This is a genomic window from Mesorhizobium sp. C416B, from assembly GCF_030323165.1.
Lineage (GTDB): Bacteria > Pseudomonadota > Alphaproteobacteria > Rhizobiales > Rhizobiaceae > Mesorhizobium.
The window spans coordinates 3,468,052-4,356,387 of the sequence record NZ_CP100471.1 but is presented as its reverse complement, the minus strand read 5'-3'; the positions used below and the strand labels follow the sequence as shown (position 1 = coordinate 4,356,387).

The following is an 888,336-nucleotide window of genomic DNA, read 5'->3' as shown; positions in this document are numbered from 1 at the left end:
CCAGCTCGATGCCGGCAAAGCCATCGGCCTGACGCCCTGGCAGCGGCTGGTTCATGTGCGCCTGCCGACCATGCTGCGCATCACGCTGCCGGCGCTGTCCAACACCTTCATCTCGCTGTTCAAGGACACGTCGATCGCCTCGGTGATCTCGGTGCCCGAGCTCACCTTCGGCGCCCAGTGGATCAACTTCAACACCTTCCGCATCGTCGAGGTCTATCTGGTGACGACGGCGATGTATCTGGTGACCGGTTACACCCTGCTGTTCGGACTGCGGCTGGTCGAACGCCGGTTCAGGGCTGCGCGCTGACATGCTGAGCCAGATCCTCTACGCCGTACCGTTCCTCGCCCAGGGCTTCGCCATCACTTTGTGGGTGTCGCTGCTGGTCGTGGTGCTGTCGCTGATTGCCGGCGTCGCGCTCGGCGTCGGCCTGGTCTACGGCCCGGCGCCGCTGCGCTGGGCCGTGCGCATCTTCTCCGACACCATCCGCGGCATCCCGATCCTGGTGCTGATGTTCTTCGTCTATTACGGCCTGCCGGCCATCGGCCTGCATCTGCAATCCTTCTCGGCGGCGGTGCTGGCGCTGACCTTGTTCAAGACGGCGCAGGTCATTGAGTATCTCCGGGGCGCCGTCGGCTCTATTCCCAAGGGCCAGTCAGAAGCGGCGATGGCCATTGGGCTGACTTTTCGCCAGCGGCTCACCTACGTCATCTTTCCGCAGGCCTTCCGGCGCTTCCTGCCGCCCTGGATCAACGGCGTCACCGATGCGGTCAAGGGCAGCGCCCTGGTCTCGCTGCTCGGCATCACCGACCTGATGCAGGCGATCAACCAGGTCATCGGCCGCACCTATGAGGCGATGCCGCTCTACATCCTCGGCGCCTTGATCTATTTCGCCGTCAACTATGCGCTTTCCTACGCCAGCCGGCGGCTGGAACGGCGCTTTGCCTTCATCCGGGACTAGCACGATGGCCACAAGCTCGAACGACAATGCTGCCCTTCTCGACATTGCCGGGGTCTCGAAAGCCTTTGGTTCGGTCGAGGTGCTTCGCTCGGTCAGCCTCAAGGTGGACAGGGGCGAGGTGGTCACCGTCATCGGCCCTTCCGGCAGCGGCAAGACCACCCTGCTGCGCTGCGTCAACTTTCTCGAAAGCTACGACTCAGGCTCGATCCGAATCGACGGCAAGGAGGTCGGTTTTCGTGAGGCCGGCGCGCGCCAGCGGCGCAGCGAGCGCGACCTTGCCAATATGCGCGCCGAAACCGGCATGGTGTTCCAGAGCTTCAACCTGTTTCCGCACCTCACCGCCGCCGGCAACATCATGCTCGGCCTCACCAAGGTGCGCGGCAAGAGCAAGGCCGAGGCGCGCCAGATCGCCGAGCATTGGCTGAGCCGCGTCGGCCTGGCCCACAAGGCCGACAGCCTGCCGGCGGAACTCTCCGGGGGCCAGCAGCAGCGCGTCGGCATAGCGCGGGCAGTCGGCATGGAGCCGAAGATCCTGCTGCTCGACGAGATCACCTCCGCGCTCGATCCCGAATTGGTCGGCGAGGTGCTGGCCGTTGTGCGCAGCCTGGCCGAAGACGGCATGACCATGGTGATGGTCACGCACGAGATGGCCTTCGCCCGCGACGCTTCGAGCCGCATTGTCTTCATGGCCGATGGCGTTGTCAGCGCTGTTGGCCCGCCGAAGGAGATCCTTGCCGAAGAGACCACCAATGAGCGCCTCCGCTCTTTCCTGGCGCGCTTCCGCGCCTCCCATTTCTGACATGGGCGGCCCAAAGCAATTCCAGGAGAAGTGTAAGCGGTTTTCCCGGGAAAAGCGCGAAGCGCTTTCCCCTGGGAATTGCGTAAAACAACAGGCCGGCCCAAGGAGAATTCTTCCATGACGCCTTACATCCGGCTCGCCGAACTCGGCCTGACGCTGCCCGAGCCGCCGACACCGATCGCCAATTTCGTCACCCATGCGGAAAGCGGCCGGCTGATCTTTCTTTCGGGTCAAGGGCCGCTGCGCGCCGACGGCACGCTGTGCACCGGCAAGGTCGGCGAGGACGTCACCGTCGAGCAGGCCTATGAGCATGCCCGCCTCACCGGCCTCAACCTGCTCGCCGTCATGCACGCCGCCGCCGGCGATCTCGGCCGCATCGTGCGCGTCGTCAAATTGCTCGGCTTCGTCAATGCGACGCCGACCTTCAGCGACCACCCGAAAGTGGTCAATGGCTGCTCGGACCTGTTCGCCAGCGTCTTCGACAAGATCGGCGGCCATGCCCGCTCGGCGATCGGGGTCGGCTCGCTGCCTGGAAACATCACCGTCGAAATCGAAGCGGTCGTCGAGATCGCCGCCTGACAGTCAAGGGATTGCTGAACATGAAAACCTATTCCGACACCGGCTCCAACACCACGATCCGCGAACGACTGGGACTGAGGCCGATCATCAACGTCTCCGGCACGATGACGACGCTCGGCGCCTCGATCATCGTTCCCGAGGCGATCAGCGCCATGGCCGAGATCGCCTCGCAGTGGGTGGAGATGGACGATCTGCAGCGCGCCGCAAGCGTGATCACCGCCCGCCTCACCGGCGGCGAGGCCGGCTTCATCACCGCCTGCTGCGCCTCAGGCATCACAATGGCGATCGCCGGGGCGATGACCGGCACCAATTTGCTGGCGATCGAACGGCTGCCCGACGACACCGAAGGCCTGAAGTCCGAAGTCGTCATCCAGCTTGGCCATATCGTCAATTACGGCGCGCCGATCGACCAGTCGATCCGCGTCGCCGGCGCCAAGGTCATTTCAGCCGGTACCGTCAGCGTCACCCAGGATTATCACGTGCGCGAGGCGATCAATGAGCGCACGGCGGCGGCGCTCTACGTCGTGGCGCACCACACCGTGCAATACGGCATGCTTTCCCTGGAGGAATTCTGCGATATCTGCCACGCCAGGGGCGTGCCGGTGATCGTCGATGCGGCTTCCGAATATGACCTGCGCAGCTTCCTGGCGCGCGGCGCCGACATCGTCGTCTACAGCGGCCACAAATTCCTTTCGGGGCCGACCAGCGGAATCGTCGCCGGCCGCAGGGATCTCGTCCGCGCCGCCTATCTGCAAAACCGCGGCGTCGCCCGCGCCATGAAGGTCGGCAAGGAAAGCATCGCCGGCACCATGGCGGCGCTCGAAGCCTGGGAAAAGCGCGACCATGCCGGCATCCGCCGACGCGAGGAAGCGGCGCTCAATCTATGGAGGGATTCGCTGCAGGGAATACCCGGCATCGTCGCAAACATCATTCCCGACCCGACCGCCAATCCGCTCGACCGGCTGCAGATCTTCGTCTCCCCCGAAAGCCGCTTCAGTGCCGCCGGCCTCGCCTCGGCATTGGCGGCCGGATCGCCGCCCATCATCGTGCGCAATCACGAGGTCGAGCGTGGCCATTTCTTCCTCGACCCCTGCAATCTGCACCCAGGCGAGGCCGAGATCGTCGCCGAACGCCTCCGCGCCGTGCTCACCGCGGCCGACAGGCCGGCGGATGCGATGAGACAGCCGCGAAAGGATTCATCCGGCGCCCTGCGCTGGCCGGACTAGGCTGCGGCAGCCGCCATCCTTGCGGGCCAGCCCGAATTCCGCTAAGGCGCGCCTTTACCGCCGGGAGCATGCGCTTGACCGACCACCGCGCCGACGTCGCCATCATCATGGGCAGCCAGTCCGACTGGGCGACGATGCGCCACGCCGCCGAAACGCTGGAGGCGCTGGGCATTCCGCACAAGCGGCTGATCGTCTCCGCCCACCGCACCCCGGACCGCCTCTATGATTTCGCCAAGGGCGCCAAGGCGGCCGGCTTCAAGGTGATCATCGCCGGCGCCGGCGGCGCCGCCCACCTGCCCGGCATGACGGCGGCGATGACGCCGCTGCCGGTGTTCGGCGTACCGGTCGAATCGAAGGCGCTGTCAGGCCAGGATTCGCTGCTCTCCATCGTTCAGATGCCGGCCGGCATTCCGGTCGGCACGCTTGCCATCGGCAAGGCGGGTGCGGCCAACGCCGCCCTTCTGGCGGCCGCCGTGCTGGCGCTGAACGACGAAGAACTTGCCGCCCGCCTGGATGCCTGGCGCACCGCCCAAACCGCCAGGGTCGCCACCGAACCGACGGATGCGCCGTGAGCCTGCCCGCGGGATCGAGCATCGGCATCATCGGCGGCGGCCAGCTCGGCCGCATGCTGGCTGTTGCCGCAGCGCGCCTCGGCTACCGCACAATTATCCTCGAACCGCAGGCCGATTGCCCGGCGGCTCAAGTCGCCAACCGCCAGATCACCGCCGCCTATGACGATGCGGACGCCCTTGCCGAACTGGCGGCAGTCAGCGCCGTCGTCACCTACGAATTCGAGAATGTGCCGGTGGCGGCCGCCGGCGCTCTTGCTTCCAAGGTCCCGGTTTATCCGCCGCCGCGAGCGCTGGAAGTTGCCCAGGATAGGGTGGCGGAGAAGCTATTCCTGAACGGCATCGGCATCAGGACAGCGGATTTCCGCTCCGTCGACAATGACGACGAGCTGACGGCGGCGCTGAGAGAGTTCGGTGGCAGCGGCATCTTGAAAACCCGCCGCATGGGCTATGACGGCAAGGGCCAGCGCGTCTTCCGCAACATGGAGACGGGCGGCTTTGCCGGCACATGCGAGACCATGGGCAATGTGCCGCTGATCCTCGAATCCTTCGTCGCTTTCGAGCGCGAAATCTCGGTCATCGCCGCGCGCGGGTTGGACGGCGCGGTCGCCGCCTACGATCCGGCTGAGAACGTCCACCGCGACGGCATCCTGCATACCTCGACCCTGCCGGCCCAGATCAGGCTGGAGACGGCGGCGACGGCACAGGGGTCGGCAGCGAAAATCCTGGCGGCCCTCGACTATGTCGGCGTCATCGGCGTCGAGTTCTTCGTTCTTGCCGATGGCACGCTGCTGGCCAACGAAATGGCGCCGCGCGTGCACAATTCCGGCCACTGGACGGAAGCCGCCGGCATCGTTTCGCAGTTCGAGCAGCATATCCGCGCCATTGCCGGCCTGCCGCTGGGCAACCCTGGCCGGCATTCAAACTGCATCATGGAAAACCTGATCGGCGACGATGTGCTGCGCGTACCCGCTTTGCTCGCCGAGCCCGATCTGATGCTGCATCTCTACGGCAAGGCGGAAGCGCGCCCAGGCCGCAAGATGGGCCATTTCACGCGCATCAGCCGCCGTAGCTAAGCCATTCCGGCACTTTGCGCGAGGGCGTGGCTCGAGCCCTATTGCAGCTCGTCGTTCAGATCCCCGTCTTCGTCGGGGCTGGCGCAACTCGCATCGCCTTCCCTACAATTGGCGCCCGCGGTGAGCTGTTTGATGCGCTGGTCCGTCAGTTCGGTCAGGCATTGTGAAACCTCCATCGGATGGATGGAGCCGCCCTCGCTGTCTGTCGTCGTGTAGGCGCATTCGGCGTCGCGGAAGGCGATCCAGGCGCGTTGCGCGACCTGCAGCAGCTTCCTGCCCTTGTCGTCGTTGCGACCGACGAGATCCTTGTAGGCCTGGTTGAGCTTGGCATCGGCGGCCCGATAGTCCTCGCCGGCGCAGATGTTCATCATCTGCTGGCTGTCGTCGTTGCGGTCGCATTCCTGCGCCTGCGCGATGGAGGCGGCTGCCATAACGGCAAGGCTCGCGGACACAAACAACAGGCGCATAGAGGTCTCCAAATCGGCTTGCGGGTGCCGCACCATTCCAGCCCGCCTTCGGCCGCGCAATGGCGTGGAGCCGAGATGGCGGATATTTGATGGCCAAAGCCATTCTCGGCCTCTATCCAGCACGCTTGCGGTTGACACGGGCAAGGCTCCTCGTTTATGAGCCACCGCAAGTTCAAAGGCGCGCTTTTCAGGCGCGCCTTAATAATTCGGCCCGGACAGGGCCCAGACCGACGGGCAAGACCATGAAGATCAAGAATTCGCTCAAGGCGCTGAAGGCGCGTCACCGCGACAACCAGCTGGTTCGCCGCAAGGGCCGCGTCTACATCATCAACAAGACCGCTCCACGCTACAAGGCGCGCCAGGGCTGAGTGTTCGGCCGGAGGCTCGTTGCCTCCGTCCATACGATGGTAATTGCCTGGTTTCAGGCACTTTCACGCTAATTTCAGTTTGACGATCCGCCGTCCGGGGTTAGATTCCGGCGATGCGGATTCTTTTTGCATTTTTGGCGACCCTGTTTCTTTTCGGCGTCGCTCCGGCGTCGGCGGACGATCCGCCGGCAAAGCCGCCGGTTGCCCTGACCAGGGAAGCCAGGCTCGACCAACTGTTTGCCGAGCTGAAGCGCGAGCGCAACGAAAAGGCGGCCGAGCGCATCGCCGGGCGCATCTGGGGCGAATGGTTCCAGTCCGGCAGCGCCTCGATCGACCTGATGATGCAATGGTCGCAAAAGGCGATGGACGACCAGAAGTTCGACGTCGCCCTCGACTTCCTCGACCAGGTCGTCGTCCTGCAGCCAAAATATGCCGAAGGCTGGAACCGGCGCGCCACCGTGCATTACATGATGAAGAATTTCGGGAAGTCGATGTCCGACATCGACCAGACGCTGCAGCTGGAACCACGCCATTTCGGCGCGCTTTCCGGCCTGGCCCAGATCATGGCCGCCACCGGCCACAAGCAATCGGCGCTGGAAGCCTGGCAGAAGGTGCTTACCATCTATCCGATGATGCGCAGCGCCCAGGACCAGGTCGCGGCAATTTCGGAAGAGCTTGCCGGCGAAGGAATTTGATTAGGCAGTAGGAATTAGGGATTAGGGATTAGTGAGTAGTCAGTAGAGAAGATTGGTCGAGACGCCACCTCCCTACTCCCTAGAACTTATCCCCCTCCACCCCCGTATCTCCGCGCATGAACCTCATTTACGCCGCCTGTGCTTTGCTCCTCGCGCTCGTCTTTGCCCTGGCCGGTGTCACCCGGGCCGGCGCGTGGCTGATCGAGTGGCGCAACCCGCCGGCCGGCGAATTTGCCGACATCGACGGCACCCGCATCCACTATGTCCACGTGCCGGCTCCGCAAAATGCAGAGCTGCCGGCCATCGTCTTCATCCACGGCGCCAGCGCCAATCTCAGGGATCAGATGCTGCCGATCAGGCCTTTGCTCGAAGGCCGCGCCGAGATGGTTTTCCTCGACCGGCCGGGCTTCGGCTGGTCGGCACGCGGCCCCGGCAACAATGAGAGCCCGTCGGCGCAGGCCGACACCATCGCCAGCCTGATGGACCGTCTCGGCATCCACAATGCGATCATCGTCGGCCATTCGTTTGGCGGCGTGATCACCGCCGCCTTTGGCCGCGAACACCCGGAGAAGACGCTCGGGCTGGTCTTTCTGTCGCCGGTCAGCCACCCCTGGCCGGGCGGCGCGACCGCCTGGTACTACAAGCTGACCGCCACCCCCATCATCGGCTGGCTGTTCTCGGAGACATTGACCTATCCGGCAGGCACGCTGCAGATGGACGGCGCCACGGCCTGCGTGTTTTCTCCCAACAAGGTGCCGGAAGGCTATGTCGGCAATGCCTCGATTCCGCTGGTGCTGCGTCCCGGCGCTTTCCGCGCCAACGCCATCGATGTCGCCGGCCTCTACGACTATACGCTGAAGGCCGCGCCGCATTACCGCGACATCACAGCGCCGACCATCGTCATCTCGGGCGACCGCGACAAGGTGGTCTATGCCTCGATCCATTCGGTCGGCCTGGTCAGGGACATCCCCGGCGCCGAACTGATCTGGGTCCACAATCTCGGCCACAAGCCGGATTGGATCGCCTCCGACCTCGTCGTCGGCGCGATCGAGAAAGTCGCCGGCAAGGTCGTCGACCTGCAGGCAATGGCAAAAACCGTGGAAGCACGCATCGCCGGCGATGCGTACAACGATGCACAGTGCCCCGACATTACGGTGCCCGACGCGCAACTCGCCCCGACGTGACGGCCGCATGTATGTCCTGAAGCACGGAATCAAGAAAAACCCCGAAGCGTTCTGGGCGCTACCGGATAGCATCTTCTTCGGCTACGGCGCCTGCCACATCCTTGCGGGCACCTTCCTCAGCCATCCTCCCCTGGACGGATTCTACGGCGAACGGATCATTCCGGGCGAGGATTTCTACGGCAACCATATCTACATGACGAACGGCGTGATCGCCTTCGACTATCACGGCTATTCCAGCCGAGAGCGGCTTCTGCAGCACCACGGAAGGGGATGGGCTTCGCATAGCGCAGGCTGGCACTGCACGCTGGAAAGGGTCGATTTCGACCTGCTCGACACCGCCGACCTCAACCGGCGAAAGATGCGCGGCCCGGATCAGTATCTCTATGACCCACTCCCTCGCGCACACCGCTTCCTTCAGCGTATCGATCACGCCGAAGGTGCGGCAAGAGCGCTGCGAACTGTGATGAGTTGAAGCCTCTGTCAACCTATGTTGCGGGTGGCCTGCACGTCCGATCCGACATAGGCGATGCGCAGCATGTTGGTCGAACCCGGCGTCCTCAGCGGCACGCCCGCCGTGATGATGACACGGTCGCCCGGCTGGCCGAACCCCTCTTCGAAAGCGATGCGGCAGGCGCGGTCGACCATGTCGTCGAGGTCGCTGGCGTCGGGCGAGACGACGCAATGCGTGCCCCACAAAAGCGACAGCCGCCGCGCCGTGTTGAGGATCGGCGACAGCGCGATGATCGGCACTTGCGGCCGCTCGCGCGCGGCGCGCAGGCCGGTGGTGCCCGACGCCGTATAGGTTATGATCGCCGACAGTTTCAGAGTCTCGGCAATCTCGCGGGCGGCGAGCGAAATGGCGTCGGCGCCGGTTGCTTCCGGTTCCGAGCGCTGCGCGTTGATGATGCCGGCATAGGTCGGGTCGGTTTCGACCTTGGTGGCGATGCGGTTCATCATCGCCACCGCCTCGACCGGATAGGCGCCGGCAGCGGATTCGGCTGAAAGCATGATGGCGTCGGCGCCCTCGAACACGGCGATCGACACGTCGGACACCTCGGCGCGGGTCGGCACCGGCGCGGTGATCATCGATTCCAGCATCTGCGTGGCGACCACCACCGGCTTGCCGGCGCGGCGCGCGGCGCGCGTGATCTGCTTCTGGATGCCAGGCACGGCTTCCAGCGGCATTTCCACACCGAGATCGCCGCGGGCGACCATCAGCGCGTCGGAGAGTTCGATGATTTCGGCCAGCCGGGCGACGGCCTGCGGCTTTTCAATCTTGGCCATGATCAGCGCCCGGCCGCGCGCGATCTTGCGGGCTTCCGCCAAATCCTCCGGCCGCTGCACGAACGACAGCGCCACCCAGTCGACGCTTTCCGCCAGCACCGCATCGAGGTCCTTGCGGTCTTTTTCGGTCAGCGCACCGACCGGCAGGTCGGTGTCGGGCAGGCTGACGCCCTTCTTGTCGGAAATGGTGGTGCCGGCGACGACGGTGCAGGTGATCGATTTGCCGTCGCTCTTCACCGCCCTGAGCTCCAGCTTGCCGTCGTCGATCAACAGACGGTGGCCGGCCTCGACCGAACTCAGGATTTCGGGATGCGGCAGGTAGACCCGGGTCGACGTGCCGGGCTCGGGATTGTTGTCGAGGGTGAAGGTCTGGCCCGGCGTCAGAACCTCCTTGCCGTTGGCGAACTTGCCGACGCGCAGCTTCGGTCCCTGCAAATCGGCCAGGATGCCGATCGGACGGCCGACCTTTTCCTCGACCGCGCGGATGCGGCCGACCAGCGTGCGCATCAGCTCGTGATCGGTGTGGCTCATATTGATGCGGAAGACATCGGCGCCGGCTTCGAACAGCTTCTGCAGCATCTCCTCGGACGAGGAGGCAGGACCGATGGTGGCGAGGATCTTGACCTTGCGGCTACGTCTCATTGACTGTTTGTTCCCGGGGCGGCTGGAGCGCCTCCCGTTGTGGACTCATCGGTCAGCTGGACCATCCAGCTTGCCTGCTCGCCCGTGTCATATTCCTGGAATCCGGCGCGCTGGAAGCCCCGGGCGACGCAATCGGTAACGCCTGCGATCTTGAACTCTTTTTCGGCCACGCACATGTTGATCGGGCCATCCCAGCGCCCGCCGCGCTCGGCGTCTTCTGCATAAAGATAGTAAAACCTCGATGACAGCGGACCTTCGATCAGCGTCTTGCAGCTCGATCCTTCGATGTGCCACCACCCCTCGGTGATCCAGCCTGCCTTGGCGCGGTAGCCGATGCCAACGCCGACCAGGTTCTGCGTGGCGTTGCAGACGCGGAAATCGGCGCGGGCAGGCGAAGCCGCGACCAGCGCGGTGAGCCCTAGCGTCAGGGTCAGGAGCGGCACGGCAAAGGCGGTGCGCGCACGCGGCCTGCCGGCGGAACCCATCCCGAAACCCCTCAATAACGTCATCTGCATCTCTCAACGCCCCTTTTCGGAAAAGTCCGGGCGCATGTCAACGCGCCGTTCTGTCCAATTCCAATCGATTTAGAAAGGCCCCGACACGCGATACGCCGCGCGTCACAGGATTTTCGCAGAAACCGTGGCCAAACAACGGCATTGCGCAACAGTCCTCTTCGTGGGAATGACGATACCACCCTCCCCGGAAGCCAGCGAACAGACCTTTCCAGCCAATGACCCGATCCACAGTTTTCGCGCCTTTCGATATCGTCGAAGGCGACCGCAAGCGAGGCATCGTGCTTGTCGCCGACCATGCCCGCCGCGACCTGCCGGAGGAGTATGGCAGTCTCGGCTTGCCGGCGGCGGAACTCGATCGCCATATCGCCTACGACATCGGTGTCGAGACGGTGACGCGCGAACTGGCGGCGGCGCTCGACGTGCCGGCGGTGATCGCCAATTTTTCGCGGCTGCTGATCGATCCCAATCGCGGCGAGGACGACCCGACGTTGATCCGCCAGCTCTATGACGGCACTGTCGTGCCGGGAAACTACCCTATGGCGCCGCAAGAACGCGAAAGGCGGCTCGACGGCTTCTACCGGCCTTATCAGGACGCGGTCGGCGCCATGATCGCGTCGGTGGCGCACGCCTCAGGCAAAGCGCCGTTCATCTTCTCCGTACACTCCTTCACCCCTGTCATGCAGGGCTTCATCCGCCCTTGGCATGTCGGCATATTGTGGGACCTCGACGACCGCGTGGCGCGGCCGCTGATCGACATGCTGGCGCAGGATAAAAACCTCGTCGTCGGCGACAATGAACCCTATGACGGCGCGTTGCGCGGCGACACCATGTTCAAGCACGCCATCGTCAACGGCTTTGCCCATGCGCTGATCGAGATCCGCCAGGACCTGATATCAGACCGCAAGGGGGCGCTGGCCTGGGCGCAACGGCTGGCGCCGATCGTTGACGCCATCGACCGCCGTCCCGATATGCATCAGGTGAAGATGTTCGGCTCGCGCACCGGGCCGCTGTGAGGATCCAAGGCAATGACCGAACTCAGCGATGACCAGAAACGCGATTTCGAGGCCGCGGCCTTCCGCCGGCTGGTCGAGCATCTGCGCGAGCGCAGCGATGTGCAAAACATCGACCTGATGAACCTCGCCGGCTTCTGCCGCAACTGCCTGTCGAACTGGTACCGCGAAGCGGCCGAGGCTGAGGGCGTCGATCTCGGCAAGGACCAGTCGCGCGAAATCGTCTACGGCATGCCCTATGCGCAATGGCAGGCGCTGAACCAGACCGAGGCTTCGGACGCCAAGAAGGCGGAATTCGAGGCGAGGCGGCCGAGGGATCATTGAAGTAGCGCGCGGTTCACAGGATTGACGTCGGCGGGACAGCGCCCCCCTCTGTCCTGCCGGACATCTCCCCCACTTGGGGGGAGATTGGCCGTCACGCAGGCTCTAGCCAATCGCCAGCGGTGCAAGAATAAGCGAGGCGCCGAAGCCGCCAATCTCCCCACTTGTGGGGGAGATGTCCGGCAGGACAGAGGGGGGCGCGAAGGAACGCTGCCTAACGGTTTCCCCTTAGATGTGGCCCACAAGCTTTTCGCAGCCCAGCGCTTGACGAGAAATTGAATCGATCTAATTTGCCGCGCAAAGCCATTCTTTGACCGGATTCAGGCCATGAACGCGCAAGACACCATGCAGAGCGCCATTCGCGGGCGATGGGCCGTAGCAGCGATCTTCCTCGCCAACGGCTTCCTGACCGGCAGCTGGGCGCCGCAGATTCCGGTGTTCCTGACCCGGCTCGACATCTCGAAATTCACCCTCGGCCTGCTGATCCTTCTGTTCGGCGTCGGCGCGGTCGCGGCCATGAGCTGGTGCGGCCATCTGATCTCCAGGCATGGCTCGCGCACCGTGTTGCGCTGGTTCGGCCTGTGCGGCAGCCTCGGCCTGCTGATCGTGGCGCTGGCGCCCAACGTCCCGCTGGCGGCGATCGCCATGATCATCTTCGGCGGCTCGATCGGCGGCATGGATGTCGCCATGAACGCCAATGCGGTGGTGGTCGAGCGCCGGCTGTCCCGCGCCATCATGTCGTCCTCGCACGGCTTCTGGAGCCTCGGCGGTTTCGCCGGTGGCGGTCTGGGCGGTTACGCCATCCAGACTTACGGCCACCTCGCCCATGCGGCTGTAGTCACGATCATTGCTTTTGCCGTCATTGCCGTGGCGGTCGGCTACCTCATCGCCGAGGACAAGCCGCAGGCCGCCGAGCATCACAGATTAACGCTGCCGGCCAACCCGCTGGTCTATCTTGTCGGGCTGATGGCGCTGCTGACGATGATTTCCGAGGGCGCCGTGCTCGACTGGGCAGCGCTTTATCTCCGGCAGGAGCTCGGCGCCGACCTCGCCATCGCCGGCCTTGCCTACGCCGCCTTCTCCGGCGTCATGGCTGTCATGCGCTTTTTCGGTGACGGCGTGCGCAACCGCTTCGGCGCGGTGGCGACGCTGCGCGGCTCGGCGGTGGTCGCCGCCGCCGGCATGCTGGTCGCCGGCCTGTCGCCTTCGCCCTGGATCGCCATCGCGGCTTTTGCTCTCTGCGGCTTCGGCATCGCCAATATGGTGCCGATCATCTTCTCGGCCGGCGGCAACCAGGAAGGCATGTCGTCGGGCACCGGCATGAGCGTCGTCACCACCATGGGCTATTCCGGCATATTGGTAGCGCCGTCGGCGATCGGCTTCGTCGCCGAGCATTCCAGCTTCGGGCCGATCTTCGTCGCCATGTCGGCGCTGCTGGTCGTCGTGCTTTTGATGGCCGGGCTCGCTCACCGCGCCGAATTCGCGGCCGCCCCCGCCGAATAGCGCTTCAGCTCCTCATAGAGGAAATCCGCGACGCGGCGGATGCGCACGCTGGTGCGCACGTCGCGATGCATGGCCAGCCACACCGGTAGGCTGGGCAGTGGCAGGCCGGGCAGCAGTTTCTCCAGCGACGGGTCGCTGTCGGCCAGCGGCTCCTGGCCGAGACCGATGCCGTTTCCCGCCCGCAGCGCTTCCCACAAAACGATCTGGTTGTCGGTCCTGAAGCGGAAGCTGCTGCGGGTGACGGGGATGCCGGCCTGGGTAAAGCCCCGGATCATCTCATCGCTGCGGTCGAAGCCGATCAGCGGATGGTCGAGAAGATCGGCGGGCTTGAGCGGGCGGCCGTGCCTGCCGAGATAGGATTTCGCCGCGCAGCAGCAGAGCTTGATATCGCAGACCTTGCGCGCCGTCAGCTCGTTCTGCGCCGGCTTGACCATGCGGATGGCGATATCGGCATCCCTTCGCAGCAGGTTCTCGACCTGGTTCGAGGCGACGATCTCGACCTCGATGCCGGGTTCCTCGATGCCGAGCCGCGCCGTCATCCTCGGCAGCACATAGGCCGCCACCACCTCGCTGGCGGCAATACGCACCGTGCCTTCGATCGCCTCGACCGAGCCCAATGCCAATAGCGAAAACGCGCTCGCCTGCTCGCTCACCGCTCTGCCGCGTTCGAACAGCGTGGCGCCTGCTTCCGTCAGAGCATAGCCGCGCCGCCCGCGCCGGAACAGCGTGACGCCGAGCGCCTGTTCGAGCTCACCGATGTGACGCCCGAGCGTCGGTTGGCTGGCCGACAGTTTGCGCGCCGCGGCCGACAGGCTGCCGGTCTCCGCCACGGTGACGAAACTCTTGATCAGGTTCCAGTCGATATCTTCCATTCATTTATGAATAACAAATCTGCATTCATAGTCAATTTTCATTCGCGTATGAACGCATCATATTCGCCGTGCAAACACAGACACGGAGAAGAAAAATGACCAAGATCGCAATTCTAGGCGCCAATGGCCGGCTCGGCCGCGTGGTTGGCAAGGCCTTCATCGACGCCGGTTTCGACGTCCGCGCCGTCACCCGCAGCGGCAAGGTCCCAGCCGAACTCAAGGGCGCCACCGCCGTCGCCGGCGATGCGCTCGACCGCGAGGCGCTGATCCGCGCCACGCAGGGTGTCGACATCATCTTCAACGGTCTCAACCCGATCTACACCGATTGGAGCAAATGCCTGCCGATGGCGGAGAACGTCATGGCCGCCTGCCATGCCAATGGCGCGCTGCATCTCTTCCCCGGCACTGTCTACAATTACGGCTCGCCGATGCCTGAGGTGGTCACCGAAGACACGCCATTCCGTCCGACCACCGAGAAGGGCCGCATCCGCTGCGCCATGGAAGCGCTGTTTCGCCGCGAGGCCGATGCCGGCCGCGTCCGCACCATCATCCTGCGCGCCGGCGATTTCTTCGGCGGCACCGGCAGCGGATCATGGTTCGACCTCGTCGTCGCCGCCAAAATGAACAAGGGCGTCTACACAGCGCCTGGCCCTGCCAACCTCGTGCACGAATGGGCCTATTTGCCGGACTTCGCCATCGGCTTCGTCGGCCTGGCGCGCAATCAGGGCAAGCTCGGCTTCTTTGAGGCGCTCAACTTCCCCGGCCACGCCGTCACCGACATGGACATCAAGGCCGCGGCCGAGAAGGCGCTTGGCCGTCCGCTGAAACTGACCTTCATGCCGTGGTGGGTGCTGCGCGCCGGCAGCCCGTTCGTGGCGATGTGGCGCGAGATCGTCTCGATGTCCTATCTGCGCTTCGAACCGCACCGGCTCGTGTCCGACCGGCTAGAAGGCATCATCGGCGAAGTCCCGCACACCCCGCTGGACGAGGCCGTGGCCGAGGCCTTGAAGGACATCGGCATCAGCCTCGACCGTGCAAAAGACGCCGCTTCAATGCATGTCGCCCAGAAGTGTGCGCGGTTCTGGGACAACGACATGCATCAAAACAAAGACTTTAGACAAAAATCTCTCTCGCGGTGCTGGCCCAATCGCTGGAAATCAGCAACCGGATGGTCATTATGAGGAGACTGTTTATAACGGTCGGCGAGATCACCATCACCAAGGGGAGACGATGCGTTACATACGTCCGCTTTCAATCGAAGACGCCGTTGGCCTGCTGGCCGACGCTTCCGGCACATCAGCCATTCTCGCTGGAGGCAGTGACCTCCTCGTTCGGATGAAGGGCGGGTTTGTCGATCCCGACCTGATCGTCGACATCAAGGCGATCGAGGGCTTGAGCGAGATCAGGGAGACGGCCGACGGCTTCAGCATCGGCGCCACCGTCCCCTGCGCCGTCCTGGGCGAGAGCGCGGTTCTGAAGAAGGCCTGGCCCGGTGTCGTCGAAGCGGCGAAGCTGATCGGCTCCAAGCAGGTCCAGGGCCGCTGCACCATCGTTGGCAATCTGTGCAACGCCTCGCCGGCCGCCGACAGCGTCCCGGCCTTGGTGGCCGCCGGTGCCAGGGCAGTGATTGTCGGCCCCTCGGGCAAGCGCACCATTCCCGTCGGGTCCGTGCCGATCGGGCCAGGCAAGACATCGCTCGCCAAGGGCGAGATCATCGAGGCGATCCTGCTCGACAAGCGCGCACCGCGCTCGGGCGACGCGTATCTGCGTTTCATTCCGCGCACCGAGATGGACATCGCGGTGGTCAGCGCCGGCGTGAACCTGACGCTCGACGAGCATGGCGTCATAACAGCCGCCCGCGTCGCGCTGGGCGCCGCGGCCCCGACCGTGCTTCTGGTGGAAGAAGCAGCCGAGGCTCTCATCGGCAGGAAGCTGGATGAGGCGGCACTTGAGCGGCTCGCCAAGGTCTGCGCCGGGGCCTGCCGCCCCATCGACGACAAGCGCGGCACCATCGAGTTCAGACGAAAAGTTGCGGGCGTGCTGGCCGGACGGGCCGCGACGACCGCCTACGCACGCGCAGGAGGCAAATGATGGCCGGTGTAGCAGTTTCAACGACAATCAACGGCGACAGCGTCGAATACCTTTGCCAACCCGACGAGACGTTGCTCGACGTCCTGCGCGACCGGCTCGGGCTGACCGGCGCCAAGGAAGGCTGCGGCACCGGCGATTGCGGCGCCTGCTCGATCATACTCGACGACCGTCTGGTCTGCTCGTGCCTGGTGCTCGGCGCGGAAGCCGAGGGGCGGCATATCGAAACCGTCGAGGGCATGGCGCATGGCGATCAATTGCATCCGCTGCAGCAGAAGTTCCTCGAGCATGCGGCCCTGCAATGCGGCATCTGCACGCCGGGCTTCCTCATCGCGGCGAAGGACCTTTTGGCCAAGAACCCCGATCCGACCGAGGAAGAAATCCGCTTCGGCCTCGCCGGCAACCTCTGCCGCTGCACCGGCTACGACAAGATCGTGCGCGCGGTCCAGGATGCGGCCAATGTGATGAAGGGAGCGCACGCATGAACTTCGATCCACGCTTTTCGGGCCGCAAATTCTCCTCCGTCGGCACGCGGCCCATCCGTCCCGACGGCGTCGACAAGGTGACCGGACGCGCCCGCTACGGCGCCGACTTCAACATGGCGGGACAGCTGGTCGGGCGTGTCCTGCGCAGCCCGCATGCGCATGCCAGGATCCTCAAGATCGACACTTCGAAAGCGGAAAAGCTCGCCGGCGTGAAAGCGGTGATCACCGCCGCCGACCTGCCCGATCTCACCGATGGCGATGCCGCCATGTACGACGTCCTCGACAATTGCATGGCGCGCGGCAAGGCGCTCTATGACGGCCACGCCGTGGCCGCGGTCGCCGCCGTCGATGCCCGCACGGCCAGGCAGGCGCTGAAGCTCATCGAGGTCGAGTACGAGCTGTTGCCGCATGTCACCGATGTCGACGAGGCGATGAAGCACACCGCGCCGTTGATCAACGACACGATCTTCACCGAGGGTCTCGAGGAAAAGCCGGTAAAGCCGTCCAACGTCACCAAGCGCAGCCAGTTCGGCCATGGCGATGTCCATCAGGGCTTTGGGCACGCCGATGTCATCGTCGAGCGCTCCTTCAAGACCGAACAGACGCATCAGGGCTATATCGAGCCGCACGCCTGCGTGGCGAGCGTCTCGTCCGACGGCACCGCCGACCTCTGGGTCTGCACGCAGGGCCATTTCGTCTACCGCCAGCATTGTGCGCAACTGCTCGGGCTGGAAGCCTCGAAGCTGCGCGTCACCTCCTCGGAGATCGGCGGCGGCTTCGGCGGCAAGACCCATGTCTGGGCCGAGCCGGTGGCACTCGCTCTGTCGCGCAAGGCAGGACGGCCGGTGAAGCTGGTGATGACTCGCGACGAGGTGTTCCGCGCCTCAGGCCCGACCAGCGCCACCTCGATCGACGTGAAGATCGGCGCTCGCAAAGACGGCACCATCACTGCCGCCGAAGCGACGCTGCGCTACACCAGCGGTCCCTATGCCGGCACATGGGCCGAGATCGGCGCCATGACGGCATTCGCCTGCTACAAGCTCGACAACGTCAAGACGGTCGGCTTCGAAGTGCTGGTCAACCGGCCGAAGACCGCGGCCTACCGCGCGCCCTCCGCACCGATGGCGGCTTTCGCGGTGGAAAGTGCCGTCGACGAGCTGGCCAAGGAGCTCGGCATGGATCCGGTCGAGTTCCGCATCAAGAACGCCGCGCAGGAAGGCACAAGGTCGTCCTACGGCCCGGTCTACGGCCCGATCGGCATCGGCCCGACGCTGGAGGCGGCGAAGACCCATCCGCACATGAAGGCGCCGCTGGGCAAAAACCAGGGCCGCGGCATGGCCTGCGGCTTCTGGTTCAACTTTGGCGGCCAGACCTGCGTCGACCTCAACATCGGCATGGACGGCTCGGTCTCGCTCGCCGTCGGCACGGTGGACGTCGGCGGTTCGCGCGCGTCGCTGTCGCTGGTGGCGGCGGAGGAGCTCGGCATCGACTATGCCCAGCTCAAGGCGGTGGTCGCCGACACGTCCTCGCTCGGCTACAACGACATGACCGACGGCAGCCGCGGCACCTTCTCGTCCTCGATGGCGACCATCTCGGCCGCCCGCAACGCCATCAAGATCCTGCGTGAGCGCGCCGCCCAGACGTGGGACATCCCCGTCGACGACGTGGTCTGGGAAAACGGCCACGCCATCGCCAAGGGCGAAAAATACGGCAATCTTGCAGCCCTGTCGCTGAAGGAGATCGCCGCCGCTTCCGGCAAGACCGGCGGGCCGATCGCCGGCCACAGCGAGCTCGTCGCCGACGGCGCCGGCGTCTCCTTCGCCACCCATATATGCGACATCGAGGTCGACCCCGATACCGGCTCGACCAGGGTGATCCGCTACACGGTGATCCAGGATGCCGGCAAGGCGGTGCACCCGACCTATGTCGAGGGCCAGTACCAGGGCGGTGCGGCGCAAGGCATCGGCTGGGCGCTCAACGAGGAGTATATCTACGGCAAGGACGGGCGCCTCCAGAATGCCGGCTTCCTCGACTATCGCATCCCGGTCTGCTCGGACCTGCCGATGATCGACACGCAGATCCTCGAGATCCCCAACCCCAACCACCCCTATGGCGTGCGCGGCGTCGGCGAAACCTCGATCGTGCCGCCGCTGGCGGCGATCGCCAATGCCGTCTCCAACGCTGCCGGCGTGCGCATGACCCACATCCCGATGTCGCCGCCAAGGGTTCTCGCCGCGATCGAGGCGGAACGGGGAGGCTAGGGCAAAAATGAGGTTCTTGCCCTAATGGTCGAAGTGACGCTCTGGGGCGCGCTGGGCCAGCTCGCCGGCGGCCAGAGCAAGGTCGAGGTCGAGGCCAAGGACATAAGGGAGCTGTTCAGGAAACTGGCTGAACAGTATCCCGGCATCGAGCCCTGGATCGAGAAGGGCATCGCGGTGGCGATCGATGGCACGATCTACCGCGATACGTGGTCGAAGGAGCTGCCACAGGGGGCGGAGATTTTTCTGCTGCCGCGGCTGGCTGGGGGGTGAGTCCATTAGCGGCTCAGATGCATAAGTGATCCGAGGCCGAGCGCAGCGTTCGGTATCCACTCCGATCTTCCAAGGCTGACAGGTAGGCGTGAAGTCGATTGACTTTTGCACAGTCGCCTTTGTGAAAAAGATAATCTCGGCTAGATCAGTTACGTCGAAGCGTTAGGGGCGATAATGTGATTCTAGAAGGCAAGAGATTTGACGTCGAGCACGCGCTGACACTCTACGCGCTGAGCTATGTCACCATACCAGCTGAAGGGTTGTATGATAGCAATGGTGTAAAGCAATTCTCTGACGTTACGAAGAAGTGTCACATTTATATCGTGGGCTTTGTACCGAAGATGGAGCTACTCGATATCACACTCGAAGGCCAAAGCCTTCGTATGTTCTTCAGGGCCCTTGGCAAAGTATATGAACTACCTTGGAAAATGGATGAGGGCGTCGGCTTAGTCCGGAAAGACGAGCAGTGGTTCCTCTCCAAAGACGGAATGCTTGCCAGTCCGCCTCCTTTGGACCGTTGCACAGTGCGGCTGAACAGAAAGTTCGGTACGGGAAAGTTCCTGGTTAAATATATTGGTCAAGCGTACGGCAAAGATGGTTCTCGCAGCGCGCTTGACCGGTTGATGAAACATGAAAAACTACAGGAAATTGCCATCAAAGGCGTCCCTGAAGGTTACCGCTTTCAAGTGCTGATGCTGGCAATTGCGCCCGTTAATCAGGTCGTTACGATTTTTAACCCACGCGCTGAGGACGACTCGCAAAGCGAAAAACGCATCGGCCAGGGGCTCGACAAACTCTTCGGAACTTCCGAAAAAGAGCGTGTTGCTCTATATGAAGCTGCGCTCATTCGCTATTTCCTTCCAACCTTCAACCGCGAATTCTCGGACAGTTTCGCATCGACAAATCTCAAGATTCTCCAGGATTGTTACGAGAAGGATTTTTCGGCCGTAAGTGCGGAGATTAACTTCGATGACTTTCCTTTTTCCCTTTACTCGGAGTCGGTAATCCCCAAGGAGGCACACTTAGCGTTCTTCGACCTTCATGAAGATCAGGCACGCAAAGTCTTTTTTGCTGGAGCATGAAACGGCGCGCCAGAGTGGCTCCTTTAGCCTAATTTGCATACACTGGATGGCTATTAGCTCTACTCGATCCTTTGCAGGGTTGTTTTTCCCCCGGAAATATTCGGTGCAGCAATAGATAAATTTTACCGTCCAGTACTTATTTCAAGATTCAAAATAATGTCAGTCTAATTTGTCGAGGGGGCGATGAGGGGAGACGAAGAACCTAACGGGCAGCTACGGCGCTATTGGAAATTTCTATGGGACGATCTAAGGGCTCTGCCAGCTTTGGGCACCGTCGACTATCAACCGAAAGGTGGCGCATTCAGGTCATTCGCCCAGGGCAGCTTCAACGGCGAATATCTGGAAATTATTCCCGCCGTCAGGAAGAGAACATTGCTGCCAAAGCTAGGACGATGCGCCTATTGTGGGCAGGTCGCGGATAGCTCAGGTAACTTGCTTCCTCTGTCCAGTGAACATGTCGTTCCAGATTTTCTCGGCGCCGGTCTGGAACTGCCGTCGAGTTCTTGTGCCAAGTGCGCGAAGGCTACCTCTGTCGTGGAATACACGATCTCCCGCGAAATGTTTGGACCGGTTCGAAAGGTATTTGGGCTGACAGGCAAGAAGGGAGCGGTGCCACACGTTCACTTCCCACTCGACATCGGCCGGCTGACCAGCCAATGGGCTATGATACCAATCGTGGACTATCCGACTGTGTTGGTTTTGCCGGTGTTGTTTCCCGCTTCTAGCTACAGCCGGCGCCCAGCGAGCGCTGCAGATCCCTTTAATTTTCGGCTCTACAACATCAATGCTGATCGCGCTCTGATCGAGCGATACGCTTTGGATACTCTGTCCACTCAGACGGTTGATTTGGTACGATTTGCGCAAATGATCGCAAAGATCGCTCACGCCTATGCTTCACACTATTGGCGTGACAATCCATTCGTATCAACGGTATCGCAGTTGGTGCGACAGGTGTATCCGCCAAGACGACCGGCAATCGGATATCTCGAACACGTTGGCTGCCTGCTCGGCACACCTGATCCCGCTTCCACTGCGCTGCACGAAATCGAAGTCGGCCGGATATCATGGTCTGGAGTTACGAGGCGCGCCGTGCGTGTTAGGCTTTTCGCCGGCTACGGGATGCCATCTTACTATGTTACTATCAGCGACCCTGAGTGAACCCATCAGAGTCACCTCGAAAATACGACGGAAGTCTGTGGCCCAGATGGGCTCTTGTCGTGGTCACAGCAATCGCCCCGGGCGTGCTTGCCATACGCGCCTCCGTACCACAGACGCCGGTTGCGCTCTGCTGCCCTCAAGCCCCCAGCGTCGGCTCCGTATTCACCTCCAGCGCCTCTTCCGCTTCATCCTCTTCACCCAGCACCTCGCCATGAACCCCCAGCGGCCGCCCGATCCAGATCGGATCGACCAGATGGTCGCGCTTGGGGTTGGTGGTGTTGGGGTGGATGAGGATGCTCAGGCCGCCATGGTTCAGCATCAGCCATGGGACCAGCGTGGCGAAGATCTCGGTGGCGAAGGAGACCTGGTACATGGCCTGCTCGTGCGGGCCGACCGGCTCGTCGCGCCAGTTGCCCAGTCGCACGCGGAAGCGTTCGCCGATGCGCAGGCGCAGCCATTCGGCGTGTTGCCGCTCGGCTTGCCCGTCATAGTAGATGTGGGCGTGATAGCTGGCGATCTCGGCGAGAGGCCTTGGCGGGCTGGCGGTGTTCACCTTGATGGCTCCCTCGGTGATTGTTGTGCGGGCAGCGTATACGCAAGGGAGCGGGGCGGCCAAGGGGGAACAGCGTGTGCTCGTCATCTCAATTTCAGGCCAATCGCATAGGCGTTCCCCCACTCCGTCTCGGCTTCGCCGAGCCACCTCTACCCCCACATTCGTGGGGGAGAGGAAATGCTAACCGCCGAGGTCGTGGCCTTTGAAGACTTGGGATTTCCTCTCCCCCATGGACATGGGGGAGAGGTGGCCGCGCAGCGGCCGGAGTGGGGGCTGGCACCGCCGTGTGCTTATTGCCAGCGCTTCATCGGGAGAGGAAACGCTAATCTCCGATATCTCAGCCCCGATCAAACCCTGCCCATCAGCACCAGGATCAGCAGCACCACAAGCACAACGCCGACTATTCCGGACGGCCCATAGCCCCAGGAGCGCGAATGCGGCCAGGCCGGTACGGCGCCGATCAGGATCAGGATCAAGACAATGATGAGGATGGTGCTGACGGTCATTAAGAGTCCCTCGCCTTGCTGGTCAGATACGAGGGGACAATGCAAAAGGCCGCCCGGTTGTTCCGGGCGGCCTTTTGTCCGACTGGTCGAATGCAGCTATTCCGCGGCTTTCGGGAAGGCGATTGCCGGCTCATCGAGCGGACCCGGCTTCGGCCCCGTGGACGCATCCCGTTTCTTGTCGCGGCCGAACAGCCGGCGGAAGAAGGCGTAGAAGCGGCTGTTCTTGCTGCGCGTGAAGATCATCAGCATGGACGGCGTCACCACCAGCGTCAGCAGGGTGGCGAAGGACAGGCCGAAGACGATTGCCGAGGACAGCGAAATCCACCATTGCGTCGACGGCGCGTTGATCGTCGTCTCGTGATGGAAGATTTCCAACCCAAGACCAAAGGCGATCGGCAGCACGCCGAGAATGGCCGAGACCGCCGTCAGCACCACCGGGCGGGCGCGCTCGCGGCAGGTCTGCAGCACCGCTTCCATCTTGTCCCAGCCTTCTTCGCGCAGCCGGTCATAGGTGTCGATCAAGACGATGTTGTTGTTCACCACCACGCCGGCCAGCGCGATGACGCCGATGCCCGACATGACGATGCCGAAGGCTTCGCCTGTCAGCAGCAGCCCGAGGAACACGCCGATCGTCGCCATGACCACGCAGGACAGCACCAGAAGCACGCTGGTGAACTTGTTGAACTGCATCAAGAGCACCAGGAAGATCAGGAAGATCGCCGCACCGAAGGCCTTGCCGAGGAAGGCGCTGGCTTCGGCGCTGTCCTCGTTGGAGCCCGCGAGCTTCCAGCGTATGCCGCTGTCGAGCTTCATGTCGGTGACCGCCTTGGTCACCTCGGCCTGCACCGCCGCAACCTGGCTACCGGCGGCGACGTTGGCCTGAACGACCACGGTGCGGGCGCCGTCGATGCGGTTGAGGATGCCGACGGTCGGCTCCGGCTTGCGCACGACGAAGTTCGAGATCGGCACCGAGCCTTGCGCGGTCTGCACCCTGAGCTCGTCGAGCGTCGACAGCGTGCGCCGATCTTCGGGCAGGCGCAGCCTGATGTCGACGGCATCGTCGGCGCCGGCCGGCCGGTATTCCGACAGCTTCAACCCATTGGTCACCAATTGCACCACCGTGCCGACGGCCGTCGGGCTGATGCCATACTGCGCCGCCTTGGCGCGGTCGACCTCGAGCGCCCAGTCCACGCCGGGCGGCGGCAGACCGTCGGAAACGTCGATGACGCCGGGCACCTTGGCGATGCGCGCCGCAACCGCACGGGCCTGGTCGTCGAGCCCTTTGGGATCGATGGCCGAAAGCCGGAGCTGCACCGCCTTGCCTGTCGGAGGACCGGCCTCCGGCACGCGCACCTCGACATCGACGCCGGGAATGCCGGCCATGACAGTGCGCAACTCATCCAGGATGTGGTTCGCCGATTTGCGCTCGCGCCAGTCGATGAACTCATACTGGATGACGCCGACGACGTCCTCCGGCACATCCTGGCCGCCGCCTTGCGTCTTGCCGACGCGGGTGTAGACCGATTTCACGCCGGGCCAGCCGAGCAGCCGGTTTTCGGCGATCTTGGTTGCCGTATCCATTTCGGCCAGCGAGAGATTGCCGCGGGCATGCACATAGAGCAGGCCGTAATCGGGCTCGACGCTGGGGAAGAACTCGACGCCGGCGCCATATTTCGAATAGGCGAAGCCGACGCCGGTCAGCAAGACGGCGGTGAGCACCAGCACGGTGATCGGGAAGCGCACCGCCTGCTTGACCAGCGCCATGTACCAGCCGTCGCGATTTTGTTCCTCGTGATGCTTCGGCGCCTTGGCGAAGAGCGCGCCCAGCGTCGGCGCGAACACCAGCGCATAAAGCATCGAGGCCGACAGCGTGACGATCAGCGTGATCGGCATGTATTTCATGAAGTCGCCGATAATGCCGGGCCAGAACAGCAGCGGCGAGAACGCTGCGATGCGCGTCATGGTCGCGGCGATGACCGGACCGGCCATGCGCTTGGCGGCAAGCGTGAAGGCTTCCGCCTTCGGCATGCCTTCGCCCATGCGCCGTTCGGCGAATTCGGTGACGATGATGGCGTCGTCGACCAGCATGCCGACCGCCAGGATAAGGCTGAACAGCACGATCATGTTGATGGTGTAGCCCATCATCGCCAAGAGCAGGATGCCGATCAGGAAGGATGACGGAATGGCAAGCCCGATCAGCAGCGAGGCGCGGCCGGACAGCGCATAGAGGATGACGATGAACACCAGGATGACGGCGATCATCACGTGGTTCTGCAGGTCGCCCAGCAACTGGTTGACGAAGACAGACTTGTCCTGCGTGTAGGTGATGTTCATGCCTTCCGGCATGGTCTTGACATAGGCGTCGGACACTTCCCGCACCTTGGCCAGCGTGTCGATCAGATTGGCGCCGATGCGCTTCTTGACTTCGATGGCGATGGCCGGCTTACCGTTGAGGCGGGTGATGGTCTCGGCGTCGGCGAAGGTCGAACGCACCGTGGCGATGTCCTTCGCCTGCACCACGGCATTAGGCCCGGCGACCACCGGAAGCGAAGCCACATCCTCGGGTGTCTCGATCAGCGACGGCACCTTGACCGCGTATTTGCCTTCCGAACCCTCGATGTTGCCGGCGGCGACCAGGCTGTTGGAAGCGCCGACGGCGCCGATCAGCTGGTCGAGCTGCAGCCCGTAGGAGGACAGCTTCATCGGGTCGATGACGACCTCGACAAGATCGTCGCGCGCGCCCTGCAGCGAGCCTTCGAGAACGCCGGGCACTTCCTCGATGCGGTCGCGCAATTCGCGCGCGGCAGCCGTCAGCACGCGCTCGGGCAATTCGCCCGACAACGTCACCACCAGCACGGGGAATTCGGAGATGTTGACCTCGGTGACGACGGGTTCTTCGGCCGCCTGCGGCAGGTCGGCCTTGCCGTCCTGCACCTTGGAGCGCGTGTCCTGAAGTGCTGTCGCCAGATTGGTCTGCGGCTGGAACTCGACCAGCACATAGCCGCCGCCCTGGAAGGCGGCCGAGCGCATTTCCTTGAGGCCCTTGAGGCTCTTCAGCTTGCTTTCCATCGGCCGCAGCAGAAGGCGCTCGGAATCCTCAGGCGAAATGCCCTGATAGATCAGGCTGACATACATCATCGGAATCGGAACGTCGGGTTCCGCTTCCTTCGGCGTCGACTGATAGGCGACCCAGCCCGCCAGCAGCAGGAACACCAGCACCGCAATGGTCAGCCGGGCATTGTTGATCGCGAGTTTGACGATATCCATGGCCTGTTCTCAAGATTTCAGGAGCCGCATTGCCGCCGGTTGTCCCCGCCCCGGCTGTCCCCGGCCGGGGCCGCTCCGGCGCTACTGCGTTGTCGCTTCGCCCAACAGCTTCTGGATGGTCGCCTGGTCGGCCTCGACCGGCTTGACGACGTCGCCTTCCTTGACGAGTTCCTGGCCTGCGACGATGACGCGGGCATCGGCTGGAATGCCGCCAAGCACCAGGCCCTTCGGCGAGTCGTCAACGAGGTCGATCGGGAAGAACACCACCTTGTTGTCCTTGTCGACGGCACGGATGCCAAGGTCGCCCTTGTCGCCCAGCGTCACCACGGAGCGCGGCAACATGACGGCATCGGTCGGCTGCGCGCTGAGCGAAATCTCGGCCGTCATGCCCGCCGGCACGGAGCCATCGGCATTGGGCACGGCAATCTCGACGCGGAAGGTGCGGGTCGCCGACGAGGCGTCGCGGCTGATGTAGCGCACCGTGCCTTCGACGGTCTGGCCGCTGACCAGCCGCACAGCAGCCTTGTCGCCGAGCTTGAGATAGCCGAGGTCGCGTTCGCTGACTTCGCCGCGCGCAATCACCGGATCGAGCTTGAGGATGGTTGCCACCTCGCCGCCCTGCATGATGGAACTGCCGAGCTCCACCGGCACCCGGTCGATGACGCCGTCGAAGGGCGCCTTGACCAGATTGCGCTCGAGTTCGGCCTGCGCCGTTTCCAGCTGCGACTGCGCAGCGGTCAGGTTCGAACGCGCCGTGTCGAGCTGCAGCTTGGGCAGATTGCCGGTCTTCATGAGCCGCAGCGATGCGTCGAGTTCAGCCTGGCGCTGCGCGACGAGCTGCCTGGCACTGTCGACCATCGAGATCTTTTCTTCCGCCGCAAGCATCAGCACCAGGTCGCCGGTCTTGACGTGATCGCCCTGCTTGACCGGCAGCTTTTCGATGACGCCGGCGACGCGCGTCGCCAGCACGGCGCGCTTGTCGGCCTCGGTCAGCCCGGAAATGCGGATGGCGCGGGCATAGGTCTTGCGCGGCGGCGTCACCACAGCGACGGTGCGCAGCGGCGCCTTCGGTTCGGCCTCGGCGGTCTTGGTTGCATCCGGTGCCTTGGCCTGATCGCCCGGCTTGGCCTGATCGCCTGCCTTGCCAGCACCTTCGACAGCGGCGCTGCCGACGGACGAGAACGCGCCTGTTCCCATCCAGGCGGCGAAGCCGATGAGCACGACAATAGCGGCAAGCTTGTGAAACCTGATCTTCGGCATCATTGTTTTTCCACTGCGGGGTTCGGCCAAGTCGTTATCCAACAGGAGTCCGTCGTCTAACAGCTACCGTGTCTTCCAACTCGGGCGCGTCGCCGATATGGGTGCGCGCCAGGCCGTGTTCAATTTGCCGTGAACGGCGAAGCCGCGCTTCTACATCAAAGTTGCATCGCAATACAGTCGAAAAGTTGCAGGAACATTGTGCCAGGCGATGTAGTGTGGCCAACGGGAAACGGTTTTGTCAGCGCCCCGTCAGGCGGCGGAACCACAGTCTCGGAACCATACGGATGTTGAAGGCGCTTTGTTTTCAAGGCGTTTTGAGCACCGACACCCCCCTGTGCCCGCACTAGTTTTTGACGCTCAAATGTGGGCGCGACCTGCGTAGCCACTCAGTGAATGGCAGCAGGCGTCAGTATGATTTTGTATACCGTCACACGCAACGGTTGTTCCGGGACGGAAAGTCATCGGCGCTACTCCGATTTTCCGAACACTTCGCTGATCGTCTTGATCGATCCGGGCGGACTCAGGCCCGCCGGCGTTCCGCGTCCGGCTTCTTGCGGGCGGCGAGAAATTCCTTCACCCGCCGTCCCGGTGCCGGCCCGCGCACCGGTTTGAAGCCGTCATCGAGTTCGCCGGAAAGATCGAGCGTCGGCCGCTTGCCGACGGCGTCGTAATTCTCCTCCAGCCAGTCGCTCGCCGCTATGCGGCCAAGGTCGCGCAAATAGGTCAAAAAAGCCCATTCGGCGTTGACCTTGGATGACGCCGACAGATCCTTGAACGCTTCGTCGGCATCGATGCGGTGCATGCAGATGTCGCGGTATTCGCCAGGCGGCAGCCGGCCGGCGGCGATCAGCTCCTTGACGAAGGCGATCGAGCGGAATTCGTTCAGCAGCCCGGCATTGAAGGTGATCTCGTCGATGCGGTTCTGGATTTCGTTGGCGCTTTTCGGCGTGCCTTCGCGCACCACAGGATTGATCTGCACCAAAAGCACATCCTCCGTCGCCGCCGTCTTGAAGAACGGAAACAGCGCCGGATTGCCGCCATAGCCGCCATCCCAATAGGGCACGCCCTTGATCTCGACGGCGCGGAACAATTGCGGCAGGCAGGCCGAGGCCATCACCGTGTCGAGGTCGATCTCGCCATCGGAAAAGACGCGCAGCTGGCCGGTCTCGACATTGGTCGCCGAAATGAACAGCTCCATCGACTTGCAGGCGTGCACATTTTTGAAATCGATCTCCTGCTCGACCACGTCACGCAGCGGGTTCAAGCCCAGCGGATTGGCGACATAGGGCGAAAACACTCGGGACATGGTGTCGAAGAAGAAATAGCCGGGCGTGTTCTCGATCGACCAGTTGCCCCAGGCGACGTCCCACGGCATGCGCTGCACCGGGCTGAAGCGGCCCTTGGCCGCCACCGCGCGCCAGAAGTCGTCGAGCGTTTGCCGTGCACCCTCGACGCCGCCGCGCACAAAACCATCGGCCAGCGCCACCGCATTCATCGCGCCGGCGCTGGTGCCGGACACCGCCGCGATCTCCAGCCTGCCATCCTCCAGCAGCCGGTCGAGTACACCCCAGGAGAAGGCCCCGTGCGAGCCGCCGCCCTGCAGCGCGATGTTGATCTTCTTCGTTTCCTCCGCCTTGCCGTTTTTGGTCATGGCGTTCCTGTTCGGTTTGGTCGCTGCTGCCTCATTCCGCCCGGAAATCGGGCGGGTTCGAGGGCAGCGGACTTATATTGCAGTGCAGCATATAAGGGATGACCAAGGCAAGAACACGAACACGGTCGCGTGATCACATGAAATTTTGGTCATGGGGAATGGTCCTCCACGCCGAGGTCTTCGCCCTACGAATACCCCCACCCTTGATCCCTCCCCACAAGGGGGAGGGAGACTTGGTAGACGCTGATCTCAGCAAACCACCGACGTTTCGGCGGCGCGCGGCAGCTTCCCTCCCCCCTTGTGGGGTCCGAAGGACGGGCGAGACCCGTGGCTCGCCTCGGCAAGCTAGGGTGGGGTCATCTTCGCAAAAAACTCAAGCGACAAGCTTCGGCACCGGCCCGACATAGCGCGACTGTGGACGGATCAGCCGCCCTGTCGTCTGCTGTTCGCGCGCATGCGCGATCCAGCCGGCGACACGTCCGGCAGCAAAGACATTGCTGAACGCCTGTGGCGGAAAGCCCGCCGCCTCAAGCACAAGCGCTGTGTAGAACTCGACATTGGTCTGCAACGAGCGCTGCGGCTTGGCGATCCGCAGCACTTCGAGCGCCGTCTGCTCGACCTGTTCGGCGAAGGCCAGCCGGCGGCCGGTTTCGCCTTCGCTGCCGAGCTGCCGCACGACGGCTTTCAGTACATCGGCGCGCGGATCGCGCACGCGGTAGATACGGTGGCCGAAACCCATGATGCGCTCGTCATGCGCGACCTTCTCGCGCAGCCAACCGGCCGCGTCGCCATGCGCCTGGATTGCATCGAGCATCTCGATCACCGGGCCGGGCGCGCCGCCGTGCAGCGGCCCCTTGAGCGCGCCGAGCCCAGCCAGCACCGACGATGTCAGCTCTGCCAGCGTCGATGCGACGACGCGGGTGGCGAAAGTCGAAGCGTTGAGGCCGTGATCGCAGACGGTCACCAGATAGGTGTCGAGTGCCCTTGCCAGCGCCGGCGACGGGACGGATCCCTCGAGCATCCTCAACATGTCGGCGGCATGATCGGCCTTCGCGTCAGGTGCGATCGGCTGCTCGCCACGCGCCAGGCGCAGCAGAGCCGGCGTCAGCACAGCGGGCGCCGCGATCAGCCGCAAGGCGTCCGTCAGCGTCTCGCCATCCGGCAGCAGCGCCATGCCGGCGCGCATGGCGCCATAGATCTCAATCGGTGCGAGCAGCGGCAGAAAGGGTGCAAGCCGCTCGAACACCTCGACGCGAGCCTTGCCCAGCCTCGCTGCCAGTTCGGCATCGCCGGGAAGGCCGTCGAAGAAGCCGTCGAGCAACAGGCGAACCACTTGCGCATAGCGCCAGCGTCCCGCCAATTCCGGCAGCGAATGACCGCGGATCGTCAGGCGGCCGCCAAGGCCATCGACATCGGAGAGCACGGTCTCCGCCGCCACCACATCATCGAGCCCGTTCGCCATATCTCATCTCCTTGCAGCTTTTCTGCATGGGAGATAAGGGTTGGGCTGCGCCTCGATCAATCTTGATCAATATAATCAATATGTGAGCTCAAATGTCCGAATGGCTGTCGCGGGAAGAGGCGCTGGAAAGGCTCAAGGTCCGGCCGCAGACGCTCTACGCCTATGTCAGCCGTGGCCGCATCGGCATGCGGCCGGATGAGAGCGACCCGCGCCGCAGCCAGTACCGCGCCGACGACATCGCGGCATTGGCGACCCGCCGGGCGCGGGGCCGCAGTCCCTCGGCCATCGCCGAGAGTGCGATCGCCTGGGGCGAACCCTCGATTGTCACCGCGATTTCGACTGTGCTGCACGGCCGACTGATCTATCGAGGGCAAGACGCCGTTGCGCTCTCCAAAGCGGCGACGCTGGAGGAAACCGCTGCTGTGCTCTGGGCCTCGACTGAACCGGTGGCTTTCAAAGCTCCGTCATCTGAAGCGCCTCATCCAGTCGGCCGCGCCTCGGCCTTTGCGCAGCTTGCCATGCTTGCCGGCCAGGGGCGGCCTTCGCTCGGGCGCAGCGCCGCCTCGCTGTGCACCGAGGCCGCGCGCACAGTCGGAGCGCTGGCGCAGTCGCTGGGCGCTGAAGCCGGCACAGCGCCCGTCCATAAGCGCCTGGCGCAGGGCTGGTCGGTGAATGATGCCGGCGCGGAAGCGATCCGCTGCGCCCTCGTCCTGCTCGCCGATCATGAACTCAACGCATCGACCTTCGCCGCCCGCGTCGCAGCGTCCACAGGCGCCTCGCCTGCCGCATGCCTGCTGGCCGGCCTGGCAACGCTGTCCGGCCCGCGCCACGGTGGCGCCGGCGAAGCGGCGATGCAACTGGCTGAAGATGCAGCAGCCCACGGCGCGGATGCGGCGATCCGGCGCTGGCTCGGCCATGATCGGCCCTTGCCGGCGTTCGGCCATCCGCTCTATCCCGACGGCGATCCCCGTGCCACCGCACTTCTGGAAGTCATCCCTGTCGACGAGACGCTGCAACAGCTGCAAAAAGCCGCCATGGCGGCGGTCGGTGCCCAGCCCAACATCGACTTCGCCCTGGCCGCACTAACGCGCGGCCTTGGCTTGCCGCGCGATGCACCGTTCCAGCTGTTTGCGCTCGGACGCAGTGTCGGCTGGGCCGCGCATATGGTCGAACAGATCATTAGCGGCAGCATCATCAGGCCGCGTGGCCGCTATGAGGGACGCGTGACTTAAGCCGACCTGGCCGTGTTCCCGAACCGCGCACGGTACGCGACGGGCGTCGTGGCGAACTGCTGACGAAAATGATGCCGCAGCGTGCCTGCCGCGCCAAAGCCGGCGGTCTCGGCAATCCGTTCGATCGGCATGGCGGTGTCTTCCAGCAGCGTGCGCGCCCGCGAAAGCCGTTCCGACAGCAGCCAGCGCGCCGGCGTGACACCGGTCGCGGCCGCGAACCGGCGCAGGAACGTCCGCTCGCTCATCCCGGCAAGCTCGGCCAAGATGGCGACGGGATAGTCGGCGGAAATATTGGCGCGCATCCTGTCGATCAACGGTCCAAGCCGGCTGCGCTCATGGAGCTCGGGAACGGAACTCTCGACATACTGCGCCTGACCGCCGTCGCGATGCGGCGGCACCACCAGACGCCGTGCCACCATGTTTGCCGCCTTGGTGCCGAAGTCGCGCCGAACCAGATGCAGGCAGAGGTCGATGCCCGCGGCACTGCCTGCCGATGTCAGCACATTGCCCTCATCGATGTACAAAACGTCCGGAATCACGGTGATGTCGGGGTACATCTCCGTCAGCTTCTCGCTGTAGCGCCAATGCGTGGTCGCTCTTTTGCCCGCAAGCAGGCCGGCGGCGGCAAGCACGAACACGCCCGAACAGATCGAAAGAATGCGAGAGCCGCGCTCGCTCGCCTTCCGCAGCGCCACGATCAGCGCCGGCGGCACCGGCGCCTCCGTTCCGCGCCATCCCGGTACGATCACCGTGCCGGCCTGGCCGATCAGATCGATCCCGCCGTCGGCAACAATACGCACGCCGCCCAGCGCGCGCATTTCACCGGTATCAACACCGGCAACCGCAAAACGGTACCAATCCTCACCCATTTCCGGCCTGGGCAAGGCGAAGATCTCAACCGCCACGCCAAACTCGAACGTGCACAGCCCGTCATAGGCAACGGCAACGACAAGAGGGTTGGCAGGGCGCGGATTCGCAGAGGATGGCATGATCTTGACGATATATGGCAAAGCTGCCAGCTGCAATCGCCCTGCTTCCTGTCTTATCTCTCCGTCGCATCAGCAATGGAGATACGAGGATGAGCCACGTGACAGACATTCCGGCGGCATCGCCGGATATCGCCCGCGACCATTTTCTACGCCGGCTTTCCGTCGAGACCGACTGTTCCGACGTCGCCGCCGCACTGCGTGCCGGAGAGCCGGACTTTGTTCTCCTGCATGTGGTCGGTTCGCCGGAAGCCTATGGACGCCGCCATGTGCCGGGCGCGCGGCATCTGCCCCACCGCGAAATATCGGCCGGGCGGATGGTGCAATGGCCCGAAAGGACGCTGTTCGTCGTCTATTGCGCGGGACCGCATTGCAATGGCGCGGATCAGGCGGCCTTCAAGCTGGCCAGCCTCGGTCGTCCCGTGAAGATCATGATCGGCGGCATAACCGGTTGGCAGGACGAGGACCTTCCTTTCGCTTCAGGCAAGGAGCCCGGTGTCTTGCACGCGTGAGGCCACGCGATATGGTCGGCCTTGAAGACTGAGCAAGCATGCAGAAGGCGATGGTTAGAATTCGTCCATTCGAGCGCCAGGATGTCGGTGCGGTGCTCGCCCTCATGCGGGCGCTAGCCGTCTTCGAGGGTTATGACGACAAGCTTCGCGTCACCGAAGCGAACCTCATCGAGCACGGGCTGGGGCCATCGCCCCGGTTCGGCGTGTTGGTGGCGGAGCGAGAGTGCGTGATCGTCGGCATCGCCGTCCACTACCTCATCCCCTGGACCTACGACCTGAAGCCGGTTGTCTGGCTGAAGGAACTCTACGTCACTGAAGCGACGCGCGGCATGGGGGTCGGCCATGCGCTTGTTGAACAGCTTCGCCAACACGCTTTGAGCATTGGCGCCTCCGCCATCAAATGGACGGTGCTGAAATCCAACTCGCCGGCCAAAGCCTTCTACCGCTCGCTCGACGGCCAGCCCGATGATATCTGGGAACCGTGGCAGCTGAAAATCGACCCGTGACGGCCGCCTCGACCAACTGAGGGCGGTCGACCATGCGGCGGTCGCTTACGACATCGTATCGAGCTTGCGCTGCATGGCGGCGATCTGTTGCTTCAGTTCCTGAAGGTCGTCGCCGCTCTTTTCCGGGACGTCCTTGCGGGCCGGCTCGGGTGCAGCCGCGGCCGCAGCATTTGTGGCGGCGGTCGGGAACGGCGTGAACAGGCGCATCGCGTTCTGGAACATTTCCATGTTGCGGCGTGTCTGCTCTTCCAGCGCCTTGATCGGCGTGGCGATCTTCATCACATCCAGCGGCGACTTGCCGATCGCGCCCTTCATCTGTTCGCGGAACCGCTCCTGCTCCTTGGAGAAGGCCATCATAGACTGTTCGAGGAAGCTCGGCACGATCTGCTGCATCTGGTCGCCATAGAAAGCGATCAGCTGGCGCAGGAACGGGATCGGCAGCATGTTCTGCCCATCCTTGTTCTCCAGTTCGAAGATGATCTGCGTCAGCACCGGATGGGTAATGTCGTCACCGGTCTTGGCGTCCTGGACGGTGAACTCCTCGCCCTTCTTGACCATCTCGGCCAGATCCTCGAGCGTCACATAGGTGCTGGTGCCGGTATTGTAGAGCCGGCGATTGGCATATTTCTTGATAATGATAGGGTCGTCTTTCGCGGCCATCAGCATCCTCCCGGGACACCGGCGCGCCTGAGTAAGCCGCCGGTAACGATTGCGCCATTTTTAAGGATATGCGCAAAAGCTCTATAATTCCAAGCGCTTTGTGCAGTGCGGCATCATTTATTGCTGCATGGCCGGCCAATTATGCTGCGCAGCAAAGGTTGGGCGATCCCGCCGGCCGCTCACGCCCTGCTTGCGGCGCTTGGCCGGCATGCCCATTTCCGGTTTGACTTGGGGTGTGGAACGGGCAAGAAAAGTCCCAACAAGCCCCCAAGAACACGACACCTCGAAGTCTGGAGAGAAAAATGTCCGCTTCCAATTCAATCGTCGTTGCCAGCGCCGCACGCACGGCTGTCGGCTCCTTCAACGGCGCCTTCGCCGCCACCCCGGCGCATGAACTTGGCGCCGTCGTGATCAGGGAGCTTTTGGCGCGCGCCGACGTCGAGCCGGGCGAAGTCGACGAGGTCATTCTCGGCCAGGTGCTGACCGCCGCGCAGGGCCAGAACCCCGCCCGCCAGGCGTCGATCAATGCCGGCCTGCCCAAGGAGACCACCGCCTGGGGGCTCAACCAGGTTTGCGGCTCTGGCCTGCGCGCCATCGCGCTCGGCATGCAGCAGATCGCCGCCGGCGACGCCACGGTGATCATCGCCGGCGGCCAGGAATCGATGTCGCTGTCGCCGCATGCCGAGCACCTGCGCGCCGGCGTCAAGATGGGCGACTACAAGATGATCGACACCATGATCAAGGACGGGTTGTGGGACGCCTTCAACGGCTACCACATGGGCAACACCGCCGAGAACGTCGCCCGCCAGTTCCAGATCACCCGCGACGACCAGGACCAGTTTGCGCTGGCCTCGCAAAACAAGGCCGAGGCCGCGCAGAAGGCCGGCAAGTTCAAGGACGAGATCGTCGCCTTCACGATCAAGGGCAGGAAGGGCGACACTGTCGTCGACCAGGACGAGTACATCCGCCACGGCGCCACCATCGACGCCATGTCCAAGCTGAAGCCGGCTTTCGACAAGGACGGCACCGTGACCGCCGCGAACGCGTCGGGCATCAATGACGGCGCCGCCGGCGCGCTGCTGATGAGCGAGGCTGAAGCCACAAGGCGCGGCATCACCCCGCTGGTGCGCATCGCATCCTGGGCGACGGCCGGCGTCGATCCGGCGATCATGGGAACCGGACCTATTCCCGCCTCGAAGCGGGCGCTCGAGAAGGCCGGCTGGTCGGTCAAGGACCTCGACCTTGTCGAGGCCAATGAAGCCTTCGCCGCGCAGGCCTGCGCCGTCAACAAGGGCATGGGCTGGGATACGTCGATCGTCAACGTCAATGGCGGCGCCATCGCCATCGGCCATCCGATCGGCGCGTCGGGCGCCCGCGTCTTCAACACGCTGGTTTTCGAGATGCGCCGCCGCGGCGCCAAGAAGGGCCTCGCCACGCTCTGCATCGGCGGCGGCATGGGCGTCGCTCTGTGCGTGGAAGCGCTGTGAAAGAGAAGTGAGTAGTGAATAGGGAGTAGTGAATGGGGAAGAAGGAGCAGCGCGGCTGGATATCGATCCCTACTCGCTATTCCCTACTCCCTATTCCCTTCTTCCGACCAAAGGGAGGAAGAACTTTCAATGACCAAAGTAGCGCTCGTCACCGGTGGATCGCGCGGCATCGGCGCCGCCATATCGATCGGCCTGAAGAATGCCGGTTACACCGTTGCAGCCAACTATGCCGGCAATGACGAGGCAGCGGGGAAGTTCAGCGCACAAACCGGCATCAAGGCCTACAAATGGTCGGTCGCCGACTACGACGCCTGTGCCGCCGGAATCAAACAGGTCGAGGCCGATCTCGGCCCGGTCTCGGTGCTGGTCAACAATGCCGGCATTACCCGCGACGCCATGTTCCACAAGCTGACGCGCGAGCAGTGGAAGGAAGTCATCGACACCAATCTGTCTGGGGTCTTCAACATGACGCATCCGCTGTGGGGCGGCATGCGCGACCGCAAATTCGGCCGCGTCATCACCATTTCCTCCATCAACGGCCAGAAAGGCCAGGCCGGCCAGGTCAACTATTCCGCCGCAAAGGCCGGCGACATCGGCTTCTCGAAGGCGCTGGCGCAGGAGGGCGCGCGCGCGGGCATCACAGTCAATGTCATCTGCCCCGGCTACATCGCCACCGAGATGGTCAAGGCGATCGACGAGAAGGTGCTGAATGAACGCATCATTCCGCAGATCCCGGTCGGCCGCCTCGGCGAACCGGAAGAGATCGCGCGTTGCGTCGTCTTCCTCGCCTCTGAGGACGCCGGTTTCATCACCGGCTCGACCATCACAGCCAATGGCGGCCAGTATTTCGCCTGAACGACAGCATTTCGCCCGGTAGGACGGGCCGGCTTATGGCCCGTTTTTTCATCGCCGGCCGGCGATGTTCCGGGCTGCGCGCTAGACATCCCGTTCCGGCACGCAAAGATTAACGATTTCCAGGCGCCCTGTGCAAAACCCGGTTCGCAAGCTGTGAATTCTCGGTGGACAAGCTGTGGACAACACAACATGTTGGGGTGAACAAACCAGGAAAATCCCGCCATCGCTGATTGATCGCCGATTCGTTCCGGCTTTGAGCGCAACGTTAACGACCAACGCCGAAAATCACCGGCAAATGGTTAAGGCCGATTAAGAAAATTCAACAATTTCATAATGTTGGCCGAGGCGTATCGGATCACGACGATGCCCCGCCGGCAAAGGTTAACGCCAATGGTCGCCTTGCAGGAATCGGGCCAGTTTCCGCGATTCAGCATATGGTGAGACTCAGCCTCGCAAAATCCACATGTAGCCGTGAACAAAAGCTGAATCTGCCGGAGTCACTGATTCGTCGCCGATTCGTTCCAGACTCGTTCCAACTGTTAATTGAGACCTCAAAGACGAACCGTGGGATTGCCGGCCGGAACATTCCGCTTTCGCTTCGCGCCTGAAATCCCTATGTGTCGCCTGTCATACGCGCCACGCGAGGCGCGCTCCCGACAACACGATGCAGAAAGCCTCATCTCCAGGCCGATGAACATCCAGCCGAAACACACCGAGCCGCTGATCCTGTCGGGCCGCGACGTGACTGCCGTGCTGGGTCCGACCAACACTGGCAAGACCCATCTCGCCATCGAGCGCATGGTGGCGCATGAGAGCGGCATTATCGGCCTGCCGCTCCGCCTTCTGGCGCGCGAGGTCTATGCCCGCGTCTGCGAAAAGGTCGGCGCCCACAAGGTGGCGCTCATCACCGGCGAGGAAAAAATCCAGCCGCCCGGCGCGAAATATTCGGTCTGCACCGTCGAAGCCATGCCGCGCGAGACCGACGTTGCCTTCGTCGCCATCGACGAGGTGCAGCTCGCCGGCGACCTCGAGCGCGGCCATATCTTCACCGACCGAATCCTGCACCTGCGCGGGCGCCAGGAAACGCTGCTGCTCGGCGCGGCCACCATGCATGGCATCCTGCAAAAGCTGCTGAGAGGCGTCTCGGTGGTGACGCGCCCTCGCCTGTCGCACCTGGCCTACGCCGGTTCGAAGAAATTGACCCGCCTGCCGCGGCGTACGGCGATCGTCGCTTTCTCCGCCGACGAGGTCTATGCCATCGCTGAGCTGATCCGCCGCCAGCAAGGAGGAGCGGCGGTCGTGCTCGGCGCACTGTCGCCCCGCACCCGCAACGCCCAGGTGGCAATGTTCCAGGCAGGCGACGTCGACTATCTCGTCGCCACCGACGCCATCGGCATGGGGCTCAACCTTGATCTCGATCATGTCGCCTTCGCCCAGAACCGCAAATTCGACGGCTACCAGTACCGCAACCTGACGGCGGCCGAGCTCGGCCAGATCGCCGGCCGCGCCGGCCGGCATCTGCGCGACGGCACCTTCGGCGTCACCGGCCAGGTCGATCCGCTGGACGAGGAGTTGGTCAAGCGCATCGAGGGGCACGAGTTCGATCCGGTGAAGGTGCTGCAATGGCGCACCGCGCATTTCGACTTCGCCAGCCTCGACGCGCTGAAGCGCTCGATCGAAACCAACGCGCCGGTCGAAGGCCTGACGCGCGCGCTGCCGGCGGTCGATGCGCAGGCGCTCGAACATCTCTCCCGCGACGAGGACATCCGCGCGCTGGCTACCAATGCCAAGCGCGTCGCGCTGCTGTGGGAAGCCTGCGCGCTGCCCGACTACCGCAAGATCGCGCCTGCCCAGCACTCCGACCTGATCGCCTCGATCTACACCGACCTCGCCAAACACGGCCATGTCGACGAGAACTACATGGCCGAGCAGGTGCGCCGCGCCGATACGACCGAGGGGGACATCGACACGCTGTCGCACCGCATTGCGCAGATCCGCACCTGGACATTCGTGTCCAACCGGCCGGGCTGGCTGGCCGATCAGGCACACTGGCGGGAAAAGACGCGCGAAATCGAAGACAGATTGTCGGATGCGCTGCATGAGCGGTTGACGAAACGGTTTGTAGACCGCAGGACTTCCGTCCTCATGCGGCGCCTTAGAGAAAATACAATGCCTGAAGCCGAAATCAGTCCTACCGGAACCGTCCTTGTCGAAGGCCATCATGTCGGCGAGTTGCAAGGGTTCCGCTTCACCGCCGACCAGAGCGCCGGCGGCGAAGACGCCAAGGCCGTGCGTACGGCAGCGCAAAAAGCGCTGGCCGCCGAGTTCGAGGCGCGTGCCGAACGCTTCGGCGCCTGCGCCAATGGCGAGCTTGCGCTCGGCTCCGACGGCACGCTGCGCTGGATCGGCGCGCCGATCGGCACGCTGGTTGCCGGCGAGGACGCGCTGAAGCCGCGCCTGGTGCTTTTGGCCGACGAGCAGTTGACCGGCCCCGCCCGAGACAAGGTCGCCGCGCGCGCCGAGCGTTTCGTCAATTTCCAGATCGAGTCGCTGCTGAAGCCGCTGGTCGATTTGAAGAATGCCGAGCAGATCGCCGGCATCGGCCGTGGCATCGCCTTCCAGCTCGTCGAGCATTTCGGCCTCATCAACCGCCGCGACATCGCCGAGGAAATGAAGTCGCTCGACCAGGAGGGTCGCGCCGCCTTGCGCCGGCTCGGTGTGCGCTTCGGCGCCTACCACGTCTTCGTGCCGGCGCTGATCAAGCCGGCGCCCGCCGGACTGATTACGCTGTTGTGGGCGCTGAAGAACGACGGCAAGGACAAGCCGGGCTTTGGCGACGTGGTGCACGCCCTGGCTTCCGGCCGCACCTCGGTGGTCATCGATCCTGCTTTCGACAAGAGCTTCTACAAGCTTGCCGGATACCGCAATCTCGGCCGCCGAGCCGTGCGCATCGACATTCTGGAACGGCTGGCCGACCTGATCCGGCCTGCGACCAACTGGAAGCCCGGTCTGGGACAGCGCCCGGACGGCGCCTATGACGGCCAGTCCTTCATGGTGACGCCGCCGATGATGTCCATCCTCGGCGCCACCGCCGACGACATGGAAGAGATCCTGAAAGGTCTCGGCTATCGCGCCGAGCCGAAGCCGCCGGCAGAGGTCAAGGCGCGGCTGGAAGCACAGGACAACGCGGCGCGGGAAGCGGCGGCGGCAAAGCTGGCGGAAGCGGCAGCCAAGGCCGAGCAGGCCCAGACGGCGGAAGCCGCTGCAGGCGAAGCTGTCGCTGAAGCGCCGACCGACAGTTCGGAACCGGATGCGGTTGCCGCCGCTGAGCCTGCGGCTGAGGAGCCCGTCGCCGAAGTCGCAGCGGCCGTTGCTGCGGACGCTCAGCCGGGCGCGCCTGCCGAGGGTTCGGAGCCAACTGCGGCCGTTGAAGCCACCGCCGAAGCTCCAGCCATCGAGGAAGCAACGGCGGAGCCCGTCGCGAAAGAACAGGTCGAAGCTCCCATAGAAATCGCGGAAGAAGCTCCGGCTGTTGCAGAAGCTGACGCCACCGTCCCCGAAAGCGCCGACGCCACCGTCGCCGAAAACGCCGACGCCCTTACCTCCCCCTCGATGGGGGAGGTCGCGGCGCGAAGCGACGCGGGTGGGGGTGACAGCGTTAACGAAGCAGGTGCAGACACAGCAGACACTTCAGGCGCAACCGCCGACGCCGGCGCTGCCCCCACCCCGGCGCTGCGCGCCGACCCTCCCCACGAGGGGGAGGGTGGAAGCGCTGAGCCTGTCCCCGAGGCCGAAGCGCCAAAGCCCATCTTGCTGTGGCGGCAGGGTCGTTTCGAGCAGCGCCCGCGCCATCGGCAAGACAACCGCAGAGACAATCGCCCGCGTAACGGCCAGGCTAGCCGCGCCGATGCGCCGGCCGACGCTGCCGGCGGACAGCCGGCACCGGGCGAACGGCCGGCCTATCAGGGCCGGCGCGACCAGCGCGACGGTGCCGCCAAGCCACGCTTCGACCGTTCGAAGTTCAAGCCCAAGCCGCAGGCCGAGGGCGAACAGCGCCGCGACGGCAAGCCGCAAGGCGAGCGTCCGCGCGAGGGCCGGCCTGACTGGAAAGGCGGCAGGCCGGAAGGCAAAGGCGGACCGCAAGGCGCCAAGCCGGCTTTCCAGGCCAAGCCACGCGAGGAACGCCCGGCGCGCTTCGATCCGGACTCGCCCTTCGCCAAGCTCGCCGCCTTGCGCGACCAGTTGAAGAAATAAGCCCCAGGTTCGCTGCGATGGTTGCTGAAGGTCGTCAGCGCATCGACAAGTGGCTGTTCTTTTCGCGCGCGATAAAATCGCGCTCGCTGGCGGCCAAGCTGGTTGTCGCCGGACGCGTCCGCATTAATAGCGACAAAGCAGCGCAGGCCTCCGATCTGGTCAAGCCTGGCGACGTTTTGACCATTACGCACGAGCGCCGCATCTTCGTTTGGAAGGTGCTTGGCACCGGCGTGCGGCGCGGTCCGGCCGAGGAAGCGCGCACGCTCTACGAGGACATGTCCCCGCCGCCGGCCCCAAAAGGCGAGGCTGTTGCCGATGCCATTCCGGCGCTGCGCGACGCCGGCAGCGGCCGGCCGACCAAGAAAGAGCGCAGGCAAACCGACCGGCTGTTCGGCGAAGACTGAAGCCTTGGCCGTCTGCGCCATGCCGGCGGTCTGGAATTTCATTCCGGACACGCGGGCCCCGCCTGCAATGGCTGCCCTTGCAAGCGGCAGGCAAAGGCGTTACCTCACCAAAAAAGCCGCCGCATCGGCCCGAAAATCGGAAATCGATTTTTCGGAAGGCACGATGCGCAGATTCAAAGTGTCAGAGCGTACTTTATGCGTCCAAGTGGACGCACGTCGCTCTAGCAAGAACGGGACGTCCCGGAGCCGACCAATGACCTATGTCGTGACCGACAACTGCATCAAATGCAAGTACATGGACTGCATCGAGGTCTGTCCGGTCGACTGCTTCTACGAGGGCGAGAACATGCTTGTCATACATCCCGACGAGTGCATCGACTGCGGCGTCTGCGAACCGGAATGCCCGGCCGATGCAATCAAGCCCGACACCGAGCCGGGCCTCGACAAATGGCTGCAGGTCAACACCGAATACGCCGAGAAATGGCCCAACATCACCGCCAAGAAGGAGCCTCCGGCAGATGCCAAGAGCTTCGACGGCGAAGCCGGCAAGTTCGAGAAATATTTCTCCGCCGAGCCCGGCGAAGGCGACTGAGCACATGACGCTGAAATCGGAATCGATTTCGGAAAGGGTGATGCGCAAAGCAAAAAAGTGCGGCCTATTGGATCGTCATAACGCTGCGTAACGCGCCTCATACATTAACTGCCTTGACAGGCGGCGATGGCGCTCGACCTTCGCGTTTGCAGCAAAACCTTGATTCTTCCGACTTTTTGTGCTACACCAGTTGAAACATGCCGGTGACACAACGTCGATTTATGGCGCAAGCGCCCCAAATCACTGAAAGGTGAAATCCCCAATCGGACCAGAGCGATCTGGGCCAGGCAGTCGCTATGTATGCGGTTTGCCGGTCCCGGCTTTTTCCGATGGGTTCATCTGTTGTGCGGCTAACGATCGGTGTCCCCGGTCGCATGCGTTCGGACCGGCAGGCCGCCGGTGCCACAACAAGGAGTTCAGGGCGTAATGGCAACGATCACCCCGCAGAAGAAGTCCACCTCGGCACGCCACGGTTTCAAGACCGGCGAGTACATCGTCTATCCGGCGCACGGCGTCGGCCAGATCGTCTCGATCGACGAGCAGGAAGTTGCGGGCCACAAGCTGGAACTGTTCGTCATCGACTTCCAGAAGGACAAGATGCGCCTGAAGGTTCCGGTCGCCAAGGCGACCTCCATCGGCATGCGCAAGCTGTCGGAAGAGGATTATGTCGAGCGCGCGCTGAAGGTCGTCCAGGGCCGCGCCCGCGTCAAGCGCACCATGTGGTCTCGCCGTGCGCAGGAATATGATGCCAAGATCAATTCGGGCGACCTGATCTCGATCTCGGAAGTCGTGCGCGACCTCTACCGTGCCGACAACCAGCCGGAACAGTCCTATTCCGAGCGTCAGCTCTATGAGGCGGCACTCGACCGCATGGCGCGCGAGATCGCGGCAGTCAACCGCATGTCGGAAACCGAAGCCGTGCGCCTGATCGAGGTCAACCTCAACAAGGGCCCGAAGCGCGGCGCCAAGGCCGACAATGAGGAAGCCGAGCAGGAAGAAGCTGCCTAATCGCTTTCACCGTCGAATTCATGAAAAACCCGGCCTTGTGCCGGGTTTTTGTTTTTACCCCCTTGTGGGGTTCCAAGGACGGGCGGGACCCGTGGCTCGCCCAGGCAGGTGGCTGCGAAGCAGAGAGGATGGGGACGACACCAGACCGCACCCGGACCTTCCGTCCGACCTCTTCACAAGGGGAACGTAGAAGGCTCAGCCGCCGGCTTCCTTCTCCGCCTCCTGCTTCAGCGTCGCAATAAAACGCTTGGTCCGTTCACGCTCCGGGTTGGAGAACACCACGGCGGACGGCCCCTTCTCGACGATGACGCCGGCGTCGAGGAACACCACCTCCTGCGCAATCTTGGAGGCAAGGCGAAGGTCGTGCGTGGCCATCACCATGGTCGTGCCTTCGCTGGCGAGTTTTCCCAGCACGTCGACCACTTCCTGCGCCAGTTCCGGATCGAGCGCCGAGGTCGGCTCGTCGCAAAGCAGCACTTTCGGCGACGGCGCCAGGGCGCGGGCGATCGCCACACGCTGCTGCTGGCCGCCCGACAGCGTTGCCGGCCAATCGTCCGCCTTGTGCGCCATGCCGACCTTCTCGAGCAGCGCCAGTGCCCGCTCGCGCGCCTTTGCCGTCGGCCATTTCAGCACCGTCACCAAGCCTTCCATGACGTTCTCGATCGCGGTGCGATGCGGGAACAGCTGGAAGTTCTGGAACACCATGCCGGTCTGCAGCCGCAGGCGCTGGATGTCGCGGCTGGGGATCTTGATGCCGGGACGGAATTCCAGCGTCTCGTCGCCGATGCGCACCATGCCCGAGGTCGGGATCTCCAACAGGTTGATGCAGCGCAGCAGTGTGCTCTTGCCTCCGCCGGAGGGGCCGACGAGCGCGGTGACGCTGCCTTCGGCAATGGTGACCGTCACGCCCTTCAGCACCAGATTGTCGCCGAAGCGCTTTTCGATGTCGGTGAGGCCGATCATGAGCGCGCCTCCAGGAAGCCGCCATAGCGGTTGAGCCGCTCCTCCAGCCGCGTCTGCAAGGCCGAAAGCACCGAGCTCATCGCCAGATAAAGGATCGCCGCCTCGACATAGAGGATCAGCGGTTCATAGGTGGTGGCGACGATGCGCTGCGCCGCCTGGAACATCTCCGGCACAGTGATGGCGGCGGCCAGCGACGTATCCTTGACCAGCGAGATGAAGGTGTTGGACAGCGGCGGCACGGCGACGCGGCCGGCTTGCGGCAGGACGGTGCGCCGCATCGCCTGGCTCCAGGTCATGCCGATCGAATAGGCCGCCTCCCACTGGCCCTTCGGCACCGAGCCGATCACGGCGCGGATAATTTCCGAACTGTAGGCGCCTATGTTGAGGGTGAAGCCAATCAGCGCCGCCGGAAAAGCGTCCAGCAATATGCCGACCGAAGGCAGGCCGTAAAAGATCAGGAACAGCTGCACCAGAAGCGGCGTGCCGCGAAAGATCCAGACATAGAAGCGGACCACGGCAACCAGAGGCTTGGGACCGAACAGCCGCACCAGGGCGACAACCAGGCCGACGAACAGGCCGAGTGCGAACGATAGCAATGTCAGCGGTACGGTGAAGATCAACGCCGCCCACAGCAGTGTCGGCAACGAGTCCAGCATCAGGTGTAGCCAGTGCGGCACGAACGGCTCCTCCTTCACAGACCGCCGCGGTGACGGCAGTGCGATTGTGTGCTTCTCATATCATGCGAAAAACGGCGAGCCGTCAAAGACGGCCCGCCGCTATTGGTCATTGCCGGCAAACCGCCGGGAGATGGTCTTTACTGCGAGACATCCTGGCCGAAATAGGTATCGGCGATCCTCTTGTAGGTGCCGTCGGCCTTGATGTCGGCCAGCGCCTTATTGATCGCCGCGACCAGCTCCGGATCACCCTTGCGCACGATGACGCCGGAATAGTCGGCGTTCTCTTCCTGCGCGGCGATCTTCACATTGGCGTCCGGCTTGTGCTTCTTGAAGTCGAGGAAAGACAGGCTGTCATTGATGGTGGCGTCGGCGCGGCCGGTGAGCAGCAGCTGGATCGACTGGTCGAAGCCGTCGGTGCCGACAAGTTCGGCGCCGTTGGTCTCGGCGAGCTTGCCGAAATTCGATGTCAACGACTGTGCCGACTTCTTGCCCTTGAGGTCGGCGAAGGTCTTGATGTCGGTGTTGTCGCCGCGCACGATCAGCACGGCCTTGGAGGCGATGTAAGGATCGGAGAAATCGTACTTGGCCTTGCGCGCGTCGGTGATGCCGACCTCGTTGATCACGGCGTCGTAGCGGTTGGCGTCGAGGCCGGCGATCAGCCCGTCCCATTTGCCTTCGAGGAACTCGACCTTGACGCCGAGCTTGTCGCCGATCGCCTTGGCGATCTCGACGTCGAAGCCGACCAGCGCGCCGGAAGCATCATGATAGGTGAAGGGCGCATAGGTGCCTTCGGTGCCGACCTTGAGTGTGCCGGCCTGCTTGATCTGGTCGAGATTGGCGCCGGCGTGGCCTGATGTAACAGCCAGAACCTGAAGCGTTCCGGCGACGATGAGCGACTTGAGCCATTTCATTTCTGTGTGATCCCGTCCTTGGCCGGTGTCCGGCGCTTGTGAGAGCCGGAAACTGACAGATACAGCGCAGCAAAATAAGGAACCAGATTTCAAAAAAACGACGATCCAGAAATCAGATTCTCAAAGCAGCTCGGATCGGTGCCAATAGTCCCGATCTGCGGTGTCGATGCGCCCTGTCGGACCGCACAAAACAACCGCCATCGGCGGCGGAACCAATCCCCGGTGTGGCACGTTCATGGCTTGTTGTAGGGCGCCGCGTTTCCATTTCAAGAACCCTTGGCTGCGCTAGGCCCGAAGCAATTCCAGGAAAGTGGGAAAGCGGTTTCCCTCGGAATTGCGTCAAACAGAGATAACGGCCGCCAGGCCGTCCGAAAATGTCCGGGAGCAGGAGCGCGGCATGATCGAAGACACGGCAGGACGGACCATGGTCCGCACGGCAATGAAAGCCCCTTACCTCGAGCGCGATGAGGAACATGTTCTCGCCTTGCGCTGGAAGGAAGACCAGGATCAGCAGGCGCTGCATCAGATTACCGTCGCCCATATGCGGCTGGTCATCTCCATGGCTTCGAAATTCCGACATTACGGCCTGCCGCTCGGCGATCTGGTCCAGGAGGGCCATGTCGGGCTGCTGGAAGCAGCCGCGCGTTTCGAGCCGGAGCGCGAGGTGCGCTTCTCGACCTATGCGACATGGTGGATCCGCGCTTCGATGCAGGACTACATCCTGCGCAACTGGTCGATCGTTCGCGGCGGCACCTCTTCGGCGCAAAAGGCGCTGTTCTTCAACCTGCGGCGCCTGCGCGCCCGTCTTGCCAACGGCGCCGAGCCGATCTCTAACGCCACGCTCTACCGCGAAGTCTCGGTAGCCCTCGGCGTCTCCGAGGCCGATGTCGAGAAGATGGATTCCAGGCTTTCAGCACCTGACTCTTCGCTCAACGCACCCCTCGCCGATGAGGCCGGTACCACCGAGCGGATGGACTTCCTGATTTCGGACGATCCATTGCCTGACGAGGTCGCCGGCGACACCATCGACGTCGAACGGCGCCTGATGTGGCTGAAGACGGCGCTCCGCGCGCTCAATGCCCGCGAACTCAGGATCATCGAGGAGCGTCGGCTGACCGACGAAGGTGCGACGCTTGAGGCGCTCGGCGAGACGCTCGGCATTTCCAAAGAGCGTGTCCGCCAGATCGAGGCCCGCGCCATGGAAAAGCTCAAGCTCGCGCTGGTCAAGCAGAACCCCGAATTCATGGCAGCGTGAGATTGCCAGGAACAGGGGTACCGCCCCGAGTTATCTCAGAAAAGTTATCTCAGAAAAAAGCACTACGAAGGCTGGGGTTTCTGACGAAGACCGGCGCTATCTGTCCGTGACGATCTTGACCTTGTCGCCGGCCGAAACCGAGGCGCCCGGCGACATCGCGTTGAGCACGCGGAACAGATCGAGCTTGCGGTCGACGCCGACCATCTGCGCCGAAAGTGTGCCCATCGTCTGCCCGGCCTGTACCGTGACGACGCGGATATGCAGCGGCTTCAGTGCCGCTTTCTCGGCGGGGCTGAGCACGCGGAACGAACCGCTGACCGAGCGTGCCACCGGATCGAGTGTCGTGCTGGCCGAGGGGGCCGCTGTCAAAAGCCGGTAGACTTGGCCGCCGGCGCGGATCACCGCAATGTCGAACTGCCAGCCATCGGCGCCGGCGTGCGCTGTCGCCGCCTCGTTGCCGTCGATCGTCTCCTGGCGCACACTGGTCTCGTCGAGACCGGCCACCCAGCCGCTTCTGATGTAGTCGGTCAGCGCACGATCCTTGTCGATCGACACACCGTCGAAGCGGATCGCCATGTCGCCGGGACCGGTCGCCGTCACCGCCGCCGCCGAATTGTCGATGATGAAGCCGTCGGGCACCGTGAACGAAACGCCGAGGCCCGGATGCAGGAAGGTCTGGCCGCGCACATAGCCCTCTTCCGGCGTGTCGCCATAGAGCAGGCCGTCTATCCCGGCCAGGAAGGAATCGCGGTCGCGGGTGCCGATGCCCGGCGCGCCGAACTGGCGGGCGTGGCGCTGCGCCAGATCAATTCGCTGCGGCGTGTTGGGGTGCGTAGCCAGGAAGTCGAGGCTGGCGTCGGTGGCGCCGCTGATCGAGCGGAAATCGGTATAGGCCGACATCGACTGCAGGAAACGCCCGGCGGCATAGGGATCGTAACCCGCCTCGCCGATCGATTTGATGCCGATCGCGTCTGCCTCCAGCTCCTGGTTGCGCGAGAACTGCGCCAGCCTCAGCTTGCCGCGGATCAATGCCTGCTTGGCGGTCGGACTGTCGCCCAGCACATCGGAGACCACCTTGGTCGCCAGGCCTTCCTCGGCCTCGAGCTGCTGTCGCTGCAGACCGTGATTGGCGGTGACGTGGCCCATCTCATGCGCGATGACGGCGGCGAGTTCGGCCGAATCATTGGCCAGCGCCAGCAGGCCGCGGGTGACGTAGAGATAGCCGCCCGGCAGCGCGAAAGCGTTGACGTTTGGCGAATTGAGGATGGTGATGCGATAGGTCTGGGTCGGATTGGCCGACACCACGGTCAGGCTGCCGACAACCTTGGCCACCATGCGCTCGAGCTTGGGATCGGAATATTCGCCGCCATAGGTGGCAAGGATGCGCGGATGCTGTGCCTTCGCCAGTTCGGCAAGCTTGCTGTTGGCGGCGACATTGTCGACCGTGATCGGCTTGTCGGAAGGCTGGAAGCCGGATTCCTGCACTTCGGGAGGCGTGAACATCTGGCAGCTGGCCAGCGCCACGGCAAGGCCGGCCAGCGCGAGGAAGCGCACCAGCGGTCTGCGTTTCAAAGTGTCAGTGCCGGTCGGCAGCACGGCGTTCCTTCAGCTCTCGGCGCATGATTTGGAACCGGGGTCCGCGCCAGCGAAAAATCGGTTTCGTTGGCAATCCTGCACACATCAAAAAACCTACAGCGTTTACGCATCCGGCCGGGTGCGGCGCTGTAGGGGCAAATCACGGCTCGTGCCGGACCAGTACTAAGCGGACCTAGCCACATCGACTGGACCATGGCAAGCAAGCGCCACATCACCTGTAGCCGGTTTGGTCGTAAATTATGTCCGCTTCCGGGCAATATCGCGTGATCCGCCCGAACTTGCGCCGATATAGCGCCGAAACGCTTCAGGGCCAGTGCCGTCGAAAAAATCGCCGGCAGGTCCCGTCGCGGCAACCCTGCCATTGTCCAGAAAAACCATCTGCTCGCCGATACGGCGAGCGTCTTCCGGCTGATGCGTGACGAACAGCACCGTCATCGCCCGCTCGGCATGAACGCCGGCCACCAGGTCGAGCATGTCGTCGCGCAGTGCTGGCCCGAGCGAAGCGAACGGCTCGTCGAGCAGCAGCACTGGCCGGTCGCGCACCAGAACGCGGGCGAGCGCCACGCGCTGCCTTTCGCCGCCGGAGAGTTCGCGCGGCAGGCGCATTTCCTTGCCGGCCAGGCCGACGCGGTCAAGCGCCTCGGCGATTGCGGCGCGATCGGCGTCGGTCAGGTTGAGCGATGGCGAGCGGCCGAGCCCGACATTCTTCTCCACCGAGAGATGAGCAAACAGATTGTTTTCCTGGAATACCATCGACACCGGCCGCGCCGAAGGCGGCTCGGCGCCGACATCGGCGGCGCCGATCAGCACACGACCGGACTCCGGCGTCTCGAAACCGGCCACCAGATTGAGCAAGGTCGATTTGCCCGAACCGCTTGCCCCCATGATGGCGGTGATCTTAGATGTATCGAATTCGACATCGAACAGGAATGGCGTTTCGCCATAGCTGAACGAGACCTTGTCCAGCCGGACAGTCGTGCCTTTCTCCACAGCGGACGTCACGATCTCTCTCCCCGTCCCAGCCAGTCTGCCGCGACCACCAATGCAAGGCAGACCGCCCCGAGCAGCAAAGCCAGCCCGGCAGCATCGGCCGTGCGATAGCTGCCCATGCGCGCCAGCAGGAGATAGGGCAAGGTCTGCACCGAATCGCTGCCGAACAGCGCGATGACGCCGAGATCGCCGAGCGACAGTGCCATGGCGAAGGCAAAGCCGGTGGCCAGCGGCCGCCGGAGCGATGGCCAGTCGACCAGAAGCAGCCGGTTCCAGCCCGCAATGCCGAGCTGCGCGCACAGCTTTTCATGGCGCTCGCTCGCCGCATCATAGGCCGGGCGCATCGCGCGGATGGCAAAGGGCATCGCCATCACCGCATTGACGGTGACGACCATGACCGGCGCGATGGCAAAGACATCGCTGACCGTGCGCAGCAGGAGAAACCAGCCGGCGCCGATGACGATGGGCGGCACGACGAGGACGAAGCCGGCGCCGGTGTCGGTGGCATGTTCGAGCAATGAACGGTCACTGGACCGGCGGCGCAGCGACAATGCCCGCCGAGCCATGATCAGCGACAGCGACAGCGACACCGAAAGTAGCGCCGCAGAGAAGGCGAGACCGGCGCTGGTCAGCGTCGCCTGACGCACGGCACTCTCGCCCGCCAACCGGCCGAGATCGGCGTCGAGGCCGGACGCGACGGTGGCCGCCATTGGTCCGGCGACGAACAGCAAGGCGAGCACGATCAGGACGGCGTTGAACGCTGTTTCTGCTTTGCCGGCCAAGTGATAGCGGCGCGGCGCGACAGGCAAATTGGCGTCGCCGGTCACATTGGCGCCGAGCCGCGTCAGCGCCAGCATGACGGCAAAAGTCAGCGCGATCTGCAGCACCGTCAGCGTCACCGCTCGCGCCGGATCGAAGTCGAAACGCAGCGCCTGATAGATGGCGACTTCCAGCGTCGTCGCCGCCGGCCCGCCGCCGAGGATCAGCACGATGGTGAAGGAGGTGATGCAAAGCATGAAGACAAGCCCGGCGACGCCCGGCAGCGCGGCGCGCAGCACCGGCCACTCGATCAGCCGGAAGGCTGGCCTCGCCCCCATGCCGAGCTGGCTCGCCAGCCGCCATTGATCGGCCGGCACCGTTCCCAGCGCTTCGAGGAACAGCCGGGTGGCCAGCGGCAGGTTGAAGAAGACGTGGGCGACGAGGATGCCTGGCAGCCCATAGATGTCGGGCCAGCTCTGGCCACCGATCGCGGCGAAATAACCGGCGCGGCCATAGAGCGCCAGTATGCCCAGCGCTGCGACAATCGCCGGCAAGGCAAGGGGCACAGTAAACAGCTGCAGGATGAAGCCGCGTCCGAAGAAGCGCGGATGCCGCGACAGCGCGCGGGCGACGAACAGCGCCGGTACGACGGAAAGCAGAGTCGAGAGCGCAGCCTGCCAGAGCGTGAAGCGGACAACGCGCACGAGATAGAGGTCAAAGGCGGACGCGGCGCCGGAAAGGTCGTGCGCGCCTTCCCGGATAAGGCCGGCGAAGGCGCCACCGATCAGCAGCGCGATTGCCGCAAGCGCGACAATGCCGGCCGTGATGCGGGGGTCAGAGCGTTGCACTCTTTACCGGGCGTCGCGTTCCTTCGCGCCCCCCTCTGTCCTGCCGGACATCTCCCCCACAAGGGGGGAGATCAGCTATTTCCGCGCCCCGCTTATTCCTGCAACCTTGGCGACTGGCGAAATCGCCGACGATAGCCAATCTCCCCCCTCGTGGGGGAGATGTCCGGCAGGACAGAGGGGGGCGCCGTAGGGCACTCATCTTTCGATCATACAGCCAAAGCTACTTGCTCATCACCGCCAGCCATTCATCCACCCAGGCCTTGCGATTTGCCGCGACCTGTTCCGGGCTGAACAGCAAGGTCTTCGCCGGCTTGACCAGCCTATCAAAAGCCGGATTGAGCGGCTTGTCGGTTTTCCCGGCCGGGAACATCCAGTTGGTCTCCGGAATGACATCCTGGAATTTCGGCCCGGTCATGAAGGCCAGGAACTTCGCCGCCAGCGGGTTCTTCGCGCCCGTGGTGGTGATGCCGGCGACCTCGACCTGCAGATACTCGCCCTCCTCGAACGACGCCGCCTGGAAGCGCCCGGTGTTCTCGGCCACCATGTGGTAGGCCGGCGACGTCGTATAGGAAAGCACCATCGGCGCCTCGCCCTTGGTGAACAGGCCGTAGGCCTCGCTCCAGCCCGGCGTCACCGTCAGCACTTTGCCCTTGAGTTTCGCCCAGGCTTCCGGCGCCTTGTCGCCATAGACCGACTTGACCCACAGCAGCAGGCCGAGGCCCGGCGTCGACGTCCTCGGATCCTGGATGACGATCTTGTCGGCGGCATCGCCCTCGACCAGTTCCTTCAGGCTCTTCGGTGGGTTCTTCAGCTTCTCGGTGTCGTAGACGACGGCGAAATAACCATAATCATAGGGCACGAAAGTGTCGTCGCTCCAGCCGCCCGGCACGTTGTTTTCAGCCACCGGGCCATGTCGGACAAACAGGCCGGAAGCCTTGGCTTCCGCGGTGAGGTTGGTGTCGAGGCCAAGCACGATATCTGCTTTGGTCGAGGCTCCTTCCAGCTTGACGCGGTTGAGAAGTGCGACGCCGTCGGCCGCCGAGACGAAGTCGACGCTGCAGCCGCACTCGGCTTCGAATTCCTTCTTCACCTGGGGGCCCGGACCCCAGTCGGCAGTGAAACTCTCATAGGTATAGATCGTGAGTTTTTCCTGCGCGCACGCAGGGCTTGCCAGTAGCGAAACAGCAAGCCCAAGCGCTGGGACAAGACGGGACAAAAAAATGCGCATCGGCGCCTCCTTCATTCGTGTTGAAAGGAATTGAGGCGTCGGGCTGTCCGAAGCGTCTAATCCCTCCGCCGGTACAAACCGGATCAGGTTCAGCGGGTTGGCGAGACTGCCTCTCAGCCGGTCCGCGAAGATCGCGTCCGGCACCCCGTTAGAGCGTTTCGACACATAGGCCCGGCCAAGGTGCCACGCAAGTGGAAGTTTGCCCGAGCGTGATCCCGGAAAGTGGAATCCGTTTCCGGAAAAAGATCATGCTCCAACAAAGAGTGACGGTGCCGCTCGGCCTTCCGTTTCGTCGGCGGGGCTGGTAAGGGCCAGCGGATATGAGCACATTCACCATCCTGCTTGGCGGCGATCTCGTCCGCACGCCGCGGCTCGACCGCCAGGTCGCGGGCACGCGCGTCATCGCCGCCGACGCCGGCATCGATCATGCCCGCCTGCTCGGCGTGATGCCGGAGCTGTGGGTCGGCGATTTCGATTCCGTGCCGGCGGACCTGCCTGCCGATCTCGCCGCCGTGCCGCGGGAGGTGTTTCCTCCCGAAAAGGACAAGACCGATGGCGAACTGGCGATCGCGGCGGCATTGGAACGCGGCGCCACCAGCCTGGTGCTGGCCGGCGCTTTCGGCGGCAAGCGCGCCGACCACGCCTTCCTCCATCTGGCGCTCAGCCTGCGGCTGGCCGAGGCCGGCACAAAATTGCTGTTGACCAGCGGAGCGCAGGAAGGCGCCCCTCTGCTGCCTGGCAAGGCCGGCTTCGACTATGCCGACGGAACGCTGTTTTCGGTGCTCGGCTTTTCCGATCTTTCGGGCCTCACCGTGTCCGGCGCGAAGTGGCCGCTCGACCATGTCGAGGTCGTGTTCGGCTCGTCGCTGACCATCTCGAACGAGGTCAAGTCCAACACGACCGGGGGCGGCCTCGAAATCGCGCTCGGCCATGGCCGCGCGCTGCTGCTCGCCCACCCCTACCCCTTGCCTGAAAGCTGACATGGCCCCGCCCCTTCTCAACCTCGACGGCATAAGACTGACCTTTGGCGGCACGCCGCTGCTCGATGGCGCCGAACTGACGGCGTCCGCCGGTGACAAGATCGCGCTCGTCGGCCGCAACGGCTCCGGCAAGTCGACGCTCCTGAAGATTGCTGCTGGTCTGATCGAGCCGCAAGACGGCGAGGTCTTCCGCCAGCCTTCGGCAACGGTGCGCTATCTCCCGCAAATGCCCGACATGGACGGCTTTGCCAATGTGCGCGCCTATGTCGAGGCCGGGCTTGGGCCTGCCGACGATCCCTACCGCGCCACATATCTGATGGAGCATCTCGGCCTCGCCGGCACGGAGAACCCCAACGATCTCTCCGGCGGCGAGGCGCGCCGCGCAGCACTTGCCCGCGTCATGGCGCCCGAACCCGATATTCTGCTGCTTGATGAGCCGACGAACCATCTCGATTTGTCGGTCATCGAATGGCTGGAAGAAGAGCTTGTCCGGACGTCTTCGGCGCTGATCGTCATCTCGCACGACCGTCGCTTCCTCGAACGCGTCTCGCGCGCCACTGTCTGGCTCGACCGTGGCCAGACCCGCCGCCTCGACAAGGGCTTTGGCCATTTCGAGGAATGGCGCGACCTTGTGCTGGAAGAGGAAGAGCGCGAACAGCACAAGCTCGGCCGCCAGATCGTGCGCGAGGAGCATTGGCTGCGCTATGGCGTGACGGCTCGCCGCAAACGCAACATGCGCCGCCTGGGCGAACTGCAGACCATGCGCCAGCGTTTTCGCGGCCATCGCGGCGCCGAGGGCTCGGCGACCATGGTGGCCAGCGACGCCGCCGAATCCGGCAAGCTGGTGATCGAGGCCAAGAACATCGAGAAGAGTTTTGGCGACCTGACCGTGGTCAAGGGCTTCTCGACCCGCATCCAGCGCGGCGATCGCGTCGGCCTTGTCGGGCCGAACGGCGCCGGCAAGACGACGCTGTTGAAGATGCTCACCGGCGAGATGAAGCCCGATGCCGGCTCGGTGCGGCTCGGCACCAATCTGGAAATCGCCACGCTCGACCAGAAGCGCGAGGCGGTCGATCCGGCCGAGACCCTGGCGCAGTATCTCACGGACGGGCGCGGCGAAAACCTCGTCATCAATGGCGAGCAGCGCCATGTCGTGTCCTACATGAAGGATTTCCTGTTCAAGCCGGAACAGGCGCGCACCCCGGTGCGCGAGCTGTCCGGCGGCGAACGGGCGCGGCTGCTCCTGGCGCGTGTTCTGGCGCGGCCGGCCAACCTTCTGGTGCTCGACGAGCCGACCAACGATCTCGACATGGAGACGCTGGAACTGTTGCAGGAACTTGTCGCCGGCTTTGCCGGCACGGTCATCCTGGTCAGCCACGACCGCGACTTCCTCGACCGCACCGTCACCAGCATCATCGCCCCGGACGGAGGCGGCCGCTGGATCGAATATGCCGGTGGCTATTCCGACATGCTGGCGCAGCGCGGCGGCACCCGGCTCGACGACCGCAAGGCGCGCGCCAAGGCCGAAGCCAGCGATGCGCCGGCGCCGGGCAAGAGCGAGCCGGCAGCGCCAAAAGGGCCGTCGAAGAAACTGTCGTTCAAGCAGAAATTCGCCCTGGAATCGCTGCCCAAGAAGATCGAGGCGGTAATGGCCTCGATCTCGCGTTTGGAAAACAACATCGCCGATCCCGCCTATTACGAGCGCGACCCGGCCTCGTTCCAAAAGACCATCGCCGCCCTCGACAAGGAACGCGCCACGCTGGCCGCACTCGAGGAAGAGTGGCTGGAACTGGAAATGCTGCGTGAGGAGATGGAGGGGTAGCATTGCCTGCGGTCTTTTATGCGCGTATATTGTGCGCATGAAAGGAGGCATCTCCGTGCTTCAATCGACGCCAAAAACTCAGCGGACCTCTGTCAACACGTCCATTGACTCTCAGTTGATCAAGGACGCCAAAGCGTTGGGCATCAACATCTCCCGCGCTGCCGAAGCAGGGATCGCGAAAGCGATTGCGGCGGAGAAAACGCGTCGATGGCAAGAAGAAAACAGGGAAGCCATCGAAAGCTCCAACGAATATGTCCGAAAGAACGGACTGCCATTGGCTAAACACCGGCCGTTCTGATGGCGCGTTACGATTTCTATCGGAGTACCGAGAGCGACGGTTATCTTCTCGACGTGCAGTCAGATATGCTTGAAGGGCTGAGCACGAGGGTGGTCGTTCCTTTGATGCCGCCCGAGATTGCCCCGCTTCCTGGCCGCCGCCTGAACCCGACCTTCGCTATAAACGGCAAAGATCTTGTGATGGTCACACAGTTTGTGTCGGCCTTCAGCGCGTCCGAATTGCGGATGCCAGAGGGAAACCTTTCTAGACATCACGACGACATCGTCGCCGCCCTCGACATGCTGTTCCAGGGCTTCTGAGCGAAGGCAGCCGCTACTGCCGCCCGTCAACCTGCCGTCTTGGCCTGCCAGGCCTTCAGCGCCTCGTCGAACACCTTCTCGCCCGGAATGCCCTTTTCCATGGTCAGCAGCGCCCGGCGTCCGGTCTTGTAGACCACCGGCACGTCGATCCAGTCCTGGCCTCGAAGCAAGGTCATATTGGCGTCCTCGTCGGCCTTGGTGTCGTTGAGCGCCACCAGGAAGAAGCCGTCGGCGATCTTGGCCGGAATGCCGATCAGCGGGCTGCCGGCATCCTGTTCCGAACTCTTCATGGCGACGCGCAGGATGTTGTCGACGCCACCGCCGTCAAAGCCCTCGGGCGTCAGGAAGATCATCTCGATGATGTGGCTGGCCGGCAGCGTCTGGTCGGTATTGCGGCGGATGGTCATGCGCAGCTGGATGTCCTTGCCGGGAATGGTCGCCTCGGCGCGGATCGCCGGCTCGGGCGGCAGGTCGCCGCCGGGCGATTCCTGCACCAGCGACCAGACGATGCTGCCGGGTTCGGCCGAACCTTGCGCGGTCGAGGTGCGTTCCTCGTAGAAGATCGCCTTCTGGCCGACCGCAACGGTCGGCGCGGGAGCGGCGGCCGCCGGCGCAGCGGGCGGCGTGGCGGCGGCATCAGCCGGTGCTGCCCCATTGGCCGGCGGAGCGACGCCATCGGCGGGCGGCGTTGCCGGTGGCGTGGCGGAAGCGTCGGGCGCCGGCGTGGCGGGCGCGCCCGTGGCTGCGGCGTCGCCGGCCGGCGGGGTCGCAGGCGCTGGAGCCGCAGGTGGCGCTGGAGCCGGGGGGGCGGTGTGGTCAGCGCGGCGACGGACTCGCCCTCGCCGATGCCGCTTTGACCGGCCGCGGGACCGGGGTCGGTTTCACCGCCTTCGGGCGACAGGCGCTGGGTGAACTTCGTTCCCTCGCCGGCAGCGGCCGGTGCCGGTGCATCGGCCGCGGGCTTGGCCGGCGCCGGCTTTACCAGCGGTTCGGTCGAGACCGTCTTGGTGTCGCCGCCGAGGCCCAGCATCGAGCCAAAGGCATCCTTGTTCAGCCAGATGCCATAGCCGCCGCCGGCGACCACCAGAAGCGCGACGACAGCCGCGATCAACCCGCCATAGCTGCGCCTGCGCTCGGCTGGGCGCAGGCGCTGGAACGTGTCCGCGACCGGCTGCTCGTCATTGGCGAACACATCGGCGCTGTCGTCGTCGGCGTCCAGCTCCACGGCTTGCTTGTCGATGGTTTCTGCACGCGCCGCAGGCGACGGCGGTGTCGGCGCGGGCCTCTGCCAGCTCGGCTCTGTCCTGGCGGTCGGCGCCGGCTGCACGGGTTTCGCCGGCTGCCAGGCCGGCGCAGGCGTGGCGGAAGGCTTTACATGACTGGACTGGTTCTTGTTGCGGTCTATGGAGGAGAAGATGTGCTCCAGCTCCGCCAGCGGATCGGATGCCGGCACCGCCCTGGCATAGTCGCGCTCGACGCTCGAGATGGCATCTTCCAGGGATCGCTTCTGCGTGCTTATGGCTTCGGCGGCCAGCGGCGGCGAATACTCCGCAAGCTTCTTCGCCAGCATGGTACGAACGCTTTCATAGATCCGCGTACGCTTTTCGGGCGTTTCGTCGCCGTGCTTGTCGAGCGCCTTTTTCAGAATAGCAACGAAATCTGCCATGCTTCAGTCGACCTGTATTTTGTTTCCGCGCCGGCCCCCGCAAATCGGCCGCGATGCCCGGAAAGGCTTCAGAAAACTAGTCTTGAAACGGATCGGTCACAAGTATCGTGTCGTCCCGTTCCGGGCTGGTGGAAAGGAGCGCGACGGGTGCCCCGATCAGCTCCTCGATGTAACGGACATATTTGACGGCCTGCGCCGGAAGGTCGTTCCAGCTGCGCGCGCCGGCTGTGGTGCCTTTCCAGCCTTCGAGCGTCTCGTAGACCGGCTCGACACGCGCCTGCGCGCCCTGGCTGGCCGGCAGATAGTCGATCGTTTCGCCGTCGAGACGGTAGCCGGTGCAGACCTTGATCTCATCCAGCCCGTCGAGCACGTCGAGTTTGGTCAGGGCGATGCCCTTGATGCCGTTGACGGCGACGGCCTGGCGCACCAGCACGGCGTCGAACCAGCCGCAACGGCGTTTGCGCCCGGTGACGACGCCGAATTCGTGGCCACGCGTACCGAGAAATTCGCCGATCTCGTTCTTCTGCTCGGTCGGGAACGGGCCTTCGCCGACACGCGTCGTATAGGCCTTGGTGATGCCCAGGACATAGCCGATGGCGCCGGGGCCCACCCCCGAGCCGGCGGCTGCCTGGCCGGCAACGGTGTTGGACGAGGTGACGAACGGATATGTGCCGTGGTCGATGTCGAGCAGCGTGCCTTGCGCGCCCTCGAACAGGATGCGTTCGCCGGCGCGGCGCTTGTCGTCGAGGATTTTCCAGACGCGGTCCATATAGGGCAGGATCTCATCGGCGACCGAGGTCAGCTCGGTCATGATCGCCTCATGCGTGACTTCGCCATGGCCAAGCCCGCGACGCAGCGCATTGTGATGCGTCAGCAGCCTGTCGACCTTGAGGGGCAGCGTTTCCAAATCCGCCAGATCCATCACCCGAACCGCGCGCCGGCCCACCTTGTCCTCATAGGCGGGGCCGATGCCACGACGCGTCGTGCCAATTTTCGTCCCGGAATTGGAGGCGGCGTCCTCGCGGAATCCGTCCAGCTCCCGGTGCAGCGACAGGATAAGCGCGGTGTTTTCGGCTATTTTCAGGCGGTCCGGCGTGACCTCGACGCCTTGCGCCTTGAGTTTTGCCACTTCCGCGACAAAGGCGTGCGGGTCGAAGACGACGCCATTGCCGATGATCGACAGCTTGCCTTGCCGCACCACGCCCGACGGCAGCAGCGACAGTTTGTAGACCTTGCCGTCGACGACCAGCGTATGGCCGGCATTGTGGCCGCCCTGGAAGCGCACGACCACGTCGGCGCGCTCCGACAACCAGTCGACAATCTTGCCCTTGCCTTCGTCGCCCCATTGCGAGCCGACGACCACCACATTGGCCATGTTTCTTTTCCCTTGAGATGCCGCCCTGGCGGCCTGGATATGGTTCGAAACGACAGGCCTCTATAGCGTCAAGACCTCGCAAGCGCGACCTTTCTTTGCCGTCGAAAATGCCCTGAGGCACAACAATTTTCGGCTTTGACATCATTTACTTGCGTCGGCGGGGGCAATAGGCCGGCAAACACAACTTCCCAGGCGGCCGGAATCCCGCATGCATCGACGCGCCTACCTGTTCCTGCTGCTGACCACCTTGCTGTGGGGCGGCAATTCCGTCGCCGGCAAGCTGGCGGTCGGTCACGTCTCGCCGATGACGCTGGTCTTCCTGCGCTGGGTGCTGGCCGTCGCGATCCTGCTGCCGATCGGCTGGCGCACGATCAGGGAGGACTGGCCGGTGGTGCGCAAACACTGGTTCGTCCTGGCTGCACTTGGCGCCAGCGGCTTCACTCTGTTCAACACCATTTTCTACACCGCGCTCAACTACACGACGGCGATCAATGTCTCGATCGAACAGGCGGCGATGCCGGTCTTGATCATCATTGCCAATTTCTTCTTCTTCCGCCTGCGCGTGAGCTGGGCGCAGATTGCGGGCGTGGTGCTGACCATCTTCGGTGTCATCTTGACTGCCTGCCACGGCGATCCGCGCCGGCTGCTCACATTGGAACTCAATTTCGGCGACGCCATCATGCTGGTCGCGGTCGTCCTCTACAGCGGTTATTCGGTCGGGCTGCGGCTGAAGCCGGTGATGCGCTGGCAGAGCCTGATGTTGTCCCTGGCGATCGCTGCCCTCATCACCTCGCTGCCGTTCTTCCTGTGGGAGGTCGCCGCCGGCAAGGTTATCGTCCCCGATATCAGCGGCTGGGTGGTCATCGTCTATACCGCGATCGGCGCTTCGGTCATTTCGCAGATCACTTACATCAGGGGCAACGAACTGATCGGCGCCAACCGTGCCGGGCTGTTCATCAATCTGGTGCCGATCTTCGGCACGCTGCTGTCAGTGCTGATCGTCGGCGAGACATTCCAGCTCTACCAGGCGCTGGCGCTCGTCCTGGTGCTGGGCGGCATTTCGCTCGCCGAATACAGCGGGCGCAAGATGGCGGCACCGAACCGCCGCGGATAACATTTGGCTGCTGCCGCGCTACGCCGCCGTCGCGATAACTGCTGCCGCGCGCCGACCTGGAACATTTTACCTCTGGCGGAGTTTGCTTGCGTGGGAGGCAACAAGATGAGCCATAACCCTCGCAGCACGGCAAGCATTGCCGGTCACCCCATTCATCCAATGCTGATTCCGTTTCCGATCGCCTTCTTTGTCGGCACCTTCGTTTGCGATCTGATTTTCTGGCAGACAGCCGATCCCGGGTGGGTCACCGGATCGCTTTGGCTTCTCGGCGCCGGCCTGATCATGGGCGCCTTGGCCGCTCTTACCGGCCTGACGGATGTCCTCGGCGATGTTCAGATCCGCAATCTCACGACGGCATGGCTCCATGCCGGCGGCAACGTTCTCGTCGTGCTGATCGAGCTTTACAACTGGTACTCGCGTTATGTCGCTGGAGCGGCGGCCGTGATTCCGACCGGCTTTATCTTGTCGCTGATCGTGGTTCTGGTCCTGCTGTTTACAGGCTGGAAGGGCTGGGAATTGGTCTATCGGCATCGCGTGGGCGTCTCCGACGGCTCAGACGAATTGACCTGAACCGGCCTGTGCGGCGGCCGCCCCAATGATGGGGGAGGACCGCCGCGTCCGCCACGCCGTCAACTACATCGCGTTGACGTCGAACTGCAGCCGCTTGGCCGAGTCTATCGACTTGTGCGCCTTGACCTGTTCCAGCACTTTTTCCGGGAACGGCGCGTCGAGATAGAGCAGCGCAATCGCGTCGCCGCCCGGCCGGTTGCGGCCGAGCTGGAAGTTGGCGATGTTGACGCCGTTCTCGCCGCACACCGTGCCGAGCAGGCCGATAATGCCGGGCGCATCGGCATTGGTTGTGTAGAGCATGTGCTGGCCGACCTCGGCGTCGAGATTGATGCCCTTGATCTGGATGAAGCGCGGCTTGCCGTCGGAGAAGCAGGTGCCGGCGATCGAGCGCGTCATGTGCTCGGTCTTCACCGTCAGCTTGATGTAGCCGTCGAACACGCCCGACTTGTCGCGCTTGACCTCGGCGACGATGATGCCGCGCTCCTTCACCATGATCGGCGCCGACACCATATTGACGTCGGCGACCTGCGGCCGGATCAGTCCGGCAAGCGCGGCACTGATCAGGGCACGCGTGTTCATCGTCGCGGTCGAGCCGTCGAACAGGATCTCGACCTCGTTGATCGGGTCCTCGGTGACTTGGCCGACAAAGGCGCCGAGCACTTCGGCGAGCTTGACGAACGGCTTCAGCCGCGGTGCTTCCTCGGCCGTGATCGAGGGCATGTTGATGGCATTCGAAACCGCGCCCTTGATCAGATAGTCGGCCATCTGCTCGGCCACCTGGAGCGCGACATTTTCCTGCGCTTCCGCTGTCGAGGCGCCGAGATGCGGCGTTGCCACCACATTCTCCATGCCGAACAGCGCGTTGTTCTCCGCCGGTTCGACCTCGAACACATCGACGCCGGCGCCCGCCACCTTGCCGCTCTTCAGCGCCGCGACCAGGTCGGCTTCGACGATGAGCCCGCCACGCGCGCAATTGATGATGCGCACGCCGTTCTTCATTTTGGCGATCGCCGCCGCGTCGATGATGTTGCGCGTCTTGTCGGTCAGCGGCGTGTGCAGCGTGATGAAATCGGCGCGGGCGAAAAGCTCGTCCAGCTCGACCTTGTCGACGCCGAGTTCCTCGGCGCGCTTGTCCGACAGGAACGGGTCGAAGGCAACGACATGCATCTTCAGGCCGACGCCGCGCGTGGCGACGATCGAGCCGATATTGCCGCAGCCGATGACACCCAGCGTCTTGCCGGTGATCTCGACGCCCATGAAACGGTTCTTTTCCCATTTGCCGGCATGGGTCGAGGCATTGGCCTCCGGGATCTGCCGTGCGAGTGCAAAGATCATCGCCACCGCATGTTCGGCCGTGGTGATCGAATTGCCGAAAGGCGTGTTCATCACGATGATGCCCTTGCGGCTCGCCGCGGGGATGTCGACATTGTCGACACCGATGCCGGCGCGGCCGACGACCTTGAGTCTTGTCGCGGCGTTGATCAGTTTTTCCGTGACCTTGGTCGCCGAGCGGATGGCAAGGCCATCATACTGGCCGATGACTTCGAGCAGCTTTTCCTTGTCCTTGCCGAGATCGGGCAAATAGTCGACCTCGATACCGCGGTCCTTGAATATCTGGACGGCGGTGGTGGAGAGTTTGTCAGAGACGAGAACGCGGGGCGCCATGGCGGCCTCCTTGAACTGGATTGTCGGGAAAGGGCGGCCCGCAGGCCACCACGAAATCTCAGGCTGCGGCCTTCAGCGAAGCCTTCTGCGCGGCGAAGGCCCAGTCGAGCCAGGGCAGCAGCGCCTCGAGATCGGAGGTCTCGACGGTGGCGCCGCACCAGATGCGCAGACCGGAAGGTGCGTCACGATAGGAGCCGATGTCGTAGGCGACGCCTTCCTTGTCGAGCACAGAGACGATCGCCTTGGCGAAGGCCGCCTGCCCGTCGGCGTCGAGCGCCGCGACATCGGCGTCGGTGAAGGACAGACATACGGACGTGTTGGACCGTGTCGCCGCATCGACCGCGAGATGGCCGAGCCAGGACGACTTGTCGACAAAGCCATCGAGCACGGCGGCATTGGCATCGGCTCTGGCAATCAACGCATCGAGACCGCCGATCGACTTCGCCCAATGAAGCGCATCGAGATAGTCCTCGACGCACAGCATCGACGGCGTGTTGATGGTCTCGCCCTTGAAGATGCCTTCGATCAGCTTGCCGCCCGAGGTCAGGCGGAAGATTTTCGGCAGCGGCCACGCCGGCTTGTAGGTTTCCAGTCGCTCGACGGCGCGAGGCGACAGGATCAGCATGCCGTGTGCGCCCTCGCCGCCCAGCACTTTCTGCCAGGAGAAGGTGACGACATCGAGCTTCTGGAAATCGAGCTTTTGCGCGAATGCCGCTGAGGTGGCATCGCAGATGGTCAGGCCCTTGCGATCCGCCGGGATGAAATCGCCATTCGGCACGCGCACGCCTGAGGTCGTGCCGTTCCAGGTGAAGACCACATCGCGGTCGAAATCGATCTTGGTGAGATCCGGCAGTTCGCCATAGCCTGCCTCGATCCTTCTGATACCGGCGAGCTTCAGCTGCTTGACGACATCGGTCACCCAGCCCGAGCCAAAGCTTTCCCATGCCACCATGTCGACACCGCGTTCACCGAGCAGCGACCACAGCGCCATCTCGACAGCACCCGTGTCCGACGCCGGCACGATGCCGATACGGTAATCCGCCGGAACCTGGAGAATTTCGCGCGTCAGCTCGATCGCCTGCTCGAGCTTGGTCTTGCCGATCTTGGCGCGGTGGGAACGGCCGAGCGCGGCATTCTTCAGCGCCTCGACCGACCAGCCGGGGCGTTTTGCGCAGGGACCTGAGGAGAAATTGGGATTTGCCGGACGGAGTCCGGGCTTCGTATGCGTCGTCATCGTGGTCTATCCTTCCAGATAGTGGCCCCTCGTTGGGGAGGGGTGGCCCACGGACGGCGATATGCGTTCAACCCTCAGGCGTCAAGAGGAAAGTTTCTGTCGCTGGCGGGATACTGGCGATACGGGATCAGTATGTCGTGAACTCAAACGCAAACGGCGGATCGAAGAGATCCGCCGTCGGGTTTCGTATCTGCAGCCAGCCTACCAGAGGTCGTAGCGCAGCCCGAGCTTGACCGTCTGATAATTGATGCCCTTGTGGATGTTGAAGGCGCCGCTGTCATAGGCGACGTATTTGCCCTCCGGCACCGAGAAATATTCGTAGCCAAGGTCAACCGACACGTTCTTGGCCACCTGATAGGAAAGGCCGGCACCGATCGAATAGGCAAGGTTGAATTTGCCCTCCTTATCCGTTGCACCCTCGTAACCGGCCGGATCGTCACAAGAGAACCCGCCCGTACCGGACGAATTGGGGGCCACTTCCACGCAATCCTTCGCCCCAATGCTCCTGTAATATTTATTGTATGCGACACCGATCCCTCCGCCAAGATATGGAGTGATCCCAACATAGGTGCCGAGATCGACATAGCCATTGGCCATGATGCTGTAGCCTTTGTTGGAAGCATTGTCGGAAAGATCGCATGCCTGCGTAGCCGCGACGGAATTGATGGTGCCAAAACCGTCGTCCACAAGCGTATGGCCGTCGCAAGTGGCTGCCAACTTGGCGTGTTCCCCGAATTTGTCGGTCGGAAGAATCCCGCCGTTCAGCTCGACCCGAAGATAGTCGTTGACATGATACCCCATACCGAAACTGCCTGTGAAAAGGCTGCTCTCATCGGTAAAGCTGTTAAGCGGGCCGGTTGTCGCTTCCTCATGCTCGAAGGGATGGCTGAACGCGTAGCCGACATCGCCGCGCAGATACCAGCCCGAGCCGACCTCGACCGGTTGATAGTCCGGCGCCTGATCGACATAGATCGGCGGATCGTAGTCCGCGGCTTGCGCCGGCGTCAGCAGCGCAAGTGCGAGTGCGGCAAGTGCCGGCGCTGTCAGCAATTTTAAATTCATGGGTCCCCGGCTCCTGAAATTGGCGCTCTTCATTTTGATCGCAAGCGCCGTTTCAGTGGGCATTGTTAACCATAGTGGTTAAGTGCGGGTTAAGGATAACGCGACGTTACCGATTTGATTTCGATAGGCTTTCTCTCCGCACGCCGCGGCCTGGAAGTGCACCGCAATCGGCAAACAAAAACCGCCCGGCATGGCCGGGCGGTTCGCAAATTCCTGGATTTCGAAGCGACTACTTGGTGTAGACCGGCTCCGGTTCGGGAACGTAGGGCTCCGGCGGCGGGGCGCAGTCCGACCGGCCGAACTGGTAGCGCAGGCCGCCGCGCACTTCGTGCACGTTGATGCCGCGATCGAAGCCCGGGCCGACATCGCTGTCGGAGGCGTAGTTGAACATCTTGCCACCATTGATGTGGCTGTAGCGATAGCCGAGATCGAGCTTGACCCGGTCGGTCAGGCAGTAGGAGGCGCCGGCCATGAGGGCATAGGCAAAGCGCCAGCCCTTGCCGCCGCTGTGCTCGAAGGAGCCATCGAGATCGGTATTGTGCAGCGTATCCCACTTGACCCAGGCACCACCGATGCCGGCGCCGACATAGGGCGTCACGCCGTGCCAGGTGCCGATATCGACATAGGCATTGGCCAGGAGCAGCATCGCCGAATAGGACGATGTGTCGACGGAGGTACAAGCTATGCCGCCGCCGCAGAAACCATTGGTCGAGCCGCGGAAATTGGACTTGCCCATCCAGTCGAAGGTCAGATCGGTGCGGAAGTACCGGTTGACCTGGTAACCGACACCGGCGCCGGCCGAAAAGGAACTCTTCAACTTGCCGGAGGCGAACGAACCGGGGAGTTGGGGCGGTGCCGGGCTGTAGGTGGTGTAGTCACCACCGCGGAACTTCGACCAGTGATAGTCGATATCGCCGCGGATGTACCAGCCGCCGAAATCGGCCGGCTGTTCATAGGCGATCGGCGCCGGCGCCTCTTCGACCACTGGCGGCTCCGCCAGATCGGCGGCGAATACTGGCCCGGCCACGCCTGCGAACAGCGCGGCAAGGAAAGCCCTTTTTGCTGTATTGAACATGTTTGTCACCCCTGAGAACCCGTCGGAACTTTGAATCCGCTCGAATGTGTTTGACCTCAGTTGTGGATAATGAATTGCAAAAGTTAAAAGGCGTTTAACCCTGTCAATTAACCACGAATTCTCGACATTTTACCAAACGGCCTCCGCCGGCATGACGCTGGGACCAACCCTGGCCGAAACAAAAAGCCCGCCTGCAGGCGGGCTTGAAGTCTTGAGCCGGCAGTTCGCCCCTGCCCGTCGGAGGCAGCGCAATCAGGCGGCGCTGCGCGTTTCCGAGATGATGTCGACGATGTCGTTGACCACGGCCTCGACCAGCTGTGGGTCGTCGCCCTCGGCCATGACGCGGATCAGCGGCTCGGTGCCCGAGGGCCGGATAACCAGGCGGCCGGCCTTGCCTAGACGGTTGCGCGCATCTTCGATCGCCGCCTTGACTAAGGCTTCTTCAAGCGGCTTGCCGCCGGCGATGCGGACATTCTTCAACAGTTGCGGCACCGGCTCGAATTTCTTCGACAATTCGCTGACCGGCCGGTTCTGCCGCTTGATGCAGGCCAGCACCTGCAGAGCCGAGACCAGCCCGTCGCCAGTGGTCGAGAAATCGGACAGCACAATGTGGCCCGACTGCTCGCCGCCGACATTCAACCCGTGCGCGCGCATATGCTCAACGACATAGCGGTCGCCGACCTTGGTGCGATGCAGCTGCAGCTTCATGTCGCCAAGGAAGCGTTCGAGGCCGAGATTGGACATCACCGTCGAGACGACGCCGCCGCCGGCCAGTCGCCCGCTCTGGTGCCAGGACTCGGCGATCAGCGCCATGATCTGGTCACCGTCGACGATGGCGCCGTTCTCGTCGACGATGACGACACGGTCGGCATCGCCGTCGAGTGCGATGCCGATATCGGCGCGCACTTCATGCACCTTCTTCTGCAGGCCGGCCGGATGGGTCGACCCGCATTCCTTGTTGATGTTGAAACCGTTCGGATCGACATTGATGGCAATGACCTCGGCGCCCAGTTCCCAAAGTGCGGCGGGCGCCACCTTGTAGGCTGCGCCATTGGCGCAATCGACGACGATCCTGAGACCCGACAGCGACATCGAGCGCGGCAGCGTGCGCTTGGCGAATTCGATGTAGCGGTCATGCACGCCGTCGACGCGCTTGGCGCGGCCGAGCCCGTCGGAATCGGCGAGCGCCAGTTCGATATCCTTGTCGAGCATGCTCTCGATGCGCTCCTCGATCTCGTCGGAGAGCTTGTAGCCATCGGGACCGAACAGCTTGATGCCGTTGTCGTAATAAGGGTTGTGCGAGGCCGAGATCATGACGCCGATATCGGCGCGCAGCGAGCGCACCAGCATGGCGACCGCCGGTGTCGGGATCGGGCCGAGCAGGAACACATCCATGCCGGCCGCGCACAGGCCGGACACCATGGCGTTTTCGATCATGTAGCCGGACAGCCTGGTGTCCTTGCCGAGCACGACGCGGTGGCGATGGCTGCCGCGCTGGAACGACAGGCCGGCGGCCATGCCGACCCGCATCGCGATCTCAGCCGTCATCGGAAACTTGTTGGCGCGCCCGCGAATGCCGTCGGTGCCAAAATAACGTCCTGCCATGCTTGCCAGAATCCCCGTCGGTTTTTCAGCCGGCTCGTAATGCCACAATTGGTCCGAGCCCGACTATCACATTGTGTGATTGTATATTACCAATTCTTAGAAAATCATTGTAGCAGGCTGTTCGGAGCGTTGGGCAGCGTATCATGACACGGTGTTGCCGCAATATAGCATTCACACTGGGCCACACTGCGCAGATTGGGCCGGTAAGCCGGGACTGTTGGAGGGGCAGATCGCAAGGGTCCATCACCTTATCGGGAGAACGCCGTTTAGCATCTGGCGCAGCCTAGCGTTGAGAGCTATTGATTGACACAGATACAACCTATGGCGCAGCAACGGGAGAACGCCATGCTCATCCACCGACTTGCAACTTTGACGGGTCTTGCCGTCGCAACCTTGTTCATGGCGGCGCCCGCCAGCGCGCTGACCATGGCCCAGTGTAGTACCAAGTATAATGCCGCCAAGGACGCCGGCACGCTGAACGGGCAGACCTGGAATCAGTATCGGAAGGCCGAGTGCGGCACCGACGCGGCGGCCACCACCGAGACCGCAAAGCCGGCAGCCAAGAAGGCCGCTGCGGCCAAGACGGACACGACCAAGGCCGCCGCCGCTGCTGATGACGGCGCCAAAGGTCTGACGGCCAAGGAATGCAGCGCTAAATACCAGGCTGCCAAGGCCGCCGGTACGCTCAATGGCGCAAAGTGGAACGACTTCCGCAAGACCGAATGCGCCGCCGGCGCATCCGCCGCGGCAGAACCCGCCAAGGCCACGACCAAGGCCGCAGCCACAACCGACGATGGCGCCAAGGGCCTGACGGCCAAGGAATGCAGCACCAAGTACCAGGCGGCAAAGGCCGCCGGCACACTGAACGGCGTGAAGTGGAACGACTTCCGCAAGACCGAATGCGCCGCCGGGGCCTCGGCCGCGGCAGCACCCGCCAAGGCAACCACCAAGGCAGCTGCCGACAGCAGCGGCAAGGGCCTGAGCATGGCCGATTGCAGCGCCAAGTACCAGGCTGCCAAGTCTGCCAATACTCTGGGCGGCAAGAAGTGGAACGACTTCCGCAAGGCCGAATGCCGCGCAGGCGCAGATGACGACGACACCGTGCCCGCTCCGAGCGAGGCGACCTATACCAGCGAGCCCGAGAAGCCCTCGGTCACCGCTCCCAAGGGCGTGAAGTTCCCGGCCGCGATCTCGAAGAAATACGCCGGCGAGACGCCGGCCAAGGGCCGCATGCACACCTGCCTCGAGGTGTATTATGCCAACAAGGACGCCAACACGCTGAATGGCCTGCGCTGGATCCAGAAGGGCGGCGGCTTCTACAGCCTCTGCAATGCCAAGCTGAAGAGCTGATCGCGTAGCCATATTCTCCAGACAGAGGCCCGCGCATCGCAGCATGCGCGGGCCTTTTTGTTGCGCTCGAACACACCCGGCGTTGCCCGCGTCTACATACCGCGGAAGCTGTCGGCATCATCTATTCGCCCACCCTGCCAACCGCCAGACATATCGGTGGTTCGCAAAGATTCCAATTGAACATATGTAGAACAAATGGTATACAAAAGGACATCGAACTTTTGTCAACCAGGAGAGTCTTATGTCCAGATTGAAATTGGCGGCATTGGCTGTGACGGCATGGATTGCGTGGAGCGTCGCCCCTGCAAGCGCACTGACGATGAAGGAATGCGGCGAGGCCTATCGCACAGCCAAGGAAGGCGGCACTCTGAACGGCATGGATTGGACCGCTTTCCGCACCGAGAAATGCGCGACGTCAGCTGCGGAGAGTGCCAATGCGGATGCGGTCAAAACCGAGCCGCAGTCGCAGAAGGAAACCAGCGCGGCGGTCGCCCCCGCTGTAGCGCCGACGGGCGTGACATTCCCGACCACCCTCGCCGCCGAATTCAAGACCGAGAAGCCCTCGAAGGCGCGTATGAAGACCTGCCTGCAGGGCTACCACGGCAACAAGGACGCGGGTACGTTGAACGGCCTTCGCTGGATCCAGAAGGGCGGCGGCTATTACAGCCTCTGCAACGCCAAGCTGAAGAGCTGATCGACCAGCAGCGTTTGAAGATCGAAGGCCCCCAACCGCAAGGTTGGCGGGCCTTCTCTTGGGTCTTGCCCCGTCAAGCGCCTTGTTTCGAGAGCTGGAGCAGTGCGACCAGGCTTGTAAGATCGGCATTGGCCTGGCCGGCAGCCACCCCGCGCTTCATCAGGCTTTGCATCGGCAAGACGAGTTCGGTGCTGACATCAGCCGACCTGCTGGCATCGATGAGATTGACGTAGGCATCAGCCTGCATGCCCAGGTTGGAAACGACATTGCTGGTGTGATCGCCACTGTCGATCTGTTCCGCCCACTTCGGCAGCAGGCCTTGCATCGACTGAAGCCAGGAGGCCAGCAGCGGCATGAACTCGCCGGCCGGGATCCCTGCTGCGCCCGTCAATGCCAACGCCTGCAGAACGCCCGCGAACATGCCGTACATGCCGCTCAGAAGCGAGATATCATAGAGCGGCGCGAGGCAAGCATCCTCACCGAGGAATTTGCTGGTGCCGAGCGCTCCGAGCTGCCCCGAACAGGCATCGAACGCCTGGCGCGAACCGCTGTAGAGAATCAAGGCGTGCGGCCCGCCGATCATCGGCGGCACCGCCATGATGCCGCCGTCGATGTAGCTGGCGCCCTGGCTCACCGCCCAGGCCGACATCGCCCGCGCCTGCTCGGGCGTGCCGTTGGTGAGATTGACGAATGTGCGGCCCGACAGCGCGTCTCGGCTTGGGCCGAGCACCTCACGAACGGTGTCATAGACAAGCAGGCACGCCACGATCAGTGGACTCGATCTGACGGCTTCCTCGACACTCTTGGCCACAGTGGCGCCCTTGGCTGCCAAAGCCTCAGCCTTTGCCGGAGAACGGTTCCACACCGTCACCGCATGTCCCTGGTTCAGAAAGGCTTCGGCAAGCGCCGTGCCCATGGCGCCGAGACCGATCACTGTTATGTCGCTCATTCTGCTTCTCCTTGGTTTGGTTGCGCGGTTACGCCGGTGTCGGGCTCAGGTCCTGGCCAAGGCCACCGTCCACGGTCAGCCGCGCGCCCGTGGTGAAGGTCGCGTCGAACGCCAGGAACAGCACTGCGCGCGCCACCTCCTCCATCGTGCCGTGGCGCTTCATCGGCGTGACCGCGTCGCCGATCGCCATGAAGGCGGCCCGCTCCTCGGCCGAGGCGTCGGCCACACCCATCGTCGGCGTATCGATGAAACCAGGGCTGACCACATTCACGCGGATGCGGCGCGGCAGAAGCTCGGCGGCCAGGACCTTGGCGAAGGCGCGCAGTGCCGCCTTCGATCCGGAATAGACGCTCATGCCGCCGGTGCCGGATTCGTCGGCGATCGACGAGGTGAAGACTATGGCGCCACCATCCCTGATGAGGGGCAGCAGGCGCTGCGCGGTGAAGAAAGCGCCTTTGGTGTTGATGTCGAAGGTGCGATCGTAACTGTCCTCGGTGACCCGCTCCACGGGTTCGAGATTGGCCACCCCGGCATTGACGTGAAGGAAGTCGATGTGGCCAAGCTTCTGCCCCACTTCGGCACCGAGCGTGACGATATCGGCCATGTCTGAGATATCGGACCGCACGACATGAGCTCGCGAAAGCAGCTTGGCTCGCGCGGCCTCGATGTTGCGCTGGTCGCGGCCGGTGACCAGGACCTCGGCGCCGCTTTCGATCAGGGCTTCGGCAACGGCGAGCCCCATGCCGTGCGTCCCGCCGATGACAACGGCCTTCTTGTTTGCGTATCGTGTCATGATCCATCCCTTTTTGACAAAATCCGGCCGCCGACGGCCTTTGCAGGTCGAAGCGGGGTACCGATATGATGTTGTGGTGTTCGCCGATGCCGGCGAGCTGGTTTGAAGCTATGGACCGGCTTGGTTTTTCTCAAGTACCGACAAAAATGTAAGCTACCCACCGATTGCTCAGAATTGGATGAAACATGGGAAAGAAACAGCCAGATAGTTGCGGATTGGGGCCGGCGCTGGAGGTCATCAGCGGCAAATGGAAGGCGCTACTGCTCTGGCAGATTCACAAGGCGCCGGCACGATTCGGTGAGCTGAAGCGGCTGGTGCCTGACATCAGCGAAAAGATGCTGATCCAACAGCTGCGCGAAATGGAGGCCGACGGCATCGTCCATCGCGAAATCTTTCCCGAGGTGCCGCCGAGGGTCGAATACTCGATTACCGAATTCGGCATCGAGCTGGACAATGCCCTGATCCCGCTGGCCAGATGGGGCAAGCAACATGCTGGCCGGACTGACGGTGTGCGCCCCGGCAAAGCAAATGCATCCGTCCCGCATGCTCTTTGAGAGACCCTGAATAGCAAAACGCCGCGGATTGAGCCGCGGCGTTTTCTTGCATCAAGTGATGTCAGCTCAGCTCGATGGCTGAGGCTCCATGCCGCCTTCGGGCTCGGGACCCTTCTTGCGGCGGCCGGACTTCGGCACAGCCGAGCCGCGGCTTGTGGGGGTGTCATCCCCCAAATCTCGCGCGGGCTTCTGCCCGGCGATCAGCTGCTTGATCTCTTCGCCCGAAAGCGTCTCGTATTCGAGCAAGCCCTGCGCCAGAGCGATCCATTCCTTCTTCTTCTTGGTCAGAATGGATTTGGCCGTGACATAGGCCTCGTCGATCAGGCGGCGTACTTCGGCGTCGATGATCTGCGCAGTCTCTTCCGAGACGTTCTGCGTGCGCGCCACAGAATGGCCGAGGAAAACCTCTTCCTGGTTGTCGCCATAGGCGACGTGGCCGAGCTTGTCGGAGAAGCCCCAGCGCGTGACCATGGCGCGCGCCAGCTTTGTCGCCTGCTCGATGTCCGAGGACGCGCCGGAGGTGATGTTCTCCTTGCCGAACTTGAACTCCTCTGCGACGCGGCCGCCCATCATGATGGCAAGCCGCGAGATCATGTATTTGTAGCTCATCGAATAGCGATCGCCTTCCGGCAGCTGCATGACCATGCCGAGCGCGCGACCGCGCGGGATGATGGTCGCCTTGTGCAGCGGATCGGCCGACGGCACGTTGAGCGCCAGGATGGCGTGGCCGGCCTCGTGATAGGCCGTGAGTTCCTTTTCGGCCTGGGTCATGGCCGACGAGCGGCGCTCGGCGCCCATCATGATCTTGTCCTTGGCGTCCTCGAACTCGGCCATGGTGACAAGGCGCTTATTGCGGCGCGCCGCCATCAGAGCGGATTCATTGACAAGGTTCATCAGGTCGGCGCCCGAGAAGCCCGGCGTGCCGCGTGCGATCACCTTGAGGTCGACATTCGGTGCCAGCGGCACGTTGCGCACATGCACCTTGAGGATCTTCTCTCGGCCGACGATGTCGGGGTTCGGCACCACCACCTGGCGGTCAAAGCGACCCGGACGCAGCAGCGCCGGATCGAGCACGTCGGGCCGGTTGGTGGCGGCGATCAGGATGATGCTCTCGTTGGACTCGAAGCCGTCCATCTCGACCAGAAGCTGGTTCAGCGTCTGTTCGCGCTCGTCATTGCCGCCGCCGAGGCCGGCGCCGCGATGGCGGCCGACCGCGTCGATTTCATCAATGAAGATGATGCAGGGAGCATTCTTCTTGGCCTGGTCGAACATGTCGCGGACACGGCTTGCGCCGACGCCGACGAACATCTCGACGAAGTCGGAGCCCGAAATGGTAAAGAACGGCACATTGGCCTCGCCGGCGACCGAGCGCGCAAGCAGCGTCTTGCCGGTGCCGGGAGGGCCGACCAGAAGCACGCCGCGCGGGATCTTGCCGCCGAGGCGCTGGAACTTCTGCGGATCGCGCAGGAACTCGACGATCTCTTCCAGATCTTCCTTGGCCTCGTCGACGCCGGCGACATCCTGGAAGGTGACGCGGCCATGCGCCTCAGTGAGAAGCTTGGCCTTCGACTTGCCGAAACCCATGGCGCGGCCGGAGCCGGACTGCATCTGGCGCATGAAGAATATCCACACGCCAAGGATCAGGATCATCGGCAGGTAGGAGATCAGATAGCTGAACAGCGAGTTGGAACCGTCCGACTCAGGCCGCGCATTGATGGTGACGTTCTTGTCCTGCAGCCGCGAGACCAGCTGCGGATCGCCAGGCGAATAGGTCTGGAAGCCATTGGCGTTGTCGGCGTAGGTGCCCGTGATGCGGGCGCCGGCGATGACCACCGTCTTGACCCGGCCGGCCGCAACCTCTTGCAGGAACTGCGAATAGGGAACGTCGGTCGAGGCCCCGCGAGTCTGCGGCGTCTGGAACAGATTGAAGAGAGCAATGAGCAGGACCGCTATGATCGCCCAGAGCGCGAGATTGCGATAATTCGGATTCATCAATTGTCCCGTTGGTGCCCGCTGGGACACGCGTCATGAGAGGAAACTTGCGCCTAACATAGGGAGAGCGCCCCCCCTTGCCAAGCATAACAGCACGTCTGGGTTAAGCTTTCGCGCCATGATCAACCGGCACTGTGGCGGCCAAAGGGCAAGCCGGGACAGGCGGTGCGCCGATCAACTCGGCGACGGCCTGCGCCAACACCAGATCGAAGCACGGCAGAAAACGGGCAAAGGGCGCAACGGCGGGACTGACGGCGATTGCCGCCGCCGCCGCTACATCCCCTGCAAAACCAAGGCATTCGCCGCCGCGCCATAGCGCCGGTTCCGCAGCCAGGGCGGCGCGCACAAGGCTTGGCAGCGCGCCATCCCCGGCAATCGGCGTTTTGGCGGCGGCAGCAGCGCCAAGCGGCGCGATCAACCATGCACCCGAACTGTCGCCCAATGTGATCGCCCCGGCTTCGATGTCTGGCGTGATCCGCCGGCGACCGTCCCAAAGCAGAGTGCCAGCTATCGGCGCGGAACGCGGCAGGTCGCGCGATTCACGGCGCAGGAAGATGCCGTTTCGCCTGATATCGACGACCGCCCGCGACAATGTGGCGCAAAGCCGACCGGCCCGCATTTGCTCGAACAGCGCTTCGCCGCGCGCCTGGTCCGGCAACAAGGCGGTGCCGCCCGTCGCCGCCAGCAGGACACGCAGCGCATATACCGCGGCTCGCGTGTCGTCAGCTTCGGCAAGACCGGGATCGAGACGGATGAGACCCCTCGCCGGCCGGCTGGCAAATTCACCGATCAGGGCGGCGGCGCGGCGACCGAGTTCCTCGCGATCGCCGGCAGCCCGCCCAGCCAGGCCGATTGCCTCGGCAAAACGCTGCCCGCTCCGGTCTTCGCCGAGCACGGCCCGGATGCGCGGGCGTTCGAAATTCGTGTCGATGTTGGTCGGATCCTCCGCCCAGCCGACATGTTCGCGCTGCAGGAAGGCGCGCAACGCCGCGCGCCGTACGCCGAGCAGCGGCCGCGCGATCCAGATCCGCCAGTCATAGAGGGTGGCAGGCGCCATGCCGGCGAGACCTCGGCCTGCAAGCTCTCGCCCGTCATTCCGCGCGACTCGCATCAGGACGGTCTCGGCCTGGTCGTCGGCGGTGTGGCCGGTCACGATCACACCGATGCCTTGCGCCTGCGCTGCCTCGGCCAGCAACCGGTAGCGCGCCTCGCGCGCCGCCGCGGGCAGGCCGGCCGACGGCTTGGCGCCGGACCAGTTGAGCGTCCGGTGCGCGATGCCGCGCTCGGCACAAAGCTTTGCCACGCTGCGCGCTTCGACTGCTGCTTCCGGACGCAGGCCGTGGTCGATCGTCACCGCCAGCAGCCGGGCTGTCGGGGCGCTGCGGTCGAGGTGAGCCTTGAGGAGAAGAAGGAGGGCGGTCGAGTCGCTGCCGCCGGACACGGCCGCAAGCGCGCCGTTGGTAAAGTCGATCTGCGAAAAATTCGAAAGGTCAGGCTCGGTATCGAGCATCAATGCATGTCGCGCAAAAGTGGTCCCGGTTCAGGGACGACACGGCAAAGACTAGCACGCCGCCAGCGCCCTCTCCTGCTTGACGCGTTCCTTGAGCGCGGCCGAAATATCGGGATAGCGCTTGCCGATCTCGCCGAAGGTGGCGCAGGCGACATCCTTCTGCTTGAGGCCGACCAGCGACACGCCAAGCTTCAGGAGCATGTCAGGCGCCTTCTTGGCCTTCGGATAGTCCTTGCTGGCGGAGAGGAAAACCTCGGCAGCGTCATGATACTTCTGCTGGCCAAGCAGCGATTCGCCAAGCCAGTAATGCGCGTCCGCCGCCTTGGCGTCCTTCGGGAAGCGGGCGATGTGGTCGCGAAAACCCTGCTCGGCGGTGCTGTAGTCGCCCGACAGGATGAACTGGTAGGAGTTGCGGTAGATCTCTTCCGGGTTGTTGGTGGCAGGCAGCGCCGCCACCACCGTGCCGTCCGACTTGCCGGTCTTAGCCCCGGCAGCCGGCGCCTCGGCGGCGGGAGCCGCACCTTCCGCCGGCGCCGCTGCCTGCGTGTTGCCGCTGGCGTCGATTACATTGCCGTTCTTGTCGACGGTGATGGTGCCGAAGGTCTTGGGCGGCGTGCCGTTGATCACCTTGCCGGGATCGCCGGTCTGCGATTCGACGATGACCTCGCCGACGCTCTGGCCGCCATCCGACTGCGCGCCGGCATCGGCCGGCGCCTGGTCTGCCGGGGCCTCGGCGACGCCGGTGCCCGCGCCACCGTCCTGCGGCGCGGCCTCCGATTTCTTCTGGGCCGGCGGCTGCCCGCTGGAGCCGCCTTCCAACTGCTGGAAGCGGAACTCGTTGTCTTCCTGCTGCTTGCGCATCTGCTCCTGCATCTGCAGGATCTGGAAGTTGAGTTCCTCGAGCTTGCCGTTCATCTGCCGGAGTTGATCTTCCAGCCCCGCGGCGGCGGTGCCGTCCTGCTGCTGCGCGATCTGTTGCTGCTCCGGCTTCTCCTTCTTGCCGAAAATGCCGAGCGTCGGCAGATGGAAGGAAAAGCCGCTATCCGCGGGTTGTCCGGTGCCGCTCGCAGAAGCCGCGAAGCCTGATACGAGCAGCAGCGCAAGCGTGCCGCTCAAGACCGATCTGAAATGCATGTGCCTCTCGCCGTGAATATCGTGAGCCTGTTCGCGCCTTCCGATCACAGTGGGACCGGCACGACGCCCTCGGCTCTTAGCAGGAGGCGAGACTTCGGCCAAATTTTGTTTCCGGGTTTGTTTCCGGGGCCGAAACTGAAAAAGGCGGCCACAAGGCCGCCTTTCGCATGGAGGTGTTGCAATTATGCGACACAAGCAATTCCAGGAAAAGTGTGAAACGGTTTTCCGTCCGGAATTGCGGAAGAAGAAGGCGCGCCGCCGTCTTACTCATCAGGAGCCGGCGCCGGAGAGCGTGGTGACGGCGCGGCGATTCTGCGACCAGCAGGAGATGTCGTCGCAGACCGCGACCGGACGTTCCTTGCCGTAGGAAATCGTCTTCAATCGGCTCGCCGAGACGCCCCTGGCGACCAGGAAGTCGCGAGTGGCGGCGGCGCGGCGGGCGCCGAGAGCCAGATTGTATTCACGTGTGCCGCGTTCGTCAGCATGGCCTTCGACGACGATGGCGTACTGCTTGTACTGGTTGAGCCACTGTGCCTGCCGCGACAGCGTCGTCTGCGCATCGGCGCGGATCGCGGTCGAGTCCGTGTCAAAGAAGATGCGGTCGCCAATGTTGACGGTGAAGTCCTGCGCCGAGCCCGGCGTTGCGGCACCCGCGCCATTGAGACCGAGATCGGCAGCGTTGTTCGGGGTTTTCTTCGAGGCGCAACCGGTGATGGCGAGCATCGCGATCAGGGCGATCATCGCCGGGTTTCTGGTAAGTGCTGCGATACGGCCCATGCCGCCTCTCCTTCGTATTCGAGTGATCGTATTTCGAGTGATTTCGTTGATCACCCAGTAACCACGTTTGGGTTAACCGGCATTCAAGAAATACGGTTAATGTTTGGTTTCGATCGTCCGTCCACGACCTTCAAATCCACGGTCACAGTTGGCGCGGACCCTAGGCGGAAATGCGGCCGAAACGCGACTAATGAATGGAAAAGGGGCCAAACGGGCCCCTTTTTAGCAGGTGTGGCAATTCGGCCGAACCTACTCCAGCAGCGGCGACCAGGCGGGATCCGACGCGAAATTCGCGGTCGGGATCGACTGTTCGTTGCGGCCGGTGAGATCGACGGAAACCAGTTTTGGGCCGCCGGCGGAGTCGCGGAAGAACATCAGCACGCGGCCGTTGGGCGCCCAGGTCGGTCCCTCCTGCTGGAAGCCCGAGGAAAGGATGCGCTCGCCCGAACCGTCGGTCTTCATGACGCCGATCTGGAATTCGCCGCCGGTCTGCTTGGTGAAGGCGACGAGGTCGCCGCGCGGCGACCATACCGGCGTCGAATAGACGCCGTCGCCGAACGAAATGCGGGTCTGGCCCGAGCCGTCGGCGCCCATCACATAAATCTGCGCACGGCCGCCACGATCGGAAGTGAATACCACCTTGCTGCCGTCGGGCGAATAAGAGGGCGAGGTGTCGATGGCGGTCGAGTTGGTCAGCCGGGTGGTCGAGCGGCTTCGCAGGTCCATGGCGAAGATGTTGGAATTGCCGTCATCGCGCAGCAGGCTCATGATCACCTTCTGGCCGTCGGGCGAGAAGCGCGGCGCAAAGGTCATGCCGGGAAAGTTGCCGACCAGTTCGCGCTGTCCGGTCTCGATCTGCAGCAGATAGACCCGCGGCTGGCCGCTTTCATACGACATGTAAGTGATTTCCTGCCGATTCGGCGAGAAACGCGGCGTCAGCACGATCGAGCGGCCATCGGAGAGATAGCGCACATTGGCGCCGTCCTGGTCCATGATGGCGAGCCGCTTCTTACGCGCATTCTTGGCGCCGGATTCGTCGATGAAGACGACGCGTGTGTCGAAATAGCCCTTCTCGCCGGTGAGCTTCTCATAGATCGCATCGGCGATGATGTGGGCGACACGGCGTTGATTTGCGTCGTTGGCGAAAAACTGCTCCCCGGCTATCTGCTGGTTGCCAAAAATATCCCATAGTCGGTACTGGGCGCGGATTCGGCCGTCCGCCTCCTTGCTCACGCTGCCGGTGACCAGCGCCTGCGCATTGATCACCTTCCAGTCGTCGAAACGGGGCTGCGCATCCGGATTGGCGATCTTCTCGATGAAGGCGTTCTTGTCTATCGGTGCGAAGAGACCGGAGCGCTTCAGGTCGGCGGTGACGATCTCGGAAATCTGCGCGCCGAGCCCTCCCTGGAAATCTGGGATGGCGATCGGCATCGGTTCGACATTGCCTTTGTTGACGTTGAGCTCGAGGGTTGCTCGAGCAGGCAAGGTGACGACGGCGTTCATGCCCATCGCCATCGCGGCGACCATCAGGAGCGGCTTGAGGATGGATTTCATGTCTTCTCGCTTCTCTTGCTGATTTCTGGGTGCTCAGGCTACAGGCCAAGCATCGCTCTGGGATCGAAGTTGACGCGAACGTCGGACCAAATGTCATGCTTTCCGGCGGGCACCTGCAGGCCGGCGACATCGCATTTCTGCACAGCGCGAACCGCGCTGCTGTCGAATTGGGGGTTGCCGCTGGACTTCTCGACGGTCGGACGGCCCTCCAGCTTGCCGGAGGCATCCAGGCTGAAACGGATCACCACGGTGAAATCCTCAGAACCCTCAAGCCCAACCGGGAGGGTCCAGCAGCCACCGAGCTGTTCTTCCAATGCCCCTTGCTCGGACTTCGACAGCTTCTGGCCTTGATCCTTGTCGCCGCCTAGCGATGCCTGCTGGGTCGAGCGCTTGGCGCCGCCGCCGGATGGCTTCTGCTTGTCGAGCAAAGCCTTGATGTCAGCCTCATTGAACTGCTTGTCATCCGACTTCGGCTTCGACGAGGCTTCCTTGACCGGCTTGTCGGTGTCCTTGCGGTCCGGAGCCTTCGCGCTTTCGGCCTGCGCCGGCTGCGGCTTCGGCCGTGCTTCGGGAGCAGGAGCGGAAGTCGGAAGCTGCGCTTCTTCCAGAGGCTGCTGATCCGATATGGCTTCGGCGACCGCATCGGGCTTCACGCGTGGCTTCGGCTCTATGGCGGCGGTCGTGTCCGGCTGCGGTGTTGGTGCAGGCTCCTTCACCGGGGTCGGCTTCGGTTCAACCTGCTTCACCGGCTCGGGCTTGACCTCTTCCTTCGGCTGCGGCTCCGGCGCCACCTCCGTCGCAGGTGTCGGCTTCGGCGCTTCCTTCGGCTTCGGCGTGTCCTCGGTCTTCGGCTTTTCGGTCGGGGTCGGCGCCGGAGCAGCCGTCGCTGTTTTCTCCACCGGCTTCGGCTTGGGCTCGTCCGTCACCGGCTTGTCGGTATCAACGCTGTTCTCGCCGATTTTCTGTGCATCTGGCACGATGTCGGGACGCTTGGTCGGCATCGGCGCCGATTTTTCGTGCATCACCGCCTTCTTGTCGCCCTGCAGCGTCTGCGCAATGGCTTCCATGGGAACGATGTCGACCGCTATCGACTCGACATCCGTAGACGGCAGCGCGGCCGGCGCCGACAGGGTGAACAGGCCGAAAGCCAGTGCCACCGTATGCAGTATCACCGATGTGGTGAGGCCGGTCTTCATCGTGCGTCTACTGATCCTGTTGCTGCAGTGAAATCAGGCCGATATTCTTGTAGCCGGCGGCCTGGATGAGGGCCATGACCTCCATCGCGGCGCCATAGTTGGTCGCCTTGTCGCCGCGGATGAAGATGCGCTCTTCGTAGCCGGTCTTGGAAATCGCCTGCAGCTTGGCGACCAGCTCTTCCCTTGGGATTTCGGTCTCCTGCAGGAAAATCTTGCCGGCCGCGTCGATCGAAACGGTGATCGGCTGGGTGTCGGCGTTCATAGCCTTGGCCTTCGTCTCCGGCAGGTCGACCGGCACTCCGACCGTCAACATAGGTGCGGCGACCATGAAGATAATCAAGAGCACCAGCATCACGTCGACCATCGGCGTGACGTTGATTTCCGACATCAATGCATGGTGGCGGCCGCGCCGCCTGTGTCCGCGCCCGCCGCGTCCTGCCATGCCAACCGACATACCCATCTTCTTACCTCAGCCCTTAGGCGCTACTTTTTCATCGATTTGGCGCGAGAGTATGGCGGAGAACTCATCCGAGAACCCTTCCATCCGCACCGCGATCTTGTTCGCGTCGGATGACAGCTTGTTGTAGGCGATAACCGCCGGTATGGCGGCGAGAAGACCGATGGCCGTCGCCAGCAGCGCTTCGGCAATGCCGGGTGCAACAACCGCGAGACTGGTGTTCTTCGAACCGGCAATCGCCTGGAACGAGGTCATGATGCCGATGACGGTGCCGAACAGGCCGATGAAGGGTGCAGCCGAACCGGTGGTGGCGAGAAAGCCGAGACGGCCCTCCAGCTTCTCCATCTCGCGCGTCAACGCCAGGTCCATCGCCTTGTCGATGCGGGTCTGCAGGCCGAGCGGCGATTTGGCCCCCTTCTCGAAGCTCTTCTTCCATTCGCGCATGGCGGCGACGAAGATCGCACCCATGCCCGTGGTCTTCCGGTCGGCAAGCGTGCGATAGAGCTCTTCCAGCGACTGCCCCGACCAGAACACCTGTTCGAAGCGATTGAGCGACAGACGCATGCGGGCATAGCTGACCAGCTTGTCGACGATGATCGCCCAGGTCCAGACCGAGGCGCAGAGCAGACCGATCATGACCAGCTTGACCACCCAGCTGGCCTGTGTGAACAGCGCCCAAATCGACAATTGCGCTGCCGGATCGGCGAGTGCGGTAGTTTCCATGCTTCAGTCCTTAAGATTTTCCGGGCATCGCTGGCGGCTGGCCCATGGGCATCCCTTGTGGTCCGTTCGCGCTTGGCTTCCGGATTAACCCCAAAATGCACCGTTGGCGGCCTTTTCAGGGCAAATATTGGTGAAAGGAAGGCGCGCGGATTCTTCCAATCTTCACCGATCTCTTCATGAACCGTTATGGTTAAGGATGGGTTAGGAAATATGGCGCGGCGCATTGCCGCGCCCAGCGACGCCGCAGGCCGTCCATCCACAATCGAATGCGCTGCCGATTGGCCGCTCGTTGCCGGCCGCCAGACCTTGATATCAGCTTGCTCTCGGTAGAAAGGCCGCGATCCATTCTTTCGGAAAGCGTTTCGGCCTGCCGTTCTCGCCGATGATCGCTGCCTCGACCTTTGCCTCGACCAGCACCTCTGTCCCGCGTTTCAATTGCTGCGCCATGACGATGCGGGCGCCGGAAATATCCTGCGTTGATGTGTCGATGGTCAGGATATCGTCCATGCGGGCAGGTGCACGGAAGTCGATCTCCATGCGCCGCACCACCCAGACGATCCTCTCGCCGTGCTTACCTTGGTGAAGTTCGGTGTGGTGGACGCCGGCCAGCCTGAGATAGTCCGAGCGGCCGCGCTCGAAGAATTCCAGATAGCGGGCGTGATAGACCACGCCGGAGAAATCGGTGTCGGCATAATAGACCCGCGCCATCAGCCGATGGCCGAATTCCATCAGCGCGCCCGAAAGCCCGGCAGCGAGTGCCGCCGATTCACCATGATCGTCCATCGCGCTTTCCTTTTTGCCCCCGGCGGGGCACCTGTCTTGCCAAAATCACCAGCGCAGCAAACCGGATGGCACTGTTGACGGCGATGATCAAGACCGTGATGGCAGCGCTGCTGGTGCTGGCGGCGTCTGCGCTGCCCGGCCATGCCGCGAGCTTTTCGATCAAGCGCGGCCTCAACCTCGACCAGTGGACGACCTGGGTCGGGGAAGACAAATGGAACGACCGACAAGCCATCCTGCCCTATCCGGAATGGCGCAAGTTTCTCCACGAGGATGACCTCAAGGCGCTGAAGGCCGCCGGTTTCGACTTCCTGCGCATGCCAGTCGATCCCTCGCCGTTCATGTCGGACCAGACGCTGGCGCTGCGCGACGATCTTTACGCCAGCGTGCGGGACTCGGCCCGCATGATCAACCGCGCCGGTCTGAAAGTGATCGTCGACATGCACCTGATCCCCGCCGGCGGCGGCCGCGAGATCGGCATGGGCCAGGTCATGGACGATCCCGCCACCTTCGACGCCTATGTCGAGGTCATCCGCAAAATTGCGCGCACGCTGGCCTCCGAGGACCCGGCGCAGGTCGCCTTCGAGCCGATGAACGAGCCGATCGTCGACTGCGACAGCGATGGCACCAGCCTCTGGCCGGAGCGTCAGCAGAAGCTGTTCGCGGCCGCGCGCGCCTCGGCTACCAGGCTGACGCTGATCCTGACCGGCGCCTGCTATTCCAACGCGGCCTCGCTGGTCAGGATCGATCCGAAGACCATCCCCGACGACAACATCATCTGGACCTTCCACTCCTACGACCCGTTCGTGCTGACCCATCAGGGCGCGACCTGGGCCGGCGATTTCATTCCCTATGTCACCGGCCTGCCCTATCCGCTGACCGCGGTGCCGCGCGCCGAGCTCGATGCGACGCTGGATGCGATCCGCGCCAAGATAAAAGCCGAGGCGCCGTGGACCAGACGGAACGGCCTGCTCGCCTATCTCGATGAACAAGTCGCCAGCATGGACACGGGCGAAAAGCTGCTCGGCGTCATGGATGCGCCGTTCGAAAAGGTCGAGGCCTGGGCGAAGGCCAACGCCATCAAGCCGGAAAACATCACGCTGGGCGAGTTCGGCATGGTCCGCCAGGAGTATGGCAATGCCTATGTGATGCCGCCCAAATACCGCGCCGCCTATGTCAAGGACATGATCGCGCGCGCCGAGGCGCATGGTTTCTCATGGTCGGTGTGGAGTTTTGGCGGCGCCTTCGGCATCGTCGACGCTTTCAACGGCGAAAAGGCCGAACCCGCCGTGATGGATGCGATCCGCTCGCTCCATTAGCCCTAGGGCATGTCGAGATTCAGGTCAGGCCGAGTCGAAAATGAGGGGTCCGAAAACCGGAACGGAGCGGACTTTGGTCCGTGACTACCGGAAGCGCAGGAACACCTCATTTGCAGGCCGGCATCACCTGAATACCGGCATGCTCTAACCGAGGTCGATCTGTAGTATTTCCGGCCGCATGCCGAAGCGCACCGGTGCGATGCTGAAGCCGAGCCCGCCTGACACGATCAAATTGCGGTCATTCTCGACGACATGGCCATAGGCGAAACGGTTGCCGAAGCGGGACGGAACCACCGGTGAATAGCCGAACAGCCTGACCTGCCCGCCATGTGTGTGGCCCGACAGCGTCAGCGAAACCCGCCCCGGCACTTTCGGGAAAATATCCGGCTCATGCGCGAGCAGGATGACGGGCGCCTGGTCGATGATCTTGGCCAGCGTGCCGTCGAGATCGTCCAGGCCTTCAAATCTGTCGCGGCCTGCGGCCTTGTTCGGTAACAGGGCCAGCTGGTCGGCGAGTCCGGCGATCCAGAAGCCGTATCCATTCTTTTCCAGACGCACGGCGTCGTTCTCCAGAACCGAGATGCCGGCCCTTGCGCGCCACAGTCGGCCCCGCTCCGGCCTGCTGCGCGAAAGGATCGTGCCACCAATCGTGATTGCCGAGGATCGACAGGACACCAAGCGGCGCCTTCAGTCCTGACAAGGCCGTCGCCCATTCATGGGCTTCCATCCGGTGCATCAGCAGGGACATGCCTGAGATATAGTCGCCGAGCAGTACGATCAGATCGGGCTGCAGCACGTTCGCACCCTCGACGAGCGAAGCGATCCGCTCAGGCGTCATCCAGGGGCGGCAGGCGTGAATATCGGCAAGTGCTACAACGCGCAGCTTCAAGCCCGCCGGCCAATGCGGCGGCGTCAGCTGGTAGCGCTTCACATGCGTCAACAGCATCGGCTCTATGCCGACCGCATAGGCACTGAGCGACGCCAGCGAGAGGAACGAACCCCCGACGAATTTCAGGAACCCGCGTCTGGTGATCACTTTTCTGGCTCCGACGCTTGATCGGAGCAGTTCGCGCCGACACTACGACGCCCGATAGCATCCAGGAATGCGCCTTCACGCTGGCAGGCTTGAGGAAATTCTGCGCAGACAGCCCGTTCCGGAGGACAAATCTCCGTTACTCTTCCTGGAACAGGTTGATCTGCTGCTGCGCCAGATCCTTCGGTGCGTCGAGGCCGAGATGGCGCCAGGCATTGGCGGTCAGCACGCGGCCGCGTGGCGTGCGTTGGATGAAACCCTGCTGGATCAGATAGGGCTCGATAATGTCCTCGATGGCGTCGCGCGGCTCGGACAGGCCGGCGGCGATGGTTTCGATGCCGACCGGCCCACCACCGAAATTGCGCGCGATCATCGAGAGATAGCGGCGGTCGAGCGCGTCGAGGCCGAGCGCGTCGACCTCCAGCCGCGTCAGGGCTTCGTCGGCAACCTGCTTGTCGACGTGACCGTCGCCGGCAACGGAGGCGAAGTCGCGCACCCGGCGCAGCAGCCGGCCGGCGATGCGCGGCGTGCCGCGGGCGCGACGTGCGATCTCCAGCGCGCCATCGTCGCCAAGCGGCATTTGCAGGATGCGGGCGCCGCGCCGCACGATCTGCTCCAGTTCCTCGACAGAATAGAAATTGAGCCGCACCGGAATGCCGAAACGGTCGCGCAGCGGGTTGGTCAAAAGGCCGAGCCTGGTGGTGGCGGCGACGAGCGTGAAGCGGGCAAGATCGATCTTGACCGAGCGTGCCGCCGGACCTTCGCCGATGATCAGGTCGAGCTGGAAATCCTCCATCGCCGGATAGAGGATTTCCTCGACTGCCGGATTGAGCCGGTGGATCTCGTCGATGAACAGTACATCGCGGTCTTCCAGATTGGTGAGAAGTGCGGCGAGATCGCCGGCCTTGGCGATCACCGGACCGGAGGTCGAGCGGAAATTGACGCCGAGCTCGCGCGCCATGATCTGCGCCAGCGTTGTCTTGCCAAGCCCCGGCGGCCCGACGAACAGCACATGGTCAAGCGCCTCGCTGCGGCCCTTGGCGGCCTCGATGAAGACTTTGAGGTTGGCCCGCACCGCGGCCTGGCCGACGAAATCGGCGAGCGTCTGCGGCCGCAAGGTCTGCTCAGCATCCTCGCCGCGCTTTTCCGGGGCAATGAGGCGGGGTGAAAGGCTCATGCGGCCTTCCTCGCACAGGGCAAAGGACCGGACAAGCAATCACTCACCGCGCCAGTTCCTTCAGCCCGAAACGAATGAGCTTCGAGGCATCGGCGTCCTCGCCGGCCGTCTTCAGCGCCGCCGCGACAGCATTGGCTGCGGTGTCGCGCGAATAGCCGAGATTGACCAGCGCCGAGACGGCGTCGGTGATCGGCGCCGGCGCCACGCCTTCCCCGAGTTCCTGCTTAAGGCCGATGGCGCCGGAGGCGGTTCCGGCATAGGCCGGCGCCTTGTTCTTCAATTCGGTGACGATGCGCTCGGCCACCTTCTTGCCGACGCCGGGCGCGCGGCTGACCATGGCGATGTCGCGCAGCGCGATCGCATTGGCGAGGTCGGCCGGCGCCAGCGTCGACAGGATGGCCAGCGCCACCTTGGCGCCGACGCCTTGCACATTGCTCATCAACAGCCGGAACCATTCGCGCTCAAGCACCGATTGGAAACCGTAGAGCCGGATCATGTCCTCGCGCACATAGGTCTCGATGAACAGCACCACCGCCTCGCCGGGCGAAGGCAGCGCGGCCAGCGTGCGCGCCGAGCAATAGGCGACATAGCCGACGCCGTGCACATCGACGAGGCAGAAATCCTCGTCGATCTCGTCCAGCGTGCCTTTCAATTTGCCGATCATGCGTGATCCCTCATGCCAGCGCCATCCTGTAGGCGACGCTTTGCCGGTGATGCGCGTGGCAGATGGCGATAGCTAGCGCGTCGGCGGCATGTTCGGTGTCGAAAACGGCTTTCGGCAACAGCACCTTGACCATCATGTGGATTTGCTTCTTGTCGCCATGGCCAACGCCGATCACCGCCTTTTTGACGGCATTGGGGGCATATTCGGCGACGACAAGGCCGGCGAGCGCCGGCACCAGCATGGCTATGCCGCGCGCCTGGCCGAGCTTCAGTGTCGCCACCGCATCCTTGTTGACGAAGGTTTGCTCGACGGCCGCTTCCTGCGGCATGGCCGCATGCAGGATCTCGGCCAGCCCGTCATGCAATTGGCAGAGCCGTGTCGCCAGCGCCGCCTTGTCGTCGGAGCGTACAGTGCCGGAGCTGATAAAGCGCAGCGAGTTGCCGAGGCTCTCGACGATGCCCCATCCGGTGCGCCTCAGCCCCGGATCGATACCGATAATGCGAATCGCTTCCCTCATGCGCGAAGTCTACCTCCGGCGCACAGCGATGTCAGGGAAATGTGAACAAACCGGAAACGGGAAGCGTTTAACCTCGAGCGAAAGCCGTATTCAGCAGCGTGATCTGGTCGGAAACCGGATTGGCGCGGCGGCCTGTTACCGGCGTCTCGGCAAACGCGCCGCCATAGATCTCTTCGTCCATGCGGCGCACCAGCGCCTGCAGGCGCAGCGAGCGGGTGACGAGGTCGAGGAAATCCTTCGGCAGTTCGCCCCAGCCGACCGCTTCGTCATGCGCCGAGGCGGTGTCGAGACGCACCTTGGATTTTTCCGAGGCGACCTGGTCGCGGGTCATCTCGCCGGAATTTGCCGCCCGCTGCAAAAGCAGCCAGGAGGCGACCTGCATCAGCCTTGTGGTCAGCCGCATCGATTCGGCCGCATAGAGCGTCGCCGCCAGTCTGGACAGCTTCTTGGCCTCGGCCCGGCCCTTGCCGTCGAGATATTCCGCTGCTTGCTCAACCAGGCCCATGCCTTCCTGGTAGAGCGGTTTGAAGGATTGGGAGAAAACCCGGCGTTCCGCCAGCTTGATGGTTTTCGCGCTGCCCTTCGAAGGCTCGTTCATCGATACGCCCCTGCACTGCCCCGTCGGCTGATTCGGCTTCATCGCCGTCACGCCGGCACCCTAGATGACTGAAGCTTGAAAATGCGCTTCGCCGCCGGCGAAGGCAAGCACATGTTTAACAAACGGTTAACGCCTGCGCAGGGGCGCCAAGCGGACCAAAAGCAGACAAAAAAAGAGCCGCGGATAAGGCGGCTCTCAGGAGTTTAACAGGGAGGCGTCAAACGAAGTGGCTCCAACCACTCGGTAAGAATCCAGATCACTGGATGGACATAGTAAACACCTGTAAAGCTTAATGAACCCTTAACGCGCGGATATTTCTTGTTCGACCGCTGCCCTTCTGTGCCGTGTCAGCACAACGGCCCCCGAAGCCTGGTCGTCAGCTTGTTCATGCCTTCTTCCATACAGCCGGCAAGGAAATGAAGGCGAACAGCAGCATTGCCGCATAAAAGCCCATCGAGGAGGAAGCCAGCACCGGCTCGATCTCCGGATGGCCGGCAAGTTCAAAGTAAAGCCCGATCATCAGTGCGATTCCGCAGATTGCTGTCAGCCAGAAATGCACGACGGCAATCGTCTTTTGCCCGACCGCTGGAAACAGGTGGTAGAAGAAAGCAAACACCGCCGACATCAGCCAGCCCGCCACCATGGTGTGCGCGTGGGTCGGCATCTGCCCATGGTCATTGGAGATCGCCATATGCAGGCCGAGCGCCATGCCGCACAGGGAATAGATGACGGCCAGGGTGAAGAAATTTCGTGCTACGCCTTGCATGGGATACCCTCGTTGGTTGTTGCAGACTTGGTCCGACCGCGCGCGGCCAAAATGGAGCGTCGGTCGCGAGCGGCTTAGTCCCCGCAGGTTTCAGGATCATGCCGCGAACCAGCCAATGCCGACACGGCGTCTATCCGGCAAATGCCGGGTATTGTGCGGGCTGGCGGTAAAATCCGGCGACGGCGCCACCGCAACAAGCCGGCACCCACGCGGCATCTTCTGGATACATGTACGGAGATAATCCGCCCTCCTTCGGAAGCAGACGCGCGAAAGCAGCGTTTACCCCCGGAACGATGCACAAGGAGCGGCAATGGACTGGTATTCTCTCTTCAAATTCCTGCATGTCATGGCAGCGATCCTCTGGCTCGGCGGCGGTTTCGCCATGCTGCTGGTTTCGATACTCGCCGATCGCGACGGCGACGACGAGACGCTGATGGTCATGCTGAGAACGACGGACAAACTCGGCTTGCGTCTGTTCGTGCCGGCGTCTATCGCGACCCTCGCTTCTGGTCTGGTGCTGACTTCGCTATGGACCGGCTTCTCCGACCTTTGGGTCGTCATCGGCCTTTGCGGCTACGCCGCCGCGTTTCTGACCGGTATCCTCGTGCTGAAGCCTTCGTTCGAAAAGCTTGCCACAATGCTTGCCGCGGACGGCATGACCCCGGCTGCCATATCGTTTGGGCGCCGCATGATACGGATCGTCAAGTTCGATTTCGTCATCATGATCGTCGTCGTCGCCGACATGGTGCTGAAGCCGACCGCGCACGACATCGCCACTCTCGGCGCCATGGCGGTCGTGGTCGTTGGTGGTGCATCGCTGACCTTTGCGAGCGCCCCGCGAACCAAACCGGCAGCCGCCTGAGCGGGATTTAGAGCAGGCCGGCGATCCCGTCCCAAAGCAGCTTGACCGCGACCACGGCCACGGTCGCGTAGGTGAAGGGATAAAAAATCTCCGGCCGCATGCGCCGCACCAGCCAGGCGCCGGCGATGGTGGCCAGCGGCGCCAGCGGCATCAGCACGGCCGACGCCGTCAGGTTGGCGGTGTCGAACTGGCCAAGCGCGAAGTAGGGGATCAGCTTCAGCGCGTTGGTGGCGGCAAAGAAGATCGCCGATGTCCCCGACAGCACCTTCGGATCGAGCCGGATCGGCAGCGCATAGACCTGGAAGGGGGGCCCGCCGACATGGGCGACGAAGCTTGTGAAGCCGGCGACGGTGCCCCAGAAGGCGGCGGCGATGCGGTTGGGCGCCGCCGCATGGTCGGAACCGTGGCGGAACTGGAGATAGAGCCAGCGCAGCACGAAGATCAGCGCGACAGCGCCGACGATCAGCCGCACCATCTCTTCGGTTACGAGCGCTGCCGTCAGCCAGCCGAGCCCAATGCCGATCACCGCGCCCGGCATCATGTCGACCAGCATCTTTCTGTCGTAGACGCCCCACCACGTCCACACCGAAACGATGTCCATCAGGCACAGGATCGGCAGCAGGATGGCCGCCGCCTGCACCGGCGGCATGGCCAGCGCCATCAAAGGCACGCCAACGAAGCCGACAGCGCCGCCGAAGCCGCCTTTCGACAGCCCGACAAGTATCACCGCCGGAATGGCGGCGGCATAAAACCACGGATCGGCGAGCAGACCTGACATGAACTGGAAATGCTGGAGGGAAGACGGTTGCCCTGCAATAGCCCAGAAACCCTTGCGCCGCGACCGGGAAAATGCCGGCCGTGTCGATCAACTGTGCGTAAAGCGACGGTTCCGGATTTACGGCAAGATCGCCGCCGATGCATAAGGGCGCCGTCCGATGCATCAGGTTTTGACCCCAGGTTTTGGCCCCAGGTTTTGACCCCAGGTTTTTGACCCCAGGTTTTTGACAATGAGCGAACCCCACATCCGCCGCGCCGAAGCGGCCGACCTGCCTGCCATCGTAGCCATGCTCGCCGACGATCCGCTTGGCCGCAGCCGCGAGGATGCGACCGAGCCACTCGCCAAGGCCTATCGCGACGCCTTTGCCGCCATCGACGCCGACCCCAACCAGTTTCTTGCCGTGATGACGGATATTGGCCGCGTCATCGGCACGTTGCAGATCAGCTATCTCGCCGGGCTGTCGCTGCAGGGCGCCTTGCGCGGCCAGATCGAGGCTGTGCGCGTCGTCGCAGACCGCCGCGGCGAACGGCTGGGACAGCGTCTGCTGGAATGGGCGATCGAACAGTGCCGTGAACGCGGCTGCAAGATTATCCAGCTGACCACCAACAAGAGCCGCCAGGACGCGCATCGCTTCTATGACCGGCTCGGCTTCAAGGCCAGCCACATCGGTTACAAATTGGAGCTTTAGTTCAGCGGTGGAGGACGGCGCCGGATCGGCTGCGCCTTGATGATGGCGGTGCTGGTTTCCGCCTTGTCGGCGATGCGGTCGAGAAGCTTGTCGAGCTCGCCGATGGAGCGCACGTAGAGCCGGGCCACGAAACAGTCGTCGCCGGTGACCTTGTCGCATTCGCCGAATTCCGGGATCTCCTCGATCAGCTTCTGCACGATATGCAGCTTGCCCGGCAGTGGCCGCACCCGCACGATCGCCTGCAACGGAAACCCCAGCGCCTCCGGGTCAATCTCGATGGTGAAGGCGCGGATGACGCCGCGTTCCTCGAGCCGCCGCAGCCGTTCCGAGACGCTCGGCGACGACAGCCCGACCTGCTGCGCCAGCTCCTTCAACGAAGTCCGCGAATCCAGGATCAGGATGTGGAGAAGCTTTCTGTCCAACTCGTCCAGCATTTTCATCTCCTCGCAAAAGGGCAGCGCGCGCCTTATTAAATAAGGTGTTGTCCCCTTATCACCTTTCATAGGGCATATAAACCCTCAAGACGGCATGAGATTATGGCCTCAACGGATAGAGGTATTGTCATGGAAAGCACGGTACGCGGCACGATCGAGATGACGGCGGCGATGACGATCGTCGGCACGATCGGCTGGTTTGTCGTCATGTCGGGCCAGCCCGTCATGGACGTGGTGTTCTGGCGCTGCGCCTTCGGCGCGGTGGCGCTGCTGATCACCTGCGCGGCACTCGGGTTGCTGCGCGGCAGGCTGACGCTGCGCATTGTTGCCATCGCCGCTCTTGGCGGCGCGGCCATTGTCATCAACTGGCTGTTGCTGTTCAGCGCCTTCTCCCGCGCCTCGATCTCGATTGCCACGGCGGTCTACAACACGCAGCCCTTCATGCTGGTCGGCTTCGGCGCGCTGTTCTTCGGCGAGCGGCTGACCCTGGCCAAGCTGACCTGGCTCGGCATCGCCTTCGCCGGCATGCTGCTGATCGTGCAGACAGGGCCCGATGCGGGTGTCGGTTCCGGCATAACCGGCACAGATTATGTCATCGGCATCGTCATGGCGCTCGGAGCGGCCTTCTTCTGGGCTGTCGCGGCAATCGTCGCCAAGAAGCTCAAGGGCACCCCGCCGCATCTGATCGCGCTGATCCAGGTCTGCGTCGGCGTCGTCATGCTGGCGCCCTTCGCCAACCTCTCGCATTTGCCCGCCGATGCCTGGAGCTGGGCCATGCTGGCCACGCTTGGCGTCGTTCACACCGGCCTGGTGTACATATTGATGTACGCCGCCATCCAGAAACTGCCGACGCATCTGCAGGGGTCGCTGTCCTTCATCTATCCTGTCGTGGCGATCCTGGTCGATGTCATGGCTTTCGGCCACCGGCTGCATCCGGCCCAGCTCGTCGGCGCCGCCGCGATCCTGGTCGCCGCCGCCGGCATGAACCTCGGCTGGACTTTGTGGAAAGCCAAACCAACGGTCGAAAGCCCGCAAGCCGTCAAATGAGCGGCAGACCGTCTTCTTGCGGGCTATCGTAAACCAAAGCCATCTCATCGATCCCCGCCCGCCTGTTCAAGGCGGGCGCTTTGTTCTATGCCGCAATGCAACCATCTTCGCCCGGCATAGGCGAAACCCGGGATCGAAAGCCATGAACGACGCAACACCCCCCAACCGCTGCCGCATCGTGCTGATCGCACCCAAGGACGCTCCGGCGCGCCGCATTGCGGCTGCCTTCGACGGCGGTGATATCGCTTCGCTGATCCTGCCTGAAAACGGCATGGACGAGGCTGCCTTCCAGGCTTTTGCAGAACAGATCGTACCGGCCGCGCAAGCGGCCGGCATCGCCGTCATCATCGCCGGCGATACCCGCATTGCCGGCCGTGTCCAGGCCGACGGCATTCATGTCGAGGTTTCCAAGGACGCGCTCGCTGAGACCATCGAACACTTCCAGGGCAAGATGATGGTCGGCGCCGGTGGCGCCAAGACGCGCGACGACGCGCTGGAACTCGGCGAAACCAGGCCCGACTACATCTTCTTCGGCCGCTTCGGCTACGACAACAAGCCCGAGCCGCACCCGCGCAACCTGTCGCTTGGGCAATGGTGGGCGGACGTGATCGAGATCCCTTGCGTCGTTATGGCCGGTTCCGCCATCAATTCGGTAGAAGCGGTGGCCGCCACTGGCGCCGAGTTCGTGGCGCTGTCCAGCGCCGTCTTTGCCGAAGGCGCCGATCCGAAGGCGGCGATTGCCGCCGCCAATGCGCTGCTCGACCAAACCGCGCCGCGCTTCGAGGGCTGACGTGCGCCGACATGGACTTCCTCTCGCGGTTCTCGTTGCGGCCTTGATGAGCGGGGCAGCGATCGCGGCGGAGACCGTTCCGCTGCCGCAGCCGAGGCCGGACACCAGCGCGCCCGCCCTCAGCGTGCCGGATGCGATCGCTCCCGATGCGGGTGCTCCAAAAGCCGGTGCCACGGATTCCGGCGTCCATATCGACAAGCCGATCGACACCCCGCTGCCGCAGCCGGCGACAACCGCGCCGCTGCCGTCGGCCGACGCGATCAACCCCGAACGTTTCGGCGCCAAGCCGGCGGACCCCGCCTATGGCGCTTTCCAGCGCGGCCTTTACAAGACGGCCTACAATCTGGCGTTGGTGCGGGCTCAGAATGGCGACCCGGCGGCGCAAACGCTCGTGGCCGAGATTCTGTCGCGCGGGCTGGGCGTGCCGCTCAACCCGGCTGAGGCCGCCAAATGGTATGCGCAGGCCGCCGAGCAGGGGATTCCTGAATCGCAGTTCCAGTATGCGCTGATGCTGCTCGACGGCCGCTACGTCAAGAAGGACGAGAAGGGAGCCTATGCGCTGATGCAGGCCGCCGCCGAGGCCGGCAACCGGCTGGCGCAGTTCAACTTCGCGCAATTGCTCGTGCAGCAGGATCCGGGCGATGCCGGCATCGCCCGGGCTGTGCCCTATTATGAGCGTGCCGCGGCGACAGGGCTTGCCGACGCCCAGTATGCGATGGCGCAGGTCTATGCCAATGGCGTCGGCGGCAAGACGCGGGACGATGCAAAGGCGCGCAGCTTGCTGGCACAGGCTGCCAGGCAGAACTACGACACCGCGCAGATCGATCTTGCCGCCTGGATGATCGAGGGCCGGGGCGGTGTTCGCGACCTGAAATCCGGCTTCAACTGGATGAAGCAGGCAGCTGAAGGCGGCAATGTCGCTGCCCAGAACCGGTTGGCAAAGCTCTATATGGGCGGCATCGGCACCGACCCCGACCTGATCCTGGCCGGGGCCTGGTATGTGGTCGCCCGGCGCGCCGGCCTTATCGATCCGGAGATGGACGATTTCCTGCAAGGGCTGACCGACGACCAGACAAAGCAAGCCTTGCAGAAGGCCAACCGCCTGCCCTGACACGCAACGTCACTGTGTATGATCCAGCACGACCTTGCCGAAGGGAGAGCCGTGTTCGAGATGGCGAAGGGCCTGTGCTGCCTCTGCCCAGGGGAAGACCCGGTCGATCACCGGCCGCAGCCGATGGACGGCGAGCGCCCGGTTCATCGCTTCGAAGGACTCGCGCGAGCCGACCGGTATGCCGCGTGCTTTCACCTGGCGGCGGAAGATGTCGAGCGGATTGATCACCCCTTCGCTGCCGCCGAGATAACCGATGACGTTGATCTGGGCGCCGCGCGCCGACGCCTTGAGCGACTGCGCGAAACTTTGGGGACCACCGACTTCGATGATGTGATCGGCGCCGCGGCCATCGGTCAGCGCCAGCACGGCCGACGACCAATCCGGATCGTCGCGGTAGTTGACGCCATCATGCGCGCCAAGCCCCTTCGCCCAGGCAAGCTTCTCATCGCTGCTCGACGTAACAATGACGCGCGCTCCGGCCGCCCTTGCGAACTGCACGGCAAACAGCGACACGCCGCCGGTGCCGAGGCTGAGCACGGTTTCGCCTGGCTTGAGCTTGCCCTCGGTGAACAACGCATGCCAGGCAGTGACGGCGGCGCAAGGCAATGTCGCCGCCTCTACGTCGCTGAGATGCGCCGGCGCGATGACAGCCGCCTGTTCGTCCAGCCGGGCGAATTCGCTCAGCAAACCGTCGATCGGGCCGCCGCGCTGGTAGGAAGGTTCGGCCATGGCGAAGCTGCCGCCGACCCATCGCTGCCAGAACGTGCCGCAGACCCGGTCGCCAACCTTGAAGCGGCTGACCTCGGGGCCAAGCGCGACGACCTCGCCGACGCCGTCGGAAAGCGGCACCAGCGGCAAGGGGAATGTCGTGTGATAGCTGCCGCGCGCGATCTCGACATCGCGATAGTTGAGCGCCGTCGCCTTGACGCGGACGATCATCTCCTGACGGCCGGGCTCCGGCATTGGTCGTTCGACCATCTTGAGATTGTCGATGCCGCCCGGCTTCTGCAGTTCGATTGCCTTCATTGTCGTCGTCCTTTCGTTTGAAAGGAAAATTGCTTGACAGGCGATGGATTTCAAATTCATAATGTTTACAATGATTATGCTTACGAGACATAGTTCTAGCTATGCTTGAGGAATTGCGCACGCTCGCCCTGTTTGCCGAGGAGGGCTCGATCCAGAAGGTCGCCCGGCGCCTGCCGCTGACGCAGCCGGCTGTGACCCGGCAAATCCAGCGGCTGGAGGACATGCTTGGCACGACGCTGCTCGACCGCCGGCAAAAGCCGCCGCGACTGACGCCGACGGGGCTGGAAGTGCTGGCGCGCGGACGCGATATCATCGCTTCCGTAGAAGCGCTGAAATCCTTCGCCGGAAAGACCGAGCCGGAAGGACTGTTCCGCCTGGGTCTCGCCCATGGCCTCTCGGACCGCGACATCGCCGGGGCCATCGCCAACGCCGCGGCGGCGTTCCCGAAAGTGTCGCTACGGCTCAAGACGGGCTGGAGCGCCGAACTAATCGATAAATTCGAACGCGGCGAGCTCGATGTGACGATTGTTCTGCGATCGTCGGATAAGCCAGGCCCGGAAGCGCTTGGCACTGAACGTCTTGGCGTCATAGCTGCGTCCACCGTCCCCGATCCGGAAGACGGTGGCCGGACACCCATGCCGTGGGTGCTTAGTCCGGCCCCTTGCGACGCGCGCCAGAAACTCATGTCCGTTCTGGTCGGCGGAAGGCGTTATTTCGAGATCGCGGCGGAGATACAGGATCCGGCCTTGCAGATGGAATGGGTCCGTCGGGGGCACGGCCTTGGGCTAGTGCCGTTGCGTCTTGCAAGGCGCGGACTTCCCGACGGCCTCATGCTGGTCAACACGGAAGATGTCGACCTTTCCTTGCAGGTCGCCGCACTTCGTTCGCCTCATCTTAACCGGCTGACTGAGGCTGCGGACGCCATCGTCGAGGCTGTCGGCAGAGTCATTGCGGCCCAGGTTTGAGGCTACCAGCCCTTGTCGGGCGATCTGGCATCCCCTTGCCTCTCCTGCCGATTTGTGGTCTTGGGAGCCCGAAATCGCTTGTCCAGCGACCATCCCCATACCAACGGCCAAGCCGTTGGTAGCATCCCGGATCAATCTCATCATGGCCAAGATCAATGGCAACGAAATCCGTCCCGGCTATGTCATCGAGCACGATGGCGGCCTTTGGGTGGCGGTCAGGACCAACACCGTCAAGCCCGGCAAGGGCGGTGCCTATAACCAGGTCGAACTGAAGAACCTGATCAACGGCACCAAGCTCAACGAGCGCTTCCGCTCGGCCGAGACCGTCGAGCAGATCCGGCTCGACCTGAAGGATTTTTCCTTCCTCTACGCCCAGGACGACGCACTGGTGTTCATGGACACGCAGAGCTACGAGCAGCTCGAGCTGGCGAAGGATTTCGTCGGCGACCGCGCCGCCTTCCTGCAGGACGGCATGATGGTGACGGTCCAGCTCTATGAGGACAGGCCGATCGGCATTTCGCTGCCCGACCAGGTGACGCTGACCATCACCGAGGCCGACCCGGTGGTGAAGGGCCAGACGGCCGCGTCCTCGTACAAGCCGGCGGTGCTGGAAAACGGCATCCGCGTGCTGGTGCCGCCATTCATCGGCGCTGGCGAACGCATCGTCGTCGACACCAACGAACTCACCTACATGCGCCGCGCAGACTGACGCGTAGGCAGGAACAGATACGATGGCACGCTCCGCACTTCTCAATGTCATGGTCCAGGCCGCCATGAAGGCCGGCCGCTCGCTGTCGCGCGACTTCGGCGAGGTGCAGAACCTGCAGGTGTCGATGAAGGGACCGGGCGACTATGTCAGCCAAGCCGACCGCAAGGCCGAGGACATTCTGTTTGCCGAACTGTCGAAGGCACGGCCGGGCTATGCCTTCCTGATGGAAGAGCGCGGCATGATCGCAGGGGACGACGACCAGCACCGTTGGATCGTCGACCCGCTCGACGGCACCACCAATTTCCTGCACGGCATTCCGATCTTTTCCATCTCGATCGCGCTGGAGCGACAGGGCCAGTTGGTCGCCGCCGTCATCTACAATCCGGCAATGGATGAGCTCTACACCGCCGAGCGCGGCGGCGGCGCCTTCATGAACGATCGCCGGCTGCGCGTTGCCGGCCGCAGCAAGCTCACCGACTGCGTCATCGGCTGCGGCGTGCCGCATCTCGGCCGCGGCCAGCACGGCAATTTCCTCGTCGAGTTGCGCAATGTGATGGCCGAGGTCTCGGGCGTGCGCCGCCTGGGTTCCGCCGCGCTCGATCTCGCTTATGTCGCCGCCGGCCGCATGGACGGCTTTTGGGAAACCGGCCTTTCGGCCTGGGACATTGCCGCCGGCCTGCTGCTGATCCGCGAGGCCGGTGGCTTCGTCTCCGACATGGATGGCGGCCAGGATATGCTCGAAGCGGGTTCGCTCGTCGCCGGCAACGAGGTCATACAGCGCGCGCTGCTCAAGGCGGTGAAGAAGCCGCTTTCGGCGCGCTGATCACTTGGCATGCCGGCGCGGCGTGCTGAAGCGCCGCAGTCGCAAAACCGCAATCAAAGCTTGAAATACTGCCCGGCGGCCGCCCAGATAAGGGTGACGCAGGATTTTTTATGACGAGCATACCTTCACTATCCTCGCGAGAAGCGCAGCCAGACCAGCCAGTTGAAATCCCTTATGTCGGGCGTTGGCACTACTCGCGTGCGGAGATGATCGCCGATGGCATCGTCCATGCGGTCGGCATCGTGCTGGCGATAGCCGCCGGCTCGGCGTTGCTGGCGCTGGCCGCCTTCCATGCCGGTCCCGGCGAATACATCGCCGCCGCCTTCTTCGTGGTGTCGCTGCTGACTGTGCTGTCGATTTCGCTGACCTACAATCTGTGGCCGGTGACGTCGCCGGCGAAGTGGATCTTGCGGCGCTTCGATCATGCGGCGATCTATCTCCTGATCGCCGCGACCTACACGCCCTTTCTGGCCCAGCTCGACGGCTCGCCGCTGGCGCTGCCGATGATTGTCCTTGTCTGGACCGCTGCTTTGACCGGCATTGCCATGAAAGTGTTCCTGCCCGGCCGCTTCGATCGTCTGGCCATTGTCTTCTATCTCGCCATCGGCTGGAGCGGCGTCGTCCTGGTCAAGCCGCTGGTGGCGACGTTGCCGACGACCTCGATCGCGCTGATTGTCGCCGGCGGCATCGTGTACTCCTGCGGCGTCATCTTCTTCGCCTGGAAACGCCTGCGCTTTCACAATGCCCTCTGGCACGGCTTTGTCGTCACCGGCGCCGGGCTGCATCTTGCCGCCATGGTCGACTGCCTGGTCGTCAACCGCCTCTGAACGGCGTGGTGCGGCCCGACAGTCGGGCAATATTGCCAAGCGCCATTCAATTTGGTCACAATTCCGTTTAGAGTCGCGAATTACGTGATCGGCGGCACTGGAGCGGTTCCAGGGAAGTATGAGCGGCTTCCCGTTCGGAATTGCGTCAAGGCAAATAGAGCATCGGAAACGGGGCACGGATGGCTTTTCTCAGATCCTTCGGCGTGGGCAGGCGTTCTGATGTCCTGATGTACGATCCGCACAAACTGTCGAGCCCGCAGGTCTTCCTCCTGACCATGGTCATCTTCCTGGTCATCGTCGCCTTCATCGCCGCCATCCTCACCCGCCAGATCTCGACCGCTTTCGGGAGCAATCCCGGCCTCAACGGCCTGATCGTCGGCGTCCTTGTGGTCGGCATCCTGCTTGCCTTCGCCCAGGTCGGACGACTGTTTCGCGAAGTGCGCTGGGTCAATTCCTTCCGCGCCGGTTCCGAAACCACCGAGCCGGTGCTGCTGGCGCCGATGAAGGCGATGATCGGCCGCTCCTCGACGGTCGCCTTCTCGACGTCTTCGATGCGCACCATGCTGGATTCGATCGCCACCCGCCTCGACGAAAGCCGCGACACCTCGCGCTATCTCGTCGGGTTGCTGGTGTTCCTCGGTCTGCTCGGCACCTTCTGGGGCCTGCTCAACACCATCGGCTCGATCCGCGAAACCATCGAATCGCTCGATCCCGGCACCGGCGACGCCGCCGCCGTGCTCGATTCGCTGAAGCAGGGGCTGTCGGCGCCGCTGGCCGGCATGGGTACGGCCTTTTCGTCCTCGCTGTTCGGCCTTTCCGGGTCGCTGGTGCTAGGCTTCCTCGACCTGCAGGCCGGCCGCGCGCAGACCCGCTTCTATACCGAGCTGGAAAACTGGCTCTCCTCGGTCACCGATCTCTCCTCCGACATCGCCGTCGCCGACCCGGCCAAGACTGAATCCTCCGACGAGATCCGGGTCCTGTCGGAACGGCTGCGCAGCATGCAGGAAAGCGGCGGCGGCTCCAATCCGCGCGTCGCCACCGCCATGGCCAATCTCGCCGACGGCATTTCCGGCCTGGTCAAGAACATGCGCTCCGAGCAGCAGATCATGCGCGACTGGGTCGAGGCCCAGTCGGACGAGCAGAAGGCGATGCGCAACACGCTGGAAAAGATCGCCGACGCGCTGAAGAAACCCGGGGTCCACTAGCATGGCTCTCGCCAGGGGCCGGCGCACCGATCGCCGGATCGACTATTGGCCGGGCTTCGTCGACGCGCTGTCGACGCTGCTGCTCGCCATCATGTTCCTGCTCACCGTTTTCGTGCTGGCGCAGTTCCTGCTCGGACGCGAACTCTCCGGCAAGGATACGGCGCTCACGCGCCTCAACTCGCAGATCAACGAACTGACGCAGTTGCTGGCGCTGGAGCGCTCGAGCGCGCAGGACAAGGACGATTCGCTGGCCAATCTGCAGGCGTCGCTGTCGGCCGCCGAAGCTGAGAAGAGCCGGCTCGAGCAGCTGCTGGCGCAAGGTGCCGGCGCCGGCGACGCCGCCACCCAGCGCGCCGCGGAACTCGGCGGCGAACTCGACAGCCAGCGCCAGATCAGCCAGCAGGCGCTGAGCCAGGTCGAGATCCTCAACCAGCAGATCGCGGCGCTGCGCAAGCAGATCGGCGCGCTCGAGGATGCCCTCAACGTCTCTGAAACGCGCGACCGCGATTCCAACACCAAGATCGCCGATCTCGGCCGTCGGCTCAACGTCGCGCTGGCGCAGCGCGTGCAGGAGCTGAACCGCTATCGCTCCGACTTCTTCGGCCGCCTGCGCGAAATCCTCGCCGACCGCGAGAACATCCGCATCGTCGGCGACCGCTTCGTCTTCCAGTCGGAAGTTCTGTTCCCGACCGGGTCGGAAGTGATCAACGATGCCGGCAAAGTCGAGATGAAGAAGCTCGCCGATGCCATCATCGAGTTGCAAAAGGAAATCCCGCCCGAGATCAACTGGGTGCTGCGCGTCGACGGCCACACCGACAACAAGCCGCTGTCCGGCGCCGGCCGCTATCGCGACAATTGGGAATTGTCGACGGCGCGTTCGACCTCGGTGGTCAAGTTCCTGATCGAGAACGGCGTCCCCGCCAACCGGCTGGTTGCGGCTGGCTTCGGCGAATTCCAGCCGCTCGACCCCGCCGACACCGAAGACGCCCGCAACAAGAACCGACGCATTGAACTGAAGCTCACCGAACGGTGATTTTCAGTCACGCGAAATTGTTTGCCGGATCAACTCTAGGGCGCAACGCCAGGTCGGCAAGGCCTGAAAACATTATCTTTCTTTAATTACACTTCGCGTTTCCGGGCTCCTACTTTGACGCGCAGGGCCGAGAACCGCCGGCGATGCCTCCCATCGCGACGCGACGGAACCGGACGGCCCGCTTCCGGAAGGCGGAGCGAAAGCGCTTGCCCCTTCCACAGCAGGAGGAGACGCACATCGTGCGCTCTTTGAAGACTCTCAGGACCGCAACCCTCACGACACTTCTGATCACTGTTCCACTCGCCGGCGCCTATGCCGCCGGACATCACAAGGGCGCCCTCGACGCCAGCGACCCGACCGACATGACCGCTCCGCGCGTGACCGGCCTGATCGAGCAGGTGCGGGGCGTCGAACAGGGCATCACGGATGCACGCGAAACGAAGGGCATCTCGACCTCGGAAGCGCAGCGGCTGCATCTGCGTGCGGCGCATATCGGCCAGGCCGCCGAACGGGTCGCCGCTTCGGACCATGGCCGGATCCCGGCCGCGCAATATCACGATCTGCTGCGCCGCCTCGACAATGTCGATCAGAGGCTGATGTCCGACACCGGCAGCGGCTTCATGATCGGTGATGGCTCCGACGGCGGAAATTATCCGAACGGCTGAGATCCGCTCTGATATCTCCAGGAATGAGGAAGGGACTGTCTGACGCCCCCGGATCTGGCTCCGAGGGCGTCTTTTTTGTCACCAGCCCAGCCACAGCGCAGCGAGGGCCAGCACCGCCGGCACGGTCTGAACATACAGGATCTTCCGGCTGGCAGTCGCCGCGCCATAGAGCCCGGCGACGGCGATGCAAAGCAGGAAGAACACCTTGATCTGGAATCCCGCCGCGCCGAGATAGAGGCCCCAGATCAGCCCGGCGGCAAGGAAGGCGTTGTAGAGCCCCTGATTGGCGGCGAGCACCTTCGATGCGCTGGCGAAGTCCGGCTTGAGGTTGAACGCCCTGTGCCCGCGCGGTGTGTCCCACGCCACCATCTCCAGATAGACGATATAGAGGTGGATCAGGGCCACCAGCCCGACCAGGATATTGCCGATCATCTTAGTCTCCCCTCCATGGCGGTGTTCCACCGTCAGCCAGCATTCCACGCACAAGCTCATCGGCGCAAGCTGCATAGCCACCTTTGAGGGTTGCCAATCCTGGCGCGTTGGTATCTTTTCCCGCGGTCCAAAACGCGGAACCTGCCATGTCTTTTCAGAAGCTCGATGATCTCGGCCACAAGCTCGAAGCGCTGGAACATGCGCTCGCTATCCTCGGCGCCGACGAGGCGACCCACATGGCCGTCGGCGGCGGCGAGAAGCGCGCCGAAGCGATGGCTTCCCTTGCCGGCATGCTGCATATCAGGGCAACGGCGCCGGAGATCGCCGACTGGCTCGCCGCTGCAGAAGCTGAAGCGCTCAACGAGGAGCAGCAAGCGGCGGTCCGGGAGTTGCGCCGGCAATACACCAACCTGACCTGCCTGCCGGTCGAATTCGTCGAGCGCCAGACGGTAGCGCGCATGCGCTCGGAGCAACTCTGGCGCGACCTGCGCGGCAAGAACGACTGGGCCGGATTCCTGCCGGCGCTCGAAGGTGTCATCGCGCTGGTGCGCGAGGAAGCCGCCCTGCGCGCCGACGCGCTCGGCCTCGATCCCTACGACGCGCTGATGGAGCAATACGATCCTGGCAACCGCGCCGCCGACATCACGCCGGTCTTCACCGAGCTGAAGACATTCCTGAAGGGCTTCGTGCCGGAAGCCCTGGCCGCGCAGGAAGCGCGCCTGGCCAAGCATCCCGTGAAGCCGCTCTCCGGCAGCTATGCGATCGACCGGCAGCGCGAGCTTGGTCTCGCCATGATGGCTTCGGTCGGCTTCGACCTCACCCACGGTTCTCTGTCCGTATCGCACCATCCCTTCTGCGGCGGCGTGCCGAGCGACGTGCGCATCACCACCCGCTACAAAACGTCCGACTTCCTGTCGGCCTTGATGGGCGTGCTGCACGAGACCGGCCATGCGCTCTACGAGCAGAACCTGCCGAAGGCCTGGGCGCACTGGCCGCTCGGCAAGGCGCGCGGCATGGCGGTGCATGAAAGCCAGAGCCTGTTCGTCGAGAAACAGGTCGGCCGCAACCCCGAATTCTGGCGCTGGGCGCTGCCCGTGGTCGAAAAGCATCTCGGCGAAGCCTGGTCGCTCGACGACATCCTGCCGCATGTGCACCGGGTCGAGCGCGGCCTGATCCGCGTCGACGCGGACGAGGTAAGCTACCCGCTGCATGTCATCCTGCGCTACGAGTTGGAGCAGGAGCTGGTCTCGGGGCGGCTGCAGGCGGCCGACCTGCCCGAAGCCTGGGACGCTAAGATGCGGGAGTATCTTGGCCTTTCGACCATCGACAACCCAGCCGACGGACCGATGCAGGACGTGCATTGGCCAGGCGCCGCCTTCGGCTATTTCCCGTCCTATACGCTGGGCGCCATGATGGCGGCGCAGCAATGGGCTGCGCTGACGCGCGACCATCCTTCAGCCGACAGCGATCTCGCCAGGGGCAATTTCGCCGCCATCAATGACTGGCGCCGCGACAAGATCTGGTCGCAGGGATCGCGCTGGTCGACGCCCGAACTGCTTGAGCGCGCCACCGGCGAGAAACTGAATGCCGCGCATTTCACCGAGCATCTCCGCAAGCGGTATGGTCCCGCCTGATTGCGGGTTGCTACTCCGCGGCACCCCTGAAGGCGCTTGCTCCGGTTTCGAACTGCAGCTTGGCCAGCCTTGCATAGATTCCGCCCTTGGCGACCAGGCTCTGGTGCGTGCCTTCCTCGACGATGCGGCCGCCATCCATGACCAGGATGCGGTCGGCCTTCAGCACGGTCGCCAGCCGGTGGGCGATGACGATGGTGGTGCGGCCCTGCATCAGCCGTTCCAGCGCCGTCTGCACCAGCGTTTCGCTTTCGGCGTCGAGCGCCGACGTGGCCTCGTCGAGCAGCAGGATCGGCGCGTCGCGCAGGATGGCGCGGGCGATCGCCACGCGCTGGCGCTGGCCGCCGGACAAGGTCACACCGCGCTCGCCGACCTGGCTGTCGTAGCCCTTGTCGAGCCTGAGGATGAACTCGTCGGCCAGCGCGTCCCTGGCGGCGGCCTCGATCTCGGCATTCGTCGCGCCCGGCCGGCCAAAGCCGATATTGTCGCGCGCGCTTGCCGCAAAGATGGTGACATCCTGCGGCACGATCGCAATGCGCTCCCGCACTTCAGCCGGATCGGCTTCGCGCACGTCGACGCCGTCAATGGCGATGCGGCCGGTTTCGGGATCGTAGAAGCGCAGGATCAGCGAAAAGACGGTGCTCTTTCCGGCGCCCGACGGGCCGACGATCGCCACCGTCTCGCCGGGCTTGACCTGAAAACTCAAGCCGTGGACGGCGGCACGGTCCGGCCTTGCCGGGTAGGAGAAGGAGACGTCGTCGAAACTGATCGCGCCTGTCGCTTTGGCGGGCAGCGGCAGCGGATTGGCCGGCGGTTGAATCGCCGGCGTCTCGTCGAGTATCTCGGTCAGCCTTTCGGCCGCACCCGCCGCCTGGGCAAGCTCGCCCCAGACTTCCGACAGTGCGCCCAGCGCGCCTGCGGCAAACACGGAGTAAAGCAGGAACTGGCCGAGCGTGCCGGGCGACATCGTGCCGGCAAGCACGTCACGCGAGCCGAACCACAACACCGCCACGACCGAGGAAAAGATCATGAAGATGGCAAAGAAGGTGAGCAGCGAGCGGGAGAAGATCGACGAGCGCGCCGCCTGGAAGGCGGCTTCCACCGCGGCCGAGAACCGCCCGGTGACCAGCGTCTCGTTGGTGAACGCCTGCAACGTACGCACCGCGCCGATCTGCTCGCTGGCATAGGCGGTCGCTTGCGCCAGCGTGTCCTGCGCCTGCCGTGACCGGCGCCTCACCGAACGGCCGAACGCGACCAGCGGCAGCACGATGAGCGGAATGGCCGCGATCACCAGGCCCGACAGTTTCGGGCTGGTGACGACCATCATCGCCACCGCGCCAAGGCCGAGGATGACGTTGCGCAGCGCCACCGAGGCGGTGGCGCCGACGGCGGATTTCACCTGCGTCGTGTCGGCGGCAAGCCGCGAGACGATCTCGCCCGATTGCGCGGTGTCGAAGAAGGACGGCGAAAGCGTCGTGACATGCGAAAACACGTCGCTGCGGATGTCGGCGACGACCCGCTCGCCGAGCGTGATGACGAAGTAGTAGCGTCCGGCCGACGCCGCCGCCAGAATGGCTGCCATCGCAACCAGGGCGGCGAAATATTCGGCGATGAAGACGGTGCCGGAAGCACTGAAACCGTGGTCGATCATGCGCCGCACGGCCAGCGGCAGCGCCAGCGTCGTCGCCGCGGCGATGGCGAGCGAAATGAGGGCGCCTATGACCAGTTTGCGGTAGCGGAATATATAGGGATACAGGCGCCTGAGCGGCCCGAGCGAGCGCCTGCGCCCGTCTTGCTCGCCGCTGATGTCCGCCATGACCGTTTCCTCTGGCCGCTTCCAGGTGGGCGCGTTCAATATGCGCCTGCCGTGGCCTTGTGATTCAATTCCGGCTGATGTATAGGCTCGCCGACCGTTTTAGAAGCCGTGGCTTTTCAATAGCTGCGGCTTCGAGTTTTAAAAAGGGGCGCATCGACGCAGGCCGCGGGCCCGTCTGTAGCGCCACAAGCCAGGAAGCACGACAATGAAGGCCGATATCCATCCCGACTACCACACCATCAAGGTCGTCATGACCGATGGCACAGAATACTCGACCCGTTCGACCTGGGGCAAGGAAGGCGATACGATGAACCTCGATATCGACCCGACCACGCACCCGGCCTGGACCGGCGGCCAGCAGACCCTGCTCGACCGCGGCGGTCGCCTGTCGAAGTTCAAGAAGCGCTTCGAAGGCTTCGGCCTCTAAAGTTTACCTGTATCGCTGAATCAAGAACCCGCCTTTGTGGCGGGTTTTTTGTCGCCGCCAAAGTCAGTCGCTTCAAGCTAACGCGCCGATACCTCCCGCTTGTGGGGAGGTCGGCCCAAGGGTCGGGTGGTCCGACGCCTCCACCCTGCTGCTTCGAAGCGACCCTTCCCAGGGTGGTGCGAGCCTACCCGTCCACCAATTCCCGCAGCGCCATGCGCTTGTAGGCGGCGACCAGCCTGTCGCCCTCCTGCCGGTCGACCGAGATCGCCAGCCGCACGGCAGCCTCGCCCATCTGCCAGACGAGGAAGGCCGTCGTCTCCAGCGCCACCGGATCGGCACCGGGATGCAGCCGCTTCAGCACCGTGGTCAGGAATTCGGCATTCGCCCGGCTGTCGGCAAGTTCGAGCTGGCGCAGCGCCTTGTCGGCCTGGGTGCCCGACCAGATGTCGCGCATCACCGGCTCGGCCAGGAACAGCTGATAGTAGATATCCACCAGCTCCGAAAACGCCTGCCGCAGGCCCTCGGCGTCGACGACATCCTTGAGCGCCGAGGAGATGCAGGCCTGGCTTTCGGCGGTGTAGCGCTCGGCCAGCGCCCAGACGATCGCCCGCTTGTCGGGAAAGAACTGGTAGAGCGAGCCGATCGACACCGCGGCCCGTTCCGCCACCTCGCCCATGCGCATGGCGTCGCTGCCTTGCTCGGCAATCAGCGCCGAGGCTGCGGCCAGCATGCGCTCGACCCGCTCGCGGCTGCGCTGCTGGGTGGGCGCCCGTCGCGGCGATGCGACCTGCTCCTGGGCAGATGCGGGCGTTGCTGTGTCTTCCATGACGGCCTCCGGTCTCGACAAAATCTGCCAACAGACGGCTTGACTCCCAAAATACGAGGGTTTATCACGTTTTGCAAATGTGAGGATTACTCATATTTATAAACAGAGGAAAACCACAATGACCGACACCAAACCAGTCCTGATCCTCGGTGGCACTGGCAAGGCCGGCCGTCGCCTCGCCGAGCGGCTGACCTCACAGGGCATTCCCGTGCGCATCGGCTCGCGTTCCGGCAGCCCCCGCTTCGACTGGGAGGTTCCGGCGACCTGGGAGCCTGCCATGCAGGGCGTGGGCGCCGTCTACATCAGTTACTATCCCGACATCGCCGTGCCGGGCGCCGCCGAGACCGTCGGCGCCTTCGCCAGGCTTGCGGTGGCAAATGGCGTCACCCGCATGGTGCTGCTCTCCGGCCGCGGCGAGACCGAAGCCCAGCGCGCCGAAGAGATGGTCAAAGCCTCGGGCGCTGACTGGACGATCCTGCGTTGCGCTTGGTTTTCGCAGAATTTCAGTGAAGGTTTTCTCGTCGAGTCCTTGCGGCAAGGCGAAGTGGCTTTGCCTGTCGGCCCTGTTGGCGAGCCCTTCGTCGATGTCGACGACATCGCCGATGCTGCCTTCGTTGCGCTGACCGAACCGGGTCATGTCGGCCAGCTCTATGAGTTGACCGGGCCGCGGCTGCTAAGCTTCGCCGACGCGGTTGCCGAGATCGCCAAGGCGACCGGCCGCGACATCCGCTATATCAAGATCTCGCATGACGAATTCACCGCCGCGACGGCGGCATACGAACTGCCGCCCGAAATCGCCTGGCTGCTCAACGAGCTGTTCACCGAAGTGCTTGACGGCCGCAACGAGACGCTGACCGACGGCGTCCAGCGTGTGCTCGGCCGCGCGCCGAAAGACTTTTCCGCCTACGCAAATGAAACCGCTGCAACCGGCATCTGGAGCAACTGAGATGATCAAGCTTCTTCCCACCCTCACCATCATCGCCGCCATCGGCTCGGGCGTCGTCGGCGGCGTGTTCTTCGCCTTTTCCAACTTTATCATGGCGGCGCTTGCCCGGCTGCCGGTCCCCCAAGGCATCGCAGCGATGAATTCGATCAACATCACGGTGATCACGCCCACCTTCATGACGGCGCTGTTCGGCACCGGCCTGCTCTGTCTGGTGCTTATCGCCGCCGTTATCATGGGCTGGAGCCAGTCCGGTTCATACTGGCTGCTTGCCGGCGCCGTGATCTATTTGATCGGCAACCCGATCGTGACCATGGTCTTCAATGTGCCGCTCAACGATGCGCTCGCCGCCGTCGACCCGGCCAGCGCCAATGGCGCAGCCGTGTGGGCGAACCATCTAAATCAATGGGTGATGTGGAACCACATCCGCACCATCACCGCCATCGTGTCGATGGCCTGCTTCATCTTCGCATTGCTCTGAAAAATGACACTTCGCAAACGCAAGGACCTCGCCTCAAGCGGGGTCCTTTTGCGTGTGACCCTTGCGGTCGGAATGACCGAGATCGCGGCCCGGATCGATGACGTCGCGCACCAGCTGCTTGAGCTTGGCGGCATCGGGAAAGCCGCCGTCGCGCTTGCGGTCCCAGACCAGCACATCGTTGCAGGAAACGGTGAAGATGCCGCCTGTGCCCGGCACCAGCGTCACTTCACCAAGATCCGTGCCGAAGGTGGAGAGCAGTTCCTGCGCCATCCAGCCGGCCCGCAACAGCCACTGGCACTGCGTGCAATAGGTGATGACCACGCGGGGCCTCTCCGGCACACTCATGTCTGGGCCTCCTGTATGCGCACCGTGGTATTTGCGAATCGATCGTGTATCGGGTCGTCGCCCAGAGCTATGGATATCGCAATCCAGACCGGCCAGATCAGCACCAAAACGAGGGCAGCGGATGCAACCACTATTTCCAGGCTGGAGTAATCCTGCACGCCACCGGGAGCGGTGCCCCAAGCCTGAAAAGCATACCAGCTTCCCGTCAGGACGATCGGTAATGCGCCGAGAAACTTGATAAGTTGCCGCCGAACAGCCTTTCTCGCCGGCAGGCCGACCCTATGTCTGTCGTCCTCATCATGTACAGTGAGCTCCGTGAGCCGCTTGCCGATTGATTGGCCGGACTTCAACTCCATAATGAGGAGATAAGACGCCAGAGCGATCTGCTCGAGGAAACCCAGGTCCAATGCTGCAGGCCTGAAATTCCCTTGCGAATCCAGATCGATCGAGATGGAGGAGGTTTCTCCAGGCTTTGAGCCCGGCGCCGTACCCACGCTCCATATGGCGACCGGCAAACCGAGTACTGATGTTCTACACACCTGCCAATCATAACGGGCAAGTGTCGGGGCACCGTGAACCGTACCCTCCTGGCATAGTTTCCAGTTCAGCCAAAAGCTGCCTTTTACGCCACCGTTGGTCAGCAGAAATAGAGCCCCTACGAGCAAATAGAGGGCGATCAGGATTACAAGGTAGTCGATGAGTGCAGCGAGAAACCGTCGCCATATGCCGGGCCGGCGAGGCCAGGCCACCGCATCGGCAAAACTTGCCTCTTTATAGTCGGTCATCGGCCCCCCCTGAAAACTGACTAATCTATAGGCAGGCCGCCGTCATACAGCAATATTCGCATCCGACTGTATTGCACGGACCTACGCCGCGCTGAGCTTGGCCATGGTCTCGTCGTCGACCTCGAAATTGGCGTAGACGCTCTGCACGTCGTCATCGTCCTCGAGCGTTGCCACCAGTTTCATCAGCGATTGCGCCCGCTCTTCGTCGACCGGGACATTGTTCTGCGGCTGCCAGATCGGCTTCACCGATTCGGCCTCGCCAAGCGAGGCTTCCAGCGCCTTAGACACTTCGCCCATACTCTCGAACGCACAGTAGATGGTGTGGCCTTCCTCGTCGGACTCGACGTCATCGGCGCCGGCCTCGATCGCCGCGTCCATCACCTTGTCGGCGCTGCCGGCGGAGGCCGGATAGTAAATCTCGCCGGCGCGGTTCCACATGAACGACACCGAGCCGGTTTCACCAAGCGCACCCCCGGCTTTGGTGAAGGCGGCGCGCACGCTCGAGGCCGAGCGGTTGCGGTTGTCGGTCAGCGCCTCGACGATCAGCGCCACGCCGCCTGGCCCATAGCCTTCATAGCGCACCGCTTCGTAATTCTCGGCATCGCCCATCGATGCCTTGTTGATGGCGCGCTGGATGTTGTCCTTCGGCATCGACACCGCCTTGGCGTTCTGAATGGCCAGGCGCAAACGCGGGTTCATCGACGGATCCGGTGTTCCGCTCTTGGCGGCGACGGTGATTTCGCGCGCCAGCTTGGAAAACATTTTCGACCGCACCGCGTCCTGCCGGCCCTTGCGGTGCATGATGTTCTTGAACTGTGAATGGCCGGCCATGGCACCCCTGTCGTCTTCGGCTAGAGCATCCCGAAGCGAGGTGGTCTCACCTCGTCCTCCCGGGTACTCGAATTCAAATTTTCAGAGCCGTCCAAGGTGCAACGCGATGGATGCACGGCGTTCTCTGTCGGAATGGCCGGCTTATAGATAAATCGGCTCAATTCGTCCAGCCGCGCCGGTTCAGTCCTCCAGATCGGACTTCAGCCGGTCGATAATGCTGAGCGCATGGCCGGCATACTGGCTGATCCAGCGGTCGTGGATGTGCTTGATCGGCAGCGCGTTGAGATGGTTCCAGCGCTCTCGCCCTTGGCGCTTTGCCACCACCAGTTCGGCTTCTTCCAGCACCTTGAGATGCAGCATGACGGTGCAGCGATCGATGTCGGGAAACGCCTCGCACAACATGCCGGTCGTCTGCGGCGCATCCTTCAGCCGATCCAGCAATTCGCGACGGCGCGGATGCGCCAACGCCTTGAAAACGTGATCGTCTGCGGTTTGGCTTGACATGTTATGTTTCTATAACATATCGTCGAGCCAATCAAGGAGGAGCTGTGGATATGTCTCTTGGATTCAGAGTTTCCGGGCGCATCGGCAAACCGGTCGCCGAAGTCTTCGACGCCGTCGTCAATCCCAAAAAGCTGAGTGGCTATTTCACCACCATCGGCGGCGCCAGCGCGCCGCTGAAGGCCGGCACCGGGGTGGTCTGGTGGGGCAAGGTGCCCGTCGAAGTCGATGAGGTGATCAAGGACCGCCATATCGTGCTGCGCTGGGATGCCACCGATGCCGAAGGCAAGCCCGCCTACAAGACACGCATCGAGATGAACTTCGAGCCGCTGGACGATGGCGGCACCCTTGTGACCATTGCTGAATCCGGCTGGCCGGAAGGCGTGGTCGGCCTGCAGAAATCCTACCTCAATTGCGAGGGCTGGTCGCAGATGCTGGCCTGCATGAAGGCCTATGTCGAATACGGCATCAATCTGCGCGACGGCTACTACCGCGGCGAGATGAGGGGCGAGCCGGCCAACGAGACAAACAGATGAACAGCGCAACGGAGCCCGCAATGACCGCGAAAATGACAGGTGGAATCAACATCGCCATGAAAGTCCCGTCACATCAGTACGAGGCGACGATCGCCTTCTATCGCGACGTCGTCGGCTTGAATCCATTCACCGCCAAGACGCCGGCCATCGGCTTCGAGCTTGGCCCAAACCGTCTGTGGATCGACGAGGCGCCGATGCTGAGCCAGGCCGAAGTCTGGCTTGAGCTTTTCACCGACAATTCTGCAGCCATTGCGGATCATCTCGCCAAGGCCGGCGTCGTCCGTTGCGACGCGGTCGAGCCCCTGGGCGAAGGCTTTCGCGGCTTCTGGATCGCCAACCCGGCCAGCATCGTTCACATGGTGCGCGAGCCTGACGCCTGGTGAGCGCAAACCGGACAAGGAAAGGAGCATCGATGGAAATTCACAAAACGCCGACTGCCGAAGCCGGCATGCTGATCAGGCGGCCGGTCGCCGAGGTCTTCGAGGCGATCGTCGACCCGGCCATCACCACGAAATTCTGGTTTACCCACAGTAGCGGCCGGCTGGATAGCCGCAAAGAGGTTCGCTGGGAGTGGCGCATGTACGGGGCCTCGGCGATGGTCAATGTCAGCGAGATCGTCGAGAACAAGAAGATCGTCATGCAATGGAGCGATCCGCCGACCACCGTGGTCTGGACCTTCACGGAGATGCCCGGTGCCGAAACGCCTGACGGGGCTACCTTTCTTGAGGTCAGCAATTTCGACTTCGCCGGCACCGTCGACGAGCAGGTCAAGCAAGCGATCGGCTCGACCGACGGCTTCGCACTGGTGTTGGCTGGTGCCAAAGCATGGCTGGAACAGGGCCTGTCGCTTGGCCTGATCGGCGACCGTTATCCGAAGGGCGTGCCGGGGCGTTGAACCGGCTCAGATTCGCGCTTCTTCTTCCCGCGGTGAGCTCGTATCCAATTCCCCTTTGGGGCTTCAGGAATGTCCGAAGTATCGATCTCGCCGTCGGGCAAGCCAGCCAGACTGGCTAACTGATCTCGCTGGTCCTAGCTGAGCTCTTTGATGGTCAATGCCCGCCGCCGGATTTCTTCTTCCGCCGCGTCAGCATGTTGAGGCCTTCGACCAAGGCCGAAAAGCCCATGGCGGCGTAGATGTAGCCCTTCGGCACATGAAAACCCATGCCGTCGGCGATCAGCGTCATGCCGATCATCAGCAGGAAGCCCAGCGCCAGCATGACGATGCTCGGGTTCTTGGCGATGAAATTGGCGAGCGGCCCGGCCGCCAGCATCATCACGCTCACCGCCACGATCACGGCGATGTACATGATGGCTATCTCGTCGGTCATGCCGACGGCGGTGATGATCGAATCGATCGAGAAGACGAGATCGAGCAGCAGTATCTGGAAGATGGCGCCGGCAAGCGAGATCTGCAGCGTCTCGCCCATCATCGTATCCTTGTGGTCTTCAGGGTCGACCGTGTGATGGATTTCCTTGGTCGCCTTCCAGACCAGGAACAGGCCGCCGGCGATCAGGATCAGGTCGCGCCAGGAAAAGCCGTGGCCGAAAGCGGTGAATACCGGTGTCGTCAGCTGCACGATGATGGAAATGGTCGCAAGCAGCACCAGCCGCATGATCAGCGCCGCCGAGATGCCGAGGCGGCGGGCACGCGCCCGTTGCGCTTCCGGCAATTTGTTGGTCAGGATCGAGATGAAGATCAGATTGTCGATGCCGAGCACGACCTCAAGCACGATCAGCGTCAGCAACGCGACCCACGCGGTGGGGTCGGCAACGAATTGAAAATGCGGCGCGAAGAACTCGATCAGCTGCATGGAGGTCGTCCCCTCTTTAACGATCTAGAGCAGTTTCGTCGCCAGTTAGGTACTTTACTCGACTATATCAATGTCATGACCAGAAGGATGGCGCGGTTTCTTCGAGCCGCGGCCCGCGACGAAACGGCGCGATCTTCTCGGTCAGGCCCGTACGGTCGGAAATAGTGACGCCGACGCCGCACAATGTCGCCGGTCCGGTTGCAGCCTCGAAGCGGCCTTTCGGCACTTTCGACAGGAAGCGGTTGAGCGGCTCTTCCTTGTCCATGCCGAGCGAGGAATCATAGTCGCCGCACATGCCGGCGTCGGACATGTAGCCGGTGCCGCCATTGAGGATCTGGTGGTCGGCCGTCGGCTGGTGCGTATGGGTGCCGATGACGAGGCTGGCGCGGCCGTCGACGAAATGCGCGAAGCACATTTTCTCCGAGGTCGCCTCGGCGTGGAAATCGATGACCACGGCGTCGGCCTGCTCGCCCAGCGGACAGGCGGCAAGCTCGCGCTCGCCGGCCTGGAACGGATCGTCGAGCTCGGGATGCATGAACACCCGGCCCATAATGTTGGCGACCAGCACGCGCGCGCCGTTTTTGGCAATGTAGACGCCGGAGCCGCGCCCCGGCGTGCCCTTGGGGAAATTGGACGGGCGCAGGAAACGCTCCTCGCGCGGCGCGAAGACCAGTGCGTCGCGCTGGTCCCAGACATGGTTGCCGGTGGTGACGACATCGGCGCCGGCCGCGATGGTGTCGCGAAAAATGTCTTCGGTGATGCCGAAACCGCCGGCGGCGTTCTCGCCATTGACGATGACGAAGTCGAGTTTGAAATCGGAGATCAGGCCGGGCAGTTGTTCCCACACCGCCGTACGTCCCGATTTACCCACCATGTCGCCGAGGAAGAGAAGTCTCATGCCCACTTCTATCCAGAGGCACGGACGCTAGGCAAGCGCTACCCAGGCGATTGGCGCTAACGCCGGCCGAAAGTACCACGCTGCCGTTGAGACGGCTTTGCGCTCGCGCCCGCGACGCGAACTGCCGAAGGCATCATCGGTGACGCCGGCGGTGCGGTGCGTCCGCGCAGCCAGAAGAACCACACGTAAAAAACAGTGAACCCACCAGTAGCGGCCAGGAGCAACAGCCCGCCGCGCCAGCCCTTCATCGCCGCGGTATCGAGGATCGATGGATTGGCAGGGTTGTAATACAACTTCACCGCGTCGCCTTTGGACGCCGTGTAGAGGCCGATGTCCTTTCCCTTGCCGGACCACGTCATCGGTGCATCGTTCGCGACATAGGTGACAGCGACGTTGATGCCTTTCGCGGTGAGGCCATTACCCTGGGCTTCGCTGTAGGAACTGACATCCGTCACTGTGGCAACCGTCTGATGCCAGGCGAACTGGTGGTGCAGGGCCGTTCCGGAAATGTGCAATGCCATCGCGAACAGCGTTACCGCGATGAGGACGAACGGCATCAGCAGGAAGCGTGCGAAGACAAACATGATGGCCGCCATCGGCTCGGACTGTGTTGCCGGAATACTATCCGGCACGTCTTGGAAACGCGTTAAGCGGGATCGCGGTCGTTTAAGCGATATCGAAGCGGCGCAAACCGCTCTCGGTGAGTATTTCCGGGATGATGACGTCGTGCGCCTCATCCGGCACCAGACCCACCTCCTGGCAATCGAAGGCGATGCCGATCAGTCGTGGCGGCTGGCCCTTGTCGATCAGCCTGGCGATGGCGCGGTCGTAATAGCCGGCGCCATACCCGATGCGATGACCGCGGCTGTCGAAGGCCGCGAGCGGCACCAGCATCACCGCGGGATCGAGAACCTCGGCCTCCGCATGCGGACCGACCGTGCCAAAACCCATCTCGACCATCGGCGCGCCGCGCACCAGTTCGCGAAAGACTATGGTGGTCTTGTCGAGGATGGCCGGCAGGCAAAGCCTGGCCCCCTTCTCGCGCAAGGCGAACATCAGCGGCCTGACGTCGACTTCCGATCGCATCGGCCAGAAAGCTGAAACGATCTGACCCGGCTCGATGGCGAGGTGGTCGCGCGCCGTCTCGGCCATTTCAAGCGCGATCTCCACCCGCCACAGCGGATCGAGCGCATCGCGGCGGCCGAGTGCCTCGAGGCGCAGCTGCTTTTTCAGGGCTTTGGGAGATGTCATCCGCGGACGATAGAAAAGGTCGGATCTGGGTGACGTTTCATGAGCGACGTTTTCTACCACATCATCCGCCAAACTGGGCGGATACAGGTAAGTGACGATCCACACAACCGGTGGAGAGAGCGATCCCGGGAACCTACAAAGTAGGTGGGCGCCGTATGAGAAAACCCACGGGTCTTCCCAGGGACAGCTCCCTAAGGATCGTTAAGGCCCCGGGGAAAATGTTCTCCTGCCGGGAAGCGCAGACCGCCAAGCCCAATATAGGCGGCTGGTCGGTCAAGCGCTAGTGACATGAGCCGATGTTTCCATTTCGATCTCACACGCTTTGGTCGCAGCCGGCTCGCCCTTGCACAGGTCAAGCAGCGTCCTTACGCTCGCGCTGACCAACCGAGGAGCAAGTATGCGTTTCGAAGGCACGGCGGCCTATGTCGCCGACAAGGATCTGATGGTGGCGGTGAACGCCGCGATCGCGCTGGAGCGGCCATTGCTGGTCAAGGGCGAGCCGGGCACCGGCAAGACCGAGCTTGCCCGCCAGGTGGCATCGGCGCTCGGCCTCGACCTGATCGAATGGCACGTCAAGTCGACCACCCGTGCGCAGCAGGGACTGTATGAATATGATGCTGTCTCGCGGCTGCGCGACAGCCAGCTCGGCGATGCCAGGTTCAACGACATCAAAAACTACATCAAGCGCGGCAAGCTCTGGCACGCCTTCGCGGCCGGTAAGAAGGTCGTGCTGTTGATCGACGAGATCGACAAGGCCGATATCGAATTCCCCAACGACCTGCTGCAGGAACTCGATCGGATGGAGTTCTTCGTCTACGAAACCGGCGAAACGATCCGCGCCGCTGTGCGCCCCATCGTCATCATCACTTCCAACAATGAGAAGGAACTGCCCGACGCCTTCCTGCGCCGCTGCTTCTTCCACTACATCCGCTTTCCCGATGTCGACACGCTGCACAAAATCGTCGACGTGCACTATCCCGGCATAAAGCAGAATTTGGTGCGTGCTGCCCTGACCCAGTTCTACGAGATCCGCGATGTGCAGGGGTTGAAGAAGAAGCCGTCGACCTCCGAGGCGCTCGACTGGATCCGCCTGCTGGTCGCCGACGACATCGCACCCGAGGATCTGCGCGCCGACCCCAAGAACGCGCTGCCGAAACTGCACGGCGCGCTGCTCAAGAACGAGCAGGACGTGCATCTGTTTGAGCGCCTGGCCTTCATGGCCAGACGGCAGGGGTGAGGATCGAGGGTTGGCTGACAGCTACGGGCGGCTTTGGCCGCTTACTCCGCGGGAGCAAACCCTCTCTCCTGCGGCGCGACGCGCTTCGGCCCGAAGATGACGAAGCCGATGACCGACAGGGCGAGAACGCCGATCCCGCAATAGAGCATGACCCAGCCGAAACCATTGACCAGCGCGGCATGCACGATGGCGCCGGATGGGTCGAGGGCTGCGAGCTTCGGCGTCCCCTGCGCAAGGCCCTCCAGATTGCCGGTGGCGGCCCTTTCCGCCAGTGCCCGCAACTCATCCGGCTCCAAAGCCGCGCCGAGTGTGGCCCGCAGGTGGGAAACGATACCTTGCGTCAGCAGCAGGCCGAGCATCGCGATGTTGATAGCGAGCGTGATCAGGCGTGCGCTGATGTCGATGCCGGACGCCATGCCGGCACGATCCGGCGATACCGCGCCGGTCGTGGTGTTTGTGGTCGGCGAATTGGTGAGACCGATGCCGATGCCGGCAATCAGCGTGCCGGGCAGCATGGTCAGCCAGGTGGCGCCCTCGAGCCTGGAGCCGATCCACATGGCGATGAAACCGATCCCTAGCGTCAGCAGACCGAGCGGGATGGCAATTCGTGCCTGATAGCGCGCGCGAATGCGCTCGGCGATCGGCGGCATCACCATGAAGGGCAGCGTGTAGACGAGCAATAGCAGGCCGGTCGTCGTGCTGTCATAGCCGAGAACGCCGGAATAATAGATCGGCAGATAGATGATGAACGGCCAGTAGCTGAAATTCATGCCGATGGCGCCCATGATCGCGCCGGAAAACTGCCGGATGCGGAACACGGAGAAATCGAACATCGGATAGGGATTGACCCTCTCGGCGACAAGGAAAGCGATGAACGCAGCCACGGAGGCTGATATCACGCCGATGCGGGCGCTGGTCCCGAGATCCGCACCCTGCGTAATCAGATAGGAGAAGCCGAACACAGAAGCCGACAGCGTCAGCATGCCGGCCCAGTCGAGCTTCTGGGCGTTGTGATCGCGCGATTGCGTGACACCGGCGCCGATAAAGGCGAGCGCCAGGAGCGCCAGCGGCACGTGGATGAGGAACACCCATTGCCAGTTCGACAGCGCCACGATCAAGCCACCGATGGCGGGCCCGAAACCGAGCCCGATGCCTGAGACGACGCTCCAGGCGACGAAAGCCTTGCCGCGTTCGCGGCCGTCCTGGAACTGATGCGAGAGCACGGCGACGCTGCAGGTCAGCATCGCGCCGCCGGCGAGACCTTGCAGGAAGCGGGCGGCGATCAGCAGCGCCGCACTCGGCGCCAGGCCGCACAGCAGCGAGGCGAGGCCGAAGGCGACGGTGGTGATCACCATCACGCTCTTGCGGCCGAAACGGTCGGCCAATGTCCCTGTCGCCATCAGCACTGTCGTGCAGGCGATGGTGTAGGCATTCATGATCCACTGCAAATCCCTGAAATTGGCGGCGAGCACGCTTTCCAGTTTCGGCAGGATCACCGGCACGCTGGAGATTTCGAGCCCGAATAAGAGCGACGCCAGGCACACGCCGGTGAGCGCGATGGTGTTTCGTTGAATCGGCATATCGATCTCTTTCCATCCGAGCATGAGGCGCTCTTCAAACCGCGATTAAGTTGAGATAGAGGAGACTTAATCATGAAAAAAGGCTATGCTAGGCTATATCAGAAATGACAAAACGGAATGATTGGCGCAATGGAGTGCTGCGATGACCAGTCTTGATGTGGACGCCGTACGAACCTTTGTGATGGTGGCCGATCTGCAGAGCTTCACCCAGGCGGCCACGGCGCTGGGCAGCACCCAGGCGACAATCAGCGTCAAGCTGCGCCGTCTTGAGGAAAAGCTCGGCGCGCGATTGATCGAAAGAACGCCGCGCCGCGTCAGCCTGTCGGCACGAGGCGCCGTCTTCCTTCCCGCCGCGCGCGACTTCCTTGCCGCGCACGAGCGCGCCATGGCGGAGTTTGCGTCAGCACCGTGCCGGCTTGCGCTCGGCTTTGTCGATCATGCCGCCGGTCCGGCGCTGTCCATTCTGATTGCCCAGCTCCATGCGCACGATCCATCGCTGACGCTCAGTTTGAGGATCGATACCAGCACGGTGCTCAAGGAAGCTTTCGATCACGGCGAGCTCGACGCGGTTATCGTGCACCGCGAAGGCGACAGCCGTCCTGGCCGGACCTTGTCGCGCAACCACTATGGCTGGTTCGCCGCACCTTCCTTCGAGTGGCAGCGCGGAACGCCGTTGCGCCTCGCGCTCTTAAGCACCGTGTGCAACTGTCCGGATCGTGTGCGGGCGATCGAGGCGCTGGACAAAGCAGGCATCGCCTGGGAGGAGGCCTTCGTCGGCGGCGGCGGCGCGGCCGTCAACATTGCGATATCGGCGGGCTTTGCCGTTTCGGCGCTGGCTCACTGCGTCGCTCCGCCCGGCCTGATCGAGGTTGGCCGCAAACTTGGTCTTCCATCGCTTCACCCTTCCGAAGTGGTGCTGCATTCGCACAATCTGGCGCCGCGCGCGCGTGACGCGCTGCAGATGCTGGCAACCGCATTTCGCGAGTACAATTCGCCGGTGGATTAGGCGATGGTGTTTCCGATCTGATTCCGCCGGAATCCGATAAGGCTTTGGAGGAACCGAAATGACCGAGATCACCGTCCGCCCGCTGGCGCTGGCCGACCATGCCGACTGGCGGCGGCTGTGGACTGCCTACCTCACCTTCTACGAGACCAAGCTGCCGGACGAGGCCTACGACATCACCTGGAAACGACTGTTCACGGAAGGTGAATTCGAACCGAAGGGGTTTATCGCCACGCTCGACGGCAAGGCGGTCGGCCTGACCCATTATCTCTATCATCGCTCCGGCTGGTCGGAGAAAAACAACTGCTACCTGCAGGACCTGTTCGCCGACCCTGATGTGCGCGGCAAGGGCATCGGTGCGGCCCTCATTGAAGCGGTCAAGCAGGAAGCCGGCAAGATCGGCGTCAAGAACGTCTATTGGATGACCCACGAAACCAACGCCACAGCGCGCAAGCTCTACGACCATGTCGCGCGGCGGACAGGGTTTATCGAGTATGATCTGCTATGATGCGAGCGCGATCGAAATAACGCGGAAGGAGCCGAATGATCCGCTATGTCGGAATCCTGGATGGCAGTGACGGCGTTTGGGGAGTGCGGATGCCCGATCTCGCCGGCTGCCACGGGGCCGGCGCAAACCCGGCTGAAGCGATAGCCGATGCCGCGTCGGCTATGCGCGAATGGGCGGAAGCCCGCATCGCAAAGCACTTGCCCATGCCCAACCCACGTACTGTGGCAAATCTTCTGCAATCCGGCGAAATCGACAGTGCCGGTGGCGACTCCGCCGTGACCGTTCGGCATAGATAACGGCCAACCATGTTCCTCCCCTTCTTTCTCGAACTGAAGGCCGCGCGGATTCCCGTTTCGCTGCGGGAATATCTGTCGCTGCTGGAAGGTCTGGAAGCCGGGCTGGTCGACTATGACGTCCAGGGTTTTTACTACCTCGCCCGCGCCGCGCTTGTGAAGGACGAGCGCCATATCGACCGCTTCGACCAGGTGTTTGCGCATGTCTTCAAGGGGATCGAGGCGCTCACCGGCCCCGATGCCGTCGGTGTCGCCAACATCCCTGAGGAATGGCTGCGCCGGCTCGCCGAAAAGCACCTGACCGAGGAAGAGAAGAAACTGATCGAGGCGCTCGGCGGTTTCGACAAGCTGATGGAGACACTGAAGCAGCGGCTGGAGGAGCAGAAAGGCCGCCACCAGGGCGGCTCGAAATGGATCGGCACCGGCGGCACTTCGCCTTTCAGCGCCTATGGCTACAATCCCGAAGGCGTGCGCATCGGCCAGCATGAAAGCCGCAATCGCCGTGCGGTGAAAGTCTGGGACAAGCGCGAGTTCAAAAACTTCGACGACGCCGTCGAGCTCGGCACCCGCAACATCAAGGTGGCGCTGAAGCGCCTGCGTCGCTGGGTGCGCGAGGGTGCGGAGGAAGAGTTCGACCTGCCCGGCACCATCCATGCCACCGCCGAGCACGGCTATCTCGATGTGCAGACGCGCCCCGAACGGCGCAACGCCGTGAAGCTCTTGATGTTCTTCGATGTCGGCGGCTCGATGGACGACCACATCAAAAGCGTCGAGGAGCTGTTTTCGGCCGCCCGCGCCGAATTCCGCCAGCTCGAATATTTTTACTTCCACAACTGCCTTTACGAGGGAGTCTGGAAGGACAACCGGCGCAGGCATGCCGAGACCATCCCGACCTTCGATCTGCTTCACAAATACGGCCCCGACAACAAGGTGATCGTCGTCGGCGATGCCTCGATGAGCCCTTACGAGATCGCGCATCCCGGCGGTTCGGTCGAGCATTGGAACCCGGAAGCCGGCAGTGTCTGGCTTGACCGCCTCATCCAGCAATGGCCGAATGCGGTCTGGCTGAACCCCGAAAATCAGAAAAACTGGGGCTTCACCCATTCGATCGCGATGATCCGCGATCTCTTCGGCGGCCGCATGTTCCCACTGACGCTGGCCGGGTTGGAAGCCGCGACGAAGCAGCTCTCACGCAAGCGTTGATATGAGAGGAAAACCGATGACCTGCTTTCTTTGCCCGCAATGCGGCGTCCAGTTCGCGGCAACGCAGACCCCTCCAGAAAATTGCCCGATCTGCGAGGACGAGCGGCAATATGTGCGCTGGGAAGGCCAGGCCTGGACCACTGGGGAAGAACTCTCTGCCGGGCATAGGCTTGTGATGAAGGACGATGCCGGCGTTCTCGCTTTCGGCATCGAGCCGCGCTTTGCTATCGGCCAGCGGGCGCTGCTGGCGCAGACGCCGCACGGCAATGTGCTGTGGGATTGCATCTCGATGGTGAGCGACGAGGCGGTAGCCGAAATCAACCGTCGCGGCGGCCTGGCCGCGATCGCCATTTCGCACTGCCACTATTATTCGGTGATGGTCGAGTGGAGCGAGGCGTTTGGCGGCGTGCCGATCTATCTCCATGCCGACGACCGCCAGTGGATCATGCGGCCGCACAACGCCATCGTCAGCTGGGCGGGCGAGACGCTGGCCATAAACCCGTCGCTGACACTCGTGCGTTGCGGTGGCCATTTTGCCGGCGGCCAGGTGCTGCATTGGAAACGCGATGACGGTAACGCCCTGCTGTCCGGCGACATATTGCAGGTGACGCCGACGCGTCGCCATGTCAGCTTCATGTACAGCTATCCGAACTACATTCCGCTCAATGCGCCGGCCGTGCGACGCATCGCGGCGGCACTTGAGCCTTTCGAATTCGACGACATCTACGGCGCGTGGTGGCAGCAGAACATCATCGGCGGCGCAAGAACGGCATTTCATGCGTCGATCGCCCGCTATCTTCAGGCGATTGGGTAGGAGCTCGGCTGAAAATGCGAGCAAAACACGTAACAAACGCCTATCTCTAAGCGAATATAGCTTGCAACCAACAACAAGCCGCCAAGGCTGAGGAGATCAAATGGACACCCACACCTACCCTATCACCCGCACCGACGCCGAATGGCGCGCCCGCCTGACGCCCGAGCAATATGCGGTCATGCGCGGCCATGGCACCGAACGGCCCGGAAGCTGCGCGCTGCTCTACGAAAAGCGCGCCGGCACCTTTTCCTGCGTCGGCTGCGACCAGCCGCTGTTCGAATCCAAGCTCAAGTTCGAGAGCGGCACCGGCTGGCCGAGCTTCAATGATCCGGTGCCCGGTTCGGTCGAAAACACCGTCGACCGCAGCTACGGCATGGTCCGCACCGAATGTCACTGCGCCCGCTGCGGCAGCCATCTCGGCCATGTCTTCGAGGACGGCCCGCCGCCGACCGGCCTGCGCTATTGCATCAACGGCGTGGCGCTGAAATTCGAGCCGGCGGCTTAAGCCGCGGCTTGACCACCATCTTCAAAGGGCGGCTTCGGCCGCCCTTTTTCGTGTCAATCTTCTCAGACAACCACCACCAGGATCAGCCAAAGCGTAGCCCCGAGCGTCATCAACGAAGCCTTGGCGCCACTGGATTTTTCCGTGGTTCGCCAGACGGCAAAGGTCAGAAAGATGTTGTAGGGCACGGGCGCGAAATGCACCGCCAGGACGACGGCGAGCGGCAGCTTCAAGCCGAGCAGAATGAGCGCGGCCACCGACGAGGCGATGTTGATCGCCGTGCCGACAAGGACTAGATCGCGCCAGAACAACCGCTCGACCGGCACCGCGCCTTGCCAGCGCGAGCCGAAGAAGGATCCGATGCTTTGCACCAACACCTGATAGCTATCCCTCTCCCAGCACGTCGGTGACGGCGCGCTCGAAGCGCGAGCATTCCGTCACCAGCCAGTCGGCCATGGCCGGCCAGTTGTCCTCGGCATAGCAGTTCACCCGCCACATCGAATTGATGCCGAGGCCCTCGCAGCTCTGCTCCGGCCTGAGCTTCAGCCTGTCTTCGATTGCCGGTTGGAACGGCTTCAGCCGCGACCAGACCCCGGTCGCGCCGAACTTCCCGTTACGGCCGAAAAAGACGCCAACTTGGCTTTGCGCCGGCGCGACATACATGGACAGGACCAGAGCGACGTCAGGCAGCCCGCGCTGCCAGAACCAGGGTCCGCGCCGCGCCATGGAAGCGCGTTCCTCCGGATGCCGTTCGGCGAACAGCGCCCAGAAGCTGCGTTGGCGGAATTCAGAGGCGCGGCGGGCGCCGAAGTCGAATTCGCTCATGGTTCGATGCCCGTTCCAGCATCATTCCTTGGCCCGAGACTGTTTCGAAATTCGCTCCGGCGATATCAGCCGGAGTAGAATTTCCAGACAGCCTTACACGATGCCGAGCGCGGCCTTGTAGAGATCGAGGATGGTTTCCTCTTCCTGGCGCTCGGCCTGGTCCTTCTTGCGCAGCCGGATGATCGACCGCATCGCCTTGGTGTCGAAGCCGGTGCCCTTGGCCTCGGCGAACACTTCCTTGATGTCGTCGGCGATGGTCTTCTTTTCTTCCTCGAGCCGCTCGATGCGCTCGATGAAGGCGCGCAACTGGCCGGCGGCAACAGTCTGGCTGGTATCTGTGATGTCGTCGGCCATGTTTTTTCTCCGCTACTTTTTAAGCACCGCGATTCTGGCGCGGTAAATTGGGAGCGGGTTCGATGCCCGAGCGGGCGCGGCGGGTCAAGCCATTATCGGCGCTTCGTGAACGGCTGCTGCCAGCCGTCCCCAGTGTGATGGATCCGCGCGTCAGCCAAACGCGATCAACAGATCCTTCGCATCGATCTGATCGCCGGCCTTGACCAGCACTTCGGCCACTGTGCCGTCGCGCTCGGCATGAAGGGCCGTCTCCATCTTCATGGCTTCGATCGACAACAGCACGTCGCCGGCCTTGACCGCTTGGCCGGCGGCAACCGAAAGGGCGGAGACCACGCCCGGCATCGGCGCGCCGACATGCGCCTCGTTGCCGGGCTCGGCCTTGCGCCGTGCCTTGGCTGCCGAGGCGCCATGCGCCCTGTCCGGCACCCTGACGCGGCGCGGCTGGCCGTTGAGCTCGAAGAACACGGTGACCATGCCCTTCTCATCGACATCGCCGATCGCAAGGCAGCGCACCACAAGCGTCTTGCCTTTCTCGATGTCCAGGAAGATCTCGTCTTCGGACTTCATGCCGTAGAAATAGGTCGGCGTCGGCAGCACACTGACCGGCCCGTAGGTTTCCTGCGCGGCGGCGAAGTCGGTGAACACCTTCGGATACATCAGCCAGGACGCGAATTCGTACTCCGAAAGCTTGCGCTCCAGCTTCGCCTCGATCTCCTTGCGGCTGGCCTTGAGGTCGGCCGGTTTGAGCAGCGAGCCCGGCCGCACGGTGATCGGCTTGTTTTCCTTCAGCGCCTTCTTCTGCAGCTTCTCAGGCCAGCCGCCGGGCGACTGGCCGAGATCGCCGCGCAGCATCGAGACGACCGAGTCCGGGAAGGCGATGTCCTTGGCCGGGTTTTCGACGTCGGCAACGGTCAGGTCCTGGCTCACCATCATCAGCGCCATGTCGCCGACCACCTTGGATGACGGCGTCACCTTGACGATGTCACCGAACATCAAATTGACGTCGTGATAGGCTTGGGCCACCTCGTGCCAGCGCGTTTCCAACCCGAGCGAACGCGCCTGCTCCTTGAGGTTGGTGAACTGGCCGCCCGGCATTTCGTGCAGATAGACTTCCGAGGCTGGCCCCTTGAGATCGCTTTCGAAGGCCGCATACTGGTTGCGCACCGCTTCCCAGTAGAAGGAGATGTTGCGGATCCATTGCGGATCGAGGCCGGGATCGCGCTCGGTTCCCTTCAGCGCCTCGACGATCGAGCCCAGGCAAGGCTGCGAGGTGTTGCCGGAGAAGGAATCCATCGCCGCGTCGATGGCGTCGACGCCACTTTCCACGCCCGCCAGCACCGTCGCCGCCGACAGGCCTGACGTGTCGTGGGTGTGGAAATGGATCGGCAGGTCGGTGGCTTCGCGCAGCGCCTTGAACAGCACGCGGGCGGCGGCAGGCTTCAAAAGCCCGGCCATGTCCTTGACGGCGATGATATGGGCGCCGGCGGCCTGCAATTCCTTCGCCAGCCCGACATAATATTTGAGATCGTATTTGGCGCGCGCCGGATCGAGGATGTCGCCGGTGTAGCAGATCGCTGCTTCGACCAGCTTGCCCTCGGCGCCCACCGCGTCCATGGCGACGCGCATATTCTCGACCCAGTTCAGGCAGTCGAAGACGCGGAACAGGTCGACGCCGCCAGCAGCGGCCTGGCTGACGAAATGTTGCACGACATTGTCGGGATAGTTGGTGTAGCCGACGCCGTTGGCGCCGCGCAGAAGCATCTGCAGCAAAAGGTTGGGGGCTGCTTCGCGCACTTTGCTCAGCCGCTCCCACGGATCCTCGGTGAGGAAGCGCATGGCGACGTCGAAAGTGGCGCCGCCCCAGCATTCCAGCGACAGCAGCCGCGGCAGCGCCCGCGCGTAGGTGCCGGCAATGCCGGCAATGTCATGCGTGCGCATGCGGGTGGCGAGCAGCGACTGGTGGCCGTCGCGCATCGTCGTGTCGGTGACAAGCACCTCTTTTTGCTCACGCATCCAGGCAGCGAATTTCTCCGGCCCCAACGCGTCTAGCTTCTGCTTGCTGCCATCAGGCACATTGCCGTTGAGATAGGGCACGACAGGCGCTGCCGCATCGGTCTTGGGCATCGGTCGGCCGCGGGTTTCGGGATGGCCGTTGACGCTGACGTCGGCCAGATAGTTGAGCAGCTTGGTGGCGCGGTCCTGCCGCTTCACCTGCGCGAACAGCTCCGGCGTCGTGTCGATGAACCTGGTCGTATAGGAATTGTCGGCGAAGCGCGGGTGGTTGATGATTGCCTCGAGGAAGGTGAGGTTGGTCGCCACGCCGCGGATGCGGAACTCGCGCAGGGCCCGATTCATGCGGGCGATCGCCTCGGCCGGTGTCGGCGCCCAGGCAGTCACCTTCTCCAGCAGCGGATCGTAGAAGCGGGTGATGACCGCGCCCGAATAGGCGGTGCCGCCGTCGAGGCGGATGCCGAAACCGGCGGCTTCGCGATAAGCGGTGATGCGGCCGTAGTCCGGAATGAAACTATGCTCCGGATCCTCGGTCGTGATGCGGCACTGCAGCGCGTGACCGTTCAGCCTGATGTCGGCCTGCGCCGGCACGCCCGACTCTTTCGTGCCGATGGCAAAGCCGTCCAGTATGTGGATCTGCGCCTTGACGATGTCGATGCCGGTCACCTGCTCGGTGACGGTGTGCTCGACCTGGATGCGCGGATTGACCTCGATGAAGTAGAATTTGCCGGTGTCGGCGTCCTGCAGGAATTCCACCGTACCGGCGCCGATATAGCTGGTCTCGCGCGCGATCTTGAGCGCATAGCCGCAAAGCTCCTGGCGCAATGCCTCGCTGAGATAGGGCGCCGGCGCCCGTTCGACGACCTTCTGGTTGCGGCGCTGGATCGAGCAGTCGCGCTCGAACAGATGCACCGCGTTGCCATGCGTGTCGCCGAGCACCTGGACCTCGACATGGCGGGCGCGCTCGATCAGCTTTTCGAGATAGACCTCGTCCTTGCCGAAGGCGGCCTTGGCCTCGCGCTTGCCTTCCATCACCTCGCGGGAGAGGTCGGCTTCCGCGCGGATGGCGCGCATGCCGCGCCCGCCGCCGCCCCATGATGCCTTGAGCATCACAGGATAGCCGACTGTCTTGGCGAGCTGCTTGACTGCTTCCATGTCGTCCGGCAGCGGTTCGGTTGCCGGCACCACCGGCACGCCGACCTCGATGGCCAGATTGCGCGCGGCGACCTTGTTGCCGAGCCGGCGCATCGTGTCGGGCTTCGGCCCTATGAAAGTGATGCCGGCCTCGGCGCAGGCATCTGCGAATTCAGGGCTTTCCGACAGGAGGCCATAGCCCGGGTGGATGGCGTCGGCGCCGGACAGTCTGGCGACCCGGATCACTTCCTCGATCGACAGATAGCTTTCGATCGGCCCCATGTCCCTGGCCAGATGCGGCCCGCGCCCGACCTGGTAGCTTTCATCGGCCTTGAACCGATGAAGCGAATATTTGTCCTCCTCGGCCCAGATCGCCACGGTTTTGAGGCCGAGCTCGTTGGCCGCGCGAAAGACGCGGATGGCAATTTCGGACCTGTTGGCGACGAGGATCTTCGTGATGGCCAAGGAAGGAGGCTCCGGACAGGGAGGGATGGGGCAGAGGCATGATTAACGCGAAAATGCTGCAGTGCAACCAAAATCGGGGAGAGATTAAACCGATTTAAATGGGATTCTAGCACCTCTGCTCGAAAAGCTGCGTGCGATTGGCGTCGCGAGGTGACGCTAATTGTCGTGCCCGCACAAATTCGACCCCGGCTAGCGGCTTATCCAGCCACCCTCGCTGCGCCCTGTCACCAAAGAAAAATGCCCGGCGCGAGCGCCGGGCATTCCATAGAGCTGTGTCCCGAATTACGACTTCGGGAACCAGGAGATCTTGCCGTCCGGACCCTTCTTCCATTCGTACATGATGTAGCCCGGGAGCTTCGGATCGCCCTTCGCGTCATAGGCGAGATCGCCCAGAACGGTCTTGAACGGACCCTTCTCGTGCAGCGCCTTGGCCACTTCCACGGGGTCGTTCGACTTGGCCACGGCAGCGGCCTCGGCGATCACCTGCATGGCGGCGTAGGAGTAGAGAGTGTAGGCTTCCGGCTCGAAGCCCTGGGCGCGGAACTTCTCGACCAGTGCCTTGTTCTCGGGGATCAGACGCGGATCTGGACCGAACGTGTTGAGCGTACCGATAACCGCATCGCCGGCGATCGCAGCCAGCTCGTCGGTCACGATGCCGTCGCCCGACATCAATGTAGCCTTGAGGCCCTGGTCAGCCGACTGGCGGATGATCAGGCCGGCTTCGGTGTGCAGGCCGCCCCAATAGATCAGGGTGACGCCGGCGTCCTTCATCTTGGCGATCAGCGCCGAGAAGTCCTTGTCGCCGACATTGACGCCTTCATACATGACTTCGGTCAGGCCGGCTGCGTTCATCGCCTTCTTGGTCTCGTCGGCAAGGCCCTGACCATAGGGGGTCTTGTCGTGGATGACGGCAACCTTGGCGTCCTTGAAGTTGGTCGCGATATAGCCGCCGGCGATGCCGCCCTGCTGGTCATCGCGTCCGCAGGTGCGGAACACGTTCCACAGGCCGCGCTCGGTGAATTTCGGGTTGGTCGCCGCAGGCGTCACTTCGACGATGTTGTTGTCGACGTAGACTTCCTGCGAAACCGGGATCGAGACGCCCGAGTTGAAGTGGCCGATCACGAATTTCACGCCGTCGCCGACGAACTTGTTGCCGACCGAAATGCCCTGCTTCGGATCCGAGACGTCGTCGCCGACTTCGAGCTTGATCTGCTCGCCGTTCATGCCGCCTGCTGCGTTGATGTCGGCAACGGCCGCTTCCGCACCCTTCTGCAGCTGCGCACCGAAGGCCGCATTCGGACCGGTGATCGGACCTGCGACGCCGACGATAACGTCAGCCCATGCATTGCCACCGAACGCGACAAGCGCGGTCAGGGCAACGGCGGACAAAAGTGATTTCTTCATTTAAACGCTCCCATTTACGAGGTGGGCGTGGATGAAACTTTCATGCGATGCCCACCCTTATCGCAGAAAGCGTACTTTGCCGATTTTCAGGCCCTTGTCACGCCGATTCATCCCCGGAACGGCGTTAATGATGAACGTCAACCTTTCGGTTTCCAGCTTAAGATCGAAGCCCGTTCGTAAAGCCAATTATACTGCGTCACCATCTGGTTCGTACGCGTGTATTGATAGCCGACAAATCCCAATATCATGAGCACGATTGTGTCCACGACATAGTATTGCAGCGAAAACATCGTGCCGCCGAACAAGGCATGATGGATGAACCTGATGCCTATGCCGAGACCCAGCAGATAGGCGAACAGCGCCGGCAGGCTGCGCCATGTCTGGGCGCTGGCCTTGCCGGTCATCCATGCCGCCCAGCCGCCGAGCAGACAGGTGACGAAGAAGAACTGCCAGATGGAAGGTTCCTCGTGAAGAATGCCTTGCATGATGAAGACTCCCTAGCATGATCCCGAAAAGTTGCAGACTTTTCGGACAAAGGTCATGCGACAAACAAACAAGTTGGAGCGGAATACCGTATGCATACATTCCGCTCCAAAATCAGTGATGGCCGCCTTCGAGATAGGCCGCCCGCACTTCCGGATTGGCGAGCAATTCCTTGCCTGTGCCGCTCATGGTCACGTTGCCGTTGACCATGACATAGCCGCGCGTGGCGAGTTTGAGCGCGCCGAAGGCGTTCTGCTCGACCAGGAACACGGTCAGCCCTTGCGTGCGGTTCAGCTCGCGGATGGCATCGAAGATCTGCTTGACGATCAGCGGCGCCAGACCCAGCGACGGCTCGTCGAGCAACAGCAGCTTAGGCCGCGCCATCAGCGCACGTCCGATCGACAGCATCTGCTGCTCACCGCCCGACAGCGTGCCGCCGCGCTGGGCAATGCGCTCCTTGAGGCGCGGGAACAGCGCGAACACCTTCTCAGCATCTTCGTCATAGTGCTTGAGATTGTCGAGACCGGCGCCCATCTGCAGGTTTTCCATCACCGTCATGCGCGGGAAAATGCGCCTGCCTTCCGGCGACTGCGCAATGCGCATGCGGGCGATCTCGTGCGTCGGCATCTGGGTGATGTCGGTGCCGGCGAAAGTGATTGAGCCGGCACGAGCGCGCGGCGCACCGAAGATGGTCATCATCAGCGTCGACTTGCCGGCGCCGTTGGCGCCGATCAGCGCGACGATCTCGCCCTGGTTGACGTGGACATCGACGCCGTTCAGCGCCTTGATGTTGCCGTAGTAGGTCTCGACGCCCTTGATGTCGAGCAGCGTTGTCTCGGCCATCACTTACGCCCTCCGCGCGGCTTGCCTGTCGGGGATTTGGTGGGCGCCGGCTTGGACTTGGCCGTTAGACGCTCGGACGGTGCTCTTGGCGCGGAGTTGGCTCTTGTATCGTATTGGGTGGCCTTTGAAGCTCCCTTCGACACTGTGACCCGCTCGCCCTGGCTGTGGCCGATCGTGTCGCTTACCGGGCCGGCGAGATAGGAAGACGATGTGCCTGGTCCGTGAGCCGAATCCGGCCCGATGTCCAGCTGCTCGATGACGTCTTCATCGCCGACCTCGGTCAGCACCGTCTCGACCTCCTCGTCGTCGACGCCGAGATAGGCGGCGATGACGCGCGGGTCGGTACGCACCGATTGCGGGCTGCCGTCGGAAATCTTGCGGCCATATTCAAGCACCACGACATGGTCGGAAATCTGCATGACCACCGACATGTCATGTTCGATCAGCAGGATCGAGGTACTGCTCTTGATGTCCATCAGCAGCGAATTCAGCGCAGCCGACTCCTTCGGATTGAGACCGGCCGCAGGCTCGTCGAGGCACAGAAGTTCGGGCCCTGTGCACATGGCGCGCGCAATCTCGAGGCGCCGCTGCGCGCCATAGGGCAGGTCGCCGGCCGGATCGTCGGCGCGATCGACAAGGTCGGCCTTCTCCAGCCAGTGCTTGGCAAGCTCCACCGATTCAGCCGAGGCCCTGCGGTAGCCGCCGATCCCGAATAGGCCCAGGATCGTATAGCCGGATGCCTTCATCAGCTTGTTGTGCTGCGCAACCAGCAGATTCTCCAGCAGCGTCATGCCCGAGAACAGGCGGATGTTCTGGAAGGTGCGCGCCACCTTGGCGCGCGCCGGGATCTCATGATTGGGCAGCCGTTCGAGCAGGAAGCTCGAGCCGTCGGCCCGGTTGAGCGTAATCATGCCTTCCGACGGCTTGTAGAAGCCGGTGATGCAATTGAAGACGGTGGTCTTGCCGGCGCCATTGGGTCCGATCAGAGCGGTGATCTCGCCGCGCTTGGCCTGGAACGACAGATCGCCGATGGCGATCAGGCCGCCGAACTTCATCGAAAGATGCTCGACCTGGAGGATGGCGTCTTTCATACCCGGATTGGTCTTCTGAATGGAGGTCGCGCTCATCAGCCGTGCCCTTCCTTGGTGAAGGAGGAGGAGACCGCTTTTCGTTCACTGAGGAAGGCCGTCGGTTCACGGCTGCCGACAAAGCCGCGCGGCTTCCACAGCATTACGATGACCATCGCCATGCCGAACAAAAGCATGCGGTAAAGCTCCGGCGTGAAATCTTTTCCGAAGACACTTTTCAGGAAATCGAGTTCGCGCAGTGCCTCGGTGCCGCCGATCATCACCAGCGCGGCGACCGCGATGCCGACCAGCGAGCCCATGCCGCCGAGCACCACGATGGCCAGGATGATCGCCGATTCCAGGAAGACGAAGGATTCAGGGCTGACGAAGCCTTGCCGTGCGGCGAAGAAGGCGCCGGCAAAACCGCCGAACATGGCGCCGGTGGCAAAGGCGGTGAGCTTGGTGGTGGTGGTGTTGATGCCAAGCGAGCGGCAGGCAATCTCGTCCTCGCGCAGCGCCTCCCAGGCGCGGCCGACAGGCATGCGCCTGAGCCTGATGGTGACGAAGGCGGTCAGCAGCGCCAGCCCGAGAATGAGATAGTAGAGGAAGATCTTGTAGTAGGCGCTTGACTGGGCGATGTGCAGCACCTTGCCGATATAGTTCGGGTCGGTCGAATTAAACGTCATCAGGCCGAAGAAGGTGACCTTCGGGATGCCGGAGATGCCGGCCGAGCCGTTGGTGACTTCACGCCAGTTGATCAGCACCAGGCGGATGATCTCGCCGAAGGCCAGCGTCACGATCGCCAGGTAATCGCCACGAAGCCTGAGCACCGGAAAGCCGAGCATAACGCCCCAGAAGGCGGCCATGGCGCCGGCGGCGGGCAGCAGGATCCAGAACGACAGGCCGTATTGCGAACCGAGCAACGCATAGGCATAGGCACCGACCGCGTAAAAGGCGACGTAGCCGAGATCGAGCAGGCCGGCGAGGCCGACGACGATGTTCAGCCCCCAGGCCAGCATCACATAGATCAGGATCTGGATGCCGAAATTGTCGACCCACTTCAACGAGCCCTGCAGGCCGCCGGTTATCGACCACGCGTAGATCGACAGCACCACGACGACGAGGATCGGGTATAGCACCAGCGCCGCAATCCCGAGCTTGGTGAAATTGGCGTGGATGAAGGAGCGGAAATAGAAGATCACGCAAGCGAGCGCGTAAATGACGGCCAATGCGCGCAGGAACTGAAGGTAGCCGGCCAGATCGGGTCCCACCAACACCGGCAGGGCGCTGCCGAACGCAACCAGGACAACCGCCAGCACAACGGCGACGATGAAGGCCGGAAGCAGGAAGAAGCGCGACGCGACGCTCGCCGGCAACAGGCCGGTGGCGACATTGGTGATCTTCTGATTGGCCATGAACGGCTGGCCATATGCAATGTAGAAGAAGCGGCCAAGCATGGTCAGCACGACCACGGTGATGAGCAGCAACCAGCGCTGCACCAGGATCAGCTGGTTGCTTATGTTCTGGTCGGTCTTCAGGCCGATGAAGAGAATGAACAACCCCAGCGAGATGGCGCCGGCATAGAACGCTTCGCGCAATGCACGCTGCACGGGGGAGGCGACGGTGTCGCGCTCCGAGGATACGGAAACCGCCATTGTCTCAGACCTTTTCGACTTCTGGCCGGCCCAAAATGCCGGAAGGCAGGAAGATCAGCACGATCGCCAGGATCGAGAACGCCGCGACGTCCTTGTAGTCGATCGAGAAATACGCCGACCACATGCTCTCGATGAAGCCGATCAAAAGCCCGCCAAGCACCGCGCCCGGCAGAGACCCGATGCCGCCGAGAACGGCCGCAGTGAAGGCCTTGACCCCCGGCACAAAGCCGTCGGAAAAGGCGATGACGCCGTAATACATCAGGAATAACGTGCCCGCGACGGCCGCAAGCGCTGCACCCATGATGAAGGTGATCGAGATCGTACGGTCGACATCGACGCCGAGCAGCGCCGCCATCTTGCGGTCCTGCTCGCACGCCCTTTGCGCCCGGCCGAGGGAAGTCCTGTTGACCAGGTACCAGAACAGCGCCAGCAGCAGGGCGGTGACGACGACGATGATGATCTGCTTCAGCGACACGCTGATGCCGTTGATGTTGTAGACTTGGCTGACCATCGGCGGGATCGGCTTGTTGCGCGGACCTTGCGTCACCTGGATGAAGTTCGACAGCGCGATCGACATGCCGATGGCGGTGATCAGCGGCGCCAGCCGGAACGAACCGCGCAGCGGCCGGTAGGCCACCTTCTCGATCGTCCAGTTGTAGAGGCTGGTGAGCAGCATCGCCACGATCATCATGATCAGCAGCGCCAGGACGACCGGGACCGAATAGAACAAGGAGCCGAGGATGAGGAAGACAACGAGGGCGGCGAATGCCCCGACCATGAAAATGTCGCCGTGGGCGAAGTTGATCATGCCGATGATGCCGTAGACCATCGTGTAGCCGATTGCGATCAGCCCATAGATCGATCCCAGCGTCAGCCCATTGATAAGCTGCTGGACAAAGTACTGCATGTGTACATGGCTCCCCTGGAATGTCGCCCATGCAGACGCATTCCTTTTCGTATTTCCCCTAGTCGTAAAGTTTCGAGCCCGGATTGCAACGTGATTTTTCAAACGTCGAGCGTGTTTTGCCGGCACGCCTTCCGATTGCCCGTTTTTTTGCTCCCGACCCCTGGACTATCGCGGACCCTATCATTGGCATAACGCAATGTCTTTGACGATTCAGCCGGGCCAGCGACCTCATTTCGAAGAAATCCCGGTCAAAATTCGGCGATGAGACGAATCCTTGCGTTGTTGGCGGGCTTCGTTTTTTAGCCACATTCCGTACTGACCAGCTGCAACATGGGTTCCTTCCCGACTTATGGCGGTGGATGCCTCGCCCAACGCGCTAACCTTTCGCTGACTGGTTTCGCCAAGAGGTCCCGCTCTGGGTCCAAGTCTTGGTCTCGGTGGATGATCGACAGCCTACCGTATCACTTAACCACAAAACCGTGCGCGAACGGATCGCGGTCGTCGATGAAGATGGTGTTCAGGCCGGTCATCCGCGCCCAGCCGCCGATCGAGGGAATGATGGCCGGCTTGCCGGCAACAGTGACGTCCTTCTCGACCTTGCCCTTGAACAGCGAGCCGATGATCGATTCGTGGACAAAACTGTCGCCGGCCTTGAGCTTGCCCTTGGCATGGAGCTGCGCCATGCGCGCCGAGGTGCCGGTGCCGCAAGGTGAGCGGTCGATCGCCTTGTCGCCATAGAAGACGGCGTTGCGTGCGTCGGCCCCCTCCACCGTCGGCTCGCCGGTCCACAGCATGTGGGACAGCCGGTTGATGCCGGGGTTTTCCGGATGCACGAACGAGTACTTCTCGTTGAGCCGCTGCCGCACCACAGGGCTCCAGGCGACGAAATCGCCGGCGGAATAATCAGCCATGTCGCGAAAATTCGCCTGCGGCTCGACTATTGCGTAGAAATTGCCGCCATAGGCGACATCGACGGTGATCTCGCCAAGCTGCGGGCAGTCGACCGTCAGTCCCTCGGCATAAAGGAAGGACGGTACATTCGTGATGCGCACCTCCTCGACATAGTCGCCGACTTGCTTGTATTCGGCGATGACCAGCCCGGCCGGTGTGTCGAGCCGGAGCACGCCGGGTGTCTTCGGCTTGATCAGCCCATGTTCGATGGCCATCGTCACCGTGCCGATCGTGCCGTGGCCGCACATCGGCAGGCAGCCCGACGTCTCGATGAACAGGATGGCTATGTCGCAATCCTCGCGCGTCGGCGGATAGAGGATCGAGCCCGACATGACGTCGTGGCCGCGCGGCTCGAACATCAGCCCGGTGCGGATCCAGTCATACTCCGCCAGGAAATGCGCCCGCCGCTCCATCATCGTCGACCCCTCGAGCAAGGGACCGCCGCCGGCGACCAGCCGCACCGGATTGCCGCAGGTATGGCCGTCGATGCAAAAGAAGGATTTTTTGGCCATGATTTCCTCGAACTCAAAACCGTTGCGGGCTGAAGGGAGCAAGATCGATCCGCGAAGTTTGCCCGAGAACAAGATCGCGGATCAAGCGGCCGCTGGCCGCCGCCTGGGTCAGGCCGAGATGGCCATGGCCAAAGGCGTAGACGACGTTGGACGCGGTGCGCGCCGTGCCGATGACGGGCAACGAATCCGGCAGCGACGGGCGACACCCCATCCACTCGCGGCCACCTGACGCGTCCAGCCCCGGAAGGAATTGTCTGGCTTTTTCCAGCATGGCCTTCGAACGCGCAAAATTCGGCGGCCGGTCGAGACCGCCCAACTCGACGGCGCCGCCGACGCGCAAGCCCGTCTCGAGTGGCGTGATGACGAAGCCATGGCCGGAAAAGATCAGCATCCGCTGCACGTCGAAAGCGGTCTTCGGCAGTGTCGTGTTGTAGCCGCGCTCGGTTTCGAGCGGGATGGTGTCGCCAAGCGCCTTCGTCAGCAGATGCGACCATGCCCCGGCGGCCACGACAAGATGTCTTGCCTGCCTGGTCGTGCCGTCCGTCAGCGTCAGCGTCGCGCCATCAGGATTGGCGGCGACGCGCTCTATGCGCGCCTTTTCGAAACGCGCGCCCAGCCTTTCGGCATAGGCCCACACCCCCTTGCCGAGCAGTTTCGGATCGGCGACGGTCTTCCAGCCCGGCACGAAGGCGCCCTTGATGAAGCGCGGCGACAGTCCCGGCTGCAGCCGCGCCAGTTCGTCGCCTTCGACATGGCGAAAGCCGATGCCGAAGCGCTCGCGCGCCGCCCAGCCCGGCAGCCCGGCCTGAAATTCGGCCTCGCTTTCATAAAGCTCCAGCGAGCCGTCCTCGCGCAGCATCAGCCGCGTGCCGGAACGGTCGAGCAGGCCCATCCATTCAGCCTCGGCGAGCTTCATCATGCCTGCCTGAGCAGCAAGGCTCGCCTCATATTTTTCTGGTGCGCCAGCGCGCCAGAAGCGCAACAGCCAAGGCAACAGCTTCGGCAAGTAGGCCGGCGGGATGCTGAGTGGCCCGAGCGGATCGGCAAGCCATTTCGGCAAGTGCCGCATCATGCCCTTATGCGCCAGCGGCAGCACGTCGGAGAAGGCGAAGGCGGCGGCATTGCCGGAGCTCGTCTCCTCGCAGATGCCGGTGCGGTCGAAGACCGTGACGCTGCGCCCGGCCTCGGCCAGCATGGCCGCCGCGCAGATGCCGACAATGCCGCCACCGACAATGGCGATATCTACCCCTTCTCCCCGTTCACGGGGGTGAGGAGTGGTCCGCGAAGCGGTGGAAAAGCCGACTGCTTGGCTTTCCGAACGACGAACGCCCGGAGCGCCAGCGAAGGGCTGCGGGGCCCGAAGGGCGGATGAGGGGCGGCGGCCCTCCTCTGTGTCCCTGGAATTTCCTTGCACGTCGGCGCTGCCCCTCATCTGGCTGCCGCCATCTTCTCCCCGTGCACGTGCACGGGGAGAAGAAAGCCTTCAGAACTGCGGCAGCTTCGGCCGTACCGCCAGCGCGTCCTTGACGATCTTCTCGACCGCTTTGCGGCGCTCGCCCGACAGCGGCTGGCGCGGCATGCGCACGCGGTCATTTGTGTCGATCGCGAGCACTTCGGCAAGCTTGATGTTTTGGACCAGATAGGTCGAGACATCGAGATCGAGCAGCGGCCGGAACCAGCGGTAGATCGAAAGCGCCTCCTCGCGGCGGCCCTGCTTCATCAGCTGGTAGATGGCGACGGTCTCGCGCGGGAAGGCGACGACCAGACCCGCCACCCAGCCGATGGCGCCCACCGACAGCGCCTCGAAGGCGAGATTGTCGACGCCGGTGAACAAATCGTAGCGGTCGCCGAAGCGGTTGATGATCTCTGTCGAGCGGCGGATGTCGTCGGAGGACTCCTTGATGGCGACGAAGCGCTTGTCGGCGGTCAGTTCCTCCATCTGGTCGACGGTGACGTCGACGCGGTAGGCGAGGCGGTTGGAGTAGATCATCACCGGCAGGTCGCCGGCCTGAGCGACGGCGCGCAAGGCGGCGACCGTCTCTTCCGGGTTGGTGTGATAGATCGGGCTCGGTACCACCATCAGCCCGTTGGCGCCTTCCCGGCTCGCGCGCTTTGCGATGCTCGCCGCCTCGCGGGTGCCCGCCTCGTTGACCGTCAGCAGCACCGGCTTGTTGCCTGCAACTTTCTGGGCAGTCTTCAGCACCTCGATCTTCTCGTCATGCGACAGCATCGGCCCTTCGCCGAGCGAACCGCAGACGATGATACCGTCGCAGCCTGCCTCCATCTGCAAAGCAAAGCAGCGCTCCATCTCGGCATGATCGAGGCGGTCGTCATCAGTAAACTTGGTCGTGACGGCGGGGAAAACTCCGGTCCACATGATCGTCTCTCCATCTGATATATCAGCCGTATATCTATTTGAAAACCGGCTGTCAACGCGGAATTCGTTATGATATATGTGAGATATATCAGGAGCCCACCTTTGATATCCAGTGAGACAGCATACCCCGAGCCGGCCGCCGCCAAGGCCTACCATGTACTCGAGCATATGATCGTGACGTTGGAACTGGCGCCGGCGAGCTTTGTCACCGAAGGCGCCCTCATCGAGAAGCTGGCGCTAGGACGCACGCCGGTGCGCGAAGCGATCCAGCGCCTCGCCTGGGAAGGACTGCTGGATGTCAGGCCACGCGCCGGCATCGCCATTGCCCCGCTTCATCCCGGCGACTGGCTGCGCGTGCTGGATGCCAGGCGCGGCGTCGAGGTGGTGCTGGCGCGCTCGGCCGCCCGCTTCGTCACCCGTGAGGCCGCCGACCTGTTTCATGAGGCAGCCCTTGCCATGCAGAAGGCCGTCATCTCGGGCAATGTGCTGGCCTTCATCCAGGCCGACAAGGCGCTCGACGAGGCCTTGGCGATGGCCGCCGACAACCCGTTTGCGGCCCGTCTGGCCGCGCCCCTGCAGACCCACAGCCGCCGCTTCTGGTTCCGCTACAGGGCCGACACAGGACTGGCCGAATCGGCTGAGCACCACGTCGCGCTAATCCGCTCGATCCTGGCTGGTGACGAAGAGGCTGCCGCCAAGGACGCCAAACGCCTTATGGCACTGCTGCGCGGCCATGCCGAAGTGGCCGCCACACGCTGAACTCCGTCTCTGCTCCAGACTTCCGACCGGTCTTTATCAGGTGCCCGGCAAGACTGCGGCCATGGTCGCCCCGTCCCAGCCTTCGCCAGCCGTGATGATGCAGCTTTGGCCGTGTGTGTCGGTGGCCAGGATGGTCCAGGTGCCCTGGTCGGAGACGAATATCTCAAGCACCACATTCGGGTTCACCAGGCCACGAGCGGCTTGGTTTTCGTGGAACTTCTCGCCGAGCGCCTTGACCAAGTCGGTCCGCGCCGCGCATTGATCGGCTTTGGCCTCGGCGATGCCGGACATCGCGAACACCGCAAAGAATATCGCCGCCACAAGACGTCGTGTCATCTGACACCTCCTTGCGCCAGACGAGAACCCCGGCTGCAACCGGCGCTATTTTGATGGCCTGCACACGGCAGGAATGCAATTTAAGGCAGATGACAGGCTCTTGGTTCCATCGCTTGAACGTGATCGCCAATGTCGGTTTCGTACAAAGAAAGGCCCGGGACGTTGAACCCGGGCCTTCTTGCCGATCTTCGAAATCGTCCGGTCAGTTCATCGTCGGGATGACGAACTCGGCACCGTCCTTGACGCCGGAGGGCCAGCGCGAGGTCACCGTCTTGGTCTTGGTGTAGAAGCGGAACGCGTCCGGACCATGCTGGTTGAGGTCGCCGAAGGACGACGCCTTCCAGCCGCCGAACGTGTAGTAAGCGATCGGAACTGGGATCGGCACGTTGATGCCGACCATGCCGACCTGGACGCGCGAAGCAAAATCACGAGCAGCATCCCCGTCACGGGTGAAGATGGCCACGCCATTGCCCATCTCATGATCGTTGGCGAGCTTGATGGCGCTCTCATAGGTCGGCGCACGCACCACCGACAGCACCGGACCAAAGATCTCTTCCTTGTAGATGCGCATGTCAGCGGTCACATTGTCGAACAGGCAGCCGCCCATATAGTAGCCATCCTCGTAGCCCTGCATGGAGAAGCCGCGGCCATCGACGACCAGCTTGGCGCCTTCCTTGACGCCGGTGTCGACATAACCCTTGACGCGTTCCAATGCCTGCGCCGTCACCAGCGGGCCGAAATCGGCGGACGAATCCGTCGACGGGCCGACCTTGAGGCTTTCGACACGCGGGATCAGCTTTTCCATCAGCCGGTTGGCGGTGTCGTTGCCGACGGGAACGGCAACCGAGATCGCCATGCAGCGCTCGCCGGCCGAGCCGTAGCCCGCGCCGATCAGCGCGTCGACGGTCTGGTCCATGTCGGCATCGGGCATGATGATCATGTGGTTCTTGGCGCCGCCGAAGCACTGCACGCGTTTTCCCGCGGCCGTGCCGCGCGAGTAGATGTAATGCGCGATCGGCGTCGAGCCGACAAAGCCGATAGCCTTGATATCAGGATCGTCGAGGATGGCGTCGACGACATCCTTGTCGCCATTGACGACGTTGAGAACGCCAGCCGGCAGGCCAGCCTCGAGGAACAGTTCGGCGATGCGCATCGGCACGCCAGGGTCACGCTCGGAAGGCTTCAGGATAAAGGCGTTGCCGCAGGCCAGCGCCGGGGCAATCTTCCACAACGGGATCATCGCCGGGAAATTGAACGGGGTGATGCCGGCAACGACGCCAAGCGGCTGGCGCATCGAATAGACATCGATGCCGGGGCCGGCGCCGTCGGTGAACTCGCCCTTCATCATGTGAGGCGCACCGATGCAGACTTCGACCACTTCGAGGCCGCGCTGGATGTCGCCCTTGGCGTCGGCGATGGTCTTGCCGTGCTCGCGCGCCAGGAGATCGGCCAGTTCGTCATAGTCGCGAGCAACCAGTTCAAGAAACTTCATCAGCACGCGCACACGCCGCTGCGGGTTGGTCGCAGCCCATTTGATCTGTGCTTCCTTGGCGTTCAGCACAGCCGCACGCAGTTCCGCCGGCGACGCCAGCGCCACCGTGCCGCGCACCGAGCCGTCCATGGGCTGCATGACGTCCTGCTTGCGCCCGCTGGTCCCGGCGACATGCTTGCCGCCGATGAAATGACCGTATTCGATCATGGTTTCTCTCCCTGAGTTTGTGATGAAGCATTCAACGCCTTTGCAGGCGCGAAGGCAACGCGAGGGGAAACGCAACCGTTGTGCAAGAAATAGACAACGAAGGACGAGTGTGCATTAATTGCCGCAAATTACAGATTGCTGAAAGGCCCGAAGGTTGCGCTCCGTCACACCCCCCTCTGTCCTGCCGGACATCTCCCCCGCAAGGGGGGAGATCAGATGTGGCCGCCGCCTTCGCAAATCTTCAACGCAGCAAAAGAGACGCAGGTGGCGGAGCTGCCAATCTCCCTCCTTGCGGGGGAGATGGCCGGCAGGCCAGAGGGGGGTGGGCGGGAACGCCGCGTTCGCCGCTAGCCCGGACCACCCCCATGAACTGGGATGACGTCCGCATCTTCCTCGCCGTGGCCCGCGCCGGGCAGATCCTTGGCGCCGCCAAGCGGCTGGAACTCAATCACGCCACCGTCTCGCGCCGCATCGCAGCGCTTGAGGATGCGTTACGGACAAAACTGTTTCGCCGGCTTACCACCGGCAGCGAGCTGACGCCGGCCGGCCAGCGCTTTCTCGACATTGCCGAGCGCATGGAAGCCGACATGATCGCCGCGCGCTCCGCCGTGTCGGGCGAAGGCGACGATATCTCAGGCACCGTGCGCATCGGCGCGCCCGACGGGTTTGGCGTCGCATTCCTCGCCACGCGTCTTGGCGCGCTGACCGCGCTGCACCGCGAACTCACCATCCAACTGGTGCCGGTGCCGCGCTCCTTCTCGCTGTCGCGGCGCGAGGCCGACATCGCCATCACCGTCGAGCGGCCGAGCGAAGGCAGGCTGGTGGCGGGAAAGCTGGTCGACTACACACTCGGCCTGTTTGCCTCGCGCGCCTATGCGCAGGCGCACGGCTTACCCGAAACCGCTGCCGAACTCGGCCAGCATACGCTGATCGGCTATGTCCCAGACCTGATCGTCAGCCCGTCGCTCGACTATGCGGCAGAGTTCAGCCCGGACTGGCGCACCAGCTTCGCCATCTCCTCAGCGCTGGGCCAGGCCGAAGCGGTGCGGTCGGGCGCTGGCATCGGCATCTTGCACACCTTTGTCGCCCGCTCGATGCCGGAGCTGATCCCCGTCGACATCGTGACGCCGATCCGCCGCGCCTACTGGCTGGTCTATCATGAATCGGTCCGGCCGCTGCGCCGCGTGCAGATCGTCGCCAACTTCATCACCAAGGCGGTCGAGAGAGAGCGCGGGCTGTTTGTCTGATGGCCGCGCCGCCTTGCCTTCGCCACAAAATCGGCCAGTGTGGCAACAAGCGCGATGTCGCCTATCATTAGGGATTGGCTGCGCCGGGTGGGACACTTTTTTGCAAAGCTGGTGCGGATCAAAATGCGAGCGGTGCTCGCCATCTTGCCGCTTGTCGCGCTTTCCGCCTGCGCCAATCCATGGACCGCAGTTCCGGAAGCCGAACTGCCCAAGCCGGTCCGCATCGCAATGGCCCGCCCGTCGCCTTTCGTCTTCGGCAATTACTGCGGTCCCGGCACCCGCACCGGCGACCTCTCGGCTCGCCCTGTCAATCGCCTCGACAGCGCCTGCCAAATCCATGACGCCTGCTACATCGCGCGCCATAATCATTGCGACTGCGACGGCGCGCTCGTCGCCTCGGCAAAGGCGATCCGTGATGACAAGACAGCGCCGAAAAAGGTGCGCGGCGAGGCCGAGCTTTTGATCGCCACTTTCGCACTTCCCGTCTGCAAGGTCTTTCCGCAAGGCTTTATGCCGCCGCGCGACCCGGCTGAGCTGAAGACGATGAACGGGGCCACGGGATGAACCGCGCCATCTGCCTGGCTCTGGCCGGGCTGGGGCTGGCGGCCCTTGTCGGTTGCGCCGCCCCGATCCGGCACAGCTGCGATTTCTTCCCCGATGCGAAGGATTGCGGCCGGCCGTCGGTATCGGCCGGCACGCCCGGACCGCAGACTGCAGCAGCAGCGTTTTTCGGCGATGCCGGTGCCAGCGACTATGAAAGGCAGTTCCTGGCGCTGCTCGCCCACAACCAGATCGGCGCCATCGACAGGGCGAACGGCACCGGTCCGTTCGGCCATGACCGCCACGCCATCGCCAACCGCGATTTCCAGGCCACCTACCGGACGCTGGAACAGCTGGCGAAGCCGGTTAGCGCCGAACAGATGCCGGCAGGTAGGGGCACCGGCGAAGGCCATTTCAACGGCCGTTGGCGCGTGTCGCGGCAGACGCTCTATGTCAACGCCGCCGCGCGGCCCTCCGCGCCAAAGACGTTCAGCTTTTCCGGCCTGCAGGCGCGCTCGATCGAGATCGTGATGCGCCAGGCGGGAAAGCAGCCGGTTGAGATATCTGGCGCCTGCGACGGGGCGCTGGCGATTCGCGCCGGCGGTGGCTCGCGCAGCGTGGCGAGCGGTGCCGCCTTCCGCCTCCGCCTGTCGGCCGGGCAAACCGCCAGCCTGTTCCCCAGCGATGGTTTGAACCGTTGCAGCCTCAAGCTCAGCTCCAGTCTGGCGCCGGCAGGCGCCCCGCTCACCATCCTGCGCGAAGAGGTTGCCTATCCGGCGATAGCCGCGCTCGACAGCCGCTACGAGCGTTGTCCAGTGCCCGATCCATCCCGCCTGGATAAGCTTGCCAGCGTCTTTTACGCCGGCCGCTGGCTGTCGCAGAGCTGTTCGCTGCCGCTCGGGTCACCGCGCCTGTTACGCAAGTCGCGCGACGGCTTTAACGCCAAGGTCGAAGCGCTGCTCGGCGCGCCTTTACCCGACAGCGCCTTCGACAAGGCCGACCCCGAACTGCCGCTCGATTTCTCGCGCGCGCCGAAACTCAAGCTGGTCTATCTGTCGTCGCTGGAGTTCAAGGCCGATTTTTCCGGCCGCGTCATCGAGCGGCTGATCCGCCATCACGCAGGCCTCGGCACCAAAGTGCGCATCATGGTCACAGACGTGCTGGAGCGCGACAAGGACGACGCGCTGCTGCACCGGCTGGCGGCCGATTATCCCAATGTCGAGTTGCAGGAATATCGCTGGCGGGCCGACCACGGCGCGCCGGTCGACGAGCAACTGTCACAGCTGCACAAGACCCATCACGTCAAGATGCTGGCGACACTTGCCGAGGATCCCGCCCGCTCGCGCGTCATCATCGGCGGCCGCAACATTCATGACGGCTTCCTGTTCCACAAGCCGATCGACCTGTCGCGCTATCCGAACCTCGAGCAATACGGCAAGACCGACGGCCTCTCGCTCAACTACTATTCGAACTGGAGCGATTTCGACATCGAGTTTGCCGACCCGGCCACGGTCGAGACGCTGGCCGCGCATCTCTCGACATTGTGGCTGCGCGACGCCGACACCAACATCGCAAGACCCTTCTCCATTCCGGTGCGCTCCGACAGCCGGCGCCCGCCGGGCACGGTGCGCCATTTCATTTCCGTGCCCTACGAGGACAACCATGCGCTCGAGACCTATTTCGTCGAGCTGATCGACACTGCCCGGCACCATATCGAGATCGTCAATCCCTACCTTAATCTGACGCCGAAGCTCAGCCTGGCCATCGAGCGGGCGCTGGCGCGCGGCGTCAGGATCGACATTGTCGGCCGCATCGACCTCAAGGGCGATATTGGCGGCAAGCTGCTGACCGCGCTCAACAAGCTGTTCGTGGAGAAATATTGCGACCGCATCAACATCCGCGAATTCAAGGCGCCCGATGTCGTGCTGCACTCCAAGATCATGATGATCGACGAAAGGCTGGTGACGATCTCGTCGGTCAATCTCAACAACCGCAGTTTCTTCCACGATCTGGAGAACGGCATGACGGTGCTCGACCCTGCCTTCTACGCCAGGATGCAGCCGGTCTATGACGACTATGTCGCCCATTCGAACCCGGTATCGACCAAGGTGACGATACCGTGGGCCTACCGATGGCTGTTCTCGAAGGGTTGGGTGAAAGAGGCGTTTTGAGGGGCTGGCGACGCTGAAGGAATGCCGTTCTGTAGCGATCCTTTACACCCCCTCTGTCCGGTAGGACAGAGGGGGTGCTGGCCCGCCAGCTTTAAAAAGCACCCCTACCTCAAATACCGCTCCGGCCCCAGCTCCCGCACATCGATATCAGGCACCTTGCTGGAGATGATGTCGGACAGCACCTTGGCCGAGCCGCAGGCCATGGTCCAGCCAAGCGTGCCGTGCCCGGTGTTGAGATAGAGGTTGGAGAACTCGGTGCGGCCGACCAGCGGCGGCCCGTCCGGCGTCATCGGCCGCAGCCCGCACCAGAAGGACGCCGCCTTGAGGTCGCCGCCATCCGGGAACAGATCGCCGACCGAATGTTCGAGGGTGCGCCGGCGCGATTCATGCAGCCTGAGATCGAAGCCGGAAATCTCCGCCGTGCCGCCGACGCGGATGCGGTCGCCGAGCCTGGTGATCGCCACCTTGTAGGTTTCGTCCATTACCGTCGACACCGGGGCGGCGACCGCGTCCTTGATCGGAACGGTGATCGAATAGCCCTTGACCGGATAGACCGGGATCGGGCGCCTGAGCAGGCGCATGAAGCGCGCCGAATAGCTGCCCAGCGCCAGCACATAAGCGTCGGCCGCGCGCGAGCGCTGGTCGGTGCCGACGCTGACGATGCGATTGCGGTTCTTGGAGAAGCGCCGGATCTGCGTACCGTACTCGAACGTGACGCCGCGCGCCACGCAGAGCTCGGCCAGCCGATCGGTGAACATCTTGCAGTCGCCAGTTTCGTCGCCGGGCAATCTCAGCCCGCCGACAAACTTTTCCCGCACGCCGGCCAGCGCAGGTTCGGCGCCAATGCAGCCTTCGGGATCGAGCAACTCGTAGGGAACGCCATATTTCTTCAGCACCTCTACATCGCCGCCGGTGCCGTCGAGCTGCTTTTGCGTGCGAAACAGCTGCAGCGTGCCCTTGGTCCGCTCATCATAAGCGATGCCGGTCGCCTCGCGCAGCGCCTTCAGCGTGTCGCGGCTGTATTCGGCGAGCGGCACCATGCGCGCCTTGTTGATGGCATAGCGATCCGCGGTGCAATTGCGCAGCATCTTGATGAGCCATGTCCACATATACGGATCGAAGGCCGGCCGCACCACCAGCGGGCCGTGCTTCATCAACAGCCACTTGATTGCCTTCAGCGGAATGCCGGGGCCGGCCCAGGGCGAAGCATAGCCCGGCGAGATCTCGCCGGCATTGGCGAAGCTGGTTTCCAGCGCCGGCCCTTTCTGGCGGTCGAACACCGTCACCTCGTGGCCGGCCTCAGCGAGATAATAGGCAGTGGTGACCCCGATAACGCCGCCGCCCAACACGAAGATCTTCATCGCATCACTCTCCACGACGACTTCCGTCAGAGGGCCGCCGCCTCCTGTCTGCCGGATTCTGCGGCGTCCGCCAAGGGGCGGCGTGTCGCGGCTCTATTCGTTGATATAGCGGCGGTGGAAGCGGGGGCCGAGACTGGTCAGGATTTCATAACCGATCGTGCCGGCATGACCGGCGGCGTCATCGACGCTCTGCGAGGGGCCTAGGAGTTCGACAAGGTCGCCCTCGCGCAGCCGGCCGGCCGGCAGGGCCGAGATGTCGAGTATGATCGAATCCATCGACACCCGCCCGACAAAGGGCAGTCGCACGCCGTCGAGCCAGGCAGCCGAAGCCGCGCGCCGGTGCCAGCCATCGGCATAGCCGAGCGAGATCGTGGCCGCGCGCAAGGGACCGCTGGCCAGAAACGCATGTCCGTAGCCGACGCCCGCGCCCTTATCGATGCCGCGTGTCTGGATGATCTTTGCCTCGAGCCGCACCACCGGCAGCATCGGGTTCGCCTCATCAGGCGTCGGATTGATGCCGTAGAGCGCAGCGCCCGGACGCGCGAGGTCGTACTGATAGCGCGGCCCAAGAAAGATGCCGGAGGAATTGTCCAGCGACGCCGGCGCCTTGGGCAGCATTTTGCGCAGCCGTTCGAACTCCCTGAGTTGCGCGTCATTGGCCGCATTGGTCGGTTCGTCCGCACGGGCCAGATGGCTCATGACGAGAACGACATCGACGCCGGCGAAAGCATCGGCCGTAAGCGCCTCGACCTCTGCCGGCGCCATGCCCAGCCGCGACATGCCGCTGTCGACCTGGATGGCGGCCTTGAGCTTGCGGCCGGCCTTCTGGCCGGCTTTGCTCCACGCCTTCAATTGTCCGCCACTGTTGATGACGGGAACAAGGTCGGCAGCCACCGCTTCGGGTTCCGAGCCCGGCGGCAGCCCGTTCAGCACATGGATTTCCAGCTTCGGTCCGAGTGCGTCGCGCAGCGCGACACCCTCGGTGAGATGCGCGACAAAGAAGCTGTCGCAGCCTTCGGCAACCAGTGCCGCCGCCACTTGCCGCGCGCCGAGCCCGTAACCGTCGGCCTTGACGACGCCGGCGCAACGCACGCCGCCGAGCTTTGCCTTGAGCCGCCGGTAATTCTCTCGGATAGCGCCGAGATCGATGGTGAGAATGGCGCCGGCCGCCGCTTCGCTGATCGTATCTTTGGCTTTATGCATCGCAGACCCGCTGAAGTCGGCGCTGCCCCTCATTGTCCTGCCGGATATTTCTCCCCGGCCCTATACGGGGAGTTGAGGAGCGGTCGGCGTAAAGCGGACGAAAAGCCAACTGCTTGGCTTTTCGAGTGACGAAAGCCGGCAGGCGGGTGAGGGGCAGCCCAGACGCTGCGCTAAGAGGCCATTGCCCGGCGTCGTTCATATGGGTCTCGTGGCTGCGGGTGTCCCGATCAATAAAGCACGAATCAGGTGCCGTGCGAACCGTCACATCCAGCTAGGCAAGATGACGGAACGCCGCCACCACATCCTCATAGACCTTGCGTTTGAACGGCACTATCAGATCGGGCAGGTCCTGCATCGGCCGCCATGCCCATTCATCGAATTCGGCGGTGTGGCCGCCCGGCGGCGGATTGATCTGGATCTCTCTGGTCTCGCCGTGAAAGCGGTAGGCGAACCATTTCTGCGTCTGGCCGCGATAGCGGCCCTTGAGGGCGATGCCGACCAGATCGGGCGGCAGGTCGTAGTTGATCCAATGCGGCGCCTCGGCCAGCAGCGTGACCGAGCGCATGCCGGTCTCTTCATAGAGCTCGCGCCCGGCCGCCTGCAGCGGCTCCTCGCCCTCGTCGATGCCGCCTTGCGGCATCTGCCAGAGCTGCGTGGTCCCGGCAAATTCGCTGTCCGGTTCGGCGATGCGGTGCCCAACCCAGACCAGCCCGTCGCCATTGAGGATCATCAGCCCGACACAGGGGCGGTATGGCAGCGTCTCGGGATCGATCTTTTTAGCCATCGGAGTTTAAAGCCGTTCTGAGATTCGCTCCGGCGAGGCAGTGGCGAATGATTTCGAGAACCGGAGCGGAGCGTACTCAAAGTAGGCTTGCCCCGGAAGCGGAAAACGTGGGTTCGTTCCAGTCACTGCCACCCGGCCCCGTTGCCGCCGTTGCGGTCGAATGGCAGAGTAATCCCATGAAAAATATTCAAATCATCGACGGCGCCTTGAACGCAACCTTCAGCGTGTTCGAGGCAACAGAGGAGGAGTACGCCGCCATCTTCCCGGATGGAAGAGACATGGAACTGGCCGAAGATTTATTTGAGCGGCTTGGTGAAGACGAGGCAGGTCGCGTGCTGGCGCCGCTTTGGGGTCGTCCCATCCTGAAACGCGATGTGCTCGGAATCCACGGCACCCTGTTCTACAACAACGAATATCGGCGGAGACACATCCCGCAATCAAAGCGCGAGGTCGACTGGGATGATGGTTCAATCAATCAGGCCCAGAGAGAGCTCTTTTCTCGGCATCGTTGAAAATCGCCACAAGCGCCGATCAGCCTTTTTCCGGGTCGATGGCCACCGCCGAGATCGGCACGATCTCGATGCCGCGCTTTTTTGCTTCGACCGCCCAGGACGCCACGGTGTCGACGGTGAGGTCGAAGGCCGAGCCGATGCCGACGGCGGAGCCTTTGGCACGCGCGGTCGCTTCCAGCGCGTCGAGCTTTTTCAGGATGGCGCCGCGGTCCTGCACGGCGTCGATTGCCGTATCGCCGGCGACGAACGGCACACCGTCCTTCAAGGCGAGATCGGACGCCAGGCTCCGCGCGGACGAGCCGTCATCGATATAGGCAAGGCCGCGCTTGCCAAGCTCGGCCATGAACGGCCCCATCGCTGTCGCGTCGGCCGAAAAGCGCGCCCCCATATAGTTTATGACGCCGGTATAGTTGGTGGTCCGCGACAGCGCCCAGCGCAGATTCTTCAGATTGTCGTCCTGGCTTGCCGCCACTGTCAGCGTGTTGCGGCCGGGATTGACGTTGGGATAGTCGAACGGTTCGAGCGGCACCTGCATGACCACCTCATGCCCGCTCTGCCGTGCCGCCTGCATCCAGCGGCCGATGCTGTTGCCTTGCGGCGCAAAAGCCAGCGTCACTTCGGCCGGCAGCTTGGCGATCGCGGCCTGCGTGCCGGTCTGCGACACGGCAAGCCCGCCGATGACGATTGCCACTCGAGCGCCACGCGAACCCGACCACGGCCGCGCATAGACATCGAACGGCCGCCGGCCGTCAGCGGCGCGAACCGGCAACGGGCCGGTGTCGCTGGCCTCGATCAGCGCCCTGTCGGGGATATGCGCGATCTTCAGGTTCTGGCCGATCGTCGACGGGTCGTGGATGACGATGGCTGCATTGGGCGGGCCATCACCCTCCTGGGACTGCACATGGATGATCTGCGGACCGCTGGCCTTGGGCGTTTCCGCCTTCGGCGCTGCCGCCGTCGCTTGAGCAGTGGGCGCTGCGGCCGCGGGCTCGGCCGCCGCCGTCACCTTCGGCGTCGAGACCGCGATTGCTTCCGGTTTGCGGAACGGCTTCTCGCGCAGCGCGATCGCGCCGGAGATGCCGACCGCGGCCAGCACGACCAGCGTCGCCGCGACGGCGCCAGCGCTGATCCCGCGCGACGCGGCACGCGGTCGGACGGTCTGTCCGAGCGGGCGTTCGATGTCCTTGCCGACGTCAGCCAAGCCGCATCCCCCGGCGCGTGATCAGCGAAATCTTCGCCATGCGCAGATCCAAAACTGACGGCGCGTCCCCTGCGCCTTTGAGGCACAGCGCCCAGCTGCCCCCGAATCAAACTGCCGGAACCTCACGGTCCCGGCAGCATTGCATCGCTTCGATTGGGCAGCCAGAGCTACCAGTCGATTTCACTGGTTAAGCACTGCCTTCTCCGGATTCGGCGGGAATGCCGGATCGGTCTTTTGGCCGCGCAGCAGCTGTTCGGCATAGATCAGCTGCAGATCGTCCTTCGGATCCGGCGGCACATAAGCAGCCGAGCCCGAGCCGGTATCGCTCTCGTCGGCGCCCTTGATGTGGCCCTTGAGGTCAGATTCACCGCGCGTCAGGTCCCTGCCCTGCAGTTCGGGCGGCAGCGGCTGGTCGACCTTGATGTCGGGCGTGATGCCCTTGCCCTGGATCGACTTGCCGGACGGCGTGTAATAGAGCGCCGTCGTCAGGCGCAGCGCGCCGTTCTCGCCAAGCGGGATGATGGTCTGAACCGAGCCCTTGCCGAAGGACTGCGTGCCGACCACTGTCGCGCGGCGCAGGTCCTGCAGCGCGCCGGCGACGATCTCGGAGGCGCTGGCCGAACCGCCATTGACGAGCACGATCAGCGGCTTGGCGCCGATGTCGTCGCCTGCCTTGGCGTCGAAGCGTGTGACGTCCTTCGGGTCGCGGCCGCGGGTCGAGACGATCTCGCCACGGTCGAGGAAGGCGTCGGACACGCTCACCGCCTGGTCGAGCAGGCCGCCCGGGTTGAGGCGCAGATCGAGCACATAGCCCTTGAGCTTGTCGTTCGGCACCTGCTTCTTGATGGTGTCGATGGCGTTCTCGAGGTCGTCATAGGTCTTTTCGGTGAAGGAGGTGATCTTCATGTAGCCGATGTCGTTCTCGACCCGGAACTTGACCGCCTTGACCTTGATGATATCGCGCACCACCGTCAACTCGATCGGCTTGTCGGCGCCCTGGCGCAGGATGGTCAGCTTGATCGGCGTGTTTACCAGGCCGCGCATCTTTTCGACCGCATCGTTGAGCGTCAGGCCGCGAACCTCTTGGCCGTCGATCTTGGCGATATAGTCGCCGGCCAGCACGCCTGCCTTGGCAGCCGGGGTGTCGTCGATCGGCGTGATCACCTTGACCAGGTCGTTCTCCATGGTGACCTCGATGCCAAGGCCGCCGAACTCACCCTTGGTCTGCACACGCATGTCCTGCGCCTGCTCGGCATTCATGTAGGAGGAGTGCGGGTCGAGCGAGGTGAGCATGCCGTTGATGGCGTTTTCGACCAGCGACTTGTCGTCCGGCGGCGTCACATACTGCGCCCGCACGCGCTCGAAGATGTCGCCGAAGATCGCCAGTTGCTTATAGGTCTCGGAGCCTGCAGCGTTCGCCGTTGAGCCGGGCGCCCCATAGACCAGGCTCATCGCTGACGCGCCCATCAGCGCACCGGCAATAAGAAGCGACAGTTTCCGCATCATTTCACGTCCTTCCAGAGAAGCGGTCCGCCCACCATGGGGTCGGATCGACGGGTTTTCCATCCTTGCGGAACTCGACATAGAGTTCCGGCGTGGCATTTCCATTCTTCGAGGCCGAGGTGCTTGCCACCCGGGCCTCTCCCATCGCGCCGACCGGCTCTCCTGCGAGCACCGACTGGCCAGACGCGACGCTGATTCTGCTCATCCCCGCCAGGACGACATGATAGCCGTCTCCCGCATTGAGGATCAAGAGTTGACCATAGGAGCGAAAAGGCCCCGCATAAAGCACATTTCCGTCCGCCGGTGCCGTGACGATGGCTCCCGATTGTGTCGCAACCATGTCGCCGAGCATCACCGCGCCGTTACCGTCATCGGCCCCGAAACGCAGCTTGATCTTGCCGGTGACCGGCAGCGAGACTTGTCCCTGAAGTGCCGAAAACGGCGCGGCGGCGGTGAGGCGGTTGCCTTCCGGCACGGGCAGCGAAGCCAGCTCCGTCGACGCGGTTGTGCCGGCATCGGCGTTATCGGCGTCCGGCTTATCGCTGTCGGCCGCTTTCTGTTCGCCTGCCTTGACGGCATCCGCCGCCTTGCGGCTCTTGTCGGCTTCAAGCGAAGCGATCAGCTCTTTCAGGCTGCCGGCCTTGGCCGCAAGCGCCTGGGACCGCTGCTTTTCAGCGGCCATCGCCGTCCAGGTGTCCGCCTCGAGCTTCTGCTTGGCTTCGAGCAGCATGGAGAGGCGTTTCTTTTCCGCCGTCTGCTCGCCGACCGCCGCCGTCAGCCGCGTCCGCTCGGCCTCGATCGAGGCCGTCACCCGGGTCTGTTCCCTGAGGTCGGCCAGCAATTTGTCGGTCTGCTGGCGCAGTTCCGGCACCACTGCGCCGAGCAGGATGGCGCTGCGCACCGACGACAGCGCGTCTTCCGGCTTGACCAGGATCGCCGGCGGCGGATTGAGCCCCATGCGCTGCAGCGCGCCCAGCACCTCGGCCAGCACGTCGCGCCGCGCCGCCAGCGAGACACGGATCTTCTGTTCCTCGCCCTTCAGTCCTTCGAGCCTGGCGCCGATATCCTCGATGTCCTGGCCGAGCTTCTGCTCGGTCATCGCCGACTGGATAAGCGCCGCGGTGATCGAGGCATGGTCCTTCTTGACCGAAGCAATGTCGGCGGCGAGCTTGGCCAGCCGTTCGGACGACAGCGTGATCTCGGCCGACACCTTCTCATATTCGGCACGGCTCAAATCGGGGTCGGGCGCCACGTCCAGCGTATTTTCGGCTCGCGCAAGCCCGAGCGACAGCAAAACCACCGCTGCAGCGATGCCGCAGCGCGCGTGCCGGAAGCCCGTTCGTGATTTCCCGTTGTCAGCCATTGAAGCCCGACTCTATGCGTGGCTTCGTTAACGAACCATCAACCATGATCGAACCGAAGCCTAGCACAAAACAGCCGCGCATTGGGGCGGAAATCCGGACGATTGATCCTCGACCCCTGATTTACGAACGGTGGTAGGGATGTCCCGAAAGAATCGTTGCCGCCCGATAGAGCTGCTCGCCCAGCATGACGCGCACCAGTTGGTGCGGCCAGGTCGCCGCGCCGAACGAGACCATCAGCTCAGCCTGATCGCGAATCGACTGGTCGTGCCCGTCGGCGCCGCCAATGGCGATGACCAACGCCTTGCGTCCGCCATCGCGCAGCTGGCCGATACGGCTGGCGAAATCGTCTGAGGACAGGTTTTTGCCGCGTTCGTCGAGCAGGAACAGCGCCGTGCCCGGCTGCAGCTGTGCCTGCAGCTTCTGGCCTTCCTCGCGGCGGCGCTCATTGGCGTTCTGGGCTCGTCCCTCGGCGATCTCGGCGACACCAGAGAATTCGAACCCGATCGCCGGGCCGCTCTTGGCGAAACGCTCGAAATAGCGGTCGGCGAGCTCTCTCTCGGGGCCGGCCTTCATCCGGCCCACGGCATGAACTGCTATCTTCATCCCTGCCTCGGCGAGCTTTCAATCCATGTCGCACCCAGGATGGTTACGACATGAGACGAAGCTCAGTGCAAGGTCTCTTCCTCGAGGTCCGGCGCCTGCCACATCTTTTCAAGATTGTAGAATTCGCGGACTTCTGGGCGGAAGACATGGACGATGATGTCGCCTGAATCGATCAGGACCCAGTCGGCGCCGGACAGCCCCTCGACGCGCGCCGTGCCGAGACCGGCATCCTTGAGCGCCTTGAGGAGGTGGTCGGCGACAGCCGAGACATGACGGTGCGACCGGCCCGACGCGATGACCATATAGTCGCCGAGGCTCGATTTCCGCTGAATGTCGATTGAGACAATATTTTCGGCCTTGGAGTCTTCCAGACTGGCAAGGACTGTCTTGATGGCACGGGACACGGCGTCATCTACGCTGATCCTGGCCGGCGAAGGCATGATGTCAGCCTTCTTCCGCAATGCTGTTCTCAGTGTATTTCCTTTCGCAGCAAGAACAACCAAATCACCCACGAAATCAGGTGACACCCTATAGATAGGCAGAGTTCCCTTGCAGTTTCAAGACGGGAGGCCCTGCCAGCGCGAACGCAGTGCACGACTTCCGGTTCCGGAGCCTTGAGAAAAATCGGAACCCATGGCCGCGGCAGGGGTTATCGACACACCCCCCAAACGGATTTTCCTGATGCCAATCGACCCCCAGAACACGCTGCTCACCGTGCAGGCTGGCCTTGCGCAACTCAGCACACTGATCGTTTCCTATTCCTTCTCCGCCATCGGCGCCATCATCCTGCTGGTCGTCGGCTATCTCGTCGCCGGGCTCGCAGAACGATCGATCTCAGCCGGCCTCGGCCATATCCATGGTTTCGACGCGACGCTGCGCCATTTCTTCTCGAAGATCGTGCGCTACGCCATCCTGATCCTGGTGGTCATCATGGTGCTCGGCCAGTTCGGCGTTCAGACGGCCTCGATCATCGCCGCCATCGGCGCCATCGGGCTGGCAATCGGCCTGGCGCTGCAAGGCACGCTGCAGAACATCGCCGCAGGCATCATGCTTCTGGCGCTCAGGCCATTCCGTATCGGCGAATATGTCGAGGTCGGCGCCATTTCCGGCACCGTCGAGGAAATCGGCCTGTTCGCCACCAAGCTCCGCACGACAGACGGCGTCTATGTGCTGGCGCCCAATTCGACGCTATGGAACCAGCCGGTGCGCAATTTTACCCGTAATGGTGTGCGCCGCGGCGATATCACGCTGAGCATCGGCTCCTGGAACGACATCGACTTGGCGCAGAAAACCATGCTGGGCGTTGCCGGCAGCGAGCGCCGCGTCAAGCGAGAGCCGGCGCCGATCGCCTTCGTTGCCACCGTGGGCGATGCCAGCGTCGCCATCACCTTGCGCTACTGGACCACGGCGGCGGATTTCTTCGCCACCCAGATCGATCTCACCAAACGCGTCAAGCAGGCGTTCGACGCCGAGGCCATCTCGGTACCGGCGCCGCCGCCAGGGGTGCGGCAGGAGCCTTCCGCGACCAGGCAATAGCGAAGCAACGTCAGCGCTGATCTTCCGGCGCGTAGGCGAGCTCCACCGGCAGCGGCGCCTGCGCCGACATCGGCGCGAAACTGCTGGTCTCGGTAGCGGGGACGGCGCGCGTGGTGGCCACTCGCCACAGCACGAACAGGCAGAAGACGGTGGCGATGACGATAGCCACATAGATGAAGGCCTGCGTGCCATAGACAGCCGACAGGGCCGTCACGATACCCGGCACGATGAACCCCGACAGCGACCAGGCAAACAGCAGCGAACTCGACAGCGCCACCATGTCGTCCTTGCCGGCGCGATCGGCGGCGTGTGCGCTGGCCAGCGAATAGATCGATTCCGAAGCGCCGTCCCAGATCACATAGATCACCACCAGCACCGCCAGAGCGCCACCGTCAAAGCCGATAGCCAGAATACCGGCAACGATGGCCAGTGCCGCAGCGCCGGCCAGCACGTAACGGCGATCGGTACGATCCGAAATCCAGCCGAGCGGGATCTGCAGGATCAGCGTGCCGACGGGCATGGCCGACAAAAGCAGCGCCACATCGGCCTGGCTGTAGCCCTTGGCCGTGGCATGGATCGGTGCGAACCCGGCGATCGCCATCGACAGGCCGCCGACGGCCAGCATGCCGGCCACGCCGACCGGCGAGATCCGCCAGGCGCGGCCAAGCGCCACGGAGGCTGCGCGAGGTGGCGGCGGTTGAGCCAACCGCGTCATGCCGACCGGCAGGATCGACACCGCGGTGAAGGCAATGCCGATCAGCGGCGCCTGCGCCGTCGCGATGTCGACCGCCGCCAGCAGGGCATAGCCGACGCCAAGTCCGGCGACATAGGCGACGTAAAACACCGCCATCACCCGGCCGCGAATGGCGTTTGCGACGGCATCGTTGAGCCAGCTCTGGGCGACGATGAACAGGCCGCATATTGCAAAACCGTAAAGCGCGCGCGCCGCGATCCACAGCAGCGGGTAGGTGCCGGCGCCAATGGCAGCATTCGACAGCGCTATCAGCGCCGACAGCACCATGAAGGCGCGGGCGTGCCCGACGCGGCGCACCAGCGGCCCGGTCAGGATACAGCCGGCAAGTCCGCCGGCAGACAGGCCGGTGATGATCAGCCCGGCCCAGGTCGGATCGAAGCGCTCGACGCCAAGCCGGACCGGGATATAGGCGAACATCAACCCGTTGCCGACCGCGATCAGCGCCATCGACACGATTACGCTGGCAATGGCGATCACGGGCGCCGGCGGGGCGCCATGATTGGGGTCGATGTCGGTCTGGTTCACTGAAGTGGCCATATCCAGCGCAGCATCGCCCAGCCAATCGCGAAAGGCCGCCGTAAAAGCGACATCGGCGATCTGGTCTTACGGAGTTACCCCTTGGCTTGCTGGCGAATAGCACTCGATGACAGCGACGAGCGTGGGCCGTGGATGAAGGTCCAGGCCGGCGCCTTCATGCGGGCGAGCCGGGGCGCGTCACCCTCGTCGACGCGGGCATAGTCGAAGGTCTTGGCTACGACCGAGGACAGGAAGGACAGCGTCGCGCCCGGGCGGTCGATGACGGCGATGGGGAAGGTCATGACGATCTGGCGCCAGCGCTGCCAACGGTGGAAATCGCGGAGTGAGTCGGCGCCCATGATCCAGACGAAGTCGACGCCGGGATTGCGTGCCTTGACCAGCGCCAGCGTGTCGGCGGTGAAGCGAATATGATACGCCGCCTCGAAGGCGGTGACCTTGATCTTCGGGTTCTTGGCGATCTGCTCCGACTGGAGCAGCCGGTCGCTCAGCGGCGCCAGTTCCCTGGTGCTCTTCAGCGGATTGCCAGGCGTCACTATCCACCACAATTGGTCGAGCGCGAGGCGCCGCAAGGCAATTTCCGCCACCAGCGCATGGCCGGCATGCGGCGGGTTGAACGATCCGCCGAACAGACCGACGGCGAGGCCTTTCTCGGCATGCGGCATACGGAGGTAGTGCGAGGGGATGGCGGGCTGAAGGGACGACAGCATGGTGCTAGGCACCCCCCTCTGCCCCACCGGGCATCTCCCCCGCAAGGGGGGAGATCAGCAGCTTCGGCAAAGGCACTTTTCTTGCAACGTTAGTGATTGGCGAAAGCGGAAGAAAAACCTGATCTCCCCCCTTGCGGGGGAGATGTCCGGCAGGACAGAGGGGGGTGTCTGGGCTCAATGCCTCAAGCCCTGACGCGAATGATTCAAGGCCTCACCTGTCCCGACCCGCGCACGCGGTATTTGAACGAGGTCAGCTGCTCGACACCAACCGGTCCGCGCGCGTGCATCTTGCCGGTGGCGATGCCGATCTCGGCGCCCATGCCGAATTCGCCGCCATCGGCGAACTGCGTCGAGGCATTGTGCAAAAGGATCGCCGAGTCGATCTCGTTGAAGAACCGCTCGACCGCTTTGGTATCCTCGGCGATGATCGCCTCTGTGTGGTGTGAGGAGAACGTCTCGATATGGTCGATGGCGCCGGCAATCCCGTCGACCAGTTTTACCGCGATGACGGCGTCGAGATATTCGGTCACCCAGTCGGCATCGGTCGCCGGCTTGGCGTCGAAGAACAGCTTCATCACTTCCTGATCGGCATGGATCTCGCAGCCGGCGGCGCGTAGCGCGTCGAGGATCGGCACCAGATGTGTGGAGGCCACCGCGCGGTCGACCAGCAAAGTCTCTGCAGCGCCACAGACACCGGTGCGCCGCATCTTGGCGTTGACGGCGATCCTGACCGCCATGTCGAGATCGGCCGAGCGGTCGATGTAGAGATGGCAGATGCCTTCAAGATGGGCAAAGACCGGCACCCGCGCCTCGCTCTGCACGCGCCCGACCAGGCTCTTGCCGCCCCGCGGAATGATGACGTCGAGATTGCCGCCAAGCCCTTTCAGCATCTCGCCGACGGCGGCGCGGTCGGTGGTCGGCACCAGCTGAATGGCGTCTTCCGGCAGGCCGGCGGCCTTCAGCCCCTCGACCAGGCAGGCATGAATGGCGGCGGACGAATTGAGCGAGTCCGAGCCGCCGCGCAGGATCACCGGATTGCCGGCCTTGAGGCAGAGCGCGCCGGCATCCGCCGTCACATTCGGCCGGCTTTCATAAATGACGCCGACAACGCCGAGCGGCGTGCGCACGCGCTCGATCTGCAGGCCGTTGGGGCGATCCCAGGCGGCAATCACATCGCCGACCGGGTCCCTGAGCTCGGCGATTTCACGGATGCCATCCGCCATGGCACGGGTGCGCGCCGGATCGAGCTTCAACCGGTCCATGAAGGAGCCGGACAAGCCCGATTCGTGTCCGTTAGAGACATCGATGGCGTTGGCATCGAGAATCTGCTGCTGGCGCGCGATGATCGCGTCGGCCATGGCGAGAAGTGCGGCATCCTTGGCGGCGGCGGTCGCAATCGCCAACGGTCGGGCGGCCGCGCGGGCGCGGCGGCCGATATCAGCCATCAGCGCGACGGTGTCATCCCCGGATTGTTCATGCAACTTCAGCATGTCTCATCCTCCGCTTACCTCGCCCCCGGCCCATACCTGGCCGGCAGCCCGTATCTGGTCACCCGGATCGCTCACCACCAGATCGTCGCGGTGGATCATCGCCGAGCGCGCCTCGTAGCCGAGCACGGTTTCGATCTCCGCTGTCTTCAGGCCTGCGATCCTTACGGCATCGGCGGCATCGTAGGCAACAAGCCCGCGCGCGATCTCGCGCCCTTCCGGCGACAGGATGGCCACCGTGTCACCGCGCGAGAAATTGCCGCTGACCAGCCTGACGCCGGCCGGCAGCAAAGATTTGCCGGACAGCAGCGCACCGATGGCGCCGGCGTCGACGGTGAGCCGCCCGGCCGGTTCGAGCTGGCCGGCGATCCAGGTCTTGTAGCCTTTCACCGGATTGGCGCTCGGCCTGAAGAAGGTGGCGCGCTCGCCACGCTCGATCGCCATCAGTGGCGACAGCCTGGTGCCCGAGGTGATGATCATGGCGGTGCCGGCGGCGGTGGCGATCTTGCCGGCATCGAGCTTGGTGCGCATGCCGCCGCGCGACAGTTCTGATGCGGCCGCCCCGGCCATAGCCTCGATATCGGGCGTGATGCGGTCGACCACCGGAATGAATTTCGCAGCGGGATCGCGCGCCGGCGGCGCCGTATAGAGCCCGTCAATGTCGGAGAGCAGCACCAGCAGGTCGGCGCCCATCATGGTCGCCACGCGTGCCGCCAGCCGGTCATTGTCGCCATAGCGGATTTCGGACGTCGCCACCGTGTCGTTCTCATTGATGACCGGCACCGCCTTCATCTTGAGCAGTGTCGAGATCGTCGCCCGCGCATTCAGATAGCGTCGGCGCTCCTCGGTGTCGCCGAGCGTCAGCAGGATCTGGCCCGATTTCAGCGAGCCCTTGCCCAGCGCATCCGACCACGCGCCGGCCAGCGCGATCTGGCCGACGGCCGCAGCCGCCTGGCTTTCTTCCAGCTTCAATGCCCGTTTGCCGAGACCGAGAATGGTCCGGCCGAGCGCAATGGCGCCGGACGACACGACCAGGATCTCGGCGCCGCCATTGGCCAGCACTGCAATATCCTCGGCAAGCGAAGCCAGCCAGTCGCGCTTCAGGCCGCTGGTGCGGTCGACCAGCAAGGCCGAACCGATCTTGACCGTGATGCGCCGGTATTTTGTCAGCGACTGCGCCGTCATCGCTATCGGTCCCAGCGGGTCTCGACGGGAGCGGCAGCCCTGTCGCGCGCTTCGCCGACAACCGCCATCAGCGCCCGCAGCACCGCTTCGACGCCCTCGCCGGTGGCCGCCGACAGCAGCATCGGCGCGCGGCCGGCAGCGCGTTTGAGCGACGCAACCTTCTTCTTGCGCTCATCGGCGTCGAGGATATCGACCTGGCTCAGCGCCACGATCTCGACCTTCTCGATCAGCCCATTGCCATAGGCATCCAGCTCGGCGCGCACGGTCTTGTAGGCCTTTCCAGGATTTTCCTCCTGCGCCGAGACCAGGTGCAAAAGCACACGCGTGCGCTCGACATGGCCGAGGAACCGGTCGCCGATGCCGACACCCTCATGCGCGCCCTCGATGAGGCCCGGAATGTCGGCGATGACGAATTCGCGCGCATCGATGCGGGCAACGCCGAGACCTGGATGCAGCGTGGTGAAGGGGTAGTCGGCGATCTTTGGCTTGGCTGCGGTGACGGTTGCCAGAAAAGTCGACTTGCCGGCATTTGGCAGCCCGACCAGGCCGGCGTCGGCAATCAGCTTCAGCCGCAGCCAGACATTCATCTCTTCGCCGGGCTGGCCCGGATTGGCGCGGCGAGGCGCCTGGTTGGTCGAGGTCTTGAAATGCTGGTTGCCGAAACCGCCATTGCCGCCCTTGGCCAGCAGGAAGCGCTGGCCGACCACGGTCAGGTCGCAGATCAGCGTCTCATTGTCCTCGGCAAACACCTGGGTTCCGGCCGGCACCTTGAGCGTCACATCGGCGCCCTTGGCGCCGGTCATGTTGCGGCCCATGCCGTGGACACCGGTCTTGGCCTTGAAGTGCTGCTGGTAGCGATAGTCGATCAGCGTGTTCAGCCCATTGACCGCTTCCAGCCAGACATCGCCGCCGCGGCCACCGTCGCCGCCATCCGGGCCGCCGAACTCGATGAATTTTTCGCGCCGGAACGACACAGAGCCAGCGCCACCGTCGCCGGAGCGGATATAAACCTTGGCTTGATCGAGAAATTTCATTGGACTACGCAGTTTCTGTTGGCCTTGCGGCTTTGCTTTAGATCTTGCGCCTTGCTCTAAACCAAGGCGCGGCCAAGGGCGAGGCCGTTTTGCGACTAAAGCGCCGGAAGCCCTTTTGCCGGGGACGCGGTAGCAGTGTTCGCGGACGGAGCTTGAGGGGCGCGGGAATGAAGGTTGTAAGCTACAACATCCAGTACGGTATCGGTCTGGATGGCCGCTACGATCTCGGCCGCATCACCGCGGCGGTTCGCGGCGCCGACGTGATCGCGCTGCAGGAAGTGACCCGCAACAATCCGAGGAACGGCAACCGCGACATGGTCGCCGAGATCGGCGAGGCGCTGCCCGAATATTTTGCCGCCTACGGCAGCAATTTCGAGGTCAATGTCGGCTCGCGCCTGGAGGCCGGCCGCGCCATCACCACCACTTTCCAGCTCGGCAACATGGTGCTGTCGAAGACGCCGATCCATCTGTCGCGCAATCTGCTTTTGCCGCGCAGCCGCAGCCTTGAGGCGATGAACTTCCAGCGCGGCGCGCTCGAGGCGCTGGTCGAGACCCCGCTCGGCTTCATCCGCTTCTATTCCACGCATCTCGACCATCGCAGTCCGGTTGAACGCGCCAGCCAGATCCGTTTCCTGCGCCAGCGCCTGTTGAACTATGCCTTCGAGGGCGGCGGCCTCTCCGGCATTCCCGAGATCGGCCTGCCGGACCTGCCCTATCCCGAAGCCTTCATCGTCATGGGCGACTTCAACATGCTGCCCGGCTCGCCCGAATATGTCGAACTCGTCGGCCGCCCGGACCATGAATTCGGCATGCCGCTGACCGCCGATCTCGCCGTCGACGTCGCCCAGCGCCTGAACACACCAGACGTCGTCACCTGGGTCGATCCCACGCGACCCGAAGACACAAGCCGCCACAAGCGCATAGACTACATCTTCACCTCGGCCTCGCTCGCCGGATCGCTGAAGCGCCTGTGGGTCGACCCGCAAGCGGTCGGTTCGGACCATCTCCCGATTTGGGTCGAGATGGGCTGAGTTGAGCCCGATCCACCACCAACGTTTCCAAACCTGTCGTTTGGAGGCACGCGCCTAGGTGTGTTGAGATTCAGGTCAGGCCGAGCCGAAAACACTGGTTTTCGAGAACCGGAGCGGAGTGTACTTAAGTACGTGCACCGGAAGCGTATAAAACCCGCGTTTGCAGGCCGGCCTCACCTGAATATCAAAACACCTAGAAATGCACCCAGTTGCGCAGGCTGATCCAGGTCTTTCTGTCCAGCCGGTACCGCTCGACCGGCACCTGGCCGGCGACGATCGAGTTCAGCATGCCCTGGCCGGCATACTGGAAGCCGCATTTGTGGATGACCCGGCGCGAGGCCGGATTGATCACCCGCGTCGAAGCCTGCAGCACCTGGATCGACGTCCGTTGGAAGGCGAGGTCGACCAACGCGTGCGCGGCCTCCGTCGCATAGCCGCGCTTCCAATAGGGCTCGCCGATCCAGTAGCCGAGTTCCAGCCCGCGATCGGTCATGTTGAGGCCGGCGCAGCCGACGAAAATGTCGGTGCCGGCGAGCGTCAGGGCGTAGGCGATGCCGGCCCGGCGCGACCGGGTCATGGCCAGGAAGGCGCGTGCCTCGGCCTCGCCATAGGGGTGCGGCATGCGGGCCAGCATCTCGGCGACGTGACGGTTGTCGGCAAGCTCGACCAGTTGCGCGATGTCGGCTTCGCACGGGGCGCGCATCACCAGCCGCTCCGTGGCCAGCACCGGGCGATCTATCGCGTAACTTTCGTCTTCGGTGTCTTCCGCTTCGGCAACCATTCGACGTCCTCCAGGCAAGAAAAAAGGGGAGATGGAAAACCCATCTCCCCTGATCCTTTTCCTGGCTCCATTCAATGGTTTGGCCAGACACCGGTTCCCGAGATGGGCGCCGGTTTTATAGTGCGGAACCGGCTACTCCGCGGCTTTGGTAATCGGGTTGACCGATACGTAGGTTCGGCCGTTGGCTTTTTTGTTGAAGGTGACTGCGCCGGTCTCGAGCGCAAAAAGGGTGTGGTCCGTGCCCATGCCGACATTGACGCCGGGATGCCAGGTGGTGCCGCGTTGACGGATGATGATGTTGCCCGGGATGACGGCTTCGCCGCCGAACTTCTTCACGCCCAGACGCTTGGAATGCGAGTCGCGACCGTTGCGCGACGAGCCGCCAGCTTTCTTGTGTGCCATCTAACTAACTCCGATGCGCCCTGGGGCGCTTGAATGGTCTTATGAACGCGTTCGCGTTCCGTTTCAAGTCCGATCCGGCAACCTTGTCGCCGGTTCGTTTTACTTCTTCGCCAGTTCCTTGGCCTGCTCGCGCCAGTCGTTGATCTGGTCGGTGCTGAAGGGCATGTGCGCGTCGATCTTGGCCACGTCCTTGTCCGACAGCTTGGCAAGCTGGGCGAAGGTGGTGATGCCCTGCTCGTGCAGCTGGCCGGCGGCAACCGGGCCGATGCCCTTGATCACGGCCAAATCGTCCGGCTCGCCCTTCGGCGCCTTGAACAGCGGCGCGGCGACGGCGGTCTCCGTCTTGGCTTCATCCTTCGGAGCAGCCTCGGCTTTGGCTTCCTTCTTCGCCTTGGCTTCCTTCGGCGCGGCCTCAGCCTTCGCCTCGGGCGCTACGTCAGCCTTGACTTCCTTGGCTTCCACCTTGGCTGCGGCCTTCTTGGAAGGCTTGGCGCCACCCAGCAGGATCTCGGCGATCCGCACGGTGGTCAGAAGCTGGCGGTGGCCGATCTTGCGGCGCGAATTCTGCCGGCGGCGCTTCTTGAAAGCGATGACGGTGCGGTTCTTGCCCTGCTCGACGACTTCCGCCGTGACCAGAGCGCCATCGACGAACGGGGCGCCGAAGGTGACATTTTCGCCTTCGCCATGGGCGAGGACGCTGCCGATTTCGACGATATCGCCGACATTGGCTTCGAGCTTCTCGATCTTCAGGAGATCGTTGGCGGCAACGCGATACTGCTTACCGCCCGTTTTAATGACTGCGAACATTTTTTGCCTTTCGCTGTTCGGTCGGCCTCGATGAGCCGCGTCACGCGGTTCGGCCGTCTTTTTGTCAGTCTGCGGGTTCGAAAAACAAGCGGCGTGGAAGAACCCTCCACGCCGATTGCGCGCTTCCCCTAACCGAAGGTTCGGTACGAGTCAAGGCAAACGGGCGGAATCCTTGGCCACGCCGCCTCCTTGCCGCCCCCGATCTCTCCGGTCGAGGACCGGTTGGCCCCATCTGCCGACGTGGCCGCAACGCAGCCCTCCAGACAGAGCCCGCACAGGAAGCTGAATTCCCCCGCGGATTTGGCCTTGTAACCTGCCCGCCCAGCCGTTATCTAGTGCGCCGCGCCGGCAACGGCCGACCATGACCGCGGAGAGGTGGCAGAGTGGTCGAATGCACCGCACTCGAAATGCGGCATGGGTGCAAGCCCATCGGGGGTTCGAATCCCTCCCTCTCCGCCACCCTACGCCCTGCGGGCTTCGGGTGGCAGGCCACCCGGAACCGCATCTGGGCGTAGGAGTGTCGCCCGAAGCTACGAAGTAGCGTAGGGGGACCGGAACGAAGCAGGATGCCCTCCGAAGCTTCAGCGAAGGGGCTGCCGCTAGGCAACAAGGCCTTGCCTCATTTGGTTTACCTCTTCGATCGGGACTGGATGCCCGGTGAGGAAGCCCTGCATCAAATTTACCCCCAGGCGCTGCAGCAATATGTACTGCTCCTCCGTTTCAACGCCCTCGGCGAGCACGACATGGCCGAGATTGCGAAGCAGTCCGACCATGTCCCGCAACAGGCTCAAGCCACGAGACGTCTGGCAATCGTGGAGGAAGCTGCGATCGATCTTGACCACGTCGAATTTGAAGCGGCGGAGCCATGTCAGGCCGGCAAATCCCGTTCCGAAGTCGTCCAGCCAGATCTGAACGCCGAGTTTTCGCAACCGCTCCACGTTTCTTACCGCTTGCGCCTCCAGAAAGATGTCACTGCCTTCGGTGATTTCGATGGCCAGTTTCTGGGGCGCAAGACCGTGCCTGCCAAGGATTTCGGTGATCCGGAGCGAAAAGTTGGGAGCCTTGAGCTGAAGAACGGAGACGTTCACCGTCACGACCGAGCCCAATCCGTATTCCGTCATGTCACCGCAGGCTCGATCGATCAGCCACGTACCCAGTTCCACGATCGCTCCGGTCTGCTCGGCAACGGGTATGAATACGGACGGACTGATCATGGTGCCGTCGAAGTCGCATACCCGCATCAGACTCTCGTGGCCCAGCACGCGTCCCGACGCCAGCTCGCGAATTGGCTGGTAGGCGACAGAAACGAGCTGGTTGGAAACTGCCACCTTCAGCAGTTCTGAAAGATTTTCGCCCGAGCGATCCTGGCTGGTGGCGTGTGGGTCGTAAATCGTGAACGTAGCCCGACCGGCAAACTTGGACGCGTAGAGTGCGCGGTCAGCTTCCTGCAGCAGGATTCTAAGCTCTATGCTCTGATCGGCGCGCGTCAACGACGCTCCGGCACTGATCGTGACGATGTTGAGCTTGTCGCCCCGGTCAGGGTGATAGATATCCAAATCCTCTACAGCGCGACAGAATTTCTTCGTTATCTCATGAAGGTGAGCCCGCCCGGTGACCTTGCAGAGAATGACGAATTCTTCTCCGCCATAGCGGGCCGCGATGGCGTTGTTGGCAGCCGCCATCTCGGAGAGGACATGGGCGAGTTTGATCAGGCAATCGTCGCCGGCCTGATGACCAAGTCCGTCATTGAACCTTTTGAAGTAGTCGACGTCGATCAGAATGAGCCCTATCTCGTCGTCGTCCGCGGCCCAGTCTTCGCGCAGCTCCGAGAATTCTCGAATGATCGCCCTGCGGTTCTTCATTCCCGTGAGCGGATCGGTGTCGGCGATTTCGGTTAGCTTTTGCCCCTTCTTGATAGCAGCCTGCTCCTGGAATTGTGCCCGAAGCGCGTGCAGGAAGGTCTGGTAACGCTCCAGGCTCAGCCGCCACGAAAGATAAAGCGACAAGACGAGGCAGTTCACGAAATAGGCCGACAACACGACCCGACCGGCGATCTCGGCCTGAAGGGAGAACATCGCGGCGTACACAAAGCTTGCGGCGACCGTCGCGGAGGCAAGGGCTGAAAGCCAAAAACGGAAGTTGAAGAACAGATTCGCACCCAGGATGAACACGGTGCCAAAAACCATGAAATGGGAGAGGGCATCCTGATGCTCTGTTCCAACAGCGGAGACGAGCCACCCAAGGGCACCGGATACAATCGCCAGCGCTGCTACAAGGTGCAAGGTGGCAAGGGCAAAGCCCCGTCGGGCGACAAATTCGACAAGCGCCAGGGAAGTGATCCCTAGCGTAACGCGCGTCAAAACAAGCCGGCCGGCGATATCCGGAAAAAGAAACCAATCGAAAAGGCCATAGGCCACATAGCTGAATACAGCAGCCGCAATACCCCATCGCACAAGGCTGCGATTCTCATCGGCATCCTTCTGCAGGAACAGTGTCAGGAGTTCCGGATCGGCGGAATGCCACCGCGGACGTCCAATCGCTGCCGCCACCTTCTGGGCAACGTCCTCGCTCAGTTGCATCGCAACGCTCCTCCGCGATCTGCAGTAGCGAATGCAACAGCCGACGTCGCCTGCGGTCGGGGAATGAAGACGTCCCTGTCCGCAAGAAAAGTCAGATGTCGCTAACCGAGGGTAAACGGGCGGTTCGGATTTAGCCAGTTTGCAGGATTGATGGCCGTTCCGTTGATTAAAATTTTACTAAAATTTTATTAAAATTGTTAGCATTGGTTGGCGGCGCACCTATGCTGCTGGCCGGGGACCGGGGCGGTAAACCGGAGAGTAAACGGCATGCCTATCAAGCCAAAACTGCAGCTCGACCAATACAGCCTGGTCACCACCAGGCTGATGAAGAAACATGTTGCGACCTCCGAAGAGGCGGCTGACTCCGACGAGTTGAGGGACAGCACGGCCCAGCTCGCCCTGATACTGGACCTTGCTCATCAAGCCTTTGCGCGAAACAAACCGGCCGCCCCCGTCGTCCATCGTTTGGCGGGGCGACTCCACAAGCTCCGCCGGCAGGTTGCTACCGCGGTTTGGCAGAAACTCGTTCCTTTGGCTCAGCAGCATCGGGTCGCGGAATATTTGCTCCAGGACCCGTTCACGCGGTGGTCGGTCGAAAAACCGCGCGGGTATTCGGGCGATGCAGGCCTGCTGGATATTTACTACAAGCATCCGATCGCCGACGAGATCGTGGCCTCGTCGACCTTACTTGGTCGGCAAATCTATGCGTACACCAGTGAAGCTGCCAGTTCGGTGGCGGGGCGCGAGCGGCGGGATATTCTGGCCAGGACCGTGGACGAGACGGCCAGCAGTGTGGAAAAGGCTGAGGTGCTGGCGATTGCCTGCGGCCACCTCAGGGAAGCCGAACGCTCCGACGCGTTGGCCAGGCATAAACTGCAACGTTGGATCGGCCTGGATCAGGACCCCGTCAGCGTAGCCACGGTGAACCACGACTTTGCCGGCACGGCAGTCGAGGCAGTCCAGGGTTCCGTACGCGGCATCCTACGCCGCGCCTACGCCCTTGGCACATTCGATCTCGTCTACGCATCGGGGCTTTACGATTACCTGCCGCGTGCCATCGGCGTCCGCCTGCTTCAAAGAGCCATGGAACTCGTCAAGCCCGGTGGCGAATTCCTGTTTGCCAATTTCAGCGACGAGATAACGACGGATGGTTACATGGAGACTTTCATGGATTGGCCGCTCATCCTACGTTCGGCCGACGATATGTGGGACATCATCAATGCCGCCCTCGGCGGGAGTCCTTTCGACGCGAAAGTCTACTATGGCTCGAACCGGAATATCGTTTACGGCAAGGTGAGGAAGGGCGATCTCTAACTAGGCGCGGGAATCGCGCGCGCATCCCCGTAACAAGGTAGGTCTGCCATGACGAGGCCATGCCTTCGCCGGCTTTCCGGCGACGGGCGAGCAGGTCGTCCGGGCTGCGGGCGGCCTACGCCGTGTTCGTTCTGCTTGCCGCCATACAGATGTGGCGGCGGTTCCAGCAGCACGACGGTGCTGCCCGCTCGGCGGGCTGCGTCTGGCCGTGTTGCTGGCACTGCCGCTGATCGCCAGGCTGTCGGTCGTGCAATGCAACGCGACTGGCCGGCCTGATCAGGCCTCGAAATAGCGGGCACGATCGAGATCGGCGATGAGCCCCGGCCCGGTCGGCTGCCATCCCAGCGCAGTGCGGGTCTGCTCACTTGACGCCGACAAGTCCCTGCCGATGAAATGCCCGAGAAAGCCGAAATGCGCAGCCGCGTCCTCGGGGCCTATGGAAGCGACCGGCAGGCCGAGCCGGCGGCCGATGATCTCGGCGATCTCTTTGCTCGCCACGCCCTGTTCGGCAACCGCATGATAGCTGACGCCGCCCGCCCCCTTCTCCACCGCCAGCCTGTACAGGGTGGCGGCGTCGAACCGGTGCACCGCCGCCCAGCGATTTGCGCCGTCGCCAACATAGGCCGAGACGCCCTTTTCACGCGCAATGGCAATCAGCATCGGCACGAAACCGTGATCGCCCTCGCCATGGACCGTCGGCGCCAGCCGCACCGTCGATGCGCGCACCCCGCGCGCGGCGAACGCCACGGCCGTTGCCTCCGAAGCGCGCGGCATGGAGGCCGACGGCGGCGCGGGTTTGTCGTCTTCGGTTGCCGGCCTTCCCTGCGCAAAACCGGCGAGGCCGGAGGTGACAAGCAGCGGCCGCTCGGAACCCTCGAGCGCCGCGCCGAGCGTTTCGATGGCGCGCTGGTCAACTGCGCAACTGGCGGCGAATCTCGAAAAGTCGTGGTTGAAGGCCGTGTGGATGACGCCATCCGATTGGGCAGCGCCGCTGCGCAGGCTGTCGAAATCCTCGATATCGCCGCGATGCGCCTCGGCACCCGCTGCCACGATCGACTTCGCACCTGCTCCCGACCGTGCGAGGCCAAGCACCTGATGGCCCGCCCCGAGCAATTCCCGCACAACCGCCGAACCGACAAAACCGGTGGCGCCCGTAACGAACACACGCATGATCATTTCTCCTTGGTTTTTGTCGAACGCCGTAAAGGCAGCCCGTTGCGAAGGAGATAGAAGTTTGAGATCATACGATCTATACTGTAAAATCCGAGATATCTTCGCAATCGTCCGAGAACGCTCATGGATCCGCTGTCAGACGTGCTGTCGCTACTGAAGCCGCGCAATTACCTGTCGGCTGGGCTGGAAACCGGTGGCGACTGGGCGATCCAGTTTCCTGACCAGCAGGCCGCCATCAAATGCGGCGCCGTGGTGTCCGGCCGATGCTGGCTGTCGGTCGAGGGCGTCCCTGACGCGGTGCGGCTGGACGTGGGCGACTGCTTCCTGTTGCCGCGCGGCCGGCCTTTCCGCCTTGCCAGCGATCTCGGCCTGCCGACGGTCGATGCGCGAACGATCTTTTCACCGGCGCGGACCGGCGGCATCACCGTCCATAATGGCGGCGGCGATTTCCTCCTGGTCAGCAGTCGCTTCACGCTGTCCGGCGACCATGCCGGCATCCTCTTGCGGATGCTGCCGCCCATCGTCCACATCCGCGGCGAGAGCGACCATTCGGCGCTTCGCTGGCCGGTGGAGCGGATGATGCAGGAATTGCGCCAGCGGCGTCCCGGCGGCTTTCTCATCGTCGAGCACCTCGCCCACATGATCCTGATCGAGGCCTTGCGCCTGCATATGACCGCGCAAGGCAATGTCGGCTGGCTGTTCGCACTGACCGACAGGCAGATCGGCGCGGCGATCGGCGCCATGCACGAGGACCCGGCGCATGGCTGGACATTGCAGCAACTGGCGGAGCGCGCGGGCATGTCGCGATCGACTTTTGCGCTCAGATTCAAGCAGACGGTCGGGGCCTCACCCCTGGATTATCTGACGCGCTGGCGCATGATGCTGGCCGGCGACAGGCTGATGCATTCCGGCGATCCGGTTTCCGTCATCGCGCTGGCGCTCGGCTACGAATCCGAAAGCGCCTTCAGCACGGCATTCAAGCGCGTCATGGGCTGTTCGCCGCGGCAGTACAGCCGCCGGGAGCCGGACCTGACTGCGCAGGCCGAACGCGAAGCCGCCTGAGGCGGCGATCCGATCGCCTTGATCACCTTGCCCTTAAAGGCTGAAGCGCGAACGAAACTCGGTGAACGACATCGCCAGATGGTTCTCGTCCACATGGCCGGTGATTCCGTCCACACTGCGCGAGTCGAGTTGTAGCGGGCGAGCCAGAGCGGACAATTGCCGAAGCCGCTCGGATTTCCCAGCGCGCTTCGACCGCTGCGGCCCTTCTGCTCAGATCGATCCCTTGCTTGCTCCATGGCATGCGCTTGACAATCGACTGATTCGCAACCCTTCGGGAATATAAGTATTTCAGTTAACTTAGGGATAATCGGCAGCAGGAACTAGATTTCAGACGCTCAATTGACACGAGCAAAATCGCGTTTTTCATGCTTTCAGAATGACTTGCTCGCGTGCTGGCGGTTAACCGGCACCAACTTCTCCGATTTCCTTGCCTCTACGGCTGGGTAGCGCAATAGGGTTAATTGCGCGATTGCTAATATGCCTATATCTTAGGCGGCGCGGGGGGCCTCATATCTTCCCGCAGTGGCCGGTGCGGTGAAGCCCCACAAGCATGCCCAACCTGCACCGGCCATTCCCTATGGCTGGGTATGGTGTTCCCGCTCGGCAATCTTTTCCAAGAGCTTCCGTGAAGCCTCTAGGACGCGTCGCGTTTCGGCGATGGTCGATTGCAGGGAGTCCAGTTGGCTCTCCGCTCGGAGCTGGCTACGGCGGGCGCTTTCAATGAACTGGTGGTCAGGTTCCCACCGGTCTTTCATCGGGCTTAGCCTCTCTACAGACGAACGAACTTGTCGAGAAGCAGGCGTATCCGCTGGCCCTCAGCATAGGACAGCGCAAACGGTTCAATCACGAATGATCGGGTAATTTCCTGGTCTTCCTTGGCCACAGGAACGGACCATTCGCCGCCGGCTTCGACCACTTCCACGCAAGGCAATGCTTTGCGGATTGGACCCACGTTTCCACCACAGCCTCTATACGAAAAGCAATGGTAACCTCAAGTTTTATACTCCCGTCGAAAGCGGGTTTTCAACAACAAAGATGGTCTGAATCATACCATTCGGGTCAGGGATAGCGGCTGCCGACGTAGCGTCTCCAAGGCCGAGAAAACCGCCATCCGCGCGCAACAGCGGGTTTCCATAGTCACGGCTACATCCGAAGAATCGACCGCATAGATTCAGGAATGTGTGTTGTCGTCACGGTTCCATACAATTTGGAAGGCCATTCCCCTACGGCAGGGTAGCGCCAAAATGAAAGGATAAGCGGGCGGGCAAGTTGAAGGCGTACTGATGCCGGATCGGGCTTTGGTCCAGCAAAACCCCTTTCAGCCTGGCGTCTCGGAAAGGTGCGCGGCAATGGCGCTGACAAAAATCGCGCCGAACTCCTTGAGCTTGGCCGCACCTACGCCGTTGACCCCGGCAAAATCGTCGAGGTCTTGCGGACGACGCTCGGCCATGTCGATCAGTGTACGATCCGAAAACACCACATAGGCCGGCACCTGGCGTTCCTTGGCCAGACGCAGCCGCAGCGTCTTCAGCGTCGCGAGCAGCGACGCATCTACATTTTCGCTCTGGGGGCTCTGCCCGGCACGAGCCGCGCGGCGCGCGGCGCGCGTGCGCATCTCGACCCGATACTGGAACGGCACCTCGCCCCGGCCGAGTGCGTGGCCCTTGTCCGCGATGGCCAACCCGCCATGGCCGGCCGGGTCCGGCATCAGGAAACCGTTCGCGACCAGCTGGCGAATCATAGATTGCCAAAAATCCTTCTTGTGCGCGGCGCCATTGCCGAAGGCTGCCAGCCTGTGATGCCCCCTTGCCGCGATCTTTTCAGTCTCGTGGCCGATCAGGATGTCGATGACATGGCCGGCGCCGAAGCGCTCGCCGCTCTGCGCCACCGCCGCCAGGATGAGGCGCGCCTCGGCGGTGCCGTCGGCGCGCGGCGCCTGTTCCAGGCAATTGTCGCAATTGCCGCAAGGGACCGCCTCTTCACCGAAATAACCGAGCAGCACCTGGCGGCGGCACTCGGCCGTCTCGCAATAGCCGATCAGCGTATCGAGCCGGCCATGCGAGCGGCGCTTGTGTTCGACAGCGGCGTCCTCGTCGTCGATGAACATGCGGCGCATGCGGATATCGCCGAGGCCGTAAAGCATATGCGCCTCAGCCGCCCGCCCGTCACGACCGGCACGGCCGATCTCCTGGTAATAGGCTTCCAGGCTGCCGGGCAGATCGGTGTGGAAGACATAGGCGACATCAGGCTTGTCGATCCCCATGCCGAAGGCGATGGTCGCCACCATGACGACGCCCGACAGGGTCATGAAGGCGTTTTGATTCGCATCGCGCGCCTCCTTGCTCATCCCGGCGTGATAGGCGAGCGCGGTCACGCCGTTCTTTTCGAGAAACGCCGCCATCTCTTCGGTCTTCTTGCGCGACAGGCAGTAGACGATGCCGCTGCGCCCCTGATGGCGCTCGATGAAGTTGAGCAACTGCCGCTTGCTGTCCTGCTTGGGCTCGATGGCAAGCTTGATGTTGGGCCGGTCGAAGCCAAGCACCTGCGTTTCGACACGCCCGCCAAACAGCCGTCTCTCGATGTCTGCCCGCGTCGTCTCGTCCGCCGTCGCCGTCACCGCAATGATCGGTACGTCGGGAAAGATGCCACGCAGCTGCGACAGGTCATCATATTCGCGCCGGAACGCCGGCCCCCACTGCGAAATGCAATGCGCCTCGTCGATGGCGATCAGGCTGACATCGAGCCTGGCAAGCGCATCCAGCATCCGCTCGGTCATCAGCCGTTCCGGCGCGAGGTAGAGCAGCCGCGTCTGGCCCGACGCGACGCGGCGCCATGCCGCGACATTGGCATCACGGTCTATCGAGGAATTGATCGTATCGGCGGCGACGCCGGCGAGGCGCAGTGCCGCGACCTGATCCTGCATCAGCGCCACCAGCGGCGAAACGACAATGGTCAGCCCACCCTTGACCAGCGCCGGAACCTGGTAGCACAGCGATTTGCCGGCACCCGTTGGCATGACGGCCAGCACATGGCGGCCGCCAAGCAGCGCCTCCATCACCGCGGCCTGTCCGGGACGGAAATCGTCGAAGCCGAACACGTCCTTGAGGACGCGCCGTTTGCGATCGTGCGTCGGCACGCTTGTCGTCGATATCTGCATCACTGATGTTTTTGCGATCGGCCGCCCGAAGCAGCGGCGTGGCCAGAACGATTAGCGCAGCCCCTGCGTGACCACAACAAGCAGCAGCAACACCCCACCGGCGATCGACCTGATTGGCATCGTTAAACCTATCTTCACCATGTTGCGGCACCGTCCAACCCTGCGGCGATGTTTCGAGTACCGCTGCGCCACGAGCGCACAGGCAACAGCCCGCGCCTCCCCAGGAGGCGCGGGTTTCCTGTTTCTGGAATTGCCGAAAAAGGTTCAGGCCAGGAAATCGGCGCGGTGCGGGGTAAAGCTGTCGACCAGGCGCCCGGCCTCCAGCGCCTTGACGCCGTGCACCAGATTGGACGGCACGATGAAGCTGCCGCCGGTCTCGATGGTCGCGGTGCGGCCGTCGATGGTCACCTCGAAGCGACCTTCGGCGACATAGCTGGCCTGGACATGCGGGTGCGAATGCAGTGCGCCGACGCCGCCCTTGTCGAAACCGAACTCGACCATCATCAGTTCGTCGGTGTGCAGGAGAACGCGCCGCCTGTTGCCGTCCGGCGTCGGCGTCCAGGCGCTCTCGCCGGGCTGCGCGAAGATCTTTGCCTCGGTCATTGTCCTCTCCTCATCGCGCCAGCCAGCCGCCGTCGACCGGAACCACGGCGCCATGCATATAGTCGGACGCCGGCGCCAGCAGGAAGACGGCGGCGTCGCCTATGTCTTCCGGCCCGCCCCAACGGCCGGCCGGGATGCGCGCCAGTATGGCGGCGCTGCGGTCGGGATCGGCGCGCAGCGCCTGCGTGTTGTTGGTTTCGATATAGCCGGGCGCAATCGCATTGACGTTGATGCCTTTCGCCGCCCATTCGCAGGCGAGCAGCCTTGTGACGCCGAGCGCGCCATGTTTCGACGCGGTGTAGGAGGCGACACGAATGCCGCCCTGGAAACTCAGCACCGAGGCGATGTTGACGATCTTGCCGCGCCGGCCCGGATCGGCCAGCACGCGCCTGGCAAAACCCTGGCTCAAAAAGAACAGCGTCTTCAGATTGACGTCGATGACGTCGTCCCAGTCGGTTTCCGAGAAATCGACCGCATCGGCGCGGCGGATGACGCCGGCATTGTTGACCAGGCCGTCGAGCGGTCCGGTCTTTTCCCACACCTGGTCGAGCATGGCCTTGGCGGCTACGTGATCGGCGAGATCGCACTGCACGGCCTCAAATGGCCCGCCCAGTTCGCTGACCCTCTTTTGCGTATCGTCCATCGCCGAGCGGCCGACGCCGATCACCGTACCGCCGGCGCGCGCGATCGAGACGGCGATGCCTTGGCCGATGCCGGTGTTCGCGCCGGTGACCAGGATACGCTTGCCGGCCAGGCTGAAGGAGGAAGGGCCGCTCAACGCAATTCACCCAGCGGCACCGGATCGACATCGGTGTAGTCGACATTGTCGCCGGCCATCGCCCAGATGAAGGCATAGTTCGAGGTGCCGGCCCCCGAATGGATCGACCAGCCCGGCGACAGCACCGCCTCCTCGTTGGCCATCACCAGATGCCGCGTTTCGTCCGGCTCGCCCATGAAATGGAAGACGCGCGCCGTCTCCGGCAGGTCGAAATAGAGATAGGCCTCCATGCGCCGGTCATGCACATGGCAAGGCATGGTGTTCCACACCGAGCCCGGCGCCAGCTGCGTCATGCCGACCACCAGCTGGCAGGTCTTGACGCCATCGGCATGAATGAACTGGAAGATCGAGCGTTCGTTGCAGGTTTCCTTGCTGCCGAGATCGAGGCGCTTGGCATCGCCAATGCGGATCAGCCGGTTGGGATGGGTGTGATGCGCAGGCGCGCTGAGCAGATAGAACTTGGCCAGTGCGCCCTCTTCGGCCGATGCGAACGAAACGTCGGTGCTGCCCATGCCGAGATAGAGCATGTCGCGCGCCTGCAACTGGTGGGTCTCGCCATTTGCCGTCACCGAGCCGGCGCCGCCGATATTGACGATGATCAGTTCGCGGCGGTCGAGAAAATTCTTGGTCCCCGTCGGCTTGATCGCTTCCAGCGGCAGCGCTGTCCCTTCCGGCACGGCGCCGCCGACGATCATGCGGTCATAATGGGCATAGGTCAGGCTGACGCGTCCCGGCTGGAACAGGTCGTCAATATGGAAGTTGTGCCGCAGTTCGTCGGTGCCCATGGAAGCCGCGGCGACCGGGTCGATGGCGAAACGCGAGGTGAAATCGGTATGCGGGTGACTTTGAGTCATTGCTGCTCCAGCTGAATGAATGGCTATTTGGTTGCCGACGCCTTGACCGAGTCGGCGTAGTAGACCTGGCGGGCGTGCAGCCGCTCGCGGTAGCGCTCTTGGCTGGCGGTGAGATGAGCGCGCATCGCCTCGCGCGCAGCTTCGGCGTCGCCCGAGGTGATCGCATTCAGGATCACCAGATGCTCGCGCTGCAGCCCGCGCTGATAGCTGTCGGATTGCACAAGTTCCGTCGACCAGGGCGAGGTCACGTCGCAGGGAATGGCGCGGCGTCCGAGCACATCGAGCATCTCGACATAGAACGGGTTGTTGGTGGCGCTGGCGATTGCCCGGTGGAAGGCGAGATCGGCCGGACCGGTCGGCTCGCTGTTGAGAAGCAGCCGTTCGAATTCGAAGAACGCTTCCTGGATCGCTGCTTCCTGCGCGGCGTTGCGGCGAATGGCGGCGAGCCCGGCCGATTCGATTTCGACGGCCAGGCGCACTTCGAGCACATTGAGCGCGATGGAATCCTTGCTGCCCATGTCGGCGGCGAGCGCGCCGAACATCGTTGAGATGTGCTCGGTGACGAACACGCCTGCGCCCTGGCGCGCCTCGACCAGCCCGTCGGCGGCGAGCTTGGCCAGCGCTTCGCGGATGACGGTGCGGCTGACGCCGAAGGTCTCGGTCAGCTGGCCCTCGGTCGGCAATTTGTGGCCGGGCAGGATCTCGCCCGCCTGCAACTGCTTGCGGATCGCCGCAACGACGGTCTCCGACAGTTTGGGTTTTCTCTCGACCCTGAGATCAACAGCGCTATCCGATGCCATATCGCACCCCTGTTTGAAGACGCCTATTTGAACACGCTCGGCAACCAGAGCGAAATCGCCGGAATATAGGTCACCAGCCCCAGAACCACGATGCCCGCGCCATAGAACGGCCAGATCGAGCGCATCGCTTCCCAGACCGTAATCTTGCCGACGGCACAGGCGACGAACTGCACCGTGCCGACCGGTGGCGTGTTGAGGCCAATGCCGAGATTGAGGATGGTGATGACGCCGAAATGCACGGGGTCGACGCCGTAATGGGTGACCAGCGGCAGGAAGATCGGCGTGCAGATGATGATCATCGGCCCCATGTCCATGAAGGTGCCGAGCAGCAGCATCAAGACGTTGAGCAGAAGCAGCACCACCAGCGGATCGGTGGAGATGGCGTTCATGCCTGCGATCAGCAACACCGGCACTTTGAGATAGGCCATCAGCCAGCTGAACGAGGCCGCCGTGCCGATGATCAGCAGCACCATTGAGGTCGTGCGCACCGCGCCCTTTGTGGCATGGACGAAATCGCCCCAGGCCATCGACCGGTAGACGAAGACGGTGACCAGCAAAGCGTAGATGATGGCGATGCAGGAGCTTTCCGTCGCCGTGAAAATGCCCGAGCGAACGCCGCCGAAGATGATCCCGATGAGCAGAAGTCCGGGGATGGCGATGACCGCCAGCTGGCCGACACGCGAGAAGCCGGGAAAAGCCTCGACCGGGTAGCCGCGGCTGCGGGCGACGAAATAGGCGGTGACCATCAGCGAAGCGGCGAACAGCAGACCCGGCAGGATACCGGCGGTGAACAGGTCGGCGATCGAAATCTTGCCGCCGCCGGCGATCGAATAGATGATCATGTTCTGCGACGGCGGCAGAAGCAGCGCGATCAGCGCCGCCATCGAGGTGACGTTGACGGCATAGTCGGCTCCGTAGCCGCGCGCTTTCATCTGCGGGATCATCAGCCCGCCGACGGCAGCGGCTTCCGCCACCGCCGAGCCGGAAATGCCGCCGAACAACGTCGCGGCGATGATGTTGACCTGACCGAGCCCACCGCGGACATGACCGACCAGCGAGCCGGCAAAGGAAACGATGCGCTGCGCGATGCCGCCGCGCACCATCAGGTCGCCGGCAAAGATGAAGAACGGGATCGCCATCAGCGAGAACGCCGACATGCCCGACTTCAATTGCTGGAACACCACCAGGGGCGGCAGGCCGAGATAAAGCACGGTGGCGAAGGACGCCGCACCCAGGCAAAAGGCGATCGGCGTGCCGGCAAACATCAAAAGCGTGAAGACGCCAAACAGGATCCAGAGTTCCATCTAGGCCTCCTGCACGGCCGGCATTTCCGGCACTTCTTCGAGATTGATATCCTTGTCGATGTCGGCGCCGGACCAGCGCAGCGCGATGCGTTCGGCCGAGAACAGGCAGATCAGAAAGCCGCCGGCAACCAGCGGCAGATAGTCGAAACCGCCGGGAAGTTCGAGCGCCGGGATGACAGTGTGCCAGGTCAGCCCGACCAGCTTGCAGCCGTACCAGACCATGCCGAAGCCGAAGCCGAACGCGATCAGGTCGGACAGGGTGCGCAGCGCCCATTTGCTGCCCTTGGGCAGGATATAGAGCAGCACGTCGAAGCCCATATGGTAATTCTCGCGCACGCCGACGGCAGCGCCCAGGAAGATGAACCAGTTCATCAGCATGATGGCGGTGACTTCGGTCCAGCTCGGTGACGCGTTGAGCACGAAGCGGGAAAACACCTGGTAGGCAACAAGCGCGGTCATGGCGACCATCCCGATGCCCGCGAGATAGAGCGCACCGTCGCAAATCTTCGAAAGCACCGCGCTGAAGCGCGGTGGCGCTCCGCTCCTGGCCGTTCCCGCAGTCATCCGATCCTCCCGGTCTTTCCGTCCCCTAAAAGCGATTGGCGGGGCGGCGCCATGCCGCCCCGCCAGAAAATCACTTGGTCGCCTGGATGCGCGTCGCGAGGTCCTTGAGCTCCGGCGTCTTCAGATACTTGTCGTAGACCGGCTTCATCGCATCGATCAGCGGCTGCTTGTCGATCTCGCTGACCTTGACGCCGGCCTTCTCGACGATCTCTCGCGACTTCTTCTCCTGCGCGTCCCACAATTCGCGCATCTTGACGACGCTATCCTTGGCCGCCTGCTTGACGATCGCCTGGTCTTCCGGCGTCAGTCTGTCCCAGCTCGATTTCGACATCACCAGCACTTCCGGCACGATCTGGTGCTGGTCGACGGTATAGTGCTTGGCGACTTCGTAGTGCTTGGCGGATTCGAAGCTGGGCCAGTTGTTCTCGGCGCCGTCGATGACGCCGGTTTCGAGCGCCGAATAGACCTCGCCATAGGCCATCGGCGTGGCGTTTGCGCCAAGCGCGTTGACCATGTCGACGAACACGTCGGACTGGATGACGCGGAACTTCATGCCTTTCAGATCGGCGATCGAGGTGATGTCCTTCTTGGTGTTGTAGAAGGAACGGGCGCCGGAATCGTAGAAGGCAAGGCCGACCAGATCATGCGTCTCGAAGGCCTTGAGGATCTCGTCGCCGATCGGCCCGTCCATGACATGGCGCATGTGCTCGACCGAACGGAACATGTAGGGCAGCGACGGCACCGCGGTTTCCGGCACGATGCCGTTGAACGGACCCATCGAGACGCGGTTCAGATCGATTACACCGGTCTGCGTCTGCTCGATCGTGTCTTTTTCCTCGCCGAGCTGCGCCGAATGATAGACCTCGACCGAATAGCGGCCGGCGGTGCGCTCCTTGATGAGCTCGCCGAGATATTTGACCGCCTCGACGGTCGGATACCCGTCCGGATGGGTGTCGGCCGAGCGCAGTACGGTCTGGGCGCCGGCAACGCCGATCATCAGCGAGCCGAAGGCGAATGTGGCTGCCATCAGTTTTGAAAAATGCAACATGACTGTCTTCCTCCCTTTTAAAATTCCACGCGCCCGGCTCACAGCCGGTACGCCTTCTTGGCAAGCGTGTAGGCAAGCTCCCGCGCCAGCTCATGCGCCTCGTCCTCACGCAGCCGGTGCTCGGCGACGAGACGGGCGAGAAAGGCGCAGTCAACCCGGCGCGCCACATCGTGACGGGCGGGAATCGACGGAAAGGCACGGGTGTCATCGTTGAAGCCGACGGTGTTGTAGAAGCCGGCGGTCTCGGTGGTCATCTCGCGGAACCGGCGCATGCCTTCCGGACTGTCGTGGAACCACCAGGCCGGCCCGAGCTTCAACGCCGGATAGACGCCGGCCAGCGGCGCCAGTTCGCGCGCGTAGCTGGTCTCGTCGAGCGTGAACAGAATGATGGAGAGGTCGCGCTCCAGCCCGACGCAGTCGAGCAAGGGTTTGAGCGCCGCGGCATAGTCGGTGCGGGTCGGAATATCGAAGCCTTTGTCGCGGCCGAATTTTTGGAAAACACCAGGCGAGTGGTTGCGCCAGGAGCCGGGATGGATCTGCATGACCAGCCCGTCGTCGCGGCTCATCTTGGCCATTTCGGTCAGCATCTGGGCGCGAAACAGCTTGCGCTCGCGCTCGTCGTCCGAGCCGCGGCGGATGCGGTTGAACAGCTCTTCCGCCGCCGCATCGGAAAGATTGGCGGTCTCGGCCGTCGGATGGCCGTGGTCCGACGAGGTTGCGCCGAAGCTTTTGAAGAAGGCGCGGCGCTGGCGATGGGCGTCGAGATAGCCGACCCATGTGCCGGTGTCGCAGCCGGCGATCTCGCCCAGACGATCGAGATTGGCCGAAAATCCTTCGAAGTCGGGATCGACGACGGCATCCGGCCTGTAGGCAGTGATGACGCGGCCCTGCCAGCCGCTGTCGCGGATCGTCTTGTGCCATTGGAGATCGTCGAGTGCGCCCTCGGTCGTCGCGATGACCTCGATGTTGAAGCGCTCGAACAGCGCGCGTGGGCGATAATCGTCGCGCTGCAAAAGCGCCGCGATGGTGTCGTAATGGCGGCTAGCGGTGCTGGCGTTGAGCGGCTCTTCGATGCCGAACAGATGCTCGAGCACATGGTCGAGCCACAACCGCGTCGGCGTGCCGCGGAAGAGGTAATAGTGCTCGGCGAAGCGCCGCCAGATCGCCCTGGGATCGGTCTCGACCGGCGAGCCGTCGAGGGTCGGGATGCCGAGATCTTCCAGCCGCACGCCCTGGCTGAACAGCATACGGAAAATGTAGTGGTCGGGCACCACCAGCAATTGCGCGGGATCGGGGAATGGCTCGTTGAGCGCATACCAACGCGGATCGGTGTGGCCGTGCGGGCTGATGATCGGCAGGTCCTTGATGCCGGCATGGAGATCGCGCGCGATCGACAGCGCGCGCCCTTCGGCGGCAAAAAGCAGATCCGGATCGGTCAGTCCCGCCACGTCGTTCCTCCCAGGGGCGATATCGGTAGGATTGGAAAGAAATAATGTCAACATACAAAAACTAGATTGTTGTATGATGACTTTTAACCGGCGTCAGGTCATTGTGCGGCGGAAGAGCGGATGTTACGCCGCTAGCAGATCCCGCCCCGCACACCATCCAGCGACAAGCCGCGCCATGACCAGCAGACGCCTTTCCAACGCAACAGTGCAATCCTTGCCGGCCTCGGTCGCGGTCCCCCCCTATGATCGCGCCAGTGTCGCCCCAGGCATCGTCCATCTCGGCGTTGGAGCCTTCCACCGTGCCCATCAGGCCGCCTATGTCGATGACTGCCTGGCGGCCGGCGAGACCGGCTGGGGCATTGTCGGCGTCTCGCTGCGCAGCCCCGACACGCGCGATGCGCTGACGCCACAGGACGGGCTCTACACGCTGGCGGTGCGCGGCAGCGATGGCGAAGCGCTGCACATTATCGGCTCGATCCAGTCGATGCTGGTCGCGCCGGAAGACCCCGGCGCGGTGCTGGCCGCGCTGACCGACCGGCGCACCCGCATCGTCACCCTGACCATCACCGAAAAGGCCTATCTCAGGGCCGCCGACGGCAGCCTCGACGAAAACCATCCCGATATCGTCCACGATCTGGGCAATCCCGGATCTCCCAGGACAGCGCATGGATTCCTGGCGGAAGCGCTGGTGCGACGCCGGGCCGCCGGCACGCCGCCCTTCACCGTGCTTTGCTGCGACAACCTGCCGGCCAATGGCGCCACGCTGCACCGGCTGCTGGTCGGGTTTGCAAAACTGCGCGATGCCGGCGCTGCTGCTTCAGGCGACGCTGCCCTCGCCGGTCATATAGCCGATGACGTTGCATTCCCATCGAGCATGGTCGACCGCATCGTGCCGGCAACCACCGATGCCGACCGGGCGCGCATCGCGGTCGAACTCGGCCTCGAGGACGCCTGGCCGGTGATGACCGAACCGTTCCGGCAATGGGTGATCGAAAACAGGTTTCCAGCCGGCCGCCCGGCCTGGGAGAAATTCGGCGTCACCATGGTCGAGGATGTCCGGCCGTTCGAGGACATGAAGCTTCGGCTGCTCAACGGCGCCCATTCGGGCATCGCCTATATCGGCCTGCTCAGCGGCCACGTCACCGTCGACCGCGCCTTCGCGGATCCCGCGATCCGCGCGTTCGTCGACCGGCTCTGGGCCGAGGCCATCCCGACATTGCCTGCGGATGCCGGGCTCGACACGTCAGCCTATACGGCCGAACTTGCCGAACGTTTCTCCAACACCGCGCTGGCCCACCGCACCGCGCAGATCGCCAATGACGGCAGCCAGAAATTGCCGCAGCGCATTGTCGCTACCGCCATCGAGTGCATCCAGGCCGGCCTGGTCCCGGAGCATCTGACGCTGGTGATCGCCGCCTGGATCGCCGCCTGCGAGGCGCGCGGCAAGGACCTGCCGGAAGCCCACTTTACCGATCCGCTCGACGCCGCGTTGGCGGCGCTCGGAGCGCAGCCGACGCTGGAACGGGTGGTGACGGTGTTTGACCTCGCCGGCTTCGCCAGCGGCAGCCCCGAGCGCCAGACGCTGATCGAACTGGTTGCCGCCCATCGCGAGCATATCCTGCAAGGCGGGGTGGCGCTCGCGCTCGCGGCACTGGGTGTACCGGGAAAGACCAGGTGACCTGACGTCGCCTGGATACAAAAAGCCGGGCTTAAGCCCGGCCTGTTTCATACCTTTGCCCGACCATGACCCCTCGGATCACGTCCAATCATTCTGCGGCTTACGCCGGCAGCAGCGCGCCTTCGAGCGTGGTAAGCTGGCTAAGGAACTGCTCCGCCTTGCTGCGGCTCTGGTCGTCCTTGGCGTCGGCGGCGTCTTCCTTGGCTTCCTGGATGCGGCGGGCGAGATCGGCGCGGTCGATATCGCCGACGGCGACCGCCGATTCGGCGAGCAGCGTGCAGCCGGCAGGGACGATGTCGGCAAAGCCGCCGAACACCACATAGCGTTCTTCCTTGCCGCCGGCGGTCTTCAGCGTGACGACGCCCGGCTTGATCGTGGTCATGACTGGCGCATGGTGCGCCATGACTGTCATTTCACCTTCGGCGCCTGGAATGACGACGGACTCGACCTGCTCGGAAACCAGGAGGCGCTCCGGCGAGACCAGTTCGAACTTGAAAGCTTCAGCCATGTCAATTTAGTGAGTAGGGAATAGTGAGTAGGGAGTAAGGAGAGGACAGCTGTCCTGATCACCCGGCCGCTATTCACTACTGACTACTGACTACTCCCTATTGCCTTGATTACGCTGCTTCAGCCGCCAGGCGCTGAGCCTTCTCGACCGCTTCGTCGATGCCGCCGACCATGTAGAAGGCGGCTTCCGGCAGGTGATCGTAGTCGCCGTTGCAGAGGCCCTTGAAGCCCTTGATTGTGTCGGCGAGGTCGACCAGCTTGCCCGGCGCACCCGTAAACACTTCGGCGACGAAGAACGGCTGCGACAGGAAGCGCTCGATCTTGCGGGCGCGGGCCACCGTCTGCTTGTCCTCTTCCGACAGCTCATCCATGCCAAGGATGGCGATAATGTCCTGCAGCGACTTATAGCGCTGGAGGATCGACTGCACCTGGCGGGCGACGGCATAGTGCTCCTCGCCGACGACCAGCGGATCGAGCATGCGCGAGGTCGAGTCGAGCGGATCGACGGCGGGGTAGATGCCCTTTTCCGAGATCGCGCGGTTGAGCACGGTCGTCGCGTCCAGGTGGGCGAACGAGGTCGCAGGCGCCGGGTCGGTCAAATCGTCGGCCGGCACGTAGATCGCCTGCACCGAAGTGATCGAACCCTTGGTCGTTGTGGTGATGCGTTCCTGCAGCGCACCCATGTCGGTGGCCAGCGTTGGCTGGTAACCCACGGCCGAAGGAATACGGCCGAGCAGCGCCGACACTTCAGAACCGGCCTGCGTGAAGCGGAAGATGTTGTCGACGAAGAACAGCACGTCCTGGCCCTGGTCGCGGAAATATTCGGCGACCGTCAGGCCGGTCAGGCCGACGCGGGCACGCGCGCCCGGCGGCTCGTTCATCTGGCCATAGACCAGTGCCGCCTTGGAGCCTTCGCCGCCGCCCTTCTTGTTGACGCCGGACTCGATGAACTCGTGATAAAGATCGTTGCCCTCGCGGGTGCGCTCGCCGACGCCGGCGAAGACCGAGAAGCCGCCATGCGCCTTGGCGACGTTGTTGATCAGCTCCTGGATCAGAACCGTCTTGCCGACGCCGGCGCCGCCGAACAGGCCGATCTTGCCTCCGCGGGCGTAGGGCGCCAGAAGGTCGAGCACCTTGATGCCGGTGATCAGGATCTGCGCTTCCGTCGACTGTTCGACATAGGTAGGCGCCGGCTGGTGGATGGCGCGCATCTCGATGCCGTCGACCGGGCCTTCTTCGTCGACCGGCTCGCCGATGACGTTGATGATGCGGCCGAGCATGCCCGGGCCGACCGGAACGGTGATCGGCGCGCCGGTGTCATAGACGTCCTGGCCGCGAACCAGGCCTTCGGTGGAATCCATGGCGATACAGCGCACGGTGTTTTCGCCCAGATGCTGGGCAACTTCGAGCACCAGGCGGTTGCCGACATTGGAGGTTTCGATGGCGTTCAAAATGGCCGGCAGATGATCGCCGAACTGCACGTCGACGACGGCGCCGATGACCTGGCGAACCTTGCCGATGGCGCCGGTCTTCTTGACGGCAACGCTCGTCGTCTTCACTGCCGGAGCCGCGGCCTTGGCGGGCGCGGCCGCCTTCTTGGCCGGAGCGGCCTTCGCCGCTGCTGCCGGAGCCTTTGCGGCCGCCTTGGGGGCCGTCTTCGCGGGGGTCGCTGCTTTCGCCATCGTCTTTACCCTTCTCGTCCTTTGTTTCTCACGCTCCATCAGAAGGTCGATGACCTCCTGGCGGTCGCGCCTAGAGCGCTTCGGCGCCCGAAATGATTTCGATCAGTTCCTTGGTGATCTGCGCCTGCCGCTGGCGGTTATAGGTGATCGACAGTTTGTTGATCATGTCGCCGGCATTGCGCGTTGCATTGTCCATGGCGCTCATTTTGGCGCCCATCTCGCCGGCTGCGTTTTCGAGCAGCGCGCGGAAGACCTGGACCGAGATGTTGCGCGGAATGAGGTCGGTGAGGATCTCGCCCGGCTCCGGCTCGTATTCGTAGACGGCATTGCCACCCGCGGTCGCTTCGGCGGGAGCGGAGGCCACGCCGGCAGGAATGATCTGCTGCGCGGTCGGAATCTGGCTGATCACCGACTTGAACTGCGAATAAAACAGCGTGCAGATATCGAAGCCGCCTTCGCCGAACAGATGGATGATCTTACGGGCGATGGCATCGGCATTGACGAAGCCGAGCTTCTTGACATCGCGCAGGTCGACGCGGTCGATAATGAGCGAGGCATAGTCTCGGCGCAGAATGTCGAAACCCTTCTTGCCGACGCAGATGATCTTGACCTGCTTGCCGTCGGCCAGCAGCCGGCGGATATGGTCGCGGGCCAGACGTGCAATCTGCGAGTTGAAGCCGCCGCAAAGGCCGCGCTCGGCGGTGCAGACGACGAGCAGATGCACATCGTCCTTGCCGGTGCCGGTCATCAGTGCCGGGGCATCGCCGCCGCCGCCGATCGCCTGCGTGATATTGGCCAGCACCGCACCCATCCGCTCGGAATAGGGACGCGCCGCTTCCGCCGCTTCCTGCGCGCGGCGCAGCTTCGCCGCGGCGACCATCTGCATCGCCTTGGTGATCTTCTGCGTCGCCTTGACCGAGGCGATACGGTTACGAAGGTCTTTTAATGAAGGCATGCTTCAAACCTGATCCCGAGCGTCCGGCTTCTTCTCAAGCGAAGGTCTTGGCGAAGGCGTCGATCTCGGCCTTCAGCTTGGCGCGCAGATCGTCCGACAGCGCCTTTTCCTTGCGGATGCCGTCCAGCACGTCCTTGCCGGCCGAGCGCATATGGCTGAGCAGACCATGCTCGAACTTGCCGACCTGGTTCAGCGCCAGCTTGTCGAGATAGCCGTTGACGCCGGCGAAGATCACCGTGACCTGCTCCTCGACCTTGAGCGGCGAGAACTGCGGCTGCTTCAACAGTTCGGTCAGGCGCGAGCCGCGGTTGAGCAGGCGCTGCGTGGCGGCGTCGAGATCGGAGCCGAACTGCGCGAACGCAGCCATTTCGCGGTACTGCGCCAGCTCTCCCTTGATCGAGCCGGCGACCTGCTTCATCGCCTTGATCTGCGCCGACGAACCGACGCGCGACACCGACAGGCCTACGTTGACCGCCGGACGGATGCCTTGGAAGAACAGGTTGGTTTCGAGGAAGATCTGGCCGTCGGTGATCGAGATCACGTTGGTCGGGATGTAGGCCGACACGTCGTTGGCCTGCGTCTCGATGATCGGCAGCGCGGTCAGCGAACCGCCACCCAGATCGTCGTTGAGCTTGGCGGCGCGCTCGAGCAGGCGCGAATGCAGGTAGAACACGTCGCCCGGATAGGCTTCGCGACCCGGCGGGCGGCGCAGCAAGAGCGACATCTGGCGATAGGCGACGGCCTGCTTCGACAGATCGTCATAGCTGATCAGCGCATGCATGCCGTTGTCGCGGAAATATTCGCCCATGGTGGCGCCGGTGAACGGCGCCAGGAACTGCATCGGCGCCGGATCGGAAGCTGTGGCGGCGACGATGATCGAATATTCAAGGGCGCCGCGCTCTTCGAGAACCTTCACGAACTGCGCGACCGTCGAGCGCTTCTGCCCGATGGCGACGTAGACGCAGTAGAGCTTTTCCTTTTCCGGCCCGTTGTCGTGCACGGCCTTCTGGTTGAGCATCGTGTCGAGGATGATCGCGGTCTTGCCGGTCTGGCGATCGCCGATGACCAGCTCGCGCTGGCCGCGGCCAACGGGGATCAGCGCATCGATGGCCTTGAGGCCGGTCGACATCGGCTCGTTGACCGACTTGCGCGGGATGATGCCTGGCGCCTTGACGTCGACGCGCTTGCGTTCGGTCGCCTTGATCGGGCCCTTGCCGTCGATCGGATTGCCGAGCGCGTCGACGACGCGGCCGAGCAGGCCCATGCCGACAGGCGTATCGACGATGGCGCCGGTGCGCTTGACGATGTCGCCTTCCTTGATGTCGCGGTCGGCGCCGAAGATGACGACGCCGACATTGTCGGCTTCGAGGTTGAGCGCCATGCCGCGGATGCCGCCGGGGAACTCGACCATTTCGCCGGCCTGGACATTGTCGAGGCCGTAGACGCGAGCGATACCGTCACCGACGGACAGCACCTGGCCGACTTCGGAGACCTCGGCCTCCTTGCCGAAATTCTTGATCTGGTCTTTGAGAATTGCGGAAATTTCCGCGGCGCGGATGTCCATCAGCCGACCTCTTTCAGTGCAAGCTTGAGCGAATTGAGTTTGGTTTTGAGCGACGTATCGATCTGGCGCGAGCCCATCTTGACCACCAGCCCGCCGAGCAGCGACGGATCGACGGTAACAGTGATGGCCACGTCCTTGCCGGCGACGCCTTTCAGCGCGGCCTTGAGTTCCGTCTGCTGGGCAGCCGTCAGTTCATGCGCCGAAGTGACCTCGGCTGATGTCTCACCGCGCTGTTCGGCAGAGATCCGGCGAAATGCCTTGATCATGCCGGGCACCGCGAAGAGCCGGCGGTTGCGGGCGACGACGCGCAGGAAATTGCCGGTCAGGCCGGTGATGCCGGCTTTGTCGGCGATCGACGCGATTGCCTTGGCATGGTCCTCGCTGGAGAACACCGGGCTGTTGATGAGGCGCGTCAGGTCGGCGCTGTCATCCAGCATCTTGGCGAAACTGTTGAGGTCGGCCTCGACCTTGGCCACCGAATTCGACTGCCGCGCAAGTTCGAACAGCGAACCCGCGTAGCGTTCTGCGACACCCGAGATTGGCGATGACGATTGAGCCACGGACCGTCTTTTCTCTTGTCTGAGGGGCCGCAGATTGTTGGCGCGAGCAAAAACTCTGGCTAAATCTTTGACCTTACTAAGTTTTTCCAAGCACGGAGGCGCGGCTTCCGCTATCCCCGGCCGAAAGTCGATTGCCGTCTAGCACAGGCATTTTAAGACCGCAATGCGTCGTTCCGCATGCTTTTCGGGCACTATTGTCGCATCCGGCCGTAGAGTTCAACCGAAGCCTTTGGATTGGCTGCCGATTCAGGGCAGAAAGCCGAAGACGAAGGCGAGCGGCAACGCGGCCAGGACGAGTTCGACGACGATCGACGCCCAGTTGAAAGGCGTGTTGGCGCCGTCCGACATCATCGACAGCAAACGGCCAAAAGCGGTGAACAGCCAGGAAAAGCCGAGTGCCATATAGAGCCACGGCTGCGCCAACAGAATGCAGCACAGGCTGACGCCGAGATAGAAGCCCGACATCCGGCCGCGCCCTTCCGCGATTGCCGCTGCCCTTTCGGGCCGGACCTGCAGCCGCAGAATCCGAAATGCCAGCCCTGGCGCGAGGAAAAACAGCAGACCGAGCGCCAAGGTGACCACGGCGCTGGACCAAGCCAGCCATTCGCCTTCGCTGGTCGGCCACGGAAACGCAAATTCCATCTTGCTTTCATCCCCTCACAGCAATGCCGGATGCATTGAATGTCGCTGCAAAAAGAAGTCAAGCGCGCGGCAGTTTTGGCACGCAATTCGTGAAGGAGCGGAAGGCTGTTTAGGCCGCGCGCGCGTCCGGCCAGCATCGTGGCCAACCTGTATTATCAGGCGACGCCTCCCTCCTATCTGCAGGACCGGTTTTGCACAGCCAAAGGCCCCGACACCGATCGCCTTTATTTCCTGACCGGGCACCTCAATCTGGCCGGCACGGAAGCAGATCGATGGAAGCTGAAAGTGGTCGGCAGCGGCAATGTCGCCGTGGCCGCCCAGCCCTGATCTCTGTTTTGGCCCTTCAGGGCAGCATGAATGCGACCGCCGCCTCAGCATGGATGCGCGTGGTGTCGAACACCGGAATGTCGAAATCGCGCTCGCCAATCAACATGGTGATCTCGGTGCAGCCCATGATGACGCCATCGATCTTCTCATCGCGTCGCAGACGGGCCACCTCGTCGATATAGGCCGCCTTCGATGCCGCGCTGACGATGCCCTGGCAGAGCTCGTCGTAGATTACCTGGTGCACCATGTCGCGCCCGGCCTGGTTCGGCACCACGGGCTGCAGCCCGTATTTCTCCGTCAGCCGGCCTTTGTAGAAATCCTGCTCCATGGTGAAGCGGGTCGCCAGCAGCGCCGGCCGCTTGACGCCGGCGCCCTTGACCGCGACGGCCGTGGCGTCGGCAATGTGGATAAGCGGGATCGACACCGCCGCCTGCACCCGGTCGGCGAGCTTGTGCATGGTGTTGGTGCAGATCAGCAGACCCTCGGCGCCGCCCGCCTCCAGCTTGCGCGCCGCATCCGCCAGCAGCACGCCCGCACTGTCCCAGTCGCCATGATGCTGCCGGTCGGCGATTTCGGCGAAGTCGAAGGAATAGAGCAACAGCTTTGCCGAATGCAGCCCGCTCAGCCGCACGCGCACGATCTCGTTGAGCAGGCGATAATAGATCGCCGTCGATTCCCAGCTCATGCCGCCGATAAGGCCAAGGGTTTTCATGCGCTGAGCCTCCAGCAGGACCGAACGATCTCTCTCACAGAAAAGCTTTACGGGTCGATGTCAATCTTAACGCGCGCCGTACCACGCTCTTCGGCCCGCCTCCACAAACATCACCGCGCGCCCGATTCGGTCATCCTCGCATTGGCGCCGAGATGATGCAGGCTTTGTGTCGTGTGCCTTGAACTCCAGGCAACCGGCGGATCGGGCAGATCGAGATCGAACTGTGCCCGCCCGAGCAGCGAATTGACGATCTTGGCGCTGCGCCAAGCCATCAGGCTGAGCTGCGGCTCGGCTATGCCATGGCTGAGCCGGCCGGCATTGAGTGCGTAGATCCGGCGGTCGTCAGGCCCGTCCCATTCGACCTCGAAGCTGGCGTTGAGCCTGTAATGACCGCGCTCGTCCAGCGCGATCCTGTTCGTGAGCGGTGCCATGCAATCAGGAATGGCAAAGGCATAGCCGGTGGCCAGAACCACCGCATCGACGGTGCGCGTCTCGATGGCGCCGTCGAAGCCGTTGCGCATGATCAGCCGGTATTCGCTGCCTTCCCGCGTCACGTTCAGCACTTCGCGGTGCGGCGTCATGTTGACCGCCGTCGTTTCCTCCGAGAGGTGCCGCAGCGTGTAAAGCTGGCGATAGATCGCCTTCAGCGTGCTCGTCGATGCGCCGTCACCGGCAAGCAGCTGCTGTTCCAGGATCGTCTCGCGCCGCCCTTGCGGCAGCCGATGGAAGTTTTCGACATAGCCCGGCGTGAAGAGTTCGTCGGTGAAAGGCGAGTCGTCCAGTGGCAGGAAATTCGGCCGCATCGAGATCCACTCGATTTCGCGGCCGGCGAAGCGGTCGGAGGAGATCAGATGCAGAAGCACTTCGGCGCCGCTCTGGCCACCGCCGATCACGGCGACACGCTGTCCGCTCAGGCGATCGAGGCGGTTGGCGGCCTGGGCGTTGTGGAAGCATTGATCGGAGGCCGCCGCCCGCGCCCAGGCGGGGATGTTGGGCACCAGCCCGACGGCAATGGCGAGATTGCGCGCGTTCACCTGCTCGCAGCCGATACGCAGCCTGAAATTCGTTCCGTCGAAGTCGATCCGGTCGACGGCGCTGGCGAAGCGCAGCGAAGACAAGTTCTCGCCGACCCATCCGAGATAGCGGGCGAATTCCGGCCGCGGGATGGCTGAGAAATCCGCGTTGAGGAATTCATAGAACCGCTTCTGCGCGACCAGATAGGACATGAACGACCATGGGCTGGTCGGATGCGTCGCGGTGACGAGATCCTTGAGGAAGGATGTCTGCAGTTCGACGCCCGGCAGCATCATGCCCGGGTGCCATTCGAGCCGCGTCGCCCGATCGAAGAAGCGCGCTTCGACGCCGTCCACCGCATCGAGATGGGCGGCGAGGCTGAGATTGAACGGCCCGATGCCGATGCCTGCGAGGTCAAGCGTATGGGTCATGGCGAACTCCTTATGGAGCTGGCTGGGCTGATGGGAGATCGCCGGGCTGACTCGGGGTTAAGCCGATTGTCGAGCGGTGTGCCAAGGTCGGGCAGAGGGCGTTCGCCGCTGTCGCCGTAGCCGATGGCGAAGCGCACCTTGTTGATGGCGATGCGTGGGATCTTCGGAGCAAACAGATCGAAGAGCGCGAACCGTTCCGACAGCTCCGGGTTCTGCGCCTGGTAGCGCCGGATGGCGGCGGCCAGGATGGCGTAGAAAGTCCTCTCGTCGAAGCGGTCATAGGCGGCCAGCGCCTCGGAAAGGAAGCGCAGAACGCTGACGATGTGTCCCGTCTGCAAATGCTGGAGAAGATGTGCCGGCGGCCGGCGCTTCAGCGTCGACAGGATTTTGGGGTCGAGGCCGGCCAGTTCGGGAAACGGCTGGTCGACGAGGTCGAGGTCGCCCTGAAAGTCCTTGACCGCCACGCCGAGAGGCGTCGCTCCGTCGAGGATGATGGTGACGTTCTGGCCATGGGCGATGAAGCCGACGCCGTAACGGCACATGAAGTGGTAGAGCGGCACGAAGGCCGTGGAGAACAGGCGATCGAGCCATGCCTCCGGACCAAGGCCGGACTGCTCGATCAGGGCGCTGGCGATCGGCCTGCCATGCGCGTCGCGCTGCGGCAGGGCGCCCATCATCATCGGCCGCTGGCCCGCTGTCAGATCCTTTTCGGGGCTTTCGCGCCATATGGCGCCCAGCATCTCGCAAAACTGATAGGGCGCGCCTTCAACGCCGGTATAGTGCGGATGCGGATAGAAGGCGCCGGCGACTTCCTTCAGCACCTTGACGTCCTTGAGCACCGGGTCCGCGGCCGCCACCGTGGCCAGCCAGCGCGACAGATCGGCGCCGATCGCCATGTATTTGCCCGGCACGCCGCGCCACGCTGAGGTGTTGAGGATGGTCAGCGGCAGCTTGACATGCAGCGCCTCGGGCCGTGCCACATTGGCAAGCGTGCGCAGCGACTGCAAGGGCAGGAACGCGTCGCCGAACTGGCCAAGCGGCACCAGCCGGCCGGCAGCGATCTCGCTACCATATTGCGAGGCGATCATCGCCTGCCACTGCCAGGGGTGGACCGGCAGCAGCCTATGCGTCGATCGCGAGATCCCGGCGGCGCTGAAAGCCGCTTCGAGCCTTGCGCGCTCGTAGTCGCCGAGTGCGGCCTGCAGCAGCGCCTCTTCGTCGAGCCCGCAGTCAAGCGCCAGCAGGCAGCGATCGCTGGCGGCGGCAAGCCAGAAGAGCTGGAATGCGGTGGCCGATTCTGGCGCGTAGCGCTCGAAGTCGTCCCGTCCCCAGCCAAGCCGGCCCTTGTTGGCGGGCGCCTTCGGATGGCCGTCGAGCAATGCCTGCAACTCGGTATCCGGCAGCGCGGCTAGTTCGGCGGCTGGTCGATTGCCGCGGGCTTTGGCGATCCGCATGTCGGCCATCAGCGTGTTGTAAAGCTCCTTCGCATAGGTGCAGAATGTTGCCGGCGGCATGCCGAGCGTCTCGCGCGCGTCGGCGAAGAAGGCGACCGCATCGTCGACCGGCAGCTCGATGCCGGCATCGCGGGTCAGCGTCTCCGGACGGACGGCGATCTGACCCCACAGGCGCCGCGTCGCGGCAAAGCGATAGGTCAAGCCGGGGCCGAGCGTCAGTTTCCATCGGCCGGGCGAAAGCTCGCGCGGCGACAGGCACTCCTCGAAGGTCAGTTCGGAAATGGCCTTGGCGACGGCATCGCGGTTGATCGCGGCCCAGCGTGTCGCCTCGCCCGCTTTGGCAATCGGTTGCTGCACCGTCACATCGGCACCTCGCGGAAGAAGCGTTCCCGCTCGCAGCAGACCAGTGCCGCGCGCTTGTGCGGGAAGTCGAACTCCTTGACTTTGTCGTAGGCGGCGCCGGCGCAATAGCTCAGCATCTTCTGGTGCGCTGCGCGTGGCTCGCCGACGACGCGCTGCGTGCGCGGCTCGTCGAGGAACAGATAGTGGGTGACGGAACGGAACAGAGCCAGCGTCTTCGGCCGGCCGAGATGGCGCGTATTGCCGATCAGCCCATGCCAGCCGCGGTCCCAGTCGAGCGGCTCGTAATAGGGCCCGAGCCGGTCCTCCTTGGCCCAGTAGAACTCGAAATAGCCGGTCGGCTCGCCGTCGAAGCTGGCGATGACGCCGAAAATATGCGGATCGCTCTCCTGCTCGGCGAGATATTTGTCGAGCTCCTCATGGCCCCGGGCAAGCTCCCAGAAGAAGGCGATACGGCCATCGTTCATCCAGCGATGGAAGAGGTCGAGATCGGTCCGGCGGTCGATCGGCCGCAACGACACGGTGAGACCGATCTCGGCAATCCAGCGTTCGTACATCGGGGCGCAGGGGCGCGGTTGGCGCAATGGCGGCAGCCGGTCTTGCGGGCCGATAGCGGTCGTCAATGCCGGATAGGTGACATGCGAGGCCTGGCTGCGCCACAGCAGCGGCAGCTGGCGGAGGACCGAGCGATGGATGACGGCGCGTTCCGGTTCACCCGGAACCGTCTCGGTGGCCAGCGCCGAAACCGGCCACAGCGTCTTGGCCGCCGGCAGGAAGGCGCGGTCGAAGGAAGGATGCAGGCGCAGCGCGGCGTCGACGAGACCTGCAAGGATTTGCGGTTGGTCGAGGCGGCCGCCAGTGAACGCGACATCGTCGATGAGCAGGCGGCCATCCGCGATGGAGATGCGGGCCTGTCCCACCGCTGTTCCCTCAGCGTTGACCAGGCTGACATGGCCATCGCCGGCACGGATGGCGAGCGGCTCCGCGGCCGAGGCCAGATGCTGCCATCCTTCGTTGCCGGCGACGGTGGCGGGTGACCAGTTCTTCGCAGCCTCGATGTTCATGCGTATTCTCTCACATGCAGGGGGTTGGGAAGCTCGACGTAACCTGCCAGCGGATCGGTCACCTCGGTGTTCTCATTGATGTCGCGCAGCGCGATCAGGAAATTGCCCTTGGCAGCCAGCGTCGGCGCGTTGAGCAAATAGTCGACGCAGGACCGGTCAGCCATCGGCGTGGCGGCCAGCCGCTCGAGCGAGCGGCGGAATATCGCCAGCAGATCGTCTTCGTTGGTGAGGCCAGCGGCGGCAAGGGCTGCGACGGCGGCGAAAGCGCCATTGACGACCAGATAGTAGCCGAACAGCTTCGCAGCCGCTTCCGCTGGGAAGACATGATCGCCCGCCTGACCGGCCTCGGGCACGAATTCGCGCAGCCTGGGCAGGAATTCCTCGACATACCCGGTGCCCTGGCAGTCGCGAAAATAGAGCGCATTCGGCCAGCCGCCGGCGAGGCCGACGACGAGGTTCTGCTGATGGGCGCCGAACAGCAGGCCGAATTCCGAGAAGGCAACGATAAACGGCTCGATGGCGGCATGAAGGAAACGCTCGAACCACAAACGCGCCGTTTCCTCGACAGGTCGCTTCTCGTCGCGGGCGATACGGTGGACCAGGTCGGACAGATGGCTTTCGGTACGGCCGGGATGGCGCTCGCAAAGCGCGCCGAGAACGGCAGCCGGCGGATTGCCCGTGCCGCGAAACGGATTTTCGCGAAACGAGACGATGGTATCCGTCATCAGCCGGCCGTCTTCGTCACGCAGGCCGAACCAGGCGGGCTCACCCAGCACCGTCATGGTCGGGCAGCGCCGCTGCAAGGCATAGCCGAGCTTGCCCTTGACCAGCCGGTGCACCGAAAGGCCGCGCCGGCACTCATGCTCCTCGACGATGCGCCTGGAATTGGTCAGGCGCAGGCTGAGCGAGAATTTCAGCATCCACTCGGCTTCAGACGAATGAACCGTGCGCAGCGAGGTCGTGGCCCGCCACGCTGGTCCGCCGAGCCCAACATCGACGATACGACCGGCGCGAAACAGGCGCTCGACGCGGTCTTCCAGCATGAGCCGTACGGCCTGCCACGGATGCATCGGAACGAGAACCTTGCCCTGTTGCTTGCCAGCCCGAGCAAGCAGCTGCGGATCGCTGGCGGCAAGCCCGCGGACCATCTCGGTGACATCTAGCGGCTCGACGCTGCCTCCAGTGAGGATGGTCGGGTCGACGGCCCACCAGCGCAGTTTGAACGCATTGCAGTATTCATGCCCGAAGCGCGCGGAATCCGTGTGCGTGAACTCTTCGCGACTCATCGGCGCCGGATGCACGGCATGGCCGAAGCGCAGGGCGCTTTCGGCATCGATGAAATCAGGATCGCCTTCGGAGAAGGGCCGCGACGATCCACGCGCCGCAGTCGCGTCAGCGATTGCGGCGATGCTGGCCAGGCTGCGGCGCAGGAAGGTCAGTCGGCTTTTCGCTGTCGCCCGGCCGGCAATGTCGGGATCCGCCAGGATCAGCGCCAAAAGGCTGAAAAGGTCGATCTCGGTCGCTTCGCCATCGGCCCCCTCGTTACTAGTATCGAGGCGCCAGAGCGGCATCGCTAAATCGTGGTAACCAACCTTCGAGCGATGCCGCGCCTCGACGAGCACCGCCGCGCGCGAGGCAGGGAAATTCAGACGCAGCACGGCTGCCTGCGGCCGAAACAGCCCGGTTTGCCTGGCGTCGACGAATTCCCAGCTATCCCATTCCCGCAGCAACGCATTGAGTAACGGGCTTAATGCAGAGGAAGATTCTGGTTTTACTTGTTCCATGTGCATCCCCCATAAATCCCATAACTGCATGCATTGCATTTATACGTTGTCGTCTTTAAACATTTCTGTTGATTATCTATTCTGAACAAGAAATAAGCTTGGTCTTGTGACGACCCGTATGAAAAATCGATCTTCGCTTCTGCGCCGCCTGGCAACCGCGGTCTCGGCAATCGGGTTCGGCCAGTCGGCCTTCGTATCGCTCGTTCCCCTGGTGATGGAGCGGCTGAGGCTCGACACGTTTGCCATCGGCGCGGCAACTGCTGTCGGCGCGGCGGCCTTTCTGGTCGGCTCGCCGCTGTGGGGTCGCATGGGCGAGCGGCTTGGCCATGCCAGGCTGCTGCGCTTGCTCGGCCTCGCCATGCTGGCCGGCCAGGCGGTGTTCGCCATTCTGCTGATAGCCGGCACGGGAGCCGCGCTGGGCATCGCTTTGCTGATGCTTTCGCGAACCGTGTACGGTTTTGCCGCGTCCGGCGTCATGCCGACGGCGCAGGTCTGGGCCAGCCGCTCGGTTGCCGATGACAGGCGACAGGCCGCGCTGGGACTGCTTGGCGCCGGCGTCAGCATGGGGCGGCTGGCCGGCGCGCTGGCGGCAACGGCTGCCGTCCTGTCGCCGCTGCTGCCGCCCATCCTGTTCCTGTTCAGCCCGCTGTTGCTGTGGCTCGCGCGGGGCAAAGGGGAAGCCGGCGGACGGACCGACGGCAGGGCGGCCGACGTCGGCCGTGGAATATCGCCCTTCGATCGCCGCGCTCTGCCTTGCCTGGCGATGGGCTTGTGCCTGACGCTCGGCTTCGGACAGGTGCAGATGATGCTCGGCCCGATGACCCAGCAGCGTTTTGGCCTTGGTGCGACGCAGGCCACGACGTTGACCGGCCTGGCCCTGATGCTGGTCGCCGTCGTCATGGTTCTGGTCCAGGGACTGCTCATGGCGCGCCTGCGGCTGGCGGAGCGCAACAGCGTCATCGTCGGCTGTCTCATGGTTTGCGTCGGCATGACGGCGCTGGCCGTCACGGCCAGCCATGTTGCCTCGGCAGCGTCTCTGGTGGTGGCGGCGGCCGGCATTGCCCTGGCGACACCCGGCTACACCGCCTGGCTGATGAAGCGCCTGGAGCCCGGCGAGCAGGGCGCGGCGGCCGGCTGGCTCACCAGCACCCATGTGCTCGGCCAGAGCATCGGCGCATTGGCCGGCGGCTTCGCCTTCACGCTCTGGCCCTTTGCGCCGCTGGCCGGCTGCGCGGCGCTGGCTCTGGCCGCAGCCGGTCTTGCAGCCATGGTTCATAAGCACTAGCGAACCCGCACTCATTCGGCGACCTTCGGCAGCGGCATCGGCGTTCCTGGCTGGGTCTTTGCGGCATCGGCGAAATGGGCATTCAGCATGCGATAGGTCGCCACCACGGCGATGCCCGACAGCACTGTCGCCAGGGTGAACAACGCGGAGTAGCCGAGCATGTCGGCAAGGCGGCCGGCAAGCATGGAGCCGACGAGGTAGACGATGAGCTGGGCGCAGGACAGGATGGTGAAATCGGTGCCGGGTTGGTCCGACGACGTGACGGACATGAACAGGCTGTAGAGCGCCACGATCTCCATGTAGCGCACCAGCGTCTGCAGGAACGAGGCGCCGAAGATCGGCCAGAAGCCGGCGATAGCGCCGAAAGCGTGCAGCGCGAAGATCAGAAGCAGATGGTTCGCAGCGCGCCGAGCAGGCCGAGCACCGAGGCGGCGCCCCTGTTGTGCAGCAGCCACGCCGCCAGCGCCGAGCCGCCGAGCCCGACGGTGAGCGCGGCACCGCCCGAGAGATAACCGATGATATCGAGCGGCACGCCGGCATCGACGAGATAGGAGCCTTCCATCGACTTCACCAGCCCCTCGCTGGCGCGGTAGATGAGCGCGATCCACAGGATCTGGCGTGCCTCCGGCCGGCGCAGAAAGCGCAGGATCGAGGGGCGGTCGATGGCCGCCTGCGGCGCGCTGGCGACGGGATCGGTCTCGCGCATGGCGAAGGCGGCGACCAGCGGGATGATGGACAGCGCGGCCACCATGGCCACCATGGTTTGCCAGCCGGCATGATGATAAGCCAACAGGCCGAGCGTGCCGCCGAGAACGACGCCGAGCGCGACGGCGCCGCCCTGGATCGCATTGCCGATCGGCCTGTCCTTCGGGTCGAGATATTTGGCCGCGTAGCCGTCGGTGGCGATGTCCTGGGTCGACATCAACAGGCTCACGACAAGGCCGACGGCAAAGATCCCGGCGACATCGGTCGGCTCGATCCAAAGCATGGCGGCGATGCCGGCGATGACGCCGATCTGGGTGATGATGACCCAGCCGGCGCGATGGGCGCGGGCCATTGGCCGAAAGCGGTCGACCAGCGGCGCCCAGAGGAATTTCAGCACCAGCGGCAGCATCAGCAGCGCCATCGAGCCAATGGCGGTGCGCGACACGCCCTGCTCGCGCAGGATCGGCGGGATCGCCGCGGCAAACAGATAGCTCGGGATGGCCTGCGCCAGATAAAGGCAGGCGAGAACGACGAAAAGCCGCAGGCGCGAAAGCCCGGCGGGCGCCGGCCGGTCTGCGTCGGCGCTCATTTGACATAGTCCTTCGGTGCGTAACCGTTCAGGAAGGCGCCGGCCTCCGCCCGGCTGCGGGTGACGAGCACTGGAAAGCCGAACAGGCTTTGCCAGACGCGCTGCATGTTCTCGTCGGCGGCGGGGCGCACCAGCGCACAGGCGCGGCAGGCTTTTTCGAGCTGCTCGCGTTCCGCCTTGTACCAGAGGTTTTGCGCCTTGCGCTGGGCGTCGCTCAGCGCGATCTCGATGCGGATATCGACCAGGAGCACGAACGGCTCCCGTTCCTGCGAAAGGCGGCCGAGCGCCTCGATATAGCGCGCGCCATCCGCCGGATCGGCTGGCGCTTCTGCCAGCAGCGAGACTAATGCACCGTTTCGTTGGAGAGACACCGCCACCGCCGCCCCTCAGAATGTGATCTGGTAGGACAACGCAACCGAACGTCCCAGACCCGGAACGTCGGCGCCGCGGGTCGCCGATGCGGAAGGGTTGATGTAGTAGGTGTCGAACACATTGCGCACGGCAAGGTTCAGCACACTCTCATTGGCGAACGTCTTCGAGACTGCAAGATTGACCAGTGCTGCACCGTCCAGTTCCTGGGTGGCGATGCGGTCGCGCCCGGAAAACAGCTCCAACTCGCTGCGCAGGGTCAGCTCGTTCTCGAAACGGGTGGTGAGATAGACCAGGCCCTTGTAGGTCGAGGGGATACGGTTGTTGGGCAGATATTCGTTAGCTTCGATGTGGCCGTCGTGATCCGCGTCGTATTTGCCTTCGACATAGCCGACCGATCCGCCCAGCGTGAACATGCCGCTGAGGTCTGCCTCGAGATTGGCTTCGACCCCCCAGATACGTTCCTTCTGCTGCGATACCCGGTTGTTGACGATGTCGTAGCTGACGCCGTTGTCCGAGGTCGACAGATAGGTGCTGACGCCGCCGCGATAGTCGCCCCAATCGCCGCGCAGACCGGCTTCCCAGGTGTTCACCAGCTGGGGTTCAGGCGCGATATCGGCATAGCTGATCGCGTAATCCGGCGCGTTGGTGCATGGCAGCAGCGGCCGGATGGCGGTGCCATAGGCGTCGCAGGTTTCGGCGTTGGAGTTCAACCCGGCCCGGCGGGTGAAGCCGCCAATGTCGGTCAGGCTGTAGCCTTGCGAGAAATTGCCGAAAAGCTGCATCCTTTCGGTCAGATCGTAGACGGCGCCGGCGTTGAAGGTGACGGCGTCGTAGTCGAACGAGCCGCCGGTCACCTGGATCGCCGGCAGGCCGATAATGTTGCGGCCGAGCAGAACGGCAGCGGCAGGCCGGGTGAAGTCTTCAACATTGAGATAAAACTGGTCGTAGCGCGCGCCGCCGCTGATGCGAAAGCGATCCGTCACCGGAATTTCGCCTTGCGCAAACAAGGCAACCGAGTTCTGGGTCGTGGGCGAGATGGCGTCCTGACCGTTGGTCAGCTGCTGATCGGTGGCATCGAAGACGTAGTCGGCGCCCCAGGTCAGCGTGCTGCCCTGAGTGATAAAGTCCATCGGCGTGTTGACGGTCAGGTTGACGCCGCTGCGCCGCGATTGCAGCGCCGTCTGGTTGAAGTCGGCGGTCGGGTCCGTACCCGGCGGCAGGATCACCGGCCGCGTCGGGTTCGTCGGTAAATACACCTGGCTGTTGACGGCCGAGAATTTGGTAAAGGGCGACTGCTTGAAGATGTCGTTGTAGAACGCCTTGACCTCGAGGTTTCCGAGCGCGAAGTCGCTGTCGGTGTATTTGGCGGTCAGATATTTCGTATCTTCCTTCAGCGGCTTGCCTTCATAGGGATCGCCGAAATCCGGGGAGACGGGATTGGTCGTGTAATCGGTGAACCAGTCCGGCTTCTGGTTGGCATAGGTCCAGTCGACGCTGGCCTCGAAGCGCCTGGAATCGAACTGGTAGCCGGCCACGCCGAAGAGATTGCCCCTGCCGGTGCGGTCGCCGCCGCCTTGCCCAAGCATGGCGTCGGAAGCCACCTCGTTGCCGTGGCCGTCATAGGTGCGGCGCGACAGATCACCGGACGCCGAGAAGAAATAGTCGAAATCGCCTTTCTTGCCCTCGACTGAGACACTGGTGCTTGGCCCGGCCGACTTGCCGGGGTTTTCGGTGAAGGCGGTGACGCCGGTGCGCACCGTCACCTTCGGCTTGTCGCTGTCGCCGCGCTTGGTGATGAAGTTGATCGTGCCGCCGGTGGCGCCGGCGCCATAAAGGCTGGACGCGCCATTGATGACTTCGATGCGCTCGACCGAATTCAGGTCGATCATCGACAGGATGCGTGAGACGTCCCGCAGCGGTGTGTTGCGCGGCACACCGTCGACCATGATGAGAACGCTGCGGCCGCGGAAGGTTTCCGAGGCGCCCGAAATGGTCTGGTTGCGCGGCGCGTAGCCGGGAACGATGCGGCTGATCAGCGTCGCGGCGTCGATATTTTCCTGCGCGGCTTCCTCGACCTGCTCCTGTTCCACGACCTGGACAGACTGGGCGACGCTGGAAATCGACCTTTCATTGCGGCCGGTGACCAGTATCTGATCGAGCACGGTGGCTCCCTGCTGGTCCGTCGGAGCGGCTTCCTGGGCAAATGCCGCGCCTGCCATAATCGACGAACCCAAAGCCGATGACCAAAGAAGCGTACTGAAAAATCTGCGCATGATGTCCCCATCCATGCCCTGGTCCCCAGCGCCAGAGCGGAAAGGCCCAGTTATAATTCATGATAAAACGAGTCAACATTTATTTTGTGGCTTTTCAAATCAGGATTAGTCAGCGAACGGATGGGAGCCGGGTACATGAACGGCGCGCATTTTAGCCGGCACTAAGATGCTGAGTTTTCTTGACAAACGGCTTACGGGCGGCCGGCGGCGGCGTCAGCCTTTGTGCTTACAAGAAGCTCTGCGGATCGATGTCGACCTGCACGCGGACCGAGCCGCGCTGCTTCGGCCCTTCGGCCAGCATGGTGCGGATGAAGCCTTGGATGTCGGCGCGCTTTTCACCCTGGATCAGCAAGCGGAAACGATGGCGCCCACCGAGCAGCGACAGCGGCGCCTCGGCCGGACCGAGCACGAACAGGTCGCTGGCCTGGGGTGCTGCACGGCGCAGGCCGCGCGCGTGGCCTTCGGCCTCGGCCCGCGTTACCGCACTGACGATGACGCCGGCAAGCCTGCCGAAGGGCGGCAGGGCTGCCCGTTCGCGCTCAGTGATCTCGCGTTCGTAAAAGGCCTCGGCATCGCCCGAGACGATCGCCCGCATCACCGGATGGTCCGGCTGGAAAGTCTGCAGCAGGCCGAGGCTCTTCTTGCCGGTGCGGCCGGCGCGTCCAGTCACCTGGCTGAGCAATTGGAAGGTGCGCTCAGCGGCGCGCGGATCGCCATTGGCGAGGCCGAGATCGGCATCGACGACGCCGACCAGCGTCATGTTGGGAAAGTTATGGCCCTTGGCGACCAGCTGCGTGCCGATGACGATGTCGGCCTCGCCATTGGCGATGGCCTCGAGCTCCAGCCGCAGCCGGCGCACCCCGCCCATCAAATCGGATGACAGGACGATCGTGCGCGCGTCGGGGAAATGCGCCACGACTTCTTCGGCTATCCGCTCGATGCCCGGCCCGCAGGCCACCAGATGGTCGAGCGTGCCGCATTCCGGACAAGCCTCTGGCCGCTTCTCATTGTGCCCGCAATGATGGCAGACGAGTTGGCCGCGAAAGCGGTGCTCGACCAGCCAGGCCGAACAGACCGGGCAGCCGAAGCGGTGGCCGCAGACGCGGCACAGCGTCAGCGGCGCGTAGCCGCGCCGGTTGAGGAACAGCAGCGACTGTTCCTTCTTCTCCAGCGTACGTTGCATCTCACCGATCAGCAGCGGCGACAGAAACCCCCCGCGCGCGGGCGGCGCGCGCCGCATGTCGATCGATTTGAGATGCGGAAGCGCCGCCTCCGCGAAGCGGGCAGAGAGAACCGCTCTATCGTATTTACCTTGGCTCGCATTGACCCGGCTTTCGACCGACGGCGTCGCCGACGCCAGCACCACCGGGAAGCCGCTGATATGGCCGCGCACCACCGCCATGTCGCGGGCATTGTAGAAGACACGGTCCTCCTGCTTGTAGGCAGGGTCGTGCTCCTCGTCGACGACGATCAGCCCGAGCTCGCGGAACGGCAGGAACAGCGCCGAGCGTGCGCCGGCGACGACGCGCACGCCGCCTTCCGCCACCTGTCGCCAGACCTTTTCGCGCATTCGGGGCGGCAGGTCGGAATGCCATTCCGCCGGCTTGGCGCCGAAGCGCTGCTGAAAGCGTTCCAGGAAGGCATGCGTCAGCGCGATCTCCGGCAAAAGGATCAACACCTGCTTGCCCTGGTCGAGGGCTGCCGCCACCGCCTCGAAATAAACTTCCGTCTTGCCCGAGCCGGTGACGCCGTCGAGCAGCGTGACGTTGAAAGCAGCGGCCGCGACATTGGCGCGCAGCATGGCGGCCGCGTCTGCCTGGTCCGGCATCAGCTCCGGCATGGCGTAGGAGGGATCGGGCGCGGCGACCACCGGTCGAGGCGGGATCATCACCGTCTCGAACACGCCTTGCACCTTGAGCCCCTCGACCACCGTCGACGACACGCCCGCCGCGTGCGCCAGGCCGGATCGCGTCCAGGCAAGCCCCCCTTCCGCCGTCTCCAGCACGCGCGTCCTGGCATCCGTCATCCGGTCGGGCATGACGAGGGTCCGCTGCAGGCCCTCGATCCATGGTTCGGGATCGAACGCCTCCGGCGCGCGCAACAGCATGCGCGCCACCATGCCGGGCGGCGACAGCGTGTATTGCGCCAGCCAGTCGACGAAGCGGCGCATGCCGCGGTCGATCGGCGGGCAGTCGAAGACCTGTTCGATCGGGCGCAGCTTTTTGGCGTCGATATTCTCGACCGCACCATCCCAGACGATGCCGGCAACCTGGCGCGGACCGAGCGGCACGCGCACGATCGAGCCCGGCACCACGCGCACGCCGGCAGGCACAGCGTAGGTGTAGGGCCGTTCGGCCGGCATCGGCACCAGCACCGGCGCGGCTGCGACAAAGGGCGAATCTTCGATCATCGGGCGTGACCTTGCCCCGACTTTGGTCTAGATCAAAGGGCAACCCGGAATGTGCATGGCATGCACATGGAAATCTTTCAGGAGACCCCCATGAAATTTTTTGTCGACACCGCTGACATCAAGGACATCAAGGAACTGAACGACCTGGGGCTGCTCGACGGCGTGACCACCAATCCCTCGCTGATCCTGAAATCCGGCGGCAAGATCGCCGAGGTCACCAAGCAGATCTGCGACATCGTCAAAGGCCCGGTTTCGGCCGAGGTCGTTGCGATCGAATACAAGGACATGATGGCCGAGGCCAACATCCTGGCCAAGATCGCCGACAATGTCTGCATCAAGGTGCCGCTGACGCTCGACGGCCTGCGCGCCTGCAAGACGATCCGCACCGAGATGAACCGCATGGTCAATGTAACGCTGTGCTTCTCGGCCAACCAGGCGCTGCTGGCGGCCAAGGCCGGCGCCTCGTTCATCTCGCCCTTCGTCGGCCGCGTCGACGATACCGGCGCGGACGGCATGGAACTGATCCAGGAGATCCGGCAGATCTACGACAATTACGATTTCGACACCGAGATCCTCGTCGCTTCGGTTCGCACCGTGAACCACGTCAAGCAGGCAGCCCTGATCGGCGCCGATGTCGTTACCGCGCCGGCCGCGACGCTGAAGGCGCTGGTCAAGCACCCGTTGACCGACAAGGGCCTGGATCAGTTCGCTGCCGACTGGGCCAAGACCGGCCAGAAGATCGGCTGAGATCGGTTCGATACAAACGAAAAAAGGCCGGGAAACCGGCCTTTTTGTTGCGGACTGCTAAAAGTCTAGTTGGCAGCGCCAGGGAATGCTCAGGCCTTCTTGCCGTGCCTGACCAAGTCCTGGGCGACGGACAGGCTCACCATTTCAGCCAGTTCACGCGCGGCGCGGTTCTCAGCGTCGAGCTGCGCCCGGTAGGAAGCGAACTCCTGCGTCGGCTTGTCGAAGGATGATGGGATCGACCGCTTGCCGGTGGCGATCACCACGCCGGTCCTGGCATCGGTCAGCACATAGTTTGCGGTCAGCGTCACCGTGCCTGCCGTCGGCTCGTCTTCGTCGGTCTGGATCTGCACCACCGCGGCCGATTCGACCAGTTCGGTGACGCCGAGATCGAGCATGTAGACCGGCGCCGGCGGCTCGCCGGCACCCTGGCCGAAGGCGAAGATCAGATTGTTGCGGACCTGCTGGGCATAGCGGGTCTTGACCGGCTTGACCGCGATCGAGGCGAGCTCCGCCGACGCGCTGACAGTCGAGCCTGCCGTCAGCGGCGCGCTCGAATAGAGCGGCCTGACCGTGCAGGCCGAAACCAGCGTCATCGAGGCCACCAGCCCGCAGAGCGCGGTGCGGCGCAGCACATGCGTCGTCTTTCCGAAGTCAAGCCCCGTCTTTTTGAAATCAGGCAACGACATTGACGATCCTCTGCGGCACGATGATCACCTTGCGGGGCGCCTTACCTTCCAGCGCTTTCTGCACGAAGTCGAGAGCCAGAACCGCTTTTTCGACCGCACCTTGGTCCGCGTCGCGGGCAATTGTCAAATCGCCGCGCTTCTTGCCGTTGACCTGAACCGGCAGCACGATCTCGTTGTCGACCACCAGTGCCGGATCGTAGACCGGCCAAGGCCGTTCGGCGACCAGATCGGTGCCGCCGAGCGTGTGCCAGCACTCTTCAGCCAGATGCGGCATGACCGGCGCGACCACATGCACAAGGATCTCCACCGCCTCGCGGCAGGCGCCTTTCAGCGCCGCGTCGGCCTTGCCCTCGGCGACGTCGTTGAGCGGCGCGGTCAAGGCATTGGCCAGTTCGTAGATGCGGGCGATGGCCCGGTTGAAGCCGAGCTTCTCGATATCCTCGCCGATAGCCTTCAGGATCTTGTGCGCGGCCTTGGAAACGGCCCCCGCCTCGCCCTCCGGCGCCGCCTGCGGCTTGGCGCCGTCAAGCGTCTCGGCGGCAATGGACACCAGGCGCCAGACACGCTGGATGAAGCGATGTGCGCCGGCGGCGCCATCGTCCGTCCATTCGACGTCGCGCTCGGGCGGCGAATCCGACAGCATGAACCAGCGTGCGGTGTCGGCGCCGTAGCCGTCGGTGATGTCTTCCGGGCTTACCGTATTCTTCTTCGACTTCGACATCTTTTCGAGTGAGCCGATCGCCGCCTCTTCGCCGGTGGCGATCTCGATGGCGCGGCGCTTGCCGCCGACATCCTCGATCCTGACCTCAGCCGGCGACAGCCAGCGGCCATTGTTCGACGCACCGCCGACGCGGTAGGTCTCATGCACCACCATGCCTTGCGTGAACAGGCCCTTGAACGGCTCGGCCAGGTCGAGATGCCCGGTCGCGCGCATGGCGCGGGTGAAGAAGCGCGAATAGAGCAGATGGAGGATCGCGTGCTCGATGCCGCCAATATACTGGTCGACGGCCAGCCAGTCATCGGCAGCCTTCGGCTCCGTCGGCTCGTTGGTCCAGGGCGCGGTGAAGCGCGCGAAATACCAGGACGAATCGACGAACGTGTCCATCGTGTCGGTCTCGCGGCGCGCATCCTTGCCGCATTGCGGGCACTTCACATGCCGCCAGGTCGGGTGGCGGTCGAGCGGATTGCCGGGACGGTCGAACTCGATGTCGTCGGGCAGCTTGACGGGCAGGTCGGCCTTCGGCACCGGCACGACGCCGCAATCCTCGCAATGGATCATCGGGATCGGGCAGCCCCAGTAGCGCTGACGCGAAATGCCCCAGTCGCGCAAGCGGAAGTTCACCTTGCGCTCCGCCATTGGCCGGCCGCCGATGGTCTTCTGCTCCAGGAGCTTTGCCACCTCGTCGAACGCCTGCTCCGGCTTCAGGCCGTCGAGGAAACGCGAATTGATCATCACGCCGTCATCGACATAGGCCTCTTCCGTGACCTGGAAGGTCTTGGCGTCGGCATCTTCCGGCATCACCACCGGGATCACCGGCAGGCCGTATCTGTTGGCGAAATCGAGGTCGCGCTGGTCGCCCGACGGGCAGCCGAATATGGCGCCGGTGCCGTATTCCATCAAAACGAAATTCGCGACGTAGACCGGCAGGGTCCACGAGTCGTCGAACGGATGCACGACGCGGATGCCGGTGTCGAAACCTTTCTTCTCGGCCGTCTCCAGTGCGGCCACCGACGTGCCCATATGCCTGATTTCGTCGATGAACTTGGCCAGATCGAGATTGGTCTCGGCGGCCTTCCTGGCCAGCGGATGGTCGGCGGCAACCGCCATGAACGACGCGCCGAAAATGGTGTCGGGCCTGGTCGTGTAGACCTCCAGTTCCTTCGCATCGCCAACCGGAGCGGCCAGCGGCCAGCGGATCAGCAGCCCTTCCGAGCGGCCGATCCAGTTCTGCTGCATCAGCTTGACCTTTTCCGGCCACTCGCCGAGACCATTCAGCGAGTCCAGCAGGTCCTGCGCGTAGTCGGTGATCTTGAAGAACCACTGCGTCAGCTCGCGCTGTTCGACCAGCGCGCCCGAGCGCCAGCCACGGCCGTCGATGACCTGCTCGTTGGCGAGCACCGTCATGTCCTCCGGGTCCCAGTTGACCTTGGAGGATTTGCGCGTCACCAGCCCCTTTTCGACGAAGTCGAGGAACAGCATCTGCTGGCGGTGGTAATAGTCGACGTCGCAGGTGGCGAACTCACGCGCCCAGTCCAGCGACAGGCCCATCATCTTGAGCTGCTCGCGCATGGCGGCGATGTTGGCGTAGGTCCATTCCTTGGGATGGACCTTGTTCTGCATCGCCGCGTTTTCGGCCGGCATGCCGAAAGCGTCCCAGCCCATCGGGTGCAGCACGTTGAAGCCCTTGGCCCGCTTGTAGCGCGCCACCACATCGCCCATCGTGTAGTTGCGGGTGTGGCCGATATGGATCTTCCCCGAGGGATAGGGGAACATCTCCAGCACGTAGTATTTCGGCTTTGGATCGTTGTTATGCGCTTCGAACAGCTTCTTTTCGGCCCAGGCCTTCTGCCATTTGGGCTCTGACGCGCGCGGATTGTATCGTTCGGTTGCCATCGGATGATTTTCACTTAAAAGCAGGCGCAGACCGCCGGACAAGGCCCGGTGGCCAAGGTAAATGTCGTCGCGGTGTTCACCATGGATTGCCGGACCCGTCAACTGCGGCGAGCCGGCCAAGACGATTAAAGACAGGCAGGATATGGACATGGCCAGCGCCGTCGAACAGTTTTTCGCCGTCAAGACGAGGATCGCTGCCGCCGAGCGCGAGGCCGGCCGCGACGCCGGTTCGGTGACGCTGGTTGCGGTGTCGAAGACTTTTGAGGCCGACGTCATCCGCCCGGTCATCGAGGCTGGCCAGCGCGTCTTCGGCGAAAACCGCGTGCAGGAAGCGCAAGGCAAATGGCCGGCCTTGAAAGCGGAATTCCCTAATATCGAACTGCATCTGATCGGCCCGCTGCAGTCGAACAAGGCGAGGGAAGCCGTCGCTCTCGCCGACGTCATCGAGACCGTCGACCGCGAAAAGATCGCCGCCGAACTCGCCAAGGAAATCGTGCGCCAGGGCCGCACGCCGAAACTCTACGTCCAGGTCAATACCGGCTCGGAGCCGCAAAAGGCCGGCATCGAGCCGCGCGACGCCGTCGCCTTCGTCGCCCGCTGCCGCGATGTCCATGGCCTCGCCATCGAAGGCCTGATGTGCATCCCGCCGGCCGACGAAAACCCCGGCCCGCATTTCGCCCTGCTGGAAAAGCTCGGCAAGGAAGCCGGGGTCGCAAAACTGTCGATGGGCATGTCCGGCGACTTCGAGACCGCCATAGCCTTCGGCGCCACCAGCGTCCGCGTCGGCTCGGCGATTTTTGGGAGCCGGTAAGCCAATTTCGACGATATACGATTGGCAGCGGGCGATCGTGCTTTCGTCATCCTATGGCGAAGCAAGGAGCGAAGCGACGCGGCGCAGACCATAGGATCCATGCCGCGACATCTGAGCTCCGCTGCAGTGAAGAATTTCTGCTCCGCCGCGCCCTTTGGTCAGGGTCGCGGCATGGATCCTCGGGTCTTCGCGACGCCGCTCCGCGGCTGCTCCGCCCGTGGATGACGAAGTGAGAAACGTTTCGGCTAATCTCCAACGTTTCCGTTCCGAGCAATTATGATCCACCGGACAACCCCAGCGAATGCCCGGCGTGGCTAAGGTTCCATGATGCCAGACGCGACGCGTCCATTGCGCCATCACTGGAAACGAAACGCGCCGTTCCTATTTGCTTGGCGTCATCACCAATCTGCTGGAGCCACCATGCGCTACAATCAACTCGGAAATACGGGGATGTTCGTCTCGGAACTCTGCCTCGGCACAATGACCTTCGGCGCCGCCGGCGAGAATGCCCAATGGGGTCTGATCGCCAGCCTCGACCAGAAGGGCGTCAACGACATCGTTGGCCGTTCGATCGCCGCCGGCGTCAATTTCTTCGACACCGCCGACGTCTACTCCTTCGGCCAGTCCGAGCGCCTGCTCGGCCAGTCGCTCAGGGATCTCGGCGTCAAGCGCTCGGACGTCGTCATTGCCACCAAGGTGCATGGCGCCATGGGCCAGGGCCCGAACGAGCGCGGCTCTTCGCGAGGCCACATCATGGATTCGGTCGAGGGCAGCCTGGAGCGGCTGCAGCTCGACCATATCGACCTCTATCAGTTGCACGGCACCGATACGGTGACGCCGATCGACGAGACGCTACGGGCACTTGATGACCTGGTTGCCAGCGGCAAGGTTCGCTATGTCGGCGTCTCCAACTGGCAGGCATGGCGCATCGCCAAGGCTCTGGGCATTGCCGAGCGCAAGGGGTTCTCCCGCTTCGAGACCATCCAGTCCTATTACTCGATCGCCGGCCGCGATCTCGAGCGTGAGATCGTGCCGCTCATCAACGAGGAAAAGCTCGGCCTGATGGTCTGGTCGCCGATGGCCGGCGGCCTGCTGTCGGGCAAATACGGTCCCGGCGCGCCCGGCAATGGCGAGGGCCGCCGCGCCGCCTTCAACTTCCCGCCGGTCGATGAGGACCGCGCCTGGGCAGCCGTCGCCGTCATGCGCGACATCGCCAAAAAGCACGATGTCAGCGTCGCTACGGTCGCGCTCGGTTATGTCCTGGCCAAACCTTTCGTCATGAGCGTCATCATCGGCGCCAGCCGCATGGAGCAGCTCGAGCAGAACCTAGCCGCGGCCGAGGTGAAGCTCGACGCCGACGATCTCGCCAAACTGGATGAGGTCAGCGCGCTGCCGGCCGAATATCCCGGCTGGATGCTGGAGCGTCAGGGCGCCGGTCGCCGCCCGGCGCCGTTCACCCCGAAGAAATAGTCATCGCTGTCGCCTGATGCTTGGGGGGTCATCTGGCTCCCCAACGTCTTTTCAGCTCATCCGCACGCTCTCGACCAGAAAGTCGAGAAACGCCCGCACCCGTGCGGGCAAATGCCGGCCCTGGCCGACATAGACGGCGTGGGTAGGCTCCTCGTCGCCCGGATTGAAATCCTCCAGCAGCGCCGTCAGCCGCCCCGCCGCGATGTCATCGGCCACATGCCAGTGTGCCAGCCGGGCGATGCCGGCGCCGCCGACCGCCATCAACCGCATCGACTCGCCATCGCCGACCAGCGTGTTTCCGGTGATCGGCACCATGACGGCGTTCCCGGTTGCATCGACAAACGACCAGCCATCGACATGCCGGACAAAGCCGAAAGCCATGCGATTGTGCCGGTCGAGATCTGCTGGAACCAGCGGCGTGCCATGCGTCTTGAGATAGGACGGTGCGGCAACGACTGTCATCCGGCTTTGCCCGAGCTTGCGCGCCACCAGCCGCGACTCGCCGAGCGGCCCGGCGCGGATGGCGACGTCGGCACGCTCAGCCATCAAATCGATGACGCTGTCGGTCAGCACCAGATCGACCGAAATCCCGGGGTAGCGTTCGAGGAAATCAGGCAGCAGCGGGATCAGCCGATGCACCCCGAAGGGCACATAGGAGTTGACGCGCAGCCGTCCGCGCGGCGCGGCACCCACGGCCGCCTCGCGCTCGGCCGCCGCCATATCGGCCAGGATGCGCACCCCGCTGTCATAGAACGCCGTCCCTTCCGGCGTCAGCTGCAGCTTGCGCGTCGAGCGCGTGACCAGCCGCGCGCCGAGCCTTGCCTCCAGTCGCGCGATCAGCTTGCTCACCGCCGACGGTGTCATACGCAGCGAACGAGCCGCAGCCGAGAAACTGCCCGCCTCGACGACGCGGACGAACACTTCGATCTCGCCGGAACGGCTGATATCGGGTCTGGCCATTTGTGAATCTATTTCACAGGAAATATGCCCAAGGCAAGTCTGGTTCACAAGGCATGGCAACACGATCTCTGCGGTCGGGGCGCGGGTCTGGTCGCGTTCATCGAGTTCGAACTGGAAACCGCCATGCCTCTTGCTCTCTACGCCCTCGCTGCCGGCGCCTTCGGCATCGGTGTCACCGAATTCGTCATCATGGGGCTGCTGATCGATGTCAGCAAAGATCTCGGAGTCTCGATCTCGGCCGCCGGCCAGTTGATTTCGGGCTACGCGTTGGGCGTCGTCATCGGCGCGCCGCTTTTGACCATCGCCACCGGCAACTGGCCCCGCAAGACCGTCCTTCTGGCCCTTATGGCGATCTTCACGCTCGGCAACCTCGCCTGTGCGATCGCCCCCGACTACTGGACGCTGATGGGCGCCCGCATCATCACCGCCTTTGCCCATGGCACTTTCTTTGGCGTCGGCTCGGTGGTCGCCACCGGCCTGGTCGCGCCCAACAAGAAAGCCTCGGCGATCGCGCTGATGTTCACCGGCCTGACTATCGCCAACATCCTCGGCGTGCCCTTCGGCACTTGGCTCGGCCAGACCTTCGGCTGGCGCGCCACTTTCTGGGCCGTAACCCTGGTCGGCTTGGCAGCCTTTGCCGTCATCCTGCTTCTGGTGCCGCGCAGCAAGGAAGCGCCCGAGAAGACCAATCTGCGCGCCGACCTCGCAGTGCTGCGCCGCACGCCGGTGCTGCTCGGCCTCGCCACCACCGTGCTCGGCTATGCCGGCGTCTTCGCCGTCTTCACCTACATCGCCCCGCTGCTCACCGAGATCACCGGTTTTGGGGAAGCCGCCGTGTCGCCGATCCTGCTCGTCTTCGGTGGCGGTCTTATCGCCGGCAATCTGCTTGGCGGCAAGGTCGCCGACCGCTGGCTGGTGCCGGCGGTGCTCGGCAGCCTCGTGGTGCTGGCGTTGGTGCTGGCCACAATGACCTTCGCCGTCCACAGCCAAATCCTGGCCGTCATCTATGTCGGCCTGCTTGGTGCCGCCGCCTTCGCCACCGTGGCGCCGCTGCAGATGTGGGTGCTGGAAAAGGCGCAAGGCGCGGGCCAGAGCCTCGCCTCGTCCTTCAACATCGCCGCCTTCAACCTCGGCAATGCCGCCGGCGCTTGGCTTGGCGGCGCGGTGATTGCCCATGACCTCGGCCTCGGCTCACTAACCTGGATCGCCGCTTTGCTGCCGGTCGCGGCTCTTGGCGTCGCTGCCCTGGCGCTGCGCCTCGATCGCGCCCCCACAATCGGGGTGCCGGTCTGCGCCCAGTCATGAGCATCACGCGCAATCCTTCTTCGACATCATCAAGGAGCATAAAATGGATTATCGACGTCTCGGCGCATCGGGCCTGAAAGTGCCCGCACTCTCTTTCGGCGCCGGCACTTTCGGCGGCTCCGGGCCGCTGTTCGGGGCCTGGGGCAACAGCGATGCCAAGGAAGCGCGGCGGCTGATCGACATCTGCCTCGAGGCCGGCGTCAATCTGTTCGACACCGCCGATGTCTATTCGAACGGCGCCTCCGAGGAAGTGCTTGGCGAAGCCATCAAAGGCCGCCGCGACGCGGTGCTGATCTCGACCAAGACTTCGCTGCCGATGGGCGACAGACCGGCCGACTACGGCTCGTCGCGCTCGCGGCTGATCAAAGCCGTCGACGCCGCCCTGAAGCGCATGGGCACCGATTACATCGACCTGTTGCAGCTGCACGCCTTCGATGCCGGCACGCCGATCGAGGAGGTGTTGTCGACGCTGGACGACCTCGTGCGCGCCGGCAAGCTGCGCTATGTCGGCGTCTCCAACTTCTCCGGCTGGCAGGTGATGAAATCGCTGGCGGAAGCTGACAAGCATGCTTATCCGCGCTACGCCGCGCATCAGGTCTACTACTCGCTGGTCGGTCGCGACTATGAATGGGAGCTGATGCCGCTCGGTATCGACCAGGGCATCGGCGCGCTGGTGTGGAGCCCGCTCGGCTGGGGCCGCCTGACCGGCAAGATCCGCCGCGGCCAGCCCCTGCCGGAAAAGAGCCGGCTGCACGACACCGCCGATTTCGGCCCGCCGGTCGCGGACCAACATCTCTACCGGGTCATGGATGCGCTTGATGCGATGGCTGAAGAGACCGGCAAGACCGTGCCGCAGATCGCCATCAACTGGCTGTTGCGGCGCCCGACCGTGTCCTCGGTCATCATCGGCGCCCGCAACGAGGAACAGCTGCGCCAGAACCTCGGCGCCGTCGGCTGGGCATTGACGCCGGAGCAGGTCAAAAAGCTCGACGCCGCAAGCGAAGTGACCGCGCCCTACCCGTACTTCCCTTATCGCCGCCAGGAAGGTTTCGCCCGACTGAACCCGCCTGCGGTGTGATCGCACGACGTTGAAGCTGCCAATCTCCCCCCTTGCGGGGGAGATCAGCTATACTGCCGCTCAGTGCAGCACGAACTCCCCATCCACCTTCCGCCATTCGTTCGGCGCGATCAGCTTCTGGTGCGTGTAGCTGATCGAATGCAGCGGCCCGTCGAGCCTGGCCTTCCAGAACTCGATGAACTTGATCAGCACCGGAAACTTCGGCGCCAGATCGTAATCCTGCCAGATGAAGCTCTGCAGCAGATGCGGGTGGTCGGGAAAATGGTACAGAATCTTGGCCGTGGTCAGGCCATACCCCTTGAGCATCAGGTCCATTTCGGAATGATCGCGCATGACAGCCCCTTGGCCTAGTTGATTCTCCATTCCTCCCAACACCGAATTGTGCGCGCCGTTCCTTAACTGTCTATGATTTTCCTGATCCCAGTCGGGTTTTATGCACGAAAACATGCAGTTAGCAGCGACCGCTGCCGAGTGCTGATACAACCGAAACGGGAGCTGCGGCATCGCGCCACGCGAATCCAACGTCTAATGTTGCCGTCAGCGCGGAACTGTTAATAATGCCGCCGAATTCGCGGCTGCGTCGCCGTGATCCTGGCTGTGGTCAAGCCGGCGGGGTGGTTTGGGAGGAAAGTGAAGACATGTCCGAGGTGAAGATCCACCGCGTCCAGCCGGCGTGGAAGAAGAATGCGCTGATCGACAACGACACCTACCTCAAATGGTATGCCGACAGCGTGAAGAATCCGGACAAGTTCTGGGGCAAGCACGGCAAGCGCATCGACTGGTTCAAGCCGTTCAGCAAGGTCAAGAACACCTCCTTCGAGGGCAAGGTCTCGATCAAATGGTTCGAGGACGGCGAAACCAACGTCTCCTACAACTGCATCGACCGCCATTTGAAGAAGCGCGGCAACCAGACAGCCATCATCTGGGAAGGCGACAATCCCTACGACGACAAGAAGATCACCTATAACGAGCTCTACGAGCATGTCTGCCGGCTCGCCAATGTGATGAAGAAGCACGGCGTCAGGAAGGGCGACCGCGTCACCATCTACATGCCGATGATCCCGGAAGCGGCCTACGCGATGCTGGCTTGCACCCGCATCGGCGCCATCCACTCGATCGTCTTCGGCGGCTTTTCACCGGACGCGCTGGCCGGCCGCATCGATGACTGCAAGTCGACCTTCGTCATCACCGCCGACGAAGGCCTGCGCGGCGGCAAGCCGATCCCGCTGAAGGAAAACACCGACAGAGCGATCGAAATCGCCGCCAAGGCCGGCACCAAGGTCGATAAGGTGGTCGTCGTTCGTCGCACCGGCGGCAAGACCGGCTGGGTCCAGGGACGCGACATCTGGTACCATGACGAGATCGCCACGGTGAAAGGCGACTGCAAGCCGGAGAAGATGAAGGCCGAGGATCCGCTGTTCATCCTCTATACCTCAGGCTCGACCGGCAAGCCGAAGGGAGTGCTGCACACCACCGCCGGCTATCTCGTCTATGTCGCGATGACCCACCAATATGTCTTCGACTACCATGATGGCGATATCTACTGGTGCACCGCCGATGTCGGTTGGGTCACCGGCCACAGCTATATCGTCTATGGCCCGCTCGCCAACGGCGCCACCACGCTGATGTTCGAGGGCGTGCCGAACTACCCCTCGCAGTCGCGCTTCTGGGAAGTCATCGACAAGCACAAGGTCAACATCTTCTACACCGCGCCGACGGCGCTGCGCGCGCTGATGGGCGCCGGCGACGAACCGGTGAAGAAGACCTCGCGCAAGTCGCTGCGCGTGCTGGGCTCGGTCGGCGAACCGATCAATCCGGAAGCCTGGGAGTGGTATTTCAACATCGTCGGCAACGGCAAGGTGCCGATCGTCGACACCTGGTGGCAGACCGAGACCGGCGGCATCCTGATCACGCCGCTGCCCGGCGCCACCGACCTCAAGGCTGGTTCGGCGACGCGGCCCTTCTTCGGCATCAGGCCGCAGCTGGTCGACGGCGAAGGTAGGGTGCTGGAAGGGGCGGCCGACGGCAATCTCTGCATCGCCGATTCCTGGCCCGGCCAGATGCGCACGGTCTATGGCGATCATGACCGCTTCGTGCAGACCTATTTCTCCACCTACAAGGGCAAATACTTCACCGGTGACGGCTGTCGCCGCGACGCCGACGGCTATTACTGGATCACCGGCCGCGTCGACGACGTCATCAACGTTTCCGGCCACCGCATGGGAACGGCCGAGGTCGAATCGGCGCTCGTCAGCCATGAGAAGGTGTCGGAAGCAGCTGTCGTCGGCTATCCCCACGACATCAAGGGCCAGGGCATCTACAGCTACGTTACCTTGATGAAAGGCGTGGAGCCGAGCGAGGAACTGCGCAAGGAGCTCGTGGCCCATGTCCGCAAGGAGATCGGCGCCATCGCCTCGCCCGACAAGCTGCAATTCGCGCCCGGACTGCCGAAAACCCGCTCCGGCAAGATCATGCGCCGTATCCTGCGCAAGATCGCCGAGGACGATTTTTCCGCGCTCGGCGATACCTCGACACTGGCCGATCCGGCCGTGGTCGATGATCTGATCGCCAACCGCCAGAACAAGAAGGGCTGAGGGGATTTGATGGCTGCACTGGGCGCAGTCACGGAGCTCTGGCGTTACCCCGCAAGTTCGCTTGCCGGCGAACGCCAGGACGCCATTTCGGTCGGCCTTGAAACCATCGACGGCGACCGGCTGTTCGGCCTTGTCGATGTCTCGGACAATGAGATCGCGCGGCCCGACCGCGACGCCAAGTGGCACAAGGTGCCGCGCATCCGCACCCGGCTGAGCAAGGACCGCAAGCTGGAGATCGCCGTTCCCGACGGCGACTGGCTGGCAGTGCCGGGTGTGGAATGCGACCAAGCCATCTCGGCCTATCTCGGCTTCGCCGCCTCGATCAGGCCGTTCAGCCAGGACAACGCTCCCGGCTACACCGGCCCGCTCACCGCGGCGCGCTACCGCAAAGCGCCGATCCATCTCTTGACCACCGCATCGCTGGCGCGGCTCAAGGCGCTGCACCCCGAAGGCATTCCCGATCCGCGCCGCTTCCGCCCCAACATCGTCGTCGACATGGCGGCGGTCAAAGGCTCGTTTCCCGAGACCGAATGGATTGGCCGCAAGCTCGCCATCGGCGATCTGCTGGTGACCGTCTCGGAGCCGTGCCGCCGCTGCGGCTTCACCATCATCAGCCAGGACGGCTTCGACCACGATCCCGGCATCCTGCGCAATCTGGTCCGCCACAACGCGCACAATCTTGGCGTCTATTGCACTGTGGACAGGCCTGCCCGCGTCGAGATCGGCGCGCCGATGCGGTTCGTGTAGGCCTCTACCGCGAGGCAGCGAATCGCAGACCTTGGAAAGCGTGGGGTTCGGCCCCGAATCCTATCTCTACCGATACAGATCCGCCCGTGTCGGCGGCAGCCCGCTCGGCCCGCGTGCGCGTTTGGTGACGACGGTCTGAAAAATCTGCGCCGAGGCGCGCTCGAAGGTGATCGAGCAGCCGGTGAGATAAAGCAGCCACAGCCGTGCCTTGGCCTCGCCGACTTCGGCGACCGCCTCGTCGAAGCGAGCCTGTAGCCGCTCGGCCCACAGCCGGCAGGTGCGCGCATAGTGCTCGCGCAGATTCTCGACGTCGTAGACCAGGAAGCCATGCGCCTCCAGATTGCCCAGCGTCATGCCGATCGTGTCGAGTTCGCCGCCTGGGAAAATGTATTTGAGCAGCGCCTTGAACTCCGGCCCCTTGCGCAAGGTTTTCTTCAAGTCGCCCTTGCTGCGCCTGGTGATGGCGTGGTGCAGATAGATGCCGCCGGGCTTCAGCAAGCGATGGATGGTCTTGAAATAGGTGGCGTGGTTGGCGAGGCCGAGATGCTCGAACATGCCGATCGACGATATCTTGTCGAAGGAGCCTTTGAGCTCCGTATAGGATTTGATTTCGATGGTGATGCGGTCCTGCAGCCCTTCGGCGCGGATGCGCTCGCGGGCGAGATCGGTCTGCGCCTGCGACAGCGACACGCCATGGCCGACGACGCCGTAATTTTTGGCCGCATGGATCAGCATGGCACCCCAGCCGCAGCCGATGTCCAGCAGCTTTTCGCCCGGCTTCAGCCTGAGCTTGCGGCAGATATGGTCGAGCTTGTCGGCCTGCGCCTGGTCGATGCCATCGGCGAAATCCTTAAAGTAGCCGCAGCTGTAGACCATGCGCTCGTCGAGGAAGAGCCGGTAAAAGGCATTCGAAATGTCGTAGTGATGCTGGATCGCCTCCTGGCTCGACCCGCTGACATAGGGGTTGCGACCCGACAGATCGGTGCGTGCACTCATCTGCTTGCGTGACAGGAGCACCGCCGGCAGGTCGCGCAGGATCGCCAGCTTCGGCAGCGACTTGAGCTTGGTCCTGAGCTTGCCTTGCGACGGCAGTGCGTAGAAATCGAAAATCGTCCCGTCTTCGATGTCTATCGTCTTGGAGATCCACATCTCGATCAGCGTCGACAGCGATGGCCGCTTCACCACCTGCCAGACGATGTCCTGGTCGTTGATGGTGAGCACGGGCCCGATGGCGGGACCGATCCGCTCGCCGGTCCACAGCTTGACCGCAAAACCCGGCTTCAGCGTTTCGATCACCGTTCGCACGATGCGCGCGGCCTTCTCGGCTGCCTCCATGGCCATCCTCCCGAGTCCTGACAATCCACCTTGCATGGATTTTGCCCGCCCTCGCGGCTCTTCGCAACCCGGCGCAAAAGGCGGCTCGCCAGCTATTTCAAATCGGCATCTTGTTTTTTGCTGCAACGCACCCCATCATCTGTACGTGTTCAACAAATCGAAAGGAGGTGATCCGATGTCGAGTGATTTCGTTTTCCAGAACGTGGCCTCAGCGGATTGCACTTTCGGGAAGCAGTCTTCCCGTTAAGGCGCGATAAGCGCGGCGGGTGACCTCGGTCGCCGCCATTGGCCGCGCCACGGACGGAAACACGGAAGGCCGCCGGCTTCGTCAAGAAGCGGCGGCCTTTTCCATTTCCGGATTGTGTGTCGAAGCAGATCAGAATCCGGTCACGCCAGCATCCGCGCGCTGATCGTCTTGTCGACGCCGTGATAGGGCGGATTGAACAGCTTGCCTTCCTGCTCGTAGGTCCAGACCTTGAACAGCGAGAGTTGGTGTGGGCCGAAACTGTGCAGCAGCGGGACATCCGTGGCATCGCGGCCGCGCGCGATGACGACGCGGCCGATCCTGGGTTTGTTGTGGCGCGGGTCGAACGTGTACCACTTGCCGTCGAGGAACACTTCCATCCAGGCTGAAAAATCCATCGGCGCCGGGTCGGCCGGTACGCCGATGTCGCCGAGATAACCGTTCACATAGCGGGCCGGGATGTTCATGCAGCGGCAGAGCGTGATCGCCAGATGGGCGAAGTCGCGGCATACACCAACCTGCTCCTCATGCGCTTGGGCTGCGGTACGCGTCGACCGCGCATAGCCATAGCCGAAGGACAGCCGGTTGTGGACATAGTCGACGATCGCCTGCACCCGCGCCCAGCCGGAGGGAACATGGCCGAAAAGCTGCCAGGCCAGACTGCTCAGATGATCGGTCTCGCAATAGCGGCTGCCGAGGAGGTAGCCGAGCACATCGTCCGGCAGTTCCGCCACCGGCACTTCCCTGGCCAGCGTGTTGACCGCGTCAGGCTCGCCGCTGTCCTCGACGGCTGCGTCATAGAGAATGCGGAAACTGCCGGCGGGTACGGTGAAGCGGCGGCAGGTATTGCCGAACAGATCGTGATAGACCTTGCTCGGCACTGAAGGCGACGTCAGCACGCGCGTCTGCCGTTTGATGTCGGCCTGACGATCCCTGTGGATATCAAGCAGCGAGATGACCGGCGTGGCGCCGACGCATTCAATGGCGATTTCGTAGCCGAGCCGGATCATCACAATGATTGCCCCTTCGATCCCGTGGAAAACAGTATGCTCAAAACGCCAGAGGCGGGACCATGGTTCCCTGGAACTATCGAAAAGGCTCTCCCGCGGCTTCCCAGGCAGGCGTGGCGACGTTACGGTCGAACGACATGTTTCGACCTCCCGAAACGATCCCTAACCCGTGGAAAATCTGATGTTTGCAGGCAGAAAATTCGCCGCGTTCCTGTTCGATATGGATGGCACGGTGCTCAATTCGATCGCCTCGGCCGAGCGCGTCTGGGCGGCGTGGGCGCTTAAGCACGGTCTCGACGTCGAAGCCTTCCTGCCGACGATCCATGGCGTGCGGGCGGTCGAGACCATCACCAGGCTGGCGCTTCCCGGCGTCGACCCTGTTCATGAGGCGTTTGTGCTGTTGCAGGCCGAGTCGGACGATGTCGAAGGCGTGCTGCCGATCGCCGGCGCAGTACGGTTTCTCAACGCGCTGCCGGCCGAGCGCTGGGCGATCGTCACCTCCGCGCCGCGCCCGTTGGCGCTGCTGCGCATGCGGGCCGCCGGCATCCCGGTTCCCGCCTTGGTGGTCGCGGCCGAGGATGTGTCGCACGGCAAACCGGCGCCCGACTGTTTCCTGCTGGCGGCAAAACGGCTCGGCGTCGACATCGGCGACTGTCTGGTCTTCGAGGACGCACCGGCCGGTATCGCGGCGGCGGAAGCAGCGGGCGCGTCGGTGATGGTGATCAGCGCCACTCACCAGCATCCAATGACGACTCAGCACAACTCGATTGGCGGCTACGAAACCGTCTCCATCGCCATCGATGACAGCGGCTGGATGACGCTGGGGGCACAGCGCAGCGCGGCCTGAGGAACTGGAGGACTGGAGGACTGGAGGACTGGAGGACTGGAGGACTGGAGGACTGGAGAACTGCTATGCGCCTTTTTCTTCAACTCTTCAGTTCACCAGTTCCCCAGTTCTTCCGTTCCTGAACCCCTAGAAATCGCTAGCCAGTCCCTTCACTTCCCAGTCGCCGTAGCGGCCGGGTTCCTTGCCGCCGCGGCCGCCGATTTCCTTCGGCAACGCAGCTTCCTTCTGGCGATACGCTTCACGGCGCGCCTCGGCTTCAGCCAGCGCTCGGCTGGCCGCCGGCGTCAGGTCCTTCTCCCGGTCGGCATCGGCTTTGCTGGGTTGGTCGGTCATGCGATAGTCCGGGCGGATTGAAACGAAGGGCGGCGTTTCCCATCATATAGCCATGAGTTCACCCCGATCGACCTTTTTTTGCCACGGCCGCACAGGGAGCAGATGATGAGCACGCTACGCACCACCATGCTTCTGGCCGCGATGACGGCGCTGTTCATGGGCGTCGGCTTTCTGATCGGCGGCACCGGCGGCATGATGATCGCCTTCCTGGTCGCCGCGGGCACCAATCTGTTCAGCTACTGGAATGCCGACAAGATGGTGCTGTCGATGAACCGCGCCGTCGAGGTCAACGCGAAGAACGCGCCCGAATTCCACGCCATCGTCGAGGCGTTGGCCAAGCAGGCCGGCCTGCCGATGCCCAAGACTTATCTGATCGACAATCCGCAGCCGAACGCCTTCGCCACCGGCCGCAATCCCGAGAACGCCGCGGTCGCGGCCTCGACCGGGCTGCTGGAGCGCCTGTCGCATGAGGAGGTGGCGGCAGTCATGGCGCATGAGCTGGCCCACATCCAGCATCGAGACACGCTGACCATGACCATTGTCGCGACACTCGCCGGCGCCATCTCGATGCTCGGCAATTTCGCCTTCTTCTTCGGCGGCAGCCGCGACAACAACAACCCGTTCGGCTTTGTCGGCGTGCTGGTGGCGATGCTGGTCGCACCCTTCGCCGCCATGATCGTGCAGATGGCGGTCAGCCGCACGCGCGAATACGAGGCCGACCGGCGCGGCGCCGAAATCGTTGGAAATCCGCTTTGGCTGGCATCGGCGCTTGACAAGATCGCCCGCGGCGCCGAACGCATCCGCAACCAGGATGCCGAACGCAATCCCGCGACCGCGCATCTCTTCATCATCAATCCCCTTCACGGCGAGCGCATGGACAGCCTGTTTTCGACCCACCCGAATACCGACAACCGCATCGCCGCGCTGCAGGCGATGGCGCGCGACATGGCAGGCCGCCAGCCGGCGCCGCGCCAAGCGCCGACGCCCGGGCAAACAGAAGAATTCCCGGCCGATGCCGTGCAAGGCCCGTGGGGCAAGGCAGCACGCCCCACTCCGCCGACCAGACCGGCCAAGCCGAAAGCCAATCCGTGGGGCCGCAATCCGACCGGACCCAAAGGTCCGTGGTCGTGAGCGGCGCCAGATCCCGGCCCGCACATTCAGGCGATCGCGAAAACAGCTCGGACGAATTCGTCGCCGGCCTCGCCGCGCGCAAGGCAGCGGCGCGGCTGCTGGCCGCCGTTATCGACGCCAAGACGCCGCTCGACGGGCTGACGGACCACGAGAACGGCCATCCGCAATACAAGGTGCTCGACCTGCGCGACCGCGGCCTGGTGCGCGCCATACTGGTGACCGCGCTGCGCTACCGCATGACCATTGCCGGGCTCCTCGCCCGCCGCCTTGAAAAGCCGCTGCCACCCAACGCCACAGCTTTGTCGCACATCCTGCATGTTGCGGCGGCGCAGATCCTGTTCCTCGACATCCCCGACAGCGCCGCCGTCGATTTGGCTGTGACCCACGCCAAGTCGGACCCACGCACGCAGCGCTTTTCCGGCCTCGTTAATGGCGTGCTGCGCACTTTGGTGCGCGCCAAGGAGACCGAACTGCCGGCAGCTCTTGCCGCCACCGACGAGGCGCCAAAATGGTTCTCCGACCGGCTGAAGGCCGCCTATGGCGCCGAGATGACCAGACAGATCCTGGCGGCGCATCGCGTTGAGGCGCCGGTCGATTTCACGGTCAAGGCCGATCCCGAACTGTGGGCCGAAAAGCTCGGCGGCATCGTGCTGCCGACCGGCACGGTGCGAGTGGAAAAGCTCAACGCCTCCGTCACCGAACTGCCGGGCTTCAGCGAAGGCGCATGGTGGGTCCAGGACGCCGCCGCCAGTTTTCCGGCGCGGCTGTTCGGCGATGTCAAAGGATTACGCGTCGCCGACCTCTGCGCCGCCCCCGGCGGCAAGACCGCTCAGCTGATCCTTGCCGGCGCCAAAGTCACCGCCGTGGACACCTCGAAGAACCGGCTGGCGCGGCTGACGCAGAACCTCGAACGGCTCGGGCTGTCCGCCGAGATCGTGCAGGCCGATCTGCTGAAATACCAGCCGGCGGAGCTTTTCGACGCCGTCCTGCTCGACGCGCCCTGCTCTTCCACCGGCACGGTTCGGCGCCACCCCGACGTGCCATGGACCAAGACGGCAGCCGACGTCGAAAAGCTAGCCGATCTGCAAGCAAAGCTGCTCGCCCGCGCCGTCACTTTGGTCAAACCGGGCGGTCGGATTGTTTTTTCCAACTGTTCGCTGGACCCAATCGAAGGCGAGGATCTGTATCGCGTCTTTCTGGCCGGCAACAAAACCGTCGCCGACGATCCACTGCAGCCCGGCGAAATCGCCGGCATCGACGCTTTCCTGACCCCGCAAGGCACGCTGCGCACCACACCCGCCGATCTTGACAGTGGTTCGCCAGGGGTTTCCGGCCTGGACGGCTTCTTCGCAGCCCGCATGCGACGTCTGGCCTGACTCCGACGCGACGACATGCCTAAAGCATGTCGTTCAGACTCCAGTGCTTCCTCCACCTTGCATCGATCTCATCATCCACATTCTGGTAGCGGATATCGGTGGAGAGCCGGATACGCCCCTCCGCACTCTGGTTGGTCGTCGAGGCGTGGATCATATAGGGCGAGTGGAGGACGACATCGCCGGCCTCGAAATCCGCGATCAGCCAGCGTGTATCGAACCGCTCCGCCATGTCGGGCAGGTCCTTCGACACCCAGCCGCCCTCGCTCATGTTCCTGTTGTAGGCGCTGATGCGCTCCTGCGGGCTCAGCCCGGCATTGTCCCTGGCGAACCGGGCTTCCATGTCGAGGCCGATGGCGTGCGATCCCTCGAGATAGACCAGGCCGCCCATGTCGACGGGAACGTCGCCGATCGGGATCCAGGCCGTGACGATGCGGCTGGTGCCGCCGCGAAGATAGACGAGATCGTAATGCGCCGGCGTCGCCACGGCGGTGCCCGGTTGGGTGAAGCGCATGATCTTGCGCTTGTGCAAATAGGACAGCCCGCCGACAAACCCATCCATCAGCCGCGCCATCCGGGGCTGTGCGCAAAACCCTTCATAGGCGGTGGAGCGAACCAGCGCCATCAACCGGCGATCGGCGAGCTGACGGTCGAACGTGCCGGCGGCCGCCGCCAGGCCAAGCGCGGGATCGGACCCGGGCTGCAGCAAGCCGGTGTCGGCCAGATACGAAAACACCCAGCCGCGAAAATCGATGACGTCGCGGCGCGGCAGCATACTTTTCAGCCAGACATAGCCTTGCTCGGCAAGGAGGCCGCGAATGGCATCGATGCCGACCCCGGCGTCGGTTGGCACGAGATGACCCAACCGGTTCGGCGCCATCGATAATGTCTTGCCGTTGGCGTTCAGATCGATTGACGCAACAGGAATCTGTCGTTGCGTGCCACCTGTTGAGCTTGACATTTCAGCCACCTGCGATTTTTTATCCTTAGCTGGAAATGTCATACTGTTCGCACACTCGCCCATGGACAGAACGAAGCCATGGACTTTTCGCTCATGAACGATCTCTCTTACGCACTCTACAGATCCGCACCGGCCGCGGCCGGCGGCCTGTCGGTTACAGGGATTGGTCGGCATCGCGTCACTCAGGCGATCCAAGCGCGCAAATTGCCGGAATTCGCCGTGGTGCTGATTGAGAACGGTCAAGGCTGGCTTGAAACCAGGACTGCCGGCATGCAGACGATCCAAGCGCCGGCCCTGTTCTGGCTGCTTCCCGGGAGAATGCATTCCTACGGGCCGGACGCATCGGGCTGGCTCGAACGCTGGGCGCTCTTCGACGGGGCCTTGATACGCGATTTCACCCGGCTGCGGCTGATCGCCGAGGACGCCCCTGTCGTCCCCTTGCGCGACCTCGGCAAAATGCAGCGGCTGTTCGACAGGCTGCACGGTGAGCTGTCGCTCGATACGATGCTGAGCCAGGCAGAAGCCGCCGCCACGATGCATCGCATCGTCGTGCGTGCTGCCCGCCAGGCAATGGATTGGAACAACCGTCAACGAAACCCCAGCCTCCAGGATGCCGCTGACATGCAGCCCATCATCGACGAATTGCGCCGCTGCGCGTGCGACCCGGTGGATCTCGATGCCTTCGCCGCGAAATTCTCGATGTCGCCGGCAACCTTGCGGCGCAGATTTGCGCGGGCAGCCGGCATGTCGCCCAAGGCCTTCCAACTGCGCACGAGGCTCGACCGCGCCAAACAGATGCTGGCCGCCTCCGATTCGCCCATAGAGTCCATTGCGGCCGCCGTCGGCATCCACGACGCCTTCTATTTCTCCCGTCTGTTTCGCGACCGGGAAAACTGTTCGCCCAGCGAATTTCGGTCTCGCCACAACCGCAAGTGAGTGCCGGATTGCCGGGCTTAAACCCGCGAAGCGCTTGACTTTTTTCGGGGCGGGTCGGTGGCCGGCAGCGTGAGGCGCTTCACGTCGGCGGAATTCGACTTCGCACAAGTTCTTGAATCATATAAGCTTGTGCTGGGGTACCGGAACATGATGCCGAAAAGTGTGACGCGGTTTTCGGGCGACAGCATGCTCTATCTCCAGGCGACGAGGAGGGGTTTTGGCACTGGCTGCCGGCAGCACGACACGTCTGTGGACGCTTGTCGCTAAGGAGTTTTGGCGCAAGACGCGCCGGCGCCTTCGCGCAGGGCCAGTCTATCGCTGGCGCTATTCCGGGCGCACGCCCGAACGCGTCCTGATTGCACCGCCCGACCTCAGGCTCGCCGATCCGCAGATCGCGCTCGAGATCTATTATGGCCGCTATCCGCTGTCGGGACATCTGGTCGAGACCGGCGGCAAATCGCCATTCCAGATCGATGTCGCCAATCGCGGCTGGGTGAAGACGCTGCACGGCTTTCGCTGGCTGCGCCATATGCGCGCCGCCGGCACCGAGCTGGCCGCCGCCAATGCACGCGCGCTTGTCTCCGACTGGATCGCCATGCATGGCAACCAGATTTCCGGCATAGCCTGGGAGCCCGGCACCACCGCCAAGCGAGTCATTGCCTGGTTGCAACACTCCTCGGTTGTCCTACAAGGGGCCGAATTTCCGTTCTATCGCGCCTTCCTGAAATCGCTCGCCGTGCAGATCCGCTATCTCCGCTCGATGGCGCGCGAGATGCCGGACGGCAAGGACAGGCTGCGCGCTCGTATCGCGCTTGCCTTCGCCGCGCTGTCGCTGCCGGCGCCGGCCTCGGCACTGCGCGGCGCCACCCGCAACCTGGCGGAAGAACTCGACCGCCAGATCCTTCCCGATGGCGGCCATATTTCGCGCAACCCGATGGCGGTGCTCGAATTGCTCGCCGATCTCCTGCCGCTGCGTCAGACCTATGCCAACCAGGCCGAAACGCCACCGGCCGCCCTGATGGGCGCCATCGACCGCATGCTGCCGGCGCTGCGCTTCTTCCGCCATCAGGATGGCAGCCTCGCCCGCTTCAACGGCATGGGCGCCACCATCCACGACCGTATAGCCACCATCTTGCGCCACGACGACACCGCCGGCGCGCCGCTGCTGCACGCGCCGCATTCCGGCTATGAGCGCCTGTCGATGGGCGGCGTGACGGTGATTGCCGATACCGGCCCGTCGCCGGCCGTCGATGTGTCCAACGCCGCGCATGCCGGGTGCCTGGCCTTCGAACTCTCGTCCGGTCGCCAGCATTATATCGTCAATGCCGGCATCGACACCTATGGCGCTGCCGAGTTCCGGCCGCTGGCCCGTGCCACCGCGGCGCATTCGACCGCCACCATCAACGACACCTCGTCGGCGCGGTTTTCCCATTCGCTGCGCGTCAACGACCTGCTCGGCTCACCCTTGCTCGGCGGCCCGCAGCATGTGCCTTGCAAGCGCATCGACCAGAAGGGCACGCAAGGCTTCATCGCCCGCCATGACGGCTATATGCAGCGCTTTGGCTTCCTGCATGAGCGCGAGCTGAAACTGTCGAGCGAGGGCAATGTGCTCGCCGGCAGGGATCGCTTCCTCCGCCCGGGCGGTGCGGCGATCCGCAACAATGGCCGCGACTTCGTCGTGGTGCGCTTCCACATCCACCCTGATATCAACCTTTTGCAGGACGAGCATGACCGCCTGGTGCTGACCGCCGACCAGGCCGACACATGGGTGTTCACCTGCACCGAAGTGGTGCCGGAGGTCGAGGAATCGATCTATTTCGCCGGCCTTGGCGGCCCGCGCCGCAGCCGCCAGATCGTGCTCGCCTTCAAGGCCTCGGAGATCGCCGAGGTGCATTGGCAGCTCACGCGCACCGGCATCGCCGGCTATCCCGAGAACAGCTGAGCGTCGTTGCCGGCGCCGGCTTGATCGAGCTTCCGGCTTGATTTCCTGACCTCATGTGCTACGGCCCGGCAACGCTCTCCAATCAGCCCTGAAAGGCCGCCAGCCCATGGCCGTCGCCGCCAAGAACATTCCGGCACCCGACCTCCTTCCGGTCCGCCGCGCCCTGCTTTCCGTCTTCGACAAGACCGGCCTGACCGACTTCGCCAAAGGGCTGGTCGCGGCTGGCGTCGAGCTGGTCTCGACCGGAGGTACGGCAAAGGCGATCGCCGAGGCGGGGCTGGCGGTGCGTGACGTCTCGGAACTGACAGGCTTTCCCGAGATCATGGACGGCCGCGTCAAGACGCTGCACCCGTCGGTGCATGGCGCACTGCTCGGCGTGCGCGACGATCCCGAACACGCCAAGGCGATGCACGATCACGGCATCGAGCCGATCGATCTGCTCGTCTCCAATCTCTACCCGTTCGAGGAGGTCCGCCGCTCCGGCGCCGACTATGCCGCTGTTGTCGAGAACATCGACATTGGCGGCCCGGCGATGATCCGCGCCTCGGCCAAGAACCATGCCTATGTCGCCATCGTCACCGATCCCGGCGATTATGCCTCGGTGCTGAACGCGCTAGAGATGAACATCGGCTCGCTGTCGCTGGATTTCCGCCAGAAGCTGGCGGCAAAGGCCTTTGCCCGCACCGCCAGCTACGATGCGGCGATCTCCGGCTGGTTCGCCGAAACGCTGGAGATCGAGCATCCGACCTGGCGCGCCTTCGGGGGCAGGCTGGAAAGTGTCATGCGCTATGGCGAGAACCCGCATCAGAGCGCCGGCTTCTATGTCAATGGCGACAAGCGGCCGGGGGTCGCCACGGCTCGCCAGTTGCAGGGCAAGCAGCTGTCCTACAACAACATCAACGACACCGATGCCGCCTTCGAGCTGGTGGGCGAGTTCGACCCCAACCGCTGCGCCGCCGTTGCCATCATCAAGCACGCCAACCCGTGCGGCGTCGCCGAGGACGCTTCGCTGGCTGCTGCCTATGCGAGAGCGCTGGCCTGCGACCCGGTTTCGGCCTTTGGCGGTATCGTCGCCATGAACCGCATCCTCGATGCGGAAGCGGCGCAGGAGATCGTAAAAACCTTCACCGAGGTGATCATCGCGCCGAACGCGTCGGAGGACGCTGTCCGCATCATCGCCGCCAAAAAGAATTTGCGACTGCTGGTCACCGGCGGTCTGCCCGATCCGCACGCCGGCGGCATCACTGTGAAATCCGTCGCCGGCGGCATGCTCGTCCAGGGCCGCGACAACGCGGTGGTCGACGATCTCGAGCTCAAGGTGGTGACCAGGCGCGCACCGAGTGCGGCCGAGATGGCCGACCTCAAATTCGCTTTCCGCATCGCCAAGCACGTCAAGTCGAACGCCATCGTCTATGCAAAAGACGGCGCTACCGTCGGCATCGGCGCCGGCCAGATGAGCCGCGTCGATTCCTCGCGCATCGCCGCCCGCAAGGCCCTCGACGCGGCGGAAGCAGCTGGCCTCGCGGAGCCGTTGACCAAGGGCTCGGTGGTCGCCTCCGACGCTTTCTTCCCTTTCGCCGACGGGCTGATCTCAGCCATCGAAGCCGGCGCCACGGCGGTGATCCAGCCCGGCGGCTCGATGCGCGACGACGACGTTATCGCCGCTGCCGACGCGCATGGCATTGCTATGGTGTTTACCGGCGTGAGGCATTTCAGGCATTGAGCGCCTCTGCCTTTTCCCACAAGGGGAGAAGGAAAAGTGCGGCGCTATTCCACCGGCTGATCCGCCGGGTACGGCGTCCAGATCAATATCGCGATCCCAACGCCCAGGAACAGCACGATGGCCGCCATGCCGAGCCGCGCCGAGCCGCTGGCGAGCGTGATCGACGCCACCATGAACGGCGCCAGGAAACTCGTGGCCCTTCCGGCCAGCGCATAGATGCCGAAATAGCGGCCGGATTCGGCTGCGGTCACGCTGCGCGCCATGTAGGAGCGTGACGACGCCTGCACCGGTCCGAACGCCAGCCCGATTAACAGGCCATAGAAAATGTAGGCCTTTTCCGCCGCCGTGCCGAACAGGCCGCCACTATCGGCTCCCGGCATCATCCAGGCGCCGAACAATGTGTAGCCTGGCCCGGTCGAAACGATGCCGATGGTGGCGATGCTGAGCAGGACGAGCGAAATCATCACGATGGTCTTGGAGCCAAGCGCGGTGTCCAGCCATGCGGCAACCAGGCAGCCGACGATGGCGACGACGTTGAGGATAATGCCGAACATGCCGATCTCGGTGATCGACCAGTGGAACATCGCTGCCGCAAATGTGCCGCCCAAAGCGAGCAGCGCATTGACGCCGTCCTGATAAATCATGCGGGCGACAAGGAAGCGGAAGATGCCTTTGCGCCGGCGCACTTCAGTCAGCGTCGACTCCAGTTCCGACAGCCCCTCGCGCACCGCCGGCCCGATCGGAATGCCTTTGATGGCGTCTGGCGTGAAGAAGAACATCGGCAGGATGAACAGGAAATACCAGCCGGCCGACAGCGGCCCGGTGGCGCGCGCGTCCTCGCCGAGTTTCGGGTCGAGCCCAAAGAGCGGGTCGATGCCGATGATCGTCTTGCCGGTCTCCGGCGAACCCGCCAGACAGGCGACGACAAAGATCAGCGCGATCATGCCGCCGAGATAACCAAGTCCCCAGGCAATGTTGGAGACGTGGCCGATCTCGCTCTTCGGCACCAGGCGCGGCATCATCGAATCGTTGAACACGGTCGAGAATTCCGCCGCGACCGAAGCGAGAGAAAAGAACAGCACCACCAGGAAAAGGTTCGAGCCGGGAGCGGCGAACCATAGCAGGCAAAGGCTGATGATCTTGATCGAGGCGAAGAACGCAATCCATGGCTTGCGCGGCCCGGTCTGGTCGGCAATCGAGCCGAGGATGGGAGACAGCACGGCAATGACCAGGCCCGCAACAGCGATGCCGTAGCCCCAGGCCGCCTGGCCTGAGACCGGATCGCTCGCCATGCGCGAGACGAAATAAGGCCCGAAGATGAAGGTGGTGACGACGGTGAAAAACGGCTGCGCCGCCCAGTCGAAGAACATCCACCCCCAGATGCCACGCCCGGATGCCCGCTGCACTGCATCTATCGCCGCCATGATGATTCCCCCGGACACCGCGCTTGTCGGACGCCATGTCTGCATGTTTCGAATGCTCATGCAAACCGCCAAAGATTCGCGCTGCCCCTCACCTGGATGTCGCCGCTGTCTACCTGCATAGAGACGCGAAGAAAGGCGCCGCGCCCCTACCTCCCCCTTGTGGGGAGGTCGGACCGAAGGTCCGGGTGGGGGTCGGTGCCGCACCCCCACCCCGCTGCTTCGCAGCGACCCTCCCCACAAGGGGGAGGGTAAGTCCCGAGCCTCACATCCCCGTCAGATCGCTCATCAGCCCCGAAGCCACCGACAGCCTGGACACGGTGATATCCCCGCCTTCGGTCAGCGCCTGCAGCCGCTCGCGAATGCGCGCCACGCGCTCGCCGCCGGCTTCCAGCCAGGCCGCCACAGGATCCGCCGTCCCGGCATGGCCGGCGAGAGCCGCCACCGCGATGCCGCGCCGCGCCGCGCCGATCGTGTCGGTGGCGCGCGACAGCGCCAGCTGGTCGTAATAGTCCGACGGCGTGATAGAACGCGCCGCCTCTTCGACGCGCGGAATGCGGAAGGCATCGCTGACGGCGAAGAACGCCTTGGCCGAGGCGACGACGTCGGCATTGGCCGTGCGCGCCGTCAGTGCGATGTCGGGGATCAGTCCCGCCACATCGGCCATTGCCAGCTGCCCGGCGAGCTTTTCCGGGGCGCCGGCCTTGAAGAGGCCGTGCCGCCGCTCTTCGACCCGCTCGCGCGAGAAGGCCGGTAGCAGCGAGAGCAGCTTCGGCTCCAGCGCCATGCGCGCCTCTTGCAGTTCGGCAATGCGCTGGCCGAGCGCTGCGGTGCCGGCATCGTTCTTCAGATACCAGCCGCTGGTCACGAAGATAAGCCGGCTGACGGACTGGTAGAGATCGAGCTGCGCCTGGCCGTCGATGTGGCTGTCCAGCGCATCGATCTCCCGATAGAGCGCCGGCAACGCGAAGCCGTCGCGCACCACGGCGAAGGTGCGCACCACGTCGGCCGCGCTGCGCCCCGTGGCTTCCTGCAGCCGGTTGACGAATGACGGTCCGCCGCGATTGACGAGATCGTTGGCGACGACGCGGGCGATGATTTCGCGGCGCAGCCGGTGGCCATGGATCTCGGCCGCATATTTCTTCGCCATCCGGTCAGGGAAATAGCCCATCAGGTCGCGGTCGAAATGCGCGTCGTCAGGCACGTCGCTGGCGACGATGTCGGAAAACAGCACGATCTTGGCATAGGCGAGCAGCACGCCAAGCTCCGCCCGGGTCAGCGGCTCGCCACGCGCCTCGCGCTCGGCAAGGGCGGCCGGCGACGGCAGCGTCTCGACAGCGCGGTCGAGCAGGCCCCGAGCCTCCAGCGCCGCCATGAACCGGCTCTGGTGCGCGATGTCGGCAAGGCCGCGCTTGCGGGCGATGGAAAGCGCCAGCGTCTGTTCGTAATTGTTGGACAGCACGAGGCCGGCGACCTCGTCGGTCATCTCGGCCAGCAGCTTGTTGCGGGCCGGCCGGGTCAGCGATCCCTTGCGCATGGCGGACGCCAGCGCGATCTTGATGTTGACCTCGACGTCGGAGCAGTTGACGCCGCCGGAATTGTCGATGGCATCGGAGTTGCAGCGACCGCCATTCATGCCGAATTCGATGCGGGCACGCTGCGTGACGCCGAGATTGGCGCCCTCACCGATCACTTTGGCCCGCACATCGAGCGCGGTGATGCGGATGGCGTCATTGGCGCGGTCGCCGACTTCGGCATTGGTTTCGCCCGAGGCCCGTAAATACGTGCCGATGCCGCCGAACCACAGAAGGTCGACGTTCGCCTTGAGGATGGCGGTCATGATCTCGGCCGGTGTCGCGGTGGTCTTGGCGAGGCCAATCGCCGCCGCCGCTGCCGCAGGCAGCGTGATCGACTTCTGGCTGCGCGAGACGATGACGCCGCCTTCCGACAGTTTGGTCTCGTCATAGTCCTGCCAAGACGAACGCGGCAGCGCGAACATGCGCTCGCGCTCGGCCATCGACGCCACTCTGTCTGGATCGGGATCGATGAAGATGTCGCGATGGTCGAAGGCGGCGATCAGCCTGGTCTGCGGCGACAGCAGCATGCCGTTGCCGAACACGTCGCCCGACATGTCGCCGACGCCGACGACGGTGAAGGGGGTGGCCTGGATGTCGCGGTTGATCTCGCGGAAATGCCGCTTGACCGCTTCCCAGGCGCCTTTGGCGGTGATGCCCATCTTCTTGTGGTCGTAACCGGCCGAGCCGCCGCTGGCGAAGGCATCGTCGAGCCAGAAACCGTGTTTCTCCGAAATGGCATTGGCGGTGTCGGAGAAGGTTGCCGTGCCCTTGTCGGCGGCGACGACAAAGTAGGGATCGTCAGGATCGCGCCTGACGACGCCGGCTGGGGGTATGACGCCATCGAGGCCGATATTGTCGGTAATCGACAACAGGCTGGAAACGAAATTCTTGTAGGCCGAGGTGCCGGCCTCGAAGATGGCGTCGCGGCCGGCGCTCATCGGCAGCTTCTTCGGATAGAAGCCGCCCTTGGCGCCGACCGGCACGATGACGGCGTTCTTGACCTGCTGCGCCTTGACCAGGCCGAGCACCTCGGTGCGGTAATCCTGGGCGCGGTCCGACCAGCGCAGGCCGCCGCGCGCAACCGGGCCGAAGCGCAGATGCACGCCTTCGACCTCGGAACCATAGACGAAGATCTCGCGCCACGGCCGCGGCGCTGGCAATCCTTCGACCGCCTGCGAGTCCAGCTTGATCGCCAGCGACTGGCCCCGCGCCTTCGTTCCCGCAACGAAATGGTTGGTGCGCAACGAGGCTTCGATCAGGTTGAGATAGCGGCGGATGATCGTGTCGTCATCAATGTTAGGGACTTCCTCCAGCGCGTCCTTGATCTTGGCCTTGAGGTGCTTGGCGGCGATCACGCCTTCCGTCTCGGCGGTCGGGCCGAGACGAGCGACGAACAGCGCATGCAGGCCGCGCGCAATGTCGGGATAGCGGTTGAGCGCGGCCGCGATGAAATCCTGGCTCTGCGGGATACCGGCTTGCTGCAGGTAGCGGCCATAGGCGCGCAGAATGCTGACTTCGCCCGACCACAGGCCGGCGGTCTGGGCAAGCCCGTTATAGCTGTCATTGTCGATGTCGCCGCGCCAGACCGACAGGAACGCGTCCTCGAACAGCGCGCCGCCATCGCTGAGGTCGATCGGCTTGCCGTAGCTGTTCTCCAGTTCCATGTCGTGGACGAAGACGGTGTCGCCGCCGTCCTCGCCAACTTCGAAGGTGCGCTCGCTGATGACGCGGAAGCCGATGTTTTCCAGCACCGGCACGCGACGCGACAGCGCTACCGGGCTGCCGTGGTGGTAGATCTTCAGCGCTGCCTGATGCGGTTTCTGCTCGGCATGGCGGTAATAGTCGATGGCGATCGGGTTGGCGGTGCTGATGCCGGCGATGCGCCCCGCATCCTTCAGCGCGACGGCCGCGCTGAAGGAATCGCGATAGCTCTCAGGCAGACGCGCGGCGATCGCCTTCAGCGATGGATCGCCGCCGACGGCTTCCGCGGCTTCGGCCAGCGCGTCGTCCCAGGTTCGCACGATGTCGCGGATCGCCGCTTCGATCACCGCCTGCTCGACCTTCGGCGTCTTGCCGCCGGAGCGGCCGATGATGAAATGCACACGCGCCAGCCCGCCCTCGGGGAAAGCCGGATAGTAAGCCGACAAACGGCCCTCGAAGACGGTCTTGAGATAGGTGCCGATCTTCTCGCGCACGACGCTGTCATAGCGGTCGCGCGGCACGAAGACGAGGATCGAGACGAAGCGGTCGAACTGGTCGGCGCGCACCAGCGCCCGGACCCGCGGCCGCTCGACCAGGCCGAGAATGGCCGCGGCGTGCTTCTTCAGGATCGGCACCGGCACCTGGAACAGTTCGTCGCGCGGATAGCTCTCCAGAACGTTGATCAGTGCCTTGCCGGAATGGTCGTGCCGGTCAAAGCCGGACTTGGCGATGATGGTCTCGGCCTTTGACCTCAGATACGGGATTTTCATCACCGAGCGCGTGTAGGCAGTCGAGGTGAACAGGCCGACCATGCGCAACTCGCCGGCAAGCGTGCCCTTGGCGGTGTAGGTTTTGACGCCGATATAATCGAGATAAATGCGGCGGTGCACCAGCGACTTGGCGTTGGCCTTGGTGACGATCAGCGGCTCCGGCCCATGCAGGAAGGCGCGGATTTCGGGCGTCGTCGTCACCGCCTCGGTGCCGCGCCGGAGCACCAGCACATCCGGGTCGGCGAGGATGCCGAGACCGGGTTTGTCGGCGCGCTCTAGATTGCCGCTCTCCGCGCCACCGGAATATTTGAACTCGCGCATGCCAAGGAAAGTGAAATTGTCGTCGCGCAGCCATTCAAGGAAGGCGATGGCCTCGGCAACGCTCTTCTTGTCGAGCGGCACGGCGGAATAGCGGAATTCGGAAATCGCCTGGTCGAGACGGGCGAGCATCGGCTTCCAGTCGCTGACGGCGGCGCGCACCTGGTTGAGCATCTTGCGCAGGCGGTCGGCCAGCGCGTCGGCCTGCTCCGCCGTCAGGCGCGGAATATGGACATGGACGACGCTCAGCCGGTCGTGATTGCCATCGTCCTTGAGGGCGCTGCCGTCGCCGAGGATCTCGTCGACGCCGGCCTTGCCGTGACGCACGACGATGACCGGATGGGTGACCAAAGTCGGTTCGCCGGCAGTTTCTGTGATCTCGCCGAGGATCGAATCGAACAGGAACGGCATGTTGTCGTTGACGACGGTGATGATCGTCATCGGGCGGCCCTCGCGGGAGACGCCCGACCCGGCATCGACGGCGACGACACTTTGGCCCTTCTTGTGGGCGGCGACCGCACGTCCTGCCAGGTCGGCGGCGCGCTCCAGGTCGGCGGCGTCATAGGCGGCAATGTCTTCGGCCGGCGCGCGGGCCAGCAGATAGTCGGCGAGCCTGGCCGGCTTCCCGTCGGGTTTCACCCCGGCAGTGGCTGTTTTCTTCGGCTTAGCTGCGGATTTCACGCTCGCCATGTTGTCCTCCCGTCACATGCTTTTACGACTATGGTAGCAGATGACCGCTGTTTGGCGACAAAGGTTTGACGGCTCGATAAGAATTACAGGAATTCGACGGTCAGGCGGCGGTGAACCAGGAGGAGACCCCATGTCCGGCAAAATCAGCGCACTTGACCTCGGTATCGCGGAGCTGAGCGAGGCGACAAAAGCCTATTTCGCCAAATGCGAGGAAAAGCTCGGCCTGGTTCCCAACGTGCTTCTTGCCTATGCCTTCGACGAGAAGAAGCTGCGCGCCTTTACCGACACCTACAATGATCTGATGCTGAGTGAATCCGGCCTGTCGAAGCTGGAGCGGGAGATGATCGCGGTCGTCGTCTCCTCGATCAACCATTGCTATTATTGCCTGACCGCGCATGGCGCGGCGGTGCGCCAGCTCTCCGGCGATCCGGCTCTCGGCGAGATGATGGTGATGAACTTCCGCGCTGCCAATCTTTCACCGAAACAGACGGCGATGCTCGAATTCGCCGTCAAGCTGACGGAACAGCCGGCAAAGATCGTCGAGGCGGACAGGGAAGCACTGCGCAACTCCGGCTTCACCAACCGCGACATCTGGGACATCGCCTCGACCGCCGCCTTCTTCAACATGTCGAACCGCGTGGCGGCGGCCATCGACATGCAGCCGAACGACGAATACCACGCCATGGCGAGGTGAGGGTTAAGTGGTTCGAGCTTCTATCTTTGCAGCCGCCATCGTATCGGTTTTGCTGGTAGGCCATGAAACGCATGGTGAGACAACCGCCCCCGCCGGCGCATCCATTTCCCTTCCCTACCAACCAACCGCGGGACAAGTCTGGCTTGTCGAAATAGAGCGGACGAAGACGATTGCCGATCGCGGCGTCACCTCAACGGAAAGAGGCAGGATCAGCGGTCGATATGAAGTGATAGAAAGCCGCGAAGGCGGCTATTCCTCTGCCTGGACCACTACAGAACTTAGCAGCGGGCCAGTCCCGCTTTACAATTGGGCTACCGTCTCGGCGCTTCGCGGAATGCGCATCGAGTTCGATACCGACATTCGGGGAGCGCCTGTTGCCCTGAAGAGTTGGCCAGCTTTTCGAGACGTCGTCGAGAAGGAGCTGTTCGCACTGCCCAAATACGCCAATCACGAAGCAGCTCAAAATACGATTCGTAAGTTTTTCGCGGGTCTAACTCCCGAGACGGCTGTTCCTTACTTCCTACAGGAACTTGATATCATAGCGGCCTGCCAGAACAGCGATTTACCCATAGGCAGGGAAACAGCGTCGACCGACACGACGCTAAATGAAGCCGGTGACCCCTTCGCCAATTCGCGCTCGAGTCTGCTCGTTGGCGTCGATCAGATTGCGCGGACGGCAACGTTGAAATTCCACATGACCTCGGATGCCGAGAAACTCTCCGGGGTTCTTGTCGACACGGTCGAGAAACTGAATCCAGAAACGGGTAAAACGGAGAAGCAGATCGTCCGTACCGATGCTGCGGTTCACAAATCAAACACAGCTGACTGCACGGTCGACATCGATAGCGGCGTGACCAGACATGTTTTGTACGAGGAAAAGCTTGAGGCAATTGGGCAGAACAGGACAAAGGTGTTCGGCGACATATGGAACATAACTGTTACGCCGACAGCTAAATAGAGAGTCGTAACGGCGGCCATCGATATGCGGCCGAACGAACGATATCACGCCATAGACGAGATAACTCATGACCATAGACACCTCAGGCAAATGGTGGGTTGGAGGGAACCACGGACATCGCAGAATACCTGGAGGGGTATGCCTCCGAAGGATATGAGGTTCACGACTTCAGGCTCGCCCGCTGCAAGTGCGGTTCCATCTCGTTTCTCCTCGATGCCGACGATGACGAGGGTGTAGCGCGACGAACATGCACAGCCTGTGGCTCCGAGCATCTTATCTGCGACAGCGAGGAATTTTGGGACGAAGCCCAGCCGGAACGATGGGCGTGCACCGAGTGCGGCTCCGAAGCTGCAAACATCGGCGTCGGGTTTTCCATCTACCCGGGACGTGGCGGCGTTCGCTGGCTTTATGTTGGCGAACGATGCGCGCCTGTGGCGTTTTGGGATGCTTCGCCGGCTGGAAAGTGGGCACCGGCGACAGCATGGACCTGTTGGACAAAGTCTAGTTTTGAGGTGCCATAGAAAGGCGATCAGGATCGCGCCGCGATGGCCGCGGCGGCGCCGGCCATCGTCGTGGCGCTGACGCGGTTGGCGATCTTCATGGCGCGCTTGCTTTTCAACAGCTTGCGCGCCTGTGACGCCGCGATCACCCAGGCGAGATCGATGGCGATGAGCACAACCGCCATCGTCGCCGTCAGTTCGACCCAGCCGATGACGCTGACCGAAGCAAGGTCGATGATCGTCGGCAGCAGGGCCAGATAAAACATCATGATCTTGGGGTTGCCGAGCGTCACCGCCATGCCGGCAAAGAAGAGCTTGAGCGGCGAATCCTCACGCGGCATCTCGCCTTCCCTGGCCTCGACCGGCGCCGTCCACATCTTCCAGGCGAGGTAAGCGAGGTAGGCGACGCCCACCCATTTCACGACGACGAAGGCGAAATGAAACGTCTGCGCCACGACCGCCAGCCCGAACACCGCCAGCGACAACCAGATGCCCTCGCCGATCCACATGGCAAGCAGGAACGGGAACACGTCGCGAAAGCCCTTCGAGATGACGCGGGCGACAAGGGCTGCGATCGACGGTCCGGGCGAACCGGCGGCGACGAACAAAGCGGCGGCGAAGATCAGGAGCGAGGTGAGGTGCATGACGGAGCCTTCGAGCGTTGGATGGCGAAGAATATCCGATCGGCGTCAATTTGGCACCCCTCTGCCTGATGGGCCAACGAACGCGACACATTTCGGAGATCGGACTTGCCCGTGCCAGCGGTTTGAGAAAGGATCGCGGCCGTGAAATCAATCGTCATCCACGCCGCAAAAGACCTGCGCATCGAAGAGACCGATTCGGGCGCGCCTGGCGCCGGACAGGTCGAAATATCGGTCGAGGCCGGCGGCATCTGCGGCTCGGACCTGCACTACTACAATCATGGCGGCTTCGGCGTGGTGCGCCTGCGCGAGCCTATGATCCTCGGACATGAGGTCGCCGGCACGGTGAAGGCGCTTGGCGCCGGCGTCTCCAGCCTCGCCGTCGGCGACCGCGTCGCTATTTCGCCCAGCCGGCCCTGCAATGCGTGCCGATACTGCCTGCAGGGCGTGCAGAACCAATGCCTCGACATGCGATTCTACGGCAGCGCCATGCCGATGCCGCACATACAGGGGGCCTTCCGCCAGCGCCTCGTCGCCGAGGCTTGGCAGTGCCACAAGATCGCCGATTATGTCTCCATCAACGAAGCCGCCTTTGCCGAGCCGTTCGCGGTAACGCTGCATGCCGTCAACCGCGCCGGCTCGCTGCTCGGCAAGCGGGTCTTGGTCACCGGCTGCGGGCCGATCGGTGCGCTCAGCATCCTTGCCGCACGTGTCCACGGCGCGCGTGAGATCGTCGTCACCGATGTCATGGACGCGGTTCTGGCCAAGGCCAACGAGATCGGCGCCGACCGCACCATCAATGTCGCCACAGATGCCGACAAGCTCGCTGGCTACAATGTCGAGAAGGGCAGTTTCGACGTCATGTTCGAATGCTCCGGCAATGAGCGCGCGGTGCGAGCCGGGCTCGATGTGCTGAAGCCGCGCGGGGTGCTCGTGCAGCTCGGCCTAGGCGGCGACATGTCGCTGCCTCAGAATCTCATCGTCGCCAAGGAGATCGAAATGCGCGGCTCCTTCCGTTTCCACGACGAGTTCGCGCTGGCCGTCGATCTGATCAACAACCGTCGCGTCGACGTTAAGCCGCTGCTGACCGGCATCTATCCAATGGACGAGGCGGTTGCGGCTTTCGAGATCGCCGGCGACCGCAACAAATCGATGAAGGTACAGATCGCCTTCGCCTGAGCAGGGCGAGACACCCTATGAACCTTGCCCGCTCGGCATCTTGCCGCTAGAAGAACCGTCCCGACATTCATTTCGAGCTTCATTTTGCCTCAGTAACCGCCGGTCTCGCCAACTCCCCTGATCACGCTTGGCAGGGCGCCGCACTAAGCGGTGCCTGCTCCATTTCACGTGTTCCTCAGGCGGCGGTTCGAGACCGGTTTGGCACTGCTGAACCGTTGTCGCGCGCTTTGCCGCCCGTGACAGCTGATTTCCGACATAGCTAGCTCTCGCCACGCCGTGCCCGCATGGGCATCTCGCCATTGCCGACCTGAAGAACTTCCACACTGGAAGGTCTTCCGGCTTGTCCCAACATCTCGCTATCCACTGGGCAATCACGCCCGAAATCGCGCCTCGACCCCTGGTCCACTGCAACCGCTGCAGCGCCGTGAAAGCCTATCGCTGCAGCGACAAATTCCGCGTCAACGCCAATGGCAAACGCATTGATGTCTGGCTGATCTATCGCTGCATCGACTGCGACAATTCGTGGAATTTCGGCATTTTCGAACGCTGCAACCGCCGCGACATCGAACCCGCGCTGCTGGCAGCGCTCGAAAGCAACGATCCGGCCCTCGCCCGCCGCCATGCCTTCGATGTCGTGGCTTTGCGAAACCGGGTCAGCCGCGTCGAGGAGTTTCCCGATGTCGCCGTTCACAAACACCGGCTCGGCGGCGAAGGCCGACCCGCAGCCGCGCTTGAAATCAGGCTTGGGCTGGAAATGCCGACATCGCTGCGGCTCGACCGTCTGCTCGCCGGCGAACTCGGCATCTCCCGATCAAGGCTTCAGGCGCTGGAGGAGAAACGATTGCTGGTTGTTGTTCCCGAAGGCGCCAGAGCTTTGCGCAAGCCGGCCGGCGACGGCACGGCGATTCGCATTGACCTGGCCGACGAGCCGGATCGTGAAGCCATCATTTCGGCTGCCGTGGGTGAATGACAAGAGGGGCGAAGCACCGGTGCTTCGCCCCTCTCGAATTTAGACAATCAGACGATTACGCCGCGCCCACAACCTTGGCCGACTTCTCGAAGCGCTTGCGCTCGTTCGGGTCGAGATAGAGCTTGCGCAGGCGGATGGTCTTCGGCGTCACCTCGACCAGCTCGTCGTCCTGGATCCAGGCCAGCGCGCGCTCCAGCGTCATGCGGATCGGCGGCGTCAGCTTCACCGCCTCGTCCTTGCCGGCGGCGCGGATGTTGGTCAGCTTCTTGCCCTTCAGCACGTTCACTTCGAGGTCGTTGTCACGGCTATGGATGCCGATGATCATGCCCTGATAGACCTTGACGCCCGGGTCGATGACCATCGGGCCGCGGTCTTCGAGGTTCCACATGGCATAGGCCACTGCCTCGCCCTGTTCGTTGGAGATCAGCACGCCGTTGGTGCGGCCCGGCAGTTCGCCCTTGTAGGGCTGGTAGGCGTGGAACAGCCGGTTCATCACGGCGGTGCCGCGCGTGTCGGTCAACAGTTCCGACTGGTAGCCGATCAGTCCGCGCGTCGGCGCGTGGAAGACGATGCGCTGACGGTTGCCGCCCGAAGGCCGCAGCTCGACCATCTCGGCCTTGCGCTCCGACATCTTCTGCACGACGATGCCGGCGTGCTCCTCGTCGACGTCGATGACGACTTCCTCGACCGGCTCCAGCAATTCACCGTTCTCGCCCTTCTGCATGACGACGCGCGGACGCGACACGGCGATTTCAAAGCCTTCGCGGCGCATCGTCTCGATCAGCACGGCCAGCTGCAATTCGCCGCGGCCGGAAACGAAGAACGAATCCTTGTCGGGCGATTCCTCGATCTTGAGCGCGACATTGCCTTCGGCTTCGCGCAGCAGGCGGTCGCGGATGACGCGGCTGGTCACCTTGTCGCCTTCAGTGCCGGCGAGCGGCGAATCGTTGACCAGGAAAGACATGGTCACGGTTGGCGGATCGATCGGTTGCGCATGCAACGCCTCGGTCACCGCCAGGTCGCAGAACGTGTCGGCGACGGTGCCTTTGGACAGGCCGGCAATGGCGACGATGTCACCCGCCTGCGCCTCTTCGATCGGCTGGCGCTCGAGGCCACGGAACGCGAGGATCTTGGAGATGCGCCCGGTTTCGATCTGCGTGCCGTCATGGTGGAGCACCTTGACCGCCTGGTTGGACTTCAGCGTGCCGCTCTCGATACGGCCGGTAATGATGCGGCCGAGGAACGGATTGGCTTCCAGGATGGTGCCAATCATGCGGAACGGGCCGGGATGAACGGTCGGCTCCGGCACATGCTTGATGACGAGGTCGAACAGCGGCGCCAGGCCCTGGTCCTTCGGGCCTTCCGGATTTTCCGAGACCCAGCCATCGCGGCCAGAACCGTAGAGGATCGGGAAGTCGAGCTGCTCGTCGGTGGCGTCAAGCGCTGCAAACAGGTCGAACACCTCGTTGACCACTTCGACGTGGCGGGCGTCCGGACGGTCGATCTTGTTGATGACGACGATCGGCTTCAGGCCGACCTTGAGCGCCTTGCCGACGACGAACTTGGTCTGCGGCATCGGGCCTTCGGCCGCGTCGACCAGCACGATCGCCGAATCCACCATCGACAGGATGCGCTCGACCTCACCTCCGAAATCGGCGTGGCCGGGGGTGTCTACGATGTTGATGCGGGTGTCCTTCCAGTCGACCGAGGTCGCCTTGGCCAGGATGGTGATGCCGCGTTCCTTTTCGAGGTCGTTGGAATCCATGGCGCGCTCGGCGACGCGCTGATTGTCGCGGAAGGAACCGGATTGCCGCAGCAATTGGTCGACGAGGGTGGTTTTTCCATGGTCGACGTGCGCGATGATCGCGATATTACGAATTTTCATTTTGTGGTCTCGGGAGCGTTGCAGGCAGCAGGCCAAAAGGCGCCGCCTCTTTCGGTTGCGCGGCTCATACAGGGTTTTTCGCAATTGCGAAAGAGGAGGCGCACCACCAAATACTCATCAAATCTTAAGCATCTCGGTGTGAGATGGTTTTGTTAACCAAGGCGGGAACCTTTCTGGGCCCGGGTAGTTCGAAATTCATGACCGACAAACTCAACCGATTTTGGCCCCTCATCGCTTCGGTCGCATTCGCTGCCGTGCTGGCGGCCAATGCCGCTCAATCGGCCGCCACGGTGAAGGAAGCCAATCCGGCTTCGTCGTCCGACCGGACGGCCGAGCAGATGTTTGCCGACGCCCCTGATGGCGTCGACCCCGTGGTCACCGGCCCGGTCAGCGCCTCTTTCAAGCAGAGGCAGCAGGTTGCAGGCTGCGACAGCGCGGTGTGGCCGAAGATTCCGACGGTTTGCTACCCGGACTGACGGCTGCCCATTCCAGGCATAGCGATCCTTCGCACCGACCCAAAGGCTTACGCCGACCGCACCGGATCGAGCGTCACCTTGTAAAGCTCGATGTCGTCGCGATCCATCAGCCGCACGGTCAGCTGCTCTGTCGCCCCTGAAATGTCCACCAGGCCAAAGAACTGCAGGCCGGCCGAGGGTGGCAGGTTCTGGCCCTGTTCGGTGGTCGGCGCCTTGATGAATTTCAGCTCCGGGCCGAAGGTCATGTCGAAATCATTGGGACCGAAGGTACCGGCGTGGATCGGGCCCGAGACGAATTCCCAGAAAGGATTGAAATCCTGGAACCGCGCCTTGTCGGGGTTGTAATAGTGCGCCGCCGTGTAGTGGACATCGGCGGTCAACCAGACCGTGTTGGTGATGCCGGCAGTCTTGATGTAGCGCAACAGGTCGGCGATCTCGAGCTCGCGGCCTTTGGGCAGGCCATTGTCGCCATTGCTGATGGCTTCCGCGCCGACCTTCTTGGCGCCGTCGTCCCAGACGACGAGGCCGAGCGGCATGTCGGCGGCAATGATCTTCCAGGTCGCCCTGGAATTCGTCAGCTCGCGCTTCAGCCATTTCGTCTGCTGTTCGCCCAGCATGCGTGACTGCGGCGTCATGTCCTCCTGCATGTCGGGGCCGTTCGGGCCGCGATAGGAGCGCATGTCGAGGAAGAACACGTCGAGCAGCGGCCCATGCGCGATCTTGCGGTAGACGCGGCCGGGCTCGGACGGCTCGTAGCGGATCGTCGTCATCTCATGGAAGGCGCGCGCCGCACGCGCCGCGAGCACATGGACGGATTTTTCGGTGTAGCGGCTGTCGGCGCCGAGATTCTTCGAATCCGACCAGTTGTTCAGCACCTCGTGATCGTCCCACTGGTAGAAGGTCGGGCAGATGGCGCTCAAGGCCAGAACGTTTTTGTCCATCATGTTGTATTTCCACTGGTCGCGGTACTCATCCAGCGTCTCGGCCACCTTGCGCTTGCCGTCGATCAGGACGACGTTTTTCCACTTGCCGCCGCCAGGCAGGTCTACCTCGTCCTTCATGGCGCCATCGGCATAGATGGTGTCGCCGGAATGCAGGAAGAAATCCGGCGTGTGCCTGGCGATGGTGGCGTAGGTTTTCATGCCGGTCTCATCGATTCCCCAGCCCTGGCCGGCCGTGTCGCCCGACCAGGCGAATTTTATGTCGCGCTTCGAGGCGGGTGCTGTGCGGAAACGGCCGACGATCGGTTCGGAAACGGCGTTGATATCCGACAGGTCGCCGGCAGTCATCCGGTAGAAGATATCCTGGTCGGAGGCGAGCTCGGTAAGCAGGCGCTTGACCGTGAAGTCGCTGGCCGGCGAGGTATCGAGCGGCGCCAGCCGCGTCGCATTGGCGAAGTTTTCCGTCGACGACACTTCGAACATGACGCGCGAAGGCCGGTCGGTGCGCGTCCACACCATGCCGCTCGAGGCATCGACATCGCCGGACTGGACGCCATGGGTGAAGGCCGGGCGCTGGCTGGCGCGTGAATAATAGGGCAAAGCGAGCCCCGATGCGCCGAGCAGACCGGCGGCGCTGGCAGAGGTGACGAAAGCGCGGCGGGTCAACGAGATCTTGTTCATGGCTGTCTCCTGATGGCTTCGAACGGTGCCAGCAAGCTCCAGCTTCAATGTTTCAGCCACATCTCGGGAAGATGAAACTTTGATAACAATCGACAGGTGATCTCCGCCCTTGAGGGGGGAGATGTCGCCGAAGGCGACAGAAGGGGGTCGCCTCGCTTGGAGCGCCGACCTCCTATGCGCAAGAGGCTGAGTCCGGTCGCACGGACCCCCTCTGGCCGCTTCGCGGCCATCTCCCCTGAGGGGGGAGATTAGTACCGCGCCTTACGCCGCTTGCGGCTCCGGATCGAAAGCCGGCCTGCTCGTATTGATCAGCAGCGACAGACACGCAGCCACGATCGCCGTCAAGCCGGCGATCAGGAAGGCCAGTTCGTAATTGCCCTGCAATTCGCGCATGGTGCCGCCGAAGGCAGCGGCGGTGGCGGCCCCCACCTGATGGCCGGCGACGATCCAGCCGAACACGATCGGGCCGCTGCGGTCGCCGAAGGCCTCGTTGGCGAGCCTGAGCGTCGGCGGCACGGTGGCGATCCAGTCCAGACCGTACAGCACGGCGAAGATGATCAGGCTGGTCGCCGAGAAGCCGGAATAGGGCAGATAGATCAGCGCCAGGCCGCGAATGCCGTAGTAGACGCCGAGCAGCTTGCGCGGGTCGAAACGGTCGGTGAGCCAACCCGACAAAGTCGTGCCGATCAGGTCGAAAATGCCCATCAGCGACAACAGGCCCGCGGCCTGCACCTCGGGGATGCCCATGTCGCCGCAGAAGGAGATCAGATGCGTGCCGACCAGCCCGTTGGTGGTGAAGCCGCAGATGAAGAAGGTGGCGAACAGATACCAGAAGACGCGGGTGCCGGCGGCGCGGCGCAGCGTGTTGAGCGTATGCGCCAGGAAATTGCCTTGCGATGCCGGCGACACCGGCGGCACGTCATCGGCCCCGGCGCCATAGCGCACCATGCCGATCGAAGCGGGACGCTCCGGAACCAACAGCCAGACCAGCGGCAGAAGACAGGCGGTGGCGATCGAGACGGCGGTAGCGACGGGCTGCCAGCCGCCCGACTGGGCGAGCGATGCCAGCAGCGGCAGGAACACCAACAGGCCGGTGGCGCTGGAGGCAGACATCAGCCCCATCACCAAGCCGCGATTGGTCTTGAACCAGCGGTTGACGATGGTGGCGCCGAGCACGGTGGCGACCGCGCCGGAGCCGATGCCGGAAAACACGCCCCAGGTGAGGAACAGGTGCCAGGGCTCGGTCATCAGTAGGCTGAGCGCGGTCGAGCCCGACATGATCACAAGCGAGGCAAGCAGCGTGCGGCGCAAGCCGATACGCTCCATCAATGCGGCGGCAAACGGCCCGGTCAGGCCGTAAAGGAAGATGCCGATCGCAGCGGCAATCGAAACCGTATCGCGCCCCCAGCCGAAGCTTTTATCCAACGGCAGCATCATCACCGAGGGTGCGGAACGAAGCCCGGCCGCGATCAACAGGCAAAGGAAGATGACGCCAACCACGACGAAAGCGTAGCGCTGGCCAAAGGGACGGGATTGAGCTATCATGTTACTGACCGGTACGTTGCAGGGTGAGGTCATGTATACGTACCGATCGGTAACACGTCAATCGAGTCATACCATGCCAACGGACAAAAATATTGAACTGACCATCAAGGACGGTCATGCAGCCGCACCGCCCAAGGCCGCCAAGAAAATCCTCGACGTGGCCTACGACCTGTTCTACCGCCGCGGCATCCGGGCGATCGGCGTCGACGAGATCGTCAAGCGCGCCGGCGTCACCAAGCCCAGCCTCTACCGCAGCTTTCCCTCCAAGGACGAGCTCGCCGCTTCCTATCTCAGGCAATATGACCGTGAGTATTGGGAGCGTTTCGACGAAGCCGTGGCTGCCCATCCCGGCGACCCACGGGCACAGCTCAGGGCTTTCCTGACTCGCGTCGGCAAGCGCACGCAAAGGCCGGACTATCGCGGCTGCGGCATGACTAACGCGGCGGTGGAATATCCCGAACATGGCCATCCGGCGCGCGTCGTCAGCGAGGCCAACAAGCAGGAGTTGCGCCACCGCCTGCGCGCGATGGCCGCAGCGATGGGCGCTAAAGACCCTGACACGCTCGGCGACGGCCTGCTGCTGTTGATCGAAGGCGCCTATATCAGTGGCCAGCTCTTCGGCCTCGGAGGCCCGGCGGCAGCGGTCGCCCGCAACGCCGACCTGCTGATCGAGGCGAGCTTGAAGAAATAACATTTCGAACGTTGGCGCCGCCCCTCACCTGCCGGCATCCTTTCCCGGAAATGGGGCGAGGAACGCTCTCATCACGATTTCGCCAATTGCCAGCGTTGCAAGGTTGTCGCCAGCGGCGCAGCCGGCCACTTTCTCCCGTTCAGGGGGAGAATTGCCCGGCAGGGCGATTTGGGCGGCGCCAACGTTGAGATTGGCACGCTAGGCCGGCCGCAAATTTGGCGATAGGCTGGGGCCAACCTCAAGGGAAAAGTCCGCATGCGAACCCTGCTGCTTGTTCCATTCGCCCTCGCCGCCCTCTGCCAGGCAGCCCATGCCGATGGCATATCCAGCGTCTACACCGACCTCGACTCGCAAAAGGATTGCGTGACCTATGCGCAGGCCGAGGAAGGCGATGGCGACTGGGCCGAACTCGCCTGCTCCGGCTATCGCGGCTATCCCGTGCTGATCGCCTACGACGATGCGCGTGAATCGCTATTCTACGGGTTTCCGCCCGGCGGCGAGATGACCTCGGTCTGGGAGAGCTTTTCCGGCTTCAACTCGTCCGGCGCCAAGGTCGAATGGCGCATCGAGACCAAGGGCGACGTTGCCGTTCCCTTCGCGGTGATCCACCGCCGCTCGATCAGCAATCCCGAGGACGAGAACAAGCCGACCGAAGTGCTGCTCGTCGCCAAGGTCGCCCAGATGGAAGCCCGCGACGGCTGCACCATCGGCCTCGTGCTGGCCACCGGCAACCCGCAGGCCAATGACCAGGCGCGCAAGCTGGCCGACGAAAAGGCGAAGAGTTTCGCCTGTGGCAAGGACAAGCACACCGTCATCGGCAACGTGCCGGCGTTTGGTCGGGTGGATAACTAGTCACGTAGGTGCAAGGCACCCCCCTCTGCCCTGCCGGGCATCTCCCCCTCAAGGGGGGAGATTGGCAGCTTCGCTGGCGGCGCTTTTTCTTTCGGCGCTGAAAATTGACGAAAGCCGTTGCGACATCCGATCTCCCCCCTTGAGGGCATAGGCGCTAAGATAGGTATTGCCCTGCGGAATCGGGTGTGATTCTACACTGCGATGACACACGAATCGCTTGTTGATGACGGCTGGGCCGAGACGATTGAGCTTCTCGGCGGCGAAGATTTGCTCACGCAGAGCGCCCGCGAGACGAAGGCGTTCCTGCGCCCGCGCGGCGTCAGGTCGGCGAGCGACCTGTTGCGCCTGACACTGGCTTACTGCCTTGGCAAGGTTGGCATGCGGGGCGTCGTGGCCTGGGCGGCGGCGAGCGGGATTGCCGACATTTCGGACGTGGCGTTGCTTGGCCGGCTGCGCAATGCAGGACCATGGCTGCAGCAGTTGATTGGGCACCTTTTGAAGCGCGAGGATGCAGGTTTGGCCAAAGGCCGGCTGATCCGCATCCTCGATGCGACAGCGGTTGCCAAGGCCGGTGCGTATGAGAAGAAGAACAATGGTCTTTGGCGCATGCACTGCGCCTTCGAGCTTGAGCGCGAGCAGTTCGACTTCATCGAGATCACCGACCAGAGCGAGGCCGAGTTGATCGACCGCGTGCCGGTGGTGGCGGGCGAGATCCGCATCGGTGACCGCGCCTATCTGCAGGCCGAGCGGATCGCAAAGGTGATGGCGCAAGGCGGCGATGTTGTTGTGCGCGCGTCGTGGAAAAACGCGCGATGGCTCGACGCCAACGGCAGGGCGTTCGATCTCATCGGCTACCTGGAGAACTGCCGGGAGGAAGTCTGCGAAACGCCTGCCCGGCTGGCACTCAAGAAGGGCGAGCCTGTGAATATGCGCCTGATCGCCTTGCGCAAATCCGAGGCCGCGGCACAAGAAGCGCGGCGCAAAATCAACAAGGAAGCCAGGGCCAAGGGCAACAAGGTTCAACCGCAGACGCTGATTGCGGCCGGCTTCGTCCTGCTTGTGACCTCGCTTGACCGGGAGGAGTTTCCCGCCGATACGGTCCTCAAGCTCTACCGCATGCGCTGGCGCATCGAACTCGCCTTCAAGCGCCTGAAGAGCCTGATCGGGCTGCGCTCTCCTCCCGCCAAGGACCCAAGGATCGCAAAGCCTTGGATCCTTGCACACTTCCTCATCGCGCTTGTGACCGAACCCCTCTCGCAGGAGTTGGGTGTCTCTCCCCCTTGAGCGACGGGCGCCCGCTGCTGTGGCGCGCAACCCGCCAGATCGTCGCCTCTCTGATCGCGACCATCTTTACTCAACCTTCCTTGGCGGCCCTGCGCCAAAATCTCCATGCCTTGCGATATCGCTGGCGCGAACCACCACGAAAGCGCAAATTTCAGTCCATGCCAAAGCTATCTTAGCGCCTATGCCCTTGAGGGGGAGATGGCCGGCAGGCCAGAGGGGGGTGCCTCGCGCTGGCGTTTGCCGCTTACTTGAACGAGACGCAGGCCTCTCTCGGCGCTACTTTGCCGCCTTCGCCCGTGCGATCGCGTCGACGATCATCTTCTTGGCGTATTTGGAATCGTGCCAGCCTTCGATCTTGACCCATTTGCCGGGCTCGAGATCCTTGTAGTGCTCGAAGAAGTGCTGGACCTGGTCGCGGGTGATCTCGGGCAGCTGCGTGTATTCGGTGACGTTTTCGTAGCGCAGCGTCAGCTTCGGCGACGGCACGGCAATGACCTTCTCGTCCTGGCCGGCATTGTCTTCCATCACCAGCACGCCGATCGGCCGCACATTGATGACGCAGCCCGGCACCAGCGCGCGGGTGTTGCAGACCAGAACGTCAATCGGGTCGCCGTCGCCCGAGAGCGTGTGCGGCACGAAACCGTAATTGCCGGGGTAGCGCATCGAGGTGTGCAGGAAACGGTCGACGAACAGCGTGCCGGCCTCCTTGTCCATCTCGTACTTGATCGGCTCGCCGCCGATCGGCACCTCGATGATGACGTTGATGTCCTCGGGCGGGTTCTTTCCGATGGCAATGGCTTCGATTCGCATGGCTTAAATCCCTCTCTCGATGTCCAAGATCGATAGCGGGCGGCGCGGCATGGTGCAATGCGGCGATTGGTGCGAAGCGCTAACGGAAGCGCACGGTTTATGATGATTTGTAACCGAAGCCGGTCATTCCCAGACGAAGGCGACCTTCTTGAGCGCCCTCTGCTCGAAAATCTCGACGCCTTCGGCGACGTCACGGCCACCCGCGCCGGCATAGAAGGAAAGTGCGTTCTGGTTGTCTTCCAGCGCCCACACCACCATTCCCTTCAGCCCGTGGTCGGCAAGCCGCGCCCGCGCCGCCTTGAACAGCCGGCTGCCGAGCCCGATGCCCTGATATTCCGGACGCAGGTAAAGTTCGTAGATTTCGCCCTGTTGCTTCAGCTCGCGGGCGCGGTTCTTGCCGATCGTGGCATAGCCGGCGATGGTGCCGCCGATCTCGACCACCAGAACGGTGGCGGCGCGGCGGATGGCGTTGGCCCACCAGTCGGCGCCGCGGCGGTTGATCATCGAGGTCAGCGAGCGATGCGGGATGATGCCGGAATAGGCGCCCTCCCAAGCCTGCTGGTGCACGTCCGCAATGGCGCCAGCGTCGCGCGGTTCGGCTTTCCTGATGTCGATGCTCAGCGTATTCATGATTTGTTAACCATAAACCCGCATCGGCCATTTGCAAGAGTCGAGGTCAGCCCGCCGACCGCTTTCTCACAGCCGATCGCGATACTGCTGACAATGGGCAAAGCCTGCCTGGAAAACGCACCCGGCCGGCGCGGTCAGGCGTCCGTCCGGGTAGCGCGTGCTGGCTTTTCAGATCTCGACGAGATGATCGTCCAGTTCATTGGCATCGCCCGACGTCACCGGGAAATGCTCGGCCAGCACCGCGCCGACCTGCCCGATCGCCTTGACGAAGCCGTCGGCGAGCCGGTCGTCGCCGGCATGCTGCAGGAGATCGCGCACCACGCCGTCCCAGACATGCTGGCCGACCTTGCTGTCGATGCCGGAATCGGCGACCACTTCGGCATAACGCTCGGCGATCGACACGAAGACCAGCACGCCGGTGCGCGCCGTGGTGCGGTGGACATTGCGGGCGAGGAACTGCCTGAGCGCATTGTGATGTGCCGCCTGATAACGCTGCCGGCGCGGCACCAGATGGATGCGCAAGCCAGGCTGCGCCCACAAAAGCACCAACACCGAGGCCAGTGCCAGCAGTTGGACAATGACGAAATGCGGCAGCCGGATCGACAGCCACCAGGTTTCTAGCCCATAGGCGACGGCGAGGCTGGCAATCAGCATGCCTGATGTCGCCATGAAGGCGGCGGGAAAGAAATAGCCGTCGCTGGCATGCGCAACGACGCAGTAGATCTCGCCGTCGGTTTTGGCCTCGGCCGCGCGGATCGCGGTGGCGATGCGCTCATGGTCCTGTGGGCTGATCGGTCGTGTTGCCATCTTCTCTCACCAGCTCCCTGAAGACCCGCCACCGCCGGACGAACCGCCGCCGCCTGAAAACCCGCCGCCGCTGCTTGAGCCCGAAGACCAGCTGCTGCCCGAACTTCCCGATGACCATCCGCTGCCCGACGACGAACTTGTTGTCCAGCTGCTGGAGCCCGACGACGATCCGCTCGGCCCCTGGCCGTAGCGAAAGGTCATGCCCAGCCATTTGTACACGCCCGGCGACAGCTTGGTGCCGAAGATCGGCGGCAGGAAGGCCATCGCCAGGCCGCCGAAGAACATCGCCGCCCACAGGATCAGGAAGACCGCGGCTATAGGATCGATGGGCGCGCTGTGGTCGGCCGGGTTGCGCTTGCCGCGCGCCTCCAGCTCTTCCGGATTGCCTTCCAGCACCATGACCATGTCGTCGACGGCCTTGGAAATGCCGCCGGAGAAATCACCGGCGCGGAACGCCGGCACCATGTCGTTTTCGATGATCAGCTTGGTGTGCAGGTCGGTAAGCGTGCCTTCCAGCCCGTAGCCGACCTCGATGCGCATCTTGTGGTCGTTCTTGGCCACCAGCAGAAGCACGCCGTTGTTTTCGCCGGCCTGACCGAGTTTCCAGAAGCGGAACAGCCGGTTGGCGTAAGGCTCGATCTCCTCGCCGTCGAGGCTGTTGATCGTGGCGACGACGATCTGGTCGGAGCCTTTGGTCTCGAAATCCGCGAGCTTCTGCGTCAGTGCCACCTTGGTCGCGGCGTCGATAATGCCGGCATTGTCGACCACCCGCCCGGTGAGTGCCGGCAGGTCTGCCGCCAAGGCTACAAACAGCATGGTGAGCATCGTCAACAGGGCGATGCCGATCGTCGCGGCTGCGCGGCCAGGTCTTGGCGGATTGAAGACGCGTACTGTCATGCCGTCACCAGTTCCCCTCAACCACCATGACTGTCCTCAATCACCATGATCATGTCGTCGACCGCTTTGGAAATACCGCCGGAGAAATCCCCGGCGCGGAAGGCCGGCACCATGCCTTCAATGATCCGTGTGGCGTGCTGGTTGGTGAGCGTGGCTTCCAGCCCGTAGCCGACCTCGATGCGCATCTTGCGGTCGTTCACGGCCACCAGCAGAAGCACGCCATTGTTCTTGGCCTTCTGGCCGAGCTTCCAGGCGTTGAACAGCCGGGTGGCGTAAGGCTCGATCTCCTCGCCGTCGAGGCTGGGAACCGTCGCGACGACGATCTGGTCGGAGCCTTTGGTCTCGAAATCGGCCAGTCTTTGGGTGAGCGCCGCCTCGGTCGCGGCATCGATGATGTCGGCATTGTCTACCACGCGTCCCGCGAGGGCGGGCAGCTCCGCTGCCAGCGCCGCGACGCTGACGAGCAAGACCAGCAAGGCAGCGCCGGTCATCGTGGCGAAGCGGCCATGCCAGGGATTGGCGATGCGTGTTGTCATCTCGTCACCAGCTTCCCGAGGAGCCGCCGCCGCCGGACGAACCGCCGCCGCCGGAAAAGCCGCCACCACCGCTTGAACCCGACGACCAGCCGCCCCCGCCCGAAGACCAGCCGCCGCTGGACGACCGCCGGCCCGGCTCGAATGTCATGCCGAGCCAGCGATAGCGGCCGGGACCGAGCTTTTTGCCAAAGATCGGCGGCAGGATGGAGGCGGCCATGCTGCCGAAGAACATGATTGCCCAGATGCTGATGAAGACGCCGAAGAACAGATTGTCGGTATTGATGGGCGGCTTCTGGTTGCGCTCGCCGCGCGCCTCCAATTCCTCCGGATTGCCTTCCAGCACCATCACCATGTCGTCGACGGCCTTCGAAATGCCCCGGGAGAAATCGCCGGCGCGGAACGCCGGCACCATGTCGTTTTCGATGATCAGCTTGGTGTGCAAATCGGTCAGCGTGCCTTCCAGCCCATAGCCGACCTCGATGCGCATCTTGCGGTCGTTCGGCGCCACCAGCAGCAGCACGCCGTTGTTTTCCTTGGCCTGGCCGAGCTTCCAGAAGCGGAACAGCCGGTTGGCGTAAGGCTCAATCTCCTCGCCGTCGAGGCTGGGGATGGTTGCGACGACGATCTGGTCGGAGCCTCTGGTCTCGAAGTCGGCGAGTTTCTGGGTGAGCGCGGCTTTGGTGCCTGCATCGATGATCCCGGCATTGTCGACGACGCGGCCGGTCAGCGCGGGGAGGTCGGCGGCGAAGGCGGTGAGGGGCAGGAAGACGGCCAGAAAGGCGAGAAGAACACCAAGGTTGGCGTTCCTTCGCGTCCCCCTCTGTCCTGCCGGACATCTCCCCCTCGAGGGGGGAGATTGGCAATCTCGCTGCCGACGCTCAGCCGGCAACGCTGATATTTGGCGCAAGGACAGAAGACAGCTGATCTCCCCCCTTGAGGGGGAGATGTCCGGCAGGACAGAGGGGGGTGTGAAGGAACGCAAGGCTGGCAAAGGCCAAGCTCACCCAGACGTCATCACCCGCCCTGCTTCGTGCCGAAATCGACCTTCGGCGGCTGCATCTTGTCTTCTTCGACGGTGAAGTTGGCGAAGGGCTCGTTGCTGCGGAACCAGAAGGTTGCCCATAGCACCGACGGAAAGGTCCTCAGCGTCAGATTGTAATCCTTGACCGCCAGGATGTAGTCGCGCCGCGCCACGGCGATACGGTTCTCGGTGCCTTCGAGTTGCGCCTGCAGCGCCAGGAAATTCTGGTTGGCCTTGAGGTCGGGATAGGCCTCCGACACCGCGATCAGCCGCGACAGCGCGCTGGTCAGCCCTGATTGCGCATCCTGGAACTTCTTGAGCGCTTCGGGGTCCTTCAGCGTTTCCGGCGTCACCGTGATCTGCGTCGCCTTGGCGCGCGCTTCGACCACCGCATCGAGCGTGTCCTTTTCATGCGAGGCATAGCCCTTCACCGTCTCGACCAGATTGGGAATGAGGTCGGACCGACGCTGATACTGGTTCAGCACCTCGCTCCATGCCGCCTTGGCGTTTTCCTCCGCCGTCGGGATGGTGTTGAAGCCGCAGCCGGCGAGCAGAGGCAGCACGACGGCCATCATCAGCACGGCCGGCAGACTGCGGAAAGGGAAGGCAAGGCGCTGGGCAAACATGGTGAGGTCCCTCGACAGAAGTTGCATGCGAAGCATTAGCACAATCCGCGCTCAAGAAAATGTCTGCCGCTGGCGCGCATTCCTGGCGCGCATTCATGCGCCGGCGAGGCCCTGTGATTGATCGCGCGAACACGATATGGTTGCCGGCAAACAGGACAGGATCATGGCGGAACGCCGCGACGATGACAGCGAATCGCGCCGCATTATTGAGCGCGTGGCGAACGAGGGCGGCCTTGGCGGCGCATCGCTGGTGTCACGGGCAGCGAAAGGCGCCCGCGATCATGTTACCGCAGCCGAGGCCGACCGATCCGATCCGATCGAGGTCTGGGGCACCCGCATCGGTCGCGCACTTGGGCTCATCGTCGCCCTCGGCCTTTTGATCTGGCTCGTGTACTACGTCTCCCGGGGCAGCTAGAGCATGATCCTGAAAAGTGGGAACCGGTTTTCTCGGACAAACGGGAACCGTTTTGTCCGGAGATCATCCTCCAACCAAAGAGATAGATCAGGATGACGATTCAACGAAAAATTATCCGTATCTAGGATTTTCCATGAACCGCGAAAAAGCCGACGCGCCGCGCGCGGTCATCGTCATTTCCAGCCATGTCGCCCGCGGCTCGGTCGGTAACCGCGCCGCCGTGTTTGCGCTGGAGACGCTGGGCTTTCCCGTGTGGGCGGTACCGACGGTCATCTTGCCCTGGCATCCGGGCCATGGCCGCGCCACGCGCATCGTGCCGCCGCTCGACCAGTTCAAGGCGCTGATGGCCGATCTCGAGCGCGCGCCCTGGCTGGGTGAGGTCGGCGCGGTGCTGTCGGGCTATCTTGGCGAGGCCGGCCAGGCCGAGGCCGTCGCCTCGCTGGTTGCGGCGGTCAAGGCCAAGACGCCGGACGCGATTTATATATGCGATCCGGTGATGGGCGATTCCGGCGGGCTCTATGTGCCCGAGCCGACGGCCGCCGCGATGCGCGACCGGCTGATGCCGATCGCCGACATCGCCACCCCCAACCGCTATGAGCTGGAGTGGATGGCCGGCGCGCCTTTGCCCGATCTGAAATCGGTGATCTCGGCCGCCCTCCATGCCGGACCGTCAACAATGCTGGTGACGTCGGCACAGTCGATGATGACCGGCGGCACCGGCAATCTGCTGCTTGACGGCACCCAGGCGCTGCTGGCCGAACACCGCCTCATCGACAAGCCGCCGAATGGCCTCGGTGACCTGACTGCGGCCGTCTACCTCGCCCGCATCCTGTCGGGGCAGCCGCCGATCAAGGCGCTGCAATCGACCACCGCCGCCGTCTACGAAATCCTGGCGCGAACCGCCAAGCGTGGCGGCGACGAGTTGCAGCTTGAAACCGATGCCCAGAGCCTGTCGCATCCGATGGCGATGGTGCAACTGCGCCACCTCACGCATCCGGGGCGGGACCGCCGGGCGTGACCTCGACCGTGGTCGTCGGCGTCGACGGCTGCAAGGCCGGCTGGATCGCCGTCCGCCGCGATCTGGATGCCGCGCCGTCAGTCCGCGTCTTTCCCAGCTTTGCGACCCTGCTCGACGCCTTGCCCGCCGATGCGACAGTGGTCGTCGACATGCCGATCGGCCTGCCGGACGTCTCGAAAAGAGGCGGGCGCGGGCCGGAGACCTTGGTACGGCCAATGCTCGGAGCACGGCAATCCAGCGTCTTCTCTATCCCGTCCCGCCCGGCCCTCTACGCCGACACCAGCGGCTTCACCACGGTCGAGGCCTGGTATGAGGCACATCGGCGCGCCAGCGAGGTGGCCAAGGCGACCTCCGATCCGCCACGCGGCGTCTCGATCCAGGCCTTCGGCATCTTTGCCAAGATACGCGAGATCGACGCGCTGCTGATCGCACGTCCGCAACTGCGCCGCCGCGTCTTCGAATCGCATCCCGAAGTGGCCTTCTGCCGGCTGAACGGCGAAAAACCGATGACGCTGCCGAAGAAGATCAAGGGCGCCGTCAATCCGGCCGGGATGGAAGAACGCAAGGCACTGCTCTGCCGGCACGGCTATACCAGAGCTTTCCTTGACCAGCCGCCGCAACGCGGTGCTGCCGCCGACGATTTCCTCGACGCCGCAGCGATGATGCTGATTGCCGGACGCATTGCCGGCGGGGAGGCAACGCCGTTTCCCGACCCGCCGCTTGCCGACCGTTTCGGCATTCCCCTGGCGATCTGGGCGTGAGGCAAGCGGCGCCATGCGTGCGGCATGGCGATTTGCGACGAAGCCATCCGCAATTCGGCATTGCCCGCGACGGGCATTTGCCGTTAGAGCCTTTCTAACTTGAAATGAGCTGCCGTCGCTAACCCCGAAAGGCTTCATCCCTAGCCCATGCCCCATCTCCCCGAACATCTTTGGACCGGCTACCGCAACTTCATGAATGGCCGCTATCTCACCGAGAGCGGACGCTATCGCGAGCTTGCCCGCGAGGGGCAGGCGCCCGAAACCATGATCGTTGCCTGCTGCGATTCCCGCTCTGCCCCCGAGGCGATCTTCGACGCCGGTCCGGGCGAACTGTTCGTCCTGCGCAATGTCGGCAATCTGGTGCCGCCCTATGCGCCGGACGGCGAGTTCCACTCGACCTCGGCCGCGCTCGAATTCGCCGTGCAGAGCCTGAAGGTGAAAAACATCGTGGTGATGGGCCATGGCCGCTGCGGCGGCATCCGCGCCGCGCTCGACACCAATTCGGCGCCGCTGTCGCCCGGCGACTTCATCGGCAAATGGATGAGCCTGATCGCGCCGGCGGCCGAAACCGTTTCGTCCAGCACGTTCATGACGACAACCGAACGGCAGACGGCGCTGGAGCGGATTTCCATCCGCTATTCGATCGCCAATCTCAGGACCTTCCCTTGCGTCTCCATCCTCGAAGGCAAGGGGCGGCTGTCGCTGCATGGCGCCTGGTTCGACATCTCGACCGGCGAGCTCTGGGTGATGAACAAGGACACCGGCGACTTCGAGCGGCCGGATTTGACGTAGACCCATGATCCCGAAAAGTGGGAACCGGTTTTCGGATAAGGGCATGGTCAAATAAGAGGAGGCAAGAATGCGGGTTTGGCCTGCGATCGCTTTCGCCGTAGCGGCGCTGCTGATTTCGCTCGTCCCTGCCCGCTCCGATGACGGCGCCATTATCGACCGCTGGTATTCGGCGCTGCTGGTCGCCGATCGCACCGAATTGTCGGACCTGCTCGCCGACGATGTCCGCATCAAGCTCGACGATCTCGGCGTCGTACAGTCGAAGCAGGAGTTCATCGCGTCGATCGACGAATGGAAGGGCGCGGTCGCCGGCGCCGCAATCCGGCATCGCGTCGAAAAGAGCGAGGCCGGCGTCACAACTGTCATCGCCTGCTATGATTTCCCCAACAATGACATGCTGATGCAGGAGACGTTCGCCGTCACCGGCAACCGCATCACCGCCAGTTCGCAAGCGGCGATCGCGGAAAATTGCGACGGCTTCTGACGCGGCTTGAACGGCCGCGCTGTTGCGCCGCGCCAGTCATCGCCCTACATCGGTCAGCAAGCTCCGCCAATCATCGAAAGATCCCCCATGCCGTCCACGAAAACCGTCGATCTCGCCGCCCATCCGCTGACCAAATGGCAAGGGCCGCTCGGCCTGCCGGATTTTGCCAGCATCGGCGACGACGATTTCTCCTCGGTGTTCGACGCGGCGCTGAAGGCACATGAGGCCGAAATCGATGCGATCGCCGGCAACAAGGATGCGCCGACCATCGAGAATACGCTGGCAGCCCTCGAACTCGCCGGTGAGCCGCTCGACCATGTCTCGTCGATCTTCTGGTGCCGGGCCGGCGCCCACACCAACGATGCGATCCAGGCGCTGGAGCGTGAGATCTCGCCGAAGATGTCGCGGCATTTCTCGGCGATCTCGATGAACGAGAAACTGTTTGCCCGCATCGACGACCTCTACCAGCGCCGGGAGACGCTAAAACTCGACGCCGAGACGCTGCGGGTGCTGGAGAAGACCTGGAAAGGCTTTGTGCGATCGGGCGCAAAACTCGACGCCGACGGCAAGAAGCGGCTGGCCAACATCAGCGAGGAGCTGTCCTCGCTCGGCACGACCTTCGGCCAGAACGTGCTGGCCGACGAGCGCGACTGGGCGCTGTTCCTCGACGAGGCTGATCTTGCGGGCCTGCCGGACTTCGTGAAGAGTTCGATGGCCGAAGCCGCCGAGACGCGCGGCCAGAAAGGCCGCTACGCAGTCACCTTGTCGCGCTCTATCTATGAGCCGTTCACGACCTTCTCCGAACGCCGCGACCTGCGCGAGAGCGCCTTCCGCGCTTTCACCATGCGCGGCCAGAATGGCGGCGCCAGCGACAACACCGCAGTGGTGCGCGACATGCTGAAACTGCGCGCCGAAAAGGCCAGGCTGCTAGGCTATGCCTCGTTCGCCGCGCTGAAACTCGACGACACCATGGCCAAGACGCCGAAGGCGGTGCACGACCTCCTCGACCCGGTCTGGGAGAAAGCGCTGGAGAAGGCCGCCGCCGACCAGAAGGAGCTGGAGCGGCTGGCGACCAAGGCAGGCAGCAACGAAAAATTCGCCGCCTGGGACTGGCGCTTCTACCAGGAGAAATTGCGCGCCGAAAAATTCGCCTTCGACGAGGCGGAACTGAAACCCTATCTGCAACTCGACCGCATCATCGACGCCTGCTTCGACGTCGCCACAAAACTGTTCGGCATCACTTTCGAGGAGAAGAAGGGCATCGCCGCCTGGCATCCCGACGCGCGCGTCTTCGTGGTGAAGAACGCCGATGGCAGCGAGCGCGGCCTGTTCCTCGCCGACTATTTCGCCCGATCCTCGAAGCGTTCTGGCGCCTGGATGAGCGCGCTGAAGTCTGGCTACAAGCTTGGGGATGGCTCAAAGCCGGTGATCTACAACGTCATGAACTTCGCCAAGCCGCCGGCGGGGGAAGCGGCGTTGCTGTCGGTCGATGAGGCCAAGACCCTGTTCCACGAATTCGGCCATGCTTTGCACGGCATGCTGACCGACGTCACCTGGCCGTCGGTGGCGGGCACCTCGGTTTCCCGCGATTTCGTCGAACTGCCTTCGCAGCTCTACGAGCACTGGCTGACGGTGCCCGCAGTGCTGGAAAAGCATGCGCTGCATGTTAAGACCGGCAAGCCGATGCCGAAGTCGCTGCTCGACAAGATGCTGGCCGCCCGCACGTTCGGCGCCGGTTTCGCCACGGTCGAGTTCACAGCGTCGGCGCTGATCGACATGGCGTATCACGCGCGGCCGGATGCGCCGGCGGAACCGCTGCGTTTCGAAGCCGAAACGCTGGAAAAGCTTGATATGCCCGACACCATCGCCATGCGTCATCGCACCCCGCATTTCGGCCATATCTTCTCAGGCGACGGTTATTCAGCCGGCTACTATTCCTACATGTGGTCGGAAGTGCTCGACGCCGACGCCTTCGCCGCCTTCGAGGAGACCGGCGATCCCTTCAACCCGGCGCTGGCGGAGCGGCTTCGGAAGAATATCTATGCCGCCGGCGGGTCGAAGGATCCGGAGGAACTGTACACGGCGTTCCGCGGCAAGATGCCTTCGCCGGAAGCGATGATGGTGAAGCGGGGATTGCTATAGCGCCGCCTTATCTCCCCCCTCGAGGGGGAGATGGCCGCAAAGCGGCCAGAGGGGGTCGGTCCGACTGGGCTCGACCTCCTGCGGCAGATGAAGGTCGGCGCTTCACGCGCGAGGACCCCCTCTGTCGCCTTTGGCGACATCTCCCCCTCAAGTGGGGAGATCACCAGCGCCAAGGATCCGCCACCCGTGGCCACACCGGCCGCGTCAGCTTCCTGTAATCCGTCACCGCCGGATTGCTCGGATACGAGCTCGGCGCCGAGACATAGATGATCTCCGCCGCGATCGGTTCAAAGCCGGCGTAGAAATGGTTGGTTGACTTGATCAGCAATATGTCCTTCGACAACGGATCGACACCGATGTTGGAGAAGACATCCGGCTCGAAGGTCTGCGTGCGGTTGGTGTTGAGGATGATGTCGATTTCGGTGCCTTCGAGCCGCACCAGCGCCGTCGGTCCGAGCGTCACCCGGCTCGGCCCGAAGCTCTGCCAGCCCTCGGGGACGGCTTTCAACACCTTGACGCGCGCATCGATCGGTTCGCCGGCCAGCGGCCCGGCCTTGCCGCCGAAGCGCAGGTCGATGACGGCGCCTTCGCCTGCCGCCTGGCAAAAGGTGACAGCGATCGGGTCCCAGATCGTCGCCACGCCAAAATTGTCCACGCCCTGTTCCAGCATGGCGCGCAGCACGACCGTACCGTCGCCGGCGACGCCACCGCCGGGATTGTCCCAGATGTCGGCAATCACAACCGGCTTGCCGGGATTTTCCTTGCGCACGGCCAGTGCCCGCGCGATGCCGTCCTCGGTGTTCAGCATCGTCATCGCCGTCCTTTCGCGGATGGCGTAAAGCTCGTGCCCTAGCCTCTCCGCCAGCGCATCGCCCTTGGCCTTGTCATTGTCAGTGACGACCAGGATGCGCGTGCCCATTTCCGGCACGTCCGCGGCCATGAAGCCATGGATGACCGAGACCGACAGCACGCCGTCCTTGCCGTGCAGCGCCTTGATGCGGTCGACGAAGGAGCGCATCGGCTCGCGGCTGGTCGGCAGCACCTGGATCATGCGGCAGTCGAACGTCGAGATCACCGGCTTGATCTCGTCGCGCGCCGCCGCCAATCCAAGCTCGACGACATGTTCGCCGCGCTCATAGAAGTCGGTGTGCGGGAATTCGAGGAAATAGGCCATGACATTGCATGCCGCGACGCGCTTTGGGGTCAGATGACTGTGCGGGTCGAGCTCGACCGCGATCACCACGTCGGGCCCGACGATTGCGCGAACCCGTTCCAGCAGATCGCCTTCGCAATCGTCATAGCCTTGCGCCACCATGGCGCCGTGCAGGCCGAGGATGACGGCGTCGACCGGCAAGGCTGCCTTCAACTGGCCGAGAATCTCGTCGCGCAACGACTCATAGGTCTGCCGCTGCACCAGCCCGCCCGGCTCCGCCCAGGTGGCGGTGCCTTCGATGACGGTCAGCCCTTCGGCAGCCGCACGCCGGCGCAGCGCGACCATCGGCGAGGAGCACAAGGTCGGCGTGTCTGGATGCTTGCCCGGCCCGGCATAGAACGCCATCTCGAACGACGCCCGGTCGGTCGGCACCGGCGAGAAGGTGTTGGTTTCGGTCGCCAGCGAGGCGGTGAAGATGCGCATGAAAGCTCCGTTGTGAATGGCGCCGTTATTTGACCGCCCCGAGCGCCAGCCCGCGGACGAGATAGCGCTGCAGCCAGATGAACAGGATTGCCACCGGCAGCGTCGCCAGCAGCGTCGCCGCCATTACATGGTGCCATTCGATCGTGTAGCGGCCGGCGACCAGCGAGAACACCTGGATAGGCAGCGTGTAACTTTCCTGGCTGCGCAGCATTGTGAGCGCAACGACGAACTCATTCCATGCGTTGATGAAGGTGAAGATGGCGGTCACCGCTATTGCCGGCAGGCAAAGCGGCAGAAACACTTTTCGCAAGGTCAGCCATCGGCCGGCGCCTTCCATCCACGCTGCTTCCTCGAGATCGCGCGGGATGGTGTCGAAATAGCTTTGCAGCATCCACACGGTGAAGGCGACGTTGAAAGCCATGTAGATGACGCCGAGCGCGGTCGTGGATTCGATCAGACCCCAGGCCGCCATCAGCCGGAACAGGCCGAGCACCAGCACGATCGGCGAGATCATCTGCGAGATCAGCAGGAACTGGCGGAAGGCGCCATAGCCGGCAAAGCGAAACCGCGACATGGCATAGGCGGCCGGCACCGAGATCAGGATGGCGCCGACGGTGGCGATAACAGAGACATAGAGCGAATTGGCCAGCGCCTGGCCAAAGCCGGTCGCCACCCACATGTCGGCAAAATTCGACCAGTGGAATTCGCTTGGCCACCAGGTCGGCGACAGCACCTCCTGCCGCGGTTTGACCGCGGTCAAAAACATTACCGCGAAGGGGAAGATGGTCACCACGAGCAGCGGCGAAAGCAGCAGCCATGCGATGATCGTACGCTTCAGCTTGGGCGTCATGTGCGCTGCTCCCGCATGGCAAGCCGCACATAGATCATGGTGAAGATCAAAAGGATGGCGAACATCAGCAGCGACACCGCCGATGCTTCGCCCAGCTTGCCGATGCGAAAGGCCAGCTTGTAGAGATGGGTGACCAATATGTCGGTCGAGTTGGCCGGCCCGCCCTGCGTCATCACCCAGATGATCGGGAAGGAATTGAAGACGTAGATGGTGTTGAGGACGATGGCGATGTTGATGAACGGCTTCAGCAGCGGAAAGGTGATCTCGCGGAACTGCTGCAGCGGCGTCGCCCCCTCCAGGGCCGCCGCCTCGTAGAGGTCGTCGGGGATCGACGACAGGCCGCCGAGGAAGATGGTCGTGGTGAACGGTACCGTCACCAATATGCCGATCAGCACCTGCATCGGGAATGCCGTCTCGGCGCGCGCCAGCCACTGGATGTTCTCATGGATCAGGCCGAGCCCGATCAGCGCCGAGTTCAGCATGCCGCTTTCACCGTTGAGCGCCCAGCGCCAGACCACCGCCGTCATCGTCAGCGACACCGCCCAGGGCAGCATGATGATGACGCGGGCAATGCCGCGGCCGTAGAAATCGGTGTTGAGGATCATCGCCACCGGCACCGACAACAGCAGCGCGCCGCCGACCACCAGCAACGTCCACAGGCCGGTGCGCCAGAGTGCCGCCAGGAAATCGGGATCGGCGAGGAAGGCGGAATAATTGGCGAAATCGTTGAAGTCGCGCAGCTGCCCAAAACGGCTAACATCATGCGTCGATATCTGGATCAGGTCCCAGACCGGCCAGAAGATGACGACCGCGGCCAGAAACAGGCTGGGCAAGGTCAATAAATAGGGCAGGTAACGATTTTGCATCGGCCGGATTCGTACCGTGTTGGACATAAGTGGCGCTGGCGCGCCAGCTCGGATCAATCTCGCATATCGGTCTAATGCAGCGCTTCAGGGTTTGAATCTCCTGCGGACGTTTGCGCTGCCCCTCACCTGCCTGCCCATCCTCCGCAACGGTTGCGGAAGGGAGCCCTTCCTCTCCCCGTCGATCGGGGGGAGAGGTGTCGAGCGAAGCTCGACGGAGTGGGGGTCGACGGAGTGGATGTCGACCCTTGGGGCGCAAGGCGAGGTGATGTTTGCCCCTATTGCCCTTCCTATGTCCATCGGCGGTTGCCAAGTGGTTCCCCCACTCCGTCTCGGCTTCGCCGAGCCACCTCTCCCCCCTCCGGAGGGAGAGGAAAGTGTGGCGCGCCCCGATCTCTGGGGCGCGCCGGGCGCAGGGAGATACGCCCTATTTCTTGATCACGGCGTTGGCCTTGGCAGCCGCTTCCTTCAAGCCTGCCTCGGGGTCGCCGCCGAGATAGATCTTCTGCATGGCATCCGAGGTGATCTGGGCGACTTCTTCCCAGCCGGGGATGACCGGTGCAAAGCGAGCGTCGGGCAGCAGTGCTGTGAACGCGGCGAGGTCGGCATTGTTGACGTAATAGTCCATCTTGGCCTCTTCCTTGTTCACCGGCAGGAAGCCTTCCCCTTGCGTGAACTTGGCGCGCTGTTCGGTGGTGAACAGGAAGTCGAGCAGCTTCCAGGCCTCATCCTTGTTCTTGGAATTCTTGAACATGATGATGGAATCGGTGACGCCGTACGTGCCGCGCGCGCCGGTCGGTCCGGCGGGGATAGCGGCCACGCCGTATTTCAGGTTCGGCGCCTCGTCCTTGATCTGGTTGGACAGGAAGGGCGCGGTGATCATCATGCCGACCTTGCCCTGCTTGAACAGGTTCTGGACGTCCTCGCGGTTGTTGGAGGTGACGCCGGGTTCCGTCAGGCCTTCGTCGATCATCGACTTGTAGAGCTTGGCGGCTTCGAGCGCGCCCGGCGTGCCGAGGCCCGACGTGCCATCCTTGTTGAGGATCTCGGTGCCTTGCGACCACATCGCATAATAGTAATAGACGTCGGTCTCGATCTCCTTGCCCTGCAGGCCGAAGCCGAACGTGCCGGTGCCCAGCGCCTTGATCTTGCGCGCATCCTCCTGCAACTCGGTCCAGGTTGCCGGCGGGTTGGCGATTCCGGCCTTCTCGAACAATTCCTTGTTGTAGTACATGGCGCGCGCCGAGGCCGCGATCGGCAGGCCGTAGGTCTTGCCCTCCATGATCGACGGCGACAGGAAGGTGTCGATGAAGCGGTCCTTGAAGTCTGGCTTGATGTAGCCGTCGAGCGGCTCGGCGACATCCTGCTGGACGAAATCGATCAGCCAGCGGGTGCCGATGATCGACAGGTCGGCATTGGTGCCGGCCGTGATGTCGGTGGTCAGCTTCTGCAGCAGCACGTCCCACGGCACAACTTCGAACTTGACGGTGATACCCGGGTTGGCTGCCTCGAATTCCTTTTTCACCGCTTCGAAATACGGGCCGGTCTTGGCGCTGTATTCGGCGACGGTTACGCGCACCTCGCCGGCATCTGCCTGCGCGGCCAGGGCGAGCAGGCTCATTCCGGCCATCAGGCCGACAGTCCATTTTGCAAGCTTCATTCGATCTCTCCCTTTTGATTGCGTCTGCACTCTTGCGGCTTTGGGGCGGCCAAGGCTCTATGTGACTTTCCTACATTATCCATGATTTCCCGCTGTGCAAGCGGATTATCCTGTTGCTTAATTACATTTCTTAAAATAGCGTTTCCGACTATCGTAGATCCCAGGGAGGCGCGCAGGGTGGTTTCAACGGCCGAATTCGCGGGCAAGACCGTGCTGGTGACCGGCGCCGGCGGCGGGCTCGGCTCGGCTATTGTGGCGCTGCTGGCCGAACGAGGCGCGCGGGTCGTCGGCTGCGACCAGTCGCAAGATGCGTTGCGCAGCCCACACCTGGCGTCGCGTTACGCCTTCGACCTCCTCGACCGGGCTTCCATCGAGGCGGCGATACCAGCGATCCTTGAGAAAGATGGCGTTCCCGACATGCTGATCAACAATGCCGGCTGGACGCGCGCAGAGACGCTTGCCGCATTGACACCCGATAAGATTGAGCACGAACTCGACCTCAATCTGACCGGGGTGATGCTGTTCGCCGATCCGCTGATCAAGGCGATGGCCGCGCGCGGTTCGGGCAGCGTCGTCTTCATCTCTTCCGTCAACGCCATCGCCCACTTCGGCAACCCGGCCTATGCCGCAGCCAAGGCCGGCATCAATGCCTATGCCAAAGCGATCGCTGTGGAACTCGGCCGCAACGGGCTGCGCGCCAATGTCGTCTGCCCCGGCTCGATCCGCACCGCCGCATGGGACCATCGGCTGGCCAAGAACCCGGATGTCCTCGGCAAGCTCAAGCGGCTCTATCCGCTCGGCCGCATCGTCGACGCCACGGAAGTGGCCGAAGCGGTGGCCTTCCTTGTTTCGGATCGCGCATCGGGGATAACCGGCGCGGTGGTGCCGGTCGACGCCGGACTGACCGCCGGCTTCCTGCCCTTCATCGACGACATATTGGGAGCCTGACCATGACCGATGTCGAGTTCCGCGACCTGTCGAAATCTTTCGGACGCCATAAGATCCTCGAAAACATCAGCCTCGACATCAAGAGCGGCGAGTTCGTCGTGCTGGTCGGCCCTTCCGGCTGCGGCAAGTCGACCTTGCTGCGCATGCTGGCCGGGCTGGAGCCGATCACCTCAGGCGACCTCTTGATCGGCGGCGTGCGCGCCAACGATTTGCCGCCGCAACAGCGTAACATCGCGATGGTCTTCCAGTCCTATGCTCTGTTTCCGCACCTGAAAGCGGCCGACAATATCGGCTTTGGTCCCAAGATTCGCGGCGAGAGTCGCACGGCAATCGACGACAAGGTGAAAAAGGCCTCCGGCGTCCTCAACCTGTTCTCCTATCTCGACCGCTATCCCCGGGAGTTGTCGGGCGGCCAGCGCCAGCGCGTCGCCATGGGCCGCGCCATCGTGCGCGAACCCTCGGTGTTCCTGTTCGACGAGCCGCTCAGCAATCTCGACGCGCAATTGCGCGTGCAGATGCGCACCGAGATCAAGGCGCTGCACCAGCGGCTGAAATCGACCATCGTCTACGTCACCCACGACCAGATCGAGGCCATGACCATGGCCGACCGCATCGTGGTGATGGACCGCGGCAAGATCCAGCAGGTCGGCGCACCGCTGGAACTCTACGACCGTCCCGCCAACAAATTCGTCGCCTCCTTCATCGGCTCGCCGTCGATGAGTTTTGTCTCCGGCGCCCTGAAGACGACGCCCGAGAAAAGCTGGTTCGAATCGGCCGGGGGCGGACGTCTGGCACTTGCCGGCAAGACGGTGCCGGCTGGCAGCACGGTCGAGGCCGGCATACGGCCCGAACACTTCGTCATCGGCGAGGCTGTCGACGCGATGGCGATCAAGGTCGATGTCGTCGAGCCGACCGGCTCGGAAACCCATGTCTATGGCGCCATCGGCGCTGACACGGTGCGCGCCGTATTCCGCGACCGGGTTCAGGTCAAGCCCGGCGAAATGCTGCCGGTCTCCGTCGCGCCGGGCAACATTCATCTGTTCGACACGGCAACAGGCCTGCCGCTATGAAGGCAGCGCTATGAAGACGACAACCCAGAAATGAAAACGCCGGCCGACATCATCACGCGCCTGCAGCTGATGTCGCAGGACGGCACCAAATCGGACCGCCGCCTGGCCGGCCTCGTGCTGACCGATCTCGACTTCGCCTCCAAGGCGGCAATCTCGGAAATTGCGGCGCGCGTCGGCGTCAGCGAGCCGACGGTCACCCGTTTCTGCCGCAATCTCGGCTGCGAGGGTCTGCGCGATTTCAAATTCTACCTGGCGCAGGCGATTGCCATTGGCGGCCAGTATCTGTCGCCCGAACCGCTGAACCGCGACGCGCGCGAGCAGCGCATTGCGTCGGCCATCACCGAAGCGGCAATCGCCGCCATCCAGCGCGCCAGCGAAAACCTCGACATGAAGACGCTGGTGGGCGTGGCCGCGCGCATCGTCAGTTCGGGCAATGTGCTGTGCATCGGCTCCGGCGGCATTTCCTCGATGATGGCGACCGAGATGCAGAACCGGCTGTTTCGGCTCGGCGTGCCGGTGCTGGCGCAGATCGACGGGCAATTGCAGCGCATGTATGCCGCGGTCGCCACATCGGAGACGACGCTGATCGCGTTCTCGGTGTCCGGCTATGCGCGCTCGGTGATCGACGCCGTTCAGGTGGCCCAGCAATATGGCGCCACCACCATCGCCGTAACCCCGCCGGAATCAGCGCTCGCCAAGGCCGCCGATACCGTCATCCAGTTCCAGTCGCTGGAGGACGGCAACATCTACAAGCCGACCTCGTCGCGCTATGCTCTGCTGTCGATCGTCGACATGATCGTCACCTCCGTGGCCGAGACGCGCGGACCCAGGGTTCTCGAAAACCTGCGCCGCATCAAGCAGAGCGTGAACACGCTGAAGGTCGACGATCCGAAGCTGCCGCTGGGGGACTGAGAGTGGGGCGGAAGCTGCCAATCTCCCCCCTCGTGGGGGAGATGTCCGGCAGGACAGAGGGGGGCGCTGTTCCGCCGACAGATCAAGGGGCTGCATGCCGCAACGCTGGATCTTCGATCAGCCGCTGAGCGCCCCGATACGCTGCGCCAGCACCGCCGGATCACCCCCGACACGCACCGTCTTCAGCCGCGCCGTGCCGCCTGCAACGACCGACACGACCGATGCCGGAACGCCCAGCGCCTTGGCCACCAGCGGTTCCAGCGCCGCATTGGCCGCGCCATTCTCCGGCACGGCGCGCACGCGCGCCTTCAAATGGCTGCGCCCGTCGGCCGATACCTCGGCGCCTTCGAGCCTGTCCACCGAAGACTTCGGCGTCAGCCGGATAAACAGGTCGATGCCGTCAGCGCGCAAGCGGAATGGCGCGCTCATGCCATCGTCAGGCTCACAGGACCAGCGGCGCTATCGTGGTGAGAATGAGCTGCCTGAGAAAGAACAGGAGCAGAAGCAGGATGATCGGCGAAATGTCGACGCCGCCGAGGTCGGGCATGAACCGACGGATCGGCCGCAGCGCCGGCTCGGTCAGCCGGTAGAGCATGTTGCCGATGCTGCCGACAAATTGATTGCGCGAGTTGACGACGTTGAACGCATAGAGCCAGGAAAAGATCGCCGAGGCGATGATGACCCACCAGTATAGGTCCAGCGCCATGACGATTGTTTGAATGAGGGCGAGCATGCCGGTCTCCGATTGTTGCCGACATGTAGCCATTGCGCGCGAAACCGGCAAGGGCCGGTCGCCTGCAAGCACCGGGCACAAGGGAATTCGGCAAAACCCCGCCTTGACAGGAAACCGCAGCATTCGATAAATGCGCCATCCGCTGGACGGGGCTGTAGCTCAGCTGGGAGAGCGCGTCGTTCGCAATGACGAGGTCAGGAGTTCGATCCTCCTCAGCTCCACCAGCGGAATTTCCATTTCCTTGCTCGTCCCGAAAAATATCTGGACTCTGTGCCTGCTGGAGCAACTTGGGAAAGCGCGTGGCCCTTTCGCTTTGGGAATCGCATCAGAGGCCGAGCCTGGGGGCGAGATAAGGCGCGAGCGCAAGCGAATAGGTGGCCGTCAAATGACCGGTGTCGCGCCAGACGATCATATTGCCGACGACCGCCGGGCATAGTTCCGGTCCGCACAAAGCGTCAGTCATATCGACGACGCGCACGTTTTTCTGACCCTCCGCGGCAAGCGCCAACAGGTTGTTGAGCTCGGCGTCGCTTCTTTTGGTGAAGCATTTTGCGGGCGTGGCGCTCAGGCAATCGCCGGGTTCGAATCGCGTCAAGGGCGTGTTGCGGATGACGATGATCTGCGAACCTGCCTCGGTCAGTTCGCTCCAGACATTGCGCAGCCCCTCGATCATCAGGTCATCCGGAACCGATCCGGCGTTGGACTGGCTGGTGATGACGGCGAGCGGCCTGAGCTTTAAAATCTCAGCCAGCACTTTCTCCCTCCACTCGTAGCAAGATGGATACGGCTTGCCGTCCGAATTGGTGGGCGCACGCGCGAATGCGCAGGCGGATTTCGAGAAAGAAACCAGCTTGTATTTGCGGTCCCTGGCGATCTTGTTCAAGGCTGGACCCCATTGGGCAGCGTGGGAATCGCCAACGAGGACGATGGTTTTCGGGCCGGCGGGGTCGCCCAGCACGCATCCCACCGGTTTTGCGCCTTTGAGGTTCTGCTGACATCCCGCCGAGAACAACCTCGACACATCCCGCCTTAGCCGGGCCAGCGGCGGCAGGAGGTCCACATCGTCCGGAACCGCGGCGCCGGTCAGCAAGGCGGCAGGCCCGGGATAGGCCGGCGTGCCGATCAGCGTAATGTCGGTGCGTTGCGTCGTCACGAAATGCAGCAGCCCCTCCGATGCCGCCACGCATGCCAGGACAGCGATGGTGCCGTACCCCAGCGGCTTCCACCAGGCACCCCGGGATTGCCGGCAGGGTTGTTCGACATAGCGATAAGACAGGTCCGACAGGACCACGGTCACCGCAATCAGGCCGGCACCACTGGCAAAGGTCAGCGAAAAGCCCTGTCCTAGGAAGAATGTGATCAACGGCCAATGCCAGAGATAGATCGAATAGGACCTATCGCCGATGAACCGAAGCGGCCACAAATCGAGCCCACGAAACCGACCGGCTTGGACTTCGCCAGCCAGGATGATGAGCACGGTGGCCAGGGTTGGCAGCAAGGCACTGAGGCCAGGGAACGGTGTCGCCGCTGAAAACAGAAGAGCGGAGGCAAGGATGCCGGCGGTGCCGGCAAGCGCCATCACCCGGCTTGCACCCGCGCCCAGGCGGAACCGGTGCTCGCCAAGCACCAGCAGGCCGCCCAACGCCAATTCCCACAGGCGTGTATGGCTGACGAAATAGGCCTGTGCCGAATCCGTTTTCGTCAGGATGACCGAGGCGGCCAGCGATGCCAGGAAAACGAGCGACAATGTCGTCGCCAAGCATCGTCGCAAGGAGAGATGCCATCGCCGCGCCAGCCAGATCACGCCGATAATGAGCACCGGCCAGACGATGTAGAACTGCTCTTCTATGGAAAGCGACCAGTAATGCTGCACCGGCGTCGGCAGATTGTCGGCGTCGAGATAGCTGACTGCCTCGTGGGCCAGACGCCAGTTCTCGACATAGAGAGCGCTGGCCAGGATCTGGTTGGCCGTTTCCTCCCAGCGCGCCTTGGAAATGAACAGCAGCGTACCGAGCAGCGTCACCAATAGAACCAGGATCGCTGCTGGCAGGAGCCGGCGGATTCGTCGCGAATAGAATTCGATCAGCGAGACGCGACCGTCGCGCAGCGCCATCTGCGCCAGCAGCCCGGTGATCAGATAGCCAGAGATGACGAAAAAGACGTCGACGCCGATATATCCGCCGGGAAGAGCATGGGGCCACAGGTGAAAGACGACGACCAGAGCGACGGCCAGTCCGCGCAACCCTTGTATTTCGGGTCGAAACCGACGGTTCTGATCGATTGTCACCGGGTATCCCCCAACAGTCTCAGCCGGCCTGGATCAACCGGCAATTCGCGCCACGATCTTCATAAGGGCAGAGTGCCGTGAGGCAAGAGCCGATCGCAGCAGTTCATTCCCTTTCCGTCTCCAGTCCGCTCACCAGCGTGCCGACGAAACCCAGCAGCTCACTTTCGAGATCGGTGGACGCCAGGCCAATGAAACGGCCTTCGAGCGAGAGGGCGACGATCCCATGCACGGCGGAGAACAGCGTGCGCGCGCGGGCCAAAAGCTCCGGCGTTGCCGCCGCCGGGAGCAGCTGGGCCAGCGGCTCAACCAGATGCTGGATCAGCACCGCATGTTCGGCCAGATGCCATTCGGGCACCGCCACGCCTGGCGCCATACGGTGCTCGAACAGCGCCTTCCACGCCATGCGGTTGTCGCGGGCGAAGCCGAGATAGGCCTTGGCCAGCGCCTTCAGCCTTGCCCTAGGCTCGGCGACGCCGGTCGCCTCTTGCTGCAGGGCCGCCCCCAGCCTGGCCAGTGTGATCGAATTGACGTGCAGGATGAGCTCGTCCAGGTCGGCGAAGGCGGTGTAGAGCGCGCCCAGCGCGCAGCCGGCATCGGCCGTGATGTCGCGCGCACGCAGACCGGCGAGCCCCGAGGACTGGATGCGCGCTTGCGCGGCCTCGATCAGCCTGCCTTTGAGGTCCTCGCGTTTGGCGTCCCGTTTTGCGGTCATTAACCTTCTCTTATGCGCAATCATGAACACCGTTCATTTTCTCCTTGAACGCCGTTCACAATGTGCTACTTTGCCTCATGAACAACGTTCATAGAGGAGAAACGGAAATGTTGAAACAGTTTTTTGCTCTCGTTCGCGGCCGAAGCTACGAAGCCGCCGAGGCGGTCGTCGACCGCAACGCGCTGATAATCCTGCGCCAGCAGATCCGCGATTGCGCCGACGCTATCGCGGCCGCCCGCCGGGCGGTTGCAATTGCCATCGCCCAGAACGAACAGGAAGTCGCGCAGTTCAAGAAGCTTGTCCTCCGCATCGACGATTTGGAGAAGCGCACGATCGCCGCCATCGAGCAGGGACAGAATGAACTGGCCCGCGAAGCCGCCGAAACCATCGCCATGCTGGAAGCCGAACGCGACGCCTCCGCCGAGGCGCAGAAAAGCTTCGACACCGAGATCGAGCGTCTCAAGCGGATCATCCGCGTCTCCGAAATGCGCCTGCGCGAATTGCAGCGCGGCCAGCGCATCGTTGCCGCGGTCGACTCGACCCAGCGCCTGCGAGAAAGCGCGCCCGGCTCCAGCCTGTCGGCGCTCAGGGACGCCGAGGAGACGCTGCTGCGCCTGCGCACCAGGCAAAAGCAGATCGACGCCACCGCGGCCGCCATGACCGAGATGGAACAGTCGGGCGATCCTGCCGCCGTCTCAGAGAAGCTTGCGGCCGCCGGCTGCGGTGCGCCGCTGAGAAGCAGCGCCGACGCCGTGCTCGAACGGCTCACGAAGACCATGACCAAGCCGGCCTGATTGGTATCCAGTCTGATTGTATCCGGCCTGATGGTATCCAGCCTGATTGTATCCAGCCTGAAACAGACCCACGCCCAACCAACCTAACCTTGAAACGAAAGGACCATATCGATGACCCCGAACACCTATTCCCCCAAGGACTCAAGCGCCTGGAAGACCTTCACCATGGCCAGTTTCGCCGTTGCCGCCACGATGATGGCCGGCGGCATCTACTTCATGGAGGCGAGCTTCGCCGCCAAGGGGTTTTATGCCATGGCCGCCATCATGCTCGTGCACACCTCGATCACCATCACCAAGACACTGCGCGACTCGGAAGAGGCAAGCCGCTTCATCAACCGGCTGGAAGACGCCAAGACCGAGAAGTTGCTGATGGAAGTCAGCCGCAGTAACGAAGTGTAACCGGGTTCCCGCTAAACAAGGCTCAACGCGCAAGACCGCTGATCAATCCAGTCAGGATTTTCACCGGTCTAGCCCAATGGAAGTCGCCGCTATGGAAATCGCCCCGATCAACCGACCGACAGCTCATCTGATGACCTCCAGGCGCTTTGCGCCCTTGTTCTGGACGCAGTTCCTGTCCGCCTTCAACGATAATTTCCTCAAGAACACGCTGGTGTTCCTTATTCTGTTCACGCTGGCGGCGGACCAGGCGGCATCACTGGTCACCTTGGCGGGCGCCGTCTTCATGGCCCCCTTCCTGCTCCTGTCGGCGCTCGGCGGCGAGCTCGCCGACCGCTTCGACAAGGCTCTCATAGCCAAGCGTCTGAAATTCGCCGAGATCGCCGCGGCGGGTGTCTCCGTCGTCGGCATCGCCCTGTCGTCCATTCCCGTGCTGATGACGGCGCTGTTGATGTTCGGCGTTATCTCGGCGCTGTTCGGACCGATCAAATACGGAATCCTGCCCGATCACCTCGAACGCAAGGAACTGCCCAAGGCCAACGCCTGGATCGAGTCAGCCACGTTTGCCGCGATTCTCGGCGGCACCATAGCCGGCGGCGTCGTTTCCGCCGATGGCATCGGCGTCGCGGTGTTCGGACCGATCATGATGGCGCTCGCCGTCGGTTGCTGGCTCGTCAGCCGCTATATCCCGTCCACCGGTTCGGCGGCGCCCGACCTTGTCATCGACAAGAACATCTTCCGCTCGACCTGGCGCCAGGTCGCCGAATTGCGCACCGACACGCGCATCTGGCGCGCCGGCCTGATGACGTCGTGGTTCTGGCTGATCGGCGCCATCGTGCTCTCGCTCCTGCCGGTCCTGATCAAGGATTCGCTCGGCGGCAACGAAATGGCCGTCACCGTCTACCTCGCCGTGTTCGCCGTCTCGATCGCCATCGGTTCGGCCATCGCCGCCTGGATGTCGCAGGGCCGCATCGTGCTGTTGCCGGCACCGGTCGGCACGGCGCTGCTCGCCCTGTTCGGCCTGCATCTCGCCTGGACCATCTCCGGCATGACGCCGTCGCCCCAGGCGGAAACCCTTGGCGCATTCTTCGCCGGCCCAAACACGATCCGCGTCGCCATCGACCTCGCCGGCATGGCCATTGCAGCCGCTTTCCTGGTGGTGCCGACCTTCGCCGCCGTGCAGGCCTGGTCGCCCGAAGCGCGGCGCGCCCGGGTCGTCGCCGCCGTCAGTATCGTCAATGCCGGTTTCATGACTGGCGGCGGCATCATCATGGCCCTGATCCAGACAAAGGTCTCGACCGGCGGCATCCTGTTCGGCCTCGCCGCGGCCAATGCGATTGCCGCCTGGCTGATGCTGAAATATTTGCCGACGAACCCCTTCCGTGACTTCGTCTCCATCCTGTTCCGCGCTTTCCTGCGCCTCGAAGTCGAGGGCATGGAAAACCTCAAGGCGGCCGGCAAGGCACCGATCCTGGCGCTCAACCATGTCAGCTTTCTCGACGGTCCGCTCGCCTTGACGCTGACCGATGAGGAGCCGGTCTTCGCCATCGACTACACCATTGCCCAGGCCTGGTGGATGAAGCCGTTCATGAAACTTGCCCGCGCTTTGCCGCTCAACCCGGCCAAGCCGATGTCGACTCGCACGCTGATCAAGATCGTGCAGGGCGGCGATCCGCTGGTGATCTTCCCGGAGGGACGCATCACGGTGACCGGCGGCCTGATGAAGGTCTATGACGGCGCCGCCATGGTTGCCGACAAGACCGGCTCGATGGTTGTGCCGGTGCGCATCGACGGGCTGGAGAAGACCTACTTCTCGCGGTTGAGCTCGCAGCATGTGCGCCGCCGCCTGTTCCCGAAGGTCAAGGTGACCATTCTGGAACCGGTCAAGCTCGAGGTGCCGCAAGAGCTGAAGGGCCGCAAGCGCCGCGCCGCGGCGGGTTCCGCGCTCTACCAGGTGATGTCGGATCTCGTTTTCCGCACCCAGGACATCGACAAGACCGTACTGGAAAAGATCATCGAGACGGCGAACGAACGCGGCATGAATCAGCTCGCAGTTCAGGATCCGGTCACCGGTTCTCTCAGCTACAGCAAGCTGCTCACGGCTGCCGCCGTGCTTGGTGAGAAGTTCCAGAACCTTTATGCCGACCAGCAGACGCTGGGCATCATGCTGCCCAACGCCAACGGCTCTTGCGCGACGCTGCTCGGCGTCATGTCCGCCGGCAAGGTTCCGGCGATGATGAACTTCACCGCAGGTGCTGCCAATATTCTGTCCGCTTGCAAGGCCGCCGAAGTCCGCACCGTGCTGACGTCCCGCGCGTTCGTCGAACAGGCAAAGCTCGGCGCTGTAGTCGAGGAACTCGGTCGCTCGGTCGACATCGTGTGGCTCGACGATCTCAGAAAGACCATCAGTCTCAAGGATAAGCTGCTCGGCTTGCTGCGCAAGTCGACGCCGCGCGCGAAACGCAAGCCCGGCGATGCGGCGGTGATCTTGTTCACCTCGGGTTCGGAAGGCACGCCGAAGGGCGTCGTTCTGACCCACCGCAACATCCTGGCCAACGCCGCCCAGGCGGCGTCGCGTATCGACTTCCATTCGGGCGACAAGGTGTTCAACGTGCTGCCGATCTTCCACTCCTTCGGCATGACCGCGGGCACGGTGCTGCCGTTGATCTCCGGCGTGCCGGTCTATTTCTACCCCTCGCCGCTGCACTACCGCCTCGTGCCGGAACTGATCTACGGCTCGAACGCGACGATCATCTTCGGCACCGACACCTTCCTCTCCGGCTATGCCCGCACCGCGCACCCCTACGACTTCCGCTCGATACGCTATTGTTTTGCCGGCGCGGAACCGGTCAAGACAGCGACGCGCATGACCTATATGGAGAAGTTCGGCCTACGCATCCTCGAGGGCTACGGCGTCACCGAGACGGCGCCGGTGATCTCCATCAACACGCCGATGTACAATCGCTCCGGAACCGTCGGCAAGATCATGCCCGGCATGGAATACCGCCTCGATCCGGTACCCGGCGTCGACGAAGGCGGCCGGCTGTTCGTGCGCGGCCCCAATGTCATGGCCGGTTATCTCCGGGCCGAGAAGCCCGGCGTGCTCGAACCGCTGGAGGACGGCTGGCATGATACGGGCGACGTCGTCGCTATCGACGAAGGCGGCTTCATCACCATTCGCGGCCGCGCCAAGCGCTTCGCCAAGATCGGCGGCGAGATGATCTCGCTCGCCGCTGTCGAAGCGCTGGCCGGCGAATTGTGGAAGGGCTCGCTGTCGGCGGTCGCCACGGTGCCCGACGCCCGCAAGGGCGAAAAGCTGATCCTCATCACTGAGGCATCCTGCGCCACACGAGCGGAATTCCTCGCCTACGCCAAGGCCAACGGCGCCATGGACCTGATGGTCCCGGCCGAAGTGCGGGTGGTCTCAAAGGTACCGGTCCTTGGCTCCGGCAAGCTCGACTTCGCCGCCGTGACAAAAATGGTGCGCGACGAAGAGGCCTTGAAGACCAAGGCCGCCTGACCCGGCTACGGCAACGGGCCGACGCAAGAGCCGGCCCGTTCAGTATGATCAACCCTTCGCATGCCGCTGCGAGATCAGCATCGCCATGCGCTGGACTGCCCGCAGCTCCATTTCCACGCCCGGCGACGATGCCAGCGCCGGCATGTTGAGCGCCACCACGGTCAACGGCTCGAGCGTCGCCAGCAGCACATGGGTCGCCTCAAATTTCTCGAACAGCCATGCCAGCTGCTCGCGTATATCCTGGTCGACTGGCGCCCCCGGCTGCGTATCGGCGAGCGAGCGCACGGGCTCCTGCTCCAGTGCACGGGCCAGCACCTTCAGGTCGAAATCGCCGAGGTCCCCTGCCGGCAGGATCAGCGCGCCGTCGACAAGGATATGGCTCTGCAGGCCGCGCAGGAAGCGCGCCGAATCGGTGAGGTCGCCCTCGGCCATATGCTTCAGCAACGAGTCGCGGCGCTTCTCGGCGGTGAGGCTGACGCTGTCATTGTAGATGACTGCCAGCAGCGTTGCGGAAAGTACGATAACCACGCCCTGCACGCTGCCGCGCCAGCCGAGATCGTCGATGCCGCCCAGCGCCAGCCCGGCAAACACCGAGCTCAGCGCAATGACGGCAAAGGCGCCGATCGTGTCGCGATGGCCGAGGCTTGCCCGTCCAAGGCCGATCGTCAGCCAGCACAGGAACAGGATGGCGATGCCGCCAAGCCGAACCGGCACTTCGAACAGGCCGGGCCGGTAGTCGGTGACCATGAACGGAATGATCAACAGCAGCGACAGCGCCATGCGCTCGACCGTGCGGTTTTCGGCCGCCGACAGGCTGTCGCGATCGCGCGCCATCACCAGCCAGCCGATGGCGAGAAAACCTCCGAACTGGAAGGCAAGTAGTACCGCCATTCGCCATGGTTCAGCGAAACGTGCCGGGATCGGCGCCAGAAGGAAGAACAGCGGGGCACCGCCGGCGGCGAACAATTTGAGAGCGAACGGCGCGTGCCGGCGCAGCAGGCCTTCGGTCAGCAGCAGTGCGGCCAGCGGCAGCAGACCCGCCGCCGTGATGGTGACGAACCGGAAAAAGGCAAGACCCGTGGTCCAGTCGAGGATGCGGCAGGCAAGCAGCACTGCCAGCACCTTGAGGCCGAATAGAAAGCGCCGCGACAGCGGATCGCCCGTGTCGCGCCCGCCTATGATCGATATCACGACAAGCAGGCCAACCAGCGCCGCCAGCGAGGTGATGGTGTCGGCGACGAGCGTGCCGTCGAGGTTCATCATCGGCCGGCTGCCATCAGCTTGCGGATAAACCGAGACGCCACGGATGAAGCCATCAGCGTGTCCATGGTCGCAACACATTCCATTGCCGGCTGCTATCCGCCCAGTGGATGACCGGCAGCACCAGCCGCTGCAGCGTGGCCGCCGCACCTGCTACCGCAAGGGCGGCAAGCGAGCCGCGCGGAACCGCGTCGGCGAGATAGGTGCGCGCCGACTGAAAGCTCATCTGTCCGATCTGCAGCACATCATCGCCGCGCGTGTAGTCGAGCTCTTTGTGGCAGAACTCGTTAAAAGTCTCGACGCGGTGCTTGGCCGCCTCGTCGAAGGTCTTCTTCAGATCGTCCGAGCCGCCCGTATAGGCGTTGGTGATGACGAAGCGCTCTTCGTCGAAACCCGCTTCCGGGCCGACACCGAAGACATGGCGATGGCGCGCCATGATCTGCCGCGCCAGAAGCACATGGGTAAGCGAGCGGCGCGCGCCGGCATGCGGTCCTGGGAACACATTGCTGAAGGCTTCGGCGACCATGCCGACGACGGCCGGCACCTGGCTGACGTTGGAGATCCAGATCGGCCTGAACTGGTTGCGCAAAAACATCAGGAAGCAGGTCAGGCCGTAGAGGATCCAGCTGAGACCGCGGCTGCGCTCGTCCGGATCGATCATGACCAGACCAAGGTGCAAGACTTCATAGGGCTTGCCGGCCAGCGAAATCTCCATCAGGGCCAGCGCATTGAAGGCGATCGGCCGCCCGTCGCTGCGGCGATAAACGATAGTGATGATGGAATGTTCCAGCCGGCTGTGGTCGCCGGAAAACACGCCATAGGTCAGGCTGCCGGACTTCAGCGTCTTCGACGCCACCAGCCGCAGATCGCTGCTCAACTGCTCCAGCTCGGCCGCCTTCATCCAGCGCCCGGGCCGCTCCACGACACGCGTCTCGTAGTCGGCGGATACGCGCATGCGCACATCCATGAACCGACCCGGCAGCAGCTGCAGAACCGCCTTGAGCACTATTTTTCCCCGTGGCAAGAACGCCGACCGTATAGTGGCCGCCGTCCACCTAAGACGCGGTAAACCCGAGACGGCAGTTCTTGGTTGTACTCAACAAAGTAAAAGAACAGCTGCCAGCCAGTGCGGGCTCAGCTTTCCGCAGCAACCAGATGGCCGCCGCCGACATCGTTCAGCGCCAGCTTCAGCGGCGCCTCCCCGATCCTGCGGGTGGCGCTCGGGATTTCCTGGTCGAGGCGCGCGAAGCGCGTTCTGCGCTGCGCCGGATCGGGCACCGGCACCGCTTCGATCAGCCGCCTCGTATAGGGATGGAGCGGGTTGGAAAACACCTGGTCGCGCGTGCCCATCTCGACGATCTGGCCGAGATACATGACGGCAACGCGGTCGGAAATGTTCTCGACCACCGCCATGTCGTGCGAGATGAAGAGATAGGCGACGCCGAATTCGCGCTGCAATTCCTTCAGCAAATCGAGCACACGCGCCTGCACCGAGACGTCGAGCGCGGAGACGCTTTCGTCAGCGATGATCAGTTTTGGTCGTAGCGCCAGCGCTCGGGCGATGCAGACGCGCTGGCGCTGGCCACCGGAGAATTCGTGCGGGTAAAGCTCCATCTGTTCGGCCGACAGGCCGACACGCTCGAACAGCGCCCCCACCCGTTCCCGGCGCTCGTCCTTCGAAGCGATGCCATGGATCACCAGCGGCTCGGCAACGAGGTCGCCGACGCGCATGCGCGGATCGAGCGAGGCGAAGGGATCCTGGAAAATCATCTGTACGTCACGGCGCACCGCCTTGCGTTCGTCGCGGCCAAGACCGGAGAGATTGCGCCCGCCAATGACGATGTCGCCGCTATACGGCGCCAGTCCGGCCAGCGCCTTGGCGGTGGTCGACTTGCCGCAGCCGGATTCGCCGACCAGAGCGAGCGTTTCGTTGGGCGCGATCGAGAAGCTGACGCCCTCGACGGCGTGGACGCGGCGGGTGACCTGGCCAAAGATGCCGCCACGCAGATCGAAGCGGACATGCAGGTCGTTGACCTCGGCGACTTTGGCCGGTTTCAAGACGTCAATCGCATCCCTGGATTTCTGTCGACCGACACCACTGCCGATGCGCGGCACGGCAGCCAGCAGTTCGCGCGTATAGTCGGCCTGCGGGCGGGCAAAAATATCCGATGTCGTGCCTTCTTCGACCATGCGGCCGTCGCGCATGACGATGACCCGGTCGGCCATTTCGGCAACCACGCCCATATCGTGGGTGATCAGGATGACGCTGGTGCCATGCTGGCGCTGCAGGTCGCGCAACAGCTCCAGCACTTCGCCTTGCACGGTGACGTCGAGCGCCGTCGTCGGCTCATCGGCGATCAGCACGTCGGGCTCGAGCGCCAGCGCCATGGCGATCATCACCCGCTGGCGCATGCCGCCGGAGAGTTCGTGCGGAAACTGCTTTAGCCGGCTTTCCGCCTCCGAAATGCGCACCGCCTTCAACGCCTCGATCGCGCGCTGGCGGGCCTCGGCCCGCGACAGGCTGGTATGCGCCTCGATGGATTCCGTCAGCTGCCGGCCGATCGACAGCACCGGGTTGAGCGAGGTCATCGGCTCCTGGAAAATCATGGCGATGCGGTCACCGCGAATGCGGCGCATCTGGCGCTCGTCGAGGGTTGCTAGGTCGGTGTCGCCCCGATTCCCATCCCGAAGACGGATCATGCCTGACGATATGCGCGCCGCCGGCTGCGGCAAGAGCTGCATGATCGCCAGCGCGGTCATCGACTTGCCGGAACCGGATTCGCCGGCAATGCAGAGCGTCTCGCCGCGCGCCAGCGTCAGCGACAGGTTGGAGACTACATCGCGCTCGCCGTCCTCGCCGCGCACGCTGACGGAGAGGTTGGCGATGGAGAGGATGGAGGTGTCGGCGAGGGTCATTGTGGGTGGAGCCCTGCGACGGATTGGTTCCGTCGCACCATTCGCACAAACCTTGGCGCTGACCCCCACCCGGACCTCCGGTCCGACCTCCCCACAAAGGGGAGGTGGGGCGGCAGCGCTTTACCCTCCCCCTTGTGGGGAGGGTCGCTGCGAAGCAGCGGGGTGGGGGTGCAGCGCCGACCTGACGTCATTCGAACACGCAACGCGGAAAATAGAACGACACCACCCAGTTCGGCATGTCGACAATCTCGCTGATACGCAGGTCGCCGCACACCGAAACCAGCATGTATGCCTCGACCGGGTCGATCTTGTAGCGGCCGGCGAGCAGATCGACCATCTGCGCCACCGCCTCCTTCGCGCCCGCCATCAGATCCGGCCCAATCCCCGTCGTCACCTCGTAACCCTTGGCGTCGAGATGGCGCGTCACCGGACCGGCGGTGGTGAAGCGCGGCGTCTTCAGCCTGGCGTCCTTGACCAGGTCCAGCTTGAGCACGACGTCCATCGGGCTTTCGATCGCCGTGCCGCAGACCTCGCCGTCGCCTTGTGCGGCGTGCGTATCGCCGACCGAGAACAGCGCGCCGGCCACCTCAACCGGCAGATAGAGCGTCGTGCCGGCAGCGAGATCGCGGATGTCGAGATTGCCGCCGACCCGCCGTGGCGGCACCACCGAGTGAAGCCCCATCCCAGCCGGCGCATTGCCGATGGTGCCGGCGAACGGCTTCAGTGGTACGCGCGCGTTTTTCCCGAACAGCGCCGGTTCGAGCGCGGCTGCATCGTATTTCCAGATGTTCAGCGCCGGTTCCGTGAAGTCGTCGGCGAGCAGGCCGAAACCCGGAATGTTCGCCGTCCAGCCGAAGCCGGACGGTTTGAACATCTCGATCGTCACCTTGAGCGCGTCACCCGGCTCGGCGCCCTCGACGAAGATCGGCCCGGTCACCGGGTTGACCCCGGCGAAGTCGAGCTTGGCGATTTCGGCAACCGTGCTGTCGGCGTTCAGCTGGCCGCCGGCGGCATCGAGGCACTGGAACTCGATGGTCGCGCCGGGCGCCACCCGCTCGGCCGGGACAAAGGAATTGTCCCAGCCGAAATGGTGGTGGCGCCCATGGATGGTGTAGTCGCAGTTATTGCACATCTTTTACGTACACATTGTCGTAGTTGATCGGGATATGGACCGGGTCGACATAGAGGTTGTCGGCGCCGCCCATGCGCGCGGATTTCATGGTGAAGCGCTGTTCGTTGAAGACCGGCGCCCAGGGCGCGTCTTCCATCACCTTGTCGTAGATGGCGCTCCACATCTTGTCGCGTTCGCCGGCCTTTGCCGGGTCGACCACCGAATCCGCCTCGGCCGCCTTGGCGTCGAGATCCTTGTTGCAATACCACGACCAGTTCCAGCCGCCGGGCACCGCGCCGGCGCAGCCGAGGATCGGGCCGTAGAAATTCGACGGATCGGGGAAGTCGGCGATCCAGGCCATGCCGCCCGACCAGATCATCGGCGCGCCGGCCTTGTCACCGCCGGCGGCGATGACATTGGCCTGCGCCAGCGACTGGATGCTGGCCTTGATGCCGATCGCCGCCAGGTCCTGCTGGATCGCTTGGGCAATGCGCGGGTTGGGATCGGTGTTCATGGCGAACAGCTGCGTGTCGAAACCATCGGCATGACCGGCCTCGGCCAGCAGCGCCTTGGCTTTGGCTACGTCATAGGGATAACCCTTGTAGTCCTTGTCGTAGCCCGGCATCGACGGCGGCAGCGGCTGGTTGGCCGGCACGGCGCGGCCGTTGATGATCTGGATGATGCGCGCCTTGTTGAGCGCCATGTTGACGGCCTGACGCACCTTAACATTGTCGAACGGCGCCATGGTGGTGTTCATGGTGACGTAGCCGGTGTGCAGCTGACCGCCTTCGACGACACGCGCCTTCTGCTCGGGATCGGCCATCACCTCCTGGAACTTGGCCGGCGGAATGCCGTCGCCGGGAACATCGATCTCGCCCTTCTGCAAGCGCAGCAGCGCCACGATCGGCTCCTGGCCGATCTCGAAGGTGATCTTGTCGAGATGCGGCAGGCCCTTGTGCCAATAGTCCGCATTGCGCTCGAAGACGATGCGCTGTCCCAGCGTCCACTCGGCGAGCTTGAAGGCGCCGGTGCCGACCGGATGCTTGCCGAAATCGGCGCCATATTTCTCGACCTCTTCCTTCGGCACGACATGGGCGAAATTGATGGCCATGACATGCAGGAAGGTGGCGTCGGGCCGGGTCAGTTCGAACTTGACCGTGTAGGGGTCGACGACGGTGACACCGGACAGGCCTTCGGCCTTGCCGGCGGCGACATCGTCATAGCCCTTGATCGAGCCGAAGAAGCCGGCGCCGGGGCTCTGCGTCTTCGGATTGGTGACGCGGTCGAGCGAATATTTCACGTCGTCGGCCGTCATCTCGCGGCCATTGTGGAATTTCACGCCATGGCGCAGCTTGAAGGTGAAGGTCTGGCCGTCGGGCGAAATCTCGTAGCTTTCTGCCAGATCGGGCTTCAAATTGGTGGTGCCCGGCTCGTAATCCATCAGCCCATCGAACAGGCTCTTGATCATCGACCAGTTCTGCCAGTCATAGCCGATCGCCGGATCGAGGGTCGCAACATCGTCCTTGTAGGTGATGGTGATGGCGCCGCCTTGCTTGGCGTTGGGATCGACCGTGTCTTCGGCGCGGACGCTTGTCATGCCGAGCATGAGGGCCAAGGCCGATGCCGCGACTGTGGATGCTAGAAACTTTTTCATTGTTGTGTTCCCTTTCTCTGTTTCATTTTCATCTGAGCTTGATGCGGGGATCGATGAACGGCGCGATGATGTCGGCGAGCAGATTGCCGAGCACGATGGCGAAGGCCGAGACCAGCGTGACGCCCATGATGATCGGAATGTCGACGCGCTGGATCGCCTGCCACGCCAGCTGACCGATACCCGGCCAGCCGAACACGCTTTCGACGACGACGATGCCGCCCATGAAGATGCCGATGTCGATGCCGATCATGGCGATGACCGGCAGGATGGCATTCGGCAGTGCGTGGCGGAATATGATGGCGCTGCGCGCCAGGCCCTTGGCCCGCGCCGTGCGGACATAATCCTGGCGCAGGACGTCAATCATCGACGAGCGCATCATGCGCGCGTACCAGCCGGCGCCGAGTATGCCCATGGTCAGCGACGGCAGCACCAGATGGCGCCATGTGCCGTAGCCGCCGATCGGAAACCAGCTTAGCCGCACGGCAAAGACGTAGAGCAGCAACAGGCCAACCACGAATTGCGGCGCCGAGACGCCGACGAAGGAGGCGACCATCAGCGTCTGGTCGGTGGCGGTGCCGCGCTTGACGGCCGCGATCAGGCCCATCGAGAGCCCGATCAGCAATTCGCAAAGGATGGCGCCGACCATCAAAAGCAGGCTGGCCGGCAGCCGCGAGACGATGAGTTCGGTGACCTCCGAGCGCTGGATGTAGGAGCGGCCGAGATCGCCGCTGAGTAGCTTCGTCAGATAGTGCCAGTACTGGACCACGAAAGGCTGGTCGAGGCCGAGTTGCTGGCGGATGTTTTCCACCGTCTGCGGCGTGGCACTGCGGCCGGCGATCTGCCGCACCGGGTCGGCCGGCAAGAGGTAGAGCAGCGCAAAAGTGATCAGCGAGACGCCAAGCAGGATGAGCAGCGACTGGATCAGCCGGCGGCCGAGATAGGCGATCATGACCGGCCCCCCATTATTCCCGGCCCCTTTGCGTCGGATCGAGGATGTCGCGCAACGCGTCGCCGATCAGATTGAAGGCCAGCGCCAACGCGAGGATTGCGGCGCCGGGGAAGAACACCAGCCAGGGCGCGGCCTGGAAATAGGTCTGGTTCTCGAAAATGATGTTGCCCCACGACGCGGTCGGCGGCTGCACACCGATGCCGAGGAAGGAAAGCGTCGCCTCGAGCAGAACCGTGGTCGAGATGCCGAGCGTGCCCCAGACGATGATGGTCGGCAGCAGATGCGGCAGGATGTGGCGAAATAGGATGCGCGGCGCACTCGCCCCGATGCTGCGCTCGGCATCGATGAACTCGCGCTCGGCCAGCGATGAGGTCTCGGTGTAGATGACACGCGCCGTCTGCACCCAGTTGACCAGCGCGATGACCATGGCGACGATCCACAGACTCGGCTGAAACACTGCCGCCAGGCAGATGGCGAGCAGCAGCGCCGGGAACGCCATCATCAGATCGGTGAAGCGCATCAGCGCACTGCCGATCCAGCCGCGGAAATAGCCTGCGGTGACGCCCACCAAAGTGCCGATCAAAAGCGCCACGCCATTGGCGACGATGCCGATGATCAGCGAGGTGCGGGCGCCGTAGAGGATGCGGGTCAAGAGGTCACGTCCGAGCAGGTCGGTGCCGAGCCAATACTGGGCGCTGGGCGGCAGCGGCGAGCCCTCGATGGTCAGGCCGTCGAACATCTGCTCGTTGGGATCGTAGCCGGTCAGCCGGGGCGCCAGCACGGCGCCGGCGACAACAATGGCGACGATGACCAGCCCGAGCAGCGCCAGGCGGCGTTTGACCAGCCGACGCCAGACGCCGGCGCGCGGTTTTGCCGGCATGCGTACCGGGAGATCAGGCGCGATGGGACTGGTCATCGCCGCCTTCCTCATCCGTCATTGCCACAATCCTGCGCGCGGCATCCTCGACGCTGATCTGCCAGCTCATCGCCAGCGATCGCAGTTGTGCATAGGCACGCTCGTCATCGCTGCCTTTCGACAGCGCCGTCACCGCGCGCACAATGGTCTGGCGCTCGGCGACGCGCTGGCGCAGCGACGCTATCTCGCCGGCTAAATGCTTGCGTGCCTCGAAGCTCTGCCTTGCGATCAGCAATGCGCTGTACACACCGGCATTGCCGACCGGCTTCAGCAGCTGCGCATCGGCCTTGTGCGACAGCGCCCATTCGATACGCCCCGGCGCCTCGGAACCGATCAGCGCCACCAGCGGCATCGGCGCCTCACCGGCTTCCCACGGGAACTGCTCGTCGAAACCGAGATCGGCATCGAAGAAGACGAAATCGGCGGCGAGAGCTTCCGGCGGCAATTCCGGCCAGCAGTCGATCGTAGCCAGGCCGATGGCCGACAATTGCCTGGTGATGGCCTGCACCGTCGGATGCGGGCGATGCAGGATGAAAGCCCGCGCGCCGCCGAGATTGGGGATGCGCGTCCGCGTCATGACACCACCCTCAGACGCGGACGGCCGAATGTCTTGGCGGGGTCGTAGCGCGACAGATAGGGATCCGGCGCGACCTCATCCTCCTGGCTGACGACCTCGAAGAAGCCATCGGCGATCCGGCCGATGATCACTGGCAGCGTCGCGTGCTGGGAGTGGGCGTCGATGGCGATCGGCCCGAGCCGGGTGGAGAAGCGCCGCTCGGCGAAGGCCTTGGAAAATTCCGCCGGGCCGGCATCAGTGTTGCGCGACAGCACGTCGGCCATCACCTGCACCGAGGCATAGGCGGAGGCCTCGAAGGACGAAGCGAAGGCAGCCGGCCGGGGCGCGAAATAGGGCCCGACCGACAGATGCCCTTTCCCTGTCTCGCCGATCGCCGGCAACTCGCCTTCCGTGAGGTTGCAGGAGATGACGGGGCAGTTTTCCGGCCTGAATGCCGCATCCTCATCGCCCAACTCGCGGTAAGCCGCCAGGAAGGCATACGACGAGGTGCCGATCAGATTGTTGAGGATGAAGCTCGGCCTCGTCGCCCGGATTTCCGCGATCAACCGCGACACGTCCGTCTCGCCGATGCGCAGATAGCGCTCGCCCAGCACTTTGCCGCCGGCATCCGCGATCAGGTCGCGCGCCACGCGGTTCATCTCCCAGCCCCAAATGTAGTTCGAGCCGAGCAGGAAGCCGTTGGCGCCGAAACGCGGCACGACATGCGCCATCAGCGGAACCAGATGCTGGTTGGGGCAGGCGTGCATGTAGACGACATGCTCGTTGGCCTCGAACCCTTCATAGGGGCAGGCATACCAGAGCATGCCGCCGGCCTTCTCCAGCACCGGGATGGTTTCCTTGCGGCTCCACGAGGTGACGCAACCGACGACATGGCGCGCGCTGCTGGTCCTGAAAATGTCCTCGCACAAAGTCGCGTAGCGATCGGCATTACTTTGCGGATCGCGCTCGACCGGAACCAGTTCGATGCCATAGCTCCGATCGGCATTGATGTCGGCGATGGCGCGCGTGGCGCCCATCCGGCACGCATCGGAGACCAACTGGTAGCTGCCCGAGCGGGAATACAGGATGCCGATCTCGATACGCCGTTTCAAACCGATCCTCAGAAATGACAATGCCCCGCAGCCAGCGCCGGAGGGCGAGGCATACGAGGCATATTTGCCGCCCGGCGACCAAGGCCGGTATTTTGCGCTAGCGTATTCGGTCCGGCGGGTCAGTCAAGCGGGAAAGTACGTGGTCATGGGATCGGCCTTGTCCGGCTGCTTCTAGTTCCGCAGCGTGAACATCAAAGGCGCCACGACAGCCGTACCGGCCTTCTCAGGCGGTGGCGCGGGCACCGTCGCACCCTGCAGAATGCCGAGCGCGGCGCGATCGAGATCGGCGTCCCCCGAAGATCGGGTCAGCCGGACGGAGGTCACCTTGCCCGAAGCGCTGACGACGAAGGTCACATTTGCGGTACCCACGGCGCGCCGCGACCTTGCCGCGCTCGGGTAGCGCTTGTGCCGATTGATCCATCCGATCAGCTGGGAGTTCCATTTGCTTGCACTGACTGATGATCCACTCGATTGCGAAGCCTTCGGCGCCGACGCCTTCGCCGCTGCCTTTTGATCGACACTGGCGGTCACGACCGCTTTCGCCGGCGCGGCCTTTTCCTTCTTCTCTTTCTTTGCTTTCGGCTTGGGTTTTTCGGCAGCCTTCTTCGCCTTCTCGATCGGCTTGGTCTCCGCCGGCTTGGTCTCCGCCGGCTTGGTCTGGGGCGGCGGAATGACCACATCCGGCGCTATGGTCGGGACGATGTCGGGCACCACCTCATCCAGCGGCGGCGATTGATCGGGCTGCTCGGCCGCTGCCGTCTCGATCGGAGCGGCGGGTTGAACCGCTTCCGTCTTCTCGGCGACCGGCCCCGGCTGACCGGGCTCGGGCTCCACGACGGGCTTCAGTTCGGCAACCGCCTCCTCGATCTGGTTCGGCGGCTCAGGCGTCACCACGTCGGCCATCGAGTCCTCCTGCACCGCCGGCGCCACCATCATCGGCGACAGCTCGATAGCCACAGCCGGCGGCGGGCCGCCATCGGCCATGTTGGCCAGGCTGAAGCTCTGGACGGCATAGGCGATCGCGACATGCGCGCCGACAATGACAATGGCCGCAGCCGCCCACAAGCCAATTTCGCGCAGGCCGGCGCGTGGCGGGTCGGCCGCGGGTGCGGCGGCGGCCAGTTGCGTCACGGGGCGGCGCCCCGGTGCGCCGCGGATGCGTCCGCCGGCACCGTCTCCAGCCCCACCAGCGCGATCTTCAGATAACCAGCGCCGCGCAGCAGGTTCATCACCTCCATCAGCTCGCCATAACCGACCGCCTTGTCGGCACGCAGGAAGATGCGGGTCTGCTTGTCGCCCTTGGTTCTGCCGTCGAGCACCGCGGCGAAAGCCTGGCGCGGCACGCTGTCATTGCCGATCGCGAGCGTCAGATCGTCCTTCAGGGTCAGGAACAGCGGCGTTTCCGGCCGGGGTGCTGGCGTCGCCGTCGAACCCGGCAGATCGACATTGACGTCGACTGTCGCCAAGGGTGCAGCGACCATGAAGATGATCAGCAGCACCAGGATGACATCGATGAACGGGGTGACATTGATCTCGTGGTTTTCCTCGAGATCGCCATCGATAGCCTCGCGAATTCTAGCCGCCATAGCCCATCACTCCGCCGCCAGCGCGGGCGCCTGCGGCACCGTGCGGAAATCGAGATCGCGGCTGACCAGCCGCTCGACCCCGGCCGAGGCATCGGCAAGGAGCTGCCGGTAGCCGGCTATCGACCGCGCAAAGACGTTGTAGATGACCACCGCGGGAATGGCCGCGACCAGGCCCATCGCCGTGGCGAGCAGCGCCTCGGCGATGCCGGGCGCGACGACCGCGAGGTTGGTGGTCTGCGCCTGCGAGATGCCGATGAAGGCGTTCATGATGCCCCAGACGGTGCCGAACAAGCCCACGAAGGGCGCCGTCGAGCCGATCGTCGCCAGCACGCCGGTGCCGCGCGACATGCGCCGCGCCGCCGCCGCTTCGATGCGCGACAGGCGCGACGTCACGCGTTCCTTCAGCCCGTCGCCGGTGACATGGCCGAGCGCACCGGCCGAAAGGGCAGTCTCTTCCTCGGCCGCCCGCACCAAAAGCGCACCGGGGCCGCCACTGTTGCCAAGCGCGCGCCCGGCCTGGCGCAGCGTGGCGGCATTGCCGATGGCGCGCGCAGCGCGACGGGCGCCGAGCTTGCCGAAGAGAATCTCCAGCGATTTGGCCAGCCACACCGTCCAGGTGACCAGCGAGGCGAAGGCCAACCCGATCATCACCGCCTTGACGATGATGTCGGCGGCCATGAACATGCCCCAGGGCGACAGATCGTGCGGCAGCGTCAGCGATATTGCCGAAGGCTCGGCCTGCGCGGATGCACCGGGCTGGGTTGCCGGCTGTGGCGCGGTCGGCGCCGCCTGCCCGGCAGTTGGCGAAGCCGGCGCGACAGGCGCAGCCGGTGCGGGCCGTTCGACTGCGACCGGGGAAGGCTGGGCCGCCGACCGGGCAGCTGCAGCGGGTTCCGTCGTCACCCTGGGCTGCGTGTTTGGCTGCTCTTGCGCAGCAGCGCTGCCGGCCGACAGCATGACCGCGGCCAGCGCCGCCAACAAACCATTTCTGGACACGCTTCTTCCTCGCTTCGTCATTGCACGTACGATCGGCTGGTCGGTGACGGAATGTCGACCCCGGAAATCCAGCCACTGGTTCTGGCTTCTCTCAAACGCGGCACAGCCGCTGGAAACAATTCAGGCGGCCGAGTGCCCTGCTTGACTATAAAACATGAGTTTACTAGTCAACAAACAAGATGGCTTTTTTGGCCAACGATTATCGGCGCGATGTCTCAGCGGCACATCGTCCTGGCGTCGGTCTACCTGGTGTCGTCGCACTGAGGGATGGACGGCCGCAGGGTTGCTGGGCCACGATACCGGGCAGCAATTGAGGCAGGCTGCGATGATCAAGGCGATACCGTTCGATTTCCCCTATGACGGCCGGCTGGTGCCGGCAAACACCGCGTTGCTGGTCATCGACCTGCAGGAGGATTTCCTCTCGCCGACCGGCTATTTCGCCAGGAAGGGTTATGACCCCGCGCCGCTGCGCGCCATCCTGCCGACAGTCAACCGACTGATATCAGCGGCACGCGCGGCCGGCCTCACCATCATTCACACCAGGCAGGGATATCGCGGCGACATGGCCGACATGACGCCGTACGAGAGATGGCGCCGCAAGCGGGCGGGTCTCGAAGGCACCGACGTGCTGCTGCGCTCCGGCCCCGGCTTTCAGATCGTCGCCGACATCGACGTCGCGCCGCACGACATCATCGTCGACAAGACCTGCAACAGCGCCTTCACCTACACCGACCTGGAACTTGTGCTGCGCGCACGCGGCATCACCCATCTGATCTTTTCCGGCTGCACGACCGATGTCTGCGTGCACACGACGCTGCGCGAGGCCTGCGACCGCAATTTCCAGTGCCTGACCATCGCCGATGCCTGCGCCAGCGGCGACCAATACGCGCATGACGCGGCGCTGCATATGGTGACGGTGGAGGACGGGGTATTTGGTACGCTGACGGAATCTGACGCGGTGTTGGTGGCGCTGGCAGTGCTGAGTGGTGATTAGACGCTGGCGGGACAGCACCCCTCTGCCCTGCCGGGCAGAGGGGGGTGTGACGGAACGCTACGAAATAGCTTTTCATTCCACCCGCAAATTCACCCTGCGTGAATGTCCCCACCCGCCCGCGCAAACGCGCCGGGCTGCGGCACCTCAGCCTCACGGCGTGCCAGCGAGTTGCGCAAGAGCGCGATCGTCTCGCGGCCGACGCCGGCGATCTCGCGCGGCCTGTCGACGCCAACGATCATGAACTCGCTGATGCCCAGCGCCGCATAGGACAGCAGCGACAGGGCGATCTGCGCCGGTGGTCCGGAAAGTTCGACCGCCTTGTGTCCGACGGTAGAGGCGCCACCCTCCGAGCGGACCCGGACCGGAAGCGCAAAACGCAGCTTGCCGGCGCGGCCATGCTCGGCGGCGGCGCTGCGCGCCCGTTCCATCAGCTGGCGGATCTCGTCGGGCGAACCAGGCGCCAGCTCGAAGACGTCGGCATGGCGGCCGGCGACCTTCAGCGCCGTGCCGGACTGGCCACCCATGCGGATGGTGATATCGACGCCATGCGGCCCCTTGCGCGGCACATAGCCACCCTTGATGCTGTAGAACGCACCTTCATGGTCGAAGGGCCGGTCGTTCGACCACAGCCGCTTCAGCAGCACCAGATATTCGTCGATGCGCTGCCAGACCACGGTGTGGCCGACCGGACGCGTCTCGGCATCGTCGTCATCCAGCGGCTCGCTCAGCATCCTCAGCGCCAGCCGGCCGCCGCTCCTGGCGTCGAGCGCCGCCAGTTGCCGCGCCGCAACCGCAGGCGCGATCACGCCGGCCCAGTGCGTCAGCACCACTTCCAGCGACGAGGTGCGGTCCAGCGCCTGGGCGGCGATGTCCATATTGGTCAACAGCCCGGCCGGGTCGTCGACGACGATGTTCTGGAAGCCGGAATCCTCGATCAGCGACAGCTTTGTCGCCGTCTCGACGAAATCATAGAAGAACGGAACGGCCGAACCGGCGTCGGCGGCATGCGTTTTACCGGGAACATGCGTGAACTCGATCGGCATTGCCATCTCCTCCATCACGTTGGATGTATGTCGCCCAAAAGTGGCCCCGGTTTTTGAGACGACGACATGCGTAAAAACAAGCGGTCAGCGCCAAAGCGCATCCGCATTCGGTTCATCAACTCCGGTCACTCACTGAAAGCGATAGGTCGCCACCCTTCGGCCTGAACGGGTCAGGGAATCAAGCCGAGCACGACTGCCCCGGTGAACACGAACGCAAGGGCAAAGACGAGATAGGCGAAGGCGCCGGCATAGGCCGGGCGGAAAGCCTGGCTATTGGCCAGCCTCTGGCTGGTGCGGTCCGTCTCGGCGTTCTGGATATAGGACATATCGACCTCCGTCTTGCGGATTAATCTATAAAATCAGTAGACTTTGTCGAGTGCTATTTTTTGGCGATATGTAGAACGATTTTCTCAGAATGCCTTATTATTTGGTTTTGGATTGCTGGGGGACCCCTGCTGGCGACAAGCGAGCGACAAGCTTGGCCGACGTCTGCATAGGCGATAGCATCGCCATTCCGGCATAAATGCGGATCATTTCGATTGGGAACGGGGAACAGAACATGGGTACAAGACTAGCCGGCAAGATTGCAATCATCTCGGGCGGCGCGACCGGAATGGGCGGAGCTGCCTCGGAATTGTTCGCCGCCGAGGGCGCCAAGGTGGCGATCATCGACCGCAATGGCGAGGCGGCGGCAGCCACTGCGGCGGCGATACGCGCGCGGGGACATATCGCCGAACACTGGGTGGCCGACGTCTCGGACGAGGCGCAGGTCGAGGCCGCAGTGAAGGCGGCGACTGCCAGGCTCGGCCCGGCCACGGTGTTGTTCAACCATGCCGGCACCATCGTGATAAAGCCGTTCCTGGAGACGACAGTGCAGGAATGGGACTGGCTGCATGCGGTCAATGTCCGCTCGATGTTCCTGATGACGCGCGCCGTGTTGCCGGGCATGATCGCTGCCGGTGGCGGTTCGATCGTCTGCACCTCGTCGATCTCGGCTGTGGCGGCCACACCCATGGAAGTGCTCTACGACACCACCAAGGGCGCCTGCCACATGTTCGCGCGCGCCATCGCAGTCGAATTCCGCGACCGCAACATACGCTGCAACGCCGTCTGTCCCGGCTTCATCCGCACGCCGCACGGCCTGCGCGAGGTCGCCGATCTCGGCAAGCTCGGCGTCGACGTGTCGGACGCCGCATTGGCCGCACAGCAGGGCCGCATCGGTGAGCCTGAGGAAGTGGCCAAGGCAGCGCTGTACCTCGCCAGCGATGAGTCCAGCTTCGTTAACGGGACGCATCTGTTTGTCGATAATGGTTTTACGGCGATGTGAGTATCCCAGACTTGGCGCCCTTCCTCTCCCCCGTCGATCGGGGGAGAGGAAGGGCGCCAAGTCCTACTCGCTTACCGCTCTTCTCGTCGAAACGGCTTCAGCAGCGCCGACGGCGCAACCGCGTTGCGTGACATCACGGCCATCGCGACGATGGTGAAAATGAACGGCAGCATCAAGAACGTCTCATAGGGAATATGCCCGAGGCCGCTCGCCTGCATGCGCAATTGTAGCGCATCGACGAAGGCGAACAGCAGCGCCGCGCCCGCAGAGCGCCACGGGTCCCAGCGGCCGAACACGACCAGCGCGATCGCCACCCAGCCACGGCCCGACACGACACCAAAGGTGAAGGCGTTGAACTGTGCCATGGTGAGGAAGGCGCCCGCAAGCCCCATCAGCGCACCGCCGAGGATGACCGCCTGGAAGCGCGTGGCGATGACGCTGACCCCAGCGGAATCAGCGGCGCGCGGGTTCTCGCCGACCATCCGCACCGACAGCCCCCAAGGCGTGCGGTAGAGCACGAAAGCAGCGAGCGGGATGGCAATGATTGCCAAGTAGACCAGCGCGAACTGGTTGAAAACCGCTGACCCCAGAACCGGAATATCCGACAGCAGCGGGATCGGCACCGTCTGAAAACCCTTGATGCTGGGCGGCACCGATTGCTGGCCGAAGGTCAGACGGTAGAGGAAATAGGCAAGGCCGGACGAGAACAAAGTAACGCCGATGCCGCAGACATGCTGGCTGAGGCCGAGCGCCACGGTGAACAGCGCATGCAGCGCACTCATCGCCATGCCGGTCAACACCGCGGCCAGCACGCCGAGCCACAGGCTGCCGCTGAGGCTGGCGGCGGTGAAGCCGGTCATCGCGCAGAGCAGCATGATGCCTTCGATACCGAGATTGAGCACGCCGGCCCGCTCGGAGAACATTTCGCCCAGCGTGGCAAATGCCAGCGGCGTGGCGATGCGGATAATGGCGGCGAGGAAGCCGACCTGAAAAATCTGTTCGAACACCGCGCTCACGAGGCGGCTCCGACGCGGCGGATGCGATAGGCCGTGAACAGCAGTGCCACCAGCATGGCGAGCAGTGCCGTACCCTGGATGACATCGCTGAGGAACGCCGGCACGCCGGTGGCGCGCGACATCGCTTCGGCGCCGGTCATCACGGCGGCCAGGAAGATCGCCGCCGGTACGACGCCGAGCGGATTAAGCCTGGCCAGCATGGCAACGACGATGCCGGAATAGCCGTAGCCCGGCGAAATGTCGCTCATCACCTGGAAATGCACGCCGCCGACCTCGCCTACGCCGGCAAGCCCGGCCAGCGCGCCCGACAGCAGCGCCGTCGAAATCAGGACCCGCTCGACGTGGATGCCGCCATAGCGGGCGGCTTCCGGGCTTTCGCCGGTGACCCTGATCCGGAAGCCGAGCGTGGTGCGCACGATCAGGAACCAGATCAACGGTGCCGCGATCAACGCGGCGATGACACCCAGATGCAGCCTTGTGCCTTCGAGCAGCACCGGGAAATTCGCCGAATCCTCGATCGGCGGCGAGATCGGATAGCCGCTGAACGAGTCCTTCCACGGCCCCTCGATCAGCGCCATCAGCGCATAGTAGATGACCGAATTGAGCAGCAGCGAGCTGACGACGTCGTCCACCTTGAATTTGACCCTGAGCGTCGCGGGCACCAGCGCTACCGCGGCACCGGCAGCAGCGCCCGCCAGCGCCATCGACAGGATCGCCAGCGCGCCCGGCATTGGGATGGCGCCGACGAAGCAGCTGGCCACGGCGCCGGCCAGCAATTGGCCCTCGGCGCCGATGTTCCAGAATTTGGCCCGGAAGGCGACGGCCACAGCCAGCCCGGTGAAGATCATCGGGGCGGCGCGCACCAGCGTTTCGGTGATGGCATAGCTGTCGCCGAACGAGGCCGACAGCATCACGCCATAGGCCTCAAGCACGCCGGCGCCGGCCAGCGCGATGAGGCCGCTGCACAGGACCAGCGCTGCACCGATGGCCAGCAGCGGCAAAGCGAGATTGAACCAGGCGGGGGTGGAACTGCGGGCTTCGAGGCGGAACATCAGCTATGCCCCTCCGCCGCCCAGACGGTCGCGCCGCCCCTCATCCGCCTGCCGGCACCTTCTCCCCGTATAGACACGGGGAGAAGGGTTCTGGGCCCTATGGCAACCCCCTCTTGCAGCTGTGGCGATTGGCGAAACCATGGGTGAGAGCCCCTCTCCCCGTCTCTATACGGGGAGAGGATGCCGGCAGGCAGGTGAGGGGCAGCGCTGACGCTTAAAGTCAGCCAAAAGCGGGCAGTATTATTTGAGGTGTCTGCGAGGAACCGAGTGAGAAAGTCCATCTAGGCTCTGCCCTCCGCCCCGGTCATCAGCAGCCCAAGCCGCGCGATGGTCGCATCGGCGCTGTCCAGCGTGCCGGCGATGCGGCCCTCATACATCACCGCGATGCGGTCGCAGAGCACCAGCAGCTCTTCGAGATCCTCGCCGATGACGATGATCCCGCAGCCCTTGGCGCGCATGTCGAGGAATTTTTCGTGGATGAAGCGGGCGGCACCGATGTCGAGGCCGCGCGTCGGCTGCGAGACGATCAGCACCTTCGGGTCGAAAGCCAGTTCGCGCGCCAGCAGCGCCTTCTGCAGATTGCCGCCCGACAGCGCGCCGGCGCGGGTCATCGGCCCGGGGCACCTGATGTCATAGGCCTTGATCTGTTCTTCGGCGAAGGCGCGGATCGCATCTGGCTTGAGCAGGCCCCGGCTGCTGAAAGCCGCAGTACCAATGCGCGGCAACACCATGGAATCGGCGAGCGGCAGATTGGTGACCAGCCCGGTCGTCATACGGTCTTCCGGGATGCGGCCAAGGCCGAGCGCCTGCACCTCGCGCGGCGAGAACCGCGTAACAGGTTTGCCGGCTATCGTCATCGCGCCGGCGTCGGGCGCGCGCGTGCCGGAAATCACCTCGGCCAGCGCCCGCTGGCCATTACCGGAGACCCCGGCAATGCCGAGGATTTCGCCCGCGCGAACGGCAAGCGATACATCGCGCAGCGGCGTCCCCGAATGCCGTGAGGTGGAAATACCGTCGAGCGTCAGCACCGCCGCGCCTGGGGTCGAAGGTCCTCTTGCCGGCGGCACGATCTCATGGCCGCACATCAGCTGCGCCATTTCTGCCGATGTCGTGTTCGCCGGATCGTCGACACGGCCGGCGACGCGGCCGTGCCGCAATACGGTGCAGCGATGGGTGAGCGCCCGCACCTCGTTCAATTTATGCGAGATGAAGATGATGCCGAGCCCCTGCGCCGCCATCGAGCGCAGCGCCGAAAACAGCCCGTCGACCTCGCCCGGCGCCAACACCGCCGTCGGCTCGTCGAGGATTAACAGCCTGGCGCCGCGAAACAGCGCCTTGACGATTTCGAGCCGCTGCTGCTCGCCGACCGACAGCGCGGAGACAGGCAGGTTGGGGTCCAGCGTCAGCCCATGCTGACGGCTGATGTCGGACAACCGGGCAAGTCCGCCGGCGCGGTCGATGCGGCCGGATTTGCCGGGAATGCCAATCAGAAGGTTTTCCAGGACCGTCAGCCTTGGCGCCAAATGAAAATGCTGGTGCACCATGCCGATGCCGGCGGCCAGCGCATCGGCCGAACTGGTGATCCGCACGGTCTTGCCCTGGATAAGAATTTCGCCGGCATCCGGCGCATAGGCGCCGAACAGCACATTCATCAGCGTCGTCTTGCCGGCGCCGTTTTCGCCCAGCAGGCCGAGGATCTCACCTGGGGCGACGCTTAGATCGACAGCCTCATTCGCCTTGACGGCGCCGAAGCTCTTGGTGATGCCGCGCATTTCGATGAGAGGGGCGGACAAGGATGCTCCTGCGGAGATACCCCTCCCCCTCGAGGGGAGGGTGCTAGCGAAGCGAGGCGGGTGGGGTCACCTCAACTGCCTCAACCCATGACTTAGCAGGATGGAGCACTTCGCGGAGGACCCCACCCGGCCCTGCGGGCCACCCTCCCCTCAAGGGGGAGGGGGTGCGCCGAGCTAATCCGAAACCGGCGTGTTCTCATCCACATCCACCCGGAAATTGCCTTCCAGGATCTCGGCCTTCTTCTTCTCGACCAGATCCTTCACATCCGCCGGCAGCGTCTTGTCGAATTTATGGTAGGGCGCCAGGAACGACCCGCCCTTGGCCATGCGCGAGAAATCGCCATAGTCCTGCGCGGTGAAGACACCGGCCTTGACCAGCTTGATCGCCTGCTCGACTGTCGGATACATGTCCCAGACCGGCCCGGTTATGACCGTGTCGGGGCCGAGGCTCGACTGGTCGGACATGTTGGAGATGGCGAGGATCTTCTTGTCCACCGCCGCCTCGATGACGCCGAAGCGCTCCGCATAGATGACATCGACGCCGGCATCGATCTGGGCGACCGCCGCTTCCTTGGCCTTGGGCGGATCGAAGAACGAGCCAATGAAGGCGACCTTCTTCTTGATGTTGGGATTGACCTCCTTGGCGCCGGCAAAGAAGGCGTTGACCAGCCGGTTCACTTCCGGAATGCCCATGGCCGCCACCGCGCCGATCGTGCCCGACTTCGACATCTTGCCGGCGATCATGCCGGAGAGGTAGGCCGGCTCGTGGATCCAGTTGTCGAAGACGCCGAAATTGGGCTCGGCCGGCCCGGCGCCCGAGCCGAACAGCCATGCCGTCTTCGGGAACTGCTTTGCCGTGCGGCGCGATTCACGCTCGGCGGCGAAGGCGTCGCCCAGCACCAGCTGATACCCGCCTTGCGCATATTCGCGCATGACGCGGCTGAAATCGGCGGTCTGCACCTTTTCCGACCATTTGTATTCAATGCCGAGTTCCTTCTCGGCCTTCTGAAGGGCGACGTGGATCTGGTTGTCCCACGGCTCCTCGATCGGCGTGGCGAAGATCGCCGCCACCTTCAGCTTCTTGTCCTTGGCGAAGGCTGCACCCGGCAGCATGGCTGCGGCCAGGCCAAGTGCGCCGAGTTCCAGCACGTCGCGCCGCGACAGGCCGGTCGATTGCGATTTGTTTTTCCGGTTTTCCATCTAGTGCCCCTCTGTTTGACAGCCGTGTCGAGCCGGCTGTTCCGAAATCAGACGCGGAACTATGGAACGGGTGCGGACTTTTGTCCACATGGTCAAATTTGGCCGTGTCGCTGGCAGGAGCCGGCGCTAGCGTACCGCCTTCTCGCCACCGGCTACGGTGATGACGCCGACGATGATCAGCCCGGTCAGCAACAGCCGAACGCCGGCGCTGACGCCGAACGTGTTGAGCATGGTCAGAAGCAGCACCAGGAACAGCGCCGCGCCCCAGACACCGGGAACATTGGCCTTGCCGCCGGCGACCGAGGTGCCGCCGATGACGACGACGGCGATCGAGGCCAGCAGGTACTCGTTGCCGATATCGACATTGGCGCCGCGGAAATAGCCGGCGAGCAGCGCCCCGTCCATGCCGCCGAGCGCGCCCGACAGCGTGTAAGTGAGGAAGCGGGTGCGGCCGACATTGACGCCGGCAAGCCACGCGGCGCGGATGTTCTGGCCGATCGCCAGCACCGAGCGGCCATAGATCATGCGCTGCAAGGCGATGGCCGCACCGATGGTGAACAATACGGTAAGGATCGCCAGCACTGGAATGCCCAGGATTTGCCAATTGGCAAAATCGGCAAAGCCGGGCGGCGGCTTGATCTGCAGGCCACGCCCATAGCTGATGTCGATCGACTGGATGATGAAGCTGGCCGACAGAGTGGCGATGATCGGCGGGATCCTCAGCGCCCAGATCAGGAGATAGTTGACGGCACCGATGGCAGCGCCGCAGGCGAGCGCGGCGAGCAGCCCGACCACGATCATGGAATCGCTGCCGCCCATGACCTTCATGGCGACGGCACTGGCGAGCCCGATATTGGCCGGCAGCGACAGGTCGACATTGCCTGGCCCGAGCGTGATGACGAACATTTGGCCGACGCCGACGATCACGGTGAACACGGCAAGCGAAAGTGCCGCCGTGATCATGCCGCCGCCGCCATAGCCGCCGGTGAAAGCGATGGTCGCCAGCCAGACGAACATCGCGCCGATGAACGACCAGATCCAGGGTTTGGCGACAAGCGATTTAACCAGCGTCATCGCTACCTCTCCCTGCGGCTGATCAGGACGCGGGCTGCCAGCACGATGATCAGGATGGCGCCGTTGGCCGCGACCTGCCAGTCCGGCGGAATGTGCATGAAGGTGAGCAGAGGCGATGCCGCCAGCGCCAGTGTCAGCGCGCCGAGCACGGCGCCGATCGGCGACACCCGGCCGCCGACGAACTCGCCGCCGCCGAGAATGACGCCGGCGATCGCCAGCAGCGTGTAGCCATTGCCGATATTGGCGTCGGCCGAGGTGGTGATGCCGATCAGCGCCATGCCGGACAGAACGCCGAATAGGCCGGTCAGCGCAAACAGCACGATCTTGGTTCGAAGCAGCGACCAGCCAGCGCGCCTGAGCGCCGCCGGATTGCCGCCGGATCCCCGCAGGATGACGCCATAGGAGGTGCGCATCAGCCCAAAATGCACCACCGCTGCGATCGCCAGCGCGGCGATGATAGGGAACGGAATGAAGGGCGGCTTGAAGGCCATCAGCGACAAGAGCCAGTCCGGCGCCTTGCCACCGGGCTTGGGCAGCACCAGAATGGCAAGTCCCTGCCAGACGAAGCTCATGCCCAGCGTCACCACGATCGACGGCAGATTGCGCAGATGGATCAGTGCGCCGAGCAGCGCATAAACGCCTATGGAGCCGAGCAGGATGATCACGCCGAGCAGCGGCGCGTCCTTCAGCCAGGTCGCGGTGACGCAGCCGACAAAGCCGACAAAGGTGCCGATCGACAGATCGAGCTCATTGCCGGCGATGACGAACATCTGGGCGATCGTCGCCAGCGCGATCGGAATAGCGAGGTTCAACATCAAGCTGAAGCCGAAATAGCTGATGGCGCGTGGGTTGAGCCAGGCGATGGCGATAACCACCAGCGCCAGCGACAGCGCCGGCAACAGGCTGCGCAGCAGGCGCGCGCGGGCCGCGCTGCTGCGCGGCGAGGACGTAGGGCCGGGAGCGACTGCCGTCATCTCAGGCCGCGTCGCCGAATGAGGACTGGATGATCTTTTCCTCGGTCAGCTCGTCGCGCGTGAGATTGGCGACGATGCGGCCGTTCTTGAAGACATGGATGTGGTCGCAATTGTCGAGCTCTTCGGTCTCGGTGGTGTACCAGAGGAAGGTCCGGCCCTTGGCCGCCTCCTCGCGCACGAGATCGTAGACCTCGAGCTTGGTGCCGATGTCCACGCCGCGCATCGGATCGTCCATCAGCACGATCTGCGCATCGGAACCCAGTGCGCGGGCAAACAGCGCCTTCTGCTGGTTGCCGCCGGACAGCGAGAAGATGTTGTTGGTCATGTCAGGCGTGCGGATGCCGATCTTCTGCTTCCAAAACTCAGCAAGCTCGGCCTCGCGCTGCGGCGAGATCAGCAACCCTTTGCGCAGCCGCGCCAGCGAGCGGATGCCGATGTTTTCGGCAATAGACCATTGCGGGAAAATGCCGTCCGATTGGCGGTCTCCGGCCACCAGCGCCACCGGGGCGGTCACCTCGATATCAAGCCTTCTACGCGTCGCGGCGGCAAAGATCGCCAGCAACAGGTCGGTCTGGCCATGGCCGGCAAGCCCGGCAAGCCCGATGATCTCGCCGGCGCGAGCGACAAGCTCCTTGCCGTCCTGCTGCCGCTCGGGCCGCGCCCGCACCCTGAGCGGGCCCGCCGCCGGCCTGGCGGCGATCTCCGCCGCGATCTTCTCGCGCGCTTCCGCGCCGCCCATGGTGGCCACCAGCCGGTCGCGGTCGAACGCTTTTGCAACGTCCGTGGCGACCACCTTGCCGTCGCGCATCACCACGATGCGGTCAGCATTCTGCAGCACCTCGCCCAGCACATGCGAGATCAGGATGCAGCTGCCCCCGGTGGCGACGAAACGGCGCACGAAGGCAAGCAGCTGGCCCGCAGTATGCGCGTCCAGCGAAGAGGTCGGCTCGTCGAGGATGACCAGGTCGAGCGGATCGCGCGTCACCGTGAAGGCGCGCGCCACCTCGACCATCTGCCGCCGGCCGATGGAGAGATCGCCGGCAATGTCGTCCGCCGAGATGCCGTGATCCGGAAAGATTTCGTCCAGCTTGGCGGCAATGAGAGCAGCCGCCTTGCGTCGCCAGCCGAAGCCGGTGAGCGCCGGATGGTTGATGCGCGTATTCTCCGCGATACTGAGGTTAGGGCAGAGCGACAGTTCCTGGAACACGCAGCGTATGCCGAGTTTCAGCGCGCGCGCCACCGAGTAGTCGGTTTCGGCATTGCCACGCACCGCGATCTCACCGCCATCGGGCTGCAGCGTACCGGCCACCATATGCATCAGCGTCGACTTGCCGGCGCCGTTGTGGCCGACCAGCCCGACGCATTCGCCTGATACAACATGGAAGTCGACGCCGTTAAGCGCCCGAACGGCGCCGAAATGTTTTTCGGCGCCGTTCAGCCTGATGATGTCCAAATGGGCGGCGCCGATTTGTTTTTCGGCGCCGCCCAGTCTGATGATGTCCGTATTGGCCTCAGGCATGCTCAACGATATCCGGTCGGTCATGCCGCTGGCAATGAATGCAATGCATCACTTGATATTGGCTTTGATCGCCGCGATTGCGTCTTCCTGGCTGTATTCGTGGGTGGCGACGCCGCCCTCCTTGATTTTCGGCAGCTCGGTCTCGAAATTGTCTTGGGTAAAGGCGAGATACGGCACCAAAAGGTCATGCGGAATGTCGGTGCGGCCGTCGAGCACCTGCTGCGCCACCCAGAAGGCCAGCGACGACACGCCGGGCGCGATCGAGGCCGACCAGGTCTGGTAGCCATCCTTGTCCTTCTGCTCCTTCCACCATTTCAGCTCGTCCTGGCGGTTGCCCATGATGATGGTCGGACGCGGCTTGCCTGCGGCGGCAAAGGCTTGTGCCGCGCCATAACCGTCACCGCCCTGGTCGACGATGCCGACGATGTCGGGCAACGAAGGCAGGATCGTCGCGACCGCCTTCTGCGCCGTCGTCTGGTCCCAGTCGCCGGTCACCGAACCGACGATCTTGAACTCGGGATGGGCGGCGACGCCTTCGAGGATGCCGGCATGGATGGCATCGTCGATCGAGGTGCCGGCAAGGCCGCGGATTTCCAGCAAATTGCCGCCCTTGGGCTGGAACTTGGCCATCTGCTCGACTTCCTGCTTGCCCATGTCCTTGAAGTCGACGACGACGCGGTAGGCGCAAGGTTCGGTGACCGTCCCGTCGAAGGAGACGACGACGATGCCGGCATCGCAGGCCTGCTTGATGGCGCCGTTCAGCGCATCCGGCGATGCGGCATTGATGACGATGGCGTCATAACCCTGCAGGATCAGGTTCTGCACCTGGGCAGCCTGGGTCGGCACTTCCTTGTCGGCGGTGGTGAAGATGTCGGCGGCGCCGACGATCTTATCCTCCACCGCCTTCTTGGTGACGATGCCGTAGCTGTCGAGCATCGCCTGGCGCCACGAATTGCCGGCGTAATTGTTGGAGAAGGCGATCTTCTTGCCGCTGGTGTCGGCAAGCGCCGTGCCCGAGGCGAGCATCGCCGCCAGAGCGCTCAGGACGAGCAGTGTCTTCATGTCATAATCCTCCCATAGATTGTCGGCCCCGCCGACTGTTGCAGATGGTTTTGGCGTTGTCTGCCTGTTTTTTATCTATTGTCAGACAAATTCAGATACGCCCGCTTGTCAACTGCGATCGATCACGCTTGGACGATCAACTTCAGGTGCGGCGGTTGAAAAGCCTTCGCGTGCTGGTCTAGGGAAGGGTCCAGGAGACCATGCATGGCAGCGACGCCGCCGACCCTTCCCCCCAGTGCACCCAAAAGAATGGGCGCGCCCGGAATTCCGGCGCGCTGGACGTCAAGCGCCAAGAGCGGCGTAGGTGCCGCGCTTTCAACGGCGAGTCGCGTCTGGTTCACGCTCAGCCATGGCATCGTCAATGAAGTCTACTATCCCGGCCTCGACAGCGCCTGCACGCGCGACATGGGACTGCTGGTCACCGGCCTCGGCGGCTGGTTTTCCGAGGAGAAGCGTGACGCCACGCATGCCATCGAGCCGTTCGAGGAAGGCGTGCCCGCCTACCGGCTGGTCAACGCGACGGCGCGTTACCGGATCGAAAAGCGCATCCTGGCGGATCCGGCGCGCCCGGCCCTGCTGCAGGAAATCAGCTTCACGGCACTCGAGGGCGTGGCCACGGACTACCGCGTCTACGCCCTGCTGGCGCCGCATCTGGTCAATGCCGGCATGGGCAACACCGCCTGGATCGGCGAGCACAAGGGCAAGCCGATGCTGTTTGCGTCCGGGCACGGCGCCTGCTTGGCGCTTGCCTCCTCGCTGCCCTGGGGCGACTGCTCGGCCGGCTATGCAGGCTTTTCCGACGGCTGGCAGCAACTCAGCCGCGCCGGCCGGCTCGATCCGACCTGCCAAAGCGCGGAGGACGGCAATGTCGCGCTGACCGGCGAGATCGGCTTTTCTTTAGCCAACAGCGAAGCCTTGCTTGCGCTTGGGTTTGGGGCGACGCCGGATGAAGCGGCCGAAAACGCCGCCGCCAGCCTGAAACGCGGTTTTGAGCCGGCGGCAAAGGCCTATGTCGCGAAATGGCGGAAATGGCAGGCAGGCCTGACGCCGCTCGACCACCATGATGCATCCGGCCTCAACACCTACCGCGTCAGCACAGCGGTGCTGGCGACGCACCTGTCGCTGGCGAGGCCCGGCGCGGCCGTTGCCAGCCTGTCGATCCCGTGGGGAGCGAGCAAGGGCGACGACGACCTTGGCGGCTATCATCTGGTCTGGCCGCGCGACCTTGTGGAAACCGCGGGCGGCTTGCTCGCCGCCGGCGATCCGGCGCAGGCGCTTGAGATCCTCGCCTATCTCCGTTCCATCCAGCAGCCGGACGGCCACTGGCCACAAAATGTGTGGCTCGACGGCTCGCTCTATTGGCCGGGCATCCAGATGGACGAATGCGCCTTCCCACTGCTGCTTGCCGATGCGCTGCACCGCGCCGGCCACCTGCCGCGCGCCAAGCTCGCCGCCTTCATGCCGATGGTCGAGAAAGCAGCGTCCTATGTCGTGCGCAATGGTCCCGTCACCGGGCAGGACCGCTGGGAAGAGGATGCCGGCTACAGCCCATTCACGCTCGCCGTCGAAATATCGGCACTGCTTGGCGCCGCCGATCTGTTCGACGTTGACGGCAAACCGGAGCCGGCTAACTATTTGCGCGAGGTCGCGGATTGCTGGAACGACCAGATCGAGCGCTGGACCTATGTCAGCGGCACACCGGCGTGCCACGAGGCTGGCGTCGACGGCTACTACATCCGCATCGCGCCGGCCGACGGTTCAGGCGCCGCATCGCCGAAGGACGGCTTCGTACCGATCAAGAACCGTCCGCCGGGCGATACCGACAAGCCGGCCGAAGCGATTGTCAGCCCGGACGCGCTGGCGCTAGTCCGCTTCGGCCTCAGGGCCGCGGACGATCCGCGCATCGTCGGCACGGTCAAGATCATCGACGCGCAACTGCGCTGCGACCTGCCGCAAGGGCCTCTATGGTACCGCTACACCAGCGACGGTTATGGCGAACACGCCGACGGCGCCCCCTTCGACGGCAACGGCCAGGGCCGACCCTGGCCGTTGCTGGCCGGCGAACGCGCCCACTACGAGCTGGCCGCCGGTAACAAGGACAAGGCGGCAAGCCTGCTCAGGACATTCGAGGCTTCGGCTGGTGTGGGCGGTCTGCTGCCGGAACAGGTCTGGGACGGCGCCGACATACCGGAGCGCGAATTGTGGCTGGGCAGGCCGTCGGGCAGCGCCATGCCGCTGGTCTGGGCGCATTCGGAACACATCAAGCTGTTGCGCTCGCTCCGCGACGGCGCCGTCTTCGACATGCCGCCGCAAGGCGTCAAGCGCTATGTCAGGGACAAGACCGGCTCGCCGCTGAGGATATGGCGCTTCAACAACAGGCTGCGCACCCTGGAAGCCGGCAAGACGCTGCGGGTTGAACTGCTGCAGCCGGCACTGATCCGCTGGAGCGGCGACCAGTGGCAGACCAGCCATGAAATCAACACGTCCGTGAATGTCTTTGGCGTCCATCTGGCGGATCTGCCGGTGGCCGATATTCCGCGAGGTAATACGATCGTCTTCACTTTTTTCTGGCCCGACGGCGACCGTTGGGAGAATGTCGACTTCACCGTCGGCATTGAGAACTAACTCGCCCACAATTTTCTTTCCTCAAGCGACTAGGACAACACCATGCAGATCGGAATGATGGGACTGGGCAGGATGGGCGCCAACATGGTGCGCCGCCTGATGCGCGACGGCCATGAATGCGTCGTCTACGACATCAACCCGGCAAGCGTTGCCGCCCTGGTTGCCGATGGCGCCATCGGCGCCGCCTCCATGGAAGAGTTCGTCGGCAAGCTGTCCAAGCCGCGTAGCGCCTGGCTGATGCTGCCGGCGGCGATCACCGGCAGGATCGCCGACCAGATGGCAGCATTGATGGAGCCCGGCGATATCATCATCGACGGCGGCAATTCCTATTATCACGACGCTGTCGACCAGGCGGCCGAGCTCGCGGCCAAGGGCCTGCACTATGTCGATGTCGGCACCAGCGGCGGCGTCTGGGGCTTGGAGCGCGGCTATTGCCTGATGATCGGTGGCCCCGACACGGCGGTCAAACACCTCGACCCGATCTTCGCCACGCTGGCGCCCGGCGCCGATGTCGGCGCCACGCCCGACAAGGCGGGTGGAACCGCACCCTTTGGCTACCTGCATTGCGGACCGAGCGGCGCCGGCCATTTCGTCAAGATGATCCATAACGGCATCGAGTATGGCGTCATGGCCGCCTATGCCGAAGGCATGAACATTTTGAAATCGGCAAATGCCGGCAAAAGACAGCGCACGGCGGACGCCGAGACCAGCCCTTTGGAAAACCCGCAATACTATCAGTTCGACATCGACCTGCCGCAAGTGGCCGAGGTCTGGCGCCATGGCAGTGTGATCGGCTCGTGGCTGCTCGACCTCACCGCCGGCGCACTGAAGAGCGACCCGGCATTGGCCCAGTTCGGCGGCCGCGTCTCCGATTCCGGCGAAGGACGCTGGACGCTGAAGGCGGCGATCGACACCGGCGTGCCGGCGCCGGTTCTGTCCTCGGCTTTGTTCGACCGCTTCTCCTCGCAGGGCGAATCCGAATTCGCCGACAAGCTGCTGTCGGCCATGCGCTATGCCTTTGGCGGCCATGTCGAAAAGCCGAAGGCCGGCAAGTGAAGGCCGCAGGGGAGACGCGCAAGATGAGCCCGGAACGATCCGACACGCTGGTGCTCTTCGGAGCAACCGGCGACCTTGCCCACAAGAAGATATTTCCGGCCCTCTACCAGATGGTAGCCAAGGGGACGCTGACCGAGCCGGTGATCGGCGTCGCCTTCGATGCCTGGGACATCAACCAATTGCAGGCGCGGGCCCGCGACGGCATCGTCAACGCTGTCGGCAAGATCGACGAAAAGATCTTCGCCAAATTCGCCAGTCTGCTGCGCTATGTCAGCGGCGACTACCGCGACGGCGCGACCTTCGAGAAGCTGAAGACGGCGCTCGGCTCGGCGCAGCGGCCGCTGCACTATATGGCGGTGCCGCCGACCATGTTCGAGACCGTTGTCCAGGGGCTGGAGCAATCCGGTACCGCGCATGGCGCGCGGCTGATGGTGGAAAAGCCGTTCGGCCACGATCTCCAATCAGCGCGCTGGCTGAACCGCGTGCTGCATCTGGTGTTCGAAGAGCAGTCGATCTTCCGCATCGACCACTATCTCGGCAAGGAGGCGATCCAGAACCTGCTCTATTTCCGCTTTGCCAATTCCTTTCTCGAGCCGATCTGGAACCGCAACTTCGTCGAAAGCGTACAGATCACCATGGCCGAGGACTTCGGCGTCGAAGGCCGTGGCAAATTCTATGACGATGTCGGCGCTATCCGCGATGTGATCGAGAACCATCTGCTCAACATCCTTTTGCTGCTCGCCATGGAACCGCCGGTCGGCCGCTCGGCCGACGATCTGATCGACGAGAAGGTGCAGGTGCTGCGCGCCATCCGCACGCTGACCAAGGACGACGTCGTGCGCGGCCAGTTCACCGGCTACCTCGCTGAACCCGGCGTGAAGCCGAACTCGCCGGTCGAAACCTTTGCCGCGGTGCGCTTCATGGTCGACACCTGGCGCTGGCAGGACGTGCCCTTCTTCATCCGCACCGGCAAGAACATGCCGGTGCATGTGACCGAAGTGATCGTGCGGCTGAAGCGGCCGCCGCTCGACGTCTTCGATCCGATCAAGCCCAGCGACGCCAATTACGTGCGCTTCCGCATCGACCCGCAGGTGGCGATCTCGATCGGCGCGCAGCGCAAGGCGCCCGGCGACGACATGGTCGGCGAGCAGGTCGAGCTCACCGCGCTCGACGATTCGAAGGGCGACATGCCGCCCTATGAGCGGCTGATCGGCGATGCCATGAACGGCAATGGCCAATTGTTCACCCGCCAGGATGCCAGCGAGCTTGCCTGGCGCATTGTCGGCCCGGTGCTCGGCGACACCACGCCGCCGCATATGTATGAGCCGAAGACCTGGGGGCCGGCCGACGCCATGGCCAGCTTCGGGCCGCCCAACGGCTGGATCAATCCGAGTTGAGCAATTCCAGGAAAGTGCGAGCGGTCTTTCCGTCCGGAATTGCGTAAAAACAAAGACTTGGAGCATTCCCCCGTTTCCCTGAAACGGGGAACGCGCCAAGTGAGCGGAGGAAACGACATGGCCAAGGCAGCCAGGCCCGCGAAGGCCAAGGCGGAACCGATCGTGCTGACGATCGATGTCGGCGGCTCGCACGTAAAAATCCTCACCAGCGCAGGCGGCGAGATGCGCCGGGCCGATTCCGGACCGGATCTGACGCCGCAGCAGATGGTCGCCACGGTGAAGACGCTGGCCGAAGGGCTGCCCTATGACGTGATCTCGATGGGCTATCCCGGCCCGGTCAGGCACAACAGGCCTTCGCTCGATCCCGCCAATCTCGGCAAGGGCTGGGACGGCTACGATTTTGCCGCCGCCTTCGGCAAGCCGGTCAAGGTCGTCAACGACGCGCTGCTGCAGGCGATCGGCAGCTACGATGGCGGGCGCATGCTGTTCCTCGGCCTCGGCACCGGCCTGGGCGCGGCGATGATCCTCAACAATGTCGGCCAGCCAATGGAACTGGCGCATCTGCCGTACCGCAAGGGCGGCAGTTTCGAAGATTATGTCGGCGAGCGCGGCCTGGAGAAATACGGCAAGAAAAAATGGCGCAAAAACGTTTTCGACGTCGTCGGGCGGCTGCGTGCGGCGCTGCAGCCGGATTATGTCGTCATTGGCGGCGGCAATGTCGACAGACTGGATGAATTGCCCGCCACATCCAGGCGCGGCGACAATACGCGCGCTTTCGAGGGCGGTTTTCGACTATGGCGCGACAAGGCGCTGATCGTCTGATAGTATTAAAATTCAGTATAGTTGTTCAAAATGACGTGTGTCGCGATACGAAGTCATTGCGTTACGCAGATTTGGCGATTAGATCGGTGGCACCGGATGGAATCATCTGGCGCAACCGCACATATGCGGCAAGACAAATGACTAGAGCGGATTTCCGGCTCCGCTGGGACCGCTCTGGGAGTTTCCGCCACCCCCCTAGCGACGGAGAGATAAATTGGCCGACGACAGCAACGACTCTGACAAGGACATCGACCTGCTCGAGCTTACCGCCCATATCGTGTCCGCTTACGTCGAGAAGAACCGCTTGCCCGTTGCCGGCCTGAGCGATCTCATCGCCAGCGTTGCGGCGTCAATCGGCGGGCTCAGCCAGCCGCCGGCCCCAGTGGCGGCGCCGCAGATCCCGGCCGTCAATCCCAAGCGGTCGGTGACGCCGGACTACATCATCTGCCTCGAGGACGGCAAAAAATTCAAATCGCTGAAGCGCCATCTCGGCGTCCATTTCAACCTGACGCCGGAAGCCTATCGTACCAAATGGGGCCTGCCGGCCGACTATCCGATGGTTGCCCCCAACTACGCGGCGTCGCGCTCCGAGCTGGCCAAGTCGATCGGCCTCGGCCGCAAGGCTGCAGTGGCCGCGCCGGCGAAAGCCAAGGGTCGGAAGGCCAAAGTTCCGGCCTGAGTGGGATCAGCGCCTCGGCCCTGAGCCAATCGTTTGGACGACTGGAACAGAAGCCTGCCGGCGAATGAGCCTTGGCAGGCTTCGTGCTTTTATGGCTTGTACCTCTGAGTGTCAGGACTTTGGGGGAGCAGCCATGAACTACGCCAGAATGGTGATCGAGAAAGAGGCGCCGGAGGAATACGGCTACGATCGCATTCGGTTCAATCTCTCCGAAAGCTCGATCGCCGATCAGAAACTCTCCGACGTCGGCTTGTCGCTGCCGGATCTCACGCTGTTCTACGGCGAGCATCGCGGCGACAAGGAGTTGCGGGCGCTGATCGCGGCGCAGGATTCCGGCATTTCGCCTGACGATGTTCTTGTGACCGCCGGTGCGGCGGGCGCGCTCTTCATCATTTCGACCTCGCTTCTGTCGGAGCGCGACCACCTTGTCGTCGTCCGGCCGAACTACGCCACCAACATCGAGACCCCCAAGGCGATCGGCTGCGCCATCTCCTATGTCGATCTCGATTTCGACGCAGGCTTTGCCATCGATTTCGGCCGCGTCGCCGCCAGCATGCAACCGAACACCAAGCTGATCAGCGTCACCTGCCCGCACAACCCGACCGGCACGATGATGGGCCGGGCCGATCTCGACGCGCTGATTGCGCTGGCCGAAGCGAGCGGCTGCCATCTGCTGGTCGACGAGACCTATCGCGACCTCTCCTATGGACAGCGCCTGCCGGCGGCGGCTTCTCTCAGCCCCAAGGCGATCAGCGTCTCGTCGCTGTCGAAAGCCTTCGGCATTCCCGGCATCCGCATTGGCTGGCTGATCACCAGCGATGCCGAACTGCAGGAGCGCTTCCTCGCCGCCAAGGAGCAGATCGGCATTTGCGGCAGCGTCATCGACGAAGGCATTGCGCGCGGCATGCTGGGGCGCCGCGACGCTTTCTTGGCCGCGCTGCTGCCCGAGATGGCGAAACGCCGCGACATCGTGCAAGATTGGATCGACCGCGAGCCGCTGGTCGACTGGGTGCGGCCACAAGGCGGCGTCGTCGGATTTCCAAGGCTCAATGTCAGTCCAGACTTCGACCTCGACCGTTTCTACGTCAATCTCTTGGAAAACCACGGCACCTATGTCGGTCCCGGCCACTGGTTCGATATGCCCAAGCGCTTCTTCCGCGTCGGTTTCGGCTGGCCGAAAGAGGCGGAATTACAGGGCGGCCTCGACGCCATCACCGCGGCGCTGAGGCAGTAACGTCCGCGTGCAATCGGGCGAGCGGCTTGAAAACCGCTTGATCCAGGCCCGATTTTCACGCATACGCGCCCCGAACTTTGATAAGTTTCATTGGCCGGAACAGCGCCCATTTCCGGGAAGTGCCCCGCCGGCCAATGCAAGCAACGGGGCCTGTATCCATGACATCCCATTCCCATACACCGCCTGACCGGCGTTACGCCGCCTTCCGCCATCGCTCCTTCCTGAGCTATTGGGCGGCGCGTTTCCTGACCACCTTCGCCACCATGATCGTGTCCGTCGCCGTCGGCTGGCAGATCTATGATCTGACGCGCGATCCCTTCGATCTCGGCATTGTCGGCATCGTCCAGTTCCTGCCGTCGCTGCTGCTGGTGCTGGTCACCGGCGTTGTCGCCGACCGTTTCGGCCGCCGCCTGATCATGGCGCTGGCGACGGTAGTCGAGGCAGGTTGTGCGCTTGTCCTGTTGTACTTCACGCTGCGCGGTCTCGTCAGCCCGCTGCCGATCTTCATCGTGCTGGCTATGTTCGGCCTGGCGCGCGCTTTTTATGGGCCGGCCTCGTCGTCGCTGTTCGCCAATCTGGTGCCGCCGGAAGATTTCGGCAATGCGATCGCCTGGAACTCGTCCGCCTGGCAAACGGCGACCATTGTCGGCCCGGTCGCCGGCGGCCTGCTCTATGGCGTCTCGGCCGAAGCCGCTTACGCCGTTGCCTCCGTGCTGATGCTGGTGGCCGGTCTGCTGATCTTCACCATTCCGAAACCGGCCCAGCAGAGCGCCACCGACAAGCCGACGATGGAGACGCTGTTTGCCGGCTTCCGATACATCTGGAGCGAGAAGATCGTCCTGGGCGCCATCTCGCTCGACCTCTTCGCCGTGCTTCTGTCCGGTGCCTCGGCGCTGCTGCCGGTCTATGCCCGCGATATTCTGGAACTCGGCCCGTGGGGCCTCGGCCTGCTGCGCTCGGCGCCCGGCATCGGCGCCATCTGTGTCGCGGTCTGGCTTGCCGGGCATCCGCTGCGCGACAGTGCCGGCAAGATCATGCTCGGCTTCGTCGCCGGGTTCGGCGCCTTCACCGTGCTGTTCGGCGTCTCGACCATCACCTGGCTGTCGATCCTGGCCCTTGCCGGCCTCGGCGCCACCGACATGTTCAGCGTCTATATCAGGGAGACGCTGATCCAGCTGTGGACACCCGACGAGGTGCGCGGCCGCGTCAACGCCGTCAACCAGGTCTTCGTCGGCGCCTCCAACGAAGTCGGCGAGTTCCGCGCCGGCACCATGGCGGCGCTGATCGGCACCGTGCCGGCGGTGGTGATCGGCGGCGTCGGTGCGATTGCCGTCGCCGGACTGTGGGCGGTGCTGTTTCCGCAACTGCGAAGGGTGCGGCATCTCAACAGCCGCAACTGATCGAGTAAGCCGCAGGATCCGGCGCTCGGTCCAAATCAGCTTGCGCCGATGACGGCTGAGATGGGCCGGAAGCGGATGGGCCGGTTCTGGGCGAACTAGCCAGATGGCGGGGCAGCCACAGGGTGGACATTTCAGTCCGTATGGAAAATGATCATGTTGCCATGCACAATACTGCAGTGCTCTGGTCTCGACGAGAAACCTTAAATATAGAAGAGAACCACCCGACCTCCGGGTCCAGCTAGCGGGGACGCAAATGGACACTTCAGGGAATCGGCAATCGCATCGCGACGCAAGCGGGCGACCCAGCCGATCGGTCGGCTGGCTGGCCCGCTCCGCCGTCCCAGTGGCATTCCTGCTCGGCATGGCTTTCAGCAGCAACGCGTTTGCGCAGGACCAGCAACTGCCGGTGGTGACGGCGGCCAAGCCGGTGGTGCGTGAAATCGTCGAAGACGACGAGTTCGTCGGGCGCTTCGAAGCCGTCGACGAGGTCGCCATCCGTTCGCGCGTCAGCGGCTATCTGGACAAGATCAGCTTCCAGGACGGCGCACTGGTCAACAAAGGCGACCTGCTCTTCACCATCGACCAGCGTCCGTACCAGGCGGCCTACGATGCCGCCAAATCGCAAGTGGACGTCGCCAAGTCCCTGCTCGAATTCTCCAAGATGCAGCTGGATCGCGCCGATGAGCTCGCCAAGACCGGCAATATCTCGGCCGCGACGGTCGACGACCGCCGGCGGGAATACCTTTCGGCGCAGGCGCAGATGCAGGGCGCGACGGCGGCGCTGACGACGGCCAACCTGAACCTGGAGTTCACCGAGATCAAGGCGCCCTTGTCCGGCCGCATCGACCGCCGGCTGGTGTCGGTCGGCAACCTCGTGCAGCCGGATTCCACCTTGCTGACGACCATCGTCACGCGCGATCCGATCGACTTCTATTTCGACGTCGATGAGCGCCTGTATTTCAGCTACGCCCGCGACGCGAAGGAGCGCGGCGGCAGCATGCAGGAAGGCGCCGGCGGGCTCGAGGTGGTGGTTCGCGTCGCCGACCGCGCGGAGGCGGTATTCAAGGGCAAGCTCGATTTTGCCGAGAACCGGATCGACAACGCGACCGGCACCATGCGGGTGCGTGCAAGGTTTGCCAACGCCGACGGCGTTCTCCAGCCAGGCATGTTCGGGCGCATCAACGTGCCGGGGTCGCTGCCGCATAGCGGCGTCCTGGTGCCCGACGAGGCGGTCGGCGCCGATCAGGATCGCCGCATCGTGTACCTGGTGGATGAGGCTGGGATGGTGTCGGCGAAGCCCGTGCGCACCGGCCCGCTTCTCGACGGCTACCGGGTGATCCGCGCGGGCCTGACCGGCGACGAGACGATCATCGTCAATGGGCTGATGCACGCCAGGCCCGGCACCAAGGTGAAAGTCGAGATGGTGACGTTGCCGCCCAAGGTCGACACCGCCGGGTTGCAGCAATGAGGTTCGCCCATTTCTTCGTCGACCGTCCGATCTTCGCATCGGTCGTTTCGATCGTCCTGCTGATCCTCGGCGGGATTGCCTATACCCAGCTGCCGATCGCGCAATATCCCGAGATCGCGCCGCCGACCATCGTCGTTCGCGCCCAGTACCCGGGCGCCGACGCCGAGACAGTGGCAGCGACGGTGGCAACGCCGATCGAGCAGGAGATCAACGGCGTCGAGGGCATGCTTTACATGTCGTCCTATTCGTCGGGCGACGGGGCGATGGCGCTGACCATCACCTTCAAGCTGGGCACCGATCTCGACCAGGCGCAGGTGCTGGTGCAGAACCGCGTCTCGGTCGCCGAGCCGCGCCTGCCCGAAGAAGTCCGCCGCCTCGGCATCACCACCATCAAGAGCTCGCCCGACCTGATGATGGTCGTGCACATGCTGTCGCCCGACAATACCTACGACCAGCTCTACGTCTCGAACTACGCCCGCTCGCGGGTGCGCGACATACTGCTCAGGTTGGACGGCGTCGGCGACCTCATCATCTTTGGCGAACGCGAATATTCGCTGCGCATCTGGCTCGATCCGGAAAAACTGTCCGCCCTGGGGATGACCTCGGGCGATGTGGTGCAGGCGCTGCGCGACCAGAACGTCCAGGTGTCGGGCGGCTCCATCGGCGCGCCGCCGACCAATACCGGCACGGCGTTCCAGTACACGGTCACCACGCAAGGCCGCTTCAACGACGCACGCGACTTCCGATACGTGATCGTCAAATCGGCCGAAGACGGCCGCCTGATCCAGCTGCAGGACGTGGCGCGCATCGAGCTCGGCGCCAAGGATTACGTCACCAACTCCTATCTCAACGGCAAACCGGCGGTGGCGCTCGCCATCTTCCAGCGGCCAGGCACCAATGCGCTCGCCGCAGCCGCGGAGATCCAGGACAAGATGAAGGAGCTTTCCCAGGACTTCCCGAAGGGATTGAGCTACGACATCGTCTACAATCCGACCGAGTTCGTCGCCGAGTCGATCCAGGAGGTCTACAAGACGATCCTCGAGGCGATGGTGCTGGTCATCATCGTCATCATCGTCTTCCTGCAATCGTGGCGCATGGCGATCGTGCCGATCGTGGCGATCCCCGTGTCGCTGATCGGCACGCTGGCGGTGCTTTACGCCGCCGGCTTCTCGCTCAACATGCTGACGCTGTTCGGCCTCGTTCTGGCCATCGGCATCGTCGTCGACGATGCGATCGTCGTGGTCGAGAACGTCGAGCGCAATATCGCCAGCGGGCTGGCGCCCAATCCGGCGTCGCATCTGACCATGGACGAAGTCGGAACGGCGGTCATCGCGATCTCGCTGGTGCTGATAGCCGTGTTCGTGCCGACAGCCTTCATCCCCGGCATTTCCGGGCAGTTCTACCTGCAGTTTGCGATCACCATCGCGGTGTCGACGGCGATCTCGGCATTCAATTCGCTGACGCTCTCGCCGGCCTTGGCCGCGCTGCTGTTCAAGCCGCACCACACTGCTGCGGCGCCGCCGCGCTTTTTCCTGGCGCGGTTCGGACGGGCGCTCGCCAACGGCTTCAATCGCGGCTTCGACAAGGTCGCCCATTGGTATTCGAGCATCGTGCGCGTGTTGGTCGGCTCGCGGATAGCGATCGCCGCCACGCTGGCCGTTTTCGCGGCCCTCATCTACGCCACGGTCTATATGGTTCAGACGGTGCCGCGCGGTTTCATTCCGTCGCTCGACCAGGGCTATGCGATCGTCGTCGTCCAGTTGCCGGACGGCGCCTCGCTATCGCGGACCGATGCCGTCATCCAGCAGGCGTCGCAGATCATCCAGAAAACGCCGGGCGTCGACTACGCGGTCGCCTTCGCCGGCTTCTCCGGCGCGACCTTCACCAACGCCAGCAACGCGGGCGTGATCTTCGCCAGGTTCAAGCCGTTTGACGAGCGACTGGAAGCCGGCCAGTCGGCGACCCAGGTCATCGGCAATCTGTTCGGCAGCCTGCAAAGCATCAAGGAAGCCTTCATAATCGCACTGCCACCGCCGCCGATCCGCGGCGTCGGCAATGCCGGCGGCTTCAAGCTGCAGATCCAGGAGCGCAACAGCGCCGACATGCGGCAGATATTGGCGCTTGCCTATGAAATTGCCGGCAAGGCCAACAAGACGGCGGGGCTGACCGGCGTGTTCACCACTTTCTCCGCGTCCAGCCCGCAATTCTTCCTGGCGATCGATCGCGACAAGGCGCGCATCCTGAACGTGCCGATCCCCAACATCTTCGAGACGCTGTCGATCAATCTGGGCACCGCCTACGTCAACGACTTCAACGCTTTCGGGCGCGTCTACCAGGTGCGCGCGCAGGCCGACCAGGCGTTCCGCCTCGATCGCGCCGACATCTTGAAACTGAAGGTGCGCTCGGCGACCGGCGCGCTGGTTCCGCTGGGCACGTTGATCGAGATCCGCGACGTCACCGGCCCGGCGCTGGTCCAGCGCTACAACATGTACGTCTCGGTGCCGCTGCAGGGCAACGCCGCGCCCGGCGTTTCCACCGGCGATGCGCTTGCCAAGATGGAAGCGATCACGGCACAGACGTTGCCGGCCGGTACCTCCTACGAATGGACCGAACTCGCCTATCAGGAGCGTAACACCGGCAATGCCGCTGTCTATATCTTCGGACTGTCGGTGCTGTTCGTGTTCCTGGCGCTGGCGGCGCAATATGAAAGCTGGGTGCTGCCGTTCGCCATCGTGCTGGTGGTGCCGCTCGGCGTGCTCGCGGCGTTGCTCGGCGTGTCGTTCCGAGGGCTGGACAACAACATCCTCGTGCAGATCGGCCTAATCGTGCTGATCGGACTTGCCGCCAAGAACGCGATCCTCATCGTCGAATTCGCGCGGCAGGCGCAGGAACGCGGCCTGTCGGCCGCCGAGGCTGCCGTCGAAGCCTGCCGGCTCAGGCTGCGGCCGATCCTGATGACCGCCTTCTCGTTCATCCTCGGCGTCGTGCCGCTGATGATCGCGACGGGCCCGGGCGCCGAAATGCGCCAGTCGCTCGGCACCGCGGTGTTCTCCGGCATGCTCGGCGTCACCTTCGTCGGCCTGTTCCTGACGCCGGTGTTCTACGTCACGCTCAGGTCGCTGTTTTCACGGCGCAATCCGCATGCCGAGGCCGAGCCTTCGGCACCGGCAGAGGTGCCGTCCGAGACGGCCGCCGAGTAGTGTTACACGGGCAGTTCGTGGCGCTGCCGACTATTTCGTTTTGGTGTTGAATTCACGGTTTGCAGCATAGTCGATAGTGAAGGTGCCCGCAGGAGCGCGAACGCCCTGCTTCACGTTGGATATGGTGACTGTCGAGGTAAGGCCCCTCTCGTCAGTCAGGGTCCATCTGCGTAGATCGAGCGATTCCCTGTCAAACACCATAGTGATATTCGAATTGCCGAAGGCCGACTTGTCGGCCAGCCTGATGATCACCTGGGCGCCATCGTCCCTGATACTTTTGAGGCGATTGCCGGAAAAGTTGACCTGATTGTCGAGGAGCAGCTTGAGCGGCGTCTTCGAGAGAGCATAAAGCCGCGATGTCTTGAGCTTCTTGTTATAGACCACCAAGGATTTTCCATCTGCAATTACGCTGACCCCTGATTGGCCTGCATAGTTGAACCGGATCTTGCCCGGCCGCTGGAGGAAAAATTTCCCTTTGGTCCTTTCCGCTCTTGGGCCCGACTGGACAAAGTCCCCGGACATGGACTTTACCGATGAGAAGTGATCGGCAATCGTCTTCGCTTCTACAGGTGCGGCCAAGGCCGCGGTCGAAAGTTCGGCGTTTATCGCGACAGCGCTGACAACGGCTAACCAGAAAGCCAGCAGTCTTTTGCTGTTATATGCCATTCAGTTATCCTACCCCGAGCAGGCGCGTGATCGAAAGAGATCACGCGCCTTTGAGATCAGTAGCCGTCCGGGCACTGAGCAACGTAAACTCGACCGTTCCGACCGCGATATCTGCACTGGCCGGCTTCGCTGGCGTGCCCGATGACCGCCCCGGCCAGCGCTCCGACCGCCCCGCCAACAACCGCCCCTTTTACCGGGTCGCCGGCCACTGCTGCGCCTACAGCTGCGCCACCCAAACCACCGACGGCAGCGCCTTGTTCGGTGCGGGAGCATGCCGCGAGCGGAATGAGTAGGCTCAAAATGAGCAGCGTCTTCTTCATTGGTTCTCTCCTGGGCCGTTATTAGCCGAAGCTTAAATGCGCCACGGAGTTTTTCGATCCATCGGAGTGTTTGGGGCGCAATCCAAATCTGCGGGAACGGGCTAAGGTCCCGGATCCATCGTACACACCTCCCAGAGGTAAGTCGTCTTTGGGCAAGCTCGGCCGTTCAGAGTAGTTGGATTTTGCTCTATCCCTCAGTAGGCTTGCCGAAGATCAGGCTCAAAAATTCGCTCAGCCAGCGCTTGAGGTGCATATCCCAGATCAGCCGGCCGCCGAGATGGTCGCGGCCGGGCTGCGCGCCGGGCAATTCGAAACGGTGTGCGCCGCGCACCACCCAGCGCTGCATCATCAACCGGGTCAGTTCGCCATGGAACTGGATGCCCCAGGCATTGTCGCCATAGCGAAAAGCCTGGTTGGGGTAGGTTTCCGCCGTCGCCAGCAGCGTCGCATCCCTGGGCAGCGAAAAGCCTTCGCGGTGAAACTGGTAGACCATGTCGGGCCAGGGCAGCAGTTTCTTGCCGGCCTCGGTCGGCTTCAGCGGATACCAGCCGATCTCGACCAGCCCCTCGCCATGCCCCTCGACCTTGCCGCCGAGATGATTGGCCAGCATCTGCGCGCCAAGGCAGATGCCGAGGACGGGCCGGTTCTCCTTTAGCGGAACATTGAGCCAGTTGGTCTCGCGGCGGACGAACTCATCTTCGTCATTGGCGCTCATCGGCCCGCCGAACACCACGGCGCCGGCGTGTCCCTCCAGCGTCTCCGGCAGGCTGTCGCCGAGAGGCGGCCGGCGGATGTCGAGGTCGAAACCTTCCTCGAGCAGCATGTGGCCAACCCGGCCGGGGCTCGAAGTCTCCTGATGCAGCACGATCAGGATTTTTGGTTTCGAGCTCGGTCTGGACGGCATGGAAAGGCGGAATCCTATTCGTCGCTCGACGTTCCGCTGGCGCCGGGCGCGGCGGCCGCCGCCTTGCGGCGCGCCTCGACGCGATCCTGGCGCTCGACGCCGATCAGTTCGGCAACGCGCCAGACGGTGTTGTCCTCCAGTTCATGCAGTTCGCCGTCGGCATAGACGATTTCCCACATCAGGCCGATGAAAGCCTTGCGCGCCTCGGCGTCGAGATGGCGCTTCAAGACGCTGGTGAAGGCATAGAGGTCGATCGCCTCATTGTCGGCGCGCTCGCCGGCGGCGGCCAGTGCATCGAGCTCGTCGCCGCTGATCGAATAGCTCTGCGCCAGCACCTGCTTGAACCGCTCCCACTCGACATCCTGGCGCACGCCGTCGGCATTCATCACATGATAGAGCAAAGCCGACGCCGCAACGCGCGGATCGTCCGCATTGGCGCGAGCCCCAGCCCCGGAGGGCAGGTCTTTCAGAAAGGCCAGGACGCGTTCGAACATGGTGCTCACTTCACTTTATTGGAGCATGATCTTTTCCAAAAACCGGTATCCACTTTTTGGGATCATGCTTCAGGGATCAAAACAGGCGGAAGCGGCGCGGTGACTTCTCCGCTTCGTCATCGGGGTCGACGCCGGGGTCGTCGGGCAGCCGCGCCAGTTCCTCGGCAGGTTCGACGGGTTCGGCATCGGGTGGTATTGCGGCGAAAGCGGCGGCGGTGACCGGCGTGACCTGGTCGTCGCCCACAGCGGGCTTCGGCTCGGTCGGCGCCTCGCTGATCGTCTTGGCAACGGCGGGATGATCGATCACTTCGGCTTCCTTTGCCGGCTTGGCGGGTGCCGCAAGCACCGGCACATCGGCTTCGTCTTCATGGCTGTCGATGAGCTGGCCCAGCCGCTCCATCGGTGCGCGCCAGGCGAAAGCGTCGAGCTTGCCGCTGACCGGCGATACCGGCGCCCAGCGTTCGGAGACGACGCCGTCGGCGACCCAGGCCGGATCGCGCGGCGCGCGGACCGCCTTGGACAGCAATTGCCTGATCTTGCCCTGGTCGCCGGTCTCTGCCTCCTCGATATCGGCCAGCAGCAGGTAAGCGCCTTCCCGGCGATCCATGCGGATCGCGGCTTCCGCCTCCCGGCGGGCGGTGGAAAAATCCTGCGCATCGAGCGCGGCGCGCGCCACCGTCATCGACGATTCGGCATTATTGCGCTTCAGCTCCTGCAGCTTCTTCGCCCGGTTGAGACGATCGACCACGGCATCTCCCGGCCTTGCATGGGTGTAGAGCTCGGCGATCTCGGGATGCGGCTCCGCCTTCCAGGCTGCCTCAAGGATCTTCGAGCCTTTGCGCACATCGTTCTGTTTGAACAGAAGATTGGCGGCTGCAACCGCGGCCGGCGCGAAATCGGGCGCGAGCTTGTTTGCCTCGAGTGCCGCTGCCTTGGCTGCATTGGGGTCGCTGTCGGTCAGCGCCTGCGCCTTGGCGGTCAACAGCACAGCGCGGCGGCGATTGGCGGCGTCGCGTTCGATCTGCCTGGTCGACTTCTGCGCCTCCAGCAGCTTCAGCGCGCCTTCCCAGTCGCCGCGCACGGTCAGATCCTCCAGCGTCGATTCGGCGGCCCAAGCCAGTTGCGGCGCGACGGAAGCGGCGCGGCCGGCATAGTGACGCGCGGCGTTGCGGTCGCCGAGCCGTTCGGCTTCGAGATAGAGCCCGCGCAGGCCAAGCAGCCGCATTTCGGGGTCGTCGAGCATGGCCTCGAATTTTTCGCGCGCGCCCTCATGGTCGCCTTCGAGCAGCGAGGCTTGCGCTTCGAGCAGATGGATCAGCGGCTCCTGGTCGGAGCGGATCAGTTTGGCGGCTTCCTTGGACTTCTTGCGGGCCAGCGCGCCATCGCCGGCGCCGGCTGCGATCATGCCGGTCGACAGCGCCTGGTAGCCGCGGTCACGGCGGCGGACGCGGAAATAGCGCGAGATCGTGTACGGGCTGTTCCACAGCGACTTGATCAGCCACCAGACGATCATCACCGCGGCGACGACGGCAACGATCGCCACCGCCGCCACCATCAGGCTGACCTGGTATTGGTAACCGTTGAAGGTGACGACCATCTCGCCGGGACGATCGGCCAGCCAGGCAAAGCCGAGGCCGAGCGCGAAGACGGCGGCGAGAAAGATGAGAATGCGGATCATCGTGTCGTCCTCATGCCTTCATCGCACCTGCAATCAGCGCGTCGACCTGCGTCTCGACGTCGATGCGCGCCTTCAGTTTGCCGGCAAAGTCGGCGCTGGCAGCCTTGACCGCATCCGGCAGCGTTGCGTATTCGCTGAGCGCCTTGGCGTAGTCGCCCTGGTTGACCGCCACTTCGATGCGCGCCACGGTTTCCGGCGCGCCGGCGCCTTCGACGGCGCCGATCGGCCGGACCTTGACCAGCGATTCGGCGCTCGACAAAAGGTTCTGGAAGAAGCCGGCATTTTCATCGACCGGCGTCGCCGCCGCGACCATCGCATTGGCCGCGGCGTCGGCCTCGCCGGCGATCTCGGTGCGGGTCGGGACGCCCTTTTCAGCGTAGGGGCGCAGCGCTGCAATCTGCGGTGCATCGGGCGAGATCGCCGCGAAGGTCTCCAACTCGGCGGCGAACGGCGCGCCGCGGTCAAGCGCCGCCTTCAAGGCCGAAGCGGCGATGGCCATCGCGATCTTTGGCTGCGAGGCCTGCGCATCGACCTTGCCGGCGAGCTGCATCACCGACTGCTCCAGCGCGGCGATCTTGCCTTCCTGCGCCTTGGCTGCCTCGCCGGCCGATTTCACCAGTGCGTCGAGGCCCGCCAGTCTTTCATTGAGCGGCGCGAGATCGACGGGCGCTGCACCACCGGCCTGGCCAAGGGCGGCGACCGCGGTCTCGATCTGCTTGACCTTGTCGCCAAGCGCGGCAAGCCCGGCATTGTCGCCGGCGCCGCCCTTTTCGACCGCCGATTTCAGCGATGCGACATCGGCCTTGACCTGATCCAGCGCCGAAGACAGCCCGTCGACCTTGGCCGTTGCGGCGCCATTGCCGCTGGCTTCCCTGAGGTCGGCGATTTCGCGCTTCAGCGAAGCGATCTCGCCATTGACGCCGTCGAGCGAGACCGTGCCCGCCCCTGAGCCCGGAGCGCCAAGCACGCCGGCAAACTGCAGCCCGCCGGCGGCAGCCAGCGCGATGACACCGCCGATGATGCCGGCGGCAATGCCGCTCGTGCGCTTCGGTTGCGCGGCCATGGGCTGGTTCCCGGCTGTCCTTGGGGTTTCCTTGGGTGCACCCGGCTTGGGCGAGGCATCCTCGAAACTGTAGTCGGAGGTTCTGGCGCGCGGTGGCGCATCCGAAGCGGTGGGGTAAGGCTGCTCCGCCTGGGTGGACGCCTTGGCATCGGCGCTTTCGGGAGCGGCCTGCGCCGCGGCGTCGGAGTGCTCCCACGGCTCGAGATCGGCTTGATCGGCATGAACGGGCTCGTCAGGCGTCTCCGGCTGCGCATTGGCCATGGCAGCCGCATCCTCGGCCGCAACCGATTCTGCCGGGGCCCCGACGTCATCCGAGTTGGCGACATCCGTCTTGGCGGCATCCGCATCGGCGATGCGCGAGACAGCGCCGGGTTCGAGTTCGATGGTCACCGGCTCGCGGCGGCTTTTCGAATGTCGCATCTTCGGCGTCTTGACCATGCCTGGGCTCCGCAATCCTGCTTCGTCTGGGCGCCCGACGGCGCGTGATGGTTTGAAAAATGGTCTAGCACATCATCATCAGGTGAAAAGGGGCGGCGTGATGACACGGGGCTCAGTCGCCGCGGTGCAACAGCTCAAGCAGCGCCTCCTCCTGCGGTTCCCGCGCCATGCGTATTTTTTTGCCGGCGGCATTGTCAAATGCCGCTGCCACGCGCTCGGAGAGCGCAAAAGCCTGCATGTTTTCAAAGAGATCGCGCAGCCCCGCCCTGTTGGTCAAGGCCTGCAACGCTGCCGCCGCCTTGGCTGAATAGAGCAGCACCGCGTCGACCGCCTTGTCGGACAGGCGTGTACGGGTTTCAGCATCGGAATAATCGAGCGAAATCGTGTCGTAAGTTTCGACGGTGCGGACCTCGACGCCGGCATTTCGCAGCCGCGCCTCGAAGGGCGGAAACCGCACGCGCCCTGTGAGATAGACGACCGCCTTGCCGGAAAGGCCGGCGGCAATCGCCTCGGCCAGCCGCTCGGCGTCGCCCGCCCCTTCGCTGACCGACAAGAACCCTGCCGAACGTGCCGCTTCAGCCGTCCTGCGTCCGACGGCATGGCAAGGCAAGGCGGCGAGCGCACGAATGAGTTCTTTCGGCGCATGCCGCACGGCATTGGCGCTGGTCACAGCGACGGCCACGGCATTGTCGCACGCAGCATCGGCGCCAACCGGCAGTGTCACCGTTTCGGTCAGTGGCAGAAGGAGAGGCTCAAATCCCAATTCCTGCAGCCGCCGCATGGTTCGCGACGCCCCGGGCTGCGGTCGCGTCACCAGGACACGCATGTCAGACCCAGCCGTCGAAGAAGGTTTCGCCCGCTTTGACCCGCACCATCCTGGCCGCGTCCGTGCCGATGTCAGCGGCATCCAGCGCCAAGCCTTCGGCCTTGACCTCATGCGATTGCGTGCCATCGGGCGAAATGATCAGCCCGGCGAAAACCAGCCTGCCGCCCGAGATCGTCGCATAGCCGGCGATCGGCGTGCGGCAGGAGCCGTCGAGCGCCGCCAGGAAGGCGCGCTCACAGGCCAGCGCCTGGCCTGTCGGCACATCATGGATGGCCACCAGCATCTTTTCGACCTCGCTGTCGCCGATGCGGGTTTCGATGCCGATTGCGCCTTGTCCCGGCGCCGGCGGAAAAGCATCGAGCGGCATCAGATCGGTGACGACATGGCCGAGCCCGAGCCGCTTCAGCCCGGCATAAGCGAGGATCGTGCCTTCGGCGACGCCTTCCTCCAGCTTGCGCAGCCTGGTCTGCACATTGCCGCGGAACATGACCACGCCTAGGTCCGGCCGCATGCGCCGGATCAGCGCCTGGCGCCTGAGCGAAGACGACCCGACCTTGGCGCCTTGCGGCAAATCAACAATGCGCTTCACCGCCTTTCCGATGAAGGCGTCCCGCGCATCCTCGCGCGGCAGGAAGGCGGACAGCTCCAGCCCGTCCGGCAGCACTGTCGGCATATCCTTGGAGGAATGCACGGCGATATCGATCGTGCCGGCCAGCAGCGCCTCTTCGATTTCCTTGGTGAACAGGCCCTTGCCGCCGGCTTCCGACAGCGGCCGGTCCTGGATGCGGTCGCCGCTGGTCGAAATGACGACGACCTCGAAGGCTTCCGCCGGCATGCCGTGCGCTTCCATCAGCCGCGCCTGCGTTTCATGCGCCTGGGCGAGCGCCAGCGGGCTGCCGCGTGTTCCGATTTTCAAAGTTTGCATGGCGCGCGGTCCGTGATAACCCCCGGCTGGCTTTGCGTTTCCGGCACTCCCTCTAACTAGGAAAGTCCGGCGACACAATCTCTGGAGACAGCGACGAATTGATCCGCGTTCTGGGCATTGAGACGAGTTGCGACGAGACCGCCGCCAGCGTGGTGACGCTGGAAGGCGATTCCGTGCCGGTGATTGCGTCCAACATCGTGCTCAGCCAGATCGAGGAGCACGCCGCCTTCGGCGGCGTCGTGCCGGAGATCGCCGCGCGCGCCCATGTCGAGGCGCTGGACGGCATTGTCGAGGCCGCTCTTGCGGATTCGGGCGTAGCCCTGGCCGACATCGACGCCATTGCCGCCACTGGCGGCCCCGGCCTGGTCGGCGGGCTGATCGTCGGCCTGATGACGGCCAAGGCGATTGCAGCGGCCGCCGGCAAGCCGCTGATCGCCATCAACCATCTCGAAGGCCACGCACTGACCGCAAGGCTGACCGACGGGCTCGACTTTCCCTATTTGCTGCTGCTGGTTTCCGGCGGCCACACCCAGATCGTCGCCGTGCGCGGCGTTGGCGACTACCAGCGCTGGGCGACGACCATCGACGACGCGCTCGGCGAAGCTTTCGACAAGACGGCCAAAATGCTCGGCCTGCCCTATCCCGGCGGCCCGAACGTCGAAAAGGCGGCAATGTCGGGCGATGCGACGCGCTTTGCCTTTCCGCGGCCGATGAGGGGCTCGGCGCAGCCCGATTTCTCCTTCTCCGGCCTCAAGACCGCCGTGCGCCAGGCGGCGACCGCCATCCAGCCGCTAAGCGAGCAGGATGTCGCCGACATCTGCGCCTCGTTCCAGGCGGCGGTAGCCGACGCACTTGGCGACCGCGTGGCCCGCGCGCTGGCCCGCTTCCGTGACGAATTTCCGGACAAGGCCGAGCCGGCGCTGGTCGTTGCCGGTGGCGTCGCCGCCAACAGAGCGATCAAGGCGACGCTGCAGAAGCAGTGCGCCGAGGCCGGCTTCGCCTTTGTCGCGCCGCCGCTGAAGCTTTGCACCGACAATGCGGCGATGATCGCCTGGGCCGGGATCGAGCGGTTGCGGGCAGGCTTGTCGCAAGAGAACGGCTTCGATTTCGTGCCGCGTTCGCGCTGGCCGCTGGACAGCATTTCGGCGCCGATGGTCGGCTCCGGCCGGCGTGGAGCGAAAGCATGAGCGCCGGCAAGACAAGCGGCAGGGACAAGACCGGCTGGCGCGTTGCCGTGCTTGGCGGCGGCGCCTGGGGCACGGCGCTGGCGCTGGCGATGCTGCGCGCCGGTCACGATGTCCGGCTCTACGCCCGCGACGAAGAGACGGTTTCCGCGATCCGCCGCGGCGAGAACCCGCGTTATCTCCCCGGCATCGCCATTGAAACAGGCATTGCGGCGACGAGCGATATCAGCACGGCCCTGACCGATGCCGATTGCGCGCTGGCCGTGGCGCCGGCGCAGGCGCTGCGCGCCATGCTGACGACGGCAAAGCCCCATATGCCGAAAGGCATCCCGCTGGTTCTCTGCGCCAAAGGCATCGAGCGCGACACCGGCGCGCTGCTGTCGGCGATCGTTGGTGAGATCCTGCCCGAAACTCCGGTTTCGGCCTTGTCCGGTCCGAGCTTTGCCGCCGATGTGGCCAGGGGTCTGCCGACCGCTGTCGTGGTTGCTTCCCCCGACGACGCCTTGGCGGCCGAGCTTGCCGCGCGCTTTTCGGCGCAGAATCTGCGCTGCTATTCCAGCGACGATTTGATCGGCGTCGAGATTGGTGGCGCTTTGAAGAATGTCTTCGCCATTGCCGCTGGCGCCGTCACCGGCGCTGGGCTCGGCGCCAGCGCGCAGGCCGCCATGGTGACACGCGGCTTCGTCGAACTGCGCCGCATCGGGGCATCCTTCGGCGCCAAGCCGGAGACGCTGATGGGGCTTTCCGGCCTCGGCGACCTTTTGCTCACCTGCTCTTCGGCCCAGTCGCGCAATTTCGCCTATGGGCTGGCGCTGGGGCAAGGCAAGCCCTTGGCCGGACTGCCGCTCGCCGAAGGCGTGCCGACGGCGGCGATCGCCGCCCGCATCGCCACCGAGCGCCACATCGACGCGCCGATCATCGCTGCGGTGTCGGCGATACTGGACGGCACGATCACCATTCGGCAGGCTGTGTCCGCGCTGATGACGCGACCCCTGAAAACCGAAACCGACCTCTGATCCCCAAACAAACCGGAGTTTAACATGCTGTTTGCGTTGATTTGCAAGGACAAGCCGGGCAGCCTGCAGGTGCGGGTCGATACGCGGCCGGTCCACGTCGCCTTTCTCGAACGCCTGAACGCCGACAACAAACTGGCCTTTGCCGGCCCGTTCCTCGACGCCGAGGGCAAGCCCAATGGCAGCCTCGTCGTCGTCGAAGCGCCCGACCTCGCCGGTGCGCAGGCGCTGTCGGCTGCCGACCCCTATGCCAAGGCCGGGCTGTTCGAAAGTGTCGAAATCCGCCAGTGGAACTGGACCTTCAACAAGCCGGCGGCTAGTTAGTTCCGGCGGCGCCTAGAGTGATCCCAGGAAAAGTGTGTAACGGTTTTCCGTCCGGAATTGCGCAAAAAATAGTAGTTGGAGCAAAGACATGAACTACTGGCTGTTCAAATCCGAACCTTCGGTCTTCTCCTTCGAGGCGCTGAAGGCCAAGGGCAAGGCCGGCACGCAGTGGGACGGCGTGCGCAACTATGCAGCGCGCAACAACATGAAGGCGATGCAGATCGGCGATCTCGGCTTCTTCTATCACTCCAATGAAGGGCTGAACGTCGTCGGCATTGCCGAGGTCTGCGGGCTTGCCCACCCCGACAGCACCACCGACGATCCGCGCTGGGAATGCGTCGACATCCGCGCCTTCAAGGACGTGCCGAACCCGCCGACGCTGGAGCAGGTCAAGGCCAATCCGAAGCTTGCCGAGATGGCGCTGGTGCGGCTTGGACGGCTTTCCGTACAGCCGGTGACGCCGGCCGAATGGAAGGAAGTCTGCCGCATGGGCGGCCTGACGCCGGCTCCGTGACGGTCCTCACTTCGAACAGCGCGAAAAAGTTCATTCTCGACAACACGGCGCTTATGTCGCCGCCGCATGTGCCGGAGATTGTCCTCAATCTTGCCGACGAAGCGCATGACCTCTGGCAGCGCACGGAGAACGAGCTGATCGAAATCGGCCTGCCGCCGCCGTTTTGGGCCTTTGCCTGGGCTGGCGGTCAGGGCCTTGCCCGTTACGTGCTGGACAATCCGTCGGATGTGCGGGGCAAACGCGTGCTCGACTTCGCCTCCGGCTCCGGCCTTGTCGCCATCGCCGCCGCCAAGGCGGGTGCGGCGCACGTGATCGCCGCCGACATCGACCCGTTCTGCGAAACGGCGATCCGCCTCAACGCAGAGGCCAATGGCGTTGCCATCGACTTTTGCGGCACGGACTGCATCGGCACCGACGCCGGCTGGGACGTGGTGCTGGCCGGCGACGTCTTCTACGACAAATCCTTCGCCGACACGCTGATGCCGTGGTTTTCGACACTGAAGGCGCGCGGCGCTGACATCCTCGTCGGCGATCCGGGCCGCTCCTACATGCCGAAGGCGGGACTGGAGCCGCTCGCAGTCTACGAAGTGGCGGTGACGCGGGCGCTGGAGGACGCCCTGGTCAAGCGCACCACGGTGTGGCGCTTCGCTTGACGGCATTGCCGAACAGGCGTTCCATCGCGCATTGATTTGAAGAATACGCATGTCGTTATCCCAGAACCGTCAGGCTTTGGGCTGCATGCTTGAGGGGAGGACTTTATGGATTTTTCAGTGGTGAACTGGCTGGCGGTGGTTGTCGCGGCCGTCGCGGCGTGGCTGTTTGGCGCCGTCTGGTACACGGCCCTCAGCAAGCCTTGGATGAGGGCGGCCAGGATCGATCCGTCAACGTCAAAGAAATCGATATTGCCCTTCATCATCTCCTTCATCGCCGAGCTGATCATGGCGCTGGTCTTGGCCTTGGTCGTCGGCGCGATGACCGGCGGCGAGCCGGTCCTTGTCGCAGGGCTGGTCTTCGGCTTCGTCCTCTGGCTGGGTTTCGTCGCCACGACGCTGATGGCCAACCATCGCTATGAGAATTTCGGCTGGGACCTGACCCTGATCGACGGCGGCCACTGGCTCGGCGTGCTGTTGATCATCGGCGCGGTGATCGGCTGGTTCGGGGCGCCGGTCGTCGCCAGCTGAGGCCTGCAGAAGTCGTCAGGTCTACGTCCTGGCGACTTCGTCGAGGATCCATTCGCGGAAAGCGATGATGCGCGGATCGTTGGCAGTGCTCTCGGGATAGACCAGGAAGTAGCCGAACTCCGGCCCCACGCGCAGACCGAGTTCAAAGGGCTGCACCAGCCTTCCCTGGGAAAGGTCGTTTGCCACCATGGCGAACTCGGCGAGCGCCACGGCATTGCCGTCGAGCGCCGCCTGCACGGCATCGGTAGAGGTTCCAAACACGATAGTCCGGCTGTCGTCGAAATCGTTGATGCCGGCCGCGGCCATCCACATGCGCCAGTTCGGCCATGTCACGCCTTGGCGCGACCATTCGATATGGGCAAGCGTGTGGTTGAAGAGGTCGCGCGGTTCGCGCAGCGGCGGGCCGGAGGTCAGCAGGCTCGGGCTGCACACCGGAATGAGGATGTTGTCGAACAGGCGATGGGCGCGAAGCCCCGGATACTTGCCGACCCCGAACCGGATGCCGACATCGACGTCGTCGAGTTCGAAATCGCGCACTTCGTAGCCGATGTCGAACCTCAGCTCGATACTGGGCTGAAGTTTGCGAAAATCGTCGACGCGCCGCATCAGCCATTTTGACGCGAACTGCGCGTCGAGCGTCACCTTCAGCAATGCCGTGCCGCGCGTAAGCTTGCGCGCCCGCGACACCGCCCGGTTGAGCAGGTCGAGCGCATCGATCGAGGCCTCGAACAGCACCGTACCTGCCTCGGTCAACCGGATGGTACGACTGGTTCGCGTGAACAGCACCAGCCCGAGCTGATCCTCGATTTCCTTGATCTGGTGGCTGACCGCCGCCGGCGTCAGCCCGAGCTCGTCGGCAGCGCGGGTGAAATTGAGGTGGCGGGCGGCGGCTTCCAGAGTCCTCAGCGCGCGCGTTCCGGGCAACAGACGGGACATCACCGTATCCTCAAATAAAACTTGACGATCCGAAAAGAACTACTCGTTTCTCTTATGGATTTCAATGCGGCATGATGCATCCATCGAAACACCATCAAGCCGGATTTGATATCCCGCGGAACACGGAGCGCATCATGTCCATCTTCATTTTGAACTCGCCCGCAGCTCGCTCGAACTGGTTCCATGCCGTAACGGACTGGCTTCGCCAGGCGAAAGTCGCCATCAACCTGCCGCGCCAGGACGTGGAGGACCTTTCGGATCGCCAACTGCGCGATGTCGGCGCGCAGCGCAAGGACGTGACGCGGGCCGTGGACCGGGAACTCGGCCGGCTTGGATTGCTGGACACTGGATGGCAGAAGCCGAGAAGGCGTTAGGCAATGGTGAGTAGGGAGTAGTGAGTAGTGAGTAGTGAGTAGTGAGTAGTGAAGGATTGAAACGACGCCGAGACCATCCTACTCCCTACTCCCTACTCCCTACTCCCTACTCCCTACTCCCTACTCCCTACTCCCTACCTCACCACCCTCACCACCGTCCGGTCCGACACCAGCGGCAACAGCCGCGCCATTGTCCGCGCTGTCACCGCCACGCAGCCTTGCGTCGGTGTGAAGCCTGGGCGCGCCAGATGGAAGAAGATGGCGCTGCCACGGCCGCGCCGGCGCGGCGCCATGTTCCAGTCGAGCACAAGGCAGGCGTCATAGAGGCGGTCGTCGCGCCGCATTCGCTCATGGCTGGCGCAATAGGGGATTTTCACCGGCCGGTTGTAGTTGCGGTCGTCCGGCACCTCGCACCAGCCGAGATCGGCGCCGATCGGCGCCATCGCCAGCCGGGTTTTGCGGCCGGCCGCGAAATGATCGCCCCGAAAATATCCTGACAAAATCCGCATCTCGCCAAGCGGCGTCGCACCGTCGCCTTCGCGCTTATTGGCCGAGATGCCGCCGCGTCCGAGCGCACAGGCAAACACCTTGCTGCCGGCCTGCAATATCCCCTGGCTGGGGTTGCCCGGCCTCGCCCGAACCACCAGCACACGCAGCCTTTTCGGCAAAATTGCGCCGGCTGCATTGCGATCGCGTTTTTTCTTGTATGATCGTGTCACGGAACAAATCACTGTGATCGGACTGTTGCGCCGGTCAGCTTCCGCATAAATGGGGGGCGGTCAACTGAAAATTCTTTTCAAAACAATGGATTGATCCATGACATCACGTACCATTCTGATCGTTGACGATGATGACGACCTGCGCGGAACCCTCGTCGAGCAACTGGCCCTTTACGAAGAATTCGACGTCTTGCAGGAAGCGACCGCCGCCAAAGGCGTCGCCGCGGCGCGCGGCGGGCTCATCGACCTGCTCATCATGGATGTCGGGCTGCCCGACATGGATGGCCGCGAGGCGGTGAAGATCCTGCGCAAGGGCGGCTACAAGGCGCCGATCATCATGCTGACCGGCCACGATACCGATTCCGACACAATTCTGGGCCTCGAGGCCGGCGCCAACGACTATGTCACCAAGCCGTTCCGCTTCGCCGTGCTGCTCGCCCGCATACGCGCACAACTGCGCCAGCACGAGCAGAGCGAGGACGCCACCTTTTCGGTCGGGCCCTACACGTTCAAGCCCAGCCAGAAGCTTCTGATCGACCAGCGCGGCGGCAAGGTGCGGCTGACCGAGAAGGAAGCCTCGATCATCAAATATCTCTATCGAGCCGACCAGAAGGTGGTGACGCGCGACGTCCTGCTCGAGGAAGTGTGGGGCTACAATTCCGGCGTCACCACGCACACGCTGGAAACTCACGTCTACCGGCTGCGCCAGAAGATCGAGCGCGATCCTTCCAATGCTGAAATTCTTGTGACAGAAAGCGGCGGCTACAAGCTGGTTCCTTAAACTTTTCATTGTTCAATAAGCGGTCGGGGCGGGACTGTTTCGGGGAGGATCCGGCTGGGGGAGCCTGGATCGGCCCGCTGCGCAGATTGAAGTGTTAGAGCGTCCTTTGCGCGTCCAATTGGACGCGCGGCGCTCTAAGGGAGGGATTGGACTGACCGTTCGGGGACGCAGCTAGAGATGGCGCTGGATGACGACATCCGCATCCTGTCCGCCGTGAAGCTCTTTGAGGGTTTCACGCAGGAACAGCTGCGCCTGCTCGCCTTCGGCGCCGAAGCCACCCATCTGCAGGCCGACCGCAAGCTGTACCGCGAGGATGACGAAGCCGACTCAGCCTATATCGTGGTCAGTGGCCGCATCGTGCTCTACCGCGAGCATGACGGCGACCGCATCCCGATCGGCACCGCCGGCCCCGGCACGATCCTCAGCGAACTGGCGCTGATCGCCGACTCAAGACGGCTGACCAGCGCCTCGGCCGAGACCGATTCGGAAGTGATAAGGTTGAGCCGCAAGATGTTTCGCCGCATCCTGGAGGAATATCCCGAAGTGGCGGTGAAACTGCACCAGCGAATCCTCGATGATTTTCAGGCCATGATCGCCCGCATCGAGAAGTTGGCCCCAAGGTTTGGCGGGTAGGTCCCCGCGACCGCGCTCACGCTTGGGTGTGTCGAGATTCAGGTCAGGCCGAGTCGAAAATGGCTGATACCGAGAACCGGAGCGGAGCGTACTCAAAGTACGCACCGGAAGCGCAGGTATCGGCCATTGCAGGCCGGCCTCACCTGAATATCGGCACGCCTAATCCAGGTCGAACCGCGCAATCACCGGCACATGGTCCGAGGGCCGCTCCCAGCCACGCGCCTCTCGCAGGATCTCATAGCCGGCAAAGCTCGGCACCAGGTTCGGTGACGACCAGACATGGTCGAGCCGGCGGCCGCGGTTCGAGGCTTCCCAGTCCCGCGCGCGATAGCTCCACCAGGTGTAGAGCTTCTGCTCTGGCGGCACGTCGAGCCGCATCAGGTCGACCCAGTCGCCGGCGATCCGCATCGCGTCGAAATTTTGCGTCTCGACCGGCGTGTGGCTGACGACGTTGAGCAATTGCTTGTGCGACCAGACATCGTGCTCCTGCGGCGCGATGTTGAGGTCGCCGACCAGGATCGAAGCCGACACCTGGTTATGCGCGGCGTGGATGGCGTTCATCTCGGCAACGAAATCGAGCTTGTGGCGGAACTTGCGGTTGATCTCCGGATCGGGCTCGTCGCCGCCGGCCGGCACGTAGAAATTGTGGACCAGGATTGCCTTGCCGCCGGCCTGCACCTTGACCGACAGATGCCGGCTGTCATCGATCTCGCAGAAGCGCCGTTTCTCGACAATCTCGATCGGCCGCCGCGCCACCGTCGCAACGCCGTGATAGCCCTTCTGGCCATGGAATGCGATGTGCTCGTAGCCGGCCTTGCGGAACGCCTTTTCCGGAAACAGCTCGTCGGGAACCTTCGTCTCCTGCAGGCAAAGCACATCGGGCGCCTGCTCCGTCAGCAGCCGCTCGACGATCGGCATGCGCAGGCGCACGGAGTTGATGTTCCAGGTGGCGATGGAGAAGGGCATGCGGCGATCCGAACAAGGTCGCCGATCTACTGCCAGCCGAGCGCCACAAACACAAGCCAGCCTTTGCGGGCGGCGGCCCTGATTCAGGTCAGGCCGAGTCGAAAATGGTGGTCTCCGAGAACTGGAGCGGAGCGTACTTAAACCACGTGAGCGCCGGAAGCGCAGGAGATCGCCATTTGCAGGCCGGCGTGACCGGATCTAGCGGTGGTTGGTGTTCAGCTCGCGGTTCGCCGTATAGTCGATGGCGAACGTATCCGCAGGGAAGCTGACGCCTTCCTTGGTGTTGTAGATCATCACCGTGGTGTCCTTGCCCTGCGCGTCGGTGATGGTCCACTGGCGCAGATCATAGGATTTCGGATCGAACATCATGGTGATCTTCGAATTGCCGAACACCGACTTGTCGGCAAGCTGGATGGTGGTGAGGTCGCTCTCTTCCTTGATCGATTTGACGCGGCCGCCCGAGAGGTCGATCTTGGTGTCGAGCAACAGCTTCAGCGGTGTCTTCGACAACGGATAGAGATCGGACGTTTTCAGCCGCTTGTTGAGGATGACCACCGACTTGCCGTCGGAAATCACCCGAAAATTTGACTTGCCGTCATAGTTGAAGCGAATCTTGCCTGGCCGCTCAAGGAAGAACTTGCCGCCGGTCTGCTGGTTGTTGGGGCCGAACTGGACGAACTCGCCGCTCATCGATTTGACCGAGGAGAAATGGTCGGCGATCTTTTGCGCCGTCGGCGGCACCGCCGCCTGCGCCGAGGCCAAGAGCTGGAACCCCGGCACGACGTTGATGGCCGCGGCGCCGGCAAGCATCAGGCCAAGGCCGAGCAACTGGCGACGGTTTGGAGCGAAATCGCTGATCGCGGAAAGATCGTTTTTCATGCCGGTCACTCTCGTGTGGTGTGTGTCTCGTTGCAGTCCGTGGACCCCCAGTTAGACTTAAGTTTGGCGGGCCGGACAGCGCTCAGTCGCTGTAACGCGCCAAAAGGTTCAAGGTTGCCGCCGGGCCATATCGGCTGATCAGAACTTGTCGTCCTCGGTCGGCACCAGAATTTCGCGTTTGCCGGCATGGTTGGCCGGGCCGACAATGCCTTCCTTCTCCATCTTCTCGATGATCGAGGCGGCGCGGTTGTAGCCGATGCCGAGCCGGCGCTGGATATAGCTGGTCGACGCCTTGCCGTCGCGCAGCACGACCGAGACCGCCTGGTCGTAGGGATCGTCGGAATCCTCGAAATTGCTGTTGCCACCACCGCCAGCGCCGCCCTTGCCCGACGGCTCGTCATCGTCCTCGCCGTCATCCTCGGTGATGGCGTCGAGATATTCGGGCACGCCCTGCAGCTTCAGATGGGCGACGATCTTCTCGACCTCGTCGTCGGCGACGAACGGGCCGTGCACGCGCTGGATGCGGCCGCCGCCGGCCATGTACAGCATGTCGCCCATGCCGAGCAGCTGCTCGGCGCCCTGCTCGCCCAGAATGGTGCGGCTGTCGATCTTCGACGTCACCTGAAAGGAGATACGGGTCGGGAAATTGGCCTTGATGGTGCCGGTGATGACGTCGACCGACGGACGCTGCGTCGCCATGATGACATGGATGCCGGCCGCGCGCGCCATCTGTGCCAAGCGCTGCACCGCGCCTTCGATGTCCTTGCCGGCGACCATCATCAAATCGGCCATCTCGTCGATGATGACGACGATGTAGGGCATCGGCTCGAGATCGAGGTTCTCGGTCTCGTAGATCGCCTCGCCGGTCTGGCGGTCGAAGCCGGTCTGCACGGTGCGCGAGATTTTTTCGCCCTTCTTTTCAGCCAACTGCACGCGCGCGTTGAAGCCGTCGATGTTGCGCACGCCGACCTTGGACATCTTGCGGTAGCGGTCCTCCATCTCGCGCACCGTCCATTTCAACGCCACCACGGCCTTCTTCGGGTCGGTGACCACCGGCGTCAGAAGGTGCGGGATGCCGTCATAGACGGAAAGTTCGAGCATCTTCGGGTCGATCATGATCAGTCGGCAGTCCTGCGGCGTCAGCTTGTAGAGCAGCGACAGGATCATGGTGTTGATGGCGACGGACTTGCCGGAGCCGGTGGTGCCTGCGACCAGCACATGCGGCATCTTGGCGATATCGACGATCACCGCCTCGCCATTGATGGTCTTGCCCAGCGCCAGCGCCAGCTTGGACTTGGTCGTCTCGAAATCGCGGCTGGCCAGGATCTCCCGGAGATAGACGGTCTCGCGCTTGGCATTCGGCAATTCGATGCCGATGGCGTTGCGGCCGGGCACCACGGCGACGCGGCAGGCAATGGCGCTCATCGAGCGGGCGATGTCGTCGGACAGGCCGATGACGCGCGACGATTTGATGCCGGGCGCCGGCTCCAACTCATAGAGCGTGACCACCGGGCCGGGCCGTACCGCGATAATCTCGCCCTTGACGCCGAAATCCTCCAGAACGCCTTCGAGCAGGCGCGCATTCTGCTCCAGCGCGTCCTTGGACAGGCTGGCGTCGCGCACCACGTTCTTCGGCTCCGACAGGAAATGCAGCGACGGCATTTCGAATGTTTCCGAGCCGATCAGCGAGGTCTGCGCCTCGCGCTGGACGCGCGCGCCGGGAGCGGGACGCGGCGCAGGTGCGGCGACGCGGGTCGCCGCATCTGACCGGAAGTTTTGCACCTTGGCGTTCGGCGCGGCACGGCGCTGGACCGGCTCGTCGTCGAGTTCGACCTCCTCGTCGCCATTGTCGAAACCGGCATCGAGGACGTCGTCATCGTCCGGATCGACGGAAACGCTGCGGTCATTGACCATGGCGGCGAAGAATTCCGGCTCGACGCGGGCGCGGCCATCCGGGCTCATCCGCGCTTCGGCGAATTCCGCCGATTCGACCCGTTCGGCGGCGCGGCGCCATGCGGTGGAGCGCTGCTCCATCTCCGGCTCGAACTCGTCGCGCTCCTGCTGGCGGCGCACAGCCCGGCGATGCATCCAGGCGCGGAAAGACAGCCACCAGTGGGTAACGGCGCCGAGCGCCAGTATCCCCTCGTCGCCCTCGTCCTCGTCTTCGTCGAAGAGCAGATCGTCCTCTCGGGGATCGGGCTCCGCGGTGCGCTCCATGACGGCAAAGCCGTTCTTGCGCGCAATCAGCGCCGAGCCATAGGCAAACAGCCACAGCGCCGGCGCAATGAGCACCATGGCAATGATGCTGGCAACGATGCCGGTCGGGTAGCCGCCAATGACCACGCCCGGAATATTGAGCACCATGTCGCCGAACACACCGCCGAGGCCGGTCGGCAACGGCCACGTCTTGGGCGGCACCACGCAGCCGGCCATCGCCGCCGCGAGCAGCGCGAAGCCGAACCAGGCAAGGCCGCGCTTCGGCAGCCTGTCGACGCCGCGCGCCGAAAACAGGAGAAAGCCCCAGATCACCGCCGGCACCAGGGCGGCGACCGCGGCAAGGCCGAAGAACTGCATGGCGAGGTCGGAGAATACCGCGCCCGCATAACCCATGGCGTTGGTGACGATGTTGGCGGTGGCGTGCGAGAAGCTGGGATCGGCGACGTTCCAGGTCGCCAGCGCCGCGACGCCAAAGGCGACCAGCGCAAACAGGCCGGCGCCGACCAGCCGCCCGACCTGGCGCCGCGCGAATGCCTGGATGCCGTGCCCCGTATCGGTCAGCGCGAGCGGTGCTGAAGCCCCTGAACGCATGCTTCGTTCCCCGTCTGTCATGGACTGGCCGGGCGCATGACGCACTCCGGCAGATTCGGATGTCAGACTATCGGGGGGAAGGTTAAGGCCGCATTAACTATACGCACCCAGAGCCACGATCTTGCTCACTCCACTGTAGGCAGTCTCAACAGTTCGGAACCAATCCGGTCGACGTCTCCCCGCCGGCGGCCATCACTAGAACGTGATTGCGCAGGACCGAGGCCTGCCAGCACGGTTGCCAAAAAGAGAGGCCCGGAATGACCCGGGCCTCAAAGCGTGAACTCCTTTCGGGAGCGTCACGACGGGATGGGAGAATGCGGGGCGGCCGAGGCCGCCCCGCAAGGCTTACGAGTGGTAGGCCGCTTCGCCATGCGAAGTCAGGTCGAGGCCTTCGCGCTCGGCGTCGGCTGTCGGACGCAGACCGATGATCAAGTCGACGACCTTGTAGAGGATTGCGCTGCCGATGCCCGACCACAGCAGGGTTACCAGGACGCCTTTGCCCTGCGCCAGCAGCTGCGTGGCCGTGCCGGCATAGCCGGCGGCGAAGTCGGCCGTCGAATAGTCGACGATGCCGGCGCCGCCGAGGGCGGGATTGACCAGAATGCCAGTGCCTAGCGCACCGATGATGCCACCGACGCAGTGGACGCCGAAGACATCGAGGCTGTCATCATAGTCGAACGTGTTCTTCACCACCGAGACGAAGAAGTAGCAGACGAAGGTGGCAACGATGCCAAGCACGATAGCGCCCATCGGGCCGGCAAAACCTGCAGCCGGCGTAATCGCGACGAGGCCGGTGACCGCGCCCGAAACAGCGCCGAGCATGGAGGCTTTGCCGCGCAGCAGCGATTCAAGCACGATCCAGGCCACTGCCGCCGCCGCCGTGGCGACGAAGGTGTTGATCATCGCCAGCACCGCATAGGCGTTCGCTTCGAGGTTCGAACCGGCGTTGAAGCCGAACCAGCCGACCCACAGCAATGAAGCGCCGACCATGGTCAGCGTCATCGAGTGCGGCGCCATGATGTCCTTCTTGTAGCCGATGCGCTTGCCGATCATCAGCGCGCCGACGAGACCGGCAATGCCCGCATTGATGTGAACGACCGTGCCGCCGGCGAAGTCGATGGCGCCGAAGCTGAAGATCAGGCCGGACGGGTCGGCATAGGCGCTCGGGCCGCCCCAGAACCAGACCATGTGCGCGATCGGGAAGTAGATTAACGTCACCCATAGGATAACGAAAAGGATCAAGGCGGAGAATTTGACGCGTTCGGCGAATGCGCCGACGATCAGGGCGGGCGTGATGCAGGCGAAGGTCATCTGGAAGACGACGAACACCAGTTCAGGAATGGCGACGCCCTTGCTGAAGGTTTCCGAAAGCGTCGATACGTTGACGCCGGAGAGAAACATCTTCGAAAGGCCGCCGACGAAGGCGTTGCCCGGGGTGAAGGCGAGGCTGTAGCCGTAGAAGACCCAGATGATCATGACCACGCTGGTGATGGTGAAGACCTGCATCAGCACCGACAGCATGTTCTTGGTACGAACCAGGCCGCCGTAGAAAAGCGCAAGGCCGGGAATGGTCATCAACAGCACCAGCACGGTGGAAATCATCATCCACGTGGTGTCGCCCTTGTCGACGGTAAAAGCCGGCGCTGCTGGCGCTGCCGCCGCGACGGCGGGAGCCGCCTCCTGCGCGAAGGCAGCAACCGTGCCCAATGCTCCGAGCGCTAAGGAGCCCAGCAGCGCGGAGCGCGCCACTGACTTCAAGGTGGAAGGTATATTCATTGAACTCTCCATTGGAATACGTGTTCGCCGCTCAAAGTGCGTCGGTGTCTGTTTCGCCGGTACGGATGCGCACCGCCTGATCGATGCCGAAGACGAAGATCTTGCCGTCGCCGATCTGGCCGGTCTTGGCCGCCGCCGTGATGGCTTCGACGGCCTTGTCGACCAGGTCTGTGCTAACCGCGACTTCGATCTTGATCTTCGGCAGGAAACTGACCGCGTATTCCGCCCCGCGATAGATTTCCGTGTGTCCCTTCTGACGCCCGTAGCCTTTGACTTCGGTGACGGTCAGGCCCTGGATGCCGACGGCGGTGAGTGCTTCGCGCACCTCGTCGAGCTTGAACGGCTTGATGATTGCCATCACGATTTTCATAAGGTTTCACCCTTTGCTGTTGCGGTCCCCCGCGTTTGCACACCTTCACCGATCCCAAAAAGCCCGGAGAGTGCCCAATAGGATTCAAGCTCCGTGCCAGTTGCCGAAGCAGGGTGTTAACTCATTGTAAATAAACGGATCGCTCGAGTCCCGGCGCCACGGTGCGCACTGTCAACGGACAGTCACTGATTAAAAAGTAGGCAATTTTTCGAAAATGCCTATTCCGCAGGCGGCCGCTTCAGCCGGATCAGGCCTTCCTGGGCAACCGAGGCGATCAGCGTGCCGTCGCGGGCAAACAGCGAGCCGCGGGTGAAGCCGCGCGACCCCTGCGTCGACGGGCTGTCCTGCGTGTACAGGATCCAGTCATCGAGCGGATTGCTGCGATGGAACCACATCGCATGGTCGAGGCTCGCCGCCTGGATGTCGCGGTCGAAAATGGCGCGGCCGTGCGCAAAGGTCGAGGTGTCGAGCAGCGTCATGTCGGAGAGGTAGGCAAGCACCGCCGCCTGGATGCCGCGGTCGGTCGGCACCGGGCCGGTGGTGCGGATCCAGATGTTCTGCTGCGGCTCCAGCTTTTCGCGGCTGGTGTAATGCTTCAGCATCACCGGCTTCATCTCGATCGGCCGGTCACGCTCCCAGTAGCGCTTGATGCCGTCCGGCACCGCCTCGCCGAACTTGCCCAGCAATTCGCGCTGCGACAACAGGCTGTCGGGCGGCGGCACGTCGCGCGGCATCGGCAGCTGATGCTCAAGGCCAACCTCGTCCTGCTGGAACGAGGCTTCCAGCGAAAAGATCGCCTGGCCGTGCTGGATCGCCACCACGCGCCGCGTGGTGAAGGAGCCGCCATCGCGGATGCGGTCGACCTCGTAGACGATCGGCACCTTGGTGTCGCCGGGCCGCATGAAATAGCCGTGCAGCGAATGCACGTGGCGCTCGGGCTCGACGGTGCGCTGCGCGGCGACCAGCGCCTGGGCGATGGTCTGGCCGCCGAAAACGCGCTGCCAGTCGAGCTTGGGGCTGCGACCACGGTACAGATTGTGTTCCAGCTGCTCGAGGTCGAGAATGCTGAGAAGCTCGTCCATGGCCGCCGTCATGCTTCGTGACCTCGCCGTAAGATGCTATGGCGGTTTCCGACAGGAATGGCGGGCAGTCAAGGCCGGAATGCCCCAGTGGGCGGGGATGGTCGAGACTTCGAAAGGAATTGACATGGCGAACCGCAACCCGGACGCAAAAACCCCGCTCGACGTGCTGGTCGCTGGCGCCGGCTATGTCGGCCTCGCCGCCGCCGTGTCGCTGAAACAGGCGCGGCCGAACCTGGCTGTCGCCGTCGTCGATGCCGCGCCCCCCGGCGTCTGGCAAAAGGATGGCCGCGCCTCGGCGATCGCCGCCGCCGCCTGCCGCATGCTCGACCAGCTCGGCGTCTGGCAGGAAATCGTCGGGCAATCGCAGGCGATCACCGAGATGATCGTCACCGATTCGCGCACCGCCGATCCGGTGCGTCCGGTGTTTCTCACCTTCGATGGCGAGGTCGCGCCGGGCGAACCGTTCGCCCACATGGTCACCAACAAGGACCTGAACGGCGCCTTGCGCCGCCGCGCGCAAAAGCTCGGCATCGACATCATCGAAGGTGTCGCGGTCGCATCGTTCGACGGCAATGGCGCCGGCATCACCGTGCATCTGGCCGACGGCGCGGCGATTAAGGCGCGGCTGCTGGTCGCCGCCGACGGCGTCAATTCCAAATTGCGCGACATGGCCGGCATCAAGACGGTGAAATGGGAATATGGCCAGTCCGGCATCGTCTGCACGGTGGCGCATGAGCGCCCGCACAATGGCCGCGCCGAAGAGCATTTTCTGCCGGCCGGCCCGTTTGCAACGCTGCCGCTCAAGCCCACCGAGGACGGCACCAACCGTTCGTCGCTGGTCTGGGTCGAACGTTCCGAGGATGCCGAGAAGCTGGTCTCGGGCGACGACCTCGTCTTCGAGCAGGAGCTTGAAATGCGCTTCGGCCTGAAGCTCGGCGAAATCCGCGTCACCGACAAGCCGCGCGCCTGGCCGCTCGGCCTGACCAGCGCGCGCGCCTTCGTCGCCCCGCGCGTAGCACTTGCCGGCGACGCCGCGCACGGCATCCACCCGATCGCCGGCCAGGGCCTCAATCTCGGCTTCAAGGATGTGGCGGCCCTTGCCGAAGTGGTGGTCGAGGCCGATCGCTTGGGACAGGATATCGGCGCGCTCGACGTGCTCGAGCGCTACCAGCAATGGCGCCGCTTCGACACGGTGCAGATGGGCGTCACCACAGATGTGCTGAACCGGCTGTTTTCCAACGACATCGACCCGCTGCGCCAGCTCCGCGACATAGGCCTCGGCCTTGTCGAACGGATGCCCAGGCTGAAGGAGTTCTTCATCCGCCAGGCGTCGGGGTTGTCCAACGGCACACCACGGCTGCTCAAGGGTGAGGCGATTTAGGCCGGGAATGAGTGCCGCTTTGTCATAGACGCGGCTCGGCTCCTGACATCAGCCGCGCAATGTTGGCGCGGTGGCGCACGATCACGTAGATGCCGCCGGCGATGACCAGCAACCGGTAGGGCAATGGTTGTCCCATGCCGCCGACGAGGGCGATCGCGGTGAGCGCCGCCAGCATCGAACTCAGGGACACAATTCGGGAAACTGCCAACACCACGGCAAATGCCGTCGCCGCGCCTAGGCCCACAGGCCAGGACATCGCCAACAAAACACCCAACCCCGTCGCAGCCGATTTGCCGCCGGTGAAATTCAGCCAGATCGAACGGCTATGCCCAAGCAAAACAGCGAGTCCGGCCAGGCATACAATCCAAGGAGCCCAAACGGGCATATCAGATATTGCCGACGGCGGCGTTGCGGAGGACCAGAAACAAAACCAACGGGCAAAGATGACCGCTGCCGCCCCTTTCAGCACGTCCACCAGAAGCACCACCAATGCTGGCCATTTCCCGAGTGTGCGCAATACATTTGTCGCACCGGTGGACTTGGAGCCGTGCTCCCGGATATCGATGCCCTTAAGCAGTTTCCCCGCCAGATAGCCGGCAGGCGTAGAGCCGATAAGGTAAGCGGCAGCCGATCCTACCACGCTCGCTATCCAGAATGACATGCGCCCGGGCTGTTTCTCAGTTGACCTCAAACCCCAGCTTCTGCCGCAGTCGCAGCATGCGTTGGTCGGCGACCTTGAAACTCTGCTCGCCGCTCTTGGCAACACGATCCAGCATCTGCAGCAGATCTTCGCGCTCATGCGGATCGAGGCGCTCGCGCAGGAAGGGCGCCAGCTTGTCGATGACGATCGTCGTGTCGTCGATCTGCGCCGCGGCCCATTTGGCGTAGACGACGGCTTCATCGGTCTTCTTCTGGTTGTCCGCAATCTGCGAGATCACCTCGCGGATGACCGTTTCGCGCTTCGGCAGGATCGGGCCGTGCTCCGCTGCCAGTGCGGTGATCAGCGTTGCCGCCGCCACCACCGGATCGTCGATCGCCGTCAGCGGCGACAGCGCCGCCTGCTTGCGCAGCTTCTTGCGCCTTATGTTGCCCTGGACGCGGCCGACGACGTCGGCGACCTCGCGCGCGGCTTCGTTCATGGCCTTCATGCGATACCACCAGAACGCCCCGGCTCCCAGCACGCCGAGAATAGCAATCAGGAAAGGCATGTCGAATTCCCCCGAAAATTGCGGCGACGATAGGAGAACTCCGGCGTTGCTTCAACACGCAAGAATTGTATCTGATGAGAAAACAGAGCTGGCCCCCTAATCATCCAGACGCCGAGATCGGACGTCCTGGGTTCAGGTCGCTCGTCACGGGCACTAATGATGCAACCGCTTAGCGATAACGCCGACTTCGCGTCGAGCGCGGTGCCCATTATGACGATCCGTTCGGCCACTGCAATGCGGCTGTCGGCGCGGTGACGCCGGCCTGGGACGATCCGATGTTCCACCCGTTTCTCTACGGGTCGTGGCAAGGGGCGGAATACCGCGCCGGCTTCTACGGCCTTGCCGGCTGGCACAAGGAAGGCCATATGCTGCGCGCGCTGTTCGAGGGCGTGATGTTCGAGCATAGGCGCCACATCAATGTCCTGAAGGACGCCGGTGTCAGCTTCGACAAGGCGGTCCTGTCCGGCGGCGGCTCGCGCAGCGAGCACTGGCCGCAAATCTTCGCCGACGGGCTTGGGGTGCCGATCACCGTGCCTGAGGCGCGCGAGACCGGCGCGCTTGGCGCGGCAATCGGCGCCGGGGTCGCGGCCGGCCTGTTCGCCGACTATGAGGCCGGCGTCGACGCCATGACCCGGTCAAGCGCCGCCTACCGTCCGAACCCGGCCATGCAGGACCATTACAACAGGCGTTATCGCGCCTATTGCGGCCTTGCCGATACGCTGCGATCGTTCTGGGCCGAACAGGCGGCAGAACCGAGTAGAACACCGCCGAGTAAACCACCGCAATGACCCAACGGCTCGATGGCGACTACGACTACATCATCGTCGGCGCAGGCACGGCGGGCTGCGTGCTGGCCAATCGGCTGAGCGAAAACCCGGCGACGCGCGTGCTGCTGCTTGAGGCCGGCGGCAGCGACAATTATCACTGGGTGCATATCCCGGTCGGCTATCTCTATTGCATCGGCAATCCGCGCACCGACTGGATGATGAAGACTGCCCCCGAATCCGGCCTGAACGGCCGCTCGCTGGTCTATCCCCGCGGCAAGGTGCTGGGCGGCTGCACCTCGGTCAACGGCATGATCTACATGCGCGGCCAGGCGGCGGACTACGATGGCTGGCGGCAGATGGGCAATGTCGGCTGGGGCTGGGACGATGTGCTGCCCTACTTCCTCAAATCCGAGGACCATCATGGCGGCAAGACCAAGCTGCATGGCTCCGGCGGCGAATGGAAAGTGGCGCGGCAACGCCTGTCCTGGCCGATCCTGAACACCGTGCAGGAGGCGGCCAAGGAATTCGGCATCATGCCGCGCGAGGATTTCAATGACGGCGACAATGAGGGGTCCGGCTTCTTCGAAGTCAACCAGAGCAAGGGCGTGCGCTGGAACACAGCCAAGGCATTCTTGCGCCCGGCGCTGCGACGGCCGAACCTGAGGCTGGTCGTCAACGCCCATGTCGAGACGGTGTTGTTCGAGGGCAAGCGTGCTATCGGCGTTTGTTATCGCGCCGGCGGCCGAACCATTGAGGCAAAGGCCAGGAGCGAGGTGCTGCTGACCGCCGGTTCGATCAACACGCCGAAACTGCTGGAGCTTTCCGGGGTCGGCGAGCCGGATCGCCTCGCCGCGCTCGGCATCGATGTGGTTCACGCCAGCCCCGATGTCGGCGAGAACCTTCAGGACCATCTGCAGATCCGCACTGTCTACAAAGTGTCGTCGGCGCTGACGCTCAACACGCTAGCCAACAGCCTGAGCGGCAAGGCGAAGATCGCGCTGCAATATGCCTTTGGCCGCTCGGGACCGATGTCGATGGCGCCGAGCCAGTTCGGCATGTTCTCGAAATCCAGTCCGTCGATGGCGACGCCGGACCTGGAGTACCACGTCCAGCCCTTGTCTACCGACCGGCTGGGCGACCCGCTGCACCCGTTCCCGGCAATCACCATGTCGGTCTGCAATCTGCGGCCCGAGAGCGTCGGCTCGGTGCACGCCACGACCCGCGACCTGGCGGTGCAGCCGGAAATCCGGCTGAACTATCTCTCGACGGTGCGCGACCGCGAGATCGCGCTGCGTTCGGTGCGCCAGGCGCGCGGCATCATGACCGCCAAGGCTCTTGCCGGCTTCCATCCGGAAGAAATCCTGCCTGGTCTCGCCCACCAGTCGGACGAGGACCTGCTGCACCAGATCGGCTCGATCGCCACGACCATCTTCCACCCGGTCGGCACCTGCCGGATGGGTGTCGACGACCGCGCCGTCGTCAGCCCGGACCTGCGCGTGACCGGTATCGAGGGGCTGCGGATCATCGACGCGTCGATCATGCCGCGCATCGTCTCCGGCAACACCGCCTCGCCAGTGGTGATGATCGCCGAGAAGGCGGCGGATATGATCCGCCGGCCTGCATGACCTCGCCGCCGCCTATGACCCCGGCACGTCGTAGATCGCCCTGACCTCGATCGTGCCGATTTCGGCCAGCGGAATCTCGCCTGCGATCGCCAGCGCCTGTTCGAGACCGTCGGCCTCGATCATGACGAAACCGAGCAATTGCTCCTTGGTTTCGGCAAACGGACCGTCCGTGATCAGCCGCTTGCCCTGGCGCCGCCGCACCGTCTTCGACGTCTTCACCGATTGCAGCGCCTGCGCGATGATCAGCTTGCCTTGCTGGTCCAATGACCGGTCGTAGGCCATCGAATCGGCGTCGAGCTTGGCCTGACGCTCCGGCGTCATGGCATGGAGGTCCTTTTCCTCGCCGTAGACCAGACAGACATATTTCATTTCCAGCTCCCTTGCTGTGACGAAGCATATGCGATCACGGCGCCGGCGGCATCCTTGCCGGCAGCAGCGTGGTCGAGCACGCAGACCGCAATGCCGATCACGGCGACCGCAGCAAGCAGCCGGCCGAAGCCGGAAGGTCGCGAGCACTCGATCTCGTGTAGACGCGCGCTTTTGTCGGCGTCGTTCCAATGGGCAGAAAACAGATTGTTCATCTTGGATCTCCATCCGCCACGAGAATCCGTGGACGCTCGCAGGACGGCCGGCGCCGATGCAAGTCGACATTTTTGCACGCACATTTTTTCAGAAGAATTTGCAGGGCACGCCGGCGTCGCATCCGGCCGAAACAGCGCGGTGGTCTTCCCCTGCCGCCGCGCTATAGTTGGAGGGAACGCCGCGTGGCCGGCGCTGTCGCTGTAATCAAGGAGAATTCTATGGACCGTACCGCAAACGCCGTCTGGAAAGGCAATCTGAAGGAGGGCACGGGCACGCTCGACAGCCAGAGCGGCACTTTGAAAGGCACGCCCTATTCGTTCAAGGCTCGCTTCGAGGACGAGAGCGGCAAATCCGGCACCAATCCCGAAGAGTTGATCGCGGCGGCACACGCCGGATGCTACGCCATGCAGCTGTCGCATTTCCTGGCCGAGAACGGCACGCCCGCCACCGAGCTCGACGCCAAGGCGGTGGTGACGCTGGTCCCCGGCACCGGCATCACCGGCAGCGCCATCACCCTGGTCGGCAAGGTACCGGGCATTGATGCGGCGAAGTTCAAGGAACTGGCCGAGAAGGCCAAGGCGGAGTGCCCGGTTTCGAAGGCGCTGGGGGCCATCGCAGTGTCGCTCGACGCGAAGCTGGGGTGATCCGCCGATTTTGCCCGGGGTAGCGATTCTTCGCGCCCCCCTCTGCCCTGCCGGGCATCTCCCGGGGAGATTGGAAGCTCGGTAGCTGGCACTTTCTTTCGACGTTCGTGATTGGCGAAGGCCGGCGTGACATCTGATCTCCCCACTTGAGGGGGAGATGGCCGGCAGGCCGGAGGGGGGTGCTGTCCCACCAACGTCTCGGATAACTATTAGGCGCCCAGCGCATCAAGCCGGGCGCGAAGGGCTGCGACTTCCTGCTCCAGAGCCTCCAATCTCGCTTCCAGGTCGGAAGCAGGCAAGGCCGGCGCGCTCCGCTGCACCGATAACGCCGCGACGTCCACCGGTCCTGCGAGCAGATGCACGTAGCGGTCCTCGCGCTGGCCTGGCCCGCGCGGTATTTCCTGGATCAGCGGCGGTCGGCGGCCGATCAGCATGTCGAGTTCAGCGCGCAGGTCTTCGATCGACGAAAACCGTGCCATGCGCTCAGCTCGCGCCAGCAACTCATGCGCCGTCTGCGGCCCGCGCAGCAAAAGCAGGCCGATCACCGCAGTCTGCGGCCTCGTCAGCGAGAAGCGCTGCGCCATCTGATGCTCATAGCGCTCGACGCGCGAGCCGAACATCTGACGCACCAGCCCCTTCTGCTCGAGCAGCTTCAGCGTCCGATGCACCTCTGTCGGCTCGAGCGCCATCACAGGCTCGCGCGCCGTCTTCTGGTTGGCGGCTGCAAGTGCTGCATTCAGCGTCAGCGGATAGACATCCGGCGTCAGCTCCTTCTTCTCGATCAGGCAGCCGAGCACACGGACTTCGATCGGATTAAGGATTGGAAGCTCTTCGCTCATTGGGTTGAGTATCCTTTCTAGCGCCGGCGAGACAGCGCCCACCTCTCTGTCCTACCGGATATCTCCCCACCCGTGGGGGAGATGTCCGGCAGGACAGAGGGGCGCGCGAAGGATCGCCGCGTTCGAGATTGCCGCGAGCGAACTCGCCTCAACTAAACCCGCCGCTCCACCATCATCTTCTTGATCTCGGCAATCGCCTTGGCCGGGTTGAGCCCCTTCGGGCAGGTCTGGGCGCAGTTCATGATGGTGTGGCAGCGGTAGAGCCGGAACGGGTCTTCGAGATCGTCGAGCCGTTCGCCCGTGGCTTCGTCGCGGCTGTCGATCAGCCAGCGATAGGCCTGCAGCAGCGTCGCCGGGCCGAGATAGCGGTCGCCGTTCCACCAATAGCTCGGGCACGAGGTCGAGCAGCAGGCGCATAGGATGCACTCGTAGAGCCCGTCGAGCTTTTCGCGGTCCTCATGGCTCTGCAGCCATTCCTTGGCCGGCTCTGGCGACACTGTCTTCAGCCATGGCTGGATCGAGGCGTGCTGGGCGTAGAAATTGGTGAGGTCGGGCACCAGGTCCTTGACCACCTGCATATGCGGCAGCGGGTAGACTTTGACGGCGCCGGAAATGTCGTCGCAGCCCTTGGTGCAGGCCAGCGTGTTGGAGCCATCGATGTTCATGGCGCAGGAGCCGCAAATGCCTTCGCGGCAGGAGCGGCGCAACGCCAGCGTCGGGTCGATCTTGTTCTTGATCCAGAGCAGCGCATCGAGCACCATCGGCCCGCAATCGTCCATGTCGACGAAATAGGTGTCGATGCGCGGGTTCTCGTCATCGTCGGGCGACCAGCGGTAGATGCGGTATTCCCGCAGGTTGGTGGCGCCCTCCGGCTTCGGCCAGGTCTTGCCCGGCTGCACCTTGGAGTTCTTGGGAAGCGTGAGTTCGACCATTACCTCTGGTCCTTTCGGATGACGGGCTTCGGCACCATGGTCAGTACACCCTGGCCTTCGGCGCGATCTTGGCAAGGCTGATGCCGCCGTCCTTTTCCGCCACCAGCGGCTCGGTGTGCACGGGACGATAGCTGAGGCTCACCTGGCCGTCCTCGCTTAGCCGGGCCAGCGTATGCTTGCGCCAGATAATGTCGTCGCGGGCCGAAAAATCTTCGCGCGCATGCGCGCCGCGGCTCTCCTTGCGCGCCTCGGCGCCGTAGACCGTGGTGATGGCGTTGGCCATCAGATTTTCCAGCTCCAGCGTCTCGACCAGGTCGGAATTCCAGATCATCGAGCGGTCGGAGACTTTCAGGTCCTTGAGCTCGGTCCATATCTGCGAAATGCGCTTGCAGCCGTTTTCGAGCGACTCCTGTGTGCGGAACACGGCGGCGTCTTCCTGCATCGCCTTCTGCATTTTCTCACGCAGAACAGCGGTTGGCGTCGAGCCATTGGCGTGGCGCAGCCGGTCGAAGCGGTCCATGATGTTTTCGACCGAGGCTTCGTTGGGCGAAGGGATCGCCGAATTACGGTCGATGACCTGGCCGGCGCGGATTGCGGCGGCGCGGCCGAACACCACCAGATCGATCAGCGAGTTCGAGCCCAGCCGGTTGGCGCCGTGCACGGAGGCACAGCCGGCCTCGCCGACCGCCATCAGCCCGGGTGACACCCGGTCAGGATTCTCGACAGTCGGGTTCAGCACCTCGCCCCAGTAATTGGTCGGCACGCCGCCCATATTGTAGTGCACCGTCGGCAGCACGGGGATCGGCTCCTTGGTCAGGTCGACGCCGGCGAAAATCCTGGCCGATTCCGAAATGCCCGGCAGCCGCTCATGCAGCACGGCCGGATCGAGATGGTCGAGATGCAGGAAGATATGGTCCTTGTTCTTGCCGACCCCGCGGCCTTCGCGGATCTCCAGCGTCATGCAACGCGAGACGACGTCGCGCGAGGCCAGGTCCTTGGCCGACGGCGCGTAGCGTTCCATGAAGCGCTCGCCCTCGGAATTGACGAGATAGCCGCCCTCGCCGCGCGCGCCTTCGGTGATCAGGCAGCCGGCGCCGTATATGCCTGTCGGATGGAACTGCACGAACTCCATGTCCTGCAGCGGGAAGCCCGCCCGTGCCGCCATGCCGCCGCCGTCGCCTGTACAGGTGTGCGCCGACGTCGCCGAGAAATAGGCGCGGCCATATCCGCCGGTCGCCAGCACCACCATCTTGGCGGAGAAGCGATGGATGGTGCCGTCGTCGAGGTTCCAGGCGACGACGCCGGTGCAGGTGCCGTCCGGTTCCATGATCAGGTCGAGCGCAAAATACTCAATGAAGAACTGCGCATTGTTCTTCAGCGACTGGCCGTAGAGCGTGTGCAGGATGGCGTGACCGGTGCGGTCGGCGGCGGCACAGGTGCGCTGCACCGGCGGGCCGTCGCCATAATTCATCATGTGGCCGCCGAACGGCCGCTGGTAGATCTTGCCCTCTTCGGTGCGCGAGAACGGCACGCCGTAATGCTCGAGCTCGTAGACCGCCGCCGGTGCCTCGCGCACCAGATATTCCATGGCGTCGACGTCGCCCAGCCAGTCCGAACCCTTGACGGTGTCGTACATGTGCCACTGCCAGGAGTCCGGACCCATGTTGGACAGCGACGCGGCAATGCCGCCTTGTGCCGCCACCGTGTGCGAGCGGGTCGGGAACACTTTGGTGATGCAGGCCGTGCGCAGGCCCTGCTCGGCCATGCCGAGCGTGGCGCGCAGGCCGGCGCCGCCGGCGCCGACGACCACCACGTCGAACTTGTGGTCGACAAAGGTATAGCCGGTGGCCGATTTCGCGTCCTTGGCCAAATCAGCCTCCGAATGCCAGTTTGAGCAGGGCGAAGATCGAGGCGACGCCGACCGCTATGGTGAAAAACGTGCTGAGTGCGATCAGCGCCAGCTTCATGCCTTCGGCATGCACGTAATCCTCGATAATGACCTGCATGCCGACACGCATATGGGTGAGACCGGAAACGAGCACCAGCGCCAACACCAGCGCCACGAACGGACTGGCGAGCGCCGCCCGCACCTCGGCGAAGCCGGCGCCATTGAGCGCGATCAGGAACCCGACGAAGAACAGTATCAGCGGGATGTTGGCAAAGGCCGTCAGCCGCTGTCGCCAGAAATGCCCGGTGCCTTCGCGGGCCGAGCCCAGACCGCGGACCTTGGCCAGCGGCGTGCGCATATCGTTGTTGTTCGTGCCGCTCATCACAAGGTTCCCCGCGCCATGTAGCCGGCGACCCAGATCAGCAGCGTGAGCAGGATGGAACCGGCGAGCGTCGCCCAGGCGATCTTCGATGCCGTGTGTTTCTCCAGCCCGGCGCCGGTGTCCCAGACGAGATGGCGCACGCCGCCCAGCATGTGGTGCATCAGCGCCCAGGTGTAGCCGAACAGGATGAGCCGGCCGAGCCAGGTGCCGAAGGCCCAGTTGATCCAATCGAAAGCGCCTTGCGAACTCGCCGCCGCCATCAGCCACGCGGCGACCAGCAGCGTGCCGAAATACAGCGCCCCGCCAGTGATGCGGTGAATGATCGACATCGTCATGGTGATCGGTGGGCGGTAAATCGTCAGGTGCGGCGAGAGCGGCCGTTCACGTCTGGCGGTTCGGGTGGCTGGTGATTTGCTCATGGCTGCCCCAGTTCGATGTCCGGAGCCGCGGTGGAAAGCGGCACTTACCGCCTCGATATATGACTTCAGACAGCCGGTTTCTAATGCTCTTTTTGCACCGCGTCAAAGCCGGAAAATCGTTTTGAAAACGTCATTTAGTCTGACAAAAGGCCGCTGTTTCGCTTCAATCGATTTGGCCACCGTCGAAAGCCGGCGCACCGTTCGCTGCAGTGCGGCATTTCCTTTGCAATCGACGCCAGGCTATCGTTTGCAGGTCTGTGGTGTCGAGCCCCTCTTCATCACCAGCGCCTCGCGCGCGTCGATCACGATTGCGTCATGCGACGCGGCTTCCTGGTAGCGGCTGGACTGGTTGGCGGGTGATGCGGCAAACTCCTCGGTCGTGCCGTCGGGCCTGACAACACGCAACGCCGTGCCGAGGTTCTGGATGGTGATCATGCCGCCATTGCCGCATCTGTAAGTTGCCGTGCCGACAGCAGACCGCGGCGCGGTAAGATCGGTGACGATCTTGGCTGAAGGTGCGGCAGGTGCTGTCGGAGCCGTTGCGGAAGCCGGGGGCGCCACAGGTGCGGCGGACTGCTGAGCCGGCGCGGGCGCGACAGTGGGTGGTACGGTATTCACCGCCGTCGGCGCGCCGTTCTGCGGCACGCAGGCTGCGGCAGTCAGCAAAGGGATCGACAACAGCGTCACCCGAAACGTCCGGCGTAACGCCATATGCTGTCCTCCTGCGCGGCTAACTAGCCGCGATGTTCCACCAAGATCAAGCTCACCCGACGTCAGCGTAGTTGTGTGCGTCGCGGCCGATGGTGCGGGCAAGCATGGCCGAATGATGACGCCCGGGTTTTCCATCCCGTCGGATATTAACCATGTTTGGCGAGAGATCGCCGCCGGATGCGCCTGCCCTCTTAACAAAGGTTAAGAAAAGGTTAATTTCCGATTCGATCGGGTCCACAGCAGAGAGGACACCATGCTTTCGAATTCAGGAAGAGCGCGCCTTGCGGCGCTTGTGCTGGCGACAGCCAGTCTCGGCTTCGCCGCCCCGGCAATGGCCTGGTCGCGCCATCATGACCGCGTCTATGCCGATTCCCTGGGCAATCTCGTCATCGACAGCGCCGCCGGCTACAAGCGCATCATTGTCGGCCAAGGCAGGCTGGCCAAGAAATTGTCCGACTACACCAGCGCCGGGCAGCCGGAAGCGGAACCGGAAGTCCTTTATGAAGACGAGGCGGATCACATCTCCAGGCGTGGCTGCTACCAGCCGCCGGTGTTCGTGAAGGGCCGCTCCTATATGTACGGCCTCTCCGATGGCGAAATGCCCAACCTCAGCCCTTGCCGCTGATGATCCGGCACGGCCGAGAGGCCGTTTAAGCGAGACGCTAACCGACGCTGCCTGTATCCGGGATGAACACCGTTTCCGCCCGCTCATAGGACAATCGCACACTGTCGCGGCCGTTCTTCTTGGCCTTGTAGAGCGCTTCGTCGGCGCGCCGCATCAGCGGCTCCAGCCCTTCGTCGCCGGTGCGCGCCGCGACGCCGAAGCTCGCGGTCACCCTGGTGCCCGGCGGCAACCCGTCGACACTGCCGGCCGAATAGTGCGTGCGCACGGCTTCGGCAAACAGCCGCGCCGTGGCAAGATCGCTCAGCGACAGAAGCACGGCGAACTCCTCGCCGCCGATGCGGCCGGCAACCGCACGCGTGCCGGCGGCCGCGCGAAGCTTGGCGGCGAAGTCGGCGATCACCTGGTCGCCCGCGGCATGTCCGTATTTGTCGTTGAGCGCCTTGAAGTGATCGAGATCGGCCAGCACCAGCGCGACCGGCACCTTGGTAACAGCGCAATGCTGCAGCACCAGCAAGGCGCGCTCCTCGAAACCCCTGCGGTTGAGCAGGCCAGACAGCGGATCGGTGTGCGTCTCGGTCTTCAGCGCCTTCATCACGTCGAGCGCAGCTGCCGAGAACAGGCAGAGCGCGATCAGCAACGACAGCAACGCGTGCGTCAAAAGCGCCGTCGTCCAGTAGGACGAGCCATAAAACCCGTCATAGCTGGTGAACGGCCCGTGCGAGATGACGACGAGCAGCGTGCGGCCGATGAAGTTCAGCCCGGACAGCAGCGACAGTACGAACAGGATTTTTTCCGTCGGGCCGTTCTTGCGCACGGCGCGCAGCTCGGCGGCGACCAGCAGGCTGAGGCCGCCAAAGCCGAAATTGATCGACAGGATGCGCCAAGTTAAGTCCGGCTGGACGAACAGGAACCAGCAGAATGCGACCATCCCGCCACCCGCCAGAATGCCGATCGCGATATAGGGCACGCGCCTGCCGTAGCGCGAGATGATCGCACCGACGAGGCAGCAGGCGGCGAGCGTGAAGCAGAGGTTGGAGACCAGCTTGGTCAGCACCATGCCGCCGGGCAGCGTGAAATACTGCAGCAGGAAGCCGGGCGCGGACACGCAATAGCTCGTGCCGAGCACAGCCAGATAGGGCCGGTGGCGCTGATAGAACCATAGCACGAGGAACGCCGCGCCGAGCGCCAGCGCGATCGTCGGATTGAGCAGCGCTATGAACAGGCCGGTGTCCAAAGGACGGTGACTTCCCGCTTGACGTCCGGGAAGACCTTAGAGCGCAAGCCCCAACAAGCGGTTAAGCCGGGACGAATATGCAAGTCGCCACTCATGAAGCTGGTGCACGGAACCGGGACCTGAGGCCGGCGTTTCCTGACAGCAATCAAGGAGAAGTTGTTCATGGCCGACACGATCACGCTGACCGATCACGAAGCAATTCGCTCATGGGCCGCAGGGCGCGCCGGATTTCCGGCGATCGTCGATGTATCGCCCGAAACCGGAACGCAGCCGTTGCTGAGGCTCGTCTTCGGCCAGCACGCCTATCAGGACCAGGATCAGCCTGAACGCCCGGTCAACGCAGGCGGCTACGAGCTGGTCGAATGGGACGAGTGGTTCAAGATCTTCGACGAGCGCGAACTGGCGCTGGTGGTCGCGGCCGACGAACCCGGCAGCCGGGAGGAATTTCATGAAATCATCCGGCGTGCCGGCTAGGGCATAATACCCCAAGGGTCTTAGAGCGGCGCGCTTTAAACAAAACCCCGAACGGTGTTGCCGTTCGGGGTTTTGCATACGCTCAGATCAGGCTTGAACCAGTCTGCGCTATTTCCAGTCGCGGATGTCGACGAAATGGCCGGCGATCGCCGCCGCCGCCGCCATGGCCGGCGATACCAGATGGGTGCGGCCCTTGAAGCCCTGCCGGCCTTCGAAATTGCGGTTCGAGGTCGAGGCGCAGCGCTCATGCGGCTTCAGCCGGTCGTCGTTCATGGCCAGGCACATCGAGCAGCCCGGCTCGCGCCAGTCGAAACCGGCGGCAATGAAGATCTTGTCGAGACCCTCGGCCTCCGCCTGTTCCTTGACCAGACCGGAGCCCGGCACGATCATCGCATCGACATGCGCACTCACCGTCTTGCCTTCGACCACCTTGGCCACCGCACGCAGATCCTCGATGCGGCCATTGGTGCAGGAGCCGATGAAGACGCGGTCGAGCGTGATGTCGGTGATCTTCGTGCCCGGCGTCAGCCCCATATAGTCGAGCGCGCGGATCTTTGACGTCCGCTTGTTCTCGTCCGTGATCTCTTCCGGATTGGGAACGACGCCCTGCACCGAAACGACGTCCTCGGGCGAGGAACCCCAGGAGACGATCGGCGGCAGCTTGGCCGCGTCGAGCACGATCACCTTGTCGAAATGCGCGCCCTCGTCGGACTGCAGCGTCTTCCAGTATTCGAGCGCGGCGTCCCACGACGCGCCCTTCGGCGCGCGCGGCTTGCCCTTGACATAGGCGAAGGTGGTTTCGTCGGCCGCGATCAGGCCGGCGCGCGCGCCGCCCTCGATCGACATGTTGCAGATCGTCATGCGGCCTTCCATCGACAGCGCGCGGATCGCCTCGCCGGCATATTCGATGACATAGCCGGTGCCGCCGGCGGTGCCGATCTCGCCGACGATGGCGAGGATAATGTCCTTGGCGGTGACGCCTTCCGGCAACTGGCCATCGACGCGCACCAGCATGTTCTTGGCCTTGCGTTGGATCAGCGTCTGCGTCGCCAGCACATGCTCGACCTCGGAGGTGCCGATGCCATGCGCCAATGCGCCGAAGGCGCCATGCGTCGAGGTGTGGCTGTCGCCGCAGACGATCGTCATGCCAGGCAGCGTGAAGCCCTGCTCCGGCCCGATGATGTGGACGATGCCCTGGCGGATATCGTTCTCGGAATAATATTCGACGCCGAAATCCCTAGCGTTCCTGGCCAAGGCCTCGACCTGGATGCGGCTTTCCTCGTTCTTGATGCCGAATTTGCGCTCCGGCGAGGTCGAGACATTATGATCGACCACGGCCAGCGTCTTTTCCGGATGCCGGACTTTTCTGCCGGTCATGCGCAGACCTTCGAAGGCCTGCGGGCTGGTCACTTCATGGACGAGATGGCGGTCGATGTAGAGCAGACAGGTGCCATCATCCTGGCGATCGACGACATGGTCGTCGAAAATCTTGTCGTAGAGGGTGCGCGGTGCGCTCATGTGCGTAAATCCGTCGATTTGCAAAAAGGGGAAGGGCAGACGCGCCGAAGCCTTCGGCCCGGCGAAAGCGGCTTAGCTAAGTCGGCTGGTGAGCGCGCCGGAAATGCGCGAAGAGAAACGCGACGGCAGGCGTTTTCGGTCCTGCAGCACGAAACCCTTATAGGCCGGATCGCCAAAAAGCTCTTCCATGGCGTGGCTCATACCAATGTTTTCGGTTTTCGGCAATTGCGGCGTGTTTTCGCTTCTCCCCTTGTGAGAGAAGGCGAAGAGGGCGGCGCTCAAAGCACCTCGAACACAAAAGTCTTTACCAACGCATCCGGCTCGGCGATCGCATAGCAGCGGAACCATGGGCTTTGCTCGACCGGCTGCCATTTCCCGGCCCGTTCCAGCCCGTCGAACACGTCCTGGAAGCCGCCGCTTTCGAAAACCTGGTCGCGCACGGTGAAGATGGCGTGGCCGCCTTTCCTGGTGATGCGGACAAGCTCGTGCAGGCCGGACGCCGGCGCATGGCCGATGGTGAACACGCCAGTCGAGAAGAAGGCGCGGAAATGCCCGTCCGGCCAGGGTAGCGGCCCGCCGAGCATGGCCTGCTTCAGATCGCCATAGGCATTGCGGCTGCCGGCGATCTTCAGCATGTCGTCGGAGAGGTCGAGGCCGGCAATGTCGTGATAACCCAGCGCCTTCAATGACGGGCCTGACAGGCCGGTGCCGCAGCCGGCGTCGAGCAGCGGGCCTTCACCCACCTTCACATGGCGCGCCACCCAGGCGGTGATCAGGAACGGCAGCAGATAGCCGAGCGAAGCGGTCTCGCCGTCATAGGTCGCGGCCCAGTCTGCATAGGCCTTGGCCAGCCCTTCCGGCGTATCGGCCGAATAGACGGTACCCAGCGCCGCATTGGCCTTGTCGATCGTCATCGCCTGCATCCTCCGGAATCCTGTCCTCCGCGATCGTAGCCGTGCCCGCGTCGGACTTCTATTCCTGCTGCGCCCGCCGCAGTCGTTGCTCCAGCCCCCGCAGCGCCAGCGACAGGCTGACGGTGAGGATGAGATAGATATAGGCGACGATCGAATAGGTCTCGAAGAAGCGGAACGAGCCGGCGGCGTAGATCTTGCCCATCTGCGTGATGTCGGCGACGCCGAGCACCGAGACCAGCGAGGAATCCTTGACCATGGCAACGAAGTCATTGCCGAGCGGCGGCAGGATGGTGCGGATCGCCTGTGGGAACACGATCAGCCGGAAGCGCTGCGTGCGCGTCAGCCCGAGCGCCTTGGCAGCCTCGATCTGGCCTTTCTCGACCGACTGGATGCCGGCGCGGAAGACCTCGGAGATGAAGGCGGAATAACCGATGGTCAGCGCCATGATCGCACGCCACAACAGCGACACGTCGCGCACCAAAAGCTCGCCGAGATAGCCGGCGTTTTGCAGCGGCGCGGTCAGCGCATTCCACGCAGCCACGAAGGCCGGCGCGCCGGCGAAGGCGATCCAGAACAACAGCACCAGGATCGGCACGCCGCGGATGATCTCGACATAGAAACGAGCGATCTGCTTGAGCCAACGCGACCCCGACAACCCCATCAGCGCAATGCCGAGCCCGACGGCGGAAGCCAGCGCGAAGGCGACCACGGTGACAAGAATGGTGATGCCGATGCCTTTGGCGACGGTGGCAAAAACCTGGGCGTAGAGATCGCTGGCGGCAATGGAGAGCGCAGCGACGACGGCGAGCGCGATCGCGGCGGCAAGCCACCAGGGGAAATCGGATTTTGGGGTTGAGGCGTGGGGCGTGGCCATCAGGGCGCTTCACCCTCCCCCTTGTGGGGAGGGTCGGCGAACAAGCTTTGCATCGCAAAGCTGGTGAGCCGGGGTGGGGGTGGTGACAAAGCGCCGGCGCTGGCACCCCCACCCCGCTCCGCTTCGCGGATCGACCCTCCCCACAAGGGGGAGGGTAAGGAGTCGGACATCACTGCCCCATCTTGTAGTCGAGAAACCACTTCTTGTTGAGCGCCTCGATCGTGCCGTCGGCCTTCAGCGCCGCGATCGCCGCGTTGACCGGCTTCACCAGGTCCGAGCCCTTCGGGAAGATGAAGCCAAAATCCTCGGTGCCGAGCGGGCCGCCGATCAGCTTGAGCTTGCCGCCGGAGGCATCGACATAGCCTTTGCCGGCGGTGCCGTCGGTCAGGACGACATCGACGTCGCCGGATTTCAGTGCCTGCACCGAAGCGCCGAAGGTCTCGAACTGCTTGATGCGCGGGTTCTGCTCATTGCCGTCGAGCACGCTGTAGACGGCGGTGTAGAACGGCGTCGTTCCGGCCTGCGCGCCGATCAACCCGTCCTTGAAGGCGGCGAAGGTCTTGGCGTCGGTGAAGCGGCTTTCATCGGCGCGCACCAGCATGAACTGCTCCGAACGCATATAGGGGTCGGAGAAATCGACCTTCTCCTTTCGGTCGTCCTTGATGGTGATGCCGGTCATGCCGATGTTGTACTGGTTGTCGGAAACCGCCTGGATCATCGCGTCCCAGGAGGTGTTCTGGTACTCCACCTTGAAGTTCAGCCGCTTGGCGATTTCGTCCATCGCGTCATATTCCCAGCCGATCTGCTTGCCGGTCTTGGCGTCGATGAACTGCAGCGGCGGATAGGCGTTTTCCGTCACCACCACGACCTTCTTGCCGCCGAGATCGGGCAGCGCATCGGCCGCCCATGCAGCGACGGGCGCGAGGAAACAGGCCGCGAGGGCGGCCAGCAGCAGCTTCGATTTGGTCATGACACGCTCCAGGATGAGAAGCCCGCTTGCAGCCGGGCTCGCATGAAAATCCAGGCGCGACTTTAGCCGTCCGCAGACGGCTTGCAAGCCGGTCCGGTGCTCAGCGTCCGGTGAAAGCGGATTCCAATGCCTTCAACCAACGCGGTTTTAGAACGCCCCGTGGTCGGAATTTATTCCGTGATTGCGCCGCCGGCAAACCAGGCCCCTCCTGGACACGGGAACCCGTCAGATGACGGATCAGGATGGTGACGTCGCCTCACGCAGCTTGGCGACAAATCCGGTCAAGGTCCGGTGCAGCGACTTCAGCTCCTCGACTTCCAGCGGCATGGCGCAGGCAAGGCCTGCGGATACGTCCTTGATGCGGGCGCGCAGCGCCTGGCCCTTGGCAGTCGGTTCGACCAGCACGCGGCGCTCGTCGGCCGGATCGCGACGGCGGGTGACGAGACCAGCCGCTTCCATCCGCTTGAGCAGAGGCGTCAATGTCGCCGAATCCAGCCCCAGCGCCTCGCCGAGTTCGCCGACCGTGCTCGGCGCATGCTGCCACAGCGCCAGCATCGCCAGATATTGCGGATAGGTCAGGCCGAGCGGGTCAAGCAGCGGCCGATAGAGCTTGGTCATCAGCCCGCTCGCCGAATAGAGCGCGAAGCAGAGCTGTTGGTCGAGGCGCGGAACGGCGATCCTCCCGGCAGTGTCCGCCGGGACTTCGCTGGCCCTGGTTTCGGTCTTCGTCGTCATGCTGCCTTTGCCGGAAGCGCCACGGTCGAAAGCGCCACCTCGACATTGCCTTTGATCGCATTGGAATAGGGGCAAATCTGATGCGCGGCCGATACAAGCGCTTCCGCCGCCGCCTGATCAAGGCCTTTGGTCTCCGCGGCGAGTGCGACACCAAGTTTGAAGCCTTCACCATTGGGAAGCAGGCTGACGGTGGCGCTCACCGCCGCATCCTCCAGCGGCAGCTTCTGCTTGCGCGCGACGAAGCGGATGGCGCTTTCGAAGCAGGCGGCATAGCCGACCGCGAACAGCTGCTCGGGATTGGTGGCGCCACCCTGTCCGCCGAGCTCCTTCGGCAAAGCGAGGTCGACCTTCAGCAGGCCGTCGCTGGTCTCGCCGTGGCCGGCGCGGCCGCCGGTGACGCGAGCCTGTGTGGTGTAGAGTGCCATGTCAGTTCTCCATTTGGTTTGTATCCGATCATTTAGTGTACAAGATAATTCGAGTCAACAGCCGTGGCGCAACTCTCGGCCGGCAATCGTTCACAGTCTGGTGAAACGAAAAAGGCGGCCGAAGCCGCCTTTTCAAAATCCTTGGTCGAGATCTTATTCGGCCGGGGTCGCTTCCGCGGCCTTTGCAGCCTCGTCGGCGGCCTTGGCGGCTTCGTCGGCGGCCTTCTTCTCGGCGGCTTCCTGCGCGGCCTTCTCGGCTGCCAGCGCCTGCACGGCGGCGATCTTCTCGGCCTCGATGCGGGCCTTCTCAGCGTTCAGCGCGTCGCGCTCCTCATCGTTCAGCTTGCGGGCGCGCACGCCGGTGTTTTCCGAAATACGGGCCGACTTGCCGCGACGGTCGCGCAAATAATAGAGCTTGGCGCGGCGCACCTTGCCGCGGCGCACGATCTCGACGCCTTCGACCATCGGCGAGTAGACCGGGAAAACGCGCTCGACGCCTTCGCCGTAGGAGATCTTGCGGACGGTGAAATTTTCCTGGAAGCCGGCGCCGGCGCGGGCGATGACGACGCCCTCATAGGCCTGGACGCGGGTGCGGGTGCCTTCGGTCACGCGGACCTGGACGCGCACGGTGTCGCCGGGCTGAAACTCGGGAAGCTTGCGCTTGGCTTCGATCTTGGCGGCCTGTTCGGCCTCGAGCTGACGGATGATATCCATCTCAATAGTCCACTTCTTGTTCTTCCGACAGTCAGAGCGTCCGACACTCGCCTTGCAGTTCCATTGACCGCTCGGCTATGCCCTTTGTCCCCGAGACATCTTGTCTTCGAAACATTGGGCAGGGGCGACTACACCGTCATTGTTGACGGGTCCGGGAGATTTTTCTCGCCAGTACGGGCGGGCACATACAGCTATTTCACTGACTTGTCACGCCTTGGCCCTGTCTTTTTTGGTCGCATGCCACCACGCAATCGTCCAGTGCAGGGTTGCGCCGGCCCTTCAAGCTTCCTAATCCGGGAGCAGCACACTTGTCCGGCGGCCTCACAATGTCTGTTTTCGACGCAGTCCTGCTCTTCCTCGCGGGTTTTCTGTCAGGCGCCGTCAACGCGGTTGCCGGCGGCGGCACCTTCATAACCTTCGGCGCCATGACGCTGGCCGGCCTGCCGCCGATCGTCGCCAACGCCACGTCCTCGGTAACGCAGTTTCCCGGTTACATCACCTCGACGCTGGCTTACTGGACCGACATCAAGCATTTCTGGCGCGGCGCGCTGCTGCTTTGCCTGATCTCGGCTTTGGGCGCGCTGGCTGGTGCGCTCATCCTGCTGGCGCTCTCAAATCCGTCGTTCCGCGCCCTCGTGCCGTGGCTGCTGCTGGCCGCAACCGCCTTGTTCGCCGCCGGGCCGTGGCTGAAACCAACGCCGAAGCCTGGGCATGAAGCCACGGTCGGCTCTCTGGCCGGTTCGCTGGCGCAGTTCGCTACCGCCATCTATGGCGGCTTCTTCGGCGCCGGCATGGGCGTCATGATGCTGGCGACGCTCGGCCTGACGCAATCCGGCGACTATCACCGGCTGAACGCGCTGAAGAACATGCTGGCCGTGGTCATCGCCGCCGTTGCCATACTGGTCTTCGTTTCCGGCGGCGTTGTTGCCTGGCCTCAGGCAATCGTCATGATCCCCGGCGGCGCGCTCGGCGGCTATGCCGGCGTCTGGATCGCCAAGCGCGTGCCGCAAAACGCAGTACGCGGCTTCGTCATCGCCGTCGGCCTGTTTCTCGCCGTCTACTATTTTGCCAAGGGCTGAGCGGCGAGCAAATCCGGCCGGCGCTCCCTGGTCAGCTTCTCGGACTCGGCGCGCCGCCACGCGGCGATCTTCTTGTGATTACCGGAGACCAGCACGTCGGGGATGGGGCGGCCTTCGAACTCCTGTGGCCGCGTGTAATGCGGGTGTTCGAGCAGGCCGTTCTCGAAACTTTCTTCCTCGCCCGACACCGCATTGCCCATGACGCCGGGCAACAGCCGCACAACGGCGTCGAGCAGTACGAGCGCCGCCGGCTCGCCGCCCGACAGGATGAAATCGCCGATGGAGACCTCTTCCAGTCCACGCGCCTCGATCAGCCGCTGGTCGACGCCCTCGAACCGGCCGCAAACGATGACGGCGCCTGGCCCGCCAGCCAGTTCGCGCACGTGCGCCTGCGTCAGCGGCTTTCCACGCGGGCTCATCAGCAAACGCGGCCGCGGATCGCCCGCCGGCGACGTGTGGTCGATCGCCTTGGCCAGCACATCGGCGCGCATCACCATGCCGGCGCCACCGCCGGCCGGCGTGTCGTCGACGGTGTGATGGCGATCGCTGGCGAAGTCGCGGATCTGGATAGCTTCCAGCGACCATGTCCCGACTGCGAGCGCCCGTCCGGCCAGCGACAGGCCTAGCCCGCCCGGAAACATCTCGGGATAGAGCGTCAGCACCGACGCCTTGAACGTCACCGGTTGCCTCCGGCTTCGCGCGGCCCGCGCGGTCGGCCCTTCGCGTCGAAATCTTCTTCGCGCGGCGCGTCGCCATCCTCATCCTCGACAAGGCCGGCGGCTGCCGGGTCGACGCGGAGAAAACCTTCGGCGATCGAAACCTGAGGCACGGCGGCCTGGGTGAACGGGATCAGCACGCCTTTGCGCCCGCCGAGGGTAACGTCGAGAATGTCGCCGCCGCCGAAATTATGCATCGCCACCACCTTGCCTATGACCGCGCCCTTATCGTCGCGGACTTCAAGTCCGACGAGATCGGCGTGGTAGAATTCGTCCTCCTCGCCATCGTCGGGCAGCATCGAGCGGTCGACGAACAGCTCGGTTCCGGCCAGCGCCTCGGCGGCATTGCGATCGGCAATGCCCTTGAAGCGCACCACCACGACGGTGTTGGCGGGCCTTATGTCGGTGATCTGGAAAACGCGGCCGTCCTTGGCATAGAGCGGCCCATAATCGGCCAGCGCCATCGGCTCGCCAGTGAAAGTCTTCACCCGCAATTCGCCCTTGATGCCGTGGGCGGCGCCGATCACGGCCATTTGCACGGGGTTCTGGGGCTTCGACATGGCTGATATCCTTTGCCCTGCTCTAACGCCCTACCGGCGTCATTTCAATGACAGGTTCTTCACCGCTTCCTAACCCGGCTGCCTGACAATGGCGGCATGCAGGAATTTCTCATCCCGGCAAAACCCGACCTCCAGGCAGCGCGCGAAAGCTGGCTGAAGATGCTGGCGCGCGAGCGCCGGCTGTCGCCGGCGACCGTCGAAGCCTATGAGCGCGACACGCGCCAGTTCCTGCATTTCCTCACAGGGCATTGCGGCGGCTCGCCTGGTCTTTCCGACATCGCCACTCTGCGCCCGGCCGATCTGCGCGGCTTTCTTGCCGCGCGGCGCAACGCCGGCGCCGGCGCCCGCACGCTCGGACGCGGCCTCGCCGGCATCCGCTCGCTGCTGCGCTTCCTCGAACGGCGCGGTCTCGCCAATGCCGCCGGTGCCGCTGCGTTGCGCGCGCCGCGCCAGCCGAAATCGCTGCCCAAGCCGCTGACCGCCAGCGATGCCAAACATGTCGTGTCGGTGGAAGGCCAGCTGGCTGAAGAGCCCTGGATCGCCGCCCGCAACGCCGCCGTGCTGACGCTGCTTTATGGATCGGGCCTGCGCATTTCCGAAGCGCTGGGCCTCAGCGCCGCCGACCTGGCATCGGAAGCCGACACCGTGCTGCGCGTCACCGGCAAGGGTGGCAAGACACGGCTGGTGCCGGTGCTGCCGGTGGCGCTCAGGGCAATCGCCGAATACCGAAAACTGTGTCCCTACCATCTCGATCCCAAGGGCCTGCTGTTTCGCGGCGCCCGCGGCGGGCCGCTCAACCCGGCCATCGTCCAGCGCGACATGGCCAGGCTGCGCTCGGCGCTGAACCTGCCCGACACCGCGACGCCGCACGCGTTGCGCCATTCCTTCGCCACCCATCTGCTCGGGCGCGGCGGCGACCTGCGCACCATCCAGGAACTGCTCGGCCACGCCAGTCTGTCGACGACGCAGGTCTATACCGGCGTCGACACGGCAAGGCTGCTCGAGATCTACGAATCTGCCCATCCCCGCGCGTGACACTGTATAAGTCCAGGACAATTTCCCCACGCCGGTTAACCGTTTCGCCGCTTTTCAGTCCTAGAACCGCACCATGAAAAGCGCCCTTGCCATCGCCGACCGCGCGGCCCTTGTGTCGCTGAAGCTGCTCGTCGCGCTCAACGCCCTGTTTTTCCTGTCTTTTCTCGTCGCGCTGCTGCTTGCCATGGGCAAGGCGCATGCCGAAGCCCCGGCCTGCGCCGGCGCCGATCTGCTATCGGCCCTGCAGAAGGAAGACCCCGCCGCCTATGCCAGGATCGAGACGGAAGCAGCAGCGACGCTGAACGGCAAGGGCCTGTTGTGGAAGTTGGAGAAATCAGGCGAAAAGCCGTCCTTCCTGTTCGGCACCATGCACATGACCGACCCGCGCGTGACCACTCTGCCGCCGGCAGCCAGGAAAGCCTATGACGCTGCGGGCACCATCATCATCGAGACCACCGACGTGCTCGACAAGCAGAAGATGATGGAGGCCATGCTCAAGGAACCCGAGCTGATGATGTTCACCGACAACACGACGTTGTCGTCGCTGTTGTCGCCGGAGGATGCGGCGGTGGTGAACAAAGGGCTCGATGCGCGCGGCATTCCGCCGGCGAGCGTCTCCAAGATGAAGCCGTGGCTGCTGTCGGCCATGGTCGCGCTGCCGGTCTGTGAGGTCGCCCGTCAGGCAGGCGGCGCACCGGTTCTGGACGTCAAGCTGGCGCAGGACGCCAAGGCCTTGGGCAAGCCGGTGGAAGGGTTGGAGACCGCCGCCAGCCAGCTGCACGCCATGGCCTCGCTGCCGCTTGCGTTCCACATCAAGGGGCTGGTCGAAACCCTGAAGCTCGGCGACAAGATCAACGACATCAACGAAACCATGATCGTGCTTTACCAGCGCGGCGACACCGGCACCTTCTGGCCGCTGTTGCGTTCGATCTCGCCCGACGAAGACGACGACGCAGGTTACGCCGAATTCGACCGGACGATGATCACCGGCCGCAACAAGGTCATGGCCGACCAAGCCGCACCGATCCTGGCCAAGGGCAATGCCTTCATGGCCGTCGGCGCCATGCATCTTCCCGGCCCCGAAGGCCTGGTCGAGGATTTTCGCAAGGCCGGCTATACCGTCACCGCCGTCGACTGAGCAGCGCCCGTCTTGAATACCGAATCACGTAAGCCCGGCTCTGTGCGGTGCGCAACTGATTCGCAAAGCGGAGGCGGTTGGCCCTATTTTTGGCGGAAAAGGCCAGCTAAGCTCGTTCTACCTCGTTCGTGATTGATTTTGCGGGGGAAATACAGGCCAACAAGCGCTTGCGAATCAGAATTTTCCTGCGTTCGTCAATTTGAAGGCCTAGTATGAACCCGTTCAACGGTTGCGCGTTGAGGGGTGTTGATTGATGCTTTTCATCCACGGAGGACACTTTTATGGCGAACCCTAACGATCCAGCGCCCAGGTCGGGTGGTGGCAGCGGCTGGCTGATTGCGCTGGTCGTCGTCATCCTTGCGATTGTCGCGTACTATGTTTTCGGCAGAAGCGGCGAACATCCTGCACCCGCAGAGCCGCCGGCAGCCAGCACACCGGCGCCCGCACCTGCACCGGCTGAGCCGATGAAGCCCGCCGAACCGGCTCCCGCACCAGCCCCTGCTCCCGCACCGGCTCCTGCGCCAGCCCCGGCACCCGCGCCCGCTCCGGCGCCGAGCCCGTAATCTGGCCAACTGATCTGGCATCTTGATTCCAGCCAAGAACGGCCCGCTGAAAAGCGGGCCGTTTTGTTTGGGGCACCTATCGGCGAGCGTCGCGATTCTTCACCGCCCCCTCTGTCCTGCCGGACATCTCCCCCTCGAGAGGGGAGATCGGCAGTTCACGAACAGCGCCCAATGGGAACGCATAATCTCGAAGGTTGGCGGAGCGTGGGTGCCGGCCAGAGGGTGGTGCTGTCCAGTCGGCGTGTCGCAACTTCCTGCCGGAATCAAATATGGATCGGCTTGAAGAACGTCGCCAGCGCCGCTTCCTTGACCGCTTCCGACATTGTCGGATGCGCGTGGCAGGTGCGGGCGAGGTCTTCGGATGAGCCGCCGAATTCCATCAGCACCGCCGCCTCATGAATCATCTCGCCGGCGCCGAAGCCGACAATGTGGACGCCGAGCACGCGGTCGCTGGCTTTGTCGGCGAGGATCTTCACGAAGCCGTCCGTGTGCAGCATGGCGCGCGCGCGGCCGTTGGCGGTGAACGGGAATTTGCCGCTTTTGTAGTCGATGCCGGCCTTCCTCAGCTCTTCCTCTGTCTTGCCGACCGAAGCGATTTCCGGGCTGGTGTAGACGACGCTCGGAATGACGTCGTAATTCACATGGCCGGCCTGGCCGGCAATGGTCTCGGCCACCGCCACGCCTTCATCCTCGGCCTTGTGCGCCAGCATCGGTCCGGCGATGACATCGCCGATGGCGTAGATGCCGGCGACGTTTGTCCTGAGATGGCTGTCTATCTTGACCCGGCCGCGCTCGTCGACCTCGACGCCGGCTTCCTTCAGTCCAAGGCTATCCGAATATGCGCGGCGTCCGGTCGAGATCAGCACCGCGTCGGCCTCGATGGTCTCGGCCGCCCCGCCCTTGACCGGTTCGAAGGTGACGGTCGCGCCCTTCTTGGCCTTGGCAACGCCGGTCACCTTGGCGCCGAGCTTGAACTCGAAACCCTGCTTCGGAAGCAGGCGTTGGAACTGCTTGGAAACCTCGCCGTCCATGCCGCCCAGGATGGTGTCGAGGAATTCAACCACGGTGACCTTGGCGCCGAGCCGCGCCCATACCGAGCCAAGCTCCAGCCCGATGACGCCGCCGCCGACCACCACCAGATGGCCAGGCACCTTCTCCAGCGACAGCGCTCCGGTCGACGACAGGATCACCTTCTCGTCGATGTCGACCTTGACGCCGGGAATGCCGGCGACATCGGAGCCCGTGGCGATAACGATGTTTTTCGTCTCGATCTCCTCGACCTTGCCATCCTCAGCCGACACCGACACCTTGCCGGCCGCGACCACCTTCCCGGTGCCGCGAAACGAGTCGATCTTGTTCTTCTTGAACAGGAAGGCGACGCCATTGACGTTGGCCGAAACGGTCGCGTCCTTGTGCGCCATCATCTTCTTCAGATTGAGTTTCGGCGCCGGTATCTCGACACCCAGCGCATCGAAGGAATGGCCGGCCTCGGCGAACATCTCCGAGGCATAAAGCAGCGCCTTGGATGGGATGCAGCCGATGTTCAGGCAGGTGCCGCCGAAAGTGGCGTTCTTCTCGACCACCGCGACCTTGAGCCCGAGTTGTGCCGCCTTGATGGCACAGACATAGCCGCCCGGTCCCGACCCGATGATAACGACATCATAAGCCATGTTCGTTTCCCTTAGCTTGGGGCTCAGCGGCCGCCGCTTACATTCAGGATTGCGCCCGTCGTGTAGGACGCTTCATCCGACAAAAGATAGAGAACGGCATGCGCGACTTCATCCGCCGTGCCGGCTCGTTTCATCGGCAGCATGTCGCGGAACCGCTCGACCCGGTCCGGCTGGCCGCCCGAAGCGTGGATCTCGGTGTCGATGATGCCTGGCCGTATCGCATTGACCCGCACGCCTTCGGTCGCGACTTCGCGCGCCAGTCCGAGCGTGAAGGTGTCGATCGCCGCCTTGGACGCGGCATAGTCGACATATTCGCCTGGCGAGCCGTGTAGCGACGCAGCCGACGAGATGTTGACGATGGCGCCGCCCTGGCCGCCATGCTTGCTCGATATGCGCCGCACCGCTTCGCGGGCGCACAGAAACGAGCCGATGACATTGATGCGCATCATGCGCTCCAGCCGCGCCAGGCTCATCTCGTCGACACGCGCCTTGACGTCGACGATTCCGGCATTGTTGACCAGGGCGTCGAGCCGGCCATAGGCGCTATCGACGGCTTCGAACACGGCGACGATGTCAGCCTCGACGCCGACATCGCCCTTGACCGCTATCGCTTCACCGCCACCGGCCTCGATCTCGGCGACCAGCGCCTGGGCCGCGGCCTCGTTTGCGGCATAGTTGACCGCGACGCGGTAGCCGGCCTTCGCCGCAAGCCGGCAAGTGGCCGCACCAATGCCGCGGCTGCCGCCGGTGACCAGAAGAACTTTCTTCGCCGCGCTCATTCCTGGCAACCTTTCAGCAAAAACACATCCCACGGCAGTTTCGAAAAACCATTGGAGCCAAAGGCAGACGACATCTGCAACGATGGACCAAGATCGGGGAAGATCAGGCTCTGCGGCGCGTCCGTGCCTTCGGCCGCCAGCAGCGCAATGTTGCCCTTGTCGTCGGCGCTGTAGACCACGCCCTGCCAGACCGTGCAGGCGGCAAGCTCGTCACCGGTGACGTCGCCGGTCGGGCATTTGTACATCAGCGAGCCATGCGGTCGCGAAACACCGGAGGTCCACATCACAATGCCGTCGAGAACGATGCCCTTGTCGAGCACCATCTTGAACGAGTTGGTGACGGTGACCGCATCCGTCGTCGGCCGGAAATCAATGCCGGCCTCGCTTTCGGCATCGCCATAGACAGCAAGCGCCAGCGGGCAGGCGGCATGCGCCTCGTAACCCGCTGCGAGAACAGCCAGCCCGGCCATAAATCCGATCATTGGCGAAGCGATGTTTGTCATGAATTGCTCTGGCTGCTCTCGCGGCCGTCGGCGTTTTCGAGCACCTCGAAATCGGTCATCAAGACCAGCGGCTCGCCGGCCGCATCCAGTCCCCAGAAGGAATAATAGTTCCCATCACCGAAGCCAGTGTCGAACATGGCTATATTAAGCGGATTTCCATCAACCGGATTATCCATGCGGAACTTGTCGAACGAGCATGCAACGTCAGCAAGATAGCTGTCGAGTTCCTCCTGGTCGGACATCAGCGTCAGAACCGACTTGTCCATGAACGAAGCAACATTATCATCGACAATAAATCCAGACTTCCAGGACGATGTGCCGACGTCGCGGACGAAGGCAGCCAACTCCCACCGCACCGGCAAGCCAGTGCCAAACCGCAATACCGCTGCAGCAACACGGCCTTGCGCCTCAAGCAACGTGACTGGATAGCATCCCGGCCTGACCTTACGGCTAAACACAGGCCGTTCCAGCCCGGTAATCAGTGGATCGCAAGCGATGATTTCGCCGGTCGGTAGCTCAAGCTCACCGATCGCGGTGACGATGATCTTCCGCTCCGCCATTTCGGCTTCGCTGAGAGCGAAGACACCGAGATTGCTGCTCGCTGGCGCCGAATCCCATTCAGTCGATGTCGCCGGCGGAGAGATGGCGGCGGAAGCCGCCGGCCGGGAACGCCTCAATACGCTACCCGCTACTCGACCCAGCTTGAACCCAAACCGCGCCAGCCAGCCGCTCATGACGGATCAGCTCCGATCACAGATCGAGCACCAGCCGTTCCGGATCTTCCAGGCTGTCCTTGACGCGGACCAGGAAGGTCACCGCTTCCTTGCCGTCGACGATGCGGTGGTCGTAGCTCAGCGCCAGGTACATCATAGGCCGGATCACGATCTGGCCGCCGACCACGACGGGCCGGTCCTGGATCTTGTGCATGCCCAGAATGCCCGACTGCGGCGCGTTGAGGATCGGCGTCGACATCAGCGAGCCGTAAACGCCGCCGTTGGAGATCGTGAACGTGCCGCCTTGCATATCGGCGACCGAGAGCTTGCCGTCACGCGCGGCGATGCCCAGCCGGCCGATATCCTTCTCTATTTCGGCAATCGACATCTGATCGGCGTCGCGCACCACCGGCACGACGAGGCCCTTTTCGGTGCCGACGGCGACGCCGATATGGGCATAGTTCTTGAAGATGATGTCGGTGCCGTCGATCTCGGCATTGACCGAGGGGATCTCCTTCAAGGCGTGGGTGACGGCCTTGGTGAAGAAGCCCATGAAGCCGAGCTTCACGCCGTGCTTCTTCTCGAAGATGTCCTTGTACTTGGTCCTGAGCGCCATCACCGCCGACATGTCGACCTCGTTGAAGGTGGTCAGCATGGCGGCGGTCGACTGCGCTTCCTTCAGCCGGCGCGCAATGGTCTGGCGCAGCTTGGTCATGCGCACGCGCTCCTCGCGCGACGCATCGTCGCCCGAGGACGGCGCACGCACGGCGACCGGAGCCGGTGCGGCCTTCGGAATTTCGGCCGGCTGCGACGGCGCGCCCTTGGAAATCGCGTCGAGCACATCGCCCTTCAGCACCTGGCCGCGCTTTCCCGAGCCAGAAACCTGGTCGACCGACAGATTGTTCTCGGCGATCAGCTTTGCGGCAGCTGGCGCCGGCGGCATGGCGCGCGGCTCGACCGGCCCGGCATCGCCGGCAATCTTGGCGGTCTCGGCCGCAGCCTGCTTGGTCGTATGTGCCGCGTCGGGGCTCGACGCCTGCGACACAGCTTGCGGCTTGGTCTCCTGCTTGGACGCCGGGGCGGCGGCAGCGCCTCCAGCCGAGATCGAACCGAGCAGCGCACCGACGCCGACGGTCTCGCCTTCCTTGGCGGTGATCTCGCCCAGCGTGCCGGCGGCGGCGGCAGGCACTTCCACCGTCACCTTGTCGGTTTCGAGCTCGACCAGCGGCTCGTCGACGGCAATGGCATCGCCGACCTTCTTGAACCACTTGCCGATGGTCGCCTCGGTGACGGATTCGCCGAGAGTGGGAACGCGGATTTCGGTAGCCATTGTGCCTGTCCGTTTCTTCTCTGTCTGTTCTATTCGCCGGGTTTGTTCTATTCGCCGAGCGCGTCTTCGAGCAGGGCGGCGAGCTGCGCCAAATGCTTCGACATCAGACCGGTCGCCGGCGATGCCGCCGCCGGCCTGCCGGTGTAGCGCACCCGCTGATGCTTGGCGTCGATATGCGCCAGCACCCATTCCAGATAAGGGTCGATGAACGACCATGCGCCCATGTTCTTGGGTTCTTCCTGGCACCACACCATCTCCGCATTGCGGAAACGCGACAGTTCGGTGATCAGCGCCTTGGCCGGGAAGGGGTAGAGCTGTTCGACGCGCAGCAGGTAGATGTCGTTGATGCCGCGCTTCTCGCGCTCCTCGTAGAGGTCATAATAGACCTTGCCCGAGCACAGCACGACGCGGCGGATCTTGGAATCCTTGGTGAGCTTGATCGCCTGGTTCTGCAGCAGCTGGGCATCGTCCCACAAAAGCCGGTGGAATGAGCTTTCGCCCGAAATCTCCGGCATCGTCGATACCGCCCGCTTGTGGCGCAGCAGCGACTTCGGCGTCATCAGGATCAGCGGCTTGCGGAAGTCGCGCTTCAACTGCCGGCGCAATATGTGGAAGTAGTTCGCCGGCGTGGTGCAGTTGGCGACTTGCATATTGTCTTCGGCGCAAAGCTGCAGATAGCGCTCGAGCCGGGCCGAAGAATGCTCTGGACCCTGGCCTTCATAGCCATGCGGCAGCAGGCAGACCAGGCCTGACATTCTGAGCCACTTGCGCTCGCCCGACGAGATGAACTGGTCGAACACCACCTGGGCGCCGTTGGCGAAATCGCCGAACTGCGCTTCCCAGAGCGTCAGCGCCTTCGGCTCGGCCAGGCTGTAGCCATATTCGAAGCCAAGCACCGCCTCTTCCGACAGCATCGAGTTGATGACTTCGTAGCCGGCCTGCGCCGCCGACAGATTGTTGAGCGGGATGTAGCGGGTCTCGTCGCGCTGGTCGTAGAGCACGGAATGGCGCTGCGAGAAGGTGCCGCGTTCGGAATCCTGGCCGGAGAGCCGGATCGGATTGCCGTCGAGCAGGATGGCGCCGAAGGCCAGCGCCTCGGCCGTCGACCAGTCGATGCCTTCGCCGGAGTCGATCGCCTGGCGGCGGTTTTCGAGGAAGCGGATGATGGTCTTGTGCGCCTCGAAACCCTTCGGCACCTCGGTCAGTTTCTTGCCGATGTCCTTCAGCACCTTGACCGGCACGGCGGTCTTGCCGCGGCGCTGTTCGTCCTGGTTGTCGGCGGTGCGCAAACCAGACCAGGCGCCGTCCAGCCAGTCGGCCTTGTTGGGCTTGTAGTGCTGGCCGACTTCCCATTCGGACTCCAGATGGGCGCGCCAGTCGGCCTTCATCTTGTCGAGTTCGGCCTGGCTGATATGGCCCTCGGCGATCAGCCGCTCGCCATAGATCTGCACCGTCGTCTTGTGGTTGCGGATGTTGGCGTACATGATCGGCTGGGTGAAAGCCGGCTCGTCACCCTCATTGTGGCCGAAGCGGCGATAGCAGAACATGTCCACCACCACCGGCTTGTGGAACTTCATGCGAAATTCGATCGCCACCTTGGTGGCATGCACCACCGCTTCCGGGTCGTCGCCATTGACGTGGAAGATCGGCGCCTCGATCATCTTGGCGACGTCGGACGGATAGGGCGACGAGCGCGAGAAGCGCGGATTGGTGGTGAAGCCGATCTGGTTGTTGATGATGAAATGCAGCGTGCCGGCGACGCGGTGGCCGCGCAGGCCCGACAGGCCGAGGATTTCCGCGATCACGCCCTGGCCGGCAAAGGCGGCGTCGCCATGCAGAAGCAGCGGCAGCACCTTGGCGCGCTCTTCCAGCGGCACGATCTCCTCGCGGCTGCGGCCGAACAGATAGTCCTGCTTGGCGCGCGCCTTGCCCATCACAACCGGATCGACGATTTCCAGATGCGAGGGATTGGCGGTCAGCGACAGATGCACCTTGTTGCCGTCGAATTCGCGGTCCGACGAGGCGCCGAGATGGTACTTGACGTCGCCCGAGCCCTCGACCTCGTCAGGAGCGGCCGAGCCGCCCTTGAATTCGTGGAAGATGGCGCGGTGCGGCTTGGCCATCACCTGGGACAGCACGTTCAGCCGGCCGCGATGCGCCATGCCGAGCACGATCTCCTTCATGCCGAGCTGGCCGCCGCGCTTGATGATCTGCTCCAGCGCCGGGATCAGGCCTTCGCTACCATCGAGGCCGAAGCGCTTGGTGCCCTTGTACTTGACATCGATGAACTGCTCGAAGCCTTCGGCCTCGACCAGCTTCTGCAGGATCGCTTTTTTTCCCGTAGCGGTGAAGGAAATCTCCTTGTCGGCGCCCTCGATGCGCGCCTGGATCCAGGCCTTCTCCTCGGGATCGGAAATGTGCATGAACTCGACACCGAGCGTCGAGCAATAGGTGCGGGTCAGAATTTCCAGCATCTGCCGGATGGTGCCGAATTCGAGGCCGAGCACATTGTCGAGGAAGATCGGCCGGTCGTAGTCGGCTGCGGTGAAACCGTAATTCTCCGGCGACAGCTCGTTATAGTCCTCAAGCGGCTTGGCGATGCCGAGCGGGTCGAGATTGGCATGCAGATGGCCGCGCATGCGGAAGGCGCGGATCATCATGATGGCGCGCACCGAATCGCGCGTCGCCTGATGCACGTCAGCATCCGACAGCACGACGCCATTGGTGACCGCCTTGTCCTTGACCTTCTTTTCCAGATGCTTCTCGACGATGCCCCAATTGCCGTCCAGCGCCGACACCAGTTCGCCATTGGCCTGCAGCGGCCAGGAGGGCTTTGCCCAGGAAGCGCCCTTGGCGTTCTTGCGCACATCGCCGGCGTCGTCCTTCAGCCCGGCGAAGAAGTCCTGCCATTCGGGGTTTACTGACTCTGGATCATCCTCATAGGAGGCATACAACGCGTCGATATAGTCGGCATTGCCGCCATACAGGAAAGAGGTGAGCGAAAATTGGTCGTTGGCCTGATCTTGTCTTGCCATTTTTGTCTGCGGAGCCTGGCTCCGTCTCCTTTTCAAAAGCGAATAGTGAATAGCGAATAGCGAGTAGGGATTTTTTCCGGATCGCGCCGTTACTCTCTTTTCCCTATTCGCTATTCACTACTCGCTACTCACTTAGCCTTTGATCGCCTCGACCAGGGTCGTGCCCAGACGCGCCGGCGATGGCGATACCTTGATGCCGGCCGATTCCATCGCCGCGATCTTGTCTTCCGCGCCGCCCTTGCCGCCGGAGATGACCGCGCCCGCATGGCCCATGGTGCGACCGGCCGGCGCAGTGCGCCCGGCGATGAAGCCCGCCATCGGTTTCCTGCGGCCGCGCTTGGCCTCGTCCTTGAGGAACTGCGCGGCGTCTTCCTCGGCCGAACCGCCGATCTCGCCGATCATGATGATCGACTTGGTCTCGTCGTCGGCAAGGAACATTTCGAGCATGTCGATGAACTCGATGCCTTTTACGGGGTCGCCGCCGATACCGACGGCGGTGGTCTGGCCGAGGCCGACATTGGTGGTCTGGAACACTGCCTCATAGGTAAGCGTTCCCGAGCGCGAAACAACGCCGACCGAGCCCTTGCGGAAGATGTTGCCGGGCATGATACCGATCTTGCATTCGTCGGGGGTGAGCACGCCGGGGCAGTTCGGGCCGATCAGCCGCGAGGTCGAGCGGTCGAGCCGCGCCTTGACCCTGACCATGTCCATCACCGGAATGCCTTCGGTGATGCAGACGATCAGCGGGATCTCGGCTTCGATGGCTTCGAGGATGGCTTCGGCGGCGCCCGCCGGCGGCACATAGACAACCGAGGCATTGGCGCCGGTCTTTTCCTTGCCCTCGGCAACGGAAGCGAAGATCGGCAGGTTTTCGCCCTTGGCGCCGGTCCAGGTCTCGCCACCCTTCTTGGGATGGATGCCGCCGACCATCTTGGTGCCGTGATAGGCCAAGGCCTGCTCGGTGTGGAACGTGCCGGTCTTGCCGGTCAGGCCCTGAACCAGCACCTTGGTGTTCTTGTCGATGAGAATGGACATCGGAGCCCTTTTCTAAAAGCCGTTGATCGGGGAAGGCGAGACGCGCCGGTAGACGCCGCTCACCATGTCTTGCCAGCTGTCGCTGCCGGCAGGTTTGAAATGCAGTCGCATCCGGTAGGCATCGGCATTGTCGAAAATATACGTCACGCGCGCTGAGCCACGCGGCGACGACCGCTCCAGAACCAGCTCATCGCCGTTCCACGTTCCTGTGGCCGGCGAGGCCGGCACAAAACCCATGGAGTCGAACTGGTGCATGGTGAAGAGCCTGTTTGGCTGATCGAAGCCGAACACGCTGTGCGAGCCGAACGAGACCGTGCCGTCGCGACGCTGGCGATAGCGCTGGACCACGAACAGTCCGCCGAACTGTGCCTCTGCCAGCACGTCCGACGTCGCCGGTCCGCCATCGGCCCACTGCGTTTCCGCCACCTCTTCCTCGCCGCGCCACGCGCCGACCAGCGCCTGCAGGCGCTGGTGATCGGCCGAGAGCGAGAAGGCGTTCATGATCAGAGCCGCTTCAGGTCGGAGACGGTGAGGTCGCTCTTGGCGTTGCCGGTGTTGAGCGTCGTTGCCGGTTCGAACATCAGCACCACCGGCTCGGCGGTCAGCGACCGCGGCCGGTGCTCGACGCCGCGCGGCACGACGATGAAATCGCCCTCGCCGAGCTCGACCGGACCGTCGCGGAAATCGATGGCGATGCGCCCGCGCAGGACGAGGAAGGCTTCGTCCTCATGCTCATGCGCATGCCAGTCGAAGGTCTCGCCGAGCTTGGCAACCTTCGCCTGGCTGTCATTGACGTCGCCGGCAATATGCGGATCGAAGACCTTGCTGATCTTCGCATCCGCCGCCTCGACGAGGTTTATCTTGCGCGGAGGCATTCGCCTTCAGCCCTTCACCGCCGCCACGATCTTCTTGGCTGCGTCGTCGAGATCGTCCGCCGACACGACGTTCAGACCGCTGTCGTTGATGATCTTCTTGCCGAGCTCGGCATTGGTACCTTCAAGGCGCACCACCAGCGGCACTTGCAGGCCGACTTCCTTGACCGCGGCAATGACGCCCTCGGCAATGATGTCGCACTTCATGATGCCGCCGAAGATGTTGATCAAGATGCCTTTGACCGCCGGATCCCGAGTGATGATCTTGAACGCCGCCGTCACCTTCTCCTTCGACGCGCCGCCGCCGACATCGAGGAAGTTGGCGGGCTCGGCGCCGTAGAGCTTGATGATGTCCATCGTCGCCATCGCGAGGCCGGCGCCATTGACCATGCAGCCGATATTGCCGTCGAGCGCGACATAGGCGAGGTCGTATTTCGACGCCTCGATCTCCTTCTCGTCCTCTTCGGTGGTGTCGCGCAATTCCATCAGTTCGGGGTGGCGAAACAGCGCGTTGTTGTCGAACGACACCTTGGCGTCCAGCACGCGCAGGCGGCCGTTTTTCATCACGATCAGCGGGTTGACCTCGAGCAGGCTCATGTCCTTCTCGACAAAGGCCTTGTAGAGGATCGGGAACAGCGTGCCGGCATCCTTGGCGGCATCGCCGGTGAGGCCCAGCGCTTCCACCAATATGTCGACGTCGGTGGTCGTCACGCCGGCCAGCGGATCGATGGCGCGGGTGATGATCTTTTCCGGCGTGTCGTGGGCGACGCCTTCAATGTCCATGCCGCCCTCGGTCGAGACGACGAAAGCGATGCGGCCGACCGAGCGGTCGACCAGGATCGACAGATAAAGCTCGCGATCGATGTCGGCGCCGTCCTCGATATAAAGGCGGTTGACCTGCTTGCCGGCCGGGCCGGTCTGCTTGGTGACCAGCGTGTGGCCGAGCATCTCATTGGCGTTGGCGACGACATCGGCGACAGACTTCGCCAGCCGCACGCCCCCCTTGGCGTCGGGCGACAGTTCCTTGAACTTGCCCTTGCCGCGGCCGCCGGCATGGATCTGGCTCTTCACCACATAGAGCGGACCGGGCAGCGCTTGTGCCGCGGCTTCCGCTTCGCTTGCCTTGAACACCGGCACGCCTTCGGCCACCGGCGCGCCAAAGCTCTTCAGCAGCGCCTTGCCCTGATATTCATGGATGTTCATCTGGATGGTCTCCGGATCGGCTGCTTGGGGGGATCACTTCGAGGCGAGGTGCGGGGCGATCTTGACGCAGGCCCCGGTCAGGCCCTGCACCGTCGCCACCGAGGCGTCGAACATCTTCTGCTCGGCCTTGTTGAGGTCGATCTCGATGATGCGCTCGACGCCGCCGGCGCCGATGACCACGGGAACGCCGACATAGGTGCCCTTGACGCCATACTGGCCCGAGAGATGCGCAGCACAAGGCAGCACGCGCTTCTTGTCCTTGAGATAGGATTCGGCCATCGAAATTGCGGAAGCCGCCGGCGCGTAGAAGGCCGAGCCGGTCTTGAGCAGACCGACGATCTCGGCGCCGCCGTCGCGGGTGCGCTGGACGATCTGGTCGAGCTTTTCCTTCGAGGTCCAGCCCATCTTGATGAGATCGGGCAACGGAATGCCTGACACGGTCGAGTAGCGGATCATCGGCACCATGGAATCGCCGTGGCCGCCGAGCACGAAGGCGGTAACGTCCTCGACCGAGACCTTGAATTCCTCGGCTAGGAAATAGCGGAAGCGCGCGCTGTCGAGCACGCCGGCCATGCCGACGACATGGGTCTTGGGCAGGCCGGAAAACTTCTGCAGCGCCCAGACCATGGCGTCGAGCGGGTTGGTGATGCAGATGACGAAGGCCTTGGGTGCATACTTCTTCAGCCCGGCGCCGACCTGTTCCATGACCTTGAGGTTGATGCCCAGCAGATCGTCGCGGCTCATGCCTGGCTTGCGCGGCACGCCCGCGGTGACGATGCAAACGTCGGCGCCCTCGATGCCGGCATAATCATTGACGCCGGTCAGCCGGGAATCAAAACCGTCGACAGGCGACGACTGCGCGATATCGAGCCCCTTGCCTTGCGGAATGCCCTCGGCAATATCGAACAGCACCACGTCGCCGAGGTCCTTGAGGCCGATCATGTGAGCGAGCGTGCCGCCGATCATGCCGGAGCCGATGAGCGCTATCTTGTTGCGTGCCATGTGAGGAAATTTTCCCTTTGTCTGTGACGACGCCCAAAATCCCTGGCGATCTGTTGACGGCGTCGAGGAAGAGGCCGGAATGCTATGGTCTCAGCTAGATTTCGCCGCATCCAGTAGCCCCGGTGGAAAATATATTCAATCGATTATTTTCGAGTGAATGATTTCAATCGGTTAGAAACATTGGGACTTACGTAAACGTCAAAGTTTGTAGGCCAGCTTGGGAGATTTTACACAATGAGCGTGGAAATCAGAAGACTATATCCAGGCGATGACGCCCTTGTGAAGCGCATCGCCGAGGACGTGTTCGACGAGCCGGTCCGGGCAGACAGGCTTGCTGCCTACCTCGCCTCATCATCAGGTCATCTCATGATCGTGGCACTGGCCGATGGCGTCGTCGTCGGCCAGTGTGCTGCCGTCATCCACCGCCACCTGGACAAGGTCAGCGAACTCTACATCGACGAGGTCGGCGTCTCACCCGCCTACCAGCGCCATGGCATCGCGCGAAAGATGCTCGACGCCATGTTCGCGCTCGGCCGCGAGCAGGGATGCGGCGAAGCCTGGGTCGGCACCGAACCGGACAATGTTCCAGCGCGCGCGCTTTATGAATCGCGCAAGGAGGTGCATGGGCCGGCGGAGTCGTTTGTGATGTATGTGTACGAGCTCTAGGCGTCGGCGGGACAGCGCCCGCCTCTGCCTTGCCAGGCATCTCCCCCACGAGGGGGGAGATCGGACGTCACGCGACCTTTCGCCAATCTCCAATGGCCGCAGGAATGAGCGGAGCGCCGAAACCGCCAATCTCCCCCCGTGTGGGGGAGATGTCCGGCAGGACAGAGGGGGGCGCGAAGGATCACTACATAATGACCTCTTCGAACCCTCAGACCTGCACTTCCGCCTTCGCCTTTTGCCGTTCCGCCCAGTCCTCCAGCCAATCCCGGCTCTGCATTTCGATCAGCCGCGAGGCCGTGCGCTCGAATTCGAACACCTCGTTGCCGCGCCTGGCCGTATAGAGCTCAGGGGGCGAGGCATCGGCGCTTACCACCAGCCGCGTGTGATGATCGTAGAGCGTGTCTATCAGGAGGATGAAGCGCTTGGCCTCGTTGCGCTTGCCTTCGCCCAGCACCGGCACGTGATCGATGAAGACGGTCGAGAAGCGGCCGGCAATCGCCAGGAAATCGCGCGCGCCGAGCGGCTTTTCGCAGAGATCGGCGAAGGAAAACCGCGCCGCATTGCCGGAAGCAGCCGGTATTCTCACCTGCCGCCCCTTGAGCGTCAGCGCGGTCTCGGCCGTTGCCGCCCCGTGCGTCATCGCCTGCCAGGCTTCGTCGAGCATACGATCGGCTTCGGCATCCCCCGGCGTGACATAGACAGGCGTGCGGGCGAGCTTTTCCAGCCGGTAGTCCTTGTCGGCATCGAGCGTCAGCACATGGGCGTGGCGCTCGAGAATGCTGATGAAGGGCAGGAAGAGTTGGCGGTTCAGCCCGTCGCGATAAAGGTCTTGCGGCGCGACATTCGAGGTGGCGACCAGAACCACGCCATTGGCGAACAGCGCCGAAAACAGCCGCGACAGGACCATCGCATCGGCAATGTCGGTGACCGAAAACTCATCGAAGCACAGCACCCAGGCCTGTTCGGCAAGCTGAAGCGCGACCGGCGGGATCGGGTCGTCCTCCTTGACGTCGCCGTTCTTGCGCGCCTGCCGGTGCTTCTGGATGCGGTCCTGCACATCGGCCATGAAGTCGTTGAAATGAACGCGGCGCTTGGGCCTGACCGGCAACAGCTCGAAGAACATATCCATCAGCATGGTCTTGCCGCGACCGACGCCGCCATGAATGTAGAGGCCCTTGACGACCTCGCGCGTCTCGCGCTTGCGGGCAAACAGCCAGCCGAGCGCGCTCGACTTGTGCGCCAGCCGCTTGACCGAGATCTCGTCGGTCAGCCGGTCGAGCGCGGCGGCGATGCGCTCCTGCGCCGCATCGCGCTCGATGGCGCCGGTTGCGACCAGATGGTCGTAGCGCTGCCTGACGGTCGCATGGGTCTGGAGGCCGTCACGCAGATGCATCGGTCACGTCGCTGTCTAGGGATAGGCAGCCTATCTTGTAAGCGATATCGGCAAGCCGTTGGTAGTCTGGCCGTCGAATTTCGAACCGCCCGAGGAATAGAGCCGCGCCAGCGTGCCGCCATTCTCGTCATAGAGCGTCAGCTGCTTGCCGGCGACGTTCCACGATTTGATGCCGTCGATGGGCGGCGGGCAATGCAGCGGCCCGGCGCGGAAGCCGGCGCCGAATTTGGTCTGCGGCGTCGCCACCTTGCAGCTCTGTCCGGACACGCTGGCGTTCCAAACGCCGGCAACGCTCGCAGCGGTAAGGTCGGAGGCTCCGGCCGGCGCCGATCCGTCCGGCGGCAGCGAGGCGACCTGCGCGCCTGCCGGCGCGGTCGGGAATTGCGATGGGTCGGTGGTGCCCGGCGCTGCCGGGGGCGGCAGTTGGCTTCCGCTCACCGTGCCGGCGGGCGCGGGCTGCAGCGGGGCGGGCTGCTGGTCATCCATCGATGAAAAACGCGAGGTCGAACAGCCGCTCGCAACGAGCGCTGCCAGCGATACGGCTATCAGCCCGCTTCTCGAAAAAATCATTCCAACCTCCGTCGGATCCGGCTGGGGGGAAGCCGTCCGCACAATCTCACCCCTCACCAAGATGGAGAAGGTGGCGAAATTTCAACCCGATATGGTTAAAATAGGGTTTGCACCACGAATTGTTGTAAATTTGTCGCAAAATGGCTGGCGGACAAAAGGCATGTCTTCGCTCTAGCGCGGTTCCAACCGGTACATTGGTTGCGAAAGCGGCACCGGAGCCCGCAGCAGGTCGGCGCATCGGCGGTCGAGCGCAACTGCCGGCGCAAAACTGACTGAAGCGCTTGAGGCGCAAGGCCTGGCGCGTGAGCGGTTTCGCGCCTTCCGTCCGGGCGAGCTTTGGGACGTTCTCCGAGATCGAGCGCGGCTGAAGTCTGCATTTGGCCGTTTACGGCACTGCCGTTTTAGCCGATGGTCTATCGCAACAGGGGGGAACAGATGAAATCAATCTTGGCAGTTTTGATCGCGCTGGTAATTTCGACGCCGGCCGCTTTCGCGGGCGAAATCTCCGATCGCGCCGCTGAAGCCGAAAAGGCACTGCAGGCGGGTGATGGCGCCGGCGCGCTGGACAAATTCCGCAGCGCCGAGGACGCTCTGTGGCAAGCGATGCCGCTTGGCGTGCAAAATGTGAAGCATATCCTGTCGGCCAGCGGGTTCGGCGCCTACGCCGAGCGCCCGAACCATGTCTACAAGCCGGGCGAAGAGATTGTGCTTTATATGGAGCCGGTCGGTTACGGCTACGGCTCGGATGGGCTCGGCAACAACCAGATCGCGCTTTACGTTGACCTTACCGTGCTTTCCCAGTCGGGCGAGAAGCTGGGAACCGTCGAAAAGCTTGGTCGGGTCCAGCTCGCCTCGCGCTCGCATAACCGAGAGATGTTCTTCAAATTAAACGTCTCCCTGGATGGCGTTCCCCCCGGCAAATACCGCGCGGATTTCCTCATGCACGACGAGAACTCGCCAAAGACGGCGCCTTTCACGACCGACTTCGAGATTGCCGAATAGCGCGCCCAGTCGGAGAGAGCCTCGCGGCAAGAGGGAACCAGAGCGCGGCAGATGCGTTCTTAGGCCGCTGCAGTCAATTTGCGAGGCATTGTCCATGATCAAATGGATCATCATTCTTCTGATCGTTGCTGCCGCCGCCAGCCTGCTCGGCATGCCGGCGCTGGCCGGTGCCGCCGCCACCGGCGCGCGCCTGCTGATCGGCATCGTTCTCGTCATCTTCCTGCTGATCGTACTCGGCGTTTTCGCGGTAACCTAGACGCAGCCCACACTGGTAATTCCCGCCCGTTTCCGCCATATAGCGGCGAAACGTACAGGAATTACCTCAGATCATGGCAGGCACTGCCCCCTTCGCCAAGATGAACGGCATCGGCAACGAAATCATCGTCGCCGACATGCGTGGCCGTGCCGATAGGGTCACGGCGGCGTCGGCTGTCGCGCTGAACGCCGATGCGGCGACCAGGTTCGACCAGATCATGGCGATCCACGATTCGCGCACGCCGGGCACCGCCTTTTACATCGACATCTTGAATTCCGACGGCTCGGGCGCGCAGGCCTGCGGCAACGGCATGCGCTGTGTCGTCCAGGCGCTGGCCGCCGAAACCGGCCAGAAGACTTTCACCTTCGAGACCCGCGCCGGCATCCTCAACGCCGTCGAACATGCCGACGGCACCATCTCGGTCGACATGGGCACGCCGCGCTTCGGCTGGCAGGATATCCCGCTGGCTGAGGAATTCCGCGACACCCGCATGATCGAGTTGCAGATCGGCCCCATCGACGCGCCGGTGCTCCATTCGCCTTCGGCTCTCTCGATGGGCAACCCGCACGCCATCTTCTGGGTCGAAAACGATGTCTGGTCCTACGAACTCGAGCGTTTCGGCCCGCTGCTCGAAAACCATCCGATCTTCCCCGAGCGCGCCAACATCACTATCGCCCAGGTAACGTCGCCGGAGACGATGATCATCCGCACCTGGGAGCGCGGCGCCGGCCTGACCAAGGCTTGCGGCTCGGCCGCTTGCGCTTCCGTCGTCGCCGCTGCCCGCACCCGGCGCACCGGCCGCAGCGTTACGCTGATGACGCCCGGCGGCGGCTCGCTGCATGTGGAATGGCGCGACGACGACCACGTCATCCTGACCGGCGCTGCCGAATGGGAGTTTTCCGGCAATTTCGATCCGTCGACCGGCACCTGGGCCCGCGACACCGAAAGCGCGGCCTGATGTCTGCACTTGCCGATACCAAGGGCCCCAACTCCCAAGGCATAGACGTCGTCACCTTTGGCTGCCGTCTCAACACCTATGAATCCGAAGTGATGCGCCGCGAGGCCGAAAGCGCAGGTCTCGGCGCGCTCAAAGGCGGCGCCATTATCTTCAACACCTGCGCCGTCACCGCCGAAGCGGTGCGCCAGGCCAGGCAGTCGATCAGAAAGGCCCGCCGCGAAAATCCGGCGGCGCGCATCATCGTCACCGGCTGCGCCGCGCAAACCGAACCGCAGAATTTTGCCGCCATGGACGAGGTCGACCTCGTGCTTGGCAACGAAGAGAAGCTGAAGGCCAACTCCTACCGCGCGCTGCCGGATTTCGGCGTCAACGACAGCGAGAAGGCGCGCGTCAACGACATTTTCTCGGTGCGCGAGACCGCCGGCCACATGGTCGACGCCATTGAGGGCCGGGCACGTGCTTTCGTCCAGGTGCAGAACGGCTGCGACCATCGCTGCACCTTCTGCATCATCCCCTATGGCCGCGGCAACTCACGCTCGGTGCCGATGGGCGCCGTGGTCGAGCAGGTCAAGCGTCTGGCCGGCAACGGCTATGCCGAGATCGTGCTGACCGGCGTCGACATGACCAGCTTCGGCGCCGACCTGCCGGGCGCGCCGAAGCTGGGAAAGCTGGTGAAGACCATCCTGAAGCAGGTGCCTGATGTGAAGCGGCTGCGGCTGTCCTCAATCGATTCGATCGAGGCGGATGATGATCTGCTCGACGCCATCGCCACCGAACCCAGGCTGATGCCGCATCTGCATCTGTCGCTGCAGTCGGGCGACGACATGATCTTGAAGCGCATGAAGCGCAGGCATTTGCGTGACCAGTCGATCCGCTTCTGCGAGGATGTGCGCAAGCTGCGCCCCGAAATCGTCTTCGGCGCCGACATCATCGCCGGCTTCCCGACCGAGACCGAGGAAATGTTTCAGAATTCGATAAAGATCGTCGAGGAATGTGGGCTGACGCACCTGCATGTCTTCCCGTTTTCGCCGCGCGAAGGCACGCCCGCCGCGCGCATGCCGCAGGTCCGCCGCGAATTGGTCAAGCAGCGCGCGGCCCAGCTGCGCGCCGCTGGTGAGGCTGCGTATCGCCGCCATCTGTCGTCCCTCCCGGGAACGCGCCAAACGATCCTTATCGAGCGCGACGGCCTCGGCCGCACCGAAGGGTTCACGCTTGCCGCGCTCGGCACAGGCGCGCCGGGCGAGATCGTCGAGGCAGACATCACCGGCCATGATGGGGCGCGCCTGATAGCCTCGCCCCTCACTGCCTGCGCCGCCTGAGACGATTGAAGCATGGCCGGTTTTTTCAAGAACATATTTTCGTTCGGCAAGAAGGAAGTCGTCGAGGAGCGCATCGACGAAACCGCTCCCCTGCCGCCGATCAAATGGGATGCGCTTGAGGCGCTGAAGCCGGCGGCCGAGCAGGTCGTTCCGGAGTTCTTGAAGCGCGAGGAGCCCGAGCCGCCGACGCCCCACCCTCCCCTCGATGGGGAGGGTCGCCACGAAGTGGCGGGGAGGGGTGAGAGCGCCGACGCCGGCGCCACTCACCCCCACCCCCAAGCTTCGCTTGGGACCTCCCCCGTCGAGGGGGAGGTAAAGCCTGCGCCGCAGTCGGCGCCAGAAGAACCGAAGCCCGAACCCGCGCCGACCATCCCGCCCGCGCCGGAACCGGTCGTCCCATCCGAGCCGGAACCGTTGCCGGAGCCCGCGCCGGTAGAAGAACCGCAGCCTGAGCCGGAGATACCCGAGCCGCCTGCACCGGAAGAAGTTCCTGCGCCAGCCGTTCCGGAGCCGGCTCCCGAGCCGCAGCCCCAAGAAGTGCCGCCGGCGCCGGCCGAGCCGGAGATCGAACCATCGCGTCCGGAACCGCAGCTGGAGCCCGCTCCCGTCGAAGTGCCGACGCCTGCCGAGACTCCAGCAGAACCGGCCGCCCCGATCGAAGTGCCGCAACCGTCCGCGCCTCCCGCACAGCCTACCTCAGAGGTCAGCGCCGCCCCTCATCCGCCTGCCGGCACCTTCTCCCCGTATAGCCACGGGGAGAAGGACGAGGCGCCCCACCCTCCCCTCGGTGGGGAGGGTCGACGCGAAGCGGCGGGGTGGGGTGACAGCGCTGACGCCAGCGCAAATCACCCCCACCCCCAAGCTTCGCTTGGGACCTCCCCCATCAAGGGGGAGGTAAAGCGCACGTCGGTTGAAGCTGTACCCGCGCCGGTCGAAGCCAAGACCATCGTTGCCGAGCTAGCGCCCGCGCCGGCCCCGCAACCTTCGCCACAGTCAAAACCAGCTCCCGGCAAAGTCACCGTAACCAAAAAGGTCGAGCAGAAAGCCGAGCCGCAAAAGGCGCCCGAACCGGCGCCGCGACGCTCCTGGTTCCAGCGCATGCGCGACGGGCTTGCCCGCTCCTCGAAAGAACTCACCGGCAACATCGCCGGCGTCTTCACCAAGCGCAAGCTCGACGAGGAGACGCTGCAGGATCTGGAGGACGTGCTGATCCGTGCCGATCTGGGCATGGAAACAGCCTTGCGCGTCACCGATGCCCTCGCTGCCAGCCGCTACGGCAAGGATGTCTCCGACGCGGATGTCCGCACCATCATGGCGGCCGAGGTGGAGAAGGTGCTGGCCCATGTCGCCATGCCGCTGGAGCTCGACCTGTCGCACAAGCCGCATGTCATTCTGGTGGTCGGCGTCAACGGCACCGGCAAGACCACGACCATCGGCAAGCTCGCCGCCAAACTGACCGATGGTGGCCTGTCGGTGATGCTGGCCGCCGGCGACACGTTTCGCGCTGCAGCCATCGAGCAGCTGAAGATCTGGGGCGAGAGGACGAAGTCGCCGGTCATCGCCTCGAAGATAGGCGCGGATGCCGCCGGCCTCGCCTACGACGCTTTCGAACGCGCCAAGGAGGCCGGCTCCGACGTGCTGATCATCGACACCGCCGGCCGGCTGCAAAACAAGACCGAACTGATGGCGGAGCTGGAAAAGATCGTGCGCGTGCTGGGCAAGCTCGATCCGGAAGCGCCGCATACCGTGCTGCAGACGGTCGACGCCACCACCGGCCAGAATGCGCTCAATCAGGTCGAGATCTTCCGCAATGTCGCCGGCGTCAACGGCCTGGTGATGACCAAGCTGGACGGCACGGCGCGCGGCGGTATTCTGGTCGCGATCGCGGCAAAGCACAAACTGCCGGTCTACTTCATCGGCGTCGGCGAACAGGTCGACGACCTCGAACCATTCTCGGCCAGCGAATTCGCCAGGGCGATCGCGGGCGTAGCGTAAAAAGCACGATCCCGAAGAGCTGCTGGCTTTTTTGGACAAGATCATGCGTCAGAAGGAAGTCATGAACCCTCCCATCCTCGAACGCGACCCGTCCGACCCGCGAAAGAAGAAAGAAAGCGTCAATCCGCTGCTCAAGCTGGTGCTGGAACTCGGGCCGCTGATGGTGTTCTTCTTCGCCAATGCACGCGGCGCCTGGCTGGTGCAGAAATTTCCTGTCCTGGCCGAATTCGGCGGGCCGATCTTCGTCGCCACCGGCCTGTTCATGGCGGCGACGGCGGTCGCGCTGATCGCCTCCTGGCTGCTGCTGCGCACCTTGCCGATCATGCCGATGGTCTCGGGCGTCGTCGTCTTCATCTTCGGCGCGCTGACGCTCTATCTGCAGGACGACGTGTTCATCAAGATGAAGCCGACCATCGTCAACACCCTGTTCGGCGGCGTGCTGCTCGGCGGTCTGTATTTCGGCCGATCGCTGCTCGGCTATGTCTTCGATTCGGCCTTTCGCCTCGATGCCGAAGGCTGGCGCAAGCTGACTTTCCGCTGGGGCCTGTTCTTCCTGTTCCTGGCTCTTGCCAATGAAGTGGTGTGGCGGAATTTTTCCACCGACTTCTGGGTTACCTTCAAGGTCTGGGGCATCATGCCGATCACCCTGTTGTTCACCTTCAGCCAGATGCCGCTGATCCTGCACCATTCGATCGAGGATAAGGCCGAGAAGGTGGAAGAAGCCGGCAAGTAGAGCAATTCCAGGAAAAGTGTGAAGCCGTCCGGAATTGCGTCAGAATAAACGGAGACGGCCATGGAATTCGTCACCACGCGCGATGAACTGAGGACGATCTACAAGACGCCGCGGCCGACCGACACCTCGATGCGCAAGGAACTCAGGGCGCTCGACGGCCACTGCCGCTCTTTCATCGGCAAGAGCCCTTTCGTGCTGATCGGTTCTTCCGACGGCGCCGGCAATGCCGACGTGACGCCGAAAGGCGACAGACCGGGCTTTGCCCTTGTCCTCGACGACACGACCATCGCCATTCCCGACCGGCCCGGCAACAACCGGCTGGACACGCTGGAAAACATCCTGCTCAACCCTTCGGTCGGGCTGCTTTTTCTCATCCCCGGCATGAACGAGACGCTGCGCATCAATGGCGACGCCCGCATAACCGTCGATGCCGGTTTGCGCGAGCGCCTCACCGTCGACGGCAAGCAACCGCAAAGCGTCGTCGTGGTGAGCGTCAAGGCCGCTTACATGCACTGCGCCAAGGCCTTCATGCGCTCCGAATTGTGGAAGCCGGACAGCTGGCACGACCGCGCGACGTTGCCGACGCTCGGTCAGATCCTGTCCGATCAGATGGCGCATGCCGAAACTGCCGACGATTTCGACCGCTCGCTGGACGAGGCCTACAGCAAGACCCTGTGGTAAATTTCGCGTACGATTCGCCATTGCAGTCCTTTGCCGGTTTCCCTAGCCCTGTTTCCCCGTGATCGAACTCCTCGCCATCTCCGGCAGCCTGCGCGCCGCCTCGACCAATTCGGCGCTGCTGGCGGCGCTGTCCGCGAACGCGCCTTCGGATTGCCGCGTAACTGTCTATGACGGGCTCGGCCTGCTGCCGATCTTCAACCCGGATGACGAAGGCGAGCGCACACCGGCCGAGGCCATGCGGCTGATCGAGGCCGTCACCAGCGCCGATGGCATCATCGTCTCCTGCCCCGAATATGCCCATGGTGTGCCCGGCGGCATGAAAAACGCTCTCGACTGGCTGGTCTCGCGCGACGCCGCAGTCGGCAAGCCCGCCATGCTGGCCCACGCCTCCGCGCGCTCGCTCTATGCCCGCGCCGCGCTGGCCGAGATCATGCGCACCATGTCGTTCGCGCTTTGTGAGAATGCGGTTCTGGAGATTGCCTTGCTCGGCAAGAAACCGCCGGAGATAGAAGCGATCCTGGGAGAGGACGAGAACCTGCGGGCCATGCGCGAAGCGGTGCAGGTTTTCGCGAGTTTTATACGCGCAAACGTTGCCTCGTCATCCTAGGGCGGAGCAAGGAGCGAAGCGACGCGGCGCAGACCCTAGGATGACGAACGAAAGGGTGCGGCGCACCCCAACGTGCCGCAGTGCTACCCCTTCCGCAACGTCTCGACATCGGTCACACCGACATACCAGTCGCGCGCGTTGACCTCTTCGAACACCACCCAGACGTCGTCATTGCTAAGCCCGGTGGCGTCCATGATGGCCGCCGTGACCTTTTTGGCAATGTCGGCCTTCTTGCCAGCGGGATCAGCGGCGATCACTTCCTTGACGATGCGGATGTTGACGAATGGCATGATGTCCTCCCCTTGAATTGTGTCTGATACCGCCGCCGCTGGGCGGCTTCGAAATCCGCTCCGGCGAACCGCTTGGCGGTGGTTCCGGCGGCCGCAGCGCAACAGGCGCCGCCGGCAGGCGCAGAAACGCCATCAAGGGCCGCCAGAGAAGCGTTTGCAGCAGCCTCAATACGTCTTCGCCCCGTTCACCATCAGCCGCACCATGTAGAGCGACGTGGTGCCGGCGATGTAGAGGCAGTTCAGCTTGTTGCCGCCGAACACGCAATTGGCGGTCACTTCCGGCACCTTGACCTTGCCGATCAGCGTGCCGTCGGGATCGTAGCAATGGATGCCGTCGGCGGCACTGGTCCAGATGCGGCCGGCCTCGTCGAGCCGGAAGCCGTCGAACAGGCCGGCCGTGCAGTCGGCGAACACCTTGCCGCCCGAGACCTTCTTGCCGTGCTTGCCGACGTTGAAGACCCGCATATGCGCGGGGTTCTGCGCGCCATGCGTGCGGCCGGTGTCGACGACATAGAGCTGGCTTTCATCCAGTGAAAAGGCAAGCCCGTTCGGCCGGACCATGTCGGTGATGACGGCCTCGACCTCGCCCGTATCCGGATCGACCCGGTAGACATTGCAAGCGCCGATCTCGCTTTCGGCCTTGTCGCCCTCATAGTCGGTGTCGATGCCGTAGCTCGGATCGGTGAACCAGATCGAGCCGTCGGATTTCACGACCGCGTCATTGGGCGAATTCAGCCGCTTGCCTTTCCATTCGGCCGCGATGGTGGTGACGGAACCGTCATGCTCGGTGCGGCTGACGCGGCGGCCGGAATGCTCGCACGTCACCAGTCGGCCCTGGCGGTCGACGGTGTTGCCGTTGGAATTGCCGGAGGGCTGACGGAAGACGTTCACATTGCCGTCGGTCTCGTCATAGCGCAGCATGCGGTTGTTGGGGATGTCGGACCAGACGACATAGCGGCCGGCGGCGAACCAGGCCGGCCCTTCCGCCCACTGACATCCGGTAAACAGCTTTTCCACCTGGGCGTTGCCGTTGAACAGCCGCGCGAAACGCGGATCCAGAATTTCGTAATAGTCTGCGGTCGCCATGCATTTCCTCCGGGCATCACGTGACGCGCGGATCAAGCCAGCCTGCGGGCGCGATGGCAAGGTGGCGCAGGCGCAATTTGTAAGACAAAAGGTGCCCGGCCGGCATGGCCCGCCAGCCTGTCCGGCCGTTTATGGTGCTGTAGCGCTGTATTAACCCGCTATGCGCCCTGTGCAATGGTGCATTGCAACATCTTCTTTTTGCATCGCACCATTCCTATGTCATGGTGCGAACGACCAAGGGAGGAACAAATTCACCGCTGATATGCGGCACGAAAGGACCCTTGCTATGGCTTTTGACAACCTCTTCTCCCGCGCGCGCTCCTCGATGGCCAAGCGCCGCCACTACAACCGCCTCGTCGCGGAAATCGAAAACCTGACGAGCCGCGATCTGGCCGACCTGCGCGCCGACCGCTCGGAAATGCTCTACCAGATCCACAGGCAGATCTACGGCTGAGCATTTCAGACGTCAGCGGGGCACCGCCCCCTCACCCGGATTGCCAAACCGAATTGCATGAGCAATTCGGGCAATTCGACCTCTCCCCCCGGGAGAGGAGCTAGCCTGTGCCGATGCTTCCCTCTTCTCCCCACGGGGAGAAGGTGGCCGCGTAGCGGCTCGATGAGGGGGCATGGCGCCAACGTCAGCCCGGTGCCGCGAGCGCCTTTTCAATCTGCGGCAACAGAACATCCCTCGCCGACTCCCCTGTCAGCGGCCCGACATGCTTGTAGGCAATCTTGCCGTCCTTGCCGATGACGAAGGTTTCCGGCACGCCGTAGACGCCCCAGTCGATGGCCGTGCGGCCGGCCTCGTCGACACCTATCGCCTGGAACGGATTGCCGAGATCACCAAGGAACCGGCGCGCGTTTTGCGCTTGGTCCTTGTAGTTTAGCGCGGCCATGACGAAGCGCTTGTCCTGCGACAGCTGCAAGAGCACCGGATGCTCTTCCCGGCACGGCGCGCACCACGATGCAAAGACGTTGACCAGCGTTACCTTGCCGGCGAAGGCTTTCGAATCCAGCCCGGGCAGGTTTGACCCTTCCAGCGCCGGCAGGTTGGTCTGCGGCGCCGGCAGGCCGATCAGCGCCGACGGCACTGCCGCCTCATCGCGTCCCGACAAAAGCTGCGACAGGAACAATCCGGCGAGGCCGAGAAAAACCAGCAGCGGCAACAGCACGACCAGGCGGCGGCGCGGCGACGCCGGCGTTTCGCTTTCCGTGCTCATGGCTTGCTGGCCCCAGTGCTGGCCCCAGTGCTGGCCCCAGTACCGGCTTTGTCCGAGCGACGCCGCACGCCGGCCGCTTCGAGGTCTGCCAGTTCGCGCTTGCGGGTCCGCTGGTCGAGCAGGATCCAGCCGATCAGCCCGGCCAGCACGATCACCGTGATGCCATAGGCGGCCGCGACATAGAGTGCGTGTGCACTCATGCGCTTCGCTCCCCTTCCACCGTCACTTCGTCGTGCTCGATCATGGCCTTCCCATAGCTTTGCGGCTTTCTTAGCTTTGCGGCTGGGGCTTCGCAATTGATCGTCGCGCCGCAGCGGTCATATCAATCCGTTCCATGCCGCAGCGCCAGTGCTGCCGCCACCGGACCCAGCACGGCAAGAAACAGCGTCAGCGCGGCAAGAATGAGGAAGGGCTGCAGGAACGGATCAGGATCGGCCACCGCGCCGTAGCTCGCCGACACCCCGAAGATCAGCACCGGGATCGTCAGCGGCAGCACCAGCACCGAGATCAGCAGCCCGCCACGCGGCAGCGCCACCGCCACCGCCGCCCCGACCGCGCCGATGAAAGTGATCGCCGGCGTGCCGGCCAGCAGCGTGAGCGCGGTGGCGCCGATGCTGAGCGGCTCCATGTTCATGAACAGGCTCAGCAGAGGTGCCGCAACAACCAGCGGCAGAACGCTGCCCGCCCAATGCGCCAGGCACTTCACCAGCACCGTCAACGCCAGCATGTGGCGGTCATTGCCCAGCACCAGAAGATCGAGCGACCCGTCTTCGCGATCGGCCTGAAACAGCCGGTCGAGGCCGAGCAGGCAGGCGAGCAGAGCGCCGATCCAAAGGATCGCCGGACCGATGCGGGCGAGCAGCTTCAGGTCCGGTCCGACACCGAAGGGGATGGTGGCGATGACGGCGAGGAAGAAGATGACGCCGGTGAGCGCTCCGCCGCCGGCGCGGATTGAGAGACGGACGTCGCGCAGGAAGAGGGCTAGCATTGCCAAGCCGCGCCTGCGGTTTGATCGCCATCTTGCCGAAGGTGGCGTTCCTTCACACCCCCCTCTGTCCTCCCGGACATCTCCCCCGCAAGGGGGGAGATTGGCAGCTCCACTGCTGACGCCTCTTTTTCAATGCCGGTGATTGGCGAAAGCCGGCATGACATCTGATCTCCCCCCCTGCGGGGGAGATGCCCGGCAGGGCAGAGGGGGGTGGGCGGGAATGCCGGCATCACCCTGTTGCTCCCATCCTCAATGCCTGTGCTCCATCCAATCCCAGTGGCAAATGCGTCGCCGCGACAATAATCCCACCTTCTGCGCAATGCCTCGTCATCAGCCCCGCAAACCGCGCCTCCGAGGCCTTGTCCAGCCCAGCCGTCGGCTCATCCAGCAGCCACAGCGGCTTATGACTGACCAGCAATTTCGCAATCGCCGCCCGCCGCCTTTGCCCGGTCGACAAATATCCGAAAGGCAGATGGCCGATGCCGCCGAGACCAACCGTCTCCAGCGCCTCCCCCACACCCGACTGCCCATCGCCGTTGAAATCGCGCCAGAAGCGCAGATTCTCCGCCACGCTGAGCGCCGTCTTCATTGCATTGAGGTGGCCGAGATAGTGGACCGCCGAAGCGATCGTCGGAAACGTCTCGCCGCCGCCCTCGATGCGCACGTCGCCTTGCGCCTTCGGCAGCAGCCCGGCGATGACCCTGAGCAGCGTCGATTTGCCCGAACCGTTCGGCCCGGTGACGACCAGCACCTGGCCCTTGTCGAGCGCAAAACCGATGCCGAAAAAGACCGTCTCGCCGCCGCGTTCGCCGCCCAGATTTTCGGCAATCAGCCGCATGCCTGCCCGTCCCGAAAACTTTACCGCGCGATAGCTGCCGCATCGCACAAATTTGCTCCGCAACTGTCTAGAACTATTCCAGAAAATTCTCTATATGCGGGACATCCGTGCCAGCGGTCGGCACGGGAACAGAATTTGCGCCGAACCAGCGCACGCGCCGCCTTGAACGGCTCGGGTTGGCTGGGAACGGACAGCGGAAATGGCCGTACCCGCACCTTTGCGCGTGATTGCATGCCCATCGGCGTCCGTTCCCTTTCAGGCTGAACAGACAAGGACGGACCGCACGTGTCAAAATCCCTCGACAGTTTCAATTGCCGCCGCACCCTCACCGTGGGTGGCGCGGACTATGTCTATTACAATCTGGTCGAGGCCGAGAGGAACGGCCTCACCGGCATTGCCCAGCTGCCTTATTCGATGAAGGTGCTGCTGGAAAACCTTTTGCGCAATGAAGACGGCCGCTCCGTCACCAAGGACTCTATCCAGGCTGTGGCCGGCTGGCTGACCGACAAGGGCACCGCCGGCGTCGAGATCGCCTATCGCCCCGCGCGTGTCCTGATGCAGGATTTCACCGGCGTCCCGGCGGTGGTCGACCTGGCCGCCATGCGCGACGGCCTCAAGGCGCTCGGCGGGGATCCGCAGAAGATCAATCCGCTGGTGCCGGTTGACCTCGTCATCGACCACTCCGTCATCGTCGACGAATTCGGCACGCCACTGGCCTTTGCCAGGAATGTCGAGCTCGAATATGAGCGCAACGAAGAGCGCTATAAATTCCTGAAATGGGGCCAGCAGGCGTTCCGCAATTTTCGCGTCGTGCCGCCCGGCACCGGCATCTGCCATCAGGTCAACCTCGAATATCTCGGTCAGGTCGTCTGGACCAACACGGAAGACGGCGAAACCACCGCTTATCCCGACACCTGCGTCGGCACCGATTCGCACACCACCATGATCAACGGCCTTGGCGTGCTCGGCTGGGGCGTCGGCGGCATCGAGGCCGAGGCGGCGATGCTCGGCCAGCCGGTTTCCATGCTGTTGCCCGAAGTCATCGGCTTCCGCCTCACCGGCAAACTCAGGGAAGGCATCACCGCCACTGACCTGGTGCTGACCGTCACCCAGATGCTGCGCAAGAAGGGCGTCGTCGGCAAGTTCGTCGAGTTCTTCGGCCCGGGCCTGTCCAACATGACGCTGGCCGACCGCGCCACCATCGGCAACATGGCGCCCGAATATGGCGCCACTTGCGGCTTCTTCCCGGTCGATGGCGAGACCATCCGCTACCTCACAATGTCGGGCCGCGAGGAAAGCCGCATCGCCCTGGTCGAATCCTATTCCAAGGCGCAAGGCATGTGGCGTGACGCCGGCTCGGCCGACCCTGTCTTCACCGACCTGCTCGAACTCGAGCTCGACAGCGTCGTGCCGTCGATGGCAGGTCCCAAGCGTCCCGAAGGCCGCGTTCCGCTCGAAGGCATTCCGGCCGGCTTCGCCAAGGCAATGGAGACCGAGTACAAGAAGGCTGCCGAAATCCACAAGCGCTATGCCGTCGAAGGCACCGACCATGATCTCGGCCATGGCGATGTCGTCATTGCCGCCATCACGTCCTGCACCAACACCTCGAATCCGAGTGTGCTGATCGGCGCCGGCCTCTTGGCGCGCAACGCCAACCGGCTCGGCCTCAAGCAGAAGCCGTGGGTGAAGACCTCGCTGGCGCCGGGCAGCCAGGTGGTCGCCGAATATCTGGAAAAGTCCGGCCTGCAGAAGGAGCTCGACCAGATCGGCTTCAACCTGGTTGGTTTCGGCTGCACCACCTGCATCGGCAATTCGGGCCCGTTGCCAGCGCCGATCTCCAAGACCATCAACGATAAGGGCCTGATCGCCGCCGCGGTGCTCTCCGGCAACCGCAATTTCGAAGGCCGCGTTTCGCCTGACGTGCAGGCGAACTATCTGGCGTCGCCGCCGCTGGTGGTAGCCCATGCTTTGGCCGGCACCGTCACCAAGGACCTGACCACCGAGCCACTCGGCGAAGGCCGCGACGGCAAGCCGGTCTATCTCAGGGATATCTGGCCGAGTTCGGCCGAGATCCAGGAGTTCATCGAGAAGAACGTCACACGTGAGCTGTTCGCCCGCAAATATGCCGACGTCTTCAAGGGCGACGAATACTGGCAGAACGTCAAGGCGCCGGAAGGCCAGACCTATGCCTGGGACGACAACTCGACCTATGTGCAGAACCCGCCCTATTTCGCCGGCATGACCTCCGGTTTCGGCAAGATCGGCGACATCAAGGGCGCGCGCGTGCTCGGCCTGTTCGGCGACAAGATCACCACCGATCACATCTCACCGGCGGGTTCGATCAAGGCCGCTTCCCCGGCCGGCAAATACCTCACCGACCATGGCGTCGGCGTTGCCGACTTCAACCAGTACGGCACAAGGCGCGGCAACCATGAGGTGATGATGCGCGGCACCTTCGCCAACATCCGCATCCGCAACCACATGCTGGGCGAGAACGGCCGCGAGGGCGGCTACACCATCCACTACCCGTCGAAGGAAGAGGAATCGATCTACGACGCGGCGATGAGGTACAAAAAGGAAGGCGTGCCGCTGGTCATCTTCGCCGGCGTCGAATACGGCAACGGCTCCTCCCGCGACTGGGCAGCTAAAGGAACGAATCTCCTCGGTGTCCGTGCCGTCATCGCCCAGTCCTTCGAGCGCATCCATCGCTCCAACCTGGTCGGCATGGGCGTCATCCCCTTCGTCTTCGAGGAAGGCACCTCATGGGCCTCGCTCAACCTCAAGGGTGACGAGCTGGTCGAGATCGACGGCATAAGCACCATCAAGCCACGCCAGACGATGATCGCCAAGGTGACCTATGGCGACGGCACCGTGAAGAACGTGCCGATCATCTGCCGCATCGATACGCTGGACGAACTCGACTACTTCAAGAATGGCGGCATTTTGCAATACGTGCTGCGCGATCTGGCCGCGTAGCGGCCAGGGCTTAGGCAGTAGGGATTGGGCGGTAGCGGGGAACGACATCCCCTACTCCCTACTCCCTACTCCCTACTCCCTACTCCCTACTCCCAAGCATTGCCCGACCCGATCGAAGCCCCGCCCTGTCCGACAGGAGTAAAAACCGGCTGGGCTCAGCAAGATCTGCCCCACGCTCCTGATGCCATGCTCCCGATCGAACCGGGCGGTGAAGTGCTCCCCCTGTGATGGCCATACCCATGGTTGCGGCAGCAAAAATTTCACCGCAACGTGACTTCCCGTTGACTGTCGCTTCTGCCACAAATCTGGGCAACCAGAACAAGGCCGGCGTCACCGGCGGGAATCGGAACGATCATGGCACCTCGACACCCTCTGCGGCTTGCGGCTTTTGCGCTGGCCTTCTCGGCGCTTGCCGGGACCGGGTTCGCCGAGGAATCGGGAACGACCCAGACCGACAAACCGCAGATTGACAGGCCCTTGGGCGTGGTCGAGCTGTTCACCAGCCAGGGCTGCAATTCCTGCCCGCCGGCGGACGCGTTCTTTGCCGAGCTGGCGGCCAAGGACAACGTCGTCGCGCTCGCCTACCACGTCAATTACTGGGACTATCTCGGCTGGCAGGACACGCTGAGCAGCAAGGACAATACCGACCGGCAATATGACTATATGCGCGCCTTCGGCACCCGCTCCGTCTACACGCCGCAAGCCGTCATCAATGGTCGCAGCCATGTCAACGGCGCCAGCCGCAAGGAGGTCGACGGCGCGCTTGCCCGCATGGAGAAATCCGGTGAAGGCATGCGGGTCAGCGTCAAGGTCAGCCGCACCAGCGATCGCGTCATGATCGATGCCGGCGACGCCGGTAGCGGCCCCAGCGACGCCCATGTCGTCATCGTCTATTTCGAACCACCGCAGACGGTGACCATCGCCAAGGGCGAGAACACCGGCCGCAGCATGACCTACTGGAACGCCGTCACCGGCATCCAGACCGCCGGCATGTGGCACGGCAAGGCGCAGCGCTACGAATTGCCGATGACGGAGATCGCCAAGAAAGGCGGCTGCGCCGTACTGCTGCAGTCGGTCGGCAAGGACGGCCTGCCGGGCCCTATTCTGGGCGCTGCGTTTATTCACAAGCCTTAAGAGGCCCCCTCATCCGGCCGCTCTCGGCCACCTTCTCCCCGAGGGGAGAAGGGGCTGAATCAGCGCTGGCGCGAACTCCTCTCCGCTCGGGGGAGGTCGGATTGGCCCGAATTGCTGTTGCAATTCGGCTGGCAATCCGGGTGAGGGGATGCGCCCGCAAACTGGGCACCGCAGCCTCCGGCAAATTCTTCAAGCAGCCAAAAACAAAAAAACCGACGTCAGCTTGCTTCTGACGTCGGTCATTTAGGTTTTGGGATCGTCGCACCCGGTCTCTCCCTGAGGAAAGTCCGAGGTTGGTTCGATCCGACGCAGACCCGTGGGCGGGGGGCTTGGGGTTTACGAGCCGGTGCCGGACCGAACCGTCTCAGGCAACGCCGGTAAATTCGTCGGACATTGGGGCATGAGCGCGGATAAAAAAAGGCGGAAATGTGGCGAGGCATCACCAATTCAAACACCGCGTTTTATAAAAGTGACTGGACGTTGCGAAAACAGCGCAGTCCCGGGATGGTTAGCCGGGCCTTGCAATTCCACGGCGAACACGCCAACTTCTGCAAGCGAGATTCATTTTCAAAAGGATCGCGGGATGACCGATCGCAGCGGTGGGACGGAGGATGGGGACGCATCCGCAATATTGATCCCGCTGCACGAGGCGCGACGCGAACGCCTCGACCAGCCGGTCCGTTTCGACCGGCGTGAACTCGACGAGATCCTGAGGCTGTACGGACGCATGGTCGCGGCCAACGAATGGCGCGACTATGCCATCGATCATCTGTCTGATCGGGCTGTGTTTTCAGTCTTCCGCCGGGCCAGCGAAGTGCCGCTGTTCCAGATCGTCAAGGATCCGAAACTGGCGCGCCGGCAAGGCGCCTTCGCCGTCATCGCCGCCGGCGGCCGAATCCTCAAGCGCGGCCAGGAACTCGGTCGCGTGCTCAACGTCTTCGATGCTAAGCTGAAGATTGTCCAGGCCTAATTGAGAATTGGGGAATTGAAGAACTGAAGAATTGAAAAAAGAGGATGTAACGGTCGAAATACCGCCGGGTTTGTTCTCAGCTATTCAAATCCTCAATTCTTCAGTTCTTCAACTCCTCAATTCCCCCTCCTCAGGCTCTCACGAAACTTCCGCTCCGGCAGCGAATGCGGATCGGGCGGAACCGTTACGCCGCCATTCAGCGACAGCTGCATGAACACCGTCTCAAGCCAGCGCCCATGCTTGTAGCCGGAGCCTTCCAGGCCACCGGAATGGCGAAAGCCGAGCTTTTCATGCAGCCGCACCGAGGCGCTGTCTGCATGGCCGTCGCCGATCACCGCGACGATCTGGCGAAAGCCCGCCATACGGCAGGCTTCAATCAGCGCCTGCATCAGCAGCAGCCCGACGCCCTGGCCCTTCGCATCAGGCGCGACATAGACGGAATCCTCTACGATGAAGCGGTAGGCCGGGCGCGGCCGGAACGCGCCGGCATAGGCGTAGCCGAGCAGCGCGCCACCTCGTTCCGCCACCAGATAGGGAAAGCCCCCCACCGTCAGGCTGTCGAAGCGCGTACCCATCTCAGTGCGGCTGGGCGGCTCCAGCTCATAGCTCGCGGTGCCATGCGTCACGGCGTCAGCGTAGATCTCGGTGATTCGGCCGAGGTCGCCTTCCAAGGCCGCGCGGATGGAAATAGTGCTCATAATTTCTGCCTCCATGACAGCAAAGGCCGGCACAAAAGAAAAGGGCGGCCGTTGGGCCGCCCTCTTGATATCAGCTGGTCCAGTTGCCTGATGGGAAGACCGCCTAGCGGCGATCGCCCATGAACTGCAGCAGGAACATGAACAGGTTGATGAAGTCGAGATATAGCCTCAACGCGCCCATGATCGCCTTGCGGCCGGCAACGTCGGCCTGATCGCCTTCGTAGTACATTTCCTTGATGGTCTGCGTGTCGTAGGCGGTGAGGCCGGCGAAGATCAGCACGCCGATCGCCGAGATGGCGAAGCCGAGCGCCGACGACTGCAGGAAGATGTTGATCAGCATGGCGATCACCAGGCCGACCACGCCCATGACCAGGAACGAGCCGAAGGCCGAAAGGTCGCGCTTGGTCGTGTAGCCGTAGAGCGACAGCGCGCCGAAGGCGGCCGCCGTGGCAAAGAAGGTCTGGGTGATCGAGGCGCCGGTGTAGACCAGGAAGATGGTCGACAGCGACAGGCCGACCAGGCCCGAATAGACCCAGAAGGTGGTTTGCGCCGCGGCCACGCTCATCGACTGGATCCTGAACGACAGGAAGAAGACGGCGGCGAGCGGAGCCAGGATGACCACCCAGCGGAAGGCGCTGGCATAGATCAGCGTGCCGAAAGCGGTCAGCTGTCCGTCGCCGGTGACGGCGAGCTGGAAAGCGCCCCAGGCGGCGACGCCGGTGATGAGGAGGCCAAGCCCCATCAAATTGTAGACCTTGAGCATGTAAGTGCGCAGGCCTTGGTCGATGTCGGCGCGCGCGCCCGGCACGGCCGAAGTCTGGTAGTTGCGAATGGGCTCAGCCATTGGAATCCTCTGTTGCTTCTGCCCCGTACGGTGTCAGGCCCTTTCGGACCTGGGCGCCGCTGGCGGGGCTCCAGCATGCCTGTGGCGAAATATGATGGTTCTTGACGTCAAGAACAAGACCGTAACAGGCTGCAACGCTTGGTGAATCGCAGGAAGCCGGTTTTCTTGGGCTTCCATGACTGCACATTACCAAGATTTAATCGGAAACCGCAGATTCGGCCAACCTTGCCGCTTGGGGCCTAGAGGTCGCGCAGCACCGGCGCCGCCTTGTGCCCGAGCACCCGCCAGGTGCCGGCAAGGCCGATGCCGACCGTGATCACCAGCGCAAACACCAAGGTCGCCACTGCCACCTCCGGCATGAAATGCGACGGCAGTGTCATGATGCGGGCAACGATGTACCAGGCGGCGATGCCGCCGGCAGCCAACGCAAACACCGCGGTGGCCAGGCCGATCAGCATGTATTCCAGCGAAAACGCCGCGATCAGCGTGCGCCTCGTGGCGCCCAGCGTCTTCAGCACCACGGCATCGTGGATGCGGGCGCGATTTCCCGCGGCGAGCGCGCCGGCCAGCACCAGCACCGAAGCGATCAGCGCCACGCCGGCCGCGGCCCGGATCGCCGTGCCGAGCTGGCCGACCAGCCGGTTGACGACGTCGAGCGCGTCCTTGACCCGAACTGTCGTCACCGCCGGGAAGGCGCGGGTGACGGCGTTGAGCAGGCGGGCATCCTCTGCTGCCGTGGCATCCTTTTCGGTCAGCGTCGCCAGCCAGCCATGCGGGGCGCCGGCAAAGGTGCTGGGCGAGAACACCATGACGAAATTGATGCCCATCGTCTCCCATTGCACCTCTCGGAAATTGGCGATCCTGGCCGTCACATTGCGTCCGAGCACATTGACGGTGACGGTATCGCCGAGCTTCAGGCCGAGCGCCTTGCCTTCATCGTTGGAGAACGAGACCAGCGGTTCGCCGCTGTAGTTCTCCGGCCACCAGCTGCCCTCGGTCAATGTCGCATTGGCCGGCTGTTTGGCGTCGTAGGTCAGGCCGCGATCGCCGCGCAGCACCCAGGCGCCTTCCGATGGCACATTGGCCTTGTCGACACTAACGCCGTTCAGCGCCATCACCCGGCCGCGCAGCATCGGCACCTTGACCAGCGTTCCCTTCGGCGCCTCTTTGCCGATCAGTGTCGAGAAGGCATCGACCTCGCTATTCTGGATGTCGACGAAGAAGAAATTCGGCGCCCGTTCCGGCAGACTGCCGGAGATCTGCTGCCTGAGATTGCCGTCGATCAGCGCCAGCGTCACCAAAAGCGTCAGCCCGAGGCCCAGCGACAGCACGACGGACGGCGTCAGCGCGCCGGGCCGGTGGATGTTGCCGATGGCGAGCCTGAGCGCGACCGAGCGCACACGCGGGCTTTTGCGCGCCACCCACTGCACCAGCGCACCGACCAGGCGCAACACCAGAAAGGCAAAGATCGTCGCGCCGACGAAGATCGTGGCGATGCGCCGGTCGCCGGAAAACAGGATGGCGAGCGCCGCCAAAGCGAGCGCGATACCGACTGCCGCCGTGAGATAGGGCAGGCGCGGAAAACCGCGGCCCTCGAACCCCATTTCGCGAAACAAAGCGGTCGCCGGCACATCGCGGGCGCGGCCGAGCGGCAACAGCGCGAAAGCCAGCGTCACCAGCAGCCCGAACAGCGCCGCCATAGCCAGCGCGTCCGGATAGAGACCGCCTTGCGCCGGCACCGGAATGACCGACTGAAGCGCCGCACTCGCCGCAAACGGCATGGCGGCGCCGAGGATGAGGCCAAGCGCGATGCCGAGGCCGGCGATCATCAGGATTTGCACGAGATAGACGGTGAAGACGAAGCCGCCCGAGGCGCCAAGGCTCTTGAAGGTGGCGATGACGCCGCGCTTGCCGTCGAGATATGCGCGCACCGCATTGGCAACGCCGACGCCGCCGACCACCAGCGCCGTCAGCCCGACCAGCGTCAGGAATTGCGAGAAGCGCTCGATGTTGGCCGACAGCGCCGGCGCCGCATTGGAACGCGTGCGGATCGACCAGCCGGCTTCAGGGAAATCGCTCGCCGCCCGATCCTGGATGGTCTTGAGATCGGCCTCGCTGGCGCCGGCCGGCAGCCGAACCTTGTAGGCATTCTCGACCAGGCTGCCCGGCTGGATCAGGCCGGACGCGGCAAGCCCCGCGGTCGAGACCATCAGCCGTGGCGCGAAGCCGAAACCGTCCGACACCGCATCCGGTTCGCTCACCAGCCTGGCCCGCAATTCGAATGTCGCGCTGCCGACCTTCAGCCGGTCACCGATCTTCACATTCAGCCGGTCGAACAACAGGTCGGGCGCGGCGGCGCCAAAGACGCCTGATTTCTCGTCGAACAAATCCTTTCTGCCAAGCTGCGGCGCGGTATCGAGCGCGCCATAGAGCGGATAGGCGTCGTCGACGGCCTTGGCCTCAACCAACGCTTGGTCGGAGCCGTCATCCAGCCGCGCCATCGAGCGCATATTGGCGCTGTGCGACACAGTGCCGAGGCGGTCGAGGAAGGTGCTTTCGGCTGGCGTCGCATCGCGCTGGTTGAGCTGGAAGCGCAAGTCGCCGCCAAGCAGCGTCTGGCCCTGGTCTGCAACGCCTGCGGTGATCGCCTGCGCCACCGAATTGACCCCGCCGATTGCAGCGACGCCGAGCGCAATGCAGGCAAGGAAGATCAGGAAACCCGACAACCCGCCGCGCATCTCGCGCAGCGAGAAGCGGAACGCGAGCTTCAGCGTCTGCGACAGTGGCATCAGGCCGGCACCTTGACCTGCGCTACCGGCGCATCCTCGATGCGGCCCGAGCGCATCGACACCTGGCGCGAGCAGCGCGCCGCAAGGGCCGGATCGTGCGTGACCAGCACCAAGGTCATGCCGCGCTCGGCCGCCTTGGCGAACAAAAGGTCGGCAACCTGCCGCCCCGTCGCCTGGTCGAGATTGCCGGTCGGCTCGTCGGCGATGAGAATGCGCGGCGACGGCGCCAGCGCGCGGGCGATCGCCACGCGCTGCTGTTCGCCGCCGGACAGCTCGCCCGGATAGTGGGTGACGCGGTCGCTCAAGCCCACCGCTGCCAGCTCGCGCGCCGCGACACCGAACGGATCGGCATGGCCGGCCAGTTCCAGCGGCACCGCGACATTTTCGAGCGCCGTCATGTTGGGAATGAGATGGAACGACTGGAAGACGATGCCGATGTTTCGGCCCCGAAACGATGCAATCTCGTCCTCGCTTTTGCCGTTCAGCAATTCGCCGGCAATGCGCACCGTGCCCGAATCGACCCGCTCCAGCCCGGCCAGCACCATCAGCAAGGTCGACTTGCCGGAACCCGAAGGGCCGACAACGCCGGTCGCCTCGCCGCGCGTCACGTCAAGGCTGACGCCTTTCAGCACATGCACAGACGAAGCCCCTTGGCCCAGGGTCAGGGATATGTCTTTAAGCGCGATGACGGCTTCTGTCACAATTAAAGCGTCCTATATCAGGATGAAGGCTCTGCTTGCCGGAAGCCGTCGCCGGAAGAATTCCTCGGGTATATGGGGGCTGCCACATGTCTTTCAAACGCTTGAATGCCGCAGGGCTCGTCCTTTTCGTCACCCTTTGCGGCGCCATTTCGTCGGTTCGCGCCGAGACGTTCACCATCGTCGGCTTCGGCGACAGCCTGATGGCCGGTTTCGGCCTCGGGCCTGGCGATGGCTTTACCGACAAATTGCAAGCTGCGCTGCGGGCCAAAGGCCATGACGTCACCGTCGCCAACGCCGGCGTTTCAGGCGACACCTCGAGCGGCGGCTTGGCGCGGCTTGACTGGTCGGTGCCGGATGGGACAAGGCTGGTTATCCTCGAACTCGGCGCCAACGACATGCTGCGCGGCGTCTCGCCCAGCATTACGGAAAAGAACCTGGACGACATGCTGGCGAAGCTGAAAGCGCGCAAGATCGCGGTGCTTTTGGCCGGCATGCGCGCCGCTCCCAATCTCGGCGCCGACTACCAGAACGCCTTCGATGCGATCTACCCAAAGCTGGCCGCGAAATACGATGTGCCGCTCTATCCGTTTTTTCTCGATGGCGTCGCCGGGCAGTCCGGCCTGCAGTTGGAGGATGGCCTGCATCCCAATCCGAAGGGCATCGCAGCGATGGTCGAGCGCATCCTGCCCGCCGTGGAGAAGGCTGTTGCGGCAGTTCAGGGTGGCGGTTGAACGCCGGCCTGACGAGAATAACGCGGCGTTCGCCTCGCGCGAACTTTGAAACAAAAGACCGGGCTGCCGATGACCCGAGTCATCCATGCTGCGCTCGAAGAGCATATGCAGCATCTGGGTAATGCAAGCGCCGAGGCGGCACGGCAATAGTGCTTATTCATCGCTTGGAGGCGCCTGTTCGTAAAAATGCCTGCAACCAACAAACCACTTGCCCCGTTTGACTATCGATGATTCGCTAGGGGCACAGTTCGATTCGAGGAAGGGAGGCTCACCATGCCGCGTCTTTTCACCGCCCTCGAAATACCCCGTGACGCCGCTCTTTCGCTGTCCCTGCTCAGGGGCGGCCTGCCCGGAGCCCGCTGGATCGATGTCGAAAACTACCATCTGACGCTGCGCTTCATCGGCGACGTCGAAGGCCATATCGCCGACGAAATCGCCAACGCGCTCGACCGGGTGCACCGCCCATCCTTCTCGCTCACCCTGTCCGGAGTTGGCGCTTTCGGCCAGAAGAAGCCGCACGCCGTCTGGGCCGGCGTCTTCGCCTCGCCCGACCTTTCGGCGCTGCAGAGCGAAATCGACCGCATCTGCCAGCGGCTCGGCCTGCCCGCCGACCCGCGCAAGTTCACCCCGCATGTTACGCTGGCACGCTTGCGCAATTCGAGCCCGCTCGACGTCGCCCAGTACCTGTCGGCGCGCGGCAATTTTGCGACGCTACCGTTTCGCGTCGGCCGCTTCGTGCTGATGTCGTCGCGCGATTCGGTCGGCGGCGGTCCCTACATTGTCGAGGAGGCGTGGCCGCTCTCCGGCGTCGACGCCCGCGCCACCAATCTCGTCGCCAGCGCCTCCGACGCTTCGCGGATCATGCGGTAGACCGAAGCGAACGCTTCGGCCCCGTCATAATAGGGATCCGGCACGTCGCGGGTTTTGCCCTGCGCAAACTCTGCCAAGAGATGAATACGTTCCCGCGCACCGGCCGGCGCCAACGCCTTGAGGTCGCGGACATTTTGCCGATCCATGCCGAGGATCAGGTCGAAGCGCGAAAAATCCTCCGGCCTGACCTTGCGTGCCCGCTGCCCTGATATGTCGAGGCCGTGGCGGGCCGCAATCGCGATCGAGCGCGGGTCGGGCGCTTCGCCGAGGTTCCAGCCGCCGGTCGCCGCAGAGTCCAGCACGATGTCGTCCAGCACCATGTCGCGGCCGCGTTCCGCCAGCACGGCGCGGAACACGCCTTCGGCCAGGGGTGAGCGGCAGATGTTGCCGAGGCAGACGAAGAGTATGGAATTTATCGGCTTTACGCTCATTCGATATGCGCCGTTCGTGCATTTGGAAGCCCAAAACGCAAAGGACTTTTGGGCGACTTGCATTATGGTGAGGGTCGATATCTGGGATAGCACGGGAAATCATCATGACGAGAGAGAAACTCAGCAAGGACGCCATCGCCGCCGCACTGGCCGAACTGGCCGGCTGGTCGCAGGCAGCCGATGGCGCCTCCATCAAGCGCAGCTTCGACTTCAAGAATTTTTCCGAAGCCTTCGCCTTCATGACCCGCGTCGCGCTGGCCGCCGAGAAGATGGACCATCATCCCGACTGGTCGAACGTCTACAAGACTGTCGACGTGACGCTCAACACCCATGATGCCGGTGGTGTCACTGCGCTCGACATCGCGCTGGCCAAGAAGATGAATGGGTATGCTGGCGGCTGAACGCTGGGGCGGCAACGCCAAATCGGCGCCATCCTCTTGCAGTGGACCGGGACTTTCACCACATTTTCCGTGGCGGCCGCGCGCAACGCGTAGCGCGACGGCCGGCAAGGAGAGGATTGATGGCGCAGCAGCCCGGTTTTGATTTCTTCGGCTTCGGCAGCAAGCTCGGCGACGAAAGTGAAGTGCGCGCCAAATTCTGGCGCACGGCCAAGAAGGCCGCCCGGCAGATTCCGTTCATGGAAGAGGTCGTCGCCGGCTATTATTGCGCGCTCGACAGGAAGACGCCTTTGCGTGCCAAGGGCATATTGCTGGCAGCGCTTGGCTATTTCGTGCTGCCGGTCGACGTCATACCCGATTTCGTCTTCGGCCTCGGCTTCACCGACGACATCGCCGTGCTGACCGCCGCGATCTCCACGGTAAGCGCCCATATCACCCCTGCGCACCGCAAGGCCGCCAAGGAGGCGATCGCCGACAAGAGCTGAATCGGCGTCGCGTTGGCAACTTGGTTCAGAAGAAATCCTCCGCTCAAACAGGACGATAGCGGCTGGGCTTCGGGTTCCGCTGCGGCCGTTGGAAAAGTCAAACTCTTGCCGCTTTCGTGGCCTCCAAGTCGCCGCAGGGACATTGCGAAAGCCGTTTTTTCAAGAAGCGGCGCGGAAATGGCGGTGGTTTCCATGGGTGAATGTCCTTTTCCGAGGGAAATTCACCGTTTGGTAACCCAGATTAAATCAAAATGAAGCGACGGGCAGGACGCCAAGCCGGCCTGCCCCGCACCATTTGGAATACGGGAAAAGCGATGCGCGGATTGATTGCACTAGTCTCGAGCCTGGTCCTGGTGGCTTTTGCCGCGCCGGCGCTGGCGCAGCAGGCGACCAAGATCGGCCAGCACAATGCCTGGGGCACCTACAGCTACCAGGCGCAGGGCGGCAAGGTCTGCTATGTGCTCACCGTGCCGACCGACAAGCAGCCGCCGACGCTCGATCACGGCGACATGTTCTTCTTCGTCAGCCAGCGGCCGGGCCAGCAAGTGTCCTACGAGCCGCAATTCATCGCCGGCTACACATTCCAGGAAGGCTCCAAGGCCACCGTCACCATCGACAAGAAGACGTTCTCGATGTTCACCCGCGGCAAGTCGGCCTGGGTCGAGAACGCCGCCGAAGAGCCGGTGCTGATCGCCGCCATGAAGACCGGCACCGACATGAAGGTCTCGGCGAAGTCTGGCCGCGGCAATCCGACGACCTATGTGTTTTCGCTGAAAGGCATCTCGGCCGCGCTGACGTCGATCGCCAAGTGCAAGTAGGCTAGCGCGGTTCCCGCCGCATGACTCTCGCCGCAACCTGTGCTATGCGCCGCGCTTCTTTTCGGCACGATGGATGAAATCGGCCGCAATTCGCTTATATTGGCGCTGATATGACCCTTTCCTTCGATCTCACCACTGAGGGCGCACGCGACGCGTTGCGCGCTCGCGCCACGCCCGAGAAGCCGTCGCTGATCGGCCTGACCCGGGCCGAGCTCGGTGAAGCCCTTGTCAGTGCCGGCATCGTGCCCGAGCGCCAGGCGAAAATGCGCGCCCAGCAGCTCTGGCACTGGATGTATGTGCGCGGCGTCTCCGATTTTGCCGGCATGTTCAACATCTCCAAGGATCTGCGCGCCGAACTCGACAAGCATTTTACCGTCGCCCGGCCCGAAATCGTCGAGGAGCAGATTTCCTCCGACGGCACGCGCAAGTGGCTGTTCCGCTTTCCGCCGCGCGGTGCCGGCCGTCCCGTCGAGATCGAGACCGTCTACATCCCCGAAGAAGGCCGCGGCACGCTCTGCATCTCCTCGCAGGTCGGCTGCACGCTGACCTGTTCGTTCTGCCACACCGGCACGCAGAAGCTGGTGCGCAATTTGACGGCGGAAGAGATCCTGGCGCAATTGCTCACCGCCCGCGACCGGCTCGGCGATTTCCCCGACCGCGACACACCCGACGGCGCCATCGTCCCTGCCGAGGGCAGAAAAGTCTCCAACGTCGTCATGATGGGCATGGGCGAGCCGCTCTACAATTTCGAGGCGGTGAAGAAGGCGCTGCTGATTGCCTCCGACGGCGACGGACTGTCGCTGTCGAAGCGCCGCATTACGCTCTCGACCTCCGGCGTGGTGCCCGAGATCTTCCGCACCGGCGAGGAGATAGGGGTCATGCTGGCGATCTCGCTGCACGCCACCAATGACGATCTGCGCGACCTGCTTGTGCCGATCAACAAGAAGTATCCGCTGAAGGAACTGATCGAGGCCTGCCGCGCCTATCCCGGCCTGTCCAACGCCAAGCGCATCACCTTCGAATATGTGATGCTGAAGGACGTCAACGATTCCATCGAGGACGCCAAGGGGCTGATCAAGCTGCTCAAAGGCATTCCGGCCAAGATCAATCTGATCCCGTTCAACCCGTGGCCGGGCACCAACTATCAGTGCTCGGACTGGGAGACGATCGAGAAGTTTGCCGACTACATCAACAATGCCGGCTATGCCTCGCCGATCCGCACGCCGCGCGGCCGCGACATCCTGGCCGCCTGCGGGCAGCTCAAATCCGACTCCGAACGCATGCGCAAGGTCGACCGCCTGGCGCTGGAAGCCATGATGATTGCGGGGCATGGCGAGGCGTGAGCCGCCTCTTCGCCTATATCCTCCGTTTCGCTGTCATCCTGTTCGGCTATGTCGTCGCCTCATTGGCGGCGAGCGCCTTTCTCAACGTGCTGTTCCTGGCTTCCGTCGGTTATATGCCGGACGATGCGCACCCAGCGGCGGCCGCGGCGCTGTATTTTTCGATCCCGTTCGTGGCGCTGTTTGTCGCCTATTTCGCTTTCATACCGGCGGTGGTCGCAATCCTGATCTCCGAGGTCCTCAGCCGCCGCGACTGGCTGTTCTATGCACTCGCGGGCGGCTTGGTGGCCGCGGCCTTCCTCGGCTTCGTCCACCAGAACGTGGATTTCGACGTCACCGAACCGCGCGCCATCGCCGCGGTGATCGGCTGCGGCATGGTCGGCGGCATCTTCTACTGGCTAAGCGCCGGCCGCTGGGCCGGAAGCTGGTGGCAGGCCGCTACTTCGCCTGAGCGGTCAGGATCTTGAGCGCGAAGGCCGAAAACACACCGGCAAAGAGATAGTCGACGACCCGCGTTACGCGCGGGCTGGCCTTCATCGCCGCCGAAAACCTTTCCGCGGCAAACACCATCGGCGCCGTCACAGGGATCGACAGCACGATGAACATGAGGCCGAGGGAGAACAGTTTTCCCGGCGCGTTCGGATCGTGAGCCGAGACGAACTGCGGCAGAAACGTCATGAAGAACAGGATGATCTTCGGGTTGAGCAAATTGACGCCGAGTCCGGCGGCCCAGCTGCGGAACAGCGAAATCTGCGGGCCATTCTTCTTCTGCGGTGAAAACGCCGAGCCCTTGGTCATCGCCTGCCAGGCCAGGAACACCAGATAGACGGCGCCGAAGATTTTCAGCACCAGGAAGGCCATTGGCGAGGCGACGATCAGCGCCGAGATGCCGACCGCCACCAAAGTTGTGTGGATCAGCGTTCCGAACAGAGCACCCGCCAGCGAGGCAAAGCCGGCGGCGCGGCCCTGGCTCAGTGTGCGCGAGACGAACAGCGTCATATCCGGCCCCGGCGTGATCGCCAGGATCATGGTGGCGATGGCGAACTGGATCAGTGTTGTGGTGTCGGGAATGAAGGACATCGGTGGCCCCTAGCGAATGATCGTCGGTCTATAACGCAGCCTCCCCGCTCACGCCAGCAACTGACTGGCGTCGCATCTGGTCCAGCGGCTGCGGCGGCCGGCGCCCGTTCATCCCTTGCGCTGGCCGGAAATGCCGTGATACCTCGCCCGCGAAACTCACGCGCGGAACCGCCAAAATGTCCCCAGCAATGCCCAAGACAAAAGACGTCAAGAAGGTCGTGCTCGCCTATTCCGGCGGTCTCGACACCTCCATCATCCTGAAATGGCTGCAGACCGAGCTCGGCGCCGAAGTCGTCACCTTCACCGCCGATCTCGGCCAGGGTGGCGAGCTGGAGCCGGCGCGCCAGAAGGCTGAGATGATGGGCATCAAGGATATCCGCGTCGTCGATGTGCGCGAGGAATTCGTCTCGGATTTCGTCTTCCCGATGTTTCGCGCCAACGCCGTCTATGAAGGCACCTACCTGCTCGGCACCTCGATCGCCCGCCCGTTGATTTCCAAGCACCTGGTCGAGATCGCCCAGGAGGTCGGCGCCGATGCCATTGCGCACGGCGCCACCGGCAAGGGCAACGACCAGGTGCGTTTCGAGCTGTCGGCCTATGCGCTGAATCCCGACATCAAGGTCATCGCGCCGTGGCGCGACTGGTCGTTCAAGTCGCGCACCGACCTGATCAACTTCGCCGAGCAGCACCAGATCCCGGTGGCCAAGGACAAGCGGGGGGAGGCGCCGTTCTCGGTCGACGCCAACCTTCTGCACTCCTCTTCCGAGGGCAAGGTGCTGGAAGACCCGTGGAGCGAGCCGCCGGAATTCGTCCATCAGCGCACCGTCTCGCCGATGGAGGCGCCGGACAAGGTCACCGAGATCGAGATCGAATTTTTGAAGGGCGATCCGATTGCACTGAACGGCAAGAAGCTGTCGCCGGCCGCCATGCTGACGGCGCTTAACGATCTTGGCCGCGACAATGGCATCGGCCGGCTCGATCTGGTCGAGAACCGCTTCGTCGGCATGAAATCGCGCGGCGTCTACGAGACCCCCGGCGGCACCATCCTGATCGTCGCCCACCGCGCCATCGAATCGATCACGCTCGACCGCGGCGCCGGCCACCTCAAGGACGAGTTCATGCCGCGCTACGCCGAGCTGATCTACAACGGCTTCTGGTTCTCGCCCGAGCGGCTGATGCTCCAGGCGATGATCGACAAGAGCCAGGAAGACGTCGAAGGCACGGTGCGCCTGAAACTCTACAAGGGCAATGTCATGGTCACCGGCCGCAAATCCAAGAAGACGCTCTATTCCGACGCGCTGGTCACCTTCGAGGATGACCGCGGCGCCTACGACCAGAAGGACGCCGCCGGCTTCATCCGCCTCAATGCGCTGCGGCTGAGGACGCTGGCGGCAAGGAGCCGCAAGGGTGAACCAAACTAGTGTTCCAGGAAAACCCGGCGGTCACGCAGGGTTTTTATTTGATACCTCTAATATAAGAGGCCAAGCTGGCTGACATGGTTTCCGTTTGACCTTTTAAAAGCCTCATCTAAATTCCTTCGCGGGACGAGGGATTCCGATCGTGAAAAACGCCATTTTTCTCATGCTTGCGGCGGCCATCGTCTTTACCGGATGCCAGTCCTCGCAGGCGGCCGCAAAACGCGAGCAGGACGGGTGCATCTCCGCCGTCCATCTATGGAGCATCACGTTCAAGCACGAAATCGCCTCTTTCATGGGCGTCTCGCAGGAGCGCATGCCGGCCCTGTTCTGCCAGCGCATCACCGAAGGAGTACGCAGCGGGCGGATCAGCTACTCCGATTTGAACAGAGTGCAGCTAGACCTGCCGACCGAGATATGGCTGGTCATCAAGGGCAAGTCAAAGGCGGCTGCCAGGGCCGCGCCGGTGCTGCGCAACTCCAAATTCCGGAGCTGCAAAGGTACTGAAGGCGCCTTCGAGGTTCCTATTTCCCAGAAGTGCCCGTTGAGCGGCTACGCACATTATTGAGAGCCCAGGCGCTCAGCCGGCATTTGCGCCAACGATCGAGCAATTCGAGAAAGAGCATGCCCGACTTTGTCCGTAACTGCGTAAAAACAAAGAAATAGAGCGGCGGCAAAGAACTCAGTGCTTTTCCTGCTTGATCTTTTCGGGCCCTTATCTAGCCTCCTCACAATCGATGGGGGCAGCTGACAATGAAGCCGTGGTTTGTGGCCCTGCCTGCAATGGTCGTCATGCTGGCCGGTTGCCAGACTGGGCAGGAGCAAGTGAGACAGGATCCCGAGGCGGCATTCGATCGCTGCGTCAGCAAGGTGGCCATATCGAATATATCGGCCAAACACGAGATCGCCGCTTTCATGGGCGTTTCCCTGGAGCGCATGCCGCCACTGCTGTGCCGCCGCCTTGTCGATGCCATGAAGACCGGCCGGCTGACCTTCTCCGACATAAACCGCCTCCAGTTCGACCAGTCCACGGACATCTGGAAGGTCATAAAAGGCGGGTAGCCGCTCGGCTGCTGAACGGTTTGAACGCCAAAAGCTCCAGTCCTTGCAGAAAAGCCCGGCGCATGGCCGGGCTTTCCGTTCTTCGATCTGGATATTTCTATCAGCCGCCGTCGATCGCGTCGGCGATCTGGGCGATGGCCTGCTGGTAGACGCTGGCGGAATTCCAGCCGGCGATGGCCCCCATATTCGCACTCGCGCTCGCACCCGCCCGCCAGCCATGAGCCTTGAGAAAGTTGGCCGTCGAAGCCAAGGCCGTCGCCTTGTCGCGCAGATTTCCGTTGCCGACGCCATACTTCAGGACATTGCCGGGCAGGAACTGCGTATGGCCGATCTCGCCATGCGCAGCGCCGACCGACGAGGCGCTCAGCGCGCCGCGATCGACCAGCTTCAGCGCCGCAATGGCATGCGGGTAAAAGAAGCCCGGGCGACGGCAATCATAGGCAAGCGTCAGAATGGCGGAGACCGTGTTCTGGTTGCCCAGGGAGGCTCCGAAGCCGGTTTCCATGCCCCAGATGGCCAGCAACACGCCCGGCGACACGCCGTAATTGCTCTCGATCCTGTCGAACATCGCCGCATTCGACTTCTTCAGCGCACGGCCCCTGGAAATGATCGCAGCTCCGCCACGGCGCTTCATGAAGGCGTCCACCGAACCGCTGAAAGCCTTGTGGATGGCGCGGTCGACGGAGATTGTCTTTGTCGCGTAGCTGGCACCGGCCAGAGCAGCCAGACCCTTCCCGCCGACACCTTCGGACCTGGCCTGCGCGGCAAAGTCCTGCTTCCACGCTTCGAAGCCCGCGCCGGTCTTGCCGCAGCTGGCCGCCGCCTGCGCGCCCGTCGCCAGCGCAAGTACCGCGACCACCGCGGCAGCAATAATCTTTCCCTTGGCAAGCAATGCCATGCTTTTTCTCCTGATTGCCTGAATCACGTCCCGGTTGCGAACTTGCCAGCGAAACGCGCCATTGTCACCGTACCCCCGGCGCTACCCTGGCCAATGCAGCGGAATTTGCTTACGATCAAGTGCTTATTGTGGCCGAAACGCCCGGGCGCCGGGCAGGCGAATTCGCTGCTCGGGTAAAAAGAGGTGACGGGGGCATGGAACGGCGGCCCGTGGCGGGCGTTTGGGCGAGGCGCCGCTCCGCACCATATTCCTCCTCTGACGCCATACGCCAACGCCTGACGCATCGAGATCGACATGAAACTGTTCGACTGCCCGCATTGCGGCCACCGCCTCTACTTCGAGAATGCGCAGTGCCTGAATTGCGGGAGTCTCGTGCTTTACGATCCCGAGCATGCGCGCTTTGCCTTGTCTGACGTCGACGGCATCTTCCACTGCACCAATGCGGATGAATGCGCCTGCAACTGGATGGCCGAACCGGGCCATACCTACTGCCGCGCCTGCTTGCTGAACCAGCTGATCCCCGACCTCTCCGTCGACGGCAACCGCCGCCGCTGGATTCGCGTCGAGGCGGCCAAGAAGCGCGCCGTCTATTCGCTGCTCGCCTTCGGCCTTCCGGTCGCGCCCAAGCACAAGCACGGCGACGAAATCGGCCTCGCCTTCGACTTCATTGCCGATCCGATCGGCGGCGGTCCCGGCGGCGAACGCATCCTTACCGGCCACGACAACGGCCTGATCACGCTCAACGTCGCCGAGGCGGACTCGGCCGAGCGCGAGCGGCGTCGCGTCGAGATGGGCGAAAATTACCGCACGCTGCTCGGTCATTTCCGTCATGAGCTTGGCCATTACTACTGGGACCGGCTGATCCGCGACGAGCCGCAACGGCTCGATGCCTTCCGGGCGCTGTTCGGCGACGAACGCCCCGACTACGAGCAGGCGCTGAAAGCCTATTACGCCAATGGCGCTGCGCCCGACTGGCAGCAGAACCACATCTCCGCCTATGCGACGTCGCATCCATGGGAAGACTGGGCCGAGACCTGGGCGCACCATCTCCACATCACCGACACGCTGGAGATGGTGCACGCGCTGAATTTTCCACTCGGCCAGCTTGAGACGATGGAGACCAATGTGCTGCCGCAAGGCGACACCGGCGGCCGGTTGCAGGCGGCGCCCGCGGAACCCAACGCCGTGCCCGAGCCGTTCGGAAAGATTCTCGCCCGCTGGCTGGTACTCTCGGAAGCCTCAAACTCGATCAACCGCTGCATGGGCCTGCCCGACCTCTATCCCTTCGTCATTTCGGACGTGACGGCGCAGAAACTCAGCTTCGTGCATGAGCTTTTGACCGGTTTGCCGAAAGAAACCGGAACAAATCGTGAGCTGGCGTCGGTATTTTAGCCGGAACGCATGCGTTCTGGTTTCGTTTGGTGTCGCGAGGGACCATGAAAGGGAGAGAAACCATGAGACGCATATTGTTTCCGGCCGTCGCCGGGGCGCTTGTCGCGATGTCGGGTGCGGCACTTGCCGATACCGCCGTCTCGGCCGTCACCGATCTTAATGTGCGCGCCGGCCCCGGCCCGCAATATCCTGTGATCGGCGTGCTCGCCGCCGGCCAGTCGGCGACGCTCAATGGCTGCATTGAAAACAGCAAATGGTGCACCATTGCCGAAGCCGGAGGCCAGGGCTGGGTCTATTCCGACTATGTCACGGCCGATTTCGGCGGCAACCGGGTCGTTCTGACACGCCGCCCCGCCAACGCCGCCATCACCGTGGTTACACCGCCGCAGGATGATTATCCCGATACCTATACCGGTGCGATTCTGTCCGACGACGGCCCCGTCGACGCCATCGACAGGCCACCGGCGGAAGTCGGCACCTATGTCAGCACGCACCGGCTCGATCCTGTCTATCTCGAGGGCGAGGTGGTGACCGGTGCCACCTTGCCCGACACGGTCGAAATGCGCGAAATCCCCGACTACCGCTACCGCTACGTCTATGTGAATGGCCAGCAGGCGCTGGTCGACCCGCAGACACGGCGCATCATGTACGTCGTGCGCTGATTTTGCCTGGAAAGAATGACAAGTGAACTCGTGCCGCCCTCCTGCCGAGGCTGAGGGCGGCAAAAGGGTCGCTGAACAGCAGCAATTGCGCGAGAGCCGACGATCCCCTAGATCATGCGACCCGATGCGTTCGGCAGAGGAACTCGCGTGATATCAGATTCAGCCGCCTTCGAGCGCTATAGCAACACGGCCACCGAAAAGACGAACCTGCCGCGGCTGATAATTGGAACGGCAGTCGTCGTCCTGTTCTGGGTGGCGATCACCCTGGTTGTGGTGCTTGGCGGCACCTATGTCGCGATCGTCTGGCATGTATTGCCGGACGATCCGCGCGGGCCGCTTCAGGGCTTTCTGGCCTCGCCCATCGGCATACTCCCCGCACTCACCTCGTTTACCGGCATCTGGCTCGGCCTCTGGCTTGCCATGCGTTTCGTCCATGGCGAGCCGCTCTCGGCGCTTTTCGGCGCCAGTCGCCGCGTGTCCTTGTCGGGCTTCCTCAAGGGCCTGGTCGCGGTGCTGATCACATCGGCGCTTTCCGAAATCCTGCTCTACTGGCTACAGCCCGAAATCGCCCGCGGCACGATCAACCTGTCGACCTGGCTGCTGTTCCTGCTCCCGATCGTGGTGCTGACCCTGCTGCAGACCTCGTCCGAGGAGATGCTGTTTCGCGGCTATCTGCTGCGCGGCCTGGCCAGGCGCTTCGAGAGCCCTTACGTGTGGGCGCTATTGCCCGCTTTGCTGTTCACCTCCTTGCATTGGAGCCCGGGCTCGACCCCCGCCATCAACGCCTGCGTGCTGGCCTCGATCGCCGCCTTCGCCTTGCTGTTGACGCTGGTGGTTTATGTCACCGGCAATCTCGGCGCCGCCTTCGGCGCCCATCTCGGCAACAATCTCACCGGCTTCCTGCTGATCTCGCATCAGGAGAACTACAATTCCTTCGCCCTGTTCAACGCCAAGCCGCTGGAAGGTCCGGACTGGACGACGACGGATGCCGTCATCATCGCCGCCATCGGTATCGTCTGCACCTTGCTGACGATCCTGCTGCTTCTGCACCCGCGCTCGCCGCTGAAGGTTACGGCCGACCCTCGGGATGCAGGGTGAACTAAACAGGGACCGAACCAGAGACCGGGAAGCCGCCCTTGTCTTGACTCTTCGGCCGATTTCCTGTCTACAGCCCCGAAATCCGCGACGAGTATCCCTCCGAGCAAGCCGACCAGGACGCCAAAACCTTTTGAGGTGGGTGCTGTAAACAGATCCTGGAGGCCAACACCCGGCAGCGCTGAGCGCCCCCGGGTGCTTTTTGGTTTTGAGCTTTGCTTGGATGAGCGGCGCGAACGCACTACCTCTCGGGCACCATCGGGGTGCCTGAGAAAAAGGAAACGGAATGTTTGAATCGCTGCAGGAGCGCACAAGAGGCGTGGAGGGCCATCGGCCCGACAGGGATCACCATGAATCCAAGGCGCTCTCGCGCGGCGGGTTGACCAATGTTTGAATCACTTCAGGAGCGCCTTGGCTCCATCCTGAACGGCCTGACAGGCCGCGGCGCGCTGTCGGAGGCTGATGTCTCGGCGGCGTTGCGCGAGGTGCGCCGTGCGCTGCTCGAAGCCGACGTTGCGCTGGAAGTGGTGCGTTCCTTCACCGACAAGGTGCGCGAGAAGGCCGTCGGCGCCGCCGTCGTCAAGTCGATCAAGCCCGGACAGATGGTCGTCAAGATCGTCCATGACGAGTTGGTCGACATGCTCGGCGCCGAGGGCGTCGCCATCGACCTCAATGCGCCGGCGCCGGTCGTCATCATGATGGTCGGCCTGCAGGGCTCCGGCAAGACGACGACCTCCGCCAAGATCGCCAAGCGCCTGACCGAGCGCCAGAACAAGAAGGTTCTGATGGCCTCGCTCGACACGCGGCGGCCCGCGGCGCAAGAGCAGCTGCGCCAGCTCGGCGAGCAGGTCAAAGTCGCGACCCTGCCTGTCATTGCGGGCCAGAACCCGGTCGACATCGCCAGGCGCGCCGTCCAGGCAGCCAAGCTCGGCGGTCATGACGTCGTCATCCTCGACACCGCCGGCCGCACCCATATCGATGAGCCGCTGATGGTGGAGATGGCCGACATCAAGAAGATGTCGAGCCCGCACGAAATCCTGCTGGTCGCGGATTCGCTGACCGGCCAGGACGCCGTCAACCTTGCCAAAAGCTTCGACGAGCGCGTCGGCATCACCGGCCTGGTGCTGACCCGCATGGACGGCGATGGCCGTGGCGGTGCCGCGCTTTCGATGCGCGCCGTCACCGGCAAGCCGATCAAGCTGATCGGCACCGGCGAAAAGATGGACGGGCTGGAGGAATTCCACCCCAAGCGTATTGCAGACCGCATCCTCGGCATGGGCGACATCGTCTCGCTGGTCGAAAAGGCCGCCGAAAACATCGACGCCGAGCAGGCGGCGGCGATGGCCAAAAAGATGCAGTCGGGCAAGTTCGACCTGAACGACCTTGCCGGCCAGCTTCAGCAGATGTCGAAAATGGGCGGCATGGGCGGCATCATGGGCATGATGCCCGGCATGGGCAAAATGAAGGACCAGATGGCGGCCGCCGGCCTCGACGACAAGATGTTCGGCCGCCAACTCGCCATCATCTCGTCGATGACCAAGGCCGAGCGCGCCAATCCGGACATGCTGAAACATTCGCGCAAGAAGCGCATCGCCGCCGGCTCCGGCACCGATGCGGCCGAGATCAACAAGCTCTTGAAAATGCATCGCGGCATGGCCGACATGATGAAGGCGATGGGCGGCAAGGGCAAAGGCGGCGGCTTGATGCGCGGCATGATGGGCGGCCTTGCCTCCAAGATGGGCCTCGGCGGCATGATGCCTGGCGGCATGGGTGGCCCCGGCGGCATGATGGGTGGCGGCATGCCCGACCTCTCCAAGATGGATCCCAAGCAGCTCGAAGCCTTGCAGAAGCAGATGCCCGGCCTTGGCGGCATGAAGGGCCCGCCCACCCCGAGCGGCGGTGGCCTGCCCGGTCTGCCCGGCGGCATGAAGCTTCCCGGCCTTGGCGGCGGTGGTCTGCCCGGCCTCGGAAAGAAGAAGTGAGGACGCTATGAACGAAGAAAAAGACATGGCCGACGCACGCACCATCCTGGCCGGCTATCGCGCCTCGATCGACAACATCGACGCCGCCCTCATTCATATGCTGGCCGAGCGCTTCCGCTGCACCAAGGCGGTCGGCGTGCTCAAGGCCGAGCATGGCCTGCCGCCCGCCGACCCGGTGCGCGAGCAGGAGCAGATCACCCGCCTTCGCCAGCTGGCGAAGGACGCTCATCTCGACCCCGATTTCGCGGAAAAATTCCTCAACTTCGTCGTCCGCGAAGTGATCCGCCATCACGAGCAGATCGCCGCGTCCAACGGCGCAAGCAAAACCGGCTAACAAAATGCATGTCGCCCAAAAGTGCGCAGCGGTTTTGGGACAACGACCTGCACCAGACAAAGCCATTAACCCAACACTGAAATCAGAAATTTAGGAGAAATGAAATGCCCTTGAAGATCAGACTGGCCCGTGCGGGCTCGAAGAAGCGCCCTTACTACCACGTCGTCATTGCCGACGCCCGTTCGCCGCGCGACGGCCGGTTCATCGAGTCGATCGGCTCGTGGAACCCGCTGCTGCCCAAGGACGGCGAGCGCGTCAAGGTCGACGCCGACCGCGTCAAGCATTGGCTGTCGCACGGCGCTCAGCCGACCGACCGCGTGCTGCGCTTCCTCGATGAGGCCGGCCTCCTCAAGCGCGAAGCCCGCTCCAACCCGAAGAAGGCCGAGCCCGGCAAGAAGGCGCAGGAACGCGCCTCTCTGCTGAAGAAGGCCCAGGAAGACGCTGCCGCCGCCGTTGCCGCCGCTGCTGCAGCCCCGGCCGAAGCGGAAGCCGCCACCGTCGAATAAGCATCGCGTCATCGCATCGACAAAACGGCGGGCCTGTGCCCGCCGTTTTGCTAATGTGCGGCGATGTCATATGCGTTCGAACGAAAGATGACTGAGCGGACCGTCACGGAAGAGACCCTTTTCGGCGGCGTAGCCGGAACGCTGTTGCTATGCGCCGGCGCCACGACAGGCGTCGTCGTGCTCAGCGGATCGAGCGGCCGCATCGACGTCACCCGCGCCCGGCTCTTTGCCAAGGAAGGAGCATCCGCTCTCGCGCTGCAATGGTTTGGCGGCGAAGGTCAGGTGCCCGGCATTTGCGAGATCCCGCTCGAAACGTTTTTCGCGGCGACCGACTATCTTGTCCAGATGGGATGCCGGCGCATCGTCTATGTCGGGACCTCGAAAGGCGCCGAGGCCTCCCTGCTTGCGGCGGCTCACGATCCACGCATCGGCCTCGTGGTTGCGATCAGCCCGACATCGGTGGTCTGGGGCAATATCGGGCCGGGCCGCGACGGCGTCAGCTGGCCGGAACGATCGTCGTGGACGATCGAGGGGATTCCTTTGCCGTTTGTCCCAAGCAATCCCGCTTGGAACGCTGAGTATGTCGATGGTCTGGTGTCCTACCGGGGGCTCTTCCTGCGTGCCTTGCAAACCTTCAAGGACGCAGCGGCCAAGGCTGCCATTCCCGTCGAAGCTATTTCAGCGGACATTGTTCTGGTTGCGGGCGGCGACGACGCGCTATGGCCATCGCTGGATTTTGCCCAGTCGATCGTTCGGCGTCGCCAGGACACCGCAATGACCACCTGCCTCGTCTCAGTGCCCGACGCCGGCCACCGCATTCTGCTGCCGGGCGAAATCACGCCGCGCTCGAGGCTGCATGCCCATGGCGGCAATGACGACGCCGACACGCGCCTGGGCCGCCTGGCTTGGGTGCATATACGGGGATTGCTGTAGCGCAGGCAGCCAATGGTCCAGCTGCCTTGGGCAACAGCGAAACCGGCGATCTATAGCCGCCGGTTTCCGATGTTGGACCTGGCTGTGTTCAATAACCGTCGGGGCAGCTGGCGATATAGGTGCGCCCGTTCCGGCCGCGGTAGCGACATTGACCGCTTTCGCTGGCACGGCCGATCAGCGCGCCGGCCACGGCGCCGACGGCGCCGCCGACGACGGCGCCCTGAACCGGATCATTTGCCACAGCTGCGCCAACCGCCGCGCCGCCGAGGCCGCCGACCGCGGCACCCTTTTCGGTTTGCGAGCACGCGCCCAGCGCGGTCGCCAGTACCAGAATGATCATCGCTCTTTTCATTATCGTTCCTCTCTCACGCGGATCGCCGTCCTCGCCGCCACGGCTCTAACTCCCAGACGGCTGATTTGATCCCGATGACGTGAGAGATCGCGGTGTCCGCGCCGGTCACATTCGTGCCGACCGCCGCCGAGCTTGTTGAAAATCCAGGCTTTTCTACCTTTCGGCTGCCTTTTTCAGATTGGCGAGGCCAGCCTCGAAATCCTTGCCGATCAGCGTATCGAAACTCATGAACAGGCCCATCAGCTTGGCAATGAAGGGCCGGCTGCCGCGCATTGCCCAGGTGACTGCGGTGGTGTCGCCCGAGGGCTTCAGGGTGAAGTCGACGCTGTTGCTGGCCCGGAACGGCTTCTCGAAGTCGAGCTTCAGCGACACCGGCGAGGATGGCACGGAATTGACGATCTCCATGCGTCCCTTGCCGGCCTTGGCATTGCCTTCCCAGGCGTAGGCGGCGCCCTTGCCGGCATCAGCGCCCGACAGCGTGCGCTTCATCAGCGGGTCGAGCTTTTCGTAGGGTGACCATTCCGGCCAGTGCTTGAAATTGTTGATCAGCGGAAAGATCGCTTCCGGCGCGGCCTTGATGCGGGCGGTGCGGGCGGTGACGAAATCATTCGACCTCGTCGCCGCATAGATGAGCACGGCGGCGATGATGACGACCAGGAGGATGAGAATGGTGCTGAGCATGTTTTTCTCCTCGCTTAACGGCTGAACGGGATCAGGGCGCGCACGCTTGGGTCGCGCAGATAGAGACCGCCCCACAGGATGATGCCGAGATAGACGCTAAACAGCGTGTGCGAAAACAGCGGGCTGCCGACGCGCATATTTGTGGCGATGGCGCCGCCGAGATAGCCGGTGAGCAGGATGGCGCCGAGCACCGAGGTGCGGGGCAGCGCATAGAGCGCGGTCGAGATCAGCCCGATAATGCCGAGCGTGCGCGCGACATTGACATCGGCCGGCCAGCCGAGCGGCACCATGGTCTGGGTGACGACATCGAGCGGCGGCAGCTTGATGACGCCGTCGAAGATCATAAACAGGATGATGAGGCCGCTGAGCACGCGGCCGGTCCACAGGGCGCCCGATGAGACGGGCATGGTTTGAGAAATACTCACGGGTGTTCCCTCCTAAGCGGTTCGAGCCGTTTGCTGGCTTCGGACCAAGGACGAGCGATGGGGCGGCGATCCTACAGGGTGCGGATTCTTTTTGGGTAGCAGCAAGCAAAAGCCGCTGCGTGGCGATCCTTCACACCCCCCTCTGGCCTGCCGGCCATCTCCCCCGCAAGGGGGGAGATTACACGCTCGACCGCTTCGGCAATGTTCCATGAATGAGCGGAGCATCGAAACCGCCGATCTCCCTGCTTGCGGGGGAGATGCCCGGCAGGGCAGAGGGGGGCGCTGTCCCTCCACCTTGACGGACTATCGACATCCACCAGTCACGGCTATTGATAGGGCTGGGCGAGAGACGAGCGAATGGCCGGCGAGACTGATCTGGAAAAGCTGCTGGCGGCGATGACGCCGGAACTGCTGCCGGACGTCTACGTGTTCGCTACGCTCACACCTGGAATCAGCCGGCAGGCAGGCCTCGATCCCGTGATGGTCTTTCGCGAGCGCGAGGGTGTGACACTGATCGTGACCGAGGACGCGGCACGGGCGGCCGGGCTGACCGCTTCGTTCCGCTGCCGCATGATCACCCTGAACGTCCACTCCTCGCTGGAAGCCGTCGGCTTCCTCGCCGCCATCACCGCCCGGCTTGCCGCCGCCGGCATGGGCGTCAATCCGGTCTCTGCTTTCTATCATGACCATCTGTTCGTGCCCGCTGAGCGGGCCGAGGAAGCGATGGAGTTATTGCGCCAACTGGCCAAGGATAACGCCGGCTGAATATCAGCTCGACGCACGTAGAGAATATCCGGCAGGCCTTCTTCGTTGGTGGTGCCCGCGCCGAACGCCTCGGGGCGAAAGCCATGGCGCTCGTAGAAGCGACGCGCGCCGGTGTTGGCCTGGAAGCAATGCAGTTTAACGATCCGTAGCGCGGCGGTCGCTTGCACCAGCAGCCGGCTGCCTATGCCTTGCCCCGTCCAGGCGGGGTCGAGATAGAGCTGTTCCACCCAATCGCCGCTCAGGGCAATGAAGCCGACAATGCCGGTGCCGGCCTCGGCGACCGTCACCTGCTGCCGGGACAGCACGATCTCGCGGATGAAGGCAAGATCCTCATCCGGCGTGTGGATGACCGGCATCCAGGAGAACGAGCCAAGTGCGGCCCGCATGACAATGGCGATGGTCGCGGCATCCAAAGCCGTGGCGGGTCGCAGCACGATTTTGGTGGGATCGTTCAAAGGCGTTTCTCAACAGAGGTCAGCGCTGCCCTCATCCCCCTGCCGGGACCTTCTCCCCGTGAACGGGAGAAGGAAGGCTTCGGCCGAAGGCCGAGCCCGCGACTGCGGGCCGCCGGCTTTCCGGCGCCCCCGCGGAGGGCCCGCCGCGGCAGCGGCGATACGGCCCGTGAGCGAATAAACGGAATCGGCCGAAGGCCGAACCCCGTGAGCGAAAACAAACCGGCCGTCAGGCCGCCTTCTTCTTCGGCTGGATCAGGCCGCGCTCGACCAGAAGCTCGGCGATCTGCACCGCGTTGAGCGCCGCGCCCTTGCGCAGATTGTCGGAGACGATCCACATCGACAGGCCGTTGTCGATGGTCGAATCCTCGCGGATGCGCGAGATGAAGGTGGCGTCCTCGCCGGCCGATTCCAGCGGCGTGATGTAGCCGCCATCCTCGCGCTTGTCCAAGACCTGGCAGCCCGGCGCTTCGCGCAGGATATCGCGCGCCTCGTCGGCGGTGATCGGCTTTTCGAACTCGATGTTGACGGCTTCGGAATGGCCGATGAACACCGGCACGCGCACACAGGTCGCCGTCAGCTTGATCTTGGGGTCGAGCATCTTCTTGGTCTCGGCGACCATCTTCCACTCTTCCTTGGTCGAGCCGTCGTCGAGGAAGACGTCGATGTGCGGAATGACGTTGAAGGCGATGCGCTTGGTGAACTTCTTGACCTCGACGCCATCGGCGACGAACACCGCGCGGGTCTGTGTAAAGAGTTCGTCCATGCCTTCCTTGCCGGCGCCGGATACCGATTGATAGGTGGCGACGACGACGCGCTTGATGGTGGCGACATCGTGCAGCGGCTTCAGCGCCACGACCAGCTGCGCCGTCGAGCAGTTCGGATTGGCGATGATGTTCTTGCGGGTGAACAGCGAGATCGCATCCGGGTTCACTTCCGGCACGATCAGCGGCACGTCCTGGTCGTAGCGGAAGGCCGACGAGTTATCGATGACGACGCAGCCCTGCTTGCCGATCTTCGGCGACCACTCCTTGGAGACGTTGCCGCCGGCCGACATGATGCAGATGTCGGTGTCGGAAAAATCATACTGGTCGAGCGTCTTGACCTTCAGCGAACGGTCGCCGAACGACACTTCGGTGCCCTGGCTGCGCCGCGAGGCCAGCGCCACGACTTCGCTTACCGGAAAGCCGCGCTCTTCCAGTATGTTGAGCATTTCGCGCCCCACATTGCCCGTGGCGCCGACTACCGCAACTTTGAAACTCATCAGAAATCTCCTGTCCCTCTCCGCTTGGTTTTTGGAGAAAACCCGCCGGCCAATGCGGGTTTTGTCCCCCGGGCCGGACCCGGGAGAGGGTGGTTAGGCCAAGGGAATCACACCGTTTTGGTGGTGGTTTTGGCCATAGTTTTGCTGGAACGGTAAGACGCGCCAACGCGCCCGGCCCCATGATTGTGGCCGGGGAAGTCGAATGCAAGAAGAGCCATCAGAAGGCCGCGCATCGAAAATGATCCCGTTCGATGCCGGCTTTTACGCGGTTTGCGTCAGGAGTCAATTGCGGCAAGGCACTCGCTTGCCCTGTACAATAGCGGCCGCAAGAAGTACGAACGCCCAAATAGTGTTTGGCTGGCGTGGCGCCAGCCCCGGCATGTGCTGCATGATGAGCCCATGCCCCGAATTCCGAAAGAGTGAGATGTCCAATTTCGAACGTATCGTTCCTGCGCTGGCAGAGGCGCTGGAAAAACGCGGCTATACCGAGCTGACGCCGGTGCAGAAGGCGGTGCTGGAACTCGGCGAGGCCGACGCTCTGGTGTCGGCGCAGACCGGCTCCGGCAAGACTGTCGCCTTCGGCCTGGCTTTGGCGCCGACCCTTCTTGGAAGCGCCGAGCGTTTTGACCAGGCTGGCGCACCGCTGGCGCTGGCCGTGGCGCCGACGCGCGAGCTCGCTCTGCAGGTGATGCGCGAATTGCAATGGCTCTACGCGCCGACCGGCGCCACCGTCGCGTCCTGCGTCGGCGGCATGGACATGCGTTCCGAACGGCGCGTGCTGGAGCGCGGCGCCCACATCGTCGTCGGCACGCCCGGCCGCCTGCGCGACCACATCACCCGCAACTCTCTCGACATGTCGGCGCTGAAAGCCGTGGTGCTGGACGAGGCCGACGAGATGCTCGACCTCGGCTTTCGCGAGGACCTCGAATTCATCCTCGATGCCGCACCGGCTCAGCGCCGCACGCTGATGTTTTCGGCCACCGTGCCGCGCTCGATCGCCACGCTGGCGCAAGGCTATCAGCGCGACGCCGTACGCATCTCGGCCGGCGGCGAGGAAAAGCAGCATCTCGATATCGAGTACCGGGCGCTGAATGTCGCCTATCCCGACCGCGAGAACGCCATCATCAACGTGCTGCGGTTTTACGAAGCGAAGAACGCGCTGGTGTTCTGCAACACCCGCGCCGCCGTCAATCATCTGACGGCGCGCTTCAACAACCGCAATTTTTCCGTCGTGGCGCTGTCGGGCGAGCTCAGCCAGAACGAACGCACCCACGCGCTGCAGGCGATGCGGGACGGCCGCGCCAAGGTCTGCATTGCCACGGATGTCGCGGCGCGCGGCATCGACCTGCCCAATCTCGAACTGGTCATCCACGCCGATCTGCCGACCAATCCCGAAACGCTGCTGCACCGCAGCGGCCGAACCGGCCGAGCCGGACGCAAGGGCGTCAGCGCGCTGATCGTGCCCAACGGCGCCCGCAAGCGCACCGAACGGCTGCTGCAGAATGCCGGGCTGAAGGCGACATGGGCGAGCCCGCCCTCCGCCGACGACGTCATCAAGCGCGACGACGAGCGCATCCTTGCCGATCCAGCCTTCGAAGAGCCGATTGCCGAGGACGAGCGCGGCTTCATCGACGCGCTTCTGGCCAAGCATGGCGCGGAACAGGTGGCCGCCGCCTTCGTGCGCCAATGCCGCGCCAGCCGCTCGGCGCCCGAGGAACTGACGGAGGTCGCGGCCTTCACGCCGTCGCGAGACAGACCGGCGGGCGAAAAATTCGAACGCCGCGACGAAGCGCCCAGCCGCCGCGACGATTTCGGCGACAGCGTCTGGTTCTCGCTGTCGATCGGGCGCAAGCAGAATGCCGAGCCGCGCTGGCTGATCCCGATGCTGTGCCGCACCGGCAACATCTCCAAGCGCGAGATCGGCTCCATCAAGATGCAGCAGGATGAGACCTACGTGCAGATCGCGGCCGACTGGGCCGATCGCTTCCTCGCCGCCGTCGGCCCCGACAAGAAATTGCAGGGCAACATTGCGGTGAAGCGCCTGGACGGCACGCCCGACCTGTCGCGGGCCGGCTACCAGGCGCCGAAGCCCGACAAGAAGCCGCATCGCGGCAAGCGCCCGTTCGAGGCGCCGCAAAGCGCACACAAGCCGAAATTCGAGAAGCGGGAACGGCCCCCCGGCGATGCAAAGCCTTGGGCCGGGAAACCGAAATTCGACAAGGCTGGACCGCCGAAGAACAAGAAACCGAAGAAGCGGCCGGTTTGAGGCTCTTATCGGCCAATTACAGATGTAGGCGCTGCCCCTCATTGCCCTGCCGGGCGTTTCTCCCCGTATAGTGACGGGGAGAAAGGGCTGACCGCAGCCTTGGCGCTCTTCTTGCAACGTTGGCGATTGGCGGAATCGTCGATAACAGCGACCCCTCTCCCCGCCACTATACGGGAGAGGATGCCGGCAGGCAGGTGAGGGGCAGCGCCAACGCACCGGAAAATGAAGCAACTCATGCCTGAACCGTTTACCCTCCATTTCGTCCAACCCCTTGCAGTCCGCCGCAACTTTGAACAGTCTGTGCCTACACGGGGGCAAGGCTAAATGCGCGGCGAAGTTCTTCACTATGACGAGGCCCAAGGTTTCGGCTTCATCACCGGGGCGGACGGCAACCGCTACACCTTCGCGCGCGAGGATCTGCGCCGTGATACCGTGATCGCGAACGGCGCCGTGGTCGAGTTTCTGCCGGCAAGCGGTCAGGCGCGCGACGTTTTTTCAATCCGCGCCCAGCCCGCCAGTCCCGCCACCGCTGCGCCAGCGGCAAGCGTCGCGCCGCCCAAGGCGGCTGCCGCTTCAGCCGCGCCACAGCATTTCGGCCGCCTGGCGGAAGACGGCGCGGTTCGCGATAGCGGACTGCCGGGTTATTTCTGGCGAGGCGTGACGCGCAACTACATCAACTTCGCCGAACGCGCCCGCCGCAAGGAATTCTGGGGCTACTGCCTGTTCTGGACCGTCAGCTTCATCCTGGTCGGAATTGCCGGCGCCCTCGCCGACCAGGCTGTCGGCAATTTCGATGCCGGCAACTGGCCGATTGTGATGATCGGCGTCTGGGGGCTGTTTTGGCTAGCGACGTTCCTGCCCTGGGTCGGGCTCGTCGTGCGCCGCTTGCACGACATCGGCCTGACCGGCTGGCTGGCAATACCTTACTTCGCAATCACCTTCATGTTCGCTCCGGCTACGCTGATCCTCGCGCTGATACTCGGATTGATCCCGACCCAGGCCCACGAAAACCAGTGGGGGCCGGTGCCTGGAGGAGGCGGAGCCTAGACCGCACCAGAAATGAGCTGCCGGCTATTTGCGGACAGCCGTGCTTTAACAATGGCTTAGGTCGCAGCCAGGAAGGCAGCTGCTGTTTTGACCGGACGAACAAAATATTTCTCTTGCCATTTTGTCTGCGCACAGATAATCTGTGCACTCATTAAATCGACGATCGAAAACGGATGATGGAGCCAAGACAAATGTGGACCAACGAGTACACCGCAATTTCCCCCCTTTCGGCGCAGGCCATCTGGAACGCGCTCAAGGCGCTGCACGAAGGCCGCCTCACCTACGAAGGGTCCGATACGTTCGTGCTGCACGGCCCGTTCGCCAAGGGCACCCGCCTCTCTGTAACGCCCGTCGGGCAGGACACCTTCGAATCGACGATCGTCGATCTTGTCGACACTGTGACGTATGCCGACGAGACCTCGTTCGGCGACACGAAACTGCTGTTCAGGCATACGCTGACGCCGGTCGAGGGTGGCACTCAAGTGACGCATCGCCTCGAGATTTCCGGCCCATCGGCCGCCGAGGTCGGACCAGAGCTCGGGCCGCAGATCAGCGGCGATTTCGACACTTCGATGGCCAAACTGTTCGAGCAGGCAAGGGAGTTGGCGAACGGTGGCTGATCGGGGGGATCTGCAAACGCGCTTCAGCGGACCATCCGAGAGCCCCGGTTTGTTGCTCTGGCGAACCACCATGCGCTGGCAGCGCGTCATGACGGCGGCGCTGGCCCCGCTTGACCTTACGCATGTCCAGTTCGTGCTGCTGGCTTCGGCGATGTGGCTCGGCCGCTATGGCGAGCCGCCTAACCAGGTGCAGCTCGCCGCCCAGGCCGGCACCGAGGTGAAGATGACATCGGACGTCGTCGCCCGGCTCGAGGCAAAGGGACTGATTGTGCGGGACACCAACCCGCGGGATTCCCGCGCCAAGGTGATCCGCGTCTCCACGACGGGGACGGCCGCAGTCCAGCGCGCTATCGTCGCCGTCGAAGCCGCCGACGCTGCTTTTTTCTCAGCCGTGGATGAGGCGCAACTCGTCGGCCTGCTGAAACGGCTGGCCGGCGAGATCCGCTGAGTCGGCCGCTAAGCCAGGAACTTGGCGATGATGGCATCGCCCATTGCGACAGTGCCGACTTCGGTCATGCCCTCGGACAAAATATCCTTCGTCCGCAGCCCGTCGTCGAGCACGGCGGCTATGGCGCCTTCGAGCTTGTCGGCCTCATCGACCATGCCGAAGGAGTAGCGCAGGCACATGGCAAACGACGCGATCATGGCGATCGGGTTGGCGATGCCCTGTCCCGCAATGTCGGGCGCCGAGCCATGCACCGGCTCGTACAGTGCCTTGCGCTTCTTGGTCTTCACATCGGGCGCGCCGAGCGAGGCCGACGGCAGCATGCCGATCGATCCGGTCAGCATGGCGGCGATGTCGGACAGCATGTCGCCGAACAGATTGTCGGTGACGATGACGTCGAACTGCTTTGGCCAGCGCACCAGCTGCATGCCGCCGGCATCGGCCAGCATGTGGTCGAGCTTGACGTCAGCATAGCGAGTCTTCTGGGTCTGGGTGACGACCTCGTTCCACAGCACCCCGGATTTCATGACGTTGCGCTTTTCCATCGATGTCACGTGGTTCTTGCGCGTGCGCGCCAGCTCGAAGGCGACGCCTGAAATCCGCTCGATCTCGAACGTGTCGTAGACCTGCGTGTCGATGCCGCGCTTCTGGCCGTTGCCGAGATCGATGATCTGCTTCGGCTCGCCGAAATAGACGCCGCCGGTAAGCTCGCGCACGATCAATATGTCGAGGCCCTCGACGACTTCCTGCTTCAGCGAGGACGACGCGGCCAGCGCCGGATAGCAGATGGCGGGGCGCAGATTGGCAAACAGCTCCATGTCCTTGCGCAGCCGTAGCAACCCGGCCTCGGGACGCACCTCGTAAGGCACCTTGTCCCATTTCGGCCCGCCAACGGCGCCGAACAGAACCGCATCCGCAGCCATCGCCTTTGCCATGTCGGCATCCGAAATCGCCGCGCCATGCGCATCGTAGGCGCAGCCGCCGACCAGACCCTCATCGGTGACGAAATCACTGCCGAGCTTGACGTTCATGGCCGCGATCAGCTTCTTCACCTCGGCCATCGCCTCGGGGCCGATGCCATCGCCGGCGAGCAGGAGAAGATTTTTCGAAGCCATGGAGAACCGTCCCAACACTGTTTGGAGAAACCGCGGCCTTGCTAAACGCCAAGAGCTTGCGGCGCAAGGGGATGAAGAACGCTACGACGGCGCCCGCCTCTCAGAACCTGGGTTCCTCGCCCTCGACAGAGGCGGGGGAGAGGAACAAATCACTTATGGGACAAAATATTCACCAACCGGCCGAACGGATCGCGCACATAAAACCGCCCTACGCCCCACGGCTCGTCGGCCGGACCGTATTCGACGGCAAAGCCGGCGGCCTTCATGCCTTGCAGCGCCGCATCGACATCGTCGACCTCGATGGAGAGGTCCGGCACCGGCGTGCCGGAGCCGCCCTGGGCCATGAAGCTGATCTGCACCTGCATCCGTGCGTCGGAGCCTAAGGTGACGATCCAGCCCTGATCCATCAGCACATCGAGGCCAAGCACGTCCTGATAGAAGCGTTTCGCCGCTGCCGCGTCTGGTGTCCCGATATTGGCCACGATGCGCCGGACCGTCATGGCTTTGCCTCCTCAAGCCGTGCGCCGCAGCGCCGTGACTTCGATCTCGATCTTCATTTCCGGCTTGTTGAGCTGGCACACGATCATCGTCGCCGCCGGCCTGATCTCGCCGAAAGCCTCGCCGAGGATGGGGAAGACCACGTCCACGAAGGCCTGGTCGGTGATGTAGTAATGCGCCCGCACCACATCGGCCATGTCGAAGCCGCCATCCCTCAGCGCCTCGGCGATGGTCGCCAGACAATTGCGCGTCTGCGCCTCCACCGTTTCCGGCATGGCCATCGTCGCATAGTCATAGCCGGTGGTTCCCGAGACGAAGCACCAGTCGCCCTGCACCACCGCGCGCGAATAGCCGGCGGTTTTTTCGAAGGGCGAACCGGTGGAGATGAGTGTGCGCATGGAGCCTCGCTGTGGTTTCGGACGCTTTGCAGGAAAGGGCCGGCCAGGCCATGGGCCAAGTCAGGTGCAAATCTTGGCCGTCGGCGGGACAGCACCCCCCTCTGGCCTGCCGGCCATCTCCCGCTCAAGGGGGGAGATTAGCAGTTCGGAGGCCTTTCTCGCTTTCCACATTTGCGATTGGCGAAAGCCAGAGTGACGTCTGATCTCCCCCCTTGAGCGGGAGATGCCCGGCAGGGCAGAGGGGGTGTGACGGATCGCGACGGAACAAGCATGAACACCGAGTGTTCGCCGCGCTGCCGCGAACTCTAGTTCCCCGACTCCTGCGCCTTGTCCATTGCTTCCTTCACATCCGCAGGCCAGGTCTTCACGTCAGGCCACGCCTGCGGCTCGCCATTGTCGCCGCGGCGGGCGAAGTAGAGCGTGTGCTTGGCCGGGTCGACCGCCATGAAACCGTCATTGCTGCCGCATGCGTGCGGCACGCAGCCGGTGGCGTAGAAGGGGCCCGACGCCATCTTTTCGGTGCCGCCGCCGACCAGCAGGCTGGTTGCCATGTCGGGCATGGTGTCGCCGAGCAGCGTCTGCGCCGCGTTGTAGACGGCCTCATTGTGGAAGGCGTCGATGATGTTCTGGTATTTGGCCGGATCGACGTCCTTCCAGTCCGTACCCGGCTCCGGCGCGTAGGTCAGGTCGCCCGAGATCGTCAGCCCGTCGCTGGGCGACCATTGCAGCGCTTGCTTCGTATCGCCCGGCAACAGATACGGCACGAAATAGATGGCGTTGTCGGCCACCGCCGCCGGCGGCGCCCCGCATTCGTCCTGTTCGACCTTGAGGCTTTGTATCTCGCCGCCTTCCGGCTTCCAGACGATGACCTTGGCCGGGCCGCACTGGTTGCCGCCGTCGCCGACATCGACCAGCGCCACGTCGACGCCGCCGACCTTGACTGTTCTGTCGAAGAACACGTCATAATTGCTGGCCAGCTGCTTGCCGTCATAGGCCAGCACCTTCTCGCCATCCTGCTCCGGCTGGGTGATGGTCAGCTGCCCGCCCTCGAACGGGACCGGCCCCTGGCTCTCATCGTCCGCCAGGGCCGCATTGTTCGACGCGCCCAGATCGGCGGCGGACGGATCTTCTGCCGGCACGAGTATCTTGTCGGTCTGTGCTTGCGCGCCGGCCACCGGCATCAGCATCCACGCCAGCGCGCAGGCGCCGGCAAGAAGAAAACGTGTCATGACTGTCCCCTCCGTTCAGCCGCCACGAACCCGGCTTTGTGGCGGCCGGGCCATCTCGTACCACTCAGGCCCAAGGACGCTCGGCAGCGTTCTTCTTCTCGAACGAGGCGATGGCGCCGGCCTTCTCCATGGTCAGGCCGATATCGTCGAGACCGTTCAGCAGGCAGTGGCGCTTGAAGTCGTCGAGGTCGAAGGTGACCACGCCGCCGTCGGGGCCGCGGATTTCCTTGGCCTCGAGGTCGACCGACACCGTCGCATTGGAGCCGCGCGAGGCGTCGTCCATCAGCTTCTCCAGGTCTTCGGGGCTGACGGTGATCGGCAGGATTCCGTTCTTGAAGCAGTTGTTGTAGAAAATGTCGGCGAACGACGTCGAGATGACGCAGCGAATGCCGAAATCGAGCAGCGCCCACGGCGCGTGTTCGCGGCTCGAACCGCAGCCGAAATTGTCGCCGGCGACCAGGATCTGCGCCTTGCGGTAGGCCGGCTTGTTGAGCACGAAGTCGGGGTTTTCCGAGCCATCGTCCTTGTAGCGCATTTCGGCGAACAGGCCGCTGCCGAGCCCGGTGCGCTTGATCGTCTTGAGATAATCCTTGGGGATGATCATGTCGGTGTCGACATTGACGATCGGCATCGGTGCGGCGACGCCGGTGAGCTTGGTGAATTTTTCCATGGCTTTTGCCCGTTCTTGATCGAATTCGTTGCGTCAGGGTTTGCTGCGCCCGGTTTACACAAAGCCGCCGGCAAATAAAAGGCAACTGTTGGTGCGCGGCCCGATCGAAAGATCGGCGGCAAACGTCTTTAAAACCGGCCGCCGCTGGTGCACCTTGCGCCCATGACCACACAATCGAATATTATCTATGCCAGTGAGCCTGAGCTCGACGTCGCTGAATTCCGCCGCGTGCTGGTCGAATCCACGCTCGGCGAAACACGCCCCGTCGATGACGACGCCCGGCTGCAAGCGATGCTTTCAGGCGCGAACCTGGTGCTCACGGCGCGGCTCGACATCGAAGGCAGGCCGCTGATCGGCGTTATCAGGGCCATCACCGATTTTTCCTGGGTGTGCTACGTCTCAGAGCTCGCCGTGTCGCAATCGGCGCAAGGCGTCGGCATCGGCAAGGGCCTGATGGACGAGGCCCGCCGGCAGCTTGGGCCTTCGGTCGCCATCAGCCTGATCTCGATGCCCGACGCCGTCGGCTTCTACGAGCGTATCGGCATGAAGCGCATGGCCGACGCGTTCTGGTTCTCCCGCGAGGGCTGACGCCGCATCGGCGCAATTGCCGACCGGGTTGGGCAGTCAAGGCGGGCAAGGTTATCGGGCAATGCGGAACGGTGTTCAGGACCCTGCTGAGCAACGCCTCCTTGCCGCCCTTGACCCGCGCTTCATCCGGTCCACATCCCCAGCATGGGAAATCGCCGATCTCTCATAGGCACCGCCGGCTGGGGAATTCCGTCTCGATACAAGGCTGAGTTTCCGCAGTCCGGTTCGCATCTCGAACGTTACGGAAAACGCTTTCCGGTCGTCGAGATCGACACCTCGTTCTACAAGCCGCACCGCCGCGAGACCTATGAGCGCTGGGCTCACGCCGTGCCGGAGCACTTCCGCTTCGCGGTCAAGGCACCGAAGAGCATGACCCATGAGCATCGCCTCGCCGATTGCGAGGGGCTGACGGAGGACTTTCTCGGGCAGGTCGAAGGTCTCGGCGAAAAGCTGAGCGTGCTTCTGGCGCAGCTGCCGCCAAGCCTGCCCTTCGAGCCGGAGGTCGCCGGCGGTTTCTTCGACATGTTGAGCAAGTGTGTCCGGGCAAGGCTGGCATGCGAGCCGCGCCATCCCAGCTGGTTCGGCGCCGAGGCGGACGCACTGCTGGCCGGTCACCAGGTCGCACGGGTCGCCGCCGACCCGGCTTCGGTTCCGGAGGCAGCAGGGCCGGGTGGCTGGCCCGGCCTTGCCTATTTCCGCTGGCACGGCGCGCCGCGCATCTACCATTCGGGTTACGATACCGAAACGCTCGACCGGTTTGCGCGGCAAGTGGAAGCAACGGCCGCTTCCGGTGCCGAGGTCTGGGGGATTTTCGACAACACGGCCGCCGGGCATGCACTGGGGAACGCGATGGCTGTCAGTGCGATGGTTGCTTAGACGCTCGCGGGACAGCACCCCCTCTGGCCTGCCGGCCATCTCCCCCGCAAGGGGGGAGATCAGATGCCGCGACCGCTTCGCCAATCGCCGACGTTGCAAGAATGGCGCCTTCGCCGAAGCTGCCAATCTCCCCCCTTGCGGGGGAGATGCCCGGCAGGGCAGAGGGGGTGGGCGGGAACTCGACAGAGCGATCCTATTCCGCCCGCCTCAAATCACGTTCAATTCCCGAAACGCCCGCCCTTCGACCACCCGTTCGTACCCAAACGCCGAGCAATCCACCGTCCGATACCCGCCATGCACCAACAGCTCCGCCAGCGCCTTGCCGACGGCCGGCGCCTGCTGCAGCCCATGCCCTGAAAACCCATTCGCGAAGATGAAATTGCCGACCTCTGGATGCGGGCCGACCACGGCGTTCTGGTCGAGCGTGTTGTAGTCGTAATGGCCTGCCCAGGCGCGGGTCGGCTTGATCGCCTCGAAGGCGGGGATGCGGGTTGCCAGCACGGGCCAGATCACCTCTTCGAACAGCGGCCAGTCGACGTCGAAATCCCGGGGGTCGGCGGGGCCATCGCCCTCCTCCGGCTCGGCGCCGCCGGTGAGATAGACCGAGCCTTCAGGCCGGACATAGATGCCGGATGGGTCGACCAGCAGCGGCATGTCGGCGTATTTTTCCCGCGCCTCGAAGACGAAAACGTTGCGCTTGCGCGGCTCGACCGGCAGCACGAGTCCCGCCATGCCGGCCACCCTGCCGGCATTCGGCCCGGCGGCATTGACGACGATGCCGGCTTGCAGTCTTTCGCCATTGTCGAGGTCCACGCCGGTGACGCGGTTGCCCTGCCTCTCGATGCCGGTGACGTCGGCGGCGATGAAATCGATTTGTCTGTCGCGCAGCGCCTTGCGGAACAGCGTCAGCATCGCATGAGCGTCGAACCAGCCCTCGCCGCTGCGGCCGAAGGCGCCGGCGCTGATGCCTTCCGTCGACAGCCACGAAAAGCGCTTTGCCAGCTGGTCGGCATCCTCGAGCAGAATGTCGGCGCCCTCGGCGACCTGTGCTTGGTGGTTGGCTTTCAGGATCGGCAACCCGGCCTCGCCGGCCAGGATGAGATAGCCGCCTTCGCGAAAACCGATATCGGCGTCGGTGCCGAAGGTCTCCTTCAGCCGCCGGAACAGGTTTAGCGTGAACTGCGACAGCCGGATATTTTCCGGAATCGAGAATTGCTGACGGATCGAGGCCATGGACAGCGTCGTTGCCGCATGGGCGAATTGCGGGTCGCGTTCGATCAGCGCGATGGAGCCGGAAAAGCCTTCCTCGCGAAGGTAGTAGGCGACCGAGGAGCCGACGATGGCTCCGCCGATGATGACGGTGTCGTAGCGCACTTTGTTCTCCGATCCACCAGCCCTCACGCGGCTGGCAAGGAAATCTCGAAGCGCGTGCCGCGCCCGGAGTCAACCAGCGCGATCGTGCCATCATGCGCTTTCAGGAGGGCCAGCACGATGCCGAGGCCCATGCCGGTGCCGCCGGACTCGCGCCGCGTGGTGAAAAACGGCTCGAAAATGCGCGCCCTGTTGCTCGGCGAAATGCCGGCGCCATCATCGCTGATCGCAATCGTCACTTTGCCGTCGGCGCTGGCAGCCGCCAGCAAAACCTGGGTCGCGCCGTGCCTGGCGGAATTGTCGATCAGGTTGGCAAGCACGATCGCCGCATTCTCGGCCGAGATGCGCAGACCGGTTTCGCCGCCCGTCTCGATGGTCACAGCCAGCCTGCCGTCCACCGGCAGCAATGCCAGCGCCGCATCGAGCGACGTGCTTTCGCCGCTCGGCGCCAGGTTTTCCGCGCGCGCCAGATCGAGCAGGCGCCGTACCAGCAGATTGAGCCTTCCGGCATCGTTGACGATGTTGCCGGAAAACCGCTTGCGCTCTGCCGCGTCCATCGCCTCGCCGGAATCGCGCAAGAGTTCGGCCGCGCCCTGGATCGCCGTCAGCGGCGATTTGAGCTCGTGCGAGACATGGGTGGCAAAGGTCTGGATCGAGTCGGAGCGCGCCTGCAGCTTTTCGGCCATGTCGAGAAAGGCCGCGGACAGCTCGGCCATTTCGCGCGTGCCGTGATGGTCGAGCGGCCGGATCGCGTCGCGGTCGCCGGCGGCGATGCGCCTCGTGCGCTCCATCAGCGCGTAGATCGGCCGGCTCACGGTGCGCAGGAAGACCAGCGCGATCAGCAGCATGCCGAAGAGCATGGCGATAGCCGCCAGCGTCACCTTGCCGCGCTCACCATAGAGATGCTTGACGATGTTGTTCGGCGTTCGAGACAGGTAGATCACGCCGGCGACATGGCCGTCGACCGCGATCGGCATGGCGACAAAGACGCGAACTTTCGTGCCGCGGCTGACCGAATAGAGGGGCGGTGGCGGCTGGTCGGGAATTCTTTGTCTCAACACGCTGGCGTAGTGGCCGGCAAGGGCGGTGCGCACCTCTTCGACATTGGCCAGCGATAGTCCGACCTCGTCGCGCCCGGCAATGACGACGCCATGCGGGTCAAGCAGCCGGAAGCCGGCCAGGGTGGTTTTCTGCGTGGTGTCGAGAATGCCCGACAGCCGCGCGCCGATCGCTGCAAAGGCCGGATCGGTGGCGGCAGCGACGCCGGCGGGCCGGGTCGGCAGCAAATAGTCGGAGGCGAGATCGAGTGTCGGCTCGATCGGCTGGTAAGGCGTGTCGTCGCCGCGGCTGGCTTCGCCGCTGTCAGCCTGCATCGGCACCCCAAGCTTCTCCGGGGCAATGGCGGCGTCACTGATATTCTGCGCATAGATGGCGGCGATGACCGCGCCTTGTGCGATCAACTCGCCCTCGGTCTGGCGGATCAGCTGGTTTTCATAAAGCCGGAAGAAGAACAAGCCGACCAGCGGCAGCGCCAGCACCATGATGAGGATGGCGAGGACCACCGTGGCCAGCCTTGGCCGCCATTTGGTGCCGATCCATTTGGCGTCGCTCAGGCGCCGCATCGGCCGAGCCGGAAACCAACGCCATGCACGGTTTCGATGGCGTCGAGACAGCCCGCCGCCGCCAGCTTGGCGCGGATGTTGCGGATGTGGCTATCGACGGTACGGTCGGCGACATGGATGTTGGCGGCATAGGCGCTGGCCACCACCAGATCGCGCCCCAGCACATGCGCCGGCCGCGCCAGAAATCCCCTGAGGATCGAGAATTCGATCGCCGTCAGCGCCAGCGCCTTGCCGTCGAAACTGGCGCCGTGGCTGGCCGGCGCCAGGCTGAGCTTGCCATGCGCGAAGTTCTTGTCGTCGGCGGGGTCGGGCGCCACCGGGCGGGCGCGGCGCAGGATGACGTTGACGCGCGCCACCAGCTCGCGCGGGCTGAACGGTTTCGTCACATAGTCGTCGCCGCCCATTTCGAGCCCGAGGATGCGATCGATCTCCTCGTCTCGCGCCGACAGGAACAGTATCGGCACATCGGAGCGCTGCCTCAGCCGCCGGCAGACTTCCAGCCCGTCCATCTCCGGCATGCCGATATCGAGCACGACGAGGTCGGGCTCGCGGCCTTCGATCGCCTGCAGGGCGGCTGCGCCGTCAGCGACGGCCTGCGTCTTCATCCCGGCCCTCTCCAGCGCAAAGCAGATGATCTCGCGAATGTGCGGATCGTCGTCGGCGACCAGGATCTGATGCGGCATGGATCTAACGGTCCGGCACTGAAGGTTGCGAGGGCTGGGTAGGTGGAGGAAGCACGAGCGGACCTCTCTTGTCGAGAACCTGCACGAGCCTCCAGCCGCGAAAGCTCCAGGCGCGCCACTGCTTCTGCTCGGCGATAGTGTCGTCGATCATTATTTGGTCGGCCAGACAGGTGGTTTGGTTTCCGAATTGGTGCATGTAGAGGCGGTCCAGCGCCGGCATGGCGGCAGCGCCGAGCGAGCGCAGATATTCGGTATCGATAGGCGTGCCGTCGCCGGTCATTTCAAGGGAATGGTCGACATTGAAATTGGCGATCATTGCGGCGAAGTTGATGAAGCAGCAGGCATAAAGCGTCGCCGATAGCGTCGCAAGATTGGCGGAGAGCAGCCATTCGTTGGATTTTCCAAGCGCGATGCGGACAATGATCAGTGCAAGCCCTGACGCCACCAACCCCATCCAGACGAAGGCGGCGATGCGCCAGTAGGTCAGTGCATAGACGCCGATATAGAGATCGAGCCTGAGAATCGACGAGATGACCAGCACGATGTTCTGCGCCACCCAGGCATAGACCAGCCGGCGGATCAGCGGATCGCCTGAGGTTTCGCTGCCCGGCCGCAGCGCCGCCAGCACGAAGCCGGCGGCCAGCAGCGCGGTGGCGATCAGCGGATAGGCACCGCGATGCGCATAGGCGGCATAGCTCAACCCGTCCGGCAGGGCGACCCCACCCCAGAGATAGGCTGCGTCGAGCCCGGTCTGCAGCGCAAACAAGGCGTTGAAGACGATCAGCGCGCGCAGGATCGCGGCCTTGCCGAAGACGACGGCCTCGATCGTTGTCGCTGGTTTAGTCGCGGCCGGTGCGGCCACAGCTGCAGGCGGCGTCAAAGGTGGAAGGCGGCGCGGGAAACGCGGCAGGCGAGGCCGCAGGAAAGCCCAGACGCCGGCGATCACGAACAGCCAGAAGACGATCCGCGCCAGTTGGATGAGATCGAGCAGCTTCATCAGGTCGATCAGCGACAGCCAGTATTCGATGACCGGATTGGCGGCGCCGAACAAAAGCAGGAACACCGCGCCCAGCGTCACCGGCATGACCCAGACGATGATGGACGCCAGGCGGATGCGGCGGCCGCCAAGCCGGCGCACCGTGCGGCGCCATTGGAAAAAGTCACGGATAAGGCGCAGCGGCGCCGCCAGCAGGAACAGCGCGACCTGGCCGGCAATGCGGGCGATGCCGTGCCGTAGCCGCCCGGACAGGGACAGCGCAAACACCACCAGCGCCACGACAGCTATCGCCACCGACAGCGGGCTGACGTTCTCGGCCAGCGGCAGCAGCGCGACGAACAAAGCGGCCGGCTTGAGCCAGGGTCGGGTGGAATTCAGCGCGGCAGGATGCACAGCGACCACCGCGCCGGCGATCAGGATGGCAAACAGCAGCACCGTGATCCCGGCGGGCTGGCCGTAAAAGAAAAAATCCGCCAGCGCCACGAGCAGGACGGCGATGCCGAAGCGGCTGGAAAAGCTTGCAAACGATGTCATGCGCGGATTTTCCTGATGGGCTGGGTCCGCTCGGCCGGTGGGCGGATAAAAGGGAGCAGGCTCGCTTCCAGGTAAGGGCGGGCCTCCGCCCGGGGCGGATCGACCAACCACCAGCTTTCGCTGCGCAGGCGATAGGGCAAGGACCAAAGGTGAGCGTTTCGCTGTTGCATGCCGCTGTTGTCGCGGGCTCGCATGGAAACGGCGGGGCGGAGCGGAGGAGGTTTTCCGCAGGGATGTGCAGTTTTCGTGCAGGACCTGCGCTTACGGCCGGGGCGCTGCCCGCCATCTTTCCGGACGTTGGCACTGTCCCAGCCAGGCTCCTTTCCTCTCCCTCCGGAGGGGGGAGAGGTGGCTCGGCGAAGCCGAGACGGAGTGGGGGAACCACCTGGCAGTCGCCGCGAACGGACACAGGAAGGGCATTCGGTGCAAACATCGCCTCGCCTTGCGCCCCAAGGGTCGACATCCACTCCGTCGACCCCCACTCCGTCGAGCTTCGCTCGACACCTCTCCCCCGATCGACGGGGGAGAGGAAAGGCCCCCTTCCGCAACTGCTGCGGGACGGGCGGGGCAGCGCAAGCTTTCGCAGTTGGCTCGTCATCAGGTACCGGTCGGACGCTTGCCTCCCCCGCCCACAAGCGGCATAGATCGGCCATGACAAGCGAACCTTACCGCCCGCGCCGCTCGGTGCTTTACGTCCCCGCCTCCAATGACAAGGCGCTGGCCAAGATCGCGACGCTTGCCTGCGATGCCGTGATCATCGACCTCGAAGACGCCGTCGCGCCCTCAGACAAGATCGCCGCGCGGGACAAACTGGCCGGCATTTTCGCCAGCCGACCGAAACGCCGCTGCGAGATGATCGTGCGCGTCAACGCGCTGTCCAGCGAATGGGGCAACGATGACCTGCTGACCGCGGCGAAATTCGAGCCCGACGGCATCCTGTTGTCCAAGGTCGCCACGCCGCGCGATATCCTCGAAGTCGGCGACGTGCTCGACGACAATTTTGCCCCCGACAGCGTCAAGCTCTGGGCGATGATCGAGACGCCCAAGGCCATGCTCAACATCGGCGCCATTGCCGAACTCGGCCGCGACCCGGCCTCGCGCCTAGCTTGTTTCGTTGCCGGAACGAACGATCTGGTCAAGGAGACCGGCATTCTGGCGACGCCCGACCGCCGCTATCTTGTGCCCTGGCTGATGCAGATGGTGCTGGCGGCGCGCGCCGGTGGCATCGGCATACTCGACGGCGTCTCCAACGATTTTCGCGACCTCGACGCGTTTGCGCGCGAATGCACCGAAGCCGCCGCCATGGGGTTCGATGGCAAGACGCTGATCCACCCGGCCCAGATCGAAGCCGCCAACCGCGCCTTTGCGCCCGCGCCCGAAGCTCTGGCCGAGGCGCGCGCGGTGAAGGATGCCTTTGCCTTGCCGGAAAATGCCGGCAAGGGCGTGATTGCTCTGAACGGCAGGATGGTCGAGCGGCTGCATCTGGCACAGGCCGAAAAACTGCTGGCGAAGGCCGCCGCCATCGGCGCATGATCCGCCCCGAAAAGACGAACTCACGACAGGACCTGACCCATGAGACTTTACCGCTTTCTGTCCGCCCCCGACGATTCAACCTTCTGCCACAAGGTGACCGCGGCGCTGAGCAAGGGCTGGCATTTGTACGGCTCGCCGACCTACGCCTACGACAAGAAGACCAAATCGATGCGCTGCGGCCAGTCGGTGGTGAAGGATATTGACGGCCAGGAATACGGGCCGGATACAAAGCTGAGCGACTGGTAGGGAAGGCGTCAACCTCCGCGTCTTCGTCATCCTAGGGCGAAGCAAGGAGCGAAGCGACGCGACGCAGACCCTAGGATGACAAAGGCGGGGGCTATTCCGCCGCCTCTTCGAGCTTTTCCATATCATCGTCCGACAGGCCGAAATGGTGACCGATCTCGTGGATCAGCACATGGGTGACGATGTCGCCCAGCGTCTCTTCGTTCTCGGCCCAGTAGTCGAGGATGGCGCGGCGGTAGAGGGTGATGCGGTTCGGGCCTTCGCCGGTCTGCGGGTTCCAGCGCTCGGCGATGCCGCGGCCCTCGAACAGGCCGAGCAGGTCGAACGGCGTCTCCAGCGACAGATCGTCCATGATCTCGTCGGTCGGGAATTCGGCGATCATGATGACGATCTCGCCGGTCAGCTTGCGAAAATCGTCGGGCAGATGTGCGTACGCCTCCAGCGCCAGAAACTCGATCTCCTCGATCGAAGGCGAGAGTTCATCGTGCCAGGTGCGGGTCTTGTAGATGCGGGCCATGCTTTGTCCTTTGATCCGGCATATAGGCTTTCCCTCCGGACTCGGCAAATGGACGGGTACCTGGCCAATTCTTTGCGCCGAATGGCTGCGACCAAAGTCCAAGGTTGGCCTCGCCACCTTTGATCAAGGAATAAATTCCTTCTGACTCCGCTTGACTCTTTCGGCACCCTCTGGAATCTATAAGAACATAACAGGAACAATTATGAGAGAAATTGACCGTCATGGCGACATCAGCCGTGGCGCGGGAGACTGTTTTTGCCCTGCGCCGCCAGATCGCGAAGATCGAGGGAACGCTGCCCGAGCGCCTGGCCGCGCCGGCCGGCGAGCGACCTCGTGCGCGCGCTGACAGCGCTATCGGCGGTGCGCCCGAACCTAATGCCGATGTCACCATCATCCGGCGCGGGCTTGCCGTGGCTTCGCCGAATGCTTTCCTGGCGACCGGCGTCGAGCACCTCGATGCGGCGCTGAGCGGCGGCCTGCCGAAAGCCGCCTTGAGCGAAATCCATGGCCTTGAGACCCGCAATGCCGGGGCCGTCGCCGGCTTTGTGCTGTCGCTGGTCAGCCTGATCCTCAAGGGCCAGCCCTTGCCCGTGCTGTGGATCGGCACATCGGAGATTTTTCGCGAGGCCGGCTTTCCCTATGCCAGGGGATTGCAGGGCATGTTCGGTATCGCACCGGAGCAGTTGCTGTTTTCCGAGGCGCCGAAACTCACCGATGCGCTGTGGGTAGCCGAGGAGGCCGCCAAGATGACGGCGCTCGCCGCAATCATTCTCGAGATCCGTGGCAGCCCGCAGCGGCTCGACCTCACCGCGACGCGCCGGCTGCACGCGCGCGCCCAAAACGCCGGCCGGCCGGTGTTCCTGCTGCGCCAGGCCGGCGAAGCCGAGCCGACCGCCGCCCCGGTGCGCCTCATCGTGTCGGCTGCACCAGCGAAATCGCGCCGGACGATCGCCGGGCCGCTTGCCGGCTCGATCGGCCACCCTGCCTTCACCGTCAGCATCGGCAAGAGCCGCACCGCTCTGCCTGGACAATTCACACTGGAGTGGAACCCCGATGAACACGCATTCGAAGAAAGAAAGCCCCGCGAAAAACGGGCAGAGAATTCTGTCGCTGTGGTTCCCGCATCTGGCGGCAGAACGGATCCTGCGCCAGCGCCTGGGACGGTCGTGGCGTTCCCGGCCTTCGGATCATCTGCCGCCATCTCACCCACCGCTCGTGATCAGCCATCGCGACCGCAACGCCCAGCGCATATCGGCCCTCGACGAGCGGGCTGAGGCGCTGCATCTGAAGCCTGGCATGGGCATTGCCGATGCGCGCGCCATGCATCCCTCGATCGACATCGTCGAGGCCGATCCGGACGCCGATCGCCGGCTGCTCGAAGGCCTCGCCGACTGGTGCGATCGCTATACGCCGCTGGTGGCGCTCGACGGTACTGATGGCCTTTATCTCGACGTCACCGGCTGCACGCATCTGTTCGGCGGCGAGCGCGCCATGCTGGACGACATCCTTGCGCGGTTTTTCCAGCAGGGTTTCGATGTCCGCGCCGGGTTGGCCGCGACGCCGGGTGCAGCCTGGGCGGCGGCGCGCTTCTGCGGCAACCGCATCGTTGTCTCCGGCAAGGAGGAAGCGCTGCTCGCCCCCTTGCCGCTGGCGGCACTGCGCATCGAGGCCGATATCCGCGCCAGCTTGGAAAGCGTCGGCCTGCGGACCGCCGGCGCGGTCATGGCAGCGCCGCGCGCGCCGCTCGCCCGTCGCTTCGGCGCGACCTTGCTGTTGCGGCTCGACCAGGCGCTCGGCCGCCTCGACGAGGCGGTATCGCCGCGCCTGCCCGTGGCCCCGCTTTCGGTCGAACGCCACCTGGCCGAGCCGGTCGTGCTGACCGCCGAGATCGAACGGCTGGTGCTCTTGCTGGCGGTGACGCTGAAGGCCGATCTCGAACGCCGCGGCGAGGGCGCAAGGATGCTGGCGCTGCTTTTGTTTCGCGTCGACGGCGCCGTCAGCCGCATCGCTGTCGGTACCTCGCGACCGTTGCGCGAACCCAAGCTTATCCAGCGCCTGTTCCATGAGCGGCTGGCCGCGCTCGAACAGGACATCGATGCCGGCTACGGCTTCGACCTGGTGCGGCTTTCGGTGCTGGCGGCCGCCGGCTTCGACATGCAGCAGGCCGATTTGACCGGCGAGACCGAGGATGACGGCGCCGACATGGCACTCTTTGCCGACCGCATCCGCGCCAGGCTCGGCGACAGTGCGGTGCTGAAACCGGTCGCCCTCGAGAGCCATCTGCCGGAGCGCGCCATCGCCACCATCCCGTTCTCGGAAGCGCCACAACGCAAAACACCGCTCAGGAAGCCGGGCTCGAAAGACGCGCCGCGCGCAACCATCTTCCCGCCGGAACGGCCGATCCGGCTGTTCCGTTCGCCCGAGCCGATCGAGGTGCCGGCCACCGAAATGCCTGAGGGTCCGCCGATGAATTTCCGCTGGCGCCGCGCGCTCTACCGGGTCGCGCGCGCCGAGGGGCCGGAACGCATCGCGCCGGAATGGTGGCGTGAAACGTCAAGCGATCCGCTCACATCGACGCGTGACTATTTCCGGATCGAGGATGCCGACGGCCGCCGCTACTGGCTCTACCGGCAAGGCCTCTATGGCAACCCGCAGGTGCCGCCGCGCTGGTTCATGCATGGGGTCTTCGCATGAACGCGCTGACCGTCATCCCCTATGCGGAATTCGGCATCCAGTCGAACTTCTCCTTCCTGCGCGGCGCCTCCAAGCCGGAGGAGCTGGTGGTGGCGGCCAAATTCCTCGGCTTTTCCTCGATCGGACTGGCAGACCGCAACACGGTGGCCGGCGTCGTGCGCGCCTGGCAGCAGGCCAAGGTCGAGAAGCTCGCCTATCACCCCGGTTGCCGCCTGGTGTTCGGCGACGGCACGCCGGACATTCTCGCCTATCCGCAGAACCGCAAGGGCTGGGGCCATCTCTGCCGCATGCTGACGCAAGCCAATTTGCGCGATGAAAACGAGAAGGGCGCGACCCTTCTCCAGCGCAGCGACCTGCTCGAATGGGGCGACCTGCTGTCGCTGGCGGTGCTGCCGGATCTCTCGGCGAATGCCGACGATCCCCTGGCATTGGTCCGTCAACTGAAAGACCGTTTCGGCGCTAATTTGCGGCTAGGCATGGCGCCGGATTATCGCGGCAATGACCGTTTCCGCATCGAGCAGGCGGCGGGCATGGCGGACATCGCCGGCGTGCCGCTGATGGCGACCAACGACGTGCTTTATCACAGCGCCGAGCGCCGCTCGCTGCAAGATGTGCTCACCGCCATCCGCCTCAATTTGCCGGTCGCCGAGGTCGGGCTGGAGCTGACGGCCAACGCCGAGCGCCATCTGAAGCCGCCGCTGGAAATGGCCCGTCTCTTCCGCCGCCATCCACGGGCGCTGGCCGAGACGCTGCGCTTTGCCGGCGAACTGACCTTCTCGCTCAGCGACCTCCAGTACAATTATCCCGACGAGCCGACGCAATCAGGGCTTGGGCCGCAGGCCGAGCTAGAGCGTCTGGCCAGGGAGGGGGCCGCCACGCGCTATCCGGCGGGCGTCCCCGCTTCCGTCTTGCAGCGCATCAGTGAGGAGCTCGCTCTGATCGAGCGTCTGAATTATGCGCGCTATTTCCTGACCGTTTACGACATCGTCCAGTTCGCCCGCAATGAGGGCATTCTGTGCCAGGGCAGAGGCTCGGCCGCCAACTCGATCGTCTGCTACTGCATCGGCATCACCGAGGTCGGCCCCGAGCGCATCGACACGTTGTTCGAGCGCTTCATTTCCGAGGAGCGCAACGAGCCGCCCGACATCGACGTCGATTTCGAGCATGAGCGGCGTGAAGAGGTGATCCAGTACATCTACTCCAAATACAGCGCCAAGCGCACCGCGCTGGCTGCCGCCGTCATCAGCTATCGCGGCCGCTCGGCGCTGCGCGAGGTGGCCAAGGCCATGGGCCTGTCGGACGATGTCCGCATTGCGCTCTCCAGTTCGATCTGGGGCTGGTCGACCTCGGAGCTCGGCGAGAAGGAGGCGCATGCCGGCGGCCTCGACCGCAACGAGACCTCGACCCGTCACGTGATCGCCCACGCCAACGAGATCATGGGCTTTCCCCGGCATCTGTCGCAGCATGTCGGCGGCTTCGTCATTACCCGCGACCGGCTCGACGAGATCGTCCCCATCGTCAAGACGGCGATGGAGGCGCGCAAGATGGTCGAGTGGGATAAGGACGATCTCGACGCGGTGAAGATCCTGAAGGTGGATATTCTAGCGCTTGGCATGCTGACCTGCCTGAAGCGCGCCTTCACCTTGCTCACCGACCATTATCCGAAGGCCCGGGATGATTACGGCCGACCCTATGTGCTGGCCACCCTGCCGCCGGAAGAGAACGACGTGTACGACATGATCTGCCGCGCCGATACGCTCGGCGTCTTCCAGATCGAATCGCGCGCGCAGATGTCGATGCTGCCGCGTCTACGCCCGCGCGAATTCTACGACCTGGTCATCGAGGTGGCGATCGTGCGGCCCGGCCCGATCCAGGGCGACATGGTGCACCCCTATCTGCGCCGTCGGCAGGGCAAGGAAGCGGCTGAATATCAAAAGCCAGAGCTGGAGGCTATTCTCAAGAAGACACTCGGCGTGCCGCTGTTTCAGGAACAGGCGATGAATATTGCAATCGTCGCCGGTGGTTTCAAACCCGGCGAAGCCGACGAACTACGCCGCGCCATGGCCACCTTCAAGCGCACCGGCACCATCGGCAATTACCGCCAGCGCATGATCGACGGCATGGTCGGCAAGGGATACACCAAGGACTTCGCCGAGCGCTGCTTCAAGCAGATCGAAGGCTTCGGCGAATACGGCTTTCCCGAAAGCCACGCCGCCTCCTTCGCTTTGCTCGTCTATGCCTCCTGCTGGTTCAAGACCTTTTATCCCGACGTGTTCTGCGCCGCGATCCTGAATTCGCAGCCGATGGGGTTTTACCAGCCGGCCCAGCTGGTGCGCGACGCGCGCGACCATGGCGTCGATATCCGCGACGTCGACGTCAATTTTTCCGACTGGGACTGCACCCTGGAGAAAGCCCAATTCGATCCGGGCCGCATCCTGGGGCGCCATGCCGAAATGCGCGGTGTCATCAAGATCCGGTACGCCGTCCGGCTTGGCTTCCGTCAGATCAAGGGCTTGGCCGAGAAGCGTATGGAAGCTTTCACCGCGCGGCGCGGCGCCGGCTATACAAGCGTCAGGGATGTGTGGCTGCGCTCGGGCCTCGATGTCGGCGAAATCGAAAGACTGGCGCAGGCTGACGCCTTCCGCTCGCTCGGCCTCGACCGTCGTGAAGCCTTGTGGGCGGTGCGCGCGCTGGATGGCAAGAGCGCCGCCGAACGGCTGCCGCTGTTCGACCAGCCGGCGATCCGGCTGCGCGAACTCGAGCCCGAGACAAAACTGCCGACAATGCCGCTCGGCGAGCACGTCATCCACGACTACCGCGCGCTCGGCCTGTCGCTGAAGGCGCATCCGGTCGCCTTCCTGCGCGAGCGGCTCGACCGCGCCGACGTCATTCCCAATGCCAATCTCGGCTCGGTGCGCGACGGCAGGCGGGTCTCGGTCGCCGGCCTGGTGCTGGTGCGGCAGCGGCCCGGCAAGGGCAATGCGATCTTCCTGACGCTGGAAGACGACAAGGCCGTCGCCAACGTCATTTTCTGGGAGCGGACCTTTACCCGTTTCCGGCCCATCGTCATGGGCGCGCGCTTCGTCAAGGTCACCGGCAAGCTGCAGTCGGAATCCGACGTCATCCACATCGTCGCCGAGAAGATCGAGGATTTGACGCCGTGGCTGACGGTGCTGCTGGAAGAGATGACGCCGGCTGCCCGGCCCGACATTGCCACCCTCTCGGACAAAGCTGAAAGGGTCATGCCCAAGGGGCGGAATTTTCAGTAGGCAAGTGCAGGGCGGTCGGGAGCCCATGACATTAATGCCGGCAAGGCCAGAGGGGGGCGCGAAGGATCGCCAACAGAATGGCTTCTTAGGCTGAGGTCCGTTTGAACCACCCCTGGCCCTTCAGCCCGGCCCACCCAATCGCGGCGGCGACAGCACGTCTTCCGCCGAAATAGTCCGCGCCTCCGAGGGCAGCATGATCGGGATGCCGTCGCGCACGGGATAAGCGAGCTTGGCAAGCCGCGAGATCAACTCGCCGCGCACCGGGTCCCAGGCCAGCGGCCCCTTGGTCAGCGGGCAGGCCAGCAGCTCCAGCAATTTTGGATCGACATTGACCGACTTGCCGTCACGCCCATCCGCAGCCATTGGATCCCCCTTCAGCCATCGGCTCAGCCCTTATTGCAGGCTGGAGCCAAAGTCCTCATTCTCGCGCGCCAGCGCCATTTCGGTGATCGCGATCAGCGTCTCCGCGCGGGCTTTCAGGTCGGGCGCCTCCAGCAGCGCCTGTTTCTCGGCCGGTCCGTAGGGCGCCATCATCGACAGCGCATTGACCAGCATGGTGTTCTCGGCGCGGCTGACGCTTTCCCAATCGGCTTCGAGATCGTTGGCCTGCAGATAGGCGCGAAACGCTTTCAACAGCGCCGGCCGGTCGATCTCGCTTGCCGCCTGGTCTTCGGCGAGATCGGTGAGGAACGGCGCCAGCTTGCATTGCCGGAACGGCGTCTTCACCGGCAATTCGCTGGTGATGCGGAAACGGCAGACGCCCTGCAGCGAAATCAGATAGCGGCCGTCGCCGCTCTCGGCCATCGAGATGATGCGCCCGGCGCAGCCGACATTGCACAGTTCCGGCTCCCCGTCGGCGCGCAACGCGCCATTGAGGCTGGGCTGGACGATGCCGATCAGCCGCGCGCCGGCGATCGCCTCATCCACCATCTGCAGATAGCGCGGCTCGAAGATGTTGAGCGGCATGCGCCCGCCCGGCAGCAGCAGCGCGCCGGCAAGCGGAAACACCGGAATGGTTGCCGGCAGATCCTTGCCGACCCGGTAAAATGCGTTTCCGACCTGCACCTTCACTCCTCCGACCCGCTTCGGGCGCGATGTTATCGGCCTAATCTGGCGCGGCGGCCGCCGACCGCAAGGCCCGACAGCCACGCCCCGGCAATTTGGCCGGCAAACGGCTCAGGAAAACAGCAGCGACGACAATTTGCGCCGTGCCGCCAGCGTCGCCTCGTCGGTCATGCCCCAGGCCTCGAACAGTTTCAGCAACTGCGCCCTGGCGCCGTCCTCGTTCCACGTCCGGTCGGCTTTTATAATCGCCAGAAGATTGTCGGCCGCCGCATGGCGCTCGCCCTTGGCGTTCTGGATCATGGCGAGGTCGAAACGCGCCTGGTGGTCGCCGGGATTGGCGGCCAGTCGCTGCTCGAATTCAGCTGGATTGCCAAGTGCTGCCGCTTCCGCAGCCAGCGTCATCTTGGCACGCAGCGCGGCAAGTGCCGGCGCATTCTTCTTGGCCTCCGGCGCCGTTGCCAGCAGCGCCTCGGCGCCGTCGCTGTCGCCGGCCTCGAACAGAAGCTCGCCCAGCCCGGCAATCGCCTCGATCGTCTCCGGCGCCTGCGCCAGGATGGCGTCGTAAATGTCGGCTGCGGTCTGCGCATCGCCCGCCGCATGCGCTTCCGCCGCCGCGGCCAGTGCTTCGGCGACGGGCGGCGCGCCATTGCCCTTGCCGCCGACCTTGGTGATGAACTCGGCGATCTGGCTCTCGGGGATGGCGCCCATGAAGCCGTCGACAGGCTGGCCGTCCTTGAAGGCGATGACCGCCGGGATCGATTGGATGCCGAGCTGGCCGGCGATCGAGGGATGATCGTCAATGTTCATCTTGACCAGCTTGACCTTGCCGCCGGCGGCCTTGATCGCCTTTTCCAGAAGCGGCGTGAGCTGCTTGCAGGGCCCGCACCACGGCGCCCAGAAATCGACCAGTACCGGCTGTTTGCGCGATTCCTGGATGACGTCGGCGGCGAAAGTGGCGGTCGTGGTGTCCTTGATCAGCTCGCCAGCGGCAGGTGCTGCGCCGGGTCTCGGGCCAAGTGCCGACTTGGCCGGCTCGGCGCCGCCATATTGCACGGACGTGGTGTACTGGCCAGAATTGCCGCCGAATTGGCCGCCAAACGGATTGTTGTTGTCGCTCATGTCGTCGCCCTTCCGGTCGCGCCCAGCGGAGCAGCGCGACGTCCTTAACTAGAGGTCAGTTTTCGCCATCCATGTGGCGATCAAGCCGAGACTTTCAAGATAGCAGCATCATGTCCGGTTGCCTCGACGAATCTGATGAGGTCGGCGGACGCGATCGACGTCGTCGCCTCATTGGTCAGCGGATGCGCGTTGACTGTCGCATGTGCCATCAAATCCTGGTCGAGCACCACCTTGACCCGTCTTTCGGTGTCGTTGATCAGCCCGAACACGGTGACCGCGCCCGGAATGACACCGAGCAGCTCCATCAGCATCTCCGGCTTGCCGAACGACACCCGGCCGGCGGCGCCGATGATCGTGTGGATCTGCTTCAGGTCGACGACCGCCTCCTCGCCGACGCTGACCAGGAAGAAATTGTCCTTCTTGTCCTTGAGAAACAGATTTTTCGTGTGCCCGCCCGGTATCTCGCCGCGCAGCGACTGCGAATCGGCCACCGTATAGAGCGGCGGATGGCGCACGGTCGACACTGATATGCCGAGATCGGCAAGAAAGGCGAAAAGCTCGGCTTCGGTCTTCGGCATTGGTGGTCTTCCCCTGTATCGGCGCGCGGCAAAGCCGTTTACGGCCAATGATGCCGCCGAGACAAGACCGTCATGCGGGAAGTCGATGAACCACCCGCGTGGCCGACAAGGTTCCGCCAAGCGATTTGGCGCGACCAAAAAGCCCGTCATTTCCCTGTTGCAATCGCCGCGCTCTTCAGCCATATAGGCCCGGCTTGCGGCCAAAGGGCCGTGTGAGCGGGTGTAGCTCAGGGGTAGAGCACAACCTTGCCAAGGTTGGGGTCGAGCGTTCGAATCGCTTCACCCGCTCCAGTTTCCTCTAGGGGAATCAAGCGGTTGCTGAAAAAGGCCGGATCACAGATCCGGCCTTTCGCATTTCGGGCAGCACCTGGGCAGCACGAGTGAGGGCTGTCACCCCACCACCAATTTTTCGAGATAGCCGCGGCGGATCAACAGCGGCACCCAAGGTTCGCCATTGTAGAACCCCGGAGACCAAAGCGCTGTAATCGTCCCCGTTGGAACGTTCAGCGGAGTGCAAGCTAATGCCATTGCCCCTCGATAACCAAGCGCGTCTCTTTTGCACTCACTTAGCTGCGCGGACGAAAGAGTCGGCAAACCATCCGCATTGAATCGTGTCCAGGCAACCAGTTGCTCGCCGACGCCCCGGAGAAACCCTTCAAGATCGCCGAGACTGTGAGATACCATAGAGAGCGTTCGCCCGAAGCGGGCCCCATTGAACCGTAGACCTAACTTGGTCATTCGAGTGCTCAGAAATTCGTTGGCTACGTCGGTTCCGGCGGCAGTGACGATCTGTATATTAATCTGCTTCAGAAGTTCAATGTCCCGTTCGACAAGCGCGGTGTTCTCGATTCCGCGTTCCCTGCGAAGTTCCTTCGCCCAGCGAACCCTTTCGATCCCAAGCCACGCCTGAAATTGGCAGAACGCCTGGGATCCCGAGGTAATGTTGTCGTCACAAAGGATTAGGGTGTCCCCTGGCTTAGCCACCTGAAAAGCGTCCCGGATCGTCTTGCAGAATTGAAACTTGCCCCCGGCGAAGTTGGAGCTCAGGTCTTGTTCTATTTGTGTCCGGACGGCGCTACCACTGTCGGGGGACATTGGCACGACGAACCCTCGGCCTGCTCCAAGATCGACTTGTCGTATTAGCCCGGCGATGACTGGCGACAACTCGGACCTATCAAGGACATAGAATTTTTGGAGCAGTTTCACCATCTCGCCCCGATGCCGGGGTGGGAACTGCACTATGTAGGACTTGACTGTGTTGGAACTAACCGTCCAACCGCCTTGACCGTTGAAGCTGGCCAAGGTGGATGCGATCTGTGCGATCGCCCCTTCATCGACATCCAGGGGTGCCAAACGCGGCGTTGGGTCGAAATAGTTTTTGCGGACGGCCGATCTAGTCAGTTTGTCTATTTCGGCTTTGTCGAGTTGAACTTTGCTTCGCACGGCCACTTGGTCGAGTAGAAGCCGACTCCTCGCGCGAACAGTGAATTCAATGCCCGGAAAGGGAACAAGCGTAACGTTGGCTTCAGTTCTCCCGTGTTCATAGAAAACACGCTGAGTCGCGATGCAGACCAAGCTCCGCCAGATCGGGTCGGTAAGCACATAGCCCGTAGATTTCACTATATCCATCGCCTCCATCTGCTCATCAGAGACGCTACTTGCGGCAGTTGAGTTGAGACGATCGTTCTCCAGTATAATGCAGTCGCTGCGATTGGGCTCAACGTTTGACATCGGAAGGATTGAGACAACTTCCGGCCGTTGGCCGGTCGCGATCTTGGTCACATCAGGCCCCAATAACTCTGCAAGCGCGAGTGCCTCTTGTAGGATCAGATTTTCGATGTCTCGTTGCGCCTTACCCCGCAGTTTTCTCGCGCGCAATTCCTCGAGCGCAGTGCCAAGTATCTGCTTGGACAAGGATTTCTTCGCACCCTGATCCATTCTTGGGAAAAGGTCGTCGATGGGAACCGCGCTGGTTATGTAGGTTCGGCCGAACACGCACGCTCTTTTAGGCAGCCTTCTAGTCAGGAGCCTCCTGGCTATCCTCGCGGCGCTTGCATTTCGGCCTGTTGAAAGTTGCTCCAAGAGGTTGGCGTCATTCATCGCCCAAAGCTTCGCAACGTCTCTCATCTCAGTCTTCTGGGCCGTTCTATTGGGGTCCAGCACAACCTCTTGAACAGCTTTTCCAAGCAACCGTTCGGCATTTCGCGTCGTTTGGTGAAGGTAGACCCGATGGTACAACACCGTCCTCGCCTGGCCAATTTCCTCGATGCTGTCGAGACCGGACGAATTCACGACGAAAACTACTTCTGAGCGGGGCGGATCGACGGTGGCCGATCTCATCCGTCTGAGTTCGGCAGGCGTTACCTCTAGAAATGATGACCTTAAGAAAAGCCTGCTGACATCGACGCCAACAGGTATGCCGCATGCCAGAGCATCTCGATTGATGTAGTCGATCTTGTCGGCATCGATCGACGGGCCCGAAATGAGACTGGCAAGTCCCGTCAAGCCCGGATCTGGCTCTAACCCGGCGATAAGCGCCGCGATTCGCAAACACTGACTTTCAGCTTCTTTCCGGTCTATGCAATTCTGGTAGAAATGATGGAACCGATCGGTCAGGACAATCGCTACCGAAAGGGCCTCGGCGAGCTTCGGCTTCGTTTCCAATATGTCTTCCGCTGCAAACACAAATGCATCGGCTGAGATCCGCCCGCACCGGAAGCTCGTTGGGTCGTGCTGGATGATTTGCTCGGTAACGTGCGAGAACGGGAGGTGGCCGACGTCGTGAAGGATTGCTGCATGTCGCAGGAGGTTGGCTTCGTGTTTTGGCGTCCAGATTTTATATACCCCGTCGGTACCGCCGCCTTGCTCCTGCCTGCGTGCAATCGTGTCTAGGAAACGTGACACGACACAATACATCCCCAAACTGTGAATGAAGCGTGTGTGCTCAGCCGAGGGATACGTTAGATACGAAAATCCTAGTTGGCGAATTCCTCGCATTCGCTGAACAAGCGGACTGTCAAGTAAGCGAAGGCATGCGCCATCAACTTCCACCATTCCCCAAACGCCATCTTTGATGACCTTGGATTTCTCCATTTCGACGGGACGGCCGGCGAGTTCATTAATGTACAGCTCGGTGAATCCAAGCCGATCTAAGCTGGCTTCAATGGCAGCGAGTGCGCCACTGCCTCGCCAGGATTCCCGAAGCTCTTCGACTTTTCCGATCGATGTCAGACGTTTGCGCCCTGCAAAAATGTTCCGACTGCTTTTTGGACAAGTGCACGTTCGCGAGGCTTTAGCCGGCCGAGCACGGATTTCGCAAATGGGCGCGAAATCGGAAAAGTGATGTCTTCGTAGCTCGGGTTTGGAGATTCCGTCAAACTAAGCTGAAGATCGCGCAAAGCCGTTTCAAACTGATCGAACGCACCTGTCTGACCGGGCGCCAACGCGTTCCTGATGCGGACTACCGTCTTCAGCCAATCCAAATTTGTGGGGCTCTTACGCGCCTCCCCAACTTCGTTTTGGACCATCGCATGGACTCGGTAGAGAGCCTTGCGCTGCTCTTCATTTTTTGGCTGAAAAGACGTCCGATCGGCATCTACCAAGGCTGCCACAAAACCGCGGGTAAAATCTTCGAATTCGAGCGCCATTTAATCCACCGCCAGTTTCAGCTCAGAATCTGCGCTGACGAATTTGCCCACCACGCGGCCTTGGCCGCTACCTAATCGCACGGCGAGCGATCGCGCAACGAATCTCTCGCCACGAACAACATTATAGCGTATCTTTAGAACATACGTTAGCTATGTACTATGGTTATGCCCCAAAAAATTATCATTGTGAATCAGTTTGATACCGAGCAAGCCTGTCGGGTTTCCGGTTTGACAACCACCATGCTCGACTATCTGGTCAGAGAGGGCTTCGTAGTGCCTTCGGCCTCCACAAAGAGGGGCAGGGGTAACCGTCGGCTGTTTTCATTTGGAGATGTGGTCACCATGAAAGTGATCCGGCAGCTCCTAAAGTCGGGCATCGAAATTAGACGGCTATCCCGCGGACTGAGAAACTTTCGAAAGAAATTTCGCGATGCTACCGCTTCGGCGCTCCCTTATCGGTTCCTGGTCACGGACGGCACCGACGTATTTCTCGAGCAGGCAGGGGCGGTCGAATCCCTAACCCAAGGCGGCCAACTTTCATTTTTCTTTCTCATCGACCTCAGCATTTGCGCATCTGATATCCTCACCGACAGTCCGGCACAGCAGTTCAAAAAGAAGGCATGAGACGTCGATGTCCTACCTGATTTCGGTAGTAGAACAAACCATGAACATTGTCAATGTTGCATCTGTGCGGAGCTGCGCAAGCCGACCCTCGCCGCTGACATGATCTCTGCGCGGGGCGATCCGGGACAGCTTGGACGCGTCCCGGAGCGCGCCGGGCCGGCGCCGAAGGGCATGAAGCGGCCGGCGACACAGTGGGTTAAGCCGGGGCTGATCGGCCGCGTAAAGCACTTACGTGGCGAGGAAGACCTGCGCCACGCCTTGCTGCAGGACTTTCGGGAGGAGGTTTGACCTCCACTTTTTGTTACTTGAACGTGGAGTGTATTAAAGCATATCCTTAATTAGCCGCCGTCAATTGGACTGTGTGCACAAAGGGGGAATTCATATGCGTAGGCTGCTTCGGTTTTTGGTTTTTAGTTCTGTCGCGATGGCGACTTCATCAGCTTGGGCGAGTGGCGAGTGCGCAAAAATTAAGGACCTCGGAGAACGCATAAACTGCGTCGAAAAGAAGATCGATAACTATAACCCGCCTGCGCTTGGTGCAGTGAAAATAAGATCTCTTACTCGAAAACAATGTATGGCTTGGGTAGACACCGGCAGCGCTGTGGTCTCAGCTGGATGTAACGGCTCCGACAACGTGTGGGAGCTCGTACAAAGCAGAAAGAAGCACAGGAAATAGGTGCCCGTGGCACGGCTCTGCGGCAAGGATCTCGGCAGCCCTTTTAGACAGCGCCCGCGCACGTTGGTGGCGCGGGCAGTGATTGGACCTCGTTTTTCCTTACAAGACCCGCTCGCCGTTCTCGCGATGCGTCAGGCAGAACCAGTGCGAAGGCTGACGCGGCTTAGCAAAGCCAAACCCAGCATCCTTGCCGCAACCGGGGTGCTCGCACACATGATTGTAGACGCGTCGTCGATCGCGCGGGGGCGCTGTAATGCCTTCGGCAAGCCGTGATGGTTCGTCGCTCATGTTGAAAAGATTCCACAAATCGGCTTGACGATCAAGAACCTTGTTCTCTATACGTTCTTATGGCGAGACTTAAGACACACACACACACACCCCGATCGTGGTGGAAGTCCCGGTTTACGTCACGCCTCCGATCCTCTCGAACGGAAGTTGCGGTGGATGCGGCTAGCCAAAAGCCGGTGACCCGGCTTACCTAGTCAGCTTCTGTGTGACCTTTTTGCCGGCCTAACCTGAAATCAGCGAAGTAATCCCTATACCCTGTGGCATGTTACCGCCATTCAGGGCACGTAACACGCATGGGAAGGCTAGAAAATCTTGACGGTCTGCGCGGCTTTGCTGCGCTGTTGGTGGTCGCCGGCCACGTGTGCAATGTGCTCGGCTTCCTTCCTGGAGTCTTCGGCGACGGTGGTGCGCAGGTCGGGGTTCAACTTTTCTTCTGCCTTTCCGGTTTTCTTATGGGAATGCTGTACCTGAACTTGCCGTTCAGCGGGGCGGAAGTGGCTGGCTTTTACAGACGTCGGATCGCTCGGGTGTTTCCGATGTATCTCGCGGTAGTTTTGGCTTCGTTCGTCATAATGAACTTCACGGGAACCCCTGTTCTTTATGCCGTCGACCACTCCAACCTGGCAGCCCACCTGACCTTCTTTCAGGCGACGAGCGTCTTGTGGACGGTCCCGATCGAGGTTCAATTCTACGCTCTTTTCGGCCTCATCTGGCTGATGTTCTCGATCAACAGGCTAGCATCGATCCTAATGCTGCTAACGGCGATCCCCCTGCTGGTGATAATGTCCGATACCTTCGGCGGGCGGCTCTTTTTCGTCTCGTACTTTATGGTCGGGCTTGGCGTTTCGCTGCTGCCGCGCACGTCATCAAACGCCAGCTTTGCCGTAGCCGTCGCCCTATTTTTTGCCGCAATGCCAGCAGTGTCGAAACGACTCGGCATAGACTTTTTCGATTTCTGGAAATCCCCTCTGAATTTCGCTGCAGTCGCCCTTCTCGTACAAACCGCAATCTCGGCCCCCTTGGCAACCAGGACGCTTGGCAGCCGCCCCGCGCGTTACTTAGGCGAAATATCCTATTCGATCTATCTGCTGCACTGGCCTGTCATGGCGCAGTTGTCACGCTGGATCAGCTACGCGGAACATCCTGCCCTCTACACTTCATTGGTCCTCGCCGGTACGCTCGTGGCAGCTACATTGACCTACTACGGCATCGAAAAGCCGGCGCGACGGTTGATCATGACGAGAACAGAACGCCACACCAATCAGGTTGTGGCGATAACATGATGAGATTTGATGAGCTTCTGCGGAATCTCGACAAGAGCACTATGGTCGGCGTCGAGATCGGCCCTTTCTATAGTCCCGTTGCGCCGAAGGCCCACGGCTGGAAAACAACGGTAATCGATTTTCAGGATGGGGAAGCGTTGCGCGCAGCGGCCCGCAATCACAAAGTCGAAGCCATACGCAAGCGAGCCGATCAAATTGAAGATGTCGACATCGTCTGGTCAGGCGAGCCGCTAGATACATTAGCACTCTCTAGAAAGCCGGGCGGCTACGACTTTTTCATTGCCAGCCACGTCATTGAACACACGCCCGATTTGGTCAGCTTCTTGCAACAGGTATCACGCCTTCTGCGGCCAGGGGGCATTGTCTCTCTCGCCGTACCTGACATGCGCAAGTGCTTCGATGTCCTGAAGCCGACGACCGGCATCCGCGAAGTGCTGACGGCCTACCGAGAGAAGCGGACCCGCCACACACCGGAAACTCTCTTTGAGGCCCGCGCCTGCTCCGTTAACAGAAACGGCGTGGGCTCTTGGCTTGCAGGGTCGAAGGCGCCGCTGAGCTTTACCGGGAATTTTGACCATGCGTGGGGATGTTATCAGGCCGACATCGCCAATCTCGATGGCCCCTATGTCGATGCTCACGCCTGGTTCTTCACTCCGGCTTCATTCGAATTGCTGGTCCTTGAACTGCGCCAAATGGGCCTGATCAGCCTAGCTATTACAAGTCTCGAGGAAAGCCACGGATCCGAGTTCATCGTCCAGCTTAAGGTCGCGCCGGTTGCGAAGATGTCATCGGCTGATTTCGATGCCAAGCGGTTGGAACTGTCGCAACGGCAGATCGCGGAGTTGGCTCAAGAACTGTTTGGCAGCGGGAATCCGCCTATGCCGGCGAGGACCATCTATATCGAGGTACCCGTCCATATCGAGGTACCCGTGCATCCACCGATCCTGTCAACAAAAGCTGTGGCGCTGCTTCTGGCAAGCCGCGTCAAGCGAAAGGCCCTGTCGTTGGTTGGAATGGCCTAGTTGATGAGGCCGTGGGTGCGCAGAGCGTCCTCAATTGCCTTGACGCGCTGCGAGGTGTTTTTGCAGTTATCGTCAAGCGCCTGGATGGTGGCCTGCACGTAGGCTCCGGTGTGCGTCTGGCCCGCGTAGGCGGCCCATATTCCTTTCAGCGCGGTTCCAGTTCCAGCGGTCCAGCCAGTCGCCTGCGCACCAAGAACCTTCGTGCCGGCAACATAGTAGCTGGCGGATATATTGATGGTCCCTGCGCCCTTGTCGCCGCCGGCCGGGCTGCCGAGGGTGATGCCCTGCCAAAGCACCATCTTTTCACCGTAGACGTTGCCAACCACGGTGTCCCACGCGAAACGGGAATTCAGGTTTCCGGCAGCGACAGTCGGAAAATCCATGCGCATTTCGCCGACTTTGCGCTTCGCAGCGGCATCGTCGTTCATGTACCAGACGTGCGCGACGCCCTTGTCGTTGTCGGCCGGCGTCGACGAGTTGCGATAGTTTTCCAGCAGCGCAGCCGAGGCGGCTCCGCTCTCCGTGCTTTCAAGGCGGATCAGCGACGCGATCCCGCCAGTTTTGAACCTCTTGAGCGTGACCGTGCCGTTTTGGCCGTCCGATATCTCGTTAGTCGTGTTGCCGCTGCTGTCGGTGAACGTGATGTTGTGACCGAAGACGCGGTTGTAGACGGCTCCGGCGCGCAGCGTCAGCGTGCCGTCCGTGTAGCCGAAATAGAAGTCGTTCCAGCCGCCATTGATAAAGATATTCCCGCCGCCTGTGTCAGCATCGGCCGCGTTGAAATGCAGCGTGTTGTTGTTGGTCTTGATGTCGCCGGCCGGCGCGCTGAAATTGATCCAGTTCGCGAAGCTGTTTTGAACGTGGACTTCGTTGACCTGGAACGCACCAAGCGAGGCCGACACGCTTTCGATGTAAACGCCGGTTCCGTTGACCGCCATGTCGCCGAGCCAGATCGTGTTGTCCTGGCAATGCTGACCGGAATAGATGTCGTTCGACTGATTGCCCCAAAAGCCGTATTTCGTGAAGGCGATGATCCGGCCGATCTTGAAGCGCGAGAACTGAGCGTTCCTGATCTCGAAACCGGAGCAACCGGACGTATTTACGCCGGTCGGAGCCGCCCCGTTGCCGTTGATAGCGCGAATCCCGCCGATCTCGATATCGTAGCCGGTATTGCGGCCCCCAACGGGCGCCGCCAGACCGATGATGACCGCCGAAAGCGTGGTCGGCGTATACTCGAAATAGTCTGGAACGAACAGTTCAACCGGCAGCGTGAAGGAAAGGCTGGATCCAAGACGGTATTTGCCCTTCTTACCCTCGATGCGACCGATCGGCCCTTCTGTGGTGCCGCTGATCGCCGCCAGCAGCGCATAGGCCGCGGCGAATGCCGGCTGACTGTCGGTCGTGGTGTTGGGCGACGCGCCAAACCACTCGGCTTGCAGCACCCCGTCATAGACGCGGACCCACGCGCCGACGCTCGACGCAATGGCCGTGGCCTTGACGTAGATACCTTCCAACGTGTCGGCGGTGACGTGCGTCGAGTAATTTCCCGACAAAAACAGAAACATACCCTCGCGGCCGACTTCGGTCAGATAGACCTGAGTCGTGGTGCCGGTGTTGATGGCCTTCATCGCCGTCCGCGTCGCCACAAACGTCACGCCGACGGGACCGGTAGCTCCTGTCACCCCTGTTGGCCCGGTGACGCCTGTGGGGCCGGTAACGCCCGTAGGCCCGGTTACTCCGGTCGGTCCCGTCACTCCTGTCGCGCCCGTGAGCCCGGTGACGCCCGTGGCGCCAACCGGTCCTGTCGCACCGACGCCGCCGGTCACACCTGTCGGCCCAACTACTCCGGTTGGCCCCGTTACCCCTGTCGGTCCGGTGATGCCTGTCGCACCGACACCGCCGCTAACGCCCGTCGGTCCTGTGGCTCCTGCCGGACCCGTAGACCCTGCCGGGCCGCTCGGGCCGGTAGCCCCGACGCCCGCCGGTCCAGTCGGCCCCGTGGGGCCTGTTGCGCCCTCGCCAGTGATCAGCGCCAGCGTCGCCGGCGTCAGGCTGTCGGGGGTGACGATCTGGTTTTTGAGCGCGCCGTCACTGCGCCGCACGTCGGCCAGCGCGTCGATGGTTTCGTCGGCGCTGCGCACGAGCTCGGCCAGATCGGCGTCAAGCTGCGTGCCGGGAAAATTCGACACGCCCTGCTGTTCCTGTTGGTAGCTAGTGTATGAATAATCGAGGACGGGCTTCGTCGGAGAGGGCATTTGGTGTGCACCAGAACGTCGCTTCCAAGATCGCATCGCGGCGCCGGAGCAGCGCTCCGCACTCAGATTTCAGATGCTTATTGGAAGTCCGTTGACGTTAGCCCCGGCAGGATCCGAAGCGGTTGGTGCAGATGCCCGAGTTCTGCTCTGTTCCGGCCGCATCATCATAGCCGAACTCGCCCAAAATACCAGCTTCGTCTCAGATGCGCCACGCTGGAAGGGTTTTCCAGTTCGGGGGAAAGCCAATTGCAGCAGGCTTCGCCAACGGGCACGAATCTACCAACTCGATAATGTCCTCTCGCCAACGTGACCCCGGCGCGACAACACCCATGAGATAGCCCAGCACCGCCAAGGTGTTGTAGATGCGGCCCAACGAGGCCGCGTTCATCGCAAGTTTCAGGCTAGTGGGGTATTTGGGGACGGTCATTTTTACCGTGATCTGCTTGTTCCATAGCCGTCCGTGATGAGCGCAGATGTTCCGGACATAGGTAAGGTGGTGCGCCAGCGAGACGAATATCATCTCATCGAGGCCGAACGGCTTCGCAACCGCCTGCCGGTCAGGCCGGTGCTTCAAATTACTCAACCACATTGAGAGCTGCCCAAGCGAAATAACTTCCGCAGTCATCCAGATCGGTGGGTGTTCGGGGTCGTCGTATTTGTTCTTGTAGTGGACAATGAACGTGTCCTTAGAGCGCCTGAGATCATCGATCAGCTGGGTGAACGCTTGGGCAAAGCGATCGGTCCGACGATATAACGAGGGGTCTAGGTATCCATGTGGCCCGTACTTCATGGCGAGATGATGCGCCCAACTACCTCGCAGGGAAACCTCGACCCTTTCTACCGCGTCCATCACAAGGAGGCGAAGCCGCCGATCAAAGATGTAGAGGGAGAGGACATCATCGAATGAGACGTTGGCCCTGAATTTGTGATCGCCCGGTTCAGGAGATGCCTCCTCGAACGGCAGCCAATATGCGCGAAGCCTGTAATAGCTGATGTGCTGAAGGCAGTGGCTTGCGAGAGCGTGGTCCGGTACGGCCATCCCGCGCCCTTGGATACGGGCAATTTGATCAGCGATGGAAAGCGACGGCTTTACGAACTTCATGCCGTGCTATAGCTGGATTCTTGCTCGCCAAAAAGAAAAACCCGCCGGGGTGCGCAGTTCAAAGCCGAAGCTTTGTCCGAGGCGTGGCGGGTGTTGTTAGGGCGAGATATGGCCCATCCTTCTTAACAAGGCAACAACGAGTTTGACCAAATTCGGTCGAAATTTGCGCCTTTTAGGCGCAACCCGTTGATCCGAATCACAATATTTTTTGTCACCAGTGTGTTTGAACGGCCTTGTCTACTTTGGTGGGCGACCGCTCTAGGCAACTATGTGGAGGAAAAGGAAACCACCTCTGATCAGGCAGGCAATCGACGTGACAACCAGCACCACGGCGAGCCATCTGAAAAGGTCGCCCACCCATCTGAGGCGTTTCGACTTGGCGGTCTCAACGGTGAAAGGATGCTCGTAGCGTAGATCGCGGCTCCGTATGCGATTTGCGAAAAATACGCAAAGCCTGGCGCGCAAACGATGAAAAGCAAACTGGCAAACAGCCAAAAAAGGATGCTGTTGAACGTTTGCAGATTTTCCGGACTTTGCGAAAGGCGATCGTAGTTGGCGCTGTAGAACCCCAGCGCCGCAGCAACCCCGGCAGCCGAAACCAAGGCTGGGGCTTTCATCGCGTCAGATGAGAACGTCTGGACCTGAGCCGCGTGAATTTTTGCCCTCTCGTCGTTCTTGCCGAAGGCAATTTTTGCGTCCGCGATCCTTTGATCAAATTCTTCTTTCGACTCTGCCATGAGCCATTATAGGCGGTCGCTTGATTGGCGCTAGATGGACGCCCGTCGTCGGCGCTAGCGCGCTCCGGCCGGGTCGAACAATGTCGCACCGGTCTCGGCGCCGGTGCGCGCCAAGCCTTCGCCAAAGCCGATCCTGGCGCCCCGGTTGTTGGCGTTTCGGATGAGCTCGACCGACCGCGGATCTATAAACATATCGGCAAGCGATCGGAGGTTGCTGCGCAGTGCGGCACGCTTGGCGACGTCGCCGGCCTTCACGACCGATGTGCCCAAAGACTTCACGAGGCTGACGGCCATGCCGGTTGGAGACGCGGCGCCTCCCAGGTCAGCATTCATCGACCGGTTGAACTCCGTTGCGCTGCCGATTTGCTTGCGCCGTCCGGTGGCTTGGAGAACGTCCAGCAACTCCGGCATTAAGGCAGCTGCTTGCCCACCAGGGATCTCGCGCAGCACGGCGTCAAGCACCTCTTGCCGGGCATCGTTGCCGGCGGCATCCTTGTGGAATTTGGCTCCGGCAAAGTCCCGAACGCCTTCCTGAGTTTCGGTATTAGCTTTGGAAAACCGGTCGGCCAGGTTCTGGCGCACCAGACCAGCGGTCGTGGCCGGATCCTCAGCGACCAGTCGACGAGCGGCGGCGGCGGCCTCCCAGCGGAGCCTGTAAGCGGGTTCTGCGGGAGGATGGCATTGCCAGCGCCTGCGGTGTCCTTGGCCGCTGCAACGCGGCCCACGGGGCCTTGCTCGAGCGGATTGAGCGCGGTGCGGCGCAACGCTTCCTGCTCAGCCAAGGCTTGCGCACAATCGGGCGAATGGTTGGTCGCAGCATTGCGAGCTTCGGCGGCGCTGCCCGTGCTCTTGCCTGCGAGTTCGGGGCCATAGAGCGGGTTGGCGACGCTCGAGAGCGCTTCGCCGCGGGCGTTCAGATCCTTCGTCACAGCGTCAACGACGCCAATGGAATTGTCTGGCAGATGCGCATAGTCTGGGGCCAGTTCAGGGTTTCCGCGTAGGCGCGCCAGCCCTGCGGTGAAGCGCGGATCAGCTGCGATCGGCCCGAAGTGAGCTTGCGGGATAATCTGCTGCTGCGCGACGTCGTAAAGCGGGCGGGTCTGGGCATTGATGCCTTGGCGGGTCTGGTCGATCACATTGCCGGCAGCTTCCGCAGCGCGCGGGCCGAGTGTCGATGGCTGCGTGCTTTGTGGGGCAATCTGGTCGAGCACATTGCCGACAGCGGTATCGACCTGAGCCGGACGCGCTGCGAAAAACGGCGCAGTTCGCGCACGCCCATCGACGCTGCCTTCTACGACGCGCAGAAGGTTCGGCAACGCGCTGGCGCCGTTGGTTGCCTGGGCAATGGCTTCCGGTCCGGTAAGCCGCACTCCCGTCGTGTTGTCCTGAAGGCCGAGCGCACGGCGCCAGTCCGCGTCGGTCATTTCGCTTGTCGCTCGGCGCACTACGCTCTCCGGGGCATTGTAGGCCCTGCCGGCCGCCGTCCCTGCGTTCCCGAAAAGAGCGCCGAGAAAGCGCGACAGGCCCTCGTATTGAGTTCCTTCTGTGGCTTGCCCAGCGGCTTCAGATGCGACTGCCGGCACCAGCACGTTTCCAACAAGATCCTCGCCGACCCGTTGGGCCACTTCTCGGCCGGTCGCCGCAAGCCGGGCCGCCTTGCTTGGAATACCGCCGGGTGCAACGAACTCGCCGATGGTGCCTGCATACTTGCCCGAGGTCGTCTCCGGCTTGTGCAAAACGGCATCCATGATCTCACGGGTCCGATCCTGGGCACCGTAGAGATAGCCGTTTACGCCCATGGGCTCGGCGCGGCGCGCCAGTTCCTCGTCGGAGAGCGGATCGGCGCCGATGGCGTAGCGGACGCCGTCTTCAGCCTTGTTGTAGAGCCAATTTCCTGCGCCTTCGACGGTGCGGCTCAAGGTAATCGGGAACATGGCCGTCTCGGCGAGACCGCGTGGAATACCCGACCCGAATGACAGGCCGACGTCTTTGGCTGTGGACATCGATGCAGGAGCCTGCTCGGTGCCGCGAATCAGGCTTTCAATGTTGTTGCCGCCGGCTGGCGCTGCCGGGGCAGCGTACTTCGTCCACGGCCCGTCGGCCGCTGGCGTGGCTGCGGGATCGGCCGGACCGCCGAACGTCTCCCGCATTGCTTTGGTCATCACATCGTCGGGCGTTCCCGCAGGAAACCTCACGGTCGTTCCATCAGGCGCTTTGACCTCGATCGGGCTTGCGTCTGGAAAACCGGCCCAAGGATCATCTTTCGCCGGCTGCTCGAACTGATCGAAGACTTTCGGAGATTGAGAGGCAGCGGCCTGATACTTCGTCCAGGGTCCATTCGCCGGGGCGAATGGTGGCGCCCCGAACGAACCCTGCCCTACTCGGTCGCCCTTGGCTGACACGCTGGCTGGCTGCACGACTTTGAAGCCTGGCGGGATAGCCGGTGCCGCGTTCGACTGTGCTGCTGCGCCATAGTGCTGGTCCTGCGCTTTGTGGAGCGCTTCCGCGTACATGTCGGCATGGGCCGGATTGTCGAACTTTCCAAGGTTCTCGCCGGTCTGCCCGTAGCGCTCCATCGCGGCTTGATCGGGCAAAATCTGTCCGTCCGCAACGGTCGGCACCAGAACCTCTTGCCCGCCGTTGTTCTCAAACGACATCGATCGCACGGTGCTGTAGGAACCGTCGGCATTCTTGACGATCGGACGTGCGTTCAGATCGATGTTGCCCTGCTCCAGCATGCCGGGGAAAGGACCGATCGGGCTGGCAGGCGGCAGACTAGTAGCCGGAGCGTCGGGGAAAGCGGCCCACGGGTCGTCTGCCGGTACGCCGGGGAATCGCGGCTTGTTTTGCGCTGGCTGCGACACGACACGGAAGCCCGGCGGCACGGCTGGCGTTTGATATTTTTCCCAAGGTCCGGACACTAGAACACCTCGTCAATTCGAACCATCGGCGCATGCGAGTGGTGCTCTGCGAAATGCGCGATCTGGATGTGTTCGGTTGAACTTACGGGCGAGCCCGTGGCGGTGCGGCTGCCCGAGATCCGCGTGTGTTCCGGCGATGAAAATATACACGGGTGCTGCGTCAAAGACCAGCATCATGCTGCGATCTTCTCGGCGCCCAAATCGTTGGCGGCTGCTGAAATCAACCCGCGAACAACCTCTTGCTGGCGCTGCGCCTTCCGCTGTTGAAGCCAGGCATAGTCCGCGATGTTGCGAAGATCGCGTTCGAACATCCTGACGTGCAGCCGAGCGTCTTCGATCCGATGTGGATGGCGGGCCGCTCGCTGTTGATCGTCTTCAGCCCAATGCTGGACGATCACCGCCGCGGCGCTCATGCACACGATGACGTTGCCAGGATGACAAGCCGGCAATCGCTGAGCGGCCGCAACCGCAGCCCCTGCGATGCCCGTGGTGAGCTGTCGCACCGCTCGTCGTCAAGCTGGAACAGCGGCCGGAACTTGCGAAGCGAGCCCAAGACCCATGCCAGTTCGAACGCGATATCGACGTGTGGCAGCGTCACTTTCCAGAAGCCGAATATGAACCGGTCGATCTCGTCGTCGAACGCGATCGTCTCACGGCTCGGCGGCTCGGCCTCATAGTGCTCGTCGGCGTAGGGGATGATGAATTCGGTCTGCATCGGCTCGCATCCGGTTGTCCGATGTTGAAGGTAAGGCGGCCTGCGGCGCGGAAAAATCAGTTATTTGCGGGCACTTTCGGCGGGGCTTTTGCAGTTTGAAGTTTCGATCGGCCGCAAATTCCTACGACGGTCCGCCGGGGTTCCGGCCACGCGATTGGGAGTGTGCCGAGGGGAGGGTACCGGGGGCGGGCCACATGTTGGCAGGGCTTGGCGCCGCCGCGGGTGCTTCAGCGCAGCGCCCTTGCCTCTGTATGTGTGCCTGCGCTGCAACCCAGGCGCGGCTTTCCTACCGCCGCCAGAGGGGACGACAAGGCACCAACCGCAATATTGATACTGTTAGGGCGCCAATGATGTCAGGGGCTTAGCTGGTCCGCATGGTAGCGGCTTGCAAGCAGAGCCTTATTTTGAGCCAAAAAAGCCCACTCAGCGCCCATCTAGATAACGATCGATCGCCGCATCGACCTCGCCAGGACCGACCTTCGGCTCGAGAGGCGCCAGCGCCTCCGCCAGGCGGCCGCGCTCGTAATCCCGCTGCGCATCCATCCGGGCATAGCGCGCGAGCTCGCGGTTCATGAAGAACGACGGGGCGAAGAATCGCCAAGCCAAGTAAGCCACGCAAAGGCCTATTGGCACGTAGAAAGTTGGTTCTGTGAAGGCCAAGGCAACCCCCGATCAACATCTGCAATCAACGACCTATCATCAAGATCAACTTTTTTCCACTCCCTTATCAAACAAAGCAATCCTACCAATGCTTTGTGCGAGTTGAGTGTGAAGGTCGCTTCGATCAATAACAGTCAACAAAATCAACGAAAAATAGCTGTTGACGGACGTCGGCGAACGGCACGTTACTATCCTCACCTAAACAGAAAGCGGAGAAAAACGATGCCAACGAATACATGCCAGAACGAAGCGATTTTGTTCTTTCAGATTGCGTCAGAGTTGCGCCGTGCGGAAAGGGAGTGTGCCGATCCGGCGGCAATGGCGGAGCTAATCGACGAGGTCGACGCGATGCGGCAGCATTCGTCGAGTGCACTCATCAGGGGCGCTGTTCCGATCTGCTTCGCCAGCACGAAAATTTGAAGGCCGGGGCCGCCAGTTAGGCGCGCCCCACGCCAAATTTGCCGAGTTCCTACGGCCCGCTGCTCCCCGCAGCGGGCCTCAATGTCGTTTTTGTAACGCGTAAAGGAGTACCGAAATGCCTGAGTTGTCACGTCTCACAATGCACAAGCCTGGAACTGCGCAATGGGACTTGCTTCGCCCTACCCAAGTCCCCGAAGCTACCGTTCAGATGATGCTCGTGCAGCTGGTGTTCTCTGCTGATCAACTTCACCGCTGTCGCGCCCTGGCAAGAGATTTCAGAACCCGATTTGCAGAGACGCCGGGTATGGACCTGGCGCGCATGTGGGATGCACGGATTGATCATCGCTTGAACCGGCCCGGTCCGACCGCACTTCACATTTTTTCGATGATCCTGCCCGCATCGCTGATGGTGACGTCAATCCAGGCCTACCGGGCAGAGTGGAGCGCGCCTGTCGAGTAGTGACTAATCGAAGGCGCCGCCGGCTGGCTTAACTGCCGCTGGGCGGCGCTGTCTGCGCATGAGGTCCTGGGTGGCTTTCTCCAATTCGGTGCCATCCATCTCTGCCGGATCTTTCACGACGCCCGCGTTGCGGTCCGCTCGGTCGAGCATACCCCCAATTTGAAGGAGAGTCCGTTGCGACGACGCCCTTGCAACGGCAGTCTGTGTCTTGTCACGGCAAATCTCCAGCGCGCTTTCATATGCGACCTTGACGCCCTCCACCCGAGCGCGTCGGATTATCTCGGCGCGCACAGCCTCGTCGTCGTCAAATTCATCCTCGAATTCACTCATGCGAATGCCCCTATCGGCTTTGGTTTTTGTTCGTCGTCTCGGCGGCGCTCTAGCTCGGCCCGTAGCGCTGCTATCTGATCCGCGAGTTCGGCTGACTCGGCAGACGGCGCCGGCCGTGGCCGTTCCGTCATGGCGCGAACCTCAGCCGCCTGTTTGCGCTCATCGCGCTTGCGTTGGCGCGCGGCCGCGCTACCAGGCTCGCGGGCGGCGTGCCAGGCTTTGTGGCGCTCGCGCTCCTCACTCGACATTGCCGCCAAGCGAATAGAGCGTTTCCGTGCCGCGCGCTCCTGCTCGGCCAGTTTCTTCCGAAACCTCTTTTCGGCATCGGGCGATTTTGCGTCGGGCCACTGCGTTCGATGCCATTCGTCGCCGCGCGGTGTCCGTCCGCCGTGAATGAAACACTTGCCGTTCTCCATCGCGATCAGCTGGCACGGCTCGCGGTCGCGCTTCCGTGCGGCATTGCATTTAGCAAGATTGGACCGCTCGGCATTCCACTCGCTAATGGCCGCCGATCCGATCAGCCGCCATTGCGCGGATGACTGCCACGCCGTCGGCGCGTGTTGTGGCCGCTTTCTCTTCATGGCTGGATTCCTCTGAAGAGGTGATGAGGTATTCTGAAAACCCGCCGTCTGCCGTATGGGGGTCGGGCTTGTCGGTCCGACAACCCCCTACGTAGTAGCGACAAGCAAAAACAAGAAACAAGCATTGAAATCATTGGGTTTTTCGCCGCCTTGTTTCTTGTTTCAGAAAACAAGCACCGACAAGCTGGGCGACATACAGATTAAGCGCTTGATTTCTCTGCTTGTTTTGCTTGTCGCCGACAAGCTGGAAATAAGCGCCGACAAGCCCCTTCATCACGCGTCAGCCTCCACGGGATCGCGGCGCACGAACCAAGGGGCAGTGTCACCGTCCTTCTTTTTGAAAACGCGAAGTCGGACATCTTGTCCACCGCGCTGGATCACACGCCCGGCGCCTGTAATGATTGCGGTCACGTACCCGGTAACAGCCGGCCGCTGTTTGCCTTTGATGAGGCCCTCCCGCCGAAGGTGTTCGCCGACCGTCGCCCATATACCGGACAGGTTGCACTCGTCGAAACTTGCCATCACCGAGTCGACTATCCGGGCGACATTCAACGCTTCATCGTCGGAAACGTCGCGTGCCGCGCCGACACGGCTCTTCACATCGACCAGTTCGAGCACCGGGGCAAAGTCGCCTTCAGCTTTCAGCCGCTCGGCCGGATCATCCTGAAACATCGCGGCTGCCGCACCGCGCGGAATGCCCGACCCATTATTCACGGCGACGCTGAGCCGGCGGGAAACCGTTGGCTCCGTCGGCTTCCGATTGTGGGAGACCTTGGCGTAGTCGAGCCGGATCATTTGGTCGGTTGGAGACACGCCCCAGGTCTTTTCGTCGTCCTCGCCGGTGACATTCGTTAGCGTGAAGGCGCTGCGGACCTTCCCGACGGCCGCGAACGCCCCGCGCCCGGCCCCCATGTCGCCGCGGCGATCGCGGCTGGCCTTGCTCGTGTGGTGCAGGATCTCAATGCAGCAGCCGTGCTTGGCCGCGATGTTCGCGACCTCCTGTAAAAGAGCGTTAATGTCATCGTTGCTGTTTTCGGCGCCGCCGGCCATCAGGCTGACTTGCGGATCGAGAACGACCAACAGCGGCTTATGCTCCACGATGCGCGCCTCGAGTAGATCGGCGCCTGGGGCGCGGCATAGCGGCTTACGGGCATCCGGCCGGTGTAGGATAGTCAACGTCTCATCATCGACACCCGACCACAGGACGATCGGGTGTTTCATGTCTTCCGGCGTCAGATGCAGATATTGCTGGCACGCCGCCAGGCGACGCTCCATTTCGCTCAGCCGGTCTTCCGCATTGTAGACCAGGACAGGGCCGAACCGGTGCAGCAACTCATGGCTTTCGCCGTGTGCGCCGCGTAGCACTTCGCGCTTTCCCGTTGCCACGATCACGGCGTCTCGGATGGCGAAGGTTGACTTGCTGATGCCGGGCTCGCCGACACACTGCGTCACGTCGCCGATTGGCAGCCGCGGCTCGATCAGGAAAGAACGGACCGGCAGCGTTTTCGGGTCGACAAGACCGGTCACGACGGACAAGCCGGTCCGGGCAGGCCTTTCGAAAAAGATCGCGGCAAAGTCCGGCGCCAATCGATAGTCCGCCCCGCCATGGGCTTGGCTCGAGATGTGTGGGTAGGCGCCGTCGGTGTAGATGATGGCCTTGTTCCGACCGCCACCGTATTCGGGCTCGATCGGGTCAGCGCATGTTTTGCGATGAAAGGCAGCCGGGTCCGCCAGGATCTCTGCCACTGTCACCAGCCGGCCATCATCCAGACGGATCTGAAATCCGCCTATCAACTCTGACCGCTCGAGCGCGGCCGTTACAATCCTCTCAGCAGCGGCGCGCGGTTCGCCGGCTGCCTCATATTTCCCGACTTCTTCGGCGCGATGCTTTGCAGCGATCGCCTGCGCCTCCGGCGCGCAAGACCGTTTGATGTCGTCGACCCGACGAGCAAATTCCGCTTCTTCCGCTGGCGACAGGTCCGCGAATTTCTGAGTGTCCAAGAAACCGCCAGTGGGGTTGATGATGCGCGGTTGCCGAGCGTCCGGCTCGTAGGCGAGTCGCACGTCGTCAAGCATGGCGTCCGCCTCATACCAAAGTCGCTCCGGCCCCTTGGTCGCCACCTTGTCGATGAGCGTACGCACCGACACCGCGCCGTTTTTCGTGATGAAAGGGAAACCAAAGCCGGCGAGCACCAACCGCGCAAAGAGCCTATCGGCAAAGGCCGCAATATCGGATCCGTCGGTGACAAAGAGATACCGGTGCTGACCGCTATTGGCGCCCGTCGCCAAGCCGTTCTGCGAATTGACGACACCTGTCGAGGATGACGGCCGCAGAACTGTGCAGGCCTTTCCGAACTCTGGAAACACTTGGGCGAGAATGCCTGTCAGCTGGCCTGGCGTGGCGCCGACACGGTCTCTCACCGTGGCCGGCCAGTCCTTCACATCGAAATCGAGGCCGAGCACTGCGGGGCCATGGGGATGGACGAAAAAGCTCTTGCTCCGAGAGACTGCGTCGGAACCATCCAGCATGGCGGCGGTGACAATCTGAACGCTTTCGGCTCCTGCCGGCGGCGGAACCAAGACCAAGGCTTCGTTAGGGCTCAAGGCCATCAATTGCTTCGAAAACGCAGATGCGACCTGTGGCCCATCACCCACCAGTGTCACACGACGGGCGAGCCCGGTTGCCATGCCTGGACTGCGTGTACTGATCGGCTTGCCGGACGCGGGGTCGATGCTGAACGTCTTTGCCAACGCGCCGGCGCTCTCCATGACTGAAAATGAAATTTCTTTTCTCGGCGCATGATCTGATGCGGCTGGTGGCGGCGACGGGATAGAGGCCTTTCCCGCCCTGGCGCGCACTTGCTCCCAATTGGCCTTCTCTGGTTGCGCGGGGGTCGGCAGGTGCTGTATATTCACTGTGCTCAAGACCTTTCAGGCCGGTTCGCTCTGCCAGGAGCGGCCGGCTTTCGTTTTTCAGGTGTTGTCGATCGCCAGATAAAGCCGCGGGCCTGGAGGCGGCGCGGATGCCAGCAGCGCGCCATCGACAAGATCGACGAGGCTGCGGACCGTGACGACGAGGGGGCCGCCCCGCGTCACCCGGCAGCCGTGAAGCCGGCCCTCTGCGATGCGGTTTCGAACCCAGTCGGTCGATCGCGCGACGATCTCGCCTGCCTCCGCGATCGAGACAAACGCGCGGTCGCGCCAGGGCACATATTCGATTTTCTGGATCTGCATGGTGGTCGCCTTCCTTGTTGAGGGCGATCAATTTGCGGGCGATAGTTGCGCCGAAAAAGACGCATGTCGGGTGGTCTTTTTGGCGCGAAGCCCACCGGCTCGCTCGTCGGCCATCGCGGCGTCCAACTTCTCGAGGTCGAGGATTACGTCGAGCAGGAGCTCGGCGGATCGCTGCACAGCGATTGCGCGCGAAAGCCCGACCTTTTCATAGGCCCCGCCGAATATGCGACGGAACTTCTTGTCGCGCTTTTCGACTTTGTCTTTTGTCGCGGGCTCACCCAGCCATTTCGCGGCGGTCCCGGCTTGATTTTTCGCCTTGCCCCTAAAGCGATACAGCGCCGCCGTGTATAGGACGATTTCGAACAGATCGGTGGTGGGGCGGCCAGACTTGGACGGTTCGAAGGATTTGCGCCATTCTCGCAGCCACGGCTCGACGTCGGTTTTGATCGCGTACCCAACCAGGTGCTCGACGTCGGCCGGAGAGCCGTCCAGGTTGCATCCGCGACCGCGCAGCATAGCAGCCGCGATTTCCTGAACCCGGTCAGGGCCGAACAACTCGACGATGTCTTCTGGACCTCGATCGAGATCAACAAGCGCCCGTCGAAGTAAGCTCATTGGGCGGCGCCGAGCCAGGCGCGTGCATCGGCGACGCGATATCGCGGGCGGCCTTCAATCACGGTGATGTGAGGACCCCGGCACAGGCGCGCCCATTTTTTGAATGCTTGTTCCGTGAAGCCCGACAGTGCCGACATTTGCTTCCGGGTGAGCAGGGCGTCTGGCGGCAGGGTGCTCAGATCGGGGGTGTTTTGCAGTGGCGAAGGCATGAGGACGGTCCAGTTGATCGTTTGTTGATTGATCAACCGTAGCCGGTAGGAACCGCCGGTAGCAGAGACACAAACCCCTCTGAATTACGTCCCCTCTGGCGGAACCGCCATGTACAGCATCTGAAGGCTGCTGATGTCACCCCAGCGCTTCGCTTGCCGTTTGTAACGCTTCAGCCACGTGCCTTCGGCCGATCCGTTTTCATTATCGCCGCCATTGGCAGCAACCCACGCGCGGATCGCGTCGTTTAGGCTTGCTTTGTGCAAGAGACGATGCTCGACCACGAAGCGGAACAGCCGCCAGCTAGTCTGATCGTCTCGCGTGCGTCCCCGGCGCCTTGTCGATCCTGGGAGGCCGAGAACATCGCGGCAAATTCTTGCGAGCACGTCAGGTCCCGAAAGTTGATCGAGAAGTTCGGCCGGCTCAACAGCGTAACGCTCGGCCAAAGCCAACAAGAGGTCGAATCCATCGGTCGGCTGGGCACTCACGTGCTTCACATTTGCAACGATGTCACCGAACCTCGCCATCAGCTAAACGCTCCAGCCGGCGCCGCGCTCACCACGCGGTCGACATGGCTTGACCATGCCTCAAACGCGGTGCGGACCCGATCCGCGCCGTTATCCCGGTCATAAATTTCAATCAGGTTTTCTCTGGCATGGCCCAACGACAATTCGGCTGTTTCGGTGTCGATGCCTAGTCGGCTCAGGCCAGTGCGGAATGTCCGGCGAAGATCGTGGAAGGTGAAGTCCACGCCGCTCTCTTTGACGAGTGCAGCCGTCATCTTGTTCCAGCCGCTCATCAGGCCGCCAGTGCGCGCGGATGGGAACATCAGGTCGGAGCGCGAGTCGACCGGGCAAAGCGCGAACAGTGCATCCAGCTGCTTCGAAACGCCTAGGGTGTGCCCCCGTCCCTGCTTTACGAAGGTCGCGGGCAGGTTCACTGCGACTGCCTTGGGATTTCGACGGTCGAGCATCTTTCTCTCAAGTCCCGCACCCTCGCCTCGGCGACAACCCGTGAGAATCAGGAAGCGAACGAAGCGGCCGAAGACTGTGGCCGGCAGTGCAGCGTTCCACACCCTCACCAACTCATCGTCTGAAAGAGCTCGCCCATGCTTTGTTTTGGCTAGGCGATCGGATCGGGTGGCTCGCTGCCGGCGGTAGCCGTAGAGCGGATTGGCATCGATCACCTTTGCCTTCACCTGGCAGAATGCAAGAAACGCCCTGCACCTTGACCGGAATTCGTCCGCAGCACCCTGCATGCCGGTGCGCTCAAGCGTCTCGACGATAGCGGCGAAATCGGTCCCCTTGAGCTCCGCGATGTCTTTTTCGGCGTGCTTCTTGAGTCGCCGCCGCAATAGGCTCATCACCATCTTCCATGCGACGTATTTGCGCCGCTTCAGATCGGCTTCGTAGCGATCGAGCAGTACGGACACGCGCGCCTTGTCGCGGCGCCGCTCTTCCGCTCTCTCTTTTGCAGGGTCACCGCCCGCCGCAGCCTTTCCGAGGGCCGCAAACGCGAGCTTCCGGGCGTCTGCGGCAGTCCGAATGGTTTCAGGTGTGCCGAGCTTCACACGCTTCGCATTGGCGGCTCTGCCTTGGCCGGCGGGGCGATACGAGACGATGTAGGTCCGGGCGCGGCCGCGGAGCCGCAGACCGAATCCAGTCACTTCGGTGTCCCAAATCACCGATTCCGACTTTCCAGGCGGCAGGACGGCGCGAGCCACAACGGAATCGGTCAGTTTTGTCTTGGACAGCACGGCAAAATCTCGGGCAGCACTCGGGCAGCACCGATTGCGTTAACCGGCGTACCCAACTATAACCCACCGTAGACTCTCAAGCCATTGCTTTCTGCGGTGATTTCGGCGTTGCGCGATCACCATATCCACGAGGGACCCTCAGGCCACACACTTGCCAAGGTTGGGGTCGAGCGTTCGAATCGCTTCACCCGCTCCAGTTTCCTCTAGGGGAATCAAGCGATGAAGAGGCGCCTTTCGGGGCGCCTTTTGCTTTTTCCAGACCGGCGATGTAAGCGCGTTGCGGGACACTTGTTCTCCCTCAGAACCAGGCGCAGGTAAGACGGCGTGGCGCACAATCCCTCGGGTTCAATTTCGGCGAAAGGCGGCACCGCATCCGAAGCGCTTGCTTGGCTGGCGTTGCGGAACGCCGCGTCCGAATGCGGCTCAGGCTCGCGCTTGATCGTCCCGCAGCCCCTGCGCGCACTGCCGGCGGGACGCAAGTGGGCGCATGAGATTGCCAAGGTAATCTTCGATGGCCTCATGGCAGGAAGCCTGTCGGTGCCGGCGCAATTGGCTGCCGGATGGGCGAGGTTCGGCAGCGCAACCACCGCGTTGATCATCGAACTCGGCAAGATCTGGGACAATCCCGCAGCAGCTCGCCGCGTCCAGTACCAGCTTGAGCAAATGCTTCTCGAACCCGACGATCTTGCCACGCCGCGCAGGCTGGCGCGAACGCTCGGAATTCGCGTCGACGCTCGCAATCCGACCGCGACCGAACTGCCGGAAGGCATCGATCAGATCTATGCCCATCTGATGCTGGATGGCCGGATCGAGGCTGTAGTGCAGTTCGGTGCACTCGGGACGGTGACAAGCGATCATTGGATTGAATTGATCCTGGATGTAGTGCCTGCTGAGCGGCTTGCGGGAGGATCGCCTGCACCGCAAAAGGGCGCCGGCGCGACCACGTCAAACACGCCTGCAGCCGAGGCATCGTTTGCCATGGCGGGAAGCGAGCCCGATCAGGACAGCCACTTCGGCAAACTCGCGCAATTGGCCGCACAGGCGCATGACCTGGTTCGGTCGAGCGCTGAACCGTCAGAGCCTGTTGCGCCGCGCCGCGCACGGGTCGCGGACAAGCACGACAAGGATCGCACGGCGTTCTGGAACAGCTATTTCGCGACCGAGGATCCGTGGAACTACGGTTCGTCCTATGAGCAGGAGAAATACGAGCGCCAGCTCGAAATCCTGCCTCCCGGTCCCATCGGGCGGGCGCTTGAACTGGCCTGCGCGGAGGGCCACTTCACGCGGCAGCTGGCTCCGCGTGTGAGCCATCTGGCCGCAACCGACATTTCCGCCATAGCCGTCGAGCGAGCCCGCGCCCGATGCAACGATCAGCCGAATGTCGAGTTCGGCGTACTCGATTTCGCTGCCGACACGCTGCCGGGTGAGATGGATCTGATCGTCTGTTCGGAAGTGCTCTACTACTTGGATGACCTCGCCGAGCTACGGCGCATCGCCAGGAAATTCGCCGAGGCGTTGGCGCCTGGCGGCAGCTTCATCAGCGCACACGCATTCGTGTTGCGTGACAATGTCGAAAAGACGGGCTTCGACTGGAACACATTCGGTGCCCAGGCGATCTCCGAGACGCTGGCGGCGACCGAAGGCCTCGTCTTCGAGCAATCGATCCAGACCGAGCTCTACCGCATAGACCGCTTCCGCCGCCTGTCGCCGGGCGATGTGGCGACGGACCCGGTGATCGATCATGTGCCGATCCGCGCGCCCATCGAAATCGGCGTCGCGCGAAATATCGTCTGGGGTGGGGCGCGAGCCTTGCGCCGCGACGTCGCACGTAACGAGCAGCGCCGGCATATCCCTGTCCTCATGTATCACGGCGTTGCCGATGAAGGTCCGGCCGCGCTCGCTCGCTTTCGGCTCACGCCCGCCGCATTCGCCAGCCAGATGGCATGGCTGCGCGCCAATGGCTTTCACGCCATTGGCTCCGAGCAGTTGGAGCAGTTCATCACCAACCGTCAGCCTTTCGTCGGCCGCCCGGTGCTCATCACCTTCGATGACGGCTTCCAGAACTTCGCCGACCATGCCTGGCCGATCTTGCGCGCCAACGACCTGACCGCGGAAGTGTTCCTGGTGACGGACCTGGTGGGCGAAAGTGCAAAGTGGGACACCGACATCGGTCCGCCGACGCCGCTTATGGGCGCCGGGACGGTGCGACGCCTCGCTGCCGAAGGCGCCTTCTTCGGCAGCCACATGGCGACGCATCGCGCCATCGATGGTCTGTCGAGCGCTGACCTGGCCGCCGAGCTCCTGCGCTCTCGTCTGTTCATCGAACGCTGGACCGGCCGTCCAACCACGGCGTTCGCGGCACCCTTCTCCGTCACCGACCGACGGCTTGGCCGGCTGGCCAGGGAGTGCGGCTATCGAGTAGGCTTCGGCCGCAGGCACGGGCCGGCGGACCTCCATAGCGATCTCATCGACCTTCCGCGCATCGAGATTCGCGGCGACCGCTCGCTCGATGACTTTGTCGCCACTGTGGAGGCCGTGCTCGGATAAACGCCGAACTGGTCGGTGCGGCAGCGCAAATGGGCATCCGCGTGGGCTGGTGTCAGAGCGCTGCCGGTAGCGCGGCTGCGTGGCCGTGGTTTGCGAAAATTCCCTCGTCCCGCCGTCTTCCTGCTATGATGGAGATGAGGAGGCGACCCATGAGCGAGAACCGTAAGCTGGCCGCAATCCTGGCTGCAGATGTGGTCGGATACAGCCGGCTCGCGAGCGCGGACGAAGATCGTACCTTGGCGCGGTTGCGGGCACTGCGCAGCGACCTGATCGATCCGATCATTGCAGTGCACCACGGGCGGGTTATCAAGCGTACCGGAGATGGGGCGCTGGTTGAGTTTCGCAGTGTGGTGGATGCCGTGCGCTGCGCCGTTGAGATTCAAAACGGTATGGTTGAGCGCAATGCCGGCGTACCGCAGGAGCGCCGCATCGAGTTCAGGATCGGCATCCATCTGGGCGACGTGGTCGAAGAGAGCGATGGCGACCTGATGGGTGACGGCGTCAACATCGCCTCGCGTCTGGAGGGCGTTGCGGCGCCCGGCGCCATCTGCCTGTCCGAGGATGCCTATCGCCAGGTCAAGGCCAGGCTTGACCTCTCGGTCAGCGATCTCGGCAGCACACAGCTCAAGAACATCGCCGAGCCGATCCGGGTGTATTCGCTGCAGGTCGGCGCCGGGGCCAAGGTGGCCGTGACCTCGCAAACCCCGACGAGGCCTCCGGCTGCGGCAGCGCCGCCGAAACTGTCGATCGCCGTGCTGCCGTTCGCCAATATGAGCGGTGATGCCGAACAGGACTACTTCGCCGACGGCATCTCCGAAGACATCATCACGGCGCTGTCCAAACTGTCACAGCTCTTCGTCATCGCTCGCAATTCGTCCTTCATCTTCAAGGGCCAGAACGTCCATGTGCAGGATGTCGGCACGAAGCTCGGCGTGCGCTATGTCCTTGAAGGCAGCGTACGCAAGTCGGGGAACAAGGTACGCATCACCGCGCAGCTCATCGATGCAATCTCAGGCGGCCATCTTTGGGCGGAGCGGTTCGATCGCGATCTGACCGACATATTCGCCGTGCAGGATGACGTGACGCAGCACATCGTCGGTGCGCTGGCGCTCAATCTGACCGAGGATGACCGTCTGCGGCTGGCGCCCGAACACCAGCGCAACCCGGAGGCGTATGACTGTTTCCTGCGGGGCCGGGAGCTATGGCACCGGCTGACGAAGGACACGAACGTCGCGGCCCGCGAGCTCTTGCAGCGGGCCATCGAACTGGACCCGAAATTTGCCTCTGCCCACGCTTTCCTAGCCCTCACGTACGGGCTCGATTACCTCAACAGGTGGGGTGCGTCGGACTCGATGGCGCAAGCGGAAGAGGCCGCAACGCGAGCGGTAACGCTGGATGACAGCGATCCCTGGGCGCACTGGGCGCTGGCATCGGCCAAGCTTTACACACGACGGCACGATGAGGCCATCGGCGAGGTCGAGCGCGCGATAGCCCTCAATCCGAACTTCGCCGAAGCGCACGTCGCCCGCGGCGAGGCGCTGTATTATTCGGGTAGGCCCGCGGAGGCGCTAGAGAGTTTCGCCCGGGGAAAGACCTTGAATCCATACTTCCCGGATGTGCTTCTGCACTTCCAGGCTTTGGCATCGTTTCAACTGGGAAGGTACGAAGAGGCCGTCGACCTCTTGCTGCAACGGCTGGCTCGCAACGCTGTCACCGACGTCTCGCGTGCGCTTCTGGCCGCATGCTACGGCCATCTGGGCCGTTTGGAGGAGGCCCATACGGCATGGCAGGACCTGCTTCGCGTCAATCCCGCCTATTCGCTGGAACACCGTCGCAAGGTCTTGCCTTACAAGAACCCTGCCGATTTCGAACTCATGGTCGAGGGGCTCCGCAAGGCCAGTGTGGTGCAATGACGGGCTAAAGCCCGGCCGGATCAGAGGCCTGAGGCCCGGCCGATCTTGCGCCATCGGGCGTTTTCGCGGACCGGTTTCAGGTCATCGGTCGTCTCGGCAAATGTCCGCAACCGGTATTGCCGCAGCAGGTCCGGGAAGAGCGCTCCTTCCGGCAGGCTGGCAAGCTGCTCGCGGACCGAGATCTTTTCATCGATGACCCGCATGCCCCAGGCATTTTCCCGAACCTGCAGCTCGGCGGCCAGATCGCGCTCTTCTGGCGCGTTTTCATCAAGCGCAGCCAGCAGGATCGAGTGGAAAAGCGCGACATAGCCAATCTGTCTCAGGCCGCCCACAACCCGCACGCGCGGCAATATGGCAAGGGCAAGGAACATCAGGAACAAGTCCGGCAAAAGCATGCCGTCGAGCAGTGCCTGCTGGAGATGCGGCCGCTCGAACGGGATGGAAAGACCATGCGGCCTGTCAGGCTCGATCAGCCGCCCGTTCTCGAGGACGAGCTTGCGCACGCGCTGCTCGCGGATGCCCCAGAAATAGGCCGTGGCATTGGGCAGGAACCTGCCAAATGGGCCCGATGCGGCTTCTTGCAAGGCATGGTCGAGACGCCGGCGCCTTGCGGGCTCGAGGAGCAGCCTGGAAAGAAGGCTGCCTTCATCTTCCAGATGCCGCGACACGACAGTCGCGGCCAGCCTATCATCGATGAAAACCGGCCGGGCCATGCCGGAACGATCCCAATCGGCGACCAGATGCTCGTTGAGTTCTGTCAGCGCATCGGCGGCTGTTGCAAACACCTTGTCCTGGCTGGCAAGCAGCGTGCCCAGCCAGCTTCTGGCATCCGTCTCATTGCCCACCGTTTCGAGCGCGCGCCCGTTGAGGGTAACGGGACCGGCCGCGCAGGCGCTTTTGCGGCACAGTTTGTGGCGCCCCATGCCAAACAAATTGACCTTGTCGTCGCCGACATCGAGCCATCCCGGCCCCTCCCGGCCGGTTGTCTCCATGGTCATCGTCGTTCCCATGAAGCCGAAAAAAGCCGACAGCCCGTTTTCGACCGCGCCGAGCCAGGCAAGCAGCAGGGCATCGAAGGTGATCCGATCCATCAGAAGCAGGCAGTGCAGGCCGGACTGGATAACCGGTCTGTGGTCGAATTCGTCGAGGGCCTTGCCGATCGCTTCAGGTTGCATGATCGCACCGAGGCGCTGCTGCAGGACGTCGCGCAGGATCGAGCGGGCAGCAATCGACGGGGCCGATCCAGGCCTTGCCACCGGCCGCCACAGATGGCGGGCATAATCGGAAACCGGTGCATTCCAGTTCTGCTCGATGTCACGCACGACCTCCGGGCAGAGCAGCGACAGCACGGCCAAAATGTCCACCGGAGGGGCAAGGGCAGGGACGGTGGTCATCAGAACCGCAGCCGGGCCATGCTCAGGAGGTCGTGGTATTGCCCGGCGGTAAAACCGGCCTTCACATGCCGGCCTTCGACCTCGAAGCCGTGGCTTGTGTAGAGACGGATGGCCGGTTCGTTGTCGGCATAGACGCTCAATTCGACCCGCTTCAGGGCGCGCCAGTTGTCGGCCACGTCAAGCAGCGCGCCTAGGATGGCAGAGCCGATGCCTCTGCCGACAAAACCATCGTCAAGGCCGATATTGATCTCGCCGATATGCGAGCGGCGCGGCGAACCCTGCGCGACCAGGCTGCCATGGCCGACAACCTTGCCGTCCAGCTCCGCAACGATCCAGGTGGTTTCCGGGCCGGACTTGGCGATGCGCCGCTCCACCTGCTCCACCATCTCGAACGGCATCCTGAGCGTGCCCCAGCGGAACCCCGGCATATTGAAGATAGCGCACAGCGCCTCGGCATCGCTTGGCCGGACGGCCCGGAGCTGCGGCTGGATTTTCTCTAGGGGTGGCGTGCTGGTCATGGCTTTTCCGGCTACAGCAATTCCAGGAAAAGTGTGAGCGGTTTTCCGTCCGGAATTGCGTCAGAACAAAGGACAGAGGCAATATGCCCGGCACGATGCACCGGACGTCACCTGAAAATCCAGCCGTCTCTGCGACCTATGCCGATTGCGCGGCAAAATGCCGGGGGGCGGCGTAGAGTTTGAGGATACCGCTGACGCCGATCCAGCCGAAAAGGGCGAGCCAGCACAATGTCCCGGCCGCCGTCCAGTCGATCCGGTGCACGGCGGCGTCGGTGATGACGAGGCCAAGGACGGCAAGCAGGCCAACCAGAAACTGCGCCAGGCCGAGCACCAGCAATTCCTCACGCGGCGCACTTCTCCAGACGAGATAGGTGCCGCCTGCACCCGCGAGGAAGATGGCGCTGTAGACCTGGGCGTGGAAGGCATCGATCGGCCATGGCCAGAAGCCACCGAATGTCAGGGGAAACAGCAACAGGCCGACGCCGTAGGCCCCGAGGATCGTCATTTCCACCGGTAGGTAGGCGCGCCATGCGGGGTTCAAGATCACGCCTTTTGCAGAAGGGCGGGCCCTTTCCCGCCACAGGAACAGCCCGGATACCGCGGCTGACGCAAGATAGACCAGAAACCAGAGCCAGGGGGCTTTGCGCTCGAAGTTGAAATAACCGAGATTGATGAACGAAGCCGCCGACACGATGACGGTGAAGATGAAGGCCATGACCAGCACGAGCCTGCCGGGCGACCAGCGATTCCAGACCAGCAGCGCCGCCATCACTGCCATTTCGGCGGTGTAGAAGCCGCCGAGGAAGCGGGCATTGAACGGCGTGACGGCCCAGGGCCAGCGCGGCTTGACCAGCGCAGGCGCGAAAAACAGGCCGGCCCCGACGATCAGGACGATGATGACCCCCGCCGAGAAAAGGCGCAGGGCCGCCGGAAATGGCGGGTTGTCGCGTGTCGGCATGGAGAAAACCCCAGAGATGAATGCCCCATGGGCTATCATAGTTTGGAATTCAACAAATGGAAATTGACCTGTCACCAGGCTTGTCCATTCGAATGGCCGTCCGGTCCGTTTAGCAGTATGATGGAGCGTTCGGGTCGAAGATCGGTCCGGCCAACACGCCTAGAGCCGGATGATTTCAGGTCTGTCCGACCTGAAATCTGAATCCGCCTCTGAATCAGGAAGAGCATGATGTCGTCCGAAAACCGCTTCACACTTTTCGGCATCATGCTCTAGCGGCGCAATTTCCGGAGCCTGCACGATGACCGAAGCTCAGGATCTGTTCTCGCTTCTGCGGCAATCGACCGATGTCGATCCGCAGGCAATCGACGCAATCCGGCAAACCATCGCCGAGGGCAAGGACCGCGAACTTTGCCGCATCAATGCGCTCGCCTTCGCCAGCAAGCATGGCCTCGACGAGGAACGCACCATAAGCGCCTTTCTCCATGCGGCGCGGGTGGGCATCTTCGACATTTCCTGGAATGTTCTGTGCCCCGGCTGTGGCGGCGTGCTCGACACCAACGCCACGCTGAAAACCATGCAGAAGGACGAATACACCTGCGCGCTGTGCTCCCAGGGCTATTCGCCGACCCTCGACGAGATGGTCGAGGTGACATTCACCGTCAGTCCCCGCGTGCGCAGGATTGCCGCCCACAATCCACACGAACTGCCGTTGGTGGAATATTACCGCCAGATCTACTGGGCGTCCGGGGCCGATCTGCCGGACGAGGATCTGGCGGAAAAGATGGAAGCGTTCTCGCTGGAAGATATCGAGCTTGCGCCCGGTGAAAAGGCGGTTCTGCACATCCAGCTTCCGCCCCAATTCATCATCGTCTTCGAGCCGGTCACACATTCGGCCCAGTTCATCGACGCGAAGGGCGAACCGGCAAAAGAGCGGCGAAACCTCTCTCTGGCCTTCGACCGCGACCATGTCCAGAGCCAGACGCTGGAGATGCAGCCCGGCCCATTGCGCATTTCGCTGGAAAACAGGACCGACACGCGCGTGCTGCCGACGGTCTTCATCGCCTGCCCGGTATTGCATGATTTCCTGGGCAAGCGCCGGCCCTTCGTGACCGCCAAGCGCCTGCTCACCAACCAGACGTTCCGGGATCTCTATCGCACGGATACGCTCGACATCAACCAGCGCCTGAAGATCACCAGCCTGACCTTCCTGTTCACCGATCTGCGCGGATCGACCGAGCTTTACGAGCGGGTGGGCGATCTTTCAGCCTTCGATCTCGTGCGCGAGCATTTCCAGGTTCTGCACGAGATCGTCGCGGCGGAGGCAGGCGCGGTTGTGAAGACGATCGGCGATGCGGTGATGGCGACCTTCGCGACGCCTGACCGTGCGATTGCCGCGGCGCTGCGGATGCGCGACGCCATGCGGGCGCTCAATGACAAAAGCGGGCGCGAGGACCTTCTGCTCAAGATCGGTGTTCATGCCGGCCCCTGCATAGCCGTGTCCATGAACGAGCGGCAGGATTATTTCGGCCAGACGGTCAACATTGCTTCGCGGGTCCAGAACCTCGCCAACGCACAGGCGATCTTCGCCACGCGTGCGGTGGTCGACGACAATCTCACCGCCGATCTGTTGCACAGGAACGCGCTGACGCCCGTGCCGCACGAGGTCTCGCTGCGCGGCATCGAGCGGGAGATTGCGGTTTATACGATCCCCTGAAGAGTTCTCTACCGCTCACACGCGCTTGCAGAGGAAATAACGGTCGGCGGGCTCCGAAGTGGGCGCCGGGAGGTGTTGCAGCAGCGGGTGATCGAGCGGCGTGCCACTGACCGCGAAGCCGCCGACGCGAAGCAGGCTCGCAATCAGATCGGGAAGCCAGGTAGCGGTCACTGCATCGCGATCGTCATAGCCGGTGCCGATGTCGGCATGAACAAGGGCGGCTTCGATGCCAATGAACTTGCGGCCCGTCTCGCGTATTTCGCCGAGCACGAGGTTTTCAGCTTCGGGAATTGAGCTAGTGTGCGCGCCAACTTCGCGGTCGAACACCACGATCCGGCGCCCGGGCAGAAGCTCGCGCAGATGGTGGAATGTCCGGCCATTGCCGAGGCCGAGCTCAAGCACAAGCCCCTCCATCTTCGCCACCTCGGGGCAGATTCGATTAAGAATGTCGCGCTGCGCGGTCATCCTGCTGATGAAATTATCGAGGCGACTCATATGCGATTGTGTGTCCTGAACCAGCAGCCCCGATCGAGGCTTGCTGCATATAAAGGCGAACGACGAACCCTGCAATAACGCAACCGGCCGCCGACAAGCGTCATACCGGGTGGAGTGTTCGGCAGGCCGCGCGGTGGAACAGCGATATCACTTGTAGGGGTCTGCGGCGTCCCGCAAGCCGTCGCCGAGGAAGTTGAACGCCATGATAACGAGGATGACCGGCAGCATCGGCAAAAGCAGCCATGGATAGAACGCGATCACGCTGACGCTGCGCGCCTCGGTGAGCAGGATGCCCCAGCTGGTTATCGGCGCCCTCAGGCCGAGCCCGAGGAAGCTCAGCGCCGTTTCGCCCAGGATCATGCCAGGGATGGAGAGCGTCGCCGTCGCGATCAGATGCGACATGAAGCCGGGAATGAGATGCCGCCTGATGATGCGGCTGCTTCCGGCGCCCATCAACTGCGCGGCCAGAACGTAATCCTCCTCGCGCAAGGCCAGAAGCTTTGAACGCACGGCCCGCGCCAGTCCGGTCCAGTCGAGCAGCCCGAGGATGACGGTGATGCCGAAATAGATCAGGATCGGACTCCACGTTATCGGCATGATCGCCGCCAGGGCCAGCCATAGCGGAATGCTGGGAATCGATTGCAGGACTTCGATTATCCGTTGGACGATCAGGTCGAAGATACCGCCGTGATAGCCGGCCAGCCCGCCGATGACGATGCCGAGCAGGAAGCTGAAACTGATGCCGACGAGGCCGATAGTCAGTGAAATGCGTGCGCCATAGATCATGCGCGAGAGCACGTCGCGCCCCAGCCTGTCGGTGCCGGCCAGAAACAGCTGCCCGTTTTCGGCAGGACAGACAAAATGCCTGTCACCTTCGATCAGGCCCCAGAACCGATAAGTGTCGCCCTTGCAGAAGAAACGGAGCCGCTGAACATCGTCGTGCTTCTCGATGTAGTTCCGCTTGAGCGTGTCCATATCCAGCGTCATCTGGCGGCCATAGACGAACGGCCCGACGAACTCGCCATTGTGGAACAGATGCACGTGCTGCGGCGGCGCATAGATGTAGTCCATGTTGCGCGAGTGCAGATTGTAGGGCGCCAGGAACTCGCAGATAAGTATCCCGGAATACAGCACTGCCAGGAATATGCCGGATATAAGCGCAAGCCGGTGTTTGCGGAATTTCCACCACATCAGCCGCAACTGCGATGCCTGAAAGACCTTCGATTGCTCCGGCGTCATCGCCTCGACCGACTGCAGGTCGAAGGGCGCGCCGGAAATGTAGTGTTGCAGTGGAGCACCCGGAGCGGGCAGCGGCGAGTCCTGCTTCATTTGGTGCTGCCACCCTGCAAACGAATTCGTGGATCAAGCAGCGCCAGCGCCAGGTCGGAAATCAGCACGCCGATAACCGTCAGGAAGGCAAGGAACATCAGGAATGACCCTGCCAGATACATATCCTGGCTTTGCAGCGCCTTGATCAGCATCGGCCCGGTCGTTTCCAAAGACAAAACGATAGCCGTGATCTCAGCGCCGGAGATGATGGCCGGCAGGATCGAGCCGATGTCGGAAATGAAGAAATTGAGCGCCATGCGCAGCGGATATTTGACCAGCGCCTTGAACGGATGCAGGCCCTTGGCGCGCGCCGTAACGACATATTGCTTGTGCAGTTCGTCGAGCAGATTGGCGCGCAGCCGCCGGATCATGCTCGCCGTGCCGCCGGTGCCGATGATCAAGACCGGGATCCAGAGATGGGCGAGGATCGACTTCGCCTTGGCCCAGCTCATCGGCTCGCCGAGATATTGCTGGTCCATGAGGTGGCCGATGGACGTGCCGAACCAGATGTTGGCGAAATACATCAGGATCAGCGCCAGCATGAAATTCGGAATGGCAAGGCCGAGAAGGCCGAAGAAAGTCAGGCCGTAGTCGCCCCAGCTGTATTGATGCGTGGCGGAGTACATGCCTATCGGAAAGGCGATGAGCCAGGTGAAGATGATCGTGACGAAGGAAACCAGCACGGTCAGCCACATTCGGTCGCCGACGACGTCGCGAACCGGCAGCTCATATTCGAAGGAATAGCCGAAATCGCCGTGCAGCATCCCGCCCACCCAGTAGAAGTAGCGAATGACCGGCGGCTGGTCGAAACCATATTCCTTGCGCATCATCTGGATGCGGTCGGAATCCACCGCTTCGCCCTGGGCCCGAAGCTCGGCGACATAGCTGTCGAAATAGTCGCCCGGCGGAAGTTCGATGATGGTGAACACAAGCGCCGATATGACCAGCAGCGTTGGAACCATCACGGCGATGCGCCAGACAAGATATCGAAGCACGCTCAGGAGCCTCCAAGCCAGAATGTGTCCGGCATGTAGACACCGAAATAGGAGGTCGGGTCGTAGCCGTAGAGTGCTTTGTCAGGCAGGTTGCGCAGCCGCGAGGATACCAGAATCGGCTGAAGTGTTTCGTTCACCGTACCGATAGAGAACACCTGATCGGTGTAGATCGACAGCATCGAGTTCCAGATTTCGGCGCGCTCGCTGGATTGGGTCGATCCGTTCCAGCGCTTGAGCAAAGCCATCAACTCGACCACTTCAGGAACATCGGGCGCCTCACCCATCTTGCCATGCGACAGATAGTAAGCGCCCCAGAGCGGCCATTGCAGCTGGTCGTCGATGGTGGGGGCCAGCTGGTATGGATTCATGTCGGCGGTCGGCACGCCATTGTCGATGCCCGACGACATCGACATCAGGATCTGGCCACCAAGCGCGCGGCTGCGGAAGATGTCGCGCTGCGAAGTCCGGATGAACAAAGCGATGCCTATCTTGCGCCAGTGATCGGTGATGAGTTCGAGCGCATCGGTTTCCAGCGTGCTTTCGCCGGCCGTTTCCACGATGATCTGCGCCGGGCGTCCATCGGGAAGTAGCCGCAGGCCGTCATCGTCACGGGCCTGAAGCCCGACCTCGTCAAGCAGTGCATTGGCCTGGTCGGGATCGTGGGCGACCCAGGCTTTCGCGAATTCCGGCCGGTAGAGCGGGCTCTCCGGCAAGACCGTATCGGCGCTTTCCTGCGCCAATCCGTAGAAGACGGCCATGTTGATCTCGCGCCGGTCCACAGCGAGCGAAAGTGCGCGGCGCACGCGCACGTCACGCAAAAGGCCACGCCACACCGGGTCGGCACAATTCAGATTGGGCATGAGCGCCAGCCGCGAACCCTGTGTGCGTTTCCACAGATGCATCTTCACCGGGTAGCGCTTCTCCGCGTCCTTCAGGAAGGAGTAATCGCTGAAGTCGATTCCCATGCATTGCAGGTCGCTCTCGCCCGCACCGGTCTTGGCGGAGATGATCGCCGACGAGCTGACATTCATGATGATCCGGTCGACATAGGGCAGTTGCCGGCCGTTCTCGTCTGTTCGATGAAAGAACGGGTTGCGCTCGAAGATGAACTGCTCGGCCGGCGGCTTGGTCCGGTTCTGCCAGGGGTCGAGTGTCGGCAGATCCGGGTTCTCCGGGCGATACTGCCGCGACATGCGGATGTGCAGCAGCGTCCATTTTGCGGTCCGGTTCTCCTTCATCAGGCCGGCGAGCCGGAATGGATCCTGATATTTCTTGTGGAACTGCTTGAGATAGGCGGCTGGCAAAACAAGCGGTGTCGGCGAAGCAGCGGCAAGTTTGGGCAGGAAGTCGGGATTGGGCGCGTCCCAACTGTAGCGCACCGTCAACGGATCGACGATCTCGAAACGTGGCGGCTTGCCGTCCGCCAGCAGGGCAGGGGCGAGCCCCCCTTGCGAAAGCTCATCGTTCAGCCAGACATCTTCCCAGCAATAACGAAAATCCTCCGGCGTCAGCAGGCTGCCGTCTGACCATTTATGGCCTTCACGAATCTTGAACGTGAAGACGCGATCATCCTTTACGTCGAAACTTTCGAGAATGTCGGCCTGAAAGTTAAGCTTTTCGTCATAGCCGACCAGCCGGGAATACCCGTAGATCGTCATCATCCGGATATCTTTCTGGCTGCCGATGATCGTACGCAGCGTGCCGCCATACTGGCCGGGCTGCCGGCCCATCGCCGCGAGGTTCAACGCGCGCGGGCTTTTGGGCAGGCGCTCCGCGAGTGGCGGCAGAGCCCTGGCTTTCAGCTGCGGCTGAAGAAAATCCGGCTCCAGATCGCCGGCGCGCGCCGTGCCCGGCAGAAATGCCGAAGCCATGAGACCAAGGACAGTGCGGCGGCTGATCAATGGCGTAACTCGCTGACATCGGCCGAACGTCGGGCCAGCACGAGATGGCCGCCGCCGAGATCGAGCGGCGACAGCATATCCTCTTCGCCCTCGTCGCGGAATTGCGGGCCCCATGCGCTGGTGTCGGAAGCGCCGCCGAGCTTCAGCGTCTTGAAATCCATCGGCCGGTCGAGATCGGGGAAGGGGACTGCGGCGAGCAGCGAGCGCGTGTAGGGGTGGATCGGTTTCCTGAGCAGAATTTCGCGCGGTGCAAGCTCGACGATACGCCCGCCGCACATCACCGCGATGCGGTCCGCCATGTAGTCCACCACCGCGAGATTGTGGGATATGAACAGGTAGGTCAGGCCCAGTTCCTTCTGCAGGTCCTTCAGAAGGTTCAGGATCTGCGCCTGCACGGAGACATCGAGCGCCGAAACCGGCTCGTCGCAGATCAGCAGTTCAGGCCCCAGCGCCAAGGCGCGCGCAATGCCGATACGCTGACGCTGCCCGCCGGAGAAGCTGTGGGGATAACGCTGGATGAAGCGCGGATCGAGCCCGATTGCCTGCATCAGGCTCTTGACTGTGGCTAGCCGGGACGCAGCATTGCCACGTTGATGGATTTCCAGCGGCTCGCTCAAGATGTTTTCCACTGTCATGCGTGGCGAAAGTGACGAAACCGGATCCTGGAAGACCATCTGGAGTTTCGCGCGCAGCAAGCGCAGGGCGTCTCCCTCGGCTTCCAGGACGTCGATCGGTCCGTCGCGGCCGTTGAAGATCACGGAGCCGCCGGTAGGGGTGACGGCCCGCATCAGGATCTTGCTGACGGTGGTTTTGCCGCAGCCGCTTTCGCCAACCAGGCCCAGGCACTCACCTCGCCTGATGTCGAAGCTGACGCCGTCCACGGCGCGAACTGAGGTCTGATGGCTCCCGCCGAACCATCCGGAGTTGCGGATGGTGTAGACCTTTTTCAGATCCCTGACCGACAGCAGAATGTCGTCCGGCCCCTTCGCTTCCGGCGCCGTCTGCTTGCCCAGCAGGGTCCCGACATTCACCGGCACCTCGCGGAGCGCCTTCAGCCTTTCGCCAGGTTTCAGGTCGAAATGCGGGACGGCTGCCATCAGGCCCTTCAGGTAAGGGTGGCCTGGCCGGCGGAATATTGCCTCCACAGGGCCCGCTTCCATGATCTCGCCATGGTACATGACCACCACCTCGTCGGCGACATTGGCAACCACGCCGAGGTCGTGTGTGATCAGCAGCATTGCCATGTTGAGCTTGGTCTGGAGTCCACGAAGCAATTGCAGGATTTGCGCCTGGATGGTGACGTCCAACGCCGTTGTCGGCTCATCGGCGATCAACAGAGCGGGCCGGCAGATAAGCGCCATGGCGATCATGGCGCGTTGCCGCAATCCTCCCGAAAGTTCGAACGGATACATGTCGTAGGCGCGCTTGGGATTGGGAAACCCGACGAGGCCGAGCATTTCCTCGGTCCGTGCCTTGCGCTCCGTCCGGTCCATGTGCGTATGAATCTGCAGGGATTCGCTGACCTGGTTGCCGATCGTGTGCAGCGGCGACAGCGATGTCATCGGCTCCTGAAAGATCTTGCCGATGCGGCTGCCTCTCAACGCCCGGATTTCGGGTCCGTCTCGCGGCATCTGCAGGATATCCTGCGTCGTGCCGGGCTTTTTGGGATCGGAAAACAGGATACGGCCGCGAACATGGGCCGTGTTCGGCAAGATGCCCATCACGGCCTGGCTGAGAACCGATTTTCCGGAACCGGACTCACCGACAAGCGCGGTGACCTTGCCGGGCAGGACGCGAAGATTTGCCCGCCTGACGGCATGCAACGGTCCCCCGACAATGGCAAAAGAGATGCCAACATCCTCGATCCGCAGCAGATCAACGCCTGCATCCATTCCCACACCAGCCCCAATCTGGCGCCTCCCGACCGGCCCCAAAAAGCAAGACTAGCGCATTGTCAGCGCAGAGCAACTTGGATTCGAATCGAATTCCCCGGCGACCGGCGGCCGGACAGCATACCAGGGCGTCCAGATCGGATGGTGGTGACTACTGGAGCTTCCTCCGGTCGCCCGCCGACAGCCGCGCGGCATCGCGATGAAGTAGCATGACCTGCTCGGCGTCCGATATCCGATCGTGAAACGGCTGCAGCGCAGCGTCTTCATCGAGTGCGAGAGCACCCGACAGATCGGGTGAAAGCACCGTCAGCTTCTGCTTGCTGCCCGCCAGTTCCTCCTCGCCGAGCGTCAGCCAGCTGTTGGCCCCGCAATAACCGGCGAAGTCCTTGCTGGCGAGAACGCTGTGCGGATATTTCTTGGTCAGGGTCTGGAGACGCTGGACCTCGTTTACAGCCGAGCCGAAGACCGAGAATGTGAGTCGGTCGGTAAGCCCGACATTGCCGAACATCACATTGCCGACATGCAGGCCGATACCAAATTTTATATCGCCCAGTCCTTGCTCTTTTCTGCGCAGATTGAGCTCCATCATGCGCATGCTGGCCTTGTGCGCAGCCGCAAGAGCAGCCTGGCAGGCGATCTCTGACTGCGCCCGGTGCCTTTCGCAGGGGTAGACGGCAATGAATCCATCCCCCAGGAAACTCATGATCTGCCCGCCTTTGCGATTGAAAGGTGCTGCGATGGCATCGAAAAACTGGTTCAGCGTATCGATATAGACTTCGCGGCCGGAGGTTTCGGCGAGCCTTGTCGACCCGCGCATATCGCCCATCACCAGCGCGGCCCGGATTGTGTCGCCCTCGCCGCGCTTGATCTGGCCGTCCAGCACGCGCCTGCCGGCGTCACCGCCGAGATACGTGGTCATCATGTTGTCGGCGAGCTTGGTGAGCACCGCCATCTTGCTTGCTATAGCGAGATGGTTCTGGATCCGCAGCAGCGCCGAAATCATGCTGTCGCTGAAGCCTGAAGCACTGTCGGTGGACCAGGACCCCAACATGCCCTGACTTGTATCGCCGTTGAAGGGATGGACGAAAGCCATGTAATCGGTGACGCCCATAAGCCTGAGCTCATCGAAAACAGGAAACTCCGACCGCACCGACGGGTCGAGCCGGCGCCGCAGATGATCGAGCTTGTTGCTGAGCAGATGGTAGTATGGGCTGGTCAGGAATCTGTCGGAATGGACGCCGTTCTCACTCCGGAAGCCTTCCACTTCCAGGCCTTGGCCGCGAATCCAGGTGAAACCGAGAGCGTCATAAAGCGGATGCAGCATCGAAAAGCTCAAATGCACCCGCTTCAGCGGCAGGCCGGCAGCAGCCAGCCGTTCACAAAAACCCTTGACCAATGTTTCCAGGTCGTCGCCCGCCAGCGCCGACTGGGTCAGCCAATCGGCAACCTTATCCATGAGAATGTTGGAAATTTCTGCTTGCGCTGTGCTCATGCTATCTCGAAACCCGTCGAAGACGAGCCATCTCCTTTGATCCGCAAAATTCTCGAAGTCAATGAAGCCGGCTTCGGGGGCAGAAGCCGGCGAAGAATATCCCGAATGACTGTCCTTGCAGGAAGCAAGCAGACGTCGACCGCACAAATCACCTGCAACACTATGTGGCGAGGCTGCCGGCGAAGTGCAATCCCGATCCTGACATCGCGCAAATAATTGGTCGGCTCAGGCCCCGTTGGGCTCGCCGGGTCCCAAGAACCATGGCCGCGGCGCATTGCGGAAAATCGATTCCCCAAGCCGTCATCAGACCGGCGCCTTCGCCTTCAGGCTTGCGGCAGCCATTGCATAGCCGCCGGCGGCGCCATCGATGAAGTGAACATGATCGCGCTGCAGCGGCGAGATGACGAGGCATGTCATCAAGGCCGACTTCTGGCGGTGCAGGCCATAGTTGCAGATGCCGGCCTCTTCCGCTTGTTTCAGCCGGTTCTCGATCCGCTGCAACACATCCGCGTCGACGTCGATGGTCATCTTCAAGCCGTCGTCGAACTTGCGGAAATCCGAATTGCTGGCCACCTCGCGCTTGTAGACCTTCGGATCGAAACCGCCGATCGTCCAGCCCAATTTGTCGGTGACGGCCGTAAGCGTCATCAGGAAGATCACCCACAGCTTGGCCAGCCACCGCCGCCCTGGCGGCGCCGTGGCCCGTGCCTCGACATCGAGGCCGGCGGGCAGGAGGCTGTAGGCCGGACCGTCCACCGGCACCGGGTGGCCATCGCGCTCCTGCCTGCCGGCAAGGGCGATGATGTCGGAAGCCAGAAACTGGAAACCACGCAAGTCGCGCGATGCCCCCGGCACGGCTATGATCGAGACAATTTCGCCATGCCGGGCTTCGATCGGGTTCCAGCGGCAGGAGAGGCCGGTCAGATCCGGCCGCGCGCCGGCCGGGGCGGGGTCGACGCGGTAGCGCCCGGCTTTCATTTCGGCTTCCGCCCAACTGCCGCCGCCGCCGGCGAACATGGCATAGAAGGCTGCTTCGGAGGCCTGGAACCTCGCCACGCGAACGTCGAGGCCTTGCGCTCTTATGTCCTTTATCGGCACGATTGCGGCACGCAAGGTCAGGTCCAGTTCGTCCGCCACCCATCTCTGGACAGAAGCCAGCGCGTTACGGGCGATCTCCAGCGCCGAGCCGGGAAACGCCACGAGCGCGCCGTCGCCGCCGAAGACGAAGGGAAGATCTTGCCGGCCCAGTGCATTGAGCAGCGCCGAAATGACGCTGGCGCCGGCCATATTGACGGTTTTGTAGCGCCCGGCCTCGATCGCCTTGGTCGAGCCGACGATGTCGGCGGTGGCCAGCGCCCAGCCATCGGGGAGAGGCCGATAGTTGTCGATATCGGCAACGCTTTCGAACTTTGCGAAGACCGGCAAAGAAGCGACGAACGGGTCGGACGCGACAGCTGTTTCCATAAGCATCAGATAGCACATTCCAGCGCTTGAAGGTGAAGTCGATCATGCCTCGAAATTGACTTGGGCAGGCTTTGCGATGATAGGATCGCGCGATGCGAATTGCCTTCTACGCCCCGCTGAAGTCGCCCAATCATCCCGTTGTCTCCGGCGACCGCCAGATGGCACGGATGCTGGTCCAGGCGCTGCAGCATGGCGGGCATAGCGTCGAACTGGCATCGGAGTTGCGCTTCTATCTACGCCAGCCGGAACCGAAAAGTTTCGATGCGCTCATGATCGAGGCCCGGGACGAAGCCGCGCGACTGACAAGGCTTTGGGACCGTGACGGCAAGCCCGATCTCTGGTTCTCCTATCATCCCTACTACAAGGCGCCCGACCTGATCGGGCCCGAGCTGGCGTTGGCCTTTGCCATCCCCTATGTGACGGCCGAAGCCTCCTATTCCGAACGGCGCAACGCCGGTTCGTGGGCCGATAGCCAGGCATTGGTGGCGCGAGCCATCGAGCAGGCGGCGCTGAACATCTGCTTCACGCAAAGGGATCGCCAGGGGCTGGCGGATGCTGTTCCCCACGCCGCTCTCGGTATGCTTTCACCCTTCATCGACACATCGGCATTCCACGAAATGCCGGTACTGGATTATCCGACGCGCCTCGTGACCGTCGCCATGATGCGCCCGGGCGACAAGGTCTTGAGCTATCGCATGCTGGCGCAGGCGCTCGGGTTGATCGGCCATCTCCCCTGGACGCTGTCGGTCGTCGGGGACGGACCTGCCCGTGACGAGGTAAAGGCGCAATTCGCCGGCTTGCCCGCCGACCGTATCGAATGGCTTGGCGCTATTGAGCCGGTCGCCGTGCCGGATGTCCTCTATCGCGGGGGAATCTACGTCTGGCCGGGTTACGGCGAGGCCTATGGCATTGCCTATCTTGAAGCACAGGCCGCCGGCCTTCCGGTGGTGGCTCAGGACATTGCCGGCGTGCCGGAGGTCGTGCGGCATGGCCAGACCGGGTTTCTCACCCCGCCAGGCGATGTAGCGGCGTTCGCTTCCGCAATTGCAAGGCTTCTGGCCAACAATGACGAAAGAACCATCATGGCTGCAGAGGCCAGACGTTTCGTTCTCGAAGAACGCTCTCTCGGTGCTGCAAAGGCCCGTCTGGCGGAACTTCTCAAGATGATCCCGTTGTCATGACATCCGACCCGATTTGGCAGCCCCTGGTGGACGAGCTGGCGCACCGGCAACGGGCGGGCCGCAAGGCAGAGTTCTGGCTGCGCGACGATGACGCCGTGGATCCGACGCCGGCGCTCGATCGGTTGCTCGACCTCACCGGTGACTTCGGGGTGCCGGTCACTCTGGCCGTCATTCCGGCCCGGACCGACGGGACGCTTGTCGTCCGGCTTGACGCGGCGCCGCATGCCACGGTCGCCATTCATGGCTGGGCGCACCGAAATCATGCGCCCGAGGGTCAAAAAAAGCAGGAGCTTGGCGCGCATCGGCCACGCGAGGTGGTGCTGGATGAGCTGGCCGGCGGGCTGTCGCGTGTAAGCGGCCTGCACGGCGCACGTGCGGTTCCGATGCTGGTGCCGCCCTGGAACCGGATCGACGCCGGCCTGGTACCCGACCTCCGATCGATAGGATTTGCGGCATTGTCGGTGTTCGGGCCGCCAAGGCCGGCTTCCCTGGCGGTCATCAACAGCAATGTCGACATCATGGATTGGCATGGCACGCGCGGCTGCCGCGATCATGGTCTGTTGGTTCAGGCCATCGTCGCGCAATTGCAGCGTGCATTCGGCGGCGGCGAACCGGTCGGCCTGCTCACCCACCATCTCGTCCATGATGAATCGGCCTGGCTTTTCCTCGAACGGCTGTTCACGATCACCGCGCGGGCAGAAGGCTGCGCATGGCTTCCGATCAGCACACTGACAGAACGCAGCGCCGGAAAATAGCTCAGCGCTTTTTGTGCAAGACTGGAAATGTGAGCGTCTGGCCATCCCGCGCCGCAAAAGCGCCGGCAAATCTGTCTTTGGCCAGTTTCTCCATCTCGTCCAGCTCATCGTCGGTGCGTGCCGGATCGTGGTGAAACAGCGCAAGCCCGCGCGCGCCGGCCGCCTCGCAGAGCTTGACGCCCTGTTGCCATGTCGAGTGCCCGTTGCCGCGGTAGCGCTCCATTTCCTCCTCGGTGTAGGTGCAATCGTAAATGACGAGGTCGGCATTCTCGATCAGGCCGAGCACCGCCGGATCGAGTTTGCCCGGCTCGTGCTCGGTGTCTGTGATGACCGCCACGACGCGGCCCCCCCATTCGACCCGGTAGCCGATGCAGCCGCCCGGATGGGTAAGACTACCGGTCCGCACAACAACTCCTTCGCGCGGCCGAAGCACGTCTCCGGATGCGAAATCGCGGCAGTCGAGGCTCGCCTTGCAGACACCGAGTGTCACCGGAAACCATGGCGGCCGAATGAATTCATCGACCATCTGCCGCGTCGTCATGCGTCCAGCCAGATGCCCGGACCAAAGCGTAACTTTGATGCCTCGTTCATAAATAGGCTTGAAAGCCGGCAGCCCGATGACGTGGTCGTAGTGGCAATGGGTGAAAAACAGGTCGAAATCGGTGACGCCCGCCGCCCGAAGCGTCCTGCCGGCAGGCCGCAAGCCGGAGCCCGCGTCGAACAGAAGCGTATGCTTGCCGCATTGCATCTCGATGCAGATCGTGTTGCCGCCATAGCGAGCAAATTCTGGCCCCGACACCGCAATGCTGCCGCGCACGCCCCAAAACCTGACAAGGAAGAAATCGTCGTCCATGCACCCTTTCGCCCATCGTAGCCAACCAACTGCTGCCAGAGTCGTTCCAGGAAAGGTGTGACACGGTTCCGGAAACTGCATCAAAACAAAGAAACAGAGCGGCTCGCCGCTTCAGTGCAACTGTGAATCGCTCTCGGCCGTTCGTGCGTCGATCAGGTCCGCGGTCGTACTGCTTAGCCTATCGGCAAGAACCCGCAATATCTCGATGGTCATTTCGGGAAACTCCTTCATAAGCCTCAGGAAATGGTCCTTGCGGATTCTCAAGGCCTCCAGCTCACTTGCCGCTTTGACGGTGGCAGTACGGGAGCTGTTGCACAATATGGCAATCTCGCCAACGATCGAATTTGGCAGCAATTCAGCAACTTTGATCGGCCCATTGTCGGAATCGACCAGAATATCCGCGCTGCCCGAAAGGATGACATAGGCCGCGTCTGCCTCGTCGCCCTGCCGGAAAAGAATCTGGCCGGCACTGTAGTTCACGCGATCGGACGTGAACGCGAGCAGCTTGAGCTTTGTCGGCTCGATGCCAGAGAACAAGGGAACGCGTTGCAGCATTCCAACTTCATCCTTGAGCAGCATTGTCGCAAACCTTCCTGAATTCGCGTTTGCCAGACTATGACACAAGTTCCTTGAAGATACCGTTTCCCGCCAAGAGTGTCTCGTGTGTTCCGTCTTCCACCAATTGGCCTGAGTCAAAGACCACAACCCGATCGAACATCGCCGCCATTGCCGGATTCGTCACCACCCACACAATTGCCGGCGAATGGCCGTCGCGTCTGGCTTCGTCGAGCACATTCCGCAACACTTTGTCCTGCACGCGCTGGTCGAGCGCCGACAGCGGCCGATTGAGAATGAGGAAATCGGGACGCTTGAGCAAGGCGCGGGCAACATCGAGCTTCTGTCGCTGTCCGCCGGTCAGCCGCCTGCCGGCGGCGCCGACGTTGAAGTCCAGGCCGACATCCAGAAGCTCGGCATAAAGTCCCAGTTCGTCAAGAATATCATAGACGATGGAGCGAATACGGTCCGGCGCGTCGGGATGGTTGTTGCCGACACGCCCGAACAGGACGTTGTCCATGACGGTGGCCGCGGCGATGTATTTGGCAGGATCAAACCGTTCGACAGCTTTCTCCAGCTCGGCCGGCAGGTTTTCATAGAACTGGTTGCGTGCAGCGATGATCTTGCTCATCAGCTCGTCGGTCAACAGGCCGAAGCGATGCCGGGGCTCGATATAGGCAAAGCTTAAGGTGACCATCATGGCGCGGTCGTTCTCCGAAACCGCATCGTAGGGGCGATTCTTGAGCCGTTGCAGCAAGGTTTCGTAGGCGGGTATCTCCTCGGCGCTCATGAAGGCGAGCTGCTGGAAGAACTGATGTTCGGGCGGCAGGTCGGCAAACAGCTCGATCGCCTGTTCGGCGATCTCCATGCCCATTTCGTAGAGCGTGCGGTCGAGGCCGGCTTGCTTCAGCACGGAAGCAAAATAGGGATTGGACGCCAGTGCCTTGTGAGCCAGTTCGGGGCCGGCCGCAGCGCCGAAGAGCAGGTTCTGGCCGATCGTCGCTTCCTTGTTGTAGGCGCCCGGTTCAAAAGGAACCACCAGCGCGCTCAGGCCTTCTTCCTCCAACCGGGTTCGCAGCGCCGCACGCAATTCGACGATCCGCCCGGCAAGCTTCGTGTGGCGCTTGAGGTCGGCCGAAGAGCGCAAGCCTAGATCCAGAATGTCGCGCGACAGAAGAACCGCGTCGAGCACCCGGCGCACGGCTTCAAAGAGGTCGTGCGGGCCGGTGGCGCCGGCGGAGGCATAGTTGATCCAGTCGCTGCGGATATCGAGATCCGGATTGCCCGACCGGCGCGCCTCGTCGATATTCCAACGGTGCTGGTCCGCCGCGGCGCCGTCATATGTCACCGATGTCAGCGGCGCATGCTTCAACCCGTAGAGCAAATTGTCGCGCAGGCTTGCCTGGAACAGGAAAACATCCGACGAAGCGTAGGACATGCGCCGGCCGGTCACGGCTTCGGGGAGATCGAGCAAGTCATCGGAGCCCGAAACGATCCTTCCACTATCCGGCCAGGTCAGCCGCGCAAAGGCTTCCGCAAGCGCCTCCGCTCCCCCTGTTGCGGTGCTGACCAGCGCCACCGTCTCACCCGGCTTGACCTCGAGCGAGATGCGATTGAGGAGCATTGCGCCGCCATCGTCTGCTATCGACAGGCTGACCGCCGACAGCGGCTTGGTCATCGGATCGGGATCGTCGACCGTCAGTGCTCCGATTTCCGGCGCGATGATATTCTCGACGGTGAACTGTTCGACGACCTGCTGATATTTGACCTGGACATCCTGCCGGTCCTGATCCCAGTCGATCAGTTCCTTCATCGGTCCGGGCAAGTCCTTGTAAGCGCCGATCACGGCCACGAGCTGGCCGACATCCAACCGCCCCTGGATGACCAGATAGCCACCGATCATGTAAAACAGAAAGGGCGTGAGCTGCGCGAGAAAATTGTTGAGGAACTTTACCATGAATTTCCATTGGTAAAGATCGAAGCGGATTTTGAAGATGAGCCCGAGCCGGGCTGCTATGTCGGCGCGCTCGTAGTTCGACGTATCGTGGACGTGAACCGCGCCGATGCCGTCGACGATTTCGCCAACCCGGCCTGAAAGCGCGCGCGCCGTCAACTGCCGCTGGCGCCCGAGCACGAGCAGCCGCCGCCGCATTCGCGGGATAAGCACGATCTGGATCGCCACGATCACGACCGCTATCATTCCGAGCCAGACGTTCTGGACCATGATGAACAGCATGGCCGTCAGCGCCTGGCCGCCGAGCAGCACCGGCTGCAGGAAGGCATCGCCAATGAAGCCGCCCAGCGGCTCCACCTCGTCCTTCACCATGGTCGCCACTTCGGCGGATTTCACCCGCTTGAAGTAAACCGGCGGAAACCGCAGCACACGATCGACCAGATCGAAACGAATACGCCGCAGCATGCGTTCGCCGAGCCGGCCCTTGTAAGTGTTGATGTAGAGCTTGAACAAGCCGTTGATGACGACCAGCAAGAGGAACACAAGGCTGAGCGCAAGCAGGGTCGAGGTGCGGTCCAGTTGAAAACCGGAGAAGAACTGGACCTCGCCGATGAACGGCAGGTTATAGTGCAACCGCATGAATGGCAGGGTCGCGCCCGGTTGCTCGAACCCCTTGCCCTGGATCGGGCCGTTGACGATCAGCTTCGGCAGGTCGAACGACATGAAATACGGGACCATCGAAAGCACGACGATCATCAATATCCAGAGCTGCTGCTTCCTGGTGTGCGTCCAGATATAGCGGGCTAGGCTGGTTTCCATATGCGATTGTCAGTTTGAAGGATGCGGAATGTAAAGGCACCTGCTGGCAAATGGTGTATCGGCCATGTCTTCGCCGCCAACGACGAGCTCAAAGCGGCAGCTGCGCGCCAGGCGGATGGGCGCCGATGGTCCGGACAAATTCAATCGGCCGCCTCCGGGCAATGGCGAAACGGCTTGCGGCACAGTCGCGTCCGCAAGTCGAACAGCCTTGCATGAGGCAAGATTGCGTTGTGTCGCCCGAAATCCCAACATAGAAGACGAATATGATGGATGTCACGCAACCACGCAATGCCGGCATGGATGGGCATGAGCAAGCCCTGGACCTCACGCGGGGAATTGCCGCCTATGTCGACCACCCTCTCGTGGCCGGGCTGGCGCGCGTCATCGCCAAGCATCCGCAGGCCGATATCGCCAATGCCTTCAACCACAAGCAGGTCGCCTGCAAGATGTGGGCGCTCGACAGGCTGTTCGAACGCTGCGGCGGCCGGTTCGAACGCATATGGGTTCTGGGTGGATGGTACGGCGTATTGCCGGCGATGCTTTTCAACGACGCCCGCTTCGACATCGCGGCGATCGACAGCATCGACATCGATCCCGAAGTCGGCGCGGTCGCCCGGACACTCAACCGGCAAGCCGGCGACCGGTTTCAAGCGCTGACGGCAGATATGTACGCACTCGACTATGCCGCCGGCGGGCCCGACCTGGTGGTCAATACGAGCTGCGAACACATAGCCGACCTAAGCGCCTGGCTTGCCCTGCTTCCGCGGGGCACGAACGTGCTGCTGCAGTCGAACGACTATTTCAGCGAGCCGACGCACATCAACTGCGTGGCGTCACTTGCAGCCTTCGAAGCAATGGCGGCGCTGCGGCAGATCAGGTTCTCCGGCGAATTGCCGACAAAAAATTATACACGCTTCATGCTGATCGGAGCTGTTTGAAGCGCTCGCGCAGAATTTGCGCCGAGCGCCGCGCCCCTTCCAGATCGAGACGATGCGCGGCTGGCGGCGGTCCCGCAAGCGCCTGCTCGATCGCATGCGCCAGACGTTCAGGCGTCAGGTCCTGTTCCGTCAGCACCGTTGCAAGACCGAGCTCTTCGAGCATCAGAGCGCGACGCGTCTGCTCGGTTTCCCCGCCGGCTGCAAATGGAACGAGCAGCGAGCGACACCCCGCGCGCATGACATCGCAGACCGTGTTGTAACCCGCCTGCGAGACCGACAGGCGGGCGCCGGTCAGCAGGCTGGCGAAATCCTCGCGGAACCGGAAGATGGACAGGCGTGGGGAGGCATCGCGTGCAATCGCGTCAAACTCGTCCTTCGGCAGGTTTGGGCCGGTGATCAAACACCATGTCCAGGCGTTATCGGCACTTCGCGCCGCCGCGACGGTGGATCTGACAAGGCTCTTTCCGGCCGCCCCGCCGCCAACCGACACTAGAACGTCGAAGCGCTCTGAGGCCGCTTGCGCCGGCGGCGCGGCAACGAGCCCTGTGTAGGCGACCTCGGCCCTGATCGCCCCAGCCAGCGGAAATGTCTTGTCGATGGTTGCGAAAGCCGGATCGCCATGGACCATGACAAGATCGAAATGCCTGTTGACGATATCGACCGTTTCTTCGTTTCGGCTCGGCTTCACGCGCTCCTGAAGGATGTCGCGGACGGACGCCGCCAGCAGCGGTCTGGGCGATGTCGCTTCGATGGCCTCGATCAGTGGCAAGAGTTCGAAACGCATCTGCCGGCGTCCAAAGGGAAACGCCTCGATAATGACGATGTCGGGCCTGTAATCCCGGAAAGCCTGCAGCAGCATCTCCGAGCGCCGCGTCTTGAAATCATCGTCGATGGCTTTGCCCTGCAGGTCGACAAGTCCGGAAAATCCTTCGTCACCGGAGGTGACAGGCGGCAGGGTCACGGATTTTACACCCGATCCCGGAAATCCCGCGATCGGCGCTCCGCCGGTCACGACGGTGACGTCGAACCCGTCATCGACCAGAGCCGCCGCAATGCGGCTGGCGCGCGCGAGATGGCCGATGCCGAGCAGGTGCTGAACATAGAAGAAAGCGCGCAGCCGCTTCATTCGGCGACCCGCCACTCCCGCTCGAACAGTTCCTTGAGCTGTCCAATGCCTGCCACATGGTCGAAATTGCTTCGCACGCGCCGCTCCGCGGCGTCGCCGAGGCGGGCGCGCAGGACGGGATCGCGGATCAGGCGCTCCAGCGCCTGTGCCAGGGCAGTCGGGTTTTCCGAGGGAACCAGCAGCCCGGTTTCATCCGACGATAAAAGCTCCGGCACGCCGGAAATATCGGTCGACACGGAGGCAAGCCGCTGGCTGGCCGCCTCCACCAGAACATTCGGCAGGCCGTCCCGGTCGCCATCCGCGGTGATCCTGCAGGCCAAAGCGAAGATGTCGGCGCTGCGGTAGTGCTCAAGCACCTCCTCCTGCGCCAGCGCGCCTTTCCAGGAGACGCGCCCCTCCAGTCCGAGCCTTTGCGCCAGCGCCTTCAGCCGTTTCAGTTCCTCGCCGCCACCGATATGCTCGAAACACCACGCCAGATCGCCAGGCAAGAGGGCAAGAGCCTCCAGCAACGTATCATAGCCCTTCTTTTCAACGGCGCGTCCGACACTCAAGATCATGACCGGTTCGGCCGGCGCCGAGCCGTCACGCTGTTTTCGCGCCTCGCCGAAACTGCCGAAGCGGTCAAGGTCGAGCCCATGATAGCTCAGATGCACGGACGAACTGCCGTTGGCGAGTTTTTTCAGATGGTCGAAGCCGGTTTTCGTGCAAGTGACCGTCCAGCGCGCCGAGGAAAGCTTGCCGGCCAGATCCCAGTCCGCCGACGTCCAGATATCCTTGGCATGGGCTGAGCAGCTCCAGGGCAAGCCACGAAGCTGGCTGGCATAGCGCGTCACAGATGCCGGCGTGTGCGCGAAATGGGCATGCAGCCATCCCGCGTCTTGCGGCCATTCGGCGGCTAACACGAGCGCTTGCCCGAAGCGGCGCGCGCGATTGCGGGTAAAGTCGCGGCGGATATCGGCAGCCAGCGATTTGAGCGCGCGCCAGAACCCAGGCCGCGGCAGACAGGCAAACAGCGACCGAAGCACGCGCAGCGGCTCTCTGTGCAGATATTCCGGTAGATAGTGGACGGGGGCCTTGATCTCATCATGCACGGGATGACGTTTTGCGTCGGTCGGCCGCCTGAGCGCGAAAAGTATCAGGTCGAACCCCGCACGCTCGAGACCGAGCAATTCCTGCGCGATGAAGGTTTCCGACAGCCGCGGATAGCCCTTCAGAACCACGACGATCTTGCGGTGTTGCAACTCAGTTCATGCCTTCAATGACCGAAAGGTGATGGCCGGCCCGCCGGTCGAGCAGTTCCGCCACGATTTCGGAAATATGAGGCAGCCCTTCCAGAGTCAGATGCGCATTGCTCTGCGATGGGCGGGGCCGGCCCGGCAAAACCTGCAGCGCATTGGCAAACCGCTGGGCATCCTCGGCTTCCTCAGGCAAAAGCATCTCGATGAGGCCGAGTTCGGCTGCGCGCCGTGCCCGGATCAGCTGTTCCTCGCGCGGCGTGACGCGCGGCACGATCAGCGCCGGCTTGTCGAAAGACAATATCTCGCAATAGGTGTTGTAACCGCCCATCGCCACCACCGCCTTGGCGCCGGCAATCAGCTCTTCCATGCGGTTGTCGAATTCGATGATCTTGACATAGGGGATCTTGGCCCCTTTCCTGACCAGCTTGTTGCGCTTGCGCGCCGGCATGTAGGGCCCAAGCACGATCAGCGCCCTGTGCTGCAACCGCGGATCCTGCTGATAGGCCTCGATGACGTTGTGGATCAGGTCGGCGCCGTCACCGCCGCCACCGGTGGTAACCAGGATATAGTCGCCCTCGGGCCGGTGGCCGGGCAACTGGTTCTGTTGCAGGCTCCGTTGCAGGAAACCGACGAACTTCATCTTTGCCCTGACCGCCGGCGGCACGTCCAGGCCGGTCAACGGATCGTAGAAATCCGGCGGGCCATAGACCCAGACCTTGTCGTAGAACAGGCCGATCTTGCGCATCACATCCCTGCGTGCCCACTCCGCTTCGAGCAAATGCGGCGCGTCCATCACCTCGCGCAGGCCAAGCACGAGCGTGGTGCCCCGCGTCTTGAGGTAGGACAGCGTATCCTCAATCTCTCCGCGCAGCCCCAGCGGTTCCTTGTCGACGATGAAGATATCCGGCCGGAAGCTCTCGGCCGTGTGGCGGATAATCGACTGCCGCATCCTTAGCGTCTCGTGCAGATCGATGTCCTTTTCCAGCGAGGTGTATTCGCCGTTTCGCAGCTTGATGACGCTGGGGATCTTCACGAAGTCGACGCGGGCGCGGTAGTCGAAGGCGCCGGCGATGGTGGCGCCCGAAATGATTAGCACCTGAAGTCCGCGGAAATCCCCGACCAGCGAATGCGCGATCGTTCGGCAACGCTGCAAATGGCCGAGCCCGAACGTGTCGTGGCTGTACATGAGAATTCGTGCGTCTTTTGCGTGCTGTGTCATTGTGAACGTCTTTTAGAATTCTCGCCGGACCGTGGGCAACCCCGCAGGCTTCGAAACCATTCTCGCGGGTCTATCGACCTGTTTTGAAACATGGGGGCGAGAGGTACGCAACGGCATTCTTCACCAGGTCACGAATGCCAGGGGCGCTGATTGTGGCGCCATGCCTTGTCTTCGCCGACGATAGACGGCCCGAGCACAAATCTCTGTCATGAGGCTTGACCCCGTGGAATTAAATGCCCTGCGGCCTGAGGCAGGCAAAGCGCACATTGCGAAAAATCAAGGGCGACCAAGGCGAAACGAGGCTGCCGCACATTGTGAGGAGAACCCGCACCTTGGGAAAATGCTTCATAATCCATCGAAACACAACGGCCGCCAGAGGCCGCACGTTGCGGCCTTTTATCCTGCCATCAGCCTTGGCCTGTGGCAAGCGTCCGGTCCTTGCACCGTTGAAGCTGGTGCAATCTCGCGTCATGCCGGCTTCCTCCGTCATGTGGAGGATAGCTGCGGCCCCAATGAGATTCGTCAGCCAGGCGACCCATTCGCCAGATCCGTCACAAAGCTTTGCGTGAACACGCCGGCCGGAAGGACGGCTACGCCAACCTTGCCCTTGTCGTCCTCGGCGTTGCCAGCAGCAGACTTGTCTCGCTGCCGGTTATCCCCGGGATGAGCCGTATCCGCCTAAGCACCGCGTCGAAATCGGTGAGCGACGCCGTTCCGAGTTCGACCACCAGGTCCCAGCGGCCATTGGTGGTGTGAATGGTCGAAACCTCGGCGAGGCCGCCGAGCGCCCGGACCACGCGGTCGGCGGCATGGCCCTCGATCTCGATCATCATCACGCCGCGTATCCGCTGGTCGACCGCGTCGGCGCGCAGCACCACCGTGTAGCCGATGATCTCGCCCGTTTTTTCCAGCCGCTCCATGCGCGCCCTGACCGTGGCGCGCGACACCCCGAGATCGACCGCGAGATCGGAGATGCTGCGCCGGGCATCATGCCTGAGCAGCGTGACCAGCCTTTCGTCGAGCAAGTCCATGATTCTATCCACTTTGACCAAACTGACTTATCGAATTGATAAATCATTCTTCTCGAAATGCCAATTTCGCCTGTTCAAACTGCCGGTCCAGGATGGTTCATTCCACGCATCAATTGCCCAATCAATTTGCAAGGACACCAAAAACCATGCGCTGCAGGATCGTTGGCGCGCCGGTGCAGGACGGCGCCGGCAGGATGGGATGCGAGATGGGGCCGAGCGCGCTACGCACGGCCGGGCTTGTCTCGGTGCTGTCGGAACTCGGCCACGAGGTCGAGGACTGGGGCGCGGTGCAACCGGCCGCCGTGCGCGCAATCGTCCACGGCAATCTCGCGCTGAAGGCCCTGCCGGAGATTTCCGCCTGGACGGCGGCAATTGCCGAGACCGCCTATGCGGCTTCGCGAGACGCCATGCCGATCTTCCTTGGCGGCGACCACGCGATATCGGCCGGCACGGTGTCGGGCATAGCCCGCCGCGCCGCCGAACGCGGCCGGCCGCTCTTCGTGCTGTGGCTCGACGCACATCCCGATTTCCACACGCTCGATACCACCGTCAGCGGCAATCTGCACGGCGTGCCGCTCGCCTATGCCAGCGGCCGGCCGGGCTTCAACGGTTATTTCCCGGACCTGCCTGTCGCCGTCGACCCTGCCCACATCTGCGTCATGGGCCTGCGCAGCGTCGATCCGGCGGAGCGCCGGGCGCTGAGCGAAGCGGGGGTTACCGTGCACGACATGCGCACCATTGACGAGCACGGCGTTGCACCTTTGCTGCGCGCCTTCCTGGCCATCGTCGAAAAGGAAAACGGCCTGCTGCATGTCAGCCTCGACGTCGACTTCCTCGACCCCTCCATCGCGCCGGCCGTCGGCACCACCGTGCCCGGCGGCGCCACCTTCCGCGAGGCGCATCTGGTGATGGAGATGCTGTCCGACAGCGGCCTGGTCTCCAGTCTCGATCTGGTCGAGCTCAACCCGTTCCTCGACGAGCGCGGCCGCACCGCCACGCTGATGGTCGACCTCGCCGCCAGCCTGATGGGCCGCCGGATCATGGACCGCCCGACCCGCAGCCATTCCGGAAGCATTGCATGACCCAGCCTTCCCGCCTTGCCATCGTCCCCTTCGTCAGCGTCGACCGCATGATGAAGCTGGTGCTGACCATCGGCGTCGAGCGGTTCCTCACCGAACTCGCCGCCTATATCGAGGAGGATTTTCGCCGCTGGGAGCTGTTCGACAAGACGCCGCGCATCGCCTCGCACAGCCATGACGGCGTCATCGAACTGATGCCGACCAGCGACGGCCGGCTATACGGCTTCAAATATGTCAACGGCCATCCCAAGAACATGCGCGAGGGGCGCCAGACCGTCACCGCCTTCGGCGTGCTCGCCGATGTCGGCTCCGGCTATCCGATGCTGCTCACCGAAATGACGATCCTGACGGCGCTGCGCACCGCGGCGACCTCCGCTGTCGCGGCCAAATATCTGGCGCCGAAAGGCGCGCGCTCGATGGCCATCATCGGCAATGGCGCCCAGTCCGAATTCCAGGCTGTCGCCTTCAAAGCGCTGCTCGGCATCGACCGGCTGCGGCTCTACGACATCGACCGCTCGGCTTCGGAAAAATGCGCCCGCAACCTCGCCGGCAAAGGCTTTGACATCACCATCTGCGCCACCGGCCAGGATGCTGTGGAAGGAGTCGACATCATCACCACGGTGACCGCCGACAAGCTGTCCGCCACCATTCTGACCGACAACATGGTCGGTTCCGGCGTGCACATCAACGCGGTCGGCGGCGACTGCCCCGGCAAGACGGAACTGCACCGCGACATCCTTTTGCGCTCCGACATCTTCGTCGAGTTCTCGCCGCAGACGCGCATCGAGGGCGAAATCCAGCAGCTCCACGCCGACCATCCGGTGACCGAGTTGTGGCAGGTGATGACCGGCAAGGCGGAAGGCCGCAAGACGGCGGAACAGATCACCTTGTTCGATTCCGTCGGCTTCGCCACCGAGGATTTTTCCGCACTGCGCTATATCAGAGACCAGCTTCAGGCCACCGGCCTCTACGAGGAGCTCGACCTGCTCGCCGATCCCGACGAGCCGCGCGACCTCTTCGGCATGCTGCTCAGGGCAGCGCTGCAGCCGGCAGCCGCCTGAGGGGCTTCAGCCGCGCAACGGCGCGCAGCTCTCCCGTTCGACGAGCACCGGGGTGAGCACTTCGCGGCGCGAATGCGCCGCCGGCTCGGCAACCCGCTCGAGCAGCAGGCTGACCGCCCGCGTGCCGATCTTCTCGACCGGCTGTGCGATCGTCGTCAGTGGCGGCCAGGTGGTGACGGCATAGGGTATGTCGTCGAAGCCGATCATCGACATGTCGCCGGGGACCCGCAATCCGCGCCCGCGCAGCACTGTCAGCGCGCCCATGGCCATCAGATCGTTACAGGCAAACAGCGCCGTGATCCCCGGCGCCTGCGCCATCAGCCGCTCCATCGCCATGCGGCCGCCGGCGAAGTGGTAGTCGGAATCCACCACCGAGGCCGGCGGCAGGTCGAGGCCGGCTTCCTGCAGCGCCCTGGCGAAGCCGCGCAGGCGGGCGGGGCTGGAGCTGGAATCGCGCGGGCCGCCGATGACGCCGATCTTCTCGTGACCGAGCCCGGCCAGATAGCGGCCGGCGAGATAGCCGCCATAATCGTGATCGACCAGCACGGAATCGACATTGACCGAATGGATCTCGCGGTCGATCAGCACCGCCGGGACGCCGGGCAGAAGGCTGGAGAACACCCGCGCATGATCGGACGAGCCGGCAAAGATCAGCCCGTCGATCTGCTTGGCCATCAGCACCTGGAGGTAGCGCTCCTCCTTCTCGGCGCTGCCGTCGGAGTTGCACAGGATCACCGTATAGCCGGCAAGGAAGCCGGCATCCTCGATCTGGCGTGCCACGCCGGCGAAGAACGGATTGGAATTGTCCGGCAGCAGCAGGCCGATGGTCTTGGTCTCGCCGCGCCTCAGGCTGCGCGCCAGCGTGTTCGGACTGTAGCGCAAGGCGGCGATGGCCGAATGCACGCGCTCGGCCGTCTCCGGCTCGACATGGCGCGTGCGGTTCATCACATGCGAGACGGTTGCGACCGACACTCCGGCATGGCGCGCGACATCGGCAATCGTCGTCATTTCTTGTCCCCTAGTGCATGTCGCCCGGAGTGTCCGGCGGATCTGGGAAAATGACATCCATAAAACAAAAACCAAAAAGCGCGACGCGCTTTATCGGATCACCCTCAACAGCTTTTCCCGATAGGCATCCAGAATGACGGCGAGCACAATGACAAGGCCTAGCACGATCGGCTTGAAATTGTCGCCGACGCCGAGCAGCTCGTAGCGACGCCGGCGACCGGGCCACCGATGTTGACGCAACAGATAGACCATGGCGACGATGCCGGCGCGTTCTCCCTTCCGCCGGAGCGCTGTATCCTTCTCAGGCTAGTGATTCCCGCAGACAGGAAACCTTCATGAACGGCCTGACGCCCATACTTTCCACCGTGACCGCCTCGTTCCTTGCCTCCTTCGTCGAAGTGGTCGAGGCCTTCACCATCGTGCTGGCGGTAGGCGTCACCCGCAGCTGGCGGCCAGCGCTGACAGGCGCGGCGCTGGCGCTGGCGGTGCTGGCGGCTCTGGTGCTGGCCTTCGGACCGCTGCTGGCGCTGATTCCCATTGCGGTGCTGCAGTTCGTCGTCGGCGTGCTCCTAGTCCTGTTTGGCATGCGCTGGTTGAGAAAGGCCATTTTGCGCAGTGTCGGCGTCATCGCCCTGCATGACGAGGACGCGGCCTTTTCAAAGGAAACCGCCGCTTTGCAGCAGCAGGCCAATGACCGCCGCGCCGATTATCTGGCCGGGCTCGCGGCCTTCAAGGCGGTGCTGCTCGAAGGTGTCGAGGTGGTGTTCATCGTCATTGCCGTCGGCGCCGCGCATGCACAGACCTTCTATGCCAGCCTTGGCGCGTTGGCAGCCTTCGTCCTGGTAACGATCATCGGCCTTGCGGTGCACAGGCCGCTGGCGCGGGTGCCGGAAAACGCGCTCAAATTCGCCGTCGGCCTGATGTTGACAAGCTTCGGCATTTTCTGGACCGGCGAAGGCCTGGGCACCGACTGGCCGGGCGCCGATCTGGCGCTGCTGGCCATCTTCGCAATCATCGCCGTCGCGTGCTTCGCCATGGTGCGCTGGTTGCGCGCCAGCTACCCCAAGGCTGCACAAGGAGTTGCTCGATGAACGTCGTCCGCCTCATTCTAAAGGAGCTCGTCGGCATGTTCATCGACGACGGCAGCCTTGCGACGCTGGCGCTGCTGTTGATCGTAGCGATTGCCGCGGCAGTGAAGCTGCTGGCGTTGCCGCCGCTTGCCGGCGGCGTCCTGCTTCTGCCCGGCTGCCTCGTCATCCTGCTCTACAGCGTGCGCCGCGCGGCACGGCGCTCCGGTCAGTAGAGGGTGAAAAACACCGGCAGCATGCCGCTGATCCGCAACTGCTCAATCGTCTCGATGGCCGGGAACAGCGCCAGGAAATAGAGCCCGTCCGTGAATGTCCGCCGCAACGCCTTTGTCGAGAACCGGCGTTCGGCTTGATCGTGAAACAGCAGCGGGTTCGGCCAGAAAGGCGGCGTGCGTTCGGCATAGACGCTGTAGGCGGGGCCGAACTTTCCAAACAGGAACTCGGCTTCCTTGCGCACCGTCACCCGGAACACCAGGTAGCTCACCAGAGCCAGCGCCGCCGCCACCAGCACCGAGCCGTACATCAACCCGACGCCCGCCGCGCCGACCGTGGAAAAGAAGTAGAGCGGGTTCCGGCTCATCGAGAACGGGCCGATGGTGACCAGCTCGTCGTTCTTCCTTCCGCCGACATAGAGAATGCTCCACAGACGGCCAAGGAAGCAGACCAGCACGAAGCCGATGCCCAGCGCCTCAATGTATCCGTGCCCGTCCGAGCCTTCGACGTGAAAGGGCTTGGTGAACAGCAACAGCATGACGGCGAGGGCTGCCGCCACTTGTATGACGAGCAGGCGCTTGTGCTGGTCGAACGCCTTCGGCGCCGGCTTGGGGGGAGCGTAGCTCATCATAGTTCCTGCACCCCGGCAGGGCTCATAGCGCCGGTGTCTCGCCACCCACTAGCGAGACGGCGGCCGACTATCTGGCCGTCAATCTTGGCTTCGGACTGACCGTCACCTCGCTGATCATGACCGGCATCCTTGTCGTCGCGCTGGCGCTGCAATTCGCGCAGAAGCGTTATGTGCCATGCCTATTGGCTGGCGGTGGTGCTGATCAGCGTCGTCGGCACCTTGATCACCGACAATCTGGTCGACAATTTGGGCGTCCGTCTGCAAACCACCACGATTGCCTTGGGCGATGTCCATACTTGGGCAAAGCCGGTATTCATCGTTCTGATCTGCATTCATGCCGGTGCGGCATTCTTCCATCATTTTATTCTGAAAGACGCCGTGCTGCGCAGGATGCTTGTCCCTGCGCGCGATCCGGTCGGATGACACTTATGGACATGTGCAACGACCACGAGCGACCAGGCGCCGGCGGATATTCTAGGAACGGACCGCCGCCGGTGCTAGCATGCCGCTCTGGCAAAGCCTCGGCAACAGACCGGAACAGAGATGCGACTTCTCCTTGTTGAGGATGACCCCAGGACCGCAGACTATGTCGTCAAGGGCCTGAGCGAAGCCGGGCATGTCTGCGATCTGCTGCGCGACGGGCATGACGCGCTGTTTGCCGCGACACGCGACGCCTATGACGTGATCGTCGTCGACCGCATGCTGCCCGGCCTCGACGGCCTGTCGATGATCAAGGCGGTGCGGGCGGCGGGCGTGCGCACGCCGGCGATCTTTCTGACCTCGGTCGGCGGCGTCGACGACAGGGTTGAAGGGCTCGAGGCCGGCGGCGACGACTATCTCGTCAAGCCATTCGCCTTTTCCGAACTGCTCGCCCGCATCAACGCGCTCGGCCGTCGCCCTGCGGTGCAGGAGCTGAAGACGACGCTGCGCATCGCAGACCTCGAAATGGACCTGATCCAGCGCCGCGTCACCAGGCAGGGCCAGGCGATCGACCTGCAGCCGCGCGAATTCAGCCTGCTCGAAGTGCTGATGCGCGGCGAGGGCCGCGTCATCACCCGCACCATGCTTCTGGAACGGGTCTGGGATTTTCACTTCGACCCCAAGACCAGCGTCGTCGAAACCCATATCAGCCGGCTGCGCGCCAAGATCGACAGGCCGTTCGAAACCGCGTTGATCCACACCGTGCGCAACACTGGCTACAGTGTTCACGACTGAGGCGCGGCATGACAGAAACTTGCCATGACTGAAGCTTGCCATGACTGAAACGCACTATGACTGAGACAGGCTCTCGCCTGCTGCGCAGCACGCCGTTTCGGCTGGCCCTGACCTTCGCCTTGCTGTTCGTGCTCGCCTTCATCCTGTCAGGCGCCATCGTCTACCAGCTGATGAGCGCGGATCTTGCCGAGCAGCTCGACCAGTCGGTCAAGGAGACCTATTCGGTCGTGGCGGTGACCTATGCCGGAAACGACCGGGAGGATCTGGTTTCGGCAGTCGACAGCCACGCCGCGCTCAGCCCGAGCAAGGAACAGCTGTTCTCGCTCACCGATCCCGCCGGCAATCGCCTGGCCGGGAATTTCACCGCCGCCGACCTTCCCGATGGCTTTTCGGATTTTGCCGCTTCCCTGCCAGGCGTTGCGCCGGACACTATGTACCGCGCCTGGACCGGTTCGGTCGGGCCCAACAGCCTGACAATCGCCTTCTCGCTCTCCGAAACCGAGGAGCTGGAACGCATCGTTTTGATGAGCTTCGGCTGGGCCACCCTGATCATTTCAGGGCTGGCGGTAGCTGGCGGCGCCTTGCTGGCGTCGCGTGTGCAGCGTCGCCTCGACGGCATTGCCACCACCATGGACGATGTCTCCAACGGCCGGCTCGACGCCCGCATTCCACTGCTCGGCAATGGCGACGACATTGACGGCGTCTCGCGCCAGGTCAACGCCGCGCTGGAGCGGCTGGCGGCGCTGGTGGACGGCATGCGCCAGGTCAGCGCCGACATCGCGCATGATCTGAAGACGCCGCTCAACCGGCTGCAGATGATTTTGGAAGCTGCGGCCGACAGGACCGCGCGGGGTGAGGCCGTTGCCGATGAGCTGGCGGAGGCACGTGGGGAAAGCCTGCAGATCAACGATACTTTCGATGCGCTGTTGCGTATTGCCCAGATCGAGGCCGGCGCCCGCAAGTCGCGCTTTGTCGATCTCGACCTCACCGGCGTCATCGATGCCATTGCCGAAATCTACGCCGGTGTCGCCGAGGATGACGGCAAGTCGCTGTCGGCCACGATCGTCCACGGCACCCCATGCCTGGTCCACGGCGACCGCGACCTGCTGACGCAATTGTTTGCCAATCTGGTTGAGAACGCGCTGCGGCATTGCCCCGATGGCACGGCAATCCTTCTATCGGTGCGGCGGCAAGGCGACCGCATTCTGGCTGAGGTCGCCGACAATGGCCCCGGCATCCCGGCGCAGGAGCGCGAAAAAGTGTTCCAGCGGCTCTACCGGCTGGACTCCAGCCGCACCACGCCCGGCAGCGGCCTGGGCCTCAGCCTTGTGCGGGCCATCGCCGACCTGCATGGTGCAACGATTGCGCTGGAGGATCGCCGGCCTGGGCTGGCGGTAATTGTCGGGTTTCCTCGGGCGGAGGGCACCGGTCCCGGCTTGAAATGACAACGCCAGAGCCAGGTCGACCCCACTCCGTCGAGCGAAGCAGCGACGGAGTGGGGGAAGGCACTCATGAAACGCCAAGTCGCTGACAACTTTCTCCAAGTTGATGATCGCATCCGACAAAGGCGGTCGCGATTAGCCTTGCACATGTTTCCACCCGGAACGGCTGCGGGTTAATCAAGATGATCGTTGAACCTATCGGCCCACCGCACCCCGGCGAAAATCCGAGGGCGACATCCCTGCCAGCTTGCGGAAGGATTTGTTGAAGGCGCTGAGCGAGCCGAAGCCTGAATCCATGGCGACGCGCAGCACATTGGCGTCTTCATGCATCAGCAGCGCCTGCGCGTAGCTCAGCCGCAGCAGATTCATATATTCGTTGAGCGTCATGCCGGTCGATTTCTTGAAAATGCTCATGGCGTATTTGGGATGGATGTCGGCCGCCGCCGCGATGTCGACGCAGTCTATGTCGTAGAGGAAATTCTCGGCGATGAAGTCGCACATGCGACCGACATTGCGCAGCGATTGCTGGTCGAACGGGCCGCCGGGTTCCTGGCCGATGGCGGTTTCCGGCACCAGCCGGTAGGGCTCGAAGCGCACCCGCTCCAACCGCAGCAGCAGCTCGTTCACGGCGTGCTCGGTTATCGCCGCATCGCCCGAGCGGAAATAGCGGTTCCAGCGCTCGAAATTGTGATGGTCGGCCTGGTCGGTCGCCGATGTCACCAGCGTGGCGCCGGTCATCAGCCTGTGGCGGACATCCGTCGGCAGATGCAGGCGGAAGAAATGCACCAGCGGCAGATGCGCGCCGGCATAGATGGCGTCGTCGGAGAGATCGTCCATCTGGTGCGGCAGCCCGCCCCAGAACAGGCACATGTCGCCGGCCGACAGCGAGATCTCGTGCTCGTTCATGCGGTAATGCACGCTGCCGCGGACGATGAAATTGACCTCGACCTGGGCATGCCAGTGCGGCTTCAGCATCACCAGCGGATGGTTGTGAAACATCTGCAAAGCCATCGGCAGGCCTTCGACGCTGCTGGCGCCAGGCTGGTAAAACGGCCGTTCCGGCATCTTACTTTCCGCCCATCTTTTATTCCCGTTGTCAGGGACAAGCCTTCCGCGCCGCCTAGTCTAGCCATGCTCGCGAAGAGAGAGCAAATGAAATGGGAGGATTTCAATGCGCACGACACTGATCTGTGCCGCGCTGGCGCTTGGCCTGGGCTCAGGCCCGGCTTTGGCGCAGTCCGGCGAAATCACGATCTGGAGCTGGAATATCGCCGCTTCGTCGCTGAAGGCGACGGTGGCCGGCTTCAACAAGCAGTATCCCGACGTCAAGGTCACCGTTCAGGATCTCGGCAACCAGCCGACCTATGACAAGTCGATCGCCGGCTGTGCGGCCGGCGGCGTCGGCCTGCCCGATATCGTCTCGATCGAAAACGGCGAGGCCGAGAACTACTGGAGCCAGTTCCCCGATTGCTTCGTCGATTTGCACACGCTGGGCTACACCGCCGACGACCAGAAGAAATTCCCGGATTTCAAGCGCACCGAATTGGAGGTCGGCGACAAGGCCTATGCCATGCCGTGGGATTCCGGCCCAGTCGCCGCCTTCTACCGCCGCGACTTCTACGAGAAGGCCGGGGTCGATCCGGCCTCGATCAAGACCTGGGACGATTTCATCGCCGCCGGCAAGAAGGTCCAGGCCGCCAATCCCGGCGTCACCATGACCAATGCCGATTTCAACGGCGACACCGAATTCTTCCGCATGATTTCCAACGAACAGGGCTGCGGCTATTTCGCCGCCGATGGGCAGTCGATCACCGTCAACCAGCCGAAATGCGTCGACACGCTGGCCAAGATCAAGGACATGAAGGACGCCGGCATCATCTCGTCGGCCGACTGGGGCACCAAGATCACCAACAACACCGCCGGCACCGTCGCCACCCAGGTCTATGGCGGCTGGTATGAGGGCACCATCCGCACCGAATCCGCCGGCGAAAACGGCAAATGGGGTGTCTATCTGATGCCGAGCCTGACCGCCGACGGCCCGCGCGCCGCCAATCTCGGAGGCTCGTCGCTCGCCATCACCTCAGCCTCGAAGAACAAGGAGGCCGCCTACGCCTATCTGAAATACACGCTCGAGACCAATGAAGGCCAGATCACCATGCTCAGGGATTTCGGCCTGGTGCCGTCACTGATCTCGGCGCTCGACGATCCCTATGTCTCGCAAGGCCTGCCCTATTGGGGCGGCCAGGCAGTGTGGAAGGACATTCTCGCCACGCTGCCCAAGGTGGTGCCGAGCCGCGGCACGCCGTTCCAGAGCGACGCCGAAATCATCATGCGCGCCGTGCAGACCAAATATCTCGGCGGCGGCTATCCCGATGCCAAGGCCGCCCTCGACGACGCCGCCAGCCAGATCGCTTCGGCGACGGGACTGCCGATCAAGTGACCAAGGCGGTGATGCTGGCGGGCCAGATATAGGGCAATTTGCCGGACCGTTGGCGCTGCCCCTCACCTGCCTGCCGGCATCCTCTCCCCGTATAGTGGCGGGGAAAGGGACGCTCTCGCCCAACAGATCGCCAATTGCCGGCGGCGTCCGCCGGCTAACAACACGCCGGATATCAGCCGGGAAAGAGGAAGGAGGAGGAACCATGCGCTACCAGAACGCCACGGCCTATCGCTTCCTCACGCCCTACCTCCTGATCTTCGCCATCTTCTGGGTGTGGCCGATCATCTCCTCGTTCATGATTTCCTTCCAGGCGACTCGCACGGTGCCCTGGCGCTTTGCGCCGACGTTCAACTGGGGCCGCCTGATCGGCGACCCCGCTTTCTTCAACGCGCTGAAGAACACGCTGCTCATCCTCGTCATCCAGGTGCCGGTGATGATCTCGCTGGCGATCATCATGGCGGTGCTGCTGAACTCGCCGCTGCTGAAAGCACGTGGCCTCTACCGCTTTGCCTTCTTCGCTCCGGTGGTGGTCGGCGAGGTCGCCTATTCCGCCGTGTTCCGGCTGATGTTCAACCTGGATTTCGGCATCATCAACAAGCTCCTCGCCGGCGTCGGCCTGGCCAAGATCGACTGGTTCTCCAACGTCACACCGGCCATGGCGCTGATCATGATCGCGGTAACCTGGCGCTGGGCCGGCTACAACGCCATCATCCTGCTCGCCGGCCTGCAGTCGATCCCCGAGGACGTCTATGAAGCAGCGACGCTCGACCGCGTCAGCAAGCTCAAGCAGTTCTTCTACATAACGCTGCCGCTGCTCAAGCCGGTCATCGTGTTTTGCGCCGTGCTGTCGATCATCGGCACGATGCAGCTGTTCACCGAGCCGTTCCTGATCACGGAGCGCGGCGGCCCCGGCGGCGGCACCGAGACGCTTGGCCTGCTGCTCTACCGCCAGGGTTTTCGCTCGCTCAATTTCGGCTACGCCTCGGCCGTCGCCTACACCATGGCGGGGCTGGCCATCGCCATCACGCTGGTGCAGCTGTGGCTGACACGAGAGCCGAAATGAGAGGGGAGCCGAAATGAGTTCGCTGTCGCAACGCCGGCTCGGCCGCAGCGTCCTGCTGCATCTGGTCCTGACACCGCTGGCGGTGATCTGGCTGTTTCCGCTGTGGATGATGGTGGTGTTTTCGACCATGCCCGACAACGGCATTTTCAGCCCCGGCATCGAGCTTCTGCCGCACGGCAATTTCGTCGACAATTTCAACAACCTGCAGCGCGACACCAATTTCGTCGGCGCTATCGGCATTTCGGTGGCGGTGGCGGTGACCTACACCTTCTTCTCGGTGCTGCTGACCTCGATGGCCGGCTGGGCGCTCGCCCGCTATCAGTTCTTCGGCAAGGGCGCGGTGGTGGCGATCATCCTCGGCACCATCACGCTGCCCTATGCGGTGGTGCTGATCCCGCAATTCATCATGGTGGCGCGCGACTTCCAGCTCGCCAACACCTGGATTGCGCTGATCGTGCCACCCTTGTTCAATTCGCTGGGCGTGCTGTTCATGCGCCAGGCTTTCTCGATGATGCCGGCCGACCTTTTCGACGCGGCACGTGTCGAGGGCGTCAAGGAATGGCGTATCTTCCTGTTCGTCGCTTTGCCGCTGGCGCGGCCGATGCTGGCGGCGCTCGCCATCATCCTGTTCCTCGCCTCGTGGAACAATTATCTCTGGCCGCTTTTGATCAACAGCCAGCCCGGCGCGATGACGGCCCCTGTGGCGCTCGGCACGCTGATCGGCCTGACCAAGGTCTCATGGGGCGGCATCATGGCCGGCGCCGTCATGCTGACCGTACCGATGCTGGTCGTCTTCGTGCTGCTGCAGCGCCATTTCATCGCCGGCATCGCCGCCGGTGCCGTCAAGTAGGGACAACAGCGATATGGCGGCAGTCACCCTCACCAATGTCGTAAAACGCTTCGGCGTCTATGAGATCATCCATGGCGCCAACATCGATATCGCCGATGGCGAGTTCGTCGTCTTTGTCGGCCCGTCGGGTTGTGGAAAATCGACGCTGCTCAGGATGATCGCCGGGCTGGAGGATATCAGCGGCGGCGAGATCGCCATTGGCGGCAAGGTGATGAACGATGTCGAGCCGGCCGAGCGCGGCATCGCCATGGTGTTCCAGTCCTACGCGCTCTACCCGCACATGAGCGTGGAGCAGAATCTGAGCTTTGGTCTCAGGATGACCGGCAACCCCAAGGAGGACACCGAGCGGCGGGTGAAGCGGGCCTCCGAAATCCTGCGCATCACAGAGTTGATGGCGCGGCGGCCGAGGCAATTGTCCGGCGGCCAGCGCCAGCGCGTCGCCATTGGCCGCGCCATCGTGCGCGAACCGCAAGTCTTCCTGTTCGACGAGCCGTTGAGCAATCTCGACGCCGAGCTGCGCGTCCAGATGCGGGTCGAGATCTCGCGCCTGCACAAGGAACTCGGCACAACGATGATCTATGTCACCCACGACCAGACCGAGGCGATGACGCTGGCCGACCGGATCGTCGTGCTGCGCGGTGGCCATGTCGAGCAGATCGGCAGGCCGCTCGATCTCTACGACAATCCCGACAACCAGTTCGTCGCCGGCTTTGTAGGCTCGCCGAAGATGAATTTCATCAAGGGCCGCGTCGTCGGGCGCAACATGAGCAGCGTCACCGTCGAGCTGGTGGGCGAGGAAATGACCCGCATTATGCAACCGTTGACCGGCGCCGTGCCGCAAACAGGAGCCAAGGTCATTGTCGGCGTGCGGCCCGAACATTTCGGCAATGGCGGCGAAGGCGACGCCGACCTCACCGTCGGCATCGACGTGGTCGAGCATCTCGGCGGCACCAGCTTCATCTATGCCAGGACCGCCCATGGCGAAGACCTGGTGATCCAGCGCGACGCGGCAAAGGTCCCCGACACCCAGGAGATCACCGTGTCCATCCGCAAATCCTATCTGTTCGACGAAAACGGCCAGCGGCTGCGCTGAGCGCTTCCAGCCTTGCAAGGAGAATGACCATGACTGCAACCGCGCCCATCCGCTGGGGGATACTCGGGCCTGGCGACATCGCCAAAGCGTTCGCCCGCGGCGTGGCAGGCTCGCGCACCGGCACGATCGTGGCGCTCGGCGCCCGCAATCCCGGCAAGGCAGGCCTGGCCGAGACGTTTCCCGGCGCCCGCATCCTCGACGGTTACGACGCGCTGCTCGCTGACCCCGAGGTCGACGCCGTCTATATCGCCATCCCGCATCCCGGCCATGCCGAATGGGCAATCAAGGCGGCGGAAGCCGGCAAGCATGTGCTGTGCGAAAAGCCGCTGGCGCTGACCGCCTTCGAGGCCGACGCCATGATCCATGCTGCGCGCAAGGCCGGCACCTTCCTCGGCGAAGCGTTCATGTACCGGCTGCACCCGCAGACGGCGAAGCTGGTGGAACTCATCAAGTCGGGCGTCATCGGCGATGTCAGGCTGATGAAGTCGAGCTTCGGCTTCGCCATGCCGGGCTTCATGCCCGAGCACCGGCTCTACGCCAACGATCTCGCCGGCGGCGGCATCCTCGATGTCGGCGGCTATCCCGTCTCGATGGTGCGGCTGATTGCCGGGGCTGCGACTGGAAAACCCTTCGCCGAGCCGGACAAGGTTGTCGGCACCGCCCATCTCGGCAAGTCCGGCGTCGACGAATGGGCCTCGGCGCTGCTGCATTTTCCCGGTGGCATCGTCGCCGAGGTATCCTGCAGCATCTCGCTCAAACAGGACAATGTGCTGCGCATCCTCGGCACCAAGGGCCGCATCGAAGTGCCGGATTTCTGGTTCGCCGGCGGCGGCAACCGCGATGGCGGCCCTGGCCGGATCGATGTAATCCTCGCCGACGACACGCGCGATACCATCAGCGTCAACGAAACCCGCCATCTCTATTCCTTCGAGGTCGACGCCGCCGGCGAGGCGATCCTGGCCGGCAAACAGGAGTTCGCCTGGCCGGGCATGAGCTGGGCCGACAGCCTCGGCACGCTGCGCGTCCTCGACAGATGGCGCGCCGCCGTCGGGCTCGAATATGAGATCGAAAAGCCGGCTAAGCGAACCAACACCATTTCGGGCCGGCCGCTGCGCACCGGCGGCACGGCCATCGGCAAGCGCAAGATTCCGGGCCTGTCGAAGCCGGCCTCCGTGGTGGCGCTCGGCTTCGAGGATTTCCGCACCTTCTCGTCGGGCGCAATCCTGCTCGACGCCTTCTTCGAGACCGGCGGCAATCTGTTCGATACCGGCTATGTCTACGGCGCCGGCTACACCGAAACGCTGCTTGGCCAATGGCTCAGGAATCGCGGCGTGCGCGAGCAGTCGGTGATCATCGCCAAGGGCGCCCACTCGCCGCTCTGCTATCCCGATGTCATCGGCAAGCAGCTCGCCCAGTCGTTGGACCGGCTGCAGACCGACCATGTCGACCTCTATTTCATGCACCGCGACAACCCGGATGTGCCGGTCGGCGAATTCGTCGATGCGATGGACGCCGAGGTCAAGGCCGGCCGCATCCGTGGCCCGTTCGGCGGCTCGAACTGGACGATGGCGCGCATGGACGAGGCGATTGCCTATGCCGAGCGCACCGGCAAGCAGAAGCCCGGCGTGCTCTCCAACAATTTCTCGCTGGCCGAGATGCTGGAACCGATCTGGGCCGGCTGCATCACCTCGTCCACCGACGACTGGAAATCCTGGTTGACGAAAAGGCAGATGCCCAACTTCGCCTGGTCGAGCCAGGGCCGCGGCTTCTTCACCGACCGCGCCGGCCGCGACAAGCAGGACAATGAGGAGCTGGTGCGGGTCTGGTATTCCGAGAAAAATTTCGGCCGCCGCGACCGCGCCATCGAGCTGGCGCAGCGCCTGGGCAAAAGTCCGATCCACATCGCGCTCGCCTATGTGCTGGCGCAGCCTTTTCCGTCGGTGCCGTTGATCGGCCCGCGCACGCTGGACGAGTTGGAGGACAGTTTGAAGGCGCTGGATATCAAGCTGTCGGCGGAGGATGTGGCGTGGCTGGATAGCGGGCCGGAAAGGCGGCGGGCTTAGCAGCTAATCTCCCCCCTTGAGGGGGAGATGTCGCCGAAGGCGACAGAGGGGGTCGCCTCGCGTGGAGCGCTAACCTCCTTCTGCAGCGGCAGGTAGGCCGAGCCCAGTCGAACGACCCCCTCTGGCCTGCCGGCCATCTCCCCCGCAAGGGGGGAGATTAGCAGCTCATGCGTTCCACCTACCGATCGATCCGTGTCGACAAAATAATCGACGACGACGTCCGCTCGACCCCGTCCATCGCCCCGATCTCGTCCAGCAACGCATCCAGATCCCTGATCGACGGCGCGTCGACGATGACGATCATGTCGAAATTGCCGCTCACCGAGTGCAGCGTCCGTACCGGCGGCAGCGCCTGCAGCGCCCGCACCACCTTGTCGGCGAGCTTGGGCGTGACGGTGAGCAGCACATGCGCCCGCACAAGCCCCTGCTCGTAGTCCGGCGCCATCCGCACGCCATAGCCGGTGATGATGCCGCGCTGTTCCAGCCGCTCGATCCGGCTCTGCACTGTCGTGCGCGAAACGCCGAGCTGGCGCGCCAGCTCAGTGGTCGACGCGCGGGCATTGGCGCGCAGCAGGGAAAGCAGTTTTTGTTCGGCGTCACTGAGCATTTCGACGAACCTCGTCGGCGTATCGTTCAAGTGCAGGGTTCATTTCAAACGATCCCACGCTTCCTTTCGACAGGCAAGCTGCGATTCTTGAAGGCATCGCGTCCACCGCGCGGCGGTCTGGGCCAAAGAGTTTTCACGAGGGGCAAGGTCATGAAGAAAATCATCGTCGTCGGCGCCGGCAAGATCGGCTCCACCATTGCAGGCATGCTCGCCGACAGCGGCGACTACCACGTCACCGTTGTCGACCGCGCGGCGGCGCAGTTTGCCGCGGCCGAACTTCCCGCCGGCGTCGAGGGGCTGGAGCTCGATATCGCAGCGCCGGGCGCACTCGAGGCCGCCCTTGCCGGCGCCTTCGCCGTGCTGAGCGCCGCCCCCTTCCATTTGACCACGCGCATCGCCGAAGCGGCCGCCGCCACCGGCGTGCACTATCTCGATTTGACCGAGGATGTCGTCTCGACCCGCCGCGTCAAGGAGCTGGCCAAGTCGGGCAACAGCGCCTTCATTCCGCAATGCGGCCTGGCGCCGGGCTTCATCTCGATCGTCGCCAATGATCTCGCCAGCCGCTTCGACACGCTGGAAAGCGTTCGCATGCGCGTCGGCGCGCTGCCGCAATACCCGTCCAATGCGCTGAACTACAATCTGACCTGGAGCACCGACGGCGTCATCAACGAATATTGCGAACCCTGCGAGGCGATCGTCGAGGGCGAGCTGATCGAGGTGCCGCCGCTGGAGGAGCGCGAAGAGTTCTCGCTCGACGGCGTCACCTATGAGGCCTTCAACACCTCCGGCGGTCTCGGCACGCTGGCCGAGACGCTGAAGGGCAAGGTGCGCACGCTGAACTACCGCACCATCCGCTATTCCGGCCACGCGGCGATCATGAAGGCGCTGCTCAACGATCTCGGCCTGCGCCACCGCCGCGACGTGCTGAAGGACATTTTCGAGAGCGCCCTGCCGGCAACGCTGCAGGACGTGGTCATCGTCTTCGTCACCGTCTCGGGCCGCCGCAATGGCCGCCTGCTGCAGGAAACCTACGCCAACAAGATCTATTCGCAGCGCATTGGCAGCCAGGTGCGCAGCGCAATCCAGATCACCACTGCCTCAGGCATCTGCGCCGTGCTCGACATGCTGGCCGACGGCACCTTGCCGGCGACCGGTTTCGTCAAGCAGGAAGACATCGCGCTGGATGCGTTTCTCGCCAATCGTTTTGGGCGCGCTTATGCGCAGCACGAGATGGTGAGCCGGCTGGCGAGCTGAGCTACTTCACCCTCCCCCTTGTGGGGAGGGTCGGCGCGCAATCGGAGCGAAGCGGAGATGGCGAGACGGGGTGGGGGGTGAGCGCCGACGGTTGGCGAGGACCCCCACCCTGCTCCGCTCCGCGATCGACCCTCCCCACAAGGGGGAGGGTAAAGCGCCCGCTACTTCCGCAGAGCCATCGGTCGTCCGAGCAGAAACCGGATGAAGTTGCCCGCGGTCCGCGGCGCCATGCGGGGCTGCGTCGCCTGTCGTGGCGCGCTTTGCCTTCGCGCTGGCACCTTGGGTTCGACACCCGGTCGGCCCACCGTGAAGGAGGGCCCCGAGACCGGCTTCCCCCTCAACACGTTGGCGGCGTTGTTGTCATGGATGACGATGCACCATTGCGCGCCCTTCGATGCCGCCACGACGGTGTTGAAGCGCGTCGCCATTTTTGCGTGGTGCTCGCTGTAGACGCCGCTCATCGCCGGCGATCTCCTTTCGACCAGCGTGCCGAACGCCGACGTGACATAGTCGTGGTGCGTGTAGCGTCCGCTTGCCGTCTCGAAATTCTGGCCGTCCGGAAAGGCAATGTAGAGCGGCTGCAGGTCCACCACACGCTTTTCGATCTCCCGGCGCGCGTAGTGGTCGACGCGCTCCATGAAGGTCGGCGCCAGCGCGTCGTCGCTGTCGAGCCGCGTTAGCGAGACATACTCGGCATCGCTGTCGTCGTGGACGAAAGCATTGAAGCGATTGTTGTAATCGTCGCCGGCCTCGACAAGGATCGGCCTGACGTCGACACCGGCCACGCAGCTGCACACGGTGCGAATATAGTTCTCGTGCGTATCGGCATCGAACGCCACAAGGACGGTAAAATCCTTCAGCGACTGGCCTTCGAGCGACGACGCGCAATAGGTGTCGAACAACGCCAGGCGCTCGACCAGCCAGACCGGGTCGAGATTGGCGCGGCCCTTTCCGTCCCACTGGCTTGGCTTGAAGCCAGCGGCGATGTTGTAGCGTATGGCGATGTATTTCTTCAGGCCGGTGTCCATGGACCGACACTTAGTACATTCCGCTGATCTGCGACAACCAACGGCTGGGCGGCCACCCTCCCCCTTGTGGGGAGGGTCGGCTCGCGGTCGGAGCGAAGCGGAGATGGCGAGACGGGGTGGGGGTGAGCGCTGACGGTCGGCGAGGACCCCCACCCCGCTCCGCTACGCGGATCGACCCTCCCCACAAGGGGGAGGGTAAGCGCACTTCAAATATGCAGCGCGTGGCCCAGCGCCTTCAGCGCCGCTTCCTGGAAGCCTTCGCCTTGCGTCGGATGCGCATGGATGGTCCCGGCGATATCCTCCAGCCGCGCGCCCATTTCCAGCGCCAGGCCGAACGCCGCCGCCAGTTCCGACACGCCTTGCCCGACCGCCTGGATGCCCAGCACCAGATGGTTGTCCGCGCGGGCGACAACACGAACAAACCCGTCCTCGCCGAGTTTCGTCATCGCCCGGCCGTTGGCGGCGAAGGGGAACTGGCCGATCTTGATTTCGCCTGAAGCCTTCGCCTCCTCCGGCGTTAGCCCTGCCGTCACCAGCTCCGGATCGGTGAAGCAGACGGCCGGGATCGAGCGCTTGTCCCAGCTGCGCTTGTGGCCGGCGACGATCTCGGCCACCATTTCGCCTTGCGCCATCGCCCGGTGCGCCAGCATCGGCTCGCCGGTGACGTCGCCAATGGCATAGATGCCGCGCATCGAGCTGCGGCACTGGTCGTCGATCTTGATGAACTTGCCGGCCACGTCGAGATCGATCTGATCGAGGCCCCAGCCCTCCGTCACCGGCTTGCGGCCGACCGTGACCAGGATCTTGTCTGCCGCGATTTTGGTGCTCTTGCCGTCCGCGGTCTCGACCAGCAGCGCGTCGCCCTTGACCCCCTTGGCCTTGGCGCCAAGCATCACCTCGACGCCGATCTGGGCCAGCCGTTTCACCACCGGCCGGGTCAGTTCCGCATCATACTGCGCCAGCACGCGCGGCAGCGCCTCGACCACGGTCACCGCGGCGCCCATTTTGGCGAACGCCATGCCGAGTTCCAGCCCGATATAGCCGCCGCCGACCACGGCGAGCTTTTTCGGCACCTCGCCGAGAGCCAGCGCTTCTGTGGATGAAATCACCGGGCCGCCGAACGGCAGGAACGGCAGTTCCACCGTCGCCGAGCCGGTGGCGATCACAACCGTTTCGGCGCGGATGATCTGGGTGCCGGTCTCGGTCTCGACCGCGACGGTCTTGCCGTCGCGGAACGTCGCCCAGCCATAGACGGTCTTGACCTTGGCCTTCTTCAGTAGCCCGGCAACGCCCCCGGTCAGCCGGCTAACAATGCCGTCCTTCCACGCAACCGTCTTGCCGAGATCGAGCACGGGCGCTGCTACCGAGATGCCGAGCGGACTGCTGCCGCCGGCCATATGCGCGACCTTCTCGAACTCTTCCGCCGCATGGATCATCGCCTTGGACGGGATGCAGCCGACATTGAGACAGGTGCCGCCCGGTTTGCCGGCTTCAACGATCACCGTATCGATGCCGAGCTGGCCGGCACGGATAGCGCAGACGTAGCCGCCGGGCCCGGCGCCGATGACCAGCAGCTTGCAGGAGATTTCTTTCATGGCGTGACCCTTTGATGCGAGGGAATGTTCCGTCGCGATCCTTCGCGCCCCCCTCTGTCCTGCCGGACATCTCCCCCACGAGGGGGGAGATCAGCAGCTTCTTCGCTTCGCTCATTCCTGCAACGATGGAGATTGGCGAAACCCTGCGTGACGTCCAATCTCCCCCCTTGTGGGGGAGATGCCTGGTAAGGCAGAGGGGGGCGCTGTCCCGCCGTCATCTCGGTCGTTCCGCCCCTCAATCCACAAATATCAGCGCTGGCGTCTCAATCAGCGCCTTGATCCGCTGCACAAACACCGCCGCATCCCAGCCGTCGACCACCCGGTGATCGAAGCTCGACGACAGGTTCATCATCTTGCGCGGGATGAACTTGGTGCCGTCCCAGACCGGCCGCACCATCATCTTGTTGACGCCGACGATCGCCACCTCAGGATGATTGATGACCGGCGTCGTCGCCACGCCGCCCATGGCGCCGAGCGAGGTAATGGTGATGGTCGATCCCGACAGCTCGTCGCGGCTGGCCGTGCCGGACTTCGCCGCTTCGGCCAGGCGGTTGAGCTCGGCCGCGCAATCCCAGAGGTCGCGCGCCTCGGCGTGCTTGACCACCGGCACCACCAGGCCCGACGGCGTCTGCGCGGCAATGCCGATATGGACGCCGCCATGCTGATGGATGATGCCGGCCTCGTCGTCGAACAGCGCGTTGATGTTGGGCTGGTCGGCAATCGCCTTGACCATCGCCCGCATCAGGAACGGCAGCAGCGTCAGCTTCGGCCTCTCCACACCCTTGCGCTTTTCCTTGTTGAGCGCCGCGCGCAACTCCTCGAGTGCTGTGACGTCGATCTCCTCGACATAGGTGATGTGCGGGATGCGTGACTTCGCCAGCGACATTTTTTCGGCGATCTTGCGCCGCAGTCCGATGACCTTGATATCCTCGACGCTGTCATTGCGCGCCAGACCCGACGCCTTCGCTACCTGCGGTCCGCGTGCCAGGAATGCCTCGATATCTTCGTGGCTGATGCGGCCGGCAGGGCCGGTACCCGACACCTGGCGCAGATCGATCCCCGCCTCCTTCGCCCTGAGCCGGATGGCGGGCGACGCCAGGGGCTTTTCGCCCTCCGGGCGCGGCGCGCCGGTGGGTGCCGCACCTTTAGATGTCGGCGCAGTACCCCCACCCCTGGCCCCTCCCCACAAGGGGGAGGGGGATTCAGTCTCAGCTGCCCGTGCGCTTTTGGCTGCTGGTGCAGGTGGTGGCGACTTGGCGTCGGATTTCGTGGCCGAAACGCCTCCCTCTTGTGGGGGTCCGGAGGACGGGCGAGACCCGTGGCTCGCCCCGGCAGGGGTGGGGGTCGGTGCCGCCGTGACCTCTGACAATTTCGAGCCTTCGCCGACATTGCCCTCCCCCGCCACTTTCAGCCGCACGATCGGCGAGCCGATCGCCACCGTGTCGCCGATCTCCGCGCCCAGCCACAGGATCTCGCCATCGACCGGCGAAGGTATTTCCACCGTCGCCTTGTCGGTCATCACGGCGGCAAGCACCGAGTCCTCGCGCACGAGGTCGCCGACCTTGACGTGCCACTCCACAAGTTCGGCCTCGGCGACGCCTTCGCCGACATCCGGCAGCTTGATGATGTGTTCGCCCATCCCTAGGCTCCCATGGTTTCGAGAAGCGCGCGGCCGACACGGGCCGGCCCCGGGAAATAGTCCCATTCCTGCGCATGCGGGTAGGGCGTGTCCCAACCGGTGACGCGCGCCACCGGCGCTTCCAGATGGTAGAAACAATTTTCCTGCACCAGCGCCGACAGCTCGGCGCCGAAGCCGGAGGTCAGTGTCGCCTCGTGCACGACGACGCAGCGTCCGGTCTTCTTCACCGAAGCGACTATCGCGTCGAGATCGAGCGGCAGCAGGGTCCGCAAATCGATGATCTCGGCATCGATGCCGGTTTCTTCCACAGCCGCCTGCGCGACATAGACCATGGTGCCGTAGGCGAGCACGGTGACGGCCGAGCCCGCCCGGCGGATCGCCGCCGTGCCGAGCGGCACCGTGTAATGGCCGTCGGCGACCTCGCCCAGTTCATGCTTCGACCATGGCGTCACCGGTCGGTCGTGATGGCCATCGAACGGTCCGTTATAGAGCCGCTTCGGCTCCAGAAAAATCACCGGATCGGGATCCTCGATCGCCGCGATCAGCAGTCCCTTGGCGTCGTGCGGATTGGACGGCACCACCGTCTTCAGCCCCGACACATGGGTGAACAGCGCTTCCGGGCTCTGGCTGTGCGTCTGGCCGCCAAAGATGCCGCCGCCGGTCGGCATGCGGACAACGATCGGGCAGGTGAAATCGCCGTTCGAGCGGTAGCGCAGGCGTGCTGCTTCCTGCGTCAGCTGGTCGTACGCCGGGTACATGTAGTCGGCAAACTGAATTTCCACGCATGGCTTCAGCCCGTAGGCGGCCATGCCGATGGCCGAGCCGACAATACCGGATTCGTTGATCGGCGCATCGAAGCAGCGGCTCTTGCCGTACTTCGCTTGCAGGCCTGCCGTGCAGCGGAAGACACCCCCGAAGAAGCCGACATCCTCGCCATAGACGATGACGCGTTCGTCGCGCGCCATCGACACGTCCATGGCGTCGCGGATCGCCTCGATCATGGTCCGTCTCGGCATGGTCAGACTCCCGCCTGCTGGCGCTGGCGCCTGAGATGCGGCGGCATCTCGGCAAACACGCCCTCGAACATCTCGCGCGTCGACGGCTTGCCGCCGGCATGCAGCGTGCCGTGGCCTTCAGCTTCCTTCTGCGCCGCGATCACCGTCTCGAGGATTTCCGCTTCGGCCTGGGCGTGACGCTCGTCCGACCAGACGCCGCGTTGGATCAGATGGTTCTTCAGCCGCATCACCGGATCGCCGAGCGGCCAGGCGTCGGATTCCGTCTTCGGCCGATAGGCCGACGGATCGTCCGAGCTCGAATGCGCGCCGGCACGGTAGGTGACATGTTCGATCAGCGTCGGCCCGAGATTCTGCCGCGCCCGCTCCGCCGCCCATTTGGCCACGGCATGCACGGCGAGATAATCATTGCCGTCGACGCGCAGCGCCGGAATGCCGAAGCCGAGGCCGCGCGCGGCAAAGGTGCCGGAGCCGCCACGCGCAATGCCTTGAAACGTCGAGATCGCCCACTGGTTGTTGACGACGTTGAGGATGACCGGCGCCTTGTACGTCGAGGCGAACACCAGTGCGGAATGGAAATCGGATTCGGCCGTCGAGCCGTCGCCGATCCACGCCGCCGCGATTTTCGAATCGTTGCTGATAGCGGAAGCCATCGCCCAGCCGACCGCCTGGATGTATTGCGTCGCCAGATTGCCGGAGATCGAGAAGAAGCCATGCTCCTTCGACGAATACATGATCGGCAATTGCCGCCCTTTGAGCGGATCGGCCTCGTTGGAATAAATCTGGTTCATCATCGTGACCATCGGATAGCCGTCGGCGATGAGCAGGCCGGCTTGCCGATAGGTCGGGAAATTCATGTCGCCTGGCGCCAGCGCCTTGCGGAAAGCGCAGCTCACCGCCTCTTCGCCCAGATGCTGCATGTAGAACGAGGTCTTGCCCTGGCGCTGCGCCATCTGCATGCGCGCATCGAAGCTGCGCAGCGTCATCATGTGGCGCAACCCCTCGAGCAGCTCCTCGTCGGTGAGCAGCCCGGCCCACGGCCCGACCGCCTCACCGGTGCGGTTGAGCACGCGGATGATCGAAAACGCCATGTCGCGGATGGTGCGCGGATCGACATCGATGTCCGGTCGCGGCACCGAGCCGGCCTTGGGGATCGGCACGTTGGAGAAGTCGGGCGTTCCGCCCGGCCGCACTTCCGGCTCCGGCACATGAAACCGCAACATCCCAGCATCGGTCATGACCATGGTCCTCCCATTTGCTGCGTCGATATTTGCACATCCGCGCGCCCGGCACAGCGCCAATTCATGGGGCGCCGCAACCCATCCGGCGTCACGGCCGGCAGGCGACCCCAAGATGCAGATATGTCTGCGAAATTTCTTGTCGATGTTGGGGAGCAGCGCGCAATTAGGCGCAAAGTTTTGCAGGATTTCCGGTAGATAGTCACTTCACGGCATCCGGGAGAGATAAAGCACCAAGGTCGGCGAACTCGCGCTTTCCTCTCCCCGTGATCGGGGGAGAGGTGTCGAGCGAAGCTCGACGGAGTGGGGGTCGACCCTTGGGCGCTAGGCAATGCTTGAAATAGTGCCCTTCCTTTGTCCGTTCGCGGCGATTGCCACGTGGCTCCCCCACTCCGTCTCGGCTTCGCCGAGCCACCTCTCCCCCCTCCGGAGGGAGAGGAAGGGCGCCAAGGTCTCGAACGCTTTGGAGAACGTTCACTCAGCGACCGCATCATGCTAACCACCCTCCATGGCGCAGAAAAAAGGATACGAGGTCGATTCGTGGCTGGCGAAGCCTGACGCGCGCATATCGATCGTCCTGCTTTACGGTCCCGACCGCGGCTTGGTCGCCGAGCGGGCCAAAGCCTTTGCCGCGAAAACCGGCCTGTCGCTCGACGATCCGTTCTCAGTCGTCCGGCTCGATGGCGCGGAGGTCGATCGCGACCACGGCCGGCTGCTCGACGAAGCCCGCACCGTGCCGATGTTCTCCGACCGGCGGCTTCTGTGGGTGCGAAATGCCAGCGGCCAGAAGGCCCTGGCCGACGACGTCAAGGCGCTGACCGCGGAGCCCGCGCGCGACGCCATCATTCTCATCGAGGCCGGCGACCTGAAAAAGGGCGTCGGACTGCGCGCGATCGTCGAGGCCGCCGACACCGCCATGGCGCTGCCTTGCTACGCCGATGAAGCCCGCGACATCGACAGCGTCATCGACGACGAGTTGCGCAAGGCCGGCATGTCGATGGCGCTCGACGCACGCCAGGCGCTGCGCCGCAATCTCGGCGGCGACCGGTTGGCCTCACGCGGTGAGATCGAAAAACTGGTGCTTTATGCCCACGGCCAGAAGGACATCAGCCTCGACGACGTAAGGGCGATGTCCGGCGACGTCTCCGGCGCCTCCTTCGACGACGCGGTCGATGCTGTGCTGGAGGGCAGGATCGGTGACTTCGACACCGCCTTCACCCGCCACTGCCTGTCCGGCGGCCATCCTTTCCTGGTGCTGTCCTCGGCGATGCGGCAGCTGCAGCAGCTTCAGGTCATGCGCGGCCAGATGGACACCGCCGGCCGCAACGCCGCCTCGGCCATGGCCGGCGCCCGTCCGCCGGTGTTTTTCTCGCGGCGCAAGCTGGTGGAGAAGGCGCTGGAGCGCTGGAACGTCGAGGCGCTCAGCCGCGCGCTGAACCGGCTGCAATCGGCCGTGCTGCAGACCAGGCGCAGGCCGGATTTGTCGGAAGCGCTGGCACGGCAGGCGCTGCTCAGCATTGCGGTGGAGAGCGCGAGGCTGGCGCAGCGGTGATCTCCCCCCTTGAGGGGGAGATGTCGCCAAAGGCGACAGAGGGGGTCGCCGCGCGTGGAGCGCTGGCGCCTTTCGCAACGACAAACGAGGTCGGCGCTTGATGCGAGACGACCCCTTCTGGCCTGCCGGCCATCTCCCCCTCAAGGGGGAGATCAGCAGTTCGATCCCTTCGGCAATCGCCAATAAAAAGAAGGGCCGGCAACCGCCAAGCCCTTTCTTCATCCTAAGCCAGAACTTCATTCGCCGGCTAAATATGGCGCAACCTCAACCTTCTACCGCTCGTCCTTCAACCGCCGGCATAGCTCGTCGAGCTGCTCCAGGCTGCGGTAGTCCACGCGGATCGCGCCGCCTTTGCCCTTGTGCTCGATGGTCACGATCATGCCGATCGTGTTGGTCATCAGCCTTTCTAGCGCCAGCGTGTCGGCATCCTTGCCCGATGCGCCGTGTGCTGGTTTTGCCTTGGGCGGCGTGCCGCCCGCCGGCATCTGCGCCAGCGCCTCGGCCTGGCGCACCGAAAGCCCTTCTTCGACGATCTGCTTGGCTAGCCCGGCGGGATCCTGCGCCGTCACCAGCGTCCGGGCATGGCCGGCCGACAGCGCGCCGTCGACCAGCATGTCGCGGATCACGTCGGGCAGCTTCAGCAGCCGCAGCGTGTTGGCCACGTGGCTGCGGCTCTTGCCGATGACATTGCCGAGGTCGGCCTGTGTGTAGCCGTGGTCGTCGATCAACTGCTGGTAGCCGAGCGCCTCCTCGACCGGGTTGAGATCGGTGCGCTGAACGTTTTCTATGATCGCCAGTTCCAGCGCTGTGCGGTCGTTGACGTCGCGCACGATGATCGGGATCTCGGTCAGCCCGGCTCGCTGGGCCGCGCGCCAGCGCCGCTCGCCGGCGATGATTTCGTAGCGCCCGGCCTGCGTCGGCGAAGGCCGCGCCACCACCGGCTGCACCACGCCATGTTCGCGGATCGACTGGGCGAGATCGGTCAGGTCGGCGTCGCCAAAGTGCCGGCGCGGGTTTTTCGGGTTCGGGCTCAGGAATTCGATCGGCACCTTGCCGTCCGCATTCAAGCCCGGCTTTTCGGCCGCTGCCACCGGGCGGTCGATCTCCCCGATCAGCGCCGCCAGTCCACGCCCCAGTCTCTTTCTCGAAAGGTCTTCGCTCATCTCAATTCCAGATTCATGATCGTTTCGGTGCCGGATCGGCTTTGTTTATCGACCCTGCCTAATCATGCGGCGCGCAATTTTCGCTCGCGGCGGATCACTTCGGATGCCAATTGCAGATAGGCTTGGCTGCCGGAGCATTTCAGGTCGTAGAGGATTGCCGGCTTGCCATAGGACGGCGCCTCGGACACCCGCACATTCCTAGGAATGATCGTCTCGTAGACCTTGTCGCCCATGTGTGCCCGCACGTCCTGCACCACCTGGTTGGCGAGGTTGTTGCGGCCGTCATACATGGTCAGCACGATGCCCTGGATTATCAGGTCCGGATTGATCGAACGGCGCACCTGCTCCACCGTTTCCAGGAGTTGGCTGAGCCCTTCCAGCGCGAAGAACTCGCACTGCAGCGGCACAAGAACAGAATCGGCTGCCGCCATTGAATTCAAAGTCAAAAGGTTGAGCGAGGGCGGGCAGTCGATCAGCACATAGCCGAACGGCGCACCACGCTCGGTGGCGGCGCGCAGCGCGTTGCGCAGCTTAAGCACCCGATCCGGCGCCGAGGCGATTTCCATCTCGATGCCGAGCAGATCGAGCGTCGACGGCACGATCGACAGGCCGGGCACCGCCGTTGGAATGGCGGCCTCTTCCAGGCCCAGTTCGCCGGTCAGCACATCGTAGGAGGAGACGGTGCGGTCCTTGCGGTCGATACCGAGACCCGTCGAGGCATTGCCTTGCGGGTCGAGATCGACGATCAGCACCTTTTCGCCGATCGCGGCCAGCGCCGTGGCCAGATTGATGGCGGTGGTTGTCTTGCCGACGCCGCCCTTCTGGTTGGCGACGGTGATGATGCGAGGTCCGGTTTTCATGGGTCTGTGCCAGGTATTCATGTGGGCCAGGTATTCATTGCGTCGCCAAGGTTGCGAAGGAGAGCTTACGCAGTCTGCAGATCGGTCACTTCGAGGATGACGCCATGGGCGTCGGTCATGCTCGGATGTTCTACCAGATCGAAAGCCCAGCGGTGAGTGCTTTCTTCCACCTCGGAGCGGTAATCCCGGCCTTTGTGGAACAGCGCCCGCGATCCCTTGGTCAGCCACGGCGCCGACAGATCGAGCAGCGCCGGCAGCGCGGCCAGCGCCCGCGCCGTGATGATTTCCGGTTCGGAAACAAGCGCATAGCTGTCGTCGATGCGCCGGGCGACGACCCGTGCCGGCAAACCGAACTGGCCAATGACCGCCTGTAAAAACGACGCTTTCTTGCGGTTGCTCTCGACCAGATCGATCGACGCGCCATCGCGCTCGACCAGCAGGAAAGCCAGCACTAGGCCCGGAAAACCGCCGCCCGAACCGAGATCGGCCCAGCGTTTGGCCTGCGGTGCGATTCGCGCCAATTGCGCGCTATCCAGAATGTGGCGGCCCCAGACGTCGTCCAGCGTCGACGGCGCGGCCAGATTGATGCTGCGGTTCCATTTCAGGAACAACTGTTCGAACTTCACCAACCGATCGAATGTTTCACGTGAAACCGGTCCCGCGGCCTCTTGCAGGCTCGCCCATGAGGCAGCGCTCACGCAACGGCCCTTTGCGCGGCCGATTCAGCGTTGCGGACGTGCGCGACGATGATTGCCAGCGCCGCCGGCGTCATGCCTTCCATACGCTGCGCGTCAGCGATCGAACGCGGCTGACGCGTTAGCATCTTCTGCTTCAGCTCATTGGACAGGCCGGGAACATCGGCGAAATCCACCGACGCCGGGATCAACCGGCTTTCCTCGCGGCGGATCTGTCCGACATCCGCCTGCTGGCGATCAAGGTAAACCGAATATTTCGCTTCCGTTTCGAGCCGCTCAGCGGTTTTGACGTCGATTGCGCTAAAGGCCGGCGCAACACGGGCCAGCCAGGCTATATCGACCCCGGGATGAGCGAGCAATTCATAAGCGGAGCGGCGCACGCCGTCCCTGTTGATCTCCAGCCCATGCCGCGCCGCTTCGTTGGGCGTCATCGTCGTCGCAACTGCGAGTTCGCGCGCCCTACCAAGATCCTGTGTGACTTGATTGAACCGCTGCGTCCGTTCCGGCGACACGATACCAAGCCGATTTGCCAGAGGCGTAAGCCTTTCATCGGCATTGTCGGCGCGCAGCGATAGGCGAAACTCCGCCCGCGAAGTGAACATGCGGTAGGGCTCGGCAATGCCGCGGCTGGTGAGGTCGTCGACCATCACTCCGATGTAGGCTTCGGTGCGGCTGAGCACGATTTGGTCGTCGGCCGCCGCCTTGCGCGCGGCGTTGAGCCCGGCGAGCAGGCCCTGCGCTCCGGCTTCTTCATAACCGGTGGTGCCGTTGATCTGACCGGCGAGGAAAAGCCCCGCAATCCGTTTGGTCTCAAGCGTCGGCTCCAACTCGCGCGGATCGACATGGTCGTATTCGATAGCGTAGCCGGGCTGCAGCATGGTCGCCCGCTCTAGCCCGGGTATAGTTTTGAGAATGTCGAGTTGCACATCCTCGGGCAGGGAGGTCGAAATGCCATTGGGGTAGACCGTGTCGTCGTCCAGCCCTTCCGGCTCGAGGAATATCTGATGACCTTCTCGATCGCCGAACTTGACGATCTTGTCTTCGATCGACGGGCAATAGCGTGGTCCGACCCCCTCTATTGAGCCGGAATACATGGCGGAGCGGCCGAGATTGGCGCGGATCAGCTCGTGCGTCGCCGGTGTCGTACGCGTGATGCCGCAATGGATTTGCGGATTCTTGATTGTGTCGGTGAGCAGCGAGAACGGCACTGGATGTTCGTCGGCCGCCTGGCTTTCCAGCGACGCCCAGTCGATGGTGCGGCCATCGAGCCGCGGCGGCGTGCCGGTCTTCAGCCGTCCAAGCGCGAAACCGGCGCGGCTCATCGTCGCCGACAGGCCAAGGCTCGCCTGCTCGTTCATCCGCCCGGCGACAATCTTCCTGTCGCCAATGTGAATAAGACCGCGGAGAAACGTGCCGGTGGTCAGCACCACCGCGCCGCACACCAACCGGCGCCCGTCGGCCAGGCGCACAGCGGCGACCCGTCCATCCACGATGTCGAAGTCCAGAACCTCGCCTTCGACGACGTCGAGACCGTTCTGCTGCCGAATCGCTTCCTGCATGGCCAGCCGATACAGCTTGCGGTCGGCCTGCGTGCGCGGCCCGCGCACGGCAGGGCCTTTGCGGCGATTGAGCAGGCGGAATTGGATGCCGGCAGCATCGGCGATGAGGCCCATCAGCCCGTCCATGGCGTCGATCTCACGCACCAGATGGCCCTTCCCGAGGCCGCCGATCGCCGGATTGCAGGACATGACACCGATCGTGTCGAAGCGCAGCGTGACCAGCGCGGTCCTGGCGCCGGCGCGCGCGGCAGCGGACGCAGCCTCGCACCCGGCATGGCCACCGCCCACCACAACCACATCATAGCGATCGATCATTGTCCCTTCCAGATTCAGAGATTTCCCGACACATGTCCCCACGAGAGGACGCTGTCAAGGATTGCAGGTTGATTCGTTCACGTGGACCGGAGTGCTGAAAGTCGCAGAGGTGTTTCACGTGAGTCATAGGAGCAGCGAAGCCTCGTTTGGCGCTGCCCCTTATCTACCTTCCGGCATCTTCTCCCCATGAACGGGGACAATGAGGGGCGGTGCAGGCTTTCGGCCACTTGCCCTTTTGCCAACCGTCTCATTTCACGTGAAACACGCACTTGGGCGGCCCCCTGTGTTTCACGTGAGTCACTCACACAGCGCGCCCCCCTGTTTCACGTGAGTCACTTCCCAATGCAAAACTGCGAAAAGATCACGTCCAGCAGGTCCTCGACATCCACCGCGCCGACAATCCGGCCAAGCCGGTCCGCCGCAAGACGCAGCTCCTCCGCCCGCAGCTCCTGGCCGCACTCTTGCCCCGACAAAGCCGAGATCAGAAAGCGCCTGGTCTCATTGAGCAGCTCCACATGCCGCAACCGAGACGGCAGGATGTCCCCGGCGTCGCCGATAGCAGCCGCGGCGCGCCTGCCGATCTCAGCCAGCAGTTCAGCCAAACCAGTGCCGTCCACCGTCGATATCAACGCATCATACGCCTCTGATCGCGGCGAACCTTTCAAGAGATCGACCTTGGTGCCGATTCTCAAAGCCGGGGCCTCGACAGGCATGTTGCCGATCGCAGTAGCGTCCGCCAGATCTTCCAGCAACAGCACCAGGTCAGCCGTGTGCGCCTTGGCCCGCGCCTTTTCGATGCCGATCGCTTCGATCTTGCCGGGCGACTCGCGCAGGCCCGCGGTGTCGGTTACCCTGACCCGCACTCCGTGGAGATCCAGCACCACTTCGAGCAAGTCCCGCGTCGTGCCGGGCTCGTCGGTAACAATCGCCGCCTCACGCCTGGCCAGCGCGTTGAACAGGCTGGATTTTCCGGCGTTCGGTGCACCGAGGATGACAACCTCAAACCCGTCACGGATGATCTCGGCGGCATGGAAGCCATCGACATGCCGGCCGATCTCGCCCACCATTGCGCGCACATCGGACCAGACCGTGTCCGAAACCGAACCGGGCACGTCGTCTTCGTCGGCGAAGTCGATTTCCGCCTCGATCATCGCCCGTGCATGGATCAGCCGACGGCGCCAGCCAAGATAGAGTTCGCTTTGCACTCCTTCGGCATTCTGCACGGCAAAGCGCCGCTGCGCTTCGGTTTCGGCATTGACCAGATCGGCCAACGCCTCCGTCTCAACCAGATCCAGCTTGCCGTTGAGAAGAGCCCGGCGCGTAAATTCACCAGGTTCCGCATGACGCACGCCGTCAAACCCGGCAATGATCTCCAGCATCTTGCCGGCCACGGCGCGGCCGCCATGGACGTGGAACTCGGCGACATCCTCGCCGGTAAAACTGTTCGGCCCAGGAAAAAACAGCACCAGGCCGTTGTCGATAAGCGAACCGTCCACCGTTCGGAGCTTGCGCAGGGTTGCAACCCGGTCCTTGACCTTACCACCGGCAACCGTTTCGACGACGAATCGAGTCTTCGGTCCGGAAATGCGGATGACAGCGATGCCGGCGGGCAGGCGCCCGCTGGAAAGCGCAACGATCGAATCGCCTGAAATCATTTGCCCTTCTCACCGGTCGCCTAGCTGTCCGGTCGACAATCCCACAGTGTCGCGGCCGTCATGAACCGGCTGTTCGTCAATATCAAGGTCGATCGCGAGGAGCGGCCGGACATTACCAAATCTGTATAGCCGCCTCGTCATCCATGTGCGAGCAGGCGGGTCCTAATCCCGACGCCAAGCAGTTCTGGGCGGGCCAGCAAGCCCTACGGCAGGCCGGCATCGTTAATGCCTGTTCCTGGCCCGGAACCGTGAAGCTGGAGCCCATCTCCCCATGAGGCAAGCCTCGTTCCGGTTGCGAATCGGAAATCCCGACCCGCGTCACGCCGATCGTCTCCGCGATCGGAACGGATGCGAATCGACTTAACATTGGCCAGTGGCATCCGGCCGCAGACCGGCAGACCGGAGCTATGTACCGGCTATCCTGCCCGTGGGGCCGGATCCGTAGGAACCGAGCCGCTGCTGCGACGCCGGTAGCTCAACCCGTGTTTCCGTCCAAGGCCGAAGGAAGCCGCGTCACATCAATGGATAGCGGCCGCGGCGCGAACAGCAAATCCTTGGCCGCGACCACCGCTCCGACCGTGATCAGGATGCAAGCAACAGCCACCGACCAGTGAAACACACCAAAGCCTGCCAGCAGAAGCACGATGACCGAGAAGAGGGGCGCCGCGTAGGAGAGGGCGCCGAGGATCATGATGTCGCCGTGCTTGCAGCCATAGTCCCAGGCGTAAAAGCCGGCGCCTAGCGGTATTACGCCCAAGATGACGATGGCGCTCCACTGCGTCGCCGTCTGTGGCCAGACGGTAGCCTCAAGCGTCAGGTGCAGCACCAAGGCGACCGCAGCCGTGATGAAGCAGTAACCGGCGACGACATCGGTCGGCACCTTGCCAAAGCGGCGCGATAAAACCGAATAGCCGGCCCAGATGAAAGCGCAGAACAGCGCGATGACATGCCCCTTCATCACACCATTGGCCAGTCCGATCGTGCCGCCCTTGGTGATCACCACAATGGCGCCGGCAAGGCCGAGCACGACGCCGGCGATGTGATGGGCCCTAAGCTTTTCTCCAGGCAGGAAGGCGGCAAAGACGACGATCAGCAACGGCCAGAGATAGGCGATCAGGCTGACCTCGACCGGCGGCGCCGACTGGATGGCGAAGAAATAGGCGCAGTGATAGATGCACAGCCCCGCTGTGCCGAGCGCCCAGACCTGCCACGGCTGGCGCAGCGACTTGGTCGCCGCCGGACGGACAAGCCAGCTCGACGCGCCGGCCAACCCGCCAAGCAGAAACGTCATCGCCGCCAGCTGAAAGGGCGGAATCGGTCCAGCCGCAGTCGAAAGCAGCGCCAGGAACGACCATGTCAGAATGGCCGAGAAGCCGATCAGGGTCGGGATTGTTTTCTTCATGCGGCCTCCGATCTTCGAGACGGGATTACTCGCATGACGACGGCGATGGAAATTGCCGCCCAAGGCCACGCCCTGTCGGAAATGCGACCTGTTTGCCCCCGCAATGAAAAACCCCGTCCCGGTTTCCCGGAACGGGGTTTCATGCATGACCGATGATCCGGTGAAACTGCTTACGTGTTCATCGAATCGAAGAAATCGGCGTTGGTCTTGGTCTGCTTCAGCTTGTCGATCAGGAACTCGATCGCATCCGTGGTTCCCATCGGCGCCAGGATGCGGCGCAGGACGAAGATCTTCTGCAGATCCTGCTTGGAGACCAGCAGGTCTTCCTTGCGGGTGCCGGACTTCAAGATGTCCATGGCCGGGTAGATGCGCTTGTCGGCGACCTTGCGGTCGAGCTGGATTTCGCAGTTGCCGGTGCCCTTGAACTCTTCGAAGATGACTTCGTCCATGCGGCTGCCGGTGTCGATCAGCGCGGTGGCGATGATGGTCAGCGAGCCGCCTTCCTCGATGTTGCGGGCCGCGCCGAAGAAGCGCTTCGGCCGCTGCAGCGCGTTGGCGTCGACACCGCCGGTCAGCACCTTGCCGGAGGACGGCACGACGGTGTTGTAGGCACGGCCGAGGCGGGTGATCGAATCGAGCAGAATAACGACGTCGCGGCCATGCTCGACCAGGCGCTTGGCCTTTTCGATGACCATTTCGGCGACCTGGACGTGGCGCACCGCCGGTTCGTCAAAGGTCGAGGACACGACCTCGCCCTTCACCGAACGCTGCATGTCGGTCACTTCTTCTGGCCGTTCGTCGATCAGAAGTACGATCAGATAGCATTCCGGATGATTGGCCGTGATCGAGTGGGCGATATTCTGCATCAGCACCGTTTTACCGGTACGCGGCTGCGCGTTGATGAGCGCGCGCTGTCCCTTACCGATCGGCGCCACCAGGTCGATCACCCGCGACGAGATGTCCTTGCCGGTCGGATTGTCGATCTCCATCTTCAGCCGCTTGGTCGGATAGAGCGGCGTCAGATTGTCGAAATGGATTTTGTGACGGATCTTTTCGGGATCGTCGAAATTGATCGTGTTGACCTTGAGAAGGGCGAAATAGCGCTCGCCCTCTTTTGGGCTGCGGATCGGGCCTTCGACGGTATCGCCGGTCTTCAAGGAGAAGCGGCGGATCTGCGAGGGCGAGATGTAGATATCGTCGGGACCCGGCAGATAATTGGCGTTGGCTGAGCGCAGGAAGCCGAAACCGTCCTGCAGCAACTCGACCACACCATCGCCGATGATCTCGACGTCCTGGGCGGCCAGTTTCTTCAGGATGGCAAACATCAGTTCCTGCTTGCGCATGACGCTGGCGTTTTCCACTTCGAGCGATTCGGCATAGGCGATCAGCTCTGGCGGCTTCTTGTTCTTGAACTCTGCGAGTTTCATTTCTTGCATAGACGGACTCTGAATCTGCTTTGGGGAAATATATCGGCTGGATGCGATAAATGCCGGGCGCGGCCGAAAGCAATCAAGGGCGGCGCATGACGGGAAGGAAGACCCGTCTTTTATCGTCGGTCGGGGGAAAGAGCAAGCTGCGTTTTGTCGACCGAAATGGGCCTAGAACGGCTTGACGACAACCAGGATGACGATGGCGATCATCAGCAATGTGGGGATCTCGTTGACGATTCGCCAGTGCCGCGCCGGTTTTTCATTGCGGTCCTCGGCGAATTTCCTGACAGCACCGGCCAGATAGCCATGCACGCCCGACAGCAACAGCACCAAGCCTATCTTGGCGTGCAGCCAGCCGCCGTGAAAGCCAAACACTTTCCAGGCGAGCCAAAGCCCGAACACCCAGGTGACGATCATCGCCGGATTGATGATGCCGCGCAGCAGACGCCGCTCCATCACCTTGAAGGTCTCCGATTGGACGGACCCCTTCTCTGCGTCGGCGTGGTAGACCAGCAATCGCGGCAGATAGAGCATGCCGGCCATCCAGGAGATGACGGCCAGGAGATGGATTGCCTTCGCCCAGGGATAGAAACCCTCAGGCGCAAAGAAAAACAAAAGTGCGGTGAGAACAACCAGCACTCCGATGCCGATGGTCATGCGCATCATCGCCCCACGAGTGCTGTTGCCGCCCGTATTATCCGATTGAGCCATCAGCGTGTCGCGCTCCGCACCTGCTTCACCATCGCCTCGACATGTGCCACCGGCGTCTCCGGCGTGATGCCATGGCCGAGATTGAAGATCAGCGGTCCGTCTCCCAGCGCCTTGAGGATCGCATCGACGCCGTCCGACAGGGCTTTGCCGCCGGCCACCAGGCGCAAGGGATCGAGATTGCCCTGGACCGCCCCTGAATGCTGCAGTTCGTTCGCAGCCGCCAGGGGCACGGTCCAGTCGATCCCCAGCCCCGTCACACCGGTCTTCTCACGATAGGTCTCGTAGCGGGCGCCGGCGCCCTTGGGAAAGCCGATGATCGGTACATCGGGATGAACCGCACGAACCTGGCCGACAATCTCCGCCACCGGCTCCACGCAGAACTGCTCGAAAGACGCATCATCAAGCACGCCGGACCAGGAATCGAAAATCTGCACCACGTCGGCACCGGCTTCGATCTGGCGGATCAAATAGGCCGCGGAGTGATCGGCGAGCACTTTCAGGAGATGCTTGAAGGCCGTCGGTTCGCGATAGGCAAACAGCCGCGCCGGCGCTTGGTCGGGTGTGCCGTGGCCAGCTATCATGTAGGTCGCCACCGTCCACGGCGCGCCGCAGAAGCCGATCAGCGTGGTCTCGTCAGGCAATCTTGCCCGCAGCCGGCGAACCGTCTCGTAGACCGGTTCGAGATTCACGTGAAACGTTTCACTGTTGAGAGCCGAAATCTCAGCTGCAGTGATTGGCGTCAGCAGCGGCCCGCGGCCCTCCTCGAAGCGGACATCGCGTCCCAGCGCATGCGGCACGACCAGAATGTCCGAGAACAGGATCGAGGCATCGAAGCCGAAGCGCTCGATCGGCTGCAGCGTCACTTCGACGGCCAGATCAGGATTGTAGCAAAGGTCGAGAAAGGACCCGGCGCGCTTTCTGGTCTCGCGGTACTCCGGCAAATAGCGCCCGGCCTGGCGCATCATCCAGAGCGGCGGCGGAAACACTGCCTCGCCTCTCAGCACGTCCAGCACGATGCGGTTCTCGGGCATTGAGCGCTCTCTTCCCTGCCTTCTCTATAATTAAATAGTCTATTTCTAGAATCTTCTGATTCTAAGAGTCTGTTGGTATCGGTGGTTGTCACCTGTCCCGCTTTGCCCTGGAAAAGGCCAGCCAGCATTTTGTCGCGTGTTTCTTCCGCGGGATTGGCAAAGAGTGTGGATGACCAGGATTCCATCACTGGAGTCAATGGTTTGACGTAGCCGCTGAAAAACCGCCTCTGTGGATGAAGCGCTGGCAAAAACGCCCGTCCCCAGATTTGTCCCCAACCGCACAGTGAAGCTGACAGCGCATCGAATTGTGGACAACTGGCCTTCTGATACAGTCGCCTCCAGCCGGTCGCCTTTGCGGCCCCGGTTTATCCACACAAGCCCACAGCCTGAGGCGCCCCCTGTGAACAAACCCCAGAGCTTCTTTCACCTGCACCTGATTTCCGACGCCACCGGCGAGACGCTGCTGGCGGCCGGCCGAGCCGCCTCGGCGCAATACAAGGATGCGCGCGCCATCGAGCATATCTATCCGCTCATCCGCACCGAAAAGCAGGTGGCGAAAGTCTTCGAGGACATAGAGGAGGAACCGGGCATCATCCTCTACACCGTCGTCGACCAGAAGCTGGCGCGCGGCATTGACGAGCGCTGCGCCACCATGGGGCTACCCTGTGTTTCGGTGCTGGAGCCGGTCCTCACCGTCTTCCAGTCCTATCTCGGCACGCCGGCCGGCCGCCGCGTCGGCGCCCAGCATGTGCTCGACGCCGATTATTTCCACCGTATCGACGCACTCAATTTCACCATGGAGCATGATGACGGCCAGCTGCCGCTCAATATGGACGACGCGGATGTGGTGCTGATCGGCATTTCCAGGACATCGAAGACGCCGACCAGCATCTATCTCGCCAACCGCGGCATCAAGACCGCCAACATCCCGATCGTGCTCGGCGTGCCGGTGCCCGAAAGCCTGGTCGCTGCCACCAAGCCGCTGATCGTCGGGCTGATCGCCACCGCCGAACGCATCTCGCATGTCCGGCAGAACCGCGTGCTCGGCAACAGCAGCACCTACGAAGCGACCGATTATGTCGACCGTGCCTCGATCGCCGAAGAGCTCGCCTATGCCCGCCAGATCTGCACCCGCCACAATTGGCCGATGATAGACGTCAGCCGCCGTTCGATCGAAGAGACCGCGGCAGCCATTGTTGCCCTGCGGGGGAAGAATAGATGATGGGATGGCAACGCGACCTCCTGCCCCAATCGACCACTATCGACCAGGCCCAGAACCCATGACCGAAAAAATCATCCTTGCCTCCGGCAGCCCGTTCCGCAAAGCAATGCTCATCAATGCCGGGCTCGGCATCGAAGCGGTGCCTGCCGATGTCGACGAGCGTGCGCTCGAGGCGCCGTTGCAGGACAGCGGTGTGTCGCCGGAAGATGTCGCCCTGATACTCGCCGAAGCCAAGGCGACCGAGGTCAGCGAACGCAGACCGGGCGCCCTGGTGCTCGGCTGCGACCAGACTTTGTCACTGGAAGATGAAGTGTTCCACAAGCCGGCCGACATGGAAGGCGCCCGCCGCCATCTGTTGGCGCTGTCGGGCAAGACGCATCAGCTGAACAGCGCCGCCGTGCTCTGCCGCAACGGCAAGGTGCTGTGGCGTCACGTCGGCATCGCCAGCCTTACCATGCGCAAGCTCGATCCGGCCTTCATCGGCCGGCATCTGGCCCGCGTCGGCGCCAAGGCGTTGTCGAGCGTCGGCGCCTACCAGATCGAGGGCGAAGGCATCCAGCTGTTCGAAAAGATCGAAGGCGATTATTTCACCATTGTCGGCCTGCCGCTGTTACCGGTGCTGGCGGAATTGCGTGCGCTCGGAGCCATCGATGGTTGAGAAAAAAGCTTTCGTCACCGGCCATCCGATCGCGCATTCGCGCTCGCCGAAGATCCACGGCTATTGGCTGAACACATACGGCATCGACGGCAGCTATCATGCGATCGATGTCGCGCCGGCCGATTTTCCCGAGTTCCTCTCTTCCCTCCCGGCCAATGGCTATCAGGGCGGCAACGTCACCATTCCACACAAGGAAGTCGCCTTTGCCCGGGTCGAGCGCCGCGACGAGGCGGCGGAGATGATCGGCGCGGTCAACATGCTGTGGCTGGACGACGGCGTGCTGTGGGGCGGCAATTCGGACTGGATCGGCTTTGCCGGCAATCTCGACGAGCATGCCCCGGGCTGGGAGAGAAACGCTCCGGCCGTGGTGCTCGGCGCCGGTGGCGCGTCGCGCGCGGTCATCCACGCGCTTAAAGTGCGCGGCATCAAAGATATCCGCATCGTCAACCGCACATTGGCGCGGGCGCAGGAACTCGCCAACCGCTTCGGGGCCGGCGTCTCGGCGCATGGCGCGGTCGGCGACTTGCTTGGCGATGCCGGCTTGCTTATCAACACGACGGCACTTGGCATGCATGGCGATGCGACGCTGGCCGCCGATCCGGCCGGCCTGCCAGCTCACGCCATTGTCGCAGACATCGTCTATGTGCCGCTGGAAACACCGCTGCTTGCCGCTGCCCGCGCGAGAAATTTGAAGACGGTCGACGGGCTCGGCATGCTGTTGCACCAGGCTGTGCCCGGTTTCGAACGCTGGTTCGGCAAGATGCCGCAGGTCACTGCCGAACTGCGGCAGATGATCGTCGCCGACATCCTCGCCAAATGATGGGTTGCAAATGATGGGCGCCAAATGATGATCGTGCTTGGCCTCACCGGATCGATCGGCATGGGCAAGTCGACCACGGCGAAGATGTTCGTCGACGCCGGCGTGCCGGTGCATGATTCCGACGAGACCGTGCATCGCCTCTATGCCGGCAAGGCAGCACCTCTCGTCGAGGCGGCCTTTCCCGGCACCGTGATTGCCGGTTCGGTCGACCGCACCGAGTTGGCGCGCCGCGTGATCGGCAACGCCGCCGCGCTGAAGACATTGGAGGCGATCGTTCATCCGCTGGTGCGGGCCGATGCCGACGCCTTTCTGGCAAGGCACCGCGCCGCCGCCGCGCCGCTCGTCGTGCTCGACATACCGCTGCTGTTCGAAACCGGCGGCCGCAACCGTGTCGACAAGGTCGTTGTCGTGACCGCGCCGGCCGATATCCAGCGCGCCCGCGTGCTGGCGCGTCCTGATATGAGCGAGGAAAAGCTGGCGGCCATCCTGGCCAAGCAGGTGCCCGATGCCGAAAAACGCCGGCAGGCCGATTTCGTCATCGACACCGGTGAAGGCATGGACGCCGCCCGCGCCGCGGTCGGCGCGATCATTGCCGAGCTCTCAGGACGCTGAGCTTGCCTGCTAACTCCTGGGGGATAAGTCGCGCCCATCAGGCTCCTGACGGCAGGCTGTCGGCATTGCCCATTGCCATTTTGTTCCGCTCCATGATTCTACTCCTCCAGGAGTGGGTTGATTCTATGCGTGAGATCATTTTCGATACCGAAACCACCGGACTCGACATGCGCGACGACCGCATCATCGAGCTTGGTGGCGTCGAGCTGGTCAACCGCTTCCCGACCGGCCGCACCTTCCACAAATTCATCAATCCGCAGGGGCGCGCCGTCCATGTCGAGGCGCAAGCCGTGCACGGCATCAGCGCCGCCGACCTCGTCGGCAAGCCGACCTTTGCCGAAATCGCCGAGGAATGGCTCGCCTTCACCGACGGCGCCAAGCTCGTCGCCCACAACGCCAATTTCGACATCGGCTTCCTCAACACGGAATTCGGGCGGCTCGGCCAGCCGGCCATAGACACCGGGCGCGTCGTCGACACGCTGGCGCTGGCGCGGCGCAAGCACCCTATGGGACCCAATTCGCTCGACGCGCTCTGCCGCCGCTACGGCATCGACAACGGCCACCGCACCAAGCACGGCGCGCTGCTCGATTCCGAGCTCCTGGCCGAAGTCTACATCGAACTCATCGGCGGCAAGCAGGCCGCACTTGTCCTCGACGCCGTCGTGGTGCAGCTCAACAGCAATGGCGACGTTGCCGATATCGACATCTCGATCGCCGCCAGGCCAATCGCCCTGCCGCCGCGCCTGACCGAGGGCGAGCGAGCGGCGCATGCGGGGCTGGTGGCGACGCTCGGTGAAAAGGCGCTGTGGCTGAAGGTGGCGGCGGGGTGAACGGATCGCGGAGGTAGCGTTCCGTCACACCCCTCTCTGGCCTGCCGGCCATCTCCCCCTCAAGGGGGGAGATCAGCAGCTTCGCCGCTCCAGCCCATTCCTGCAACGTCTAAAGTTGGCGAAGGTCGCGATGACGGCCAATCTCCCCCCTTGAGGGGGAGATGCCTGGCAAGGCAGAGGGGGGTGCTGTCCCGCCAGCATCTCAGTATACTAAAAGCCCGGCACGAAGCCGGGCTTTCAACTCATGCGCGTGACGCTTGCCTTCAGCTCACCTTGACCTTCGATGCCGCCTGGTCCTCGGCCAGCTTCTGCTGGAACATCTGTGCAAAATCGATCGGGTCGAGCATCAACGGCGGGAAGCCGCCATTGCGGGTGGCTTCGGCGATGATCTGGCGGGCGAACGGGAACAAAAGCCGCGGGCATTCGATGAACAGGATCGGCAGCATGTGCTCCTGCGGGAAGCCGGCGATGGCGAAGACGCCGCCATAGACCAGTTCGACATTGAACAGCACTTCCTGGTCGAAGGACGCCTTGGCGTTCAAGGTCAGATTGACGTCGAACTGCTTGTCGGAGAGCGGGTTGGCATTGACATTGACGTTGATCGCAATGCCTGGGGCCTTGTCGCGGCCGCGCAGCGAGTTCGGCGCGCCGGGGCTTTCGAAGGACAGGTCCTTCACATACTGGGCAAGCACGTTGAGCGACGGCTGCGCCGTTTCGCCGTTGCCGTTGGCGGCGCCGACCGGCGCGTCATCTTTGCTGGCCATGAGCCTTGTTCCTTTTGCCTGGACAGCAGCGCTGACCGAATTGAAATCGGGCGTTGGCTAGCATGGTCGGCAAGACAAGACAAGGTTTGCCGCCTTCAGGCCGAAAGGGGTCAATAGTCAGTCGTTGGCAAGGTGACGTTCAGTCGTCCTTCAGGCGGCGCCACGGCGAGTTATGGTCGGGACCGCGCTTGAAATCGTCCTCGCGCGAATAGTCGCGGTCGTCGAGGTCGATGACCTTGTCGCGCGACCTGCCGCGAAAACCGCCGGCGGTGAAATCGGTCGCGACGACGATGCGGCCCTTGAGCCTGCGCCAGGCAAGGTCGCGCACCGGCGGCAGGAACAGCAGCAGGCCGACAATATCGGTAATGAAGCCGGGGATGATCAACAGGATGGCGGCGACCACGATCATGGCGCCATGCGCGAGCTGGCGGCTGGGGTCGCCGCCGCCGGCCATCTCGGCGCGGACCCGCGCCATGACACCAAAACCCTGGTGCCGGAGCAGAAGCACGCCGGCAATGCTTGAAGCCAGCACCAGACCGACCGTCGCCAGCGCCCCGACCTCGCGGCCGACAATGACGAAACCGGCGATTTCCAGCAGCGGCAGCGCAAGCAGGAACAGAGGACGGAAGGAAATGCGCAAATCTTGACCGATCGTTTCCATGTTTGCCGGGCGGCGCATAATCGCCGCTGGCACTGAGGCCGTTAGATAGGTATGCCTGCCTTTGATTTGAATGATTGCGCCATGCGTTCTATATGCTTTGCATGTTTAACGCCATGCGACCGCCGCCCGGATTGGCTGGCGGTCCCGGCCAGGTCAGGGATTGATTGGCGAAAGATATGGGATTCTTCGACTTCGGCACCATTTTCTTTCTGATTGCGGCGGTGGTGATCTTTTTCCAGCTGCGCAACGTGCTTGGCCGCCGCACGGGCAGCGAGCGCCCGCCCTTCGATCCGTACACGGCCAGCCGCACCGAGAAGGACGCGACCCAGAAGCCCGAAAATGTGGTTTCGCTGCCACGCAAGCGCATGCCGGGCGAGACGGCTGCCGAGACCTACGCGGCCATCGATGCCTTCGCCAAGCCCGACACCGACCTCAACAAGGGCCTGCGCGCGATCAAGGACAATGATCCCTCCTTCGACCCCAAAGTCTTCGTCGACGGCGCCAAGATGGCCTACGAGATGATTGTCATGGCCTATGCCGATGGCGACCGAAAAACGCTGAAGAACCTGTTGTCGCGCGAGGTTTTTGACGGCTTCGTTGCCGCGATTGGCGACCGCGAGGCGAAAGCCGAAAAGATCCAGTCCTCCTTCGTCGGCATCGACAAGGCCGACATCGTCTCGGCCGAGATGAAGGGCGGCGAGGCCCACATCACGCTGCGTATCGTGAGCGAACTGATTTCGGCGACCCGCGACAAGGCGGGTGCGGTCATCGATGGCGATCCCGAGACGGTGGCCGAGGTCAAGGATGTCTGGACCTTCGCCCGCGACACACGCTCGCGAGATCCGAACTGGAAGCTGGTCGCCACCGAGGAAGAAGACTGAGCCTATGCATGTCGCCCGGTGCGGGCAGCTTTTTTGGGATAGCGACATGCAGGCAAACATGGGCAGTGGCGAGGCTGAGGTGTCGCTCTCGCCGCTTTTCGTGGAAAAGTCCTTCGATGATCTTCCCGGTTGGAATTCCGATGACCATCTGCCCGCTTTCGAAGCCTTCCGCCGTTCGGCCTTTCATGTCCTGAACAAGCCCTACCGCACCGGTTCGTTGGGCGTCCGGTTCGACGCGTTTGCCGGCGCTTATGACGAGGCGCGCACCGTTTCGCCGGCGAATCGGTCGGCGGCCAAGGCTTTTTTCGAGCGCCATTTCGCCCCAGTCCAGATTCGATCCGAAAACCTCGGCCTGGTCACCGGCTTCTACGAGCCCGAGGCCGAGGCCTCACCAGTGCGCACGGATGAATTCACGGTGCCGCTTCTGGCGCGGCCGGCCGATCTCGTCGACATCGACGACGCCAACCGTCCCAAGGGCATGGACGACTATCTGGCCTTCGCCCGCAGCACGCCGCAGGGCCCGGTTGAATATTTCGACCGCGGTGAGATCGAGCGCGGCGCGCTGGCCGGCCAAGGCCTGGAAATCGCCTGGCTTGCCGACAAGGTCGACGTCTTCTTCATCCATGTGCAAGGTGCGGCCAGGCTGAAAATGACGGACGGCCGGCTTTGCCGCGTCACCTATGCCGCCAAATCCGGCCAGCGTTTCAGCGGTCCGGGGAAGATTCTCGCCGAACTCGGCGAAATCCCACTGGAAAAAGTGACGATGCAGTCTATCCGCGCCTGGTTCAGGGCGCATCCGGATCGCGTCGACGAGATCCTCTGGCAGAACCGCTCCTACATCTTCTTTCGCGAAGCCGATGTCGACGATGCCGCACTCGGTCCTATCGCCGCCGCCAAGGTGCCGTTGACGCCGGGCCGTTCGCTCGCGGTCGACCGGCTGCTGCACACATTCGGTACCCCCTTCTACATCGACACTCCGTCGCTGACCGCCTTCGACGGAAAACCGTTCCGGCGGCTGATGATTGCGCAGGACACCGGCTCGGCCATCATCGGACCGGCGCGGGGCGATCTGTTCGCCGGCTCCGGCGATGCGGCCGGCGAGATCGCCGGCGTCGTTCGCAATGCGGCCGATTTCTATGCCTTGGTTCCACGCGCTCTCGTTTCGGAATCGAATCGATGAGCAAGCGCCCCGATAAACTCAACGAAGACGACCGGGTGCTGTGGAACCTGGTGGCGCGCACCGCCCGACCGCTGAAGGGCCGGACCGCGGTCGAGATTCCCGACATCGTCGTAGACCCTAGGCCGGCACAGACGCCGGTCGCTGTCGGTCCGGTCCTCGCCGCCAAGCCGAAGGCGCAGCATGTATCGCACGCGCTGGACGAGCCGACATTGGACAAGCTGAAGAAGGGCCGGCTGCCGATCGAAGGCCGCGTCGATCTGCATGGCATGACCCAGGACGAGGCCTATTCGCTGCTGTTTTCGTTCCTGCACCGGGCCCATGCCGGCGGCATCCGCTATGTCCTCGTCATTACGGGAAAAGGGTCGTCGTCGGGCGGCGACGGCGTCTTGCGGCGCGCCGTGCCTGCCTGGCTGTCGACGCCTGCCTTCCGGCCGCTGGTCTCCAGCCACGATCACGCCGCCCGCAACCACGGCGGTTCGGGCGCGCTCTACGTTCGGCTCAGGCGAACCCGCTGATGACGCCCTTCGGCGAAAAACTGCGGGCGCTTCGAGCCGAGCGCGGCTTGCGCCAGAAGGACATGGCGCAGGCGATCGGAGTCAGCGCCGCCTATTTGTCGGCGCTGGAACATGGCCGCCGCGGCGCGCCGACCTGGACGCTGATCCAGAAGATCATCGGCTATTTCAACGTCATCTGGGACGATGCCGAAGAGCTGGCGCGTCTGGCCGAGGCCTCACATCCGCGGGTGAGACTCGATACGTCCGGCCTCAGTCCTGCCGCCACCGAGTTGGCCAATCTCCTGGCCGAAAACATCGAGAAGCTGGACGAAGCCGAGCTTGCCCGCATCACCGCGTCGATCCGGGCCGCACTGGAGCGGCGAGAGTAATCCGGTAAGCGATGCCAAGGCGCAAGGTTTGCTTGCGCTGTTCCTGAAAGCGATGCCCGCCGGCCGATAGCCAGCGGGCATATGTCACGATTACTTCGCGCCGGCCTGGCCGCCACGGCCGCCAGTGCTGTCATGATCGCCGCCGCGGCCACCGCCCAGGCAGTCCGAGTTGAGCTCGCAACAGCGATTGCCCCAGTTGTTGGTCTTGGCGCAACCGGTCTGATCGGCCATGGCGGATCCGGCCAAGGAAGACACCGCAACAACGGCGAGGAAGGCATTACGAAGGAAAGCAGTCATTTGAAGTCTCCATGTTTGGGTGGTTGGGTTCTGGTTACGGCTGTGTGTCGCCGCTGGAGACGGTTTGGTTCACGCAGGTAGCGAAATTTTTTGAGGAGGCGTTTCGAGAGATAAGATTTCGAGGGCAGCGCTGCCCTCATCCGCCTGCCGGCGACTATTTTGCAACGTTGACGATTGGCGAACCGATGGCAGCATCTTTCTCCCCGTCACTATACAGGGAGAAATGCCCGGCAGGGCAATGAGGGGCAGCGCCGACTTGCGGTTATCTCGTGAAAGTTATTAGCCGCGGGCTTCCGACGAAGCTGTTCGCAGCGACGCGCTCACATGCATCGTCTTTATTTACTGGACCGCGCCGACCAGCACCTGCTGGCCGCCGCGGATCGAGACCCAGCGGCCGGTGTTGTCGATGGCCTGCCGCTTGAGGAAGCGATAGCCGGTGGCGTCCCAGATCTTCACCTTGTCGGTCAGATTGTCGAGGACGTAGTCGCCCTTGTCGGTGCGCACGGTCAGCACGGCATGGCCTTCGCCGTCCGGCTTGCGCACGACGGTGATCAAGAGATCGGCCAGCGACACGCCAGAGCGCGAGAGCTGGCGGCGCTTTTCCAGCACATAGTCTTCGCAATCGCCGACGCCCTTGTCGGGATAGGCCCAGACCTCGTCCTTGCCATAGATGTCGTAGTCGCTCATCGGCTTGACGGCGGCGTTGACCCTTGACGTCACGTTGATCAGCTTGCGCATGAAGGCGTCGGTCATCGCGGCGGGGTTGAGGTTGCTCGGCCGGATCGAGCATTCGCCGGGCTGGGTTTTACAGAAATCATAGTGGCCGATCGGCTGCGAGGTCATGCCGCCCGTCGCCATGGCGCCGCCTGCAAGTGCCGGCACTGCCCAGCACGCAGAGATCGCCAGCCCTGCTGCCGCCCACAAGCGCAGCGTCCGTGCCATCGGTGAGGAAGTCATTGTCCCCGTTCGCCCTTGTTCTTAACGAAAGGTTAAAGGGGATTTACACTCCGTGTCAATTATAAGGGGAGCCAGATTCTTCGGCATGGTTACCCGCGCCCGCCCAACAGCGTCTATTGTGCAACAGAACGCCGGTGGCGCGCAAAATCGCCCCGCTTTTGTGGGCAATGCACGCTGCAGCCGGATCGAGCCTCAGCTTTTGGCGGAGCGGACCAGCCTTGGTTTCACCGCAACCCGGTTCTGGCGGCCGTAGCTGGTGATGAAATCGACGATGCGCGGCACGATTTCCGAGCGGAATCGCGACCCGTTGAAGACGCCGTAGTGGCCGACGGCCGGCTGCATGTAATGCGCATGCCGGTCAGCCGGGATGTTGGGGCAGAGATCGTGGGCGGCCTGGGTCTGGCCGAGACCGGAAATGTCGTCGTTCTCGCCTTCGACCGTGAACAGCGCGACATTGCGGATCGCCTTGGTGTCGACCACCTCGCCGCGATGCGTCATCTCGCCCTTGGGCAGCGCATGGCGCACGAACACCGTGTCGACGGTCTGCAGATAGAATTCCGCCGTCAGGTCCATCACCGCCAGATATTCGTCGTAGAAATCGCGGTGCTTCTCGGCATTGTCGCCGTCATGCTTGACCAGATGCATGAAGAAGTCCTTGTGGGCGGTGATGTGGCGGTCGAGGTTCATGCTCATGAAGCCCGACAGCTGCAGGAACCCCGGATAGACCTCGCGGCCGAAGCCCGGCACCGGCCATGGCGCATGCATGATGACGTTGTCGCGGAACCAGTCGATGCCCTTTTCCTTGGCCAGAAGATTGACCGCGGTCGGGTTGCGGCGTGTGTCGATCGGCCCGCCCATCAGGGTCATGGTCGAGGGCACGAAGGGATCGCCGCGCTTTTCCATCAGCGCCACCGCTGCCAGCACCGGCACCGAAGGCTGGCACACCGCCATCACATGGGTGTCCGGCCCCAGCGCATGCAGCATGTCGATGATGTAGTCGATATAATCGTCGAGGTCAAAATGGCCGTCGGTCACCGGTACCATGCGGGCATCGACCCAGTCGGTGATGTGCACGTCGGCATAGGGCAGCATCGCCTCGACCGTGCCGCGCAGCAGCGTCGCATAATGGCCCGACATCGGCGCCACGATGAGAAGCTTGGGGTCGGCCTTTCGCCCGGCGGGCACCGACCGCTCGAAGCGGGTAAGATTGCAGAACGGCTTCGACCACACCGTCTTTTCGCTGACCTCGACGCTCTTCCAGTCGACCACGGTCTTGCTCAGGCCGAAATGCGGCTTGCTGTAGCGGCGCGTCGTGCGCTCGAACAGTTCGGCGGTGGCGGCGACCGAGCGGCCCCACGGCGTATGCGAAAACGGATTGAGCGGGTTGGTGTAGAACAGCCGCACCGCATCGGCATAAAGCCGCGCGGGCTGCAAGGCGGCATGGTTCATTTCGTAGAGCTGGTAGAACATCAGGTACTCCGCAGCTGCCGTGACCGAAGGGACGACGGACAGCGCCGAGCCTTGAATGTCTCGCGCGGAGGTTAACAAGATATTGCTGCGATGCAATACGTCACGTGGCGTGACATATGCCAATCTTTCGTCCAAGGCCTTGAGAAACCGCGTTGGGCGGGTGCAGCCGGCTCAATGTGCACTGCAAAATGCAAGGCTGTTGGACAACGGGGCAGGATGTGTCCGGCCCGATCGGGCCGGACTTGGACAGATCTAGACGCGCGCCATGCACACCGAGGTATGGCCGGAGCCGATGAAGCCGAGTTGGCCGGCGGCGCCCTTGGACAGATCGAGCACGCGCCCTTTGATGAACGGGCCGCGGTCGTTGATGCGCACGATGACGCTGCGGCCATTATTCTGGTTGGTCACTTTCAACTTGGTGCCGAAAGGCAGGCTGCGGTGCGCGGCGGTCAGCGCCGACGGGTTCATGCGTTCGCCATTGGCGGTCCTGGAATGCAGTGCGTACCAGGAGGCGCGGCCGCACTGGCCGGCGGCGGAGGAGGCGGACGCACCGACCATTAGGCCAGCCGCGACCGTTACCGCGACAAGCGCGGTCTGGTTTGTTTTCTTCATGTTGGGGGGATTGGCTCCGTTTTCGACAGACCCCAGCCGTTAAGTGTCGAATAAGGCAGGAAATGCGGCAAGCATCGGGCAGTTCCGTGGCACTGGCACACGTTTGGAGTCGCTGAGAAACAGTTTGTCAGGCATCTTTCGTGTGGCGCGGCCGTATCGCCGGCGATATTGCGAGCTGTTTCACAGATTCCGTGAGCAAGGCAGGACGTTATAGTACAAGTAGAAGAGAGCGCGATTGGGCGCCGTCCTTTCGCTCTGTCATCACGGTCATGGCGCAGGTGACGATCGACTTCGGAAAGGAATCTTGGCGATGAGACTGTTCAGATATCTGCTGGCGCTGATCGTGCTCGCCATCGGCGCGCTGTGGTCGCTGCAGGGCATTGGCGTGGTCGGCGGCAGTTTCATGACCGGCCAGTCGCAATGGCTCTATATCGGCATCGTGACCATGCTGGTCGGTTTCGCCGGGCTGGTATGGGCGAGCCGTTCGCGGGGGTGAGTTGCGACGAAAAATCGACCCACACAGATCGACCCCCACTCCGTCGAGCTTCGCTCGACACCTCTCCCCGATCGACGGGGGAGAGGAAAGGCGGAGTGGGGAAGGCGCTGGTCAAACCCGCAGTCGCAAACAGGGCCAACCCGGCGAGCAAGAAAACAGCCACCCCATATTGCCGGTCCATTCTGTTACCTATCTATCCGGTTCGGATAGAATGCCCTGCCCGCGATAGGCTCTACCCGAACAGCTGATCCAGAATCCTGCCCTCCAGCCTGGCAAGCTCGACCGAACCACGCCGGCGCGGCCGCGCCACCGACACGTCGAGATCGAGCGCGATGCGGCCCTCGTCGATCACCACCACCCGGTCGGCGAGCGCAACCGCCTCGGCGACGTCATGCGTCACCAGCACGGCGGTGAATTTTTGCTCCAGCCAGATACGTTCCAGAAGCTGCTGCATTTCGATGCGGGTCAGCGCATCGAGCGCGCCGAGCGGCTCGTCGAGCGCCAGGATCCGAGGCTGTCCGATCAGTGCACGCGCCAGCGCCACGCGCTGCTTCTGGCCGCCCGACAGCACCGAGGGCCATTCGTCGGCGCGGTCGGCGAGGCCGACTTCACCCAGGATGGCGAGCGCGCGCCGCCTGGCTTCCGCACCGGTGGCAAGCCCGGTCAGCCCGACCTCGACGTTTTTCACCACGCTGGCCCAGGGCAACAGCCGCGGCTCCTGGAACATGAAGCGGCTCTCTTCGCCAGCGCCGGCCTTGGCTTCCGGCCCGAATGTCAGCGATCCTGCCGTCGGCCGGTCGAGCCCGGCCAGCAGCCGCAAAAGCGTGCTCTTGCCGCAGCCGCTCTTGCCGATGACGGCAACGAACTGCCCGACCGGCACGTCGAGATCGATGCAGTCGAGCACGACCTTGTCGCCAAAGCGCTTTTCCATGCCCTTGAAGGCAAAGGCGCGCTGCCTTTCGACGGCCTCCTCCGGCCGTGACGGTTCCGGCGCGGCGACGAAGGAACGGATGGCGGTCAGGCTGGCGGTTGGCATCGAACCCTCAGGCGTTCTGGAAGGCGGGATGCCAGCCGAGCGACAGCCGCTCGAGCAGGCGGGCGAAGCTGTCGGCAAGCTTGCCGAGCAGCGCATAGATCAGGATCGACAGCACGACCACATCGATCAGCAGGAATTCGCGTGCCTGCATGGCCATGTAGCCGAGGCCGGAACTGGCCGAGATGGTTTCGGCAACGATCAGCGTCAGCCACATGATGCCCAGCGCATAGCGCAGGCCGACGAAGATCGCCGGCAGCGCGCCGGGCAGGATCACCTGAAAAAACAACGCGCGGCGGTCCATGCCGTAGACCCGGCCCATCTCGACCAGCTGCGGGTCGACGCTCTGGATGCCGAGCAGCGTGTTGACGTAGATCGGGAAGAACACGCCGAGCGCCACCAGGAACAGTTTTGCTTCCTCGTCGATGCCGAACCACAGGATGACCAGCGGGATCAGCGCCAGATGCGGGATGTTGCGGATCATCTGCAGCGTCGTGTCGGTCAGGCCGCGGCTGAGCGCCGACAGCCCGTTGGCAAGGCCGAGTGCAAAGCCGATCGAGCCGCCGATGGCAAAGCCGGCCAGCGCACGCAGCGTGCTGACGCCGATGTTTTCGATCAGCTCGCCCGACAGCGTCAGCCGCCAGAAGGCCTCGGCCACCGCGCTCGGCGCCGGCAGCACATTGGCCGGCATCACGCCGGCGCGGCTGGCGGCTTCCCAGCCAATTATGACCAGCGCCGGCAGCAGCCAGCCGATGCCGTTCTGTTTGACGCGCCGGGCAAAACTCACGACGAGGCCTGCAGGCGGTTGGCGCCGTGGAAGCCGACGGCGAATTCATTGGCGATGTTCTCATGCGCCCGTGCCCGCCTGGTGCCCAGGCCGAGACGCGGGAACAGAAGCTCGGCGACACGGTAGGCTTCCTCGAGATGCGGGTACCCAGAGCCGATGATGGTGTCGATGCCGATCGCCTGATACTCGCGGATGCGCTCGACGATCTGCTCCGGCGAGCCGACCAGCGCGGTGCCGGCGCCGCCGCGCACCAGGCCGACGCCGGCCCACAGATTGGGTGACACCACCAGCCGGTCGCGGCGGCCGCCATGCAGTTCGGCCATGCGCCGCTGTCCCACAGAGTCCATCTCCTTGGTGAAGCGGGCCTGGGCATTTTCGATCTGGGCATCGGTGACGTGGCTGATCAGCCGGTCGGCGGCGCGCCAGGCCTCTTCCTCGGTCTCGCGCACGATGAAATGCAGCCTGATGCCGAAACGCAGTTTGCGGCCGCGCCGTTCAGCCTTGTTGCGCGCCGCGCTGAGTTTTTCCGCCACCTGCGCCGGCGGCTCGCCCCAGGTCAGGTACATGTCGACGAGATCGGCGGCGAGCTCCTGGCCGGCATCGGACGAGCCGCCGAAATAGAGCGGCGGCCGCTCCTGTTGCGGCAGAAGATCAAGACGGCCATTGTCGACGCGGTAATATTTGCCGTTGAAGTTGACGCTCTCGCCCGACACCAGCGCGCGCCAGATGGTCAGAAACTCTTGCGCCTGCGCATAGCGCTCGTCATGCGGCAGGAACACGCCATCGCCGGCAAGCTCGGTCGGGTTGCCGCCGACCACGACATTGAGCAGCAGGCGGCCATTGCTCAGCCGGTCGAGCGCCGCCGTCTGGCGCGCCGCGAAGGTGGGCAACGTCACGCCGGGCCGTAGCGCCACCAGGAATTTGAGCTTTTCCGTCAGCGCTGCAAGGCCGGAGGCGGTGATCCACGAATCCTCGCAATTCTGCCCGGTCGGCAAAAGCACGCCGGGAAAGCCGAGCCGGTCGACGGCCTGTGCGATCTCCTTGAAGTAAGCGAACTCCGGCGGCCGCTGCTGCTGTTCGGAGCCGAGATAGGAGCCGTCGCCATGCGTCGGGATGAACCAGAAGAAATCGAGCGGGCCGGCTTGCGGGCTTGATGAAGCGGTCATGGCGAAATCCCTGAGGCTTGAAACGGCAAAGGCGCCGGGCGTTTTCCGCCCGGCGCCACACAAGAAAGTTCAATTGCCCGGTGCGGTCCACACGGCGTCGGAGATGCGCACCGCGTTCGGGATCAGCTTGAGCTTGTAGAAGCGATCGGCTGTCGCCTGCTGGCCGGCGATGATCTCGTCGGTGATCGGGAAGATGCCGAATTTGGTGCGGTTGGCCGCGATCGTCTGTGCATCGAGCGGCACGCCGGTCACCTCATGCAGCGCCGCGGCAACCTTGTCGCGGTTCGCGTCCGCCCATTTCGCCGCCACGCCGAGCGCCGCTATCGTCGTGGTGATCGTCTCCGGATGCGCCTTGGCGAAATCCTTGTTGGCGAGGAAATAGGTGTTCACCTTGAGCACCTCGCTGGAGCGCGCCAGCACGCGCGGCTGGTAGCGTGTCTCGGCGATGGCGTAGAACGGATCCCAGACCGCCCAGGCATCGATCTGGTCGCTGGCGAAAGCCGCCGAGGCATCAGCCGGGCTGAGATAGACCGGGGTGATCTGGTCGAAGGGGATGTTTGCTTTTTCGAGTGCCGCGACCAGCAGATTGTGCGCGCTGGTGCCTTTGCCGACGCCGATGCGCTTTCCCTTGAGGTCAGCGAGCGACTGGATCGGCGATGCCGGCTTGACGAAGATCGCTTCGCCGTCGCCATTGGCTGGCAGTGCCGCCGCATAGACGATGTTGGCGCCGGCCGACTGGCCGAAGATCGGCGGTGCGTCGCCGGTCCAGCCGACATCGATGGCGCCGACATTGAGCGCCTCGACCAGCGGCGGGCCGGCGGTGAATTCGACCCATTTCACCACGACACCCTTGTCGCTCAGCGCCTTCTCGATCACCTGCTGCTGCCGGGCGATGACCGGCAGGCCGGTCTTCTGATAGCCGATGTTGAGCTGCTTCAACTCCTGCGCCGAGGCACTGAGCGAGGCGGAAATGCCCGCCGCCAACAGGCCGATGCCGAAAACGCGTCTGGTCAGGCTGAACATGATCCGTCTTCCTTCGCTGCGAACCGGCGCCGGGAAGGGCTCCCTGCCGTGGATGAGAGACAAGGCTAGGTAGGTCTATAAATTTAGTAGAGAAACGATTTTGCGAGTTGGCTGCTTGACGTGGAAATATTTTCTTCAGAACCCAGCGCTCGTCATCCTAGGGCGAAGCAAGGAGCGAAGCGACGCGGCGCAGACCCTAGGATCCATGCCGTGACGTTTGCCGTAGAGTGGAACGGATCAGAATGTCGCTTGTGCGCGGACCGAGGCTCGATACCCTGAAAAAACCATGACCGGCTACGTCTACATGACTGCAAGCCAAAAACGCGGCACGATCTACATCGGCGTCACCAACGATCTCGCCCGCCGCATGCCTGAACACAAATCCGGCCAGGGCGCAGGCTTCACCAGCCGCTACGGTGTTCAACGGCTGGTCTGGTATGAGGAATTCTTCGACATCACCGATGCCATTCAACGCGAGAAGTCGCTGAAGCGATGGCCGAGACAGTGGAAGATCGAACTGATAGAGAAGGCCAATCCGGAGTGGTTTGAGCTGTTTCGCGGAACCGGGTGGTAGGCGCCCGGTTTGTTGCTCCCCTGGAGCGTAGCATCAGCGTCTCGGCATGGATCCTAGGGTCTGCGCCGCGTCGCTTCGCTCCTTGCTTCGCCCTAGGATGACGAAATCGCGAAGGCTGGCGCTAATCACCATCACCTCACTGCGACCAATACTGCCAGGCCCAGTAAAATCCCTCGTCGCGTGGCGGCAGGCGGTCGCGTTCGGCGTCGAGTTGCACCGGGGCCGGCGATTTCGGTTGCGGCTGCGACGACGAGTTCTCCCGCCAGGCGAGCAGCCAGTTGCCGAGATGGGCGAACAGCACCGCGGTGGACTGGGTCATGACATCACTCCTTCTGTTCCGGGGTCGGCGGTCGCCGTGCTGCGAAGGGAAGCAGCCGGTCAAACCGGCAGAACTTGTTGTCATTCCTTTCCCGCCCACGGAACCAGCTGACGCTCGATTCGGCGGATAATGAATTCCAGCACGAAGGCTATTGTCGCGATCACCACTATTCCCATCACCACGACATCGGTGACCAGGAACTGGGCGGCCGACTGGATCATGAAGCCGAGGCCGCGCGTTGCCGCCACCAGCTCGGCTGCAACCAGCGTCGACCAGCCGGCGCCGAGCGCGATGCGCAGGCCGGTGAGGATCGACGGCAGCGCGCTGGGCAGGATGACATGGCGCACCACTTGGCGCTGCGTCGCACCAAGCGAACGGGCCGCATCGATGCGCTCCTTTGAGACACCGCGCACGCCCGAGGCCGTCGACAGCGCCACCGGCGCCAGCATGGCGATTGCGATCACCAGGATCTTTGACGGCTCGCCGATGCCGAACCAGATGATGACCAGCGGCAGATAGGCGAGCGGCGGGATCGGGCGCAAAAATTCGAGCAGCGGATCGAAGATGCCGCGCCCAATGGTGCTGATGCCTATGGCGAGACCGACGGGCACGCCGACGATGATGGCCGCGACCAGCGCCGCGAACACGCGGCCGAGGCTGGCGACGATGTGCTGGAGCAAAGTCGCGTCGACGAAGCCGTCCTTGATCACCACGATGAACTTGGTCCACACGGCGGCGGGCGACGGCAGGAACACCGGCGACACCAGTTGCAGGCGCGCAGACAGCGCCCATGCCGCCAGCACGGCCAGGATGGTGACGGCGCTGATCGCCCGCGAGGAAACCCCGCGCCGCTTCCGCACCGGCCGCGACCACGGCACCGAAATGGCATCGGCCTCGCCGGTCCCGGTGGCCGGCCGCTCGCTGTAGGAGGTTACGCTCATGCCGCCTCTCCTTCGAAGATCGCATCGGTCAGCTCGCCGCGCGCCGCGGCAAAGGCTGGATCGGCCTTGATGGCGCGGATCGGCTCGCCTGCGGCATAGCGCCGGCTGAAGCCGGTTTCGAATGTCCGCACCACATGGCCAGGTCCCGGCGCGAGCACGACGATGCTTGTGGCCAGCACCAGCGCCTCCTCGATGCCATGCGTGACCATCAGCACGCCAACCCGGCTTGCGGTCCACAGGTCGAGCAGCGTCGTCTGCATGCGCTCGCGCGTCAGCGCATCGAGCGCGCCGAGCGGTTCGTCGAGCAGCAGGAATTCCGGTTCGGCGGCAAGCGCACGGGCGAGGCCGACGCGCTGGCGCATGCCGCCGGACAATTCCCAGATGCGTTTGTCGCCGACGCTGTCGAGCTTGACCAGCGCCAGCAACTGGTCGGCGCGGCGCGCCCGCTCGGCTTGCGGCACGCCGCGTAGCCTGAGCGCAAAGGCGACGTTTTCACGAGCCGTCAGCCAGGGAAACAGCGCATCGTTCTGGAACACGACCGCCCGGTCGGAGCCTGGGCCGGTGATCGGCCTGCCGCCGATCGTGGCGACCCCGCGCGCGGGTTCGACCAGGCCGGCGGCGACATTGAGCAGCGAGGTCTTGCCGCAGCCGGAGCGGCCGACCAGCACGACGAAATCACCCTTGGCGACATCGATGGAAACTCGGTCGACCGCCGGCGCTGCTTGGCCGTCATAGTGAACCGAGACCTTGTCGAGTACGAGATGCGGGTCGAGTACGAGATGCGGCATGAAAAGGGGCTCCGGAAGAAAATCAGCCTGCCCCGGCCCGGTTAAGCGGATCCGGGACAGGCAGCACGCGGCGTCAGGGAAGAAGAACCGCGCGTGGCACTAGAGCGCCGCGTGCCGCTGGGGCACGAAAAGGACGCTCTAAAACTCAGCTGTCAGTTCGAGGCCAGAGCCTCGGTCACGTATTTCGACGACACGTATTTCGAATAGTCGGGCAGCACGGCGTCGATCTTGCCCTGCTCCTTGAGGAAGGCCGAGGCTGCCTCGATCGCCTTGACCGTGCCGCCGCCGAGGAATTTGTCGGAAGCCTGCTCTTCCAATGTCGGGAAGACGTAACCCTTGAGGAGCTGCGGCACCTCTTCCAGTTTGGCGCCGGTGATCTTGGCGATCTTGGCCGCTTCCGGCGACGAAACCGACCATGCCTCGGGCTTGGCCAGGAACTGGGCATAGGATTCGCCGGTCACCTTGACGAAATCGCGCACGGCGTCCGGGTTCTTTTCGGCGAAGTCGGTGCGCACGATCCAGGCGTCAAAGGTCGGCGCGCCCCAGGCGGCAACCTGCGAGGAATCCAGCACCACCTTGCCTGTCGTCTTGATCTGGCCGAGCGCCGGATCCCAGACATAGGCCGCGTCTATGTCGCCGCGAGCGAACGCGGCGGCTATTTCCGGTGGCCTGAGATTAAGGATTTCGACCGACTTCGGGTCGACGTTTTCGTGCTTCAGCGCGGCAAGCAGGCTGTAATGCGTGGTCGACACGAACGGCACCGCCACCTTCTTGCCGGCGAGGTCGGCGATCTTCTCGATGCCGGATCCATTGCGGGCGACCAGCGCCTCGGACTGGCCGATCAGGCCGACGACAAAGATGGTCTGGATCGGCAGTTCGCGGCTGGCGGCCGCGGCCAGCGGACTCGAGCCGACATAGCCGATATCGACCGAACCGGATGCGACGGCGGCGATGACATCGGCGCCGGAATCGAATTTGCGCCAGTCGATCGTGGCCTTGGTCGCCTTTTCATAGGCGCCGTCGGCCTGCGCTACTTTGGAAGGTTCGACCACCGTCTGGTAGCCGATGGTGATGTTGAGGTCCTGCGCCTGGGCCGGGCCGAGGAAGGCCGCACCCGCCAAAGCTGCCGACGACAGGAGGACAATGCGTCGCGAAATGCTGGACATGAAAGGCTCCATGAAAAATGAGAAAAACCGGATGCCTGTTCATAGTCAGCTAATTCTATCATTCTTGTAGAGTTAAATCCTTCCAAGCAAGAAGCACTTGTTAGAAAAAAACCACCGGCTGATGCGGGCGCGGTGACCGGCCCGTGCCGAACCGTGCGCAAACGCAAACGGCGCCCCCAAGGTGCTGAAGAGTTGGTGGTCCTGCCAACCCTCCTACGGAAGAGGCCTGATTTGGTGCTCGGCGCGCCGCTTGCGGCCTGCCGCAGGATCGATGTCGAGCCGTTGAGCCTCACCGACTTCCGCAGCGACGGCCACCGCTGGATGCTGCGGTCAAGCGGCGTGCCGGTGGCCGCCAAGGCCGCCCGGCCTCAGAGCGGCAAGGCGGCGTCCTGATATCGGGCGCAGGGCGGCGCCCGAGTTGTCGGGAGTCATGTTTCGCCGATCCGCGGGCTGCGACCCAAAATTCCCGGCAAAGCCCCAAATGGCGCAAATCCATGCTGTAAAAGACGGTTGATTTGAAAACACGTTCCGCGTGTTCGAGGGTAAGTATAGTAATCTTATCGACATTGGGAGCAGGAGCCGCCGCTCATCGCCGCAATCGCTCGCGGCTGGCTGTGACCTTAACGGCACAAAGCCTTGCTAAAGTGGCCCCTGCGGCGTGAAAACGAAGCAAAATCAAGGTTTCTCGGCTTGTATATCATGTCAGTAGAATTTATGTGTCGAAGCAGCTTGCACGCGGCGGGGAGGCACGTCAGGCGTTTCGCAACCGATGGTTTGGGCCATCGCCTGACAGAGAAACATTCGGTCTATGCTCACCAAAAAAGGCAAGTACGGCCTCAAGGCGCTGGTCCATCTGGCGCATCTGCCGGTGGGACAGCTCGCCTTCGTCGGCGACATCGCCAGCGGCAACAACATCCCGAAGAAATTCCTCGACGCCATTCTGGGCGAATTGCGCAATGCCGGTTTCGTCCAGAGCCGCAAGGGCAAGGATGGCGGCTATCGCCTGGCGCGCCCGGCCGACGAGATCAAGGTCGGCCATGTCGTGCGCGTCCTCGACGGACCGCTGGCGCCCATCCCCTGCGCCAGCCGCACCCAGTATCAGCGCTGTGAAGACTGCAATGAGGCGACATGCCAAGTCCGACATCTGATGCTCGAGGTCCGGCAGGCGATCGCCGAGGTGCTCGACCAGCGCACGCTGGCCGAGATGCGCGACATCGTCCTCGACGACCTTCCGGTCGCGAGGGACATCGACGAGCTTGCGCCGGCGCAAAAGGTCCCCGCCTGATCCTGAGCGTGCTCGCATGAGCGTCGCGCGCGCCAATTCGATCATCCGCAGCTCGATCATCATCGTCGGCGGCGGCGCCAGCGGCGTCGTGCTTGCCGCGCATCTGCTGAAGTCGCCCAACCCGGACCTTCGCGTCACGCTGATCGAAAAGCGTCCGCATTTCGGCCAGGGCATCGCCTATTCGACGCTCTTATCGGCGCACGTGCTGAATGTCAGCGCCGCGGGGATGAGCGCCTATGCCGACGATCCCCTGAATTTCTGGCGTTGGTTGCAGGGGCGCGGCCTGATAAGCCAGGAACAGACGCCGCAGACACCCTTCTATGCACCGCGCAGCGTCTATGCCCGCTACCTCAAGGAAGTGCTCGACGAACTCGAAGCGCGCGAAAAGGAAACCGGCCGTCTCAGGCTGATTCGCGAGGAAAGCCTGTCGATCTCGCCGACATCGTCCGGTGTCGAAGTGGTGCTGGCCAACGGCACCAGCGTCGTCGCGCATCTGGCGGTGCTTGCCACCGGCCACGACGAGCAGCCCGGCGCCGGCCAAGGTCATGCCATCCGCATGGGCACCGAGGCCGACACAGCGCTCGATCCTGAAGCCCGCGTGCTGGTGCTGGGCACCGGGCTCAGCATGGTCGATGCCTTCCTGTCGCTCGAGCAGCGCGGCCATCGCGGCGAGATCGTCGCCGTGTCGCGGCGCGGCCTGCTGCCGTCGCCGCACCGCAAGGGCAACCCGATCAAGCTCGACGTCGCCGACATTCCGCTCGGCACGCAGCTCTCCTATTTCGTCGGCTGGTTCCGCGACCTGATCCGAGAAAACCAGAAGGCCGGCATCGACTGGCGCGACGTCGTCGATGGGCTGCGACCCTTCAACCAGAAGATCTGGCAGAACTGGCCGTCCTCGGCCAAGCGCCGCTTCGTCGAGCACACCAAGGCCTGGTGGGACATCCATCGCCATCGGCTGGCGCCCGAGGTGCATGCCCGCGTCACCGAGGCGGTGCGCACCGGCCGCATCCGCCCGGTCGCCGGCCGTGTCGTCGGCATCGAGGCCGGCGATGGATTCACCGTCGGCATCCAGTCCCGCCACACAAAGGCGCTGGAAACGCTGCAGGTCGCCCGCATCTATGATTGCACCGGCATCGCCCGCGATATCTCGACGACGTCGAACAGCGTCGTGCGCTCGCTGGTCGACCGCGGCCTGGCGCGGCCCGACCCGCTGCGGCTTGGTCTCGATGTCACAGCCAAATGCGAAATCATCGCCGGCGACGGCACCGCATCGGCCAAGATCCTCGCCGTCGGGCCGCTGACCCGCGGCACCTTCTTCGAGATCGACGCCATCCCCGATATCCGAGTCCAGTGTGCGCGGCTGAGCAAGCAGCTGCTGGGGTAAAGCTGTTGACGTCGGTGGGATAGCACGCCCCTCAGAGGGGGGTGGGAAGGATCGCTACGGAGGGTGTTGGGCTTGAGTCCAAAGCCGGCCTAAAACTGGAATTCCATTCCCCCTCTCGCCGGTTGATTGGCACGATCTACCTTCTTTCCGACTGCAAACGGCCGGAAAAGAAGCTACGCTGCCGCTCTGCCCCCGAGGCGGTCGCTTGTTCAAGGGAGCACATCGATATGAGCGAGCACGGAAAAGCTGCGCCAGGCAGTTCGGACGGCGCGTTATCCCGCCTGCGTCCGCCCTACGCCTCGGTGCTCGACCTCATCGGCCAGACGCCGGTGGTCGAACTGACCAAATTCGACACCGGCAAGTGCCGGCTGTTCATCAAGCTCGAAAGCCAGAATCCAGGCGGCTCGATCAAGGACCGCATTGCGCTGTCTATGATTTCCGCGGCCGAGAAGGAAGGCAAGCTCAAGCGCGGCGGCACCATCGTCGAGGCGACCGCCGGGAATACCGGCCTCGGCCTCGCCCAGGTCGGCATCCCCAAGGGCTACCGCATCATCCTCGTCGTGCCCGACAAGATGTCGCGCGAAAAGATCCAGCATCTGCGCGCGCTCGGCGCCGAAGTGCGCATGACGCGCTCCGATGTCGGCAAGGGCCATGCCGAATATTACCAGGACATGGCCGAGAAGATCGCATCGGAAACGCCCGGCGCCTTCTACGCCAACCAGTTCGCCAACCCGGCCAACCCCGAGGCGCATGAGACCACCACCGGACCGGAAATCCTTGCCCAGCTCGATGGCGACCTCGACGCCGTGGTCGTCGGCGTCGGCTCCGGCGGTACGCTGACCGGGCTTGGCCGCTACTTCGCCAGAACATCGCCGAAGACCGAAATGGTGCTGGCCGATCCCGTCGGATCGGTGCTGGCGCCGCTGATCAAGACCGGCAAGATGGAAGAGGCCGGCAGCTGGACCGTCGAAGGCATCGGCGAGGATTTTGTGCCGCCCAATGCCGATCTGTCGCTGGTCAGGAAAGCCTATTCCATCCCAGACAAGCAGAGCATGCTGGCCGTGCGGGACCTGCTTTCGAAGGAAGGCATTCTCGCCGGCTCGTCTTCCGGCACGCTGCTGTCGGCCGCGCTTCGCTATTGCCGCGAGCAGACGACAGCAAAACGCGTCGTCACCTTCGTCTGCGACAGCGGCAACAAATATCTGTCCAAGGTGTTCGACGATTTCTGGCTGGCCGAGCAGGGGCTGGCCGAACAGGAACAGCATGGCGATCTGCGCGACCTCGTCATGCGCTCGCACCGCACCGGCGACACCGTTTATGTCGGCCCCGACGAAAGCCTGCTCAACGCCTATGGCCGCATGCGCCGCTCCGATGTCTCGCAGCTGCCGGTGCTGGACAACGGCAAGCTGGTCGGCATTATCGATGAGGGCGATATATTGGCCAAGGTCGACGGCCCCTATGAAGGCCGCTGGGACCGCTTCAACGCTCCGGTGCGCACCGCCATGACCTCCAATCTGCACACGCTGCAGGCCAGCCAGACGCTGGATGCGCTGCTGCCGGTGTTCGACCGCAACGAGGTCGCCATCATCTTCGATGGCGACGAGTTCGTCGGCCTGATAACCCGTATCGACCTGATCAACCATTTAAGGCGCGCACGATGACTGCTGAAACACCCCCATCGGGCAAGAACCGCCTGGCTTTTTCCACGCGCACCATCCATGGCGGCCAGAGCCATGACCCGCTGACCGGCGCGGTGATGGTGCCGATCTACGCGACCTCGACCTATGGCCAGCAGTCGCCCGGCGTGCACAAGGGGTTTGAGTACGCCCGCAGCCAGAACCCGACCCGCTTCGCCTTCGAGCGCGCGGTGGCCGATCTCGAAAGCGGCTCGGCCGCCTTTGCATTCGCGTCCGGCCTGGCGGCGATCTCGACCGTGCTCGAGCTGCTCGACAGCGGCGCCCATATCGTTGCAACCGACGACATCTATGGCGGCTCGTTCCGGCTGATGGAGCGGGTGCGCAAGCGCTCGGCCAATCTGCAGGTCTCCTTCGTCGATTTTACCGACCTCGCCGCTGTCGAAGCCGCTATCCGTCCGGAGACGAAACTGCTCTGGGTCGAAACGCCCACCAATCCGCTGCTGCGCATCGTCGACCTCGAAGGCGTTGCGGCACTCGCCAGGCGCAAAGGGGTTTTGACGGTCGCCGACAACACGTTCTGCAGCCCCTACATCCAGCGGCCGCTTGAACTCGGCATCGACATCGTCGTCCATTCGACGACAAAATATCTCAACGGCCATTCCGACATGGTCGGCGGCGTCGCCATCGTCGGCGGCAACAAGGATCTCGCCGCCCAGCTGAAATTCCTGCAGAACGCCATCGGCGCCATCTCCGGTCCCTTCGACAGTTTTCTCGCGCTGCGCGGCATCAAGACACTGGCGCTCAGGATGGAGCGGCATTCCACGAACGGCCTGAAGATTGCGCAGTGGCTGGAGGCGCGAAAAGATGTGCGCCGCGTCGTCTATCCCGGCCTGGCCAGCCATCCGCAGCACGCCATCGCCGTCCAACAGATGCATGCCTTCGGCGGCATGATCTCGGTCGACCTCGACCGCGACCTCGCCGGCACCAAACGCTTCCTCGAACGGACGCAATTGTTCACGCTGGCTGAAAGCCTCGGCGGCGTCGAAAGCCTGATCGAACACCCGGCGCTGATGACGCACGGCTCGATCCCGGCGGAAAAGCGCGCGGAAATCGGCATTTCGGATTCGCTGGTGCGGTTGTCGTCGGGGATAGAGGATGGCGATGATCTGATCGCCGACCTGGACCAGGCGCTGCGGGGGTAGGCGTACCAGATGCGTACCGATGACAATGAGGGGCGGCGCTGACCGTCGAGATTAAATCCCAATCCGCCGCGCGTTAACACATTCAGCAGCCTTTGCTTAACCCTTCGCCGCTATGTCCCGCCTGGGGAGGCATGGCGAGAGTGAGTATGATGGACAACAACCCGGAAAAGCGCAGCGAATGGCGCGCCATTTTTTATGTGCAGGCCCGCGTGGCCATCCTGTTCGTCCCGGTCGTCGCCAGTCTTCTGATCATTGCCGCACTTGCCGGCAACGACCACAATCCCAATGCCATAGACCGCACGGTTACTGGCTCGGTGAAATAGGCGCAGCGGTCGGCCGACAGTCGGCCGCCTCAGAAAAACTTCGGGATCGGGCCGTTCTGAGGCGTCACGTCGCCTTCCAGGTCGATGAACGCCTCGTCGACAAAGCACCATGCCCAGCCTTCCGGCGGGTCGTAGCCTTCGATGATCGGGTGCTTTGTGGCGTGGAAATGCTTGGTGGCGTGGCGGTTGGGCGAGTCGTCGCAGCAGCCGACATGGCCGCAGGTGCGGCACAGCCTGAGATGCACCCACATGGAGCCGCTCTTCAGGCACTCCTCGCAACCGAGCGCGCTCGGCGTCACCGTCTTAATGTCGCGCGTGTGTTTGCATTCATCCATTATGCTCTCCTGTCCAGTTCGGGCGCTGCTGCGTTGGGTCGCGCGAGATAGGCGTGCAAGGCAGCCACCACCTGGGCGCCTTCGCCGACGGCGGCGGCGACCCGCTTGACCGAGCCTGCGCGCACGTCGCCGATGGCGAACACGCCGCTGCGGCTGGTCTCCATCTGGCCCGCCCCTATGTCGGCGCCGGTGCGCACGAAACCCCTGGCGTCGAGCGCGATATCGCACCCAGCCAGCCAATCGGTGTTGGGGTCGGCGCCGATGAACAGGAAGAGATGTTGGATCGGCCGCGTCTCGACGCCGCCGGGGTTGCGCCAGCGCAACTGGGTGAGATTGCCGCCTTCGCCTTCCAGCGCCTCGATCTCGGTCTCGCCAAGCACCTCGATGTTGGGTTGCGCCTCGATACGCTCGACCAGATAGCGCGACATGGTTTCCCTGAGGCGGCCGCGGCGCGCCAGCATCGTCACCTTGCGGACCTGGCTGGCGAGATAGACGGCCGCCTGCCCCGCCGAATTGCCGGCGCCGACCAGCGCCACTTCTTGCCCTGTGCATAGCCGCGCCTCGATCGGCGAGGCCCAGTAATGCACCGACGTGCCCTCGAACTCGGCCAGCTTGGCGATGTCGAGGCGGCGGTAACGGGCGCCGCTGGCGATCACCACCGTGCGTGCGCGCAGGCTTTCACCGTCGCCGACGGTAAGCGTGTAGCCCTCGCCTGCTGCACCGAGCAGCTTGGCCTCGTCGGGGATGACTATTTCGACGCCGAATTTCTGCGCCTGGTTGTAGGCGCGCGCCATCAGCGCCATGCCGGAAATGCCGGTGGGGAAACCCAGATAGTTCTCGATGCGCGCGGAGGCGCCGGCCTGGCCGCCGAAGGCGCGGCAATCGAGCACGATGGTCGACAGCCCTTCGGATGCCGCATAGACCGCGGCCGCCAGCCCCGCCGGCCCGGCGCCGACAATGGCGACGTCATAGACCATGTCGGGATCGATCGGCCGCAGCAGGCCGATGCAGCGGGCAAGTTCGGTTTCGCCGGGATTGTGCATCAGCTTGCCGTTGGGGCAGAGCACGATCGGCAGATGGTGCGGGTCGACATGAAAATGCTCAATCAGCGTCTTGGCGCACGGGTCGCTGTCGGAATCGAGCGCGCGGTGCGGCTGGCCGCTGCGGCGCAGAAACCCCTGCAGCCGCAGCATGTCGCCATTGCCGGCCGGGCCGATGACGACCGGCCCGCTCGAGCCGCTTTCCAGGAGCCCGACGCGGCGCAGGATCAGCGCCCGCATGATCCGCTCGCCAAGGCTTGCCTCCTGCACCATCAGGTCGCGCAGCCGCTGCGAGGGGATGACGAAGGCCTCGACCGGCTCGGCCGCCTCCGCATTGACCAGCGACGGCCGGCTGGAAAGCTGCGCCAGCTCGCCGATGAAATTGCCGGGACCATGAGTGACGATGGTCTCGCGCCGGCCGGGCCTGACATCCTGGGTGATATCGACCGTGCCCGACAGGACGACGATCAGCCCCGGCGCCACGGTGCCGGCGGTGACGATATGCTCGCCGGCGGCATAGGAACTCGCCTCGCCGAACCGGCGCATGCGCTCGATATCGGCGTCGCCCAGGATAGGAAACATCTGGTCGCGGCGGGTGACGGTGATCGGCTGGGTGGGTGGGGCCATAGATAGAACGTAGCGCCGAGACTGCCGGGTTTGAAGTGGTTTGTTGGAGGACTGGCCGGAAGGGGAGGTGGCTCCCGCGCCATCTGGTTCGGATGCTTCGCATGGCCCCGCGCTGCAAGGCAAACAGTGCGCCGACAAGTGCGACCTTTATAAGGGCGAGCCCGAGCAGTACCGCCAGCAGTCCTCGCTCACCAGTATGCTGCAAGAGCAGCGCGCCGACGGTCGGCGCCGGGCTATCGCGTTACGCCAAGCGCCTGAGGTGCGGTTGTATCCTTGGGCTCCCCGAAGGCAGATCCTGGCGAAATCCCATTCGTCACATCTTTGTAGAGCGCTATCGGATGCGGGCGCCCCACCAGATATCCTTGGATTTCGGGACATCCTTCCTTCATCAGGAAGGCACGCTCGTCCTCTGTTTCGACACCCTCCGCGATGACAGGCAAGGCCAGCGCATTCCCCAGGCTGAGTATCGTGCGCACGATGGCCGCCGATTGGACATTCGAACCGACACCCGAAACAAAACTGCGATCGATCTTGATCTTGTCGAATGGAAACGCCTGCAACGAGGACAGCGAGGCATACCCCGTGCCAAAATCATCCATCGAGACCCTGACGCCCAACGCCTTCAACCTCCGCAAAACCGACAAGGCGGTTGCCCGGTCGCGGATGAGAACCCCTTCCGTGATTTCCAGTTCCAGCCGCCCCGGAGCAAGGCCGGTCTCGTAGAGGATAGAATGAACGAGGCCTACCAGGTCGCCGAAACGGAATTGCACGGGAGAGAGGTTGACGGCGATCTGCAGCGGTGAGGGCCAGGAGGCCGCGTCTCTGCACGCCTGCCTGAGCGTCCATTCACCTATCTCAACGATCGTGCCATCCTGTTCGGCAAGCGAGACAAACGCGTTTGGCGAGATGAGCCCATGCTTTGGATGGTGCCATCGGGCGAGTGCCTCGAAACCGAAGATTTCGCCGTCCATCCTGGCTTGCGGCTGATAATGAAGCACAAGTTCGCCATGGGCGACCGCAGAGCGCAAATCTCGCTGCAAGGCGTAGCGCTCTCTTAGCCGCTTATCCATCTCAGGATCGAAGAATTGCACCATTCGACGACCGTCCGCCTTGGCCCGGTAGAGCGCTGCGTCGGCATTTGCCATCAGCGCCGCTGCATTCTCTCCGTCTTTCGGATAGATCGCCGCCCCGATGCTCACCCCGATCGAAATGTGCTGGCCCCGGATTTCGAATTTGCCTGCCGCCGATTCGAACAGACGGTCCGCAACGTCCTTGGCACTCGCGGACCGGTCATCCATGGCCAGGACAACCGTGAATTCGTCGCCGCCCATGCGCGCGATAAAGGCCTCAGGCGCCGCGGTTTGGAGACGCCGGGAAATGGTGCAAAGCAGATCGTCGCCGGCGGCGTGCCCGAAAACGTCGTTCGCCTCTTTAAAATGGTCAAGGTCGATGCTGAAGACGGCAAAGCTGGCGTGCGTTGCTTTTGCGCGCTCGAGCGTCGTGGCCAGGTGTGCTGCAAGCGCGGCTCGGTTCGCCAGGCCGGTAAGCGGATCGTGGTGCGCGAGATGCGCGATTTCCTCATGCCGTGCCATCAGTTCGGTGCGCGCTACGTTCATGTTCTCGCGCGCGTCGTCCAGGCCGTGGGCGGCTTCCCTCACCTTGTCCTGGAGCAGATTGAAGCTTTCGGCCATCTCTCCAAGTTCGTCACGAGAGTTTACGGTAACCGGCATGATGTTCACGGAGGCGTGCGCCGCCGCGAGGTCTCCCCGCCCCAAGGCGACCATGGCGAGAGAGAAGTCCTTCAGCGTTCCGGATGTCAGACGCTTTGCCGCGTTGCTCACCTCGGTCGCCGAATGGGTGATCATTCCCGGCAAGATCAGGCCAACGCTGATGGTCAGCAGCGCGACAACGACAAAAATGTCCTCCAGCGCGGCGACCAATGAAGTGTCGCCTTGGGGAACGCTGCCGATCGCCAGGAAATAGCCGGCACCGTCAAGCACGAGCACAAAAAGCATGGCTCCGGTAAGCTTCAGGTGAAGCGTATGTGGCAGCAAGGGTAGACCGAGTGCGTATCGATCCTCCATCGTGCGCCAGGCGTAGAGCGCAGCACCCGAATATGCCAAAGCCAGACCGAACAGGACGGTAGGAAGGCCAAATTGCTGAAATCCCAGTATGGCGGTCAACAGCCATATTGCAGCCGCGCCTACGCCAAGGATGATCGTTCCCCTGGGAGCCCGGAAGGGTCGCTCGGCTTCGGGACTATCACGGCGCAAGAGCCAGACTGCGATGTTTGGCATGCAGATGCTGATCAGGTACGTAAAATTGGCCGCGGCGATCATCCAGAGCGGATACCCGCACAGCATGAAGCCGATTGCCGCGGCAGCTGTGAGCAGCGTTGCCGCCCAGGGACAATCTGTTGAGGTGCGCCTGGCCAGGAAGCTCGGCAGCAGGCCGTCTTCGCTCAGCTGCGCAAGGGTCCGCGCGGCGCCTGCCAATGGCTGCAACGTTCCATGGAACATGTTCAGCATGATGAGCCAGATGGCGGCCGCCTTGCCGAAACTCCCCAACAAGGGCGCAAAGGTGGGCCCGAGAGCTATGGCGAGGTCGGTGCCGAGCGGCTCCGGCCCGAGCACACCCAGCCAGACAACCGGCAGGACCAGGAAATAGACGCCGGCCATTGCGGCGCTGGCCCACATCGCCAGAGGAATGTTGCGGTTGGGATCGATGGTTTCGCCAACATGGCAGGCTGCAGCCTCAAATGCCGGTGCGGCAAACCCGATCAGGTACAGTCCCGCCATCACCGACGTGATATCGCCGAACAGGCCGGTAAACGGGCTGGTCAGGGCAAAATCCGTCGCCTGCCGCCAGTCGACCGAGCCACTGATGACCGGGACGAGGGATGAGAGAAACGCAAGCGTCGCGGAGGCAGTGGCGATCGGGATCGCCAGTTGGACCACCCACTTGATTCCACACAGGTTGACCGCCGTAAAGAATGCGATGAGCCCGCAGGCGACCGCCTCCACGGGGAGGCCCGGCAGGTACCATTGCTGGATTGCAGACGCTGAAAGAACCGCTGTCAGTCCGCAGGTCGGCACCCAACCCCACCAATAGCAGGTGCCCGTCAGAGCCGAGAGAACGGGACTGTAAGGTCGGAAGGCTTCGGCGCACGCTGCAGAGATACCGCCGACGCGGTTTGGCCACATGAGAACCAATTCGGTCCACGCAGGCGCGGCGGCCCAGCCTAGAAGCAGACCAACAACGAGCAAAGGAACCGCAGCGCTTCCTTGACCGGGAATATTCCCCTGACCGACAAAAAGGGCGGCAATCAGAAACAGGCTTTGATTGCTGCCACCCATGGCGAGCGCTGTCGTGCCCATCCATCCCAAGGTTCTCGGGTGCGGTCGTGAAGGCGTGAGGCCGGGCATTCAGAGACATCCATTCGAGTGCGGAGCGCTGTCTGACTGGCGAATGTAACCTGCGGAGATATGTCTGTCGAACGTCGCGCTCCCGAAGTCAAAGTTGGACCTTAGGTGAGACGTATTAAGACTTCGTACCAAACCAGATCCGCCCGATGATCGCTGTCAACTTGCGGTAGCTGCGGTTCAATCATGCTGATGCCGGCCCGAATGGATCGATCTCCTCCGATCCGGGATACATATCAATTTTATCTAATCGCCCACTATGAGGGATAGTCGCGAATACAGCCTAATATTGATTATTATCGACAAATCTCGTGATTGCGGGGCGCCATCATTCGAAACGGCGGCTGAAGTCGACTGTAGATCGCTAAGCACATTGACCGTTGTTGACTTCGTACCTCGCCATCGTGGGGGCAAGCACCGAGACTTCACGCCGTGCCTCAAGTTGGAGCTAACTTGTGCGAGCACGCCGCATAGCCCCGCGTTGCAGGGCAAACAGCGCGCCGACCACGCTGGGCGCGGCGGTCGGCCTTGGCGCGCTGGTGGGTCCTTCCCAGGCCGGCGCCCGTACGGTCGATATGGCGATCGCTCGCTACCATCATCCGATCTGCACCAAACTGGCCTCGGTGACATTTCTGACCACAGGCGTGGCGACGCTCTGGACCGGCCTGCCCGGTTCTGCCGGCCGCGGTGATTTTCTATGGCGCCCGCATCGGCTAGCATGGCCGAGTATCGTCACATGCGGCGACATGGTGTTCTGGACGATGCTTGAGCGCGACGCCACCTCGCCAGCGGGCACGCCTTCGACGCCGGCCCGTAGCAGGAATGTGTTCAGCACCAGAACACTTGGGATCAGCGTTGCGGGAGCCTGCACACGTGAGTACTCCGCCTCACAAGCCTTCCGGCTGGTCCTCGAGGACGAACGACGCTGCAATCAGGTCATCGCCGCTGATGCGGCCACTGCCGCCAACCATGATGGATGCGACTTTCTGAAAGGTCTTCATGTCGGCCTCTGTTATGCGCGCATCGCGCATTCTCGCCCTGAGAGAACCCAAGCGGGTATCAAGGGCTGGCGATGTCTCGACGTCATCGATCATCTTCGATCATCCTGGAGCGCAACGTGAAATCCGCTGCCCGCCGCCATGGCCGGCGGCGGGCGGCAGCTATTCGATCAGTCGTAGACCTTCACAATTTTCCGGGTGCTGGGATCGACCAGGACGGTGCGGTTGTCGACCACGACGTAGCGGTATTTGACGTTGGGAACTTCGTGCAGCTCGACCGTATCAGGCAAGGCACTGCCGACGTTCAGCTCCACGCCCGGGATCTTCACCGAAGCCAGCGGCTGCTTTTTTACGTATTCGCGGACGACCGTATCCTGCTCCGGTGTGATGACGACATCCTGAGCTGCGGCGGCGCCGACCCCAGCCAAAAGCAACAAGCCTGCAGCGGCACTTGCAAAGTGGATTTTCATGGTTTTCTCCTCGCGTAATCCGGCGACGGCACCACGCCTGTTCGCCGAGGGACCGAACTTGAGATCAGCCAGATTGTTCCTGTGACTTCAGTCTGCGGCGAACCAGACCAAAGTCGGATATCAGCTAAGACCCAAGTCCCGAGGCGGAACGTTCAAGTGGGGCAGGCGTTTCCCAAATGCAACTAAATAAAACAGGAGAGGAACACATGGCCGACGGCCCAACTGTTGTTAATTCTGGTGGTGGTGGCGGCACTGCGATTGCCGTTGTTCTTGCACTTATTGCAGTCGTAGTATTGCTTATTTTTACCGGCGTCATCAATATCCGCGGCGACGGCGGCAAGGATATCAACGTCAAGGTTGAAGCGCCAAAGGTGGAAGCTCCGGCTGTACCCGCAAAGCCTGCGGCACCTGCCCCAGCCCCTGCGAGTGGCGGCTGATCTGCTCGTATCCACGCTTCCGAACTGACCTATGAAAAGGAAATTCCCATGACTAAATATTTCGTCAGCGCCACCGGCGCCCTCCTCCTTATGGCGGGCATCGGCACCTCGTTTGCCGAGGACGTTATTGTTCTCAAGCCCGAACAACAGACGGTCGTTCGCGAATATATCCATAAGCAGAAGCTGGCCTCAGTCAGTTTGCTCGGCGTCGAACTCAATGTCGGCACGGCACTTCCAGACACTGTCGAGCTCCACGCAATCGACGTTCCGGATGTCCGCTACAAGTATACGGTTGTCGGAGATCATGCGGTTCTCGTCGATCCCGACACGCGCAAGGTCGTGCAGATCATCGAATAACGCGCGAGCCCGCCGCTCCGGTCTGGAGCGGCGGGCTGTGGCTGCCCTGTGAAAGTCTACGGGCAGCCTTTTCTCAACGGGAGGATGTCTGATGTTTAGCGACAAGGAAACTTGGGTCCTGGAAGCTGCCTTACTCGCGGCAATTCCAATTTGCGTAGCCGTCACCGCACTCGTGGCATTTTTGACCGCGGCCTGGATATGAACCGCTTCCTCTTTGTGATGGGCGACTTTCTATCCCGGCCACCGGGCTTCTATGTCCTTCTTGTAGCCATGCTGCTCTGTACTGCGTTGGTGCCATTCGGCCTGACGAATGTGGTCACCTACGCATTGTCGGTAGCGGCCATCGTGATCACCGGCGTTGTGCTGATCCAGGGTTACCGCGACACGGCCGCCATTCACGCCAAGCTTGATGAGATTATCGTTTCGCTGAATGAGACCAGAAACGATGTCGTCGGCTTGGAGCATGCCGAGCCGGAGGAGATTCGGGAGAAGCTCCAGACACTCGAAGAAGAAGCAATGAAAGCGGTTCGCCCGCCGCATTGACCCTCCGCTGGACTATCTGTCATCCATCAGCAAAAAAGCCCGGGAACCGGGCTTTTTTGCTTCGCGTCTAAATCATTTCGGACTTATCCGAAACGGGAATTTGGTGCCCAGAAGAGGACTCGAACCTCCACTCCTTGCGGAACACGGACCTGAACCGTGCGCGTCTACCAATTCCGCCATCTGGGCTGGTGCGGGCTCATGTAAGCGGGCAAACGATATGTGTCAACGCGCTTTTTCGAGGGCCGCTGCCTGCCGGCTTAGTTTCCCGGGGGTCAACGCCGTCCCTCACCTGCCTGCCGGCATCCTCTCCCCGTACAGTGACGGGGATAGGGGCGCTCTCATCGATGATTTTCGCCGGTCACCTGCGTCACAAGAAGAGCGCCGAGGCTGCGGCCAGCCCTTTCTCCCCGTCACTATACCGGGAGAACTGCCCGGCAGGGCAATGAGGGGCAGCGCCGACTTGGCGAATGCGCTGGCCGAAAACCTCACCCCTCCAGCACGTCCTTCGACGCCACAGTGGAATCGGCGTTGAGCTTGTAGATCACCGGCACGCCGGTGCCGAGCTCGAGCTTGACGATCTCCTCGCCGCTCTTGCCGTCCAGCGCCATGATCAGCGCGCGCAGCGAATTGCCATGCGCGGCGACCAGCACGGTGCCGCCTTTCAGAACATGCGACTGCATGTCGTGCAGGTAATAGGGCCAGACGCGGGCGCCGGTGTCCTTCAGGCTTTCGCCGCCGGGCGGCGGCACGTCGTAGGAGCGGCGCCAGATGTGCACCTGCTCCTCGCCCCACTTCTGGCGCGCGTCGTCCTTGTTGAGGCCGGAGAGATCGCCATAGTCGCGCTCGTTCAGCGCCTGGTCGCGGATCGTCTTCAAATCGCTCTGGCCGACCGCGTCGAGAATGTGCTGGCAGGTCTTCTGCGCCCGGATCAGCGCCGAGGTGAAGGCAATGTCGAATTTCAAGCCGCGTGCCTTGAGCTTCTGGCCGGCTTCCTTGGCCTCCTTGTGGCCCTGCTCGGTAAGGTCGACATCGCGCCAGCCGGTGAACAGGTTCTTCAGGTTCCATTCGCTCTGGCCGTGGCGCACGAGCACGAGAGTTCCCGACATGTTTGCTCCTTCAAAATTATGGATAGTTTAGCTCAAGCCGAGCACGTCCCGCATGGAATAAAGTCCGGGCTTTTTACCGCGCGCCCAGAGCGCGGCCTTGACCGCGCCGCGGGCAAAGATGGCGCGGTCCTCGGCATGGTGCGACAGCGTAATGCGCTCGCCGGTCCCGGCCAGGATGACGCTGTGGTCGCCGACCACCGAGCCACCGCGCAAGCTGGCAAAGCCGATCGTTCCTGGCTTGCGCACGCCGGTATGGCCGTCGCGTGACCGCACATCGTTGCCGGCAAGGGAAATGCCGCGTCCCGCCGCCGCCGCTTCGCCGAGCAGCAAGGCGGTGCCCGAGGGCGCGTCGACCTTGTGCTTGTGATGCATTTCGAGGATCTCGATGTCGAAATCCTCTGGACCGAGCGCGCGCGCGGCCTGCTCGACCAGCACCGCCAGAAGATTGACGCCGAGGCTCATATTGCCGGATTTGACGATCGTCGCGTGGCGCGCCGCGGCCTCGATCTTGGCGTCGTCTTCCGCCGAGCAGCCGGTGGTGCCGATGACATGGGCAATGCGTGCCTGCGCGGCATAGCCTGCGAATTCGACGGTGGCTGCCGGCATGGTGAAATCGAGCACGCCGTCGGCCTTGGCGAACACCGGCAGCGGATCGTCGCCGATCGTCACATTGATGATGCCGATGCCGGCAAGCTCGCCCGCATCCCTGCCGAGATAGGGCGATCCGGTTCGTTCGACCGCGCCGACGACGCGGGCGCCGGGGATCGAATGGATGGCGCGGATCAGCGTCTGGCCCATGCGGCCGGCCGCCCCCACCACCACCAGGCCCATTTCGCTGGATTCGCTCATGCTGTTCTCCCCACCGCCTTCTTGGCGCGGCTGCGCCGGACCGGAGTTTGGACGGGCTTCGAGTCGTCGACAAGCCCCAGTCCGTTCTTGCCTTGAATGCGGTGGAAGCGGGCGTAGACACTGTTTGGATCGGCCATCAGTGCGGCATGGGTGCCTTCCTCGACCAGGCGCCCCTCTTCAAGCACGATAATGTGGTCGGCGTTGACGACCGTCGACAGGCGATGCGCTATCACGATGGTGGTGCGCCCTTCCATCACATGGGTCAGCGCCTCCTGGACGCGCGCCTCGGCCTCGTTGTCGAGCGCCGAGGTCGCTTCGTCGAGCAAAAGGATCGGCGCATTGCGCACGATCGCCCGCGCAATCGAGACGCGCTGGCGCTGGCCGCCGGAAAGGGTCGAGCCGCCCTCGCCGACGGGCGTGTCGTAGCCCTGCGGCTGCTGACGGATGAACTCGTCGGCCGCCGCCAGCACCGCCGCCCGCTCGATCTCGGCGTCGGTCGCCGAAAGTCGGCCAAAACGGATGTTGTCGCGTATGCTGCCTTCGAACAGATAGGGCGCCTGCGAGACATAGGCGATCGAGCCGCGCAGCGAGTGCTTGGTGACTTTGGAAATGTCCTGGCCATCGATCTCGATCGAACCCTTGTCGACATCGTAGAAGCGCTGCAGCAGCGCCACGAGCGTCGTCTTGCCGGCACCCGAGGCCCCGACCACCGCCGTAACCTTGCCGGCCGCGGCGGTGAAACTCAGGTTCCTGATCACCGGCATGTCGGCGCTGTAGCCGAACGTCACATTGTCGAAGCGAACCTCGCCGGTGGTGATCCTGGCTTCGACCGCGTCGGGCGCATCGCCCTGTTTAGGCTCCAGGTCGAGCAGCTCGTAAATCATCCGGGCGTTGACCAGGGCACGTTCCATACCGACCTGCGTACGAGCCAGGCGCCGTGCCGGATCGTAGGCCATGATCAGCGCGGTGATGAAGGAAAACACAGCGCCTGGTGGTTGTCCGAGCACCAGCGCCCGGTAGCCGGAATAGGCAAGGACGGAGGTAATGGCGAGACCGCCCAAAATCTCGGAAATCGGCGACAGCCGCTCCGCGACCCGGGCGATCTTGTTGTTACGCTGCTCGGCCGTATCGGCCATGATGCCGATCCGGCGCGCCAGCTCGGCTTCCAGGGTGAAGGCCTTGACGATGGCGATGCCTTGCGTGGCCTCCTGTACGGACCCGTTCAGCCGCGAGTTGATCAGCACCGATTCCCGGTTGATGCGCCGCAATCGGCGGGTGATGTAGACGACGGCCCAGATCAGCGGCGGCCCGATCAGCAGCGAGCTGAGCGACAACACCGGATCCTGGTAGATCATGACGCCGACGAGGGCGATCAGCGAGACCGCGTCGCGGCTGATGGAGGTCAGCGTCAGCGACAGCAGATCGCGAACGCCGCCGACATTCTCGTTGACCTGTGCCGCCAGCCGACCGGAACGCGTATCGTTGAAGAAGTCGACGCCGAGCTTCATCAGATGGTCGAAGCTGCGCTTCTGGTAGCGGGCGACCAGATTGTTGCCGATCTTGGCCAACGCGACCGCCTGGCCGTAACCGGCGAAGCCGCGCAGCACGGAGGCGGCCATGAACCCGGCGCAGATCCAGACGATCATGTCGCCGCGTCGTTCGTAGAAGATCTCGTTGATCATCGGGGCCATGATCCACGCCGTGAAGGCGGTGGTGGCGGAAACAATCAGCAGGCAGCCGACGGCAACGACATAGGTCCAGCGATATTCACTACCGTTTTCGGCCAGGATGCGGCGCAGCACCGCAGTGACCTCAGCTGGCTGGACTTTCAGTTTGAGTGGACTTTGAGCGGTCAAATCGCGGGCGCTTCGTGGTTTGCTAGAGCATGATGCCGAAAAGTGTGAAGCGGTTTTCGGACGACATCATGCTCTATCTCTTTGATTTAGAGCCGGATTCAGATTTCAGGTCGATTCGATCTGAAATCATCCGGCCCTAGGGATGCCAGGCTGGAATTCGGCCCCTCTTAGCGCCCCGGCTACGGCTTGCCTATGGCGAAACTTCGTCGCGGCCCGAGGTTGGGGTCACGAAAGCGGCAGCCATTTCCAAGAAAATACCCGTTTTCGGGACGAAATGGATCATGCCCGCCAGCGCCGCCCCGCGGTCTGGACGCCGAACAGCGAAGGGTTGCGGGCATAGGCGGCAAGGCCCAGAAGTGCCGCCAGCGGGTGGGTGATGACATAGACCGGCATCGAGGCCATCAGCGCGCTGTGCGGCGCCTTGTCCTCGAAGGCGGCGCGGAAATTGCCTTCCTTCAGCGCGGGCACGATCTTTTGCGCGATGCCGCCGGTCAAGAACACGCCGCCGCGGCTCATGAACACCAGCGCGAGGTCGCCGGCGGTGCGGCCGAGGCAGGTGACGAACAGCGCCAGCGCTTCCTCGGCGACCGCATCGGTCTTGGCCAGGGCCGCCCCGGTGATTTCGGCCGGCGTGGTGAACGGCGCCGGCTTGCCGTCGGCCTTGGCGACCGCCCGGTAGACATTGACCAGACCGCGCCCGCACAGGATCTGCTCGCCCGAAATGCGGCCGTCCAGCTTTTCGATATGCGGGAACACCTCGAAATCGCGCGGCGTCCGCGGACCGATATCCATGTGGCCGCCTTCGCCAGGCACCGGTATCCAGTGGTGGAGGGCATGAACCAACCCAGCGACGCCGAGGCCGGTGCCGGGACCGAGCACGACACGCCCGGCATTCTCCTCCGGCGTGCCGCCGCCGATCTTTTCCATGTGCTCTTCGCCGAGCGCCACGACGGCCAGCGCCTGCGCCTCGAAATCGTTGAGCACGACGATGTCGCCCAGGCCCAGATTGGCAAACATCTGCTTCGGCTTCACCACCCAGGGACAATTGGTAAGCGGGATCTCGTCGCCGTCGACTGGTCCGGCGATGGCCAGCACTGCCGAATTCGGCCGGATGGACGACCGGTCGAGCACCGCCGCCTGGATCGCCTCGTCTATGGTGGCGAAATTGGCGGTTTGCACGATATGCGGCTCACCGGCTTCCGAATTTGCGTCGAGCACGATCGAAAAGCGCGCATTGGTGCCGCCGATGTCGCCGATCAGCACTGGAAACCGCAACGCGGTGTCGTCGTCGCCTGACATGCTCTTGCTCGTCCCCTTTGCGGCGCCGTTGCGACCGTTTCAATCGCCCGGTTTTCAATCGCCCGGTTTTTCAATCGCCCGGTGTTCAATCGCCCGGTGTTCAATCGCCCGGTGTTCAATCGCCCGGTGTTCAATCGATTGACTAGCGCATGGCCCCGGAAAGGGAAAGCGTCAGTTCGCCATCACTGTCCGACGTTTGCCGGCGGCCGTCGCCTTGGCAGGGGAATGCCGATCTCCGGCGTGGCGGTGAAGGCGTTGGCTGCGTTTGGCAAGCCGCCCGCATTGCCCGCAATAGGCGGAGGCGCGTCGGGTTCCGGCGCCCTGGCGGCGATCGGCACGCCGCCGCCGCGATAGGTGACGGCTTCGGCCGAGTCCGCGTCGGGCTGGTCAAGCACGAACTGGCATTGTTTCGGCAGGTTCGCCATCGTCATCAGGTCGCGCGCCTTGGGCGCATCCGGGTTCTTGTTGGGGCGCCACGGCTCCTCGGTAAACCACCAGGCCAGCGGCTTGCCGCAGCCGTCATCGTCGGGCGTCGCTTCCTGTCCCTTGCAGTTGGGCGAACCCGGCTGGCAGCCGATGCGGATGTGGAAATGATAGTCATGGCCCCAGAACGGCCGGATTTTTCTCAGCCAGGTACGGTCGCCGGTGACGGTGTCGCACAGCTTCTTCTTGATCCCAGGATTGACCAGGATGCGCTCGACTTCCGGATAGCTAGCCGCGCGCTTCAACAGCTTGGTATGCATCGGCTTCCACAGCCTGTCCTTCACCAGATGCGTCTTGTCGTCGACCATCAGCGTGGCGCTGATGTTTTCGCGCTCCTGGGTGGTGAGCTTGCGGTCGGGCATTGGCGTCAGCCAGATGTCGGCGTCGAGGCCGATCTGGTGCGAGGCGTGCCCGGTCAGCATCGGCCCGCCGCGCGGCTGCGAAATGTCGCCGATCAGAAGCCCCGGCCAGCCGTCGGCGGCGGCATCGCGCGACAGTTTCTCGATCAGCGCAATCATCGTTGGATGACCCCAGCGCCGGTTGCGCGAGGGACGCATCACCTCCCAGTTCTGGCCGTCCATCGGAATGGCGACGCCGCCAGTGAAGCAGCCCTTTGAATAGAAGCCGAAGGATTGCGCCGCAGCCACCGCCGGCAGCTTCTTGGCGCCGAACAGGTCTTTTGCCCGTGGCTCGGCCGTGATTGCGCCCGCCACCAGCCCGGCCAGCGCCACGATCGCCAGCGCCGCCGTCAGGAACGGCCGTCTGCCGGTCAAGGATCGCATCGAAATCGTCATGAACCCCACTGCAAAAGTCCGCAACACAATCGAATCATATCACCCTCGGGCTCGCGTTTCGATTATCTACCTTCATCGGGCTGCGCGGCTCGCCGTCGCGCCAGCTGCCGTCGGCCCACATCCGATCGAACGCCTGGCGGTAGTCCGGATAGCGGAACCGGTAGCCCGCTGCCTTGATCGCGGCGTTGGCGACGCGCTTGTTCTCGCCATAGAAGGACCGCGCCATGGGCGAAAGTTGGGCGGTCTCGAAAGGAATCTCCGGCGGCGGCTCGACGCCCATCAGCGAAGCGGCATAGGTGACGACATCCTGCGGCGGCGCCGGCTCGTCATCGGTGATGTTGAAAATGCCGCCTCTATTGCCACCGATGAGGTGCCAGAGCGCGCCGGCGATGTCGTCGCAATGGATGCGGTTGAACACCTGGTCGGGCTTGACCAGCCGCCTGGCCGTGCCGTTTTCCAGATTGACCAGCGCGTTGCGACCCGGCCCGTAAATGCCGGAAAGCCGCAGGATGGCCACCGGCTTGCCGGTCTCGAGTCCAAGCTGCAGCCAGCCCCGCTCGGCCGCCACTCGCATCGACGAGCGTTTCGACACCGGCCGGCATTCGGCCGTTTCATCGACCCAGGCACCGTCATAATTGCCATAGACGCCGACGGTCGAGAGATAGCCGATCCAGCGAAGCGCCGGCATCGCCTCGATCGCCTTGCGCGCGGCGAGAAGCACAGGGTCGCCGGCCTCCTCCGGGGCTACGGAGATGACAAGATGGGTGGTGGTCTCCAGCGTTTCGCCGATTTCAGGTGTCAGGGCGCCGTGAAACAGCAGCGGCGCGATGCCGGCCTGACGCAATGCCTCGAATTTCTCGGCCGAGCGCGTGGTGCCGAAGATCGTAATCGCCTCCGCATTGGCCCGTGCAAAGGCTTTGCCCGAATAGCCGGCGCCGAAGATAAAAACCTGTTTTTCGCTCATGCGTGCGCCTCAATTGGCAATACGGACAGCCATTCGCCCCGCACTGTCGTGTCGGTTTCAGTGTTCGAGTAGATCGCCGCCTGCCTGTTGAATTCGGCGGCCGGCACCAGCCGCGACAGCGCCCAGATCGCCGCGCCGCGCACCAGCGGCGAGGCATCGCCAAGCAGATCGCGCACCGGGCCGGCCAGCGAAACATCGCCGGAATTGCCGGCGGCAACCAGCACATTGCGGACAAAGCGGTCGCGGCCGATGCGCTTGATCGGCGAGCCGGAGAAAAAGGTCCGGAACGCCGTGTCGTCTAGCTGCAACAGCTCGCCCAGCGGCGGCTCGCGCAGTTCGTCGCGGGCAGCAAGCTTGGCTTCCGAAGCGGCGCGGGCAAACTTGTTCCACGGGCAGGCGGCAAGGCAATCGTCGCAGCCATAGATGCGGTTGCCGATCTTTTCGCGGAATTCTTGCGGGATCGGCCCCTTGTTCTCGATGGTCAGGTAGGAGATGCAGCGCCTGGCATCGAGCCGGTAGGGCGCCGGAAAGGCATCGGTCGGGCAGGCGTCGAGGCAGGCGCGGCAGGAACCGCAATGGTCTACCTCGGTCGCATCTGGCGTGAGCTCCGCCGTGGTGAAGATGGTGCCGAGAAACAGCCAGGAGCCGTGCTCGCGGCTGACCAGATTGGTGTGCTTGCCTTGCCAGCCGAGCCCGGCGGCCTCAGCCAGCGGCTTTTCCATAACCGGGGCCGTATCGACGAAAACCTTCACGTCGCCGCCGGCCCGCGCGACGATCTTGCCGGCGATCTCCTTCAGCCGGCCCTTCATCACTTCGTGATAGTCGCGGTTTTGCGCATAGACCGAGATCGCGCCGCGATCGCGCCTTGCCTGCAGCGCACGCGGATCGTGGTCGGGGCCGTAATTCATTGCCAGCACGATGATCGAGCGCACCTCGGGCCACAGCGTCGAAGGCTCGCTGCGGCGTTGGAGCGTCTCCGCAATCCAAGCCATCGAACCGTGAAAACCATCGGCGACGAATTCTGCCAATCTGGCCGGCGCCAGCGGGATCGCGTCAGGCGTGGTGACGGCAACCGCATCGAAGCCGGCGCGCCGCGCCTCGGCGTCGATCAGCGCGCGCAGGGTTTGGCTTCTAGAAGTCGAGGTCCGCATAATGCGAAACCGGCGACAGGCCGCGAACCCGGTCGGAGAGCAGCGGCCGGAACGACGGCCGCGATTTCACCCGCGTGTACCATTCGCGCGCCGCGGCATGCTCGCGCCAATCGATCTCGCCGAGATAATCCAGCACCGACAGCGTCGCCGCTGCCGCCAGGTCGGCATAGGTGACCTTGCTGCCGGCCAGCCAATGACGGGTGCCGGCCAGCCAGTTGGTGTACTTCATGTGCTGGCGAATGTTGGCGCGCGCCGCGCGGATCGCCGCCGAATCGGGGGAACCGCCGCCCGCCGTTTCCGGCATCACCGGCTTCAGCACGCGCTCGCGCACCAGATGCCGGGTCACTTCGCTCTCGGCCTTGTTGAGATACCAGTCGGTCAGGCGGCGGATTTCGGCGCGCTGCATCGGGTCTTCCGCAAACAGGCGCTTGTCGCGCTTCAGGACACCACGTGTTTCGTCGAGATATTCAGCGATCACCATGGCGCCGACGATCGGCACGTCGCCTTCGGCCAGCAGGATAGGCAAGGTGCCGGCGGGGTTCAGCGCCAAAAACTCCTTGCGCCGCGTCCACGGTTTTTCCTCGATCAGCGCCAGCTCCTCGCCATATTCGCCGAAGGCGAGGCGCACGAAGCGGCAGGTGGCGAACATCGGGTGATGGAAAAGCGTCAGCATGATTCCGCGATATTAAGGCGCACTGGCGAATCGCCGTCCGCACCGGTAAGTCTTGGCGGCCCGTCATGCGGCCGTCACGGTGCTGCGACCTATAGGGGGACTTCCGCGCCGTGACAAGCAAGCCCTTTTGCCAGCCGTTTCCTTCCGTCCCTTGAATGCCGAGGTTGCCATGGATAGCCACACCATCGTCGAAGCCCTGCTGCTCGGCCTGCTGGAGGGGCTGACCGAGTTCATCCCGGTCTCCTCGACCGGCCATATCCTGCTCGCCGGCCATTTCCTCGGCTTCCATTCCACCGGCAAGGCGTTCGAGATCCTGATCCAGCTCGGCGCCATCCTGGCGATCCTCAGCGTCTATTTCCGCCGTCTGTGGCAGATGCTGCTCGACCTGCCGCATGATCGGCTGACGCGGCATTTCGTCATCGGCATCCTGATTGCCTTCCTGCCGGCCGCCATCATCGGCGCGCTGGCGCATGATTTCATCAAGACGGTGCTGTTCGAATCGCCAAGGCTGATCTGCATCATGCTGATCATCGGCGGCGTCGTGCTGCTGGTCGTCGACCGCATGAAGCTGCAGCCGGTCTACCGCGACGTCGAGCGCTTCCCGACAAGGCTTTATTTGCAAATCGGCCTGTTCCAGTGCCTGTCGCTGATCCCCGGGACGTCGCGCTCCGGTTCGACCATCGTCGGCGCGCTGCTGCTGGGCGTCGACAAGCGCGCGGCGGCGGAATTCTCCTTCTTCCTCGCCATCCCGACCATGGTCGGCGCCTTCGCCTTCGATCTGTTCAAGAACCGCAACGTGCTGAGCAGCGCCGACCTGCCGATCATCGCTATCGGCTTCATCGCCGCCTTCCTTACCGCGCTGATCGTCGTCCGCTTCCTGCTCGATTACGTCTCGCGCAACGGCTATTCGCTGTTCGGCTGGTGGCGCCTGGTGGTGGGAGCGGTTGGGTTGGTGGCGCTTTTCATTTGGGGGTGAGCTTTACCCTCCCCCTTGTGGGGGTCCGAAGGACGGGCGAGACAGGCGGCTCGCCCCGGTCAGTCGATCCGCAAAGCGGATCGGGGTGGGGGCGCCACGCCCCCGCCCCGTTTCGCCAACGACGCTTCGGGTCGCTTGCTCACCGACCCTCCCCACAAGGGGGAGGGTAAAGGCCGCTAACTCCTCCCAAAAAACGCGTTCTCGACATGCACCGGCCAGCGCCAGGGCAGCACCGCGATCATGTCGAAGCGCATCGACAATCTGCCGTAGTCCGGCTGCCGCGACAGCCAGATGTCGGCGGCGCCCTCGATGCGGCGCTCCGATTCGTGGCCGATCGCCTCCATCGCTTCCATCAGCGTGCGCCGCGCCTTGACCTCGACGAACAGCACCAGGTCGCCGCGCCTGGCGATCAGGTCGATCTCGCCGAAGCGGGTGCGATGCCGGCGGGCGAGGATGCGATAACCTTTCAGCATCAGCGCCGCTGCCGCCAGCCACTCGCCGCGATGGCCGCGCCGATAGGCTTTTTGGCGGCTGGCGGCCGGGCGCTCAGCCACCTTCGCCTTCTCCAACCGCATCCCTGAGTTCCAGCAGCCGCCGGTAAAGCGCCTGCTTCTGCCCGCCGGTCATCTTCGCCGCCTCCGCCGCCGCCTTGGACGCCGGCATTTCGGCGGCCAGCGACAGCAGCAGCCTGTCGATGTCGGCGGGTTGGTCGGCCTTGATCTCGGCGGGCCCGACGCAGATGACGATTTCGCCCTTCGGCGTATCGGCCGCCGCATAATAATCGGCCAGCGCCTGCAGCGTTCCCGTCCGCATCTCTTCGAAAGTCTTGGTCAGCTCGCGGCCGATGGCGGCCTTGCGCGCGCCGCCCAACGCCTCGACCATGGCGACCAGCGTTTCGGCCAGCCGGCGTGGCGACTCGAAGAAGATCAGCGTTGCCGGCACCGCCCTGAACGTTTCCAGCTTTGTCATCCGCTGCCCTGATTTCACGGGCAGAAACCCGGCAAACAGGAAGGCGTCGGACGGCAGGCCCGACGCCGTCAGCGCCGCCAGCGGCGCCGATGGGCCGGGGATCGGCACCACGCGCAGGCCGCGCTCCAGCGCTTCGCCGACCAGCCGGTAGCCTGGGTCGGAGATCAGCGGCGTGCCGGCATCCGAAATCAGCGCCACGCTCTGCCCGGCCTCGAGTGCCGCGATCAGCTTCGGCCCGGCCTCGCCGGCGTTGTGCTCGTGATAAGCGGTGGTGCGCCGCCGGATGCCGTAGCGATCGAGCAACACGCGCGAGACGCGAGTGTCCTCGCAGGCGACGATGTCGGCGGCGGCGAGCGTCTCCAGCGCGCGCAGCGTGATGTCGGAGAGGTTGCCGATCGGCGTCGCCACCAGATACAGCGCCGGCGCCAGCGACCGGACCGCGATCTCGGTCTGCCCGATCACATAGCTGCGCTTCTCGCCGGTCACCGGGGTCTCTCCATTTCGCCCTGTTTGGCACGGCGCGCGCCGGGTTGCAAAACTCCCGAACATCGAGCCAAACCTGACGCCGATGTAACCCGGCGGCCATGTCTTTGCCACAGTGGGGAACGAAAGCGTGGCTGGCGGATTGAATACCTGAGTCTCTTGAGGAGGAGGACAGGATGGACAGCCTGGAATTGCAGGACGTTTTCGAGCCCTATTATGCCGAGCGCAAGCGCTTCACTGCGCGAAAGGGCAAGCGTGCGCTCGCCGAAAGCGACACCGGCCTGGCCAGTCGGGCGGCCACCGCCTTGCCGACGAATGTCAGGCTTTCGGACAACAAACCGGACAGCACGACGGAGCACTGACCGTACGATGCCCAATCGTTTCGATATCTTCATCACCCGTCTTGAAACGAAGAGCGCCCGCGAAGGCGCGCCGCCGCATCCGATGAACGACCAGAACAGCGTCCGCCGGGACAAGAGCGACGCCAAGCCGGCCCGGACCGGAGAGGCGCATGCCGAGAAACACCGCGGCAAGCGCCGCTTCAAGCACGACGCTTAGTTTGTCGATCGGTGCAACATCGTCATCCTAGGGCGAAGCAAGGAGCGAAGTGACGCGGCGCAGACCCTATGATCCATTCCGTGACCTCTGCCGAAGGATGCAGCGGCGCAGAATTCTGAACCGCTGCAGCGCCTTAACCTCGCGGCAAATCCCGGGTGAAGCCCGAGGATGGCGAACGCGGGCGTGGAACGCCCCAACCACATCAGTCAGCCCAGGTATCGCGTCACCCTCACCTCCAGCAATCGCACCAACTCCGGATCCATGAATCCGTAATCATCCGGGATGTCGAGGCAGATGACGCGGGCCTTCTTCAGGCTCTCCTTGAATTTCTTCTGCAGCTTGGTGCGGTGCGCCTTTTCCATCACGAAGACGATGTCGGCCCAGGCGACCAGCTCATGCGTCAGCGGCGTGTGGGCGTCGTGGTTGGTGCCGGCCGACGCGACCTCGATATCCCTACGTTTGGAGAACACCTGCTCGGCGGTCGGGCTGCGCAAGCGGTTCTGGCTGCAGACGAACAGCACGTTCTTCATCGCGATCTACCGCGCCAAATCCGCCACCACGGCATCGAGCACGATCATGCCGGCTGGCGTGGCGCGTAGCCTGGCATTGCCGATCGGCGCCACCAGCCCCTCATCCTGCAGCACGGTCAGCCGGGCGCTCGACAGGCCGCGCCCGGAAAACGCCTCGTAGCGGGAAAGGTCGATGCCTTCGGCCAACCTCAGCCCCATCAGCAGGAACTCGTCGGCCTCTTCGGAGCGCGTCAGGATCTCGCCGCCGGTGACGCCATGGCCCCTGGCCTCCACCAGATTGGCCCAGGTCTCCGGCATCCGCTCGGCGATCGTCACAACACGGTGGCCGTTCTCGATAAAGCGGCCATGCGCGCCCGGTCCGACGCCGACATATTCGCCATACCGCCAATAGGTCAGATTGTGCCGGCTCTCGGCGCCCGGCCTGGCGTGGTTGGAAATCTCATAGGCCGGCAGGCCATGCGCTGCGGTGACCTCCTGAGTCAGCGCATAGAGATCGGCGGCCCGGTCATTGTCGGGAATGGTAAACTTGTGCGCCGCATGCAGCGCATGGAACGGCGTGCCTTCCTCGATGGTCAGCTGGTAGAGCGACAGATGGTCGGCGGCATGGCCGATCGCCTGTTCGAGCTCCGCCTGCCAGTCGTCCAGCGTCTGGCCGGGGCGGGCGTAGATCAGGTCGAAGGAGAGGCGCGGAAAGATTTCGCGTGCCAGCCCGATGGCATGCAGCGCCTCGTCGACATTGTGCAGTCGGCCGAGAAAGCGCAGATCCTTGTCGTTCAGCGCCTGCACGCCGAGCGAGACGCGGTTGACGCCGGCGGCTCGGTAGCCGCGAAAGCGCTCGGCCTCGACCGAGGATGGATTGGCCTCCAGCGTCACCTCGATGCCGTCGGGCACCGTCCAGTTCTTCGCCACGGCGTCCAGCACCGCCGCCACCGTCTGCGGCTGCATCAGCGACGGTGTGCCGCCGCCGAGAAAGATGCTGGTCACCTCGCGCGCCCCGGTCCGCTCGCGCATCGTCTTCAGCTCGGTCTCGAAGGCGCGGGCAAAGCGCTCCTGGTCGACCGGCTGGTGACGGACATGGCTGTTGAAGTCGCAATACGGGCATTTGGCCGCGCAGAACGGCCAGTGGATGTAGACGCCGAAGCCCGGGCTGCGGTCCAGCGACATTAAGCTGAGCCTAACCTGGCGCGGGCGAATTTCTGGAAGGCGCGGGCGCGGTGCGACAGCGCCGTCGGCTGACCGGGCTTCCAGCCGTGTTTTTCCTCAGCGCTCATCTCGCCGAACGTCTTGTCGAAACCGTCGGGCAAAAACACCGGGTCGTAGCCGAAGCCGAGTTCGCCGCGCGGCGGCCACACCAGCGTTCCCTCAGCTTCGCCGCGATAATACTCAGCCTCGCCATCGGGGAAGGCCAGGCAGATGACGGCGACGAACCGCCCCTTGCGCTGCGCTGGCTCGGCGGCGCCGACCTCCTGCAAGGCCACTTCGGTGCGCTGCATGGCCATGCCGAAGTCGCGGCTGCCATCGGGAGCTTCGGCCCAATTGGCGGTGTAGACGCCGGGAGCGCCGTCGAGCGCGTCGACGCACAGGCCCGAATCGTCCGACAGCGCCGGCAGGCCGGTCGCCTTAGCCGCGGCGAAGGCCTTGATGTAGGCGTTTTCCTCGAAGGTGGTGCCGGTCTCCTCCGGTTCCGGCAGGCCGTAGTCCTTGGCCGACTTCGCCTCGAAGCCGAACGGACCCATCAAGTCGGCGAATTCGCGCAGCTTGCCTTCATTGTGGCTGGCAACGACGATCTTCTTTCCATCGAGAGAATGCATCAAAGGCCCCAGATCCTTGGCTCGGCGAATTCGATCGAATTGCCCGAGGGGTCGCGTATGTAGATCGAGCGCCCGCCCTGCGGCCATTCGAATTCGCTTTCGATGGCGATGTTTTTCGCCTCAAGTTGCGCCTTCCACTGTGCGAGTTCATCCGCACTTGCGGCAAAGCAGAGATGGCCCTCGCCGACCGTGCCATGTGGCGGCACTTTCAGCCGCGCATCGGGCGCCGGCGGGATTTTGGTGGCTTCGGCGTTGAAGACCAGCAGCACGCCCGGGCCGCAGCGGAAGAAGAGATGGCGGCCGTCGACCTTGCCGAGGAGAGGGAGGCCGAGGACGTTGGAGTAGAAGGCTTCGGCAGCGGCGAGATCCGTGACGTAAAGCGCTGACTCAAGAATAGCGGAGGGTTGCATCAGGCACCCCCCTCTGCCCTGCCGGGCATCTCCCCCGCAAGGGGGGAGATTGGCAGTTCCGCTGGCGGCGTCTCAACGTTGATGGTTGGCGAAAACGGCAGCGACCTCTGATCTCCCCCCTTGCGGGGGAGATGGCCGGCAGGCCAGAGGGGGGTGTGAAGGATCGCCGACGTCATCACGTTAAATTCAATCAGGCCACAGCCATCTGCTGCAAGCTCACCAGCCGCTGAATGCCCTTCTTGGCCAACCCCATCAGCTCCGCGAACTGACCTTCCGAGAACGGCTCGCCCTCGGCGGTGCCCTGGATCTCGACGATGCCGCCCTTGCCGGTCATGACGAAATTGGCGTCGGTGCCGGCAGACGAATCCTCGATATAGTCGAGGTCGATGACCGGCTTGCCGTCGTGGATGCCGCAGGAAATTGCCGCGACATGGTCCTTCAGCACCTTGGCAACACTGGCCATCTGCCGCGCTTCCATCCAGCGCAGGCAATCGTAGAGCGCCACCCAGCCGCCGGTGATCGAGGCCGTGCGGGTGCCGCCATCGGCCTGGATGACGTCGCAGTCGACGGTGATCTGCTGTTCGCCCAGTGCCTGCAGGTCGACAACGGCGCGCAAGGAGCGGCCGATCAGCCGCTGGATTTCGAGCGTGCGGCCGCCTTGCTTGCCGGCCGAAGCTTCACGGCGCATGCGCTCGCCGGTCGAACGCGGCAGCATGCCGTATTCCGCCGTCACCCAGCCCTTGCCGGAATTGCGCATCCAGCCCGGCACCTTTTCCTCCAGGCTCGCCGTGCACAACACATGCGTGTCGCCGAATTTCACCAGGCACGAGCCTTCGGCGTGTTTGGAGACGCCGCGCTCGAAGGAGATGGCGCGCATTTCGTCGGCTTGGCGTTTGGAAGGGCGCATCGAGGCCTCTTTCTGTTCTTTTATGGTTGCGTCGGCGGCTTGTAGACGCATGCAGCCCATGGCGCAAAGGAAAAGGCCGGGCGATCTGGCACAGACGCCGGGTTGCGCGGGGGCGATGGAAGTCTATATCCTTGAGCCGGAGGTTTTTGGCTCGAATGACCAAGGCAGTCACCGAACCCAGTCTGCTGGCGCCCGCGCTGCAATCGCTCGACATGCGTTCGCGCGACATTTTCCGGCGCATCGTCGAATCCTATCTGAAGGACGGTGAGCCTGTGGGATCGCGCAGCCTGTCGCGCATCCTGCCGTCGTCGCTGTCGCCGGCGACCATCCGCAACGTGATGAGCGACCTCGAACATCTCGGCCTGATCTATGCCCCGCACATCTCGGCCGGGCGCCTGCCGACCCAGACCGGCCTGCGCTTCTTCGTCGATGCCTTCATGGAGCTTGGCGATCTCTCCGACGAGGAACGCCGGGTCATCGAGGCGCAGGTGCGCGCCTCCGGCTCGGGCGCGACGCTGGAACACATGCTGACCGAGGCCAGCCAGATGCTGTCGGGCATGTCGCGCGGCGCCGGCCTGGTGCTCGCCACCAAGAACGAGGTGGCGCTGAAGCACATCGAGTTCATCCAGCTCGAGCCGACCAAGGCGCTGGCGGTGATGGTGTCGCAGAATAGCGATGTCGAGAACCGCGTCGTCGACCTGCCGGCCGGCATCACCGTCTCGCAGCTGCACGAGGCCTCCAACTTCCTCAACGCCCATATCAGGGGCCGCACGCTCGCCGAGGCGCGCATCGAGATCGCCCGCATCAAGGACGAGACCAGGGCAGCGCTGGACACGCTGTCGCAGGATCTGGTCGAGAAAGGCCTGGCGGTGTGGGCCGGCGCCGACAGCGGCCTGCCGGCGCGCCTTATCGTGCGAGGCCGCGCCAATTTGCTCGAAAACGTCACCGCCCAGGCCGATATCGAATTGCTGCGCCACCTGTTCGAGGATCTGGAGACGCAGGACGGGCTGATCCAGCTGCTCGACCTCGCCGAGGACGGCCCCGGCGTGCGGATCTTCATCGGCTCGGAAAACAAGCTGTTCTCGCTCTCCGGCTCGTCGCTGGTCGTGGCGCCTTACCGCGACAAGGACGCCCGCGTCGTCGGCGCGCTCGGCGTCATCGGCCCGACCAGGCTGAATTATGCCCGCATCGTGCCTATGGTCGACTACACTGCGCAATTGATTACCCGGATGTTAAGATAATTCCGAAGCCGGGATCACCGTAAAGGAGGGCGCAGAATGGCGCTTGAATCGTTCAAGGCCCAGATCAGCATGCTGCTCGAAGAAATGGTCAACCAGCCGGAGGACGAGCACGAAATCCAGGAGCAGCTGCGCGAAAAACTGCGCGAAATGCGCGCCATGGGCTTGCCGCTGCCGGAAGATCTCGTCGCATTGGAAAAGCGTCTCGACGACGATCTCGACGTCGAAGAGGAAAGTTGAGCGGTTCTCTCGTCGAATCTGCGCGCGCGCACGCTTCTCTTTTGCGGCGGCCGCACAATATCTCCCTTGTGCATGACGCGCCGACCGGCGCGAGTTCGAGGAGAACAGCATGATCCGGATTGCCGGCTTGGCAGGCCTTGCCCTGCTTCTGGCCACCAGCGCCTTCGCCCAGGAGGCCGATCAACCGCTGCTGACCGGCAAAGACGCTTTCGGCGACTGGACGGCCGACAAGCCAGGTGTGCGCCGGCTGATCAAGCCGGATGATCTGCAAAAGCCCAACATCACCGAATCCGCCTCCAACAGCGCCGGCCTTGGCGATCGGCCCGAGGGCGCGAAGCCCGTCCTGCTGCCTGGGTTTTCGGCCGAACTGGTTGCTTCCGGCATTTCCAATCCGCGGGTCGTGCGCGTGGCGCCGAACGGCGACCTGTTCGTCGCCGACAGTGACGCCAACCAGATCCGCGTCTATCGGCTGGCCAAGGGTAGCGCGAAGCCGGCCGAAGAGGGCATTTTTGCCGACAATCTCAACCAGCCCTATGGCATCGCCTTCTACCCGCCTGGCGACAAGCCGCAATGGGTCTACGTCGCCAACAACGACAGCGTGGTCCGCTACGCCTATCGCGACGGCGACCTTAAAGCCTCCGGCGAACCGGAGACGATTGTCTCCGACATCCCTACCGGCGGCCACTGGACCCGCGATATCGCCTTCTCGCCGGACGGGAAGACGCTGTATCTCTCGGTCGGCTCCGGATCGAACGTCGCGGAGGGCATGCAGAAGGCACCGAAGGGCGGCCTTGACGCCTGGGCAAAATCACAGCCACTCGGCGCCACCTGGGGTTCCGAGGATGGCCGTGCCGACGTGCTGGCCTTCGGCCCCGACGGCAAGAATGGCCGCATCCTCGCTACCGGCCTGCGCAATTGTTCGGGCATGACCGTGCAACCGGCCACCGGCGCGCTGTGGTGTGTCGTCAACGAGCGCGACGGTCTCGGCGACGATGTGCCGTTCGAATATGCCACCTCAGTCAAGGACGGCGCCTTCTATGGCTGGCCCTGGTATTATATCGGCGCCAACGAGGACCCGCGTCACGAGGGCGCGCGCCCAGACCTCGCCGGCTCGGTCACCGTGCCCGACGTGCTGATGCAGGCGCATTCGGCGCCGCTCAACATCGCCTTCTATGACGGCGGCAATTTCCCGGCAGAGTACAAGGATGACGCCTTCGTCGCCCTGCACGGCTCCTGGAACCGTGGTATGAGGACCGGCTACAAGGTGGTGCGGCTGAGATTCAGCGACGGCAAGCCGACCGGCGAGTACCAGGATTTCATCACCGGCTTCGTCCTCTCCGACGACGCCGTCTGGGGCCGGCCGGTCGGCGTCGCGGTGGCCAAGGACGGCGCGCTTATCGTCACCGAGGATGGCAACGGCACCATCTGGCGCATCACCCATGTCGACGGCCCGTCCTGAGCCGGCGAACTGCGCAACCGGCCCTAATGTACGTCCCGATGGATCACCTTGGGATAGGTATGGATCACCTCGGCCGATGAGACACGGTCATCGAAACCGGTATCCCTGAGATTGAAGAGGCCGACCGAGCCGAAGGACTTCTTCGCCCCTTGCGCGAAGCGGCCGTCGCTGAAATCGTGTTCGTAAAGCGTCACCGTGACGTGGCCGGCATTGAGCTTCGGCACGTAAACACTGCTGATGGTGTCGTTGGCGACGCCAAGCTGGTTGACGTTGAAGCGATAGAGGTCCTGCACCATGCGCCGGGCCGCATTGCCAATGATCATCCAGTATTCGCGGCGCGAAGCGCGGTTCGGGTCGATGAGTTTGAGCGGCGCCTTGCGGCCAAGCCCGAGCCAGTGCTCGAACACCATCACATTGGCGCCCCAGGGATAGGGATAATTGGACTTGTCGATGATGCGTGGCGGGCCATCCTCGGCAATCTCGGCGGTATCGACATAATCCAGCCATTGCAGCTGGAACGACGCTTCCACGTTGAGGTCGGTATTGCGCGGATCGGCAGCAATGATGCGCCAGTCCGAGACCGGCGGATATTTGGTGTCGAGGTCGATGTAGAATTCGCCTTTGGCGGTGTCGTCGGGGTCTATCTTTTGCGGTCCGTCACGCTCGATCGCCACCAGCCGCACCTTGAAGCGGTTGTTGACGACCAGCGGATAGATCATCGGACGAACGGGGTAGGCGCCAGGGTTCCGGCTGTCGGTAAAATATCCAGTCTGCGGAACGACATCGCTATCGCCCTTGTCGAACAGGCTGAAAGCCTGACGCCCCTCGAACCACAGATACCATTCCAGCTCGTGGACGTGACCGCGTGCTTCGGAATAGTTGTTGGGCATCCACTTCATGAGCTGGATGTGAAGTCTTTTGGCTAACATGGGTGCTCCTGCCGTTCGGAGCCATGCGAGATAGCCGACCGCCTTCGGGGCGTAAGTGAACCATCTCTCGCTTTCAGGCGAGGATGACCGGCTTTCATGCCCTGCTTGGCGCAATCGAATCCGTTTTGCCGTTGCAGGCTTTCATGGCATCAGAGTCGTTTCACGAGGTGCGACCGTCATGACCCTCACCGGCTTCCTTGCCTATAGTGCTGCGCTGGGCATCGCCGCCGCCATTCCCGGGCCCGGCGTCACCGCGCTTGTGGCGCGGGCGCTCGGATCCGGCTTCCGCTCGTCGCTGGCGATGTCGTTCGGCCTGATGCTCGGCGACCTCATTTATCTCACCGCGGTGGTGCTCGGCCTTGCCTTTGTCGCGCAAAGCTTCGGCATGGTGTTTCTCGCCATCAAATGGCTGGGCGTCTCCTATCTCGCCTTTCTCGGCTGGCGTTTCTGGACGGCCGGGATCACGCCCGAGACTGTCGAGGCCAGGAAAGGCAAGGGCGGCCTGGTATCGAGCTTCCTTGCCGGCCTCACCGTCACGCTGGGCAACCCGAAGACGATGATCTTCTACCTCGCCATCACGCCGACCATCGTCGACCTGAAGACCATCACGCTCGCCGACTACGGCATCCTGGTCGCGCTCACCGTTATCGTGCTCTTCGTGGTGCTTGTGCCCTATCTGGCGCTGGCCGCCAAGGCGCGCTGGTTCCTGAAATCGCCACGCGCGCTGAAGGCGCTGAACCGCACCGCCGCCGGCTTCATGGTGGGCGCGGCCGCTGCCATTGCCGCACGTCAGTAGATCGGTTCAGGCCCATCCATTCCGCCGATCGGTCCATCCGGAAAATGCGGCTTGAGGAGACAAGCGTTTTCAGCAAGCGGCCCACTCGATATTTTCGGCCGGCAGCCTATCTTGCGCGGGCGAAAGCCTTATTCTGTCCGCCGACGCCAATTGCCTGATCTGATTTGGGAGCGAAACCAATGAACAAGCCTTCCGCGCGCGTGCCCGGCCGCGGCCGTGTCTACAACTCGATCACCGAGACGATCGGCGACACGCCGCTGGTGCGGCTCGACAAGTTCGCCAAGGAGAAGGGCGTCGTTGCCAACCTTCTTGCCAAGCTCGAATTCTTCAATCCGATCGCCTCGGTCAAGGACCGCATCGGCGTTTCGATGATCGAGGCGCTGGAAGCGTCGGGCCGGATCAAACCCGGCAAGACGACGCTGATCGAGCCGACCTCCGGGAATACCGGTATCGCGCTCGCCTTCGCCGCTGCCGCCAAGGGCTACAAGCTGATCCTGACCATGCCCGAAACCATGTCGGTGGAGCGCCGCAAGATGCTGGCGCTGCTCGGCGCCGAACTGGTGCTGACGGAAGGGCCGAAAGGCATGAAGGGCGCCATCGCCAAGGCGGACGAGCTGGCCGCCACCTTGCCCGACGCCGTCATCCCGCAGCAGTTCGAAAACCCGGCCAACCCGGAGATCCACCGCCGCACCACCGCTGAGGAGATCTGGAACGACACCGATGGCGGGGTCGACATCTTCGTCGCCGGCATCGGTACCGGCGGCACGATCACCGGCGTCGGCCAGGTGCTGAAGCAACGCAAGCCCTCGGTGCATGTCGTCGCCGTCGAGCCGGAGGCCTCGCCGGTGCTGTCGGGCGGCCAGCCCGGCCCGCACAAGATCCAGGGCATCGGCGCCGGCTTTGCGCCCAAGATCCTCGACACCTCGATCTATGACGAGATCGTCAAGGTCTCCAACGAGGATTCGGTCGCCAACGCCCGCCTCGTCGCCCGCCTTGAAGGCGTGCCGGTCGGCATCTCGTCGGGCGCTGCCCTGCAGGCCGCCATCGCCGTCGGGTCGCGGCCGGAGAACAAGGGCAAGAACCTAGTGGTGATCATCCCGTCCTTCGCCGAGCGCTATCTGTCGACGATCCTGTTCGACGGGCTGGGGGCTTAACGTCTTAACTGGATAGGCGGCGATCCTTCGCACCCCCCTCTGCCCTGCCGGGCATCGGGGGGTGCTGTCCCTCCGACATCGGAAGTCTCATGGCTGGACCGCAGAAAACCCGGCCGTGGCGTCCGCCACCGGCTTGAGCGGGAGGCGGCTTCAGGGTCAAATCGCCCCGGCCTGCTTCGCGCGGGCAGGGGGAGAATCACATGTACAAGCTTTACACGCGCCCAGGCAGCGGCGGTTTTGTCGTCGAGGCCGCATTGGCGCTGGCAAACGCGCAATTCGACCAGATCGACGTGCCGAAGAAGGATCCGCCGGACCCGGCTTTCCTCGACATCAGCCCGTTGAACCAGGTTCCGGTGCTGACCTTGCCCAACGGTCAATCGATAACCGAATCGGCGGCGATCTGCATCCTGCTTGCCGAGCGCCATCCGGAGGCGGGTCTGGCGCCGGCCGCCGGATCGCCGGATCGCGCCGGTTTCCTGCGCTGGATGGCGTTCATGTCATCGGTGCTCTACCCCGCCATCCTGCGCCTCTACTATGCCCATCGCTACACCGCCGATGCCGACGGCAAGAAAGCCGTCAAGCAGGCAGCCATTGCCGAGATGGACCGCGGCTTCGCCATTGTCGATGCAGCCCTCGAGGGGCGCGGCTGGCTGGTCGGCGACGCGATGTCGCTGGCCGACATCTACCTCGTCATGCTGGTGGCCTGGCACCCCGATATGGACAAGGCGCGAGCCGACTGGCCGAACATCGAACGCTTATGGTCGGCGCTGCGCGCGCATCCGCTGATGAAACGGCTCAACACCACGCATGAAATGTGGCCGGCCTGAACGGACGCTTCAATTTCGCAGGATCGCCCGTTTCGCCTGCAGGAAGCGGCGCACGGCGGGGTCGCGTTCAAGGCCGATCGCCCGGTCATAGGCTTCGACCGCTTGCGCCGCATTGCCGAGCCTGGCCAGCAGGCCGGCGCGAGCGGCCCAATAGGGCTGATAGTCGTTGAGCCGCTTGTCGTCGCCCAGCACGTAGAGCGCCGCCAGTCCTGCCGCCGCCCCTTCGGCCTCGGCAATCGCCACGGCGCGGTTGATCGAAATCACCGGCGAGCCTGATATCGCCGACAGCGCATCGTAGAAGTTACGGATCGCCGCCCAATCGGTTTGGCCGGTCCGTCGCCGCGTCGCATGCACCGATTGTACCGCCGCTTCGAGCTGGTAGCGGCCGATGACGCCAATGGTGGCGGCGTGGCCCAGCAGCGACTCGGCTTCGTCGATCAGCGCGTGATCCCAAAGACGGCAATCCTGTTCGGCGAGCGGCACATAATCTCCAGCCGCATCGCGCCGCGCCGGGCGGCGCGCCTCGGCAAACAGCATCAGCGCCAGCAGGCCGAGCGCTTCCGGTTCGTCCGGCATCAGCGATGCCACCAGCCGCCCGAGCCAGATGCCTTCGGTCGCCAGATTGCGCACTCTCGTCTCGGTCCCTGCCGGGTCGGTCCAGCCTTCGGCGAAAGCCGCGTAGATCGCTTCCAGCACCGTTTCCAGCCGCTCGCCGAGTTCGGCGCGATCCGGCACGCGGAACGGAATGCCGATCTCGCGGATGCGGCTCTTGGCGCGCACCAGACGCTGGCCCATCGTCGCCGGCGAAACCAGGAAGGCCGAGGCGATCGTCGCCGCGTCGAAACCCAGAACCGTTTGCAGGATCAGCGGCGCCCGCACGCTGGCTTCGATTGCCGGATGCGCACAGGCAAACATCAGCCTGAGACGTTCGTCGGGCAGGTCTTCGTCTTCCATGCTCGCCTCCATCTCCTCGGCCATCAGCTTGAGATGGTCGCGGCTCGCCTCGCTGGTCAGCCGACGGCGCACCGCATCGACACCACGGCGGCGCGCGACGGCCAGCAGCCATGCCTCAGGCTTCTCAGGCACGCCGGTCTGTGGCCAGCGCTCCAGCGCCGCGGCAAAGGCCTCGGCCAGCGCGTCCTCGGCGCCGGCCACGTCGCGGGTGCGCGCCGCTAGCCAGGCGACCAGCTTGCCGTAACTCTGCCGGGCGGCCGCTTCGGCCGCCGCCCGCGCGATCTCCGGGCGACTGTCCATCACATTGTCATTTCTTGGGCATGTAGTCGGCCATTTCCCAGATCGGCCGCAACTCGACCGTGCCGGCGCTCGCCGCCGGACAGCGCGCCGCCCAGTCGATGGCGGTATCGATATCGGCCGCCTCGATCATGTAGAAGCCGGCAAGCTGCTCCTTGGTGTCGGCATAGGGGCCGTCGATCACGTTGGTCTTGCCGTCTGTGATCCGCACCGAGGTGGTCGCCTGGGTCGGGCGCAACCGTTCGCCAGCGAGCCATGCGCCGGATTTCTTCAACGCTTCGGTATAGGCGGCATATGCTGCGCTCATCTGCTGAGCCTTTTCGATTGGCGTGTTCGCCTGCGCGGCTTCGTCGCTGTTGATCAAAAGCATGTATCGCATGGGTCTTCTCCCGTGGTTTCGAAGGCCGCGTCCTAGCGGGGCCAGACGTATGTCGCGCGGCGGCGGCCGATTTCGACAGGCTTCAGAAAAAACTTTCGCCTCCGCCAGGAGATTTCGCAAGGATCAGATGTTCCTCCGTCTGCTGGCGGATGACCGGCAGCGGACTGGCCGTGGCTCCGCACAGCACTATCCTCTGTCATTGGCGGGCACGTCACACGAGGCATGGGAGAAGAGAATGGAACTCGTGACCCACAAGAAATTCAAGAACGGCCGGTTGATGCCATGGGGCAAAGGCACGGTCGTCAGCGGTGCGAAAGGCACCGTCTATCTCTGCGGCAACACCGCGACATCGGCTGACTACGATCCGGCCGGCAAGAAGGGTGGCGGCTTCGCCGGCGATGCCGCGGCGCAGTGGCGGGAAGTTCTCGGCAACATCAAATCGGATCTGGAAGAACTTGGCAGCGGGCTCGACCATCTCATCAGGCTGACCTTTTTCGTCAAAGGGCCATTTCCCGACGGCGGCGTCCTCAGCTCGCCTAATTTTCGTCTCGACGTGCTGGACGCGTTTTTCGGCGAGCATTGTCCGAAGCATTGTAGCGACAGCAATCCGCCGCCTTCGGAGGTAATCGGCGTCGCAGCGCTTGCCCAGGCAGACATCGTCATCGAGATCGTCGCCGTCGCGGCGCTGCCGGACTGAGGCGCGAACGAACAGGCCGGCCTTGCGCGACGTCGCCATTGCGATCGAAGCGCGCTGGCACGAGTTGCGCCGCCGCGCCGGTGCGGATGTTGCACCAGGCCTCGGCTTTGGCCAGTGAGCGCCCGGCGACGAGCAGAATCAGGCGGGGCTCGCTCCCCCAGCAATTGCACGATGCGGCCGCCGAAAATGCCATAGCCGCCAACGACCAGAAGCCTCATGGCGCCGCTCTTTTTGCGTATGTCGTTTTCCCAGAACTGGAGGTCACTTTTGGGTGACATGCGATTAGCCGATCATGCGCGCACGTATCGCGGCGGACGGGATCTCGCAACTGTCCTTGCGGCCGAACATGGCGTAACGGTTTTTGGCGATGCGTTCGTAGAGCCAGTCACGCAAGGGCCGCGGGATGAGCAGCAGCGCTTTCGCGGCCCGCCACGGCCAGCCCAGTTCGGCCATCACCGCGATGAAACTGTCCAGCCGCATGAAGGGAGCGCCGCCGACAAGGACCAGATTGGTCTCGTAGCTGTCGGTGCGCAGCCCGTATTTCTGGAACAGCGCCTCGCCGAAGGGCGACTGCGCGGTGGCGAAGCGGAAGCGGTTTTTGCGGTCGAGCCCGACCACCGTGCGTACGAAGCCCGAGCACAGCACGCAGACGCCGTCGAAAACGATCAATGGCTGGCTGGCATCGAAGGGTTCAGGAGAAGAAGTCACGGGACGTCCGGCAGCTTGTGTCTTCAGACACTAAGCCCGCCGGCAGCGGGATCAAAGCCGCGGCGTTGTCGCACGGCTTCTCGCGGCCAGCGCGGGGCGCTCGGCGCGATAGGTGGTTGCGCGGGGATCGGCCTCCGGTCTGCAGATCCGGCTGTCGTGACGCGTTTCGAACGTCATGATCAATGCGCGCCGAGCGAGCTGCCGCGACGGGCGCAGGCCGGACCCGGGCCGCGCATGTAGTAGCGCTCCGGCCGATAGGTCGGCGCGATGAACTCGCGGATGGCGGCGGCATAGCCGGCGATGTGGCCCCAGAGTTTCATTTTACTCAAGTCCCTGTCCCGATTTTCGGATGTCCCGTCCGATTGCGGGGATCATAGTGTCGAGGCGTGAATAGTCGGTGAACACGATGTTAATCTTTGGTCGAAAACCCCATGCTTCGTGGCCGGAATGCGGCTGTTTGGGGGTCTTTCGGTGTGGTTCGTCGCCATTTCCGGCATTGTGACTTTTGCATCACATATGTTTCGTCTCGATGTCGCTTGAGCGCGGTTCTGTTTCAGATTTGGCGAGCCTCTCGAAATTCCATGCTCGCTGCCGAAATGCCCCTTGTTGCGCGCCCGGAACCGGAACGGGCCTTGCCCGTTCTCGCTTGAACCGCATCGCGCAGGAGTTCGCCATGGCACCTCGCCCCGCCTGGAAGGGCTATCTGAAACTGTCGCTGGTCACCTGCGCTGTCGAACTGACCAACGTCGTCACCCACGCCGAAAAAGTTTCGTTCCGGGTGCTCAACCGCAAGACCGGCAACACGGTCAAGCGCATCTATGTCGATTCTGAAACCGGCAAGCCGCTGGGCGATGGCGACGAGATCAGGGGCTATGAGGTGAGCCCCGGTGAGTTCGTCTATATCGAGGACGAAGAGATCGAAGCGGTGCAGATCGAGTCCTCGCACACGATGGCGCTGGACGGCTTCGTCGACAAAGCCTCGATAGAGCAGATCTATCTCGACACGCCCTATTATGTCACGCCCGCCGACAAGGTGTCGGAGGAGGCCTTTGCCGTCATCCGCGATGCCATGGCGGACAAGAAGATGGCCGGCCTGGCGCGCGTCGTGCTCTATAGCCGCGAGCGGCCCGTGATGATCGAGCCGCGCGGCAAAGGCATGGTGCTGACCACCTTGCGCTACGGCAACACGGTGCGGGAGCCGGAGAGCATCTTCGGCGACATCAAGGCGGTGAAGACCGACCAGGAGATGACCGATATGGCCGAACGCATCATCGACCAGAAGAAGGGGAAGTTCGATCCGTCGACATTCGAGGACAAGTATGAGGACGCGCTGCTCGAACTGATCCGCGCCAAGAAGGCCGGCAAGAAGGCTCCGAAAGCGCAGGCCGCGCCCAAGCCGTCCAACGTCGTCAATCTGTTCGACGCGCTGAAGAAGAGCCTGTCCGATGGCGGCCAGGCGGAAGGCTCGGCGAAGAAGGCCAAGCCGGCGGCAAAAAGCGGCAAGGCGAAAGCTTCTGCGCCCAAGCGCAAGTCGGCTTGAGGGTCCGCGCCGTGGCCAACCTCGAACAATATCAGTCCAAGCGCGATTTCAAGAAGACGGCCGAGCCGGCGGGCAAGGTCGCGCGCGGCAAGCAGCCCGGCGGCATCTTCGTCGTCCAGAAGCACGACGCGACCAGGCTGCACTATGATTTCCGCCTCGAGCATGAGGGCGTGTTGTGGAGCTGGGCGGTGACGCGGGGCCCGAGCCTCGACCCGCACGAGAAGCGGCTGGCCGTGCATGTCGAGGACCACCCGATCGACTATGCCGGCTTCGAGGGCACCATCCCCAAGGGCGAGTATGGCGGCGGCACCGTCATCGTCTGGGACGAAGGCACATGGACGCCAGAGATCGACCCGGCCAAGGCGATGAAGAAGGGCCATATCGACTTCGAACTCAACGGCCAGAAGCTGAATGGGCGGTGGCATCTGGTCAGATTAAGACCCCGCCCGGGCGAAAAGCGCGACAACTGGCTGCTGATCAAATCCGACGATGCCGCCGCCCGCCCCGGCGAGGATATCCTGAAGGACGCACCGAAATCGGTGAAGTCCGGCCTGACCATCGAAGAGGTCGCGGAAGGCAAGACCGCCGACGGCAAGAAGCCGAAGGTCTGGCACTCCAACAAGCCCGCGGCATCCAGCAAGGCGAAAGCCGGCAAGCGCCTCGACTTCGTCGAGCCGCAGATGGCGACGCTGGAGCGCGAGGCGCCGCCCGGCGAGGACTGGCTGCATGAGGTGAAGTTCGACGGTTATCGCATGCAGGCGCAGATCGCCGGCACGGAAGTGCGGCTGCTGACCCGCACCGGCCTCGACTGGACGGAGAAATTCGGCCCTGAGATCGTCGCGGAACTGGCCCAGCTGAAATGCAGCGACGCCATCATCGATGGCGAGATCGTCGTGCTCGCCGACAGCGGCGTTTCATCCTTCTCGCTGCTGCAGCAGGATCTCTCCGCCAATCGAACCGACCGCTTCACCTACTATGTGTTCGACCTGATGCGGCTTGACGGCAAGGATTTGCGCCGCGAGCCGCTGGTCGAGCGCAAGCAGGCGCTGCAGGAGCTGCTCGGCGAGACGGCCGAAAATGCCGCTGTTCGCTTCAGCGACCATTTCGCGGAGCCCGGCAAGATCATGCTGCAGCACGCCTGCCGCATGGGCCTCGAAGGCATCGTCTCCAAGCGCGCCGATGCGCCCTACCGCAGCGGCCGTGGCCCGAGCTGGGTGAAATCGAAATGCACGGCCCGCCAGGAATTCGTCATCGGCGGGTATCTGCCCTCGGACAAGACCGGCCGCGGCCTGCGTTCGCTGCTGGTCGGCTACCACGAGGGCGGCAAGCTCCACTACGCCGGCCGCGTCGGCACGGGCTTCACAGCCAGGAGCGCCACCGATTTGAAGAAAAAACTCGATGCGCTGAAGGCAGACGCCTCGCCCTTTGCCGCCGCCGTGCCGAAGGGCAAGGGCCTGGTCTGGGTCAGGCCCGAACTTGTCGGCGAAGTGGAGTTCCGCAGCTGGACCTCGGACCGTATAATACGCCACGCGTCGTTCCAGGGGCTGCGCGAGGACAAGCCGGCGGAGGAAGTCGTGCAGGAAAAGCCATCGAAGGCGGCGAACAAGCAAAAGCCGGCGGCAAGCAGCGCCGGCAAGGCCGCCGGGGCTAAGGCGCCCGCGACGATCACGACCAGCGTAAAACTATCCCACCCCGACAAGCTGCTGTGGCCCGAGGAGAAAATATCCAAGCAGGCTTTGCTTGAGCACTATGCGCTTGTCTGGCCGCGGATGGAGCAGTTCGTCGTCAACCGGCCGCTCAGCCTGGTCAGGGCGCCGGATGGCATCGGCGGCCCGCGCTTCTTCCAGAAACATGCCTCGGCCGGCATGAGCGACAAGATTGCCCGCATGAAGGATCCAACCGATGGCGAGGAAATCCTGTTCATCCGCGATTTCGACGGCCTTGCCGCCTTGGTCCAGTATGGCGTGGTCGAGGTCCACATCTGGGGCTGCAAGATCGAGGAGCTGGAAAAGCCGGATCAGATCATCTTCGATCTCGATCCCGATGAAGGCGTCGACGTCAAGGCGGTGCGCGAGGCCGCACTCGACATCAGAGGCAAGCTTGACGATCTGTCGCTGCCGAACTTCGTCAAGCCGTCAGGCGGCAAAGGCTATCACGTGCTGGTGCCGCTGAAACCCTCGGCGGATTGGGAGGAAGTCAAAACCTTCTCGCATGATTTCGCCAAGGCGCTGGAGCAGGCCGCGCCCGACCGCTACACCGCGACGCTGTCGAAAAAGGCGCGCACGGGAAAAATCTTCGTCGACTATCTCCGCAACGGCAGGGGCTCGACCACCGTCGCGCCCTACTCTTCCCGCGCCAAGAAGGGCGCGACGGTGTCGGTACCGGTGACGTGGGCGGAAGTTGAGAAGGGGTTGCCGCCGAATTCCTTCCCGATCGGCGACAAGACGACGCTGAAGGAGTTGGAGAAGGCCGATCCGTGGGTGGATTTCTTCGAGCAGGGGAAGGTGCTGAAGCGGGGGTAAGCGTCGCGCGCCTCACCTGCTACGCAAGCGTTCCGTCACACCCCCCTCTGTCCGGCAGGCCAGAGGGGGGTGCTGTCCCGCCAGCGTCGCCCAATTAGCGCCGCCGAACCTCTACGCCAAAAACACCCGCTCGAACGCCTGCTTCCCCGGCGGTGAAAACACCACCGCGCGGCTGTCCTTCTCCCGCCTTGCCCATTTCTCCGACAGGATCTTGTCCAGAATAGCCGCGCCGAGCGTTCCCGCGAGGTGCGAGCGGCGCACGCTCCAGTCGAGACAGGCGCGGCAGACCGGCCGGCGCGGCTTGGCGCCGACATCGATGCCGATGGCCGAAAAATGCGAGGCTGCTGCTGGCCCCAGCCTGATCTCAATGTCGTCGCGCAACAGGATGCCGCGCGCGACGAGCCGGTCCAGCATCGCCACCGCCTGCTCGCCGGCGAGGTGGTCGTAGCAGACGCGGGCGACGCGCATGGCGCCGTCGCGCGGGCCGGGCCGCACCCGCTTGGGGCCGACCGCTTCGGCCACCCCGGTGATCGCCTCGATCATGCCTGCCACCTGCGGCCCTGCGAGGCCGTAATAGCGATGCCGGCCCTGGCGGGCCAAGGTCAGCAGCCCACCCTCCATCAGTTTCGACAGATGCGAGGACGCCGTCGGCAGCGAGACGCCGGCCTCCAGCGCCAGTTCGCTGGCCGTCAAAGCCGTGCCGCCCATCAGCGCATTCAGCATGTTTGCCCGCGCCGGATCGCCGACCAGGCTGGCGATGCGGGCAATGTCGGGTCCTTCACGCATAGTTAGGTCTCCATCGAAGCATTCTCGTCAGATAAGCATTATTGTCGGGCGGGATCAAGGAGAACGCCGATGCCAACCGCTTCCGCCCCACTCGCCAGCCGCCGGCCGTTTCCGTTCGTCACCTGGCTGCAACGGCGGCTGCTCGCCCGCTGGTACGACCGCCATCTGCAGCGGCTCGACCTCGCGGCGGTCGACGACCATCTGCTGCGCGATCTCGGCCTGACCCGTGAGGATGTGCGCCGCGAATGCGCAAAATCCTTCTGGCAGGCCTGACAGCCAGCGCTTTTGCTTAGCAGACCCTGCGGCACAACGTTTCGACGCCGCTCGAACTATCGATGCGAAACCCAAGGAGATCACGATGACCATCACCTGCTTCATCCGCTATGAGATCGACCCGTTCGGCAAGCCGGCCTTCGAGCAATATGCCAAGGCCTGGGGCCAGGCGATCCCGCGCTGCGGCGCCGATTTGATCGGCTACTACGCCCCGCACGAGGGCTCGGCCACCACCGCCTACGCCGCCTACAACATCGACAGCCTCGCCGCCTACGAAGCATATCGCGCCCGTCTCGCCGCGGATCCGGCGGGCAAGGCCAATTACGAATTCGCCCGCCGGGAAAAGTTCATCTTGAAAGAGGACCGCATCTTCCTGAAGCTGGTGTCGGGGCCGCATGGACCGCGGCAGCTGTTCCAGACCGTGGTCAAGGAGGAGATATGATCGCTGTCATCTTCGAGGTGCAACCGGCTGAGGGAAAGCGCGACGCCTATCTCGGCATCGCTGCGGAACTCAGGCCGCTGCTCGACGGCATCGACGGTTTCATCTCGATCGAGCGCTTTCAGAGCCTGGGCGATCCCAACCGGGTCCTGTCGCTGTCCTTCTGGCGCGACGAGGAAGCGGTGAAAGCCTGGCGCAATACGGAAGAGCATCGGCAGGCGCAGCATGCGGGCCGCGGCGGAATATTTGCCGGCTACCGGCTGCGCATTGCGCATGTGGTGCGGGACTATGGCCTGACGGAGCGGGATGAAGCGCCGGCGGACAGCAGGGCGGTGAATTGTGACTAGGTATCGGCGTCGCGCCAGGCCCCCTCATCCGGCCGCTTCGCGGCCACCTTCTCCCCGCTGGGGAGAAGAGACTGGCGCAGGCGTCGAAAATCTCCTCTCCCCTCGGGGAGAGGTCAGCCGAGCGTAGCGGAGGCTGGGTGAGGGGGCGCTTGGCGCTCACGCATTCCCGATCAGCACCCCGGCCGCAAACACCAGCGCCCCACCCAGCACCACCTGAAACGCCGCGCGCAGAAACGGGGTTTGCATGTAGCGGTTCTGGACGAAGGCGATTGCCCACAGTTCGAAGAAAACCACCACGGCCGCCACCGCCGTCGCCGTCCAGAAATGCGGGATGATGTAAGGCAGCGCGTGGCCCAGCCCACCCAGCGTCGTCATGATGCCGACGGTGAGGCCGCGCTTGATCGGCGAGCCACGCCCTGACAATTTGCCGTCGTCGGAAGCGACCTCGGTAAAGCCCATCGAAATGCCGGCGCCGATCGAGGCGGCGAGGCCCACCAGCAGCGTCTGCCAGGTGTCGTGCGTGGCAAACGCCGCGGCAAAGATCGGCGCCAGCGTCGACACCGAGCCGTCCATCAGCCCGGCAAGCCCGGGCTGCACATAGGTCAGGATGAACTGGCGTTGCTCGGCGCTGGCTTCCTCGTCCTTCACCTCGCCCGGCACAAGTTTCTGCTCCAGCCGATGCGCCGAATTCTCATGGCTTTGCTCGGCCGCGGCCAGGTCGCCGAGCAGTTTCCGGGTCGAGGCATCGCCGGTGCGCTTGGCCGCCTCGACATAGAAGCGATAGGCCTGCCGCTCCATCTCTTCGGCTTGGCGCCGCACATGCTCGATGCCGAGCGGCCGCACCAGCCAGTCGGGCTTGCGCTCGTAATAGCCTTTCACGTGCTCGCGGCGCAGCAGCGGAATGCGCTCGCCGAAACGCTTGCGGTAAAGCTCGATCAGGGAATCACGATGGCCGTCCTCCTCCTCCGCCATCGCCTCGAACACTTTCGCCGATTGCGGAAAACTGTCCGCCAGCCCGTCGGCATAGGCGCGGTAGATGCGCCCGTCATCCTCTTCGGATGAAATTGCCAGGGCCAGGATCTCCTGTTCCGACAGCGTTTCGAAAGGACGGCGGCCGAAACCGAAGACACGGGAAAGCATGAGAAATTCACCCCAGTTTAGAACAATTCTAAACTAGGCGCTGCAGTCTCCGCGGTCAATCACCAGTCAAGAAATGTTGAAGCGCCGGATTGCAACGCGCCCTTCATTATCGGCAAATGTTCGCCTATATCGGTCGCGATACGCAAGCGAAAGGCATGAGCAAGATGACGGCAAAGCCGCACGACCACTTCGATCCGAAACCCGTCCTCGATCTGATCGCCAGCATCGAGGCCGATTTGCAACGGCTGAAAGGCCTGGTCGAACAGCAGGTCGAAAAATTCGACCCCGCCAATCCGCACAACAAGGCGCCCGACGGCAAGCTGACCGAGGAGGGCGTCGAATGCTGCTACCGCCTGTTCGACGAAGGCAAGTCGCGCTATTCGGTCGCCCAGCAGATGAAGATCTCGTTTGCCGCCGCGACGCACCGGTTCAATTCCTGGCGCAAGGCGGGCGGCCCGAAGCGTCAAAGGGCGTTGCTGGGATAATTGGCGAAAGCCAAGGCGGAACCCGATCTCCCCCCTCGTGGGGGAGATGGCCGGCAGGCCAGAGGGGGCGCTGTCCCGCCGACCTTTCCCTGCCTAAAGCCCAGCACCGGCACGGTTCAGGATGCGCCTCCAAGCCCAGCCGCAATCACAATATGCTGGCAGACATTGTCGACGTCGCGGATGACGTCGTCATTCCAGAACCGCAGGACGGTCCAGCCATCTTGTTCGAGGTGCGATGTCCGCGTTTCATCACCGGCAGCCGCGCCGGCGTCCGCATGCTGGGAGCCATCGACTTCGATGACCAGCTTCTTCTCCGGGCAAGCGAAATCGACGATGTAGGCGGCAATCGGAAATTGTCGCCGGAAGCCAAGCCCCATAGCCGGTGGGCACGAAGTTCGTTCCAGAGCTTGAGTTCGGCTGGCGTCAGGACTTTGCGCATCGATCTGGCGTTTGCGCGATGTCGAGGCGTGTGCGGCATTACGATGCTCGGTGGTTGCCGAGGCTTGCGCTCTATGGCGCCCCCTCTGTCCTGCCGGACAGCTCCCCCACTTGGGGGGAGTTTGGCTGTACTTCCTACGGCGTCAGTTCAATTTCCTCCGTCTCGCCGCCATTGCAGGTGTAGCAACAATCCTCGCATTTTTCCTTGTTGTTGGGGCCGACGCCCCAATAGGTTCCCTCGTCGCCGTCCACCCAGGCGCCGTAGCAGATGGACTCGCCTTCGTCGCACGACACCGGGATCTGCTTGGTCTCGCCATCGTCGAGATAGAAATCCTTGTCGTTGCCCGGCCAGACATAGTCGCGGTCCTGGCTGTAGAGCTCGAGGCGCATGGCGTTGGGATGGCTGTTCTTGACGGCGAAGGTGATGTCGGCGGCGTGCGCGGCCGGCGCAAACATCGCGGCAAGCGAGAGCGCGACGAAGATGCGGCGCGTGATGGTGAAAGACATTGAAACCCCCGAGGCAAATCGGCCCCCCGGCCGAGGGAATCAGCATCGCATGATGGCGGCTGACATTGAAGGGGAGCGGCTGACTGATTTTGGGGTGATTGGTGGAGGGCGGAACGGCTGATCTCTCCCCTCGTGGGGGAGATGCCTGGCAAGGCAGAGGGCGCTGTCCCGCCGACCTCTCATTCCTGCAGCCACGTCATTCAATTTTAGGCTTGCTGATCCATACGCTGGCGATCCTTCGCGCCCCCCTCTGTCCTGCCGGACATCTCCCCCACGAGGGGGGAGATCAGCAGCTTCGGCGCCCCGCCCCTCACTCCACCAGATCGATCGTCTCGGTCGTTTTCTCCACGCAGATGAAACAGCACGTATCGCACGGCTGGTCATTATCCGGCCCGACGCCGGCCGAAATCGCATCATTGCCATTCACCCAGGCGCCGTAGCAGATGTTCTCACCTTGATTGCACGAGATCGGCACTGATTTCTGCGAGTTGGGCTCGATCAGAAACACCTGGTCGCCGCCCGGCCACGACATCTTGCGGTCACGGCTGAACAGCTCCACCGCCACCGCCTGGCTACGCAGGTTCTTGACGAAGAACGCCATGTCGGCGGCGTGGGTTGGGGTGGCGAGGAGCAGGGCGGCAAGGGTGAGGCGGAGCATGATGGGATCCCGAATCGGAGATGCGAGGGTCGCACGCCGCGAGGGCCGGGCCTAGAGCCACGGCTAGGCAAGTCCCCCTCACCCGGATTGCCAGCCGAATTGCGAAAGGCAATTCGGGGCAATCCGACCTCTCCTCGAGGGGAGAGGAGCTCGCTCGGCGCTGGTGCTCGCCTCTTCTCCCCAGCGGGGAGAAGGTGGCCGCGAAGCGGCCGGATGAGGGGGCGGCCTCGTGATACCCTACCCCCCCTACTGCCCCACTTCACATGCGGCGCCAGCCGCCGGATCGCGTCAATCACCTCGGCGACTTCAGCAACGTCCATATCCAGCCGACAAACGTCAGCACCAGGAACGGATAGCCAGCGGCGGGCAGCGGCGCCGAGGTCGGCAGCAAGGGCGCGCTCCACAGCACCATGGCCACCGTCACGACAAACAGAATGGCGGCGATGAGGCCGGTGAGCCGCATCCACAGCGCAAAGGTGTTCGCCGCGCCGATCAGGACCAGCGCTGCCGCCCACAGCGAGATGCCGCCGACATAGGAGGGCACGCTGGCCTCCAGCCCCGCCGCATTGCCTGATAGGATCAAGCTCTCGCCGGCGAGGAAGGTGAGGAAGCCCGCGGCGACGCAGTCATGGCCCAGCCGCTGGTATTTCATGGTCAGCAGCGCGGTCGCCACCACGAGCGCCACGCCATCGATTGCCCACAGCGTTTCGCGCAGCGGAGCGCTGGCGACGAAGGTGCCGGCCAGGCCGAAGGCGCCGCCGATGGCGAGGCCGATTGCGGCGATGGTGTCGAGATTGGAGCGCATGTGGTGTCTCGCCAAGGCGGGGAGGATACGCCAAGGTAGGCGGGCTCACCAAGCGGCTTATGGCGACGCCGACGGACAGTACGAGTCCACGAAAGAAATTGCCAATGTTGGTGGTGGATTCGTCCATCACCGACATCGGCCCCACAGGCGTGTCGGCTATATTTCGGCAATTGAAAAATGAGGCTCGCCCTTTAGGCCTTGGAAAATTGAGACAATTTTCTTTCGTTTGGCATCGGGCAGGTCCTTATTTTGCAGAATGCTATGGAGCACGAGCCATTTCCCCAATCTAATACCACAGGGAAAGCTATTATCTCGGGCAGAAAACTTAGTGAGAATTGGAGATAGAAACTTCACGTCGGTGCGCACGCTGTAGTGAAAATTTAGAATGGCTATTGCGTCGCCGTTGAGTGAAGTCCGAATTATCTCACTGAGTTCGGTGTATTTCTTGTCGCGCCTTGCTATCGGTGAAAGCCCCCCAACCAGCCTACCGAGATGGCTATCATGGCGCCAAACGCCCTCGTGCGCTTTCAAAATCTGGATCGTCTCATTGGCATCCATAAACCTAAAGCATAATAACAAGGTGCCATAAAATCTGTAAAAGTCATCGGTGCATATAGTGGTGATAGTCTTCTTTATTGCTAGGAGCATTTCTTGGGTAGGTGAGACCTTTCCCACCGACAGCGATTTGGCGTACTCGACGAAAAAGCTATCGTCGCAAACGTATCCCTCCTCAATTATCTTATTTATGCCCTCTATGTCCGAGACGGTATATCCGTCATGCGATAGGTATCGAAAGGCCGACTCGCGTATGTTCGGTCTAAGGCGAATGAAATCGTAAATTAAACTCCGATCCAATTTTGCACCAACTTTAATGGAGTGGGTCAAAATTCGCTTGAGGATTTTTTCTCCGTTCCCATCGTCAAAGGCGCGTCTGCGATGCCAGTTCGACATTAATTTTGGTAGCCGCTTTGCTGCCTTCGGCGGATCAACGTCTATCACATCCTTCTTGAATTTTTTGAGCACCCTATTCTCTAGAACTTTGAAGTGCTTCCGAGCCTCCACATACGTGAAGATACGCGTCTTACCTGAGTTCAGCCTCAGCTGCCGCGTTTGAAGCGTGAGATCTATGGACTTAATGATCTTCTTCGCTTCAGCAATGTCATTGGCACCCGCATCGATGTCATCCATAAAGCGCGCATAGTTGGAAAACTTCATATCCTCAACGACCGCATCGAGTTCGAATAGAAAGCAGTGTGCTAACAGTCGCGGGGCATCAATATCTATTTGAGGCATTCCCACTTCTCTGGTTGGCATGTAGTCTGGCTTCCAGCACATCCCAGACAACATGTACATAAGAAAATCTGTGATGGGTTCCCTTATGGTCACCATAGAAACGATCACATTCCTGAGGTGCGAAAAATCAATGAAGTCGTAGTAATTCGCTATATCGGCTATAATTATGTACTTATTCTCCTCCGAGAACCCTAGAATTTCTTTCTGAAATTCAAGCCATGCCTTGACCGATCCATACTCAGGTTCGTCGTCATCGTTCTTAGCGAACGAATGGTCCTTCGGTTCAAAAAAGGCATTCTTCGATGGTGCTTTCGCTTTGATTTCATACCAAAAAGCGTCTGCCAAGCATTGAAGAGTCAGCGCATCCTCAACGGATGGCAGCGTCATCTGCCTACACAAGCCCTTCGACTTTTCAACTAGGTATCTTTTTGTCCCGGAAACGGAATACTCACCGGATTTTATCTTGGTGACAATCTATTGCAAAGATCGTCTATTCTTATGTTTACATCGAGATGATCAACTGGATCAGTCAGAAAGAAATTTCTGAAGTCTGTGTGTGTTTTCTTTTTCCACGTGGATTTCAAGTTCGGCAGATTGACTATTTCTGCTATTATTTTTTCGCGAAGGAAAAATTTTGGTGAACGTTGACTCATGATTCCATCGAAAGCCTGCGATGATTCTTGCCAGAGATTAGAACATAAGTTTCGCTGTGCAAGGGTGATGAAGTGCGCACAGAATCTGGCCGCGCTTTTACAATTGGTGATTCTGCGTTTCTGTCGTTGGTAGAGCTATGAGTCCTACGCTGTAATGCGCGACTCGCGTATGTTTAGCTTCGTTCAGGAGGCGAGCATGCCTTGTAATGGTCGGAACCATCATCCTAACTGCACATGCGACTTTAGCGGCGGGCAACGTTCGCGATTACCCACATTCCGATGGAAAGGATGGAAGCGCGCCTCCATCCGCAGTTACAGCAACGGACCGTGGTCCAAGTGCCCCGTCTGTCAAGTTGGCGTCTACTACATTTCCGGGCCACGGGGCGGAGGCGCCTTTTTCGACTGCCTTGGTCCACCATGGACGCTGCATCCCTGCACCAACAAACGGCTCACATATTCGCCATTCGGCCGTACCGGCAGGCCAAAGTTGACGTTGCTCAAAACCGAGTTACAGGAGCAGGGTTTCCTGCCGCTAATCGTGAGAAGAATTGAGAGGCTAAATGGCGGCTCCATTTTGCACGGTGTCGTGTGGGACACGCCTACCGCACTTCACCTTGGAACAATGGAAGTCCTGGACCTAGACACAAATAGGCCCGTGTATGTCCGCCGGGACGACTCGGGCTGGGCGATAGTGAGTTACTTCCCAACGAATGACGTCGAACCAACCAATATCTGGATGAGAGAAGATACCTTTGGACCGTTAGACCTTCTCATGGGTCCTCCACGTAAGATGGGCAGCGGTCGGTAGTCTGATGCCACCGGCGTACCGAGGGTGAACGCCCGATGGGGCCACCGCACTGCCGCACCCCCCGGGGTGGGACCCGCTGCTTGCGGCAGCTCCCACCCGGATTTGCGCTCGCATCGACCCACCGGGTCGATGCGTCCGGCCATGGGCCGGACCGCTTAGTCCCCCATCTTCAGCGCTTGGATAAACGCCTCCTGCGGAATATCCACCTTGCCGAACTGGCGCATCCGCTTCTTGCCCTCTTTCTGCTTGTCGAGCAGCTTGCGCTTGCGGGACACGTCGCCGCCGTAGCACTTCGCGGTCACGTCCTTGCGCAGCGCCGAGATGGTTTCGCGGGCGATGACCTTGCCGCCGATGGCGGCCTGGATCGGGATCTTGAACAGGTGGTTCGGGATCAGCTCCTTGAGCTTCTCGCACATCTGGCGGCCGCGCTTTTCCGCCGCCGTGCGGTGGACCAGCATGGACAGCGCGTCGACCGGCTCCTCATTGACCAGGATCGACATCTTCACCAGGTCGCCTTCCTTGTAGTCGGTCAGGTGGTAGTCGAAGGAGGCGTAGCCCTTGGAGATCGACTTCAGCCGGTCGTAGAAATCGAAGACGACTTCGTTGAGCGGCAGGTCGTAGATCAGCATGGCGCGCTTGCCGACATAGGACAGGTCGGCCTGGATGCCGCGCCGGTCCTGGCAGAGTTTTAGAATGCCGCCGAGATAGTCGTCGGGGGTCAGGATGGTGGCGCGGATCCACGGCTCCTCGATGGCCGAGATCTTCACCACGTCGGGCATGTCGGCGGGGTTGTGCAGTTCCTTCATCGAGCCGTCGGTAAGCAGCAGCCGGTAGACGACCGAGGGCGCGGTAGCAATGAGGTCGAGGTTGAACTCGCGCTCCAGCCGCTCCTGGATGATTTCCAGATGCAGCAGGCCAAGGAAGCCGCAGCGATAGCCGAAGCCGAGCGCGGCACTGGTTTCCATTTCGTAGGAGAAGGAGGCGTCGTTGAGGCGCAATTTGCCGACGGCGGCGCGCAGATCCTCGAAATCGGCGGCGTCGACCGGGAACAGGCCGCAGAACACCACCGGCTGCGCCGGCTTGAAGCCGGGTAGAGCGTGCGCGGTCTGGCGCTTGTCCTCGGTGATGGTGTCGCCGACGCGGGTGTCGGCCACTTCCTTGATCGAGCCGGTGAAGAAGCCGAACTCGCCGGGGCCAAGCTCGTCGACATTGATGCGGGCCGGCGTGAACACGCCGGTGCGCTCGACCAGATGTTTTGCGCCGGTGCCCATCATGCGGATGGTCGCGCCCTTTTTCAGCACGCCGTCGATGATGCGCACCAGAACGATGACGCCGAGATAGGCGTCGTACCAGCTGTCGACCAGCATGGCCTTCAGGGGTGCTGACGCATCGCCTTCGCGCGGGGGCGGCAATTGGTGGACGATGGCTTCGAGCACATCGGGAATGCCAAGCCCGGTCTTGGCCGAGATCAGCACGGCGTTGGAGGCGTCGATGCCGATGACCTCCTCGACCTGCTCGCGGATGCGCTCGGGCTCGGCCGCCGGCAGGTCGACCTTGTTCAGCACCACGACGATTTCGTGGTTGTTGTCGATGGCCTGGTAGACATTGGCCAGCGTCTGCGCCTCGACGCCTTGGCTGGCGTCGACGACCAGCAGCGAGCCCTCGCAGGCGGCCAGCGAGCGCGACACTTCATAGGCGAAGTCGACATGGCCGGGCGTGTCGATGAGGTTGAGGATATAGTCCTCGCCATTGTTGGCGCGGTATTTCAGCCGCACCGTCTGCGCCTTGATGGTGATGCCGCGCTCGCGCTCGATGTCCATCGAGTCCAGCACCTGCTCCTTCATGTCGCGCAGCTCCAGCCCGCCGGTGGACTGGATCAGCCGGTCGGCAAGCGTGGATTTGCCATGGTCGATATGGGCGACGATGGAGAAATTGCGGATGTGGTCGAGAGGCGTGCTCATGGCGCGCGCTTTAGCAGGGGCGGGTTGCAGGGGCAAGCGGGGTGGCGGTGCCCTTGCCTTCTCCCCTTGTGGGAGAAGGTGGATCGGCGCGCAGCGCCGAGACGGATGAGGGGTGTTCCAGCTTGACGCCGGCGTTCTTTCACCGCCATGGCTGCAAACTGACATCCCTTACATAAGCGATTATCGTGGTGCAGACGCTGTCCATGTCTTTCAGGACATCGTCGTTCCAAAAGCGCAACACACGAAAGCCTCTCGCCTCCAGTTCCGTTCTACGGGCCTGGTCTGACTCTGAGTCCGCATGCTGACTCCCATCGATCTCGATGATGAGGAGTGATTCAAGACAAGCGAAATCGGCGACGTATTTTCCAACAGGAACTTGGCGCCGAAATTTGATCCGATCGAGCCTGCGGTCACGTAGTTCGTGCCACAGTTTGTCTTCCGCCTCCGTCATTTCACGTCGGAGCGAACGGGCAAAGTTTCGTTTGGCAGGAGCGACGGGCTGATGTGGCATGACGTTAGATTAACCAACGTCTCACTCCGCTGGAACACCCCTCATCCGTTCGGCGCTTCGCGCCGATCCACCTTCTCCCACAAGGGGAGAAGGCAACGACGCGTCCGCCCCCAATCACGAAGCGGTGAACCATGTAACGAAGCCTCGGGCAGCGACGAAGTGTGGGATGAACCCGCCGCAACGGAGACCCCCGATGACTGGACTTAACCCAAAACGCGCCGGCATGCTGGCTGCCGCAGGTGCGGCGCTGATGATGTTTGGCGGCACCGCCTTCGCCCAGCCGCTCACCGTGGTCGAATTGTTCACCAGCCAGGGCTGTTCGTCTTGCCCGCCGGCCAATGCCAATCTGATCAAGGTCAAGGACGAGCCGGGCGTTCTGGCGCTGTCGTTCAACGTCACCTACTGGGACTATCTCGGCTGGAAGGACATTTTCGGCCGCGAGGAATTTACCCAGCGCCAGGTGCGCTATGAGCCGTCGCTCGGCCGCTCCGGCCCGTTCACGCCGCAGGTCGTGGTCAATGGCGGTGCCGATGCGGTGGGTGCAGCGCCCGGCGAGATCGAGCAGCTGATTTCCGCGAGCGGTCACACGAACGGGCCGACGCTGTCGCTCGACGGCGGCAAGATCAGCATCGGCGCCGGTTCCGCGCCGGGCGGCAAGGCCGATGTCTGGCTGGTCCGCTACAACAAGGGCGTCATCGAAGTGCCGGTGGCGCGCGGCGAGAATACCGGCCGCACGCTGCCGCATGCCAATGTCGTGCACTCGCTGGAGAAACTCGGCAGCTGGAGCGGCGACGCCACCACACTGCCGCTGCCGGCGGCAAGCGGCGGGCTGAGCACCGCGGTGCTGGTGCAGTCGCCGGGTGGTGGGCCGATCCTGGCTGCAGCCGCCGACTGATTCTTTTTCTACGCAACGCCGCTAGCGCGGCATAACCGGGCTCGCATCCGCGCGCCCTCTTCAAGGAGGAAATACCATCATGACCAAGACCCTGACCGCGCTCGCTTTTGCGCTTTCGATGATCGGCTTCGCCGCCGGCGCCCGCGCCGAAGACGCGACCAACGCCATGAAGCCGGCGATGGCAACCGATGCGATGAAGCCCGCGACCGATGCCATGGCGCCGGCGACCGATGCCATGAAGCCAGCCGACCCGATGGCGACGAATGCGATGAAACCCGCCGCCGACGCCATGAAGCCGGCCGATGCCATGAAACCCGCAACGGATGCGATGAAGCCGGCGGACGCCATGGCGCCCGCGCAATAAGGCTTGGTCCCATGGCCCGGCCGCACAATGGCCGGGCCGGCGCACGGCAATTTGAGAAACCAGGCGGGACGTTCTGTCGTATAGTCTTCGCCACCATCAAGGAGATCAGACATGACCGGCATTGCAAGGACGAGAACGCCGATCTTCAAGAGCGCGCTTGCCGCGCTCATCGTCGCCGCCGCCGCGGCTGCCTTCTGGCAGAGCCCGGCGCGTTCGGCCGAGGACGCGGTGGTGATCCCGCCGCCGGCAGTGGACGAGAAGGCCGCCAGCGGCAGCGAGAAGGCTATCTTCGCCGGCGGCTGCTTCTGGGGCGTGCAGGGCGTGTTCCAGCACGTCAAGGGCGTGACCAAGGCCGTCTCCGGCTACACCGGCGGCGCCAAGGATGACGCCGTCTACGAAACGGTGGGCAGCGGCCGCACCGGCCACGCCGAATCGGTCGAGATCACCTACGATCCGTCCAAGGTGACCTACGGCCAGCTGCTGCAGGTCTATTTCTCGGTCGCCCACAACCCGACGCAGTTGAACTTCCAGGGCCCCGACTCGGGCACCCAGTACCGCTCGACCATCTTTGCCGAGAACGATGCGCAGCAGAAGATCGCCCAGAGCTACATCGCCCAGCTCGACCAGGCGAAGGTGTTTGCCAAGCCCATCGTTACCACGCTGGAGACGGGCAAAACCTTCTATCCGGCCGAGGAATATCACCAGGACTTTCTGACGCTGAACCCGACCTACCCCTACATCGTCTACAACGACCTGCCCAAGGTGGCGAATTTGAAGGCGCTGTTCCCGGGGTTGTATAGCGAGAAGCCGGTGCTGGTGCTGGCGGGGAAGAGCTGAGGGGCGATAGGACTTGGCCGGACGCAGAGAGCGGCGACGCCCTACCTGAGACGCCAGCGGGACAGCACCCCGCTCTGCCCTTCCGGGCATCTCCCCCTCAAGGGGGGAGATTGGCAGCGTCGCTGACGGTGCTCATCTTGCAAGGTTGGCGAAGGCCGCAGTGAGAGCTGATCTCCCCCCTTGAGGGGGAGATGGCCGGCAGGCCAGAGGGGGGTGCCTCGCGCAAACCGCGATTAGAGAGCCCTTCAATCATACGTCAGATCCGTCGCCTTGCCCCCAAACACCCGATACGCATAGAACGAATAGAAGATGATCACCGGCAGCACGACCACCGTGCCGGCGAGGATGATGGCGAGGCTTTCCGTCGCCGACGCCGCCTGCCAGATGGTCAGCCTCTCGGGCACCACGAAGGGGTAGAACGACCAGGCAAGCCCGGCAAAGCCGAGCGCGAAGATGGCAGCGAGCGTCAGGAACGGCCGCAGCGCATGGCGGTCGTCGGGCTTGGGCAGGTGGAAGGTCTGCCGCCACAGCCACAGGAACAGCAGCGCCGACAGGATCGGCAGCGGCGACAGATAGAGCATTTCGGGCCAGACGAACCATTTGGCGAAGATGCGCGGGCTGGCGAATGGGGTCGCCAGCGACACCGCCGCCATGCCGAGCGCGGTCAGCACAAGGGCCGTGCGCAGCCAGGCCACCGCCTTCCTCTGCAATTCGCCCTCGGTCTTGTAGATGACCCAGGCAGCGCCCATCGCTGCATAGGCCGCCGACAGGCAGAGCGCCACCAGCGCCCCGAAAGCGATGCCGCCAAAGCCGACATCGAGGCCAAGCACATAGACGCCGAGCATATAGCCTTGCGCCAGCGAGGCGATGACGGAACCGAGGAAGAAAATGCGGTTCCAGCGATGCTTCTTGCCGGCGGGCACTTTGGCGCGGAAATCGAAGGCGACGCCGCGCAGGATGAGGCCGACCAAAAGCACGAAGACCGGAATGTAGAGTGCGGTGAGGATGACGCCATGCGCCAGCGGGAAGGCGACCAGGAGCAGGCCGACGGCCAGCACCAGCCAGGTCTCGTTGGCATCCCAGAACGGGCCTATTGCCGCGATCATGGTGTCCTGCTCGGCATCTTCGGCGACCGAGAACAGGATGCCGATGCCGAGATCGAAACCGTCGAGGATGACGTAGATCAGGATGGCGAGGCCCATCAGGCCGGCGAAGATCAGGGGCAGCGCGGTTGGCCAGTCGAAGGTCATCGGTCTGTCATCCCTCTCATCAACGGTTCTGCCCTTCGCTATGGCTCCGGGCGTTCGTCATTCGAAAAGCCAAATCGTTGGCTTTTCGTCCGCTACGCGGACCATTCCTCACTTCGCTGCGGCCGGTTGCGACATCGCCGTCTTCATGACGCCCGGCAGCGGCGAGGTATCGCCGTCCTTGGCGGCCTTCAGCGCCAGGTGCACCAGCACGCCAAGATAGGCGATCAGCAGCAGCACATAGAGGATGAGATAGATGGCGAGCGTCAGCGCGACATGGCTGCCGGCGACCGGGCCGATAGCGTCGGCGGTTTTCAGCACGCCGGTGACCAGCCAGGGCTGGCGGCCGATTTCGGTGGTGTACCAGCCGGCCAGCGTCGCCAGCCAGCCCGACAGCGCCATCGGCACCATCAGCATGGCCAGCGGCCTCGGCAGGCTGTGGCGGCGCTTGAGGAAGAAGGTCGCCGACCACGAGACGATGAGCATCAAAATGCCGGTGCCGACCATGATGCGGAAGCCCCAGAACACCGGGAAGACCGGCGGATGCAGGCCGGGATAGTCGTTCAGCCCCGGCACGATGCCGCTGGTGGAATGGCGCAGCACCATGCTGGCGCCGTCGGGAATGGCGATCTCCAATTTGTTTTCCTTCGCCGCCTCGTCGGGCAGCGCAAACAGCACCAGCGGCACGTTGGGGCCGGTGTTCCAGTTCGCCTCCATGGCAGCGATCTTCTGCGGCTGGTGCTCCAGCGTGTTCAGCCCGTGCTGGTCGCCGGCAAAGATCTGGATCGGGATCAGGATGGCGGCGGTGAAGACCCCGGTGCGCAGCGCCTTCCACATCGATTCCGACCGGTCGCCGGTGAGATAGCGCAGCGCCGACAGGCCGGCGATCAGGAACGACACCGTCAGGCCGGAGGCAAGCAGCATATGTGTCAGACGGTAGGGCATGGACGGGTTGAAGACGATCGCCCACCAGTCGATGGGATGCGCCTTGCCGTCGATCATTTCGAAGCCGGCCGGCGTCTGCATCCAGGAGTTCAGCGCAATGATCCAGAAGGCCGACAGCGTGGTGCCGCCGGCGACCAATACCGTCGCCAGCGTGTGGACGCGGTTGGAGACGCGGCGGAACCCGAACAGCATGATGCCGAGGAAGGCCGCTTCGAGGAAGAAGGCGGTGAGGATCTCGTAGGCAAGCAGCGGCCCGGCGATGTTGCCTACATGCTCCATATAGCCCGGCCAGTTGGTGCCGAACTGGAAGCTCATGGTGACGCCCGAGACCACGCCCATGGCGAAGGACAGCGCGAACACCTTTACCCAGGTGAAATAGGCGCGCATCCAGGCGGAATCGCCGGTGGCGTTGTAGCGGAGCTTGAAGAACAGCAGCACCCAGCCAAGCGCAATCGTGATGGTCGGAAACAGGATGTGGAACGAGATATTCGCCCCGAACTGCATTCGCGACAGGATGAGCGGGTCCATGCGGGCTCCGGCTGCTGTTTGTTGGCGCAGAATAGGCGGCGGATGCGGTCCGGTCAAAGCGGCTTGGCGTCACGCGGGGCGCGTTGTCGCAGCAGATGGGATCAATCCGTCAGTGCCCCGATACCCCCATGACGAAACGGCAAAAGGGGAACGTTTGTCCACAATTGTCAGCAGCGGCATTGACTTCCCGCCGTGCGCACCGACATTCAGCGCAATAATAATCCCCGCCTCTTTCAAACAGTCGTTTTCGGCCTCATGTCTTCCACGAATTTGCCTTCCATCATTTCGATTTCCGGGGTCACCAAGACCTACGCCACCGGCTTCAAGGCGCTGAAGGAAATCAACCTCGACATCGAACGTGGCGAGATTTTCGCGCTGCTGGGGCCGAACGGCGCCGGCAAGACGACGCTCATCTCGATCGTCTGCGGCATCGTCAACCGTTCGTCGGGAACGGTGACCGTCGACGGCCACGACATCAACCGAGACTACCGCGCGGCGCGCAGCCTGATCGGGCTGGTGCCGCAGGAGCTGACCATCGACGCGTTCGAGAGCGTCTGGGCAACCGTCACCTACAGCCGCGGCCTGTTTGGCAGGCCGCCCAATCCGGGCTTCGTCGAAAAGGTGCTGCGCGACCTGTCGTTGTGGGACAAGAAGGACGCCAAGGCGATCACGCTGTCGGGCGGCATGAAGCGGCGGCTGATGATTGCAAAGGCGCTCTCGCATGAGCCGCGCATCCTGTTCCTCGACGAACCCACGGCCGGCGTCGACGTCGAACTGCGCCAGGACATGTGGGCGATGGTGCGACGGCTGCGCGACGACGGCGTCACCATCATCCTCACCACGCACTATATCGAAGAGGCCGAGGCGATGGCCGACCGTGTCGGCGTCATCAACCGCGGCGAGATCATCCTGGTCGAGGGCAAGGCCGAACTGATGCGCAAGCTCGGCCGCAAGCGCCTGATCGTCGAATTGCGCAACCCGCTCACCGCCATTCCCGATGCATTCTCGCACTACGCCTTGGAGCTGTCGGGCGATGGCACACAGCTGACCTACACCTATGACAACCAGAGCGAACGCCCCGGCGTCGCATCGCTGCTGCGCGAACTCGAGACGGCCGGCATCCAGTTCCGCGACATGGACACGCAAAACAGCTCGCTCGAGGAGATCTTCGTCAATCTGTTGAGGCAAGAGCCATGAATTGGCGAGCAGTATGGGCGATCTACCGGGTCGAGATGGCGCGTGCGTTCCGCACCGTGCTGCAGAGCATCGTCTCGCCGGTGATCTCGACATCGCTTTATTTCGTCGTCTTCGGCTCGGCCATCGGCTCGCGCATCACCGAGATCGACGGCATCAGCTACGGCGCCTTCATCGTGCCGGGGCTGATCATGCTGTCACTGTTGACGCAGTCGATCTCCAACGCTTCCTTTGCCATCTATTTCCCGAAATTCGTCGGCTCCATCTACGAGCTCTTGTCGGCGCCGGTGTCGTATCTGGAGATCGTCATCGCCTATGTCGGCGGCGCCGCGACCAAGTCGATCATCCTCGGCTTGATCATCCTGGCGACGGCCTCGCTGTTCGTGCCGCTCACCATCCTGCATCCGTTCTGGATGCTGGCCTTCCTTGTGTTGACGGCGCTGACCTTCAGCCTGTTCGGCTTCATCATCGGCATCTGGGCGAAAAGCTTCGAGCAATTGCAGCTGGTACCGCTGTTGATCATCACGCCGCTGACCTTCCTCGGCGGCAGCTTCTATTCGATCAACATGCTGCCCGAGGCCTGGCGCACGGTGACGCTGTTCAACCCGGTCGTTTATCTGATCAGCGGTTTCCGCTGGAGCTTTTACGGCAAGTCCGATGTCTCGGTCGCCGTCAGCCTGGGCATGACGATGGTGTTCCTCGCCATCTGCATCGCCATCGTCGCCTGGATCTTCCGCACCGGCTACCGGCTAAGGAACTGACCCCCAACCGCCCTAAAAGCTCGTCGCGTTTGAACGGACTCAGGCGACGCGCATTAGGTCTTTGTTCTTATGCATGTCGTTGTCTCAAAACCGGGGCCACTTCTGAGCGACATGCATTAGGCGATCGCTCATTCGCCGGTCAATCAACAGTTTTGCTGAGGGCAGGTCAGCCACGTTGGCCGCCACGGATATCGCTAGATCGCCTTGATCAGGCGCAGCAACCCCAGCATCTCGATCAGCCTGCCTTGGCGGAAGGCGATGTAGGTCGGTTCTTCGACGCCATGGAAGCGGCGCTTGAACGCCGCCTGGCCCTTGAGGTTGAACTTGCTGCGGTTGACCCAGGGCGACTCATAGGCCCGCTCGAAGGCGTTGCGCCAGAAGCTCGATTCGGCAAAGCTGTTGGCTCCGACATCAAGCATCGGCGACAGGCCGAGCGTGACGACCGAAATGCCCTCATTGCGAAACCGGTCGACGGCGAATTTGGTCAGCCCGATTTCGGCATGCGGCGAGGCATCGATGTGCTTGCGCTTGAACGAGGTGGTGTAGCCGATCACCTTGCCATCCCGGAACATCGGATCGAAATCGAGCAGGGCGACGAGCTCGCCTTCCGGGCTGTAGAGCACGAAACGGCGCATATCGATGCCGAGATGATCGGCAAAGGGGCGGTTGAGGAACGCCATCTCCCAGCGCTTGACGATGCGGTCGGCCCGCCAGTTCTGTGACAGGCGCTGGACCTCGTCGAGATAGACCGCTCCTTCGCCAAAGGAAAACCCCTTCTTCAACAGCCAGCGTTCGGAATACCGCACGGTTTCGTTGCGCTTGCCGGAAAAATCGTGAGCCGGCAGTTCCAGCCGCGTGTCGACGCCGAGACGGTTGACCTGGTAGCCGAGCCCGGCCAGAACGCGCGCCGTCGGTTCGCCGATCTGCACGAACCACGGGCTGTCGGCGGCTTCGACAAAGCGCCTGATATAGTCGGGCCGATCAGCCGGATGGGCCACCGGGTCACCGAGCGCGAAATGGTGCTTCATCTTGGTGCCGAAGGCGATGTAGCCGTCGGCGTCGCCGAAATAGGACAGTTTTTGCTGCACGGCGGTCGAATAGGCCAGCGAGAAGTCGCCGTGCTGGCGGACAAGCGCCAGCCGCTCGACATGCGAAAAATCCTGGCGCGGCACCTTGGCTGCGGCGCCCTCCAGCAGTCTGTCGAGAAAGATGCGCAAGGAGGGCATGGTCGAGCTTCCGCGTGCCGATGATAAACAGAGGCTTGCCCCCAAGGCCTCGAATCAGTCGCATTGACGCGACCTCATTATCGATCATATCGCCCCTGTGCCATATGGGACGTGCCATATAGGACGGGTCCCCATGGCGCACCTGAAAGGAAATCTCGACCGAATGGCGGCTACGACAAGCGAAACGATGCCTATCGTCCTGGGGCCGAAAGGACCCGACGATACGGTTATCGTCATCGGCGCCGGAGCGGCGGGGCTGGCGGCCGCCGACGCGCTTGGCCGGCGCGGCGTGCGGGTCGTCGTGCTTGAAAAGGAGCCGCGGATCGCCGAACCGTGGCGACGGCGGCACGAGAAGCTGACCCTCAACACGCATCGCGCGCTATCGGCCCTGCCGGCCTTGCCTATCCGCCACGCACCGCCGCCTTTCCGAACAAGGATGCCATCGTCGGTTATCTCGAGGATTTTGCCCGCGCGCGTGGCATAAGGGTCGAATTCGGTACCGCCGTCGAGCGGATCGAACGCAGAGGCAATGGCTGGCTCGTCCATACGGGCCGGGAAACGCTGAGCGCCCGCAATGTCATCGTCGCCACCGGCCGCGACCGCTTGCCATGGACGCCGGACTGGCAAGGCAAGGCGACTTTCACCGGCAAACTTGTCCACGCCGCCGATTTCGGCACAGCACAGGACTATGTGGGCAAAAGCGTGCTGGTGGTCGGAGCCGGAAATTCCGGCTTCGACGTGCTCAACCACCTCGCCCGCGCCGACACCAAGGCCATCTGCTTGTCAGCCAGGCAGGGTCCGTCGCTGATGCCGAAACGGATCGGCAAGGTCGCCGTGGCGCGCTTCGGCGGTTTCATGGCGATGCTGCCGACGTGGATTGCCGATGCCGCGATTGCCGCGACGCAGCGGCTGGTGTTCGGCGACCTCGCCCGCTTCGGCCTGCCGCCGGCGCCGAAAGGCGGCGCCAGCCGGCTCGGCGTCGAGCAGATCGCTATCGCCGTCGACGACGGCGCCGTCGCAGCGCTGAAGGCCGGACGGATTTCGGTGGTGGCGCCGGTGGCGGCTTTCGAAGGCGCCGGCGTGCGGCTGAACGACGGCACGGTGCTCGAGCCGGATGTGGTGATCGCGGCAACCGGCTATCGCACCGGCCTGGAGGCCATGCTGGGCGATCTCGGCGTGCTCGACGCCAAGGGCGTGCCGAAGGCCAATGGCGGCACCCCGGGCGGCCAGCCCGGCCTGTGGTTCATCGGCATGCGGCCAAGCCTGACCAGCTATTTTCACAGCGCCGGCCTGCAGGCCGAAGCGATTGCCGGTCAGATCGCCAAGGGGTTGTAGACGAGCGCCTCTGGACGGAGAACCACCGCACTTCGGGCTGCTGCTGTGGCGCGGACTGGTGGTTCAACGCATCTGCAAGACGGGATCGAATATCCTGGCGATTGGGCGAAACGCCATCCCGTCGTCATCCACGGGCGAAGCAAGGAGCGTAGCGACGCGGCGCAGACCCGAGGATCCATGCCGTGACTTCTGAGCTACGCTGCGTTGCAGGTTCTGCCCCGCTGCTTCCACGGCCAAGGCATGATCCCTGGGTCTCCGCGACGGAGCTTCGCTCCTGCTTCGCCCAAGGACGACGAAGTTGAGATGCTTGCGACCAACCTCCAAAGCAGGCGCTTGAACTCGTTCATTGCAACATTATATAACATGTTATACTTATCCAGCATGCGGATCACCCATGGAAGACATCATTCGATCCCTTGGCTACCTCACCCTCGGCAGCAGGCTGAAGCGTATCGGCGAGCAGTTGCAGGCCGATACGCAGCGCATGCTCGATGGGCTGGAGGTGCCGGTGCAGTCCAGCCAGTATCCTCTGCTGGCCGCGCTCGACCGGCTCGGGCCGCTGCCTGTCGGCGAGCTGGCGCAGTCACTGGGGATCACCCAGCCGGGGGTGACGCGCAGCGTGGCGCTGCTGGCCGAGTTGGGGCTGGTCGAGGCCGCGCCATCGAACGACGACCAGCGCCGCAGGATGATCTCGCTGACCGCGAACGGCCAGCGCCTGGTCGATAAGGCGAAGCGAGACGTTTGGCCGCGCATCGAGAACGCCGTTGCCGACTTGTGCAAAGGCCTTGCAGGGCCGCTTCTCGAACAACTCTCGGCAATGGAGGACGGCCTGGCGGCGGCCCCGCTCGACCGTCGTGTGAAACAGGATGTCGCGCCATGAGCCATGTCCTCGATCGTCCGGTCTGGAGCGCGCTCGACACGCGGCATCGGATCTTTGCGTATGGCGACAGGCTCGCCAGGCGCTATCCCTCCTCGATCGTCCCCTTCGCGGCTTCCGGGGCAGACGACGCTGAGAGCCTGCAGGCGCTCGCAAGCCTCATTCCTGCAGGTGAGAGCGTGTTCATGCTCCAGGCGGACCCCATTGCCTTGCCGCCGGAACTGACCGCGACCGTGACCGCCTTCGGTGTTCAGATGGTTGCTGCGGCGCCATTGCCTGCCGTGTCGGACGAGCGTGTGCAGCAGCTGACGCAGGACGACGCGGCCGGGATGCTCGCTTTGGCGTCACTGACCAGGCCCGGCCCGTTCACGCTCAAGGCGCTGAGCCTCGGCGAGTTCTGGGGCGTGAAGATCGACGGCCGGCTGGCGGCGATGGCCGGCGAGCGCATGAAGCAGCCCGGCTACAGCGAACTCAGCGGCGTCTGCTCGCATCCCGAATTTCGCGGCAGCGGCCTCGGCCGGCTGCTGTCGGTGTTCGTGGCCAACCGAATTTTTGCGCGCGGCGAAGTTCCCTACCTGCATGCCTATGCCAGCAATGCCGGCGCGGTCCGGTTGTACGAGTCCATCGGCTTCAGGCTGAGGGCAGAGATGAATGTGGCCGTCGTGCAGCGCGCCGGATAGGCCGCCTTGCGGGCCTCAGGCTGATTTCGGCTCCAACCTGCGGAAACCCACGGTTTCCATAAGCATATCTTCCTCGACCATCCCGGCATTGTGCAGCGCAAGCAGGTTCAGCGCGATCTCCCGCGCCTCCGCCGAATCGGGATGCACGTCGCGCCTGCGGCAGGCTTCGTCGAACACGCGTTGCAGCCTGGCGATGTCGTCGGGTTTCAGCAGGCCACGGTCATAGACGGACTTTGGCATCGCAGTCTCCTCCAGAAGACGTAGGACGCCATGTTTAAAAGTCCATTCTTTTCCAATGCTTGAGTGCAGCTGCCTGGGTTTGCACGAATCCGACCGAGCGTGGCAGTCAGACCGCGATCGCGCTGCCATTCATTCAGCACCTCGGCCGTGGCCTGTTCCGCCGCAGTCTGCTTGACGTGCCGCCACGCTTGCGAAACAAGAGCTGCCACAAAGGACAGCGAGGCACAAAAGTGAGTTTCTGGGGACTGGCGCAGCTCGTCATTTCGACGGTGATCTTCCTGCTGGCGGCCATCGCGGCCAAGCAATGGGGGCTGGCGCCAAGCCTTGGCAAGATCGTGCTGACACTGGCGCTCTATACGGCGGGCAATCTGATGATGCTGCGGCTGGTTCGTGAGTTCGGCATGTCGGTGTCGTTCAGCCTGTCGGCGGTGATCCAGCTGGTGGCGGTCAATGTGGTGGCGCTGGTGTTCTTCGGCGAACGCGTCAATGCCTTGCAGGCGACCGGCATCGTGCTGGCCATCGCGGCGGTGGTGCTGATCTCGCTCGGGCCTTACCTGCAGGGGCGACTGTAATCCGATGAAGACCCCGCGTGCGTTCACCAACTGGCTTGAATTTCCGGTGCTGCTGGCCGGGCTGGTGATAGCCGCCGGGCTGTGGGGCTTCGAGGAACTGATGGAGGTGGCGCGGGCCACCACGCCGCACGCTTTCGATACTGAGATCCTGCTCGCTTTCCGAAAAGTGGGTCAGCCGGATGTTCCCGTCGGCCCGGCATGGCTGGAAGGCGCGATGCGCGACATCACCAGCCTCGGCAGCTCCAGCGTGCTGGTGCTGATCGTAACGGCGGTGATCGTCTACCTCCTGCTGATCCGTAGGCCGAGGACGGCGCTGCTGATCTTTGTCGCGGTGGCTGGCGGGCAGCTGCTGTCGACCTTGCTCAAGGCCGGCATCGACCGGCCGCGCCCCGATCTTGTCTCGCACCTGGCCAACGAGACGTCGCTGTCGTTTCCCAGCGGCCACGCCATGCTGTCGGCGGTGACCTATCTCACGCTGGGCTCGCTGGCAGCGCGCTTCCTGCCGGGACGAACGACGAAAATCTATGTCCTCAGCCTGGCGGTGCTGGTAACGCTGCTGGTCGGCGTCAGCCGCGTCTATCTCGGCGTCCACTGGCCTTCCGACGTGCTGGCGGGATGGTGCGCCGGCTTCACCTGGGCGACGCTGTGCTGGCTGGCGGCGCGAATGCTGCAGCGGAACAAGGCGGTGGCCGGTGGCAACGAGCCCGAAGACTGACGATCCGGAGCGACATTCAAATCAGCCGGTTGATCAGCCCGTGTCCGCAGCCTGCCAGCAGAAAAACCGCCGACAGCAAGGCTGCCGACGTCGTCAAGGTCCTGAAAATCTTCAACTGATATTTCCCCGCCAATAAGAGCCAAGGCGGTTAACGTAGCATGCTCATCCCGTATCCCGGCATCCGGCTTTGTGAGGAGATCATGTTTCATGTATGCTTTATGATGGTTGAAACATCACTATGATTGTATTACACGTCGTCTCCGCAGACTCAGACGGGGGTTCCGACCGATGATCACTGCCGCCCAGATGCGCGCCGCGAGGGCGCTGGCCGGCATCGATCAGAAGACACTCGCCGAGCGTGCCGGCGTTTCGCTTCCGACAATCCAGCGCATGGAAGCGAGTGACGGCGTGGTCAGGGGTGTGGTCGATACGCTGATGAAGGTTATCCAGGCTCTCGACGAGGCCGGGGTGGAGCTCATCGGCGAGAACCAGACCAGCGAGCGCGGCGGCCGGGGCGTGCGCCTCAAGCCGGTCGCGCCGCCGAACCCGCAAGGCTGAGCCGGCATATAGTCGCGACGGCGACCGCCGACAGTCCTGCCGACGATCCCGCCGCCTTCACGCAAGCGGAAGGCAGTCCATGGATCAGATCCGGCGGGCAGTGCATCAACCGGCCCAGAAGTCGGCAAAGCCGACATTTTCAGAGCTGTTCACGCCCAAGCTGGTGACGGTCTGGCGCGAAGGTTACCGCCTGCCGCAGTTCAAGGCCGACTTCATGGCCGGGCTGACCGTCGCTATTGTCGCGTTGCCGCTGTCGATGGCGATTGCGATTGCTTCGGGCGTGACGCCGGAGCGCGGCCTGTTCACCGCCATTGTCGGCGGCTTCATCGTCTCGGCGCTCGGCGGCAGCCGCTTCCAGATCGGCGGCCCGGCCGGCGCCTTCATCGTGCTGGTGGCGGCGACGGTGCAGCGCGAAGGCGTCGACGGACTGCTGCTGGCGACGATGATGGCCGGCATCTTCCTGCTCGCCATCGGCTATCTCCGGCTCGGAACCTATATCAAATTCATCCCTTACCCGGTGACGGTCGGCTTCACCGCCGGCATCTCGATCATCATCTTCTCCGGCCAGATCGTGGAACTGTTCGGGCTGAGGCTTGCCGGGCCGGAGCCCGGGCCGCTGCTGCCGAAGCTGATGGCGATCGGCCACGCGGCCGGCACGCTCAATATCTCGGCAACGCTGGTGGCGGCGCTGACCATCGCCACCATCGTCGGGGTGAAGCGCTGGCGGCCCGGCTGGCCGGGCATGCTGATCGCCGTCGGACTGGCCTCCCTTGTCGTGGCGCTGCTTTCGCTGCCGGCGGAAACGATCGGCACCCGCTATGGCGGCATTCCGCGCAGCCTGCCGTTGCCGGCACTGCCGGGACTCAACCTCGACAAGGCGATTGCGGTGCTGCCGGATGCGGTGGCTTTTGCGCTGCTCGGCGCCATCGAATCGCTGCTCTCGGCCGTGGTCGCCGATGGCATGACCGGGCGGCGTCACCGTTCCAATTGCGAACTGGTGGCGCAAGGCTTTGCCAACATCGCGTCTGCCCTGTTCGGCGGCATCTGCACCACCGGCACCATCGCCCGCACCGCCACCAATGTGCGGGCCGGCGCGCATGGGCCGGTTTCCGGCATGCTGCATTCGCTTTTTCTGCTGGTCTTCATGCTGGTGGCCGCACCGCTGGCCAGCTACATCCCGCTTGCCGCCCTTGCCGGGGTGCTGGCGGTTGTCTGCTGGAACATGTTCGAGAAGCAGGCCTTCGCCACGTTGCTGCGCGCTTCGCGCGGCGATGCCCTGGTGCTGATGGCAACCTTCCTGATCGTCGTCTTCCGCGACCTCACCGAAGGCATCGTCGTCGGCTTCGCGCTAGGCTCGATCCTGTTCATCGACCGCATGGCCAAGTCGATCGCCGTGGAGGCGGATTTGCCGCTGGTGCAGGACGATGTCGCCGACAGCAGCGGCCGCGCCTACGATGCAAGCGAGGCAAGCGACGCCGACACCGTCGTCTATCGCATCTCCGGCGCCTTCTTCTTCGGCGCCGCCTCTACTGTCGGCACGGTGCTCGACCGCATCGCCGACCAGCGCAAGAACTTCATCCTCGATTGTTCGGCGGTGCCCTTCTTCGATTCCACCGCGGCCAATGTCATCGAGGGCGCGGCGCACAAGGCGAAACGCGCCGGCGTGCGTTTCATCATCGCCGGCGCCTCGCCGCAGACACGGCGCATGCTGATCAACCACGGCGTCAAGCGGCCGCTGGTGACCTTTGCCGCTTCGATCAAGGATGCGCGGGCGCAACTCAAAGCCGTGCCCGTTGGCTGAGCCGGCAAATGTGCGCCGTCAGTCCAGGCTCAGCACCGCGATCTCGCCCTCGTTCATCAGCGGCACGAAAATCCGCGTGCCGTCTGTGCCGATATCGGCGCTGCCCGGCTTGAACTGCTCTACAGCCTCCGGCGCCTCGCCGACTTTGTACCGATAGAGCGTGCCGGTCATGAAGGCGGTGGCGTAGATGCTGTCGCCGATGGCGACGACGCCGTCGAGGTCGGCAAAGTTTTGTGCGCCAGGCAGCGGCGTCACGGCTTTCGTCGCGAGATCGACCGACAGCAGGCCCCCGGGCGCGGCAGTGCTGAAGTCCGGCTTGATGCCCTTGCCCCAGGACGCCACGATCAGCCGATCGCGATCGGCAAAGATGCCGTTGGGTGCGGCGAGCTTCGCATCCTTCACGAACAGTTCCGGCTTGTCGCCGTCAATGCGGTAGATCGCATCGGCCAGCATGTCGGTGACATAAACCTTGCCCGAACTGTCCGATGTCACGTCATTGAGGAAAACGGCGCCGGGCACATCGATCGTCGAGATGAGCTTGCCGCTGGCGAGATCGACGATGCGCACCTTGGTGATGTCGGCGACGTAGAGCTTGCCGCCAGAGATCGCCGAGCCCTTCGGTGCATCCATGCCGGCGGTCCAGTGCCGGCTAACGACCTTGCCGTCCAGCGACAGCACCGAGAGATAGCCGTTGCCGTCGGCCTCCCCGGGATTGCCGACGATGTTGGAGACGATAATGCGATTGTTGGCGGCATCGAACAGCGCCGATTCGGGTTGCTCGAAGCCCGAGGCGCGCCAGAGTTCGGCGGCCTCGGCCGCAGGCACGAGCGCGATACCGAAGGCGGCGAGACAAATAGAGGGGATGAGGGTTTTCATGGCCAGGTCTCCTGTGATGGATGGCGGAGAGGTAGGAGTTTCGATACTTTTCCGGAAGGAAGATTCGAGCTAGTATCGGAAACCGATACGAAATGGCGCAAAAGAGGTGCATTCCATGAACGGCTTGATTTTCGAGGCGCTGAAGCGGACGCTGAAGGCCAAGGGCGTCACCTATCGTGAGCTTGCCGGGCGGATGGGCGTTTCCGAGCCGACGGTGAAGCGCATCTTCCACGAGCGCAACTGCAAGCTCGACCGTCTCATCGGGATCTGCGCTGCCGCCGGCGTCGAGCTGGAAAACGTGCTGGGGTCGATGAACCGGGGGCCGGGACCGGTCAATCGCATCGCGCCGGAGATCGAGCGCAAGCTCGCGGGACGGCCGGCGCTGCTGTTCATCTTCGTCATGCTGTCGGAGAAGTTCACGCCCGAAGGCGTCATGCGCTCGCAAGGCTTGAGCGAAGCCTCGATGTTCCTTTATCTGCGCGATCTCGAAGCGCTCGGCCTGATCGCATTGGGCGGCGGGCTGTCGGCACGGCTGCTGGTCGACACACCGATCCAGTGGAATTTCGAAGGGCCGCTCAGGCCGCTGTTCGAGATGACAAACAAGAATTTCATCGGCTGGGCGATCACCCATCTGGAGCGGGAAGCGACCTTCGTCTCTTTCTCCAGGCGGATGCGGCCGGAGACGGCGGAGATGGTGAAGCGCGAGGCGGAGGAACTGGCCGAGCGCGCCAAACTGCTCGCCCATCACGACCAGCACACGACGCCGGAAGACGGGCTGACCGGCTACAAATGGACGTTTGCTTTTGGCGCAACCCCGTTTCCGGCGATCATGCCGATCGGCCCGCACCCCAGGGATGCCGGTGCGTCCGACCGGCCCACCGCTCCGGCAAAGGGACGCCGCCCGTTGCCGGCCTGACTGGGCCATCATCCGAGCAGGATTGCATCTGGCGGCTGAGCTTGTCGCGCTCCAGTCCGGAGGTGCTTCAAAAATGAAGCCACATTCATGATAGAGTTCGCGCGCTGATTTGCCAGACTGTACGGGGCGGGTTTGCCGAATGCGTGACCGTCCCCGCAAAATCGAAGTGATCCTATGCCGACCGCGCCAACACTTGAACTTCGCCGCTATTCGCGCCTGAAAAATTTGCGGGAGCGGGCAGAACGCCAGGGTGCTGCATTGCAGTTCTGGGCGCGCACGGCATCGCTCGCCGTGATCTCCTGCTTCTTTTCCTTGATCAGCCGCTGGGATGCCTCGCTGCTCTTCGTGCTGGCGGGCCTCGCGCTGTTCCAACTCGTCGGCCTGATCCAGTTTCGCTTTGCGCGCCGTCGCAACGCGCCATGGTGGATCGGTTACCTCGTCGGTACGCTGGACATCATTCTGTTGACCGTTCTGCTGGTAACGCCCAACCCGTTTTCCCTCGAGGTCGCGCCGGCCGCGATGCAACTGCGCGAGGGCAGCTTCAAATTCCTGCTGATTTTCGTATGCCTTGGCGCGCTGACCCTTTCGACACGATTGGCGCTCTATCTCGGCGCGCTCGCGGCCTTGACGTGGACGATCGGGGTGGGATGGGTGGTTTTTCATGCGGGAACCGTCATTCCGGCAACGAACCTCTATTCGCTGCCGCTGACAGAGCGACTGAATCTCTATCTCAACCCCAATTTCGTCGATACGTTCGCGCAGGCGACCAATGTGTTGGTTGTGCTGATTATCGGCGCGATCATGGCGCTGGTCGTCTCTCGTTCCCGACATCTGTCGGAAGACTATGTCAAGGCGGAGCGCGCCCGCGCCAATCTCGCCCGGCATTTTTCGCCCAATGTCGTCGACCAGCTCGCCACGGATGACGAGCCCTTCGGCCCGGTCCGCCGGCAGGATATCGCGGTGCTGTTCGCCGACATCGTCGGCTTCACACACTATTCCGAGGATCATCCGGCCGAAGCAGTGTTCGAACTACTGCGTCAGTTCCACCGTCGCATGGAGCAGGTCGTTTTCGACCACCATGGCACCGTCGACAACTATATCGGCGATTGCATCATGGCGACCTTCGGGGTTCCGCAAGCCAGCCATGACGACGCAACCCGGGCCATCCGGTGCGCTGAAGCGATGATCGCCGCTATCGAAGACTGGAATGTCCAGCGTGTGTCCAGAGGATATCCGCCGCTGGACGTTCGGATCGGTGCACAATATGGCGCCGTCGTCCTCGGCGCGGTCGGCAGCGAGCGCAACCTGTCCTTCGCGGTGGTGGGCGACACCGTCAACGTCGCCAGCCGTTTGCAGGCGCTCTGCCGGGAGCTTCAGGCGAATATTTGCTTTGGGTCACGACTGATCGAGGCCGCGAAGGCGGAATCGCTCGGGACACAGCTGAATGCGCGCGATCATGGACCGGTTAGCATCCGCGGCCGGGACGAACCGGTCCATGTCTGGGTCGAACACAGGGCCGAAAACCAGGGCGCCATCGCGGTTTCGGCGTGATGCAGGCCGCCATGTGAGACGCCTGCACCTCATGACTCAGGCCGAAGCCATCACGTGTCTGAGGCGATTGCGCCAGCCTTCGCGGCTGCGGCGTCGGTGCCTGCCTTGTCCTCCCAGGTCACCGCGCGGTAGTCGAAACCAAATTCCAGCGTCGGTTTCACGATGCGGAAGAAGGGCGACAGGTCGAAGTCGCGCGGCGTGTAAAGCGAGTGGTGGCGGATGTGCAGGATTTCGCGGCGCGAATAGTTCGACTGCGCCGAGGCGCGGCCGGGCGCGCGGGTGATCTCGGGCAGGATCGGGTAGCGGATCTCGCCATAGGCTTCGGCGATCAGCGTCGAGCAAATGGCGCGCGTCGGATCGCCGGAACCGAAAGCCAGCATGCGGCGGCGCCAGCGCACCGGCACCGGCGGCGTCGGCAGGAAAAAGCGCAGCATGTCGAAAATGTTCTTGAGATCGTATTTCAGGCCGAGCTTGCCGATCATGAAGGCGACGACATGGTCGCGGTCTTCCGGGGTCAGCCCGCTCGCCCGGCAGATACGGGTGTTGTAGGTGCGGTAGCGCGACAGCGGCACGGCGACACAGCCTTCGCCGAGCGTCACTTCGATCAGCCGACGCCGTTCCGATCCGTCCTCCGGCTCGGACAAGGCATCGCCGATATAGAAGGCCGCATGCGACCAGGTCGACTGGGTCAGGTATTTGATCGCCGCCGAGATCTTCTGGTTGCCTTCGATGAGCAGGATGTCGCCGGGCTCGAGCGTGCGCCGCAACGTCTCGGCGTCGGACGGCGTGTAGGGCTCATAGCCCGAGGATTCGTCCTGCAGCCGGCCGGCAAGCCAGCGGCCAAGTCGGTCGAGAAGCGTGTCGCGCGGCGCGGTCATGGTAAAGTGTGACTAGTACGAGGTGACGTCCTCGGCCATGATCAACCGACCGGGACCTCTTTCGACAATACCGGGCCGGCGAGGTCGTCGCGCGCATTGCGCGCGAGTTTCTTTGTCGAGCGCTTGGGGCTGTCGCCGAACAGCTCGGCCGCTCCGGCGAGGCAGCTCTTCTTCAGGCTTTTTTCCGAGCGCTTCAAAAGCTTGCCAAGAAGCCTTGTGTCCTGCGCATCGCCGAGCGGCTCACCGTCGGCCTCGAGCAACACGCGCATGACGAAGACGTCGTGCAGTTCGCCGAGCCTTTCGCCCAGTTCGTCGACCGCCTTGCGCCGCACCTTGATCGGCGTCGGCCACAGCCGGCCGAGCAGCGACAAATGCATCGAGTGGGTCTTGGCAGCCTTGCGCAGATCGTGGAAATCCTCTGCTTCGCCGCGCGATCCCGCCCGGTCCAGCGCCTTCCTGGCACGGCGCAAGGTCTTGCGAGCGCCTTCCGCAAGCACATCGGCTGCATGCTCAGGCAGATCGGGGAGCAGCAGCCGCTCTATCCTGATGAGGCCTTCCTCGCAGGCGGCGGTGGCCGCGCCTATGGCGGCGTCGAGGCCGCCGCCGGCATGCATTTCATGCTGGCGGGCAATCAGCCGGTCGCGCACGCTGTCGAGGCCGCCGCCGGCAACCTGCTCGGGAAAGGCGGCTGCCAGCCGGTCGACGGTCTCGACCAGCGCGGTCGCCTCGCGCGGCCCGGCAAGCAGCGCCGCCACCTGACGGTAGCATTGGTTCTCAGTCCGACAGAATGTTTCATTTCCGGAACGGACCAGCCGCAGCAAGGCGCGCGCGCTCTTCAGCCGCTTGCGGCATTTGTGCAATGCCTGCTCCGGCTGGTCGCGCGCGACGGCCAGATGGGCAAGCGCCTTGCCGATCTCCTCGCCAAGGATACGCCTGACCTCGCCGGTCAGCGGCAGGCGCGGATCGATGCGAAAGCTCATGCGGCGATCTCCGGAATCCCCCTAGAGCATGATGCCGAAAAGTGTGAAGCGGTTTTCGGACGACATCATGCTCCATCTCTTTTGATTTAGAGCCGGATTCCGATTTTAGGTCGACCCGACCTAAAATCATCCGGCTCTAGGGCGAGCGACGCGTTGTAAAATCTCTGCTCGCCGGTCACTTCGCGGCCGAGCCAATCAGGCAGCATTTCGTCAGGTACATCCTCCGGCGTCTCCAGTTCGGCCACCACAAGGCCGGCTAGGATCCCGCCGAAAACATCGACTTCGTAGAGATAGCCGCGATGCCTAACATGGTGGCGTGTCTTCTCGATGACATGTCCGATGGCGAAGGCCAGCATCTCCTCGGCATCAGTCAGAGGAATTTCATATTCGTATTCGTCGCGCTCGCGGATCTTGCTGCCGAATTTAAGCGTCAGCTTCGCCGAACTGCCGTCGCTGATGCGCACGCGCACGGTGCGGCCAGGTGCTGCGGCAAGATAGAACTGGCGAATGCGTATATTCGCCTCGGCCATTTCTAGCCATTCGGCGCTGGAGACCAGGAACTTGCGTTCGACTTCCTTGCCCATGGCCGCGCACTAAAGCGTCTGCGGCTCGACATGGCAAGCGGCCGTAGACAATCAATTTGACTTTAATCAATCGATTGATTAAACAGGCCGACATGATCAAATCCGCGCCCGACAAAATGCCCCGCCAGGAGACATCGCCCGCCGAGCAGACGCGCGCCGCACTGGTGCTGGCCGCGCTCAAACTGTTCGGGCGGCAGGGCTTCGACGGCACCTCGACGCGCGAGATCGCGGCGGAGGCGAAGGCCAACATCGGCTCCATCGCCTATCATTTCGGCGGCAAGGAAGGGCTCCGCGGGGCCGCCGCCGACCACATCGTCGAGACCATCCAGGCGGTTGCCGGCCAGGCGCTCGGCGGCATGCAGCTGCAAGGTCAAGCCAGTTCAGAGACGGCGCGGGCGCAGCTCTCGACCGCATTGGAGCGGATGGTAGGATTTATCGTCGCCCGGCCGGAAGCTGGCGATATCGTACAATTCGTACTTAGAGAGTTGACGCATCCGACGGCCGCCCTCGACCGCATCTATGACGGGGTGTTCGAACCGACGCATCGCCGCCTCTGCCAGATCTGGGAACAGGCGACGGGCGAGCCGGCCGAAAGCGAGGCCACCAAGCTCGTGGTCTTCACGCTGATCGGCCAGGTCATCTATTTCCGCATCGGCCGCGAAGCAGTGATGCGTCGTATGGGCTGGCGCGAGATCGGTAACACCGAAGCCGCCAAGGTGGTGGCGGCGGTCACAAGCAATCTTGGCGCCATACTGGCGGCCCGAAATCCGGTCGCCCGCAAGGAGGGCAAGCGATGAGTTTTCTCTGTTCCCTGCCGCTCGCGGCCCAGCTGTTCGGCGCCTGCGCGCCGGCAGCGCCGCTTGCCGTCGGCTATGTCGAGGGCGACTATGTCTTGCTGGCGCCGATCGAAGTGGCGCAGGTCGAGACCGTCGCGGTCAAGCGCGGCGACCGTGTTGTATCAGGCACGCCGGTGGTGACTCTCGAAAGCGCCGACGCAAAAATCGCCGTCGCCCAGGCAGGGGCCGCGCTCGCCCAGGCGCAGGCGCAGCTTGCCGACCTGCAGATCGGCAAGCGGCCGGAGGAGATCGCGGTGCTGAAGGCCGAGGTCGACATGGCCAAGGCCCAGGCCACGGATGCCAAGCGCAAATACGACCGCGCCGCCGACCTGTTCAAGCGTGGCGCCGGCACGCAGGCCGACTACGACACCGCCGCCGCGACGCTGGAGACCGCCAATGCGCAGGTCGGCCAGGCGCAGGCCAACCTTGCCGTCGGCGGTCTGCCTGCGCGTCCCGAAACGATCAAGGCGGCAGACAATCAGGTCAAACAGGCGCAGTCGGCGTTGAAGCAGTCTGAGTGGCGGCTGTCGAAGCGCGTGCTGGCGGCACCCTCGCCCGGCCGCATCAATGACGTCATCCGCAATCCCGGCGACACCGCCGGTCCGACCGCGCCTGTCATTTCGATGTTGCCGGACGGTGCGGTAAAGCTCAGCGTCTATGTCCCGGAAAGTGCGTTCTCGTCGATCAAGGTCGGCACGCTGCTTGTCGTCCATTGCGACGGCTGCGGGCCGGAGGTGAAGGCGCGCGTCAGCTATGTCTCGCCCGACCCGGAATTCACCCCGCCGGTGATCTACTCGCTCGAGAACCGGCAGAAGCTGGTCTACCTCGTCGAGGCGCGGCCTGAGGGCAAGGCGCAAGCGCTGCAGCCGGGACAGATCGTCGATGTCGAGCTGGCGGCCTCCGCAAAATGAACGCCATCGACGTTCATGGCCTGGTCAAGCGCTTCGGCGACAAGACTGTCGTCGACCATGTGACGATGACGGTGGCCGAGGGCGAGATCGTCGGCTTTCTCGGGCCCAACGGGTCCGGCAAGACGACGACCATCCGCATCATGTGCGGCCTGCTGACGCCCGACGAGGGCGAAGGTACGGTGCTGGGTTTCAACATCCGCACCGAGTCGCTCCGCATCAAGCGCGAAGTCGGCTACATGACGCAGAAATTCTCGTTCTACGAGGATTTGACGATCGGCGAGAATCTCGAATTCGTGGCGCGGCTCTACCGGCTGAAGCCGGTCGAGGAGCATGTGTCGAAAACGCTGGAAGAGCTTGGCCTGACGAGCCGCCGCAACCAGCTCGCCGGCACGCTGTCGGGCGGCTGGAAGCAGCGGCTGGCACTGGCCGCCTGCATCATGCACAAGCCGAAGCTGCTGCTGCTCGACGAGCCGACCGCCGGCGTCGATCCGAAGGCGCGGCGCGAATTCTGGGACGAGATCCACCGGCTGGCGAGCGGCGGTCTGACCGTGCTGGTGTCCACCCACTACATGGACGAAGCCGAGCGCTGCCACCGAATCAGCTACATCTCCTACGGCAAGATGCTGGCCACCGGCACGGTGGATGAGGTGGTGAAGAACGCCGGGTTGACCACTTTCGTGCTGCAGGGGCCGCACCTCGATCAGGTCGCCGATGCACTGAAGGGGCGGCCGGGCGTCGACCAGGTGGCGCCGTTCGGCGCCACGCTGCATGTCGTCGGCTCCGACAAGGCAAAGCTCGAAAAGGCGCTTGCCGATGTCGAGAAGGAGCACAAGGGCGTCAGCGTAAAACCCGGCGAGACCAGCCTCGAGGATGTGTTCATCCAGTTCATGTCCGGCTCGAAGGACAATATGGCATGAACAGCGTCTTCTCCTTCGCCAGGCTCGGTGCGCTGCTGATCAAGGAATTCATCCAGATGCGGCGCGACCGCATCACCTTCGCCATGATGCTGGGCGTGCCGCTTTTACAGCTGGTGCTGTTCGGCTACGCCATCAACAACGATCCCAAAAGCCTGCCTGCCGCACTGGTGGCGACCAGCAACGACCCCTACACCCGCGCCATTGTCGCGGCCCTGCAGACGACCGGCTACTACCGCTTCGACCATGTCGCGCAAAGTGCCGAGGATGCTGAATTCCTGATGGCGCGCGGCGATGTCGCCTTCGTCGTCACCATCCCGGCCGATTTCGGCCGCCGGGTGGAGCGCGGCGACAATCCGCAGATCCTGATCGAGGCCGACGCAACCGACCCGGCCGCCGCCAGCGGCGCCATCTCGACGCTAAGCAAAGTGGCCAGCCAGGCGCTGCTTCGGGCGCAAGGCATGCAGGAGGCGGCGAGTGAGGCCGCCAGGGGCCAGCTCGATGTGGTGGTGCACCAGCGCTACAATCCGGAAGGCATCTCGCAATACAACATCGTGCCCGGCCTGCTCGGCGTCATCCTGCAGATGACCCTGGTGATGATGACCTCGATCGCGCTGACCCGGGAGACCGAGCGCGGCACTATGGAAAACCTGCTCGCCATGCCGTCCAGCCCGTTTGAGATCATGCTGGGCAAGGTGCTGCCCTATCTGGTGGTCGGCGGCGTCCAGGTGGTGGTGGTGCTGGCGGCGTCGAAGCTTCTGTTCGCCATTCCTTTCACCGGCTCGATGTCGCTGCTGCTTACCGCCGTATTGGTGTTCGTGCTGGCGCTGGTGCTGCTTGGCTACACCATCTCGACCATCGCCCGCACGCAGATGCAGGCGCTGCAGCTGACCTTCTTCTTCTTCCTGCCGTCGATCCTGCTGTCCGGCTTCATGTTCCCCTATCGCGGCATGCCGGGCTGGGCGCAGACCTTCGGCGAGATTTTCCCGCTGACGCATTTTCTGCGCATCACCCGCGCGGTGATGCTGAAGGGCGCTGAACTGCCGGCGGTTGCGGGCGAGATCGCCTGGCTGGTCGGGTTCGTGGCCTTGTTTGCCGGCGTCGCATTGGTGCGGTTCAGGCGCACGCTCGACTGAGCGTTCAGGAATTGACCGATCGCGGACCGCTGACGAACGGGCTGCCCCTGACATAGAACCGCAGCGGGCGGTCCGCATCCTTCGTGATGCCGATGCGGATGCCTTGGCCGATGTCGCTGGCCTGATGCTCGTCGGCTGCCAGCCATAGCGGGCCTTGGCGGCACAGATCGAGGCCGTCCAGCGAACGGTCGATCCGCAATGCCTGGGCGAGCCGCCCCGGCCCGCGCGCCAGGTCGCGCAGGCGCTCCACGCCCCGGTTCAGCCGCATGATGGCGATGCCTTCGAGCGGCTCCAGCGCCCGGATCAGCACGCCGGTGCCGGTGCCCGGCCCCTCGCTCGAGACATTGAGCATCCAGGAGACCCCATAGGCGAGGTAGACGTAGGCGTGTCCGGGCCCGAGGAACAGCGAACGGTTGCGCGGCGTCATGCCGCGATAGCCGTGCCCGGCGGCGTCGCCGGTGACATAGGCCTCGGTCTCGACGATACGGCCGCTGACGATGCCTTCCGGCAGCTCCCGCACCACGAGCTTGCCGATGAGATAGCGGGCGAGATCGGCCGTATCATCAGGCAGTTCGGCACGATCGAGCGGATGGTGGCCGGTCATGCTACCGCCGCCGTGTTTCAAGGTATCCGTTCGACCCATTGCGCGCGCGACTGCCCCGGCTCGAACGGATCGCCGAAATACTGGGTCTCGCGAACCACCTTGCCATCCACGAACTCCATGATGCTCACCGTATAGGACGGAATCCCGTCATAGGTCAGGACATATTCGGTGATCCAGAGGTCGCCTGACCCGGTGATCCGCCGCACGGCAAAGCGCTTCCGGTTGGGCTGCGTGGCGCGCGACGACTGGATGTTGTGCCGTCCGCTGATGCGCTCGCCTGATTGCGGATAATCGAGCACCGCGTCCTCGCGATAGATCTGATGCTCCGTCTCGAGATCATTGGCATCGGAGGCAGCCCAATGGCGATCGAGAGCCGCCCTTATCTCAGCGTCTGCCATATCGGTTCTCAGGCCGCGGCCATGATCTCGGCATAGGTGGTGAAATCGACATTGCCGCCTGACAGCACGACGGCGACGCATTTGCCCGGCAGTTCGATCTCGCCTGACGAGAGCGCCGCCAGCGCCACGCAGCCGCCGGGTTCGACCACCAACTTGAGATGGGCCATGGCGTCGCGCACCGCCTGTGCGGCCGCCTTGTCGGAGACGGCGATGGCGCCGGCGAGGTTCTTGCGGTTGATCTCGAAGGTGATGGCACCGGGCTCTGCGGTGAGGATGGCATCGCAGATCGAACTGTGGCCGGGCTCGTTGGAAACCCTTTTTCCTTCGATCAGCGAGCGGCGGGTGTCGTCGAAATGCTCGGGCTCAACGGCCCAGACTGCTGTGGCCGGCGAGGCATCCTTGACGGCGATCGAAATGCCGCTCGTCAGGCCGCCGCCTCCACAGGGAATGACGACCGCATCGAGGCTGACGCCGAGCGCTTTTGCCTGGCGCATCAGTTCGAGACCGATCGTGCCCTGGCCGGCGATGATGGCCGGATCGTCGAAAGGAGGCACCAGCACCATGCCCTTGTCCATGTAGGGTCGCACCACCGTCATGCGGTCGTCGCGAAAGCGGTCGAACGGCACCACTTCTGCGCCCATCTTGCGAACATTGGCGATCTTCATCGCCGGCGCGTCGGCCGGCATGGCAATGACCGCCTTGACGCCGAACATGGCAGCCGCCGCGGCGACGCCCTGAGCATGGTTGCCTGAGGAGAAGGCGACGACGCCGCGGCTGCGCTCTTCTTCGCTCAGCGAAGACAGTTTGTTGTAGGCGCCGCGGAATTTGAACGAGCCGGTGCGCTGCAGCGTCTCCGGCTTGAACAGGATGCGGCCGCCGAAGCGTTTGTTGAGTTCCAGCGATTCGATCAAGGTCGTTTCGGCGATCAGGCCGGAGAGCCGCGCGGCGGCGGCATGGATGTCGGCGATGCCGGGAAGCGTGGTCATGGCGAAGTCCTGAAAGGGATGAGATCGGCGCATGGTGCACGCAAAGGCAGGCCACGCACCAATGAAAAAATGTGACCGTTACAAAGTTTGGCGGGCATGAGCGGCGACGAGGGTCAAACTGGCCCACCTCTCCCGCCTTTATCCGCCGGGCCGTATCGGCTAAGGGCGGGGGAGCAGAATCCCGGACCGCCAGACATGACCGCCAAGCCAAAACCCCTGTTCCTCGGTATCGACACCGGTGGCACCTATACCGATGCCGTGCTGTGGTCGGAACAAGGCGGGCCAAAAGGCAAGGTGCTGGCCAAGGCCAAGGCGCTGACCACGCGGCACGATCTTGCCGTCGGCATTTCCGGCGCGGTCGATGCGGTGCTGGGAAAATCGGCCACCGATCCGGCCGCGATCAAACTCGTGTCGATGTCGACGACGCTCGCCACCAATGCGCTGGTCGAGGGCCAGGGTGGGCGTGTGGCGCTCATCATGATCGGCTTTACCGGGGCCGACCTTGCGCGCGACGGGCTGAAGACGGCGCTCGGCACCGATCCGGTGGTGTTTTGTCCGGGCGGCCATGACGTGCACGGCAATGCGGCCAAGCTCGATCTGTCGGGGCTGGAAGCAGCACTCCCTGAACTCGGCGCCTCGGTGTCGGGCTTTGCCGTCTGCGCCTATTTCGCCACCCGCAACCCGGCGCATGAACTCGCCGCGCGCGACCTCATCCGCGAAAAGACCGGCCTCCCGGTGACCGCCAGCCATGAATTGTCGGCCAAGCTCGGCGGTCCGCGTCGCGCGCTCACCACCTTGCTCAACGCCAGGCTGATCTCGATGATCGACCGGCTGGTGGCGGCAACCGAAGGATTTTTGGAAGCCCGCAACATCGCAGCGCCCTTGATGGTGGTGCGCGGCGATGGCGCGCTGGTTTCGGCGGCGTTTGCCCGCCAGCGGCCGATCGAGACCATCCTCTCCGGCCCGGCCGCCAGCCTGGTCGGCGCCCGCCACATGACGGGCCTGGACAACGCCATGGTGTCGGACATTGGCGGCACCACCACCGATGTCGCCGTGCTCGACGGCGGCCGTCCTCGGCTCGATCCCGAAGGCGCCACCGTCGGCGGCTTCCGCACCATGGTCGAGGCGGTCGCCATGCGCACTTTCGGCCTCGGCGGCGATTCCGAAGTGGCACTGGAAGATGGCGCGCTCAACCCGAAAATCCTGCTCGGGCCGCGCCGCCTGGTGCCGCTGGCGCTGGCCGGCATGATGCATGGTGTTTCCGTGACATCGGAGCTCGAGCGCCAGCTCAGGGCGCCCAACCCCGGCCGCATGGACGGCCGCTTTGCGCTGCGCACGGGCGTGCCGGACAGGCTCGCCGCCGGCCTGACCGCGCCCGAGGCGAAACTGTATGAACTCATTGGTGCCGTGCCGCTCGCCATCGACAGGCTGCTCACCTCGAACGCCCAGAACGCCACGCTGAACCGGCTGGTCTCGCGCGGTCTTGTGCATATCTCGGGCTTCACCCCTTCGGACGCCGCGCATGTGCTCGGCAAGCAGGCCAACTGGGACCCGCTTGCGGCCCGGCTCGGCGCCGAACTGTTTGCCCGCAAGCGCGACGGCCGCGGCCAGTACATCGCGCCGTCTCCGGAGGTGATTTCCGAACGCGTGCTGCTGACGCTGACGCGCTGGTCGGCCGAATACATTCTGGAGACCGCCTTTGCCGAAGACGGGCTGGATGGCGCCGCCACCGTCGCGCATGCGCTGGTGCAGCGCGCCGTCGATTCCCATCCCGGCATCGCAAGGCTCAGCGTCGCGCTCGATCGTCCGGTCATCGGCCTCGGCGCCTCGGCGCCGCTGCACTATGCCGGCTTGGCCGAGCTGGTCGGTAATGAGTGCGTTGTGCCGGAGGATACCGACGTCGCCAACGCACTCGGCGCCGTCGTCGGCCAGGTCCGCGTCTCGGCCGAAGCCCGCGTCAGCCAGCCTAAGGAAGGTTTGTTTCGTTTGGCGTCGGGGCAAACGGTGCGCGACTTCACGGACGAGGCCGAGGCGATCGCGGCAGCGGAGGCTGATGTGCGGGCGATCGTAGCCGCGCGCGCGAAGGATGCCGGCACGGATAATGCCGAGATCGACGTTTCGACCGAGTTCAAGGTGTCTACGGTTGAGGCCCAACGGATGTTTATCGAAGCGCATGTGGTGGCGGTTGCATCGGGTCGGCCGAGGATTGCGGTTTAGGTGATCTCCCCCACGAGGGGAGAGATCAGCAGCTTCAAATTCCCCGCCTTCACCCTAAGCTGAATTGACCCTTCACCCCTGACATGCCAAAGGCCGCAAAGCCTTTCATCTGGAGAAGCCCTGATGACCGATCGCGTCGAGATCGCCGGATTGCGGATTGCCCGCGAACTGCATGACTTTGTCGGCGAAGCGCTGCCGGGTACCGGCATTGCCGCCGACGCCTTCTGGAACGGCTTTTCGGCTATCGTCCATGATCTCGCGCCGAAGAACCGGGCGTTGTTGGCCAAACGCGACGCCATGCAGGAACGGATCGACGCCTGGCACCGCGCCAATGGCGCGCCCATCGATATGGAGACCTACAAAAGCTTCTTGCGTGAGATCGGCTATCTCGTGCCCGAAGGGCCGGCCTTTTCCGTGTCGACCGACAATGTCGACCCCGAGATCGCCACCGTTGCCGGGCCGCAGCTGGTGGTGCCGGTGATGAATGCGCGTTATGCGATCAACGCCGCCAATGCCCGCTGGGGCTCGCTCTACGATGCGCTCTACGGCACCGACGCCATTGCCGAGACCGGTGGCGCCGAGAAGGGTAAAAGCTTCAACCCCGTGCGCGGCGCCAAGGTGGTTGCCTGGGCGAAGAGTTTTCTGGACGAGTCCGTGCCGCTCACCTCGGGCAAATGGGCCGGCGTGAACGGGCTGACGGTTTCGGGTGGCACCTTGCGGCTCGGCGCCGGCGCCGGCGGCACCACACTGGCCAACCCGAAACAATTTGCCGGCTACCGCGGCGACGGCGCCAACCCGGAAGCCATCCTGCTGGTCCAGAACGGCCTGCACATCGAGATCCTCATCGACCGCACCAACCAGATCGGCCGCACCGACCCGGCCGGCATTGCCGACGTGATCCTGGAATCGGCGCTGACCACCATCCAGGACTGCGAGGATTCGGTCGCGGCGGTGGATGCCGAGGACAAGGTCATCGTCTACCGCAACTGGCTCGGCCTGATGAAGGGCGATCTGGCGGAGGAAATCAGCAAGGGCGGCAAAACCTTCACGCGCAAGCTCAATCCGGACCGCGCCTGGACCGCGCCCAGTGGTGGCGCGCTGAGCTTGCCTGGCCGCTCGCTGATGCTGGTGCGAAACGTCGGTCACCTCATGACCAATCCGGCCATCCTCGACCGCGATGGCAACGAGGTGCCGGAAGGCATCTTGGATGCGGCGATGACGGCGCTGATCGCGCTGCACGATGTCGGCGCCAACGGGCGTCGGATGAATTCCCGCGCGGGCTCAATGTATGTGGTGAAGCCGAAGATGCATGGGCCGGAGGAAGTCGCCTTCGCAGTCGAGATTTTCGACCGCGTCGAAGCGCTGCTCGGTATGGCGGCAAACACCATCAAGATGGGCATCATGGACGAGGAGCGGCGCACCACCATCAACCTCAAGGAGGCGATCCGCGCCGCCAAGGAACGCGTCGTGTTCATCAACACCGGCTTCCTCGACCGCACCGGCGACGAGATCCACACCTCGATGGAAGCCGGGCCGATGATCCGCAAGGGCGACATGAAGCAGGCCGCCTGGATCTCCGCCTATGAGGCGTGGAATGTCGACACCGGGCTGGAATGCGGTCTGGCCGGCCACGCCCAGATCGGCAAGGGCATGTGGGCGATGCCGGATCTGATGGCGGCGATGCTGGAACAGAAGATCGCGCATCCCAAGGCCGGCGCCAACACCGCCTGGGTGCCGTCGCCGACGGCGGCGACGTTGCACGCCACGCACTATCACAAGGTCGATGTCCATGCCGTCCAGGCGGCGCTCAAGAGCCGGCCGAAGGCGAAGCTCGATGATATATTGTCGGTGCCGGTGGCGGTGCGGCCGAACTGGACCCCCGACGAGATCCAGCGCGAGCTCGACAACAATGCGCAAGGCATTCTCGGCTATGTCGTGCGCTGGATCGACCAGGGCGTCGGCTGCTCGAAAGTGCCCGACATCAACGATGTCGGCCTGATGGAAGACCGCGCCACGCTGCGCATCTCCTCGCAGCACATCGCCAACTGGCTGCACCACAAGGTTTGCTCCGAAATTCAGGTGATGGATTCGCTGCGGCGCATGGCAGCGATCGTCGACCTCCAAAATGTCGGCGACCCGCTCTACCGCCCGATGGCCACCGATTTCGACAATTCCATCGCCTTCCACGCCGCCTGCGACCTGGTGTTTAGAGGCCGCGAACAGCCGAATGGCTATACGGAACCGGTGCTGCACGCACGGCGGCTGGAGCTGAAGGCGAAAGAGCGGGCGAATTAGCGCCTGCGTTTCCCTCCCCCTTGAGGGGAGGGTGGCCCGAAGGGCCGGGTGGGGTCCTGCGTGAAGTGCAGCGACTCCCTTCGGACGACACTACAAGCAATGTAATTGCAGAGGCCCTTTCTCGGCTCGGCTCCAAAAAGATCGACCATTCTTCGGCGACCCCCACCCTGCCGCTTCGGGGCCACCTTCCCCTCAAGGAGGAGCGTTACGCCGCCTGCGCTACCCGCTCCGACATCATGCGGTAGGAAATCGCCTCGGCCAGGTGAATTCGGCCGACGGTTTCGCTGGCGTCGAGGTCAGCCAGTGTGCGCGCCACTTTGAGCACGCGGTGATAGGCGCGCGCAGAAAAGCCGAGTTTCTCGCTGGCGTCTTTCAGCAGCGACAGGCCTGCTGCGTCCGGCGCGGCGATGTCCTCGATAACAGAAGGCGAGCAATGGGCGTTGGTGGTGGCGCTGGTAACGCCCAGCCGCTCGAAACGTTCGCGCTGGATGGTGCGGGCGCGCGCCACGCGCTGGGCGACGGCTGCACTTTTCTCCGCTCGGTCGGGCCGGATCAGGTCGGCGGCCGAGACCGCCGGTACCTCGATCCTGAGGTCGATGCGGTCGAGCAACGGGCCTGAGATGCGCGCCTGGTAATCGGTGCGGCAGCGTTCGCCGCGCAGGCAGCGATAGCCGGGCTCGCCGGCCATGCCGCAACGGCACGGGTTCATCGCCGCCACCAGCTGGATGCGCGCTGGATAGGTGACGCGGTGGTTGGCGCGCGCGATCATGCAGTCGCCGGTCTCCAGCGGTTGGCGCAGCGCATCCAAGGTCTGCGGCGTGAATTCGGGAAACTCGTCGAGGAACAGGACGCCGTTATGGGCAAGCGATACTTCGCCCGGCCGCGCCCTGATGCCGCCGCCGACCATTGCCGCCATCGAAGCCGAATGGTGCGGGGCGCGGAACGGCCGCCGGTCGGTGAGCTTGCCTTCGCCGAGCTCGCCGGCCACCGAGGCGATCATCGAGACTTCAAGAAGTTCCTTGGGCGCCAGTGGCGGCAGAATTGAAGGCAGCCTCTGCGCCAGCATCGATTTTCCCGAGCCGGGAGGCCCTACCATCAAGAGATTGTGGCCGCCGGCCGCCGCCACTTCCAGCGCCCGCTTGGCGCTTTCCTGGCCCTTGATGTCTGAGAGGTCGGGCAGGTCGCGCGCCGAGACATGAATGCCGGGCTCGGGTCGCGACAGCACCTGCGTGCCGCGAAAATGATTGGCGATGGCAATCAGGCTGCGCGGCGCCAATATGTCGAAATCCTTTCCCGCCCAGGCCGCTTCCGGCCCGCAGCCGAACGGGCAAATCAGGCCTTTGCCCTCGGCATTGGCGCCGATCGCAGCCGGCAGGGCGCCTGCAACCGCGGCAATGGTTCCGTCGAGCGACAATTCGCCGAGCACGACATAGGAGGCCAGCATGTCGCCCGGAATGGCGCCGAGTGCTGCCATCAGGCCGAGCGCGATCGGCAGGTCGTAATGGCTGCCTTCCTTGGGCAGATCGGCTGGAGCGAGGTTGACCGTCACCTTCTTCGACGGCATCGACAGGCCGGATGCATGGAGCGCCGCCTGCACGCGTTCGCGGCTTTCGGCCACCGCCTTGTCGGCCAGGCCGACGATCTGCATGCCGACCTTGCCCGGCGCGATCATCACCTGGACATCGACCGGCACGGCCTCGATGCCCTGGAAAGCAACCGTGCGAACCCGCGCCACCATCTTGCTCTGCCCCCGGATATCGGCTCGCCTCGGCCTCGTGGTTCAGACCGCGAGCGACGTCAGGACAAGACAACCATAGATTTCAGGCGAAGGCAAGAACATTACGGGAACACACACACGATCGCGATGCTCCCTATGCCGAGCCTACCCCCCGCTTTTCCTCCACCGCGTCCCAGAACAGGCTGGCGATATCGGCGCCGCCAAAACGCTGCACTTCGCGCACGCCGGTTGGCGAGGTCACGTTGATCTCGGTCATGTAGTCGCCGATCACGTCGATGCCGACGAGGATGAAGCCGCGTTCTTTCAGCGATGGGCCGATGCGGGCGCAGATTTCGCGTTCGCGTTGCGTCAGCTCGGTCTTTTCGGCGCGGCCGCCGACATGCATGTTGGAGCGCGAGTCGTGGTCGGCCGGCACGCGGTTGATGGCGCCGACCGCCTCGCCGTCGATCAGGATGATGCGCTTGTCGCCCTTGCGCACGTCCTTGAGATAACGCTGAACGATATAGGGCTCGCGTGACAGCTGGGCGAACATTTCGAGCAGCGAGGCGAGGTTGCGGTCATCCTCCTTGAGATGGAAGATGCCGGCGCCGCCATTTCCGTAGAGCGGCTTGACGATGATGTCGCCGAACTCCTTGCGGAAGGCGGCGACCTCCTGGGGATCCTTGGTGATCAGCGTTTCCGGCATCAGATCGGGGAATTCGGTGACGAAGATCTTTTCCGGGCTGTTGCGCACCCAGGCCGGGTCGTTGACGACCAATGTCTTCGGGTGAATGCGCTCCAGAATATGCGTGGTGGTGATGTAATTCATGTCGAAGGGCGGATCCTGGCGCAGCAGGATCACATCCATCTCCGACAGGTCGGTGCGCACCTTGTCGCCCAGCGAAAAATGATTGCCCTTCTCGTCGCGGAGCTTCATCTCCTCGATGCGGGCAAACACCTTGCCGCCCAGCATCGACAGCCGGTCCGGCGTGTAGTGGAACAGCTGGTGCCCGCGCCGCTGCGCCTCCAGCGACAGCGCAAACGACGTGTCGCCGGCGATCGAGACGGTGGAGACATGGTCCATCTGGACGGCGATCTTCAGGGTCATCTTTTGGTCTCCAGCGGGTCGAGCAAGTCCAGGAAAAGTGCGTAGCGGTTTTCCGTCCGGAATTGCGGCAAGGCAAGTCGCCGATATACGGAACTTGGCGGCTTCTGCCAATCGCGCTTGCTTGGCCCAGACCTTTAACGGTCGAAGACCAGCCGGGAGTAACCGAGGAACGACAGCGCCATGGCGACCGGCGAGGCGACGGCAAGTGCCGCCAGCGGCGGCAGCGCCGGCAGCGCAAACAGGATGGCGCAGTAGACGAGATAGTTGACGATGCTGGTGGCGATGCCGACGCCGCCATAGCGCGCGCCCTCCTGCGCCACGCCGCGGCTCGACGGCGAAAAGGTCAGGTGCCGGTTGATCTGCCAGGTGACGCACAGCGCAAAGCCGATCGACAGGACACGGGCGACGAAGGGACCGAGCGGCGTCAGCGCCAAGAGCAGCCAGAGCGCCGCGGCATCGGCGACGAAACCAACGCCGCCTGCCAGGACGAAGCGGGCAAGCCGGCTCACGGCTCAGGCGGCCCGGGGCGTCTTGCCCGGTTCGGCCTTCGGGATTTCACCAGTGCGTTCGCGCCGTTCGACCCGGCCTGACGGCACCGAGAGATAAAAAATGCGCTTCTGCTCGGCGCGTCCGCGCGATACCGAATCGAGGATCAATCCGGTCACCATCGCAAGCATCGAGAGCAGCAGCAGGCCGACCGACAGCACCCAGGTCGGCATGCGCGGCACGAGGCCGGTCTGGGCGAATTCGATCAGCACCGGCGTCATCAGGGCAAGGCTCGACGCCAGGAAGAAAATCGCGAAGGCGCCGAAGAAGCGCAGCGGCTGCGTTTCCTTCATCAGCATGGCGAACATCCACAGGATCCTGGCGCCGTCGCGATAGGTCGACAGCTTCGACGACGATCCCTCAGGCCGGCGGCCATAATCGAGCGCGATCTCGCTCACCGGCAGTTTGAGCTGCGAGGCATGCACCGACATTTCGGTCTCGATCTCGAAGCCGCCGGAAACCGCGGGAAAGCTCTTGACGAAACGCCTCGAGAAGACGCGGTAGCCGGAGAAGATGTCGGTGAAGTCGGCGCCGAACAGCCGCTTGTAGAGGCTATTGAAGATGCGGTTGCCGAAGGCATGGCCGGAACGGCCGGCATCGTCGGTGACGCCGCGCCTGGTGCCTACCACCATGTCGCAGCGCTCGGTCTGCAGGATGTTGATCAGCAGCGAGGCATCTTCCGGCGCATAGGTGCCGTCGCCATCGGCCATCAGATAGATGTCCGCATCGATGTCGGCGAACATGCGCCGCACGACATTGCCCTTGCCCTGGCGCGGCTCGCGGACGACGATGGCGCCCGCTGCGCGCGCCTTGAGCGCGGTCAAATCCCTGGAATTGTTGTCATAGACATAGATCTCGGCCGACGGCAGCGTCTCGCGAAAGCGCCGCACCACCTCGGCGATGGTCAGTTCCTCATTGTAACAAGGCAGGAGCACGGCAATGGCCGGCTCATGGCGGACTTCGTGCGGCATTTCCGTCTCCCGACGCCCGGCGGAGCCTCCGGCCGCGCTCATATGCGGCCTCGCTCAGGCGACTTTACTATTTATTGAAGCTGTTAAGGCTAGGTTTAAGGCCGCAGTCTTTCCGACGAAGGTCATGATGATGAACGCAGCCAAGGCGGGTGCTTCCTCCTGGAAGTCCGATATGACGCTGGCGCTGCTTGCCATGCTGGTGGTGCTGGCCGTCAATGCCGCCACGGGCTTTCGCGAATTGAGCAATGCCGGCGGCGACAATGACAGCCTGCTGCGGCTGGTCGAGGTTCGCGACATGCTGGCCGGCCAGGGCTGGTTCGACCTGCATCAGTACAGGATGGGGCCGGAAGGCGGTTTCGTCATGCACTGGTCGCGGCTGGTCGACGCACCGCTCGCCGCCATCATCCTCGCCGCCTCGGCGCTGACCGGCAGCATGGCCATGGCCGAAGCGATCGCGCAGGTGCTGTGGCCGGCGCTGCTGTTTTGCCTGGCGGTGTTCTTCCTCGCCCGTGCGGCGCGCAGCTTCGCCTGCGTCGGCGCGGTGCTGCCGGCGGTCGTTATCGGCGCGGCGGCGCTGCATTTCATCGGCATTTTCTTGCCGGGTGCGCTCGATCATCACAATGTCCAGCTGACGCTGACCATGGCCAGCCTCAGCCTGCTGCTCGAGGCGCCGGCGCGTCGCTGGGCGGCGCTGATTTCCGGGCTGTGTGCGGCCCTGACGCTGGCCGTCGGCATGGAAACCGCGCCCTATGTCGCCACCATCGGCGCCTGCATCGCTTTGCTGTTCGTCGTCGATCCCGGCGGCGAACGCCGGATCGCCAGGGATTTCGGTCTCGGCTTTGCCGGCGTTTCAGCCCTGGTCTTCGTCAGCACCATCCCGCCATCGGCCTGGGGCCAGGCGCAGTGCGATGCCTTCTCGGCCGTACAATTCGTCGTCGCGGCAATCGCCGGACTGGGCCTTGCCGCCGTGACGTCGCTCAAGGTGTCCAACGGCACGGCCGGACGCCGCCTGATTTCGCTCGGCCTGCTCGCGCTTGTGCTGGGCGCCGTTGTCGCGGCGCTGTTTCCGCAATGCCTTGCGGCTCCCTACGCAACTCTCGATCCGCGCCTCAAGGAATTGTGGCTCGATCACATCGACGAGGCGCAGTCGCTGTTCAGTATTGCCGCCAGCGAGCCGGCCTCGCTGGCGGCGCGCTATGTCACGCCGCTGGTGGCGATCGCGCTGATGGCGCTTCGCCTGCGCGGACCATGGCGCCGCCAGGACAGCCTCGTCGGCGCCTTGCTGGTCGGCGCCTTCATCGTCAGCGCCTGGCAGGTCCGCGGCTCGACATTCTCGATCGCCTTTGCCGTCATCCCGCTGTCGGCCTGGATCGCAAGCTGGCGCGAACGGGCGAGGATCAGCCCTGCGCGCAGCGTATCGCTGCGCATGGCGGCGGTCTGGGTGGTGTCGGTGAATGCCGTCTGGGCCGGCGCTGCCGCCGCGACGTCGAGCGTGTTCGAGGCCAACAAGGTCTCGGTCGAGGCACAGGACACCGACAGCGATCCGTCCTGCGAGCGCAAGGCCTCCTTCGCGGCGTTGGCCCGGCTGCCGGACACCACGGTGCTTGCCATTTCCAATCTCGGCTCGCCCATCCTGGCCTATTCCGGGCACCGCGTCTTTGCCGGCCCCTATCATCGCAACATCGCCGGCGACCTGCTTGCGCTCGATGCCTTCCTCGGATCGGCGGACCAGGCGAGGACGATCGCGGCGGCTCACCACGTCGGCCTGATGGCGCTCTGCCGCGGCAGCGCCGAAAGCAAGATGCTTGCCGCCAAGGCGCCGCAAGGCTTCCTGGCCAGGCTGATGCAGGGAAGCGTCCCCGATTGGCTCGAACCGGTGGCCGAAACGCGCGGAACCCCGGTCGAACTCTACCGCGTCCGCTAAAGCATCATTCGCCAGCGAAAAATCGATTTCGCGATACGCTTCCTAAACGCTTTGCTGCCAGTCTCAGCCTAAATTTCGGGCGTCACAAACAAGGATACCGATGCAAACGACGTTTGGCACCGGGCAGGCAAGCAGGGAAAACTCGGATCTGGCGTTCACCGATGCGCTGACCGGGCTTGGCAACCATCGCCGCTTCTTCGACAAGGTCGATCGCCTGATCAGCGACCGTGCAGACGATCCCGCGCCGTTCACGGTCGGCATTCTCGACCTCGACGGCTTCAAGCCGATCAACGATCTGTTCGGCCACAAGGCCGGCGACGACATATTGATCCAGGTGGCGATGCGGCTGCGCGCCTCGATGGACAGCCACTCTACGGTCTGCCGCATCGGCGCCGACGAATTCGCCTTCCTCTACCCGATGGTGTTCTCGGAGGAGGCGGCGGCCGAGAAGTCGCGCATGATGATCGAAATCCTGTCGGCGCCCTACGATGTCGGCGAACGCACCGCCAGGCTTTCGGCCTCGGTCGGCTGCTCGCTCTTTTATTCCGGCGACGAAACCACGGAAATCCTCGTCAACAAGGCCGAAACGGCGCTCTACCACGCCAAGCGTTCGGGCCGTGGCCGCGTCGTCGTCTACACCCGCGAAATGGAAGAGGCGGCCAAGCGCGTCACCCGCATCGAACAGGCGCTGCGCCGTGCCGTCTCGGCCGGTGAGGTCGAACCGCATTTCCAGCCCATCGTCGATTTGACCACCCGCCGCACCATCGGCTTCGAGACGCTGGCGCGCTGGACCGATCGCGACCTCGGCGTGGTGCCGCCGACCGTGTTCATCCCGATCGCCGAAGAGCGCGGCATCATCGGCCCGCTATCGCAGCTGGTGCTGCGCAAGGCGACCGAAGCGGCGCGCAGCTGGCCGAAGGACCTGTTCCTGTCCTTCAACCTGTCGCCCTCGCAGCTCGTCGACCAGAACACTGGCCTGCACATATTGTCGATCCTCGACCGCACCGGCTTCGATCCGCGACGGCTGGAGATCGAGATCACCGAAACCGGCCTGATGAACGATCCGGCCTCGGCCGAGAAGATCGTCGAGGACCTGCGTCGCGTCGGCATCCGCGTCTCGCTCGACGATTTCGGCACCGGCCAGTCCTCGCTCGGCCGCTTGCGCGAATTCCATTTCGACAAGCTCAAGATCGACCGCGCCTTCGTCTCCTCGATCCTCGACGACCGACCGTCGGAACACATCATCCGCGCCATTCTGGCCATGTGCGAAGGGCTCGGCATGGATGTCGTCGCCGAAGGCATCGAGGAGGAGGCGCAGGCCGACCGCCTCGTCCAGTTCGGCTGCGCCGGCGGCCAGGGCTATCTCTTCGGCAAACCAGTCGATGCCGACGCCACGCTCGGCTACCTCCGCGATTCCTATCGCGGCGCCCTCTACGCCAAGGCAGTCTGACCGCGGTCTGGCCTGCGTCGAGCAAGTCAGCGGTGCGAGCCAGATCGACTGTGCCCGCCATCTTGCGGCCTTTTGTCTGACATAAGCCAATCAAATCGCCGTTTTCGCCCTTGCTCCCCGGACTTGGCTGGATAGGATGCGCGCCGACCGGACCGGGAGATGAAGATATGATGCCATCGGCCGATTTTGCCGACCTCAGGGGAGCCTCGGTGCTGATCACCGGCGGCGGTTCCGGAATTGGTGCGGCACTGACCGAGGGCTTCGTTCGCCAAGGCGCCCATGTCGCCTTCATCGACATCGCCGATGGCCCAAGCACGCTGCTTGCCGACCGCGTCGAAAAAGAACTTGGCCGGCGACCGCTCTACCTCAAGACCGATTTGCGTGACGTCGAGGCGTTGCGCGCTTCGGCCGCCAAAGCGGCTGAGGCACATGGCGACGTCACCGTGCTGGTCAACAATGCCGCCTGGGACGAACGCCACGATGTCGCTGACGTTACCGTCGAGTTCTGGGACAACAATCTCGCCGTCAATCTGCGCCCGCATTTCTTCACCGCACAGGCGGTCGCGCCGGGCATGAAGCGGGCCGGCGGCGGTTCGATCATCAACTTCACCTCAACCTCCTATCTCATCAACCACCCCGATATGCCGGCCTACACCGCCGCCAAGGCCGGCATACTCGGCCTCACCAAAGGTCTCGCGGGCAAGCTTGGGGTCGACGGCATCCGCGTCAATGCGATTGCGCCGGGCTGGGTGATCACCGAGCGGCAGCGGGAACTCTGGGTCACCGAGCAGGGGCTCGCCGCCCATGTGGCCAAGCAATGCATCAAGCAGGTCATGCAGCCCGACGACATCGTCGGCACGGTGCTGTTCCTGGCCTCCGACGCCTCGCGTATGCTGACGGCGCAGATGTTGATCGTGGACGGGGGTTTCCTGTGAGCCCGGTGAATCAAAATCCGGCAAAAGGCACGCCGGCAGTCGCCGCCGTCGACTGGGGCACGACCCGCATGCGGGTCTGGCTGGTCGACGAGGCGGGCGGGGTGCTTGCCGAGCGTCGCGGCGATGATGGGTTGATCACCGCGCAGCAAAAAGGCTTTTCGACCATCCTCGAGGGCCATCTGGCGGCGCTCGGCGCACCTGACACACTGCCGGTCATCATCTGTGGCATGGCCGGCTCGCGCCAGGGTTGGCTGGAAGCGCCTTACGTCACCGTGCCGGCGCCGCTCAGTGCCATCCTCGCGGGGGCCGCCCGCATTCCCGGCCAGAGCCGCGACATCCGCATCGTGCCTGGCCTGGCGCAGCGCCTGGAAGATGCGCCGGACGTAATGCGCGGCGAGGAAACCCAGCTTGCCGGCGCCGGTTTGCCGGCAAAAGGTCGCCATCTCGTCTGCATGCCCGGCACCCATTCGAAATGGGTTCTGGTCGAAGACGGCGCGGTCGACGGCTTCTGCACCTGGCCGACCGGCGAGCTGTTTTCGGTGCTGGCCACTCACTCGATCCTGCGCCATTCGCTGGGCGAGAGCCCGAAGCCGGTCATTCCGGACAATCCGTTCTTCCAGGAATGGTGCCGCAAGGCTTTGGCGGAGGGCGGCGATGTCACCTCGCGGCTGTTCTCGATCCGCGCCGCCGGCCTGCTGCAGAACCTCAAGGCCGACGATGCCGCCGCTTGCCTGTCCGGCCTGCTGATCGGCGGCGAGATCGCCTCGGCGGGCCGCCGCTATGGCGAAAGCACCACTGCAATCGTGCTGGTCGCCTCGGGGTCGCTAGCAGCCCTCTACCGCCAGGCGCTCGACCTTGCAGGGCTTGCCGTCAGGACGGTCGACGCCGACGAGGCGGTGCGTGCCGGCCTTATTGAGGCAGCGCGCGAAAATGGCATGATCGCCAAATGACCACCAGAGTGGAGTGACAGCGTGACCCAGACCGCCCCCTTCCCGAAGCTCAAGCGTGGTCTTATCGCCATTCTGCGCGGCCTCAAACCCAGCGAGGCGGTTGCCATCTGCCAGGCGCTGTTTGACGCCGGCATCGAAGCCATCGAGGTGCCGCTCAATTCGCCGGAGCCGTTTTCATCGATCGCCAGCATTGTCACCGCATTGCCCAAGACAACGCTGGTCGGCGCCGGCACGGTGCTGACTTCAGCCGATGTCGACGCCCTGGCCAAGGCCGGCGGGAGGCTGCTGGTCAGCCCCAACATCGATGCCGAAGTCATGGCCCGCGCCATGCACCATGGCATGGTGACGATGCCAGGCGTGTTCACCCCCACCGAAGCTTTTCAGGCGATTAGGCTTGGGGCTTCGGCGCTCAAATTCTTCCCGGCAAGCGTGCTCGGGCCTAGCGGCATTTCGGCGATGCGGGCCGTGCTGCCGGCCGATACCGTGGTCGGCGCCGTCGGCGGCGTTTCCGACAAAGACTTTGCCGGCTACAAAGCCGCTGGGGTGACTGCTTTTGGTCTTGGCTCCAGCCTGTTCAAACCTGGTATGAGCGTCGACGAGGTGGCCTCGCGCGCCCGGGCGGCGGTGACGGCCTGGGATGCGGCCTTCGGCGGAGCGGCATGATGGAAAACGTTTCGGTTTTCTCGGACCATGTCTGCGAGCTCGGCGAGGGGCCGAGCTACGATCCCGCCACCGATACGCTGTTCTGGTTCGACATTGTCAACGGCCTGCTGCTGGAGCAGGGTGTCACGTCCGGCGCGCGGAAAGTCCATGAACTCGGCCAGATGGCCAGCGCCATCGCCATTGTCGATGACAATCGCCAGCTCATCGCCACCGAGACTGGCCTGCATGTCCGCGACGTCTCGACCGGCAAGCTGACGCTGCATACGCCCATCGAGGCCGACAATGCGCTGACCCGCTCCAACGATTCGCGCGTCCACCCTTGTGGCGCCTTCTGGGTCGGCACGATGGGCAAGGGTGAGGAGAAGGGCGCCGGCTCCATCTACTGGTTCTTCAAGGGCGAGCTGCGCACGCTTTACACCGGCATCACCGTGTCGAACTCGATCTGTTTCTCGCAGGATGGAACGATCGCCTACTACACCGATACCTCGACCGGCCTGTTGATGCGTGTCGCCTGCGATCCGGCGACGGGCCTGCCGATCGGCGAGTCGAAAGTGTTCGTCGACCATCGCTCGTCCAAGGGCTTTGTCGACGGCTCGGTCGTTGATCGCGACGGCGTGCTGTGGAACGCCGTCTGGGGCGGCAAGGCGGTCAAGGCCTATTCGCCAGATGGCACATTGTTGCGCGAAATTGCCGTGCCGGCGGGGCAGTCCTCGTGCCCGGCCTTTGTCGGGGCCAAGGCCGATCGGCTGGCGGTGACCTCGGCCTGGAAAGGCAAGGACGACAAGCAGCGCAAGCTCGACCCACAGGCCGGCATGACCTTCCTACTCGACATCCCCGTCAACGGCCGCTTCGAGCCGCGCGTGGTCATCGCCTGAGCGCTGTCGCGCAGGCGTCCGCCTCGGTCGGTTTCGCGCAAGTCTGAAGCAGGGGCCATGCCATGGTGGGACAACACCACCGAAGGTCCTGATCCATGCCGCGCCCGACCCTGATCCTCGTCCATGAGCCGGAAAAGGCCTGTCTCGACCGGCTGGTCGCCGACGGCTTTCCCGCCGAGCGCGCCCTGGAAATCTCGTCCTATCTGGCGCAATCGACCGATCTCGCGCCCGAATTCGATGAAATCACCGCCGCTTGCGGGCGGCGCGGCCTCGCCTTCATGCCGGTTGCACTCGACGATGCGTCAAGCGCGCTGGCGAAGGCCGATCCCGCAACCACGCTTGTCTGGACGCTGACCGACGGCATTGCCTATTTCCGCGGTGCTGCAGCGCCCGCACTTGCCAGGCTGAATGGGCTTAGAACCATCGGAGCCGACGATGCGCTGTTCGCGCTTTGCCAGGACAAGTTCCGCTCCGGCGCCGTGCTTTGCGCGCTCGGCCTGCCGGCGCCGCAGGCAGGCCTGGCCCGCGACGGCCGCTGGCTGGCCGACCCGCCAGCTTCGCAAGCCGGCTGGTTCGTCAAGCCGAACCGGCTCGGCTCCAAGGTAGGCATCTGGCCGGATTCACGCTGCAACGACCTGGCCCATGCGCTGGAGCTTAGCCGGCGGGTCTATGCCGCTTATCGCGACGATGTCGTCGTCCAGCCCTATGTCGGCGGTCGCAATGTCCGCGCCAGCTTCCTTGGGCTGCAAACGGATGCCGGGGCGGAAGCGCTCGGCGTTGCATTCGTCGACTCCGGCGGCGATTTCCAGACCATGGCGGACTCGATGGCGCTTTACGGCGACACCGGCGAGGCCGCCAAGGCGGCTGGACTATACAGCGAGCCGGTGCTGGAGGCGGTTGCCGACACCCAGCCGGCAGCCGCGGCAACCATCCGCCGCATCGCCGAGCGGCTGGTCAGCGGGCTCGGCCTGCGCGACGTGTTTTCCCTCGATTTCAGGGTCGAGGCTAACGACCATGTCCACCTCATCGAGTTCGAGGTCTGTCCCGGCCTGCCCTGCTTCGATTTCCGCGCCTATTGCCTGATGCAATGGGGCATGACGCTGGCCGATGCGGTTGCCGAGACGGCGGCGAACCGACTGAACCGACAGGCGATCTGAACGGTCGAGGGACCAGCGCGACCTACCGCTCCTTGACGGCTTTTGCTCCACCTTTAGTGTCGCGGGACAGTCCTCAGGCAAGGCCGCGCTATGAGCACACCAGCAAGCTCCCTCCATCATCACATAAGGCGCATGACCGGGCGCGATCCGCATGAGGCGCATCGCGTCGCCACGCCGCTCGAGCTGCTGTTCGATCTGACCTTCGTCACCGCCTTCAGCCTTGCCTCGTCGCAACTGGCGCATGCCTTGGCCGAGGGCCACTACGCGGCGGCGCTGATCGGCTTCGGCTTTGCCAGCTTCGCGATCTGCTGGGCGTGGATCAATTTCTCCTGGTTTTCCTCCGCCTATGACACCGACGATTGGATCTTCCGCCTCGTCACCATGGTGCAGATGATCGGCGTGCTGGTGCTGGCCATCGGCCTGCCGCGCATGTTCGCCTCGATCGAGCATGGCGAACACCTCAACAATTCGGTGATGGTGCTGGGCTACGTCATCATGCGCGTCGCCATGATCTTCCAATGGCTGCGCGCGGCGCGGCAGGACCCTGGGCGGCGGCGTGCCTGTCTCACCTATGCCATCGCCATCGCGATCGCCCAGATCGGCTGGGTGGTGCAGATCCTGGTCGATTTCTCGCTGGCGACGAGCCTGGCTTTCGGCGCGGTCCTGCTTCTCATCGAGCTGGCCGGACCGGTCATCGCCGAACGCCGGGATGGCGGCACGCCCTGGCACGCGCATCACGTCGCCGAGCGCTACAGCCTCTTCGCCATCATCGCGCTGGGCGAAGGGGTGGTCGGCACGCTGGCGACGCTGTCGGCCGTGGTCGAGGAGCAGGGCTGGAACCTCGATGCCGCCTTGATCGGCATTGCCGGAATGGGTCTCACCTTCGGCATGTGGTGGGTCTATTACATGCTGCCCTCGGGGACGGTGCTGCACCAGCACCGCAATCGCTCTTTTGTCTGGGGCTATGGCCAGATGCTGATCGTGGCGGCCATCGTCGCCACCGGCGCCGGGCTGCATGTCGCGGCCTATTTCATCGAGCACAAGGCCCATATCGGCCCGGTAGCGACCCTGCTCTCGGTCGCCATTCCGCTAGGCGTGTTCCTGGGGGCCATCTACGCGCTGTATTATTATCTCGTCCAGCGCTTCGATCCCCTCCATGTCTGGCTGCTGGCGGGAACGGCTGCGGTCGTCGCACTTGCCATCATCGCCGCCCTTGCCGGCGTCGACATGGCGGTCTGCCTCATCTTACTGACGCTAGCGCCGGCCGTCACCGTTGTCGGCTATGAGCTGTCGGGGCACCGCCATCAACTGGAGGTGCTGGCGCAGGAGGAAGCGCCGCACTGAGCAGAGCAGCTTCGCGCGTCAGATACCCTCGACCAGCACGATCTCGCCATCGGCCACTTTCTGACGGATGGCGACGGCGCGTTGGTATTCCGGCGAGTGGTAGCAGTCATGCGCCGCGCTGAGCGATTCGAATTCGATAATGACATTGCGGGCGCGGCCAGGCCCCTCAGCCTTTTCATGCTCACCGCCACGGGCAAGGAACTTCACGTCGAAACGGTCGAAAGCGAGCTTGGCGGCAGCGACATAGTCCTTGTAGCCTTCAGCGTCGCGCACATCGACGCGGGCTATCCAGTATCCCTTGCGCATTTTCTTCTCCTCGTTACGCGGCGCGCATCTCTTCCAGTATGGCTTCCGCCGCCGCGCGCCTGTCGCTTGCCGCCACGATTGGCCGGCCCACAACAAGATGGCTGGAGCCGTTGCGGATCGCCTGGCCGGGCGTCACCACGCGTTTCTGGTCGCCATGGTCGCTGCCCTTGGGCCGTATCCCCGGCGTCACCACCGCCAGGTCGGGTCCGACGATGCGGCGCACCGCTTCCGCCTCCTCGGCCGAGCAGACGACGCCGCCCATGCCGGCATGCAGCGCCTGTTCGGCGCGCCTCAGCACCAGCGTGTGCGCGTCATATTCATAGCCGGCGTCGATCACGTCCTGCTCGTCCATCGAGGTCAGCACGCTGACCGCGAGCAGGCACAGGTCGCTGCCGCGCGCCGCTTCCACAGCTGCCTTCATCGCCTTGGGATAGGCATGGATGGTCAGCATCGTCATGCCCATGCGCACGATGTTCTCGACACCCTTGGCCACGGTGTGGTCGATGTCGAGCAGCTTCATGTCAAGGAAGATTTTCGTGCCGCCGCTGGCCAACTCCCTGGCGAAGTCGAGCCCGCCGGCGAAGGCCAACTGATAGCCGATCTTGTAGAAGGAGACGACGCCGTCGAGTTCGCGCACCGCCTGTTCGGCCTCTTTCACCGTCGGCACGTCGAGGCCGACGATCAGCCTGTCTCTCATCGTATGGGCCTGCATGGCTGTGGAAATCATGCCCCGGTCCGGGTCGACAGCATGCGCGAGGTTTCGATCAGCGTGCGGCATAGGTGCTCCATCGATTTGGTCAGTCTATCATCCCTGAAATTGCCGTCGCCGTCGAAGGCATTGCCGCCATCGGATACCGAGCATTCCGGCGTCACCATCTCCAGCTGGCAGCGCACCAGCACGGCGCGCAGATGGTTGATGCAGCGGATCCCGGCGAAATGTCCGTTCGAAGACGAGCACAGGCCGGCGACCTTGCCGACAAATGGCCTCACCGGCCAGCCGCCATCGAGGCGCACCCGGCTTACCCAGTCGATCGTGTTCTTGAGCAGTGGCGGGATCGAGCCATTATATTCCGGCGTCGCGATCAGTAGCCCGTCATGGGCGGCGATCAGCCGGCCGAGCTTCACGGCGTTGTCGGGAACGCCTTTTTCCTTTTCGAGGTCCTCGTCGATGATCGGCAGCGGATAGTCGGCCAGCGAAATGCGCGTCACCTCGGCGCCTTGCATGGCCAGCTCCTTCTGCGCCACATCGGCGGTCCTGCCGCTGAAGGCGCCGCTGCGCACCGAGCCGGCGAAGACGAGGATTTTCGCGATCACAGCCATTGGCCACTCTTGTTCCCGGACAGGTACAGCCAGAGGCTGCGCAAATCAACGCACTGGCTCAAAAAACGGAAACGATCGGGGGGCAAGCGCGCGAAGGTGTGCCGAGCAGCTGGGCTATTGCTAGTGGGTGACCGCAATTCTTGCACTCAGCGCGATGAGTGCAACTCCGAGCAAGGCATCTATCGGCCTGCGGACGCTGCCATATACCGACCGAACCCTTCTTGTGGAGAACATTAGCGCGACAAGCCCAAACCACGCCATCGCGACCAGCCCGATTATGGCCAGCGACACTGCCTGGACCCAGATCGGAGCCTGCATCGGCAATACCGATATGAACAGGCTCGCGAAGAACGCGGCCGTCTTCGGATTTGTAATTCCGACAACGAATCCGCTTCGCCAAGGAGCCGTAGTCTCTGCGCCACCGACGGCCAGCGGTGGCCGCGCCTGCCAAGCCGACAAAAGGATCTTGCTGCCCAGGTAACCGAGATACACGGCACCGGCGATCCGGACGGCAAGGTGAGCCCATGCAATCTGCGTCAGTACGAGGCCCAGGCCACACATCGCGAGAGCCGCCCACACCATGATCGCTGCGGCAATGCCAAGCGCCACATGGAACCCCGCGCGACGGCTGATCAGCGCATGGGAAGTCACGGCTACAAAATCGGGTCCTGGGCTCATGGCGCCGAGCAGGAAGACCGAAGCAAGGGTCAGGAATTGCGGAAGGTAGCTCATGCGATACTCCAGTTTCAGTCTCGTCGTACCGCACGCCTGCATGCCGGAGAGGCCAGGAAAGCCGCTCGCCGATTTCGAGGGTCGTTTCCCTCACCTTCACAAAACCTACAGCGCTCTTTAATATGAGCGAAATGAAAGATATTTCGGCAGCCATGAACAAAGCTAATATCAACATCACGATGGTGCGCGTCCTGACATCGCTCAGCGAGACGCGCAGCTTCACCAAAACCGCCGAGCGGCTCTGTCTTTCTCAATCGGCCATAAGCCATGCAATGAAGGCGCTGGAGGAGATCGTTGGCGCGCCCCTCGTCATACGTGATCGGCGCGGTGTCGCTTTCACCGCAACCGGCGAGGCGGCTTTGGACGCGGCGCGCGCCGCTTTGCATGCTTTAGGCCGTCTTGTCGGCCTACGGGAACACTCCATCAAAGGCAGAGTACGGCTCGCGCTGGTCAGCAGCGCCTCGGTAAAGATTGCTCCATATGCGTTGAACATTACTTCCGTCCGGCACCCGGAGCTTGCTGTCGAACTGCTCTTGGGCACGGATACCGAGGTGGCGGAGTGGGTCGATCGCGGTGCCGCCGATATTGGACTGTCCTACATCGTCGGCAATTGCCAAGCCGAGGAACTTGTCGACGACGAACTCTTTGTGGCGTCATCGCAAAAGAACTCAGTCCAAGGCGGGTCATTTCCGATCCGCGCTCTCGACGGCCAGCCATTCATCATGTCGAGCGGCGGCTGCGGACCAATGCTTGCCGAATTGTTCCAGGATTTTGGCGTTGCGCCAGTTGTCATCCTGTCGGCGAGCGATATGGCGGCGCTGCTTGCTCTGGTCGGGGCCGGGCGCGGTTTGTCGATTGCGCCAGGCCTGGCGTTTCCGGCCGATTGGCAGCGAACCGTCGCGAGGCGTCCTCTGGAGCCGCGTGCGCGTCGGCCTCTGCTGCTTCTGTTCTCCAGGAGCGGCGAAGCAACGGCCGTGCGGGCCATGTGCGCGGCGATCAGAGAGGTCGCCACGAGTTTGCGAGGCGGATAACAGTCAAGGATGTGGATCGACCCTCAATCGAGCTTCCTTCGGGAGACGTCGATCCTCTACAAGGCGCCAGAGACTTCTCCCGCCCCCAATACCAGCTAATGCGCTTCGCGCCGGTAGATCCACAGCTGCGTCGGCGGGATGTTGCGGAAGATGAAGTCGAAATGCTTGACCGTGTAATTGCCGCGGCCGGGCGGGATCGGCGACAACGGCCCATAGGTCAGCTGCACGATCGGCCGTCCAACCGGGATGCGGTCTAGCAGGCTTTCAATATAGGCGATCCGCTGTGCGACCGGAAAATTGAGCAGCGGCACGCCGGAGACGACGGAATCGAAAACCATCCCGCTCTTCTCGCCAAGCGTGGCGTTGAGATTGAAGGCATCGCCCTCGATGACGTTGACGCCGGGGTAGAGCTGGCGCAGATGGCGCACGAAATCGGTGGAATATTCGACCGCGTACAGGTTTTCGGGCTTAACGCCCTGGGCGAGGATTGCACGGGTGATGACGCCTGTGCCGGGTCCGACTTCAAGCACCGGCAGGCCGGACTTCGGATTGACGATGGAAGCCATCTTGCGGGCGGTGATGGAGCTTGTCGGCACGATCGAACCGACCGACTTCGGCTTGTCGATCCAGCCTTTGAAGAATTTGAGTTCGTCGTCGAACTTTTCCGCCAGCGCCTTCCGCAATCCCGGACCACGTGCCATGCAAGTTCTCCTCAACACTCCCCGAACGCTACTTAGCAGCTAACAGGTCCAAGGCAAGGCGCGATCTGGCATAAGATGTTGATGACGTTCTGGAAGCGTGGCGGCCTTGGTTTGGGTTCAGTGCTCGCCGAAGGATTCGAAAAAGTCCTTCATGCGGGCGAAAAAGCCGCTCGACTGGGGCGAATTGTCCTTCGACGACAGCTGCTCGAACTCTTCCAGCAGCTCGCGCTGGCGGCGCGACAGGTTTTGCGGCGTTTCGACCGCGGTCTGGATATAGAGGTCGCCGACATTGGGCTGGCGCAGCACCGGCATGCCCTTGCCCTTGAGGCGGAACTGGCGGCCGTTCTGCGTGCCTTCGGTCACTTTCACCTTGGTCTGGCTGCCGTCCAGCGTCGTCACCTCGAACGAGCCGCCAAGGGCGGCCGTCGTCATCGATATCGGCACCTTGCAGTAGAGATCGGCGCCGTCGCGCTGGAAGAATTCATGCGGCTTCACCGCCAGAAAAATATAGAGGTCGCCCGATGGGCCGCCGCGCAGGCCCGCCTCGCCCTCATTGGCAAGCCGGATGCGGGTGCCATCCTCGATGCCGGCCGGGATATTGACCGACAGCGAGCGTTCCTCGGTGACGCGGCCCTGGCCGGCGCATTTCGGGCACGGGTCCTTGATCGTCTGCCCGCGGCCTTGGCATTGCGGGCAGGTACGCTCGATCGAGAAGAAGCCTTGCGTCGCCCGTACCTTGCCGTGGCCATGGCACATCGAGCAGGTCACCGGCTGGGTGCCGGGCTTGGCGCCGGTCCCGGAGCATTCCGTGCATGAGATCGAGGCCGGCACGCGGATTTGCGCGGTCTTGCCGGCAAACGCTTCTTCCAGCGTGATTTCCATATTGTAGCGCAGATCGGCGCCGCGTTCGCGGCCGCCCGACGAGCGGCGCTGGCGCCCGCCCATCATGTCGCCGAAAATATCTTCGAAAATGTCGGCGAAGCCGCCTGCGCCAAAACCTTGCGCGCCGCCATTCATGCCGCCCTGCTCGAAGGCGGCGTGACCGAAACGGTCATAGGCCGCGCGCTTCTGCGGGTCCTTCAGCGTTTCGTAGGCTTCGTTGATTTCCTTGAACTTATGCTCGCATGAGTGATCGCCGGGATTGCGGTCGGGATGGAACTGCATGGCCAGCTTGCGGAAAGCGCTCTTGAGCTCCTTCTCGTCGGCGCCCTTCTGCACGCCCAGCGTCTCGTAGAAATCAGCTTTCATCTTTTCCCGCAGTCCGGATGCTCAACGTCTTGATGCATGTTGCGTCGTTTGCCGGCACGTTGTCTCGATTTAGGAGCGGTGCTGCCCGGATGCTAGGGCCGGCGCGCTTGTGCCTGTGTTTTTCAGTGACTTTTTCGGCAAGGCCCGCACTTTTTCAGCGAGGGTTGCAAAAAAGCCCGGCTTTGCGCCGGGCTTTCCGCTTTATTTGCCGTCAACCGGTCAGGCCGACTTCTTCTTCTCGTCGTTTTCGTCGATTTCCTCGAAATCGGCGTCGACCACGTCGCTATCCTTGGCCGCGTCCGCCTTGGCGTCGGCTTCCGCCGCTTCCTTCTGCGAAGCTTCGTACATGGCCTGGCCGAGCTTCATGGATGCTTCGGCAAGCGTCTGCGACTTGGCCTCGATGTCGGCGGCATCGTCGCCTTCGGCAGCAGCCTTCAGCGCCGTGATAGCCTCCGATATCGCCGTGCGCTCGGTTTCCGAAACCTTGTCGCCATATTCCTTCAGCGACTTCTCGGAGGAGTGCACCAGCGCCTCGGCCTGGTTGCGGGCCTCGACCAAAGCACGCCGCTGCTTGTCGGTCTCGGCATTGGCTTCGGCGTCCTTGACCATCTTCTCGATGTCGGCGTCCGAAAGGCCACCAGAGGCCTGGATGCGGATCTGGTGCTCCTTGCCGGTGCCCTTGTCCTTGGCCGAAACGTTGACGATGCCGTTGGCGTCGATGTCGAAAGTGACCTCGATCTGCGGCACGCCGCGCGGCGCCGGCGGAATGCCGACCAGGTCGAACTGGCCGAGCGCCTTGTTGTCGGCAGCCATTTCACGCTCGCCCTGGAAGACGCGGATGGTCACGGCCGACTGACTGTCTTCAGCGGTCGAGAACACCTGGCTCTTCTTGGTCGGGATGGTCGTGTTGCGTTCGATCAGGCGGGTGAACACGCCACCCAGCGTCTCGATGCCGAGCGACAGCGGCGTCACGTCGAGCAGCAGCACGTCCTTCACGTCGCCCTGCAGCACGCCGGCCTGGATGGCGGCGCCCAAAGCGACGACTTCATCCGGGTTGACGCCCTTGTGCGGCTCCTTGCCGAAGAACTGCTTCACGATCTCCTGGATCTTGGGCATGCGGGTCATGCCGCCGACCAGGACCACTTCGTCGATCTCGCCAGCCTTCAGCCCGGCATCCTTGAGCGCCGCCTTGCAGGGCTCGATGGTGCGCTGGACGAGATCGTCGACCAGCTGCTCGAACTTGGCACGGGTCAGCTTCAGCGTCAGGTGCTTGGGGCCGGTCGCGTCGGCGGTGATGAAGGGCAGGTTGATTTCCGTCTGCGTCGTCGACGACAGCTCGATCTTGGCCTTTTCAGCCGCCTCCTTGAGGCGCTGCAGCGCAAGCTTGTCGTTCTTCAGGTCGATGCCCTGTTCCTTCTTGAACTCGGCCGCCAGGTATTCGACGAGACGCATGTCGAAATCCTCGCCGCCGAGGAAGGTGTCGCCATTGGTCGACTTCACTTCGAACACGCCGTCGCCGATTTCGAGCACCGAAATGTCGAACGTGCCGCCGCCAAGGTCATAGACGGCAATGGTCTTGCCATCCTTCTTGTCGAGGCCGTAGGCAAGTGCTGCAGCCGTCGGCTCGTTGATGATGCGCAGCACCTCAAGGCCGGCGATCTTGCCGGCGTCCTTGGTGGCCTGGCGCTGGGCGTCATTGAAATAGGCCGGAACGGTGATGACCGCCTTCTCGACCTTCTCGCCGAGATAGGCCTCCGCCGTTTCCTTCATCTTCTGCAGGATCATGGCCGAGATCTGGCTGGGCGACTGCTTCTTGCCGCCGGCCTCGACCCAGGCATCGCCATTGTCGCCCTTGACGATCTTGTAGGGGACAAGCTTCTTGTCCTTCTCCGTCACCGGGTCGTCATAGCGGCGGCCGATCAGGCGCTTGACCGCGAAGATGGTGTTTTCAGGATTGGTGACCGCCTGGCGCTTGGCCGGCTGGCCGACGAGACGTTCGCCGTCGCCCGAGATGGCGACGATGGAAGGCGTCGTGCGCGCGCCTTCCGCATTTTCAATGACCTTGGGCTCCTTGCCATCCATGATGGCGATGCAGGAGTTGGTGGTGCCGAGATCGATACCGATTACTTTTGCCATTTTTCTAGTCTCTCCGCTAAGCAGGCTCTCAGGACCCGTAAGGCGTTCCGACGAAAGCCCCTGTTCACAAGAAATTCCGCTCCGGCAACCGGCATTCCGGCACTGGGCGGCTTGGCGCGTATATAAGAACAGGCGGCATCGGGCGCAAGCATTCTGCGCATGGCATCCACCGCGCCGCGCTTGGCGCCTTTGAACAGCCGCCCGGCGGCCCGGATGTGCTCAAACCGCGCTCAAAACCCCAGGATCTGCGCGATCCCCCGGCGAAGCGCCCAGTCAGGGCTTCGAAACCACAAGAAAACGTCACCTATGCGTGAGAGAGGCGGCTCCTGGCTGAGGAAGGCGCCTGCCCACAGCAGACACAGGCAAAAGCGTCACGCGGCCTGCGACAGCGATTTATGCGCCTCGGCCAGAATTTCGAACGAGCGCACGCGTGCCGCATGGTCGAAGATCTGCGCGGTCACCATCAGCTCGTCTGCGCCGGTGCGGCGCACGAACGCGTCTATGCCTTGCCGGACGGTTTCGGGGGAGCCGACGACGGCGCAGGACAGCGCCTGCGAAATCATGGTTTTTGCCATCGGCTCGAGCGTCTGGTCATAGCCCTCGACCGGCGGCGGCAGGCGGCCGGCCCGCCCCGTGCGCAGATTGACGAAGGCCTGCTGCAACGAGGTGAACAGCAGTTTGGCCTCTCCATCGGTCGGTGCGGCGAAAACGTTGAGGCCGAGCATGACATAGGGCTTGTCCAGCTGTTCCGAAGGCTGGAAGCGCGAACGGTAGATCTCCAGCGCATGGTCGAGTTCGGCCGGCGCGAAATGCGAGGCAAACGCATAGGGCAGGCCGAGCATGGCGGCGAGCTGCGCGCCATAGAGGCTGGAACCGAGGATCCAGACCGGCACCTTCTGGCCTTCGCCGGGCACGGCGTGGATACGCTGGCCTTCCGCGGCCGGCTGGAAATAGCCCATCAGCTCGACGACATCCTGGGGGAAATTGTCTGACGCCTCGAGATTGCGGCGCAGCGCGCGCGCTGTTCCCATATCGGTGCCGGGCGCCCGGCCGAGGCCGAGGTCGATGCGGCCGGGGTGCAGTGCCGCCAGCGTGCCGAACTGCTCGGCAATCACCAGCGGCGCATGGTTGGGCAGCATGATGCCGCCGGCGCCGACGCGGATGGTCTTGGTACCGTCGGCGACATGGGCGATGACGACGGCGGTCGCCGCGCTGGCGATGCCCGGCATGTTGTGGTGCTCGGCCAGCCAGTAGCGCCTGTAGCCGAGCCGCTCGGCATGGCGGGCCAGGTCGAGCGAATTTGCCAGCGATTGCGAGGCGTCGCTGCCTTCGACGATCGGCGACAGGTCGAGAACGGAAAGTGCGGTCATGGGCCTCAAGCCTCTACGATGTTCAACTGCCTGACCCTGGTTTCGAAGGCGCGGTCGGGAATGACGATGTCGAGCTGGTGCCAAGCAACGGGTCCATATTCTCGAACGGGATCGCCTGCGGACGCTGGCGATGCAGCGCGCTCAGCGTGTCGAGCGACGCATCGATCGGACCGCGATAGCCAATGCGGTCGAAATAGGAATCGAGGTCGAAGGAGGCATCGTTCATCGCAGGGTCCGGCTTGACCGGCTCGATATAGGCACTCCGCCTGAAGACAACAAATGCGCGATGACGGACAGGCGCGGCAAGCTTATGCCGCGGCCTTTCCGTTCTCTTCGGCCGCTTCCTCCTCCACCACGGCCGTCTGCTGTGCGGCGAGAAAATTGCCGACATGGCTGAGGCCATCGAAATGATCGCAGAACACTTTGACGACGACCAGCAGCGGCACCGCCATCAGCGCGCCGACAAAGCCCCAAAGCCAGGACCAGAAGGCGATGGCGATGAAGATCGCCACGGCGTTGATCTCGAGGCGTCGGCCGACAACCATCGGCGTAACGAACTGGCCTTCGACGATGTCGCACAAAAGCACGAAGCCCGGCGCCAAAAGGGCGTAGGAGATCGAGTCGAAGCTGATCATCGCAATGACGCTGACCAGCACGATGGTGATCAGCGCGCCGACATAGGGCAGGAAGTTGAGCAGCGCCGCCATCGTTCCCCAGACGAGCGGGTTGGGCATGCCGAGCGCCCACAGGCCAAGGCCGATAACCGCGCCGAGACCGGCATTGATGACGGTGACGGTGAGCAGATAATGCGAGATTTCGCGCTCGACGTCATAGACGACGCGCAAGGCCCGCTTCTTCTCGCTGAGGCTGGCGAAGGACTGGATGATCTTCTCATAGAACATCGTGCCCGACGCCAGCAGGAACAGTGACAGCACGAAGATGATGGTCAGGCTTGTCCCCGCCGACAGGACGTTGCTGGCGGCGGCCGACAGGACGCCGGACTGCGCCATCGCCACCTTCTGGATGCCCGGCTCCTGCGAGGTCTCCGTCATCTGTTCGATCTGATGCGAGATCTGCATGATCCTCTCGAGCGGACGCCGCAATTGCGCCAGCCGTTCGGTAAGTTGTTGGCCGATCGACGAGGTGTTGTTGAGAAGGTCGATGACCGGGCCGCTGAGCAGATAGCCGGCAACGCCGAAGACGCAGATCGACAGCACGACCAACATTGTCGCCGAAACCACTTCCGGAATGCCGCGCTTGCGCAGGAAGCGCACGATTGGTGTCAGCGTCAGCGTCAGCAGGAAGGCGAGGATGACCGGCATGAAGAAAGCACGCGCGAAATACAGCGCGTAGATGGCCATGAACAGGAAGATCCCGATGAGCAGCGAACGCATCAGATGCGTGTCGGCACGCGCCACAACTCTCGCCTCTTCGGTCTCGGCAAGGCCAGCACCCAAAGCGGCGGGTTCGGCTTTCATGATTTTCCCTCAGCGGCGCACCGCAATTGGTGCATTCCGACGACGGAAACGCCTCTGCAAGCCCAAGGTTCCGTTAGCCGGCAAGGCCCTCAATCCGGGCCGCCCGTCGCTCAGGCGGCTGGCGCTGCGACGGCGACGCCGGGCTTGGCGGTCTCCTTGCGTACGATCGGCGCCACCTTGGTGCCGTACAGTTCGATCGCCTTCATGATCTTGGCGTGCGGCATGGCGCCGATCGCCATCTGCAGCAGGAAGCGGTCATTGTTGAAGATCTTGTGCTGGGCGACGATCTTTTCCGCCACCTGCTCCGGATCGCCGACGAACAGCGCGCCGTTCGGACCACGCGACTGATCGAAATGCGCCCGCGAGGTCGGGCCCCAGCCGCGCTCGCGGCCGATGCGGTTCATCACTTCGGCCTGCGGGCCATAGAAATCGTCGGCCGCCTGTTCAGTGGTGCCGGCGATGAAGCCGTGCACATTGATGCTGGTGGCAAGGCCCGAGGGGTCGGTACCGGCCCGCCTTGCGGCATCGCGATAAATGTCGAACAGCGGTGCAAACCGCGCCGGCTCGCCGCCGATGATGGCCAGTGCCAGCGGCAAACCGAGCACGCCCGCGCGCGCCGCAGATTGCGGCGTTCCACCTATTGCGATCCAGATCGGCAATTTGTCCTGCAGCGGCCGCGGATAGACGCCGCGGTCGTTGATCGGCGCGCGCAGATTGCCGGACCAGGTAACTTTGACGCCGTCACGTATGGCCAGCAGCAAATCGAGCTTTTCGGCGAACAGCTCGTCATAGTCCTCGAGATTGTAGCCGAACAGCGGGAAGGATTCGATGAACGAACCGCGCCCGGCCATGATCTCGGCCCGGCCGCCCGACAAAAGGTCGAGCGTTGCGAACTGCTGGAAGACGCGAACCGGATCGTCGGAGGACAGCACGGTGACCGCGCTGGTCAGCTTGATGCGCTTGGTGCGTTCGGCGGCAGCGGCCAGCGCCACCACCGGCGCGGACGCGGCATAGTCGGGGCGGTGATGTTCGCCCAGACCAAAGACGTCGAGGCCAACCTGGTCAGCCAGCTCGACCTCCTCGATCAGATTGCGCAGCCGCTGATGCGGGCCGATCGCGCCGGGGCCGGGCTCCGGGCTGACGTCGGCGAAAGTGTAGAGACCGAGTTCCATGGCATGTCATCCAAATGTTCTGATTTGCCGCTAGAGGTAGCGGCGAGCCGCCCCGGCCGCCAGAGGGGCGGATAGTGAACAGTGCATGTCGGTTTCGGCCGGCTTTGTTTCAGGGAAAACGCGTCTCCCGGCTGCAACAGCATAAACTTTCATGGCTGGCATACCGTTTTGGCGCTTGAACTCTCGGTTTTCGCGCGTATGTAAGCGTCGCGAATTGACTTCAGGGAAGTGGACTTGGCTATCTACAGGGAAAAAGACATTTTCGAGCGGCGCAATGCCGCGAACGAGGCAAAGAAGGCGCTTCTGGAGCGCTTCAAGTCAAAGCCGGCGGCTGATGATCCTGCGGTTCTGGCCAAACAGGCCGAACGCAAGGCGATTCTTGAAGCTCGCGAGATACGCGAGGCCGAAAAGGCCAGGCTGAAGCAGGAAAAGCTGGCACGCGAGGCGGTCGAGAAGGCCGAGCGCGAGGCAGCAGCCGAAGCGGCGCGTATTGCGGCCGAAGAGGCAGCGCAGGCTGAAGCGAAGATCAAGGAAGCCGAAGAAAACGAGCGCATTGCCCGTTTGCTGGCCGACGAAGCCGAACGCAAGGCCAAGCGCGACGCACGCTATGCGGCCCGCAAGCAGCGTACCGGCAGGACGCCTCCGGGCTTCTCCGCCCGCTAACGCTTCGATCGAAACGATCGGACATCAGGGTCGCCTTCCAGCGGCCCTGAATGTGTTTGTGCGTCGATTTCCTTGGTTGCTTTGCTCAGGCGGCGAGCTTCAGCCCCATAATGCCGCAGACGATGAGCGCAATGCAGGCGAGCCGGATGGCCGTCGCCGGCTCGCCCAGCAGCCAGATGCCAAGCAGCGCCGTGCCGACCGTGCCGATGCCGGTCCACACCGCATAGGCCGTCCCGACAGGCAGCGTCTTGAGCGCCAGGCCGAGCAACCCCAGGCTGATGATCATCGAGGCGACAGTGAGCACCGTCGGCAGCGGCTTCGAGAAGCCGTCGGTGTATTTGAGGCCGATCGCCCAGCCGATTTCGAACAGACCAGCGAAGAACAGAAAAATCCACGACATCGGGATGCACTCCTTCCATGAGGATGGCGGGGCGTCCCGACCGGACTTTTGAGAAAGGCGCGAGGTCGTCCTCGCCGCTTCGGTATAAGCGGCTGCGCCGGTCCGATCAACAAAACGCCGGCAGCATCGTTCATGCCGCCGGCGTCAAAATCTGCGCCGAAACGGTTTGCCCGGATCTCAACCGTCCCAAGATATTGACGACCTAAGGCGGGCTTACTTTTCCTTGAGCCTCATCGCCTTCACGGGCGGCGCCTTCAGCGCCGGAGCCGCGGCGGGCCTCTTGGCGTCTTTTTTCGGCTTGCGAGCTTCCTTGCCCGCCTTCATCGCACCTTTAGCCATGATTCGTTCCTCCAGTTGCTGGGAGGCCAAGTGAAACAAGAGAAACGCCGGACTGCAAGGGGGCGGGCGTCCGTCGCCGGCGCCGGCGGGCCGCTTTCAACCGGTTTCTAATTTGCTCGTAAACCATTCCGGTCCGTGCCATGGTTGCCTTCGCACTGCAGCATCGGCCATGCCTTCGCCCGGCGATGATCAGGAAGTGCGGTCAGGACGACAATGCGAATCCGCATCGGCAGCGAGATGAGTTTCGATTTTCCGCAGGAAACGCCGCTGATCGCGATGCTCAACGTCCACTACTCCAGGGCCTCCGATCTCGAGCGCCCGGATTTCCTGACCTCCAACCCGCCGGTGCCGATCCAGAGCTACCGCGACAGTTTCGGCAATTGGTGCAACCGTTTCGTCGCCCCGCCCGGTCGCTTCACCTTCGGCACCGATTCGGTAATCCGCGACCCCGGCACGTTCGAGATGGGCGACCTGATGGCCTGGCAGCACGAGGTGCGCGATCTGCCGTCGGACACATTGCTCTTCCTGTTGCCGAGCCGCTTTTGCGAGAGCGATCTGCTGGCCAGCGAAGCCTGGCGGCTGTTCGGGCATACGCCGCTTGGCATTGCGCGCGTCCAGGCGGTCTGCGACTTCGTCCACAACCATATCGTCTTCAGCTACGGCAATGCGCGGCCGACCCGCACCGCGGCGGAAGCCTATCGCGAGCAAAGCGGCGTCTGCCGTGACTTTGCCCACCTCGCCGTCACCTTCTGCCGTGCGCTAAACATCCCGACCCGCTACTGCACCGGCTACATCAGCGACATCGGCCTGCCCAAACCTTGGGCGAGCATGGATTTCGCAGCCTGGATGGAGGTCTATCTCGGTGGCCGCTGGCATGTCTTTGACCCGCGCAACAATTCGCCACGCATCGGCCGCATCCTGATCGCGTCGGGTCGCGACGCCGCCGACGTGCCGCTGACCCACATCTTCGGACCGGGCACGCTGGCTGGTTTCAAGGTGTGGACGGACGAGATCATCGAATAGGGGCGTCTTTCCGCAAGCTGCCTACAAGACCCTGAACGACCGGGCGATTCGTGCGTTGTGATGCCTGTGGAGCTCGGCGGCAGGGGCGTTACATCAGGTTCCTTGGAGGGACAGCATGGCAGCACATGGCGGGTCGAAGACGGTCATCTACGCGGCGCTCGCCGGTAATCTCGCTATTGCTGTGACCAAATTCGTCGCCGCCTTCTTCACCGGCAGCTCGGCGATGCTGTCGGAAGGCGTGCACTCGCTGGTGGATACCGGCAATGGCGGGCTGCTGCTCTACGGCATGCACCGCGCCGCCCGCCCGCCGGACCGCACGCATCCGCTCGGCCATGGCCGCGAGCTGTATTTCTGGAGCTTCATTGTCGCCCTGCTCGTATTCGCGCTCGGCGCCGGCGTGTCCTTCTATGAAGGCGTCGTCCACATCATGGCGCCTGAGCCGGTCGCCAATCCCAAAATCAACTACATCGTGCTGGGCCTCTCAATGCTGTTCGAGGGCAGCTCCTGGTACGTGGCGCTGAAGGAGTTCCGCCAGCAGAAGGGCAAGCAAGGCTGGCTGCAGGCCGTGCAATCGAGCAAGGATCCGAGCGTCTACACGATCCTGTTCGAGGACAGCGCCGCCCTGCTCGGTCTGTTCGTCGCCTTCGCCGGCATATTGGCGGCCGAACTCCTCGACATGCCCGAACTCGACGGCGTCGCCTCGATCGGCATCGCGATGATCCTCGGCGCCACCGCCATCTTTCTGGCGCGCGAAAGCAAGGGATTGCTCATCGGTGAGCCGGCCTCGCCGGAAGTGCAGGCCAAGGTGCTGACCATCGCCCAGCAGGATCCGGCAGTGCAGCGGGCCAACGGCGTTCTCACCGTCCATCTCGGCCCGCAACAGATCGTCGCTGGGCTGAGCATCGAATTCGAGGACCATCTGACGGCGCCTGAGATCGAAGCCTGTGTCGAGCGCATCGAGGCGCTCTTGAAAAAAGAAATGCCGGAGATCACCAGACTGTTCGTCAAGCCGCAGACGACCGGAACCTGGGAGCACCGGCGCAAGCAGGTCGAGGCGGCGTCGGACTAGTTCTGGACCAGCAGTCCACCATTGGCGCCATCGCCTGGTCCCGCTAAGATCACCCGACGGATTTCGGAGAATCAACGATGAAAATCGATGGTGGGTGCCATTGCGGCGCCATAACTTATGAAGCAGACGTCGACCCGGAAAAGACCTCTATCTGTCATTGCACCGACTGCCAGCAACTGACCGGTACCGCCTTTCGTGTCACTGTTCCCGCGCCTGAGGATCATTATAGGATCACAAAGGGCACACCGAAGGTTTATATCAAGACGGGATCGAGCGGCGCCAAGCGTGCCCAGGCGTTCTGCGGCGACTGCGGTTCGCATCTTTACGCAACGTCGGTTGGCGACGGGCCGAAGGTCTATGGGATCAGGGCGGGGACCGCGCGGCAACGCGAGGATCTCGTTCCGACCCAACAGAAATGGCACCGATCGGCCCTGCACTGGCTTCCGGAATTCGAGGGCGTAAGCATCGTAGAGGCGCAGTAGCACCTGCCTCCCGGTTAAACGCGGCCCAAACCAGCCAATAATGTGCTAGGCTACCCATCAAACGGATGGCGGGGGATAGCAATGTCGGAAACGGACAAAGTGTTTGCCGGCTCGATTCCGGAAAACTACGACCGCTACATGGTGCCGCTGATCTTCGAGCCGTTCGCCGCGGATTTGGCACGACGGGCAGCGTCCTTGTCGCCCGGCGCCGTCCTGGAAGTCGCCGCCGGCACCGGCGTTGTCACCCGCGCATTGGCTCCAAAACTGTCTCCCGGCGCAAGCTATATCGTGACCGACCTCAACCAGCCTATGCTCGACTACGCGGCCTCGCGACAAGCTCCCGACAGTCGCATACAATGGCGTCAGGCGGATGCTCTGGCGCTCCCGTTCGAAGATGCGGCTTTCGATCTCGTTTGCTGTCAGTTCGGCGCGATGTTCTTTCCCGACCGAGCCGCCGGCTATCGCGAAGCAAAGCGGGTCCTGAAGACCGGCGGCCATTTCCTGTTCAACGTGTGGGATCGCATTGAAGAGAATGTATTCGCCAATGATGTGACGAATGCTCTTGCGGAGATTTTTCCGAACGATCCGCCCCGCTTTCTCGCCCGCACGCCGCACGGCTACAATGACACTGCATTGATCCGCGGCGAGTTGGAAGCCGCAGGTTTCTCCCGTGTGGTGATCGACACGAGGGCCGAACAAAGCCGTGCCTCCTCGCCGCGCCTTCCGGCGGTTGCCTATTGCCAGGGAACTCCGCTTCGCAACGAAATCGAGGCCAGAGGAAAACTGGAAGCCGCAACCGATCACGCCGCGTCCGTGATTGCAGCCAGACACGGCAGCGGCGAGGTTGCGGCCAAGATCCAGGCGCACGTGATGGTGGCTACGGTCTAATGCATGTTGCCCAGAAGTGAGCCGCGGTTCTGGGACAACGACATTCATCAAAACAAAGACTTAAAGCGCGTCGTATGAATCCGTTTCAGCGCGACGCACTTTAATCGTCGCCTTCGACGACACGTAGCCTGAGCTGCCCCGTCTTGGAATCCGCCACCCGCACCCCGGCTTCGGCCTTGGCGGGTCCGCCACCGCGCACTTCGGCTTCGTTTTCGCCAAACTCCAGCGCTTCGATCTTTTGGCCGCGCTTGGTCACCTTCGACGTCGACACCAGTATCTCGTCGATATCCTTGGCCGACTGGCCAAAATGCGTCTGCAACCGGCGCACGCGTTCGTCGACGCGCGCGACGTCCTCCATCAGCCGGATCACCTCGCCCTGGATCAGATGCGCCTGTTCGCGCATGCGGGCGTCCTTGAGGATGGCCTGGATGACCTGGATCGACAGCATCAAAAGCGACGGCGAGACGATGATGACACGCGCCCGGTGCGCCTTCTGGACCACGGCGTCGAAATTCTCGTGGATTTCGGCGAACACCGATTCGGACGGCACGAACATGAAGGCGGTGTCCTGCGTCTCGCCCTGGATCAGGTATTTTTCCGAGATATCGCGGACGTGAATTTCGATGTCGCGGCGGAAAGCCTGGGCCGCGATCTTCTGTTGTTCGGCGCCATCGGCGGCGCGGATGGCGTTCCAGGCTTCCAGCGGAAACTTGGCGTCGATGGCAAGCTGCGGCGCACCGTTCGGCATCCTGACCAGGCAGTCGGGACGGCTGCCGTTTGACAGCGTTGCCTGGAACTCGTAGGCGCCCATCGGAAGGCCGTCGGCGACGATCGCCTCCATGCGCGACTGGCCGAAGGCGCCGCGCGTCTGCTTGTTGGACAGGATCGCCTGCAATTGCACGACCTGGCCGGCCAGCGACTGGATGTTGCCTTGCGCGGTGTCGATGACCGCCAGCCGTTCCTGCAGTTTGGCGAGGCTCTCATGCGTCGATTTGGTCTGTTCGGTCATGGTTTGACCGAGCCTGCCGGTCATGGCGTCGAGGCGCTGGCCGATCGACTGGTTGAGTTCGGCCTGCCTTGCGCCGAACACGTCGGCGATGGCGCCCATGCGGCCCTGCATCTCGGCCTGGCTTTGCAAAATGCCGGCCATCCGCGCCTCGGCGTCGCGGGCGTGGTCGGCGGCTTCCGCCGCGGCGATGGTGCGCGCCTTGGCCGATCGCCACAGCGCCACGACAAGCGCCAGGAACAGGCCGAGAAACACCAGCGCGCCGATGGCCAGTGCATGGCCGAGCGTGATCGTCGTAGCGCCAAGCCGGGCAACGGGTTCGGAAAGGATGGTGCTCAGGTCGTTCATCCCGCCAGCATAGCCGATTCGCAGACCTGGCACAGATCAAAACGTGAACGAGACCGATTCGCACCGGTTGACGCTTCTCCTGCGACGTTTTAGGTGAGGCGCCATGTCGATCAAGCCGCTCATCATCCTTCCCGATCCTATCCTGCGCCAGGTTTCCAAACCGGTCGAACGCGTCGACGCGCCTTTGCGCAAACTGGCTGACGACATGCTGGCGACGATGTATGATGCGCCGGGCATCGGCTTGGCCGCAATCCAGATCGGCGAGCCGCTGCGCATGCTGGTCATCGACCTCGCCAAGGAAGACGAGCCGCCGGCGCCGCATGTCTTCATCAATCCCGAAATCCTCGAAAGCGCCGACGCTCGCTCGGTCTACGAGGAAGGCTGCCTGTCGATCCCGGACTATTACGCCGAGGTCGAGCGTCCCGCCTCGGTGCGCGTGAAATATCTCGACCGCGACGGCAAGCTGCAGGAGATCGAGGCCGAAGGCCTGATGGCGACCTGCCTGCAGCACGAGATCGACCATCTCAACGGTGTGCTGTTCATCGACCACATCTCGAAGCTGAAGCGCGACATGGTGGTCAAGAAGTTCAAGAAGCTCGCCAAGGACAAGGCGCCGGGCAAGCTGGTGGGATAGGGAAGATGCCGCTTCGCGTCATCTTCATGGGCACGCCAGAGTTTTCGGTGCCGGTGCTGCGCGCGATTGCCGAGGCCGAGCACGAGATAGCAGCCGTCTACACCCAGCCGCCGCGCGCCGCCGGCCGCCGCGGTCTGGAGCTCACACCGTCGCCGGTGCAGCGCGAGGCTGAGCGGCTGGGCATCGAAGTGCGCACGCCGCTGTCGCTGAAGGGCGAGGGCGAGCAAGCTGCTTTCCATGCGTTGCGTGCCGATGTCGCAGTCGTCGTCGCGTATGGTTTGCTGTTGCCGAAGCCTATTCTGGAGGCCCCGCGCCTCGGCTGCCTCAATGGCCACGCCTCGCTTTTGCCGCGTTGGCGTGGTGCAGCTCCCATCCAGCGAGCCATTATGGCCGGCGACGTCGAAACCGGCATGATGGTGATGCGCATGGAAGAGGGCCTGGACACCGGTCCGGTGGCACTGGTTGAAAAATGCGCCATAGAGCCCGACATGACGGCCGGCGATCTGCACGACCGCTTGATGAATATTGCTGCCACGCTGATGGTGGAAGCGCTGTCCCGATTGGAGACAAATACCCTGGCATCGACTTTGCAGGCGGCTGACGGGGTGACCTACGCCAGGAAAATCGATAAGTCGGAGACACGTGTAGACTGGACGCGCCCGGCTGCGGAGGTCCACAATCACATTCGCGGCCTGTCGCCATTTCCCGGCGCCTGGTGCGAGGCCGACATCGGCGGCCGCACGGAACGGCTGAAACTGCTTCGCTCGACGCTTTTGGAAGGCACGCTTTCTGAAAGCATGGGCGAGTCGGGAGGAATTCTCGATGACCGGCTGACGGTCGCCTGCGGGTCGGGCGCGGTCAGGCTGGTCGAAGTTCAACGGGCGGGCGGAAAGCCCGCTGCCGCGCAGGAGTTTCTGCGCGGGGCCAAGATCGAAAAAGGAATGAAGTTCTCATGAGCATGATGTCGATACGCGGCGCGACGCCGCGGGACCGCGAGGCCATACGCCTGGTCGAGGAACACGCATTCGGCCAGCAGGCGGAGGCCGGGCTGGTCGACGCTCTGGTCACCGGCGGCGACGCCGTTGTCGAACTGGTGGCGGAAGAAGACGGCCAGGTGGTCGGCCACATCCTGTTTTCCAGGCTGTTCGTCCAGAACGGCGGCAAGCAGTTCGCAGCCGTGGCGCTGGCGCCGTTGGCGGTGGAACCTTCGTTCCACGGCTCGGGCATTGGCGGTGCGCTGATCCGCGAGGCGCATATCCGCCTCAGGGATGGCGGCGAGACGCTCGCCGTTGTGTTGGGCGATCCGGCCTATTACGGCCGCTTCGGCTACAGCCATGCGCGCGCCGAAAAGTTCGAGAGCGAATATCAGGGCGAAGCGCTGCAGGCGCTGGCCTGGGGTGACGCACCCGAAAAAGGCAAACTGGTCTACGCCCAGGCCTTTACCGCACTCGCCGCCTGAACGAAGGGTGTATGCCGCGTTTTCGTCTCGATATCGAATATGACGGCAGCCTTTTCGCCGGCTGGCAACACCAGGCGGATCAGCCTTCGGTGCAGCAGGCGATAGAGCAGGCGATCGAGAAATTCTGCGGTGAGGCGGTGCGGATACGCGCCGCCGGCCGCACCGACGCCGGGGTGCATGCGACCGCCCAGGTGGCGCATGTCGACCTCGCCAAGGCATGGCCAAACGACAAGGTGCGCGACGCCGTCAACGCGCACCTGCAGGCGGCAGGCGCGCGCATCGCCATCCTGCAGGCGACGGTTGTCCCCAATGAGTTCGACGCCCGTTTCTCGGCCACCGGGCGGCACTATCTCTACCGCATCCTCAACCGGCGCGCGCCTGCAGCGATGGAAAAGGGCAAGGTCTGGTGGGTGCCGAAGCGGCTCGATGCGAACGCCATGCACGAAGCGGCGAAAGTCCTGCTCGGCCGACATGACTTTACCACCTTCCGCTCGACGCAATGCCAGGCCAACAGTCCGGTGCGGACGCTGGAGCGGCTCGATGTAAGCCGCCAGGGCGACCTGATCGAAGTCAGGGCCTCGGCGCGCTCTTTCCTGCACAACCAAGTGCGCTCCATGGTCGGTTCGCTGAAACGCGTCGGCGACGGCGGCTGGACCGGCGCCGACCTCAAGGCAGCGCTCGCGGCGCAAGACCGCGCCGCCTGCGGCCAGGTGGCGCCGCCCGACGGGCTTTTTCTCGTCGGTGTAGACTATCCGGAAAAGTTCTAAGCCGGAGCGGCGGTCGGCACAGTGATGCCGAGCAGCGCCACCAGGCCGAACAAGACGGCCAGAGACACCACCAACATGCCTGCGAACACGGCGCTGCCGACAGCCGCGCCCTTGCCGATCGCGGCGTTGGTCATCCGCCAGGAGAGTACCAGCGACAGCACCACCAGAACCAGCCACACCAATTCGGCAACCGGGTTGCCAGACGGCAGGAAAAGCCTGATCAGCGCTGAAGGCAGCAGCATCCAGGCAGTGATCGCCGACGCCCAGTTGCTGGCGACGACATAGTGGACGAAGCGGTCGCCAATGCCGGCGCGCGATGCGACCAGGGCAAGCACAAACAGGGGCAGCAGCCACGAGCCGAGGTCGACGGTCGCCAGGCGAACCAACATGCCCAGCCGACCGGCGAACGCATTGGGATCGCCGATCTCGTTGGCCGTGCCGACCCAGCCGACGATCATCGCCGGCGCGGCGACGACGATGGCGAAGAAGGAATTCCAGAAGCCGTCCGCCGAAAGGTCGAGCAGCCGCAAGCCGTCGGCCTTTCCGAGCATCAGCCGCCAGGCGCCGTTAAGCGATGAAGAGGTCTCGTCAACCGAAAGCATGATCAGCCCTGCTCGAACCAGTCATCGATGAAGCGCTGGTAGATTTGGGTCAGCGTCTCGAGGTCGGCCAGTGCGACGCGCTCGTCGACCATGTGCATGGTCTTGCCGACGAGGCCGAACTCGACCACCGGGCAATAGTCCTTGATGAAACGCGCATCCGAGGTTCCGCCCGAGGTGGACAGCGCCGGCTCCTTGCCGACCGTCGCCTTGATCGAGCCGCGCAGCGTCTCGATCAGCTTGTCGTCGCGCGTCAGGAAGACATGGCTCGGCCGGTCGCGCCAGATCAGCTCGTAGTCGACCGGCGTCTTGCCGGTCCGGTATTTCTTGCGCTTCGCCGCCTGGTCGAGGCGGTTATGGATCTCGGCCTGCACCGTCTCGGCAGTCCATGTGTCGTTGAAGCGGATGTTGAAGGTGGCTGTCGCCTTGGCCGGAATAACATTGGTCGCCGGGTTGCCGACATCGATCGAGGTCACTTCCAGATTGGTCGGCTGAAAATCCTTCGTGCCCTTGTCGAAGACGGGCGACAGCAAGGCGTCGACCAGGCTGATCAGGCCGCGCACCGGATTGTCGGCGAGCAATGGATAGGCGACATGGCCCTGGCGGCCGTTGACCGTGACACTGCCAGACATCGAGCCACGCCGGCCGATCTTGATCATGTCGCCGAGCGTGTCCGGATTGGTCGGCTCGCCAACGATCGCGGCGTCCCATCTCTCGCCCTTGGCCGCCGCCCAGTCGAGCAGTTTTGTCGTCCCGTTGATCGCCGGCCCCTCCTCGTCGCCGGTAATCAGCAGCGAGACCGAGCCTTTCGGACCACCCTTTTTCTCGACATGGCGCGCCACGGCGGCGATGAAACAGGCGATGCCGCCCTTCATGTCGACGGCGCCGCGGCCATACATCTCGCCCTTGGCGATCTCGGCGGCGAAGGGCGGATGCGTCCACGACGCCTCGTCGCCCGCCGGCACCACGTCGGTATGGCCGGCAAACATCAGATGCGGCCCGTTGCCGGAGCGACGCGCGTAGAGGTTCTCGATGTCGGGGGTGCCGTCTTCGGAAAACACAGGGCGTTCGACGGAAAAGCCGAGCGGCTTCAGCATGCCTTCCAGGGCAGCCAGCGCGCCGCCCTCGGCGGGCGTTACGGAGGCGCAGCGTATGAGGGTCGCGAGGTTGGCGGCGGGATCGGTCGGCAGTTTCATGGGCAAAGCGATAGTCGAAAGCGAAAGGCCTGTCACGGCCAGAGATGATGACCGGTCCTGCCGCCGACATTATGGTTTTCATGTCGTATAGTGCAGGCCAACACGAGGTAATCGCATGGCCAACGCCGAAAAGACCATCGTCATTGCCGGCGCCGGCAGCATCGGCTGCTATGTCGGCGGTTGCCTGGCGCTGGCCGGACGCAAGGTGGTGTTTTTGGCGCGGCCAGGCATCGCGACGGTCTTGCTGGACGGCGGCCTGCGCATCACCGATCTCGATAATCGCGACCGATCCATCCGGCCGGAGTCCGTCACCACTGATCCCGCCGCTGCCCTGGCCAGTGCCGACGTGGTGCTGGTGACGGTCAAGAACGGCGCTACCGAGGAGATGGCGTCGCTTGTTGCCGGACATGCGCGCGGCGAAGTCGTGGTGGTCAGCCTCCAGAACGGCGTCGGCAATGCCGACCGGTTACGCGCCGGGCTCGGTGGTCGGACTGTGCTCGCCGGCATGGTGCCGTTCAATGTCGTCCAGTCGGCCGTAGGCAATTTGCCGCTTCACGTGCATCGCGCCAGCGACGGCAAGGTGATGATTGAAGACGGTATGGCCGGGCTTGCCGGCCTTCTCGATGTCGAAGGGCTTGGCGTGGAAACCCATCCCGACATGAAAGCCGTTCAGTGGGGCAAGCTGCTGATCAACCTCAACAACGCGCTTGTCGCCTTGTCCGGCCTGCCGCTGGCGAGCGAACTTGCCGACCGCCGCTGGCGGCGGATCCTGGCCGGTCAGATCGACGAGGCCTTGGCGGCGATGAAGGCGTTACATATCGCGCCGGCGCGGATCGGCGGCTTGCGTCCCGGCCTGCTGCCGAAGCTGCTCCGGCTGCCGGACTGGCTGTTCCGGCTGGTCGCCCGCCGCATGCTCGCCATCGACCCGCAGGCGCGCTCGTCGATGTGGGACGACCTCCAGCGCGGTCGGCCGACCGAGATCGGTGACCTGCAGGGGGCCGTCCTGAGCCTCGCCGAAAAGGCCGGCACGCCGGCGCCTCTGCTGAAGCGGGTCACCGCGCTGGTGCGGCAGGCCGAGCGGGAAACGCGCGGCTCACCCGGGCTGACGCCGGAAGCCGTCACTGGATAGTCTACTTGCCGCGAGCCTCGGGCCTTGGCCCGCATAGCCCGAAAACAGGCGCGTGGGCCCGCCGCGTCACAGCTTTGGTGCGCGCCTCGGAGCCGGCGCTTTGCTCGCCGGGCCTGGCGCCGGCACGGGCTGCGCCGCCGGGTGGTTCTCGATCAGCGTGATCTTCTGCCAGATCTTGCGCGACAGGTTGGACGCCAGGTTCTCGACGTCGTTGACGCCGTCGATGACCACATCGTCATTGACGGACTGCGCAAACAGCGCCGCGATCTTGCCGGTGATCGACAGCATTTCCGAGCAATAGTCGAGGTAGCGCGCCAGGTCGGCGGCATTGGTGATGCGAGCCGGCGAATGCGCGGTCGGCCTGAAATTGGCGGACAATGCTGCCGGATCCTTGGTCAGCTGGTGCATGTCGATGACATGGATCAGCGATCTCAACCCATGCAGCTGGCGAAACACCCGCTTGCGCTTGATGCGCTCCTCGGTGCGGATCAGCGCCAGCAGGCCGAGCACGGCAAGGATCATCATGTTGATCGTGGCTTCGATGCCTTGCACCGACTGCACCGCATCGTCGGCCTGCGAGATATGGATGAGCGGCAGGATGGTGCCGACGAATAGGAAGGTCAGCGCGCCGGCGGCAACAGCGGCGACGATGGCGCCGCGCAGCCACCAGATCGGCGCTTCCAGCGCCTGCGCCGCCTTGGCCAGGTCGCGCGACAGCGACACCAGTTCGGCGGCGACGCCGCGCAGGCCGGCATCGGGAAAACGCTCGGCGACGCGCTCTTCCAGCCGCTCGGCGGTGTCGATGATCAGTTTCGGATCAAGCGTGCGGTAGCGCATGGCGAGATATCCGGTCGGCGCTCATGGTTCAGCCGGCGCGTTGCTGCGTTTGCCGTAGCGGTTCGGACCGGGGTCACCCCGGAAACACGCTAGAACGATGAGAAGAATGGGGCCGATGACAAGAGAGATCAACGCGTAATAAGTCGGCTTGCCGAAATCATGAAACCGCTTTGCGGTTACCGCAAAGCTCGACCATGTCGAGATGAGCAAAACGACCCAGAACACAAGTGCCCAGTTCTGGCTGGTTGCGGTGCCGGGTTCCAGTCTCGACAACTGGTAGAGCGGGAAAAACTGTGCAAGCACCAGCAGCAGCCCGGCGAGCACGTAGGCACTTGGGCTGACGCGCCCTGAGAGGCTGAAGAAAAGCCAGGGAAGTGGTGGTGTGTTGGGCAATCTGGAGCGCTCTGGTTGCTCGGACAGGATCAATCACGCAGCAGTTCGTTGATCGAGGTTTTCGACCGGGTCTTGGCATCGACGCGCTTGACGATGACGGCGCAGTAGAGGCCAGGGCCCGGCTCGTTGTTCGGAAAGGCCTTGCCCGGCATCGAGCCGGCGACGACGACCGAATTCGGCGGCACCTCGCCATAAAACACTTCGCCGGTGGCGCGGTCGACGATCTTGGTCGACTGGCCGATGAACACACCCATTCCGAGCACCGAGCCTTCGCGCACGATGCAGCCCTCGACCACTTCGGAGCGCGCGCCGATGAAGCAATTGTCCTCGATGATGGTCGGGCCGGCCTGCATCGGCTCCAGCACCCCGCCGATGCCTACGCCGCCCGAGAGGTGCACATTCTTGCCGATCTGGGCGCAGGAGCCGACCGAGGCCCAGGTGTCGACCATGGTGCCGCTATCGACATAGGCGCCGACATTAACGAAGGACGGCATCAGCACCGCGCCCGGCGCGACATAGGCCGAGCGGCGCACGATCGAAGACGGCACGGCGCGGAAGCCTGCCTTCTCGAAATCGACCGCGCTCCAGCCGTCGAACTTCGACGCCACCTTGTCCCACCAGACCGCCTGGCCGGGGCCGCCCTTGATGATCTCCATCGGATAGAGCCGGAACGAGAGCAGCACCGCCTTCTTCAGCCATTGGTTGACATGCCATTTGCCATCGGCCTGGCGCTCGGCAACGCGCACGGTGCCACGGTCGAGCAGGTCGAGTGAGGACTGGATGGCGTCGCGCGTTTCGCCCCGGGTCGCGGTCGAAATCGTGTCGCGCTCCTCGAAGGCCTTCTCGATCGTCTTTTCGAGGCTGGCCAGATCAGGCTTCGACATGAATTCGCTCCGTTACCACGCTGTTAAGGCCGTCGGCCTTAACCTTGTTTTGAAAGTCGCGCGGACCCTATGTTAAGGCGTATTGGGGGTCAATCGCGCGTGCGCCATGGGACGGCGCAAGTGAACTGTTGGGACGGGTAGAAAGCATATGACTCCTATGGAAAAGGCGGGATGGACGCCGCTGCCGCATTCGGACGAGGATCTGGAGCGCTCGAAAAGCGTTCCCGACACGCCGCAGACGCGCGCCGAAACCTACCGGCTGGCCTGGAACGATCCCGACTTCATGACGCGCCGGGAATTGCGCGCTGTGCGCTTGCAGCTTGAGCTCTTGAAGCCCGAAATGATCCTGGCCGAGCGCGGCATCCGCTCGACGGTCATCCTGTTCGGCGGCGCGCGTATTCCCGAGCCCGGCGGCGAGGCCTGGGCCGCCAAGAACGAGACGCAGAAGAAAAACCTCGAGGAAAACAGCAAATATTACGAGGAGGCGCGCAAATTCGCCCGCCTCTGCTCACAGCAATCGGCCACGTCCTACTACCGCGAATTCGTCGTCGTCACCGGCGGCGGTCCAGGCGTCATGGAGGCGGGAAATCGCGGCGCCGACGATGTCGGCGCGCCGTCGATCGGCCTCAACATCGTCCTGCCGCACGAGCAGGCGCCGAACGCCTATGTGACCCCGGAGCTGTGCTTCAACTTCCACTATTTCGCCATCCGCAAGATGCATTTCGTCATGCGCGCCAAGGCCGTCGCGGTGTTTCCGGGCGGCTTCGGCACCATGGACGAATTCTTCGAGACGCTGACGCTGATCCAGACCGGCCGCATGGAGCGCGTGCCGGTGATCCTGTTCGGCAAGGCGTTCTGGCAGCGCGCGATCGACCTCGATTTCCTGGCCGAACAAGGCACCATCACGCCCGGCGACCAGGATATCATCGACTTTGTCGACACCGCCGACGAGGCCTGGGGGATCATCAGCCGCTTCTACAAGTTGGGGGAGTAGGAGAACCGGGAATTGAAGAACTGAAGAATTGAGGAAAAGGAGGTCCGGATCGGTCTCCCTTTCACCAGTTCTTCAATTCTTCAGCTCCTCAATTCCTCTACCCCCTCCACTATCCCCGTCAGAAACGTCGCGAGATCGTCGGTGACGAAATCGACGTCGTCCTCATTGGCCGGATCGCGTTCCCAGATCTCGGCAAAGGTCGGCTCGAAATTGCGCGGCACCACCAGCACCGTGGTCATGCCCAGTGATTTCGGCACCTCCAGGTTGCGGGCGAGATCCTCGAACATCACCGCATTGTGTCCGGTGACGGCGTGCAGTTCGGCAAACTTCTCATAGGTCTGCCGCGACGGCTTCGGCGTCAGCCCGGCGGCGACGATATCGAAAATGTCGTCGAAATGGTCGAGTATGCCGAGCTGGCGCGCGGTGCGCTCGGCGTGCCTGCGGTCGCCATTGGTGAAGATGAACTTGCGGCCGGGCAGCTGGCGGATGGCGGTGCCCAGCACCGGATCCGGCACCAGCCACGAATAGTCGATGTCGTGCACCTTTTCGAGAAAATCGTCGGGGTCGATGCCGTGGCGCGTCATCAGCCCGTTCAGCGTCGTGCCATATTCGAGATAGAGTTCCTTCTGCAGCTTGCGCGCTTCCTCGCGCGGCAGCGTGAGCAGTTCTCCGACATAGGCCGTCATCTTGACGTCGATCTGCGAAAACAGATTCGAATGGTGCGGATAAAGCGTGTTGTCGAGGTCGAACACCCAGTCGGTGACATGGGCGAAGCGGGCGGGATCGGGCAGCGTGGTCATGGCGTCCTTATGGCATGAAATATCTGCCGTTCGAACCCCTTTCTGATGTAGAGCTTATCCACAACCTATGTGCATCTAGAGTTGTAAAAAATGGGCTCACCATTCAAATTTTAGCCATCACGGAAAGGTGGCCTTCAGGGCTTGCTGGCACAGAGACGGTTCAGTGGGAGCCAGCGATGAGTCGCATAGTCTTAAAGTCCGCCGCGGTCGCATTCGGCTCGGTAGCCATCTCGCTTTTGCTGACGCTGATCATCGTTCCCGCCATGGGTTTTCCGGTCGACCGCACTGTCTGGCTGACATCGACGGTGTGCCCGCTGGCGCTCGCCTGGATCGCCTGCGCCAGCACCTTCTGGCAGAGCGACCGACTGAAAAGCGCGCATCGCGATCTCGCCCGCGCGCATGCCCAGCTCGCCGCCGCGCATCGGCGCCTGTCGGCGAAGGCGAGCCGCGACGACATGACCGGCATGCTCAACCGCGAGAGCTTCTTTGCCGCGTTGGACGGCTCGCGGCGCAAATCCGATCGCGGCGCGCTGCTGATCATCGACGCCGACCATTTCAAGGCGATCAACGACAGTTTCGGCCATCTGACCGGCGATGACGCACTGGTGTTGATCGCCAGCGCCATCGAGCGCGGCGTCCGCAGCGGCGACGTGCTCGGCCGCATTGGCGGTGAGGAGTTCGGCGCCTTCCTGGTCGGCGCTACGGAAGCCGAAGCCAGGCGCGTGGCCGAGCGCATCCGCCGTGAAGTCGAGCTGGTCCGCTTTCGTCCGGTCGACGAGCGTACGGTGCCGCTGACCGTCTCGATCGGCGGCATCACCTGTGCGCAAGATGCCGATGTCTCGCACCTGATGCGCGCCGCCGACCGCCGGCTCTACGAGGCCAAGCACCGCGGCCGCAATTTGTCGATCCTCGACCGGGACATTTCCGAAGCTGCCTGAGGTGTTGGTGGTGGGGCTGTTAACGCTTCGCCAACATTGTTTCCACGCAACTGCGCCGTTTACTGGGTTGTAACTCGTTTACAGGCAAGGCTTGGCACGGGAATGGCATGTCTGGCCGGTACCTGTGCCGTTCAGGGAACGCCATGCGTGGATCGAAGCCTCATCCAGAGACGTGTCATGAGTTTCTTCATCAGGAAAATATCGCGCCGCACCATCGTGCAGGCGCTGATTGCGGTGCCGGCGCTACAGCTTTTTCGCAAGCTGCCTGACGGCGACCGCCCCCCGGCCGATCCCGGCGAGATCGTCGTGGTCAATGGCTGGATCCTTAAGCGGGGCGACCTGGCATGATCTTCGACAGCTATGAGGCGTTTCGAGCCTCGGATTTCAAGCCCAAGGTCTGCATTCTCGGCTCCGGGCCGGCCGGCACCACCATTGCCAGAAAGCTCGGCGCCGCCGGCATTCCGGTCGTGGTGCTGGAGGCCGGCGCACGCGAATTCGGCGACGAGTCGCAGGATTTCTACCGCGGCTCCACGGTCGGCGATCAATATTTCGATCTCGACATCACCCGGCTGCGCTTCATGGGTGGGTCGTCGAACCACTGGGCCGGCTGGTGCCGCGTGCTCGACAAGCAGGACTTTGAGCCCAAGGCATGGGCGCCGGACACCGGCTGGCCAATCGCCCGGACCGACATCGAGCCCTATCTGCCCGAGGTGCACGACATACTCGAGCTTCCCGACTTCAAGCCCGATGTGCCGATTTCAGACGACATACGCTGGGTGCAGCTGATCAAGAGCCCGGCCGTGCGCTTTGGCGAGAAATTCTCCGACGAGCTCGACAAGAGCAAAAACATAGCGCTCGTGCTCAACACCTATGCCACCGAACTTGCCGGCGACGGCAAACGAGTGACCGGCGCCAGGCTGTGGTCGAACGGCAAGGATGCCGGCGCTTTCAGCGCCGATTATTTCATCGTCTGCGCCGGCGGGCTGGAGAATTCGCGGCTGCTTCTATGGTCGAACCAGCGCTCGAATGGCGGCGTGGTGCCGAACGCCACGGCACTTGGCCGCTACTGGATGGAGCACCCGACCTTCGAGGGCGGCAATGCCATCCTGGCCGATTACAGCGAGTTCGAGGTCGATGCCGTCAACGAGGCGTTCTTCTCGCCGACGCTCGCCGCCATGGAGCGGCTGCAGATCATGAACTTCGGCATACGCCTGATCGAGACGCCCTATGCCGGCGTCAAGAGCCTGATTGCCGACCTTGCCTGCACCGCGCCCGAGGCCGCCGAATGGGTCGCCTACCAGCTCAGCCAGAACCTGCGCTGCGCCGCCCAGCTCTACGTCGCCTGGGAACAGGCGCCGCTGGCCTCGAACCATATCGAATTGTCGAAGACCGATGTCGACCGTGCCGGCGTGCCGCGCATCGAGCTGCACTGGAAGAAGTCGCCGTTGGAGCGCCGCACCATCCTCGAGGGGCTCAAGCTGTTCGGAACGACGCTGATCGAGAAGGACCTCGGCCGCGTCCGCATCATGGACTGGCTGACCAATGGCGAGGACTACCCGACGGATGAGGAACTGGCCGGCAACCATCATATGGGCGGCACGCGCATGGGCACCGATGTCACCAAGAGCGTGGTCGACGCCAACTGCAAGGTGCACGGCATGGACAATCTCTATGTCGGCGGTTCCTCGGTATTCTGCACGTCGGGCGAATGCAACCCGACGACGACGATCACCGCACTTGCCTGCCGGCTAGGCGACCATCTGACCAAAGTAATCACGGTGTGACGAAGTCATCCCCCGGTGTGACGAAGTCATCACCGTCTGATTGTCAAAAAAGCGAACGGCGCGACAGGATTGCTACCGGCGCTACCCATGCCTTGGTGTCGAAACCCTCGGAAATCAGCGCCAACGAGATCTCCCTCCCCTTGTGGGGAGGGATTAAGGGTGGGGGTAGGTGCCGCGCAAACCCTTCAGGATTTGCTAAACCGTCGCTGGATCCAGTGCTGGCTGCCCCTTGCGGCGGGCGACGATCGCCTTGAAATCGGCGGTCCGGAACGCATCGCGCAACACGTCGAAGGACGGCAGCACGAAATAGGCGCGCTGGAACTTGTCGATCTCGTAGCCGGTGCGCATCACCGTTTCGAGGTCGAAGGGCACGTGGTGCGCGTCCGGGCTCGCGACGGCGAACTGCAATTCGGTGAACGACGACATCAGCCCGGCGCCGAAAGCTTTCAGCTTCTGGCCCTCCTCCTGTATCAGCCCGTATTCGGCGGTGTACCAGTAGAGCCGGGTGATCATCTCGTCACCGCCCAGCGCAATCACGCTCTCGGCTTTTTCGCCATACATCTGCATGAAGCCGGCAAACACCGGCTGCGTCAGGATGGGCACATGGCCGAAGAAGTCGTGGAACATGTCGGGTTCGACGATGTAGTCGAGCTCGTCCTTGGTGCGCAGCCAGTTGGTCACCGGAAAGCGCCGGTTGGCGAGATGGTCGAAGAAGGGCGCGGCCGGGATGAGGCCAGGCACGGCGACGATTTCCCAGCCGGTCAGCTTGCGCAGCTTGTCTGAGACCGCGCCGAAATCCGGGATCTTGTCGAGCAGGCCGAGTGCGGCGATCCCATCGAGATAGGAATGGTGCGCCAGCTTCTGCGTCAGCTTGGTCTGCCGGTCGCACAGCGTGCGCCACACCGCCTGTTCGTCGGCGCTGTAGTTGTAGCCCTGCGCCACGGTGAAGTCGGAACGGCACACTGAATAGTCGCCACGCAGGCCTTGCGCCGCGCAATCACGGACATATTCGGCAACGCTCATCGTCGTCATGGTTCTTCTCCCCTGATCGTGACACTTGAATATGTCCGCAGAGTCTAGCGGCGGCCGGCGAGGCAATTCAGCTTTGATGATGGCTTGGGTCCATGATTTGAGGTAGAAATCACCAAGCAGAAGCTGAAAGAGAGTGAAAATGCCTCAGTTCGACGATTTCGAGATCAAGATGCTGGATGTTCTTCAGCGCGATGGACGCAAGCCCGTGTCCGAACTGGCGCAGGAGATCGGCCTGTCGACGACGCCTTGCGCCCGCCGCTTCGAGGCGCTGCAGGAGGCCGGCATCATCAAGGGCTTTGCCGCCGTGCTCAACCGCCGCGCCGTCGGCCTGATGGTCGAGGTGTTCATCCAGGTGCGCCTCACCAGCCACAGCGACGGTTCGCCCGAAACCTTCATCGCCGCCGTGCAACGCATGGACGAAGTGTCGTCATGCTGGACGATGACCGGCGACCACGATTTCCTGCTGCACGTCATGGTGCCGTCGGTCGACGAACTCAACGCCTTCGTCATGCACCGCCTGATGCGCCTTGCCGGCGTGCGCGACGTTCACACCCAGCTGGTGCTGCAGAACATCAAGGGCCCGGGCCACGTGCCGCTCGCCCACCTCAGGCGGTAGGACACGCATCGCCATTTCTGCGGAAAAGCTGCACGCAAACTGCTGAACGGAGCCCAAATGCGAAACTGAAACGCCGGCTACGCCATGCGGACCGTCGCTCAAAGGTTCGTCATGAACATCGTGCTGATCAATCCGCCGCACACCGCCATCGGCAGCCGCGTGCCCGATGACCATCTGCCACCGCTCGGCCTGCTGGCACTGGGCGGCCCGCTTATCGACGCCGGCCATAAAGTCCGGCTGGTCGATGCCGAATTCGGGCCGATGCCGTTGGAAACGCTGGTGCGCGATGCGCTCAGCGGCCAGCCCGATTGCATCCTGATCGGCCATTCCGGCTCGACCTCGGCGCATCCCACCGCGCTCGCGATCGCCCGCATGGTCAAGGCGCTCGAGCCGGCGACGCTGGTGATCTATGGCGGCGTGTTCCCGACCTATCACTGGCGCGACATACTGGCGGCGAGCGATGTCTTCGACTTCATCGTGCGCGGCGAGGGCGAGGCAACCATCCTTGCCCTGGTCGTGGCACTGGACAATCGCCGGCCGCTGGCCGATGTCGCGGGCATCGCCTATCGCGACGATCTCGGCCGCCCCTTCGCGACGAGGCCGGCCGGGACCATTGCCAATCTGGACGAGTACCGCGTCGGCTGGGAGCTGATCGATCACCGCCGCTACAGCTATTGGGGCGGCAAGCGCGCCGTGGTCATGCAGTTTTCGCGGGGCTGCCCGCATCTGTGCAATTATTGCGGCCAGCGCGGTTTCTGGACCCGCTGGCGGCACCGCGACCCCAAGAAATTTGCGCAGGAGATTGCCTGGCTGCACCGCCAGCACGGCGTCGAACTGATCAACCTCGCCGACGAAAACCCGACCGTATCGAAGAAGGTTTGGCGCGCCTTTCTCGATGCGCTGATCGCCGAGAACGTGCCGGTGCTGATCGTCGGCTCGACCCGGGCCGACGACATCGTGCGCGATGCCGACATCCTGCACCTCTATCGCAAGGCCGGCGTCATCCGCTGGCTGCTCGGCATGGAAAACACCGACGAGCAGACGCTTCAATTGATCCGCAAGGGCGGCAGCACCTCATCCGATCGCGAGGCAATCCGGCTGCTCCGCCAGCATGGCATACTGTCGATGGCGACTTGGGTGGCCGGGTTCGAGGATGAGACCTTTCGCGATCTGTGGCGCGGCTTTCGCCAGTTGCTGGCCTATGACCCCGACCAGATCCAGGCGCTCTATGTCACGCCGCACCGCTGGACGCCGTTCTTCCGCATCGCCAAGGACCGCAAGGTGATCCAGACGGATGCCCGGCTGTGGGACTACAAGCACCAGGTGCTGCAGATGACCCGCCTGAAACCGTGGATGCTGTTCTTCTCGGTCAAGCTGATCGAGGTCGCGGTGCAGTCGCGGCCGAAGGCGCTGGCGCGCATTCTCTTCCACCCCGATCCCGAACAGCGCCATTCGATGCGCTGGTACACGCAAATGGGCCGCCGCGTCTGGTTCCGCGAGGTCTGGGGTTTTCTGGCCCGCGACCGCCGCCTCAAGGATGGTCCGACGCTGGCTGAGTTCTGGGGCGCGCCGCAGGATGCCGATGAGGAATCCATGGTCGTCATGCGCCCGCCGCGCAAGCCGGCCGAAGCGGCTGTCGCGATCTCGGCCGGCCCCTGACAGGCTCGCTGCCATTTATAGATACGTACCGTATGCGTATTGACATACGCAGCGTATGTACCCACTTCAAGCATACGGGGCGTATGTGAGTGACCCGGACAATGGAGTGAAAATGACCAAACGTGACGCGATCTTTCCTGCCGGCCGGCAGGCTCTCTATGAGATCAATCGCTATTCTGCTGCAATACGATCGGGCGATCTTTTGTTCGTCTCGGGCCAGGTCGGCAGCCGCGAGGACGGGTCGCCCGAACCTGTCTTCGAAAAGCAGGTCCAGCTTGCCTTCGACAATCTCGCGGCAGTGCTGAAAGCAGCGGGCGCCACGTTCGACGATATAGTCGACGTGACCACCTTCCACACGGATCCGGCAGCGCAATGGCCCGTGATCGATGCCGTTCGGCTGAAGGTGTTCGGTGAACCGCCCTACACCAATTGGACGGCGGTCGGCGTCAACTGGTTAGCCGGCTTCGACTTCGAGATAAAGGTCATCGCGCGCCTGCCCCAGCCTGCCTAACGGCTGGCCAGCCGATCGACTGGCCGCCAAGCCAGTTGCACCTCAGGGCACGATCAGCGTGCCGGCGCCGTGTTCGGTGAACAGTTCCAAAAGCACCGCATGCGGCGTCTTGCCGTTGAGGATGACGACGCCTTCGACGCCGCGCTCGATCGCCTCGATGCAGGTCTCGACCTTGGGGATCATGCCGCCCGACACCGTGCCGTCCTTGATCAGCGCCTTGGCTTCGGCCACTGTCAGTTCGTCGATCAGCTTCTTGTTCTTGTCGAGCACGCCGGGCACGTCGGTCAGGAACAAAAGGCGCGTCGCCTGGCAGGCGCCGGCGATGGCGCCGGCAAAGGTGTCGGCATTGATGTTGTACGTGTGGCCGTCGCGGCCCGGCGCCACCGGCGCCAGCACCGGGATCATTTCCGAGCGTGCCAGCAGGTCGAGCAGGGTGCGGTCGACCTCGACCGGCTCGCCGACGAAACCGAGATCGAGCACACGCTCGATGTTGGAGTCCGGGTCGATCATGGTCTTGCGCGCCTTTTCGGCGAACACCATGTTGCCGTCCTTGCCGCACAGGCCGATCGCCCATTCGCCCTCGGCGTTGATCAGCGCGACGATCTCCTTGTTTATCGAACCGGCCAGCACCATCTCGACGATCTCGACCGTCTTCTGGTCCGTGACGCGCAGCCCGCCTTCGAACTTGGATTCGATGCCCATCTTGGCCAGCATGGCGCCGATCTGCGGCCCGCCGCCATGGACGACGATCGGGTTGACGCCGGACTGCTTCAGCAGCGCGATGTCACGGGCGAAAGCCTTGCCGAGCTCGATATCGCCCATGGCATGACCGCCATATTTCACCACCACCGTCTTGTGCTCGTAGCGCTGCATATAGGGCAGAGCCCGCGAGAGCAGGGCGGCCTGCATTTCGGCGGTGGCGGTGATCTCCGTCATCGGCATGGTTCCCTGGATGCGGGTAAGGACGGCGGCGTCTTAGCGGGAATTGGCCCAGGCCGCAAACAGCTTTGCTATCACGATGATGAAATCTGCCGGATCAGGCCGGCACCTTGAGCGGCGCCCGCCGCGTCAGCCACCCGGAAACCTTCTCCATCTGCGCGGCAAGCGACAAAAGCGTCCTGCTCGTCGCCGGGGCGGCCGACGGCCTGGATGCCGAGCGGCAGGCCATTCTGGATCGCCGGCCAGTGGTGAACCACAGGCTCTTGTCCATCAATCGCCCAAACAGGGATCTGATCTCCAAGGCACGGGTCAGATGCAATTTTTCGAGCAGGTTTCGATGAGCTCGTCGGCCCCCTTCGGGTCCATGGCGCGCAGGCAAGCGGCGGATGCGCAATGATCGGGTTGCCTCGGCGCGCGCGATCGCAGCATCGACAAGGTCCGGCGGCGAGATCTCGCCTCTGTGCAACAGCTCTGCCAAGCCGGTCGCATCGTTCTCCCACAGCATCCGTTCGGCCGACATTGCTGTCCCCTATCTGCGGGAGGCTAACGACAGCCGATTTCCTTGGCAACCGACCGGCGATTACTGGCGATTGGGCGCGGACATCGATTGCGTGGACAACAAGATTTCTGCCTTTGCAAATAAATTGTGATCGCTTAGCTTGTCCGTATGACGCCGCAGGATATCTCCACCCTGATTGTCCGGACCTCGATGAAGGATCGGACTGCGTTCGATCTGCTTTACCGGCAAACCAGTGCGAAACTTTTCGGCGTGTGCCTTCGTGTATTGAAGGATCGCGGAGATGCGGAAGAAGCGCTGCAAGAGGTCTTCGTCAAAGTGTGGACGAAGGCGGACCGTTTCGCTGTTTCTGATCTAAGCCCAATCTCCTGGCTGGTGGCCATAGCACGCAATCATGCGATTGATCGCATCCGGTCGCGACGCAAGCCCGCTGCCGATATCGATGCCGCGCTCGACGTGGCTGACCCCGGTCCGGGGCCAGAGGCTATGGTTGTTGCGGGCGGTGAATCCGAGCGCATCTATCAGTGCCTTGAAGAGTTGGAACAAGACCGGGCGCAAGCCGTTCGGGGTGCTTATTTGAACGGCGAAAGTTACGCCGAGCTCGCGGAACGTCACAAGGTTCCGCTCAACACGATGCGGACATGGCTGCGCCGCAGCCTGTTGAAACTTAGAGAATGTCTGGAAAGATGACCCTGGCAGAAGAAAATGGACCGGAACGTGGAGGCGACGACCTGCTCGCAGCCGAATACGTTCTCGGCGTGCTGCCGGCGGATGAGCGCCAGATAGCCTCCGGACGCATCGACGCGGAGACCGGCTTTGCCCGTCTCGTCGATTCCTGGGAAGTGAATCTCTCGCCGATGGCTGCCGCTTATGCTGAGGTAGAGCCGCCGGCCACCATCAAGCCGGCTATCGATCGACGGCTGTTCTCCTCCACCGCGGCGTCGACGACGGCCCCGAGCGGCAGCCTGTGGTCCAGCCTTAGCTTCTGGCGCGGCCTCACCGCAGCGGCTCTCGCGGCCCTGGTGCTCTATGTCGCCGTGCCCTACGTCAGGTCGCCGGTCGTCGTGCCGCAGGAGCGCCTCGTCGCCTCGCTGGCTGCCGAAGGCAGCGATGTCAAATACCTCGTCGTCTACGACGCTTCCCGCCGCGATGTCGGCCTGTCGCTGGTTTCGGGCGAACGCGCCCCCGGCAAGGACTTCGAACTGTGGATGATCGAAGGCAAGAATGCGCCGGTCTCGATGGGTGTCATTCCCGCCGGCCAGGTCACGCACATTCCGGTTACCCCGGCAGTGCAGCAGAAGCTGGCGCAAGGCGCCGTGCTTGCCGTCAGCGTCGAGCCGACGGGCGGTTCGACGACCGGACAGCCGACCGGACCGGTCGTTGCCGCGGGCGACCTGAAGGGCATCTGATAAATCGTAAGATCATGACGTGACAATGAAGACAGCGGAAGTACATCTTCCGCTGTTTTCGTTTTGGATACGCTGCTGGAGATTAGAGGTTCGATCTCCGGAGATTAATTCGTCGACAAAATAAAGGAAATTTTTCCCGGCGCGCGGAAACTCAGGCAGTTCTATTTCGTATCTCCTCATGTTCCGAAAGAGGAAACAATAACCCCGAGGAGTTCGAACACTATGCGTAGAATCGCCACCCTTTTGCTCGCCGGTACCATTACCGTCTCCGCCCTCGCCACGGTCGCCTATGCCGAGAATCCGATGGTTGGCGGCGCCGCCATGTTCGCCAACAGGAACATCGTCGAGAACGCCGTCAATTCGAAGGACCACACCACGCTGGTCGCCGCGGTCAAGGCTGCCGGCCTGGTCGAGACACTGCAGGGCGCCGGCCCGTTCACCGTCTTCGCGCCGACCAATGAGGCCTTCGCCGCGCTTCCGGCTGGCACGGTCGAGACGCTGCTCAAGCCCGAGAACAAGGACAAGCTCACCAAGATCCTGACCTGCCATGTCATCGGCGCCAAGGCGATGGGCGCCGATGTCGCCTCGATGGCCAAGGCCGATGGCGGCACCCACAAGGTCAAGACGGTCGGCGGCTGCGAGCTGTCGCTCAAGGCCGATGGCGGCAAGGTCACCGTAGCCGACGAGAACGGCAATGTCGCCAATGTCACGATCGCCGATGTCGAGCAGTCGAACGGCGTCATCCACGTCATCGACAAGGTCCTGCTGCCGAAGATGTAACAAAGCCCCTGCCGCCGACGAACAGGCGGTAAGCTCCTGCAGATTGCGCGGCCCCGCCCCCGTGGGCCGAGCAACGACCGAGCGCTCCATCCCGTCCGCAACAAGCGCGGAGCCGGTGTGGAGCGTTCGTTTGCAGGACAACCGTCACCGGCTTTTGATTTTCCAGTGGCGGCCAAAATTGGCAAAACAACCCGCAGGAGGATTTCTGTCATGAACCGTCGAGATTTGCTTTTGAGCGGCGCCGCCATCGTTGCCGTGGCCGGCGCGGCGGCAACGTTGCGCATGGGCGGGCCCGCTAAGGCTGCCGAAACCTTCGAGGTCACCAAGACCGACGCCGAATGGCACGCCATCCTGTCCGACGAAGCCTTCAACGTGCTGCGCAAGGAAGGCACCGAGTATCCCGGCACCAGCCCGCTGCTGAACGAGCATCGCAAGGGCATTTTCGCCTGCGCCGGTTGCGACCTGCCGGTCTACCCCTCAGACACCAAGTTCGAGTCCGGCACCGGCTGGCCGAGCTTCTGGCAGGAGATTGCCAACGCCGTCGGCAAGACCGAGGACCGTTCGCTGGGCATGACCCGCACCGAGGTTCATTGCCGCCGCTGCGGCGGTCATCTCGGCCATGTCTTCGATGACGGTCCCGCACCCACCGGCCTGCGCCATTGCATCAACGGCGTGGCGCTCAGCTTCAAGCCGGCCACTGCCTGACCGTTCGGCGTCTTTTGGCGGGATTGGGGATTTGGCGCCGGCGTGACGACCGCCTCCTATCTCTTGAAATGGGGCGAAAACAGTCAACTTCAAGAATTGGCAGACGGCTTTTTATGCGTAGATTCCGCAGCCCTTAACGAGAGGGCCAGAACCTATGCAACTAACTGAAGCACGGGCTCGCGACGGCGAGCCCAAATCGACCTCCAAATCGACCGACGGTGTTGATGCGGACCGGCCGCGAATATCCCATTCCGTGGTGATCGCCGGCGGCGGCCCGACCGGGTTGATGCTGGCCGGCGAGCTTTCCCTGGCCGGCATCGATGTCGCCATCGTCGAGCGGCGCGAGAACCAAGACCTCGCGGGCGCGCGCTCGGGCGGCCTGCATTCGCGCACCATCGAGATCTTCGACCAGCGCGGCATTGCCGATCGGTTCCTGTCGCAAGGCCAGACCGCACAGGTCGCAGGCTTCGCCGGCGTTTCGCTTGATATCAGCGACTTCCCCACCCGCCACAATTACGGGCTGGCGCTGTGGCAAAAGCACATAGAGCGCATCCTTGCCTGCTGGGTCGAGGAGCTTGGCGTCACGTTCTACCGTGGCCGCGAGGTGACAGGCTTGGTGCAGGATGGCGGCGGCGTCGATGTCGCGCTGAGCGATGGCGGGTCGCTTCGTGCCGATTATCTCGTCGGCTGCGACGGCGGCAGAAGCCTCGTGCGCAAGGCGGCGGGCATCGAGTTCCCCGGTTCCGAGCCGACAACCAGCAATTTGATCGCCGAGATCGAGGTAACGGAAGAGCCGCAATGGGGTATCCACCGCGATGCCATCGGAATTCACGGCCTCAGCAGACTGGAAGACGGTACGGTGCGGGTGCTGGTGACCGAACGCGAGGTCGGGACCGGCGGCGTGCCCACATTGCATGAGCTCAGCGAGGCGCTCATTGCCGTCTACGGCACCGATTACGGCGTCCACAATCCAACATCGCTGGCCCGCTTCACCGACATGACCCGGCAGGCAGCCTCATACCGCAAGGGGCGGGTGCTGCTCGCCGGCGACGCCGCGCATGTGCATCCACCGGACGGTGGACAGGGGCTGCAGACCGGCGTGCAGGACGCGGTCAATCTGGGCTGGAAGCTCGCCCAAGTGGTCAGGAAAACTGCGCCCGAAAGCCTGCTCGACAGCTACCAGGCAGAGCGCCACCCGATTGCCGCGCGTGTGATGAAAAACACCATGGCGTCGGTCGTGCTCCGTCGCGAAGACGAGCGCACCAAGGCGCTGCGCGATACAGTGTCGGAACTTCTCGGCATGGAAGAGCCGCGCAAGCGTTTTGCCGGCCTGTTGTCCGGCCTGGACATCCACTACGATATTGGCGAGGGGCATCCGCTGCTGGGGCGTCGCATGCCGGATCTCGACCTCGTCACCGCTGCCGGTCCGCTGCCGGTTTTCGCCCTGCTGCACGACGCTCGGCCGCTGCTGCTTAATCTTGGTGAGCCCGGCGCTTTTGGTATCGGCCAGTGGGTGGAGCGGATTCAGCTGGTCGACGCCAGCTACGATGGCGCGTGGGAGCTTCCGGTGCTGGGGGCAGTCGAAGCCCCACGCGCAGTGCTGGTCCGGCCTGACGGTTATGTGGCCTGGGTCGGCGGCCCTGAAGCAGCCGGGCTAACCGACTCGCTGACCAAATGGTTTGGGCCGCCTCGACCAAGGAGCTTGACAACGATCGATGCTTAAGCGTGACCCCGGAAATCGGGGGTGATTTCCGGGGTCACACATGAGGGCGCCAGGCGGGGGATCCGGCGCGCTCAATGGCCTCCGCCACCGCTGCCCGCGGGCGGCGCCGGCTTGGCGATGACCAGGGTGAAGACCGCCATGGTCGCGAACAGCACGGTCAGCATGGTGAACACGTCCATGAACGACAGCAGCGACGCCTGCTGCTGGACCATGCCCGACAGTTTGGAGATCGCCGCCTTGGTGGCGTCGAGGCCGGGAGTCTGCTGGAAGTCGAGCGTCATGTTCTGCAGCTTGGTCTGCGCCGCCGCACTGCCCCATTCCACATGCTCGGCCAGCCTGGCGTAGTGGAAGGCGCTGCGATCGATCAGCACGGTGTTGATGACGGCAAGGCCGACCGCACCGCCGAGGTTGCGGGTCAGGTTGAACAGGCCCGACGCGTTCTTCAGCCGGTCCGGCGGCAAGGTGCCGAGCGCAATGTTGTTGATCGGCACCATGCACAGCATCATCGAGCTGCCGCGCAGGATCTGCGGGATCAGCAATTCCCAGAAATCCCAGTCGGCGGTCAGATGCGTCATCCACCATGTGCCGGCAGCGAAGCCGAACAGCCCGATCATCATCATGATGCGCAAATCCATCTTGCTCGACAGGATGCCGGAAATCGGCGCAGTGACGAACATCGCCAGGCCGCTGACGAACAGGGCTTCGCCGATCATCAAGGAATCGTAGCCGCGGATGCGTCCGAGGAACACCGGGTAGAGATAGGTCAGACCGTACAGGCCGATGCCGATGACGAAGGAGAACAGCGAACCGAAGGCGAAATTGACGTTGGTGAAGGCCCTGAGATCGACGATCGGCTCCTCGGCGGTGAAGGCACGCCAGAAGAACAGCGCCGCACCGACAACCATGATGATGGCGCACATGAACACGGCCTGTTCCTGCAGCCAGTCATGGTTCGGACCTTCCTCGAGCACATATTCCATGCAGCCGAGAAACGCCGCCATGCCGGCAAGGCCCCACCAGTCGAACTTGCTGAACAGGCCGAGATTGGGCTTGTCAAAATCGATCAGGGTCCAGGTCGTGACCGTCACCAGAATGCCTGGAATGACATTGATGAGGAACAGCCAGTGCCACGACATGGCATGGCTGATATAGCCGCCGACGGTCGGGCCGATGGTCGGCGCCAGCGTCGCCACCAGGCCGATCATCGGCGACACCATGGCGCGGCGCGACGGCGGGAAGATGGTGAAGGCGGCGGCGAAAACGCTCGGGATCATGCCGCCGCCGATAAAGCCCTGGATGGCTCGGTAGACGATCATCTGGTCGATGTTGGTGGCGGTCGCGGCCAGCGCGCTGGCCGCCGTGAAGCCGGCCGCGGCGCCTGCAAACAGCACGCGCGTCGACAGCATCCGGCTGAGGAAGCCCGACAGCGGGATCATCACCACTTCGGCGATCAGATAGGCGGTCTGCACCCATGGGATTTCGTCGGAACTGGCGCTGAGGCCGGCCTGGATCTCGGCCAGCGAGGCTGAGACGATCTGGATGTCGAGGATCGCCATGAACATGCCGAACACCATCGCCAGGAAGGCGATGAGGCGGCGCGTCGAGATGGTCGTCGGCACCGCTGGCATGGCCGGCGCCGCTCCTGCTGTTATGGTTGCGGTTGCCATGGCGTTGCTCCCGGCTTTCGCTCAGTTCGCCGCGGCCGGAGCCGTGCGGCTGTCGACGGCGACAACGACGCTCAGGCCGGCGCGCAGCCTGCCTGCCTTCAGCACATCGGCCGGGACGTCGATGCGAACCGGGATGCGCTGCACCACCTTGGTGAAGTTGCCGGTGGCATTTTCCGGCGGCAGGAGCGAGAACACGGCACCCGAAGCCGGCGCCAGCGACGACACCGTGCCTTCGAAATCATGGCCGTCCGTGGCGTCGACCGAGACCCGAACCTTCTCGCCGGGCACCAGCTTGGCCAGCTGCGTCTCCTTGAAGTTGGCAACGATGTAGAGCTTGTCCAGCGGCACCACGACGGCGAGCTTCTGGCCGGGGCTGACGAGGTCGCCCTGCTCGACCGAGCGGTTGCCGACGACGCCGTCATAAGGCGCCTTGAGCACGGTGAAGGACAGATCGCGCGCGGCCTTGTCGCGGTTCAGCCGCAGCGAAGCCAGCGTGCTGGCCGATTCGGCGCGCTGCGCTTCGAACACGCCGATATTGGCCTGTGCGGCTGCAATCTGCGCGTCGGCGCCGACAAGGGCCGCATTGGCCTGGTCGAGAGCGGTCTGGGCATCGTCCAGTTGCGCCTGCGTGCCGACATGCGTCTTGACCAGTTGCGCGGCGCGCTGCTGGGCGCGAGCGGCGTTGTCGGCTGCCGCCTGGTCGGCGACCTTGTGCGCCTGCGCCTGTTGCAGCGAAGCTTGCGCCGCCTTGGTCTGCGCGTCGATACGGTCGAGCGTCTTGGCCAGCGTGGCGATCTGCGCCTCCGCCTGGGCAACGGCTATTCTGTAGTCGCCGTCGTCGATCGTCAGCAGCGGATCGCCGGCCTTGACCTGCTGGTTCTCCGAGACCTTGACTTGATCGACATAGCCGGAAATCTTCGGCGAGACGAACGACATGTCGGCCTGGACATAGGCATCGTCGGTCGAAATCAGGAACCGGCCGTCGGTCCAGTAATTATAGCCATACCAGGCGCCGGCACTGAGCAGAGCGAGGCCGATGATCGGCAGCATCAACGAGCGAGCCGACCGCTTCTTCTTGGCCGGCACCTCGGCCAAAACTTCGGCGGCAGGCTTGATGGGCGCTTCCGGCGCTTCGATAACCGGCGAGACCTTGGCGTTGGGAAAGGGGCGGACTTCGGCGGTGGTTGGCGTGTTCGAGGACATGATATCTCGCTACCGTAGCTACATAAGGAAAATGTGTTATACTGAACCGTTCGGTTCGATGCGAACGTTGACATAGCGCTAAGGCGGGCCCATATCAAGAGCAATCGAACCGCTCGGTTCGAATTATTTCGCGAGGTGTGACTTTAATGGCCGACACGTTACCCGACGTCGAAAATGATCGGTGCGATGTGCTGGATAGTGCGCGTCGCGGCCGCCCGGCGGCGGGCCAGGATCCGGTCAAGCGCAGCCAGATCATTGAGGGCGCGCGGCGCGTGTTCATCGACAAGGGCTTCGAAGCGGCGTCGATGAACGACATTACCCGCGAGGCCGGCGTCTCCAAGGGCACGATCTATGTCTACTTCGCCAACAAGGAAGAGCTGTTCGAGGCGCTGATCGAGGAAGAGCGCGGCACCATCTTCAAGAACATGTACGACATGCTCGACCGCGCCGACGATCTGCGCCAGACGCTGGTGAAATTCGGCAAGGTGCTGTCGATGAAGATCACCTCGGCCAAGGTCATCCAGGCGCAACGCACCGTGATCGGCGCCTCCGACAGGATACCGGACATGGGCGCGCGGTTTTACGAACGTGGCCCCAAACGCGGCCACGACAAGGTGGTCAAGTTCCTCAATGCAGCCATCGAACGCGGCCTGCTCAAGATCGATGATGTCGATCTTGCCGCCTATCAATTCACCGAACTGTGCCTCGCCGGCCTGTTTCGCCAGTGCATCTTCGCCTACCGCACCAAGGCGCCGAGCCAGGATGAAATCGACCACATCGTGCGGTCGGGCGTCAGCCTGTTCCTGAAGTCCTACGGCACCGAAAAGCTTGCCGAGGAAGAAAGCCATCAGATGATCGCGCTCGAGGCGAAGTCCAAGGCAAAGGCCTAGTTAGCCAAAGGTCTTTTTTCGCAACTCCGGACGGAAAACCGCTTCACACTTTTCCCGGAGTTGCTTTTAACCGCCATTGGCCGCCAGCACGATCGCCGCGCGCAGTTCGTCCAGACCCTCGCCCTTTTCCGACGACGTGGCGAGCACGAACGGAAACGCCGCCGGTCGCTTCTTGATCTTCAGTAATGTCTCTTCGATCAGCCGCGGCACGCCGGCGGCCTTGATCTTGTCGGTCTTGGTCAGCACGATCTGGTAGGACACCGCCGCCTTGTCGAGCAGTGACAGCACCTCGTCGTCCTTGGCTTTGATGCCATGCCGGGAATCGATCAGCACATAGACTCGCTTCAGCGTCACGCGGCCCTTGAGATAATCGAAGACCAGCTTGGTCCAATCGTCGACTTTTTCCTTCGGCGCGCTGGCATAGCCGTAGCCCGGCATGTCGACCAGCGCCATTGGCGGCAAGTCGGTGCCTTCGCCGGAAAACCCGCCCGGCACGAAATAGTTGAGCTCCTGCGTGCGCCCCGGCGTGTTGGAGGTGCGCGCCAGCCCGTTATGGCCGACGAGCGCATTGATCAGCGACGACTTGCCGACATTGGAGCGGCCGGCAAAGGCGATCTCAGGCGGCCCCTCCGGCGGCAGGAACTTCATCGCCGGCACGCCGCGGATGAAGATCCACCCCTTGGTGAACAGGTCGGTGCCGATGACGGTGTTGCCCAGCGCGTTCAAATCGCTGCCTCCAGCCTGGAAATATCGGCGCCCCGAATGGCGTTGAGGTTGCGGCCGATCTTGTCCACCGGCCAGTTCCACCACGCCACGGAAAGCAGCCGCCTGACCGTCCTGTCGTCGAAACGCATCTTCACCACCTTTGCCGCATTGCCGGCGACGATCGCATAGGCCGGCACGTCATGCGTCACCACCGATTTCGCCGCCACGATGGCGCCATTGCCGACCGACACGCCGGGCATGATCACCGCATCCATGCCGATCCATACATCATTGCCGACCACCGTGTCGCCGCGCAGTTCCTGCGACCACGTCTTCGGGTCGAAGCCTTGCTCCCAGCCATGGCCGAAAATGTTGAACGGATAGGTGGAAAAGCCGGACATGGCATGGTTGGCGCCGTTCATGATGAAGCGCGCGCCCTCGGCGATGGCGCAGAACTTGCCGATGATCAGCTTGTCGCCGATGAAGGGATAATGATGCAGCACGCACCGCTCGGCGAATTTGTCCGGTCCGTCAGGATCGTCATAGTAGGTGAACTCGCCGATCTCGATATTCGGCGCGGTGACCAGGGGCTTGAGGAAGCCGACGCGGGTGTGCATCGGGATCGGGTGTTTGATGTCTGGGTTGGGTCCGTCCATGGCGAGATCCGTCGAGAGTGGCGCAAATTAAAGCCGCCATTCGAGATGGCGTGATCCGCCCTATAGCACCAATCGCCCGATGAGCGAGCCCTGCTGGGCTTCGATGTTCAGTTCGTGCCGCGGCAGATCACGATCAGGTCGACCGCCGCCGTCGGCTAAGGCGCCCTGAAACAAAAAAAACGGGGCCCTGCGAAGGACAAGCAGGACCCCGGTGGTGTCGAAGACGGCTTCAAAAGAATGGCACCTCCTCGTGAGGTGGGGAAGGCAGACCGAGAAAGCCCGTCGCAGCCCGCCGTCATTCCCCGTTGCGTAAAGCCGTTACTTCGGCAACAGCACCTTGTTGACGACGTGGATGACGCCGTTCGACTGGTTGACGTCGGCGACCGTTACCTTGGCGGCGCCGCCGGATTCGTCGACGATATAAAGCGCGCCTTTTTTTACCTCGGCGATCAGCGTGTCGCCGCTGACGGTCTTCATTTCATACTTGCCACCCATCGCCTTGGCCTTGGTCATCATATCCTTGGCCGAGATCTTGCCGGCCACGACATGGGCGGTCAGGATCTTGGTCAGCTTGTCCTTATTTTCGGGCTTCACCAGCGTGGCGACGGTGCCGGCCGGCAGTTTCTTGAAGGCGGAATCGGTCGGCGCAAACACCGTGAAGGGTCCCGCGCTTTCCAGCGTGTCGACCAGGCCGGCGGCCTTGACGGCGGCAACCAGCGTCTTGTGGATCGGCGAGTTGAGGGCGTTCTCGACGATGTTCTTCGAGGTCAGCATCGCAGCGCCGCCAACGGCGGGATTGGCGAGCGTATAGGCCGTCGTAGCTGCGAGGCCCGATAGAGCCAGGCCGGCGGAAAAGCAGAATGCCTTGAGGATGGACTTTGCCATTGGAGAACCCTTCTGGTGCGACAATTGTTGATTCGATTGTCGGGAAGAGTTACGCGGCGATTGCGGGAAAGTTTCGGTGCAGAGTAAAAAAGGATAATGATAACAAATATTTAAAGGCGAATGCCCATTCCACGCGCCGCATCCCCGCGATGGACATGACGGGGTCACGGATCAAAAACAGCGGTCTTCGGATTAGAGCTGATCGGTGTTGATCGGCCTTGGCGGTACAAGCAGCAGCCACGCCGGTTGCACGCCGCAAGTTTCGCGCCTCACGGGAACGTGATGCGCGCCTCGTCCACAAAAAACACCGGACGAGCCGGGGCTTTGATTGCCACGCTGTTTATTCAGCTGGCGAGGGTTTCTTTCGGAACAATGCCGTCAGATTGTCCCACAATTCGATCTTGGCGCCCTGGCGCTTCATGATCACGCCCTGCTGCAGGATCGACAGCGTGTTGTTCCAGGCCCAGTAGATGACGAGGCCGGCCGGGAAGCTGCCCATCATGAAGGTGAAGATCACCGGCATCCAGGTAAAGATCTGCGCCTGCGTCGGATCCGGCGGGGTCGGGTTCATGCGCATCTGCAGGAACATGGTGATGCCCATCACCACCGCCCAGGCGCCCATATGCGGCAGGAAGGCCGGTGGCGCGAAGGGCAGCAGGCCGAACAGGTTGAAGACCGAGGTCGGATCGGGCGCGGCCAGATCCTGGACCCAGCCGAAGAACGGCGCGTGCCGCATCTCGATGGTGATGTAGAGCACTTTGTAGAGCGAGAAGAACACCGGGATCTGCAGCGCCACCGGCCAGCAGCCGGCGAGCGGATTGATCTTCTCGGTCTTGTACAGCTCCATCATCGCCTGTTGCTGCTTCATCTTGTCGTCCGCGTATTTCTCGCGGATCTCGAGCATCTTGGGCTGCACCTTCTTCATGTTCGCCATCGACGCATAGGATTTGTTGGCGAGCGGGAAGAAGAGGGTTTTGACGACGACGGTGGTGGCAAGGATGGCCAGACCGAAATTGCCGAAGAATTTGTACAGCGTGTCGATCAGGTAGAACATCGGCTTGGTGATCCAGATGAACCATCCCCAATCGATCAGCCGGTCGAACAGCCTGATCTGGCGGTCCTGGGCGTAGGCGTTGATCTTGTTGACTTCCTTGGCGCCGGCGAAGATCTCGGTCTCGACCGTCGCCGACTGCCCGGCGGCAATGGTGATCGGGTCGGTGAGGAAGTCCGACTGGTAGCGCGGGCGGCCATTGTCGTAATAGGCATAGTGCGGCTGGAACGGCTGCTTCTCGGTCGGCACCAGGGTAACCGCCCAATATTTGTCGGTGATGCCAAGCCAGCCATCGGTCGATTTGCTCGGCGTATAGAGCTTGTTCTTCTCGATGTCGGCGTATTTGTGCTCCTGCAGGCCTTCGGTTCCCGTGACGCCGATCAGGCCTTCATGCAGCACATAGGAGCTGGCGACGGCCGGCTTGTCGAAACGGATGACGCGGCCGTAATTGGACAGCGTGACGGGGGTCGAGCCTGAATTCTGCACCGCATCGGAAACGGTGAACATGTAGTCGCCGTCGACGGAGATCGTGCGCTTGAAGGTCAGGCCCTTGTCGTTGGTGAAGGTCAGCGTCACTGGCGTCGCCGGCGTCAGCGTCGCATTGCCGTCGACGCTCCAGACCGTTTCCGGGCCCGGCACCGTGCCGGTCGTGTCGCTGCCGACAAAGCCGATCTCGGCATAATAGCCGGTGGGCAGCGCCTGCGGATTGAGCAGCTGGATCTGCGGCGATGTCTTGTCGACCGTCTCGGTGTAGTGCTTGAGCTTTAGGTCGTCGAGGCGGGCGCCGGTGAGGTTGATCGAGCCCGACAGACTCGGCGTGTCGATGTTGACGCGGGCCGTCTTGGCCACTTCCTGCGCGCGGCCTTCCGGCGTCGTGACATAGGTGCCGGGCGCGTTTGGAATGGCGCCGGGCGCTGCGGGCGCCGGCGTGCCGCCGGGGTTGGCGGCCTCGGCCGCCTTCTTCTGCTCCGCCGCCCGCTGCTCTTCGATGCGGGCCGCCTCGCGCTGCTGTTCGCTGCGCGGCAGCACATAGAAATATTGCCACAGCCCGAGGATTAGCACCGACAAGACGATGGTGATGTAGAAGTTCCGGTTGTTTTCCATCGAAAGCCCTTGGCCTATCGTGTTCCGCTGAGACGGCGGGAGAGTTCGGCCTTCAACTGGCCGAACGGAATGGGGAGCACGTCTTCACGCCCGACGATGACATAGTCATTGCCGGGCGCCATGTCACTTGCGGCATGGGTGCGCACGGCTTCTTTCAGCCGCCGCCTGACGCGGTTGCGGACAACCGCATTGCCGACCTTCTTGGTGACGGTGAAGCCGACGCGCGGCGGCAGGCCGTCATTGCGGTCGAGAACTTCGACGAGAAAAAGCCGCCCGCGCCGCTTTTCACCGCGGCGGACGGCCAGGAATTCCGCACGTTTCAGAAGCCGCTTGGGGTTTGGTCCCACTGGCTTGCCGGTTGCGGGCAACGATCTCGTCTTCCGTTCAGGCGCTGAGCCGCTTGCGGCCGCGGTTGCGGCGAGCTGCGACGACGCCGCGACCACCCTTGGTGGCCATGCGAGCACGGAAACCGTGCCGGCGTTTGCGGACGAGTTTGGACGGTTGGTAGGTACGCTTCATTTGTTTTAATACCGCGGGGTGCGGCCCTTCTTGATTCTGTCACTGTGTAACAGGAGCTTTGCCGGGCCGGCATTGGCGCGATCGAAACCGCGCCGGGACGAATGGCCCGAGCGTGAGCGGCTTATAGAAAGAAGGGTTTTGGGAGTCAATCCAGCGCGAACTATGAGTTCGTCGCAGCGCGAACGCCAGTTCGTCGCAGTGCGAACTGCCAGTTCGTCACGACGCGACACCCCGTTCGTCGCGGCGCGAACACCCAGTTCGAGGCTATCTTTATTGCTGGCACCATCGTCCAACGAAGGATGAAATTGGCAAAAAAGCCGCAATCGCCTAATCTCAACCGATCAAGCGTTTGTGAATACAGGCCTTAATGAGCGAAGTTGCATCAGCGGATGAAGGGAGCGGCCCGGCGACAGCCGATGCCAGCCCGGCGACCGTTCGCCCGGTTGCGAGCCGTTCGGTGCCCAATCGTTCAGTGCCCTTGGCGCGCGGCCTGTCGACCAAGCTGCTCTTGCTCACCATTGTCTTCGTGCTCCTGGCCGAAGTCCTCATTTTCCTGCCCTGGATCGCCAGCTACCGCCTGGCCTGGCTGAAGGAGCGGCTAAGCACCGCTGCCGCGGTGTCGATCGTGCTGGTGCAGGGTGAGCCCAATTCGCTCTCCCGCGCCGCCCAGAACGACGTGCTGATGGCAATCGGCGCCAAGGCGATCGCGGTGCGCGACGGCGGCGTATCGCGCCTGCTGGTGGTGGCCGAGATGCCGCCGCAGGTCGACGAGCACATCGACATCGCCAATGTCGGCATGATCAAGGGCATGACCGGGGCGCTGGATACGCTGTTCTTCGGCGGCAAGCGCATGCTGCGGGTGTTCGGCCCGGTCGGCGACAGCGACAAGGAATTCGAGCTGATCATGCCCGACTATTCCCTCCGCAACGCCATGCTGCGCTATTCGCGCAACGTCGCCTTCGTCTCGCTGCTGATCTCGCTGTTCACCGCAATGCTGGTCTATGCCGCGATCGACCTGATCATGATCGGCCCGATCCGCACCATGACGCGCTCGATGCTGTCCTTCTCCGAGGCGCCCGACGATCCAGGGCGCATCATCCACCCGGCCGCCCGTGCCGACGAGATCGGCGTTGCCGAGCGCGAACTGTCGCAGATGCAGGAACGGCTGCAAAAGATGCTGTCGGAGCAGAAGCATCTTGCCGATCTTGGCCTCGCCGTCTCCAAGATCAACCATGACATGCGCAACATCCTGGCCTCGGCGCAGCTGATGTCGGACCGCCTGCGCCTGGTCAAGGACCCGACGGTGCAGGCCTTCGCGCCAAAGCTGTTGCGCGCGCTCGACCGCGCCGTCTCCTATTCCGAAGGTGTGCTCCACTATGGTCGCACGCAGGAGCCGGCGCCCTCACGCCGCCGCTTGCGGCTGCGCCAGCTGGTCGACGACGTCCACGGCCTGCTCGACATCGAGGACGGCATCGAATTCGTCAATGCCGTCGAGCTCGCCTTCGAGGTCGATGCCGATTCCGACCAGCTGTTTCGCGTGCTCACCAATCTGTGCCGAAACGCGGTGCAGGCGATGGCGGCCGACGCCGAGAGCGCGCTGGTGCGCCGGCTCGCCGTATCGGCCGAGCGCATAGGCAGCGTAAGCCGCATCATTGTCACCGACACCGGTCCCGGCCTGCCGGCGAAGGCGCGAGAAAACCTGTTCGCGGCGTTTCGAGGCTCGGCCCGCAGCGGCGGCACCGGCCTTGGCCTGGCCATCGCGCACGAGCTGATCCGCGCCCATGGCGGCACGGTGGAACTGGTCGAATCGATCGGCGGCCGCACCACCTTCGCCGTCACCATCCCCGACCAGCCGGTCCGCCTCGACCAGGCCCGCAACGGCCTGCGCCGCCCTGCCTGAGCTGTATTGATATTCAGCCGAAGCCGGACTGAGCTGAATCTCAGCACCCCTTTGATCGGCACCGTCGAAAGCAGCTGCGACAAAACTTTTGCCGGATTGGCTTGCTTTTCGGAAATTCAGTCGCTAGGGAACACGTCTTGTCGCGGCCGGTCGTCAGGATCGGTTAGCGGGGCTATGTAAAGCATGGCCTGTTGCGCGCCCGTAGCTCAGCTGGATAGAGCACCAGACTACGAATCTGGGGGTCAGGAGTTCGAATCTCTTCGGGCGCGCCATTTCCGCCGAATCTGCGATTTCCTGCGATCCGCTTTCGGTCTTGGGCTCGCATATGAAGAGCAGGTCGCGGAACACGTTGCCGAGCACCGCCTCATCCGAGTGCTGGAGAACTGGACGCCGCCTATTCCGGGCTTCTTCATTTATTACCCCAGTCGTCAGCCTGACTGCGCTATAAACGCGCTGCGATGTTCTTGAAACGGGAGAGTACGCGGCGACCGTTATCTGGGCGCAGCGACGCTGAATGCTCATTCACGCCGCCGCGCAGCACGCTCACTTTTCTTCCGCCTTTCCCGGATCAGGGCCCAATAGGCCTCGCTCCAGCCAGATACCGCTCATTGTCAAACGGCTCGGCGTGGGTGCTGCCCGGGCTCCACATGTGGCGGTGGGTCTCGGTCAGATTGCCGAGATAGACATGCAGCGCGCCTGAGCGGGCGATGCCGGTGTTGGCCACCGCGTGCACGGTATCAGGGGTCATGTGCACCACCGCGGGCGCCGCGATGTCGTGGCGTTCCGGCGCATCGATCTCGCTGCCGTCGACGGGATAGATGAAGTTGGTCTCGCTGCCCTTGTAGATGCCGATCAGCGCATCCATCAGATGGTTGTGCGGCGGGTACCGCAGGCCGGGCGACAGCGTGATGTGGTAGATGGTCAAGTCAGGGCTGGCATGCAGCAGCACCTCATCGTCGTCTTCCTCATGCGCGAGCACGCCTGATGCATGGAAGCGGTCGGTGTGTTCGCGCAGCACCGCCTTGACCCGTTCGATGGCATGAGCACCTTTGGCTGCGTTGACGATACCGGCGGTTACGGCGTAGAGAGGCGAGTTGGCGGCAAGAGACATTTGTCGTCATCTCCATTGGGAAGCTCAACCAATACAGCTGAGATGCTCAGGCTAGCGAATGCCGACAGACCCGTCAACCGGATGGTCGAAACGGGCAAGCAGACTACGCGGGCAGACTACGCGGGCAGACCACACGGGCAGGCAGATATGGCTCTTCCGAAATCAGTGTCACCGTCCGCCGTCAAGGCGCCGTCGACCGCCGACATATTGCGCAGCGAGGAAGCTTATGAGCAGCTGAAGAGCGACATCGTCGCCTGCGTCCTGCAACCCGGCGAAAGCCTGACCGAAAAGCAGATCGGCGACCGCTACCAGATCAGGAAGGCGACGATCCGCTCGGCTTTGGCCCGCCTGACGCAGGAAGGGCTGATCAAGAGCGAGCCGCGCCGCGGTTATGTCATCGCACCGCTTAGCCTGCGCGACGTCAACGAGATCTTCGACCTCCGCAGCCTGATCGAACCGGAAGTGTTCCGGGTGGCCGCGGCAAACCTCACCGAACGCGGGCTCGACGACATCAGGCTGGCGGCGCAGAAGGTGCTGAAGCCGGAGACGCTGCGCAGCCATGTCGCCTTTCTGGCGGCCGACCGCGCCTTTCGCCTGGCCCTGGCTGAACTCTCCGGCAATCTGCGGCTGGTTCGCCTGCTCGACCAAACGCTCGACCAGTCGGAGCGTGTCCTCCATCTCGGCTTCAAATCGCGCGACTTCACGCAAGCGATCATCGGCCAGCAGAAGGAGTTGGTGCTTGCCTGCGAGCTGGCCGAAGTCTCGGCCATCGCAAAGCTTGCCCGCTCGCAGTGCCTGTCGCTCAAGAAGCAGGTGCTCGAGGCCTTGCTCGCCGGCTCCAAGCTGCAGGACGCCAATTTGCAAAGCTTCGCCTGAGGCGCGAAGTCCGCGCTCTCTGGCCGATGCTTACTCGTCGATGAAGCGGATGTCCGCATCGGCAAGGCAATAGGGCGCGTAGCGGAAATCGCGGATATGGCTGACCTTTCCATCCTGCCAGTCGACCAGCATGAAGCCGCGCACGGCGTCATCTCCCGTTTGCGGGTTGCGGATCAGGATGGCCGGCCTGCGGTCGACGAAGCCGAGCGACAGCGCCCAGTCCTGGACACGGTCGTAATTGCCGAAATAGTTGGAAACCTGCGCCTTGCCGCGCATGCGGGTGCGGTTGACGACTTCAAGCTGGATATCCTCGGCGATCAACGCGCGCACGGCGTCGAAGTCGCGCGCGTTGAACAGGTCGACATAGCGGCGCAGGCGCCGCTCGTCGTCGGCGTCGAGCTTTGGGGCAGGCGCCTGCTCGTCCTGTGACGCCAGCAGGCGCAGCTGCGACCGCCCGCGATGCAGCGCTGCCTTGGTCGCGGCCAGCGTCGCGCCGGACACTTCGCAGGTTTCGTGCAGGCTGAGGCCAAGCACGTCGACAAGGATCACGGCGCTGCGCTGCACTGTTGCCAGCTGCATGAAGCTTCGCAGGCTGGCGGCGGTGGCGAGCCTCGCATCGGCGCTTGCGGAGGGGTCTTCGATCGTCGTCATGTCGGTCTCGCTCATGCGCGCCTGCTCCCGCTGGCGCCGGCGCAGATGATCCTGCGCGGCATTGTGGGCTATGCGGAACAGCCATTGCTCCGGACGCCCAACGGTGGCGTCGCCGTCGATGGCCTGCAGTGCCTTGATCAGTGTCTCCTGGACGATGTCCTCGCCATCGATCACCGAGCCGGCCATGCGGGCGCAGTAGCGGTGCAGCTTCGGTCGCAAGGCGCCGAGCATCGCCTCCAGGGCAACGCGGTCGAGTTTTGCTGTGTTCATCCTGTCCGTTCCCAAAATGCCGGTCTTTGCATTCAAGCCGGCACGACCTCGCCGGCCAGCATACGATAATTGCCGACGATCTTTGCCGGCGATCTGGCAAGCGGCGTCGAGCGGCGCCCGGCATGATCGGCGCTGAAGGCCTTGAAGGCTGCGAGCCCCGTCAGGCCGTCGCCATCCTGGCTGACAAGATGGATGAACTCGCCATTCTCCAGTTCCAGGACGAGGTAGCGCACGGATTGCGGCTTCGTGTCGTCGAGTGCCTCGAACACCTGTGCAACCAGCATACGGTTCTCGGCGATGCTTTCGTCCTTCACGCCGTAGCGGATGAGATTGTAGCCCATTGTCGTCTCCTGTTTTTCAACTCTGCACAGAGAAGACGTTTCGCGGCCTCGAAAAGATTCGTCGCCCGGCGAATCTTTTCGATCGTCCGGATCGTCTTTCCCGTCGACGGCTGCGCGGCAGCCGTCCAGGAGCAGGAGAGACCCATCATGCACATCCAGTTTGCCGAATTGCCGGTGTTCGACCAGGACCGCGCCAAGGCCTTCTACACCGGACATCTTGCTTGCCAAGTGGCGGAGGACCAGCTGATGGGCGACAGCGGCTGGCGCTGGATCGAGCTGACATTTCCCGGCGCCGTCACCAATTTGCATTTCGTCAAACGCCCCGATGACACGCCGGGCACTGAGCCCGTGCTGGTGCTCGTTGATGGCGATGTCGAGGCAACGGTCGCGGGCCTGAAGGCGCGCGGCGTCGAAATCATCACCGAGCCGCAGGAAGCGCCTTGGCAGCCGGGCCGCACAGTCGCCGAATTCCGCGACAGCGAGGGCAACCGCATGGTTGTCGCCAGCAAATGATCGGACCCGGCGCAAAGCCGAACTTTGACATGAGAACAACAGGAGAGATGGACATGACCCCCCAAACGTCGACGCTGAAAGTACCGGGCGCCAGCCTCTATTATGAGATGCGCGGTTCCGGCCCCGTACTGTTGATAATCCCCGGCGGACCGCAGGACGCCGGCGTCTTCGCCGATGTCGCGGGCCACCTCGCCGACCGCTACACGGTGGTCGCCTATGATCCGCGCGGCAATTCGCGCAGCACCTTCGACGGAGAGCCGCAAGAGCAGGACCTCGATGTCCATGGCGACGATGCCGCGCGATTGATCGAGGCGCTTGGCGCCGGACCGGCCTATGTGTTCGGCACCAGCGGCGGCGCCCAGATCGGGCTCAACCTCGCCGCCCGCCATCCCGGCCGGGTTCGTGCACTGGTGGCGCATGAGCCGCCCAGCATGATGCTGCTCGACGACCCGTCGCCGCATGCGCGACCTGCACGACACCTATCGCAGCCAGGGTGTCGAGGCGGCGATGCAGAAATTCTTCAGCGAGAACAGCCTGTCGGAAGGGCCGGGTCAGGATGAAGCCGGGCCGCAGGACGGACCGCCTTCGTTCGAACCGTCGCCCGAGGAGGCCGAGACCTTTGCCAGGGTCAGCGGCAATTTCGAATACTGGCTGGCGCATGGCGTCATGCCGCTGTCGCTCTACCGTCCTGATATCGAGGCGCTGCGCGGCCGCCCGGTCGTGGTCGGCATCGGCGAAGAGTCCATCGGCCAGCCGATCGACGGCATGGGCAAGGCGCTGGCCGACGGGCTCGGCAGCAAGCGCGCCGCCTTCCCCGGCGACCACATGGGCTTTGCGCCCTATCCCGACCGCTTCGCCGAGACCTTGCACCTGACGCTCAGAGGCGCGTGAGATCGTCAGTTCAACAGGAAAGGAGCGTCCGCATGCACAATGCGGACGCCCTTCTCCCATGAAATTACCCGCTAAGATTGCTGTATCAGACGGCCTCCCAGCCTTCCTTGCCGCCGGCGCGGAAGATGGCGTCGATGACCTTCTGGTTGAGCACGGACTCCTCCAGCGTGAAGACACGCTCCTTGCCACCCTGTGCCGCCCTGGCAAACGTCTCGACCTCGCGCCGGTATTGCTGCGTGCCGGGAAAGCGGAACACCTGCGCCTCCGTATGGTTCTGGTTGTGCAATTCGATGCGGTGATGGTCGTAGAGCCCGGCATTGAACGGCGAGAACACCTCGATGAAACCCTTCTCGCCGTGGAACACCATCACCTGCCGCGCCGCCATCTGCGTCGACAGATAGAAGGACAGTTCGAAATCGCCGAAATCGGCGCGGATCGAGGAATAGATGTCGGTGCCGAATTTCTTGTCGCGCTCGATCGTCGCCTGCACGCGCAGTGGCTCCTTGCCGCTCGAAAACCGCGTCGACACCGTCGGATAGACGCCGATATCAGGCAGCGCGCCGCCGCCGAGATCGAGCTGGTTGCGCATGTTGGTGGGATCGACATTGTAATAGGAGAAGGCGCCCTGCACATGGCGCAGCCGGCCGATGGCGCCATCGGCGATGAGATCGCGCACCTTGATCCATTGCGGGTGGTAGATGACCATGAAGGCCTCGCAGACCAGCACCTTCTTCTGGTCGCGCAGCTTGATCAGCGGTGCGATATTCTTGGCGTCGAGCGCCAGCGGCTTTTCCACCAGCACATGCTTGCCCGCTTCGATGGCCTTGGCCGTCCACTCGACATGCTGCGAGGTCGGCAGCGGGATGTAGACGCCGTCGACGTCTTTCGAAGCGAGCAGCTCCTCATACGAACCAAAGGCATGCCTGGCGCCGAACCGCTCGCCCAGGGCCTCGGCCTTCGACAGGTCGCGGCTGGCGATCGCGGACAAAACGCCATTCTCTGCCTCGACGATTGCCGGCAACAATTGCTCGCGGCCGATCTTGGCCGTCGACAAAACACCCCATCGGAACATCAGGCTTCTCCTATCGATTTACAGGCGAGGAGGTTTGCCCGAAATTGCAGGAAAAGCCAATGCGGATCGCTGGTCCTGCTAGCCTCGCTTGCCCGTTAGCGTCATGTCGAAATTGACGATATTCGAATAGATCGGCGTGCCGACATCCATGCCGTACCGGGAGCGCAGCACCTTGCCGGTGACGTGGAATTTAATGACGCCGCCCTTCAGCCCGCCGAGCTCGGCAGTGAACTTTTCCGCAAACGTCTTGCCGCGCGCCGTCAGCCGGCCGCTGACCAGCGCCGTGGTGTCGCTGGTTCGGGTTACGCTGGTCGAGCGGAACTGGATTTCGGGGCTGTTGGCCACGTCGAACACCGCATCGGAGCGCAGGAAGGCGTCGATGCGGCCCTGGCCGGTGCCGACGCTTTCGGGATAGATGGTGAAGTTGACCGCGGAACGGCCGACATCGCTGTTGTCGATGCGGATGGAGCCCTTGAAGCGGCCAAAGGCGCCGTCGAGGCCGCCGCCACCGACCTTGCCGATGGAGAAGCGAATGCTGGAGCTGGCCGGGTTGACCGTGTAGCTGCCGGCGGCGTCGCCGAGGTCCACAGCGGCGGAGACAGGCATGGCAAGGCAAGCGGCAACAGCCGCCAATCCGAAGATGCGCGCATACATGGGTTTTGTCCTTACTGGGGCAGGCGAAGTGTTGCGCCCTCACTCCAATGAACGAATGCGCGGCGCGCGCTATTCCATGTCCTGATCTGACGAAGGCGTGATCATGCGCGTGAGCACGCTGTCGCGCAGCCAGAAATGATGCCGCAGCGCCGCCAGCGCATGCAGCGCAACCAAGGCAATGCCGGCATAGGCGAGATACCAGTGTGCTGCCGCCCAGAAGTTTTCCGCCGCATCGGACACGCCGAGCGGCAGGTTCGGCATCACGAAAAGGTTGAACGGCATGCTGGGGATCTCCAGCATCGACACCGAAACCAGTGCCCAGCCGGACAGCGGCACCGCGAGCTGGAAGCCATAAAGTGCCAGATGCGCCAGCGGCGCCGTCCGACGCTCCAGGCCTCCGACCGAGGCCGGCAAGGCCGGGGCCGCATTGCCGAGCCGCCAGGCAATGCGCAGGATGAGGAGGCCGAGCAGCAGGAAGCCGAAGGATTTGTGCAGCTGGATCAGCTCGAAGGCGGTGCGCTGGCTGGTCAACCGCACCATGATGAAGCCGAGCATGAACTGGCCGATGAACAGGATGCCGATCAGCCAGTGGAGGACGATCGCCGCCCAGCCGTAGCGGGTTGAGTTGTTGGTGATGAATGCCGGCATGGCTGGTGAACGAATGGCAGCTGGGCTTTCTTCCACCCTCCCCACAAGGGGGAGGTGGCTAAGCACCGACCTTGAAGAAATCCACAAACGCCCGCAGCGCCGGGCGCATCTGGCGGCGGCTGGGGTAGTAGACGAAGAAACCGTCGAAGGGCGGACACCAGTCTTCCAGCACGCGGATCAAGCGGCCGTCGGCGAGCGGCGCGCGCACATAATCGTCGAAGACGAAGGCGAGCCCTGCGCCGTCGACCGCTGCCTGGGCGATCAGATGGTCTTCGTCGAGGATCAGCGGCCCTTGCGCCGCGATCTCGATCTCTTCGCCATCCTTCTCGAATTCCCAGCGGTAAAGAATGCCGCTGGAAAAACGGAAGCGGATGCAGCGGTGGTCGGCAAGATCGCGCGGATGGCGGGGTCTTGGCATGGTCGCGAAATAGGATGGCGCGCCGACCGCGGCGCCGCGAAGGTCCGGTCCGATGCGCACCGCGATCATGTCGCGCTGCAGGCTCTCACCGAGCCGCACGCCGGCATCGAAGCCGCCTTCGACGACGTCGGTGAAGCGATCCTCGATGACGATTTCCAGCACGATGTCGGGATAGGCCGCGGCAAAGCCGCCGAGCCTGGGCGTCAATGCCAGGTGGGCCGCGGTGCGCGGCACGGTCAGCCGCAGGTTCCCGGCCGGCCGGTCGCGCGCCTCGATCGCCGTTTCCAGCGCCAGATCGATCTCGGACAGCGCCGGCCGCAGCCGTTCGAGCAGCTGCGCGCCCTCCTCCGTTGGTGCCACGCTGCGGGTGCTGCGCGCCAAAAGCCGCACGCCGAGCCGCGCCTCCAGGCTGGACACGGCATGGCTCACCGCTGAAGGCGCAATGGCCAATTCGCGCGCCGCGCCACGAAAACTGCCGCATTGGGCGACTGTCGCCAGCACAGCCAGTTGAGAAAGATGCGCTCGACTCATTGATCTATTTTATAGAACAGCCCGTGCGAATGACAGCCAATTATCGAACGTAAGACCAGGCACTATCTCTCCTTCATCGCAACAAGGAGACGCGCCATGAAAACCCGCAAACTTGGTACTGAACTCGAAGTCTTCCCCGTCGGCCTCGGCTGCATGGGCATGAGCTTCGCCTATGGCGGTCAGGCAGAGGCCGACGCAATCGCCACTTTGCGCCGCGCTGTCGAGATCGGCGTGACGTTTTTCGACACGGCCGAAGTTTACGGCCCCTTTGAGAACGAGATACTTCTCGGCAAGGCGTTGAAGCCGGTGCGCGACAAGGTGACGATCGCGACCAAATTCGGCTTCAAGATTTCCGAGGAAGGCTCGGGCCTCGGGCGCATGGTCGGCGTCGACAGCCGTCCCGAGCACGTCAAAGCGGTGGCGGAAGCCTCGCTGAAGCGGCTCGATACCGATGTCATCGACCTCTACTACCAGCATCGTGTCGATCCCAACGTGCCGATCGAGGACACGGTCGGCGCCATGGCCGAACTGGTGCGCGACGGCAAGGTACGGGCGCTGGGCCTGTCGGAGGTCAGTGCCGCCACCATCCGCCGGGCGCACGCCGTGCATCCGATTGCTGCCGTGCAGAGCGAATACTCGCTGTGGAGCCGCGACCCCGAAGACGAGGTGTTAGATCTCTGCCGCGAACTCGGCATCGGCTTTGTCCCCTACAGCCCGCTCGGCCGCGGCCTGCTTACCGGCACCATCGCCAAGCCCGAGGCCCTGAGCGACGACGACTGGCGCCGCACCTTGCCCCGCTTCCAGGCCGACGCCATGGCGGCCAATGCCAAGGTGATCGCCACGCTGGAAAAGCTGGCGACGGAAAAAGGCGTCACCTCGGCGCAACTGGCGCTGGCCTGGGTGCTGCACCAGGGCGACTTCATCGTGCCGATCCCCGGCGCGCGGAAAATCCGCCATCTCGAGCAGAACACGGCGGCGGCCGGGATCGAGCTGAGTGCGGCCGAAGTGGCGGCGATCGGCGATGCTCTGTCGCCGGACAAGGTGGTGGGTAAGCGGTACACCGAGGAATTGCTGGCGCTGGTGAATGGGTGAGTTTGCAGCAATAGCCAGATCAAAAGGGGCTGAACCATGCGGCTCAGCCCCTTGTCTTCAGCTAGGCGTACTGAATGAGAACCCAGGTAACTGCCTTTCCCTTGTACGGAGGGAAAGTATTGCCCTTCGCAAAGGGTCCAGTGGTGGAGTCGCGAGGATCGTCCACCTTCCAGACGCCGCTCTCGGGGCAGGTTTCTCCGGTACGCTTCTTGGTGCCAAGCGGCACCTTGGTCAGGCCATAAACGCTCATTACTTTGTCCTTCCATTGTGGACAACAAAGCCGAGGGTTGACGCGGCGAATCAGCCGTGATTCAGTGATCACGTCTTTAATCGAGACCGGCCCAGCTCCCTCGACGGGTTAATTGCTGGGTCTGACCAAAGGTCGGCCGCAGACTGCAATCTGTGGTCGACCCATTCTTTTAGCCAGCCCTCAAAAAGAAACACGATTCTGCATTTGAGTCCATCTGGCGCAACGATATTTTGTGGCCTCCACACTGATGGACACATTATCTTGTGGATTTGGTCGATGACCGCTTGAAAATTGCAGCGAATCGACACCTTCGACCTTTGTGAAAAATCACCAAGGTACAACCGATATCTCTGGCCAGGTATCCTTGGCACGCCTGCCCTTGGCCTCATGCGTCTGCTGGTTGTCCATCACCCGGTTCGGCGTGATGCGAAACGAGAAGATATCGTCGAGTCCAAACGGCGCCACCAGTTCAAGCTGCCCATCCGCGTCGTAGCGAACGCCAACCGCGTGAGTCCTCGAGGCGAAAAAGCGGAGCGCGTGGCTGGAGCTGGTATAGCGCGGGCAGGGCCGGCCGAATTTCTGCGGATACCACAGATGCACCCGCGCCTGGTTGCGCACCTCGACCGGTAGCGGCAGGCCGGCGAAGACCGTAGCGGTGCGGGCAATCACACCGTCCTCGGCCTCGTAGGACAGGTCGCTGTCATCGAAGTAGAAAAGATCAACATCCTTGATGCCGTAGCCCGATGGCTTGCCGGTCAGATGGTTCCAGACGGAATTATAGAGCGCGCCTGAAACCACCAGCCAATCCGGCAGGTCAAGCGAGCGTGCCTGCGCCAGCGCGTCGCGAACCAGTGCATCCGCCGACACGATGGCGAGAAGCGCTTCGCGTTGTGCTTCGAACGAGAACCCGGAATAGCGCAGATGATCCATCACCCTTTGGAGGGCGATTCGCTGTCGATCCGCAATCCGGACACTTGAGATCTTATCTCATTGCGGAGTCAGAATTCGTACTGAGTATGAAGAAAACTCTTGCGTACTCAGTACGCAACTGATACTCCGTGCCACGAAAATGGAGATTCCAATATGACACCGGAACAGTTCAAGGCTTGGCGCAAGGATCTCGGGCTATCGCAAGAAGCTGCAGCCGCAGTTCTCGGCGTCTCACGTGGTTCCATCGAAAATTACGAGCGCGGTAGCAGGCGCGAGGATCAACGCCCCGTCGAGATACCTACCAACGTCGTTCGGCTTGCGGTGCTCATCGCATACCGAAAGGATATCAACGCCCGGATCGAGGTCCTCGAACGGCAAGTTGAATTGCTTGAAACAGGGCATTTGAAAACAAGAGAAAGCACTATCGAGCATCCCGAATGGCGCGACACCACACAAACAGATATTGAGCACGCCCAGGAACACATCAGGACGTATCAAGGTATTCTGTCGAGGCTGGACGTGACCGCGTAGGAGCCCGCGCGGTTTTACGACCTGAGCTTCCGTTTCAATCCGGCCTTGCCCTAGCAAATCAACTCCCAGTAGGAGGGCGATTCGCCACCCCTGCCGGCAATCCCTTTACGTCCTCAGCACGCCGCCCGTCTGCTTGCCGACATTGTCGACGATCCGCTTGGCCAACGCCTCGAAATCCTCGTCGGTGAGCGTCTTTTCAACCGGCTGAATCGACACTTCGATGGCGATGGACTTCTTGGCGGCACCGAGTGAAGCGCCCTCGAAGACGTCGAACACCGAGACGCCGGTGACCAGCTTCTTGTCGGCGGCGAGCGCTGCCCGCACCAGCGTGCCGGCCTCGACCCCTTTGTCGACGACGAAAGCAAAGTCGCGCTTCACTGCCTGGAAGGCGGAGAGCTCCAGCTTCGGCTTGGTTTTCGTCGGCTTGGCCTTCGGCTCCGGCACGGCGTCGATATAGACCTCGAAGCCGCAGATCGGTCCGGAAACGTCCAACCCCTCCAGCGTCTTGGGGTGGAATTCGCCGAACGTGCCGAGCACGGTCTTCGGGCCGAGCTTGATCGTGCCGGAGCGGCCGGGATGGTACCAGGCCGGACCGCCTGGCTGGATCTGCAGCCGGTCGACCGGCGCGCCGCAGGCTTCCAGCGCTGCAATCGCATCGGCCTTGGCGTCGAACACGCCAACCGGGCCTGCATTGCCGGCCCAGCTGCGGCCGGAGCCGTCGAGCTTGGCGGTGCCGCGCCGCACGCCGGCGGCGACGCGTCGCTGCTGGTCGGGGCCGTCGCCCTCATAGGTGCCGGAGACCTCGAACAGCGCGACGTCGCCAATGCCCTTGTCGGCGTTGCGCTGCGCGGCGGAAATCAGCCCGGGCAGCAGCGAGGGACGCATGTCGGACATGTCGGCGGCGATCGGGTTGGCGAGCTTCAGCGCCGTCTGGCCACCGCCGAACAGTTCGGCGTGCCTGGCCGGGATGAACGACCAGGTGACGGCTTCCATCATGCCGCGCACGGCGAGCGAGCGCTTGGCGGTGCGGGTGCGGACCTGCAGCGTGGTCAGGATCTTGGAATTGACCGCATCATGCGCGCCCAGCGGTTGCGGTGCGATGTTGTCGACACCGTGGATGCGCATGACTTCCTCGACCAGGTCGGCCTTGCCGTCGACATCCGGGCGCCAGGACGGCACCGCTACATCGACGACATCGCCCGAGCCCTGCGGCTTGAAGCCGAGGCGCGACAGGATGTCGAGGCTCTCCGCCCTGGGCACCTCGATGCCGGTCAGCCGCTTCACTTCCGAAAGCGGGAAGGAAACGGTCTTCGGCGTATGGCCGGCGTAGCCGACGACCTCGATTTCCGTCGGCTCGCCGCCGCAGAACTCCAGCACAAGCTTTGTCGCCAGCTCGACGCCGGGCACCATGAATTCTGGGTCGACGCCACGCTCGAAACGGTAACGGGCATCGGTGATGATGCCGAGCGTACGGCCAGTGCGGGCCGTGGTGATCGGATCCCAAAGAGCGGATTCGATCAGCACGTCCGTGGTGCTCTCGTCGCAGCCGGAATGCTCGCCGCCCATGACACCGGCGATCGATTCGACGCCATTATCATCGGCGATCACGCACATCTGCGGCGTCAGCGTGTATTCGCGCCCGTCAAGCGCCAGCACCTTCTCGCCGTCGCGTGCGCGGCGCACGACGAGATTGCCGGCGACCTTCTTGGCATCGAACACATGCAGCGGCCGGCCACGGTCGAAGGTGACGTAGTTGGTGATGTCGACCAGCGCGCTGATCGGGCGCAAGCCGATGGCGATCAGCCTTTGCTGCAGCCATTTCGGCGACGGCCCGTTCTTCACGCCTTTCACCAGGCGCAGCGCGAAACCGGGGCAGAGCTCCGGCGCCTCGATGGTCACCTTGACCGGCGTTTCACCTTTGCCAAGGACCGCTTCGACCGGCGCGGTCTTGAGCCGGCCAAGCCCGCTTGCCGCCAGGTCCCGGGCGACGCCGTAAATGCTGGTCGCATCCGGCCGGTTCGGCGTCAGATTGATCTCGATCACCGGATCGTCGAGATGCGCGTAAGCCGCGAAGCTGGTGCCGACAGGCGCATCGGCCGGCAGGTCGATAATGCCATTGTGCTCATCCGACAGCTCCAGCTCGCGCTCGGAACACATCATGCCATGGCTCTCGACGCCGCGGATCTTGCCGACGGTCAGCGTCACGTCGATACCGGGCACATAGGCGCCGGGCGCGGCGAAGGCGCCGATCAGGCCGGCGCGGGCATTCGGCGCACCGCACACCACCTGGACAGGGGCTGCGCCATTGCCGGTGTCGACGGTCAGCACCCGCAGCCGGTCGGCGTCGGGATGCTGCACCGCCGTCAGCACCTTGGCGATGACGAACGGCTTCAGGCCGGCCTTGTCGTCGACATGCTCGACTTCGAGGCCGATCGAGGTCAGCCTCTCGACGATCTCGTCGAGCGTGGCGTCGGTGTCGAGATGATCCTTGAGCCAGGAAAGGGTGAGTTTCATCACTATGTTCCGTTTTGTCTGTACCCGCCCGGACCTTGTCCATCGGGTCTGGGCACGCTTGTCTTCAAATGGCGCGGCAAGTCGTCGGGCATATGCACGAAGGGCAGCTGCTCGCGCACATAGGCATGGTGCGTCGGCCGGAAATAAGCCGGCATGTCCATGGCGCCCAGCATGAAATAGATGTGGTCTTCCAGCCGCTCGTCGACATAGGCGATAGGCGAGCCGCAAATGCCGCAGAACGAGCGCGTCACCGGCCCGTTCTCGTACATCTTCAGCGCCTTGCCGGTGAAAGCCACCTGCTCGGTCAGGAAGCCGACAAAGGCCGACACCGGCGCGCCGCTGGCGCGCCGGCAATCGCCGCAATGGCAATAGCTGATATGGTGCGGTTCGACTGATGCCTCGAACCGTACCGCGCCGCAGCGGCAGCCACCCGTGTGCGGCGCCGTCATGCGGAAAGACCTCCGAACAGCGTCGGCATGTCGAGCGGCCTGAAACCGTAATGCGACAGCCAGCGGACATCGGCGTCGAAGAAGGCGCGCAGGTCCGGCATGCCGTATTTCAGCATGGCGATGCGGTCGATGCCCATGCCCCAGGCAAAGCCCTGATATTCGTCGGGATCGAGCCCGCCGGCGCGCAGCACATTGGGGTGCACCATGCCGCAGCCGAGGATCTCCATCCAGTCCGAGCCTTCGCCGAAGCGCACTTCGCCGGGCCGCGAGCGGTCGCACTGGATGTCGACCTCGAGGCTGGGCTCGGTGAACGGGAAGAAGGACGGCCGGAAGCGCATCTTGACCTGCGGCACCTCGAAGAAAGCCTTGCAGAATTCTTCCAGCACCCACTTCATGTTGGCGACATTGGCCGATTTGTCGATCACCAGCCCCTCGACCTGATGGAACATCGGCGAGTGGGTAGCGTCGGAATCCTGCCGGTAGGTCTTGCCGGGAATGACGATGCGGATCGGCGGCTTCTGCTTCTCCATGGTGCGGATCTGTACCGGCGAGGTGTGCGTGCGCAACAGCTTGCGCTCGCCCTTTTCGTCCGGCTGGAAAAAGAAGGTATCGTGCATCTCGCGCGCCGGATGCCCTTCGGGGAAATTCAGCGCGGTGAAATTGTAATAGTCGCTCTCGACATCGGGACCTTCTGCGATGGCAAAGCCGAGATCGCCGAAGATCGCCGCGATCTCGTCGATGACCTGGCTGATCGGATGGATGCGGCCGCGCTCGGCCGGCGATTGCCGCACCGGCAGCGTCACGTCGACCGTCTCGGCGGCAAGGCGCGCCGTGACCGCCACATCCTTCAGCTCGGCCTTGCGTGTCGTCAGCGCTTCGGTGACGCGGTTCTTCAGGCCGTTGATCGCGGGGCCTTTGACCTGGCGCTCCTCGGCGCTCATCGCGCCCAGTGTCTTCAGCAATTCCGAGATCGACCCCTTCTTGCCGAGAGCCGCGACGCGCACGGCTTCGATAGCAGCCTCATCGGCGGCCGACGCGACGTCGGCAAGCAGGGAGTTTTCGAGAGTATCCAAGCCGGTAGCTATGTCGTTCACGGTCAAACTCGCTGTGTTGGGAGTCAACTTTGAGGTGAAAGTCACTTTCAAGTTGAAAGTTCAGCCATAAGAAAAACCCGCGCCAGCCGTGCCAGCGCGGGTTCCCCAATCAGAATTGCGAATGCTGGGAAGCGCTGGTCTTAGGCGACAGCGCTTTCAAAAGCATTCGGGGTGGTGTTCTTCAGATATTCGAGCGCGACCTTGGCCTTGGCCACGAGTGCGGCGAACGCCTGCGGTTCATGGATGGCCATGTCGGACAGGATCTTGCGATCGATCTCGATACCGGACTTGTTGAGGCCGTCGATGAAGCGGCCATAGGTCAGGCCATGCTCGTGCGTCGCGGCGTTGATGCGCTGGATCCACAGCGCGCGGAACGAGCGCTTGCGGTTCTTGCGGTCGCGATACGCATACTGCATCGACTTTTCGACCGCCTGCTTGGCGATGCGAATGGTGTTCTTGCGGCGGCCGTAGAAGCCTTTCGCGGCTTTCAGGACCTTCTTGTGCTTGGCGTGCGAGGTGACGCCTCTTTTTACGCGTGCCATGTCATGATCTCCTTAAACGCTGTTCCTGAAACCGAATGCTCAGAGGCCGTTCGGCAGAAAATTCTTGATGACCTTCTTGCCATCCGGTTCAGCCAGAACCATCGTGCCGCGGGCATTTCGAATGAACTTGTTGGAACGCTTGATCATGCCGTGACGCTTGCCGGCCGCAGCCGACAGGACTTTACCCGTACCTGTGATCTTGAACCGCTTCTTGGCGGCCGATTTGGTCTTCATCTTGGGCATTTTGCTACTCCGTATTGGTGGCGCACAATCGCGCTTCTTGTTCGCTTCGGGCGGACCAAAAGCCCGAAAAGCAAATGAAACCGCCACGGCATGCCCTGCCGGGCGGTTTTCTTGGAACGGCGGTCCTATACGTCAAAGCGGGCTGGCGCGCAACACCCGAGCGGCTGCGACGCTCTGTCCGCGATCAGGGCAGCCTGAACAGCACCGGCAGAATGCCCGATTGCTGGGCGCCATCGATGGTCTCGAACACCGGCAACGCCACCAGAAACACCAGCCCGTCGAGCAAGGTGGTCAGCAAGAGGCGCGGCTTGAAGCTGCCGGTGTCGCCTTCCTGGTAGAGCGACAGCTTGGGGAAGAAACGCGGCACCCGCGCCAGATAGGCTGTGTAGGGCGCGCCGAGAACCTCCTTGAGATACCGTTCCTCGCGCAGGATGACGATGTGGAAGGCGGCGGCGCACAAAAGCGCAAACAGGACGATGCCGGAGAACGAGCCGATCTGCGCCCCGACGCCGGCGGCGGCAACGGTCGAGAACACGTAGAGAGGATTGCGGGTGATCGAATAGGGTCCGCCGGTGACCACTTCGGAGGATTTGCGCCCCCCGATATAGAGTGTCGACCACAAGCGGCCGACGACGCCAAGGAAGATCAGCAGCACGCCGACCATCTCGATCGTTTCATGCACCGGGGTATCGGGCGGGAAGGTCGACTGGCCGAACAGCAGTGCCGCAAACAGCACCACCACCAGCACCGCAAGCACCATCCGGCGCATGTGCTGGTAGCCGCCCAGCTCCTTGATGGGCGCAGGGTTGATTTCATTGGCCATGTCGGGAATCCGATCGTCGAGAAGCTTTGCCGGCGATCGCGGCGTCTGGACAGGAGAATCGGCGTCCCGCCGATCGCCGGGACGCCATGAGACAGGATTCAGGCGGATTTAGAGCGCAACGCCCGAACTGATCTAGCGCGGGGCCAGCACCATCATCATCTGGCGGCCTTCCAGCTTCGGCTCGGCTTCGACCTTGGCGATGGTAGCCGTCTCCTCGCGCACCTTGTTCAGGAGCTGCATGCCGAGTTCCATATGCGCCATCTCGCGGCCGCGGAAGCGCAGCGTCAGCTTGACCTTGTCACCTTCCTCGAAGAAGCGCCGCACGGCCTTCATCTTGGTTTCGTAGTCATGGCTGTCGATGTTCGGGCGCATCTTGATCTCCTTGATCTCGATGACCTTCTGGTTCTTGCGCGCCTCGGCCGCCTTCTTCTGGTTGGCGTATTTCAATTTTCCGAGATCGAGAATTTTGACGACAGGCGGCACCGCATTGGGCGAGATCTCGACCAGATCGAGCCCTGCCTCTTCGGCGAGCAGCAATGCGTCGTTGATGGAAATATCGCCGCGGTTCTGGCCATCGGCGTCGATCAGTTGGACCCGGGGAACCCGGATATCACGGTTTGAGCGCGGGCCATCCTTGGTGGGCGCCGCTGCTTTGAAAGGTCTGCGAATGGTCGTGGTCTCCTTGGCCGTTTCGTTCAGGGTTCAAATCTAGAAATGTTCGGGACGCGCCAATGTGGTGAGCGCGCGGGCGGAGTCAATAGCACAGCGCTGACAGAAAATCACCCTGATCGCAGGCCTGCACCAAACAAAGGATGTCGCGAGCACTTTCCGCCTCGCCTGTGCCTGTGTCAAAAGACCGGCGAGTAAAATCAGGCTCCCGCAATCAGGCCCCCAGAACCAGGATTGATCCACAGCCATGACCGCGACCACCCCAACCCTGCTGGATGTCGACGGCATTGATATCGCGGTTCGCCATTCCTCGGGCGCAACGCCCGGCATCGTCTGGCTCGGCGGCTATAAATCCGACATGCTGGGCACGAAGGCGCAGACGTTGTCGGATTGGGCGGCAAGGGAAGGCCGCGCATATCTGCGCCACGATTATTCCGGCCATGGCGAATCCGGCGGCGCCTTTGCCGACGGCACCATTTCGAAATGGCTTGGCGAGAGCCTCGCCGTCTTCCGGCGTTTCACCGAGGGCAAGCAAATCCTGGTCGGCTCGTCGATGGGCGCCTGGATCGCGCTGCGCATGGTGCAGGAACTGCGCAAGGCGGGCGACAGCAATGTGGTTGGCCTGGTGCTGCTCGCGCCGGCGCCGGATTTCACCGCCGAGCTGGTCGAGCCGGCTCTGACGGAGGAACAGAGGCGCGACCTCCGGGAGAAAGGCTTTTTCGAAGAACCTTCGGACTATTCCGACGAGCCTTACATCTACACAAGCGCGCTGATCGAGGACGGCAGGGCGAACCGGGTCATGACCGGGCCGATCGATACCCACTGCCCCGTCCACATCCTGCAGGGCCTGGCCGACGCCGACGTGCCGGCAAGCCATGCGCTGAAGCTGGTCTCGCTGCTGCCGGCCGACGACGTCACCTTGTCGCTCATTCCCGACGGCGACCACCGGCTGTCGCGGCCGCAGGATCTCGACATGCTGCTGAGGGCGGTGGGCGACATGGTTCAGCGGGCGGGGTAGGCAAGAATGCGCATTTCCATCCCGATATCCGCCTTTGTCGCGGCAATCGTCGGCTTCGGCGGCACGCTCGCCGTCGTCATTGCCGCCGCCAAGGCGGTTGGCGCCACCCAGGCCGAAACCGCGAGCTGGGTGACAGCAGTGTGCGTGGCGATGGCGATCGAATGCCTGTGGCTGTCCTGGCGCACGAAAATGCCCATCATCACCGCCTGGTCGACACCAGGCCTGGCGCTGATGGCGGCATCGAGCGGCTTTACCATGGCCGATGCGGTCGGCGCCTTCATCGTCACCGGCCTAATGTTGATCGCCACCGGCCTGTTCAAGCCGCTGACCCAGCTTATATCAAGGATACCGACGTCGGTCGCGTCCGGCATGCTGGCCGGCATCGTCGTCACCTTCGCGCTCAATGCCGTCAAGACCATTCCGGTCGACCCCTGGTTGATCCTGCCGCTGATCGCGGCCTTCTTCGTCATTCGCCTGTTCAACCCGGCGCTGTCGGTGCTGGCGGTGCTGATCGGCGGCGGCATCGCCGCCTTCCTGACAGGCCGCGTCGGCGGACTGCCGGCGCCGGAACTGTCGACGCTGACGCTGATTGCCCCGCATTTCAGCGCCGCAGCTGTCATCGGCCTGGCGCTGCCGCTCTACCTCGTCACCATGGCGTCGCAGAACCTGTCGGGTCTCGCCGTCCTGCGCGCCGCCGGCTTTCACCCCGAACCCGGCCCGCTGATCGGCGTCACCGGCCTGTTCTCGCTGCTGTCGGCGCCGTTTGGCGGCTCGACCACCAATCTGGCCGCGATCTCTGCGGCGATCTGCACCGGGCCGGACGTGCATCCCGACCCGGCCGAGCGCTGGAAGACCGGACCCTTCTATGCACTTGCCTATCTGATCTTCGCGGTTTTCGGCGCCTCGCTGGTGGCGATCTTCGCCGTCCTGCCGCAGAGCCTGATCGTTCTGGTAGCCGGCCTGGCGCTGATGGGATCGCTCGCCAACGCGCTGTCGATCGCCCTCAAGGACGAGGACCAGCGCATGGCCGCCACGGTCACCTTCGTTGTCACCGCGTCGGGGCTGACTTTGTTCGGCGTTGGCGCCGCCTTCTGGGGCCTGGTCGCTGGCCTGGTCGTGCTTTTCCTCGAAGCGCTCAAAAAGCAATAATCATTTCAGGCTGTTGTCCGGTTTTGGCGGGCGTTGTCTTGAATCGCCGTTTTTCTCATCCCATTTCGAATCCACGCAGCCGCTCTTGGCTGTCTCCAACCGAAGGAATGGGAGAAAATGAACACATCCGCATTGATCCGCCCGGCCTGGACGCCGGCGACCATCGCGCTGATGGTGATCGGCTTCATGGTGTTCTGGCCGCTTGGCTTCGCCATGCTCGCCTACATCATCTGGGGCGACCGGCTTGACGGCTTCAAGCGCGACGTCAACCGAGCCACGGACGGCATCTTCGCCGGCTGCCGCCGCGGTTCCGACAAGGCCGCGCGCTGGGGCCACGGTTCGGCTCGCACCGGCAATGTCGCTTTCGACGACTGGCGCGAGAAGGAACTCGAACGCCTCGCCGAAGAGCGTCGCAAGCTCGACGAGATGCTGAGCGAGTTCGATGAGTACGCCCGCGAATTGCGCCGCGCCAAGGACCAGGACGAGTTCGACCGCTTCATGGCCAACCGCAACAAGTCGACGGCGCCTGCGAAAACAGGCTCGGCCGAAACGGCCAAGCCCGCGACCCCCAAGCGCAAGGGCCCGAACCTGCTTGACGACTGAGGCTGCGCGCATGACCCCGAAAATCGGAACCGATTTTCGGAAAGGTTCATGCGCCAAATTAGAGTGCTACAGCGTCCTGTGCGCGTCAGAGACGCGCGGCGCTGTAAGACAGGCCTTGGCATGATGGACGGCGTCGCGCGAGCGGCGCCGTTTCTTTTTTGTTCTGGTCGTTTTCCTCGAATCGCGTATCGTTCAGCCATGTCCTTCGGCTTTTTCCGCAACCTGACCAAACCAAAACCCTCGCCTGTCGAAGAGCGAGAGCACGTCGTTGCCGGCCGCACACTGCCGCTCAGGATCGTCGAGAGCGCCCGCGCACGGCGGCTGACGCTGCGCATCGATTCGGGCGGCCAGGGGCTGCGCATCACCGTGCCGCCGGGCCTGCGCCGCGGCGAGGTGGAGAAATTCCTTCACCGCCACCAGGACTGGCTGGAGCAGCGTCTGGCCAAGGTGCCGACACGGCCGCAAGTGCGCCCCGGCATCAAGATCCCGATACGCGGCGTCGCGCATCGCATCGTCCACGAACCGTCGAAACGCGGCACCGTCACCGTGTCGCGCGACGACCGCGGTCCGCTGCTGATCGTCCATGGCGAGCGGATACATTTGCCGCGCCGCATCGCCGATTTCCTCAAGCGTGAGGCCAAGAAGGACATCGAGAAGCTGGTGGTCAAGCATACCGAGGCCATCGGCAAGCGCGCCAAGGCGATCCGCTTCAAGGACACGTCGAGCCGCTGGGGTTCCTGCACTTCCGATGGCAATCTGTCCTTCTCCTGGCGCATCATGATGGCGCCGACGCCGGTGATAAACTACCTGGTCGCGCATGAGGTGGCGCATCTCAAGGAGATGAACCACGGCCCGAAATTCTGGAAATTGTGCGAGCAGCTCTGTCCCGATACCGACCGCTGCAAGGACTGGCTGAAGCGGAATGGTGGGGCATTGCAGGCGATTGTGTTCGATTAGCCTGCGCCGGCGCCGCGCTCAATCATCATTGGCCGCATTAAGCTCTTCAGGCCGCAGCCCTTCGTCGCCAAGGCGCGGCCATGGCAGGAAATTCTGCTCGAACGCATCGCTGCCGAAATAATCCAGGACCCGGTGCGCTTCTGCCCCGTCGAAGGCGGCCTTTTGCATCAGATGGGCGATGACGTCGCGGGCTTGCGCAATCTTCTGCCTGAGTTCGGCTATGCTCTGGTCGGCCATTCGTCTGCTCCGCCTTGCTTCTCCCATCAATAGGTAGCGCCTTTGGCGTTGCCGGCAAACAGCATGCTTTTTCTCGACTCTTGGCCGGTTTCGTGCCAATCCCCGCGCCATGGCGCTCGATATCAAGATCTGTGGATTGAAGACCGATGAGGCAATGGCCGCGGCCCTGGCCGGCGGCGCCAGCCATGTCGGCTTCATCTTCTTTGCTAAAAGCCCGCGCTATGTCGAGCCTGCGGCAGCCGGCCGCCTGCGCGAGGCGGCAATCGGCAAGGCCAGGGCGGTCGCCGTGACGGTCGATGCCGATGACGCGTTCCTGGATGAGATCGTCGCGAAGATGCGCCCCGACATGCTGCAGTTGCACGGCACGGAGACGCCCGAGCGGGTGGCCGAGGTGAAAGCTCGCTACGGCCTGCCTGTCATGAAGGTGTTCTCCGTCAGTGAGGTAGCCGATCTCGAGCGGCTAAAGCCGTTCATCGGCGTTGCCGATCGCTTCATGTTCGATGCCAAGCCACCAAAGGGCTCGCAACTTCCGGGCGGCAATGGCGTCGCCTTTGACTGGCGCATCCTGGCCGGCCTTGACGCCGGGCTCGATTACATGCTTTCCGGTGGGCTCAACGCCGCCAATATCGGCGACGCCCTGATATCAGCCAATCCGCCCGCGATAGACATTTCGTCGGGGGTGGAAAGCGGCCCGGGCGTCAAGGATCCGGCGCTGATCGAGCAGTTCTTCCGGGCCGTCAGGGCCGCGCGCGACGACCGCGCTGCCTGAGGCACTTCTTTCGAACCCGAGCATGTTCCGGAGAAGTGGGAACCGGTTTTCCGATAAGACATGCTCAGAACCAAGACCAGGAGATCGGCGATGAACAAGCCGGCGACACCCAATTCCTTCCGCACGGGACCCGACGAACAGGGCATGTTCGGCATCTTCGGGGGCCGCTTCGTGGCCGAGACGCTGATGCCGCTGATCCTCGACCTCGAGCGGCACTGGAACGAGGTCAAGAACGATCCGGACTTCAAGGCTGAGTTGACCAACCTCTCGACCCACTATGCCGGGCGGCCGTCAAAGCTGTATTTCGCCGAAGGCCTGACCAAACATCTTCGTGAGGTTTCCTCGGCGAAGGGCCTCGGGGGCGGCGCCAAGGTCTATTTCAAGCGCGAGGACCTGAACCACACCGGTTCGCACAAGATCAACAATTGCCTCGGTCAGATTCTGCTCGCCAAGCGCATGGGCAAGAAGCGCATCATCGCCGAGACGGGCGCCGGCCAGCACGGCGTGGCGGCGGCCACAGTCGCGGCGCGCTTCGGCTTTCCCTGCGTGGTCTATATGGGCGCCACCGACGTCGCCCGCCAAAGCCCCAACGTCTTCCGCATGAAGCTGCTCGGCGCCGAAGTGCGGCCGGTCACCGCCGGCCACGGCACGCTGAAGGACGCCATGAACGAGGCGTTGCGCGACTGGGTCACCAATGTCGAGGACACTTATTACCTGATCGGCACTGCCGCCGGCCCGCATCCCTATCCGGAGCTGGTGCGCGACTTCCAGTCGGTGATCGGCATCGAGGCGCGCGCCCAGATCCTCGAACAGGAAGGCCGGCTACCCGACACCATCATCGCGGCTGTCGGCGGCGGCTCCAACGCCATCGGCCTGTTCCATCCTTTCCTCGACGACAGGCAAGTCCGCATCATCGGCATCGAAGCCGGCGGCCGCGGCCTCGACGGCATCGAGCATTGCGCCTCGATGAATGCCGGCGCGCCAGGCGTCCTGCACGGCAACCGCACCTATCTCCTGCAGAACGCCGATGGCCAGATAATGGACGGCCATTCGATCTCGGCCGGCCTCGACTATCCCGGCGTCGGCCCCGAACATTCCTGGCTGCGCGATACCGGCCGCGTCGAATATGTGCCGATCCTCGACGACGAGGCGCTGGAAGCCTTCAAGCTGACGACGCGCGTCGAAGGCATCATCCCGGCGCTGGAATCCGCCCACGCCATCGCGCATGCGGTGAAGATCGTGCCTGATATGGACAAGGACCAGATCGTCATCGTCAACCTGTCGGGACGCGGCGACAAGGATGTGCACACAGTGGCCTCGATGCTGGGCATGGAGATCTGATCATGGTGACCCGCATCGACCGCCGCATGGCGAAACTGAAAGCCGAGGGACGCCCGGCGCTCGTTACCTATTTCATGAGCGGCGACCCCGACTATGACACCGCTTTGTCGATCATGAAGGCGCTGCCGAAGGCCGGCGCCGACATCATCGAAATGGGCATGCCGTTTTCCGATCCGATGGCCGACGGCCCGGCGATCCAGGCCGCGGGCCTGCGCGCGCTGAAAGGTGGCCAGACGCTGGTCAAGACGCTGAAGACGGCGGCTGATTTCCGCGCTGGCGACAATGAGACGCCGATCGTCCTGATGGGCTATTACAACCCGATCTACATCTACGGCGTCGACCGCTTCCTTAAGGACGCGATTGCCAGCGGCATTGACGGGCTGATCGTCGTCGACCTGCCACCGGAGATGGATGAGGAACTCTGTATCCCTGCGCTGAAGGCCGGCATCAACTTCATCCGCCTGGCAACGCCGACCACCGATGACAAGCGCCTGCCCAAGGTGCTGCAGAATACGTCGGGCTTCGTCTATTACGTGTCGATGACCGGCATCACCGGCTCGGCTTTGGCCGACACCGGCAAGGTTGCCGCCGCGGTCAAGCGCATCAAGGGCCACACCAACTTGCCAGTCTGCGTCGGCTTCGGCGTCAAGACCGCCGAGCAGGCGCGCATTATCGGCGCCAATGCCGATGGCGTCGTCGTCGGCACCGCGATCGTCAACGCGGTCGCCAATGTGTTGGGACCGAAGGGCGAGAAGACCGCCGACCCGGCCGAGGCCGTCGCCACCCTGGTCAGCGGACTGTCTCAGGGCGTGCGTTCGGCCCGCCTTGCTGCTGCCGAATAGTTTCCCTACTTAGGCCTTGTGCAAGTCGTTATCCCAAAACCGGTTCCCACTTTTGGGCGACATGCACGAACCAACTCTTCGTCAGGACAGGAGCCGAAGCGATGAACTGGATCACCAATTACGTTCGCCCGAGGATCAATTCGATGCTCGGCCGGCGCACCGACATGCCCGAGAATCTCTGGATCAAGGATCCCGAGACCGGCGAGATGGTGTTTCACAAGGACCTGGAATCCAACCAGTTCGTCATCCCGTCATCGGGCCATCACATGAAGATTTCGGCCAAGGAACGGCTGAAATTCTTCCTCGACGACGGCAAATACGAGCAGCTTGAGAACCCCAAGGTCATGCAGGACCCGCTCAAGTTCCGCGACGAGAAGCGCTACACGGACCGGCTGAAGGACGCCAAGGCCAAGACCGGCCTGGAAGACGCCATCATCAATGCGCTGGGCACGGTCGAGGGCCTGCCGGTTGTAGTGACGGTGCAGGATTTCGCCTTCATGGGCGGCTCGCTCGGCATGGCCGCGGGTGACGCCATTGTGCACGGTTTCGAGGTCGCCTTGCAGCGCAAGCGGCCGCTGATCCTGTTTGCCGCCTCCGGTGGCGCGCGTATGCAGGAAGGCATCTTGTCGCTGATGCAGTTGCCGCGCACCACGATCGGCGTCGATCGGCTGAAGGAAGCCGGCCTCCCATACATCGTCGTCTTGACCAACCCGACCACCGGCGGCGTCACCGCCTCCTACGCCATGCTGGGCGACGTGCATATCGCCGAGCCCGGCGCGCTGATCGGCTTCGCCGGCCCGCGCGTCATCGAGCAGACTATCCGGGAGAAACTGCCGGACGGTTTCCAGCGCTCCGAATATCTGATGGAGCACGGCATGGTCGATATGGTGGTGTCGCGGCTGGAACTGCGCGAGACGATTTCACGGCTGTTGAAAATCCTGCTCAAACTGCCGCAGGAGCAAAAGCCGCTGGAGCCGGAAATCCTGCCGCCGTCGGTCATCCCGACGGAAGCCCGCCCGCAGGCCTGACGCGACATTTCTGGCCGCAAACCGCGATTGCGTGCACCTGCGCGCATGCGTAGGATTCGCTCATGACAACGCTTGCCGCAGATCGTGAAATCGAAGCCCTGATGGCGCTGCATCCGAAAGGCTTCGACCTTTCGCTCGACCGCATCACAAGGCTGCTCGAACGCCTCGGCAATCCGCAGGAGCGGCTGCCGCCGGTCATCCATATCGCCGGCACCAACGGTAAGGGCTCGTGCGCGGCCTTTTCGCGCGCGCTGCTGGAAGCCGGCGGCCACCTTGTCCATGTCCACACTTCGCCGCATCTGGTGAACTGGGCCGAGCGCTACCGACTGGCGGCCGAGGGCGGCGGCCGGCTGGTCGACGACGAGACCTTCGCCGAGGCCATCGCCCGCGTCGCCCGGGCCAATCAAGGCCAGAAGATCACCGTCTTCGAAATCCTAACCGCCGTCACCTTCATCCTGTTTTCCGAACATCCGGCTGCCGCCGCCATCATCGAGGTCGGCCTTGGCGGCCGCTTCGACGCCACCAATGTCGTTGCCCGGCCGGCGGTGTCGGTGATCATGCCGGTGTCGATGGATCACGAAGCCTATCTCGGCGACCGGGTCGAACTGATCGCCGCCGAAAAGGCCGGCATCATGAAGCGCGGCTGCCCGGTGGTCATCGGCGCGCAGGAGAGCGAGACGGCGCTGCAAGTGCTGATCGAAACCGCCGAGCGGCTGGATTGCCCGACCTTCGTCTACGGCCAGGATTTTCTCGCCTTCGAGGAAAACGGCCGCATGGTCTATCAGGATGAGGACGGGCTGATGGACCTGCCGCCACCGCGCCTGCCCGGGCGCCACCAGTTCGCCAATGCGGCGGCAGCGATTGCCGCCGTCAAGGCCGCCGGTTTCGAAATCAGTCATCGCGCCACTGAGAAGGCGATGGCGAGCGTCGCATGGCCGGGCCGCATGCAGAAACTGGTACAGGGCCGGCTGATGGAGCTGGCGCCCAAGGGCGCCGACATCTGGCTCGACGGCGGCCACAATCCGGGCGCCGGCATGGTCATTGCCGAGGCGCTGGCCGAGCAGGAGGAAAAGAACCCGCGGCCGCTGTTTCTGATCTCCGGCATGATCAACACCAAGGACCAGAGCGGCTACTTCCACGCCTTCAAGGGCCTGGCACGGCATGTCTACACCGTGCCGGTGAGCAGGAGCGATGCCGGCGTGCCGAATGACGAGCTGGCGGTGCGGGCGACCGAAGCCGGCCTCACCGCTGAACCGGTTAGTTCCGTCGCCAGCGCGCTGATGCTGTTGCGCGACACCTGGGATGGGCCGGCGCCGCGCATCCTGATCGGCGGTTCCTTGTATCTTGCCGGCGCGGTGCTGGCCGAGAACGGCACGCCGCCGACCTGAAGCTATTCACTGCGAGGAGCCGAACATGATCAAGGTCAAGCAGCTCGCCCATGTCTGCATCTTTGCGCACGACCTCGAAGCGACGCGAAGCTTCTACCGCGACGTGCTTGGCCTCGACACCCGGTTCAATTTCCTGCGCGACGGCAAGATCTTCGGCTTCTACCTCAATTGCGGCGGCCGCAGCCATGTCGAGGTGTTCCAGAAGGACGGCACTGCATATAGCGAGCAGAACCAGATCAATCATTTCTGCCTTGAGGTCGAAGATCTAGACGCGGCGATCGCCCACATCAAATCGAAGAGCATCGACGTTACCGCCAAGAAGCATGCCTGCGACGACACCTTTCAGGCCTGGATCCGAGATCCCAACGGCGTGAAGATCGAGCTGTTCGAATACACCGCAAAAAGCGCGCAATTCGCCGGCGGCGACCGCATCGCCGACTGGTGAGCTGTGTTGGTGTCGACGAGGATCAAAGCTCCGGCCCTGTATGGACCTTGCGGCTTTTCCGGATGATTTCTTCCAGATCGATATCCGCGCCACTGCTTGCCGTCAGGCGGGAGTAGAAGGTGGACGCCGGTTCTCGCCCCGCCTCCCGAATCTCATAGGATTCAAGCGCGCGTTCGACGATATCCGCTATCGAGCGGTTTTCGCGATGAGCAAGACGATGCGCAAGATCTCGTGCTTTTGCGCTGCGGACGGAAAGCCGGGGTTCGGCCATTTCAAAATACCTTCGAGAAAATATATCCCCCATTTAGGACGAGCCATCAAGATGGCAGAGGATGGCAAGCCATCACCTTAGCTCAATCTCGATGAAGGCATACTCGCCGTCATTGGCGCTAATGACGTCGTGTTCGACGCCCTCCTTTCGGAAATAGGGCGCACCCTTCTTCATCTCGGCAAAACTCTCGCCGTCCTTGGTCACCAGCTTCACCTTGCCGTCCATCAGCGGCACCACGACATAGTCGTGGCCGTGGCGATGCCAGCCGGTGTTGTCGCCGGGCTGGAACCGATACTCGGTGACAATAACGCGCTCGTTGTCGATGAAGACGGTGGCCTTGGCGGATCCGGTCATTGTTGTCTCTCCTGTCCAGCCTCAAGCAGAAGACATGGAGCCTTCAGGCGCGAGGGCCAGAGAGGTCAGGCGATAACGCCAAAGAAAAGCCCGGCGCGAGGGCCGGGCTTAACTTCAGAAACTCCTACAGGATCAGGCGAGGCTGCCATTGATCCAATGCGACAGCGCTGTCTTCGGCGCGGCGCCGACCTTCATGTCGGCGACTTCGCCGCCCTTGAAGATCATCAGCGTCGGGATCGAGCGCACGCCGAATTGGGCGGCAAGCTCGGGGTTCTCGTCGATGTTCAGCTTGGCGATCTTGATCTTGTCGCCGAGTTCGTTGGCGATCTCTTCCAGCGACGGACCGATCATCTTGCAGGGGCCGCACCATTCGGCCCAGAAATCCACGACGACGGGCTGCGAGGCGTTGAGCACATCGGCCTGGAAATTGCTCTTGTCGACCTTGACGGTGGCCATACGAAAATCCTTTCGAAATTTATCTCGCACCAAATGTGGTGGTTCAGCAGCCCTTCTTCAAGCAGAACTTGTGTCACGCTCCCGTGAGTCGGGCAAGGGCGTCATCCATCGCTTGCACCGGCAGTTCGATAAGCCTCGGTGCCTCGGTGAACAGCAGTGCTGCCGTCACCGCGCGGCCGGGGTAAAGCGGCTGGAGCAGCGCGCGGTAGAGCGCCAGCTGCAGGATATAGGCCGGCGGCACCTGGGCCAGGCCTGCGGGCGCCGGCCGGTTGGTCTTGTAGTCGACGATCGATACGCGCCCGGGCGTCACCGCCAGCCGGTCGATCTTGCCGGAGATCGAGCGCAGCCTGCCCTTGACCTCAAGGCTGCCCATCACAGCAACTTCGGCGCGGGACGACGGCGAAAACAGCCCGGCAAAACGCGAATCTCTGAGGATCGCCATCACCGAAGCCAGCGCCTTGTTGCGCTCGGCCTCCGGCCAGTCGGCGCCGGCTCGAGTGAGATACTGCGCCGCCGCGCCTTGCCGTTCGTCTTCGGCAAAACCGGGCAGCATCTGCAGCAGCTTGTGCAGCGCCAGCCCGCGCATCACCGCAAAGCCCGGCTCCGCCTCGCTGTCCAGCACCGGCGAGCGGGTATCGACAACAGCTTCCTTGGCCTCGTCGATCAGCGCCGACGCGCCGGAAGGCGACAGCGGGCGCGGCAGCTCCTCATAAGGCGGCAAGGGCCGGAACAAGCCCACCGGCAGCGGCGGCACCTGTTGCGGCAGCCGCGACTCGTCGGCTGCCGCTTGCGCCACCGGCGGAAGCTTGGTCATGACGAAACGGTGCACCGGCTCGCTGCTGGCGGGGTGGCGGCGCTCCGTGCTTTCCGGCGCGGCAAGCAGCGCGCGGCTGACAATCGAATGCCAGGTGCCGGTGCTGGGCTGACGCTTGCCGTGATAGCCGCAGACGATCAGCCGGTCCTCGGCGCGCGTCATGCCGACATAGAGCAGCCGCCGGTATTCGTCGTCGGCAAGCTCCCGCGCCCTGGCCGAGGCCGCCTTGGAGAAGCCGTTGGCGACATCGGCGGCCGAGCGCCAGAGATAGCCCTTGCCGTCGAAATTGCGGCCCGAAGCGTCGAACGGCATGAGCCGCGGCAGATGCTGGTCGCTGAACGGCGCCGAACCGCCATCGACCAGGAAGACAACAGGCGCTTCCAGGCCCTTGGCGGCATGCACGGTCATGACGCGGACCTCGTCGCGCGTCTGGTCCATCTCGCGCTTGATCTCCGGGCCGGTGTTTTCCAGCGTCGCCAGGAAAGCCTCCAGCCCCGGCAAGCCGGTGCGTTCTTCGGCCAGACAGAAACTCAGGAACTCGTCGAGAATATCGCCGGCTTCCGGTCCAAGCCGGGCGATCATCTTCTTGCGCAGGCCGTCGCGCGCCAGCACCCCGGCGTAGAATTCGAACACCGGCCGGAACGCCGCCTCGTTGGCCCAGCCGTCGAGCCGGGCAACGACATTGGTCAGCGCGGTATTGTCGCCAGCATGCTGGCGTAATGAGGCGATCAGCGATGTTCCGGCTGGCCGTCCGGCGCCAAGCGTAAAAAGCGTCTCCTCCGACACGTCGAAAACCGGGCTGCGCAGCACGGCGGCGAGCGACAGGTCATCCTGCGGCTGGATGAGGAAATGGCCGAGTGCGATCAGGTCCTTGACCGCTATGTGGCCGGGCAGGCTCAGCCGGTCGGCGCCGGCGACGGGAATATCGCGGTCCTTCAGCGCGCGCGACAGCGCATGGACGAAGCGGTCGCGCTTGCGCACCAGCACCAGTATGTCGCCGGCCCTCAGCCTGCGTCCCTTGCCCTCGATGATCTCGCGGTCCTTGAGCCAGGTCTGGATGGCCGCAGCCACGTGCTCGGCCACCCGCACAGCCGGCGCGCTGGCATGATTGACCGGCAGCGTCCAGTCGTCGGGCTCCTCGACGGCGTCAGCGCCGAGCGACGGCCAGACCTCGACATAGCCAGGCGCGTCGTTGCGGATCGCCTTGTGGTCGAGCGGATCGGGGTCATGGCTGATGCCGCGCCGCACGCCCGGATCGGCAAAGACGCGGTCGACGGCGGCAAGCACGTCGTCGGTCGACCGGAACGACCAGGTCAGTTTCAGGTCGGCAAACGAAGCATTGGCGGCGTTCACGCGTCCGGAAAACAAGAGCCGGCTGTCGGCGAAGGAATCCGGCGCGGCACCCTGAAAGGAATAGATCGACTGCTTTTCGTCGCCGACGGCGAACACCGTGCGATTGGTCGTGCCGCGCTGGCCGTGGCCGGCAAAGAACTCCTCCGCCAGCCGCTTCACCACCTCCCATTGGTCGGGGCTGGTGTCCTGCGCCTCGTCCAGCAGGATGTGGTCGATACCCTGGTCGAGCTTGTACTGCACCCAGGGTCCGGCATCCGGCCGCGCCAGAAGGTTGACGGTGCGGGTGATGAGGTCGTTGAAGTCGAGAAAGCCGCGGCTGCGCTTCAGGCGCTCGTACCGCACGATCAGCCAGTCGGCTATGGTCAACGCCGCGACCGTGCCTTCCAGCATCCGGAACAGCGCCAGCCGGTCGGAGACCTCTGTTATCGCATTGACGGCCGCCAGATAGCGCTCGGGAAGGTCGGGCAGCCGGCCGAGCAGCGCCTTCTTGAACAACTTTGAGGGATCATAGGGGTCGCCATCGGCCTTGAGAAAGGCTTTGCCGAGCATCTGCAGCCGGCGGGTCGGGTCCGTCTCGGCAAAGGCCAAGCGGGCATAGGGCAAGAGATTGTTGAGCACGGTGCGGGCGTCGGCGGCCTCGGCGGCACTGGCGAACACTGCAAAGAAGTCCGGCAGGAAACCCGCCAGCGGCCATACCGATGCCGCTATGTCTTCGGCGCTCTGCCCGGGGCGAAAATGGAATTCGTCGAACAGGGCCTGAAAGCCGCCGCCGTCGCGCCGGACCGCATCGATGAAGCCGCGTAAGCCGTCGCGCTTGCGCACGATTTCGGCGAGCAGCGCATCGAGTCCGTGTTCGCCGCCGCGCTCCAGCACGGTGGCAAAGGCCTCGGCCAGTCCGGTGTCTCCGGCTGACGTGCCCGAAATCATGTCCCGGCGGGCGCCAGCAAACAGCGAGGCCTCCATCTGCGGATCGAGCATTTCGAAATGCGCCGGGATGTTGGCCTCCAGCGGAAACTGGTGCAGCACCGATTCGCAGAAGGCGTGGATGGTCTGGATCTTCAGCCCGCCCGGCGTTTCCAGCGCTTCGGCAAACAGCCGGCGCGCCCGCCGCATCGTGTCGCGGTCGGGTCGGCGGCCGTCCACCGCCTCAATCTTTGTGGCAAGCTCGGCATCGCCGAGCGCCGTCCATTCCGACAGGGTCGAGAACACGCGGTTCGACATGTTGGCGGCGGCCGCCCGCGTATAGGTCAGGCACAGGATCTTCGACGGATCGGTGCCGTTGAGCAGCAGCCGGATGACGCGCTGGGCCAGCACATGCGTCTTGCCCGAGCCGGCATTGGCGGACACCCAGGCCGAGTTCTTCGGGTCGGAGGCGCGCGCCTGGCTGGCGGCGGTTTCGCTGGGGATGGGATAGGCTTTTTTCATGCCTCCCCCGCCTCGTCATCGCTGTCGCCGCCGGCCGACCATTCGAGCACGCGCGCCAGATGGTCGTAATCGCCATCGCTCTCGCCCTCGCGAAACGGCAGCGCCCGCGACAGGTAGCCGGTCGTCGGATCTGCATAATGGACCAGCAGCTTTTCCAGCCGCGCCCAGGCCTCCTCGGCGAGGTCTTCGGCGGTCCGGGGCTGGCGGTTGTAGTCGAGGATGGATTCCTCGAACACTTCGCCATTCGGCTTCAGCCGCACAAATGCAAGCTGGGAGGGCTCGCGCGCGCCAAGCCCCTTGAAGGCGCCGCGCCGGAGCAGCGCCCCTTCGAGCGCCAGCTGTGGCGCCAGCAACGTGTGGGCCTGCGCCTTGGACGGCGAGGAGCCGGTCTTGTAATCGAGAATGTCGGCCATGCCGCCGGCCAAAAGGTCGACGCGGTCGGCATAGCCGGACAGCGTCACGCCGGTGCGGCCGACAGCGGTCTTTTCGGCGCGCTCCTCGGCATGCCGCCGGGCGACGGCGGGAGCGCGGCCGCGCTCCCATTCGATGATGTTGGCGGCAAGCTTTTCGAAGCGCGGCCACCACACAGCCTCGACGTCGGCGGGCAGGGCGATCTCGGCAAAGCAGGTCCGGCCGGCAGCGATGAGGCGTTCCAGAGCTTCGGGCGCGCGGGGATCCGCCACCTCTGTCGAGAACAGATGCAGGATGTCATGAAACAGCGTGCCGCGCTCGGCCGCGCCGGGGTCGCGGATCACCGGCTCGAGCGGCAGAAGGCTCAGAATACGCTTGGCATAGACCGCATAGGGGTCGCGGCGCAGCGTCTCGATCTCGGTCACCGAGAAGTGGGTGGGCCGCATGCTCAGCGGCGGTTTCGGCTGCGGTCGCGGCGCGAAATGCTGCCGCTCGCCGGCATCGAGCGCGCGCGCCCAGGCAAGCAATTCGTCGCCGCGTCCGCGCAGTGCGGCTGCAGGATCCTTGCCGATGAAGGTGAGGATGCGCTGCAACCAGCGCGACGGCACCGCCGGTGCGTCGCTGGCGCGGGCGGAGCGCGTCAGCACCACCTTTTTCGCCCCCATCGCCATCTGGAAGTCGTGGGCGGCAAGGCCGATGCGCCGCTCCGGCGGCTCGAGATCGATGCCGGTCTTCATCAACCGCGACATGAAGCGATCGCTTTCCGGCTTGCGTGGCCACACGCCTTCGTTCAGCCCGCCAATGACAAGCGTGTCGACGCTCTGCAGCCGTGCCTCCAGCGCGCCCCATATCGCGATGTTGCGGTCTGTGCCTTGCCCCGGCTTGACCGTTTCCGGTGCTACCAGCGCGTCCATCACATCAGGCCATTCGTCGGCCGGGAAGTCGAACGATGCAGACGCGGCGACCACACCGCGCAGCAGCTCGGCGAGTTTCTCGCCGGCGTCGCCGGCATAAAATTCAGCCAGGCTGCCCTCCGCCGTGCGGCCGAGATTTTCCAGCGCGGCGACGCTCGCTCTGGTCAACGCGACGAGATCGGCATTCTCTTCACCGCGAAAGGCAGTCAGCGGCGCCAGCGCCGCCACAAGCCGGCTCAGCATATCGCGGGCATCGTCGATGCCGCGCACGCTCAGGCGCGAAAACCAGAAGGGCTGGCGCTTGTCCCCGCTCAGCCCGGCGAGACGCTCCTCGAACAGTGCTGGCAAGGCGGCGATGTCGGGGCGTCCGGTGCCGCCGCGCAGCGCCACGAGTTCGATGAGCTCGGCGGCATGGCGCACACCGGTGCGCTCAAGTCCGAGCCCGAGCAGCGGATGCTTGAGCAGCGACAAAAGGTCGACGGGATCGCCGGGCCGGAATACCGCGTGAAGTGTGAGCCGCAGCAGGCTGGCTGCAGGCGTGTTGGCGAGCGGCGTGCCGCCGGAATCGTCAGCGATCACACCGAAGCGCAACAGCTCGGCCGAGACGCGCCGCGCCAGCCCGCGGTCGCCGGTAACGAGCGCTGCCCTGTGCCCCGGCTGTTCCACGGCGGTTTTCAGCGCGATGGCGATCGCCGCCGCCTCGTCGCGTTCGCTGGCGGCTTCGACCAGCGTCACGTCGGCGAAGGCCTCGGCGATGTCTACGGCGTTGAAGCATATGCGGGTCTCGGCCCATAATTCCGTGGTCTCGGCCGGCCGCAGCGCCTCGCCGACAAGGGCCGCGCGGAGCGCCAGTGCGGGCTCGGCGGAGACCACTTCCTCGACATCGCCACGCAGCACGCCAATCTTGCCGATCAGCTTGGCCATGCCGTATTGCGGGTGGCCAAGCAGTGCCGGCCGCGCACCGGGCGCCCCAATCGCGGCAAAAGACGGTTCGTCCAGCATCCCATCTAGCCCGGGCAGCACCACGGCGCCGTTGGGCAGGCTGGCGACCGTGGCAAGCAGTTCGGCCGTGGCGGGAATAGAGCCCGTCGAGCCGGCGGCGATCACCGGGCCTTTGGGCGGGTTGCGTTCCAGCCGCTTCGCCTCGCGCCGGATCAGCGCATTGCGGTGCGCGGCCGGGTTGGAGCGGTCGCGCTCCTCCAGTAATTTCGGCCAGGCCTCGGTGACGATACGGAGGAAATCGAGCGTCACAAGCCACCATCCGGCAAGATTGCCGGTGACCAGATCGGCAAGCCTGGTCCAGTCCGTGCCTTCGGTTTCGATCTCGTCCATCAGCCGGGCGAGGTCACGCGCTAGCCAGATCGCATCGGCGGCGGAGGCCGGCACGACGATCTCTTCGTTGAACATATCAAGGACATGCGCCGGCAAGGTGCGCTTCCAGGCCCGCACCAGCGGCGCCAGTAGCAGCAGGCGTTCGATGGCTGCGATCGGCGGCGCCATTTCAAGCTCGGTCGGCGTGCCGGCGTCGAAGGCGGCTTCGTCCTCGTCGAACTCTCCGAGCGGGCGGATGACCGGCAGGATCGCCGAACGGCGGCTCCCTCCCGGTCCCGAAAGCGCGTCGACAAAAGCGCCGCGCAGCGCACGGGCCGCGCGCCGTGTCGGCACATAGATGGTGACATCAGCCAGCGCCAGCGGATCGCCGTCGAACCGGAAGCCGGGCACCAGCCGTCCGGCCAGCAAGGCCTCGGCCAGAGTCGGCAGGAATGGCGCTCCGGGCGGGATCGAAAGAACGCGGCGCGCGCCGCTCATACCACCTTCGCGAGAGCGTCGGCGACCGCCGCTTCCGCCTGCGGAATGGCGTCGGGAGTGCCGACGGTGATCCAGCTTCCGCGCATCTGCATGCCGAACAGACGGCCAGAGGCGATTGCCTTGTCGAAATAGGTGTTGAGCGAATGCGCCCCGGCCGGCGCATCCCTGAAGATGGCGGGATTGACGATTGCCGCTCCGGCATAGATCAACCCGGCCGGATCGCCTTTCGAGCGCCGCAGGCCGCCATCCGGCGCCATCAGGAAATCCGTGCCGACACCGTGTCCGGTGGCCGAGTCGAGATCGGTAAGCATCAGCAGAATATCCATTTTCGCGCCGTCCCATGCAAGGGCAAGGCGCTCGAGGCTGGGCTGGCCGCTGTCGATCCAGAACGTATCGGCGTTGATGATGTAGAAGGGTTCGGCACCCAGCAGCGGCAATGCCTTGACGATGCCACCCGCCGAATTCAGCAGCGCGTCGCGCTCGTCGGAAATGACGATCTTTGGCGCCCGCCTGTGGGCGATATGGGCGACGATCTGGTCCGGCAGATAGTGCACGTTGACGATGGCTTTCTCGACGCCGGCCGCTTCGAGACTGTCCAGCCCCCAGTCGAGCAAGGTCCTGCCGGCGATCCGCACCAGCGGCTTCGGCATGGTGTCGGTGATCGGCCGCATGCGCTTGCCAAGACCCGCCGCCAGCACCATCGCTGTGGTCAAGGTCACGGGAGCCGTTCCTCCAGCAGGCCATGTGCCATGTAAAACTCCTTCAGCTGAGCCAGCGCCGGGTGCGCCAGCGCCCGCCTGAGATAATCGCGGATGCGCGGCAGGTGTCGGAGATAATAGGGCTTGCCGTCGCGCTTTTCGAGCCGCACGAAAATGCCGAGGATCTTTGAATTGCGCTGCGCCGCCATGATCGCATAGGCCCTGCGGAAGGCGTCCTCATCGAAGCCGACGGCGGCGTGCCGCGCAGCGACATAGGCGTCCACGGTCCGCTGCTCGATATCGGGCGAAACGGTGACGCGGGCATCCATGGCCAGCGACGCAACGTCATAGGCCGCAGGACCCATCAGCGCGTCCTGGACGTCGACGATGCCGAGGCGGTCGTGGCCTTTGCGGTCACCGCGCCAGATGATGTTGGGCGAATGGAAGTCGCGCAGCATCAGCGTGTATTTCTGTGTGTCCAGCCGATCGAGAACCGCGTTCCATTCCCTGTGATAGCCGGCGCGTAAAGCCTCGCTTGCCGGGCTGCCGGTCACCATCGGCACATACCAATCGACCAAGAGATCGGCTTCGATCAGCATGGCGTCGCGATCGAACGGCGGCACCTCGTGGAAGACGCCTGGCACGGCCTCCATGCGCTGCGGCCAGGTCTTCCCATGCATCATCGCCAGCAATTCGGCCGCTGCCGCGTAGCGCTCGGCCACCGGCTCATCATTGCCGTCGAGAAAACCTTCCGAGCCCAGATGCTCCAGCAGCAGAAAGCCCCGTTCGAGATCCTCGGCATGGATTTTTGGGACACTGACACCTTGCGACAGCAGCGCCTTGTCGATGGCGACGAAAGCGGTGACCGACTGCGCCGTGTGGGCGATCACGGCATAGGGCTTGCCGTCGCGCACCGGCGGCCCCAGCACCAGCCGCGGCGAATTCATCAGCACGCGCGGCGCAAGGCCGGCGAGCGAAACAATCTCGTAAGAGCGCGCCGAGGCGTCGCCGACGAAATGACGCCGCGCGGCGTCGCCCCAACCGGCCGTTTTGAGGAAATCGCGCATCGCCAGCGATCGCGCCACGCGTTCGAAGGCAACGCCTTGGCCCGATAGTTTCGCCAATCGTCCTTCGTCCTGATGGACGAGTTCGATCCAGATCGACGTTCTCGGAAGAGCGGCCTCCGCCCGTTCCGGCCACTCGACAAGGGCAGCGCCCTGCAGCAGCGCCTCGTCGAAACCCAGCTCGTCCATCTCGCCGGCCGAGGACAGGCGATAGAGATCGAAATGGTGCACGGGGATGCGCGTGTCGTAGCTTTGCACCAAGGTGAAGGTAGGGCTCGGCACATCGAGGCCGGCATCATCGGCCAGCGCCCTGATCAGGGCCCGCGCCAGCGTCGACTTGCCGGCGCCGAGATCGCCCTTGAGCGCCAGCACGTCGCCCGGCCGCAGCGCCATGGCCAGGTCTTCGCCGAGCCTTGCGGTCGCAGCCTCGTCGGCGAGAAAACGCTCCAGCACAACAACAGTCATCGAGCGCGCTACTCGGCCGCGGCGCGGATGCCCGACGGTGCATCGGGGAAGGTGCAGATGACGGTGGTGCCCTTGTCCTTGCCGGTCTCGATGCGCACGCTGCCGCCGTGCAGCTCGACAAAGCTCTTGACGATCGACAGGCCTAAGCCCGCACCGCGCCGGCGCCCGCCATTGGTGCGCGGCTCGAAGCGGCGGAACACCGAATCGAGCAGGTCCGGCGGCATGCCGGGGCCGTTGTCATGGACGGAGAATTCCACACCTTGCTCCAAATGCCGGCAGGCAAGCGTGATAGTGCTCGCCTCCGGCGCGTAATTGGCGGCGTTGCTGAGCAGATTGTAGAGGATCTGGCGAACCCGGGTCTCGTCGCCGTGAAAACTCTTCGGCGCCGCAGCGGCGTCGATCCGGAGCTTGATCGAATGCTCTTGCAGCCGGTCGGCGACCAGTTCGGCCGCGGCCTCGATGGTGCGCTCGACGCTTACTTCCGAAATGTCGAGCTGCATGATGCCGGCGTCGACGGTGGCGAGGTCGAGTATGTCGTTGACGATGGTGAGCAGCACCGAGGATGACGAGCCGACATGCTCGACATATTCGCGCTGCTTTGGGCTGAGCGGCCCGGTCGCCGGCAGCGACAGAAGCTCGGTAAAGCCGATAATGTTGGTCAGCGGCGAGCGCAGCTCGTAGGAGACGTGCTGCACGAACTCGTTCTTCAGCTGGTCGGATTTCTGCAGCGCTTCGTTCTTGTCCTTCAGCGCGCGCTCGACATTGACGCTGTCGGTGACGTCCACAAAGGTCATCATCACCTGGCCGTTGGGCAGCGGGATGACGGCGTAGCTGAGCACTGTGCCGTTCTTCAGTTCGGTCTGGCCATGGCGGTCGCGGCGCTCGTCGTCGAAACCGGTGATGGCGGCGACGAACCCGCCCCACGGGCTGTCGACGGCGCGCTGGTCGCTGAGATCGCGGATCGCCGAGACATGGACGTTGGGCTTGATCACATCCTGGCTCAGTCCCCACAGCGCGACAAAGGCCGGGTTCGACAGGCGCAGCCGCCCATCGGGGCCGAACACCGCGACGCCTTCGGCCAGATTGTCGAGCGTTTCGCCCTGGACCCGCACCGCCGTCTGGTAGCGGCTTTCCAGGTCCATCTTCTCGGTCAGGTTCTCGAACACCCAGGTCACGCCGCCCTTCGGCTGCGGGTTGGCCACCACGCGGATGGTCTTGCCGTCGGGCAGATGCCACCAATGCTCTTGCGATTCCACCGCGCGGTAGGCGCCAAGCAGGCCTTCTTTCCAGCGCCGCCATTCCGGCTGCTCGGCGATCTTGCCTTCGCTGCGCAGCCGGTCGAGCAGCAGGGCATTGTCGGGCGCGCTGTGCAGGAAGCCCGGGTCCAGCCCCCACAGTTTCTGGAACGCCTGGTTGAAGAAGCGCAACTTCTCGTTGGCATCGAAGATCGCCACCGCCGTGTTGAGCTGGTCGAGCGTGTCGGCATGGCTGCGCACCGTGCGCTCATATTCGCCGCGAATGGTTTCGGTGGCGCTGGTGTCGCAGGCAAGGCCGGCCGAGCCGTCGGCACCGGCGAAGTCGGTGACGGCGAACACGCGGCGGTCGCCCTCGATCACCGTCGACAGCGTCTGTTCGAAGATCGGGCGCGATTTGTGCTGCGCGGCGATCTGTTCGCGCGCCTGGGCGCCGAGGAATTCCTTGGCTTCGCGCACCGCGGTCTCGGCGTTCGGTGCCTCGACCGCTCCGGCATAGGCACGGTTGACCCATTTCAGCCGCCCGTCGGTGGCGCGCAGCCAGGCCGGCATCGGCAAGGCGTCGAGCAGGCCGATCATGGTCTCGTAGTCGGCGGCCAGCCGCTGGTTCTCGATCTTCAGCCTGGCCTGGCTTCGCTGCGTCTCCGACAGCGAGACGAAGCGCACCAGCACATGCGCGGCGCTCTTGCGGCCATGCACTTCAAGCGGCGCCCCGGCCTGCGATTCGATCACGAGATCAAAGGGTTTCGCTTTCTCGCGCAGACCAGCGACGGCATTTTCGAGCGCCGCCGCCGAGCGCGGCATCAGCCAGCGGCCGAAGGCGAGGAAGGCTGCACGGTCGTCCGGCGCACCGCTTTCCAGCGGCAGCGTGCCGATCAGCTCCGGCTTCTTGTTCTCGGACGCCCAGACGATGACGCGCTGGTCACGCAGATTGAGCAGCGCCTCGGAGCGCTGCAGCGCCGCATTGATGTCGGCAATGCGGGCTCTGAGTTCGACATTCTGCGCCGAGGTGCGGGCTCTTTCGCGGATCAGGAAGATGGCCGAGACCAGTGCCGCGCCCATGACGCCGACGAACATGGCGAGCTGGATGACTTCGACCGCGCTGACCGACAGTCCGGCCTTCTGCGCAATGGCCGGCTCGGCATGGGCGGCAAACGAGGTGAGCGGGCCGGCAAGAGCTGAGGTGGCAAGAAAGCCGGCGGTGCGGGCGCCAACGCGCCTCTTCAGGCCACCGCCTGTCGTGACGGAGCCATTGCTATCGGAATCGTCATGGCCGCCGGAAACGGCCGATCCCGCGCGAGGCGGGTTTTCCCCCGGCATGCCTTGGTCCTCTTCGCCGCCTGAATGCAAGACCGCCTAGATCAGGATCACGTTTGATGGAAACGCCCTTCTGACCTAACTCTTTTCTAAAGAGCATGATCTTTTCCGAAAACCGCTTCCCACTTTTCGCTGACGCGGTCCTTCGGTTCGAATCATGCTCTCGATGCGTACGCCGGCCTCGTCCCCGGCCCACGAATCAGCACAATAGCGCGTGCTGGAATCGGCGTGAAGAATCATCCGCGCAAAAAAGAAGCCGGGCGAAAAGTCAATCGCCCGGCTTCAATATCTAGTGGTAAACGCCGCTTTGGCTAATAGCGGTAGTGTTCCGGCTTGAACGGACCCTGCGGGGTCACGCCGATATAGGCGGCCTGTTCGCCGGAAAGTTCGGTCAAGCGGGCTCCAAGCTTGTCGAGATGCAGACGCGCCACCTTCTCGTCGAGGTGCTTGGGCAGCACATAGACCTGGTTCTGGTACTGGCCGGGCTTGGTGTAGAGCTCGATCTGCGCCAGCACCTGATTGGTGAACGAAGCCGACATCACGAAGCTCGGATGACCGGTCGCGTTGCCGAGGTTGAGCAGGCGCCCCTCGGACAGCAGGATCATCCGCTTGCCGTCCGGGAAGGTTATCATGTCGACCTGCGGCTTGACGTTGGTCCATTGCAGGTTGCGCAGCGACGCGACCTGGATCTCATTGTCGAAGTGGCCGATATTGCCGACGATCACCATGTCCTTCATCGAGCGCATGTGGTCGAGGGTGACGACATCCTTGTTGCCGGTGGTGGTGATGACGATGTCGGCGGTTGGTGCGGCATCTTCCAGCGTGACGACTTCAAAGCCGTCCATCGCCGCCTGCAGCGCGCAGATCGGATCGACTTCGGTGACCTTGACGCGGGCGCCGGCGCCCTTGAGCGAAGCCGACGAGCCCTTGCCGACGTCGCCATAGCCGCAGACGACCGCAACCTTGCCGGCCATCATGGTGTCGGTGCCGCGGCGGATGCCGTCGACCAGCGATTCCTTGCAGCCATATTTGTTGTCGAACTTCGACTTGGTGACCGAGTCGTTGACGTTGATCGCGGGGAACGGCAGCAGGCCCTTCTTCTGCAGCTGGTAGAGACGGTTGACGCCCGTCGTCGTCTCTTCGGTGACGCCGCGAATGGCTTCCTTCTGCTTGGTGAAGAAGCCGGGTGAGGCCTTCAGGCGCTTCTTGACCTGGGCGTAGAAGTATTCCTCTTCCTCGCTCTGCGGGTTGGACAGCACGTCCTCGCCGGCCTCGGCGCGGGCGCCGATCAGTATGTACATGGTGGCGTCGCCGCCATCGTCGAGGATCATGTTGGAGAGGCCGCCATCGGCCCACTGGAAGATCCTGTCGGTGTAGTCCCAATACTCCTCGAGCGACTCGCCCTTGACGGCGAACACCGGGATGCCGGCCTCGGCGATGGCTGCGGCCGCATGGTCCTGGGTCGAGAAGATGTTGCACGAGGCCCAGCGGATATCGGCGCCAAGCGCCTTCAGCGTCTCGATCAGCACCGCAGTCTGGATGGTCATGTGCAGCGAGCCGGTGATGCGCGCACCTTTCAACGGCTTCTTGTCGCCGAATTCCTCGCGGCAGGCCATCAGGCCCGGCATTTCGGTTTCGGCGATATCGAGTTCCTTGCGGCCCCAGCCGGCAAGCGAGATGTCGGCGACCACATAGTCCTTGCTACCTGTCATGGCAGTGCTCCGGTGTGATTTGTCTTCAGAATGCGCCTGCGCCACACGGCGCGTCGAAGGGCGCGGAATGCCGGCCTGACTAGCAGATCGCCGCCAAGACGACAATGGATATAAAGAAATCTTTATGCGCGTATGTGTTTTACGGGGATGCATGCCGCCCAAAAGTATCCCGCGGTTTTGGGACAACGGCGTTCAAAGCAAAAACTTCAGCACTCTTCGCCGAAGCGCGAGGCGACCAGCTGCTCCAGCGCGTCCATCGCCGCTGCGGCTTCAGCGCCGCTGGCGGTGACGCGGATCGAATAACCGGGGCTCGCCGCCAGCATCATCAGCCCCATGATCGAGGTGCCGCCGACCTTGAGACCATCCTTCTCGACATGGACGGTGGCGTCGAAGCCGCTGGCGACCTGGACGAACTTCGCCGAGGCGCGCGCATGCAGGCCGCGCTGGTTGACGATCGGGAACTCGCGCACGATCTCACCGGGCGACAGCGCGTTCATTTGCTGCTCAGCAGCTGACTTGCGACGTTGATGTATTTGCGCCCCGCGGCCTGCGCCTCGTCGAGCGCGGTCGCCATGTTGTCGCCCTTGCGGATCGACGACAGCTTGATCAGCATCGGCAGGTTCATGCCGGCGATGACCTCGGTGCGACCGGATTCCATCACCGAAATGGCGAGGTTGGAAGGCGTGCCGCCGAACATATCGGTCAGAACGATGACGCCGGTCCCGGTGTCGACGCGGCCGACGGCGTCGACGATATCGCGCCGACGCTGCTCCATATCGTCATCGGCGCCGATTGCCACGGTTTCGAAATTGTCTTGTGGCCCCACGACATGTTCCACGGCATGGCGGAACTCGGCGGCCAACTGACCGTGCGTTACAAGCACGAGTCCGATCATTCTATGGTGGCTCCCGTCATCGCCGCTTCACAGGCGCTTTTTATGCTCGCCGGCCATCCCAGGCGGCGGGAGCGCTATCTTGTCGACGCGCGGCGCGTTGACAAGCCCAAAATTGCGTCGGCCATGGCCAATTTGACGCATTGCAGCAAAAAACCGGCGGCGGATCATACGAAAGGCGCAATCGCCAGCCGCGCCATTACCGCCGGCAAAGCCGCAGTGACGTTGCGCTGAACGAGGTCGATGCGCGGCACCACACAGCCGGCAATGGTCGCGCTCGACTCTTCCTGGAAACGCTCCACAGCGTTTGCGGCAACCAGCTGGATCGTAAGGTCGATGACCCCAACAGGTTGGAACAAAAGCGGCTTCGGACCAAGTCCGGGCACCTCTGTGAGGCCGGCGATGCTGGCGGGCGCATGGCAGACCAGCCGCCCGAAACGCGCCGCGACAAACAGCTGGTCGTCGCCGATCAGCCGCGCAAACAGCCCGAGCCGGCTGAAATGGTCGATGAGCGCCAGCGCCAGCGTTGTCTTGCCCGAGCCGGACGGCCCGGTGATCAGGACGCCCCGCTCGCCAATCAGGATTGCGGTGGCATGGATGTTCTCGGGTTTCGCGGTGGGATCGGGCATGCGCAGCCGCGATCAGCCTTCGGCCGGCAGCGTAACGACGAAGCGCGCGCCCTTGATGTCGCCGGGCTTGGTGCCGGGGATGTTCTCGGCGGTCAGCGTGCCGCCATGGGCTTCGACGATCTGCCTGGATATCGACAGGCCAAGCCCTGAATTCTGGCCGAACGCCTCGCCGGCCGGGCGGTCGGTGTAGAAGCGCTCGAAGATGCGGTCGATGGCGTCGGCGCGGATTCCGGGGCCGTTGTCGTCGACGGTGACGATGTTGACCTTGCCCGAGCGTGCCAGGGAAATGGCGATGTGACCGTGGTCCTCCGGCACGAAGGAGCGGGCATTCTCGATCAGATTGGTGATGACCTGGCCGATCCTGAGATCATGGCCGGTGACGAAATAGCCTTTGACGCCTTGCGGCAGCTTGGCGGCCTTGAATTCGATCTCGACAGCCTTTTTGTTGCGCGTCGCTTCGCGCGACACGGCGACGAGATCGGTGATGAATTTCTTCAAATCGACCGTGGCGGCATCCTCACGCGCCAGTTCGGCGTCTAGGCGCGAGGCATCGGAAATGTCGGTGATCAGCCGGTCGAGACGCCGGACATCGTGCTGGATGATCTCCATCAGCCTGCCGCGTGAATTGTCGTTCTTGGCCAGCGGCAAGGTCTCCACCGCGCTGCGCAGCGAGGTCAGCGGGTTCTTCAGCTCGTGCGAGACATCGGCGGCGAAGCTTTCGATCGCCTCGATGCGGGCATAGAGCGCATTGGTCATGTCGCGCACCGCGACCGACAAATTGCCGATCTCGTCCTGGCGGTCGGAAAAGTCGGGGATCTCCTCGCGGCTCTTGACGCCGCGCCGCACCCGCACTGCCGCCGCCGATAGGCGGCGCAGCGGATTGGCGATGGTGGATGCGAGCAGCATCGACAGGATGGCGGTGACCAGGGCGGCGATGCCGAACACGCGCAAAATAGCCTTGCGTTCGGCGGCGACGATCTTGTCGATGTCGCCGCCTTCCGTCGACAGCATCAGCACGCCGAGGACGGCACGGAAGCGCTGGATCGGCACCGCCACCGAAACGATCTGCTCGCCCTGTTCGCTCACCCGCACGATCGTCGATGGACTGCCGGTCAGCGCCTTGACCACTTCCGGGAAGGCCGCACCGTTGCCGCCGGGCTGCTCATGGTAGACGGGCAGGTCCTTGTTGCGGAAGAAGTCGAAGACGAATTTCTGCACGCGCTCCAGCATATCCGGCTGCTCGTCCTCGACCGGCGGCAGGTCGTAGCGCAGGATTTGGCCGCGCGAATAGAGATGGCGCGAATCGAGCAGCAGATTGGCGTCGCGGTCATAGATGCGGGCCCGGGTGCGCGTCGGCGAAATCAGCCGCCGCAGCACCGGCGCGACGCGCTCGGGATTGATCGGGAAATCCAGATTGTCGAGCTGGTCGGAGCCCGGCCCCAGGCTTTCGCCGGCCTGCAGTTCAAGCAGTTTTTCTGGATCGATGCTGATCGAATCGGTCTCGACCGTCGCCGACGCGGCAATGGCGCCGGCGATGATCTCGCCCTGCGTCATCAGGCTTTCGACGCGGGCGTCGATCAGCCCGTCGCGGAAGGTGTTGAGATAGAGGATGCCGGTGACCAGCACGGCGAGACCGGCCAGGTTGAGGAACAGGATGCGCCGGGTCAGGCTGGAAAAGATGTGGTGGCCGAGAAAGCGGCGCATCGGCACCGTCAACCTCGACAGGAATGCGGGCAGAATCCGCGACCGCCTGACAGCGCTCGTTCGTCTGCTCCGCTGTACATCCACTGCCATCGAATAGCAGCTCCCGCCTAGTCTTTGGTTTTATGCATGTCGTCGTCCCAAAAACCGCGACCACTTTTGGGCGACATGCATCAACTCAAGCTTCGCGGAACCGGTATCCGACTCCGTAAAGGGTTTCGATCATTTCGAAGTCGTCATCGACGGCCTTGAACTTCTTGCGCAGCCGCTTGATGTGGCTATCGATGGTGCGGTCGTCGACATAGACCTGCTCATCATAGGCGGAATCCATCAGCGCATCACGGCTTTTTACCACGCCGGGGCGCTGCGCCAACGAGTGCAGGATGAGAAATTCGGTGACCGTCAGCGTCACCGGCTCGCCCTTCCAGGTGCAGGTATGGCGTTCCTGGTCCATGACGAGCTGGCCGCGTTCCAGCGAACGGGCCTGCTGGCTGGGCGCCTTTGCCGCAGCTTCGCGGGCGCTGGCGCGGCGCAGCACGGCGCGCACCCGCTCGACCAGCAGGCGCTGCGAGAACGGTTTGCGGATGAAATCGTCGGCGCCCATCTTGAGGCCGAAAAGCTCATCGATCTCATCGTCCTTCGAGGTCAGGAAGATCACCGGCAGGTCGGACTTCTGCCGCATCCGGCGCAACAGCTCCATGCCGTCCATGCGCGGCATCTTGATGTCGAGGATGGCGAGATTCGGCGGCCGCGCCGCCAGGCCTTCCAGCGCCGACGCACCATCCGTGTAGGTCTCGACGCGATACCCCTCGGACTCGAGGGCGATCGACACCGATGTCAGAATGTTGCGGTCGTCATCGACAAGCGCGATTGTTGCCATTTCAAGCGGCTCCCTCATGAGCTGTCCCTTCTGTCTTAGAGAAGGGGCTTTTGCAGGACAAATTAGGTACAAAATGTGGCACAGGCTCCACCCGCTGTCGCGGACGGCTTGCCGGCGGCCCCATCGGAACCTCTACACGGGTTGGACGAACACTGTGTGCCAATCCTTTGGGCAACCACCGTGATTTTTTGCACATATAAACGATTTAAACAACTTTCAAAATTTTTAAATCGATTAATGATTTGATATCATTCGAGTTTTCTGGTTCTCACCGTCTCAGCCCCTAACGCGGGCTCGCCGGAAACGCGCCGGCAAAGTGCGGCGAATCCAGAAGAAGGGACCCTTGATGTCGGAAGTCGGCAAACGCAATTCTGCTTGCGCGATCGATCGTATCGGCCTGAAAACCACCGGCACGGTGCATTATAATTTTGGTGCGGCCGCCCTTTATGAGGCAGCGATCCGTCGTGGCGAGGCCCGGTTGACCGCCGGCGGCGCGCTGCTTGCCGAGACCGGCCAGCACACTGGCCGCTCGCCCAAGGACAAGTTTGTCGTCCGCGATGGCGCCACCGAGCCCCATGTCTGGTGGGACAACAACAAGGCGATTTCGGCGGGCCAGTTCGAAATGCTGCTCGCCGATTTCCTTGTCCACGCCGCGAATAGCGATCTCTATGTGCAGGACCTCGTCGGCGGCGCCGATGCCGAGCTGAAGCTGCCGACGCGGGTCATCACCGAATTCGCCTGGCACTCGCTGTTCATCCGCAATCTTTTGATCCGCCCGCAGGCCGCCGAGCTTGAGGATTTCGTGCCGGAGATGACGATCATCGACCTGCCGTCCTTCCGCGCCGATCCGGCCCGCCACGGCAGCCGCACCGAAACGGTGATTGCGGTCGATCTCACCCGCAAGATCGTGCTCATCGGCGGCACTTCCTATGCCGGCGAGATGAAGAAATCGGTGTTCACCATGCTCAACTATCTGCTGCCGGAAAAGGGCGTCATGCCGATGCACTGCTCGGCCAATGAGGGCCCGGCCGGCGACGCGGCGATCTTCTTCGGGCTTTCCGGGACGGGCAAGACGACGCTGTCGGCCGATCCGTCACGTACGCTCATCGGCGACGACGAGCACGGCTGGGGACCGCACGGCATCTTCAACTTCGAAGGCGGCTGCTACGCCAAGACGATCCGGCTGTCGGCCGAGGCCGAGCCGGAGATTTTCGCCACCACGCAGCGCTTCGGCACGGTGCTGGAAAATGTCGTGCTCGACGCCGACCGCGTGCCGGACTTCAACGACGGCCGGCTCACCGAAAACACGCGCTGCGCCTATCCGCTGGATTTCATCCCCAATGCCTCGAAGAGCGGACGGGCCAGCCACCCGAAAAACATCATCATGCTGACCGCCGATGCCTTCGGCATCATGCCGCCGATCGCACGGCTGACCCCGGCGCAGGCGATGTATCACTTCCTCTCCGGCTACACCGCCAAGGTGGCCGGCACCGAGAAGGGCGTTACCGAGCCGGAAGCGACCTTCTCGACCTGCTTCGGCGCCCCGTTCATGCCGCGCCACCCCAAGGAATACGGCAATCTGCTGCGCGAGCTGATCGCCCGCCACGGCGCCGATTGCTGGCTAGTCAACACCGGCTGGACCGGCGGCGCCTACGGCACCGGCAAGCGCATGCCGATCAAGGCGACGCGCGCCTTGCTGGCCGCAGCGCTTGACGGTTCGCTGAAGGCGTCCGGTTTCCGCACTGACGCCAATTTCGGCTTCGAGGTGCCGGTTGCTGTGCCTGGCGTCGAGAGCGCCATTCTCGACCCGCGTTCGACCTGGGCCGACAAGGCAGCCTATGACCGGCAGGCAGCGCGATTGGTCGGCATGTTCGCCGTCAACTTCGAGAAATTCGAGAGCCATGTCGATGCCGTCGTGCTCGGCGCAGCACCCCGCCTGCAGGAAGCTGCGGAATAGTCCAGGCATCTTCACCGAAGCATCCTTGAAAGGCGCGGTCTCGATCGGGCCTTTTCTTTTTTGGTCCGCCGCGCCATGACTGCGGCATGCCTATCGACGACATCATCATATCAGACGAAGCCGTAATCCATCCGGGCGACCTGCACGAGGATTTCATCCGCTCGTCGGGTCCCGGCGGCCAGAACGTCAACAAGGTGGCGACCGCCGTCCAATTGCGCTTCGACGCCGCCAATGCAGCTGGCCTGTCCGAACGCGTGCGCGCGCGCACGATCAAGCTCGCCGGCCAGCGCGCCACCAAGGACGGCGTCATCGTCATCGAGGCCGGCCGCTTCCGCACCCAGGAGCAGAACCGGGCCGATGCCCGGGCAAGGCTGACGGCGCTGGTCGCCAAGGCCGCGGAACCGCCGCCGCCGCCGCGCAAGAAGACCAGGCCGTCGAAAGGCTCGGTGGAGCGGCGGCTGCAAAGCAAGGCAGGGCGCGGCACGATCAAAAAGCTGCGCGGCCGGGTAGAGAACGACTAAGGACCGCGCCGACTGCGCATAAAGCGGCCTCCCCTGCCGCAGCCGCAAGGTTTCGCCATTGCCACAGAAAGGGAGGCCGACAACGGTGGCTTTCGGGTCGCCGTTTCTGATTGGCGGTGGCATGGTTTCAGTATCAACCGGAGGCGAAGTCATGCTCGTTCTGCCCAAAGGCGTCCGCCACTTGCCTGGTTATCTGTCCCGCGCGGCGCAGGAAGCGCTGGTCGAAGAGGTGAGGACAATTGTACAGCGGGCGCCGCTGTACGTGCCGGCGATGCCGCGGACCGGCAAGGAGATGAGCGTGCGCATGACCAATTGCGGCACGCTCGGCTGGGTCACCGACAAGGAGCTGGGCTATCGCTACCAGCCAACGCACCCACTCACCGGAGAGCCATGGCCGCCGATCCCGGACGCGCTGCTGCAATTGTGGCGGGAGGTCGCCGCCTATCCGAATCCGCCGGAGGCCTGCCTGGTCAATTTCTATACGCAGGACGCCAAAATGGGTCTGCACCAGGATCGCGACGAAGCCGATTTCTCGGCCCCAGTGGTCTCGGTGTCACTTGGCGACGATTGCCTGTTCCGGGTCGGCCAAGTGACGGGCAGGGGGGCCACACGCGACGGCGGTACCAAATCGTTCCGCCTGAAAAGCGGCGACGTCGTCGTGCTCGGCGGCGAAGGCCGGCTCTGCTTCCACGGCGTCGACCGCATCTATCCGTCGACCTCGGCGCTTCTGAAAAAAGGCGGCCGGATCAATCTGACGCTGCGGCGGGTGACGGAGCCCGGCTAAAGTCGTCGCGAACAAGGACCCTCAACGTATCGTCCTCCGCGATCTGGCGATAGTGTTGCATGAAGCGGACGAAATCCTGCCGGCCGGAAAGCTCGGTCAGCCACAAGATGTCCTCCTTCTGCACAATGACCAGCGATGGCTGGTTGGTTTCGAGTTGGGCAACCTTGTCATCGATGTAGCGATCGGTGATCCGCTTGTAGTGTTCGGCCCCCGCCTCGTTGCCGCTTTGCGCCTCGACCTTCGCGAAATAGGTAGCAAATCCCCCGAGCCAATCGCTGCAGTACGTCGAGATCCAGCTCCCGCCGACCATTCGCGTCAGCGGATGGCCCGCCGCAATGTCCGAACCTATGAGCGCGACCTTCGGATGGTCTACCGCGGCATTTATCGTCGCGACGAAATCGGCGCTGGGCTTCTGGCTGGGCCAGAAGGGGACAGCATTGGCCAAAATGGTGGCGGCAAGCAAAAGCATCCGCGCCAGCCCCATGCCCGATAGCGATTGCCTCGCCGGGTCAATCTGGATGGCTCTGAGTAGCAACGCCGCCGCTATCAGGCTGATCGCCGGGAATGCATGATAGGGCCAGCCCTTGGCCTGGTAGACGAGAGGCACGGTGGCGGCCAATGACGCCAGGACGAACACCACGATCATCGGCGACAGGGCGAGGCCCGGCCGAAGCGAGCGCAACATGTAGAGAGCGATGAGATAGGCTGGTGCATACTTGACCAACAGCGCTTGCACCACCCGCAGCCGCATATAGGTGTCGGTCAGCACCGGATAGATGGTGTTGAGGAACTCTGGATAAAAGTACAGCACGGCGACGAGATAGGCGACGCAGACCAAGCCGATTACCCAGTATTCGATGCGGAAGAGCGACCAGATCGACCGGCGCTGAAAGGCCACGTACAGCGCCGGAACCAGCACCATCAGCGCATAATAGGGTTTCACCAGCACCAGGACGCTGCCACAAAGGCCGGCCAATGCCGCTATCGACAAGCTCGGCGTGCGCCCTTCCGTCGGCGCGGCGCGCCAAGCCATCAACACCAGTAACGGCAGAAACAGGGCGATGCCCAGATGTTCCCGCTCGCTGAAAGCGTTGCCCGGAAGAATGATCAGCAGTGCCAGAAACAGCGGCAGCATCGAGAACAGCACATGGTTCTCGGCAAAGCCGGCCAATCTAGCGATCCGCGCGGCAATGCCGAGACCCAGCAGGCAGATCGTATAGGCATAGAGATGAATGACGACTTCCGGCGAAATGCCGAGAGCGTGCGCCAAGGCCACGGCCGGCATGAACATCCACGGCGTGAACGGCGGATTGACCTCGAAGAGATCCACATAGAGCCGTGAGCCGGCAAGCACCTTCTCGGACATGGTGATTGCCCAACTGGTGTCGGGTATGACGCCCCAGCGCATCTGCCAGGGCACGGCCGCCACCAGCACGAGCAGGCAGATGACCCTGGTCGGTGGCAGCGTTCGCGAGCTGCCCTGGGCCGAAGTCAGGGCGGATCTCTCGATGAGCGAAGTGCGGATCTCCGTACTCATCGGGCAGCCACGAAGACGAATTTGCGCAGGATAATGAAGTTCAGGACCGGAACCAGGATGGAAGCGATTGCCACTGGCACCAATGGCGGCAGTCCAGCTACGTCGGTAAGGATCATGGCCAGCCCGACCGAGAGCAGAAACCCGATCGCCGTGGCGCAGGCGAAGCGGACGATCTCGAAGCCAATCGAGCCGTCCGACATGAACGTCACGAAGCGATGCCCGCAATAGGAGAACACCGCGCCGGCGCCATAGCCAGCGACCGAGGCGATTGTCGCAGGCCTGCCAAAGCCATGCAGAGCCGAAAGGGCCAAGGTCAGCACGGCGTAGATCAGGGTCGATACGCCGCCGATTGCAGCAAACCGCAGGATTCGCGCCGGCTCCGAACGGCGCATGGCCCATGACCAGAACCGGTAGCCGGGCAAAGGATCGTTGACCGCCTGGCGCACAGTCAACCGAACCGGCGTTCGTGCGTCGCGGGCGGCGTCTTTTTCGACGCCTGGGAATTGCTGATGGCGGCGATCGCTTCCTCGAAGCCGGTCAGCCGGTCGACGACGTAAAGCGGCCGCCGTTTCACCTCGGCATGAATGCCGCCAACATAAAGGCCGATGACGCCGGTCATCAGCAGATTGATGCCTGACAGGAAGGAAATGATCACCACCGTCGATGTCCAGCCATGGACGACGCCGCTGACAAAAAGCCAGGAAAACACCGCGTAGAGGCCAAGCAGGGCGGCGAGACCGGAAATGGCCAGACCCGCCCACAGCGCCAGCCGCAGCGGCTTGTCGGAAAAGCTGATGATACCGTGCACGGCCAGCCGCACCATCTTCCAGAACGGATATTTGGTTTCGCCTGCTGCCCGGGTCGGCCTCTCGAACGGCACGGCGGTCTGCTTGAAACCCATCCAGCCGAACATGCCGCGCACGAAGCGGTCACGCTCGGGCATGCGTTTGAAAGTCTCGAGCGCCTTGCGGCCGACGAGGCGGAAATCGCCGACATCGCGCGGAATGCTGACGGAGGTCATCTGCTCGAGCGCGCGATAGAACAGATTGGCGCTGACCCGCTTGAACCAGGTTTCGCCCTCGCGCCGGATGCGCCGCGCATAGACGATCTCGTAGCCTTCTTTCCACTTGGCGACGAGATCGAGCACCACCTCCGGCGGGTCCTGCAGGTCGGCATCCATGACGATGACGGCGTCCCCGGCGGCAGCATCCATGCCGGCCGTGATGGCGATCTGGTGGCCGAAATTGCGCGACAGCTCGATCAGCCGGAAGCGGTCGTCCTCGGCAACCATGCCGCGCAGGAAGATGAGGCTGGTGTCGCGGCTGCCATCGTCGATGAAAATCGCTTCGGCACGGCCGTCCAGCGCGTCCAGCAGCATGCGGATCCGCCGCACCAGCAGCGGTAGCACCGCTTCCTCGTTAAAGATCGGAATGACCAGGGAATAGACCGGGGCTTGGCGGCCCCCGGCATCGCTCGAATTGATCACCGCTTGCTCCCGACCCGCTGGAATTGCAGCAAAAACTAGCCGGGATTGCCTAAGGCGCCGTTAACCCAGTCGTCACAGTTTCCTGAGCGCCACTTCCTCGACCAGATGATTGGCGCCCTTGCGCAGGATGAGGTCGGCCCGCGCTCGTGTCGGCACGATGTTCTCGCGCAGGTTTTTCAGGTTGATGTTGGCCCACAAGCCTTCCGCAATGGCACGCGCGGCGTCTTCCGAAAGCTGCGAATAGCGGTGGAAGAAGGAGTCCGGATTGCGGAAGGCCGTCTCGCGCAGGCGCATGAAGCGGGCGATGTACCATTGGTGGATCAGCTTTTCGTCGGCGTCGATATAAATGGCGAAATCGAAGAAATCCGACAGGAACGGCACTATCTTGCCGTCCTTCGGCAATTTGCCGGGTTGCAGAACGTTGATGCCTTCGAAGATCAGAATGTCTGGCCGGTCGATGGTGACGAACTCGCCGGGAATGACGTCATAGGTCAAATGCGAATAGACGGGCGCGCGGACATTGCGCTGGGCCGACTTGATGCCCGAGAGGAAACGCAGCAGCGCACCGACATCGTAGCTGTCGGGAAAGCCCTTGCGCTCCATCAGATTGTCGCGTCGCAACACCTTGTTGGGCAGCAGGAACCCGTCGGTAGTGATGAGATCGACCTTGGGGCTCGACGGCCAGCGCGCCAGAAGCTCCTTCAGCACGCGCGCCGTGGTCGATTTGCCGACCGCAACCGAACCGGCAATGCCGATGATGAACGGTGTCTTGACCACATCCAGCGCGTTGAAGAAGGCCTGGCGCTGGCGAAACAGCAGCTGGCTGGCCTCAACATGCGCCGAAAGCAGCCGCGAGAGCGACAGATAGATGCGCTTGACTTCTTCCAGGTCGACCGGATCGTTCAGTGAGCGCAGACGGTTGATCTCGTCTTCGCCCAGCGTCATCGGCGTGTCGGCGCGGAAGTTCGACCATTGCTCGGCCGAGAAGAAACGATAGGGGGAATATTTCTCGGTCGGAGCGAGCTGGTCCATCGAGTTTCCTGCCCTCTAGAGCATGAGGCCGAAAAGTGTGAAGCGGTTTTCGGGCGACATCATGCTCCCTCTATCAATTTAAAGACGGATTCAGATTTAAGGCCTCGGCCCGAAATCATCCGGCTCTCGCGGTCAGCCTTTCGGCCGGGATGCCTTTTCAGTGACGCCCGAACGGCCGGTACGGCCCTCAAGCTCCTTCAGCACCTCGCCCAGCGAAACGCCGGCCATGCCAAGCACAACGAGCCAATGATATATGAGATCGGCACTTTCGGAAACGAGGGCTTTCTCGTCGCCCTTGACGGCGGCAATGACGGTCTCGACTGCCTCTTCACCAAGCTTCTGCGCCGCCTTGTCGATGCCTTTGGCGAACAGTTTTGCCGTCCACGAGTCCGGGTCGCCGGAACGGGCGCGTTCGCCAATGATCGTTTCCAGATCGGACAGCGAAAATTCAGCCATGACGCAACCTACAGCCTTTGTGGAGTGGATTGAACCGGATAGTCCAGCCGCATCGGCAGCCCGGCCTCGGCCATATGCGCCTTGGCTTCCGTAATCGTGTAAGTGCCGAAATGGAAGATCGAGGCGGCGAGCACGGCGCCGGCATGGCCGTCGCGAATGCCCTCGACCAGATGATCGAGCGTGCCGACGCCGCCCGACGCGATCACCGGCGCGCGCACCGCATCCGCTATCGCGCGGGTCAGCGCAATGTCGTAACCGGCCTTGGTGCCGTCACGGTCCATCGAGGTCAAAAGAATCTCGCCGGCGCCGCGATCGACCATTTTTCGCGCAAACTCTACCGCATCGATGCCGGTCTTTTCACGGCCGCCATGGGTGAAGATCTCCCAGCGGTCGGCTTCATTGGGTGCCGACACCTTCTTGGCGTCGATGGCGACGACAATGCACTGGTTGCCGAACTTGTCGGCGGCTTCCGCGACGAAATCGGGGTTCTTCACCGCCGCAGTGTTGATCGACACCTTGTCGGCGCCGGCCAGCAACAGTTTGCGAATATCGGCCACCTGGCGCACGCCGCCGCCGACGGTCAGCGGCATGAAGCATTGTTCGGCGGTGCGGGCGACGACGTCGAAGATGGTTTCACGGTTGTCGGACGACGCGGTGATATCGAGAAAGCAAAGCTCGTCAGCGCCGGCCGCGTCATAGGCTTTGGCCGCCTCGACCGGATCACCGGCATCGATGAGGTCGACGAAATTGACGCCCTTGACGACGCGGCCGTTCTTGACGTCGAGGCAAGGGATGACTCGGGCCTTCAGCATCAGCCCTTCTCCATCGTCGCCAGCAACTCGCTGAGCAGTTCGCCGACCAGCGGCGGAACCTCGGCCTGCGCATCGAACGCCGGATCGTAGGCGGAAATGGTGATGCCGGAAATCGGCAGCAGGCCGGCCATGCCGCAGACAGCCTGGCGCAGCTGTTTCGGCTCCGGGCCGCCGGGCGTGGTGTAGCGGTTGGCCTGCAGCGCCCCGGGGTCGTGCACGTCGAGATCGAGATGCAGGTGCACCCGCTTCGCATCCGGCGCCTTCAGCCTGCCGCACGCCGTGGCCCAGTCCGGGCATTCGGTGCGGATGACCGGCAACGTCTTCAACAGCTCCGTTTCGGCCGGATCGAGATCGCGTGCGTTGACCAGCACGCAGCGCGCCGGATCGATCGGCCTGAAGCCGGGGATGGCCGAGGCCATCGGCTTCCAGCACAGGCCGAGAACCGTGGCCAGCGCCATGCCATCGAGAAAGCCGAAGATGGACGTCTCCGGGGTGTTGAGATCGCCATGCTGGTCGGCCCAGATGATCGCATCGGCATCCTCGCCGGCAACCGCACCGGCCGATGTCAGGCAATTGCCCGCCAGCACGATGGGAAACCGGCCGCGGTCTATGGCGATGCGGACCTCGCCGGAGAGGGCACCGCACACGGCAAAGCCGGTGGCGATCTCGCGCTGCTGTTCGTCGCCAACCCTGCCGATATCGGTGACGACGACGTCATGCCCGGAGAGCGTCAGCGCGTCGACAAGCCCGCCGGCGATGAGTGCATCCGGGCCTCGGCCCATGCCGCCGTGATAGTGGCCGCTGTCATAGGAGGCCAGGATGATGGAGATTTTCACGGCCGGGTCTCCATCGCCTTGCCCTGCAGCACCGCAAGCGCCTCGGCCGGGTCGATGCGCCCGTCATAGAGCGCGCGACCGGAGATGGCGCCTTCGAGTTTCTTTGCGTCGGGCATGGTCATGCGCACGATGTCGGCGATCGAGGCCAGCCCGCCCGAGGCGATGACCGGGATCGACACCGCGTCGGCGAGATCGATCGTGGCGTCCCAGTTGATGCCGGTCAGAACGCCGTCGCGGTCGATGTCGGTGTAGATGATGGCGGCAACGCCGGCGCCTTCGAATTTCTGCGCCAGTTCGATGACGCCGAGGCTGGAGGCCTCGGCCCAGCCTTCGACCGCCACCTTGCCGCCCTTGGCGTCGATGCCCACGGCGATCTTTCCAGGAAATTCCTTGCAGGCTTCCCGGACCAGGTCGGGATCGCGCACCGCCACCGTGCCGAGGATGACGCGGGCCAGCCCGCGGTCGAGCCAGTCCTCGATCTGCGCCAGCGTGCGGATGCCGCCGCCGAGCTGCACCGGGTTTTTCGTCGCCTTGAGGATGGCGCCGACCGCCGCGCTGTTGACGCTCTGGCCCTTGAAGGCGCCGTTGAGGTCGACGACATGCAGCCATTCAAACCCTTGCTCTTCGAAGGCGTTGGCCTGGGCCGCAGGGTCGTCATTGTAGATGGTCGCGGTCGCCATATCGCCGTGCTTCAGCCGCACGCACTTGCCGTCCTTGAGGTCGATGGCCGGAAACAGGATCACCGTTCAGACCCCTTCCACAATGGCGAAATGCGAGGTCGAATAAGCGCGCCGGAATTTCAGCGCTGCCTGGTATTCGGGGGAATGGAAGCAAGCCAGCGCGATCTCGTAGCTTTCGAACTCGACGATCACATGGCGATTGCCGGATGGCCCTTCCGGGCATGACGACTGACCGCCTCGCGTCAGGAATTTCGCGCCGTATTTGTCGAACGCCGCTTTGTTGGCGGCGATGTATTTCGGATAGTTTTCCGGATCGGTCACATCGACCATCGCCATCCAGTAACCCTTCTTGCTCATCTCAAGGCCTCCAGCGCAGGAAGTTGGTGATCAGTGCCAGGCCGAGCGCCTGGCTCTTTTCCGGATGGAATTGCGTGCCGGCAAGGTTGCCGCGCGCGACCGCCGCCGTTACCGGGCCGCCATAATCGGCGACGGCCAGCACCTCGTCCGGCTTTGTCGCGTCGAGATGATAGGAATGAACGAAATAGGCGTGCAGACCCTTGGGTCCGGTTGCAATGCCGGAAAACAGCGGGTGCTTGCGCTCCAGATCGATGGTGTTCCAGCCGATTTGCGGGATCTTCAGTGCCGGATCGGCGGGCGTGATCTCCGTGACGTCGCCGGCAATCCAGCCGAAGCCCTTGGTCACGGTCTTTTCCAGGCCGCGCTCCGACATCAGCTGCATGCCGACGCAGATGCCGAGGAACGGCCGCGCCTTGGCGATCGCTACCTCTTCCACCGCTTCCCACATGCCGGCGACGCCGCGCAGGCCCGCCGCACAATCGGCATAGGCGCCGACGCCGGGCAAAACGATGCGGTCGGCGCTGCGCACACGCTCGGCATCGGCGGTCAGCTCGATGGCAGCGGCAATGCCGGCTTCATGCGCGGCGCGCTCGAAGGCCTTGGTGGCCGAGCGCAGATTGCCCGACCCGTAATCGATGATGGCAACCCGCATCTCAGGCTTTTCCCGGCGTATGGCTCAGGCCCAGCGTCAGCCCGGTCTGCGTCGGCCGGGCCAGGCTGGCGTCCGGCACGATGCGCGGCAGCGGCGCCGGCTCGTCGGCAAGCGCCTCGGCGTCCAGTGTCTGGCGGATGTCGGCATCGTCAGGATTGTCGGCTTCGACGACGCCCCATTCATGCCAGCCGCGGCGGCGCAGCGCTGCGATCCGCAGCCCTTGGCCTTCCAGCCCGATATAGAGCGAGACCAGTAAAGACAGTGCGGAGCCGGCCCAGTCCAGTCCCAGCCATTGGCCGAGCACCGAGATGAGCCCCATGGCGACGAAGGCGAGCGCCGCCTCGATCCACAGCCTGTGCCAGGCCAGCCACAGCGGCGCCACCAGGAAAGCCAGCCAGGAAAAACCGTCGCGGACCAAAACGGTTGCGTCGGCCGCCTCGGTGCGGCCTGGCGGTTCCATCACGACATAGATGGCCATCAGCCTACCCTTTCAGAGATCCCTTGGTGGAGGGAACCGCTTCCGGCTGGCGCGGGTCGCGCTCCAGTGCGAAACGCAGCGCGCGCGCCACCGCCTTGAAGCAGGTCTCGGCAATATGGTGATTGTTGGCGCCATAATGATTGGTGACATGCAGCGTGATACCGGCATTCTGCGCCAGCGCCTGGAAGAATTCACGCACCAGTTCGGTGTCGAACGTGCCGATCTTCGGGGACGAGAAGGCGACATTCCAGACCAGGAACGGACGGCCCGACACGTCGATCGCGGCCCGCGTCAGCGTCTCGTCCATGGCAAGGTCGACAGAGGCATAGCGCATGATGCCGCGCCGCTCGCCCAGCGCCTTGGCCAGCGCCTGGCCGATCGCAATGCCGGTGTCCTCGACCGTGTGGTGGTCGTCAATGTGCAGGTCGCCCTTGGCCTTCACCGTGATGTCGATCAGCGAGTGGCGCGACAGCTGGTCCAGCATATGGTCGAAGAAGCCGACGCCGCTCGACATGTCGGATTTTCCGGTGCCGTCGACATCGACCGAGACGCTGATCTCGGTTTCCTTGGTCTTGCGGCTGACTTCGGCGGAACGGGACGCCATGACCTTGTCCTTGGCTGAGGGTTCGAAACTCAAGACGGGGTTCCAAGCTGTCTTTTGCTTGAAAACGAAAGCCTTCTAGCAGCATGATCCGGCGATTGCCAGTTGCGATGCGGACAGCCACCGGCAATGGCGTACGCCGTTTGCAATCACCCGCCCCATGCATACATATGGCCGATCGAAATCACTCGTACCGCGCGCCAATCGCCTTATCGGGATCGCGCGAATCGGAGCTAAAAATGTCCAATGAACTGAGTATGCACGCCACGACCATCGTGACGGTGCGCAAGGGCAACAAGGTGGTGATCGCCGGCGACGGCCAGGTCAGCCTTGGCCAGACCATCATGAAAGGCAACGCCAAAAAGGTGCGCCGCATCGGCAAAGGCGGCAATGTCATTGCCGGTTTCGCCGGCGCCACAGCGGACGCTTTCACCCTTCTGGAGCGGCTCGAAGCCAAGCTCGAACAATATCCCGACCAGTTGACGCGCGCCTGCGTCGAGCTCGCCAAGGACTGGCGCACCGACCGTTATCTGCGCCGGCTGGAAGCGATGATGCTGGTGGCCGACAAGTCGGTTTCGCTGGCGCTCACCGGCACCGGCGACGTACTGGAGCCCGAATTCGGCGTCATGGCCATCGGTTCCGGCGGCAACTATGCGCTGGCCGCTGCCCGCGCGCTGATGGACAGCGACAAGGATGCCGAGGAGATCGCCCGCAAGGCGATGCAGATAGCCTCCGACATTTGCGTTTATACCAACAACAACTTTGTTGTCGAAACGCTCGATGCCGGCTAACCCGCTGGTGCTCTATGATTTTCGACCGGTTACCGAAAAAGACCTGCCGATGATCGCCGGCTGGCTGGCCGAGCCGCATGTCGCCGAATGGTGGGACGATCCGGAGACGGAAATCGCCGAAATCCGGGAGCACATTGACTCTATTTCTGTAGAGCCGCTGATCGTCGAGCTCGAGGGCAGGCCGATCGCCTATCTGCAGAGCTACGATCCGCATCTGGAAGAGGACCATCCCTATGCCGACCAGCCGTTCGGCACGCTCGGCATCGACCTGTCGATCGGCGTGCCGGACCTGGTCGGCAAAGGTCATGGCTCGGCTATCGTCAGGCAATTCGTCGAGCAACTGTTCGAGGAAGGCGCGCCGCGCGTCATCATCGATCCGCATCCCGACAATGGTCGCGCCATCCGCGCCTATGAAAAGGCGGGCTTCAGGGCTATCGATCGCAGACACTCTAGATATGGGGACGTCGTGCTGATGTCTGTCGATGCCAAAGAGAGCGACGCGGAAGAAGGGGAATGAGTTGATGGCGACACCGGGCACTGCCAAAAATTACTCGGCCTACGAAGACAGCTGGCGGATGGGGCTTCTGCTCGTGCTCGCTCTGCTCATCTTCCAGGCCGGTGCGCTTTACGGCATGGGCCGCACGCCGATCTGCACCTGCGGTTACGTCAAACTCTGGCACGGTGTGGTGAACAGTTCGGAGAATTCCCAGCATATTTCCGACTGGTACACCTTCTCGCACATCATCCACGGCTTCCTGTTCTACGCCTTGGCCTGGTTCCTGTTCCCGCGCTCGCCAATCGGTCTGCGCCTGGCTTTCGCCGTCGTCATCGAGGGCGGCTGGGAACTCCTGGAAAACAGCCCGTTCATCATCGAGCGCTACCGCGCCGGCACCATTTCGCTGGATTACTATGGCGATAGCATCATCAATTCGGTGTCCGACACGCTGGCCATGGTGCTGGGGTTTGTGATGGCCAGAAAGCTACCTATATGGAGCATCGTCGGCCTCGCCCTCATCTTCGAACTGGGTGTCGGCTACCTCATCCGGGACAATCTGACGCTCAACGTGATCATGCTGCTGCATCCGTTCGAGTCCATCAAGCAGTGGCAAAGTGGAATTCAGTGATATGACCACCTTCTCTCCCCGTGAAATCGTTTCGGAACTCGACCGCTTCATCATCGGCCAGAAGGACGCCAAGCGCGCCGTGGCCATTGCCTTGCGCAACCGCTGGCGCCGCCAGCAGCTGGAAGGCCAGATGCGCGAAGAGGTGATGCCGAAGAACATCCTGATGATCGGCCCGACCGGCGTCGGCAAGACCGAGATCTCGCGCCGCCTGGCGCGACTCGCCGGTGCGCCTTTCGTCAAGGTCGAGGCCACCAAGTTCACCGAAGTCGGCTATGTCGGCCGCGATGTCGAGCAGATCATCCGCGACCTGGTCGAGATCGCCATCGGCCTGGTGCGCGAGAAGATGCGCGAGGACGTGAAGGCGCGCGCGCACCTCAATGCCGAGGAGCGCGTGCTGGAAGCCCTGGTCGGCAAGACGGCGAGCCCGGCGACCCGCGATTCCTTCCGCAAGAAGCTGCGCGACGGCGAGCTCGATGACAAGGAGATCGAGATCGAGGTTGCCGACACCGGCACCGGCGGCATGCCCGGCTTCGAGATCCCCGGCATGCCGGGCGCCAATATCGGCGTGCTCAACATCAACGACATGCTGTCGAAGGCGATGGGTGGCAAGAAGACCAAGGCGCGCAAGACGACGGTCAAGGAATCCTACGCGCTGCTGGTCAACGACGAGTCCGACAAGCTGCTCGACCAGGACGAGGTGGTGCGCCGGGCGCTCGACGCGACCGAAAATGACGGCATCGTCTTCCTCGACGAGATCGACAAGATCGCCTCGCGCGAAGGCGGCATGGGCGCCGGCGTCTCGCGCGAAGGCGTGCAGCGCGACCTGCTGCCGCTGATCGAAGGCACGACGGTGGCGACCAAATATGGACCGTTGAAGACCGACCACATCCTGTTCATCGCCTCGGGCGCATTCCATGTCTCGAAGCCCTCCGACCTGTTGCCGGAATTGCAGGGCCGCCTGCCGATCCGTGTCGAGTTGCGGGCGCTGGAGAAGGACGATTTCATTCGCATCCTCACCGAGACCGAGGCGAGCCTGATCAAGCAGTATATCGCACTGATGAAGACCGAAGGCGTCGATCTCACCTTCACCGACGACGCCATCGATTCGCTGGCCGGCATTGCCGTCGACCTCAACGCCAGTGTCGAGAACATCGGCGCGAGACGCCTGCAGACGGTGATGGAGCGTGTGCTGGACGAGATCTCCTACGACGCGCCGGACCGCAACGGCACCAGCGTCGCCATCGATGCCGCCTATGTGGAAAAGCATGTCGGCGACCTCTCGCGAAACACAGATTTGTCGCGATTCATCCTTTAAACGAGGGCGCCGGTTCATCCGGCGCCGGTATTAGAGCGCCGCGCGTCCTTTGGACACGCAAAGGTCGCTCTAGCAGTATTGAATCGATGCATCGGACTTTCCAAAAATCGGTTTCGATCTTTGGGCCGATGCTTAGGCAACAATCCGGCTAACAGCTTGATGTGTGGCCGGATGGTATCATCGGGCCACCTTTCGTCTTGCCGGGTGCAAGGGCGCTCTCGACTCGACCGGGAGCTTTACCTAGTTTGCGCGGCAATTCTCTAGGCGGCGGCGCATGAAAAAACTGATCCTGCTCATTCTCGGCTTGACGCTGGCGGCGACGCTGTTCGCGGCTGACGCGGCGACATTGGTGCCGGCGGGCAACCGCAATGTCGTGCAGCCTGACATACCGGGCGCCTCCAGCCGCCGCACCCAGGCCACCAACACCACCTTCCAGGCCAAATACCGCAAGGTCTACGCTCTGTTGCAGAACGACGCCGAATTGCGCGCCAAGATCAGGAAGGCGGCTGCCGCTTACGGCATCAACCCCTTGCACATCGTCGGCGCCATCGTCGGCGAGCACACCTACAATGTCGATGCCTACGACCGGCTGCAGACCTACTACGTCAAGGCGATCTCCTACCTCTCCAGCAAGCTGTCCTTCGCCTATGACGGCGAGGACATCACCGATTTCGTGCAGCGGCCGGAATTCAAGAAGTGCACGATGTCGGACAGCTACGACCTGTGGGAATGCCGCGAGCAGGTGTGGAACCGCTCCTTCCGCGGCAAGACCGTCGGCGGCACAAGCTTTCCCAACGACCGCTTCGGCGCAACCTTCTTCCAGCCCTACTATGCCGGCCAGACCTTTGGCCTCGGCCAGCTCAACCCGCTGACCGCGCTGCAGATGAGCGATCTCGTGCACAAGGTGTCGGGGCTGCCCGAGCTCGATGTCGGCGATCCCAATGGGGTCTACAAGACCATCATGGATCCGGACCTGACATTGCCCTACGTCGCAGCGACGATCAGGAAGTCGATCGACGCCTACAAAAACATTGCCGGCTTCGACATCTCAGGCAATCCGGGGCTGACCGCCACGCTCTACAATGTCGGCAATCCCGAGCAGCGCGCCTATGCGCTGAAGGCCGAGAACGACAAGCGCCGCGCGGCGGGTGAGGCGGTCAAACTGCCCGAGGAGAATTATTACGGCTGGCTGGTCAACGACAAGCTGGACGAGCTGAAGGCGCTGTTTTAGCGGGCTTAGCTCAGCCGTCTACCTCCCCCTTTGTGGGGAGGTCGGACCGCAGGTCCGGGTGGGGGCCGGTGCCGCACCCCCGCCCCGCTGCTTCGCAGCGACCCTCCCCACAAGGGGAGGGTAAGTCAGTCCTTCACGCTGCCAGCAACGACTTCAGCTTCACATCCGGCGACCCCAACGCCTCCGGCGCCGGCCTAGCCCGCTTGGCGATCAGCATCTCGGCCAGCCTGATGTCGCGCGCCACGGCATTGCCCGTACCGAGGCCGCTCGCCGCCACCAGCCTGCCATCCTCGGCCAGATGAAACAGAATAAAAGCACCGTCGCCGAGATCGCGGCGGACCGTGCTTTTGCCCTCGTCCGAAAGGCCGGCGACCTGCAGCGACAAACCATACTGATCCGACCAGAACCATGGCACCGCGGCATGCGCTTCGCGGGCGCCCAGCATGTTCTTCGCGGCCAGCGCACCCTGTTCCTGCGCATTGCGCCAGGCTTCCAGCCGCACCCGCCGGCCAGCATAGACAGCGAGCGGAAACGAGCAGCAATCGCCGGCGGCGAAGATGTCGGGATCGATTGTTTGGAGTTCGCCATTGACGGCGATGCCGTTATCGACGGTCAGGCCCGCTTCCGCGGCAAGCCCGGTCACCGGCACGGCGCCGATGCCGATGACGGCGAGATCGGCGACGATGTCCTGCCCATCGGCGAGCATGATGTGCACCTCAGCGCCGTCGTCGGCGATATCAGCGATGCCCTGACCGGTGAGCACGGTCACGCCTTCGGCCTCATGCGCCTGATGGATGATTTCAGCGATCTCCGCCGGCACCCCGCGCATGAGGATGCGCGGCTGCGCCTCGATGACGGAGACTGCAGCCCCTGCCTTGCGCGCCGAAGCGGCGAGCTCCAGGCCGATAAAGCCACCACCAATGATGGCGATGCGGTTTGCCGGGCTGAGGTGGGCGCGAATGGCCAGCGCGTCGGCAAAGGTGCGGAGGTAGACGCAGCGCGACCCCAATCCCGGCATCGGCAGCTTGCGCGGTGTCGAGCCGGTCGCCAGCAGCAGCTTGTCGTAGGGCAGGGCCGAACCGTCCGACAGCCGCACCATATGCGCCGGGCGGTCGATCGCCACCGCTTGAACGGAATGGATATGCCGGATCGATTTCTCGGCCAGAATTGCGTCGCTGGCGATCGTCTTGATCTCGGCCGCGTCGCTCGTCATTGCGTCCTTGGACAGGGGCGGCCGCTCATAGGGCAGATGGGGTTCGTCACCCACCAGCGTCACCGGCCCGTCATAGCCCAGTTCGCGCAGAGCAAGGGCTGCCCGCCCGCCGCACTCGCCGGCGCCAATGATGACCATTCCCGCCTGCATGGTCCTACCCGATCTGGATCAGCACTTTGCCGGCCTCGACCTTTACCGGATACGTGGCGAGATTGACGCAAACCGGCGCGCCCCGTGCCGCCCCCGTCTTGTAATTGAAGCGGCCATTGTGCTTGGGGCACTCGATGATGTCATCCATCACCAGCCCGTCGGCCAGATGCACCTTTTCGTGCGTGCACAGGCCATCGGTGGCGAAGTAGTCGTCATCGGGGCTGCGATAGATGGCGAAGGTGCGGCCGCCATGATCGAAGCGCATCACATCTTCTTCGTCGATGTCGCCGGCGGCGCAGGCTTCGATCCAGTCGCTCATGTGTTCCTCCCAAAAGCAATTCCAGGAAAAGTGCGTTGCGGTTTCCGTTCGGAGTTGCGTCAAAACAAAAGCTTAATCGCGCGATCATTCCGCCGCGGCGGCGACGACGTCGTTGTGGAATTCCTCGCGGTACGGCCGCGCCGTCGGCGGCAATTCGCGCTTGAGGAAATAGTCCTCGTTGCGCAGCTGGCGCAAAAAGGCCGGGATCATCTCACGATAGCCGGCCAGGATCGACGGCGTCGGCGCCGGCAGATCGTGCTTGATCAGCGCATGCAGTTTGGGCAGCGCATGATAGGGCACCATCGGGAACATGTGGTGTTCGACGTGATAGTTCATGTTCCAGTAGATGAAGCGGCTGACCGGGTTCATGTAGACGGTGCGGCTGTTCAGCCGGTGGTCGACGACATTTTCGGCGAGCCCGCCATGCTGCAGCAGGCCGACCATGACATGATGCCAGGCGCCGTAGAGCCGGGGCAGCCCGACCAGCATCAGCGGCAGCCATGAGCCGAAATACAGTGCGATCGCGATGGTGACGGCATAGATGGCCGTCCAGATTCGGGCGATGCGAATGGCTTTAGGCTGCTCCTGTTCGGGGATAAAAGTCTTTTCCGCCGCGCTGATATTGCCGGCGGCGTTGCGCAGCATGTCCGACATCGCCTTCCAGGCGTCGATCACGCCGACGAAAGCAAGCGCGACGCGCAACAGGTCCGGCGGGCGCATCACCGAGATTTCCGGGTCGCGGCCGACGATGATGGTGTCGGTGTGGTGGCGGGTGTGGCTCCAGCGCCAGGTCACCGGATTGCGCATGATCATGAAGCAGGCGATCTGGTAGACCGCGTCGTTCATCCACTGCGTGCGGAAGGCAGTGCCATGGCCGCATTCGTGCCAGCGTGAATCGGTGGACGAGCCGTAGAGCACGCCATAGACGAAGAAGAACGGCACGCACCACCAGCTGCCCCAGAACCAGGCGCCGCCGGCGGCACTCAGGATCAGCGCGGCGAGCCAGATCGTGGTGTCGCGGATCGCCGGCCCATCGGAGCGCTGCATCAGCTCCTTCATCTGCTTGCGCGGAATATCGGTGTGATACCACTCGGCCGCCGACAGGCCGGTCTCGACGGCGAGCTTGGCGTCGCGGCCGATCAGGCTGTAGTCGCGCCGGGACGGTGGTGTGGATAGTGTCGCTTCCATAGGGGCTGCCTCCGTCGGCCACAGCATCCGTCAGGACGGATATGTCCATTACAGGCGCCTGTGTCCGAGCGCAAAATAGCGCCATGCGGTGATAGTCTCAATATCACAAAGATAGTTTCTATCATTTTCCATCAGAACGATGTAAGCAGTTGCAGGCACTCATGCGGGACAGTCATGGCAAAACGGCCAACCATCACCGATCTGGCGCGCATCTCCGGCGTTAGCGTCGCCACTGTCGACAGGGTGCTGAACAACCGGCTGCCGGTGCGCGAGGAAACCGCGCGCCGCGTCTATGAGGCGGCGACCGGCATCGGCTACCACGCCGCCGGGCTGATCAAGCGGCGCATGCGCCAGGAATTGCCGGAATACCGCCTCGGCTTTCTGCTGCTGCGGGGCAATGATGTTTTTTACGGCGATTTCGCGAGGGAGCTAGAAATGGCGGTCTCGCAATCGCAGCGCTTCCGCGGCGTCGCCACCATCGATTTCGCCAGCTCGCTAGCCGCCGACGAGATCGCCGCCCAGATGCGCAAGCTGGCAGCGAAATCCAGAGCAATCGCCGTTGTCGGTCCGGACCATCCGACGCTGACGGCGGTCGTGGAGTCGCTGAAAGCGAGGGGGCAACCTGTCTTCTCGCTGCTGTCCGACTTTGCCGCTGGCATCCGTGAGGGATATGTCGGCCTCGACAATCGCAAGGTCGGTCGCACCGCGGCCTGGATGATCGCCAGGGCGGCAAAGAACCCCGGCAAGGTCGCCCTTTTCGTCGGCAGTCATCGCTTCCACGGCCATGAACTGCGCGAGATCGGATTTCGCTCCTTCTTCCGCGAACATGCGCCGGACTTCACGGTGATGGAAACGCTGGTCAATCTGGAAGCCAACCAGGTCACCCACCATGCGATGATCGATCTCCTGGTGCGGTATCCGGATCTTGCCGGCTGCTATGTCGCCGGCGGCGGCATGGAAGGCGCGGTCTCGGCGCTGCGCGCAGCGAAGCCCGCAAACATGCCGGTGGTCGTCTGCAACGAGATCAACGCCGAATCGCGCGCGGCACTCGCCGACAACATCCTGACTATGGTGATCTCGACGCCGCTCGCCGCCTTGTGCCGCGAGCTTGTCGACCTGATGGCGCATTCCATCGAGGCCGGCGCCGCCAACGCGCCGGGCCAGACCTTTCTGCCCTTCGACATCTATCTGCCGGAAAATATCTAACGCGTTGCCGCGCCGACCCGTTCGGCGTGGGCTCTCCCGGCGATGATAGAATCTATCAGATTCTGCCTTCAGACTCGGCCTGGGCCGCTGTCGGCCTTGATTCGACGTGAAATTGCGGCGCGGCGACCGAAAATCCGCTTTCCGACTTAGGAATCGCTCTTGACGTCTCGCGAAAAAATGGAATAAATATTTCATCAGATTGGTATTTTGGTTCTTTCGTTCCGGAACATCTGTTTCAAACTGGGAGCCTGGCGTTCCATCCCTTGGACAAAACGCCATACGGAACAGGAAGGCATCAGGGAGAGATTCCTCGGGCTATCGGGGATTCCGGGTAGATCGGTGCAGCCGGACACCAATGTGGAGGAGAAACACAATGAAGAAACTGATTTTGGGCGTCGCCTTTGCGGCGCTGATGAGTTCGTCCGCTTTTGCCGCCAAGGTCGGCGTGTCGATGGCCAAGTTCGACGACAACTTCCTCACCGTGCTGCGCAACGGCATGATCGAGCAGGCCAAGGGCATGAGCGGCGTGGAACTGCAGGTCGAGGACGCGCAGAACGACGTCGCCAAGCAGCTCGACCAGATCAAGAACTTCGCCGCCTCGGGCGTCGACGCCATCATCGTCAACCCGGTCGACACCTCGGCCACGCAGGCGATGTCGGACGCCGCCGCAGCCGCCAAGATCCCGTTGGTCTATGTCAACCGCCAGCCGGTCAATGTCGACACGCTGCCGGACAACCAGGCCTTCGTCGCGTCGAACGAGGCCGATTCCGGCACGCTCGAGACCAAGGAAGTCTGCCGCCTGTTCACCGAGGCCGGCAAGAAGGAAGCCAATGTCTATGTCATCATGGGCGAGCTTTCCAACCAGGCCGCCGTGCAGCGCACCAAGGACATCGAAGAGGTGATCGCCACGCCGGAGTGCAGCTTCATCAAGATCATCGACAAGCAGACTTCGAACTGGAACCGCGACGAAGCGCAGAACCTGATGACCAACTGGCTGTCGACCGGCAAGCCGTTCGACGGCGTCATCGCCAACAATGACGAAAGCGCCATCGGCGCCATCCAGGCGATGAAGGCCGCCAACATCGACATGAAGACGGTCGTCGTCGGCGGTGTCGACGCCACGCAGGACGCGCTTGCCGCCATGCAGGCCGGCGACCTCGATGCCACCGTGTTCCAGGATGCGGCCGGCCAGGGCGCCGGCGCTCTGGACGCAGCGCTGAAGCTCGCCAAGGGCGAGAAGGTCGAGCACAAGGTCTACGTGCCCTTCCAACTCGTGACGCCAGCCAACATCGACAAGTTCCTGAAGAAGAACTGAGCCGGCGACTCCTTCGACTAACGGAGCGGCGCATCAATCGCGCCGCTCCCGTTTCCCTCACCGCCCTTACGTGCGGGAGGGCAAATGCCGCCTCACGGAGGACAGACATGTCACAGACATCTCATGGCGTCGGCGGGGTCAGCTATGACGCGAAGAGGCGGACATGGCCGGCCGAATTCAACGTCTTCCTGGCGCTGGTCATTCTGGTCGTCATCTTCGAAATGATCGGCCGCATCTTTCTTGGCGACAGCTTCCTGTTCAACACGCGCGACAACGTCGCCGGGATCTTCAATGAGGCCCGCCTGCAGATCATCATCCTGCAGGTGTCGATCGTCGGCATCATCGCCATCGGCGTCACGCAGGTGATCATTTGCGGCGGCATCGACTTGTCCTCGGGCTCGATCGTCGGCGCCACCGCCATGATCGCCATGAGTTTTGCCCAGGTGGCGACGGTCAACGGTAACCCCAACCCCAAGGCGATGTTCCTGGCGCAAGGCTGGACCGACCTGCCGGTCGTCGTGCCGGTACTGGTCGCCATCGGCTGCGGTCTGCTCGCCGGTCTCGTCAACGGCTCCTTGATTGCATACACGCGCATTCCGCCGTTCATCGCCACGCTCGGCATGATGGTGACCGCGCGCGGCATTGCCAAATGGTGGTCCAAGGGTCAGCCGATCTCGTTTCCGACCGAAAGTTTCGCTGGGATCGGCAAGGGCCTGATGCCGGTCATCATCTTCCTGTCGCTGGCGGTGCTGTTCCAGCTGATCATGACCTACACACGCTACGGCAAGCACTGCTACGCCATCGGCTCCAACGAGGATGCCGCGCGCATGTCGGGCATCAAGATCGCCAACCACAAGATCCTCGTCTATGTCATTGCCGGCATCCTCGCCGCGCTGGCCGCCGTCGTGCTCTCCTCCAAGAACCTGACAGCACAGTCCGGCATGGGCGTCATGTACGAGCTCGACGCCATCGCCATGGCGGTCATCGGCGGCGTCTCTTTGTCGGGCGGCCGCGGCTCGATCGTCGGCACCGTGATCGGCTCGCTGATCTTCGGCGTCATCATTTCCGGCTTCACCTTCCTGCGCCTCGACGCCTACTATCAGGAGATGGTCAAGGGCGTGATCATCGTCGGCGCGGTCGTTCTCGACCAATGGCGCCAGCGCATGCGGGCATTGAGGGCTTGACCATGCCAGATATCTCCACGACAGACATCGTCCTGAAGACCGAAAACCTGACCAAACGCTATGGCGGCGTCCATGCGCTGGAAGGCGCGAATTTCGAGCTGCGCAAGGGCGAGCATGTCGCCATCATGGGCGACAATGGCGCCGGCAAATCCACCTTCGTGCGCCAGATCACCGCCGTCGAGCAGCGCACCAGCGGCCAGATCTGGTTCGACGGCAGGGAAGTGAATTTTGCCGGGCCGATCGAAGCGCGCACGGCGGGCATCGAGACCGTGTTCCAGAACCTGGCGCTGGCCGACGATCTCGACGTGCCGTCGAACCTGTTCCTCGGCCGCGAAAAGGTGCTTTTCAATCTCGGCCCGTTCTCGATCCTCGACCGCAAATACATGCGCAAGGCGACCGAGGCGGCGCTGATCCGCACGGCAGTGAAAATCCCCAATTTGTCCAACACCATTCGCCACATGTCGGGCGGCCAGCGCCAGTGCGTTGCGATCGCCCGGACCGCGACCTTCGCCTCCAAGCTGATCATCATGGACGAGCCGACGGCAGCCCTTGGCGTGCAGGAGACCGCGCAGGTCGAAAACATCATCCGCACGCTGAAGGACAATGGCGAACCGCTGATCCTGATCAGCCACAACATGCGCCAGGTGTTCGACCTGTGCGACCGTATCGTCGTCTTCCGGCGCGGCCGCATCGTCGCCAACCTGCGCAAGGAAAACACCGACGGCAACGACATCGTCTCCTACATCACCGGCGCCAAGACCGGGGAGGCGGAACTCGCGGCCTGAACAGGATGGTCATCCTGTTTTCTGGCGTGCTCCAAAAATTATCTTGCCACCTTTCTCAAAAGGAAGGTGGAGACACAACTCTCTCGAACCCATCCCCCTAGAGGAAATACCCCATGACTGTTCGTTTCGCCCTCCTCGGTGCCGGCCGCATCGGCAAGGTCCATGCCCGCGCCGTCGGCTCCAACCCGCAGGCCAGACTGGTGGCCGTTGCCGACGCTTTTGAAAAGGCGGCGACCGAGTTGGCAACCGCCTATGGCGCCGAAGTGCGCACCATCGACGCGATCGAGAAGGCCAAGGACATCGACGCCGTGGTCATCTGCACGCCGACCGACACCCATGCCGATCTGATCGAGCGTTTCGCCAAGGCCGGCAAGGCGATCTTCTGCGAGAAGCCGATCGACCTCGACGTCAAGCGCGTCGAGAAGTGCCTGGCCGTGGTCGACAAGGCCAAGGCGACGCTGATGGTCGGCTTCAACCGCCGCTTCGATCCGCACTTCGCCGCCGTGCGCAAGGCGATCGACGACGGCGCCATCGGTACTGTCGAGATGGTCACCATCACCTCGCGCGATCCGGGCGCGCCGCCGGTCGATTACATCAAGCGGTCGGGCGGCATTTTTCGCGACATGACCATCCACGATTTCGACATGGCGCGCTTCCTGCTCGGCGAAGAGGTGGCGGCGGTCAGCGCCCATGCTTCGGTGCTGGTCGACAAGAAGATCGGCGAGGCCGGCGATTTCGATTCGGTCAGCGTCATCCTCGAAACCGCGTCCGGGAAGCAGGCCGTCATCTCCAATTCGCGCCGCGCCACCTATGGCTACGACCAGCGCATCGAGGTGCATGGCTCCAAGGGCATGGTCGCCGCCGAAAACCAGCGGCCTGTGTCGATCGAGGTCGCCAATGAGAAGGGCTATACGCGCCCGCCGCTGCACGACTTCTTCATGACCCGCTATCTCGACGCCTACGCCATCGAGATTGCCGCTTTCATCACTGCTGCAACCTCGGGCAAGAAGGCATCGCCGAGCGGCGCCGACGGCCTCGTGGCGCTGAAGCTGGCCGATGCCGCGCTGAAGTCGGCGACATCAGGCAAGACCGTCCGTCTCGACAAGTAAGAACCGGAACCAAGGCACAGGAGCAGAGCGATGAGCACATCCGCCGATCGCAATTCGAACACGCGCGCCATCGTCACCGGCGGCGCGCAAGGCATCGGCTTTGCCGTCGCCGAAGCGCTGGCCGACGAGGGCTGCAAGGCGCTGGCGCTCATCGGCCGTTCGCAGGAGAAGGGCGACAAGGCGGTCGCCCACTTCAACAACGCCGGCGTCGACGCGATCTTCATCAGCGCCGACGTTTCGAAGGTGGCCGACTGCAAGCGTGCCGTCGCCACCGCCGTCTCGCATTTCGGCACCATCAACGCGCTGGTCAACGCCGCAGCCACCTCCGCGCGCGGGTCGCTGGTCGAAACCTCCGAGGAGACCTTCGACCAGATTTTCCAGACCAACGTGCGCGGCCCGTTCTTCCTGATGCAGGGCGTGGTGGCCCATCTCCTGGACCAGAAGGCGCCGGGCTCGATCGTCAACGTGCTGTCTATGTCGGCGCATTGCGGCCAGTCCTTCCTGGCGCCCTATTCCTCGAGCAAGGGTGCGCTGGCGACGCTGACCAAGAACGTCGCCAACGCCTATCGTTTCAACCGCATCCGCTGCAACGCCGTGCTACCGGGCTGGATGGACACCGAGGGCGAGGACATCGTGCAGAAGAAATGGCACGGTGCCTCCGACGACTGGCTGGCAAAGGCAGAGGCCGGCCAGCCCATGGGCCAACTGGTGAAGCCCGACCAACTGGCGCGGCTGATCAGCTACATGGCCAGCCCGCAATCCGGTGTCATGACCGGCTCGCTGGTTGACTACGACCAGAACGTCGCGGGGACCTCGCCGGAGTAGCCTCAAACCCTGTTGCAGCAACATCGCCATTCCCACATAGTCATTATAGTCAGGCTAGTCACGAGCATGCGATGCTAACGTCATCCAAAGACACCAACTGGACGGTTGCCGGGGCAAAAGCCCGGCTCTCCGAGGTCATCGAGCGCGCACAGTCCTCGCCGCAGACGATCACCAAGAACGGCAAACCAAGCGTGGTTGTCGTCTCGGCCGAGGAATGGCAGCGCAAGATCGCACGCAAGGGTACGCTTGCCGAGTTCCTGCTGGACTCGCCGCTGCGCGGCGCCGATCTCGAGCTTGAACGTCAGCGCGACGAACCGCGTGACCTGCCGCCGTGAGACTGCTGCTCGACACGAATGTCCTGTCCGAGGTGACGAGGCTAGCGCCTGACGCACGTGTCCTGGGCTGGCTGGACGAGCTTGATGAGGACCGCTCCTCATCAGCGTAGTGTCGATCGCCGAGATCCGGCGCGGCGTCTCTCTGATGGATGAGGGCCGCAAACGCGAGGCGCTGGCCGAATGGCTCGCCCGGGACCTGCCCCAGCGCTTCGAACAGCGGGTTTTGCCGGTGAACGATGCGGTTGCCTTGGCCTGGGGCGACCTGATGGGTCTTGCGAAGCGCCGCGGTCGTGGTCTGTCGTCGATGGACGGCCTGATCGCAGCCACTGCGATTGCGCACGAGCTCACCTTGGCAACGTGCAATACGAAAGATTTCGAAGGCTTTGGGCTTGAACTCTTCGATCCCTGGACCGCATGAGCCGCTCCGCGTTATACGTGTTGGCGATTGGCGAACCGCCGGCACTTCGTCATCCACGGGCGGAGCAAGGAGCGTGGCGACGCAGCGCAGACCCGAGGATCCACGCCGCGACTTCAGAGCGCTGCTACGGTCCAGAATTCTGCTCCGCCGCACTCCACGGCCCAGGTCACGGAATGGATCCCAGGGTCTCCGCGACGGAGCTTCGCTCCTGCTCCGCCCAGGGATGACGAAATCGCGAGGATTCGGCCCATCCCGAATTGTCTCCGCATACCCCACGTGACAAACACCCCCGCATCGACTATATGAGCCTCATGATCAACCTGACCGCCACCTATTGGTACTTTACGAGCTCGCTGGCGGCGGGAGGATTGCGCTCGATCTGAAGATTGCAGCAACAAGTCCGAACAGCCGCCAGACCTGGCGGCTTTTTTGTATCAGCCGGCAGGTCTCCTAAAAACAGGAGCAGAAAGCCGTGTTGACCACCACAGACGATCTTCGGGTCAAGGAAATCCGAGAATTGAGTACGCCGGACGAGGTGATGCGGGAGATCCCGCGCACGCTGACGGCAACGCGCACCGTGAGCGCATCACGCAACGCCACCCATGCCATCTTGAACGGCACCGACGACCGGCTGCTTGTCATCGTTGGCCCGTGTTCGATCCACGACCCGGTCGCGGCCGTTGACTATGCCAGCCGGCTAGTGGCGCTGCGCGAGACCCTGTCCGACCGGTTGGAGATCGTCATGCGGGTCTATTTCGAAAAGCCGCGCACGACTGTCGGCTGGAAGGGCCTTATCAACGATCCCGATCTCGACGGCAGCTTCAACATCGACAAGGGGCTGCGGATGGCGCGCAACGTGCTGTCGGCGGTCAACAATCTCGGCCTGCCCTCGGCCACCGAATTTCTCGACATGACGACGCCGCAATACATTGCCGACCTCGTCGCCTGGGGCGCCATCGGCGCGCGCACCACCGAGAGCCAGATCCACCGCGAACTGGCTTCCGGCCTGTCCTGCCCGGTCGGCTTCAAGAACGGCACCGACGGCAATCTCAGGATCGCCGCCGAGGCGGTGAAATCCGCCGCCCAGCCGCATCATTTCATGGCGGTGACCAAGGGCGGACGCAGCGGCATTGCGACTACTACCGGCAATGAGGACTGCCACGTCATCCTGCGCGGCGGCGTTCAGCCGAATTACGATGCGGCGAGCGTCGAGGCGGCCTCGGTCGAACTTGCCCGCATCGGCGTCGCCCCCCGTCTGATGATCGATGTCAGCCACGCCAACTCGAGCAAGAAGCCGGAGAACCAGCCGAAGGTGGCGGCCGATGTCGCCGGCCAGGTGGCAGCAGGGGACGAGCGTATCATCGGCGTCATGATCGAGAGCAATCTCGTCGCCGGCCGGCAGGACGTGGTATCAGGCAAGCCGCTCGTCTATGGCCAGAGCATCACAGATGGCTGCATCGACTGGGCGACCACAGAGACTGTGCTGCACGGCCTCGCCGGCGCCGTAGAATGGCGCCGCTCAGCCCGCCGCGCCATGATGGAGAACCGGCCGGGCGCCGCCTGATACGAGGCGATGCGCGGGAAGGACGCTGCGGCTCCCCTTGCACCCCGGCAACCGGTCTGCTAAATACTGAACCGTATGGTTCAGTATACCGACTTGGATTCCTCGTTCGCCGCGCTCTCGGACGCCACCCGGCGTGGCGTTCTGGAGCAGCTCGGACGCGCAGACGCTTCGATCACCGAGCTTGCCGGAAAATTCCACATGACCCTCACGGGCATGAAGAAGCACGTCGGCGTCCTGGAGCAGGCGGGGCTCGTCACCACGCAGAAGGTTGGCCGCGTGCGGACCTGCAAGCTCGGCCTGCGCGGACTGGAGGAAGAGGCGGCCTGGATCGAGCGGCACCGCCTGCTCTGGGACGCACGCTTCAACGAGTTGGACAAGGTTGTCGAGGAATTGAAACGGAAGGAGAAAGCCGATGCGCCAAAGAACCGAGAGTGAGCCCACGAACAACCGCACGACGGTCGAACGGAAGTCCGAGCGCGAGCTGGTCGTCACGCGAACAGTCAACGGTCCGGCGCGCATCGTGTTCGAGGCGTGGACGAAGCCCGAGCTGTTCAAGCAGTGGTGGGTGCCGAAGTCGATGGGCATGTTCCTGCGTTCATGTGAGATGGATGCTCGTACCGGAGGCACGTACCGCCTGGTGTTCGGCCACGACGCCTCGGACCTTCACGAATTCTTCGGCAGGTATATCGAAGTGACACCGCACTCACGCCTTGTCTGGACCAATGACGAAGGTGGTGACGGTGGACCCGTCACCACGCTGACCTTCGAGGAAAAGGGTGGCAATACGCTGCTGGTCATGCACGAACTCTATCCCTCGAAGGAGGCTCTCGACGCGGCCGGTACCGGGGCGGCGGATGCGATGGGCGAGACGTTCGAGCAATTGGACGAGCTTCTCGTCGTCTTGGGCGAAGGCGTGAGGCGGTCATGACGTCATCGGTCTCGCGGACGGGGTAGCTGCCGCCCTCGACGACGAAAAGACCGGGACAGTGATCCGCAAGCGCCGCGCCGAGGCGAAGAAACGCGGCGTCATCGCTTGATCGGGATCACGCTGCCCTCAACCCTTCCCATGCCGTAAACACCGAGACCGCAAACAGCAGCAGTCCGGCCGCCCGGCCCGCAAACGCGGTCTTCCGCGGATTGGCCACCAGCAGATTGCGGCTGCGGCCGGCGGTGATGGCGAGCCCGCCATAGATCGCGGCCTGAGTCGCCACCGTCAGCAAGCCCATGACCGTCGCCTGCATCCAGATCGGGCCGTAATCCGGCTTCAGGAACTGCGGATAGACGGCAAATATGAAGAGATAGGCCTTCGGGTTGATCAGGCAGGTCACCAGTCCCTGGCGAAAGGCCTTCCAGGCCGTACGGCTGCCGGCGCGCCCGTCATGGCCGACGGTGATGGAACTGCGCATCAGCGAGATGCCGATGAAGGCCATGTAGGCGGCGCCGGCTATCAGCAGCGGCTTGTACAGGATCGGTACGAAATGCATCAGCAGGCCGACGCCGATGGCGCCGTTCAGCGTGTGCACGATGCCGCCGACCATGATGCCGCCGGTGGCGGCGAGGCCCCGGTCGCGGCCGCCGGTGAGCGCATTGGCAAGCACGAACAGCATGTCCATGCCGGGCACGATGATGATGCCGCACAGCAGGATAAAGAACAGCCAGAGATTTTCCGCGTAACTCATGTCAGTTGCCTGTCGCTTCCTGCTGGGGTGCCGTTGAGGAATTTGTTGATTTTCAACCCGATAGGCAGTCCAATAAATCATCCCAACTGACGGGGATGTGTCAGTAGCGTTTCATCAGGGAGAGGAAATGCGCAAGGCGTCGCGCCTGTTCGAGATCATCCAGATCCTGCGGCTGGCGCGGCAGCCGGTGACGGCGGCCATGATCGCCGGGCAGCTGGAAGTCACGATGCGTTCGATCTATCGCGACATCGCCGCACTGCAGGCGATGCGCGTGCCGATCGAAGGCGGGCGCGGTATCGGTTATATATTGCGGCCCGGCTTCGACCTGCCGCCGCTGATGTTTTCGATCGAGGAGATGGAGGCGATCGTCCTGTCGCTGGCGCTGCTGGAGCGCACGGGAGACAGCGAGCTCAAGCAGGCGGCCAAGCGCGTCAGCGCCAAGATCGCCGGCGCCGTGCCGCCGCCGTTGCGCCAGGCGTTCGACGCCAACGCACTGCATGTCTGGGGGTTCGCTGCACCGGCAATCGGCACCATCGATCTGGCGCTGGTGCGCCGCGCAATCCGCGACGAGGAAAAGCTCGACCTGTCCTATCGCGACGAAATCGGCCGCGCCTCCGAGCGGCTGATCCGTCCGATCGCGCTGATCTACTATTCAGAAACCGCCAACATCGTCGCCTGGTGCGAATTGCGCCAGGCCATCCGCAATTTCCGCAGCGACCGCATCGCGGATTGCCGGGCGACCGGGCTGCGCTTCAAGGGCGAAGGCGATCGCCTGCGGCAGGTCTGGGTCAGTGGCTGGGAGGCGAACGCTGTCGCTGGCGGCTGAAGCGGATCTTACCGCACATCCACCCAGCGCTTTTCCTCGAACGACCTCGCCATCGCGTGCACGGTGCGCTCGATCTCCAGCCCTTCGGCAAATTCGATGACCCGTGCCGGCTTGCCGGCAAGCCGCGTCAGCAATTCGTGGCACTCGATGATCTTGAGGTCGTTGAAACCTAGCCCATGGCCCGGCGCCGGGAGGAAGGCGTCGTAAGGCTTGTGGTGCGGCGCCACCAATATGGTGCGGTAGCCCTGTTCGGTCGGGCGATCGGCGGTGACGTAGAGCTGGATTTCGTTCATCCGCTCCTGGTCGAACAGGATCGATCCCTTGGAGCCGAAAATCTGTATGGCGATGCGGCCCTTGCGGCCCCAGGCCGAGCGGTTGACCAGCAGCGTGCCGGCAATGCCGTTTTCCAGATGCATCAAAACGCTGGCGATGTCGTAGGTCTCCACCGCACGGCGGCCGCCGCCGGCCAGCTTGCGGTCGACATAGGGTTTGGCCATGTCGCAGATGACTTTTGCGACGCGGCCGAACAGCGTCGACACCAGCGACAGCGGATGCACGGCGAAATCGTCGAGCGCGCCATAGCCGGATGCGGCCTCATGCTTCCAGAAGAACAGCGCTTCCGGATCGGCCATGAAGTCCTCGTCCATCTCGATGCGCAGATGGTTGACCTCGCCGATGATCTTTTCCTCGAGCAGCGCGCCGATGTGGCGGATGGCCGGGCTCTGTATGTAGTTGTAGCCAAGCGCTGCGACCTTGCCGGACTTCTTCGCCGCGGCCGCCATCGCCGCTGCTTCGGCAAAGCTCGGCGCCATCGGCTTCTCGCACCACAGATGCTTGCCGGCTTCGAGAATAGCGATGGCCATCTCCGGATGGAACTGATTGGGCGTGGTCAGCGAGACGATATCGACCTCGGGGTCGTTGACGACGGCACGCCAGTCGCCCGACGCCTTGGCGAAGCCGAACTCACCGGCCTTGCGCTTGGCCAGCTCCTCGTTGACCTCGCCGAGATGGACCAGCTTCGGCTTGGCGACATCGGGAAAGACGGCGCCGACGGCGCTCCACGCAATGGCGTGGCATTTGCCCATGAAACCCGTGCCGATAAGACCAACGCCGACCATTTCTTTCTCCCAATACCTGAAGCGATCGATGGATGAATTAGTCCATTTCTTCTCCGAATGGAATGTCTGCCTCATTTTTTATGGCCTTCTTGCGCAGGCTCGCTATGATGGGGCAGAGAGGACGTCACTTGAGTTAAAGAGAGCATGATGTCGTCCGAAAACCGCTGCACACTTTTCGGCATCATGCTCTAGATGAGCTTGGACGGGGCGACGATGGACGAACGGGTACCTCGCGACTTCGAGACGCTGCGCGCCACGATCCTCGATCGCCGTGAAACCTTGCCCAAGCGCATCGCCCAGATCGCCGCCTATGCGCTCGACAATCCCGATGACATCGCCTTCGGCACCGCCGCCAGCATCGCCGCTTCGGCGGGCGTGCAGCCGTCCACCTTGATCCGCTTTGCCCAGCAACTAGGCTTCGACGGCTTCACCAGCCTGCAGCAGGTGTTTCGCGAGCGGCTGCGCGAGCGCAATTCCTCTTATGACGAACGCCTGCAGGCGCTGCGCGCCAAGGCCGATGCGGGTGCTGGACACCGAGCCATCTTCGACGGCTTCGTCGCCGCCGCCAGCACTTCGCTCAACGATATTTCGCGCTCGCTGGACGAGGCGCATCTGGAAGACGCGATCTCGCTGCTGGCCAAGGCCGAGACCATCTATGTCCTGGCCAAGCGCCGCTCCTACCCGGTGGCGAGCTACATTGCCTATGCCTTGGGCAAGCTGAAGATCCGCAACCAGCTGATCGAATCCGCCGCCGGCCTCAATGCCGAGATGGTCGCCTTCGCCACCCCGGCGGACGCCGTCATTGCCATCAGTTTCTCGCCCTATGCGCCGGCCACCATCGAGGAGGCCCGCACCATTTCCGAACAGGGCGTGCCGATCATCGCCATCACCGACAGTTCGTTTTCGCCACTAGCGCAGTTCGCCAAGGTCTGGTTCGAGGTTGCCGAGGCCGATTTTGCCGGCTTCCGCTCGCTGTCGGCCACCATGGCGCTGGCCATGGCGCTCACCGTCGGCGTCGGCGAGAAGCGGCGCAGCACGGGCAAGAAGCGCAAAGCCTAGGCCGGCGCCGGGCGCTCGAATTCCCGAAAGGAATGCTCATTCCATATTGACTATGGATTGGAATTATTATTTCATATTCCCGGCGCCACGCTGCCGCTCGCGCGTGTCCCCCAACTACGTTGCTCAAGACAACAAGACCGACGGGAGGTTCCAATGAGCGAAGCCGTGGACGCCAAACAGGCGACGCTCGATGTCATCACCATCGGTCGCGCTTCCGTCGACCTTTACGGCCAGCAGATCGGCTCGCGGCTGGAGGACATCACCTCCTTTGCCAAATCGGTCGGCGGCTGCCCGGCCAACATCTCGGTTGGCACGGCGAGACTAGGCCTGCGCTCGGCGCTGCTCACCCGTGTCGGCGACGAGCAGATGGGCCGCTTCATCCGCGAGCAGCTGCGGCGCGAAGGCGTCAATGTCGACGGGCTGAAGACCGACAAGGAACGGCTGACGGCTCTGGTGCTGCTTTCGGTCGAGAGCGAAGGGGTCTCGCCGATGATCTTTTATCGCAGCGACTGCGCCGACATGGCGCTCGCCGAAGAAGATATCGACGAGGCTTTAATTGCCTCGGCCCGTTCCATCGTCGTCACCGGCACGCATTTTTCCCGACCCAACAGCGACGCCGCCCAGCGCAAGGCTATCCGCATCATCAAGGCCAGGGGCGGCAAGGTGGTGTTCGACATCGACTACCGCCCCAACCTCTGGGGACTCGCCGGCCATGCCGAAGGTTTTGAGCGCTATGTCAAATCCGACCGCGTCTCGGCCCAGCTGAAGACGGTGCTGCCCGATTGCGATCTCATCGTCGGCACCGAGGAAGAGATCATGATCGCCTCGGGCGCCGACGATTGCCTGAGCGCGCTGAAGACGATCCGCGCGCTGTCCAAGGCAACCATCGTACTGAAGCGCGGCGCCATGGGCTGCATCGTCTATGACGGACCGGTCAGCGACGATCTGGAAGACGGTATCGTCGGCAAGGGCTTTCCGATCGAGATCTATAATGTGCTCGGCGCGGGCGATGCCTTCATGTCCGGTTTTCTGCGCGGCTGGCTCGGTGGCGAAAACCTGGCAACGGCGGCGACCTGGGCCAATGCCTGCGGCGCTTTCGCCGTGTCGCGGCTGCTCTGCGCGCCGGAATATCCGACCTTCGAGGAATTGCAGTTCTTCCTCAAGAACGGCAGCAAGCACTTAGCGTTGCGCAAGGACGAGGCGATCAACCACATCCATTGGGCGACGACCCGCCGCCGCGACATCCCCTCCATGATGGCGCTCGCCTGCGACCACCGTGTGCAGCTCGAGGACGTCGCCGCCAGGACCGGCGCCGATCCGGCGCGCATCCGCGATTTCAAGGTGCTGGCGGTCAAGGCTGCGGCGAAAGTCGCCGCCGGCCGCGACGGCTGTGGCATGCTGATCGACGAGAAGCATGGCCGCGAAGCGATGTTCGAATTCGCCCGCCACCCCTTTGCCTGGCTCGGCCGTCCCGTCGAACTGCCGGGCTCGCGGCCGCTGCGCTTCGAGTTCTCGCAGGACATCGGCTCGCAACTGGTGGAATGGCCGGTCGACCACTGCATCAAATGCCTGTGCTTCTATCACCCCGACGATCCGGCAGCGCTCAAGGAAGAGCAGCAGCAGAAGCTGCGCTCGCTGTTCGAAGCCGCGCGGAAGGTCGGCCGGGAGCTTCTGGTCGAGATCATCGCCGGCAAGCACGGCAAGCTCGACGAAACGACCATCCCGCGCGCCCTGGAAGAACTCTATGCGCTTGGCATCAAGCCGGACTGGTGGAAGCTCGAACCGCAGGCGTCGGCCGGCGCCTGGGCCAAGATCGAAGCGGTGATCCTGAAGCACGATCCCTGGTGTCGTGGCGTCGTGCTGCTGGGTCTCGAAGCGCCGCAGGACGAACTGGAAGCGGCCTTTGCCGCCACCGCCAAGGCGCCGATTGTCAAGGGCTTTGCCGTCGGCCGCACCATCTTCGTCCACGCCGCCGAACAATGGCTGGCGGGCAAGATGACGGATGACGAGGCTATCGCCGACATGGCCGCGCGCTTCGAACAGTTGACCGAAGCGTGGCTTGCCGCGCGTGGCCGTAAAGCAGCATAAAGGCGCGGCAAGAGGACTGCGGAGGAAAACACCATGAGCAAGACAATCCGCCTGACGATGGCGCAGGCGCTGACCCGCTTTCTGAGCAAGCAGATGACCGAGATCGACGGCAGACCAGTGCCCATCTTCGGCGGTGTGTGGGCGATCTTCGGTCACGGCAATGTCGCCGGCATCGGCGAGGCGCTGTACCAGCTGCGCGACGAATTGCCGACCTTCCGCGCCCACAATGAGCAGGCGATGGCGCATGCGGCGATCGCCTATGGCAAGGCCAATTTCCGCCGCCGCTTCATGGCCGCGACCTCTTCGATCGGCCCCGGTGCGCTCAACATGGTGACGGCGGCGGCGCTCGCCCATGTAAACAGGTTGCCCGTCCTGTTTTTGCCGGGCGATGTCTTCGCCAACCGCATTCCCGACCCGGTGCTGCAGCAGGCCGAGGACTTTTCCGACGGCACCGCGACGGTCAATGACTGCTTCCGTCCGGTGTCGCGCTATTTCGACCGCATCACCCGTCCCGAGCAGATCATCCCGGCATTGGCGCGGACCATGCAGGTGCTGACCGATCCCGCGGAATGCGGCCCGGTGACGCTGTCGCTCTGCCAGGACGTGCAGGCCGAGGCTTATGACTATCCCGAGAGCTTTTTTGCCGAGCGCGTCTGGCACCAGCGCCGGCCGCGTCCGGACCGGAACGAGCTTGCCGCTGCGGTTGCGGCGCTGAAGGGCGCGAAGAAGCCGCTGATCATCGCCGGCGGCGGCGTGCTGTATTCGCAGGCTTCGGATGAACTGGCGAAATTCGCCGAGAGCGCCGGCATTCCGGTCTGCGAAACGCAAGGCGGCAAATCCTCGCTGCCCGACACGCATCCGCTCAACATGGCGGCGGTCGGCGTCACCGGCACGTCCGCGGCCAACCGGCTGGCGGAAGAAGCCGATGTCGTGCTCGCCATCGGCACCCGCCTGCAGGATTTCACCACTGGCTCATGGGCGCTGTTCAAGAATTCCGGCAAGACCATCATCGGACTCAACGTGCAGCTTTTCGATGCCGGCAAGCACCGCGCGCTGCCGCTGGTCGCCGACGCGGCCGAAGGGCTTGTCGAACTGGGTGCGGCGTTGGGGAGCTGGAAAGCACCGGCGACATGGACCGACAATGCGACCCAGGGCAAGAAGGCATGGCAGGCCGAAGCCTCGAAGGTGACGGCGTCGACCAACGCCGCCTTCCCGTCGGACGCGCAGGTGATCGGCGCCGTGCAGCGCGCGCTGGGGTCCGGCGTAACGCTGCTGAATGCGTCGGGCGGTTTGCCGGGCGAGTTGCACAAGCTCTGGCAGGCAGGCGCGCCCGGCTCGTACCATGGCGAATATGGCTTCTCGACCATGGGCTACGAGATTGCCGGCGGGCTCGGCGCCAAGATGGCCAAGCCCGACCAGGAGATAGTCGTCATGGTCGGGGACGGCTCCTACCTCATGATGAATTCCGAAATCGCCACGTCGGTGATGCTTGGCTTGAAGCTGACCATCGTGGTGCTCGACAACAGGGGTTATGGCTGCATCAACCGGCTGCAGATGGCCACCGGCGGCGCCAACTTCAACAACCTCCTGAAGGACGCGCGCCACGAGATCCTGCCCGACATCGACTTCGCCGTGCATGCGGCGAGCATGGGCGCTATTGCCGAGAAGGTGCCGTCGATCACCGGCCTGGAGACTGCGCTGCAAAAGTCGAAAACCAACGACCGCACCACCGTGCTGGTCATCGACACCGACCCGCTGATTTCCACCGATGCCGGCGGCCATTGGTGGGATGTCGCGGTGCCGGAAGTCTCCGCACGGCCGCAGGTCAACGCAGCGCGCAAGGCCTATGACGAAAAGCGGCAGATGCAGACAATCGGCGATTGATGTACATGCACCCGCCCCCTACCTCCCCCTTGTGGGGAGGTCGGACCGCAGGTCCGGGTGGGGGTCTGGCGCCGCACCCCACCCCGCTGCTTCGCAGCGACCCTCCCCACAAGGGGGAGGGTGAACAAGAAACCGGAGCTAAAACTTGAAAGCCAAACTGGGCATGTCCCCCATTGCGTGGTGGAACGACGATCTTGCCGAACTCAGCGACGACGTCTCGCTGGAAGAGTGCCTGCGCCAGTCGCGCTCGGCAGGTTTCACCGGCATGGAAATGGGCCGGCGTTTTCCAAACGACCCCGAAATCATGCTGCCGATCCTGAAGCAGGCCGACGTGACGCTGTGCGGCGGCTGGTTCTCCGGCACCCTGGTTGATGAGGACATGGGCAGGAACAAGGATCGCATCCAGCCGATGATCGACCTGTTCAAGGCGGTGAATGCGCCTTGCATCGTCTATGGCGAGGTCGGCCGCTCGATCCAGGGCGATCGCTCCAGGCCTCTCGCCACCAAGCCGAAATTGTCGAACGACGAGATGAGGGCCTATGCCAGGCGCCTCACCGAATTCGGCGAATGGTGCGCCGAGCAAGGCATGCCGCTGTCCTATCACCATCACATGGCGGCAGTGGTCGAGACTGAGCCGGAGCTCGATGCCTTCATGCGCCATTCCGGCGAAGGCATTCCGTTGCTGCTCGATGCAGGGCATCTCGCCTTTGCCGGTGGCGACGTGCTGCGCGCCATCGACAACCACCACAAGCGCATCAGCCATGTCCATGTGAAGGATGTGCGCATGGGCGTGATCGACGGGCTCGACCGCACAAAGCAGTCCTTTCTCGACGCCGTGGCGCTCGGTGCCTTCACGGTGCCTGGCGACGGTTCGCTCGATTTCGGCGCCATTGTGCAGCGCTTCGCCGACCATGGCTATGAAGGCTGGTTCGTCGTCGAGGCCGAGCAGGACCCGAAGAAGAACCCGCCGCTCAAGATGGCGCAGGTCGGCCACAAGGAATTGATGCGGGTGATGACGGCGGCCGGCTACACGGTGGAAACGCAGGGTTTTCCCAATGCCTGAGGCGATCCGATGAAGGATTACGAGCACCCGTTCTTCCGGCCGCTGTGGCGGCGCGTTGCCGTCGTCGCCGTCTGCGTGATCTGGGCCGGAATAGAATTCGCCTCCGGCACCCCATTCTGGGGCATCATTGCGCTCGGCTTTGCCGCCTACGCCGTCTGGCAGTTCTTCTATCTTTACAAGCCGGTGGAGGAGAGCAAGGCTGCGCCTCATCGACCGAAGACCGGCGAAGCGAAGGCGGACGCCGGACCGAAGGAATGAAGCGGCCGTGGCTCGGAAGGGCTTGCGGGTCGGACACTGGACACCTGGCGTATCGCCTACGTCGATGATTGGCCGGAACGTCCCTCGCTTCGTCATCCTAGGGTCTTCGCGACGGAGCTTCGCTCCTGCTTCGCCCTAGGATGACGAAGTTGAGAGGCCGACCTCGAAGACTTGCGATAGGAGAGACAAAACATGTCGAAACTGCTCGTCAAAGCCGACAAGGGCCATGGCCGCGTCGCCCATGTCACGCCCAAAAGCGCCGGATGGACCTATGTCGGCTTCGACCTGCACCGCCTGAAGCCGGGCGAGACCGCATCCGGCAAGACGCAGGATCGCGAAGTCTGCCTGGTGTTCGTCACCGGCAAGGGCACGGCAAGGGCCGGCGGCCAGGAACTCGGCCTGCTCGGCGAGCGCATGTCGCCCTTCGAGGGCAAGCCGTGGTCGGTCTATATTCCGGAGGGTTCGGACTGGTCGGTCACCGCCGACACCGATCTCGAACTCGCGGTCTGCTCGGCGCCGGGCCTGGGCGGCGGCTTGCCCGTTCGCGTCATCGCACCCGACGACCTCGGCCAGGAGACTCGGGGCAAAGGCACCAACACGCGCTACGTCACCAACATATTGCCCGAGGGCAAGCCCGCCGACTCGCTGCTGGTGGTCGAGGTCATCACGCCCGGTGGCCACACATCGAGCTACCCGCCGCACAAGCACGATCAGGACAATCTGCCGGCCGAATCCTATCTTGAGGAAACCTATTACCACCGCCTCAACCCGCCGCAGGGCTTTGCCTTCCAGCGGGTCTACACCGACGCCGACAAGTCGGGCGCCCGCGAACTGGACGAGGCGATGGCGATCGAGGACGGCGATGTCGTGCTGGTGCCCAAGGGCTATCATCCGTGCGCGGCCTGTCACGGCTACGACCTCTATTACCTTAACGTCATGGCCGGGCCGAAGCGGACGTGGAAGTTCCACAACGCGCCCGAGCACGAATGGCTCATGAAGGCCTGATCGGCCTTCGCTTGCGCCGGAAGCTGTTGGTCCAGCAGCGAAAAATCGTCGGCTAACGATCCATGGGGTCGATTTGCCTTCGAAAACTCGCATAAGCTTCGTCAATCCGTCATGGAAATCACCTATGGCAGCGGGCTGACGAGGATTTTTTTCGATGCGCTACGCCATTTATTTCACCCCGAGGCAGGACGAACCGCTGGCGCGGATCGCCGCCAATTGGCTGAGCCGCGACCCCTTTGGCGCCGCCACCAGGCCGGTCGAGGCGGTGGGCGAGCTGTCGGCGGCCGAAGTCGCCTTTCACACCGCATCGGCGCGGCGCTACGGTTTTCATGCGACGCTGAAAGCGCCCTTCCGGTTGGCCGCCAACGAAACCGAAAGCTCGTTGCGCGCGGCGCTGGACGCCTTTGCCGAAGCAACGCCGACGGTCACCATCCCGCGCCTGGTCGTCAGCCAGATCGATGGTTTCTTCGCTTTGCTGCCGGAAGGCCCGCTGCCGCCGCTCAACCGTTTCGCCGATGATGTCGTGCTTAGCTTCGACCGTTTTCGCGCGCCGCTCACCGAGGCCGAGATCGAGCGGCGCAGCCCGGATTCGCTGAAGCCGGCCGAGTTCCGCAATCTCTGCCAGTGGGGCTATCCCTATGTGTTTGAGACCTTTCGCTTCCACATGACACTGTCCGGCCGGGCCGGGCCGCAGGAAAGCCAACGTCTGCGCGCGGCAATTGACAGCCTGTTCGCCGATGTGCTGCAGCAGCCGGTGCTGGTGGATGCGCTGACGCTGTTCGTCGAAACCGAACCGGGCGCTCCGTTCATGGTGCTTTCGCATCATGCGCTCGGCCGCCGCGCTGCCCGAAAAACCGCCTGACCGCAATTCGTCCGAGTAAGCAAGGACTGCCTGAATGACCGCCGAAACTGTTCTCCACAACGCCCGCATCGTGCTTGCCGACGAGATCGTCGAAGGGTCGCTCGTGCTGCGCGACGGTTTTATCTCCGGCGTCGACGCCGGCACCGGCCACACCGGCGGGAGCATGGACGGCGAGGACATGGGCGGCGACTACATCATTCCCGGCCTGGTCGAGCTGCACACTGACCATCTCGAAGGCCACTATGCGCCGCGCCCGAAAGTGCGCTGGAACCCGATCGCCGCCGTCCTTGCCCATGACGCGCAGGTGGCCACCGCCGGCATCACCACCGTGCTCGACGCTTTGCGTGTCGGCATGGACGAGGACGCGGATATTACCTCCGACGACATCCGCAAGCTCGCCGGCGCGATCGAGGACAGCGTCGCGAAAGACCGGTTGCGGGCCGACCATTTCCTGCACCTGCGCTGCGAGGTCTCGGCGCCGGATTGCTTGCGGGCTTTCGCCAATTTCGATGGCGACGGGCGGGTCAAGCTGGCCTCGCTGATGGACCATGCGCCGGGACAGCGTCAGTTCGTCAATCTCGAGACCTACGCCCATTACTATCAGCGCAAGCTGAAATTGACCGATCGCGACTTCCAATTGTTCTGCGAAAAGCGGATGTCGGAATCAGCGAAGAATTCGGGACCGAACCGGGTGGCGATATCAGCCGCCTGCAACGAGCGGGGCATTGTGCTGGCAAGCCATGACGACGCCACATCGGGCCATGTCGACGAAGCGATCGAGCAGGGCGTGCGCGTCGCGGAATTCCCGACCACGCTGGAAGCCGCCAAGGCCTCGAAGGATGCCGGGCTCGGCGTGCTGATGGGCGCGCCCAACGTCATGCGCGGCTCCTCGCATTCGGGCAATGTCTCGGCCCGCACGCTGGCCGGCGACGGCCTGCTCGACATATTGTCGTCCGACTATATCCCTTTCAGCCTGATCCAGTCGGCCTTCTTCCTCGGCGACGTCGTCGAGGGCATCTCCTTGCCGCAGGCGGTCGCGATGGTGTCGAAGAACCCGGCCGAGGCCATCGGCCTCAACGACCGCGGCGTCATCGAACAGGGCCGCCGCGCCGACCTCGTGCGGGTGCGCGTCGACGACCATGTGCCGGTCGTGCGCACCGTCTGGCGCCAAGGGCGGCGGGTCGCCTGATGGTCTCGGCGTCGATCGAGCGCGAACTGACCAGCGAGGCCTTTCCGGTCCGCAACGGCGTCTTCGTCGCCGTCGTCGGCCCGAGTGGCGCCGGCAAGGATACGGTAATCGGTTATGCCCGCACCTTGTTTGCCGACGAGACGAGGCTGGAGTTCGTCCGCCGGGTCATCACCAGGCCGAGCGATGCGGCAAGCGAGGATCACGACACGCTGGCCGACGCGGCCTTTGTCGAAGCCGAGGCCGACGGCGCCTTCGCCATTTCCTGGGAGGCGCACGGCCTGCGCTACGGCATTCCGGCCGATGTCGACTGGTCCATCGCCAATGGCCATGTCGCGGTCGCCAATGTCTCGCGCGCAGTCATCCCGGTGCTGCGGGAGCGCTATGCCAATCTGGCTGTCGTCGAGATCACCGCCTCGCCGGAAATCCTCGCCGAGCGTCTCGCCCAGCGCGGCCGCGAATCGCGCGGCGAAGTGCTGGCTCGGCTCGCCCGCAGCGCCAATGTCGCTTTGTCCGGCTCCGGCGTCACCTCGATCGACAATGGCGGCCGGCGCGAAGCCGCCGGAGAACGCTTCGCCGAGGTGCTGCGCAAGGCGATGGCCTTCTCGGATATATCCGGCGTGATGTAGCGCTACTCGGCCGCGACAGTCTTGCGGCTGGCATCGAGCATCAGCCGCCTTGCGCGGAACACGCCCCATTGCTGGTCGACCAGCACGCCGATCAGGATCACGCCGCCCATCACCGCGAAGTTGAGCGAGGACGGGATGCCGAGCAGATTGACCAGGTTCTGCAACTCCTGCAGCAGCACGGTGCCCAGGATGACGCCAACCAGCGAGCCTTCGCCGCCGCGCAGCGAGAAGCCGCCGAGCACGGCGGCGGCAATGGCGTAGAGTTCGTAGAACTGGCCGTGGCTGGCCGGCGAGATCGAGCGCGTGTACATGGCGAAATAGATCGCCGACAGCGCCGTCAGAACGCCGCAGATGACATAGGCGGCCATCACGACGCGGCCGGTGCGGATGCCCGAATATTTAGCCGCCTCTTCGTTCTTGCCGATGGCATAGAGGTAGCGTCCGAACACCGAGCGGTGCAGCACCACCCACATGACGATCGAAATGACGATCAGTGCGATGAAACTGTTGGGCACGCCATAGCTGCGGCCCGCGGTGAGGAATTCGAGCTCGGGAAAATTCTGGCCGAAGGCGAAGCCGGCGGTGCCGTCGGCGGTATAGAAACGGGCGACCCCGCGATAGATCAAAAGGCCGCACAGCGTCACCACGAAGGGCTGCAATTTCAGCCTTGTGATCAGCCAGCCATGCGCCAGCCCGATGATGCCGCCCAGCACCAGGATCAGCGGCAGCGCCAGCGGCCATGGCATGTCGCGCACAGCGATGAAATCGATGAACAGCGTGCCGAGCAGCGCCACCAGCGACCCCACCGACAATTCGATGCCGCCGGTGATGATGACGAAGGCCTGGCCGATGGCGAGAATCCCGAACAGGCCGATCAGGTTCGAGGTGTTGGCGAGGTTGATCGGCAAAAGGAAGCGCGGGTTGATGGCGGTCACCACGGCGCCGACCACCAGGATCAGGATCAGCAGGCCGAGATCTTTTTTGCTCATCGTCTTCTCCCCAATGCGCCGGACCGGCAATCGCCTGAAGCCCGCTAGTTTGCCGGCTTGCCGACCGCCAGCAACAGCACGTTTTCCTGGCTGAATTGTTCCTTGTCGAGAATGCCCGAGATCTGGCCCTCATGCATGACGGCGATGCGGTCGGACACGCCGATCACCTCTTCCATGTCGCTGGAGATCATCAGCACGGCCACGCCGGCATCGGCCAAGGCTCGCATCAGCCCGTAAATCTCGGCCTTGGCGCCGATATCGATGCCGCGCGTAGGCTCATCGAGGATCATCACCTTCGGGTTCATCGCCAGCCATTTGCCCAGCACCACCTTCTGCTGGTTGCCGCCCGACAGCGTGCCGGTTCGCGTCTGCACCGACGGCGCCTTGATGCCGAGATTGCTCTTCTGCTTCTCGGCGGTGGCGGTCTCGGCGCTTGCCGACACCAGTCGACGCTTCGCATGCGCCGGCAGGTTGGGCAGCGAGATGTTCTGCGCGATCGACAGGTCAAGCAAAATGCCGGTCAGCTTGCGGTCTTCCGGAACCAGGAAAATGCCATGCGCGACCGCATCGGCCGCCGAACCCAGTACAAGCGGCTTGCCGTCGAGTTCGAGCCCACCGCCAAGCGTGCTGTCGATGCCGAAGAACACCCGCGCCAGTTCGGTGCGGCCGGAGCCGACAAGACCGGCAAGGCCGAGGATTTCACCGCGCCTGATGTCGAGGTCGACCGGCCGGGCAGGGTAGGCGGGGGTGCGGATGGCTTTGGCCGAGAGAGCCGTGGCGCCCGGCGCCCGCGCCGCCTCGGAGGCCTTCTCGCGCTCCTTCAGCATGCGGCCGATCATCAGCTTGACCATCTGGTCGTGGTTGATGGCGCTCTTCGGCAAGGTGCCGGCCAGCATGCCGTCGCGCAGCACCACGACGCGGTCGGCGACGCGCTCGACCTCATGCAGCCGGTGCGAAATGAAGATGACGCTGATGCCATCGGCCTTCAGCGCCTTGATGACGTCGAGCAGCTTGTCGGTTTCGGCAAGCGGCAGGCTCGATGTCGGCTCGTCGAGGATGACCAGCCGGGCCTTGATCGACAGCGCCTTGGCGATCTCGACCATCTGCTGCTGGGCAAGCGACAGCGAGGCAACCGGCGTATCGGCGGAAAAGTTGGCGCCGACACGCTTCAGCAGCGGCGCCACCATTTCGCGCAGCTTGGCGCGGTCGACCAATCTCAGCGGCCCGCCGCGCAACGGCTCGCGGCCGAAGAAGATATTGGCGGCAACATCGAGGTTTTCGAACAGATTGAGTTCCTGGTGGACGAAGGCGATGCCCGACCCCAGGCTGCCTTCGACGGTGAGCCCGTCATGCGCAACGCCGTCGACGGTGATGGCGCCGCTGTCCGGCCTGGTGACGCCGCCGAGGATCTTCATCAAGGTCGACTTGCCGGCGCCGTTTTCGCCGACCAGGCCGATCACCTCGCCCGGCCTGACTTCCATGGAAAAGCCGTCCAGCGCCACCACGCCCGGATAGGTCTTGCGCACGTTCTCGAGGCCGAGGAACGGGGTGGTTGCGACGATGGATGGGTCGGAATAATTCATCACGCCATATTTGATCAGGCTTGCCAGCAGCCGGTGGGCTACAGACTGACGGGCCTTGGCCGGCCCGTCAACACGATCGCCGGCTCAAGGCGAACCCTGAGCCGGCGCAACTGCTCGTGGTCTCAGTTTCCGGACATCGCCTTCAGATTGGCGGCATAGGTGTCGACATCGTCCTTACCGATGATCTTGGTCGGGATGATGATCAGGCCGCCTTCCGGAATGCCTGATTTGTCGCCCTTGAGATAGGCGGCCATCAGCTTCATGCCCTGATAGGCCCATTCGAAGGGCTGCTGCACGACGGTGGCCGCCACGGTGCCTTCCTTGACGCCGCCCAGCGTGATCGGATCGTCATCGAAGCCGACGACGGTGATCGAGCCGAGCTTGCCGGCGTCGCGCAGCGCTTCATAGATGCGCGGCGTGTTGTAGGAATAGAAGCCGACCATGCAGGTGATGTCGGGGCTGGCGACCAGCGCGTCCTCGACATTCTTCTTGGCGCGCGCCTGGTCGATGTCGTCGCCGCGCACGTCCACCAGTTCGATCTTGCTGCCGGCGAGGCCGTCCTTCATGCCCTGGATGCGTTCCTTGGCATTGTCGGCGCCGAGCAGGCCGACGAAGCCGAGGCACTTGCCGCCGTCCGGCATCGCTTTCTTGGCGATCTCGGCCGCCTGCTTGCCGGCGTCGACATTGGACGAGCCGATATAGGCGACGCGCTTGGTCTGCGGGGCATCGGAGTCGGTGGTGAACAGCGCCGTTTCCGACGCGATCTTGTTCAGGCCGTCGGTCGAGGTCTTGGGGTCGACGGCCGAGACCATGATGCCCTTGACGCCGGCGGTCACCAGATCGTCCATCAGCCGCTGCTGGATGGCGACCGAGGACTGCTCGGGATACTTGAGTTCGAGATTGTAGTCGGGCAATTCGGCCTGCGCCTTCTTGACGCCGGCTTCGGCGGCCTTCCAGAAATCGGAAGCGCCGTTGACGACGAAGGCAAGCGTCGGCTTGTCGTCGGCGCGCGCAATGGCTGTCGCGGTCAGGCCAAGCAGCAGGGCTGCGGTGGCCACGGATGCATGTCGTATCAAGGATTTCATGTTCAACCTCCCGTTTTGGCTCAGTCGTCGGACTGAACCGATCTGAATTCACTGACTTGCCGCTCGCGATTTGGACGCCCTCCTCCTCAGGGGTTCCCGGCGCTGAAGAATGGCGTCGTCGGTCGCGATCACGGACTTTAGAGACTCATCCCGTGCTCGTAAATAGTCTGATTTGTCTGACATATCACATGTCCGAGACCAGGCTTGCGGAGGCAAACCCCGCTCGCCATCGGGCCATTCACGTGCACTTCTCGCCGCACGGGGTCCCACCTGACCGGACACGGCGGATTGACGTTACAGCGTCGTTTTGTATTAGTAAACACTATTAGCAGAGGTCTCGCGCGGACACTCGGCGGTGGGCCTAGGTCTAGTTTGCCCGAACAGGTGCAGCACGGCTTCGCGCAAGCAGATGCCTTGCAGTCCTCAAATTTCACGCGGCCCGAAGCGGCATGGCGGCGAACTTCAAAGCTGCTAATAAAGATAAACGCCTTCGACTATTTCCATTGGTCGACGGCGCGACACCATCTTGTCGGTGTGGCAGGCTTGCGACTAGACAGGCTGGGGATTGGGACGCAATGCCATGAGCGAGACGAGGGATCCGGACGACACGGCGAAGCGGCGCAAGGCGCCGGCGAGAGCCGCCAAGGGCGGCCGCGTCACCATGACCGACATCGCCAGGGCAGCCGGTTGCTCGCAGGCGACCGTCTCTTTCGTGCTCAACGATTCGCCCGGCATCCGGCTGTCGCAGCAGACGCGCGAGCGGGTGATCGACGCCGCGCGCTCGCTCGGCTACGCAGCACCCGCCTTCTCGGCGCTGCGCAAACCTGTTCCCGCCTTCGATGGACTTGACGGTGTCATCGGTTTCGCTGTCGACCAGCTGGCGACAAGCCCGGAAGCCGTTGTCGCCATCGAGGGCGCGCGCCAGGCGTCGTGGAACGCCGGCAATGTGTTGCTCGTGGCGCAGACGATGGGCGACTCCGTCATGGAGCCGCGCGCCATTGCGGCGCTCACCAGGCGCGGCATCTCGGCGCTGGTCTACATGACCATCTTCACCCGCGAGATCACGGCACCGGACTTCCTCTACGGCCTCGACATCCCGGTCATCCTGCTCAACTGCTACACGGCCGATTATGCCTTCCCGGCCGTGGTGCCGTCCGAGATCGCCGGCGGCCAGAACTCGACCCGGCATCTGATCGGCCACGGCCACCGCCGCATCGCCACCATCACCGGCGAGCCGTGGATGCAGGCCGCGCAGGACCGCCTCAAAGGCTACCGCAGGGCGCTCGCCACCGCCGACATCCCGTTCGATCCCGAACTGGTGGTCGAGGGCGACTGGTCGGCGAGCGCCGGCTACGCGGCGACCGTGAAGCTTTTGGCGCTGAAAGAGCGTCCGACCGCTATCTTCTGCCAGAACGACCGCACGGCCATCGGCTGTTACGAAGCGCTGAAGGAGGCGGGCCTGCACATCCCGCAGGACATCTCCGTCGTCGGCTATGACGACGAGGAGATCGCCCGTCACCTGTTCCCGCCGCTGACGACATCGATCCTGCCGCACATGGCGATGGGCCAATGGGCGATCGAACAGCTCGAAGTGCCGCCGCCTGCCGGCCGCGGCCGCTATCCCATCACCAAGCTGGAATGCCCGCTGGTCGAGCGGGAGTCGGTGGCAGCTGTGGCTGGATAAAGCTGAACCAATCCATCCCGATGCAAATCGGGATGGGTCTGTTTGGTGGTTGCGCCTCAGGGCAGGGACTATCCGGGAACGTGCCGCGGTTAGAACCGCAAGACGACAAAGGAGCGCCTGCGATAGCAGCGCCGGCGCAGCCGGCCATGCCGCCAGAACGTGCGGCAGTGCCGTCTCCAGACATGCCGCCTGTGGTGGCGACGATGGTGCCATCGCCGATGCGAGATCTGCTCAACATCGCCAGCGCCTTCGTCGTCATCAAACGAATTGGCATCCTGCTTGTCGAGTTCATCGAGAATGCCGTTACCGACATTGGGAACCCCGGCCACGGCCTCGAGAGGCCGAACCGAGGTAGCAAGCGCCGCGGCCCCCGCAACGCCAAACAATGCTGTCAAGAATGATCGCCGATCCATCAAAACCTCCATCAGCAAGACAAGGCTAACATGACGAGCCTAACACAATGCAGCTAGAGCGGGTGATACAAAAGGCCAGAGGCGAATCTTCGAGCCGGCCCAACCGGGTGACCGGACGGACGGTAGAGGTCAGATTAAGGCCGCAACCGGGCGGCGCGCTTCCTTCGGCTCGGTGACCAAGCCATGCAGAATGCCGCCGATGAAAGCGCACAGCCTGACCGGTTCCGCCTTTCCGCGAAACGCTGAACCGCTCGGCAAAGCTCTCTCCCTAAGAATGCCCGCCACCTTGCGGCATTGGGGCTGGCTGAGAGACTGATGCCCCACGGCACATGCGATGTTGCGGTACTCAGCGCCGCGCCAATATCCGGCAGAGCTCCTTCAGGTCCCGGTCGTAGGTGCCCTTGCCGCTGAGCACGCTGGCGCAGCGTTTCTTCATCTTGGCGATCTGGCCGGCCGACATGGCGCTGATGGCAACCACCGCCGGCCGCGCCGGCACCGCCGGCGTGTTGGGATCCCTAGGGCTGGTGGACGTTGTCTGTGTGCCAATGCCGACGCCGACCCCGGCCGTCACTCCACTGCCCACCCCGACCCCGGCGCCGACCCCGACACTGCTGCCGACGGTTGCGCCGACCCCGACCCCGACGCCCGTGCCGACCGATACGCCGGCGCCCGCGGTAACGCCGCTGCCAACCGAGGCGCCGACACTGGCGGTGGTGCCGCTGGTGCCTCCGACCGTCGCTCCGGCATTGACGCCCTTGCTCCCGCCGACCGAGACACCGACGCCAAGCCCGCCGCCACTGCCGCCGACCGAAACACCCACCCCACCGCTGCCGCCGATGCCCACACTGAGCCCGCCCGCGCCAGCCGGAAAGCACAAAGCCACGGAAACCGCGCCGCCGGCCAAGACCTTTGTTAAACTTTTAAAGAAATCCATAACGCCGCTCCCCGTGCTGGTTGCCTGGACGCAGGTTGAACAGCATCCGTTACCAATATGATTACGCGAGTGTAGCGTTTTTAGTTTCTGCAAGAATAGGTAGTATTGGAAATCGTTGTTATAGCTTCTTGCGGCGACCGGAATATATATTTTGGAATTGGCGGAAAAAATCGAGGATTTGCGGTTAGACTCGGAACCTTAGACAGGCAGGACGAGTGCTCGCATGCGGGAATTTACCGGGCGCATGCCTCAGGCCATGTTGCGACGCCGCTTCGCTAGGCTGCGGTGGAGAATGGACCCTCGAGAATGGGGCTCGTACTGCAGAAAAGGGGACGATCCAAGAAACCCGTGACGATCTCCACCGATGTCGGGCGCGTTGTGCGCCACATCGTTCCGCTGCTCGCAGTCGACGGCGTCAGCGCTACCCTTGCGGGCATACCTTCGCCCCGTTTGGCGTTTCTGCCCTTTGGATCGGATGCCGATCGTCCGCTGGCGTTTCGAATCTCTTCAACTTACGCCGAGTTTCGCAAATCCACTTTAATCCCGGCTAACGTTCGAAGGGTTCGCCAAGCGAGGCGACACCGTTCAGCCTGAGCAAGCGGCGGTCCGCCGAGATGACACCGAGCACGACGATCGTAACGAGATAGGGAAGGCTGGAAAGCAGTTGCGATGGCAAGTCCAGACCGGTCGCCTGGGCGGCGAGGCTCATCAGCGAAACCGCACCGAAGAGGCAGGCACCCAGGAAGATGCGGCCAGCGAGCCACGTACCAAAGACAACGAGTGCGATCGCGATCCAGCCACGTCCGGCAATCATACCGTCCGCCCAAAGGGGCGTGTACACCGCCGCCGCATAGGCGCCGGCAAAACCCGCCATCATGCCACCAAAAGCTATGGCCGCGATACGGATAGCGATGACCGGATAGCCGATGGCATGGGCTGCCTTGGGATTCTCGCCGATTGCCCTCACGACAAGGCCGACTCTCGTATAGGCAAACATCGCCCAGATCGCAAACGTCACGGCAAGGGAAAGCCATACGACGACGTCCTGGACAAACAGCCTGCCGACTACCGGGATTTCCGAGAGGCCGGGAAAGGCAAGTTTCGGGAGCCCCTTGACCGTCAAGCTCTCGTAGCTTTTGCCGAACAGCGCCGAAAGGCCCTGGCCGAGAATGCCGATCGCAAGGCCTGTCGCGACCTGGTTTGCCCGGAATCCGAGTGCCAGCACTGCAAAGACGAGGGACAGGACGGCGCTACCGAGGCCGGCGGCAACGAACCCCAGCAGGTGTCCACCGCCGTGGTAGACGACGATGAACGCGAGCACCGCGCCGAGGGCCATCAGGCCCTCTACGCCGAGGTTAAGAACGCCGGCGCGCTCGACCACCAACTCGCCGAGTGCGGCAAGGAGAAAGGGGGTTGCCGCTGCGAGCATGCCCGAAATAATGAACTCGACGGCGTTCATGGCTGGCTCAGGTGATGGGGGCGGCGCCACTCGATGCGGTAGCGCACGAAGGCCACAGCGCCGAGATAGGCGAGCAGCAAGCTGCCTTGGAAGACGCGGACGGCGGCGATCGGCAGGTTTGCCGACACCATCGCATTGTCGCCGCCGATATAGAGGACAGCCATAAAGAGCGCGGAAAAGATGATGCCGACTGGATGCAAGCCGCCGAGATAGGCGACAATGATGGCCGCATAACCGTAGCCGGTCGAGATCGAGCGCTGCAGCTGGCCGAGCGGCCCCGCGACTTCCGCCGCGCCTGCCAGTCCCGCCGCCAAGCCACCGATCAGAAGCGATAGCCAAATCGCACGCCCTTCGCTGAAGCCGGCGTAACCGGCCGCGCGCGGGGCAAGGCCGCCGACCTTGAGCTTATACCCCATGAAGCTTCGCTGCATGAAAACCCAGGCCACCAGCGAGAGCGCAAGTGTGATGAGCAGCGAGACGTTGACGCGGGTACCGGTGATCAGGGTCGGCACCATCGCGTCGTTCTGAAACATGACGGATTGTGGGAAATTGAAGCCGGCCGGGTCCTTCCATGGGCCGAGCAGCAGGTAGTTGAGGACTTGCGCCGCAACGAGGCTCAGCATCAGGGAGACCAGGATCTCGTTCGCATTGAGCCTGACGCGCCAGAAGGCGGTGATAGATGCCCAAAGTGCACCGCCGAGGGCACCGAGAAGCAGCATCAGCGGCCAGATCCACTGCCCGGTCGCCTGCGGAAACCAGACGGGGATCGCCGAGGCGAAAATAGCGCCCAGGATAAACTGGCCCTCCGCGCCGATGTTGAACACTTTTGCGCGGAAACCGATCGCCAGCCCCTGCGCAATGAGGAGAAGGGGCCCCGCCTTCAGCAGCACCTCCGCAAACGATGCCCAGGAGAGGAACGGCTCGAGAAGCATCGCGTACAGGACGGCCGCCGGATCTCGGCCTATCAGCACATAAAGGCCCAGATTGAGGATGATCGCCATGCCAAGCGCGACAGCCGGGGCCAGCATGGCCGCGACGAGCGAGGCATGCTCCCGGCGGACGAGCGCGGGGAGGAACGGCGCGGCCCAAACGCTCATGCAGGAACCTTCTCTGGCGAGGCATGTGCTCCGATCATGTATCTGCCGATGTCTTCGGGGCGCGTGTCCCGCGTGACCAGAGGCGGACTCAGCATTCCATGATGGAGCACCTGGATGAAATCGCAGAGTTCGAAAAGTTCCTCGAGTTCCTCGGAAATTACGAGGATCGCCACGCCCAGGTTGCGCAACGCGATGAGCCGCCTTCTGATGGCGGATGCAGCGCCAATGTCTACACCCCAGGTCGGCTGCGCCACGAAAAGCAGTTTTGGCGACAGCATCATCTCGCGACCGACGATGAATTTCTGCAAGTTGCCGCCGGACAGCGAGCCCGCTTCGGCATCCGGGCCGGAGGCGCGGACGTCGTACCGACGGATGCATTCGCTGGTGAAAGCCGTCGCTCCGGCGCTGTTGATGAGGCCGCGCCTCACGAGATCGAAAGGATGGGCGGTAAGAACGGTGTTGAGCACGAGCGACATTTCAGGGACCGCGCCGCGTCCCAGCCGGTCTTCGGGCACGAAGGCGAAGCCAAATCTCCTGCGCGCGGCCGCATCGAGTGCGCCTACGTCGCGGCCCATCATGTAAATCCGGTCGCGTTGTTCCTTCAGCAGCATCGCTTCGCCCGAGATAAGCGCGGCAAGCTCGCCTTGGCCATTGCCCGATATTCCGGCTATGCCAAGGATCTCGCCTGATCGTACCGTGAGGCTGATGCCGGAGAGCGGCGTGGCAAAGGGGTCGTCCGGCGTGTAGTCCATGCCGATTATTTCCAGCCGCTTCTCCCCCTCGGGCATGGCCAACGCGGGCATCACCTCGGGCATGTCGCGGCCGATCATCATCCGGGCGAGGTCGTGCGCATCATAGTCGCGCGGGTCGACGGTGCCGATAACGCGCCCTCCACGCAAGACCGTCGCCTGGTCACAGATCGTGCGAATTTCCTCCAGTTTGTGGGAGATGAACAGGATGGACACGCCGCGGTCGCGAAGGCGCCTGAGCGTGTCGAACAGCTTCTTCACCGCCTGCGGCGGCAAGACCGAGGTCGGCTCGTCGAGAATGAGCAGCTTCGGGTCCGTCATCAGGCAGCGGATGATCTCCACCCGCTGCCGTTCGCCGACCGAGAGCGCGTGCACATCGGCGAGAGGATCCACTTCAAGGCCAAAATCCTGGCCGAGGCTGCGGATGCGCCCCGCCAGCTCCGCCTTGCCGCCGGGGACGACGAGCTGGATGTTCTCGACGACAGTCAGCGTCTCGAACAGCGAGAAATGCTGAAAGACCATGCCGATGCCCCTGCGCCGTGCCTCAGCCGGCGAGGCAAGGCGCAGATGCTCTCCGTTCCAGACGACGGTGCCTTCGTCCGGCTGTTCAACGCCATAGATGAGCTTCATCAGCGTCGATTTGCCCGCCCCATTCTCCCCGAGAATCGCATGGATCGATTGGGGCGCCACGTCCAGATCGATGGCTTGGTTGGCCCGGATCTGGCCGTAGCTCTTCGAGATGCCGCGGAGCGACAGAAGGGGCGGGGTCATGACTTACTTCGGCAGTGGTGTGGTGACACCCTTGACGTGCCAGTCCATCGCGACGATCTCGGGATCCGCTATCGTCGCACCGGCGGCGGCGGCTTCGCTGCCGTCGGCCTTGGTGATTGGACCTGTGAAGGGCGAGAAGCTGCCGTCGGCGATCTTCGCCGCCACTTCCTTGATCTTCGTCATCGTGTCGGCTGGGATATCTGAGTTCCAGTCCACGACCTCCACCACCTTTTCGGCGACGCCGAGGAAGGTGTTGGCGCCCTTGAAAGTTCCGGCGAGATGGGCATCCACGGAAGCCTTGAAGAAGGGCGACCAGTCTGTCGCGATGCAGCCGAGATATTTCTTCGGTGCATATTTCTTCATCGACGAATTGAGGTTGAACGCGTAGACGCCAGCCTCCTCGCAGGCCGAGATCACGGAGGGTGTGTCCTGCGCGTTCGAGAAGATCACGTCGCAGTTCTGTGCCATCAGCGCCTTGGCGGCTTCCTGTTCCTTGGCCGGGTCGAACCAGGAGTTCACCCAGACGACCGATACCTCGATATCGGGATTTACGGTCTGTGCGCCGAGCGTAAATGCGTTGATCGAGGTGATCAGCTCCGGAATGGCGAAGGCCGAGACGGAGCCGACCTTGCCGGTCTTGGAAAGAGCTGCGGCGGCTATGCCGAGCAGGTAAGTGCCCTGGAAATACTTCGCCGCGAAGGGCGAGAAATTCGGCGCGGTCTGGAAGCCGGAGGCATGCAGCACGGTGACCGCAGGATCGCGGCGGGCGATCTGTAATGCACCATTCTGGTAGCCGAATGAGCCGGCGATCAGGAACTTGTTACCGTCGGCGACGGTCTTGTTCATGATCCGGTCGGCGTCCGGCCCTTCGGCGATGTTCTCGATGACGGTGATCTTCACCTTGTCGCCGTATGCGGCCTTGACCGGCTCGAGGCCGGCGGCGAGCGCATGGCCCCAGCCGACATCGCCGACCGGCGACGGGAGCACGAGCGTGATACCGAGCGGCTCGTCGGCCGCAAAGGCGGGACGGCTGCCAAGCGCGCCGGCAAGCCCTGTCGCGGCAAGGCCCTTCATCAGAGTTCTGCGGGTCAGATAGTTCAGCATGTCAGTTCCCCTGTCTTAAGTTGTTAGAATTCCACCGCGGCAAAGGCGGCTTCCGCGTCCGCAGCAAGCCGGGCCTCGTTCAGCCCGGTAAACGCACCCTTCTCCCAGACGATGCGGCCGTTGATCATGGTCATGTCGGTGGGCATGCCGATACCGACCTTGGCGATCAGGCTCAATGGATCGTGGCGCGTGCCGACATAATCCATGCGGCGCGTGTCGATCGCGAAGAGGTCGGCGCCCATGCCGGGCGACAGTCGGCCGATGTCATTGCGGCCCAGAAGCGCGGCCCCGCCCGTTGTCGCATAGCCGAGGAAATCGACCGGCGCAGGCACGGGATGAGCGCGCGTCGAGGCCGCCAGGCATTGCAGCATGTAGGCGGAATGGATGCAGTGCATGAGGTTGGAGTTGTCGTTCGAGGCAGCACCGTCGCAGCCGAGACCGACGCGCAGGCCAAAGGCGGACATGGCGGGAATATCAGTCACCTCCGCACCCACCAGATAGACCGGCTCCGGGCAATGCGAGACACCGGTGCCGCTCGCCGCCATCAGCCGCAGTTCGTCATGCGTCAGCTCCCAGCAATGGGCATAGAAAGTGTCTCGGCCGGCAAATCCGAGGTCCTCGAGATAGTCCACCGTACGCATGCCATGGCGGGCCTCGATGATCGGGCTTTCGCCCTCGCCGACATGGGTGTGCATCCGCACCCCGCGATCACGCGCCAGCGAAACCGATTCCACGAAGGTCTCGCGGTAGCAGTTGACCGGCTGGCAGGGAGCGACCACGACCTGACGCATGCTGAAGGGACTGGTGTCGTGATAAGTGTCGATGAGGCGTGCGCAGTCGGCAATGAATTCGTCCGTGGTCTCCAGCATCTCGTCTGGAATGGTCGAGCCTTCCGATTTTGGCAGCGTGTTGCCGCCGCGGCCGGCATGGAAACGCATGCCGAGAAGATCGGCCGCTTCGAACTGCCGGTCGATGAGCCGTTTTCCGGCATGGCGCGGAAAATTGTACTGGTGGTCGAAGGCCGTCGTGCAACCGTGCTTTATCATCTCTGCCATCGCCGTGATCGAGGCGTGGTAGAAACAATCCTCGTTGAGCCGGGAGAAGATCGGATAGATCCGGTCGAGCCATTCGATGACCGACAGCTTCGTCCAGTCGAGTTCGGCACGGTTGCGCACAAAGCACTGAAAGAAGTGATGGTGCGTGTTGACGAGGCCGGGATAGACGAACCAGCCGTCGGCGTCCTGCACGATAGTACCGGCCGGCAACTCGCTTCTGTGCAGGCCTTGCCCGATTGCCTCGATCTGCGGGCCATTCGTCAGCACATCGACATTGCGCCGGACGCTCGGACCCCTGCCCTCGTCGGTGATGACCGCTGCGCAATTCTTCAGGAGATAGCCGGTCACCTCACGCCTCGTCCAGCATGGGTCGCGGTTCGGGCTTCAACTCGTGCAGCCGGTGGATACCGGGCATCTCGATGAAATTGTCGAGGCTGCGGAGCGCTCGCGACCAGAGCCGGATCGTGGGATACGAATCGAGGGAAACGCCGCCGTCGGGCGCGAGCGCGACATAGGGAAAGCAAGCAATGTCGGCAATCGTCGGCCGGTCGGAAGCGAGAAACCGGTCGCCACGCATTTTTTGTTCGAAGAGGCCGGCTTCCAGCTCACGTAGTGCCGCTATGCCATTGGCCTGAAGCGCACCGATGTCACCGGGGCGCAGCAGCATCTCATGCAGGCGCGCGCCGCCGAGGTTGGCGGTCAGCCTGTGCGAGAAGGAAAGCCATTGCTGGATGCGCGCCGTCTCCTCGGGGGCGCCGCTGCCGAGCCAGGCCGGTGCTGCCTTCGCGGCGAGATAGCCAAGCATGGCGGAAGACTCGGTCAGGATCAGGTCGCCGTCTTCAAGGATCGGGATGGAGCCTCCCGGATTAAGCGCCATAAGCTCGGGGCCACGATGCTCGGCGCCGGGATGGAAGTCGACCGGGCGGATTTCGAGCTTCACACCTGACAGCGTCGCCATCAGGCGCACCTTGTAGCAACTTGGGGAGAGGATGTAGTCGTAAAGCTTCACTGTGCCACCAATTGCGCGCCGTAGGTATAATTGTGGCGCTTCAGCCAGCGGCGATAGGCGACCGAGGTCAGGTCGGCGCGCGTCGGGATTTCCATGCCGGGATCGAGCGGCAGAAGACGCGGGATCTGGTTTTCGAGGATCGAGCGGTCCTGCAGGAAAATCGTCTGCTGGAAATGGATGAGGTCGGTCTGTGGCGTCTCGTCATCGAAAAGCGCCATCCACGGCCAGACGTCGCAGAGATCCTCGGCAAGCGGTTGGACGAATAGCGTAATGACATCCCATTCGCCCGGGCGCGGCGGGCAGGTCTTGTAGAGGACTGAGCAGGTCGGAGCCGGCACGCGGTACATGTATTCCGTCGTGATACCTCCGCTCGCGGATTTCGCCGCCTGCGGCTGGTAGAACTTCACCTGGGTCGCCCAGACCTCGTCCTCTTCCTCGCGGATCTCGACCTTGTAGTTTTCGACCTCGGTATGCGGCTCCGAGCCGAGGATGTCGGTATGGACGAAGGGGAAGTGTGCGATGTCGAGGAAGTTCTCGACGGCGCGGAGCGGCGAGCAGCGCACCCGCACCACGCCGACATCGACGAAGCGGCGCCCGGGCTGGTCTGCCTCGGGAATTGGGAAGACCGGTTTCTTCGGTTCGCCGAGCGACGACCAGATATGGCCATAGCGCACCGAAACCGGCAGCACGCGCCCGTTTTCGCCTGTCACTTTCGCCGCGCCATCGGCGTCGAGCGCAACCTTGATCGGCTCGTCCATCAGGGTGGTCTCGCGCCCATAGCGGTCGAGCCGGCTGAAAAGCCCGACCGGATACCATTCGTCGCGCATCGCATCGTCGATCATGGCACAGCCCCTTTCGCCTCGATCCCTTCGGCCATGCGCCGAAGGCTCTCGGCGGCTCGCGAGGCGGCGATGCGCTCGGACGCATCGCAATCGGCTGGAACAAGGACGTGGATCAGCGTCTCGCCGGCTTCCTGCGGGATAGGCACCAGGCGGATTGCCGGCGCGCCGGGCGCCTGCCAGACGTATCCTTCAACGGTGGCCTTCGTACCGGCAGCGACCGAGAGTGCCGAACATCCGGCGCGGGCCGTCAATGAACGGAGCGGGACGTAACCCTCAAAAAGGGGTGGCTTGCCGTCAGGCTCTCCATCAGCGACCCAGATGATCCCGCCCGCCTCTTCGACCAACCGGGTCGCAACGCGAATCGTCTCCGGCGGCGTGAGGCTGGGATGGGCAGGAATGCGCAGGCACTGACCGGCCTGCGAATAGGTCCAGCCGTGATAGATGCAGGAGAGCGCCTCGCCGCGCACGAAGCCATGGGAGAGGCGCATGCCGCGATGCGGACAGCGATCCGCCGATGCCGCCAAGCGCCCCGATTGGCTTCGCCAGAGGGCAATGGGACCGGCGGGCGTCCGCCCCGGCATTACCTGTCCTGTTGGCAGATCCTGGGAAAGGGCGACCGGCACCCAGGTGTCCGTCTTGTCGGACAGCATGACCTTACTTTCCGTACTGATACTACTGTTTCCCGACCAGAGAGATGCCGGCGCAAGGAGTTGGCGAACCGCTCGATGCGGCTGACGTATGCATAATTATTTCGCAATTGCAATATTGATTAAATTAAGTGCAAACGGAGGGTAACCACACGCAAAGCTATATGTTTTTTTGCTCGACAGGCGCGCGGTCGATCGTCTCGACCCAGACTTCAATGGGCCCAAGCGAACATCCCATCTCCATCATGTCGATCAGTTCCGCCGCACCGGCAATATCGAGTTCGATGCGATCGGTGCTTGCATGAGCGATGTGGTGCGCGAGACCGAGCTTGGCCGCATGGCGCATGATCCAGGGCAGGAAGGACGCGGGTTCGAGGTGGCCGCGAATGGTCATCCGCTCATGCAAGCGGTGTTGACTTTGCTTCATCACGAACGGAACGCGCGCCTTGGTGTCACGGTCAGCAGCATAGCGTCTGACTGAACGGGCGGAAGTGGTAATCGACGCGCCAATAACACCGAATATCGACTGATCGCCCGTGCCTAGACCCGGGCACTCATGCATGTCGCCCAGAAGTGCCGAGGTTGTGGGACAACGACATGCATTAAACAAAGACTTCAAGCGGTCGCATGAATCCGTTCAGCGCGACGCTCTTTAGGGTTATCCAAGCTATTGTAATGCATCTGCCCTTCCCGAGAGATGGGTGACAGTTCATTCCGGAGACATGGGTTACACTTTCGGCCCTTTGCAAGGAGAGCAAGGTGCCTTGGAAGGAGTGTAACGTCATGGAAGAGCGGCTGAAGTTCATTGCCCGGCTGCTGGACGGCGAGAAGATGGCGGTGCTTTGCCGTGAGTTCGATATCTCGCGCAAGACCGGCTACAAGATCCTCACACGCTACAATGACAGTGGCCTTGAGGGGCTGACGGATCGATCACGCCGACCCTACCGCCACGCCAATCAGCTTCCGTTTCAAATCGAGAAGCTGATTGTGCGCCTCAAGCAAGACAAGCCGACCTGGGGTGCGCCAAAGATACGCGAACGGTTGGCCCGGCTGTATCCTGACGTTCACCGGCCTGCGATCTCGACGGTGCATGCGGTTCTCGACCGCCATGGCCTGGTCGAGCGCCGCAAGCGAAGGCGCAACAGGGCGATGGGAACACCACTTTCAAACGGCTATCGGCCCAACGATCTGTGGTGTGCCGACTACAAAGGCGAGTTCATGCTCGCCGATCGGCGCTATTGCTACCCGCTGACGATCACCGACTTCGCCAGCCGCTATCTCATCGCCTGCGAGGCGTTGTCGACTACCAAGGAAGCCTATGCCTTCACGGTGTTCGAGAGCGTTTTCAAAGAGTTCGGCCTGCCCAGCGCCATCAGGACCGACAACGGCGTTCCCTTTGCCAGCCCAAACGCGCTGTTCAATCTCAGCAAACTGTCGGTCTGGTGGCTGCGCCTGGGCATCGACATCGAGCGCATCCAGCCGGGCTGTCCGCAGCAGAACGGGCGCCATGAGCGCATGCACCTGACTCTCAAGAAGGAAACCACCAAACCGGCTGGCGCCAATTTCCTGCAGCAGCAGGCCAGGTTCGATGACTTCATCAATGAGTTCAACTCAGAACGCCCACATCAGGCGCTCGACATGGCCTGTCCAGCCGAGCGCTACACGCCGTCACCGCGCATCTATTGCCGGCCTGCCGGATCTCGATTATCCGTTTCACGACAAGGCCGTCACCGTCACCACCTGCGGCCGCATCTGCTACAATCGCAAGAAGATCAACCTCAGCCTCGTCTTTGCCGGCCAGACCGTCGGCATCAAACAGGTCGAGGACCATATCTGGCTGGCTTCCTTCATGGATTATGATTTGGGCTACTTCGATGATGAGACATGCAGGCTCGAACCACTCCAAAACCCCTTCGGGCCAAAAGTGTTACCCATGTCTCCGATATAAACCGTAACCTATGTGTCCGGAATGGACCCTCGGTAAGCTGGCGCACCCGACAGGATTCGAACCTGTGACCTCTGCCTTCGGAGGGCAGCGCTCTATCCAGCTGAGCTACGGGTGCCTTCAGGGAACCTGAAAACGAACCAGCCGATAGGCCGGCCAGCCACGGCTTCTTAGCGGAAGCCGGCGCGGGCTTCAACGGGCAATTGGCGTGGCGATATTTTCGAAGCCACGTCGCGCGGCTCGGCAACTTCGCGTCCGCCTTGCAGCCTCAGCCCGGGACTCACCCCGCCACCTCCACCTTCGCCACCCGCCTGCGCACCCTGCGCGGCGCCCGCTTCGCCTTCTTCGCGCCGGTCAGTTCGTGCATCGCATCCAGCTGCATCTGCTGCATTTCGGCCAGCCGCGTCCATTGGCGCGAGATCAGATAGTCGAGCTTTTCGTGCAAATGGCGCACTTCCAGCTCGGCTTTCAGGTTCACCCGGTAGTCGTTGAACGAGCGCAGGCGGTCCTTGGCCTCCGTCCGTCTCTGGCTCATCATGATGATCGGCGCCTGGATGGCGGCGATACAGGAGAGCAGCAGGTTGAGCAGGATGAAGGGGTAGGGGTCGAAGGCGCTGCTCACGCCCGCGATCAAATTGATGCCGATCCACACCGCAAGCACGCTGCCGAACGAGATCAGGAACCACCAGCTGCCGCCGAAAGCCGCCATGTTGTCGGAGACGCGGTCGGCGAACGAGCGGTGCTCCTCGAACTCCTCTTCCGAGTTTTCCGAAATCGTGTCCTGCCTGGCGATCGATTCGACCACCTGGCGGTCGAGCTCGGAGAATTCGCCATGCTCCTGCTGCAGCAGCTCCTCCATGTAGCGCATGCGGTAACGGCCGAGCTCCTCCCGGCTGATGCGGGCGCCGCGCGGCAGGTCGGGATGATCGGAGCGGATGCGGTCGGCCAGGCTCGGCCTGAGGTCGTCGATGCGCACCAGGTCACGCTTGCGAAACTTTCTACCTGATATCGCCGACGGTTTTCGCTTCGGCTTCAGGCGGCCATGGGGTTCGGAGTCCGGCACATCGGGCGCTTCCAGCGCCTCGTCGGCAACCAGTTCGGCGTCATGATCGCCGATGGGCGGCGCCTCGAAATACTCGCCGCCGCTGTCGTTTTCATTGGCGGCCTGTTCGGATGGTTTTGGGCTCATGATGCCGGCTCCTGCTGTCGCGCCCACGATACGCCAAGCCGGCACGCCATAGCCACTGTGGCGGTGAAGATTGGGGGCTTGTGCAAGCGCTTGTGATGAATGCCTGCTGCAATTGCCTGTGGCGGCGCAGCCCCCCGGGGCCTCGCTCGCCTGCTGCTCGGCAACCAGACCGCCGAAGTGCTGTTGCGCCTGCTGCAGAGTTAAGATGAGGCAGCGATCCTTCACGACCCCCCTCTGTCCTGCCGGACATCTCCCCCTCAAGGGGGGAGATCAGATGTCGCCATGGCTTTGCCAAACACGAAAAAGAGGCGAGACGCCGAAGCTACTAATCTCCCACTTGAGGGGGAGATGGCCGGCAGGACAGAGGGGGGCGCTGTCCCGCCGGCGTTTCAGAGTTCCTCCACCCAACGACGGGTTCTATTGCGGCGGTAAACCAGGCAACTGCGACCCCTGCGCCGGCAAACCAGGCGGCGGCAGGCTGGGCGACGCGGCCGGCTGATCTCCCGCAAACATCAGCCGCGTCTTCGTATCGGCCATGGCGGGCGACAGACTGCGCTGGATCAGCGCTTCGACATGGTCGTTGCGCTGCCTAGCGCTGTCGGCGCCCATCACCACCACGATCAGATGCCGGCCGTCGGCATTGTAGGACGTGACGATATTGTAACCGGATGCCCTGATATAGCCGGTCTTGATGCCGTCGACGCCGCGCACCCGGCCGAGCATGTCGTTGTGGCCGCGCACCAGCCGGCCGCGGAACATGAAGTCGCTTTCGGAGAAATAGTGGAACTGCTGCGGGAAGCGGGCGCGCAGCGCCATGCCGAGCGTCGCCATGTCGCGCGCCGATGTGTGCTGGCCATCGTCGGGCAGGCCGGAGGCATTGCGGAAGACGGTGCTGCTCATGCCGATCTGGCGCGCCTTGGACGTCATCATGGCGGCGAACTGGTCCTCCGAGCCGCCGAGATATTCGCCCACCGCCACCGCCACGTCATTGGCCGACTTGACCACGATCGCCCGGATCGCCGAATCGACATCGATGCTCTCGCCGCGCTTGAAGCGCAATTTGGTCGGCGGCTGCCGGGCGGCATTGTCGGAGACCGGGATCTGCGTTTCCTTCGAGACGCGGCCGGACTCCAGCGCCTCGAACAGCAGGTACAGCGTCATCATCTTGGTCAGCGACGCCGGATAGCGTTGCGCCCTCGAACTGACTTCGAACAGCGTCTTGCCACTGCCGGCATCGATTACGATGGCGGCATATTTCTCCTGTGGCGCCGGCACCGCCAGCACGCTGTCGGGCGGCGCGGTGGTGCTGCAGCCGGCAACGAAGACGAGCAGCAGCAAGGCCGCGACGAATTTTTGTATGAGGGAGGGGAAATGGAAGTTTGGCAAGGCAAGTCCGGCGTTGCTGAGAGGGCCGGAACCTAGCCTAACCCATTGTGTTCGTCCATTTGGTTAACGGCGGAGCTGCCGATGACGCTGCCAATCTCCCCCGCAAGGGGGGAGATCAGATGTCGCTTCGGCTTCGCCAACCATCGGCGCTGAAACGGCAACCTCGACATCCGCCCACCCGCCCCGAAATCGCCTGCTTCCTGTCCTGTTTTGCCTGCGGGGTCGCGGTGCTGCTATAGAGGCGGCAATTGCTTGGGGATTTGACAATGACCGGTGACATCGGCGCGGCTGCGCCAACTCTTATCAGGGCTTCGCTCAGCCGCACCGGCAAATGGGCCGGCAGCGTCGCTTTCATCGGCGGCGCTGCTTCCGACATCCTCAATCCGCTGGCGCCGTTCGCCGCCTATATCGCGCTGGTCGCTTCGGTTGCCGCCGCCATCATCGCCATTGCCATCGTTCTGCGGCTGGTGCTGGCCGCCAAGGCGCTGCCGGCGCTGATCTTTGCCACCAGCGCTGCCGCCGCCGCCGGCGGCGTCTATGGCCTGCAGCAGCAGACCAATTCGCAGAACGGTGTGATCGCCGGCCTGGTGCCGGCCATCGCCCAGTTGCAGCAGCAGATGGGCATCGTCTCGGCCAGGGTGGCCAGGATCGAGCAAACGGTAACCGAGACGAAGCTGGCGGTCGACCAGGTCAAGCAATCGACCGACGCGGTGGCGAAGAAGACCGAGGAAATTGCGTCGACCCAGCAGCAGCAGGCTGAGCAGGGCGCGCAGACGCAAAAGTCGGTAGAGGCGGTCAAGCAGACGACCGAAACGCTCGCTGCCGGCCAGCAGAAACAGGCCGAGCAGGCGGATAAGCTTCAGGCGACCACCGAGCAGATCGCCGCCTCGATCGACACCATCGCGAAGGGCTTTGCCGCATTGGCCGCGCAGGGCGGGACGATCGCCGGGCCGAAGCGGCCGGACGAATTCTATCACAATGCCCGCGTCTACGAGCTTTCCGGCGACATGCTGAATGCGCGGCGCTCCTATCTCGCTTTCGCCGGTTTCGACGTCGACGCCGTCGATCCCTACACACGGTTCGCCACCCTGCTGCGCGTGCAGGACGGCAAGGCCGGCGCCCGCGAAGTGTTCGGCGCCCTGGCCGACAAGGCCAAGGCGCTGTCGATCAAGCTGGTCCATATCCTGCAGTTCGACGATGCCCAACGTCTCGACAAGCTCAACGCCTTCATCGCGGCCAATCCTGATTTCGCACCGGCCTATTACCTGCTCGCGCAGGAGTTTTCCGAGGATCGCCTCGGCGTCCAGTCGCTGTCCGACAAGCGCAGCGAGGCCGAGGCGCTGACCAGGTTCGTCTCCTATGAAAAGGAAGGCGGGCTGCTCAAATATTTCGTCGACCAGACGCAGCTCGCCGACTGGCTCGACCGCAGCCGCACCCGATTGACTGCCCTTGGCGACGTGCTCGATCCCGCCCGCTTTGCCCCGACGCTGACGCCGATGCGCTCCAATGCCGGCTGGACGATCTCCATCTCGCTGCCTGAGGCGGCGACCGGCATTTCCTGGCGCATGGGCGAGTCTGGTCCGTTCACCGATACCGGGCTGATGGCGATGAACGACCAGCGCACCGGCAAGCCGATGCCCAATCCGAGTTTCGAATTGCCCGACAGCACCACGGCCACCACCATCGGAGTTAAATATCTCGATCTCCGGGGCCGCGAGACCGGGCCGTTCAACATAAGTTTCGATCCGGACGCGGCTCTCCAGCAGGGCAACAAACAGATCCTCGACCAGTTCTGGACGTCGTGGATCGCCTTCGACGCCAGCGGCAATCACGGCCTGGTCTACTTCTCGCAGATGCTGTCGTTCCGCTGCGGCATCAAGGAGGTGCGCTACAGCCTGAACGGCACGGCGCTCGATAAGGAGATCAAGCTGCCGCCTTGCGACAAGAAGGACCCGTACGCCATTCCTTATGACTACCAGCCTTACTTCAAGGTCGCCGACAACGTGACGTCGATGGCGGTGCAGGTCACCTACACCGACGGCACCAAGTCGCCGGTGCGCGAGTATAAGCGGCAGTAGGCGCCCACCCTCCCCCATGTGGGGAGGGTCGATCCGCGTAGCGGATCGGGGTGGGGGTCCTCGTAGGGCGCTACCCCCACCCCGTCGATCGATCTCCGCTTCGCTCCGATCGCTCGCCGACCCTCCCCACAAGGGGGAGGGTAAAAATCGCCCTGATGCAAAATGCCGGTCGCTGTGCTTGCGCATCCGTCACGGAGCGGGTTTGTTCGCTGCCATCAGAATCAGCAGGTGCGCGGATGGATAAGGTCACGATCAAGGCAAATGGCATCTCGGTCACGCTCGACCTCACCGTCGGGCACATCGCCGACATGACAGTCGAAAGCGATGGCCGCCAGCTGAAACCGCTGCACCGCGCGCCTTGGGTCGATGCCGGCGAGGCGCTGTCGCCGGACCTGCCCGAAGGCACGGTGCGGCTGTCGGGCGATTTCCTCTGCGCGCCGTTTTCGGCCAGCGACATCGAGGCCGCACCGCTGCATGGCTGGCCGGCCAACAGCGCCTGGGATGTCACCGCCAGCGAAGCGACATCCGACGGCTGGCGGGCCGTCTTCCGGTTGCGCCGCACGGTGATGGGCGCGACGGTCGACAAGATCTTCACGCTCCGCAACAGTCATCCCTTTCTCTATCAGGAGCATGTCTTTTCCGGCGGTTCCGGCGCGGTCTCCGCCGCCCACCATCCGATGGCGGCGATGCGCGATGGCGGCCGGCTCGCCTTCTCGCCGAAGCGCTTTGCCGGGACACTGGACGCACCGCTGGAGCCCGATCCGGCCCGCGGTCGCTTCAAGCTTTCCTATCCCGCCCGCTCGACCGATCTGACGCGCTTTCCAGCCACTGGCGGCGGCACGCTCGATCTCACCGACTACCGCATGGAGGATGAGCGCGAGGATTTCATCACCCTGGTCGAAGCCGATCATGACGGTCCGGGCTGGACGGCGCTGGCGCGCCGGGCCGAACAGGATCTGGTGCTGGTGCTGAAGAACCCGGCGGAGCTTCCGGTCACCATGCTGTGGTTCAGCAATGGCGGCCGCGATTACGCGCCGTGGAGCAGCCGCCATCGCGGCGTGCTCGGCATCGAGGACGGCCGCGCCGCCATCGGCCATGCCGCATCGATCGACGACAATTGGCTGAAGCGCGAAGGGGTCGCGACCGCTTTTACCCTCGGCGGCGAAGTCTCCTTCCGCCATGTCATCGGCGCGCTGCCGCAGGCAAACGGCGAGCCGCCGCGCGATATCGGGACAGCCTCAGGTCACATGCGTCTCACCGGAGCCGATGGTTCGACCCGCGATGTCAGGTTCGACAGCGATTTCCTGCGGATCGGCCAGCCCGGCTGATTTTCGAACGCTGGCCCTGCCCCTCACCTGCCTGCCGGCATCCTCGACACACGGCACATGGAGCTTGTCCGCCGCACCGCCGCGCCAACCAATCTGCTTGGCGCTGCGGCGGACGCATAGGGGGAGAAGTGTTACCCATCTATCGGCTGGACACCGGCAGGGCGACGAGGGGCGGCGCTGACGTGGCGGATGTCGTGAGATTGCCCAAATCGCGGTTTGAAATTTCCTCAAACTGCCGACAAGATGCAAAGCATAGCTGGAAGCGCCCAATGTCCGAAATCGCCCATCTCGCCGCCACCATCTTCAAGCGCGCCGGCAAGGCGAAACGCTTCATCGTCGCCATTGCCGGCCCGCCCGGCGCCGGCAAGTCGACGCTCTCGGCCGGGCTGCATGATCTGCTGCCGGAGGGCGCGGCTGAAGTCGTGCCGATGGACGGCTTCCACTATGACGACATCGTGCTCGACCAGCGCGGCCTGCGGCCAAGAAAGGGCGCGCCGGAGACTTTCGACTTCGCCGGCTTCGAGACGCTGTTGAAGCGCATCCGTTCGGGCGAGCCAGACATCGCCATTCCGGTGTTCGACCGCAGCATGGAATTGTCGCGCGCCGCCGCCTCCATCGTTGCCGCCGAGACCAAGTTCATCCTGGTCGAAGGCAATTACCTCCTGCTTGACGAGGAGCCGTGGTCGCGGCTGGCGCCGCTGTTCGACTTCACCATCTTTGTCGATGTGCCGCGGGCCGAACTCGAGCGCCGCCTTCTGGTGCGCTGGCACGAGCATGGCCGCTCCGACGAAGACGCCCGCGCCTGGATCGCTTCCAACGACATGCCCAACATCGATCGCGTGCTCGGCCGTCGCAGGTCCGCCGACCTGGTTGTTGGCGATCCCGCATAGTTCGCTGGACTTCGGAACGGGAACCTTAAGACTTTCAGGTCGTTATCTCTCATCGGCAATCGTGCCGCCGTGAGGGAACCGTCAGATGGCAACCAAGGCAAAAACACCCGCCAAGAGCAAGACCGCTCAACCCAAAGCCAGGCAGGCAAAGGCCACGCAGGCCAAGGCAGGCGCCGGCCCGGCGATCGCCGAGCGGTCCAAGGACGCAAAGCCGGCTTTCGGCAAAGCGGCGCCAAAGAAGGTAGAACCGGTCGCGACGGCGAAGGTGGCGGTGAAAACCGCCAAACCCAAGAAGCCGGCAAGCCGCGGCTCGATGGCCGGCGGGGCCATGCGCACGGTCAAGGCGACCGCCAATGTCGCCGCTGGTGCGGTGGCGGCGACAGCCAGGGGCGCCGCGTCGCTCGCTGCGTCCGTCATCGGCAAGGGCGGCTCGAAAAGCAAGGCCAAGGCGAAATAGACCTGGTTGCTTCGGCCGGCCGAGGTTAATTCCTGGCGGGAATGGTCAGGCCGCGCTGCACCGCGGGCCGCGCCAGCCCGCGCTCCAGCCATGCCGCGACGGTGGGGAAGTCGTCGAAGCCGACGAGTTCGCGCGCCTCGTAGAAGCCGATCAGATTACGCACCCAGCCCAGCATCGAAATGTCGGCGATGGTATAGTCGTCGTCCATGATCCAGGTTCGACCCTTCAGCCGCGTCTCCAGCACCCCGATCAGCCGCCGCGATTCATTGCGGTAGCGATCCAGCGGCCGCTTGTCGGCGATCTCGCGTCCGGCGAATTTGTTGAAAAACCCGACCTGTCCGAAAATCGGCCCGATCGCCGCCATCTGGAAGAACACCCATTGGATGGTCTCGTAGCGCCGCGCCGGATCGACCGGGATCAGCTTGCCGGTCTTGTCGGTGAGGTAGAGCAGGATGGCGCCGGATTCGAACAGGCCGAGCGGCTTGCCGCCCGGACCGTCGGGGTCGATGATCGCGGGTATCTTGCCGTTCGGGTTCAGCGACAGGAATTCCTGCGTCCAGCTCTGGTCCTTGCCGATATCCACCAGATGCGCCTCGTAGGGCAGGCCGAGTTCTTCCAGCGCGATCGAGACTTTCACGCCATTCGGCGTCGTCGCGGAATAGAGCTGCAGGCGGTCGGGGTGGCTGGCCGGCCAGCGCTTGGTGATCGGAAAGGCGGACAGGTCGGTCATCGAAAGCTCCGGTCGGGAATTTGGCGCGGTATCGCGCCATCTGGCGTGTTGCGAAGGATTATCCTCGGCGTCTTTGCTGATCAACCGGTCGACGGTGCAGACACCGTCTTCGCAGTCATTCAGGCCCAGTCGCTCAGGGGCCAGTCGCTTGCCGTCAGACCGCCTTGAACGCGACCACGGCATTGGTGCCGCCAAAGGCAAAACCGTTGCTGATCGCCGCGCGCACCTTGCGCTCGCGCGCCACATTCGGCGTGATGTCGAGATCGCAGTCGGGGTCGGCCTGCCGGAAATTGGCCGTCGGCGGCACGATGCCTTCGCGGATCGCCATCACGCAGGCGATCATTTCCAGGCCGCCCGAGGCGCCGAGGCAATGGGCATGCATCGACTTGGTCGACGACACCGACAGCTTATAGGCATGGTCGCCGAAGACGCGCTTGATTGCCGCCGTCTCGATCTGGTCGTTGGCCTTGGTGCCGGTGCCGTGGGCGTTGAGATAGTCGACGTCCTCGGGATTGAGCCCGGCGTCCGCCAGGCAGGCGCGCATCGCCGCCGTCGGTCCCTCGACAGTCGGCGCGACGATATCGGAAGCGTCGGCGGAAAGGCCGGCTCCGGCAAATTCGGCCAGAATGGTAGCGCCGCGCGCCATGGCGTGTTCATACGTTTCCAGCACCGCCATTCCAGCACCTTCGCCGAGCGACAGGCCCTGGCGATCGGCTGAGAACGGCCGGCAGGTATCGGGCGCCAGCACCCGCAGGGCTTCCCAGCCTTTCAGGATGCCCCAGAGCAGCGGCGCGTCGGTGCCGCCGGCGACCATGACATCGGCGCGGCCGAGCCGGATCTGGTCGACCGCCGAGGCAAAGGCGTGATTGGACGAGGAGCAGGCCGAAGTGACGCCGAACACCGGCCCGCGCAGGCCGAGATTCATGCTGACATGGCCGGATGCCGCACTCGGCATCACTTTCGGCACGGTGAAGATGCCGGCCCGGTTCTTGCCGTCGACCAGGATGGCGCGATAGTTCTCCTCGATCGCCTCCCAGCCGCAGACGCCGACGCCGACAACCGCGCCCATCCGGTAGGTGGTTGCTTCATTCGATGTCAGGCCGGCATGCTGCATGGCTTCGCGCGCGGCAATCGTCGCCAAAAGGCTGAAGCGGTCCATCGACACGGTCTGCTTGTGGCTGATGCCATGGTCGGGCAGCGTCTTGATTTCGCAGCCGACCTTGACCTTCAAATCATGCAAACCGGGATTGCTGATTTGACCGATGGCCGATCGGCCGGCCCGCATCTCGTTCCAGATTGCAGGCGCATTGGCGCCGAGCCCGCATATGCCACCGATGCCGGTAATGACGACGCGCTTTTGCATTCAGCTCAGGCTTTTTTCGCAATCAGCGCGCGAACAGCCTCAACCATATCGCCGACATTCTTGAGATTGCTCCAGGCATCGACCGTGTTCATCTCGATCTCGATGCCGTACTGCTCCTCGAGATCGAAGATGATCTCGGTCAGTTCCAGGGAATGGATGCCAAGCGCGGTCAATTCCGTATTGGTGGTGATCTCTTCGCCACCGGGCTCCGCATGTGCCCTGATCTTGGCGATGATTTCCGTTGCCAGCTCGTCAGCCATTCGATTCCTTCCCCAATTTTATAACGCCGCGGTGCCGATTGGTTGGCGCCCCTGTTGCCTGGACTGAAATCGCCGTCGCCTTCAAAAACCTGCCAGGCGCAGCATGACCGTTCCAAAGAGGCTCCCTCTATAGAAACGGAAACGCTGTCAAGCAACAAGCTATATCAACAAGCACCATATCGACAAAGCGCCGGGAGTGCTTAACGTTAGCGCCGTGGATACGTTGCAGCATGTCTTGATCTCAGCTCTTCCGGCCCAGCGCGCGGCCGGGGCGGCCCGGCTTGCGTGCGGCGTCAGGGATGGACGCACCCGGCTTTTGCGCCTCTATCAGGACGGCTCGGCCAAAATCCGCATGCCGGCCGTTGCGGCCGATCCGCTCGAAGCCGTGCTCATCAACACCGCCGGCGGTCTGACCGGCGGCGATCGGCTCGGCTGGGAAATCGATGTCGGGCCAGGTGCCTCCGCCTCGATAACCACCCAGGCCTGCGAAAAGATCTATCGTGCCGCTAGCGACCGCGCCGAAGTTCGGGTGAAGCTCAGCGTCGGCGCGGGCGGGCGTATCGCCTGGCTGCCCCAGGAAACCATCGTCTTCGACCGCTCGGCCTTTGCCCGCACGCTCGAGGTCGAGCTTGCCGCAGGCGCCGAGGCATTGCTGCTTGAAGCCACCATATTCGGCCGCCTCGCCATGGGCGAAGAGGCCGCGCACGGCCATTTCCACGACCGTTGGCGTGTCCGCCAGGATGGTGCGCTCGTTCATGCCGAGGATTCCCGCATCGGGCCGGCTATCGCGGCGGCACTTGGCCGCCCGGCGGTCGCCGGCGGCGCCATTGCCGCTGCGACGCTGCTGATGGTCTCGCCGCAGGCCGAAGCCTTGCTCGATCCGGCCCGCGACATCGTCGGCGCCGACGGCGATGCCAGCGCCTGGAGCGTCAAAAAATCTGGCAAGCTTCTTGCGAGGCTGTTTGCCGAGGACGGCTATCAGCTGCGCAAGCGGCTGGTTCCGCTCGTCGAACTGCTCAACGGGCGGGCGGGTCTGCCCAAATTATGGTCACTCTGAGCCAAATACAGGCCAAATCCAGGAAAGCGCATGAACCTGACGCCGCGTGAAAAGGACAAGCTGCTCATCGCCATGGCGGCGATCGTGGCGCGCAAGCGGCTGGAACGCGGCGTCAAGCTCAATCACCCCGAAGCGATCGCGCTGATCACCGATTTCGTCGTCGAGGGCGCCCGCGACGGCCGCCCGGTCGCCGAACTGATGGAGGCCGGCGCCCATGTCATCACCCGCGCGCAGGTGATGGAAGGCATCGCCGAGATGATCCACGACGTGCAGGTCGAGGCGACCTTTCCCGACGGCACCAAGCTGGTGACCGTTCACGAACCGATCAGGTGAGGAGAAAACGATGCTGGAGCTGCGACCGAATTGCGAATGCTGCGACAAGGACCTGCCGCCGGAAGCGGCGGACGCGCTGATCTGCACCTTTGAATGCACCTTCTGCGCTGACTGCGCTGAACATGTGCTGGGCGGCGTCTGCCCGAACTGCGGCGGCAATTTTTCCGCACGCCCGATCCGCCCAGTGGAGAAACTGGTGAAATATCCGGCCTCGACCCAACGCGTGCTCAAGGCCGAGGGCTGCGGCCCGCGCAAGGCTGCGTGATTGTTTTCGTGACTTCGAAGGGAAGACCGATGATCTCTGCTTCAACCAAACGCACCACGCTTGCAGCGATCCTGCTGCTGGCGGCGGCGATGCCCGCCTATGCCCATGTCGGCATCGGCACGACCTCGTCCTTCGCGGCGGGCTTCGCGCATCCGCTGTCCGGCCTCGACCATATGACCGTCATGGTAGCCGTCGGCCTGTGGGCGGCGCTCAAGGGCGGCAAGGCAATCTGGGCCTGGCCGCTGGCCTTTGTCGGCGTCATGCTGGTCGGCGGCGCGCTCGGCATGCTCCACGTGCCGGTGCCTTTCGTCGAACCGGGCATCCTTGCCTCCGTCGTCGCGCTTGGCTTGCTGGTGGCGTTGGCGGTCGATCTGCCGGTCTCGGCCGGAGTCGCCATCATCGGCCTGTTCGCGCTGTTCCATGGCCATGCCCACGGCACCGAAGTGCCGGAAAATGCAGGTGGGCTTGACTATCTGGCCGGCTTTGCCGTTGCCACCGCACTTCTCCATGCCATGGGCATCGCTGCCGGCCTTGGCCTCGGCATGCGCTTTCGCGGGCTTGCCCGCGCCGCTGGCGCCGCTTGTGCTGCAGTCGGCGGCGGCCTGGTCTTCGGCGTTTTGTGAGGCTAACGATGATTCCCGGCGAAATCATCACCGCAAGCGGCGACATCGAGCTCAACAAGGGGCTGCCGACGGTGACGCTGAAGGTCGCCAACAGCGGCGACCGGCCGATCCAGGTCGGCAGCCACTACCATTTCTTCGAGACCAATGAGGGGTTGAAATTCGACCGCGACAAAGCGCGCGGCATGCGTCTGGACATTGCCGCCGGCACCGCGATGCGCTTCGAACCGGGACAAGAGCGGGACGTCACGCTGGTGCCGTTCGGAGGAAAACGCGAGGTCTACGGTTTTCAGCAGAAGATCATGGGCAGGCTGTGAGATCGACGGGGTCGAGCGCCCTGAGGTCAGTTCGACGGCCTGGCCGCCGCGTAGATGACGATTCTTGCCGAGCCGTCGAATTCCACCGCAAGGACGTCTTCCGTAAGCACGCGCCGCGAATCGATGGCGTTGAACAGCAAGGCGTTGGCGTCGATCTCCTTGCGCAGTTCCGCAATGTCGTCCTGATGCTGTTCGACCTTGCTCTCGACGGCCGGCGGCGGGCCGCCTTCGCTGCGCGCCGCGTCGGTGAGGAAGACGATATCTACTGTATCGAGCTTGGACGTCTTGCGCACGGCGCCGATGTTCTCACGCGTCCGCTCGATCGCGGTGATGATCTTGTTGGTCTGTGGTTCCGTCCGCGCCTCCTCCTGCCGGACATCGGAGCCGACGATCCTGTTGACGGTGTCGGCCCGGTTGACGGCGTCAGCGCTTTCAAGACCTTGCGCGGCTTGCGGGCCGAAAGCTGCGAGAAATGCGCAGGCAGCAAGGCTCTGGAGCCATCTGGTGTCGGCAAAGACAGGCATTGCTCGCTCCTGGTGGACTTTTCTGTGCAACGCCGTTCGGCGCCAAAGGGACGAAACGCCTCCTGTCGGGCGAAGGTTCCCTGTGGGCTGGCGGGCCGGGTGCCGGCCCGCCAAGCGCTTCTTTCAGCTTGCCTTCTTGGTGACAAGGGTCAGCGCGCCATCGGTGGTCATGCTGGCGGCGACCACCTGTGCCGAGGTGAGCCCCTTGGCTTCGAGCGCCGACTTGATCTGCGGCGTCGCGTCGATCGAAGAGCGCAGTTTCTGCAGCCCGGCATCGCCACGCTGGGCGATCACCTGATTGACCTGCGTCTGGGTGGCCTTGGGCAATTCGCTGATATCGACGATGTTGACCTTCTGGATCGCCGGCGCCGCCGGCTGAGCGCTGGGCGCCGCCGGCTTCGGTTGCGGCGTGGGCTGCTGCTGGGCGCCGGCTACAGTTGCGGAGGCCAGCGTGGCGGCGGCTGCAAGAACGATGATTTTGCGCATGTATTTTCCTTCATCGATTTGGCCAAGGGTTTGGCAAACGGGCGGTTTGGGGTGGCACGACCACCTCAACGGCCAAATGGGATCAGAAGGTGTCGCCGGGCGGGTCATTGCATGACCATTGGATGGCGACGATGTGGAGTTCGGCTGCGGCCGGCCTCTCGTTTGGGGAGCATTGACTGATGGCTAGAATTACCCGCGCCGCCTACGCGCAGATGTATGGCCCGACGGTCGGCGACAGAGTGCGCCTGGCCGACACCGAGCTGTTTATCGAGGTCGAAAAGGACCTCACCGTCCATGGCGAGGAGGTGAAATTCGGCGGCGGCAAGGTCATCCGCGACGGCATGGGCCAGAGCCAGGTGTCGCGCGCCGGCGGCGCGGTCGACACGGTCATCACCAACGCGCTGGTGGTCGATGCCACGGCCGGCATCTTCAAGGCCGACATCGGTCTCAGGGACGGCCGCATCGCGGCGATCGGCAAGGCCGGCAATCCCGACACGCAGGACGGCGTCACCATCGTCATCGGCCCCGGTACAGAGATCATCGCGGGCGAGGGCAAGATCCTGACCGCCGGCGGCTTCGACGCGCACATCCACTTCATCTGCCCGCAGCAGATCGACGAAGCGCTGATGTCGGGCATCACCACCATGCTCGGCGGCGGCACCGGCCCGGCGCATGGCACGCTGGCCACCACCTGCACGCCTGGACCCTGGCACATGGCGCGCATGATCCAGTCCTTCGACGCTTTCCCGATGAACATCGGCCTGTCCGGCAAGGGCAACGCCTCGCTGCCGGCAGCGCTCGAGGAAATGGTGCTGGGCGGCGCCTGCTCGCTGAAGCTGCACGAGGACTGGGGCACGACGCCGGCGGCCATCGACTGCTGCCTGTCGGTTGCCGACGATTACGACGTGCAGGTGATGATCCACACCGACACGCTGAACGAATCCGGCTTCGTCGAGAACACCGTCGCCGCCATCAAGGGCCGCACCATCCACGCCTTCCACACCGAGGGTGCCGGCGGCGGCCATGCGCCTGACATCATCAAGGTTTGCGGCCTGCCCAACGTCATCCCGTCCTCGACCAACCCGACCCGGCCCTACACCGTCAACACGCTGGCCGAGCATCTCGACATGCTGATGGTCTGCCATCATCTGTCGCCGTCGATCCCCGAAGACATCGCCTTTGCCGAAAGCCGCATCCGCAAGGAAACCATCGCGGCGGAAGACATTCTGCATGACATCGGCGCCTTCTCGATCATCTCGTCGGACTCGCAGGCAATGGGCCGCGTCGGCGAGGTGGCGATCCGCACCTGGCAGACCGCCGACAAGATGAAGCGCCAGCGCGGGTCATTGCCGCAGGAGACCGGCAACAACGACAATTTCCGCGTCCGCCGCTACATCGCCAAATACACCATCAACCCGGCAATCGCGCATGGCCTTTCCAGGGACATCGGTTCGATCGCGGTCGGCAAGCGCGCCGATCTGGTGCTGTGGAACCCAGCCTTCTTCGGCGTCAAGCCCGACATGGTGCTGATCGGCGGCATGATAGCCGCAGCCCCGATGGGCGACCCAAACGCCTCTATCCCGACACCGCAGCCGATGCACTACCGCCCGATGTTCGGCGCCTATGGCAAGGCCAGGACCAACTCGTCGGTGACCTTCGTTTCGAAGGCGGCGCTGGAGTCCGGCCTGCATGGCAGGCTCGGCGTCGACAAGCAGTTCGTCGCGGTCGAAAATACCCGCGGCGGCATCGGCAAGCACTCGATGATCCTCAACGACGCCACGCCGCATATCGAGGTCGATCCCGAAACCTATGAGGTTCGCGCCGATGGCGAACTCTTGACTTGCGAGCCGGCAACCGTGCTGCCGATGGCGCAGCGGTATTTCCTGTTTTGAGGCGAGGGGCGATTTGATCGACCCGGCAAATTCCGTTGCGAGCCGGTCGGTGCCGCCGCAATATGCGGCTCAAAGAAACCGCGTAGCAGGTCATGGCCACCGAAATAGCCTCCGCCCACGATATCTTCCCGCATATCCGCATCGTCATGGGCATGGTGATCGGACTTGGCGTCGCTCGCCTGCTGTCGGGGGTGGCGCGCATCGTCCAGCATCCCGGCCAGTACAGGCTCTATCCCGTGCACCTCGGCTGGGTCGCCTCCATGCTGTTGCTGCTGGTGCACTTCTGGTGGTGGGAGTTCGGCCTCTACACCATAGAGGTCTGGACTTTCGGCAAGTACCTGTTCCTGATCTTCTACGCCATCACGCTGTTCCTGCTGTGCGCGCTGCTGTTTCCGGATTCGATGCTCGACTACACCAGCTACGAGGATTTCTTCTATTCACGCCGTGGCTGGTTCTTCGGCCTGCTGGCGACGACCTATCTGCTCGACGTCGTCGACACGCTGCTGAAGGGTCCCGAGCATTTCGCCCGCTACGGCAATGAATATCTGTTCCGAACGCCGGTTTTCGTGGTGTTGTGCATCGCCGCCATACTGGTGCGTGACCGCCGCTTCCACATCGCCTTCGTCGCCGGCACGCTGATCTATCAGATATCGTTCATCCTGCGGCTCTTCGACACCATCGTCTGAACAGTGGCTATGGTTTAGGGTCGCAGGAAAGAGGGTTCAACCATGTACAAGGCCATCGGATCGCGTGGATCCCGCGTCAGCCGCGTTCTGTGGATGCTCGAGGAACTCGGGCAGCCCTATGAATTCGTCGAGGTCAAATTGCGTTCGCCCGAAGCCTATGCGCTCAACCCGTCGGGCAAGGTGCCGATCCTGATCGATGGCGAACTGACGGTGACTGATTCGGCGGCAATCTGCGTCTATCTCGCCGACAAGCACGCCGACAAAGGCATGGGCGCCAATCCAGGTGTGGCCGGACGCGCCGAAATGGATTCCTGGATGCATTTTGCCCAGTCCGAGTTCGAAGCGCCGCTGTGGAACAAGCTGCGCCACCGCTTCCTGTTGCCGAAGGACGTGCGGGTCGATGTCGGCCCCGCCGCCGCCTACGATTTCGCCTCGGCGGCCAAGGCGCTCGACGGCCGGCTGGGGGATCGGGAGTTTGCGCTGGGCGACCGGTTTTCCGCCGTCGACGTGCTGTTGGGCGACATGGGCGGCTGGGCCCGCGCCGGAAAATTTCCGATCGAATCCGAGCGCGTCAACGCGTATTTCGACCGCGTCCTGGCGCGGCCTGCCCGTGCGAGAGCCCAGGCTAACGGTGGAGCCATGCGATGAAACTCAACCTGAACACCGACTTCACCAAGTTCCCCCGGGCCGTCTCGGTGGTGCCTGCCGGCACTGCCGGAACTACGCCGCCATCCGGCCGTGCCGTCCTGCCCCATGACGAGCGTCATTTGCGCCGCCGCGCCATCGAGCTTGCCGACGGCAGCAAGGTGCTGGTCGACCTGCCCGAACCCGTGACCTTGAACGATGGCGACCGGCTGGTGCTGGAGGATGGCGGCCAGGTCGAGATCACCGCGGCACCCGAAGAGGTCTACGACATCCGCGCCCGCCACGCCGTGCATCTGACCGAACTCGCCTGGCATATCGGCAACCGGCATCTGGCGGCTGCGATTGAGCCCAGCCGCATCCTGATTTTGCGCGACCATGTTATCAAGGCTATGCTGGAAGGGCTGGGCGCCACGGTGCGCGAAGTCTCCGAACCGTTCAAGCCGGTGCGCGGCGCCTATTCCGCCCAAGGTGCGCATGGTCATGATCATGGCCATGCGCATGCGCACGCCGAAGCGCATTCCCATGATGGACGTTCCCACGCACACAGCGAGTCGCATTCGCACAGCCATTCCCATGACGGGCATCATCACGATCATGACTGACCAGCCGTCCGGCATCGCTTTGCTGCGGCTCATGGCGTGGCTGTCGCCGGCCTTTCCGGTCGGCGGCTTTGCCTACAGCCATGGTCTCGAACGCGCCGGGCAAGACGGGCTGGTTGCCGATACCGCCAGCCTCGCCTTCTGGCTGGAGACGCTGGTCGAGATGGGCTCGGGCTGGAACGACGCCGTGCTCTTCGCGGAAAGCTGGCGCCGCGCCCGCGACGGCGGCGACCTCCATGAAGGCGACCTCCATGAAATTGCCGATCTCGCCGAAGCGCTGGCCGGCTCGCGTGAGCGCCACACCGAAACCATGCTGCAAGGCGCCGCCTTCCTGAAAGCGGCAGCGGCGTGGGCGAATCCGGTATTGGGCCGCCTGCCGGCCGAATGCGCCTACTGTGTCGCCGTCGGCGCCGTTGCCGGCGGCAACGGCATCGCGCTTCAGGACGCGATGTCGGCCTTCCTGCAGGCCTTCTTCTCCAACCTCGTCCAGGCGGCGATCCGACTCGGAATCGTCGGCCAGACGGACGCTATGGCCTTGCTCGCCGGCTTCGAGCCGTTGGCGCTGTCGACGGCCGCGCGCGCCGCCGGCTCGACATTGGACGATCTCGGCGGCTGCGCCTTCATCTCCGACATCATGGCGATGAAGCACGAGACGCAGTATTCCAGGCTGTTCCGCTCATGATCGTCCTCGCCTTCGCCCTCTCGGCCGTCCTGCTGCTGATCACCGCGCTGCATGTCTATTGGGGCCTTGGCGGCATCTGGCCGGGCAGGGACGGCGTCTCCTGCGCCCACGCCGTCGTCGGCTTTCGCGGCGTCGACGAGATGCCGACGCCGTTTGCCTGTCTCGCCGTTGCCGCGTGCCTGTGCCTCGCAACCCTGTGGCCGCTGGCGCTGACCGGGGTCTTCGCCACCCCCTTTCCAAGGGAAGGCCTTGCCGCCACAGCGCTGCTCATAGGGCTGGTCTTCCTCGGCCGCGGCATTGCCGGCTTCACGCCGTGGTGGCGCCGTCTTGCGCCGGAACAGCCTTTTGCGCGGCTCGATGTCAGCTTCTATTCGCCGCTCTGCCTGTTGATCGGGCTCAGCTTCGCCATCCTCGCCATCACGGAATTTTCGGCATGACGGATTTTTCGCTATGACTCAGGCCAACGGTCCCCTGCGCATCGGCATCGGCGGTCCCGTCGGCTCCGGCAAGACGACATTGACGGAAAAGCTCTGCAAGGCGCTGCGCGACGATTTCTCCATCGCCGTCGTCACCAACGACATCTACACCAAGGAAGACGCCATGATGCTGGCTCGCCTGCAGGCGCTGCCTGAGGACCGCATCGTCGGCGTGGAGACCGGCGGCTGCCCGCACACCGCCATCCGTGAGGACGCCTCGATCAATTTGCAGGCGATCGCCGGGCTGAACAGGAAATTCCCCGATCTCGACATCGTCTTCATCGAATCCGGCGGCGACAATCTTGCCGCCACCTTCTCGCCGGACCTTGCCGACCTGACCCTCTATGTCATCTCGGTTTGCCAGGGCGAGGAAATCCCCAGGAAGGGCGGGCCGGCGATCACCCGTTCCGATTTCCTGGTCATCAACAAGAGCGATCTGGCGCCCTATGTAAACGTCAACCTCGATGTCATGGAGAGCGACGCCGCCCGAATGCGGGGCAAGCGCCCGTTCGGCTTCACCGATCTATCGCGCGGCAAGGGACTGCAGGAAGTCATCGACTTCATCGTCGAACATGGCGGGCTGCAGTCGGCCCGCTCGGCGGCCTGACCCAGTACTTACCGGTTGCTGGTCGGCATTGGGCGCGGCATTCTCGGGGAAATGGAGGATTTTTTGATGAGCATCGCCCGTTTGCAGAAAGAGCCGCTGACCAACCTGCCCTATTATGAGGAGCGCGTCGACCTTGCCGCCGCCTTCCGCTGGACGGCGCGGCTCAACATGCATGAAGCCGTGGCCAACCACTTCTCGCTGTCGGTCAACGAGGCCGGCAGCAAATTCCTGATGAACCCCAACCAGGTGCATTTCTCGCGCATCAAGGCGAGCGACCTTTTGCTGATCGACGCCAACGATCCCGAGACATTGTCCGGCCCGAATGCGCCCGACCCGACCGCCTGGGGTCTGCACGGCGCCATTCACCGCAACGTGCCGCATGCGCGCTGCGCCATGCATGTGCATTCCATTCATGCCACTGTGCTTGCATCGCTGGCCGACTCGACTCTGCCGCCGATCGACCAGAACTCGGCCATGTTCTTCAACCGCCACGTCGTCGATGCCCACTATGGCGGGCTGGCCTTCGAGGAGGAAGGCGAGCGCTGCTCGCAACTGCTCACCGACCCTAAGGTCAAGGTGATGGTGATGGGCAATCACGGGGTCATGGTCATCGGCGACACCGTTGCCGACGCCTTCAACCGCATGTTCTATTTCGAGCGTGCCGCCGAGACCTACATCAAGGCGCTGTGGACCGGCCGTCCGCTGCGCACGCTCTCCGACGCCATTGCCGAAAAGACCGCCAGCGAAATGGACGACTATCCCGGCCAGGCGGAGCGTCACCTTGCCGAGCTGAAGGCGATCCTCGACGAGGAGGAGCCGGTGTACCGCAGCTGAATGAGTTCACCCTTCTCCCCGTTCACGGGGAGAAGGTCCCGGCAGGGGGATGAGGGGCAGCGCCGACGTTCATAGGCTCACTCAGAGTCCCAACTGAGCCCGCAACTCTTCCGCACTGTTGATCACGACAGCGCCCTTCGGTCCTGCCATCGGCGCTTCCGGCCAGAAGATCGTCCGCATCCCCGCGGCCAGGCCTGATGTGGCGCCGGTAACGCTGTCGTCGACGGCCACCGCGTCTGAAGGATCGACGCCGGCCAGCCACGCGGCGCGCAGGAACGGTTCGGGATGCGGCTTGCCTTCGCGCACGTCGTTTCGGCTGATCGTGCGCATGCCGGGATAGATCAGGCCGACGGCGCTCAGATTTGCATCGACGATCACCCGGTCGGAATTGGACACCACCGCCTGCTGCACGCCGAGCGCGCGCAACTCGTTGAACACTTCGATCGCGCCGGGGCGCGGCTTCAGCGTCTCGGCCATCGGCATGTACTGATCGTATTTGCGCACGATCCAGTCGTCGAAGGGCAGGTCGAGGCCGAACTCGCTGCGCAGCATCTCGTAGACCGGTGCGGCGGCGACGCCCAGCACCCGCTCATGCAGGTCGGCCGGCGGCGTGATACCGACGCTGCGCAGCGCCGCCACCAAGGCCGCCTCGTGCAGCGGCTCGCTGTCGACCAGCGTGCCGTCCATATCCCAGAAAACCGCTTTCGGCGTCATGCGAGGCTCCTTTGCCGATCCCCTTAAAGCGTTTGTATCAGGAGATAAACCGCCGAGCCCGTCCGCTGGCGATTTTCGCTGGGTTGGTTGCCGCGCGGCGGCCGGATCGAAGCAGCAAGCAATTGTCCTCCCGATTGAACAATTGCGCGCCGACACATTCCCTGCAAGACTATGACGCTTCGCCCAAGGGCGCGCAAAGGGGCAGGGCTGGAGGCACATTTTGAATTCGCGGCAAGATGGTGGCAGCAGCAGGCTGGACGAGGCAGCGCGCGCCGGCTGGCTTTATTATGTTGCCGGCAACACCCAGGACCAGATCGCCGCCACGCTCGGCATTTCCCGGCAGACGGCGCAGCGGCTGGTGTCGCTGGCGGTGTCGGAGGGGCTGATCAAGGTTCGCGTCGATCACCCGATCGCCAATTGCCTTGATCTCGCAGCTAGACTGAAGTCACGCTTCGCGCTCGACCTCGTCGAAGTGGTGCCGAGCGATCCAACCTCATCCTCGACCACGATCGGCATTGCCGAGGCGGCTGCGGCCGAGATCGAGCGGCGGCTGCGGTCACCGACGCCCATCGTCTTGGCCATCGGCACCGGCCGCACGCTGAAGGCGGCGATCGAGCAATTGCCGCCGATGGAATGCTCGCAGCACAAGGTTGTGTCCTTGACCGGCAACATCTCGCCCGACGGTTCGGCCGCCTTCTACAACGTCATCTTCACCATGGCCGACCGGGTCAAGGCGCGCTCGTTCCCGATGCCGCTGCCGGTCATCGCCTCGTCGCCGGAAGAGCGCGAGATGCTGCTTGCCCAGCCGATGATCCAACCGACGCTGGCGCTGGCCGCGGAAGCCGACGTGACCTTTGTCGGCATCGGCGATCTCGGCCCGAAGGCGCCGCTCTACGAGGACGGTTTTATCTCGGAAAGCGAGTTGAAGGCGTTGCAAAAGGCTGGCGGCGTCGCCGAGATCGTCGGCTGGGTGTTCGATCGGGAAGGCCGCATGATCGAGGGCATCACCAACGACCGGGTATCGTCGGCAGCCTTGCCGTCACGCGAAAAGTCGCTGGTCATTGCGCTCGCCATGGGCGAGCGCAAATTGCCGGGAATCCTGGCCGCGGTGAACCGCCGGCTGGTCAATGGCCTCATCACCGACGAGCGGACCGCTGCCGCCCTGCTCGACGGTGCCTGATCTGGTGATAAAATCGGCACTGCTATTTGTGCCGTCCGCAAACATCATTTCCATCGAGGAAACCCATGTCGCGCTGCAGATGCGGCGACAATTCCCTGACGTCGACATAGCTGCGGCGGCGGCGTACCAGCAGGGAAAATTCATGCACCAGCAGGGAAAACCAGCTCTGCGCCGGGGTCGAATGGAGCTTTTGCTGTACCGTGGTCATGATCTTCAGCCTCCGCTATGCTTGAACTTGATTGATCGTTGACACCAGATATCGGCCTGATTGGCTCTTCCCGCCAATCAAACGTCGATCACGACCCATAAGGAGGGCTTATGCCCGATCTCAAGGCACCACAGCTCGCCCAGTTGCCGCCGCTGCAGGCCATCAGGGTGTTCGAAGCCGTCGCGCGGCATCTCTCCTTCACCAAGGCCGCGCAGGAACTCGGCATGACGCAGGCCGCCGCCAGCTACCAGATCAAGCTTCTGGAAGAGCGCATCGGTTCGCCGCTGTTCCTGCGCCAGCCGCGCCAGATCGTGCTGACCGAACCCGGCCAGCGCCTGGCGCCCGCCGTCAGCGAGGCGTTCAGCCTGCTCTCAAGCGCCTATTCCGCCGCGCGTGGGGGCGCCGATGGTGTGCTGTGCGTCTCGACGCTGCTGACCTTTGCCTCGAACTGGCTGGCGCAGCACCTCGGCTCCTTCCAGGTCGCGCATCCGTCGCTGGCGGTGCGCGTCGATACCTCGAACAGGGTGATCGATTTTGCCCGCGAGGACATGGACATCGCTATCCGCTCCGGCAGCGGCAAGTGGCCTGGAGTGGAGACCCATCTTTTGTTCAAGGCCGATTTCACCCCGGTGCTGAGCCCGGCACTCGCTGCCACCATAGGTGGCGTCCACGAACCCGCCGACCTGTTCAAGCTGCCCATTCTCGATCCCGGCGACATCTGGTGGCGGGAATGGTTCGCCCTTGCCGGCGTCCCGGCGGACGAACTTGCCAGGCGCACCGGCACCAGCATGGGCGCGCAGGCCTATGAGGCGAACGCTGCCATCGCCGGCCATGGTGTGGCGATCCTGACCACCGCATTGTTCAAGACCGAGCTCGCCGCCGGCCGCCTGATCCAGCCCTTCGACCTGGTCGGCGACGACGGCCACGCCTATTGGCTGGTCTACCCGACGGCGCGTCGCAACGTGCCGAAGATAAAAGCCTTCCGGGACTGGATCCTGGCCGAGATCGCCTGCGCCTGAGGGCGAGCGACTCGCGGATTGATTTCCGAGATGCAAAGCGAGCCATGGATCCGCGACGAATGCTCGCTTTCGCGGACAAACAGCTGCGATCGGGCCACCCGGTTAACCAAGCTTGACAAAAACGCTGTCGATATCACTCGCCCGGCATAGGCTTGTGCTTGTGACGACCCAATTGAGCAGGATCAATCGTCTGCAGATTGAAACAGGGTCGATCAGCCGGCTGATGAAAGTCTATCGCGTCGAAGAAATCGAAAACAACACCGTGCGCACGACGCACGTGATCGAAGCATTTACGCCGTTTCAAGCTGCCGTGAAGGCAATCGGCCGGGAAGTTAGGCTGCGCAAGGACGAACCCAGCTGGATCCAGGTGACGGAAGTGCTGACCAGAGCCAAGCAAACACGCGACGGCAGGGTTTTCGAATATTCCGTGGGAAGCTACCCGTCCCACGGCTGACGGGCTGGGCCCTATCGCTCCCTGGCGCCATGATTGGGTTGAGATGGGTCGGCATCAACCCGCTCTCACATCCCGTGCAAACAGCTTCCCAAATCCATTCAATATCCTCTACGCGCGCAACGTCGCGCACCTGCCCCGTGTGCTGCGCTGCAGCATCGAATCCGGCTTGACATATTTAACGCCAAGTGAGTAATTGCCCATTACCAAGGCAAATGCTCATCTTGGTTCATGGGAGGAATTTGATGAAACTGCGCACGCTCACCCTGGGCTTGTTGTCGGCCAGCGCTTTCGCTTTTGCCGCACACGCCGAATCCATCACCATCGCCACGGTCAACAATGGCGACATGGTCCGCATGCAGAAGCTGACGGACGACTTCACCAAGGCGAACCCCGACGTCACGCTCAACTGGGTCACGCTCGAAGAGAACGTGCTGCGCGAGCGCGTCACCACCGACATCGCCACCAAGGGTGGCCAGTATGACGTCATGACCATCGGCACTTACGAGGTTCCGATCTGGGCCAAGCAGAACTGGCTGTTGCCGCTCGACAAGCTCGGCGACGACTATGACGCCAAGGACATCATCCCGGCCATCGCCGGCGGCCTGTCGGTCGACGGCAAGCTCTATGCCGCGCCCTTCTACGGCGAAAGCTCGTTCGTCATGTACCGCAAGGACCTGATCGAGAAGGCCGGGCTGAAGATGCCCGACGCCCCGACCTGGGACTTCATCAAGCAGGCCGCCGACAAGATGACCGACCGCGCCAATGGCGTGAACGGCGTTTGCCTGCGCGGCAAGGCCGGCTGGGGCGAGAACATGGCCTTCCTCACCGCCATGTCGAACTCCTTCGGCGCCCGCTGGTTCGACGAGAACTGGAAGCCGCAATTCGACCAGCCGGAATGGAAGAACACGCTGCAGTTCTATGTCGACCTGATGAAGGCCGACGGTCCCGAGGGCGCCTCGTCCAACGGCTTCAACGAAAACCTGGCGCTGTTCCAGCAGGGCAAGTGCGGCATGTGGATCGACGCCACTGTCGCCGCCTCCTTCGTCTCCGACCCGAAGAACTCGACCGTCGCGGACAAGGTCGGCTACGCACTGGCCCCCGACAATGGTCTGGGCAAGCGCGGCAACTGGCTGTGGGCCTGGTCGCTGGCCATCCCGGCCGGCACGCAGAAGGGAGACGCCGCACAGAAGTTCGTCTCCTGGGCGACCAGCAAGCACTACGCAGAACTGGTTGCTTCGAAGGAAGGCTGGGCCAACGTTCCTCCGGGCACGCGCTCCTCGCTCTACGCCAATGCCGAGTATCAGAAGGCGGCTCCGTTCGCCAAGATGACGCTGGACTCGATCAATGCCGCCGACCCAACGCATCCGACCGTCAAGCCGGTGCCCTATGTCGGTGTGCAGTTCGTCGCCATTCCTGAGTTCCAGGGCCTCGGCACAACCGTTGGCCAGCTGTTCTCGGCGGCGCTCGCCGGCCAGACCAGCGTAGACGACGCGCTCAAGCAGGCGCAGGACGCCGCCACCGCGACCATGACCGAAGGCGGTTATATCAAGTAAGGCTCCTCCCGGTGCCGAATGCCGGCCGCCTCCTTGGCCGGCAACGGCCGCCCGAATCCCAGTTCGGGCGGCCCCTTTCACACACCTGAAAATTTGGCTGACCTTGAAGGGTGACCGTCATGGCTACTCAGCAGACCCGTTCGCTTGCCCGCTTCATGATGGCGCCGTCCGTCGTGTTGCTGTTCGTCTGGATGATCGTGCCGCTGGTCATCACCTTTTGGTTCTCCTTCCAGCAATACAATCCGCTGAACCCGATCCGCGACGGCTTCGTCTGGTTCTCGAATTACTCGCTGTTCTATTCCAACCCGGCATTCCTGCAGTCGATCCTCAACACGCTGGTCCTGGTGGGCAGCGTGCTGCTGATCACCGTCATCGGAGGCATCATGCTGGCGCTGTTGATCGATCAGCCGATGTGGGGACAGGGGATCGTGCGCATCCTCGTCATCTCTCCGTTCTTCGTCATGCCGCCGGTGGCTGCACTTGTCTGGAAGAACATGATCATGCACCCGCAATACGGCGTCTTTGCCGACATTGCGCGCTTCTTCGGCGCTCAGCCAATCGACTGGTTCGGGCAGCACCCGATGCTGGCCATCATCATCATCGTCGCCTGGCAATGGCTGCCCTTCGCAACGCTGATCCTTTTGACCGCCCTGCAGTCGCTCGACGGCGAGCAGAAGGAAGCCGCCGAGATGGACGGCGCCGGCTTCGTCAGCCGCTTCATCTATCTGACGCTGCCGCACATGTCGCGCGCCATCACCGTCGTCATCCTGATCCAGACCATCTTCCTGCTGTCGGTCTATGCCGAAATCCTGGTCACCACCAATGGCGGACCCGGCTATGCCTCCACCAACCTGCCCTTCCTCGTCTACCAGAAGGCATTGCTGGAGTTCAAAATCGGCCAGGCATCGGCCGGCGGTGTCATCGCCGTCATTCTCGCCAACATCGTCGCCTTCTTCGCCATGCGCGCGGTCGGCAAGAACCTGGACAAGTAAGGGAGGATACGATGGCACGTGCAGTCACCACCCAACACAAGGTCATTGCGACAGGCGCCGCCTGGATCGTCGCGCTGCTGATCTTCTTCCCGATCCTCTACACGATCATCACCTCGTTCAAGTCGGAGCAGGAGGCCATCCAGGGCTTCGCGCTGATCCCGTCGGGGACGTTCGAGAGCTATACCGAGGTCCAGGCGCAGAGCGGCTACTTCAAGTTCTTCTTCAACTCGGTGCTGCTCTCGGTCGGCTCGACCATCCTGGCCCTGATAGTCGCGGTTCCGGCCGCCTGGTCGATGGCCTTCTCGCCGGGCAAGTGGACCAAGGACATCCTGATGTGGATGCTCTCGACCAAGATGATGCCGGCGGTTGCCGTGCTGTTCCCGATCTACCTCATCTTCCGCGATGCCGGACTGCTCGACAGCCGCATCGGCCTGATGATCATGCTGATGCTGATCAACCTGCCCATCGTGATCTGGATGCTCTACACCTACTTCCGCGAAATCCCCGGCGAGATCCTGGAAGCGGCACGCATGGACGGCGCCACCTTGTGGGGCGAGATCGTCTATGTGCTGACCCCCATGGCCGTGCCGGGCATCGCATCGACCATGCTGCTCAACATCATCCTGGCGTGGAACGAAGCGTTCTGGACCATCCGCCTGACCACCACCGAGGCGGCGCCGCTGACGGCCTTCATCAGTTCGTTCTCGAGCCCGCAAGGCCTGTTCTGGGCCAAGCTTTCGGCGGCCTCGACGCTGGCCATCGCCCCCATCCTGATCATGGGCTGGTTCAGCCAGAAGCAGCTGGTGCGCGGCCTGACATTCGGCGCGGTAAAATAACGGACGTTGCCTGAAGCAATCCGGCCAAATAACCCCTCGGGGAGGAAACCATGGGAAACATCACGCTCAAGAACGTCTCCAAGCATTTCGGATCGACGGTCATCATTCCAGGCCTCGACCTGGTCATCGAGAATGGCGAGTTCGTTGTCTTCGTCGGGCCGTCGGGTTGCGGCAAGTCCACGTTGCTGCGCCTCATCGCCGGGCTCGAGGACACCAGCGGGGGCACCATCAACATCGATGGCCGTGACGTCACCGGCGAGGCGCCGGCCAAGCGCAAGCTGGCCATGGTATTCCAGTCTTATGCGCTCTATCCGCATATGACGGTGGCCAAGAACATCGGCTTCCCGCTGAAGATGGCGGGCGAGGATGTGGCGACGATCGACAAGAAGGTGAAGGACGCAGCCCGGGTCCTCAACCTCACCAACTATCTCGAACGCCGGCCCGGCCAGCTCTCCGGCGGCCAGCGGCAACGCGTCGCCATCGGCCGCGCCATCGTGCGCCAGCCCTCGGCATTCCTATTCGACGAGCCGCTGTCCAACCTCGATGCCGCACTGCGCGGCACCATGCGGCTCGAAATCAGCGAGCTGCACCATCAGCTCAAGACGACGATGGTCTACGTCACCCACGACCAGATCGAAGCCATGACCATGGCCGACAAAATCGTCGTGCTCAACGCCGGCAACATCGAACAGGTCGGCTCACCGATGGAACTCTACAAGTCGCCGAAGAACCTGTTCGTGGCGGGCTTCATCGGTTCGCCGAAAATGAACCTGATCGAAGGTGCGCCGGCGGCCAAATACAACGCCAAGACCATCGGCATTCGTCCTGAGCATATGGGGATATCGACCACCGCGGGTGACTGGAAAGCCCTTGTCGGCGTCGCCGAGCATCTGGGCTCCGACACCTTCCTGCATGTCCAGGCCGACGGCGTCGGTCCGCTGACGGTACGCGCCGATGGCGAACTGGCCGTACGCCACGGCGACACCATCTATTTGACGCCGGACAAGGTCCGCATGCATCGCTTCGGCCCCGACGGAAAGGCGCTGACGCAGTGAGACTGAAAGGCAAATCGGCGCTGATCACCGGATCCGCGCGCGGCATCGGCAGGGCTTTTGCCGAAGCCTATACGCGCGAGGGTGCCACGGTGGCCATTGCCGACATCAATCTGGCGGCTGCCGAAAACACGGCCGCCGAGATTGGCGCCAACGCCTATCCGGTCAGGCTCGACGTCAGCGACCTTGCTTCGATCCAGGCGTCGGTCAAGGCGGTCGAAACAAAGACCGGCGGCCTCGACATACTGATCAACAATGCTGCCTTGTTCGACCTGGCGCCGATCGTCGAGATCACCGAAGCGAGCTATGACAAATTGTTCTCCGTCAACGTCGCCGGCACTTTGTTCATGCTGCAGGCAGCGGCGCGTTCGATGATCGCAAGGGGCAAGGGCGGCAAGATCATCAACATCGCCAGCCAGGCAGGACGGCGCGGCGAGCCGCTGGTCGCCGTTTATTGCGCCACCAAGGCCGCGGTGATTTCGCTGACCCAGTCCGCCGGGCTCGACCTGATCAAGCACCGCATCAACGTCAATGGCATCGCGCCCGGCGTCGTCGACAGCGATATGTGGGATGAGGTCGATGCGCTGTTTGCCAAATATGAGAACCGGCCGAAGGGCGAGAAGAAGCGGCTGGTCGGCGAGGGCGTGCCCTATGGCCGCATGGGCAAGCCGGAGGACCTGACCGGCATGGCGGTCTTCCTGGCCAGCGACGACGCCGAATACATCGTCGCCCAGACCTACAATGTCGATGGCGGCCAATGGATGAGTTGATGGGCCGGGATCACGAAGGCCGCAGCCCGGCCAAAAGGGTAGAAAAATGACCGTGAAACTCTCCTCCTCGATCCTCTCTGAACTCCCCGCCAAGGTCGCCGGTCCCAGATATGATCGCTCCAGGCTCAAACCCGGTATCGTCCATTTCGGCGTCGGCAATTTCCATCGGTCGCATCAGGCGGTCTACCTCGACGATCTCTTCAATGCAGGCATCGGCCATGACTGGGCGCTGGTCGGCGCCGGGGTCTTCGAGGGCGAAAAAATCGGTCGTTCCAAGCTGCAGGAGCAGGACTGGCTGACCACCGTGGTCGAGCAGGATTCCGAGCATATGAGCGCCCGCGTCACCGGCGTCATGATCGATTTCCTGACGCCCGGCGATGCGGATGCGATCATCGACCAGCTCGCCGATCCGGCGATCAAGATCGTCTCGCTGACCATCACCGAAGGCGGGTATTTCATCGATCCGGCCTCGGGAAAGTTCAACCCGACCCATCCTGATATCGTTGCCGACGCGCAGGCAGGTACGACGCCGAAGACGGTGTTCGGCCTCATCCTGGCCGGGCTGATGCGCCGCCGGGCCGACGGCATCGTGCCGTTCACCGTCATGTCCTGCGACAACATCCCTCACAATGGCCATGTCACCTCGGATGGCGTCATCGGCCTCGCCCGGCTGATCGACGAGGATCTGGCAAACTGGGTCAGCGACAATGTCGCCTTTCCCAACGGCATGGTCGACCGCATCACCCCCGCCACCTCCGACCGCGAGCGCGGCATTCTCGCCACCGAGTTCGGCCTCGAGGACAACTGGCCGGTGTTCTGCGAGCCGTTCAAGCAATGGGTGCTGGAGGATCATTTCACCGACGGCCGCCCGCCGCTGGAAAAGGTCGGTGTGCAATTCGTGAGGGATGTCGCGCCCTATGAGCTGATGAAGATCCGCATCCTCAATGGCGGTCATGCCACGATCGCTTATCCCGCAGGGTTGATGGACATCCATTTCGTCCATGAGGCGATGCAGGAGCCGCTGGTGCGCGGCTTCCTCGCCAAGCTCGAGCATGACGAGATCATCCCGACCGTGCCGCCGGTGCCGGACACCGTGCTGGAGGATTATTACCAGCTCATCGAGCACCGCTTTTCCAACCCGAAGATCGGCGACACCATCCGCCGGCTTTGCCTCGACGGTTCCAACCGGCAGCCGAAATTCATCATCCCGACCATCGCCGACCGGCTGAAAGCCGGGAAGAGCGTTGCGGGTCTGGCGCTCGAGTCGGCGCTGTGGTGCCGCTACTGTTTCGGCACCACCGACAGCGGCGCGGTCATCGAGGCCAACGACCCGAGCTGGGACCGGCTGCAGGCAACCGCCAAGGCGGCGAAGGATGCGCCCGGCGCCTGGCTTGCGATGGAGGACATCTATGGCGATGTCGGCCGCTCGGCGGCGTTCGCCGAGGCCTTTGCCCATGCGCTCAACGTCTTGTGGGCGAATGGCACGCGCGCGACGCTGACGCGCTACATCTCCGGCAAGCTCTGACGCCAGCCGCAATGACGCCCGAACTGGTCATCTTCGACTGTGACGGCGTGCTGGTCGACAGCGAGGCGCTGTCGGTTTCGGCTCTGCTCGGCATGATCTCTGCCGCCGGGGGCTCGGTCAGCGAGGATGCGGCCTACGAGCATTTCCTCGGCAAGAGCATGAAGAGCGTGCGCGAGATACTTCTTCGCGATTTCACCATCGACATCACCGACGTGCACCTGACCGATATGCGCGTCGAGCTGATGCGCAAATTCCGCGAGGAGCTGAAGCCGATTCCCGGCATTAGCGACATCCTGCCGAGGCTGGGCGTGCCCTGCTGCGTCGCTTCCTCCGGCACGCTCGACCGCATTCGCTATGCGCTCGACGTTACCGGCCTGCTCGGCCTGCTCGAGCCGCATCTGTTCAGCGCTGCCATGGTCGCGCGCGGCAAGCCGGCGCCGGATCTTTTTCTCCATGCCGCCGCTGCTATGCGCGCGCATCCCGGTAATTGCATCGTAATCGAGGACAGCCCTGCCGGCATCGCGGCGGCGCGTGCGGCCGGTATGCGCGTCTTTGCTTTCACCGGCGGTTCGCACGCCGGCAACCCGGCCTTGAAAGCGCGGCTTGCGTCGAGTGAACCGGACTTTATATTCGCGGACATGCTGCAATTGCCCGATCTGATTGCAGGCTAGAGCATGATGCCGAAAAGTGTGAAGCGGTTTTCGGACGACATCATGCTCTACTTCTTTGATTTAGAGACGGATTCAGATTTCAGGTCGAACAGACCTGAAATCATCCGGCTCTAGGGAGCGAGAGTAAAAGCATCTTGACGAAAAGCTTCGTTTGCGCGGTCGATGTCGGCACCGGGAGCGCCCGCGCGGGCATTCTCGACACGTCAGGCACCTTGCTCGGCCGCGCCGAGCATCCGATCGTCATGAACCAGCCGCAGGCCGATCACGCCGAGCACAATTCGCAGGATATCTGGTCGGCTGTGTGCATCGCGGTGCGTGCCGCGCGCGAAAAGGCCGGTGTGTCAGCCGACGATATTGTCGGCATGTCGTTCGACGCCACCTGCTCGCTGGTGGTGCTGGACAGGAATGCCGGCCAGCTCAGCGTCTCGGTGACGGGCGAACGGCGCTGGGACACCATCGTCTGGCTCGACCATCGCGCCATCGCCGAGGCAGATGAATGCACCGATAGCGGCCACGCCGTACTCGACTATATCGGTGGCGTCATGTCGCCGGAAATGGCGACGCCGAAGCTGATGTGGCTGAAGCGCAATCTGCCGGGAACTTGGCATGAAGCCGGCTACCTATTCGACCTCACCGATTTCCTGACCTGGAAGGCGACCGGGTCGCTGGCGCGCTCGCAATGCACGCTGACCGCCAAATGGACCTATCTGGCGCATGAGGAAACCGGCTGGCGCCGTGACTTCTTCGACAGGGTCGGGCTTGGCGATCTGTTCGAACACGGCAGCCTGCCGGAGAAGGCAAGTGCTGTCGGCGCAGACATCGGCACGCTCACCCCTGAAGCGGCGGCGGAGTTGGGCTTGAGCGAAAACTGTCGGGTCGGCGCCGGCGTCATCGATGCCTATGCCGGCGCGCTTGGCGTGCTCGGCGGCTTTGCTGGCGACGAGCAGAATATCGGCCGCCATCTGGCATTGATCGCCGGCACCTCGTCCTGCGTCATGGCGATGTCGCCCGACCCGCAGCCTTTCGCCGGCGTCTGGGGTCCATACTATGGCGCCGCACTGCCAAAACTCTGGCTGTCGGAAGGCGGCCAGTCGGCGACCGGTGCGCTGCTCGACCATATCATCCGCTGGCACGGCGCCGGCGGCGAGCCGGACGCGGCCATGCATGCAAAAATCGCCAGGCGCGTCGCCGAACTGCGCAGCACCGAAGGTGACAAGCTGGCGGCAAGGCTGCATGTGCTGCCGGATTTCCATGGCAACCGCTCGCCGCTTGCCGATCCGCATGCGGTCGGTGTGGTCAGCGGGCTGACGCTGGATTCCTCCTTCGACAGTCTGTGCAAGCTGTATTGGCGCACCGCCGTCGGCATCGCGCTCGGCGTGCGCCATGTGCTGGAGGCGCTGAACGAGAACGGCTATCTCATAGACACGCTGCATGTCACCGGCGGCCACACCAAGAACCCGTTGCTGATGGAGCTCTATGCCGACGCCACCGGCTGCGCGGTGATCGAGCCGCTGGCCGACGAAGCCGTTCTGCTCGGCACCGGCATGGTCGCCGCCACTGCCGCTGGCCTGTTCCCGGACCTGAATGCCGCCTGCGTCGCCATGCAGCAAGGCGGCAGGGCGCGCACCTCGAACCCGACCGCGTCAGGCCGCTTCGACCGCGACTACAGGATCTTCCTCGAAATGCACCGCCAGCGGCAGGCGCTCGACGCCATCAACTAGAGCAATTCCAGGAAAAGCGTGAAACGGTTTTCCGTCCGGAATTGCGTACCAAATCTAGGCCTCCTCTCGCCGGCGCAAGGATGCGCCGGTCGCCGCGTCGAACAGATGCACGCTCTCCTCCTCGAATGTGTAGCGCACAGGCGCGCGCAACGCCGGGCATTCGCGGGCCGATACCAACGCGCCGACCTCCTTGCCGCCGCAGGCGAACGTCACCAGCGCGTCATTGCCGTGGAACTCGATGAGGTCGGCGGTGCCTTGCAGAAGATTGATGCTCTGAGCACCGGCGGTCTTCAGGTCCGGCGGTCGGATTCCAAGCACGGCGCGATGGACGCCGCGCAGATCGAAGCCCAGGCCTTCTATGAAGAAGGTCGAGCCGCCGCCTGTCAGCGTCCAGCGTTCGTCCTTCCGCCCGACGGCCACGTCGATGAAATTCATGTTCGGCGTACCGATGAAGCCGGCGACGAACAGATTGCCCGGCTGGCGATAGATCTCGGCCGGCGAGCCGATCTGTTCGATGACGCCATCCCTGAGCAGCACTATCCGGTCGGCCAGCGTCATCGCTTCGAGCTGGTCGTGGGTGACATAGACGGTAGTGGTCTTCAGCGACTGATGCAGCCGGGCGATTTCGACCCGCATATGGTTGCGCAGCTTGGCATCGAGATTGGACAGCGGCTCGTCGAACAGGAACACTTTCGGCGTCTTGATCATGGCGCGCGCAATCGCTACGCGCTGCTGCTGCCCGCCGGAAAGCTCGGTCGGTTTGCGGGCGAGGTAAGGTTCGAGGCCGAGCGTCTTTGCCACCGCTTGGACCCGCTTCTTTATTTCGGCCGCCGAAACCTTCTGCCGCTTGAGTCCGAAGGCGATGTTGTCGAAGATCGTCATATGCGGGTAGAGCGCATAGTTCTGGAACACCATGGCGATGCCGCGCTCGCCGGGCTCGAGATCGTTGACCACTCTGCCGCCGATCGACACTTCGCCGCCGCTGATATCCTCCAGCCCGGCCAGCATCCTGAGCAAGGTCGACTTGCCGCAGCCGGACGGGCCGAGGAATACGACGAATTCGTGCTCCTCGATCGAGAGATTGAGGTCGAGGATGACGGTGGTGGCGCCGTAAGCCTTGTCGACATGGGAGCAAACGATCGCGGACATGGTCAGCCCTTCTCGCCGGTAAGAAGGATTTGCAGCTTGACGTCTTGCGGCTTGCCTTGCGCCGCCCGCTCGAAGGCCTCGATGCTGTCCGAGAAATCATAAGTGCCGGTGATCAGCGGCTTGAGGTCGACCTTCCCCGAGGCGATCAGCTGCAGCGCGCGGTCGAAGATGTTGGCGTAACGGAACACCGTCTCGATGCGCACTTCCTTGGAGATCGCCGCCGGAACGTTGAGGCTGACCGGTTCGACCGGCAGTCCGACCAGCACCACCGCGCCGCCCGGCCGCACGACATCGAACAGGTCGGCGAATGCCTTCGGGCTGCCGCTCGCCTCGAACACGATATCCGCGCCCCAATTGTCGGTCGCGGCGGAGACTGCGTCGACCAGCGATTGCTCACCTATATTGACCGGCACGATGCCGGGATATTGCGCGGCAATCTTGAGCTTGGGTGCGGAAAAATCGGAGATCAGCACCTTCGAGCAGCCGCCGGCCAGCGCCGCCAGCGCGATCATGATGCCGATCGGGCCGCAGCCGACGACGACGGCGACGTCGCCAGGCACGATGCGGGCGCGGCGCGCCGCCTGCATGCCGATGGCAAAGGGTTCGACCATCGCGCCTTCGGCGAAGGTGACATTGTCCGGCAGTCTGTAGGTGAAGGCGGCCGGGTGCACGGCATAGGGCGCCAGCACGCCATGCACAGGCGGCGTCGCCCAGAAGCTGACATCGGGATCGACATTGTAGATGCCGAGCCTGGTCGCGCGCGACGACAGGTTCGGCACGCCCGGCTCCATGCAGACGCGGTCGCCGACCTTCAGCGTGCCGACATTGGCGCCGATCTCGACGATCGTTCCCGCGGCTTCGTGGCCGAGCACCATCGGGGCCCGCACGACATAGCTGCCGATGGCGCCATGGGTGTAATAGTGCACGTCGCTGCCGCAGACGCCGACCGTGTGGATGGCGATCTTGACATCGCCCGGTCCGACGTCGAGCGGCAGCGCGATCTCGCGCAGCGACAGTTCGCCTTTTTTCTCAAGCACCAGTGCCCGCATAGGTAAGTCCTCGCATCAAGTCTTTTTTTGCCGGAAAACGGAATTCAGGAAGCCGCTGAGCACGCCGAGGAACAGCAGCGGCGGTAGCGACAACAGCACGACCGAGGCGTTGAGGATTCCCCACGGCACGTTCATGCCTTGCTGTGAAAGTTCGGAAGCGACGATCGGCAATGTCTTGGCGTTGGAACTGGACAGCATCAGCGCGATCAGGAATTCGTTCCACACCAGCACGAAGCTGAAGGCGACGGCGCCGATCAGCGAGCGCGCCGCTACCGGCAGCGCAATGCGCCAGAACACCGAGTAAGCGCCGTAGCCGTCGACGAAAGCGGCTTCCTCGATTTCCTTCGGCACGGCCTGGAAGGCGGGAATGGCGAGCCACATGATCACCGAGATGGTGAGCAGCGAATAGGTGACGATCAGCGCCGGCAAGGTGTCGTAGAGCCCGATCTGCAGCCAGATCACCATCAGCGGAATGGCGACTGCCACCGGGGGCAGGAAGCGCAGCGACAACACGAAGAACTGGATGTCGCCAGCGAAGCGATTGGGATAGCGCGCCACCGCATAGGCTGCCGGAAGGCCGAGCATGACGCCGATCAGCACGGCGACGCCGCAGGAAATGACCGAGTTATAGAGACCGGTCATTACGCTGTCGCGGCCGATGATGTAGCTGATATTGTCGAAGGTCGGGGTAAACACCAGGCGCGGCACGCGGGTGATGATGTCGACATTGTTCTTCAGCGAATTGACCGCCGTCCAGGCGAGCGGAAACACCGCCATGAAGCCGGCGAAGGCCAGGATGATCTTCCCGATAAGGCGGCCCGGTCTCATGCGATACGGCCTCATGCCTGCACCCGCTTCCACAGCATGGTGAAGGTGATGACAGTCGCGATCATCATCAGCACCGCCATGGCCGAGGCATAGGACACCTTGCCGGATTCGATGAAGCCTTGCGAGAAGGCGTACATGTCGAGCGTCTCGGTCGCCACGCCCGGCCCGCCGCGCGTCATCACATAAATCAGGTCGAAGGAGCGCAGCGATTCGATCATCTTGACGAACATCAGGCTGATCAGCGGCGCCTTCAGCATAGGCAAGGTCACATAGGCATGGATCTGCCAGCGTTTGGCGTGGTCGAGCCGCGCCGCTTCGATCGGCTGCGGCGGCAAGGTCTCCAGAAGCTTCAGCACGATGACCGCGAAGAACAGTCCCCACTGCCAGACATCGACCGAGGCGACGGCAAACAGGGCCGTCGACGGCTTCGACAGCGGGTCGAAGATCAGCCCGCCGGTGATCAGCCTGTAGGGATAGGTGGCGATGCCGTAGAGCGGATGATAGGCAAACTTCCACACGAAGGCCGCCGAGACACGCGGCAACAGCACCGGGATGATGAACAGCAGGCAGTAGATGTTGCGCAGCCGCGGCGACGCTACTTCGAACATCAGCACGCCGAGCCCGATCGCCACCATCATCGTCGCCACCACGGTGACGATTTCCCACTTCACCGAAACCCAGACCGCGTTGAGGAAACGCCGGTCGGCGAACAGGTCGATGAAGTTCGACAGCCAGACCCAGGAATAGTCCGACGAGCTCAGCTCGCGGTTCTGCAGCGCAATGACGATGGCGTACAGCGTCGGCACCATCGACAGCACCAGAAGAATGGCGAGCGTCGGAACCAGAAACGTCACGGGCAGGGAAGAGCGTCGGCGCATTGCCTATCCTCGGGCTGTGCCCTTTTGGAGAGACCCGCGGCGCACAGGTCCCGGCATCCGGTCGAATGCCGTGGACCGCGCGCCGCGGGCGGGAGGATTACTTCTTCTTCACCAGCTCGTTGGCGTAGGCCTCGAGTTCGTCGAGGCCGCCCTTGACGTCGGTGCGCGTGCCGGTGACCAGCTCTTCCAGGATGATGCCCCAGCGGTCGCCGAGATCCGGCCAGCGCGGATCCTGCCAGAAGTTCACCGCCGTCACCTTGCCGGTATCGGCAAGCGCCTGGCCGAGATCGGCGCCATAGATGTCGGCGAACTCCTTGCTGGACAGCACGCTGGTGCGGTTGAGCTCGCCGAATTGGTGCGCGTCGAGCCGGCGCTTCTCGTTCTCTTTCGACGTCGCCCAGGCGATGAACAGGCCGGCGCATTGCTTCGCGGCGTCATCGGCATTGGCCTTGGCGGCGATGGCGAGGCCGTGGCCGTAGCCGCCGCCGGTCAGTGGCGAGGGCGGCGGCAGGAAGCCGATCTTGCCGACCACTTGCGAGGTCTTCGGGTCGACCGCCATGCCCGACAGTGGCGTCGATTCGACCAAGATGGCAACCTGGCCCGACAGGAAGGCGCCGGTCGATTCATCCCAGCTGCCGGTCTGCGTGCCGGGCGCTGAATCCTTGAACAGTTTAAGATACGTCTCGGTCGCTTTGACCGCGGCCTCGGAGTTGAAAGCCGGCTTGTCACCGTCGAACCATTTTCCGCCATAGGCCTTGAAGAACGGCATCCAGCGCCAGACATTGGCGCCCGAGCCACGCGCGCCGCGCAGCGCGATGCCGTACATGCCCTTGTCGGGATCGGTCAGCTTCGGCACGTCGGCGATCAACTCGTCCAGCGTCTTCGGCGGCTGGATGCCGGCGGCTTCCAGAATGTCCTTGCGGTAGACCATCAGGTCGCCGCCGCCGGTCAGCGGCGCGAACCACACCTTGCCGTCATAGGTGGCGACCTTCTGCCGGCCCGGGTCGAAATCGGCGTAGTCGTAGTCAGCCGGGTAATAGTCGGTGAGCGGCACGATCCATTTCGACGAGGCGAACAGCGCGACATTGGCTTCGTCGACATAGTAGACGTTGTAGTTGCCGACCGTGGACGCATCGGCGCGCGACTTTGCCCGGCGGTCGTTCTCGTTGAGATAGTCGATCTGGAAGCTGGCGCCGGCCAGTTTCTGGAACTCGTCCTTGGACGCTTCCAGCAGCGTCAGCCCGTCACGCGGTTGCGCCAGCACCTTGACCGGCGCCGAGCAGACCGGCGCCGCCAGCGCCATGGTCGAGAGGGTCGTGGTAAGCATGAAAGCTGCGCTTATGCTCGCAGCGAGCCGAATTGGTTTCATTGATTTTCTCCTCCAGGAACAGTCGCAGGAAGCGGAAGTCTTCGGTTGCGCGATCCTCGCCATCGCCCGAGCGACAAGCCACCCATCGCCAAAATGAGGAGTTGCTAAAGGCCGCGCTAGAAGCCCCGTTGCAGCAGACCTGTACTTTTATGCATTGTGCGCTGCAAAATCCGGCTCGCCTGCACGGCCTCTGTCACATGAGTACCGATGGAGTGAGGAAGGCCGGTTTTCAGGCGCGCATCGTCATCCGCTGCTTCGACAGCTTGCGGTAGGATGACGGCGTCATCCGGTGCTTGCGCAGGAAGGCGCGGTTGAAGTTGGAGATGTTCATGTAGCCGACCTGGAAGCAGATGTCGGTGATCGGAATATCGGTGTCCGCCAGCAGCTTGCAGGCTTGCCAGAGCCGGAGCTTGGCGATGTGGTCGCTGAAACTGTTGCCGGTGTTTTTCTGGAAGAAGCGCGAAAACGTGCTTTCGCTCATCCCCGCCAGCTCCGCCGCCTCCGGCAGCTTCAGGTCCTCGGCGAAGTGCTGGAAGAGATAGGTCAGCGTGCGCTGGATGATGTCCAGCGAGGTTGCGTCGAGCGCGGGTGAGAAATCCGGCGAGGACAAAAGCTCGTATTCGTCGGTCCTGGCCAGCAGATCGACCAGTTCGAGGAAGAGGCAAAACCGGGCGAGCCCGTGCACGGTGCCCATCCTTTCCATCAGCGCAGCGCCGTCGAGCGCGGCGCGGCCATGGAAGACGATGCCGCGCAGCGATCGCTCCAGGAACGGTTCTAGTTCGCGCAGCTCCGGCAGCAGTCCCGCCGAGCCGCGCAGCCGCTGCGGATCGAATTGCAGCACGATGTCGCGTCCTTCGATCAGCTCGCCGGGTTGCACCGATGTCACCCAGTCATGCGGCAGCCCGCCGCCGACGATGCTCAGGTAGCCCGGCCCGAATTCGCCGATGTGATCGCCGACCAGCGCGACCCCGGAAGACTTCCTCAGGAGATGGATCTCGTATTCCGGATGAAAATTCCAGACATTGCGCTCCCAGGGATAGTCGTCGAGCCGCCACAGGAAACTGTCGCTCGCCTCGGTGACGATGTGCTCGAAAGCCGGCACCGTGCGAGGGATCGCGGCCGTGTTCTTTCTGCGCCTGAATGCCATCGTCTGCTCTCCGGGGCGTATGAGGAAGCGACTGGTTTCGGGTAATCCGTAGCAGTCTGTTGCCCGCAAGTGAACGATGTCTGCCTCAGCGATTTCAACGCCGGCTCTCGATGATCTCGATGAAGCGGGCGAACAGCCCGGCCTGGGATTTGATGCCGAGTTTGCGATGGATGTTGCGGCGATGAACCTTCACCGTTCCCGGCACGATGCGCATGGCTCTCGCGATCGACTCGGTGGAATGCCCCTGCAGCACCAGATCGACGACATGCTTTTCGCGCGGGGTCAGCGACAGGCTTTCCCAAATGTGGGCGCGGTCGAACTCGTTGACGGCGGCGATCGTCTCGCCCTGCTCCGCTTCGTCCTGCTCCTCGGCCGCAAGTGCGGGCCAGCGCAACCGGGCGAAGTTGATGACCGCCGGCGCCATGTCGCGCAGCAGCCTGGCATCGGCGGTGCCGAAGGGACCCGAGGCGTGCAATCGCATCAGCGACAGCACCAGGGCATCCTTGCCGGGCAGCGGCACGAAGAAGCCGACCTCCTCGGCCAGCCTTGTCTGGCTATAGTAGGTGCGAAAATACTCGCTGGCATAGAAGCGGTCGGGCGCCAGTTCGCGCATGCGCCAGAACCCCTCCTTGCGCTCCACCGCCGCGTGATGAAATGGGTCGAGCAGATAAGGTCCTTCCTGATAGAGCGTGACGAAGACATGGCTCTCGGCCGGCGAGAAGGTTTCGAACAGCAGCGGCGGTCGCGAGGCGCCGCGGTAACCGAAGATCACGCAGTGGTCGAAGCCGACATGCTGGCTCAACCAGCCGACCATTGCCTTGCCGAATAGGTCGCCGCTCGTCTCCCGTGTCGCCGCGACAAGGGCTGCGAGCCGGCTGTATTCGTCGCTGCGAGATGCGCTCAAAATATACCCCCTTAAACGAGAAAATAGATCAGATATACCACCAGCGAGGTATATACTAGCCGCCATTGGCTCTGGTAGCGTCCTGAAATAGCCCTGTTGCTGGAGCCAGCACTTTGACCGCAGTGCCCGACATCGAGTTTCGCGGCTTCACCAAGCGCTATGGCGCCGTGACCGCTGTCAGCGGCATCGATCTGGCTGTGCCGCCCTCCGCCTTTGTCGCCCTTCTCGGACCGTCCGGCTGCGGCAAGACCACATGCCTGCGCATGATCGGCGGCTTCGAGCAGCCGAGCGAAGGCCAGGTGTTCATCCGTGGCCGGGACATGGCCGGAACGCCACCCTATCGTCGGCCGGTCAACATGGTGTTCCAGCAATACGCGCTGTTTCCGCACCTCGATGTGGAAGCCAATGTGTCCTACGGGCTGCGCCAGGCACGGCCACGCCTGTCGTCGCAGGAAATCGGCCGGCGCGCCGGCGAGGCGCTCGAAATGGTGCGGCTCGCCGGCTATGGCCGCCGCAAGATCCACGAACTCTCCGGCGGCCAGCAGCAGCGCGTCGCGCTGGCGCGCGCACTGGTCAACAAGCCGGCGGTGCTGTTGCTCGACGAGCCGCTGGCGGCGCTCGACAAGAAACTGCGCACCGACATGCAGATCGAGTTGCAGAACCTGCAGCGCGAGATCGGCATCACCTTCGTGCTGGTCACCCACGACCAGGAGGAAGCGCTGTCGATGAGCGACTTCGTCTGCGTCATGAATGGCGGCCGCATCGTACAACTCGGCCAGCCGAGCGAGATCTATGACGAGCCGGCCGACCTGTTCGTCGCCGACTTCGTCGGAAAGACCAATCTGTTGAGCGGCAAGGTTGCCGGGCATACAGGCGATCTTGTCAATGTGGCGCTGGCGGACGGAACCGTCATTGCCGCGCGCAAACGAACCGCCTTGCAGCAGGGCGAGACCGTTTCTGTCAGCCTGCGTCCTGAATCGCTAAGCCTCGGCGACACCAAAGGCAGCCCTTTCAAGGGCATCGTGCGCAACCGGATCTTCTTGGGCTCGACGGCGGAATACGCCATCGAGGTGCAGGGCATCGGAACGCTGCTGGCCAAGGCCGACCATGTGATCGGCCATGGCAACCTCTTCAAGCCGGGTGAACCCGTCGCCATCGGCTTTGCCTCCGGGACGCCGCTGGCGTTTCCGGAGACCAAGAACAACGGGACCAACCAGAGGGTAGCAAAAAATGTCGAAATCATATCGTGACGGACTGCCGATTAGCCCTGAGAACTTCGTCGACCAGCTGATGCGCCTGAAGCGCGGCTCGATCGGCCGCCGCGACTTCCTCCGCCTCACCGGCCTTGGCATCGCAACCGCGGTGATGGCGCGCGAGCTCGGCATCATGCCGACGCCGGCCTTCGCCGCCGAAAACCTCGGCGACCGCATGTCGATCGCCACCTGGCCGAACTATCACGACCCGCAGACCTTCGAGAATTTCAAGAAGGACACCGGCGTCGCCGTCGAGGTCAACGTGTTCGGCTCCAATGAGGAGATGCTGGCCAAGCTGCAGGCCGGCGCCTCGGGCTGGAGCCTGTTCGTGCCGACCAACTACACGATCTCGACCTACAAGAAACTCGGCATCATCGATCCGCTCGACATGGCCAAGCTGCCGAATTTCGACAGCTCCCAGGAGGACCCGCGCTTCACCTCGGAAGGCACGATCGACGGCACGACCTACGCGGTGCCGAAGAACTGGGGCACCACGGGCTTTGCCGTCAACACCAAGAAGCTGGCCAAGCCGATGACCAGCTGGAAGGAATTCTGGGACGTCGCCATGGCCGAGGGCGATGGCCGCACCATGGTCCACGACTACCAGCTAACCACAATCGGCAACGCGCTGAAATATCACGGCTATTCCTTCAACTCGCTGAAGCAGGACGAACTCGCCAAGGCCGAGGAGCTGCTGCTCAAGGTCAAGCCGCATCTGTTCGCGGTCTCGTCCGACTACCAGCCGGGCATGCGGGCGGGCGACGCCTGGATGACCATGTGCTGGACGAATGACGGCGCACAGCTGCATCGCGATATCCCGGAGATCGCCTATGTGCTGGGCAAGGAGGGCGGCGAAATCTGGACCGATTTCTACGCCATCCCGAAGGACGCGCCGAACAAGCCGGCCGGCTATGCCTTGCTCAACTATCTGATGACCCCTGAGGTCGCGGTGAAGGAGCATCTGGCCAACGGCGCGCCGTCGACCGACGCACGCGTCAACAAGCTGCTGCCCAAGGAAGTGCTGGACAATCCGATCCTCTATCCGGCGGCCGACCTGTTGACACCGCTGGAATTCGGTGCGGCGGCGACGCTGACCGATCCCGGCCGCGCCGAGCTGATGGCGCGCTTCAAGTCGGCTTGAGGCCGGCCTGACGCAAACGGAAACCGGTGGGCCTATGTCCGCCGGCATCGGGGCGGTTTCTATGCACGGCAACAGATTTCGGTATAACATCCTGACAGCGCTGCTGCTCGCTCCGGCTACAGCGTGGCTGGTGGTGTTTCTGGTGTTGCCGTTCGTCGCCATTGCCGTGTTCAGCGTCGGCGAGCGGGCGCCGGAGGGCGGCTACCAGGCCGCCTTCACGCTGGCGCAATATGCCAACCTCCCGGCGCGGGCGACTGCCTTCTGGAACACGATGATGCTGGCGCCGGTGGGCGCGCTTGCCTGCCTGCTCGTCGCCTACCCCGTCGCCTACTACCTTGCCCTGAAGGCGCCGCAACGCTGGCGGCTGATCCTGCTTGCGCTCGTCGTCATTCCGTTCTGGACCAGCCTTTTGATGCGCACCTACGCCTGGATGTACATTCTGGGCGGACGCGGCATTCCCGCACTGCTGGCCTTTGTCGGCATCGAGGATGTCAGGTTGATCAACACGCCGGGCGCCGTGCTGCTCGGCATCGTCTATGGCTATTTGCCCCTCATGATCCTGCCGATCTATGTCAGTCTCGAGCGGCTCGACCGAAGGCTGCTGGAAGCCTCCGCCGATCTCGGCGCGACCCCGCTCTCAACCTTTCTGGGGGTGACGCTGAAGCTGTCGCTGCCGGGCGTCATGACCGGCTTCTCACTGGTCATGATCCTGCTGCTTGGCGAATACCTGATCCCGACCCTGCTTGGCGGCGGCAAGGTGTTCTTCATCGGCAACGCGCTGGTCGACCTGTTCCTGCAGTCGCGCAACTGGCCGTTCGGATCGGCCATCGCCATCACGCTGGTGGCGGTTTCGGTGGTGGTGCTGATCGCGGCAAACCGCATTTCGACACGGGTGTCGGGCGCCCGCAGGGTGGATCTGATCTGATGCGCGCCTTCGTCACAGCCGTCTTCGCCTTCCTCTATCTGCCGATTGCGTTGGTCGTGCTGTTTTCCTTCAACGCCGGCCGCCATGCCAGCGAGTTCACCGGCTTTTCGGTGCAGTGGTACGGCACGGCGCTGTCGAACCCGTTCCTGGTCGAGGCATTGAAGAACAGCCTGTTCATCGCCACCACCAGCGCGCTTCTGGCGGCGGTGTGCGGCACGGCAGCCGCACTCGGCCTGGCGCGGGTCGGGCCCAGAACCCGCGCCGTCTTCGACGCGCTGATGGGTGCCGCGATCGTCGTTCCCGGCGTCGTCATCGGCATCTCGACGCTCGTCGCGCTGGTCCAGTTGTTTGGCGTGCTCAACCCGTTCCTCGCCTCGATCTGGCCAAACGACCAGCCGCCACGCCTGTCGCTCGGCTATGGATCGATCATCGCCGCGCATGGCCTGTTTTCGATGGCGCTGGTAACGATGATTGTCGGCACGCGTCTCGCCAGCCTCGACCGCAACCTGGTCGAGGCCTCGAGCGATCTCTACGCCACGCCGCTGACGACGTTTCGCTCGATCGTGCTGCCGCAGATCATGCCGGCGATGATCGCCGGCTTCCTGCTCGCCTTCACCTTCTCCTTCGACGATTTCATCGTCGCCTTCTTCGTCGCCGGCGCGCAGACGACGCTGCCGATCTATGTCTTCGCCTCGATCCGGCGCGGCGTGACGCCGGAAATCAACGCCATCGCCACCATCGTGCTCGTCGCCTCGGTTCTTCTGGTGGTGCTTGCCCAATGGCAGCTGCGCCAGCGCCAGCCGTCAAACTGAACAAGCCATCCAGCTGAAAGACAAATTCATGCTCCTCAAAGACCGCATCGCCGTGGTGACGGGCGCCGGTTCCGGCATCGGCCGCGCCGGCGCCATGATCATGGCCAGGGAAGGCGCGCTGGTGGTCATCGCCGACCGGGATCTGGCCAGCGGCGAGACCACGGCGGCGGACATCCGGGCAGTGGGCGGGCAGGCCGAGGCCGTTGTTACCGACGTCTCTGACGACGCCGCGGTCGAGAAGCTCATCACAGGCACTCTCGGCAAGTATGGCCGCATCGACATTCTGCACAATCACGCCGGCATCCAGGTCGGCGGCACGCTGACCGAGGTCGAGGTCGATGGTATGGATGCGTCATGGCGCATCAATGTACGGGCGCAGTTTCTGGCCGCGCGGCTGGTCATGCCGGCAATGGTCGCGCAAGGCGGCGGCGTCATCCTCAACACGGCTTCGAATTCGGGCGTCTTCTACGACCGCGAGATGATCGCCTATGCCACGTCCAAACATGCCGTGGTGGCGATGACCAGGCAGATGTCGCTCGACTATGCCCGGCACAATGTGCGCGTCAACGCGCTCTGCCCCGGCTGGGTCGACACCCCCTTCAACGAACCGTTCATCGCCCAGATGGGCGGACGCGAGGCGATCGAAACCTATGTCCGCACCAGGATTCCGATGGGCCGCTGGGCCAGCGCCGAGGAGATCGCCGAAGCGATCCTGTTCCTCGTTTCCGACCGCTCATCCTTCATGACCGGCCAGGCGCTGGTGATCGACGGTGGCGAAAGCATCGGTTGATCCAAGGGCAGCCGGATAGGAGGGTTCCCGCTTCTGGCTCAATCGCCGGCTGCCCGTCCTCCCTTGCCTTCATGCCGCATTTCGTCCAATAGAACGACGCAAACGCTGCGAAACCGAAGGTTTTGCCGTTTGGAAGTGCGGCTTCCGGCCTCGTTGCCGACGCGCCGCAATCGGAAAGAGCAGGACAATGTCTGCGATCGAAGCCGGCGCTCGTGCGCCGGAAAATCTTTGGCGTCAGGAAATCAGGGCGACGCTGGCGCTGGCCTGGCCGATGGTGCTCACCAATCTCGGCCAGACCGCGATGACCGCCACCGACGTCATGATGATGGGGCGTCTGGGCGCGGACACGCTGGCCAGCGGCGCGCTCGGCGCCAACCTCTATTTCATGCCGCTGATCTTCGGCCTCGGCCTGATGCTGGCGACCTCGCCGATGATCGCCACCGAGCTTGGCCGCCGCCGCTATTCGGTGCGCGATTTGCGCCGCACCGTGCGGCAAGGGCTGTGGCTGGCGATCCTGATCTCGATCCCGATCTGGATGGTGCTGTGGCATGGCGAGGCCATTCTGCTGGCCATGGGCCAGGAGCCGGCATTGGCACATCAGGCCGGCATCTATCTGCGCTGGCTGGAATGGGCGGTGCTGCCCTTCTACGGCTATATCGTGCTGCGTTCCTTCATCTCGGCGCTGGAGCGGCCGGGCTGGGCGCTGATCATCGTCTTCGTCGCCGTCGCCTGCAACGCCTTCTTCAACTGGGTGTTCATGTTTGGCAATCTCGGCGTCACCTCGATGGGCATTGCCGGTTCGGGGCTGGCGACCACCCTGTCGAGCACGCTGATGTTCTGCGGCCTGGCAGCCGTGGTGATGCTGGAGAAGAAGTTCCGCCGCTACCGCCTGTTTGGTCGCTTCTGGCGCTCCGACTGGCCGCGTTTCAAGGGTCTGCTGCGGCTCGGCATGCCGATCGCCGGCATCCTCGCCTTCGAGGTGACGATCTTCAATGCAGCAGCCCTGCTGATGGGCCTGATCGATGCGGATTCGCTCGCCGCGCACGCTATCGCAATCCAGATCGCCTCGATCTCCTTCATGGTGCCGCTCGGTCTCAACCAGGCCGTCACCGTGCGCGTCGGGCTGGCCCACGGCGCCGGCAATCCGGCAGGCGTTTCGCGCGCCGGCTGGACCGCCTTCGTCATCGGCGTCTCGTCCATGGCGCTGATGGCGCTGGTGATGGTGCTGTGGCCGCATCTGTTGATCAGCGCCTTCATCGACATGACCGATCCGGCGAACGCCAGGGTGATCGCGCTGGCCGTGTCGTTCCTGGCCTTTGCCGCGCTGTTTCAGATCTTCGACGGCGCGCAGGCCGTTGCCGCCGGCATGCTGCGCGGCCTGCACGACACCAAGCTGCCGATGATCTATGCCGCCATCGGCTATTGGGGCATCGGCCTGCCGCTCGGCGTGCTGCTCGCCTTCCATTTCGGCCTGCACGGCGTCGGCATTTGGATCGGCCTGGCGTCGGGCCTGGCGGTGGTGGCGGTGCTGCTGCTCGCACGCTGGCTGCGGCGGGACCGACTGGCGCCGCCACTGGTGTTCGGGCATTGAAACGGACAGCCGGTGGTTGCCGGCGTGATGTCCTTCCACTGTGGTTCGTCCGACGGCGCCTTCTGATCGGCCTGCGAAACCCGTCCGCCAAGCGCCCGAATCGGTCATCCTGATCTCGCCTTTAGGCCGTCTCCGCATCTTTGGCTGTGGCTGAGCCCTGAACGATCCGCGTCTTGCGCTGTTTACCAGCCGCAAAGTTCCGAACAGCATAGGCGCGGCTCAGGAACGGGATTCCCTTCGTTGCCGTAGTCGTGCATAGTGGTGCAGCATATCAGCATATCTTCCAAAGTGAGGTTTCCGTCAGCTTAGATGCGAAGACCATAGCCATTGAGATCTCACGCAGTGGCACAAGCCGGGGCTCTCGTGGAATAAGCCCTCGTTCGCCTCTTGGATGCGACGGAAACGAAACAATTTGCGCTCCCGCGCGTGCTGCGGACCGGACATGATGCAGACCGCTGAGCACGCCGCCCATATTCCTGAATGGGGCCCCGTCTGATGGAACACCGAGCCATGCAGATCGCGATGGGGGCACGCTGTGGATAGCAAAGGCCGTGCGCTCCTTGATCAGATATACAGTAGCTTTTCGGACCGGTCGGATGACCTCCTTGATGCGGTGTCAGAACCCGGTGCGCTTCGCGAACACGACAGCTCCGTTGAGCGCTGGACTGACCTCGGCGAATGGCTGGGCCTCGCTGAGAGACTTGGAGCCGAAAAGGTGCTCTTCGTTCGCGGCGATCCGGTCGCGGTGTTCACTGACGCCCGCAAGGCGCCGGATGAAGCAGCTCTGGGTGAGCTTTATCGACGTGCTTGGTGCATGTCAGAGCCGCGTTGCCTGTTCGTGGCGCTTCCGGACGAGCTTCGCATCTACGATCTCGATTTGCCGCCCAGGCGCGGAAGTCCCCCAAAAGACCCGTGGCGGGTGCTGTCCTCGGCTGCCGACGTGCTTAGCCTTACGCAAGAAATCGACGGATACGGTCCCGATCTGCAGGGGCTGATGGAAGTGGGCGGTTCTGCACCTGCGCGTGCTGACCGCCGGCTCATCGAGGACCTGAGGCATGTGCGTGCGCAGTTGGAGTCGACGGGCCTGTCTATGGCTGAGGCCCACGCGCTCATCGGTCGATCCATCCTCGTGCGGTATTTGGAGGATCGCGGAGTACTGACGCGAGGTTATTTTGAGCGGGTGGCTGGCAGACACGTTGCCTGGCAGCGTGCGCTCAACGCCGAGGGTGTCATACCCGTGCTTGGCCCACCGGGAAAGCAGCGTCTGTATGACAGGGTGCTCCGCGATGCCGGCTTCACGCACGCTTTGTTCGAGAGCTTGGCTCAAGATTTCAACGGTGACCTGTTTGCGCTTGGAGAGGCACGGGAGAAAAGGTTCGATCATGCCGCGTTGCAGCTGCTACGGGCATTTCTTCTTGGAGAAATACAAGCCGGGCAGCAGCCCCTCTTTTTCTGGGCCTATGATTTCGAAGTAGTTCCACTCGCACTTATCAGCAGCATCTACGAGCAATTCTATCACGACTCCCTCAGTCAAAAGACGAGGGACAAGGCCGCCTCGGGGCAAGGTGAAAGCAGCCGAGACTTTCATTCTAAGTCGAAGACATCCCTCATCGTCGAACACATTGAGGAGGTGCTTAAAGAGGATGCGCCTGAGGGAGACGAGCTTAAGCACGGCGCCGGTACTCACTATACGCCCGCAAACCTTGTTCATGATGCGCTGCGCCGCACCCTGACGCCAGCGTGTCTGGCGCTCAAACCGACGATCCTTGATCCGGCCTGCGGATCGGGCATCTTCCTCGTGGAGGCCTTTCGGCGGATCGTTCGCTACGAAGCACAGGAGCGAAAGCGAAAGCTGTCGCCCGACGAGTTACGCTATATTCTGCGGCATCGCATCTTCGGGGTGGAGATAAATGCGGAGGCCGCACGCGTAGCAGCCTTTAGCCTATATCTAGCGCTGCTGGACCAACAGGAGCCGCCCGACATCGCCTCGGGCGGTCCGCTGCCCCATCTCCTGCACAGTGGCATGCGCGGCGAGAGCCACTATGGCATTTTGCTGGTCTCGGACGCGTTTGCCCTTACCGTTGACGAGCAGCAGCTCCTTACCGAGCGTGTAAAGGCCAACAAGGCTTATAAAGGCCGTGCGGATGACAGGCGCTTACTCGCCAGCGGCGGAACACTAGATCTCTCTCTCGCCAGCTTCGACGTGGTGGTTGGGAATCCTCCCTGGCAAGAGGCGCCCTCCGAGAAGTCAATTCCCCGCCTTTGGGCCGCCGCATTCAAATTCCCCGCTGGCGAGGGATCGTATTCCCAGTTGTTCATTCATCGCGCCCTCACGATGCTTCGGGAAGGCGGGACCCTTGGCCTGCTCATCGGCATGAAGATATTCTGGAACGACCGGGATACCAGCAGAGGGTTTCGCCAGTCTCTCCTTGAGCGCGCGACGCTCAGGCAGGTTGTGAACATGGCGCATGTGCGGCGCGTATTTTTCGCCAAGGCTGTTGCGCCCTTCGCATTTCTTTTGGCCGAGAACCGGTCGCCGTCCCCTGATGAGAGGGTGGTGCTCTGGAATGCGAGGCGGGCGGGGCCCGTCGAGCGATTGCGGTCCATCGCCGCCGTTCCGCTCGACCGGCGGGTCGTGGCGCAACGCGACCTGGCAGACGGAGATCATCTTTGGAAAGTCTTCTGGTGGGGCGGGCATCACGATGCCGCGTTGGTGTCCAGACTTATGCTCGAGCGGTCGCTTGGGGAGGTCGTCAAGGGTACGGAGCCGAAGTCTCGCTACGGCTGGCAGCGTGGCAGCACCGCGCCGACGGGGAGGCTCGCGGTCCTGTTTGAGCTTAATAACAGAAAGGTTCAGCGCTTTGGTCCTTTAGACGACAGCTGGTTTCTCCCGCCGCCGACTGGAATCAAGCGGGATCCCGATCAGCGAATCTATGACGGGCAGCGTCTGGTTATCACCCATGGCGTCAGAGAACCGATCGGCCCTGTTGCCCGGCTCGAAAGCCAGGGATTCTCGTTCCGCCACAGCTTTTATTGCATTCCGCTACCGCATCTGTCTGAAACCGAGGCGAAACTGGCCCTCGGTGTGCTGTGGTCGTCGCTTGGTCGATATCTTCTGTTCATGACTGCTGGAAGCTGGGGCGGATGGCATGACAAGGTGACGGCGCGCGACCTGCTGCGCGTTCCTGTTCGGCTCAGGCCCTCCTGGGGCATGTCCAGATCGGAACACAACAACGCGGCAGCACGCATCGTGCGGGCGGTAGATCAGCTGCGCGAACTTCCACCGGTAACCCGTTCGACATCTGGCCTATTCGACATTCTTCCCCACAAAGAATCCGAAGAGCCGTGGGTATGCCAGCTCGACAACGCCATTTTCGACTTGTTTGAGTTATCTGAGGCAGAGCGGGACTTAGTGGAAGACTTCTGGGCCGAGAGCCACGACCTGTACTGGAAGGGGGCGGAAGCGAAATCGACAAACCGTCTGTCATTCCCCGAAGTCGCACATGGAACCCTCGCGGATCTCCCGGAGGCCCCGATACGCGAAGGATTGCAGCCTTATCTCCGTGCGTTTTTGGATACCTGGAACGCCCAACTGCCAAAGAGTTCCGAGCTGCATTGGCAGGCGATTGCCTCGCCGGCGCGAGACGCGATCGCGGTCGTGTTTGCCCTAACCGGTCCGCAGAGCGAAAAGAAGCAGGACGCCGACTTTTGGCGATCCGTCGTCGCGCGTTGCGCAAAGGCTCTTGACCAACCGCTCTCGCCGGCTTTCTACACGAAGCGCGCTATCAGGACAGTATCGGCAGACAGTTTTATCATCATCAAACAAAATGCACGACGACTATGGACCGCGAGCACTGCGCGTGAGGACGCAGAAGCGTTATTCTTTCAGCTGGCTTCGCGTGCCAATGGGTGACCGCGAATGACCGGGTTGGCCGCTATTGCGATCAATTTGTGGCCCTCGTTCGTCGAGAAGGTCGAGGATGTTGTTCGTGCGGGCCTTGAGAGTCTCGCGGCTGCGGCGGACGACAGCGGCTTCGGCACCTCGTGCGAAAACGATCTCAACCGTGATCTGTTTTTCCGAATGCATCGCATTGCCGCTGAAAGGCAGAAGGCGCTATTCAATATGCTTCCGCGCCCGACACTGAGCCACGAACATACATGGACACTCGCGCCAATGGCTGAGGCCAATAATCAACCGAGCCCGGACGACCCAGAAAGAACGCCGCGTGAGAATAAGCGCCCAGACTTTCAGTGGAGCTTTCAGGACGATCAGGCAGAGGATCTTGGTCGCGCGACACGGGCATACGTCGTCGAGTGCAAGCGCCTAGGTCAGGCGATCGGAACATGGGCATTGAACGCGAACTATGTCGCCCATGGGGTCAACCGATTTGTCGATCAATCTCACCTCTATGGAAAGGACGACATCGGAGGTGCCATGATCGGTTATGTTCAGTCGATGGATGTCCATCCGATCTGGAGTGAAGTGACGCAACAACTCGCTCAAGCAGGCCTCACGGCACTCCCTAAACCCGGTCCATTTTCCGGATCCTCAGTACTGCATTTTGCGTCACATGATCTGACCCGGTTAGGTGCGGTATCACCCTTTGAACTTCATCACTTTTGGGTCGACCTCCGGTCATCAACTTGAGATGGAGCTGCTCGAGGATTTTTCCGCGCTAGTTTCCTTTGGCTCATTCAAAGATTGCGGTGACACTGCACTTCGCCACCCGAGCGGGCAGGCCGACCACTGAACAGTTCGAAGGTGTGACGTTGTTGATGGCGTTGGAGCCCTGACCAATTCTCTAGAGGTGCTATCGCATGAATGCAATCAGCTCCCGTCCGACGACATCGCGCCGAGCAGCCTGCGTATATCGCCGAACCTGGCGATCGAGCCGAACACCAGTGCCGCCACCGCGACGAAGAACACCGACACCGAAGCCATGGTCGGTGTGTAGCCGTAGCGCAGCGCGTTGAAGATCTTGATGGGCAGCGTCTCGGTGGTGAAGCCGATCGTCATGTAGGCGACGATGTATTCGTTGAGCGACAAGACGAAGGCGAAGGCGTAGCCCGAGACGAGGTAGGGCAGGATCAACGGCAGCACCACGGTTTTCAGCACTGTGCGGTCATCGGCGCCCATGGTCGCCGCAGCCTCGACCAGCGAGCGGTCGATCGAGGCAAAGCCCAGCGACAGCGTCACCAGCGGCAGCGTCACGAAGAAGATGGCGTGGCTGATTATGGCGGTGAAGAACTGGCCGAACAGCCCGACCGTCGCCCAGAAGGAGAGGAAGCCGAGCGCGGTGATGACCGGCGGCAGGATGAAGGGGGCAAGCCCCAGCACCTGGAAGATGTTCGCCCATGGCGCGATGCGCCGCCACAGGAACCAAGCCAGCGGCAGCGCGACCGCCACGGCAATGGCCGCCGAGCAGACGGCCAGCGTCACCGAATGGATCAGCGCCAGCCGCCATTCCGGATCGGTGAAGATCTGGGCGTACCAGGCGAGCGAGAAACCGACCGGCGGGAAGGAGAGCTCCTGGCGCGAATTGACCGACACGCCGGCGACGACGATCAGCGGCGCCGCCAGGAACAGCGCGACGATGGTGAAATAGACACGGCGCAGCAAGGTCGCGGTCATAGGGCGTTCTCCCTTCGTCCGACGAGCAGTGTCAATCCGACCAGCGCCAGCGAGATCAGCACCAGGAACACCGCCATTGCGGCCGCGAACGGCATGTTGGACTGGTAGATCGCCTGGTCGGTGATCAACACCGACAGCGTCCAGTGTTGAGGCCGTCCCAGAATCTGCGGCAGCAGATAGGAGCCGAGGGCGAACACGAAGACCATGATCAGCGTCGCCACGATGGTGTTGCGGAGCGCCGGCGCGACGACGTTGAAGAAGGCGCGGATCGGCGAGGCGCCGAGCGTGCGCGCTGCCTCGAGCAATGTCGGGTCGAGGCGCACGAGGGCGGGGTACAGCACCAGGATCGTATAGGGCAGCGCCTGGTAGACCATGCCGGTCAGCACCGCGCCAAAGGTCGGCAGCAGCGCCACCGGCTTGTCCATCAGCCCGATCGCCACGAACAAATTGGTGATGCCGGCGGTGCGCGAAAACAGCGTCGACCAGGCAAAGCCGATGATGACCTCAGACAGCGATAGCACCGATAACAGACCGACCAGCCACAGCGTCTGCACGCGGCGCGGCCGACGGGTCAAAAGGTAGGTGAAGGGGAAGGCGATGGCGACGCAGCAGACGGCGACCAGCACCGCCAGCATCAGCGAAAAGCCGAGCACGCCGCCGAAGAACACCGACAGGAAGCGGGCGTAATTGTCGAACACGAAGTCCGGCGTGTAGAAACCGGACGGGTTGCGTTTGAAGAAGCTGACCGCGATCATCGTCGAGAACGGCACGACGAAGAAGACGACCAGCATCAGCGCCGGAAAGAACAGCGGCGTGTAGTCGGCTATCGACTTCGGGGCTTCGCGTCTCATGCGCCGAGCACCACGCAGCTTGCCGGTGGCAATGTTACGCCGACCTTGGCGCCGACCGGCACGTCATGCCGCTCGCGCGGCGTCGTTACCGCAATGATGCTGGTACCGCCGACGTCGACGAAGGTCTCGATGGTGCCGCCGAGATCGCGAACGAAACTCACCTCGCCGGTAATGGCCGAGCCGCCGGGGCTGCCCAGATGCACGTCCTCCGGGCGGACCGAAACAGACGCTTTGGTCTGACCCGCCGGCATGGCAAGACCTGGAATGGCTGTGCCCAGAATGGTGGTACGCCCGGTGCTGTCGATCTCGGCCGGCAGCAGATTGGTGATGCCGATGAAGTCGGCGACGAAGGCGTCGGCCGGCTTGCGGTAGATCTCGATCGGCGGCGCCGCCTGCAGGATTCTGCCGTGGCCCATGACGACGACCAGGTCGGCCATGGTCATGGCTTCGCGCTGGTCGTGTGTGACGACGATGGTGGTGATGCCCAACCGCTGCTGCAACTGGCGCAGTTCCACCTGCATGGCCTCGCGCAGTTTGGCGTCGAGCGCCGACAGCGGCTCGTCGAGCAGGAACAGTTTCGGCGACAGCGCCAAGGCCCGTGCAATTGCCACGCGCTGGCGCTGACCGCCCGACAGTTTGGCCACCGGGCGGTCGGCAAAGCCGGTCAGATGGATCAGGCCCAGCAACTCGTCGACGCGCTTCTTCTGCTCCTCCTTCGAGGCGCCGCGAATGCGCAGCGCATAGGCGATGTTGTCGCCAACAGAGAGATGCGGAAACAGGGCCAGCGACTGGAACACCATGCCGAGATTGCGCTTGTGCGTCGGCAAAGGCGTGATGTCCTCGCCGTCGAGCACGATGGCGCCGCTGGTCGGCTCCTCCAGTCCGGCAATCATGCGCAGCAGCGTGGTCTTTCCGCAGCCCGATGGGCCGAGCAGACACACGAACGTGCCATGCGGCACGTTGAGCTGGACATTGTCGACGGCGGCGAAGTTGCCGAATTTTTTGGTGACGGCGTTGATATCTAGTCCGGACATGCTCATCCCTCTCAGGCTGTGCGCTGGAGCAATTCCAGGAAATGGCCGCCGGAGGAAATCCGGCGGCCGATCAGTTTTCAAGCGGAACGGGCGGCTCAGCCGACGATCAGCTCGGTCCACTTCTGGTTGATCCAGTCGGCCTTCGACGTATAGAGGTCATAGCGCGGGATGATCGGATCGATATCCGACGACACCGCGGCGAACTCTTCCGGCTTGAGGTCGAGCACCTCTTTCTTCAGCGTCGGCGTGGTGCCGACCTTGCGCGACATCAGGCCCTGCATCGACGGCTGGCTCATATAGTCGATGAAGGCATGCGCCTCGTCGACCTTGGTCGAGGCGCGCGACAGCACCCAATTGCCGGAATCCTGGATGCCGCCTTCCTTCGGGAAGGTCGAGCGGACATGGAAGCCGTCGGCGACCGCGAGGCCGGTGACGTCGTGATAATACTGGCCCATCGGGATCTCGCCCGACTTCAGCGCCTGCTCGAACTGCGCCTCGTCGCGATACCACAGCCGGACATTCGGCTTGAGCTCGGCGAGCTTTTCGAACGCCTTGTTCAGTCCGTCCTCGGTGTCGAGCGCATTGGTGCCGCCCATGAAGGTCTTGGCTGTCACTTCGAGCAGGAACGAGTTCGAGGCAAGCGCCAGGAGGCCAAGCTTGTCCTCATTGGCCTTGTCCCACAGCGTCTCCCATGAGGTCGGCGCATCCTTGTAGACATCGGTGTTGGAGACCAGCGTGATCCACCAGGCGACGGCGCCGATGCCGGCGACCCGGCCATCCGGATATTTGTTGACGAAGCGCGGCAAGAGGTCGTTGTAGTGCTTGAACTTCGACGTATCGAGCGGCGTCCATAATTCGGTCGACTGGCCCTTCAGCGTCGAGGTCTGCGACATCATCGAAAGGTCGGCCGGCGCCTGGCCTGCCTTGGACGCCTGTTCGAGCTGCACCAGCCAGGCTTCGCCGGTCGGCTCGGCGACCGATTCCACTGCAATGCCGGTGGCCTTGGTAAAATCTGGGAAGACGTGCTCGTCAAAGGATTTCTTGAAGTAGCCGCCATAGACGCCGACCTTCAGCGACTTGTCCTGCGCGCGCAGGATCGACGGCATGGCGAGCACGCCGGCTGTAGCGAGGCCCGCACCAAGCACGCCGCGCCGTGTCAGGGATTTTCCAATCAGTCTGTTCATCTGGTTTCTCCTCAGTTGATGCCGTTCTATTCCGGCAGGTTCCCTTCACGCACTGTCGCCGCCTGACGTCAGTGGGCCGCCGCTCGTTGTTCGAGCGTACGGGCGTATTGCGTCAGTGGAAAGCACATGACGAAGAAGATCAGCGCCACCAGCCCGTAGACCTTGAACGGTTCGAAGGTGGCGTTGTTGATGGCGTTGGAGGTTCTGACCAACTCCTCGAAGCCGATGATCGAGGTCAGCGCCGTCGACTTGATCAACTGCACCAGGAAGCCGACGATCGGCGCCCTTGTGATCGAGAACGCCTGCGGCAGGATGATCAGCCGGAGCTCCTGCAGACGGTGCAGGCCAAGGCTGGCGCCGGCATCCCACTGTCCCAGCGGCAGCGCATCGACGCCGCTGCGCCAGATCTCGGCCAGATAGGCGCTGGCGAAGAAGGTCAGGCCGAGCACCGCTGCCGTCCATGGCTCGATGCGCAGGCCGAGCATCGGCAGGCCGAAGAACATCAGGAACAGCTGCATCAACAGCGGCGTTCCCTGGAACAGGGCGATGTAGCCGGAAGCGACCCGCTGGCTCCATTTATTCTCTGCGATCCTGAAGAACAGCACGATCAGCCCGACCAGCGCCCCGCCGACGAAGGCGGCCAGTGACAACAGCACCGTCCAGCGGGCGGCGAGCAGCAGATTGCGAACGATGTCCCAGAGGGTGAATTCGATCATGTGACACCTGCCCCCAACACGCGGCGCCCGCCTGTGACCAGCAGCCGGCGCAAGGCCATGGACAGGACGAGGTAGACCAGGGTCACGACGAAATAGGTTTCGAAGGACCGGAAGGTGCGGGCTTGCAGCATGTCGGCCTCATAGGTCAGCTCGCGCACGGCGATCTGCGACACCACGGCCGATTCCAGCATCATGATGACGATCTGGCTGGTCAGCGCCGGATAGATCACCTTGAGCGCCTGCGGCAGCACGATCTTGACAAACACCTGGCGTGGCCGAAGCCCGAGTGCCAAGGCGGCTTCCGTCTGTCCGCCGGGCACGGCATCGAGACCGGCGCCGACGATTTCAATGGTGTAGGCCGCCATGTTGAGCGTCATTGCCAACATGGCTGCCAGGATCGGATCGAGCCTTATGCCGAGGCTGGGCAGTCCGAAGAAGATGAAGAACAGCTGCACCAGGAACGGCGTGTTGCGCATCACCTCGACATACACCGCGATGGCGCGCTTCACGAATACCGGGCCGTTGCGCCGGCCGGCAGCGCCCAGGATGCTGAGCAGCGTGCCCACGAGCGTGGTCACGACGATCAACAGGATCGTCGTGGCCGCGCCGCGCGCGATGTCGCCCACAGCACCTGGGAGCCAGGCAAAAGCCACGAGAACTCAATCCTTGAGGTTGTCGGGATTGAGCGGCGTCTTCAGCCAGACCTTCGAGCTCTCGTCGAGCTTGCCGTTGGCCAGCATCTTGGCAACCGCATCATTGACCGCCGTCTTCAGCCGGTCCTCTTTTTTGTTGAGGCCGATATGCGAAGGCGAGGTCAAGAGCTGGAACTTCTGCTCCGGCTTCAGCGCGTCCTGCTTGGCCAGCACCTGGGCGCCGACATCATTGCCGACCACCATCAGCTGGGTCTGGCCGGAGATGAAGGCCTGGATGACGGAATTGTAGTTGTCGAAGCGCTTGATGTCGGCCGATGACGGCGCCGCTTCGGTCAACGACGTATCCTCGAGCGTGCCGCGATTGACGGCGATCGACTTGTCGGCGAGATCTTCCTTGCCTTTGATCGAAAGCGCTGCCGGACCGATGACGGCGATGTAGTAGGGCGCATAGGCGGCGGCGAAATCGATCACCTCCTCGCGCTCCTTGGAATAGCCGACGCTCATCAGGATATCGACGCGCTTGTCGGTGAGATACGGGATGCGGTTCTGGCCGGTGACGCTGACCAGATTGAGCTTCACCTTGAGTGAATCGGCGATCGCCTGCGCGACGTCGACGTCGTAACCCTTGATGCTCATATCGGCGCTGGCCGAGGAGAAGGGCGGAAAGTCGGAGAAGATGCCGACATTGATGGCGCCGGCCTTGGTGATGTCGTCGACGGCGTCGGCATTGGCCTGGGCGGCGAAGCCGAGGCCGGCGAGCATCAGCGCGGCGGCGATGGTTGATTTCATTTGGATTGTCATTGGTATTCCCCTTCTGGAAGCTTGTTTGTTTTGGAAACGGCCGCCGGCTCCAGCGCGGCGGCCGCCTTTGCATGTGAAATCCGTCAGGCCCCCTTGCCGGCGATCGCCGGGCTGAACACCATCAGGCTCAGGATCTCGAACAGGACCTGGGCGCCGACATGGGCGGTGTTGGTGGTCGCGTCATATTGCGGCGCCACCTCGACGACATCGCCGCCGACAATGTTGAGACCTTTCAAGCCGCGCAGCAGTTCGAGCACCTCGCGCGTCGTCAGGCCGCCTATTTCCGGCGTGCCGGTACCCGGCGCGAAGGCCGGATCGACACTGTCGACGTCGAAGGAAATGTAGGTCGGGCCGTCGCCGACTATTCTGCGCGCCTTCTCGATGATGGCCGGAATGCCGAGACCCGTCACCTCTTCGGCATGCACGACCGTCATGCCGGATTCATAGGTGAACTCCCACAGATACTCCGCCGAGCCGCGGATGCCGATCTGGATGGTGCGGGTGGGGTCGAGCACGCCGTCCAGCACCGCGTTGCGGAACGGTCCGCCATGATGGAACTTGGTCATGTCGAACAGCCCGCTTGTGTCGCAATGAGCGTCGATGTGGATCATGCCGACCGGCGCCTTTTTGCCGACCGCCTTCAGGATCGGATGGCTGATCGAGTGGTCGCCTCCGACCGAGAGCGGCAGCACGCCGGCATCGACGATCTGGTTGGTGCGGCGCTCGATATCCTCGTGGCTGATCTCCAGCCGGTAACGGCTGCGGAACGGCGTATCGCCGATGTCGGCGACGCGAAGCTCATGCGTCGGCGCGCATTCCAGCACATGATTGTAGGGGCCTATGCGCTCGATGGCGCGCAGCGCCCTGGGTCCAAAGCGCGAGCCGGGCCGGTTGGTGACGCCGAGATCCATCGGCACGCCGATGATCGCCACCTGCAAATCGCCGAAATCGGGATTGTCGGCTGCGATTTCGCGATAGGGCGCGGCGAGGAAGGTCGGGATGCCGGCATAGGGCGCGAGTCGGGTGCCGCTCTTGGAGAAGATCTTGTCGGCGACCTTGCGGAACTTCGGGTCGAACATCTCGCCGCCATGGCTCTCGCCATACTTGCGGCGCAAGGCTTCCAGCTTGCCTCTGTCATAACCCATGTCGGTCTCCTCCTGCGGGCTGATGCATGCGGCCGTGGCGACATCTGCGAACTGACCATCATCCGGCCGGGTCGCTGTCCCGCTGGCTGCCTGTAGATTTCACGTCATTGATGCTGTTGACCTGCCAAAGTGTCCGGCAGCCGCATTGAAAAATCAATTGATATTGTTACGGTGCTGATTGTGAGAAAATCTCACAGAGTATCCGGTTGCTCATGGCCAAGCGTCTGCCCCCCTTGAATCCCTTGCGCGCCTTCGAGGCGACGGCGCGGCATGCCTCGCTGACCAAGGCGGCGAGTGAGCTCAACGTCACCCACGGCGCAATCAGCCACCAGATCAAGGCGCTCGAGCAATCACTCGGCGTAAAACTGTTCGAACGCACCGGACAGCGGGTAAAGCTCACCCCGCACGGCGCCGAATTGCTGCCGGCGGTCTCGACCGCCTTCGACGGCATCGCCGCCGCCACCCAGCGCATGACCAGGCCAGCCAGCGCCGGTACGCTGTCGGTCTCCTGCGTGCCGGCGCTGCTGCTTCTGTGGATGACGCCGCGGCTCGGCAGCTTCATGGCGCAATATCCTGATATCAGGTTGACGCTGATCCCGTCCAACGACCCCAAGGACATCCGCGCCCCACAGGTCGATGTCTGCGTGCTCTATGGCGACGGCAGCTGGACCGATTGCTGGATGCGCAAATGGTCGGGCCTCGAACTGTTCCCGGTGGTCAGCCCGACGCTGATCAACAACCGGCCGCTCCGCATCTGCCGGGATCTTGCTGGCCATGTCATCCTGCATGGCGATGATGGCCGCGAATGGCACACCTGGCTGGCCGCCGCCGATGGGCTCGACCTCGAACGTGGCCGCCGCCACCATCTCGGCGACGCCCGTACGGCGATCGAAGCCGCGGTGCACGGACATGGCGTGGCGCTCGGCGATTCCGTCACCGCCAGCATGCTGCTCGCCAGGGGCCTGCTGGTGGCGCCGTTCAGCCTGTCGGTGCCGGCGGTCGATGATTTCTACGTCGTCTGCCGCAACGAGATGCGTTCGGCGCCTATCGTGCAATTGTTCGTCGACTGGCTGTTTGCCGAAAAGGAACAGGCCGACAGCCGGGCCGACGCGCCGGTGGCCGGCCGCATCGGCAGCCGCAGGAAGCGTCCGGCGCTGCGGGTGGTGGGCGCCAAGAGTTGAGGCTGGACCTGAGCGGCTGCTTTTTGTCGGGCCAGCCCGGAAAGCGGGAGGCGCTTTCAAAAATTCAATGCTAATAAGCTCTTGCCCGGCAATTCCAGGAAAACTGTGCGGCGGTTTCCCGTCCGGAATTGCGTAAGAAAGACGTGAGCAGCGAAGGCGACGGCAGGACATGGCAAGAACCGATATAGCGCGGCGCGTCTACAACCACACCTGGAAGCTGGACCCGATCGTCCGCAGCCTGCTCGACACCGATTTCTACAAGCTTCTGATGCTGCAGATGATCTGGGGCATGTACCCCAAGGTCGACGCCACCTTTTCGCTGATCAACCGCACCACCTCGGTGCGCCTGGCCGACGACATCGACGAAGGCGAATTGCGCGACCAGCTCGACCATGCCCGCACGCTGCGCTTCTCCAAGAAGGAGATGATCTGGCTTGGCGGTAACAATTTCTATGGCCGCAAGCAGATCTTCGAGCCGGAATTCCTCGCCTGGCTGGAAGGTTTTCGGCTGCCCGACTACGAGCTGTCCAAGCGCGACGGTCAGTACGAGCTCTCCTTCAGCGGTCCCTGGATGTACACCACCCTGTGGGAAATCCCGGCGCTGGCGATCATCAATGAGCTTCGTTCCCGCGCCGCCATGCGCGCCTTCGGTCCCTTCGCGCTTGACGTGCTCTATGCACGCGCCAAGGGGAAGATGTGGGCCAAGACCGAACGCTTGAAGGCGCTGCCCGGCATCCGCATCTCCGATTTCGGCACCCGCCGCCGCCATTCCTTCCTGTGGCAGCGCTGGTGCGTCGAGGCGCTCAAGGAAGGCATTGGCGAAGCCTTCACCGGCACCTCGAACGTGCTGCTGGCCATGGACAACGACCTCGAAGCGCTCGGCACCAACGCGCATGAATTGCCGATGGTTTTTGCCGCCCTTGCCAAGTCGGAAAAGGAATTGAAGGAATCGCCCTACAAGGTGCTGCAGGACTGGCAGCGCTATTACGGCGGCAACCTGCTGATCGTGCTGCCCGACGCTTTCGGCACCGCATCCTTCCTGCGCGACGCCCCGGACTGGGTCGCCGACTGGACCGGCTTCCGCCCCGACAGCGCGCCGCCGATCGAAGGCGGCGAAAAAATCATCGACTGGTGGCGCGAGAAGGGCAAGGACCCCAGGCAGAAGCTGCTGATCTTCTCCGACGGTCTCGAGGTCGAAACCATCGAGGAGACCTACAGGCACTTCAAGGGCAAGGTGCGCATGTCCTTCGGCTGGGGCACCAACCTCACCAACGATTTCGAAGGCTGCGCGCCGACCGAAACCAACAGCCTGGATGCGATATCGCTGGTCTGCAAGGTGACGGAGGCCAATGGCCGGCCGGCGGTGAAGCTGTCGGACAATCCGGCGAAAGCGACGGGCGACAAGAAGGAGATCGAGCGCTATCTCCGGATTTTTGGGGCGAAGGACCGCGTGGAGCAGCTGGTCAAGGTTTGAGGGTCGGCGGGTGCCTTGCTGGACGAAATGGAAATCGCGATAGCGTGAGTTGCCGCCCACCCCCCTCTGTCCTGCCGGACATCTCCCCCGCAAGGGGGGAGATTACCCCGTCATCTCCGCCTTCGCTAATCTCCGACGTTGCAAAGGAAGCGCCGGCAGGGCAACTGCCAATCTCCCCCCTTGAGGGGGAGATGTCCGGCAGGACAGAGGGGGGCGTCGTAGAGCGCGGCTGTCACCGGCCAACCCTTATCACCACCACCCTCACACTCCTCCCCACCCCTGCCTTCGCCCACGCCTCCGACCGCGGCCACGTCCTCCTCCTCCCGACCGGCTACTACATCGCCGGCGGCGCGCTTGCCGTCGCGGTAAGCTTCCTCGTCCTCGCCCTGCTGCCACCCGCAACCCTCGACCGCTTCTGGCGCCGCCGCCTGCCGCTCTTCCCATTCGCCGACACCCCTCGCACAATCATCAGCCTCTTCTCCTTTGCCGGTTTCGCAACGCTCATCGCCGCCGGCCTGTTCGGCAGCCGCGATCCGCTCTCCAATCCGCTGCCCCTGACCATCTGGACGCTGCTCTGGGTCGGCCTTGCCATCGCGCAAGGCCTGTTCGGCGATGTCTGGTCGTGGCCGAATCCATGGTATGGCCCGTGGCGGATCGTAAGCCGCCTGTTCAAGCTTCGTGGCGGTGAGGGACAGAAATCGCGTTTGCCTTCATGGCTCGGCTGCTGGCCAGCCGTTATCCTGTTCTTCGCCTTTGCCTGGTTCGAGCTGATCGACCCGGCGCCCGACGACCCGGCGCGGCTGGCCTATGCCGCCGGCCTCTACTGGTTGCTTACCTTCATCGCCATGCTCGCCTTCGGCTACCGCGATTGGAGCCGGCGCGGCGAATTCCTGACGATCTTTTTCGCCATGGTGGCTCGTTTCGCCATCGTCGAGCGCGATGAACACGGCCGCCTCGCTCTCTGCTGGCCCGGCGCAAAACTGCTCGGCGCAGCGCCCCTGCCGGCAAGCGGTATCGCCTTCCTGCTGCTCAGCCTGTCATCGGTGTCCTTCGACGGCCTGTCGAAAACCTTCTTCTGGCTCGGCCTGTCCGGCATCAACCCGCTGGAATATCCCGGCCGCACCGCGCTCATCGGCATTAGCAGCTTCGGCCTCGTGCTGACCTTCGTTCTGCTGGCGGCGGCATTCCTGCTGGCCGTCATCCTCGGCCAGCGCCTCGCCGGCAGCCGACATTCCCTCCGCGAGGCCGCCAGGCTGCTGGTGTGGTCGATCGTGCCGATCGCGCTCGCCTATCATGTCGCGCACTATCTGACGGCGCTGCTGGTCGACGGCCAGTATGCGATCGCCGCTCTGTCCGACCCGTTCGCGCTGGGATGGAACCTGTTCGGCGCCGCCGACATGCAGATCGAGGCCGGCATCGTCGCCGGGGCCCACTCCGCCTGGTGGCTGTGGAACCTGCAGGCCGGCATCATCATCGCCGGCCATATGCTGGCGGTGCTCGTTGCCCATGGACTGGCCTGGCGACTGCACCAGGTGCCATCGCGCGCCGCCCTCAGCCAGTTGCCGCTCACCATGCTGATGATTGCCTACACGATCTTCGGCCTGTGGTTGCTTGCCACGCCGACGGCCGGATGAGACAAGCTGATCAACATGCCTTTGCGGAAAGCCCGCTTGCAAGCTCTGTGCTTTGGTGATTTAGTTTGTACACATGCAATTTCTGCCCCTCCTGCAAGGGAGTGGCCTTGCCTCGTTACAGACAGTCAAAACTCAAAAACAGGGGAACTGCCGTGACTGACAAGAATGGGTTTTTCGATCTCTCCAAATCCACCCTTAGCCGCCGCACCGCGCTGAAAGGTCTCGCCGCCGGCGCCGGGCTGACGCTCGCGCCCGGCTTCGTCCGCTACAGCCAGGCGCAGAGTTCGGCGCCAATCAAGATCGGCTTCCAGTCGCACCGCACCGGCATCGGCGCCGCCTATGGCCGCTGGTACGAAAAGACCAGTGCCGCCGCGGTCAAGGCGATCAACGATGCCGGCGGCATCAACGGCCGGCCGGTCGAACTGGTGATCGAGGATGACGGCACCGATCCCGGCCGTGGCGCCGAAGTGGTCGGCAAGTTCGCCACCCAGCACAAGACCGACATCGTCTTCGGCACGCTGTTCTCGCATGTCGTGATCGGCTCGGCGCCGGCCGCCGGCGAAAACAAGATCCCTTATTTCGTCGTCAGCGAAGGCCACCATGTCGCTTCGACCAAGCTCAACCGCTACGTCTTCCAGCCCGGCATCACCGATGTGAAGAGCCAGATCCAGTCGATGGCGCCATGGATCGCGGCCAATGCCGGCAAGAAGGTGACGCAGATCTTCCCGGATTTCGCCTTCGGCTACGACCATCGCGACTACCTGCCGCCGGCGCTGAAGGCGCAAGGCGCCGAGGTCATCGCCCAGATCGCCATCCCGCCGACAGAGTCGTCTTTTACGAAATACTTCCCGCAGATACCGGCCGAGACCGAAGTCATCTACCACGTGATGGTCGGCCCGGCCGTGCTCACCTTCGTCAAGGAACTCGGCGAGTTCTACGGCTCCAACCGGCCGCAGCTGTTCGGCTTCATCGATTCGCTCGAAGCCACCGACATCAACAGCCCCGGCCTCGAATTCCTGGACGGCAGCCATTTCTGGGAAGGCTCGCCGCGCTATGCCCAGGCCAATGACTCGGCCGCGCAGAAAGCCTACCGCGCCGCCGTTGGCATCGACGAAAATGGCGCTGCCGTCGGCGACCCCAAGGACGTCTCCACCGCCGCCCACATGTTCGGCTGCTGGGAGACGCTCTATGTCGTCAAGAAGGCGATGGAAGACGCCGGCTACAAGGGCCTGGAAGACCGCGCCAAGCTGGTCGAGGCGACCGAGGCGCTGACCGAATTCGCCGAAGGGCCGGAGCATCCGCAGGGGCCGAAGACCTTCAACGGCAAGATCCACCAGTGTTTTGGCATCCAGAACATCTCCAAGGTCGAAGGTGGCAAGCTGAATGTCGTCCACAAGACCAAGATCGAGGACGGGCTTTACGAGGCCGAAGGGGATTATACGACGCAGGCGCTGTGAGGCGCCTTACCCTCCCCCTTGTGGGGAGGGTCGGCACGCAAGCTTCGCACTTTTGCGAAGCTTGCGAGACGGGGTGGGGGTCGCGACGGCCCGTGCCCAACCCCCACCCGACCGCTGCGCGGTCACCCTCCCCACAAGGGGAGGGTAAGGGCGCCCTGAATGCATTTCGGACCCCATCTCCTCCTCGCCGCCCTCGAAGGCCTTGTCACCTCAGCCGTGCTGGCGCTGACGGCGCTTGGGCTGTCGCTGGTGTTCGGCGTCATGCGCGTCGTCAACGTCGCCCATGGCGAGTTCTTCATGCTGGGCGCGGTGCTGGCCTGGGCGATCTCGACGGCGATACCCGGCCATCCCACGCTCGGCTTCCTGGCGGCGCTGGTGATTGCGCCGCTGATTGTCGGCGCCATTGCGCTGGTAGCCGAGCGGCTTGTGCTGCGGCGGCTCAATTACAATCCGGAAGCCACCATCGTCGCCACGATCGGCATGCTCTACATCATCCAGCAGCTGGCGTTGAGCTTCTATGGCCCGGAAGCCCGCCCGGTGGAGCCGCCCTTCAGCTACCGCATCCTTTTGCCCTGGTTCGGCTATTCCGGCTACAAGCTGTCGATCATTGCCGCTTCGGCCCTTCTGCTCATCGCCACCTGGCTGGTGCTGACGCGCACCAAGATCGGCCTCATCATGCGCGCCACCCAATATGACAGCGAGACGGCGCAGGCCTTCGGCATTCCGGTCGCCCGCGTCTATGCCGGCGTCTTCGCGCTCGGCGCCATGCTGGCGGCCATCGCCGCCGTGCTGATCGTGCCGATCAGTCAGGCGCACTACCTGATGGGGCAGGACCCGCTGCTGTTGTCCTTCATCGTCGTCATCATCGGCGGCCTCGGCTCGCTGCGCGGCACCGTCGTTGCCGCCGTGCTGATCGGCCTGTCCGATGGCATCATCTCGGTGTTCTTCTCGCCGACTTTGGCCAAGATCATAGCCACGCTGCTGGTGGCCATGGTGCTGGTGTTCAGGCCGCAAGGCCTGTTCGGGCAGGCGCCGCGATGAGCGAAGCTTCGCCGGCAAAAGCGTATGCATTGCATATCGGCGCCATCGCGCTGCTGTTCGCCCTGAGCTTCGTCCTGCCGGATTATCATCACGGCCTGCTCGCCCGCATCATGGTGCTGGCGGTGTTCGCCATGGGCTACAACATGCTGTTCGGCTATGTCGGCCTGCTCAGCCTCGGCCACGCCATGTTCTTCGCCGCCGGGCTCTATGGCGCTGGTCTCGCCGTCATCCATCTCGGCTGGAGCGTGCCTTTGGCTTTCCTCGCCGGTATCGCCTGCGGCGCGCTGCTGGCACTTGTGATCGGCCTGCTGGCGCTGCGCACCACCGGCGTCGCCTTCATGATCGTCACCATGATGTTCGCGCAGGTGTTTTACCTCACCATCCTCTATTTCGCCGCCTGGACCGGCGGCGACCAGGGTCTGGTGGTGCCGCAGCCGGCGCGGGTTCTGGCCTTCGGCTCGACATCGCTCGACCTCACCAACCCGACCGTGCGCTACATGAGCGCGCTGGCGCTGTTCTCGGTCGTGCTGCTGATCACCCTCGCCATCGTCCGCTCCCGCTATGGCCGCGTGCTGGTCGCGGTGCGCGAGAACGAGGAGCGCACGAAAATGCTGGGCTACGACACCTTCTCCAACAAGCTGATCGCCGTCGTCGTCTCCGGCACCATCTGCGCCGCCTCGGGTGCGGCCTATGCGCTGCTGTTCGGCTATGTCGGCTCGAGCTTTGCCTCGGTGCAGTATTCCATCCTGCCGCTGCTCTGGGTACTGCTCGGCGGCGCCGCCACGACGCTGGGCGCGCTGCTCGGCACGGTGTTCATGTACTATGTCATCGACACCGCCAGCGGCTACACCTCCGCCTATCTCCTGATCGTCGGTATTGCGCTCATCCTGCTGGTGCTGTTTTTCCCCAAAGGCATTCTGGGCACCATCCGCCAGCGCTGGCTCGGGTGGCTGCCATGATGCCGTTGCTGACCACCAAAGGCCTGGCGCGCAGTTTCGGCGGCCTGCGCGCCGTCGACGGTGTCGATTTTCAGCTGATGCCGGGCGAGATCCGCGCCGTCATCGGTCCCAATGGCGCTGGCAAAACCACCTTCGTCAGCCTGGTCAGCGGCCGCATTCAGCCATCGTCCGGCATGATCGTCTTCGACGGCGCCGACATCACCAGCCAGCCGGCCTATCTCAGGGTGCGCCGGGGCATCGCCTACACCTTCCAGATCACCAGCGTCTTCGCCAACCTCTCTGCCTACGATAATGTCGCGCTGCCGGTGCAGCGCACGCTGACCGATGCCCGCTCGAAAGGTGCGGTGCGCACCGGCGTCATGGCCGCGCTGGAACGCACCGGACTGGCCGGCCGCGCCCATATGCCGGCCGGCCAGCTTTCCTACGGCCATCAGCGCCTGCTGGAAGTGGCAATGGGCCTGGCGCTGAAGCCGCGGCTTTTGATCCTCGACGAGCCGACGCAAGGGCTGGCCGACAGCGAGATCGACAATTTCATCGAACTGGTGCGCGAGATCGCCAAGAGCGCCACCGTGCTTTTGATCGAGCACAACATGCCTGTCGTCATGCAGCTGGCCGACCGCATCACGGTCTTCAACGCCGGCAGGATCCTGGCCGAAGGCACGCCCGAACAGGTTCGCGCCAACACACAGGTGCAGGAAGCCTATCTGGGGACGGCGCCATGAGCGAAGCCCCCAAGACTGAAGCCCACGAGACTGAAGCGCTGACTATCTCCAGGCTCGACTGCTTCTATGGCGAGGTTCAGGTGCTCTATGGGCTCGACCTAGTGCTCAACAAGGGCGAGGTGCTGTGCCTGTTCGGTCGCAACGGCGCCGGCAAGACGACGACGCTGAAAGCGATCATGGGGCTGGTTCGGTCGAGCGCCGGTTCGATCCGGCTCGCCGGCAAGGAGTTGACCGGCCTGGCGGCGCATGAGGTGCCCAAGGCCGGCGTCGCCTATGTGCCCCAGGGCAGGCGGCTGTTCGCCGAGATGACGGTGGCGGAAAACATCGAGATCGGCCTGATGGCGCGCGGCAAGGGAAGAGCGACGCGCGAGAGCGTGCTCGACCTCTTCCCGCTGCTGCGCCAGCGGCTGCGGCAGCGCTCCGGCACTTTGTCCGGTGGCGAACAGCAGATGCTGGCCATGGCCCGCGCGCTTTGTCTGGAGCCGCAGGTGCTGTTGCTAGACGAGCCGACCGAAGGGCTGATGCCGTCGATGATCGCCAAGATCCGCGAGACGGTGGTGAAGCTGCGTGAGCTAGGTGTCTCCACCATTCTGGTCGAACAGCGCGTCGACGCCGTGCTGTCGGTCGCCGACCGCGTCTGCTTCATCGAAAACGGCCGCAACCGCGAGACCGTCGATGTCGAGCAATTGCGCGCCGACCCATCGGCAGTCAGGCGCTATGTCGGCGTCGGCTGATCAGCCGAAAAACAGGAACCCGGCGATCAAAAAGATCGGGATCAGCACCAGCCCTGACCATGCCATGTAGCCGAAGAAGCCCGGCATCTTCACACCGCGGTGTCGGGCGATGGCGTAGACCATGAAGTTGGGTGCATTGCCGATATAGGTGTTGGCCCCCATGAACACCGCGCCGGCCGAGATCGCGGCCAGCGTCGAGGCCGCCTCCGTCATCAGGTGCCGCGCGTCGCCGCCTGCGAGTTCGAAGAACACCAGATAGGTCGGCGCATTGTCGAGGAAGGACGACAGCCCGCCGGTCAGCCAGAAATAGGCGAGATCATTGGGCTGCCCGGTGGGTGACGTCACCAGCGCGACCAGCGGCGCCAGCGCGCCGTCATGGCCGGCGCGAAGGATGGCAATGACCGGCACGATGCAGATGAAGATGCCAGCAAACAGTTTCGCCACCTCCGCGATCGGGCCCCAGGTGAAGCCGTTGGCCTCGAGATGGCTCTTGAGTGACACGACAAGCGACAGTCCGGCGAGCCCCAGGATAATGGCGTCGCGCGCCAGGTTCTGCAGTTCGAGGCTCACGCCCAGCACTGAAAAGCTCACGCCCGGCTTCCACGCTGCCGACAGCAGGATCGCGGCAATGACGCCGGCCAGCAGCGGCAGATTGGCCAGGCCGCGAAGGCGCACCTTCGTATCCGGCGTCGGATCCTTGATCTTCGGCGCGCCGCCTTCACGGCGATGCAGCATGATGTCGATGGCCAGGAAGACAAGCAGCACCAGGCCGCCGGTAAACAGCGTCTCGCGCCAGAGGTTCGCCGACGTCCAGAAGAAGTCGACGCCGCGCAGGAAGCCGACGAACAATGGCGGGTCGCCCAAGGGCGTCAACGAGCCGCCGATGTTGGACACCAGGAAGATGAAGAAGATGACGACATGGGCGTTGAACTGCCGGTTGTCGTTGGCGCGCAGCATCGGCCGGATCAGGATCATCGAGGCGCCGGTGGTGCCGATCACCGAGGCCAGCATCGCCCCGACGAGCAGCAGCCCGGCATTGACCAGCGGCGTGCCATGGATGTTGCCGGCGACAAGGATGCCGCCCGAAATGGTGTAGAGCGCGAACAGCAGGATAATGAAGGACATGTATTCGGTGAGCAGCGTGTGCAGCACGGCTTCACCGGCTACCGGAACGCCGAATGCAACCATCAGCGGGATGACCGCCAGCGCTGCCCAGCCGGCGGCGATCTTGCCGTAATGATGCTCCCAGACATAGTGGAACAGCAGCGGTCCGGTGGCGATCGAGAGCAGCAGGCCGGCGAAAGGCAGCGCCCACCACAGCGACATGGCAGCATCGGGCAGGCCGCGGGCCTCGGCCGCGAAGGCCATTTGCGGAGACACAGCGGAAGCGAGTACACCTGCCGCGAAAGCCTTCCCCAACTGTGTGCAGCCCCCTCGATGCGTCACGATCCAGTCACTCCGAGATCGGGTCTTCGAGCTTCACCCCGGCATCGCGCATCCTCTTCAGCATCGCCTCGACCGAACCGTTTAGATCGATGCCGCGGCACGCGTCGAGCCGCACCGTCGTCTTGAAGCCTTGCTTGACCGCGTCGAGGGCCGAAAAGGCAACGCAGAAGTCGGTCGCCAGGCCAACCAGGGTCACACTGTCGATGCTGCGCTCCTTGAGGTAGCCGGCGAGCCCCGTCGGCGTCTTGTGGTCGTTCTCGAAGAAGGCGGAGTAGCTGTCGATATCAGGGCGAAATCCCTTGCGGATCACCAGCTCGGCCTTGGTCCAGGCGAGCCCCGAGTGAAAATCCGAGCCGAGGCTGCCCTGGATGCAATGGTCCGGCCACAGCGTCTGCGGCCCATAGGGCATCTCGATCGCGCTAAAGGGCTGCGCCCCCGGATGGCTGGAGGCAAAGCTCGAATGTCCGGCCGGGTGCCAGTCCTGCGTCAGCACGACATGCTCGGCATGCCGAATCAGATCGTTGACCAGCGGCACGATTTCGTCGCCGCCGGCAACCGCCAGTGCGCCGCCGGGGCAGAAGTCGTTTTGCAGGTCGATGACAACAAGCGCTTCGTCGGCCATGGCGCCTCTCCTCTTCTACGTCTCGAACGGGGGATCGAGTGAAATACGCCGCTGATGCGACCGGATGCTGAAACTTGACCGGATGGCCGCCTGCGTCAACCTCTGCAAGCGTAAGAAATGCTTGGCGGCCGGGTTCCCTTAAACTCCGGCTTTGACAATTTCCGCCAGCTTGATATCATTTGCATACGAATGAATTTGGCCTGATCAGACACTGGCGGGTTCGGGAAGTCCCCACCTTTGAAGGCCCCAATGGGAAGGCCGATTTTTTTGGAAGGCAAAGCGTGATCCGTTACGCGAAACCCACCACGCTCGACGAGGCGCTCGCTCTGCTGGGCGAGGGCGCCTGGCGCGTGCTTGCCGGCGGCACCGATTTCTATCCAGCGCAGGGCGCCAAACCGTTCCGCGACAATGTTCTCGATATTAACGGCCTGCACTCGCTGCGCGGCATTGCCGAGACCGAAACCCATTGGGTTTTGGGCGCCCGCACCACCTGGACCGACCTTGTCCGCCATCCATTGCCGGCGGCTTTCGATGCGCTGAAGCAGGCCGCGCGCGAAGTGGGCTCCCTGCAGATCCAGAATGTCGCCTCGATCGCCGGCAATCTCTGCAATGCTTCGCCTGCCGCCGATGGCGTTCCGGGACTGCTGGTGCTGGACGCCGAGGTCGAGCTGCGCTCTGCAGCCGGGACGCGTCATCTGCCGCTGCAGGAGTTCATTCTCGGCAACCGCCGCACCGCGCTGCTACCGGGCGAGCTGGTTACCGCCATCCGGGTGCCGAAGCCCAGGGCCACCGGCACGTCGGCCTTCGTCAAGCTCGGTGCGCGGCGCTACCTCGTCATCTCCATCGCCATGGTGGCGGCGCGCCTCGTTGCCGAGGATGGCATGGTCATGGAAGCCGCTGTCGCGGTCGGGTCCTGCTCGGCCGTGGCCAAGCGGCTCGCCGCTGTCGAAGCCGTGCTGGTGGGCAAGCCTGTCGGCCCGGCACTCGCCGATGCGCTCCTGTCCGCGCCGATGGCCGAGCTCTCGCCGATTGCCGACGTGCGCGGCAGCGCCGAATACCGGCTCGACGCAGCGCGCGAGCTTGTCGCCCGCGCCGTGCTGAGGGCTTGCGGACTGACGAACGACAACAGCATGGTGGCGGCATGAGCCACTCCGAGATGATTGAAGCCCTGCCCGACCTCGTGCCGGGCGTCGGCCTCGATCGCGCCGAGATCGCCTTCGCCGTCAATGGCGCCGCCGTCTCGGTCAATGTGCCGCCGCTGCGCCGTCTGTCGCAGGTTTTGCGCGACGAATTGCAGCTGACGGGCACCAAGGTTGGCTGCGATGCCGGCGATTGCGGCGCCTGCACGGTGCTGGTCGACGGCGACGCCGTCTGCGCCTGCCTGATGCCGGCGGCCTCCGCAGCCGGGACGTCCGTAACGACCGTCGAAGGCCTCGCCAATGGCCGGCTCTCGGCTCTGCAGGCGTCCTTCCTGGCACATGGCGCCGCGCAATGCGGCATCTGCACGCCGGCGCTGCTGGTCGCGGCAACGGCGCTGGTGGATGGCACGCCGAATCCGACCGAGACCGAGGTGCAGGATGCGCTGGGTGGCATCCTGTGCCGTTGCACCGGGTACAGAAAGATCATTGCGGCAGTGATGGATGCGGGACGGTTCGAGACGTCGACCGACGGCGCTGCCCCTCATCCGCCTGCCGGCACCTTCACCCCGTATAGTGACGGGGAGAAGGGAAGTGCTCCAGCGCCGACGCTCCCCTCTCCCCGTTCTTCACGGGAAGAGGGTAAGGGTGAGGGGCAGCGCCAACGTCATTCGTTGGAATTCAACTTTGAACGTAGAATGCCAACCACAGGGAATGCTGTAGGCGCCTCCCCGGTCCGGCTCGACGGCGTGCCAAAAGTCACCGGCGCTGAAAAATTCGGCGCCGATGCCTTTCCCGCCGATGCGCTGGCCGTGCTGGTGGTCCGCTCGCCGCATTATCATGCCGGCTTCGCCTTCGGCGACCTGGAGGGCTGGGTGAAGTCGCATCCCGGCATCGCCGGCGTCTTCACCGCCGCCGACATTCCGGGAAAAAACTGTTTCGGCGTCATCGGTCCGTTTGCCGACCAGCCGGCGCTGGCCGAAGGCTTTGCGCGGCTGCGCGGCGAGGCAGTGGCGCTGGTCGCCGGCGAGCGCGAGGCCATGCTCGATCTCGACCTCCAGGATTTCCCGGTCCGCTGGACCGAGCTGCCGCATTTTCTGCAGCCCGGCGACGCGCAGGCAGAAGGGGCGGCGCTCATCCACGCGAACCGCCCGGCCAATTTGTTGACCAAGGGCTTTGTCGAGCGCGGCGACCCCGAGGCGGCGCTTGGCGAGGCTGCCTTCACAGTGTCCGGTGCCATCGACACCTCCTATGTCGAGCACGCCTATATCGAGCCGGAAGCCGGCCATGCCTACATGGACGGCGACACGCTGGTCGTCGTCGCCTGCACCCAGGCCCCCTACATGGATCGCGACGAAACGGCGAAGGTGCTCGGTCTTGCCGTCGACAAGGTGCGCATCGTGCCGACCGCGACCGGCGGCGGCTTCGGCTCGAAACTGGACGTTTCACTGCAGCCGCTCATCGGCCTTGTGGCGCTGAAGACCGGCCGGCCGGCGGCGCTTGCCTACACCCGCACCGAATCGATGATGTCGACCACCAAGCGACATCCCGCCGAGATGAAGGCGACCATCGGCGTAGATGCCGAGGGCCATGTCACCGGCATGGTCTTCACAGGCGATTTCAACACCGGCGCTTATGCCAGCTGGGGCCCGACCGTCGCCAACCGCGTGCCGGTGCATGCCTCCGGTCCCTATGCGACGCCGAACTACCGCGCCGAAGGCCGCGCCATCCACACCCACGGGCCGATTTCCGGCGCCTTCCGTGGCTTCGGCGTGCCGCAGGCGACGATCATGCAGGAGACGCTCTATGATGAGCTCGCCGGCAAGCTTGGCATGGACCGGCTCGATTTTCGGCTGAAGAACTGCCTTCGGAACGGATCCGAAACGGTTACCGGACAGCGACTGGAGTCGGGCGTCGGCATTTTCGAGTGCCTCGACTCCTTGCGACCGCATTGGGCTCGCGCGAAGGCCGACGCAGATACATTCAACAATGCCAATACGAGCAAAAAGCGCGGCGTCGGCATCGCGTCCTGCTGGTATGGCTGCGGCAACACCTCGCTGCCCAATCCGTCGACCATAAGGGTCGGTATCTCGCCAGACGGCGACGTCATCCTGCACCAGGGCGCCGTCGATATCGGCCAGGGCTCCAACACCGTCATCGCCCAGATCTGCGCCGACGCACTCGGCCTGCCGCTGGAAAAATTCAAGCTGAAGAGCGCCGACACCGCGATCAGCCCCGACGCCGGCAAAACATCGGCGTCGCGCCAGACTTTTGTCACCGGCAAGGCGGCCGAAAAAGCCGGCCGCGCCTTGCGCGAAAAGATCCTGCGCTTTGCCAATGTCTCGGAGAACGCGGCCCTGCAATTGGACGGCCCGGCGATCGTCATTCGTGAGGGCGAAGCCACTCGGCGTATCGATCTCGCCGCGCTCGATGTCGATGCGGACGGCTACGTCTTCCGCGCCGAGGAAACCTACGACCCGCCGACGCTGCCGCTCGACGCCAAGGGCCAAGGCAAGCCTTACGCCGTCTATGGCTATGGCGCGCAGATCGCCGAACTGGAGGTCGACCTCAAGCTCGGCACGGTGAAGCTCTTGAAAATCACCGCCGCGCACGATGTCGGCAAGGCGATCAATCCGCTGCTGGTCGAAGGCCAGATCGAGGGCGGCATCGCGCAAGGCATCGGCATGGCGCTGATGGAGGAATACATCCCCGGCCGCACCGAGAATTTGCACGACTATCTCATCCCGACCATCGGCGACGTGCCTGAGATCGAGCACATATTGATCGAGGTTCCCGATCCCGAGGGGCCGTTCGGCGCCAAGGGCCTGGGCGAGCATGTGCTGATCCCGACCGCACCCGCCATCCTCAACGCCATCCGCCACGCCACCGGCGTGCTCATCACCAAGGTTCCGGCGACGCCGGCGCGCATCCGCGCTGCTATCCGCGAAAAAGATGGCATCCACGACCAGGAGGCACGCCGATGAGCGAGCTTGCCGAACGCTTCGAAACCCACGATCCCGGCGAAAAGCTGGTGGCGGAAAAGATCCGCTGCGATGCCTGTCCGGTGATGTGCTACATCGCCGATGGCCGCACCGGCGCCTGCGACCGCTACGGCAATGTCGGTGGCCGCATCGTGCGTATGGACCCGCTGACCATCCTCGACCATGCGGCAGAGAGCGGCGCCGCGGTCGTGCCCTTCACCGCCGAGGGCGAGCAATGGGACGGCGAACTGGTCAACACCGGCCGCCGCTTCGTCACTGCAATCGGCGCCGGCACCACATATCCCGACTACAAGCCGGCCCCCTTCATCGTCAGCCAGGAGGTCGAGGGGGTCGATCTGGTGACCGTGGTCACCGAAGGCATTTTTTCGTACTGCGGCGTCAAGGTGAAGATCGATACCGACCGCCATCTCGGTCCCGAAACGGCAATCGTGCGCGCGCAAGGCGAGCCGATCGGCCACGTCACGACAGGCGAATACGGTTCGCAGATGCTGTCGCTGGGCGGCGTGCATCATCTGACCGGCGGCTCCAAGGCGGAAGGCCGCGCAACCTGTGACGCGATGCTCAATCTGTGCAACCGCAAGCCTGTCGAACTGACCATCGACGGTGGCGCCACCATCATCGTCGAAGCCGGCAAACCACCTGTCATCGACGGCAAGCAGGAACACCGCATGCGGGTCGGCTGCGGCTCGGCCACCATCGGCATGTTCGCCACGCAATGGCGCGGCCTTGTCGACGAGGTGGTGGTGGTCGACGACCATATCACCGGCGTCGTCTCCGAGCATCAGGCCGGCAAGGTGCTGGGCTGGCAGGATACCGGCATCAAGATCATCGGCCGCCGTTCGACGCCGGGCCGCTATTTCAAGGTTTCCGAGCCCGGCCTCGGCTGGGGCGGCACCTCGATTTCCGACCCGCTGTCGATCCTCGGCGAATGGAACGCCAAGAAGGGCGCCCGCCCCGGCCTGTCGCTGCTGATGGTGTCGACCACCGGCGAGCAGTTCGCCTATTACGAGCTCGACGACGAGTTGAAGCCGGTGGAAAAACCGTTCCCGGAACGGCTGCAGAAGTCGGTCGGCCTGATCGAGGACAATTGCGAGCCGGCGCTCTGCACCGTGCTGTTCATTGGCGGCGCCGGCGGTTCGCTGCGCGCCGGCGTCACCGAAAACCCGGTCAATCTCACCCGCTCGGTGCAGGGCTTGAATACCTATGTTACCGTTGGCGGCGCGCCGGTCTATGTCTGGCCGGGCGGCGGCATCACGCTGATGGTCGACGTCATGCGCGTGCCGGAAGGCGCGTTCGGTTATGTCCCGACGCCGGCGCTGGTGGCGCCGATCGAATTCACGCTACGCCGCGACGACTATGTCCGGCTGGGCGGCTACGAGGCCGAGATACGCAGCGTCGAGGATATCGTTGCCAAAGGCGGCGAATATCTCAACCCGCGCCGCGGCTCAGGCGCCGAGGCCCACAATCCATGGCCGCCGCTGGCGCAGTTGCGCCGCGTCGGCTCGAACGGGGCCTCTTGATGCAAGGCCCGCAAGTCCACTGGCTGCAGGACGGCAAGCGGCTGCACCTCAACCACGGGCCGATCGACCTGATCGTCGAGGCCTTTGGTGAGGCGGCTGAGTGTCGTGCCGCCTACGATCAGGCGATCGAGCGCTTCCAGACGATCCTGATCGAGTTGGTCGAGGAGCTTCCCGAATTGCGGCTGCCGGCATTTTTCCTGGCGCCGCGCACCTTCGCCGGCCCGACTGCGCGGCGCATGGAAGCAGCCGTCATGCCCTTGGCGGAATGCTTCATCACGCCGATGGCCGCCGTCGCCGGATCAGTAGCCGACGAAGTGCTCGCCGCGCTGCTTGCCGGTCGCAAGCTCGACCGGGCCTATGTCAACAATGGCGGCGACAGCGCCCTCCATATCGGCAAGGGCCAGTCGATGAACCTGGCGATCGCCGGCACCGGCAACGGCATGGCCGACCGCCTCACCATTCGCTCGGCGGACGGCGTGCGCGGCGTCGCCACCAGCGGCTGGCGCGGCCGTTCGTTCTCGCTTGGCATTGCCGACGCCGTCACCGTGCTGGCGCACACCGGCGCCGAGGCCGATGCGGCCGCGACACTCATTGCCAACGCCGTCGACCTGCCCGGCAATCCCGCCATCAAGCGCATTCCCGCGCAGGACTTGGCGCCCGACAGCGATCTCGGCGCGCGGCTGGTGACACAAGCCGTCGGCATGCTCGCGCGTGGCGATGTGGAGCGGGCGCTGGACAATGGCCTTGCCGTCGCCGAAGATTTTCGCCGGCGCGGCCTGATTGCCGCATCGGCGCTGTTTCTAGGTGGGGAAGCCCGCATCAGTGGTTCCATGGCGCTTGCCGCGCCCAACAAAAATCCAGGGAAGGAAGTTGCCCATGCCTGAGTTTCCGATCCGCAAGATCGCGGTTCTGACCGAAGAGATCTTTCACGATGGCGGGCCGGTCGCTGCTCTGCCGCGCCGCCGCGCTGCAGCCGTGGCCCTGGTGAAGAACCCGTTCGCCGGCCGCTACGTCGAAGAACTGCAGAGCGCCATGGACGATCTGAAGCCGCTCGGCCTGCTGCTCACCGACAAGCTCATTGCCGCATTGGGCGGCGACATCAAGCAGATCGACGCCTACGGCAAGGGCACCATCGTCGGTTCGTCAGGGGAGCTGGAACACGGCGCGCTGTGGCATGTGCCGGGCGGTTACGCCATGCGCGAGCGGCTGGGCGACGCCAAGGCGATCGTGCCGTCGGCAACCAAGGTCGGCGCCTTCGGCTCGCGGCTCGACGTGCCGCTCGGCCACACCAACGCCGCCTATGTGCGTAGCCATTTCGACGCCATGGAGGTCGGTCTCAGCGACGGGCCGCGCGCCGACGAAATCCTGTTCTGCCTCGCCATGAGCTGCGGCCCGCGCGTGCACGACCGTATGGGCGGCCTCGCGGTTGGCGATATCAAGGCTTGGGACGGCTTGCGATGAGCGGCGGTGACAATCTTCTGAAACTGGTCGAGGCCGAAGAGCCTGACGATCATGACTACCGCCTGCAGGAGCAGGTCGGCTTCATCCTGCGCAAGGCGCATCAGCGCCATGTCTCGATCTTTGCCGCCCAGATCAGCGACCTGACGCCGCCGCAATTCGCAGCGCTCGCCAAATTGCACGATGTCGGCGAGACCTCGCAGAACCAGTTGGGAACGCTGATCGCCATGGATGCGGCGACCGTCAAGGGCGTGATCGATCGGCTGAAGGCGCGTGGCCTGGTCGACCTGACCAAGCATGAGGTCGACAAAAGGCGCCTGCTGGTCAGTCTCACGCCAGAGGGACGCGAGGCGATCGAACGGCTGATCCCGTTGGCCCGCGCCATCACCCAGGAGACACTGGCGCCGCTGACGGCCAAGGAAGCGGCCACGTTTATGCGGCTGCTAGCGAAGTTAGCCTGATTTAGGCCCGCAGCCGAGCGCCTTCAGGATCGAAGAATGGCATCGGCGCCACCACCGCGCGGGTCGGCTTGCCGTCAATGTCGATGCTGAGTTCGGTCCCGATGGCGGTGAACGGCAGCCGCAAATGCGCCGTCGCCAGAACTTTGCCTAAGGAATAGCCGTGATCGCTGTAGGTGACGACGCCGGCATCCTCGCCGTCGGCGAAAACCCTGGCATCCGTCGCGGCCGGCTTGTCACCGTCGAGAATCAGCCCGGTCCAGCGTTCGTCGAGCCCCTTGTCGCGAATTGTGCGCAATGCCTCGCGGCCGATGAACTCGCCCTTGTCGAACTTGATCCAGCGATCGAGCCCGACATGGAAGGGCGTACGGCTCTCGTCCATGTCGATGCCATGCGCCGGATAGGCCTTTTCCAGCCCGAGCGTGAACATGGCCAGCACGCCGTATGGCTTCAGGCCGAAATCGCTACCGGTCCGCATCAGCGCGTCCCAGACGGAAGTGGCCTCGTCCGCCGGCACGAACAGTTCGAAGCCGAGCTCGCCGGTCACCCCGGTGCGTGAGATCAGGACTTTGGTCTCGCCGACGCGCCCTGAAGTGAACGCCCAGCGTTTCAACTCATCGAGATCGGCATCCGAAACCAGTGCTTTCAGCAGCTCGCGTGAACGCGGCCCCTGTATGGTCGGAAAGGCGACGGCCGCGGTGATGTCGGTGACATAGGCCTTTCGCGCTTCAGCATGATGCTGCAGCCAGGGCAGCATCTTCAGCCGGTTGACCGAACCGGTCACCAGCATGAAATGCTCCGATCCCAGCCGGAACACGGTGAGGTCGTCCATGATGCCGCCATCGTCGCGGCAGACGGTGGAATAGCGCACCTGGCCGGGGCTCATCGCGGCCGCATCGTTGACGATGATGTGGTTGACCAGCGCCTCGGCTTCCGCCCCCTTGATGTCCATCTTGCCCATGGTGCTGAGATCCTGCACGCCGACATTCTTGCGCGTGTTCAGGTGCTCGTCGGCAATGCCGGAGTAAGTTTTGGCCGAGACGAAATCGCCGCCGACCCGGCCCATCGTGGCGCCGAGGCCAACGATGCTGGTGTAGAAAGGGGAGCGCCGCTCAACCAAGAAACTTCTCCGTCATCTCATGAAAACGGCAGCGCCTGATGGCGCTGCCGAGGTAGGAGCGGTGAAGGGGTTAACTTCCGTAGACGTCGAACAAGAAGTATTTGTCGTTGATTTCCTTGTACTTGCCGTTGGCACGCAGGGCGTCGATGGCGGCATTGAACTTGTCGGCCAGTTCCTTGTTGCCCTTTTGCAGGGCGATGCCGACGCCGGGTCCATGAATGGCCGGATCGGCGGCCAGCGTGCCGAGCAATTTGCAGCAGGCGCCATCGGGCTTCTTCAGCCATTCGGTCAGGATGATCGAGCCGTCCATCATCGCGTCCAGCCGGCCATTGGCCATGTCGGTGCGGGCGTCGTCGCCGGTCGGATAGGCCTTGACGGTCGAGCCGGAGTATTTCTTCTCGGCGAAATTCTGGTGGATGGTGGCGCTCTGCACGCCCAGCACCTTGCCCTTCAGATCGTCAGGCGACGTGCCTGCAATGGTCGAATCCTTCGGCACGGCGATGGCCGGTGGCGTCTGGTAATATTTGTGGGTGAACTCGACCTTCTCGGCCCGTTCCGGCGTGATGGTGATGTTGATGATGGCGTCGAACTTGCCGGCCTGCAGCGCCGGAATGGAACCATCGAAATCCTGTACGGAGAATTCGCACTCGGCCTTCATCTCGGCACACAGCGCCTTGCCGAGGTCGATGTCGAAGCCGCCCAGCGTGCCGTCCGAATTGGCATAGTTGAAGGGCGGATAGGCGCCCTCGGTCCCGATCCTGAGTTTCTCGGCGGAGGCAGCACCGGTCCCAAGCAGCAGGGCGGCGGAAGCGGCAAGCACGAAACGACCGAAAAGACGCATGTTCCTGATCTCCGTTGACTAAGCAATTCCAGGGAAGGTGTTGGCGGTTTCCCGTCCGGAATTGCGCGAAAACAAGGATAGAAGTCTATGGTCTTTTGCAGGCCCCACGGAGACGGAAACGACATGCTCTGCGGCGATCACGGCGTGGCAAGCCGTCCTTCCCCAGGAATCTTACTGTGATCTAAATTACAGACCGATCATGGACATGGGCGCATGCTCAGCTGGAAGTAGACGGTCGTGGGAGGGACCTGGGGATGGACCAGCAGGAATTCGTGCAGGAAGCCGCGCAGCGGCGCATAGACGACGACATCGCCAAGCGCATCAGGGTTCACCAGGCCAACATCGAGCGGCTCGAAACCGCAAGGGAAAGTGCCGGCAATCTCGAGGCGGCCGTCGCCAACCGGCCGCTGGTGATGCTGGCGCAGGGCGATTCCTGGTTCGACTATCCGCTCACCGGGAACGGATTTCCGTTCGTCGACACCGATGTGATCGCGCAGCTGCGCCGCATCGGCTCGATGCCGCCGACCATCCTCAACCTTGCCCATCATGGCGATGCGGCGACCGACGAGATGTCGCTGCCCAAGCAGCAGCGCATGATCGCCGCCCTGCGCAACAAGGCCAACTGGCTGGACGGCAAGCCCGATGCCATCCTGTTCTCTGCCGGTGGCAACGACATTGCCGGCGACCAGTTCTGCATCTTCCTCGACTTCAATGACGGCCACGCCCCCGGGCTGAACAAGAACCGCTTCACCAAGGCGCTCGGCATGGTCGAGGCCTGCTATCTCGATTTGTTCGCGCTGCGCGACCGCGTCGCGCCAGGCGTGCCGATCTTTGGCCATTGCTATGATTTTCCGATCCCGAACGGAGCGCATCCGTCCTGTGTCGGCCCGTGGCTGAAACCGTCGCTCGATTTCTGCAACTGGACGGTCGCCAAGGGCACGGTCATCGTTCACGACGCGCTGGCGGCGTTCCGCGATGTGGTGAAGCGCCTGGCCGACGATCCCAACAACAATTTCCATCTGGTCGACACGCAGGGAACGTTGAAGGTGGCCGACTGGGCCAACGAACTGCATCCCGATCCCGCCGGCTTCAAGAAGATCGCGCAAAAATTCGCCGATGCGCTGAAGGCCAAGCTGCAGACCTGACGCGGCTCGGGCCTGTCGGCTGTCAGGTTCCGAACAGCTCTTTGGCTTGTTCAACGGTGTAGTAACCAAGCCTGATGTCTTCGGCGACCAGTTTCGGGTCGCGCTCACGCGGATCGCCATAGCCGCCGCCCCCGGGCGTGCCGACCCTCACGCGGTCGCCGGCCTTGAGCGCGATGTCCTGTTCCTTGGACAGATGCGGCGGCACATGTGCCTCGCCGTCGCGGAACACGGTCACCGTGTTCACCGCGCCGTCCTTGCCGCCGAGCGCGCCTTGCGGGCCGAAACGGCCATGGTCCATGACGAAGGACGCGCGCGCCTCTCCTCGCAATATCTCGACCTCATAGGCGAGGCCGAAGCCGCCGCGCTGCTTGCCGGCGCCGCCCGAGCCTTCGCGCAAGGCATAGTGGCGGTAGAGAACCGGAAAGGCCTGCTCCATGATCTCGACCGGCGGCGATTTCGAAATGCCGATGGTCGAGCAGCCATTGGTCAGGCCGTCATGGCCG

872 protein-coding genes, 6 tRNA genes, 1 other RNA gene, 14 pseudogenes and 1 riboswitch (2 of these 894 cut by a window edge) are annotated in these 888,336 nt (G+C 63.4%); of the genes and pseudogenes, 402 read left to right on the top strand and 491 right to left on the bottom strand.

All coding sequences use genetic code 11. The annotated features are described in order from the left end of the window. From NLY43_RS21240 to NLY43_RS21210, 7 genes are all read left to right on the top strand, one after another. Nucleotides 1-307 carry the final stretch of an amino acid ABC transporter permease gene (locus NLY43_RS21240; protein WP_023673106.1) on the top strand. 359 nt of this gene lie to the left of the window's left edge, so only the last 307 of its 666 coding nucleotides appear in the window; the start codon falls outside the window, past its left edge; the stop codon is at nt 305-307. Nucleotide 308: 1 nt separating this feature from the next. Then, nucleotides 309-959, top strand: coding sequence for an amino acid ABC transporter permease (locus NLY43_RS21235; RefSeq protein ID WP_023684027.1), 651 nt, complete (start codon nt 309-311; stop codon nt 957-959). A gap of 4 nt (nt 960-963) precedes the next feature. Next, nucleotides 964-1,758 carry an amino acid ABC transporter ATP-binding protein gene (locus tag NLY43_RS21230; RefSeq protein ID WP_023711630.1) on the top strand — a complete coding sequence of 265 codons (795 nt, stop codon included), beginning with the start codon at nt 964-966 and terminating at the stop codon, nt 1,756-1,758. A gap of 117 nt (nt 1,759-1,875) precedes the next feature. Continuing rightward, nucleotides 1,876-2,337 (top strand): RidA family protein, encoded by a 462-nt coding sequence (locus tag NLY43_RS21225; RefSeq protein WP_023673109.1) that lies wholly within the window; start codon nt 1,876-1,878, stop codon nt 2,335-2,337. Between the two features lie 20 nt (nt 2,338-2,357). Beyond that, nucleotides 2,358-3,563, top strand: coding sequence for an aminotransferase class V-fold PLP-dependent enzyme (locus tag NLY43_RS21220; protein WP_031199372.1), 1,206 nt, complete (start codon nt 2,358-2,360; stop codon nt 3,561-3,563). 74 nt (nt 3,564-3,637) lie between these two features. Then, on the top strand, nt 3,638-4,135 hold the full coding sequence (purE, locus tag NLY43_RS21215) for a 5-(carboxyamino)imidazole ribonucleotide mutase (protein ID WP_023684029.1): 498 nt from the start codon (nt 3,638-3,640) through the stop codon (nt 4,133-4,135). Continuing rightward, on the top strand, nt 4,132-5,208 hold the full coding sequence (locus NLY43_RS21210) for a 5-(carboxyamino)imidazole ribonucleotide synthase (RefSeq protein WP_023684030.1): 1,077 nt from the start codon (nt 4,132-4,134) through the stop codon (nt 5,206-5,208). The genes purE and NLY43_RS21210 overlap by 4 nt, the downstream gene beginning before the upstream one ends. Before the next feature lie 38 nt (nt 5,209-5,246). Here the strand turns inward: NLY43_RS21210 and NLY43_RS21205 are convergent, their stop codons facing one another. Continuing rightward, on the bottom strand, nt 5,247-5,675 hold the full coding sequence (locus tag NLY43_RS21205; RefSeq protein ID WP_023684031.1) for a lysozyme inhibitor LprI family protein: 429 nt from the start codon (nt 5,673-5,675) through the stop codon (nt 5,247-5,249). Between the two features lie 242 nt (nt 5,676-5,917). Between NLY43_RS21205 and ykgO the strand changes: the two genes are divergently transcribed. From ykgO to NLY43_RS21185, 4 genes are all read left to right on the top strand, one after another. Next, nucleotides 5,918-6,043 (top strand): type B 50S ribosomal protein L36, encoded by a 126-nt coding sequence (gene ykgO / locus NLY43_RS21200; RefSeq protein WP_006327841.1) that lies wholly within the window; start codon nt 5,918-5,920, stop codon nt 6,041-6,043. A 113-nt stretch (nt 6,044-6,156) separates the two neighbouring features. Beyond that, nucleotides 6,157-6,738, top strand: coding sequence for a tetratricopeptide repeat protein (locus NLY43_RS21195; RefSeq protein WP_023711628.1), 582 nt, complete (start codon nt 6,157-6,159; stop codon nt 6,736-6,738). A gap of 116 nt (nt 6,739-6,854) precedes the next feature. Further along, on the top strand, nt 6,855-7,922 hold the full coding sequence (locus tag NLY43_RS21190) for an alpha/beta fold hydrolase (protein WP_023711627.1): 1,068 nt from the start codon (nt 6,855-6,857) through the stop codon (nt 7,920-7,922). 7 nt (nt 7,923-7,929) lie between these two features. Then, nucleotides 7,930-8,394, top strand: coding sequence for a hypothetical protein (locus NLY43_RS21185; RefSeq protein ID WP_023711626.1), 465 nt, complete (start codon nt 7,930-7,932; stop codon nt 8,392-8,394). An 8-nt stretch (nt 8,395-8,402) separates the two neighbouring features. Here the strand turns inward: NLY43_RS21185 and pyk are convergent, their stop codons facing one another. After that, nucleotides 8,403-9,848, bottom strand: a complete 1,446-nt coding sequence (gene pyk / locus NLY43_RS21180; RefSeq protein ID WP_023673117.1) for a pyruvate kinase — start codon at nt 9,846-9,848, stop codon at nt 8,403-8,405. Further along, a complete protein-coding gene (locus tag NLY43_RS21175; protein WP_023673118.1) occupies nt 9,845-10,333 on the bottom strand; it encodes a DUF1036 domain-containing protein in 489 nt (162 codons plus the stop codon). The genes pyk and NLY43_RS21175 overlap by 4 nt, the downstream gene beginning before the upstream one ends. 245 nt (nt 10,334-10,578) lie before the next feature. Here NLY43_RS21175 and NLY43_RS21170 point away from each other — a divergent pair, with 245 nt between their 5' ends. From NLY43_RS21170 to NLY43_RS21160, 3 genes are all read left to right on the top strand, one after another. After that, nucleotides 10,579-11,376 carry an N-formylglutamate amidohydrolase gene (locus NLY43_RS21170; RefSeq protein WP_023711625.1) on the top strand — a complete coding sequence of 266 codons (798 nt, stop codon included), beginning with the start codon at nt 10,579-10,581 and terminating at the stop codon, nt 11,374-11,376. A 12-nt stretch (nt 11,377-11,388) separates the two neighbouring features. Beyond that, entirely contained in the window at nt 11,389-11,697 is a 309-nt protein-coding gene (locus NLY43_RS21165; RefSeq protein WP_023690051.1) for a DUF1244 domain-containing protein, read from the top strand. A 324-nt stretch (nt 11,698-12,021) separates the two neighbouring features. Then, nucleotides 12,022-13,197, top strand: coding sequence for an MFS transporter (locus tag NLY43_RS21160; RefSeq protein WP_023712834.1), 1,176 nt, complete (start codon nt 12,022-12,024; stop codon nt 13,195-13,197). Here the strand turns inward: NLY43_RS21160 and NLY43_RS21155 are convergent. After that, nucleotides 13,161-14,069, bottom strand: coding sequence for a LysR family transcriptional regulator (locus NLY43_RS21155; RefSeq protein WP_023673122.1), 909 nt, complete (start codon nt 14,067-14,069; stop codon nt 13,161-13,163). The genes NLY43_RS21160 and NLY43_RS21155 overlap by 37 nt on opposite strands. A gap of 95 nt (nt 14,070-14,164) precedes the next feature. Between NLY43_RS21155 and NLY43_RS21150 the strand changes: the two genes are divergently transcribed. The 7 genes from NLY43_RS21150 (at nt 14,165) to NLY43_RS21120 (ending at nt 21,413) form a co-directional block, all read left to right on the top strand. Beyond that, on the top strand, nt 14,165-15,250 hold the full coding sequence (locus NLY43_RS21150; RefSeq protein ID WP_023712833.1) for an SDR family oxidoreductase: 1,086 nt from the start codon (nt 14,165-14,167) through the stop codon (nt 15,248-15,250). Between the two features lie 49 nt (nt 15,251-15,299). Further along, complete coding sequence (locus tag NLY43_RS21145) at nt 15,300-16,160, top strand: FAD binding domain-containing protein (RefSeq protein WP_023712832.1); 861 nt, start codon at nt 15,300-15,302, stop codon at nt 16,158-16,160. Further along, complete coding sequence (locus NLY43_RS21140; protein ID WP_023712831.1) at nt 16,160-16,642, top strand: (2Fe-2S)-binding protein; 483 nt, start codon at nt 16,160-16,162, stop codon at nt 16,640-16,642. The genes NLY43_RS21145 and NLY43_RS21140 overlap by 1 nt, the downstream gene beginning before the upstream one ends. Next, nucleotides 16,639-18,903, top strand: coding sequence for a xanthine dehydrogenase family protein molybdopterin-binding subunit (locus NLY43_RS21135; RefSeq protein WP_023712830.1), 2,265 nt, complete (start codon nt 16,639-16,641; stop codon nt 18,901-18,903). The genes NLY43_RS21140 and NLY43_RS21135 overlap by 4 nt, the downstream gene beginning before the upstream one ends. Nucleotides 18,904-18,927: 24 nt before the next feature. After that, nucleotides 18,928-19,173: a MoaD/ThiS family protein gene (locus tag NLY43_RS21130; RefSeq protein ID WP_023712829.1), complete on the top strand. Its 246-nt coding sequence runs from the start codon at nt 18,928-18,930 to the stop codon at nt 19,171-19,173. A gap of 176 nt (nt 19,174-19,349) precedes the next feature. After that, nucleotides 19,350-20,255 (top strand): hypothetical protein, encoded by a 906-nt coding sequence (locus tag NLY43_RS21125; RefSeq protein ID WP_023712828.1) that lies wholly within the window; start codon nt 19,350-19,352, stop codon nt 20,253-20,255. A gap of 183 nt (nt 20,256-20,438) precedes the next feature. Then, nucleotides 20,439-21,413, top strand: a complete 975-nt coding sequence (locus tag NLY43_RS21120) for a hypothetical protein (protein ID WP_023713274.1) — start codon at nt 20,439-20,441, stop codon at nt 21,411-21,413. A gap of 136 nt (nt 21,414-21,549) precedes the next feature. Here NLY43_RS21120 and NLY43_RS21115 read toward each other — a convergent pair whose 3' ends face one another. The 6 genes from NLY43_RS21115 to NLY43_RS21090 all read right to left on the bottom strand — a co-directional run bounded on the left by NLY43_RS21115 (nt 21,550) and on the right by NLY43_RS21090 (nt 30,112). After that, the gene (locus NLY43_RS21115; RefSeq protein WP_023712827.1) at nt 21,550-21,966 is read right to left on the bottom strand and encodes a DOPA 4,5-dioxygenase family protein; all 417 of its coding nucleotides are present in this window, start codon (nt 21,964-21,966) and stop codon (nt 21,550-21,552) included. 347 nt (nt 21,967-22,313) lie between these two features. Then, complete coding sequence (locus tag NLY43_RS21110) at nt 22,314-22,472, bottom strand: DUF3309 family protein (protein ID WP_023702789.1); 159 nt, start codon at nt 22,470-22,472, stop codon at nt 22,314-22,316. A gap of 96 nt (nt 22,473-22,568) precedes the next feature. Continuing rightward, nucleotides 22,569-25,739 (bottom strand): efflux RND transporter permease subunit, encoded by a 3,171-nt coding sequence (locus NLY43_RS21105; RefSeq protein WP_023712826.1) that lies wholly within the window; start codon nt 25,737-25,739, stop codon nt 22,569-22,571. Nucleotides 25,740-25,820: 81 nt separating this feature from the next. Further along, nucleotides 25,821-26,999 (bottom strand): efflux RND transporter periplasmic adaptor subunit, encoded by a 1,179-nt coding sequence (locus NLY43_RS21100; protein ID WP_023713273.1) that lies wholly within the window; start codon nt 26,997-26,999, stop codon nt 25,821-25,823. A gap of 520 nt (nt 27,000-27,519) precedes the next feature. After that, a complete protein-coding gene (locus NLY43_RS21095; protein ID WP_023712824.1) occupies nt 27,520-28,650 on the bottom strand; it encodes a patatin-like phospholipase family protein in 1,131 nt (376 codons plus the stop codon). Nucleotides 28,651-29,023: 373 nt separating this feature from the next. Next, entirely contained in the window at nt 29,024-30,112 is a 1,089-nt protein-coding gene (locus NLY43_RS21090) for a citrate synthase/methylcitrate synthase (protein WP_023712823.1), read from the bottom strand. A gap of 92 nt (nt 30,113-30,204) precedes the next feature. Here NLY43_RS21090 and NLY43_RS21085 point away from each other — a divergent pair, with 92 nt between their 5' ends. Beyond that, nucleotides 30,205-31,344 carry a citrate synthase gene (locus NLY43_RS21085; RefSeq protein ID WP_023712822.1) on the top strand — a complete coding sequence of 380 codons (1,140 nt, stop codon included), beginning with the start codon at nt 30,205-30,207 and terminating at the stop codon, nt 31,342-31,344. Here the strand turns inward: NLY43_RS21085 and ftrA are convergent. After that, nucleotides 31,341-32,354, bottom strand: coding sequence for a transcriptional regulator FtrA (gene ftrA / locus NLY43_RS21080; protein WP_198025496.1), 1,014 nt, complete (start codon nt 32,352-32,354; stop codon nt 31,341-31,343). The genes NLY43_RS21085 and ftrA overlap by 4 nt on opposite strands. A gap of 68 nt (nt 32,355-32,422) precedes the next feature. Between ftrA and NLY43_RS21075 the strand changes: the two genes are divergently transcribed. After that, nucleotides 32,423-32,842 (top strand): rhodanese-like domain-containing protein, encoded by a 420-nt coding sequence (locus NLY43_RS21075; protein WP_023712820.1) that lies wholly within the window; start codon nt 32,423-32,425, stop codon nt 32,840-32,842. A 50-nt stretch (nt 32,843-32,892) separates the two neighbouring features. Then, on the top strand, nt 32,893-33,348 hold the full coding sequence (locus NLY43_RS21070) for a GNAT family N-acetyltransferase (protein WP_031199718.1): 456 nt from the start codon (nt 32,893-32,895) through the stop codon (nt 33,346-33,348). A gap of 45 nt (nt 33,349-33,393) precedes the next feature. Here NLY43_RS21070 and phaR read toward each other — a convergent pair whose 3' ends face one another. Next, nucleotides 33,394-34,008, bottom strand: a complete 615-nt coding sequence (phaR, locus tag NLY43_RS21065) for a polyhydroxyalkanoate synthesis repressor PhaR (RefSeq protein WP_023685813.1) — start codon at nt 34,006-34,008, stop codon at nt 33,394-33,396. A 302-nt stretch (nt 34,009-34,310) separates the two neighbouring features. On the opposite strand from phaR, the gene NLY43_RS21060 reads away from it, so the two are divergent. From NLY43_RS21060 to NLY43_RS21035, 6 genes are all read left to right on the top strand, one after another. Continuing rightward, entirely contained in the window at nt 34,311-35,495 is a 1,185-nt protein-coding gene (locus NLY43_RS21060) for an acetyl-CoA C-acetyltransferase (protein WP_023712818.1), read from the top strand. Nucleotides 35,496-35,624: 129 nt separating this feature from the next. Beyond that, the gene (gene phbB, locus NLY43_RS21055) at nt 35,625-36,350 is read left to right on the top strand and encodes an acetoacetyl-CoA reductase (protein WP_023698448.1); all 726 of its coding nucleotides are present in this window, start codon (nt 35,625-35,627) and stop codon (nt 36,348-36,350) included. A 690-nt stretch (nt 36,351-37,040) separates the two neighbouring features. After that, nucleotides 37,041-40,604 (top strand): helicase-related protein, encoded by a 3,564-nt coding sequence (locus tag NLY43_RS21050; RefSeq protein ID WP_023712817.1) that lies wholly within the window; start codon nt 37,041-37,043, stop codon nt 40,602-40,604. 17 nt (nt 40,605-40,621) lie between these two features. Beyond that, complete coding sequence (locus NLY43_RS21045; protein ID WP_023693611.1) at nt 40,622-41,008, top strand: RNA-binding S4 domain-containing protein; 387 nt, start codon at nt 40,622-40,624, stop codon at nt 41,006-41,008. A gap of 253 nt (nt 41,009-41,261) precedes the next feature. Continuing rightward, nucleotides 41,262-41,600, top strand: coding sequence for a ferredoxin FdxA (gene fdxA / locus NLY43_RS21040; protein WP_013529180.1), 339 nt, complete (start codon nt 41,262-41,264; stop codon nt 41,598-41,600). A gap of 426 nt (nt 41,601-42,026) precedes the next feature. Next, nucleotides 42,027-42,608, top strand: a complete 582-nt coding sequence (locus NLY43_RS21035) for a CarD family transcriptional regulator (RefSeq protein ID WP_023673664.1) — start codon at nt 42,027-42,029, stop codon at nt 42,606-42,608. Nucleotides 42,609-42,803: 195 nt separating this feature from the next. Here NLY43_RS21035 and NLY43_RS21030 read toward each other — a convergent pair whose 3' ends face one another. The 3 genes from NLY43_RS21030 to NLY43_RS21020 all read right to left on the bottom strand — a co-directional run bounded on the left by NLY43_RS21030 (nt 42,804) and on the right by NLY43_RS21020 (nt 45,159). Then, nucleotides 42,804-43,571, bottom strand: coding sequence for an amino acid ABC transporter ATP-binding protein (locus NLY43_RS21030; protein WP_023685808.1), 768 nt, complete (start codon nt 43,569-43,571; stop codon nt 42,804-42,806). Further along, nucleotides 43,568-44,248, bottom strand: a complete 681-nt coding sequence (locus tag NLY43_RS21025; RefSeq protein WP_023713270.1) for an amino acid ABC transporter permease — start codon at nt 44,246-44,248, stop codon at nt 43,568-43,570. The genes NLY43_RS21030 and NLY43_RS21025 overlap by 4 nt, the downstream gene beginning before the upstream one ends. A gap of 137 nt (nt 44,249-44,385) precedes the next feature. Beyond that, nucleotides 44,386-45,159, bottom strand: coding sequence for an amino acid ABC transporter substrate-binding protein (locus NLY43_RS21020; protein WP_023712815.1), 774 nt, complete (start codon nt 45,157-45,159; stop codon nt 44,386-44,388). 397 nt (nt 45,160-45,556) lie between these two features. On the opposite strand from NLY43_RS21020, the gene NLY43_RS21015 reads away from it, so the two are divergent. Next, nucleotides 45,557-46,414 (top strand): RNA polymerase factor sigma-32, encoded by an 858-nt coding sequence (locus NLY43_RS21015; RefSeq protein ID WP_023693606.1) that lies wholly within the window; start codon nt 45,557-45,559, stop codon nt 46,412-46,414. A gap of 96 nt (nt 46,415-46,510) precedes the next feature. Here NLY43_RS21015 and NLY43_RS21010 read toward each other — a convergent pair whose 3' ends face one another. The 4 genes from NLY43_RS21010 to thiB all read right to left on the bottom strand — a co-directional run bounded on the left by NLY43_RS21010 (nt 46,511) and on the right by thiB (nt 51,835). Beyond that, a complete protein-coding gene (locus tag NLY43_RS21010; RefSeq protein WP_245260366.1) occupies nt 46,511-47,917 on the bottom strand; it encodes a M48 family metalloprotease in 1,407 nt (468 codons plus the stop codon). Between the two features lie 330 nt (nt 47,918-48,247). Then, a complete protein-coding gene (gene thiQ, locus NLY43_RS21005) occupies nt 48,248-49,012 on the bottom strand; it encodes a thiamine ABC transporter ATP-binding protein (protein ID WP_023707251.1) in 765 nt (254 codons plus the stop codon). Continuing rightward, nucleotides 49,009-50,607, bottom strand: coding sequence for a thiamine/thiamine pyrophosphate ABC transporter permease (gene thiP, locus NLY43_RS21000; RefSeq protein WP_023712814.1), 1,599 nt, complete (start codon nt 50,605-50,607; stop codon nt 49,009-49,011). The genes thiQ and thiP overlap by 4 nt, the downstream gene beginning before the upstream one ends. Before the next feature lie 220 nt (nt 50,608-50,827). Continuing rightward, nucleotides 50,828-51,835, bottom strand: a complete 1,008-nt coding sequence (thiB, locus tag NLY43_RS20995; RefSeq protein ID WP_023713269.1) for a thiamine ABC transporter substrate binding subunit — start codon at nt 51,833-51,835, stop codon at nt 50,828-50,830. Nucleotides 51,836-51,878: 43 nt separating this feature from the next. Beyond that, nucleotides 51,879-51,993, bottom strand: a riboswitch (TPP riboswitch). Between the two features lie 162 nt (nt 51,994-52,155). Here thiB and NLY43_RS20990 point away from each other — a divergent pair. Genes NLY43_RS20990 through NLY43_RS20975 form a run of 4 tightly spaced genes read left to right on the top strand, consistent with a single transcriptional unit; the run spans nt 52,156 to nt 55,234 of the window. Next, on the top strand, nt 52,156-52,815 hold the full coding sequence (locus NLY43_RS20990; RefSeq protein ID WP_023690494.1) for a thiamine diphosphokinase: 660 nt from the start codon (nt 52,156-52,158) through the stop codon (nt 52,813-52,815). Nucleotide 52,816: 1 nt separating this feature from the next. Beyond that, nucleotides 52,817-54,637, top strand: coding sequence for an ABC-F family ATP-binding cassette domain-containing protein (locus NLY43_RS20985; RefSeq protein WP_023690493.1), 1,821 nt, complete (start codon nt 52,817-52,819; stop codon nt 54,635-54,637). 55 nt (nt 54,638-54,692) lie between these two features. Next, nucleotides 54,693-54,935 carry a type II toxin-antitoxin system CcdA family antitoxin gene (locus NLY43_RS20980; protein WP_023693600.1) on the top strand — a complete coding sequence of 81 codons (243 nt, stop codon included), beginning with the start codon at nt 54,693-54,695 and terminating at the stop codon, nt 54,933-54,935. Then, on the top strand, nt 54,935-55,234 hold the full coding sequence (locus NLY43_RS20975) for a CcdB family protein (RefSeq protein WP_023673676.1): 300 nt from the start codon (nt 54,935-54,937) through the stop codon (nt 55,232-55,234). Before NLY43_RS20980 ends, NLY43_RS20975 begins: the two co-directional genes overlap by 1 nt. 26 nt (nt 55,235-55,260) lie before the next feature. Here the strand turns inward: NLY43_RS20975 and NLY43_RS20970 are convergent. Then, nucleotides 55,261-56,900, bottom strand: a pseudogene (locus tag NLY43_RS20970) (hypothetical protein). A gap of 76 nt (nt 56,901-56,976) precedes the next feature. After that, nucleotides 56,977-58,275 carry an adenylosuccinate synthase gene (locus NLY43_RS20965; RefSeq protein ID WP_023684197.1) on the bottom strand — a complete coding sequence of 433 codons (1,299 nt, stop codon included), beginning with the start codon at nt 58,273-58,275 and terminating at the stop codon, nt 56,977-56,979. 208 nt (nt 58,276-58,483) lie between these two features. On the opposite strand from NLY43_RS20965, the gene NLY43_RS20960 reads away from it, so the two are divergent. Further along, the gene (locus NLY43_RS20960) at nt 58,484-59,389 is read left to right on the top strand and encodes a DMT family transporter (protein WP_023699181.1); all 906 of its coding nucleotides are present in this window, start codon (nt 58,484-58,486) and stop codon (nt 59,387-59,389) included. Nucleotides 59,390-59,494: 105 nt separating this feature from the next. Then, nucleotides 59,495-59,959 carry a DUF2231 domain-containing protein gene (locus NLY43_RS20955; RefSeq protein WP_023711969.1) on the top strand — a complete coding sequence of 155 codons (465 nt, stop codon included), beginning with the start codon at nt 59,495-59,497 and terminating at the stop codon, nt 59,957-59,959. A gap of 63 nt (nt 59,960-60,022) precedes the next feature. Here NLY43_RS20955 and serA read toward each other — a convergent pair whose 3' ends face one another. From serA to glmM, 5 genes are all read right to left on the bottom strand, one after another. Next, a complete protein-coding gene (gene serA / locus NLY43_RS20950) occupies nt 60,023-61,624 on the bottom strand; it encodes a phosphoglycerate dehydrogenase (RefSeq protein ID WP_023699182.1) in 1,602 nt (533 codons plus the stop codon). Nucleotides 61,625-61,682: 58 nt separating this feature from the next. Beyond that, nucleotides 61,683-62,858 (bottom strand): phosphoserine transaminase, encoded by a 1,176-nt coding sequence (locus tag NLY43_RS20945; protein WP_023711970.1) that lies wholly within the window; start codon nt 62,856-62,858, stop codon nt 61,683-61,685. Nucleotides 62,859-63,059: 201 nt separating this feature from the next. After that, entirely contained in the window at nt 63,060-63,920 is an 861-nt protein-coding gene (locus NLY43_RS20940) for an outer membrane protein (RefSeq protein WP_023711971.1), read from the bottom strand. A 229-nt stretch (nt 63,921-64,149) separates the two neighbouring features. Next, nucleotides 64,150-64,995, bottom strand: coding sequence for an outer membrane protein (locus NLY43_RS20935; protein ID WP_023711972.1), 846 nt, complete (start codon nt 64,993-64,995; stop codon nt 64,150-64,152). 252 nt (nt 64,996-65,247) lie between these two features. Next, nucleotides 65,248-66,600, bottom strand: a complete 1,353-nt coding sequence (glmM, locus tag NLY43_RS20930; protein ID WP_023688970.1) for a phosphoglucosamine mutase — start codon at nt 66,598-66,600, stop codon at nt 65,248-65,250. Between the two features lie 345 nt (nt 66,601-66,945). Here glmM and NLY43_RS20925 point away from each other — a divergent pair, with 345 nt between their 5' ends. Both NLY43_RS20925 and NLY43_RS20920 read left to right on the top strand, forming a co-directional pair. Further along, complete coding sequence (locus tag NLY43_RS20925; RefSeq protein WP_023711973.1) at nt 66,946-67,950, top strand: hypothetical protein; 1,005 nt, start codon at nt 66,946-66,948, stop codon at nt 67,948-67,950. A 241-nt stretch (nt 67,951-68,191) separates the two neighbouring features. After that, the gene (locus NLY43_RS20920) at nt 68,192-68,644 is read left to right on the top strand and encodes a hypothetical protein (RefSeq protein WP_023688968.1); all 453 of its coding nucleotides are present in this window, start codon (nt 68,192-68,194) and stop codon (nt 68,642-68,644) included. Between the two features lie 73 nt (nt 68,645-68,717). Here NLY43_RS20920 and NLY43_RS20915 read toward each other — a convergent pair. Both NLY43_RS20915 and NLY43_RS20910 read right to left on the bottom strand, forming a co-directional pair. Further along, a pseudogene (locus tag NLY43_RS20915) lies at nt 68,718-69,602 on the bottom strand (NAD(P)-dependent oxidoreductase); the annotation flags it as partial. A gap of 19 nt (nt 69,603-69,621) precedes the next feature. Continuing rightward, complete coding sequence (locus tag NLY43_RS20910; protein WP_023673595.1) at nt 69,622-70,386, bottom strand: SDR family oxidoreductase; 765 nt, start codon at nt 70,384-70,386, stop codon at nt 69,622-69,624. A 215-nt stretch (nt 70,387-70,601) separates the two neighbouring features. On the opposite strand from NLY43_RS20910, the gene NLY43_RS20905 reads away from it, so the two are divergent. After that, nucleotides 70,602-70,940, top strand: a complete 339-nt coding sequence (locus NLY43_RS20905; protein ID WP_023673597.1) for a winged helix-turn-helix transcriptional regulator — start codon at nt 70,602-70,604, stop codon at nt 70,938-70,940. Nucleotides 70,941-71,006: 66 nt separating this feature from the next. Here NLY43_RS20905 and ftsH read toward each other — a convergent pair whose 3' ends face one another. The 9 genes from ftsH to ybgC form a co-directional block, all read right to left on the bottom strand. Further along, on the bottom strand, nt 71,007-72,932 hold the full coding sequence (gene ftsH, locus NLY43_RS20900; RefSeq protein ID WP_023673598.1) for an ATP-dependent zinc metalloprotease FtsH: 1,926 nt from the start codon (nt 72,930-72,932) through the stop codon (nt 71,007-71,009). Between the two features lie 103 nt (nt 72,933-73,035). Further along, nucleotides 73,036-74,442 carry a tRNA lysidine(34) synthetase TilS gene (gene tilS, locus NLY43_RS20895; RefSeq protein WP_023711975.1) on the bottom strand — a complete coding sequence of 469 codons (1,407 nt, stop codon included), beginning with the start codon at nt 74,440-74,442 and terminating at the stop codon, nt 73,036-73,038. Nucleotides 74,443-74,493: 51 nt separating this feature from the next. Further along, nucleotides 74,494-75,576, bottom strand: coding sequence for a tol-pal system protein YbgF (gene ybgF / locus NLY43_RS20890; RefSeq protein WP_023711976.1), 1,083 nt, complete (start codon nt 75,574-75,576; stop codon nt 74,494-74,496). Between the two features lie 270 nt (nt 75,577-75,846). Continuing rightward, nucleotides 75,847-76,353, bottom strand: a complete 507-nt coding sequence (pal, locus tag NLY43_RS20885) for a peptidoglycan-associated lipoprotein Pal (protein ID WP_023684182.1) — start codon at nt 76,351-76,353, stop codon at nt 75,847-75,849. 249 nt (nt 76,354-76,602) lie between these two features. Continuing rightward, a complete protein-coding gene (tolB, locus tag NLY43_RS20880; protein ID WP_023673841.1) occupies nt 76,603-77,907 on the bottom strand; it encodes a Tol-Pal system beta propeller repeat protein TolB in 1,305 nt (434 codons plus the stop codon). A gap of 38 nt (nt 77,908-77,945) precedes the next feature. After that, nucleotides 77,946-79,103, bottom strand: coding sequence for a cell envelope integrity protein TolA (gene tolA / locus NLY43_RS20875; protein WP_023711977.1), 1,158 nt, complete (start codon nt 79,101-79,103; stop codon nt 77,946-77,948). A gap of 7 nt (nt 79,104-79,110) precedes the next feature. Further along, nucleotides 79,111-79,563: a protein TolR gene (gene tolR / locus NLY43_RS20870; protein WP_023673843.1), complete on the bottom strand. Its 453-nt coding sequence runs from the start codon at nt 79,561-79,563 to the stop codon at nt 79,111-79,113. A gap of 9 nt (nt 79,564-79,572) precedes the next feature. After that, nucleotides 79,573-80,283 (bottom strand): protein TolQ, encoded by a 711-nt coding sequence (tolQ, locus tag NLY43_RS20865; protein ID WP_023673844.1) that lies wholly within the window; start codon nt 80,281-80,283, stop codon nt 79,573-79,575. A gap of 312 nt (nt 80,284-80,595) precedes the next feature. Continuing rightward, complete coding sequence (ybgC, locus tag NLY43_RS20860) at nt 80,596-81,066, bottom strand: tol-pal system-associated acyl-CoA thioesterase (protein ID WP_023711978.1); 471 nt, start codon at nt 81,064-81,066, stop codon at nt 80,596-80,598. Between the two features lie 65 nt (nt 81,067-81,131). Here ybgC and NLY43_RS20855 point away from each other — a divergent pair, with 65 nt between their 5' ends. Next, nucleotides 81,132-82,382, top strand: coding sequence for a glycoside hydrolase family 5 protein (locus tag NLY43_RS20855; RefSeq protein ID WP_023711979.1), 1,251 nt, complete (start codon nt 81,132-81,134; stop codon nt 82,380-82,382). Between the two features lie 144 nt (nt 82,383-82,526). On the opposite strand, the pseudogene NLY43_RS20850 reads toward NLY43_RS20855, so the two are convergent. From NLY43_RS20850 to NLY43_RS20825, 6 genes and pseudogenes are all read right to left on the bottom strand, one after another. After that, a pseudogene (locus tag NLY43_RS20850) lies at nt 82,527-83,418 on the bottom strand (metallophosphoesterase). 136 nt (nt 83,419-83,554) lie between these two features. Next, on the bottom strand, nt 83,555-84,592 hold the full coding sequence (gene ruvB, locus NLY43_RS20845) for a Holliday junction branch migration DNA helicase RuvB (RefSeq protein WP_023688958.1): 1,038 nt from the start codon (nt 84,590-84,592) through the stop codon (nt 83,555-83,557). Nucleotides 84,593-84,635: 43 nt separating this feature from the next. Next, a complete protein-coding gene (gene ruvA / locus NLY43_RS20840; protein ID WP_023684176.1) occupies nt 84,636-85,256 on the bottom strand; it encodes a Holliday junction branch migration protein RuvA in 621 nt (206 codons plus the stop codon). 10 nt (nt 85,257-85,266) lie between these two features. Further along, entirely contained in the window at nt 85,267-85,773 is a 507-nt protein-coding gene (gene ruvC / locus NLY43_RS20835; protein WP_023688957.1) for a crossover junction endodeoxyribonuclease RuvC, read from the bottom strand. A gap of 67 nt (nt 85,774-85,840) precedes the next feature. Next, nucleotides 85,841-86,371 (bottom strand): protease adaptor protein RcdA, encoded by a 531-nt coding sequence (gene rcdA / locus NLY43_RS20830; RefSeq protein ID WP_023688956.1) that lies wholly within the window; start codon nt 86,369-86,371, stop codon nt 85,841-85,843. 385 nt (nt 86,372-86,756) lie between these two features. Further along, entirely contained in the window at nt 86,757-87,137 is a 381-nt protein-coding gene (locus tag NLY43_RS20825) for a hypothetical protein (RefSeq protein WP_023668767.1), read from the bottom strand. Between the two features lie 310 nt (nt 87,138-87,447). Between NLY43_RS20825 and NLY43_RS20820 the strand changes: the two genes are divergently transcribed. After that, entirely contained in the window at nt 87,448-87,999 is a 552-nt protein-coding gene (locus NLY43_RS20820) for a DUF2269 family protein (protein WP_023711980.1), read from the top strand. A gap of 7 nt (nt 88,000-88,006) precedes the next feature. Here the strand turns inward: NLY43_RS20820 and NLY43_RS20815 are convergent, their stop codons facing one another. After that, on the bottom strand, nt 88,007-88,777 hold the full coding sequence (locus NLY43_RS20815; protein WP_023668765.1) for a sulfite exporter TauE/SafE family protein: 771 nt from the start codon (nt 88,775-88,777) through the stop codon (nt 88,007-88,009). Nucleotides 88,778-89,006: 229 nt separating this feature from the next. On the opposite strand from NLY43_RS20815, the gene NLY43_RS20810 reads away from it, so the two are divergent. Then, nucleotides 89,007-89,465, top strand: coding sequence for a GNAT family N-acetyltransferase (locus NLY43_RS20810; protein ID WP_023711981.1), 459 nt, complete (start codon nt 89,007-89,009; stop codon nt 89,463-89,465). On the opposite strand, the gene NLY43_RS20805 is transcribed toward NLY43_RS20810, so the two are convergent. Continuing rightward, the gene (locus NLY43_RS20805; protein ID WP_023668763.1) at nt 89,462-89,899 is read right to left on the bottom strand and encodes an Lrp/AsnC family transcriptional regulator; all 438 of its coding nucleotides are present in this window, start codon (nt 89,897-89,899) and stop codon (nt 89,462-89,464) included. The two genes, NLY43_RS20810 and NLY43_RS20805, sit on opposite strands and share 4 nt — an antisense overlap. Before the next feature lie 129 nt (nt 89,900-90,028). Between NLY43_RS20805 and NLY43_RS20800 the strand changes: the two genes are divergently transcribed. The 3 genes from NLY43_RS20800 (at nt 90,029) to NLY43_RS20790 (ending at nt 92,847) form a co-directional block, all read left to right on the top strand. Beyond that, nucleotides 90,029-90,946, top strand: coding sequence for a DMT family transporter (locus NLY43_RS20800; RefSeq protein ID WP_023711982.1), 918 nt, complete (start codon nt 90,029-90,031; stop codon nt 90,944-90,946). A gap of 142 nt (nt 90,947-91,088) precedes the next feature. Further along, nucleotides 91,089-91,736, top strand: a complete 648-nt coding sequence (locus NLY43_RS20795) for a thiamine phosphate synthase (RefSeq protein ID WP_023711983.1) — start codon at nt 91,089-91,091, stop codon at nt 91,734-91,736. A gap of 46 nt (nt 91,737-91,782) precedes the next feature. Beyond that, nucleotides 91,783-92,847 (top strand): tetratricopeptide repeat protein, encoded by a 1,065-nt coding sequence (locus NLY43_RS20790; RefSeq protein WP_198025522.1) that lies wholly within the window; start codon nt 91,783-91,785, stop codon nt 92,845-92,847. Between the two features lie 9 nt (nt 92,848-92,856). Here the strand turns inward: NLY43_RS20790 and NLY43_RS20785 are convergent, their stop codons facing one another. Further along, on the bottom strand, nt 92,857-93,873 hold the full coding sequence (locus NLY43_RS20785) for a zinc-dependent alcohol dehydrogenase family protein (protein WP_023711985.1): 1,017 nt from the start codon (nt 93,871-93,873) through the stop codon (nt 92,857-92,859). Between the two features lie 101 nt (nt 93,874-93,974). Between NLY43_RS20785 and NLY43_RS20780 the strand changes: the two genes are divergently transcribed. The 7 genes from NLY43_RS20780 (at nt 93,975) to NLY43_RS20750 (ending at nt 100,100) form a co-directional block, all read left to right on the top strand. Then, a complete protein-coding gene (locus NLY43_RS20780) occupies nt 93,975-94,838 on the top strand; it encodes a LysR family transcriptional regulator (protein WP_023711986.1) in 864 nt (287 codons plus the stop codon). 142 nt (nt 94,839-94,980) lie between these two features. Then, nucleotides 94,981-95,547, top strand: coding sequence for an elongation factor P (efp, locus tag NLY43_RS20775; RefSeq protein ID WP_023668757.1), 567 nt, complete (start codon nt 94,981-94,983; stop codon nt 95,545-95,547). Between the two features lie 22 nt (nt 95,548-95,569). Beyond that, nucleotides 95,570-96,370, top strand: coding sequence for an inositol monophosphatase family protein (locus tag NLY43_RS20770; RefSeq protein ID WP_023684166.1), 801 nt, complete (start codon nt 95,570-95,572; stop codon nt 96,368-96,370). Nucleotides 96,371-96,576: 206 nt separating this feature from the next. Then, nucleotides 96,577-97,197 carry a PAQR family membrane homeostasis protein TrhA gene (gene trhA / locus NLY43_RS20765; RefSeq protein WP_023694587.1) on the top strand — a complete coding sequence of 207 codons (621 nt, stop codon included), beginning with the start codon at nt 96,577-96,579 and terminating at the stop codon, nt 97,195-97,197. 179 nt (nt 97,198-97,376) lie between these two features. Continuing rightward, nucleotides 97,377-98,402, top strand: coding sequence for a MotA/TolQ/ExbB proton channel family protein (locus NLY43_RS20760; RefSeq protein ID WP_023668754.1), 1,026 nt, complete (start codon nt 97,377-97,379; stop codon nt 98,400-98,402). Nucleotide 98,403: 1 nt separating this feature from the next. Then, nucleotides 98,404-99,435 carry a peptidoglycan -binding protein gene (locus tag NLY43_RS20755; protein ID WP_023684164.1) on the top strand — a complete coding sequence of 344 codons (1,032 nt, stop codon included), beginning with the start codon at nt 98,404-98,406 and terminating at the stop codon, nt 99,433-99,435. A gap of 239 nt (nt 99,436-99,674) precedes the next feature. Further along, the gene (locus NLY43_RS20750; protein WP_023711987.1) at nt 99,675-100,100 is read left to right on the top strand and encodes a hypothetical protein; all 426 of its coding nucleotides are present in this window, start codon (nt 99,675-99,677) and stop codon (nt 100,098-100,100) included. 78 nt (nt 100,101-100,178) lie between these two features. Here NLY43_RS20750 and NLY43_RS20745 read toward each other — a convergent pair whose 3' ends face one another. Beyond that, nucleotides 100,179-100,532 carry a DUF1304 domain-containing protein gene (locus NLY43_RS20745; RefSeq protein WP_023711988.1) on the bottom strand — a complete coding sequence of 118 codons (354 nt, stop codon included), beginning with the start codon at nt 100,530-100,532 and terminating at the stop codon, nt 100,179-100,181. 146 nt (nt 100,533-100,678) lie between these two features. Between NLY43_RS20745 and NLY43_RS20740 the strand changes: the two genes are divergently transcribed. Then, the gene (locus tag NLY43_RS20740) at nt 100,679-102,166 is read left to right on the top strand and encodes a carboxypeptidase M32 (RefSeq protein ID WP_023711989.1); all 1,488 of its coding nucleotides are present in this window, start codon (nt 100,679-100,681) and stop codon (nt 102,164-102,166) included. A 10-nt stretch (nt 102,167-102,176) separates the two neighbouring features. Here NLY43_RS20740 and NLY43_RS20735 read toward each other — a convergent pair whose 3' ends face one another. Further along, nucleotides 102,177-103,979, bottom strand: coding sequence for an ABC transporter transmembrane domain-containing protein (locus tag NLY43_RS20735; protein WP_023668749.1), 1,803 nt, complete (start codon nt 103,977-103,979; stop codon nt 102,177-102,179). A 205-nt stretch (nt 103,980-104,184) separates the two neighbouring features. On the opposite strand from NLY43_RS20735, the gene rpmE reads away from it, so the two are divergent. Next, nucleotides 104,185-104,406: a 50S ribosomal protein L31 gene (gene rpmE, locus NLY43_RS20730; RefSeq protein ID WP_023668748.1), complete on the top strand. Its 222-nt coding sequence runs from the start codon at nt 104,185-104,187 to the stop codon at nt 104,404-104,406. A 184-nt stretch (nt 104,407-104,590) separates the two neighbouring features. Here the strand turns inward: rpmE and NLY43_RS20725 are convergent, their stop codons facing one another. Continuing rightward, a complete protein-coding gene (locus NLY43_RS20725; RefSeq protein ID WP_023700270.1) occupies nt 104,591-105,232 on the bottom strand; it encodes a TetR/AcrR family transcriptional regulator in 642 nt (213 codons plus the stop codon). Between the two features lie 118 nt (nt 105,233-105,350). Between NLY43_RS20725 and NLY43_RS20720 the strand changes: the two genes are divergently transcribed. Then, nucleotides 105,351-106,178, top strand: a complete 828-nt coding sequence (locus NLY43_RS20720; RefSeq protein ID WP_023711990.1) for an NAD(P)H-binding protein — start codon at nt 105,351-105,353, stop codon at nt 106,176-106,178. A gap of 1 nt (nt 106,179) precedes the next feature. Then, a complete protein-coding gene (locus tag NLY43_RS20715; protein WP_023711991.1) occupies nt 106,180-106,656 on the top strand; it encodes an anthrone oxygenase family protein in 477 nt (158 codons plus the stop codon). 33 nt (nt 106,657-106,689) lie between these two features. Here the strand turns inward: NLY43_RS20715 and NLY43_RS20710 are convergent, their stop codons facing one another. From NLY43_RS20710 to NLY43_RS20695, 4 genes are all read right to left on the bottom strand, one after another. Then, nucleotides 106,690-107,001 (bottom strand): Rdx family protein, encoded by a 312-nt coding sequence (locus NLY43_RS20710; RefSeq protein WP_023668742.1) that lies wholly within the window; start codon nt 106,999-107,001, stop codon nt 106,690-106,692. Further along, on the bottom strand, nt 106,998-107,786 hold the full coding sequence (locus tag NLY43_RS20705) for an RDD family protein (RefSeq protein ID WP_023711992.1): 789 nt from the start codon (nt 107,784-107,786) through the stop codon (nt 106,998-107,000). Before NLY43_RS20705 ends, NLY43_RS20710 begins: the two co-directional genes overlap by 4 nt. A gap of 81 nt (nt 107,787-107,867) precedes the next feature. Then, the gene (locus NLY43_RS20700) at nt 107,868-108,617 is read right to left on the bottom strand and encodes a YebC/PmpR family DNA-binding transcriptional regulator (RefSeq protein ID WP_023711993.1); all 750 of its coding nucleotides are present in this window, start codon (nt 108,615-108,617) and stop codon (nt 107,868-107,870) included. Nucleotides 108,618-108,797: 180 nt separating this feature from the next. Continuing rightward, the gene (locus NLY43_RS20695; RefSeq protein WP_023711994.1) at nt 108,798-109,121 is read right to left on the bottom strand and encodes an ArsR/SmtB family transcription factor; all 324 of its coding nucleotides are present in this window, start codon (nt 109,119-109,121) and stop codon (nt 108,798-108,800) included. 50 nt (nt 109,122-109,171) lie between these two features. Here NLY43_RS20695 and NLY43_RS20690 point away from each other — a divergent pair, with 50 nt between their 5' ends. The 3 genes from NLY43_RS20690 to NLY43_RS20680 are packed head-to-tail and all read left to right on the top strand — an operon-like array spanning nt 109,172 to nt 110,549. Continuing rightward, a complete protein-coding gene (locus tag NLY43_RS20690) occupies nt 109,172-109,654 on the top strand; it encodes an SRPBCC domain-containing protein (protein ID WP_023668738.1) in 483 nt (160 codons plus the stop codon). 20 nt (nt 109,655-109,674) lie between these two features. Continuing rightward, on the top strand, nt 109,675-110,037 hold the full coding sequence (locus NLY43_RS20685; RefSeq protein WP_023700266.1) for a VOC family protein: 363 nt from the start codon (nt 109,675-109,677) through the stop codon (nt 110,035-110,037). A 29-nt stretch (nt 110,038-110,066) separates the two neighbouring features. Continuing rightward, on the top strand, nt 110,067-110,549 hold the full coding sequence (locus NLY43_RS20680) for an SRPBCC family protein (RefSeq protein WP_023711995.1): 483 nt from the start codon (nt 110,067-110,069) through the stop codon (nt 110,547-110,549). A 154-nt stretch (nt 110,550-110,703) separates the two neighbouring features. Here the strand turns inward: NLY43_RS20680 and NLY43_RS20675 are convergent, their stop codons facing one another. The 5 genes from NLY43_RS20675 to ssrS all read right to left on the bottom strand — a co-directional run bounded on the left by NLY43_RS20675 (nt 110,704) and on the right by ssrS (nt 113,862). Further along, on the bottom strand, nt 110,704-111,465 hold the full coding sequence (locus tag NLY43_RS20675; protein ID WP_286458512.1) for a TerC family protein: 762 nt from the start codon (nt 111,463-111,465) through the stop codon (nt 110,704-110,706). A 73-nt stretch (nt 111,466-111,538) separates the two neighbouring features. Then, nucleotides 111,539-112,363, bottom strand: a complete 825-nt coding sequence (locus tag NLY43_RS20670) for a TIGR00282 family metallophosphoesterase (protein WP_023668734.1) — start codon at nt 112,361-112,363, stop codon at nt 111,539-111,541. A gap of 56 nt (nt 112,364-112,419) precedes the next feature. After that, nucleotides 112,420-112,947, bottom strand: coding sequence for a DUF3592 domain-containing protein (locus NLY43_RS20665; protein WP_196815260.1), 528 nt, complete (start codon nt 112,945-112,947; stop codon nt 112,420-112,422). A gap of 82 nt (nt 112,948-113,029) precedes the next feature. Further along, nucleotides 113,030-113,614 carry a 5-formyltetrahydrofolate cyclo-ligase gene (locus NLY43_RS20660; protein ID WP_023711998.1) on the bottom strand — a complete coding sequence of 195 codons (585 nt, stop codon included), beginning with the start codon at nt 113,612-113,614 and terminating at the stop codon, nt 113,030-113,032. A gap of 92 nt (nt 113,615-113,706) precedes the next feature. Next, nucleotides 113,707-113,862, bottom strand: a non-coding RNA gene (gene ssrS / locus NLY43_RS20655) — 6S RNA. Between the two features lie 149 nt (nt 113,863-114,011). On the opposite strand from ssrS, the gene NLY43_RS20650 reads away from it, so the two are divergent. Then, complete coding sequence (locus NLY43_RS20650) at nt 114,012-114,851, top strand: AAA family ATPase (RefSeq protein ID WP_023684147.1); 840 nt, start codon at nt 114,012-114,014, stop codon at nt 114,849-114,851. A 41-nt stretch (nt 114,852-114,892) separates the two neighbouring features. Here the strand turns inward: NLY43_RS20650 and NLY43_RS20645 are convergent, their stop codons facing one another. After that, nucleotides 114,893-116,431: an MFS transporter gene (locus NLY43_RS20645; RefSeq protein WP_023711999.1), complete on the bottom strand. Its 1,539-nt coding sequence runs from the start codon at nt 116,429-116,431 to the stop codon at nt 114,893-114,895. A gap of 142 nt (nt 116,432-116,573) precedes the next feature. On the opposite strand from NLY43_RS20645, the gene NLY43_RS20640 reads away from it, so the two are divergent. The 6 genes from NLY43_RS20640 to msrB (NLY43_RS20615) all read left to right on the top strand — a co-directional run bounded on the left by NLY43_RS20640 (nt 116,574) and on the right by msrB (NLY43_RS20615) (nt 120,757). Then, entirely contained in the window at nt 116,574-117,437 is an 864-nt protein-coding gene (locus NLY43_RS20640; RefSeq protein ID WP_023712000.1) for a LysR family transcriptional regulator, read from the top strand. Between the two features lie 58 nt (nt 117,438-117,495). After that, nucleotides 117,496-117,942, top strand: a complete 447-nt coding sequence (locus NLY43_RS20635; protein WP_023712001.1) for a GNAT family N-acetyltransferase — start codon at nt 117,496-117,498, stop codon at nt 117,940-117,942. 35 nt (nt 117,943-117,977) lie between these two features. Next, a complete protein-coding gene (locus NLY43_RS20630; protein ID WP_050589758.1) occupies nt 117,978-118,238 on the top strand; it encodes a type II toxin-antitoxin system HicB family antitoxin in 261 nt (86 codons plus the stop codon). 9 nt (nt 118,239-118,247) lie between these two features. Further along, nucleotides 118,248-119,438: a vWA domain-containing protein gene (locus NLY43_RS20625; protein WP_023712003.1), complete on the top strand. Its 1,191-nt coding sequence runs from the start codon at nt 118,248-118,250 to the stop codon at nt 119,436-119,438. A 16-nt stretch (nt 119,439-119,454) separates the two neighbouring features. Then, nucleotides 119,455-120,252, top strand: coding sequence for an MBL fold metallo-hydrolase (locus tag NLY43_RS20620; protein WP_023712004.1), 798 nt, complete (start codon nt 119,455-119,457; stop codon nt 120,250-120,252). A 100-nt stretch (nt 120,253-120,352) separates the two neighbouring features. Beyond that, entirely contained in the window at nt 120,353-120,757 is a 405-nt protein-coding gene (gene msrB, locus NLY43_RS20615; protein WP_023698422.1) for a peptide-methionine (R)-S-oxide reductase MsrB, read from the top strand. A 62-nt stretch (nt 120,758-120,819) separates the two neighbouring features. On the opposite strand, the gene NLY43_RS20610 is transcribed toward msrB (NLY43_RS20615), so the two are convergent. The 13 genes and pseudogenes from NLY43_RS20610 to NLY43_RS20550 all read right to left on the bottom strand — a co-directional run bounded on the left by NLY43_RS20610 (nt 120,820) and on the right by NLY43_RS20550 (nt 135,741). Then, complete coding sequence (locus NLY43_RS20610) at nt 120,820-121,131, bottom strand: hypothetical protein (protein WP_023688926.1); 312 nt, start codon at nt 121,129-121,131, stop codon at nt 120,820-120,822. 7 nt (nt 121,132-121,138) lie between these two features. Beyond that, complete coding sequence (locus tag NLY43_RS20605; RefSeq protein WP_023698420.1) at nt 121,139-121,579, bottom strand: hypothetical protein; 441 nt, start codon at nt 121,577-121,579, stop codon at nt 121,139-121,141. A gap of 93 nt (nt 121,580-121,672) precedes the next feature. Then, complete coding sequence (locus NLY43_RS20600) at nt 121,673-121,933, bottom strand: DUF2312 domain-containing protein (RefSeq protein ID WP_023698419.1); 261 nt, start codon at nt 121,931-121,933, stop codon at nt 121,673-121,675. Between the two features lie 150 nt (nt 121,934-122,083). Then, nucleotides 122,084-125,542 carry a pyruvate carboxylase gene (gene pyc, locus NLY43_RS20595; protein ID WP_023698418.1) on the bottom strand — a complete coding sequence of 1,153 codons (3,459 nt, stop codon included), beginning with the start codon at nt 125,540-125,542 and terminating at the stop codon, nt 122,084-122,086. A gap of 282 nt (nt 125,543-125,824) precedes the next feature. After that, nucleotides 125,825-126,946, bottom strand: a complete 1,122-nt coding sequence (locus tag NLY43_RS20590; protein ID WP_023668720.1) for a branched-chain amino acid ABC transporter substrate-binding protein — start codon at nt 126,944-126,946, stop codon at nt 125,825-125,827. Nucleotides 126,947-127,083: 137 nt separating this feature from the next. Then, nucleotides 127,084-127,431: a DUF6867 family protein gene (locus NLY43_RS20585; protein WP_023668719.1), complete on the bottom strand. Its 348-nt coding sequence runs from the start codon at nt 127,429-127,431 to the stop codon at nt 127,084-127,086. A 112-nt stretch (nt 127,432-127,543) separates the two neighbouring features. After that, nucleotides 127,544-128,272: an ABC transporter ATP-binding protein gene (locus tag NLY43_RS20580; RefSeq protein WP_023668718.1), complete on the bottom strand. Its 729-nt coding sequence runs from the start codon at nt 128,270-128,272 to the stop codon at nt 127,544-127,546. A 20-nt stretch (nt 128,273-128,292) separates the two neighbouring features. After that, nucleotides 128,293-129,399, bottom strand: a pseudogene (locus NLY43_RS20575) (ABC transporter ATP-binding protein); the annotation flags it as partial. Then, entirely contained in the window at nt 129,399-130,994 is a 1,596-nt protein-coding gene (livM, locus tag NLY43_RS20570) for a high-affinity branched-chain amino acid ABC transporter permease LivM (RefSeq protein ID WP_023668716.1), read from the bottom strand. The gene livM and the pseudogene NLY43_RS20575, both read right to left, overlap by 1 nt. A 4-nt stretch (nt 130,995-130,998) precedes the next feature. Beyond that, a complete protein-coding gene (locus NLY43_RS20565) occupies nt 130,999-131,901 on the bottom strand; it encodes a branched-chain amino acid ABC transporter permease (protein ID WP_023668715.1) in 903 nt (300 codons plus the stop codon). 461 nt (nt 131,902-132,362) lie between these two features. Further along, complete coding sequence (locus NLY43_RS20560) at nt 132,363-133,364, bottom strand: 4-hydroxyproline epimerase (protein WP_023712006.1); 1,002 nt, start codon at nt 133,362-133,364, stop codon at nt 132,363-132,365. A 13-nt stretch (nt 133,365-133,377) separates the two neighbouring features. Beyond that, nucleotides 133,378-134,796, bottom strand: a complete 1,419-nt coding sequence (locus NLY43_RS20555) for an NAD(P)/FAD-dependent oxidoreductase (protein WP_280800303.1) — start codon at nt 134,794-134,796, stop codon at nt 133,378-133,380. Nucleotides 134,797-134,847: 51 nt separating this feature from the next. After that, a complete protein-coding gene (locus NLY43_RS20550) occupies nt 134,848-135,741 on the bottom strand; it encodes a dihydrodipicolinate synthase family protein (RefSeq protein WP_023712008.1) in 894 nt (297 codons plus the stop codon). A gap of 69 nt (nt 135,742-135,810) precedes the next feature. Here NLY43_RS20550 and NLY43_RS20545 point away from each other — a divergent pair, with 69 nt between their 5' ends. Continuing rightward, nucleotides 135,811-136,500, top strand: a complete 690-nt coding sequence (locus tag NLY43_RS20545) for a GntR family transcriptional regulator (RefSeq protein ID WP_050589759.1) — start codon at nt 135,811-135,813, stop codon at nt 136,498-136,500. 36 nt (nt 136,501-136,536) lie between these two features. Here NLY43_RS20545 and NLY43_RS20540 read toward each other — a convergent pair whose 3' ends face one another. Together NLY43_RS20540 and NLY43_RS20535 are read right to left on the bottom strand one after the other, a co-directional pair. Next, nucleotides 136,537-136,836, bottom strand: a complete 300-nt coding sequence (locus tag NLY43_RS20540) for a hypothetical protein (protein WP_023684132.1) — start codon at nt 136,834-136,836, stop codon at nt 136,537-136,539. Between the two features lie 202 nt (nt 136,837-137,038). Further along, the gene (locus NLY43_RS20535) at nt 137,039-138,535 is read right to left on the bottom strand and encodes a CoA-acylating methylmalonate-semialdehyde dehydrogenase (protein WP_023684131.1); all 1,497 of its coding nucleotides are present in this window, start codon (nt 138,533-138,535) and stop codon (nt 137,039-137,041) included. A 365-nt stretch (nt 138,536-138,900) separates the two neighbouring features. Here NLY43_RS20535 and NLY43_RS20530 point away from each other — a divergent pair, with 365 nt between their 5' ends. The 3 genes from NLY43_RS20530 to NLY43_RS20520 all read left to right on the top strand — a co-directional run bounded on the left by NLY43_RS20530 (nt 138,901) and on the right by NLY43_RS20520 (nt 142,493). Then, nucleotides 138,901-139,782 carry a LysR family transcriptional regulator gene (locus tag NLY43_RS20530; protein ID WP_023693153.1) on the top strand — a complete coding sequence of 294 codons (882 nt, stop codon included), beginning with the start codon at nt 138,901-138,903 and terminating at the stop codon, nt 139,780-139,782. Nucleotides 139,783-139,905: 123 nt separating this feature from the next. Beyond that, on the top strand, nt 139,906-140,346 hold the full coding sequence (locus NLY43_RS20525; protein ID WP_023693154.1) for a phospholipase A2 family protein: 441 nt from the start codon (nt 139,906-139,908) through the stop codon (nt 140,344-140,346). Next, nucleotides 140,343-142,493, top strand: coding sequence for a phospholipase D-like domain-containing protein (locus NLY43_RS20520; protein ID WP_023712009.1), 2,151 nt, complete (start codon nt 140,343-140,345; stop codon nt 142,491-142,493). The genes NLY43_RS20525 and NLY43_RS20520 overlap by 4 nt, the downstream gene beginning before the upstream one ends. Nucleotides 142,494-142,597: 104 nt before the next feature. Here the strand turns inward: NLY43_RS20520 and NLY43_RS20515 are convergent, their stop codons facing one another. The 3 genes from NLY43_RS20515 to NLY43_RS20505 form a co-directional block, all read right to left on the bottom strand. Then, nucleotides 142,598-143,854, bottom strand: coding sequence for a D-amino acid dehydrogenase (locus NLY43_RS20515; protein ID WP_023668705.1), 1,257 nt, complete (start codon nt 143,852-143,854; stop codon nt 142,598-142,600). Nucleotides 143,855-143,947: 93 nt separating this feature from the next. Beyond that, a complete protein-coding gene (gene alr / locus NLY43_RS20510; protein WP_031197166.1) occupies nt 143,948-145,057 on the bottom strand; it encodes an alanine racemase in 1,110 nt (369 codons plus the stop codon). Between the two features lie 271 nt (nt 145,058-145,328). Next, entirely contained in the window at nt 145,329-145,841 is a 513-nt protein-coding gene (locus NLY43_RS20505) for an RNA pyrophosphohydrolase (protein WP_023693158.1), read from the bottom strand. A gap of 47 nt (nt 145,842-145,888) precedes the next feature. Between NLY43_RS20505 and NLY43_RS20500 the strand changes: the two genes are divergently transcribed. Then, nucleotides 145,889-146,353: a DUF8220 family protein gene (locus tag NLY43_RS20500; RefSeq protein ID WP_023698408.1), complete on the top strand. Its 465-nt coding sequence runs from the start codon at nt 145,889-145,891 to the stop codon at nt 146,351-146,353. Between the two features lie 19 nt (nt 146,354-146,372). Here the strand turns inward: NLY43_RS20500 and NLY43_RS20495 are convergent, their stop codons facing one another. The 5 genes from NLY43_RS20495 to rsfS form a co-directional block, all read right to left on the bottom strand. Next, entirely contained in the window at nt 146,373-147,554 is a 1,182-nt protein-coding gene (locus NLY43_RS20495; RefSeq protein WP_023712010.1) for a divergent polysaccharide deacetylase family protein, read from the bottom strand. Between the two features lie 180 nt (nt 147,555-147,734). Further along, nucleotides 147,735-149,060 carry a S41 family peptidase gene (locus tag NLY43_RS20490; protein WP_023668701.1) on the bottom strand — a complete coding sequence of 442 codons (1,326 nt, stop codon included), beginning with the start codon at nt 149,058-149,060 and terminating at the stop codon, nt 147,735-147,737. 1 nt (nt 149,061) lies between these two features. Then, a complete protein-coding gene (locus tag NLY43_RS20485) occupies nt 149,062-150,420 on the bottom strand; it encodes a murein hydrolase activator EnvC family protein (RefSeq protein WP_023668700.1) in 1,359 nt (452 codons plus the stop codon). 121 nt (nt 150,421-150,541) lie between these two features. Continuing rightward, complete coding sequence (gene rlmH / locus NLY43_RS20480) at nt 150,542-151,024, bottom strand: 23S rRNA (pseudouridine(1915)-N(3))-methyltransferase RlmH (RefSeq protein ID WP_023668699.1); 483 nt, start codon at nt 151,022-151,024, stop codon at nt 150,542-150,544. A 62-nt stretch (nt 151,025-151,086) separates the two neighbouring features. After that, entirely contained in the window at nt 151,087-151,464 is a 378-nt protein-coding gene (rsfS, locus tag NLY43_RS20475) for a ribosome silencing factor (protein WP_023668698.1), read from the bottom strand. A 241-nt stretch (nt 151,465-151,705) separates the two neighbouring features. Here rsfS and NLY43_RS20470 point away from each other — a divergent pair, with 241 nt between their 5' ends. Continuing rightward, on the top strand, nt 151,706-152,560 hold the full coding sequence (locus NLY43_RS20470) for a mechanosensitive ion channel family protein (RefSeq protein WP_286458495.1): 855 nt from the start codon (nt 151,706-151,708) through the stop codon (nt 152,558-152,560). A gap of 10 nt (nt 152,561-152,570) precedes the next feature. Here NLY43_RS20470 and NLY43_RS20465 read toward each other — a convergent pair whose 3' ends face one another. The 5 genes from NLY43_RS20465 to obgE all read right to left on the bottom strand — a co-directional run bounded on the left by NLY43_RS20465 (nt 152,571) and on the right by obgE (nt 158,264). Then, complete coding sequence (locus NLY43_RS20465) at nt 152,571-153,851, bottom strand: MFS transporter (protein ID WP_023712011.1); 1,281 nt, start codon at nt 153,849-153,851, stop codon at nt 152,571-152,573. A 74-nt stretch (nt 153,852-153,925) separates the two neighbouring features. Further along, complete coding sequence (locus NLY43_RS20460; RefSeq protein ID WP_023712012.1) at nt 153,926-154,558, bottom strand: nicotinate-nucleotide adenylyltransferase; 633 nt, start codon at nt 154,556-154,558, stop codon at nt 153,926-153,928. Nucleotides 154,559-154,761: 203 nt separating this feature from the next. After that, nucleotides 154,762-156,048, bottom strand: coding sequence for a glutamate-5-semialdehyde dehydrogenase (locus tag NLY43_RS20455; RefSeq protein WP_023712013.1), 1,287 nt, complete (start codon nt 156,046-156,048; stop codon nt 154,762-154,764). A gap of 3 nt (nt 156,049-156,051) precedes the next feature. Beyond that, entirely contained in the window at nt 156,052-157,230 is a 1,179-nt protein-coding gene (gene proB / locus NLY43_RS20450; protein WP_023712014.1) for a glutamate 5-kinase, read from the bottom strand. A 2-nt stretch (nt 157,231-157,232) separates the two neighbouring features. Further along, nucleotides 157,233-158,264: a GTPase ObgE gene (gene obgE, locus NLY43_RS20445; protein WP_023668691.1), complete on the bottom strand. Its 1,032-nt coding sequence runs from the start codon at nt 158,262-158,264 to the stop codon at nt 157,233-157,235. 167 nt (nt 158,265-158,431) lie between these two features. Between obgE and NLY43_RS20440 the strand changes: the two genes are divergently transcribed. Next, nucleotides 158,432-159,295: an endonuclease/exonuclease/phosphatase family protein gene (locus NLY43_RS20440; RefSeq protein WP_023712015.1), complete on the top strand. Its 864-nt coding sequence runs from the start codon at nt 158,432-158,434 to the stop codon at nt 159,293-159,295. A 193-nt stretch (nt 159,296-159,488) separates the two neighbouring features. Here NLY43_RS20440 and NLY43_RS20435 read toward each other — a convergent pair whose 3' ends face one another. From NLY43_RS20435 to NLY43_RS20425, 3 genes are all read right to left on the bottom strand, one after another. Then, nucleotides 159,489-160,076: a GNAT family N-acetyltransferase gene (locus NLY43_RS20435; RefSeq protein WP_023712016.1), complete on the bottom strand. Its 588-nt coding sequence runs from the start codon at nt 160,074-160,076 to the stop codon at nt 159,489-159,491. 132 nt (nt 160,077-160,208) lie between these two features. Beyond that, a complete protein-coding gene (rpmA, locus tag NLY43_RS20430) occupies nt 160,209-160,478 on the bottom strand; it encodes a 50S ribosomal protein L27 (RefSeq protein ID WP_015315190.1) in 270 nt (89 codons plus the stop codon). Nucleotides 160,479-160,577: 99 nt separating this feature from the next. Continuing rightward, a complete protein-coding gene (locus NLY43_RS20425; protein ID WP_023700236.1) occupies nt 160,578-161,285 on the bottom strand; it encodes a 50S ribosomal protein L21 in 708 nt (235 codons plus the stop codon). Between the two features lie 369 nt (nt 161,286-161,654). Here NLY43_RS20425 and NLY43_RS20420 point away from each other — a divergent pair. Continuing rightward, nucleotides 161,655-161,744, top strand: a tRNA-Ser gene (locus NLY43_RS20420). 140 nt (nt 161,745-161,884) lie between these two features. Here the strand turns inward: NLY43_RS20420 and NLY43_RS20415 are convergent. Next, the gene (locus NLY43_RS20415; protein ID WP_023712017.1) at nt 161,885-163,864 is read right to left on the bottom strand and encodes a putative bifunctional diguanylate cyclase/phosphodiesterase; all 1,980 of its coding nucleotides are present in this window, start codon (nt 163,862-163,864) and stop codon (nt 161,885-161,887) included. Nucleotides 163,865-164,131: 267 nt separating this feature from the next. Here NLY43_RS20415 and NLY43_RS20410 point away from each other — a divergent pair, with 267 nt between their 5' ends. Beyond that, the gene (locus NLY43_RS20410; RefSeq protein ID WP_023684116.1) at nt 164,132-165,178 is read left to right on the top strand and encodes a class I SAM-dependent methyltransferase; all 1,047 of its coding nucleotides are present in this window, start codon (nt 164,132-164,134) and stop codon (nt 165,176-165,178) included. 276 nt (nt 165,179-165,454) lie between these two features. Here the strand turns inward: NLY43_RS20410 and NLY43_RS20405 are convergent, their stop codons facing one another. Continuing rightward, nucleotides 165,455-166,348 (bottom strand): SDR family oxidoreductase, encoded by an 894-nt coding sequence (locus tag NLY43_RS20405; RefSeq protein WP_023700234.1) that lies wholly within the window; start codon nt 166,346-166,348, stop codon nt 165,455-165,457. A gap of 126 nt (nt 166,349-166,474) precedes the next feature. Here NLY43_RS20405 and NLY43_RS20400 point away from each other — a divergent pair, with 126 nt between their 5' ends. Continuing rightward, complete coding sequence (locus tag NLY43_RS20400; RefSeq protein ID WP_023693170.1) at nt 166,475-167,413, top strand: AraC family transcriptional regulator; 939 nt, start codon at nt 166,475-166,477, stop codon at nt 167,411-167,413. Between the two features lie 769 nt (nt 167,414-168,182). On the opposite strand, the gene NLY43_RS20395 is transcribed toward NLY43_RS20400, so the two are convergent. The 10 genes from NLY43_RS20395 to uxaC all read right to left on the bottom strand — a co-directional run bounded on the left by NLY43_RS20395 (nt 168,183) and on the right by uxaC (nt 177,969). Further along, entirely contained in the window at nt 168,183-168,335 is a 153-nt protein-coding gene (locus NLY43_RS20395) for a hypothetical protein (RefSeq protein WP_023684112.1), read from the bottom strand. Between the two features lie 396 nt (nt 168,336-168,731). Beyond that, nucleotides 168,732-170,570 carry a DNA helicase RecQ gene (gene recQ / locus NLY43_RS20390; RefSeq protein WP_023700232.1) on the bottom strand — a complete coding sequence of 613 codons (1,839 nt, stop codon included), beginning with the start codon at nt 170,568-170,570 and terminating at the stop codon, nt 168,732-168,734. 264 nt (nt 170,571-170,834) lie between these two features. Continuing rightward, a complete protein-coding gene (locus tag NLY43_RS20385; protein ID WP_023700231.1) occupies nt 170,835-171,173 on the bottom strand; it encodes a cupin domain-containing protein in 339 nt (112 codons plus the stop codon). A 10-nt stretch (nt 171,174-171,183) separates the two neighbouring features. Continuing rightward, nucleotides 171,184-171,951 (bottom strand): 2-dehydro-3-deoxy-D-gluconate 5-dehydrogenase KduD, encoded by a 768-nt coding sequence (kduD, locus tag NLY43_RS20380; protein WP_023700230.1) that lies wholly within the window; start codon nt 171,949-171,951, stop codon nt 171,184-171,186. Continuing rightward, complete coding sequence (gene kduI / locus NLY43_RS20375; RefSeq protein ID WP_023668681.1) at nt 171,948-172,805, bottom strand: 5-dehydro-4-deoxy-D-glucuronate isomerase; 858 nt, start codon at nt 172,803-172,805, stop codon at nt 171,948-171,950. Before kduI ends, kduD begins: the two co-directional genes overlap by 4 nt. Before the next feature lie 23 nt (nt 172,806-172,828). Further along, nucleotides 172,829-173,605 carry a FadR/GntR family transcriptional regulator gene (locus NLY43_RS20370; protein ID WP_023700229.1) on the bottom strand — a complete coding sequence of 259 codons (777 nt, stop codon included), beginning with the start codon at nt 173,603-173,605 and terminating at the stop codon, nt 172,829-172,831. A 23-nt stretch (nt 173,606-173,628) separates the two neighbouring features. Beyond that, complete coding sequence (locus NLY43_RS20365; RefSeq protein ID WP_023684106.1) at nt 173,629-174,909, bottom strand: TRAP transporter large permease; 1,281 nt, start codon at nt 174,907-174,909, stop codon at nt 173,629-173,631. Further along, on the bottom strand, nt 174,910-175,473 hold the full coding sequence (locus NLY43_RS20360; protein ID WP_023668678.1) for a TRAP transporter small permease: 564 nt from the start codon (nt 175,471-175,473) through the stop codon (nt 174,910-174,912). Between the two features lie 70 nt (nt 175,474-175,543). Then, the gene (locus NLY43_RS20355; RefSeq protein WP_023684104.1) at nt 175,544-176,521 is read right to left on the bottom strand and encodes a TRAP transporter substrate-binding protein; all 978 of its coding nucleotides are present in this window, start codon (nt 176,519-176,521) and stop codon (nt 175,544-175,546) included. A 38-nt stretch (nt 176,522-176,559) separates the two neighbouring features. Beyond that, nucleotides 176,560-177,969 carry a glucuronate isomerase gene (gene uxaC, locus NLY43_RS20350; RefSeq protein WP_023712018.1) on the bottom strand — a complete coding sequence of 470 codons (1,410 nt, stop codon included), beginning with the start codon at nt 177,967-177,969 and terminating at the stop codon, nt 176,560-176,562. A gap of 175 nt (nt 177,970-178,144) precedes the next feature. Between uxaC and NLY43_RS20345 the strand changes: the two genes are divergently transcribed. Continuing rightward, entirely contained in the window at nt 178,145-179,647 is a 1,503-nt protein-coding gene (locus tag NLY43_RS20345) for a mannitol dehydrogenase family protein (protein WP_023712019.1), read from the top strand. Nucleotides 179,648-179,747: 100 nt separating this feature from the next. On the opposite strand, the gene NLY43_RS20340 is transcribed toward NLY43_RS20345, so the two are convergent. The 6 genes from NLY43_RS20340 to NLY43_RS20315 all read right to left on the bottom strand — a co-directional run bounded on the left by NLY43_RS20340 (nt 179,748) and on the right by NLY43_RS20315 (nt 185,557). After that, nucleotides 179,748-180,155: a F0F1 ATP synthase subunit epsilon gene (locus NLY43_RS20340; RefSeq protein ID WP_023668674.1), complete on the bottom strand. Its 408-nt coding sequence runs from the start codon at nt 180,153-180,155 to the stop codon at nt 179,748-179,750. A gap of 109 nt (nt 180,156-180,264) precedes the next feature. Beyond that, entirely contained in the window at nt 180,265-181,836 is a 1,572-nt protein-coding gene (gene atpD, locus NLY43_RS20335; protein WP_023698224.1) for a F0F1 ATP synthase subunit beta, read from the bottom strand. Nucleotides 181,837-181,906: 70 nt separating this feature from the next. Beyond that, nucleotides 181,907-182,791, bottom strand: a complete 885-nt coding sequence (locus tag NLY43_RS20330) for a F0F1 ATP synthase subunit gamma (RefSeq protein ID WP_023668672.1) — start codon at nt 182,789-182,791, stop codon at nt 181,907-181,909. A gap of 34 nt (nt 182,792-182,825) precedes the next feature. Next, nucleotides 182,826-184,355: a F0F1 ATP synthase subunit alpha gene (gene atpA, locus NLY43_RS20325; RefSeq protein ID WP_023684101.1), complete on the bottom strand. Its 1,530-nt coding sequence runs from the start codon at nt 184,353-184,355 to the stop codon at nt 182,826-182,828. Next, entirely contained in the window at nt 184,355-184,915 is a 561-nt protein-coding gene (locus NLY43_RS20320) for a F0F1 ATP synthase subunit delta (RefSeq protein WP_023712020.1), read from the bottom strand. Before NLY43_RS20320 ends, atpA begins: the two co-directional genes overlap by 1 nt. Nucleotides 184,916-185,161: 246 nt before the next feature. Further along, complete coding sequence (locus tag NLY43_RS20315; protein ID WP_023712021.1) at nt 185,162-185,557, bottom strand: AGROH133_08824 family phage infection protein; 396 nt, start codon at nt 185,555-185,557, stop codon at nt 185,162-185,164. Nucleotides 185,558-185,695: 138 nt separating this feature from the next. Here NLY43_RS20315 and NLY43_RS20310 point away from each other — a divergent pair, with 138 nt between their 5' ends. Then, a complete protein-coding gene (locus NLY43_RS20310) occupies nt 185,696-185,884 on the top strand; it encodes a hypothetical protein (RefSeq protein WP_023668668.1) in 189 nt (62 codons plus the stop codon). A 16-nt stretch (nt 185,885-185,900) separates the two neighbouring features. On the opposite strand, the gene NLY43_RS20305 is transcribed toward NLY43_RS20310, so the two are convergent. The 5 genes from NLY43_RS20305 to NLY43_RS20285 all read right to left on the bottom strand — a co-directional run bounded on the left by NLY43_RS20305 (nt 185,901) and on the right by NLY43_RS20285 (nt 192,703). After that, on the bottom strand, nt 185,901-186,596 hold the full coding sequence (locus NLY43_RS20305) for an aspartate/glutamate racemase family protein (RefSeq protein ID WP_023712022.1): 696 nt from the start codon (nt 186,594-186,596) through the stop codon (nt 185,901-185,903). Nucleotides 186,597-186,706: 110 nt separating this feature from the next. Next, nucleotides 186,707-188,041, bottom strand: coding sequence for a lysine N(6)-hydroxylase/L-ornithine N(5)-oxygenase family protein (locus NLY43_RS20300; protein WP_023712023.1), 1,335 nt, complete (start codon nt 188,039-188,041; stop codon nt 186,707-186,709). After that, complete coding sequence (locus tag NLY43_RS20295; RefSeq protein ID WP_031199469.1) at nt 188,038-189,858, bottom strand: IucA/IucC family protein; 1,821 nt, start codon at nt 189,856-189,858, stop codon at nt 188,038-188,040. The genes NLY43_RS20300 and NLY43_RS20295 overlap by 4 nt, the downstream gene beginning before the upstream one ends. Beyond that, on the bottom strand, nt 189,855-190,919 hold the full coding sequence (locus NLY43_RS20290; protein WP_031199470.1) for a GNAT family N-acetyltransferase: 1,065 nt from the start codon (nt 190,917-190,919) through the stop codon (nt 189,855-189,857). Before NLY43_RS20290 ends, NLY43_RS20295 begins: the two co-directional genes overlap by 4 nt. Further along, on the bottom strand, nt 190,916-192,703 hold the full coding sequence (locus tag NLY43_RS20285) for an IucA/IucC family protein (protein ID WP_031199473.1): 1,788 nt from the start codon (nt 192,701-192,703) through the stop codon (nt 190,916-190,918). Before NLY43_RS20285 ends, NLY43_RS20290 begins: the two co-directional genes overlap by 4 nt. Nucleotides 192,704-192,821: 118 nt before the next feature. Here NLY43_RS20285 and NLY43_RS20280 point away from each other — a divergent pair, with 118 nt between their 5' ends. After that, on the top strand, nt 192,822-193,988 hold the full coding sequence (locus NLY43_RS20280) for an MFS transporter (protein WP_023712027.1): 1,167 nt from the start codon (nt 192,822-192,824) through the stop codon (nt 193,986-193,988). A gap of 11 nt (nt 193,989-193,999) precedes the next feature. Here NLY43_RS20280 and NLY43_RS20275 read toward each other — a convergent pair. From NLY43_RS20275 to NLY43_RS20260, 4 genes and pseudogenes are all read right to left on the bottom strand, one after another. After that, nucleotides 194,000-195,282, bottom strand: a pseudogene (locus NLY43_RS20275) (MFS transporter). Continuing rightward, the gene (locus tag NLY43_RS20270) at nt 195,279-195,653 is read right to left on the bottom strand and encodes a hypothetical protein (protein WP_155923829.1); all 375 of its coding nucleotides are present in this window, start codon (nt 195,651-195,653) and stop codon (nt 195,279-195,281) included. The pseudogene NLY43_RS20275 and the gene NLY43_RS20270 overlap by 4 nt, the downstream one beginning before the upstream one ends. A gap of 15 nt (nt 195,654-195,668) precedes the next feature. Beyond that, on the bottom strand, nt 195,669-197,873 hold the full coding sequence (locus NLY43_RS20265) for a TonB-dependent receptor (protein WP_023713435.1): 2,205 nt from the start codon (nt 197,871-197,873) through the stop codon (nt 195,669-195,671). A gap of 280 nt (nt 197,874-198,153) precedes the next feature. After that, nucleotides 198,154-200,337 (bottom strand): primosomal protein N', encoded by a 2,184-nt coding sequence (locus NLY43_RS20260; protein ID WP_023712030.1) that lies wholly within the window; start codon nt 200,335-200,337, stop codon nt 198,154-198,156. 90 nt (nt 200,338-200,427) lie between these two features. Between NLY43_RS20260 and fsa the strand changes: the two genes are divergently transcribed. Beyond that, complete coding sequence (gene fsa / locus NLY43_RS20255) at nt 200,428-201,084, top strand: fructose-6-phosphate aldolase (protein WP_023684088.1); 657 nt, start codon at nt 200,428-200,430, stop codon at nt 201,082-201,084. An 89-nt stretch (nt 201,085-201,173) separates the two neighbouring features. On the opposite strand, the gene NLY43_RS20250 is transcribed toward fsa, so the two are convergent. Continuing rightward, complete coding sequence (locus NLY43_RS20250) at nt 201,174-201,770, bottom strand: LPS assembly lipoprotein LptE (protein WP_023712031.1); 597 nt, start codon at nt 201,768-201,770, stop codon at nt 201,174-201,176. Further along, nucleotides 201,757-204,384 carry a leucine--tRNA ligase gene (gene leuS, locus NLY43_RS20245; protein ID WP_023712032.1) on the bottom strand — a complete coding sequence of 876 codons (2,628 nt, stop codon included), beginning with the start codon at nt 204,382-204,384 and terminating at the stop codon, nt 201,757-201,759. The genes NLY43_RS20250 and leuS overlap by 14 nt, the downstream gene beginning before the upstream one ends. Nucleotides 204,385-204,532: 148 nt before the next feature. Here leuS and NLY43_RS20240 point away from each other — a divergent pair, with 148 nt between their 5' ends. Next, entirely contained in the window at nt 204,533-205,195 is a 663-nt protein-coding gene (locus NLY43_RS20240) for a YggS family pyridoxal phosphate-dependent enzyme (protein ID WP_023712033.1), read from the top strand. Nucleotides 205,196-205,615: 420 nt separating this feature from the next. Next, the gene (locus NLY43_RS20235) at nt 205,616-206,665 is read left to right on the top strand and encodes an aldo/keto reductase (protein WP_023700208.1); all 1,050 of its coding nucleotides are present in this window, start codon (nt 205,616-205,618) and stop codon (nt 206,663-206,665) included. A 51-nt stretch (nt 206,666-206,716) separates the two neighbouring features. Here the strand turns inward: NLY43_RS20235 and NLY43_RS20230 are convergent, their stop codons facing one another. Further along, nucleotides 206,717-207,625: a LysR family transcriptional regulator gene (locus NLY43_RS20230; RefSeq protein ID WP_023712034.1), complete on the bottom strand. Its 909-nt coding sequence runs from the start codon at nt 207,623-207,625 to the stop codon at nt 206,717-206,719. Between the two features lie 123 nt (nt 207,626-207,748). Between NLY43_RS20230 and NLY43_RS20225 the strand changes: the two genes are divergently transcribed. Further along, complete coding sequence (locus tag NLY43_RS20225) at nt 207,749-208,930, top strand: MFS transporter (protein ID WP_286458483.1); 1,182 nt, start codon at nt 207,749-207,751, stop codon at nt 208,928-208,930. A 43-nt stretch (nt 208,931-208,973) separates the two neighbouring features. Continuing rightward, entirely contained in the window at nt 208,974-210,008 is a 1,035-nt protein-coding gene (locus NLY43_RS20220) for an aldo/keto reductase (RefSeq protein ID WP_023688867.1), read from the top strand. A 60-nt stretch (nt 210,009-210,068) separates the two neighbouring features. On the opposite strand, the gene NLY43_RS20215 is transcribed toward NLY43_RS20220, so the two are convergent. Then, nucleotides 210,069-210,341, bottom strand: coding sequence for an usg protein (locus NLY43_RS20215; RefSeq protein ID WP_023668649.1), 273 nt, complete (start codon nt 210,339-210,341; stop codon nt 210,069-210,071). 305 nt (nt 210,342-210,646) lie between these two features. Between NLY43_RS20215 and acs the strand changes: the two genes are divergently transcribed. Both acs and NLY43_RS20205 read left to right on the top strand, forming a co-directional pair. After that, the gene (gene acs / locus NLY43_RS20210; protein ID WP_023688866.1) at nt 210,647-212,602 is read left to right on the top strand and encodes an acetate--CoA ligase; all 1,956 of its coding nucleotides are present in this window, start codon (nt 210,647-210,649) and stop codon (nt 212,600-212,602) included. Nucleotides 212,603-212,611: 9 nt separating this feature from the next. Beyond that, nucleotides 212,612-213,349 (top strand): MOSC domain-containing protein, encoded by a 738-nt coding sequence (locus tag NLY43_RS20205; RefSeq protein WP_023688865.1) that lies wholly within the window; start codon nt 212,612-212,614, stop codon nt 213,347-213,349. Between the two features lie 66 nt (nt 213,350-213,415). Here the strand turns inward: NLY43_RS20205 and NLY43_RS20200 are convergent, their stop codons facing one another. Both NLY43_RS20200 and NLY43_RS20195 read right to left on the bottom strand, forming a co-directional pair. Then, the gene (locus tag NLY43_RS20200; protein ID WP_023688864.1) at nt 213,416-214,684 is read right to left on the bottom strand and encodes a class I SAM-dependent methyltransferase; all 1,269 of its coding nucleotides are present in this window, start codon (nt 214,682-214,684) and stop codon (nt 213,416-213,418) included. Nucleotides 214,685-215,071: 387 nt separating this feature from the next. Continuing rightward, nucleotides 215,072-215,941: a transglutaminase-like domain-containing protein gene (locus tag NLY43_RS20195; protein ID WP_023712035.1), complete on the bottom strand. Its 870-nt coding sequence runs from the start codon at nt 215,939-215,941 to the stop codon at nt 215,072-215,074. A 178-nt stretch (nt 215,942-216,119) separates the two neighbouring features. On the opposite strand from NLY43_RS20195, the gene NLY43_RS20190 reads away from it, so the two are divergent. Further along, nucleotides 216,120-216,785: an HAD-IA family hydrolase gene (locus tag NLY43_RS20190; protein ID WP_023668644.1), complete on the top strand. Its 666-nt coding sequence runs from the start codon at nt 216,120-216,122 to the stop codon at nt 216,783-216,785. A 126-nt stretch (nt 216,786-216,911) separates the two neighbouring features. Here the strand turns inward: NLY43_RS20190 and NLY43_RS20185 are convergent, their stop codons facing one another. Then, nucleotides 216,912-217,118 carry a DUF1674 domain-containing protein gene (locus tag NLY43_RS20185; protein ID WP_023688862.1) on the bottom strand — a complete coding sequence of 69 codons (207 nt, stop codon included), beginning with the start codon at nt 217,116-217,118 and terminating at the stop codon, nt 216,912-216,914. Between the two features lie 105 nt (nt 217,119-217,223). On the opposite strand from NLY43_RS20185, the gene htpX reads away from it, so the two are divergent. Both htpX and NLY43_RS20175 read left to right on the top strand, forming a co-directional pair. Then, nucleotides 217,224-218,249 (top strand): zinc metalloprotease HtpX, encoded by a 1,026-nt coding sequence (gene htpX / locus NLY43_RS20180; RefSeq protein WP_023688861.1) that lies wholly within the window; start codon nt 217,224-217,226, stop codon nt 218,247-218,249. Next, nucleotides 218,240-219,625 (top strand): RsmB/NOP family class I SAM-dependent RNA methyltransferase, encoded by a 1,386-nt coding sequence (locus NLY43_RS20175; protein WP_023712036.1) that lies wholly within the window; start codon nt 218,240-218,242, stop codon nt 219,623-219,625. Before htpX ends, NLY43_RS20175 begins: the two co-directional genes overlap by 10 nt. 19 nt (nt 219,626-219,644) lie before the next feature. On the opposite strand, the gene NLY43_RS20170 is transcribed toward NLY43_RS20175, so the two are convergent. Continuing rightward, nucleotides 219,645-220,502, bottom strand: coding sequence for a phytanoyl-CoA dioxygenase family protein (locus NLY43_RS20170; protein WP_502882179.1), 858 nt, complete (start codon nt 220,500-220,502; stop codon nt 219,645-219,647). Nucleotides 220,503-220,676: 174 nt separating this feature from the next. Between NLY43_RS20170 and NLY43_RS20165 the strand changes: the two genes are divergently transcribed. The 3 genes from NLY43_RS20165 (at nt 220,677) to purH (ending at nt 225,184) form a co-directional block, all read left to right on the top strand. Further along, nucleotides 220,677-221,519, top strand: a complete 843-nt coding sequence (locus tag NLY43_RS20165) for a helix-turn-helix transcriptional regulator (RefSeq protein ID WP_023712038.1) — start codon at nt 220,677-220,679, stop codon at nt 221,517-221,519. A gap of 217 nt (nt 221,520-221,736) precedes the next feature. Continuing rightward, nucleotides 221,737-223,461, top strand: a complete 1,725-nt coding sequence (locus NLY43_RS20160; protein ID WP_023693200.1) for a heparinase II/III family protein — start codon at nt 221,737-221,739, stop codon at nt 223,459-223,461. A 106-nt stretch (nt 223,462-223,567) separates the two neighbouring features. Further along, complete coding sequence (gene purH / locus NLY43_RS20155) at nt 223,568-225,184, top strand: bifunctional phosphoribosylaminoimidazolecarboxamide formyltransferase/IMP cyclohydrolase (RefSeq protein ID WP_023712039.1); 1,617 nt, start codon at nt 223,568-223,570, stop codon at nt 225,182-225,184. Between the two features lie 44 nt (nt 225,185-225,228). Here the strand turns inward: purH and NLY43_RS20150 are convergent, their stop codons facing one another. Together NLY43_RS20150 and NLY43_RS20145 are read right to left on the bottom strand one after the other, a co-directional pair. Next, nucleotides 225,229-226,608: an MFS transporter gene (locus NLY43_RS20150; RefSeq protein WP_023712040.1), complete on the bottom strand. Its 1,380-nt coding sequence runs from the start codon at nt 226,606-226,608 to the stop codon at nt 225,229-225,231. A 262-nt stretch (nt 226,609-226,870) separates the two neighbouring features. Further along, the gene (locus NLY43_RS20145) at nt 226,871-231,661 is read right to left on the bottom strand and encodes an NAD-glutamate dehydrogenase (protein WP_023712041.1); all 4,791 of its coding nucleotides are present in this window, start codon (nt 231,659-231,661) and stop codon (nt 226,871-226,873) included. Between the two features lie 130 nt (nt 231,662-231,791). Between NLY43_RS20145 and NLY43_RS20140 the strand changes: the two genes are divergently transcribed. Together NLY43_RS20140 and NLY43_RS20135 are read left to right on the top strand one after the other, a co-directional pair. Next, complete coding sequence (locus tag NLY43_RS20140) at nt 231,792-232,355, top strand: peroxidase-related enzyme (protein WP_023712042.1); 564 nt, start codon at nt 231,792-231,794, stop codon at nt 232,353-232,355. 7 nt (nt 232,356-232,362) lie between these two features. Continuing rightward, on the top strand, nt 232,363-233,313 hold the full coding sequence (locus NLY43_RS20135; RefSeq protein WP_156935557.1) for a hypothetical protein: 951 nt from the start codon (nt 232,363-232,365) through the stop codon (nt 233,311-233,313). 529 nt (nt 233,314-233,842) lie between these two features. Here the strand turns inward: NLY43_RS20135 and NLY43_RS20130 are convergent. Then, entirely contained in the window at nt 233,843-234,457 is a 615-nt protein-coding gene (locus tag NLY43_RS20130; RefSeq protein WP_023712044.1) for a LysE family translocator, read from the bottom strand. A 141-nt stretch (nt 234,458-234,598) separates the two neighbouring features. Here NLY43_RS20130 and NLY43_RS20125 point away from each other — a divergent pair, with 141 nt between their 5' ends. Both NLY43_RS20125 and NLY43_RS20120 read left to right on the top strand, forming a co-directional pair. After that, the gene (locus tag NLY43_RS20125) at nt 234,599-235,633 is read left to right on the top strand and encodes an L-idonate 5-dehydrogenase (RefSeq protein WP_023712045.1); all 1,035 of its coding nucleotides are present in this window, start codon (nt 234,599-234,601) and stop codon (nt 235,631-235,633) included. A gap of 340 nt (nt 235,634-235,973) precedes the next feature. Then, nucleotides 235,974-236,603, top strand: coding sequence for a DUF1062 domain-containing protein (locus NLY43_RS20120; protein WP_023712046.1), 630 nt, complete (start codon nt 235,974-235,976; stop codon nt 236,601-236,603). Nucleotides 236,604-236,658: 55 nt separating this feature from the next. Here the strand turns inward: NLY43_RS20120 and typA are convergent, their stop codons facing one another. Beyond that, complete coding sequence (gene typA, locus NLY43_RS20115; protein WP_023681424.1) at nt 236,659-238,488, bottom strand: translational GTPase TypA; 1,830 nt, start codon at nt 238,486-238,488, stop codon at nt 236,659-236,661. A 197-nt stretch (nt 238,489-238,685) separates the two neighbouring features. Between typA and NLY43_RS20110 the strand changes: the two genes are divergently transcribed. Further along, nucleotides 238,686-238,964 (top strand): hypothetical protein, encoded by a 279-nt coding sequence (locus NLY43_RS20110; RefSeq protein WP_023753187.1) that lies wholly within the window; start codon nt 238,686-238,688, stop codon nt 238,962-238,964. Between the two features lie 47 nt (nt 238,965-239,011). On the opposite strand, the gene NLY43_RS20105 is transcribed toward NLY43_RS20110, so the two are convergent. Both NLY43_RS20105 and NLY43_RS20100 read right to left on the bottom strand, forming a co-directional pair. Next, nucleotides 239,012-240,586 carry an alkaline phosphatase D family protein gene (locus NLY43_RS20105; RefSeq protein ID WP_023712047.1) on the bottom strand — a complete coding sequence of 525 codons (1,575 nt, stop codon included), beginning with the start codon at nt 240,584-240,586 and terminating at the stop codon, nt 239,012-239,014. A gap of 261 nt (nt 240,587-240,847) precedes the next feature. Continuing rightward, a complete protein-coding gene (locus NLY43_RS20100) occupies nt 240,848-242,131 on the bottom strand; it encodes an MFS transporter (protein WP_031199478.1) in 1,284 nt (427 codons plus the stop codon). A gap of 73 nt (nt 242,132-242,204) precedes the next feature. On the opposite strand from NLY43_RS20100, the gene NLY43_RS20095 reads away from it, so the two are divergent. The 3 genes from NLY43_RS20095 (at nt 242,205) to NLY43_RS20085 (ending at nt 244,958) form a co-directional block, all read left to right on the top strand. Beyond that, nucleotides 242,205-242,822: a TetR/AcrR family transcriptional regulator gene (locus NLY43_RS20095; protein WP_023698744.1), complete on the top strand. Its 618-nt coding sequence runs from the start codon at nt 242,205-242,207 to the stop codon at nt 242,820-242,822. A 255-nt stretch (nt 242,823-243,077) separates the two neighbouring features. Continuing rightward, on the top strand, nt 243,078-243,674 hold the full coding sequence (locus NLY43_RS20090; RefSeq protein ID WP_023712049.1) for a hypothetical protein: 597 nt from the start codon (nt 243,078-243,080) through the stop codon (nt 243,672-243,674). 201 nt (nt 243,675-243,875) lie between these two features. Continuing rightward, nucleotides 243,876-244,958, top strand: a complete 1,083-nt coding sequence (locus tag NLY43_RS20085; protein WP_286458476.1) for a transposase — start codon at nt 243,876-243,878, stop codon at nt 244,956-244,958. Between the two features lie 276 nt (nt 244,959-245,234). Here NLY43_RS20085 and ppa read toward each other — a convergent pair whose 3' ends face one another. The 7 genes and pseudogenes from ppa to NLY43_RS20050 all read right to left on the bottom strand — a co-directional run bounded on the left by ppa (nt 245,235) and on the right by NLY43_RS20050 (nt 250,285). Continuing rightward, the gene (gene ppa / locus NLY43_RS20080) at nt 245,235-245,768 is read right to left on the bottom strand and encodes an inorganic diphosphatase (protein ID WP_023668623.1); all 534 of its coding nucleotides are present in this window, start codon (nt 245,766-245,768) and stop codon (nt 245,235-245,237) included. 123 nt (nt 245,769-245,891) lie between these two features. Continuing rightward, a complete protein-coding gene (locus tag NLY43_RS20075) occupies nt 245,892-246,398 on the bottom strand; it encodes a GNAT family N-acetyltransferase (protein WP_023668622.1) in 507 nt (168 codons plus the stop codon). A 168-nt stretch (nt 246,399-246,566) separates the two neighbouring features. Then, nucleotides 246,567-247,205, bottom strand: a complete 639-nt coding sequence (locus NLY43_RS20070) for a TPM domain-containing protein (RefSeq protein WP_023710170.1) — start codon at nt 247,203-247,205, stop codon at nt 246,567-246,569. A gap of 6 nt (nt 247,206-247,211) precedes the next feature. Then, nucleotides 247,212-248,102: a TPM domain-containing protein gene (locus tag NLY43_RS20065; protein WP_023710171.1), complete on the bottom strand. Its 891-nt coding sequence runs from the start codon at nt 248,100-248,102 to the stop codon at nt 247,212-247,214. Between the two features lie 35 nt (nt 248,103-248,137). Then, nucleotides 248,138-248,593: pseudogene (locus NLY43_RS20060) on the bottom strand (TPM domain-containing protein); the annotation flags it as partial. 49 nt (nt 248,594-248,642) lie between these two features. Next, nucleotides 248,643-249,413, bottom strand: a complete 771-nt coding sequence (locus NLY43_RS20055) for a TPM domain-containing protein (RefSeq protein ID WP_198025521.1) — start codon at nt 249,411-249,413, stop codon at nt 248,643-248,645. A gap of 239 nt (nt 249,414-249,652) precedes the next feature. Then, the gene (locus NLY43_RS20050; RefSeq protein ID WP_023681434.1) at nt 249,653-250,285 is read right to left on the bottom strand and encodes a LemA family protein; all 633 of its coding nucleotides are present in this window, start codon (nt 250,283-250,285) and stop codon (nt 249,653-249,655) included. A 163-nt stretch (nt 250,286-250,448) separates the two neighbouring features. Between NLY43_RS20050 and NLY43_RS20045 the strand changes: the two genes are divergently transcribed. The 6 genes from NLY43_RS20045 to NLY43_RS20020 all read left to right on the top strand — a co-directional run bounded on the left by NLY43_RS20045 (nt 250,449) and on the right by NLY43_RS20020 (nt 255,894). Next, nucleotides 250,449-250,700 carry a hypothetical protein gene (locus tag NLY43_RS20045; protein ID WP_023681435.1) on the top strand — a complete coding sequence of 84 codons (252 nt, stop codon included), beginning with the start codon at nt 250,449-250,451 and terminating at the stop codon, nt 250,698-250,700. A 133-nt stretch (nt 250,701-250,833) separates the two neighbouring features. After that, nucleotides 250,834-251,718 (top strand): pyridoxal kinase PdxY, encoded by an 885-nt coding sequence (pdxY, locus tag NLY43_RS20040; protein WP_023688841.1) that lies wholly within the window; start codon nt 250,834-250,836, stop codon nt 251,716-251,718. Continuing rightward, nucleotides 251,715-252,479, top strand: a complete 765-nt coding sequence (locus NLY43_RS20035) for a DUF429 domain-containing protein (protein WP_023693218.1) — start codon at nt 251,715-251,717, stop codon at nt 252,477-252,479. Before pdxY ends, NLY43_RS20035 begins: the two co-directional genes overlap by 4 nt. Before the next feature lie 147 nt (nt 252,480-252,626). Next, nucleotides 252,627-253,271 (top strand): carbonic anhydrase, encoded by a 645-nt coding sequence (locus NLY43_RS20030; protein ID WP_023668613.1) that lies wholly within the window; start codon nt 252,627-252,629, stop codon nt 253,269-253,271. Nucleotides 253,272-253,338: 67 nt separating this feature from the next. After that, nucleotides 253,339-253,752: a hypothetical protein gene (locus NLY43_RS20025; protein ID WP_023688839.1), complete on the top strand. Its 414-nt coding sequence runs from the start codon at nt 253,339-253,341 to the stop codon at nt 253,750-253,752. A gap of 87 nt (nt 253,753-253,839) precedes the next feature. After that, on the top strand, nt 253,840-255,894 hold the full coding sequence (locus NLY43_RS20020) for a M3 family metallopeptidase (protein ID WP_023710173.1): 2,055 nt from the start codon (nt 253,840-253,842) through the stop codon (nt 255,892-255,894). A gap of 160 nt (nt 255,895-256,054) precedes the next feature. Here NLY43_RS20020 and NLY43_RS20015 read toward each other — a convergent pair whose 3' ends face one another. The 4 genes from NLY43_RS20015 to NLY43_RS20000 all read right to left on the bottom strand — a co-directional run bounded on the left by NLY43_RS20015 (nt 256,055) and on the right by NLY43_RS20000 (nt 260,903). Then, the gene (locus NLY43_RS20015; RefSeq protein WP_023688837.1) at nt 256,055-257,530 is read right to left on the bottom strand and encodes a M81 family metallopeptidase; all 1,476 of its coding nucleotides are present in this window, start codon (nt 257,528-257,530) and stop codon (nt 256,055-256,057) included. 25 nt (nt 257,531-257,555) lie between these two features. Further along, nucleotides 257,556-258,380, bottom strand: coding sequence for a carbohydrate ABC transporter permease (locus NLY43_RS20010; protein WP_023668609.1), 825 nt, complete (start codon nt 258,378-258,380; stop codon nt 257,556-257,558). Further along, entirely contained in the window at nt 258,377-259,246 is an 870-nt protein-coding gene (locus tag NLY43_RS20005) for a carbohydrate ABC transporter permease (protein WP_023710174.1), read from the bottom strand. The genes NLY43_RS20010 and NLY43_RS20005 overlap by 4 nt, the downstream gene beginning before the upstream one ends. Before the next feature lie 424 nt (nt 259,247-259,670). Continuing rightward, entirely contained in the window at nt 259,671-260,903 is a 1,233-nt protein-coding gene (locus tag NLY43_RS20000) for an ABC transporter substrate-binding protein (protein ID WP_023681442.1), read from the bottom strand. A gap of 177 nt (nt 260,904-261,080) precedes the next feature. On the opposite strand from NLY43_RS20000, the gene NLY43_RS19995 reads away from it, so the two are divergent. The 3 genes from NLY43_RS19995 to NLY43_RS19985 are packed head-to-tail and all read left to right on the top strand — an operon-like array spanning nt 261,081 to nt 263,833. After that, entirely contained in the window at nt 261,081-261,851 is a 771-nt protein-coding gene (locus tag NLY43_RS19995) for an SDR family NAD(P)-dependent oxidoreductase (protein WP_023710175.1), read from the top strand. A 2-nt stretch (nt 261,852-261,853) separates the two neighbouring features. Beyond that, nucleotides 261,854-262,921: an ABC transporter ATP-binding protein gene (locus NLY43_RS19990; RefSeq protein ID WP_023710176.1), complete on the top strand. Its 1,068-nt coding sequence runs from the start codon at nt 261,854-261,856 to the stop codon at nt 262,919-262,921. Nucleotides 262,922-262,951: 30 nt separating this feature from the next. After that, complete coding sequence (locus NLY43_RS19985; RefSeq protein WP_023681445.1) at nt 262,952-263,833, top strand: MurR/RpiR family transcriptional regulator; 882 nt, start codon at nt 262,952-262,954, stop codon at nt 263,831-263,833. A 117-nt stretch (nt 263,834-263,950) separates the two neighbouring features. Here the strand turns inward: NLY43_RS19985 and NLY43_RS19980 are convergent, their stop codons facing one another. Then, complete coding sequence (locus tag NLY43_RS19980) at nt 263,951-264,262, bottom strand: DUF167 family protein (protein ID WP_023700181.1); 312 nt, start codon at nt 264,260-264,262, stop codon at nt 263,951-263,953. Nucleotides 264,263-264,275: 13 nt separating this feature from the next. Beyond that, nucleotides 264,276-264,566 (bottom strand): YggT family protein, encoded by a 291-nt coding sequence (locus NLY43_RS19975; protein WP_023668602.1) that lies wholly within the window; start codon nt 264,564-264,566, stop codon nt 264,276-264,278. Between the two features lie 148 nt (nt 264,567-264,714). Between NLY43_RS19975 and NLY43_RS19970 the strand changes: the two genes are divergently transcribed. Next, nucleotides 264,715-264,790, top strand: a tRNA-Ala gene (locus tag NLY43_RS19970). Nucleotides 264,791-264,891: 101 nt separating this feature from the next. On the opposite strand, the gene NLY43_RS19965 is transcribed toward NLY43_RS19970, so the two are convergent. Beyond that, nucleotides 264,892-266,853, bottom strand: a complete 1,962-nt coding sequence (locus NLY43_RS19965; protein WP_084561020.1) for an acyltransferase family protein — start codon at nt 266,851-266,853, stop codon at nt 264,892-264,894. Nucleotides 266,854-266,956: 103 nt separating this feature from the next. After that, complete coding sequence (locus NLY43_RS19960) at nt 266,957-267,565, bottom strand: TetR/AcrR family transcriptional regulator (RefSeq protein WP_023688831.1); 609 nt, start codon at nt 267,563-267,565, stop codon at nt 266,957-266,959. Nucleotides 267,566-267,672: 107 nt separating this feature from the next. Between NLY43_RS19960 and NLY43_RS19955 the strand changes: the two genes are divergently transcribed. From NLY43_RS19955 to NLY43_RS19945, 3 genes are all read left to right on the top strand, one after another. Beyond that, nucleotides 267,673-268,359 (top strand): PspA/IM30 family protein, encoded by a 687-nt coding sequence (locus tag NLY43_RS19955; protein ID WP_023710178.1) that lies wholly within the window; start codon nt 267,673-267,675, stop codon nt 268,357-268,359. 111 nt (nt 268,360-268,470) lie between these two features. Beyond that, nucleotides 268,471-268,758: a YiaA/YiaB family inner membrane protein gene (locus tag NLY43_RS19950; RefSeq protein WP_023668598.1), complete on the top strand. Its 288-nt coding sequence runs from the start codon at nt 268,471-268,473 to the stop codon at nt 268,756-268,758. Between the two features lie 91 nt (nt 268,759-268,849). Then, the gene (locus NLY43_RS19945; protein WP_023710179.1) at nt 268,850-272,275 is read left to right on the top strand and encodes an acyl-[ACP]--phospholipid O-acyltransferase; all 3,426 of its coding nucleotides are present in this window, start codon (nt 268,850-268,852) and stop codon (nt 272,273-272,275) included. A 48-nt stretch (nt 272,276-272,323) separates the two neighbouring features. Here the strand turns inward: NLY43_RS19945 and NLY43_RS19940 are convergent, their stop codons facing one another. From NLY43_RS19940 to exbB, 12 genes are all read right to left on the bottom strand, one after another. Continuing rightward, nucleotides 272,324-273,538, bottom strand: a complete 1,215-nt coding sequence (locus NLY43_RS19940) for a hypothetical protein (protein ID WP_023710180.1) — start codon at nt 273,536-273,538, stop codon at nt 272,324-272,326. A gap of 52 nt (nt 273,539-273,590) precedes the next feature. Next, entirely contained in the window at nt 273,591-274,541 is a 951-nt protein-coding gene (locus NLY43_RS19935; protein ID WP_031198981.1) for a hypothetical protein, read from the bottom strand. A 128-nt stretch (nt 274,542-274,669) separates the two neighbouring features. Further along, nucleotides 274,670-276,451 carry an ABC transporter ATP-binding protein gene (locus NLY43_RS19930; RefSeq protein WP_023710182.1) on the bottom strand — a complete coding sequence of 594 codons (1,782 nt, stop codon included), beginning with the start codon at nt 276,449-276,451 and terminating at the stop codon, nt 274,670-274,672. 187 nt (nt 276,452-276,638) lie between these two features. Next, nucleotides 276,639-277,583 carry an acetamidase/formamidase family protein gene (locus tag NLY43_RS19925; RefSeq protein WP_023710183.1) on the bottom strand — a complete coding sequence of 315 codons (945 nt, stop codon included), beginning with the start codon at nt 277,581-277,583 and terminating at the stop codon, nt 276,639-276,641. Further along, nucleotides 277,573-279,168 (bottom strand): ABC transporter substrate-binding protein, encoded by a 1,596-nt coding sequence (locus NLY43_RS19920; RefSeq protein ID WP_460221783.1) that lies wholly within the window; start codon nt 279,166-279,168, stop codon nt 277,573-277,575. The genes NLY43_RS19925 and NLY43_RS19920 overlap by 11 nt, the downstream gene beginning before the upstream one ends. Nucleotides 279,169-279,244: 76 nt before the next feature. Next, on the bottom strand, nt 279,245-280,165 hold the full coding sequence (locus tag NLY43_RS19915; protein WP_023710185.1) for an ABC transporter permease: 921 nt from the start codon (nt 280,163-280,165) through the stop codon (nt 279,245-279,247). 13 nt (nt 280,166-280,178) lie between these two features. Beyond that, nucleotides 280,179-281,081 (bottom strand): ABC transporter permease, encoded by a 903-nt coding sequence (locus tag NLY43_RS19910; RefSeq protein WP_023693235.1) that lies wholly within the window; start codon nt 281,079-281,081, stop codon nt 280,179-280,181. After that, nucleotides 281,059-281,658, bottom strand: coding sequence for an ANTAR domain-containing response regulator (locus tag NLY43_RS19905; RefSeq protein ID WP_023693236.1), 600 nt, complete (start codon nt 281,656-281,658; stop codon nt 281,059-281,061). The genes NLY43_RS19910 and NLY43_RS19905 overlap by 23 nt, the downstream gene beginning before the upstream one ends. After that, nucleotides 281,655-282,749: a transporter substrate-binding protein gene (locus NLY43_RS19900; RefSeq protein ID WP_023693237.1), complete on the bottom strand. Its 1,095-nt coding sequence runs from the start codon at nt 282,747-282,749 to the stop codon at nt 281,655-281,657. The genes NLY43_RS19905 and NLY43_RS19900 overlap by 4 nt, the downstream gene beginning before the upstream one ends. Nucleotides 282,750-282,920: 171 nt before the next feature. Then, nucleotides 282,921-283,880: an energy transducer TonB family protein gene (locus NLY43_RS19895; RefSeq protein ID WP_023713408.1), complete on the bottom strand. Its 960-nt coding sequence runs from the start codon at nt 283,878-283,880 to the stop codon at nt 282,921-282,923. Then, entirely contained in the window at nt 283,877-284,335 is a 459-nt protein-coding gene (gene exbD, locus NLY43_RS19890) for a TonB system transport protein ExbD (protein WP_023710186.1), read from the bottom strand. Before exbD ends, NLY43_RS19895 begins: the two co-directional genes overlap by 4 nt. A gap of 6 nt (nt 284,336-284,341) precedes the next feature. Then, nucleotides 284,342-285,331 carry a tonB-system energizer ExbB gene (exbB, locus tag NLY43_RS19885; protein ID WP_023687757.1) on the bottom strand — a complete coding sequence of 330 codons (990 nt, stop codon included), beginning with the start codon at nt 285,329-285,331 and terminating at the stop codon, nt 284,342-284,344. Between the two features lie 325 nt (nt 285,332-285,656). Here exbB and NLY43_RS19880 point away from each other — a divergent pair, with 325 nt between their 5' ends. Continuing rightward, complete coding sequence (locus tag NLY43_RS19880) at nt 285,657-286,325, top strand: cysteine hydrolase family protein (protein WP_023710187.1); 669 nt, start codon at nt 285,657-285,659, stop codon at nt 286,323-286,325. Nucleotides 286,326-286,414: 89 nt separating this feature from the next. On the opposite strand, the gene NLY43_RS19875 is transcribed toward NLY43_RS19880, so the two are convergent. Beyond that, nucleotides 286,415-287,368, bottom strand: a complete 954-nt coding sequence (locus NLY43_RS19875) for an LLM class flavin-dependent oxidoreductase (RefSeq protein WP_023710188.1) — start codon at nt 287,366-287,368, stop codon at nt 286,415-286,417. Between the two features lie 170 nt (nt 287,369-287,538). Then, nucleotides 287,539-287,694 carry a hypothetical protein gene (locus tag NLY43_RS19870; RefSeq protein ID WP_023670454.1) on the bottom strand — a complete coding sequence of 52 codons (156 nt, stop codon included), beginning with the start codon at nt 287,692-287,694 and terminating at the stop codon, nt 287,539-287,541. Between the two features lie 233 nt (nt 287,695-287,927). Here NLY43_RS19870 and NLY43_RS19865 point away from each other — a divergent pair, with 233 nt between their 5' ends. Beyond that, nucleotides 287,928-288,695, top strand: a complete 768-nt coding sequence (locus tag NLY43_RS19865) for an SDR family NAD(P)-dependent oxidoreductase (protein ID WP_023686096.1) — start codon at nt 287,928-287,930, stop codon at nt 288,693-288,695. Between the two features lie 71 nt (nt 288,696-288,766). Here NLY43_RS19865 and NLY43_RS19860 read toward each other — a convergent pair whose 3' ends face one another. The 8 genes from NLY43_RS19860 to NLY43_RS19825 form a co-directional block, all read right to left on the bottom strand. Further along, nucleotides 288,767-289,711 (bottom strand): ABC transporter permease, encoded by a 945-nt coding sequence (locus NLY43_RS19860; protein WP_023694455.1) that lies wholly within the window; start codon nt 289,709-289,711, stop codon nt 288,767-288,769. Continuing rightward, nucleotides 289,708-290,763: an ABC transporter permease gene (locus NLY43_RS19855; RefSeq protein WP_023710189.1), complete on the bottom strand. Its 1,056-nt coding sequence runs from the start codon at nt 290,761-290,763 to the stop codon at nt 289,708-289,710. The genes NLY43_RS19860 and NLY43_RS19855 overlap by 4 nt, the downstream gene beginning before the upstream one ends. Nucleotides 290,764-291,044: 281 nt before the next feature. Further along, nucleotides 291,045-292,556 (bottom strand): ABC transporter ATP-binding protein, encoded by a 1,512-nt coding sequence (locus tag NLY43_RS19850; protein ID WP_023710191.1) that lies wholly within the window; start codon nt 292,554-292,556, stop codon nt 291,045-291,047. A gap of 174 nt (nt 292,557-292,730) precedes the next feature. Next, entirely contained in the window at nt 292,731-293,756 is a 1,026-nt protein-coding gene (locus tag NLY43_RS19845; RefSeq protein ID WP_023670460.1) for a BMP family protein, read from the bottom strand. A gap of 126 nt (nt 293,757-293,882) precedes the next feature. Then, complete coding sequence (locus tag NLY43_RS19840) at nt 293,883-294,830, bottom strand: ABC transporter permease (RefSeq protein ID WP_023698400.1); 948 nt, start codon at nt 294,828-294,830, stop codon at nt 293,883-293,885. Between the two features lie 2 nt (nt 294,831-294,832). Further along, the gene (locus NLY43_RS19835; protein WP_023694460.1) at nt 294,833-295,804 is read right to left on the bottom strand and encodes an ABC transporter permease; all 972 of its coding nucleotides are present in this window, start codon (nt 295,802-295,804) and stop codon (nt 294,833-294,835) included. A 1-nt stretch (nt 295,805) separates the two neighbouring features. Continuing rightward, nucleotides 295,806-297,323 carry a sugar ABC transporter ATP-binding protein gene (locus NLY43_RS19830; protein WP_023710192.1) on the bottom strand — a complete coding sequence of 506 codons (1,518 nt, stop codon included), beginning with the start codon at nt 297,321-297,323 and terminating at the stop codon, nt 295,806-295,808. A gap of 48 nt (nt 297,324-297,371) precedes the next feature. Then, nucleotides 297,372-298,385 (bottom strand): ABC transporter substrate-binding protein, encoded by a 1,014-nt coding sequence (locus tag NLY43_RS19825; RefSeq protein WP_023670464.1) that lies wholly within the window; start codon nt 298,383-298,385, stop codon nt 297,372-297,374. 204 nt (nt 298,386-298,589) lie between these two features. On the opposite strand from NLY43_RS19825, the gene NLY43_RS19820 reads away from it, so the two are divergent. The 9 genes from NLY43_RS19820 to NLY43_RS19780 all read left to right on the top strand — a co-directional run bounded on the left by NLY43_RS19820 (nt 298,590) and on the right by NLY43_RS19780 (nt 312,266). Beyond that, the gene (locus tag NLY43_RS19820) at nt 298,590-301,010 is read left to right on the top strand and encodes a glucan 1,4-alpha-glucosidase (protein WP_023710193.1); all 2,421 of its coding nucleotides are present in this window, start codon (nt 298,590-298,592) and stop codon (nt 301,008-301,010) included. 42 nt (nt 301,011-301,052) lie between these two features. Continuing rightward, complete coding sequence (gnd, locus tag NLY43_RS19815) at nt 301,053-302,066, top strand: phosphogluconate dehydrogenase (NAD(+)-dependent, decarboxylating) (RefSeq protein ID WP_023670467.1); 1,014 nt, start codon at nt 301,053-301,055, stop codon at nt 302,064-302,066. A 23-nt stretch (nt 302,067-302,089) separates the two neighbouring features. Beyond that, nucleotides 302,090-303,463 carry a glucose-6-phosphate dehydrogenase gene (gene zwf / locus NLY43_RS19810; protein ID WP_023710194.1) on the top strand — a complete coding sequence of 458 codons (1,374 nt, stop codon included), beginning with the start codon at nt 302,090-302,092 and terminating at the stop codon, nt 303,461-303,463. Nucleotides 303,464-303,580: 117 nt separating this feature from the next. Continuing rightward, nucleotides 303,581-304,285, top strand: a complete 705-nt coding sequence (locus NLY43_RS19805) for an ROK family protein (RefSeq protein WP_023710195.1) — start codon at nt 303,581-303,583, stop codon at nt 304,283-304,285. A 214-nt stretch (nt 304,286-304,499) separates the two neighbouring features. Then, complete coding sequence (locus tag NLY43_RS19800; RefSeq protein ID WP_023687743.1) at nt 304,500-304,964, top strand: Ros/MucR family transcriptional regulator; 465 nt, start codon at nt 304,500-304,502, stop codon at nt 304,962-304,964. Between the two features lie 133 nt (nt 304,965-305,097). Then, nucleotides 305,098-306,198 (top strand): pyridoxal phosphate-dependent aminotransferase, encoded by a 1,101-nt coding sequence (locus tag NLY43_RS19795; RefSeq protein ID WP_023710196.1) that lies wholly within the window; start codon nt 305,098-305,100, stop codon nt 306,196-306,198. 158 nt (nt 306,199-306,356) lie between these two features. Beyond that, complete coding sequence (locus NLY43_RS19790) at nt 306,357-307,598, top strand: MFS transporter (protein WP_023670472.1); 1,242 nt, start codon at nt 306,357-306,359, stop codon at nt 307,596-307,598. A gap of 361 nt (nt 307,599-307,959) precedes the next feature. Continuing rightward, nucleotides 307,960-309,066, top strand: coding sequence for an efflux RND transporter periplasmic adaptor subunit (locus NLY43_RS19785; protein ID WP_023694469.1), 1,107 nt, complete (start codon nt 307,960-307,962; stop codon nt 309,064-309,066). Continuing rightward, on the top strand, nt 309,063-312,266 hold the full coding sequence (locus NLY43_RS19780) for an efflux RND transporter permease subunit (protein WP_023710198.1): 3,204 nt from the start codon (nt 309,063-309,065) through the stop codon (nt 312,264-312,266). The genes NLY43_RS19785 and NLY43_RS19780 overlap by 4 nt, the downstream gene beginning before the upstream one ends. Nucleotides 312,267-312,296: 30 nt before the next feature. On the opposite strand, the gene NLY43_RS19775 is transcribed toward NLY43_RS19780, so the two are convergent. From NLY43_RS19775 to hemC, 8 genes are all read right to left on the bottom strand, one after another. After that, complete coding sequence (locus NLY43_RS19775; RefSeq protein WP_023698393.1) at nt 312,297-312,932, bottom strand: LolA family protein; 636 nt, start codon at nt 312,930-312,932, stop codon at nt 312,297-312,299. Between the two features lie 56 nt (nt 312,933-312,988). Continuing rightward, entirely contained in the window at nt 312,989-313,252 is a 264-nt protein-coding gene (locus NLY43_RS19770; RefSeq protein WP_023670477.1) for a YMGG-like glycine zipper-containing protein, read from the bottom strand. Nucleotides 313,253-313,439: 187 nt separating this feature from the next. Beyond that, on the bottom strand, nt 313,440-314,156 hold the full coding sequence (locus NLY43_RS19765) for a glutamine amidotransferase (protein ID WP_286458461.1): 717 nt from the start codon (nt 314,154-314,156) through the stop codon (nt 313,440-313,442). 14 nt (nt 314,157-314,170) lie between these two features. Then, nucleotides 314,171-314,650, bottom strand: a complete 480-nt coding sequence (locus NLY43_RS19760; RefSeq protein WP_023702389.1) for a tellurite resistance TerB family protein — start codon at nt 314,648-314,650, stop codon at nt 314,171-314,173. Between the two features lie 76 nt (nt 314,651-314,726). Further along, entirely contained in the window at nt 314,727-316,328 is a 1,602-nt protein-coding gene (locus NLY43_RS19755; RefSeq protein WP_023710199.1) for a heme biosynthesis protein HemY, read from the bottom strand. Between the two features lie 10 nt (nt 316,329-316,338). After that, nucleotides 316,339-317,829 (bottom strand): COG4223 family protein, encoded by a 1,491-nt coding sequence (locus tag NLY43_RS19750; RefSeq protein WP_023710200.1) that lies wholly within the window; start codon nt 317,827-317,829, stop codon nt 316,339-316,341. A gap of 112 nt (nt 317,830-317,941) precedes the next feature. Then, nucleotides 317,942-318,655 carry a uroporphyrinogen-III synthase gene (locus tag NLY43_RS19745; protein ID WP_023710201.1) on the bottom strand — a complete coding sequence of 238 codons (714 nt, stop codon included), beginning with the start codon at nt 318,653-318,655 and terminating at the stop codon, nt 317,942-317,944. Between the two features lies 1 nt (nt 318,656). Beyond that, on the bottom strand, nt 318,657-319,580 hold the full coding sequence (hemC, locus tag NLY43_RS19740; protein ID WP_023710202.1) for a hydroxymethylbilane synthase: 924 nt from the start codon (nt 319,578-319,580) through the stop codon (nt 318,657-318,659). A 101-nt stretch (nt 319,581-319,681) separates the two neighbouring features. On the opposite strand from hemC, the gene tsaD reads away from it, so the two are divergent. The 6 genes from tsaD to NLY43_RS19710 all read left to right on the top strand — a co-directional run bounded on the left by tsaD (nt 319,682) and on the right by NLY43_RS19710 (nt 323,796). Next, complete coding sequence (tsaD, locus tag NLY43_RS19735; RefSeq protein ID WP_196813837.1) at nt 319,682-320,767, top strand: tRNA (adenosine(37)-N6)-threonylcarbamoyltransferase complex transferase subunit TsaD; 1,086 nt, start codon at nt 319,682-319,684, stop codon at nt 320,765-320,767. Then, complete coding sequence (locus tag NLY43_RS19730; RefSeq protein WP_023710204.1) at nt 320,764-321,780, top strand: NAD(P)H-dependent glycerol-3-phosphate dehydrogenase; 1,017 nt, start codon at nt 320,764-320,766, stop codon at nt 321,778-321,780. The genes tsaD and NLY43_RS19730 overlap by 4 nt, the downstream gene beginning before the upstream one ends. A gap of 24 nt (nt 321,781-321,804) precedes the next feature. Continuing rightward, nucleotides 321,805-322,101: a YciI-like protein gene (locus NLY43_RS19725; RefSeq protein WP_023687732.1), complete on the top strand. Its 297-nt coding sequence runs from the start codon at nt 321,805-321,807 to the stop codon at nt 322,099-322,101. 88 nt (nt 322,102-322,189) lie between these two features. Next, complete coding sequence (locus NLY43_RS19720; protein ID WP_023683904.1) at nt 322,190-322,615, top strand: EVE domain-containing protein; 426 nt, start codon at nt 322,190-322,192, stop codon at nt 322,613-322,615. Further along, nucleotides 322,570-323,268 carry a class I SAM-dependent methyltransferase gene (locus tag NLY43_RS19715; protein ID WP_198025518.1) on the top strand — a complete coding sequence of 233 codons (699 nt, stop codon included), beginning with the start codon at nt 322,570-322,572 and terminating at the stop codon, nt 323,266-323,268. The genes NLY43_RS19720 and NLY43_RS19715 overlap by 46 nt, the downstream gene beginning before the upstream one ends. Nucleotides 323,269-323,373: 105 nt before the next feature. After that, a complete protein-coding gene (locus NLY43_RS19710; RefSeq protein ID WP_023710206.1) occupies nt 323,374-323,796 on the top strand; it encodes a DUF1761 domain-containing protein in 423 nt (140 codons plus the stop codon). A 21-nt stretch (nt 323,797-323,817) separates the two neighbouring features. Here NLY43_RS19710 and gcvA (NLY43_RS19705) read toward each other — a convergent pair whose 3' ends face one another. Beyond that, a complete protein-coding gene (gene gcvA, locus NLY43_RS19705; RefSeq protein WP_031198986.1) occupies nt 323,818-324,732 on the bottom strand; it encodes a transcriptional regulator GcvA in 915 nt (304 codons plus the stop codon). A gap of 134 nt (nt 324,733-324,866) precedes the next feature. Here gcvA (NLY43_RS19705) and NLY43_RS19700 point away from each other — a divergent pair, with 134 nt between their 5' ends. Further along, on the top strand, nt 324,867-325,106 hold the full coding sequence (locus NLY43_RS19700) for a hypothetical protein (protein WP_023710207.1): 240 nt from the start codon (nt 324,867-324,869) through the stop codon (nt 325,104-325,106). Nucleotides 325,107-325,240: 134 nt separating this feature from the next. Here the strand turns inward: NLY43_RS19700 and NLY43_RS19695 are convergent, their stop codons facing one another. Then, nucleotides 325,241-325,777: a L,D-transpeptidase family protein gene (locus tag NLY43_RS19695; protein ID WP_245264017.1), complete on the bottom strand. Its 537-nt coding sequence runs from the start codon at nt 325,775-325,777 to the stop codon at nt 325,241-325,243. Nucleotides 325,778-325,922: 145 nt separating this feature from the next. Between NLY43_RS19695 and NLY43_RS19690 the strand changes: the two genes are divergently transcribed. Next, complete coding sequence (locus NLY43_RS19690; protein ID WP_023670493.1) at nt 325,923-326,606, top strand: response regulator transcription factor; 684 nt, start codon at nt 325,923-325,925, stop codon at nt 326,604-326,606. Nucleotides 326,607-326,783: 177 nt separating this feature from the next. Beyond that, entirely contained in the window at nt 326,784-327,239 is a 456-nt protein-coding gene (locus NLY43_RS19685; protein ID WP_023670494.1) for a cyclic nucleotide-binding domain-containing protein, read from the top strand. 159 nt (nt 327,240-327,398) lie between these two features. Here NLY43_RS19685 and xth read toward each other — a convergent pair whose 3' ends face one another. The 6 genes from xth to tesB all read right to left on the bottom strand — a co-directional run bounded on the left by xth (nt 327,399) and on the right by tesB (nt 335,132). Then, nucleotides 327,399-328,205 carry an exodeoxyribonuclease III gene (xth, locus tag NLY43_RS19680; RefSeq protein WP_023710209.1) on the bottom strand — a complete coding sequence of 269 codons (807 nt, stop codon included), beginning with the start codon at nt 328,203-328,205 and terminating at the stop codon, nt 327,399-327,401. Between the two features lie 198 nt (nt 328,206-328,403). After that, complete coding sequence (locus NLY43_RS19675; RefSeq protein ID WP_023683897.1) at nt 328,404-329,084, bottom strand: outer-membrane lipoprotein carrier protein LolA; 681 nt, start codon at nt 329,082-329,084, stop codon at nt 328,404-328,406. Nucleotides 329,085-329,222: 138 nt separating this feature from the next. Further along, nucleotides 329,223-331,892: a DNA translocase FtsK gene (locus tag NLY43_RS19670; protein ID WP_023670497.1), complete on the bottom strand. Its 2,670-nt coding sequence runs from the start codon at nt 331,890-331,892 to the stop codon at nt 329,223-329,225. Between the two features lie 345 nt (nt 331,893-332,237). Continuing rightward, on the bottom strand, nt 332,238-333,686 hold the full coding sequence (locus tag NLY43_RS19665; protein ID WP_373420142.1) for an ammonium transporter: 1,449 nt from the start codon (nt 333,684-333,686) through the stop codon (nt 332,238-332,240). 13 nt (nt 333,687-333,699) lie between these two features. Further along, nucleotides 333,700-334,038 (bottom strand): P-II family nitrogen regulator, encoded by a 339-nt coding sequence (locus tag NLY43_RS19660; protein ID WP_023670499.1) that lies wholly within the window; start codon nt 334,036-334,038, stop codon nt 333,700-333,702. Between the two features lie 218 nt (nt 334,039-334,256). Continuing rightward, nucleotides 334,257-335,132: an acyl-CoA thioesterase II gene (gene tesB / locus NLY43_RS19655; protein ID WP_023710210.1), complete on the bottom strand. Its 876-nt coding sequence runs from the start codon at nt 335,130-335,132 to the stop codon at nt 334,257-334,259. Nucleotides 335,133-335,244: 112 nt separating this feature from the next. Between tesB and NLY43_RS19650 the strand changes: the two genes are divergently transcribed. Further along, the gene (locus NLY43_RS19650) at nt 335,245-336,501 is read left to right on the top strand and encodes a ubiquinone biosynthesis hydroxylase (RefSeq protein WP_023710211.1); all 1,257 of its coding nucleotides are present in this window, start codon (nt 335,245-335,247) and stop codon (nt 336,499-336,501) included. A 22-nt stretch (nt 336,502-336,523) separates the two neighbouring features. Here NLY43_RS19650 and plsY read toward each other — a convergent pair whose 3' ends face one another. Next, nucleotides 336,524-337,162, bottom strand: coding sequence for a glycerol-3-phosphate 1-O-acyltransferase PlsY (gene plsY / locus NLY43_RS19645; protein ID WP_031195597.1), 639 nt, complete (start codon nt 337,160-337,162; stop codon nt 336,524-336,526). A 16-nt stretch (nt 337,163-337,178) separates the two neighbouring features. After that, nucleotides 337,179-337,709 (bottom strand): hypothetical protein, encoded by a 531-nt coding sequence (locus tag NLY43_RS19640; protein ID WP_023670503.1) that lies wholly within the window; start codon nt 337,707-337,709, stop codon nt 337,179-337,181. 197 nt (nt 337,710-337,906) lie between these two features. Between NLY43_RS19640 and NLY43_RS19635 the strand changes: the two are divergent. Together NLY43_RS19635 and NLY43_RS19630 are read left to right on the top strand one after the other, a co-directional pair. After that, a pseudogene (locus tag NLY43_RS19635) lies at nt 337,907-338,497 on the top strand (FGGY-family carbohydrate kinase); the annotation flags it as partial. Further along, the gene (locus NLY43_RS19630) at nt 338,494-340,101 is read left to right on the top strand and encodes a GMC family oxidoreductase (protein ID WP_023683891.1); all 1,608 of its coding nucleotides are present in this window, start codon (nt 338,494-338,496) and stop codon (nt 340,099-340,101) included. The pseudogene NLY43_RS19635 and the gene NLY43_RS19630, both read left to right, overlap by 4 nt. Before the next feature lie 12 nt (nt 340,102-340,113). Here NLY43_RS19630 and NLY43_RS19625 read toward each other — a convergent pair whose 3' ends face one another. Beyond that, nucleotides 340,114-340,470 (bottom strand): YciI family protein, encoded by a 357-nt coding sequence (locus tag NLY43_RS19625; protein WP_023683890.1) that lies wholly within the window; start codon nt 340,468-340,470, stop codon nt 340,114-340,116. After that, entirely contained in the window at nt 340,467-340,682 is a 216-nt protein-coding gene (locus tag NLY43_RS19620; RefSeq protein ID WP_023683889.1) for a hypothetical protein, read from the bottom strand. Before NLY43_RS19620 ends, NLY43_RS19625 begins: the two co-directional genes overlap by 4 nt. A gap of 219 nt (nt 340,683-340,901) precedes the next feature. On the opposite strand from NLY43_RS19620, the gene NLY43_RS19615 reads away from it, so the two are divergent. Continuing rightward, a complete protein-coding gene (locus tag NLY43_RS19615; RefSeq protein ID WP_023683888.1) occupies nt 340,902-341,327 on the top strand; it encodes an OsmC family protein in 426 nt (141 codons plus the stop codon). Between the two features lie 209 nt (nt 341,328-341,536). Here the strand turns inward: NLY43_RS19615 and NLY43_RS19610 are convergent, their stop codons facing one another. From NLY43_RS19610 to NLY43_RS19585, 6 genes are all read right to left on the bottom strand, one after another. Next, nucleotides 341,537-342,166: a YceH family protein gene (locus NLY43_RS19610; RefSeq protein WP_023683887.1), complete on the bottom strand. Its 630-nt coding sequence runs from the start codon at nt 342,164-342,166 to the stop codon at nt 341,537-341,539. Between the two features lie 152 nt (nt 342,167-342,318). Beyond that, the gene (locus tag NLY43_RS19605; protein ID WP_023670510.1) at nt 342,319-343,098 is read right to left on the bottom strand and encodes a succinate dehydrogenase iron-sulfur subunit; all 780 of its coding nucleotides are present in this window, start codon (nt 343,096-343,098) and stop codon (nt 342,319-342,321) included. A gap of 40 nt (nt 343,099-343,138) precedes the next feature. Further along, nucleotides 343,139-344,968 (bottom strand): succinate dehydrogenase flavoprotein subunit, encoded by a 1,830-nt coding sequence (sdhA, locus tag NLY43_RS19600; protein WP_023687711.1) that lies wholly within the window; start codon nt 344,966-344,968, stop codon nt 343,139-343,141. 1 nt (nt 344,969) lies between these two features. After that, nucleotides 344,970-345,368 carry a succinate dehydrogenase, hydrophobic membrane anchor protein gene (gene sdhD / locus NLY43_RS19595; RefSeq protein WP_023710213.1) on the bottom strand — a complete coding sequence of 133 codons (399 nt, stop codon included), beginning with the start codon at nt 345,366-345,368 and terminating at the stop codon, nt 344,970-344,972. Beyond that, entirely contained in the window at nt 345,368-345,787 is a 420-nt protein-coding gene (gene sdhC, locus NLY43_RS19590) for a succinate dehydrogenase, cytochrome b556 subunit (RefSeq protein WP_023683884.1), read from the bottom strand. Before sdhC ends, sdhD begins: the two co-directional genes overlap by 1 nt. 240 nt (nt 345,788-346,027) lie before the next feature. Further along, nucleotides 346,028-346,498: a hypothetical protein gene (locus NLY43_RS19585; RefSeq protein ID WP_023687710.1), complete on the bottom strand. Its 471-nt coding sequence runs from the start codon at nt 346,496-346,498 to the stop codon at nt 346,028-346,030. Nucleotides 346,499-346,751: 253 nt separating this feature from the next. Between NLY43_RS19585 and NLY43_RS19580 the strand changes: the two genes are divergently transcribed. Next, nucleotides 346,752-347,123 carry a hypothetical protein gene (locus tag NLY43_RS19580; RefSeq protein ID WP_023687709.1) on the top strand — a complete coding sequence of 124 codons (372 nt, stop codon included), beginning with the start codon at nt 346,752-346,754 and terminating at the stop codon, nt 347,121-347,123. Between the two features lie 37 nt (nt 347,124-347,160). On the opposite strand, the gene NLY43_RS19575 is transcribed toward NLY43_RS19580, so the two are convergent. Continuing rightward, nucleotides 347,161-348,357, bottom strand: coding sequence for a GGDEF domain-containing protein (locus NLY43_RS19575; protein ID WP_023698369.1), 1,197 nt, complete (start codon nt 348,355-348,357; stop codon nt 347,161-347,163). Nucleotides 348,358-348,519: 162 nt separating this feature from the next. Between NLY43_RS19575 and NLY43_RS19570 the strand changes: the two genes are divergently transcribed. Next, entirely contained in the window at nt 348,520-348,831 is a 312-nt protein-coding gene (locus NLY43_RS19570) for a hypothetical protein (RefSeq protein WP_023670517.1), read from the top strand. A 108-nt stretch (nt 348,832-348,939) separates the two neighbouring features. Here NLY43_RS19570 and leuC read toward each other — a convergent pair whose 3' ends face one another. From leuC to rplS, 7 genes are all read right to left on the bottom strand, one after another. Further along, complete coding sequence (leuC, locus tag NLY43_RS19565) at nt 348,940-350,349, bottom strand: 3-isopropylmalate dehydratase large subunit (protein WP_023710214.1); 1,410 nt, start codon at nt 350,347-350,349, stop codon at nt 348,940-348,942. 278 nt (nt 350,350-350,627) lie between these two features. Continuing rightward, complete coding sequence (locus NLY43_RS19560) at nt 350,628-351,263, bottom strand: class I SAM-dependent DNA methyltransferase (RefSeq protein WP_023710215.1); 636 nt, start codon at nt 351,261-351,263, stop codon at nt 350,628-350,630. A gap of 58 nt (nt 351,264-351,321) precedes the next feature. Continuing rightward, the gene (locus tag NLY43_RS19555) at nt 351,322-352,137 is read right to left on the bottom strand and encodes an amino acid ABC transporter permease (protein ID WP_023710216.1); all 816 of its coding nucleotides are present in this window, start codon (nt 352,135-352,137) and stop codon (nt 351,322-351,324) included. A 169-nt stretch (nt 352,138-352,306) separates the two neighbouring features. Then, nucleotides 352,307-353,107 (bottom strand): transporter substrate-binding domain-containing protein, encoded by an 801-nt coding sequence (locus NLY43_RS19550; RefSeq protein ID WP_023687705.1) that lies wholly within the window; start codon nt 353,105-353,107, stop codon nt 352,307-352,309. Nucleotides 353,108-353,344: 237 nt separating this feature from the next. Further along, entirely contained in the window at nt 353,345-353,842 is a 498-nt protein-coding gene (locus tag NLY43_RS19545) for a MarR family winged helix-turn-helix transcriptional regulator (RefSeq protein ID WP_023683877.1), read from the bottom strand. Further along, on the bottom strand, nt 353,839-354,267 hold the full coding sequence (locus NLY43_RS19540; RefSeq protein WP_023710217.1) for an organic hydroperoxide resistance protein: 429 nt from the start codon (nt 354,265-354,267) through the stop codon (nt 353,839-353,841). Before NLY43_RS19540 ends, NLY43_RS19545 begins: the two co-directional genes overlap by 4 nt. A 153-nt stretch (nt 354,268-354,420) precedes the next feature. After that, on the bottom strand, nt 354,421-354,981 hold the full coding sequence (rplS, locus tag NLY43_RS19535) for a 50S ribosomal protein L19 (RefSeq protein WP_023670525.1): 561 nt from the start codon (nt 354,979-354,981) through the stop codon (nt 354,421-354,423). Nucleotides 354,982-355,307: 326 nt separating this feature from the next. Here rplS and NLY43_RS19530 point away from each other — a divergent pair, with 326 nt between their 5' ends. Then, entirely contained in the window at nt 355,308-356,060 is a 753-nt protein-coding gene (locus NLY43_RS19530) for a sulfite exporter TauE/SafE family protein (RefSeq protein ID WP_023683874.1), read from the top strand. On the opposite strand, the gene trmD is transcribed toward NLY43_RS19530, so the two are convergent. Then, nucleotides 356,042-356,740 carry a tRNA (guanosine(37)-N1)-methyltransferase TrmD gene (gene trmD / locus NLY43_RS19525; RefSeq protein WP_023698365.1) on the bottom strand — a complete coding sequence of 233 codons (699 nt, stop codon included), beginning with the start codon at nt 356,738-356,740 and terminating at the stop codon, nt 356,042-356,044. The two genes, NLY43_RS19530 and trmD, sit on opposite strands and share 19 nt — an antisense overlap. Continuing rightward, nucleotides 356,737-357,336, bottom strand: a complete 600-nt coding sequence (gene rimM / locus NLY43_RS19520; RefSeq protein ID WP_023710218.1) for a ribosome maturation factor RimM — start codon at nt 357,334-357,336, stop codon at nt 356,737-356,739. Before rimM ends, trmD begins: the two co-directional genes overlap by 4 nt. 96 nt (nt 357,337-357,432) lie before the next feature. Between rimM and NLY43_RS19515 the strand changes: the two genes are divergently transcribed. After that, nucleotides 357,433-358,371: a tyrosine recombinase XerC gene (locus tag NLY43_RS19515; RefSeq protein ID WP_023706731.1), complete on the top strand. Its 939-nt coding sequence runs from the start codon at nt 357,433-357,435 to the stop codon at nt 358,369-358,371. Nucleotides 358,372-358,444: 73 nt separating this feature from the next. After that, nucleotides 358,445-359,509: a TraB/GumN family protein gene (locus NLY43_RS19510; protein WP_023710219.1), complete on the top strand. Its 1,065-nt coding sequence runs from the start codon at nt 358,445-358,447 to the stop codon at nt 359,507-359,509. Between the two features lie 826 nt (nt 359,510-360,335). Here NLY43_RS19510 and lpdA (NLY43_RS19505) read toward each other — a convergent pair. The 11 genes from lpdA (NLY43_RS19505) to mdh all read right to left on the bottom strand — a co-directional run bounded on the left by lpdA (NLY43_RS19505) (nt 360,336) and on the right by mdh (nt 372,214). Beyond that, on the bottom strand, nt 360,336-361,742 hold the full coding sequence (gene lpdA, locus NLY43_RS19505; RefSeq protein ID WP_023710220.1) for a dihydrolipoyl dehydrogenase: 1,407 nt from the start codon (nt 361,740-361,742) through the stop codon (nt 360,336-360,338). A gap of 23 nt (nt 361,743-361,765) precedes the next feature. Then, entirely contained in the window at nt 361,766-362,521 is a 756-nt protein-coding gene (locus tag NLY43_RS19500; RefSeq protein ID WP_023710221.1) for an SDR family oxidoreductase, read from the bottom strand. Next, nucleotides 362,518-363,024, bottom strand: coding sequence for a hypothetical protein (locus tag NLY43_RS19495; protein WP_023710222.1), 507 nt, complete (start codon nt 363,022-363,024; stop codon nt 362,518-362,520). Before NLY43_RS19495 ends, NLY43_RS19500 begins: the two co-directional genes overlap by 4 nt. Next, nucleotides 363,021-363,758 (bottom strand): DUF4241 domain-containing protein, encoded by a 738-nt coding sequence (locus tag NLY43_RS19490; RefSeq protein WP_031195599.1) that lies wholly within the window; start codon nt 363,756-363,758, stop codon nt 363,021-363,023. The genes NLY43_RS19495 and NLY43_RS19490 overlap by 4 nt, the downstream gene beginning before the upstream one ends. A gap of 16 nt (nt 363,759-363,774) precedes the next feature. Next, on the bottom strand, nt 363,775-365,067 hold the full coding sequence (gene odhB / locus NLY43_RS19485) for a 2-oxoglutarate dehydrogenase complex dihydrolipoyllysine-residue succinyltransferase (protein ID WP_023710224.1): 1,293 nt from the start codon (nt 365,065-365,067) through the stop codon (nt 363,775-363,777). A gap of 47 nt (nt 365,068-365,114) precedes the next feature. Then, the gene (locus NLY43_RS19480; protein ID WP_023710225.1) at nt 365,115-368,102 is read right to left on the bottom strand and encodes a 2-oxoglutarate dehydrogenase E1 component; all 2,988 of its coding nucleotides are present in this window, start codon (nt 368,100-368,102) and stop codon (nt 365,115-365,117) included. 132 nt (nt 368,103-368,234) lie between these two features. Continuing rightward, nucleotides 368,235-369,137 (bottom strand): succinate--CoA ligase subunit alpha, encoded by a 903-nt coding sequence (sucD, locus tag NLY43_RS19475; RefSeq protein WP_023710226.1) that lies wholly within the window; start codon nt 369,135-369,137, stop codon nt 368,235-368,237. Nucleotides 369,138-369,149: 12 nt separating this feature from the next. Continuing rightward, nucleotides 369,150-369,638, bottom strand: a complete 489-nt coding sequence (locus NLY43_RS19470) for a DUF1579 family protein (protein WP_023710227.1) — start codon at nt 369,636-369,638, stop codon at nt 369,150-369,152. 2 nt (nt 369,639-369,640) lie between these two features. Further along, entirely contained in the window at nt 369,641-370,012 is a 372-nt protein-coding gene (locus NLY43_RS19465) for a cupin domain-containing protein (RefSeq protein WP_023710228.1), read from the bottom strand. Between the two features lie 6 nt (nt 370,013-370,018). Continuing rightward, nucleotides 370,019-371,212 (bottom strand): ADP-forming succinate--CoA ligase subunit beta, encoded by a 1,194-nt coding sequence (gene sucC / locus NLY43_RS19460; RefSeq protein WP_023710229.1) that lies wholly within the window; start codon nt 371,210-371,212, stop codon nt 370,019-370,021. 33 nt (nt 371,213-371,245) lie between these two features. After that, the gene (gene mdh, locus NLY43_RS19455; RefSeq protein WP_023710230.1) at nt 371,246-372,214 is read right to left on the bottom strand and encodes a malate dehydrogenase; all 969 of its coding nucleotides are present in this window, start codon (nt 372,212-372,214) and stop codon (nt 371,246-371,248) included. 234 nt (nt 372,215-372,448) lie between these two features. Here mdh and NLY43_RS19450 point away from each other — a divergent pair, with 234 nt between their 5' ends. Further along, entirely contained in the window at nt 372,449-372,880 is a 432-nt protein-coding gene (locus NLY43_RS19450) for a GNAT family N-acetyltransferase (RefSeq protein ID WP_023710231.1), read from the top strand. A 208-nt stretch (nt 372,881-373,088) separates the two neighbouring features. On the opposite strand, the gene zapE is transcribed toward NLY43_RS19450, so the two are convergent. After that, complete coding sequence (gene zapE / locus NLY43_RS19445) at nt 373,089-374,273, bottom strand: cell division protein ZapE (protein ID WP_023713412.1); 1,185 nt, start codon at nt 374,271-374,273, stop codon at nt 373,089-373,091. 30 nt (nt 374,274-374,303) lie between these two features. After that, nucleotides 374,304-374,843 (bottom strand): protease inhibitor Inh/omp19 family protein, encoded by a 540-nt coding sequence (locus tag NLY43_RS19440; protein ID WP_023710232.1) that lies wholly within the window; start codon nt 374,841-374,843, stop codon nt 374,304-374,306. Between the two features lie 435 nt (nt 374,844-375,278). On the opposite strand from NLY43_RS19440, the gene NLY43_RS19435 reads away from it, so the two are divergent. From NLY43_RS19435 to NLY43_RS19400, 8 genes are all read left to right on the top strand, one after another. Continuing rightward, complete coding sequence (locus NLY43_RS19435) at nt 375,279-375,845, top strand: hypothetical protein (protein ID WP_023710233.1); 567 nt, start codon at nt 375,279-375,281, stop codon at nt 375,843-375,845. A gap of 94 nt (nt 375,846-375,939) precedes the next feature. Further along, nucleotides 375,940-376,101 carry a DUF1328 family protein gene (locus NLY43_RS19430; protein ID WP_023671746.1) on the top strand — a complete coding sequence of 54 codons (162 nt, stop codon included), beginning with the start codon at nt 375,940-375,942 and terminating at the stop codon, nt 376,099-376,101. Between the two features lie 73 nt (nt 376,102-376,174). Then, the gene (gene dapF, locus NLY43_RS19425) at nt 376,175-377,059 is read left to right on the top strand and encodes a diaminopimelate epimerase (protein WP_023671745.1); all 885 of its coding nucleotides are present in this window, start codon (nt 376,175-376,177) and stop codon (nt 377,057-377,059) included. Further along, a complete protein-coding gene (gene mtaB, locus NLY43_RS19420; RefSeq protein ID WP_031198989.1) occupies nt 377,059-378,378 on the top strand; it encodes a tRNA (N(6)-L-threonylcarbamoyladenosine(37)-C(2))-methylthiotransferase MtaB in 1,320 nt (439 codons plus the stop codon). Before dapF ends, mtaB begins: the two co-directional genes overlap by 1 nt. Before the next feature lie 12 nt (nt 378,379-378,390). After that, entirely contained in the window at nt 378,391-380,373 is a 1,983-nt protein-coding gene (gene ftsY, locus NLY43_RS19415) for a signal recognition particle-docking protein FtsY (RefSeq protein WP_023713413.1), read from the top strand. 61 nt (nt 380,374-380,434) lie between these two features. After that, entirely contained in the window at nt 380,435-381,106 is a 672-nt protein-coding gene (locus NLY43_RS19410) for a septation protein A (RefSeq protein WP_023710236.1), read from the top strand. A gap of 60 nt (nt 381,107-381,166) precedes the next feature. Beyond that, a complete protein-coding gene (locus NLY43_RS19405; protein WP_023706747.1) occupies nt 381,167-381,787 on the top strand; it encodes a pyridoxamine 5'-phosphate oxidase family protein in 621 nt (206 codons plus the stop codon). 58 nt (nt 381,788-381,845) lie between these two features. Beyond that, nucleotides 381,846-382,394: an NADPH-dependent FMN reductase gene (locus tag NLY43_RS19400; protein ID WP_023683853.1), complete on the top strand. Its 549-nt coding sequence runs from the start codon at nt 381,846-381,848 to the stop codon at nt 382,392-382,394. Nucleotides 382,395-382,477: 83 nt separating this feature from the next. On the opposite strand, the gene NLY43_RS19395 is transcribed toward NLY43_RS19400, so the two are convergent. Both NLY43_RS19395 and NLY43_RS19390 read right to left on the bottom strand, forming a co-directional pair. Next, nucleotides 382,478-382,684 carry a tautomerase family protein gene (locus NLY43_RS19395; protein ID WP_023683852.1) on the bottom strand — a complete coding sequence of 69 codons (207 nt, stop codon included), beginning with the start codon at nt 382,682-382,684 and terminating at the stop codon, nt 382,478-382,480. A gap of 165 nt (nt 382,685-382,849) precedes the next feature. Further along, nucleotides 382,850-383,770 carry an SMP-30/gluconolactonase/LRE family protein gene (locus tag NLY43_RS19390; RefSeq protein ID WP_023710237.1) on the bottom strand — a complete coding sequence of 307 codons (921 nt, stop codon included), beginning with the start codon at nt 383,768-383,770 and terminating at the stop codon, nt 382,850-382,852. Between the two features lie 286 nt (nt 383,771-384,056). Here NLY43_RS19390 and NLY43_RS19385 point away from each other — a divergent pair, with 286 nt between their 5' ends. Further along, entirely contained in the window at nt 384,057-384,224 is a 168-nt protein-coding gene (locus NLY43_RS19385) for a hypothetical protein (RefSeq protein WP_023683851.1), read from the top strand. 184 nt (nt 384,225-384,408) lie between these two features. Here NLY43_RS19385 and NLY43_RS19380 read toward each other — a convergent pair whose 3' ends face one another. From NLY43_RS19380 to ccmA, 4 genes are all read right to left on the bottom strand, one after another. Further along, nucleotides 384,409-384,990 carry a DsbE family thiol:disulfide interchange protein gene (locus tag NLY43_RS19380; RefSeq protein ID WP_023683850.1) on the bottom strand — a complete coding sequence of 194 codons (582 nt, stop codon included), beginning with the start codon at nt 384,988-384,990 and terminating at the stop codon, nt 384,409-384,411. After that, complete coding sequence (ccmD, locus tag NLY43_RS19375) at nt 384,987-385,190, bottom strand: heme exporter protein CcmD (RefSeq protein ID WP_023683849.1); 204 nt, start codon at nt 385,188-385,190, stop codon at nt 384,987-384,989. The genes NLY43_RS19380 and ccmD overlap by 4 nt, the downstream gene beginning before the upstream one ends. Nucleotides 385,191-385,312: 122 nt before the next feature. Beyond that, on the bottom strand, nt 385,313-385,978 hold the full coding sequence (gene ccmB / locus NLY43_RS19370; RefSeq protein WP_023683848.1) for a heme exporter protein CcmB: 666 nt from the start codon (nt 385,976-385,978) through the stop codon (nt 385,313-385,315). A gap of 229 nt (nt 385,979-386,207) precedes the next feature. Beyond that, nucleotides 386,208-386,816, bottom strand: a complete 609-nt coding sequence (ccmA, locus tag NLY43_RS19365; protein WP_023710239.1) for a heme ABC exporter ATP-binding protein CcmA — start codon at nt 386,814-386,816, stop codon at nt 386,208-386,210. A gap of 285 nt (nt 386,817-387,101) precedes the next feature. On the opposite strand from ccmA, the gene acnA reads away from it, so the two are divergent. From acnA to NLY43_RS19350, 3 genes are all read left to right on the top strand, one after another. Then, on the top strand, nt 387,102-389,792 hold the full coding sequence (gene acnA, locus NLY43_RS19360; protein WP_023710240.1) for an aconitate hydratase AcnA: 2,691 nt from the start codon (nt 387,102-387,104) through the stop codon (nt 389,790-389,792). A gap of 354 nt (nt 389,793-390,146) precedes the next feature. After that, entirely contained in the window at nt 390,147-390,926 is a 780-nt protein-coding gene (locus NLY43_RS19355) for a DUF1223 domain-containing protein (protein ID WP_023683845.1), read from the top strand. A gap of 583 nt (nt 390,927-391,509) precedes the next feature. Next, nucleotides 391,510-391,896: a DUF2794 domain-containing protein gene (locus NLY43_RS19350; protein ID WP_023683844.1), complete on the top strand. Its 387-nt coding sequence runs from the start codon at nt 391,510-391,512 to the stop codon at nt 391,894-391,896. 116 nt (nt 391,897-392,012) lie between these two features. Here the strand turns inward: NLY43_RS19350 and NLY43_RS19345 are convergent, their stop codons facing one another. From NLY43_RS19345 to NLY43_RS19330, 4 genes are all read right to left on the bottom strand, one after another. After that, nucleotides 392,013-392,594, bottom strand: a complete 582-nt coding sequence (locus NLY43_RS19345) for a GNAT family N-acetyltransferase (protein ID WP_023710241.1) — start codon at nt 392,592-392,594, stop codon at nt 392,013-392,015. Nucleotides 392,595-392,697: 103 nt separating this feature from the next. Further along, entirely contained in the window at nt 392,698-393,438 is a 741-nt protein-coding gene (locus NLY43_RS19340; RefSeq protein ID WP_023671726.1) for a Bax inhibitor-1/YccA family protein, read from the bottom strand. 239 nt (nt 393,439-393,677) lie between these two features. Then, nucleotides 393,678-396,227 carry an ABC transporter permease gene (locus NLY43_RS19335; RefSeq protein WP_023710242.1) on the bottom strand — a complete coding sequence of 850 codons (2,550 nt, stop codon included), beginning with the start codon at nt 396,225-396,227 and terminating at the stop codon, nt 393,678-393,680. Continuing rightward, nucleotides 396,227-396,928: an ABC transporter ATP-binding protein gene (locus NLY43_RS19330; RefSeq protein WP_023710243.1), complete on the bottom strand. Its 702-nt coding sequence runs from the start codon at nt 396,926-396,928 to the stop codon at nt 396,227-396,229. The genes NLY43_RS19335 and NLY43_RS19330 overlap by 1 nt, the downstream gene beginning before the upstream one ends. Nucleotides 396,929-397,014: 86 nt before the next feature. Here NLY43_RS19330 and NLY43_RS19325 point away from each other — a divergent pair, with 86 nt between their 5' ends. Both NLY43_RS19325 and thpR read left to right on the top strand, forming a co-directional pair. After that, the gene (locus NLY43_RS19325) at nt 397,015-397,659 is read left to right on the top strand and encodes an arylesterase (RefSeq protein WP_023710244.1); all 645 of its coding nucleotides are present in this window, start codon (nt 397,015-397,017) and stop codon (nt 397,657-397,659) included. Nucleotides 397,660-397,932: 273 nt separating this feature from the next. Beyond that, nucleotides 397,933-398,529, top strand: a complete 597-nt coding sequence (thpR, locus tag NLY43_RS19320) for an RNA 2',3'-cyclic phosphodiesterase (protein ID WP_023671722.1) — start codon at nt 397,933-397,935, stop codon at nt 398,527-398,529. Here the strand turns inward: thpR and NLY43_RS19315 are convergent. Continuing rightward, the gene (locus tag NLY43_RS19315) at nt 398,433-398,960 is read right to left on the bottom strand and encodes a low molecular weight protein-tyrosine-phosphatase (protein WP_023702599.1); all 528 of its coding nucleotides are present in this window, start codon (nt 398,958-398,960) and stop codon (nt 398,433-398,435) included. The two genes, thpR and NLY43_RS19315, sit on opposite strands and share 97 nt — an antisense overlap. Before the next feature lie 104 nt (nt 398,961-399,064). On the opposite strand from NLY43_RS19315, the gene NLY43_RS19310 reads away from it, so the two are divergent. The 5 genes from NLY43_RS19310 (at nt 399,065) to NLY43_RS19290 (ending at nt 402,468) form a co-directional block, all read left to right on the top strand. Then, entirely contained in the window at nt 399,065-399,361 is a 297-nt protein-coding gene (locus tag NLY43_RS19310; protein ID WP_023671720.1) for a 4a-hydroxytetrahydrobiopterin dehydratase, read from the top strand. A gap of 119 nt (nt 399,362-399,480) precedes the next feature. Continuing rightward, complete coding sequence (locus tag NLY43_RS19305; RefSeq protein WP_023671719.1) at nt 399,481-399,843, top strand: YkvA family protein; 363 nt, start codon at nt 399,481-399,483, stop codon at nt 399,841-399,843. Between the two features lie 314 nt (nt 399,844-400,157). Further along, entirely contained in the window at nt 400,158-400,661 is a 504-nt protein-coding gene (locus tag NLY43_RS19300) for an invasion associated locus B family protein (protein ID WP_023671718.1), read from the top strand. A gap of 110 nt (nt 400,662-400,771) precedes the next feature. Then, the gene (rlmN, locus tag NLY43_RS19295) at nt 400,772-402,004 is read left to right on the top strand and encodes a dual-specificity RNA methyltransferase RlmN (RefSeq protein ID WP_023710246.1); all 1,233 of its coding nucleotides are present in this window, start codon (nt 400,772-400,774) and stop codon (nt 402,002-402,004) included. Then, nucleotides 402,001-402,468: a hypothetical protein gene (locus NLY43_RS19290; RefSeq protein ID WP_023694539.1), complete on the top strand. Its 468-nt coding sequence runs from the start codon at nt 402,001-402,003 to the stop codon at nt 402,466-402,468. The genes rlmN and NLY43_RS19290 overlap by 4 nt, the downstream gene beginning before the upstream one ends. On the opposite strand, the gene NLY43_RS19285 is transcribed toward NLY43_RS19290, so the two are convergent. Further along, a complete protein-coding gene (locus NLY43_RS19285) occupies nt 402,440-403,081 on the bottom strand; it encodes a LysE family translocator (RefSeq protein ID WP_023671715.1) in 642 nt (213 codons plus the stop codon). The two genes, NLY43_RS19290 and NLY43_RS19285, sit on opposite strands and share 29 nt — an antisense overlap. A gap of 188 nt (nt 403,082-403,269) precedes the next feature. Between NLY43_RS19285 and NLY43_RS19280 the strand changes: the two genes are divergently transcribed. The 3 genes from NLY43_RS19280 to NLY43_RS19270 all read left to right on the top strand — a co-directional run bounded on the left by NLY43_RS19280 (nt 403,270) and on the right by NLY43_RS19270 (nt 405,558). Next, nucleotides 403,270-404,502: an argininosuccinate synthase gene (locus NLY43_RS19280; protein ID WP_023710247.1), complete on the top strand. Its 1,233-nt coding sequence runs from the start codon at nt 403,270-403,272 to the stop codon at nt 404,500-404,502. Between the two features lie 139 nt (nt 404,503-404,641). After that, on the top strand, nt 404,642-405,064 hold the full coding sequence (locus NLY43_RS19275; RefSeq protein ID WP_023710248.1) for a hypothetical protein: 423 nt from the start codon (nt 404,642-404,644) through the stop codon (nt 405,062-405,064). A gap of 200 nt (nt 405,065-405,264) precedes the next feature. Continuing rightward, nucleotides 405,265-405,558, top strand: a complete 294-nt coding sequence (locus tag NLY43_RS19270; RefSeq protein WP_286458427.1) for a hypothetical protein — start codon at nt 405,265-405,267, stop codon at nt 405,556-405,558. 100 nt (nt 405,559-405,658) lie between these two features. On the opposite strand, the gene NLY43_RS19265 is transcribed toward NLY43_RS19270, so the two are convergent. Next, nucleotides 405,659-406,456 carry a lytic murein transglycosylase gene (locus NLY43_RS19265; protein ID WP_023671711.1) on the bottom strand — a complete coding sequence of 266 codons (798 nt, stop codon included), beginning with the start codon at nt 406,454-406,456 and terminating at the stop codon, nt 405,659-405,661. A gap of 294 nt (nt 406,457-406,750) precedes the next feature. Between NLY43_RS19265 and NLY43_RS19260 the strand changes: the two genes are divergently transcribed. The 7 genes from NLY43_RS19260 to NLY43_RS19230 all read left to right on the top strand — a co-directional run bounded on the left by NLY43_RS19260 (nt 406,751) and on the right by NLY43_RS19230 (nt 413,360). Further along, nucleotides 406,751-407,848 (top strand): zinc-binding metallopeptidase family protein, encoded by a 1,098-nt coding sequence (locus tag NLY43_RS19260; RefSeq protein ID WP_023710249.1) that lies wholly within the window; start codon nt 406,751-406,753, stop codon nt 407,846-407,848. 62 nt (nt 407,849-407,910) lie between these two features. Continuing rightward, nucleotides 407,911-408,510 carry a DUF1236 domain-containing protein gene (locus NLY43_RS19255; protein WP_023710250.1) on the top strand — a complete coding sequence of 200 codons (600 nt, stop codon included), beginning with the start codon at nt 407,911-407,913 and terminating at the stop codon, nt 408,508-408,510. 147 nt (nt 408,511-408,657) lie between these two features. Beyond that, a complete protein-coding gene (locus NLY43_RS19250) occupies nt 408,658-409,608 on the top strand; it encodes a CPBP family intramembrane glutamic endopeptidase (protein WP_023710251.1) in 951 nt (316 codons plus the stop codon). A gap of 383 nt (nt 409,609-409,991) precedes the next feature. Further along, nucleotides 409,992-411,587: a signal recognition particle protein gene (gene ffh / locus NLY43_RS19245; protein ID WP_023702591.1), complete on the top strand. Its 1,596-nt coding sequence runs from the start codon at nt 409,992-409,994 to the stop codon at nt 411,585-411,587. 7 nt (nt 411,588-411,594) lie between these two features. Further along, nucleotides 411,595-411,921, top strand: coding sequence for a chorismate mutase (locus NLY43_RS19240; protein WP_031198991.1), 327 nt, complete (start codon nt 411,595-411,597; stop codon nt 411,919-411,921). Between the two features lie 104 nt (nt 411,922-412,025). After that, nucleotides 412,026-412,427 (top strand): 30S ribosomal protein S16, encoded by a 402-nt coding sequence (rpsP, locus tag NLY43_RS19235; protein ID WP_023710253.1) that lies wholly within the window; start codon nt 412,026-412,028, stop codon nt 412,425-412,427. Nucleotides 412,428-412,514: 87 nt separating this feature from the next. After that, nucleotides 412,515-413,360, top strand: coding sequence for an acyl-CoA thioester hydrolase/BAAT C-terminal domain-containing protein (locus tag NLY43_RS19230; protein WP_023710254.1), 846 nt, complete (start codon nt 412,515-412,517; stop codon nt 413,358-413,360). An 88-nt stretch (nt 413,361-413,448) separates the two neighbouring features. Here NLY43_RS19230 and NLY43_RS19225 read toward each other — a convergent pair whose 3' ends face one another. The 3 genes from NLY43_RS19225 to NLY43_RS19215 all read right to left on the bottom strand — a co-directional run bounded on the left by NLY43_RS19225 (nt 413,449) and on the right by NLY43_RS19215 (nt 414,818). Next, nucleotides 413,449-413,712 (bottom strand): YMGG-like glycine zipper-containing protein, encoded by a 264-nt coding sequence (locus NLY43_RS19225; RefSeq protein WP_023687657.1) that lies wholly within the window; start codon nt 413,710-413,712, stop codon nt 413,449-413,451. A 153-nt stretch (nt 413,713-413,865) separates the two neighbouring features. Next, complete coding sequence (locus NLY43_RS19220; RefSeq protein ID WP_023710255.1) at nt 413,866-414,393, bottom strand: SRPBCC family protein; 528 nt, start codon at nt 414,391-414,393, stop codon at nt 413,866-413,868. Between the two features lie 14 nt (nt 414,394-414,407). Then, nucleotides 414,408-414,818, bottom strand: coding sequence for a DoxX family protein (locus NLY43_RS19215; protein ID WP_023687655.1), 411 nt, complete (start codon nt 414,816-414,818; stop codon nt 414,408-414,410). A 357-nt stretch (nt 414,819-415,175) separates the two neighbouring features. Here NLY43_RS19215 and NLY43_RS19210 point away from each other — a divergent pair, with 357 nt between their 5' ends. Continuing rightward, nucleotides 415,176-415,583, top strand: a complete 408-nt coding sequence (locus NLY43_RS19210; protein ID WP_023710256.1) for an ACT domain-containing protein — start codon at nt 415,176-415,178, stop codon at nt 415,581-415,583. Here the strand turns inward: NLY43_RS19210 and NLY43_RS19205 are convergent. Both NLY43_RS19205 and NLY43_RS19200 read right to left on the bottom strand, forming a co-directional pair. Next, nucleotides 415,499-416,038, bottom strand: coding sequence for a GNAT family N-acetyltransferase (locus NLY43_RS19205; protein WP_245264015.1), 540 nt, complete (start codon nt 416,036-416,038; stop codon nt 415,499-415,501). The two genes, NLY43_RS19210 and NLY43_RS19205, sit on opposite strands and share 85 nt — an antisense overlap. 226 nt (nt 416,039-416,264) lie before the next feature. Next, on the bottom strand, nt 416,265-417,299 hold the full coding sequence (locus NLY43_RS19200; RefSeq protein WP_023671698.1) for an aspartate-semialdehyde dehydrogenase: 1,035 nt from the start codon (nt 417,297-417,299) through the stop codon (nt 416,265-416,267). A gap of 424 nt (nt 417,300-417,723) precedes the next feature. Here NLY43_RS19200 and NLY43_RS19195 point away from each other — a divergent pair, with 424 nt between their 5' ends. From NLY43_RS19195 to NLY43_RS19180, 4 genes are all read left to right on the top strand, one after another. Then, nucleotides 417,724-419,565, top strand: coding sequence for a DEAD/DEAH box helicase (locus NLY43_RS19195; RefSeq protein ID WP_023710257.1), 1,842 nt, complete (start codon nt 417,724-417,726; stop codon nt 419,563-419,565). 324 nt (nt 419,566-419,889) lie between these two features. Then, nucleotides 419,890-420,612, top strand: a complete 723-nt coding sequence (locus tag NLY43_RS19190; RefSeq protein ID WP_023671695.1) for a DUF805 domain-containing protein — start codon at nt 419,890-419,892, stop codon at nt 420,610-420,612. Between the two features lie 191 nt (nt 420,613-420,803). After that, nucleotides 420,804-421,232 carry an SRPBCC family protein gene (locus tag NLY43_RS19185; protein ID WP_023671694.1) on the top strand — a complete coding sequence of 143 codons (429 nt, stop codon included), beginning with the start codon at nt 420,804-420,806 and terminating at the stop codon, nt 421,230-421,232. Nucleotides 421,233-421,302: 70 nt separating this feature from the next. Continuing rightward, on the top strand, nt 421,303-421,680 hold the full coding sequence (locus NLY43_RS19180) for a MarR family winged helix-turn-helix transcriptional regulator (RefSeq protein WP_023671693.1): 378 nt from the start codon (nt 421,303-421,305) through the stop codon (nt 421,678-421,680). Nucleotides 421,681-421,688: 8 nt separating this feature from the next. Here the strand turns inward: NLY43_RS19180 and leuB are convergent, their stop codons facing one another. From leuB to leuD, 5 genes are all read right to left on the bottom strand, one after another. Further along, the gene (leuB, locus tag NLY43_RS19175) at nt 421,689-422,792 is read right to left on the bottom strand and encodes a 3-isopropylmalate dehydrogenase (protein ID WP_023710258.1); all 1,104 of its coding nucleotides are present in this window, start codon (nt 422,790-422,792) and stop codon (nt 421,689-421,691) included. Nucleotides 422,793-422,941: 149 nt separating this feature from the next. Continuing rightward, entirely contained in the window at nt 422,942-423,292 is a 351-nt protein-coding gene (locus NLY43_RS19170) for a VOC family protein (protein WP_023702581.1), read from the bottom strand. Between the two features lie 12 nt (nt 423,293-423,304). After that, the gene (locus NLY43_RS19165) at nt 423,305-423,688 is read right to left on the bottom strand and encodes a RidA family protein (RefSeq protein WP_023702580.1); all 384 of its coding nucleotides are present in this window, start codon (nt 423,686-423,688) and stop codon (nt 423,305-423,307) included. Nucleotides 423,689-423,993: 305 nt separating this feature from the next. Continuing rightward, entirely contained in the window at nt 423,994-424,917 is a 924-nt protein-coding gene (locus NLY43_RS19160; protein ID WP_023710259.1) for an Ivy family c-type lysozyme inhibitor, read from the bottom strand. Between the two features lie 64 nt (nt 424,918-424,981). Next, a complete protein-coding gene (leuD, locus tag NLY43_RS19155) occupies nt 424,982-425,587 on the bottom strand; it encodes a 3-isopropylmalate dehydratase small subunit (protein WP_023694556.1) in 606 nt (201 codons plus the stop codon). A 162-nt stretch (nt 425,588-425,749) separates the two neighbouring features. On the opposite strand from leuD, the gene NLY43_RS19150 reads away from it, so the two are divergent. Further along, nucleotides 425,750-426,175 (top strand): GNAT family N-acetyltransferase, encoded by a 426-nt coding sequence (locus NLY43_RS19150; RefSeq protein ID WP_023694557.1) that lies wholly within the window; start codon nt 425,750-425,752, stop codon nt 426,173-426,175. Nucleotides 426,176-426,319: 144 nt separating this feature from the next. Further along, nucleotides 426,320-427,051: a DUF72 domain-containing protein gene (locus NLY43_RS19145; protein WP_023710260.1), complete on the top strand. Its 732-nt coding sequence runs from the start codon at nt 426,320-426,322 to the stop codon at nt 427,049-427,051. Nucleotides 427,052-427,258: 207 nt separating this feature from the next. On the opposite strand, the gene NLY43_RS19140 is transcribed toward NLY43_RS19145, so the two are convergent. Genes NLY43_RS19140 through NLY43_RS19125 form a run of 4 tightly spaced genes read right to left on the bottom strand, consistent with a single transcriptional unit; the run spans nt 427,259 to nt 432,258 of the window. After that, nucleotides 427,259-428,425: an NAD(P)/FAD-dependent oxidoreductase gene (locus NLY43_RS19140; protein ID WP_023710261.1), complete on the bottom strand. Its 1,167-nt coding sequence runs from the start codon at nt 428,423-428,425 to the stop codon at nt 427,259-427,261. Nucleotides 428,426-428,448: 23 nt separating this feature from the next. Continuing rightward, the gene (locus NLY43_RS19135; protein ID WP_023710262.1) at nt 428,449-430,044 is read right to left on the bottom strand and encodes a sensor histidine kinase; all 1,596 of its coding nucleotides are present in this window, start codon (nt 430,042-430,044) and stop codon (nt 428,449-428,451) included. Beyond that, nucleotides 430,032-430,727 carry a response regulator transcription factor gene (locus NLY43_RS19130; protein WP_023710263.1) on the bottom strand — a complete coding sequence of 232 codons (696 nt, stop codon included), beginning with the start codon at nt 430,725-430,727 and terminating at the stop codon, nt 430,032-430,034. The genes NLY43_RS19135 and NLY43_RS19130 overlap by 13 nt, the downstream gene beginning before the upstream one ends. Nucleotides 430,728-430,731: 4 nt before the next feature. Continuing rightward, complete coding sequence (locus NLY43_RS19125) at nt 430,732-432,258, bottom strand: DUF4153 domain-containing protein (protein WP_023710264.1); 1,527 nt, start codon at nt 432,256-432,258, stop codon at nt 430,732-430,734. A 651-nt stretch (nt 432,259-432,909) separates the two neighbouring features. On the opposite strand from NLY43_RS19125, the gene NLY43_RS19120 reads away from it, so the two are divergent. Together NLY43_RS19120 and NLY43_RS19115 are read left to right on the top strand one after the other, a co-directional pair. Continuing rightward, a complete protein-coding gene (locus NLY43_RS19120) occupies nt 432,910-433,791 on the top strand; it encodes an HpcH/HpaI aldolase/citrate lyase family protein (protein WP_023710266.1) in 882 nt (293 codons plus the stop codon). A 39-nt stretch (nt 433,792-433,830) separates the two neighbouring features. Further along, nucleotides 433,831-434,037 (top strand): DUF1737 domain-containing protein, encoded by a 207-nt coding sequence (locus NLY43_RS19115; protein WP_023687640.1) that lies wholly within the window; start codon nt 433,831-433,833, stop codon nt 434,035-434,037. A gap of 91 nt (nt 434,038-434,128) precedes the next feature. On the opposite strand, the gene NLY43_RS19110 is transcribed toward NLY43_RS19115, so the two are convergent. Continuing rightward, entirely contained in the window at nt 434,129-434,551 is a 423-nt protein-coding gene (locus NLY43_RS19110) for a metallopeptidase family protein (protein WP_023673918.1), read from the bottom strand. A gap of 221 nt (nt 434,552-434,772) precedes the next feature. On the opposite strand from NLY43_RS19110, the gene NLY43_RS19105 reads away from it, so the two are divergent. The 3 genes from NLY43_RS19105 to NLY43_RS19095 are packed head-to-tail and all read left to right on the top strand — an operon-like array spanning nt 434,773 to nt 440,514. Next, nucleotides 434,773-435,825, top strand: coding sequence for an ImuA family protein (locus tag NLY43_RS19105; RefSeq protein WP_023694564.1), 1,053 nt, complete (start codon nt 434,773-434,775; stop codon nt 435,823-435,825). After that, the gene (locus NLY43_RS19100; protein WP_023710267.1) at nt 435,767-437,245 is read left to right on the top strand and encodes a DUF6504 family protein; all 1,479 of its coding nucleotides are present in this window, start codon (nt 435,767-435,769) and stop codon (nt 437,243-437,245) included. The genes NLY43_RS19105 and NLY43_RS19100 overlap by 59 nt, the downstream gene beginning before the upstream one ends. After that, nucleotides 437,242-440,514: an error-prone DNA polymerase gene (locus NLY43_RS19095; RefSeq protein WP_023710268.1), complete on the top strand. Its 3,273-nt coding sequence runs from the start codon at nt 437,242-437,244 to the stop codon at nt 440,512-440,514. Before NLY43_RS19100 ends, NLY43_RS19095 begins: the two co-directional genes overlap by 4 nt. Nucleotides 440,515-440,634: 120 nt before the next feature. Here the strand turns inward: NLY43_RS19095 and NLY43_RS19090 are convergent, their stop codons facing one another. From NLY43_RS19090 to NLY43_RS19075, 4 genes are all read right to left on the bottom strand, one after another. Continuing rightward, nucleotides 440,635-440,877, bottom strand: a complete 243-nt coding sequence (locus NLY43_RS19090) for a Trm112 family protein (protein WP_023672122.1) — start codon at nt 440,875-440,877, stop codon at nt 440,635-440,637. 30 nt (nt 440,878-440,907) lie between these two features. After that, on the bottom strand, nt 440,908-441,579 hold the full coding sequence (locus tag NLY43_RS19085) for an LON peptidase substrate-binding domain-containing protein (protein WP_023703197.1): 672 nt from the start codon (nt 441,577-441,579) through the stop codon (nt 440,908-440,910). A gap of 111 nt (nt 441,580-441,690) precedes the next feature. Next, nucleotides 441,691-442,698: a thioredoxin gene (gene trxA, locus NLY43_RS19080; RefSeq protein ID WP_023710269.1), complete on the bottom strand. Its 1,008-nt coding sequence runs from the start codon at nt 442,696-442,698 to the stop codon at nt 441,691-441,693. 80 nt (nt 442,699-442,778) lie between these two features. Continuing rightward, complete coding sequence (locus NLY43_RS19075) at nt 442,779-443,276, bottom strand: prolyl-tRNA synthetase associated domain-containing protein (RefSeq protein ID WP_023710270.1); 498 nt, start codon at nt 443,274-443,276, stop codon at nt 442,779-442,781. A gap of 216 nt (nt 443,277-443,492) precedes the next feature. On the opposite strand from NLY43_RS19075, the gene NLY43_RS19070 reads away from it, so the two are divergent. Then, nucleotides 443,493-443,567, top strand: a tRNA-Gly gene (locus tag NLY43_RS19070). A 99-nt stretch (nt 443,568-443,666) separates the two neighbouring features. Here NLY43_RS19070 and NLY43_RS19065 read toward each other — a convergent pair. Both NLY43_RS19065 and NLY43_RS19060 read right to left on the bottom strand, forming a co-directional pair. Further along, nucleotides 443,667-446,273, bottom strand: coding sequence for a phosphoribosyltransferase-like protein (locus tag NLY43_RS19065; RefSeq protein ID WP_280800305.1), 2,607 nt, complete (start codon nt 446,271-446,273; stop codon nt 443,667-443,669). Nucleotides 446,274-446,503: 230 nt separating this feature from the next. Beyond that, nucleotides 446,504-446,923, bottom strand: a complete 420-nt coding sequence (locus NLY43_RS19060; protein WP_023710273.1) for a hypothetical protein — start codon at nt 446,921-446,923, stop codon at nt 446,504-446,506. A 159-nt stretch (nt 446,924-447,082) separates the two neighbouring features. Between NLY43_RS19060 and NLY43_RS19055 the strand changes: the two genes are divergently transcribed. The 4 genes from NLY43_RS19055 to NLY43_RS19040 all read left to right on the top strand — a co-directional run bounded on the left by NLY43_RS19055 (nt 447,083) and on the right by NLY43_RS19040 (nt 450,816). After that, entirely contained in the window at nt 447,083-447,547 is a 465-nt protein-coding gene (locus tag NLY43_RS19055; protein WP_023710274.1) for a helix-turn-helix domain-containing protein, read from the top strand. 99 nt (nt 447,548-447,646) lie between these two features. Then, the gene (locus NLY43_RS19050; RefSeq protein WP_023710275.1) at nt 447,647-447,835 is read left to right on the top strand and encodes a hypothetical protein; all 189 of its coding nucleotides are present in this window, start codon (nt 447,647-447,649) and stop codon (nt 447,833-447,835) included. 969 nt (nt 447,836-448,804) lie between these two features. Then, entirely contained in the window at nt 448,805-449,794 is a 990-nt protein-coding gene (locus NLY43_RS19045; RefSeq protein WP_032996874.1) for an acyltransferase family protein, read from the top strand. After that, nucleotides 449,791-450,816 carry a class I SAM-dependent methyltransferase gene (locus tag NLY43_RS19040; RefSeq protein ID WP_023710278.1) on the top strand — a complete coding sequence of 342 codons (1,026 nt, stop codon included), beginning with the start codon at nt 449,791-449,793 and terminating at the stop codon, nt 450,814-450,816. Before NLY43_RS19045 ends, NLY43_RS19040 begins: the two co-directional genes overlap by 4 nt. Here NLY43_RS19040 and NLY43_RS19035 read toward each other — a convergent pair. The 8 genes from NLY43_RS19035 to NLY43_RS19000 form a co-directional block, all read right to left on the bottom strand. Further along, nucleotides 450,813-452,444, bottom strand: a complete 1,632-nt coding sequence (locus tag NLY43_RS19035; RefSeq protein WP_050589724.1) for a hypothetical protein — start codon at nt 452,442-452,444, stop codon at nt 450,813-450,815. The two genes, NLY43_RS19040 and NLY43_RS19035, sit on opposite strands and share 4 nt — an antisense overlap. An 826-nt stretch (nt 452,445-453,270) precedes the next feature. Beyond that, on the bottom strand, nt 453,271-454,173 hold the full coding sequence (locus NLY43_RS19030; RefSeq protein WP_023710280.1) for an Abi family protein: 903 nt from the start codon (nt 454,171-454,173) through the stop codon (nt 453,271-453,273). 296 nt (nt 454,174-454,469) lie between these two features. Then, nucleotides 454,470-454,910, bottom strand: a complete 441-nt coding sequence (locus NLY43_RS19025; protein WP_023710281.1) for a hypothetical protein — start codon at nt 454,908-454,910, stop codon at nt 454,470-454,472. Between the two features lie 54 nt (nt 454,911-454,964). Further along, entirely contained in the window at nt 454,965-455,321 is a 357-nt protein-coding gene (locus NLY43_RS19020; protein ID WP_023710282.1) for a hypothetical protein, read from the bottom strand. Next, nucleotides 455,321-457,648 (bottom strand): hypothetical protein, encoded by a 2,328-nt coding sequence (locus NLY43_RS19015; protein ID WP_023710283.1) that lies wholly within the window; start codon nt 457,646-457,648, stop codon nt 455,321-455,323. Before NLY43_RS19015 ends, NLY43_RS19020 begins: the two co-directional genes overlap by 1 nt. Before the next feature lie 356 nt (nt 457,649-458,004). Further along, nucleotides 458,005-458,244, bottom strand: coding sequence for a hypothetical protein (locus NLY43_RS19010; RefSeq protein ID WP_023710284.1), 240 nt, complete (start codon nt 458,242-458,244; stop codon nt 458,005-458,007). Further along, nucleotides 458,241-458,546 carry a hypothetical protein gene (locus NLY43_RS19005; RefSeq protein WP_023710285.1) on the bottom strand — a complete coding sequence of 102 codons (306 nt, stop codon included), beginning with the start codon at nt 458,544-458,546 and terminating at the stop codon, nt 458,241-458,243. Before NLY43_RS19005 ends, NLY43_RS19010 begins: the two co-directional genes overlap by 4 nt. A gap of 423 nt (nt 458,547-458,969) precedes the next feature. Further along, nucleotides 458,970-459,206: a hypothetical protein gene (locus NLY43_RS19000; protein ID WP_156935564.1), complete on the bottom strand. Its 237-nt coding sequence runs from the start codon at nt 459,204-459,206 to the stop codon at nt 458,970-458,972. Nucleotides 459,207-459,741: 535 nt separating this feature from the next. Between NLY43_RS19000 and NLY43_RS18995 the strand changes: the two genes are divergently transcribed. Next, the gene (locus tag NLY43_RS18995) at nt 459,742-460,086 is read left to right on the top strand and encodes a hypothetical protein (protein ID WP_023710288.1); all 345 of its coding nucleotides are present in this window, start codon (nt 459,742-459,744) and stop codon (nt 460,084-460,086) included. A gap of 3 nt (nt 460,087-460,089) precedes the next feature. Here NLY43_RS18995 and NLY43_RS18990 read toward each other — a convergent pair whose 3' ends face one another. The 9 genes from NLY43_RS18990 to NLY43_RS18950 all read right to left on the bottom strand — a co-directional run bounded on the left by NLY43_RS18990 (nt 460,090) and on the right by NLY43_RS18950 (nt 466,809). Continuing rightward, nucleotides 460,090-460,416, bottom strand: a complete 327-nt coding sequence (locus NLY43_RS18990; protein WP_023710289.1) for a hypothetical protein — start codon at nt 460,414-460,416, stop codon at nt 460,090-460,092. Next, a complete protein-coding gene (locus NLY43_RS18985; protein ID WP_023710290.1) occupies nt 460,413-460,997 on the bottom strand; it encodes a hypothetical protein in 585 nt (194 codons plus the stop codon). The genes NLY43_RS18990 and NLY43_RS18985 overlap by 4 nt, the downstream gene beginning before the upstream one ends. A gap of 130 nt (nt 460,998-461,127) precedes the next feature. Further along, nucleotides 461,128-461,274: a hypothetical protein gene (locus tag NLY43_RS18980; RefSeq protein WP_156935565.1), complete on the bottom strand. Its 147-nt coding sequence runs from the start codon at nt 461,272-461,274 to the stop codon at nt 461,128-461,130. Beyond that, nucleotides 461,271-463,913 (bottom strand): AAA family ATPase, encoded by a 2,643-nt coding sequence (locus tag NLY43_RS18975; protein WP_245264031.1) that lies wholly within the window; start codon nt 463,911-463,913, stop codon nt 461,271-461,273. The genes NLY43_RS18980 and NLY43_RS18975 overlap by 4 nt, the downstream gene beginning before the upstream one ends. Nucleotides 463,914-463,970: 57 nt before the next feature. After that, nucleotides 463,971-464,231, bottom strand: a complete 261-nt coding sequence (locus tag NLY43_RS18970) for a hypothetical protein (protein WP_023710294.1) — start codon at nt 464,229-464,231, stop codon at nt 463,971-463,973. A gap of 27 nt (nt 464,232-464,258) precedes the next feature. Next, nucleotides 464,259-464,846 (bottom strand): hypothetical protein, encoded by a 588-nt coding sequence (locus NLY43_RS18965; RefSeq protein WP_156935567.1) that lies wholly within the window; start codon nt 464,844-464,846, stop codon nt 464,259-464,261. Next, complete coding sequence (locus NLY43_RS18960) at nt 464,843-465,055, bottom strand: hypothetical protein (protein WP_156935568.1); 213 nt, start codon at nt 465,053-465,055, stop codon at nt 464,843-464,845. The genes NLY43_RS18965 and NLY43_RS18960 overlap by 4 nt, the downstream gene beginning before the upstream one ends. 84 nt (nt 465,056-465,139) lie before the next feature. Further along, on the bottom strand, nt 465,140-465,580 hold the full coding sequence (locus NLY43_RS18955; protein ID WP_023710297.1) for a hypothetical protein: 441 nt from the start codon (nt 465,578-465,580) through the stop codon (nt 465,140-465,142). Continuing rightward, on the bottom strand, nt 465,580-466,809 hold the full coding sequence (locus NLY43_RS18950) for a tyrosine-type recombinase/integrase (RefSeq protein WP_023710298.1): 1,230 nt from the start codon (nt 466,807-466,809) through the stop codon (nt 465,580-465,582). Before NLY43_RS18950 ends, NLY43_RS18955 begins: the two co-directional genes overlap by 1 nt. 324 nt (nt 466,810-467,133) lie before the next feature. Here NLY43_RS18950 and NLY43_RS18945 point away from each other — a divergent pair, with 324 nt between their 5' ends. Both NLY43_RS18945 and NLY43_RS18940 read left to right on the top strand, forming a co-directional pair. Further along, nucleotides 467,134-469,356 carry an SAM-dependent methyltransferase gene (locus tag NLY43_RS18945; RefSeq protein WP_023710299.1) on the top strand — a complete coding sequence of 741 codons (2,223 nt, stop codon included), beginning with the start codon at nt 467,134-467,136 and terminating at the stop codon, nt 469,354-469,356. Between the two features lie 149 nt (nt 469,357-469,505). Further along, nucleotides 469,506-471,269: an adenylate/guanylate cyclase domain-containing protein gene (locus tag NLY43_RS18940; protein WP_023710300.1), complete on the top strand. Its 1,764-nt coding sequence runs from the start codon at nt 469,506-469,508 to the stop codon at nt 471,267-471,269. Between the two features lie 20 nt (nt 471,270-471,289). Here NLY43_RS18940 and NLY43_RS18935 read toward each other — a convergent pair whose 3' ends face one another. The 3 genes from NLY43_RS18935 to NLY43_RS18925 all read right to left on the bottom strand — a co-directional run bounded on the left by NLY43_RS18935 (nt 471,290) and on the right by NLY43_RS18925 (nt 474,139). Next, nucleotides 471,290-472,663: a hypothetical protein gene (locus NLY43_RS18935; protein WP_031199001.1), complete on the bottom strand. Its 1,374-nt coding sequence runs from the start codon at nt 472,661-472,663 to the stop codon at nt 471,290-471,292. Beyond that, a complete protein-coding gene (locus NLY43_RS18930) occupies nt 472,663-473,181 on the bottom strand; it encodes a GNAT family N-acetyltransferase (RefSeq protein WP_023710302.1) in 519 nt (172 codons plus the stop codon). The genes NLY43_RS18935 and NLY43_RS18930 overlap by 1 nt, the downstream gene beginning before the upstream one ends. A gap of 136 nt (nt 473,182-473,317) precedes the next feature. After that, nucleotides 473,318-474,139: a hypothetical protein gene (locus tag NLY43_RS18925; protein WP_023710303.1), complete on the bottom strand. Its 822-nt coding sequence runs from the start codon at nt 474,137-474,139 to the stop codon at nt 473,318-473,320. Between the two features lie 298 nt (nt 474,140-474,437). Here NLY43_RS18925 and NLY43_RS18920 point away from each other — a divergent pair, with 298 nt between their 5' ends. Beyond that, entirely contained in the window at nt 474,438-475,853 is a 1,416-nt protein-coding gene (locus NLY43_RS18920; RefSeq protein WP_023685078.1) for an adenylate/guanylate cyclase domain-containing protein, read from the top strand. A 15-nt stretch (nt 475,854-475,868) separates the two neighbouring features. Here the strand turns inward: NLY43_RS18920 and NLY43_RS18915 are convergent, their stop codons facing one another. From NLY43_RS18915 to NLY43_RS18885, 7 genes are all read right to left on the bottom strand, one after another. Then, the gene (locus NLY43_RS18915) at nt 475,869-476,348 is read right to left on the bottom strand and encodes a class I SAM-dependent methyltransferase (RefSeq protein WP_023672134.1); all 480 of its coding nucleotides are present in this window, start codon (nt 476,346-476,348) and stop codon (nt 475,869-475,871) included. A gap of 147 nt (nt 476,349-476,495) precedes the next feature. Further along, nucleotides 476,496-477,677, bottom strand: a complete 1,182-nt coding sequence (locus tag NLY43_RS18910; protein WP_031196756.1) for an ABC transporter permease — start codon at nt 477,675-477,677, stop codon at nt 476,496-476,498. Further along, nucleotides 477,674-478,672, bottom strand: a complete 999-nt coding sequence (locus tag NLY43_RS18905; protein WP_023672136.1) for an ABC transporter permease — start codon at nt 478,670-478,672, stop codon at nt 477,674-477,676. The genes NLY43_RS18910 and NLY43_RS18905 overlap by 4 nt, the downstream gene beginning before the upstream one ends. Nucleotides 478,673-478,674: 2 nt before the next feature. Further along, nucleotides 478,675-480,573, bottom strand: a complete 1,899-nt coding sequence (locus NLY43_RS18900) for an ABC transporter substrate-binding protein (RefSeq protein ID WP_023692891.1) — start codon at nt 480,571-480,573, stop codon at nt 478,675-478,677. Then, on the bottom strand, nt 480,570-482,465 hold the full coding sequence (locus NLY43_RS18895) for an ABC transporter ATP-binding protein (protein ID WP_023710305.1): 1,896 nt from the start codon (nt 482,463-482,465) through the stop codon (nt 480,570-480,572). The genes NLY43_RS18900 and NLY43_RS18895 overlap by 4 nt, the downstream gene beginning before the upstream one ends. Before the next feature lie 151 nt (nt 482,466-482,616). Further along, nucleotides 482,617-483,957, bottom strand: a complete 1,341-nt coding sequence (locus NLY43_RS18890; protein WP_023672139.1) for an adenylate/guanylate cyclase domain-containing protein — start codon at nt 483,955-483,957, stop codon at nt 482,617-482,619. 303 nt (nt 483,958-484,260) lie between these two features. Further along, nucleotides 484,261-485,439 carry a DUF3095 domain-containing protein gene (locus NLY43_RS18885; protein ID WP_031196755.1) on the bottom strand — a complete coding sequence of 393 codons (1,179 nt, stop codon included), beginning with the start codon at nt 485,437-485,439 and terminating at the stop codon, nt 484,261-484,263. Between the two features lie 74 nt (nt 485,440-485,513). On the opposite strand from NLY43_RS18885, the gene NLY43_RS18880 reads away from it, so the two are divergent. Together NLY43_RS18880 and NLY43_RS18875 are read left to right on the top strand one after the other, a co-directional pair. After that, entirely contained in the window at nt 485,514-486,602 is a 1,089-nt protein-coding gene (locus NLY43_RS18880; RefSeq protein WP_023672141.1) for a glycosyltransferase family 4 protein, read from the top strand. Further along, nucleotides 486,599-487,357, top strand: coding sequence for a polysaccharide deacetylase family protein (locus NLY43_RS18875; RefSeq protein WP_023672142.1), 759 nt, complete (start codon nt 486,599-486,601; stop codon nt 487,355-487,357). Before NLY43_RS18880 ends, NLY43_RS18875 begins: the two co-directional genes overlap by 4 nt. A 1-nt stretch (nt 487,358) precedes the next feature. Here the strand turns inward: NLY43_RS18875 and NLY43_RS18870 are convergent, their stop codons facing one another. From NLY43_RS18870 to NLY43_RS18860, 3 genes are all read right to left on the bottom strand, one after another. Beyond that, nucleotides 487,359-488,210: an MBL fold metallo-hydrolase gene (locus NLY43_RS18870; RefSeq protein ID WP_023672143.1), complete on the bottom strand. Its 852-nt coding sequence runs from the start codon at nt 488,208-488,210 to the stop codon at nt 487,359-487,361. 111 nt (nt 488,211-488,321) lie between these two features. Then, entirely contained in the window at nt 488,322-488,789 is a 468-nt protein-coding gene (locus NLY43_RS18865; protein WP_023672144.1) for a cyclic nucleotide-binding domain-containing protein, read from the bottom strand. Between the two features lie 34 nt (nt 488,790-488,823). After that, nucleotides 488,824-491,538, bottom strand: coding sequence for an ABC transporter transmembrane domain-containing protein (locus NLY43_RS18860; protein WP_023710306.1), 2,715 nt, complete (start codon nt 491,536-491,538; stop codon nt 488,824-488,826). A gap of 266 nt (nt 491,539-491,804) precedes the next feature. Between NLY43_RS18860 and NLY43_RS18855 the strand changes: the two genes are divergently transcribed. Continuing rightward, complete coding sequence (locus NLY43_RS18855; protein ID WP_084561037.1) at nt 491,805-492,476, top strand: class I SAM-dependent methyltransferase; 672 nt, start codon at nt 491,805-491,807, stop codon at nt 492,474-492,476. Here NLY43_RS18855 and NLY43_RS18850 read toward each other — a convergent pair. From NLY43_RS18850 to NLY43_RS18835, 4 genes are all read right to left on the bottom strand, one after another. Continuing rightward, the gene (locus tag NLY43_RS18850; protein ID WP_023710307.1) at nt 492,454-493,602 is read right to left on the bottom strand and encodes a glycosyltransferase family protein; all 1,149 of its coding nucleotides are present in this window, start codon (nt 493,600-493,602) and stop codon (nt 492,454-492,456) included. The genes NLY43_RS18855 and NLY43_RS18850 overlap by 23 nt on opposite strands. Next, the gene (locus NLY43_RS18845) at nt 493,599-494,843 is read right to left on the bottom strand and encodes a glycosyltransferase (RefSeq protein WP_023710308.1); all 1,245 of its coding nucleotides are present in this window, start codon (nt 494,841-494,843) and stop codon (nt 493,599-493,601) included. The genes NLY43_RS18850 and NLY43_RS18845 overlap by 4 nt, the downstream gene beginning before the upstream one ends. Before the next feature lies 1 nt (nt 494,844). Further along, nucleotides 494,845-496,059, bottom strand: a complete 1,215-nt coding sequence (locus NLY43_RS18840) for a glycosyltransferase family protein (RefSeq protein ID WP_023710309.1) — start codon at nt 496,057-496,059, stop codon at nt 494,845-494,847. A 590-nt stretch (nt 496,060-496,649) separates the two neighbouring features. Beyond that, entirely contained in the window at nt 496,650-497,090 is a 441-nt protein-coding gene (locus NLY43_RS18835) for an Lrp/AsnC family transcriptional regulator (protein ID WP_023685065.1), read from the bottom strand. A gap of 146 nt (nt 497,091-497,236) precedes the next feature. On the opposite strand from NLY43_RS18835, the gene rocF reads away from it, so the two are divergent. Together rocF and ocd are read left to right on the top strand one after the other, a co-directional pair. After that, complete coding sequence (gene rocF, locus NLY43_RS18830) at nt 497,237-498,172, top strand: arginase (protein ID WP_023692900.1); 936 nt, start codon at nt 497,237-497,239, stop codon at nt 498,170-498,172. Continuing rightward, a complete protein-coding gene (ocd, locus tag NLY43_RS18825; protein WP_023692901.1) occupies nt 498,169-499,230 on the top strand; it encodes an ornithine cyclodeaminase in 1,062 nt (353 codons plus the stop codon). The genes rocF and ocd overlap by 4 nt, the downstream gene beginning before the upstream one ends. Nucleotides 499,231-499,236: 6 nt before the next feature. Here the strand turns inward: ocd and NLY43_RS18820 are convergent, their stop codons facing one another. Then, complete coding sequence (locus NLY43_RS18820; RefSeq protein ID WP_023692902.1) at nt 499,237-500,238, bottom strand: LacI family DNA-binding transcriptional regulator; 1,002 nt, start codon at nt 500,236-500,238, stop codon at nt 499,237-499,239. A 90-nt stretch (nt 500,239-500,328) separates the two neighbouring features. Then, a pseudogene (locus NLY43_RS32835) lies at nt 500,329-500,514 on the bottom strand (ABC transporter permease); the annotation flags it as partial. Between the two features lie 59 nt (nt 500,515-500,573). On the opposite strand from NLY43_RS32835, the gene NLY43_RS18810 reads away from it, so the two are divergent. Both NLY43_RS18810 and NLY43_RS18805 read left to right on the top strand, forming a co-directional pair. Then, nucleotides 500,574-501,329, top strand: coding sequence for a COG4280 domain-containing protein (locus NLY43_RS18810; RefSeq protein ID WP_023692903.1), 756 nt, complete (start codon nt 500,574-500,576; stop codon nt 501,327-501,329). Beyond that, nucleotides 501,326-501,541 (top strand): hypothetical protein, encoded by a 216-nt coding sequence (locus tag NLY43_RS18805; protein ID WP_023672157.1) that lies wholly within the window; start codon nt 501,326-501,328, stop codon nt 501,539-501,541. The genes NLY43_RS18810 and NLY43_RS18805 overlap by 4 nt, the downstream gene beginning before the upstream one ends. Here the strand turns inward: NLY43_RS18805 and NLY43_RS18800 are convergent. Beyond that, nucleotides 501,535-502,167, bottom strand: a complete 633-nt coding sequence (locus tag NLY43_RS18800; protein ID WP_023710311.1) for a methyltransferase family protein — start codon at nt 502,165-502,167, stop codon at nt 501,535-501,537. The two genes, NLY43_RS18805 and NLY43_RS18800, sit on opposite strands and share 7 nt — an antisense overlap. 56 nt (nt 502,168-502,223) lie before the next feature. On the opposite strand from NLY43_RS18800, the pseudogene NLY43_RS18795 reads away from it, so the two are divergent. From NLY43_RS18795 to NLY43_RS18785, 3 genes and pseudogenes are all read left to right on the top strand, one after another. Beyond that, a pseudogene (locus NLY43_RS18795) lies at nt 502,224-502,593 on the top strand (hypothetical protein); the annotation flags it as partial. Between the two features lie 120 nt (nt 502,594-502,713). Then, nucleotides 502,714-503,385, top strand: coding sequence for a winged helix-turn-helix domain-containing protein (locus tag NLY43_RS18790; protein WP_023672160.1), 672 nt, complete (start codon nt 502,714-502,716; stop codon nt 503,383-503,385). A 56-nt stretch (nt 503,386-503,441) separates the two neighbouring features. Continuing rightward, entirely contained in the window at nt 503,442-504,830 is a 1,389-nt protein-coding gene (locus tag NLY43_RS18785) for a HAMP domain-containing sensor histidine kinase (protein WP_023692904.1), read from the top strand. A 192-nt stretch (nt 504,831-505,022) separates the two neighbouring features. Here NLY43_RS18785 and NLY43_RS18780 read toward each other — a convergent pair whose 3' ends face one another. Continuing rightward, nucleotides 505,023-505,892, bottom strand: coding sequence for a helix-turn-helix domain-containing protein (locus tag NLY43_RS18780; RefSeq protein ID WP_023672161.1), 870 nt, complete (start codon nt 505,890-505,892; stop codon nt 505,023-505,025). 106 nt (nt 505,893-505,998) lie between these two features. Here NLY43_RS18780 and NLY43_RS18775 point away from each other — a divergent pair, with 106 nt between their 5' ends. The 5 genes from NLY43_RS18775 (at nt 505,999) to NLY43_RS18755 (ending at nt 512,336) form a co-directional block, all read left to right on the top strand. Beyond that, nucleotides 505,999-507,267, top strand: coding sequence for an ABC transporter substrate-binding protein (locus NLY43_RS18775; RefSeq protein ID WP_023672162.1), 1,269 nt, complete (start codon nt 505,999-506,001; stop codon nt 507,265-507,267). Nucleotides 507,268-507,469: 202 nt separating this feature from the next. Beyond that, the gene (locus NLY43_RS18770; protein ID WP_023672163.1) at nt 507,470-508,330 is read left to right on the top strand and encodes a carbohydrate ABC transporter permease; all 861 of its coding nucleotides are present in this window, start codon (nt 507,470-507,472) and stop codon (nt 508,328-508,330) included. A 13-nt stretch (nt 508,331-508,343) separates the two neighbouring features. Then, nucleotides 508,344-509,180 (top strand): carbohydrate ABC transporter permease, encoded by an 837-nt coding sequence (locus NLY43_RS18765; RefSeq protein ID WP_023672164.1) that lies wholly within the window; start codon nt 508,344-508,346, stop codon nt 509,178-509,180. Between the two features lie 13 nt (nt 509,181-509,193). Beyond that, nucleotides 509,194-510,273 carry an ABC transporter ATP-binding protein gene (locus tag NLY43_RS18760; protein ID WP_023706780.1) on the top strand — a complete coding sequence of 360 codons (1,080 nt, stop codon included), beginning with the start codon at nt 509,194-509,196 and terminating at the stop codon, nt 510,271-510,273. A gap of 29 nt (nt 510,274-510,302) precedes the next feature. Further along, entirely contained in the window at nt 510,303-512,336 is a 2,034-nt protein-coding gene (locus NLY43_RS18755) for an aldo/keto reductase (RefSeq protein WP_023706779.1), read from the top strand. Nucleotides 512,337-512,514: 178 nt separating this feature from the next. Here NLY43_RS18755 and NLY43_RS18750 read toward each other — a convergent pair whose 3' ends face one another. Beyond that, nucleotides 512,515-512,943 (bottom strand): Lrp/AsnC family transcriptional regulator, encoded by a 429-nt coding sequence (locus NLY43_RS18750; RefSeq protein WP_023672167.1) that lies wholly within the window; start codon nt 512,941-512,943, stop codon nt 512,515-512,517. A gap of 150 nt (nt 512,944-513,093) precedes the next feature. Between NLY43_RS18750 and NLY43_RS18745 the strand changes: the two genes are divergently transcribed. Further along, entirely contained in the window at nt 513,094-514,197 is a 1,104-nt protein-coding gene (locus tag NLY43_RS18745; RefSeq protein ID WP_023710313.1) for a saccharopine dehydrogenase family protein, read from the top strand. Between the two features lie 161 nt (nt 514,198-514,358). On the opposite strand, the gene NLY43_RS18740 is transcribed toward NLY43_RS18745, so the two are convergent. The 5 genes from NLY43_RS18740 to NLY43_RS18720 all read right to left on the bottom strand — a co-directional run bounded on the left by NLY43_RS18740 (nt 514,359) and on the right by NLY43_RS18720 (nt 520,710). After that, entirely contained in the window at nt 514,359-515,225 is an 867-nt protein-coding gene (locus NLY43_RS18740; RefSeq protein WP_023702534.1) for a glycosyltransferase, read from the bottom strand. 206 nt (nt 515,226-515,431) lie between these two features. Continuing rightward, complete coding sequence (gene lpdA / locus NLY43_RS18735; RefSeq protein WP_023710314.1) at nt 515,432-516,820, bottom strand: dihydrolipoyl dehydrogenase; 1,389 nt, start codon at nt 516,818-516,820, stop codon at nt 515,432-515,434. A 235-nt stretch (nt 516,821-517,055) separates the two neighbouring features. Beyond that, nucleotides 517,056-518,459: a dihydrolipoamide acetyltransferase family protein gene (locus NLY43_RS18730; protein ID WP_023702532.1), complete on the bottom strand. Its 1,404-nt coding sequence runs from the start codon at nt 518,457-518,459 to the stop codon at nt 517,056-517,058. Nucleotides 518,460-518,461: 2 nt separating this feature from the next. Further along, nucleotides 518,462-519,475: an alpha-ketoacid dehydrogenase subunit beta gene (locus tag NLY43_RS18725; RefSeq protein WP_023745906.1), complete on the bottom strand. Its 1,014-nt coding sequence runs from the start codon at nt 519,473-519,475 to the stop codon at nt 518,462-518,464. Between the two features lie 2 nt (nt 519,476-519,477). After that, a complete protein-coding gene (locus NLY43_RS18720; protein ID WP_023710316.1) occupies nt 519,478-520,710 on the bottom strand; it encodes a 3-methyl-2-oxobutanoate dehydrogenase (2-methylpropanoyl-transferring) subunit alpha in 1,233 nt (410 codons plus the stop codon). Between the two features lie 508 nt (nt 520,711-521,218). Between NLY43_RS18720 and holA the strand changes: the two genes are divergently transcribed. Then, nucleotides 521,219-522,262 (top strand): DNA polymerase III subunit delta, encoded by a 1,044-nt coding sequence (gene holA / locus NLY43_RS18715; protein WP_023710317.1) that lies wholly within the window; start codon nt 521,219-521,221, stop codon nt 522,260-522,262. Nucleotides 522,263-522,534: 272 nt separating this feature from the next. Here holA and NLY43_RS18710 read toward each other — a convergent pair whose 3' ends face one another. The 5 genes from NLY43_RS18710 to mnmE form a co-directional block, all read right to left on the bottom strand. After that, on the bottom strand, nt 522,535-523,425 hold the full coding sequence (locus NLY43_RS18710) for a ParB/RepB/Spo0J family partition protein (protein WP_023710318.1): 891 nt from the start codon (nt 523,423-523,425) through the stop codon (nt 522,535-522,537). A gap of 62 nt (nt 523,426-523,487) precedes the next feature. Next, nucleotides 523,488-524,285: a ParA family protein gene (locus tag NLY43_RS18705; RefSeq protein ID WP_023672118.1), complete on the bottom strand. Its 798-nt coding sequence runs from the start codon at nt 524,283-524,285 to the stop codon at nt 523,488-523,490. Nucleotides 524,286-524,350: 65 nt separating this feature from the next. Next, nucleotides 524,351-524,983 carry a 16S rRNA (guanine(527)-N(7))-methyltransferase RsmG gene (rsmG, locus tag NLY43_RS18700; RefSeq protein WP_023710319.1) on the bottom strand — a complete coding sequence of 211 codons (633 nt, stop codon included), beginning with the start codon at nt 524,981-524,983 and terminating at the stop codon, nt 524,351-524,353. After that, entirely contained in the window at nt 524,980-526,854 is a 1,875-nt protein-coding gene (gene mnmG / locus NLY43_RS18695; RefSeq protein WP_023710320.1) for a tRNA uridine-5-carboxymethylaminomethyl(34) synthesis enzyme MnmG, read from the bottom strand. The genes rsmG and mnmG overlap by 4 nt, the downstream gene beginning before the upstream one ends. A 332-nt stretch (nt 526,855-527,186) precedes the next feature. Continuing rightward, nucleotides 527,187-528,509, bottom strand: a complete 1,323-nt coding sequence (gene mnmE / locus NLY43_RS18690; protein WP_023710321.1) for a tRNA uridine-5-carboxymethylaminomethyl(34) synthesis GTPase MnmE — start codon at nt 528,507-528,509, stop codon at nt 527,187-527,189. 60 nt (nt 528,510-528,569) lie between these two features. Here mnmE and NLY43_RS32600 point away from each other — a divergent pair, with 60 nt between their 5' ends. Continuing rightward, on the top strand, nt 528,570-528,638 hold the full coding sequence (locus tag NLY43_RS32600) for a DUF255 domain-containing protein (RefSeq protein ID WP_084026271.1): 69 nt from the start codon (nt 528,570-528,572) through the stop codon (nt 528,636-528,638). A gap of 346 nt (nt 528,639-528,984) precedes the next feature. Here the strand turns inward: NLY43_RS32600 and yddG are convergent, their stop codons facing one another. The 4 genes from yddG to hemE form a co-directional block, all read right to left on the bottom strand. Further along, on the bottom strand, nt 528,985-529,911 hold the full coding sequence (gene yddG, locus NLY43_RS18685) for an aromatic amino acid exporter YddG (protein ID WP_023687596.1): 927 nt from the start codon (nt 529,909-529,911) through the stop codon (nt 528,985-528,987). Between the two features lie 170 nt (nt 529,912-530,081). After that, nucleotides 530,082-531,347, bottom strand: coding sequence for a transcription termination factor Rho (gene rho, locus NLY43_RS18680; protein WP_023672113.1), 1,266 nt, complete (start codon nt 531,345-531,347; stop codon nt 530,082-530,084). A gap of 162 nt (nt 531,348-531,509) precedes the next feature. After that, complete coding sequence (gene hemJ / locus NLY43_RS18675; RefSeq protein ID WP_023706937.1) at nt 531,510-532,052, bottom strand: protoporphyrinogen oxidase HemJ; 543 nt, start codon at nt 532,050-532,052, stop codon at nt 531,510-531,512. Continuing rightward, the gene (gene hemE / locus NLY43_RS18670; protein ID WP_023706938.1) at nt 532,052-533,083 is read right to left on the bottom strand and encodes a uroporphyrinogen decarboxylase; all 1,032 of its coding nucleotides are present in this window, start codon (nt 533,081-533,083) and stop codon (nt 532,052-532,054) included. The genes hemJ and hemE overlap by 1 nt, the downstream gene beginning before the upstream one ends. 283 nt (nt 533,084-533,366) lie before the next feature. Between hemE and NLY43_RS18665 the strand changes: the two genes are divergently transcribed. From NLY43_RS18665 to dnaQ, 5 genes are all read left to right on the top strand, one after another. Continuing rightward, entirely contained in the window at nt 533,367-534,305 is a 939-nt protein-coding gene (locus NLY43_RS18665) for a pyruvate, water dikinase regulatory protein (protein WP_460222828.1), read from the top strand. A 58-nt stretch (nt 534,306-534,363) separates the two neighbouring features. Beyond that, the gene (locus NLY43_RS18660) at nt 534,364-534,963 is read left to right on the top strand and encodes a Maf-like protein (RefSeq protein ID WP_023706939.1); all 600 of its coding nucleotides are present in this window, start codon (nt 534,364-534,366) and stop codon (nt 534,961-534,963) included. Further along, nucleotides 534,956-535,783: a shikimate dehydrogenase gene (locus tag NLY43_RS18655; RefSeq protein WP_023710322.1), complete on the top strand. Its 828-nt coding sequence runs from the start codon at nt 534,956-534,958 to the stop codon at nt 535,781-535,783. The genes NLY43_RS18660 and NLY43_RS18655 overlap by 8 nt, the downstream gene beginning before the upstream one ends. Nucleotides 535,784-535,810: 27 nt before the next feature. After that, nucleotides 535,811-536,395 (top strand): dephospho-CoA kinase, encoded by a 585-nt coding sequence (coaE, locus tag NLY43_RS18650; protein ID WP_031196671.1) that lies wholly within the window; start codon nt 535,811-535,813, stop codon nt 536,393-536,395. Between the two features lie 125 nt (nt 536,396-536,520). Continuing rightward, nucleotides 536,521-537,225 (top strand): DNA polymerase III subunit epsilon, encoded by a 705-nt coding sequence (gene dnaQ, locus NLY43_RS18645; protein ID WP_023672106.1) that lies wholly within the window; start codon nt 536,521-536,523, stop codon nt 537,223-537,225. Nucleotides 537,226-537,488: 263 nt separating this feature from the next. Here the strand turns inward: dnaQ and secB are convergent, their stop codons facing one another. Both secB and NLY43_RS18635 read right to left on the bottom strand, forming a co-directional pair. Then, entirely contained in the window at nt 537,489-537,989 is a 501-nt protein-coding gene (gene secB / locus NLY43_RS18640) for a protein-export chaperone SecB (protein WP_023672105.1), read from the bottom strand. 139 nt (nt 537,990-538,128) lie between these two features. Next, entirely contained in the window at nt 538,129-538,629 is a 501-nt protein-coding gene (locus NLY43_RS18635; RefSeq protein WP_023706941.1) for an FxsA family protein, read from the bottom strand. A gap of 197 nt (nt 538,630-538,826) precedes the next feature. Here NLY43_RS18635 and NLY43_RS18630 point away from each other — a divergent pair, with 197 nt between their 5' ends. From NLY43_RS18630 to NLY43_RS18615, 4 genes are all read left to right on the top strand, one after another. Next, nucleotides 538,827-539,531 carry a Tim44/TimA family putative adaptor protein gene (locus tag NLY43_RS18630; RefSeq protein WP_023672103.1) on the top strand — a complete coding sequence of 235 codons (705 nt, stop codon included), beginning with the start codon at nt 538,827-538,829 and terminating at the stop codon, nt 539,529-539,531. A gap of 79 nt (nt 539,532-539,610) precedes the next feature. Beyond that, complete coding sequence (gene mltA, locus NLY43_RS18625; protein ID WP_023710323.1) at nt 539,611-540,711, top strand: murein transglycosylase A; 1,101 nt, start codon at nt 539,611-539,613, stop codon at nt 540,709-540,711. After that, nucleotides 540,708-541,226: a Smr/MutS family protein gene (locus NLY43_RS18620; RefSeq protein ID WP_023710324.1), complete on the top strand. Its 519-nt coding sequence runs from the start codon at nt 540,708-540,710 to the stop codon at nt 541,224-541,226. Before mltA ends, NLY43_RS18620 begins: the two co-directional genes overlap by 4 nt. Beyond that, on the top strand, nt 541,226-541,594 hold the full coding sequence (locus NLY43_RS18615) for a helix-turn-helix domain-containing protein (protein ID WP_023687588.1): 369 nt from the start codon (nt 541,226-541,228) through the stop codon (nt 541,592-541,594). Before NLY43_RS18620 ends, NLY43_RS18615 begins: the two co-directional genes overlap by 1 nt. Nucleotides 541,595-541,684: 90 nt before the next feature. Here NLY43_RS18615 and NLY43_RS18610 read toward each other — a convergent pair whose 3' ends face one another. The 4 genes from NLY43_RS18610 to NLY43_RS18595 all read right to left on the bottom strand — a co-directional run bounded on the left by NLY43_RS18610 (nt 541,685) and on the right by NLY43_RS18595 (nt 544,930). Continuing rightward, nucleotides 541,685-541,891 carry a hypothetical protein gene (locus NLY43_RS18610; protein ID WP_023710325.1) on the bottom strand — a complete coding sequence of 69 codons (207 nt, stop codon included), beginning with the start codon at nt 541,889-541,891 and terminating at the stop codon, nt 541,685-541,687. 339 nt (nt 541,892-542,230) lie between these two features. After that, nucleotides 542,231-542,848, bottom strand: coding sequence for a transglutaminase-like cysteine peptidase (locus NLY43_RS18605; RefSeq protein WP_023672098.1), 618 nt, complete (start codon nt 542,846-542,848; stop codon nt 542,231-542,233). 192 nt (nt 542,849-543,040) lie between these two features. Then, complete coding sequence (locus tag NLY43_RS18600) at nt 543,041-544,318, bottom strand: polyhydroxyalkanoate depolymerase (protein WP_023710326.1); 1,278 nt, start codon at nt 544,316-544,318, stop codon at nt 543,041-543,043. Between the two features lie 252 nt (nt 544,319-544,570). Continuing rightward, on the bottom strand, nt 544,571-544,930 hold the full coding sequence (locus tag NLY43_RS18595; RefSeq protein ID WP_023710327.1) for a septal ring lytic transglycosylase RlpA family protein: 360 nt from the start codon (nt 544,928-544,930) through the stop codon (nt 544,571-544,573). A gap of 310 nt (nt 544,931-545,240) precedes the next feature. Between NLY43_RS18595 and NLY43_RS18590 the strand changes: the two genes are divergently transcribed. Then, complete coding sequence (locus tag NLY43_RS18590) at nt 545,241-545,426, top strand: hypothetical protein (protein ID WP_023710328.1); 186 nt, start codon at nt 545,241-545,243, stop codon at nt 545,424-545,426. 232 nt (nt 545,427-545,658) lie between these two features. Here the strand turns inward: NLY43_RS18590 and NLY43_RS18585 are convergent, their stop codons facing one another. From NLY43_RS18585 to NLY43_RS18570, 4 genes are all read right to left on the bottom strand, one after another. Then, nucleotides 545,659-546,462, bottom strand: coding sequence for an ATP-binding cassette domain-containing protein (locus tag NLY43_RS18585; protein ID WP_023672094.1), 804 nt, complete (start codon nt 546,460-546,462; stop codon nt 545,659-545,661). Nucleotides 546,463-546,469: 7 nt separating this feature from the next. After that, nucleotides 546,470-547,246, bottom strand: a complete 777-nt coding sequence (locus NLY43_RS18580) for an ABC transporter permease subunit (protein WP_023672093.1) — start codon at nt 547,244-547,246, stop codon at nt 546,470-546,472. Continuing rightward, nucleotides 547,243-548,412, bottom strand: coding sequence for an FMNH2-dependent alkanesulfonate monooxygenase (gene ssuD / locus NLY43_RS18575; protein WP_023672092.1), 1,170 nt, complete (start codon nt 548,410-548,412; stop codon nt 547,243-547,245). The genes NLY43_RS18580 and ssuD overlap by 4 nt, the downstream gene beginning before the upstream one ends. 69 nt (nt 548,413-548,481) lie before the next feature. Next, the gene (locus tag NLY43_RS18570) at nt 548,482-549,435 is read right to left on the bottom strand and encodes a sulfonate ABC transporter substrate-binding protein (protein ID WP_023710329.1); all 954 of its coding nucleotides are present in this window, start codon (nt 549,433-549,435) and stop codon (nt 548,482-548,484) included. 286 nt (nt 549,436-549,721) lie between these two features. Here NLY43_RS18570 and NLY43_RS18565 point away from each other — a divergent pair, with 286 nt between their 5' ends. Continuing rightward, nucleotides 549,722-550,009: a GIY-YIG nuclease family protein gene (locus NLY43_RS18565; protein ID WP_023710330.1), complete on the top strand. Its 288-nt coding sequence runs from the start codon at nt 549,722-549,724 to the stop codon at nt 550,007-550,009. A 136-nt stretch (nt 550,010-550,145) separates the two neighbouring features. Here the strand turns inward: NLY43_RS18565 and NLY43_RS18560 are convergent, their stop codons facing one another. The 4 genes from NLY43_RS18560 to tauA form a co-directional block, all read right to left on the bottom strand. After that, complete coding sequence (locus NLY43_RS18560; protein WP_023672089.1) at nt 550,146-550,328, bottom strand: hypothetical protein; 183 nt, start codon at nt 550,326-550,328, stop codon at nt 550,146-550,148. Nucleotides 550,329-550,408: 80 nt separating this feature from the next. Beyond that, nucleotides 550,409-551,269: an ABC transporter permease subunit gene (locus NLY43_RS18555; protein ID WP_023702434.1), complete on the bottom strand. Its 861-nt coding sequence runs from the start codon at nt 551,267-551,269 to the stop codon at nt 550,409-550,411. After that, complete coding sequence (locus NLY43_RS18550; protein WP_023710331.1) at nt 551,266-552,057, bottom strand: taurine ABC transporter ATP-binding protein; 792 nt, start codon at nt 552,055-552,057, stop codon at nt 551,266-551,268. Before NLY43_RS18550 ends, NLY43_RS18555 begins: the two co-directional genes overlap by 4 nt. Before the next feature lie 152 nt (nt 552,058-552,209). Beyond that, entirely contained in the window at nt 552,210-553,223 is a 1,014-nt protein-coding gene (tauA, locus tag NLY43_RS18545) for a taurine ABC transporter substrate-binding protein (protein ID WP_023710332.1), read from the bottom strand. A 231-nt stretch (nt 553,224-553,454) separates the two neighbouring features. On the opposite strand from tauA, the gene NLY43_RS18540 reads away from it, so the two are divergent. The 6 genes from NLY43_RS18540 (at nt 553,455) to NLY43_RS18515 (ending at nt 559,054) form a co-directional block, all read left to right on the top strand. Next, nucleotides 553,455-553,616 carry a hypothetical protein gene (locus NLY43_RS18540; RefSeq protein WP_023681206.1) on the top strand — a complete coding sequence of 54 codons (162 nt, stop codon included), beginning with the start codon at nt 553,455-553,457 and terminating at the stop codon, nt 553,614-553,616. Between the two features lie 415 nt (nt 553,617-554,031). Further along, nucleotides 554,032-554,508 (top strand): RrF2 family transcriptional regulator, encoded by a 477-nt coding sequence (locus tag NLY43_RS18535; RefSeq protein ID WP_023672084.1) that lies wholly within the window; start codon nt 554,032-554,034, stop codon nt 554,506-554,508. A gap of 16 nt (nt 554,509-554,524) precedes the next feature. Further along, nucleotides 554,525-555,892: an FAD/NAD(P)-binding protein gene (locus NLY43_RS18530; RefSeq protein WP_023672083.1), complete on the top strand. Its 1,368-nt coding sequence runs from the start codon at nt 554,525-554,527 to the stop codon at nt 555,890-555,892. 227 nt (nt 555,893-556,119) lie between these two features. Then, nucleotides 556,120-557,553 carry a pyridoxal-phosphate dependent enzyme gene (locus NLY43_RS18525; RefSeq protein WP_023710333.1) on the top strand — a complete coding sequence of 478 codons (1,434 nt, stop codon included), beginning with the start codon at nt 556,120-556,122 and terminating at the stop codon, nt 557,551-557,553. Further along, complete coding sequence (locus NLY43_RS18520) at nt 557,550-558,731, top strand: trans-sulfuration enzyme family protein (RefSeq protein WP_023710334.1); 1,182 nt, start codon at nt 557,550-557,552, stop codon at nt 558,729-558,731. The genes NLY43_RS18525 and NLY43_RS18520 overlap by 4 nt, the downstream gene beginning before the upstream one ends. Nucleotides 558,732-558,877: 146 nt before the next feature. Further along, the gene (locus NLY43_RS18515) at nt 558,878-559,054 is read left to right on the top strand and encodes a hypothetical protein (protein ID WP_081725472.1); all 177 of its coding nucleotides are present in this window, start codon (nt 558,878-558,880) and stop codon (nt 559,052-559,054) included. 29 nt (nt 559,055-559,083) lie between these two features. Here the strand turns inward: NLY43_RS18515 and NLY43_RS18510 are convergent, their stop codons facing one another. The 5 genes from NLY43_RS18510 to NLY43_RS18490 all read right to left on the bottom strand — a co-directional run bounded on the left by NLY43_RS18510 (nt 559,084) and on the right by NLY43_RS18490 (nt 565,946). Next, nucleotides 559,084-559,389 carry a UBP-type zinc finger domain-containing protein gene (locus NLY43_RS18510; protein ID WP_023672079.1) on the bottom strand — a complete coding sequence of 102 codons (306 nt, stop codon included), beginning with the start codon at nt 559,387-559,389 and terminating at the stop codon, nt 559,084-559,086. After that, nucleotides 559,389-561,056, bottom strand: coding sequence for an FAD-dependent oxidoreductase (locus NLY43_RS18505; RefSeq protein ID WP_023710335.1), 1,668 nt, complete (start codon nt 561,054-561,056; stop codon nt 559,389-559,391). The genes NLY43_RS18510 and NLY43_RS18505 overlap by 1 nt, the downstream gene beginning before the upstream one ends. A 233-nt stretch (nt 561,057-561,289) precedes the next feature. Then, on the bottom strand, nt 561,290-564,481 hold the full coding sequence (locus NLY43_RS18500; protein WP_081731338.1) for an amino acid permease: 3,192 nt from the start codon (nt 564,479-564,481) through the stop codon (nt 561,290-561,292). Between the two features lie 884 nt (nt 564,482-565,365). After that, the gene (locus NLY43_RS18495) at nt 565,366-565,572 is read right to left on the bottom strand and encodes a hypothetical protein (RefSeq protein ID WP_023681214.1); all 207 of its coding nucleotides are present in this window, start codon (nt 565,570-565,572) and stop codon (nt 565,366-565,368) included. Nucleotides 565,573-565,646: 74 nt separating this feature from the next. Then, nucleotides 565,647-565,946, bottom strand: a complete 300-nt coding sequence (locus NLY43_RS18490) for a DUF1236 domain-containing protein (RefSeq protein ID WP_023681215.1) — start codon at nt 565,944-565,946, stop codon at nt 565,647-565,649. A gap of 176 nt (nt 565,947-566,122) precedes the next feature. Between NLY43_RS18490 and NLY43_RS18485 the strand changes: the two genes are divergently transcribed. The 3 genes from NLY43_RS18485 (at nt 566,123) to NLY43_RS18475 (ending at nt 567,283) form a co-directional block, all read left to right on the top strand. Further along, on the top strand, nt 566,123-566,383 hold the full coding sequence (locus NLY43_RS18485) for a hypothetical protein (protein WP_245263031.1): 261 nt from the start codon (nt 566,123-566,125) through the stop codon (nt 566,381-566,383). A 48-nt stretch (nt 566,384-566,431) separates the two neighbouring features. Beyond that, complete coding sequence (locus tag NLY43_RS18480; RefSeq protein ID WP_023710337.1) at nt 566,432-566,740, top strand: DUF1236 domain-containing protein; 309 nt, start codon at nt 566,432-566,434, stop codon at nt 566,738-566,740. Nucleotides 566,741-566,938: 198 nt separating this feature from the next. Beyond that, nucleotides 566,939-567,283, top strand: coding sequence for a low affinity iron permease family protein (locus NLY43_RS18475; protein ID WP_023672069.1), 345 nt, complete (start codon nt 566,939-566,941; stop codon nt 567,281-567,283). A gap of 101 nt (nt 567,284-567,384) precedes the next feature. Here the strand turns inward: NLY43_RS18475 and NLY43_RS18470 are convergent. The 9 genes from NLY43_RS18470 to NLY43_RS18430 form a co-directional block, all read right to left on the bottom strand. Continuing rightward, nucleotides 567,385-567,469 (bottom strand) — tRNA-Leu (locus tag NLY43_RS18470). A 299-nt stretch (nt 567,470-567,768) separates the two neighbouring features. Next, nucleotides 567,769-568,389 (bottom strand): 2,3-bisphosphoglycerate-dependent phosphoglycerate mutase, encoded by a 621-nt coding sequence (locus tag NLY43_RS18465; RefSeq protein ID WP_023672068.1) that lies wholly within the window; start codon nt 568,387-568,389, stop codon nt 567,769-567,771. A gap of 27 nt (nt 568,390-568,416) precedes the next feature. Beyond that, nucleotides 568,417-569,238 carry a 4-hydroxy-tetrahydrodipicolinate reductase gene (gene dapB, locus NLY43_RS18460; protein WP_023710338.1) on the bottom strand — a complete coding sequence of 274 codons (822 nt, stop codon included), beginning with the start codon at nt 569,236-569,238 and terminating at the stop codon, nt 568,417-568,419. Then, on the bottom strand, nt 569,235-571,094 hold the full coding sequence (locus tag NLY43_RS18455) for an ABC transporter ATP-binding protein (protein ID WP_023681221.1): 1,860 nt from the start codon (nt 571,092-571,094) through the stop codon (nt 569,235-569,237). The genes dapB and NLY43_RS18455 overlap by 4 nt, the downstream gene beginning before the upstream one ends. A gap of 279 nt (nt 571,095-571,373) precedes the next feature. Further along, complete coding sequence (locus tag NLY43_RS18450) at nt 571,374-572,393, bottom strand: glucokinase (RefSeq protein ID WP_023710339.1); 1,020 nt, start codon at nt 572,391-572,393, stop codon at nt 571,374-571,376. Nucleotides 572,394-572,575: 182 nt separating this feature from the next. After that, the gene (mepA, locus tag NLY43_RS18445; protein ID WP_460221917.1) at nt 572,576-573,658 is read right to left on the bottom strand and encodes a penicillin-insensitive murein endopeptidase; all 1,083 of its coding nucleotides are present in this window, start codon (nt 573,656-573,658) and stop codon (nt 572,576-572,578) included. 46 nt (nt 573,659-573,704) lie between these two features. Continuing rightward, nucleotides 573,705-574,634, bottom strand: a complete 930-nt coding sequence (locus tag NLY43_RS18440) for an SDR family oxidoreductase (RefSeq protein ID WP_023710340.1) — start codon at nt 574,632-574,634, stop codon at nt 573,705-573,707. Continuing rightward, nucleotides 574,631-575,785, bottom strand: a complete 1,155-nt coding sequence (gene queG, locus NLY43_RS18435; RefSeq protein WP_023710341.1) for a tRNA epoxyqueuosine(34) reductase QueG — start codon at nt 575,783-575,785, stop codon at nt 574,631-574,633. The genes NLY43_RS18440 and queG overlap by 4 nt, the downstream gene beginning before the upstream one ends. Further along, nucleotides 575,766-576,458 (bottom strand): glutathione S-transferase family protein, encoded by a 693-nt coding sequence (locus tag NLY43_RS18430; protein ID WP_023672063.1) that lies wholly within the window; start codon nt 576,456-576,458, stop codon nt 575,766-575,768. The genes queG and NLY43_RS18430 overlap by 20 nt, the downstream gene beginning before the upstream one ends. A gap of 169 nt (nt 576,459-576,627) precedes the next feature. Here NLY43_RS18430 and NLY43_RS18425 point away from each other — a divergent pair, with 169 nt between their 5' ends. Further along, on the top strand, nt 576,628-577,434 hold the full coding sequence (locus NLY43_RS18425; protein ID WP_023687560.1) for an undecaprenyl-diphosphate phosphatase: 807 nt from the start codon (nt 576,628-576,630) through the stop codon (nt 577,432-577,434). 176 nt (nt 577,435-577,610) lie between these two features. On the opposite strand, the gene NLY43_RS18420 is transcribed toward NLY43_RS18425, so the two are convergent. Together NLY43_RS18420 and rsmI are read right to left on the bottom strand one after the other, a co-directional pair. Further along, nucleotides 577,611-577,988, bottom strand: coding sequence for a YraN family protein (locus tag NLY43_RS18420; protein WP_023698068.1), 378 nt, complete (start codon nt 577,986-577,988; stop codon nt 577,611-577,613). Further along, complete coding sequence (rsmI, locus tag NLY43_RS18415) at nt 577,981-578,889, bottom strand: 16S rRNA (cytidine(1402)-2'-O)-methyltransferase (RefSeq protein WP_023687559.1); 909 nt, start codon at nt 578,887-578,889, stop codon at nt 577,981-577,983. The genes NLY43_RS18420 and rsmI overlap by 8 nt, the downstream gene beginning before the upstream one ends. 173 nt (nt 578,890-579,062) lie before the next feature. Between rsmI and NLY43_RS18410 the strand changes: the two genes are divergently transcribed. Then, nucleotides 579,063-579,248 carry a hypothetical protein gene (locus NLY43_RS18410; RefSeq protein WP_023687558.1) on the top strand — a complete coding sequence of 62 codons (186 nt, stop codon included), beginning with the start codon at nt 579,063-579,065 and terminating at the stop codon, nt 579,246-579,248. A gap of 79 nt (nt 579,249-579,327) precedes the next feature. On the opposite strand, the pseudogene NLY43_RS18405 reads toward NLY43_RS18410, so the two are convergent. From NLY43_RS18405 to rph, 6 genes and pseudogenes are all read right to left on the bottom strand, one after another. After that, nucleotides 579,328-579,462 (bottom strand): annotated as a pseudogene (locus NLY43_RS18405) (EamA family transporter); the annotation flags it as partial. A 188-nt stretch (nt 579,463-579,650) separates the two neighbouring features. Next, nucleotides 579,651-579,974 carry a low molecular weight protein tyrosine phosphatase family protein gene (locus NLY43_RS18400; RefSeq protein ID WP_023702417.1) on the bottom strand — a complete coding sequence of 108 codons (324 nt, stop codon included), beginning with the start codon at nt 579,972-579,974 and terminating at the stop codon, nt 579,651-579,653. Nucleotides 579,975-579,980: 6 nt separating this feature from the next. Further along, a complete protein-coding gene (hemW, locus tag NLY43_RS18395; protein ID WP_023710342.1) occupies nt 579,981-581,138 on the bottom strand; it encodes a radical SAM family heme chaperone HemW in 1,158 nt (385 codons plus the stop codon). Next, entirely contained in the window at nt 581,138-581,785 is a 648-nt protein-coding gene (rdgB, locus tag NLY43_RS18390) for an RdgB/HAM1 family non-canonical purine NTP pyrophosphatase (protein ID WP_023710343.1), read from the bottom strand. Before rdgB ends, hemW begins: the two co-directional genes overlap by 1 nt. Next, the gene (locus NLY43_RS18385) at nt 581,785-582,195 is read right to left on the bottom strand and encodes a VOC family protein (RefSeq protein WP_023698063.1); all 411 of its coding nucleotides are present in this window, start codon (nt 582,193-582,195) and stop codon (nt 581,785-581,787) included. Before NLY43_RS18385 ends, rdgB begins: the two co-directional genes overlap by 1 nt. Nucleotides 582,196-582,385: 190 nt before the next feature. After that, nucleotides 582,386-583,102, bottom strand: coding sequence for a ribonuclease PH (gene rph, locus NLY43_RS18380; RefSeq protein WP_023710344.1), 717 nt, complete (start codon nt 583,100-583,102; stop codon nt 582,386-582,388). Between the two features lie 155 nt (nt 583,103-583,257). On the opposite strand from rph, the gene hrcA reads away from it, so the two are divergent. The 3 genes from hrcA (at nt 583,258) to NLY43_RS18365 (ending at nt 586,039) form a co-directional block, all read left to right on the top strand. Beyond that, the gene (hrcA, locus tag NLY43_RS18375) at nt 583,258-584,343 is read left to right on the top strand and encodes a heat-inducible transcriptional repressor HrcA (protein ID WP_023710345.1); all 1,086 of its coding nucleotides are present in this window, start codon (nt 583,258-583,260) and stop codon (nt 584,341-584,343) included. Nucleotides 584,344-584,379: 36 nt separating this feature from the next. Then, nucleotides 584,380-584,580, top strand: coding sequence for a hypothetical protein (locus NLY43_RS18370; protein ID WP_023672050.1), 201 nt, complete (start codon nt 584,380-584,382; stop codon nt 584,578-584,580). Between the two features lie 109 nt (nt 584,581-584,689). Continuing rightward, nucleotides 584,690-586,039 carry a PQQ-dependent sugar dehydrogenase gene (locus NLY43_RS18365; RefSeq protein WP_023710346.1) on the top strand — a complete coding sequence of 450 codons (1,350 nt, stop codon included), beginning with the start codon at nt 584,690-584,692 and terminating at the stop codon, nt 586,037-586,039. Between the two features lie 23 nt (nt 586,040-586,062). Here the strand turns inward: NLY43_RS18365 and NLY43_RS18360 are convergent, their stop codons facing one another. Continuing rightward, nucleotides 586,063-586,968 carry a hypothetical protein gene (locus tag NLY43_RS18360; protein ID WP_023723551.1) on the bottom strand — a complete coding sequence of 302 codons (906 nt, stop codon included), beginning with the start codon at nt 586,966-586,968 and terminating at the stop codon, nt 586,063-586,065. A 178-nt stretch (nt 586,969-587,146) separates the two neighbouring features. Here NLY43_RS18360 and NLY43_RS18355 point away from each other — a divergent pair, with 178 nt between their 5' ends. The 3 genes from NLY43_RS18355 (at nt 587,147) to NLY43_RS18345 (ending at nt 589,745) form a co-directional block, all read left to right on the top strand. Further along, the gene (locus NLY43_RS18355) at nt 587,147-587,764 is read left to right on the top strand and encodes a LysE family translocator (RefSeq protein WP_023672046.1); all 618 of its coding nucleotides are present in this window, start codon (nt 587,147-587,149) and stop codon (nt 587,762-587,764) included. A 179-nt stretch (nt 587,765-587,943) separates the two neighbouring features. After that, nucleotides 587,944-588,918, top strand: a complete 975-nt coding sequence (cysK, locus tag NLY43_RS18350) for a cysteine synthase A (protein ID WP_023672045.1) — start codon at nt 587,944-587,946, stop codon at nt 588,916-588,918. 200 nt (nt 588,919-589,118) lie between these two features. Beyond that, nucleotides 589,119-589,745 carry a glutathione S-transferase family protein gene (locus tag NLY43_RS18345; protein WP_023681237.1) on the top strand — a complete coding sequence of 209 codons (627 nt, stop codon included), beginning with the start codon at nt 589,119-589,121 and terminating at the stop codon, nt 589,743-589,745. A 9-nt stretch (nt 589,746-589,754) separates the two neighbouring features. On the opposite strand, the gene NLY43_RS18340 is transcribed toward NLY43_RS18345, so the two are convergent. Beyond that, entirely contained in the window at nt 589,755-590,999 is a 1,245-nt protein-coding gene (locus NLY43_RS18340; RefSeq protein WP_023710348.1) for an RNA polymerase sigma factor, read from the bottom strand. 7 nt (nt 591,000-591,006) lie between these two features. Then, nucleotides 591,007-591,375, bottom strand: a complete 369-nt coding sequence (locus NLY43_RS18335) for a YciI family protein (protein WP_023681239.1) — start codon at nt 591,373-591,375, stop codon at nt 591,007-591,009. 235 nt (nt 591,376-591,610) lie between these two features. Here NLY43_RS18335 and NLY43_RS18330 point away from each other — a divergent pair, with 235 nt between their 5' ends. Further along, nucleotides 591,611-592,072, top strand: a complete 462-nt coding sequence (locus tag NLY43_RS18330; RefSeq protein ID WP_023710349.1) for a RidA family protein — start codon at nt 591,611-591,613, stop codon at nt 592,070-592,072. 282 nt (nt 592,073-592,354) lie between these two features. Here the strand turns inward: NLY43_RS18330 and NLY43_RS18325 are convergent, their stop codons facing one another. Continuing rightward, nucleotides 592,355-592,780 (bottom strand): thiol-disulfide oxidoreductase DCC family protein, encoded by a 426-nt coding sequence (locus NLY43_RS18325; RefSeq protein WP_031199005.1) that lies wholly within the window; start codon nt 592,778-592,780, stop codon nt 592,355-592,357. Nucleotides 592,781-592,959: 179 nt separating this feature from the next. Further along, nucleotides 592,960-593,109 carry a hypothetical protein gene (locus NLY43_RS18320; protein WP_198025536.1) on the bottom strand — a complete coding sequence of 50 codons (150 nt, stop codon included), beginning with the start codon at nt 593,107-593,109 and terminating at the stop codon, nt 592,960-592,962. A 344-nt stretch (nt 593,110-593,453) separates the two neighbouring features. Between NLY43_RS18320 and ku the strand changes: the two genes are divergently transcribed. Further along, nucleotides 593,454-594,320 carry a non-homologous end joining protein Ku gene (gene ku, locus NLY43_RS18315; RefSeq protein WP_023710353.1) on the top strand — a complete coding sequence of 289 codons (867 nt, stop codon included), beginning with the start codon at nt 593,454-593,456 and terminating at the stop codon, nt 594,318-594,320. 11 nt (nt 594,321-594,331) lie between these two features. After that, nucleotides 594,332-596,842 (top strand): DNA ligase D, encoded by a 2,511-nt coding sequence (gene ligD, locus NLY43_RS18310; protein ID WP_023710354.1) that lies wholly within the window; start codon nt 594,332-594,334, stop codon nt 596,840-596,842. Between the two features lie 111 nt (nt 596,843-596,953). Here the strand turns inward: ligD and NLY43_RS18305 are convergent, their stop codons facing one another. Then, nucleotides 596,954-597,628: an ArsR/SmtB family transcription factor gene (locus tag NLY43_RS18305; protein ID WP_023723582.1), complete on the bottom strand. Its 675-nt coding sequence runs from the start codon at nt 597,626-597,628 to the stop codon at nt 596,954-596,956. 69 nt (nt 597,629-597,697) lie between these two features. Here NLY43_RS18305 and NLY43_RS18300 point away from each other — a divergent pair, with 69 nt between their 5' ends. From NLY43_RS18300 to NLY43_RS18290, 3 genes are all read left to right on the top strand, one after another. Continuing rightward, nucleotides 597,698-597,901, top strand: a complete 204-nt coding sequence (locus NLY43_RS18300) for a DUF1127 domain-containing protein (protein WP_023710355.1) — start codon at nt 597,698-597,700, stop codon at nt 597,899-597,901. A gap of 85 nt (nt 597,902-597,986) precedes the next feature. After that, complete coding sequence (locus NLY43_RS18295) at nt 597,987-598,343, top strand: NIPSNAP family protein (RefSeq protein WP_023710356.1); 357 nt, start codon at nt 597,987-597,989, stop codon at nt 598,341-598,343. Next, nucleotides 598,340-598,687 (top strand): antibiotic biosynthesis monooxygenase family protein, encoded by a 348-nt coding sequence (locus NLY43_RS18290; RefSeq protein ID WP_023710357.1) that lies wholly within the window; start codon nt 598,340-598,342, stop codon nt 598,685-598,687. Before NLY43_RS18295 ends, NLY43_RS18290 begins: the two co-directional genes overlap by 4 nt. Nucleotides 598,688-598,843: 156 nt before the next feature. On the opposite strand, the gene mbfA is transcribed toward NLY43_RS18290, so the two are convergent. Beyond that, nucleotides 598,844-599,827 (bottom strand): iron exporter MbfA, encoded by a 984-nt coding sequence (gene mbfA, locus NLY43_RS18285; protein ID WP_023681248.1) that lies wholly within the window; start codon nt 599,825-599,827, stop codon nt 598,844-598,846. Nucleotides 599,828-599,991: 164 nt separating this feature from the next. Here mbfA and NLY43_RS18280 point away from each other — a divergent pair, with 164 nt between their 5' ends. Further along, the gene (locus NLY43_RS18280) at nt 599,992-600,312 is read left to right on the top strand and encodes a hypothetical protein (protein ID WP_023681249.1); all 321 of its coding nucleotides are present in this window, start codon (nt 599,992-599,994) and stop codon (nt 600,310-600,312) included. A 116-nt stretch (nt 600,313-600,428) separates the two neighbouring features. On the opposite strand, the pseudogene NLY43_RS18275 reads toward NLY43_RS18280, so the two are convergent. From NLY43_RS18275 to NLY43_RS18245, 7 genes and pseudogenes are all read right to left on the bottom strand, one after another. After that, nucleotides 600,429-600,790 (bottom strand): annotated as a pseudogene (locus tag NLY43_RS18275) (endonuclease domain-containing protein). 95 nt (nt 600,791-600,885) lie between these two features. Next, a complete protein-coding gene (locus tag NLY43_RS18270; protein WP_023710358.1) occupies nt 600,886-601,257 on the bottom strand; it encodes a hypothetical protein in 372 nt (123 codons plus the stop codon). Between the two features lie 310 nt (nt 601,258-601,567). Next, complete coding sequence (locus NLY43_RS18265) at nt 601,568-601,915, bottom strand: hypothetical protein (protein ID WP_031199006.1); 348 nt, start codon at nt 601,913-601,915, stop codon at nt 601,568-601,570. Nucleotides 601,916-602,207: 292 nt separating this feature from the next. Further along, entirely contained in the window at nt 602,208-602,720 is a 513-nt protein-coding gene (locus NLY43_RS18260) for a hypothetical protein (protein ID WP_023710360.1), read from the bottom strand. 156 nt (nt 602,721-602,876) lie between these two features. After that, a complete protein-coding gene (locus NLY43_RS18255) occupies nt 602,877-604,400 on the bottom strand; it encodes an RNA-directed DNA polymerase (protein ID WP_023710361.1) in 1,524 nt (507 codons plus the stop codon). Between the two features lie 1,229 nt (nt 604,401-605,629). Continuing rightward, nucleotides 605,630-607,435: a translation elongation factor 4 gene (gene lepA, locus NLY43_RS18250; RefSeq protein WP_023687530.1), complete on the bottom strand. Its 1,806-nt coding sequence runs from the start codon at nt 607,433-607,435 to the stop codon at nt 605,630-605,632. Nucleotides 607,436-607,574: 139 nt separating this feature from the next. Beyond that, nucleotides 607,575-607,946: an endonuclease domain-containing protein gene (locus NLY43_RS18245; protein WP_023681256.1), complete on the bottom strand. Its 372-nt coding sequence runs from the start codon at nt 607,944-607,946 to the stop codon at nt 607,575-607,577. Between the two features lie 193 nt (nt 607,947-608,139). Between NLY43_RS18245 and NLY43_RS18240 the strand changes: the two genes are divergently transcribed. From NLY43_RS18240 to msrA, 3 genes are all read left to right on the top strand, one after another. Further along, on the top strand, nt 608,140-608,841 hold the full coding sequence (locus NLY43_RS18240) for a DUF1223 domain-containing protein (RefSeq protein WP_023710363.1): 702 nt from the start codon (nt 608,140-608,142) through the stop codon (nt 608,839-608,841). A gap of 79 nt (nt 608,842-608,920) precedes the next feature. Continuing rightward, complete coding sequence (locus NLY43_RS18235) at nt 608,921-609,205, top strand: hypothetical protein (protein ID WP_023710364.1); 285 nt, start codon at nt 608,921-608,923, stop codon at nt 609,203-609,205. A gap of 111 nt (nt 609,206-609,316) precedes the next feature. Next, nucleotides 609,317-610,042, top strand: coding sequence for a peptide-methionine (S)-S-oxide reductase MsrA (gene msrA / locus NLY43_RS18230; protein WP_023710365.1), 726 nt, complete (start codon nt 609,317-609,319; stop codon nt 610,040-610,042). 245 nt (nt 610,043-610,287) lie between these two features. Here the strand turns inward: msrA and NLY43_RS18225 are convergent, their stop codons facing one another. Then, nucleotides 610,288-611,292, bottom strand: a complete 1,005-nt coding sequence (locus NLY43_RS18225) for a cytochrome d ubiquinol oxidase subunit II (RefSeq protein WP_023710366.1) — start codon at nt 611,290-611,292, stop codon at nt 610,288-610,290. A 108-nt stretch (nt 611,293-611,400) separates the two neighbouring features. Then, on the bottom strand, nt 611,401-612,762 hold the full coding sequence (locus NLY43_RS18220) for a cytochrome ubiquinol oxidase subunit I (protein ID WP_023692969.1): 1,362 nt from the start codon (nt 612,760-612,762) through the stop codon (nt 611,401-611,403). 270 nt (nt 612,763-613,032) lie between these two features. Here NLY43_RS18220 and NLY43_RS18215 point away from each other — a divergent pair, with 270 nt between their 5' ends. Both NLY43_RS18215 and NLY43_RS18210 read left to right on the top strand, forming a co-directional pair. Further along, the gene (locus tag NLY43_RS18215) at nt 613,033-613,959 is read left to right on the top strand and encodes an ABC transporter ATP-binding protein (protein ID WP_023710367.1); all 927 of its coding nucleotides are present in this window, start codon (nt 613,033-613,035) and stop codon (nt 613,957-613,959) included. Continuing rightward, nucleotides 613,956-614,717, top strand: a complete 762-nt coding sequence (locus NLY43_RS18210) for an ABC transporter permease (protein ID WP_023710368.1) — start codon at nt 613,956-613,958, stop codon at nt 614,715-614,717. Before NLY43_RS18215 ends, NLY43_RS18210 begins: the two co-directional genes overlap by 4 nt. Before the next feature lie 194 nt (nt 614,718-614,911). Here NLY43_RS18210 and NLY43_RS18205 read toward each other — a convergent pair whose 3' ends face one another. Then, nucleotides 614,912-615,943, bottom strand: a complete 1,032-nt coding sequence (locus tag NLY43_RS18205; protein WP_023710369.1) for a phosphatidylglycerol lysyltransferase domain-containing protein — start codon at nt 615,941-615,943, stop codon at nt 614,912-614,914. Between the two features lie 133 nt (nt 615,944-616,076). Between NLY43_RS18205 and NLY43_RS32595 the strand changes: the two are divergent. The 4 genes and pseudogenes from NLY43_RS32595 to NLY43_RS18185 all read left to right on the top strand — a co-directional run. Then, nucleotides 616,077-616,226 (top strand): annotated as a pseudogene (locus tag NLY43_RS32595) (hypothetical protein); the annotation flags it as partial. Between the two features lie 50 nt (nt 616,227-616,276). Continuing rightward, a complete protein-coding gene (locus tag NLY43_RS18195; RefSeq protein WP_245264049.1) occupies nt 616,277-617,278 on the top strand; it encodes a flavin-containing monooxygenase in 1,002 nt (333 codons plus the stop codon). Nucleotides 617,279-617,672: 394 nt separating this feature from the next. After that, nucleotides 617,673-618,158, top strand: coding sequence for a MarR family winged helix-turn-helix transcriptional regulator (locus NLY43_RS18190; RefSeq protein WP_023687520.1), 486 nt, complete (start codon nt 617,673-617,675; stop codon nt 618,156-618,158). Then, on the top strand, nt 618,155-618,835 hold the full coding sequence (locus NLY43_RS18185) for a GNAT family N-acetyltransferase (RefSeq protein ID WP_023710370.1): 681 nt from the start codon (nt 618,155-618,157) through the stop codon (nt 618,833-618,835). The genes NLY43_RS18190 and NLY43_RS18185 overlap by 4 nt, the downstream gene beginning before the upstream one ends. A gap of 15 nt (nt 618,836-618,850) precedes the next feature. On the opposite strand, the gene NLY43_RS18180 is transcribed toward NLY43_RS18185, so the two are convergent. After that, entirely contained in the window at nt 618,851-619,075 is a 225-nt protein-coding gene (locus tag NLY43_RS18180) for a hypothetical protein (RefSeq protein WP_023673272.1), read from the bottom strand. Between the two features lie 230 nt (nt 619,076-619,305). Here NLY43_RS18180 and NLY43_RS18175 point away from each other — a divergent pair, with 230 nt between their 5' ends. The 4 genes from NLY43_RS18175 (at nt 619,306) to NLY43_RS18160 (ending at nt 622,721) form a co-directional block, all read left to right on the top strand. After that, a complete protein-coding gene (locus NLY43_RS18175) occupies nt 619,306-619,647 on the top strand; it encodes a hypothetical protein (protein ID WP_023681268.1) in 342 nt (113 codons plus the stop codon). A 4-nt stretch (nt 619,648-619,651) separates the two neighbouring features. Further along, nucleotides 619,652-620,362 carry a phosphatase PAP2 family protein gene (locus NLY43_RS18170; protein ID WP_023710371.1) on the top strand — a complete coding sequence of 237 codons (711 nt, stop codon included), beginning with the start codon at nt 619,652-619,654 and terminating at the stop codon, nt 620,360-620,362. Between the two features lie 288 nt (nt 620,363-620,650). Beyond that, entirely contained in the window at nt 620,651-620,920 is a 270-nt protein-coding gene (locus NLY43_RS18165; RefSeq protein ID WP_023673276.1) for a helix-turn-helix domain-containing protein, read from the top strand. 79 nt (nt 620,921-620,999) lie between these two features. Continuing rightward, on the top strand, nt 621,000-622,721 hold the full coding sequence (locus tag NLY43_RS18160) for a SulP family inorganic anion transporter (protein ID WP_023710372.1): 1,722 nt from the start codon (nt 621,000-621,002) through the stop codon (nt 622,719-622,721). 18 nt (nt 622,722-622,739) lie between these two features. Here the strand turns inward: NLY43_RS18160 and NLY43_RS18155 are convergent, their stop codons facing one another. Then, nucleotides 622,740-623,597: an NHL repeat-containing protein gene (locus tag NLY43_RS18155; RefSeq protein WP_023710373.1), complete on the bottom strand. Its 858-nt coding sequence runs from the start codon at nt 623,595-623,597 to the stop codon at nt 622,740-622,742. A 115-nt stretch (nt 623,598-623,712) separates the two neighbouring features. Between NLY43_RS18155 and NLY43_RS18150 the strand changes: the two genes are divergently transcribed. Then, entirely contained in the window at nt 623,713-624,513 is an 801-nt protein-coding gene (locus tag NLY43_RS18150) for a helix-turn-helix domain-containing protein (RefSeq protein WP_023710374.1), read from the top strand. Between the two features lie 174 nt (nt 624,514-624,687). Continuing rightward, the gene (locus tag NLY43_RS18145) at nt 624,688-626,064 is read left to right on the top strand and encodes an adenylate/guanylate cyclase domain-containing protein (protein WP_023681273.1); all 1,377 of its coding nucleotides are present in this window, start codon (nt 624,688-624,690) and stop codon (nt 626,062-626,064) included. A gap of 50 nt (nt 626,065-626,114) precedes the next feature. On the opposite strand, the gene NLY43_RS18140 is transcribed toward NLY43_RS18145, so the two are convergent. From NLY43_RS18140 to NLY43_RS18130, 3 genes are all read right to left on the bottom strand, one after another. Further along, a complete protein-coding gene (locus tag NLY43_RS18140; protein ID WP_023710375.1) occupies nt 626,115-626,942 on the bottom strand; it encodes a C40 family peptidase in 828 nt (275 codons plus the stop codon). A 41-nt stretch (nt 626,943-626,983) separates the two neighbouring features. Continuing rightward, nucleotides 626,984-627,922, bottom strand: a complete 939-nt coding sequence (locus NLY43_RS18135; RefSeq protein ID WP_023710376.1) for a CHAD domain-containing protein — start codon at nt 627,920-627,922, stop codon at nt 626,984-626,986. Between the two features lie 86 nt (nt 627,923-628,008). Next, complete coding sequence (locus tag NLY43_RS18130) at nt 628,009-628,506, bottom strand: CYTH domain-containing protein (protein WP_023681278.1); 498 nt, start codon at nt 628,504-628,506, stop codon at nt 628,009-628,011. A 92-nt stretch (nt 628,507-628,598) separates the two neighbouring features. Here NLY43_RS18130 and NLY43_RS18125 point away from each other — a divergent pair, with 92 nt between their 5' ends. Genes NLY43_RS18125 through NLY43_RS18110 form a run of 4 tightly spaced genes read left to right on the top strand, consistent with a single transcriptional unit; the run spans nt 628,599 to nt 632,303 of the window. Further along, on the top strand, nt 628,599-629,303 hold the full coding sequence (locus NLY43_RS18125; protein ID WP_023703848.1) for a CerR family C-terminal domain-containing protein: 705 nt from the start codon (nt 628,599-628,601) through the stop codon (nt 629,301-629,303). Continuing rightward, nucleotides 629,300-630,253 carry an HlyD family secretion protein gene (locus tag NLY43_RS18120; protein ID WP_023703847.1) on the top strand — a complete coding sequence of 318 codons (954 nt, stop codon included), beginning with the start codon at nt 629,300-629,302 and terminating at the stop codon, nt 630,251-630,253. The genes NLY43_RS18125 and NLY43_RS18120 overlap by 4 nt, the downstream gene beginning before the upstream one ends. Continuing rightward, the gene (locus NLY43_RS18115) at nt 630,250-631,170 is read left to right on the top strand and encodes an ABC transporter ATP-binding protein (protein ID WP_023703846.1); all 921 of its coding nucleotides are present in this window, start codon (nt 630,250-630,252) and stop codon (nt 631,168-631,170) included. Before NLY43_RS18120 ends, NLY43_RS18115 begins: the two co-directional genes overlap by 4 nt. Then, complete coding sequence (locus NLY43_RS18110) at nt 631,167-632,303, top strand: ABC transporter permease (RefSeq protein ID WP_023696062.1); 1,137 nt, start codon at nt 631,167-631,169, stop codon at nt 632,301-632,303. The genes NLY43_RS18115 and NLY43_RS18110 overlap by 4 nt, the downstream gene beginning before the upstream one ends. A gap of 4 nt (nt 632,304-632,307) precedes the next feature. Here NLY43_RS18110 and NLY43_RS18105 read toward each other — a convergent pair whose 3' ends face one another. From NLY43_RS18105 to NLY43_RS18095, 3 genes are read right to left on the bottom strand one after another with little or no spacing between them, the layout of a single operon-like run. After that, nucleotides 632,308-632,907 carry a DNA-3-methyladenine glycosylase gene (locus NLY43_RS18105; protein WP_023710377.1) on the bottom strand — a complete coding sequence of 200 codons (600 nt, stop codon included), beginning with the start codon at nt 632,905-632,907 and terminating at the stop codon, nt 632,308-632,310. Between the two features lie 17 nt (nt 632,908-632,924). After that, nucleotides 632,925-633,305, bottom strand: a complete 381-nt coding sequence (locus NLY43_RS18100) for a nuclear transport factor 2 family protein (RefSeq protein ID WP_023681284.1) — start codon at nt 633,303-633,305, stop codon at nt 632,925-632,927. 8 nt (nt 633,306-633,313) lie between these two features. Beyond that, the gene (locus NLY43_RS18095; protein WP_023710378.1) at nt 633,314-634,291 is read right to left on the bottom strand and encodes a threonine ammonia-lyase; all 978 of its coding nucleotides are present in this window, start codon (nt 634,289-634,291) and stop codon (nt 633,314-633,316) included. A 195-nt stretch (nt 634,292-634,486) separates the two neighbouring features. Here NLY43_RS18095 and NLY43_RS18090 point away from each other — a divergent pair, with 195 nt between their 5' ends. Then, nucleotides 634,487-636,508 (top strand): hydantoinase/oxoprolinase N-terminal domain-containing protein, encoded by a 2,022-nt coding sequence (locus NLY43_RS18090; protein ID WP_023696059.1) that lies wholly within the window; start codon nt 634,487-634,489, stop codon nt 636,506-636,508. A gap of 123 nt (nt 636,509-636,631) precedes the next feature. Next, nucleotides 636,632-638,803 (top strand): malate synthase G, encoded by a 2,172-nt coding sequence (locus tag NLY43_RS18085; protein WP_023710379.1) that lies wholly within the window; start codon nt 636,632-636,634, stop codon nt 638,801-638,803. Between the two features lie 205 nt (nt 638,804-639,008). Here the strand turns inward: NLY43_RS18085 and NLY43_RS18080 are convergent, their stop codons facing one another. The 4 genes from NLY43_RS18080 to NLY43_RS18065 form a co-directional block, all read right to left on the bottom strand. After that, nucleotides 639,009-640,541, bottom strand: coding sequence for a YifB family Mg chelatase-like AAA ATPase (locus NLY43_RS18080; protein ID WP_023701949.1), 1,533 nt, complete (start codon nt 640,539-640,541; stop codon nt 639,009-639,011). A gap of 133 nt (nt 640,542-640,674) precedes the next feature. Further along, nucleotides 640,675-641,628, bottom strand: a complete 954-nt coding sequence (gene gshB / locus NLY43_RS18075) for a glutathione synthase (RefSeq protein ID WP_023710380.1) — start codon at nt 641,626-641,628, stop codon at nt 640,675-640,677. 134 nt (nt 641,629-641,762) lie between these two features. Continuing rightward, a complete protein-coding gene (locus NLY43_RS18070) occupies nt 641,763-642,137 on the bottom strand; it encodes a GtrA family protein (protein WP_023710381.1) in 375 nt (124 codons plus the stop codon). A gap of 3 nt (nt 642,138-642,140) precedes the next feature. Further along, entirely contained in the window at nt 642,141-643,145 is a 1,005-nt protein-coding gene (locus NLY43_RS18065; protein WP_023710382.1) for a glycosyltransferase, read from the bottom strand. Nucleotides 643,146-643,269: 124 nt separating this feature from the next. On the opposite strand from NLY43_RS18065, the gene NLY43_RS18060 reads away from it, so the two are divergent. The 8 genes from NLY43_RS18060 to NLY43_RS18025 all read left to right on the top strand — a co-directional run bounded on the left by NLY43_RS18060 (nt 643,270) and on the right by NLY43_RS18025 (nt 652,443). Next, nucleotides 643,270-645,069, top strand: coding sequence for a hypothetical protein (locus NLY43_RS18060; RefSeq protein ID WP_023710383.1), 1,800 nt, complete (start codon nt 643,270-643,272; stop codon nt 645,067-645,069). A gap of 100 nt (nt 645,070-645,169) precedes the next feature. Further along, complete coding sequence (locus NLY43_RS18055; RefSeq protein WP_023681311.1) at nt 645,170-646,519, top strand: putative bifunctional diguanylate cyclase/phosphodiesterase; 1,350 nt, start codon at nt 645,170-645,172, stop codon at nt 646,517-646,519. A gap of 167 nt (nt 646,520-646,686) precedes the next feature. Continuing rightward, nucleotides 646,687-647,454: an SDR family NAD(P)-dependent oxidoreductase gene (locus tag NLY43_RS18050; protein WP_023673186.1), complete on the top strand. Its 768-nt coding sequence runs from the start codon at nt 646,687-646,689 to the stop codon at nt 647,452-647,454. Between the two features lie 5 nt (nt 647,455-647,459). Continuing rightward, nucleotides 647,460-648,404, top strand: coding sequence for a 2-dehydro-3-deoxygalactonokinase (locus NLY43_RS18045; RefSeq protein ID WP_031199008.1), 945 nt, complete (start codon nt 647,460-647,462; stop codon nt 648,402-648,404). Nucleotides 648,405-648,425: 21 nt separating this feature from the next. Further along, on the top strand, nt 648,426-649,067 hold the full coding sequence (locus tag NLY43_RS18040) for a 2-dehydro-3-deoxy-6-phosphogalactonate aldolase (RefSeq protein ID WP_023710385.1): 642 nt from the start codon (nt 648,426-648,428) through the stop codon (nt 649,065-649,067). Next, complete coding sequence (locus NLY43_RS18035; RefSeq protein WP_031199009.1) at nt 649,067-649,942, top strand: SMP-30/gluconolactonase/LRE family protein; 876 nt, start codon at nt 649,067-649,069, stop codon at nt 649,940-649,942. The genes NLY43_RS18040 and NLY43_RS18035 overlap by 1 nt, the downstream gene beginning before the upstream one ends. A gap of 95 nt (nt 649,943-650,037) precedes the next feature. After that, the gene (locus NLY43_RS18030; protein ID WP_023710387.1) at nt 650,038-651,099 is read left to right on the top strand and encodes a D-alanine--D-alanine ligase family protein; all 1,062 of its coding nucleotides are present in this window, start codon (nt 650,038-650,040) and stop codon (nt 651,097-651,099) included. 132 nt (nt 651,100-651,231) lie between these two features. Then, nucleotides 651,232-652,443 carry a low temperature requirement protein A gene (locus NLY43_RS18025; protein ID WP_023710388.1) on the top strand — a complete coding sequence of 404 codons (1,212 nt, stop codon included), beginning with the start codon at nt 651,232-651,234 and terminating at the stop codon, nt 652,441-652,443. A gap of 18 nt (nt 652,444-652,461) precedes the next feature. On the opposite strand, the gene NLY43_RS18020 is transcribed toward NLY43_RS18025, so the two are convergent. From NLY43_RS18020 to NLY43_RS18005, 4 genes are all read right to left on the bottom strand, one after another. Further along, nucleotides 652,462-652,749, bottom strand: a complete 288-nt coding sequence (locus NLY43_RS18020) for a DUF1330 domain-containing protein (RefSeq protein WP_023701962.1) — start codon at nt 652,747-652,749, stop codon at nt 652,462-652,464. Nucleotides 652,750-652,762: 13 nt separating this feature from the next. Then, on the bottom strand, nt 652,763-653,476 hold the full coding sequence (gene pyrF, locus NLY43_RS18015) for an orotidine-5'-phosphate decarboxylase (RefSeq protein WP_023710389.1): 714 nt from the start codon (nt 653,474-653,476) through the stop codon (nt 652,763-652,765). Then, nucleotides 653,473-654,069: an NADPH-dependent FMN reductase gene (locus NLY43_RS18010; protein WP_023710390.1), complete on the bottom strand. Its 597-nt coding sequence runs from the start codon at nt 654,067-654,069 to the stop codon at nt 653,473-653,475. The genes pyrF and NLY43_RS18010 overlap by 4 nt, the downstream gene beginning before the upstream one ends. A gap of 120 nt (nt 654,070-654,189) precedes the next feature. Next, on the bottom strand, nt 654,190-654,801 hold the full coding sequence (locus NLY43_RS18005) for a LysE family translocator (RefSeq protein WP_023687486.1): 612 nt from the start codon (nt 654,799-654,801) through the stop codon (nt 654,190-654,192). 122 nt (nt 654,802-654,923) lie between these two features. On the opposite strand from NLY43_RS18005, the gene NLY43_RS18000 reads away from it, so the two are divergent. Further along, nucleotides 654,924-655,832: a LysR family transcriptional regulator gene (locus tag NLY43_RS18000; RefSeq protein ID WP_023713555.1), complete on the top strand. Its 909-nt coding sequence runs from the start codon at nt 654,924-654,926 to the stop codon at nt 655,830-655,832. A 95-nt stretch (nt 655,833-655,927) separates the two neighbouring features. Here the strand turns inward: NLY43_RS18000 and pmtA are convergent, their stop codons facing one another. From pmtA to NLY43_RS17965, 7 genes are all read right to left on the bottom strand, one after another. Continuing rightward, nucleotides 655,928-656,533, bottom strand: coding sequence for a phospholipid N-methyltransferase PmtA (gene pmtA / locus NLY43_RS17995; RefSeq protein ID WP_023687484.1), 606 nt, complete (start codon nt 656,531-656,533; stop codon nt 655,928-655,930). A gap of 117 nt (nt 656,534-656,650) precedes the next feature. Beyond that, nucleotides 656,651-657,781 (bottom strand): molecular chaperone DnaJ, encoded by a 1,131-nt coding sequence (gene dnaJ, locus NLY43_RS17990; RefSeq protein ID WP_023681322.1) that lies wholly within the window; start codon nt 657,779-657,781, stop codon nt 656,651-656,653. A gap of 219 nt (nt 657,782-658,000) precedes the next feature. Beyond that, complete coding sequence (gene dnaK, locus NLY43_RS17985) at nt 658,001-659,917, bottom strand: molecular chaperone DnaK (RefSeq protein WP_023673200.1); 1,917 nt, start codon at nt 659,915-659,917, stop codon at nt 658,001-658,003. 371 nt (nt 659,918-660,288) lie between these two features. Next, nucleotides 660,289-661,287, bottom strand: coding sequence for an LLM class flavin-dependent oxidoreductase (locus NLY43_RS17980; protein WP_023696046.1), 999 nt, complete (start codon nt 661,285-661,287; stop codon nt 660,289-660,291). 22 nt (nt 661,288-661,309) lie between these two features. Further along, entirely contained in the window at nt 661,310-661,513 is a 204-nt protein-coding gene (locus NLY43_RS17975; RefSeq protein ID WP_023710392.1) for an arylamine N-acetyltransferase, read from the bottom strand. A gap of 82 nt (nt 661,514-661,595) precedes the next feature. After that, the gene (locus NLY43_RS17970; RefSeq protein WP_023703805.1) at nt 661,596-662,765 is read right to left on the bottom strand and encodes an AI-2E family transporter; all 1,170 of its coding nucleotides are present in this window, start codon (nt 662,763-662,765) and stop codon (nt 661,596-661,598) included. 110 nt (nt 662,766-662,875) lie between these two features. Then, nucleotides 662,876-663,937: an LLM class flavin-dependent oxidoreductase gene (locus tag NLY43_RS17965; protein WP_023710393.1), complete on the bottom strand. Its 1,062-nt coding sequence runs from the start codon at nt 663,935-663,937 to the stop codon at nt 662,876-662,878. Nucleotides 663,938-664,171: 234 nt separating this feature from the next. Between NLY43_RS17965 and NLY43_RS17960 the strand changes: the two genes are divergently transcribed. Next, nucleotides 664,172-664,600, top strand: a complete 429-nt coding sequence (locus tag NLY43_RS17960) for a DUF6481 family protein (RefSeq protein WP_023673205.1) — start codon at nt 664,172-664,174, stop codon at nt 664,598-664,600. A gap of 85 nt (nt 664,601-664,685) precedes the next feature. Here NLY43_RS17960 and sugE read toward each other — a convergent pair whose 3' ends face one another. Together sugE and NLY43_RS17950 are read right to left on the bottom strand one after the other, a co-directional pair. After that, nucleotides 664,686-665,000 carry a quaternary ammonium compound efflux SMR transporter SugE gene (gene sugE / locus NLY43_RS17955; RefSeq protein ID WP_023681326.1) on the bottom strand — a complete coding sequence of 105 codons (315 nt, stop codon included), beginning with the start codon at nt 664,998-665,000 and terminating at the stop codon, nt 664,686-664,688. Between the two features lie 213 nt (nt 665,001-665,213). Next, complete coding sequence (locus NLY43_RS17950; RefSeq protein ID WP_023710394.1) at nt 665,214-665,339, bottom strand: hypothetical protein; 126 nt, start codon at nt 665,337-665,339, stop codon at nt 665,214-665,216. Between the two features lie 213 nt (nt 665,340-665,552). Between NLY43_RS17950 and NLY43_RS17945 the strand changes: the two genes are divergently transcribed. The 4 genes from NLY43_RS17945 to NLY43_RS17930 all read left to right on the top strand — a co-directional run bounded on the left by NLY43_RS17945 (nt 665,553) and on the right by NLY43_RS17930 (nt 668,801). Next, nucleotides 665,553-666,362, top strand: a complete 810-nt coding sequence (locus NLY43_RS17945; RefSeq protein WP_023687480.1) for a transglutaminase-like domain-containing protein — start codon at nt 665,553-665,555, stop codon at nt 666,360-666,362. 115 nt (nt 666,363-666,477) lie between these two features. Further along, nucleotides 666,478-667,431 carry a cation diffusion facilitator family transporter gene (locus NLY43_RS17940; RefSeq protein WP_023710395.1) on the top strand — a complete coding sequence of 318 codons (954 nt, stop codon included), beginning with the start codon at nt 666,478-666,480 and terminating at the stop codon, nt 667,429-667,431. A gap of 77 nt (nt 667,432-667,508) precedes the next feature. Next, nucleotides 667,509-667,913, top strand: a complete 405-nt coding sequence (locus NLY43_RS17935) for a GFA family protein (RefSeq protein ID WP_023673210.1) — start codon at nt 667,509-667,511, stop codon at nt 667,911-667,913. An 81-nt stretch (nt 667,914-667,994) separates the two neighbouring features. Next, nucleotides 667,995-668,801, top strand: a complete 807-nt coding sequence (locus NLY43_RS17930; protein ID WP_023710396.1) for a class I SAM-dependent methyltransferase — start codon at nt 667,995-667,997, stop codon at nt 668,799-668,801. Nucleotides 668,802-668,901: 100 nt separating this feature from the next. Here NLY43_RS17930 and NLY43_RS17925 read toward each other — a convergent pair whose 3' ends face one another. Continuing rightward, a complete protein-coding gene (locus NLY43_RS17925; protein WP_023710397.1) occupies nt 668,902-670,155 on the bottom strand; it encodes a DNA recombination protein RmuC in 1,254 nt (417 codons plus the stop codon). 103 nt (nt 670,156-670,258) lie between these two features. Between NLY43_RS17925 and def the strand changes: the two genes are divergently transcribed. From def to truA, 4 genes are read left to right on the top strand one after another with little or no spacing between them, the layout of a single operon-like run. Then, nucleotides 670,259-670,789 carry a peptide deformylase gene (gene def, locus NLY43_RS17920; protein ID WP_023673213.1) on the top strand — a complete coding sequence of 177 codons (531 nt, stop codon included), beginning with the start codon at nt 670,259-670,261 and terminating at the stop codon, nt 670,787-670,789. 5 nt (nt 670,790-670,794) lie between these two features. Continuing rightward, nucleotides 670,795-671,745 carry a methionyl-tRNA formyltransferase gene (gene fmt / locus NLY43_RS17915; protein WP_023710398.1) on the top strand — a complete coding sequence of 317 codons (951 nt, stop codon included), beginning with the start codon at nt 670,795-670,797 and terminating at the stop codon, nt 671,743-671,745. Next, the gene (locus tag NLY43_RS17910; protein ID WP_023673215.1) at nt 671,742-672,248 is read left to right on the top strand and encodes a GNAT family N-acetyltransferase; all 507 of its coding nucleotides are present in this window, start codon (nt 671,742-671,744) and stop codon (nt 672,246-672,248) included. Before fmt ends, NLY43_RS17910 begins: the two co-directional genes overlap by 4 nt. 11 nt (nt 672,249-672,259) lie before the next feature. Then, nucleotides 672,260-673,015: a tRNA pseudouridine(38-40) synthase TruA gene (truA, locus tag NLY43_RS17905; protein WP_023673216.1), complete on the top strand. Its 756-nt coding sequence runs from the start codon at nt 672,260-672,262 to the stop codon at nt 673,013-673,015. On the opposite strand, the gene NLY43_RS17900 is transcribed toward truA, so the two are convergent. Both NLY43_RS17900 and dapE read right to left on the bottom strand, forming a co-directional pair. Next, nucleotides 673,012-673,617, bottom strand: a complete 606-nt coding sequence (locus tag NLY43_RS17900; RefSeq protein ID WP_023696038.1) for a hypothetical protein — start codon at nt 673,615-673,617, stop codon at nt 673,012-673,014. The two genes, truA and NLY43_RS17900, sit on opposite strands and share 4 nt — an antisense overlap. Nucleotides 673,618-673,619: 2 nt before the next feature. Further along, a complete protein-coding gene (dapE, locus tag NLY43_RS17895; RefSeq protein ID WP_023696037.1) occupies nt 673,620-674,810 on the bottom strand; it encodes a succinyl-diaminopimelate desuccinylase in 1,191 nt (396 codons plus the stop codon). 115 nt (nt 674,811-674,925) lie between these two features. On the opposite strand from dapE, the gene NLY43_RS17890 reads away from it, so the two are divergent. Next, a complete protein-coding gene (locus tag NLY43_RS17890) occupies nt 674,926-675,939 on the top strand; it encodes a 2-dehydropantoate 2-reductase (protein WP_023710399.1) in 1,014 nt (337 codons plus the stop codon). Nucleotides 675,940-676,005: 66 nt separating this feature from the next. On the opposite strand, the gene NLY43_RS17885 is transcribed toward NLY43_RS17890, so the two are convergent. From NLY43_RS17885 to dapD, 3 genes are read right to left on the bottom strand one after another with little or no spacing between them, the layout of a single operon-like run. Beyond that, nucleotides 676,006-676,776: a hypothetical protein gene (locus NLY43_RS17885; RefSeq protein WP_023703796.1), complete on the bottom strand. Its 771-nt coding sequence runs from the start codon at nt 676,774-676,776 to the stop codon at nt 676,006-676,008. Between the two features lie 21 nt (nt 676,777-676,797). Beyond that, nucleotides 676,798-677,202, bottom strand: coding sequence for a DUF805 domain-containing protein (locus NLY43_RS17880; RefSeq protein WP_084013651.1), 405 nt, complete (start codon nt 677,200-677,202; stop codon nt 676,798-676,800). Further along, complete coding sequence (dapD, locus tag NLY43_RS17875) at nt 677,199-678,053, bottom strand: 2,3,4,5-tetrahydropyridine-2,6-dicarboxylate N-succinyltransferase (protein ID WP_023673222.1); 855 nt, start codon at nt 678,051-678,053, stop codon at nt 677,199-677,201. Before dapD ends, NLY43_RS17880 begins: the two co-directional genes overlap by 4 nt. A gap of 148 nt (nt 678,054-678,201) precedes the next feature. Here dapD and NLY43_RS17870 point away from each other — a divergent pair, with 148 nt between their 5' ends. Continuing rightward, on the top strand, nt 678,202-679,047 hold the full coding sequence (locus NLY43_RS17870; RefSeq protein WP_023681343.1) for an LOG family protein: 846 nt from the start codon (nt 678,202-678,204) through the stop codon (nt 679,045-679,047). Nucleotides 679,048-679,127: 80 nt separating this feature from the next. Here the strand turns inward: NLY43_RS17870 and NLY43_RS17865 are convergent, their stop codons facing one another. Then, complete coding sequence (locus NLY43_RS17865; protein WP_023687469.1) at nt 679,128-679,847, bottom strand: pyrimidine 5'-nucleotidase; 720 nt, start codon at nt 679,845-679,847, stop codon at nt 679,128-679,130. A gap of 176 nt (nt 679,848-680,023) precedes the next feature. Here NLY43_RS17865 and NLY43_RS17860 point away from each other — a divergent pair, with 176 nt between their 5' ends. The 3 genes from NLY43_RS17860 (at nt 680,024) to NLY43_RS17850 (ending at nt 682,569) form a co-directional block, all read left to right on the top strand. Then, nucleotides 680,024-680,785, top strand: coding sequence for a GGDEF domain-containing protein (locus NLY43_RS17860; RefSeq protein WP_023710400.1), 762 nt, complete (start codon nt 680,024-680,026; stop codon nt 680,783-680,785). 177 nt (nt 680,786-680,962) lie between these two features. Then, nucleotides 680,963-681,133, top strand: coding sequence for a hypothetical protein (locus NLY43_RS17855; RefSeq protein ID WP_023710401.1), 171 nt, complete (start codon nt 680,963-680,965; stop codon nt 681,131-681,133). After that, nucleotides 681,130-682,569: a GMC oxidoreductase gene (locus NLY43_RS17850; RefSeq protein ID WP_023710402.1), complete on the top strand. Its 1,440-nt coding sequence runs from the start codon at nt 681,130-681,132 to the stop codon at nt 682,567-682,569. Before NLY43_RS17855 ends, NLY43_RS17850 begins: the two co-directional genes overlap by 4 nt. Before the next feature lie 195 nt (nt 682,570-682,764). Here NLY43_RS17850 and phhA read toward each other — a convergent pair whose 3' ends face one another. Then, on the bottom strand, nt 682,765-683,601 hold the full coding sequence (gene phhA, locus NLY43_RS17845) for a phenylalanine 4-monooxygenase (RefSeq protein WP_023710403.1): 837 nt from the start codon (nt 683,599-683,601) through the stop codon (nt 682,765-682,767). A gap of 139 nt (nt 683,602-683,740) precedes the next feature. On the opposite strand from phhA, the gene NLY43_RS17840 reads away from it, so the two are divergent. The 3 genes from NLY43_RS17840 to NLY43_RS17830 all read left to right on the top strand — a co-directional run bounded on the left by NLY43_RS17840 (nt 683,741) and on the right by NLY43_RS17830 (nt 686,387). Next, nucleotides 683,741-684,217 carry an Lrp/AsnC family transcriptional regulator gene (locus NLY43_RS17840; RefSeq protein WP_023687465.1) on the top strand — a complete coding sequence of 159 codons (477 nt, stop codon included), beginning with the start codon at nt 683,741-683,743 and terminating at the stop codon, nt 684,215-684,217. 111 nt (nt 684,218-684,328) lie between these two features. Then, entirely contained in the window at nt 684,329-685,876 is a 1,548-nt protein-coding gene (gene bchE, locus NLY43_RS17835; protein ID WP_023710404.1) for a magnesium-protoporphyrin IX monomethyl ester anaerobic oxidative cyclase, read from the top strand. A gap of 112 nt (nt 685,877-685,988) precedes the next feature. Further along, nucleotides 685,989-686,387, top strand: coding sequence for a RidA family protein (locus NLY43_RS17830; RefSeq protein ID WP_023710405.1), 399 nt, complete (start codon nt 685,989-685,991; stop codon nt 686,385-686,387). Between the two features lie 42 nt (nt 686,388-686,429). Here the strand turns inward: NLY43_RS17830 and argB are convergent, their stop codons facing one another. Both argB and NLY43_RS17820 read right to left on the bottom strand, forming a co-directional pair. Then, nucleotides 686,430-687,323 carry an acetylglutamate kinase gene (gene argB / locus NLY43_RS17825; protein WP_013528489.1) on the bottom strand — a complete coding sequence of 298 codons (894 nt, stop codon included), beginning with the start codon at nt 687,321-687,323 and terminating at the stop codon, nt 686,430-686,432. A gap of 77 nt (nt 687,324-687,400) precedes the next feature. After that, nucleotides 687,401-687,583: a hypothetical protein gene (locus NLY43_RS17820; protein ID WP_245264048.1), complete on the bottom strand. Its 183-nt coding sequence runs from the start codon at nt 687,581-687,583 to the stop codon at nt 687,401-687,403. A gap of 129 nt (nt 687,584-687,712) precedes the next feature. Here NLY43_RS17820 and NLY43_RS17815 point away from each other — a divergent pair, with 129 nt between their 5' ends. The 6 genes from NLY43_RS17815 to NLY43_RS17790 all read left to right on the top strand — a co-directional run bounded on the left by NLY43_RS17815 (nt 687,713) and on the right by NLY43_RS17790 (nt 692,460). Further along, nucleotides 687,713-687,976, top strand: coding sequence for a hypothetical protein (locus NLY43_RS17815; protein ID WP_023710407.1), 264 nt, complete (start codon nt 687,713-687,715; stop codon nt 687,974-687,976). 17 nt (nt 687,977-687,993) lie between these two features. After that, entirely contained in the window at nt 687,994-688,533 is a 540-nt protein-coding gene (locus tag NLY43_RS17810; protein ID WP_023673234.1) for a sigma-70 family RNA polymerase sigma factor, read from the top strand. Beyond that, on the top strand, nt 688,530-689,252 hold the full coding sequence (locus tag NLY43_RS17805; RefSeq protein WP_023710408.1) for an anti-sigma factor: 723 nt from the start codon (nt 688,530-688,532) through the stop codon (nt 689,250-689,252). The genes NLY43_RS17810 and NLY43_RS17805 overlap by 4 nt, the downstream gene beginning before the upstream one ends. Nucleotides 689,253-689,474: 222 nt before the next feature. Next, nucleotides 689,475-690,032, top strand: coding sequence for a fasciclin domain-containing protein (locus NLY43_RS17800; RefSeq protein ID WP_023710409.1), 558 nt, complete (start codon nt 689,475-689,477; stop codon nt 690,030-690,032). Nucleotides 690,033-690,242: 210 nt separating this feature from the next. Beyond that, complete coding sequence (msrB, locus tag NLY43_RS17795) at nt 690,243-690,737, top strand: peptide-methionine (R)-S-oxide reductase MsrB (protein ID WP_023687458.1); 495 nt, start codon at nt 690,243-690,245, stop codon at nt 690,735-690,737. A 154-nt stretch (nt 690,738-690,891) separates the two neighbouring features. Beyond that, entirely contained in the window at nt 690,892-692,460 is a 1,569-nt protein-coding gene (locus tag NLY43_RS17790) for an FAD-dependent monooxygenase (protein WP_031199011.1), read from the top strand. Between the two features lie 71 nt (nt 692,461-692,531). Here NLY43_RS17790 and NLY43_RS17785 read toward each other — a convergent pair whose 3' ends face one another. Both NLY43_RS17785 and NLY43_RS17780 read right to left on the bottom strand, forming a co-directional pair. Then, nucleotides 692,532-694,127 carry a DHA2 family efflux MFS transporter permease subunit gene (locus tag NLY43_RS17785; RefSeq protein ID WP_023710411.1) on the bottom strand — a complete coding sequence of 532 codons (1,596 nt, stop codon included), beginning with the start codon at nt 694,125-694,127 and terminating at the stop codon, nt 692,532-692,534. Nucleotides 694,128-694,148: 21 nt separating this feature from the next. Continuing rightward, nucleotides 694,149-695,330 (bottom strand): HlyD family secretion protein, encoded by a 1,182-nt coding sequence (locus NLY43_RS17780; protein WP_023710412.1) that lies wholly within the window; start codon nt 695,328-695,330, stop codon nt 694,149-694,151. Nucleotides 695,331-695,476: 146 nt separating this feature from the next. Between NLY43_RS17780 and NLY43_RS17775 the strand changes: the two genes are divergently transcribed. Then, nucleotides 695,477-696,220, top strand: a complete 744-nt coding sequence (locus NLY43_RS17775; RefSeq protein ID WP_023710413.1) for a TetR/AcrR family transcriptional regulator — start codon at nt 695,477-695,479, stop codon at nt 696,218-696,220. A 66-nt stretch (nt 696,221-696,286) separates the two neighbouring features. Here NLY43_RS17775 and yihA read toward each other — a convergent pair whose 3' ends face one another. From yihA to rpmH, 6 genes are all read right to left on the bottom strand, one after another. Next, the gene (gene yihA / locus NLY43_RS17770; protein WP_023696022.1) at nt 696,287-696,946 is read right to left on the bottom strand and encodes a ribosome biogenesis GTP-binding protein YihA/YsxC; all 660 of its coding nucleotides are present in this window, start codon (nt 696,944-696,946) and stop codon (nt 696,287-696,289) included. Beyond that, nucleotides 696,943-697,581, bottom strand: coding sequence for a CatB-related O-acetyltransferase (locus NLY43_RS17765; RefSeq protein WP_023681358.1), 639 nt, complete (start codon nt 697,579-697,581; stop codon nt 696,943-696,945). Before NLY43_RS17765 ends, yihA begins: the two co-directional genes overlap by 4 nt. 318 nt (nt 697,582-697,899) lie before the next feature. Beyond that, entirely contained in the window at nt 697,900-698,466 is a 567-nt protein-coding gene (locus tag NLY43_RS17760) for a fasciclin domain-containing protein (RefSeq protein ID WP_023673244.1), read from the bottom strand. A 340-nt stretch (nt 698,467-698,806) separates the two neighbouring features. Next, nucleotides 698,807-700,621, bottom strand: a complete 1,815-nt coding sequence (yidC, locus tag NLY43_RS17755; RefSeq protein ID WP_023681359.1) for a membrane protein insertase YidC — start codon at nt 700,619-700,621, stop codon at nt 698,807-698,809. 14 nt (nt 700,622-700,635) lie between these two features. After that, a complete protein-coding gene (rnpA, locus tag NLY43_RS17750; protein WP_023710414.1) occupies nt 700,636-700,989 on the bottom strand; it encodes a ribonuclease P protein component in 354 nt (117 codons plus the stop codon). Between the two features lie 16 nt (nt 700,990-701,005). Beyond that, a complete protein-coding gene (gene rpmH, locus NLY43_RS17745) occupies nt 701,006-701,140 on the bottom strand; it encodes a 50S ribosomal protein L34 (RefSeq protein ID WP_008833937.1) in 135 nt (44 codons plus the stop codon). Nucleotides 701,141-701,507: 367 nt separating this feature from the next. On the opposite strand from rpmH, the gene NLY43_RS17740 reads away from it, so the two are divergent. Both NLY43_RS17740 and NLY43_RS17735 read left to right on the top strand, forming a co-directional pair. Next, nucleotides 701,508-703,040 carry an ATP-binding protein gene (locus NLY43_RS17740; protein WP_023672265.1) on the top strand — a complete coding sequence of 511 codons (1,533 nt, stop codon included), beginning with the start codon at nt 701,508-701,510 and terminating at the stop codon, nt 703,038-703,040. Nucleotides 703,041-703,235: 195 nt separating this feature from the next. Then, nucleotides 703,236-703,312 (top strand) — tRNA-Arg (locus NLY43_RS17735). A gap of 296 nt (nt 703,313-703,608) precedes the next feature. On the opposite strand, the gene NLY43_RS17730 is transcribed toward NLY43_RS17735, so the two are convergent. Then, nucleotides 703,609-704,151, bottom strand: coding sequence for an autotransporter (locus NLY43_RS17730; protein WP_023672266.1), 543 nt, complete (start codon nt 704,149-704,151; stop codon nt 703,609-703,611). A gap of 147 nt (nt 704,152-704,298) precedes the next feature. Between NLY43_RS17730 and NLY43_RS17725 the strand changes: the two genes are divergently transcribed. Next, complete coding sequence (locus tag NLY43_RS17725; protein ID WP_023672267.1) at nt 704,299-705,027, top strand: GntR family transcriptional regulator; 729 nt, start codon at nt 704,299-704,301, stop codon at nt 705,025-705,027. Between the two features lie 30 nt (nt 705,028-705,057). On the opposite strand, the gene NLY43_RS17720 is transcribed toward NLY43_RS17725, so the two are convergent. Both NLY43_RS17720 and NLY43_RS17715 read right to left on the bottom strand, forming a co-directional pair. Continuing rightward, nucleotides 705,058-705,948, bottom strand: coding sequence for a sigma-70 family RNA polymerase sigma factor (locus NLY43_RS17720; protein ID WP_023672268.1), 891 nt, complete (start codon nt 705,946-705,948; stop codon nt 705,058-705,060). Between the two features lie 32 nt (nt 705,949-705,980). After that, the gene (locus NLY43_RS17715; RefSeq protein ID WP_023681378.1) at nt 705,981-706,289 is read right to left on the bottom strand and encodes a hypothetical protein; all 309 of its coding nucleotides are present in this window, start codon (nt 706,287-706,289) and stop codon (nt 705,981-705,983) included. A gap of 147 nt (nt 706,290-706,436) precedes the next feature. Here NLY43_RS17715 and NLY43_RS17710 point away from each other — a divergent pair, with 147 nt between their 5' ends. Genes NLY43_RS17710 through NLY43_RS17700 form a run of 3 tightly spaced genes read left to right on the top strand, consistent with a single transcriptional unit; the run spans nt 706,437 to nt 707,693 of the window. Next, a complete protein-coding gene (locus tag NLY43_RS17710; protein WP_023672270.1) occupies nt 706,437-706,802 on the top strand; it encodes a VOC family protein in 366 nt (121 codons plus the stop codon). Nucleotides 706,803-706,855: 53 nt separating this feature from the next. Next, entirely contained in the window at nt 706,856-707,362 is a 507-nt protein-coding gene (locus NLY43_RS17705; protein WP_198025534.1) for an alpha/beta fold hydrolase, read from the top strand. After that, nucleotides 707,310-707,693, top strand: coding sequence for a hypothetical protein (locus NLY43_RS17700; RefSeq protein WP_198025535.1), 384 nt, complete (start codon nt 707,310-707,312; stop codon nt 707,691-707,693). The genes NLY43_RS17705 and NLY43_RS17700 overlap by 53 nt, the downstream gene beginning before the upstream one ends. Nucleotides 707,694-707,778: 85 nt before the next feature. On the opposite strand, the gene NLY43_RS17695 is transcribed toward NLY43_RS17700, so the two are convergent. From NLY43_RS17695 to NLY43_RS17680, 4 genes are all read right to left on the bottom strand, one after another. After that, entirely contained in the window at nt 707,779-708,765 is a 987-nt protein-coding gene (locus tag NLY43_RS17695; RefSeq protein ID WP_023681380.1) for a Gfo/Idh/MocA family protein, read from the bottom strand. A gap of 78 nt (nt 708,766-708,843) precedes the next feature. Then, nucleotides 708,844-709,419: a YceI family protein gene (locus tag NLY43_RS17690; protein WP_023681381.1), complete on the bottom strand. Its 576-nt coding sequence runs from the start codon at nt 709,417-709,419 to the stop codon at nt 708,844-708,846. Between the two features lie 69 nt (nt 709,420-709,488). Next, the gene (locus tag NLY43_RS17685; RefSeq protein WP_023681382.1) at nt 709,489-710,067 is read right to left on the bottom strand and encodes a cytochrome b; all 579 of its coding nucleotides are present in this window, start codon (nt 710,065-710,067) and stop codon (nt 709,489-709,491) included. A gap of 58 nt (nt 710,068-710,125) precedes the next feature. Beyond that, entirely contained in the window at nt 710,126-711,016 is an 891-nt protein-coding gene (locus NLY43_RS17680; RefSeq protein WP_023710415.1) for a LysR family transcriptional regulator, read from the bottom strand. Nucleotides 711,017-711,112: 96 nt separating this feature from the next. Between NLY43_RS17680 and NLY43_RS17675 the strand changes: the two genes are divergently transcribed. After that, nucleotides 711,113-712,108, top strand: coding sequence for an aldo/keto reductase (locus NLY43_RS17675; protein WP_023710416.1), 996 nt, complete (start codon nt 711,113-711,115; stop codon nt 712,106-712,108). 61 nt (nt 712,109-712,169) lie between these two features. Here NLY43_RS17675 and NLY43_RS17670 read toward each other — a convergent pair whose 3' ends face one another. Together NLY43_RS17670 and NLY43_RS17665 are read right to left on the bottom strand one after the other, a co-directional pair. Beyond that, entirely contained in the window at nt 712,170-712,358 is a 189-nt protein-coding gene (locus NLY43_RS17670) for a hypothetical protein (RefSeq protein WP_031199013.1), read from the bottom strand. A gap of 327 nt (nt 712,359-712,685) precedes the next feature. Further along, complete coding sequence (locus tag NLY43_RS17665) at nt 712,686-713,288, bottom strand: nucleotidyltransferase family protein (RefSeq protein ID WP_023710418.1); 603 nt, start codon at nt 713,286-713,288, stop codon at nt 712,686-712,688. Between the two features lie 153 nt (nt 713,289-713,441). On the opposite strand from NLY43_RS17665, the gene NLY43_RS17660 reads away from it, so the two are divergent. Beyond that, the gene (locus NLY43_RS17660; protein WP_023710419.1) at nt 713,442-713,819 is read left to right on the top strand and encodes a helix-turn-helix domain-containing protein; all 378 of its coding nucleotides are present in this window, start codon (nt 713,442-713,444) and stop codon (nt 713,817-713,819) included. 105 nt (nt 713,820-713,924) lie between these two features. On the opposite strand, the gene pheT is transcribed toward NLY43_RS17660, so the two are convergent. The 7 genes from pheT to infC form a co-directional block, all read right to left on the bottom strand. Further along, a complete protein-coding gene (gene pheT / locus NLY43_RS17655) occupies nt 713,925-716,333 on the bottom strand; it encodes a phenylalanine--tRNA ligase subunit beta (protein WP_023710420.1) in 2,409 nt (802 codons plus the stop codon). A gap of 2 nt (nt 716,334-716,335) precedes the next feature. Further along, complete coding sequence (locus tag NLY43_RS17650; protein WP_023696009.1) at nt 716,336-716,782, bottom strand: GFA family protein; 447 nt, start codon at nt 716,780-716,782, stop codon at nt 716,336-716,338. Continuing rightward, the gene (gene pheS, locus NLY43_RS17645; protein ID WP_023696008.1) at nt 716,779-717,876 is read right to left on the bottom strand and encodes a phenylalanine--tRNA ligase subunit alpha; all 1,098 of its coding nucleotides are present in this window, start codon (nt 717,874-717,876) and stop codon (nt 716,779-716,781) included. The genes NLY43_RS17650 and pheS overlap by 4 nt, the downstream gene beginning before the upstream one ends. A gap of 140 nt (nt 717,877-718,016) precedes the next feature. Then, nucleotides 718,017-718,418, bottom strand: a complete 402-nt coding sequence (gene rplT / locus NLY43_RS17640; protein WP_023672281.1) for a 50S ribosomal protein L20 — start codon at nt 718,416-718,418, stop codon at nt 718,017-718,019. Nucleotides 718,419-718,457: 39 nt separating this feature from the next. After that, nucleotides 718,458-718,661, bottom strand: a complete 204-nt coding sequence (gene rpmI, locus NLY43_RS17635) for a 50S ribosomal protein L35 (protein WP_006201248.1) — start codon at nt 718,659-718,661, stop codon at nt 718,458-718,460. Between the two features lie 184 nt (nt 718,662-718,845). Further along, entirely contained in the window at nt 718,846-719,484 is a 639-nt protein-coding gene (locus NLY43_RS17630) for a methyltransferase family protein (protein WP_023710421.1), read from the bottom strand. A 132-nt stretch (nt 719,485-719,616) separates the two neighbouring features. Beyond that, a complete protein-coding gene (infC, locus tag NLY43_RS17625; protein ID WP_023744911.1) occupies nt 719,617-720,153 on the bottom strand; it encodes a translation initiation factor IF-3 in 537 nt (178 codons plus the stop codon). 247 nt (nt 720,154-720,400) lie between these two features. On the opposite strand from infC, the gene NLY43_RS17620 reads away from it, so the two are divergent. The 4 genes from NLY43_RS17620 to NLY43_RS17605 all read left to right on the top strand — a co-directional run bounded on the left by NLY43_RS17620 (nt 720,401) and on the right by NLY43_RS17605 (nt 723,880). Then, nucleotides 720,401-721,171, top strand: coding sequence for an alpha/beta hydrolase (locus NLY43_RS17620; RefSeq protein ID WP_023710422.1), 771 nt, complete (start codon nt 720,401-720,403; stop codon nt 721,169-721,171). 6 nt (nt 721,172-721,177) lie between these two features. Further along, on the top strand, nt 721,178-722,320 hold the full coding sequence (locus NLY43_RS17615) for a benzoate/H(+) symporter BenE family transporter (protein ID WP_023710423.1): 1,143 nt from the start codon (nt 721,178-721,180) through the stop codon (nt 722,318-722,320). Nucleotides 722,321-722,437: 117 nt separating this feature from the next. Next, a complete protein-coding gene (locus NLY43_RS17610) occupies nt 722,438-722,923 on the top strand; it encodes a DUF2852 domain-containing protein (protein WP_023672286.1) in 486 nt (161 codons plus the stop codon). Between the two features lie 198 nt (nt 722,924-723,121). Further along, nucleotides 723,122-723,880 (top strand): M48 family metallopeptidase, encoded by a 759-nt coding sequence (locus tag NLY43_RS17605; protein WP_023710424.1) that lies wholly within the window; start codon nt 723,122-723,124, stop codon nt 723,878-723,880. Nucleotides 723,881-723,898: 18 nt separating this feature from the next. On the opposite strand, the gene NLY43_RS17600 is transcribed toward NLY43_RS17605, so the two are convergent. After that, complete coding sequence (locus NLY43_RS17600; protein ID WP_023710425.1) at nt 723,899-724,117, bottom strand: hypothetical protein; 219 nt, start codon at nt 724,115-724,117, stop codon at nt 723,899-723,901. A 109-nt stretch (nt 724,118-724,226) separates the two neighbouring features. Between NLY43_RS17600 and NLY43_RS17595 the strand changes: the two genes are divergently transcribed. The 6 genes from NLY43_RS17595 to NLY43_RS17570 all read left to right on the top strand — a co-directional run bounded on the left by NLY43_RS17595 (nt 724,227) and on the right by NLY43_RS17570 (nt 729,930). Then, entirely contained in the window at nt 724,227-724,886 is a 660-nt protein-coding gene (locus tag NLY43_RS17595) for a phosphoribosylanthranilate isomerase (protein ID WP_023681392.1), read from the top strand. Between the two features lie 90 nt (nt 724,887-724,976). Next, nucleotides 724,977-726,227, top strand: coding sequence for a tryptophan synthase subunit beta (gene trpB, locus NLY43_RS17590; RefSeq protein ID WP_023710426.1), 1,251 nt, complete (start codon nt 724,977-724,979; stop codon nt 726,225-726,227). Between the two features lie 2 nt (nt 726,228-726,229). Then, nucleotides 726,230-727,069, top strand: a complete 840-nt coding sequence (gene trpA / locus NLY43_RS17585; protein ID WP_023710427.1) for a tryptophan synthase subunit alpha — start codon at nt 726,230-726,232, stop codon at nt 727,067-727,069. Between the two features lie 101 nt (nt 727,070-727,170). After that, the gene (gene accD, locus NLY43_RS17580; RefSeq protein ID WP_023687437.1) at nt 727,171-728,097 is read left to right on the top strand and encodes an acetyl-CoA carboxylase, carboxyltransferase subunit beta; all 927 of its coding nucleotides are present in this window, start codon (nt 727,171-727,173) and stop codon (nt 728,095-728,097) included. Nucleotides 728,098-728,159: 62 nt separating this feature from the next. Continuing rightward, nucleotides 728,160-729,485, top strand: coding sequence for a bifunctional folylpolyglutamate synthase/dihydrofolate synthase (locus tag NLY43_RS17575; protein ID WP_023696004.1), 1,326 nt, complete (start codon nt 728,160-728,162; stop codon nt 729,483-729,485). A gap of 25 nt (nt 729,486-729,510) precedes the next feature. Beyond that, nucleotides 729,511-729,930, top strand: coding sequence for a VOC family protein (locus NLY43_RS17570; protein ID WP_023696003.1), 420 nt, complete (start codon nt 729,511-729,513; stop codon nt 729,928-729,930). A gap of 22 nt (nt 729,931-729,952) precedes the next feature. On the opposite strand, the gene NLY43_RS17565 is transcribed toward NLY43_RS17570, so the two are convergent. The 14 genes from NLY43_RS17565 to NLY43_RS17500 all read right to left on the bottom strand — a co-directional run bounded on the left by NLY43_RS17565 (nt 729,953) and on the right by NLY43_RS17500 (nt 748,348). Continuing rightward, complete coding sequence (locus tag NLY43_RS17565; RefSeq protein ID WP_023696002.1) at nt 729,953-730,201, bottom strand: hypothetical protein; 249 nt, start codon at nt 730,199-730,201, stop codon at nt 729,953-729,955. Between the two features lie 72 nt (nt 730,202-730,273). Continuing rightward, a complete protein-coding gene (locus NLY43_RS17560) occupies nt 730,274-730,555 on the bottom strand; it encodes a cupin domain-containing protein (protein ID WP_023696001.1) in 282 nt (93 codons plus the stop codon). Nucleotides 730,556-730,687: 132 nt separating this feature from the next. Beyond that, the gene (gene trxA, locus NLY43_RS17555) at nt 730,688-731,011 is read right to left on the bottom strand and encodes a thioredoxin (RefSeq protein WP_023672297.1); all 324 of its coding nucleotides are present in this window, start codon (nt 731,009-731,011) and stop codon (nt 730,688-730,690) included. Nucleotides 731,012-731,084: 73 nt separating this feature from the next. After that, nucleotides 731,085-734,603: a double-strand break repair helicase AddA gene (addA, locus tag NLY43_RS17550; RefSeq protein WP_023710428.1), complete on the bottom strand. Its 3,519-nt coding sequence runs from the start codon at nt 734,601-734,603 to the stop codon at nt 731,085-731,087. Then, complete coding sequence (gene addB / locus NLY43_RS17545) at nt 734,600-737,737, bottom strand: double-strand break repair protein AddB (RefSeq protein ID WP_023687433.1); 3,138 nt, start codon at nt 737,735-737,737, stop codon at nt 734,600-734,602. Before addB ends, addA begins: the two co-directional genes overlap by 4 nt. Then, nucleotides 737,734-738,438 carry a nucleotidyltransferase family protein gene (locus NLY43_RS17540; RefSeq protein ID WP_031199014.1) on the bottom strand — a complete coding sequence of 235 codons (705 nt, stop codon included), beginning with the start codon at nt 738,436-738,438 and terminating at the stop codon, nt 737,734-737,736. Before NLY43_RS17540 ends, addB begins: the two co-directional genes overlap by 4 nt. Before the next feature lie 14 nt (nt 738,439-738,452). Further along, complete coding sequence (gene tsaE, locus NLY43_RS17535; RefSeq protein ID WP_023687431.1) at nt 738,453-739,964, bottom strand: tRNA (adenosine(37)-N6)-threonylcarbamoyltransferase complex ATPase subunit type 1 TsaE; 1,512 nt, start codon at nt 739,962-739,964, stop codon at nt 738,453-738,455. Between the two features lie 8 nt (nt 739,965-739,972). Beyond that, on the bottom strand, nt 739,973-742,537 hold the full coding sequence (locus tag NLY43_RS17530) for a sensor histidine kinase (RefSeq protein ID WP_023672300.1): 2,565 nt from the start codon (nt 742,535-742,537) through the stop codon (nt 739,973-739,975). Between the two features lie 308 nt (nt 742,538-742,845). Next, nucleotides 742,846-744,246 (bottom strand): adenosylhomocysteinase, encoded by a 1,401-nt coding sequence (ahcY, locus tag NLY43_RS17525; protein WP_023681401.1) that lies wholly within the window; start codon nt 744,244-744,246, stop codon nt 742,846-742,848. A gap of 206 nt (nt 744,247-744,452) precedes the next feature. Next, complete coding sequence (locus NLY43_RS17520) at nt 744,453-744,743, bottom strand: HPr family phosphocarrier protein (RefSeq protein ID WP_023672303.1); 291 nt, start codon at nt 744,741-744,743, stop codon at nt 744,453-744,455. Beyond that, the gene (locus NLY43_RS17515) at nt 744,740-745,141 is read right to left on the bottom strand and encodes a PTS sugar transporter subunit IIA (RefSeq protein WP_023672304.1); all 402 of its coding nucleotides are present in this window, start codon (nt 745,139-745,141) and stop codon (nt 744,740-744,742) included. Before NLY43_RS17515 ends, NLY43_RS17520 begins: the two co-directional genes overlap by 4 nt. A 164-nt stretch (nt 745,142-745,305) precedes the next feature. Continuing rightward, nucleotides 745,306-745,767 (bottom strand): HPr kinase/phosphorylase, encoded by a 462-nt coding sequence (locus NLY43_RS17510; RefSeq protein WP_023710429.1) that lies wholly within the window; start codon nt 745,765-745,767, stop codon nt 745,306-745,308. Nucleotides 745,768-745,779: 12 nt separating this feature from the next. After that, a complete protein-coding gene (locus tag NLY43_RS17505; protein WP_023672307.1) occupies nt 745,780-747,561 on the bottom strand; it encodes a sensor histidine kinase in 1,782 nt (593 codons plus the stop codon). Between the two features lie 85 nt (nt 747,562-747,646). After that, nucleotides 747,647-748,348, bottom strand: a complete 702-nt coding sequence (locus NLY43_RS17500) for a response regulator transcription factor (RefSeq protein ID WP_010912942.1) — start codon at nt 748,346-748,348, stop codon at nt 747,647-747,649. Nucleotides 748,349-748,694: 346 nt separating this feature from the next. On the opposite strand from NLY43_RS17500, the gene NLY43_RS17495 reads away from it, so the two are divergent. The 3 genes from NLY43_RS17495 to NLY43_RS17485 all read left to right on the top strand — a co-directional run bounded on the left by NLY43_RS17495 (nt 748,695) and on the right by NLY43_RS17485 (nt 751,610). Continuing rightward, nucleotides 748,695-750,305, top strand: coding sequence for a phosphoenolpyruvate carboxykinase (locus tag NLY43_RS17495; RefSeq protein WP_023710430.1), 1,611 nt, complete (start codon nt 748,695-748,697; stop codon nt 750,303-750,305). An 86-nt stretch (nt 750,306-750,391) separates the two neighbouring features. Next, the gene (gene arfB, locus NLY43_RS17490) at nt 750,392-750,826 is read left to right on the top strand and encodes an alternative ribosome rescue aminoacyl-tRNA hydrolase ArfB (RefSeq protein ID WP_023672309.1); all 435 of its coding nucleotides are present in this window, start codon (nt 750,392-750,394) and stop codon (nt 750,824-750,826) included. 151 nt (nt 750,827-750,977) lie between these two features. Continuing rightward, nucleotides 750,978-751,610: an alpha-ketoglutarate-dependent dioxygenase AlkB family protein gene (locus tag NLY43_RS17485; protein WP_023710431.1), complete on the top strand. Its 633-nt coding sequence runs from the start codon at nt 750,978-750,980 to the stop codon at nt 751,608-751,610. Here the strand turns inward: NLY43_RS17485 and NLY43_RS17480 are convergent. From NLY43_RS17480 to hisB, 12 genes are all read right to left on the bottom strand, one after another. After that, on the bottom strand, nt 751,573-753,147 hold the full coding sequence (locus NLY43_RS17480; protein ID WP_023710432.1) for a hypothetical protein: 1,575 nt from the start codon (nt 753,145-753,147) through the stop codon (nt 751,573-751,575). The genes NLY43_RS17485 and NLY43_RS17480 overlap by 38 nt on opposite strands. Further along, on the bottom strand, nt 753,144-753,593 hold the full coding sequence (locus NLY43_RS17475) for a GtrA family protein (protein WP_245267867.1): 450 nt from the start codon (nt 753,591-753,593) through the stop codon (nt 753,144-753,146). Before NLY43_RS17475 ends, NLY43_RS17480 begins: the two co-directional genes overlap by 4 nt. A 2-nt stretch (nt 753,594-753,595) precedes the next feature. Then, the gene (locus tag NLY43_RS17470; RefSeq protein ID WP_023710433.1) at nt 753,596-754,633 is read right to left on the bottom strand and encodes a glycosyltransferase family 2 protein; all 1,038 of its coding nucleotides are present in this window, start codon (nt 754,631-754,633) and stop codon (nt 753,596-753,598) included. 72 nt (nt 754,634-754,705) lie between these two features. Continuing rightward, entirely contained in the window at nt 754,706-755,665 is a 960-nt protein-coding gene (coaA, locus tag NLY43_RS17465; RefSeq protein WP_023672313.1) for a type I pantothenate kinase, read from the bottom strand. Between the two features lie 132 nt (nt 755,666-755,797). Then, nucleotides 755,798-756,121 carry a phosphoribosyl-ATP diphosphatase gene (locus NLY43_RS17460; protein ID WP_023681408.1) on the bottom strand — a complete coding sequence of 108 codons (324 nt, stop codon included), beginning with the start codon at nt 756,119-756,121 and terminating at the stop codon, nt 755,798-755,800. An 8-nt stretch (nt 756,122-756,129) separates the two neighbouring features. Continuing rightward, the gene (gene hisF / locus NLY43_RS17455; RefSeq protein ID WP_023687423.1) at nt 756,130-756,936 is read right to left on the bottom strand and encodes an imidazole glycerol phosphate synthase subunit HisF; all 807 of its coding nucleotides are present in this window, start codon (nt 756,934-756,936) and stop codon (nt 756,130-756,132) included. Then, nucleotides 756,933-757,769, bottom strand: coding sequence for an arginase family protein (locus tag NLY43_RS17450; RefSeq protein WP_023672316.1), 837 nt, complete (start codon nt 757,767-757,769; stop codon nt 756,933-756,935). Before NLY43_RS17450 ends, hisF begins: the two co-directional genes overlap by 4 nt. Next, on the bottom strand, nt 757,766-758,512 hold the full coding sequence (gene hisA / locus NLY43_RS17445; RefSeq protein WP_023710434.1) for a 1-(5-phosphoribosyl)-5-[(5-phosphoribosylamino)methylideneamino]imidazole-4-carboxamide isomerase: 747 nt from the start codon (nt 758,510-758,512) through the stop codon (nt 757,766-757,768). Before hisA ends, NLY43_RS17450 begins: the two co-directional genes overlap by 4 nt. Before the next feature lie 3 nt (nt 758,513-758,515). Continuing rightward, nucleotides 758,516-758,806: a DUF1330 domain-containing protein gene (locus NLY43_RS17440; RefSeq protein ID WP_023710435.1), complete on the bottom strand. Its 291-nt coding sequence runs from the start codon at nt 758,804-758,806 to the stop codon at nt 758,516-758,518. A 1-nt stretch (nt 758,807) separates the two neighbouring features. Then, on the bottom strand, nt 758,808-759,458 hold the full coding sequence (gene hisH / locus NLY43_RS17435) for an imidazole glycerol phosphate synthase subunit HisH (RefSeq protein WP_023710436.1): 651 nt from the start codon (nt 759,456-759,458) through the stop codon (nt 758,808-758,810). Nucleotide 759,459: 1 nt separating this feature from the next. Beyond that, nucleotides 759,460-759,936: a DUF2628 domain-containing protein gene (locus NLY43_RS17430; protein ID WP_023710437.1), complete on the bottom strand. Its 477-nt coding sequence runs from the start codon at nt 759,934-759,936 to the stop codon at nt 759,460-759,462. Between the two features lie 4 nt (nt 759,937-759,940). Then, the gene (gene hisB / locus NLY43_RS17425) at nt 759,941-760,540 is read right to left on the bottom strand and encodes an imidazoleglycerol-phosphate dehydratase HisB (protein WP_023710438.1); all 600 of its coding nucleotides are present in this window, start codon (nt 760,538-760,540) and stop codon (nt 759,941-759,943) included. 236 nt (nt 760,541-760,776) lie between these two features. On the opposite strand from hisB, the gene hslV reads away from it, so the two are divergent. The 5 genes from hslV to NLY43_RS17400 all read left to right on the top strand — a co-directional run bounded on the left by hslV (nt 760,777) and on the right by NLY43_RS17400 (nt 764,998). Beyond that, nucleotides 760,777-761,328, top strand: coding sequence for an ATP-dependent protease subunit HslV (gene hslV, locus NLY43_RS17420; RefSeq protein ID WP_023672322.1), 552 nt, complete (start codon nt 760,777-760,779; stop codon nt 761,326-761,328). Continuing rightward, the gene (locus NLY43_RS17415) at nt 761,318-761,845 is read left to right on the top strand and encodes a GNAT family N-acetyltransferase (RefSeq protein WP_023710439.1); all 528 of its coding nucleotides are present in this window, start codon (nt 761,318-761,320) and stop codon (nt 761,843-761,845) included. Before hslV ends, NLY43_RS17415 begins: the two co-directional genes overlap by 11 nt. A 4-nt stretch (nt 761,846-761,849) precedes the next feature. Next, on the top strand, nt 761,850-762,452 hold the full coding sequence (locus tag NLY43_RS17410; RefSeq protein ID WP_023687417.1) for a DUF2585 domain-containing protein: 603 nt from the start codon (nt 761,850-761,852) through the stop codon (nt 762,450-762,452). A 1-nt stretch (nt 762,453) separates the two neighbouring features. After that, nucleotides 762,454-763,767 (top strand): ATP-dependent protease ATPase subunit HslU, encoded by a 1,314-nt coding sequence (hslU, locus tag NLY43_RS17405; RefSeq protein WP_023672325.1) that lies wholly within the window; start codon nt 762,454-762,456, stop codon nt 763,765-763,767. A 274-nt stretch (nt 763,768-764,041) separates the two neighbouring features. Continuing rightward, the gene (locus NLY43_RS17400) at nt 764,042-764,998 is read left to right on the top strand and encodes a DUF1402 family protein (protein ID WP_023710440.1); all 957 of its coding nucleotides are present in this window, start codon (nt 764,042-764,044) and stop codon (nt 764,996-764,998) included. Between the two features lie 133 nt (nt 764,999-765,131). Here the strand turns inward: NLY43_RS17400 and NLY43_RS17395 are convergent, their stop codons facing one another. From NLY43_RS17395 to NLY43_RS17385, 3 genes are all read right to left on the bottom strand, one after another. Further along, complete coding sequence (locus NLY43_RS17395; protein WP_023710441.1) at nt 765,132-766,349, bottom strand: NAD(P)/FAD-dependent oxidoreductase; 1,218 nt, start codon at nt 766,347-766,349, stop codon at nt 765,132-765,134. Nucleotides 766,350-766,365: 16 nt separating this feature from the next. Continuing rightward, nucleotides 766,366-766,680, bottom strand: a complete 315-nt coding sequence (locus NLY43_RS17390) for a MocE family 2Fe-2S type ferredoxin (RefSeq protein ID WP_023672328.1) — start codon at nt 766,678-766,680, stop codon at nt 766,366-766,368. 84 nt (nt 766,681-766,764) lie between these two features. Next, complete coding sequence (locus tag NLY43_RS17385) at nt 766,765-767,868, bottom strand: fatty acid desaturase family protein (RefSeq protein WP_023684067.1); 1,104 nt, start codon at nt 767,866-767,868, stop codon at nt 766,765-766,767. A gap of 174 nt (nt 767,869-768,042) precedes the next feature. Here NLY43_RS17385 and NLY43_RS17380 point away from each other — a divergent pair, with 174 nt between their 5' ends. The 11 genes and pseudogenes from NLY43_RS17380 to NLY43_RS17330 all read left to right on the top strand — a co-directional run bounded on the left by NLY43_RS17380 (nt 768,043) and on the right by NLY43_RS17330 (nt 777,537). Next, the gene (locus tag NLY43_RS17380) at nt 768,043-769,074 is read left to right on the top strand and encodes a LacI family DNA-binding transcriptional regulator (RefSeq protein WP_023710442.1); all 1,032 of its coding nucleotides are present in this window, start codon (nt 768,043-768,045) and stop codon (nt 769,072-769,074) included. 373 nt (nt 769,075-769,447) lie between these two features. Next, the gene (locus tag NLY43_RS17375) at nt 769,448-770,389 is read left to right on the top strand and encodes a sugar ABC transporter substrate-binding protein (RefSeq protein ID WP_023684065.1); all 942 of its coding nucleotides are present in this window, start codon (nt 769,448-769,450) and stop codon (nt 770,387-770,389) included. 107 nt (nt 770,390-770,496) lie between these two features. Then, the gene (locus NLY43_RS17370) at nt 770,497-771,573 is read left to right on the top strand and encodes an ABC transporter permease (RefSeq protein ID WP_023710443.1); all 1,077 of its coding nucleotides are present in this window, start codon (nt 770,497-770,499) and stop codon (nt 771,571-771,573) included. A gap of 2 nt (nt 771,574-771,575) precedes the next feature. Further along, the gene (locus NLY43_RS17365; RefSeq protein ID WP_027049093.1) at nt 771,576-772,358 is read left to right on the top strand and encodes an ATP-binding cassette domain-containing protein; all 783 of its coding nucleotides are present in this window, start codon (nt 771,576-771,578) and stop codon (nt 772,356-772,358) included. A gap of 113 nt (nt 772,359-772,471) precedes the next feature. Next, nucleotides 772,472-773,467, top strand: a complete 996-nt coding sequence (gene iolG, locus NLY43_RS17360) for an inositol 2-dehydrogenase (protein ID WP_023672333.1) — start codon at nt 772,472-772,474, stop codon at nt 773,465-773,467. 30 nt (nt 773,468-773,497) lie between these two features. Then, nucleotides 773,498-774,292, top strand: coding sequence for an SDR family oxidoreductase (locus NLY43_RS17355; RefSeq protein WP_023710444.1), 795 nt, complete (start codon nt 773,498-773,500; stop codon nt 774,290-774,292). Between the two features lie 71 nt (nt 774,293-774,363). Next, the gene (locus NLY43_RS17350) at nt 774,364-774,627 is read left to right on the top strand and encodes a type II toxin-antitoxin system Phd/YefM family antitoxin (RefSeq protein WP_023710445.1); all 264 of its coding nucleotides are present in this window, start codon (nt 774,364-774,366) and stop codon (nt 774,625-774,627) included. Further along, nucleotides 774,624-775,045, top strand: a pseudogene (locus NLY43_RS17345) (type II toxin-antitoxin system VapC family toxin). Before NLY43_RS17350 ends, NLY43_RS17345 begins: the two are co-directional and overlap by 4 nt. A gap of 472 nt (nt 775,046-775,517) precedes the next feature. Beyond that, nucleotides 775,518-776,609: a 3-deoxy-7-phosphoheptulonate synthase gene (locus NLY43_RS17340; protein WP_023695981.1), complete on the top strand. Its 1,092-nt coding sequence runs from the start codon at nt 775,518-775,520 to the stop codon at nt 776,607-776,609. A gap of 75 nt (nt 776,610-776,684) precedes the next feature. Then, nucleotides 776,685-777,044 carry an ArsR/SmtB family transcription factor gene (locus NLY43_RS17335; RefSeq protein ID WP_023672338.1) on the top strand — a complete coding sequence of 120 codons (360 nt, stop codon included), beginning with the start codon at nt 776,685-776,687 and terminating at the stop codon, nt 777,042-777,044. After that, nucleotides 777,022-777,537 carry an SRPBCC domain-containing protein gene (locus NLY43_RS17330; protein WP_023703749.1) on the top strand — a complete coding sequence of 172 codons (516 nt, stop codon included), beginning with the start codon at nt 777,022-777,024 and terminating at the stop codon, nt 777,535-777,537. The genes NLY43_RS17335 and NLY43_RS17330 overlap by 23 nt, the downstream gene beginning before the upstream one ends. Before the next feature lie 115 nt (nt 777,538-777,652). Here NLY43_RS17330 and NLY43_RS17325 read toward each other — a convergent pair whose 3' ends face one another. Continuing rightward, nucleotides 777,653-778,288 (bottom strand): LysE family translocator, encoded by a 636-nt coding sequence (locus tag NLY43_RS17325; protein ID WP_023710446.1) that lies wholly within the window; start codon nt 778,286-778,288, stop codon nt 777,653-777,655. A gap of 127 nt (nt 778,289-778,415) precedes the next feature. Between NLY43_RS17325 and NLY43_RS17320 the strand changes: the two genes are divergently transcribed. After that, entirely contained in the window at nt 778,416-779,114 is a 699-nt protein-coding gene (locus NLY43_RS17320; protein ID WP_023687404.1) for a helix-turn-helix transcriptional regulator, read from the top strand. An 8-nt stretch (nt 779,115-779,122) separates the two neighbouring features. On the opposite strand, the gene NLY43_RS17315 is transcribed toward NLY43_RS17320, so the two are convergent. Then, on the bottom strand, nt 779,123-780,232 hold the full coding sequence (locus NLY43_RS17315) for a Gfo/Idh/MocA family protein (protein ID WP_023710447.1): 1,110 nt from the start codon (nt 780,230-780,232) through the stop codon (nt 779,123-779,125). A gap of 213 nt (nt 780,233-780,445) precedes the next feature. Here NLY43_RS17315 and NLY43_RS17310 point away from each other — a divergent pair, with 213 nt between their 5' ends. From NLY43_RS17310 to phnN, 9 genes are all read left to right on the top strand, one after another. Next, nucleotides 780,446-781,291 (top strand): MurR/RpiR family transcriptional regulator, encoded by an 846-nt coding sequence (locus tag NLY43_RS17310; RefSeq protein ID WP_023703746.1) that lies wholly within the window; start codon nt 780,446-780,448, stop codon nt 781,289-781,291. Between the two features lie 153 nt (nt 781,292-781,444). Then, complete coding sequence (locus NLY43_RS17305; protein WP_023710448.1) at nt 781,445-783,379, top strand: bifunctional 5-dehydro-2-deoxygluconokinase/5-dehydro-2-deoxyphosphogluconate aldolase; 1,935 nt, start codon at nt 781,445-781,447, stop codon at nt 783,377-783,379. 33 nt (nt 783,380-783,412) lie between these two features. After that, the gene (gene iolD / locus NLY43_RS17300) at nt 783,413-785,263 is read left to right on the top strand and encodes a 3D-(3,5/4)-trihydroxycyclohexane-1,2-dione acylhydrolase (decyclizing) (RefSeq protein WP_023710449.1); all 1,851 of its coding nucleotides are present in this window, start codon (nt 783,413-783,415) and stop codon (nt 785,261-785,263) included. Nucleotides 785,264-785,408: 145 nt separating this feature from the next. Continuing rightward, nucleotides 785,409-786,326 (top strand): myo-inosose-2 dehydratase, encoded by a 918-nt coding sequence (gene iolE, locus NLY43_RS17295; protein WP_023710450.1) that lies wholly within the window; start codon nt 785,409-785,411, stop codon nt 786,324-786,326. A 9-nt stretch (nt 786,327-786,335) separates the two neighbouring features. Beyond that, a complete protein-coding gene (locus tag NLY43_RS17290) occupies nt 786,336-786,584 on the top strand; it encodes a hypothetical protein (RefSeq protein WP_023710451.1) in 249 nt (82 codons plus the stop codon). Nucleotides 786,585-786,776: 192 nt separating this feature from the next. Continuing rightward, nucleotides 786,777-787,589 (top strand): 5-deoxy-glucuronate isomerase, encoded by an 813-nt coding sequence (gene iolB / locus NLY43_RS17285; protein WP_023672346.1) that lies wholly within the window; start codon nt 786,777-786,779, stop codon nt 787,587-787,589. Between the two features lie 154 nt (nt 787,590-787,743). After that, a complete protein-coding gene (locus tag NLY43_RS17280) occupies nt 787,744-788,451 on the top strand; it encodes a DUF1045 domain-containing protein (protein WP_023695971.1) in 708 nt (235 codons plus the stop codon). A gap of 34 nt (nt 788,452-788,485) precedes the next feature. After that, a complete protein-coding gene (locus NLY43_RS17275; RefSeq protein ID WP_023695970.1) occupies nt 788,486-789,640 on the top strand; it encodes an alpha-D-ribose 1-methylphosphonate 5-triphosphate diphosphatase in 1,155 nt (384 codons plus the stop codon). Further along, on the top strand, nt 789,637-790,266 hold the full coding sequence (gene phnN / locus NLY43_RS17270; protein ID WP_023710452.1) for a phosphonate metabolism protein/1,5-bisphosphokinase (PRPP-forming) PhnN: 630 nt from the start codon (nt 789,637-789,639) through the stop codon (nt 790,264-790,266). The genes NLY43_RS17275 and phnN overlap by 4 nt, the downstream gene beginning before the upstream one ends. A gap of 2 nt (nt 790,267-790,268) precedes the next feature. Here phnN and NLY43_RS17265 read toward each other — a convergent pair whose 3' ends face one another. The 3 genes from NLY43_RS17265 to NLY43_RS17255 all read right to left on the bottom strand — a co-directional run bounded on the left by NLY43_RS17265 (nt 790,269) and on the right by NLY43_RS17255 (nt 793,923). Further along, nucleotides 790,269-791,255, bottom strand: coding sequence for an ABC transporter permease (locus tag NLY43_RS17265; protein ID WP_023672350.1), 987 nt, complete (start codon nt 791,253-791,255; stop codon nt 790,269-790,271). A gap of 44 nt (nt 791,256-791,299) precedes the next feature. Then, the gene (locus NLY43_RS17260) at nt 791,300-792,838 is read right to left on the bottom strand and encodes a sugar ABC transporter ATP-binding protein (RefSeq protein WP_023672351.1); all 1,539 of its coding nucleotides are present in this window, start codon (nt 792,836-792,838) and stop codon (nt 791,300-791,302) included. A gap of 122 nt (nt 792,839-792,960) precedes the next feature. Then, nucleotides 792,961-793,923: a sugar-binding protein gene (locus tag NLY43_RS17255; protein ID WP_023672352.1), complete on the bottom strand. Its 963-nt coding sequence runs from the start codon at nt 793,921-793,923 to the stop codon at nt 792,961-792,963. A 580-nt stretch (nt 793,924-794,503) separates the two neighbouring features. Between NLY43_RS17255 and NLY43_RS17250 the strand changes: the two genes are divergently transcribed. After that, nucleotides 794,504-795,607 (top strand): LacI family DNA-binding transcriptional regulator, encoded by a 1,104-nt coding sequence (locus NLY43_RS17250; RefSeq protein WP_031198361.1) that lies wholly within the window; start codon nt 794,504-794,506, stop codon nt 795,605-795,607. A gap of 146 nt (nt 795,608-795,753) precedes the next feature. Continuing rightward, on the top strand, nt 795,754-796,008 hold the full coding sequence (locus NLY43_RS17245; protein ID WP_196815243.1) for a hypothetical protein: 255 nt from the start codon (nt 795,754-795,756) through the stop codon (nt 796,006-796,008). Between the two features lie 358 nt (nt 796,009-796,366). Here the strand turns inward: NLY43_RS17245 and NLY43_RS17240 are convergent, their stop codons facing one another. The 10 genes from NLY43_RS17240 to NLY43_RS17195 all read right to left on the bottom strand — a co-directional run bounded on the left by NLY43_RS17240 (nt 796,367) and on the right by NLY43_RS17195 (nt 806,114). Then, nucleotides 796,367-796,903: a hypothetical protein gene (locus tag NLY43_RS17240; protein WP_245267866.1), complete on the bottom strand. Its 537-nt coding sequence runs from the start codon at nt 796,901-796,903 to the stop codon at nt 796,367-796,369. Between the two features lie 598 nt (nt 796,904-797,501). Further along, nucleotides 797,502-798,413 carry an ABC transporter permease gene (locus NLY43_RS17235; RefSeq protein WP_023710456.1) on the bottom strand — a complete coding sequence of 304 codons (912 nt, stop codon included), beginning with the start codon at nt 798,411-798,413 and terminating at the stop codon, nt 797,502-797,504. Further along, nucleotides 798,410-799,510 carry an ABC transporter permease gene (locus tag NLY43_RS17230; RefSeq protein ID WP_023671209.1) on the bottom strand — a complete coding sequence of 367 codons (1,101 nt, stop codon included), beginning with the start codon at nt 799,508-799,510 and terminating at the stop codon, nt 798,410-798,412. The genes NLY43_RS17235 and NLY43_RS17230 overlap by 4 nt, the downstream gene beginning before the upstream one ends. Beyond that, the gene (locus NLY43_RS17225; RefSeq protein ID WP_023683612.1) at nt 799,507-801,030 is read right to left on the bottom strand and encodes an ABC transporter ATP-binding protein; all 1,524 of its coding nucleotides are present in this window, start codon (nt 801,028-801,030) and stop codon (nt 799,507-799,509) included. Before NLY43_RS17225 ends, NLY43_RS17230 begins: the two co-directional genes overlap by 4 nt. A gap of 3 nt (nt 801,031-801,033) precedes the next feature. After that, on the bottom strand, nt 801,034-802,131 hold the full coding sequence (locus NLY43_RS17220; RefSeq protein WP_196814159.1) for a BMP family ABC transporter substrate-binding protein: 1,098 nt from the start codon (nt 802,129-802,131) through the stop codon (nt 801,034-801,036). Nucleotides 802,132-802,157: 26 nt separating this feature from the next. Next, nucleotides 802,158-803,537 carry an amidohydrolase gene (locus NLY43_RS17215; RefSeq protein ID WP_023700478.1) on the bottom strand — a complete coding sequence of 460 codons (1,380 nt, stop codon included), beginning with the start codon at nt 803,535-803,537 and terminating at the stop codon, nt 802,158-802,160. 1 nt (nt 803,538) lies between these two features. Beyond that, nucleotides 803,539-804,198 carry a glutathione S-transferase family protein gene (locus tag NLY43_RS17210; protein ID WP_023689145.1) on the bottom strand — a complete coding sequence of 220 codons (660 nt, stop codon included), beginning with the start codon at nt 804,196-804,198 and terminating at the stop codon, nt 803,539-803,541. After that, on the bottom strand, nt 804,195-805,040 hold the full coding sequence (locus NLY43_RS17205; RefSeq protein WP_023689146.1) for an aromatic ring-hydroxylating oxygenase subunit alpha: 846 nt from the start codon (nt 805,038-805,040) through the stop codon (nt 804,195-804,197). The genes NLY43_RS17210 and NLY43_RS17205 overlap by 4 nt, the downstream gene beginning before the upstream one ends. Next, entirely contained in the window at nt 805,037-805,690 is a 654-nt protein-coding gene (locus NLY43_RS17200) for a Rieske 2Fe-2S domain-containing protein (RefSeq protein ID WP_023689147.1), read from the bottom strand. Before NLY43_RS17200 ends, NLY43_RS17205 begins: the two co-directional genes overlap by 4 nt. A 157-nt stretch (nt 805,691-805,847) precedes the next feature. Continuing rightward, on the bottom strand, nt 805,848-806,114 hold the full coding sequence (locus NLY43_RS17195; RefSeq protein WP_023689148.1) for an acylphosphatase: 267 nt from the start codon (nt 806,112-806,114) through the stop codon (nt 805,848-805,850). A gap of 332 nt (nt 806,115-806,446) precedes the next feature. Here NLY43_RS17195 and NLY43_RS17190 point away from each other — a divergent pair. Further along, nucleotides 806,447-807,635, top strand: a pseudogene (locus tag NLY43_RS17190) (helix-turn-helix domain-containing protein). Between the two features lie 38 nt (nt 807,636-807,673). On the opposite strand, the gene NLY43_RS17185 reads toward NLY43_RS17190, so the two are convergent. The 3 genes from NLY43_RS17185 to NLY43_RS17175 form a co-directional block, all read right to left on the bottom strand. Then, a tRNA-Arg gene (locus NLY43_RS17185) sits at nt 807,674-807,750 on the bottom strand. A gap of 162 nt (nt 807,751-807,912) precedes the next feature. Continuing rightward, entirely contained in the window at nt 807,913-808,821 is a 909-nt protein-coding gene (locus tag NLY43_RS17180; protein ID WP_023723419.1) for a DUF1003 domain-containing protein, read from the bottom strand. A 417-nt stretch (nt 808,822-809,238) separates the two neighbouring features. Then, nucleotides 809,239-810,207 (bottom strand): D-alanyl-D-alanine carboxypeptidase family protein, encoded by a 969-nt coding sequence (locus tag NLY43_RS17175; RefSeq protein ID WP_023711381.1) that lies wholly within the window; start codon nt 810,205-810,207, stop codon nt 809,239-809,241. A gap of 266 nt (nt 810,208-810,473) precedes the next feature. On the opposite strand from NLY43_RS17175, the gene NLY43_RS17170 reads away from it, so the two are divergent. The 4 genes from NLY43_RS17170 (at nt 810,474) to NLY43_RS17155 (ending at nt 814,960) form a co-directional block, all read left to right on the top strand. Continuing rightward, on the top strand, nt 810,474-812,285 hold the full coding sequence (locus tag NLY43_RS17170; RefSeq protein WP_023711380.1) for a methyl-accepting chemotaxis protein: 1,812 nt from the start codon (nt 810,474-810,476) through the stop codon (nt 812,283-812,285). A 236-nt stretch (nt 812,286-812,521) separates the two neighbouring features. Further along, entirely contained in the window at nt 812,522-813,613 is a 1,092-nt protein-coding gene (locus NLY43_RS17165) for a hypothetical protein (RefSeq protein WP_023711379.1), read from the top strand. Nucleotides 813,614-813,882: 269 nt separating this feature from the next. Continuing rightward, the gene (locus tag NLY43_RS17160; RefSeq protein WP_023689152.1) at nt 813,883-814,503 is read left to right on the top strand and encodes a nucleoside triphosphate hydrolase; all 621 of its coding nucleotides are present in this window, start codon (nt 813,883-813,885) and stop codon (nt 814,501-814,503) included. An 85-nt stretch (nt 814,504-814,588) separates the two neighbouring features. Continuing rightward, nucleotides 814,589-814,960, top strand: a complete 372-nt coding sequence (locus tag NLY43_RS17155; protein ID WP_023711378.1) for a hypothetical protein — start codon at nt 814,589-814,591, stop codon at nt 814,958-814,960. 25 nt (nt 814,961-814,985) lie between these two features. On the opposite strand, the gene NLY43_RS17150 is transcribed toward NLY43_RS17155, so the two are convergent. The 3 genes from NLY43_RS17150 to NLY43_RS17140 form a co-directional block, all read right to left on the bottom strand. Continuing rightward, nucleotides 814,986-815,690 (bottom strand): glutathione S-transferase family protein, encoded by a 705-nt coding sequence (locus NLY43_RS17150; protein WP_023711377.1) that lies wholly within the window; start codon nt 815,688-815,690, stop codon nt 814,986-814,988. Between the two features lie 154 nt (nt 815,691-815,844). After that, a complete protein-coding gene (locus NLY43_RS17145) occupies nt 815,845-817,053 on the bottom strand; it encodes a beta-ketoacyl-[acyl-carrier-protein] synthase family protein (RefSeq protein WP_023683604.1) in 1,209 nt (402 codons plus the stop codon). Nucleotides 817,054-817,058: 5 nt separating this feature from the next. Then, nucleotides 817,059-817,313 carry an acyl carrier protein gene (locus NLY43_RS17140; protein ID WP_023671226.1) on the bottom strand — a complete coding sequence of 85 codons (255 nt, stop codon included), beginning with the start codon at nt 817,311-817,313 and terminating at the stop codon, nt 817,059-817,061. Nucleotides 817,314-817,548: 235 nt separating this feature from the next. Here NLY43_RS17140 and NLY43_RS17135 point away from each other — a divergent pair, with 235 nt between their 5' ends. Genes NLY43_RS17135 through NLY43_RS17115 form a run of 5 tightly spaced genes read left to right on the top strand, consistent with a single transcriptional unit; the run spans nt 817,549 to nt 819,905 of the window. Beyond that, nucleotides 817,549-818,370 (top strand): urease accessory protein UreD, encoded by an 822-nt coding sequence (locus NLY43_RS17135; RefSeq protein WP_084561135.1) that lies wholly within the window; start codon nt 817,549-817,551, stop codon nt 818,368-818,370. 30 nt (nt 818,371-818,400) lie between these two features. Beyond that, nucleotides 818,401-818,703 carry an urease subunit gamma gene (locus NLY43_RS17130; protein ID WP_023671228.1) on the top strand — a complete coding sequence of 101 codons (303 nt, stop codon included), beginning with the start codon at nt 818,401-818,403 and terminating at the stop codon, nt 818,701-818,703. A gap of 10 nt (nt 818,704-818,713) precedes the next feature. Beyond that, the gene (locus tag NLY43_RS17125) at nt 818,714-818,968 is read left to right on the top strand and encodes a DUF1272 domain-containing protein (RefSeq protein ID WP_023671229.1); all 255 of its coding nucleotides are present in this window, start codon (nt 818,714-818,716) and stop codon (nt 818,966-818,968) included. A 29-nt stretch (nt 818,969-818,997) separates the two neighbouring features. Continuing rightward, nucleotides 818,998-819,591, top strand: a complete 594-nt coding sequence (locus tag NLY43_RS17120; RefSeq protein WP_023711375.1) for a HupE/UreJ family protein — start codon at nt 818,998-819,000, stop codon at nt 819,589-819,591. A gap of 8 nt (nt 819,592-819,599) precedes the next feature. Beyond that, nucleotides 819,600-819,905, top strand: coding sequence for an urease subunit beta (locus tag NLY43_RS17115; protein WP_023671231.1), 306 nt, complete (start codon nt 819,600-819,602; stop codon nt 819,903-819,905). 26 nt (nt 819,906-819,931) lie between these two features. On the opposite strand, the gene NLY43_RS17110 is transcribed toward NLY43_RS17115, so the two are convergent. Both NLY43_RS17110 and NLY43_RS17105 read right to left on the bottom strand, forming a co-directional pair. Continuing rightward, nucleotides 819,932-820,429 carry a hypothetical protein gene (locus NLY43_RS17110; protein WP_023671232.1) on the bottom strand — a complete coding sequence of 166 codons (498 nt, stop codon included), beginning with the start codon at nt 820,427-820,429 and terminating at the stop codon, nt 819,932-819,934. Nucleotides 820,430-820,552: 123 nt separating this feature from the next. Then, nucleotides 820,553-820,915, bottom strand: a complete 363-nt coding sequence (locus NLY43_RS17105) for a hypothetical protein (RefSeq protein ID WP_023671233.1) — start codon at nt 820,913-820,915, stop codon at nt 820,553-820,555. Nucleotides 820,916-821,094: 179 nt separating this feature from the next. Here NLY43_RS17105 and ureC point away from each other — a divergent pair, with 179 nt between their 5' ends. The 8 genes from ureC (at nt 821,095) to NLY43_RS17065 (ending at nt 827,336) form a co-directional block, all read left to right on the top strand. Beyond that, on the top strand, nt 821,095-822,807 hold the full coding sequence (ureC, locus tag NLY43_RS17100; protein ID WP_027049153.1) for an urease subunit alpha: 1,713 nt from the start codon (nt 821,095-821,097) through the stop codon (nt 822,805-822,807). A 92-nt stretch (nt 822,808-822,899) separates the two neighbouring features. After that, nucleotides 822,900-823,493 (top strand): hypothetical protein, encoded by a 594-nt coding sequence (locus tag NLY43_RS17095; protein ID WP_023689157.1) that lies wholly within the window; start codon nt 822,900-822,902, stop codon nt 823,491-823,493. A 42-nt stretch (nt 823,494-823,535) separates the two neighbouring features. Then, entirely contained in the window at nt 823,536-824,141 is a 606-nt protein-coding gene (locus tag NLY43_RS17090) for a glutathione S-transferase family protein (RefSeq protein ID WP_023711373.1), read from the top strand. Then, nucleotides 824,138-824,740, top strand: coding sequence for an urease accessory protein UreE (gene ureE, locus NLY43_RS17085; RefSeq protein ID WP_023689158.1), 603 nt, complete (start codon nt 824,138-824,140; stop codon nt 824,738-824,740). The genes NLY43_RS17090 and ureE overlap by 4 nt, the downstream gene beginning before the upstream one ends. Next, entirely contained in the window at nt 824,733-825,419 is a 687-nt protein-coding gene (locus NLY43_RS17080) for an urease accessory protein UreF (protein WP_023689159.1), read from the top strand. Before ureE ends, NLY43_RS17080 begins: the two co-directional genes overlap by 8 nt. Next, nucleotides 825,416-825,856, top strand: a complete 441-nt coding sequence (locus NLY43_RS17075; RefSeq protein ID WP_023683597.1) for a DUF3995 domain-containing protein — start codon at nt 825,416-825,418, stop codon at nt 825,854-825,856. The genes NLY43_RS17080 and NLY43_RS17075 overlap by 4 nt, the downstream gene beginning before the upstream one ends. 13 nt (nt 825,857-825,869) lie before the next feature. Further along, on the top strand, nt 825,870-826,502 hold the full coding sequence (gene ureG, locus NLY43_RS17070; protein ID WP_023671240.1) for an urease accessory protein UreG: 633 nt from the start codon (nt 825,870-825,872) through the stop codon (nt 826,500-826,502). A 66-nt stretch (nt 826,503-826,568) separates the two neighbouring features. Next, a complete protein-coding gene (locus NLY43_RS17065; protein WP_023711372.1) occupies nt 826,569-827,336 on the top strand; it encodes a class II aldolase and adducin N-terminal domain-containing protein in 768 nt (255 codons plus the stop codon). An 81-nt stretch (nt 827,337-827,417) separates the two neighbouring features. On the opposite strand, the gene NLY43_RS17060 is transcribed toward NLY43_RS17065, so the two are convergent. After that, nucleotides 827,418-828,050: an HAD family hydrolase gene (locus NLY43_RS17060; RefSeq protein WP_023711371.1), complete on the bottom strand. Its 633-nt coding sequence runs from the start codon at nt 828,048-828,050 to the stop codon at nt 827,418-827,420. A gap of 220 nt (nt 828,051-828,270) precedes the next feature. Between NLY43_RS17060 and NLY43_RS17055 the strand changes: the two genes are divergently transcribed. Then, nucleotides 828,271-829,230: a sugar-binding transcriptional regulator gene (locus NLY43_RS17055; protein WP_023711370.1), complete on the top strand. Its 960-nt coding sequence runs from the start codon at nt 828,271-828,273 to the stop codon at nt 829,228-829,230. 22 nt (nt 829,231-829,252) lie between these two features. Here NLY43_RS17055 and NLY43_RS17050 read toward each other — a convergent pair whose 3' ends face one another. Next, the gene (locus NLY43_RS17050) at nt 829,253-829,438 is read right to left on the bottom strand and encodes a hypothetical protein (protein WP_023711369.1); all 186 of its coding nucleotides are present in this window, start codon (nt 829,436-829,438) and stop codon (nt 829,253-829,255) included. Nucleotides 829,439-829,548: 110 nt separating this feature from the next. Between NLY43_RS17050 and NLY43_RS17045 the strand changes: the two genes are divergently transcribed. The 10 genes from NLY43_RS17045 (at nt 829,549) to NLY43_RS17000 (ending at nt 840,031) form a co-directional block, all read left to right on the top strand. Further along, nucleotides 829,549-830,457 carry a LysR substrate-binding domain-containing protein gene (locus NLY43_RS17045; RefSeq protein WP_023671245.1) on the top strand — a complete coding sequence of 303 codons (909 nt, stop codon included), beginning with the start codon at nt 829,549-829,551 and terminating at the stop codon, nt 830,455-830,457. Between the two features lie 172 nt (nt 830,458-830,629). After that, complete coding sequence (locus NLY43_RS17040; protein ID WP_023723418.1) at nt 830,630-830,911, top strand: hypothetical protein; 282 nt, start codon at nt 830,630-830,632, stop codon at nt 830,909-830,911. 242 nt (nt 830,912-831,153) lie between these two features. Further along, nucleotides 831,154-832,464: an ABC transporter substrate-binding protein gene (locus tag NLY43_RS17035; protein WP_023671248.1), complete on the top strand. Its 1,311-nt coding sequence runs from the start codon at nt 831,154-831,156 to the stop codon at nt 832,462-832,464. Between the two features lie 119 nt (nt 832,465-832,583). Next, nucleotides 832,584-833,456 (top strand): carbohydrate ABC transporter permease, encoded by an 873-nt coding sequence (locus NLY43_RS17030; RefSeq protein ID WP_023711367.1) that lies wholly within the window; start codon nt 832,584-832,586, stop codon nt 833,454-833,456. An 11-nt stretch (nt 833,457-833,467) separates the two neighbouring features. Continuing rightward, nucleotides 833,468-834,292 (top strand): carbohydrate ABC transporter permease, encoded by an 825-nt coding sequence (locus tag NLY43_RS17025; protein ID WP_023671250.1) that lies wholly within the window; start codon nt 833,468-833,470, stop codon nt 834,290-834,292. A gap of 50 nt (nt 834,293-834,342) precedes the next feature. Continuing rightward, entirely contained in the window at nt 834,343-835,347 is a 1,005-nt protein-coding gene (locus NLY43_RS17020; RefSeq protein WP_023689168.1) for an ABC transporter ATP-binding protein, read from the top strand. Continuing rightward, nucleotides 835,344-836,114 carry an L-iditol 2-dehydrogenase gene (locus tag NLY43_RS17015; RefSeq protein ID WP_023683590.1) on the top strand — a complete coding sequence of 257 codons (771 nt, stop codon included), beginning with the start codon at nt 835,344-835,346 and terminating at the stop codon, nt 836,112-836,114. Before NLY43_RS17020 ends, NLY43_RS17015 begins: the two co-directional genes overlap by 4 nt. Before the next feature lie 46 nt (nt 836,115-836,160). Further along, the gene (locus tag NLY43_RS17010; protein WP_023711366.1) at nt 836,161-837,639 is read left to right on the top strand and encodes a mannitol dehydrogenase family protein; all 1,479 of its coding nucleotides are present in this window, start codon (nt 836,161-836,163) and stop codon (nt 837,637-837,639) included. An 11-nt stretch (nt 837,640-837,650) separates the two neighbouring features. Next, a complete protein-coding gene (locus tag NLY43_RS17005) occupies nt 837,651-838,310 on the top strand; it encodes an HAD family hydrolase (protein ID WP_023683588.1) in 660 nt (219 codons plus the stop codon). 134 nt (nt 838,311-838,444) lie between these two features. Then, nucleotides 838,445-840,031 carry an FGGY-family carbohydrate kinase gene (locus NLY43_RS17000; RefSeq protein WP_023700458.1) on the top strand — a complete coding sequence of 529 codons (1,587 nt, stop codon included), beginning with the start codon at nt 838,445-838,447 and terminating at the stop codon, nt 840,029-840,031. Nucleotides 840,032-840,085: 54 nt separating this feature from the next. Here NLY43_RS17000 and NLY43_RS16995 read toward each other — a convergent pair whose 3' ends face one another. The 7 genes from NLY43_RS16995 to NLY43_RS16965 all read right to left on the bottom strand — a co-directional run bounded on the left by NLY43_RS16995 (nt 840,086) and on the right by NLY43_RS16965 (nt 847,355). Next, nucleotides 840,086-841,180: an ABC transporter ATP-binding protein gene (locus tag NLY43_RS16995; RefSeq protein ID WP_023711365.1), complete on the bottom strand. Its 1,095-nt coding sequence runs from the start codon at nt 841,178-841,180 to the stop codon at nt 840,086-840,088. Between the two features lie 2 nt (nt 841,181-841,182). Next, nucleotides 841,183-842,229 (bottom strand): NAD(P)-dependent alcohol dehydrogenase, encoded by a 1,047-nt coding sequence (locus tag NLY43_RS16990; protein ID WP_023711364.1) that lies wholly within the window; start codon nt 842,227-842,229, stop codon nt 841,183-841,185. Between the two features lie 15 nt (nt 842,230-842,244). Then, nucleotides 842,245-843,057, bottom strand: a complete 813-nt coding sequence (locus NLY43_RS16985; RefSeq protein WP_023671259.1) for a carbohydrate ABC transporter permease — start codon at nt 843,055-843,057, stop codon at nt 842,245-842,247. Between the two features lie 11 nt (nt 843,058-843,068). After that, entirely contained in the window at nt 843,069-843,935 is an 867-nt protein-coding gene (locus tag NLY43_RS16980) for a carbohydrate ABC transporter permease (protein ID WP_023683583.1), read from the bottom strand. Nucleotides 843,936-844,032: 97 nt separating this feature from the next. Continuing rightward, complete coding sequence (locus NLY43_RS16975; protein WP_023693095.1) at nt 844,033-845,304, bottom strand: ABC transporter substrate-binding protein; 1,272 nt, start codon at nt 845,302-845,304, stop codon at nt 844,033-844,035. A 229-nt stretch (nt 845,305-845,533) separates the two neighbouring features. Beyond that, complete coding sequence (locus NLY43_RS16970; RefSeq protein WP_023671262.1) at nt 845,534-846,451, bottom strand: AraC family transcriptional regulator; 918 nt, start codon at nt 846,449-846,451, stop codon at nt 845,534-845,536. A gap of 94 nt (nt 846,452-846,545) precedes the next feature. Then, nucleotides 846,546-847,355: a helix-turn-helix transcriptional regulator gene (locus tag NLY43_RS16965; protein ID WP_023693096.1), complete on the bottom strand. Its 810-nt coding sequence runs from the start codon at nt 847,353-847,355 to the stop codon at nt 846,546-846,548. Between the two features lie 113 nt (nt 847,356-847,468). On the opposite strand from NLY43_RS16965, the gene NLY43_RS16960 reads away from it, so the two are divergent. The 8 genes from NLY43_RS16960 (at nt 847,469) to NLY43_RS16925 (ending at nt 858,515) form a co-directional block, all read left to right on the top strand. Then, on the top strand, nt 847,469-848,605 hold the full coding sequence (locus NLY43_RS16960; RefSeq protein WP_023711363.1) for an ABC transporter ATP-binding protein: 1,137 nt from the start codon (nt 847,469-847,471) through the stop codon (nt 848,603-848,605). Then, on the top strand, nt 848,586-849,749 hold the full coding sequence (locus NLY43_RS16955) for an ABC transporter substrate-binding protein (protein WP_023711362.1): 1,164 nt from the start codon (nt 848,586-848,588) through the stop codon (nt 849,747-849,749). The genes NLY43_RS16960 and NLY43_RS16955 overlap by 20 nt, the downstream gene beginning before the upstream one ends. A gap of 61 nt (nt 849,750-849,810) precedes the next feature. Beyond that, nucleotides 849,811-850,674, top strand: a complete 864-nt coding sequence (locus NLY43_RS16950; protein WP_023693099.1) for an ABC transporter permease — start codon at nt 849,811-849,813, stop codon at nt 850,672-850,674. Continuing rightward, on the top strand, nt 850,674-851,486 hold the full coding sequence (locus tag NLY43_RS16945; RefSeq protein ID WP_023693100.1) for an ABC transporter permease: 813 nt from the start codon (nt 850,674-850,676) through the stop codon (nt 851,484-851,486). The genes NLY43_RS16950 and NLY43_RS16945 overlap by 1 nt, the downstream gene beginning before the upstream one ends. 28 nt (nt 851,487-851,514) lie before the next feature. Beyond that, nucleotides 851,515-852,276 carry an SDR family NAD(P)-dependent oxidoreductase gene (locus NLY43_RS16940; protein WP_023711361.1) on the top strand — a complete coding sequence of 254 codons (762 nt, stop codon included), beginning with the start codon at nt 851,515-851,517 and terminating at the stop codon, nt 852,274-852,276. 187 nt (nt 852,277-852,463) lie between these two features. Beyond that, entirely contained in the window at nt 852,464-853,867 is a 1,404-nt protein-coding gene (locus tag NLY43_RS16935; protein ID WP_023711360.1) for an MATE family efflux transporter, read from the top strand. A gap of 535 nt (nt 853,868-854,402) precedes the next feature. Then, nucleotides 854,403-857,780, top strand: a complete 3,378-nt coding sequence (locus NLY43_RS16930; protein WP_023713431.1) for an HsdM family class I SAM-dependent methyltransferase — start codon at nt 854,403-854,405, stop codon at nt 857,778-857,780. Nucleotides 857,781-857,786: 6 nt separating this feature from the next. Further along, nucleotides 857,787-858,515 (top strand): hypothetical protein, encoded by a 729-nt coding sequence (locus tag NLY43_RS16925; RefSeq protein WP_050589744.1) that lies wholly within the window; start codon nt 857,787-857,789, stop codon nt 858,513-858,515. 180 nt (nt 858,516-858,695) lie between these two features. Here NLY43_RS16925 and NLY43_RS16920 read toward each other — a convergent pair whose 3' ends face one another. The 8 genes from NLY43_RS16920 to speB all read right to left on the bottom strand — a co-directional run bounded on the left by NLY43_RS16920 (nt 858,696) and on the right by speB (nt 865,883). Further along, a complete protein-coding gene (locus NLY43_RS16920; protein WP_023671272.1) occupies nt 858,696-859,499 on the bottom strand; it encodes an ABC transporter permease in 804 nt (267 codons plus the stop codon). Beyond that, nucleotides 859,496-860,350, bottom strand: a complete 855-nt coding sequence (locus NLY43_RS16915; RefSeq protein ID WP_023711357.1) for an ABC transporter permease — start codon at nt 860,348-860,350, stop codon at nt 859,496-859,498. Before NLY43_RS16915 ends, NLY43_RS16920 begins: the two co-directional genes overlap by 4 nt. Further along, the gene (locus tag NLY43_RS16910) at nt 860,347-861,384 is read right to left on the bottom strand and encodes an ABC transporter ATP-binding protein (protein WP_023671274.1); all 1,038 of its coding nucleotides are present in this window, start codon (nt 861,382-861,384) and stop codon (nt 860,347-860,349) included. The genes NLY43_RS16915 and NLY43_RS16910 overlap by 4 nt, the downstream gene beginning before the upstream one ends. A 95-nt stretch (nt 861,385-861,479) precedes the next feature. Continuing rightward, on the bottom strand, nt 861,480-862,568 hold the full coding sequence (locus NLY43_RS16905; protein WP_023671275.1) for an ABC transporter substrate-binding protein: 1,089 nt from the start codon (nt 862,566-862,568) through the stop codon (nt 861,480-861,482). Between the two features lie 68 nt (nt 862,569-862,636). Next, complete coding sequence (locus NLY43_RS16900) at nt 862,637-863,284, bottom strand: amino acid ABC transporter permease (protein ID WP_023711356.1); 648 nt, start codon at nt 863,282-863,284, stop codon at nt 862,637-862,639. Further along, nucleotides 863,281-863,937, bottom strand: coding sequence for an amino acid ABC transporter permease (locus NLY43_RS16895; RefSeq protein ID WP_023683571.1), 657 nt, complete (start codon nt 863,935-863,937; stop codon nt 863,281-863,283). The genes NLY43_RS16900 and NLY43_RS16895 overlap by 4 nt, the downstream gene beginning before the upstream one ends. A gap of 6 nt (nt 863,938-863,943) precedes the next feature. Further along, on the bottom strand, nt 863,944-864,738 hold the full coding sequence (locus NLY43_RS16890; protein ID WP_023711355.1) for a transporter substrate-binding domain-containing protein: 795 nt from the start codon (nt 864,736-864,738) through the stop codon (nt 863,944-863,946). A gap of 83 nt (nt 864,739-864,821) precedes the next feature. Beyond that, the gene (speB, locus tag NLY43_RS16885; protein WP_023711354.1) at nt 864,822-865,883 is read right to left on the bottom strand and encodes an agmatinase; all 1,062 of its coding nucleotides are present in this window, start codon (nt 865,881-865,883) and stop codon (nt 864,822-864,824) included. 212 nt (nt 865,884-866,095) lie between these two features. Here speB and gcvA (NLY43_RS16880) point away from each other — a divergent pair, with 212 nt between their 5' ends. The 8 genes from gcvA (NLY43_RS16880) to NLY43_RS16845 all read left to right on the top strand — a co-directional run bounded on the left by gcvA (NLY43_RS16880) (nt 866,096) and on the right by NLY43_RS16845 (nt 875,085). Then, nucleotides 866,096-867,064 carry a transcriptional regulator GcvA gene (gene gcvA / locus NLY43_RS16880; RefSeq protein WP_023671280.1) on the top strand — a complete coding sequence of 323 codons (969 nt, stop codon included), beginning with the start codon at nt 866,096-866,098 and terminating at the stop codon, nt 867,062-867,064. A 169-nt stretch (nt 867,065-867,233) separates the two neighbouring features. Then, on the top strand, nt 867,234-868,538 hold the full coding sequence (gene pncB / locus NLY43_RS16875; RefSeq protein ID WP_023683568.1) for a nicotinate phosphoribosyltransferase: 1,305 nt from the start codon (nt 867,234-867,236) through the stop codon (nt 868,536-868,538). 191 nt (nt 868,539-868,729) lie between these two features. Continuing rightward, nucleotides 868,730-870,172 carry a hypothetical protein gene (locus NLY43_RS16870; RefSeq protein ID WP_023711353.1) on the top strand — a complete coding sequence of 481 codons (1,443 nt, stop codon included), beginning with the start codon at nt 868,730-868,732 and terminating at the stop codon, nt 870,170-870,172. Between the two features lie 152 nt (nt 870,173-870,324). Then, nucleotides 870,325-871,629: an ABC transporter substrate-binding protein gene (locus tag NLY43_RS16865; RefSeq protein WP_023683566.1), complete on the top strand. Its 1,305-nt coding sequence runs from the start codon at nt 870,325-870,327 to the stop codon at nt 871,627-871,629. 159 nt (nt 871,630-871,788) lie between these two features. Beyond that, entirely contained in the window at nt 871,789-872,670 is an 882-nt protein-coding gene (locus NLY43_RS16860; protein WP_023683565.1) for a branched-chain amino acid ABC transporter permease, read from the top strand. Beyond that, nucleotides 872,667-873,629 (top strand): branched-chain amino acid ABC transporter permease, encoded by a 963-nt coding sequence (locus NLY43_RS16855; protein ID WP_023683564.1) that lies wholly within the window; start codon nt 872,667-872,669, stop codon nt 873,627-873,629. The genes NLY43_RS16860 and NLY43_RS16855 overlap by 4 nt, the downstream gene beginning before the upstream one ends. Next, nucleotides 873,626-874,351: an ABC transporter ATP-binding protein gene (locus tag NLY43_RS16850; RefSeq protein WP_023683563.1), complete on the top strand. Its 726-nt coding sequence runs from the start codon at nt 873,626-873,628 to the stop codon at nt 874,349-874,351. Before NLY43_RS16855 ends, NLY43_RS16850 begins: the two co-directional genes overlap by 4 nt. Next, nucleotides 874,348-875,085 carry an ABC transporter ATP-binding protein gene (locus NLY43_RS16845; protein ID WP_023683562.1) on the top strand — a complete coding sequence of 246 codons (738 nt, stop codon included), beginning with the start codon at nt 874,348-874,350 and terminating at the stop codon, nt 875,083-875,085. The genes NLY43_RS16850 and NLY43_RS16845 overlap by 4 nt, the downstream gene beginning before the upstream one ends. On the opposite strand, the gene NLY43_RS16840 is transcribed toward NLY43_RS16845, so the two are convergent. Both NLY43_RS16840 and pncA read right to left on the bottom strand, forming a co-directional pair. Next, nucleotides 875,086-876,453 (bottom strand): sodium:proton antiporter, encoded by a 1,368-nt coding sequence (locus tag NLY43_RS16840; RefSeq protein WP_050589743.1) that lies wholly within the window; start codon nt 876,451-876,453, stop codon nt 875,086-875,088. A gap of 85 nt (nt 876,454-876,538) precedes the next feature. Continuing rightward, nucleotides 876,539-877,153 (bottom strand): bifunctional nicotinamidase/pyrazinamidase, encoded by a 615-nt coding sequence (gene pncA / locus NLY43_RS16835; RefSeq protein WP_023683560.1) that lies wholly within the window; start codon nt 877,151-877,153, stop codon nt 876,539-876,541. Nucleotides 877,154-877,434: 281 nt separating this feature from the next. Between pncA and NLY43_RS16830 the strand changes: the two genes are divergently transcribed. From NLY43_RS16830 to NLY43_RS16805, 6 genes are read left to right on the top strand one after another with little or no spacing between them, the layout of a single operon-like run. Then, entirely contained in the window at nt 877,435-878,298 is an 864-nt protein-coding gene (locus NLY43_RS16830; protein WP_023683559.1) for an FAD binding domain-containing protein, read from the top strand. An 11-nt stretch (nt 878,299-878,309) separates the two neighbouring features. After that, the gene (locus tag NLY43_RS16825; RefSeq protein ID WP_031199281.1) at nt 878,310-881,273 is read left to right on the top strand and encodes a molybdopterin-dependent oxidoreductase; all 2,964 of its coding nucleotides are present in this window, start codon (nt 878,310-878,312) and stop codon (nt 881,271-881,273) included. Then, nucleotides 881,270-882,811 (top strand): hypothetical protein, encoded by a 1,542-nt coding sequence (locus NLY43_RS16820; protein ID WP_023711350.1) that lies wholly within the window; start codon nt 881,270-881,272, stop codon nt 882,809-882,811. Before NLY43_RS16825 ends, NLY43_RS16820 begins: the two co-directional genes overlap by 4 nt. Further along, nucleotides 882,811-883,695, top strand: a complete 885-nt coding sequence (locus NLY43_RS16815) for a UPF0280 family protein (protein WP_023683556.1) — start codon at nt 882,811-882,813, stop codon at nt 883,693-883,695. The genes NLY43_RS16820 and NLY43_RS16815 overlap by 1 nt, the downstream gene beginning before the upstream one ends. Next, on the top strand, nt 883,688-884,272 hold the full coding sequence (locus NLY43_RS16810; RefSeq protein ID WP_023683555.1) for an amino acid synthesis family protein: 585 nt from the start codon (nt 883,688-883,690) through the stop codon (nt 884,270-884,272). The genes NLY43_RS16815 and NLY43_RS16810 overlap by 8 nt, the downstream gene beginning before the upstream one ends. Continuing rightward, on the top strand, nt 884,269-884,730 hold the full coding sequence (locus NLY43_RS16805) for a MarR family winged helix-turn-helix transcriptional regulator (RefSeq protein WP_023711349.1): 462 nt from the start codon (nt 884,269-884,271) through the stop codon (nt 884,728-884,730). Before NLY43_RS16810 ends, NLY43_RS16805 begins: the two co-directional genes overlap by 4 nt. A 1-nt stretch (nt 884,731) precedes the next feature. On the opposite strand, the gene NLY43_RS16800 is transcribed toward NLY43_RS16805, so the two are convergent. Continuing rightward, entirely contained in the window at nt 884,732-885,847 is a 1,116-nt protein-coding gene (locus NLY43_RS16800) for an aminomethyl transferase family protein (RefSeq protein ID WP_023711348.1), read from the bottom strand. Nucleotides 885,848-885,917: 70 nt separating this feature from the next. Further along, nucleotides 885,918-886,688: an ABC transporter substrate-binding protein gene (locus NLY43_RS16795; protein ID WP_023700430.1), complete on the bottom strand. Its 771-nt coding sequence runs from the start codon at nt 886,686-886,688 to the stop codon at nt 885,918-885,920. Nucleotides 886,689-886,942: 254 nt separating this feature from the next. Here NLY43_RS16795 and NLY43_RS16790 point away from each other — a divergent pair, with 254 nt between their 5' ends. After that, nucleotides 886,943-887,833: an SGNH/GDSL hydrolase family protein gene (locus NLY43_RS16790; protein WP_023689203.1), complete on the top strand. Its 891-nt coding sequence runs from the start codon at nt 886,943-886,945 to the stop codon at nt 887,831-887,833. Between the two features lie 22 nt (nt 887,834-887,855). Here NLY43_RS16790 and NLY43_RS16785 read toward each other — a convergent pair whose 3' ends face one another. After that, nucleotides 887,856-888,336, bottom strand: the end of a protein-coding gene (locus NLY43_RS16785) for a hydantoinase B/oxoprolinase family protein (protein ID WP_023700429.1). It continues 1,202 nt past the right edge of the window; 481 of the gene's 1,683 nt are visible here — the last part of the coding sequence; its start codon lies off the right edge, out of view; the stop codon is at nt 887,856-887,858.

What these genes read in the sequence shown, in the direction of transcription:
- NLY43_RS21235 (WP_023684027.1), top strand. Translation starts at nt 309, where the DNA reads ATGCTGAGCCAGATCCTCTACGCCGTACCGTTCCTCGCCCAGGGCTTC.
- NLY43_RS21230 (WP_023711630.1), top strand. Translation starts at nt 964, where the DNA reads ATGGCCACAAGCTCGAACGACAATGCTGCCCTTCTCGACATTGCCGGG.
- NLY43_RS21225 (WP_023673109.1), top strand. Translation starts at nt 1,876, where the DNA reads ATGACGCCTTACATCCGGCTCGCCGAACTCGGCCTGACGCTGCCCGAG.
- NLY43_RS21220 (WP_031199372.1), top strand. Translation starts at nt 2,358, where the DNA reads ATGAAAACCTATTCCGACACCGGCTCCAACACCACGATCCGCGAACGA.
- NLY43_RS21205 (WP_023684031.1), bottom strand. Translation starts at nt 5,675, where the DNA reads ATGCGCCTGTTGTTTGTGTCCGCGAGCCTTGCCGTTATGGCAGCCGCC.
- ykgO (WP_006327841.1), top strand. Translation starts at nt 5,918, where the DNA reads ATGAAGATCAAGAATTCGCTCAAGGCGCTGAAGGCGCGTCACCGCGAC.
- NLY43_RS21195 (WP_023711628.1), top strand. Translation starts at nt 6,157, where the DNA reads ATGCGGATTCTTTTTGCATTTTTGGCGACCCTGTTTCTTTTCGGCGTC.
- NLY43_RS21190 (WP_023711627.1), top strand. Translation starts at nt 6,855, where the DNA reads ATGAACCTCATTTACGCCGCCTGTGCTTTGCTCCTCGCGCTCGTCTTT.
- NLY43_RS21185 (WP_023711626.1), top strand. Translation starts at nt 7,930, where the DNA reads ATGTATGTCCTGAAGCACGGAATCAAGAAAAACCCCGAAGCGTTCTGG.
- pyk (WP_023673117.1), bottom strand. Translation starts at nt 9,848, where the DNA reads ATGAGACGTAGCCGCAAGGTCAAGATCCTCGCCACCATCGGTCCTGCC.
- NLY43_RS21175 (WP_023673118.1), bottom strand. Translation starts at nt 10,333, where the DNA reads ATGGGTTCCGCCGGCAGGCCGCGTGCGCGCACCGCCTTTGCCGTGCCG.
- NLY43_RS21170 (WP_023711625.1), top strand. Translation starts at nt 10,579, where the DNA reads ATGACCCGATCCACAGTTTTCGCGCCTTTCGATATCGTCGAAGGCGAC.
- NLY43_RS21165 (WP_023690051.1), top strand. Translation starts at nt 11,389, where the DNA reads ATGACCGAACTCAGCGATGACCAGAAACGCGATTTCGAGGCCGCGGCC.
- NLY43_RS21160 (WP_023712834.1), top strand. Translation starts at nt 12,022, where the DNA reads ATGAACGCGCAAGACACCATGCAGAGCGCCATTCGCGGGCGATGGGCC.
- NLY43_RS21155 (WP_023673122.1), bottom strand. Translation starts at nt 14,069, where the DNA reads ATGGAAGATATCGACTGGAACCTGATCAAGAGTTTCGTCACCGTGGCG.
- NLY43_RS21150 (WP_023712833.1), top strand. Translation starts at nt 14,165, where the DNA reads ATGACCAAGATCGCAATTCTAGGCGCCAATGGCCGGCTCGGCCGCGTG.
- NLY43_RS21145 (WP_023712832.1), top strand. Translation starts at nt 15,300, where the DNA reads ATGCGTTACATACGTCCGCTTTCAATCGAAGACGCCGTTGGCCTGCTG.
- NLY43_RS21140 (WP_023712831.1), top strand. Translation starts at nt 16,160, where the DNA reads ATGGCCGGTGTAGCAGTTTCAACGACAATCAACGGCGACAGCGTCGAA.
- NLY43_RS21135 (WP_023712830.1), top strand. Translation starts at nt 16,639, where the DNA reads ATGAACTTCGATCCACGCTTTTCGGGCCGCAAATTCTCCTCCGTCGGC.
- NLY43_RS21130 (WP_023712829.1), top strand. Translation starts at nt 18,928, where the DNA reads ATGGTCGAAGTGACGCTCTGGGGCGCGCTGGGCCAGCTCGCCGGCGGC.
- NLY43_RS21120 (WP_023713274.1), top strand. Translation starts at nt 20,439, where the DNA reads ATGAGGGGAGACGAAGAACCTAACGGGCAGCTACGGCGCTATTGGAAA.
- NLY43_RS21110 (WP_023702789.1), bottom strand. Translation starts at nt 22,472, where the DNA reads ATGACCGTCAGCACCATCCTCATCATTGTCTTGATCCTGATCCTGATC.
- NLY43_RS21105 (WP_023712826.1), bottom strand. Translation starts at nt 25,739, where the DNA reads ATGGATATCGTCAAACTCGCGATCAACAATGCCCGGCTGACCATTGCG.
- NLY43_RS21100 (WP_023713273.1), bottom strand. Translation starts at nt 26,999, where the DNA reads ATGCCGAAGATCAGGTTTCACAAGCTTGCCGCTATTGTCGTGCTCATC.
- NLY43_RS21095 (WP_023712824.1), bottom strand. Translation starts at nt 28,650, where the DNA reads ATGACCAAAAACGGCAAGGCGGAGGAAACGAAGAAGATCAACATCGCG.
- NLY43_RS21090 (WP_023712823.1), bottom strand. Translation starts at nt 30,112, where the DNA reads ATGGCGAACGGGCTCGATGATGTGGTGGCGGCGGAGACCGTGCTCTCC.
- NLY43_RS21085 (WP_023712822.1), top strand. Translation starts at nt 30,205, where the DNA reads ATGTCCGAATGGCTGTCGCGGGAAGAGGCGCTGGAAAGGCTCAAGGTC.
- NLY43_RS21075 (WP_023712820.1), top strand. Translation starts at nt 32,423, where the DNA reads ATGAGCCACGTGACAGACATTCCGGCGGCATCGCCGGATATCGCCCGC.
- NLY43_RS21070 (WP_031199718.1), top strand. Translation starts at nt 32,893, where the DNA reads ATGGTTAGAATTCGTCCATTCGAGCGCCAGGATGTCGGTGCGGTGCTC.
- phaR (WP_023685813.1), bottom strand. Translation starts at nt 34,008, where the DNA reads ATGGCCGCGAAAGACGACCCTATCATTATCAAGAAATATGCCAATCGC.
- NLY43_RS21060 (WP_023712818.1), top strand. Translation starts at nt 34,311, where the DNA reads ATGTCCGCTTCCAATTCAATCGTCGTTGCCAGCGCCGCACGCACGGCT.
- phbB (WP_023698448.1), top strand. Translation starts at nt 35,625, where the DNA reads ATGACCAAAGTAGCGCTCGTCACCGGTGGATCGCGCGGCATCGGCGCC.
- NLY43_RS21050 (WP_023712817.1), top strand. Translation starts at nt 37,041, where the DNA reads ATGAACATCCAGCCGAAACACACCGAGCCGCTGATCCTGTCGGGCCGC.
- NLY43_RS21045 (WP_023693611.1), top strand. Translation starts at nt 40,622, where the DNA reads ATGGTTGCTGAAGGTCGTCAGCGCATCGACAAGTGGCTGTTCTTTTCG.
- fdxA (WP_013529180.1), top strand. Translation starts at nt 41,262, where the DNA reads ATGACCTATGTCGTGACCGACAACTGCATCAAATGCAAGTACATGGAC.
- NLY43_RS21035 (WP_023673664.1), top strand. Translation starts at nt 42,027, where the DNA reads ATGGCAACGATCACCCCGCAGAAGAAGTCCACCTCGGCACGCCACGGT.
- NLY43_RS21030 (WP_023685808.1), bottom strand. Translation starts at nt 43,571, where the DNA reads ATGATCGGCCTCACCGACATCGAAAAGCGCTTCGGCGACAATCTGGTG.
- NLY43_RS21020 (WP_023712815.1), bottom strand. Translation starts at nt 45,159, where the DNA reads ATGAAATGGCTCAAGTCGCTCATCGTCGCCGGAACGCTTCAGGTTCTG.
- NLY43_RS21015 (WP_023693606.1), top strand. Translation starts at nt 45,557, where the DNA reads ATGATCGAAGACACGGCAGGACGGACCATGGTCCGCACGGCAATGAAA.
- NLY43_RS21010 (WP_245260366.1), bottom strand. Translation starts at nt 47,917, where the DNA reads ATGTTCACGCCTCCCGAAGTGCAGGAATCCGGCTTCCAGCCTTCCGAC.
- thiB (WP_023713269.1), bottom strand. Translation starts at nt 51,835, where the DNA reads ATGCGCATTTTTTTGTCCCGTCTTGTCCCAGCGCTTGGGCTTGCTGTT.
- NLY43_RS20990 (WP_023690494.1), top strand. Translation starts at nt 52,156, where the DNA reads ATGAGCACATTCACCATCCTGCTTGGCGGCGATCTCGTCCGCACGCCG.
- NLY43_RS20985 (WP_023690493.1), top strand. Translation starts at nt 52,817, where the DNA reads ATGGCCCCGCCCCTTCTCAACCTCGACGGCATAAGACTGACCTTTGGC.
- NLY43_RS20975 (WP_023673676.1), top strand. Translation starts at nt 54,935, where the DNA reads ATGGCGCGTTACGATTTCTATCGGAGTACCGAGAGCGACGGTTATCTT.
- NLY43_RS20965 (WP_023684197.1), bottom strand. Translation starts at nt 58,275, where the DNA reads ATGGCCAATGTGGTGGTCGTCGGCTCGCAATGGGGCGACGAAGGCAAG.
- NLY43_RS20960 (WP_023699181.1), top strand. Translation starts at nt 58,484, where the DNA reads ATGCATCGACGCGCCTACCTGTTCCTGCTGCTGACCACCTTGCTGTGG.
- NLY43_RS20955 (WP_023711969.1), top strand. Translation starts at nt 59,495, where the DNA reads ATGAGCCATAACCCTCGCAGCACGGCAAGCATTGCCGGTCACCCCATT.
- serA (WP_023699182.1), bottom strand. Translation starts at nt 61,624, where the DNA reads ATGGCGCCCCGCGTTCTCGTCTCTGACAAACTCTCCACCACCGCCGTC.
- NLY43_RS20945 (WP_023711970.1), bottom strand. Translation starts at nt 62,858, where the DNA reads ATGACGACGCATACGAAGCCCGGACTCCGTCCGGCAAATCCCAATTTC.
- NLY43_RS20940 (WP_023711971.1), bottom strand. Translation starts at nt 63,920, where the DNA reads ATGAATTTAAAATTGCTGACAGCGCCGGCACTTGCCGCACTCGCACTT.
- NLY43_RS20935 (WP_023711972.1), bottom strand. Translation starts at nt 64,995, where the DNA reads ATGTTCAATACAGCAAAAAGGGCTTTCCTTGCCGCGCTGTTCGCAGGC.
- glmM (WP_023688970.1), bottom strand. Translation starts at nt 66,600, where the DNA reads ATGGCAGGACGTTATTTTGGCACCGACGGCATTCGCGGGCGCGCCAAC.
- NLY43_RS20925 (WP_023711973.1), top strand. Translation starts at nt 66,946, where the DNA reads ATGCTCATCCACCGACTTGCAACTTTGACGGGTCTTGCCGTCGCAACC.
- NLY43_RS20920 (WP_023688968.1), top strand. Translation starts at nt 68,192, where the DNA reads ATGTCCAGATTGAAATTGGCGGCATTGGCTGTGACGGCATGGATTGCG.
- NLY43_RS20910 (WP_023673595.1), bottom strand. Translation starts at nt 70,386, where the DNA reads ATGACACGATACGCAAACAAGAAGGCCGTTGTCATCGGCGGGACGCAC.
- ftsH (WP_023673598.1), bottom strand. Translation starts at nt 72,932, where the DNA reads ATGAATCCGAATTATCGCAATCTCGCGCTCTGGGCGATCATAGCGGTC.
- tilS (WP_023711975.1), bottom strand. Translation starts at nt 74,442, where the DNA reads ATGCTCGATACCGAGCCTGACCTTTCGAATTTTTCGCAGATCGACTTT.
- ybgF (WP_023711976.1), bottom strand. Translation starts at nt 75,576, where the DNA reads ATGCATTTCAGATCGGTCTTGAGCGGCACGCTTGCGCTGCTGCTCGTA.
- pal (WP_023684182.1), bottom strand. Translation starts at nt 76,353, where the DNA reads ATGGGCCGTATCGCAGCACTTACCAGAAACCCGGCGATGATCGCCCTG.
- tolB (WP_023673841.1), bottom strand. Translation starts at nt 77,907, where the DNA reads ATGAAATCCATCCTCAAGCCGCTCCTGATGGTCGCCGCGATGGCGATG.
- tolA (WP_023711977.1), bottom strand. Translation starts at nt 79,103, where the DNA reads ATGAAGACCGGCCTCACCACATCGGTGATACTGCATACGGTGGCACTG.
- tolR (WP_023673843.1), bottom strand. Translation starts at nt 79,563, where the DNA reads ATGGGTATGTCGGTTGGCATGGCAGGACGCGGCGGGCGCGGACACAGG.
- tolQ (WP_023673844.1), bottom strand. Translation starts at nt 80,283, where the DNA reads ATGGAAACTACCGCACTCGCCGATCCGGCAGCGCAATTGTCGATTTGG.
- ybgC (WP_023711978.1), bottom strand. Translation starts at nt 81,066, where the DNA reads ATGGACGATCATGGTGAATCGGCGGCACTCGCTGCCGGGCTTTCGGGC.
- NLY43_RS20855 (WP_023711979.1), top strand. Translation starts at nt 81,132, where the DNA reads ATGGCACTGTTGACGGCGATGATCAAGACCGTGATGGCAGCGCTGCTG.
- ruvB (WP_023688958.1), bottom strand. Translation starts at nt 84,592, where the DNA reads ATGAGCCTTTCACCCCGCCTCATTGCCCCGGAAAAGCGCGGCGAGGAT.
- ruvA (WP_023684176.1), bottom strand. Translation starts at nt 85,256, where the DNA reads ATGATCGGCAAATTGAAAGGCACGCTGGACGAGATCGACGAGGATTTC.
- ruvC (WP_023688957.1), bottom strand. Translation starts at nt 85,773, where the DNA reads ATGAGGGAAGCGATTCGCATTATCGGTATCGATCCGGGGCTGAGGCGC.
- rcdA (WP_023688956.1), bottom strand. Translation starts at nt 86,371, where the DNA reads ATGAACGAGCCTTCGAAGGGCAGCGCGAAAACCATCAAGCTGGCGGAA.
- NLY43_RS20825 (WP_023668767.1), bottom strand. Translation starts at nt 87,137, where the DNA reads ATGCAAGGCGTAGCACGAAATTTCTTCACCCTGGCCGTCATCTATTCC.
- NLY43_RS20820 (WP_023711980.1), top strand. Translation starts at nt 87,448, where the DNA reads ATGGACTGGTATTCTCTCTTCAAATTCCTGCATGTCATGGCAGCGATC.
- NLY43_RS20815 (WP_023668765.1), bottom strand. Translation starts at nt 88,777, where the DNA reads ATGTCAGGTCTGCTCGCCGATCCGTGGTTTTATGCCGCCGCCATTCCG.
- NLY43_RS20810 (WP_023711981.1), top strand. Translation starts at nt 89,007, where the DNA reads ATGAGCGAACCCCACATCCGCCGCGCCGAAGCGGCCGACCTGCCTGCC.
- NLY43_RS20805 (WP_023668763.1), bottom strand. Translation starts at nt 89,899, where the DNA reads ATGCTGGACGAGTTGGACAGAAAGCTTCTCCACATCCTGATCCTGGAT.
- NLY43_RS20800 (WP_023711982.1), top strand. Translation starts at nt 90,029, where the DNA reads ATGGAAAGCACGGTACGCGGCACGATCGAGATGACGGCGGCGATGACG.
- NLY43_RS20795 (WP_023711983.1), top strand. Translation starts at nt 91,089, where the DNA reads ATGAACGACGCAACACCCCCCAACCGCTGCCGCATCGTGCTGATCGCA.
- NLY43_RS20790 (WP_198025522.1), top strand. Translation starts at nt 91,783, where the DNA reads ATGAGCGGGGCAGCGATCGCGGCGGAGACCGTTCCGCTGCCGCAGCCG.
- NLY43_RS20785 (WP_023711985.1), bottom strand. Translation starts at nt 93,873, where the DNA reads ATGAAGGCAATCGAACTGCAGAAGCCGGGCGGCATCGACAATCTCAAG.
- NLY43_RS20780 (WP_023711986.1), top strand. Translation starts at nt 93,975, where the DNA reads ATGCTTGAGGAATTGCGCACGCTCGCCCTGTTTGCCGAGGAGGGCTCG.
- efp (WP_023668757.1), top strand. Translation starts at nt 94,981, where the DNA reads ATGGCCAAGATCAATGGCAACGAAATCCGTCCCGGCTATGTCATCGAG.
- NLY43_RS20770 (WP_023684166.1), top strand. Translation starts at nt 95,570, where the DNA reads ATGGCACGCTCCGCACTTCTCAATGTCATGGTCCAGGCCGCCATGAAG.
- trhA (WP_023694587.1), top strand. Translation starts at nt 96,577, where the DNA reads ATGATCGCCGATGGCATCGTCCATGCGGTCGGCATCGTGCTGGCGATA.
- NLY43_RS20760 (WP_023668754.1), top strand. Translation starts at nt 97,377, where the DNA reads ATGGCTTTTCTCAGATCCTTCGGCGTGGGCAGGCGTTCTGATGTCCTG.
- NLY43_RS20755 (WP_023684164.1), top strand. Translation starts at nt 98,404, where the DNA reads ATGGCTCTCGCCAGGGGCCGGCGCACCGATCGCCGGATCGACTATTGG.
- NLY43_RS20745 (WP_023711988.1), bottom strand. Translation starts at nt 100,532, where the DNA reads ATGATCGGCAATATCCTGGTCGGGCTGGTGGCCCTGATCCACCTCTAT.
- NLY43_RS20740 (WP_023711989.1), top strand. Translation starts at nt 100,679, where the DNA reads ATGTCTTTTCAGAAGCTCGATGATCTCGGCCACAAGCTCGAAGCGCTG.
- NLY43_RS20735 (WP_023668749.1), bottom strand. Translation starts at nt 103,979, where the DNA reads ATGGCGGACATCAGCGGCGAGCAAGACGGGCGCAGGCGCTCGCTCGGG.
- rpmE (WP_023668748.1), top strand. Translation starts at nt 104,185, where the DNA reads ATGAAGGCCGATATCCATCCCGACTACCACACCATCAAGGTCGTCATG.
- NLY43_RS20725 (WP_023700270.1), bottom strand. Translation starts at nt 105,232, where the DNA reads ATGGAAGACACAGCAACGCCCGCATCTGCCCAGGAGCAGGTCGCATCG.
- NLY43_RS20720 (WP_023711990.1), top strand. Translation starts at nt 105,351, where the DNA reads ATGACCGACACCAAACCAGTCCTGATCCTCGGTGGCACTGGCAAGGCC.
- NLY43_RS20715 (WP_023711991.1), top strand. Translation starts at nt 106,180, where the DNA reads ATGATCAAGCTTCTTCCCACCCTCACCATCATCGCCGCCATCGGCTCG.
- NLY43_RS20710 (WP_023668742.1), bottom strand. Translation starts at nt 107,001, where the DNA reads ATGAGTGTGCCGGAGAGGCCCCGCGTGGTCATCACCTATTGCACGCAG.
- NLY43_RS20705 (WP_023711992.1), bottom strand. Translation starts at nt 107,786, where the DNA reads ATGACCGACTATAAAGAGGCAAGTTTTGCCGATGCGGTGGCCTGGCCT.
- NLY43_RS20700 (WP_023711993.1), bottom strand. Translation starts at nt 108,617, where the DNA reads ATGGCCGGCCATTCACAGTTCAAGAACATCATGCACCGCAAGGGCCGG.
- NLY43_RS20695 (WP_023711994.1), bottom strand. Translation starts at nt 109,121, where the DNA reads ATGTCAAGCCAAACCGCAGACGATCACGTTTTCAAGGCGTTGGCGCAT.
- NLY43_RS20690 (WP_023668738.1), top strand. Translation starts at nt 109,172, where the DNA reads ATGTCTCTTGGATTCAGAGTTTCCGGGCGCATCGGCAAACCGGTCGCC.
- NLY43_RS20685 (WP_023700266.1), top strand. Translation starts at nt 109,675, where the DNA reads ATGACCGCGAAAATGACAGGTGGAATCAACATCGCCATGAAAGTCCCG.
- NLY43_RS20680 (WP_023711995.1), top strand. Translation starts at nt 110,067, where the DNA reads ATGGAAATTCACAAAACGCCGACTGCCGAAGCCGGCATGCTGATCAGG.
- NLY43_RS20675 (WP_286458512.1), bottom strand. Translation starts at nt 111,465, where the DNA reads ATGCAGCTGATCGAGTTCTTCGCGCCGCATTTTCAATTCGTTGCCGAC.
- NLY43_RS20670 (WP_023668734.1), bottom strand. Translation starts at nt 112,363, where the DNA reads ATGAGACTTCTCTTCCTCGGCGACATGGTGGGTAAATCGGGACGTACG.
- NLY43_RS20665 (WP_196815260.1), bottom strand. Translation starts at nt 112,947, where the DNA reads ATGTTTGTCTTCGCACGCTTCCTGCTGATGCCGTTCGTCCTCATCGCG.
- NLY43_RS20660 (WP_023711998.1), bottom strand. Translation starts at nt 113,614, where the DNA reads ATGACATCTCCCAAAGCCCTGAAAAAGCAGCTGCGCCTCGAGGCACTC.
- NLY43_RS20650 (WP_023684147.1), top strand. Translation starts at nt 114,012, where the DNA reads ATGCGTTTCGAAGGCACGGCGGCCTATGTCGCCGACAAGGATCTGATG.
- NLY43_RS20645 (WP_023711999.1), bottom strand. Translation starts at nt 116,431, where the DNA reads ATGCCGATTCAACGAAACACCATCGCGCTCACCGGCGTGTGCCTGGCG.
- NLY43_RS20640 (WP_023712000.1), top strand. Translation starts at nt 116,574, where the DNA reads ATGACCAGTCTTGATGTGGACGCCGTACGAACCTTTGTGATGGTGGCC.
- NLY43_RS20635 (WP_023712001.1), top strand. Translation starts at nt 117,496, where the DNA reads ATGACCGAGATCACCGTCCGCCCGCTGGCGCTGGCCGACCATGCCGAC.
- NLY43_RS20630 (WP_050589758.1), top strand. Translation starts at nt 117,978, where the DNA reads ATGATCCGCTATGTCGGAATCCTGGATGGCAGTGACGGCGTTTGGGGA.
- NLY43_RS20625 (WP_023712003.1), top strand. Translation starts at nt 118,248, where the DNA reads ATGTTCCTCCCCTTCTTTCTCGAACTGAAGGCCGCGCGGATTCCCGTT.
- NLY43_RS20620 (WP_023712004.1), top strand. Translation starts at nt 119,455, where the DNA reads ATGACCTGCTTTCTTTGCCCGCAATGCGGCGTCCAGTTCGCGGCAACG.
- msrB (WP_023698422.1), top strand. Translation starts at nt 120,353, where the DNA reads ATGGACACCCACACCTACCCTATCACCCGCACCGACGCCGAATGGCGC.
- NLY43_RS20605 (WP_023698420.1), bottom strand. Translation starts at nt 121,579, where the DNA reads ATGAGCGAATTCGACTTCGGCGCCCGCCGCGCCTCTGAATTCCGCCAA.
- NLY43_RS20600 (WP_023698419.1), bottom strand. Translation starts at nt 121,933, where the DNA reads ATGGCCGACGACATCACAGATACCAGCCAGACTGTTGCCGCCGGCCAG.
- NLY43_RS20590 (WP_023668720.1), bottom strand. Translation starts at nt 126,946, where the DNA reads ATGAAGAAATCACTTTTGTCCGCCGTTGCCCTGACCGCGCTTGTCGCG.
- NLY43_RS20585 (WP_023668719.1), bottom strand. Translation starts at nt 127,431, where the DNA reads ATGCAAGGCATTCTTCACGAGGAACCTTCCATCTGGCAGTTCTTCTTC.
- NLY43_RS20580 (WP_023668718.1), bottom strand. Translation starts at nt 128,272, where the DNA reads ATGGCCGAGACAACGCTGCTCGACATCAAGGGCGTCGAGACCTACTAC.
- livM (WP_023668716.1), bottom strand. Translation starts at nt 130,994, where the DNA reads ATGGCGGTTTCCGTATCCTCGGAGCGCGACACCGTCGCCTCCCCCGTG.
- NLY43_RS20565 (WP_023668715.1), bottom strand. Translation starts at nt 131,901, where the DNA reads ATGCAGTACTTTGTCCAGCAGCTTATCAATGGGCTGACGCTGGGATCG.
- NLY43_RS20560 (WP_023712006.1), bottom strand. Translation starts at nt 133,364, where the DNA reads ATGGCCAAAAAATCCTTCTTTTGCATCGACGGCCATACCTGCGGCAAT.
- NLY43_RS20555 (WP_280800303.1), bottom strand. Translation starts at nt 134,796, where the DNA reads ATGAGGGGCAGCGCCGACGTGCAAGGAAATTCCAGGGACACAGAGGAG.
- NLY43_RS20550 (WP_023712008.1), bottom strand. Translation starts at nt 135,741, where the DNA reads ATGTGGACCGGAGTTTTCCCCGCCGTCACGACCAAGTTTACTGATGAC.
- NLY43_RS20545 (WP_050589759.1), top strand. Translation starts at nt 135,811, where the DNA reads ATGATATATGTGAGATATATCAGGAGCCCACCTTTGATATCCAGTGAG.
- NLY43_RS20540 (WP_023684132.1), bottom strand. Translation starts at nt 136,836, where the DNA reads ATGACACGACGTCTTGTGGCGGCGATATTCTTTGCGGTGTTCGCGATG.
- NLY43_RS20535 (WP_023684131.1), bottom strand. Translation starts at nt 138,535, where the DNA reads ATGATCGAATACGGTCATTTCATCGGCGGCAAGCATGTCGCCGGGACC.
- NLY43_RS20530 (WP_023693153.1), top strand. Translation starts at nt 138,901, where the DNA reads ATGAACTGGGATGACGTCCGCATCTTCCTCGCCGTGGCCCGCGCCGGG.
- NLY43_RS20525 (WP_023693154.1), top strand. Translation starts at nt 139,906, where the DNA reads ATGCGAGCGGTGCTCGCCATCTTGCCGCTTGTCGCGCTTTCCGCCTGC.
- NLY43_RS20520 (WP_023712009.1), top strand. Translation starts at nt 140,343, where the DNA reads ATGAACCGCGCCATCTGCCTGGCTCTGGCCGGGCTGGGGCTGGCGGCC.
- NLY43_RS20515 (WP_023668705.1), bottom strand. Translation starts at nt 143,854, where the DNA reads ATGAAGATCTTCGTGTTGGGCGGCGGCGTTATCGGGGTCACCACTGCC.
- alr (WP_031197166.1), bottom strand. Translation starts at nt 145,057, where the DNA reads ATGCATAAAGCCAAAGATACGATCAGCGAAGCGGCGGCCGGCGCCATT.
- NLY43_RS20505 (WP_023693158.1), bottom strand. Translation starts at nt 145,841, where the DNA reads ATGGCTAAAAAGATCGATCCCGAGACGCTGCCATACCGCCCCTGTGTC.
- NLY43_RS20500 (WP_023698408.1), top strand. Translation starts at nt 145,889, where the DNA reads ATGATTTCGAGAACCGGAGCGGAGCGTACTCAAAGTAGGCTTGCCCCG.
- NLY43_RS20490 (WP_023668701.1), bottom strand. Translation starts at nt 149,060, where the DNA reads ATGATGCGGAAACTGTCGCTTCTTATTGCCGGTGCGCTGATGGGCGCG.
- NLY43_RS20485 (WP_023668700.1), bottom strand. Translation starts at nt 150,420, where the DNA reads ATGGCTGACAACGGGAAATCACGAACGGGCTTCCGGCACGCGCGCTGC.
- rlmH (WP_023668699.1), bottom strand. Translation starts at nt 151,024, where the DNA reads ATGAAGATAGCAGTTCATGCCGTGGGCCGGATGAAGGCCGGCCCCGAG.
- rsfS (WP_023668698.1), bottom strand. Translation starts at nt 151,464, where the DNA reads ATGCCTTCGCCGGCCAGGATCAGCGTAGATGACGCCGTGTCCCGTGCC.
- NLY43_RS20470 (WP_286458495.1), top strand. Translation starts at nt 151,706, where the DNA reads ATGCCAATCGACCCCCAGAACACGCTGCTCACCGTGCAGGCTGGCCTT.
- NLY43_RS20465 (WP_023712011.1), bottom strand. Translation starts at nt 153,851, where the DNA reads ATGGCCACTTCAGTGAACCAGACCGACATCGACCCCAATCATGGCGCC.
- NLY43_RS20460 (WP_023712012.1), bottom strand. Translation starts at nt 154,558, where the DNA reads ATGCTGTCGTCCCTTCAGCCCGCCATCCCCTCGCACTACCTCCGTATG.
- NLY43_RS20455 (WP_023712013.1), bottom strand. Translation starts at nt 156,048, where the DNA reads ATGCTGAAGTTGCATGAACAATCCGGGGATGACACCGTCGCGCTGATG.
- proB (WP_023712014.1), bottom strand. Translation starts at nt 157,230, where the DNA reads ATGACGGCGCAGTCGCTGACAAAATACCGGCGCATCACGGTCAAGATC.
- obgE (WP_023668691.1), bottom strand. Translation starts at nt 158,264, where the DNA reads ATGAAATTTCTCGATCAAGCCAAGGTTTATATCCGCTCCGGCGACGGT.
- NLY43_RS20440 (WP_023712015.1), top strand. Translation starts at nt 158,432, where the DNA reads ATGAAGGTTGTAAGCTACAACATCCAGTACGGTATCGGTCTGGATGGC.
- NLY43_RS20435 (WP_023712016.1), bottom strand. Translation starts at nt 160,076, where the DNA reads ATGGTTGCCGAAGCGGAAGACACCGAAGACGAAAGTTACGCGATAGAT.
- rpmA (WP_015315190.1), bottom strand. Translation starts at nt 160,478, where the DNA reads ATGGCACACAAGAAAGCTGGCGGCTCGTCGCGCAACGGTCGCGACTCG.
- NLY43_RS20425 (WP_023700236.1), bottom strand. Translation starts at nt 161,285, where the DNA reads ATGTTCGCAGTCATTAAAACGGGCGGTAAGCAGTATCGCGTTGCCGCC.
- NLY43_RS20415 (WP_023712017.1), bottom strand. Translation starts at nt 163,864, where the DNA reads ATGCAACTGAGCGAGGACGTTGCCCAGAAGGTGGCGGCAGCGATTGGA.
- NLY43_RS20410 (WP_023684116.1), top strand. Translation starts at nt 164,132, where the DNA reads ATGCCTATCAAGCCAAAACTGCAGCTCGACCAATACAGCCTGGTCACC.
- NLY43_RS20405 (WP_023700234.1), bottom strand. Translation starts at nt 166,348, where the DNA reads ATGCGTGTGTTCGTTACGGGCGCCACCGGTTTTGTCGGTTCGGCGGTT.
- NLY43_RS20400 (WP_023693170.1), top strand. Translation starts at nt 166,475, where the DNA reads ATGGATCCGCTGTCAGACGTGCTGTCGCTACTGAAGCCGCGCAATTAC.
- recQ (WP_023700232.1), bottom strand. Translation starts at nt 170,570, where the DNA reads ATGCAGATATCGACGACAAGCGTGCCGACGCACGATCGCAAACGGCGC.
- NLY43_RS20385 (WP_023700231.1), bottom strand. Translation starts at nt 171,173, where the DNA reads ATGACCGAGGCAAAGATCTTCGCGCAGCCCGGCGAGAGCGCCTGGACG.
- kduI (WP_023668681.1), bottom strand. Translation starts at nt 172,805, where the DNA reads ATGACTCAAAGTCACCCGCATACCGATTTCACCTCGCGTTTCGCCATC.
- NLY43_RS20370 (WP_023700229.1), bottom strand. Translation starts at nt 173,605, where the DNA reads ATGGCATCGGATAGCGCTGTTGATCTCAGGGTCGAGAGAAAACCCAAA.
- NLY43_RS20365 (WP_023684106.1), bottom strand. Translation starts at nt 174,909, where the DNA reads ATGGAACTCTGGATCCTGTTTGGCGTCTTCACGCTTTTGATGTTTGCC.
- NLY43_RS20360 (WP_023668678.1), bottom strand. Translation starts at nt 175,473, where the DNA reads ATGACTGCGGGAACGGCCAGGAGCGGAGCGCCACCGCGCTTCAGCGCG.
- NLY43_RS20355 (WP_023684104.1), bottom strand. Translation starts at nt 176,521, where the DNA reads ATGTTGCATTTTTCAAAACTGATGGCAGCCACATTCGCCTTCGGCTCG.
- NLY43_RS20345 (WP_023712019.1), top strand. Translation starts at nt 178,145, where the DNA reads ATGACCAGCAGACGCCTTTCCAACGCAACAGTGCAATCCTTGCCGGCC.
- NLY43_RS20340 (WP_023668674.1), bottom strand. Translation starts at nt 180,155, where the DNA reads ATGGCTGAAGCTTTCAAGTTCGAACTGGTCTCGCCGGAGCGCCTCCTG.
- atpD (WP_023698224.1), bottom strand. Translation starts at nt 181,836, where the DNA reads ATGGCGAAAGCAGCGACCCCCGCGAAGACGGCCCCCAAGGCGGCCGCA.
- NLY43_RS20330 (WP_023668672.1), bottom strand. Translation starts at nt 182,791, where the DNA reads ATGCCTTCATTAAAAGACCTTCGTAACCGTATCGCCTCGGTCAAGGCG.
- atpA (WP_023684101.1), bottom strand. Translation starts at nt 184,355, where the DNA reads ATGGACATCCGCGCCGCGGAAATTTCCGCAATTCTCAAAGACCAGATC.
- NLY43_RS20315 (WP_023712021.1), bottom strand. Translation starts at nt 185,557, where the DNA reads ATGGAATTTGCGTTTCCGTGGCCGACCAGCGAAGGCGAATGGCTGGCT.
- NLY43_RS20305 (WP_023712022.1), bottom strand. Translation starts at nt 186,596, where the DNA reads ATGAAAACCCTTGGCCTTATCGGCGGCATGAGCTGGGAATCGACGGCG.
- NLY43_RS20300 (WP_023712023.1), bottom strand. Translation starts at nt 188,041, where the DNA reads ATGACCCATACGCTTGACCTCGCAGGCATCGGCATCGGGCCGTTCAAT.
- NLY43_RS20290 (WP_031199470.1), bottom strand. Translation starts at nt 190,919, where the DNA reads ATGAACATCGAGGCTGCGAAGAACTGGTCACCCGCCACCGTCGCCGGC.
- NLY43_RS20285 (WP_031199473.1), bottom strand. Translation starts at nt 192,703, where the DNA reads ATGGAACAAGTAAAACCAGAATCTTCCTCTGCATTAAGCCCGTTACTC.
- NLY43_RS20280 (WP_023712027.1), top strand. Translation starts at nt 192,822, where the DNA reads ATGAAAAATCGATCTTCGCTTCTGCGCCGCCTGGCAACCGCGGTCTCG.
- NLY43_RS20265 (WP_023713435.1), bottom strand. Translation starts at nt 197,873, where the DNA reads ATGGCAGGCGCGGCATTTGCCCAGGAAGCCGCTCCGACGGACCAGCAG.
- NLY43_RS20260 (WP_023712030.1), bottom strand. Translation starts at nt 200,337, where the DNA reads ATGATCGAAGATTCGCCCTTTGTCGCAGCCGCGCCGGTGCTGGTGCCG.
- fsa (WP_023684088.1), top strand. Translation starts at nt 200,428, where the DNA reads ATGAAATTTTTTGTCGACACCGCTGACATCAAGGACATCAAGGAACTG.
- NLY43_RS20250 (WP_023712031.1), bottom strand. Translation starts at nt 201,770, where the DNA reads ATGTCGTTGCCTGATTTCAAAAAGACGGGGCTTGACTTCGGAAAGACG.
- leuS (WP_023712032.1), bottom strand. Translation starts at nt 204,384, where the DNA reads ATGGCAACCGAACGATACAATCCGCGCGCGTCAGAGCCCAAATGGCAG.
- NLY43_RS20240 (WP_023712033.1), top strand. Translation starts at nt 204,533, where the DNA reads ATGGCCAGCGCCGTCGAACAGTTTTTCGCCGTCAAGACGAGGATCGCT.
- NLY43_RS20235 (WP_023700208.1), top strand. Translation starts at nt 205,616, where the DNA reads ATGCGCTACAATCAACTCGGAAATACGGGGATGTTCGTCTCGGAACTC.
- NLY43_RS20230 (WP_023712034.1), bottom strand. Translation starts at nt 207,625, where the DNA reads ATGGCCAGACCCGATATCAGCCGTTCCGGCGAGATCGAAGTGTTCGTC.
- NLY43_RS20225 (WP_286458483.1), top strand. Translation starts at nt 207,749, where the DNA reads ATGCCTCTTGCTCTCTACGCCCTCGCTGCCGGCGCCTTCGGCATCGGT.
- NLY43_RS20220 (WP_023688867.1), top strand. Translation starts at nt 208,974, where the DNA reads ATGGATTATCGACGTCTCGGCGCATCGGGCCTGAAAGTGCCCGCACTC.
- NLY43_RS20215 (WP_023668649.1), bottom strand. Translation starts at nt 210,341, where the DNA reads ATGCGCGATCATTCCGAAATGGACCTGATGCTCAAGGGGTATGGCCTG.
- acs (WP_023688866.1), top strand. Translation starts at nt 210,647, where the DNA reads ATGTCCGAGGTGAAGATCCACCGCGTCCAGCCGGCGTGGAAGAAGAAT.
- NLY43_RS20205 (WP_023688865.1), top strand. Translation starts at nt 212,612, where the DNA reads ATGGCTGCACTGGGCGCAGTCACGGAGCTCTGGCGTTACCCCGCAAGT.
- NLY43_RS20200 (WP_023688864.1), bottom strand. Translation starts at nt 214,684, where the DNA reads ATGGAGGCAGCCGAGAAGGCCGCGCGCATCGTGCGAACGGTGATCGAA.
- NLY43_RS20190 (WP_023668644.1), top strand. Translation starts at nt 216,120, where the DNA reads ATGTTTGCAGGCAGAAAATTCGCCGCGTTCCTGTTCGATATGGATGGC.
- NLY43_RS20185 (WP_023688862.1), bottom strand. Translation starts at nt 217,118, where the DNA reads ATGACCGACCAACCCAGCAAAGCCGATGCCGACCGGGAGAAGGACCTG.
- htpX (WP_023688861.1), top strand. Translation starts at nt 217,224, where the DNA reads ATGAGCACGCTACGCACCACCATGCTTCTGGCCGCGATGACGGCGCTG.
- NLY43_RS20170 (WP_502882179.1), bottom strand. Translation starts at nt 220,502, where the DNA reads ATGGCGCCGAACCGGTTGGGTCATCTCGTGCCAACCGACGCCGGGGTC.
- NLY43_RS20165 (WP_023712038.1), top strand. Translation starts at nt 220,677, where the DNA reads ATGAACGATCTCTCTTACGCACTCTACAGATCCGCACCGGCCGCGGCC.
- purH (WP_023712039.1), top strand. Translation starts at nt 223,568, where the DNA reads ATGGCCGTCGCCGCCAAGAACATTCCGGCACCCGACCTCCTTCCGGTC.
- NLY43_RS20150 (WP_023712040.1), bottom strand. Translation starts at nt 226,608, where the DNA reads ATGGCGGCGATAGATGCAGTGCAGCGGGCATCCGGGCGTGGCATCTGG.
- NLY43_RS20145 (WP_023712041.1), bottom strand. Translation starts at nt 231,661, where the DNA reads ATGGCGAGCGTGAAATCCGCAGCTAAGCCGAAGAAAACAGCCACTGCC.
- NLY43_RS20140 (WP_023712042.1), top strand. Translation starts at nt 231,792, where the DNA reads ATGTCCGGCAAAATCAGCGCACTTGACCTCGGTATCGCGGAGCTGAGC.
- NLY43_RS20130 (WP_023712044.1), bottom strand. Translation starts at nt 234,457, where the DNA reads ATGCACCTCACCTCGCTCCTGATCTTCGCCGCCGCTTTGTTCGTCGCC.
- typA (WP_023681424.1), bottom strand. Translation starts at nt 238,488, where the DNA reads ATGAAAATTCGTAATATCGCGATCATCGCGCACGTCGACCATGGAAAA.
- NLY43_RS20110 (WP_023753187.1), top strand. Translation starts at nt 238,686, where the DNA reads ATGACCGACAAACTCAACCGATTTTGGCCCCTCATCGCTTCGGTCGCA.
- NLY43_RS20105 (WP_023712047.1), bottom strand. Translation starts at nt 240,586, where the DNA reads ATGAACAAGATCTCGTTGACCCGCCGCGCTTTCGTCACCTCTGCCAGC.
- NLY43_RS20100 (WP_031199478.1), bottom strand. Translation starts at nt 242,131, where the DNA reads ATGATAGCTCAATCCCGTCCCTTTGGCCAGCGCTACGCTTTCGTCGTG.
- NLY43_RS20095 (WP_023698744.1), top strand. Translation starts at nt 242,205, where the DNA reads ATGCCAACGGACAAAAATATTGAACTGACCATCAAGGACGGTCATGCA.
- NLY43_RS20090 (WP_023712049.1), top strand. Translation starts at nt 243,078, where the DNA reads ATGCGAACCCTGCTGCTTGTTCCATTCGCCCTCGCCGCCCTCTGCCAG.
- NLY43_RS20085 (WP_286458476.1), top strand. Translation starts at nt 243,876, where the DNA reads ATGACACACGAATCGCTTGTTGATGACGGCTGGGCCGAGACGATTGAG.
- ppa (WP_023668623.1), bottom strand. Translation starts at nt 245,768, where the DNA reads ATGCGAATCGAAGCCATTGCCATCGGAAAGAACCCGCCCGAGGACATC.
- NLY43_RS20075 (WP_023668622.1), bottom strand. Translation starts at nt 246,398, where the DNA reads ATGAATACGCTGAGCATCGACATCAGGAAAGCCGAACCGCGCGACGCT.
- NLY43_RS20070 (WP_023710170.1), bottom strand. Translation starts at nt 247,205, where the DNA reads ATGGCAACACGACCGATCAGCCCACAGGACCATGAGCGCATCGCCACC.
- NLY43_RS20065 (WP_023710171.1), bottom strand. Translation starts at nt 248,102, where the DNA reads ATGACAGTACGCGTCTTCAATCCGCCAAGACCTGGCCGCGCAGCCGCG.
- NLY43_RS20050 (WP_023681434.1), bottom strand. Translation starts at nt 250,285, where the DNA reads ATGTTTGCCCAGCGCCTTGCCTTCCCTTTCCGCAGTCTGCCGGCCGTG.
- NLY43_RS20045 (WP_023681435.1), top strand. Translation starts at nt 250,449, where the DNA reads ATGGCGGAACGCCGCGACGATGACAGCGAATCGCGCCGCATTATTGAG.
- pdxY (WP_023688841.1), top strand. Translation starts at nt 250,834, where the DNA reads ATGAACCGCGAAAAAGCCGACGCGCCGCGCGCGGTCATCGTCATTTCC.
- NLY43_RS20030 (WP_023668613.1), top strand. Translation starts at nt 252,627, where the DNA reads ATGCCCCATCTCCCCGAACATCTTTGGACCGGCTACCGCAACTTCATG.
- NLY43_RS20025 (WP_023688839.1), top strand. Translation starts at nt 253,339, where the DNA reads ATGCGGGTTTGGCCTGCGATCGCTTTCGCCGTAGCGGCGCTGCTGATT.
- NLY43_RS20020 (WP_023710173.1), top strand. Translation starts at nt 253,840, where the DNA reads ATGCCGTCCACGAAAACCGTCGATCTCGCCGCCCATCCGCTGACCAAA.
- NLY43_RS20015 (WP_023688837.1), bottom strand. Translation starts at nt 257,530, where the DNA reads ATGCGCATCTTCACCGCCTCGCTGGCGACCGAAACCAACACCTTCTCG.
- NLY43_RS20010 (WP_023668609.1), bottom strand. Translation starts at nt 258,380, where the DNA reads ATGACGCCCAAGCTGAAGCGTACGATCATCGCATGGCTGCTGCTTTCG.
- NLY43_RS20005 (WP_023710174.1), bottom strand. Translation starts at nt 259,246, where the DNA reads ATGCAAAATCGTTACCTGCCCTATTTATTGACCTTGCCCAGCCTGTTT.
- NLY43_RS20000 (WP_023681442.1), bottom strand. Translation starts at nt 260,903, where the DNA reads ATGAAGCTTGCAAAATGGACTGTCGGCCTGATGGCCGGAATGAGCCTG.
- NLY43_RS19990 (WP_023710176.1), top strand. Translation starts at nt 261,854, where the DNA reads ATGACCGATGTCGAGTTCCGCGACCTGTCGAAATCTTTCGGACGCCAT.
- NLY43_RS19985 (WP_023681445.1), top strand. Translation starts at nt 262,952, where the DNA reads ATGAAAACGCCGGCCGACATCATCACGCGCCTGCAGCTGATGTCGCAG.
- NLY43_RS19980 (WP_023700181.1), bottom strand. Translation starts at nt 264,262, where the DNA reads ATGAGCGCGCCATTCCGCTTGCGCGCTGACGGCATCGACCTGTTTATC.
- NLY43_RS19975 (WP_023668602.1), bottom strand. Translation starts at nt 264,566, where the DNA reads ATGCTCGCCCTCATTCAAACAATCGTCATGGCGCTGGACCTATACTGG.
- NLY43_RS19960 (WP_023688831.1), bottom strand. Translation starts at nt 267,565, where the DNA reads ATGACCGCAAAACGGGACGCCAAACGCGAGGACCTCAAAGGCAGGCTG.
- NLY43_RS19955 (WP_023710178.1), top strand. Translation starts at nt 267,673, where the DNA reads ATGTTGAAACAGTTTTTTGCTCTCGTTCGCGGCCGAAGCTACGAAGCC.
- NLY43_RS19950 (WP_023668598.1), top strand. Translation starts at nt 268,471, where the DNA reads ATGACCCCGAACACCTATTCCCCCAAGGACTCAAGCGCCTGGAAGACC.
- NLY43_RS19945 (WP_023710179.1), top strand. Translation starts at nt 268,850, where the DNA reads ATGGAAATCGCCCCGATCAACCGACCGACAGCTCATCTGATGACCTCC.
- NLY43_RS19940 (WP_023710180.1), bottom strand. Translation starts at nt 273,538, where the DNA reads ATGATGAACCTCGACGGCACGCTCGTCGCCGACACCATCACCTCGCTG.
- NLY43_RS19930 (WP_023710182.1), bottom strand. Translation starts at nt 276,451, where the DNA reads ATGACCCTCGCCGACACCTCCATCCTCTCCATCGCCAACCTCTCCGTC.
- NLY43_RS19925 (WP_023710183.1), bottom strand. Translation starts at nt 277,583, where the DNA reads ATGTGCAATAACTGCGACTACACCATCCATGGGCGCCACCACCATTTC.
- NLY43_RS19920 (WP_460221783.1), bottom strand. Translation starts at nt 279,168, where the DNA reads ATGCTCGGCATGACAAGCGTCCGCGCCGAAGACACGGTCGATCCCAAC.
- NLY43_RS19915 (WP_023710185.1), bottom strand. Translation starts at nt 280,165, where the DNA reads ATGATCGCCTATCTCGGCCGCCGGCTGATCCAGTCGCTGCTCATCCTG.
- NLY43_RS19910 (WP_023693235.1), bottom strand. Translation starts at nt 281,081, where the DNA reads ATGACCAGTCCCATCGCGCCTGATCTCCCGGTACGCATGCCGGCAAAA.
- NLY43_RS19905 (WP_023693236.1), bottom strand. Translation starts at nt 281,658, where the DNA reads ATGACGCGGACGCGCATCCCCAATCTCGGCGGCGCGCGGGCTTTCATC.
- exbD (WP_023710186.1), bottom strand. Translation starts at nt 284,335, where the DNA reads ATGGCGGCTAGAATTCGCGAGGCTATCGATGGCGATCTCGAGGAAAAC.
- NLY43_RS19880 (WP_023710187.1), top strand. Translation starts at nt 285,657, where the DNA reads ATGATCAAGGCGATACCGTTCGATTTCCCCTATGACGGCCGGCTGGTG.
- NLY43_RS19875 (WP_023710188.1), bottom strand. Translation starts at nt 287,368, where the DNA reads ATGCCGATCGAGTTCACGCATGTTCCCGGTAAAACGCATGCCGCCGAC.
- NLY43_RS19870 (WP_023670454.1), bottom strand. Translation starts at nt 287,694, where the DNA reads ATGTCCTATATCCAGAACGCCGAGACGGACCGCACCAGCCAGAGGCTG.
- NLY43_RS19865 (WP_023686096.1), top strand. Translation starts at nt 287,928, where the DNA reads ATGGGTACAAGACTAGCCGGCAAGATTGCAATCATCTCGGGCGGCGCG.
- NLY43_RS19855 (WP_023710189.1), bottom strand. Translation starts at nt 290,763, where the DNA reads ATGTTCCGCCTCGAAGCCCGCAGTTCCACCCCCGCCTGGTTCAATCTC.
- NLY43_RS19845 (WP_023670460.1), bottom strand. Translation starts at nt 293,756, where the DNA reads ATGGAAAACCGGAAAAACAAATCGCAATCGACCGGCCTGTCGCGGCGC.
- NLY43_RS19840 (WP_023698400.1), bottom strand. Translation starts at nt 294,830, where the DNA reads ATGACGCTGGTTAAATCGCTTGTCGCCAAACCCTGGATCTGGTCGTTC.
- NLY43_RS19835 (WP_023694460.1), bottom strand. Translation starts at nt 295,804, where the DNA reads ATGACGGCAGTCGCTCCCGGCCCTACGTCCTCGCCGCGCAGCAGCGCG.
- NLY43_RS19830 (WP_023710192.1), bottom strand. Translation starts at nt 297,323, where the DNA reads ATGCCTGAGGCCAATACGGACATCATCAGACTGGGCGGCGCCGAAAAA.
- NLY43_RS19825 (WP_023670464.1), bottom strand. Translation starts at nt 298,385, where the DNA reads ATGAAGACACTGCTCGTCCTGAGCGCTCTGGCGGCGATGCTCGCCTCG.
- NLY43_RS19820 (WP_023710193.1), top strand. Translation starts at nt 298,590, where the DNA reads ATGGCAGCGACGCCGCCGACCCTTCCCCCCAGTGCACCCAAAAGAATG.
- gnd (WP_023670467.1), top strand. Translation starts at nt 301,053, where the DNA reads ATGCAGATCGGAATGATGGGACTGGGCAGGATGGGCGCCAACATGGTG.
- zwf (WP_023710194.1), top strand. Translation starts at nt 302,090, where the DNA reads ATGAGCCCGGAACGATCCGACACGCTGGTGCTCTTCGGAGCAACCGGC.
- NLY43_RS19805 (WP_023710195.1), top strand. Translation starts at nt 303,581, where the DNA reads ATGGCCAAGGCAGCCAGGCCCGCGAAGGCCAAGGCGGAACCGATCGTG.
- NLY43_RS19795 (WP_023710196.1), top strand. Translation starts at nt 305,098, where the DNA reads ATGAACTACGCCAGAATGGTGATCGAGAAAGAGGCGCCGGAGGAATAC.
- NLY43_RS19790 (WP_023670472.1), top strand. Translation starts at nt 306,357, where the DNA reads ATGACATCCCATTCCCATACACCGCCTGACCGGCGTTACGCCGCCTTC.
- NLY43_RS19785 (WP_023694469.1), top strand. Translation starts at nt 307,960, where the DNA reads ATGGCTTTCAGCAGCAACGCGTTTGCGCAGGACCAGCAACTGCCGGTG.
- NLY43_RS19780 (WP_023710198.1), top strand. Translation starts at nt 309,063, where the DNA reads ATGAGGTTCGCCCATTTCTTCGTCGACCGTCCGATCTTCGCATCGGTC.
- NLY43_RS19775 (WP_023698393.1), bottom strand. Translation starts at nt 312,932, where the DNA reads ATGGCATATAACAGCAAAAGACTGCTGGCTTTCTGGTTAGCCGTTGTC.
- NLY43_RS19770 (WP_023670477.1), bottom strand. Translation starts at nt 313,252, where the DNA reads ATGAAGAAGACGCTGCTCATTTTGAGCCTACTCATTCCGCTCGCGGCA.
- NLY43_RS19765 (WP_286458461.1), bottom strand. Translation starts at nt 314,156, where the DNA reads ATGCCGTCCAGACCGAGCTCGAAACCAAAAATCCTGATCGTGCTGCAT.
- NLY43_RS19760 (WP_023702389.1), bottom strand. Translation starts at nt 314,650, where the DNA reads ATGTTCGAACGCGTCCTGGCCTTTCTGAAAGACCTGCCCTCCGGGGCT.
- NLY43_RS19755 (WP_023710199.1), bottom strand. Translation starts at nt 316,328, where the DNA reads ATGATCCGCATTCTCATCTTTCTCGCCGCCGTCTTCGCGCTCGGCCTC.
- NLY43_RS19750 (WP_023710200.1), bottom strand. Translation starts at nt 317,829, where the DNA reads ATGGTCAAGACGCCGAAGATGCGACATTCGAAAAGCCGCCGCGAGCCG.
- NLY43_RS19745 (WP_023710201.1), bottom strand. Translation starts at nt 318,655, where the DNA reads ATGCGTGTCCTGGTGACGCGACCGCAGCCCGGGGCGTCGCGAACCATG.
- hemC (WP_023710202.1), bottom strand. Translation starts at nt 319,580, where the DNA reads ATGCAAACTTTGAAAATCGGAACACGCGGCAGCCCGCTGGCGCTCGCC.
- NLY43_RS19730 (WP_023710204.1), top strand. Translation starts at nt 320,764, where the DNA reads ATGAGCGCCGGCAAGACAAGCGGCAGGGACAAGACCGGCTGGCGCGTT.
- NLY43_RS19725 (WP_023687732.1), top strand. Translation starts at nt 321,805, where the DNA reads ATGCTGTTTGCGTTGATTTGCAAGGACAAGCCGGGCAGCCTGCAGGTG.
- NLY43_RS19720 (WP_023683904.1), top strand. Translation starts at nt 322,190, where the DNA reads ATGAACTACTGGCTGTTCAAATCCGAACCTTCGGTCTTCTCCTTCGAG.
- NLY43_RS19715 (WP_198025518.1), top strand. Translation starts at nt 322,570, where the DNA reads ATGGAAGGAAGTCTGCCGCATGGGCGGCCTGACGCCGGCTCCGTGACG.
- NLY43_RS19710 (WP_023710206.1), top strand. Translation starts at nt 323,374, where the DNA reads ATGGATTTTTCAGTGGTGAACTGGCTGGCGGTGGTTGTCGCGGCCGTC.
- gcvA (WP_031198986.1), bottom strand. Translation starts at nt 324,732, where the DNA reads ATGTCCCGTCTGTTGCCCGGAACGCGCGCGCTGAGGACTCTGGAAGCC.
- NLY43_RS19700 (WP_023710207.1), top strand. Translation starts at nt 324,867, where the DNA reads ATGTCCATCTTCATTTTGAACTCGCCCGCAGCTCGCTCGAACTGGTTC.
- NLY43_RS19690 (WP_023670493.1), top strand. Translation starts at nt 325,923, where the DNA reads ATGACATCACGTACCATTCTGATCGTTGACGATGATGACGACCTGCGC.
- NLY43_RS19685 (WP_023670494.1), top strand. Translation starts at nt 326,784, where the DNA reads ATGGCGCTGGATGACGACATCCGCATCCTGTCCGCCGTGAAGCTCTTT.
- xth (WP_023710209.1), bottom strand. Translation starts at nt 328,205, where the DNA reads ATGCCCTTCTCCATCGCCACCTGGAACATCAACTCCGTGCGCCTGCGC.
- NLY43_RS19675 (WP_023683897.1), bottom strand. Translation starts at nt 329,084, where the DNA reads ATGAAAAACGATCTTTCCGCGATCAGCGATTTCGCTCCAAACCGTCGC.
- NLY43_RS19670 (WP_023670497.1), bottom strand. Translation starts at nt 331,892, where the DNA reads ATGCGTTCAGGGGCTTCAGCACCGCTCGCGCTGACCGATACGGGGCAC.
- NLY43_RS19660 (WP_023670499.1), bottom strand. Translation starts at nt 334,038, where the DNA reads ATGAAAATCGTGATGGCAATCATCAAGCCGTTCAAGCTCGACGAGGTG.
- tesB (WP_023710210.1), bottom strand. Translation starts at nt 335,132, where the DNA reads ATGACGGCGGCCATGGACGAGCTTCTCAGCATTCTCGACCTCGAGCAG.
- NLY43_RS19650 (WP_023710211.1), top strand. Translation starts at nt 335,245, where the DNA reads ATGGCGAACCGCAACCCGGACGCAAAAACCCCGCTCGACGTGCTGGTC.
- plsY (WP_031195597.1), bottom strand. Translation starts at nt 337,162, where the DNA reads ATGTCATTCTGGATAGCGAGCGTGGTAGGATCGGCTGCCGCTTACCTT.
- NLY43_RS19640 (WP_023670503.1), bottom strand. Translation starts at nt 337,709, where the DNA reads ATGCCTTTCCTGATTGCTATTCTCGGCGTGCTGGGAGCCGGGGCGTTC.
- NLY43_RS19630 (WP_023683891.1), top strand. Translation starts at nt 338,494, where the DNA reads ATGACCCAACGGCTCGATGGCGACTACGACTACATCATCGTCGGCGCA.
- NLY43_RS19625 (WP_023683890.1), bottom strand. Translation starts at nt 340,470, where the DNA reads ATGAAATATGTCTGTCTGGTCTACGGCGAGGAAAAGGACCTCCATGCC.
- NLY43_RS19620 (WP_023683889.1), bottom strand. Translation starts at nt 340,682, where the DNA reads ATGAACAATCTGTTTTCTGCCCATTGGAACGACGCCGACAAAAGCGCG.
- NLY43_RS19615 (WP_023683888.1), top strand. Translation starts at nt 340,902, where the DNA reads ATGGACCGTACCGCAAACGCCGTCTGGAAAGGCAATCTGAAGGAGGGC.
- NLY43_RS19610 (WP_023683887.1), bottom strand. Translation starts at nt 342,166, where the DNA reads ATGAGCGAAGAGCTTCCAATCCTTAATCCGATCGAAGTCCGTGTGCTC.
- NLY43_RS19605 (WP_023670510.1), bottom strand. Translation starts at nt 343,098, where the DNA reads ATGGTCGAACTCACGCTTCCCAAGAACTCCAAGGTGCAGCCGGGCAAG.
- sdhD (WP_023710213.1), bottom strand. Translation starts at nt 345,368, where the DNA reads ATGAGCGGCACGAACAACAACGATATGCGCACGCCGCTGGCCAAGGTC.
- sdhC (WP_023683884.1), bottom strand. Translation starts at nt 345,787, where the DNA reads ATGAGCAAATCACCAGCCACCCGAACCGCCAGACGTGAACGGCCGCTC.
- NLY43_RS19585 (WP_023687710.1), bottom strand. Translation starts at nt 346,498, where the DNA reads ATGGCGTTACGCCGGACGTTTCGGGTGACGCTGTTGTCGATCCCTTTG.
- NLY43_RS19580 (WP_023687709.1), top strand. Translation starts at nt 346,752, where the DNA reads ATGCTTTCGAATTCAGGAAGAGCGCGCCTTGCGGCGCTTGTGCTGGCG.
- NLY43_RS19570 (WP_023670517.1), top strand. Translation starts at nt 348,520, where the DNA reads ATGGCCGACACGATCACGCTGACCGATCACGAAGCAATTCGCTCATGG.
- leuC (WP_023710214.1), bottom strand. Translation starts at nt 350,349, where the DNA reads ATGAGCGCACCGCGCACCCTCTACGACAAGATTTTCGACGACCATGTC.
- NLY43_RS19560 (WP_023710215.1), bottom strand. Translation starts at nt 351,263, where the DNA reads ATGACGATCGACAAGGCCAATGCGGCGCTGGGTACCGTCTATTCGGCC.
- NLY43_RS19555 (WP_023710216.1), bottom strand. Translation starts at nt 352,137, where the DNA reads ATGGCCACGCCCCACGCCTCAACCCCAAAATCCGATTTCCCCTGGTGG.
- NLY43_RS19550 (WP_023687705.1), bottom strand. Translation starts at nt 353,107, where the DNA reads ATGACCAAATCGAAGCTGCTGCTGGCCGCCCTCGCGGCCTGTTTCCTC.
- NLY43_RS19545 (WP_023683877.1), bottom strand. Translation starts at nt 353,842, where the DNA reads ATGACGACGAAGACCGAAACCAGGGCCAGCGAAGTCCCGGCGGACACT.
- NLY43_RS19540 (WP_023710217.1), bottom strand. Translation starts at nt 354,267, where the DNA reads ATGGCACTCTACACCACACAGGCTCGCGTCACCGGCGGCCGCGCCGGC.
- rplS (WP_023670525.1), bottom strand. Translation starts at nt 354,981, where the DNA reads ATGGATATCATCCGTCAGCTCGAGGCCGAACAGGCCGCCAAGATCGAA.
- NLY43_RS19530 (WP_023683874.1), top strand. Translation starts at nt 355,308, where the DNA reads ATGTCTGTTTTCGACGCAGTCCTGCTCTTCCTCGCGGGTTTTCTGTCA.
- rimM (WP_023710218.1), bottom strand. Translation starts at nt 357,336, where the DNA reads ATGTCGAAGCCCCAGAACCCCGTGCAAATGGCCGTGATCGGCGCCGCC.
- NLY43_RS19515 (WP_023706731.1), top strand. Translation starts at nt 357,433, where the DNA reads ATGCAGGAATTTCTCATCCCGGCAAAACCCGACCTCCAGGCAGCGCGC.
- NLY43_RS19510 (WP_023710219.1), top strand. Translation starts at nt 358,445, where the DNA reads ATGAAAAGCGCCCTTGCCATCGCCGACCGCGCGGCCCTTGTGTCGCTG.
- lpdA (WP_023710220.1), bottom strand. Translation starts at nt 361,742, where the DNA reads ATGGCTTATGATGTCGTTATCATCGGGTCGGGACCGGGCGGCTATGTC.
- NLY43_RS19500 (WP_023710221.1), bottom strand. Translation starts at nt 362,521, where the DNA reads ATGAGCGCGGCGAAGAAAGTTCTTCTGGTCACCGGCGGCAGCCGCGGC.
- NLY43_RS19495 (WP_023710222.1), bottom strand. Translation starts at nt 363,024, where the DNA reads ATGACAAACATCGCTTCGCCAATGATCGGATTTATGGCCGGGCTGGCT.
- NLY43_RS19490 (WP_031195599.1), bottom strand. Translation starts at nt 363,758, where the DNA reads ATGAGCGGCTGGCTGGCGCGGTTTGGGTTCAAGCTGGGTCGAGTAGCG.
- odhB (WP_023710224.1), bottom strand. Translation starts at nt 365,067, where the DNA reads ATGGCTACCGAAATCCGCGTTCCCACTCTCGGCGAATCCGTCACCGAG.
- NLY43_RS19480 (WP_023710225.1), bottom strand. Translation starts at nt 368,102, where the DNA reads ATGGCAAGACAAGATCAGGCCAACGACCAATTTTCGCTCACCTCTTTC.
- sucD (WP_023710226.1), bottom strand. Translation starts at nt 369,137, where the DNA reads ATGTCCATTCTCATCGACAAGAACACCAAGGTGCTGGTTCAGGGCCTG.
- NLY43_RS19470 (WP_023710227.1), bottom strand. Translation starts at nt 369,638, where the DNA reads ATGAACGCCTTCTCGCTCTCGGCCGATCACCAGCGCCTGCAGGCGCTG.
- NLY43_RS19465 (WP_023710228.1), bottom strand. Translation starts at nt 370,012, where the DNA reads ATGCCTCCGCGCAAGATAAACCTCGTCGAGGCGGCGGATGCGAAGATC.
- sucC (WP_023710229.1), bottom strand. Translation starts at nt 371,212, where the DNA reads ATGAACATCCATGAATATCAGGGCAAGGCGCTGCTGAAGAGCTTTGGC.
- mdh (WP_023710230.1), bottom strand. Translation starts at nt 372,214, where the DNA reads ATGGCACGCAACAAGATAGCGCTCATCGGCTCCGGCATGATCGGCGGC.
- NLY43_RS19450 (WP_023710231.1), top strand. Translation starts at nt 372,449, where the DNA reads ATGAGCGTGGAAATCAGAAGACTATATCCAGGCGATGACGCCCTTGTG.
- zapE (WP_023713412.1), bottom strand. Translation starts at nt 374,273, where the DNA reads ATGCATCTGCGTGACGGCCTCCAGACCCATGCGACCGTCAGGCAGCGC.
- NLY43_RS19440 (WP_023710232.1), bottom strand. Translation starts at nt 374,843, where the DNA reads ATGATTTTTTCGAGAAGCGGGCTGATAGCCGTATCGCTGGCAGCGCTC.
- NLY43_RS19435 (WP_023710233.1), top strand. Translation starts at nt 375,279, where the DNA reads ATGAAATCAATCTTGGCAGTTTTGATCGCGCTGGTAATTTCGACGCCG.
- NLY43_RS19430 (WP_023671746.1), top strand. Translation starts at nt 375,940, where the DNA reads ATGATCAAATGGATCATCATTCTTCTGATCGTTGCTGCCGCCGCCAGC.
- dapF (WP_023671745.1), top strand. Translation starts at nt 376,175, where the DNA reads ATGGCAGGCACTGCCCCCTTCGCCAAGATGAACGGCATCGGCAACGAA.
- mtaB (WP_031198989.1), top strand. Translation starts at nt 377,059, where the DNA reads ATGTCTGCACTTGCCGATACCAAGGGCCCCAACTCCCAAGGCATAGAC.
- ftsY (WP_023713413.1), top strand. Translation starts at nt 378,391, where the DNA reads ATGGCCGGTTTTTTCAAGAACATATTTTCGTTCGGCAAGAAGGAAGTC.
- NLY43_RS19410 (WP_023710236.1), top strand. Translation starts at nt 380,435, where the DNA reads ATGAACCCTCCCATCCTCGAACGCGACCCGTCCGACCCGCGAAAGAAG.
- NLY43_RS19405 (WP_023706747.1), top strand. Translation starts at nt 381,167, where the DNA reads ATGGAATTCGTCACCACGCGCGATGAACTGAGGACGATCTACAAGACG.
- NLY43_RS19395 (WP_023683852.1), bottom strand. Translation starts at nt 382,684, where the DNA reads ATGCCATTCGTCAACATCCGCATCGTCAAGGAAGTGATCGCCGCTGAT.
- NLY43_RS19390 (WP_023710237.1), bottom strand. Translation starts at nt 383,770, where the DNA reads ATGGCGACCGCAGACTATTACGAAATTCTGGATCCGCGTTTCGCGCGG.
- NLY43_RS19385 (WP_023683851.1), top strand. Translation starts at nt 384,057, where the DNA reads ATGGCTTTTGACAACCTCTTCTCCCGCGCGCGCTCCTCGATGGCCAAG.
- NLY43_RS19380 (WP_023683850.1), bottom strand. Translation starts at nt 384,990, where the DNA reads ATGAGCACGGAAAGCGAAACGCCGGCGTCGCCGCGCCGCCGCCTGGTC.
- ccmD (WP_023683849.1), bottom strand. Translation starts at nt 385,190, where the DNA reads ATGAGTGCACACGCACTCTATGTCGCGGCCGCCTATGGCATCACGGTG.
- ccmB (WP_023683848.1), bottom strand. Translation starts at nt 385,978, where the DNA reads ATGCTAGCCCTCTTCCTGCGCGACGTCCGTCTCTCAATCCGCGCCGGC.
- ccmA (WP_023710239.1), bottom strand. Translation starts at nt 386,816, where the DNA reads ATGCGGCTGATTGCCGAAAATCTGGGCGGCGAACGCGGCGGCGAGACG.
- NLY43_RS19355 (WP_023683845.1), top strand. Translation starts at nt 390,147, where the DNA reads ATGGCACCTCGACACCCTCTGCGGCTTGCGGCTTTTGCGCTGGCCTTC.
- NLY43_RS19350 (WP_023683844.1), top strand. Translation starts at nt 391,510, where the DNA reads ATGACCGATCGCAGCGGTGGGACGGAGGATGGGGACGCATCCGCAATA.
- NLY43_RS19345 (WP_023710241.1), bottom strand. Translation starts at nt 392,594, where the DNA reads ATGAGCACTATTTCCATCCGCGCGGCCTTGGAAGGCGACCTCGGCCGA.
- NLY43_RS19340 (WP_023671726.1), bottom strand. Translation starts at nt 393,438, where the DNA reads ATGGCTGAGCCCATTCGCAACTACCAGACTTCGGCCGTGCCGGGCGCG.
- NLY43_RS19335 (WP_023710242.1), bottom strand. Translation starts at nt 396,227, where the DNA reads ATGCCACTGTCGCAGACGCTGAAGCTCGCGTTCCGCTTCTCGCTGCGC.
- NLY43_RS19325 (WP_023710244.1), top strand. Translation starts at nt 397,015, where the DNA reads ATGTCTTTCAAACGCTTGAATGCCGCAGGGCTCGTCCTTTTCGTCACC.
- thpR (WP_023671722.1), top strand. Translation starts at nt 397,933, where the DNA reads ATGCCGCGTCTTTTCACCGCCCTCGAAATACCCCGTGACGCCGCTCTT.
- NLY43_RS19315 (WP_023702599.1), bottom strand. Translation starts at nt 398,960, where the DNA reads ATGAGCGTAAAGCCGATAAATTCCATACTCTTCGTCTGCCTCGGCAAC.
- NLY43_RS19310 (WP_023671720.1), top strand. Translation starts at nt 399,065, where the DNA reads ATGACGAGAGAGAAACTCAGCAAGGACGCCATCGCCGCCGCACTGGCC.
- NLY43_RS19305 (WP_023671719.1), top strand. Translation starts at nt 399,481, where the DNA reads ATGGCGCAGCAGCCCGGTTTTGATTTCTTCGGCTTCGGCAGCAAGCTC.
- NLY43_RS19300 (WP_023671718.1), top strand. Translation starts at nt 400,158, where the DNA reads ATGCGCGGATTGATTGCACTAGTCTCGAGCCTGGTCCTGGTGGCTTTT.
- rlmN (WP_023710246.1), top strand. Translation starts at nt 400,772, where the DNA reads ATGACCCTTTCCTTCGATCTCACCACTGAGGGCGCACGCGACGCGTTG.
- NLY43_RS19285 (WP_023671715.1), bottom strand. Translation starts at nt 403,081, where the DNA reads ATGTCCTTCATTCCCGACACCACAACACTGATCCAGTTCGCCATCGCC.
- NLY43_RS19280 (WP_023710247.1), top strand. Translation starts at nt 403,270, where the DNA reads ATGCCCAAGACAAAAGACGTCAAGAAGGTCGTGCTCGCCTATTCCGGC.
- NLY43_RS19265 (WP_023671711.1), bottom strand. Translation starts at nt 406,456, where the DNA reads ATGGCATTGCTTGCCAAGGGAAAGATTATTGCTGCCGCGGTGGTCGCG.
- NLY43_RS19260 (WP_023710249.1), top strand. Translation starts at nt 406,751, where the DNA reads ATGAAACTGTTCGACTGCCCGCATTGCGGCCACCGCCTCTACTTCGAG.
- NLY43_RS19255 (WP_023710250.1), top strand. Translation starts at nt 407,911, where the DNA reads ATGAGACGCATATTGTTTCCGGCCGTCGCCGGGGCGCTTGTCGCGATG.
- ffh (WP_023702591.1), top strand. Translation starts at nt 409,992, where the DNA reads ATGTTTGAATCACTTCAGGAGCGCCTTGGCTCCATCCTGAACGGCCTG.
- NLY43_RS19240 (WP_031198991.1), top strand. Translation starts at nt 411,595, where the DNA reads ATGAACGAAGAAAAAGACATGGCCGACGCACGCACCATCCTGGCCGGC.
- rpsP (WP_023710253.1), top strand. Translation starts at nt 412,026, where the DNA reads ATGCCCTTGAAGATCAGACTGGCCCGTGCGGGCTCGAAGAAGCGCCCT.
- NLY43_RS19230 (WP_023710254.1), top strand. Translation starts at nt 412,515, where the DNA reads ATGACTGAGCGGACCGTCACGGAAGAGACCCTTTTCGGCGGCGTAGCC.
- NLY43_RS19225 (WP_023687657.1), bottom strand. Translation starts at nt 413,712, where the DNA reads ATGAAAAGAGCGATGATCATTCTGGTACTGGCGACCGCGCTGGGCGCG.
- NLY43_RS19220 (WP_023710255.1), bottom strand. Translation starts at nt 414,393, where the DNA reads ATGCTCAGCACCATTCTCATCCTCCTGGTCGTCATCATCGCCGCCGTG.
- NLY43_RS19210 (WP_023710256.1), top strand. Translation starts at nt 415,176, where the DNA reads ATGGCCGGCGAGACTGATCTGGAAAAGCTGCTGGCGGCGATGACGCCG.
- NLY43_RS19200 (WP_023671698.1), bottom strand. Translation starts at nt 417,299, where the DNA reads ATGAGTTTCAAAGTTGCGGTAGTCGGCGCCACGGGCAATGTGGGGCGC.
- NLY43_RS19195 (WP_023710257.1), top strand. Translation starts at nt 417,724, where the DNA reads ATGTCCAATTTCGAACGTATCGTTCCTGCGCTGGCAGAGGCGCTGGAA.
- NLY43_RS19190 (WP_023671695.1), top strand. Translation starts at nt 419,890, where the DNA reads ATGCGCGGCGAAGTTCTTCACTATGACGAGGCCCAAGGTTTCGGCTTC.
- NLY43_RS19185 (WP_023671694.1), top strand. Translation starts at nt 420,804, where the DNA reads ATGTGGACCAACGAGTACACCGCAATTTCCCCCCTTTCGGCGCAGGCC.
- NLY43_RS19180 (WP_023671693.1), top strand. Translation starts at nt 421,303, where the DNA reads ATGCGCTGGCAGCGCGTCATGACGGCGGCGCTGGCCCCGCTTGACCTT.
- leuB (WP_023710258.1), bottom strand. Translation starts at nt 422,792, where the DNA reads ATGGCTTCGAAAAATCTTCTCCTGCTCGCCGGCGATGGCATCGGCCCC.
- NLY43_RS19170 (WP_023702581.1), bottom strand. Translation starts at nt 423,292, where the DNA reads ATGACGGTCCGGCGCATCGTGGCCAATATCGGGACACCAGACGCGGCA.
- NLY43_RS19165 (WP_023702580.1), bottom strand. Translation starts at nt 423,688, where the DNA reads ATGCGCACACTCATCTCCACCGGTTCGCCCTTCGAAAAAACCGCCGGC.
- NLY43_RS19160 (WP_023710259.1), bottom strand. Translation starts at nt 424,917, where the DNA reads ATGACACGTTTTCTTCTTGCCGGCGCCTGCGCGCTGGCGTGGATGCTG.
- leuD (WP_023694556.1), bottom strand. Translation starts at nt 425,587, where the DNA reads ATGGAAAAATTCACCAAGCTCACCGGCGTCGCCGCACCGATGCCGATC.
- NLY43_RS19150 (WP_023694557.1), top strand. Translation starts at nt 425,750, where the DNA reads ATGACCACACAATCGAATATTATCTATGCCAGTGAGCCTGAGCTCGAC.
- NLY43_RS19145 (WP_023710260.1), top strand. Translation starts at nt 426,320, where the DNA reads ATGGGAAATCGCCGATCTCTCATAGGCACCGCCGGCTGGGGAATTCCG.
- NLY43_RS19135 (WP_023710262.1), bottom strand. Translation starts at nt 430,044, where the DNA reads ATGCGGCGCCTGAGCGACGCCAAATGGATCGGCACCAAATGGCGGCCA.
- NLY43_RS19130 (WP_023710263.1), bottom strand. Translation starts at nt 430,727, where the DNA reads ATGCCGCATCAGATCCTGGTCGCCGACGACGATCCGCACATTCGCGAG.
- NLY43_RS19125 (WP_023710264.1), bottom strand. Translation starts at nt 432,258, where the DNA reads ATGACATCGTTTGCAAGCTTTTCCAGCCGCTTCGGCATCGCCGTCCTG.
- NLY43_RS19120 (WP_023710266.1), top strand. Translation starts at nt 432,910, where the DNA reads ATGACAAGCGAACCTTACCGCCCGCGCCGCTCGGTGCTTTACGTCCCC.
- NLY43_RS19115 (WP_023687640.1), top strand. Translation starts at nt 433,831, where the DNA reads ATGAGACTTTACCGCTTTCTGTCCGCCCCCGACGATTCAACCTTCTGC.
- NLY43_RS19110 (WP_023673918.1), bottom strand. Translation starts at nt 434,551, where the DNA reads ATGGCCCGCATCTACAAGACCCGCACCTGGCACGATGAACTCTCGCCT.
- NLY43_RS19105 (WP_023694564.1), top strand. Translation starts at nt 434,773, where the DNA reads ATGGCGACATCAGCCGTGGCGCGGGAGACTGTTTTTGCCCTGCGCCGC.
- NLY43_RS19095 (WP_023710268.1), top strand. Translation starts at nt 437,242, where the DNA reads ATGAACGCGCTGACCGTCATCCCCTATGCGGAATTCGGCATCCAGTCG.
- NLY43_RS19090 (WP_023672122.1), bottom strand. Translation starts at nt 440,877, where the DNA reads ATGGCTGCGGATGGGCGTGACGGCAAGTCGGTCAATGTCGATCCAAAA.
- trxA (WP_023710269.1), bottom strand. Translation starts at nt 442,698, where the DNA reads ATGAGCGACAACAACAATCCGTTTGGCGGCCAATTCGGCGGCAATTCT.
- NLY43_RS19075 (WP_023710270.1), bottom strand. Translation starts at nt 443,276, where the DNA reads ATGCCGAAGACCGAAGCCGAGCTTTTCGCCTTTCTTGCCGATCTCGGC.
- NLY43_RS19065 (WP_280800305.1), bottom strand. Translation starts at nt 446,273, where the DNA reads ATGCGAGGAATTCGCCAACTAGGATTTTCGTATCTAACGTATCCCTCG.
- NLY43_RS19060 (WP_023710273.1), bottom strand. Translation starts at nt 446,923, where the DNA reads ATGGCGCTCGAATTCGAAGATTTTACCCGCGGTTTTGTGGCAGCCTTG.
- NLY43_RS19055 (WP_023710274.1), top strand. Translation starts at nt 447,083, where the DNA reads ATGGTTATGCCCCAAAAAATTATCATTGTGAATCAGTTTGATACCGAG.
- NLY43_RS19050 (WP_023710275.1), top strand. Translation starts at nt 447,647, where the DNA reads ATGATCTCTGCGCGGGGCGATCCGGGACAGCTTGGACGCGTCCCGGAG.
- NLY43_RS19045 (WP_032996874.1), top strand. Translation starts at nt 448,805, where the DNA reads ATGGGAAGGCTAGAAAATCTTGACGGTCTGCGCGGCTTTGCTGCGCTG.
- NLY43_RS19040 (WP_023710278.1), top strand. Translation starts at nt 449,791, where the DNA reads ATGATGAGATTTGATGAGCTTCTGCGGAATCTCGACAAGAGCACTATG.
- NLY43_RS19035 (WP_050589724.1), bottom strand. Translation starts at nt 452,444, where the DNA reads ATGAAGGCCATCAACACCGGCACCACGACTCAGGTCTATCTGACCGAA.
- NLY43_RS19030 (WP_023710280.1), bottom strand. Translation starts at nt 454,173, where the DNA reads ATGAAGTTCGTAAAGCCGTCGCTTTCCATCGCTGATCAAATTGCCCGT.
- NLY43_RS19025 (WP_023710281.1), bottom strand. Translation starts at nt 454,910, where the DNA reads ATGGCAGAGTCGAAAGAAGAATTTGATCAAAGGATCGCGGACGCAAAA.
- NLY43_RS19020 (WP_023710282.1), bottom strand. Translation starts at nt 455,321, where the DNA reads ATGCCGGAGTTGCTGGACGTTCTCCAAGCCACCGGACGGCGCAAGCAA.
- NLY43_RS19015 (WP_023710283.1), bottom strand. Translation starts at nt 457,648, where the DNA reads ATGCTGGAGCAGGGCAACATCGATCTGAACGCACGTCCGATCGTCAAG.
- NLY43_RS19010 (WP_023710284.1), bottom strand. Translation starts at nt 458,244, where the DNA reads ATGAGCGCCGCGGCGGTGATCGTCCAGCATTGGGCTGAAGACGATCAA.
- NLY43_RS19005 (WP_023710285.1), bottom strand. Translation starts at nt 458,546, where the DNA reads ATGCAGACCGAATTCATCATCCCCTACGCCGACGAGCACTATGAGGCC.
- NLY43_RS18995 (WP_023710288.1), top strand. Translation starts at nt 459,742, where the DNA reads ATGCCTGAGTTGTCACGTCTCACAATGCACAAGCCTGGAACTGCGCAA.
- NLY43_RS18990 (WP_023710289.1), bottom strand. Translation starts at nt 460,416, where the DNA reads ATGAGTGAATTCGAGGATGAATTTGACGACGACGAGGCTGTGCGCGCC.
- NLY43_RS18985 (WP_023710290.1), bottom strand. Translation starts at nt 460,997, where the DNA reads ATGAAGAGAAAGCGGCCACAACACGCGCCGACGGCGTGGCAGTCATCC.
- NLY43_RS18970 (WP_023710294.1), bottom strand. Translation starts at nt 464,231, where the DNA reads ATGCAGATCCAGAAAATCGAATATGTGCCCTGGCGCGACCGCGCGTTT.
- NLY43_RS18965 (WP_156935567.1), bottom strand. Translation starts at nt 464,846, where the DNA reads ATGAGCTTACTTCGACGGGCGCTTGTTGATCTCGATCGAGGTCCAGAA.
- NLY43_RS18960 (WP_156935568.1), bottom strand. Translation starts at nt 465,055, where the DNA reads ATGCCTTCGCCACTGCAAAACACCCCCGATCTGAGCACCCTGCCGCCA.
- NLY43_RS18955 (WP_023710297.1), bottom strand. Translation starts at nt 465,580, where the DNA reads ATGGCGAGGTTCGGTGACATCGTTGCAAATGTGAAGCACGTGAGTGCC.
- NLY43_RS18940 (WP_023710300.1), top strand. Translation starts at nt 469,506, where the DNA reads ATGAGCGAGAACCGTAAGCTGGCCGCAATCCTGGCTGCAGATGTGGTC.
- NLY43_RS18935 (WP_031199001.1), bottom strand. Translation starts at nt 472,663, where the DNA reads ATGACCACCGTCCCTGCCCTTGCCCCTCCGGTGGACATTTTGGCCGTG.
- NLY43_RS18930 (WP_023710302.1), bottom strand. Translation starts at nt 473,181, where the DNA reads ATGACCAGCACGCCACCCCTAGAGAAAATCCAGCCGCAGCTCCGGGCC.
- NLY43_RS18925 (WP_023710303.1), bottom strand. Translation starts at nt 474,139, where the DNA reads ATGCCGACACGCGACAACCCGCCATTTCCGGCGGCCCTGCGCCTTTTC.
- NLY43_RS18920 (WP_023685078.1), top strand. Translation starts at nt 474,438, where the DNA reads ATGACCGAAGCTCAGGATCTGTTCTCGCTTCTGCGGCAATCGACCGAT.
- NLY43_RS18915 (WP_023672134.1), bottom strand. Translation starts at nt 476,348, where the DNA reads ATGAGTCGCCTCGATAATTTCATCAGCAGGATGACCGCGCAGCGCGAC.
- NLY43_RS18910 (WP_031196756.1), bottom strand. Translation starts at nt 477,677, where the DNA reads ATGAAGCAGGACTCGCCGCTGCCCGCTCCGGGTGCTCCACTGCAACAC.
- NLY43_RS18895 (WP_023710305.1), bottom strand. Translation starts at nt 482,465, where the DNA reads ATGGATGCAGGCGTTGATCTGCTGCGGATCGAGGATGTTGGCATCTCT.
- NLY43_RS18890 (WP_023672139.1), bottom strand. Translation starts at nt 483,957, where the DNA reads ATGAGCACAGCGCAAGCAGAAATTTCCAACATTCTCATGGATAAGGTT.
- NLY43_RS18885 (WP_031196755.1), bottom strand. Translation starts at nt 485,439, where the DNA reads ATGTGCTATCTGATGCTTATGGAAACAGCTGTCGCGTCCGACCCGTTC.
- NLY43_RS18880 (WP_023672141.1), top strand. Translation starts at nt 485,514, where the DNA reads ATGCGAATTGCCTTCTACGCCCCGCTGAAGTCGCCCAATCATCCCGTT.
- NLY43_RS18875 (WP_023672142.1), top strand. Translation starts at nt 486,599, where the DNA reads ATGACATCCGACCCGATTTGGCAGCCCCTGGTGGACGAGCTGGCGCAC.
- NLY43_RS18870 (WP_023672143.1), bottom strand. Translation starts at nt 488,210, where the DNA reads ATGGACGACGATTTCTTCCTTGTCAGGTTTTGGGGCGTGCGCGGCAGC.
- NLY43_RS18865 (WP_023672144.1), bottom strand. Translation starts at nt 488,789, where the DNA reads ATGCTGCTCAAGGATGAAGTTGGAATGCTGCAACGCGTTCCCTTGTTC.
- NLY43_RS18860 (WP_023710306.1), bottom strand. Translation starts at nt 491,538, where the DNA reads ATGGAAACCAGCCTAGCCCGCTATATCTGGACGCACACCAGGAAGCAG.
- NLY43_RS18855 (WP_084561037.1), top strand. Translation starts at nt 491,805, where the DNA reads ATGGATGTCACGCAACCACGCAATGCCGGCATGGATGGGCATGAGCAA.
- NLY43_RS18850 (WP_023710307.1), bottom strand. Translation starts at nt 493,602, where the DNA reads ATGAAGCGGCTGCGCGCTTTCTTCTATGTTCAGCACCTGCTCGGCATC.
- NLY43_RS18840 (WP_023710309.1), bottom strand. Translation starts at nt 496,059, where the DNA reads ATGACACAGCACGCAAAAGACGCACGAATTCTCATGTACAGCCACGAC.
- NLY43_RS18835 (WP_023685065.1), bottom strand. Translation starts at nt 497,090, where the DNA reads ATGGACTTGCTCGACGAAAGGCTGGTCACGCTGCTCAGGCATGATGCC.
- rocF (WP_023692900.1), top strand. Translation starts at nt 497,237, where the DNA reads ATGCGCTGCAGGATCGTTGGCGCGCCGGTGCAGGACGGCGCCGGCAGG.
- ocd (WP_023692901.1), top strand. Translation starts at nt 498,169, where the DNA reads ATGACCCAGCCTTCCCGCCTTGCCATCGTCCCCTTCGTCAGCGTCGAC.
- NLY43_RS18820 (WP_023692902.1), bottom strand. Translation starts at nt 500,238, where the DNA reads ATGACGACGATTGCCGATGTCGCGCGCCATGCCGGAGTGTCGGTCGCA.
- NLY43_RS18810 (WP_023692903.1), top strand. Translation starts at nt 500,574, where the DNA reads ATGAACGGCCTGACGCCCATACTTTCCACCGTGACCGCCTCGTTCCTT.
- NLY43_RS18805 (WP_023672157.1), top strand. Translation starts at nt 501,326, where the DNA reads ATGAACGTCGTCCGCCTCATTCTAAAGGAGCTCGTCGGCATGTTCATC.
- NLY43_RS18800 (WP_023710311.1), bottom strand. Translation starts at nt 502,167, where the DNA reads ATGAGCTACGCTCCCCCCAAGCCGGCGCCGAAGGCGTTCGACCAGCAC.
- NLY43_RS18790 (WP_023672160.1), top strand. Translation starts at nt 502,714, where the DNA reads ATGCGACTTCTCCTTGTTGAGGATGACCCCAGGACCGCAGACTATGTC.
- NLY43_RS18785 (WP_023692904.1), top strand. Translation starts at nt 503,442, where the DNA reads ATGACTGAGACAGGCTCTCGCCTGCTGCGCAGCACGCCGTTTCGGCTG.
- NLY43_RS18780 (WP_023672161.1), bottom strand. Translation starts at nt 505,892, where the DNA reads ATGCCGGAACGGCCGTTTTACCAGCCTGGCGCCAGCAGCGTCGAAGGC.
- NLY43_RS18775 (WP_023672162.1), top strand. Translation starts at nt 505,999, where the DNA reads ATGCGCACGACACTGATCTGTGCCGCGCTGGCGCTTGGCCTGGGCTCA.
- NLY43_RS18770 (WP_023672163.1), top strand. Translation starts at nt 507,470, where the DNA reads ATGCGCTACCAGAACGCCACGGCCTATCGCTTCCTCACGCCCTACCTC.
- NLY43_RS18765 (WP_023672164.1), top strand. Translation starts at nt 508,344, where the DNA reads ATGAGTTCGCTGTCGCAACGCCGGCTCGGCCGCAGCGTCCTGCTGCAT.
- NLY43_RS18760 (WP_023706780.1), top strand. Translation starts at nt 509,194, where the DNA reads ATGGCGGCAGTCACCCTCACCAATGTCGTAAAACGCTTCGGCGTCTAT.
- NLY43_RS18755 (WP_023706779.1), top strand. Translation starts at nt 510,303, where the DNA reads ATGACTGCAACCGCGCCCATCCGCTGGGGGATACTCGGGCCTGGCGAC.
- NLY43_RS18750 (WP_023672167.1), bottom strand. Translation starts at nt 512,943, where the DNA reads ATGCTCAGTGACGCCGAACAAAAACTGCTTTCCCTGCTGCGCGCCAAT.
- NLY43_RS18745 (WP_023710313.1), top strand. Translation starts at nt 513,094, where the DNA reads ATGAAGAAAATCATCGTCGTCGGCGCCGGCAAGATCGGCTCCACCATT.
- NLY43_RS18740 (WP_023702534.1), bottom strand. Translation starts at nt 515,225, where the DNA reads ATGGACACCGGCCTGAAGAAATACATCGCCATACGCTACAACATCGCC.
- lpdA (WP_023710314.1), bottom strand. Translation starts at nt 516,820, where the DNA reads ATGAAAGAAATCTCCTGCAAGCTGCTGGTCATCGGCGCCGGGCCCGGC.
- NLY43_RS18730 (WP_023702532.1), bottom strand. Translation starts at nt 518,459, where the DNA reads ATGGGCGAACACATCATCAAGCTGCCGGATGTCGGCGAAGGCGTCGCC.
- NLY43_RS18725 (WP_023745906.1), bottom strand. Translation starts at nt 519,475, where the DNA reads ATGCCGAGACGGACCATGATCGAGGCGATCCGCGACGCCATGGACGTG.
- NLY43_RS18720 (WP_023710316.1), bottom strand. Translation starts at nt 520,710, where the DNA reads ATGACCGATGCTGGGATGTTGCGGTTTCATGTGCCGGAGCCGGAAGTG.
- holA (WP_023710317.1), top strand. Translation starts at nt 521,219, where the DNA reads ATGGCGCAGAAAAAAGGATACGAGGTCGATTCGTGGCTGGCGAAGCCT.
- NLY43_RS18710 (WP_023710318.1), bottom strand. Translation starts at nt 523,425, where the DNA reads ATGAGCGAAGACCTTTCGAGAAAGAGACTGGGGCGTGGACTGGCGGCG.
- NLY43_RS18705 (WP_023672118.1), bottom strand. Translation starts at nt 524,285, where the DNA reads ATGAAAACCGGACCTCGCATCATCACCGTCGCCAACCAGAAGGGCGGC.
- mnmG (WP_023710320.1), bottom strand. Translation starts at nt 526,854, where the DNA reads ATGATCGATCGCTATGATGTGGTTGTGGTGGGCGGTGGCCATGCCGGG.
- mnmE (WP_023710321.1), bottom strand. Translation starts at nt 528,509, where the DNA reads ATGATTTCAGGCGATTCGATCGTTGCGCTTTCCAGCGGGCGCCTGCCC.
- yddG (WP_023687596.1), bottom strand. Translation starts at nt 529,911, where the DNA reads ATGAAGAAAACAATCCCGACCCTGATCGGCTTCTCGGCCATTCTGACA.
- rho (WP_023672113.1), bottom strand. Translation starts at nt 531,347, where the DNA reads ATGCAAGAAATGAAACTCGCAGAGTTCAAGAACAAGAAGCCGCCAGAG.
- hemJ (WP_023706937.1), bottom strand. Translation starts at nt 532,052, where the DNA reads ATGGCTCAATCGGATAATACGGGCGGCAACAGCACTCGTGGGGCGATG.
- hemE (WP_023706938.1), bottom strand. Translation starts at nt 533,083, where the DNA reads ATGCCCGAGAACCGCATCGTGCTGGACGTGCTGAGAGGCGAGGCAGTG.
- NLY43_RS18660 (WP_023706939.1), top strand. Translation starts at nt 534,364, where the DNA reads ATGACCGAAAAAATCATCCTTGCCTCCGGCAGCCCGTTCCGCAAAGCA.
- NLY43_RS18655 (WP_023710322.1), top strand. Translation starts at nt 534,956, where the DNA reads ATGGTTGAGAAAAAAGCTTTCGTCACCGGCCATCCGATCGCGCATTCG.
- coaE (WP_031196671.1), top strand. Translation starts at nt 535,811, where the DNA reads ATGATCGTGCTTGGCCTCACCGGATCGATCGGCATGGGCAAGTCGACC.
- dnaQ (WP_023672106.1), top strand. Translation starts at nt 536,521, where the DNA reads ATGCGTGAGATCATTTTCGATACCGAAACCACCGGACTCGACATGCGC.
- secB (WP_023672105.1), bottom strand. Translation starts at nt 537,989, where the DNA reads ATGGCCAGCAAAGATGACGCGCCGGTCGGCGCCGCCAACGGCAACGGC.
- NLY43_RS18630 (WP_023672103.1), top strand. Translation starts at nt 538,827, where the DNA reads ATGGGATTCTTCGACTTCGGCACCATTTTCTTTCTGATTGCGGCGGTG.
- NLY43_RS18620 (WP_023710324.1), top strand. Translation starts at nt 540,708, where the DNA reads ATGAGCAAGCGCCCCGATAAACTCAACGAAGACGACCGGGTGCTGTGG.
- NLY43_RS18615 (WP_023687588.1), top strand. Translation starts at nt 541,226, where the DNA reads ATGACGCCCTTCGGCGAAAAACTGCGGGCGCTTCGAGCCGAGCGCGGC.
- NLY43_RS18610 (WP_023710325.1), bottom strand. Translation starts at nt 541,891, where the DNA reads ATGACTGCTTTCCTTCGTAATGCCTTCCTCGCCGTTGTTGCGGTGTCT.
- NLY43_RS18605 (WP_023672098.1), bottom strand. Translation starts at nt 542,848, where the DNA reads ATGACTTCCTCACCGATGGCACGGACGCTGCGCTTGTGGGCGGCAGCA.
- NLY43_RS18600 (WP_023710326.1), bottom strand. Translation starts at nt 544,318, where the DNA reads ATGTTCTACCAGCTCTACGAAATGAACCATGCCGCCTTGCAGCCCGCG.
- NLY43_RS18595 (WP_023710327.1), bottom strand. Translation starts at nt 544,930, where the DNA reads ATGAAGAAAACAAACCAGACCGCGCTTGTCGCGGTAACGGTCGCGGCT.
- NLY43_RS18590 (WP_023710328.1), top strand. Translation starts at nt 545,241, where the DNA reads ATGAGACTGTTCAGATATCTGCTGGCGCTGATCGTGCTCGCCATCGGC.
- NLY43_RS18585 (WP_023672094.1), bottom strand. Translation starts at nt 546,462, where the DNA reads ATGCCAACCGCCAGCCTGACCGCCATCCGTTCCTTCGTCGCCGCGCCG.
- ssuD (WP_023672092.1), bottom strand. Translation starts at nt 548,412, where the DNA reads ATGACCGCTTCATCAAGCCCGCAAGCCGGCCCGCTCGATTTCTTCTGG.
- NLY43_RS18570 (WP_023710329.1), bottom strand. Translation starts at nt 549,435, where the DNA reads ATGTTCAGCCTGACCAGACGCGTTTTCGGCATCGGCCTGTTGGCGGCG.
- NLY43_RS18565 (WP_023710330.1), top strand. Translation starts at nt 549,722, where the DNA reads ATGACCGGCTACGTCTACATGACTGCAAGCCAAAAACGCGGCACGATC.
- NLY43_RS18560 (WP_023672089.1), bottom strand. Translation starts at nt 550,328, where the DNA reads ATGACCCAGTCCACCGCGGTGCTGTTCGCCCATCTCGGCAACTGGCTG.
- NLY43_RS18555 (WP_023702434.1), bottom strand. Translation starts at nt 551,269, where the DNA reads ATGAGCGTAACCTCCTACAGCGAGCGGCCGGCCACCGGGACCGGCGAG.
- NLY43_RS18550 (WP_023710331.1), bottom strand. Translation starts at nt 552,057, where the DNA reads ATGCCGCATCTCGTACTCGACCCGCATCTCGTACTCGACAAGGTCTCG.
- tauA (WP_023710332.1), bottom strand. Translation starts at nt 553,223, where the DNA reads ATGTCCAGCATTTCGCGACGCATTGTCCTCCTGTCGTCGGCAGCTTTG.
- NLY43_RS18535 (WP_023672084.1), top strand. Translation starts at nt 554,032, where the DNA reads ATGCTCACCAAAAAAGGCAAGTACGGCCTCAAGGCGCTGGTCCATCTG.
- NLY43_RS18530 (WP_023672083.1), top strand. Translation starts at nt 554,525, where the DNA reads ATGAGCGTCGCGCGCGCCAATTCGATCATCCGCAGCTCGATCATCATC.
- NLY43_RS18525 (WP_023710333.1), top strand. Translation starts at nt 556,120, where the DNA reads ATGAGCGAGCACGGAAAAGCTGCGCCAGGCAGTTCGGACGGCGCGTTA.
- NLY43_RS18520 (WP_023710334.1), top strand. Translation starts at nt 557,550, where the DNA reads ATGACTGCTGAAACACCCCCATCGGGCAAGAACCGCCTGGCTTTTTCC.
- NLY43_RS18515 (WP_081725472.1), top strand. Translation starts at nt 558,878, where the DNA reads ATGATGGACAACAACCCGGAAAAGCGCAGCGAATGGCGCGCCATTTTT.
- NLY43_RS18510 (WP_023672079.1), bottom strand. Translation starts at nt 559,389, where the DNA reads ATGGATGAATGCAAACACACGCGCGACATTAAGACGGTGACGCCGAGC.
- NLY43_RS18505 (WP_023710335.1), bottom strand. Translation starts at nt 561,056, where the DNA reads ATGGCCCCACCCACCCAGCCGATCACCGTCACCCGCCGCGACCAGATG.
- NLY43_RS18500 (WP_081731338.1), bottom strand. Translation starts at nt 564,481, where the DNA reads ATGCCCGGCCTCACGCCTTCACGACCGCACCCGAGAACCTTGGGATGG.
- NLY43_RS18495 (WP_023681214.1), bottom strand. Translation starts at nt 565,572, where the DNA reads ATGATCGATGACGTCGAGACATCGCCAGCCCTTGATACCCGCTTGGGT.
- NLY43_RS18490 (WP_023681215.1), bottom strand. Translation starts at nt 565,946, where the DNA reads ATGAAAATCCACTTTGCAAGTGCCGCTGCAGGCTTGTTGCTTTTGGCT.
- NLY43_RS18485 (WP_245263031.1), top strand. Translation starts at nt 566,123, where the DNA reads ATGCAACTAAATAAAACAGGAGAGGAACACATGGCCGACGGCCCAACT.
- NLY43_RS18480 (WP_023710337.1), top strand. Translation starts at nt 566,432, where the DNA reads ATGACTAAATATTTCGTCAGCGCCACCGGCGCCCTCCTCCTTATGGCG.
- NLY43_RS18475 (WP_023672069.1), top strand. Translation starts at nt 566,939, where the DNA reads ATGAACCGCTTCCTCTTTGTGATGGGCGACTTTCTATCCCGGCCACCG.
- NLY43_RS18465 (WP_023672068.1), bottom strand. Translation starts at nt 568,389, where the DNA reads ATGTCGGGAACTCTCGTGCTCGTGCGCCACGGCCAGAGCGAATGGAAC.
- dapB (WP_023710338.1), bottom strand. Translation starts at nt 569,238, where the DNA reads ATGAGCGAATCCAGCGAAATGGGCCTGGTGGTGGTGGGGGCGGCCGGC.
- NLY43_RS18450 (WP_023710339.1), bottom strand. Translation starts at nt 572,393, where the DNA reads ATGTCAGGCGACGACGACACCGCGTTGCGGTTTCCAGTGCTGATCGGC.
- mepA (WP_460221917.1), bottom strand. Translation starts at nt 573,658, where the DNA reads ATGCGATCCTTGACCGGCAGACGGCCGTTCCTGACGGCGGCGCTGGCG.
- NLY43_RS18440 (WP_023710340.1), bottom strand. Translation starts at nt 574,634, where the DNA reads ATGAGCGAAAAACAGGTTTTTATCTTCGGCGCCGGCTATTCGGGCAAA.
- queG (WP_023710341.1), bottom strand. Translation starts at nt 575,785, where the DNA reads ATGCGGACCTCGACTTCTAGAAGCCAAACCCTGCGCGCGCTGATCGAC.
- NLY43_RS18430 (WP_023672063.1), bottom strand. Translation starts at nt 576,458, where the DNA reads ATGCTGACGCTTTTCCATCACCCGATGTTCGCCACCTGCCGCTTCGTG.
- NLY43_RS18425 (WP_023687560.1), top strand. Translation starts at nt 576,628, where the DNA reads ATGGATAGCCACACCATCGTCGAAGCCCTGCTGCTCGGCCTGCTGGAG.
- NLY43_RS18410 (WP_023687558.1), top strand. Translation starts at nt 579,063, where the DNA reads ATGGACAGCCTGGAATTGCAGGACGTTTTCGAGCCCTATTATGCCGAG.
- NLY43_RS18400 (WP_023702417.1), bottom strand. Translation starts at nt 579,974, where the DNA reads ATGAAGAACGTGCTGTTCGTCTGCAGCCAGAACCGCTTGCGCAGCCCG.
- hemW (WP_023710342.1), bottom strand. Translation starts at nt 581,138, where the DNA reads ATGTCGCTGGACCGCAGCCCGGGCTTCGGCGTCTACATCCACTGGCCG.
- rdgB (WP_023710343.1), bottom strand. Translation starts at nt 581,785, where the DNA reads ATGCATTCTCTCGATGGAAAGAAGATCGTCGTTGCCAGCCACAATGAA.
- NLY43_RS18385 (WP_023698063.1), bottom strand. Translation starts at nt 582,195, where the DNA reads ATGCAACCCTCCGCTATTCTTGAGTCAGCGCTTTACGTCACGGATCTC.
- rph (WP_023710344.1), bottom strand. Translation starts at nt 583,102, where the DNA reads ATGCGCCCTTCCAAACGCCAAGCCGACGAAATGCGCGCCATCTCCTTC.
- hrcA (WP_023710345.1), top strand. Translation starts at nt 583,258, where the DNA reads ATGACCAAGGCAGTCACCGAACCCAGTCTGCTGGCGCCCGCGCTGCAA.
- NLY43_RS18370 (WP_023672050.1), top strand. Translation starts at nt 584,380, where the DNA reads ATGGCGCTTGAATCGTTCAAGGCCCAGATCAGCATGCTGCTCGAAGAA.
- NLY43_RS18365 (WP_023710346.1), top strand. Translation starts at nt 584,690, where the DNA reads ATGATCCGGATTGCCGGCTTGGCAGGCCTTGCCCTGCTTCTGGCCACC.
- NLY43_RS18360 (WP_023723551.1), bottom strand. Translation starts at nt 586,968, where the DNA reads ATGTTAGCCAAAAGACTTCACATCCAGCTCATGAAGTGGATGCCCAAC.
- NLY43_RS18355 (WP_023672046.1), top strand. Translation starts at nt 587,147, where the DNA reads ATGACCCTCACCGGCTTCCTTGCCTATAGTGCTGCGCTGGGCATCGCC.
- cysK (WP_023672045.1), top strand. Translation starts at nt 587,944, where the DNA reads ATGAACAAGCCTTCCGCGCGCGTGCCCGGCCGCGGCCGTGTCTACAAC.
- NLY43_RS18345 (WP_023681237.1), top strand. Translation starts at nt 589,119, where the DNA reads ATGTACAAGCTTTACACGCGCCCAGGCAGCGGCGGTTTTGTCGTCGAG.
- NLY43_RS18340 (WP_023710348.1), bottom strand. Translation starts at nt 590,999, where the DNA reads ATGGACAGTCGCCCGGAGATCGCGCGGGCGGCGGCCGAAGCGGCCGCC.
- NLY43_RS18335 (WP_023681239.1), bottom strand. Translation starts at nt 591,375, where the DNA reads ATGCGATACATGCTTTTGATCAACAGCGACGAAGCCGCGCAGGCGAAC.
- NLY43_RS18330 (WP_023710349.1), top strand. Translation starts at nt 591,611, where the DNA reads ATGGAACTCGTGACCCACAAGAAATTCAAGAACGGCCGGTTGATGCCA.
- ku (WP_023710353.1), top strand. Translation starts at nt 593,454, where the DNA reads ATGGCACCTCGCCCCGCCTGGAAGGGCTATCTGAAACTGTCGCTGGTC.
- NLY43_RS18305 (WP_023723582.1), bottom strand. Translation starts at nt 597,628, where the DNA reads ATGCGTGAAGGACCCGACATTGCCCGCATCGCCAGCCTGGTCGGCGAT.
- NLY43_RS18300 (WP_023710355.1), top strand. Translation starts at nt 597,698, where the DNA reads ATGCCAACCGCTTCCGCCCCACTCGCCAGCCGCCGGCCGTTTCCGTTC.
- NLY43_RS18295 (WP_023710356.1), top strand. Translation starts at nt 597,987, where the DNA reads ATGACCATCACCTGCTTCATCCGCTATGAGATCGACCCGTTCGGCAAG.
- NLY43_RS18290 (WP_023710357.1), top strand. Translation starts at nt 598,340, where the DNA reads ATGATCGCTGTCATCTTCGAGGTGCAACCGGCTGAGGGAAAGCGCGAC.
- mbfA (WP_023681248.1), bottom strand. Translation starts at nt 599,827, where the DNA reads ATGCTTTCCCGTGTCTTCGGTTTCGGCCGCCGTCCTTTCGAAACGCTG.
- NLY43_RS18280 (WP_023681249.1), top strand. Translation starts at nt 599,992, where the DNA reads ATGACGGCAAAGCCGCACGACCACTTCGATCCGAAACCCGTCCTCGAT.
- NLY43_RS18270 (WP_023710358.1), bottom strand. Translation starts at nt 601,257, where the DNA reads ATGTCTTTCACCATCACGCGCCGCATCTTCGTCGCGCTCTCGCTTGCC.
- NLY43_RS18265 (WP_031199006.1), bottom strand. Translation starts at nt 601,915, where the DNA reads ATGCTCCGCCTCACCCTTGCCGCCCTGCTCCTCGCCACCCCAACCCAC.
- NLY43_RS18260 (WP_023710360.1), bottom strand. Translation starts at nt 602,720, where the DNA reads ATGCGCTCCAATCTCGACACCATCGCCGCAATCGGCCTCGCCATCGGC.
- NLY43_RS18255 (WP_023710361.1), bottom strand. Translation starts at nt 604,400, where the DNA reads ATGACGCTGCCATCCGTTGAGGATGCGCTGACTCTTCAATGCTTGGCA.
- lepA (WP_023687530.1), bottom strand. Translation starts at nt 607,435, where the DNA reads ATGAGCACGCCTCTCGACCACATCCGCAATTTCTCCATCGTCGCCCAT.
- NLY43_RS18245 (WP_023681256.1), bottom strand. Translation starts at nt 607,946, where the DNA reads ATGCCACATCAGCCCGTCGCTCCTGCCAAACGAAACTTTGCCCGTTCG.
- NLY43_RS18240 (WP_023710363.1), top strand. Translation starts at nt 608,140, where the DNA reads ATGACTGGACTTAACCCAAAACGCGCCGGCATGCTGGCTGCCGCAGGT.
- NLY43_RS18235 (WP_023710364.1), top strand. Translation starts at nt 608,921, where the DNA reads ATGACCAAGACCCTGACCGCGCTCGCTTTTGCGCTTTCGATGATCGGC.
- msrA (WP_023710365.1), top strand. Translation starts at nt 609,317, where the DNA reads ATGACCGGCATTGCAAGGACGAGAACGCCGATCTTCAAGAGCGCGCTT.
- NLY43_RS18225 (WP_023710366.1), bottom strand. Translation starts at nt 611,292, where the DNA reads ATGACCTTCGACTGGCCAACCGCGCTGCCCCTGATCTTCGCCGGCCTG.
- NLY43_RS18220 (WP_023692969.1), bottom strand. Translation starts at nt 612,762, where the DNA reads ATGGACCCGCTCATCCTGTCGCGAATGCAGTTCGGGGCGAATATCTCG.
- NLY43_RS18210 (WP_023710368.1), top strand. Translation starts at nt 613,956, where the DNA reads ATGAATTGGCGAGCAGTATGGGCGATCTACCGGGTCGAGATGGCGCGT.
- NLY43_RS18205 (WP_023710369.1), bottom strand. Translation starts at nt 615,943, where the DNA reads ATGCCCTCCTTGCGCATCTTTCTCGACAGACTGCTGGAGGGCGCCGCA.
- NLY43_RS18190 (WP_023687520.1), top strand. Translation starts at nt 617,673, where the DNA reads ATGGAAGACATCATTCGATCCCTTGGCTACCTCACCCTCGGCAGCAGG.
- NLY43_RS18185 (WP_023710370.1), top strand. Translation starts at nt 618,155, where the DNA reads ATGAGCCATGTCCTCGATCGTCCGGTCTGGAGCGCGCTCGACACGCGG.
- NLY43_RS18180 (WP_023673272.1), bottom strand. Translation starts at nt 619,075, where the DNA reads ATGCCAAAGTCCGTCTATGACCGTGGCCTGCTGAAACCCGACGACATC.
- NLY43_RS18170 (WP_023710371.1), top strand. Translation starts at nt 619,652, where the DNA reads ATGAAGACCCCGCGTGCGTTCACCAACTGGCTTGAATTTCCGGTGCTG.
- NLY43_RS18165 (WP_023673276.1), top strand. Translation starts at nt 620,651, where the DNA reads ATGATCACTGCCGCCCAGATGCGCGCCGCGAGGGCGCTGGCCGGCATC.
- NLY43_RS18160 (WP_023710372.1), top strand. Translation starts at nt 621,000, where the DNA reads ATGGATCAGATCCGGCGGGCAGTGCATCAACCGGCCCAGAAGTCGGCA.
- NLY43_RS18155 (WP_023710373.1), bottom strand. Translation starts at nt 623,597, where the DNA reads ATGAAAACCCTCATCCCCTCTATTTGTCTCGCCGCCTTCGGTATCGCG.
- NLY43_RS18150 (WP_023710374.1), top strand. Translation starts at nt 623,713, where the DNA reads ATGAACGGCTTGATTTTCGAGGCGCTGAAGCGGACGCTGAAGGCCAAG.
- NLY43_RS18145 (WP_023681273.1), top strand. Translation starts at nt 624,688, where the DNA reads ATGCCGACCGCGCCAACACTTGAACTTCGCCGCTATTCGCGCCTGAAA.
- NLY43_RS18140 (WP_023710375.1), bottom strand. Translation starts at nt 626,942, where the DNA reads ATGACCGCGCCGCGCGACACGCTTCTCGACCGACTTGGCCGCTGGCTT.
- NLY43_RS18135 (WP_023710376.1), bottom strand. Translation starts at nt 627,922, where the DNA reads ATGAGCTTTCGCATCGATCCGCGCCTGCCGCTGACCGGCGAGGTCAGG.
- NLY43_RS18130 (WP_023681278.1), bottom strand. Translation starts at nt 628,506, where the DNA reads ATGGGCAAGGAAGTCGAACGCAAGTTCCTGGTCTCCAGCGCCGAATGG.
- NLY43_RS18125 (WP_023703848.1), top strand. Translation starts at nt 628,599, where the DNA reads ATGATCAAATCCGCGCCCGACAAAATGCCCCGCCAGGAGACATCGCCC.
- NLY43_RS18120 (WP_023703847.1), top strand. Translation starts at nt 629,300, where the DNA reads ATGAGTTTTCTCTGTTCCCTGCCGCTCGCGGCCCAGCTGTTCGGCGCC.
- NLY43_RS18115 (WP_023703846.1), top strand. Translation starts at nt 630,250, where the DNA reads ATGAACGCCATCGACGTTCATGGCCTGGTCAAGCGCTTCGGCGACAAG.
- NLY43_RS18110 (WP_023696062.1), top strand. Translation starts at nt 631,167, where the DNA reads ATGAACAGCGTCTTCTCCTTCGCCAGGCTCGGTGCGCTGCTGATCAAG.
- NLY43_RS18105 (WP_023710377.1), bottom strand. Translation starts at nt 632,907, where the DNA reads ATGACCGGCCACCATCCGCTCGATCGTGCCGAACTGCCTGATGATACG.
- NLY43_RS18100 (WP_023681284.1), bottom strand. Translation starts at nt 633,305, where the DNA reads ATGGCAGACGCTGAGATAAGGGCGGCTCTCGATCGCCATTGGGCTGCC.
- NLY43_RS18095 (WP_023710378.1), bottom strand. Translation starts at nt 634,291, where the DNA reads ATGACCACGCTTCCCGGCATCGCCGACATCCATGCCGCCGCCGCGCGG.
- NLY43_RS18090 (WP_023696059.1), top strand. Translation starts at nt 634,487, where the DNA reads ATGACCGCCAAGCCAAAACCCCTGTTCCTCGGTATCGACACCGGTGGC.
- NLY43_RS18085 (WP_023710379.1), top strand. Translation starts at nt 636,632, where the DNA reads ATGACCGATCGCGTCGAGATCGCCGGATTGCGGATTGCCCGCGAACTG.
- NLY43_RS18080 (WP_023701949.1), bottom strand. Translation starts at nt 640,541, where the DNA reads ATGGTGGCGCGGGTTCGCACGGTTGCTTTCCAGGGCATCGAGGCCGTG.
- gshB (WP_023710380.1), bottom strand. Translation starts at nt 641,628, where the DNA reads ATGACCCTGAAGATCGCCGTCCAGATGGACCATGTCTCCACCGTCTCG.
- NLY43_RS18065 (WP_023710382.1), bottom strand. Translation starts at nt 643,145, where the DNA reads ATGCCGCACGAAGTCCGCCATGAGCCGGCCATTGCCGTGCTCCTGCCT.
- NLY43_RS18060 (WP_023710383.1), top strand. Translation starts at nt 643,270, where the DNA reads ATGATGATGAACGCAGCCAAGGCGGGTGCTTCCTCCTGGAAGTCCGAT.
- NLY43_RS18055 (WP_023681311.1), top strand. Translation starts at nt 645,170, where the DNA reads ATGCAAACGACGTTTGGCACCGGGCAGGCAAGCAGGGAAAACTCGGAT.
- NLY43_RS18050 (WP_023673186.1), top strand. Translation starts at nt 646,687, where the DNA reads ATGATGCCATCGGCCGATTTTGCCGACCTCAGGGGAGCCTCGGTGCTG.
- NLY43_RS18035 (WP_031199009.1), top strand. Translation starts at nt 649,067, where the DNA reads ATGGAAAACGTTTCGGTTTTCTCGGACCATGTCTGCGAGCTCGGCGAG.
- NLY43_RS18030 (WP_023710387.1), top strand. Translation starts at nt 650,038, where the DNA reads ATGCCGCGCCCGACCCTGATCCTCGTCCATGAGCCGGAAAAGGCCTGT.
- NLY43_RS18025 (WP_023710388.1), top strand. Translation starts at nt 651,232, where the DNA reads ATGACCGGGCGCGATCCGCATGAGGCGCATCGCGTCGCCACGCCGCTC.
- NLY43_RS18020 (WP_023701962.1), bottom strand. Translation starts at nt 652,749, where the DNA reads ATGCGCAAGGGATACTGGATAGCCCGCGTCGATGTGCGCGACGCTGAA.
- pyrF (WP_023710389.1), bottom strand. Translation starts at nt 653,476, where the DNA reads ATGATTTCCACAGCCATGCAGGCCCATACGATGAGAGACAGGCTGATC.
- NLY43_RS18010 (WP_023710390.1), bottom strand. Translation starts at nt 654,069, where the DNA reads ATGGCTGTGATCGCGAAAATCCTCGTCTTCGCCGGCTCGGTGCGCAGC.
- NLY43_RS18005 (WP_023687486.1), bottom strand. Translation starts at nt 654,801, where the DNA reads ATGAGCTACCTTCCGCAATTCCTGACCCTTGCTTCGGTCTTCCTGCTC.
- NLY43_RS18000 (WP_023713555.1), top strand. Translation starts at nt 654,924, where the DNA reads ATGAGCGAAATGAAAGATATTTCGGCAGCCATGAACAAAGCTAATATC.
- pmtA (WP_023687484.1), bottom strand. Translation starts at nt 656,533, where the DNA reads ATGGCACGTGGTCCGGGATTGCGGAAGGCGCTGGCGGAAAAGTTCGAC.
- dnaJ (WP_023681322.1), bottom strand. Translation starts at nt 657,781, where the DNA reads ATGAAAGCTGATTTCTACGAGACGCTGGGCGTGCAGAAGGGCGCCGAC.
- dnaK (WP_023673200.1), bottom strand. Translation starts at nt 659,917, where the DNA reads ATGGCAAAAGTAATCGGTATCGATCTCGGCACCACCAACTCCTGCATC.
- NLY43_RS17980 (WP_023696046.1), bottom strand. Translation starts at nt 661,287, where the DNA reads ATGACCGCACTTTCCGTTCTCGACCTGTCGCCGATCGTCGAAGGCAGC.
- NLY43_RS17975 (WP_023710392.1), bottom strand. Translation starts at nt 661,513, where the DNA reads ATGAACGATGCCTCCTTCGACCTCGATTCCTATTTCGACCGCATTGGC.
- NLY43_RS17970 (WP_023703805.1), bottom strand. Translation starts at nt 662,765, where the DNA reads ATGAAAGCCGAACCCGCCGCTTTGGGTGCTGGCCTTGCCGAGACCGAA.
- NLY43_RS17965 (WP_023710393.1), bottom strand. Translation starts at nt 663,937, where the DNA reads ATGGAACTCGGTCTCTACACTTTCGCCGACGTCAGCCCGGAGCCCGGC.
- sugE (WP_023681326.1), bottom strand. Translation starts at nt 665,000, where the DNA reads ATGTCGTGGATTTTTCTGTTCTTCGCTGGTCTGTTCGAAATCGGCTGG.
- NLY43_RS17950 (WP_023710394.1), bottom strand. Translation starts at nt 665,339, where the DNA reads ATGGCTAAAGGTGCGATGAAGGCGGGCAAGGAAGCTCGCAAGCCGAAA.
- NLY43_RS17945 (WP_023687480.1), top strand. Translation starts at nt 665,553, where the DNA reads ATGCGAATCCGCATCGGCAGCGAGATGAGTTTCGATTTTCCGCAGGAA.
- NLY43_RS17940 (WP_023710395.1), top strand. Translation starts at nt 666,478, where the DNA reads ATGGCAGCACATGGCGGGTCGAAGACGGTCATCTACGCGGCGCTCGCC.
- NLY43_RS17935 (WP_023673210.1), top strand. Translation starts at nt 667,509, where the DNA reads ATGAAAATCGATGGTGGGTGCCATTGCGGCGCCATAACTTATGAAGCA.
- NLY43_RS17930 (WP_023710396.1), top strand. Translation starts at nt 667,995, where the DNA reads ATGTCGGAAACGGACAAAGTGTTTGCCGGCTCGATTCCGGAAAACTAC.
- NLY43_RS17925 (WP_023710397.1), bottom strand. Translation starts at nt 670,155, where the DNA reads ATGAACGACCTGAGCACCATCCTTTCCGAACCCGTTGCCCGGCTTGGC.
- def (WP_023673213.1), top strand. Translation starts at nt 670,259, where the DNA reads ATGTCGATCAAGCCGCTCATCATCCTTCCCGATCCTATCCTGCGCCAG.
- fmt (WP_023710398.1), top strand. Translation starts at nt 670,795, where the DNA reads ATGCCGCTTCGCGTCATCTTCATGGGCACGCCAGAGTTTTCGGTGCCG.
- NLY43_RS17910 (WP_023673215.1), top strand. Translation starts at nt 671,742, where the DNA reads ATGAGCATGATGTCGATACGCGGCGCGACGCCGCGGGACCGCGAGGCC.
- truA (WP_023673216.1), top strand. Translation starts at nt 672,260, where the DNA reads ATGCCGCGTTTTCGTCTCGATATCGAATATGACGGCAGCCTTTTCGCC.
- NLY43_RS17900 (WP_023696038.1), bottom strand. Translation starts at nt 673,617, where the DNA reads ATGCTTTCGGTTGACGAGACCTCTTCATCGCTTAACGGCGCCTGGCGG.
- dapE (WP_023696037.1), bottom strand. Translation starts at nt 674,810, where the DNA reads ATGAAACTGCCGACCGATCCCGCCGCCAACCTCGCGACCCTCATACGC.
- NLY43_RS17890 (WP_023710399.1), top strand. Translation starts at nt 674,926, where the DNA reads ATGGCCAACGCCGAAAAGACCATCGTCATTGCCGGCGCCGGCAGCATC.
- NLY43_RS17885 (WP_023703796.1), bottom strand. Translation starts at nt 676,776, where the DNA reads ATGCGCTACCGCACGCTTGATCCGAAACTGATCATCGACACCGCCGAG.
- dapD (WP_023673222.1), bottom strand. Translation starts at nt 678,053, where the DNA reads ATGTCGAAGCCTGATCTGGCCAGCCTCGAAAAGACGATCGAGAAGGCC.
- NLY43_RS17870 (WP_023681343.1), top strand. Translation starts at nt 678,202, where the DNA reads ATGACTCCTATGGAAAAGGCGGGATGGACGCCGCTGCCGCATTCGGAC.
- NLY43_RS17865 (WP_023687469.1), bottom strand. Translation starts at nt 679,847, where the DNA reads ATGACCACGCTGCCCGATCCCGCCCGCTTCGCCCATGTCACCGACTGG.
- NLY43_RS17860 (WP_023710400.1), top strand. Translation starts at nt 680,024, where the DNA reads ATGAGTCGCATAGTCTTAAAGTCCGCCGCGGTCGCATTCGGCTCGGTA.
- NLY43_RS17855 (WP_023710401.1), top strand. Translation starts at nt 680,963, where the DNA reads ATGAGTTTCTTCATCAGGAAAATATCGCGCCGCACCATCGTGCAGGCG.
- NLY43_RS17850 (WP_023710402.1), top strand. Translation starts at nt 681,130, where the DNA reads ATGATCTTCGACAGCTATGAGGCGTTTCGAGCCTCGGATTTCAAGCCC.
- phhA (WP_023710403.1), bottom strand. Translation starts at nt 683,601, where the DNA reads ATGACGACGATGAGCGTTGCCGAATATGTCCGTGATTGCGCGGCGCAA.
- NLY43_RS17840 (WP_023687465.1), top strand. Translation starts at nt 683,741, where the DNA reads ATGCCTCAGTTCGACGATTTCGAGATCAAGATGCTGGATGTTCTTCAG.
- bchE (WP_023710404.1), top strand. Translation starts at nt 684,329, where the DNA reads ATGAACATCGTGCTGATCAATCCGCCGCACACCGCCATCGGCAGCCGC.
- NLY43_RS17830 (WP_023710405.1), top strand. Translation starts at nt 685,989, where the DNA reads ATGACCAAACGTGACGCGATCTTTCCTGCCGGCCGGCAGGCTCTCTAT.
- argB (WP_013528489.1), bottom strand. Translation starts at nt 687,323, where the DNA reads ATGACGGAGATCACCGCCACCGCCGAAATGCAGGCCGCCCTGCTCTCG.
- NLY43_RS17815 (WP_023710407.1), top strand. Translation starts at nt 687,713, where the DNA reads ATGCGCAATGATCGGGTTGCCTCGGCGCGCGCGATCGCAGCATCGACA.
- NLY43_RS17810 (WP_023673234.1), top strand. Translation starts at nt 687,994, where the DNA reads ATGACGCCGCAGGATATCTCCACCCTGATTGTCCGGACCTCGATGAAG.
- NLY43_RS17805 (WP_023710408.1), top strand. Translation starts at nt 688,530, where the DNA reads ATGACCCTGGCAGAAGAAAATGGACCGGAACGTGGAGGCGACGACCTG.
- NLY43_RS17800 (WP_023710409.1), top strand. Translation starts at nt 689,475, where the DNA reads ATGCGTAGAATCGCCACCCTTTTGCTCGCCGGTACCATTACCGTCTCC.
- msrB (WP_023687458.1), top strand. Translation starts at nt 690,243, where the DNA reads ATGAACCGTCGAGATTTGCTTTTGAGCGGCGCCGCCATCGTTGCCGTG.
- NLY43_RS17790 (WP_031199011.1), top strand. Translation starts at nt 690,892, where the DNA reads ATGCAACTAACTGAAGCACGGGCTCGCGACGGCGAGCCCAAATCGACC.
- NLY43_RS17785 (WP_023710411.1), bottom strand. Translation starts at nt 694,127, where the DNA reads ATGGCAACCGCAACCATAACAGCAGGAGCGGCGCCGGCCATGCCAGCG.
- NLY43_RS17780 (WP_023710412.1), bottom strand. Translation starts at nt 695,330, where the DNA reads ATGTCCTCGAACACGCCAACCACCGCCGAAGTCCGCCCCTTTCCCAAC.
- NLY43_RS17775 (WP_023710413.1), top strand. Translation starts at nt 695,477, where the DNA reads ATGGCCGACACGTTACCCGACGTCGAAAATGATCGGTGCGATGTGCTG.
- NLY43_RS17765 (WP_023681358.1), bottom strand. Translation starts at nt 697,581, where the DNA reads ATGGACGGACCCAACCCAGACATCAAACACCCGATCCCGATGCACACC.
- NLY43_RS17760 (WP_023673244.1), bottom strand. Translation starts at nt 698,466, where the DNA reads ATGGCAAAGTCCATCCTCAAGGCATTCTGCTTTTCCGCCGGCCTGGCT.
- yidC (WP_023681359.1), bottom strand. Translation starts at nt 700,621, where the DNA reads ATGGAAAACAACCGGAACTTCTACATCACCATCGTCTTGTCGGTGCTA.
- rpmH (WP_008833937.1), bottom strand. Translation starts at nt 701,140, where the DNA reads ATGAAGCGTACCTACCAACCGTCCAAACTCGTCCGCAAACGCCGGCAC.
- NLY43_RS17740 (WP_023672265.1), top strand. Translation starts at nt 701,508, where the DNA reads ATGAGCGAAGTTGCATCAGCGGATGAAGGGAGCGGCCCGGCGACAGCC.
- NLY43_RS17730 (WP_023672266.1), bottom strand. Translation starts at nt 704,151, where the DNA reads ATGTCTCTTGCCGCCAACTCGCCTCTCTACGCCGTAACCGCCGGTATC.
- NLY43_RS17725 (WP_023672267.1), top strand. Translation starts at nt 704,299, where the DNA reads ATGGCTCTTCCGAAATCAGTGTCACCGTCCGCCGTCAAGGCGCCGTCG.
- NLY43_RS17720 (WP_023672268.1), bottom strand. Translation starts at nt 705,948, where the DNA reads ATGAACACAGCAAAACTCGACCGCGTTGCCCTGGAGGCGATGCTCGGC.
- NLY43_RS17715 (WP_023681378.1), bottom strand. Translation starts at nt 706,289, where the DNA reads ATGGGCTACAATCTCATCCGCTACGGCGTGAAGGACGAAAGCATCGCC.
- NLY43_RS17710 (WP_023672270.1), top strand. Translation starts at nt 706,437, where the DNA reads ATGCACATCCAGTTTGCCGAATTGCCGGTGTTCGACCAGGACCGCGCC.
- NLY43_RS17705 (WP_198025534.1), top strand. Translation starts at nt 706,856, where the DNA reads ATGACCCCCCAAACGTCGACGCTGAAAGTACCGGGCGCCAGCCTCTAT.
- NLY43_RS17700 (WP_198025535.1), top strand. Translation starts at nt 707,310, where the DNA reads ATGCAGAAATTCTTCAGCGAGAACAGCCTGTCGGAAGGGCCGGGTCAG.
- NLY43_RS17695 (WP_023681380.1), bottom strand. Translation starts at nt 708,765, where the DNA reads ATGTTCCGATGGGGTGTTTTGTCGACGGCCAAGATCGGCCGCGAGCAA.
- NLY43_RS17690 (WP_023681381.1), bottom strand. Translation starts at nt 709,419, where the DNA reads ATGTATGCGCGCATCTTCGGATTGGCGGCTGTTGCCGCTTGCCTTGCC.
- NLY43_RS17685 (WP_023681382.1), bottom strand. Translation starts at nt 710,067, where the DNA reads ATGCCGGCATTCATCACCAACAACTCAACCCGCTACGGCTGGGCGGCG.
- NLY43_RS17680 (WP_023710415.1), bottom strand. Translation starts at nt 711,016, where the DNA reads ATGAGTCGAGCGCATCTTTCTCAACTGGCTGTGCTGGCGACAGTCGCC.
- NLY43_RS17675 (WP_023710416.1), top strand. Translation starts at nt 711,113, where the DNA reads ATGAAAACCCGCAAACTTGGTACTGAACTCGAAGTCTTCCCCGTCGGC.
- NLY43_RS17670 (WP_031199013.1), bottom strand. Translation starts at nt 712,358, where the DNA reads ATGAGCGTTTATGGCCTGACCAAGGTGCCGCTTGGCACCAAGAAGCGT.
- NLY43_RS17665 (WP_023710418.1), bottom strand. Translation starts at nt 713,288, where the DNA reads ATGGATCATCTGCGCTATTCCGGGTTCTCGTTCGAAGCACAACGCGAA.
- NLY43_RS17660 (WP_023710419.1), top strand. Translation starts at nt 713,442, where the DNA reads ATGACACCGGAACAGTTCAAGGCTTGGCGCAAGGATCTCGGGCTATCG.
- pheT (WP_023710420.1), bottom strand. Translation starts at nt 716,333, where the DNA reads ATGAAACTCACCCTTTCCTGGCTCAAGGATCATCTCGACACCGACGCC.
- NLY43_RS17650 (WP_023696009.1), bottom strand. Translation starts at nt 716,782, where the DNA reads ATGACGGCGCCGCACACGGGTGGCTGCCGCTGCGGCGCGGTACGGTTC.
- rplT (WP_023672281.1), bottom strand. Translation starts at nt 718,418, where the DNA reads ATGGCACGCGTAAAAAGAGGCGTCACCTCGCACGCCAAGCACAAGAAG.
- rpmI (WP_006201248.1), bottom strand. Translation starts at nt 718,661, where the DNA reads ATGCCCAAGATGAAGACCAAATCGGCCGCCAAGAAGCGGTTCAAGATC.
- NLY43_RS17630 (WP_023710421.1), bottom strand. Translation starts at nt 719,484, where the DNA reads ATGGCCAATGAAATCAACCCTGCGCCCATCAAGGAGCTGGGCGGCTAC.
- NLY43_RS17620 (WP_023710422.1), top strand. Translation starts at nt 720,401, where the DNA reads ATGACCGCGACCACCCCAACCCTGCTGGATGTCGACGGCATTGATATC.
- NLY43_RS17615 (WP_023710423.1), top strand. Translation starts at nt 721,178, where the DNA reads ATGCGCATTTCCATCCCGATATCCGCCTTTGTCGCGGCAATCGTCGGC.
- NLY43_RS17610 (WP_023672286.1), top strand. Translation starts at nt 722,438, where the DNA reads ATGAACACATCCGCATTGATCCGCCCGGCCTGGACGCCGGCGACCATC.
- NLY43_RS17605 (WP_023710424.1), top strand. Translation starts at nt 723,122, where the DNA reads ATGTCCTTCGGCTTTTTCCGCAACCTGACCAAACCAAAACCCTCGCCT.
- NLY43_RS17600 (WP_023710425.1), bottom strand. Translation starts at nt 724,117, where the DNA reads ATGGCCGACCAGAGCATAGCCGAACTCAGGCAGAAGATTGCGCAAGCC.
- NLY43_RS17595 (WP_023681392.1), top strand. Translation starts at nt 724,227, where the DNA reads ATGGCGCTCGATATCAAGATCTGTGGATTGAAGACCGATGAGGCAATG.
- trpB (WP_023710426.1), top strand. Translation starts at nt 724,977, where the DNA reads ATGAACAAGCCGGCGACACCCAATTCCTTCCGCACGGGACCCGACGAA.
- trpA (WP_023710427.1), top strand. Translation starts at nt 726,230, where the DNA reads ATGGTGACCCGCATCGACCGCCGCATGGCGAAACTGAAAGCCGAGGGA.
- accD (WP_023687437.1), top strand. Translation starts at nt 727,171, where the DNA reads ATGAACTGGATCACCAATTACGTTCGCCCGAGGATCAATTCGATGCTC.
- NLY43_RS17575 (WP_023696004.1), top strand. Translation starts at nt 728,160, where the DNA reads ATGACAACGCTTGCCGCAGATCGTGAAATCGAAGCCCTGATGGCGCTG.
- NLY43_RS17570 (WP_023696003.1), top strand. Translation starts at nt 729,511, where the DNA reads ATGATCAAGGTCAAGCAGCTCGCCCATGTCTGCATCTTTGCGCACGAC.
- NLY43_RS17565 (WP_023696002.1), bottom strand. Translation starts at nt 730,201, where the DNA reads ATGGCCGAACCCCGGCTTTCCGTCCGCAGCGCAAAAGCACGAGATCTT.
- NLY43_RS17560 (WP_023696001.1), bottom strand. Translation starts at nt 730,555, where the DNA reads ATGACCGGATCCGCCAAGGCCACCGTCTTCATCGACAACGAGCGCGTT.
- trxA (WP_023672297.1), bottom strand. Translation starts at nt 731,011, where the DNA reads ATGGCCACCGTCAAGGTCGACAAGAGCAATTTCCAGGCCGATGTGCTC.
- addA (WP_023710428.1), bottom strand. Translation starts at nt 734,603, where the DNA reads ATGAAAAAAGCCTATCCCATCCCCAGCGAAACCGCCGCCAGCCAGGCG.
- addB (WP_023687433.1), bottom strand. Translation starts at nt 737,737, where the DNA reads ATGAGCGGCGCGCGCCGCGTTCTTTCGATCCCGCCCGGAGCGCCATTC.
- NLY43_RS17540 (WP_031199014.1), bottom strand. Translation starts at nt 738,438, where the DNA reads ATGGTGCTGGCGGCGGGTCTTGGCAAGCGCATGCGGCCGATCACCGAC.
- tsaE (WP_023687431.1), bottom strand. Translation starts at nt 739,964, where the DNA reads ATGACTGTTGTTGTGCTGGAGCGTTTTCTCGCCGACGAGGCTGCGACC.
- NLY43_RS17530 (WP_023672300.1), bottom strand. Translation starts at nt 742,537, where the DNA reads ATGCCGGGGGAAAACCCGCCTCGCGCGGGATCGGCCGTTTCCGGCGGC.
- ahcY (WP_023681401.1), bottom strand. Translation starts at nt 744,246, where the DNA reads ATGACAGGTAGCAAGGACTATGTGGTCGCCGACATCTCGCTTGCCGGC.
- NLY43_RS17520 (WP_023672303.1), bottom strand. Translation starts at nt 744,743, where the DNA reads ATGAACGCGCTGTCGCCCGGTGAGATCGTGCGCGAGTTCCCGATCGTC.
- NLY43_RS17515 (WP_023672304.1), bottom strand. Translation starts at nt 745,141, where the DNA reads ATGATCGGACTCGTGCTTGTAACGCACGGTCAGTTGGCCGCCGAGTTC.
- NLY43_RS17510 (WP_023710429.1), bottom strand. Translation starts at nt 745,767, where the DNA reads ATGCCCGATCCCACCGCGAAACCCGAGAACATCCATGCCACCGCAATC.
- NLY43_RS17505 (WP_023672307.1), bottom strand. Translation starts at nt 747,561, where the DNA reads ATGGCAGTGGATGTACAGCGGAGCAGACGAACGAGCGCTGTCAGGCGG.
- NLY43_RS17500 (WP_010912942.1), bottom strand. Translation starts at nt 748,348, where the DNA reads ATGGCAACAATCGCGCTTGTCGATGACGACCGCAACATTCTGACATCG.
- NLY43_RS17495 (WP_023710430.1), top strand. Translation starts at nt 748,695, where the DNA reads ATGTCGGAAGTCGGCAAACGCAATTCTGCTTGCGCGATCGATCGTATC.
- arfB (WP_023672309.1), top strand. Translation starts at nt 750,392, where the DNA reads ATGCCTATCGACGACATCATCATATCAGACGAAGCCGTAATCCATCCG.
- NLY43_RS17485 (WP_023710431.1), top strand. Translation starts at nt 750,978, where the DNA reads ATGCTCGTTCTGCCCAAAGGCGTCCGCCACTTGCCTGGTTATCTGTCC.
- NLY43_RS17480 (WP_023710432.1), bottom strand. Translation starts at nt 753,147, where the DNA reads ATGAGTACGGAGATCCGCACTTCGCTCATCGAGAGATCCGCCCTGACT.
- coaA (WP_023672313.1), bottom strand. Translation starts at nt 755,665, where the DNA reads ATGGACCAGCTCGCTCCGACCGAGAAATATTCCCCCTATCGTTTCTTC.
- NLY43_RS17460 (WP_023681408.1), bottom strand. Translation starts at nt 756,121, where the DNA reads ATGGCTGAATTTTCGCTGTCCGATCTGGAAACGATCATTGGCGAACGC.
- NLY43_RS17440 (WP_023710435.1), bottom strand. Translation starts at nt 758,806, where the DNA reads ATGAGCAAGAAGGGTTACTGGATGGCGATGGTCGATGTGACCGATCCG.
- hisH (WP_023710436.1), bottom strand. Translation starts at nt 759,458, where the DNA reads ATGCGGGTTGCCATCATCGATTACGGGTCGGGCAATCTGCGCTCGGCC.
- NLY43_RS17430 (WP_023710437.1), bottom strand. Translation starts at nt 759,936, where the DNA reads ATGGCCATCTATGTCGTGATGGAACCGCCAGGCCGCACCGAGGCGGCC.
- hisB (WP_023710438.1), bottom strand. Translation starts at nt 760,540, where the DNA reads ATGGCGTCCCGTTCCGCCGAAGTCAGCCGCAAGACCAAGGAAACCGAG.
- hslV (WP_023672322.1), top strand. Translation starts at nt 760,777, where the DNA reads ATGTCCAATGAACTGAGTATGCACGCCACGACCATCGTGACGGTGCGC.
- NLY43_RS17415 (WP_023710439.1), top strand. Translation starts at nt 761,318, where the DNA reads ATGCCGGCTAACCCGCTGGTGCTCTATGATTTTCGACCGGTTACCGAA.
- NLY43_RS17410 (WP_023687417.1), top strand. Translation starts at nt 761,850, where the DNA reads ATGGCGACACCGGGCACTGCCAAAAATTACTCGGCCTACGAAGACAGC.
- hslU (WP_023672325.1), top strand. Translation starts at nt 762,454, where the DNA reads ATGACCACCTTCTCTCCCCGTGAAATCGTTTCGGAACTCGACCGCTTC.
- NLY43_RS17400 (WP_023710440.1), top strand. Translation starts at nt 764,042, where the DNA reads ATGAAAAAACTGATCCTGCTCATTCTCGGCTTGACGCTGGCGGCGACG.
- NLY43_RS17395 (WP_023710441.1), bottom strand. Translation starts at nt 766,349, where the DNA reads ATGGTCATCATTGGCGCCGGCGAGTGCGGCGGGCGGGCAGCCCTTGCT.
- NLY43_RS17390 (WP_023672328.1), bottom strand. Translation starts at nt 766,680, where the DNA reads ATGAGCGACTGGATCGAAGCCTGCGCCGCCGGCGACATCGACGAAGAA.
- NLY43_RS17385 (WP_023684067.1), bottom strand. Translation starts at nt 767,868, where the DNA reads ATGGAAGCGACACTATCCACACCACCGTCCCGGCGCGACTACAGCCTG.
- NLY43_RS17380 (WP_023710442.1), top strand. Translation starts at nt 768,043, where the DNA reads ATGGCAAAACGGCCAACCATCACCGATCTGGCGCGCATCTCCGGCGTT.
- NLY43_RS17375 (WP_023684065.1), top strand. Translation starts at nt 769,448, where the DNA reads ATGAAGAAACTGATTTTGGGCGTCGCCTTTGCGGCGCTGATGAGTTCG.
- NLY43_RS17370 (WP_023710443.1), top strand. Translation starts at nt 770,497, where the DNA reads ATGTCACAGACATCTCATGGCGTCGGCGGGGTCAGCTATGACGCGAAG.
- NLY43_RS17365 (WP_027049093.1), top strand. Translation starts at nt 771,576, where the DNA reads ATGCCAGATATCTCCACGACAGACATCGTCCTGAAGACCGAAAACCTG.
- iolG (WP_023672333.1), top strand. Translation starts at nt 772,472, where the DNA reads ATGACTGTTCGTTTCGCCCTCCTCGGTGCCGGCCGCATCGGCAAGGTC.
- NLY43_RS17355 (WP_023710444.1), top strand. Translation starts at nt 773,498, where the DNA reads ATGAGCACATCCGCCGATCGCAATTCGAACACGCGCGCCATCGTCACC.
- NLY43_RS17350 (WP_023710445.1), top strand. Translation starts at nt 774,364, where the DNA reads ATGCTAACGTCATCCAAAGACACCAACTGGACGGTTGCCGGGGCAAAA.
- NLY43_RS17335 (WP_023672338.1), top strand. Translation starts at nt 776,685, where the DNA reads ATGGTTCAGTATACCGACTTGGATTCCTCGTTCGCCGCGCTCTCGGAC.
- NLY43_RS17330 (WP_023703749.1), top strand. Translation starts at nt 777,022, where the DNA reads ATGCGCCAAAGAACCGAGAGTGAGCCCACGAACAACCGCACGACGGTC.
- NLY43_RS17325 (WP_023710446.1), bottom strand. Translation starts at nt 778,288, where the DNA reads ATGAGTTACGCGGAAAATCTCTGGCTGTTCTTTATCCTGCTGTGCGGC.
- NLY43_RS17320 (WP_023687404.1), top strand. Translation starts at nt 778,416, where the DNA reads ATGCGCAAGGCGTCGCGCCTGTTCGAGATCATCCAGATCCTGCGGCTG.
- NLY43_RS17315 (WP_023710447.1), bottom strand. Translation starts at nt 780,232, where the DNA reads ATGGTCGGCGTTGGTCTTATCGGCACGGGTTTCATGGGCAAATGCCAC.
- NLY43_RS17310 (WP_023703746.1), top strand. Translation starts at nt 780,446, where the DNA reads ATGGACGAACGGGTACCTCGCGACTTCGAGACGCTGCGCGCCACGATC.
- NLY43_RS17305 (WP_023710448.1), top strand. Translation starts at nt 781,445, where the DNA reads ATGAGCGAAGCCGTGGACGCCAAACAGGCGACGCTCGATGTCATCACC.
- iolD (WP_023710449.1), top strand. Translation starts at nt 783,413, where the DNA reads ATGAGCAAGACAATCCGCCTGACGATGGCGCAGGCGCTGACCCGCTTT.
- NLY43_RS17290 (WP_023710451.1), top strand. Translation starts at nt 786,336, where the DNA reads ATGAAGGATTACGAGCACCCGTTCTTCCGGCCGCTGTGGCGGCGCGTT.
- iolB (WP_023672346.1), top strand. Translation starts at nt 786,777, where the DNA reads ATGTCGAAACTGCTCGTCAAAGCCGACAAGGGCCATGGCCGCGTCGCC.
- NLY43_RS17280 (WP_023695971.1), top strand. Translation starts at nt 787,744, where the DNA reads ATGCGCTACGCCATTTATTTCACCCCGAGGCAGGACGAACCGCTGGCG.
- NLY43_RS17275 (WP_023695970.1), top strand. Translation starts at nt 788,486, where the DNA reads ATGACCGCCGAAACTGTTCTCCACAACGCCCGCATCGTGCTTGCCGAC.
- NLY43_RS17265 (WP_023672350.1), bottom strand. Translation starts at nt 791,255, where the DNA reads ATGAGCAAAAAAGATCTCGGCCTGCTGATCCTGATCCTGGTGGTCGGC.
- NLY43_RS17260 (WP_023672351.1), bottom strand. Translation starts at nt 792,838, where the DNA reads ATGAATTATTCCGACCCATCCATCGTCGCAACCACCCCGTTCCTCGGC.
- NLY43_RS17255 (WP_023672352.1), bottom strand. Translation starts at nt 793,923, where the DNA reads ATGAAATCCTTGATACGACATGCATCCGTGGCCACCGCAGCCCTGCTG.
- NLY43_RS17250 (WP_031198361.1), top strand. Translation starts at nt 794,504, where the DNA reads ATGAGCGAGACGAGGGATCCGGACGACACGGCGAAGCGGCGCAAGGCG.
- NLY43_RS17245 (WP_196815243.1), top strand. Translation starts at nt 795,754, where the DNA reads ATGCCGCCAGAACGTGCGGCAGTGCCGTCTCCAGACATGCCGCCTGTG.
- NLY43_RS17235 (WP_023710456.1), bottom strand. Translation starts at nt 798,413, where the DNA reads ATGAACGCCGTCGAGTTCATTATTTCGGGCATGCTCGCAGCGGCAACC.
- NLY43_RS17230 (WP_023671209.1), bottom strand. Translation starts at nt 799,510, where the DNA reads ATGAGCGTTTGGGCCGCGCCGTTCCTCCCCGCGCTCGTCCGCCGGGAG.
- NLY43_RS17225 (WP_023683612.1), bottom strand. Translation starts at nt 801,030, where the DNA reads ATGACCCCGCCCCTTCTGTCGCTCCGCGGCATCTCGAAGAGCTACGGC.
- NLY43_RS17205 (WP_023689146.1), bottom strand. Translation starts at nt 805,040, where the DNA reads ATGATCGACGATGCGATGCGCGACGAATGGTATCCGGTCGGGCTTTTC.
- NLY43_RS17200 (WP_023689147.1), bottom strand. Translation starts at nt 805,690, where the DNA reads ATGCTGTCCGACAAGACGGACACCTGGGTGCCGGTCGCCCTTTCCCAG.
- NLY43_RS17195 (WP_023689148.1), bottom strand. Translation starts at nt 806,114, where the DNA reads ATGAAGCAAAGTCAACACCGCTTGCATGAGCGGATGACCATTCGCGGC.
- NLY43_RS17180 (WP_023723419.1), bottom strand. Translation starts at nt 808,821, where the DNA reads ATGAGCCCAAAACCATCCGAACAGGCCGCCAATGAAAACGACAGCGGC.
- NLY43_RS17170 (WP_023711380.1), top strand. Translation starts at nt 810,474, where the DNA reads ATGACCGGTGACATCGGCGCGGCTGCGCCAACTCTTATCAGGGCTTCG.
- NLY43_RS17165 (WP_023711379.1), top strand. Translation starts at nt 812,522, where the DNA reads ATGGATAAGGTCACGATCAAGGCAAATGGCATCTCGGTCACGCTCGAC.
- NLY43_RS17160 (WP_023689152.1), top strand. Translation starts at nt 813,883, where the DNA reads ATGTCCGAAATCGCCCATCTCGCCGCCACCATCTTCAAGCGCGCCGGC.
- NLY43_RS17155 (WP_023711378.1), top strand. Translation starts at nt 814,589, where the DNA reads ATGGCAACCAAGGCAAAAACACCCGCCAAGAGCAAGACCGCTCAACCC.
- NLY43_RS17150 (WP_023711377.1), bottom strand. Translation starts at nt 815,690, where the DNA reads ATGACCGACCTGTCCGCCTTTCCGATCACCAAGCGCTGGCCGGCCAGC.
- NLY43_RS17145 (WP_023683604.1), bottom strand. Translation starts at nt 817,053, where the DNA reads ATGCAAAAGCGCGTCGTCATTACCGGCATCGGTGGCATATGCGGGCTC.
- NLY43_RS17140 (WP_023671226.1), bottom strand. Translation starts at nt 817,313, where the DNA reads ATGGCTGACGAGCTGGCAACGGAAATCATCGCCAAGATCAGGGCACAT.
- NLY43_RS17130 (WP_023671228.1), top strand. Translation starts at nt 818,401, where the DNA reads ATGAACCTGACGCCGCGTGAAAAGGACAAGCTGCTCATCGCCATGGCG.
- NLY43_RS17125 (WP_023671229.1), top strand. Translation starts at nt 818,714, where the DNA reads ATGCTGGAGCTGCGACCGAATTGCGAATGCTGCGACAAGGACCTGCCG.
- NLY43_RS17120 (WP_023711375.1), top strand. Translation starts at nt 818,998, where the DNA reads ATGATCTCTGCTTCAACCAAACGCACCACGCTTGCAGCGATCCTGCTG.
- NLY43_RS17115 (WP_023671231.1), top strand. Translation starts at nt 819,600, where the DNA reads ATGATTCCCGGCGAAATCATCACCGCAAGCGGCGACATCGAGCTCAAC.
- NLY43_RS17110 (WP_023671232.1), bottom strand. Translation starts at nt 820,429, where the DNA reads ATGCCTGTCTTTGCCGACACCAGATGGCTCCAGAGCCTTGCTGCCTGC.
- NLY43_RS17105 (WP_023671233.1), bottom strand. Translation starts at nt 820,915, where the DNA reads ATGCGCAAAATCATCGTTCTTGCAGCCGCCGCCACGCTGGCCTCCGCA.
- ureC (WP_027049153.1), top strand. Translation starts at nt 821,095, where the DNA reads ATGGCTAGAATTACCCGCGCCGCCTACGCGCAGATGTATGGCCCGACG.
- NLY43_RS17095 (WP_023689157.1), top strand. Translation starts at nt 822,900, where the DNA reads ATGGCCACCGAAATAGCCTCCGCCCACGATATCTTCCCGCATATCCGC.
- NLY43_RS17090 (WP_023711373.1), top strand. Translation starts at nt 823,536, where the DNA reads ATGTACAAGGCCATCGGATCGCGTGGATCCCGCGTCAGCCGCGTTCTG.
- ureE (WP_023689158.1), top strand. Translation starts at nt 824,138, where the DNA reads ATGAAACTCAACCTGAACACCGACTTCACCAAGTTCCCCCGGGCCGTC.
- NLY43_RS17080 (WP_023689159.1), top strand. Translation starts at nt 824,733, where the DNA reads ATGACTGACCAGCCGTCCGGCATCGCTTTGCTGCGGCTCATGGCGTGG.
- NLY43_RS17075 (WP_023683597.1), top strand. Translation starts at nt 825,416, where the DNA reads ATGATCGTCCTCGCCTTCGCCCTCTCGGCCGTCCTGCTGCTGATCACC.
- ureG (WP_023671240.1), top strand. Translation starts at nt 825,870, where the DNA reads ATGACTCAGGCCAACGGTCCCCTGCGCATCGGCATCGGCGGTCCCGTC.
- NLY43_RS17065 (WP_023711372.1), top strand. Translation starts at nt 826,569, where the DNA reads ATGAGCATCGCCCGTTTGCAGAAAGAGCCGCTGACCAACCTGCCCTAT.
- NLY43_RS17060 (WP_023711371.1), bottom strand. Translation starts at nt 828,050, where the DNA reads ATGACGCCGAAAGCGGTTTTCTGGGATATGGACGGCACGCTGGTCGAC.
- NLY43_RS17050 (WP_023711369.1), bottom strand. Translation starts at nt 829,438, where the DNA reads ATGACCACGGTACAGCAAAAGCTCCATTCGACCCCGGCGCAGAGCTGG.
- NLY43_RS17045 (WP_023671245.1), top strand. Translation starts at nt 829,549, where the DNA reads ATGCCCGATCTCAAGGCACCACAGCTCGCCCAGTTGCCGCCGCTGCAG.
- NLY43_RS17035 (WP_023671248.1), top strand. Translation starts at nt 831,154, where the DNA reads ATGAAACTGCGCACGCTCACCCTGGGCTTGTTGTCGGCCAGCGCTTTC.
- NLY43_RS17030 (WP_023711367.1), top strand. Translation starts at nt 832,584, where the DNA reads ATGGCTACTCAGCAGACCCGTTCGCTTGCCCGCTTCATGATGGCGCCG.
- NLY43_RS17025 (WP_023671250.1), top strand. Translation starts at nt 833,468, where the DNA reads ATGGCACGTGCAGTCACCACCCAACACAAGGTCATTGCGACAGGCGCC.
- NLY43_RS17020 (WP_023689168.1), top strand. Translation starts at nt 834,343, where the DNA reads ATGGGAAACATCACGCTCAAGAACGTCTCCAAGCATTTCGGATCGACG.
- NLY43_RS17010 (WP_023711366.1), top strand. Translation starts at nt 836,161, where the DNA reads ATGACCGTGAAACTCTCCTCCTCGATCCTCTCTGAACTCCCCGCCAAG.
- NLY43_RS17005 (WP_023683588.1), top strand. Translation starts at nt 837,651, where the DNA reads ATGACGCCCGAACTGGTCATCTTCGACTGTGACGGCGTGCTGGTCGAC.
- NLY43_RS16995 (WP_023711365.1), bottom strand. Translation starts at nt 841,180, where the DNA reads ATGTCCGCGATCGTTTGCTCCCATGTCGACAAGGCTTACGGCGCCACC.
- NLY43_RS16990 (WP_023711364.1), bottom strand. Translation starts at nt 842,229, where the DNA reads ATGCGGGCACTGGTGCTTGAGAAAAAAGGCGAACTGTCGCTGCGCGAG.
- NLY43_RS16985 (WP_023671259.1), bottom strand. Translation starts at nt 843,057, where the DNA reads ATGAGACCGGGCCGCCTTATCGGGAAGATCATCCTGGCCTTCGCCGGC.
- NLY43_RS16980 (WP_023683583.1), bottom strand. Translation starts at nt 843,935, where the DNA reads ATGCGCCGACGCTCTTCCCTGCCCGTGACGTTTCTGGTTCCGACGCTC.
- NLY43_RS16975 (WP_023693095.1), bottom strand. Translation starts at nt 845,304, where the DNA reads ATGAAACCAATTCGGCTCGCTGCGAGCATAAGCGCAGCTTTCATGCTT.
- NLY43_RS16970 (WP_023671262.1), bottom strand. Translation starts at nt 846,451, where the DNA reads ATGGCATTCAGGCGCAGAAAGAACACGGCCGCGATCCCTCGCACGGTG.
- NLY43_RS16955 (WP_023711362.1), top strand. Translation starts at nt 848,586, where the DNA reads ATGTCGAAATCATATCGTGACGGACTGCCGATTAGCCCTGAGAACTTC.
- NLY43_RS16950 (WP_023693099.1), top strand. Translation starts at nt 849,811, where the DNA reads ATGCACGGCAACAGATTTCGGTATAACATCCTGACAGCGCTGCTGCTC.
- NLY43_RS16945 (WP_023693100.1), top strand. Translation starts at nt 850,674, where the DNA reads ATGCGCGCCTTCGTCACAGCCGTCTTCGCCTTCCTCTATCTGCCGATT.
- NLY43_RS16940 (WP_023711361.1), top strand. Translation starts at nt 851,515, where the DNA reads ATGCTCCTCAAAGACCGCATCGCCGTGGTGACGGGCGCCGGTTCCGGC.
- NLY43_RS16935 (WP_023711360.1), top strand. Translation starts at nt 852,464, where the DNA reads ATGTCTGCGATCGAAGCCGGCGCTCGTGCGCCGGAAAATCTTTGGCGT.
- NLY43_RS16925 (WP_050589744.1), top strand. Translation starts at nt 857,787, where the DNA reads ATGACCGGGTTGGCCGCTATTGCGATCAATTTGTGGCCCTCGTTCGTC.
- NLY43_RS16920 (WP_023671272.1), bottom strand. Translation starts at nt 859,499, where the DNA reads ATGACCGCGACCTTGCTGCGCCGTGTCTATTTCACCATCGTCGCGCTG.
- NLY43_RS16915 (WP_023711357.1), bottom strand. Translation starts at nt 860,350, where the DNA reads ATGAGACGCGAAGCCCCGAAGTCGATAGCCGACTACACGCCGCTGTTC.
- NLY43_RS16910 (WP_023671274.1), bottom strand. Translation starts at nt 861,384, where the DNA reads ATGTCCGGACTAGATATCAACGCCGTCACCAAAAAATTCGGCAACTTC.
- NLY43_RS16905 (WP_023671275.1), bottom strand. Translation starts at nt 862,568, where the DNA reads ATGAACAGACTGATTGGAAAATCCCTGACACGGCGCGGCGTGCTTGGT.
- NLY43_RS16900 (WP_023711356.1), bottom strand. Translation starts at nt 863,284, where the DNA reads ATGATCGAATTCACCCTCTGGGACATCGTTCGCAATCTGCTGCTCGCC.
- NLY43_RS16890 (WP_023711355.1), bottom strand. Translation starts at nt 864,738, where the DNA reads ATGACAATCCAAATGAAATCAACCATCGCCGCCGCGCTGATGCTCGCC.
- speB (WP_023711354.1), bottom strand. Translation starts at nt 865,883, where the DNA reads ATGGGTTATGACAGAGGCAAGCTGGAAGCCTTGCGCCGCAAGTATGGC.
- gcvA (WP_023671280.1), top strand. Translation starts at nt 866,096, where the DNA reads ATGGCCAAGCGTCTGCCCCCCTTGAATCCCTTGCGCGCCTTCGAGGCG.
- pncB (WP_023683568.1), top strand. Translation starts at nt 867,234, where the DNA reads ATGGCAAGAACCGATATAGCGCGGCGCGTCTACAACCACACCTGGAAG.
- NLY43_RS16870 (WP_023711353.1), top strand. Translation starts at nt 868,730, where the DNA reads ATGTCCGGCAGGACAGAGGGGGGCGTCGTAGAGCGCGGCTGTCACCGG.
- NLY43_RS16860 (WP_023683565.1), top strand. Translation starts at nt 871,789, where the DNA reads ATGCATTTCGGACCCCATCTCCTCCTCGCCGCCCTCGAAGGCCTTGTC.
- NLY43_RS16855 (WP_023683564.1), top strand. Translation starts at nt 872,667, where the DNA reads ATGAGCGAAGCTTCGCCGGCAAAAGCGTATGCATTGCATATCGGCGCC.
- NLY43_RS16850 (WP_023683563.1), top strand. Translation starts at nt 873,626, where the DNA reads ATGATGCCGTTGCTGACCACCAAAGGCCTGGCGCGCAGTTTCGGCGGC.
- NLY43_RS16845 (WP_023683562.1), top strand. Translation starts at nt 874,348, where the DNA reads ATGAGCGAAGCCCCCAAGACTGAAGCCCACGAGACTGAAGCGCTGACT.
- NLY43_RS16840 (WP_050589743.1), bottom strand. Translation starts at nt 876,453, where the DNA reads ATGGCCTTCGCGGCCGAGGCCCGCGGCCTGCCCGATGCTGCCATGTCG.
- pncA (WP_023683560.1), bottom strand. Translation starts at nt 877,153, where the DNA reads ATGGCCGACGAAGCGCTTGTTGTCATCGACCTGCAAAACGACTTCTGC.
- NLY43_RS16825 (WP_031199281.1), top strand. Translation starts at nt 878,310, where the DNA reads ATGATTGAAGCCCTGCCCGACCTCGTGCCGGGCGTCGGCCTCGATCGC.
- NLY43_RS16820 (WP_023711350.1), top strand. Translation starts at nt 881,270, where the DNA reads ATGAGCGAGCTTGCCGAACGCTTCGAAACCCACGATCCCGGCGAAAAG.
- NLY43_RS16815 (WP_023683556.1), top strand. Translation starts at nt 882,811, where the DNA reads ATGCAAGGCCCGCAAGTCCACTGGCTGCAGGACGGCAAGCGGCTGCAC.
- NLY43_RS16810 (WP_023683555.1), top strand. Translation starts at nt 883,688, where the DNA reads ATGCCTGAGTTTCCGATCCGCAAGATCGCGGTTCTGACCGAAGAGATC.
- NLY43_RS16805 (WP_023711349.1), top strand. Translation starts at nt 884,269, where the DNA reads ATGAGCGGCGGTGACAATCTTCTGAAACTGGTCGAGGCCGAAGAGCCT.
- NLY43_RS16795 (WP_023700430.1), bottom strand. Translation starts at nt 886,688, where the DNA reads ATGCGTCTTTTCGGTCGTTTCGTGCTTGCCGCTTCCGCCGCCCTGCTG.
- NLY43_RS16790 (WP_023689203.1), top strand. Translation starts at nt 886,943, where the DNA reads ATGGACCAGCAGGAATTCGTGCAGGAAGCCGCGCAGCGGCGCATAGAC.